This window comes from Labrys sp. ALF-8, from assembly GCF_059699065.1.
The window spans coordinates 1287501-2193761 of sequence record NZ_AP048537.1 but is presented as its reverse complement, the minus strand read 5'-3'; the positions used below and the strand labels follow the sequence as shown (position 1 = coordinate 2193761).

The 906261-nt window shown below is 64.7% G+C and carries 846 protein-coding genes, 5 tRNA genes, 1 other RNA gene, 4 pseudogenes and 1 riboswitch (2 of these 857 running past the window's edge); of the genes and pseudogenes, 493 read left to right on the top strand and 363 right to left on the bottom strand.

Annotated elements, in window-relative coordinates:
• Both AC6H34_RS10140 and accD read right to left on the bottom strand, forming a co-directional pair.
• A protein-coding gene (locus AC6H34_RS10140; protein WP_497539871.1) for a bifunctional folylpolyglutamate synthase/dihydrofolate synthase crosses the window boundary here: on the bottom strand, positions 1–944 show its 5' portion. The gene continues 376 nt to the left of window position 1, outside the view; 944 of the gene's 1320 nt are visible here — the first part of the coding sequence; it begins with the start codon at positions 942–944; the stop codon falls past the left edge of the window.
• A 202-nt stretch (positions 945–1146) separates the two neighbouring features.
• Positions 1147–2022: an acetyl-CoA carboxylase, carboxyltransferase subunit beta gene (accD, locus tag AC6H34_RS10135; protein WP_497538724.1), complete on the bottom strand. Its 876-nt coding sequence runs from the start codon at positions 2020–2022 to the stop codon at positions 1147–1149.
• Between the two features lie 245 nt (positions 2023–2267).
• Between accD and AC6H34_RS10130 the strand changes: the two genes are divergently transcribed.
• From AC6H34_RS10130 to AC6H34_RS10105, 6 genes are all read left to right on the top strand, one after another.
• Positions 2268–3029: an SDR family NAD(P)-dependent oxidoreductase gene (locus AC6H34_RS10130; RefSeq protein ID WP_448150156.1), complete on the top strand. Its 762-nt coding sequence runs from the start codon at positions 2268–2270 to the stop codon at positions 3027–3029.
• A gap of 71 nt (positions 3030–3100) precedes the next feature.
• A complete protein-coding gene (locus tag AC6H34_RS10125) occupies positions 3101–3991 on the top strand; it encodes a 2-dehydro-3-deoxygalactonokinase (RefSeq protein ID WP_497538723.1) in 891 nt (296 codons plus the stop codon).
• The gene (locus AC6H34_RS10120; protein ID WP_497538722.1) at positions 3988–4617 is read left to right on the top strand and encodes a 2-dehydro-3-deoxy-6-phosphogalactonate aldolase; all 630 of its coding nucleotides are present in this window, start codon (positions 3988–3990) and stop codon (positions 4615–4617) included. The genes AC6H34_RS10125 and AC6H34_RS10120 overlap by 4 nt, the downstream gene beginning before the upstream one ends.
• Positions 4618–4717: 100 nt before the next feature.
• Positions 4718–5626: a ribokinase gene (locus AC6H34_RS10115; RefSeq protein WP_448150159.1), complete on the top strand. Its 909-nt coding sequence runs from the start codon at positions 4718–4720 to the stop codon at positions 5624–5626.
• A 159-nt stretch (positions 5627–5785) separates the two neighbouring features.
• Positions 5786–6268 (top strand): protein-export chaperone SecB, encoded by a 483-nt coding sequence (secB, locus tag AC6H34_RS10110; RefSeq protein WP_448150160.1) that lies wholly within the window; start codon positions 5786–5788, stop codon positions 6266–6268.
• A 193-nt stretch (positions 6269–6461) separates the two neighbouring features.
• Entirely contained in the window at positions 6462–7391 is a 930-nt protein-coding gene (locus AC6H34_RS10105; RefSeq protein ID WP_497538721.1) for a DMT family transporter, read from the top strand.
• Positions 7392–7444: 53 nt separating this feature from the next.
• Here AC6H34_RS10105 and dnaQ read toward each other — a convergent pair whose 3' ends face one another.
• Genes dnaQ through AC6H34_RS10085 form a run of 4 tightly spaced genes read right to left on the bottom strand, consistent with a single transcriptional unit; the run spans position 7445 to position 10251 of the window.
• Positions 7445–8134 carry a DNA polymerase III subunit epsilon gene (gene dnaQ / locus AC6H34_RS10100; protein WP_448150162.1) on the bottom strand — a complete coding sequence of 230 codons (690 nt, stop codon included), beginning with the start codon at positions 8132–8134 and terminating at the stop codon, positions 7445–7447.
• 18 nt (positions 8135–8152) lie between these two features.
• Positions 8153–8743: a dephospho-CoA kinase gene (gene coaE / locus AC6H34_RS10095; RefSeq protein ID WP_448150163.1), complete on the bottom strand. Its 591-nt coding sequence runs from the start codon at positions 8741–8743 to the stop codon at positions 8153–8155.
• The gene (locus AC6H34_RS10090; RefSeq protein ID WP_497538720.1) at positions 8740–9576 is read right to left on the bottom strand and encodes a shikimate dehydrogenase; all 837 of its coding nucleotides are present in this window, start codon (positions 9574–9576) and stop codon (positions 8740–8742) included. The genes coaE and AC6H34_RS10090 overlap by 4 nt, the downstream gene beginning before the upstream one ends.
• Before the next feature lie 48 nt (positions 9577–9624).
• The gene (locus tag AC6H34_RS10085) at positions 9625–10251 is read right to left on the bottom strand and encodes a Maf family protein (protein ID WP_497538719.1); all 627 of its coding nucleotides are present in this window, start codon (positions 10249–10251) and stop codon (positions 9625–9627) included.
• 280 nt (positions 10252–10531) lie between these two features.
• Here AC6H34_RS10085 and AC6H34_RS10080 point away from each other — a divergent pair, with 280 nt between their 5' ends.
• The 5 genes from AC6H34_RS10080 (at position 10532) to AC6H34_RS10060 (ending at position 15798) form a co-directional block, all read left to right on the top strand.
• Positions 10532–11629 carry an ABC transporter ATP-binding protein gene (locus AC6H34_RS10080; protein WP_448150166.1) on the top strand — a complete coding sequence of 366 codons (1098 nt, stop codon included), beginning with the start codon at positions 10532–10534 and terminating at the stop codon, positions 11627–11629.
• A complete protein-coding gene (locus AC6H34_RS10075) occupies positions 11629–12549 on the top strand; it encodes an ABC transporter permease (RefSeq protein ID WP_497538718.1) in 921 nt (306 codons plus the stop codon). Before AC6H34_RS10080 ends, AC6H34_RS10075 begins: the two co-directional genes overlap by 1 nt.
• Positions 12542–13408 (top strand): ABC transporter permease, encoded by an 867-nt coding sequence (locus AC6H34_RS10070; protein WP_497538717.1) that lies wholly within the window; start codon positions 12542–12544, stop codon positions 13406–13408. The genes AC6H34_RS10075 and AC6H34_RS10070 overlap by 8 nt, the downstream gene beginning before the upstream one ends.
• A 101-nt stretch (positions 13409–13509) precedes the next feature.
• Positions 13510–14544 (top strand): extracellular solute-binding protein, encoded by a 1035-nt coding sequence (locus AC6H34_RS10065; RefSeq protein WP_448150169.1) that lies wholly within the window; start codon positions 13510–13512, stop codon positions 14542–14544.
• Positions 14545–14613: 69 nt separating this feature from the next.
• A complete protein-coding gene (locus AC6H34_RS10060; RefSeq protein WP_497538716.1) occupies positions 14614–15798 on the top strand; it encodes a serine hydrolase domain-containing protein in 1185 nt (394 codons plus the stop codon).
• A 175-nt stretch (positions 15799–15973) separates the two neighbouring features.
• Here the strand turns inward: AC6H34_RS10060 and AC6H34_RS10055 are convergent, their stop codons facing one another.
• Positions 15974–16813: a pyruvate, water dikinase regulatory protein gene (locus tag AC6H34_RS10055; RefSeq protein ID WP_448150171.1), complete on the bottom strand. Its 840-nt coding sequence runs from the start codon at positions 16811–16813 to the stop codon at positions 15974–15976.
• A gap of 436 nt (positions 16814–17249) precedes the next feature.
• Between AC6H34_RS10055 and hemE the strand changes: the two genes are divergently transcribed.
• The 3 genes from hemE to rho all read left to right on the top strand — a co-directional run bounded on the left by hemE (position 17250) and on the right by rho (position 20348).
• The gene (hemE, locus tag AC6H34_RS10050; protein ID WP_497538715.1) at positions 17250–18272 is read left to right on the top strand and encodes a uroporphyrinogen decarboxylase; all 1023 of its coding nucleotides are present in this window, start codon (positions 17250–17252) and stop codon (positions 18270–18272) included.
• A gap of 144 nt (positions 18273–18416) precedes the next feature.
• Positions 18417–18857 (top strand): protoporphyrinogen oxidase HemJ, encoded by a 441-nt coding sequence (gene hemJ / locus AC6H34_RS10045; RefSeq protein WP_448150173.1) that lies wholly within the window; start codon positions 18417–18419, stop codon positions 18855–18857.
• Between the two features lie 225 nt (positions 18858–19082).
• Positions 19083–20348 carry a transcription termination factor Rho gene (gene rho / locus AC6H34_RS10040; RefSeq protein WP_448150174.1) on the top strand — a complete coding sequence of 422 codons (1266 nt, stop codon included), beginning with the start codon at positions 19083–19085 and terminating at the stop codon, positions 20346–20348.
• 183 nt (positions 20349–20531) lie between these two features.
• Here the strand turns inward: rho and AC6H34_RS10035 are convergent, their stop codons facing one another.
• Positions 20532–22547 carry a thioredoxin domain-containing protein gene (locus AC6H34_RS10035; protein ID WP_497538714.1) on the bottom strand — a complete coding sequence of 672 codons (2016 nt, stop codon included), beginning with the start codon at positions 22545–22547 and terminating at the stop codon, positions 20532–20534.
• Positions 22548–22629: 82 nt separating this feature from the next.
• Between AC6H34_RS10035 and mnmE the strand changes: the two genes are divergently transcribed.
• The 6 genes from mnmE (at position 22630) to xth (ending at position 29429) form a co-directional block, all read left to right on the top strand.
• On the top strand, positions 22630–23937 hold the full coding sequence (gene mnmE / locus AC6H34_RS10030; RefSeq protein ID WP_497538713.1) for a tRNA uridine-5-carboxymethylaminomethyl(34) synthesis GTPase MnmE: 1308 nt from the start codon (positions 22630–22632) through the stop codon (positions 23935–23937).
• 150 nt (positions 23938–24087) lie between these two features.
• Positions 24088–25956 (top strand): tRNA uridine-5-carboxymethylaminomethyl(34) synthesis enzyme MnmG, encoded by a 1869-nt coding sequence (gene mnmG, locus AC6H34_RS10025; RefSeq protein ID WP_497538712.1) that lies wholly within the window; start codon positions 24088–24090, stop codon positions 25954–25956.
• A 134-nt stretch (positions 25957–26090) separates the two neighbouring features.
• Positions 26091–26729: a 16S rRNA (guanine(527)-N(7))-methyltransferase RsmG gene (gene rsmG, locus AC6H34_RS10020; RefSeq protein WP_497539870.1), complete on the top strand. Its 639-nt coding sequence runs from the start codon at positions 26091–26093 to the stop codon at positions 26727–26729.
• 52 nt (positions 26730–26781) lie between these two features.
• Positions 26782–27579, top strand: a complete 798-nt coding sequence (locus AC6H34_RS10015) for a ParA family protein (RefSeq protein ID WP_448150178.1) — start codon at positions 26782–26784, stop codon at positions 27577–27579.
• Positions 27580–27599: 20 nt separating this feature from the next.
• Positions 27600–28478 carry a ParB/RepB/Spo0J family partition protein gene (locus tag AC6H34_RS10010; RefSeq protein ID WP_497538711.1) on the top strand — a complete coding sequence of 293 codons (879 nt, stop codon included), beginning with the start codon at positions 27600–27602 and terminating at the stop codon, positions 28476–28478.
• 132 nt (positions 28479–28610) lie between these two features.
• Positions 28611–29429, top strand: coding sequence for an exodeoxyribonuclease III (gene xth, locus AC6H34_RS10005; RefSeq protein ID WP_497538710.1), 819 nt, complete (start codon positions 28611–28613; stop codon positions 29427–29429).
• A 248-nt stretch (positions 29430–29677) separates the two neighbouring features.
• On the opposite strand, the gene AC6H34_RS10000 is transcribed toward xth, so the two are convergent.
• The 3 genes from AC6H34_RS10000 to dapF all read right to left on the bottom strand — a co-directional run bounded on the left by AC6H34_RS10000 (position 29678) and on the right by dapF (position 32856).
• Entirely contained in the window at positions 29678–30505 is an 828-nt protein-coding gene (locus AC6H34_RS10000) for a DUF3108 domain-containing protein (protein ID WP_497538709.1), read from the bottom strand.
• Between the two features lie 139 nt (positions 30506–30644).
• Positions 30645–31913 (bottom strand): tRNA (N(6)-L-threonylcarbamoyladenosine(37)-C(2))-methylthiotransferase MtaB, encoded by a 1269-nt coding sequence (mtaB, locus tag AC6H34_RS09995; RefSeq protein WP_497538708.1) that lies wholly within the window; start codon positions 31911–31913, stop codon positions 30645–30647.
• A gap of 79 nt (positions 31914–31992) precedes the next feature.
• Positions 31993–32856, bottom strand: a complete 864-nt coding sequence (gene dapF / locus AC6H34_RS09990; RefSeq protein ID WP_497538707.1) for a diaminopimelate epimerase — start codon at positions 32854–32856, stop codon at positions 31993–31995.
• A 220-nt stretch (positions 32857–33076) separates the two neighbouring features.
• Between dapF and AC6H34_RS09985 the strand changes: the two genes are divergently transcribed.
• The 5 genes from AC6H34_RS09985 to AC6H34_RS09965 all read left to right on the top strand — a co-directional run bounded on the left by AC6H34_RS09985 (position 33077) and on the right by AC6H34_RS09965 (position 38408).
• Positions 33077–35359, top strand: coding sequence for an NADP-dependent malic enzyme (locus tag AC6H34_RS09985; RefSeq protein ID WP_448150184.1), 2283 nt, complete (start codon positions 33077–33079; stop codon positions 35357–35359).
• 245 nt (positions 35360–35604) lie between these two features.
• A complete protein-coding gene (locus AC6H34_RS09980; protein ID WP_497538706.1) occupies positions 35605–36000 on the top strand; it encodes a hypothetical protein in 396 nt (131 codons plus the stop codon).
• Between the two features lie 67 nt (positions 36001–36067).
• Complete coding sequence (locus AC6H34_RS09975) at positions 36068–36499, top strand: hypothetical protein (RefSeq protein ID WP_497538705.1); 432 nt, start codon at positions 36068–36070, stop codon at positions 36497–36499.
• A gap of 86 nt (positions 36500–36585) precedes the next feature.
• The gene (locus tag AC6H34_RS09970) at positions 36586–37653 is read left to right on the top strand and encodes an ROK family protein (protein ID WP_497538704.1); all 1068 of its coding nucleotides are present in this window, start codon (positions 36586–36588) and stop codon (positions 37651–37653) included.
• A gap of 44 nt (positions 37654–37697) precedes the next feature.
• Positions 37698–38408, top strand: coding sequence for an HAD family hydrolase (locus tag AC6H34_RS09965; protein WP_497538703.1), 711 nt, complete (start codon positions 37698–37700; stop codon positions 38406–38408).
• A 54-nt stretch (positions 38409–38462) separates the two neighbouring features.
• Here AC6H34_RS09965 and AC6H34_RS09960 read toward each other — a convergent pair whose 3' ends face one another.
• From AC6H34_RS09960 to AC6H34_RS09950, 3 genes are all read right to left on the bottom strand, one after another.
• Complete coding sequence (locus AC6H34_RS09960) at positions 38463–39215, bottom strand: GolD/DthD family dehydrogenase (protein ID WP_448150189.1); 753 nt, start codon at positions 39213–39215, stop codon at positions 38463–38465.
• A 118-nt stretch (positions 39216–39333) separates the two neighbouring features.
• Positions 39334–43158, bottom strand: a complete 3825-nt coding sequence (locus AC6H34_RS09955) for a caspase family protein (protein WP_497538702.1) — start codon at positions 43156–43158, stop codon at positions 39334–39336.
• Positions 43159–43341: 183 nt separating this feature from the next.
• A tRNA-Thr gene (locus AC6H34_RS09950) sits at positions 43342–43417 on the bottom strand.
• Positions 43418–43666: 249 nt separating this feature from the next.
• Between AC6H34_RS09950 and rpmB the strand changes: the two genes are divergently transcribed.
• The 3 genes from rpmB (at position 43667) to AC6H34_RS09935 (ending at position 46555) form a co-directional block, all read left to right on the top strand.
• Complete coding sequence (gene rpmB, locus AC6H34_RS09945; protein ID WP_448150191.1) at positions 43667–43960, top strand: 50S ribosomal protein L28; 294 nt, start codon at positions 43667–43669, stop codon at positions 43958–43960.
• A gap of 370 nt (positions 43961–44330) precedes the next feature.
• Positions 44331–45335, top strand: a complete 1005-nt coding sequence (locus AC6H34_RS09940; protein ID WP_497538701.1) for a TerC family protein — start codon at positions 44331–44333, stop codon at positions 45333–45335.
• A 611-nt stretch (positions 45336–45946) separates the two neighbouring features.
• The gene (locus tag AC6H34_RS09935) at positions 45947–46555 is read left to right on the top strand and encodes a FecR family protein (protein ID WP_497538700.1); all 609 of its coding nucleotides are present in this window, start codon (positions 45947–45949) and stop codon (positions 46553–46555) included.
• Between the two features lie 85 nt (positions 46556–46640).
• Here AC6H34_RS09935 and AC6H34_RS09930 read toward each other — a convergent pair whose 3' ends face one another.
• The 3 genes from AC6H34_RS09930 to rplU all read right to left on the bottom strand — a co-directional run bounded on the left by AC6H34_RS09930 (position 46641) and on the right by rplU (position 48506).
• On the bottom strand, positions 46641–47273 hold the full coding sequence (locus AC6H34_RS09930; RefSeq protein WP_448150194.1) for a GNAT family N-acetyltransferase: 633 nt from the start codon (positions 47271–47273) through the stop codon (positions 46641–46643).
• A 130-nt stretch (positions 47274–47403) separates the two neighbouring features.
• Positions 47404–47682, bottom strand: a complete 279-nt coding sequence (gene rpmA, locus AC6H34_RS09925; protein ID WP_448150195.1) for a 50S ribosomal protein L27 — start codon at positions 47680–47682, stop codon at positions 47404–47406.
• A gap of 161 nt (positions 47683–47843) precedes the next feature.
• A complete protein-coding gene (rplU, locus tag AC6H34_RS09920; RefSeq protein WP_497538699.1) occupies positions 47844–48506 on the bottom strand; it encodes a 50S ribosomal protein L21 in 663 nt (220 codons plus the stop codon).
• A gap of 328 nt (positions 48507–48834) precedes the next feature.
• Here rplU and AC6H34_RS09915 point away from each other — a divergent pair, with 328 nt between their 5' ends.
• Positions 48835–49482, top strand: coding sequence for a tetratricopeptide repeat protein (locus AC6H34_RS09915; protein ID WP_448150197.1), 648 nt, complete (start codon positions 48835–48837; stop codon positions 49480–49482).
• Between the two features lie 248 nt (positions 49483–49730).
• On the opposite strand, the gene AC6H34_RS09910 is transcribed toward AC6H34_RS09915, so the two are convergent.
• Together AC6H34_RS09910 and AC6H34_RS09905 are read right to left on the bottom strand one after the other, a co-directional pair.
• Positions 49731–51182, bottom strand: coding sequence for an amidase (locus tag AC6H34_RS09910; RefSeq protein ID WP_448150198.1), 1452 nt, complete (start codon positions 51180–51182; stop codon positions 49731–49733).
• A gap of 128 nt (positions 51183–51310) precedes the next feature.
• The gene (locus tag AC6H34_RS09905; protein ID WP_448150199.1) at positions 51311–51562 is read right to left on the bottom strand and encodes a hypothetical protein; all 252 of its coding nucleotides are present in this window, start codon (positions 51560–51562) and stop codon (positions 51311–51313) included.
• Between the two features lie 337 nt (positions 51563–51899).
• Here AC6H34_RS09905 and AC6H34_RS09900 point away from each other — a divergent pair, with 337 nt between their 5' ends.
• From AC6H34_RS09900 to AC6H34_RS09890, 3 genes are all read left to right on the top strand, one after another.
• The gene (locus AC6H34_RS09900; RefSeq protein WP_448150200.1) at positions 51900–52142 is read left to right on the top strand and encodes a hypothetical protein; all 243 of its coding nucleotides are present in this window, start codon (positions 51900–51902) and stop codon (positions 52140–52142) included.
• A 114-nt stretch (positions 52143–52256) separates the two neighbouring features.
• Complete coding sequence (locus AC6H34_RS09895) at positions 52257–53939, top strand: GMC family oxidoreductase (RefSeq protein WP_497538698.1); 1683 nt, start codon at positions 52257–52259, stop codon at positions 53937–53939.
• Between the two features lie 81 nt (positions 53940–54020).
• Complete coding sequence (locus AC6H34_RS09890) at positions 54021–55559, top strand: FAD-dependent oxidoreductase (protein ID WP_497538697.1); 1539 nt, start codon at positions 54021–54023, stop codon at positions 55557–55559.
• Between the two features lie 56 nt (positions 55560–55615).
• Here AC6H34_RS09890 and AC6H34_RS09885 read toward each other — a convergent pair whose 3' ends face one another.
• The 8 genes from AC6H34_RS09885 to AC6H34_RS09850 all read right to left on the bottom strand — a co-directional run bounded on the left by AC6H34_RS09885 (position 55616) and on the right by AC6H34_RS09850 (position 66891).
• On the bottom strand, positions 55616–58312 hold the full coding sequence (locus AC6H34_RS09885; protein WP_497538696.1) for a nitrate reductase: 2697 nt from the start codon (positions 58310–58312) through the stop codon (positions 55616–55618).
• Positions 58313–58397: 85 nt separating this feature from the next.
• A complete protein-coding gene (locus AC6H34_RS09880) occupies positions 58398–60026 on the bottom strand; it encodes a sulfite reductase subunit alpha (protein WP_497538695.1) in 1629 nt (542 codons plus the stop codon).
• The gene (locus AC6H34_RS09875; protein WP_497538694.1) at positions 60023–61774 is read right to left on the bottom strand and encodes a NirA family protein; all 1752 of its coding nucleotides are present in this window, start codon (positions 61772–61774) and stop codon (positions 60023–60025) included. Before AC6H34_RS09875 ends, AC6H34_RS09880 begins: the two co-directional genes overlap by 4 nt.
• Complete coding sequence (locus AC6H34_RS09870; RefSeq protein WP_497538693.1) at positions 61774–63033, bottom strand: NAD(P)/FAD-dependent oxidoreductase; 1260 nt, start codon at positions 63031–63033, stop codon at positions 61774–61776. Before AC6H34_RS09870 ends, AC6H34_RS09875 begins: the two co-directional genes overlap by 1 nt.
• The gene (locus tag AC6H34_RS09865) at positions 63030–63452 is read right to left on the bottom strand and encodes a globin family protein (RefSeq protein ID WP_497538692.1); all 423 of its coding nucleotides are present in this window, start codon (positions 63450–63452) and stop codon (positions 63030–63032) included. Before AC6H34_RS09865 ends, AC6H34_RS09870 begins: the two co-directional genes overlap by 4 nt.
• Before the next feature lie 28 nt (positions 63453–63480).
• Positions 63481–64698 (bottom strand): nitrate/nitrite transporter, encoded by a 1218-nt coding sequence (locus tag AC6H34_RS09860; protein ID WP_448150208.1) that lies wholly within the window; start codon positions 64696–64698, stop codon positions 63481–63483.
• A gap of 311 nt (positions 64699–65009) precedes the next feature.
• On the bottom strand, positions 65010–66293 hold the full coding sequence (locus tag AC6H34_RS09855; RefSeq protein WP_497538691.1) for a CmpA/NrtA family ABC transporter substrate-binding protein: 1284 nt from the start codon (positions 66291–66293) through the stop codon (positions 65010–65012).
• A 10-nt stretch (positions 66294–66303) separates the two neighbouring features.
• The gene (locus AC6H34_RS09850; protein WP_497538690.1) at positions 66304–66891 is read right to left on the bottom strand and encodes an ANTAR domain-containing response regulator; all 588 of its coding nucleotides are present in this window, start codon (positions 66889–66891) and stop codon (positions 66304–66306) included.
• Positions 66892–67019: 128 nt separating this feature from the next.
• Between AC6H34_RS09850 and AC6H34_RS09845 the strand changes: the two genes are divergently transcribed.
• The 3 genes from AC6H34_RS09845 (at position 67020) to AC6H34_RS09835 (ending at position 71203) form a co-directional block, all read left to right on the top strand.
• Complete coding sequence (locus AC6H34_RS09845; protein ID WP_448150211.1) at positions 67020–67646, top strand: HAD family hydrolase; 627 nt, start codon at positions 67020–67022, stop codon at positions 67644–67646.
• 408 nt (positions 67647–68054) lie between these two features.
• Positions 68055–69593 (top strand): winged helix-turn-helix domain-containing tetratricopeptide repeat protein, encoded by a 1539-nt coding sequence (locus AC6H34_RS09840; protein ID WP_497538689.1) that lies wholly within the window; start codon positions 68055–68057, stop codon positions 69591–69593.
• Between the two features lie 59 nt (positions 69594–69652).
• Positions 69653–71203, top strand: coding sequence for a winged helix-turn-helix domain-containing protein (locus AC6H34_RS09835; protein WP_497538688.1), 1551 nt, complete (start codon positions 69653–69655; stop codon positions 71201–71203).
• Positions 71204–71245: 42 nt separating this feature from the next.
• Here AC6H34_RS09835 and AC6H34_RS09830 read toward each other — a convergent pair whose 3' ends face one another.
• The 4 genes from AC6H34_RS09830 to AC6H34_RS09815 all read right to left on the bottom strand — a co-directional run bounded on the left by AC6H34_RS09830 (position 71246) and on the right by AC6H34_RS09815 (position 76504).
• Positions 71246–72133, bottom strand: coding sequence for a DMT family transporter (locus AC6H34_RS09830; protein WP_497538687.1), 888 nt, complete (start codon positions 72131–72133; stop codon positions 71246–71248).
• Positions 72134–72470: 337 nt separating this feature from the next.
• Positions 72471–73889, bottom strand: coding sequence for an FGGY family carbohydrate kinase (locus AC6H34_RS09825; RefSeq protein ID WP_497538686.1), 1419 nt, complete (start codon positions 73887–73889; stop codon positions 72471–72473).
• A gap of 9 nt (positions 73890–73898) precedes the next feature.
• Entirely contained in the window at positions 73899–75128 is a 1230-nt protein-coding gene (locus tag AC6H34_RS09820; RefSeq protein ID WP_497538685.1) for an NAD(P)/FAD-dependent oxidoreductase, read from the bottom strand.
• Complete coding sequence (locus AC6H34_RS09815; RefSeq protein ID WP_497538684.1) at positions 75128–76504, bottom strand: NAD(P)/FAD-dependent oxidoreductase; 1377 nt, start codon at positions 76502–76504, stop codon at positions 75128–75130. Before AC6H34_RS09815 ends, AC6H34_RS09820 begins: the two co-directional genes overlap by 1 nt.
• 233 nt (positions 76505–76737) lie before the next feature.
• On the opposite strand from AC6H34_RS09815, the gene AC6H34_RS09810 reads away from it, so the two are divergent.
• The 7 genes from AC6H34_RS09810 (at position 76738) to AC6H34_RS09780 (ending at position 84246) form a co-directional block, all read left to right on the top strand.
• Positions 76738–77583, top strand: coding sequence for an SDR family NAD(P)-dependent oxidoreductase (locus tag AC6H34_RS09810; RefSeq protein ID WP_497538683.1), 846 nt, complete (start codon positions 76738–76740; stop codon positions 77581–77583).
• Positions 77584–77841: 258 nt separating this feature from the next.
• The gene (locus AC6H34_RS09805) at positions 77842–78717 is read left to right on the top strand and encodes an MBL fold metallo-hydrolase (protein WP_497538682.1); all 876 of its coding nucleotides are present in this window, start codon (positions 77842–77844) and stop codon (positions 78715–78717) included.
• Positions 78718–78820: 103 nt separating this feature from the next.
• The gene (gene rhaS, locus AC6H34_RS09800) at positions 78821–79834 is read left to right on the top strand and encodes a rhamnose ABC transporter substrate-binding protein (RefSeq protein ID WP_497538681.1); all 1014 of its coding nucleotides are present in this window, start codon (positions 78821–78823) and stop codon (positions 79832–79834) included.
• Positions 79835–80046: 212 nt separating this feature from the next.
• Complete coding sequence (locus tag AC6H34_RS09795) at positions 80047–81051, top strand: substrate-binding domain-containing protein (RefSeq protein ID WP_497538680.1); 1005 nt, start codon at positions 80047–80049, stop codon at positions 81049–81051.
• A 91-nt stretch (positions 81052–81142) separates the two neighbouring features.
• Complete coding sequence (locus tag AC6H34_RS09790; protein ID WP_497538679.1) at positions 81143–82180, top strand: ABC transporter permease; 1038 nt, start codon at positions 81143–81145, stop codon at positions 82178–82180.
• 45 nt (positions 82181–82225) lie between these two features.
• Complete coding sequence (locus AC6H34_RS09785; RefSeq protein ID WP_497538678.1) at positions 82226–83059, top strand: ATP-binding cassette domain-containing protein; 834 nt, start codon at positions 82226–82228, stop codon at positions 83057–83059.
• Entirely contained in the window at positions 83056–84246 is a 1191-nt protein-coding gene (locus tag AC6H34_RS09780) for a serine hydrolase domain-containing protein (RefSeq protein WP_497538677.1), read from the top strand. Before AC6H34_RS09785 ends, AC6H34_RS09780 begins: the two co-directional genes overlap by 4 nt.
• Positions 84247–84478: 232 nt before the next feature.
• Here AC6H34_RS09780 and leuD (AC6H34_RS09775) read toward each other — a convergent pair whose 3' ends face one another.
• From leuD (AC6H34_RS09775) to AC6H34_RS09755, 5 genes are all read right to left on the bottom strand, one after another.
• Complete coding sequence (gene leuD, locus AC6H34_RS09775; RefSeq protein ID WP_448150225.1) at positions 84479–85078, bottom strand: 3-isopropylmalate dehydratase small subunit; 600 nt, start codon at positions 85076–85078, stop codon at positions 84479–84481.
• Position 85079: 1 nt separating this feature from the next.
• On the bottom strand, positions 85080–86516 hold the full coding sequence (gene leuC, locus AC6H34_RS09770) for a 3-isopropylmalate dehydratase large subunit (protein ID WP_497538676.1): 1437 nt from the start codon (positions 86514–86516) through the stop codon (positions 85080–85082).
• Between the two features lie 225 nt (positions 86517–86741).
• On the bottom strand, positions 86742–89099 hold the full coding sequence (locus AC6H34_RS09765; RefSeq protein ID WP_497538675.1) for a xanthine dehydrogenase family protein molybdopterin-binding subunit: 2358 nt from the start codon (positions 89097–89099) through the stop codon (positions 86742–86744).
• Positions 89100–89340: 241 nt separating this feature from the next.
• Positions 89341–90444: a 3-isopropylmalate dehydrogenase gene (leuB, locus tag AC6H34_RS09760; protein ID WP_497538674.1), complete on the bottom strand. Its 1104-nt coding sequence runs from the start codon at positions 90442–90444 to the stop codon at positions 89341–89343.
• A gap of 249 nt (positions 90445–90693) precedes the next feature.
• Complete coding sequence (locus AC6H34_RS09755; RefSeq protein ID WP_448150229.1) at positions 90694–91584, bottom strand: LysR family transcriptional regulator; 891 nt, start codon at positions 91582–91584, stop codon at positions 90694–90696.
• Positions 91585–91807: 223 nt separating this feature from the next.
• On the opposite strand from AC6H34_RS09755, the gene AC6H34_RS09750 reads away from it, so the two are divergent.
• A complete protein-coding gene (locus AC6H34_RS09750; protein ID WP_497538673.1) occupies positions 91808–92560 on the top strand; it encodes an SDR family NAD(P)-dependent oxidoreductase in 753 nt (250 codons plus the stop codon).
• Positions 92561–92570: 10 nt separating this feature from the next.
• On the top strand, positions 92571–93350 hold the full coding sequence (locus AC6H34_RS09745) for a glutaredoxin domain-containing protein (RefSeq protein WP_497538672.1): 780 nt from the start codon (positions 92571–92573) through the stop codon (positions 93348–93350).
• On the opposite strand, the gene AC6H34_RS09740 is transcribed toward AC6H34_RS09745, so the two are convergent.
• On the bottom strand, positions 93311–96469 hold the full coding sequence (locus tag AC6H34_RS09740; RefSeq protein ID WP_497538671.1) for an efflux RND transporter permease subunit: 3159 nt from the start codon (positions 96467–96469) through the stop codon (positions 93311–93313). The genes AC6H34_RS09745 and AC6H34_RS09740 overlap by 40 nt on opposite strands.
• A complete protein-coding gene (locus AC6H34_RS09735) occupies positions 96466–97641 on the bottom strand; it encodes an efflux RND transporter periplasmic adaptor subunit (protein ID WP_497538670.1) in 1176 nt (391 codons plus the stop codon). The genes AC6H34_RS09740 and AC6H34_RS09735 overlap by 4 nt, the downstream gene beginning before the upstream one ends.
• 455 nt (positions 97642–98096) lie before the next feature.
• Here AC6H34_RS09735 and AC6H34_RS09730 point away from each other — a divergent pair, with 455 nt between their 5' ends.
• The 9 genes from AC6H34_RS09730 (at position 98097) to AC6H34_RS09690 (ending at position 109774) form a co-directional block, all read left to right on the top strand.
• A complete protein-coding gene (locus AC6H34_RS09730) occupies positions 98097–98879 on the top strand; it encodes a helix-turn-helix transcriptional regulator (protein ID WP_497538669.1) in 783 nt (260 codons plus the stop codon).
• A gap of 131 nt (positions 98880–99010) precedes the next feature.
• Complete coding sequence (locus AC6H34_RS09725) at positions 99011–100480, top strand: sensor histidine kinase (RefSeq protein WP_448150235.1); 1470 nt, start codon at positions 99011–99013, stop codon at positions 100478–100480.
• Positions 100477–101142 (top strand): response regulator transcription factor, encoded by a 666-nt coding sequence (locus AC6H34_RS09720; protein WP_497538668.1) that lies wholly within the window; start codon positions 100477–100479, stop codon positions 101140–101142. The genes AC6H34_RS09725 and AC6H34_RS09720 overlap by 4 nt, the downstream gene beginning before the upstream one ends.
• 132 nt (positions 101143–101274) lie before the next feature.
• A complete protein-coding gene (locus tag AC6H34_RS09715) occupies positions 101275–101646 on the top strand; it encodes a response regulator transcription factor (RefSeq protein ID WP_448150237.1) in 372 nt (123 codons plus the stop codon).
• Between the two features lie 673 nt (positions 101647–102319).
• On the top strand, positions 102320–103576 hold the full coding sequence (locus AC6H34_RS09710; protein ID WP_448150238.1) for a cupin domain-containing protein: 1257 nt from the start codon (positions 102320–102322) through the stop codon (positions 103574–103576).
• A gap of 84 nt (positions 103577–103660) precedes the next feature.
• Positions 103661–106012 carry an FdhF/YdeP family oxidoreductase gene (locus tag AC6H34_RS09705; RefSeq protein ID WP_497538667.1) on the top strand — a complete coding sequence of 784 codons (2352 nt, stop codon included), beginning with the start codon at positions 103661–103663 and terminating at the stop codon, positions 106010–106012.
• A gap of 221 nt (positions 106013–106233) precedes the next feature.
• Positions 106234–106503: a hypothetical protein gene (locus tag AC6H34_RS09700; RefSeq protein WP_497538666.1), complete on the top strand. Its 270-nt coding sequence runs from the start codon at positions 106234–106236 to the stop codon at positions 106501–106503.
• A gap of 166 nt (positions 106504–106669) precedes the next feature.
• The gene (locus tag AC6H34_RS09695; protein WP_497538665.1) at positions 106670–107971 is read left to right on the top strand and encodes a chloride channel protein; all 1302 of its coding nucleotides are present in this window, start codon (positions 106670–106672) and stop codon (positions 107969–107971) included.
• Positions 107972–108145: 174 nt separating this feature from the next.
• Entirely contained in the window at positions 108146–109774 is a 1629-nt protein-coding gene (locus AC6H34_RS09690; RefSeq protein ID WP_497538664.1) for an NAD-dependent malic enzyme, read from the top strand.
• A gap of 11 nt (positions 109775–109785) precedes the next feature.
• Here AC6H34_RS09690 and modA (AC6H34_RS09685) read toward each other — a convergent pair whose 3' ends face one another.
• Positions 109786–110580, bottom strand: a complete 795-nt coding sequence (gene modA, locus AC6H34_RS09685; RefSeq protein ID WP_497538663.1) for a molybdate ABC transporter substrate-binding protein — start codon at positions 110578–110580, stop codon at positions 109786–109788.
• Positions 110581–110739: 159 nt separating this feature from the next.
• Between modA (AC6H34_RS09685) and modA (AC6H34_RS09680) the strand changes: the two genes are divergently transcribed.
• On the top strand, positions 110740–111513 hold the full coding sequence (modA, locus tag AC6H34_RS09680; protein ID WP_497538662.1) for a molybdate ABC transporter substrate-binding protein: 774 nt from the start codon (positions 110740–110742) through the stop codon (positions 111511–111513).
• Between the two features lie 40 nt (positions 111514–111553).
• On the opposite strand, the gene AC6H34_RS09675 is transcribed toward modA (AC6H34_RS09680), so the two are convergent.
• Complete coding sequence (locus AC6H34_RS09675; RefSeq protein WP_448150245.1) at positions 111554–111802, bottom strand: DUF2312 domain-containing protein; 249 nt, start codon at positions 111800–111802, stop codon at positions 111554–111556.
• 54 nt (positions 111803–111856) lie between these two features.
• Positions 111857–112642: an N-formylglutamate amidohydrolase gene (locus tag AC6H34_RS09670; protein ID WP_448150246.1), complete on the bottom strand. Its 786-nt coding sequence runs from the start codon at positions 112640–112642 to the stop codon at positions 111857–111859.
• An 89-nt stretch (positions 112643–112731) separates the two neighbouring features.
• Between AC6H34_RS09670 and AC6H34_RS09665 the strand changes: the two genes are divergently transcribed.
• The 4 genes from AC6H34_RS09665 (at position 112732) to AC6H34_RS09650 (ending at position 116943) form a co-directional block, all read left to right on the top strand.
• Entirely contained in the window at positions 112732–113646 is a 915-nt protein-coding gene (locus AC6H34_RS09665) for a DMT family transporter (RefSeq protein WP_497538661.1), read from the top strand.
• Between the two features lie 79 nt (positions 113647–113725).
• On the top strand, positions 113726–114379 hold the full coding sequence (locus tag AC6H34_RS09660; RefSeq protein WP_497538660.1) for a DUF1036 domain-containing protein: 654 nt from the start codon (positions 113726–113728) through the stop codon (positions 114377–114379).
• A 133-nt stretch (positions 114380–114512) separates the two neighbouring features.
• On the top strand, positions 114513–115949 hold the full coding sequence (pyk, locus tag AC6H34_RS09655) for a pyruvate kinase (RefSeq protein WP_497538659.1): 1437 nt from the start codon (positions 114513–114515) through the stop codon (positions 115947–115949).
• 259 nt (positions 115950–116208) lie between these two features.
• Entirely contained in the window at positions 116209–116943 is a 735-nt protein-coding gene (locus AC6H34_RS09650) for a hypothetical protein (RefSeq protein WP_497538658.1), read from the top strand.
• Positions 116944–116981: 38 nt separating this feature from the next.
• Here the strand turns inward: AC6H34_RS09650 and AC6H34_RS09645 are convergent, their stop codons facing one another.
• From AC6H34_RS09645 to AC6H34_RS09630, 4 genes are all read right to left on the bottom strand, one after another.
• Positions 116982–117980, bottom strand: a complete 999-nt coding sequence (locus tag AC6H34_RS09645) for an alpha/beta fold hydrolase (protein WP_497538657.1) — start codon at positions 117978–117980, stop codon at positions 116982–116984.
• A gap of 151 nt (positions 117981–118131) precedes the next feature.
• Positions 118132–118689, bottom strand: coding sequence for a tetratricopeptide repeat protein (locus AC6H34_RS09640; protein ID WP_448150252.1), 558 nt, complete (start codon positions 118687–118689; stop codon positions 118132–118134).
• Between the two features lie 97 nt (positions 118690–118786).
• The gene (ykgO, locus tag AC6H34_RS09635; protein ID WP_068283257.1) at positions 118787–118912 is read right to left on the bottom strand and encodes a type B 50S ribosomal protein L36; all 126 of its coding nucleotides are present in this window, start codon (positions 118910–118912) and stop codon (positions 118787–118789) included.
• 123 nt (positions 118913–119035) lie between these two features.
• The gene (locus tag AC6H34_RS09630; protein WP_497538656.1) at positions 119036–119449 is read right to left on the bottom strand and encodes a polyketide cyclase; all 414 of its coding nucleotides are present in this window, start codon (positions 119447–119449) and stop codon (positions 119036–119038) included.
• 49 nt (positions 119450–119498) lie between these two features.
• Here AC6H34_RS09630 and AC6H34_RS09625 point away from each other — a divergent pair, with 49 nt between their 5' ends.
• From AC6H34_RS09625 to AC6H34_RS09605, 5 genes are all read left to right on the top strand, one after another.
• Positions 119499–119921 (top strand): GNAT family N-acetyltransferase, encoded by a 423-nt coding sequence (locus AC6H34_RS09625; RefSeq protein WP_448150254.1) that lies wholly within the window; start codon positions 119499–119501, stop codon positions 119919–119921.
• A gap of 69 nt (positions 119922–119990) precedes the next feature.
• On the top strand, positions 119991–120623 hold the full coding sequence (locus AC6H34_RS09620; protein ID WP_497538655.1) for a glutathione S-transferase family protein: 633 nt from the start codon (positions 119991–119993) through the stop codon (positions 120621–120623).
• The gene (gene zapE / locus AC6H34_RS09615; RefSeq protein ID WP_497539869.1) at positions 120620–121804 is read left to right on the top strand and encodes a cell division protein ZapE; all 1185 of its coding nucleotides are present in this window, start codon (positions 120620–120622) and stop codon (positions 121802–121804) included. The genes AC6H34_RS09620 and zapE overlap by 4 nt, the downstream gene beginning before the upstream one ends.
• Positions 121804–122403, top strand: coding sequence for a TetR/AcrR family transcriptional regulator (locus AC6H34_RS09610; protein ID WP_448150256.1), 600 nt, complete (start codon positions 121804–121806; stop codon positions 122401–122403). Before zapE ends, AC6H34_RS09610 begins: the two co-directional genes overlap by 1 nt.
• A 124-nt stretch (positions 122404–122527) precedes the next feature.
• Positions 122528–124198, top strand: coding sequence for an EAL domain-containing protein (locus AC6H34_RS09605; protein WP_497538654.1), 1671 nt, complete (start codon positions 122528–122530; stop codon positions 124196–124198).
• A gap of 51 nt (positions 124199–124249) precedes the next feature.
• Here AC6H34_RS09605 and phaR read toward each other — a convergent pair whose 3' ends face one another.
• A complete protein-coding gene (phaR, locus tag AC6H34_RS09600; protein WP_448150258.1) occupies positions 124250–124858 on the bottom strand; it encodes a polyhydroxyalkanoate synthesis repressor PhaR in 609 nt (202 codons plus the stop codon).
• Between the two features lie 224 nt (positions 124859–125082).
• Between phaR and AC6H34_RS09595 the strand changes: the two genes are divergently transcribed.
• The 4 genes from AC6H34_RS09595 (at position 125083) to AC6H34_RS09580 (ending at position 128887) form a co-directional block, all read left to right on the top strand.
• Positions 125083–126255, top strand: a complete 1173-nt coding sequence (locus AC6H34_RS09595) for an acetyl-CoA C-acetyltransferase (protein WP_497538653.1) — start codon at positions 125083–125085, stop codon at positions 126253–126255.
• 207 nt (positions 126256–126462) lie between these two features.
• Positions 126463–127188, top strand: coding sequence for an acetoacetyl-CoA reductase (phbB, locus tag AC6H34_RS09590; protein WP_497538652.1), 726 nt, complete (start codon positions 126463–126465; stop codon positions 127186–127188).
• 131 nt (positions 127189–127319) lie between these two features.
• On the top strand, positions 127320–128231 hold the full coding sequence (locus tag AC6H34_RS09585; RefSeq protein ID WP_448150261.1) for a polyprenyl synthetase family protein: 912 nt from the start codon (positions 127320–127322) through the stop codon (positions 128229–128231).
• Positions 128228–128887, top strand: a complete 660-nt coding sequence (locus AC6H34_RS09580; RefSeq protein WP_497538651.1) for a DUF1345 domain-containing protein — start codon at positions 128228–128230, stop codon at positions 128885–128887. The genes AC6H34_RS09585 and AC6H34_RS09580 overlap by 4 nt, the downstream gene beginning before the upstream one ends.
• A 131-nt stretch (positions 128888–129018) precedes the next feature.
• Here the strand turns inward: AC6H34_RS09580 and AC6H34_RS09575 are convergent, their stop codons facing one another.
• A complete protein-coding gene (locus AC6H34_RS09575; RefSeq protein WP_448150263.1) occupies positions 129019–130017 on the bottom strand; it encodes a GlxA family transcriptional regulator in 999 nt (332 codons plus the stop codon).
• A 440-nt stretch (positions 130018–130457) separates the two neighbouring features.
• Here AC6H34_RS09575 and AC6H34_RS09570 point away from each other — a divergent pair, with 440 nt between their 5' ends.
• From AC6H34_RS09570 to AC6H34_RS09555, 4 genes are read left to right on the top strand one after another with little or no spacing between them, the layout of a single operon-like run.
• A complete protein-coding gene (locus AC6H34_RS09570; protein WP_497538650.1) occupies positions 130458–131708 on the top strand; it encodes a sarcosine oxidase subunit beta family protein in 1251 nt (416 codons plus the stop codon).
• An 8-nt stretch (positions 131709–131716) separates the two neighbouring features.
• Positions 131717–132052, top strand: a complete 336-nt coding sequence (locus tag AC6H34_RS09565; RefSeq protein ID WP_448150265.1) for a sarcosine oxidase subunit delta — start codon at positions 131717–131719, stop codon at positions 132050–132052.
• The gene (locus AC6H34_RS09560; protein WP_497538649.1) at positions 132049–135054 is read left to right on the top strand and encodes a sarcosine oxidase subunit alpha family protein; all 3006 of its coding nucleotides are present in this window, start codon (positions 132049–132051) and stop codon (positions 135052–135054) included. The genes AC6H34_RS09565 and AC6H34_RS09560 overlap by 4 nt, the downstream gene beginning before the upstream one ends.
• Entirely contained in the window at positions 135047–135610 is a 564-nt protein-coding gene (locus AC6H34_RS09555; protein ID WP_497538648.1) for a sarcosine oxidase subunit gamma, read from the top strand. Before AC6H34_RS09560 ends, AC6H34_RS09555 begins: the two co-directional genes overlap by 8 nt.
• Positions 135611–135716: 106 nt before the next feature.
• On the opposite strand, the gene AC6H34_RS09550 is transcribed toward AC6H34_RS09555, so the two are convergent.
• Both AC6H34_RS09550 and AC6H34_RS09545 read right to left on the bottom strand, forming a co-directional pair.
• Entirely contained in the window at positions 135717–136886 is a 1170-nt protein-coding gene (locus tag AC6H34_RS09550; RefSeq protein WP_448150274.1) for a M20 aminoacylase family protein, read from the bottom strand.
• 86 nt (positions 136887–136972) lie between these two features.
• Positions 136973–137866: a sugar-binding transcriptional regulator gene (locus AC6H34_RS09545; RefSeq protein WP_448150275.1), complete on the bottom strand. Its 894-nt coding sequence runs from the start codon at positions 137864–137866 to the stop codon at positions 136973–136975.
• A 259-nt stretch (positions 137867–138125) separates the two neighbouring features.
• Between AC6H34_RS09545 and AC6H34_RS09540 the strand changes: the two genes are divergently transcribed.
• Genes AC6H34_RS09540 through AC6H34_RS09530 form a run of 3 tightly spaced genes read left to right on the top strand, consistent with a single transcriptional unit; the run spans position 138126 to position 140473 of the window.
• Positions 138126–139040, top strand: coding sequence for a tagatose-bisphosphate aldolase (locus tag AC6H34_RS09540; RefSeq protein ID WP_497538647.1), 915 nt, complete (start codon positions 138126–138128; stop codon positions 139038–139040).
• A 15-nt stretch (positions 139041–139055) separates the two neighbouring features.
• On the top strand, positions 139056–139943 hold the full coding sequence (locus AC6H34_RS09535) for an ROK family protein (protein ID WP_497538646.1): 888 nt from the start codon (positions 139056–139058) through the stop codon (positions 139941–139943).
• Complete coding sequence (locus tag AC6H34_RS09530) at positions 139940–140473, top strand: P-loop nucleotide/nucleoside kinase family protein (RefSeq protein ID WP_497538645.1); 534 nt, start codon at positions 139940–139942, stop codon at positions 140471–140473. Before AC6H34_RS09535 ends, AC6H34_RS09530 begins: the two co-directional genes overlap by 4 nt.
• 4 nt (positions 140474–140477) lie before the next feature.
• Here the strand turns inward: AC6H34_RS09530 and AC6H34_RS09525 are convergent, their stop codons facing one another.
• The 7 genes from AC6H34_RS09525 to argC form a co-directional block, all read right to left on the bottom strand.
• The gene (locus tag AC6H34_RS09525) at positions 140478–141251 is read right to left on the bottom strand and encodes an SDR family NAD(P)-dependent oxidoreductase (protein WP_497538644.1); all 774 of its coding nucleotides are present in this window, start codon (positions 141249–141251) and stop codon (positions 140478–140480) included.
• A gap of 37 nt (positions 141252–141288) precedes the next feature.
• On the bottom strand, positions 141289–142392 hold the full coding sequence (locus tag AC6H34_RS09520; RefSeq protein ID WP_448150280.1) for an ABC transporter ATP-binding protein: 1104 nt from the start codon (positions 142390–142392) through the stop codon (positions 141289–141291).
• Between the two features lie 29 nt (positions 142393–142421).
• Positions 142422–143246, bottom strand: coding sequence for a carbohydrate ABC transporter permease (locus AC6H34_RS09515; RefSeq protein WP_497538643.1), 825 nt, complete (start codon positions 143244–143246; stop codon positions 142422–142424).
• 2 nt (positions 143247–143248) lie between these two features.
• Positions 143249–144130: a carbohydrate ABC transporter permease gene (locus tag AC6H34_RS09510; RefSeq protein WP_448150282.1), complete on the bottom strand. Its 882-nt coding sequence runs from the start codon at positions 144128–144130 to the stop codon at positions 143249–143251.
• A 184-nt stretch (positions 144131–144314) separates the two neighbouring features.
• On the bottom strand, positions 144315–145625 hold the full coding sequence (locus tag AC6H34_RS09505) for an ABC transporter substrate-binding protein (RefSeq protein ID WP_497538642.1): 1311 nt from the start codon (positions 145623–145625) through the stop codon (positions 144315–144317).
• A gap of 89 nt (positions 145626–145714) precedes the next feature.
• Complete coding sequence (locus AC6H34_RS09500; protein ID WP_448150284.1) at positions 145715–146485, bottom strand: L-iditol 2-dehydrogenase; 771 nt, start codon at positions 146483–146485, stop codon at positions 145715–145717.
• A 295-nt stretch (positions 146486–146780) separates the two neighbouring features.
• Complete coding sequence (argC, locus tag AC6H34_RS09495; RefSeq protein ID WP_497538641.1) at positions 146781–147740, bottom strand: N-acetyl-gamma-glutamyl-phosphate reductase; 960 nt, start codon at positions 147738–147740, stop codon at positions 146781–146783.
• Between the two features lie 296 nt (positions 147741–148036).
• Here argC and AC6H34_RS09490 point away from each other — a divergent pair, with 296 nt between their 5' ends.
• From AC6H34_RS09490 to AC6H34_RS09470, 5 genes are all read left to right on the top strand, one after another.
• Positions 148037–148318, top strand: coding sequence for a BufA1 family periplasmic bufferin-type metallophore (locus tag AC6H34_RS09490; protein ID WP_448150286.1), 282 nt, complete (start codon positions 148037–148039; stop codon positions 148316–148318).
• 169 nt (positions 148319–148487) lie between these two features.
• Positions 148488–149351: an MNIO family bufferin maturase gene (gene bufB / locus AC6H34_RS09485; protein WP_497538640.1), complete on the top strand. Its 864-nt coding sequence runs from the start codon at positions 148488–148490 to the stop codon at positions 149349–149351.
• Between the two features lies 1 nt (position 149352).
• A complete protein-coding gene (locus tag AC6H34_RS09480; RefSeq protein ID WP_497538639.1) occupies positions 149353–150108 on the top strand; it encodes an HvfC/BufC family peptide modification chaperone in 756 nt (251 codons plus the stop codon).
• Positions 150109–150155: 47 nt separating this feature from the next.
• Entirely contained in the window at positions 150156–150674 is a 519-nt protein-coding gene (locus tag AC6H34_RS09475; protein WP_497538638.1) for a DoxX family protein, read from the top strand.
• A 132-nt stretch (positions 150675–150806) separates the two neighbouring features.
• Complete coding sequence (locus tag AC6H34_RS09470) at positions 150807–151874, top strand: threonine aldolase family protein (RefSeq protein WP_497538637.1); 1068 nt, start codon at positions 150807–150809, stop codon at positions 151872–151874.
• 27 nt (positions 151875–151901) lie between these two features.
• On the opposite strand, the gene AC6H34_RS09465 is transcribed toward AC6H34_RS09470, so the two are convergent.
• Positions 151902–153455 carry an acid phosphatase gene (locus AC6H34_RS09465; protein WP_497538636.1) on the bottom strand — a complete coding sequence of 518 codons (1554 nt, stop codon included), beginning with the start codon at positions 153453–153455 and terminating at the stop codon, positions 151902–151904.
• A gap of 97 nt (positions 153456–153552) precedes the next feature.
• Here AC6H34_RS09465 and AC6H34_RS09460 point away from each other — a divergent pair, with 97 nt between their 5' ends.
• Positions 153553–154839: a cytochrome-c peroxidase gene (locus AC6H34_RS09460; protein ID WP_497538635.1), complete on the top strand. Its 1287-nt coding sequence runs from the start codon at positions 153553–153555 to the stop codon at positions 154837–154839.
• A gap of 78 nt (positions 154840–154917) precedes the next feature.
• Here AC6H34_RS09460 and AC6H34_RS09455 read toward each other — a convergent pair whose 3' ends face one another.
• A complete protein-coding gene (locus AC6H34_RS09455) occupies positions 154918–155130 on the bottom strand; it encodes a hypothetical protein (RefSeq protein WP_497538634.1) in 213 nt (70 codons plus the stop codon).
• A gap of 318 nt (positions 155131–155448) precedes the next feature.
• On the opposite strand from AC6H34_RS09455, the gene AC6H34_RS09450 reads away from it, so the two are divergent.
• Together AC6H34_RS09450 and AC6H34_RS09445 are read left to right on the top strand one after the other, a co-directional pair.
• A complete protein-coding gene (locus tag AC6H34_RS09450) occupies positions 155449–156045 on the top strand; it encodes an invasion associated locus B family protein (protein WP_497538633.1) in 597 nt (198 codons plus the stop codon).
• A gap of 197 nt (positions 156046–156242) precedes the next feature.
• The gene (locus tag AC6H34_RS09445) at positions 156243–156947 is read left to right on the top strand and encodes a 4-hydroxythreonine-4-phosphate dehydrogenase (protein ID WP_497538632.1); all 705 of its coding nucleotides are present in this window, start codon (positions 156243–156245) and stop codon (positions 156945–156947) included.
• A gap of 26 nt (positions 156948–156973) precedes the next feature.
• Here AC6H34_RS09445 and AC6H34_RS09440 read toward each other — a convergent pair whose 3' ends face one another.
• Entirely contained in the window at positions 156974–157759 is a 786-nt protein-coding gene (locus tag AC6H34_RS09440) for a DeoR/GlpR family DNA-binding transcription regulator (RefSeq protein ID WP_497538631.1), read from the bottom strand.
• A gap of 91 nt (positions 157760–157850) precedes the next feature.
• Entirely contained in the window at positions 157851–158900 is a 1050-nt protein-coding gene (hemH, locus tag AC6H34_RS09435; RefSeq protein WP_448150297.1) for a ferrochelatase, read from the bottom strand.
• 148 nt (positions 158901–159048) lie between these two features.
• Here hemH and AC6H34_RS09430 point away from each other — a divergent pair, with 148 nt between their 5' ends.
• The 5 genes from AC6H34_RS09430 (at position 159049) to ppa (ending at position 164587) form a co-directional block, all read left to right on the top strand.
• Positions 159049–159558, top strand: a complete 510-nt coding sequence (locus AC6H34_RS09430) for a GNAT family N-acetyltransferase (RefSeq protein ID WP_448150298.1) — start codon at positions 159049–159051, stop codon at positions 159556–159558.
• Between the two features lie 475 nt (positions 159559–160033).
• Positions 160034–161059 carry an iron ABC transporter substrate-binding protein gene (locus AC6H34_RS09425; protein ID WP_497538630.1) on the top strand — a complete coding sequence of 342 codons (1026 nt, stop codon included), beginning with the start codon at positions 160034–160036 and terminating at the stop codon, positions 161057–161059.
• 253 nt (positions 161060–161312) lie between these two features.
• Positions 161313–162893, top strand: a complete 1581-nt coding sequence (locus tag AC6H34_RS09420) for an ABC transporter permease (RefSeq protein WP_497538629.1) — start codon at positions 161313–161315, stop codon at positions 162891–162893.
• Entirely contained in the window at positions 162890–163933 is a 1044-nt protein-coding gene (locus AC6H34_RS09415; RefSeq protein WP_497538628.1) for an ABC transporter ATP-binding protein, read from the top strand. The genes AC6H34_RS09420 and AC6H34_RS09415 overlap by 4 nt, the downstream gene beginning before the upstream one ends.
• Before the next feature lie 117 nt (positions 163934–164050).
• Positions 164051–164587 carry an inorganic diphosphatase gene (gene ppa / locus AC6H34_RS09410; protein ID WP_448150302.1) on the top strand — a complete coding sequence of 179 codons (537 nt, stop codon included), beginning with the start codon at positions 164051–164053 and terminating at the stop codon, positions 164585–164587.
• 34 nt (positions 164588–164621) lie between these two features.
• On the opposite strand, the gene AC6H34_RS09405 is transcribed toward ppa, so the two are convergent.
• Together AC6H34_RS09405 and AC6H34_RS09400 are read right to left on the bottom strand one after the other, a co-directional pair.
• Complete coding sequence (locus AC6H34_RS09405; protein ID WP_497538627.1) at positions 164622–165584, bottom strand: threonine/serine dehydratase; 963 nt, start codon at positions 165582–165584, stop codon at positions 164622–164624.
• 66 nt (positions 165585–165650) lie between these two features.
• Positions 165651–166361 carry a DUF1223 domain-containing protein gene (locus AC6H34_RS09400; RefSeq protein WP_448150304.1) on the bottom strand — a complete coding sequence of 237 codons (711 nt, stop codon included), beginning with the start codon at positions 166359–166361 and terminating at the stop codon, positions 165651–165653.
• Positions 166362–166826: 465 nt separating this feature from the next.
• Between AC6H34_RS09400 and AC6H34_RS09395 the strand changes: the two genes are divergently transcribed.
• The gene (locus AC6H34_RS09395; protein ID WP_448150305.1) at positions 166827–167660 is read left to right on the top strand and encodes a YihY/virulence factor BrkB family protein; all 834 of its coding nucleotides are present in this window, start codon (positions 166827–166829) and stop codon (positions 167658–167660) included.
• 15 nt (positions 167661–167675) lie between these two features.
• Here the strand turns inward: AC6H34_RS09395 and AC6H34_RS09390 are convergent, their stop codons facing one another.
• The 8 genes from AC6H34_RS09390 to AC6H34_RS09355 form a co-directional block, all read right to left on the bottom strand.
• Positions 167676–169616 carry a hybrid sensor histidine kinase/response regulator gene (locus tag AC6H34_RS09390; protein WP_497538626.1) on the bottom strand — a complete coding sequence of 647 codons (1941 nt, stop codon included), beginning with the start codon at positions 169614–169616 and terminating at the stop codon, positions 167676–167678.
• Between the two features lie 157 nt (positions 169617–169773).
• Complete coding sequence (locus AC6H34_RS09385) at positions 169774–170067, bottom strand: DUF3303 domain-containing protein (protein ID WP_497538625.1); 294 nt, start codon at positions 170065–170067, stop codon at positions 169774–169776.
• 4 nt (positions 170068–170071) lie between these two features.
• Positions 170072–170800 (bottom strand): SDR family NAD(P)-dependent oxidoreductase, encoded by a 729-nt coding sequence (locus AC6H34_RS09380; protein ID WP_497538624.1) that lies wholly within the window; start codon positions 170798–170800, stop codon positions 170072–170074.
• Between the two features lie 96 nt (positions 170801–170896).
• A complete protein-coding gene (locus tag AC6H34_RS09375; RefSeq protein ID WP_448150309.1) occupies positions 170897–171685 on the bottom strand; it encodes a sulfite exporter TauE/SafE family protein in 789 nt (262 codons plus the stop codon).
• A 27-nt stretch (positions 171686–171712) separates the two neighbouring features.
• Positions 171713–173392, bottom strand: a complete 1680-nt coding sequence (locus tag AC6H34_RS09370; RefSeq protein ID WP_497538623.1) for a bifunctional protein tyrosine phosphatase family protein/NAD(P)/FAD-dependent oxidoreductase — start codon at positions 173390–173392, stop codon at positions 171713–171715.
• A 13-nt stretch (positions 173393–173405) separates the two neighbouring features.
• Entirely contained in the window at positions 173406–173840 is a 435-nt protein-coding gene (locus AC6H34_RS09365) for a DUF6691 family protein (protein WP_497538622.1), read from the bottom strand.
• A complete protein-coding gene (locus tag AC6H34_RS09360; RefSeq protein ID WP_497538621.1) occupies positions 173840–174268 on the bottom strand; it encodes a YeeE/YedE family protein in 429 nt (142 codons plus the stop codon). The genes AC6H34_RS09365 and AC6H34_RS09360 overlap by 1 nt, the downstream gene beginning before the upstream one ends.
• A gap of 5 nt (positions 174269–174273) precedes the next feature.
• Complete coding sequence (locus AC6H34_RS09355; protein WP_497538620.1) at positions 174274–175212, bottom strand: MBL fold metallo-hydrolase; 939 nt, start codon at positions 175210–175212, stop codon at positions 174274–174276.
• Positions 175213–175329: 117 nt separating this feature from the next.
• Between AC6H34_RS09355 and AC6H34_RS09350 the strand changes: the two genes are divergently transcribed.
• A complete protein-coding gene (locus AC6H34_RS09350) occupies positions 175330–175980 on the top strand; it encodes a peroxiredoxin (protein WP_497538619.1) in 651 nt (216 codons plus the stop codon).
• On the top strand, positions 175977–176390 hold the full coding sequence (locus tag AC6H34_RS09345; RefSeq protein ID WP_497538618.1) for an ArsR/SmtB family transcription factor: 414 nt from the start codon (positions 175977–175979) through the stop codon (positions 176388–176390). The genes AC6H34_RS09350 and AC6H34_RS09345 overlap by 4 nt, the downstream gene beginning before the upstream one ends.
• Before the next feature lie 381 nt (positions 176391–176771).
• Here the strand turns inward: AC6H34_RS09345 and AC6H34_RS09340 are convergent, their stop codons facing one another.
• From AC6H34_RS09340 to AC6H34_RS09315, 6 genes are all read right to left on the bottom strand, one after another.
• Complete coding sequence (locus AC6H34_RS09340) at positions 176772–177794, bottom strand: restriction endonuclease (RefSeq protein ID WP_497538617.1); 1023 nt, start codon at positions 177792–177794, stop codon at positions 176772–176774.
• Between the two features lie 219 nt (positions 177795–178013).
• Positions 178014–178619: a hypothetical protein gene (locus tag AC6H34_RS09335; protein WP_497538616.1), complete on the bottom strand. Its 606-nt coding sequence runs from the start codon at positions 178617–178619 to the stop codon at positions 178014–178016.
• 84 nt (positions 178620–178703) lie between these two features.
• Complete coding sequence (locus AC6H34_RS09330; RefSeq protein ID WP_497538615.1) at positions 178704–179231, bottom strand: hypothetical protein; 528 nt, start codon at positions 179229–179231, stop codon at positions 178704–178706.
• Positions 179232–179236: 5 nt separating this feature from the next.
• Positions 179237–179452, bottom strand: coding sequence for a helix-turn-helix domain-containing protein (locus AC6H34_RS09325; RefSeq protein ID WP_497538614.1), 216 nt, complete (start codon positions 179450–179452; stop codon positions 179237–179239).
• A 184-nt stretch (positions 179453–179636) separates the two neighbouring features.
• Positions 179637–180398: a hypothetical protein gene (locus AC6H34_RS09320; protein WP_497538613.1), complete on the bottom strand. Its 762-nt coding sequence runs from the start codon at positions 180396–180398 to the stop codon at positions 179637–179639.
• A 444-nt stretch (positions 180399–180842) separates the two neighbouring features.
• Complete coding sequence (locus AC6H34_RS09315) at positions 180843–181169, bottom strand: hypothetical protein (protein WP_497538612.1); 327 nt, start codon at positions 181167–181169, stop codon at positions 180843–180845.
• Here AC6H34_RS09315 and AC6H34_RS09310 point away from each other — a divergent pair.
• Positions 181152–183857, top strand: coding sequence for an Eco57I restriction-modification methylase domain-containing protein (locus AC6H34_RS09310; protein ID WP_497538611.1), 2706 nt, complete (start codon positions 181152–181154; stop codon positions 183855–183857). The two genes, AC6H34_RS09315 and AC6H34_RS09310, sit on opposite strands and share 18 nt — an antisense overlap.
• Before the next feature lie 293 nt (positions 183858–184150).
• Here the strand turns inward: AC6H34_RS09310 and AC6H34_RS09305 are convergent, their stop codons facing one another.
• Positions 184151–185368 (bottom strand): tyrosine-type recombinase/integrase, encoded by a 1218-nt coding sequence (locus AC6H34_RS09305; RefSeq protein ID WP_497538610.1) that lies wholly within the window; start codon positions 185366–185368, stop codon positions 184151–184153.
• A gap of 420 nt (positions 185369–185788) precedes the next feature.
• On the opposite strand from AC6H34_RS09305, the gene AC6H34_RS09300 reads away from it, so the two are divergent.
• The 24 genes from AC6H34_RS09300 (at position 185789) to AC6H34_RS09185 (ending at position 201945) form a co-directional block, all read left to right on the top strand.
• Positions 185789–187201 carry a tyrosine-type recombinase/integrase gene (locus tag AC6H34_RS09300; protein WP_497538609.1) on the top strand — a complete coding sequence of 471 codons (1413 nt, stop codon included), beginning with the start codon at positions 185789–185791 and terminating at the stop codon, positions 187199–187201.
• Positions 187194–187496 (top strand): helix-turn-helix domain-containing protein, encoded by a 303-nt coding sequence (locus tag AC6H34_RS09295; RefSeq protein ID WP_497538608.1) that lies wholly within the window; start codon positions 187194–187196, stop codon positions 187494–187496. The genes AC6H34_RS09300 and AC6H34_RS09295 overlap by 8 nt, the downstream gene beginning before the upstream one ends.
• Positions 187497–187508: 12 nt before the next feature.
• Positions 187509–187877: a type II toxin-antitoxin system RelE/ParE family toxin gene (locus AC6H34_RS09290; RefSeq protein WP_497538607.1), complete on the top strand. Its 369-nt coding sequence runs from the start codon at positions 187509–187511 to the stop codon at positions 187875–187877.
• Between the two features lies 1 nt (position 187878).
• Positions 187879–188262: an XRE family transcriptional regulator gene (locus tag AC6H34_RS09285; protein ID WP_497538606.1), complete on the top strand. Its 384-nt coding sequence runs from the start codon at positions 187879–187881 to the stop codon at positions 188260–188262.
• 106 nt (positions 188263–188368) lie between these two features.
• Positions 188369–188995: an HNH endonuclease gene (locus AC6H34_RS09280; RefSeq protein ID WP_497538605.1), complete on the top strand. Its 627-nt coding sequence runs from the start codon at positions 188369–188371 to the stop codon at positions 188993–188995.
• A complete protein-coding gene (locus AC6H34_RS09275) occupies positions 188992–189219 on the top strand; it encodes an ABC-three component system middle component 6 (protein ID WP_497538604.1) in 228 nt (75 codons plus the stop codon). Before AC6H34_RS09280 ends, AC6H34_RS09275 begins: the two co-directional genes overlap by 4 nt.
• Positions 189216–190961: a DUF2326 domain-containing protein gene (locus AC6H34_RS09270; protein ID WP_497538603.1), complete on the top strand. Its 1746-nt coding sequence runs from the start codon at positions 189216–189218 to the stop codon at positions 190959–190961. The genes AC6H34_RS09275 and AC6H34_RS09270 overlap by 4 nt, the downstream gene beginning before the upstream one ends.
• 363 nt (positions 190962–191324) lie before the next feature.
• Positions 191325–192284, top strand: coding sequence for an ArdC family protein (locus AC6H34_RS09265; RefSeq protein WP_497538602.1), 960 nt, complete (start codon positions 191325–191327; stop codon positions 192282–192284).
• Complete coding sequence (locus AC6H34_RS09260; protein ID WP_497538601.1) at positions 192281–192652, top strand: DUF2958 domain-containing protein; 372 nt, start codon at positions 192281–192283, stop codon at positions 192650–192652. Before AC6H34_RS09265 ends, AC6H34_RS09260 begins: the two co-directional genes overlap by 4 nt.
• Positions 192652–193428 (top strand): hypothetical protein, encoded by a 777-nt coding sequence (locus AC6H34_RS09255; RefSeq protein WP_497538600.1) that lies wholly within the window; start codon positions 192652–192654, stop codon positions 193426–193428. Before AC6H34_RS09260 ends, AC6H34_RS09255 begins: the two co-directional genes overlap by 1 nt.
• A 203-nt stretch (positions 193429–193631) precedes the next feature.
• Positions 193632–194012, top strand: coding sequence for an A1S_2505 family phage non-structural protein (locus AC6H34_RS09250; protein WP_497538599.1), 381 nt, complete (start codon positions 193632–193634; stop codon positions 194010–194012).
• A gap of 218 nt (positions 194013–194230) precedes the next feature.
• Positions 194231–194635 carry a response regulator gene (locus tag AC6H34_RS09245; protein ID WP_497538598.1) on the top strand — a complete coding sequence of 135 codons (405 nt, stop codon included), beginning with the start codon at positions 194231–194233 and terminating at the stop codon, positions 194633–194635.
• 117 nt (positions 194636–194752) lie between these two features.
• Complete coding sequence (locus tag AC6H34_RS09240) at positions 194753–196903, top strand: ParB/RepB/Spo0J family partition protein (protein ID WP_497538597.1); 2151 nt, start codon at positions 194753–194755, stop codon at positions 196901–196903.
• Positions 196904–197002: 99 nt separating this feature from the next.
• Positions 197003–197476: a UCP036055 family protein gene (locus tag AC6H34_RS09235; protein WP_497538596.1), complete on the top strand. Its 474-nt coding sequence runs from the start codon at positions 197003–197005 to the stop codon at positions 197474–197476.
• A 72-nt stretch (positions 197477–197548) separates the two neighbouring features.
• Positions 197549–197815, top strand: coding sequence for a DUF6117 family protein (locus AC6H34_RS09230; RefSeq protein WP_298317244.1), 267 nt, complete (start codon positions 197549–197551; stop codon positions 197813–197815).
• Positions 197812–198108, top strand: coding sequence for a hypothetical protein (locus tag AC6H34_RS09225; protein ID WP_497538595.1), 297 nt, complete (start codon positions 197812–197814; stop codon positions 198106–198108). Before AC6H34_RS09230 ends, AC6H34_RS09225 begins: the two co-directional genes overlap by 4 nt.
• 375 nt (positions 198109–198483) lie before the next feature.
• Complete coding sequence (locus AC6H34_RS09220) at positions 198484–198648, top strand: hypothetical protein (protein ID WP_151610639.1); 165 nt, start codon at positions 198484–198486, stop codon at positions 198646–198648.
• Between the two features lie 187 nt (positions 198649–198835).
• Complete coding sequence (locus AC6H34_RS09215; RefSeq protein WP_497538594.1) at positions 198836–199393, top strand: hypothetical protein; 558 nt, start codon at positions 198836–198838, stop codon at positions 199391–199393.
• Positions 199394–199459: 66 nt separating this feature from the next.
• Positions 199460–199861, top strand: a complete 402-nt coding sequence (locus AC6H34_RS09210) for a hypothetical protein (protein WP_497538593.1) — start codon at positions 199460–199462, stop codon at positions 199859–199861.
• Between the two features lie 9 nt (positions 199862–199870).
• Positions 199871–200065 (top strand): hypothetical protein, encoded by a 195-nt coding sequence (locus AC6H34_RS09205; protein WP_298317225.1) that lies wholly within the window; start codon positions 199871–199873, stop codon positions 200063–200065.
• A 68-nt stretch (positions 200066–200133) separates the two neighbouring features.
• The gene (locus AC6H34_RS09200) at positions 200134–200556 is read left to right on the top strand and encodes a hypothetical protein (RefSeq protein ID WP_497538592.1); all 423 of its coding nucleotides are present in this window, start codon (positions 200134–200136) and stop codon (positions 200554–200556) included.
• A complete protein-coding gene (locus AC6H34_RS09195; RefSeq protein WP_497538591.1) occupies positions 200553–200825 on the top strand; it encodes a hypothetical protein in 273 nt (90 codons plus the stop codon). The genes AC6H34_RS09200 and AC6H34_RS09195 overlap by 4 nt, the downstream gene beginning before the upstream one ends.
• 66 nt (positions 200826–200891) lie before the next feature.
• Positions 200892–201308 carry a hypothetical protein gene (locus AC6H34_RS09190; RefSeq protein WP_497538590.1) on the top strand — a complete coding sequence of 139 codons (417 nt, stop codon included), beginning with the start codon at positions 200892–200894 and terminating at the stop codon, positions 201306–201308.
• On the top strand, positions 201301–201945 hold the full coding sequence (locus AC6H34_RS09185) for a DUF8835 domain-containing pootine (protein WP_497538589.1): 645 nt from the start codon (positions 201301–201303) through the stop codon (positions 201943–201945). The genes AC6H34_RS09190 and AC6H34_RS09185 overlap by 8 nt, the downstream gene beginning before the upstream one ends.
• A gap of 77 nt (positions 201946–202022) precedes the next feature.
• Here the strand turns inward: AC6H34_RS09185 and AC6H34_RS09180 are convergent, their stop codons facing one another.
• Positions 202023–202421 carry a hypothetical protein gene (locus AC6H34_RS09180; RefSeq protein ID WP_497538588.1) on the bottom strand — a complete coding sequence of 133 codons (399 nt, stop codon included), beginning with the start codon at positions 202419–202421 and terminating at the stop codon, positions 202023–202025.
• A 259-nt stretch (positions 202422–202680) separates the two neighbouring features.
• Between AC6H34_RS09180 and AC6H34_RS09175 the strand changes: the two genes are divergently transcribed.
• The 37 genes from AC6H34_RS09175 to AC6H34_RS08995 all read left to right on the top strand — a co-directional run bounded on the left by AC6H34_RS09175 (position 202681) and on the right by AC6H34_RS08995 (position 237005).
• Positions 202681–207030 (top strand): strawberry notch-like NTP hydrolase domain-containing protein, encoded by a 4350-nt coding sequence (locus AC6H34_RS09175; protein ID WP_497538587.1) that lies wholly within the window; start codon positions 202681–202683, stop codon positions 207028–207030.
• Positions 207030–208073, top strand: coding sequence for a DUF7146 domain-containing protein (locus AC6H34_RS09170; protein ID WP_331665125.1), 1044 nt, complete (start codon positions 207030–207032; stop codon positions 208071–208073). The genes AC6H34_RS09175 and AC6H34_RS09170 overlap by 1 nt, the downstream gene beginning before the upstream one ends.
• A 331-nt stretch (positions 208074–208404) precedes the next feature.
• On the top strand, positions 208405–209343 hold the full coding sequence (locus tag AC6H34_RS09165) for a DUF2493 domain-containing protein (protein ID WP_497538586.1): 939 nt from the start codon (positions 208405–208407) through the stop codon (positions 209341–209343).
• 163 nt (positions 209344–209506) lie between these two features.
• Positions 209507–209923, top strand: coding sequence for a hypothetical protein (locus AC6H34_RS09160; RefSeq protein ID WP_064331667.1), 417 nt, complete (start codon positions 209507–209509; stop codon positions 209921–209923).
• Positions 209924–210635: 712 nt separating this feature from the next.
• Positions 210636–211040, top strand: a complete 405-nt coding sequence (locus AC6H34_RS09155; protein ID WP_497538585.1) for a single-stranded DNA-binding protein — start codon at positions 210636–210638, stop codon at positions 211038–211040.
• Positions 211041–211372: 332 nt separating this feature from the next.
• Positions 211373–211531 carry a hypothetical protein gene (locus AC6H34_RS09150; protein WP_497538584.1) on the top strand — a complete coding sequence of 53 codons (159 nt, stop codon included), beginning with the start codon at positions 211373–211375 and terminating at the stop codon, positions 211529–211531.
• 548 nt (positions 211532–212079) lie between these two features.
• Positions 212080–212628 (top strand): hypothetical protein, encoded by a 549-nt coding sequence (locus AC6H34_RS09145; protein WP_497538583.1) that lies wholly within the window; start codon positions 212080–212082, stop codon positions 212626–212628.
• Positions 212629–213080: 452 nt separating this feature from the next.
• Complete coding sequence (locus tag AC6H34_RS09140) at positions 213081–213380, top strand: hypothetical protein (RefSeq protein ID WP_497538582.1); 300 nt, start codon at positions 213081–213083, stop codon at positions 213378–213380.
• A 350-nt stretch (positions 213381–213730) separates the two neighbouring features.
• Positions 213731–214276, top strand: a complete 546-nt coding sequence (locus tag AC6H34_RS09135; RefSeq protein ID WP_497538581.1) for a hypothetical protein — start codon at positions 213731–213733, stop codon at positions 214274–214276.
• Positions 214277–214751: 475 nt separating this feature from the next.
• Positions 214752–215126, top strand: a complete 375-nt coding sequence (locus AC6H34_RS09130) for a hypothetical protein (RefSeq protein ID WP_497538580.1) — start codon at positions 214752–214754, stop codon at positions 215124–215126.
• A 634-nt stretch (positions 215127–215760) separates the two neighbouring features.
• Positions 215761–216012: a helix-turn-helix domain-containing protein gene (locus AC6H34_RS09125; RefSeq protein WP_497538579.1), complete on the top strand. Its 252-nt coding sequence runs from the start codon at positions 215761–215763 to the stop codon at positions 216010–216012.
• A 92-nt stretch (positions 216013–216104) separates the two neighbouring features.
• Positions 216105–216386, top strand: a complete 282-nt coding sequence (locus tag AC6H34_RS09120) for a DNA -binding domain-containing protein (protein WP_497539868.1) — start codon at positions 216105–216107, stop codon at positions 216384–216386.
• A gap of 108 nt (positions 216387–216494) precedes the next feature.
• Entirely contained in the window at positions 216495–216716 is a 222-nt protein-coding gene (locus AC6H34_RS09115; RefSeq protein WP_497538578.1) for a transcriptional regulator domain-containing protein, read from the top strand.
• Positions 216655–217263, top strand: coding sequence for a DUF2285 domain-containing protein (locus AC6H34_RS09110; RefSeq protein WP_497538577.1), 609 nt, complete (start codon positions 216655–216657; stop codon positions 217261–217263). Before AC6H34_RS09115 ends, AC6H34_RS09110 begins: the two co-directional genes overlap by 62 nt.
• Before the next feature lie 141 nt (positions 217264–217404).
• Entirely contained in the window at positions 217405–217686 is a 282-nt protein-coding gene (locus tag AC6H34_RS09105; RefSeq protein WP_497538576.1) for a helix-turn-helix transcriptional regulator, read from the top strand.
• 18 nt (positions 217687–217704) lie between these two features.
• The gene (locus AC6H34_RS09100) at positions 217705–218895 is read left to right on the top strand and encodes a replication initiator protein A (protein ID WP_497538575.1); all 1191 of its coding nucleotides are present in this window, start codon (positions 217705–217707) and stop codon (positions 218893–218895) included.
• Complete coding sequence (parA, locus tag AC6H34_RS09095) at positions 218892–219545, top strand: ParA family partition ATPase (RefSeq protein WP_497538574.1); 654 nt, start codon at positions 218892–218894, stop codon at positions 219543–219545. The genes AC6H34_RS09100 and parA overlap by 4 nt, the downstream gene beginning before the upstream one ends.
• Positions 219542–220300, top strand: a complete 759-nt coding sequence (locus tag AC6H34_RS09090; RefSeq protein WP_151610475.1) for a DNA-methyltransferase — start codon at positions 219542–219544, stop codon at positions 220298–220300. Before parA ends, AC6H34_RS09090 begins: the two co-directional genes overlap by 4 nt.
• Positions 220297–220551, top strand: coding sequence for a hypothetical protein (locus AC6H34_RS09085; RefSeq protein ID WP_497538573.1), 255 nt, complete (start codon positions 220297–220299; stop codon positions 220549–220551). Before AC6H34_RS09090 ends, AC6H34_RS09085 begins: the two co-directional genes overlap by 4 nt.
• The gene (locus AC6H34_RS09080) at positions 220548–221066 is read left to right on the top strand and encodes a DUF2840 domain-containing protein (protein WP_151610473.1); all 519 of its coding nucleotides are present in this window, start codon (positions 220548–220550) and stop codon (positions 221064–221066) included. The genes AC6H34_RS09085 and AC6H34_RS09080 overlap by 4 nt, the downstream gene beginning before the upstream one ends.
• The gene (locus AC6H34_RS09075; RefSeq protein ID WP_497538572.1) at positions 221063–221608 is read left to right on the top strand and encodes a S26 family signal peptidase; all 546 of its coding nucleotides are present in this window, start codon (positions 221063–221065) and stop codon (positions 221606–221608) included. Before AC6H34_RS09080 ends, AC6H34_RS09075 begins: the two co-directional genes overlap by 4 nt.
• A 45-nt stretch (positions 221609–221653) precedes the next feature.
• Complete coding sequence (locus AC6H34_RS09070; protein WP_151610471.1) at positions 221654–221989, top strand: DUF736 domain-containing protein; 336 nt, start codon at positions 221654–221656, stop codon at positions 221987–221989.
• Complete coding sequence (locus AC6H34_RS09065; RefSeq protein ID WP_497538571.1) at positions 221990–222754, top strand: lytic transglycosylase domain-containing protein; 765 nt, start codon at positions 221990–221992, stop codon at positions 222752–222754. It abuts the gene before it with no gap.
• Between the two features lie 243 nt (positions 222755–222997).
• Complete coding sequence (locus tag AC6H34_RS09060) at positions 222998–224737, top strand: relaxase/mobilization nuclease domain-containing protein (RefSeq protein ID WP_497538570.1); 1740 nt, start codon at positions 222998–223000, stop codon at positions 224735–224737.
• A 24-nt stretch (positions 224738–224761) separates the two neighbouring features.
• Entirely contained in the window at positions 224762–226747 is a 1986-nt protein-coding gene (locus AC6H34_RS09055; protein WP_497538569.1) for a conjugal transfer protein TraG, read from the top strand.
• A 5-nt stretch (positions 226748–226752) separates the two neighbouring features.
• Positions 226753–227181, top strand: coding sequence for a CopG family transcriptional regulator (locus AC6H34_RS09050; RefSeq protein ID WP_133036410.1), 429 nt, complete (start codon positions 226753–226755; stop codon positions 227179–227181).
• A 190-nt stretch (positions 227182–227371) separates the two neighbouring features.
• The gene (trbB, locus tag AC6H34_RS09045) at positions 227372–228355 is read left to right on the top strand and encodes a P-type conjugative transfer ATPase TrbB (protein ID WP_497538568.1); all 984 of its coding nucleotides are present in this window, start codon (positions 227372–227374) and stop codon (positions 228353–228355) included.
• 83 nt (positions 228356–228438) lie between these two features.
• The gene (locus AC6H34_RS09040; RefSeq protein WP_497539867.1) at positions 228439–228762 is read left to right on the top strand and encodes a TrbC/VirB2 family type IV secretion system protein; all 324 of its coding nucleotides are present in this window, start codon (positions 228439–228441) and stop codon (positions 228760–228762) included.
• Positions 228759–229040 carry a VirB3 family type IV secretion system protein gene (locus AC6H34_RS09035; RefSeq protein WP_497539866.1) on the top strand — a complete coding sequence of 94 codons (282 nt, stop codon included), beginning with the start codon at positions 228759–228761 and terminating at the stop codon, positions 229038–229040. Before AC6H34_RS09040 ends, AC6H34_RS09035 begins: the two co-directional genes overlap by 4 nt.
• A gap of 10 nt (positions 229041–229050) precedes the next feature.
• The gene (trbE, locus tag AC6H34_RS09030) at positions 229051–231507 is read left to right on the top strand and encodes a conjugal transfer protein TrbE (protein ID WP_497538567.1); all 2457 of its coding nucleotides are present in this window, start codon (positions 229051–229053) and stop codon (positions 231505–231507) included.
• Entirely contained in the window at positions 231504–232268 is a 765-nt protein-coding gene (trbJ, locus tag AC6H34_RS09025; RefSeq protein ID WP_497538566.1) for a P-type conjugative transfer protein TrbJ, read from the top strand. Before trbE ends, trbJ begins: the two co-directional genes overlap by 4 nt.
• Before the next feature lie 10 nt (positions 232269–232278).
• Complete coding sequence (gene trbK-alt, locus AC6H34_RS09020; protein WP_497538565.1) at positions 232279–232566, top strand: putative entry exclusion protein TrbK-alt; 288 nt, start codon at positions 232279–232281, stop codon at positions 232564–232566.
• Positions 232567–232569: 3 nt separating this feature from the next.
• Entirely contained in the window at positions 232570–233931 is a 1362-nt protein-coding gene (trbL, locus tag AC6H34_RS09015) for a P-type conjugative transfer protein TrbL (RefSeq protein WP_497538564.1), read from the top strand.
• Positions 233928–234617: a conjugal transfer protein TrbF gene (gene trbF / locus AC6H34_RS09010; protein WP_497538563.1), complete on the top strand. Its 690-nt coding sequence runs from the start codon at positions 233928–233930 to the stop codon at positions 234615–234617. The genes trbL and trbF overlap by 4 nt, the downstream gene beginning before the upstream one ends.
• Entirely contained in the window at positions 234614–235597 is a 984-nt protein-coding gene (trbG, locus tag AC6H34_RS09005; RefSeq protein ID WP_497538562.1) for a P-type conjugative transfer protein TrbG, read from the top strand. The genes trbF and trbG overlap by 4 nt, the downstream gene beginning before the upstream one ends.
• Positions 235594–236751, top strand: coding sequence for a TraB/TrbI/VirB10 family type IV secretion system protein (locus AC6H34_RS09000; RefSeq protein ID WP_497538561.1), 1158 nt, complete (start codon positions 235594–235596; stop codon positions 236749–236751). The genes trbG and AC6H34_RS09000 overlap by 4 nt, the downstream gene beginning before the upstream one ends.
• 2 nt (positions 236752–236753) lie before the next feature.
• Positions 236754–237005: a DUF2274 domain-containing protein gene (locus AC6H34_RS08995; protein WP_497538560.1), complete on the top strand. Its 252-nt coding sequence runs from the start codon at positions 236754–236756 to the stop codon at positions 237003–237005.
• Here AC6H34_RS08995 and AC6H34_RS08990 read toward each other — a convergent pair.
• From AC6H34_RS08990 to AC6H34_RS08980, 3 genes are read right to left on the bottom strand one after another with little or no spacing between them, the layout of a single operon-like run.
• Positions 237000–237926 (bottom strand): LysR family transcriptional regulator, encoded by a 927-nt coding sequence (locus tag AC6H34_RS08990; RefSeq protein WP_497538559.1) that lies wholly within the window; start codon positions 237924–237926, stop codon positions 237000–237002. The genes AC6H34_RS08995 and AC6H34_RS08990 overlap by 6 nt on opposite strands.
• Complete coding sequence (locus AC6H34_RS08985; protein ID WP_497538558.1) at positions 237926–239338, bottom strand: ATP-binding protein; 1413 nt, start codon at positions 239336–239338, stop codon at positions 237926–237928. Before AC6H34_RS08985 ends, AC6H34_RS08990 begins: the two co-directional genes overlap by 1 nt.
• A complete protein-coding gene (locus AC6H34_RS08980; protein WP_497539865.1) occupies positions 239335–240000 on the bottom strand; it encodes a response regulator in 666 nt (221 codons plus the stop codon). The genes AC6H34_RS08985 and AC6H34_RS08980 overlap by 4 nt, the downstream gene beginning before the upstream one ends.
• 134 nt (positions 240001–240134) lie before the next feature.
• Here AC6H34_RS08980 and AC6H34_RS08975 point away from each other — a divergent pair, with 134 nt between their 5' ends.
• Complete coding sequence (locus tag AC6H34_RS08975) at positions 240135–240776, top strand: DsbA family protein (protein ID WP_497538557.1); 642 nt, start codon at positions 240135–240137, stop codon at positions 240774–240776.
• A 13-nt stretch (positions 240777–240789) separates the two neighbouring features.
• Here the strand turns inward: AC6H34_RS08975 and AC6H34_RS08970 are convergent, their stop codons facing one another.
• Complete coding sequence (locus AC6H34_RS08970) at positions 240790–242052, bottom strand: NAD(P)/FAD-dependent oxidoreductase (protein WP_497538556.1); 1263 nt, start codon at positions 242050–242052, stop codon at positions 240790–240792.
• 92 nt (positions 242053–242144) lie between these two features.
• Here AC6H34_RS08970 and blh point away from each other — a divergent pair, with 92 nt between their 5' ends.
• The 5 genes from blh (at position 242145) to AC6H34_RS08945 (ending at position 245489) form a co-directional block, all read left to right on the top strand.
• Positions 242145–243437 (top strand): bifunctional sulfur transferase/dioxygenase Blh, encoded by a 1293-nt coding sequence (gene blh / locus AC6H34_RS08965; protein WP_497539864.1) that lies wholly within the window; start codon positions 242145–242147, stop codon positions 243435–243437.
• A complete protein-coding gene (locus AC6H34_RS08960) occupies positions 243437–243856 on the top strand; it encodes a YeeE/YedE family protein (protein WP_497538555.1) in 420 nt (139 codons plus the stop codon). The genes blh and AC6H34_RS08960 overlap by 1 nt, the downstream gene beginning before the upstream one ends.
• On the top strand, positions 243853–244281 hold the full coding sequence (locus tag AC6H34_RS08955; protein WP_497538554.1) for a DUF6691 family protein: 429 nt from the start codon (positions 243853–243855) through the stop codon (positions 244279–244281). Before AC6H34_RS08960 ends, AC6H34_RS08955 begins: the two co-directional genes overlap by 4 nt.
• A 3-nt stretch (positions 244282–244284) precedes the next feature.
• Positions 244285–245064 (top strand): sulfite exporter TauE/SafE family protein, encoded by a 780-nt coding sequence (locus AC6H34_RS08950; RefSeq protein ID WP_497538553.1) that lies wholly within the window; start codon positions 244285–244287, stop codon positions 245062–245064.
• Between the two features lie 83 nt (positions 245065–245147).
• On the top strand, positions 245148–245489 hold the full coding sequence (locus AC6H34_RS08945) for a carboxymuconolactone decarboxylase family protein (protein WP_497538552.1): 342 nt from the start codon (positions 245148–245150) through the stop codon (positions 245487–245489).
• A gap of 8 nt (positions 245490–245497) precedes the next feature.
• On the opposite strand, the gene lnt is transcribed toward AC6H34_RS08945, so the two are convergent.
• Complete coding sequence (gene lnt / locus AC6H34_RS08940) at positions 245498–247072, bottom strand: apolipoprotein N-acyltransferase (protein WP_497538551.1); 1575 nt, start codon at positions 247070–247072, stop codon at positions 245498–245500.
• 135 nt (positions 247073–247207) lie between these two features.
• On the opposite strand from lnt, the gene AC6H34_RS08935 reads away from it, so the two are divergent.
• The 7 genes from AC6H34_RS08935 (at position 247208) to AC6H34_RS08905 (ending at position 254218) form a co-directional block, all read left to right on the top strand.
• Positions 247208–247807, top strand: coding sequence for a DsbA family protein (locus tag AC6H34_RS08935; RefSeq protein ID WP_497538550.1), 600 nt, complete (start codon positions 247208–247210; stop codon positions 247805–247807).
• The gene (locus AC6H34_RS08930) at positions 247807–248985 is read left to right on the top strand and encodes a L,D-transpeptidase family protein (RefSeq protein WP_497538549.1); all 1179 of its coding nucleotides are present in this window, start codon (positions 247807–247809) and stop codon (positions 248983–248985) included. Before AC6H34_RS08935 ends, AC6H34_RS08930 begins: the two co-directional genes overlap by 1 nt.
• Positions 248982–249866, top strand: a complete 885-nt coding sequence (dsbG, locus tag AC6H34_RS08925) for a thiol:disulfide interchange protein DsbG (protein ID WP_497538548.1) — start codon at positions 248982–248984, stop codon at positions 249864–249866. Before AC6H34_RS08930 ends, dsbG begins: the two co-directional genes overlap by 4 nt.
• A gap of 109 nt (positions 249867–249975) precedes the next feature.
• Entirely contained in the window at positions 249976–251865 is a 1890-nt protein-coding gene (gene dsbD, locus AC6H34_RS08920) for a protein-disulfide reductase DsbD (protein ID WP_497538547.1), read from the top strand.
• Positions 251862–252665 (top strand): prolipoprotein diacylglyceryl transferase family protein, encoded by an 804-nt coding sequence (locus AC6H34_RS08915; protein WP_497538546.1) that lies wholly within the window; start codon positions 251862–251864, stop codon positions 252663–252665. Before dsbD ends, AC6H34_RS08915 begins: the two co-directional genes overlap by 4 nt.
• A gap of 104 nt (positions 252666–252769) precedes the next feature.
• Positions 252770–253432 carry a L,D-transpeptidase gene (locus AC6H34_RS08910; protein ID WP_497538545.1) on the top strand — a complete coding sequence of 221 codons (663 nt, stop codon included), beginning with the start codon at positions 252770–252772 and terminating at the stop codon, positions 253430–253432.
• A 186-nt stretch (positions 253433–253618) separates the two neighbouring features.
• Positions 253619–254218 (top strand): SAM-dependent methyltransferase, encoded by a 600-nt coding sequence (locus AC6H34_RS08905; protein ID WP_497538544.1) that lies wholly within the window; start codon positions 253619–253621, stop codon positions 254216–254218.
• A 31-nt stretch (positions 254219–254249) separates the two neighbouring features.
• Here the strand turns inward: AC6H34_RS08905 and AC6H34_RS08900 are convergent, their stop codons facing one another.
• Positions 254250–254921, bottom strand: a complete 672-nt coding sequence (locus AC6H34_RS08900) for an alpha/beta hydrolase (RefSeq protein ID WP_497538543.1) — start codon at positions 254919–254921, stop codon at positions 254250–254252.
• 9 nt (positions 254922–254930) lie between these two features.
• Positions 254931–255638: a L,D-transpeptidase gene (locus AC6H34_RS08895; protein ID WP_497539863.1), complete on the bottom strand. Its 708-nt coding sequence runs from the start codon at positions 255636–255638 to the stop codon at positions 254931–254933.
• 125 nt (positions 255639–255763) lie between these two features.
• Between AC6H34_RS08895 and AC6H34_RS08890 the strand changes: the two genes are divergently transcribed.
• The 11 genes from AC6H34_RS08890 (at position 255764) to AC6H34_RS08840 (ending at position 269191) form a co-directional block, all read left to right on the top strand.
• A complete protein-coding gene (locus tag AC6H34_RS08890) occupies positions 255764–256291 on the top strand; it encodes a thioredoxin family protein (protein WP_497538542.1) in 528 nt (175 codons plus the stop codon).
• Between the two features lie 83 nt (positions 256292–256374).
• Entirely contained in the window at positions 256375–257727 is a 1353-nt protein-coding gene (locus tag AC6H34_RS08885; protein ID WP_497538541.1) for a c-type cytochrome, read from the top strand.
• The gene (locus tag AC6H34_RS08880) at positions 257724–258635 is read left to right on the top strand and encodes a c-type cytochrome (RefSeq protein ID WP_497538540.1); all 912 of its coding nucleotides are present in this window, start codon (positions 257724–257726) and stop codon (positions 258633–258635) included. Before AC6H34_RS08885 ends, AC6H34_RS08880 begins: the two co-directional genes overlap by 4 nt.
• 360 nt (positions 258636–258995) lie before the next feature.
• Positions 258996–261113 (top strand): methyl-accepting chemotaxis protein, encoded by a 2118-nt coding sequence (locus AC6H34_RS08875; RefSeq protein WP_497538539.1) that lies wholly within the window; start codon positions 258996–258998, stop codon positions 261111–261113.
• 190 nt (positions 261114–261303) lie between these two features.
• On the top strand, positions 261304–262878 hold the full coding sequence (locus AC6H34_RS08870) for a cbb3-type cytochrome c oxidase subunit I (RefSeq protein ID WP_497538538.1): 1575 nt from the start codon (positions 261304–261306) through the stop codon (positions 262876–262878).
• Entirely contained in the window at positions 262875–263495 is a 621-nt protein-coding gene (locus tag AC6H34_RS08865) for a cbb3-type cytochrome c oxidase subunit II (RefSeq protein WP_497538537.1), read from the top strand. Before AC6H34_RS08870 ends, AC6H34_RS08865 begins: the two co-directional genes overlap by 4 nt.
• On the top strand, positions 263492–264739 hold the full coding sequence (locus AC6H34_RS08860; protein WP_497538536.1) for a c-type cytochrome: 1248 nt from the start codon (positions 263492–263494) through the stop codon (positions 264737–264739). The genes AC6H34_RS08865 and AC6H34_RS08860 overlap by 4 nt, the downstream gene beginning before the upstream one ends.
• On the top strand, positions 264736–265770 hold the full coding sequence (locus AC6H34_RS08855) for a c-type cytochrome (RefSeq protein ID WP_497538535.1): 1035 nt from the start codon (positions 264736–264738) through the stop codon (positions 265768–265770). The genes AC6H34_RS08860 and AC6H34_RS08855 overlap by 4 nt, the downstream gene beginning before the upstream one ends.
• A 5-nt stretch (positions 265771–265775) precedes the next feature.
• Entirely contained in the window at positions 265776–267926 is a 2151-nt protein-coding gene (locus tag AC6H34_RS08850) for a heavy metal translocating P-type ATPase (protein WP_497538534.1), read from the top strand.
• A 74-nt stretch (positions 267927–268000) separates the two neighbouring features.
• On the top strand, positions 268001–268132 hold the full coding sequence (locus tag AC6H34_RS08845; protein ID WP_497538533.1) for a hypothetical protein: 132 nt from the start codon (positions 268001–268003) through the stop codon (positions 268130–268132).
• 177 nt (positions 268133–268309) lie between these two features.
• Entirely contained in the window at positions 268310–269191 is an 882-nt protein-coding gene (locus AC6H34_RS08840; protein ID WP_497538532.1) for a DMT family transporter, read from the top strand.
• A gap of 37 nt (positions 269192–269228) precedes the next feature.
• Here the strand turns inward: AC6H34_RS08840 and AC6H34_RS08835 are convergent, their stop codons facing one another.
• Complete coding sequence (locus tag AC6H34_RS08835; RefSeq protein WP_497538531.1) at positions 269229–270464, bottom strand: MFS transporter; 1236 nt, start codon at positions 270462–270464, stop codon at positions 269229–269231.
• Between the two features lie 351 nt (positions 270465–270815).
• Here AC6H34_RS08835 and AC6H34_RS08830 point away from each other — a divergent pair, with 351 nt between their 5' ends.
• The 12 genes from AC6H34_RS08830 (at position 270816) to AC6H34_RS08775 (ending at position 283436) form a co-directional block, all read left to right on the top strand.
• A complete protein-coding gene (locus AC6H34_RS08830) occupies positions 270816–271517 on the top strand; it encodes a DsbA family protein (RefSeq protein WP_497538530.1) in 702 nt (233 codons plus the stop codon).
• A gap of 74 nt (positions 271518–271591) precedes the next feature.
• A complete protein-coding gene (locus AC6H34_RS08825; RefSeq protein ID WP_497538529.1) occupies positions 271592–272170 on the top strand; it encodes a TetR/AcrR family transcriptional regulator in 579 nt (192 codons plus the stop codon).
• Positions 272171–272184: 14 nt separating this feature from the next.
• The gene (locus AC6H34_RS08820; protein ID WP_497538528.1) at positions 272185–272505 is read left to right on the top strand and encodes a GNAT family N-acetyltransferase; all 321 of its coding nucleotides are present in this window, start codon (positions 272185–272187) and stop codon (positions 272503–272505) included.
• A 179-nt stretch (positions 272506–272684) separates the two neighbouring features.
• Entirely contained in the window at positions 272685–273620 is a 936-nt protein-coding gene (locus AC6H34_RS08815; RefSeq protein WP_497538527.1) for a LysR family transcriptional regulator, read from the top strand.
• A gap of 70 nt (positions 273621–273690) precedes the next feature.
• Complete coding sequence (locus AC6H34_RS08810) at positions 273691–274473, top strand: enoyl-CoA hydratase (RefSeq protein ID WP_497538526.1); 783 nt, start codon at positions 273691–273693, stop codon at positions 274471–274473.
• Positions 274474–274777: 304 nt separating this feature from the next.
• Positions 274778–275935: an iron-containing alcohol dehydrogenase gene (locus AC6H34_RS08805; RefSeq protein WP_497538525.1), complete on the top strand. Its 1158-nt coding sequence runs from the start codon at positions 274778–274780 to the stop codon at positions 275933–275935.
• Between the two features lie 28 nt (positions 275936–275963).
• Positions 275964–277466 carry a CoA-acylating methylmalonate-semialdehyde dehydrogenase gene (locus tag AC6H34_RS08800; RefSeq protein WP_497538524.1) on the top strand — a complete coding sequence of 501 codons (1503 nt, stop codon included), beginning with the start codon at positions 275964–275966 and terminating at the stop codon, positions 277464–277466.
• Positions 277467–277479: 13 nt separating this feature from the next.
• Complete coding sequence (locus AC6H34_RS08795; RefSeq protein WP_497538523.1) at positions 277480–278571, top strand: enoyl-CoA hydratase/isomerase family protein; 1092 nt, start codon at positions 277480–277482, stop codon at positions 278569–278571.
• Between the two features lie 158 nt (positions 278572–278729).
• The gene (locus tag AC6H34_RS08790) at positions 278730–279551 is read left to right on the top strand and encodes an enoyl-CoA hydratase/isomerase family protein (RefSeq protein ID WP_497538522.1); all 822 of its coding nucleotides are present in this window, start codon (positions 278730–278732) and stop codon (positions 279549–279551) included.
• Positions 279552–279593: 42 nt separating this feature from the next.
• Positions 279594–281273 carry a long-chain-fatty-acid--CoA ligase gene (locus AC6H34_RS08785; RefSeq protein ID WP_497538521.1) on the top strand — a complete coding sequence of 560 codons (1680 nt, stop codon included), beginning with the start codon at positions 279594–279596 and terminating at the stop codon, positions 281271–281273.
• Between the two features lie 57 nt (positions 281274–281330).
• Entirely contained in the window at positions 281331–281882 is a 552-nt protein-coding gene (locus AC6H34_RS08780) for an OsmC family protein (protein WP_497538520.1), read from the top strand.
• 192 nt (positions 281883–282074) lie between these two features.
• Entirely contained in the window at positions 282075–283436 is a 1362-nt protein-coding gene (locus AC6H34_RS08775) for an MFS transporter (protein ID WP_497538519.1), read from the top strand.
• 109 nt (positions 283437–283545) lie between these two features.
• Here AC6H34_RS08775 and AC6H34_RS08770 read toward each other — a convergent pair whose 3' ends face one another.
• The 3 genes from AC6H34_RS08770 to AC6H34_RS08760 all read right to left on the bottom strand — a co-directional run bounded on the left by AC6H34_RS08770 (position 283546) and on the right by AC6H34_RS08760 (position 286091).
• Positions 283546–284997, bottom strand: a complete 1452-nt coding sequence (locus AC6H34_RS08770) for a bifunctional metallophosphatase/5'-nucleotidase (RefSeq protein WP_497538518.1) — start codon at positions 284995–284997, stop codon at positions 283546–283548.
• A gap of 81 nt (positions 284998–285078) precedes the next feature.
• Positions 285079–285474, bottom strand: coding sequence for an ArsR/SmtB family transcription factor (locus tag AC6H34_RS08765; RefSeq protein ID WP_497538517.1), 396 nt, complete (start codon positions 285472–285474; stop codon positions 285079–285081).
• Positions 285471–286091, bottom strand: a complete 621-nt coding sequence (locus tag AC6H34_RS08760; protein ID WP_497538516.1) for a peroxiredoxin — start codon at positions 286089–286091, stop codon at positions 285471–285473. Before AC6H34_RS08760 ends, AC6H34_RS08765 begins: the two co-directional genes overlap by 4 nt.
• Positions 286092–286252: 161 nt before the next feature.
• On the opposite strand from AC6H34_RS08760, the gene cydD reads away from it, so the two are divergent.
• From cydD to cydX, 5 genes are all read left to right on the top strand, one after another.
• The gene (gene cydD, locus AC6H34_RS08755) at positions 286253–287950 is read left to right on the top strand and encodes a thiol reductant ABC exporter subunit CydD (RefSeq protein ID WP_497538515.1); all 1698 of its coding nucleotides are present in this window, start codon (positions 286253–286255) and stop codon (positions 287948–287950) included.
• Positions 287947–289638 (top strand): amino acid ABC transporter ATP-binding/permease protein, encoded by a 1692-nt coding sequence (locus tag AC6H34_RS08750; RefSeq protein WP_497538514.1) that lies wholly within the window; start codon positions 287947–287949, stop codon positions 289636–289638. The genes cydD and AC6H34_RS08750 overlap by 4 nt, the downstream gene beginning before the upstream one ends.
• Positions 289639–289709: 71 nt before the next feature.
• The gene (locus tag AC6H34_RS08745) at positions 289710–291290 is read left to right on the top strand and encodes a cytochrome ubiquinol oxidase subunit I (RefSeq protein ID WP_497538513.1); all 1581 of its coding nucleotides are present in this window, start codon (positions 289710–289712) and stop codon (positions 291288–291290) included.
• A gap of 6 nt (positions 291291–291296) precedes the next feature.
• Positions 291297–292448 carry a cytochrome d ubiquinol oxidase subunit II gene (gene cydB / locus AC6H34_RS08740; protein ID WP_497538512.1) on the top strand — a complete coding sequence of 384 codons (1152 nt, stop codon included), beginning with the start codon at positions 291297–291299 and terminating at the stop codon, positions 292446–292448.
• Positions 292449–292460: 12 nt separating this feature from the next.
• Positions 292461–292571: a cytochrome bd-I oxidase subunit CydX gene (gene cydX, locus AC6H34_RS08735; protein ID WP_497538511.1), complete on the top strand. Its 111-nt coding sequence runs from the start codon at positions 292461–292463 to the stop codon at positions 292569–292571.
• Positions 292572–293247: 676 nt separating this feature from the next.
• On the opposite strand, the gene AC6H34_RS08730 is transcribed toward cydX, so the two are convergent.
• Together AC6H34_RS08730 and AC6H34_RS08725 are read right to left on the bottom strand one after the other, a co-directional pair.
• Positions 293248–293331, bottom strand: a tRNA-Leu gene (locus AC6H34_RS08730).
• 249 nt (positions 293332–293580) lie between these two features.
• Entirely contained in the window at positions 293581–293958 is a 378-nt protein-coding gene (locus AC6H34_RS08725) for a VOC family protein (protein WP_497538510.1), read from the bottom strand.
• Between the two features lie 161 nt (positions 293959–294119).
• Between AC6H34_RS08725 and AC6H34_RS08720 the strand changes: the two genes are divergently transcribed.
• A complete protein-coding gene (locus AC6H34_RS08720) occupies positions 294120–296006 on the top strand; it encodes an extracellular solute-binding protein (RefSeq protein WP_497538509.1) in 1887 nt (628 codons plus the stop codon).
• Between the two features lie 23 nt (positions 296007–296029).
• Complete coding sequence (locus tag AC6H34_RS08715) at positions 296030–297859, top strand: extracellular solute-binding protein (protein ID WP_448150348.1); 1830 nt, start codon at positions 296030–296032, stop codon at positions 297857–297859.
• Positions 297860–298121: 262 nt separating this feature from the next.
• Here the strand turns inward: AC6H34_RS08715 and rplS are convergent, their stop codons facing one another.
• The 7 genes and pseudogenes from rplS to AC6H34_RS08680 form a co-directional block, all read right to left on the bottom strand.
• Complete coding sequence (gene rplS / locus AC6H34_RS08710; protein WP_448150349.1) at positions 298122–298490, bottom strand: 50S ribosomal protein L19; 369 nt, start codon at positions 298488–298490, stop codon at positions 298122–298124.
• A 259-nt stretch (positions 298491–298749) separates the two neighbouring features.
• Positions 298750–299460 carry a tRNA (guanosine(37)-N1)-methyltransferase TrmD gene (trmD, locus tag AC6H34_RS08705; RefSeq protein WP_497538508.1) on the bottom strand — a complete coding sequence of 237 codons (711 nt, stop codon included), beginning with the start codon at positions 299458–299460 and terminating at the stop codon, positions 298750–298752.
• Positions 299461–299548: 88 nt separating this feature from the next.
• Positions 299549–300274 carry an HAD family hydrolase gene (locus AC6H34_RS08700; RefSeq protein ID WP_497538507.1) on the bottom strand — a complete coding sequence of 242 codons (726 nt, stop codon included), beginning with the start codon at positions 300272–300274 and terminating at the stop codon, positions 299549–299551.
• Entirely contained in the window at positions 300264–300809 is a 546-nt protein-coding gene (gene rimM, locus AC6H34_RS08695) for a ribosome maturation factor RimM (RefSeq protein ID WP_497538506.1), read from the bottom strand. Before rimM ends, AC6H34_RS08700 begins: the two co-directional genes overlap by 11 nt.
• A gap of 126 nt (positions 300810–300935) precedes the next feature.
• Positions 300936–301301: a 30S ribosomal protein S16 gene (gene rpsP / locus AC6H34_RS08690; RefSeq protein WP_497538505.1), complete on the bottom strand. Its 366-nt coding sequence runs from the start codon at positions 301299–301301 to the stop codon at positions 300936–300938.
• A gap of 54 nt (positions 301302–301355) precedes the next feature.
• The gene (gene ffh, locus AC6H34_RS08685) at positions 301356–302903 is read right to left on the bottom strand and encodes a signal recognition particle protein (protein WP_448150354.1); all 1548 of its coding nucleotides are present in this window, start codon (positions 302901–302903) and stop codon (positions 301356–301358) included.
• 299 nt (positions 302904–303202) lie between these two features.
• A pseudogene (locus AC6H34_RS08680) lies at positions 303203–303567 on the bottom strand (endonuclease domain-containing protein).
• Positions 303568–303696: 129 nt separating this feature from the next.
• On the opposite strand from AC6H34_RS08680, the gene AC6H34_RS08675 reads away from it, so the two are divergent.
• Positions 303697–304626, top strand: a complete 930-nt coding sequence (locus AC6H34_RS08675; protein ID WP_497538504.1) for a glutaminase — start codon at positions 303697–303699, stop codon at positions 304624–304626.
• 81 nt (positions 304627–304707) lie between these two features.
• Here AC6H34_RS08675 and AC6H34_RS08670 read toward each other — a convergent pair whose 3' ends face one another.
• Positions 304708–306183: an amino acid permease gene (locus AC6H34_RS08670; protein WP_448150356.1), complete on the bottom strand. Its 1476-nt coding sequence runs from the start codon at positions 306181–306183 to the stop codon at positions 304708–304710.
• Between the two features lie 260 nt (positions 306184–306443).
• Here AC6H34_RS08670 and AC6H34_RS08665 point away from each other — a divergent pair, with 260 nt between their 5' ends.
• The 5 genes from AC6H34_RS08665 to hisN all read left to right on the top strand — a co-directional run bounded on the left by AC6H34_RS08665 (position 306444) and on the right by hisN (position 313212).
• Entirely contained in the window at positions 306444–306956 is a 513-nt protein-coding gene (locus tag AC6H34_RS08665) for a DUF1993 domain-containing protein (RefSeq protein WP_448150357.1), read from the top strand.
• A gap of 91 nt (positions 306957–307047) precedes the next feature.
• The gene (locus AC6H34_RS08660) at positions 307048–308301 is read left to right on the top strand and encodes a metallophosphoesterase family protein (RefSeq protein WP_448150358.1); all 1254 of its coding nucleotides are present in this window, start codon (positions 307048–307050) and stop codon (positions 308299–308301) included.
• Positions 308298–311750, top strand: coding sequence for an ATP-binding protein (locus AC6H34_RS08655; RefSeq protein ID WP_497538503.1), 3453 nt, complete (start codon positions 308298–308300; stop codon positions 311748–311750). The genes AC6H34_RS08660 and AC6H34_RS08655 overlap by 4 nt, the downstream gene beginning before the upstream one ends.
• Before the next feature lie 192 nt (positions 311751–311942).
• Entirely contained in the window at positions 311943–312248 is a 306-nt protein-coding gene (locus AC6H34_RS08650; protein ID WP_448150360.1) for a hypothetical protein, read from the top strand.
• A 175-nt stretch (positions 312249–312423) separates the two neighbouring features.
• Positions 312424–313212, top strand: a complete 789-nt coding sequence (gene hisN / locus AC6H34_RS08645) for a histidinol-phosphatase (RefSeq protein WP_497539862.1) — start codon at positions 312424–312426, stop codon at positions 313210–313212.
• A 47-nt stretch (positions 313213–313259) separates the two neighbouring features.
• Here hisN and AC6H34_RS08640 read toward each other — a convergent pair whose 3' ends face one another.
• The 3 genes from AC6H34_RS08640 to AC6H34_RS08630 all read right to left on the bottom strand — a co-directional run bounded on the left by AC6H34_RS08640 (position 313260) and on the right by AC6H34_RS08630 (position 315780).
• Positions 313260–314228: an alpha/beta fold hydrolase gene (locus AC6H34_RS08640; RefSeq protein ID WP_448150362.1), complete on the bottom strand. Its 969-nt coding sequence runs from the start codon at positions 314226–314228 to the stop codon at positions 313260–313262.
• A gap of 161 nt (positions 314229–314389) precedes the next feature.
• Positions 314390–314806 (bottom strand): hypothetical protein, encoded by a 417-nt coding sequence (locus AC6H34_RS08635; RefSeq protein WP_448150363.1) that lies wholly within the window; start codon positions 314804–314806, stop codon positions 314390–314392.
• A gap of 119 nt (positions 314807–314925) precedes the next feature.
• Positions 314926–315780, bottom strand: coding sequence for a helix-turn-helix domain-containing protein (locus AC6H34_RS08630; protein ID WP_448150364.1), 855 nt, complete (start codon positions 315778–315780; stop codon positions 314926–314928).
• 152 nt (positions 315781–315932) lie between these two features.
• Here AC6H34_RS08630 and AC6H34_RS08625 point away from each other — a divergent pair, with 152 nt between their 5' ends.
• Positions 315933–316889: a fatty acid desaturase gene (locus AC6H34_RS08625; protein WP_497538502.1), complete on the top strand. Its 957-nt coding sequence runs from the start codon at positions 315933–315935 to the stop codon at positions 316887–316889.
• A 150-nt stretch (positions 316890–317039) separates the two neighbouring features.
• Here the strand turns inward: AC6H34_RS08625 and AC6H34_RS08620 are convergent, their stop codons facing one another.
• A complete protein-coding gene (locus AC6H34_RS08620; RefSeq protein WP_448150366.1) occupies positions 317040–317609 on the bottom strand; it encodes an AprI/Inh family metalloprotease inhibitor in 570 nt (189 codons plus the stop codon).
• A gap of 263 nt (positions 317610–317872) precedes the next feature.
• Between AC6H34_RS08620 and AC6H34_RS08615 the strand changes: the two genes are divergently transcribed.
• The gene (locus AC6H34_RS08615) at positions 317873–318094 is read left to right on the top strand and encodes a hypothetical protein (protein ID WP_448150367.1); all 222 of its coding nucleotides are present in this window, start codon (positions 317873–317875) and stop codon (positions 318092–318094) included.
• Positions 318095–318341: 247 nt separating this feature from the next.
• Here the strand turns inward: AC6H34_RS08615 and AC6H34_RS08610 are convergent, their stop codons facing one another.
• The 4 genes from AC6H34_RS08610 to sdhC form a co-directional block, all read right to left on the bottom strand.
• Positions 318342–319121 carry a succinate dehydrogenase iron-sulfur subunit gene (locus tag AC6H34_RS08610; RefSeq protein ID WP_448150368.1) on the bottom strand — a complete coding sequence of 260 codons (780 nt, stop codon included), beginning with the start codon at positions 319119–319121 and terminating at the stop codon, positions 318342–318344.
• A gap of 90 nt (positions 319122–319211) precedes the next feature.
• Positions 319212–321038 (bottom strand): succinate dehydrogenase flavoprotein subunit, encoded by a 1827-nt coding sequence (gene sdhA / locus AC6H34_RS08605; protein ID WP_497538501.1) that lies wholly within the window; start codon positions 321036–321038, stop codon positions 319212–319214.
• 5 nt (positions 321039–321043) lie between these two features.
• Complete coding sequence (gene sdhD, locus AC6H34_RS08600) at positions 321044–321433, bottom strand: succinate dehydrogenase, hydrophobic membrane anchor protein (protein WP_497538500.1); 390 nt, start codon at positions 321431–321433, stop codon at positions 321044–321046.
• A gap of 9 nt (positions 321434–321442) precedes the next feature.
• Complete coding sequence (sdhC, locus tag AC6H34_RS08595; protein WP_448150371.1) at positions 321443–321853, bottom strand: succinate dehydrogenase, cytochrome b556 subunit; 411 nt, start codon at positions 321851–321853, stop codon at positions 321443–321445.
• 236 nt (positions 321854–322089) lie between these two features.
• On the opposite strand from sdhC, the gene AC6H34_RS08590 reads away from it, so the two are divergent.
• Complete coding sequence (locus AC6H34_RS08590) at positions 322090–322461, top strand: YkvA family protein (RefSeq protein ID WP_448150372.1); 372 nt, start codon at positions 322090–322092, stop codon at positions 322459–322461.
• A 33-nt stretch (positions 322462–322494) separates the two neighbouring features.
• Here the strand turns inward: AC6H34_RS08590 and modC are convergent, their stop codons facing one another.
• Both modC and AC6H34_RS08580 read right to left on the bottom strand, forming a co-directional pair.
• On the bottom strand, positions 322495–323571 hold the full coding sequence (modC, locus tag AC6H34_RS08585) for a molybdenum ABC transporter ATP-binding protein (protein ID WP_448150373.1): 1077 nt from the start codon (positions 323569–323571) through the stop codon (positions 322495–322497).
• Entirely contained in the window at positions 323568–324014 is a 447-nt protein-coding gene (locus AC6H34_RS08580; RefSeq protein ID WP_497538499.1) for a thiol-disulfide oxidoreductase DCC family protein, read from the bottom strand. The genes modC and AC6H34_RS08580 overlap by 4 nt, the downstream gene beginning before the upstream one ends.
• A gap of 118 nt (positions 324015–324132) precedes the next feature.
• Here AC6H34_RS08580 and AC6H34_RS08575 point away from each other — a divergent pair, with 118 nt between their 5' ends.
• Positions 324133–325308, top strand: coding sequence for an NAD(P)/FAD-dependent oxidoreductase (locus tag AC6H34_RS08575; RefSeq protein ID WP_497538498.1), 1176 nt, complete (start codon positions 324133–324135; stop codon positions 325306–325308).
• Between the two features lie 67 nt (positions 325309–325375).
• Here AC6H34_RS08575 and AC6H34_RS08570 read toward each other — a convergent pair whose 3' ends face one another.
• The 3 genes from AC6H34_RS08570 to AC6H34_RS08560 all read right to left on the bottom strand — a co-directional run bounded on the left by AC6H34_RS08570 (position 325376) and on the right by AC6H34_RS08560 (position 327188).
• Positions 325376–325903: a P-loop NTPase family protein gene (locus tag AC6H34_RS08570; RefSeq protein WP_497538497.1), complete on the bottom strand. Its 528-nt coding sequence runs from the start codon at positions 325901–325903 to the stop codon at positions 325376–325378.
• Positions 325904–326082: 179 nt separating this feature from the next.
• Positions 326083–326595 carry a disulfide bond formation protein B gene (locus AC6H34_RS08565; protein WP_448150377.1) on the bottom strand — a complete coding sequence of 171 codons (513 nt, stop codon included), beginning with the start codon at positions 326593–326595 and terminating at the stop codon, positions 326083–326085.
• Complete coding sequence (locus AC6H34_RS08560) at positions 326586–327188, bottom strand: YqaA family protein (protein ID WP_448150378.1); 603 nt, start codon at positions 327186–327188, stop codon at positions 326586–326588. Before AC6H34_RS08560 ends, AC6H34_RS08565 begins: the two co-directional genes overlap by 10 nt.
• A gap of 275 nt (positions 327189–327463) precedes the next feature.
• Here AC6H34_RS08560 and AC6H34_RS08555 point away from each other — a divergent pair, with 275 nt between their 5' ends.
• The 3 genes from AC6H34_RS08555 to bmt all read left to right on the top strand — a co-directional run bounded on the left by AC6H34_RS08555 (position 327464) and on the right by bmt (position 331362).
• Entirely contained in the window at positions 327464–328867 is a 1404-nt protein-coding gene (locus AC6H34_RS08555; protein ID WP_497539861.1) for a murein hydrolase activator EnvC family protein, read from the top strand.
• On the top strand, positions 328864–330198 hold the full coding sequence (locus tag AC6H34_RS08550; protein ID WP_448150379.1) for a S41 family peptidase: 1335 nt from the start codon (positions 328864–328866) through the stop codon (positions 330196–330198). The genes AC6H34_RS08555 and AC6H34_RS08550 overlap by 4 nt, the downstream gene beginning before the upstream one ends.
• A gap of 174 nt (positions 330199–330372) precedes the next feature.
• Positions 330373–331362: a betaine--homocysteine S-methyltransferase gene (bmt, locus tag AC6H34_RS08545; protein WP_497538496.1), complete on the top strand. Its 990-nt coding sequence runs from the start codon at positions 330373–330375 to the stop codon at positions 331360–331362.
• 139 nt (positions 331363–331501) lie between these two features.
• Here the strand turns inward: bmt and lysA are convergent, their stop codons facing one another.
• From lysA to argH, 3 genes are all read right to left on the bottom strand, one after another.
• Entirely contained in the window at positions 331502–332767 is a 1266-nt protein-coding gene (gene lysA / locus AC6H34_RS08540) for a diaminopimelate decarboxylase (RefSeq protein WP_497538495.1), read from the bottom strand.
• Positions 332768–332774: 7 nt separating this feature from the next.
• Positions 332775–332975, bottom strand: a complete 201-nt coding sequence (gene lptM, locus AC6H34_RS08535; protein ID WP_448150382.1) for an LPS translocon maturation chaperone LptM — start codon at positions 332973–332975, stop codon at positions 332775–332777.
• A gap of 148 nt (positions 332976–333123) precedes the next feature.
• Positions 333124–334509: an argininosuccinate lyase gene (argH, locus tag AC6H34_RS08530; RefSeq protein ID WP_448150383.1), complete on the bottom strand. Its 1386-nt coding sequence runs from the start codon at positions 334507–334509 to the stop codon at positions 333124–333126.
• 15 nt (positions 334510–334524) lie between these two features.
• Here argH and tlpA point away from each other — a divergent pair, with 15 nt between their 5' ends.
• Positions 334525–335202 carry a thiol:disulfide interchange protein TlpA gene (tlpA, locus tag AC6H34_RS08525; RefSeq protein WP_497538494.1) on the top strand — a complete coding sequence of 226 codons (678 nt, stop codon included), beginning with the start codon at positions 334525–334527 and terminating at the stop codon, positions 335200–335202.
• A 73-nt stretch (positions 335203–335275) separates the two neighbouring features.
• Complete coding sequence (locus AC6H34_RS08520; protein WP_497538493.1) at positions 335276–335899, top strand: zinc-ribbon domain-containing protein; 624 nt, start codon at positions 335276–335278, stop codon at positions 335897–335899.
• Between the two features lie 68 nt (positions 335900–335967).
• Here AC6H34_RS08520 and rlmH read toward each other — a convergent pair whose 3' ends face one another.
• From rlmH to AC6H34_RS08475, 9 genes are all read right to left on the bottom strand, one after another.
• Complete coding sequence (gene rlmH, locus AC6H34_RS08515; protein ID WP_497538492.1) at positions 335968–336447, bottom strand: 23S rRNA (pseudouridine(1915)-N(3))-methyltransferase RlmH; 480 nt, start codon at positions 336445–336447, stop codon at positions 335968–335970.
• Between the two features lie 7 nt (positions 336448–336454).
• Positions 336455–336820 (bottom strand): ribosome silencing factor, encoded by a 366-nt coding sequence (rsfS, locus tag AC6H34_RS08510; protein ID WP_448150387.1) that lies wholly within the window; start codon positions 336818–336820, stop codon positions 336455–336457.
• Positions 336821–336997: 177 nt separating this feature from the next.
• Positions 336998–337642 carry a nicotinate-nucleotide adenylyltransferase gene (locus AC6H34_RS08505; RefSeq protein WP_448150388.1) on the bottom strand — a complete coding sequence of 215 codons (645 nt, stop codon included), beginning with the start codon at positions 337640–337642 and terminating at the stop codon, positions 336998–337000.
• Between the two features lie 159 nt (positions 337643–337801).
• Positions 337802–339223, bottom strand: coding sequence for a 3-isopropylmalate dehydratase large subunit (gene leuC, locus AC6H34_RS08500; protein ID WP_448150389.1), 1422 nt, complete (start codon positions 339221–339223; stop codon positions 337802–337804).
• Positions 339224–339306: 83 nt separating this feature from the next.
• Entirely contained in the window at positions 339307–340005 is a 699-nt protein-coding gene (locus tag AC6H34_RS08495) for a phosphodiester glycosidase family protein (RefSeq protein ID WP_448151389.1), read from the bottom strand.
• 84 nt (positions 340006–340089) lie between these two features.
• Positions 340090–340731, bottom strand: a complete 642-nt coding sequence (locus AC6H34_RS08490; RefSeq protein WP_448150390.1) for a LysE family translocator — start codon at positions 340729–340731, stop codon at positions 340090–340092.
• Between the two features lie 77 nt (positions 340732–340808).
• Positions 340809–342986: a mechanosensitive ion channel domain-containing protein gene (locus AC6H34_RS08485; RefSeq protein ID WP_497538491.1), complete on the bottom strand. Its 2178-nt coding sequence runs from the start codon at positions 342984–342986 to the stop codon at positions 340809–340811.
• Between the two features lie 132 nt (positions 342987–343118).
• The gene (locus tag AC6H34_RS08480) at positions 343119–343853 is read right to left on the bottom strand and encodes an FkbM family methyltransferase (RefSeq protein ID WP_448150392.1); all 735 of its coding nucleotides are present in this window, start codon (positions 343851–343853) and stop codon (positions 343119–343121) included.
• Complete coding sequence (locus AC6H34_RS08475; RefSeq protein WP_497538490.1) at positions 343850–344953, bottom strand: radical SAM/SPASM domain-containing protein; 1104 nt, start codon at positions 344951–344953, stop codon at positions 343850–343852. The genes AC6H34_RS08480 and AC6H34_RS08475 overlap by 4 nt, the downstream gene beginning before the upstream one ends.
• A 165-nt stretch (positions 344954–345118) precedes the next feature.
• Between AC6H34_RS08475 and AC6H34_RS08470 the strand changes: the two genes are divergently transcribed.
• Positions 345119–345661, top strand: coding sequence for a GNAT family N-acetyltransferase (locus tag AC6H34_RS08470; protein ID WP_497538489.1), 543 nt, complete (start codon positions 345119–345121; stop codon positions 345659–345661).
• 15 nt (positions 345662–345676) lie between these two features.
• On the opposite strand, the gene AC6H34_RS08465 is transcribed toward AC6H34_RS08470, so the two are convergent.
• The 6 genes from AC6H34_RS08465 to AC6H34_RS08440 form a co-directional block, all read right to left on the bottom strand.
• A complete protein-coding gene (locus AC6H34_RS08465; protein WP_448150395.1) occupies positions 345677–347344 on the bottom strand; it encodes an adenylate/guanylate cyclase domain-containing protein in 1668 nt (555 codons plus the stop codon).
• A gap of 157 nt (positions 347345–347501) precedes the next feature.
• On the bottom strand, positions 347502–348707 hold the full coding sequence (locus AC6H34_RS08460; protein ID WP_497538488.1) for an aminotransferase class V-fold PLP-dependent enzyme: 1206 nt from the start codon (positions 348705–348707) through the stop codon (positions 347502–347504).
• A gap of 6 nt (positions 348708–348713) precedes the next feature.
• Positions 348714–349982: a serine hydrolase domain-containing protein gene (locus AC6H34_RS08455; RefSeq protein ID WP_497538487.1), complete on the bottom strand. Its 1269-nt coding sequence runs from the start codon at positions 349980–349982 to the stop codon at positions 348714–348716.
• A gap of 65 nt (positions 349983–350047) precedes the next feature.
• Positions 350048–350491, bottom strand: coding sequence for a cyclic nucleotide-binding domain-containing protein (locus AC6H34_RS08450; RefSeq protein WP_448150398.1), 444 nt, complete (start codon positions 350489–350491; stop codon positions 350048–350050).
• A gap of 71 nt (positions 350492–350562) precedes the next feature.
• Positions 350563–353250: an ABC transporter transmembrane domain-containing protein gene (locus AC6H34_RS08445; protein ID WP_497538486.1), complete on the bottom strand. Its 2688-nt coding sequence runs from the start codon at positions 353248–353250 to the stop codon at positions 350563–350565.
• A gap of 78 nt (positions 353251–353328) precedes the next feature.
• Entirely contained in the window at positions 353329–353499 is a 171-nt protein-coding gene (locus AC6H34_RS08440; RefSeq protein WP_448150400.1) for a hypothetical protein, read from the bottom strand.
• 37 nt (positions 353500–353536) lie between these two features.
• Between AC6H34_RS08440 and AC6H34_RS08435 the strand changes: the two genes are divergently transcribed.
• The 5 genes from AC6H34_RS08435 (at position 353537) to AC6H34_RS08415 (ending at position 360116) form a co-directional block, all read left to right on the top strand.
• The gene (locus tag AC6H34_RS08435) at positions 353537–354814 is read left to right on the top strand and encodes a glycosyltransferase family protein (RefSeq protein WP_497538485.1); all 1278 of its coding nucleotides are present in this window, start codon (positions 353537–353539) and stop codon (positions 354812–354814) included.
• Between the two features lie 191 nt (positions 354815–355005).
• Positions 355006–356262: a glycosyltransferase family 4 protein gene (locus AC6H34_RS08430; protein ID WP_497538484.1), complete on the top strand. Its 1257-nt coding sequence runs from the start codon at positions 355006–355008 to the stop codon at positions 356260–356262.
• Positions 356259–356741: a class I SAM-dependent methyltransferase gene (locus AC6H34_RS08425; protein ID WP_497538483.1), complete on the top strand. Its 483-nt coding sequence runs from the start codon at positions 356259–356261 to the stop codon at positions 356739–356741. The genes AC6H34_RS08430 and AC6H34_RS08425 overlap by 4 nt, the downstream gene beginning before the upstream one ends.
• 283 nt (positions 356742–357024) lie before the next feature.
• Positions 357025–358155 (top strand): 2Fe-2S iron-sulfur cluster-binding protein, encoded by a 1131-nt coding sequence (locus AC6H34_RS08420; RefSeq protein WP_448150404.1) that lies wholly within the window; start codon positions 357025–357027, stop codon positions 358153–358155.
• On the top strand, positions 358152–360116 hold the full coding sequence (locus AC6H34_RS08415) for a mechanosensitive ion channel family protein (protein WP_497538482.1): 1965 nt from the start codon (positions 358152–358154) through the stop codon (positions 360114–360116). The genes AC6H34_RS08420 and AC6H34_RS08415 overlap by 4 nt, the downstream gene beginning before the upstream one ends.
• Positions 360117–360157: 41 nt before the next feature.
• Here the strand turns inward: AC6H34_RS08415 and AC6H34_RS08410 are convergent, their stop codons facing one another.
• The 13 genes from AC6H34_RS08410 to AC6H34_RS08350 form a co-directional block, all read right to left on the bottom strand.
• Complete coding sequence (locus tag AC6H34_RS08410) at positions 360158–360814, bottom strand: class I SAM-dependent methyltransferase (protein ID WP_497538481.1); 657 nt, start codon at positions 360812–360814, stop codon at positions 360158–360160.
• Entirely contained in the window at positions 360784–361743 is a 960-nt protein-coding gene (locus tag AC6H34_RS08405; RefSeq protein ID WP_497538480.1) for an SDR family oxidoreductase, read from the bottom strand. The genes AC6H34_RS08410 and AC6H34_RS08405 overlap by 31 nt, the downstream gene beginning before the upstream one ends.
• Positions 361740–362609: an SDR family NAD(P)-dependent oxidoreductase gene (locus AC6H34_RS08400; RefSeq protein WP_497538479.1), complete on the bottom strand. Its 870-nt coding sequence runs from the start codon at positions 362607–362609 to the stop codon at positions 361740–361742. Before AC6H34_RS08400 ends, AC6H34_RS08405 begins: the two co-directional genes overlap by 4 nt.
• A gap of 55 nt (positions 362610–362664) precedes the next feature.
• Complete coding sequence (locus AC6H34_RS08395; RefSeq protein ID WP_448150409.1) at positions 362665–363234, bottom strand: TetR/AcrR family transcriptional regulator; 570 nt, start codon at positions 363232–363234, stop codon at positions 362665–362667.
• 182 nt (positions 363235–363416) lie between these two features.
• Positions 363417–364754, bottom strand: a complete 1338-nt coding sequence (locus tag AC6H34_RS08390) for a nucleotide sugar dehydrogenase (RefSeq protein ID WP_497538478.1) — start codon at positions 364752–364754, stop codon at positions 363417–363419.
• A 152-nt stretch (positions 364755–364906) separates the two neighbouring features.
• Entirely contained in the window at positions 364907–366073 is a 1167-nt protein-coding gene (locus tag AC6H34_RS08385) for an ABC transporter permease (RefSeq protein ID WP_448150411.1), read from the bottom strand.
• 8 nt (positions 366074–366081) lie between these two features.
• Positions 366082–367101 carry an ABC transporter permease gene (locus AC6H34_RS08380; RefSeq protein ID WP_448150412.1) on the bottom strand — a complete coding sequence of 340 codons (1020 nt, stop codon included), beginning with the start codon at positions 367099–367101 and terminating at the stop codon, positions 366082–366084.
• Positions 367098–369023, bottom strand: a complete 1926-nt coding sequence (locus tag AC6H34_RS08375) for an ABC transporter substrate-binding protein (protein ID WP_497538477.1) — start codon at positions 369021–369023, stop codon at positions 367098–367100. Before AC6H34_RS08375 ends, AC6H34_RS08380 begins: the two co-directional genes overlap by 4 nt.
• Positions 369020–370915, bottom strand: a complete 1896-nt coding sequence (locus AC6H34_RS08370) for an ABC transporter ATP-binding protein (RefSeq protein ID WP_448150414.1) — start codon at positions 370913–370915, stop codon at positions 369020–369022. The genes AC6H34_RS08375 and AC6H34_RS08370 overlap by 4 nt, the downstream gene beginning before the upstream one ends.
• Positions 370916–371037: 122 nt before the next feature.
• Positions 371038–372957: a glycosyltransferase gene (locus tag AC6H34_RS08365; protein ID WP_497539860.1), complete on the bottom strand. Its 1920-nt coding sequence runs from the start codon at positions 372955–372957 to the stop codon at positions 371038–371040.
• The gene (locus AC6H34_RS08360; RefSeq protein ID WP_497538476.1) at positions 372957–374093 is read right to left on the bottom strand and encodes a glycosyltransferase family 4 protein; all 1137 of its coding nucleotides are present in this window, start codon (positions 374091–374093) and stop codon (positions 372957–372959) included. The genes AC6H34_RS08365 and AC6H34_RS08360 overlap by 1 nt, the downstream gene beginning before the upstream one ends.
• A complete protein-coding gene (locus AC6H34_RS08355) occupies positions 374090–374902 on the bottom strand; it encodes a class I SAM-dependent methyltransferase (protein WP_497538475.1) in 813 nt (270 codons plus the stop codon). Before AC6H34_RS08355 ends, AC6H34_RS08360 begins: the two co-directional genes overlap by 4 nt.
• A 60-nt stretch (positions 374903–374962) precedes the next feature.
• Positions 374963–377041 (bottom strand): bifunctional rhamnulose-1-phosphate aldolase/short-chain dehydrogenase, encoded by a 2079-nt coding sequence (locus AC6H34_RS08350; protein ID WP_497538474.1) that lies wholly within the window; start codon positions 377039–377041, stop codon positions 374963–374965.
• Positions 377042–377447: 406 nt separating this feature from the next.
• On the opposite strand from AC6H34_RS08350, the gene AC6H34_RS08345 reads away from it, so the two are divergent.
• From AC6H34_RS08345 to AC6H34_RS08300, 10 genes are all read left to right on the top strand, one after another.
• Positions 377448–378224 (top strand): DeoR/GlpR family DNA-binding transcription regulator, encoded by a 777-nt coding sequence (locus tag AC6H34_RS08345; RefSeq protein ID WP_497538473.1) that lies wholly within the window; start codon positions 377448–377450, stop codon positions 378222–378224.
• Between the two features lie 259 nt (positions 378225–378483).
• Positions 378484–380100 (top strand): FGGY-family carbohydrate kinase, encoded by a 1617-nt coding sequence (locus AC6H34_RS08340; RefSeq protein WP_497538472.1) that lies wholly within the window; start codon positions 378484–378486, stop codon positions 380098–380100.
• Between the two features lie 209 nt (positions 380101–380309).
• Positions 380310–381371: a substrate-binding domain-containing protein gene (locus AC6H34_RS08335; RefSeq protein WP_497538471.1), complete on the top strand. Its 1062-nt coding sequence runs from the start codon at positions 380310–380312 to the stop codon at positions 381369–381371.
• A gap of 199 nt (positions 381372–381570) precedes the next feature.
• A complete protein-coding gene (locus tag AC6H34_RS08330; RefSeq protein WP_497538470.1) occupies positions 381571–382935 on the top strand; it encodes an FGGY-family carbohydrate kinase in 1365 nt (454 codons plus the stop codon).
• Between the two features lie 263 nt (positions 382936–383198).
• The gene (gene rhaS / locus AC6H34_RS08325; RefSeq protein ID WP_497539859.1) at positions 383199–384191 is read left to right on the top strand and encodes a rhamnose ABC transporter substrate-binding protein; all 993 of its coding nucleotides are present in this window, start codon (positions 383199–383201) and stop codon (positions 384189–384191) included.
• Positions 384192–384412: 221 nt separating this feature from the next.
• Positions 384413–385918 carry a sugar ABC transporter ATP-binding protein gene (locus AC6H34_RS08320; protein WP_497538469.1) on the top strand — a complete coding sequence of 502 codons (1506 nt, stop codon included), beginning with the start codon at positions 384413–384415 and terminating at the stop codon, positions 385916–385918.
• 64 nt (positions 385919–385982) lie between these two features.
• A complete protein-coding gene (locus AC6H34_RS08315) occupies positions 385983–386993 on the top strand; it encodes an ABC transporter permease (RefSeq protein WP_448150425.1) in 1011 nt (336 codons plus the stop codon).
• On the top strand, positions 386990–387994 hold the full coding sequence (locus AC6H34_RS08310) for an ABC transporter permease (protein WP_497538468.1): 1005 nt from the start codon (positions 386990–386992) through the stop codon (positions 387992–387994). Before AC6H34_RS08315 ends, AC6H34_RS08310 begins: the two co-directional genes overlap by 4 nt.
• Positions 387995–388834: 840 nt before the next feature.
• Positions 388835–393580, top strand: coding sequence for a glutamate synthase large subunit (gltB, locus tag AC6H34_RS08305; protein ID WP_497538467.1), 4746 nt, complete (start codon positions 388835–388837; stop codon positions 393578–393580).
• A 208-nt stretch (positions 393581–393788) separates the two neighbouring features.
• A complete protein-coding gene (locus tag AC6H34_RS08300) occupies positions 393789–395213 on the top strand; it encodes a glutamate synthase subunit beta (RefSeq protein WP_448150427.1) in 1425 nt (474 codons plus the stop codon).
• Positions 395214–395438: 225 nt separating this feature from the next.
• On the opposite strand, the gene AC6H34_RS08295 is transcribed toward AC6H34_RS08300, so the two are convergent.
• The 3 genes from AC6H34_RS08295 to AC6H34_RS08285 all read right to left on the bottom strand — a co-directional run bounded on the left by AC6H34_RS08295 (position 395439) and on the right by AC6H34_RS08285 (position 398725).
• On the bottom strand, positions 395439–396068 hold the full coding sequence (locus AC6H34_RS08295; RefSeq protein WP_448151391.1) for a trimeric intracellular cation channel family protein: 630 nt from the start codon (positions 396066–396068) through the stop codon (positions 395439–395441).
• 162 nt (positions 396069–396230) lie between these two features.
• Positions 396231–397364, bottom strand: coding sequence for an SGNH/GDSL hydrolase family protein (locus AC6H34_RS08290; RefSeq protein ID WP_497538466.1), 1134 nt, complete (start codon positions 397362–397364; stop codon positions 396231–396233).
• Between the two features lie 38 nt (positions 397365–397402).
• Positions 397403–398725, bottom strand: coding sequence for a lytic murein transglycosylase (locus AC6H34_RS08285; protein ID WP_497538465.1), 1323 nt, complete (start codon positions 398723–398725; stop codon positions 397403–397405).
• A gap of 87 nt (positions 398726–398812) precedes the next feature.
• Here AC6H34_RS08285 and AC6H34_RS08280 point away from each other — a divergent pair, with 87 nt between their 5' ends.
• The 3 genes from AC6H34_RS08280 to ccmB are packed head-to-tail and all read left to right on the top strand — an operon-like array spanning position 398813 to position 401099.
• Positions 398813–399817, top strand: coding sequence for a KpsF/GutQ family sugar-phosphate isomerase (locus AC6H34_RS08280; RefSeq protein ID WP_448150430.1), 1005 nt, complete (start codon positions 398813–398815; stop codon positions 399815–399817).
• Positions 399814–400434 (top strand): heme ABC exporter ATP-binding protein CcmA, encoded by a 621-nt coding sequence (gene ccmA, locus AC6H34_RS08275; RefSeq protein WP_497538464.1) that lies wholly within the window; start codon positions 399814–399816, stop codon positions 400432–400434. The genes AC6H34_RS08280 and ccmA overlap by 4 nt, the downstream gene beginning before the upstream one ends.
• Positions 400431–401099, top strand: coding sequence for a heme exporter protein CcmB (gene ccmB / locus AC6H34_RS08270; RefSeq protein WP_497538463.1), 669 nt, complete (start codon positions 400431–400433; stop codon positions 401097–401099). The genes ccmA and ccmB overlap by 4 nt, the downstream gene beginning before the upstream one ends.
• Positions 401100–401103: 4 nt before the next feature.
• On the opposite strand, the gene AC6H34_RS08265 is transcribed toward ccmB, so the two are convergent.
• Positions 401104–402006 (bottom strand): LysR family transcriptional regulator, encoded by a 903-nt coding sequence (locus AC6H34_RS08265; RefSeq protein WP_448150433.1) that lies wholly within the window; start codon positions 402004–402006, stop codon positions 401104–401106.
• Between the two features lie 131 nt (positions 402007–402137).
• Between AC6H34_RS08265 and AC6H34_RS08260 the strand changes: the two genes are divergently transcribed.
• The 6 genes from AC6H34_RS08260 to AC6H34_RS08235 all read left to right on the top strand — a co-directional run bounded on the left by AC6H34_RS08260 (position 402138) and on the right by AC6H34_RS08235 (position 405637).
• Entirely contained in the window at positions 402138–402911 is a 774-nt protein-coding gene (locus AC6H34_RS08260) for an SDR family oxidoreductase (protein WP_448150434.1), read from the top strand.
• Positions 402912–403079: 168 nt separating this feature from the next.
• Positions 403080–403838: a heme ABC transporter permease gene (locus tag AC6H34_RS08255; protein ID WP_497538462.1), complete on the top strand. Its 759-nt coding sequence runs from the start codon at positions 403080–403082 to the stop codon at positions 403836–403838.
• 1 nt (position 403839) lies between these two features.
• Positions 403840–404043, top strand: coding sequence for a heme exporter protein CcmD (gene ccmD, locus AC6H34_RS08250; protein WP_448150436.1), 204 nt, complete (start codon positions 403840–403842; stop codon positions 404041–404043).
• A complete protein-coding gene (locus tag AC6H34_RS08245; RefSeq protein WP_497538461.1) occupies positions 404040–404630 on the top strand; it encodes a DsbE family thiol:disulfide interchange protein in 591 nt (196 codons plus the stop codon). Before ccmD ends, AC6H34_RS08245 begins: the two co-directional genes overlap by 4 nt.
• A gap of 9 nt (positions 404631–404639) precedes the next feature.
• Complete coding sequence (locus AC6H34_RS08240; protein ID WP_497538460.1) at positions 404640–405146, top strand: RNA pyrophosphohydrolase; 507 nt, start codon at positions 404640–404642, stop codon at positions 405144–405146.
• Positions 405143–405637 (top strand): RNA pyrophosphohydrolase, encoded by a 495-nt coding sequence (locus AC6H34_RS08235; RefSeq protein ID WP_497538459.1) that lies wholly within the window; start codon positions 405143–405145, stop codon positions 405635–405637. The genes AC6H34_RS08240 and AC6H34_RS08235 overlap by 4 nt, the downstream gene beginning before the upstream one ends.
• A gap of 54 nt (positions 405638–405691) precedes the next feature.
• Here AC6H34_RS08235 and AC6H34_RS08230 read toward each other — a convergent pair whose 3' ends face one another.
• From AC6H34_RS08230 to AC6H34_RS08215, 4 genes are all read right to left on the bottom strand, one after another.
• Entirely contained in the window at positions 405692–406102 is a 411-nt protein-coding gene (locus AC6H34_RS08230) for an acyl-CoA thioesterase (protein WP_448150440.1), read from the bottom strand.
• Positions 406103–406228: 126 nt separating this feature from the next.
• Positions 406229–406711, bottom strand: coding sequence for a GNAT family N-acetyltransferase (locus AC6H34_RS08225; RefSeq protein ID WP_497538458.1), 483 nt, complete (start codon positions 406709–406711; stop codon positions 406229–406231).
• Positions 406708–407616 (bottom strand): aromatic amino acid exporter YddG, encoded by a 909-nt coding sequence (gene yddG, locus AC6H34_RS08220; RefSeq protein ID WP_448150442.1) that lies wholly within the window; start codon positions 407614–407616, stop codon positions 406708–406710. Before yddG ends, AC6H34_RS08225 begins: the two co-directional genes overlap by 4 nt.
• Positions 407617–407686: 70 nt before the next feature.
• Positions 407687–408121 (bottom strand): group III truncated hemoglobin, encoded by a 435-nt coding sequence (locus AC6H34_RS08215; RefSeq protein WP_497538457.1) that lies wholly within the window; start codon positions 408119–408121, stop codon positions 407687–407689.
• Between the two features lie 156 nt (positions 408122–408277).
• Here AC6H34_RS08215 and AC6H34_RS08210 point away from each other — a divergent pair, with 156 nt between their 5' ends.
• Positions 408278–409546: a S41 family peptidase gene (locus AC6H34_RS08210; protein ID WP_497538456.1), complete on the top strand. Its 1269-nt coding sequence runs from the start codon at positions 408278–408280 to the stop codon at positions 409544–409546.
• An 82-nt stretch (positions 409547–409628) separates the two neighbouring features.
• Here the strand turns inward: AC6H34_RS08210 and AC6H34_RS08205 are convergent, their stop codons facing one another.
• Together AC6H34_RS08205 and AC6H34_RS08200 are read right to left on the bottom strand one after the other, a co-directional pair.
• Positions 409629–409874 carry a helix-turn-helix domain-containing protein gene (locus AC6H34_RS08205; RefSeq protein WP_448150445.1) on the bottom strand — a complete coding sequence of 82 codons (246 nt, stop codon included), beginning with the start codon at positions 409872–409874 and terminating at the stop codon, positions 409629–409631.
• A gap of 541 nt (positions 409875–410415) precedes the next feature.
• Complete coding sequence (locus tag AC6H34_RS08200) at positions 410416–411264, bottom strand: oxidoreductase (RefSeq protein ID WP_497539858.1); 849 nt, start codon at positions 411262–411264, stop codon at positions 410416–410418.
• Positions 411265–411538: 274 nt separating this feature from the next.
• Here AC6H34_RS08200 and AC6H34_RS08195 point away from each other — a divergent pair, with 274 nt between their 5' ends.
• Complete coding sequence (locus AC6H34_RS08195) at positions 411539–412858, top strand: LLM class flavin-dependent oxidoreductase (RefSeq protein WP_448150446.1); 1320 nt, start codon at positions 411539–411541, stop codon at positions 412856–412858.
• A gap of 48 nt (positions 412859–412906) precedes the next feature.
• Here AC6H34_RS08195 and AC6H34_RS08190 read toward each other — a convergent pair whose 3' ends face one another.
• Both AC6H34_RS08190 and AC6H34_RS08185 read right to left on the bottom strand, forming a co-directional pair.
• Positions 412907–413734: an aldo/keto reductase gene (locus AC6H34_RS08190; RefSeq protein ID WP_497538455.1), complete on the bottom strand. Its 828-nt coding sequence runs from the start codon at positions 413732–413734 to the stop codon at positions 412907–412909.
• A 161-nt stretch (positions 413735–413895) separates the two neighbouring features.
• Entirely contained in the window at positions 413896–414876 is a 981-nt protein-coding gene (locus tag AC6H34_RS08185) for an aldo/keto reductase (protein ID WP_497538454.1), read from the bottom strand.
• Positions 414877–415146: 270 nt separating this feature from the next.
• On the opposite strand from AC6H34_RS08185, the gene AC6H34_RS08180 reads away from it, so the two are divergent.
• Complete coding sequence (locus tag AC6H34_RS08180; RefSeq protein ID WP_497538453.1) at positions 415147–415992, top strand: oxidoreductase; 846 nt, start codon at positions 415147–415149, stop codon at positions 415990–415992.
• 9 nt (positions 415993–416001) lie between these two features.
• Here the strand turns inward: AC6H34_RS08180 and AC6H34_RS08175 are convergent, their stop codons facing one another.
• From AC6H34_RS08175 to AC6H34_RS08150, 6 genes are all read right to left on the bottom strand, one after another.
• Positions 416002–417135 carry a patatin-like phospholipase family protein gene (locus tag AC6H34_RS08175; RefSeq protein WP_497538452.1) on the bottom strand — a complete coding sequence of 378 codons (1134 nt, stop codon included), beginning with the start codon at positions 417133–417135 and terminating at the stop codon, positions 416002–416004.
• Positions 417136–417231: 96 nt separating this feature from the next.
• Positions 417232–418182: an ROK family protein gene (locus AC6H34_RS08170; RefSeq protein ID WP_497538451.1), complete on the bottom strand. Its 951-nt coding sequence runs from the start codon at positions 418180–418182 to the stop codon at positions 417232–417234.
• A 2-nt stretch (positions 418183–418184) separates the two neighbouring features.
• The gene (locus AC6H34_RS08165; RefSeq protein WP_448150453.1) at positions 418185–418889 is read right to left on the bottom strand and encodes a ribulose-phosphate 3-epimerase; all 705 of its coding nucleotides are present in this window, start codon (positions 418887–418889) and stop codon (positions 418185–418187) included.
• Positions 418886–419692 (bottom strand): alpha/beta fold hydrolase, encoded by an 807-nt coding sequence (locus AC6H34_RS08160; protein ID WP_497538450.1) that lies wholly within the window; start codon positions 419690–419692, stop codon positions 418886–418888. Before AC6H34_RS08160 ends, AC6H34_RS08165 begins: the two co-directional genes overlap by 4 nt.
• The gene (locus AC6H34_RS08155; RefSeq protein ID WP_497538449.1) at positions 419689–420522 is read right to left on the bottom strand and encodes a sugar phosphate isomerase/epimerase family protein; all 834 of its coding nucleotides are present in this window, start codon (positions 420520–420522) and stop codon (positions 419689–419691) included. The genes AC6H34_RS08160 and AC6H34_RS08155 overlap by 4 nt, the downstream gene beginning before the upstream one ends.
• On the bottom strand, positions 420522–421598 hold the full coding sequence (locus AC6H34_RS08150) for a Gfo/Idh/MocA family protein (RefSeq protein WP_497538448.1): 1077 nt from the start codon (positions 421596–421598) through the stop codon (positions 420522–420524). Before AC6H34_RS08150 ends, AC6H34_RS08155 begins: the two co-directional genes overlap by 1 nt.
• 151 nt (positions 421599–421749) lie before the next feature.
• On the opposite strand from AC6H34_RS08150, the gene AC6H34_RS08145 reads away from it, so the two are divergent.
• Complete coding sequence (locus tag AC6H34_RS08145) at positions 421750–422940, top strand: ROK family protein (RefSeq protein WP_497538447.1); 1191 nt, start codon at positions 421750–421752, stop codon at positions 422938–422940.
• A gap of 116 nt (positions 422941–423056) precedes the next feature.
• Here the strand turns inward: AC6H34_RS08145 and crcB are convergent, their stop codons facing one another.
• Positions 423057–423497: a fluoride efflux transporter CrcB gene (gene crcB / locus AC6H34_RS08140; RefSeq protein ID WP_497538446.1), complete on the bottom strand. Its 441-nt coding sequence runs from the start codon at positions 423495–423497 to the stop codon at positions 423057–423059.
• Positions 423498–423566: 69 nt separating this feature from the next.
• A riboswitch (Fluoride riboswitch) is annotated at positions 423567–423626 on the bottom strand.
• Positions 423627–423693: 67 nt separating this feature from the next.
• The gene (locus AC6H34_RS08135; protein ID WP_497538445.1) at positions 423694–424596 is read right to left on the bottom strand and encodes a LysR family transcriptional regulator; all 903 of its coding nucleotides are present in this window, start codon (positions 424594–424596) and stop codon (positions 423694–423696) included.
• A 128-nt stretch (positions 424597–424724) separates the two neighbouring features.
• On the opposite strand from AC6H34_RS08135, the gene AC6H34_RS08130 reads away from it, so the two are divergent.
• Both AC6H34_RS08130 and AC6H34_RS08125 read left to right on the top strand, forming a co-directional pair.
• A complete protein-coding gene (locus AC6H34_RS08130) occupies positions 424725–425336 on the top strand; it encodes a glutathione S-transferase family protein (RefSeq protein ID WP_497538444.1) in 612 nt (203 codons plus the stop codon).
• 213 nt (positions 425337–425549) lie between these two features.
• The gene (locus tag AC6H34_RS08125; protein ID WP_497538443.1) at positions 425550–427604 is read left to right on the top strand and encodes a 2Fe-2S iron-sulfur cluster-binding protein; all 2055 of its coding nucleotides are present in this window, start codon (positions 425550–425552) and stop codon (positions 427602–427604) included.
• 4 nt (positions 427605–427608) lie between these two features.
• Here AC6H34_RS08125 and AC6H34_RS08120 read toward each other — a convergent pair whose 3' ends face one another.
• On the bottom strand, positions 427609–428649 hold the full coding sequence (locus AC6H34_RS08120) for a YeiH family protein (protein ID WP_448150462.1): 1041 nt from the start codon (positions 428647–428649) through the stop codon (positions 427609–427611).
• Between the two features lie 175 nt (positions 428650–428824).
• On the opposite strand from AC6H34_RS08120, the gene AC6H34_RS08115 reads away from it, so the two are divergent.
• Positions 428825–429712: a LysR family transcriptional regulator gene (locus AC6H34_RS08115; RefSeq protein WP_448150463.1), complete on the top strand. Its 888-nt coding sequence runs from the start codon at positions 428825–428827 to the stop codon at positions 429710–429712.
• Positions 429713–429721: 9 nt separating this feature from the next.
• Here AC6H34_RS08115 and AC6H34_RS08110 read toward each other — a convergent pair whose 3' ends face one another.
• Positions 429722–430642, bottom strand: coding sequence for a DMT family transporter (locus AC6H34_RS08110; protein ID WP_497538442.1), 921 nt, complete (start codon positions 430640–430642; stop codon positions 429722–429724).
• 68 nt (positions 430643–430710) lie between these two features.
• On the opposite strand from AC6H34_RS08110, the gene AC6H34_RS08105 reads away from it, so the two are divergent.
• Together AC6H34_RS08105 and AC6H34_RS08100 are read left to right on the top strand one after the other, a co-directional pair.
• Positions 430711–431592: a LysR substrate-binding domain-containing protein gene (locus AC6H34_RS08105; RefSeq protein WP_497538441.1), complete on the top strand. Its 882-nt coding sequence runs from the start codon at positions 430711–430713 to the stop codon at positions 431590–431592.
• Positions 431593–431697: 105 nt separating this feature from the next.
• Positions 431698–432123 carry a cupin domain-containing protein gene (locus tag AC6H34_RS08100; protein ID WP_448150467.1) on the top strand — a complete coding sequence of 142 codons (426 nt, stop codon included), beginning with the start codon at positions 431698–431700 and terminating at the stop codon, positions 432121–432123.
• 4 nt (positions 432124–432127) lie between these two features.
• On the opposite strand, the gene AC6H34_RS08095 is transcribed toward AC6H34_RS08100, so the two are convergent.
• Positions 432128–433012: a LysR family transcriptional regulator gene (locus AC6H34_RS08095; protein ID WP_448150468.1), complete on the bottom strand. Its 885-nt coding sequence runs from the start codon at positions 433010–433012 to the stop codon at positions 432128–432130.
• Between the two features lie 174 nt (positions 433013–433186).
• Here AC6H34_RS08095 and AC6H34_RS08090 point away from each other — a divergent pair, with 174 nt between their 5' ends.
• From AC6H34_RS08090 to AC6H34_RS08055, 8 genes are all read left to right on the top strand, one after another.
• Entirely contained in the window at positions 433187–433915 is a 729-nt protein-coding gene (locus AC6H34_RS08090) for a biosynthetic peptidoglycan transglycosylase (RefSeq protein ID WP_497538440.1), read from the top strand.
• A gap of 180 nt (positions 433916–434095) precedes the next feature.
• On the top strand, positions 434096–434281 hold the full coding sequence (rpmF, locus tag AC6H34_RS08085; protein WP_448150470.1) for a 50S ribosomal protein L32: 186 nt from the start codon (positions 434096–434098) through the stop codon (positions 434279–434281).
• Between the two features lie 443 nt (positions 434282–434724).
• Positions 434725–435285, top strand: coding sequence for a F0F1 ATP synthase subunit delta (locus tag AC6H34_RS08080; RefSeq protein ID WP_448150471.1), 561 nt, complete (start codon positions 434725–434727; stop codon positions 435283–435285).
• A complete protein-coding gene (atpA, locus tag AC6H34_RS08075) occupies positions 435285–436811 on the top strand; it encodes a F0F1 ATP synthase subunit alpha (protein ID WP_448150472.1) in 1527 nt (508 codons plus the stop codon). Before AC6H34_RS08080 ends, atpA begins: the two co-directional genes overlap by 1 nt.
• A 30-nt stretch (positions 436812–436841) precedes the next feature.
• Positions 436842–437723 (top strand): F0F1 ATP synthase subunit gamma, encoded by an 882-nt coding sequence (locus AC6H34_RS08070; protein ID WP_448150473.1) that lies wholly within the window; start codon positions 436842–436844, stop codon positions 437721–437723.
• A gap of 22 nt (positions 437724–437745) precedes the next feature.
• Positions 437746–438153, top strand: a complete 408-nt coding sequence (locus AC6H34_RS08065) for an organic hydroperoxide resistance protein (RefSeq protein WP_448150474.1) — start codon at positions 437746–437748, stop codon at positions 438151–438153.
• Positions 438154–438189: 36 nt separating this feature from the next.
• Positions 438190–439620: a F0F1 ATP synthase subunit beta gene (gene atpD / locus AC6H34_RS08060; protein WP_448150475.1), complete on the top strand. Its 1431-nt coding sequence runs from the start codon at positions 438190–438192 to the stop codon at positions 439618–439620.
• 169 nt (positions 439621–439789) lie between these two features.
• Entirely contained in the window at positions 439790–440191 is a 402-nt protein-coding gene (locus tag AC6H34_RS08055) for a F0F1 ATP synthase subunit epsilon (protein ID WP_497538439.1), read from the top strand.
• A 199-nt stretch (positions 440192–440390) separates the two neighbouring features.
• Here the strand turns inward: AC6H34_RS08055 and AC6H34_RS08050 are convergent, their stop codons facing one another.
• Positions 440391–440603, bottom strand: coding sequence for a hypothetical protein (locus AC6H34_RS08050; RefSeq protein WP_448150477.1), 213 nt, complete (start codon positions 440601–440603; stop codon positions 440391–440393).
• A gap of 243 nt (positions 440604–440846) precedes the next feature.
• Here AC6H34_RS08050 and betI point away from each other — a divergent pair, with 243 nt between their 5' ends.
• The 3 genes from betI (at position 440847) to betA (ending at position 444704) form a co-directional block, all read left to right on the top strand.
• Complete coding sequence (gene betI, locus AC6H34_RS08045) at positions 440847–441479, top strand: choline-binding transcriptional repressor BetI (protein WP_497538438.1); 633 nt, start codon at positions 440847–440849, stop codon at positions 441477–441479.
• Between the two features lie 17 nt (positions 441480–441496).
• Positions 441497–442960, top strand: coding sequence for a betaine-aldehyde dehydrogenase (betB, locus tag AC6H34_RS08040; RefSeq protein WP_497538437.1), 1464 nt, complete (start codon positions 441497–441499; stop codon positions 442958–442960).
• A gap of 85 nt (positions 442961–443045) precedes the next feature.
• Positions 443046–444704 (top strand): choline dehydrogenase, encoded by a 1659-nt coding sequence (gene betA / locus AC6H34_RS08035; protein WP_448150480.1) that lies wholly within the window; start codon positions 443046–443048, stop codon positions 444702–444704.
• A 39-nt stretch (positions 444705–444743) separates the two neighbouring features.
• Here the strand turns inward: betA and AC6H34_RS08030 are convergent, their stop codons facing one another.
• Positions 444744–445304 carry an invasion associated locus B family protein gene (locus tag AC6H34_RS08030; protein ID WP_497538436.1) on the bottom strand — a complete coding sequence of 187 codons (561 nt, stop codon included), beginning with the start codon at positions 445302–445304 and terminating at the stop codon, positions 444744–444746.
• A 219-nt stretch (positions 445305–445523) separates the two neighbouring features.
• On the opposite strand from AC6H34_RS08030, the gene AC6H34_RS08025 reads away from it, so the two are divergent.
• On the top strand, positions 445524–446699 hold the full coding sequence (locus AC6H34_RS08025; protein WP_497538435.1) for a TIGR02281 family clan AA aspartic protease: 1176 nt from the start codon (positions 445524–445526) through the stop codon (positions 446697–446699).
• A 12-nt stretch (positions 446700–446711) separates the two neighbouring features.
• Here AC6H34_RS08025 and AC6H34_RS08020 read toward each other — a convergent pair whose 3' ends face one another.
• Both AC6H34_RS08020 and AC6H34_RS08015 read right to left on the bottom strand, forming a co-directional pair.
• Positions 446712–448334: a PEP/pyruvate-binding domain-containing protein gene (locus tag AC6H34_RS08020; RefSeq protein ID WP_497538434.1), complete on the bottom strand. Its 1623-nt coding sequence runs from the start codon at positions 448332–448334 to the stop codon at positions 446712–446714.
• A gap of 87 nt (positions 448335–448421) precedes the next feature.
• Entirely contained in the window at positions 448422–450350 is a 1929-nt protein-coding gene (locus AC6H34_RS08015; protein ID WP_497538433.1) for a hypothetical protein, read from the bottom strand.
• A gap of 271 nt (positions 450351–450621) precedes the next feature.
• Here AC6H34_RS08015 and obgE point away from each other — a divergent pair, with 271 nt between their 5' ends.
• Together obgE and AC6H34_RS08005 are read left to right on the top strand one after the other, a co-directional pair.
• A complete protein-coding gene (gene obgE / locus AC6H34_RS08010; protein ID WP_448150485.1) occupies positions 450622–451671 on the top strand; it encodes a GTPase ObgE in 1050 nt (349 codons plus the stop codon).
• A gap of 118 nt (positions 451672–451789) precedes the next feature.
• The gene (locus AC6H34_RS08005; RefSeq protein WP_497538432.1) at positions 451790–452239 is read left to right on the top strand and encodes a hypothetical protein; all 450 of its coding nucleotides are present in this window, start codon (positions 451790–451792) and stop codon (positions 452237–452239) included.
• 106 nt (positions 452240–452345) lie between these two features.
• On the opposite strand, the gene AC6H34_RS08000 is transcribed toward AC6H34_RS08005, so the two are convergent.
• Positions 452346–452810, bottom strand: a complete 465-nt coding sequence (locus AC6H34_RS08000; protein WP_448150487.1) for an Hsp20 family protein — start codon at positions 452808–452810, stop codon at positions 452346–452348.
• Positions 452811–452979: 169 nt separating this feature from the next.
• Here AC6H34_RS08000 and AC6H34_RS07995 point away from each other — a divergent pair, with 169 nt between their 5' ends.
• The 7 genes from AC6H34_RS07995 to ureG all read left to right on the top strand — a co-directional run bounded on the left by AC6H34_RS07995 (position 452980) and on the right by ureG (position 458623).
• Complete coding sequence (locus AC6H34_RS07995) at positions 452980–453837, top strand: urease accessory protein UreD (protein ID WP_497538431.1); 858 nt, start codon at positions 452980–452982, stop codon at positions 453835–453837.
• A 21-nt stretch (positions 453838–453858) separates the two neighbouring features.
• A complete protein-coding gene (locus AC6H34_RS07990; protein WP_448150489.1) occupies positions 453859–454161 on the top strand; it encodes an urease subunit gamma in 303 nt (100 codons plus the stop codon).
• Between the two features lie 96 nt (positions 454162–454257).
• Positions 454258–454563 carry an urease subunit beta gene (locus tag AC6H34_RS07985; RefSeq protein ID WP_497538430.1) on the top strand — a complete coding sequence of 102 codons (306 nt, stop codon included), beginning with the start codon at positions 454258–454260 and terminating at the stop codon, positions 454561–454563.
• Between the two features lie 94 nt (positions 454564–454657).
• Positions 454658–456370 (top strand): urease subunit alpha, encoded by a 1713-nt coding sequence (gene ureC, locus AC6H34_RS07980; RefSeq protein ID WP_448150491.1) that lies wholly within the window; start codon positions 454658–454660, stop codon positions 456368–456370.
• A 122-nt stretch (positions 456371–456492) separates the two neighbouring features.
• Complete coding sequence (locus tag AC6H34_RS07975; protein ID WP_448150492.1) at positions 456493–457188, top strand: urease accessory protein UreE; 696 nt, start codon at positions 456493–456495, stop codon at positions 457186–457188.
• A 3-nt stretch (positions 457189–457191) separates the two neighbouring features.
• Positions 457192–457881: an urease accessory protein UreF gene (locus AC6H34_RS07970; RefSeq protein WP_497538429.1), complete on the top strand. Its 690-nt coding sequence runs from the start codon at positions 457192–457194 to the stop codon at positions 457879–457881.
• Between the two features lie 112 nt (positions 457882–457993).
• Positions 457994–458623, top strand: a complete 630-nt coding sequence (ureG, locus tag AC6H34_RS07965; RefSeq protein ID WP_448150494.1) for an urease accessory protein UreG — start codon at positions 457994–457996, stop codon at positions 458621–458623.
• Positions 458624–458866: 243 nt separating this feature from the next.
• Here ureG and AC6H34_RS07960 read toward each other — a convergent pair whose 3' ends face one another.
• From AC6H34_RS07960 to ftsE, 5 genes are all read right to left on the bottom strand, one after another.
• Positions 458867–459244 (bottom strand): hypothetical protein, encoded by a 378-nt coding sequence (locus AC6H34_RS07960; RefSeq protein WP_497538428.1) that lies wholly within the window; start codon positions 459242–459244, stop codon positions 458867–458869.
• A gap of 32 nt (positions 459245–459276) precedes the next feature.
• A complete protein-coding gene (locus AC6H34_RS07955; protein WP_448150496.1) occupies positions 459277–460023 on the bottom strand; it encodes a lysophospholipid acyltransferase family protein in 747 nt (248 codons plus the stop codon).
• Between the two features lie 141 nt (positions 460024–460164).
• On the bottom strand, positions 460165–460815 hold the full coding sequence (locus AC6H34_RS07950) for a YdcF family protein (RefSeq protein ID WP_448150497.1): 651 nt from the start codon (positions 460813–460815) through the stop codon (positions 460165–460167).
• A 169-nt stretch (positions 460816–460984) separates the two neighbouring features.
• Positions 460985–461953 carry a cell division protein FtsX gene (locus tag AC6H34_RS07945; RefSeq protein WP_448150498.1) on the bottom strand — a complete coding sequence of 323 codons (969 nt, stop codon included), beginning with the start codon at positions 461951–461953 and terminating at the stop codon, positions 460985–460987.
• Positions 461944–462618, bottom strand: a complete 675-nt coding sequence (ftsE, locus tag AC6H34_RS07940; RefSeq protein WP_448150499.1) for a cell division ATP-binding protein FtsE — start codon at positions 462616–462618, stop codon at positions 461944–461946. The genes AC6H34_RS07945 and ftsE overlap by 10 nt, the downstream gene beginning before the upstream one ends.
• A 315-nt stretch (positions 462619–462933) precedes the next feature.
• On the opposite strand from ftsE, the gene hpt reads away from it, so the two are divergent.
• Positions 462934–463467 carry a hypoxanthine phosphoribosyltransferase gene (gene hpt / locus AC6H34_RS07935; RefSeq protein WP_448150500.1) on the top strand — a complete coding sequence of 178 codons (534 nt, stop codon included), beginning with the start codon at positions 462934–462936 and terminating at the stop codon, positions 463465–463467.
• A 69-nt stretch (positions 463468–463536) separates the two neighbouring features.
• On the top strand, positions 463537–464040 hold the full coding sequence (locus tag AC6H34_RS07930; protein ID WP_497538427.1) for a hypothetical protein: 504 nt from the start codon (positions 463537–463539) through the stop codon (positions 464038–464040).
• A gap of 54 nt (positions 464041–464094) precedes the next feature.
• Here AC6H34_RS07930 and AC6H34_RS07925 read toward each other — a convergent pair whose 3' ends face one another.
• The 3 genes from AC6H34_RS07925 to AC6H34_RS07915 form a co-directional block, all read right to left on the bottom strand.
• Positions 464095–464430, bottom strand: a complete 336-nt coding sequence (locus AC6H34_RS07925) for a hypothetical protein (RefSeq protein ID WP_497538426.1) — start codon at positions 464428–464430, stop codon at positions 464095–464097.
• Positions 464431–464589: 159 nt separating this feature from the next.
• Complete coding sequence (locus AC6H34_RS07920) at positions 464590–464790, bottom strand: hypothetical protein (protein ID WP_448150502.1); 201 nt, start codon at positions 464788–464790, stop codon at positions 464590–464592.
• A gap of 191 nt (positions 464791–464981) precedes the next feature.
• Complete coding sequence (locus tag AC6H34_RS07915) at positions 464982–466688, bottom strand: formate--tetrahydrofolate ligase (protein ID WP_448150503.1); 1707 nt, start codon at positions 466686–466688, stop codon at positions 464982–464984.
• 450 nt (positions 466689–467138) lie between these two features.
• Between AC6H34_RS07915 and AC6H34_RS07910 the strand changes: the two genes are divergently transcribed.
• Together AC6H34_RS07910 and AC6H34_RS07905 are read left to right on the top strand one after the other, a co-directional pair.
• Positions 467139–469052 carry a potassium transporter Kup gene (locus tag AC6H34_RS07910; protein ID WP_497538425.1) on the top strand — a complete coding sequence of 638 codons (1914 nt, stop codon included), beginning with the start codon at positions 467139–467141 and terminating at the stop codon, positions 469050–469052.
• A 278-nt stretch (positions 469053–469330) separates the two neighbouring features.
• Entirely contained in the window at positions 469331–471253 is a 1923-nt protein-coding gene (locus AC6H34_RS07905; RefSeq protein WP_448150505.1) for a potassium transporter Kup, read from the top strand.
• 155 nt (positions 471254–471408) lie between these two features.
• Here AC6H34_RS07905 and AC6H34_RS07900 read toward each other — a convergent pair whose 3' ends face one another.
• The 4 genes from AC6H34_RS07900 to AC6H34_RS07885 form a co-directional block, all read right to left on the bottom strand.
• Positions 471409–472134 carry an SDR family oxidoreductase gene (locus tag AC6H34_RS07900; RefSeq protein ID WP_497538424.1) on the bottom strand — a complete coding sequence of 242 codons (726 nt, stop codon included), beginning with the start codon at positions 472132–472134 and terminating at the stop codon, positions 471409–471411.
• Positions 472135–472364: 230 nt separating this feature from the next.
• On the bottom strand, positions 472365–472685 hold the full coding sequence (locus AC6H34_RS07895; protein WP_448150507.1) for a DMT family transporter: 321 nt from the start codon (positions 472683–472685) through the stop codon (positions 472365–472367).
• A gap of 140 nt (positions 472686–472825) precedes the next feature.
• On the bottom strand, positions 472826–473824 hold the full coding sequence (locus tag AC6H34_RS07890) for a patatin-like phospholipase family protein (RefSeq protein ID WP_497538423.1): 999 nt from the start codon (positions 473822–473824) through the stop codon (positions 472826–472828).
• Positions 473821–474603, bottom strand: coding sequence for a 3-hydroxybutyrate dehydrogenase (locus AC6H34_RS07885; RefSeq protein ID WP_497538422.1), 783 nt, complete (start codon positions 474601–474603; stop codon positions 473821–473823). The genes AC6H34_RS07890 and AC6H34_RS07885 overlap by 4 nt, the downstream gene beginning before the upstream one ends.
• 468 nt (positions 474604–475071) lie before the next feature.
• Here AC6H34_RS07885 and AC6H34_RS07880 point away from each other — a divergent pair, with 468 nt between their 5' ends.
• The 7 genes from AC6H34_RS07880 to AC6H34_RS07850 all read left to right on the top strand — a co-directional run bounded on the left by AC6H34_RS07880 (position 475072) and on the right by AC6H34_RS07850 (position 482379).
• A complete protein-coding gene (locus AC6H34_RS07880) occupies positions 475072–476022 on the top strand; it encodes a choline ABC transporter substrate-binding protein (protein ID WP_448150510.1) in 951 nt (316 codons plus the stop codon).
• Positions 476023–476227: 205 nt separating this feature from the next.
• Positions 476228–477070, top strand: coding sequence for a choline ABC transporter permease subunit (gene choW / locus AC6H34_RS07875; protein ID WP_448150511.1), 843 nt, complete (start codon positions 476228–476230; stop codon positions 477068–477070).
• Positions 477070–478269 carry a choline ABC transporter ATP-binding protein gene (gene choV, locus AC6H34_RS07870; protein ID WP_448150512.1) on the top strand — a complete coding sequence of 400 codons (1200 nt, stop codon included), beginning with the start codon at positions 477070–477072 and terminating at the stop codon, positions 478267–478269. The genes choW and choV overlap by 1 nt, the downstream gene beginning before the upstream one ends.
• Positions 478270–478588: 319 nt before the next feature.
• The gene (locus AC6H34_RS07865; RefSeq protein WP_497538421.1) at positions 478589–479911 is read left to right on the top strand and encodes a D-alanyl-D-alanine carboxypeptidase family protein; all 1323 of its coding nucleotides are present in this window, start codon (positions 478589–478591) and stop codon (positions 479909–479911) included.
• An 88-nt stretch (positions 479912–479999) separates the two neighbouring features.
• Positions 480000–480890, top strand: coding sequence for a DMT family transporter (locus AC6H34_RS07860; protein WP_448150514.1), 891 nt, complete (start codon positions 480000–480002; stop codon positions 480888–480890).
• Positions 480887–481897 (top strand): CobW family GTP-binding protein, encoded by a 1011-nt coding sequence (locus AC6H34_RS07855; protein WP_497538420.1) that lies wholly within the window; start codon positions 480887–480889, stop codon positions 481895–481897. Before AC6H34_RS07860 ends, AC6H34_RS07855 begins: the two co-directional genes overlap by 4 nt.
• Positions 481898–482010: 113 nt before the next feature.
• Positions 482011–482379 (top strand): VOC family protein, encoded by a 369-nt coding sequence (locus AC6H34_RS07850; protein ID WP_497538419.1) that lies wholly within the window; start codon positions 482011–482013, stop codon positions 482377–482379.
• 300 nt (positions 482380–482679) lie between these two features.
• Here the strand turns inward: AC6H34_RS07850 and AC6H34_RS07845 are convergent, their stop codons facing one another.
• From AC6H34_RS07845 to recR, 4 genes are all read right to left on the bottom strand, one after another.
• Positions 482680–483732, bottom strand: a complete 1053-nt coding sequence (locus tag AC6H34_RS07845) for a methylenetetrahydrofolate reductase (RefSeq protein WP_497538418.1) — start codon at positions 483730–483732, stop codon at positions 482680–482682.
• Complete coding sequence (locus tag AC6H34_RS07840; protein ID WP_448150517.1) at positions 483729–484334, bottom strand: methylenetetrahydrofolate reductase C-terminal domain-containing protein; 606 nt, start codon at positions 484332–484334, stop codon at positions 483729–483731. The genes AC6H34_RS07845 and AC6H34_RS07840 overlap by 4 nt, the downstream gene beginning before the upstream one ends.
• A gap of 23 nt (positions 484335–484357) precedes the next feature.
• Positions 484358–484660: a virulence factor gene (locus AC6H34_RS07835; protein ID WP_497538417.1), complete on the bottom strand. Its 303-nt coding sequence runs from the start codon at positions 484658–484660 to the stop codon at positions 484358–484360.
• Positions 484661–484794: 134 nt separating this feature from the next.
• Complete coding sequence (gene recR / locus AC6H34_RS07830) at positions 484795–485397, bottom strand: recombination mediator RecR (protein WP_448151393.1); 603 nt, start codon at positions 485395–485397, stop codon at positions 484795–484797.
• A 141-nt stretch (positions 485398–485538) separates the two neighbouring features.
• On the opposite strand from recR, the gene AC6H34_RS07825 reads away from it, so the two are divergent.
• Positions 485539–486627, top strand: coding sequence for an HPP family protein (locus AC6H34_RS07825; RefSeq protein ID WP_448150519.1), 1089 nt, complete (start codon positions 485539–485541; stop codon positions 486625–486627).
• Between the two features lie 127 nt (positions 486628–486754).
• On the opposite strand, the gene AC6H34_RS07820 is transcribed toward AC6H34_RS07825, so the two are convergent.
• The 3 genes from AC6H34_RS07820 to pdxR form a co-directional block, all read right to left on the bottom strand.
• Complete coding sequence (locus AC6H34_RS07820; RefSeq protein ID WP_497538416.1) at positions 486755–488302, bottom strand: FAD-dependent monooxygenase; 1548 nt, start codon at positions 488300–488302, stop codon at positions 486755–486757.
• 268 nt (positions 488303–488570) lie between these two features.
• Positions 488571–489263, bottom strand: a complete 693-nt coding sequence (locus AC6H34_RS07815) for a 5-formyltetrahydrofolate cyclo-ligase (protein ID WP_448151394.1) — start codon at positions 489261–489263, stop codon at positions 488571–488573.
• Positions 489264–489346: 83 nt separating this feature from the next.
• Positions 489347–490762: a MocR-like pyridoxine biosynthesis transcription factor PdxR gene (pdxR, locus tag AC6H34_RS07810; RefSeq protein WP_497538415.1), complete on the bottom strand. Its 1416-nt coding sequence runs from the start codon at positions 490760–490762 to the stop codon at positions 489347–489349.
• 98 nt (positions 490763–490860) lie between these two features.
• Here pdxR and AC6H34_RS07805 point away from each other — a divergent pair, with 98 nt between their 5' ends.
• A complete protein-coding gene (locus AC6H34_RS07805; protein ID WP_497538414.1) occupies positions 490861–491289 on the top strand; it encodes a cupin domain-containing protein in 429 nt (142 codons plus the stop codon).
• A 1-nt stretch (position 491290) separates the two neighbouring features.
• Entirely contained in the window at positions 491291–491767 is a 477-nt protein-coding gene (locus tag AC6H34_RS07800; protein ID WP_497538413.1) for a carboxymuconolactone decarboxylase family protein, read from the top strand.
• Positions 491768–491811: 44 nt separating this feature from the next.
• On the opposite strand, the gene AC6H34_RS07795 is transcribed toward AC6H34_RS07800, so the two are convergent.
• The 3 genes from AC6H34_RS07795 to ffs form a co-directional block, all read right to left on the bottom strand.
• Positions 491812–492135 (bottom strand): YbaB/EbfC family nucleoid-associated protein, encoded by a 324-nt coding sequence (locus AC6H34_RS07795; protein ID WP_448150525.1) that lies wholly within the window; start codon positions 492133–492135, stop codon positions 491812–491814.
• Between the two features lie 9 nt (positions 492136–492144).
• The gene (locus tag AC6H34_RS07790; RefSeq protein ID WP_448150526.1) at positions 492145–493929 is read right to left on the bottom strand and encodes a DNA polymerase III subunit gamma/tau; all 1785 of its coding nucleotides are present in this window, start codon (positions 493927–493929) and stop codon (positions 492145–492147) included.
• A gap of 48 nt (positions 493930–493977) precedes the next feature.
• Positions 493978–494075: signal recognition particle sRNA small type (gene ffs, locus AC6H34_RS07785), an RNA gene on the bottom strand.
• A 450-nt stretch (positions 494076–494525) separates the two neighbouring features.
• Here ffs and AC6H34_RS07780 point away from each other — a divergent pair.
• The 4 genes from AC6H34_RS07780 (at position 494526) to AC6H34_RS07765 (ending at position 498154) form a co-directional block, all read left to right on the top strand.
• Entirely contained in the window at positions 494526–495605 is a 1080-nt protein-coding gene (locus tag AC6H34_RS07780; protein ID WP_497538412.1) for a DUF4167 domain-containing protein, read from the top strand.
• A gap of 206 nt (positions 495606–495811) precedes the next feature.
• On the top strand, positions 495812–496300 hold the full coding sequence (locus tag AC6H34_RS07775; protein WP_448150528.1) for a tellurite resistance TerB family protein: 489 nt from the start codon (positions 495812–495814) through the stop codon (positions 496298–496300).
• Complete coding sequence (locus AC6H34_RS07770; protein ID WP_497538411.1) at positions 496297–497085, top strand: SDR family NAD(P)-dependent oxidoreductase; 789 nt, start codon at positions 496297–496299, stop codon at positions 497083–497085. The genes AC6H34_RS07775 and AC6H34_RS07770 overlap by 4 nt, the downstream gene beginning before the upstream one ends.
• A 115-nt stretch (positions 497086–497200) precedes the next feature.
• The gene (locus AC6H34_RS07765) at positions 497201–498154 is read left to right on the top strand and encodes an acetyl-CoA carboxylase carboxyltransferase subunit alpha (RefSeq protein ID WP_448150530.1); all 954 of its coding nucleotides are present in this window, start codon (positions 497201–497203) and stop codon (positions 498152–498154) included.
• A gap of 33 nt (positions 498155–498187) precedes the next feature.
• On the opposite strand, the gene AC6H34_RS07760 is transcribed toward AC6H34_RS07765, so the two are convergent.
• The 4 genes from AC6H34_RS07760 to AC6H34_RS07745 form a co-directional block, all read right to left on the bottom strand.
• Positions 498188–499432 carry an ABC transporter permease gene (locus AC6H34_RS07760; protein WP_497538410.1) on the bottom strand — a complete coding sequence of 415 codons (1245 nt, stop codon included), beginning with the start codon at positions 499430–499432 and terminating at the stop codon, positions 498188–498190.
• The gene (locus AC6H34_RS07755; RefSeq protein WP_497538409.1) at positions 499429–500115 is read right to left on the bottom strand and encodes an ABC transporter ATP-binding protein; all 687 of its coding nucleotides are present in this window, start codon (positions 500113–500115) and stop codon (positions 499429–499431) included. The genes AC6H34_RS07760 and AC6H34_RS07755 overlap by 4 nt, the downstream gene beginning before the upstream one ends.
• Positions 500116–500119: 4 nt before the next feature.
• Complete coding sequence (locus AC6H34_RS07750) at positions 500120–500578, bottom strand: hypothetical protein (RefSeq protein ID WP_448150533.1); 459 nt, start codon at positions 500576–500578, stop codon at positions 500120–500122.
• A gap of 144 nt (positions 500579–500722) precedes the next feature.
• Positions 500723–502495, bottom strand: a complete 1773-nt coding sequence (locus AC6H34_RS07745) for an alkaline phosphatase (RefSeq protein WP_497538408.1) — start codon at positions 502493–502495, stop codon at positions 500723–500725.
• A gap of 512 nt (positions 502496–503007) precedes the next feature.
• On the opposite strand from AC6H34_RS07745, the gene AC6H34_RS07740 reads away from it, so the two are divergent.
• Complete coding sequence (locus AC6H34_RS07740; RefSeq protein WP_497538407.1) at positions 503008–504609, top strand: L,D-transpeptidase family protein; 1602 nt, start codon at positions 503008–503010, stop codon at positions 504607–504609.
• Positions 504610–504743: 134 nt separating this feature from the next.
• Positions 504744–505517, top strand: coding sequence for a methyltransferase domain-containing protein (locus AC6H34_RS07735; protein WP_448150536.1), 774 nt, complete (start codon positions 504744–504746; stop codon positions 505515–505517).
• Between the two features lie 42 nt (positions 505518–505559).
• On the opposite strand, the gene metW is transcribed toward AC6H34_RS07735, so the two are convergent.
• Complete coding sequence (gene metW / locus AC6H34_RS07730) at positions 505560–506165, bottom strand: methionine biosynthesis protein MetW (RefSeq protein ID WP_448151395.1); 606 nt, start codon at positions 506163–506165, stop codon at positions 505560–505562.
• Positions 506166–506224: 59 nt separating this feature from the next.
• Positions 506225–507412 carry a homoserine O-acetyltransferase MetX gene (metX, locus tag AC6H34_RS07725; protein ID WP_448150537.1) on the bottom strand — a complete coding sequence of 396 codons (1188 nt, stop codon included), beginning with the start codon at positions 507410–507412 and terminating at the stop codon, positions 506225–506227.
• Between the two features lie 367 nt (positions 507413–507779).
• Here metX and AC6H34_RS07720 point away from each other — a divergent pair, with 367 nt between their 5' ends.
• Both AC6H34_RS07720 and AC6H34_RS07715 read left to right on the top strand, forming a co-directional pair.
• On the top strand, positions 507780–508763 hold the full coding sequence (locus AC6H34_RS07720; RefSeq protein ID WP_448150538.1) for an SPFH domain-containing protein: 984 nt from the start codon (positions 507780–507782) through the stop codon (positions 508761–508763).
• A gap of 13 nt (positions 508764–508776) precedes the next feature.
• Entirely contained in the window at positions 508777–509214 is a 438-nt protein-coding gene (locus AC6H34_RS07715; protein WP_448150539.1) for an NfeD family protein, read from the top strand.
• 69 nt (positions 509215–509283) lie between these two features.
• Here AC6H34_RS07715 and gluQRS read toward each other — a convergent pair whose 3' ends face one another.
• On the bottom strand, positions 509284–510168 hold the full coding sequence (gene gluQRS, locus AC6H34_RS07710) for a tRNA glutamyl-Q(34) synthetase GluQRS (protein ID WP_497538406.1): 885 nt from the start codon (positions 510166–510168) through the stop codon (positions 509284–509286).
• On the opposite strand from gluQRS, the gene AC6H34_RS07705 reads away from it, so the two are divergent.
• The 6 genes from AC6H34_RS07705 (at position 510167) to AC6H34_RS07680 (ending at position 515642) form a co-directional block, all read left to right on the top strand.
• Complete coding sequence (locus AC6H34_RS07705; protein ID WP_497538405.1) at positions 510167–510835, top strand: DNA-3-methyladenine glycosylase family protein; 669 nt, start codon at positions 510167–510169, stop codon at positions 510833–510835. The genes gluQRS and AC6H34_RS07705 overlap by 2 nt on opposite strands.
• Positions 510822–511493, top strand: coding sequence for an alpha/beta hydrolase (locus tag AC6H34_RS07700; RefSeq protein ID WP_448150542.1), 672 nt, complete (start codon positions 510822–510824; stop codon positions 511491–511493). The genes AC6H34_RS07705 and AC6H34_RS07700 overlap by 14 nt, the downstream gene beginning before the upstream one ends.
• Positions 511494–511553: 60 nt before the next feature.
• Complete coding sequence (locus tag AC6H34_RS07695) at positions 511554–512681, top strand: extracellular solute-binding protein (RefSeq protein WP_497538404.1); 1128 nt, start codon at positions 511554–511556, stop codon at positions 512679–512681.
• Positions 512682–512863: 182 nt separating this feature from the next.
• Positions 512864–513973: an ABC transporter ATP-binding protein gene (locus AC6H34_RS07690; RefSeq protein WP_497538403.1), complete on the top strand. Its 1110-nt coding sequence runs from the start codon at positions 512864–512866 to the stop codon at positions 513971–513973.
• Positions 513973–514839, top strand: coding sequence for an ABC transporter permease (locus tag AC6H34_RS07685; RefSeq protein ID WP_448150545.1), 867 nt, complete (start codon positions 513973–513975; stop codon positions 514837–514839). The genes AC6H34_RS07690 and AC6H34_RS07685 overlap by 1 nt, the downstream gene beginning before the upstream one ends.
• Entirely contained in the window at positions 514836–515642 is an 807-nt protein-coding gene (locus AC6H34_RS07680) for an ABC transporter permease (protein WP_497538402.1), read from the top strand. The genes AC6H34_RS07685 and AC6H34_RS07680 overlap by 4 nt, the downstream gene beginning before the upstream one ends.
• Before the next feature lie 20 nt (positions 515643–515662).
• On the opposite strand, the gene AC6H34_RS07675 is transcribed toward AC6H34_RS07680, so the two are convergent.
• From AC6H34_RS07675 to AC6H34_RS07660, 4 genes are all read right to left on the bottom strand, one after another.
• Positions 515663–515968: a 4a-hydroxytetrahydrobiopterin dehydratase gene (locus AC6H34_RS07675; protein WP_448150547.1), complete on the bottom strand. Its 306-nt coding sequence runs from the start codon at positions 515966–515968 to the stop codon at positions 515663–515665.
• Between the two features lie 9 nt (positions 515969–515977).
• Positions 515978–516535 carry an RNA 2',3'-cyclic phosphodiesterase gene (gene thpR / locus AC6H34_RS07670; RefSeq protein ID WP_448150548.1) on the bottom strand — a complete coding sequence of 186 codons (558 nt, stop codon included), beginning with the start codon at positions 516533–516535 and terminating at the stop codon, positions 515978–515980.
• 159 nt (positions 516536–516694) lie between these two features.
• Positions 516695–517741 (bottom strand): aldo/keto reductase, encoded by a 1047-nt coding sequence (locus AC6H34_RS07665; protein ID WP_497538401.1) that lies wholly within the window; start codon positions 517739–517741, stop codon positions 516695–516697.
• 85 nt (positions 517742–517826) lie between these two features.
• Positions 517827–518600, bottom strand: a complete 774-nt coding sequence (locus AC6H34_RS07660; protein ID WP_448150550.1) for an AraC family transcriptional regulator — start codon at positions 518598–518600, stop codon at positions 517827–517829.
• An 89-nt stretch (positions 518601–518689) separates the two neighbouring features.
• Here AC6H34_RS07660 and AC6H34_RS07655 point away from each other — a divergent pair, with 89 nt between their 5' ends.
• Complete coding sequence (locus AC6H34_RS07655; RefSeq protein WP_448150551.1) at positions 518690–519595, top strand: DMT family transporter; 906 nt, start codon at positions 518690–518692, stop codon at positions 519593–519595.
• 456 nt (positions 519596–520051) lie between these two features.
• Here the strand turns inward: AC6H34_RS07655 and AC6H34_RS07650 are convergent, their stop codons facing one another.
• Complete coding sequence (locus tag AC6H34_RS07650; protein ID WP_497538400.1) at positions 520052–521353, bottom strand: nicotinate phosphoribosyltransferase; 1302 nt, start codon at positions 521351–521353, stop codon at positions 520052–520054.
• Positions 521354–521506: 153 nt separating this feature from the next.
• Here AC6H34_RS07650 and AC6H34_RS07645 point away from each other — a divergent pair, with 153 nt between their 5' ends.
• The 6 genes from AC6H34_RS07645 (at position 521507) to AC6H34_RS07620 (ending at position 529795) form a co-directional block, all read left to right on the top strand.
• Positions 521507–522847: an aspartate aminotransferase family protein gene (locus AC6H34_RS07645; protein ID WP_497538399.1), complete on the top strand. Its 1341-nt coding sequence runs from the start codon at positions 521507–521509 to the stop codon at positions 522845–522847.
• Between the two features lie 2 nt (positions 522848–522849).
• Complete coding sequence (kce, locus tag AC6H34_RS07640) at positions 522850–523761, top strand: 3,5-dioxohexanoate:acetyl-CoA acetone transferase (RefSeq protein ID WP_448150554.1); 912 nt, start codon at positions 522850–522852, stop codon at positions 523759–523761.
• A gap of 1 nt (position 523762) precedes the next feature.
• A complete protein-coding gene (locus AC6H34_RS07635; RefSeq protein WP_448150555.1) occupies positions 523763–524230 on the top strand; it encodes a GNAT family N-acetyltransferase in 468 nt (155 codons plus the stop codon).
• A gap of 84 nt (positions 524231–524314) precedes the next feature.
• Entirely contained in the window at positions 524315–527587 is a 3273-nt protein-coding gene (locus AC6H34_RS07630; protein ID WP_497538398.1) for a mechanosensitive ion channel domain-containing protein, read from the top strand.
• 9 nt (positions 527588–527596) lie between these two features.
• Positions 527597–528169 (top strand): CAP domain-containing protein, encoded by a 573-nt coding sequence (locus tag AC6H34_RS07625; RefSeq protein WP_497538397.1) that lies wholly within the window; start codon positions 527597–527599, stop codon positions 528167–528169.
• A 6-nt stretch (positions 528170–528175) separates the two neighbouring features.
• Complete coding sequence (locus AC6H34_RS07620; protein ID WP_497538396.1) at positions 528176–529795, top strand: acetate--CoA ligase; 1620 nt, start codon at positions 528176–528178, stop codon at positions 529793–529795.
• Positions 529796–530105: 310 nt separating this feature from the next.
• Here AC6H34_RS07620 and AC6H34_RS07615 read toward each other — a convergent pair whose 3' ends face one another.
• Both AC6H34_RS07615 and AC6H34_RS07610 read right to left on the bottom strand, forming a co-directional pair.
• On the bottom strand, positions 530106–530882 hold the full coding sequence (locus tag AC6H34_RS07615; protein WP_448150559.1) for a Bax inhibitor-1/YccA family protein: 777 nt from the start codon (positions 530880–530882) through the stop codon (positions 530106–530108).
• A gap of 191 nt (positions 530883–531073) precedes the next feature.
• Positions 531074–533611, bottom strand: coding sequence for an ABC transporter permease (locus AC6H34_RS07610; RefSeq protein ID WP_497538395.1), 2538 nt, complete (start codon positions 533609–533611; stop codon positions 531074–531076).
• A 47-nt stretch (positions 533612–533658) separates the two neighbouring features.
• On the opposite strand from AC6H34_RS07610, the gene AC6H34_RS07605 reads away from it, so the two are divergent.
• The 3 genes from AC6H34_RS07605 (at position 533659) to AC6H34_RS07595 (ending at position 535655) form a co-directional block, all read left to right on the top strand.
• Positions 533659–534009: an ArsR/SmtB family transcription factor gene (locus tag AC6H34_RS07605; RefSeq protein WP_497538394.1), complete on the top strand. Its 351-nt coding sequence runs from the start codon at positions 533659–533661 to the stop codon at positions 534007–534009.
• Between the two features lie 96 nt (positions 534010–534105).
• Complete coding sequence (locus AC6H34_RS07600) at positions 534106–534855, top strand: SDR family NAD(P)-dependent oxidoreductase (protein WP_497538393.1); 750 nt, start codon at positions 534106–534108, stop codon at positions 534853–534855.
• A gap of 50 nt (positions 534856–534905) precedes the next feature.
• Complete coding sequence (locus AC6H34_RS07595) at positions 534906–535655, top strand: glucose 1-dehydrogenase (RefSeq protein WP_448150563.1); 750 nt, start codon at positions 534906–534908, stop codon at positions 535653–535655.
• A 448-nt stretch (positions 535656–536103) separates the two neighbouring features.
• On the opposite strand, the gene AC6H34_RS07590 is transcribed toward AC6H34_RS07595, so the two are convergent.
• From AC6H34_RS07590 to AC6H34_RS07560, 7 genes are all read right to left on the bottom strand, one after another.
• Positions 536104–537315: a rhomboid family intramembrane serine protease gene (locus AC6H34_RS07590; RefSeq protein ID WP_497538392.1), complete on the bottom strand. Its 1212-nt coding sequence runs from the start codon at positions 537313–537315 to the stop codon at positions 536104–536106.
• Entirely contained in the window at positions 537312–539201 is a 1890-nt protein-coding gene (cobT, locus tag AC6H34_RS07585) for a cobaltochelatase subunit CobT (RefSeq protein WP_497539857.1), read from the bottom strand. Before cobT ends, AC6H34_RS07590 begins: the two co-directional genes overlap by 4 nt.
• 90 nt (positions 539202–539291) lie before the next feature.
• Positions 539292–539666 carry a DUF4112 domain-containing protein gene (locus AC6H34_RS07580; RefSeq protein WP_497538391.1) on the bottom strand — a complete coding sequence of 125 codons (375 nt, stop codon included), beginning with the start codon at positions 539664–539666 and terminating at the stop codon, positions 539292–539294.
• A gap of 140 nt (positions 539667–539806) precedes the next feature.
• Positions 539807–540793, bottom strand: a complete 987-nt coding sequence (gene cobS, locus AC6H34_RS07575; protein ID WP_448150566.1) for a cobaltochelatase subunit CobS — start codon at positions 540791–540793, stop codon at positions 539807–539809.
• Between the two features lie 57 nt (positions 540794–540850).
• Positions 540851–541459: a J domain-containing protein gene (locus AC6H34_RS07570; protein ID WP_448151397.1), complete on the bottom strand. Its 609-nt coding sequence runs from the start codon at positions 541457–541459 to the stop codon at positions 540851–540853.
• Positions 541460–541847: 388 nt separating this feature from the next.
• Entirely contained in the window at positions 541848–542645 is a 798-nt protein-coding gene (locus tag AC6H34_RS07565) for a CbtA family protein (protein ID WP_448150567.1), read from the bottom strand.
• A gap of 18 nt (positions 542646–542663) precedes the next feature.
• Entirely contained in the window at positions 542664–542876 is a 213-nt protein-coding gene (locus AC6H34_RS07560; protein ID WP_448150568.1) for a CbtB domain-containing protein, read from the bottom strand.
• A 219-nt stretch (positions 542877–543095) separates the two neighbouring features.
• Between AC6H34_RS07560 and AC6H34_RS07555 the strand changes: the two genes are divergently transcribed.
• Positions 543096–543647: a histidine phosphatase family protein gene (locus AC6H34_RS07555; RefSeq protein ID WP_448150569.1), complete on the top strand. Its 552-nt coding sequence runs from the start codon at positions 543096–543098 to the stop codon at positions 543645–543647.
• Between the two features lie 108 nt (positions 543648–543755).
• Here AC6H34_RS07555 and AC6H34_RS07550 read toward each other — a convergent pair whose 3' ends face one another.
• Positions 543756–544571: an alpha/beta fold hydrolase gene (locus AC6H34_RS07550; RefSeq protein WP_497538390.1), complete on the bottom strand. Its 816-nt coding sequence runs from the start codon at positions 544569–544571 to the stop codon at positions 543756–543758.
• A gap of 124 nt (positions 544572–544695) precedes the next feature.
• Between AC6H34_RS07550 and AC6H34_RS07545 the strand changes: the two genes are divergently transcribed.
• From AC6H34_RS07545 to AC6H34_RS07515, 7 genes are all read left to right on the top strand, one after another.
• Complete coding sequence (locus AC6H34_RS07545; protein ID WP_448150571.1) at positions 544696–546012, top strand: UDP-glucose dehydrogenase family protein; 1317 nt, start codon at positions 544696–544698, stop codon at positions 546010–546012.
• Between the two features lie 200 nt (positions 546013–546212).
• A complete protein-coding gene (locus AC6H34_RS07540) occupies positions 546213–547376 on the top strand; it encodes an efflux RND transporter periplasmic adaptor subunit (protein WP_448150572.1) in 1164 nt (387 codons plus the stop codon).
• Between the two features lie 15 nt (positions 547377–547391).
• Positions 547392–550616 carry an efflux RND transporter permease subunit gene (locus AC6H34_RS07535; RefSeq protein WP_497538389.1) on the top strand — a complete coding sequence of 1075 codons (3225 nt, stop codon included), beginning with the start codon at positions 547392–547394 and terminating at the stop codon, positions 550614–550616.
• Between the two features lie 793 nt (positions 550617–551409).
• The gene (locus AC6H34_RS07530) at positions 551410–553380 is read left to right on the top strand and encodes a BTAD domain-containing putative transcriptional regulator (protein ID WP_448150574.1); all 1971 of its coding nucleotides are present in this window, start codon (positions 551410–551412) and stop codon (positions 553378–553380) included.
• A gap of 66 nt (positions 553381–553446) precedes the next feature.
• Positions 553447–554070 (top strand): hypothetical protein, encoded by a 624-nt coding sequence (locus AC6H34_RS07525; RefSeq protein ID WP_497538388.1) that lies wholly within the window; start codon positions 553447–553449, stop codon positions 554068–554070.
• 29 nt (positions 554071–554099) lie between these two features.
• Positions 554100–555299 carry a YcaO-like family protein gene (locus AC6H34_RS07520; RefSeq protein WP_497538387.1) on the top strand — a complete coding sequence of 400 codons (1200 nt, stop codon included), beginning with the start codon at positions 554100–554102 and terminating at the stop codon, positions 555297–555299.
• An 8-nt stretch (positions 555300–555307) separates the two neighbouring features.
• A complete protein-coding gene (locus AC6H34_RS07515; RefSeq protein WP_497538386.1) occupies positions 555308–556018 on the top strand; it encodes a TfuA-like protein in 711 nt (236 codons plus the stop codon).
• A gap of 84 nt (positions 556019–556102) precedes the next feature.
• Here the strand turns inward: AC6H34_RS07515 and secA are convergent, their stop codons facing one another.
• Entirely contained in the window at positions 556103–558922 is a 2820-nt protein-coding gene (gene secA / locus AC6H34_RS07510; protein ID WP_448150578.1) for a preprotein translocase subunit SecA, read from the bottom strand.
• 572 nt (positions 558923–559494) lie between these two features.
• Between secA and AC6H34_RS07505 the strand changes: the two genes are divergently transcribed.
• From AC6H34_RS07505 to mutT, 3 genes are all read left to right on the top strand, one after another.
• Positions 559495–560493 (top strand): peptidylprolyl isomerase, encoded by a 999-nt coding sequence (locus AC6H34_RS07505; protein WP_448150579.1) that lies wholly within the window; start codon positions 559495–559497, stop codon positions 560491–560493.
• 256 nt (positions 560494–560749) lie between these two features.
• Positions 560750–561988: a bifunctional glutamate N-acetyltransferase/amino-acid acetyltransferase ArgJ gene (argJ, locus tag AC6H34_RS07500; RefSeq protein WP_448150580.1), complete on the top strand. Its 1239-nt coding sequence runs from the start codon at positions 560750–560752 to the stop codon at positions 561986–561988.
• Positions 561985–562398, top strand: a complete 414-nt coding sequence (mutT, locus tag AC6H34_RS07495; RefSeq protein WP_497538385.1) for an 8-oxo-dGTP diphosphatase MutT — start codon at positions 561985–561987, stop codon at positions 562396–562398. Before argJ ends, mutT begins: the two co-directional genes overlap by 4 nt.
• Before the next feature lie 17 nt (positions 562399–562415).
• Here the strand turns inward: mutT and AC6H34_RS07490 are convergent, their stop codons facing one another.
• The gene (locus AC6H34_RS07490) at positions 562416–563249 is read right to left on the bottom strand and encodes a methyltransferase domain-containing protein (protein ID WP_497538384.1); all 834 of its coding nucleotides are present in this window, start codon (positions 563247–563249) and stop codon (positions 562416–562418) included.
• Between the two features lie 89 nt (positions 563250–563338).
• Here AC6H34_RS07490 and AC6H34_RS07485 point away from each other — a divergent pair, with 89 nt between their 5' ends.
• Positions 563339–564142, top strand: a complete 804-nt coding sequence (locus AC6H34_RS07485; RefSeq protein ID WP_497538383.1) for a TrmH family RNA methyltransferase — start codon at positions 563339–563341, stop codon at positions 564140–564142.
• Between the two features lie 22 nt (positions 564143–564164).
• Here the strand turns inward: AC6H34_RS07485 and AC6H34_RS07480 are convergent, their stop codons facing one another.
• Complete coding sequence (locus AC6H34_RS07480; protein ID WP_497538382.1) at positions 564165–568985, bottom strand: NAD-glutamate dehydrogenase; 4821 nt, start codon at positions 568983–568985, stop codon at positions 564165–564167.
• Positions 568986–569395: 410 nt separating this feature from the next.
• On the opposite strand from AC6H34_RS07480, the gene ubiG reads away from it, so the two are divergent.
• Both ubiG and AC6H34_RS07470 read left to right on the top strand, forming a co-directional pair.
• The gene (ubiG, locus tag AC6H34_RS07475) at positions 569396–570142 is read left to right on the top strand and encodes a bifunctional 2-polyprenyl-6-hydroxyphenol methylase/3-demethylubiquinol 3-O-methyltransferase UbiG (protein ID WP_497538381.1); all 747 of its coding nucleotides are present in this window, start codon (positions 569396–569398) and stop codon (positions 570140–570142) included.
• 315 nt (positions 570143–570457) lie between these two features.
• Entirely contained in the window at positions 570458–570685 is a 228-nt protein-coding gene (locus tag AC6H34_RS07470) for a hypothetical protein (protein ID WP_448150589.1), read from the top strand.
• 153 nt (positions 570686–570838) lie between these two features.
• Here the strand turns inward: AC6H34_RS07470 and AC6H34_RS07465 are convergent, their stop codons facing one another.
• The 8 genes from AC6H34_RS07465 to AC6H34_RS07430 form a co-directional block, all read right to left on the bottom strand.
• On the bottom strand, positions 570839–571867 hold the full coding sequence (locus tag AC6H34_RS07465; protein WP_448150590.1) for a LacI family DNA-binding transcriptional regulator: 1029 nt from the start codon (positions 571865–571867) through the stop codon (positions 570839–570841).
• 263 nt (positions 571868–572130) lie between these two features.
• Positions 572131–572775, bottom strand: coding sequence for a TerC family protein (locus AC6H34_RS07460; RefSeq protein WP_497538380.1), 645 nt, complete (start codon positions 572773–572775; stop codon positions 572131–572133).
• Positions 572776–573194: 419 nt separating this feature from the next.
• Entirely contained in the window at positions 573195–573641 is a 447-nt protein-coding gene (locus AC6H34_RS07455; protein ID WP_497538379.1) for a DUF1178 family protein, read from the bottom strand.
• Positions 573638–574480: a carbon-nitrogen hydrolase family protein gene (locus AC6H34_RS07450; RefSeq protein ID WP_497538378.1), complete on the bottom strand. Its 843-nt coding sequence runs from the start codon at positions 574478–574480 to the stop codon at positions 573638–573640. The genes AC6H34_RS07455 and AC6H34_RS07450 overlap by 4 nt, the downstream gene beginning before the upstream one ends.
• Before the next feature lie 11 nt (positions 574481–574491).
• Positions 574492–574767, bottom strand: coding sequence for a glutaredoxin 3 (gene grxC, locus AC6H34_RS07445; protein ID WP_497538377.1), 276 nt, complete (start codon positions 574765–574767; stop codon positions 574492–574494).
• 192 nt (positions 574768–574959) lie between these two features.
• Positions 574960–576057: a YwqG family protein gene (locus tag AC6H34_RS07440; RefSeq protein WP_497538376.1), complete on the bottom strand. Its 1098-nt coding sequence runs from the start codon at positions 576055–576057 to the stop codon at positions 574960–574962.
• A 40-nt stretch (positions 576058–576097) separates the two neighbouring features.
• Positions 576098–576868: a ComF family protein gene (locus AC6H34_RS07435; RefSeq protein WP_497538375.1), complete on the bottom strand. Its 771-nt coding sequence runs from the start codon at positions 576866–576868 to the stop codon at positions 576098–576100.
• A gap of 174 nt (positions 576869–577042) precedes the next feature.
• Positions 577043–579724 carry an autotransporter family protein gene (locus AC6H34_RS07430; RefSeq protein ID WP_497538374.1) on the bottom strand — a complete coding sequence of 894 codons (2682 nt, stop codon included), beginning with the start codon at positions 579722–579724 and terminating at the stop codon, positions 577043–577045.
• 551 nt (positions 579725–580275) lie between these two features.
• On the opposite strand from AC6H34_RS07430, the gene AC6H34_RS07425 reads away from it, so the two are divergent.
• Together AC6H34_RS07425 and AC6H34_RS07420 are read left to right on the top strand one after the other, a co-directional pair.
• Positions 580276–581013, top strand: a complete 738-nt coding sequence (locus AC6H34_RS07425) for a Crp/Fnr family transcriptional regulator (RefSeq protein WP_448150598.1) — start codon at positions 580276–580278, stop codon at positions 581011–581013.
• Positions 581006–583111, top strand: coding sequence for a CHASE2 domain-containing protein (locus AC6H34_RS07420; protein WP_497538373.1), 2106 nt, complete (start codon positions 581006–581008; stop codon positions 583109–583111). Before AC6H34_RS07425 ends, AC6H34_RS07420 begins: the two co-directional genes overlap by 8 nt.
• Before the next feature lie 235 nt (positions 583112–583346).
• Here AC6H34_RS07420 and htpX read toward each other — a convergent pair whose 3' ends face one another.
• The 3 genes from htpX to leuD (AC6H34_RS07405) all read right to left on the bottom strand — a co-directional run bounded on the left by htpX (position 583347) and on the right by leuD (AC6H34_RS07405) (position 585959).
• A complete protein-coding gene (gene htpX / locus AC6H34_RS07415) occupies positions 583347–584267 on the bottom strand; it encodes a zinc metalloprotease HtpX (RefSeq protein WP_497538372.1) in 921 nt (306 codons plus the stop codon).
• A 131-nt stretch (positions 584268–584398) separates the two neighbouring features.
• On the bottom strand, positions 584399–585097 hold the full coding sequence (locus tag AC6H34_RS07410) for a L,D-transpeptidase (RefSeq protein WP_448150601.1): 699 nt from the start codon (positions 585095–585097) through the stop codon (positions 584399–584401).
• 256 nt (positions 585098–585353) lie between these two features.
• Positions 585354–585959 (bottom strand): 3-isopropylmalate dehydratase small subunit, encoded by a 606-nt coding sequence (gene leuD / locus AC6H34_RS07405; RefSeq protein WP_448150602.1) that lies wholly within the window; start codon positions 585957–585959, stop codon positions 585354–585356.
• A gap of 206 nt (positions 585960–586165) precedes the next feature.
• On the opposite strand from leuD (AC6H34_RS07405), the gene AC6H34_RS07400 reads away from it, so the two are divergent.
• The 7 genes from AC6H34_RS07400 (at position 586166) to glk (ending at position 592315) form a co-directional block, all read left to right on the top strand.
• On the top strand, positions 586166–586753 hold the full coding sequence (locus tag AC6H34_RS07400; RefSeq protein ID WP_448150603.1) for a hypothetical protein: 588 nt from the start codon (positions 586166–586168) through the stop codon (positions 586751–586753).
• A gap of 123 nt (positions 586754–586876) precedes the next feature.
• On the top strand, positions 586877–587164 hold the full coding sequence (locus AC6H34_RS07395) for an aa3-type cytochrome c oxidase subunit IV (protein WP_448150604.1): 288 nt from the start codon (positions 586877–586879) through the stop codon (positions 587162–587164).
• 205 nt (positions 587165–587369) lie between these two features.
• Entirely contained in the window at positions 587370–588512 is a 1143-nt protein-coding gene (locus AC6H34_RS07390; RefSeq protein WP_497539856.1) for a Re/Si-specific NAD(P)(+) transhydrogenase subunit alpha, read from the top strand.
• 88 nt (positions 588513–588600) lie between these two features.
• Positions 588601–589092, top strand: a complete 492-nt coding sequence (locus tag AC6H34_RS07385) for an NAD(P) transhydrogenase subunit alpha part 2 (protein WP_448150605.1) — start codon at positions 588601–588603, stop codon at positions 589090–589092.
• 10 nt (positions 589093–589102) lie between these two features.
• Complete coding sequence (locus AC6H34_RS07380) at positions 589103–590500, top strand: NAD(P)(+) transhydrogenase (Re/Si-specific) subunit beta (protein ID WP_497538371.1); 1398 nt, start codon at positions 589103–589105, stop codon at positions 590498–590500.
• Positions 590501–590558: 58 nt separating this feature from the next.
• Entirely contained in the window at positions 590559–591182 is a 624-nt protein-coding gene (locus AC6H34_RS07375; protein ID WP_497538370.1) for a glutathione S-transferase family protein, read from the top strand.
• Between the two features lie 179 nt (positions 591183–591361).
• On the top strand, positions 591362–592315 hold the full coding sequence (glk, locus tag AC6H34_RS07370) for a glucokinase (protein ID WP_448150608.1): 954 nt from the start codon (positions 591362–591364) through the stop codon (positions 592313–592315).
• A gap of 105 nt (positions 592316–592420) precedes the next feature.
• Here glk and AC6H34_RS07365 read toward each other — a convergent pair whose 3' ends face one another.
• Positions 592421–593581 (bottom strand): MFS transporter, encoded by a 1161-nt coding sequence (locus AC6H34_RS07365; RefSeq protein ID WP_448150609.1) that lies wholly within the window; start codon positions 593579–593581, stop codon positions 592421–592423.
• A gap of 53 nt (positions 593582–593634) precedes the next feature.
• Positions 593635–594573 carry a LysR substrate-binding domain-containing protein gene (locus tag AC6H34_RS07360; RefSeq protein ID WP_448150610.1) on the bottom strand — a complete coding sequence of 313 codons (939 nt, stop codon included), beginning with the start codon at positions 594571–594573 and terminating at the stop codon, positions 593635–593637.
• A 188-nt stretch (positions 594574–594761) separates the two neighbouring features.
• On the opposite strand from AC6H34_RS07360, the gene AC6H34_RS07355 reads away from it, so the two are divergent.
• Positions 594762–595652 carry a DMT family transporter gene (locus tag AC6H34_RS07355; RefSeq protein WP_448150611.1) on the top strand — a complete coding sequence of 297 codons (891 nt, stop codon included), beginning with the start codon at positions 594762–594764 and terminating at the stop codon, positions 595650–595652.
• Positions 595653–595665: 13 nt separating this feature from the next.
• Here the strand turns inward: AC6H34_RS07355 and AC6H34_RS07350 are convergent, their stop codons facing one another.
• The gene (locus AC6H34_RS07350; protein ID WP_497538369.1) at positions 595666–595986 is read right to left on the bottom strand and encodes an MmcQ/YjbR family DNA-binding protein; all 321 of its coding nucleotides are present in this window, start codon (positions 595984–595986) and stop codon (positions 595666–595668) included.
• Positions 595987–596111: 125 nt separating this feature from the next.
• On the opposite strand from AC6H34_RS07350, the gene AC6H34_RS07345 reads away from it, so the two are divergent.
• A complete protein-coding gene (locus AC6H34_RS07345; RefSeq protein WP_448150613.1) occupies positions 596112–596528 on the top strand; it encodes a hypothetical protein in 417 nt (138 codons plus the stop codon).
• Positions 596529–596570: 42 nt separating this feature from the next.
• Here the strand turns inward: AC6H34_RS07345 and AC6H34_RS07340 are convergent, their stop codons facing one another.
• From AC6H34_RS07340 to AC6H34_RS07330, 3 genes are all read right to left on the bottom strand, one after another.
• Positions 596571–597680: a mandelate racemase/muconate lactonizing enzyme family protein gene (locus tag AC6H34_RS07340; RefSeq protein ID WP_448150614.1), complete on the bottom strand. Its 1110-nt coding sequence runs from the start codon at positions 597678–597680 to the stop codon at positions 596571–596573.
• A gap of 140 nt (positions 597681–597820) precedes the next feature.
• Entirely contained in the window at positions 597821–599320 is a 1500-nt protein-coding gene (locus tag AC6H34_RS07335; RefSeq protein WP_497538368.1) for an aldehyde dehydrogenase, read from the bottom strand.
• A 91-nt stretch (positions 599321–599411) separates the two neighbouring features.
• Positions 599412–600572 (bottom strand): iron-containing alcohol dehydrogenase, encoded by a 1161-nt coding sequence (locus tag AC6H34_RS07330; RefSeq protein WP_497538367.1) that lies wholly within the window; start codon positions 600570–600572, stop codon positions 599412–599414.
• A gap of 333 nt (positions 600573–600905) precedes the next feature.
• On the opposite strand from AC6H34_RS07330, the gene AC6H34_RS07325 reads away from it, so the two are divergent.
• Both AC6H34_RS07325 and AC6H34_RS07320 read left to right on the top strand, forming a co-directional pair.
• Positions 600906–602471, top strand: coding sequence for a trimethylamine methyltransferase family protein (locus AC6H34_RS07325; protein ID WP_497538366.1), 1566 nt, complete (start codon positions 600906–600908; stop codon positions 602469–602471).
• Between the two features lie 134 nt (positions 602472–602605).
• Complete coding sequence (locus AC6H34_RS07320; protein WP_448150618.1) at positions 602606–605032, top strand: GcvT family protein; 2427 nt, start codon at positions 602606–602608, stop codon at positions 605030–605032.
• 83 nt (positions 605033–605115) lie between these two features.
• Here AC6H34_RS07320 and AC6H34_RS07315 read toward each other — a convergent pair whose 3' ends face one another.
• The 5 genes from AC6H34_RS07315 to AC6H34_RS07295 form a co-directional block, all read right to left on the bottom strand.
• Complete coding sequence (locus tag AC6H34_RS07315) at positions 605116–605634, bottom strand: hypothetical protein (RefSeq protein WP_497538365.1); 519 nt, start codon at positions 605632–605634, stop codon at positions 605116–605118.
• Complete coding sequence (locus AC6H34_RS07310) at positions 605631–606764, bottom strand: MGDG synthase family glycosyltransferase (RefSeq protein WP_497538364.1); 1134 nt, start codon at positions 606762–606764, stop codon at positions 605631–605633. The genes AC6H34_RS07315 and AC6H34_RS07310 overlap by 4 nt, the downstream gene beginning before the upstream one ends.
• 140 nt (positions 606765–606904) lie before the next feature.
• Positions 606905–608941: an oxidoreductase gene (locus AC6H34_RS07305; protein WP_497538363.1), complete on the bottom strand. Its 2037-nt coding sequence runs from the start codon at positions 608939–608941 to the stop codon at positions 606905–606907.
• A gap of 85 nt (positions 608942–609026) precedes the next feature.
• Positions 609027–609425: a GFA family protein gene (locus AC6H34_RS07300; protein ID WP_497538362.1), complete on the bottom strand. Its 399-nt coding sequence runs from the start codon at positions 609423–609425 to the stop codon at positions 609027–609029.
• Positions 609426–609556: 131 nt separating this feature from the next.
• Positions 609557–612196, bottom strand: coding sequence for a TIGR02302 family protein (locus tag AC6H34_RS07295; RefSeq protein ID WP_497538361.1), 2640 nt, complete (start codon positions 612194–612196; stop codon positions 609557–609559).
• Positions 612197–612380: 184 nt separating this feature from the next.
• On the opposite strand from AC6H34_RS07295, the gene AC6H34_RS07290 reads away from it, so the two are divergent.
• Complete coding sequence (locus AC6H34_RS07290) at positions 612381–613844, top strand: cobyric acid synthase (RefSeq protein ID WP_497539855.1); 1464 nt, start codon at positions 612381–612383, stop codon at positions 613842–613844.
• 25 nt (positions 613845–613869) lie between these two features.
• Here the strand turns inward: AC6H34_RS07290 and cbiB are convergent, their stop codons facing one another.
• On the bottom strand, positions 613870–614853 hold the full coding sequence (cbiB, locus tag AC6H34_RS07285) for an adenosylcobinamide-phosphate synthase CbiB (RefSeq protein WP_497538360.1): 984 nt from the start codon (positions 614851–614853) through the stop codon (positions 613870–613872).
• Between the two features lie 105 nt (positions 614854–614958).
• Between cbiB and AC6H34_RS07280 the strand changes: the two genes are divergently transcribed.
• Positions 614959–615034: transfer RNA gene (locus tag AC6H34_RS07280), tRNA-Ala, on the top strand.
• Positions 615035–615677: 643 nt separating this feature from the next.
• The gene (locus AC6H34_RS07275) at positions 615678–616028 is read left to right on the top strand and encodes a hypothetical protein (protein WP_497538359.1); all 351 of its coding nucleotides are present in this window, start codon (positions 615678–615680) and stop codon (positions 616026–616028) included.
• Positions 616029–616093: 65 nt separating this feature from the next.
• On the opposite strand, the gene AC6H34_RS07270 is transcribed toward AC6H34_RS07275, so the two are convergent.
• Both AC6H34_RS07270 and AC6H34_RS07265 read right to left on the bottom strand, forming a co-directional pair.
• Entirely contained in the window at positions 616094–616501 is a 408-nt protein-coding gene (locus AC6H34_RS07270) for an ester cyclase (protein WP_448150627.1), read from the bottom strand.
• A 52-nt stretch (positions 616502–616553) separates the two neighbouring features.
• Positions 616554–617456, bottom strand: a complete 903-nt coding sequence (locus tag AC6H34_RS07265) for a LysR substrate-binding domain-containing protein (protein ID WP_497538358.1) — start codon at positions 617454–617456, stop codon at positions 616554–616556.
• Positions 617457–617569: 113 nt separating this feature from the next.
• On the opposite strand from AC6H34_RS07265, the gene AC6H34_RS07260 reads away from it, so the two are divergent.
• From AC6H34_RS07260 to AC6H34_RS07250, 3 genes are all read left to right on the top strand, one after another.
• Entirely contained in the window at positions 617570–618319 is a 750-nt protein-coding gene (locus tag AC6H34_RS07260) for a sulfite exporter TauE/SafE family protein (protein WP_497538357.1), read from the top strand.
• 133 nt (positions 618320–618452) lie between these two features.
• Entirely contained in the window at positions 618453–619880 is a 1428-nt protein-coding gene (locus AC6H34_RS07255) for an MFS transporter (RefSeq protein ID WP_497538356.1), read from the top strand.
• 88 nt (positions 619881–619968) lie between these two features.
• Positions 619969–620358 carry a VOC family protein gene (locus tag AC6H34_RS07250; protein ID WP_497538355.1) on the top strand — a complete coding sequence of 130 codons (390 nt, stop codon included), beginning with the start codon at positions 619969–619971 and terminating at the stop codon, positions 620356–620358.
• Positions 620359–620427: 69 nt separating this feature from the next.
• Here AC6H34_RS07250 and AC6H34_RS07245 read toward each other — a convergent pair whose 3' ends face one another.
• Positions 620428–620916: a hypothetical protein gene (locus AC6H34_RS07245; protein WP_497538354.1), complete on the bottom strand. Its 489-nt coding sequence runs from the start codon at positions 620914–620916 to the stop codon at positions 620428–620430.
• A gap of 137 nt (positions 620917–621053) precedes the next feature.
• Positions 621054–622553: a CoA-acylating methylmalonate-semialdehyde dehydrogenase gene (locus AC6H34_RS07240; RefSeq protein WP_497538353.1), complete on the bottom strand. Its 1500-nt coding sequence runs from the start codon at positions 622551–622553 to the stop codon at positions 621054–621056.
• Between the two features lie 185 nt (positions 622554–622738).
• Between AC6H34_RS07240 and AC6H34_RS07235 the strand changes: the two genes are divergently transcribed.
• Positions 622739–623623, top strand: coding sequence for a LysR family transcriptional regulator (locus AC6H34_RS07235; protein WP_497538352.1), 885 nt, complete (start codon positions 622739–622741; stop codon positions 623621–623623).
• Positions 623624–623815: 192 nt separating this feature from the next.
• Here AC6H34_RS07235 and AC6H34_RS07230 read toward each other — a convergent pair whose 3' ends face one another.
• The 5 genes from AC6H34_RS07230 to AC6H34_RS07210 all read right to left on the bottom strand — a co-directional run bounded on the left by AC6H34_RS07230 (position 623816) and on the right by AC6H34_RS07210 (position 629033).
• Positions 623816–624832, bottom strand: a complete 1017-nt coding sequence (locus tag AC6H34_RS07230; protein ID WP_448150635.1) for a sugar-binding protein — start codon at positions 624830–624832, stop codon at positions 623816–623818.
• 59 nt (positions 624833–624891) lie between these two features.
• Entirely contained in the window at positions 624892–625953 is a 1062-nt protein-coding gene (locus AC6H34_RS07225) for an ABC transporter permease (RefSeq protein WP_497538351.1), read from the bottom strand.
• The gene (locus AC6H34_RS07220) at positions 625943–626683 is read right to left on the bottom strand and encodes an ATP-binding cassette domain-containing protein (protein WP_448150637.1); all 741 of its coding nucleotides are present in this window, start codon (positions 626681–626683) and stop codon (positions 625943–625945) included. The genes AC6H34_RS07225 and AC6H34_RS07220 overlap by 11 nt, the downstream gene beginning before the upstream one ends.
• A gap of 492 nt (positions 626684–627175) precedes the next feature.
• Positions 627176–628243: an ABC transporter ATP-binding protein gene (locus tag AC6H34_RS07215; protein ID WP_448150638.1), complete on the bottom strand. Its 1068-nt coding sequence runs from the start codon at positions 628241–628243 to the stop codon at positions 627176–627178.
• Between the two features lies 1 nt (position 628244).
• Positions 628245–629033, bottom strand: coding sequence for an SDR family oxidoreductase (locus tag AC6H34_RS07210; protein ID WP_448150639.1), 789 nt, complete (start codon positions 629031–629033; stop codon positions 628245–628247).
• Between the two features lie 236 nt (positions 629034–629269).
• Between AC6H34_RS07210 and AC6H34_RS07205 the strand changes: the two genes are divergently transcribed.
• From AC6H34_RS07205 to AC6H34_RS07175, 7 genes and pseudogenes are all read left to right on the top strand, one after another.
• Positions 629270–630508 carry an ABC transporter substrate-binding protein gene (locus AC6H34_RS07205; protein ID WP_448150640.1) on the top strand — a complete coding sequence of 413 codons (1239 nt, stop codon included), beginning with the start codon at positions 629270–629272 and terminating at the stop codon, positions 630506–630508.
• Between the two features lie 276 nt (positions 630509–630784).
• Positions 630785–631654 (top strand): carbohydrate ABC transporter permease, encoded by an 870-nt coding sequence (locus tag AC6H34_RS07200; RefSeq protein ID WP_448150641.1) that lies wholly within the window; start codon positions 630785–630787, stop codon positions 631652–631654.
• On the top strand, positions 631651–632472 hold the full coding sequence (locus AC6H34_RS07195) for a carbohydrate ABC transporter permease (RefSeq protein WP_448150642.1): 822 nt from the start codon (positions 631651–631653) through the stop codon (positions 632470–632472). Before AC6H34_RS07200 ends, AC6H34_RS07195 begins: the two co-directional genes overlap by 4 nt.
• 100 nt (positions 632473–632572) lie before the next feature.
• The gene (locus AC6H34_RS07190) at positions 632573–632941 is read left to right on the top strand and encodes a RidA family protein (RefSeq protein WP_497539854.1); all 369 of its coding nucleotides are present in this window, start codon (positions 632573–632575) and stop codon (positions 632939–632941) included.
• Positions 632942–633035: 94 nt separating this feature from the next.
• Entirely contained in the window at positions 633036–634511 is a 1476-nt protein-coding gene (locus AC6H34_RS07185) for a M81 family metallopeptidase (RefSeq protein ID WP_497538350.1), read from the top strand.
• 143 nt (positions 634512–634654) lie between these two features.
• Complete coding sequence (locus tag AC6H34_RS07180; RefSeq protein ID WP_448150644.1) at positions 634655–635038, top strand: VOC family protein; 384 nt, start codon at positions 634655–634657, stop codon at positions 635036–635038.
• A 76-nt stretch (positions 635039–635114) separates the two neighbouring features.
• A pseudogene (locus AC6H34_RS07175) lies at positions 635115–635363 on the top strand (helix-turn-helix domain-containing protein); the annotation flags it as partial.
• Between the two features lie 6 nt (positions 635364–635369).
• Here AC6H34_RS07175 and purH read toward each other — a convergent pair.
• Positions 635370–636962 carry a bifunctional phosphoribosylaminoimidazolecarboxamide formyltransferase/IMP cyclohydrolase gene (gene purH, locus AC6H34_RS07170; protein ID WP_448150645.1) on the bottom strand — a complete coding sequence of 531 codons (1593 nt, stop codon included), beginning with the start codon at positions 636960–636962 and terminating at the stop codon, positions 635370–635372.
• 216 nt (positions 636963–637178) lie between these two features.
• On the opposite strand from purH, the gene AC6H34_RS07165 reads away from it, so the two are divergent.
• Complete coding sequence (locus AC6H34_RS07165) at positions 637179–637667, top strand: RrF2 family transcriptional regulator (protein ID WP_497538349.1); 489 nt, start codon at positions 637179–637181, stop codon at positions 637665–637667.
• A 52-nt stretch (positions 637668–637719) separates the two neighbouring features.
• On the opposite strand, the gene AC6H34_RS07160 is transcribed toward AC6H34_RS07165, so the two are convergent.
• The 4 genes from AC6H34_RS07160 to AC6H34_RS07145 all read right to left on the bottom strand — a co-directional run bounded on the left by AC6H34_RS07160 (position 637720) and on the right by AC6H34_RS07145 (position 640561).
• Positions 637720–638655, bottom strand: a complete 936-nt coding sequence (locus tag AC6H34_RS07160; RefSeq protein WP_497538348.1) for a mechanosensitive ion channel family protein — start codon at positions 638653–638655, stop codon at positions 637720–637722.
• Positions 638656–638781: 126 nt separating this feature from the next.
• Positions 638782–639204 carry a cupin domain-containing protein gene (locus AC6H34_RS07155; protein ID WP_497538347.1) on the bottom strand — a complete coding sequence of 141 codons (423 nt, stop codon included), beginning with the start codon at positions 639202–639204 and terminating at the stop codon, positions 638782–638784.
• Complete coding sequence (locus AC6H34_RS07150) at positions 639201–639968, bottom strand: SDR family oxidoreductase (protein WP_497538346.1); 768 nt, start codon at positions 639966–639968, stop codon at positions 639201–639203. The genes AC6H34_RS07155 and AC6H34_RS07150 overlap by 4 nt, the downstream gene beginning before the upstream one ends.
• A 110-nt stretch (positions 639969–640078) precedes the next feature.
• Positions 640079–640561 carry a carboxymuconolactone decarboxylase family protein gene (locus AC6H34_RS07145; protein ID WP_448150650.1) on the bottom strand — a complete coding sequence of 161 codons (483 nt, stop codon included), beginning with the start codon at positions 640559–640561 and terminating at the stop codon, positions 640079–640081.
• 128 nt (positions 640562–640689) lie between these two features.
• On the opposite strand from AC6H34_RS07145, the gene AC6H34_RS07140 reads away from it, so the two are divergent.
• A complete protein-coding gene (locus tag AC6H34_RS07140; protein ID WP_497538345.1) occupies positions 640690–641589 on the top strand; it encodes a LysR family transcriptional regulator in 900 nt (299 codons plus the stop codon).
• A 73-nt stretch (positions 641590–641662) separates the two neighbouring features.
• Here the strand turns inward: AC6H34_RS07140 and AC6H34_RS07135 are convergent, their stop codons facing one another.
• Positions 641663–642451, bottom strand: coding sequence for a DUF899 domain-containing protein (locus tag AC6H34_RS07135; protein ID WP_448150652.1), 789 nt, complete (start codon positions 642449–642451; stop codon positions 641663–641665).
• Between the two features lie 506 nt (positions 642452–642957).
• Between AC6H34_RS07135 and AC6H34_RS07130 the strand changes: the two genes are divergently transcribed.
• Positions 642958–643650, top strand: coding sequence for a sugar transferase (locus tag AC6H34_RS07130; RefSeq protein ID WP_448151400.1), 693 nt, complete (start codon positions 642958–642960; stop codon positions 643648–643650).
• 118 nt (positions 643651–643768) lie between these two features.
• On the opposite strand, the gene AC6H34_RS07125 is transcribed toward AC6H34_RS07130, so the two are convergent.
• Together AC6H34_RS07125 and AC6H34_RS07120 are read right to left on the bottom strand one after the other, a co-directional pair.
• Positions 643769–645466 carry a heparinase II/III family protein gene (locus tag AC6H34_RS07125; RefSeq protein ID WP_448150653.1) on the bottom strand — a complete coding sequence of 566 codons (1698 nt, stop codon included), beginning with the start codon at positions 645464–645466 and terminating at the stop codon, positions 643769–643771.
• A 206-nt stretch (positions 645467–645672) separates the two neighbouring features.
• Positions 645673–646980: an RsmB/NOP family class I SAM-dependent RNA methyltransferase gene (locus AC6H34_RS07120; protein WP_497539853.1), complete on the bottom strand. Its 1308-nt coding sequence runs from the start codon at positions 646978–646980 to the stop codon at positions 645673–645675.
• Between the two features lie 177 nt (positions 646981–647157).
• Here AC6H34_RS07120 and AC6H34_RS07115 point away from each other — a divergent pair, with 177 nt between their 5' ends.
• Positions 647158–647616 carry a YaiI/YqxD family protein gene (locus AC6H34_RS07115; RefSeq protein ID WP_448150654.1) on the top strand — a complete coding sequence of 153 codons (459 nt, stop codon included), beginning with the start codon at positions 647158–647160 and terminating at the stop codon, positions 647614–647616.
• A 74-nt stretch (positions 647617–647690) separates the two neighbouring features.
• Positions 647691–649052: an ABC1 kinase family protein gene (locus tag AC6H34_RS07110; protein ID WP_497538344.1), complete on the top strand. Its 1362-nt coding sequence runs from the start codon at positions 647691–647693 to the stop codon at positions 649050–649052.
• A 96-nt stretch (positions 649053–649148) separates the two neighbouring features.
• Here AC6H34_RS07110 and AC6H34_RS07105 read toward each other — a convergent pair whose 3' ends face one another.
• Complete coding sequence (locus AC6H34_RS07105) at positions 649149–649424, bottom strand: hypothetical protein (RefSeq protein WP_448150656.1); 276 nt, start codon at positions 649422–649424, stop codon at positions 649149–649151.
• A gap of 348 nt (positions 649425–649772) precedes the next feature.
• Between AC6H34_RS07105 and AC6H34_RS07100 the strand changes: the two genes are divergently transcribed.
• The 6 genes from AC6H34_RS07100 to AC6H34_RS07075 all read left to right on the top strand — a co-directional run bounded on the left by AC6H34_RS07100 (position 649773) and on the right by AC6H34_RS07075 (position 657007).
• Positions 649773–650579, top strand: a complete 807-nt coding sequence (locus AC6H34_RS07100) for a chorismate mutase (RefSeq protein ID WP_497538343.1) — start codon at positions 649773–649775, stop codon at positions 650577–650579.
• 71 nt (positions 650580–650650) lie between these two features.
• Entirely contained in the window at positions 650651–651742 is a 1092-nt protein-coding gene (gene hisC / locus AC6H34_RS07095; protein ID WP_497538342.1) for a histidinol-phosphate transaminase, read from the top strand.
• A gap of 112 nt (positions 651743–651854) precedes the next feature.
• A complete protein-coding gene (locus AC6H34_RS07090; RefSeq protein WP_448150659.1) occupies positions 651855–652559 on the top strand; it encodes a glutathione S-transferase N-terminal domain-containing protein in 705 nt (234 codons plus the stop codon).
• A 188-nt stretch (positions 652560–652747) separates the two neighbouring features.
• Positions 652748–653674, top strand: a complete 927-nt coding sequence (locus AC6H34_RS07085; protein ID WP_497538341.1) for a prephenate/arogenate dehydrogenase family protein — start codon at positions 652748–652750, stop codon at positions 653672–653674.
• Positions 653675–653991: 317 nt separating this feature from the next.
• Positions 653992–654900, top strand: coding sequence for a methyltetrahydrofolate cobalamin methyltransferase (locus tag AC6H34_RS07080; RefSeq protein ID WP_448150661.1), 909 nt, complete (start codon positions 653992–653994; stop codon positions 654898–654900).
• 97 nt (positions 654901–654997) lie between these two features.
• Complete coding sequence (locus tag AC6H34_RS07075; protein ID WP_497538340.1) at positions 654998–657007, top strand: ASKHA domain-containing protein; 2010 nt, start codon at positions 654998–655000, stop codon at positions 657005–657007.
• Between the two features lie 17 nt (positions 657008–657024).
• Here the strand turns inward: AC6H34_RS07075 and AC6H34_RS07070 are convergent, their stop codons facing one another.
• Complete coding sequence (locus AC6H34_RS07070; protein WP_497538339.1) at positions 657025–658107, bottom strand: DmpA family aminopeptidase; 1083 nt, start codon at positions 658105–658107, stop codon at positions 657025–657027.
• A gap of 166 nt (positions 658108–658273) precedes the next feature.
• Here AC6H34_RS07070 and AC6H34_RS07065 point away from each other — a divergent pair, with 166 nt between their 5' ends.
• Complete coding sequence (locus AC6H34_RS07065) at positions 658274–658981, top strand: DUF2461 domain-containing protein (protein ID WP_497538338.1); 708 nt, start codon at positions 658274–658276, stop codon at positions 658979–658981.
• A 170-nt stretch (positions 658982–659151) separates the two neighbouring features.
• A tRNA-Arg gene (locus AC6H34_RS07060) sits at positions 659152–659228 on the top strand.
• Positions 659229–659292: 64 nt separating this feature from the next.
• Here AC6H34_RS07060 and AC6H34_RS07055 read toward each other — a convergent pair.
• A complete protein-coding gene (locus AC6H34_RS07055; RefSeq protein ID WP_448150665.1) occupies positions 659293–660186 on the bottom strand; it encodes a LysR family transcriptional regulator in 894 nt (297 codons plus the stop codon).
• Between the two features lie 143 nt (positions 660187–660329).
• Here AC6H34_RS07055 and AC6H34_RS07050 point away from each other — a divergent pair, with 143 nt between their 5' ends.
• The 4 genes from AC6H34_RS07050 to AC6H34_RS07035 are packed head-to-tail and all read left to right on the top strand — an operon-like array spanning position 660330 to position 661903.
• Positions 660330–660725: a (R)-mandelonitrile lyase gene (locus AC6H34_RS07050; protein ID WP_448150666.1), complete on the top strand. Its 396-nt coding sequence runs from the start codon at positions 660330–660332 to the stop codon at positions 660723–660725.
• A 34-nt stretch (positions 660726–660759) separates the two neighbouring features.
• A complete protein-coding gene (locus AC6H34_RS07045; protein WP_497538337.1) occupies positions 660760–661251 on the top strand; it encodes an SDR family oxidoreductase in 492 nt (163 codons plus the stop codon).
• Positions 661252–661298: 47 nt separating this feature from the next.
• Positions 661299–661526, top strand: coding sequence for a tautomerase family protein (locus tag AC6H34_RS07040; RefSeq protein ID WP_497538336.1), 228 nt, complete (start codon positions 661299–661301; stop codon positions 661524–661526).
• Between the two features lie 5 nt (positions 661527–661531).
• A complete protein-coding gene (locus tag AC6H34_RS07035; RefSeq protein WP_497538335.1) occupies positions 661532–661903 on the top strand; it encodes a DUF2255 family protein in 372 nt (123 codons plus the stop codon).
• Between the two features lie 109 nt (positions 661904–662012).
• Here AC6H34_RS07035 and AC6H34_RS07030 read toward each other — a convergent pair whose 3' ends face one another.
• The 6 genes from AC6H34_RS07030 to AC6H34_RS07005 are packed head-to-tail and all read right to left on the bottom strand — an operon-like array spanning position 662013 to position 664347.
• On the bottom strand, positions 662013–662354 hold the full coding sequence (locus AC6H34_RS07030; protein ID WP_448150670.1) for a hypothetical protein: 342 nt from the start codon (positions 662352–662354) through the stop codon (positions 662013–662015).
• Entirely contained in the window at positions 662351–662773 is a 423-nt protein-coding gene (locus AC6H34_RS07025) for a hypothetical protein (protein WP_497538334.1), read from the bottom strand. Before AC6H34_RS07025 ends, AC6H34_RS07030 begins: the two co-directional genes overlap by 4 nt.
• A 19-nt stretch (positions 662774–662792) precedes the next feature.
• The gene (locus AC6H34_RS07020) at positions 662793–663071 is read right to left on the bottom strand and encodes a Pam3-gp28 family putative phage holin (RefSeq protein WP_497538333.1); all 279 of its coding nucleotides are present in this window, start codon (positions 663069–663071) and stop codon (positions 662793–662795) included.
• Between the two features lies 1 nt (position 663072).
• On the bottom strand, positions 663073–663387 hold the full coding sequence (locus tag AC6H34_RS07015; RefSeq protein ID WP_497538332.1) for a hypothetical protein: 315 nt from the start codon (positions 663385–663387) through the stop codon (positions 663073–663075).
• Positions 663388–663397: 10 nt separating this feature from the next.
• On the bottom strand, positions 663398–663778 hold the full coding sequence (locus AC6H34_RS07010; protein ID WP_497538331.1) for a hypothetical protein: 381 nt from the start codon (positions 663776–663778) through the stop codon (positions 663398–663400).
• 47 nt (positions 663779–663825) lie between these two features.
• Positions 663826–664347: a glycoside hydrolase family 108 protein gene (locus AC6H34_RS07005; RefSeq protein WP_497538330.1), complete on the bottom strand. Its 522-nt coding sequence runs from the start codon at positions 664345–664347 to the stop codon at positions 663826–663828.
• A 154-nt stretch (positions 664348–664501) separates the two neighbouring features.
• Here AC6H34_RS07005 and AC6H34_RS07000 point away from each other — a divergent pair, with 154 nt between their 5' ends.
• Positions 664502–665914, top strand: a complete 1413-nt coding sequence (locus AC6H34_RS07000; RefSeq protein ID WP_497538329.1) for an MBOAT family O-acyltransferase — start codon at positions 664502–664504, stop codon at positions 665912–665914.
• Positions 665883–666926: an SGNH/GDSL hydrolase family protein gene (locus AC6H34_RS06995; RefSeq protein ID WP_497538328.1), complete on the top strand. Its 1044-nt coding sequence runs from the start codon at positions 665883–665885 to the stop codon at positions 666924–666926. The genes AC6H34_RS07000 and AC6H34_RS06995 overlap by 32 nt, the downstream gene beginning before the upstream one ends.
• 18 nt (positions 666927–666944) lie before the next feature.
• Here the strand turns inward: AC6H34_RS06995 and AC6H34_RS06990 are convergent, their stop codons facing one another.
• Genes AC6H34_RS06990 through AC6H34_RS06970 form a run of 5 tightly spaced genes read right to left on the bottom strand, consistent with a single transcriptional unit; the run spans position 666945 to position 670746 of the window.
• Positions 666945–667472, bottom strand: coding sequence for a hypothetical protein (locus tag AC6H34_RS06990; RefSeq protein WP_497538327.1), 528 nt, complete (start codon positions 667470–667472; stop codon positions 666945–666947).
• Positions 667472–668290 carry a glycine-rich domain-containing protein gene (locus AC6H34_RS06985; protein ID WP_497538326.1) on the bottom strand — a complete coding sequence of 273 codons (819 nt, stop codon included), beginning with the start codon at positions 668288–668290 and terminating at the stop codon, positions 667472–667474. The genes AC6H34_RS06990 and AC6H34_RS06985 overlap by 1 nt, the downstream gene beginning before the upstream one ends.
• Positions 668290–670041, bottom strand: a complete 1752-nt coding sequence (locus AC6H34_RS06980; RefSeq protein WP_497538325.1) for a hypothetical protein — start codon at positions 670039–670041, stop codon at positions 668290–668292. The genes AC6H34_RS06985 and AC6H34_RS06980 overlap by 1 nt, the downstream gene beginning before the upstream one ends.
• Complete coding sequence (locus AC6H34_RS06975) at positions 670038–670250, bottom strand: DUF5681 domain-containing protein (RefSeq protein WP_497538324.1); 213 nt, start codon at positions 670248–670250, stop codon at positions 670038–670040. The genes AC6H34_RS06980 and AC6H34_RS06975 overlap by 4 nt, the downstream gene beginning before the upstream one ends.
• Positions 670243–670746: a hypothetical protein gene (locus AC6H34_RS06970; protein ID WP_497538323.1), complete on the bottom strand. Its 504-nt coding sequence runs from the start codon at positions 670744–670746 to the stop codon at positions 670243–670245. Before AC6H34_RS06970 ends, AC6H34_RS06975 begins: the two co-directional genes overlap by 8 nt.
• Before the next feature lie 410 nt (positions 670747–671156).
• Here AC6H34_RS06970 and AC6H34_RS06965 point away from each other — a divergent pair, with 410 nt between their 5' ends.
• Both AC6H34_RS06965 and poxB read left to right on the top strand, forming a co-directional pair.
• Entirely contained in the window at positions 671157–671981 is an 825-nt protein-coding gene (locus tag AC6H34_RS06965; protein ID WP_497538322.1) for a helix-turn-helix transcriptional regulator, read from the top strand.
• Between the two features lie 134 nt (positions 671982–672115).
• The gene (poxB, locus tag AC6H34_RS06960) at positions 672116–673849 is read left to right on the top strand and encodes a ubiquinone-dependent pyruvate dehydrogenase (protein WP_497538321.1); all 1734 of its coding nucleotides are present in this window, start codon (positions 672116–672118) and stop codon (positions 673847–673849) included.
• A gap of 121 nt (positions 673850–673970) precedes the next feature.
• On the opposite strand, the gene AC6H34_RS06955 is transcribed toward poxB, so the two are convergent.
• The gene (locus AC6H34_RS06955; RefSeq protein ID WP_497538320.1) at positions 673971–674891 is read right to left on the bottom strand and encodes a hypothetical protein; all 921 of its coding nucleotides are present in this window, start codon (positions 674889–674891) and stop codon (positions 673971–673973) included.
• Between the two features lie 236 nt (positions 674892–675127).
• Here AC6H34_RS06955 and AC6H34_RS06950 point away from each other — a divergent pair, with 236 nt between their 5' ends.
• The 3 genes from AC6H34_RS06950 to AC6H34_RS06940 all read left to right on the top strand — a co-directional run bounded on the left by AC6H34_RS06950 (position 675128) and on the right by AC6H34_RS06940 (position 677406).
• A complete protein-coding gene (locus AC6H34_RS06950; RefSeq protein WP_497538319.1) occupies positions 675128–675724 on the top strand; it encodes a cation efflux transmembrane domain-containing protein in 597 nt (198 codons plus the stop codon).
• Positions 675725–675850: 126 nt separating this feature from the next.
• Positions 675851–676513: a hypothetical protein gene (locus AC6H34_RS06945; RefSeq protein WP_497538318.1), complete on the top strand. Its 663-nt coding sequence runs from the start codon at positions 675851–675853 to the stop codon at positions 676511–676513.
• A gap of 92 nt (positions 676514–676605) precedes the next feature.
• Entirely contained in the window at positions 676606–677406 is an 801-nt protein-coding gene (locus AC6H34_RS06940; RefSeq protein ID WP_497538317.1) for an endonuclease/exonuclease/phosphatase family protein, read from the top strand.
• A gap of 62 nt (positions 677407–677468) precedes the next feature.
• Here AC6H34_RS06940 and copC read toward each other — a convergent pair whose 3' ends face one another.
• The 4 genes from copC to nikR form a co-directional block, all read right to left on the bottom strand.
• Complete coding sequence (copC, locus tag AC6H34_RS06935) at positions 677469–677840, bottom strand: copper homeostasis periplasmic binding protein CopC (protein WP_497538316.1); 372 nt, start codon at positions 677838–677840, stop codon at positions 677469–677471.
• A gap of 59 nt (positions 677841–677899) precedes the next feature.
• Positions 677900–679264 (bottom strand): PepSY-associated TM helix domain-containing protein, encoded by a 1365-nt coding sequence (locus tag AC6H34_RS06930; RefSeq protein WP_497538315.1) that lies wholly within the window; start codon positions 679262–679264, stop codon positions 677900–677902.
• 51 nt (positions 679265–679315) lie between these two features.
• Entirely contained in the window at positions 679316–679753 is a 438-nt protein-coding gene (locus AC6H34_RS06925) for a hypothetical protein (RefSeq protein WP_497538314.1), read from the bottom strand.
• A gap of 145 nt (positions 679754–679898) precedes the next feature.
• Entirely contained in the window at positions 679899–680369 is a 471-nt protein-coding gene (gene nikR / locus AC6H34_RS06920) for a nickel-responsive transcriptional regulator NikR (protein ID WP_448150706.1), read from the bottom strand.
• Positions 680370–680526: 157 nt separating this feature from the next.
• Between nikR and AC6H34_RS06915 the strand changes: the two genes are divergently transcribed.
• Positions 680527–681576 carry a HoxN/HupN/NixA family nickel/cobalt transporter gene (locus AC6H34_RS06915; RefSeq protein ID WP_448150707.1) on the top strand — a complete coding sequence of 350 codons (1050 nt, stop codon included), beginning with the start codon at positions 680527–680529 and terminating at the stop codon, positions 681574–681576.
• A 36-nt stretch (positions 681577–681612) separates the two neighbouring features.
• Here AC6H34_RS06915 and AC6H34_RS06910 read toward each other — a convergent pair whose 3' ends face one another.
• The gene (locus AC6H34_RS06910) at positions 681613–682185 is read right to left on the bottom strand and encodes a hypothetical protein (protein ID WP_497538313.1); all 573 of its coding nucleotides are present in this window, start codon (positions 682183–682185) and stop codon (positions 681613–681615) included.
• 688 nt (positions 682186–682873) lie between these two features.
• On the opposite strand from AC6H34_RS06910, the gene AC6H34_RS06905 reads away from it, so the two are divergent.
• Positions 682874–683128: a hypothetical protein gene (locus AC6H34_RS06905; RefSeq protein ID WP_448150708.1), complete on the top strand. Its 255-nt coding sequence runs from the start codon at positions 682874–682876 to the stop codon at positions 683126–683128.
• A gap of 136 nt (positions 683129–683264) precedes the next feature.
• Here the strand turns inward: AC6H34_RS06905 and AC6H34_RS06900 are convergent, their stop codons facing one another.
• On the bottom strand, positions 683265–684038 hold the full coding sequence (locus AC6H34_RS06900; protein ID WP_497538312.1) for a hypothetical protein: 774 nt from the start codon (positions 684036–684038) through the stop codon (positions 683265–683267).
• 637 nt (positions 684039–684675) lie between these two features.
• Between AC6H34_RS06900 and AC6H34_RS06895 the strand changes: the two genes are divergently transcribed.
• Positions 684676–685998 (top strand): cation:proton antiporter, encoded by a 1323-nt coding sequence (locus AC6H34_RS06895; protein WP_448150710.1) that lies wholly within the window; start codon positions 684676–684678, stop codon positions 685996–685998.
• Between the two features lie 15 nt (positions 685999–686013).
• Here AC6H34_RS06895 and AC6H34_RS06890 read toward each other — a convergent pair whose 3' ends face one another.
• Complete coding sequence (locus AC6H34_RS06890; RefSeq protein ID WP_497538311.1) at positions 686014–686865, bottom strand: bestrophin-like domain; 852 nt, start codon at positions 686863–686865, stop codon at positions 686014–686016.
• Between the two features lie 622 nt (positions 686866–687487).
• Between AC6H34_RS06890 and AC6H34_RS06885 the strand changes: the two genes are divergently transcribed.
• From AC6H34_RS06885 to AC6H34_RS06850, 8 genes are all read left to right on the top strand, one after another.
• Positions 687488–688696, top strand: coding sequence for an efflux RND transporter periplasmic adaptor subunit (locus AC6H34_RS06885; protein ID WP_448150712.1), 1209 nt, complete (start codon positions 687488–687490; stop codon positions 688694–688696).
• Complete coding sequence (locus AC6H34_RS06880; protein WP_497538310.1) at positions 688693–691854, top strand: efflux RND transporter permease subunit; 3162 nt, start codon at positions 688693–688695, stop codon at positions 691852–691854. The genes AC6H34_RS06885 and AC6H34_RS06880 overlap by 4 nt, the downstream gene beginning before the upstream one ends.
• 248 nt (positions 691855–692102) lie before the next feature.
• A complete protein-coding gene (locus AC6H34_RS06875; protein WP_497538309.1) occupies positions 692103–692435 on the top strand; it encodes a LysR substrate-binding domain-containing protein in 333 nt (110 codons plus the stop codon).
• A gap of 380 nt (positions 692436–692815) precedes the next feature.
• The gene (locus tag AC6H34_RS06870) at positions 692816–693490 is read left to right on the top strand and encodes an MgtC/SapB family protein (protein WP_497538308.1); all 675 of its coding nucleotides are present in this window, start codon (positions 692816–692818) and stop codon (positions 693488–693490) included.
• A 6-nt stretch (positions 693491–693496) separates the two neighbouring features.
• Complete coding sequence (locus AC6H34_RS06865; protein ID WP_448150716.1) at positions 693497–693928, top strand: NUDIX hydrolase; 432 nt, start codon at positions 693497–693499, stop codon at positions 693926–693928.
• Between the two features lie 241 nt (positions 693929–694169).
• Positions 694170–694916 carry an outer membrane protein gene (locus tag AC6H34_RS06860; protein ID WP_497538307.1) on the top strand — a complete coding sequence of 249 codons (747 nt, stop codon included), beginning with the start codon at positions 694170–694172 and terminating at the stop codon, positions 694914–694916.
• A 170-nt stretch (positions 694917–695086) separates the two neighbouring features.
• Positions 695087–696610, top strand: coding sequence for a tetratricopeptide repeat-containing sulfotransferase family protein (locus AC6H34_RS06855; RefSeq protein ID WP_497538306.1), 1524 nt, complete (start codon positions 695087–695089; stop codon positions 696608–696610).
• Between the two features lie 145 nt (positions 696611–696755).
• Positions 696756–696986: a hypothetical protein gene (locus tag AC6H34_RS06850; RefSeq protein WP_497538305.1), complete on the top strand. Its 231-nt coding sequence runs from the start codon at positions 696756–696758 to the stop codon at positions 696984–696986.
• Between the two features lie 94 nt (positions 696987–697080).
• On the opposite strand, the gene ampC is transcribed toward AC6H34_RS06850, so the two are convergent.
• The 9 genes from ampC to AC6H34_RS06805 form a co-directional block, all read right to left on the bottom strand.
• Positions 697081–698211 (bottom strand): class C beta-lactamase, encoded by a 1131-nt coding sequence (gene ampC / locus AC6H34_RS06845; protein ID WP_497539852.1) that lies wholly within the window; start codon positions 698209–698211, stop codon positions 697081–697083.
• Positions 698212–698377: 166 nt separating this feature from the next.
• A complete protein-coding gene (locus tag AC6H34_RS06840) occupies positions 698378–698560 on the bottom strand; it encodes a hypothetical protein (protein ID WP_448150720.1) in 183 nt (60 codons plus the stop codon).
• A gap of 18 nt (positions 698561–698578) precedes the next feature.
• Complete coding sequence (locus AC6H34_RS06835) at positions 698579–698740, bottom strand: DUF1328 family protein (RefSeq protein ID WP_448150721.1); 162 nt, start codon at positions 698738–698740, stop codon at positions 698579–698581.
• Between the two features lie 135 nt (positions 698741–698875).
• Complete coding sequence (locus AC6H34_RS06830; RefSeq protein WP_497538304.1) at positions 698876–699292, bottom strand: GFA family protein; 417 nt, start codon at positions 699290–699292, stop codon at positions 698876–698878.
• A gap of 88 nt (positions 699293–699380) precedes the next feature.
• Positions 699381–699761 (bottom strand): VOC family protein, encoded by a 381-nt coding sequence (locus tag AC6H34_RS06825; RefSeq protein WP_497538303.1) that lies wholly within the window; start codon positions 699759–699761, stop codon positions 699381–699383.
• A 232-nt stretch (positions 699762–699993) separates the two neighbouring features.
• Complete coding sequence (locus tag AC6H34_RS06820; RefSeq protein WP_497538302.1) at positions 699994–700470, bottom strand: hypothetical protein; 477 nt, start codon at positions 700468–700470, stop codon at positions 699994–699996.
• A 170-nt stretch (positions 700471–700640) separates the two neighbouring features.
• Positions 700641–700820 (bottom strand): hypothetical protein, encoded by a 180-nt coding sequence (locus AC6H34_RS06815; protein ID WP_497538301.1) that lies wholly within the window; start codon positions 700818–700820, stop codon positions 700641–700643.
• A gap of 78 nt (positions 700821–700898) precedes the next feature.
• Positions 700899–701408 carry a hypothetical protein gene (locus AC6H34_RS06810; RefSeq protein WP_448150726.1) on the bottom strand — a complete coding sequence of 170 codons (510 nt, stop codon included), beginning with the start codon at positions 701406–701408 and terminating at the stop codon, positions 700899–700901.
• Positions 701409–701455: 47 nt separating this feature from the next.
• Positions 701456–701887 (bottom strand): helix-turn-helix domain-containing protein, encoded by a 432-nt coding sequence (locus AC6H34_RS06805; protein ID WP_497538300.1) that lies wholly within the window; start codon positions 701885–701887, stop codon positions 701456–701458.
• Positions 701888–702183: 296 nt separating this feature from the next.
• On the opposite strand from AC6H34_RS06805, the gene AC6H34_RS06800 reads away from it, so the two are divergent.
• Complete coding sequence (locus AC6H34_RS06800) at positions 702184–703005, top strand: LexA family transcriptional regulator (RefSeq protein ID WP_497538299.1); 822 nt, start codon at positions 702184–702186, stop codon at positions 703003–703005.
• Positions 703006–703103: 98 nt separating this feature from the next.
• Entirely contained in the window at positions 703104–703433 is a 330-nt protein-coding gene (locus AC6H34_RS06795) for a hypothetical protein (RefSeq protein ID WP_448150729.1), read from the top strand.
• A gap of 60 nt (positions 703434–703493) precedes the next feature.
• Here AC6H34_RS06795 and AC6H34_RS06790 read toward each other — a convergent pair whose 3' ends face one another.
• From AC6H34_RS06790 to AC6H34_RS06760, 7 genes are all read right to left on the bottom strand, one after another.
• Positions 703494–703748, bottom strand: coding sequence for a hypothetical protein (locus AC6H34_RS06790; RefSeq protein ID WP_448150730.1), 255 nt, complete (start codon positions 703746–703748; stop codon positions 703494–703496).
• Positions 703749–703822: 74 nt separating this feature from the next.
• On the bottom strand, positions 703823–704596 hold the full coding sequence (locus AC6H34_RS06785; protein ID WP_497538298.1) for a glycosyltransferase family 25 protein: 774 nt from the start codon (positions 704594–704596) through the stop codon (positions 703823–703825).
• A gap of 231 nt (positions 704597–704827) precedes the next feature.
• Positions 704828–705571 carry a glycosyltransferase family 2 protein gene (locus tag AC6H34_RS06780; RefSeq protein WP_448150732.1) on the bottom strand — a complete coding sequence of 248 codons (744 nt, stop codon included), beginning with the start codon at positions 705569–705571 and terminating at the stop codon, positions 704828–704830.
• Positions 705572–705701: 130 nt separating this feature from the next.
• Positions 705702–706526, bottom strand: a complete 825-nt coding sequence (locus AC6H34_RS06775) for a transglycosylase SLT domain-containing protein (protein WP_448150733.1) — start codon at positions 706524–706526, stop codon at positions 705702–705704.
• Positions 706523–708082: an L-piperidine-6-carboxylate dehydrogenase gene (gene amaB, locus AC6H34_RS06770; protein ID WP_497538297.1), complete on the bottom strand. Its 1560-nt coding sequence runs from the start codon at positions 708080–708082 to the stop codon at positions 706523–706525. The genes AC6H34_RS06775 and amaB overlap by 4 nt, the downstream gene beginning before the upstream one ends.
• Before the next feature lie 114 nt (positions 708083–708196).
• The gene (locus AC6H34_RS06765) at positions 708197–708796 is read right to left on the bottom strand and encodes an inorganic diphosphatase (protein ID WP_497538296.1); all 600 of its coding nucleotides are present in this window, start codon (positions 708794–708796) and stop codon (positions 708197–708199) included.
• A 197-nt stretch (positions 708797–708993) separates the two neighbouring features.
• Entirely contained in the window at positions 708994–711165 is a 2172-nt protein-coding gene (locus tag AC6H34_RS06760; RefSeq protein ID WP_497538295.1) for a primosomal protein N', read from the bottom strand.
• Positions 711166–711371: 206 nt separating this feature from the next.
• On the opposite strand from AC6H34_RS06760, the gene leuB (AC6H34_RS06755) reads away from it, so the two are divergent.
• The 12 genes from leuB (AC6H34_RS06755) to AC6H34_RS06700 all read left to right on the top strand — a co-directional run bounded on the left by leuB (AC6H34_RS06755) (position 711372) and on the right by AC6H34_RS06700 (position 724471).
• The gene (leuB, locus tag AC6H34_RS06755) at positions 711372–712481 is read left to right on the top strand and encodes a 3-isopropylmalate dehydrogenase (protein WP_448150737.1); all 1110 of its coding nucleotides are present in this window, start codon (positions 711372–711374) and stop codon (positions 712479–712481) included.
• A gap of 174 nt (positions 712482–712655) precedes the next feature.
• Positions 712656–713405: a rhomboid family intramembrane serine protease gene (locus AC6H34_RS06750; RefSeq protein ID WP_448150738.1), complete on the top strand. Its 750-nt coding sequence runs from the start codon at positions 712656–712658 to the stop codon at positions 713403–713405.
• Between the two features lie 452 nt (positions 713406–713857).
• Positions 713858–714607 carry an electron transfer flavoprotein subunit beta/FixA family protein gene (locus AC6H34_RS06745; protein WP_448145894.1) on the top strand — a complete coding sequence of 250 codons (750 nt, stop codon included), beginning with the start codon at positions 713858–713860 and terminating at the stop codon, positions 714605–714607.
• A gap of 19 nt (positions 714608–714626) precedes the next feature.
• The gene (locus AC6H34_RS06740; RefSeq protein WP_448150739.1) at positions 714627–715568 is read left to right on the top strand and encodes an electron transfer flavoprotein subunit alpha/FixB family protein; all 942 of its coding nucleotides are present in this window, start codon (positions 714627–714629) and stop codon (positions 715566–715568) included.
• A gap of 112 nt (positions 715569–715680) precedes the next feature.
• Positions 715681–716073 (top strand): hypothetical protein, encoded by a 393-nt coding sequence (locus AC6H34_RS06735; protein ID WP_497538294.1) that lies wholly within the window; start codon positions 715681–715683, stop codon positions 716071–716073.
• 342 nt (positions 716074–716415) lie between these two features.
• Positions 716416–717297: a 3-hydroxybutyryl-CoA dehydrogenase gene (locus tag AC6H34_RS06730; protein ID WP_448150740.1), complete on the top strand. Its 882-nt coding sequence runs from the start codon at positions 716416–716418 to the stop codon at positions 717295–717297.
• 358 nt (positions 717298–717655) lie between these two features.
• Positions 717656–719161 carry a L,D-transpeptidase family protein gene (locus tag AC6H34_RS06725; protein ID WP_497538293.1) on the top strand — a complete coding sequence of 502 codons (1506 nt, stop codon included), beginning with the start codon at positions 717656–717658 and terminating at the stop codon, positions 719159–719161.
• Positions 719162–719377: 216 nt separating this feature from the next.
• Complete coding sequence (locus AC6H34_RS06720) at positions 719378–719575, top strand: hypothetical protein (protein ID WP_448150742.1); 198 nt, start codon at positions 719378–719380, stop codon at positions 719573–719575.
• Between the two features lie 384 nt (positions 719576–719959).
• Positions 719960–720679 (top strand): Crp/Fnr family transcriptional regulator, encoded by a 720-nt coding sequence (locus AC6H34_RS06715; RefSeq protein ID WP_448150743.1) that lies wholly within the window; start codon positions 719960–719962, stop codon positions 720677–720679.
• Between the two features lie 111 nt (positions 720680–720790).
• Entirely contained in the window at positions 720791–721396 is a 606-nt protein-coding gene (locus AC6H34_RS06710) for an HAD family hydrolase (protein WP_497538292.1), read from the top strand.
• A 77-nt stretch (positions 721397–721473) separates the two neighbouring features.
• Positions 721474–722109 carry a hypothetical protein gene (locus AC6H34_RS06705; RefSeq protein WP_497538291.1) on the top strand — a complete coding sequence of 212 codons (636 nt, stop codon included), beginning with the start codon at positions 721474–721476 and terminating at the stop codon, positions 722107–722109.
• Between the two features lie 154 nt (positions 722110–722263).
• The gene (locus AC6H34_RS06700; RefSeq protein ID WP_497538290.1) at positions 722264–724471 is read left to right on the top strand and encodes a copper-transporting P-type ATPase; all 2208 of its coding nucleotides are present in this window, start codon (positions 722264–722266) and stop codon (positions 724469–724471) included.
• A gap of 50 nt (positions 724472–724521) precedes the next feature.
• On the opposite strand, the gene AC6H34_RS06695 is transcribed toward AC6H34_RS06700, so the two are convergent.
• A complete protein-coding gene (locus tag AC6H34_RS06695; protein ID WP_497538289.1) occupies positions 724522–725385 on the bottom strand; it encodes an alpha/beta fold hydrolase in 864 nt (287 codons plus the stop codon).
• 189 nt (positions 725386–725574) lie between these two features.
• Between AC6H34_RS06695 and AC6H34_RS06690 the strand changes: the two genes are divergently transcribed.
• Complete coding sequence (locus AC6H34_RS06690; RefSeq protein WP_497538288.1) at positions 725575–725967, top strand: GFA family protein; 393 nt, start codon at positions 725575–725577, stop codon at positions 725965–725967.
• A 43-nt stretch (positions 725968–726010) separates the two neighbouring features.
• Here AC6H34_RS06690 and AC6H34_RS06685 read toward each other — a convergent pair whose 3' ends face one another.
• Positions 726011–726904: a LysR family transcriptional regulator gene (locus AC6H34_RS06685; RefSeq protein ID WP_497538287.1), complete on the bottom strand. Its 894-nt coding sequence runs from the start codon at positions 726902–726904 to the stop codon at positions 726011–726013.
• A 165-nt stretch (positions 726905–727069) separates the two neighbouring features.
• Here AC6H34_RS06685 and AC6H34_RS06680 point away from each other — a divergent pair, with 165 nt between their 5' ends.
• A complete protein-coding gene (locus AC6H34_RS06680; RefSeq protein ID WP_497538286.1) occupies positions 727070–728056 on the top strand; it encodes an aldo/keto reductase in 987 nt (328 codons plus the stop codon).
• A gap of 116 nt (positions 728057–728172) precedes the next feature.
• Complete coding sequence (locus AC6H34_RS06675) at positions 728173–729021, top strand: oxidoreductase (RefSeq protein ID WP_497538285.1); 849 nt, start codon at positions 728173–728175, stop codon at positions 729019–729021.
• A gap of 32 nt (positions 729022–729053) precedes the next feature.
• Here AC6H34_RS06675 and AC6H34_RS06670 read toward each other — a convergent pair.
• From AC6H34_RS06670 to AC6H34_RS06660, 3 genes and pseudogenes are all read right to left on the bottom strand, one after another.
• Positions 729054–729466, bottom strand: a pseudogene (locus AC6H34_RS06670) (ArsC/Spx/MgsR family protein).
• Positions 729432–731198 carry a gamma-glutamyltransferase gene (gene ggt, locus AC6H34_RS06665; RefSeq protein WP_497538284.1) on the bottom strand — a complete coding sequence of 589 codons (1767 nt, stop codon included), beginning with the start codon at positions 731196–731198 and terminating at the stop codon, positions 729432–729434. The pseudogene AC6H34_RS06670 and the gene ggt overlap by 35 nt, the downstream one beginning before the upstream one ends.
• Positions 731199–731278: 80 nt before the next feature.
• Positions 731279–732010 (bottom strand): FadR/GntR family transcriptional regulator, encoded by a 732-nt coding sequence (locus AC6H34_RS06660; protein WP_448150753.1) that lies wholly within the window; start codon positions 732008–732010, stop codon positions 731279–731281.
• 269 nt (positions 732011–732279) lie between these two features.
• Here AC6H34_RS06660 and AC6H34_RS06655 point away from each other — a divergent pair, with 269 nt between their 5' ends.
• The 4 genes from AC6H34_RS06655 to AC6H34_RS06640 all read left to right on the top strand — a co-directional run bounded on the left by AC6H34_RS06655 (position 732280) and on the right by AC6H34_RS06640 (position 735339).
• Positions 732280–733308, top strand: coding sequence for a DUF4424 domain-containing protein (locus AC6H34_RS06655; protein WP_497538283.1), 1029 nt, complete (start codon positions 732280–732282; stop codon positions 733306–733308).
• An 80-nt stretch (positions 733309–733388) separates the two neighbouring features.
• Positions 733389–734537 carry a glutamate 5-kinase gene (proB, locus tag AC6H34_RS06650; protein ID WP_497538282.1) on the top strand — a complete coding sequence of 383 codons (1149 nt, stop codon included), beginning with the start codon at positions 733389–733391 and terminating at the stop codon, positions 734535–734537.
• A 72-nt stretch (positions 734538–734609) separates the two neighbouring features.
• Positions 734610–735008, top strand: coding sequence for a VOC family protein (locus AC6H34_RS06645; RefSeq protein WP_448150755.1), 399 nt, complete (start codon positions 734610–734612; stop codon positions 735006–735008).
• 28 nt (positions 735009–735036) lie between these two features.
• Positions 735037–735339 carry a hypothetical protein gene (locus AC6H34_RS06640; RefSeq protein ID WP_497538281.1) on the top strand — a complete coding sequence of 101 codons (303 nt, stop codon included), beginning with the start codon at positions 735037–735039 and terminating at the stop codon, positions 735337–735339.
• 9 nt (positions 735340–735348) lie between these two features.
• Here the strand turns inward: AC6H34_RS06640 and AC6H34_RS06635 are convergent, their stop codons facing one another.
• The 4 genes from AC6H34_RS06635 to AC6H34_RS06620 all read right to left on the bottom strand — a co-directional run bounded on the left by AC6H34_RS06635 (position 735349) and on the right by AC6H34_RS06620 (position 739536).
• Positions 735349–736254, bottom strand: coding sequence for a DMT family transporter (locus AC6H34_RS06635; protein WP_497538280.1), 906 nt, complete (start codon positions 736252–736254; stop codon positions 735349–735351).
• A 90-nt stretch (positions 736255–736344) separates the two neighbouring features.
• Positions 736345–737379, bottom strand: a complete 1035-nt coding sequence (locus AC6H34_RS06630) for an aspartate-semialdehyde dehydrogenase (RefSeq protein ID WP_497538279.1) — start codon at positions 737377–737379, stop codon at positions 736345–736347.
• A gap of 187 nt (positions 737380–737566) precedes the next feature.
• Positions 737567–738754 (bottom strand): Na+/H+ antiporter NhaA, encoded by a 1188-nt coding sequence (gene nhaA / locus AC6H34_RS06625; protein ID WP_497538278.1) that lies wholly within the window; start codon positions 738752–738754, stop codon positions 737567–737569.
• Between the two features lie 149 nt (positions 738755–738903).
• The gene (locus tag AC6H34_RS06620; protein ID WP_497538277.1) at positions 738904–739536 is read right to left on the bottom strand and encodes a malonic semialdehyde reductase; all 633 of its coding nucleotides are present in this window, start codon (positions 739534–739536) and stop codon (positions 738904–738906) included.
• Between the two features lie 192 nt (positions 739537–739728).
• Between AC6H34_RS06620 and AC6H34_RS06615 the strand changes: the two genes are divergently transcribed.
• The 3 genes from AC6H34_RS06615 (at position 739729) to AC6H34_RS06605 (ending at position 744250) form a co-directional block, all read left to right on the top strand.
• Positions 739729–740625 (top strand): LysR family transcriptional regulator, encoded by an 897-nt coding sequence (locus AC6H34_RS06615; protein ID WP_448150761.1) that lies wholly within the window; start codon positions 739729–739731, stop codon positions 740623–740625.
• Positions 740626–740746: 121 nt separating this feature from the next.
• The gene (locus AC6H34_RS06610) at positions 740747–743503 is read left to right on the top strand and encodes a DNA translocase FtsK (protein WP_497538276.1); all 2757 of its coding nucleotides are present in this window, start codon (positions 740747–740749) and stop codon (positions 743501–743503) included.
• 189 nt (positions 743504–743692) lie between these two features.
• Complete coding sequence (locus tag AC6H34_RS06605; protein ID WP_497538275.1) at positions 743693–744250, top strand: hypothetical protein; 558 nt, start codon at positions 743693–743695, stop codon at positions 744248–744250.
• 68 nt (positions 744251–744318) lie between these two features.
• Here AC6H34_RS06605 and AC6H34_RS06600 read toward each other — a convergent pair whose 3' ends face one another.
• Positions 744319–744951 (bottom strand): bifunctional 4-hydroxy-2-oxoglutarate aldolase/2-dehydro-3-deoxy-phosphogluconate aldolase, encoded by a 633-nt coding sequence (locus tag AC6H34_RS06600; RefSeq protein ID WP_448150764.1) that lies wholly within the window; start codon positions 744949–744951, stop codon positions 744319–744321.
• Complete coding sequence (locus AC6H34_RS06595; protein ID WP_497538274.1) at positions 744948–745883, bottom strand: PfkB family carbohydrate kinase; 936 nt, start codon at positions 745881–745883, stop codon at positions 744948–744950. Before AC6H34_RS06595 ends, AC6H34_RS06600 begins: the two co-directional genes overlap by 4 nt.
• Before the next feature lie 180 nt (positions 745884–746063).
• On the opposite strand from AC6H34_RS06595, the gene AC6H34_RS06590 reads away from it, so the two are divergent.
• The 5 genes from AC6H34_RS06590 to irrA all read left to right on the top strand — a co-directional run bounded on the left by AC6H34_RS06590 (position 746064) and on the right by irrA (position 749861).
• On the top strand, positions 746064–746255 hold the full coding sequence (locus tag AC6H34_RS06590) for a twin transmembrane helix small protein (protein WP_448150766.1): 192 nt from the start codon (positions 746064–746066) through the stop codon (positions 746253–746255).
• Between the two features lie 140 nt (positions 746256–746395).
• A complete protein-coding gene (locus tag AC6H34_RS06585; protein WP_497538273.1) occupies positions 746396–746944 on the top strand; it encodes an acyloxyacyl hydrolase in 549 nt (182 codons plus the stop codon).
• 74 nt (positions 746945–747018) lie between these two features.
• On the top strand, positions 747019–747603 hold the full coding sequence (locus AC6H34_RS06580) for a cob(I)yrinic acid a,c-diamide adenosyltransferase (protein ID WP_497538272.1): 585 nt from the start codon (positions 747019–747021) through the stop codon (positions 747601–747603).
• Between the two features lie 227 nt (positions 747604–747830).
• On the top strand, positions 747831–749015 hold the full coding sequence (locus AC6H34_RS06575; RefSeq protein WP_497538271.1) for a lytic murein transglycosylase: 1185 nt from the start codon (positions 747831–747833) through the stop codon (positions 749013–749015).
• Between the two features lie 336 nt (positions 749016–749351).
• Positions 749352–749861 (top strand): iron response transcriptional regulator IrrA, encoded by a 510-nt coding sequence (gene irrA / locus AC6H34_RS06570; RefSeq protein ID WP_448150770.1) that lies wholly within the window; start codon positions 749352–749354, stop codon positions 749859–749861.
• Positions 749862–750005: 144 nt separating this feature from the next.
• On the opposite strand, the gene AC6H34_RS06565 is transcribed toward irrA, so the two are convergent.
• Positions 750006–750293, bottom strand: coding sequence for a hypothetical protein (locus tag AC6H34_RS06565; RefSeq protein ID WP_448150771.1), 288 nt, complete (start codon positions 750291–750293; stop codon positions 750006–750008).
• 478 nt (positions 750294–750771) lie between these two features.
• Here AC6H34_RS06565 and acnA point away from each other — a divergent pair, with 478 nt between their 5' ends.
• Together acnA and AC6H34_RS06555 are read left to right on the top strand one after the other, a co-directional pair.
• Positions 750772–753453 (top strand): aconitate hydratase AcnA, encoded by a 2682-nt coding sequence (acnA, locus tag AC6H34_RS06560; RefSeq protein ID WP_497538270.1) that lies wholly within the window; start codon positions 750772–750774, stop codon positions 753451–753453.
• Positions 753454–753584: 131 nt separating this feature from the next.
• On the top strand, positions 753585–754253 hold the full coding sequence (locus AC6H34_RS06555) for a carbonic anhydrase (RefSeq protein WP_448150773.1): 669 nt from the start codon (positions 753585–753587) through the stop codon (positions 754251–754253).
• A gap of 161 nt (positions 754254–754414) precedes the next feature.
• Here AC6H34_RS06555 and AC6H34_RS06550 read toward each other — a convergent pair whose 3' ends face one another.
• A complete protein-coding gene (locus AC6H34_RS06550) occupies positions 754415–754849 on the bottom strand; it encodes an Lrp/AsnC family transcriptional regulator (RefSeq protein ID WP_448150774.1) in 435 nt (144 codons plus the stop codon).
• Between the two features lie 121 nt (positions 754850–754970).
• On the opposite strand from AC6H34_RS06550, the gene AC6H34_RS06545 reads away from it, so the two are divergent.
• On the top strand, positions 754971–755882 hold the full coding sequence (locus tag AC6H34_RS06545; RefSeq protein WP_497538269.1) for a DMT family transporter: 912 nt from the start codon (positions 754971–754973) through the stop codon (positions 755880–755882).
• A 13-nt stretch (positions 755883–755895) separates the two neighbouring features.
• Here AC6H34_RS06545 and AC6H34_RS06540 read toward each other — a convergent pair whose 3' ends face one another.
• Positions 755896–757755 (bottom strand): M3 family oligoendopeptidase, encoded by a 1860-nt coding sequence (locus tag AC6H34_RS06540; RefSeq protein ID WP_448150776.1) that lies wholly within the window; start codon positions 757753–757755, stop codon positions 755896–755898.
• 267 nt (positions 757756–758022) lie between these two features.
• Here AC6H34_RS06540 and AC6H34_RS06535 point away from each other — a divergent pair, with 267 nt between their 5' ends.
• From AC6H34_RS06535 to AC6H34_RS06525, 3 genes are all read left to right on the top strand, one after another.
• Positions 758023–759540, top strand: coding sequence for a sigma-54-dependent transcriptional regulator (locus AC6H34_RS06535; protein WP_448150777.1), 1518 nt, complete (start codon positions 758023–758025; stop codon positions 759538–759540).
• Positions 759541–759693: 153 nt separating this feature from the next.
• On the top strand, positions 759694–761742 hold the full coding sequence (locus AC6H34_RS06530; RefSeq protein WP_497538268.1) for a L,D-transpeptidase family protein: 2049 nt from the start codon (positions 759694–759696) through the stop codon (positions 761740–761742).
• A 344-nt stretch (positions 761743–762086) separates the two neighbouring features.
• A complete protein-coding gene (locus tag AC6H34_RS06525) occupies positions 762087–763679 on the top strand; it encodes a peptidoglycan L,D-endopeptidase MepK (protein WP_497538267.1) in 1593 nt (530 codons plus the stop codon).
• 136 nt (positions 763680–763815) lie between these two features.
• Here the strand turns inward: AC6H34_RS06525 and AC6H34_RS06520 are convergent, their stop codons facing one another.
• A complete protein-coding gene (locus AC6H34_RS06520) occupies positions 763816–764097 on the bottom strand; it encodes a BolA family protein (protein ID WP_448150781.1) in 282 nt (93 codons plus the stop codon).
• Between the two features lie 198 nt (positions 764098–764295).
• Here AC6H34_RS06520 and AC6H34_RS06515 point away from each other — a divergent pair, with 198 nt between their 5' ends.
• On the top strand, positions 764296–765363 hold the full coding sequence (locus tag AC6H34_RS06515) for a DUF2125 domain-containing protein (protein WP_497538266.1): 1068 nt from the start codon (positions 764296–764298) through the stop codon (positions 765361–765363).
• Between the two features lie 117 nt (positions 765364–765480).
• Entirely contained in the window at positions 765481–766263 is a 783-nt protein-coding gene (locus AC6H34_RS06510; protein WP_448150783.1) for a transporter substrate-binding domain-containing protein, read from the top strand.
• A gap of 20 nt (positions 766264–766283) precedes the next feature.
• Here AC6H34_RS06510 and AC6H34_RS06505 read toward each other — a convergent pair whose 3' ends face one another.
• Entirely contained in the window at positions 766284–766934 is a 651-nt protein-coding gene (locus tag AC6H34_RS06505; protein ID WP_497538265.1) for a TetR/AcrR family transcriptional regulator, read from the bottom strand.
• 118 nt (positions 766935–767052) lie between these two features.
• On the opposite strand from AC6H34_RS06505, the gene AC6H34_RS06500 reads away from it, so the two are divergent.
• Positions 767053–767760, top strand: a complete 708-nt coding sequence (locus AC6H34_RS06500) for a DUF8737 domain-containing protein (RefSeq protein WP_448150785.1) — start codon at positions 767053–767055, stop codon at positions 767758–767760.
• Positions 767761–767848: 88 nt separating this feature from the next.
• Here AC6H34_RS06500 and AC6H34_RS06495 read toward each other — a convergent pair whose 3' ends face one another.
• Together AC6H34_RS06495 and ftsY are read right to left on the bottom strand one after the other, a co-directional pair.
• A complete protein-coding gene (locus tag AC6H34_RS06495; RefSeq protein WP_448150786.1) occupies positions 767849–768517 on the bottom strand; it encodes a septation protein A in 669 nt (222 codons plus the stop codon).
• Between the two features lie 3 nt (positions 768518–768520).
• On the bottom strand, positions 768521–769750 hold the full coding sequence (gene ftsY / locus AC6H34_RS06490) for a signal recognition particle-docking protein FtsY (RefSeq protein WP_497538264.1): 1230 nt from the start codon (positions 769748–769750) through the stop codon (positions 768521–768523).
• A gap of 213 nt (positions 769751–769963) precedes the next feature.
• On the opposite strand from ftsY, the gene AC6H34_RS06485 reads away from it, so the two are divergent.
• Positions 769964–770722: an RluA family pseudouridine synthase gene (locus AC6H34_RS06485; RefSeq protein WP_497538263.1), complete on the top strand. Its 759-nt coding sequence runs from the start codon at positions 769964–769966 to the stop codon at positions 770720–770722.
• A gap of 107 nt (positions 770723–770829) precedes the next feature.
• On the opposite strand, the gene gcvA is transcribed toward AC6H34_RS06485, so the two are convergent.
• Positions 770830–771747, bottom strand: coding sequence for a transcriptional regulator GcvA (gcvA, locus tag AC6H34_RS06480; protein ID WP_497538262.1), 918 nt, complete (start codon positions 771745–771747; stop codon positions 770830–770832).
• A gap of 112 nt (positions 771748–771859) precedes the next feature.
• Here gcvA and AC6H34_RS06475 point away from each other — a divergent pair, with 112 nt between their 5' ends.
• Complete coding sequence (locus tag AC6H34_RS06475; protein ID WP_497538261.1) at positions 771860–772078, top strand: hypothetical protein; 219 nt, start codon at positions 771860–771862, stop codon at positions 772076–772078.
• Between the two features lie 105 nt (positions 772079–772183).
• Here the strand turns inward: AC6H34_RS06475 and ispG are convergent, their stop codons facing one another.
• Positions 772184–773437, bottom strand: coding sequence for a flavodoxin-dependent (E)-4-hydroxy-3-methylbut-2-enyl-diphosphate synthase (ispG, locus tag AC6H34_RS06470; RefSeq protein WP_497538260.1), 1254 nt, complete (start codon positions 773435–773437; stop codon positions 772184–772186).
• Between the two features lie 234 nt (positions 773438–773671).
• Between ispG and AC6H34_RS06465 the strand changes: the two genes are divergently transcribed.
• A complete protein-coding gene (locus tag AC6H34_RS06465) occupies positions 773672–774766 on the top strand; it encodes an FUSC family protein (protein WP_497538259.1) in 1095 nt (364 codons plus the stop codon).
• Positions 774767–774803: 37 nt separating this feature from the next.
• Here the strand turns inward: AC6H34_RS06465 and AC6H34_RS06460 are convergent, their stop codons facing one another.
• From AC6H34_RS06460 to AC6H34_RS06445, 4 genes are all read right to left on the bottom strand, one after another.
• Positions 774804–775337 (bottom strand): transcriptional repressor, encoded by a 534-nt coding sequence (locus AC6H34_RS06460; RefSeq protein WP_497538258.1) that lies wholly within the window; start codon positions 775335–775337, stop codon positions 774804–774806.
• 92 nt (positions 775338–775429) lie between these two features.
• Complete coding sequence (locus AC6H34_RS06455) at positions 775430–776719, bottom strand: glutamate-5-semialdehyde dehydrogenase (protein ID WP_497538257.1); 1290 nt, start codon at positions 776717–776719, stop codon at positions 775430–775432.
• Between the two features lie 167 nt (positions 776720–776886).
• Positions 776887–778473: a DHA2 family efflux MFS transporter permease subunit gene (locus AC6H34_RS06450; RefSeq protein ID WP_448150795.1), complete on the bottom strand. Its 1587-nt coding sequence runs from the start codon at positions 778471–778473 to the stop codon at positions 776887–776889.
• Between the two features lie 123 nt (positions 778474–778596).
• Positions 778597–779943 carry an HlyD family secretion protein gene (locus AC6H34_RS06445; RefSeq protein ID WP_448150796.1) on the bottom strand — a complete coding sequence of 449 codons (1347 nt, stop codon included), beginning with the start codon at positions 779941–779943 and terminating at the stop codon, positions 778597–778599.
• A gap of 179 nt (positions 779944–780122) precedes the next feature.
• On the opposite strand from AC6H34_RS06445, the gene AC6H34_RS06440 reads away from it, so the two are divergent.
• Positions 780123–780776, top strand: a complete 654-nt coding sequence (locus AC6H34_RS06440) for a TetR/AcrR family transcriptional regulator (protein WP_448150797.1) — start codon at positions 780123–780125, stop codon at positions 780774–780776.
• A 68-nt stretch (positions 780777–780844) separates the two neighbouring features.
• On the opposite strand, the gene AC6H34_RS06435 is transcribed toward AC6H34_RS06440, so the two are convergent.
• Positions 780845–781561: a hypothetical protein gene (locus AC6H34_RS06435; protein WP_497538256.1), complete on the bottom strand. Its 717-nt coding sequence runs from the start codon at positions 781559–781561 to the stop codon at positions 780845–780847.
• A 148-nt stretch (positions 781562–781709) separates the two neighbouring features.
• Here AC6H34_RS06435 and AC6H34_RS06430 point away from each other — a divergent pair, with 148 nt between their 5' ends.
• Positions 781710–782822 carry a helix-turn-helix domain-containing protein gene (locus AC6H34_RS06430; protein ID WP_497538255.1) on the top strand — a complete coding sequence of 371 codons (1113 nt, stop codon included), beginning with the start codon at positions 781710–781712 and terminating at the stop codon, positions 782820–782822.
• On the opposite strand, the gene AC6H34_RS06425 is transcribed toward AC6H34_RS06430, so the two are convergent.
• Entirely contained in the window at positions 782816–783097 is a 282-nt protein-coding gene (locus tag AC6H34_RS06425; RefSeq protein WP_497538254.1) for a hypothetical protein, read from the bottom strand. The genes AC6H34_RS06430 and AC6H34_RS06425 overlap by 7 nt on opposite strands.
• Before the next feature lie 247 nt (positions 783098–783344).
• Positions 783345–784904, bottom strand: a complete 1560-nt coding sequence (locus AC6H34_RS06420) for a trimethylamine methyltransferase family protein (RefSeq protein ID WP_448150801.1) — start codon at positions 784902–784904, stop codon at positions 783345–783347.
• Positions 784905–785063: 159 nt separating this feature from the next.
• Between AC6H34_RS06420 and AC6H34_RS06415 the strand changes: the two genes are divergently transcribed.
• Positions 785064–785744 carry an alpha/beta hydrolase gene (locus tag AC6H34_RS06415; protein ID WP_497538253.1) on the top strand — a complete coding sequence of 227 codons (681 nt, stop codon included), beginning with the start codon at positions 785064–785066 and terminating at the stop codon, positions 785742–785744.
• Positions 785745–785955: 211 nt separating this feature from the next.
• Positions 785956–787188 (top strand): MFS transporter, encoded by a 1233-nt coding sequence (locus tag AC6H34_RS06410; protein WP_497538252.1) that lies wholly within the window; start codon positions 785956–785958, stop codon positions 787186–787188.
• Positions 787189–787290: 102 nt separating this feature from the next.
• Here the strand turns inward: AC6H34_RS06410 and AC6H34_RS06405 are convergent, their stop codons facing one another.
• Both AC6H34_RS06405 and AC6H34_RS06400 read right to left on the bottom strand, forming a co-directional pair.
• Positions 787291–787446: a DUF3309 family protein gene (locus tag AC6H34_RS06405; RefSeq protein WP_448150804.1), complete on the bottom strand. Its 156-nt coding sequence runs from the start codon at positions 787444–787446 to the stop codon at positions 787291–787293.
• A 99-nt stretch (positions 787447–787545) separates the two neighbouring features.
• On the bottom strand, positions 787546–789117 hold the full coding sequence (locus AC6H34_RS06400) for an acetolactate synthase large subunit (protein ID WP_497538251.1): 1572 nt from the start codon (positions 789115–789117) through the stop codon (positions 787546–787548).
• 667 nt (positions 789118–789784) lie between these two features.
• Here AC6H34_RS06400 and AC6H34_RS06395 point away from each other — a divergent pair.
• The 4 genes from AC6H34_RS06395 to AC6H34_RS06380 all read left to right on the top strand — a co-directional run bounded on the left by AC6H34_RS06395 (position 789785) and on the right by AC6H34_RS06380 (position 795025).
• Entirely contained in the window at positions 789785–792346 is a 2562-nt protein-coding gene (locus AC6H34_RS06395; protein ID WP_497538250.1) for a GcvT family protein, read from the top strand.
• Positions 792347–792568: 222 nt separating this feature from the next.
• The gene (locus AC6H34_RS06390) at positions 792569–793309 is read left to right on the top strand and encodes a metallophosphoesterase family protein (protein WP_448150808.1); all 741 of its coding nucleotides are present in this window, start codon (positions 792569–792571) and stop codon (positions 793307–793309) included.
• 94 nt (positions 793310–793403) lie between these two features.
• The gene (locus tag AC6H34_RS06385; RefSeq protein WP_448150809.1) at positions 793404–794138 is read left to right on the top strand and encodes a metallophosphoesterase family protein; all 735 of its coding nucleotides are present in this window, start codon (positions 793404–793406) and stop codon (positions 794136–794138) included.
• A 98-nt stretch (positions 794139–794236) separates the two neighbouring features.
• Positions 794237–795025 carry a metallophosphoesterase family protein gene (locus AC6H34_RS06380; protein ID WP_497538249.1) on the top strand — a complete coding sequence of 263 codons (789 nt, stop codon included), beginning with the start codon at positions 794237–794239 and terminating at the stop codon, positions 795023–795025.
• A 53-nt stretch (positions 795026–795078) separates the two neighbouring features.
• Here the strand turns inward: AC6H34_RS06380 and AC6H34_RS06375 are convergent, their stop codons facing one another.
• The 4 genes from AC6H34_RS06375 to AC6H34_RS06360 form a co-directional block, all read right to left on the bottom strand.
• Entirely contained in the window at positions 795079–796893 is a 1815-nt protein-coding gene (locus tag AC6H34_RS06375; RefSeq protein ID WP_497538248.1) for a cation:proton antiporter domain-containing protein, read from the bottom strand.
• A 201-nt stretch (positions 796894–797094) separates the two neighbouring features.
• Positions 797095–797679: an HNH endonuclease gene (locus AC6H34_RS06370; RefSeq protein ID WP_448150812.1), complete on the bottom strand. Its 585-nt coding sequence runs from the start codon at positions 797677–797679 to the stop codon at positions 797095–797097.
• A 240-nt stretch (positions 797680–797919) separates the two neighbouring features.
• Complete coding sequence (locus AC6H34_RS06365) at positions 797920–798459, bottom strand: gamma-glutamylcyclotransferase (protein ID WP_448150813.1); 540 nt, start codon at positions 798457–798459, stop codon at positions 797920–797922.
• Positions 798456–799334 (bottom strand): N-formylglutamate amidohydrolase, encoded by an 879-nt coding sequence (locus AC6H34_RS06360; RefSeq protein WP_448150814.1) that lies wholly within the window; start codon positions 799332–799334, stop codon positions 798456–798458. Before AC6H34_RS06360 ends, AC6H34_RS06365 begins: the two co-directional genes overlap by 4 nt.
• A 270-nt stretch (positions 799335–799604) precedes the next feature.
• On the opposite strand from AC6H34_RS06360, the gene cpdR reads away from it, so the two are divergent.
• The 3 genes from cpdR (at position 799605) to AC6H34_RS06345 (ending at position 802159) form a co-directional block, all read left to right on the top strand.
• On the top strand, positions 799605–799967 hold the full coding sequence (gene cpdR, locus AC6H34_RS06355; protein WP_448150815.1) for a cell cycle two-component system response regulator CpdR: 363 nt from the start codon (positions 799605–799607) through the stop codon (positions 799965–799967).
• Positions 799968–800045: 78 nt separating this feature from the next.
• A tRNA-Val gene (locus AC6H34_RS06350) sits at positions 800046–800120 on the top strand.
• A gap of 488 nt (positions 800121–800608) precedes the next feature.
• A complete protein-coding gene (locus AC6H34_RS06345) occupies positions 800609–802159 on the top strand; it encodes an arylsulfatase (protein ID WP_497539851.1) in 1551 nt (516 codons plus the stop codon).
• Between the two features lie 74 nt (positions 802160–802233).
• Here the strand turns inward: AC6H34_RS06345 and AC6H34_RS06340 are convergent, their stop codons facing one another.
• A complete protein-coding gene (locus AC6H34_RS06340; protein ID WP_497538247.1) occupies positions 802234–802815 on the bottom strand; it encodes a GNAT family N-acetyltransferase in 582 nt (193 codons plus the stop codon).
• A 512-nt stretch (positions 802816–803327) separates the two neighbouring features.
• On the opposite strand from AC6H34_RS06340, the gene AC6H34_RS06335 reads away from it, so the two are divergent.
• Both AC6H34_RS06335 and AC6H34_RS06330 read left to right on the top strand, forming a co-directional pair.
• Positions 803328–804227: a hypothetical protein gene (locus AC6H34_RS06335; RefSeq protein WP_497538246.1), complete on the top strand. Its 900-nt coding sequence runs from the start codon at positions 803328–803330 to the stop codon at positions 804225–804227.
• 124 nt (positions 804228–804351) lie between these two features.
• Positions 804352–804744: a DUF2721 domain-containing protein gene (locus AC6H34_RS06330; RefSeq protein WP_497538245.1), complete on the top strand. Its 393-nt coding sequence runs from the start codon at positions 804352–804354 to the stop codon at positions 804742–804744.
• Between the two features lie 18 nt (positions 804745–804762).
• On the opposite strand, the gene AC6H34_RS06325 is transcribed toward AC6H34_RS06330, so the two are convergent.
• Entirely contained in the window at positions 804763–805182 is a 420-nt protein-coding gene (locus AC6H34_RS06325) for a hypothetical protein (protein ID WP_448150819.1), read from the bottom strand.
• Positions 805183–805393: 211 nt separating this feature from the next.
• Here AC6H34_RS06325 and AC6H34_RS06320 point away from each other — a divergent pair, with 211 nt between their 5' ends.
• The 10 genes from AC6H34_RS06320 to AC6H34_RS06275 all read left to right on the top strand — a co-directional run bounded on the left by AC6H34_RS06320 (position 805394) and on the right by AC6H34_RS06275 (position 815667).
• On the top strand, positions 805394–806362 hold the full coding sequence (locus AC6H34_RS06320) for an HAD family hydrolase (protein WP_497539850.1): 969 nt from the start codon (positions 805394–805396) through the stop codon (positions 806360–806362).
• A 16-nt stretch (positions 806363–806378) separates the two neighbouring features.
• Positions 806379–807344, top strand: coding sequence for a formylglycine-generating enzyme family protein (locus tag AC6H34_RS06315; RefSeq protein WP_497538244.1), 966 nt, complete (start codon positions 806379–806381; stop codon positions 807342–807344).
• Positions 807345–807552: 208 nt separating this feature from the next.
• Positions 807553–809205 carry an arylsulfatase gene (locus AC6H34_RS06310; protein WP_448150820.1) on the top strand — a complete coding sequence of 551 codons (1653 nt, stop codon included), beginning with the start codon at positions 807553–807555 and terminating at the stop codon, positions 809203–809205.
• 153 nt (positions 809206–809358) lie between these two features.
• The gene (locus tag AC6H34_RS06305) at positions 809359–810345 is read left to right on the top strand and encodes an AAA family ATPase (protein WP_497538243.1); all 987 of its coding nucleotides are present in this window, start codon (positions 809359–809361) and stop codon (positions 810343–810345) included.
• A gap of 11 nt (positions 810346–810356) precedes the next feature.
• Complete coding sequence (locus tag AC6H34_RS06300) at positions 810357–811352, top strand: DUF58 domain-containing protein (protein ID WP_497538242.1); 996 nt, start codon at positions 810357–810359, stop codon at positions 811350–811352.
• Positions 811349–811834 (top strand): DUF4381 domain-containing protein, encoded by a 486-nt coding sequence (locus AC6H34_RS06295; protein ID WP_497538241.1) that lies wholly within the window; start codon positions 811349–811351, stop codon positions 811832–811834. Before AC6H34_RS06300 ends, AC6H34_RS06295 begins: the two co-directional genes overlap by 4 nt.
• 2 nt (positions 811835–811836) lie before the next feature.
• Positions 811837–812856: a VWA domain-containing protein gene (locus AC6H34_RS06290; RefSeq protein ID WP_497538240.1), complete on the top strand. Its 1020-nt coding sequence runs from the start codon at positions 811837–811839 to the stop codon at positions 812854–812856.
• Positions 812856–813773: a VWA domain-containing protein gene (locus AC6H34_RS06285; RefSeq protein ID WP_497538239.1), complete on the top strand. Its 918-nt coding sequence runs from the start codon at positions 812856–812858 to the stop codon at positions 813771–813773. The genes AC6H34_RS06290 and AC6H34_RS06285 overlap by 1 nt, the downstream gene beginning before the upstream one ends.
• On the top strand, positions 813770–814414 hold the full coding sequence (locus AC6H34_RS06280; protein WP_497538238.1) for a tetratricopeptide repeat protein: 645 nt from the start codon (positions 813770–813772) through the stop codon (positions 814412–814414). The genes AC6H34_RS06285 and AC6H34_RS06280 overlap by 4 nt, the downstream gene beginning before the upstream one ends.
• Entirely contained in the window at positions 814411–815667 is a 1257-nt protein-coding gene (locus AC6H34_RS06275) for a BatD family protein (RefSeq protein WP_497538237.1), read from the top strand. Before AC6H34_RS06280 ends, AC6H34_RS06275 begins: the two co-directional genes overlap by 4 nt.
• On the opposite strand, the gene AC6H34_RS06270 is transcribed toward AC6H34_RS06275, so the two are convergent.
• Entirely contained in the window at positions 815642–816205 is a 564-nt protein-coding gene (locus AC6H34_RS06270; protein ID WP_497538236.1) for a hypothetical protein, read from the bottom strand. The two genes, AC6H34_RS06275 and AC6H34_RS06270, sit on opposite strands and share 26 nt — an antisense overlap.
• Positions 816206–816431: 226 nt before the next feature.
• Between AC6H34_RS06270 and AC6H34_RS06265 the strand changes: the two genes are divergently transcribed.
• The 3 genes from AC6H34_RS06265 (at position 816432) to AC6H34_RS06255 (ending at position 819006) form a co-directional block, all read left to right on the top strand.
• Positions 816432–816944, top strand: a complete 513-nt coding sequence (locus AC6H34_RS06265; RefSeq protein WP_497538235.1) for a hypothetical protein — start codon at positions 816432–816434, stop codon at positions 816942–816944.
• Between the two features lie 15 nt (positions 816945–816959).
• Positions 816960–818102: a DUF3300 domain-containing protein gene (locus AC6H34_RS06260; RefSeq protein ID WP_497538234.1), complete on the top strand. Its 1143-nt coding sequence runs from the start codon at positions 816960–816962 to the stop codon at positions 818100–818102.
• A 112-nt stretch (positions 818103–818214) separates the two neighbouring features.
• Positions 818215–819006: a hypothetical protein gene (locus tag AC6H34_RS06255; RefSeq protein WP_448150831.1), complete on the top strand. Its 792-nt coding sequence runs from the start codon at positions 818215–818217 to the stop codon at positions 819004–819006.
• A 59-nt stretch (positions 819007–819065) separates the two neighbouring features.
• Here AC6H34_RS06255 and AC6H34_RS06250 read toward each other — a convergent pair whose 3' ends face one another.
• From AC6H34_RS06250 to AC6H34_RS06235, 4 genes are all read right to left on the bottom strand, one after another.
• A complete protein-coding gene (locus AC6H34_RS06250) occupies positions 819066–819221 on the bottom strand; it encodes a hypothetical protein (RefSeq protein WP_497538233.1) in 156 nt (51 codons plus the stop codon).
• A gap of 24 nt (positions 819222–819245) precedes the next feature.
• The gene (locus tag AC6H34_RS06245; protein ID WP_497538232.1) at positions 819246–820748 is read right to left on the bottom strand and encodes a DUF1254 domain-containing protein; all 1503 of its coding nucleotides are present in this window, start codon (positions 820746–820748) and stop codon (positions 819246–819248) included.
• Positions 820749–820775: 27 nt separating this feature from the next.
• The gene (locus AC6H34_RS06240; protein ID WP_497538231.1) at positions 820776–822188 is read right to left on the bottom strand and encodes a DUF1254 domain-containing protein; all 1413 of its coding nucleotides are present in this window, start codon (positions 822186–822188) and stop codon (positions 820776–820778) included.
• 111 nt (positions 822189–822299) lie between these two features.
• On the bottom strand, positions 822300–823007 hold the full coding sequence (locus AC6H34_RS06235; protein WP_497538230.1) for a Crp/Fnr family transcriptional regulator: 708 nt from the start codon (positions 823005–823007) through the stop codon (positions 822300–822302).
• Positions 823008–823141: 134 nt separating this feature from the next.
• Between AC6H34_RS06235 and AC6H34_RS06230 the strand changes: the two genes are divergently transcribed.
• A complete protein-coding gene (locus tag AC6H34_RS06230; RefSeq protein WP_497538229.1) occupies positions 823142–823618 on the top strand; it encodes a hypothetical protein in 477 nt (158 codons plus the stop codon).
• 20 nt (positions 823619–823638) lie between these two features.
• Positions 823639–824100: a group III truncated hemoglobin gene (locus AC6H34_RS06225; protein WP_497538228.1), complete on the top strand. Its 462-nt coding sequence runs from the start codon at positions 823639–823641 to the stop codon at positions 824098–824100.
• 45 nt (positions 824101–824145) lie between these two features.
• Here the strand turns inward: AC6H34_RS06225 and AC6H34_RS06220 are convergent, their stop codons facing one another.
• A complete protein-coding gene (locus AC6H34_RS06220; protein ID WP_497538227.1) occupies positions 824146–824853 on the bottom strand; it encodes a helix-turn-helix domain-containing protein in 708 nt (235 codons plus the stop codon).
• Between the two features lie 111 nt (positions 824854–824964).
• Here AC6H34_RS06220 and AC6H34_RS06215 point away from each other — a divergent pair, with 111 nt between their 5' ends.
• The 6 genes from AC6H34_RS06215 to AC6H34_RS06190 are packed head-to-tail and all read left to right on the top strand — an operon-like array spanning position 824965 to position 833672.
• Positions 824965–826266 (top strand): MFS transporter, encoded by a 1302-nt coding sequence (locus AC6H34_RS06215; protein WP_497538226.1) that lies wholly within the window; start codon positions 824965–824967, stop codon positions 826264–826266.
• A gap of 21 nt (positions 826267–826287) precedes the next feature.
• Positions 826288–830046 (top strand): nitrate reductase subunit alpha, encoded by a 3759-nt coding sequence (locus AC6H34_RS06210; RefSeq protein WP_497538225.1) that lies wholly within the window; start codon positions 826288–826290, stop codon positions 830044–830046.
• Positions 830043–831575, top strand: coding sequence for a nitrate reductase subunit beta (gene narH, locus AC6H34_RS06205; protein WP_497538224.1), 1533 nt, complete (start codon positions 830043–830045; stop codon positions 831573–831575). Before AC6H34_RS06210 ends, narH begins: the two co-directional genes overlap by 4 nt.
• 10 nt (positions 831576–831585) lie before the next feature.
• Positions 831586–832221 (top strand): nitrate reductase molybdenum cofactor assembly chaperone, encoded by a 636-nt coding sequence (gene narJ, locus AC6H34_RS06200; RefSeq protein WP_497538223.1) that lies wholly within the window; start codon positions 831586–831588, stop codon positions 832219–832221.
• A gap of 15 nt (positions 832222–832236) precedes the next feature.
• The gene (narI, locus tag AC6H34_RS06195; RefSeq protein WP_448150842.1) at positions 832237–832956 is read left to right on the top strand and encodes a respiratory nitrate reductase subunit gamma; all 720 of its coding nucleotides are present in this window, start codon (positions 832237–832239) and stop codon (positions 832954–832956) included.
• Positions 832953–833672, top strand: coding sequence for a peptidylprolyl isomerase (locus AC6H34_RS06190; RefSeq protein ID WP_497538222.1), 720 nt, complete (start codon positions 832953–832955; stop codon positions 833670–833672). The genes narI and AC6H34_RS06190 overlap by 4 nt, the downstream gene beginning before the upstream one ends.
• 66 nt (positions 833673–833738) lie before the next feature.
• On the opposite strand, the gene AC6H34_RS06185 is transcribed toward AC6H34_RS06190, so the two are convergent.
• Positions 833739–834413 (bottom strand): nucleotidyltransferase family protein, encoded by a 675-nt coding sequence (locus AC6H34_RS06185; protein ID WP_497538221.1) that lies wholly within the window; start codon positions 834411–834413, stop codon positions 833739–833741.
• Between the two features lie 266 nt (positions 834414–834679).
• Between AC6H34_RS06185 and AC6H34_RS06180 the strand changes: the two genes are divergently transcribed.
• The 8 genes from AC6H34_RS06180 (at position 834680) to AC6H34_RS06145 (ending at position 843398) form a co-directional block, all read left to right on the top strand.
• The gene (locus AC6H34_RS06180) at positions 834680–835840 is read left to right on the top strand and encodes an MHYT domain-containing protein (RefSeq protein WP_497538220.1); all 1161 of its coding nucleotides are present in this window, start codon (positions 834680–834682) and stop codon (positions 835838–835840) included.
• A 143-nt stretch (positions 835841–835983) separates the two neighbouring features.
• On the top strand, positions 835984–836856 hold the full coding sequence (locus AC6H34_RS06175; RefSeq protein WP_497538219.1) for an FAD binding domain-containing protein: 873 nt from the start codon (positions 835984–835986) through the stop codon (positions 836854–836856).
• Between the two features lie 33 nt (positions 836857–836889).
• Positions 836890–837381, top strand: a complete 492-nt coding sequence (locus tag AC6H34_RS06170) for a (2Fe-2S)-binding protein (RefSeq protein ID WP_448151407.1) — start codon at positions 836890–836892, stop codon at positions 837379–837381.
• A complete protein-coding gene (locus AC6H34_RS06165) occupies positions 837378–839792 on the top strand; it encodes an aerobic carbon-monoxide dehydrogenase large subunit (protein ID WP_497538218.1) in 2415 nt (804 codons plus the stop codon). The genes AC6H34_RS06170 and AC6H34_RS06165 overlap by 4 nt, the downstream gene beginning before the upstream one ends.
• A gap of 55 nt (positions 839793–839847) precedes the next feature.
• Positions 839848–840729 (top strand): AAA family ATPase, encoded by an 882-nt coding sequence (locus tag AC6H34_RS06160; protein WP_497538217.1) that lies wholly within the window; start codon positions 839848–839850, stop codon positions 840727–840729.
• Between the two features lies 1 nt (position 840730).
• Positions 840731–841909: a vWA domain-containing protein gene (locus AC6H34_RS06155; RefSeq protein WP_497538216.1), complete on the top strand. Its 1179-nt coding sequence runs from the start codon at positions 840731–840733 to the stop codon at positions 841907–841909.
• A gap of 10 nt (positions 841910–841919) precedes the next feature.
• Positions 841920–842756, top strand: coding sequence for an XdhC family protein (locus AC6H34_RS06150; RefSeq protein ID WP_448150850.1), 837 nt, complete (start codon positions 841920–841922; stop codon positions 842754–842756).
• A 12-nt stretch (positions 842757–842768) separates the two neighbouring features.
• The gene (locus AC6H34_RS06145) at positions 842769–843398 is read left to right on the top strand and encodes an SRPBCC family protein (protein WP_497538215.1); all 630 of its coding nucleotides are present in this window, start codon (positions 842769–842771) and stop codon (positions 843396–843398) included.
• 85 nt (positions 843399–843483) lie between these two features.
• On the opposite strand, the gene AC6H34_RS06140 is transcribed toward AC6H34_RS06145, so the two are convergent.
• The 4 genes from AC6H34_RS06140 to AC6H34_RS06125 all read right to left on the bottom strand — a co-directional run bounded on the left by AC6H34_RS06140 (position 843484) and on the right by AC6H34_RS06125 (position 847145).
• Positions 843484–844497: an amino acid ABC transporter substrate-binding protein gene (locus AC6H34_RS06140; RefSeq protein WP_497538214.1), complete on the bottom strand. Its 1014-nt coding sequence runs from the start codon at positions 844495–844497 to the stop codon at positions 843484–843486.
• A gap of 89 nt (positions 844498–844586) precedes the next feature.
• A complete protein-coding gene (locus tag AC6H34_RS06135) occupies positions 844587–845195 on the bottom strand; it encodes a L,D-transpeptidase (protein WP_497538213.1) in 609 nt (202 codons plus the stop codon).
• On the bottom strand, positions 845192–845662 hold the full coding sequence (locus tag AC6H34_RS06130; protein ID WP_497538212.1) for a hypothetical protein: 471 nt from the start codon (positions 845660–845662) through the stop codon (positions 845192–845194). The genes AC6H34_RS06135 and AC6H34_RS06130 overlap by 4 nt, the downstream gene beginning before the upstream one ends.
• 370 nt (positions 845663–846032) lie before the next feature.
• Positions 846033–847145 (bottom strand): DUF2252 family protein, encoded by a 1113-nt coding sequence (locus AC6H34_RS06125; protein ID WP_497538211.1) that lies wholly within the window; start codon positions 847143–847145, stop codon positions 846033–846035.
• A 371-nt stretch (positions 847146–847516) separates the two neighbouring features.
• On the opposite strand from AC6H34_RS06125, the gene AC6H34_RS06120 reads away from it, so the two are divergent.
• From AC6H34_RS06120 to AC6H34_RS06095, 6 genes are all read left to right on the top strand, one after another.
• Positions 847517–849280 (top strand): hypothetical protein, encoded by a 1764-nt coding sequence (locus AC6H34_RS06120; RefSeq protein WP_448150856.1) that lies wholly within the window; start codon positions 847517–847519, stop codon positions 849278–849280.
• Between the two features lie 150 nt (positions 849281–849430).
• Positions 849431–850453 (top strand): HlyD family secretion protein, encoded by a 1023-nt coding sequence (locus AC6H34_RS06115; protein ID WP_497538210.1) that lies wholly within the window; start codon positions 849431–849433, stop codon positions 850451–850453.
• On the top strand, positions 850450–852777 hold the full coding sequence (locus AC6H34_RS06110) for an ABC transporter permease (RefSeq protein WP_497538209.1): 2328 nt from the start codon (positions 850450–850452) through the stop codon (positions 852775–852777). Before AC6H34_RS06115 ends, AC6H34_RS06110 begins: the two co-directional genes overlap by 4 nt.
• Positions 852774–853748: an HlyD family secretion protein gene (locus AC6H34_RS06105; RefSeq protein WP_497538208.1), complete on the top strand. Its 975-nt coding sequence runs from the start codon at positions 852774–852776 to the stop codon at positions 853746–853748. Before AC6H34_RS06110 ends, AC6H34_RS06105 begins: the two co-directional genes overlap by 4 nt.
• Positions 853749–853870: 122 nt before the next feature.
• Positions 853871–855700 (top strand): glycoside hydrolase family 15 protein, encoded by a 1830-nt coding sequence (locus AC6H34_RS06100; protein ID WP_448150860.1) that lies wholly within the window; start codon positions 853871–853873, stop codon positions 855698–855700.
• A 199-nt stretch (positions 855701–855899) separates the two neighbouring features.
• Positions 855900–858971, top strand: a complete 3072-nt coding sequence (locus tag AC6H34_RS06095) for a cyclic nucleotide-binding domain-containing protein (RefSeq protein ID WP_497538207.1) — start codon at positions 855900–855902, stop codon at positions 858969–858971.
• 77 nt (positions 858972–859048) lie between these two features.
• On the opposite strand, the gene AC6H34_RS06090 is transcribed toward AC6H34_RS06095, so the two are convergent.
• The 5 genes and pseudogenes from AC6H34_RS06090 to AC6H34_RS06070 form a co-directional block, all read right to left on the bottom strand.
• Positions 859049–859681, bottom strand: a complete 633-nt coding sequence (locus AC6H34_RS06090; RefSeq protein ID WP_448150862.1) for a hypothetical protein — start codon at positions 859679–859681, stop codon at positions 859049–859051.
• 514 nt (positions 859682–860195) lie between these two features.
• Positions 860196–861140, bottom strand: a complete 945-nt coding sequence (locus AC6H34_RS06085) for an ABC transporter substrate-binding protein (RefSeq protein WP_448150863.1) — start codon at positions 861138–861140, stop codon at positions 860196–860198.
• 211 nt (positions 861141–861351) lie between these two features.
• The gene (locus tag AC6H34_RS06080) at positions 861352–862356 is read right to left on the bottom strand and encodes an ABC transporter permease (protein ID WP_497538206.1); all 1005 of its coding nucleotides are present in this window, start codon (positions 862354–862356) and stop codon (positions 861352–861354) included.
• Between the two features lie 12 nt (positions 862357–862368).
• Positions 862369–863898: pseudogene (locus tag AC6H34_RS06075) on the bottom strand (sugar ABC transporter ATP-binding protein).
• 195 nt (positions 863899–864093) lie between these two features.
• Complete coding sequence (locus AC6H34_RS06070; protein WP_448150865.1) at positions 864094–864762, bottom strand: TetR/AcrR family transcriptional regulator; 669 nt, start codon at positions 864760–864762, stop codon at positions 864094–864096.
• Between the two features lie 167 nt (positions 864763–864929).
• Here AC6H34_RS06070 and AC6H34_RS06065 point away from each other — a divergent pair, with 167 nt between their 5' ends.
• From AC6H34_RS06065 to AC6H34_RS06055, 3 genes are read left to right on the top strand one after another with little or no spacing between them, the layout of a single operon-like run.
• Positions 864930–865931, top strand: a complete 1002-nt coding sequence (locus tag AC6H34_RS06065) for an HlyD family secretion protein (RefSeq protein ID WP_497538205.1) — start codon at positions 864930–864932, stop codon at positions 865929–865931.
• A 2-nt stretch (positions 865932–865933) separates the two neighbouring features.
• Entirely contained in the window at positions 865934–866857 is a 924-nt protein-coding gene (locus tag AC6H34_RS06060) for an ABC transporter ATP-binding protein (RefSeq protein WP_448150867.1), read from the top strand.
• Between the two features lie 5 nt (positions 866858–866862).
• Positions 866863–867984, top strand: a complete 1122-nt coding sequence (locus AC6H34_RS06055) for an ABC transporter permease (RefSeq protein ID WP_448150868.1) — start codon at positions 866863–866865, stop codon at positions 867982–867984.
• Here the strand turns inward: AC6H34_RS06055 and AC6H34_RS06050 are convergent.
• On the bottom strand, positions 867981–869000 hold the full coding sequence (locus tag AC6H34_RS06050; protein ID WP_497538204.1) for a GlxA family transcriptional regulator: 1020 nt from the start codon (positions 868998–869000) through the stop codon (positions 867981–867983). The two genes, AC6H34_RS06055 and AC6H34_RS06050, sit on opposite strands and share 4 nt — an antisense overlap.
• A 175-nt stretch (positions 869001–869175) precedes the next feature.
• On the opposite strand from AC6H34_RS06050, the gene AC6H34_RS06045 reads away from it, so the two are divergent.
• Positions 869176–869853 (top strand): DJ-1/PfpI family protein, encoded by a 678-nt coding sequence (locus tag AC6H34_RS06045; RefSeq protein WP_497538203.1) that lies wholly within the window; start codon positions 869176–869178, stop codon positions 869851–869853.
• Between the two features lie 35 nt (positions 869854–869888).
• On the opposite strand, the gene AC6H34_RS06040 is transcribed toward AC6H34_RS06045, so the two are convergent.
• From AC6H34_RS06040 to AC6H34_RS06025, 4 genes are all read right to left on the bottom strand, one after another.
• A complete protein-coding gene (locus AC6H34_RS06040) occupies positions 869889–870332 on the bottom strand; it encodes a DUF1801 domain-containing protein (RefSeq protein WP_497538202.1) in 444 nt (147 codons plus the stop codon).
• 63 nt (positions 870333–870395) lie between these two features.
• Positions 870396–870833 (bottom strand): DUF1801 domain-containing protein, encoded by a 438-nt coding sequence (locus AC6H34_RS06035; RefSeq protein WP_497538201.1) that lies wholly within the window; start codon positions 870831–870833, stop codon positions 870396–870398.
• A 41-nt stretch (positions 870834–870874) separates the two neighbouring features.
• Positions 870875–871306, bottom strand: coding sequence for an SRPBCC family protein (locus AC6H34_RS06030; protein WP_497538200.1), 432 nt, complete (start codon positions 871304–871306; stop codon positions 870875–870877).
• A complete protein-coding gene (locus AC6H34_RS06025; RefSeq protein ID WP_497538199.1) occupies positions 871303–871626 on the bottom strand; it encodes an ArsR/SmtB family transcription factor in 324 nt (107 codons plus the stop codon). Before AC6H34_RS06025 ends, AC6H34_RS06030 begins: the two co-directional genes overlap by 4 nt.
• Positions 871627–871976: 350 nt before the next feature.
• On the opposite strand from AC6H34_RS06025, the gene AC6H34_RS06020 reads away from it, so the two are divergent.
• From AC6H34_RS06020 to AC6H34_RS05965, 12 genes are all read left to right on the top strand, one after another.
• Positions 871977–872690, top strand: coding sequence for a helix-turn-helix domain-containing protein (locus tag AC6H34_RS06020; RefSeq protein ID WP_448150875.1), 714 nt, complete (start codon positions 871977–871979; stop codon positions 872688–872690).
• A complete protein-coding gene (locus AC6H34_RS06015) occupies positions 872687–873763 on the top strand; it encodes an extracellular solute-binding protein (protein ID WP_497538198.1) in 1077 nt (358 codons plus the stop codon). The genes AC6H34_RS06020 and AC6H34_RS06015 overlap by 4 nt, the downstream gene beginning before the upstream one ends.
• A gap of 23 nt (positions 873764–873786) precedes the next feature.
• On the top strand, positions 873787–874659 hold the full coding sequence (locus AC6H34_RS06010; RefSeq protein ID WP_497538197.1) for an ABC transporter permease: 873 nt from the start codon (positions 873787–873789) through the stop codon (positions 874657–874659).
• Entirely contained in the window at positions 874659–875456 is a 798-nt protein-coding gene (locus tag AC6H34_RS06005) for an ABC transporter permease (RefSeq protein WP_448150878.1), read from the top strand. The genes AC6H34_RS06010 and AC6H34_RS06005 overlap by 1 nt, the downstream gene beginning before the upstream one ends.
• Positions 875453–876568 (top strand): ABC transporter ATP-binding protein, encoded by a 1116-nt coding sequence (locus AC6H34_RS06000; RefSeq protein WP_448150879.1) that lies wholly within the window; start codon positions 875453–875455, stop codon positions 876566–876568. Before AC6H34_RS06005 ends, AC6H34_RS06000 begins: the two co-directional genes overlap by 4 nt.
• Positions 876569–876601: 33 nt before the next feature.
• Positions 876602–877987 (top strand): NAD(P)/FAD-dependent oxidoreductase, encoded by a 1386-nt coding sequence (locus tag AC6H34_RS05995; RefSeq protein ID WP_448150880.1) that lies wholly within the window; start codon positions 876602–876604, stop codon positions 877985–877987.
• Positions 877988–878004: 17 nt separating this feature from the next.
• On the top strand, positions 878005–878367 hold the full coding sequence (locus tag AC6H34_RS05990) for a cupin domain-containing protein (RefSeq protein ID WP_448150881.1): 363 nt from the start codon (positions 878005–878007) through the stop codon (positions 878365–878367).
• A gap of 246 nt (positions 878368–878613) precedes the next feature.
• Complete coding sequence (locus AC6H34_RS05985) at positions 878614–879246, top strand: PadR family transcriptional regulator (RefSeq protein ID WP_448150882.1); 633 nt, start codon at positions 878614–878616, stop codon at positions 879244–879246.
• A gap of 217 nt (positions 879247–879463) precedes the next feature.
• The gene (locus tag AC6H34_RS05980; protein ID WP_497538196.1) at positions 879464–880816 is read left to right on the top strand and encodes an MFS transporter; all 1353 of its coding nucleotides are present in this window, start codon (positions 879464–879466) and stop codon (positions 880814–880816) included.
• Between the two features lie 230 nt (positions 880817–881046).
• Complete coding sequence (locus AC6H34_RS05975; RefSeq protein WP_448150884.1) at positions 881047–881742, top strand: corrinoid protein; 696 nt, start codon at positions 881047–881049, stop codon at positions 881740–881742.
• Between the two features lie 61 nt (positions 881743–881803).
• Positions 881804–882433, top strand: coding sequence for a DUF1638 domain-containing protein (locus AC6H34_RS05970; RefSeq protein WP_448150885.1), 630 nt, complete (start codon positions 881804–881806; stop codon positions 882431–882433).
• Positions 882434–882566: 133 nt separating this feature from the next.
• On the top strand, positions 882567–883121 hold the full coding sequence (locus tag AC6H34_RS05965; RefSeq protein WP_497538195.1) for a VUT family protein: 555 nt from the start codon (positions 882567–882569) through the stop codon (positions 883119–883121).
• 144 nt (positions 883122–883265) lie between these two features.
• Here AC6H34_RS05965 and AC6H34_RS05960 read toward each other — a convergent pair whose 3' ends face one another.
• The 4 genes from AC6H34_RS05960 to AC6H34_RS05945 all read right to left on the bottom strand — a co-directional run bounded on the left by AC6H34_RS05960 (position 883266) and on the right by AC6H34_RS05945 (position 887072).
• A complete protein-coding gene (locus AC6H34_RS05960; RefSeq protein ID WP_497538194.1) occupies positions 883266–883823 on the bottom strand; it encodes an invasion associated locus B family protein in 558 nt (185 codons plus the stop codon).
• Between the two features lie 175 nt (positions 883824–883998).
• The gene (locus AC6H34_RS05955; protein WP_448150888.1) at positions 883999–884505 is read right to left on the bottom strand and encodes a hypothetical protein; all 507 of its coding nucleotides are present in this window, start codon (positions 884503–884505) and stop codon (positions 883999–884001) included.
• A gap of 74 nt (positions 884506–884579) precedes the next feature.
• On the bottom strand, positions 884580–885872 hold the full coding sequence (gene rlmN, locus AC6H34_RS05950) for a dual-specificity RNA methyltransferase RlmN (RefSeq protein ID WP_448150889.1): 1293 nt from the start codon (positions 885870–885872) through the stop codon (positions 884580–884582).
• 165 nt (positions 885873–886037) lie between these two features.
• Positions 886038–887072 (bottom strand): glutamine synthetase beta-grasp domain-containing protein, encoded by a 1035-nt coding sequence (locus tag AC6H34_RS05945; RefSeq protein ID WP_448150890.1) that lies wholly within the window; start codon positions 887070–887072, stop codon positions 886038–886040.
• A gap of 589 nt (positions 887073–887661) precedes the next feature.
• Here AC6H34_RS05945 and AC6H34_RS05940 point away from each other — a divergent pair.
• Both AC6H34_RS05940 and AC6H34_RS05935 read left to right on the top strand, forming a co-directional pair.
• Entirely contained in the window at positions 887662–887859 is a 198-nt protein-coding gene (locus AC6H34_RS05940) for a DUF2735 domain-containing protein (RefSeq protein WP_448150891.1), read from the top strand.
• A gap of 351 nt (positions 887860–888210) precedes the next feature.
• Positions 888211–889107: a fructose bisphosphate aldolase gene (locus AC6H34_RS05935; RefSeq protein WP_448150892.1), complete on the top strand. Its 897-nt coding sequence runs from the start codon at positions 888211–888213 to the stop codon at positions 889105–889107.
• A gap of 145 nt (positions 889108–889252) precedes the next feature.
• Here AC6H34_RS05935 and AC6H34_RS05930 read toward each other — a convergent pair whose 3' ends face one another.
• From AC6H34_RS05930 to zwf, 3 genes are all read right to left on the bottom strand, one after another.
• On the bottom strand, positions 889253–889648 hold the full coding sequence (locus AC6H34_RS05930; RefSeq protein WP_448150893.1) for a hypothetical protein: 396 nt from the start codon (positions 889646–889648) through the stop codon (positions 889253–889255).
• 36 nt (positions 889649–889684) lie between these two features.
• Positions 889685–890188, bottom strand: coding sequence for a hypothetical protein (locus AC6H34_RS05925; protein ID WP_448150894.1), 504 nt, complete (start codon positions 890186–890188; stop codon positions 889685–889687).
• Between the two features lie 395 nt (positions 890189–890583).
• On the bottom strand, positions 890584–892041 hold the full coding sequence (gene zwf, locus AC6H34_RS05920) for a glucose-6-phosphate dehydrogenase (protein WP_448150895.1): 1458 nt from the start codon (positions 892039–892041) through the stop codon (positions 890584–890586).
• A gap of 415 nt (positions 892042–892456) precedes the next feature.
• Between zwf and clpB the strand changes: the two genes are divergently transcribed.
• The gene (gene clpB, locus AC6H34_RS05915; RefSeq protein ID WP_448150896.1) at positions 892457–895057 is read left to right on the top strand and encodes an ATP-dependent chaperone ClpB; all 2601 of its coding nucleotides are present in this window, start codon (positions 892457–892459) and stop codon (positions 895055–895057) included.
• Between the two features lie 214 nt (positions 895058–895271).
• Here the strand turns inward: clpB and AC6H34_RS05910 are convergent, their stop codons facing one another.
• Positions 895272–896588, bottom strand: coding sequence for an MFS transporter (locus AC6H34_RS05910; RefSeq protein ID WP_448150897.1), 1317 nt, complete (start codon positions 896586–896588; stop codon positions 895272–895274).
• A gap of 265 nt (positions 896589–896853) precedes the next feature.
• Here AC6H34_RS05910 and cyoA point away from each other — a divergent pair, with 265 nt between their 5' ends.
• From cyoA to AC6H34_RS05885, 5 genes are read left to right on the top strand one after another with little or no spacing between them, the layout of a single operon-like run.
• Positions 896854–898083, top strand: a complete 1230-nt coding sequence (gene cyoA, locus AC6H34_RS05905) for a ubiquinol oxidase subunit II (protein WP_497538193.1) — start codon at positions 896854–896856, stop codon at positions 898081–898083.
• A 29-nt stretch (positions 898084–898112) separates the two neighbouring features.
• Positions 898113–900116 (top strand): cytochrome o ubiquinol oxidase subunit I, encoded by a 2004-nt coding sequence (cyoB, locus tag AC6H34_RS05900; RefSeq protein ID WP_497538192.1) that lies wholly within the window; start codon positions 898113–898115, stop codon positions 900114–900116.
• A 2-nt stretch (positions 900117–900118) separates the two neighbouring features.
• Positions 900119–900769, top strand: coding sequence for a cytochrome o ubiquinol oxidase subunit III (cyoC, locus tag AC6H34_RS05895; RefSeq protein WP_497538191.1), 651 nt, complete (start codon positions 900119–900121; stop codon positions 900767–900769).
• Positions 900766–901143 carry a cytochrome o ubiquinol oxidase subunit IV gene (cyoD, locus tag AC6H34_RS05890; RefSeq protein WP_448150900.1) on the top strand — a complete coding sequence of 126 codons (378 nt, stop codon included), beginning with the start codon at positions 900766–900768 and terminating at the stop codon, positions 901141–901143. The genes cyoC and cyoD overlap by 4 nt, the downstream gene beginning before the upstream one ends.
• 10 nt (positions 901144–901153) lie before the next feature.
• Entirely contained in the window at positions 901154–901894 is a 741-nt protein-coding gene (locus AC6H34_RS05885) for an SURF1 family protein (protein WP_497538190.1), read from the top strand.
• A gap of 12 nt (positions 901895–901906) precedes the next feature.
• On the opposite strand, the gene AC6H34_RS05880 is transcribed toward AC6H34_RS05885, so the two are convergent.
• The 3 genes from AC6H34_RS05880 to AC6H34_RS05870 form a co-directional block, all read right to left on the bottom strand.
• Complete coding sequence (locus AC6H34_RS05880) at positions 901907–902440, bottom strand: response regulator transcription factor (protein ID WP_448150902.1); 534 nt, start codon at positions 902438–902440, stop codon at positions 901907–901909.
• The gene (locus AC6H34_RS05875; RefSeq protein WP_448150903.1) at positions 902430–903722 is read right to left on the bottom strand and encodes an ATP-binding protein; all 1293 of its coding nucleotides are present in this window, start codon (positions 903720–903722) and stop codon (positions 902430–902432) included. The genes AC6H34_RS05880 and AC6H34_RS05875 overlap by 11 nt, the downstream gene beginning before the upstream one ends.
• A 63-nt stretch (positions 903723–903785) precedes the next feature.
• Positions 903786–905783, bottom strand: coding sequence for a peptidoglycan DD-metalloendopeptidase family protein (locus tag AC6H34_RS05870; protein ID WP_497538189.1), 1998 nt, complete (start codon positions 905781–905783; stop codon positions 903786–903788).
• Positions 905784–906055: 272 nt separating this feature from the next.
• On the opposite strand from AC6H34_RS05870, the gene AC6H34_RS05865 reads away from it, so the two are divergent.
• Positions 906056–906261: the 5' portion of a hypothetical protein gene (locus AC6H34_RS05865; RefSeq protein ID WP_497538188.1), read on the top strand. It continues 91 nt past the right edge of the window; 206 of the gene's 297 nt are visible here — the first part of the coding sequence; it begins with the start codon at positions 906056–906058; the stop codon falls past the right edge of the window.

The following is a 906261-nucleotide window of genomic DNA, read 5'->3' as shown; positions in this document are numbered from 1 at the left end:
CCGTCCAGCCAGATCTCCGATCCGGCGGGCAGCAAGGCAGGGATGGCGCCCTGGTTGATGCGCTGGAGACGCGCGGGCCATTCGACCACCTGCATCGCCTTCTCGAAATGCGCGTCCTTGAGCTTGAGGAGGCCCTGGCTGCGCAGGGCGGCAATGGCGAGACCCGCATTGCGGTGCTGGTGGCGCCCCGGCAGGCGGGGCAGCGGCAGATCGAGCAGGCCGCTCTCGTCCTGGTAGACCAGGCGTCCGTTCTCCTCATGCACGTCGAAATCCTGGCCACCGATGATCAGTGGCGCGCCGACCCTGGCGGCCACCGCCTCGATGGCGGCTCGGACCTCGTCGATCTGCGGATAGATCACCCCCGGCGCGCCGCGCTTGAGAATACCCGCCTTCTCCCGCGCGATGCCGGCGATATCGGTGCCGAGGAAATCGGCGTGGTCCTGCGAGATCGAGGTGATCACGGTGACGAGAGGGTTGTCGATGACGTTGGTCGTGTCCATCCGCCCGCCAAGACCCACTTCCAGCAACAGCACATCCGCCGGATTGTCGGCGAAGAGCTTGAAGGCGGCCGCGGTGGTGATCTCGAAGAAGGTGATGGGAGCGCCGTCATTGGCCGTCTCGCAGGCTTCGAAAGCCTCCACGAGCCTGTCCTCCTCGACCAGTTTGCCGCCGCCCGGCGCGGCAAGGCGGATGCGCTCGTGGAAATGCACCAGATGGGGCGAGGTGTAGACATGCACCGCGTGACCGGCCGCCTCGAGGGCGGCGCGCATGAAGGCGATGGTCGATCCCTTGCCGTTGGTGCCGGCGACGTGGATCACCGGCGGTACCCGCCGTTCGGGATGGCCGAGCCTGGCCAGCAGCGCCTGGATCCGGTCAAGCGACAGGTCGATCTTCTTGGGATGCAGCGCCATGAAGCGGGAGAGATAGGCATCGGACTGCGTCATGGCGGCGGGATAGTTCCTGGAAGTTGTACGCGTGGCCTGCCTCTGGAAAGCCATACGGAGGAAGTCCGGGGGTGAGACAAGGCCGAAAGAAAATGACGCGAACGTTCCAGACTGATTGAGCGCATGCGACCAATACTGGCCTCAGTCCTTCGAATCGGTCGCCCGATCCGAACCTCCTCCCGTTCCAGGGAAGAGGCGGCGATCAGGCGGCCTGCTGCACTTCCTTGGCCGGTGCCTTGGTGAGGAGCCTGCAAAGGCGTGCCAGCGTCGCCTTCAGCTGGTTGCGGTGCACGACCATATCGACCATGCCATGCTCCTTGAGATATTCGGAGCGCTGGAAGCCCTCGGGAAGCTTCTCCCGGATGGTCTGTTCGATGACGCGAGGCCCGGCGAAACCGATCAGCGCACCGGGCTCGGCAAGCTGGATGTCGCCCAGCATGGCGTAGGAAGCCGTGACGCCACCCGTGGTCGGATTGGTGAGCACGACGATATAGGGTTTCCTGGCCTCGCGCAGGCGCTGGATCGCCACGGTAGTGCGTGGCATTTGCATCAGCGAGAGGATGCCCTCCTGCATGCGTGCACCGCCGGAAGCCGCGAACATCACGAACGGCAGGCCGCGCTCCGCTGCCGTGAGGAGGCCCTTCACCACGGCCTCGCCGGCGGCCATGCCAAGCGAACCGCCCATGAAATCGAAATCCTGTACGCCGATCACCATTGGCACGCCCTCGACCGAGCCGACGCCCAGCTTGATGGCATCCTGCATACCCGTCTTGGTGCGGGCATCCTTCAGGCGATCGGTGTAACGCTTCTCGTCGCGAAATTTCAGGGGATCGGCGACCACTTCCGGAATCGGCAGGTCTTCCCACTTGCCCTCGTCGAACATCATGGTCAGGCGCTGCGTCGCCGTCATGCGCATGTGGTAGTTTGAGGTAGGAATGACGTAGTTGTTCTGTTCCAGGTCCTTGTGGAATACCATCTGACCGGTTTCGGGACACTTGATCCACAGGTTTTCCGGCGTGTCGCGGCGCGAGAAGAAGTCCTTGATGCGCGGTGGGACGACGTTGGCAATCCAGTTCATGGGAAACCTCGAAAGCGGGACGCCCAACCCTCCAAAGGGACTCGGCGGCGATAAGTCATTCCGCCCTATGTAGTCGCTCGCGATCCTTTTGTCAGCGGCTTAGGCGGATTGGGACGTTTCACCGGCTATCCGCCGGAGCCCGATGCGCTTCCTTCCCGACGACATGCCCTAGACGCCACGCTGGAAGCGCGCGATATGTAGGACGAATCCAGACACCACCGATAAGACATCAGGGAGTCCCAGGGATGGCGAACGCCATTTTTCCAGATCTCAAAGGCCGCACCGTCCTCGTCACCGGCGGCGGGCAGGGCATCGGCGCGTCGATCGTGCGGCTCTTCGCCGAGCAGGGCTCGAAGGTCGGCTTCATCGATATCGCCGACAAGCCGTCCCAGGCACTGGCAGACGAGCTGAACAAGGCGGGCGGGACCGTCCTCTACAAGCAGGCCGACATCACCGACATCGACGCGCTCAAGGACGCCATCGGCGATATCAGCGCAAGGCTCGGCCCGATCACCGTGCTCATCAACAATGCGGCGCACGACCAGCGTCACAAATTCTTCGACGTGACGCCGGACTATTTCGACGACCGCATCGCCGTCAATCTCAAGCATGCCTTCTTCGCGGCCCAGGCCACCATCCCCGACATGATCGCCGCCGGCGGCGGGGCCATCGTCAATCTCGGCTCGGGTTCCTGGCTGATGGGCTCGGAAGACCTCACAGCCTATGCAACTGCCAAATCGGCCGCCTATGGCCTGACGCGCGTGCTCGCCGGCGAATTCGGCAAGGACAACATCCGCGTCAACTGCGTCATTCCCGGCTGGATCATGACGGAACGCCAGATCGCCCTGTGGGTCGACGCCAAGGGGGAGGAAGCGATCTTCCGCAACCAGGCCCTGAAGCGCAAGATGCTGCCGGAGGACGTCGCCAAGGCCGTGCTGTTCCTGGCCTCCGACCAGGCCTCGGGCATGACCAACCAGCAGATCGTGGTGGATGGCGGCTGGATCTGAGGGATGGATGAAGCGTGGGGCGCCACGACATCGCCAGGCAATATGCCGAGAAACCAGGAATTGGACCGAGCATGACTTCTGAACTTATCGCGGTGGACTGGGGCACGAGCCGCTTCCGGGCCTTCCTGCTGGACGCCGGCGGCAAGGTGCTGGACCGCATTTCCGCCGAGGACGGGATGTCCACCGTGCCAGCTGGCGGTTTCGCCGCCGTGCTGGAACGCAATTGCGGGACCTGGATGAAGGCCAGCCCTCAAGCGCCCGTGCTCATGGCTGGGATGGTCGGCGCCCGCAACGGTTGGGCCGAGGCAGCCTATGCTTCCTGTCCCGCCTCGCCGAAAAGCCTCGCCGGATCAATGCTGAAGGTTACGGAACGAGTGTCTATCGTACCCGGTGTAATCGCACGCGATGAAAGTGGCGCAGACGTCATGCGCGGCGAGGAAACGCTGATTTTCGGGACCGAGGTCCGGAACGGCCTCGTCTGCCTGCCCGGCACCCATTCGAAATGGGCCAAGGTCGAAGATGGCGCCATTACCGACTTCGCCACCTTCATGACCGGCGAGACCTATGCGCTCTTCCACCAGCACAGCCTGCTTGCCCGCCTCGCCACGGAGCCGGAGGACCTGACCGGCTTCGATGACGGGCTGGAAGCGGCGAAGGACGGAACGGGACTCCTCAACCGTCTGTTCCAGGCCAGGTCCCGCGTGCTCGCCGGCAACATGGCGGGCGAGAAGGTCGGCCCCTATCTCTCAGGCCTGCTGATCGGCACAGAGATCGAAGGGGCGTTCAAGCGGTATGGCAGCGACCACACCGTCACCCTCGTCGCGGACGGCGTCCTTGCCAAGCGCTATGTCTCGGCGCTGCGCTCCTACGGTGTCGGCATCGAGATCATCTCGCCCGAACGAGCCTTCCTCGACGGCCTCGCCGCGATTGCGGCCGCCCACAACCAGGATATCGCCCCATGAGCCTCGACCTGCAATCCGCCCTCGCCAGCATGCCGCTGGTGGCGATCCTGCGCGGCGTCAAGCCGGACGAGGTCGTCGGCATTGCCGAGGCCATCGTCGAAGCCGGCATCGGCATCATAGAGGTGCCGCTGAATTCGCCCGATCCCTTCACCTCCATCGGCCTGCTCGCCGGGCGCCTCGCCGGCAGGGCGCTGGTGGGAGCAGGCACGGTCCTGACGGTCGAGGACGTCGCGAAGGTGGCGGAGGCAGGGGGGACGGTCGTGGTCTCGCCGAATACCAACACCGACGTCATCCGGGCCAGCAAGGCACGCGGCATGCTTTCGCTGCCGGGTTTCTTCACGCCGTCGGAAGCCTTCGCGGCCCTGGAAGCGGGCGCCGATGCGCTCAAGCTGTTCCCGGCCGAGATGGCATCGCCCGCCGCGGTGAAGGCGATGCGCGCGGTCCTGCCGAAGGGCACGCGGATACTGGTGGTGGGGGGCGTCTCGCCGGCGACGATCCCGCCCTACCTCGCGGTGGGAGTGGACGGTTTCGGCGTCGGATCGGATCTCTATGCCGTCGGCCGGGACGCGGCGGAGGTCGGCAGGCGGGCCCAGGCCCTGGCGGAAGCCGTCCGCAGGATGCGTTGAACCCCGATGGCGGTCCCCCGCCGCCCTTCCGGCCCGCCGAGCATATTGCCATCCCCCGCCAAGCCGCTATCTTCGTAAAAAACTCTCAGGGAAACCGCCCATGATCGTCGTCTTCGGCTCGCTTGGTGTCGATCTCGTCACCAATGTCAGCCACATTCCCCATCCCGGCGAAACCGTGCTGTGCGAAGGCTACTTCATGGTGCCTGGCGGCAAAGGGGCCAACCAGGCGGTATCGGCCGCCCGCGCCGGCTCGAAGACGGCTATCATCGGCTCACGCGGAAATGACGGCTTCGCCGATCTCGCCCTGTCCATCATGCGTGAGGCAGGCGTGGACGTCAGCGGCGTGGTTCCCGTCGACAAGCCCACCTGTGTCGCGCTGATCACCGTGGACGAAAAAGCCGAGAACGCCATTGTGGTTGCCTCCGGCGCAAACCAATCGACCCGAGCCGAGCAGCTCGAGAAATCCGGCCTCGGGAAGGGGGATATCGTGCTCCTCCAGCGCGAGATCCGCGATTCGGAGAATTTCGCCGCCATCAGGATCGCCAAGGAGCGGGGAGCCCGCGTCGTCTTCAACGTGGCGCCGGCCGGGCCGGTACCCGAGGACATGCTTCGCCTGATCGACGATCTCGTCGTCAACGAATACGAAGCGCTCACCGTCGCCAAGGCGGCCGGAATCGAGACCAGCGATCCGGAAGAGGCAGTCATGCTCATCAACCAGCGCTATGGCTGTGCAGGCATCGTCACCCTCGGCGCGGAAGGCGTCGTCGGCTGGATCGACGGCGTAAGGCGCACGGCGCCGGCGCTCCAGGTCACGCCGGTCGACACCACCGCCGCCGGCGACAGCTTCACCGGAGCCTATGCCGCCGCGCTGGACCAGGGATTCGGCTTCTCGCTGGCGCTGGCGCGCGGGGCTGCAAGCGGCTCGCTCGCCTGCACCAAGCCCGGCGCCCAGTCGAGCATCCCCGCCAAGGCGGAGATCGATGACGCGCTGAAGGACTACGCGGCCTGAACATTTCTCGGGTTCACGCGGAGTTGCATGCACTTCCCCCGCGAAGTCAACGCCGGCTGGCGCCTCCATGACAACCGCCTCTCCCCTTGTCCCTGACGCAGCGACGTGGTACCCGCGCGCTGGCTCAGCGGCGCTTCGTCGCGACAAAAGGAACATACCATGGCGACCGAACCGCAGAACGGCAGCACCGGTGAACAGGAAATGCAGCCCTCGCTGAATGTGCTGGCGCAGTACATCAAGGATCTCTCCTTCGAGAACCCCAATGCGCCGCGCTCCCTCGGCAACATCCAGAATTCGCCGCAGATCGCCCTTACCGTGAACGTGAACGGCAAGCCGCTCGGCGGGCAGGACTATGAAGTCGAGCTCTCGATCGAAGGCGGCGCGGGCGAAGGCGCCGGCACGCTGTTCAAGTTCGAGCTGCTCTACGGCGCCGTGATCCGCCTCGCCGGCATTCCCGACGACAATATCCACGCAATGGTGATGATCGAGGGCCCGCGCCTCCTCTTCCCCTTCGCGCGCCAGATCATCGCCGACTGCACCCGCAATGGCGGCTTCCCGCCGCTGATGATCGACCCCATCGATTTCGTGGCTCTCTATCGCAACCGCCTCGCCCAGGCCCAGCCGACCGTCGGCCAGGCGTAACCCCCCCGGGGGGGCGGTCCGCATGCCGGCGGCCTGAAGAACGATATCGAATGGCGGCTCCAGGCCGCCATTTTCTTTGTCGGCGAGGGAGCTTGCCGTCAACGACCAGCACGCCATCCCGCGACAGGAATCGGGTGTCGCACTCGTCCAATCCTCCCTATCCCCGGGAAGCCATGATCCCGGGATATGCGCTATGTCATCGTCTTCCGTCCGCCCGATGGGCCTGCTCGAATGGAGCCTGCTGATCGCCCTCTCGATGCTCTGGGGCGGCTCCTTCTTCTTCGTCCATGTCGTCGTGGGAGTGCTCCCGCCCTTCTCCATCGTGACCCTGCGTGTCGGCCTCGCCGCGCTCATCCTGATAGCGGCGCTGCCCTTCATCGGCCAGCGCCTGCCGGCGGACAGCCGCATCTGGGCCGCCTTTCTCGGCATGGGACTTCTGAACAACGTCCTGCCGTTCTGCCTGATCGTCTGGGGCCAGGCCCATATCGCCTCCGGCCTGGCCGCCATCCTCAACGCCACCACGCCGCTCTGGACGGTGGTCGTCGCACACATGACGACAGCCGAGGAGCGCATGACCGGCAATCGGCTGGCCGGCGTGCTGATCGGCCTCCTGGGCGTGGCCGTACTGATCTGGCCCGCTGGACTGCGCGGGATCGGTACGGACATCATGGCCCAGTTCGCCGTGCTGGGCGCCGCACTCTCCTATGCCTTTGCCGCTATCTTCGGGCGTCGTTTCAAGCGCATGGGCGTGGCGCCCATGGTCACCGCCACCGGCCAGGTCAGCGCCTCCACGCTGCTCCTGCTGCCGGTCTGCCTCGTGGTGGACCAGCCCTGGACCCTCGCAATGCCGGGCCCCGGCGCCTGGCTCGCGATTCTCGGCCTCGCGGCGCTCTCGACCGCGTTCGCCTACATTCTCTATTTCCGGATTCTCACCACCGCCGGGGCGACCAACCTGGCGCTGGTGACGTTCCTGATCCCGGTCAGCGCCATCCTGCTCGGTGCGCTGGTTCTAGGCGAGAGGCTGCAGTTGAACCACCTCGCCGGCATGGCGCTGATCGGGCTTGCACTGGCGGCGATCGACGGAAGGTTGCTGAAGGTGCTCGATCGCCCGGTTCGGGCCTGAGGAAACCTGGCAGCTTCAACAGGGCGGCTTGGCTCGATCACCGGCGCAGCCATTCAAGCCCCGTATTTCTTCCAGAGGGCATTCTCGCCCAGACCGGCGATGAAAGCCTCGTGGGCGGCCAGCTCCTCGGGATGAATGCGCGGCGGCAGGATCTTGGGGCGCGGGCCGATCTTGCCGGAGGCTCCGCGGGCCACGGTGGCGGCGGAAATCGAGGCCAGGCTGAGCGCCGTCTGCCGTCCCCCCGTCAGCTCGATATAGACGTCGGCCAGGATCTCCGCGTCGAGCAGCGCTCCGTGCTTGACGCGCTTGGAATTGTCGATGCCGTAGCGCTGGCAGAGCTGGTCCAGCGAAGCGCCGGCGCCCGGGTGCTTGCGGCGGGCCATGGCCAGCGTATCCACCACCCGGTCCATCGCCAGGACGCCCAGGTTCACGCGCCTGAGCTCGGCGTTCAAGAATCGCATGTCGAAGCCGGCATTGTGGATGACGAGGTGGGCATCCCCCAGGAAATCGACGAATTCCTGCGCCAGCGTCCCGAAAAGGGGCTTGTCGGACAGGAATTCCGCTGAGAGTCCATGCACGTTGAAGGCCTCGACCGGCATGTCGCGCTCGGGATTGAAATATCGATGCCAGGTATTGCCCGTCGGCATGCGGTCGATCATCTCGACGCAGCCGATTTCGACCAGCCTGTGGCCCTCATTGGGATCCAGCCCGGTGGTTTCGGTGTCGAGGATGATTTCGCGCATGGATGGAACCAGACAGTTTCAGGCAGTGGGAGCGAGCGCCCGGATTATGTCATCGACCTGCCGCTGCGCAAAGGCGAAGCCCGCACCGCTGTCGATCACGAAATGGGCGCGAGCCCTCTTTTCCACATCCGGAAGCTGGCGCGCAAGGATGGCGGCGAAGCGGGCCTCGTCCATGCCGGGCCTCGCCAGCACCCGTTCACGCTGGACAGCGGCGGGCGCCGATACCACGGCCACGCCATCGCAACGCTTCTCACCGCCGGTTTCGTAAAGAAGGGGAATATCGAGCACCACGAGATGGGCGCCCTTGTTCCGGGCCGCGGCGAGAAACTCCCGCTCGGCGTTTCGCACCAGGGGATGGACGATGGCCTCCAGCCGCTTCATCGCCTCGGCCTTGCCGATGACGTATCCGCCAAGACGAGCCCGGTCGATCACGCCGTCGACGGCAACGCCTGGAAAGGCCGCCTCCACCGCCTCGACTGCCGGGCCTGAATAGAGGCGGTGCACGGCTGCATCGGCATCATGCACGGGCACGCCGCGCGCCCGGAACATGGCGGCCGTCGCGGATTTCCCCATCCCGATGGAACCGGTGAGGCCGAGGATGAAGGTCATGTCCCCTGCTTCTCGATATCGGCCAGGATCAATGCCCGCAATTGTGAACTCACCAGCGGCTTGACGCCGAACCAGCGCTCGAACCCGGGGACGGCCTGGTGCAGGAGCATGCCGAGGCCGTCGATCGTGCGCAGACCCAGGGCACGAGCCTTGGCGAGCAGAGGCGTCTCCAGCGGAACATAGACGATGTCGGTGACCAGGGCCGTACGCGGCAGCCTGGAAAGGCTGAGGTCGAGCGGCGGCTGACCCTTCATGCCGAGCGACGTCGTGTTGACGAGAAGGTCCGCACCGACCATCGCCGCTTCGGCTGTCTCCCACGCCAGCGGCTTCACCCTCGGGCCGAAATGGTGGGCAAGAGCCTGCGCCCGCTCGAAGGTGCGGTTGGCGAGCAGGATCTCCGCGGCGCCGCGCTGCAGCAGCCCATAGAGCACCGCCCTCGAAGCTCCCCCGGCGCCGAGCACCACGACCCGGTCGAGCCTGCCGTCCCAGCCCTTTGCCTCTTGGTCGAGATTGGCAAGGAAGCCCATGACATCGGTATTGGCCCCCTTGAGGACATCGCCCTCCAGCCACAGCGTATTCACGGCATGAAGGTCGCGCGCGACAGGATCGTCCACCAGCGCGAGGCGAAACGCTTCTTCCTTGTGCGGAACCGTGACGTTTCCACCCACGAAACCCTGCTGCTCCAAGGTCCTGACGAATTCGGGGAAGGCGGCGGGCTCCACCGCGACGCGCTCATAGCTTCCGTCAATGCCGGCCTCCGCGAGCCAGAAGGAATGGATCAGCGGCGAGCGCGAATGCGAGATGGGATAGCCGACGACGAAGGCTCGTTTCATTGTTGTCCCGGAATAGGCGGCGGATGCCCGCCTGTAGCGCATTCCGTATCAGGCCGCCACCAATCCCTGCCCTCGCAGGGCCTCCAGCACCGCCAGCAGCGGCAGACCGAGAATGGTGAAATAGTCCCCCTCGATCGCCTCGAACAGGGTCACGCCCAGGCCTTCCAGCTGATAGCAGCCGACGCTGGCCAGAATCGCCTCCCCGGCCCTGGCGAGATAATCGTCAAGGAAGGCATCCGAAAACTCCCGCATCAGGAGACGAGCGCTGGCGACGCCGCTCGCGACTACGACGCCATCCCGCGCCAGGGCAAATCCCGAATGCAGCGCGTGCTGCCTTCCTCGCAGCGCGAGGAGCTTGGAGCGCGCATCGGCCATGGTGGCGACCTTGCTGAAACGCAGCGGGCCGAGAGCCATGGTCTGGTCCGCGCCGATGACTACCGCTTCGGGAAACGCGCGGGAAACGGCCAGGGCCTTTTCCCTGGCCAGGGCTTCCGCCACCGCATCGGGTGCCAGGCCCTGGGATTCCCATTGCCGCTCAAAGCCTCGTTCGTCGATGGACGCGGGATGAGTGGCGATCGCCAGCCCCGCAGCCCGCAGCATGTCGGCGCGAATCGCGGATTTCGAGGCGAGGACGAGGGAGACGGCCGGCGGGCCGGATGCTTCGGTATTGGGCACGGTTTTGGCGTTCCTTGTGTCGCGGCTGGCCGGAAACTTGCCCGGAATTACAGCGGGCGCAACCCCGTCATCCACAGCAATGCAAGCTCGGGGGACACCCTCCCGCGGTCGGGCACAACCTCCCGGCTCATGGGCCTGCGCAGCTTTCGTGCAGCCTCTGCCGCAAAACGCCTCATGGCACGCAGTTGCAATGCCGCTGATTTTGTGATCACAATATTTGAAAGAGACTTTGATAATCGAAGCGACCTGACCTTGTCAGGCCAGATGCGGGATTGTGTGCGTGCCGGACGAAACGAACCGGAATTCGATCGATGTTCGAGGTGTGCGCAAGGTATTTGGCGCTGTCGACACGGGCTTCGTGGCCCTGGACACCGTCTCGGTCGCCATTCGCCAGAACGAGTTCTTCACCCTGCTGGGCCCATCCGGGTGCGGCAAGACCACGCTGCTGCGGCTGATCGCGGGCTTCGACTTCCCGACAGCCGGCCAGATCATGTTGTATGGCGAGGATATTGCCGGCTTGCCGCCCTTCAAGCGGCCGGTCAACACCGTCTTCCAGAGCTATGCGCTCTTCCCGCACATGACGGTCGCGCAGAACATCGCCTTCGGCCTCGAAATGCTCGACAGGCCCAAGGCGGAGGTCGCGACGAGAGTCGCCGAGATGCTGCGCCTCGTGCGCATGGAGCACCTTGCCGACCGCAAGACCAGCCAGATTTCCGGCGGCCAGCAGCAGCGCGTCGCCCTTGCCCGTGCTCTCGCGCCGCAGCCCAAGGTGCTCCTGCTCGATGAACCCCTTTCGGCTCTCGACTACAAGCTCCGAAAGGAAATGCAGCTCGAGCTCAAACGGCTGCAGGGAGAGACCGGCATCACCTTCATCTTCGTGACGCATGATCAGGAAGAAGCACTGACCATGTCGGACCGCATCGCGGTCATGTCGGCCGGCAAGATCCTGCAAGTCGGCACGCCGCACGAGATCTACGACAGCCCAGCCGAGCGCTTCGTCGCTGAATTCATTGGCGAAACCAATTTCATCGAAGCCGATCTGATCGCGCACGATGGTGACAATGCCAGGGTGAAGCTGCCATCCGGCCAGGAGATCGGGGCTTCCTTGCAGGAGGGTCACAAGCCCGGCGACAAGGTCTGGCTCGTCGTCCGGCCCGAACATGCGCAGCTCGTTGCGGCGCCACAGGCCATGCTGGCCGGTACCATCGAGAACGTCGTCTATCTCGGCACAGACACCCATTTCCACCTGCGCCTGGATACCGGCAGCATCTTCACCGTGCGGCGACAGAATGCGCGAGGCATCGTCGACCTCTACGAGCCAGGCCAGCGCGCCGGCGTCGCTTTCGCCGATGGTACCGCCCGGGTGTTGAGGGACTGATGTCGGATGCAGCCCAGATAGCCGACAAGGCGAAACGCCGCGAGACCCGCAATCACTGGCTGCTGTCGGCACCGGCCCTGCTGGTCATCCTGTTTGCGGCAACAGGTCCGTTGCTCATCGTCCTGATCTATTCCTTCCTGATGCCCGGCCCCTATGGGGACGTGAAATGGCAGTTCTCGACGGACGCCTGGGTCTCGGTCTTCTTCGAGCGGGACATCTTCGACGACACCTTGTCGCTCGCCATCGCCCACATCACCATCTTCTGGCGCTCCGTGAAGCTGGCCCTGCTCACCACGGTTGTGACACTGGCGTTCGGTTTCCCGACCGCCTATTTCATCGCCACGCGCCCCGCGCATCGGCGTGATCTCTGGCTTTTCCTGATCACCATCCCGTTCTGGACCAACCTGCTGATCCGGACCTTCGCGGTGCTGCAGATCATTCGCAACGAGGGCCTCTTCAATGCCGTGCTGCTCAAGCTCGGCATCATCTCGGTCCCGCTGCAGATCCTCTACACGGACACCGCCATCCTGGCCGGCATGGCCTATGTCTACCTCCCGCTGATGGTGCTGCCGATCTATGCCAGCATGGAGAAACTCGATTTTCGCCTCGTCGAGGCCGGTTACGACCTCTATGCGACGCGTTTCCAGGTGCTGAGGCGCATCATCGTGCCCCTGGTGAAGCCCGGAATCATCGCCGGCTCCATTCTCGTCTTCATTCCGGCCCTCGGCGCCTATGTCACTCCCAACCTGCTCGGCGGCGGCAAGAACATGATGCTTTCAAACCTGATCGAGCTGCAATTCGGCCAGGGCCGCAACTGGCCTCTCGGAGCGTCTCTCTCCATCACGGTGATGGTCGTCGTGATGGTCGCCCTGCTCGTCTATGTCCGCAACGCGGCGGGTTCGGGGGCGCGTCATGGCTGAGGCACTGACGACCGGGGCGGATACCGGTCCGCGTCCGGAAGGAGCATCGAGGCCGGGACGGGTCTCCCGTTTTTCGATCCGTTACCAGCCTGGCTTCACCAGCATCGCAATCTTCTGTTTCGTGATGCTCTACCTGCCGATCTTGGTGATGGTGGTCTATGCCTTCAACGAGGCGACATCTGTTTCCACCTGGGGCGGCTTCTCGCTGAAATGGTTCGTTTCCGCCTATCACAACGACGAGGTGGTCGGTGCGACCGTCCGATCCTTCCAGATCGCCACCATAGCAGCACTGCTTTCCACCATCGCCGCGACCATGGCGGCACTCGCCACAACCCGGACGGAGGCCTATCCGGGCCTGACCTTCACCTATGCCGCCATCAACCAGCCCCTGATGGTGCCGGAAATCGTGACTGGCGTGGCGCTGCTGATCTTCTTCTCGCGCATCAAGATCTTCACGGGCTATGATGGCCTTTCCTACCTCGTTGCCGCGCATACCGCCTTCTGCGTACCGTTCGCCTATCTCCCGATCAGGGCGCGTCTGGAGGGCATGGACCTGGCGCTGGAGCGTGCCGCAGCCGACCTCTACGCCACGCCCTGGCGCACCTTCAGGCGGGTGACGCTGCCCCTGCTCTGGCCCGGCATCCTGGCCGGTTTCATGCTCGCCTTCGTGACGTCCCTCGACGACGTCGTCATCACCGAATTCATCAAGTCCGGGGGGCAGGACACATTGCCCACCTACATGCTCGGCCAGCTGCGCCGCGGCGTGACGCCCGAGATCAATGCGCTGTCGACGGTCTTCCTTCTCTTGTCCATCGGCATCGTGACGCTTTTCTTCTTCGTCAGCAGGAAGAAAGACTGATGCGAGGGGCGGGAGACCGGCTGTGTCGCCCGCCCGCAGCATGAACGGAAGATGGGGCAAGAAGAGCCAAGCCTGACCCCAGCCATAACGGGAGCATAGAGATGAACTGGAAGTCCACGGTCGCGGCCGCCACCTTGGCGCTGCTCGCATCCACCAGCCTAGCCAGCGCGGATGGCGTGCTGAACATCTTCAACTGGGGCAATTACACCAGCCCCGACATGATCAAGAAGTTCGAGCAGCAATACAACGTCAAGGTCACCATCACCGACTACGACTCGAACGACACTGCGCTTGCCAAGGTCCGCCAGGGCGGCACCGGTTTTGACATCGCCGTGCCCTCGCAGAACTATCTTCCCATCTGGATCCAGGAAGGCCTCGTGCAGGAGGTCGATCCCAGCAAGATGGAGAACTTCAAGAACGTTGCCAAGCAATGGGCCGACCCGCCATTCGATCCGGGCCGCAAATATTCGGTCCCGTGGGCCTGGGGCACCGTGGGTGTCGTCGTGAACACCAATGTCTACAAGGGCGACATCAACACCTGGGGCATCATCTTCAATACGCCGGATGAGTTGAAGGGCAAGGTCAACGTCGTGCCCGAGATGAGCGACGTGATGGCTGCGGCTCTCGCCTATGTCGGCGGCAAGCTTTGCGATGGCGACAAGGAGCACCTCAAGAAGGCTCGCGACGTGCTGATCGCAGCCAAGCCGAACTGGATCGCCATGGAGTACAACACCATCGAAAAGATGGGTGCGGGTGACTTCAAGGCCACGAGCGACTGGAACGGTTCGGCCTTGCGCCAGCGCCTGGCCCATCCCGAGATCCACTACGGCTATCCCAAGGAAGGCGTGGTGTTGTGGAGCGACAATGTCGTGGTCCTCAAGGAGGCCAAGAATGTCGAGAACGCCAAGCTGTTCATGAACTTCCTGATGGATCCCCAGAACGCGGCGCTGAACTCGTCCTTCCACCGCTACGCAAATGGTATCGAGGGCTCGGAGAAATACATGCCCGACGATATGAAGAATGCCCCGGAAGTGGTGGTGCCTCCGGAGGTCCTCAAGACTGCGGAATATTCCCGCGCATGTCCGGAAGACGTCCAGGCCCTCTACACGAAGATCTGGACCGAGCTGCAGAAGTAAGCCGCACAAGCAACATTCCTGCCTTTCCCGTCGCCCGGCGGGGAAGGCTCTACCCGCCGAGTTCCCGTCATGGTCCAGTCTGCGTTCGAATCCCGGTATGGTTTTCCCCGCACCGATGTCCGCCTCTCGAACTGGCGTCTGCCGCCCTGGAACGTATGGGCCTTTCGAAATGTCAGCGAACTCGTGCCGACGGCCGTCATTTCGGCCGGGACGGCGCCCGCGGAAGTGCCCGATGCCGACCCATCCCGGCTGCTCGAGGAACGCCTGACCGTCGCCGGCGAGCACAGGCCTCTGAGCGAAATCCTGAAGCAGACCTCGACCGACGCCCTAGTCATCATGAAGGCCGGACGTTTCATCGCCGATTATCACGCACCCGGTTTCAATACCCGCAGCCGCCACATCATCTTCTCGGTCAGCAAGTCCCTCACCGCCATCCTCGCCGGCATCGCCCAGGATGACGGGCTCCTGGACCCCGATGCACCGATCACCACCTATGTTCCCGAGATCGCCGCCTCCGCCTATGGCGATGCCAGGGTGCGGCACATCCTCGACATGCGCATGAGCCTTGCCTTCGAGGAAGCCTACCTGGACGCGACGGGCGATTTCGCCCGTTATCGCCGTGCAACGCTCTGGAATCCGCCCGAGCCAGGGCAGCCTGCCGAATCGCTGCTCGATTTCATCTCGACCATGCCCAAGGGGGCCGGCGATCATGGCGGGTCCTTCCGCTACCGTTCCCCCAATTCCGATCTGCTCGGCACCGTCGTGGAACGGGCTACCGGGCAACGCTATGCGGACTTCGCGTCCAGGCGGCTGTGGCAGCCCCTCGGCGCAGGACAGGACGGCTACATCACCGTCGATGCCGCCGGCGCGCCTCGGGCAGCGGGAGGCATCGTCATGGGCGCCCGTGATCTTGCACGCATCGGAGAGATGATGCGGCAGGGAGGCATGTTCGATGGTCGCCGCATCGTTTCCGAGGCCTGGGTGCGCGATACGCGTACGGGCGGCGACACCGACGCCTGGAAGGCCGGCGATTTCAGTCCGCTGCTGGCCGCCGGCAGCTACCGCAACAAATGGTACCAGACCGGCTACGCCAGCGAGGCCTTTTTCGGCATCGGCATCCACGGCCAGTGGGTCTATGTGCACCCGAAGGCGGAAATGGTGGTCGTAAAGATGTCGTCCCAGCCCATTCCCGTGGACGATCCGGTAGACCGGCTCTGCCTGGAGCTGTTCGAGGGCCTCGCCACCCTCATATAGGTCTTCGGGTTCGACCAAGCACCGCCTGGAAAGTTCAAACCCAAAGGCGGACAGACGCTCTGGCCGTTCCAGACCAAACTGCCGATGGCACAAGCATTTTGCGATTTCCGGTGACTTGGTCTGAAAGGAAAAAGAGTTAGAGAGAAGCGGCGTTTCTAGCCAAACGCGCCTTGCTCTAGGTTTCCACGATCAGCGAGCGACGGTGCGCCCTGAGCAAGCCCTGGATCGCCGCGGCCGTCTCCTCGATGGAACGACGCGTCACGTCGATCATGGGCCAGCCGCGCTGATTGAAGAGCCGGCGCGACTGCGCGATTTCCTCGGCCACCAGGGTCCGGTCCGTATAGGCAGCCACATCATGCTGCGGACTCAGCGTTAGGACGCGGTTCTCGCGAATCTGCACGATGCGCTCGGGCGAGGCGAAAAGGCCGACGATGAGCGGATTTCGGAGATTCTCGACCTCCGGCGGCAAGGGCACGCCGGGCACCAGCGGGATATTGGCGGTCTTGATGCCGCGATGAGCCAGATAGATCGAGGTCGGCGTCTTCGAGGTACGAGAGACACCGAGCAGCAGCACGTCGGCTTCGTTGAGATCACCGCCCATCAGGCCATCGTCGTGCAGCATCGTGTAGTTCAGGGCATCGATGCGCCGAAAATAATCGGCATTCAGCACGTGCTGCGCGCCCGGCTTCACAGACAGCTCTATGCCGAGATAGGATTGGAAAAGATCGAATATCGGCTGCAGCACCGAAAGCACGGGAGAACCGATATCCCGGCAGGTCCGCTCCAGGCGTTCGGCCAGATCCGCCTCCACCAGCGTGTAGAGCACGATACCGGGATTGGTCTCTATCTCGGCGATCGCCTTGTCGAGATCACGCTGGCTGCGCACGAGGGGATAGATGTGTTCCAGCGCCGAAATCGCCGGATATTGCGCAGCCACGGCACGGCCGGTGGTAATGAGGGTCTCGCCGGTGGAGTCCGAAACCAGGTGGAGATGGAAGAAGCTTCTTGTCGCCATGGCATGAGGTAACCCGGGACAGGATTGTGGACAAGTGGGGACAGATCAGGTGCGTTAACCTTCTCTTAAGAACCCCTGTGGAAGGATGCGGTGTTTCATCAACAGGCGCCACGCTTGGGATGAGATTCATGCACGCTGCCTGCACAAGACTCATAAGGCGCTAAGTGCAATCCGGCGGCCCCCCTCTCCCGTCAAGCCCAACGTCTTGAATCGCCTGGCTGATTCAGCCCCTGGCGCGCTCTCTCCAACATTCGGAATTTACCCTGCCGAACGGCGGGAGCCTGTGCACAGATTGTGGATGGCGAGGAACCACGGTAAACGAACTGTTAAGAAGAAAGAGAATGAAGATTCATATCTCTCTCTTTATTTTTTAGGTAGGCCGTCGGATCGGTCGAGCCTCGACATGTCCAGCCGATCGAACCGGTAGAGCCTTCCCATGACAAAGCCCCTCCTCGACGTTCTCGCCGGCAAGGCTTCTTCCGTGCCGCCGGTCTGGCTCATGCGCCAGGCAGGTCGTTATCTGCCGGAATATCGGGATTTGCGCACCAGGGCATCGGGCTTCCTGAATTTCTGCTACACGCCCGAGCTTGCGGTCGAGGCGACGCTCCAACCGATCCGTCGCTTCGGTTTCGACGCGGCCATCCTGTTCTCCGACATTCTGGTGGTTCCCGATGCCTTGGGACAAAAGGTCTGGTTCGAAGAGGGCGAGGGTCCCCGGTTGCAGCCCGTCACCGATCTTGCCGGGCTCGCGGGCTTGAAGGCGTCCGTCGATCTCGATCATCTGGAGCCCGTGTTCGAGACCATCCGTCGGGTGAAGGCCTCCCTTCCGCCGCATGTGACCTTTCTCGGCTTCTGCGGCGCGCCCTGGACCGTGGCGACCTATATGATTGCCGGTCGGGGCGTGAAGGACCAGGTACCGGCCAGGCTTGCGGCCTATCAGGATCCCCGGTTCTTTTCGGCGATGATCGACCTGATCGTGGGCGCCTCGATAGATTATTTGTCGGCGCAGCTTGAAAATGGTGTCGACGCTGTCCAAATATTCGATAGTTGGGCGGGAATCCTGCCGCCGAACGAGTTCGAGCGCTGGGCCGTGGAGCCTGTCGAGCGTATCGTTAAAGGCGTCCGGACACGCCATCCCCATGCACGCATCATCGGTTTTCCGCGGGGCGCGGGATCCTTCTATCGTGATTATGCGCAAGGCATTGCGGTGGATGCCGTAGGTCTCGACTGGGCCGTGGATCCGGCCTGGGCCGCCCGCGAGGTGCAGGTCGTGAAACCCGTACAGGGCAATCTCGATCCGCTCGCGCTCGTTGCCGGCGGCGATGCCCTGTACCGTGCCCTCGATCGCATTCTCGATGCACTTTCCGGCAAGCCCTTCATCTTCAACCTGGGGCACGGCATCGTGCCGCAGACTCCCATCGCCCATGTCGAACAGATGCTGAAGCGAATCAGGGGCTGAGGCGTTAGGGTGCTGTCGCCGTGGCGCGACGCATCAGCGCGTGGCTGTGGGCCGATATCGGGAAGATCGTGTCTTGCCGCTCAGGATACGCAATCGTGACGCGCCGCGTTGCGGGATGTCCGGGACGAAAGGTTGGAGCTACTCATGGACTATGCCGGCACGGCCTATAATCTGGTGAAAGCGGGGCACATCATTGCCGTGATCGCCTGGATGGCCGGCATGCTCTATCTGCCGCGGCTTTTCGTCTATCACGCCGAGGCGCAGAAGGGCTCGATCCAGAGCGAGACCTTCAAGGTGATGGAACGACGCCTGCTGAAGGCGATCATCAATCCGGCGATGGTCCTGACCTGGATCCTGGGCCTCCTTCTGGTCTGGTCGTCGGGCTTCTATGTGGCGGGCTGGTTCCATACCAAGTTTCTACTCGTCCTGATCCTGTCTGGCGTGCATGGCTGGTTCTCGAAGCTCACCAGGGATTTCGCCAATGACCGGAACACGCGGCCGGCGAAATTCTACCGTATGATCAACGAAATACCCACGGTACTGATGATCCTGATCGTTGTTCTCGTGGTCGTTAAACCTTTTTAATCCGGAGCAGCCCTGACCCGCTTGCCGACACGGCAGACGGGCGCTATAAAGCGCTTCTCCTTCCATTGCAGGCTGGCGTTGAGAGGTTTGGGCTTGAGCCCGGCCAAGGCGCTGACGCAAGGCGGTTATCGTCTCGCGAGCAAGACCTGTTCCTCCTAGTGTTCTCGATTTCGCGCTTTTCAATGCGCGGTGTGAACCGACTTATCCCCCCAACAAGGACTCCCCATGCGGGAAATTAAACTTCAGGACCTCAAGTCCAAGACTCCCATCGAAATGCTTGCCTTTGCCGAGGAGCTCGAGGTTGAGAACGCCTCCTCGATGCGCAAGCAGGAATTGATGTTCGCCGTTCTCAAGCAGCTCGCTAGCCGCGAGGTCGAGATCGTCGGCGAAGGCGTCGTCGAAGTGCTGCAGGACGGATTCGCCTTCCTGCGCTCGCCCGAAGCCAACTATCTGCCGGGCCCGGACGATATCTATGTTTCGCCTTCCCAGATCCGCAAGTTCGGCCTGCGAACGGGCGATACGGTCGAGGGCATCATTCGCTCTCCCAAGGAAGGCGAGCGCTATTTCGCCCTGCTCAAGGTCAACACGATCAATTTCGAAGACCCTGACAAGACCAAGCACAAGATCAATTTCGACAATCTGACGCCGCTTTATCCCAACCAGCGCCTCAAGCTGGAAATCGGCGATCCCACCAAGAAGGACTATTCGGCGCGCGTCATCGATATCGTGTCGCCGATCGGCAAAGGCCAGCGCGCCCTCATCGTCGCGCCGCCGCGCACCGGCAAGACGGTGCTCCTGCAGAACATCGCCCAGTCCATCACGGCAAACCATCCCGAATGCTATCTGATCGTGCTTCTGATCGACGAGCGTCCGGAAGAAGTCACTGACATGCAGCGCTCCGTGAAGGGCGAGGTGATCTCCTCGACCTTCGATGAACCGGCCGGCCGTCATGTGCAGGTTTCCGAAATGGTGATCGAGAAGGCCAAGCGCCTCGTGGAGCATGGCCGCGACGTCGTGATCCTGCTCGACTCGATCACCCGCCTCGGCCGCGCCTACAACACCGTGGTGCCGTCCTCCGGCAAGGTGCTGACGGGTGGTGTCGACGCCAATGCGTTGCAACGGCCGAAGCGCTTCTTCGGCGCCGCGCGCAACATCGAGGAAGGCGGCTCGCTTACCATCATCGCCACTGCGCTGATCGAAACCGGTTCGCGCATGGACGAAGTGATCTTCGAAGAGTTCAAGGGCACCGGCAACTCGGAAATCATCCTGGACCGCAAGGTCTCCGACAAGCGCGTGTTCCCGGCCATCGACATCACCCGGTCCGGCACCCGCAAGGAAGAGCTCCTGGTCGCCAACGACATTCTCAAGAAGATGTATGTGCTGCGCCGTATTCTCAATCCGATGGGCACGGTGGACGCGATCGAGTTTCTGCTCGACAAGCTGCGTCAGACCAAGCAGAACGCCGACTTCTTCGATTCGATGAATACGTGAGCTCGAGCGACAGCTTCGGAAAACTGGAAGGCCCGGCGCTTCAGGCGTCGGGCCTTTTTGATTCGGAGACGGAACGGCAAAGGAAAAGACCGGAATTCAGGCGTCGCGGCGTCAATCGGTCGGAGACGGACGCGTTAACCCTGTTTCACGTGAATCACATCCGGCCTGATTCACGTGAAACACTCATGCCAGCATGTCCCGCATCGTCTCTCCGAGCCTGCCTGCGTCGGTTACGGGGAGCGAGCACCGGCCTTCGGAGCAGACGAAGGCCGCGCTCTCGCTGATCGCAGTGGCCAGTCTCACTGGATGGGCCTTGGGCAGGTCCGCCACCGACCCGACCTGCAACAAGGTCCGGTGCGTGTAGGGCTGGCGCCCAGCGGCTTCCAGCAGAGCCTGCGCTTCCGCATCCTGGCCGACAACCACGATCTCCAGTCCATGAAGCCGCAGGTCCAGCGCGTTGAGGAGGGATGCGTGACCGAAGACGTTGACGTTCATCGAGGGCGATAGGGCCTTCATCAGGTCGTCGCCCCGTTGCAGCCAATGCGTCTCTCCGGTCATGGCAGCCAGACGGAAAAGGTTGTCCGCCATGACGCCGTTCGGATTTGGCACCGCGTCATCCAGGGTCGAGCGCGGCCGGGTGATCAAGGCAGGAGCATCGCGGGCGCTGAGGAAATAGCCGCCGCCCTCGCCGTCGCGGTAGTCAGCCTCGATGATCTCCGCCCATTGCCTGGCCTTCTCCAGATAGAGCCCCCCGGCTCCGGCTTCGCAAAGTGCAATGGCGGCGCGGATCATATAGGCAAGATCGCTGGCAAGGCCGGGAACCAGCAGGCGTTCCGCGCGCCACGAATGGCCCAGGCGGGTACCGTCCGCCATGGATTCGGCCACGAAATGGAATGCCTTTCGGCCAAGCTCCAGCCAGTCAGGCTGTTCGAAGGCGATGGAAGCGCGGGCCAGCGCGGCGATCATCAGGCCGTTCCAATCCGCCAGGACCTTGTCGTCACGGGCGGGCGGGATGCGTCCGGCGCGCGCAGCCAGCAAGCGGGGCCGAAGTTCGAGCCAGCCGACCTCGAGCGCGTCCGTGAGATCCTCCTTGCCGAGCCTGTTGGGGATCGACCGGCCCTCCCAATTGCCGTGCTCGTCTATGTCCAGCTCGTGAGCGACGAACTCGGCGTCATCCTCGCTGAGAGCCGCTCTCAGTTGTCCGGGCGTCCAGACGTAGTAGAGGCCCTCATGTCCCTCGGAGTCCGCGTCGAGCGAGGCTGCAAAGGCATTTCCATCTCCGGCCATCATCTCTCGCCGGAGCCACTCGACCATCTCGATGGCCGCATGTTTGTAGAGAGCCCTGCCGGTTTGCTGCCACGCTAGGCCGAGCAGGTCGAGCAGCTGGGCATTGTCGTACAGCATCTTTTCGAAATGCGGCACCAGCCAGCGGGAATCGACGCTGTAGCGTGCAAAGCCGCCGCCGACATGGTCGCGTATGCCTCCCTGGCATATGCGTTCGAGACTGAGGAGGAAGAGCCTTCGTCCTTCTCCCTCCTCCCCGGCGCGCCAGAGGGCCTCCAGATAGGATGCGTTCGGAAATTTCGGCGCGCCGCGTGTTCCTCCATCCATCGGATCGGCTATGCCGGCCAGGGCTTTCCACGACTGCTTCAGCTCCGCCTCTCCGAACGCGGTGTCGCCTCTGGGGGGAATGCGCGACAGCGCGTCGAGGAGCGCCTCGCGATTGCGTCCCACACGCTCGAAATCGGTGTGGTAGACCTTGGAAATCGCGTGCAGCACGTCCGGGAAGCCCGGCCGGCCGTAGCGGGCTTCGGGGGGATAATAAGTCCCACCCCAGAAGGGCTCGCCGCCAGGCGTGAGGAACATGGTCAGCGGCCAGCCGCCCTGCTCTCCCAGGGCGTGCAGGGCGTGCATGTAGATCTGGTCGATGTCGGGACGTTCCTCGCGATCGACCTTGATATTGATGAAAAGCTCGTTCATCAGACCGGCGATGGCGGGGTTCTCGAAACTCTCATGCGCCATGACGTGGCACCAGTGGCAAGCGGCATAGCCGATCGACAGCAGGATCGGCTTGTTCTCTGCCTTGGCCAGCGCCAGGGCGTCCTCGCCCCAGGGCTGCCAATGCACGGGGTTGCCAGCATGCTGGATCAGATAGGGGCTGGTTTCGTGGGCAAGGTTGTTCTGCAACGCGCTGGACAAGGTGGCACCCCTTCTTTCCCCTGGAGTATAAGCATGAACCGCGGCGCCAAAGCGAGCGCGGCAAGACGTTCGTGGGGCGTAGATGGTTGATACGATCGTGGCCTTGGCCTCAGGCGTCGGGCGGGCCGGCATTGCGGTGATCCGGGTATCGGGCCCCGGCGTTCGATTCGGATTGGAAACGATCGCCGGTACGGTCCCCGAACCGCGACGGGCCTCGCTGAGGCGCCTGAAATCACCGGATACGGACGAGATCCTCGACGAGGCGCTCGTACTTTTCTTTCAGGCACCGCGGAGCTTCACCGGTGAGGATCTCGCGGAGCTGCACGTGCATGGCGGCAGGGCCGTCGTCTCCGGCGTGGTCGACGCCTTGTTGACCCTGCCCGGTTTCCGGGCGGCCGAGCGCGGGGAATATACCCGGCGAGCGGTCGCCAGTGGTCGCCTCGACTTGACAGCCGCCGAAGGCATCGCCGATCTCGTGGAGGCCGAAACGGGTAGCCAGCGCCGACAGGCGTTGCGGCAGGCAGGGGGCGCACTGGAGCGCGCCGCGGCTGCCTGGCGCGAACGTCTCGCACGGATGCTGGCGCTCATCGAGGCGGAGATCGACTTTCCCGATGAGGAGGACGTGCCGGCCCTGTTCGCGGAAGTTCAGCACCGGGCCGGCAGGCTGCTGGCTGAGATTGACGGGGCACTCGCCGGGGGGCGCAGTGGCGAGCGCCTCCGCGAAGGCGCCGTGATGGTGATCGCAGGGCCGCCCAACGCCGGCAAGTCGACCTTGCTCAACGCCCTCGCACGACGCGACGTCGCAATCGTCACTCCCATAGCGGGCACGACGCGCGACACGCTGGAGGTCCATCTGGATCTCGGCGGTTATCCCGTTACGCTGGTCGACACGGCGGGCCTGCGGGAGACGAAGGACGTCGTCGAGGCGATCGGCGTGGAGCGCGCGCGGGCCAGTCTCGAAAGAGCGGATCTCGTTATATGGCTCGAGGCCGACGATGCGAGCGCCGAACATCGGGATCTGCCGGCGCCGGTCCTTCGGATCGCGACCAAGCGGGACGAGGGCGGGAAGTTGCCCGATGGCTTCAATCTTATGATATCCGCCAAGACCGGTGCCGGAATGTCAAGCCTTCTCAATCGGTTGGAACAAGTCGCGCGCGATGTTCTCGAGGGCGGTGAATCCGCTCTTGTGACGCGGGCACGCCACCGCAGGGAGCTTGAGGCGATTGCTCATCACCTTAGCCTTGTCTGCAGCGCCGATGAGGCGACGCCGGTGGAATTCGTGGCGGAGGACCTGCGACTGGCGGTGCGAGCCATCGGCCGGCTGACGGGACAGGTGGATATCGATGAGATCTATGACGTCATCTTCCGGGAGTTCTGCATCGGGAAATGAAACGAGCTTACCGGGCATTGCACCGGCGGCAGCGTGACTGTCCTATGGACGTGGGCAGCCTGCTGCCGGGGTCAGGCAGGAGACACGGCCTTCGCCCTTTGACCCCTGCGGCGCTTCGGCGTAAAAGGCCGCCCGGAAAGAAGGTGAGCGATGGATCGTCAGTTTGATGTGATCGTGGTGGGTGGAGGCCATGCCGGCTGTGAAGCGGCGGCGGCTTCCGCGCGGCTCGGCGCTCGCACGGCGCTGATCACCCATCGTGCCGACACGATCGGAACCATGTCGTGCAATCCCGCCATCGGGGGCCTGGGCAAGGGTCATCTCGTCCGGGAAATCGACGCACTCGATGGGCTGATGGGCCGCGTTGCCGATCAGGGCGGTATTCAGTTTCGGGTGCTGAACCGGCGGAAGGGTCCGGCCGTGCGCGGCCCACGCGCTCAGGCTGACCGTGCACTCTATGCGGCAGCGATGCAGCGCGCGATCGCCGGCCAGCCCAATCTTGCCGTTGTAGAGGCGGAGGTCGACGATATCCTCGTCGAATCCGGCCGTGCAACGGCAGTGGTGACCGCCGCGGGCGATCGATTCGGGTGCGGATCGGTTGTCCTGACCACCGGCACATTTTTGGGCGGCATCATTCATATCGGGGAAAGGCGCATACCGGCTGGCCGGGTCGGAGAAGCCCCGGCGCTGGGCCTCTCAAGGACGCTGGCTCGGATCGGCTTCGCCTTGGGGCGGTTGAAGACGGGGACCCCGGCCCGCCTCGATGGCAAGACGATCGACTGGGCCTCCCTCGAGATGCAGCCAGGCGACGAGCCGCCTGAGCCGTTCTCCACGCTGACGACGGTATTGCCCAATCCGCAGATCTCCTGCGGTATTACCCGTACCACGCCTGCGACACACAAAGTCATCCAGGACAACATCCACAGGGCGCCGATCTATTCCGGCCAGATCGAGAGTCGCGGGCCGCGCTACTGCCCGTCGATCGAGGACAAGGTGGTGCGGTTCGGTGAGCGGGACGGCCATCAGATCTTCCTGGAACCGGAAGGCCTGGACGACGACACCGTCTATCCCAATGGCATTTCGACATCGCTTCCCGAGGATGTCCAGCAGGCAATGATCGAAACCATACCCGGGCTCGGGAAGGTACGCATGATCCGTCCGGGTTACGCCATCGAGTATGACCATATCGATCCGCGCGAGCTTTATGCCACGCTGGAGGCCAAGCGTGTCGAGGGCCTGTTTCTTGCGGGTCAGATCAACGGCACCACTGGCTATGAAGAGGCCGGCGCCCAAGGCCTCGTCGCAGGGTTGAACGCCGCACGTCGTGCAGGTGGAAGCGAGGGTATTACCTTCGGACGGGAGGAATCCTATCTCGGCGTGATGGTCGACGACCTCGTGACCCGGGGGATCAGCGAGCCCTACCGCATGTTCACGTCGCGGGCGGAATATCGGTTGACCCTGAGGGCGGATAACGCCGACTGTCGTCTGACGGACCGGGGGATTGCCCTCGGTGTTGTGGGGTCCAAGCGTGCCAGTGCCTGGAGGGATAAGCAGGTGGCGTTCGCTCAGGCACTCAAGTGGGCCAAATCCGTTTCGGTTACACCCAATGGGGCCGAGTCCTCGGGGATTCATATCAACCGTGATGGCGTCCGCCGCACCGGCTTTGATCTTCTTGCCTATCCGAATATCGGCTTTGCAGACCTCGTGCGGTTATGGCCGGAAGCGGCCCAGTTCAGTGGTCCGGTTCTCGAACAGGTTGAGATCGAGGCCAAATACGCCGTCTATCTTGAGAGGCAGAAGGCAGATGTCGCGGCATTCAGGCGCGACGAAGATGTTGAAATTCCTCAGGATTTCGACTTTTCGGCCGTTATTGGCTTCTCCAATGAGACGCGTCAGAAATTCGTGACCGTTCGTCCGCGTACCATTGGTCAGGCGGGCCGTATCGACGGTATAACACCTGCGGCAACCACCCTGCTCCTTGCAGCGCTCCGGAAGAGAAAGCAGGTCAGATCGACGGCCTGATCGATTCGAGTCCGTATTGAATCTGAGGAGCTAACCAACGCTGCCCACGTTCCGGCGAGGCCCGGGCGATGGCGCTGCTTCGGGTACGGCAGGTATTTCTTGCCGGAATCGCGCTGATCCGGCATCTTGCGCGCATGACTCCAGATGCAGATCGTGCCCAAGCCCTCAAGTATATGACTGTTTCACGTGAAACAGTGGCTCAATTCGATGCCTATGTCGATCTCCTGCTCCGATGGCAGAAGATCAAGAACCTCGTGGCGCCGTCGACGCTGGATCGTGCATGGACTCGGCATATTGCCGATAGTGCACAGCTTCTTTCACATATCGGCGATGCAAAAACGGTGATCGACCTTGGTAGCGGAGCAGGCTTTCCGGGCTTGGTAATTGCGATTGCCTCAATCGGCGTGCCGGGTTTTCATGTTCATCTGGTAGAGGCAAATGGCCGCAAAGCGTCGTTTCTGCGAGAGGTGGCACGCGTGACCGGTGCGCCAGCGACGATTCATGCGGTGCGAATCGAGGATTTCACGGCATCGTGGAAGGGTCCGGTCGATTTGGTCACCGCTCGAGCGCTTGCATCGATATTGGCGCTCCTGGAGCTGAGCGAGGATCTGTTGAAAACAGGGGCTCGTGCCCTGTTTCTCAAGGGGCAAGATGTAGAGGCCGAATTGACCCAAGCCTCTAGATATTGGAGTATGCAAACAGAATTGTTCCCCAGCCTGACTGACCCAGGCGGACAAATTGTTTCGATCACGGCCGCGGCCAGGCGGAATTGAGGATCTCCTTTCCGGGAATCCACACCGCAGCGGGGCAAGAGGAAAAAATACGATGACTTTGCCGCGTATTCTCGCAATAGCCAACCAGAAGGGCGGTGTCGGCAAGACGACAACCGCCATCAACCTTGGCACGGCCCTCGCTGCGATCGGAGAGGACGTGCTGATCGTCGACCTGGATCCGCAGGGGAATGCATCGACAGGTCTCGGCATCGGCCAGAAGCAGCGTGTTCGCACCACCTATGACGTCATGGTGGGTGATTGCGACCTGCGCTCCGCCATTGTCGAGACGGTGGTGCCGCGCTTGCATATCGCGCCCTCGAATATGGATCTCCTCGGCGTCGAGCTTGAGATCGCCAATGAGCGGGATCGTGCCTTCCGCCTGCGTAAAGCCATCCACGCTCTGGCAGCCTCGACCGACTTTCCCTGCTCCTATATCCTGGTGGATTGTCCGCCATCCCTCAATCTGCTCACCATCAATGCAATGAGCGCGGCCGATGCCGTTCTCGTGCCGCTCCAGTGTGAGTTCTTCGCCCTGGAAGGTCTGTCACAGTTGCTGCGGACGGTCGAGCAAGTTCGTAACTCGTTGAATCCGAATCTCAGCATCCACGGTGTCGTGCTGACCATGTATGATGCCCGTAACAATCTTTCCGGGCAGGTCATGGCAGATGTGCGCGAATTCCTTGGGGAGAAGGTTTACCAGACCGTGATTCCCCGCAATGTTCGTGTCTCCGAAGCGCCGTCCTATGGCAAGCCGTCATTACTCTATGACCTCAAATGCCCGGGCAGCCAGGCCTATGTTCGTCTCGCCTCCGAAGTGATTCAGCGCGAGAAACTGCTACGTGCCGCTTGAAGCGGCAGTGAGGAAGAGCCATGAGTTCCGATGACAAGATGCGCCCGCGCCTGGGGCGCGGCCTGGCTGCCCTGATTGGCGACGCGGGTGATGAAGGTTCAGCCATCGAGCGCGCTCGTGGTCAGCGCCGGATTCCCACCAGTTTCCTGCGCCCGAATCCCCGCAATCCACGTCAGAACTTCACGGAAGAAGACCTGCAGGATCTCGCCAACTCCGTCCGGGAAAAGGGGGTCATCCAGCCGATCCTGGTCAGGCCCGTTCCGGGCACGATCGATTCCTATGAGATTATCGCGGGTGAACGCCGCTGGCGTGCTGCCCAGCGGGCGGGTCTTCACGATGTTCCCGTAACAGTCGTCGAGGCGTCCGATCGAGAGGCGCTAGAACTTGCCATCATCGAGAACGTCCAGCGTACGGATCTCAATGCCATCGAAGAAGCCGTGGGCTATGACAAGCTCATCGAGGAGTTCGCCTATTCGCAGAACGATCTTGCCAAGGTCATCGGCAAGAGCCGGAGCCATGTTGCCAATACGCTCCGCCTCCTCAAGCTGCCGGAGGCTATCAAGATCAATGTCGTGGAGGGCAAGCTCACGGCCGGCCATGCGCGTGCACTTCTCTCGGTGACCAATCCGGAGGCGGTGGCCCGGCTCATCATCTCCGAGAATATGTCCGTCCGTGAGGCCGAAAGCGTCGTGCAGGACGAGGCACAAAGCGCCGGCAAGACCCTGCGGGCCCGCAGCCGTGTCGAGAAGGACCCGGATACGATAGCGTTGGAGCGGACGATTTCAGATGTGCTCGGCCTTAAGGTAACTCTCGACCATCGGGGCGAGGGAGGCGAGATGAAGATCCGATACAATTCCCTCGAGCAGCTGGACGACCTCTGTCGCCGACTGCGGGATTGAGACAAGCTGCGCGGACGGGCCTTTCCGCTGCTTCCGTTTCATGAGTCGGGTCTCCATCGGCACCCGCGTGTATGGGAGGCGGCTCTCGGGATCCGGTGGCACAATGCAAGTTATTACAAAGAATAAAGATCCATGCAGATAACATTGACTACTTGGAATATAAATTCCGTTCGTCTTCGCATGGGTCTCGTGGAACGTTTCGTTAGGGAACGACAGCCCGATATACTCTGTCTCCAGGAGACGAAGGTCGAGGACGGCAAGTTTCCGGTGTCCGATGTACGTAAGCTTGGTTTCGAGCACATCGCCTTCAATGGCCAGAAGGGCTATCACGGCGTTGCAATCTTCTCGCGCCTTCCCTTCGAAACCGTCGACAAGCGCGAATTCTGTATGAAGGGCGACGCGCGCCATATCTCGGCCCGGTTCGGGATGGCCTCGGGATTGAAGCGGCCGCTCACCGTCCACAATTTCTATGTACCCGCCGGGGGCGACATTCCAGACCGCGAGCTGAATCCGAAATTCGGGCACAAGCTGGACTTCCTTGCCGAGATGCATGCGTGGTTTGCGGACTTCCCGAATGCCAATCCGCGCTCGATCCTGGTTGGGGATCTCAACATCGCGCCCTATGAGCATGACGTCTGGAGCCACAGGCAGCTCCTCGATGTCGTGTCGCACACGCCGGTCGAAACCGAGGCCATGAAGGCGATGATCGCCGAGCATGGCTGGATCGATGTGATGCGGCATTTCACGCCGGAGCCCGAGAAGCTCTACACGTGGTGGAGCTACCGAGCGGCCGACTGGCTTGTGTCAAACCGCGGCCGTCGGCTTGATCATATCTGGGCCAGCCCGACCCTCGTCGATGCCGCTCGCTCGATCGAGATCCTGAGCGAGGCTCGCGGTTGGGAAAAGCCGTCCGACCATGTCCCGGTGACAGGTGTGTTCGAAATCGAGTGACCGCACGTCTTGGTTAGCACTTGCTTGCCGCCCCAGCGGCCAACCTGCGCGGCGGGCATTAACCCATCTTCCCATTTGCGGGCGAACCGCGAACGAATCGGCGACGAATCACTGCCGGCCTGCCTTTCCCGGCCTACATCGCCGGCCGAAGGCTCCTGGTGGCCTCCTGAACGGAAGGTGGGCTTGAGATTGCCAGCTCCCATCCCTTAACCGCCTCGTCCGGTTTTGGGACGGTCTGGCGACCGGGTTCAGTCGTCCCCGCCGCCGCTGCCGCCAAAACGTGTGGCATTGAGCGTGAGACGGCCGATCTGCGTACCGACGATGATCTTGAACGGTGCGAGCACATGCGTGCCCTTGATCGGTGCAAGCCAGAGTTCGATGTCGCGATTGCTCTCCATGAACTTGGTCTGATCGCGATTCGGCCGGTGGCCGGCAATCGGTACGTAGCGGGCGGAGCAGACGATGGTGGGGCCGCTGTAGCCCTTGCCATCGACCTGTTCCGTCCGGGCATAGGAGAGCTTGATGTCGAAGCGTGTGGCGCCGTCGAAAACGGGAAGCGTACGTCTGCACGCCGCTGGTTCCAGCGCGTCTCCATTGCCCGCCACCGGCACGAGCATGGCCGACAGAGGATCGAGCACGCCATGCTTGTCAGCCGCCGTCACCGGGACACGATCCTTGCGCGGCGGCAGATCCGGTTGCAGGTCGATCGCGGTGATGTTGCCGGCCGAAAGAGCCATCTGAACCGTCTGCGGCTTCTTGCCGGCAATCGAGTTCAAGGCGTAGGACGAGGGCACGGGTGCCGCCGAGCCAAGCTTGCCCGAAGCAGAGGCGGACCCCCTGCCATCGCTGATCAGGCTGATCACGCCCCCGACCTTGGCTGCGGCATTGATCTTGTAGGGGCCGCCCTCGGAAAGGTTGATGCTGAGGTTGGCCGTGCCGATGGGCAAGCCAGCCAGTGTCACGCCGTAGCGGATGGCGGTGGTGGCGCTGTTGGCCGCGGCCAGCGCCGGGGCGAGGCCGATAAGGGCGCCAAGGGCGGCGCCCGAAGCGAGTCTGGTCAAAATCGAAATGGTCACGCCGGTCTCCCCGGCCGGTTTCCCGGCCGATCTTCAGGGGCATTGTAACAAGGTAAATGTTACGTAAACGTTGCCGAGAATCATCATGGCCAATTGTGGCTGAACCGAGGATGAAGCGGCCAGCGGCTGGCCCGCGACTTCAGCCGCCGGCCTGGGGGCCGGTGGCGTCCACAAGCGTGCGCGCCAGCAACGCACGCCCCTCGCGCCCGGTGATCTCAACCTCGATCAGCCTTCCAGCCGGCTGCTCGATCTGAGGGCGTACGGGAGCAAATTGCGCCGTGCGCCCGATGCCCCCGCGCTCGGTGAGAAGCATGCGTCGCTTCCCGATCTCGCCATCGAGGAAGCGGCTCAATGCATTCTCGCCAGCCTCCCGCAACTGCGCGGCTCGCTCCTTGATGGCTACGCCATCCACCGGCGGCATGCGTGCGGCCGGCGTCCCCGGCCGGGGCGAGAAGGGAAAGGCATGCAGATAGGTGATGCCGCACTCCTCGATCAGATCGAGGGAGCGTGCGAACATGGCATCGTCCTCCGTCGGAAAGCCGGCAATGAGGTCGGCGCCGAAGACGACGTCGGGGCGCAGCCCCCGCGCCTCGGCGCAGAAGCGCACGGCATCCGCCCGCAGGTGGCGCCGCTTCATGCGCTTGAGGATGAGATCGTCGCCCGACTGCAGGGAGAGATGGAGATGGGGCATCAGTCTCTCCTCCTCGGCCAGGGCCTGCATCAGGTCCTCATCCGCCTCGACCGAGTCGATGGAGGAAAGCCGCAGTCGCGGCAGGTCTGGCACCTCCCTCAGGATACGGCGTACCAGCGCTCCCAGCGGCAGGGGTTCGCCAAGGTCCGGCCCGTAGCTGGTGAGGTCGACTCCCGTGAGCACGATCTCCTTGTAGCCCGCATCCACCAGGCGGCGGATCTGGGCGATCACCGTCGCCGGGGCGAGGGAACGGGAATTGCCCCGGCCAAACGGGATGATGCAGAAGGTACAGCGATGGTCGCAGCCATTCTGGATCTGGACGAAACCCCGGGCGCGCCCCTTGAAGCCGGCGATTTCCGGCAGCGCGATATCGCGCGCCGCCATGATGTCCGAGGTGACGAGCTTGCCCTGTTCCCTGCCTAGGGTCTGCCAGGTCTGTGGCTTCAGCTTCTCGCCGTTGCCCACCACGAAGGAAACTTCCGGCATGGCGGCGAAGCGATCCGGATCCGTCTGCGCGGCGCAGCCGGTAACGGCGATGGCGCGGTGGGGGTCCTCGCGCTTGAGGCGGCGAATGGTCTGCCGGGCCTGGCGGACGGCCTCGCCCGTCACGGCGCAACTGTTGATCACAGTGAGATCGCCGCGCGTGCCGATGGCGGCCTTCATCGCTTCGGATTCGTGGATGTTGAGGCGGCAGCCGAAGGTGACGATCTCGGTCATGGGCGGTTTTCGGTATGCCTGCCCCAGGGGCGGCACGGCTGCCTTTCGTGAGAGATACCGGCGCGCGGACCGGCGGTCGTCATGCCGCGTGGGTGAACCAGTCGGCGGTGAAGCGGCCTTCATGTTCCAGTTCCACGGCACCCGTCATGAGGACGTGGCCGTCGGTCTCACGCCATTCGATCAGGAGATCGCCACCGGGCAGGGTGATGCGCACATTCCGCCCGGTCTTGCCCAGTCGTGCCGCGGCCACGGCTGTCGCACAGGCGGCCGAGCCGCAGGCACGCGTCAGGCCGGCCCCACGCTCCCAGACGCGCAGCACGATGTGCTCGCGGCTGAGCACCTGCGCGACGGAAACGTTCACACGCTCGGGGAAAAGCGGATCATGCTCGATCTGCGGGCCGATGCTGGCGAGATCGTAGTCCCAGGGATCCTGCCCGACCCAGAAAACCGCGTGGGGATTGCCCATGTTCACGACGCTGGGCCCCTGCAGAAGCGGCGCATCCGCCGGACCAAAGGCAAAGTCGATCGCCTTCGTATCGCCGGCATTGCGGGAAAGCGGTATCTGCTGCCATTCGAAGGCAGGCGGTCCCATGTCGACGGTGAAATCCAGCCCCGAACGACGAGCCTCGACGAGGCTCGTCGGTGTCTGCAGGAGCAGCCTGTCCCTGCCGACGACGGGCATGTAATACCAGGATACACAGCGCGTGCCGTTGCCGCAGGCGCCGGACTGGGAGCCATCGGTGTTGAAGATGCGCATGAACGCATCCGTCTCCGGCCGCTGGGGCGGATAGAGCACCATAAGCTGGTCGAAGGGCTCGCGCACCGCTATCGCCCGTGCCTCGGCCGGCGTAACGGCATGCATGCCGTCACTGAGATCGAGCACGACGATCTCGTTGCCGATGCCGTTCATCTTCAGATAGGGGCGATTGGCGAGGCCGGACATGGTGGTTTCCAGGAAATATCTCGGCCCTATATAGGGCAAGATGCCCCGCATACCAACGGCAGAGAACTGCACCGTCCGCTCATTCTATCCCCATGGGCGCTGGCCGTGCACCCGACAAGCCCTCGACTGTCCTGTATCCGCCGTCGAATTTCCGAAACACCTTGTTGGCCGTCATTCCACCCGCTAGGGTCGGCGCCCAACAAGAGGAAACGCCACTATAATGTCGGATAAGAAACTTCCGCGCCAAGCCCGTCCCAGCTTCACCGATCAGGAAGCGCTCGCCTTCCACCAGCAGGGCAAGCCCGGAAAGCTCGAGGTCTCCCCCACCAAGCCCATGGCGACGCAGCGCGACCTGTCGCTCGCCTATTCGCCGGGCGTCGCCGTGCCCGTCCGCGCCATCGCGGAAGACCCCTCGCTTGCCTATGACTACACCACCAAGGGCAATATGGTGGCCGTGATCTCGAACGGGACCGCCATCCTCGGCCTTGGCGATCTCGGCGCGCTGGCTTCCAAGCCGGTGATGGAAGGCAAGTCCGTCCTGTTCAAGCGCTTTGCGGATGTCGACTCCATCGACCTCGAGGTCGATACCAAGGACCCGGACGCCTTCATCAATGCGGTGCGCTATCTGGGACCGAGCTTCGGCGGCATCAACCTCGAAGACATCAAGGCGCCGGAATGCTTCATCATCGAGCAGCGCCTCAAGGAACTGATGGACATTCCGGTCTTCCACGACGATCAGCATGGCACCGCCATCATCGCTGCCGCAGGCCTCTTCAACTGCCTCAAGCTCACTGACCGCGACATCTCAAACACCCGCCTGGTGGTGAACGGCGCCGGTGCAGCGGGCATCGCCTGCGTCGAACTCGTCAAGGCCATGGGTTTTGCACCCCACAACGTGCTGCTCTGCGATACCAAGGGTGTGGTCTACAAGGGCCGTACCGACGGCATGAACCAATGGAAATCCGCTCATGCCGCCGAGACCGACCGGCGCACGCTGGCCGAGGCGCTCGACGGTGCCGACGTCTTCTTCGGCCTCTCGGCCAAGGGGGCGCTCACGCCGGAGATGGTGCGTTCCATGGCACCCAACCCGGTCATCTTCGCCATGGCCAACCCGGATCCGGAAATCACGCCGGACGAGGCGCATGCCGTCCGCGATGACGTCATCATCGCCACCGGCCGTTCCGACTATCCCAACCAGGTGAACAACGTCCTCGGCTTTCCCTATATCTTCCGTGGCGCGCTGGACGTGCATGCCACCTCCATCAACATGGAGATGAAGATCGCGGCGGCACAGGCGCTGGCCGAACTCGCCCAGGAAGAAGTGCCTGACGACGTGGCCACCGCCTATCAGGGCGCACGCCCGCGCTTCGGGCGGGAGTACATCATTCCCGTGCCCTTCGATCCGCGCCTGATCACCCGCCTTCCGGTGGCCGTCGCCAAGGCGGCGATCGAGACCGGCGTCGCCCGAAAGCCCATCCAGAACCTCGATGCCTATCGCGCCGCTTTGTCGGCCCGCCGCGATCCGGTCGCCGGCACGCTGGCTCGCATCTTTGACAAGGTGAGGCGCTCGCCCAAGCGCGTGGTGTTCGCCGAGGGGGAGGAGGAGGCGGTGATCCGCGCCGCCGCTTCCTTCGTCAACCAGGGCCTGGGCACCGCAATCCTGGTCGGCCGCGAGGACCGTGTGGAGGCAGCCGCTGCCTTCGCCGGCGTCGAGCTGCGCGAGGGCATGGTAATCCAGAACGCCCGCATCTCCCCGCGTACCAACGCCTATGCGCAGTACCTCTATGACCGGCTGCAGCGCAAAGGCTACCTGATGCGCGACTGCATCCGCCTGGCCTCGATCGACCGCAACCATTTCGCCGCCTGCATGGTCGCGATGGGCGATGCCGATGCCATGGTCACCGGCCTCACCCGCAACTATTCGATTGCGCTGGAAGATGTGCGCCGCGTGATCAACGACAAGCCCGGCCATTGCGTCATCGGCCTGTCCATCGCCATCGCACGCGGGCGTACCGTGCTGGTGGCCGATACCGCCGTGCACGACATGCCGACATCGGAGGAACTGGCCGCCATCGCCATTGAGGCGGCACTGGTGGCCAAGCGTCTCGGATATGAACCCCGCGTCGCCATGCTTGCCTACTCCACCTTCGGACATCCCGAGGGCGAGCGTGCCGAGCGAGTGCGAGAGGCTGTCCGTATTCTCGATCGCCAGCGGGTCGATTTCGAGTATGACGGCGAGATGGGCGCGGATGTCGCCCTAAACCGCGACGCCATGGCGCTGTATCCGTTTTGCCGGCTAAGTGGGCCAGCCAACGTATTGATCATGCCGGCCTTCCACTCCGCCTCCATCTCCACCAAGATGCTGCAGGAGCTTGGCGGCGCCACGGTGATCGGGCCGATGCTCGTGGGCCTGGACAAGCCTGTGCAGATCGTGCCCCTTGCCGCCAAGGATTCTGATCTCGTCAACATGGCAGTGCTGGCGGCGGCCAATATCGGCGGCTGATCGTCTTTTCCCGGCAATAGGAATGGGCGCCGTTACCTCGGGTAGCGGCGCTCTTTTAGTATAGTGTCGTTCTCTCCTGGCGGATCGGGACTATCTGCTGCCGCGTTACTCGGAATATATTTCTACGTTTGGTATGTCCATACCGTGGCAGCCCTTGCGAATACCCCTAGGGAATGAAACGAGTAGCAGCGGGGGGTTTTCAGGCGATGGCTGCGAAGCAGCCCGCTCAAAGAGGGTTTGCGTCGATGCGCCTTGCCCATGGTGCCCTGCTTTCCATCCTGTGCCTTGCGGCCATGACTTCGGCAGCCGCCGCTGCCATGAAATGCCAGCACTCCACTGTCAGTCTCTGCGATGGCTGCTCCACTTCCGCGACATGGAACGTCGTGCTCGCTCCGAAGGGGCCGGAAGCTGCCAGGGCCTTCTGCTATTTCGATTGGCGCAGCCTTGGAGGTTCCCAACGCTTCGAGGTCGTCAAGAGTCCTCAACTGGGCACCCTGCGTACCCATGACTATCGGTTGGCCTATCGTGGTGAGAAGGTCGGCCGCGACGTCGTGGTGCTGAAGCAGAGCTGGCTTAGCCCGACCAACAGGACGATGACCGGAACGGTCACCTACACCATCAATGTCGTGCCGAGCCTTTAGAGGCCTTCGTGCGCTCATCACGGGCGCAAGGCTCTCCCAACATCGCCTGCCCCAAACCGGAATTCTCATGATCAATCGCTATCGCCTCCTTTCACTCTCCCTGGCCGCGGCAGGCGCCCTCGCGGTGACGCCCGCGCTTGCCGGACCTTATTGCTCCACCCTGCCCGTACGAGTTTGCGGCGACTGCGAGGTCAACGTCAGCTGGACAGTCGTGAATGCCAAGGTGCCGCGACCGGCAAAGCTGGATGGCCTCTCGCGAGGCCCCTGGTGTCCCATCCGTTGGGGACGCCCGATGGCGCCGATAGGCTACCATTTCGACATTATGGAGCCGCCTCGCCATGGCAAGGTCCGCACCGGCCCAAACAACACGATCCTGTTCGCCAGTTCCGTGAACGGCGAGGACCGCTTCGTCGTCCGGCAGAGCTGGCTGGATCGCCTCCATATGGAGCGCAGCGCCACGGTGACCTACAACGTCACGGTCGTGCCGGCGCCGATGTAGGGGGCCGGACGCGCAGGAACTTTCGCGAGCGGTCGGGTGTTCTGGCAGGGCATGTTGACCTGCCTCGTCCGACCGCGAGCGTCCCGATGAATGAGCACAAGAACCACCAATTCCTGATTCATGGTGCATCCGAGCTGCCCTCGGTCAGCATCGATGGCTACAATATCGGGCTGCGCGACAAGGAAGGCTTCATTGGCGATCGCGCCAACACGGGCGCCTTCCTCGAAAAGCTCGAGGAATTGCGCAAGCTCTTCCGCAAACAGGGGGACGACCCCTTGGGCGAAGCCGCCACCGACGAGCTCAAGCGCAAGCAGATCGACAGCCTCCTCGTCGGAGACGATCTGAAGGCCTCCGCGCTGGTGCACGGTGCGGTCGAGGAATTCGCCCAATCGCTCGCCGGGGTGATCAAGCGCTATCTGCGCGCCGATACCTGGAAAGGCACCGAGCGCATCGTCATCGGCGGAGGCTTCAAGGAAAGCCGGGTAGGGCGGCTGGCCATCGCCCGGGCCGAGACCTTGCTCAAGACGGAGAAGATCGGCATCGAGCTGAGGCCGATCCGCCACCATCCGGACGAGGCGGGATTGATCGGCTCGCTGCATCTGATGCCAGCCTGGAGCCTGATGGGGCATGACGGCATGCTCGCGGTCGACATCGGCGGCAAGAATATCCGCGCGGGGGTGGTGATCAGCCGTATCAAGGGTTCCCCGGATCTCGCCGATGCCGAGGTCTGGAAATCCGAGCTCTGGCGCCATGCCGATGACGAACCTGCTCGCGGTGCCGCCATCGAACGCCTCGTCGAGATGCTGCAGGATCTCATTGCCCGCGCCCGTAAGGAAAAGCTGGGCCTCGCCCCGGTTATCGGCGTCGGCTGCCCAGGGGTGATCAAGCAGGACGGCTCGATCGCCTGGGGTGGCCAGAACCTGCCCGGCGCCAATTGGGAAGCGCCGAAATTCAACCTGCCGGCTGCACTCATCAGGGCGATACCGGAGATCGCTGGCGAGACGACCTATGTCGTCCTGCACAACGACGCGGTGGTGCAGGGGCTGTCCGAGGTGCCCTTCATGCAGGATGTGAAACGGTGGGGCGTCCTGACCATCGGTACGGGACTGGGTAACGCACGCTATACCAACAAGGCGACGAAGAAGGATGAATAGCCGGCTACATACAATGTTGGATAGCACCAACCACTTGGTGATTCATGTATTTTCGCGCATTAGCCACTGACTACGATGGTACCATCGCTCATGATGGTGTCCTGAGGGACGACACGGCGGCGGCGCTGGAGCGCCTGCGCTATTCCGGGCGCCGGGCGATTCTCGTGACCGGCCGGGAACTCGACGATCTCATCGAGGTCTGTCCAAGGCTCGACCTCTTCGATCTCATCGTCGCGGAGAACGGAGCGCTTCTCTACGATCCGGAGAGCAAGGAGGAGACGTTGCTGGCGGAACCCGCCTCCAAGGATCTCGTGGAGCGCCTGCAGGCGATCAAGGTGCCCGGCCTCTCAGTCGGGCGCGCGATCATCGCAACATGGGAGCCTCACGAGGTGGAGGTGCTCCAGGCCATCCGCGACCTCGGCCTGGAACTTCAGATCATCTTCAACAAGGGCGCGGTGATGGTGCTGCCGTCCAGCGTCAACAAGGCGACCGGACTCGCCGCCGCGCTGCGGCACCTCGATGTCGATGCAAGGCATGTCGTGGGCGTGGGCGATGCCGAAAACGACCATGCCTTCATCAAGACCTGCGGCTGCGCGGTGGCCGTTGCCAACGCCATCCCGGCCCTGATGAAGGAAGTCGATATCGTCACCGACGGCGAGCGCGGCACGGGCGTGAGCGAACTGATCGACCGGATGATCGCCACCGATCTCCAGGATGTCGCGATTCTTCACGATCGCCTGCGGGTGGCGAGCTAGCGTGGCAGCGCTCGCGGCCTGGGGCAAGTCGACCGCTCCCTGAGGAAAGCGCCCTCACGTCGCGGTGTAGCCGCCGTCGATTACCATGTTCTCGCCATTGATGATGCCGGCGCTCTTGCTCACGAGGTGCAGGACGGCGAAGGCGACCTCCTCGGGCTGGCCGAAGCGGCCGACGGGAATCTTGCGCCTGAAGCTGTCGCCGATTTCGCCGACCCAGTGCGCTTTGGCGAGCGGCGTCTCGATCACCGTGGGAGAGATGGCGTTGGCGGTAATGCCGTGCGGGCCCCATTCGAGTGCCCAGACGCGCGTCATGCCCAGAAGCCCCGCCTTCGTGGCGGAGTAGCCGACATGCCCGTCGAGGCCCACCAGCGCGGCCTGGGAGGCCATGCTGACGATGCGGCCATATTGCCGTGCCTTCATGCGGGCACCAACTGCCCGCGTCAGCAGGAAGGGCGCGGTGAGGTTGATGGCAAGCTGCTCGTGCCAGTCCTTGCTGGAGAGCGATTCGGAGGGTGCGGTACGACCGATGCCTGCATTGTTCACCAGGATGTCGATTCGGCCTTGCCGCTCCACGACGTCCTCCACCATCTGCTCGATGGCGGCTTCGTCGGTGACGTCCATCTGGAAGGCCAGATGCCGCTCACCCAACGCACGGGCGGTCTCGGATACCTTGTCGCTGCGATCCACCAGCGCCAGCGTGGCGCCGCGCTCGGCAAGCACCACTGCAATCGCGTGGCCGATGCCGCTTGCCGCGCCGGTGACGATGGCGACCTGTCCGGTCAGGTCGTAGTTTTCCTCGAACGTCATAGGGCTTCCTCCGCTGCTGGAGGCACCGGCCCCCTTCTTGTGCGCGCGATCCTACCAAGGCCGGTTTGTCTTACAAGTGAGCAAGCCATTCTTGCGACAAACCGTCCAGTCCCTTCGTTCAGAAGGGCACGAAGTCGCCGACCATGTCGTTACGCGCAAACCAGGGAGTCTGGCGGCCATCCGTGGCCTTCATCACCGCACCTTTCACGCCGGCATAGAGTTCGGAGGCTTCGAGCATGCCGTCGCCGTTCAGATCGGTATCCTTGTCGGCAATGGCCCTGACTATGGCATCGGTAAAGACGCCACCCCCGCGCGATGGCGATTCCTCGGACAGTTCCCGCCCTTTGGCGGCGCTGAAGATGACGATGCCCGAGGGCATGCTGTCGATGAGTGCGTTCGTCGTCGTATCGCTGGTGGCGAAGAAACCGGTGCCGGCGCTGCCGCTATGGCAGCTGTCGAGGAAGACGGCCACGCGGAGCTTCGAACCGGCCAGCAGGGCGGCCAGCTCCGTCCATCGCAGGGCGGTGTTCTCGATGTCGCCGAGCCGGGTCTGCGTCGTGGCGAGAAAATAGCTGCCGTCCGGCGTCTGGATGCCATGGCCTGCGACGAAGAGCAGAATGGTGTCGCCTGCCTCAGCCTTGCCGATTGCCTGCTTCAGGCTACCGAGGATCGCGTCCTTCGAGGCGCCGGCATCGGTCAGCAGTGCATCGGACACGATCTCCTCGGACGGGCCGGCCCTGCCTTCGATGGCGCGGTGGAAGCGCTTGGCATCGCTGGCCGCGAGTTCGAGCTGGTTGATCTTGGGATCGTCGTAGCGGTCGATGCCGACGCTGATGAGATGGATGCGCCGCTTGCTTCCAGGCAACGGACCGGCATCGAAGGTCAGGGCCTGGCTGTAGAGGCCCGATGTTCCTTTCGCGACGATCGCGATCCAGCGCGCTCCGGGAAGGCGGGCCACATCGACGCTGACAGAAGAAGCCCCATCGTCAACCGTGATCTCGTCGGTGAACTGGCCATCCTGGTAGATTCTCAGGCTTCCGGCCTTCTCCTCGAGGATATCGACCTGGGCGCGCACACGCCCGGCCGCGGGACTCGTCTTCAGAGCTATGACCGGCGGAAACCTGTCGATGGCAAGGGCGGGAAAGCGTTCGCCGGCGAGTACGCGTCTCAGGAGGCCCGGCTTATGAAGCACGTCGCGATATTGCTGCAGCGTATACTCGCCGGAGCGGCCGGGAAGCTTCATGGAAACGAAGCTGGCGCCCTCCAGCGTGGCATCGAACTGGCCGCTCGGCGTCATGACGACGACCTCGTCATCGACGACGCGGCCCGAAAGGACCACGGGCGCCAGCACGGATTGGGGCGTATATCTGCCGTCGGGCGTTTTCTGGCTGCGAGTAAGGTCGATGACCTGGAAGCCGCCGTCATCGTCGATCTTGGTGAGGGTCTTGAGATCCCGGGACAGCGACATGCGCTGCATGACTTCGGGGGATGGCAGATTGATGAGGGAATGAAGAACCTTGTGGGTTTCAAGATCGTAGACGATCGCTGCAAAGCTCTCCTTCGACCATACCACCAGATAGCGATCGAAGAAGAACGTTCCTGAGATACCGCAGGCGCCCAACGCTATCGGGCATCTGTCACTCGTACTGAAGGGGTTCTCGCCTATGCCTTCCAACAGGTCGAAGACTTCGCCCGGGTGACGTGAATCGACGACGAAGCGCTGCGGCGTCAAAAAGCCGGCACTTCCACTGTTGCAGTTTCCACCGAAGAAGGTGAGCGTGAAGGTTGGTGTCCGGAGCTCTTCCAGGCGAGGTTCGTAGGCCATGATGGTCGCACTTCCATCAGCTCCACGTACCGCGCTACCGCATTCTCCGCCATCCGCCAACAAGTCCTGAACGTGGATCTTGCGGTCGTCTCTGAAAATGAGCACGCCCTGATTGCTGCCGCGGCGAAGCAGAGTATCGGCTTGTATCGCCGACAGGGACTGGCCCGCATTCAGTTCCAACCCAAACTCCGCCAGGCGTCGCTCCTGCTTCGATGCGATCGAAGCTGGCGACAGCGGGATGCGGCCGATGCCCCTTGTGGCGGCGACGATCGCATCGACCGGCCCAGGCGACCTGTCTCCCGCTGTGGCGACGAGCAGGGGAGGAACGAGGAACCTGCCGATGGCAGCGCGGAACCTCTCTGTCTCCCGCGAATCCCCGGAATAGGCCCTGGCCTGCACGGTGAATTTCAGACCATCGATGAAATCCCATTTGTCCGGTATGTCGAGCGGGACCATCTGGTAGGGTGCCGCGAAGGCGCTTATCGAGCTGGAATACACGACAGGTTGACCGTCGACGCTTTCAATGCTGCCGTTGCGGGGCTTGTTGCGAACATCGCGGAACGTCGCGCTGCCTGTCAGCAATCGTGCATAAGCGTCGGCAACCGTATCGAAGGCAGGCGTTCCCTTACCCAGTACAAGGTTGTTCTCAAGGTCGATCTTCACGGCCGAGGCCTGGACGGCTGAACATATCCTGCAACCGTCGCCGACCTGCAGCTGCGGATCGGTTTCGTTCGAGGGATAGTCGACATTGATGAGTCCGTTGCCTCCAGCTCCGATCACCAGGAAGCTGTCCCTGTCGTCCCATGCCAGATCTTGGCTGCCGGACCACAACTGGCGAATCTGCATGCCGTCCACCGCATCAAAGAGGGTAAATCGATCCTCGGCCAGGGCAATGGCGAAGCGGCCTGTCGGCGAGAAACGGGGCTCGCTGCCAACTCTGTCGGAGAGTTGTGCGCCGCTGCGCGTGTCGATCAGCCGCCAGCGGGGCCCGAAAATGTCTATACGACGCGTGCCGTCGGGCGAGGCGATACTCTGGTCCGGCCTGTTCGTTTCGAACTTGTCGGCTATGACGATTTCCGGGGTACCTGCCCGCACCGTCAGGTCGAAGGTGCGCGGCGCCGGGTCGGCGAGCTCCCCGCAGCGGGCGACGCCGACGATCTCGGCTGAGACTGTGAGGGTACCGGCCCGCAGGGGGCGGATGTCGAGGCTACCTTGCCGCGGCGTGGATTGCAGGTGGAGCGGCAGGATGATGCGTGTCCTGTCCTTGAACTGCTGCAGCCGGAATGGCGCAATGGCATCCGGCAGCAGGGTGTAGAAGCCCTTGCCTTCCACGCGCACGGGATGGTCGACCGCCAGGATCAGGTAGGCCGGTGCCTGCGAGGGCTGGCCCCCCAGGGACCATGTGAGCGACGTCATCTCCCCGGCCTGCGCGTCGGGACCGCTCGCGGGCTTCACCGTCAGGCTCTTGCGCAAGATCGACAGGACGCCTTTCGCCTCCTCGCAGCTCCTGTCGGCCCGGCCGATGAGCCGGTAGGAGCGCTTGCCCTCCTGCAGTTTGGGCTGAGGCGTCTGCACGGCCTGCTGCTGCGGCAGGGGAGGCGCCACTTCCGCTGCCGTGGGGCCCGTGTCGGGTGTCACGGCGCCGCCGGGCTGCTCCGTATACCAATCCCCCGGCTCGACGTCGCTGCGCTTCGAGCCCGGAGCGAGCGTCACGGCCATGACGTTGTGCGAAGGGCAGCTCGGCCCCTGATATCCGCATATGACGAAGTCGGTGAAATAGGCCCTCGTCTCCTTTCCGCTCTCGCGCGTATGGGAATAAACCTGATAGCTGCCGGCGGGCAGTTGCAGCCGATAGCCCTCGGGCCGGCCCTTGCGCTTGAGACGGATCCGCTTCGACGTGCAGGTCTGCCTGGCGGTGGCGATGTCTACCGCGCATACTTCGAGATCGTCAGGCAGGCTTTCCCCGGGATAGGTCAGCATGCCCTCGATCGTCACGGGCTGCTCCTGATCCACCCGTGACAGCCCCCGCAGGCCGGAACGGTCGTCGGCACTGGACGAGACAGGAATGCCGAAGAAAACGCAAAGACAAACCAGTGCAATGCGACGAAACGCAATCATCAAGCCCACCCGCATCCATGTCGAACGCCCCGAGCTCAACTGTATTGAAGGGCATCGAAAGCGCCATTAACCCTTTACGGGGGCAGGCGTAGTCTTAAGAGGTAGACCAGCGCTGGCCGGCTGCAGATGCTTATCTGCGCTGCGCCAGATGGCGCCCGACTGGGAGAGCTTTAAAGAGAAGACTGGTGCCGCTTGCGTGACTCGAACACGCGACCCCATCATTACGAATGATGTGCTCTACCGGCTGAGCTAAAGCGGCGCCAAGGGCGTCTTCCGGATGGTGGCCGTCGCGATGTCTCGGAGCAGCCTTGCAGACGCGTCGCCCTGATACAGGCAAGCGCGGCAGAAGGCAAGTCCTCTTGCCGATACTCTTGACGCGGCACGAGGGTCCGACTATAGCAACGCACACATTTTCTGGCGGATGACCGGCACCCATCCCGGGTGGCGGCTTTTTGTTTGCCTGAGGCCTCGCGTGAGCGGCGCCGTTCCGATCGAGAAGGATAGTACCATGTCCCGCCGTTGCTCGCTGACCGAGAAGGGCGTTCAGTCTGGCCACAAGGTGAGCCATTCGAACCGCAAGACCAAGCGCAAGTTCCTGCCGAACCTGCACAATGTCACGCTGATCTCCGACACCCTGGGCCGCTCGGTCCGCCTGCGCGTGTCGACTGCCGGCCTGCGTACGGTCGAGCACAATGGCGGCCTCGACGCGTGGCTGATCAAGGCCAGCAGCTCCGATCTGTCGACCGGCGCCCTGCGCCTGAAGCGCGAGATCGAGAAGAAGGTCGCGGCCGCCGCCGAGTAAGCGCACCGCTTCCTTGAGAAATTCGAGGCCGGGGCTTGTGCCCCGGCCTTTTTACATTGGCGTGGGCATGGGTGATCCTGTACGGAGCGCCGGTCCGGTGAGGCCACCCTTCCTTTCGACGGGACAGTTTGTTTTCGATCGTGGCGGCCGGAGACTGCCGCTCCGATCCTGTGCCCTTCGGCAGGATGCGCATCCCTCGAGCTGCCCCCGCTACCTAACCAAAGCTTAATCCGCGTCCCCTTGACCCCTTGGCCAGAAATCGGCGATCAAGGGCCGCCGGTTACCGGGCCCCTCTGGCGGATGGCTTGTCCTTGCCTTCCGTGATGTCGGAGCCGGCTTCGATCAACTCGAAGCATATGGGTCCGGTTCGATGCTCGACATCCTGTTTTCCGATTTTGCCGGCCAGCCCGTCTGGATGTGGCTCGGTTTCCTCGCCTTCGTCGTCCTGCTGCTCGCCTTCGATCTGGGCGTGCTCAACCGCGACGACAAGGTACTCGGCGTTGCCGAGAGCTTCAGGCTCTCCGCCATCTATATCGTCATCGCCATGCTGTTCGGCGGTGCGATCTGGTGGGGCCTGGGCGAGCGGCCCGACGGCACCAGCCCGGCGCTCGACTATTTCACCGGCTATTTCATCGAGAAGTCGCTGTCGATCGACAATGTCTTCGTCATCGCCCTGATCTTCCGCTATTTCGCGGTGCCGCCGGCCTTCCAGTATCGCGCCCTGGTCTGGGGTATCCTGGCCGCGGTGGTCCTGCGCGGCATCATGATCCTCGCCGGCGCCAGCATCGTGCAGAGCTATGGCTGGGTGCTCTACTTCTTCGCCGCCTTCCTGATCCTCACCGGCATCCGCATGCTGGTGGCCAAGGACGAGGGCGCCGAGTTCAAGGAGAACTGGCTGGTCCGCTTCCTGCGGCGGCACATGCGCGTCACCGACGGGCTGCACGGCAACCGTTTTCTCGTGCGCCGCGAGGATGCCGCGAGCGGGCGGACGCTGCTCCACGCCACACCGCTTCTCCTCGCCCTGATCGTGATCAATGTCGCCGACATCATCTTCGCCGTCGATTCGGTGCCGGCGATCCTGGCGATCACCACGGACAGCTTCATCGTCTATACCGCCAATATCATGGCCATCCTCGGCCTGAGGGCGCTGTACTTCGCCCTGGCCGCCATGATCGACCGCTTTCACTACCTCAAATACGCGCTGGCCATCGTGCTCGTCTTCATCGGCGGCAAGATCTACTGGAGCCATCTCGTCGGCAAGGTCGACTCGGCGCTTGCGCTTGCCGTGACGCTGGCCATCATCGGCGGAGGCATCCTCTTCTCGCTGTGGAAGACGAGGGGTCACAACGCCCCGGACCTGCCTCCGGCCCACTGATATCCCTGCGTGTATCGATAATTCAGATTCTCGTCGGGATTGATCCGTTTCGGCGGAGACAGACGGGCCTGGATGCTCTCGGCAATGAAGCCTAGAGCAAAGCGCGTCTAGGTAGAAACGCCGCTTTTCTCTAACTCTTTGTTTTTCGACGCGTCTTTGCGTTTTGCCGATTCCGTCAAAACACAAAACGCTCTAGGCCTCGGCCTGTCGCGCCAGGTCTGCTCGCGACCGTCGTGGAACTTGGCGGGCTTGCTCGGCTGCCCGCCCTCGCCCAGTATGACGGTGGCTGCCCAGCAGGATTTACCAGCCGCGGTACTACAAGCAGCTCCGTCCGCACCACTATTATCGCAAGGTGCGGGTCTACGACGACTGTCATGGCAGCCATGTCGTCCGCCGGCAGCGTGTCTGCGAACGGGCCTACTGACTCCTCTCGCGGGCATCGTGCCACGCGCCCGCTCCGGCCTGCGCCCTTCCGCCGGTGCCGCGGCGTGTTTCCTGTCACGGCGCAGATACGATCCTTGCCTTATCGCCCGCGGAGTAGGATTTTCTCTCGCTGGTTTCCCGCCTTGCTTCCCGAGGAAGCGGGCGGGTTTCGACAAGGAAGCGCCATCATGCTCATTCACCGCCGTTCCCTGCTGATCGGGCTTGCCCTTGCCGGTGTCCGCCCCGGCTTTGCCGCGGCCGCCATGCAGATCGTCGAGGCCGGCTCGGTCGTTCAGGTCACCGGTCAGACGACGGGCCAGCTCAGAGGCGAAAAGCGCAGCCTGGCGGTCGGCGATTCCGTCTTCATCGACGACATGCTGGCGACGGGCTCGGGCGCCCGGCTCGCCGCCAAGCTCGGCGAGATGACACGCTTGTCGCTCGGCGAGCGGACGCGCGTGCGCATCGACAAGTTCCTCGTCGACCGTGGCGGCGAGCTGGTGCTCGAGCGAGGCGCCATCCTGTTCGATCGCCCGGACGACAAGCCCTCCGGCCCGCTTGACGTCACCACGCCCTTCGGCCTCATCGCGGCGCGTGGCACCAAGTTCTTCGCCGGCCCCAGCAACGGCGTCTTCGGAGTCTTCGTCGAACACGGTCTGGTAACGGTCAGGACGCGCAAGGGCGAAGTAACGCTTACCAATGGCCAGGGCACGGATCTCAAGAGCCGCAACGTGGCACCGACACCGCCGAAGTCGTGGGGCACCACGCGGATCGCGCAGGCGCTGGCAAGCGTGACCTGAGAATCGCCCGAGGGCCTCGCCCGCTTCGGGCCGGCGGTCTCGCCGCCGTATGCAAGTAGGGCGGGTCCGTTGACCCGCCCCGGCATCAAGCCATCAGTTCGCTCGACGGGGATGCACCGCGTACGATCGCCGGCCGCCACGCCTTGAAGCTCGCCCAGTCGGCGCGCGTGAGGCTGAACCGGTCGATCGGCAGTGCGCCGCCGCGGGCCGGCGCATGGCGCAGGCCCGAATTGACATAGCGCAGGCCGCACTTCTCCATCACGCGGCGCGAGGCCTCGTTGATGACGCGGCATTCGCCCGTCACCGCCGCGATGTTCAGGGTGGAGAAACCGTGATCGATGAGGGCGCGCGCCGCCTCGGTGGCCAAACCCTGGCCCCAATGGCGCCGGCCGAGCCAGTAGCCGATCTCGGCGCTATCGCGCTTGGGAAAGCGCAGGCCGATGCAGCCGAGAAAGGCGCCGCTCTCCTTGCATTCGATTGCGAAGGCGAGTTCCTTTCCGGCCTGCCGTGCTTCTTCCTGGAAGTGTACGAAATCGAGCGCGTCGCTCTCGCCATAGGGAAAGGGCAGGCGCCCCGTCATCAGGGCGACCGCCGGATCATTGGCGAGGGATGCCATCTCCGCGATGTCCGCAAAACGCGGTGCCCGCAGGATCAGGCGCTCCGTTTCGATCTCGATGGTGGGTAAGATCTCGGCCGGGAGAAATTCTAAGGGGGACATGGGGCAGCTCCAGGCATGAAAAAGGGGCGATTGGATCTCTCCACCGCCCCCGCTTCGACCTGGGTCCCATTTCGGGTGTCTTCAGGTCCGCCGGTTCAGTGGAGCCGGCGGAGCTGATGTCCCGCCGGGTTTATTCTGCTGCTACTTTCATCGCGGCCGTGGCGGCGACATTGACGTAAATTCGGCCATTGGCCCTGGTACGGAAGTCAACTCGGCCGTCACAAAGGGCGAAAAGGGTATGATCCTTGCCCATGCCGACATTGACGCCGGGATGCCACTTCGTGCCGCGCTGGCGCACGATGATGTTGCCGGCAATGACTTCTTCCGAACCGAACTTCTTCACGCCCAAACGCTGGCCGCGCGAATCACGACCGTTGCGCGACGAACCGCCTGCTTTTTTGTGAGCCATGGCGATAACTCCTCGAATCCTGTCTACGCCGGTGCTGTGACACGGCGGTGAAATCCATCAATTTGGGCCGACAATGCCCGAAACCGGGCTGATTGTCGACCCCTGGAACAACGAACGTTCAAGCTTGAACGTCCCTGCTCCTGTTCAATGCCGAAGCGAACTTACAGGTCCTGGCCCGAAGCGAGCTCGGCCTGGTCAACCTTCGCGCGCGGCGGCTTGCCGGCGAGGAGTTCCTTGGCCTGGACGACCCATTCCTCGCGGGCCGCACGACCGCGCAGGCCGAGTTCCTCGTCCCACTTGGCGATGTCCTCGTCGGTCCAGGCCGCGATCTCGTTCCAGCTCACGATGCCGGCAGCGCGCAGCTTCTTCTCGATCGTCGGGCCGATGCCCGAGATCAGGGAGAGGTTCGACGTGTCGAGCTCGCCCGCCGGAACGGCAGCGACCGCGGCAGGCTTCTCATCGGCGTTGGCAGCCTTGGCAGGCTTTGCGGCGGCCTTCGAGGGCTTGGCGCCGCCGGTGAGGATCTCCGAGATCCGCACGACGGTCTGGTGCTGGCGATGACCGCGCTTGCGCTTGGAATTCTGACGGCGGCGCTTCTTGAAAGCGATGACCTTGTCGTCACGGTCCTGTTCGACGACTTCGGCGGCGACCGAGGCGCCATCGACCGTGGGGGTGCCGAAAGTCAGGCCGGCGTCACCGCCAACAGCCAGGATTTCGGGGAATACGATGATCTCTCCAACCTTGGCGTCGAGCTTTTCGACACGGAGAACATCGTCCTGATTGACGCGGTACTGCTTACCGCCCGTCTTGATGACCGCGAACATGCTTATCCTCGTTCGGACCCGGCGTTCTGTTCCCGGCCCGCATCAGTGCGGATCCCGGAACGGCCGGCTTTTCCAGTCGTTGAAAATTGCCGCCTCAGCGTGTTGAAAAGGCGACCACGAAAAAAGGCACGCGGCCCGAAGGCCGCGCGCTGGCGTGGCTTATACAGCGATAAGCCGGAGAGTCAAGGAAAGTCGGGCATTTGTCGAGGCGGACCGGAATCAAGGCAGCCGGCAATGAACGCGATCGCCTGCCTGCGAATAATATCCGGTCCTGCGTGTTCTTCCCACATTCACCCAATGGAGGAACATGATGTCCTTGATGTCATCGATGACCCGCAAGACCGCGGTCGCAGCCCTTGCGGCAGCCTTTGTGCTCACAGCCGGTGCCGTGTTTGCGGCTGGCGGCGGCGGGGGCGGTGGTGGAAGTGGCGGCGGAGGCGGCTCCGGCGGCGGATCGGGGGGCGGAGGCATGGGTGGTGGTGGCATGGGCGGGGGCGGTGCCGGTGGCAACGGTGCCGGCATGCGCAGCGGCAAGCCCATCACCGACATGACCACCTGCCCCAAGGGGCAGGTCTGGAGCGTCAAGAAGCAGGCCTGCCTCAGGATGAAGACAGACGCGATGGACGATGACGACATGGCCAACTACGCCTGGGTGCTCGCCAAGGCGGACCGCTACGACGAAGCGTTGCAGGTGCTCGATCTCCTGCACGATCCGAATACCCCCAAGGCACTGAACTATCGCGGCTATGCTACCCGCAAGCTCGGCCGAACCGATGAGGGGATCGGCTACTACCTCAAATCGGTGCAGGCCGATCCGCAATACGCTCAGGTTCGCGAATATCTGGGCGAAGCCTATGTGATCAAGGGCCGCCTCGACCTCGCCAAGGAGCAGCTCAACACGATCGAGACGCTCTGCGGGACCACCTGCGAGGAATATGAAGACCTGCACGAGGCCATCGAGAAGGGCAGCATCTGACGGCTCTATCCGCTGTTCCACGCGGGACTGCCTTTCCACCAGCCCGACACCAAAGTAAGGGGTCCGTTCCCGACAGCGGACCCCTGCGGGTGAGGCCCTGCCGGTTTTCGTCGCGGTAGCCGGCGGGGCCTCACCTCATTGCCGGGGCTTGGCGCATCCAACCTTCAGGTGGAATCGCCCGAATCACAAAATGCTCGTGGTATCTGTATGTTAAGCTGGACGGGGGATCGGCCTGACGGCATTCCGCTCTATTCCACGCAGACTCCGGGCCGGTTCTGGATCCAGGGCCTGGCATTCTCGATCATGGCGGCCAGGCGCAGGAGCGTCGCCTCGTCGCCGTAGCGGCCCACGAGCTGCACGCCCACCGGGATGCGCTCCGTCGTGAGGAGCGCGGGAACGGAGATCGCCGGCAGGCCCGAAATGTTGAAGGCGAACATGAACGCCGCATCGGTCCAGCGCGCGATATAGGCATCGAAATCCGGTTCGTTCATGTCCCAATAGCCGACGGGGCGCGGCAATTGCGTCAGCGTGGGCGTCAGGAACGCGTCGTAGGGGGCGAGTTCTGCGGCGATGTCGCGGCCGGCCTTGCGTATGCCGGCAAAGGAGGCGCTGAACCCGGTGGCCGACTGCGAGCGCCCCCGCTGGTATTGCGCCCAGTTGAACGCCATCAGGTCGTCCTGGCGCAAGGGACGCCCGGCCCATTCGGCCTGGGCGTCGAGATCGCGCGCGATCTCCACCGCATTGACCTGGTTGTAGTCGATCCAGGCCTTTTCGAGATCGGCGGTGACGCGATGTTCCTCGAGATGATGGCCGAAGGCCTCGAGCAGTGCCACCGTGTCCTTCAAGGCCGCCTTCACCTGCGGCGCGAAGGGCGGCCCCCAGGGGGAGGACAACGTGTAGCCGATCCTGAGACGGCGCGGTTTCTGGGCGAGACTGGCCAGCCAGGTACCGCTCTCGGCGCGCGGCGGCACATAGGGATCTCCCGGCAGGTTGCCGGCCGTGGCGTCGAGAAAGGCGGCGCTGTCGCGCACCGTGCGTGTGAGAGCGAAGAAATAGACGCAGCCGAACCAGATATCGGCGTCGGGCGGCCCGTAGGGAATGCGCCCCCGCGACGGCTTGAGGCCCAACAGCCCGCAACAGGAAGCGGGAACGCGGATGGACCCGCCCCCGTCGCTGGCCTCGGCCAGCGGCACCAGGCGCGCGGCGACGGCGGCAGCCGATCCCCCGCTGGAGCCGCCGGGGGTGACGGCCTCGTTCCAGGGATTGATCGTGGGTCCGTAGAGCCGAGGCTCGGTAGCGATGCACCAGCCATTCTCCGGCACGTTGGAGCGCCCGAGGGGGATGAGGCCGGACGCACGCATGCGGCGGGCCATCTCGGAATCGTCGCCGCAGACGAAATTCTCCCGGAACCGGATGCTGCCGTCGAGGCGGGTGCCTTTCCAGCTGGAGCCGATGTTCTTGAGGAGAAACGGCACGCCGGCGAACAGCCCGTCCGACGGCGGGGCGGCGGCCGCCTCGCGGGCAAGATCGAAATGGCGGATCACCACGGCATTGAGTTTGGGATCGAGAGCCTCGATGGCGGCGATGGCCGTCTCCACCAGTTCGGAGGGCGAGACTTCACCCTTCTTCACCAGACCAGCAAGGGCGAGGGCATCGCTACGGCTATAGAGGCGCGTGAGATCGGGCGTGACATGGGGCATGGACAGACATCCGCGGATCGTACGAACGCATATCAGCGCGGAACGACGCCCTCTGTCCAATATTTATGCTGCGAGCCCCGAAGGCCCGCGCAAGCGCCGCGCTCTCGGCGGCGCATGATCCCGCTGCCTCAGGACCTCGAACGCTTGAGGAGCTGGGAATAAGCCTTGTGCGACACCATGATCGTATCGAGATCACCGTGGTCGCACAGATGCGAGACGATGTCCCTCAGCGCCGCCTGATAGGCCTTGCGCTGGGTGGTGTCGGCGACGTGGTGCGACTCCTGGAACTTGTGCCAAGCCAGATTATAGGCACAGTCGCGCACCGCGTGCTTGGCTGGGTAGTTCGGATTGGTCGGCCATTGATAGGAATGAAGCGACATAGCCTGCCTCGCCCGGAACGATCGGTTGGATGGCGCATCGACACATCACGGAATGTAACTAATTGTAAACCATTGTGAGCCGGAAAGCCACGTGATTGTCGGTCCATGACATCAACGCTTCGCTTATGGATAACGAGGTTGCGGCAAAGCGGCGCATCCCGCCGGTTCAGAGGCCTTCCAGAGGGGCGGCGCCTCAGATTTGCCGAATGAGGGTCGCAGCGTCTGGGAGTTCATGGTTTGCATGGTGAGTTCCCCGGCCGGGCCGCGAGCCCGCCGTGGAGATTCGTTTCCCGTATGCGTTTCCACAAAGCAGAAACAAGCTCAGGGAGATGCCCGAATGACAGAGATAATGGATCTCGCGAACTGGTGCTTCAGCGAGCGCGAAAGGCTGCACGAACGTCTCGATTGCCTCAAGGATGGCCGTATGTGCATCAAGGAGCGCCTGGGTATGGACTGGACGGACGTGACGATCGAGGCGATCGACGAGATCGAGCATTCCATCGGGGCCCTCGACCAGCTCCTCATGCGCTACGGCCGCGGCTACTACGACAATGCCCATCATCCGCTGCACACCATGTGAGGGGTGAAAGGCGACTGCTCCTTCTCTTTTGCGCGGCAAACACGATAGAAGTGTCGCTGTGTTCGACAGCGAACGGGTGGCTTTGCCCCGCCCGTCCGGCGCGTAAGGGTGGAAATGATGCCGCGTGACAGGGTGGACGACAACGGGCCGTTCGATTTCATCATCGTCGGTGCCGGCACGGCCGGTTGTCTGCTCGCCAACCGCCTCAGCCGCAATCCCGCCCGGCGGGTTCTGCTGATCGAGGCAGGAAAGAAAGACACCTATCCCTGGATCCATATACCGGTCGGCTATCTCTACTGCATCGGCAATCCGCGCACCGACTGGCTCTACCAGACCGAAGCCGAACCGGGGCTGAACGGGCGGCGGCTGCGCTACCCGCGCGGCAAGACGCTGGGCGGCTGCTCCTCGATAAACGGCATGATCTACATGCGCGGGCAGGCTCGCGACTATGACGGCTGGGCCACCGAAACGGGAGAGGAAGCATGGAACTGGGCCAATTGCCTGCCGGACTTCAAGGCGCACGAGGACCACTACCGCCTGGACGACGGCACGGATCCGGCCACCGGGGACAACAGCCGCTTTTCGGACCTGCACGGCCATGGCGGCGAATGGCGCATCGAGAAGCAGCGGCTGAAATGGGACATCCTTGAATCCTTCGCCGAGGCGGCGGTGCAGGCCGGCGTTCCGCGTTCGAGCGATTTCAACACCGGCGACAACGAGGGGGTCGGCTATTTCGAGGTGAACCAGCGCGCCGGCTGGCGCTGGAATACGTCGAAGGCCTTCCTGCGTCCGGCACGCGAGCGCGCCAATCTTACCGTATGGACTCAGGCGCAGGTCGAGCGGCTTCTCTTCGCGACCGGTCCGGATGGCCGCCTGCGCTGCAGCGGCGTGCGGCTGCAGCGCGGCGGGGAGGTGGTCGAAGTCGCAGCCCGGCGTGAAGTGATCCTTTCCGCCGGAGCCATCGGCTCGCCCCAGATCCTGCAGCTTTCCGGTCTCGGTCCCGCACCGCTCCTGAAGGCGAACGGCATCGAGGTCGTGCATGAACTGGCCGGTGTCGGCGAGAACCTGCAGGACCACCTGCAGATCCGCGCCGTGTTCAAGATCAACGGCGCGCGCACCCTCAACACCCTTGCTGGAAACCTGTTCGGCAAGGCGCGCATCGGCCTCGAATACGTGCTCCGGCGCAGCGGGCCGATGAGCATGGCGCCCTCGCAGCTGGGCGCCTTCACGCGTTCCGATCCCGCTCGGAGCCACGCCAATCTCGAATACCACGTCCAGCCGCTCAGCCTGGAAGCCTTCGGCGAGCCTTTGCACGCCTTCCCGGCCTTTACCGCCAGCGTATGCAATCTCAATCCCACCAGCCGCGGGAGCGTGCGCATCCGCTCCAACCGGGCCGGCGATGCGCCGGCCATCGCGCCCAACTATCTGAGTACGGAGCAGGACCGCCAGGTCGCCGCCGAGAGCCTGCGGCAGGTGCGCACCATCGTCGGCCAGCCGGCGCTTGCCCGCTACCAGCCGGTGGAGTGGAAGCCCGGGCTGCAGTTCCAGAGCGACGAGGAACTCGCGAGGCTCGCCGGAGATATCGCCAGCACCATCTTCCATCCCGTCGGCACGACGAAGATGGGCCGTGCGGACGATGCCATGGCCGTGGTCGATCCTCATCTGCGGGTGCGTGGCGTGAAGGGGCTGCGCGTGGTCGATGCCGGCGTGATGCCCGCCATCACCAGCGGCAACACCAATTCGCCGACCCTGATGATCGCCGAAAAGGCCGCTGCCTGGATCGCGCAGGGCCTCTGAGAGCCGTTCCGGCCCAGGGACGGAATGCCGGGATCAAAGCGCCGGCTCGTGCGTTGTCCTCCAAACCTTCGGGAGGCGATCATGAGCAATGAGAAAAAGCCGGCGGGACCGGACTTCGCGCGCGGCGTTTCCGCTGCCGCTGTCAAGGAGGGAGCGATGCTGCTGGGCCGTGTCGGCGACAAGCCGGTGCTGCTCGCGCGCAGCGGCGACAAGCTCTACGCCATCGGCGCCGAATGCACCCATTATCATGGGCCTCTCGCCGAGGGGTTGCTGGCCGAAGGCAAGGTTCATTGCCCATGGCACCATGCCTGCTTCGACCTGAAGACCGGCGAGGCCCTGGCCGCACCCGCCATTGATCCCGTCGCCTGCTGGCTGGTGGAGGAGAAGGACGGCAAGGCCTTCGTTCGGCGTGAGAAGGACGACGCGACCGCGAGGCCGCATCCCTCGTCCAAGGCCCGTCGCGTGGTGATCGTCGGCGGTGGCGCAGCTGGTTTTGCCGCGGCGGAATTGCTGCGTCGCGAGGGTTTCGATGGAGACGTCACGCTGCTGAGCGCGGATCGGGATCCGCCCTATGACAGGCCGAACTGTTCCAAGGACTATCTCGTAGGACAGGCGCCGAAAGACTGGATGCCGCTTCGCGCCGCCGCCTTCTACCAGCAGGCGAAGATCGATCTCAGGCTGAAGACGGAAGTGGCGGGCTTCGATCCCCATTCCCGCACGGTGGTGCTCGCCGAGGGCGGCACGCTCTCATACGACATCCTGATCCTCGCAACGGGCGCGGAACCGCAGCGTCCGCCCATCGAAGGGCTCGAAGGTGCCGATGTCCATACGTTGCGGAGCCTGGCGGATGCCGAGTCGATCATCGCCGCCGCAGGCAAGGCGCGGCGGGTCGCGATCGTGGGCGCGAGCTTCATCGGCCTCGAAGTCGCCGCGTCGCTGAAGCAGCGGGGCCTCGACGTCCATGTGGTGGCGCCCGATTCGGTACCTCTCGAAAGGGTGATGGGCCGGGAGATCGGCGGATGGGTACGGGATGTGCACGAGAAGAAGGGCGTGGTCTTCCATCTTGGCCGGAAGGTGAACGGGTTTGCCGATCGGACGCTGCAGATGGACAGGGGCAATCTCGCCGATGTCGACTTCGTCGTGCTCGGGGTCGGCGTCAAGCCGCGTACGAAGCTGGCGGAGGCGGCGGGGCTCGAGGTCGACAACGGCGTGGTTACCGATGATCACCTGAAGACCTCGGCGGACGGGGTCTACGCAGCTGGCGACATCGCCCGTTACCCTGACCCGGCCACCGGCGAACCGATCCGGGTGGAACACTGGGTGCATGCCGAGCGCCAGGGCCAGTATCTCGCCCGGCTGATCATGGGCGAGGAGAGGCCCTTCGATGATCCGCCTTATTTCTGGTCGAGCCACTACGACAAGACCATCAGCTATACCGGCCACGCCAAGGGCACCGATCCGCACAAGGTCACGGGCTCGGTCGAGAAGGAGGATGCGGCCGTGCGCTTCCAGGAGGAGGGGCGTCTGCTCGCGATGGCAACGATCGGCCGCGACCTCGACAACCTCAAGGCCGAGCAGGCGCTGGAGCATGGCGGGCAGGACGCCCATGGGCGGCGGTAGGCGCGCAACGTCGGACGGCGCAAGCGAGGCTTGCGACCGGTCCGCCGGGTGGGCCCTCACGCACGGGCCTTCATCTCCTCCAGCAGCTTGCGGATCTCGGGCCGGCAGGAACCGCAATTTGTGCCGGCCTTGAGCGCCTTGCCGATGGCCTCGACGCTGTCGGCTCCCGCCCTTGCCGCTTCCTCTATCTGGCTCTGGTGCACACCGAAGCAGGCGCAGATCTGGCGGCTCGTGCCGCCGCAGGCCGATGGGGCGCGACCGGCGAGGATGAAGCGCCGCGTAGCCCCATCGATAGGGTCCTTGGCCAGCAGCTCCGTTGCCCAGGCGAGGCCCGTCTCGTCCGCCGAGGGGCCGGTGGAGAGCAGGATCTCCAGGCGGTTCCTCACCAGGGAGGCGGAACGGTAGAGATCCGAGGCGGGATTGCGCTGGTTGAGAGGGCTGGTCCACAGGTTCAGCCAGTTGGAGAGGAGATCGTGCAGTGCATCCGGCGCCCTGGGACTGGCGAAGCTCACCACCTCGCCGCCCGTCACCGTCATGCGGGCGTGGCTGAGCCAGGTCGGCATGGGCAGCCGCTGACGGGAGACGATGAAGCCCTGCGCCCGGATCGCCCAGGGACGGATGGCCACCGGCACGGCCTTGGAGTCGGGCTGGCCGGAAACGGGATCCGTGAGCGCGTGGACGAGCGAGCCGACTCGGGCGCGCGCGGCGGTGGCGTCGGTCCAGTGGATCGGCGCAAACAGGCTTCCGCGCTGCTGCGTGTCGGTGACGACCACGCGCAGCTCCACCTGGCCATGCGGGCTGCTGATGGCGGCATGTCCCCCGTCGGTGAGTCCGTACAGGGCCGCGTCCTCAGGGTGGACTTCGACGAAGGGCGCGTTCCTGTGCCGCGCGAGGCGCGGACTGAGCCCGGTCCGGGTCATGGTGTGCCATTGGTCGCGGACGCGGCCGGTATTGAGAAGGAGCGGGTATTCGGCGCTGCGCTCCGCCTTGAGTGCGGGGAGGGCGAGGCTGACGAAGCGGGCCTTGCCGTCGGCATGGACGAAGCCGCCCTCGGCAAAAAGGCGCTTCACACCTGTCTTCAAACCCTTCGGCAGAGGCCATTGCACCGGCTCGAGCGCGTCATAGGCCTCGTCGCTGAGATCGGCTAGTCCTCCGATGTCGAACAGGCGCCCGCCGAAGTTCTCGAAGGCGGAGAGAGCGGCATGCTCGCGGAAGATCTCGGCAGGGGAGGCATAGGCAAACGCCGCCCCATGGCCCAGGCGCCTCGCCACCTCGCAGATCTGCCACCAGTCGGGCCTTGACTCGCCGGGCGCTGCCACGAAGGGGCGCTGGCGTGAGATCCGGCGCTCGGAATTGGTCACCGTCCCGTTCTTCTCGCCCCAGGCGGCTGCCGGCAGCACCACCGTAGCGGCCTCGATGAGGCTGTCGGCATGTGCATTGACCTCGGAGACGGCGAGGAAATCCAGCTTGCGCAGCGCGGCGCGGGCGGCGTCCGCGCGCGGCAGGCTGGCCGCCGGATTGGTGCACAGCACCCAGAGCGCCTTGATTTCACCCCGCTCGATGGCCTCGAACATGGCCACTGCTTTCCTGCCCTCGCCCTGCGCCATGCGGGGCGCCTGCCAGAAGCGGCCGACGCGGTCGATTTCGGCCGGCGAGAAACCCATGTGGGCCGCAAGCTGGTTCGCCAGGCCGCCGACCTCACGCCCGCCCATGGCGTTGGGCTGACCCGTAAGTGAAAACGGGCCGGCGCCGGGTTTGCCGACACGGCCTGCGGCGAGGTGGGCGTTGAGGATGGCATTGACCTTGTCGGTACCCTGGGCCGACTGGTTGACGCCCTGGCTGAAGCAGGTGACCGTCTTCGGCGTTGCTAGCCACCAGTCGAGGAAGGTCGCCAGATCGGTTTCGTCGAGCCCGCAGCGCGCGGCGGTGACCGCCCGATCCGGGGCGATATCCCGCGCATTCGCGAGCGCCTCGTCGAAGCCGGTGGTGTTGCGTCCGACATAGTCGTGGTCGAGCTCCTTTCGCTCGGCGATTTCGACGAGGAGGCGAGCGAAGAGCACGCTGTCCATGCCGGGGGCGATCGGCAGGTGCAGGTCCGCGCTGTCGGCCGTGACGGTCCGCCGCGGATCGATCGTGACGATGCGCGTGCCGTGCTTCGCCTTTGCCTGCTCGATGCGCTGCCAGAGCACGGGATGGCACCAGGCGGTGTTGGAGCCGACGAGCACGACGAGATCGGCTTCCTCCAGGTCCTCATAGCAGTTGGGCACGATATCGGCGCCGAAGGCCCGTCGATGCCCGGCGACGGTGGAGGCCATGCACAGGCGCGAATTGGTGTCGACATTGGCCGAGCCGATGAACCCCTTCATCAGCTTGTTGGCGACATAATAGTCCTCCGTCAGCAACTGGCCGGAGAGATAGAAGGCCACCGCCTCCGGGCCATGCATGTCGACGGTGTCGCGAATGCCCTTGGCCACTGCGTCGAGCGCCCGGTTCCAGGTGGTGCGGACGCCGTGGATGGCTGGATGAAGGATGCGGTGGCCGGTGCCGAGGGTCTCCCCCAATGCCGCCCCCTTGACGCAGAGCCGCCCGAGATTGGCGGGATGCTCGGGATCGCCCGCGATGCCCGCGCCGCCGAGACCGTCGGGCGTGGCGATCACCCCGCAGCCGACGCCGCAATAGGCGCAGGTGGTCCTGGTGGGAATGGGGAGCGGCGCGGCCTTCGTGAGATCCGGGGCGGGTGCGGTCATGTTCATGCGAAGACGCTCCTGAAGCGTGCTGCCGAGTCGTAACGAGGCATTCCCTCGTCCGGCTTCATGGAGAGGCGGGGCATCCCACGCCTCAATAGACGTCCGCCTGGTAGCGACCCGCCTTCTTGAGCGCGTTCACGAAACCTGCCGCCTCTTCCGTCGAGCGCGCACCCCATTGCGCCACGATGTCGACCAGCGCCCGCTCGACATCCCGTGCCATGCGCTTGGCATCGCCGCAGATGTAGAAATGCGCACCCTGGGCGAGCCATTGCCAAAGGTCCATGCCGACCTCGCGCATGCGGTCCTGCACGTAGAACTTGCCTTCGGCGTCGCGTGACCAGGCGAGGGAGAGACGCGTGAGCAGGCCACTCTCTCGCATGGCTGCGAATTCGTCCTCGTAGAAGAAGTCGTGGTCGCGGTGCTGGTGGCCGAAGAACAGCCAGTTACGACCTCCCTGGCCGCACGCGGCTCGCTCCTGCAGGAAGGCGCGGAAGGGCGCGACGCCCGTCCCTGGGCCGACCATGATCACCGGCGTGTCGCCGCTCTCGGGCAGCCGAAAGCCATGGGCCTTCTGCACATAGACCTTCAGCGCCTCCCCCTTCGCGATACGCTCGCCGAGGAAGGTGGAGGCGACACCGATGCGCTCTCGCGAACCGACGCGGTAGCGCACGCCGTCGACCGTGAGGGAGATGCGGCCTGGGCTAGCCTTGTGGGAGGAAGAAATAGAGTAGAGCCTGGGCTGCAGCGGGTCCAGCGCCTCCACGAAGGCTTCCGCGCCGGGGCGGACGCTGGGAAATTTGTAGAGCGCCGCGAGCACATCGAGGGTTGCAGCATCGCCGTCCGGGTCTTCGCCATTGGCGAGCGCCCGGGCCTTCCGGCGCTGGTCGCCGACCGTGAGATAGGAAAAGAGCTGGAAGAGGCTGTCCGGCGGCGTGCCGAGCGAAACGTCCTCGATCAGGACATCGCGAAGGCTCCTGCCGAGGATGGAAGTCTCCGGTCGCGCGCCGAGCACGGCGATGATCTGGTCGGCGAGGCCAGGCGTGTTCCGCGGGAAGACACCGAAACTATCGCCCGCGACATAATCGAGCCCGCTTTCGCTGAGGTCGAATTCGACGTGCCAGGTGGTCTTGGCCGACCTGGCACCGTTCAGGCGGCGTCGCGATAGGAAACGGGCGGAAACCGGATTGTCCCTCGAACGCCCTGCCTCTCCGGCAGGAGAGGCGTGAACGCTCGCCCCGGTCTCGCCGGCCGGCAGCGTGGCGCCTTGCGGGGCGGCCGCATCCTGCCCGATCTCGGCGGACAGCTGCTTGAGCATGCGGGCGGTTTCCTTGCCGCCCGGCGCGCACAGGGTCAGACGCTCCTCCTTGCCGAGGAACAGGGCGTTGGCGTAGTCGGCGCAGTTGTAGCCGCATTGGCCGCAATCCTGCTGCGCCATGGCCGCCATCAGGCGCGGGGCGAGCGGCCGGTCCCTGGCCATGGACATGCGCTCGTCCAGCGCCACGCCCGGATCATGCCAGGGCGCCTCGTCATTGTCGGCGAGGACCGCGGCGGGCTTGTCCGGGGCGGACGGCGTGACAGGTCCCGGCTCGGCGGGGGTCGCACCGCCTTCCGCCGCCAGGATGGCGCCGAAAAAACCGTCGAGCCAGGCGCGCTGTTCCGCGCTGAAGGGGGCATTCTCGGGTATGAGCGAGCGTTGAGGCGGGATGGCGACCATGTTCATGCGCTGACGAGCTCCATCTTCTCGGCCAGTGTCCTGAGATCTTCGGGTTCATGCCGGCTGGTGAACGCCTGGAAGCTTTCCTCCGGCCCGCTGCGGTGGGTCAGGTAGCTGCGCAGCAGGCCCTCGACCTTGCCGCGGCAATCTTCCGCAATGACGTCGCACCACAGCTCTCGGCCGATCCGGGCCTGGTCGCCGAAGCCTCCGCCCACCACGATCGTGTATCCCTCGGCCTGGTCTCCGTCCTCACCCAGCGCGACCTTCGCGCCGATCAGCCCGATGTCGCCGATATAGTGCTGGGCGCAGGAATGATGGCAGCCGGTGAGATGCACGTTCACCGGAACATCCAGCGTGAGGCGCGCATCGACGTGCTCGGCGATCTCCAGGGCATGCTCCTTGGTGTGGGAAGCGGCAAACTTGCAGCCGGTGGCGCCGGTGCAGGCGACGAGGCCGGCGCGCAGCGAGGTTGCCTTCCAGTCGAGTCCGAGCGCCTCGATAGCGGCCTTCGCAGCATCGATCCGGCCATCCGGCACACCGGAGATAAGCAGGTTCTGCCATACGGTCAGACGAATATCGCCATCGCCCATATCGCGTGCGATCGCTGCAAGGCCCCGCATCTGGACACAATCCATCCGCCCGACCGGCAGGGTCACGCCGATCCAGTTCAGCCCATCCTGTCGCTGGGGATGGACCCCCACATGGGCGGAACGGTCGAAGGGTGCGCGCGGGTCGACACTCTCCTCCGGCAGGCGGGTCAGCTCTCGGCCGAGCTTATCTTCGACGGCAGCGAGATAGGCATCGAAGCCGATGGCATCGAGAATATACTTCATACGGGCCTTGGCGCGGTTGGTGCGGTCACCCTTGTCGATGAAGACGCGGACGATGGCATCCGCCACGGCGCAGCACTCATCCGGCCGGCAGAATACGCCGGTCGGCCGGGCGAGGTCGCGGTGGCCCGTGATGCCGCCCAGGATCAGGCGATACCAGGTCTCGCCCGCGACGCGCACGGCCTGGAAGCCGATGTCGTTGGTCTCCTCCAGCGTGGCGATGCGACCGCCGCCGTCGAAGGCGACATTGAACTTGCGCGGCAGGCCGTAGAGCGAGCGGTCGTTGAGGATGTGGTAGTGCCATTCACGCGCCAGGGGCCGGGTGTCGGCGATCTCCTGCGGGTCGATCCCCGCGGTGGCGGAGCCGGTGACATTCCGGATATTATCGGCGCCCGAACCGCGGGAGCAAAGCCCCAGCTCCTGGATCGCCTCGACGACTGCCGGCGCGTTTTCGGGCTGCACCTCGCGGATCTGCAGGTTGGCCCGGGTGGTGACATGGGCATAGCCACCGCCGAGGCGCGCGGCCACATCGGCCATGCCGGCGAACTGCCAGTGGTTGAGGATGCCGTTGGGTATGCGCAGGCGCACCATGTAGCTCGATTGCGCCGGCGCTACGTAGAAGAGGCCGAAATAGCGCCAGCGGAAATTGTCCTCCGGCTTGGGGAAGGCGCCCTCCCTGGCCTGTGCCTTCAGGCGCGGCCAGGCATCGAAGGGATGCTCGGCGCGCTTCCACTTCTCCTGGTCGATCAGCTTCCTGCCGGCTGCCGTGGTGGCGTCCTGGGCGGAGAAATGCGCAGCGTCCGGGCCCATCGGTACCGGCGCGGCCTGGGGTACGGGCGTGGTCCGCCCGCCGCGAATGGCCTGCATGCCGGAAACGAAACCCTCCAGGTAGCGCTTCTGGTCGGAATTGAAGTCGCTGCTCATCAGGCGGCCTCCTTTCGTGTCTGGGGGGCGACCGCCTCGCAGAAGGCACGGCCGAAGATCAGGCTTTCGCGAATGGCGGCGATGTCCGCCCCGCTGCGGATGAGGTCGCGGTACCAGATGGCATCGTCCGCCTCGCCCACCAGCGCCGCGCCCACAAGGCGCGATCCGCGTACCACCAGGCGTTTGCACAGACCGACGCCCCGATCCTCCAGGATGATCTCGTCCGTGCCCTCCTCGCCGAGAAAATCGCCGGCCGAGAAGACGGGAATGCCCGAAACCTTGAGATTGGTGGAGAGTGCGGTGCCCTCATAGGCCGCCGCGTCATCTCCGCCGAGGTGCCGGGCCAGCATATGGGCCTGCTCATAGGCCGGCTGCACCAGGCCGTAGACCACGTCGCGGTGCTCGGCGCATTCCCCGATGGCATGGATGAACGGGACCACGGTCGTGAGGTGGTCGTCGACGAGAATGCCGCGCTTCGCCGGCAGGTCGGCCGACTTGGCAAGCTCGATCGCCGGGCGGACGCCCACCGCAACCACGACGAGATCGATGGGCAGGCTCGAACCGTCTGCAAAGGCAAGGGCCTCGGCCCGGGCACCGCCGGCGATTTCGGCCGTCTGGGCATTGAGGAGCACGCGAATGCCCTTCATTTCGATAGCTCGCCGCAGGAACGCGGCGCTGCGGCGGTCGAGCTGGCGCTCCATCAGCCGGTCCATCACATGGACGAGCGTCACCTCGGCGCCTCCCTTGGCGAGGCCGTAGGCCGCCTCGATGCCGAGCAGTCCGCCGCCGATCACCGCGACACGCTGGCGACGGCAGGCCGCGTCCTGCAGGGCGGGCAGGTCGGCGAGGTCGCGAAAGGTCATCACGCCGGGCAGGCCGATGCCGGGAATGGGCAGTCGGAACGGCGTCGAGCCCGTTGCGAGTACGGCCCTGTCGAAAAAGAGCGGCGTACCACCCTCGAACGTGGCCTTGCGGGCCGCGAGGTCGAGCCCCGCGATGCGCCTGCCGGTGATCAGCGTTATGCCGCGGGCCGCATACCAGGCGGCGTCGCGCAGCCTCAACTCGGCCTCGCCGATGTCCCCGGCGAGCAAAGCGGAGAGCAGCACGCGGTTGTAGCCGGCCTGGGACTCCGCGCCCACCACGGTGATCTCGAAGCGGCCGGCGGCATTTGCGAGGATCTCCTCGCATAACCGCACGCTGGCCATGCCGTTGCCGATGATCAGCAGCCTTTCGGTGCGGGAAGGGGACGAGCCTCTCACGCGATCGTCTCCTTGCCATGGGCCTGCTCGATCATCACCCCGGCGAGCAGGCCGTAAGCCGAAGTCCAGGCCTGCCGGGTCTCGGCGGTGAATTCGTCGCCGAGACCCTGCTGCAAGGTCCACACCAGCGCTTCGCCGACAGGGGCGTAGTGTGCGGCGCGGACGCCGTAGCCGACATGGCGGCTGGCCAGCGCCTTCACCGCGGGGAGGATCGCATCGAGGTTGCGAAGGCCGGCGACCACCATGCCGAGCGCCGCCATCAGCTTGCGCCGCTGCTCGGTGAGGTCGGCCGGGAACATCGGCCGCACCTGCGGCGCGATCTCGAAGAGCCGCTCGTAGAACAGCCCTGCTGCGGTGTCCGCGATCGGCGCGACCTTGGCGAAGGAGGTCTGGACCAGATCGATCTCACGGGGAGTCATGAGCGTGCTCCTGCGATTCCGTATGGGACTAGATCCGGGCGGCGGCGATGCCGTTCTCCGCCGTCCAGGTGGTGCGCCAGCGGCGCTTCACGCTGGTGAGGGCGGCGAGGGCGAGGGCCGCGAGCGTGGCGAAGATCAGGAAGCCGGCCTGGTAGCTGCCCGTGATCTGCTTGGAGAAGCCGAGGCTGGATGCGAGGTAGAAGCCGCCCACGCCGCCGGTCATGCCGACGAGACCGGTCATGACGCCGATCTCCGCGCGGAAGCGCTGCGGCACGAGTTGGAAGACCGCGCCATTGCCCATGCCGAGTGCCAGCATTGCGACGACCAGGATGGAAAGGCCGAGCCAGAGCTGGCCGAAACCGAAGCTGGCGAGGATGAGGGCCACGACCGCCACGGCGTAGAGGGCGGTCAGCATGCGGATGCCCCCGAAGCGGTCGGAGAGCGCGCCGCCCACGGGCCGGACGAGCGAGCCGGCGAGGACGCATGCCGCCGTGCAATAGCCGGCGGTGACCGGATCGAGACCGTATTGGGAGTTGAAATAGAAGCCGAGCGAGGAGGCGAGGCCCGAGAAGCCGCCGAAGGTGACGGCATAGTAGAACATGAACCACCAGGCATCGGGCTGGCGCAGCACCTGCGCATATTCGGCCAGCGACTTGGCGGCAGGCTGGTTCGGACTGTCCTTGGCGCAGGCGAGATAGACGGCGAGGGCCAGCATCAGGGGAATGGCCGCCAGGCCGATCACGTTGTTCCAGCCGAAGGCGGCGGCGAGCGCGGGAGCGAACAGCGCGGCGAATACGGTTCCGGAATTGCCCGCACCCGCGATGCCGAGCGCGACCCCCTGGTATTGCGGAGGGTACCAGCGTGAGGCGAGCGGCAGCGCCACCGCGAAGGAAGCGCCGGCAACCCCGAGGATCAGGCCGAGGAAGAGCACCTGGCCGTAGGAATGGATGCCGAAATACCAGAAGGCCAGCAATCCGGCGATGACGACGATCTGGGCGAGGATGCCCGTGAGGCGCGGGCGCAGGCGATCGACCAAGAGGCCGTTCACGACGCGGAGGAAGGCGCCGGCCAGTACGGGCAACGCCACCATCAGCCCCTTCTGGGCAGGATCCAGGTGGAGATCGTTGGCGATCTGCACGGCCAGGGGGCCAAGCAGGATCCAGACCATGAAACTCATGTCGAAATAAAAGAAGGCTGCCAGAAGTGTCGGCCAATGCCCGGCCTTGAGAAAGTCCCGCGTCTTCATCGTTCCGCTCCGCATGGTGATGGCGAAAACAAAAAGCCGCCGATCGATCCCAGCCCGGAGGCACTGCCAAGACGGCAAGCGGGATCGATCGGCGGCGCTGCCGTTTTGCGTCCTGCGATGGACGCTAGGCCCGAGGGCCTTGAATTTTGAGAATGACCACCTGGCGGGCCCTCATTGGCCCTTGCAGTCTCGAGGGGGGACTATGCAATGCCCTCACCTTGCATGAGGATGAAGCCAGGTACATTTTTGAGCAAGTCTAAATATTGTGCGACGCAACACCAGAATGCCGATATTTTCGGCGTGGCGTGGATTTAAGCGTGCGGAGGGGGTGTCGTCTCCTGCTGGAAGGACCGGACATAGGTCTCCACCTCGTCCGGATCGAACAGTCTGCCATCGAAGAAGCCATCCGGGCCGAGGATCATGGTGCCATTGCGCGAGGCGACCGGGGTCGCCGTCTTCAACGCGCCTTCGACCTTGGCGCTGGCGCGAGGCAGATCGATACCCGTATCGGCCAGCGCGGCGCGATAGAGATCTGGCCTGTAGACCTGCCGGGCCCTGGCGGCAAGCTCCGGCGTGTACTCCGCCTGGCCCCAGCGCACCATCTGCGAATAGAACCACAATGCGTGGCTCTGCCACGGAAAGTTGGCGGCATGGTCGTGGAAGACCAGGAAATCCGCGATATCGGCCGCGGGTTCGTCCTGGCGGCGGGAGAGCCGTCCGCCGAGCGCCCTGGTGATGGTCTCCGCGGGGACGCCGAGAAAGGCCGGCTCCGCCAGAAGGCGGGCGAGTTCCTCGCGGTTGCCGGGATCGCCGGCCCACTGCGCGGCCTTGTAGAGCGCACGCAGAAGGGCGGCGAGCGGACCCGGCGAGTGCTCGGCGAAGTCCGCGCGAAATCCCAGGACCTTTTCCGGTCCCTGCCGCCAGAGAGCGGATTTGGTGACGGCGATCACACCCGCGCCGGCGTCCACGGCCAGGGAGTTCCAAGGCTCGCCCACGCAGAAGCCGTCGATCTGGCGCTCCAGCATGGCATCCACCATGAAGGGGGGCGGCAGCACGATCAGGCGGACGTCGCGGTCGGGATCGATGCCCGCCGCCGCGAGCCAGTAGCGCAGTTCGTAGTTGTGTCCCGAGAAGGGATGCACCACCGCCAGCGTGAGCGCCGACCGGCCCGCCCTGCGCAGCCTCTCCACCACACGGGCCAGGGCTTGGCCCATCGCCGCCGGATCCGCGGACAGCGTCGCGCCTTCCGATGCCATGGCGTCGAAGACCACGGGCGAGAGGGTGATGGCATTGCCGCCGAGGCCCAGCGACAGGGGTGCTATCATCGGCACCTCGACATGGCCTATGCCCAGGGTGGATGCGATCGGCATCGGGCCGAGCATGTGCGCAGCGTCGAAATGGCCGAGCATGACGCGGTCGCGGATGTTGGCCCATGAAGTCTCGCGCGCCAGGGTGAGGGAAAGCCCCTCGGCGGCGGTGAAGCCCTTTTCCCGCGCGACGACCAGCGGCGCGGCATCGACGAGCGGAATGAAGCCGAGCGTCAGTTCGGCCTTGTCGCCGGCCTGGTCTTCGCCGCTTCGTACCCTCACATCCATCGCACCACTCCTAACCCAGCAGCTTGGCGGCGGTGACGAGGCTGCGCGCCACCTCGGCCACGCGGCGGCTCTCGTTCATCGCCGTCTTGCGCAGGAGGGCGTAGGCCTCCTCCTCGCCGATACCGCGGCTCTTCATCAAAATGCCCTTCGCCTTGTCGATGACCTTGCGGTCCTCCAAGGCCTGCCTCGTGCGGTCGAGTTCCTCGCGCAGCCGGTGGAAAGCATTGAAGCGGCTGATCGCCATGTCGAGGATCGGCTTCACACGTTCCTTGCGCAGGCCGTTGACGACATAGGCCGAGACGCCGGCGTCGATCGCGGCTTCCGTCGCGGCCTTGTCCGACTGGTCGACGAACATCACCACGGGCCGGTGCACGCTGCGCGAGACCTGGAACATCTGCTCCAGCACGTCGCGATTCGGGTTCTCCAGGTCTATGAAGATCACGTCGGGATCCGCGTCGACGATCTGCCGCAGCAGCTGGCGCATCTCGCTGATGACGGTAACCTTCTCATGCCCCGCCTCGCGCAGGCCTTCCTCGATCACGGATGCCCTGACCGCATTGTCGTCGATCAACAGGACGTGGAGAGGCGCGTCGGTCATGGTGCGAGTTTCAGGCAGGTGCCGTGGGGAGGCAAGGCAGGAAATTAGGCAGCGGCAATGATGGGGGACGTTGACGCAATGCACGTTTGTGCATATTCACGCATAAACACGCAGTCTTGGAGGCAGTCATGGAAAGCAGCATCAAGGCCGTCGTCTTCGATCTCGGCGGTGTGCTGATCGATTGGAATCCGCTTTATCTCTATCGCCAGCTCATTCCTGACGAGGTGGAAGCGCAACGTTTCCTCGCCGATATATGCACGCCGGAATGGAACCGGCAGATGGACGCCGGCCGGCCCTTCGCCGAGGCCGTCAGCGAGTTGTCAGGCCTTTATCCCCATCATGAAGCGCTCATCTCGGCCTTTCATACCCGCTGGCCGGACATGCTGGGCGGTGTGATCGAGGGCACCGTCGCGATTCTGGACCAGTTGCATCGGGAAGGGGTGGCCCTGCACGCCATTTCGAACTGGTCGGCCGAGACCTTTCCGATTGCACGGGAGCGCTACCCCTTCCTCGCGCATTTCGGCGTGCTGATCGTCTCGGGCGAGCGCAAGCTTGCCAAGCCGGATCCTGCCATCTTCGAACTCTTCCTCGCAGAATCCGGACTGGAGGCGAATGCATGCGTGTTCATAGACGACAATGCCGACAACATCGCCACTGCGGCCGCGCTCGGCTTCAGGGCCGTCCACTTCCACGACCCGTCCAGCCTTGCAGCCAGGCTGCGGGAGTTCGGCCTGCTCCGCCACGATCTCCCATAGTCCGAATACCGCCGAGAAAGGCGCCAAGGCACCGCCTTCCCCGGCCCGAGAGGGCTCGCACACGCACAAATTGTGTCCGACGTGGTGTCACCCCTGAATAACGGCGACGGGTTCATGGTACCATCAAATGATGAACTGCGCGGGGGGCGCGGTTTCCATGCCATCTCCGGTTGGGTCACACCAGTGCTCGGATGGTGCCGCGGCTGCTGCTGCGCGGGCATCCTTGCCGTCATGCCGCCGCCATGCCAGCGGACATGGCTTCCTTCACCACGCCATCCTGCGATGGGGTAGCGGGCTCGCCCAACCGCCCCTGCCGACGCCATGCCGCCCGCGTGGCTGCAGTTCGAGGCGGCGCCTCGGCCAGGTCCGGCGAGGCGGCCGGGGGAAGAGGTACCGGGAGGTCTCCTCATGGAACAGGAGCTGACATATCGGCTTGGCGAATCCGTCTTCAATCTCAGCCGGGGCACCCTGCATCGCGGCGGCGAGCTGGTGTTGCCACGCCCCAAGACCTTCGAGCTGCTGGCCTATCTCGCCCGAAATCCCGGGCGCGTGGTCGGGAAGGGGGAGTTGCTGGACGCGGTCTGGCCGTCCACGACCGTGACCGAGGATTCGCTGACGCAATGCATACGGGATGCCCGCAAATGCATCGGCGATGAGCGGCAGGCCGTCATCCGCACGATGCCGCGCCGCGGCTACATGTTCCAGCCGCCTCCCGGCACGTCTTCGAGCCAGTCGCTCCGCCCGGCTCCCTCGGGGCGGGAAAGCCGGTTGGCCGAGCCCTGTGTCGCCGTCCTTCCCTTTCCCTCCTTCGGCGTGAACGAGGTGCTGCGGCCGGTCATCGAGGGCGTGGCGGAGGAGATCACGGTCGTCCTCTCCTATTTCAGAACCTTGTCCGTCCTCGCCCGCTACTCCACGCTCGCCCTGGCCGGCACGCAGCCCGAGCGGATGCAGGCCGCGCTGCAGGAGGCAGAGGTCGACTTCGTCGTGGAAGGCCGCATCGAGAACCGTGATCCGCCGTTCAACGTGGTAATCACCCTCTCCGACACCCAGTCCGCGCGGCGGCTCTGGACGCAGGGATTCCACTTCGAACCCGATGCGGCCCTCGATTCCCATACGCTGACGGCGAGGCGCATCGCCACAGCCCTTGTCTTCAACATCGAGAGCGCCGCGATGATCCGTGCGCTGCCGGCGCATGACGGCAGCGCCCATGCCCATCTCATGCAGGCGATGTGGCTGCTCAGGAGCGAGGGCGAGGGCGGCAACGGGCAGGCGAGGGCGCATCTGCGGGCGGCGATCGTCCTCGATCCTCATTTGGGCCTCGCTCATTCCTTCCTTGCCTGGACCCTTGCGGTGGAGAACGATTACGGTCGGGCATCGCCGGATCTTCTGGACCACGCCCTCGACAGCGCGCTGAGGGGCGTGTCGTTGAGTCCCTTCGAGGCTCGGTGCCATCGCATTCTCGGCGTCATCCTGATGTTCCGGCGTGATTTCCTGGCGGCTGAGACCCACTATCGCCGGGCGCTGGAGCTCAATCCGTACGATGCCGATACGATTGCCCAGATGGGCTGGCTGCAGACCATTCGGGGCCACGCCGAAGAAGGCCTGGAGCTGCTCGATTCGGCGATCCGCATCAATCCGATTCAGCCGCCCTGGTATCAGTTCGGTCGTGGCGGCGCCTTGTTCATGCTGGGCCGCTACGCGGAAGCCGCACGGACCTATTCCGGCACACCCTTGAAGGATGTCTACCGCTGGGCGCTGCTTTCAAGCTGCCTTGCCTCGCGGAGCGACCATTCGCAGACAGAGGCCTGCGCCGGGCAGGCGGGAGAGCTTCAGGCGGACCTGACCATCGAGATGATCCGGGACGCCTTCATCCTGCAGCACGAGATCGATCGCGACTGCATGCGGCGTGGCCTGCAGCTGGCGGATTGGAGCGCGGACAGCGCCTGAATCCGAGAGGAGCCAAGGCTGCCACGCAGGAGGCGTGGGGGCTGTCCAGGAGTGCGACGATGGCAGACGAACTCCCCCCGCATTCCGATGAGACCGTCCTGGATCTCGCGCGTGGAACGCTCCATCGTGGCGGGCGCCTGGTGATGCTCCGCCCGAAGACCCTCGAAATCCTGGCCTTTCTTGCCTGCCGTCCCGGGCGAGTGGTCAGCAAGGAGGAATTGCTGAAAGCGGTCTGGCCTCGTCTGGCCGTGACCGGGAATTCCCTGACGCAGGGCATCCGCGATGCCCGCAGGAGCCTGGCAGACGAGAGCGCCGCAATCATTCGCACGGTCCCGCGACGGGGCTATCTGTTCCATTTTCCCGAGAGGGGGTTTCGCCTGGTACGGGACGAGCCCGCGAGGCCTCCCGCCTGCCCGTCCGTCCGCCACGAACCGACGGTGGCCGTCCTCCCTTTCCGTCTCGCGGCTGACGTCGAGGAGAGGCGAGGCGTGTTCGACGAAACCGCGGCAGATATCGTCGCGGCGCTGCGCCGTTTCGAAACGTTCGTCGTGTTGGAGACCACCACCGCCTCCGCCCTGGCCTCGACGCCACCTCCGGGCATGCAGCCCGCCCTGGCCCAGGCAGGCGTCGACTATCTGGTGGAAGGCGCGGTCGAGCGTGCACGGGATCTCTACGCCGTCGTCGTCACCCTTTCGGACGTGCGGTCCGGACGGCGCCTGTGGGCACAGGGTTTTTCCCTTCCGGCGATGGAGATCCTGGACTTCCGCGAAAGCGCCGCCATGCAGCTCGCTTCCGTCCTGGCGTTCAACGTGGAGAGCGACATGGCCGGACGAGGCCCGCCGGAAGACAGCCGCGGGCAAGCCCTTGCCCTGACCATGCGCGGCATGATGCTGATACGCAGCTTCGGCGAGGACGGTTATGGGCAGGCGCGTGAATTTCTTGCCGGCGCCGTGGCGCTCGATCCCGCTTCCGGTCTGGCACTGTCCTATCTGGCGCTCACCGAGGCAGTTCGTCGAGGCAGCTATGGAACGAGGCCCTCGGATTGCCTGGACCGGGCATTGGAGATGGCCCAGGAAGCAGCGACCCTCAGTCCCGCCCAGGCCCGTTGCCACCGTGTCCTGGCGATCATTCTCCTGCTGCGCCGCGAATTTCGTCTCGCCGAAGCATGCTACCGCCAGGCGCTGGAGCTCAATCCCTACGATGCCGATACCATCGCACAGATGGGCTGGCTGGCTGCCATGCGCGGCGATCCCGCCTCCGGGCTGGAGCTGGTCGACCGGGCGATAAGGTCCAATCCGGTCCATCCGCCCTGGTACTATCTCGATCGCGGGGTGATCCTGCTGCTTCTCGGCCGCCATGACGAGGCTGCGGAGGTCTTCGAACGCATGCCTCCCCGAGATGTGAACCGCTGGGCCTTGCTCTCCCTTTGCCATGCGCTGCGGCACGACCTGCCCGCCGCCGCCGCCAGTCTTCGCCGGGCTCGCGAGCTGGAACCGGACCTTACGACCGACATGATCCGGCACGTGATCGTGCTCGAGCGCGAGGTGGATGACAGGTGGTTGCGCGCCGTGCTGGAGAGAGCGGGCTGGGCCGGTCCGCTTCCGCCTTAGAACGGGATGCGGTGCCGGAATCCGGTTCCCTTCCGGCGGTCTTCACCCCGCTGGGGCGGGACCTGTCGCCTCCCGCGGTTGGCCGGCGATGGCGAGGTAGACGATGGCGGCCAGGACCATCGCCCCGCCGAGCACGGCGGTCGGTGTGAGGGTTTCGCCCAGAAACAGCACGGCGCCGGTTGCGCCGAAGACACTCTCCCCGCTCACCATGACCGCGGCATGGCTCGCGGGGGTGAAGCGCTGGGCGACAGTCTGGATGCTGAAGGCGATCGCCGTGGAGAAGATCCCCAGCACGGCCAGTTCGGGCGCGGCGGCCCACATGCCGTCCAGCGACAGGTTGCCACGGATGGCGCCGAGAGGGAGCGCGATCGCGGCGCACAGGAGAAACTGGGCGATGGCTGCCGGGACCGCTCCTCCATGATCCTTCATGTGCCGCCCGAGCTCGACCATCCAGAGCGCGTAGCACACCGCGGACAAAAGGGCCGCGACATCTCCGGAATTGACGGCGCCGGAGATGCCGCCCGACAGCAACAGGATCCCCATCAGTGTCAGGCTGGCGGCGAAGGCGACCACGATGCCCGGCCTTTCGCCCATCATCAGCCAGGCGGCGACCGGCGTCATCACGGTGCAGGTGTTGACGAGGAAGCTGGCATTCGTCACCGAGGTCGACAGGTACGCCGCCTGCTGCAGCACCATGGAGATGGAAAACAGCCCGCTCAACCTCGCCAGGGAGATCCCGTAGCCGGGGCCGAAGCGTTCCTTCCGTTCCATCGGGAGAAGGGGCAGCACCAGGAGGCCACCGATCAGGCAGCGCATGCCGACGGCGCTCAGGGGATCGAGATGTTCGAGCACCGTCTTCTGGGCGACGTTGCCGAAGCCCCACAGAGCCGCCGCGAACAGAAGCAGGCAATTCGCCAGGATTCTCGACATCGGCTCTCCCTGGCGGGTGAGCCCGCCCCGTGGTCCACACATGGCTCACCCTGCAGCAGATCTCGTGTCGTCGATGGGGTGGGCTGTGCAGCGCGACAGCGTGCCGATGCAATCCGGCGGGCCGGGTTTCCGCCTGGCACCTGCGGCGGCACGCTGTCTCCAGGCCAGACGGCCTGGCGCGAGGCCATCCGCCTGGAAGCGGCCAGAACCGGCAGATCCCGGCCGCAACTCAGCCATCAGGCAAAGTGATGGTGGCAGAGGCGGCAGGGGGAGTCCGGAGATGCTTCTGAAATAGTTCTGAAACTTGAATGAAAAGAGGAATTCGGCGCGTCGCGGCTCAGCGCCAGCCCGAGGTTCGGCCGACGGCCGACCGGAAGCGCGAGAGCCAGGCCTCGCGAGGCACGTCCCGGGGCTGGTAGATCTGTCCGCGGGCATCCTGAGGAGAGGCGATCTGCCGGCCTATGCCGAGGGCCGCGAGCTGGGCCGCGCCGAAGGCGGTAATCTCGTCGAGGTTCGAGACCGCGATGCCGCGGCCCGACGAATCGGCGAGGAACTGGCAGAAATAGGCGCTGCGTGACACGCCGCCGTCGATCGAGATGGTGGTCCCGATCGGCACCTCCTGGTTCATGGCTCCGAGAATGCCGCACGTCAGCAATGCGATGCCTTCCAGGAGCGCCTGCCGCATGTCCGCAAGATCCGAGGCGGGGGTCAGCCCGATGAGGACGGGAGCGGCGCTGCGGTCCCAGTAGGGGCAGGCGAGACCGGAGAAGGCCGGTACGAAGACGAGGCCGCGCTCGATGGCCGGCGGGCGCTCGAAGGCCGAGAAATCCCCGATGTCCCGCGCAACGCCCGCCTTCAGGGCCCATTCGAGGCTGGAGCCGACATCGTAGACCCCACCGTCGAGAGCATAGGCGGTCTCCTCGCCGATGCGCCAGGCGACGGTCGGCAACAAGCCACCCGCAAGGGACGGGGCGTCGGGCACTCCGGCCGTTACCGCCAGGCAAAAGGCGCCGGTACCGAAGGTGATCTTGAGGTCGCCGGGGCGGCGGCAGCCATGGCCGTAGAGCGCTGCCTGCTGGTCCACGATGGAAGCGGTGATCGGCCCAGCGGAGCTTGCTCCGAACGATCCGACGCTTGGCCTGATCGGCGGCAGGCAGGCCAAGGGCACGCCGAATAGGGCGCAGAGCTCCACGTCCCAGGTCCCGGTCTTCAGGTTCATCAGAGACGTGCGGGAAGCTGTCGCGGTGTCCGTGGCCGCCTTGCCCGTCAGGCGCTGCAGGAAGAAGGCATCGGTGGTGCCGAGCCGCAGACGCCCCTCGGCGAGGGCCAGTGCCACGGCTGGAACATGGTCGATGAGCCAGCGGAACTTGCTCGCCGAGAAATAGGGATCCAGCGGCAGGCCCGCCCGCTCCAGCACCAGCGGTGCCTTGTCCGCCGCCTGCAGCGCCTCGATCGCATCCGACGTGCGGTTGTCCTGCCAGACGATGATCGGAGAGAGCGGCTTGCCGCTGACGGCATCCCAGGCAAGGCAGCTCTCGCCCTGGTTGGAAAGGCCAACGGCATCAGCCTGCCCGGCTGCCTCCAGGCAGGCGGCGACATTGGCCAGCAGCTCCTCGGGATCGTGCTCGACCCATCCGGCCTGCGGATAATGCTGCTCGTGACGGATGGCCTTCGCGATGGCAATGGAACCGTCCTGCTCGACTACCAGAGCTCGGGTCGAGGTGGTTCCCTGATCGATCGAAACGATACGTGTCATCCTGCTGCTCTACTGGCTGGCGATGCTGAGCGTGAGGTCGGTCGCACCGGTGGGAAGATCGAGCGCCGCGATCGGAATCAGGATGCGGCGCTCAGGCGCGCTATCTATCGTACGCGACCATATCGTGTTCATTCCGGCCGAAAGCTTCAGTGTTCCCCGTAGCTTGGCATTCAGACGCACCTGTATGTCAGGCAGGGAGAGCGGTACGACGCCACGATCGATCTCCTGCGGCACCAGGAGTTTTATGCCGGCCCCGCAGTGGACGCGTATGGCCTGGCTGCGTTCCGGCAGGCGGCCCGCGATATCCTCGGCTATGCTCGCAGCCACCCGCTTGCCCTCCGCCCAGCACCAGCCTGCCGTCTCGACCGGGCGCAGAAGGTTGCCGGCGGCGAAGATGGCGGACGCCGACGTGCGGCCGAAGCCATCGACCACGGGGCCGCCGCTGGCGTCGTCGATGGCGAGGCCGGACACGCGGGCGAGGGCGGATTCGGGCGTAAATGCGCCGGTGAACAGCAGGCCGTCGCAGGCAAGGGTCCGTTCCCTTCCGCCCGTGGCGAAAGCCACCTGCTCCACCCGTCCCCTCCCGGCGATGCCCGTGATCTCCGCTCGGTAGTGCATCGGGATGCCGACAAGCGCCGGCAACAGCCAGAAGGGGAACCTGGCCGTCGGCCGATCGCCGGCTTCCAGGATGGCGACCGGCCGGATGCCGGCGAAGAGACAGGTCAGCACGGCGGACATCGAGACCAGTTCCGTGCCGACGATTACCGGGTGCCGGAAGGGCGCGAGGCCTTCGATATGCACGTAGGATTGGAGGGCCGCGGTGTTGAGGATGCCGATCGGCCGCTCGCCAGATACCAGGCGGGCGGAGCGGGGCTTCTCGCGCGTGCCCGTCGCCAGCACGATACGGCCGGCATGGAACTCGCGCGGGCCGTCAGGAGAGGCCGCGACGACGCGGTCTTCGCCGACGGAGAGCACGGAATGTCGGGTCAGGATGGTGACGCCGGCATCCCTCGCCGCCGCCTCCAGCCGCGCCGCATAGCGGGTTCCGGACAATATCCGGTGGAATTCCCGCATGCCGAAAGGCGAATGGCCGCAATGGCGCGGGATGCCGCCCACGACCGCATCGCGTTCGAGGAGGACCACCGATCCGACCCCGAGCCGCTTCAGTTCGGTCGCCGCGGAGAGGCCGGCCGGGCCGCCGCCCACCACGACCACCTCTGAACGGGTCACCCCGGCCATCAGCGTGCCTCCCCGGTATCGAGCGGCACGGCAAAGCGTCCCCGCGTCAGGCCGGCGAGGCGAGCGCCGCAATTGAACCCCTGGCATCGCCCCATTGCGCAGCGGGTGCGGCGCTTCAGCCCACCGAAGTCGCCCGCCGGCAGCGGACGGGTGAGCGCGACCTCGATCTCGCGGCGGGTCACCATCTCGCAATGGCAGACGATCTCGCCATAGCCCGGTGTTGCATAGTCCCGCGGCAGATGCTCGGCGAGGTTGGGCATGACCGGCGGCGAGGGAGCCTGCGCCGGCTTTGCGGCCGCGCCCATGCCGGCATAGAGCCCGAAGACGTGTCGGGCGATGCCGAGCGCGGCCGAGAGGCCGGTCGACCGTATGCCGCCGACGCTGATCCAGTTGCGATCGGGCTTGATGCCGATGCGATAGTCCTTCTTTTCCGTGGCCGGCCTGAGGCCCGCATAGCACGCGGTCACCGGCATGGAGGCGAGGGCAGGGAGTATCTCGCTCCCCCGGCGGACCAGGGCTTCGAGCTGGTCGTGCTCGACCGTGGCGCGGTCGCGATCCTGCTGCTCCTCGGCGGTGGGGCCGACGAGCATGTTGCCGAAGATGGTCCGCGTCACCACGACGCCCTTGGTGCGTTCGTTCGGCACCGGTAGGATGATCGCGGTGGCAAGGTTGCCGGCCGCCTTGTCGAAGACCACGAACTGGCCCTTGCGGGGCCGTATCTCGAAATCGGAGGCGCCGAGGAACTGTCTCTCGATGACGTCGCCCTGGTTGCCGGCGCAGTTGATCACGGTGCGGGCCGAAAATTCGCCCGCGCTGGTGGCGATGCTCCAGATGCCGCCGTCGAAGACGCCGCCGGTGGCGCGGGCATTGAAATGCACGCTCGTCCCTTGTGCCATGGCCTGTTCCACATAGGCGAGAAACGGGCTCCAGGGATCGATGAGCGCTTCGTCGGGCACATGCAGCGCCGCCCTTGCCTGCTTGGAAAGCCCGGGCTCCATGGCACGCAGCCGGGCCTGGCCCACCAGCGCGACATTATCTATGCCGTTGCGTAGCGCCTGGGCCCGGATGCCCTCCAGTGCTGCCTCCTCCGCCTCGCTCCAGGCCACGACCAGGGCGCCGCTGCGCAGGAGCGGCAGGCCCATCGCGCCGTGAATATCGAGATATTCGGCATGCCCGGCCTTGATGCAGGCCAGTTCCAGGCTGTCGGGGGGCGCATCGAAGCCGGTGTGCAGGATGGCGCTGTTGGCCTTGCTGGCACCTGACAGGATGTCGGAGCCGGCTTCGATCAGCGTAACGCTGGCCCCCTCCAGAGCGAAGCGCCGGGCGAGCGCGCACCCCACAACGCCCGCGCCGATGATGGCGACATCGCTGACCATTGCACTACCTTTCCCGAAACCCGCGGACATCTCAGCAAATCTCAGCCTGCTTCGCTACATCGCTCTTGGACATGCCGCCTGCATCGCGCCCCGCGATGGCTGCGTGCCGAACCACGTCTTCGGCGCACCTATCCGTCGATATATCTGCAATGCCATAACGAGTGCCGGCGCGTCTCTGGCGCTTGCGCCGGATCCCTCCCGCGGCTTGATCTTCAAGGTTCCGGAATCACCTCATGTCCTATTCCGATTTCAACGGCAAAGTCGCCATCGTCACCGGCGCGGCAGGCGGCATCGGCAAGGCGCTGGTGGAGGCTTTCGTGGCCGAGGGCCTCCGCGTCGCGGCGCTGGACCTGGACGAAGCGGGCCTCGCGAGCCTCGAGGCGGCCCATGGAGCCGACACGGTGCTCGGCCTTCGCTGCGACGTAACCGACGCGGCCGACTGCATCCGCCAGGTGGAGACCGTCCGGACCCATTTCGGTTCCCTGCATATGCTGGTCAACAATGCAGCGCTCGGCATGAACTCCGTAAGTCCCAACTATGCCACCGGCCGGCTTCAGATCGAGGACGTTCCCGTGGGGCTCTGGCAGCGCTTCATGGCGGCGAATGTCAACGGGCCCTTTTTCATGGCGCATGCCGTGATGCCCGGATTCCGCCGTCAGCATTGGGGCCGCATCGTCAATGTCTCGACGAGCTTCTTCACCATGATGCGGCCCGGATTCTCGCCCTACGGACCCACCAAGGCGGCCCTGGAAGCATGGTCGCTGATGTTCGCGCGCGAGCTGGAAGGCAGCGGCATCACCGTCAACGTGGTCCTGCCCGGCGGGCCCGCGGATACGGCCATGGTGCCCGACGAGGAGGGCCTCGACCGCAGCACCCTGATCCCCCCTGCCGTGATGGCGGCGCCCATTCTCGGCCTCTTCACCGATGCGGGCGCCGCCGTGACGGGGCGGCGCTTCATCGCCGTCGAGTGGGATCCCGCCAGGGGTGCCGACCCCTCCCGCCAGGAGAGCGCCTGGGCCGCCTGGCCCGATCTTGCCCGTGCGCTGGCCACGCGGCCGCCCCAGCCGGCCGCCCCTTAGACCCGACAGCCGCGCCTTCGCCAGACGCGATGGCGGGATGGCCACATACGATCCCATATCGACTTGTGCCCGCCCTATAACAAGGGCCGTGAGGAGCGGCCTTGGTCCTCCATCGCCACGAAAAGACGGTATTCGGGAGGAAGAGCACAGGGGAACTCGGCGCATCGCGTACGAGCGTGCCGGCTGTCGATCCCTCCTTCGGCAAGCAAGACGATGGCGCCCCGGGGGGCGCCCGTGGAGCGCAGGCGGGATTGTGACGTGACAGCAAGACCTCAATGCCAGCCTTCGGGCCTCTACCATCTTTCCCTCGGCGACATCATCGTCACGGCCGTGAATGACGGCACCTTCCAGGCTTCCTTCGATCTCATCGTCGGCATCGATCACGAGGAGTGCGCCCGGCTGGAGGCTGCTCGCTTCCGCGTCGTGCCGCCGAGGATGACCATGAACGCCTTCCTCGTGCAGGACGGAGGGCGCACGATCCTCATCGATGCCGGCTGCGGCGTCAGCATGGGGCCGACGCTCGGCATGCTCACACGCAACCTCGCGGGCATGGGTGTCAGGCCCGAGGACATCGACACCATCCTGGTGACGCACCTCCATCCCGATCACGTCAACGGCCTGGTGGACGGCAACGGGGAAGCGGTGTTTCCGAAGGCCGAGCTGGTCGTCAATCGCGCTGACCTGCAGTTCTTCCGCGATCCGGACTCGCCCTCGCGCGCCCCGCCGGAAGCCCAGGAGTTCTTCGAAGGCGCCCGCGTCGCGACGGCGCCCTACGCCGACCGCATCCGCACCGTTGGCGACGGGCCGGTGTTGCCGGGCATCACGGCGATAACCCAGGCCGGCCACACCCCCGGCCATACCGGCTACCTGATCGAATCCGGCAACGATGCCGTCATGGTCTGGGGCGACATCGTTCATATGCCGAGCCTGCAGATGGCCGCGCCCCAGGCCGGCACCGTGCTCGACATCGATCGCGAAAAGGCCGCGGCCACCCGCAGGCGCGCCCTCGACATGGCCGCCGCCGATCGCCTCCGCGTGGCCGGCATCCATCTCGACTTCCCGTCCTTCGGCCATATCGAGCGGCGGGGCGACGCCTATGGCTTCGTGCCCGAGGTCTGGCGCGCCGTGGTCTGATCCGCGGCCGGCCGGACAGAGAGATCGCCGGGTGGCCACGGGCCGCCGGGCGCAACAGCAGCGATCAACGCTGCATCCAACCACAAGAAAACAGGAGGGAACCATGCATTTCGATCGTCGTCAGATCCTGAAGGCGCTGTCCGCCGGCGCCGCGGCCGGCATGCTGCCGCAATCGGCCTTCGCCCAGCAGAAGAAGCTGCGCATCGGCCTCGTCGTGAAGGTGCTCGGCATCAATTATTTCGACGTCACGCGCGATGGCGGCCAGGACGCCGCCAAGGAGCTCGGTGACGTCGAGCTGATCTACGCCGGCTCGACCGTCGCCACCGTGGAACAGCAGATCGCGGTCATCGACGGGCTGATCGCACAGAAGGTCGATGCGCTGGTGATCTCCGCCAACGACGCCAATGCCCTCGTCCCAACCGCCAAGAAGGCGATGAATCGCGGGATCACCGTGCTTTCCTTCGATTCGGGCATCGCGCCGCAGGGACGGGTAATGCATGTCAACGCACCGCATGACGACCTGATAGGCGCCAACGACGTACGCATGATCAGCAAGACGCTCGGGGGCAAGGGCGAGGTCGCCATCCTCTCGGCGACGTCGCAGGCCACCAACCAGAACCTCTGGATCGAGAAGATGAAGGAGGAGTGGAAGAAGCCCGACTATGCCGATCTCAAACTGGTCGGCGTGGTCTATGGCGACGATGCGGCCGACAAGAGCTACCGGGAGGCCGACGGTCTGATGAAGGCCCATCCCGACCTGCGCGGCATCATCTCGCCCACCGCCGTCGGCATCGTGGCTGCGGCCAAGGCCGTGACCGATGCCGGCAAGGTCGGCAAGATCTTCGTCACGGGGCACGGGCTGCCGTCCGAGATGAAGCCCAACGTGCTCTCGGGCGTCACGGATACGTTCCAGCTCTGGAGCCCGGCGGATCTCGGCTATGCGGCCGTGATGTATGCCGGCCTGATCGCCCGCGGCGCGGCCACGGGCAAGCAGGGCAGCACCGCCAAGATCGGGCGCCTCGGGGACATGACGGTGGAGGCGGACAACAACGCCTATCTCAAGGACCTGCTGGTCTTCAACAAGTCCAATATCGCCAAATACGCCACGCAGTTCTGAGCGGGCAGTACCTTAGTCAGCGGGCTCCGGTCCTGCCCCTCTCGTTGCAAAGCCGGTGCTTGCGAACCCGCGCCACGGGAGCGATGCGCCAAGGTATCGCGCATCGCGATGGCTGCATTCTGAACGACGACTCAGAACATCCGGGTGCTTGCCATAATACTCGCTTCCGTGTCGTCGCGGCCAACGAGCCGCGTTCTGGCCGGGAGGAAAAAATGACAATGCTTCGGGCCTTGCTGTCTAAGCTGGGCAGATCTTCCGTCGCCGCGATCTCCACCGCCCTCGTTCTTGCCGGCATCGGTGCCGCGCCGGCCGCGGCCCAGGACAAGCCCAGGATCGTCATGCTGGCCGGCCCGCAATGGGATCCCTTCTTCGGGGCGATGAAGAAAGGAGCCGACGACGCCGCGCGCGACCTCGGCGTCAACTACCAGTGGATCACCGGCACCGACCCCAACAATTTCCTGGCCGACTACGCCAAGCTGGTGAAGCAGGCGGCCACCCAGAAGCCGGCCGCCATGGTGATCGGCAACTATTTCCCGGACACGCTCGATCCGATCATCAAGCAGATCACCGCATCCGGCATTCCCGTCATCATCCAGCATGACGGCGGCGCCTCCTGGCAGGATGTCGGCGCGATTTCGTATGTCGGTTTCAGCGCCCGCGACCTCGGCCGTGCCGTCGGCGAGCGCGAGGTGGCCGCCGGCGCGAAGTTCGGCCTGTGCGTCGACCATGTCCCCGGCAACACCACCCTGGATCTGGACTGCCAGGGCTACAACGATGCCTTCAAGGCGGCGGGCGGCGATTCCAAGGTGCTGATGATCCAGTTTTCCGACGCCAGCAATCCGACCTTCGTCACCAATGCGATCAAGGGCGCGCTGCAGGGCGACAAGCGGATCGATGCGATCTGGACCATCGGCGCGGTTCAGGGCGTCTCCTCGGTCGAGGCGGTCAAGCAGTCCGGCCGCAAGATCGTCAACGGCTCGCTCGGCCTGTCGCTGGGTTCGCTGGAGGCGCTCAAGAACGGCGATCTTCTCTTCATCGCCGACCTTCAGCCCTATCTCGACGGCTACTACGCGCTCCTGGCGGCCTATCAGTACGTCCAATACAAGATGCTGCCGATGGGCCAGATCTCCACCGGTCCGCTCATGCTGACCAAGGACAATGTGGATGACGTCCTCAAGGTCAACCAGCAATTTCCCGGCGTGCGCGGCGCATCCTGATTTCCCTGTCGAGCCTTGAAGCGGGTCGGAAAGACCGGCCCGCTTCCTCTTCCTCAACAATTCCTGCGATGCGGCGAGCGAGGTGAAGTGCATGACGTCCCTCAGTCAGGAGCTCCGCGACAAGGCGGCCGTGGAGGCCGCCGTGACCCGTCGCTGGTCGTCGTCGGGCCTGGTGCGCCGTCCGGAATTCGGCGCTTTCGTCGCGACTCTCCTGGTCTACGGCTTCTTCGCCGCCGCGGCCTATGATGCCGGCTTCGTAAGCTTCGACGGCACGGCGGGCTGGCTCAACACGTCGGCGGAGCTCGGCATCATCGCCATTCCCGTCGGCCTTCTTATGGTGGCGGGCGAGTTCGACCTGTCGGTGGGGGCGGTCGTCGGCGCCTCGTCCATCACGGTCGCCATCGGCACCACCCTGTTCGGCCTGTCGATCTGGCCGATGATTGCCGCGGCCCTCGCCCTCGGTGTGCTGGTCGGGCTGCTCAACGGCTTCCTGGTGGTACGCACGGGCCTTCCCTCCTTCATCGTCACGCTCGCAACGAGCTTCAGCGTCGGCGGCCTGTCGCTGGGCCTCGCGCGCGTCCTGAGCAACACCACCTCGGTATCGGTGAAGTCGCCGCCGCTGGCCGATGCGCTGTTTGCCGCCACCTGGGGGCAGGCCAACATCTCCATCCTGTGGTGGTTCGCCATCACGATCCTCGGCGGTTGGGTGCTGGCGCGTACGTCCTTCGGGAATTGGATCTTCGCCACTGGCGGCAATCCGGTCGCCGCGCGTGGTGCCGGCGTGCCGACGGGGCTGGTCAAGACGCTGCTGTTCGTCGCCACCGGCGTCGGCGCGGCGCTGGTCGGAATCATCCAGGCGGTCGAATATCACTCCGGAAACGCCACGGCGGGCCTGGGTTACGTCTTCCAGGCACCCATCGTCGCCGTCATCGGCGGGGTTCTGCTTGGCGGAGGCTACGGCTCGGCGATCGGGGTGTTTCTGGGCACGGTGATCTTCGGCGTCATCAATATCGGCATCTTCTACACCGGCTGGAGCACGGACTGGGTGCAGCTTTTCCTCGGCGTCCTGCTGATGTTCGCCGTGCTCGCCAACCACTATTTCCGCCGCCTGGCGATGAGCTCCGCCTGAGGGCGGCTCGAAGGCGAATGAAGTCCGCAACCAGGGGATCAAGCCATGCCGCCCGACGCAACGCCTCTCATCGAACTGCGCGGCGTCTCGAAACGATTTGCCGGCGTCCAGGCCTTGAGCGACGTCTCGCTTTCCGTTCTCCCCGGAAGCGTCGTCTGCCTCCTCGGCGACAATGGCGCCGGCAAATCGACCCTCATCAAGGTGCTCTCCGGCTTCCACCAGCCGAGCAGCGGGACGATTCTGCTCAACGGTCGGGAGACGCACTTCGTCGATCCGCGCGATGCGCGCGCCCGGGGTATCGCCACCGTGCATCAGGATGTCGGCACCATTCCCCTCATGAGCGTGGGGCGGAACTTCTTCCTCGGTGCGGAGCCGAAGAAGGGCTGGGGACCGTTCGCACGGCTCGATCTGGAGAAGGCGAACGGCATCGCGCTCGAGCAGATACGGCGCTTCGGCATCACGCGGGTGCGCGACGGCAATCAGCTCGTCGGCGCATTGTCCGGAGGGGAGCGGCAAGTGCTGGCCATCGGCCGCGCCATGTATTTCGGCGCCCGTGTCCTCATCCTCGACGAGCCGACCTCGGCCCTCGGCGTGAAGGAGGCCGCCACCGTGCTCCGCTTCATCCAGGCGGCGCGTTCGGAGGGCGTGGGCATCGTGTTCATCACCCACAACGCCCATCACGCGACATTGGTGGGCGACTACTTCACCGTGCTCATCCAGGGCCGGGTGGCGGCGAGCTTCAGGAGAGGCGAGAAGAGCAGCGCCGAATTGCTTTCGCTGATGGCTGGCGGCGAACAGATGGAAGATATCGCAGGCGAGTTGTCGAGCCCCGATCTCGGCACCCCGCGACAGGGCGCCGCGGAGGGAGCGAGACCATGACAGCACTGGACCTCAAGGCCATGGACGGCCTTCTCAGTCAGCCGGTGGCGGCCGGTGAAATCCCCGGTGTGGTTGCCGTCGCGGTCGATCGGCACGACCGCCTCTACGAGGCGGCCCTCGGCGTGCGCAGCCTTGCCACCATGGCTCCGATGACATCCGACACCGTGTTCTGGTATGCCTCGATGACGAAGGCGCTGGTCGCCACGGGGGCAATGCAGCTCGTCGAGCAGGGGCGGCTCGTACTCGACGAGCCCATCGGGCGCATCGTGCCCGAACTTGCCTCGCCCCAGGTGCTGGAAGGCTTCGACGAAACCGGCAAGCCCCGGCTCAGGCCGGCCAGGCGGGCGATAACCCTTCGCCACCTGCTCACCCACACCTCCGGCTTCGGCTACGACATCTGGAACGGCAATGTGGAGCGCTACATGCGCGAAAACGATGTGCCGCTCCTGATCGACTGCAAGCTGAATTCGCTCAGCCAGCCACTGGCGGGCGATCCGGGAGAGAAATGGGAATACGGCATCAGCATCGACTGGGTGGGCCAGGTGGTGCAGGCCGTGAGCGGCCGGCCGCTGGAAGACTACCTCAGGACGCATCTGTTCGAGCCGCTCGGCATGAAGGATACCGCCTTCATCGTCCATCCCGAGCGGCGCGCGCGACGGGCCGACGTCCATCAGCGCCGTCCCGACGGTTCGCTGGAGAAGATCACCCACGAGATCTCCCAGGAGCCTGAGTTCTTCATGGGCGGCGGGGGGCTCTACGGCACGGCCGGGGACTACAGCGCCTATATCCAGATGCTGCTGAACGACGGTCGTGCCGCGGATGGCACCGCCCTGCTGAAGGCGGAAACGGTGGAGCTGATGGGCCGCAATGCCATCGGCGACATCGAGGCCGGCGTCCTCAGCCCGGTATTGCCCACGCTTGCCCACCCCACCAACTTCTTTCCGGGCATGTCGCAGAAATGGGGCTTGAGCTTCCTGATCAACATGGCCGATTCCCCGAATGGCCGCAGTGCCGGGAGCCTCACCTGGGCGGGCCTCGCCAATTGCTATTTCTGGATCGATCGCTCCAAGGGCCTCGGCGGCGTGTTGATGACGCAGATCCTGCCTTTCGGTGATCCGCGTGTGCTGAGGCTGTACGAGGACTTCGAGCGCATGGTCTACCACGGGGCGGCAAAGGCGGCGGCGTGATTTAAATTTGCCGGCAAATCAACGTGCTTCGCAGGTTCAATCGCGGATAAGGCGTGCTGTCGTTCCTGAAAGCCCGCGGAGGCTGGGAATCCATGAAAATCAATCTCTGAAGGGTTTGTCCGTGGATTCCGGCCGTAGGGCCCGGACAAAAGTGAGCCGTCATAATTTAATTTGCCGGCTTCCTATATTGGCGACCATATCCTGAACGGGCCTGTCAACCGGTCGGCGTCCGTCAGGTCTCTGCCTGCGCTCGGCGGCGTTCGAATTCCTCGATCTTGTCCATCTGGGATAATGTGTAGTCGAGTTCGTCGATCCCCTTGAGCAGGCAGTGCTTGGAAAAGGGATCGATGTCGAAACCGTACCTCGTGCCACGCGGGCCGGTAACGGTCTGCGCCGGCAGGTCGACCTCCACCGCCGCTCCGGGATCCTCGGTCAGCGCCTCGATCAGCTCGGCGATCGCCGCGGACGGCAGCACAACGGGCAGCAGGCCGTTCTTCAGGCTGTTTGAAAAGAAGATGTCTCCGAAGCTGGAGGCCATCACCACGCGGTAGCCGTAGTCGGCAATGGCCCAGACGGCGTTCTCGCGCGAGGAGCCGCAGGCGAAATTCTCTTCTCCCACCAGGATGCGCGTGCCGCGATAGGCGGGCTGGTTCAGAATGAAGCCGGGCCGCTCCTTGCCGTCCTCGTCGAAGCGCAGGTCGTGGAAGAGATATTGGGCGAAGCCGCCGGAGCGGGGCTTGGAGAGAAAGCGCGCCGGCAGAATCTGATCCGTATCGACATTGATGCCCACGAAAGGCAGGCCTGGTGCCCGGAAGGTCTCGAAGGGCTCCATGTCATTCTCCCGCTTGCTGCAATTGCCGTACATCCGTGAGCCGGCCCGTCACCGCCGCCGCAGCGGCCATGGAGGGACTCATCAGGTGGGTACGCGCCCCGCGTCCCTGGCGGCCCACGAAATTACGATTGGACGTGGATGCGCAGCGATCGCCGGCCGCCACGGTCTCGCCATTGGTGCCGAGGCACAGCGAACAGCCGGCATCCCGCCACTGGAACCCCGCCTCGCGGAAGACGCCGTCGAGGCCTTCCGCCTCGGCCTGCTCCTTCACGAGGCCCGAACCCGGCACGACCCAGGCCTCCACGCCGGGATGCACGCTGCGTCCACGGACGATGGCCGCAGCCGAGCGCAGGTCTTCGATGCGGCCGTTGGTGCAGGAACCGATGAAGACACGCTCGATGGCGATGTCGGACAAGCGGGTGCCGGGCGTCAGGCCCATGTAAGCGAGCGCCTTGGATATGCCCTCCCGCCGCTCGGCCGTCTCGGCGCCTGCCGGATCCGGAACCTCACCATCGATCGGCGCGACGTCCTCCAGGCTGGTGCCCCAGGTCACCATCGGGGCGATCTCGGCGGCATCGAGGACCACCTCGCGGTCAAAGACGGCGTCGGGATCGGTCGCGATCCCGGACCAGCGCGCCACGGCCTTGTCCCAGGCCTCGCCTTCGGGCGGCGCGTAAGGACGACCTTTCACATAGGCGAAAGTCACCTCGTCGGGGGCGATCATGCCGGCACGCGCACCGGCCTCGATCGACATGTTGCAGACGGTCAGGCGCCCCTCCATCGAGAGCCCGCGAATGGCGGAGCCGGCATATTCGATGACATGGCCTACGGCGCCGGCGGGGCCGATCCTGCGTATGATGGCGAGGATGATGTCCTTGGCCGTGACGCCGAAGCCGAGTTCGCCCTCCACGCGGATGCGCATGGCCTTCGGTTTGCGCTGCCACAGCGTCTGGGTGGCGAGCACCTGCGTCGCCTGGGTCATGCCGACGCCGAAGGCGAGCGCCCCGAGCGCGCCGTGGGTGGAGGTATGGCTGTCGGCGCAGACGATGGTCATGCCCGGCTGGCTGATGCCCTGCTCCGGTCCGATCACATGGACGATGCCCTGGCGGCGGTCGGCGAGTTCGAACACGGTGATGCCGTAGTCCTCCGCGTTCTCCACCAGCGATTTCACCATGCCCCGGCGCTCGGCGCTGGCGATGCGCTCGACGATCCGCCCGTCCGTCGGCACGTAGTGATCGGGCGTACCGAAGGTCTGGTGGGGCGAACGGGGGCGGAGCTGCTTGGCCTGCAGGAATTCGAAGGCCGGCTGGTAGCCGTCATGGATAAGGTGGCGGTCGATATAGAGCAGGGTCTGCCCATCCGCCCGCTCGAGGATGCTGTGCTGCGCCCAGATCTTGTCCAGCATGGTCTTGGCGGCGGGACTTTGGCGCGAATTCATGGATTTCTCCCCAGGAGGCAGGTCTTCGAGGCTTCGTCAGCCGACGGCACACCGAAAAGCGCCGGTATTCCAGCGATGCATTCGCCATTGTTTAGACCGGCCGCGAGGGTCGGAAGGAGTCGTTCTTGGGAAACCTGTCATCGCAAAGCGCGATGAGAGATCTCGCGGAAGAACGGCAATCGTGTCACTCGCACAGGCACCGCTCCCGCGCGGCGCCTGAGAGCATCACTCCGCCGCTTGCCTTGTGGCCCTCGCGTCCCGGATGGCGCTCCAGATCCGCTCTGGCGTGGCCGGCATGTCGATGTGGTTGATGCCGAAGGGGCGCAATGCATCGGTGACTGCATTCATCACGGAGGTGAGGGAGCCGGCACAGCCGGCCTCCCCGCAGCCCTTGGCACCGAGCGGGTTGGTGAGCGCACGCGTGGGATGGTTGCCGACGGCGATGGGCGGCATGTCGTCGGCGCGCGGCAATGCGTAGTCGGTGAAGGAGCCGGTGAGGAGCTGGCCCTGCGTGTCGAAGACGGTGCGTTCCATCAGGGCCTGGCCGATGCCCTGCGCCACGCCGCCATGCGATTGCCCCTCCACCAGCATGGGATTGATCACCGTGCCGAAATCGCCCACCGCGGTGTAGCGCACCACCCGGCAGACCCCGGTCTCCGGGTCGATCTCGACCTCGGCCACATGGCAGCCATTGGGGAAGGCGGAGGGAACGCCGTCATGCACGTGCCTGACGTCCAGCGTGGTGGGCAGGCCCGGCGGCAGTTCCAGGCCCTCGTGCAGCCTGGCCGCGAGCTCCATGAGGCCTATGCCACGGTCGGTGCCGACGACGGTGAAGCGGCCTGCTGCGAATTCCACGTCCTGATCGGCGGCTTCCAGCTCATGGGCCGCGATCTTCCTGCCGGCCTCGACGACCTTGCCGGCGGCCTCGATGATCGCCCGTCCGCTCGCGACCAGGGATTTTGAGCCGCCGGTGCCGCTGCCCGCCGTCAGCTCGTCGCTGTCGCCCTGGATCAGCCGCACCCTGTCGAAGGGGACGCCGAGTTCGGCGACCAGGATCTGCGCGAAGGCGGAGGCGTGCCCCTGCCCGCTGTCGAGCGTGCCGGTGATCATGGTCACGCTGCCATCCGGTTCGAAGCGCACGCCGCCCGTCTCGGCGCCGGGTGCGCCTGTGACCTCGAGATACTGGCCGATGCCGCGACCGCGCAGGAGACCTTGCGCCTCGCTTTCCTCGCGACGCGTGGCGAAGCCGTCCCAATCGGAAAGGCGCATGGCGTCTTCCATCAGGGCCGTGAAGTCGCCGCTGTCGTAGACCATCCGGCCAGCCGAGGTGAATGGCAGCTCCTGGGGCTTGACGTGGTTGCGGCGCCGTAGCTCGACGGCATCGATTCCAAGTTCCGCCGCGGCGAGATCGATGACACGCTCCACATAGTAGTTGGCCTCGGGCCTGCCGTTGCCGCGATACGCACCCACCGGGTTCGTGGTGGTCAGCACGCATTTGGTGTCGACCTGGAGAAGTGGCGTGCGGTAGACGCTCGGCAGGTTCTTCATCTGGTTCACGGCCGGCGGAAAGACGCCGCCCTGCGTGAGGTAGGCGCCGATATTGCCGACGCCGGCGATCCGCAGAGCCAGGAAGTTGGCCTCGTCGTCCAGGGCTAGCTCGATCGTCATCTCATGGTCGCGGCCATGGGTGTCGGACAGGAAGCTCTCGCTGCGGGTATCCGACCATTTCACCGGGCGGCCGAGATCGCGCGCTGCATGCAGGACGCAGAGGTCCTCGGCAAAGGGATGCGCCTTCATGCCGAAGGAGCCGCCGACATGGCCGGTGAGGATACGCACCTGGCTCTCTTCGACACCGAGCATGTGGGCGACGACCTTGCGCGAGCCGTGGGCGCCCTGGCAGGCATGTCGCAGGGTGAAATGCCCGCTATCGGCATCATAGCTGCCCAGCGAGGCGCGAGGCTCCATGGCTGCGACGATGATGCGGTTGGAGACGATCGGCAGGCGCGTGACGTGTGCGGCAGCCGCGAAGGCCGCCTCCACGGCCTCGCTGTCGCCGTAGTGAAAGTCGAGCACGACATTGTCGGGGAATTCGTCATGAACCACCGGTGCGCCGGGCGTTGCCGCCTCGCTCGCCCTGATGACGGCCGGCATTTCCTCGATCTCGACCTCGACCTGGCTGGCGGCCTCGCGCGCGCCCGCCGCGGTGTCGGCCACCACGAAGGCGACGCCTTCGCCGATATGGCGCACCTTGCCGACGGCCAGTGCCCGCCAGGACGGCCAGCGCAGGGGCGATCCGTTCCGGTTGGGGGCGAGGACGCCGGGAGGTTGGGGACGCTGTCCGGCGGCCACCAGATCCTCGCCCGTATAGACGCCAAGAACGCCGGGCATGGCCAGCGCCGCTGCCGTCTCGATGCGGCGGATCAGGCCATGGGCATGCTGGCTGCGCACCACGGCACCATAGGCCTGGCCGGGCAGGCTCTGGTCGTCAGAGTAGGAGCCCTGCCCTTGCACCAGAGCACGGTCTTCCTTCCGGCGCGCGGACTGGCCGATGCCGATGGGCGTCACGTCGTCCGACGATTTCATGGCAGCATCCATCCTGGTTCCTCACCAGAGCAGTTTCTTCGAATGGTGGCATCCTTTCCGGCGGCGAAGAATGCGTCACGGTGCTCATAGGCCGGCCCGAACGTCGCCGGAACCTCAACTTTTCGTCATCGCCGGGTCGCTGCCCAGTCCAGGGCCGGCAGGTTTGCGCCCGAATTGCCCAGGACCGGGCTTGAGGAAATCTGCCGCTCCCGGTTCACAGCGGGAAGAGCGCGGCCGGGTCTCAGGCGACCGAGGCCTGTCTTGCGCCATCCGATGCGCGAAGGATCGCTTCCTCGACGGCATCGCCCATCTCGCGCGTGCCGACGAGTTGGGTGCCCGGCTGCCGAATGTCGGCGGTACGATAGCCCTCGGCCAGCACGGAAGCCACCGCCGCCTCGATGCGAAGGGCCTGTTCCTCGAGACCGAAGGAATAGCGCAGCATCATCGCACCCGAGAGAATGGCCGCGAGCGGATTGGCGATGTTCTTGCCGGCGATGTCGGGCGCGGTGCCGTGGACAGGCTCGTAGAGGCCCTTGTTGTTGTCGCCCAGCGAGGCCGAGGGCAGCATGCCGATCGAACCGGCGAGCATGGCGGCGGCGTCGGAAAGGATGTCGCCGAAGACGTTGCCGGTGACAATGACGTCGAACTGCTTGGGATTGCGGATCAGCACCATCGAGGCCGCATCGATGTAGAGATGGCTAAGCTCGACGTCGGGATAGTGCTTGGATACCTCGATGATCACTTCACGCCACAGCGCCATCGTCTCGAGCACATTGGCCTTGTCGACGGAGCAGAGTTTCCTGCGCCGGCGCCGAGCGGCCTGGAAGCCCGCATGCGCGATACGCTCGATCTCGCCTTCCGTGTAGCGCATGGTATTGATGCCGACGCGCTTGCCGTCGGCATCCTTCTCGATGCCGCGCGGCTGGCCGAAATAGAGGTCGCCGTTGAGTTCGCGCAGGATCACCATGTCGACACCGCCGACGACTTCCGGCTTGAGGGTCGAGGCATCGAGCAGCTCGGGGAACAGCTTCACCGGGCGGAAATTGGCGTAGAGCGACAGGGCCTTGCGCAACTTGAGCAGGCCGTAGCCGGCGCCCTCGCTCGGAGGACGCTTCTCGTCTTCCGGCACGCCGGTGCCGCCGAGCAGGATGGCGTCTGCGTTGCGGGCGATCTCAAGCGTCTCCGGCGGCAGGGCGTCACCCACCGTATCGATGCCTTCCCCGCCGATCACGCCTTCCTGAAGCTCAAGGGAAAACTCGTTCCCCACGCTGGCGCGAACGGCCTTCACCGCCTCCGCCGTCACTTCTTTTCCGATACCGTCGCCTGGGAGAACTGCGATCTTCAAGGTCGTACCTTTCGACTAACTCTGGGAAGAAGCAGCACTTTCCAGGCCGTCCACCGGAGGCGCCCGGAAACTCTGCATCGGCGGGGACCGATCGTCACCCTTTGCCATCGCTGTCTTATAGGGAGCCCCACCCGGGCGCCGGGAGTCGTTCTTCGGAACGGCCACATCGTCGGTTGCGATGCGCAGGATTGGCTCGGCCCCGATCCTCGGCGGTCCATGCCCGCTCGCCTGTTCGCGACTTTCCCGCGCTCAGGCCGTTCCCCGGGTCAGATGCTTGAGCAGCAGGCGCACGGGGGAGGGCAGGGACTGGCCGTCCTGGACGCAGACGTTCCACTGGCGAACGGCCCAGGGCTCTTCGAGCCTGATGGCGTGGAGCCTGCCGCTGGTGACGTAGCGCGCCGCGCAGCCCTCGGGTACCAGGCCGATGCCGAGCTGCGCCTCGACCATGCCGCGCACGGTCTCGAAGCCGTTCACCCGCACCGGCATCTTGAGCGGGCGGGAGAGATCGGAGGCGGCGCGCAGCACGAGCGAATCGAGGAAACTGCCCTGCATGGGGCCGATCAGGTCGTAGTCCGTGAGTTCGGCGAAGCGCAGCGACGAGCGTTCGCAGAGCGGGTGGCCCAGGGGGGCCAGCACGACGAGACGGTCGCTGCGATAGGGGAAGATCTTCAGGCCCTGGCGCGGGACCACCCCGCCGAAGATGCCGATGTCGGCGGCATTCTCGGCAACCGCCTCCACGGCCTGCTGGCTGGTGCCTTCCTGAAGCACGACGCGGATGGCCGAGTGATTGGTCAGAAAGTCCCTGAGATCGTCCGGCAGGTGCTGGATGATGGTGGACACGCTGGCATAGAGCCTTACCTGCCCGCTGACGCCGCTGGCATGGTGGGCGAGCTCGATCTCCATCTGCTTGAGGTCACGCATCAGCACGCGGGAATGGTGGAGGAGGGCATGGGCCGAGGCGGTCAGCTCCAGGCCCTTGGAACTGCGATGGAAGAGGGGGGTGTTCAGCCGGGCCTCCAGGTCGGAGATCCGCTTGCTGACCGCGGAGGCCGCGATGTGCTCGCGGTCGGCTGCCTTGGCGATGCTCTGTTCTTCACAGACGGCAACGAAGAGCTGGAGGGATAGGAGGTCGAAACGCACGTCACTTTCTCCGATGTCCGGAACGGTCTGTCGGGCGGCCGGAATGGCCGGGCGGCTGCATCGCCGATCGCGACGCTCGCGTTCCGAATGAAGTCTTCTGGCGAATTGCCAAACGACGATTATGGCTCTCGCCATGTCCTTCGCGAGTGAAGGATGATTTGCCTGCAGGGGGCAAGTGCATCGCAGTGCGCCGCGCCCTTTTTAATAATTCCGGATTTGAGCAATGAACCAGTACGATTTCAAGGACCGCGTCGCCATCGTGACGGGAGGCGCGCAGGGGATCGGGCTGGCGGTGGTGAAGCGCCTGCTGCAATCGGGCGCGAGGGTTGCGATCTGGGACCGCGACGCCACGGTTCTCGAAAAATGCCTCGCAGAGCTAGGGCAGCCCGATGCGGTCTTCGGGACGGGGGTCGATATCGGCCGGCTCGATTCGGTGGAGGCGGGCGTGGCCAGCACGCTCGCCCGCTTCGGCAAGGTCGACGTCCTCATCAACAATGCGGCGCTGGTCGGCCCCAACATGCCGACCTGGGAGTACCCGCCGGCCGCCTTCGAGGAGGTCGTGCATGTCGGTCTCGTCGGTACCTTCCATTGCTGCCGGGCGGTGGTGCCGCATATGCGCGAGCGTGGCTATGGGCGCATCGTCAACCTCTCCTCGGTGGCCGGCAAGGAAGGCAATCCCAATGCCGTCGCCTATTCCTCGATGAAGGCCGGCGTCATCGCCCTTACCAAATCCCTCGGCAAGGAACTCGCCGGCCAGAACATCGCCGTGAACTGCGTGACGCCGGCCGTCGCAAAGACGGCAGGCGCCATGCAGCAGGCGCCCGAGCACATCGCCTATATCCTCGGCAAGATCCCGCGTGGCCGCATGCTGGAGCTGGAGGAAGCAGCCTCCATGATCTGCTGGCTCGCCACCGAGGAGAATTCCTTCACCACAGCCGCGGTGTTCGACCTTTCGGGCGGCCGCGCGACCTACTGAGGAGGAGACGATGGCAGATGCCACTCCCCAAGCCGACCCCGTGCGCGTGTTCTGGGTGCCGGGCTGTTCGGCTTGCGTGAAGGCGAAGGAGTTCCTCATCGGCATCGGCGTGCCCTTCGAATCCGTCAATCTGCTGGAAAACGAAGAGGGCGCGGCCGATCTCGCCAGGCTCGGGGCCCGGTCCCTGCCGGTGGTGTCGCGCGGCGATCGCTTCGTGTTCGCCCAGAATCTCGACCAGGTGGCCGAATTCGTCGGGCGCAAGGCTCCGGGAGGCGACCGGCTGCCGCCCGAGGCGCTGGTGCGGCGCTGGAGTGATGTCCTCGCCCTGGCCCGCTCCCTGATTGCGGATATGCCGGACGAGTTGCTGGACCACCGTCCTATCCCGGGCCGCGACCGGACCATGCGCGAACTCGCCTACCACATCTACCAGATCCCCGACGTCTTCGTGCGGAACGTCGCCGGCGAGTTCGAGGACTGGGCTCATTTCGTCAACCTGCCGGTGCCCGATGACATCCGGAGTCGCGAGGACATCCTCGTCTTCGCTACCAGGGCGAGCGCCGAGATGACCGGCTGGTGGGACGGTCTGGAGGATCGCGACTGCCTTTGGACGGTCGCCACCTATTACGGTGCCCGGCCGGCCTGGGAACTGCTCGAACGTCAGACCTGGCATTCGGCTCAGCATATGCGCCAGTTCCAGTCCGTGCTGGAAGGCTTCGGGTTGCCGCTCAGGCGCAGCGCGCCGCCGCAGCTTTACGATGGCCTGCCGATGCCCGCCGGACTTTGGGAGTGAGGCAAGGGCCTGGCCTGGCCTGCGGTTGAGGCGGCCGGCGCATCGGCGCCCTTGCGCCGGGAGAGGAAGCGCGACAGCTCCTCCATGTAGAGATAGACCACGGGCGTGGTGAACAGGGTCAGCGCCTGCGAGACCAGCAGGCCGCCGACCATGGCGTAGCCGAGCGGCTGGCGCAGCTCGGAGCCTGTGCCATGGCCCAGCATCAGCGGCAGGCCGCCGAGCAGGGCGCACATCGTCGTCATCAGGATAGGCCGGAAGCGCAGCTTGCAGGATTCGTAGATCGCCTCCTCGGGCGAAAGGCCCCGCTCGTGTTCCGCCTGCAAGGCGAAGTCGACCAGCATGATGCCGTTCTTCTTCACGATGCCGATCAGGAGGATTATGCCGATGATCCCGATGACGTCGAGGCCGAAACCGAAGAGCTGCAGCATCAGGAGCGCGCCGACACCGGCCGACGGCAGCGTCGACAGGATGGTCAGGGGGTGGATGGTGTTCTCGTAGAGCATGCCGAGGATGATGTAGACCGCGACCAGAGCAACCACGATGAGGACAGGGGTGCTCGACAGGGAGCTCTGGAACGCCTGGGCGTTGCCCTGGAAGTTCGCCTGGATCGAAGCGGGGACCCGGAGGTCGGCCATGGCCTTCTGGATTGCGGTGACGGCATTGCCCAGCGGCTGGCCGGGTTTCAGGTTGAAGCTCAGCGTCACCGAGGGGAACTGGCCCTGGTGGTTGATGGAGAGCGGCGCCACGGTCTGGTGCAGCGTCACCAATTCGCCGAGCGGCACCATGCCGCCGTCCCGCGACTGCACATAGATGCGTTTCAGGGCATCGGGGCCGAGCTGCAGGTCGGGCTTGACCTCCATGATCACGAAATACTGGTTGAGGCTGGTATAGAGCTGCGACACGGGCCGCTGCCCGAAGGCATCGTCCAGCACCGCATCGATGCTCTCGGGCGTGACGCCGAGGCGCGAGGCGGCCTGGCGGTCGATCGAGAGCATCAGCTGCGATCCCGCCATCTGCTGGTCGCTGGTGAGGTCGGTGATCTCCGGCAGCCTACCGAGCGCATTCTCGACGATCGGCACCCATTTGCCGAGTTCGTTCAGGTCCACGTCGGTCAGCGTGTACTGGTATTGCGTGGCGCTGAGCCGGCCGCCGACATTGACGTCCTGCACAGGCTGCATGAACAGCCTGATGCCGACCACCTCCTGCATCTTCGCATCGATGCGCCCCATCACGTCGCCGATGGGCGAGCGTTGCTCGCGCGGCTTGAGGGCGATGAACAGGCGCCCCTGGTTTTCGGTCGAGGTCGCCCCGCCGGCGCCGATATAGCCGCCGACGGAGGCGACGGCCGGGTCGGCGAGGGCCGTCTCGATCACCTGCTTCTGGAGTCTCGCCATCCCATCGGGGGAGATGTCCTGCGCCGCCTGTGTCACGCCGAGGATGAGGCCGGTATCCTGCTGCGGAAAGAAGCCCTTGGGAATGTCGATGAACAGGAACACGGTCAGCACCATCGTCGCCACCAACGTCATGAGGGTGACGAAACGGTGCCGAAGCGCGATGCGCAGCAGGCGGTCATAGCCGGCCAGCATGGCGTCGAAGCCGTGCTCCAGCGCGCGGGACAGCCGGCCCCTGGCTGTGGGGCCTTCCGGACGCAGCACGCGAGCTCCCATCATCGGCGTCAAGGTCAGCGAGACCAGAGCGGAGACGGCGATCGCAACCGTCACCGTCACCGCGAATTCCTGGAACATGCGGCCCACCAGCCCGCCCATCAGGAGGAGCGGGATGAAGACGGCGATCAGCGAGATCGACATGGACAGGATGGTGAAGCCGATCTCGCCCGCGCCGTCCAGGGCGGCCTGCATCGGCGATTTGCCCATCTCGATATGGCGGGCGATGTTCTCGACCATGACGATGGCATCGTCCACCACGAACCCTACCGCGATGGAAAGGCCCATCAGCGAGAGATTGTCGAGGCTGTAGCCCAGCAGATACATCATGCCGAAGGTGCCTATGATGGAGATCGGCACGGCGATGGCGGGGATGATCGTCGCCCAGAGGCTGCGCAGGAAGACGAAGATCACGCCGACGACGAGGACGATGGTCAGGAGCAAGGTCTTCTGGACGTCCTCGACCGAGGCCCGGATGGTCTGGGTGCGGTCGGACAGGACGGTTGCCTTGATCGTTGGCGGCAGCGTGGCCATGAGGCGCGGCAGCTCGGCCCTGATGGCCTCCACCGTGGTAATCACATTGGCCCCGGGCAGGCGCTGCACGGCCAGCACGATACCGCGGCCGTGGTTCACCCAGCCTTCCAGGGTCTTGTCCTGCGGTCCGACGATCGCGGTGCCGACATCGGAGACCTTGATGGGGCCGCCATTGCGATAGGCGATGATCTGGTCGTTCCAGCCGTCGGTCGAGAGCACCTGGTCGTTGGTCTGCAGGGCATAGGCCCGCGCGGTCCCATAGAGCGTGCCCTTGGGCTGGTCCACGCTGACATTGGTGAGGGCGCCGCGCACCGTCTCCAGGTCCAGACCCGCGGCGGCCAGCTTGGCCGGGTCGAACTGGATGCGGATCGCCGGATGCTGCGAACCGCCGATATTGACCAGGCCGACGCCCGGGACCTGCGACAGCTTCTGGGCGAGGATGCTCTCGGTATAGTCGTCGACCGTGGTGATCGGCAGCGTGTCGGAGGCAAGGCCCAGTACCAGGACCGGGGCGTCGGCCGGATTGGTCTCGTGATAGGTCGGCGGTGTCGGCATGTCCTTGGGCAACTGGCCCGAGGCGGCGTTGATCGCCGTCTGCACGAGCTGCGCCGCCGAATTGATGTCGTCGTTCAGATCGAACTGCAGCGTGATGGAGGTATAGCCGAGCGAACTCGTCGAGGTCATCTGCGTGAGATAGGGAATCTCGCCGAACTGCTTCTCCAGCGGCGTGGCCACCGAGGAAGCCATGGTTTCGGGGTCCGCGCCCGGAAGCTGCGCCGTTACCGAAATGGTCGGAAAGGAGACGTTGGGCAGGGCTGCAACCGGCAGCGATTGATAGGCCGCACCCCCGGCGAGCACGATGGCCGCCATGAGCAGGGCAGTGGCGACGGGCTTCTTGATGAACAGCGAGGAGAGACTCATTGCAACAACCCCTGGCTGGCGGGTGTCTGGTTCTGGACGTGAGGATCATCGGCCGGAACGACGGTCACCCTGGCCTCGTCGCTCAGCCGGTACTGCCCGGCGGTGACGACGATGTCTCCCGTCCTCAGCCCGCTTTCGATGAGCGCATAGCCGTCAAGCGTCTCGCCCACCTCGACGAGCTGCGGCCGGACGGTGCCGTTCGGCGCCACGACATAGACGAGCTGCCCCTGCCGTGCTTGCTGCAATGCCGCCAGCGGCACGCTCACCGCGTCGCGCCTCACGTCGACGATGAGACGGACATTCACGAAATCGCCTGGCCAGAGCATGTTCCTGGCATTGGCGAAGGTGGCCTTGAGCTGCACGGTGCCCGAACTCTGGCTGACGACATTGTCGACCAGCAACAGCGTGCCCTCATCGAGTTCCCTGGTGCCGTCCTGCGAGAAGGCGATGGCCTTGAGAGGTTCGCGCGCAAGGGCCGCCTGGACGGTGGGCAGGTCAGCCTGAGGCAGGGTGAAGATCACGGAGATGGGCTGGACCTGCGTGATCGTCACGATCGGCCTGGCGTCCGTCGGCTGGACGAGATTGCCGATATCGACGTTGCGGATGCCGGTGACGCCGCTGATCGGCGAGGTGATCGAGGTGTAGCCGAGCTGGGTGCGGGCTGTGGCGATGGCGGCATTGTCACTGGCGATGGCGGCCTGCAGCTCCTGGACGGAGGCAGCCTGGTCGCCGACCTGTTGCGGCGTGGCGAAGCCCTGCTTCTGCAGCGGCTCATAGCGGCCAAGATTGGCCTGCGCATTGGCGAGATTGGCCTTGTCGCGCGCCAGGTTGGCCTGGGCCTGATCGAGGGCCGACTGGAAGAGGCGCGGATCGAGTTGTGCAATCATGCTGCCCGGCTGGACGGTCTGCCCCTCGGTGAATGCTATGTCCTGTACGGTGCCGACGACCTGAGGGTGCACAGCCACCATGTTATAGGCCTGGACCGTGCCGATGCCGTTGAGCACGATGGGCATGTCGCAAACGCGAACCTTGGAGGCCACCACCGGTATGGCCGGCATAGGGGCCGCCATCGAGGGGGTGGTGGCCCGTAGGTCCATCAGCACGGCCGAAGCACCTCCGACAAAGATCGCCAGCGTCAGGAGACTGACGCCAAGGATGTGGTTTCTTCTCATCTGACTGTCTCCCGATGGTGATCCATGCCCGTGGGAGGGATCCCAATGAGCCGTTGGGAACCGTGCTAATCCTCGACCTTCTTCCGATCTTCCCGATTGGCATGAGGGATTCTCAAAACGCACCGTCCCGGCCGCCGGCGGGCACTTGCCGTGCCGTTGCTGCCACGGTGCGGTCCGTTGAAGACGGTGGTCCAGCCGCGGCCCCGAGGACGTCCGCTTCCGCGACCTCGGTGCTCCGGACCCATACGAAGGTATGGGAGCACCAAACCAAGACGGTAGCGCTATCTACCCAGGTAGAATGGAAGATCCTCCCGTCACACCGGACACTGGCTTCATCGAAACCGCATGGCGAAGCGGCAGTGCCGGGTCCCTCCCGTTGCTGTCCCGTCATCCGGTGAACCGCGGACGAGGAGCCGGCACGACCGGGGTCCTCGTCCGGCTGAGGGAGCAGGACAATGCAACTATCATCCCCGATCCGCAGGCAACCTTTCCCGGTGGTTCCGTCGCTTCTGTCCCATGCCGATGCCGTGGCTGGTGTCGCGAGCATCGGCATGCCCTCCCCAAGGCCGGCGCTGTCCCGGATCGCTCCCTCGATGGATCATCCCGACACCGCGCCGATCCGGATTGCGCTCGAGATAGCGGATGGCAGCGGTGAGGCGATCTCCATCCGGATCAGCGGACACATCGCCCGGCGCCTGGCCGACGGCGCTCGTGAGATCGTGGAGCACCGGCAGGTGGCGGGTGCCGTCGGTGCCGCTCACTGCCGCGAACTGGGAGAGCTGATCGCTTCCTGCTCCGATCTCGAGATCGCCGCTCCCCGCCAGGAGTTCACCTCGGGCCCAGACGTCTCAGGCGAGGACAGGCGCCAGCAAGCGCCCCTGCCGAAATGGCGCATGAAGCGGGTTGTGGAGTTCGTGGACGGCCGTCTCGACGGGGCTATTTCGCTCGCCGACATGGCGGCCGCCGCCGGCCTCTCCCCCATGCATTTCGCGCGACAGTTCCGCCGCGCCACCAATATGCGGCCGCATGAATATCTGCTGCGCAGGCGAATCGAGCGATCGCAGGAACTGCTCCTGGCCGGCAACGAGACGCTGGTCGAGATCGCGCTGGGCGTCGGCTTCCAGGGCCAGGCCCATTTCACCACCGTCTTCAAGCGTTTCACCGGCAGCACCCCGCATCAATGGCGGCAGGAGAACAAGGCTGCTCCTTCTCGTCTTTCGAGATCCCACCCCGGCTGAACCGGCCGTGGTTGACGCCGCAACCGTCGTTTGCTTTGTTGTGTGACAAGTTGGCTCAGTCGTCGTGGACCGTTCCACTCGCCTGCGATATGCCGGGCACCGGGCTGACTCATTGGGGCGAGACCATATCCATGTCGACGCAGACGCTGACTTCTGGAGGCGGGGCATCCTCCGGAGCATCGACGCGCACGTCATTCCTGCCGGTCGTCGCGACCGTCTTCGCCCTGCTGGTCTTCGCCCTGGACAGTGCCACGCGCATCAACATCGCCGTGGCCGTGCTCTACGTGGCAGTCGTGCTGATGTCCGCGAGCTTCTGCGGCTGGCGAGGCATCCTGGTGGTGTCCGCCACCTGCATGGTGCTTACCCTGATCAGCTTCTTCGTCGTGCATGGCGTGAACTATGACAGTACCGCCGCGGGCCGCTGTATCGTCAGCCTCGCGGCCAATGCGATCACCACGTTCCTTGCGGTTCGGATGCGCCTTGCCAGCGAGGCCCTGCAGCGTACCCAGGAGCAGCTTACCGAAGCCCAGAAGCTGGCGCGCATGGGCAGCTTCAGCCTCAGGACGGGTGGGGACATGATCAATTGGTCGGAGGAGGCTGCCCGCATCTGCGGCTTCGGCTCCGAGCTGGAAGTGCCCTTGCAGGCCGTGATGGAGCGTGTCCATCCCGAGGATCTGCTGCATGTCCGCGCCACCTTCGGACCGGCGCTGGAAGGCGAGGCGAGTTTCGATCATGTCAACAGGTTGCTGCTGCCGGATGGTTCGATCCGCCATGTCAGATCGGTCGGCCACCGCGTCATCGACGAGGACGGTAAGCCTGCCGTGATGGGTGCCATCATGGATATCACGGCGGCCCGGCTGGCGGAGGATTCCCTTGCCGAGGCGCAGGCCGAGCTTGCGCATGTCACGCGGGTGGCCACGCTCGGGGAACTGACGGCCTCGATCGCCCACGAAGTGAACCAGCCGCTCGCCGGCATCGTCACCAATGGCGAGGCGGCCCTGCGCTGGATGGCGCGTGACGTGCCGGAGCTCGACGAGGTCAAGCGCTCGATCGAGCGCATGATCAGCGACGGGCGCCGGGCGAGCGAAGTCATCAAGCGGCTTCGCAACCTCTCGCGCAAGGGCTCGGCCCAGACATTGGCCGTCGACATCAACGAGGTGATCGAGGACGCGCTTCCCCTCGTGCAGCGCGAGATCTCGAATCATCGGGTCGCGCTGGAGCTGGATCTTGCCGGGGGCCTTCCTTCGATCCAGGGCGACAAGGTGCAGCTGCAGCAGGTCGTCATCAACCTGATGGTCAATGCGGTGCAGGCGATGAACCAGCGGCCGGACGGTCCGCGCGAGCTGATCGCACGCTCGCGGCTGGCCGGAAACGAGGTCTGCGTCGCCGTCCAGGATAGCGGCCCCGGTATCGACGCGAACAATGAGGGACGGCTCTTCAGCGCGTTCTTCACGACCAAGCCGGAGGGCATGGGCATGGGGCTTTCGATCTGCCGCTCGATCATCGATGCGCATGGCGGGCGGATCTGGGCCTCGCGCAACGAGTCGCTCGGTGCCACTTTTCAGTTCGCGCTGCCGATCCGGCGGGGGGATGAGCCATGAACCCGAAGCCGGCATCCGCGCAGGGCCGCACCGCAGCCGACACGCCCGTGGTGCTGGTCGTGGACGACGATGCCTCCCTGCGGGAGGCTCTCAGCAGCCTGTTCCGCTCCGTCGGCCTGGAGACGCGGCTCCACTCGACCGCCGGGGAACTTCTCGGCGCCAAGCTGCCGGACCAGCCGAGCTGCCTCGTGCTCGACATCCGCCTTCCTGGCCTGAGCGGCCTGGACTTCCAGGCCCAGCTCGCGGCTGCCAACATTCACATCCCGATCATCGTGATGACCGGCCATGGCGACATTCCGATGTCCGTGCGGGCGATGAAGGCCGGCGCCGTGGACTTCCTGACCAAGCCTTTCCGCGACCAGGACATGCTCGATGCGGTTTCGCAGGCGATCGAGCGTGATCGCAAGCGACGCGAGAGCGACAAGGCCATTTCGGGGCTGAAGGGGCTCTTCGCAACCTTGACTGCCCGCGAGCGCGAGATCATGGCGCTCGTGACGGGCGGCCTGATGAACAAGCAGGTCGCCGGCGAGCTGGGCCTCAGCGAGATCACCGTGAAGATCCATCGCGGCAACGTGATGAAGAAGATGGATGCGAGATCGCTGGCCGATCTCGTCCGCATGGCCGAGATCCTGGGCCTGCACGAGCCCCGGCAGAGTCTGTGACCGCTTCCGGCGGCCGGTCGACCTGCCGGACCAAACGTTCGTATAATTTAAATCCGCTGAGGAAAGTCGCATTATGCTTCCCAAGTGCGCTGCCCGGGATAACTGCGGTGTGGCGCGATGGGATTTACCGACGTGTCCAAAGTTCAGATCGTATCCATCGTCGACGACGACGAATCCGTTCGCACGGCCATGGAGGGGCTTGTCCGCTCGCTCGGCTTCGTTGCCTGCACCTTCGGCTCGGCCGAGGATTTTCTAAGTTCGCCGCAGGCGGAGGCGACGGACTGCCTTATCACGGACGTGCAGATGCCGGGCATGAGTGGCCTGGAGCTGCAGAACCACCTGCGCGCCCGGGGAAGCCGGATGCCTGTCATCTTCATCACGGCCTACCCCGAACGCAATGTCCGCCAGCGCGCCGAGGCCGCAGGCGCCATCGCCTTTCTGGAGAAACCCTCGGATGGCGGGGTCATGGCCCACTACCTCAACCAGGCGCTCGGGCATCGGTAGGGCTAAGTCGCCGGCGCGCCAATATGTCGCCGTTTCGCCGTGGTCCGTCCAGAGTATTTATGCACCCAGAACTTGGCTTACGATAAGGATCGAGTAGTCTTCGACCAGGGTTTATTGTAGAAACGAAAGTTCTTTTTCGAAAAACGGCTCAATCTAGTCTCTTTAGACTGCGTTCCCACAGACACGGCGAGGGCCGCTATAAATGGGGAGTGCCACTCATGTTGCGATTTATAGTTCGCCTGGTATTCGGCGAACCCAGGCCCGTTCCTGTCCCGAAGCCGGCGATGGTTCGCCGCCGGGAGGTGGGGCACGGGACGGAAACCCTCCGCGCCTCACGCATGTTCGATATCCGCTGACCTCGACATCGGGCTTCCCTACGCTTCGCAGGAACGGAGTGGCCGGGGGCGAAGCGCCGGCGGATCGACCGCGGAGGGATCTGAAGCCGATCGTGGATCAGAGAGTAGTGGCCGGCCTTGTTGGCATTCCGGCCGAAAAAGACGCGGCGCCATTGCCCCTGGCGCCGCGTCTTTCACTTGCAGGGGTCGCCGCATGGCGGCCGCCTTCGCGGCGTGCGGTGCGATCACGAAATCCTAGCCGAAACACGAAAGAGCAACTGCCGGTTTCGGCCTAGGCGTTGTGCAACGAAACATCGTTTCCGATGAGGAGCCGGCCAATGAACAATCTGACGAGACGTTCCCTTCTGGCTGCCGGAGCGCTTGGCGGCGCGGCGGCATTGACAACTTCGACGAAGGCTGCGGGCGTGTTCGGCAATCCGGATCTGCCCCCGCAAGGTGCCGTCAACGCCGCCAATCCGCAAAGCCTGACGGATCCAGGGCCGCAAAATCCGGCTCTGGCCGACAACCTTCCTTCCTTCCTCGATCCGCCTCCCACCGATGTCGGCGGCATGCCGATGTTCTGGAACTCCTTCAACATCGCGCCCAAGCGGGTGCAGAACGGCGGTTGGGCCAGGCAGGTCACCCAGTCCGATTTCCAGATCTCGACCACGATTTCAGGCGTCAACATGCGACTCTCCGCAGGCGGTATCCGGGAGATGCACTGGCACCAGCAGGCTGAATGGGCGGTGATGACCAGCGGGCACTGTCGCATCACGGTGCTGGACGAGCTTGGACGCCCTGCCGTCGAAGACGTGGTCGCCGGGGATCTCTGGTACTTCCCGGCTGGATTGCCGCATTCGCTTCAAGGCCTCGGGCCTGACGGGGCCGAATTCGTGCTGGCCTTCGACAATGGCGAATCTTCCGAATACAACACGCTGCTGCTCACCGATTGGCTGGCGCATACGCCGCCGGAAGTGCTTGCCAAGAGCTTCGGCGTGCCGGCCGAGGCATTCAAGGACATTCCCCTCCAGAACCGCTGGATCTTCCAGGGCACCGTTCCCGGCCCGCTCGCGGCGGACCAGGCCGCCGCGATGGCGCAGGCGGGCACACCCCCGAATCCCTTCGTCTTCCGGCTGGCGGACCAGGCACCGGACAAGAAGACGGCGGGCGGCGAGGTCAGGATCGCCGACAGCGGCAATTTCAAGGTTTCGACCACGATGGCTGCCGCGCTCGTGCGGATCAGGCCGGGCGGGATTCGCGAACTGCACTGGCATCCCAATGCCGATGAGTGGCAGTATTACCTTCAGGGCTCGGGTCGGATGACCGTCTTCAATACCGGCCCCGCCGCGGAGACGGCCGATTTTCGGCCTGGCGATATCGGTTACGTCAAGAAGAGCCTCGGTCACTATGTCGAGAATACCGGCAAGGACGATCTCGTCTTCATGGAGATCTTCCGTGCCGATCGCTTCGCGGAGGTATCGCTGTCCGACTGGCTCGCGCATACTCCCCCCGCCATGGTGGCGGCCACGCTCAACCTTTCGCCGGAGACCATAGCGCGGTTCCAGAAGACCCGCAGGGATGTGATGCCGGCCTGAACCGGCCGGGCCCTGCGATTTTGAAAGACGCCGGTCCGGTCAGCTGGGCAGGCTGCCCTCAACCACGCCACAGGAGACCGACCCATGTCCGAGCCATCCTCGCCGAACTCCGTCAAGCCTGCCGCGCCGGTCGAGGAGCCCGAGGCCGGGGCGGTCTTCGAGCCTTATGACAGCCCGGCCGGCGGCTGGGGCGCCCTGCGGGCGGTGGCGCTCGCCCTGCGTGAGCAGAGCATCGAGATCAAGGGCTCGCGAGCCCTTCTATCGATGAACCAGCCTCATGGCTTCGACTGTCCGGGCTGCGCGTGGCCGGATCCCAAGCACACCAGTTCCTTCGAATTCTGCGAGAACGGCGCCAAGGCGGTGTCGTTCGAGCTGACCAAGCGCAAGGTGACGCGAGAGTTCTTCGCCAGTTATACGGTGGCGGAGCTCGCCGGACACAGCGACTACTGGCTGGAGGAGCAGGGTCGACTGACGGAGCCGATGCGATATGACTCAGCGACCGATCACTATGTGCCGATCGGCTGGGACGAAGCCTTCGCGCTGATCGCTTCGCATCTCAAGGCCCTGGAAAGCCCGGACAAGGCGGAGTTCTACACCTCCGGACGCGCTTCCAACGAGGCGGCATTCCTCTATCAGCTTTTCGTTCGCCGCTTCGGCACCAACAATTTTCCCGATTGCTCGAACATGTGCCACGAAGCGACCAGCGTCGGCCTGCCGGAGAGCATCGGCATCGGCAAGGGCACCGTGCTGCTGGAGGACTTCGACGCCACCGATGCGATCTTCGTGATCGGGCAGAACCCCGGCACCAACAGCCCGCGAATGATGACCGCCCTGCGCGACGCCTCCCGGCGCGGCGTGCCGATCGTCGCCATCAACCCCCTGCGCGAGCGTGCCCTGGAGAAATTCGCCGCGCCGCAGGATCCGGTCGAAATGGTGACGCTTTCCTCGACGCGCATCGCCAGCGAATACTGCCAGGTCAAGGTCGGCGGCGATGTCGCGGTGCTCAAGGGCATCATGAAGCTGGTCCTCGAGGCTCATGAGAGCGCTCTGGAAGCAGGGGAGGACCCGATTCTCGACGTCCCCTTCATCCAGCAGCATACCACTGGCCTCGATGCGCTGATCGATGACCTCGACAACACCGGATGGGACGACATTCTGCGCGTCTCTGGCGTGCCGCGCGATCAGATCGAGCGGATGGCCCGTATCTACATCCAGGCGAAGTCCGCCATCATCTGCTTCGGCATGGGCATCACCCAGCACAAATACGGCACGGAGAACGTGCAGCAGATCGCCAATCTCTTGATGATGAAGGGGAATTTCGGCCGGCCCGGTGCCGGCATCTGTCCGGTGCGCGGCCATTCCAACGTTCAGGGCGACCGGACGATGGGAATCGATGAAAAGCCGAGCCAGGTCCTGCTCGACCAGATCGAGAAGGTGTTCGGCTTCCACCCGCCGCAGCATCACGGCCATGCCGTCGTGGACGCGCTCAAGGCCATGATGGACGGCAGCGCCGAGGTGTTCATCGGCCTCGGCGGCAATTTCGCGGCGGCGGTGCCCGATACCGAACGCGTGCGCGAGGCCATGGGCCGGCTCAGGCTGACGGTCGCCATCAACACCAAGCTCAATCGCGGCCATCTCGTCCATGGGCGGGAGGCCCTGATCCTGCCGTGCCTCGCCCGCAGCGATATCGACATGCAGGCCGGCGGGCGGCAGAGCGTCACCGTCGAGGACAGCATGTCGATGGTTCACGCCTCCGGCGGACTGGTGCATCCGCCCTCGGAGCATCTGAAGTCGGAAGTATCCGTTATCTGCGGCATCGCCCGAGCGACATTGCCGGGCAGCGGCGTCGACTGGGATTCCTTCGAGGGCAACTACGATCTCATTCGCGACAAGATCGAGGCTGTGTTCCCGCAGCTCTTCGCCGATTTCAACGCCCGTATCCGCGTCCCTGGGGGATTCCACCTTTATAGCGGCCCTCGGGAGCGCATCTGGAAGACGGCGACGGGCAAGGCGAACTTCCTCGTCATCGATGGGCTGTGCGAGGACCCCTCTGTGGACGCCCCCGACATGCTGCGCCTGGCTACCATCCGCAGCCACGACCAGTACAATACCACCATCTACAGCCTCAACGACCGCTACCGAGGCGTGTTCGGCGGGCGCATGGTCGTCTTCATGAACGAGGCGGACATGGCGGAGCGCGGCATCGAGCCCGATGGCCTGGTGGAACTGGAATCCCTGGCCGACAAGGAGGTCCGCCGAACCGTGGTGGGCTTCAAGGCGCGACCCTACAACATTCCGCGCGGCTCGATCGCCTCCTACTATCCGGAGACGAACCATCTCATGCCGCTGAGCTATCACGATGCCAGGAGCAAGACGCCCTCGGCGAAGTCGATACCCGTGCTGGTGAGGCCGCTGGCCGCTTCCTCCACCGCCTGATCTCTCCCGCGGCGGGCCGTTCCTCCCCGGTTCCGTTCGCCGAGCCGGCCTCCTGGCGGAGGCCGGCTTTTTGTCTGCCCACGGGAGAACTCTCGCTGCGCCGAGGCGGGGGTGGCAATGCGAAACACCGATGCCTTCGTGAAATATCGACCGCCCGGAAACTCGTAGGGTGACGGCGTGAATTGATCGTGAACCCCTCCCCAACTCTCAGGAGAAAGACCATGAAGACCTTTGTCGCCACTACGCTCGTCGCCCTCGCCCTGTCCCTGTCGGCCACCATTGCCGAAGCCGGTTCCGACCGCGCCGTGATCCCGCCCTCCCAGCAGAACTTCAATGCCCAGCCTGAAGCCGCCGATGCCGTCGTTCCCGGCGCTGGCCGCGAAGTGATCCCACCGGCCCAGCAGAACTTCAAGGGCAAGCCCGAAGGGACCCGTGCCGTCATCCCCGGCGCCGGCCGCGAAGTCATCCCGCCTGCCGAACAGCGCAGCTGATCCACTCCCGCTGGAGCCATGACCCGCCGGGCCCCCGATCGTTTCCGGTCGGAGGCCCGACCGGTGCCGGGGGTGCCTCATCCCGACACCGAAGGGTGGTGACGGTATCAATTGAAGCGAGGCCGGGCATGGTGTTACCACCATACCGCCGACATGGAGACCAGGCATGGCCCTTACCGACGAGAGGACCGCACTTGCAAGGCTGGCGGTCGTCACGCTCCTGGCCGGCGCCGGAGCGGGGCTCGGCGGCATGGGACTGGCGCTCGCGCTGCATTTCATCCAGCACCTCGCCTATGGATACAGCCTCGACGCGGTCATCGGCGCCGAAAGCTTCCTCCAGGGCGTGAGTGCCGCCTCCCCCTTGCGCCGCATCGTGGTGCTGGCCTTCTGCGGCCTCGTGGCCGGCGCGGGCTGGTGGGCGCTCTATCGCTGGGGCCGGCCGCTCGTCGGCATCAGGAAATCCGTGCAGTCGCCGGCGCAGACCATGCCTCTGCCGGAGACGACCATTCATGCCCTGCTGCAGATCGGCACGGTCGCGCTGGGCTCGCCCCTCGGGCGCGAAGTCGCGCCGCGCGAGATTGGGGCCGCCCTTGCGGGCTGGCTGTCCCGGCGCGCCGGCCTGAGCCCGGACGAGGCCCGCATCCTGATCGCCTGCGGCGCCGGTGCCGGCCTGGCCGCGGTCTACAACGTTCCCCTCGCGGGAGCTCTTTTCGTCCTCGAAGTCCTGCTCGGGACATTCAGCCTGCAGGCGCTGCTTCCTGCCATCGCGACATCCGGCATTGCCGCGCTCGTGGCTTGGATCGGCCTCGGCGACGAGGTGCAATATCCCGTGATGCCCTTCGAGATCAGCCCGTCGCTGGTGGTCTGGTCGGTCCTGGCCGGTCCGCTGCTGGGCCTCGCCGCCCATGGCTTCAAGCGTGTATCCGCCGTGATGGCCGAACGCGCTCCGCGCGACTGGCGGCTGCTTCCCTGGAACCTTGCCGTGTTCGTCAGCATTGGCCTCCTCGCCATCGGCTTTCCTCAACTGCTCGGCAACGGCAAGGGGCCGCTTCAACTCAGCCTAGCAAACGACCTGTCGCTGGGCTTTGCCGGCAGCCTCCTGCTCCTTCGCGTCCTGGTGACGCTGGCGGCATTGCGCGCCGGCGCCAAGGGCGGCCTACTGACCCCGGGCATGACGATCGGTGCATTGCTCGCCACGGTGCTCGGCTGCCTCTGGACCATCGCCTGGCCCGGTGTTCCGCCCGGCGCCTTCGCCCTGATCGGGGCGTCGGCCTTTCTCGCCGCCTCCATGAACATGCCGCTGACCGCGATCGTCCTGATCCTCGAATTCACGCGAGTGGGTCAGGATTTCCTGTTTCCCCTCGTCTTCGCCGTCAGCGGCTCGATCGCCGCCGATCGGCTCTGCGCCATGACATTCCGCGCCACGTCCCGGGAGCCGGCAGCTGTTCCAACCGGCTCGCGCCCCTGAACGTGGGAGAAGCGGATGCCGGAATGCCGCGCCGATCCGATAGTCCTGGTCGCGAGCGAAAAGCGTTCGACCGCGCCGCGGATCCTGCCAAGATGAGGAAGTTCAACGCGGAAAGGCGGGCTGACGGGCCGGCCAGGTAACCGAGCGTTTCGATGATCATTTGGAGTCCATCCGATGTCTGAATCGAGTCCAGTCTCAGGCTATGCCCTCCTGCGCAATCCCCGACTCAACAAGGGCAGCGCCTTCAGCGAGGCGGAACGCCGCGCCCATGGCTTGGAAGGGTTGCTGCCTCCGGTGCCCAGCACCCTTCCGCTCCAGGTTGCCCGCATTCACGCCGAGCTCGGCAATCTCGACAACGACCTGCAGAAATATCTGCTGCTGTCGGATCTTCAGGCCCGCAACGAGACGCTGTTCTATGCGGTGCTGATGTCGGACCCCGCGGCCTTCATGCCACTGGTCTACACGCCCACCGTGGGCGAGGCTTGCCAGAAGTTCGATCACATCTTCCGCGCCGCGCGCGGCGTCTACCTGCCGATCACGGCGCGTGGTCGGCTCAGGGAATTGCTGCGCAACTGGCCCGTGAGGGATGTCCGCTTCATCGTGGTCACGGATGGAGAGCGCATCCTCGGCCTCGGCGACCTCGGTGTCGGCGGCATGGGCATACCGATCGGCAAGCTCGCTCTCTACACCGCCTGCGCGGGTGTACCGCCCGAATACTGCCTGCCGGTGACGCTCGACGTCGGCACCAACAACCACGATCTGCTGGAGGATCCCCTCTATCTCGGGCTGCGGCAAAGCCGGGTTCGCGGCGAGGACTACATGGCCTTCATCGACGAGTTCGTCGATGCCGTGCAGGAGCTCTATCCCAAATGCTGCATCCAGTGGGAGGACTTCGCCAATATCAACGCCGTACCGATCCTGGAACGCTATCGCGACAGGGTCTGCACCTATAATGACGACATTCAGGGCACCGCCGCCGTGGCGCTTGCCGGAATCTACGGTGCCTTGCGCATTTCAGGGCAGAAGCTCGCCAGCCAGCGCTTCCTCTTCCTCGGCGGCGGTTCGGCGGCGACGGGCATCGCCGAGCTGATCAGCCAGGCCATGGCCCTGGAAGGCCTCGACATCGCGGCGGCGCGAGGGTGCAATGCCCTGTTCGACGTCAACGGCCTCATGGTGACGTCGAGGACCGACCTCGCCGCCTTCCAGAAACCCTTCGCGCTGGACCACGAACCGGTCTCGACCTTTCTCGACGCCATCCGCTCCCTGCGCCCGACCGGCATCATCGGCGTCAGCACGGTGCCGAAGCTGTTCAACCAGCCGGTGATCGAGGCCATGGCCGAGATCAACGAGATGCCGATCATATTCCCCTATTCCAATCCGACGTCACGATCGGAATGCACGGCGGAAGAGGCCTATCGCTGGTCCGGGGGGCGGGCCATCTTCGCGAGCGGCAGCCCGTTCAAGCCGGTAGAGATCGCCGGCCGGATCCTGGTTCCCGGCCAGGGCAACAACGTCTATATCTTCCCGGCCATGGGCATGGCGGTCTACGCCACGCAGGCGACCCGCGTGACCGAGGAGATGTTCATCGTGGCCGCCAAGGCGGTGGCGGAACAGGTCACCGAGAAGAATCTCGCGACCGGCCTGATCTATCCTCCACAGAGCCAGATCTACGCGGCGTCCCTGCACGTTGCGGGGCGCGTTGCCGAATACATCTTCGATAGGAATCTCGCGCGCGTGGAACGTCCCGGCGATATCGCCGGGCTCATCCGGTCCAGCGTCTACCGGCCGGCCTATCCCGCCTGACAGCCCGCCGTTCAGGGCTTGGCGGGCAGGCCCACGGGGGCGAAGCCGAAGCGGGCGAGGGTCGCCTGTCCCTCGGGGGAGAGGATGGCGAGGGCAAGGGCGACCGCGTTGCGGTTCCCGCTGTCGGCGAGGGCAAGGCCGTATTCCGGTCCGGCGTCATAGGCCGGCGGGACGGCCACGACGGCAATGCCCGGCGTCGCCTTCCGGCGCTGGTCGGCGCCGCTGCAATAGCCGATCATCACGTTGATCTGCCCGGTCTGGAAGGCTGCCGCGATCGGATCGCCGCTGGTGGCCGCCGTGGTGCCGCCGACGATCTTCTGCGCCTTGGCGTCGAGCCTGGCGAAGGCGCCGGGTGCATCCTTGTCGATCGCGTGGAACATCGCCCAGGTGTAGTCCCCGCCCGGATCGGCCTTGGGGGTCGAGGTCCCGAGCCTGACCGCGGGGTAGAGGATGCGCCCGGCGAAATTCGCCGTCGTCAGACCCGCCTCCGGCGTGGCGAAGGCACAGAGCTGGTTTCGGGTGAACATCACGACGGCGGCCGCCTTGCCTTCCTCCCGAAGCTTCAAGGGACTCGCCATGTCGGCGGAGGCGAAGACGTCGACCGCATCGCCTTTCTCGATCTTCTCGCGCATCAGGCCGGACGGCCCGAAGGAAGTCTGCACCTGCACCCCGGTCCTGGCCGCGAAGTCCTTCGCGATCGAGCCGAGGGCATCGCGCAGGCTTCCGGCGCCATAGAGCACGACTTCGTCGGCCTGCCCCGCGGATGCAGCCAGCAGGAGACCGGTGACGAGAAGGGGTCGGAACATGGCGCTCACTCCGGCAGGAATCGAATTCGTGTCTCGTTATATCCACAAGACTATGACGATCGTTGCAGATCGGTGCCCCGACGGCAACAGCCCGATTGCCAACGACATGCTGGCATGCAACCAGTACGCTGTATCCAAGGGGGAATAACGAGAACCGTCATGACGAACCGAAGCACCAGACTGGCCCTTGCCGTGTTCCTTGCACTGGCGTGCACGACGGCGGCGCGGGCCGCCGAAACAGTGACCGTCTTCGCGGCTGCGAGCCTCAAGAATGCGCTCGACGATGCGGCGGCCGCCTTCAAGGCCAAGACAGGCATCGCCGTCGTCGCGAGCTACGCCGGCTCGCCCGCGCTGGTGAAGCAGATCGAGCAGGGCGCACCGGCGGACCTGTTCGTGTCGGCTGACGAGAAATGGATGGATTATGCAGCCGACCACAAGCTGATCCGGCCCGAAAGCCGCGTGAACCTGCTCGGCAACTCGCTCGTCGTCATCGCGCCGAAAGACGCGAAGGCGGACAGGCTGCCTCTGACCTCCGTCGCCTTCGAGCAGGCTGTCGGGACAGGCAAATGGTCGACGGGAACGGTCAACACCGTGCCTTGCGGCATCTATGCCAAGGAGGCGATGACGAAACTCGGCATGTGGCAGGCGGCCGAGCCCCGGCTCGCCCAGACCGACAATGTGCGGGCCGCGATGCAGTTCGTCTCACGAGGCGAGGCGGCGCTCGGCGTGGTCTACCAGACCGACGCCAATGCCGATCCCACCGTAAAGGTCGTGGCGACCTTTCCGGACGAGACCCACACGCCCATCGTCTATCCCTTCGCGCTGACCGCGACGGCGAAGGGCGAGGCGCCGGCACAGTTCCTCGCCTTCCTGGCGGGCGAGGAGGCCAAGCCGATCTTCCTGAAGCAGGGCTTCGTGCTGCTGAAGCGCTGATCGGCTCGGTCGCAGCGATCGATGAGAGGCTTGGGACGCCTCAGGCTTCCATGCCCAGCGCCTGGAGGTAGAGTTCCAGGATGGCGTCTTCCTCGGCACGCTCGGCAGCCGGCTTCTTACGAAGGGAGACGATCTTGCGAAGAATGGCGACGTCGAAGCCGTTGGCCTTGGCCTCGCCGTACACTTCCTTGATGTCGTCGGCGATCGCCTTCTTGTCCTCTTCGAGGCGCTCGATGCGCTCGATGATCGATTTGAGCTGGTCGGCGGCGACCGAGGTTGCGTCCGTCATGGAATACTCCTGAGAAAAAATTGGGCGCGATGTGGCTGAAAAAGCCGAGTCGGGTCAACCCCCCGTGCGGCTTCCCCAATGTTCGATGCGCCGGATTGTGGGGTCGACGATGAGGGGAGACAGCGCATGGGCGATGCGGTCCGCCCAGTCCAGCGCGCCTTCCTGGGTCCCGATGAGGTCCTGCCGGACCTCGATGAGCGCATGCGGCAGGCCACGCAACGTCGCATGCTGGTAGAGCGTGTCCCCCTCCAGGGCGCCGTCATAGGGCTCGTTGTCGCCCACCACGAGGGCCGGATCCCTGCCGAAGGCCTCGATCATCGGCTTGGCGATGCGCGGGTCCTTGTCCCAGAGCAGCGTGACGTGCCAGGGACGCGGCACTCCGCGCCAGACCGGCGTGAACGAGTGCACGGCAAACAGCACCGGCACGATGCCGCGTTCCAGCCTGGCGTTGACGAGATCGGCGATCGCCCGGTGATAGGGACGATAGAAGCGTTCGATGCGCCGGGTAATCTCCTCATGCCCCACGCGGGCATTGCCGGGCACCAGGGCGCCGTCGGACAGCCGCATGACCAGCGTCGGGTCGTCGGCGCCGCGATTGGGGTCGATCAGCAGGCGCGAATAGCGGGTAAGCACCGCCGGCGCCCGCAATCTGGCAGACAACGCATGAGTGACCGTCCGTACGCCGATGTCATAGGCGATATGGCGCTCGAGCTGGGACGGCGGCAGGCCAAGCGTGCCATATTCCGCCGGAAGCGCGTTGGAGGCATGGTCGCATAGCAGGATCAGACCGGATTCTGGATGGCCGTCCAGTGTTTCGATGGGCGGAAAATCGGATTGCACGGAATCACTGACATTGTGGGATCGAGACAGTCAGCATAAAGACGTGGCCCGATCGAGTACAACAGCCTCCAGCCGCAACGGAAATGGGAATGAGCACTGCCGCGCAATCGGCCAGCCCCGCACGCCACGCCTTCTGGCCCGCCTTCGCCGCCCTGCTCGGCGGCGCGATGGCCATGGGCATCTCGCCAATCTTCGTGCGCCTGTCCGATGTCGGCCCCTTCGCGAGCGCCTTTTATCGTGTCTTCCTCGCCCTGCCTGTGCTCTACGCCTGGATGCGGCTGGAGGAGCAGAACGCGCAAACACCTGATGGCGGGCCGGCTTTCTCGCTGCCGGTGATCGCCTCCGGCCTTGTCTTTGCCGCCGACCTCTTCTTCTGGCATCTCGCCATTGCCAAGACCACCGTCGCCAACGCGACCTTCTTCGCCACCACCGCCCCTGTTTGGGTGGTGGTGTTCGGCTGGCTGTTCTACCGCCGGAAAGCCAGCCGCGGCGCCGTGCTGGGTCTCGCGCTCTGCCTTCTCGGCGGCCTCGCCCTCGTGGGGCAGTCCATCGCCTTTGCGCCGGGTCATCTCGTCGGCGACGGCTACGCCGAAGCGACGGCCGTGTTCTTCGGCCTCTATTTCCTCGCCGTCGAGAAGGCGCGGCTCCGCCACCGCGCGGCACGCGTCACCTTCTACATGTCGGTGCTCGCCGCCGCGATCCTGGCGGCAGTGGCGTTGTGGGCCACCTACGGCCTGGGCCAGCGCTTCCTGCCGGCCGGTGCGCTTGGCTGGGTGACGCTGTTCGCGCTCGCCTGGGTCAGCCACGCAGGCGGGCAGGGGCTGCTGTCGGTGGCGCTCGGTTCGCTGCCCGTGGTGTTCTCTTCGCTCGTGATCTTCCTGGAGGCCGTGGCGGCTGCGGCGCTGGGCTGGCTTATCCTTCAGGAGGCCGTCTCGCCGCTGCAGGCGCTCGGCGGGCTGGTCATCATCGCCGGCATCTGGATCGCCCGGCCGCGAACGGCCTGAGGCATACGCCGATTTAGCGCCTTTCTTGCGCCCGAACGAGACTGTATTGATGACGAGCCCAAGGGTCGAATCACTCCGGATGAAACGTACCACCGTCCATTTCCTGCTTGTGACCGCAGCCGTCTGCGGGGCTTCCATCCTGGCCGCCAGCCCGGCCTCCGCCGATTTCCGCCTCTGCAACAACACATCCAGCCGCGTGGGTGTCGCCGTCGGCTACAAGGACAACCAGGGCTGGCTGACCGAGGGATGGTGGAATGTTGCTGCGCGGAGCTGCGAATCCATCCTCAAGGGGCCGCTCGCCGCACGCTATTACTACGTCTATGCGGTCGACTACGACCAGGGCGGGGAGTGGAGCGGGAGTGCCTTCATGTGCACCCGCGACAAGGAGTTCACCATCCGCGGCTTCGAGAACTGCCTGGCGCGCGGCTACGACCGCACGGGCTATTTCGAGATAGATACCGGCGAGCAGAAGGCCTGGACCGTGCAGCTTTCCGAACAGGCGCAGAATGGCGCCAAACCGAAGTCGGATGCGCCGGCCGATACGCCCCCCTCGCCCCCGGATGGGCCGGCTGCTGTTCCGGCCCCTTCCGTGACAGCAGCGCCGGCGACGCCCGCCACACCTTCGTCCGCGGTTCCAGCCTCTCCGGCCGCCCCCGCACCGCAAACGCCCGGGCCGGCCCCGGCCCCTGGAACCCCGCCCAATCCTTCCGGAACGTCAGCCCCCTCGAAATAGCGCCACAGCGTGTCTTTTATGTCACGTTTCTGGCGTGAAAATGGGGTTAGAGTTCCGGCTCACCCTTGTGGGTGCGCTGCCTTGCGGCGTCGACATCCGCACAAAATGTCCAAGAAAAGAGAGAAATTGCCGCATGCGACGTCAGCGTAAAGTCAAGATACTCGCCACCCTGGGACCTGCTTCCTCGACGCGGGAGATGATCGCCAAGCTGTTCCGCGCCGGCGCCGACTTGTTTCGCATCAATATGAGCCACACCTCGCATGACCGCATGCGGGAAATGGTGGGGCTCATTCGCGATGTCGAGAAGGAATGTGGTCGTCCGATCGGCATCCTCGTCGATCTGCAGGGTCCGAAGCTGCGTATCGGCGAATTCGCCGAGGGGGCCGTGCAACTCGTCAACGGCGCGAGCTTCGTGCTCGATTCCGATCCGACTCCCGGTACCGTCGAGCGCGTCTACCTGCCCCACCCCGAAATCCTCTCGGCCCTGCGGCCCGGCCATACCCTGCTGCTGGACGACGGCAAGGTGCGCCTGAGGACGAAGGAGGCCACCGGCAACCGCGCGGTGACGGAGGTCGTCGTCGGCGGCAAGATGTCGAACCGCAAGGGCGTGTCGCTGCCCGATACCGAAATTCCGGTCTCGGCCATGACGCCCAAGGATCATGCCGATCTGGAAGCGGCCATGACCACCGGCATCGACATCATTGCCCTTTCCTTCGTGCAGCGCCCGGAGGATATCCGCGAGGTGCGCGACATCGTCCGCGGGCGGGCCCTGGTGATGTCGAAGATCGAGAAGCCCCAGGCGATCCAGCGCCTCGACGAGATCATCGAGGAGTCCGATGCGCTGATGGTGGCGCGCGGCGATCTCGGCGTGGAGTTGCCGCTCGAGAAGGTGCCCGGCTTGCAGAAGCGCATCGTGCGCGGCGCCCGCCGCCTCGGCCGCCCCGTCGTGGTGGCGACGCAGATGCTGGAATCGATGATTACCTCGCCCGTGCCTACCCGCGCGGAAGTATCCGACGTGGCCACGGCCGTCTATGAGGGCGCCGATGCCGTCATGCTCTCGGCCGAGAGCGCCTCGGGCGAATTCCCGATCGAGGCGGTGGCGACGATGAACCGCATCGCCGAGGAGGTCGAGCGCGACCCGCTCCACCGCACCATCATCAACGCCCAGCGCAACGAGCCGGAGCAGACCGGCGCCGACGCCATCGCCGCGGCTGCCCGCACCGTCTCGGAAACGCTCGATATCGCTGCCCTCATCGCCTGGACGGCTTCGGGCTCGACCGGCCTGCGCATCGCCCGCGAGCGTGCCGAGAAGCCGCTGCTGGCCCTGACGCCCAAGGTTGCGACCGCACGCCGACTCGCCCTGGTCTGGGGCATCCACGCCGTGTTGACCGACGATGCCCGCGACGTCAACGACATGGTCGACCGTGCCTGCCGCCATGCCTCCCGCGACGGCTTCGCCAAGCGTGGCCAGCGCGTGCTGATCATGGCCGGCGTCCCCTTCGGCACACCCGGCGCCACCAACATGGTGCGTATCGCGGTGGTGGAGGGGGAGGACGCCGAGGGCGCCTGAAGACGACACGCATTCCCGATCTTACGAAGGCGCAGCTCTCCGGCTGCGCCTTTTATTTTTGCCGGCAAATGAAATGCGGATTCATATCAGATCAGGTGGCATCTGTGCTTTCCGGCACAGTTTCGAACCACATGGAGGCCTATAGGAGCAGGAAGGTCGTCCTGCCTGCCGTGCGGCTTCGACTCGTTCCGCGGAAACATTACATGGACGAGATTAAAGGTAGCCGGCTAGATAAATCCTGGTTCTCGTGAGTCGGAACATGAAATTACTCCGCATCGCCCTGCTGGCCGGTTTCGCTGCCATGGCCGCGCCCGCTGCATTGGCGGCCGGCCCTTCCTTCGCCGCCCTGGACGACAAGCCATGGCGCGTCGCCCTCCTGCCGCTCGACATCCCGATGGACGAGGCGTTGAACGGCGAGTTCCTGGAGGGCATCTATGACGAGCATCTCCAGCCCTTCATCCGCAGCAGCCTGCGTCCCGATGGCGATCCGCTTGTTCATATCGAGACACGGCTGTCCCCCAGGAGCGGGGCCAAGACGGATTCGGAGAAGGACATCACCCTCGGCCTTTGGTTTTCGTCCCAGGAAACCGGCCAGCGCGCCTATTGGCTCCGCATGATGCAGCCTCTCGCCGCATCCGTCCCGGAGCGGACTTTCGCCGAGAAGGTTGGTGGGCGCTTCGGTGCGGCGGCCAAAACGATACGGGCGGCCGATGGCGCGATAACGTGGGTGGTTTCGCTCTATCTCGCGCCGGACACGCCTTCGCCTCAGAAAGGGGCCGCGGCCGCTGGCGTAGCCAAGGATTGGCCGGCGGACTATCAGGCGCTCGCGGATATCCAGGGGCGGGACCTGCGCGGCAAGGCCCGGCTGCTTGGCCGCGAGTTTCGCGGCGCGATGGTGAGCTACGGCGTCGACAGGGATGGTCAGGTCTCGGCAAGCTCGATGGAGCTGGTGGACATGCCGCTCGCGGCGAGCGTGCTCAAGCTGGACCCGTAGGCCCCGGGCGAAATGGGTCCGATGCGAAGGCGACGGCTCTATTCCGCGGCCCTCGGCAACTCGTGGCGTTGCAGGGCCTCCGCCTCATCCGCCACGCATTCGATCTCGGCCAGGACCTGTTGCCTGGCGGTGTAGTGGATCTGGTGTCCCGTTCCTGGCAGGAGGATGAGGCGGGAGCCCTCCACCTGCCGGTGCAGCGCCTCGGAATGGATGGGGGTCGAGACGACATGATCGGCGGGGTCGGCGACGATGGCCGTCGGCACCTTGATCTCGCCGTAGCGCCTGGACTGAACTTCGAGGAAGGCCTTGAGGGCGGCGACGTCCTGCCCGTTCCAGCGAAATTCGCGGGGACGCAGCACCAGCGCTGCACTCGTCCGCTGCACATAGTCGGCCGGGCCGCTGCCCGGAATGAAGGCATCCTCCGCCGATTTCTTCAGGCCCCAGCTGCCGGCGGGCGTCATGACAGTATGCACGAAGATCTGGCCCAGAACCGGTGTGGCGGAGAGGCGGTAGTACCAATTGATGCCGCCCGGCCAGGGATGGGTGGCGCCTGAAAGCAAGACCAACCCGGCGACCCTGTCCTTGTGCTCCAGGGCGAAGTTGGCGGCCAGGGATCCCGCCAGCGAATGTCCGACCACGACGAAGCGGCGGATGCCGCGCTGCTCGAGCCCTTCGACGATGAGCTTCACCTGCTCGGCCGGGGAAGCGTCGGCACGTCCATTGGGCCGGTCGCTCCAGCCATGGCCCGGCCGATCGACTGCAATCACGCGGCGGCTTCGGGAAAGCTCTTCCCCCAGACCATAGACCATGTCGCGTGCATTGGAGGTGGCGCCGTGCAGCAGCACGACAGGCAGGCGCCCGGCATCATGGCCGGCACCGAGATCGAACAGGTGCAGGCGCCCGCCTGTCACGGGCACGAACACGCCTCCCGGCGGGTTTTCCTCGGCGATGCGGGCCGCGATGATATGGGTGGCCTGGATGGCCCCGAGCACGTGAGCGCTCACGAGGATGAGCAGGAAGATCAGCAGGGCGGTCAATCAGGGGCCTTCGGGAATCGGGGGGCGCAGGCTTGGGCCTGCCTCTCGTCACCGAACGTAATCCGTTTGGCGCAATGCTGGAAGCTCGTTCGACCGATCCGCGGCTTATGCGCCCGCAGGCACGGCGGCCCGGAACCTGGCCGGATCGATCTCAGATGTCCCGCCCCTCGACATCGGCCTTGAGGTCGTCGAGCACCTTCTGGGCGCCTGGGATCTGCGGATTGATCTCGAGTGCCTTCTTCAGTGCCTCATAGGCATGCTTCTTGTCGCCCATGTCGACGAGCATCATCCCCAGGCCGCTCCAGGCACCGTATTCGCGGGGGTTGCGGCGCAGCGTTTCGGCAATGTCGGCGATGGAGCGCACATAATCCTTCTGCAGGAAATAGGCGGTGGCGCGCTTGTTCCAGGCCTCCGCATAGTCGGGCCTGAGATGGATGATGGCGTCGAGGATCTTGATTGCCTTGGCGGTTTTGGACGCCTGGATGGCGGTGAGCGCGCGGTCCATCAGCAGATCCGCGGTGTCGCTGCCCGACTTCAGCTCCATCCGCTCGATCTGCAGGGCGATGTTGCGGGCCTCGATCTCCGACTGGGCCTTGCTCAGGCGCTCATAGAGATGGTCGAGAGCGGGATCGGCCGGCGGCTTGTCCTGCGCCATCGCGGCGGCGGGCGCGGCCAGTATCCCCATCAAGGCGAGAATCGCGATCTTCATGATCGCGATAGTGCCGGCCGATTGTGGCGATTTCAAACCAAAAAACCCGGTCACGTTGCCATGACCGGGCTTCTGATTGCGGCAAGCCGGAGAAGGCTCAGCCCTGGCGGGCCTTGTAGCGCTTCTGGGTCTTGTTGATGATATAGACGCGGCCCTTGCGGCGGACCAGCTGGTTGTCGCGATGGCGCGTACGCAGCGACTTGAGCGAGTTGCGGATCTTCATGGTTCTCGTGCCTCAGGTTGGAGCACGCGAACGAACCGCAGGAGCTCCCAAATTCGAAAGATGCGGGGTTCTAGCGACGAGGCGCCGGGATGTCAACGGTGTTCCGGGCCGCAAGTGTCGTGTTCAGGCCGTGCCCGACCCATTCGGGGACATCAGATCGTGCAACCCCTCGAGATCGCGCCTCACCCATTGCTTGTCGGCCCGGAATTTCTCGTCAGACATGCCGGGCTGGCGGAACAGGGTCAGAATAACCTCGGCACCGCCCTCGTTTCCGATAATCCGTAGCGGGACATGGATTTCCGGCCCGCTGCCGACATCGACATGATGGTCCATCACGCCGAATTCGTTGTACGGCGTGAAGCGAATCCACACCACGCCCTCCGGCCCCTGCGCCCGCCAGCGATCGCCCTCGTTCCGAAGCGTGGATCGGCTGAGGCCGGAGGCCCACCGGGGGAAGAACTCGGGTTGCCAGATCGTGTCGTAGAGGGCGCGCCAGGGCTGTCCGATGCCGATCCCGAGTGTGACGGCTTCCAGCATTGTCCTCGCCTCCCCTTCTTTCGCCCATGGAATCGTCGTAGGCAGAATCATGAATGTCGAGATTCGCGAGATGGAACCGGCCGACTACGACGCCGTGGTGGCGTTGTGGTCGCAAACGCCCGGCGTCATTCTACAGCCACTCACCGACAGCCGCGAGGGTATTGCCCGCCTCCTCGAACGCAATCCCGGCCTCAGCGTGGTGGCGCTGCTGGAGCGCGGCATCGCAGGCTCCCTGCTGGCAAGCCACGATGGCCGTCGCGGATTCCTGCAGCATCTGGCTGTCGCACCCCCCTTGCGTGGCCACGGTGTCGCCAAAGCGATGATCGGGCGCTGCCTCGACGGATTGAGCCGTCACCAGCTCGGCTGGGTTCATCTCGATGTCGCCGTCACCAACGAGGCGGCGGGTGCGTTCTGGGAAAAGGCGGGCTGGAGCTTTCAGAGCCACCTGATGCGATTGTCCCGCAAGCTTTGACTTCGGCCGTCGGCTCTATGCTGCCGCGCCGGCATTGGCTATGAGTGCCGCACTGACAGGGAGACCAGCATGGCGGACTACAAGCTCTACGCCTTCGGCGAATCCGGCAATTGCTACAAGGTGGCCATGATGCTGGCCCTCACCGGCACGCCGTGGGAGCGCCTGCCGGTCGACTACTTCAACGGCGAGACGCGCGGGGAGGAGTTCCGGGCGATCAACGAGATGGGCGAGGCCCCGGTCCTGCTGCATGGCGACAAGGTCCTCAGCCAATCCGGCGTCATCCTCGACTATCTGGCGGAGCAGACGGGGCGTTTCGGGGCGGAAAACGAGGATGAGCGGCGTGAGATCCTGCGCTGGACGTTGTTCGACAATCACAAGTTCACCTCCTATTACGCCACGCTGCGCTTTCTCGTCGGCCTCCAGAAGAGTGGAGAGAATCCGGTGACGGAATTCCTGCGCGGACGGGCCAGGGCGGCCTTCGCCATCGTCGACGAGCATCTCGGTAACAGCGACTTCCTGATCGGCAACCGCCTCACCATCGCCGACCTCTCGCTTGCGGGCTACATCTTCTTCGACGAGGCCACCGGCATGGATCTCGCCGATTACCCCAACATCCTGGCCTGGCGCGCCCGCATCGCCGCCATGCCCGGCTGGAAGTCCCCCTATGAATTGGTGCCCCATGCACCCAAGGTCAGGGGCTGACCTTGCACGCTCCTGCACCGGCGTCCCTGCTTGAACGCTATCGCGCCCTGGTCGCTTCGGGGGGCCTCGAACGCGACCCGGCCCAGGAGACCGTGCTGGCCCGCCTGCAGGATCTTCTCGGGCGGCTGGGCGAGGCGTCGGAAGCTCCCAAATCCGGCATGTTCGGGCGCCTCTTCGGCCGGGGCAAGCCGCCGGCCCGGCCGAAGGGGCTCTATATCTGGGGTGAGGTCGGACGCGGCAAGACCATGTTGATGGACCTGTTCAGCCAGGCAGTGCCGGCCCGTATCCTCCATCGGCGGGTGCACTTCAACGCCTTCATGAACGATGTCCATGAGCGTATCTTTCGCTATCGGAACGAGGTCCGGGCCGGGCGGATCAAGGGCGACGATCCGATCGGTCCGGTCGCCGGCGTGCTGGCCGAGGAAGCGAGCCTGCTCTGCTTCGACGAATTCTCGGTCACCGACATCGCCGATGCGATGATCCTCGGCCGTCTCTTCACCCATCTGTTCGAACGCGGGGTCACGGTGGTCGCCACCTCCAATGTGGTGCCGGACAGGCTCTACGAGGGCGGTCTCAACCGCGCTCTTTTCCTCCCCTTCGTCGATCTGCTGCAGCGGCACATGGACGTGGTGAAGCTGGAATCGCGCACGGATTACCGGCTGGAGAAACTCGCCGGCGGAGAGACCTACCTCCTGGGCTCGGGGCCGGAGGTGCGGGCGAAGCTGGATGCCGCCTTCGAGCGGCTCACGGGCCATCGCCGGGGCGAACGGGTCGTGCTCACCGTGAAGGGTCGCGAACTGGTGGTTCCGGAGGCGGCGATGGGCGTTGCCCGCTTTTCCTTCGACGAACTTTGCAATCAACCCCGGGGCGCGGCGGACTACCTGGCCTTGGCGGAGCGATTTCATACCGTGGTGCTGGACGATGTGCCCGTCATCGCCGAGGCGCAGCGCAACGAGGCCAAGCGATTCATCCTCCTGATCGATTGCCTCTACGATCGCGGCGTCAAGCTGGTCGTATCCGCGGCAGCGGAGCCCGCCGGGCTCTATCCCTACCAGGAGGGCCGGGAGGCCTTCGAATTCCAGCGCACCGAATCGCGCCTGATCGAGATGCGTTCGGAAGCCTATCTCGCCCAGCCTCATCTGGCGGCGCCGGCGCAGAAGCCGCCCTTGGTGGATACGTGATGGCGAAGGCGGAACCCACCGGCACGCGCCTGCTCGACATCGCCACCGACCATGTGCGCAAGCATGGCCTGGAACGGACTTCCGTGGTGGCTGTCGCGCGCGATGCACAGGTGAGCCACGCCGCCGTCTACCGCTATTTCGCCTCCAAGGACGCGCTGATCGACGCCGTCACCGCCGATTGGCACAAGGCCGTGGAGACGCAGCTCGCCGTCGTCGCGGATGCACCCGACCCCGCCGACGACAAGCTCGAGCGCATGATGCTCCTGCTTGCAAGGCTGTATCGCGAGCGGCTCGATCAGGAGCCCAATCTCTATGCGGCCTGGCTGTCGGCCATCGCCGAGAACCGCGCCGTCGTACGCAAGCATCGCCGCCGTGTCCGTACCCTGATCGAGAGGGTGATCGAGGAGGGGCGCTCGATCGAACTGTTCCGCGCCCGCTCGAACGAGAGGCTGATCGCCTTCCTTGCCGATGCCTTGCATCGCTTCATCGATCCCGTCGCGATCTTCGCGGACCGTAACGCCAGCCGCCACGAACTCGACCAGCGTCTCGCGCGTCTGCTGCGCGTGGTGATCCGCGCCATGGTGGCTGGAAGCGTCTAGATCGTTGCTGTCGGCCGCACGGCCTGTACGTATTTCGTGCTTCTCAACACTGTGCGTTAATCCTTTTCCGGCATTGTTCTTGCTTCCCGATATTGCTCGCTCGATCGGGCGCAGGACGCGTGAGATGTTTGATAGTGCCGTGCCGGGTTCCGGCACCCGAGTTGAAAAAGCCAAGCTCGATCCAAGGGCCCTCCTGATTGCCCTCAACCAGGCCAGCTACGAGTGGTGTCTGGAGACCGATCGTCTCACCTGGAGCGCCGGTGCCGCCCGTGTGCTCGGTGTCGATGATGAAGATGCCATCGCCAGCGGCAAGGCCTTTGCCGGCCTGATCGATTTCGAAACGCCCGGGGGGCGGCACGAGGCGATGATGCAGGGAGCCTTGGGCGGCCTGGTGGAGGGCGTCCCCTATTGCCTGCGCTACGCATGCCGCGCGCAGGACGGTGGAAAGAAACGCTGGATCGAGGATCGCGGCCGCTGGTTCGCCGGCCCGGACGGGCGTCCCGCCTTTGCACGCGGGCTCATGCGGGTCGTGGCGGAATGCGCCGAGGAGGAAGCCGGCTCCCTGCGTTCGCCGGCGGGTGGCGTCCTCGACCGAGGCTTGGCCTTTTCCCTTACGAAAGCCTGCGAGAACGGCCGGCAGGCGGGCCTCTTTCTCGTCTCGATCGACCGGCTCGGCCGCATCCACGCTGAGTTCGGCCCGGTGGTCGCCGACGTGGTCAGCGCACAGGTGATGCGCGGCCTGCGCGCCGTCTTACGCATCGGCGACAGCCTCGCCAGCGTCGCGGACGGAAAGTTCGCGCTCGTGCTGTCGGGCTGTGAGGCGGAGGATCTCGGAGCTGCTGCCGAAAGGCTGCTGCGGGCCGTCGTGAGGGTGCGGGTCGAGACGGAGAAGGGCGAGATCGCTCCCATCGTCTCGGTCGGCGGCGTTCATATCGGGCCCACCTCGGTGGATGCCGGCACCGCGCTCCATGCGGCGCAGTGTGCGCTGGATCGCTGCGAACGCGAAACACCCGGCGGCTTTGCCGTTTTCGCCGAGGACGATGCCCGGATTGCCGCCGCCGGAGCCGCACAGAGACTTGCCGCGGCCTTGAACGAGGAGCGCGTCTTCCTGGCTTTCGAGCCCGTGCTGCGCGCCCGCCATGCCGGGCCTGCCCTCTTTCGCGCGCGAGCCTTCATCCGCGGTGCCGGCAGCGCTCCGCCCTGGCAGCCGGCGCATCTGACGCCCGATTGCGATCGCGCGCTGGCCCGCCGCTTTGCCCTGCGCCTGGTCGATCTCGCCGGCGCGGCGCTCTCCCGCCATCCCGGCGTGGAAGTGATGCTGCCCATCCCGGTTGTGGTCGAACCGCCGCGGCGCACGGGCAATGCCTATGACCGGCTGACCATCGAACTCGACGAGACGCTCGCGAAGGCCGATCTGCACAACACTGGCCGCTATTGCCGTGCCATCCTCGCCTCCGGCGCGCGGCTTGCCGTTACCGGCTTCGGCGTCGGCCATCTTTCCTTCGCCGATCTGGCGAGCCTCGGCGTCGGTCACGTTACCCTGAACGGCACGCTGGTGGAGACGGCCGGCCAGGTTGCCCAGGGGCGCTACGCCCTGCGTTGCCTGATCGAGGCGGCTGTCAGCCATGACGTCGGGGTCGGCGCCGAATGGGTCGATGACGAGACTGTCGCGCAGCAACTCACGGAATGGGGCTGCGACAGGATGCTGGGCACGCTCGCAGGCCCGCTGCGGTTGGAACTGCCGAGGCCGCGAGGCGCCGGGCGTCAGCAGGCAATGGCGATGACGGGAACGTAAGGCCTGTCCCTTCCGCTCGACTGCGTTGTTCCCTATGCGAGTCCCTTAGGTTCAGGACTTCTTGTCGTCGCTCATGCGATCCAGGCGGGACCGCATTTCCGCGAGCTCCTTCTTGAGATTGTCGAGGTCGTCATTGGCGCGCGGCGCCGCGGCCGGGGGCTCGGCCACCTCGTCCGTGCCGGGCTGGGTGAAGGGGGAGAAGAGGCGGAAGGCGCGCTGGAAGGCAGCCATGTTGTTGCGCGCCTGTTCCTCGAGCGCGCTGAAGCCGCCGTTGACCCAGGGCGCCTGTCCCCAGCCGGAGGTGAGATGCTGCGTCATCTGCTCGCGCAGCTTCTGCTGGTCCCGGGTGAGATTGTCGATGGAGAATTCCAGGAAGCTGGGAACCAGGGCCTGCATGCTGTCGCCATAGAAGCGGATGAGCTGCCGCAGGAAGGTGATGGGCAGGAGATTCTGGCCCTTGTTCTCCTGCTCGAAGATGATCTGCGTGAGCACCTGCCGGGTGATGTCCTCGCTCGTCTTTGCGTCATGAACGACGAAATCCTCACCTGCCTTCACCATGGCGCCGAGGTCTTCGAGTGTCACATAGGTCGACGTGCCGGTATTGTAGAGGCGCCGGTTGGCGTATTTCTTGATCGTGGTCGGCTCTTTCGCTTTCGCCATGCCAGCATGCCCTTCGCGGTCGCCCTTGTCATAAGGAGAGACTGACAAGCCTCTACCGAAAACGCGAGTCTAGGCTGTTTTCGCGAATGCGAAAACATCTTTGTGCAAGCGCGGTAAACTCACGTGCCGCATTGACGGCGCCGCTTGAACCAGCCCATATGCCGCATGGGGAGTAGGCCCGCCCGGGGCCGCCGGACAAAGAGCTGCAAAGGAGCGAGATAGCCATGAGTGATGTCGTCATTGTCAGTGCCGCGCGCACGCCGGTCGGCTCCTTCAACGGCGCCTTTGCCGCCACGTCGGCCCATACGCTGGGTGCCGTGGCCATCAAGGAGGCCATTGCCCGCGCCAAGGTGGAGGGCGCGGAAGTCGACGAGGTCATCCTCGGCCAGGTGCTGAGCGCGGGCGAGGGCCAGAATCCCGCCCGCCAGGCCGCCATGGAAGCCGGCGTGCCGCAGGAAAAGACGGCGTTCGGCCTCAACCAGCTCTGCGGCTCCGGCCTGCGGGCCGTCGGCCTGGGCCTGCAGCAGATCGTCAACGGCGATGCCTCGATCATCGTGGCCGGCGGCCAGGAATCCATGTCCCTTGCGCCGCATGTCGCGCATCTGCGCGCCGGCACCAAGATGGGCGACATGAAGTTCCTGGATTCGATGCTGAAGGACGGCTTGATGGATGCCTTCCACGGCTATCACATGGGCATCACCGCCGAGAATGTCGCCTCCAAGTGGCAGCTCACCCGCGAGGAGCAGGATGCCTTTGCCGTCGCCTCCCAGAACAAGGCCGAGGCCGCCCAGAAGGCCGGACGCTTCAAGGACGAGATCGCGCCGGTGACCGTGCCGAGCCGCAAGGGGGACATCATCGTCGACACCGACGAATATCCCCGCCACGGCGCCACTCTCGATGCAATGGCCAAGCTCCGGCCCGCCTTCAACAAGGACGGCACGGTGACCGCCGGCAATGCTTCCGGCATCAATGACGGCGCTGCCGCCGTGGTGCTGATGAGCGCCAAGGACGCCGAGAAGCGCGGCCTTACGCCGCTCGCCCGCATCGCATCCTGGGCCACCGCCGGCGTCGACCCCGCCATCATGGGCACGGGCCCGATCCCGGCCTCGCGCAAGGCCCTCGAAAAGGCTGGCTGGAAGGTCGGCGATCTCGATCTCGTCGAGGCCAACGAGGCCTTCGCCGCCCAGGCCCTCGCCGTGAACAAGGACATGGGCTGGGATCCCGCCATCGTGAACGTCAATGGCGGAGCCATCGCCCTCGGCCATCCGATCGGCGCGTCCGGCGCCCGTGTCCTGGTAACCCTGCTGCATGAGCTCGCCCGCCGCGGCGGCAAGAAGGGCATCGCCACGCTGTGCATCGGCGGCGGCATGGGCATCGCGTTGACGGTGGAGCGCTGAGCCCGCCGCCCTTGCTTCGCCTGTAAGGACGATCGCCGGCGCCGGGGTGGGTGACATCCTCGCAAAGTCACCCCGTCACGGCACGAAGGCCGCGAGAGCTGGTGCCTCTCGCTTCATCCCGAAGCTTCGCCACGGCTCTCCCCTCCAGGGGAGGGTGAACCTCTTCCCCACCCAAAGAACACTACCAATCGTCACCAAGGAGGAACCATGACCAGAGTTGCGATCGTCACGGGTGGCACGCGCGGAATCGGCGCCGCCATTTCCAGGGCATTGAAGGCGGCAGGCTACAAGGTGGCGGCCAGCTATGCGGGCAACGACGAGGCTGCCGCGAAATTCAAGGCCGAAACGGGGATTGCGACCTACAAATGGGACGTCGGCGATTTCGACGCCTGCGCCGCCGGGGTGGCCGAGGTCGAGAAGGACCTCGGGCCGGTGGACATCCTCGTGAACAATGCCGGCATCACGCGTGACGGTTTCCTGCACAAGATGACCCGGGAGCAGTGGTCCGCGGTCATCCGCACCAATCTCGACAGCCTGTTCAACATGACCCGCCCGCTGATCGAGGGCATGCGCAACCGCGGCTTCGGGCGCGTGATCGTGATCTCCTCGATCAACGGCCAGAAGGGGCAGATCGGGCAGACCAACTACTCCGCCGCCAAGGCGGGCGATATCGGCTTCGTCAAGGCGCTCGCGCTGGAAGGTGCGGCCAAGGGCATCACCGCCAATGTCATCGCGCCCGGCTATATCGGCACGGAGATGGTGCAGGCGATCGATCCGAAGGTGCTGGAAACCCGCATCCTGCCGCTGATCCCGACCGGCCGCCTGGGCCAGACGGACGAGGTCGCCCGCGCGGTGGTGTTCCTGGCTTCGGACGACTCCGGCTATATCACGGGCTCGACCCTCACGATCAACGGCGGCCAGTACATGGTGTGACGGCGGAACGCCGGTTCCCTCCCTGGCGCAAGGGGGACGGGGACCGGGCTGCCTCCGAACCGGAATTGCTTCGCCCCCGGGGTCCATCCGCGCTAAGCTTCCCGAGGGCGGACCTTTGCAATGAGCGTTTCATGAACACCGATTTCCATCACCGTCTCGCTGCGGTTGCCAGCGAGATCGAGGATGTCCTGGTGGCGATCTTCGATGTCGCCACCGACCCGCCTGTCCCCGCCCGCCTGCTCAATGCGATGCGCTATGCGGTGCTGGGCGGCGGCAAGCGGTTGCGGCCCTTTCTGGTGGTGGAGACGGCGCGCCTGTTGAGCGGTGATTCCGGTGCGGCCCTGCGGGCCGGCGCGGCAATCGAACTCATCCATGTCTACAGTCTCGCCCACGACGACCTGCCGTCGATGGACGATGACGAACTGCGCCGTGGCAAGCCCACGCTTCACCTCGCCTTTGACGAGGCCACAGCCATCCTGGCCGGCGACACGCTGCAGGCCATGGCCTTCGAAACGCTGGCGGATCCCGCCACCGGCGACGATCCGACCCTGCGGGCCGAGCTCGTGTTGCTGCTGGCCAAGGCTGCCGGAGGGGCCGGCATGGCGGGCGGCCAGATGCTCGATCTCGAAGCCGAAGGCCGTTTCGGCGAAGGTGGGGAGCTCGATGCGCATGCCATACGCCAGCTCCAGGCTATGAAGACGGGCGCGATCCTATCGTGCGCGGTCGAAATGGGCGCAGCCATTGGCCGCGCGAATGCTCAGCAATATCAAGCGCTTCTGACCTATGGTCGGGCCGTCGGGGCGGCATTCCAGATCGCGGACGATCTTCTCGACGTCGAAGCGTCCAGCGCCGAGCTCGGCAAGGCGACGGGCAAGGACGCCGGCCGGGGCAAGGGCACGCTCGTGAGCCTGTGGGGCGCCGACAAGGCGCGGACGGAACTCACCCGCCTCGTGGATGAGGCGCTTCACGCGCTCGGCCTCTTCGGCGAGGACGCGGATGTGCTGCGGGCCGCCGCACGCTTCACGGCGGAACGGCGTTCATGAGCCGGGTCATCCGGTCGATCACCACGCGGCCCGTGCTGGCCTGGTCCTTCGTCGCCGGCTTCGCGCTCGCCTTCATCTGGCCGGGCGTGCCCCTGCTCGAACGAATGCTGGCAGGCTGGTGCCTGGCGGCCACGTTCTATGTCGTGGCGGTGAGCTACAGCCTCGGGAGGCTCGCGGTGCACGGCTTCGGCTCGAAGGTCGATTCCCTCGACGAAGGCGCGGTCGTCATTCTCGCGCTGAGCATGCTGGCGGCCGCCGCGAGCTTCGCCGGCGTCGTCTTCGAACTGCAGGCCATACACAATCACCCCGACCAGAGCGTGCTCGCCTTGCCGCTGATGGTGGCGACAATCGTCTGCTCGTGGTTCTTCATTCACACGATTTTCGCGATCCACTACGCCCACGTCTACTATAATGACGGCGGCCACCCGGCGAAGCCGTGCCTCGACTTCGGAGGGGATACGGAGCCACCGGACTATTGGGACTTCGTGTATTTTTCAGTGGCGATCGGCGCGTCCTCCGCAACCTCGGACACCAATCTGCGCTCCCGCCCGATGCGCCGACTGGTGGCCGCCCATGCGATCTTCTCGTTCTTCTTCAATGCGACCGTACTGGCGCTTGCCATCAACATCGCCGCGGGGATGCTCGGCGGCAACTGAGGCCGGCGTGTACGCTTCCCGGACTCCCGCGGCGGAGGCACAAAAAAGGCCCCTGTCATACCGATGGCAGGAGCCTTTTCCTTCAACCCTATCGTCTCAGGCGGCGGGCAAGACGGCACCGCGCGGCGGAACTACGCAATCGCAGTGGCAACATTGCGTTCCACGCGCATGCCCTTACGCTCTTCCGAAGGCGTGCGATCGAAATGCTCGCTGTAGCACTTGGAGAAATGCGAGGCGGATACGAAGCCGCAGGCCAGGCCCACCGAAAGGATGGGCATGGAGGTCTGGCGCAGGAGCTGGCGTGCGCGGTTCAGGCGCATTTCGAGGTAATAGCGCGTCGGCGTGGTATCAAGATAGCGCTGGAACAGCCGCTCGAGCTGGCGCGGCGAGAGGCGGACGGTGCGGGCGAGCTGGGCGCAGGAGACCGGGCGCTCCAGGCGCTTGTCCATTTCCCCGATCACGGCGAGCAGCTTGGGATGGGAGACTCCAAGGCGCGCCCGCAGTTCCATGCGCTGGCGCTCGTGCGAGTCGCGCATGCGGTGGTGGATGAGCTCATCCGTGACGAGGGCAGCGATCACCGCACCTTTCTTGGCCGTGATCAAGGCAAGCATCATGTCGATGGAAGCGGTGCCGCCGGCGCAGGTGAACCGGTTGCGATCGATCTCGAAGAGTTCCTGGGTAGCGTCGATCTCGGGGAATTCTTCCCGGAACGAGTCGAAATTCTCCCAGTGAATGGCGCAGCGATGATCGTCGAGCAGGCCGGCCTTGGCGAGGATATAGGTCCCGGTGCACACTGCGCCGATCGAGACGCCGTAGAAGGCGAGCTTGCGAAGCTTGGCGATCAGGGCGCTGTGATCGTACTTCTGCACATCGAGCCCGGAGCATACGATGATCTCGGGCATGGGGCCGACATCGCCATAGGCGCCGTCGACGGCAAGACCCACACCGTTCGACGCCTCGATCGGCTGCCCGTCGGGCGAGTAGAGCCGCCAGGCGAAGGCCTTGGCACCGGTGACGTAGTTGGTCAGCCGGAGGACCTCGACCGCGGCCGCAAAGGCGATCATCGAGAAGTTCGGAGTGAGCAGGAAGCCGACGGTGTGCGTGGCGCCGATATCCGGCCGGATATTCATACGCTTTTCTCCATTGGATCACGCCCGGCGGGCGGCCGGCCATGCGAAACAAAAGAAAGCGGGAAAGCGCACCCTGCGGCGCGATCGCCCTCGGATCTGGTGTCGGACGTCTGATGCGTCCTGGGTGCAACTGCTGTTGCTTTCGGTCGGCTTGTTGGAAACGACAGCCTGGGACGATCTTGCGACATTTTTGGAAGAGTTCTGATTTGGACTCGACGGTATGTCGCATTTAATGTCGCAAACAGACAAATGTAAGGCGCGAGGTTGCGACCTCTCGGTCAAATATTGTTCTGAATGCGCCGCTTACGCGACGCCTCCCGGGAACACGCCGGAACAATTTCTTCCGATGCGACAAAAGGCGCGTCGCTTCCGTGCTAGACGCAGCGATGGGGGGATGATGATAGTCGCCCCCTCACGATTCCTCGAACTGGCGGCAAGACGTGCGGTTTTCTGTCTTTTCCCTGGCGCGCAATGCGCTGAGCGGTCATCAGAACTGGCCCGAGCAATGGCGCTCGCCCGAGCCCAAGGCAAGCTACGATGCCATCATCATCGGTGCCGGCGGCCATGGTCTCGCGACGGCCTACTACATGGCCGCCGAGCATGGCATGCGCAACATCGCCGTGATCGAGCGGGGTTGGCTCGGCGGCGGCAACACCGGCCGCAACACCACGATCATCCGCTCCAACTATCTGTGGGAAGAGAGCGGCAAGCTCTACGACCATGCGCTCAAGCTCTGGCAGAACCTCTCCCAGGTCCTGAACTACAACGTGATGTACTCGGCGCGCGGCGTCATGATGCTGGCGCACAACGTGCATGACGTGCAGGTCACGATGCGCCATGTCCATGCCAACCGTCTCGCCGGCATCGACAATGAATGGCTGACGCCGGAGCAGGCGAAGGAATTCTGCCCCATCCTCAATATCTCCAAGGACATCCGCTATCCGATCATGGGCGCCGCGCTGCAGCGGCGCGGCGGCGTCGCACGGCATGACGCCGTGGCGTGGGGCTATGCGCGCGCCGCCGACGCGCTCGGCGTCGACATCATCCAGAACTGCGAGGTCACCGGCATCGATCGCGACGCCTCCGGCGCCGTCAGCGGCATCCAGACGACGAAGGGCGCCATCGGGACCAAGAAGATCGGCGTCGTCGCCGCCGGCCACACTTCGGTGGTGATGGGCATGGCGGGCGTGCGCATGCCGCTCGAGAGCTATCCGCTGCAGGCTCTCGTCTCAGAGCCGCTGAAACCGATCATGCCCTGCGTGGTGATGTCGAATACCGTTCACGCCTACATGTCGCAATCCGACAAGGGCGACCTCGTCATCGGCGCCGGCACCGACCAGTATGTCTCCTACTCGCAGACCGGTGGCCTCCACATTGCCGCCCATACGCTGGACGCGATCTGCGAGCTCTTCCCGGTGGTGCGCCGCACCCGCATGATGCGCAACTGGGGCGGCATCGTCGATGTCACGCCCGATCGTTCGCCGATTCTTTCAAAGACCCCGGTGCCCGGCCTGTTCGTCAATTGCGGCTGGGGCACAGGCGGTTTCAAGGCAACGCCGGGCTCCGGCCATGTCTTCGCCCATACGGTGGCGAAGGGCGAGCCCCACCCGATCGCTGCTCCATTCTCCCTCGACCGTTTCCGCACCGGTCGCCTGATCGACGAAGCGGCCGCCGCCGCCGTCGCGCACTGAGGCCCGCCATGCTTCTCATCCGCTGCCCTTACTGCGAGCAGGACCGTCCCGAGCTCGAATTCCGCAACATGGGCGAGGCTCATATCGCCCGCCCGACCTTCTCGGAAGCCATCACCGACGAACAGTGGGAAGGGTTCCTCTACACCCGGGCCAATCCCAAGGGCCTGATTGCCGAGCGCTGGCGCCATATCCATGGCTGCGCCCGCTTCTTCAATGCCGTGCGCCACACCGTGACGGACAAATTCGTGATGACCTACAAGCAGGGCGAACTCAAGCCGGACCTCAAGGCCCTGGCGGATAAGCTTGCGGCCGCCGCTCCCGTGAACAAGGAGGCACGCCCGTGAGCGCGTCCTTCCGCACCCAGACGGGCGGGCGTATCGACCGCGCCAAGCCGATCAACTTCACCTTCGACGGCGTGGCCTACCAGGGCGTTCGCGGCGATACCCTCGCCTCGGCCCTGATAGCGAACGGGGTGCACCTGATCGGGCGCTCCTTCAAGTATCATCGTCCGCGCGGCTTCATGTCGGCCGGCTCGGAGGAAGCCAACGCGATGGTGACCGTCGTCCGCGACGCCGGGCGCACGACGCCGAACCTGCGCGCCACGCAGGTTGAGCTCTACGAGGGGCTCGCGGCCGTCAGCCAGAATCGCTGGCCCTCGCTCAAGCTGGACGCCGGCGAGATCAACGACAAGCTTTCGCCCCTCTTCGCCTCCGGCTTCTACTACAAGACCTTCATGTGGCCGCAGAGCTTCTGGAAGACGGTCTATGAGCCGAAGATTCGCGCCGCCGCCGGCTTCGGAGAGGCGCCGAAGGAGGCCGATCCCGACCGCTACCTCAACCGTCACGCCCATTGCGACGTGCTGGTCGTCGGCTCCGGGCCGGCGGGCCTTGCCGCAACCATCGCTGCCGCCGAGACCGGTGCCTCGGTGATCCTGTGCGACGAGCAGGCGGAACTCGGCGGATCCCTCCTTTCCGAGACCCGGGCCACCATCGAGGGCCGAGCCGCCCGCGACTGGGCAACCGACGTCATCATGTCGCTGGCCCTGAACGACCGCGTCCGGCTGATGCCGCGCACCACGGCATTCGGCTGGTATTCCGACAATTTCATCGCCCTCGCCGAGCGCCTCACCGATCATCTCGCCGAGCCGGATGCCCGGACGCCGCGCGAGCGTCTCTGGCAGGTGCGCGCAAGGCAGGTGGTGATCGCCGCAGGCGCCATCGAGCGTCCTCTGGTGTTTCCGGAAAACGACCGCCCGGGCATCATGCTGGCTGACGCCGCCCGCACCTATGTCAATCGCTACGGCGTGAAGCCCGGCAACCGCGCCGTCGTCGTCACCGCCTGCGACAGCGCCTATCAGGCTGCATTCGACCTCAAGGCTGCCGGCGTCGACGTGCCCGTCATCGCCGATATCCGCCCGCATGGCGGCGCCCTGGTCCAGCAGGCCGAGCAAGCCGGCATCCGCGTCGTCACCGGCGCGACGGTGCGCGGCACCAAGGGACGCCTGCGCGTCAATGCCGTCAGCCTCGGCCGTGTTGCCGCCGATGGCGGCAGCGTGACCGACCGCGAGACCGTGAGCTGCGATCTCGTATTGATGTCGGGCGGCTGGACGCCGACCGTTCATCTTTTCTCGCAGTCGCGCGGCAAGCTTCATTACGACGAGACCAAGGAGATCTTCATTCCGGGCCTCGCCCGCGATGAGGAAAGGTCCGCCGGTGCCTGCCGAGGCGTGTTCGAGTTCGGCGCTGTGATCAATGACGGCTTCGCAGCCGGTCATGAGGCAGGCCGTGACGCCGGCCATTCCAACGGCGCGCCGAAGAGCTTCGACGTCGCCGACGCCACCGAGCCGGAGGGTTTCTACACCGGCGCCCTGCCGCATGAGCGCGATGCAAATCGCGTCAAGGCCTTCGTCGACTTCCAGCACGACGTCACCGCCAAGGACATCAAGCTCGCCACGCGCGAGGGCTTCCGCTCCATCGAGCATGTGAAGCGCTATACCACCACCGGCATGGCGACGGACCAGGGCAAGACGTCCAACATCAACGCGCTCGCCATCGCGGCCAAGGCGATCGACAAGCCCGTGCCGCAGGTCGGTCTCACCACCTTCCGTCCGCCCTACACGCCGACGACTTTCGGTCTGTTCGCGGGCACGGCACGCGGCGACCTGTTCGATCCCGTGCGCAGGACACCTATGCATGACGCCGAGGCCGAACTCGGCGCCGTCTTCGAGGATGTCGGCCTCTGGAAACGTGCCTGGTACTATCCCCGCGGCGGCGAAACCATGCATGAGGCGGTCAACCGCGAATGCAAGACGGTGCGCGAGAAGGTGGGCATGTTCGACGCCACCACGCTGGGCAAGATCGAGGTGGTCGGCCCGGACGCGGCCGAATTCATGCACCGCATCTATGTCAACCCGTTCATGAAGCTGGAGCCGGGCCGCCTGCGCTACGGCATCATGACCCGGGACGACGGCTTCGTCTATGATGACGGCGTGGTGGGCCGCATGGCCGCGGATCGCTTCCACGTCACCACCACCACCGGCGGTGCCCCGCGCGTGCTCGCCCATATGGAGGACTACCTCCAGACCGAATGGACGGACCTCAGGGTCTGGCTCACCTCCACCACCGAGCAATGGGCGGTGATCGCCGTGCAGGGCCCGCACGCTCGCGACGTGCTGGCGCCACTGGTCGAGGGTATCGACATATCCAGGGACGGCATGCCGCACATGTCGGTGAAGGAAGGCCGCATCTGCGGCGTTCCCACCCGCCTTTTCCGCATGAGCTTCACCGGCGAGACCGGATTCGAAGTCAACGTTCCCTCGGCCTACGGCCGCGCGGTCTGGGAAGCCATCCATGCGGAAGTCGTGAAGCATGACGGATGTGCGTATGGTACCGAGGCGATGCACGTGCTGCGTGCCGAGAAGGGCTATATCATCGTCGGCCAGGACACGGACGGCACGCTGACTCCGGATGAGGCCGGCGTCGGCTGGGCCGTGGGCAAGGCCAAGGCGGATTTCGTCGGCAAGCGCGGCCTGATGCGGCCCGACCTGCAGGATACCAACCGCAAGCAGTTCGTGGGTCTGTTGACCGCCGATCCCGGCGTGGTGCTGGAGGAGGGGGCGCAGATCACCGAGGTAGCGGCGCCCGCCATCGGCGAACATGCGCTCGGCCATGTCACTTCGTCCTACTGGAGCTCGAATCTCGGCCGCTCCATCGCGCTGTGCAATCTCGAGCGCGGACGCTCGCGCTACGGCGAGACGGTATATGTGCCGATGCCCGGTGGTTCGATCGCCGTGAAGGTGGTCAACCCGATCTTCATCGACAAGGAAGGAACGCGGCTCAATGGCTGATATCGCAACCCGCCGCGATCCGCTGGACGCCATCGCTCCCATCACCGCCCGCAGCCGCCTCACCATCGAGGCGGCGCCCAGGGGCGCACGTCTCGTGCTGCGCGGGCCGGAGAGTGCCGCCGCAGCCGCCGGCCGGGCCTTCGGGCTGGCCCCGCCGGAACGGATCAATACTGCCTCGACCGACGGTATTCGCACCGCCTTCAAGCTCGGTCCTGATGAATGGCTGCTGCTGGCGCCGGAAAACGGCGAGGCCGAGGCTTATTCGGCAATCGAGTCCGGCGTGCCGGAACCGCATTCCCTCGTAGATGCGAGCCATCGCAATGTCGGCATCCTGGTTTCCGGCTCGCTGGCGGCGGACGTGCTCAATTTCGGCGTGATGCTGGATCTCGATCCCAAGGCCTTTCCGGTCGGCACGGCCACGCGCACATTGTTCTTCAAGACCGAGATCGTGCTCTGGCGCAAGGGCTTGAACGACTTCCATATCGAAGTCTGGCGCTCCTTCGCCGACTACCTGCACGGCCAGCTCGAGCAGGCGGCCAGGGAATATGTGAAGTAGGCCTGGGGCCGCCGGCCTCTTGCCGGCTCTTCCAGGAGACATCGCCCCGGCGCATGAAGGGCCGCATTGCTTCTCCGCTACGATCCTGCAGAGACATCGAACTCTTTCACCCCCTCAGATAGGCCTCCGCCAGTTCCGTCCAGAAGGCGGCACCGATGGGCAGGAGGTCGTCGTTGAAGTTGTAGGCCGGATGGTGCAGCGGCTTGTCGTCGCCGTTGCCGCGGCTCGCGCCGAGGAAGAAATAGGCGCCCGGCCTTTCCTTCAGCATGAAGGCGAAATCCTCGCTGCCCATGAAGGGGCGCTGCAGTTCCACCACCTTGTCGGGGCCGGCGAAGCGCCGGGCAAGGTCGCGTACGAACGCCGTTTCGGCGCCATGGTTCACCGTGGCATCGTAGAAGCGTTCATACGCCACCGTGGCGCTCATGCCGTAGCTCTCCGCCTGCCCCGTGGCGACCATCCTGATCCGCCGTTCCAATTCGTCGCGCGTGTTTTCGTCGAAGGAACGGATGCCGAGAACCAGCTCGGCGCTCGCGGGGATGATGTTGCTGGCCGTCCCGGCATGGAAGCTGCCCACCGTGACGACGGTGGGATCGCAGGCGTGAATGTTGCGCGAGACCACGGTCTGCAGGGCCATGACGATGCTCGCGCCGCAGACGATGGGATCGGCCGTCGCCTCGGGCTCGGCGCCGTGCCCGCCCGAGCCGTTGACGGTGATGCGGGCTTCGTCCACCGCGGCGCAGATCGGGCCGTCGCGCAGCAGGAACTGGCCGAAGGGCATGCGCGGCTCGTTGTGCAGGGCAAACACCGCATCGCAGGGAAATTTTTCGAACAGCCCTTCCTCGACCATGATGCGCGCGCCACCGAAATTCTCCTCCGCCGGCTGGAAGATCAGATGGATGGTGCCGTCGAAGTTGCGACGCTCGGCGATGGCGCGGGCGGCGCCCAGGAGCATGGCGGTATGGCCGTCATGTCCGCACGCATGCATGAGGCCGGGGGTCCTGCTGGCATAGTCGAGGCCGGTTTCCTCGCGGATCGGCAGGGCATCCATGTCCGCGCGAATGCCGACGGATTTGCCGCCCGTGCCGTTGCTGAGCGTGGCGACGACACCGGTCGTGGCGAGGCCCCGCGTTACCCTGTAGCCATAGCCCTCCAGTTCGCGCGCGACCAATTCGCTGGTGCGGACCTCTTCCAGTCCGAGTTCGGGGTGGGCGTGGAGGTCGCGACGGATCGCCACCAGTTCCGACATGCTGTCGAGAAGGTTGGACGGGATGTTCATAGGGCTTCGGGGACGCTCGTCATGGAGATGATCTGCGGCATGAGACCGATTTCGCCTTCGATTTTCAAGCCGCTTCGCACGGCGTCTCAGCCCCGCAGCGTGCTCAGTATCGCCTGGGCGGTGGCGACGTCGGTCACCACGGCGTTGATCAGTTTCGCGCGCACGGCGCCGATGATCGCCTTCGCCTTCTCGGGGGAGACGGCGACGCCCAGGACGAGGGGTACCGCACGCAGCTGTGCCGGCGATACGGCGATGAGACTTTCGTCGCCCTCCCACGGTACGAGGGTGCCGTCCTCGTCGAAATAGTGGCGGATCACGTCCCCGGCGACATGGGCGAGCGCCCGTTCGCTTGAGGTGACGGTACCCGCATGGATGGGATCCACCGCATGCGGCAGGCCGACGCCCACCAAGGCCACGTCGATACGGTCCCACAGCGCGATCTGATCGCGCACGGTAGGATCGTTCACGAAGGCATCGCGATATTGCGGCGAGGGCAGATAGGGGGCGAAGATGAATTTCGGCACTCCCCCGAGCTGCTCAGCCGCCAGCCGCACGAATTCGTTGATCTGGAAGTGTGGGGCCGCCTGCTGCATGCCCCCCGTCGCGGGCACGGTGATCACCCCGGGAATGCGAGGCAGGCCAGCCCGGATCACCTCCCGCACCGCCCGTCCCCAACCGATGGCAAGCACGGAGCCGTCCTTCAGGCCGGCACCTCTGAGCAGCGTGCCCACGGGTTCTGCGAGCGAGCCGAGAAGCCCGACCTCGACCGTGTCCACCACCGCCGCCTGCTTCAGGCCGAGCGCCTCGACCAGTTCGCGGGTGATTTCCTCGGGCGCGGCGAAATCCCGGATCTCGATGCGCACGATGCCCTCTTCCCGGGCACGTCGGAGCAGGCGCGAGATGGTGGCCGTCGAGAGCCCGAGGCGACGTGCGATCTCGATCTGCGAGAGGTCGGACTCGTAATGGAGACGCGCAACCATGTGCAGCGTCCGGCGCGTAGCTGACCCGTCGGTGGAAGCACTATCGGACAGTTTGCAATTCCTTTCAGAAATATGTTACATTAATTTCGGTGAAACAAGAAGCGTTTCGTCTGTAGGTCAGAACATGAGCGGTGCCGCAAATTTGCTTCTTGCTCAACGCAAATCAATCATCGGCCTCAAGTTTTTCATGCCTTCCGGCATGTCTTCGATGGTCGATCCGCCTCGCTGCGAGCGGGGGCAGAAGGACAGGAACGGGCCCATGGCCAGGATGACGACGTCGGAACTTCGCGGCTATCAGCAGATCTGCGGACCCAACGGGGCAATGATGGTGATCGCCTGCGATCAGCGCGGCGGCATGCGCGCCCTGCTTGCGAACGATCCGGCCGAGCAGGCCGGGATCAGTGATGCGATGCTCGGCGAGACCAAGTCCGACATCGTGCAGTATCTTGCGAACGAAGCCTCCTGCGTGCTGCTCGATCCGATCTGCGCCGTGCCCAAGGTCGTCGACGATGGCGTGCTCGCTCGCGATGTGGCGCTGCTGGTCGGCCTCGATGCCTCCGGTTTCGACAAAACGCCGGAGGGCTACCGTCTTTCGCGCCTGGTGCCGGGCATCGATGCCCGCCGGGTACGCGAGTTCGGCGGCACCGGCGGCAAGATCATGGTCTATCTGCGTGCCGACAAGCCCGAGGCCAACGCCCACAATATCGAGATCCTGCGCCGCTGCATCGAGGACTTCGCCCGCGAAGACCTGCTACTTGTCGTGGAGTTCCTCACCTATGAATTGCCGGGCGAGAGCAAGGAAGACTACGCAGCCAAGGTGCCGGAGCTGGTGGTCGAGGGCACGCGCATCTGCCTCGAGCTGGGCTCCAAGGTGCTGAAGCTGCCCTACCCCGGCACGTCGGAAGCTTGCGCGGCCGTTACGCGCCTCGCCGGACCGGTGCCCTGGGCGGTCCTGTCGGCCGGCGTCGATCACGCAACCTTCCTCGGCCAGGTCGAGACCGCCATGCGCAACGGCGCCTCGGGCGTGATCGCCGGGCGTGCCTTGTGGAAGGACTGCATCTCGCTCGATCGCCAGGTGACCGCGCAGCGCCTCGGCACCATTGCGGTGACGCGCCTTCGCGAGATCCAGGCCGTCATCGCACGCTATGCCGGCAAGCCAGCCCAGGCGGCTTGAGCGGGCAGGCACGTCATGCACTCGCAACCCCATGCGATCGGTATCGACATCGGCGGCACAAATGTGCGCGCCGCCTGCGTGGATGCATCCGGGCGAATCCTGGAGCGTCTCGCCGAGAAGACGCTGCGTGACGGGCCTGCGCTCGTAGCCCGCCTCGTCGCCATGATCCGCGCGCTCGACCGGCCGGGCGTCGCGACGGTCGGTGTCGGCGTGCCCGGGCGGGTCGACGCGCGCCGCAACCAGGTGCTGTCGGGCGGCTATGTCGATCTGTCGACTGTGCCGCTTGCCCAGACGATCGAACGGGAGACCGGCAAGCGCGCCTTCATCGACAATGACTGCAACATGGCGCTGGTCGCCGAAGTGGCCGCCGGGGTCGCGCGCGGCTGCCGCCATGTGGCGATGCTGACCATCGGCACCGGCATAGGAGGCGCCGTCATGGCGGAGGGGGCCGTGCTGCGGGGCCGCTGCAGCGCCGGACAGCTCGGCCATGTCACTGTCGAGGCAGGCGGACTTGCCTGCAACTGCGGACGCCGGGGCTGCGTCGAAACCACCAGTTCCGGCACCGCGCTCGGCCGCCATATCGCGGAAGCGGGACTGCCGGCGGGAACCAGCGCCGACGAGATCCTGGCGCTCGCCCGAGGCGGCGACCTGCGGGCGATCCGCGTCGTGCAGGCGTGGGCGGGACCCCTTCGCGCGGCAATCGACAGCATCGTGGCGAGCGTCGATCCCGAGCTCTTCCTGCTCGGGGGAGGCCTCGGCGAGGCTGCCTGTGCCGCGCTGGAATGGGCACCGGCCCTGTCGCCATGGTATCAGTGCCCGGTTAGGTCCGCGACGCTGGGCGACGATGCCGGCGTCATCGGCGCGGCGCTTGCGGGAGCGGAGCAGGGCGTGCTGGCGTCATGAAGAAGATGGTTCTCGTCAATGGCGTGCCGGCCAGCGGCAAGAGCAGTGTGGCCCGTATGCTTGCCGACGCGCGCGGCTGGCCCATACTTGCGCTCGACAGTATCAAGGAGCCGTTCTTCGACCACCTCGGCGTCGGCGATCGCGAATTCAACCGCAAGCTTGGGCGCGCGAGCTACCAGGCGATGTTCTCGATCGTGCTTGACGCGCCCGAGGGCATGACCTTCGTCGCCGATGCCTGGTTCGGCTTCCAGCCGCGCGAGGTGCTGGAGGGCCATCTCGCCCGCGCCGGCGTCGGAGCCACGGCCGAGATCTGGTGCCATGCGTCGCCGGAGGTGTTGGTGGAGCGTTATCGCGAGCGGTTGCATCTGCGCCATGCGGGGCATCCCGGCGAGGCCTTCCTGCCGGAACTCGACGCTCTCGCGCGCCGCGCCGAACCCGTGCGGCGTGGCCCGATCTTCGAAGTCGAAACGACACGGCCGCTCGATCGCGAGCGGCTGCTGGATTGGCTGGACCAGGCGCTGGCGGGCTGAAGCGTCACCAGATCGTATAGCCGCAATCCACCACCACGGTCGTCCCGGTCATGGCGCTGGAGGCTTCCGAAGCCAGGAACAGGATGGCGGACGCAATCTCGTCCGGCCGGGCGACGCGCTTCATCGGCGTCATGTCCATCCAGACCGGGAAGCGCGCGGGATCGGTGAAGCTGGTGTTGGACATCGGCGTATCGACATAGGTCGGCGCCACCGAATTGACGCGCACGCCGCGCTCGGCCCATTCGCCGCCGAGCGACTTCGTCAGGTGGTGCACCGCCGCCTTGGCCGCATTGTAATGGGCCTGGCGCTGCGGTTTGTTGGAGATCAGGCCGGACATCGAGCCCAGCGTCACGATCGAGCCCGAGCCGCGCTCCAGCATCGGCTTGGCGAACTCGCGGCAGCACCAGTAGACGCCGTTGAGGTCGACATCGATGATCCGGTTCCAGATCTCGTCGGGGATGGCTTCGCCCGGCGTATCGGGCCAAGCGATGCCGGCATTGGCGACCAGGATGTCGACCGCGCCATGCTTCCGGTTCGCCTCGGCAGCTGCCTCCGCGACCTTGCCTGGCTTGGTGACGTCTAGCAGCACACAGTCGACGGTGTGGCCGGCCGCGGCCAGGTGCTCGCGCGCGCTCGCCAGCAGTTCCTCGTTGTAGTCGGAGATGACGACCTTGGCGCCGGCCTCCAGCAAGGCCTCGGCGGAAGCCAGGCCGATGCCGCGCCCGCCGCCGGTGATGAAGGCGGTCCGGCCGTCGAGTTCATACTTGTCGAGATACATCGAGAGAGTCCTGAGGTTTCGGAAGGATGGCGCGCGGTCAAGCGGCGAGGGGATTTCGTTGCAGGGCCGGCAGGGCGATGCCGTCCTGCCGGAACAGATGCGCCGCCGAGGACGTGATGGTGAGCCCGATGCGGTCATGCACCTTCGTGCCGTCGCCGCCGTCGGCCTGCACGATGAAGAGATGGGCGGGCGTCACCTGCACATAGAGGAAGGTCTGGCCGCCGAGGCGCTCCACCACCATCACCTCGCCGGAGAGCTGGCCGCTTTGCGAGCGCGAGAGGTGCTCCGGCCGGACGCCGAGCGTCAGCTTCTCGCCGGGCGCGATAGCCCCACCGGAGACCGGGACGGTAACGGCCGCTCCGCCGGGCAGCTCGACGCCGACGCCGTCCGCCGTGGCACCCTTGGCGATCACCTCGACGAAGTTCATGGTGGGCGAGCCGATGAAGCCCGCCACGAAGCGATTACGCGGATGGTGATAGAGGTCGAGCGGCGTGCCGATCTGTTCGATCACGCCGTCGCGTAGCACCACGATCTTGTCGGCCAGCGTCATGGCTTCGACCTGGTCATGCGTCACATAGATCATGGTGACGCCGAGCTCCTCGTGCAGCCGCGCCAGCTCGATCCGCATCTGCACGCGGAGCGCCGCATCGAGGTTGGAGAGCGGCTCGTCGAACAGGAAGACCCGTGGCTGGCGTACCATGGCGCGGCCGATGGCGACGCGCTGGCGCTGGCCGCCGGAAAGCTGGCGCGGCCGGCGGTCGAGCAGGTGGTCGAGCTGCAGGAGCTTGGCCACCGAGCCGACCTTGGCATCGCGCTCCACCTTGGGAACACCGGCAAGGCGCAGGGCAAAGTCCATGTTGTCGCGCACGCTCATATGCGGGTAGAGCGCGTAGGTCTGGAACACCATGGCGAGTCCCCGCTCATCGGGCGGCACGTCGTTGACGCGCTCGCCTTCGATGAGGAGGTCGCCCGAGCTGATCTCCTCTAGGCCCGCGATGAGGCGCAGCAAGGTGGACTTGCCGCAGCCGGACGGGCCGACGAAGACGCAGAACTCCTTGTCGGCGATATCGAGATCGACACCCTTGATGATGTCGACGGCGCCGAAGGACTTGCGGATGGCCTTGAGGCTGAGGTCTGCCATGTCGTGTCCTCACGAGGGAAGAGAAGGGGCTACTTCACGGCGCCGAAGGTGAGGCCGCGGACGAGTTGGCGCTGCGTGATCCAGCCGAAGACGAGGATGGGCGCTACCGCGAGCGTCGAGGCCGCCGAGAGCTTGGCCCAGAACAGGCCTTCGGGACTGGAGAAGGAGGCGATGAAGGCGGTCAAAGGGCCGGCCTGCGAGGCGGTGAGGTTAAGGCTCCAGAATGCCTCGTTCCAGCACAGGATGATCGAGAGCAGGGCCGTGGAGGCGATGCCCGGCAGGGTCAGCGGCAGGAGGAGGTGGCGGATCTGCGCGGCGACGCGCGCGCCATCCATGCGGCCGGCCTCCAGGATCTCATGCGGCACGTCCTTGAAGAAGGAATAGAGCATCCACACCACGATCGGAAGATTCGACAGGGTGAAGAGGATGATCAGGCCGATGCGCGTGTCGAGCAGGCCGGCATCGCGGAACAGCAGGTACATCGGCACGAGCACGCCGACGGCCGGCATCATCTTGGTCGACAGCATCCAGAGCAGAAGGTCCTTGGTCCGTCCCGTCGGGTAGAAGGCGGCGGCATAGGCGGCGGGCACGGCGAGGATGAGCGAGATCACCGTCGCGCCGACCGATTCCAGCACGCTGTTCAGCGCATAGGCGAGATAGTTGGCCCGCGCGTTGACTTCGACGAAGTTCTCCAGCGTCGGGCGGAAGAACAGTTCCGGTGGGCCGACCGCGTCGATCTCCGTCTTGAAGGCGGCGAGCAGCATCCAGAAGATCGGGAAGAACATCACGAGTGCCCCGAGCCAGCCGACGATGCCGGCCACGACCACCCGTCTCTTCGATCCGCGCATGGCCATGGTCAGGACTCCAGGTTGCGGGCGACTGTGCGTACCAGGAAGGCGGCGACGATATTGGCGAGAATGATGGCGATGACGCCGCCGGCGGAGGCCCCGCCGACGTCCCATTGCAGCAGGGCCTTGAGGTAGATGAAGTAGGTGAGGTTGGTGGTGGCGTTGCCCGGCCCGCCCGAGGTGGTGACCAGGATCTCGGCGAAGACCGAGAGCAGGAAGATCGTCTCGATCATGACCACGACCGAGATGGGCCGCAGGAGATGGGGCAGGACGATGAACCAGAACATGGTGGGGCCCTTGGCCCCGTCCATGCGTGCCGCCTCCATCTGTTCGCGGTCGAGCGACTGCATGGCGGTGATCAGGATGAGCGTGGCGAAGGGGATCCACTGCCAGGCCACGATCAGGATGACCGAGAGCATCGGCACCTGGCTGAACCAGTCCACCACGCCGAGCCCGAGCGAACGGGTGATCCAGGCGAACAACCCGTTCACCGGATGCATCAGGAGATTCTTCCAGATCAGCGCCGCCACCGTGGGCATGATGAAGAAAGGCGCGATCACCAGGAGGCGCGCGACGTTGCGGCCGGGAAACTCGACGTCGTAGACCACGGCGAACAGCACGCCGAACACGATCGTCAGCGCAAGGACGGAGCCTACCAGCGTGATCGTGTTGACGATCGAGACCCAGAGCGTCTTGTTGAGCAGCAGGAATTTGTAGTTGTTGATGCCGGCAAAGCCGGTGATCAGCGGGTTCTGCAGGTTGTAGCGCTGGAAGGAGAACCACAGCGTCATCACCAGCGGCACGATCATCCAGAGCAGCAGCACGCTGACAGCGGGGGCGAGAAGGGGCCCGGTGCGCACGGCGCGGCTATTTGTCGACCTGAGGAACATCGGGCCCTCGCTGAGGCGTCTCGTTTTCGGATCGAACCGCCAGGAATCGCAAAATGCCTCCATTTCCAGGACGCCGAGCTGGAAGAACGGCTCGCCTTGAATGCATTCTGCTCTGGAGATCCAGGCCTTCAAAAAGGAGGCCCCGAGCGCGGGAGGACGCCCGGAGCCTGGAGTGGGCAGGAAATTACTGGATGTAGCCAGCCTGCTGCATCGTCTGGGTCACTTCGTCCTGGGCGGCGCCCAGGGCGGCGTCCTCGGTCTGCTGGCCGGCAACGATCGAGGCGATGGCCTGGCCGACGCTGGTGCCGATGCCCTGGAACTCGGGGATCGCCACGAACTGGATGCCCTTGTACGGCACCGGATCCTTGGTGGCGTTGGTCGGGTCGGCGGTCAGGATCGACTTCAGCACCATGTCGGCGAAGGGCGCAGCCTTCTTGTACTCCGGATTGTCATAGGTCGACTGGCGCGTGCCGGGCGGTGCGGCAACCCAGCCCTGCGTCTCGCCGACCCGCTTGACGTAGTCCTTGGAGGTCGCCCACTTCACGAAGGACTTGGCGGTGTCGAGCTTCTTGGTGGAGGAGGGCACGGCGAGCGACCAGGCCCAGAACCAGCCGGCGCCCTTCGGCGTCACCTTGATCGGGGGTTGGGCGAAGGCCAGCACGTCGCCGACCTTGGAGGTCTGCTTGTTGTAGAGACGGCCGGCCGCCGAGGTGGCGTCCACCCATATGGCGCATTTGCCGCTGGCGAACAGGGCCTGGTTTTCATTGAAGCCGTTCGAGGTCGCGCCGGGCGGGCCGTCGCGGTTCAGGAGGTCGACGTAGAACTTGATGGCCTGCTTCCAGGGATCGGAGGTCAGCTGCGGCTTCCAGTCCATATCGAACCAGCGTCCGCCGAAGGTATTCACGATGGTGGTGACCAGGCCCATGTTCTCGCCCCAGCCCGGCTTGCCGCGCAGGCAGATGCCGTACTGCTCCTTCGACTTGTCGGTGAGCTTGTCGGCGAATTGCGCAATCTGGTCCCAGGTCGGTTGCTCGGGCATGGTCAGCCCGGCCTTCTCGAACAGGTCCTTGCGATAGAGCGTGAAGGAGCTTTCGGCATAGAAGGGCACGGCATAGAGCTTGCCGTCGACCGACAGGCCGTTGCGCAGCGGCTCGAACACGTCCTTGTAGTCGTAGTCGTCGCCGAGATCGTTCAGCGATGCGAGCCAGCCGGCCTTGCCCCAGATCGGCGTCTCGTAGGCGCCGATGGTCACGATGTCGAACTGGCCCGCCTTGGTGGCGATATCCGTGGTCACGCGCTGGCGCAGCACGTTTTCCTCGAGCACCACCCAGTTGACCTTGTTGCCGGTCGCCTTCTCCCATTCGGAAGAGAGCTTCTGCATGATGATCATGTCGTCATTGTTGACGGTGGCGATGGTGATCTCCTCCGCGCGCGCAGCAACGCCTGCGAACAGGATCGCCGTCAGCGACAGGCCGATCTTGGCCAGGAATTTCATGGTTTCCTCCTTGTGTGACAGTCCTGTAGGGGCTTGTTCTTGTTGTTGGCGGCGCGCCCGGACCTGACGGCGCACCAGATACGCTCGGTTCAGGCCATCCAGTTGCCTCCGTCGACGCCGAGGGTCTGCGCGAGCACGTAGCCGGCATCATCGCTGACGAGGAAGGCAGCCATGCTGGCGATCTCCTCGGGCTTGCCCATGCGTCCATAGGGAACGCCGGCCGAGACCTGCCTTTTGTTCTCGCCGATGGGGATGTTCATGTATTTAGCGCAGAGCGAATCGACATAGTCGTACATGGGCGTGTCGATCACGCCCGGCGCGATGGCGTTGACGTTGATGCGATGTTTGGCGAGCGCCAGCCCAGCGCTCTGCGTGAGGCTGATGACTGCGGCCTTCGAGGCACAGTAGACGGAGACGAGCGGCTCCCCGCGTCGGCCGGCCTGGGAAGCGAGGTTGATGATGCGCCCCCCTTCGCCCTGCGCGATCATCTGCCGGGCAACCGTCTGCAGGGTGAAGAGCAGGCCCTCCACATTCACTGAAAAGACGCGGTGGTAGCTCTCGCGCGTCACATCCATCAGCGGCAGCATGTCGAAGAGGCCGGCATTGTTGACCAGCACGTCGATGCGGCCGGCCTTCTCGACCACGGCGGCAACCATCGCGTCGATGGAGGCCTGGTCGGTAACGTCGAGGGGAACCGCGAAGGCCTTGCCGCCGATCGCCGCCGCGGTCTCGATCGCTTCCTCGATAGAGCGATCGGCGATGGCGACGGTCAGCCCTTCCTCCGCCAGGCGTTCGGCGATGGCGCGGCCTATGCCCCGCGCGCCCCCTGTTACGACTGCGACCTTAGCCGATATCCTCATGGCACCACTCGAATTCCGGATCGCCGGCCAAGGACCACCGTTCACGCCGAAGATGGACTCCGGCATGGGCACCTGACTGGCGATCGACGACAGGAACGGACGCCACGAAGAGCATCCGTAATTTGTGTAACATCTTTCAGAAGGAAATTGCAATAGTTTGCGAACCGCGCGCGCGACGTGCCTCAACAGGACGTTTGAGGCTCGGGAAGTACCCGGCCGCCCATGGCATCGGGCCCGGTAGAGTGATCCCTGCCGGGTGCCGCGACTATGGCCCTATGGAAACAAGCGGGAGGTGTCAGAGACCCAGCATCAGCTTGAGGTTCTGCACGGCGGCGCCCGAGGCGCCCTTGCCGAGATTGTCGAGCCTCGCGACCAGAATCGCCTGGCCGTGCTCTTCATTCGGGAAGACGCGCAGCTCCAGATGGTCGGTATCGTTCAGCGCCTCGGGCTCGAGCTTGCCCGAACCGTCCAGCGGCAGCACGTTGACGAGCTTTGCGGCCTCGAAATAGCGGGCGAGGACGGCGTGCAGGTCTGCAGCCTTCGCCTTGCCGGGCAACGTGTCGAGATGCAGGGGCACCGAGACAAGCATGCCTTGGCGGAAATTGCCGACCGACGGCACGAAGATCGGGCGGCGGGTGAGATGGGCATATTCGCGGATCTCAGGGACATGCTTGTGCTCGAGCGCGAGGCCGTAGAGCTCGAAGGCGGGCGCAGTGCCCGCCTCATAGGCTTCGATCATCGACTTGCCGCCGCCGGAATAGCCGCTCACCGCATTGATCGTGATCGGGTAGTCGGCGGGAATGACGCCGGCATCGACAAGCGGACGCAAAAGCGCGATGGCACCGGTCGGATAGCAGCCGGGATTGGCGACGAAGCGGGCCTCGGCAATTCTCTCGGCCTGGCCGGGCGCCATTTCGGCGAAGCCATAGACCCAGCCCGGTGCGACGCGATGGGCCGTGGAGGCATCGAGCACCTTCGGACCCTCGGCACCGAGTTCCTGCACCAGGGCGACCGTCTCCTTGGCGGCGGCGTCCGGCAGGCAGAGCACGACGAGATCGACCTCGCGCAGCAGGGCCTTCTTGGCTGCAACATCCTTGCGCAGCTCGGGCGCGATGCTGCGGGTGACGACGCCCGCGACCGAGGCCAATCGCTCGCGAATGCCGAGCCCGGTGGTACCGGCCTCGCCGTCGATGAAGACGGTACGGACGGCGCCGGCCTGGTGCGGCTTGTCGGCGAGATCGGAAAGGCTGGCCATGGCAGGTCCTCCTCGAGGAGAGCGCGGGCGACTTCGGGAAATGATGGCCGCTATATCGGGGTCATCGCTGTTACTGTCAATGGATTCCGGTGCCGTGCCCGGCGGGCGGGCCGGACACCATTCTACGAAGCGGCCATTGCCTTTGTTACAACCGGAAATATCACATGTTTTCGCGCGAAAAGTGCGTATTTTGCCACGCTCACTTGATTTGGCAGTGAAGGCCGATGGCGGCATAGTCCACTCCAGCAGAGGACGCCGACACACCGGTCCCTGCCCAGATACAGAAGGATGCTCCCATGTCCGTTTTCACCAAGGCCACCACCGCTTTCGCTCTGGCCGGAGCCGTTGCCAGTGCCGCAGCCCTGTTATCGGCTCCCGCCCGCGCCGACGACGCCAAGGAAAAGTGCTACGGCGTTGCGCTCAAGGGCCAGAACGACTGCGCCGCCGGCGCTCATTCCTGCGCCGGAAGCTCGACCATCGATTATGACGGCCAGTCTTTCAAGCTCGTGCCGAAGGGCACTTGCGCCACCATGAAGACGCCTACCGGCACCGGCTCGCTGACGCCGATCAAGAGCTGATCGCAATCCATCTTGCTCTCCTCCGACCGGAGGGAGCGCGGAGGCAAGGGGCCGGAAGCTCGGTATCGAAGCGTAACAACCGTCCCCCTGCCGCCGTAGATGTTTCGAAGCCCCTTTCACACCCGGCGCTCTTCCCGCCGGGCGTGGGGGGATCGTTCCGGAGAGATCCATGAGCATCGCCTGCTTCAATACCCTGCCTCTTCGTGCCGGCGCCGGGCTCAAGCCCGAACATGTCGCCGACATCCTGGCCACGCGGCCGGAGATGGGTTTCTTCGAAGTCCATGCCGAGAATTACATGGGGGCCGGCGGCCCGCCCCACGCCCAACTCAGGGCCATTGCCGAGACCTATCCCCTGTCGCTGCATGGAGTCGGCCTTTCCATCGGCGCAGCCCGTCCGCTCGACCGGGACCATCTCGCGCGCCTGCGGGCCTTGGACGAGCGCTACGGACCGGCCAGCTTTTCCGAGCATCTCGCCTGGTCCAGCCACGGGGAGGTCTTTCTCAACGATCTCCTTCCTGTGCCCTATACGCGGGAAACGCTGCAGCGCGTGTGCGACCATATCGACGAGGTGCAGGAGGCGATGGACCGCCGCATGCTCCTGGAAAACCCCTCCACCTATTTGCTGTTCGAGGAAAGCACGATCGAGGAAACGGATTTCCTGCGTGCTGTCGCTGCCCGTACCGGCTGCGGGCTGCTCCTCGACATCAACAACGTCTTCGTATCCTCGACCAACCATGGCACCTCGCCGCAAGTCTATCTGGATCGGTTCCCGCTTGATCTTGTTGCCGAAATTCATTTGGCCGGGCATGCCGAGACGGTCGACGACGCCGGCGCGCTCCTTCTTATCGATGCGCACGACCGGCCGGTCGCTGATCCGGTCTGGGCGCTCTACGAGCGCGTCATCGCCAGGGTCGGCCGCCTGCCGACGCTGATCGAGTGGGACAACGACGTGCCGGAATGGCCGGTGCTGGCCCGGGAGGCCGCCCTCGCCGAGGCGGCAATGGACCGGGCGGTCGAGAAGCAGGCGGCCTGACATGCTGGCGGACCTTCAGGAAGCGTTCCGTGTGGCTGTGCTCGATCCCGATGCCGCCATGCCGGCCGGGCTCACCGCCCACAACGGCGTCGCGCCTGCGAGGCGCTTCGCGGTTTACCGCAACAATGTCACGCTCGGCCTCGCCAGCTCCCTGGAGAGCCGTTTTCCCGCCTCGGTGAGGCTGGTCGGCGAGGAGTTCTTCCGGGCGCTCGCCATCCCGTTCGTGCGGGCCCACCCGCCGCGGTCGCCCCTGCTGCTGGACTACGGCGACGAACTTCCCGGATTCGCGGAGACGTTCGAGCCCGCCAGGGAAGTGCCCTATCTTCCCGATGTGATGCGGGTCGAGATTGCACGCAGCCAGGCCTATCACGCCGCCGATGCCGCACCGGCCACGCTCGGTGTCCTGAGTGCATTGCCGCCCGAACGCCTCGGGGAGGTGCGTGCCGTCTTTCATCCGGCGGCACGGCTGCTGCGCTCGGCCTTTCCGGCAGCGACCATCTGGCAGATGAACTCGGGTGGGGAAGCCCGTGAGGTGACGGACTGGTCGGGCGAGGACGTCCTGGTGACGCGCCCGAATCTCGACGTGACGGTGCAGATCCTGCCGCCGGGCGGCCATGCCTTCCTTGCAGGGCTGCGGGCCGGCAATTCCCTCGGGATGGCCGCCGAGAGCGCCTTTGCCGAGGCGGCGGACTTCGACCTTCCCGGCGCCATGGCGGCGCTGATCAATGCCGGCATCATATGCCGGTTCGAACTGTAACGACGCAAGGCCGCCGCGCCATCGCCGGCGGTATCGAGGATACGGCCATGACCATTCCTGCCACCGCGCCGGCCGCTGCGCCCGCGCCGACGACGCTGCTCGCCCTCGCGATCCGCTGGTGCACGCTTGCGCCCTATTGGCTGATCGCTCTCGCCGCTCGCATCGCGTTGATCCGGGTTTTCTGGTGGTCTGCCCGCACCCGCGTCGAGCCAGGCACGCTGTTCACGCTGAACGATACGACGACCTATCTGTTCGAGAACGAATTCAAGGTGCACCTGCCAGGTGGCATCGAGTTCGGCTTTCCGTTCCCGGATCTGATGGCCTATGTGACCATGACCTGCGAGCATCTCTTCCCGATCCTGCTGGTCCTGGGTCTCGGCACGCGTTTTGCTGGTCTCGGCCTGCTCGGCATGACGGCGGTCATCGAGAGCATCTATCCCGAAAACTACAACGAGCATCTGCCCTGGGCGGTCTGCTGCCTGGTGCTGATCAAGTGGGGTGGCGGGCTGTTCTCGCTGGATACACTGATCGCAGGGGCGAGGGGCCGAACGTCGTACGGGGCCTGACGGATCGTTCCTGGGATCGCTGGCGTCTCACTGGCCCAGGAAAGCGCTTCCTGTCCCGCCTGTTTCTCCTCAGCGACATTTGGTCCAGCCGATCCGCTTGCATATCCGGCCCCGCCCGCTCTACTTCAGGGCATGAATTTCGCCAGCGACAACTGGGCTGGAGCCAGCCCCAAGATCATCGATGCCCTTGCCCGCGGCGCGGGCGGCATCGCACCCGCCTACGGCAGCGACGAACTGACGCGCGAGCTCAAGGAAAGGCTCGCGGCCCTGTTCGGACGTGACGTCGGCCTGCTCTTCGCCGCCACCGGCACGGCCGCCAACTCTCTGGCGCTGAGCGCGCTCAGCCCTGGCTACGGCGCTGTATATGCCCATCAGGACGCCCATATCATGGGTGACGAAGCGGGTGCGCCCGAGTTCTTCACACGCGGCGCGCGGCTGGTTCCTCTCCCGGGCGCGGCCGGCAAGCTGACACCGGAGGTCGTCCAGGCCGCGGTGGCGCGCGGCAGCGGCTCCGGTTCGCCGATTCCCAAGCCTGCCGCACTTTCGATCACACAGGCGACGGAAAGCGGCACGGTCTATCGCGAGGCCGAGATCTCGGCTCTTGCTGCGGTTGCCAGGGAAAACGGCCTCAAGGTGCATATGGATGGCGCGCGTTTCGCCAATGCCGTGGCCTTCCTCGAAAAGGCGGATCGCGGCGCACGTCTCGCCGACATTACCTGGAAGGCTGGCGTCGACGCCCTTTCGCTCGGCCTCACCAAGAATGGCGCGTTGATGGCAGAGGCCGTTGTGCTGTTCGAGGCCGACAAGGCGGCGGAAATCGAGTGGCTGCGCAAGCGCAGCGGCCACGTGGTCTCCAAGGCCTGGCCGATCGCGGCGCAGTTCCTGGCGATGCTGGATGATGACCACTGGCTGGAACTCGCCCGCCATGCGAACGCCATGGCTGCGGCCCTGTCCCAGGGGCTCCTCGAAGCCGGTCACACGCTCGGCTTCGACACCGAAGCCAACGAGGTTTTTGCCGTGCTGCCGAGGGCGACGATCATGCGCCTGAGACAGGAGGGCGCCAAACTCTACGAGTGGCCGGCAGCGGCCCTGCCCGAGGACAGGCGCCCAGCCGCCGATGCCGATCTCGTGAGGCTGGTCACCTCCTTCGCAACGCGGTCGGAGGAAGTGGAGCGATTCCTGGCGATCACGCAGGGGTAGTTCTGCAACCCTGCAGCCTTCCCGCCATCACTTCCCTTTCAGGTCCAGAGCCGTCGTCAGATCTCCCAGCGGCGCTTCGTTGTTCGCTGCGACGGCATTGTCGCGCACCGTGATGCCGTGCAGGGTCGGTAGGTCGAAGCGGCGCGTGATGAAGCGCAGGATGGAGGTCGTGTCCATCGGAGTGTGGTCGACGAAGCCGCGGCGCGCGAAGGGCGAGACGATGATCGCGGGGATGCGCGTGCCCGGACCCCAGCGGTCGGCCTTGGGCGGGGCGGCATGATCCCAGATTCCGCCGTTCTCGTCATAGGTGACGATGACGAGCATGTGAGGCCATTGCGGGCTCTTCTCGAGATGGCTGACGACGTCGGCGATATGGGCGTCCCCGGCCTGGATGTCGGCGTAGCCCGAATGCTGGTTGAGGTCGCCCTGCGGCTTGTAGAAGGAGACCTGCGGCAGGGTGCCAGCATCGATCGCCTTGATGAATTCCGCACCGGCAAGGCCGCCGTCACGCAGATGCTCCGTGCGGGCCGCCGTGCCCGGCGCATAGTTTGCGTAATAGTTGAAGGGCTGGTGGTGGTACTGGAAGTTCGGCACCGGCGTCTTGTTGCCGTGATCGAGCACATCCTGCCAGGCGCCGGAATACCAGGCCCAGGTGATGTGCTTCAGACTCAGGAGGTCGCCGATGGTCGGTTCCGTCTGCGGAGGCAGGGTGGTGGCCTTGGCCGGGTCCGCCGTGGCGGGATCGGCGCCCTTGGCCGGTTCGTTGCCGCTGGGCTGGTAGGGCGGCTGCATGGTGTTAACGGCGTAGAAGTCCGGCGTGAGATTGCCGTCGCCCGCGAATTTCGGAATGCCGTCCATCGCCGATTTCGGGGAGTTCGCTGCTCCCTTCAGCGTCACGCCGTCGGCCTCGACCACGGCAATGGAGGGCTTGGCCGGGTTGGTGTCGGCATTGGCGTAATAGGGCGCGCAGGCGCAGATCAGCCACTGGTGGTTGAAGAACGAGCCGCCGAAGCCGCCCATGAAGAAATTGTCGGCCAGGGTGTATTTCTGCGCGACGTTCCACATCGCGGTCTTCGAGCCATCCCAGGTGCCCATCACCAGGCCGCCGGCATCGGCATAGGCCACGAACTTGTCGTTTCTTCCGCCGTCGATCTGCATCTGGTTCTGGTAGAAGCGGTGCCAGAGGTCGTGGGTGATGGTGCCGAGGGAAAGGTTGAAGCCCTGCGGGTCATCGACGCGGAAGGGGCGGTTGGGCAGGTGCTCCGTCTGCGCCTGCGTCACCGGCGGCGTCACGCCCTTGGCGGTGAGGCCGTCCCAGGTCGGCGGCAGCTCCTTGAGCGGCGTGCCGTCGCGATCGAGCTGGAGCGTTGCGGTCGATGAGGCATTCTGCAGGCCGTTGGCGCCGGGGAAGCCGCCGTAGAGATTATCGAAGCTGCGATTCTCGGCATAGACGATCACGACAGTGTCTATCAACCCCAGGTTGAGAGAAGTATCGTCATTGTATCCAGCCGCGAGCGCCGGCGTCATCGCTCCGATGGCAAGACCGATGGTCGAAGCCGTTGCAATAAATCTCGCCCGCATCCTGGCACCCTTCCTGTCGTACCTGTGTTGATATCTTCACATCCGTACTCCACCATGCCGCGTCAGATGATTGAAAACGCGCCGCTGGGCAGGACGGATGAATTTCAACATAAAGCCGCTTTGCGACACAACAATAAAGCGCCGCGTCGTGGGAGCCCTGGTCTTCGCAGCAGCGGGATTGGTCTCGGGTTTCGTCGCCGCGGATGATCAGGCCGGCAAGTCGCCGGCTGATCCCGGAATGTCGCGCGCCGAGGTGAACAGGCAAGTGGAGGTCCTGGCGGCGCTGGGGCACGATATTTTCCGAGACCCATCGTTGTCGGGCTCGGGCAAGCTGGCCTGTTCGTCGTGCCACGATCCAGCCCATGCCTATGGCCCGCCCAACGGCCTCGCGGTGCAGTTGGGCGGCGGCGACCTGCGGCAGCCGGGGCTGCGCGCCGTTCCCTCGCTCAAATACCTGCAGGCCGCGCCCTCCTTCACCGAGCACTTCTACGAATCGGAGGACGATGCCGACGAGAGTATCGACAACGGCCCGACCGGTGGGCTGACCTGGGACGGCCGCGTCGACCGCGGCTCGGACCAGGCCGAGATACCGCTGTTCTCCGATTTCGAGATGGGAAACAGGGACGAGGCCACGGTCGTGCGCCGCCTGCAGGCGGCAAGCTACGGCAGGAAGCTCGCCGAGCTGGCCGGTCCGGCGGCGCAGTCCGACCCGCATCTCCTCTTCCGCACCGCCCTGAAGGCACTGGAGGTCTATGAGGAGGACTACCGGACCTTCTATCCCTATTCCAGCAAGTACGACGCCTATCTCGCGGGCAAGGCGACGCTGACCGCGCAGGAGGCCCGGGGCCTCGAACTCTTCAACGCATCCGACAAGGGCAATTGCGCTTCCTGCCATGTGAGCCAGCGCGGCAATGACGGTACGCCGCCGCAATTCACCGACTACGGATTGATTTCGCTTGGAGTACCGCGCAATCCAGCCATTCCGGCCAACAAGGATCCCGCCTATCATGATCTCGGCCTGTGCGGCCCGTTGCGCGTCGACTTCCGTGACCGGCCCGACTACTGCGGCCTGTTCCGTACGCCGACGCTGCGAAACGTCGCGCTGCGCCAGACCTTCTTCCACAACGGCGTCTTCCACTCGTTGCGCCAGGCGGTGGAATTCTATGTCGGCCGCGAGACTGATCCGGGCAAGTGGTATCCTCGCAAGTCCGACGGCACGATCGACAAATATGACGACCTTCCGCAGAACGCCAAGGCGAACATCAATACCGATCCGCCCTTTGATCGGCATCCCGGCGATGCACCGGCGCTGAGTGCGAGCGAGATCGACGACGTCGTCGCATTCCTCGGCACACTCACGGACGGGTACGACGCATCGGAATAGGATCCGCGCCGTCGCCTCCAGGATCTCGAAGGCTCGGTGCCGCAGTCTTGCCCGGCATCGCGCGGGCGGGGCCTGTCTTCAGCTGATCCCGGGGTTTCCGGGCAGGTCGAGGAGCTTGGCAACGTCGTCGCCGCCCTTGCCGGATGCGCTCAGCTCGCCGTTGTCCTTCACCTCGAGCTCCGCGCCGTTGGCAAAGCTGAGGCACCAGCCGGTGTCGTCGCCGTTGCGGCGGCGATCCGTGAGCCCTATGCCGGCCGCCGAGACCAGCGCAATCGCCTTTTCAACATCCATGATGCCACCTGTTGGATTAGTATCCTTGCGGAAGTTGGGTCGGAAGGCGCTGCCAGTCAAGGCGAAAGGCTGTCATCTTCCCGCATTCCTGCGACATCTCGCCGTCACATCCCAGGCCTCGGAACGGTTATTCGATCGACATGCGCCGGCGGCTGCCGCGAACTCATGGGCTGGGATCGCCGATACTGCCGCCCGCCCAGTTTTGATCTCGTCCAATATTAGGCCGGCCCCATGGCGGCCTCTAGCCAGCTGGCCGGAATTATGTTTTGGCTGCGCCACCCATCACAATCGGGGCCGCGGGACGGTCCCTTCGAGGACATGATGCTGAAACTTACCCTGAGCCTTATCTTCGCCGCCTTGACCGGCGTGGCCCAAGCCCAGACACAGCCCCAGACGCCGGTGCCCGCTCAACCAGCCCAGGAGGCCGGTGAGAAACAGCCGGTCACCGCAAAGCCCTCCCCCCTTCCCGGTGGCGCCAGTTCGATCCAGGAAACCTACCAGGACTGGAGTGTCCTGTGCACCGCTCCCAACCAGGTGAAGCAGTGCACGGTCCAGCAGGTTCAGTCCGAGAGCCAGACGAACCGGTTCGTGCTCGGGGTGGAACTGCGGCCCGTGCCCGATGGCGGCGTCACAGGCAGGCTGGTGATGCCCTTCGGCCTTCAATTCTCCGCAGGCGTGACCCTCGCCCTCGATCAGAATCCGGCGGGCCAGCCGCTGCAGTTCCAGACCTGCATCCCCAGCGGGTGCCTGGTGCCGCTGACGTTCCAGGCCGCCACGGTCGCGGCCCTGAAGGCAGGCACCCAGCTCAAGCTGAATACCAAATCCCTGGATGCCAACGCCAAGCCGCTGGTCTTCAACGTCTCGCTCAAGGGTTTCGGCAACGCACTGGAGCGCGCCGTCGCCATCGTGAAGTAGAGGACGGTCGACCGGGAGCCAGGCCCGCCTGCCAAGGGAGTGGCCCTCGTGACCGGACGGCCTTCGCTGCCGGCAGGTATCGAAAGCTCGATATTTCCGCTCCGGATCCGTGCCGTCCACCATAGCCATGTTGCTCTTGCAAATTCGAAAGTGATATCTCCAACTATCGATTGCCGAGGTCGGGAGAAGCCGCTGCCATGGATTTCATTTTCATGCTGACGCGCAGCGACCGAACGGTCGAGGATTGCCTGGAGCTCATGGAGCAGATCGCTCCCTTGCGGCTTGGACATGTCGGCTTCAAGGATATCGGCGTGTCGCTGACCGTGCTCGACCGCCTGGCGCAGGCCATCCGCGACTCGGGGGCGATCTCCTATATGGAGGTGGTATCGACTTCCCCCGAGGATTGCCTGCGTTCGGCCCGCATTGCTCGCGACCTGGGCGTCGACAGGCTCCTCGGCGGTACGCAGGTCGACGAGACGCTGGCCATCCTGGAGGGGAGCCGCACCGCCTATTTCCCGTTTCCAGGCCGGCCGGTCGGCCATCCCACGCGCCTCGGCGGACATCCCCTGGAGATCGAGCAGCATTGCCGCGCCTTCATGCGCAAGGGGTGCGCCGGTGTAGACCTGCTCGCCTATCGCTCGACGGAGGCCGACCCGCTCGATCTTGTTCGAGCCGCCCGGCGGGGCCTCGGCGAGGGCTCTCTCATCGCTGCGGGGTCGGTCACTTCTGCGGAAAGGATACAGGCGCTGAAGGCAGCCGGCGCCGATGCCTTCACCATCGGCTCGGCCGTGTTCGACGGTTCCTTCAGCCCGGCCAAGGGCTCGACCCTGTCGCAGCTTGCCGACGTGCTCGCCGCCTGCGGCAGCACAGTCTCCGAACCGGCGGCAGCGATACCGCGGTGACAGATACCCAGCGGGATGGGCTCAGGTCAGGTATCCTGGGCCTTGGCGACCCGCAGCTCCACATCCGCCTTCTCCAGCGCCGAGACAAGGGTTGCGGAGGGGCGTGCGTCCGTCACCAGGTAGTCCAGTTCGTCCAGCGCGCAGACATGTTCCAGCGCTTCCTGACCGAATTTGGAATGGTCGACCACCAGGATCACCGATCCCGCCCGCTCGATCATCGCGCGCTTGTTCCAGGCCGATATCGAGTTCTCGTCGCTCGGTCCGTTCATATCGACCTTGCTGGCGCCGATGATGGCATGGGCCGGGTTGAATCTTCGCAGATAGGCGAGCGTGTCCGGACCACCCACCCCGCCGTCGCGCACATCGAAGTCGCCGGGGCAGACGATCACCCGGATCGTGGGATTGACCGCGAGGGCCGAAGCCACTCCGAAACTCGTGGTGATCACGGTCAGGCCCTTGAGTTCGGCGGCAAGGCGCCGCGCGACATAGATGGTCGTCGCGCCTGCATCGATCATGAGGGTGTCGCCATCGCGCAGCAGCGGCGTGACAGTGCGCGCGATCGCCGAGCGCTGATCGACCTTGGTACGGTAGCGGTCGTCAAGCGAGGGTTCGAGGTCCAGCGGCGGACCCGCAGCACCGCCATAGGTGCGGCTGAGCAGGCCCTGGCGGCCGAGTTCGTCGAGGTCCCGTCGGATGGTTTCGGTGACGACGTCGAAGCGCTGCGCGAGTTCGGAAATACGGATCGAGGGCGATGCATGCAGTTCCGCCAGGATCGCCTGTTGCCGGTCGCCCTTGCGCAGAATCCCGGCCATCGAAATCCTCGTCCCTGCCATAACCCTGTCGGCGATGTGCGCCCGTTTGGCAGTTGCAACATTCCTTGTGGTTTTTCAAGGGGGAGAGGTCCTAGATCCAGCCCGCCAGCTCGCGCGTCACCACGTGTTCCAGCACATGCTGGCCCTCCGAGCTGTCGTTGAGACAGGGCAGGTAGGCGAATTTCTCGCCGCCATTGTGCTGGAAGATCTCCCGGTTCTCCTCGCCGAGTTCTTCCAGCGTTTCCAGGCAGTCGGCGACGAAGCCGGGCGCGACGATGGCCATCCGCCTCGTGCCGGCCTTGGCGAGGGCTTCCACCGTCTCGTCCGTATAGGGCTTCAGCCACTCCTCCTTGCCGAAGCGGGACTGGAAGGTGATCTTGAAGCGGCTTTCGTCGAGGCCCAGCGCCTCTCCCAGCAGCCGGCCCGTCTTCATGGCGAAACAGTAATAGGGATCGCCCTGGATGAGATAGTTCTTCGGTACGCCGTGGAAGGAGGCGAGCAGCACCTCCGGTTCGAAGTCGAGCCGGGCCAGGTGCCCCCGGACGGAGCTTGCCAGCGCCTCGATGTAGACCGGATCGTCGTGCCATTGCGGCGCCACGCGGATGGCGGGCTGCCAGCGAAGGGTCATCAGGTGCTCGAAGGCCTTGTCGCAGACCGTGGCCGTCGTGGCGGCCGCGTATTGGGGGTACATCGGTACGATGAGGATGCGGTCGCAGCCCTTGGCACGCAGGCCGTCCAGGCGCTCGGCGATGCTGGGCCTTCCATAGCGCATCGCGAAATCGACCGTCAGCCGCGGATCGCGGGCGGCCATCGCCTCGGCGAGCTTTTCGGTCTGGCGCTGTGTGATCACAAGGAGCGGGGAGGCGTTGGCCTGCTTGTCCCAGATCGATGCATATTTGGCGCCGCTCTTGCCCGGGCGCGTGGTGAGAATGATGCCGTTGAGCAGTGGCCACCACAGGAGGCGCGGCACCTCGATGACCCGCCGGTCCGAGAGGAATTCCTTGAGATAGCGGCGCATCGGCCAATAGGTCGGCGCGTCGGGCGTGCCCAGATTGACCAAAAGAACGCCGATCCTGCCGCTCGCCTGCCGGGGATGGTCCGAAGGAACGGGTAGGGGACTTGCGATGGGGGTGGAGGTCATGCGGCTACCTTTCGCCGCCTTTCAACAGGCAGCGAGCCCGCCTTGCAACAGATTTGTGAGCCCACCGGTCGGGACCATCGATCAAATGAGGGTGCACCGTCCGCAAAGGACTTGCAGGAACCGGCCATGCCCGCTTATCCTTCCGCCCATGAGCATCGACGCCATAGAGATACGTCTGGCTCGACCGGACGACGCCCATGCCATCGCGGATGTGCATGATGCGGCTTGGCGCAACGCCTATCGGGGAGTGATTCCGGGACGCGAACTGGAACGGCTGGTGGAACGGCGCGGCGCGAAATGGTGGCGCTATGCCATCGATCGCAAGACCCGTATCGTGGTGATGTCGTTCGGGGGCGTGATCGCCGGTTATGCCACCTATGGCCGCAACCGGGCGGCAAGCCTTCCCTACCAGGGCGAGATCTTCGAACTCTATCTGAGGCCTGAATATCAGGGCATCGGTCTCGGCAAGCGCCTGTTCAACGCCGTGCGGCGCGATCTCAGCGGCCATGACGTCAAGGGCATGGTGGTGTGGGCCCTGGCCGACAATCCGCGTGCCTGCGAATTCTACCAGCGCCTCGGCGGCGTGAAGGTGGATGCCATGGTCGAGCGCTTCGGCGAGACCAAGCTGCAGAAGGTCGCCTTCGGCTGGGCGGCCTGAAGAGCGGAATCCCTTGCCTGCAATCCTCAAAGCGCTGCCTGTTCAGGGTCGGAAAAAGCGCGCCCGCCGGCCATCGTTCTGCGCTCTTGCTTCCATTGCCGGGATGCTGCCAGGTTGGAATTTTCGTGCCTGACGACGTGCGCCCGGAACTGGGCGGGGGATCTCGGTGGCGTCCGCAGACGCTCCGCCACGCCCGCGCGCTGTCCCTTAATCATTTGTAATTTTGAGCTTGTCTCTGCGAGGTCGACTCCCTTTTGTGTCTGTTTTTAAGCCAATTGAAGTCACGGCATTTGTTTATTCTAGTAAAGATGCACAAATTTAATCGTTTTAACTCCATAACATTGAGTAGGGATGTTGTATTCTAGTTTTTAACAATTCTAATTCTAATCTAAAGTATTTGACTTACTCAAGCTCTCCTGCCTACACAGCAACGCCGGCCGGTTGGCGTCCGGCGCCGATTTCAATAGAGGTCCAGATGAGAGCCTTCCTGCCGCATCGTCGCGCGGTCCTAGCCAGCGCCGCAGCGCTTGCCGCGACACTGTTCGCTGCTCCCCTCGCCGCGCAGGCCCAGGATGCCGGAATCACCGTCTACAATGCGCAGCATGAGAGCCTGACGCAGGCTTGGGCCGATGCCTTCACCAAGGAGACCGGCATCAAGGTCACGCTACGCAACGGCGGCGACACGGAACTCGGCAACCAGCTCGTGCAGGAAGGCGCCAATTCGCCGGCCGACGTGTTTCTCACCGAGAACTCCCCAGCGATGGTTCTGGTGGACAACGCCAAGCTCTTCGCTCCGCTGCCGGCCGATACGCTGGCCCAGGTGCCGGCGAACTATCGCCCCGCGCATGGGCGCTGGATCGGCATCGCCGCACGCTCCACCGTTTTCGCCTATGACAAGACCAAGCTGACCGAGGACAAGCTGCCGAAGTCGCTGCTCGACCTTGCCGATCCCGCCTGGAAGGGCCGCTGGGCCGCTTCTCCCTCCGGTGCCGACTTCCAGGCCATCGTCAGCGCGCTGCTCGCCCTCAAGGGCGAGGCCGCCACGGCCGACTGGCTCAAGGCGATGAAGGAAAACTTCAAGGCCTACAAGGGCAACAGCACCGCGATGAAGGCCGTCAATGCCGGCCAGGTCGAAGGCGCCGTGATCTATCACTATTACTGGTTCGGCGATCAGGCCAAGACCGGCGAGAACAGCAAGAACGTCGCTCTCCACTACTTCCGTCATGAGGATCCGGGTGCGTTCGTGAGCATCTCCGGCGGTGGCGTGCTCGCTTCCAGCAAGCACCAGGCCGAAGCACAGGCTTTTCTGAAGTGGATCACGGGCAAGGGTGGCCAGGAAATTCTGAAGACTGGCAATTCCTTCGAATATGCCGTGGGCGCGGGGGCCGAATCCAATCCGAAGCTGGTGCCGCTGGCCGACCTGCAAGCTCCCAAGATCGAGCCTTCGGATCTCAACAGCCAGAAAGTCACCGATCTGATGACGGCAGCCGGATTGCTCTGACGGCGCTCGCGGGACCGCACGCGCAAGACGCGGATCTGCGGGGAGGGGCGATCATCGATCGTCCTCTTCCTTTCCGGCAGAGGCAGCGTCTCCGAGATGTCGATCGGCGATCGACACTCCGCCTACCGGGGCCATGCCGTCAAGGGCGTGGCAAGACGGCTGCGGCCCCAGGTTTTAGTTGCGTATCGATCCCGATCTGCGAAATATCCTGCCTCCGGCTGGCGCCGGAGGCCTTCGATTTTCAGGACGTCTGGTGTCTCTCTTTTCGAGTCAGCGCGTACCGGCAGATGTCAGCCGGCTCCTTCCCCTGTCCCGCTTCAACGGACGGGATGCGGTTGCCGCCGCCGCTGTGCTCGTCTCGCTCTTCGCCCTGCTGCCGCTCGGCTTCGTGGTGTGGATCGCCATCCAGACCGGCTGGCAGACTGCTTCGGCGCTGGTGTTCCGGCCGCGGGTGGGCGAACTTCTCGTCAACACGCTGCTGCTCGAAGCATGCACCATTCCCATCGCCATCGCCCTGGCGGTGACGCTCGCCTGGCTGACCGAGCGCAGCGACCTGCCGGGTGGGCGGTTCTGGTCGTGGCTGGCCGTGGCGCCGCTCGGCGTGCCGGCCTTCGTGCATTCCTATGCCTGGGTCAGCGTCATTCCCGCCATGGGCGGCCTCTGGGCCGGCGTGCTGATTTCGGTGCTCGCCTATTTTCCTTTCCTCTATCTGCCGGTTTCCGCGCAGATGCGCCGGCTTGACCCGGCCCTGGAGGACGTCGCGGCCTCGCTCGGGCTTTCACCGATGAGCGTCTTCTTCCGCGTGGTGCTGCCCCAGCTGCGCCTGGCGATCTGCGGAGGGGGGCTGCTCGTGGGCCTGCACCTGCTGGCGGAATACGGCCTCTACGCGATGATCCAGTTCGATACCTTCTCCACCGCCATCGTCGACCAGTTCCAGTCCGCATATAACGGGCCGGCCGCCAACATGCTGGGCGGCGTGCTGGTGGCGGCGTGCCTGCTGCTGCTGGCACTGGAGGGAATGCTGCGGGGCCGGGAGCGCTATGCCCGCGTCGGCTCCGGCGCGGCACGGCCCGTCACCCGGATCAGGCTCGGCCGCACGATGCTCGTGTGGATGCTCGTCCCGCTGGCCACGGCGGCGTTGTCGCTCGGCGTGCCGCTCTTCACCATGGCCCGGTGGCTGGCCATCGGCGGCGCGGGGATCTGGCCCGTGGACGTGATTGCCGGCGCCCTAGGCCAGACGCTCGGCCTTGCCGTGCTCGGTGCCGCGGTCACCTCGCTCCTGGCTTTCCCGATGGCCTGGCTATCGGTACGCGCACCCGGGCGACTGCAGAAGCTCCTGGAAGCCTGCCACTATTATGTCGGCTCCCTGCCGGGCGTGGTGGTGGCGCTGGCGCTGGTGACGATCACGGTGCGTGTCGCCCTCCCGTTCTATCAGACCATGGCGACGCTGCTCGCCGCCTATGCCCTGATGTTCCTGCCGCGCGCGCTGGTCGGCCTGCGCGCCAGCATCGCGCAGGCGCCGGTGGAGCTCGAGCGCGCCGCGATGGCGCTCGGCCGCACGCCGTTCAAGGCGATCTGGCAGATCACCATGCGCCTGTCGGCGCCCGGCGTCGCCGCCAGCATGGCGCTCGTCGCCCTCGGGATCACCACGGAGCTGACGGCTACGCTGATGCTGGCGCCGACCGGCACGGTGACGCTTTCGACCCGCTTCTGGTCTGCGATCAACGATATAGACTATGCCGGCGCCGCGCCCTATGCCCTGATGATGGTCCTGCTCGCACTGCCGCTCACACTCCTGCTCCATTTCCAGTCGAGGCGTTCGATCGGCCAATGACGTTTCTCACCATAGAAGGAGCGAGCAAACGCTACGGGGCCGTGGCTGCGCTCGATGATGTCAGCCTCGCCGTGCCTGCCGGCAGCCGCACGGCGATCGTGGGGGCCTCCGGTTCGGGGAAGACCACGCTTCTGCGCCTGATCGCCGGCTTCGAGGCACCCGATGCCGGCCGCCTGACATTGAACGGCATGGTGCTGGCCGACGGCCCGGCCATCGTGCCCGCCCACCGGCGCGGCATCGGCTTCGTCACCCAGGACGGCTCCCTGTTTCCGCATCTCACCATTGCCCAGAACATCGGCTTTGGCTTGCAGCGCGGCACGGCGGATCGCGACGCGCGCATTCTCGGCCTGATGCGCACGGTGGAGCTTGATGCGGCCATGCTCGAGCGCCGGCCGCACCAGCTCTCCGGCGGTCAGCAGCAGCGCGTGGCGCTGGCCCGCGCCCTGGCCCGGCAGCCGAGGCTGATGCTCCTGGACGAGCCCTTCTCGGCGCTCGATACGGGCTTGCGCGAATCGACGCGCAAGGCCGTCGCCTCCCTGCTGGAGGCGGAGGGCGTCACCACCATTCTCGTCACGCACGACCAGACCGAGGCGCTCTCCTTCGCGCATCAGGTCGCCGTGCTGAGCGAGGGCAGGCTTGCACAGGCCGGACCCCCCCATGACCTCTATCGCCGCCCCCGCGATCGCAGGACGGCGCTGTTTCTCGGCGAGGCCGTGCTGATGAAGGGCGAAGCGGGGGTCGGCTGGGTCGACTGCGCTCTGGGGCGCCTGCCTGCCGGCACCCATGGTCATCGCGGCATGGTCGAGATCATGCTGCGGCCCGAACAGATCAAATTCACCCCTGTGGAGCAGGATGCGGACCAGGGATGCCTCGCCCGCGTCGTGGAGATCGAGTTCGGCGGAGCGCTGCGCGCCGTGACGGTGGAACTGCTTTCGGAGAGCCTGCGCCTGCGCATTACCGGCACCGGGCTCGACCTGCCTCCCACCGGCTCCCGTGTGCGGCTCAATGTGGCCGGCCCCGCCCATGTCTTCGAGGCCTGAAGTTAACAATCCTGTCATGTCCGGGTTGAAACCGGGGCCACTTCCGCATAAGGCTGCATGCCCACCGGAGGTTTGGCGCATCCAGTGCCAAAGCCGGCCCTACAGGATGTGATGCCGATGCGTATCGATGCCGTTTCGACGGGACGGAACCCACCGCATGAAGTGAATGTCATCGTCGAAGTGCCTGTCGGCGGCGAGCCCATCAAATATGAGATGGACAAGGAAGCCGGCGCGCTCGTGGTGGACCGTTTCCTCTACACGCCCATGCGCTATCCCGGTAACTACGGCTTCGTTCCCCACACGCTCTCGGACGACGGCGACCCGATCGACGTGCTGATCGCCAACCAGCGCGGCATCATTCCCGGCGCCGTGATCGCGGTCCGCCCCGTCGGCGTGCTGCGCATGCAGGACGAATCCGGCGGCGACGAAAAGATCATCGCCGTGCCGGTGTCGCGTCTCACCCGCCGCTACGAGAAGATTCACAACTACACCGACCTGCCGGAGATCACGATCAAGCAGATCGAGCACTTCTTCGAGCACTACAAGGATCTCGAGAAGAACAAGTGGGTGAAGGTCGAGGGCTGGGGCGATTCCAAGGAAGCCGAGGGCATGATCCTCGAGGCCATCGAGCGCTACAAGGCCAAGAAAGGCTGAGAAAGGGCGGGCGTTGCCCGCCACTGAGTTTTCTCTAGGCCTCTATGGTGCCCAGTCCCACATTGGCGCCGCACATCAGCACCCCTATCCGCTCATTCGCAGCGGGGCGATAGGCTCCGCTGATCAGGGCGGCCAGCGCCGTGGCGCCGCCGGGTTCCAGGGCCACCCGCAGATCCGCCCATGCGCGTTTCTGCGCTTCCACGATGGCCGTATCGGGCACTGTGACGGCCTCGCCGACATAGCGGCTCGCAACCTCGTAGACCCGCGGCCCGCAATTGCGGGCGCCGAGCGAATCCGCGGCGACGCTCTCCACGCTCACGTCCACCGGCTTCCCGGCCTCCAGCGCCGCCTTCAGGCATTGCGAACCCTCGGGCTCGACGGAGACCACCTTCACGCGGCCGGCGAACCAGGCCGCGATGCCGCCGATCAGCCCGCCGCCGCCCGTTGCGACCAGCACGGTGTCCAGCCGCCCCTCTGCCTGCTCTTCCCATTCGAGGCCGAGCGTTCCTTGCCCCGCGATGGTCTCCCAGGCGTCGAAGGCATGGACGGAGAGGGCGCCCGTCTCGGCGATGTAGCGCTCGCAGGCGGCCAGAGCGTCCGCATAGCGCTCGCCGCCGATGTCGAGATCGGCTCCGCGCGCGCGGATGGCGGCGATCTTGGCCGGCGCCGAGATCACAGGCACGAAGATGCGCGCCTTGTGGCCGAGCGCCCGTGCCGCGTGGGCGACGGCGATGCCATGATTGCCGCCCGAAGCGGCCGCGACGCCCACGGCCGGCACCGGACGCGAAAGCAGGTTGTTGAAGGCCCCGCGCGGCTTGAAGGAGCCCGCATGCTGCATGAATTCGAGCTTGAGCTGCAGGGGGCGATCAAGGCCGAAGGCGCCTGCTTCCATGTCGAGGACGGGCGTCCAGCGAATGTGAGGGGCCACGCGCGCATAGGCGGCGCGGATGTCGTCGGGAGAAATCATGGCATCCGAAGGATCAGGGGGCGGGGACATCGTGTCCGCTCTTCCTATCCTGCCGGCGCATCGTTTCCAAGGGCAGGAGATATGCGCGGCGGAGTGCTAACGCTTCATGGCCGCGCCCAGGATGGCTCCCGGCTTGCCGGCCGCGCTGGCCTGGACCAGGATGACGAAGCTGTCGGCGCCGGGGGCACTGACGAGTTCCGGCTTCAGGTCCAGAGTGACGGCGCTGCCGTCATAGTCGGCGACCTTGCGCAAGCCGCGCGCGACATTGGAATAGGTCACCGTCTGACCGGTGTTCTCACCGCGCTCGATGACCACCTGCGCCTCGCGTTCCACCGGGATCGCCCAGACTTCGCCTTGCAGCGCAGTCTTCCCGAGCGTGACGCTGTAGGCACCATCCTTGCCCGTGATGCCGACCGGCACGGTGAGCACGTTGGCGCGGTTGGCGGCCGCCTCGATGGCACGCTTCACCTGTGCATCGTTGGAGCCGACGGCATGCTGCACGCCGTCGACCACGATCTGCGGCGTATAGACCGCCCGGTCGCCGCGCGCTTCCGAATACGCACGCTGGCGCTGGGAGAAACTGTGGTTGGCGAGCGTGTCCTTCCAGCCCAAATAGTCCCAGTAATCCACCGGCAGGGAGAGGGCGATAAGGGTCGGGTCCTTCGCCCAGGTTCCCATCATCCTGTCGGCCGGCGGACAGGATGAGCAGCCCTGGCTGGTGAAGAGCTCGATCACGGCGCGCGGCTGCGCCAGCGCCGGACCGCAGGCGGTCAGCAAGAGCAGGGCTGCAACAACTGTTCGACGCATCGGTCTCGTCCGGTTCAAGGGGGGCAGTAAAGCGGAAGCTCCTTTGATTGCAAGGCATACATTGCATGTTGTTAACGAGCGAGTAACGCTGTGGTGAGCAGCCGGCCGCGCCGCGATTCGTGATGAGGCGTGAGCTTTAGCCACGTTGGCTGCGCAACCGCCTCCGGATTGACAGGTCGTTGGGCCATGCCGTTAAGAAAGCTGGATGCCCGAGGCAAGCAGGGGACATGATGTGACGAGAATCGCCGCCGACGGTCTGTGCGCCATGCGGGGCGGTCGCGGAACAGAAGCTTCCGTAGCGCATTGGCGAATATCGTGCAGGTGTGGCCCGGGGCAGCGTCGGAAACGGGACGGAGCGAGCGGGTTGGCGGATAAGCCGAGGCTCCGAGGTCACGGATCCTGTCCTGCGGCGGGCGCGGTCCCGGATTGCCGCCGCCCGCGCTCGAGCTACAGCACGGGGCGGGCATGAAATTCGTCTTCGGCCTGATCTGGCGGGTGCTGACGCGGGTCGCGGAGCATGACGACTACGCGCTGGCGAGCCATATGGCGCTCTCTTCGCTCACGGCCACCTTCCCCTTCCTGATCTTCGTGGCCTCGCTTGCGGGCGTGCTCGGGACCGGCCAGTTGCAGGGAGAAGTCGTCAGGCTCCTGTTCGAGACCTGGCCGCATGCCGTCTCGGAGCCGATAGCCGAGGAGGTGACCAATGTGCTGGGCAACTCCAGGCCCGGCCTCGTCACCATTTCGGCCATCGTGGCGCTCACGCTCGCCAGCAACGGCGTGGAGGCCATTCGCGTGGGTGTCAACCGCGCCTATGGTCTCGTGGAGACGCGCTCCTTCTGGCTGTGCCGGCTGGAGAGCCTTCTCTTCGTCTTCGTCGCCTCGCTGGCGCTGGTGACGCTGGCTCTCCTGGTCGTACTGTGGCCGGTCATGTGGCAGGCCGCCATTTCATTCGCGCCCTTCCTCGAACCGCTGGGGCCGACCATCCAGCTCGCCCGCTACGGCATCACGCTGCTCATTCTCGGCAGCGCCATCATGCTCGTGCATATCTTCCTGGTCGCGAGCAGCCCGCCCCTGCGCAGGATCTGGCCCGGAGCCTTGCTGACGCTGGGACTCTGGCTGGTCGGTGGCTGGGTGTTCAGCATCTACATCACCGATTTCAACACCTATTCGCGGCTTTATGCCGGCCTTGGCGGCGTCTTCGCGGCGCTGTTCTTCCTCTGGCTCGTGGCCCTGGCCTTTCTCCTCGGCGCGGAGTTCAACGCGGCACTGGCGGAGGCACGCCACCCCGCGAAGTCCTGAGGCCGGGAGGTTTCGTCAGCCGCCCTTCTGCACGATTGCCTGGATGGCCCGCTGCAGTTCGTCCTGGCCATAGGGCTTGCCGATACGGGGGAGACCCGTGTCGGCCTCGGGCGGGAGCTCCGCATAGCCGGTGGCGAGTATGATGGGCAGGCCCGGCCTGGCGGCCGCGATCTCGCGGGCGAGCTGCACGCCCGTCATGCGCGGCATGCCCTGGTCGGTGATGACGAGCTCGACATCGGGGCGATTCCCGAGGATGCCGAGCGCTTCGGGGCCGGAGGCGGCGGGCAACACCTCATGGCCGAGGTCCTCAAGCAGCGCCGCGGTGTTCAGGAGCACGAGCGCATCGTCATCGACGGCCAGGATGACGAGGCTGCGATTGACCGCAGGCGCCTCGGCTGCAGGCTCGGGCGTCGTCTCGTTCCCCGCGGCGGGTGTGGCGCTCGGCAGCCAGATCCTCGCCGTGGTACCCTTGCCCGGCTTGCTTTCGAGGGTCAGCCGTCCGCCGGACTGTTCGGCCAGACCGTGGATCATGGGCAGGCCGAGGCCGGTGCCCTTGCCCACGCCCTTGGTGGTGAAGAAGGGCTCCGTGGCCTTGGCGAGCGTCGTCTCGTCCATGCCCGTGCCGGTGTCCTCGACGCTCAGGCAGACATACCGGCCTGGCCTGAGGCGCGTGGGATGGCCCCCTCGCACCGTCTCGGCGAAGGCGCTTATGGTCACGATCCCGCCATTGGGCATGGCGTCGCGTGCGTTCACCACGAGGTTGACGAGAGCCGATTCGAGCTGGTGCCGATCGCTGCACGCGGGTTCGAGTTCGGCAGGGAAGCGGGTGTCGATGGTGATCATCGGTCCGATCGAGGTCTGCAGCAGGTCTTTCATTCCCTGGACGAGGTCCGGCAGGTCCACCGCCACCAGGCTGAGTTCCTGCCGGCGGGCGAAAGCAAGCATGCGCTTGATCAGCGAACTGCCCCGCTCCGCGCCGTGGATGGCGTTGTCGAGGAGGGACAATACCTTCGGGTCGTCGCCCACGCGCCGGCGGGCCAGGGTGAGACTGCCCAGGATCGCGGTGAGCAGATTGTTGAAGTCATGGGCGATGCCGCCCGTCAGCTGCCCGATGGCCTCCACCTTCTGCGATTGCGCGAGTGCCTCGCGGGCCTCGTCGAGGGCGCGTTGGGCGGCGACGCGCTCGGTGATGTCACGCGTGATCTTGGCAAAGCCGATCAGCGTGCCGTTGCCGTCCCGGATCGCGTCGATGATCACATTGGCACGGAACCGAGTACCGTCCTTGCGCACCCGCCAGCCTTCCTTCTCATAGCGCCCTTCCGCCGCCGCGGTGGCCAGTGCCTTGGCAGGCTCACCCGCCGCACGGTCCTCCGGTGTATAGAAGCGGGAGAAATGCTCTCCGATGATCTCCTCGGCGTCATAGCCCTTGATCCGCTCGGCGCCCGGATTCCAGCTCGAGATGAATCCTCCCTCGTCGATCATGTAGATGGCGTAGTCGGTCACGCTCTGCACCAGGAGGCGGAACTGCTCCTGGCTGTGCCGCAGCCTCTCGCCCGCGGCCTGTCGCTCGCTGAGGTCTCGGGTGATCTGGGCAAAGCCGATCAGGCGCCCGCCTGGCGTGCGGATGGGATCGATGACGACATGAGCCCAGAAGCGCGAGCCATCCTTGCGCACGCGCCACCCCTCGCCCTCGAAGCGCCCGACGGCCTGGGCGGTCTCCAGCGCTCGCGCCGGCATCTCGTTGGTCCGGTCCTCCTCGGAATAGAACATCGAGAAATGCCGGCCGATGATTTCGGGCGCCTCGTAGCCCTTGAAGCGCCTGGCGCCGGTGTTCCAGCTGGTGACGAGCCCGGCGGGATCGAGCATGAAGATGGCATAATCGGTGACCGCATCGAGAAGCAGGCGGTAGCGTCCCTCTTCGGACTGGGCGACTTCCACGCCTTCAAACTGTTCCATCGATACTCACCCTTGCGCCCCCTGGGGCTGAACGGTCGAAAGCCCGGCTCCCGTCCTCCTTATGCTCCTGGACGGTCTCGCGACAAGCGGCTGGCGCCGGTGCATCGTCGAAAACGTTCGATGCGCCCGATTGGTTCATCCCGGGAGGGGGAAAGTGTCACGCAGACGGATCGACGGTATCGAGATGAGGGCGGAGCGCGGCGGCCACGTCCGTGCCCGGTGCCACGGGAACGATCTCGATCTCGACGAGATCGGACCAGGCGCTGGCCCAGACCTGGAGCAGCGTGACATCCTCGCATTCCATCAGCTGGAAGCAGCGGCCGAGATCCGCGCTCACCCAGCTTGCCATGAAGGCAAGTCCCTCGGGTGCCTGGCGGCCGCGCTCCCGGAAGCGCCGGTAGACGGACCTGGCGTCCTGGTTTCGGAAATGCTCGATCACCATGAACAGCATCGACTCAGGCTCCGCCGCTCGTGCCCGTGGCGGGGATGGCGGCGCCGGTCACCACGCCGCCGGCAGGCGAAACCAGGAAGGCGATCAGGCGGGCGATGGCGGTGGGCGACACCCAGGTATCGGTGTCGGCCTTGGGCATGGCCGCCCGGTTCTGCGGCGTGTCGATGACGCTCGGCAGCACGCAATTGGCGGTGATGCCGTCACCCCGATATTCCTCGGCCATGGCCTCCGTCAGCCGGACCAGCGCCGCCTTCGAGGCCGCGTAGGCGGCAAGCCCGGCTGGCGCCTTCAGGCCCGCGATGGCGGCGATGTGGACGATGCGCCCATGCCGGACCGCCTGCATCGCCGGCAGCACCGCAGCACTGATGGCGAGCGCCGTGCGGGCGTTGGAGGTGAGCATGGCATCCCACTGCTGCAAGGCCTGCGTGACAGGCCCGGCCTGGAACCCGCCGACGGTATTGACGAGCGCCGAGACGTCGCCGAAACGCTTCATCACCTGTGCCACGGCGACGCTGCAGGCCTCCTGCGAGGTCAGATCCACTGCCGCGATGGGCAGCACTTCCGCGTTGCCCGGCAGGATTTTCACGAGGGCATCGAGCTTCTCCTGCGAACGGTCGAGGCAGGCGAGCCGGGCACCTCCGCGTGCCAGTTCCTGCGCCACCGCCATTCCGAGATTGCCGGCTGCACCGGTGATGATGACGGTCCCCGTCTGGCTCTTTCCTGGATCGCTCACGCCCGCCGCTCCCTGTGCTGGATAGGAAGCGCAACTTTGTCACGAGCCACCCGCGAGGGGAAGGCGTAGGTCCCCGGCGGAAGACCAGGCAACCGCTCATATCGTCATCTGGCCGACGCTCCGATAGAGCATATATCCTGCCACGACGAGGACCAGAGCGGCAAAAAGGCTGTTCAGCATGCCCTTCCTGACCGACAGGCGTCGCGCCGCCATGGCCCCCACGAGACCGCCGCCGACACCGCCTCCAATGAAGATCGCCGCCAGCAGCCAGTCGACATAGCCTGAAATGGCGTAGTTGGCCGCCGTGGTGAGACCGAAGGCGGTGACGGCCACGAGGGATGAACCGATGGCATAGAGGATCGGCATGCCGGTGGATGCGATCAGGCCGGGCACGATGAGAAAGCCGCCGCCAATACCGAAGAAACCGGAGAACATGCCCGTCAACCCACCGATTCCAGCGACCTTGGAGGCATTTTCGCGGGAACACTGCGCCCCTGGATTGCCCTCGGAGCCGCGCTTGCGGAACATCAGGAAGCCGACCGCAAGCATCAGGAGGGCGAAGAAAACCAGAAGCTTTTGGCCGTCGATCATCTTGCCGATAGTGGAGCCGACATAGGCGCCCGCGACCCCCGCGACGCTGAACACGCCGGCGCAGCGCCACTTGACGTTTCCGGCGCGGGCGTGACCGATCAGGTTCGCGGAAGCATTGGCCGCGACCGCGAACGCACTGGTGCCGATTGCCAGGTGGGCACTTGGAACCCCGACGACATAGACCATCAGGGGGACGGCCAGGATCGAGCCTCCACCCCCGAACATACCTAGGGTAAAGCCCACAAGGCCACCGGACAGGGCGCCCAACCCATACTGGATCGGATCGAGATACATGGTGCGACTCCGGTTGGGGTACCGCCGTCAGGCGGCCGCCTTCTTGAGTTCGGGCGAGACCAGCCATTCGCGGCCCTTCAGCATGCCGTGCCAGTAGATGGGCGGCAGGGCCTCGGACTTGAGGTACCAGGCGAGGCTCGAGGGCTTCGTTCCATCGATGAGCCAGGTCGGGAAGGTGGGCAGCAGCTTGCCGCCATAGCCGAATTCGGCCAGCACGATCTTGCCTCTCTCGACGGTCAGGGGGCACGAGCCATAGCCGTCATAGGCGGCGGGCATCGACCTCCCATCGAGGACCGCCAGAACGTTTTCGGCCACGATGGGAGCCTGCTTGCGGGCAGCGGCGGCCGTCTTGGCATTGGAAGTCCCGGCGGCGTCTCCAAGCGCGAAGACATTGGCAAAGCGCCTGTGCCTCAGCGTGGCTTCATCGACGTCGATCCACCCGGCCTGATTGGCGAGGGGGCTCTCGCGGACGAAGGCGGGAGCCTTCTGCGGCGGGCAGACATGGATCATGTCGAAGCCGCGCTTTTCCTCGGTGACCGTTCCGTCCGCCGCCGTTCTCGCAAAGCGGGCAACTTTGCCGGGCCCGTCGACCGCGACGAGGCGGGAGCCGAAATTGAGATCGGCCCGGTAGCGCCCGACATATTCCATCAGAGCGGGGATGTATTCCTTCACGCCGAAGAGCACGGGGCCGGCGTTGTGGAACTCGATGGAGACATCGCCGATCTGGCGCTGCCGATGCCAGTGATCACCCGACAGATACATCGCCTTCTGCGGCGCGCCGGCGCATTTGATGGGCATCGGCGGCTGGGTGAAGATCGCCCCGCCGCGCTTCAGGTTCTGTACCAGCGACCAGGTGTAGGGCGCGGTATCGCTTCGGTAGTTCGAGGTCACGCCATTGCGCCCGAGAGTCTCCTCCAGGCCTTCGATGGCGGACCAGTCCAGGGTGATGCCGGGAGCGGCCACCATGGCGCGGTATCCGATCCTTCGCCCGTCCGAGAGTTCCACCCGGTCGCGGTCCGGATCGAAGGCCCCGACAGCCGCCTTCTCCCACTTGGCACCGGACGGAATGACGGCGGCCATCGGCCTTATCGTGTCTTCCGGCCTGAATATGCCACCGCCGACCATCGTCCAGCCCGGCTGGTAGGCGTGGCGGTCGGAGGGGTCCACGATGATGACCTTCAGGCAGCTGCGGCGCTTGAGGAGGCTTGCCGCCGTTGCGATCCCTGCCGCGCCGCCTCCGACCACCAGCACATCGCAGACCGCCGCGACCCTGTCCGAGCCTCCTCCCTCCCTTGCCGCAGGCAGCCGGGCGCGGAGGGCTCCGAGGTCGTATCCGGCGGATCTCGTCGCGGCTAGCACCTGGTCCGAGCCGTTCCTTGCAGCCTGCGACAAGGCCCATAGCGTTGCTGCCCGGGTTCCCGATCGGCAGAAGGCAAGGATCGGCTTCGGCAGCTCTTCCAGGGCGGCGGCGAAGAGGGCGATGTCATTGTCCGAGATGGCTGAGATGGTTACCGGTATATGGCGGAACCGGAGGCCAGCGCCTTCGGCCGCGAGGCAGAGGCTCGCTGCCTCGACCTGGCCGTTCTCCTCTCTGTCCGGCCTGTTCGAGACGAGGGACCTGAAGCCCAGCGCCGCGATCTCAAGGATATTCTCGAGCCCTATCTGCGAGGATACGCTGAAGTCGTCGTCGATCCTGCGAATGTCCATCGCTTTCCTCCTGTCATGATTTGAGAGCCGCGCGCCTTAGGGAAGTGGCGCGATAGGCGAACATCCCGGCGAGCATCGCCGCCGCGAAGAGGGCCGGCTCCCACCTTCCCGTGACGAGTGCAGCGATCGCCGGGCCGGGGCAGAATCCCACCAGGCCCCAGCCCACCCCAAAGAGCGTCGATCCGCTGACGAGCTCTAAATCGAGCTGCCGGTTCGAGGGGACATGGAATTTCGTATCGAACACGGGGCGCGCACGGCGGCGCCGGATGGCATAGGCCAGCGCGGAAGGAATCAGGGCTCCACCCATGACGAAGGCCAGCGAAGGATCCCATGCCCCGGTCACGTCGAGAAAAGCGAGGACGCGGGCGGGGTTGACCATGTCCGAGACGACGAGGCCGATACCGAAAAGCAGGCCGCAAAGGACGGCAACGGAGAGGCGGGCACGCATCACGGCGACCCCGTGAGAAGGCGTTTCACGAAAACGGTGCACGCGGCCGCTGCCATGAAGAGGATCGTCGCCACGATCGAGCGCGGCGAGAGCCGGCCAAGTCCGCAGACCCCATGACCGCTCGTGCAGCCGGATCCCAGCCGGGTGCCGTAGCCGACGAGCAGGCCACCCGCGACGAGCAGCACGGGTGAGGCGGACACGATGACCTCGGCGTGGCGAATCCAGGCCATGGCGAAGGCGGCACCCGCAAGGATACCGCCCAGGAATCCGGCACCGAGAGAACTCATCCCGTTACCGCTCCAGCCGAAAGTGGAGGCGGCAAGCCCTGAAATGCCGGCGATACGGCCATCCAGAAGCAGATAGAGCGCGGCGGACAGACCGATGAGAAGACCGCCGGACAAGGGCCACACGAAGCTGAGGTCTGTCATGGCGGTCAGAGCGCGTTGACGGGGATCTTGAGATACCGGACGCCGTTGTCCTCCGCCGGAGGCAGCTTGCCGGCCCGCATGTTGACCTGGACCGAGGGAAGGATGAGCTTCGGCATGGCAAGCGTGGCGTCGCGCTCGGTGCGCATTTTCACGAATTCGTCTTCGCTGACGCCGTCATGCACGTGGATATTGGCGTTGCGCTCCGCTCCGACGGTGGTTTCCCAGGCATACTCGTCCCGGTCGGGGGCCTTGTAGTCGTGGCACATGAACATGCGCGCTTCCCCGGGAAGCTGCATCAGGCGCCTGATCGACCGGTAGAGCGTCCGCGCGTCGCCGCCGGGGAAGTCGCAGCGTGCGGTGCCATAGTCGGGCATGAAAAGCGTGTCGCCGGGAAACACGGCATCGCCGACCACATAGGCGAGACAGGCCGGCGTATGACCGGGTACATGGAGTACCGCTGCGTCCAGGCCTCCGATCTTGAACCGGTCACCGTCGCGGAACAGACGGTCGAACTGGCTGCCGTCGCGCTGGAACTCCGTACCCGCATTGAAGATCTTGCCGAAGACTTCCTGCACGCGAACGATCTCGCGGCCAATGGCCAGCTGACCGCCCAGCTCGGCCTGCAGCAGGGGTGCCGCGGACAGATGATCGGCATGGGCATGGGTTTCCAGCAGCCATTGGACTTCAAGACTTTCGGATTTGACGTAATCAATAAGATCCCTCGCCGAAACCGTCATCGTGCGGCCGGATGCTGCATCGTAGTCCAGCACGCTGTCGACGATCGCGCAGGCGTTCGAGTGGGGGTCGCGAACGACATGGCTGATCGTGAAGGTACTGGAATCGAAAAAGGATTTCACCTCCGGGCGCATTTCCGGCGAGGCAATTGCCTCGCCAATGATCTCGCATGCATGGAAGAGGGCTGCGTCTGGGGAGGTCTGGGCCATGGGTTGCTCCTGTCTCCTATATAAATACATAATTACCTTAATAATGCAAGTATGTATGCCATTGGCCTCGGGCGGCCGGTGCGCTATAGGCTTGATGGAAGGCATCGGAGGCCGGCTATGGAAGGAACGGAAGCAGGGACGCAGCCACAGGCCATCCCGCTGCGCATCAACGACAAGGCGCCGGGATTCACCGCGCGCTCGACAGCGGGTGAGATATCGTTGGCCTCGTATCGCGGGCGGTGGGTCGTGTTCTTCTCGCATCCCGCGGACTTCACCTCGGTGTGTACCAGCGAGCTCATCGCGTTCGCCCGCGCCCAGGACAGGTTTGCCGCGCTGGGTTGTGAGTTGCTCGGGCTGTCCATCGATAGTCTCTATGCGCATGTCGCCTGGCTTCGCGACATCCAGCGCGTGTTCGGCGTCGGGGTGGCTTTCCCGCTGGTGGAGGATCCCTCCATGGCGATTGCCCGCGCCTATGGCATGCTCGACAGTTCCTCCGCGAGCAGCGCTACCGTCCGGGCGACCTATGTCATCGACCCCGAGGGCGTCATTCGAGCCATCATCTGGTACCCGATGAATGTGGGCCGGTCCGTCGATGAAATCCTCCGGCTGGTGCAGGCGCTCCAGGTCTCACGGCAGGAAGGCGCCCTGACGCCGGAGGGCTGGCGTCCCGGCGCCCCTCTCGTCGAACAGGCCGCCGCGTCGATGGCGGAGGCGGCCGTGCCCGAAGCACCGAACGCAACGTGGTACTATCGGGAGAGAGTCGCTTGACCTCCTCACCCTCGCTCGACGATCTGCATCGAAAGGCGCCGGAGGCGGCCGAATTCATGAAGCTGTTCGGCACGGCGAACCGCCTGATGCTGCTTTGCCACATCGCCCGGAAGGAATGTTCGGTAAGCGATCTCCAGGACGATCTCGGCCTCAAGCAGCCCGGCCTGTCCCAGCAGCTTGCCGAGCTCCGCCAGGCTGGCGCCGTCAGGACACGCCGGGAATCGCGGCAGATCTACTATTCGATCGCAGACGAGCGGGTCAGGGCGGTCATAGAGTTGCTGCTGAAGCTGTTTTGCGACAGCGGGGACATGGTTGCCTCCGACCCGCTCGCCACCGCCCAGCGTCCGCAGGACGTGAAAACGATGCCTCTTCCCTTCGAAGAGGCGGCGCAGTTCGCGCGGCTCGACTAAGCAAAATGCGTTCAGGCCGAAACACTCTTCCAGGCCGGCACGCGGAGATCATGAGCATTTTGCGATTCCGCGTGTATCGGTGCGAAAGCAAAACGCGCTCGCACGGCAGAACTTCATCGACTGTTGGGAACGGGAGTGATTCCGCTTGGCCGAAGCCAAAGAGGCCTCTGGCCCTGCGCATTGGGTCCTGGGTGAAGAAGTGGTGCCTAGCCGTCATCCCATTTAATGCGTAGTGCGTTGTTATTGTTAGATAATAAATATTCAAGAGCAGGACGGTACCACCAATAGTACCACCAAAGATCCTGTCTGCAGGCGGTCGTGAGCAAATACTGGCGACCATCCACGGGGATTGGAGCCGTTTTCGACGATTCTCTGACGCCCCTATTCGTCGCTTGGAACGAGCATCCAGATTCGTTGAAGCGGAAGATCCGCCTGAATATCATCTGCAATCGCATCATAGTGAGTTTGGATCATGCGGACCAGATCGCCGGAATCCCAGAGCCGAATCTGAAAGAAAAGACGGCTGGCTTCTTTCGCGACCGCCCTACCATAGCCACCCCAGGTGACGATCAAACCTTGATCCGCGCCGAAACTCTTCATGGAACCCTGAAGCTCACGAAGGATTTTCACGTCTATTGGACTCTCGCTTGATTTCACCTGAACGGCCAATCGCGGTGCGTCAAAGCCAAGTGCTCCCTTGCCAGCGATAATATCTACTCCGCCGTCGGGCCCTTCTGGCGAAATCTGGACGTGGTAGCCTTCGGCGGTCAAAATGGCCGCGACCAACTTCGACAGTGCATGCCCCTTGAAGCGCCGCGCAATGAAGTTGCGGATCTGATCGCTCGCATACTGTTCAATGTCTGGTATTGCATCTTCGGCGGATGTCTCTTTATCCCGTGGGGCTTCCTGCATGGTTGGTTTGATTGACTTGCCAGCGATAATGGCATTGACGCGTTCTTCGGCCTTATTCCGTTGAATTCGGCAAACCGTCATGAATGCGCCAAAGGAGTACAACAAGTCCTGATCGAAGGCGCTACGAGGGAACTCGCCAAGCCACTTAATGGGCCGCGTGTGCAGAGACCCGTCACTAGTTAGGCCGGACCGGTATTGGTAAGGCCCGGTCACGCGTCCGATAGCAATAGTTGACCTGGTTTTAAGCGGCAAAACCACCAGATCGCCTTCGACGATCACGCGTGCAAAGGGCCAAACCTGACTTTCCCAGTTTGAAAGCGTCTTTGGCTTCTCATTCGGATACGTGCGGGCAAGAAGAGTAGTGAGTTCGTCGCGGCTACCTAGCTTGCTAAGATCAGGAAGCTGCTCCCATCCAATGACAGCAACATCTTTTTCCAATGCGAGGGCTTCGCGTTCACCGTTCTTGCCTGCACGCGCCAACCACAAAGTCATGTCATCTCCAGGACGCAATATGAACAACCACCATAGGAGTGAACACTAGTGGTGAATGAAGAAATAGCCAGCGCCCGCTCACTTCATTAGCACCGAAATTCCCTCCGAAAATCTGCCTGCTCGCGTAAAATCTGCCGCATCTCTCGCACCTCTTCGCGCGAGGACTGCCACGCCGCGCCCTTGAAGGCGTTGCGGGCAGCTCTGGCTTTGCCTTCGGCGCTACGCGGGCCGGTGGACTTCAACCAGGGGCGGTGTTGCCGAATCGTCGCCGATTGTTTCGCCCGTCTTTCCAATGTCCATGGGCTGCTCATGGCTGGCCTCCAACAGTTCGTTTCGATCAGATAAAGTTTTGCTCGCGTGCGAGGTGGCAACGCCGTTGTTCACCTGCTGCGGCCCATTGGCGATATTGGCTTGCCGAGCGAAAACCACCGGCGGGTTCTTGATGGCCGCCAGCGTTTCCAGCGTGGCGCGGCACTGGCTTTGGGCTTTCAGGGCAAGCCGCAGATAGGTCTCGTATTGCTTGAGGTAGTCCTGCGCCGCCGCGCGCCGCGACAGGCTCATGAACAGGGATTGCAGCGCTATAGCCTGCCCCATCAGCATGGCTTCGCAACCGCTCATGCTGCCGGCCTGCACTTTATCGATGTTGCCGCCCACCGCTGCGGCGATCAACTCGATACCGGGCTCGCCCATTGCGGAAGCGCTGAATTTCTCGATGATCGCGGCGGCATTGACGCCGGCATGCGTCATGAGGGTCGCCTGGCTCTTTGCGAAGCCGTCCTCGACCTTCGGCGTCTTGGGCGATGCCGTTTTTGCCTTCGCGCTCATGCCGCGTTCCTTTTATGGCCCGACATAACTCGACGACGGCTTTTGATCCTCAGTGGTGCAGCCGCAATACTAGCTATGTCGAACCTAATGCACGGGCCGGCTGTGGCGGGGAGAAGCGTTTGTGATATCAACGATTTGCGCATCGGGCGACGGGCTGTGAAGCTTATTGTCATTGGTCTGTTCCTTGGCCCTTGGTGGTGCGGGTTGTGGCCGTTCGCGGGTTTCCTTTTGGCCGCTCGGCAATGGCCGCCAATGGAGAAAAGTCATCTTGGGGGGCTCGCTGACGTAGCGCGGCTGGCAGGTGAGCGAATAGCGCGAAACACGCTTGTCGCGGGCGCCCCGGAACGAGCCGATGGCCTCGATTTCGAGCCAGCCCAATTCCACCAGGCTCGCGACTGCCTTCACCGCCGTCGGGCGGGAGCAATGCGCCAGTGCCGCCGCCTGCCGGTCTGACAGGGCGATGCAGTTGCCGTCGAAGGGGCGGAAGCGCGCCATCAACGTGACGAGCAAGGTGATGGCTTCCGGGCTCAAGGCGTCCCAGGCCGGTAGGTGCAGCCATTCGGCATAGAGCCGGGCATGCGGCCGGTCCCGTTGCTTGGTGGCGAGCGCCATGATGGTTAGGCCGCATGGCGTTCGCTCGACGACAGGCTATCGAGCCAGGCCCGCAAATCATCGTCCCGGATCAAGGTGGCGCGGCCCAGCTTGACGATGCGCAGCCTGCCGCTGGCGATCTCGCCATAGATGGTAGTGCGGCCGACATTGGTCATGCGCACCACGTCGTGGATTCTATGGAGCAAGGTGGGTTGTGATGGAGTCCGGTCGTTCGCGTTCATCTGCGTTTCCCGATGGTTGCCCGGATCATGCCGGGTGTCGGGAAACATTGGCGGAAGCACTGGCTGGCGAATAGGTAGACGGGTTTCAGAAAACCCTCGTCGCGTTTCGACCGATCTTGGGGCAAACCACGCGGAACCTGGCAGGGTTTCGGCCGAACCCTCCCCAACATTACACTCGAACCCGTCAAAACGGGATATCGTCATCCATATCGGCCGAAGAGAACTTGCTTTTAGCGACTACCGCCAACCGAGGAGAGGATTTAACGAGCGGTGCAGGAATTAGCCCCTGGGTCGGTGTTTTCGGTGCCCCGCCCTTAGGCTCCCAGTTCGCGACCTTCGCGCATTCTTGAACGCCTGTTTCGTTGACGTTGCCGTCTGCATCCGTCAGCCGATGCTTGGCCGCATGCTCGCGCAGCCATTTTTCCAGCGCCGACTTAGGCGACTTGCTTCCGGGGTTCTCGACCGCCTGCCAAGCTTGAACGGCAGCCGCAAGCTTCGGTGCGAAGCGAGGATGATCGGGGTCGAGATAGTCAGCCTCTTGCCGCCTGTCAGGAAAGAAGAAGCCTGTGGTGAAACCTTTCGAGTACAACCAGAAGCGAAGGTCGGAAACGTCAACGGTGGTGCGATGCCAATTGATCAAATCACGCTCGCGCCGATGCCCGCCATATTCCTCTTCTGGAGGGCCTGAAAACACGACATTCGCATCAAGTGCATTACGGCGGATCGCATGCTCCAGGGCAGCTTTGGCAGTCCTATATTGGGTAGGCTGATTATGCGCCTCCCATTCCTCGACATACTCCTCGATACCACCTTCGCTTGGATCGAGTCCGACGAGCAGAAATGCCGCCTGCACGACTGAAAGCGCATCGCACAAGCGCCAAAAATCGAGGCTCGTCGGAACAACACCATCTTTGCCGGTAGGTGTGAGATTTGACTTCTGATTCATGGCATGCCCGATGGATGAACTGCAGCGAACTATCGCAAATGTCCTCGGTCGTTGGCAAGCAAATGTTCTTGATATGTTCCGCTTGGTTTTGGCGACGTCGTGGGGCATGAAGAAGCATTGCATTGAACGAGTGTGATTTGGCGGATGCCGAATTCTGACCGGCGGAAGGTGAAGCGGGATGACGAAGCTGAATTTCAAGGGCAGGGTCATTTCCGCTGGTAGGCGTGAAAAAGGGGGAAGCGCAATGAAAGCCCTGAATAGCACCACGAATTCGCGCAATGGTCACGCTGCCGTTTGTGCGCCGCAATGAGCAAGCTGTTCGAAAATCTAAAAAAAGATAGCCATGCGTGGGCCAACGAAGAGGAGGTCCGTAAGGGGTGGCTTAAACACATAGAGAACGACTTGGGGATCACCTTCCACGCGGAGCGTGGCCGGAACGACGCTTCATACAACCAAGTCATCATCGAATTTAAGAGCAAGGGCTTGTTCAGGGGCAGCACGGCGAGCCCCGCCTTCAAAGAGGCTATCTACGATCGCCTCGACAAGTACATTCAGCGCCGTTAAAAAGATGAAGGTATCCCCCGTGAGGACTACATCGGCATAGCTATTGACGGCACTCATATTTGCTTTGCCTTTTTTAAAGATGGGCAGATCACGCCGCGTAATCTCCTGCCATTTAACGAGGCTTCCGTCGAACTTGTCGCACAGGCGTGCTTTGACTCGAAACGACGAGCGGTGACAGCCGAAAACCTGATGGAGGACTTTGGACATACGGCGGAGATCGGCCAGGCCATGATGGCGAGCCTCGTGGCCGAGCTTGAACACCAACTCACCGCACCCGGCAACAATAAGATCAAACTTCTGTTCGAAGAATGGCGCACTTTGTTCGGACAAGTAGCTGACTTATCCGCAGCTCAGGCCGCCGAAATTCGGAAGACCATTCCCTTCTCGCTGAAACTCCCCACCAGCGATGTAGTAGCGGCAGCGCTTTTTGCAATTCACACGTACAACGCTTTCCTGATGAAGCTCTTAGCCGCCGAAATCGTCGGTCAATACGGGCTAACTGCTTACGCCGATTTTTGCGAGTACCTGCTCGGTCACGACGACGAGAACCTTTTGCGCTTGCTGGATACCGAAGTGGAGCACGGCGCATTTTTCGAAGCCGCGCGCATAAAGGGCTTCGTCGAAGAGGCGGTATTTTCCTGGTATGTCGATCGCAGTGTTCCGGCCGCTGATAGGGCAAGGAGCTGTGCGGCGATCCGGCCGCTGCTCACCCAGCTCGCGCTCTATCGGATGGACGATCTCAGCGCCGCACGCTCGCGCGACGTCCTAAAATTATTTTATCAGGCTCTTGTTCCCGAAACACTGCGAAAGGCCCTTGGCGAATTCTACACACCGGATTGGCTCGCCGATATCGCTTGTGACCGGGCGCAGATCAAAGATTGGAGCACAGTTAGAGTTCTCGATCCGACCTGCGGCTCCGGTTCTTTTTTGCTAGAAGTGATCCGACGCAAGAGGTTTCTCGCCGAGAAGGCTAATTTGGCGCCGGCGAAGACACTCACCAAAATACTTAGTGAGGTTTGGGGTTTCGATCTGAATCCGCTTGCTGTTCAGGCTGCGCGCGTCAACTTCCTGATAGCCATTGCCGATCTTGTTGCTGCAGCCGGCACCGAGGTCGAATTGCCTGTTCTTCTCGCCGACGCTGTCTATTCTCCGGCGCAGTCTCCCTCCAAGGGGCAGGATTACGTCGAATATGGAATCGGAAGCGCCCAAGCCAACCTGAACATCATCCTTCCTTCCGAATTGGCTTTTGATAGGACGCGCCTAGACGCTGCCTTTGTCATCATGGGCGATGCCGTGCAGGAGGAACAGCAGTATAAGACTGTCGAAAAGACTCTCGTCTCTAGTGGCCTCATGGATGCGGCTAAAGCTAACATTTGGCGTGATGCCCTAAGCTCAACCTATGAGCAGGTCCTTGAACTGCACAAGCGGTCGTGGAACGGTATCTGGTTCAGGATTGTGCGTAACTTCTTCTGGTCTGCTGTGGCAGGCGAGTTTGATTTGGTAGTCGGGAATCCCCCTTGGGTTCGCTGGTCGAACCTACCTGAACAGTATCGTGCACGCATAAAGCCGACATGCGAGCGTTACACGATTTTTTCAGAGACGCCTTATCATGGGGGTAATGAACTCGATATTTCGGGAATGATTACCTACACGGTTGCCGATAAATGGCTCAAACCGAATGGTTTACTTGTCTTTGTCATTACGCAGACACATTTCCAGTCGCCATCGTCGCAAGGTTTCAGGAGCTTCAGAATCAATGAAAAGGCCAATTTGATCCCTGAAAGCGTCGACGATCTCAAAAAGCTGAAACCCTTTCCCAGAGTGGCGAACAAGACGGCCATTATGCGTTTACGAAAGGTCAGCAGTAACAAACTTCCCGTATATCCTGTACCATATCGCGTGTGGGATAAAGTCTCTGGCGGATCAGCCTCGATCCCAGAAACGCTTGACAAAAAAGCTGTTCTTGCGCGGGTCGAGCAAAAATCATGGGAGGCCAACCCCGTCAACGGCGGGAATTCGCCATGGGCGATCTTGCCGCCCGGCCGCTTCGCCGAGATGGCGGCATTGCAAGGCCAAAGTGACTGGATCAGTGGACGCAAGGGAGTTACGGCGGATCTCAACGGCATTTACATGGTCAATATCGTTGACCAGAATACGACTACAGGCCTCGTTCAAGTTGAAACACGCCCTGAGGCGGGCAAGACCGACATCGGCCCTGCCCGTCGGTTCTGGATTGAGCCCGAATTTCTCTATCCCCTACTTAAGGGGGCTGCGGACTTTTCAGCTTGCCATGTTCACGTTCGCGAGCATCTCCACATCCTTGTCCCCAACAAAGGCATCACAAGTGCAGACTATATTCGTGTCGAAAAGGCGGTAGCACAGCTCAAGCAAACAAAAAAATTCCTATTTCACTATAAAGATCTTTTGCAGAAACGGTCAACTTATAGGCTCCGGCAAAAGAACGCGCCGTTTTACGTCGTGTATAATTCTGGAACCTATACGTTTGCTCCGTTCAAGGTCGTATGGGCTGAACTCTCGACGACGTTCCAGGCCGCTGTCTTCACTACAGGCACCGTGCCGCTGATCGGGGGACGCCCCTTCGTGCCGGATCACAAGGTCTATTTCGCCGATTTTCAATCGGAGGACATCGCGCATTTCGTCTGCGGTGTACTGAACTCCACGTTAGTGAAAGAGTATGTCGAGAGCCACACTATCCAAATACAAGTCGCCAATATCTTCAAGCATCTACGTATCCCTCGATTTAATGCCAAAAACGCGGAACATGTCAATTTAGCGCGTATCTCGAAGGAAGCGCATGCAGCGACATCAGAGGCGAAGCGGGTAAAATTGCTTAAAGAGCTGGATGAAATCGCCGAGCGCGTTCTTCAAGTGTGAGCATTCAGTGATGGAAGCAGTCTAAAATCTACCTGACTGCATTTTTAGCATCCAGTGTGAAGGGCGAGCTCCACGCATTCTGTCCTTAAGACCAAAGGAGGCCAGCTCGATAATCTGGATGCGACTTTACAAGCATGACATGCTTTCCTACCTGGTCATTTCGAGCGGGATATTGCCTCACCTGTTGGCGAGTTGGAGCTGGCTAAGAAGGATGACAGGTGGTGCAAGGCACAGTGATTCTGATGAGCAAAGGGCAGGTAAAACTTCCTGAGTACCATCGAACTTGATTGCTCTTATGCACCAAAGGCAACGACCTTACCGCTTTCTCGCAAGGCGTCGATGTGACTCGCCCACCATTGCATCATTGCCTTGCGTTCTTCCCAAAAGTCGGAGCGTAGGTAAGCTCGGCGGATTTCATCAGCGCCGATATGGGCGAGGGCGGCTTCAATTACGTCCGGACGCCACCTGCCGCTTTCGTTGAGTAGAGTCGAGGCTGTAGCACGAAAGCCATGGGCAGTGGCCTCATCCTTGGAGTAGCCCAGGCGACGCAGGGCGGCGTTCAATGTGTTCTCGCTGATAGGGCGAGCGAATGTGCGCACGCAAGGCAGCACAAGCTTTCCCTTGCCCGTCAAGGCTCGCAAGTCTTGGAGGATCGCTACCGCCTGACGGGGAAGCGGGATACGGTGCGGCCGGCGCATCTTCATGCGGCTCGCTGGGATTTCCCACGCCGCAGCTTCAAGATCGAACTCCACCCATTCTGCCATGCGCAATTCGCCCGGCCGAGGAAATAGATAGGCCATTAGCCGCAAGGCTGCTTGTGTCGTGGGCTGGCCGTCGAAATCTTCGATCGAGCGTAGCAGGGCGCCAAAGGCAGCAGGCTTGAGCAGGGCGGCGCGAGGCGTCACGGTGGGCGTCGTCAGCGCACCCTTGAGCGCCTGCGTCGGGTCGTTTTCGCAAAGGGCGCTGGCGATGCCATAGCGGAAGACGGCGCCGATGGTGGAGCGCAGGCGGTGGGCGCTTTCATAGGCCTCGCGCGCCTCAACCTTGCGCAGCACGGCGAGCACCTTGGCCGAGCTGATCTCGCCAATCTTGAGTTTGCCGAGGTCGGGCAGGGCGAAGTCGAGCAGCCATTCGATCTTCTTCATGGTGGCGGGCGCCCGGCCCTCGCGCTTGAGCTTGGCGACGTAGCCTTCCGCCACCGCCTTGAAGCTGTCTGCGGCGGCTTCCTGCGCGATGCGGGCGGCTTTCGCTTCCTGCTTGGCATCCGAAGGGTCGATACCACCAGCGACCAGCGCACGGGCTTCGTCGCGTGCCTTGCGGGCCGCCACCAGCGTGATCGCGGGATAGGGGCCGATTGCCAGAAGCTTGCGCTTGCCGGCGAAGCGATAGTCCTGCCGCCAAAGTTTCGAGCCGTTCGGCATGATCCAGAGCTGCAAACCCTGGCCATCCGAGAGTTTGCGCACCGATTCTGTCGGCTTGGCGGTTCGGCATTCGATGTCTGTCAGCGGCATGGCGGCGCCCGAATGGTGGTATCGCGTACCACCACATCCTAGCAGATTCCGAGGCCGATACCACCATCCGTACCACCACACGAAGCGGCTATAGGCGCACGGAAACGAACCGTGGCGAACAGTTTTTGTCTATAAACTATTGATTTTTCGAGGATTTTGAACTTTCGCGAACATCGCCGAAAGTGGAAGTGGTGCCCCTAGCCGGAATCGAACCAGCACTCCTTGCGGAATCCGATTTTGAGAGATCGGATATCGCCTATCCTTTGTATATCCGGCGGTATCCGATTTTACGATAACCGATTGAAGCCTATAGCTTTTTTCTCTTATCTACGCATCCATACCTAACCGGATATTCGCTACGGTTGGTTTTCCAGGTGCACCTATTCTGCACCTGAAATCCGACCTCAAAGGAGGTTAGGAATGCCCAAAATCAAACTCACTAAGACCGCTGTCGACGCCGCAACCCCGCAGGAGCGCGATTACGAACTCAGGGATACGACGATACCCGGCTTTCTCGTCAAGGTCACCCCAACCGGCCGCAAGATTTTCATGGTGGCCTACGTCGCCCACAATGGGCAGCGGCGAAAGCCCGCGATCGGCCGCTACGGCGAGATCACTGTCGAGCAGGCGCGCAACATTGCCCAGGACTGGCTCGCGGAGGTGCGCCGTGGCGTCGACCCGAGCGCCGAGCGCGCGGCGGCCCGTCAGGCGCTGACGGTGAAGGAGCTGTTCGACCGCTTCATCACCGACTATTCCGAAAGCCGCAACAAACCCACAACGGTTGAGTCCAACCGGGGCTACGGCAAGCGCTACATCATCCCGATCCTTGGCAATCTCAAGGTGCCAGATGTCACCCGCGCTGACATCGCGCATCTCATGAAGAAGATGGCCAAGAGCCCCACCAACGCCAACCGCGTCCTGGCGGCTGTCCGGAAGATGTTCAACATGGCCGAGGTCTGGGGGCTGCGCCCAGACGGCTCCAACCCTTGCCGGCATGTTCCCAAATACCCGGAACGCGGCAAGACCCGCCTGATCACCGATGCGGAGCTGCGCAAGCTCTTCGAGTATCTCGACCGCGCCGGGGCCGAAGGGCTGGAGCATCCCTTCATCCTCTTGGCCATCCGGCTTCAGTTCGAATTCGCCGCGCGCATGTCGGAAATCCTTCAGCTCCAATGGGCCTGGATTGATTTCGACAACCGCCGCGTGGTCTGGCCCGACAGCAAGACGGGCGGAATGTCGAAGCCGATGAGCGCTGAGGCGCACCGGCTCTTCGAGACCGCGCCCTTGCTTGAAGAGTCGCCCTTCGTGTGCCCTTCCGTTTTCGACCCGAACCTCCCGATGTCAAAGCACACCTACTATCAGGGCTGGCGGCGTATCCTTCAGCGCGCGGGGCTGCCGCACATTGGCACCCACGGCATTCGCCATCGCTCCGCTACCGATATCGCCAATTCAGGCATTCCGGTGAAAGTCGGGATGGCGCTCACCGCGCATAAGACTGTCACCATGTTCATGAAGTACGTCCACACCGAGGATGACCCGGTAAGGGCGGCGGCCGAGGCGGTCACGCAGCGCCGCATATCCCTCATCGGCGGAGTCCAGCCTCCCGCGCCCCCGCTGGTGGCGGCCCCGGAACCCCCGTCAGTCGCGCCGACTGTCCAGGCGGCCCAGCCCGCGCTCGGCCCCGACGGAAAGCCGCTCGGTTTCGAAGACGGCGCCTACACCTCGCGCACGCGCCTCGGAAACTATCGACCCTACCGTCATCGGAGCGGCGAGAACCGCTCCGTTCCGCCCGGCACGAAGCGCGCAGAGGCCACGGAGGCGAACCATGCCTGACAGAGCAAAGCCTGATCGCCGTTGGCCGACGCCGGACATCCTCAAGCGCGCGAAATTTGTCGACGACGCGGGTCCGATCCGCTTTGTCGACACCGAAGCGGCCGCCCGTTACCTGGCCCTCGAAGCGCACACGTTGGAGTGCTATCGCTCCCTGGGTGGGGGGCCGGCCTACCACAAGTTCGGCAAATGGGTCCGCTATGCGGTCGATGACCTCAACGCGTGGGCGGAGAGCTGCCGCCGTTCAACGACGGCTTCGCCTGCCGCCCCGCGCATCCTCCCCATTGACCGAATATAGGTTCCAACCTATATGGAATGGGAGGTCGAATTCCACCCAGCCTTCGAGGCCGAGGTTCTGACTTTTGAGCGTGATGTCCGCGTCGCGTTGATCGCCGCCGCCAGGCTGTTGGCCGACTACGGTCCGCAGCTTGGCCGGCCTCACGCCGACACGCTCAAGGGATCGAAACACGCCAATATGAAAGAGCTGCGGTTCGAGGGCGGCGACGGCGAATGGCGTGCAGCCTTCGCCTTCGACCCCAAGCGAAAGGCCATCGTCCTTGTAGCGGGCGACAAATCTGGCGTCAGCCAGAAGCGCTTTTACAGGACGTTGATCGCAAAGGCGGATCTACGGTTTTCCGAGCATCTGGAAAGCCTGAAATCCGCAAAGAAGGGCAAATGAGATGGGCCGCCGCCTGAACGACATCATTGCCGCGCTTCCCCCCGAAGAGCAGGCAGCCATCGAAGTCCGCTATCAAGACATGAAGCAGGAAGTGGAAGGCCTGCGCGAGCTGCGGCAGATCGCCGGCAAGGCTCAGGCGGAGATCGCCTCCGCCCTCAAAATCAAGCAGCCCTCGGTCTCTCAAATCGAGCGGCAAACCGATATGTATCTCTCCACGCTTCGCAGCTATGTCGAGGCCGTGGGGGGAGAACTTGAATTGACGGTCAAGCTGCCGCAACGGCCTGCATTGCGGATCCACCAGCTCGGCGATGCTGGCGCGCCTCCACAGGTAACGACCCGCCGTCCTCGCACGCGCGCGCAGATCGGCGGTCGGCGTGGGCGCTAGTTATCCGACGAGAATCATCCTGGCGTTTCGGAGCGGCGGCGTCTGCGCCTTTCCGAAATGTGGCAAGCATCTCACCTACGACGCCCAGGTCGGAGACGACACCTATGTGGGCGAGGCGGCGCATATCCGCGGTGAAAAGCCCACCGCCGCCCGCTACGACGCCTCCATGACTGATGCAGAGCGCGATAACGTACGCAACCTGATCTATCTCTGCACGGACCACCATACAATCATCGACAAGGTTGAGGCCGATTGGCCGACTGCGACGCTACAGCAACTGAAAGAAGGCCACGAAGCGCAGGTCCGCCTGGCGATGGAGGCGGCGTTCGCGGACGTCGCCTTTCCCGAATTGCAGAACGCTGTGTCGTGGGTCGCCAGCCAAGCTCCTGCTGGCAATGGATCATTCGATCTCACTGCGCCCGACGAGAAGATCAAGAAGAACGCGCTGTCGAACGGATCTCGGCACATCATCGCAGCCGGCCTGACCTCGCGAGCTACCGTAGGCGACTATGTCGAGGCCGAAGCGCAGCTCGATCCGGACTTTCCCGAGCGGCTGAAAGCCGGCTTCCTCGAGGAGTATTACGCGCGCCGGAAGGAGGGCCATAAGGGTGACGAACTGTTCGAGCTGATGTGCGCCTTTGCCCAACGCGGCCTGCGTCGGCAGGCTGACAAGACTGCGGGCATCGCAGTGCTGATCTATCTTTTCGAAATCTGCGACGTGTTTGAGAAATGATTCTCCCGACGAAACATATCCCGCAAAACGAGGCGCTGATCGGTGTAGGCGCGACACTGCTTGCGCACCTCAGCATGCCCATGACCGTTTCGGGTCTTTGGGAACGTCTGCGCACGGAGCCGAACGTCGGGACTTTCGAGCGATTCGTGCTGGCCTCGAACCTCCTCTATCTCATTGGCGCCATCGACATCCGGGACGGCCTTATCGTCAGGACCGGCTCGTGATCCGTGCTGTTCGCGCCAATCAGAAGGGGTTTCACACCGCACTCCTGCAGCCAGGAGTCAATCTCATCCTCGCCGACCGATCTTCTTCGGCCGGTGACAAGGACACGACGAACGCTCTGGGCAAATCGACGCTCATCGAGATCATCGATTTCTGCCTCGCGAGCAACTCCTCACCCGGAAAAGGCCTGCGCGTGGAGGCTTTGCATGGTTGGGCTTTCACGCTGGAGCTTTCCCTGTCCGGCCGCGACATCGCAGTGACGCGAGCAACCGACACCCCGGGTTTCTTCGCCATTGAAGGCGTCACAGATGATTGGCCTGTCCGTCCGGCGCCGAACAAAGAAGGCGTCCCCGGCCTCGACGCGAAGAAATGGCGAGCCGTCCTCGCCTGGGCGCTATTCGGCATAAGCGAGTTGTCTGCCGAGTCGGGCTACAAGCCATCGGCGCGGTCACTGCTTTCCTATTTCGTGCGCAACCAAACAGCCGCCTACAACGTCCCGTTCAAATATTTCGATAATCAGAAGACCTGGGACATCCAGGTCCACAACGCCTTCCTTCTCGGATTGAACTGGGAGAAAGCTGCGACCTGGCAACAGCTCAAGGACCAAAAGAACGCACTCGATGCGCTCAAACAGGCGATCAAGACCGGAGCCGTAGACGGCGAGCTGGCCTCTCTGGGTGAACTTGAAGCCGAACGCCTGCGCCTGACGACGCAGCTCGACCGGGAGCGCGATGCTCTATCGAGTTTCCGCGTGCTTCCCCAGTACCGTGAGATCGAGGGCCAAGCTAACTTCCTGACCGGCGAAATCCACGGCTTGGTCAACGCCAATATCGTGGATAAGCGGCGGCTCGATCGCTATCGTGACTCGCTGGTCAGCGAAGACGCTCCGACCGAGGACCGGCTGGAAGCTCTCTACGGCGAGGCGGGCATCGCTCTCCCTGGTGCCGTTAAGAAGACCCTAGACGATGCCCGGGCATTCAACGCGCAGATCATCGCCAACCGCCGCGAGTTTATCGCAAGCGAGATTGCCGCGCTGGAAGCAGCCGTCATCGACCGCGACGCGGCCATCGCAACCCTGACTGATCGCCGTGCGGGCTACCTCAGCGCGCTTGCCGGACAGGGCGCGTTGGAAGAACTGACTCAGTTGCAAGAGCTGCATGCCGCGACGCGGCTCAAGGTCGATGAACTGACCAACAGGATCACCCAGCTTCGCCAGATGACTACAAAGGCGGACACGATCAAGGTCGAGACCGTCGAACTGAAGCGCGCGACGACACTCGACTATGAAGAGCGGCGCTCGCTCTGGTCGCAAGCGCTCACCCTCTTCTCCGAATTCTCCGAAAGCCTGTATAAGTCGCCGGGCCGCTTGGTCATCGACATCGATGACACCGGATACAAATTCGACGTCGAGATTGCCGGTAGCCCGAGCGAGGGCATCAGCAAGATGAAGATTTTCTGCTATGATCTCATGCTGATCTCGTTCGCGCGCCAGCGCGGTCTCGGGATCGACTTCCTGATCCATGACAGCACGATCTTCGACGGCGTCGATCCTCGTCAGCGCGCCCATGCGCTCGAACTCGCGGCAGCGATGGCCGAGAAATACGACTTTCAATATATCTGCACCCTCAACACCGACATGGTTCCGGTCAGCGACTTTTCGCAGGGTTTCGACTTTGAGGCGCTTATCCGTCTGCGTCTAACGGATACCGATCCGAGCGGCAGTCTGCTCGGGTTCCGGTTCTGACGGGGGTCGACTCCGGCTCCTCATATTCGGAACGGTTCGTTACAGAGGCGACCGCCATCCACAAACCGGCGTTGATGCTTGGTGGCCTGCTGCTGACGGCAGCTTCCAACCTGGCCGGAGCGACCGATAACGCGGCGACGATTGTCGCGACAAATCTCATTCCCGGTAACGCGTATTTGCGCTTCTACACGTTTGAGGTTTTGCGGGGGAAAGCCTTCCCCCTGGTCGGCACTGCGTTGCCGACGCACCCCCTTCTGCGGGGAGACCCCGCAACGCCCCCTTAGAGTGAGAGTGCGGACGGGTTTGCCGTGACGGGTTGAGGGCTGGGAGAGAGGCTCCCGGCGCCCGTCGCGGAGAACCGCGATGTCCAGACATGACCGCACCACGCGCACCGGCCAGGACCGGGCGAACCTCTATGACGAAATCACCGACAAGATCATCGCCGAACTGGAGGCCGGCCGCTTCCCCTGGGTCCAGCCTTGGGGCAAGTCCACGGCCAAAGCGCCGCTCGGCCTGCCTAAGAATGCCAGCACCGGCCGCACCTACAGCGGGATCAATATCCTGATCCTCTGGGGCGCCGTCGTTCAGCACGGCTTTCCCGGTCAGGGCTGGCTCACATATCGCCAGGCGGCCGCGCTCGGCGGCAACGTCCGCGAGGGCGAACGCGGCACCACCGTCGTCTATGCCGACCGCTTCGTGCCGGAGGACGAGAAGCGGCGGGCGCGCGAGACCGGCGAGGAAGCCCAGGCCATTCCCTTCCTCAAGCGCTTCACCGTTTTCAATACGGCGCAGTGCGAACGGCTGCCCGACGACATGGTCATTGCCACGCCGCCACCGCTGCCCGGCCTGATCGAGCCGAGGGTTGAAGCGCTGATCCGGGCGACCGGCATCGACTTCCGCATCGGTGGCGACCGGGCATTCTACGTCCCCGCCGACGATTATGTGGTCGTACCGCCGCCGCAAGCCTATTTCGAGCCGATCAACTGGCACAGGACTGCGCTGCACGAGATCGGCCACGCCAGCGGCCATCACAGCCGCCTGAACCGCGACTTCTCGACCTCCTTCGGCACGAAGAAATACGCCTTTGAGGAGCTGATCGCCGAGATGAGCGCCGCCTTCTGCTGCGCATCGCTCGGTATCGTCCCCACCGTCCGCCATGCCGATTACATCGGCTCCTGGCTGGAGGTCCTGCGCGAGGACAATCGCGCGATCGTCCGCGCCGCCTCGCAGGCGAGCAAGGCCGCGGACTGGATCTTGTCGTTCCTGCCCGAGGCCGAAACGACGGACACTGGCAGCGACGCGATCGACAGGAGGGCGGCATGATCCTCCTGACCGACGAACTGCGCGCGCAGCTACTGGCCAACGGCCGCATCCGCGACGCCGACCATGTGCCGGTGGTCAAGTTTTTCAATCCGCTCGGTGAGGGCGTCTGGCTTACGACAGAGCTCGGCGCCGACGGCGACACGCTGTTCGGTCTGGCCGATCTTGGCGAACCGGAGCTCGGTTATTTCTCGCTCGAGGAAATGATCGCGGTGCGCCTGCCGTTCGGGTTGGGTATCGAGCGCGACATCCTCTTCACCGGCGAGTTCCCGATCTCGGTCTGGGCCGAGGCCGCGCGCGAAGCCGGCAGCATTCGCCGCGCCGAACGGATTATCCGTGCGGCAGGGCGGTCCCGGTGGGAGGGCGCGTGATGCGCTTCCGCCGCTGGCATCGACCCGAACCCTTTGGCGACACGTCGCGAAAGCGTGCGGCGTTTCTCCGCAAGCAGCGCCTTGAACGTGAGGCGCTGCCCCTCTTCGCCAACGAGATCGCCGCCGGCCAACATGGCGTCGACGAGGAGATGGCCCGTCGCGCCGTCTGGTGGGACGAGGCCGAACGGGAGCGCCGCCGCATGCGGGCGGCCTCCTGGCGCAAGGCCCGCGCCCGCCTGTTCGCGTTGCCCGACGCGCTGCGGAGCACCGTCCGCGAGATCTGGCGCGATTGCCCCTATCCGGCCGATCCGGGCTATTTCGCGGATCTGCTTCACCAGATCGACGTCGGCCGCGTCGATCCGCACCGGCCGCCCTGGAAGTTCCACCCGGAGCTGAAGGCGCGGATGACCCCGGACCCGTCGAGCTTCGACGCCGCCTTCCGCCAGATCGGCCAGCGCAAGGTGGGCGGCGGGCCGAAGACCACGGAGGCGGACGAGCTGCTGTTTTGCGGCAATCTCGGCTCCGGCATTCTCTTCCTGCGTTCGCGCGTGCGCCTGATCGAGCGCCACGAGAGCTTCTACACCTCGTCGGGCCATCGCCTGCGCGACTCCAAGGTCGGCAGCGGTGGCCACTTCGTCGAGATCGAGATTACGGGCGACTGCTCGGACGCGGAGCTGGCGACGATCGAGCGCATTGCCCAGGCGGCCGACACGCGGCCCGTCGCGGTCAGGAGGGCCGCGCGGCCTGGCCGGATGACGAGCGGGAGAACGGCATGATGATCCCCACTCTCCTGCCGGCCGCTGCCTCTCGCCCTGGGCGGTGTTCTCCCGGCGTGCCGCCGCGGCCTCCGCAAAGTCAACGGCCTTGCCGTTCCCCATCGCCGCCGCCCAAAGGCGCCCGCTTCGGTGACTGTCCGGGATTCCGGCGGTCCCTCGGAGTCCTACCGCTCACGGTGAGCGGCAGCAGCCAGGAGGTCTCCATGCGTAGCTCGACATCCATCGAATCCGTCTTCGTCTTCGGCTCCAATCTCGCGGGTCGCCACGGCAAGGGCGCGGCCCTGTGGGCTCGCCGGCACCGCGGCGCGATCTACGGCCGGGGCGTCGGGCCGCAGGGACGCGCCTATGCAATCCCGACCAAGGATCGCCAGTTGCGCGTGCTGCCCCTCGCGATCATCCACGGCCATGTCGGCGACTTCCTCGCCTATGCCCGCCTTCGGGCCGAGCAGCGCTTCGAGGTCACGCCGATCGGCTGCGGCCTCGCGGGCTACCGCCCGGACCAGATCGCCCCGATGTTCGCCGGCGCTCCGGCGAACGTCATCCTGCCGGATGCCTTCCGCGCCTTGCTGGCCTCGCGGCCCTGACCGCCGGGGCTTGCCTCGGAGGCGCGTCTCGGCTGAGCGCAAGCTTCCTCCCGCTCGCAACGGCGACCCGCCGCGCTGGTCCGGTCACGAACGACGTCGCCGTGGATTTCCCGGAACCTTCAGGCGTCTCGGCGGTTTCGGCCGATACCCGCGAAGCGACTATTCTAGTCGCCGCTGGCGCAAGTGACCGGAGGCGAAAAACAGCCAGGGGGCTGACATTGGATACGGAACCGGACCAACCGCAGACCCTCCTTGTCGTGGAGGATGACATCTTTATCCGCCTCGACATCGCGGACTACCTGCGCGGCTGCGGCTGGGTTGTGGCGGAGGCAGGCTCGGCCGCCGAGGCGGTCGCCCTGTTCGAATCCGGCGCCCCCGTCGATCTCGTCTTCTCCGATATCCAGATGCCCGGCACGATGGACGGCTTCGGCCTTGCGGCATGGGTACGCCAGCATCGGCCGGGCGTTCGCATCATTCTCACGTCCGGCGCCGTCCAGAGAACCGAGGCGGCCGTCTCCCTCTGCGACGAGGGACCGATCGGCAAGCCCTATGACCAGCAGCGCCTTGCCGAACGCATCCGCCATCACCTTTCGTCGGCTGCAACGGGGGCGGCGGGGGCGTAAGCCGGCGGCCGACGGCGCCTGCCTCGCGCGGTTTAGAGGGAGAGAGGGGATGGGGATTTCGTGACGGGTTGATAGCGGAGAGAGAGGCTCTCGGCGCCCGTCGCGGAGTAGTCCACCATGGCAAAGGTTGCCAAGAAGATCACCCTCTCGCGCTCGCGCGACATTCCCTTCAACCAGCTCGAACGCAGCGCCTCCAATGTCCGGCGCATCAAGACGCCGGCCGCCGTGACTGAGATGGCCGAGGACATCGCCTATCGCGGCCTCCTCCAGAGCCTCAATGTCCGCCCGATCCTCGACGCCGATGGCAACGAGACCGGCCGGTTCGAGGTCCCGGCCGGCGAGACCCGCTTCGACGCGCTGGAGCTGCTCGTCAAGCAGAAGCGCATGTCGAAGACCGAAGCCGTGCCCTGCGTGTGCCGCGATCCCAACAGCGGCATTCTCGCCGAGGACGACAGCCTCGCGGAGAACACGCTGCGCCGCGCCCTCCATCCGCTCGATGAGTTCCGCGCCTTCCTCGCCATGCGGGAAAAGGGCATGTCGGAGGACGAGATCGCCTTCGCCCACCGCACCAGCAAGCGCGTCGTCGCTCAGCGGCTCGCCCTCGCCAAGGTCTCGCCCAAGCTGCACGATGCCTTCGAGACCGGCGCGATGTCGCTGGCGGAGCTGGAGGCGTTCACGGCCCATCCCGATCACGCCCGCCAGGAGCAGATCTGGGAGGCCATCGAGAACTCCCACTTCCGCGAAACCTGGCGGATTCGCGAAATGCTCACCGAGACCAGCGTTCCGGCCTCCGACAAGCGCGCCCGCTTCATCGGCCTCGACGCCTATGCGGCGGCGGGCGGCCCGATCCTGCCGCGCTACCTCTTCGACGACGACGAGGACGGCTGGCTGGAGGACGTCAAGCTTCTCGACCGGCTGGTCGGCGAGAAGCTCAAGGCCGCCGCGGCCGATGTGGCCGCCGAGGGCTGGAAGTGGGTCGCCGCCGACCTTGAACTGCCCTACGGCTACGACCACGACCTGCGCGGCATCGCCGGCACGTTCGCCGAGCTGACCAAGAAGGAACGCCGCGAGCGCGACAAGCTCCGCAACGAGCAGGAGCGCCTCGAGGCCGAACATGCGGGCCATGACGAACTGCCGGACGAAATCGACCAGCGCCTCGGCGAGATCGAGAAGCTGCTCGAAGCCTTCGAGCGCCGCCCGGCCGTCTACGATCCGGCCGAGATGGCCATCGCCGGCGTTTTCGTCAGTGTCGACGAGGACGGCGAGCTGATGGTGGATCGCGGTTGGGTCCGTCTGGAGGACGAGCCGGTCGCGACTGTCGACGGCGCGACGCCGGAGTCCGACGCGGACGGTGGCGGTGAGGCCGATGGCGCGACCGCGCCGCAGGTGCAGCGCGCCGTCATCACCATCGGCGGCGAGGTGTCCGAGCCGGAGCCCGACGACGACGACGAGATCGTCAAGCCGCTCCCCGAGCGGCTGGTGATCGAGCTGACCGCCCACCGGACCATTGCGCTGCGCGAGGCCGTGGGCGCCAATCCGCATGTCGCCATGACCGCGTTGCTGCACAAGCTGGTGCGCGACACCTTCCGGCGCTCCACCCGCGGCGGGTCGGTTCAGGTCTCGGTGCTGGAAGTCTATTGCCGCGAACAGGGTGTGGACCTCAAGAACAGCCCCTATGCGAAGGCGGTGGTAGAGCGGAACGACGGCTGGAAGGCCGATGTGCCGGCCGACGACGACGCGCTGTGGGACTGGCTCGCCGCGCTCGACGAGGCGAGCCGCATGGCGCTGCTTGCCCATTGCGTCGCCTACGGGATCAACGCGCTCTACGAGCGGCCGAACCCGTTCAGCGCCACCGGCATTTCCGAACAGCAGCTCCAGGCCCGCATGGCGGAAGCCGATCGGCTTGCCCGCGCGACCGGTCTCGACATGGCTGAAGCCGGTTTCCGGCCCACCGTCGCGAACTACTTCGGCCGCATCACGAAGCGGAAAATCCTCGAAGCCGTGGCCGAAGCGGTCGGCGAGGGCACGGCCAACCTGCTCGCCTTCGAGAAGAAGGACAAGATGGCGGCCGAGGCGGAGGAGCGGCTGGCGAACACCGGCTGGCTGCCCGAGCCTCTGCGCCTGCTCGCCGACGAACCGGCCGTCGAGGCGTCCGCGCAGCAGGACGAGGAGAACGTGGCGCTGCCCGACTTCCTCGCCGGCGGCGACGAGGCGGAAACCGCCGCCGAACCTGCCGACGATCCGGTGGCGCTGGTCGCCGCCGAGTAACCGCAGCAGCGGGGCGGCTCCGGCCGCTCCGCATCCCGTCCCCTTCCACCACACGGCCCGGCATCCCGCCGGGCCGTTTTCGTTTCAGGAGATCAATCCATGCCCGCATACAATGTCTATGACGCCCCGCTCGGCAGCCTGATCCGGTACTTCGACGGCACCCCGAAGCCGCCGGCCCGCTTCACCAAGAAGCTAGCCGCTTGGGAAAGCCGAAACGGTGTCGGCCGGCTCGTGCGCAAGCAGCCCAGCCGCGAGCGCGCGACCTATACCGCGCCTGCCTTGATCACCCTGCACGAAGGCAACTTCGCCTCCGGCTCGGTCATCCTCGTCACCGTCATGCGCACGCATTCGGTCGACAGCGATCTCGGCTTCGAGATCGTCGAGCGGCCGAAGATCGGCATGGTCCGCGTGCTTCACCCCATCGGCGACGACGAGGAGCTGCTGCATCTCGCGGAGAACCGCGAGGCCGCAGAACTCTGGCTGGCAAAGGCCGGATACAGCCGTTGCCGCCTCGAGGAGATCACGGCGGATGAGGTCGGCGCCGACGTCGTCGAGGGTCGGGCGGCCGCCTGACCCTCGCTTGTTTCCTCTCACAAGGCCCGCAGTCGAAAGACCGCGGGCCATTTTCGCTTCTGGAGAAACCCTATGGCTATTCCCGATTATGCCCGCACCAACTTCAACACGCTGCTGCGCGCCGCCGGTGACGGCAATCTCGCACTCATGGAGTGCCTGGATGCCGTGACCGGCGATCGCCGCTATGTTCTCTGCGCCGTTGGTCGCGCGGACGACGGCGATTTCGTCATGACGCCCTTCGGCCATCTCGCCGATGGCAATCCCTACGACGCCTATCTGCCGCCCGATCCCGACGATCCGGACGGCTTCATCGCGAATGCCGATGGAGGCGCATCATGATGACGGTCGAGGAGATTTTCGCCAAGGACCGCCGCAATGCTCCCGCGGAGCGTTCGCTTCCGTGGGAGGAGGTGCGCGACGGCGTGACCGTCGTCATCGAGCCCAAGCCCCATTGGGCCGACGATGCGCGGGCCTTCCGGCTCGATGCCCGCGAATATTGCTACTACGCCGACTGGACCCGGAATGGCGCCCGCGCCCGGTTCTACGGCCACATCGATACTTCCGGCGATGATCTGCTGCTGAAGGCTCGCGCCCTGATCGTCCGCGAGATCGCCGAAGGGCATTGGAGCTGATTGCATCATCGGGTCGAGCTCCAGTTTAACATCCGAAGCCGCCATCTCCGGTCTGCGATCGGGGATGCATTCCGTGCCCGGCCGGAAACTCAGGCTGACATCGGCGTGCCGCCGAGGCTGGCGCGGCGACACAACTGCGACGGGTTTGCGGCATCCTGTCGGCAGAAAAACACCATCCCCGCTTCCATTCGCTGACCTTGGTCCGAGCCGTCTCGTTATCAATCAACCCGTGAAGGGTCGGCTTACGCAAGCGTGCCGCCCTCGCGCAATCGGACAGGCCCGACCGCGCGAGGGTGATTGCAGATCCGTTCAGACACTTCGGGCGCCTGTCGCGCGGGGGATGGCCCCCCGCCTCCAAGACAGGAGCCGGAACCCATGTCCTACGCAGATGCCGCCGCCTTCGCCGCCAGCCTCGCCACCACACTGATGGTCTCCATCGTCGTGTTCCAGGCCGGGGACGGAACCCACGGCGCTTGCCCCGCCAACGAATTCGACGGCGACGACGAGATGGTGAAACTGGAACTCGACCCATGGAGCTGAGGCGCGAAGCGCCTCATCCCCGACGGCCCGGAACGCGCAGAACGCGTCCGGGCCTTCAGCGTTGCGGTGGCCGAGCCATCACCGGGGACCGCACTGGCGGAAAGAGAGAGGAAGAGGCCGGGCCTTTGGCTGCGACGGGTTGGATGCTGAGAGAGAGGCTCCCGGCGCCCGTCGCGGAGTGATCCCGATGACCCTTGCCAGCAATTCCACCTTCGCGCCGATCGGGCGGATTCTCGCTGACCGCGTGCTACCCGGATTCCAGCCGGCGCGGAAGCTCCCGTTGCGCATTTCCTGCCTCGGCATAGCCAGCTATACCGGCGCCACCGATGCCGATTATCGCGACCGCAATGTCTCGCTCGGCGACGCTGCATCGCCGGAAGATGCCATCGTCCTTGCCGCCGTCCGCGTCTCGCAAGGCGATATCCGCATCGGCGACGACGATGCGTTGCACTTCAGGCCGCGCCTGATCGTCGTTCAGGACAACACGCTCGGCCTGGTCCTCGCCGGCGAGATCCGCGCCGGCATCATCCTTTGGCAGCAGCCGGTTGCCAGTGATGGCGAAGCCCGCCGCATTGTAATCGAGGCCAGCCGCCTGCGCGGCATGGCCTTCGCCGCTTCCGGCGAACGTGATCATGCAACGGCCCGCGATCTCCGCTTCCGCGCAGCGCTGCTCGAAGCGCGGCTGGTCGATCCGGCCTGGCGCGAGACCGCTGCCGATCTTCTCCGGTTGCCCCAGGCGGCGTGAACCACCCGGCAATCTCGATCCCTTCGGCCCGGCATCCCACCGGGCGCAAATCCTATGGAGTTTCCCATGCCGAAATTTGTCGTCAGCAAAGGCCATGACGCCTTCGTCTATTATGAAACCATCCTCGAAGCCGGCACGCCCGAGGAGGCGCGAGCACTCGCCACGAGCGTCCATTACAATGGCGAGTGGCTCGCCACCGGATATGTGCAGGAGTTCGATGACTACGAAATCGACGAGCACAGCGGCGTGCGCCTGCTCGAAAGCGGCGAGACCGTCGAGGCGTTCCTGACCATCGGCGTCACCGCGCAGGAACGCGATGCGTTGCTGGCGGGCCTTCGGCTTCTTCAACTCGCCCTTGCACGCGGACCCATCGACCCGCCGCTCAGGAGCGTCCTCACCGACGACGATGCACACGCCGGCCTTGATCTCACACAGATCGACGCGCTGTGCGAACGCATCAACGTCTAGGAGGCGTCTATGTATGCGGCCTATCTGCGCCTCGAACTCCGCGTGTGGGACAGCGACCGCGCCGTCATCCGCGCCGCCAGCCGCAAGCTGGCTCCATCCGCCCGACGAGACCCGGCCAGCAGGGACGCGCGCAAGCACTTCTATCGCGAGATGCTTCGCCACCACGCCGATGCTCGGAGGCTTGTGTTGCAATTCCGTCTCTGACGCCACCGGCGTCCCATTCCCCATCTTGCCCGGCCTCGCGCCGGGCTTTGTCGTTTCAGGAGCCCGCTATGCCGATTTATACTATCGAGACCACCTACCACCTGCCCGTCTACCGTCAGCGAACCTACGACGCCGACACGATCGCAGATGCTTGCCGCAAAGCCATCGAGGACGATGGCTGGGCCGATGCCAAGGAGGACGTCGACACTTCCGGCGAAACCTATGTTTCCGGGATCTGGCAGGGCGCCGACGCGGCCTATTCCGGTCCGGCAATCCTCATCCCCTCGCAGTTCGCCGAAACCGTCGAACGCAAGGCGGGACATTTCGAGATCCTGCTTGGCCTCCTCAAGCTCCTGCTCGCGGACGTGCAGGCCGCCCGACCGTCCTCACAGGAATGGATCGCTCGCGCCACCTGGGCCGTCGCCCGTGGCGAGGCGATCATCGCCGGCGCGCGCGATCCTGACGCTCCCGTCGAGGGAGACCGGCCATGACGCAGTACATCGTCAAGATCGGCTTCTGGCTGCGCGCCTATGACGGTTTCACTGTCGAGGCCGATAGCGACGCCGAGGCGATCGGAAAAGCCAAAGCGGCCGCCACAATCGCGATGGAGGCATCCGGTCAGCCGGAACATGTCGAGATCGAGGAGCGGCGCGAGGGTGTCATCATCTACATCGATCGCGTCGCGGCGGATGCCCGCCAGACCGTCATAGAAGACGTCGCGTTCGACGACGACCGCATCCATCCCGCACCAGCGGACTGACCCCCATCATCATCCCCTTCAATCAGCCCGGCTTCGCGCCGGGTTTTGTCGTTTCAGGAGCCTGCCATGACCGACTACTTCACCCACTTTTCCTGCCTGCTCGACGTCGGCACGCCCGACAACGCCGCTCGCGCCCTCGATCTCTACAATCAGCTTTCCGAAGAGAGCGCTTCGGAAGAACCGCCCTCCGACGGCTTCCTCCTGTCGATCCAGCCCGAGCACGGCGGCGCCAAGCTCTGGATGCGCGATGACGTCACCGGCGACCCGGCGCGCCTGCTCCAGTTCGTCAAGCTGTGTGCTGCTACGTTCGGTCTGACCGGCCGTTGGGGCTTCCAATACGCCAACACCTGCTCGAAGCCGCGCGTCGACGGCTTCGGCGGTGGCGCGCATGTGCTCGATCTCGCCACAGGGGAAACCGTCGCCTGGACCTACACCGACCGCTGGCTTGCCGACGTGCTTGGTGGAGGTGGTCCAGATGCCTGAGATCGTCGAGACCACGGTCTTTCGGCTCAACGAGCTTTCAGATGCGGCGAAGGACAGGGCCCGCGCCTGGTATCGAGAAGGCGGATTTGATTACGACTGGTACGGTGCGGTTAATGAGGACTTCGAGCGGATTGCGGAAATCCTCGGAATCCGCTTCAAGACCCGCAGCGTTCGCCTTATGGGCGGCGGCACGCGTCAGGAGCCGCGCATCTCCTTCACGGGCTTCTGGTCCCAGGGCGATGGTGCGTCGTTCGAATGCTATTACTCCTACCGGAAGAGTGCCTCGGCAGAGATCCGATCCTACGCGCCGCAGGACAAGGAGCTGCATGAGATCGCCGATGCGTTGCTGGCGATCCAGCGCCGCAATTTCTATCAGCTTCATGCCGAGGCCAGCCGCCAAGGTCGATATTATCACGAGTATTGCATGTCGATCTCGGTCGAGCGCGACAGCCCGACGTATCAGGACATGACCCCCGACGCCGAGGGGATCGTGACCGAGGCGCTGCGAGATCTCGCCCGCTGGCTCTATCGCCGGCTTGAGCGCGAGTACGAGTACCTGTCCTCGGACGAGATAGTTGACGAAACGATCGTCGCCAATGGATACACCTTCACCGAATCCGGCCGTCGCTTCGGCTGACGCCATTGAGCGCCCCATCTTCAGGCGGGGCGCTCTCATCATGTTGGCAACCGTTCCGTTGCCGGGCGGTGGCCGCGCTACCACTCACCCTTTCGCCCATCCACGGCATGTTCGAAGCGTAGCGCCCATGGTCGGATCGCGCGATTGTCGTCCGTTCGCGTAACGCGCAGTCGCGATATCCCCGGTACGAGAGTCCGCGCGGCATCGAAAGCGACAGGGATCGTGTAGACCTCCCGCGCCTGCCGGTTCTGGTAGCGCGCCTCGGCATTGATGATGACGGTGGGCGCGATGTCCCAGACCTCCGACAGCACCGCGAGGATCGCCGCAACCGCGATGACGCAGCCACGGAATGCGGCCGAGGTCGACCAATGCCCTTCACCGAAACCCGGCAGGTCGGAAGCGATTGCCGACGCGGCGAACGCAAGGATAACGAGCCAATAGAATCTCGGCGCTCGCGGGAGCAGTGACTTGATCACGAGCGTATTCCTCTCAAATACTACTATAGTTTCCGGATCTATGAGACCGAATTCGCCTCAGATCCTTTCCGCCAAATAGTAAACTAAAGTCTTTGCCGCGACGACGTGACGCCTGAGCACCTTAGGCCGCGATCGGCGGCTTTCGGCGATTTGGCCGACGGCATGAGAGTGAGAGCGAGGCCGGGACGGATTTGAGCCTGTGCGGTCGAGAGAGAGCGCTGCGCGGCTCGATCCTGTCCCGCTCTCCCGAGGCTTTCACATGAACATGATTTCCGCATCCGCGGCGGCACCCGCCACCGCGCCGCTTCCGATCGTCCCCGACACCGACATTCCCGCCGCTCTCTTCACTGCGGCGCAGCTTCTCCTGCCTCATATCGAGCGTGGCCAGCGCATCGATGCCGGCATCCTGCGTGGCGCGATGGAAACAGCATTCGGCGCATCAGACGCCGCCGGCGCCTGGAACTGGAAAACGGCCTATGAAGCCTGCGAGGCGGCGACCGTTCTCTTCCTGCGCAAATACGGCAAGGCGCTTTTCCGTAAATCAGCTTCTCCGGCGACGGTGCTACCGCAGCTTGCCAAGATCGCCGGCCTGCTGCCGACGCATACGCGCCGCTCGGAGGAAGCGCAGTCCTTCCAGCAATTCTCGACGCCGATCCCGCTGGGCCTCGCGGCCGTGACGGCGGCGGCCATCACATCGGCCGACCGTGTGCTGGAGCCATCGGCCGGGACCGGGCTCCTCGCCATCCTGACCGAGATCGCCGGCGGCTCGCTCGTTCTGAACGAGCTTGCCGAAACCCGCGCCGGTCTCCTGTCTCTTCTCTTTCCGGCCCTGTCCGTCTCCCGTTTCGACGCGGCGCAGATCGACGATCATCTCGATGCCGGCATTCTGCCGTCCGTCGTGCTGATGAACCCGCCGTTTTCCGCCATGGCCAATGTCGACGGCCGCATGGCGGACGCTGCCTTCCGCCATGTCGCTTCGGCGCTCGCGCGTCTCGCTCCCGGCGGCCGTCTAGTCGCCATCACCGGCGCCAACTTCGCCCCTGACACTCCGGCCTGGTCCGAAGCCTATGGCCGGCTGCAGGAACGCGGCCGCGTCGTCTTCTCCGCCGCGATCAACGGCTCGGTCTATGCCAAGCACGGCACGACCTTTCCGACGCGGCTGACCGTCATCGACAAGGTGCCGGCAGACGACCCGTCCGTATTCCCGGCCGCGCCCGGCGTCGCGCCAGATGTGGCCACGCTGCTCGGATGGCTGGCCGAGCATCTGCCGCCGCGCCTGCCGATCGATCCGGCCGTCGCCGTCCCCGTGGTCGCGCCGCGCACCGTCCGCGCCTATGTCAACCGGGCGGCCAGGGCTGCGCCCGCCGTGGCGCATGCCGAGCCGGAGGGCGCTCCGCTCGACTACGAAACCGTCGACTGGACGCCAGCGGATGCCGGTCGCCTGTCCGATGCGATCTATGAGGAATACGGGCTCCAGACCATCCGGATTTCCGGGGCTCAGGCGCATCCGACCCAGCTCGTGCAGTCGGCCGCCATGGCGAGCGTCGCCCCGCCGAAGCCGAGCTATCGACCGACACTGCCGGCGAACGTCGTCGATCTCCTCTCCGACGCGCAGCTCGAAACGGTGATCTATGCCGGCGAGGCGCATTCGGATTTCCTCGCCGGCGCGTGGACGGTCGACGACACCTTCGACAAGCTGACCGCCGCGGCCGAGGACGCCAAGGACGCTGTGCGTCTGCGCCAGGGCTTCATGATCGGCGACGGCACCGGCGTCGGCAAGGGCCGGGAATCGGCTGCGATCATTCTCGACAACTGGCTCCAGGGACGGCGCAAGGCCGTCTGGATCTCGAAGTCGGACAAGCTGATCGAGGACGCGCAACGCGACTGGGGCGCGCTCGGCATGGAGCGCTTGCTGGTCACGCCGCTGTCGCGTTTCCCGCAGGGCAAGCCGATCACGCTGAACGAGGGCATCCTATTTTTAACCTATGCCACGCTGCGCTCCGACGACCGCGGAGAGAGGGTTTCCAGGGTCAAACAAATCGTCGAATGGTTTGGGCCCGACTTCGATGGAGTGATCATTTTCGACGAGGCGCATGCCATGCAGAACGCCGCTGGCGGCAAGGGAGAACGCGGTGACGTCGCCGCATCGCAGCAGGGCCGCGCCGGCCTGCGCATCCAGCACGCGCTTCCCAATGCCCGCGTCGTCTATGTCTCCGCCACCGGCGCGACCACCGTTCACAATCTCGCCTATGCGCAGCGGCTCGGCCTGTGGGGCGGCGAGGATTTCCCCTTCGCCACGCGCGCCGAGTTCGTCGAGGCGATCGAGGCCGGCGGCGTGGCGGCGATGGAGGTGCTCGCCCGCGACCTGCGCGCGCTCGGCCTCTACACCGCCCGCTCGCTTTCCTTCGCCGGCGTCGAATACGAGCTCATCGAGCACGAACTGACGCCTCAGCAGGTTCGCATCTACGATGCCTATGCCGGCGCCTTCGCGATCATCCATAACAATCTGGACGCGGCGATGCAGGCCGCCAACATCACCGGCGGCGGCGAAGGCGGATCGGGCACGCTCAACAGGCAGGCGAAATCCGCTGCCCGCTCGGCCTTCGAGAGCGCCAAGCAGCGCTTCTTCGGACATCTGCTGACCAGCATGAAGACACCGACGCTGCTTCGCTCGATCGCCGCGGATCTGGAGGCAGGCCATTCCTCCGTCATCCAGATCGTGTCGACCGGCGAGGCGCTAATGGAACGGCGGCTCGCCGAACTGCCGACCGAGGAGTGGAACGACGTCCGCGTCGACATCACGCCGCGAGAATACGTTCTCGACTACCTTGCCCATTCCTTCCCGGTCCAGCTCTACGAGCCGTTCACGGATTCAGAGGGCAACCTGTCGTCTCGGCCGGTCTATCGTGACGGCCAGCCGGTCGAGAGCCGCGAAGCCGTCGCCCGCCGCGATGCACTGATCGCGAAGCTCGCCAGCCTGCCGCCGGTTCCTGGCGCGCTCGACCAGCTCGTCCAACATTTCGGGACGGATATGGTCGCCGAGGTGACGGGCCGGTCGCGCCGCATCGTCCGCAAGCGTGGAGGCAGCGTCACCATCGACCGCCTCGTGGTCGAGACGCGCGCCGGCGCCGCCAATCTTTCAGAGACGCAGGCCTTCATGGACGACCAGAAGCGCGTCCTCGTCTTCAGCGATGCCGGCGGGACAGGCCGGAGCTACCATGCCGAGAAATCGGCGAAGAACACGCGGCTCCGCGTCCACTATCTGCTCGAGGCGGGCTGGAAAGCCGACACCGCCATTCAGGGCCTCGGCCGGACGCACCGCACCAATCAGGCGCAGCCGCCGCTCTTCCGGCCGATCTCGACCAATGTGAAGGCGGAGAAGCGCTTTCTCAGCACCATCGCCCGCCGCCTCGATACGCTGGGCGCGATCACGCGCGGCCAGCGCCAGACCGGCGGCCAGGGGCTATTCCGGCCCGAGGACAATCTTGAAAGCCATTACGCCCGCGACGCGCTCCGTCAGCTCTACATGCTTCTGGTGCGCGGCAAGGTCGAGGGATGCTCGCTCGACCGCTTCGAGTCCGCCACCGGCCTGAAGCTGATGGACTCGACCGGCATCAAGGACGAGCTGCCACCAATCACGACGTTTCTCAACCGGCTGCTCGCGCTCACCATCGAGCTTCAGGGCATCCTCTTCACGGCCTTCGAGCAGCTCCTGACTGCCCGCATCGAGGGCGCGATCGCATCTGGCACCTATGACGCCGGGCTGGAGACGCTGAGCGCGGAGAGCTTCGTCGTCGTCAATCGCCAGACGATCTACACCCATCCGCGTACAGGCGCGGAAACCAGCCTGCTCACCATCAACGAGCGCAGGCGCAACCGTCCGGTGGCGCTCGAAGCCGCTCTCGCCGAACTCGATGATCCGCGCGCAAAGCTGCTCGTCAACGAGCGTTCCGGCCGCGCTGCGGTTCAGATCCCGGCAAGCAGCATCATGCTCGACGATGGCGAGATCGAGCGCCGCGTCCGGCTGATCCGGCCGACTGAGGCGCACAACATCCCGGTGCGCTTCATGGCCGAGACCCATTGGGTCGAAACTGACGGGGAGACCTTTGCGTCAGCCTGGAAGGCCGAGATTGCCGACGTGCCGGAGTTCACGGACGCCACTCTCCACATGGTCACGGGCTTGCTCCTTCCGATCTGGAAGCGGCTTCCGAACGACTCGACGCGCGTCTACCGGCTTCAGACCGACGACGGCGAGCGCATCATCGGCCGCAAGGTCTCGCCGGCCTGGGCGGCAAATGCGACCACGACCGGCGCTGCCGCGATCATGCCGGACGATGCCTTCACCGCTCTGATGGACGGCCGCACCATCCTCGATCTCACTGCGGGACTTCAGCTTCGCCGCGTCCGCGTCATGGGCGCCAACCGCATCGAGCTGTCGGGCTTCGACGACACGATGCGCGAGCGCCTCACGGCCTACGGCCTGTTCCACGAGATCATCTCGTGGAAGCTGCGCATGTTCGTGCCGGTCGATGCCAATGGCCCGGCGGTTCTCGGCAAGCTGCTCGACCGCTGGCCGGTCGAGCGCATCGGCGAGAAGGAGGCCGCGTGATGCCCCGTCACGATGCCTCCGAACTGGCAAGCCGTCTCGGCCATCATGCCGAGGCGGTTTGCCGCCATTACCTGAAATCAGGCCACCGCGCCGGACGATACTGGATCGTTGGAGACGTTCAGAACAACCCCGGCCGCTCGATGTTCGTGCGGCTGACGGGCCCTGAATCCGGTAAGGGTGCTGCCGGAAAATGGACGGATTCCGCAACCGGGGAACATGGCGATCTGCTCGACGTCATTCGCGAAACGCTTGGCCTCATCGACTTCAAGGACGTGGCCGAGGAAGCACGCCGCTTCCTCGCTCTCCCGCATCCCGAACCGGAGATGACGAGGACGTCCACCGGCAGGACGTCGAACGTCGCTGTCGGTTCGCCCGAAGCGTCGCGGCGGCTTTTCGCCATGTCGCAGCCGATCGGCGGCACACTCGCGGAAATCTACCTCAACGGGCGGGCGATCACCTCCCTCGTGGGAACCACCGCGCTGCGCTACCATCCGCGGTGCTACTACAAACCCGATGAGCATTCGCCCACCGAGATCTGGCCGGCGATCGTCGCGTCCGTCACCGATCTTCACGGCAACCAGACCGGCGCACACCGCACCTGGCTCGCCCCGGACGGTTCGGGCAAGGCGCCGGTCGAGTCACCCCGGCGGGCGATGGGCGACCTTCTCGGGAACGGGGTCCGCTTCGGCGTTGCCGGTGAGGTGCTCGCGGCCGGCGAAGGCATCGAGACCGTGCTGTCGCCCCGTCAGGTTCTGCCCCACATGCCGATGATGGCCGCGCTCTCAGCGGCTCACCTCGCTGCCATCCTGTTCCCGGCGACGCTGCGCAGGCTCTATGTCCTCCGGGATCGCGACCCGGCCGGGGACGGCGCACGAGACAGCCTGGTCGCCAGAGCAAAGGGCGTCGGGATCGAGGCGATTTCGGTGTCACCGATGCGCGAAGACTTCAACGAAGATCTGCGCTGGCGCGGCGTCGACGCCCTCCGGGCGACCCTGATGGAGCAGCTTCATCCCGATGACGTCCACCGTTTCGTGGAAGGGTGAAGAGATCGGCGGGGGAAGAGGCGCGGTCCAGGCGTCTTCACCTGCCGTCTCCATTCATCATCGTGATCATCCTTTGAAGTCGGAGAGAGCGGCGCCCACGGCCTTCTGAGAGGGCGATCGGCCCACAAACGGGCCGTCCGGGCAATGGCGCGGCGCCCGGCTATTTTCCGCCGGCGGGGCGAGCCCCGCCTTTGCAGCGCGAAACAAAATAGCCGGGCTTGGCCATCAAGGCCCTCGCGAGAGGCGAGGGCTGCCAGGCCGTCCCGCCCGTGGGCTTCCGACGCCTGCGAAGGCCGCGATGGGCGCGGTCTCCAGACGAAGGACGCTCACGATGATGAACGAAGACGATACCGCAGGCTTCGAGCCGGACCACACCTCATCCCCCACCGATCATGTCCTCACCGAACTCCAGCTCTACGGCTGGCGCCCGTTTCAGGACGAACCCGATCCGAGGCCGCTTCCGGAGGGCAACGCCGTCGCCGCAGCCGTCGCAGATATCTTCGATGCCCTCGTCGCGACGCTCGGCGACACCCGCCTCGAACCCGACCTCGACGAGTTGCTCTGGGGGACCGTCAATCTCTTCCATCGCGCCGCGAGCCGGGTCGAACGCGATCTCGACGACAACGAGCTGGCGCAGCGCCGCCTCCAGCGTGAACAGGACGGCAGCGAGGTGAAGTCGGTCGAGCTCGAACGCCTCACGGCCGAGGGGCAGACCATGATCGAACGGCGTAACAGCATGGAGCTCTTCCGCGACGTCGCCGTCGAAGCCTTCGAGCACCACACCGGCAGCGCCTGGCGGCCCCGCACCGGCTCGATGATCAGCCATCGCAATCTGACCGCCGCGATCATCGACAGCCGCGACTTCCTTGCCGCGAAACGCAGGGCTGAGAACGAGGTGCTCTTGCCAGCCGGTCCGAAGGTTGCCGTCTCCGGCGGAACCGACTTTAACGACCATAACCTGATCTGGGCGAAGCTCGATCAGGTCCAGGCGAAGCACGCCGACATGGTGCTCATTCACGGCGGCGCGAAGACGGGCGCAGAGCGCATCGCCGCCCGATGGGCAAACAGCCGCAAGGTGCCGCAGATCGCCTTCGAGCCTGACTTCAAGAAGTACCCGGCGAAACAGGCCCCGTACAAGCGCAACGACACGATGCTCGAAGTCCTGCCAGTTGGCGTCCTCGTCTTCGGCGGTGGCGGCATTCAAGGGAACCTCGCGGACAAGGCCCGCAAGCTCGGCATTCCCACCATGCAGTTCGACGGCGGCGCGTAAGCGCCGCCTCTGGCGGCTGTTCCAGCCGCCAATACTTGACTATCGGAGAGGTTGATGGCTCTTATGAAACATCCTTGCAGCACCGGAAAAGTAGCATAGTCGCAGGCGGAGCGTATCTACAGGCAGCCTGTCGTGATCCTCAACCGATCATGTGGAGGTTTCCATGTCGCTCATCCTTCTCGCCATCTCCTTGACGATCGCCTTCTGCGTCTTCGCCTACAATCTCGCGATCTACGCTTTGCCGTTCATGGTTGGCCTGTCGGCCGCCCAATATGCCTGGGGCGCTGGAGCCGGCATCTTCTTGTCGGGGCTGGCCGCCGTCAGCGCGGCATTGCTGTCGATCGGTCTCGTACTCGCGGTTCTCGGCTTTGCCAGGAATCCGGCGCTGCGACTGATCGCTCTCGCCGTCTTCGCCGTGCCGGCCGTCATCGCCGGCTATGCGCTCATCCATGGTGTAGCGAAAAACGCGATCGACCCCGGCTTGATGCTCAATCTGCTTTCCGCCAGCGCCGGTCTGTTCATCGGCATCGCGGCCATGGTCAATCTGAACGCCCTCGGCGTGTCGATATTTTCTCGGTAATGGGCCGGCCGCGATCCGCCGGTCTCAGCGAAGAAAGCCGGCAGCTCGCGCCGCCGGGCTTGGACTTCCCGCACTGGTGGGCTGCCACGACAGTGCTGCCCACACCATACTTCGCTTTCGGCCCGCTTCACCCGGTTTGGGAAGTCCGTCGTTGGCGTGAGGTCTGCAGGCCGTAGACAGGCCCTGCCAGCCAGCTCATACATTTCGTAAAGTGGATACGGCCGCGGAGACCTTCACGAACCTTTCCGCAGGTCGAGTGGATCGAGCCTTCCGCCATCGACAGTGGCGACGCGGCGCTGTTCCGCGTCTACGAGACCGGTAGCCTCTTTATTCTCGTTCCGTCCAGCCTGTCCGAGGAAGGGCGCGGGTGGCCGGAAGGAGAGATGAACGGGTGTCTTTCGAAGGCGGCGCAGGTCCATGGGTCCTGCCTCTTCGCTGTTGCCGGCAAGGACGATGGTTCTGCTGTGTGTCCCCGTGTTCGTGCTTTCAGAGGCACCAATCCCTCCGACTGACTGATCCCCTAAGTCCGTTCTGTTTCCTCCGGCAACCCCCGCAGCTCCCAGCCGTGTTGCCGCGCAGGCGCGGCTGCCCGCTCCACCTGGGGCCTTGGGGGTCAAGCTGCCGCCGAAGGCGTCAGTGCAGGAGTCTCCCGACGGCCTTGGCCGGGTCTCGTCGGAGGGATGGTCCCTCCGAGAAGCAACGGAGACTTACAATGCAGAACATCGTCATTCTCGCCGGCAACATCGGTCAGACCCCCGAAACCCGCACCACCCAGGGCGGCACCCGGATCACCCACTTCACGCTGGCCACCTCGCGCCCCCGCTATTCGGACGGCAAGGTCGTCCGGGACGAGAAGGGCTACCGGGTCCAGGACACCGAATGGCACCGGATCACCGCCTTCAACGGCCTCGGCAAGACGATCCAGGACTATTGCGAGAAAGGTATGAAGGTTCTGGTTCGCGGCCGCATCCACTACTCGAAGTGGACCGACCAGGAAGGCAACGACCGCTACGGATGCGAGATTATCGCCGAGACGGTCGATTTCCTCAGCCGGGCGAAGCAGACCGAGAACGAGGATCGCGGGCAGACCGACTACGACGACGACATCCCGTTCTGAGCGGGAACGGAGAAGACCCGGCGGCGAAAGCCGCCGGGTTTCTTTATGCTCGCGGCGGATCGCGGTTGCGCCGGGCTTTCCTGCCGTCGCGCATCTGTCGCTGAACGCGGTGGTGGCAGCGTTGTGCCCAACCGTCTTTCTCTCAATGAGAAGCCGATCATACCGGCAGTCGGGCCGCGTCAAGGACGCCCGGTGCCCCCAATTTTGCCGCCGCTGCACGACGACAAAATCGGCTCCCCCAGACGCCGGATTCTCCGGTCGCTTCGCGATCCCTGACCCGTCCCTCCAACGCTCGGACAATCGCCTCCGTCATCGAGACAAAGGAGGTTCACATGACACAGGTTCTCGACATCTACGCCGAAATCGCCGAGCTGCGCGCCGAGCTCGACCACTGCATCCTCACCCGCAAGGAGCGCGCCGAGACGCTGCGACGCCTCGAAGCCGCGCGCGCGGAGGCCGAGCGCCGGGAGCGGGCGAGGGAGGGAGCATAAGCTCCCTCTTTTTTGTCGGCGACGGCGGCCGCGGATCGCATGGGCGGGATCTCGGGCCGCCTCGCGGCCTTCACGAGAACTTCGGACGGCATCGCCACGCGCATGGGCGCGTTGCAATCCGACTTCCTTGTCGGAGCATCGGATCGTTCCCAAAAACCGGAAACCACTTTTTGGTCCGATGCTCCTGTGATGAAAGGGGGGCACCGCCGCCCCTCTCAAGCTCTCCCCATGAAGGAAGGGCAAAAGCCCCTCCCTTCAAACATCCTCCCATGGAAGGGGGTGTCGCACCCCCTCCAAACCTCCCCGGACCATACGGACGCGGCCCCTGGTCGGGGCCGCGGGCTATCTCTCTCTGACTGCGCATTCTACGCCAGCCCACCCGGCGTCAAGGACTGCGCGGCCCCTCCAATTTTCGGCTCCGTTCCTTGATAGGCCCGGATCAGAAAATCGGTTCCTCCGCTTGCCGCGCGGCGGCCGCTGGCGCGGTCCCTGACCCCCGCTGGGCTACTGCGTGGACACCTTTCGTCAGAAACGAAAGGAGACTTGAAATGCCTAAGCTCGATTTCCTCGACCTCTCCGCGAAGTTCGATGCCTTCGGAAGTATGGTGCGCGCGAACCGCGCAAAATGCGCGACGCGCTTCGCCGAAGTCGTCCACGACCGGCTTGCCAATGCGCTCGACGACCTTGCCGGTTTTTGCCGGGAGGGGATGCGCATCGAACGGCTTCTGGAGGCCGAAACCGATCCGGACGCACGCGACGCCCTCGACGAGGCCCTTGGTCTTTGCATTGGCGACCTCGAAACCAGCGGTGGCGGCTTCTATCCGTGGCACTTGCTGGATAGCATCGATCCCCGCATGGACTATGGCGGATACATCGATCCTGTTGCAGCCATGTGGTGCCCTGGTCCCATCCCGGCGTGTTACACCGTCCACGACAAGCACCTGTGCGGTCTCGGTGCAATCATCGCACGGATCGCGGCCGACACCGGCATCCGCTTCACCACATATCTCTACTTTAATAGCATCGGCCCGCACGGGGCAGCGGAGCTCGACCCGGCGATCTACGAAACCCCGATCGACAACCACAGATACCAATAGCGCCGGAGAGGCGGCGGGCGGCGGCGGCCACCTGTCGCCTTCGTCTTGATCAAGCATGCAACGCCGGCCGGATCGACCGGCCGGCGTGGCATATGAGAGGGGGGCAGGCCGCCCCTCTCAATCTCTCCCCATGAAGGAATGGCGAAGCCCCTCCTTCAAACATCCTCCCTTGGAAGGGGGTGTCACACCCCCTTCCAAACCATCCCCATCCCAATACGGACACGGCGTCTGGCCGACGCCGTGGTGCTCCTCTCTCTCTGACTTCCCAGTGTACGCCAGCCCATCCGGCGTCAAGGACTGCGCGGCCCCTCCAATTTTCAGCTCCGTTCCTTTCAGGCTCGGATCAAAAAATCGGTTCCTCCGCTTGCCGCTCGGCGGCCGCACCGCGGTCCCTGACCCCCTCTGGGCTACGGCGTGGACACCTTTCGTCAGAAACGAAAAGGAGATTTTCCATGACTGCGATTGAAAACAACAACGTCGATGCGACTAGCGAGGACCATCAAGGACCGCGCGAACCCTTCGATGGCGAAATCCATCTGCCCGCCACGATCTCCAAGGAGTTCCTATCGACCGCCCTGCTTTGGGCGATCGAGAACGAGGTTGAGTTCGGTATCTTCCGTGAACCGGAGAAGATCGTCATCGCGTACTTCTATGGCGATGAAGAGTTCCTGCCGTCGCGCTGGTCTGACAGGCGCTGGCACATCGGCGAGGAGGACATTTCCGACCGGTTCTTCCCCGATGATTATGCCTAACGATTCGATAGGAGGCGGCTTCGGTCGCCTCCTATCAACGGGTCGGGCGGAGTCAGGTCCGGAGAACGCCCGGACAATCCGCCGAGGGTCGGCACAGAGCCGGCTGCCGCCGGAAACGGACACGACCCCTGGTCGGGGCCGTGGTTTACCTCTCTCTGACGTCCGATTGTCGCACCGCCTCTCCGGCGTCAAGGACATCGCGGTCCCCCAATTTTCAGCCGCCGCCCGAAGAGGGCGTCGCCAGAAAATCGGCTCCCCCGCTCGCCGCCGCTGGCGGTCGCGTCGCGATCCCTGACCCCTCGATGCTGCGGTGCGGCCTCCTTCCGTCAGAGAGACGAAAGGAGAACTTCATGACTTGGGACCAAGCCCTCATGCTGATGGTGAAGCTGTCCGGCTTCAAGCTCATAGTCCGGGCCAACCGGTTCGGATGCGATACGGATCTCGCGCGCGAGGCGCACGATATTCTGATCGCCCACCTCGACGAGTTCCGCGAGGACCTCGACCGGGTTATCGCCCTATGGAAAGAATTGCTTGCCGAGCGGGACCCCGACAAGGCCGACGATGCAGCCTACGACCTGCGCGATCTGCGCATCCGGGTCGAGCACTTCTGGCTCCACAATCACCATCCGTACAATGTCGGCGGATGGCGTCACGCCGACGATGCGGGCACTTATCGCATCGCCGACGAGTGTGACTATGAGCTATTCGGAGCGCACCACTGGGTGCGCGACCTCACGGACAACGAACTGTGCGGCCTGCGACCGATACTCGACCAGCTCGCCGAGGAAACCGGGCTGAACATCCCGGCCGTCGTCATCTACTACCGGCCCGATCCCGGCCGACCTGCAGCGCGGTCGATGACGCCGTTTGATCCCGATGCGCCAATCCCTTGGTGACGGCATCCGGGAAGGTGGTTGCGGCCACCGTCCCATTGTTTTCGACCGCGGTGTTTGCCCGGGGGGGGGGGGAAGTAGCGCAGGATCTCCGACCGGATCGACCGGCCGGATGCCCTATGAAAGGGGGGCAAGCCGCCCCTCTCAATCTCTCCCCATGAAGGAAGGGCGAAGCCCCTCCTTCAAACATCCTCCCATGGAAGGGGGTGTCACACCCCCTTCCAAACCATCCCCATTCGTATTCGGACACGGCGTCTGGTCGACGCCGTGACTACTCCTCTCTCTCTGACTTCCCAGTGTACGCCAGCCCATCCGGCGTCAAGGACTGCGCGGCCCCTCCAATTTTCAGCTCCGACCCGATGGGCCGAACCAGAAAATCGGTTCCTCCGCTTGCCGCACGGCGGCCGCTAAAGCGGTCCCTGACCCCTCTGGGCTACAGCGTGGACACCTTTCGTCAGAGACGAAAAGGAGATTTTCCATGACACATCGCAAGATCATCACCATCGATGGCGGCAGCGCGGAATATTGGAGGCAGCGAACGGAGGGCTTTCGCCTTATCCACGAGGCGGAGCGGGCTCTCGAACGATTGAAGGACGCGCCGATGTACCTTCACGGCGGCTACGACGAGGACGGAGACGTCATCGCCATCGAGAACCTCGGGCCGTATGACGACATGGAGGATGCGATCCGGGCGATCGAGGCGAACGAGACTGCGGTTAGCATCCTCGTCGCGCAGGGCCGCACCAAGATCGGCGACTACGAGATCAGGGCGGTGGTCCGCGAGTTGGCACCCGACGACGGAGACATCGAGGACCCCGCGAGCAACCCGCTCTGGGGTCCCGACACCGATTAAGGTCCAGGCGAGAGGCGGCCACGGCCGCCTCTCGCCTTTATCTCTGTGCCGGGAGCCAGGGCAGCCGGTTCGACCGGCTGTCCTGGCTTATGAAAGAGGGGCGAGCCCCCCTCTCAATCTCTCCCCATGAAGGAAGGGCAAAGCCCCTCCTTCAAACATCCTCCCATGGGGAAAGGGGACGGTTCCCTCCTCCCTTTCCCCAAACCCCTTTCCCTCTCCCACCGAGCAGTAGAGCGGGCTGTCACAGATCACGCGCCGTCAGGCTTACTAACAGACGCTGACCAAGATCCGCGGAGCTCAGCCGTCGTGCCGGCCGCCGAAAAACGGCGAACAGTCCATCTATGACAGCATCCCGTTCTGGCCGGGAGAGACAAAGGCCGGCGGTGCAAGCCGCCGCATTCTTCCCATTTATCGAAGGATCGCGGCCCAAGATATTTCATTCCACGCGGCCTGCGGTGCGCCAAGACCTGCCCGCGTCTAAGCCAAATTGAGCCGGTGGTGGCCGAATCAGTTTTCCGTCATTTCCCCAATGATCTGTTGTGACTGACATTTTTCAGTCGCGCGGCCAGCAGAATACGACTAAAATAGTCGTAGTTCTGGCGTGCGCGTAGGTCCGAATGGGAGGTGATCATGCATGATCACCGCCCGACAATCACGGGCCGCACGCGCGTTACTGGGTTGGACACAGGAGACGCTCGCTGACAAGGCTCGGGTCGCACTGACCGCGCTTAAGCGCCTCGAATCCGAAAGCGGATTGGGGACGCACGAGACAACGCGCGATCAGGTCCGGCGTGCGCTAGAATCAGCGGGCATTGTCCTCCTCACGACCGAGAAGGGTGAAGGGGTCTTGATCCTGCATGATGGGATCGATTCCAGCGGGAGATAGCATTGATCCCCCAGTACCAAGCTTGTCATAAATTGACGCTATCTCTGGGAGAAACTGTTAACGATTATGGCACGCGCGATTCTGGTAGCTTAATGGGACAAGCAACTCAGCCCTTTCTGGACGAACCTCCGCCCAGCGAAACACTTACGCCTTACGACCGCGAGCACATGAAGCTCTACATGCGGCTCCTCGATGCGGAGCGCGATGGCGCCTGCTGGCGCGAGGCGGTTCAAGTTCTCTTCGGCCTCGACCCAGCCCACGAACCGCAACGCTGCCGCCTTGTACATGACACCCATCTGGCAAGAGCCCATTGGATGACCGAGCGTGGTTACCGGGCGCTGGTCAAGGAAGGTCAGCAGCAGAAATCGTGGTGATGCCGTGGCGGCATCGGGCGTTGCCGTGGGAACGACTTTGTAAAGCCCGCACAACCGAGGATCGTAATCATCCCAGAATTCGTCAGGAATATACTTGGGAGGAATACGATGACGCCTGACGCTTCAACATGGCGCACCGCGGCGGAATACGACCATCTGGATACATTGGCGGCATCCGATCTGGCCTGGGAATGGCTCCGTCGCAACGATGCCTATGACGCGGACTATACGGCTTTGGCCGGAGACCTTGCCCGTGGCGAAACGCTGAGTGATAGAATACGGCGGTGGGGATTACGATTTCCCCGTCGATCCCCTAACTCCGCCACCTGACGCCCCGGTCTTCTGGCTACCCCAGGAAGACACCAGCGTCGTCGTGCTCGCCGAGGCTCCACCGAGCCTCGGCCTCGGCGCCGCTCGCGAAAGCGAGCATACCTGGCGGCATCAAGCCTTGCGGCACAAGGGTGGTGAAGACTTCCGGTTGGCCCTGGGCGATGGTCAGTACCTCCAGATCAGCGAGGACATGGCCACAGAGATTGCCCCGGCTGTCGCGGTCATTCCACTTGGGCTCGAAGGCTTCGACCGGATCGAGGCCGTGCTTCGCTTTCTATGCGCACTTCACGGCCGCGCCATCCCGCGCGAATTAGGGCTCACCCGGCAGCAGCGCAGGCGGCAACACCTGATGCTGCGGGCGATGGATGGCCATCGGAATGGCGCGACCCAACAGGAAATTGCGCAGGTGCTTTTCCGTATCGGCCGGCTCGATCGTGATGAATGGCAGGCGTCCTCGGCCCGTCACCGGATCAAGACGCTCTTACGAGACGCCCGCGCGATGATTTCCGGCGGCTACCGCCGTTTGCTTCGTCGTCGGCCATCCTAACCGATCCTATCGCTTCGGATGGTGGGCGAATTCGATACCCCCCAACTTCGCCCTGCAACTCGCCGGCCTTTCTCCGCCACCGTGGTCGTTGCCCGCCGCTGATCCGCAGCGGCCGTCCCCACCACCACGGAGGCCCGATCCATGCCGCACGATCCCGTCGTTCTCCCGCCGCGCTTCCTGCGCACCAAGGAAGCGGCCGAGTTTCTCAGTCTCTCGGCCCGCACCCTCGAAAAGCACCGGACTTACGGGACCGGTCCCGCCTACCGCAAGCTCGGTGGCCGCGTCGTCTACGCCATCGACGATCTTGAAACCTGGGCGGCTCGCGGGGCGGTGACGTCGACGTCCGATCCGCGCGGCTCCGTGCTGCCGGCAAAGCGCCAAGGTCTTTCGTCCCGGCCGCAGGTCGGCCGCTACGCACGCTGACCGCGGCCGGCTTCCTTCATGGCGGTGCGGCGTCGATCCCCTTCGGAGCGCGGGCAGCTTGATCTGTTCCGGGCGCTTCCCGGCGACTTCGTGCCACGAGACGCGCAGGATCTCATGGCCTATCCCTTCTTCTCCCTTTCCAAGACCCATCGCGTCGCGCCGATCGATTTCGTCGCCGGCAACGTGACGATCCGGGTCGAGGCGGTCCCCGATCACGGCATGGCCACGATCTGGGACGCCGACATCCTGATCTGGGCAGCGAGCCAGATCGTCGAAGCCCGCGATAACGGGCTTCGCACCTCGCGGCTGATGGCCGCCACGCCCTATGAAATCCTCACTTATGTCGGGCGGGGCACGAGCTCACGCGACTATCAGCGCCTGAAAGCCGCGCTCGACCGTCTCCAGTCGACGACGGTTTCCACCTCGATCCGCCAGCCTGCCGAAGGGCGCCGTCATCGCTTCTCGTGGATCAACGAGTGGCAGGAGCGCACCGACCGCAACGGCCGCCCCGAGGGCATCGAGCTGATCGTGCCGGACTGGTTCTATCAGGCCGTCCTCGACGATGCGCTCGTGCTGACCATCGACCGGACCTATTTCGACCTGACGGGCGGTCTCGACCGCTGGCTCTACCGCCTGGTGCGCAAGCACGGTGGCCGCCAGCGCGCCGGCTGGCGCTTCGACTTCCAGCACCTTCACCAGAAATCGGGCAGCTTGTCGCCATTCAAGCGCTTCGCCTTCGAGCTGCGCGAAATTATCCGGCGCCAGCCGCTGCCCGGCTACACCCTGTTCCTCGAAACCGAAATCGGCGGCCGCGCGCTGCTCGCATTCGAGCCGTCCCCGGCCTGTGGACAAGTTGTGGATAGCCTCGTGCTATCGGGAACCCGGACTATCGTGCTATCGGGAACCCGAGGCTCGTGCTATCAGGAACCCAAACAGGGTTTAACGCACGGAAATTCCACACGAAATCGCGCCCTTAACTTAGAGTCTAACATAGACTCTAACCTTGAAGAGCGCGCGCGTGATGTGGAAAACCTCATCCGCGACGCCGCCAGAAGCCTCAGCGCTACTGCCAGGAAGAGCGCGCCGAGCGCGCCGATCGCGCCGGCCGAACCGCTACAGGCGGCTGCAAGCCGCCGCGATGAAACCTCTCCATCCATCGATCCCGAGACGCCCCGTCTTCCTCTCGATCCACCGGGAGGACGCCGATGATCGTCGCGCTCCTCAATCAGAAGGGCGGCGTCGGCAAGACGACGCTCGCCCTCCATCTCGCCGGCGAGTTGGCGATGCGCGGCAAGCGCGTGACCCTGATCGACGCCGACCCGCAGGGCTCGGCGCTCGACTGGTCGCAGCAACGCTCGCGCGAGGGCCTGCCGCGCGCCTTCGGCGTCGTCGGTCTCGCACGCGATACGCTGCACCGCGAAGCACCCGAACTCGCGCGCGACGTCGACCACGTTGTCATCGATGGCCCGCCGCGTGTCGCCGGCCTCATGCGCTCCGCGCTGCTCGCCGCCGACCTCGTGCTGATCCCGGTGCAGCCGTCGCCGCTCGATGGCTGGGCTTCGGCCGAGATGCTGGCGCTGCTGGCGGAGGCGCGCATTTACCGGCCCCAGCTCGGCGCCCGTTTCGTGCTGAACCGCTGCGGCGCCCGCACCGTCATCGCTCGCGAGACGGCCGAGACCCTAGCCGACCACGATCCGCCGGTGCTCGCCACAACGATCGGCCAGCGCGTCGTCTTCGCTGAAGCCGCGCAGACCGGGCGGCTCGCCTCGGACATCGATCGGCGTTCGCCCGCCGCGCGCGAGATCGCGGCGCTGGCGGCCGAAGTCGAGCGTCTTCGCATCGGGAAGACCGCGCCATGACGGTTCTCCCCGAAATCATATTGTCCGGAGACTGCCGCGATCGCATGCCGGCGCGCGGCCCGTTCGACATGATCCTCGCCGATCCCCCTTACGGGGACACATCGCTCGCCTGGGATCGCCGCGTCGAGGGCTGGCTGACACTCGCGCGCGGGGCGCTCGCCCCAACCGGCTCGATGTGGGTCTTCGGTTCGCTGCGCAGCTTCATGGCAACCGCCGACCGCTTCGCCGACGCTGGCCTGCGGCTCGCCCAGGAGATCGTCTGGGAGAAGCAGAACGGCACCGGCTTCCATGCGGACCGCTTCAAGCGCGTACATGAACTGGCCGTCCAGTTCTATCCGGCCGAGACGCCTTGGCGCGACATCTACAACGACGTCCAGACCACGCCCGACGCGACAGCCCGGACCGTGCGACGCAAGCAGCGTCCGCCCCATACCGGCCAGATTGATGCTGGCCACTATGTCAGCCACGACGGCGGGCCGCGCCTCATGCGGTCGGTCATCTACCTGCGCAACTGCCACGGCCGCGCGATCCACCCGACTGAAAAGCCGTCGGCGCTCCTCGAAATCCTGATCCGCACCAGTTGCCCGGAAGGCGGCCTTGTTGGCGACTGGTTCGCTGGCTCCGGCTCCGCCGGCGAAGCCTGCCGGCTATCCGGCCGTCGCTATATCGGCTGCGAGATCGACCCCACAATGGCCGATCGCGCCCGCGACCGCATCGCCACCGTGCTGCCGTTCCATGACGGAGACCCGTCATGACGGCGCGCGCCGAAAAGCGCGGCTTCGCGCAGCGCCCCGCCGATGCGGGCGGATGGATCAAAGCGGCGGACACGCCTCCGCCACGCAATGGCGCAGCCGTGACCTTCACGGCCCGGCTCACCATCGACATCACGCCTGAGCTGCGCGGCCGGATCAAGATCGCCGCCTTCAGCCGCGGCGTCACCGTCGCCGACATGCTGCGCGAGCTGTTCGAGCGCGAATTCCCCGACACCCAAGGAGACACACCATGACCGGCAATGCGGCGCTCCGCATCGGCGGCCGTCCGTTGCCGGACGGTCCAGCCGCGTTCACCACGCTCGTCGAACTCACCTGGATCGAGAAGCGCATCGAGAACTGGATCAGGTTCGGCCGCGAAAGCTACGAGCAGAAGCTCGACCGCCGCCACAGGGTGGTCGGCTTCGCGCCCGGCGCGATCTTTTGCCTCGTCCGCTGGGCGGCGAATGAGTACGGAACGATCATCTCGCGCCTGGACATCGTGCGCGCGGTCGACCGTGGCGAGCCGTTCCAGACGCTGCCCTTCGTACGTCCTGGCGGCGACATCCTGCTGAAGATCGAAAGCTGGCCGAAGGTCGAGGACGTGCTTCGCCATGTCGACGGCATCGAGGCCCTCGGCATCGATCCCGCGGACGCCGATCCCGATCACTGGCGGCACGTCGCGCACTGGATGAATGCCGGCGAGATGCCGCGCCCCTACACGGCCGAGCGCCATCAAGCCTGGCTCCGCCGGCGGGAGATCGGGCGATGACGCGGCTCGGCTACCTCGCGGCGACATCCGTCGCCGTGCTCGGCATCGCCGCGGCCAGCGCCACGCCGATGCCCCTGAAACTCATCTGGAACGCGACGGCGAGCGCGCCGGTCGGCTTCTACACGGTCTCGCCGACCGGGCGGATCGAGGTGCCGGATCTCGTCGCCGTCATGCCGCCCGAGCCATTCGCCTCCTTCATGGTCGAACGCGGTTATGTCGGCCGCGACGTGCCTATCCTCAAGCACGTCGTCGGCCTACGGGGACAGCGCGTTTGCCGCGACGGTCGCGCCATCACGGTCGACGACGTTCCGCTCGGCGAGGCCCGCGACCGCGACAGCCGTGGCCGCGACCTGCCGATCTGGCGGGGCTGCCACGTGATCGGCGGCGGCGAACTTTTCCTCATGAACCTCGAAGCCACCGACAGCCTCGACGGCCGCTACTTCGGCCCTTTTCCCGCCTCCGCGGTGATCGGCCGGGCCACCCCGCTTTTCACCGACGAGGACGGCGACGGTCGCTTCGTCTGGCGCGCGCCAACGCGGTGAGCGCGCGTCCTTCGCAATCCCACCGCAGCACAGGAGACCATGACCATGGCCCAGATCGGACAGTTCACGCGCACGGAAGCGGGCTTCGAAGGCGAGTTCCGAACGCTCGGCATCAAAGAGGAAATCACCCTCGTTCCTGCCGAACCTTCGGACACCGAGAACGCCCCGAAATACCGCGTCCTGCTCGGTGATGAAGACGGCCTCGATATCGGCGCGGGCTGGATCCATGTCGGCGAACGGGCCGGCGAGTTCGTCTCGATCACGATCTACAGCCCGCTGCTCGGCGGCACGTTTCGCGCAAATCTCTTCCGCGCCGGTGACGACGGTTCTGCCTGGGTGCTCACCACCGTCCAGCCCTCCAAGAAGCGGCAGGAGGACTGAATGGCGGCGCCCCGAGACCGCGCCTGCGCCGGACGTTTTTCCACCGTCCGGCGCTCAGCGCTCCTTCTCCTTTCCGGCCTGCTCTTCACCGCAGCCGCAACGCCGACGGTTCTGGCGCAAAGCGTGTCGCCTACGAGAACCGTCGCCGCGCATCCGCATGCGGCACATATCGCGGAGGCATCGCGCCGCTTCGGCATTCCGCCAGCATGGATCGTCGCCGTCATGGGCGCCGAGAGCGCGGGCGACGTGCGGGCCGTCTCCTCGGCCGGTGCGATGGGTCTGATGCAGGTCATGCCGGACACCTGGGCCGAGCTTCGCATCCGCCACGGCCTCGGCCGCAATCCTTACGACCCACGCGATAACATCCTCGCGGGTACTGCGTACCTGCGCGAGATGTGGGATCGCTATGGCGACATCGCCGCCATGCTCGCGGCCTACAACGCGGGGCCCGCACGCTATGACGAGCATCGTTCGAAGGGTCGCCCGCTGCCCGCCGAGACGCGGGTTTACGTCGCTTCGCTCGCGCCCGCGCTGCGCGGCGAGCGCCCTTCGAAGAGCGGTTCGGCGGTCAGCCGGCCGCTCGACTGGCGCAAGGCGGCGATCTTCGTCGGGCGCGATGGCGGCATTTCCATCGCCGATCCCGCGGCCGCGGACCGCTCGGCGGACAATGCCCATTCACCCGTCACGGCGACACCGCAGACACTTGTCGCCGTACAGCCGGAAGGGCTGTTCGTCGCTCGGAATGCCGCTGGGGACCGGCCATGACCGGCCCTGCGGCGCTTCGTATCCCATCGTGCGTTGGCGTGTCGTGGAGGACGCCGGGGGTAGGGGCAGGCGCAGCAACCGGACGATGGCAGGATAAAAGGGCGCACGGTGCGCTTCGGTCGGGCGGTTGTTTTTGTTCATGTTTTTGGCGCGTTCCGCACCGTGCAGCGCTTTCGCGCACCGTGCGCTCCGCGCCCATCTTCATGCTTTTCTTGTCCTTTTTGCACCGTGCGGGGTTACGTCATGTCCGATGACCACGAGTTCCGCATCCGTCCGGGCCGCATCCGATCGACCCGAGCGCAACAGGCCCGGCCTTTCGTCGCGCAGGCGCTCGCCGCAGCCAAGAAGGCAGGCGGCGGCGTCTCGCGATCCGGCCGCGTCACCTCCGGCAATCGCTCACGCTTCGGGCGCGGCCAGCGCGCCAGCATCCAGGCCAATCGCCTCATCACGTCACGCACGCGCGGCGCCGTGGTCAAGGCGCGCGTAGTCCGCCATACCGCTCGATCCGCGCCGCTCGGAACGCATCTCGACTATCTGCGGCGCGATGGCGTGACCCGTGACGGGGAGAAGGCGCGGCTGTTCGGGCCGGGAACAGAGAATGCGGATGCGCGCGCCTTCGCAGAGCGCTGCGGCGATGACCGGCATCATTTCCGCTTCATCGTCTCGCCCGACGACGCGCCCGACATGGCGGACCTCAGATCCTTCACCCGCGATCTCGTCGGCCAGATGGAAAAGGATCTCGGCACGAAGCTCGACTGGGTCGCCGTCGATCACTGGAACACCGAGCATCCGCATGTCCACCTGATCGTGCGCGGCGTGCGCTACGACGGCCAGGATCTCGTGATCTCGCGCGACTACATCAAGGAGGGCATGCGCGACCGCGCGCGCGAGCTCGTCACCCAGGAGTTGGGACCGCGCACCGATCTCGATATCCGCCGCACTCTCGAAAGCCAGATCGAGACCGAACGCTGGACGCAGCTCGACCGCCAGCTTGTCCGCGACGCCGGCAAGTCCGGCATCATCGACCTCGCGCCGCGCGCCGACCGACAGCCGGACGAATTCCACGCCCTGAAGGTCGGCCGGCTGCGGACGTTGGAAATTCTCGGTGTCGCGGGACAGGTCGGCCATTCGCAATGGTTCATCAGGCCCGAGGCGGAGAGCGTCCTGCGCGAGCTCGGCGAGCGCGGCGACATCATCAAGCGCATGCACCGCGCTCTCACCGAACGCGGCATCGAGCGCGGCTCGGCAAGCTATGTGCTCGCCGGGGAAAGCCTCGACGTGCCCGTTGTCGGTCGCCTGCTCGAACGCGGTCTGGATGACGAACTGAAGGGCACGGCCTATGCCGTGGTCGACGGCGTCGACGGCCGCACCCATCATATCAAGCTGCCGCATCTCGATGCCGCTGGCGACAGCCCACCCGGATCGATCGTTGAGCTGCGCGCCTACGAGGATGCGCAAGGTCAGCGCCGCGTCGCGCTCGCCGTCCGCTCCGATCTGGATATCCACTCTCAGGTCAACGCAGCGGGTGCGACCTGGCTCGATCGGCAGGCGGTTGCCCGCGAGCCCATCGCGCTCTCGGAGGGTGGCTTCGGCGCCGAGGTGCAGCGGGCCTTCGAGCAACGCGCCGAGCACCTGATCGGCGAAGGTCTCGCCGAACGGCAGGGCGGGCGCGTCGTCTTCGCGCGGCGTCTGCTCAACACGCTACGCGATCGCGAGGTCAGTGCGCTGGGCGAAAAGCTCGCCGCCGAGACCGGCCTGCCATTCAACCATGCCAACGGTGGCGAATATGTCGCCGGCTCCTATCGCCAGCGCTTCACGCTCGCCTCCGGCCGCTTCGCCATGATCGACGACGGCCTCGGCTTCCAGCTCGTCCCCTGGTCTCCCTCTCTCGAAAAGCAGATCGGCCGTCACGTCTCCGGCGTCGCGCGCGACGATGGCGGCGTCGACTGGGACTTCGGCCGCAAGCGGGGGCTCGGCCTCTAACATCCGTCAGAAAGGAACCTCGCCATGTCTGGCACAAAGATCCTCTGGGGACAGATCACGATCGTCTTCCTGATCGTGCTCGTTACCACCTGGGGCGCGACGCAGTATGTTGCGTGGAGCCTCGGCTACCAGGCGCAGCTCGGCGAGCCGTGGTTCAGGCTTTTCGGCGTGCCGGTCTATTTTCCGGCCGCTATCATGTGGTGGTGGTACTTTTACGACGCCTACGCGCCGGGCATCTTTGCGACCGGCGGCATGATCGCTGCGTCGGGCGGTTTCATCGCGATCGCGGTCGCCATCGGCATGTCGGTCTGGCGGGCGCGCGAACAGAAGAATGTCGCCACCTATGGCTCGGCCCGCTGGGCAGAGAAGCCCGAGATCGAGGCTGCGGGTCTGCTCGATCCCGACGGCGTGGTACTCGGCCGATACGATCGCGAGTATCTGCGCCATGATGGGCCGGAGCATGTGCTGTGCTTTGCGCCTACCCGATCCGGCAAGGGTGTCGGTCTCGTTGTGCCTTCCCTCCTCACCTGGCCGGGCTCGGCAATCGTCCATGATATCAAGGGTGAGAACTGGACGCTGACCGCGGGCTTCCGGTCACTCTATGGCCGTGTGCTGCTGTTCGATCCGACCAATCCCAAATCCTCCGCCTACAATCCGTTGCTCGAGGTCCGCCGGGGCGAATGGGAGGTGCGTGACGTCCAGAACATCGCCGACATTCTCGTCGATCCCGAGGGGAGCCTGGACAAAAGGAATCACTGGGAAAAGACCAGCCATTCACTTCTGGTCGGCGCGATCCTGCATGTCCTCTATGCCGAGGCGGAAAAGACGCTGGCCGGCGTCGCCAACTTCCTCTCCGATCCGAAGCGCCCGGTTGAGTCGACGCTACGCGCCATGATGAAGACCGCGCATATGGGCGAGGCCGGTCCGCACCCTGTCGTGGCCAGCGCGGCGCGCGAGCTCCTCAACAAATCCGACAATGAGCGCTCCGGCGTTCTCTCAACCGCCATGTCGTTTCTCGGATTGTACCGCGATCCTGTCGTTGCCGAGGTCACGCGGCGCTGCGACTGGCGGATCAGCGACATCGTCGGCGGCGAGCAACCGACGACGCTCTACCTCGTCGTGCCACCCAGCGACATCAACCGGACCAAGCCGCTGATCCGCCTGCTGCTCAATCAGATCGGCCGTCGCCTGACCGAAGAGCTCCAGGCGAAGACCGGGCGCCATCGTCTCCTCCTTATGCTCGACGAGTTTCCGGCGCTCGGCCGCCTCGACTTCTTCGAGACAGCGCTGGCCTTCATGGCGGGGTATGGGTTGAAGAGCTTCCTGATCGCGCAATCGCTGAACCAGATCGAGAAAGCCTATGGGCCGAACAATTCGATCCTCGACAACTGCCATGTTCGCGTGAGCTTCGCGACGAACGACGAGCGGACGGCCAAGCGCGTCTCGGACGCCCTCGGGACGGCCACCGAGATGAAGGCCATGAAAAACTATGCCGGGCACCGTCTGTCGCCCTGGCTCGGCCACCTGATGGTGTCCCGCTCGGAAACCGCCCGCCAGTTGCTCACGCCGGGCGAGATCATGCAGCTTCCGCCGGCCGACGAGATCGTCATGGTCGCCGGCATTCCGCCGATCCGGGCGAAAAAGGCTCGCTACTATGAGGATGCCCGTTTCCGCGAACGCCTGCTGTCGCCGCCCGCCCTGAACCGCCCGGAACATATTCGCCCGGACGACTGGACCAGCCTGCCGATCCCGGCGCGGCCGGAAGCGCTCAATGCGCAACCCGCAGGTCGATCCGACGACGAGGACCCGACCGAATCCGAACGGCGGCTGCAGCACGAGCTCCACCGGGTAAAGCCGGTAGAAAAGAAAGCGCCGATCGAGAACGAGTTCGAGATCGAGCCGCCTGACGACATCGATGAGGATGCCGTGCGCAACCAGCGCATGATCCGCCAGATGCAAGGCGTCGCACGGCAGGTCTCACTCGATCCGAATGACGGCATGGAACTGTAGGCGCCATGACCAGTCACCGGAAGAAGATAAAGACCACGGTCTATCTGGACCCCGATGTCGAGAAGACGCTGGCGGATTTTGCCGCCCGCCGCGATCAATCGCAGTCCATGATAGCAGAGGCGGCCATCGCGTCGTTCCTCTCGCCGGACGATGCCGAGCGGCGAGAGGCGATCGTCGCCAAGCGCCTCGACCAGATCGACCGCCGCATGACGCGCCTGGAACGGGACGTCGGCATCGCCGTCGAGACCCTTGCGGTGTTCATCCGCTTCTGGATCACCACGACGCCCGCCTTGCCGGAGCCGGCGGCGCAGGCAGCGCGTGCCAAATCCAGCGAGCGTTACGAGGCGTTCATCACCGCGCTTGGCCGGCGCCTGGCGCAGGGGCCGAAGCTGCGTCAGGAGATTTCGGAAGATGTGCCCGAATCGGACGCGTGAACACCTCGCGCGCGGCATCTGGAAATCGATACGACCAATTCAAGAACAGGGGCGCACCGCCGTTCTCCTGTATTTGCACGCCACGCTACTACTACGACCGAAACTTGTTGAATCGGCCTGATTGCGGGCTCTTTTAATCATCCCCGATCCGGGGATCATCTGTTGCGTCCCCACGAGAAACGGGGACGAGATGGCATCCACTCACCACAGGCAGGAAGCGAGCCAGCGTGGCGCGCGCATGCTGCGCACCGCGCTCGGCAGCGCCATCGCGCGGTTTTTGGAAGACCCGGCCGTGGTCGAGGTGATGCTGAATCCCGATGGGCGCATCTGGGTGGATCGGCTTTCCGAAGGGCTGGCCGACACCGGCGAGACGATGACGGCCGCCGATGGCGAGCGCATCGTGCGTCTGGTCGCGCACCATGTCGGTGCGGAGGTCCATGCCCGCTCGCCGCGCGTCTCGGCCGAGTTGCCGGAGACGGGTGAGCGTTTTGAGGGCCTGCTTCCGCCAGTCGTAGCGTCACCCGCCTTCGCTATTCGCAAGCCGGCTGTCGCGGTCTTCACGCTCGACGATTATGTGGCCGCCGGCATCATGACGGACGACCAGGCGGTGAAGCTGCGCGCAGCGGTCCAGTCCCGCGCCAACATACTCGTCGCTGGGGGCACTTCTACCGGCAAGACAACGCTGACCAACGCGCTGCTCGCCGAGGTGGCGAAGACAGCAGATCGCGTCGTCATCATCGAGGATACCCGCGAGCTGCAATGCGCAGCGCCGAACCTTGTCGCGATGCGGACCAAGGATGGCGTTGCCACGCTTTCCGATCTCGTCCGCTCTTCGCTGCGCCTGCGGCCCGACCGCATTCCCATCGGCGAGGTCCGCGGCTCAGAAGCCCTCGACCTGCTCAAAGCCTGGGGCACCGGCCATCCCGGCGGCATAGGCACGATCCACGCCGGCTCCGGCATCGGCGCGCTGCGTCGCCTCGAGCAACTTATCCAGGAAGCCGTCGTCACGGTCCCGCGCGCGCTGATCGCGGAGACCATCGATCTCGTCGCCGTCCTCTCCGGCCGCGGCTCGTCGCGCCGGCTGGCCGAGCTCGCGCGCGTCAACGGCATCGATGCCGCCACCGGCGACTACCGCATCATCCCCGCAACCACCTCGAATGGAGAAGCTGAATGAATTCGCCCGTCGTTCCGAATGTGACCAATCCGCCCGTCCTGTCGCCCGTGCCCATCGGTCCAGATCTGCCCGCCGGCTCGATCATGCGCGGCAGCTACCGGCGTCTCGCCAGTTCGACCGCGCTCTTCACCATCATGATGCTGGCCGCCACGCCGCCGGCCCATGCCTCCGGCTCCTCCATGCCGTGGGAACAGCCGCTTCAACAGATCCTTCAGTCGATCGAGGGGCCGGTCGCAAAAATTGTCGCCGTCATCATCATCATCGCGACCGGCCTCACGCTCGCGTTTGGCGACACTTCAGGCGGGTTTCGCAGACTGATCCAGATCGTCTTCGGCCTTAGTATTGCCTTCGCTGCTTCGAGCTTCTTCCTGTCGTTCTTTTCTTTCGGCGGCGGGGCTCTCATCTGATGGCCGCGTTCGAACAACTTGACGCGGTGCCGGGCTTTTCGGTGCCCGTCCATCGCGCTTTGACGGAGCACATCCTGCTCGGCGGTGCGCCTCGTTCCATCGCGATCATGAACGGCACGCTCGCCGGGGCCGTGGGCCTCGGCCTGCGCCTCTGGCTCGTCGGCCTCGCCATCTGGGCAATCGGTCATTTCGTGGCCGTCTGGGCGGCCCGTCGCGATCCGCTCTTTGTCGAGGTCGGGCGCAGGCATCTGCGCATTCCGGCTTTCCTCGCGGTGTGAGGAGGCGGCCATGATGAATCTCGCCGAATATCGTCGCACTGCCGCTCGCCTCGCCGACTATTTGCCATGGGTCGCTCTGGTCGCGCCCGGCATCGTGCTGAACAAGGATGGCTCGTTTCAGCGCACGGCCCGCTTTCGGGGTCCGGATCTGGATTCCTCCGTCGCGGCCGAGCTGGTTGCCGTTGCGAGCCGCATCAACAACGCTTTCCGCCGCCTTGGCCTGGGCTGGAGCATTTTCGTCGAGGCGCAACGGTACGAAGCCGCCACCTATCCCGACAACATCTTTCCCGATCCCGCGTCGGCTTTGGTCGATGCCGAGCGCAAGGCCGACTTCGAAGAAGCCGGTGCACATTTCGTATCGAGCTACTTCCTCACCTTCCTGTTCCTTCCACCGGCCGAGGAAGCAGCGCGCACTGAGTCTTGGCTTTACGAAGGGCGTGAGCGCTCGGGCGTCGACCCGCACGAGATCCTGCGCGCCTTCACCGACCGCACCGATCGCGTGCTGGCCCTACTCGACGGTTTCATGCCGTCCTGCGGCTGGCTCGATGACAGCGAGACGCTGTCCTACCTGCACGCCTGCGTCTCGACCAGGCGCCATCGCGTCCGCGTTCCGGAAACGCCGATCTATCTCGACGCACTGCTCGCCGATCAGCCGCTCACCGGCGGTCTGGAGCCACGTCTTGGCGATCAGAATCTGCGTGTGCTGACCATCGTCGGCTTCCCGACCGCGACGACGCCCGGCCTGCTCGACGATCTGAACCGGCTGGCCTTCCCGTATCGCTGGTCGACGCGCGCGATCCTCCTCGACAAGACCGACGCGACCAAGCTGCTCACCAAGATCAGGCGGCAATGGTTCGCCAAGCGCAAGTCGATTGCCGCGATCCTCAAGGAGGTGATGACCAACGAGCAGTCGGTGCTGGTGGACACCGACGCCGCCAACAAGGCGGCCGACGCGGACATGGCCTTGCAGGAGCTCGGCGCCGACGTCGCCGGCATGGCCTATGTCACCGCCACGGTCACGGTCTGGGACGCCGATCCGCGCCTTGCCGATGAAAAGCTGCGGCTGGTCGAGAAGGTGATCCAGGGCCGCGACTTCACCGCCATGATCGAGACGGTGAACGCGGTGGACGCCTGGCTCGGCAGTCTGCCCGGCCACGTCTATGCAAACGTGCGCCAGCCGCCGATCTCGACGCTCAATCTCGCCCACATGATCCCCCTCTCTGCCGTGTGGGCGGGGCCGGAACGGGACGATCACTTCGATGCGCCCCCGCTGCTTTACGGCAGAACCGAAGGTTCGACCCCGTTCCGGCTTTCTTTGCATGTCGGCGATGTCGGCCACACGCTCGTCGTCGGCCCAACAGGGGCGGGCAAATCCGTGCTGCTCGCCCTCATGGCCTTGCAGTTCCGACGTTACAACCGTTCACAGGTCTTCGCTTTCGACTTCGGCGGTTCGATCCGCGCCGCATCGCTCGCCATGGGCGGCGACTGGCACGATCTCGGCGGCGGCCTGACCGAAGGATCGGAATCCTCGGTATCGCTCCAGCCGCTGGCTCGCATTCACGACACCTATGAGCGCGCCTGGGCCGCCGACTGGATCGTCGCGATCCTTCTGCGGGAAGGGATTAAAATCACCCCGGAGGCAAAGGAGCACATCTGGACGGCGCTCACCTCGCTCGCCTCGGCGCCCGTTGGTGAGCGCACGATCACCGGCCTCAGCGTCCTTCTCCAGTCCAACGACCTCAAGCAGGCACTCCGCCCTTTCTGCGTCGGCGGTCCTTATGGCCGGTTGCTCGATGCCGAAGCCGAGCACCTGGGCTCGGCCGATGTACAGGCATTCGAGATCGAGGGGCTCGTCGGGACGGGCGCTGCGCCTGCTGTGCTCGCCTATCTCTTCCACCGCATCGCCGACAGGCTGGACGGGCGGCCGACGCTGCTCATCATCGACGAAGGCTGGCTGGCGCTAGACGACGAAGGCTTCGCCGGCCAGCTCCGCGAGTGGCTCAAGACGCTGCGCAAGAAAAACGCCTCAGTCATCTTCGCCACCCAGTCGCTCAGCGACATCGACAATTCGGACATCGCCCCGGCCATCATCGAAAGTTGCCCGACGCGACTGCTCCTGCCGAACGAACGGGCAGTCGAACCGCAGATCACCGCCATCTATCGCCGCTTCGGTCTCAATGACCGTCAGATCGAGATTCTCGCGCGAGCGACGCCCAAGCGCGACTACTACTGCCAGTCCCGGCGCGGCAATCGTCTGTTCGAGCTCGGCCTGTCCGAAGTCGGCCTGACGCTCTGCGCCGCCTCCTCGAAATCCGACCAGACTCTCATCGCCAATCTCGTCGCTGAACATGGCCGCGAAGGCTTCCTCGCGGCTTGGCTCAAGGCTCGCGATGTCGGCTGGGCCTCCGACCTCATTCCGACTTTTCCCTCTCTCGTCCCCGAACCCGAAAAGGAAACTGAATCATGACGACGCGTTCTGTCCGCTCTCCTGCCATCCTCCTCGCGGCGACCATGCTTGCCGTGCCGCTGGCGGTCTCGCCGGTAGCGATCACGCCTGCCTACGCCTGGAGAATCGTCTTCGATCCCAGCAACTACGCGCAGAATGTGCTGACGGCCGCGCGCACTCTGGAACAGATCACGCACCAGATCACCTCGCTTCAGAACGAAGCGACGATGCTCATCAACCAGGCGCGCAATCTGGCGAACCTGCCTTTCTCCGCTCTCCAGACCTTGCAGCAGAACGTCCAGAAGACGCAGCAGCTTCTCCAGCAGGCGCAGGGCATTGCCTTCAACGTCCAGCAGATCGACCAGATGTTCAGCCAGAAATACGGCAACGTCTCCATGTCGGCCACGGATCAGCAGCTCGTCTCCGATGCGCGCTCGCGCTGGCAGAACACCGTCGGCGGCCTTCAGGACGCCATGCGCGTCCAGGCGGGTGTCGTCGGCAACATCGACACCAACCGCACGCAGATGAGCGAACTGGTGAGCCAGAGCCAGGGCGCGACGGGCGCGCTTCAGGCGACGCAGGCCGGCAACCAGCTCCTCGCACTCCAGTCGCAGCAGCTCTCCGATCTGGTGGCCTTGCTTGCGGCCAACGGGCGTGCCGGCGCGCTGACCGAAGCCGAGCGCACGGCTGCGGCGGAGCAGGGACGGGAACAGCGCCGCCGCTTCCTGACGCCGGGCTCGGGCTACCAGCCGGGCAACGCGCAGATGTTCAACGGCAACTGAGGGCGGGCTTATGGACGGCAAGATGCTGGCCCGGCTGGGCGCTGTCGTGTTCGTCGCCGTCGCCATTACGGCGGCGGTCGTCGAACTGACCCGAAAGGAGGAGCCGAAAGAGGATTTCTCCACGCGCATCATCGAACCCTCGCACGATCCGTTGCGCGCGGGGCAGCGCCGGTGCCAGCAGCTTGGCCAGCAAGCCGCGAATGACCCCGAATGCCTGCGCGTCTGGGCGGAAACCCGCGACCGTTTCCTGCGTCCGTCGTCTGCACCGGCATCGCCGTCCTCCAGCGATGGGCGGTGAAGCATGGGGGGCTCCGGCGTTATCGACACATTTCTCGGAACCTTCACCCGCTATATCGACAGCGGGTTCGGTCTGCTCGGCGGCGAGGTGGCGTTTGTGGCCACCACGCTGATCGTCATCGACGTGACGCTGGCCGCTCTCTTCTGGAGCTGGGGCGCTGACGACGACATCATCGCGCGTCTGGTGAAGAAGACCTTGTTTGTCGGGGTGTTTGCCTACCTGATTTCCAACTGGAACAACCTCGCTAAGATTGTCTTCGACAGCTTCGCCGGCCTCGGACTGAAAGCCTCCGGCACTGGCTTCACTGCGCAGGATCTGCTCCGTCCGGGCAAGGTCGCACAGACCGGCCTCGATGCCGCGCGTCCCTTACTCGATGCGATATCACCCCTGATGGGCTGGATCGCGGTTTTCGAGAACCTGATCCAGATCGTCTGCCTTTTGTTTGCCTGGGCGCTGGTCATCCTCGCCTTCTTCATTCTGGCGATCCAGCTCTTCGTGACGCTGATCGAGTTCAAGTTGTCGACGCTCGCCGGTTTCGTCCTGATCCCGTTTGGCCTCTTCGGCAAGACCGCCTTCATGGCCGAGCGCGTGCTCGGCAATGTGATTTCCAGCGGCATCAAGGTCCTGGTCCTCGCTGTCATCGTCGGCATCGGCTCGACGCTGTTCAGTCAGTTTACGCAAGGCTTTGGCGGCCAGACCCCGAGCATCGACGATGCCATGGCCATCGTTCTTGCGGCGCTCTCGCTCGTCGGCCTTGGCATCTTCGGTCCCGGCATCGCTGCCGGTCTTGTCAGCGGCGGTCCCCAGCTTAGCGCGGGCGCTGCCGTCGGCACCGGTCTTGCCGTTGGCGGTGCGGCACTCGCCGCCGGCGGCGGCGCAATGCTGGCGGCGAAGGGCGGAGCCGCTCTTCTTTCCGGCGGCGCCGCTGCCGCGCGTGGTGGCGCAGCGGCGGCCGGCGCGGCATCGTCGGCCTACACGCTCGGTTCCATGGGCCAGTCGGGAGCATCCGGCGTCGCGTCCGGCCTCGGAGGCGTAGCACGCGCCGCCGGATCGGCCTCCGTTTCCCCGTTGCGCCGTGCCGCGTCCCGCGCCTCGGAAAACATGAAATCCAGCTTCTCCGACGGCGCGCGTGCAGGCGTCAGCGCCACCGGCGGCTCCTTCTCGTCTGGCGCGGGCACCGACGAATCCGATCCCGCTTCCGTCGCTCCCGCAACTGCACCCGATCAGCCGCCGGCATGGGCCCAGCGCATGAAGCGCGGCAGCCATGTCGCCCATGGCGTCAGCGCCGCCGCCCATGCCGTTCGCTCGGGCGACAGCCATGGGTCCGGCGCATCCGTCAATCTCTCCGAAAGTGACCGTTCATGAATCTCTTCAAACGACCGGCCGTGCATTACGGCAAGACACCTCAACCGGAAACACCTTACCAGAAGGCCGCACAAGTCTGGGACGAACGTCTTGGGTCAGCGCGCGTGCAGGCGAGGAACTGGCGCTACATGGCGTTCGGTTCGCTGATCCTGTCGGCGGGCTTCGCCTCCGCACTGGTCTATCAGTCCGCGCGTGGGACAGTGGTTCCCTGGGTGGTTCAGGTAGACAATCTGGGTCAGGCCCAGACCGTCGCCCCGGCCACGGCGGACTATCGTCCGACCGATCCACAGCTGGCCTGGCATCTCGCACGCTTCATCGAGCAGACCAGAAGCATTCCCGCCGATCCGATCATCGTCCGGCAGAACTGGCTCAGGGCCTATGAGTGGACGACCGATCGGGGCGCGGCTGCGCTCAACGATTATGCCCGCGCCAACGATCCCTTCACGAAGGTCGGCAAGCAGCAGATCTCCGTCGAGGTTTCCAGCGTCATCCGCGCTTCTCCGGACAGCTTCCGCGTCGCGTGGACGGAACGGCATTTCGAGAATGGCCAGCTCGGCGCGACCGAGCGCTGGACCGCGATCCTGACCATCGTCATCCAGCCTCCGCGCGATGCCGAGCGGCTGAAGGTGAATCCGCTCGGAATTTACATCAACGCCATCAACTGGTCGCGGGAGATGAGCCAATGAAATCGGCTTTCCGTAACCCCGCCGTTCCGGCTTTCCGCAAATCCGTACTTCCGGCTCTGCTGCTTTCCGCCACCGCGTTGGCCGGTTGTGCCACGCCGCAAAAGCCGCCGGAGATCAGCTACGATCGAGATGTTCCGGCTTTGCCAGCCGTTCCCGTATCGGTGACAGACGATCGGCCCCGTCCGATCCATATCCCACCGGCCTGGACGCCGGCAAAGGGCGGCACGGCGGCCAGCACGCCAGTCGCTCGCGTCGAGAACGCCAACGCCGCCGCTCGCGTGCAGCCACGCCGGGAGGGGTACTTCAATGCGATTCAGATCTACCCCTGGTCGGAAGGAGCGCTCTATCAGGTCTATGCGGCTCCCGGGCAGATCACCGACATCGCGCTGGAACCCGGAGAGTCGCTGACAGGGGCCGGGCCGATTGCGGCTGGCGATACCGCTCGCTGGATTATCGGCGACACCGAGAGCGGCAGCGGTACGACACGCCGCGTCCATATCCTCGTAAAGCCTTCAAGGCCGGATATCACGACCAATCTCGTCGTGACCACTGACCGGCGCGTTTACATGATCGAGCTGCGTTCCGGCGCGAAACCCTATATGCCATCCGTTGCCTGGTCCTATCCGCGGCCGCGCGCCGGTCAAGGCCAGAGCATTCCGGCGACGCCGGTCATCCCGGCCGTTGCGGCGCGCAACTACCGATACGGTTTGACCGGTGGGAATCCGCCCTGGAAACCCGTCTCCGTCTACGACGACGGCCGCAGGGTCTACGTCGAGTTTCCGCGCGGGATCGTTCAGGGCGAAATGCCGCCGATCTTCGTCATCGGCCCGGATGGCGAAGCGCAACTCGTCAACAGCCGTATTCACCAGCACATCCTGATCGTCGATCGCCTGTTCGGCGCCGCCGAGCTCCGCCTTGGCAGCGGCGACAAACAGCAGGTCGTCAGGATCGTCCGCACCGACGGGAGACCCGCATCATGAGTGAGGACAATATCGATAACGCCGCTCCCATGCGTCTTCGCGCCGAGGCGCCGCGCGTCACGCGCCTTTCGCGGAGGGTGTTGGCAAGCATTACGGCTGTCGGGCTCGTTGGCATCGGCGGCGCGCTGATCTACGCACTCCAGACCCGCGATGGAGGTCCAGGCGGCGAAGAGCTTTACTCGACCAACAATCGCCAGACGGCAGACGGTCTCGCCGGCTTGCCCCGCGACTACACCGGACCTGTGCTCGGCCCGCCGCTGCCTGGTGATCTGGGGCGGCCGATCCTTGACGCTCAGAACAGAGGACAGCCCGTTGTTCCGCCGACGATCACGACGCCAACTGTCGATGAAGCCGAGCAACGCCGTCGAGCCGAGGAAGAGGCTGCGCGCACCAGCCGAGTCTTCTTCCAGACCCAACCCGGCTCGGCACCGACTATACCCGGCGGCTCGACCACCACGAATGTTCCTGGTTTCGATCTCGCCGGGCTCACGGGACAACCCGGTCAGCAGACCGCCCAGGATCGGCAGCTTGCGTTTCTGAATGCACCGGTTGATCGCAGGACCACATCATCTGATCGGGTCATGGCTCCGGCTTCGCCGTTCATCCTTCAGGCAGGGGCGGTAATCTCAGCCGCACTCATCACCGGCATTCGCTCCGATCTGCCTGGCCAAATCACCGCTCAGGTGACGGAGAATGTCTACGACAGTCCCACCGGCAGATTGCTTCTGATACCCCAAGGGACGCGGATCATCGGCCAGTACGACAACAACGTGCAATTCGGCCAAAGACGGGCGCTATTGGTCTGGAACCGGCTGATCTTTCCGAATGGCCGCTCCATCGTCCTCGAACGCCAGCCGGGCGCCGACACGCAGGGTTATGCCGGTCTCGAGGATGGTGTCGATTATCACTGGTGGGATCTCGCCAAGGCGGCAGGACTGTCCACGCTGCTCGCGGTCGGTACGGAGCTAGCGGTCAGTGACGAGGACCGCCTGGTCCGCGCGATCCGTGACGGTGCGCAGGATACCATCAACGACGCCGGCCAGCAGATCGTCCGGCGCCAATTGCAGGTCGCGCCGACGCTCACCATCCGACCAGGCTTTCCGGTCCGGGTAATCGTAACGCGTGATCTCGTGCTCGAACCTTACAGAGGCTGATCATGGCAAAGCTGAAACTCGGACCTATCGCTGACGACAAACCTGTCAAGGTCACCATCGAATTGCCCGCCCAACTGCATCGCGATCTCATCACATATGGCCAACTGCTGGCCGAACCGGGAAAATCTCCCATCGAACCGCTGCGCCTAATCGTTCCCATGCTTGAGCGTTTCGTCGTTACGGATCGCGGGTTTGCAAAAGCACGGCGTACTTCTCCACCTCGCCCCGTAACTGACGGACCTGATAGGTCATAGTCGCGGTGGAGATTGCCGCGAGATCGCCTTTGCCAGGCTTAGGAGTCGCCGAAAGGCAGGATTGTCGTTTCTTGCGGACCAAACCGCGCTGAAAGGAACGACCTCGCCGGCAATTGGTCGATATGTCACGCCTGGAAACCGTGCTGCCGTCGTGGCTTCACTCGTCAAGGTCAGGCCCCGGCCGATCGCAACCAAGGGCAACAGATTATCGCGGCCAACGTATTGCGGCTGCACATCAGGGTGATGATCGAGTTGCGCAAGCCTTTGGATGAGGTACTCGTGGATTTCGGGACCAGGCGCCGCATCGCTCACAATGAATGGCTCACCTGCCAGATCATGCCAACTCAGCAGGTCCTTTCGCGTCAGCCGGTGCTCATCAGGCAATACGGCAAACACCCGCTCCGACCACAAATGAGCCGTTTCGCATTCAGGCCATGCAGAGGTGCCCGTGATGAACGCGACATCCAGACGGAGCTGCCGGATACCCGCGATATGCTCCATTGGGTTGCCGTCGACCAACTCCGTGCGGACGCCGCTGTGGTCCTTGCCGTAGGACCGTAACAAATCGGATAGGAACCCTGACGCGAGCGACGAGAAGATGCCAATCCTGACCACGCCCTCTTCGCCACGTCCGACCGTACCGATGTATCGACGACCTTCGTGAATGGTTCTGAGGCCCTGTTTGGCTCTCAAGAAAAATATCTGCCCAGCATAGGTCAGCGATACACCGTTCGTGCAGCGGTGGAAAAGCGAGACGCCCACCTCATCTTCGAGATCTCGTATGCGCCGGCTCACCGCCGATTGACATATCCCGAGGACGTTCGCTGCTTTCCGAAAGCTGCCATGCTCGGCCGCGGCCACAAAATAACAAAGGTGGCGAATCTCGATGGCATCGCATTTTCTCGCCCCCCGCCGTGTCATCAGCCCATCGACCTTTCCGGGCGTTCGCGGCGCTGTCTGTCGAGCGCCTTTCCGGTGCAATTGGTCTTCGCCGTCTCAAGAAAACGAAGTTCGGCTCGAAGGCCGCCCTCATGACGGTTCTCCAGATGGACGTCACCTCCAAGCCGCTTCATGGCGAGATCTGCAATCGCCAGACCAAGACCGCTTCCCATCGGCGTCTTGTTGCGGCCTCGGAAAAATCTGTCGCGAACCTTCGGCAGCTCTTCGTCGGGTATGCCCGGTCCGCTATCATCGACAACAACGGCGACACCATTCGTCGCCGTACGCACCGAGCATCGCACCACTCCGTCAGCCCCAGAATGCAGGGCGGCATTCTCGAGGAGGTTTCGCGCAGCGAGTGTGAACAGCGATGGATCGACTGAAAGGCAGATGCCCCCTAGCTGGGGGTCCACTTCGATCGCGGCCGCGTCCGGGTAATGTTGACCGATGTCATCGGCGATTTGCCCCAGGATTTTCAAGAGGTCCACATCCTGTCGAGCCGTTGCGATTTCACCGCTCTCGGTAACTGTCAGATCAGTAAGCTGCCGCACCAGACGAGAGGTGCGGTCCACCCCGATCACGATCTGGCGCAAGGCGTTGTTTCGTATCCTGGGGTCTTCGCTTCCCAACGCGACTTGCGCCTGTGTCTTCAGCCCGGCAATCGGCGTTCGCAGCTCATGCGCGGCGAAAGCGGTAAAGTCGCGCTCTCGTTGGCGGGCCGCGCTTACCCGCGCGAACAGGCCGTTGAGTGATCGGATCACGGGCTTGATTTCCGATGGCGTGTCGTCATCCGGCAGCGCGCTGAGATCCGACGCCGGACGTGTCGCCAGCGTGCTCGCCATCGCGGTGAACGGTGCAAGTCCTTTGCGAACGCTCAGCCAGATCAGGCCCGCCAGGATCGGAAGGATGAGCAATGCGGGTAGTGCGAGGCCCCGGATCACATCGGCGACCAGCCTGTCGCGGACGCGCATATTGTCGCCGACCAGCACGCGCATGCCGAGGTCGCTGTTCATCACCGCATAAACGCGCCAGATCTCTCCCGCGATCACTGTCTGGGAGAAGCCTTCGCCGCTATCGGTAAGAGGTGTTGCCGGCGCCGCGTCCGAGCGCCCGACCAGTGTCCCATCCAGCGCCCAGATCTGGCACGAGAGCTGCCTGTCATAGGAGGCGTGGAGGGCCGGCTCGACGGTCGGTATCTGCGCCGCGCGCCTGGGGTCGATCTCCTGGCTGGTGATCAGCGAACTGACCATGCGTGCCGCCTCGATCAGGCGCGCGTCAAGAACTCGTTCGACCTCGGCACGGGTGCTGAGATAAATCCAGATGATCGCCGACATCCAGACGATGCCGGTGGTGATCATCAGGATCATGAACAGACGGCTGCGGATCGACCTCATGCGTTGTCCTCCGCGAGCTTGTAGCCGACCCCTCGCACGGTCTCGATGATTCCAGGGCCAAGCTTCTGTCTCAAATTGTGGATGTGAACCTCGATCGTGTTGCTCTCCACGTCCTCCTGCCAGCCGTAGAGCCGATCCTCGAGCTGCGATTTCGACAGGATCTGGCCAGGCCGATCCATCAGCGCGTGCAGAACCGAAAATTCACGGCGCGACAGACGAACCGCCTCACCGCTTTTGGATACAGCCATGGTGGCGGGCTCCAGACGAAGATCGCGCCAGATCCGGCAGGCCGATCCGCCCCCGTTGCCTCGCCTCGTCAAGGCCCGCAAGCGCGCCGCAACCTCGTTCAGATCGAATGGCTTGCCGAGGTAATCGTCAGCGCCGGCATCCAATCCGGCGATACGGTCGGGCACGCTGTCACGCGCCGTCAACAGCAGGACCGGCGTTGCAACCTGGCGGCTGCGAAGCTCACCCAGGACGTCGAGGCCCGATCCGTCCGGAAGCATCAAATCGAGGACGATCGCGTCAAAGGCCGTCGTGCGCAGCGCGGCAGAAGCATCGGCGCAGGTGGCGACGGCGTCGACGGTGAAGCCGGCCAAACCCAACCCGACCTGAAGCCCGTTCATCAGAACTGCGTCGTCTTCGACCAGCAATACTCTCATACGCACAACACCCCGGATGATAGAGAACAACGGCAATTCCGTGCCGACCTTAAGCCAGCCTTAAGGTGAGAGGCGCGGATCGCAGGCCGCGCAGGCGTTGACCTGTCCGTATCAAGGCCAAAAGGAGATCCTATATGCCAGCTCTCACGCGCCGCGGCGCCGTGCTCGCCATCGGTGGCGCTGTATTGACCGTCCCCGTCATGAATCGCTTGGCTTTCGCTCAGACCGCCGCCGATGTTTCCAAGGAAATGATCCTCAACGATCCTGCGGCGCCGGTCTCGGGTAACCCGAAGGGCGATCTGACCATCGTCGCCTTCCTCGATTACAATTGCCCCTATTGCAAGAAATCCGCCCCCGACCTCGACCGCGTGGTCAAGGAGGACGGCAAGATTCGTCTCGTCTACAAGGATTGGCCCGTCATCCGACCGACCTCGATCGACGGCGCGATGATGGCGCTCGCCGCAAAGTATCAGGGCAAGTACGACGTTGCGCATCACGCCCTGATGGGAATTCCCGGCGTGGGAGTTCCGAAGGACAAGATGCGGCAAGGCCTCCAGGCTGCCGGCATCGACATGGCCCGCCTCGACGCCGACATGAAGGCCAAGTCCGCGGAAATCGACGCCATCATCAAGCGCAACATGGCGCAAGCCGATGCCATCGGGTTCTCGGGAACGCCGGCCTACCTCGTTGGCCCGTTCCAGACGTCGACGCTCGACTATCAGGGGTTCAAGCAGGTCGTGTCGGATGCGCGCAAGAAGCAAGCGGAAGGCAAGTGAGAGCACCACGCTCTCACCAGCCCCGCTCGCGATGCTTGACGTCGATCGTTCCGCCCTTCAGCATATGAGACCAGTAGAGCCAGGGCAGGAACTTCGTTTTCAAGTACCACATGCTTTTGCGGGGCACGCGGGGATCGAGCGGAAAACTCGGCGTTACCTTGCCGCCGTAGGCGAACTCGGCAAGCACGATCTTGCCGAGAGCCACCGTCAGCGGGCACGAACCGTAGCCGTCATAGGTCTTCGGCATAGCCTTGTCCTGCATCGCGGCCAGCAGATTGGCGACCACGACAGGGGACTGGAGCCGGACGGCCGCCGCCGTCTTGGCGTTCGTGGTGGACGCCGCATCGCCGAGCGAAAAGACGTTCGGATAGCGGACATGACGCAGGGTCGCCTGATCGACTTCGATCCAGCCCGCGGCATTCGCCAGCGGACTTTCCCGCACCACATCGAGCCCCGTCTGCGGCGGGACGACATGGATCATGTCGAAGCGCATCTCGACGTCGCGCGCCACGCCATCCTTGTCTGTGACGGAGAACAGCGCCGTCTTCGCCGGCCCGTTGATGGCGATCAGGTTATGCCGGTAGCAGATGCCGATCCCGTACTCGTCAACGGCGTTTTGCAATGGCGGGACAAAAAAGGGAACGCCGAAGAGAGCCTCGCCGGCAAGGCAGAACTTCAGCGTCGAGGCTTTCAGCTTGCCGCGCCGCCGAAGATGATCCGCCATCATGTACATGATTTTCTGCGGAGCGCCGGCGCATTTGATCGGCATCCCCGGCTGGGTGAACAGCGCGATGCCGCCCTGGAAGTCCTGAATGAGGCGCCATGTGTATTCCGCTGTGTCGGCCCGGTAGTTGCTGCACACCCCGTTCTTGCCGAGGGTCTCCTTCAGCCCCTGGATCGCGTCCCAGTCGATCTTCAACCCGGGGCAAGCCACGAGATAGTCGTACCCGAGCGCCCGGCCGTCACTCAGCCTGACGAGATTATTGTCCGGATCGAAGCCGCTGACCGCTGCCTTGATCCACGTCACACCGCTGGGGATCAGCGACTGCTCCTCGCGCTCGGTCTGCTTTCGCGTGAAGACGCCCGCGCCAACCAGCGTCCAGCCCGGCTGGTAGGAATGAGAGCCCGAGGGCTCGACGATCGCGACGTCCAGCTTTGCATCCTTCCGCTTGAGCTCGGCCGCGACAGTAATGCCGGCGGATCCGCCGCCGACGATGACGATCCGGTGCTTCATCCGAGGTGCATGCACTGCCCGAACATCTTCGATGATTTCCATGGCGCTTCTCCCACTTGCAGAATTACATATCTGGTTTTATGTAAGTATGTAATTCATATTGACAAGCGTCAAGGAGCCGACTCATGAAACCGATCCCGGTCACAGAGAAATTATCCGTCGCGGGGCAGCTTCAGCCCGAGGATTTCGTCGAACTCGCCCGACGCGGCTTCAGGACGGTGATCAACAACCGGCCAGACGGCGAAGAGGCGTCCCAGCCCGGTTCCGATGCGGAAAAGGAGGCTGCCGAGGCCGCGGGGCTCAACTATGTCTTCATCCCGGTCACAAGCAGCAACATGCGCCCGGACGACGTCCGGCGTTTCGCAGAGGCGATCGTGGCGTCGGACGGTCCGGTGCTCGCGCATTGCCGTTCGGGTGCCCGGTCCTTCTACATGTGGGTGCTGGCTGGCGATGCTGATGTCGAAGGCTTCAGCGACGACAAGTTGATCGCCGTGGCAGGCGACGTCGGCATTGCGCCCGACCATGCGCGCGATTGGCTCGCCGCCCATCGGCATGTCGGCAGGCCCGAGGTCAAAGGCTTTTACGAGAAGCGCACCGGGAGCATCCAGTATGTCGTCACTGATCCTGAGACCAAGAAGTGCGCGATCATCGATCCGGTGCTCGATTATGACGAGAAGTCCGGGTCGACCAGCACAGAACAGGCCGACAAGCTTCTTGCCTACGTCGCTGATAAGGGCCTGACCGTCGAATGGATCCTCGACACCCATCCCCATGCCGACCACTTTTCCGCAGCCCGCTATCTCAAGGACAAAACCGGCGCTCCGACCGCGATCGGCGCTCATGTCGTCGATGTGCAGAAACTCTGGAAGGGCATCTACAACTGGCTGGACTTTCCCGCGGACGGCAGCCAGTGGGACCGGCTTTTCGAAGAGGGCGACACGTTCAAGGTCGGGTCGATCAAGGCCAGGGTTTTGTTCTCGCCCGGCCATACGCTCGCCTCGATCACCTATGTCATCGGCGACGCCGCCTTCGTCCACGACACGCTGTTCATGCCTGACTCCGGCACGGCGCGCGCCGACTTTCCGGGCGGCAGCGCCAAACGGCTGTGGCAGTCGATCATGGATATCCTCTCGCTGCGTGACGAGACGCGCATCTTCACCGGTCATGACTATCAGCCTGACGGCCGCCCAGCCCGCTGGGAAAGCACGGTCGGCGAGCAGAAGAAGTTCAATCCGCACATTGCCGGCCAGAACGAAGAGAGCTTCGTCAAGCTGCGCGAAGAGCGCGATGCGACCCTGCCGATGCCCAAGCTTATCCTGCATGCGCTGCAGGTGAACATGAATGGCGGCCGGCTTCCCGAGCCGGAGGGGAACGGCAAACGCTATCTGAAGCTCCCGCTCAATGCGTTTGAGGGGGCGGCCTGGTGATGGACACTTATCTTGCACCTCTGGCCGGCGGCGCGCTGATCGGCTTATCAGCCAGTCTTCTCATGCTGCTCAACGGCCGAATCGCGGGCATCAGCGGTATCGTCGGCGGGCTGCTCGGCCAACGCGGTGAGCGGTTCGGCCACGACATTGCCTTTGTCGCCGGCCTCCTTCTGGGTCCACTGACCTATCTCTTCATCTTCGGCGCTGCGCCACAGGTGGTCGTTGCAGCATCCTGGCCGCTTCTGATCGTCGCCGGCCTGCTTGTCGGCGTCGGCACCCGCATGGGGTCGGGTTGCACATCCGGCCACGGCATCTCGGGACTGGCGCGACTGTCGCCACGGTCCTTCGCCGCCGTGCTGACCTTCCTCGCAACGGCGATCCTGACCGTGCTTGTGATGCGGGTAGGAGGCTGGCTTTGACCCCGGCTCTGCGCATCCTGACGGCCCTTTCCGCCGGCCTTCTGTTCGGGCTCGGCCTCGCGATCTCCGGCCTCCTCAATCCCGCCAAGGTGAAAGCCTTCCTCGACATCACCGGTGCATGGGACCCAAGCCTGATCTTCGTGCTCGGCGCCGGCGTCGTGGTCGCTTTCATCGGTTATCGGCTCGCCTTTGCGCTCAACAAGCCGCTTTTCGACGACCAGCTTCATCTGCCGACGAAAACCCGTATCGACCGCCCGCTCATCATCGGCTCGGCGATCTTCGGTGTTGGCTGGGGCCTAGCCGGCTTTTGCCCCGGTCCGGCAATCGCATCGCTTTCGCTCGGCCTTGCGCCCGCGATCCTCTTCGCCGCCGCCATGTTCATCGGAATGGTCGCCCATGATCGATTCCTTGCCGGAAAGGGCTGAGCCATGCTTGCCAATGTCGGCCCCGCGCTCGCCTCTGGGGGGCTTGTCGGTTTCTCCCTCGGTCTCGTCGGCGGAGGTGGCTCGATACTCGCCACGCCGCTGCTTTTGTACGTCGTCGGCGTAACGCAGCCGCATATCGCCATCGGCACGAGCGCGCTCGCCGTTTCGGTCAACGCCTTCGCCAACCTCATCGGCCATGCCAGGAGCGGCAACGTCCGCTGGCGTAGTGCAATCGTCTTTGCCGGCGTCGGCACGTTTGGAGCGTTTGCCGGTTCGACGCTTGGCAAGGTGGTTGACGGACAGCGGCTGCTCTTCCTGTTCGGGCTGCTGATGATCCTCGTCGGCGTGATGATGCTGCGGCCACGCAAGACAAGCGCGTCCTCCGAGCGTCCGGCCGATCTGAAGACTTCCCTCGTCACGGCCGCGGTCGCCTTTGCCGCCGGCTCCGCCTCGGGCTTCTTCGGGATCGGCGGCGGCTTCCTGATCGTGCCAGCGCTCATTCTCGCGACTGGCATGCCGATGATCAATGCGATCGGCTCATCACTCCTGGCGGTCGGTAGCTTCGGACTCGCCACCGCGATCAATTACGCCGCATCCGGCCTCGTCGATTGGCCGATTGCCTTCGAGTTCATCGCTGGCGGAATCCTCGGCGGCGTGCTCGGCATGATGCTCGCCAATCGGCTCTCGGCGGGAAAGAACACGCTCAACCGCATCTTTGCGGGACTGATCTTCGTGGTCGCAGCTTATGTGCTCTATCGGAGCGCCGGCGCCCTCATGACCTGACCGGGATATCTGTAGCCATGGGAGCCGCGCCAAGCCTGGGAGCGCTTCCATGCTGAACGCTCATTCGAATGATGGAGAGTATTATGATCGAAGACTGGAAAAAGCTGATCGAGAACATGAATGGCGGCGTGAAGTCGTTGCGGCAGGAAGCGCCGGCAGTGATGAAGTCATTTTCCGACATGGCGCGATCTGCGCATGCCGGCGAGGCGCTTGATCCGGCGACGAAAGAGCTGATTGCGCTGGCCATCGGCGTTGCGACGCGGTGCCAGCCCTGCATTGCCTATCATGCGGAGGGAGCGGCAAAGGCTGGCGCCACCCGTGAGCAGATCAGCGAAACCCTTGGCATGGCCGTGTACATGGGCGCTGGCCCATCCGTGATGTACGCTGCGCAGGCCTTCGAAGCCTTCGATCAGCTTTCGCAGTAGCCTAGTGATCAGATCTGCGATTTGAGCCGCCAGCGCTCTCGGCCCGGCCACCATGCTGACTCGCCGGTCCATACTAACCCCACCAGCATGAGCACCGCGAGGGACAGCGCCGGGAGACTGCCCCAGGCTGAAAATGCGGTCGGACGACCCTGTGCTGGCAGCCGGGCTTCGATACGTCCGGCCGTTCGCCAGGGCAGGCTATCCACGACGCTCCCATCTGAGCGAATGACCGCGGAAATCCCGTTGGTCGTCGCGCGAACTATGGGCAGGGCTTCCTCGATCGCGCGCATGCGTGCCAGAGCCAGATGCTGAGGCGGGCCGGCTTCGCCGAACCAAGCGTCGTTCGAGGGGTTGAAGAGGAATTGCGGTCGCCGGTGCGGATCGACGACAGCGCCCGCAAAGATGATCTCATAGCAAATGTCTACGCCTGCGCTCAGATCTTCCATCTCCAGTGAACGCGGGCCCGAACCGGAGACGAATGGCCCGCTGCCGGCCGCGAAACGCGACAGGCCGAGCGCACCGAGCAGGTGCGGCATCGGTATATACTCTCCGAAGGGCACAAGATGCCGCTTGTCGTACCTGCCGCGTATCTCTCCGCTGGAGTTGATCACGAACACACTGTTGGTTGCTCCGCTCACACTCCCATCCGGTCGGAAAGCCGTGCCGATGGCGCCGACGAACAACAGATCGCTTTTTCCGAGGACGGTGCCGATCAGCCGTCTTGTGTCCGGATCGCGGTCCAGTTCCGTCGTGATGGCCGTTTCCGGCCAGAACACCAGGCGCGAGCGCTTCGGTTCCGTATTGCTCCCCGAGAGCGCTATGTGCCGGTGAAGATGCTCGACGACCTCGTCCGGGCGCCACTTCTGGTCCTGCGAGATATTGGGCTGGACGACAACGATCGGGGTGGCTGTGTCAGCCGGCGGTCGAGTGGACGACATGCTCGCGCCGGCTATCGCCGTCATCAGCACGACGCCGGCCACTCCCCGAGCCCGGCCATCGCACAGAGCCGGCGGTGTCAAAAGCGCGGATAGCAGGATGGTCAGACCCGACAATCCGAGCGCGCCGATGGTCGCCGCGATGCTCGCGACAGGAAGCACGTTGAGCCAGATCACGCCGACCGGATTCCAGGGAAATCCCGTCAGGACGATGCCACGCAGCCATTCGAAGATGGTGAAAGCCGCGGCGAAGGCGAGTGCAAAGCGGAATGGATCGTCGCGCCCAAGAACCCATGCTGCTATCGCCGCAAGGCTCCAGTAGAGCGCGAGGTATCCGGCAAGCAGTGCCAGGGCCAGCCAGCCCATCGCTGGTGGGAGCGCTGCCTGGAAACCAAACGCGTCGACGATCCAGCGCAGCGCGGGAAACGCCTGGCCGAAGCCGAAAGCGGTCGCGCAAAGCATCACGTCGCGCCAACACCTACTGTAGTGCAGCAGCCAGACGAGGCAGCCGACCCCGAGCGGCATGATGTACCACGCGCTCCAGGGCTCAAAGGCGATTGACGTTGCAGCTCCGAGAATGAGGGCGGTAACGCCGCGCATGGGCAGGCCGAAGCGCCCCGTCCCATTGCCGGCCGATCGGCTCATCATTGAATACGTCCTCGACGGATGACACCCTCCCGACATTGTCGCTGTTTGGCTGGAGGAGCCGTCGATCCTTCCACTTAAGGCTAGCTTAAGCTTGCGACTGCGTTTCGGTCCGAAAGCCCACGGAGGACTGAATGAATGCAGTCACGACGATGTTTTCTGATTTCCACCGCCGCGCTCTTGGCGATCCCTGCGGCCGTCACGCGCGTCGTTGCCCAGCAGCCATCCCGTGAGGAGGTATTTTCCGATCCCGTAACGCCTGTGCTCGGCAATCCGGATGGAGACGTCACGATCGTCGAGTTCTTCGACTATCAATGCCCGTTTTTTAAAAGCACCTACCCCGAGCTCAAGAAGTTGGTCAGCGAGGACGGCAATCTGCGCCTCATGATGCGCGACTGGCCGATCTTTGGCGAAGCGTCGCGGTTCGCAGCCGAACGCGTTCTGGCGCTCGATCCGCAGGCCTATGGCCGCGCCCACGAGGCGCTGATGGGTACGAAAGGGCGGCTTACCGAGAACGATGTCATCGAAGTGCTTGAGGACGCCAGCGTCAAAAGTCTCACGCCAGCTCACTCACCTGAAGCGGTAGCCGAAACCTTGTCGCGCAACGACCGCATGGCCAAGGCATTCGGCCTGGCCGGCACGCCGTCCTTCGCCATCGGTTCGAAGATCTATGGTGGTGTCCTCGATCCAACCGGCCTTGCCCAGGCAGTTCTCGAAGCGAGGGGGAAACGGACTTGATGCTGGACAGACGCTCTCTTCTGATCGGCGGGCTGGCATCCGCGACCTTCTCCACTGCGTCCGCTCGCGACTGGGAGGGGGCCTTCGACACGGCAAGCGCCCGTATGGATGGCCTGCAGGACGTGGAAACGCCGCTGCTCTCGGCGACGACATTGCACGCGACGCGGATTGCCTCCGAAACCTACGCCGGTTGGGCGGCGGAAGGCGGATGGCCGGCCTATCCGTTCACGCAACGGCTTTCCCTTGGCGCGCAGGGCAACGACGTTTCCTGGCTGCGCCAACGCCTCGCTGTGACGGGCGACCTGGCGCTGCAATATGGCCCCGGCACCGTCGTCGACAGCTTCGTCGACGCCGCCATTCGCAGATTTCAGGCGCGGCATGGCCTCACCGTGGACGGGGTGGCGGGCGCCGCCACGTTCGAGGCGCTCAACCGTCCGGCGGCAGACAGGGCGCGGAGCCTCACTGCGAACATTCCCAGATTGCAGGCCGCTCTTGTCGACGATCGCCGCCAGGTGACAGTCAACGTTCCCTCGGCGCAGATCGAGATGGTCGAAGATGGCGCCGTGGTGCTTCGCCAGTCGGCCGTCGTCGGTCAGCCCAATCGCGCGACGCCGCTGCTTTCGAGCAAGATCCACGAGATCAACTTCAATCCCTATTGGCATGTGCCGAAAAGCATCATCCGCCGCGATCTCATCCCGATCATCCGCAGGGACCCGGATTACCTGACGCGTATGGGGATGCGTATTTACACCGGCAACTGGAAAGAGGTGTCGCCGTCGAGCATCGACTGGAGCACCGACGAGGCGACCAACTACGTATTCCGGCAGGAGCCGGGGAGCCGCAATGCCCTTGGACGCGTCCGCATCAACTTCGCCAATCAACATTCGGTCTATCTTCACGACACGCCCGACCCCGGCCTGTTCGGCGATGCCAGCCGTTTTCACTCGTCCGGCTGCGTCAGGGTCCAGCGTATTCCGGAATTCGTGACCTGGCTGCTCAAGGATACGCCGGGCTGGTCTACCGAGACCGTCGCGGAATTCCTGACCAATGGTCAGCGCCGGGACGTCGCGATCACCAATCCCGTTCCGGTCCACTTCGTCTACATCACCGCCTGGGGCGTTCCGGCGGGGCCGGCGCAGTTCAGGAAAGACATCTATTCTCTGGTGGACGGCTCGTGACGGCAAACGCCGCGGCGGCGCTTAATGCTGCCTTAAGCTCGCAGGCAAAAGGCAGCAAACATGCTGATCTGTCCATAACATCGACTGGTGCCTCACGAATGAAAAAGCTTCTACCCGCCATCGCGCTCGCAACGATGCTCGCCGGCTGCAACGACAATACTGAAACAGTCTCGTCAAAGACGGCAAGCAACTCCGAGGCGATCCTTGCGTCGCTGAAGAGCCAGGGCCTGACTATCCACGGCCCCCTGGAGGTGCCGGGCGGATTGCAGGCCTATGCCGCGAGCTCAGGCACGCAGCCGCTGGCCGTCTACATCATGCCCGACGCCAATTATGCGCTTATCGGCACCCTGATCGATGCCAAGGGCGATTCTGTTGCCGACGCCGCGTTGAAGCAGGCAACGAGCGAGCCGATGCAGCGGGAGGCCTGGGGAGCGCTTGAAGCCGCGGCCTGGGTTCAGGACGGCAATCCGAATGCGGAGCGCGTCGTCTACGCGTTCACGGACGCCAATTGCCCTTTCTGCAATGAGTTGTGGCGTTCGGCGCGGCCATGGGTGGAGGCCGGCAAGGTCCAGCTTCGCCACGTCATGGTGGGTGTGATCCGGGCAGACTCGGCCGCGAAGGCAGCCGCGATCATCGAAGCTGCCGATCCGCAAGCCGCCCTGACGCAAAACGAGATGAACCACGGCTCCGGCGGGATTGCCCCGCTGGCAAAGATCTCGCCGGAAACCAACACCAAGCTCACCAGCAATGTCGAGCTGATGAGGCGGCTTGGCTTTAGCGGTACGCCCGGCCTCGTCGCGCGAGGTAGCGATGGCGAGCTGATCCTTCAGAGCGGTGCACCTCGAGGAGCCGCTCTGGAAGCCCTGTTCGGGCCGCTCTAGGCGTTTCGGCGGGGTTTTCCTACATCCAACGAATAAAGATGCCCTTAAGTCTGCCTTAAGCTGCCGATCCGACCTCTCCCGCCGTCGTAACGTCAAGCGGGAGCGTGCATTGCCTTCAAGAACTGTCTGGTCCGTCATCCTCGCGGCCATGATCATGGCGTTTGCAGCGCTGTCGATCACGCCGGCATCGGCGCAGGTGACGTCTTCGGGTGGAATGCCGCTTCCCGTCGATCAGGCGTTCAAACTCTCGGCGACACGACAAAATGACGGTAGCGTCCAGATTCGATGGACGATCGCTACCGGATACTACCTTTACCAGGACAAATTCAGCTTCGCTCGCAGCGGCTCGGATCTTCCGGTTCCCGAGCTCCAGGGGAACGGCCAGAGCAAGGACGACCCGACCTTCGGCCCCTCGACCGTCTTTCACGATCAAGTCGCCGCAGTGCTTCCCCTTGATGCCTCGGCATCCGCTCCGCTCGAAGTCCGCTATCAGGGATGCCAGGACCACGGCATCTGCTATCCGCCGATCGTGCGCCATGTCGATGCGACGACGCTTGCCGTAACCGATCCGGAGGAGCGCGCCCCGGCGACGCAGGCGAGCGAGTGGACGACCCGGGCAGTCACGACTCCTGCGAGCGGGCCGGCGACTGGAAACGAGACCGGCATTTCCATCGCGGCCGACAATGGCGGCATGATCGGTTCGCTGCTGAAGGACGGCGGCGTCGCAATGGTTCTGGCAAGCTTCATGCTGTTCGGCGTGCTGCTCGCCTTCACCCCATGCGTCTTTCCGATGTACCCGATCCTTGCCGGAGCGATCGCGCGGCAGGGCGAGTCCGTCACCGCGCTGAGGGGGTTCACCCTCTCGCTTGCCTACGTGCTGGCGATGGCGAGCGCGTTCGGCCTGCTCGGCGTGGCGGCGGCATGGTCCGGGCAGAATTTGCAGATGGCGCTTCAGTCGCCGCTCGCCATCGGCGCGGTCTCCGTCCTCTTCGTCGTGCTGGCCTTGTCGATGTTCGGGCTGTTCGAACTGCAACTGCCATCGGCGTGGGTCAATGCCATCGGCCGGCTTGGTCAGGGCAATCGCGGCTCGCTGGCCTCGGCCGGGCTGCTGGGCTTCACCTCGGCGCTGATCGTCGGGCCTTGCGTGACCGCGCCGCTGGCCGGTGCGCTGATCTACATCGCGCAGACCGGCGACGTTGCGCTCGGAGCAGCATCCCTCTTCGCGCTTGGCCTGGGCAAGGGCATTCCCCTGATCGCCTTCGGCACACTCGGCCCGAAGGCCCTCCCCAAAGCAGGCGCGTGGATGACTGTCGTCCGGCAGGCGTTCGGGTTCGTCTTCGTGGCGACCGCCATCTGGATGGTCTCGCGCATCATCCCGGCAGAAGCGGGCCTTGCGCTCTGGGCGCTGTTCGCGATCGGTCTCGCGGTCTGGCTGGGCGCCTTCGATACGATCGGGCCGGATGCTTCGGGGCGGCGGCGGGCGGCGAAGGCCGCCGGCATCGCGGCTGCACTCTATGGCATCGTGCTGGCCGTCGGGGCTGCCAGCGGTGCCGGAGATCCCTTCCGGCCTCTCGCCAACCTTGCGGCCGGAACCGGAGGCGCTCCCGGTTCTTCGGAAGCGCTTGCCTTCCGCAGCGCGGGCACGCCCGCCGAGCTTCAGACGGAAATCGCGGGACGGAACGGTAAACCGAGCCTGCTCTACGTCACCGCGGACTGGTGCGTTACCTGCGCCGTCATAGACCGCAGCGTCCTGTCCGATCCCGCCGTCCAGTCCACGCTCGCCCGCTTCAATCTCATCAAGCTCGATGTCAGCGGCAACACGCCTGAACAGCGGCAGATCATGCAGGGCCTTCAGGTGGTCGGTCCGCCGACGATGATCTTCGTCGATCCCGAAGGGCGAGAGGCGTCCGGAACGCGGCTTGTGGGAGACGTGACCAAAGCGACCTTGCAAGCCTCTGTCGAGCAGATTGGGTCCGACAAGACCGGGACGGTGCGATGAACGCCATCGCGATCGGGCCTTTCGTCTTCGCCTCGGAGCAATTCGCGGCCATTCTCGGCATCTTCACCTTCACGATCGCGACGTCGATCCTCGCGCGCCGCGTCGACCCCATCATCGGACAATGGTCGACCTGGGCGCTAATCGGCGGCCTTGTCGCTGCCCGCCTTGGTCATGTCGCGCTGCATTGGCAAAGCTTCGCGGCCGAGCCCATGCGGATCTTCGCCTTCTGGCAGGGCGGCTTCCAGCCGATTGCCGGCTTTGTCGGCGTGCTGCTCGTCAGCGTGTTCTTCATCCGCTCGCTCAAGGCCGGGCTTGCTGCCGCAGGGGCCCTCGGCCTCAGCCTCGTGCTGTGGGTCGGCGTGACCCAACTCACCCAGGCCACGCTCGGTCAGCCCGCCCCGAGAATCGCGCTTCAGCAAATGGACGGTCCTCCGTTCGCGGTCAGCGACGTGATCGGCAAACCCGCTGTCGTCAATCTCTGGGCGAGCTGGTGCCCGCCATGCCGCAGGGAAATGCCGCTGCTCGCGGAAGTCGCAGCAAGCCGCGACGACGTCGCCTTCCTGTTCGTCAATCAGGGCGAAGGCTCGGAAACGATCCGTGCCTATCTCGCGAAAGAAAACCTCAAGCTCGATCGCGTTCTGCTCGACCAGTCGATGCAGATCCCCCGCCATTACGGAAGCATGGGACTTCCCATCACCCTGTTCCTCAGAGCCGACGGGACACTCGCCTCCATGCACATGGGCGAGATCTCGCGCGAGGCGCTCAACGCCGCCATCGAGAGGCTTGGAGGCTCGACATGATGCCTGCCTGCCCGATCCGGTGGCGGGCAGCCCGTTCCCTTAACCCCGAACCTGAACCATCCGCCCTCCCTGACCGGAGCGCGGACAACGATGCGTGAATCCAAATGAGTCTATCAAAAAAGAGCGGATTGCTTTCCGCCTTCCTGTTCAGCCTGCTCGCGGCCGGTTGCACCACCACGACGACGCCGACAACCGCTGTTACCCAGCCACTTGACCGAAACCGGCCTGCGACAGCCGCCAGCTATGCCGCCCAGACGAATGAGAGGTTTCCGGTCGCGGCGATCGACACATCACGCGTCGATCCGAAGAACCTCCGGCAGCAGGTGGACTACCGCACAAGCGAGCCGCCGGGCACGATCGTGGTCGATACGAAGAACCGCTTCGTCTACCTCGTTCAGGAGGGCGGCAAGGCAATGCGTTACGGCGTCGGCGTCGGCCGCGAGGGAATGGAATTCACGGGGACGGCCAACATCGCCTGGAAGCAGGAATGGCCGAAGTGGACGCCGACCCCGGACATGATAAGGCGCGAGCCGGAGAAATACGCCCAGTGGTCCGGCGGCATGCAGGGCGGAGCCAACAATCCGCTCGGTGCCCGTGCGCTCTATCTCTTCAAGAACGGCAAGGACACCCTGTTCCGTATTCACGGCACCAACCAGCCGGAAACGATCGGCCATGCCGTTTCGTCCGGCTGCATCCGTATGATGAATCAGGACGTCATCGACCTCTATCGCCGTGTGCCGACAGGATCGAAAGTTGTCGTGATCTAGCTGCGCCGACAAACGACACGCTCAACAAGAACAGGCTTCCGGCTCCTCGGGCCGGAAGCCATCCAAATCACCGGGACGAGCGCCATGGAGAACAACTGGGATCGCAGATTCGAACGAGACGACTATCTCTTCGGAACCGAGCCAAACGCATTTCTCGCCTCTCAGGCTTTTCGTCTGAAACCGGGCATGAAGGCGCTGGCAGTCGCCGATGGAGAGGGGCGCAACGGTGTCTGGCTCGCCGAGCATGGCCTCGACGTCGTGTCCATCGATGCTTCGACGGTCGGTCTTTCAAAGGCACGCGAGCTCGCCCGACGTCGCGGCGCCAGCTTGCAGACCGTGCTTGCCGATCTCGCCGAATGGGAGTGGGAGCCCGAAGCCTACGATCTCGTTGTCGCGATCTTCGTGCAGTTCGCGCCCCCCGAAGTGCGCCGGACCATGTTCGCAGGCTTCCACACTTGCCTGAGACCGGGTGGTCTCCTGATCATGCAAGGCTATCGCGTCGAACAGCTCGCCTATGGCACCGGCGGCCCGCGCGATCCCGATCACCTTTACACGCAGGACCTGCTGATCCGATCATTCGGGCATTGGGAAATCCGCCACCTTCGCGCGCATGACAGCGTGATCGAGGAAGGAGCGGGCCATTCCGGAATGTCTGCGCTGATCGATCTTGTTGCCGAAAAGGCCAGGCACGACGCGCTGCCGTTGCCGACGATGGGGGCAGAGCATGTTGATCTTCGCGTCGCCGCTCAGGCTTCCGCACCGCCCGCTGCGGCCGCAAATTCCTGATCGTCTCCCACAAGAGCCGCAGCCATTCGATTCAGGATCCCGGCCAGACGATCGGCCGGCCCTCGCGCAGGCGGCTCATGACGTAGTGATCGACGCCGGGTAGCGAGATCAGAGCGGAGCGGTCGGAAGGCATTGCATGCGCGCAAGCCTCAATCACGCCTGCCGGGATCGTTCGATCGTCTTCGCCCGCAACAACCAGCACCCGTCCCGCAAAGCCTCTCAGGACGTCGAAGGCATCGCTGTCGCGCCAGCTCTCGTGGCGCCGGATGATGGCCGAAAACACCGGGCCAAAGGGCGCCGCAAACGCCACGCGGTCGTACATCGCCGGCGCGATCATGACCAGGGCGTTCAGCGAGACGGTTTGCGACAACCTGACCGCCACATAGCCTCCCATGCTCATGGAAACCGCACCACGCAGATTGCGCGGCCGGACCCACTCGATTGCGGCTCGCGCTTCGTCGACTCTCAGCGCCAGCGAACTCTCCTGCACATCGCCGCCGGTCAGGCCGTGGCCCCGATGATCCAATGCCAGCGTGCCAACACCGCGCTTGGCGAGATCGACGCGAAGCGGGAACATGTCCGCGGAGGCGGTGTTGCCGCCGCCGTGCAATAGCAACGCCGACCGGTCCCGAGGCCCGAAGTAGCTCGCGTGCAACGCATAGCCGCGCATCTCGACTTCGTAACTGACGACTTCGTTCGGCATCTAACCCAGCTAGCCAACCAGCAAATGCGACATCGACGGATCAGGGATGACCACAATAGCGCTGCCGTCGCGAACGTTGTCGGCGAGATGAATGACATCCTGATTGAGCATGCGGATGCAACCAGAGGACACCGACTTCCCGATGGAAGAGAATTCGGGAGTGCCATGGATGCGATAGATCGTATCGCGGTTGCCCTCATGAATATAGAGCGCCCGGGAGCCGAGCGGGTTGTTCAAGCCGGGAGGCATGCCGCCATTGTCGATGCTATACGGCTCCAGTTCAGGCTGGCGCGCGACCATTTCGTTGGGTGGACGCCAACGAGGCCATTCGCGCTTGTATGCGATGTGCCCCTGACCGGCCCAGGCGAACCCATCACGTCCGACGCCCACGCCATACCGGGTTGCCTGGCCGTTCGCTCTGACGTGATACAGATAACGGTTCGGTGTATCGACGACCACCGTCCCGACCTTTTCGCCGGTCGGATAGTCTACTTCGGTTCGCCACCATTTCTGGTCGACCTTGGAGACATCGACTTCGGGGATAGGAAATTGCTCGTTCGGCAGCGCCGCGTACATGAGCGGGACAACCGGCTCCGGCTCGATCTCGGCGACCGGCGCCATCGTCGGAACGGTTTGGCGGGTCGAAACGCAGCCTGACAGCGCCAAGGCGCTGGCTCCGAGCAGGAACGCGCGTCGGCCCATCGGGCCGGTAAACATGGTGTTCGTCAATTGTCTCTCAACCTTCTGAATTCATTCAGTTCAGAAAGCCGAAACTCCAGCCCCACCTTAAGCCTGCCTTAAGGCCGGAGCTTCCCGTTGCCGTCGACAACGGAGAAGCCTGCATGCCTCATACGAAATGGACAAACGTTACGGTCCGCGACCGCGCTTCTAAACCAGCGGGCCGCCAGAAGGTCTCACGACAGCTTGAGGGTGTCGCAACGCGGCGTCAGTTTCTTGTGGGCGCGCTATCCATGGCGACGGTCGGTGCCTTGGCGGCCGACGCGAACGCCGCATCTTCGCTTGTCACGAACCTCCGCGAGTATCACGAGACCCTGGCGCGGCTGTCGCCGCAATACCAGGCGGCACTTGTCGACATCGGAGCGGAATGGTGCGCCGTCTGCAAGATGATCGACCAGAAAATTCTGCCCGATCCCGATGTCCAGCACGCGATGCAACGGATCGCGCTGATCAAGGTCGACGTCACCCGGATGGATCAGACGAGCCGCGAGCTCCTCAGATACCTGCGTGCAGACGGGCCGCCGACGCTCTTCATAGTCCAAACCGAGAGCGGCCGCGAATACAGCGGCACCCGGTCGGTCGGGTCCGTGACCGCGCGCGATCTCGTTCGACGGCTGCGCCCCTTCGCATAGGCGCTGAAACGGCCCCGTTCTCATTGATTGAAATCAAAGCGGAATGGAGGCGTGTGAGGATAGTTACATAATTAAAGAAATTTGTGGAACGTGCCGTGAAACTGTTGCTCAAACTCGCATTTGCCGGCGTATGCGGACTTGGCCTGTCATATGCAATCGCTCTTTCAACTCCCTATTGGTTCAAGCCAAAAACCGAAGCGTCTGTCGATATCACGGACGCGAGCCTGATCCGGAAGGGCGAATATCTCGCCCATGCGGGAGACTGCATCGCCTGTCACACCGCCCCCGGCGGCAAACCGTTCGCGGGCGGGCTCGGCATGCAGACCCCGATGGGCACGATCTATTCCACGAACATCACCCCTGAAAAGGAAACGGGGATCGGCGGCTACAGCTACGGAGATTTCGAGCGGGCGGTGCGCAAGGGGATCCGCCCGGATGGCACGCATCTCTACCCGGCCATGCCCTACGTGTCCTACGCCGTCGTCCGCGACGACGACATCAAAGCGCTCTACGCCTACTTCATGTCGAGCGTCGCGGCGGTCCGGCAGGATAACCAGCCGACAACCATGCCCTGGCCGCTCAGCATGCGCTGGCCGCTTGCGTATTGGCAGATCGCCTTCGCCCAGCCCCGCGACTTCGCCACGACGGCCACGGATCCGCAGCTTGAGCGCGGAGCCTATCTGGTCGAGGGGCTAGCCCATTGCGGCGCCTGCCATACGCCACGCGGCATCGCGTTTCAGGAGACGGCGCTTGCCGACGGCAACAACAGCCGCTTCTTGTCAGGCTCGGTTCTCGAGGGCTGGTACGCGAAAAACCTGCGCAGCGAGGACACCGGCCTGTCGACATGGACAACCGCCGAGATCGTCGACTTCCTGAAGACCGGACGCAACGACAAGACCGCCGCCTTTGGCTCGATGTCGGATGTCGTCGAGCACTCGACGCAGCACCTGTCGAACGAAGACCTCACGGCGATCGCGACCTATCTAAAATCCCTGAAGGCTCGCGACGGTCGCAGCCCGACCTGGCAACCGAAGGAGGATCTCACCACCGCGGCGCTCAAGGCCGGCGACTACAGCGCCCCCGGCGCCACCTCCTATGTCGAGCATTGTGCGATCTGTCATCGTATGGACGGCAAAGGCGCGCCGCGTATCTATCCTGCACTCGCCGGCAACTCGATGGTGTTCGCCGACGATCCCAGCTCGCTCATTCAGGTCACACTCGCCGGCGGGCGAATGCCGAAGACCCCGCACGACACGATGGCTTTCACCATGCCGGGTTTTGCCAGCCTGACCAACCGGGAGGTCGCCGACGTCCTCAACTTCATCCGCAACGGCTGGGGCAATCACGGCAGCGAGATCAAAGAAGCCGACATCTCACGCATGCGCCACGAGATTGCGCGCAAACCAAAACACTACGTTCCGGGAGAACAAAAATGAAGAAGCGCTCCCTTACACTGACCGGAGCTGCCATCGTGGCGGTCGCTGCGACAGCAGGAGCATTCGCGTTCCTGCACGAGCCGACACTTGACGCGCCGGCCGTGGACGCGATCGCGGTGCTGGACGGCAACGGCAAGCGGATCGGCGACTATCGAATTCCTGCGGATAGTGCGATCGCGACCGAACGCAACGCCGATGCCATCCGGCTTGGACAGCGGCTTCTCAACGAAACCGCGCGCCTCCTTCCGGCCAATGTCGGCAACGGGCTTAACTGCAATTCGTGCCACATGGCGCAGGGAAAGCTGTCCGACGCCAATCCCTACATCAACACGACCAACAGCTATCCGTCCTTCAATCCGCGCGCCAACCGCGAGGTCGATCTGACCATGCGCATCAACGGCTGCTTCCAGCGCTCGATGAACGGCAAGCCACTCGGCGCAGACAGCACCGAGATGCATGCGATGCTCGCCTATATGGACTGGCTGCGCCAGGGCGTGGTGAAAGGCGACAAGACCGCCGTGCGCAACGCCGGGCCGATCGACGAGAGCCTGGTGCCCGATCCCGAGAGGGGAAGGACGATCTACGCCGCCCAGTGCGCCTCCTGCCATGGCGCCAACGGCCAGGGCATGAAGGATCAGGCCGGAGATTACATCTTCCCACCGCTTTGGGGGGATGAATCGTTTAACATCGGCGCAGGCCTTGCCCGTACCTATAAGGCGGCGCAATTCGTCAAATACGCCATGCCACCGGCCATGCATCTGGAGGCGCCGCTCGGGGCAGGCGGGGTGCTGTCGGATCAGGATGCCGTCGATGTCGCGGAATTCTTCACCCACATGCCGAGGCCTGATTTTGCCGGCAAGGTCAACGACTGGAAAGGCGTCAAAAAGCCCAAGGACGCCCGATACTGAAGCGGGACCGGTTTCATAGCGATACCCTTTCTGTATCTTTTACCATAACCGCCCGCGTTCATGGTTTTCGCTAGTATTCCTGCCAACCGTGAACGGTTCGGAATGGCCGTCTCGACTCGCTTTCTATCTAGTTTTTTCTGAATCGCTGAACCGATGATGCTGCTATGTTTCGACGGCCATCGTATCAAACCTGCCCATTTACCTTTCAGAAACGATAAACAGGCAACAATATAGTGGGTGCATGCGACCCGTCGGCTCAAAGCCTGCGGCTGTCCAGACTAAGCATGATGCTTGAAGCTGACCCGGCGCAATCCTTCATCACATCAGTCGTTTGCTTGCTGCACAGGGGGAAGCTGCATCATGAAATTGACAATCAGCACGAAATTCAACGCGCTCCTTTTCGGGGGAGCCGTGATATCCGCTATCGCCGTCGCGGGCACGATTTACATGCTCAGCACTCGTTTCGTCAGCCAAGCAATGCAGGACAAGCTTGCCAGCGTGCAAAGCGAGTTTCAGTCCGAACTGACGGCGTCACAGCGATCGGCGACCATGCTTGCTCTTTTCGTTGCAGAGCAACAGGTGAGCAAGGAGGCACTGGCAACCGGAGACAGGGGCTTGCTCGAACGCCAATTCTCCGGCGCGTTCAATGCACTGAAGAATGAATACGACGTCCGCCAGTTCCAGTTCCATACCCCCCCGGCGACGTCCTTTTTCAGGGTGCACGAGCCGGCGTCGTTCGGTGATGATCTCGCGGCCTTACGAAAGACGGTCGTTCAAGTTAATGCCAATCGGCAGCAACTGAGCGGCCTGGAAGGCGGCAAGGCCGGTATCGGTATTCGCGGCCTCGCTCCCATCTCACGCCATGGCGCACACCTTGGATCTGTGGAGTTCGGTCTGAGCCTGCATGGCGAATTCGTCGAGGACTTTACCAGGAACACAAGTCATCCCGCGGCCATCTTCGCGCTTGGCGAGAAAGGACTGGAGCCGATCGGAACGACGTTCCCAACCGCATTGGACCCGGCCAAAGCCCTCGACCTTAAGAGCATGGTTGGAAAGCGCAGCACATTGACAACAATGCCGGAGACCGCAGGTCTCTATGCCAGCATTGTCTTCCCGTTGAACGACTTTTCCGGCACGCCCATTGGCCTTGCTGTTATTGCTGTGGACCGGTCAAACTACAATGCGATCGAGGCGACCGGCCGCTGGGCGGCTATCAGCGTATTCCTTCTTTTGCTCGCCATTGCAGGTGTGATCTCGCTTCTCAGCAAACCGCTAGTCTATCGGCCGCTGGCCCGGATGACCGACTATATGGGCCTGCTCGCCAAAGGCGAACTCGAAACGGAAGTGCCTTTTGTGGGCCGCGCCGACGAAGTGGGATCGATGGCGCAGGCGGTCGACGTCTTCCGCGCATCCGCCCTCCGCAATATCGACCTTGAGCGGGAAGCCGATGAAAACCGCGCGATTGCGGAGCAGGAGCGTGTCCGCACGGACGCCGAAAAGGCCGAGCAGGCTCGGCATCTTCGCACAGCCATCGACGCGCTTGGTGACGGCCTGGAAGCCTTGGCACATGGTGATCTTTCCGTGCGGATCGATGAGCCGTTCTTCGGTTCGCTCGAAACCCTGCGCAGCGATTTCAACAGATCCGTGGACAGTCTCTCAGCCGCGCTCGCCACGATTGCCGGAAGCTCGCGAACGATCGCGCATGGCACCGCCGAAATACGCGGTTCCAGCGATAACCTTGCAAGGCGAACCGAACAGCAGGCAGCATCGCTCGAAGAGACCGCCGCCGCACTCGACGAGATCACCGCAACCGTGAAGGAAGCGCATGACAGGGCCGAGGATATCAGCCGGATGGTTGGAGAAGCGACTACCGTCGCCGGCCAGTCCGAGCGCGTCGTCCGCGAGGCCGTGGATGCGATGGGAGAGATTGAGGCATCCTCCAATCAGGTGACCCAGATCATCGATGTGATCAACGATATAGCATTCCAGACCAATCTTCTGGCGCTCAATGCCGGGGTCGAGGCCGCGCGCGCCGGTGAAGCCGGCAAGGGTTTTGCGGTCGTCGCCCAGGAGGTCCGCGAGCTCGCCCAACGCTCCGCAAGCGCCGCGGCCGAAATCAGGACGCTACTCGATCGCTCGGGCGCCCATGTTCATGCGGGCGTCGCGCTCGTGAACCGCGCCGGCGATGCGCTGCAGAAGATCGGCGAGCACGTCGTGAAGATCAACGACAATGTGAGAGCCATGGTGTCCTCGTCTCAGGAACAGTCGGTCGGCCTCCAGCAAATCAATACCGCCGTCAATCAGATGGACCAGATGACCCAGCAAAATGCCGCGATGGTCGAGGAGACGACCGCAGCGGTCCATTCCGTCTTTGGAGAAACCGAAGTCCTCAACCAGGCTGTTGGCCATTTCCAGCTCACAAGCACACGTCTGAACAGCGTGGATCGCAACAGCGCAGGCCGTGCTGCGGCCGCATGAAGAGGCATAAGTGGTCGCGGCGAACAGATATCGCCGCTTCCCCCCGCCATTCGCCGACGATAAGCGGTAAAATCTCTTCAATTCCTGCCGGCTGTCCCGATTCCTTAAGGTTGCCTTAAGGTTGGTTTCCGAGCGCTGAACCCTGTGTGCCTGCCGCAAGAGCCAGGACGCGAGCGGGAGGGACAAGCGCATGGTGACGATGGGGCTATTGTTGGCGTTGAGCTTCGGCGTATCGCTGCTCGCGCTCGCCTTCCTGATCTGGGCGATCAGCAACAAACAGCTCAAGCTCGACCAGGAAGATGCCAAGGTCATTTTCGCGGCCGGCGATGAGGGGCACCTCGACAGTCCCGATGCCGAGCACTCGCCTGCCAGACGCCATTATTTCGACGCCGCCACCGCCGGCATCGATCGCATTTCTACCAAGCCTGTCACCGTGCTTCTCGTCGCGGCGACCTTCTGGCTTATCGTCGGCTCGACCTTTGGCCTGATCGCCTCGCTGAAGCTGCACTGGCCCGACTGGCTTTCGGCCTATGCGCCGCTGACCTTCGGCCGCGTCCGCACCCTGCACCTCAACCTCGTCATATACGGCTGGCTCTCGCAGATGGGCGTGGCCTCGATGATCTGGATCCTGCCGCGCATCTTTCACACGCCGTTGCGCGCGCCCCGGCTGCCGATCATCGGCGCGATCCTCTGGAACATCGCCGTCTGTCTCGGGGCGCTTGCGATCGCCAACGGCTGGACCGACGGCGAGGAATGGCTGGAAATCCCCTGGCAGCTCGACATGCTGCTGGCGCTCGCCGGCGTGTTCTTCGTCGTTCCCCTCGTCAAGACGACGATCGCCCGGCAAGTGCACCACATCTATGTGTCCGGCTGGTACTTCCTGGCGGGTATTCTCTGGTTTCCCTGTCTCTTCGTCATCGCCAACATCCCCTACATCCATTCGGGCGTCGAGGAAGCCACCGTGAACTGGTGGTTCGCCCATAATGTGCTGGGGCTCTGGCTGACGCCTCTCGGGGTCGGCACGGCCTACTACTTCATTCCGAAGATCATCGGCAAGCCGATCTATTCCTATTCCGTCTCATTGCTTGGGTTCTGGGGCCTCGCGCTCTTTTACAGCCAGGTGGGCATCCATCATCTGATTGGCGGACCGGTGCCCACCTGGGTCGTGACACTCTCGATCGTCCATTCGGTGATGATGTTCATTCCGGTGATCGCGGTCGCCATCAACCAGCATGTGACGGTCGCACGCAATCTCTGGGCGCTGAAGGAGTCGCTGCCGCTGCGCTTCATCTCCTTCGGCGCGGTGATGTACACGCTTGCCTCGTTCCAGGGGTCGACGGAGGCGCTGCGCTCGATCAACACCGTCACGCATTTCACGCATTACACCGTCGGCCACGCCCATCTCGGCGCCTATGCCTTCGTGACCATCGTCATGTTCGGCGCCGCCTATCACATGCTGCCGCGCATGACAGGCCGGGCCTTTCCGTGGCCGGCGCTCATCAACGCGCATTTCTGGCTGATCGTCGTCGGTTTCGCGATCTACTTCTTCGGGCTTTCGATCGGCGGCGTGCTCCAGGGCCTGGCCATGCTCGACGCGACCCGTCCGTTCTCCGACAGCGTGACGGTCACCATCCCCTATCTGGAAGCCCGCAGCGTCGGCGGCAGCCTGATGACGCTCGGCCATATCGTCTTCGCCATCAACGTCGCCGCGATCCTTCTTCCCCGCCGGGCAACGGCAGCCGCAACGGTGGTGCCCGCAGAATGAACAAGTATCTTCCACTCTCCGTCCTGGCCCTCGGCATTCTCGCTTTCGCGACCCTCATGCTCGTCATCGCGCCCGGCATCCAGATCAGCCGGCACGACATCCCGCCGGAGCTGAAGCCCTATACTGAACAGCAGTTGCGCGGGCGCGAGGTCTACGTGTCGCTCGGCTGCGTCTACTGTCACAGCCAGCAGCCGCGCTCGCCCGACCAGGCGCCGGACGGCGTGCGCGGCTGGGGCAGGCCGGCCATCGCGGCCGACTACACCTATGACCAGCCGCATCAGCTCGGCACGATGCGCACCGGCCCGGACCTCCTCAATGTCGGCGCGCGCCTTCCTTCGCGCGATTGGCATCTGACCCATCTCTATCAGCCGCGTGCCATTTTCGGGTGGAGCATCATGCCGGCCTATCCCTTTCTGTTCGAGGAAAAGGACGCGGCCGCGCCCGGCGACGTCGTCGTCGCCCTGCCGTCGGAATATGCGCCCAGATCCGGCGTCGTGATCGCCAGGCAGGAAGCGCTCGACCTGACGGCTTATCTGCAATCCCTCGACCGGACATATCCCGCACCCGCCAACGCGCTGCGCGACGACGGCTACAACCGTCAGGAGGGCGCGCGATGACGGCTGACAAATCTCCCCGCAAAGACGAGGCCGGACGGCCCGACGAGAATTTCGAGCCCTACGAGCTTCACGGCAAGATGCCCTGGCCGCTGATCGCTATCGCCATCGGCCTTGGCATCTGGGGCGCGGCGACGCTGTTCGACACACGCGAGGATGTTGCGGCAGCCCGCGATGAGCGCATCGCGGAAAGCCGTCTGGCGACGGGCGCCGGCACTGAGCCGGGCTCCGCCCTCTTCGTCGCCCGCTGCTCGACATGCCACCAGGCCGATGGCATGGGCGTGCGCGGCGCTATCCCCCCGCTTGCCGGCTCCGCCTTCGTCGCGCAAGGCCCCGAGCTGGTGTCGACGATCCTGCTGCGCGGCATCGACGGACCGATCCGCGTTGGCGACCACAATTTCAACGGCCACATGCCGAGCTTCGCCAGCGTGTTGACCAATGTCGAGCTTGGTGAACTCGCGACCTATGTGGCACACCGCTTCGGCAAGTCCTCCGAGACGATGGAAGCGGCGGCCGTCGCGAAGCTTCGCGGCGCTGTCGCGGACAAGGGCAGCTTCAAGGGCGGGGCCGAGATCGCCTCCGCCACCGGCATTGCTTTCGGCAGCCAGCCGCCTTTCGTGGCGCAAACCGCCGTCTCGCTGAGCGCGGAGGTGTCCGCGTTGATCTTCACAGGGCGCGGAGAGCAATGGGCCTGCGCGAGCTGTCACGGCGATCTCGGCCAGGGCAAGGAAAACGTCCCGCGTCTTGCGGGCCTTCCCGCCGATTACATCGTCAAGCAAATCGACGATTTCCATAGCGGACGTCGCCAGAACGAATCCATGAAGATCGTCGTGGCGTCGCTGACCGACGAAGAGAAGCGCCAGCTCGGCGAATACTATGCCGGCCTGCGCGTACCTTCGAACGCCAAACCGGAACTCGGCGGCGATCTCGCGCGCGGCGAGGCGTTGGCGCTGCATGGCGACTGGAGCCGCAACGTGCCAGCCTGCTTTTCCTGTCACGGACCATCCGGCTTCGGCGTCTCGCCGGAGTTTCCCGCGCTCGCCGCCCAGCATGCCTCCTACACGGCAAGCCAGCTCGCCGCCTGGATCGGCGGACAGCGCAACAATTCCTCACTCGACCTGATGGGACGGATTTCCCGCGCGCTCTCCGATGCCGATCGCAGGGCGGTCGCAGACTATCTCGCCTCGCTTCCCCCCGTTCCGGCAGGAGAAGACGCACAGATTGCAAAGATCGGAGAACGGCCATGACGGAGCCAGCAGAAAGCGTCAGTGCAAAACCCGCCGATCCCGAGAAGGGACGCATCGCGAAAATGTGGATCCATTCCGCCGGAGCGGGTCTGATCGTCGCCGCGCTCGGCGCACTCGCCTATGAGAGTGGTTTCATTCCGGGGCGACACGCGGCGGAGGATAAGGCTGGCCACGCGACCGCCGGCTTCTTCCAGCCTCCGACCGACGACCAGATCCCGAACGATCAGTTCGGTGCCGCTGTCCGACGCGGTCAGGCGATCTTCATGAACACATCGACCAACGCCTCGCAATATGTCGGCAATGGCCTGTCCTGTTCGAACTGCCATCTCGGCGCCGGCCGCCAGCCCTTCTCGGCGCCGATGTGGGCCGCCTGGGTGCAGTACCCGAAATACCGGTCGAAGAATAAGCAGATCAACACAATGGAAGACCGTGTCCAGGGCTGCTTCACTTTCTCGATGAATGCCCAGCACTCGGTCAAGGGCGGCCCGCCGCCGCATGGCGACGACATCTATCGCGACCTCGAAAGCTATTTCTTCTGGCTGGCCACTAACGCGCCGACGAACAAGGAGCTAGAAGGCGTCGGCTTCGGCAAGGTCGCCAAGACGGAGCTCGGTTACTCCCCAGAACGCGGCGCGCAGGTGTTCGCGGCCAATTGCGCCGTCTGCCATGGCGGTGACGGACAGGGCCAAAAGGATATCAACGGGCGCTATGTCTTCCCGCCGCTCTGGGGCGCCAGTTCCTACAATTGGGGTGCCGGCATGGCGCGCATCGATACTGCGGCCGCTTTCATCAAGCACAACATGCCGTTGTCGCAGCCCGGTCGGCTGACCGATCAGGACGCCTGGGACGTCGCCGCCTACATCAACAGCTTCGAGCGCCCGAAGGATGCGAGACAGAAGGGCAAGACAATCGAGGAAACGCGCAAGCAGTATCATGATGGCGATCAGATCTACTACGGTCAGACCGTCAACGGCGTGCTACTCGGCGTCGGCACGCCGGATCCCGAGCGCCCGGTCGGCGCCGTGGACTGAGCGCCTTGCGCCGGCTGTTCGGCATCAGCGGCATGGCCTGTGGCGGCTGCGCGCGCGGTCTGGAACGGCAGATCAGCCGGCTTGAAGGGGTCCGCGCCGTCGGGGTGCATCACCTGACCGCGTCGATGCTGGTCGATTGGAACGCGGAGCGGCTCTCCGTTGACGCCATTGCTGCTGCCGTCTCCCGCGCCGGCTACAGGCTGATCGACCGCCACCGGCCCGAAGAGCTCTCGGCGATCCTCACAGCCGATATCAGCCGTCTGTCGCTGCGCCTTGCCGTCGCCGTCATGTCGGGGATGTGGTCGATGGCGCTTGCCGTCGTGCTCTATGTCTCCGTTCTCGATCCGGACGTCGCGTGGTGGATCGCGCTCAGCTCCGGTCTGCTGGCCCTGCCGGTGGTCGTCTGGGCCGGAGCCGGCATCTTCTGGATGGCCGTGCGATCGATTGGCCTGCGCGCGCCGGGCATGGACCTGATGATCGCGCTCGGCGCCGGCGGCGCCTTCCTTCTTTCGATCGTGTCGCTCGCGTCGGGTTCCTCGCATGTGTATTTCGACACAGCGACGATGCTGATCACACTCCTGCTCGTCGGTCGGCTCGTCGATCTCCTGACACGCCGCAGCGCGATCGATGCCCTGAAGGCGCTCGAGGATGCTTCCATCGAAACGGTCATCCGGCGGACCGCCTCCGGCGACGATCTCATGGCGAGCAACAACATCGCAATCGGTGACCTCGTTCTCGTCGATGCGGGCTCGACCGTCGGCGTAGACGGTATCGTTCGGGAAGGAAGCAGTCTCATTAACCGGTCGGTCCTAACCGGGGAAAGTCGCGCCATCTCCGTTGGCATCGGGCAGCGCGTCGAGGCAGGGTCGGTCAATCTGCAACGCCGCATCGTCGTCTCGGTGGATCGCGCCTTTGGCGATCGCGACCTCGACCGCATGGGCGGAGCGATCGCGTTGGAGCTCGCGCAACGCGGTACGGCGGCGTCGCGAGCCGATCGGATGGCCTCGGTACTGAGCTGGATCATCCCGGCCCTCGCGATGGCGACGATCGCCGGCGCGACAATTGTCGGCGTGGCCGCGTCGGACGCCATCATCAGAGGCCTGACCGTGCTCGCCGCCGCCTGCCCCTGCGCCTTGTCTATCGCCTCACCCCTTGCACAGGCGCGCGCTGCCGGCATTGCGGCAAAGCTCGGCTTGCGCCTGCGCGATCCCATCGCTTTCGAGGCGCTCGCCCGGCCGGCGACTGCCATCTTCGACAAGACAGGCACGCTCACCACCGGTCGCCCCTCGGTGGTTTCGGTCGATGCCGCGCCCGGATGGACAGAAGATGGCGTGCTGCGGCTGGCGGCGCTCGCCGAAACCGGCATCGACCATCCACTGGCGCGCGCGATTGTCGAGCGGCATGGCCGGGAGGAAGGAGATGGGGGGACCCGCCATGAGCGAGGCGCCGAAGCCGATGATGCCGAGGGGCACCGCATCGTCTTGCATGGAGCGGAACGAGACGATGGCCTCACGACGCTTGCCGTGCAGCGCGACGGCATCGTCATCGGTACGATCGGTCTCACCGACACGGCGACGGCGGAGGCACGTAGCACCGTGGCTCGCCTTCAGAAGGCGGGCATCACCGTTTGGATCGCGTCCGGTGACGCCGCAGGTCCGACGCTACGGGTCGCGGACGCACTCGGCATTCCAGCCGGCCGGGTCCGCCATGGCTGCACGCCGATCGAGAAGGCCGAACTCGTCAAAGCCGAACCCGGACCCGTCCTGTTCGTCGGCGATGGGGTCAACGATGCGCCGGCGCTGGCCGCAGCCGATTGCGGGATCTCCGTTTCGGGCGCCCATAGTGCCGCTGCCCAGACGGCAGATGTCGTCATCGTTCAGGGCGGCATCGGCCGGCTCCTTTCCGCGGTCGGTCTTTCACGGCACACGGTCTCCATCACCCGGCAAAATCTCGGCCTTGCTGTCATCTACAATATGGTGGCCATTCCCTTTGCTATGACCGGCTTGCTTTCACCGTCCATGGCCGCACTCGCCATGCTCGCCAGTTCCGGCTCCGTTGCGCTCAATAGCCTGCGGCTTACGGAATTGCCGACAGCGGCCGCACCCGGACGAGGCGTGCCGTGGCTCGAAGAGGTCGGTGAAGCAGCGGCGCGCTGATCGATATTCGATCCGCAGCCGCCGGCATTTGTCTTGGGGGTTGGTCGTCGGCTCGCCTCTTGCAGGAACGGCTGTTGTCCGAACAGATGTCGAAGGCGCGCACCATGAAAATCCGAGAAAACCGCGGGCGATCTGGTAAATTGGTGGTGCCGATTCTCACGGCCCGCCGCTGCGCCTCTGGCGAGCGCCCCGCCGATATTCTTTAACCAGTTTCAAGTCGATCGGGCTGATCGACGGAAGGATTCTCATGCCTGCGATCAAGATTGTCTACGGCCGGAAACACAGACTGCTTGCCGCATGCTATGAGCAAATAGCAGGACAGGATGATGGCCGCCCCATCTCCGACACAACCGGTTCGGTCCTTTGCCGGGACCGCTGAGCGAATGTTGAACCTGCTCTCCAATCGTTCGATCGGTCTGCTTGGCCTTGCCGTCACCACTCTCGGCTGGGCGCTGAACTGGCCCCTGATGAAAATCCTGCTCGAGGACTGGCCGCCTCTCTTCGCACGCGGCCTGGCCGGGGTCATCTCTGCGATCCTTCTCGGCCTGATCGCTCTCGGACGCCGCCAGTCGCTCGCGGTCCCTCGTGGAAGCTATCCGAGGCTCGTCCTGGCCTCCTTCACCAATGTCTTCGCCTGGATGGGGTTCAGCACGATGGCGATGCGGTTCGTCACCGTCGGCCAAGGGGCCCTGATCGTCTACACGATGCCGATCTGGACGACGCTGCTCGCCTGGCCGATCCTCAGGAGGCGCCCGTCCATCCGCGATATTGCGTCCCTGGTCCTCGGCATGGCGGGTGTCGGACTGCTGCTTGCCGGAGACGGCTTCGGTCTCGATGCGGGCAAGCTCATCGGCGTTGCTCTGGCTCTCGCAGCCGCGGTGCTGTTCGCGCTCGGATCGGTCGTCAATGACGCGCCTTTGCCGATCCCCGCACTGGTCTCGGTCGCCTGGCAGGTCGGGCTTGGTTGCCTCGCCATGCTGATTTTGGGAATCGTGTTCGAACATCCTGACTATGGAGCGCTTTCAGCCGCTGGCCTTGCCAGCTTCGTCTATATGGTGCTCGTGCCGATGGGCGTCTGTTATCTCGCCTGGTTTGAGGCGCTTCGGCGGCTTCCGCCCGTCGCCGCTTCGACCGGTATGTTGCTGGTGCCTGCGTTCGCCATCGTCGCGGCTGCGATCATCCTCGGCGAACCTCTCGGCCTCCGGCAAGTATCGGCGATTGCGCTCACGCTTGCGGGCGTCGCGCTGGCCATGAGGAAGGCTTGAGGCGGCTGGCAGCGGCCAATCCGCCAGCAAAGATTTATCAACGTCGGCCGCTCGCAAGCTTGATGGATGCTGGCGACCTGCGCAGTCTGAGCATCGCCCAGGCTCCGATGAACGGACCGGGTGCCAGCAGCGCGAAAGACCATTGCCAGCTTCCCATCCACGCGGCGACGTGCGGCATTAGCCAGATGATGAGCACGGTCAGGGCGAAGCCGAGCCCCATCTGCAGCGACAATGCGGTTCCGACGAAGTCCCTGTCCGAAAGCTCGGTGACGGCAGCCGAGAAGAGCGGGGAATCGCCTACGACCGCCACGCCCCAAACGACGGCGACAAGGACGATGAGCCAGACAGGGCCGGAAAAGACGAAGCCGATCAGCAAGGCACAGAGTCCGGAGACGATCATGAACCCCGCGGTTGTCGCCGTGCGCCCGAAACGATCCGATAAAAGGCCGCCCGCCACGCAGCCGACGAGACCGGCAGCGATCGCGATGAAAGTGAAGAGGGACGCCGTGTGCGTCGGCAGCATGCCGTCGGTCGCAGAGCGCATGAAAATCAGCAGCCACGCCCACATGGCGTAGAGTTCCCACATATGGCCGAAATAGCCGATGTTCACGAGCAGCAGATCCCGGTCGCGCAGCACGAGGCCGATCTGCCGTGGGTCGAGCACCGCCTTGCCGAACGGATAAGGCCCTTCGCGGGCAAACAGCAGGAATAAGAGGCCCGCCGCAAGCGAGGCCAGGCTCGAAAAACCGACGACGAGCTGCCAGTCGATATGCTCGGCGAAAGTTCGGAAGAGGTGCGGCATTGACGAACCCAGCGTCAGCGCGCCGACCACCGCGCCGAGCGCCAGGCCCCTATTGCGCACGAACCAGGTCGAGACGAGTTTCATCGCCGGCGGATAGACGGCCGCAAGGGCCATGCCGGTCGCAAAGCGGCAAAGGATGGCGCCGACCGGACCGGGTTCGAGGAGGAGGATCGCATTCACGCCCGACGCCAGGATCGCCGCGCTCGCCATGAGCCGGTTGAGGCGGACGATATCGGGCAGGTTGACGAGGCTAGCAAGCAGCGCGCCGGTCACGAAGCCGATCTGCACGCCATTCGTCAGCCAGGCGACCGCGCTGTCCGACAGGCGCCATGCCTCCTTGAGCTCCGGCGTCACCGCCGTTGCCGAGAACCATGTCGTCATGGAGAGCACGACGGACACGCACAGGATGGCAAGAACCGGCCAGGGATCGCAGGCTGCCGGCCGGTCAGCGGTGCTCGCTACGGTCTGCACAGGGTCCGTCTTTGCGCAGGCACCGATAAGGACGGTCGCCGTCCCGCTCGTGCAGATGGTACGCGCCGCGTTGAAAGCGCTGGTGAGGATCGTGCTCGTTCGTTCATCTCATGCGCCTCGCTGACCGTGGCTGCGCTGACGATCTGATCTACGACGCCGCCAAACCGGCCCTTCTGCATTTCCGTCTCCTGACCTCGATCGAGTTCTGTTGACTCTTTCCATCTATTAATCTACTAGTTGGATGGGAGTTGCGCAAGGCAGGTTTGAGACGTCACCGATCGAGCAAGGCCCTCCGGAACAAACGATGATCGCTGCCGCCGATGTGCCCCGATCGCACCCAAGGAGAATTTCATGCGGGCAGAGCTCCTCTACATCACCGACACCTATTGCATCTGGTGCTACGGCTTCGGAGCCGCCATCGAGCGTGTCGCGGCCGACTACGCCGACCGGGTCGACATCAAGGTGATGAACGGCGGAATGATCCCGTCCGATGTGCCGCTGCCGGATCTCTTTCGTCCCTATCCCGACGTGACCGGGTTGCATGCCCGCGTGACGTCGATGTCCGGCTTGGCCTTCGGAAGGGCCTATCTCGACGAAATCGGAAACATCAAGGCGTCGAAGCTGATCCTCAACTCGACGGTCCCGGCGCGTGCGGCGCTGGCGCTCAAGTCGCTCGGCGTCGAGGATCAGCTTGCCGTCTTCAAGGCCATTCAGCGCGCCTATTACGACGAAGGCCGCGATCTCCAGAACCTTTCGACCTACGAGTCCGTCGCGACGGCATTCGGTGTCGACTTCGCGGCCTTCAAGGAACAGTTCGAAACGCCGGACGTCGCAAGAGCGCTGGTCGAGGAATACCGGTTCGTCGAGAGGCTTGGCGTCAGGGGTTTTCCGGCTGTCCTCCTGCGCGGCAGTGACGGACGCCTCGTCATGATCGCCCAGGGCTTCCTGCCGTTCGACAATCTCAGCGCCAATCTGGAGCAGGCGCTTCGACAGCACGCGCCGGCAGGCCAGTCGACCGGGCAAAGCTGCACGCTCGACGGCGTGTGCACCTGAAGCCAGTTCGCGCATGCCTGGGCGGACATCGGTTGCCGCCCGACGGCCGACTTATACCGAGAGAGAAAATGCTCATGGTTGATATGCGATCCACAGTCCTCTCCGAAGCGGAAAAGCTGATCCGCACCTGCGGTTACGCGGGCTTTAGCTATGCAGACATCGCCGCCACCATCGGCATCACCAAAGCCAGCATTCATCATTACTTTCCGACCAAGGAAAAGCTCGTCGCGACGGCGATCGAGGTCTACCGGGCACGCTATGCCGAAGCCTTCGATCAGATCGAGGCCGGTCACTCGCATGCGCTCGACCGTATCGACGCCTATGGTCGGCTTTATCTCGCCGGCCTCGACCAGGACCTCGGCTGCCTTTGCGCGGCGCTCGCCATCGAGCGGGATACATTGTCGGAAGGGCTGCGCGAAGCGACGGCGACCTTCTTCAAGGACCATCTGGACTGGCTGGAGCGCACCTACGTTGACGGCCTTTCGAAGGGACAGGTCTCCGACCATCTCGAAGCGGCGCATGCGGCGAAGCTGATCCTGTCGATGCTCGAAGGCGCGCTTCTGATCGAGCGCGTGCTGGACAAGCGCGACGGCTTCGAAGCCAGCCTGGGCGCGCTTCGCAACACATTGTCCTGCGTGTGCAGCCGCCGATGAGGAGTTCGACGTCGATGACCGGGAAGGACATACGTGAAGAGCTGGCGACCGGCCGGTTCGTGCTGGAACTGGACGGAGGAACCGTCTTCGCCGACTGCGAGCGAAAAGCCGGTCTCATCGCGATCCATTACGTCTATGCGCCGCCGGTTCTGCGAGGAACGGGAGCGGCGGATCGACTGATGACGGGTATCGCGGCGCAGGCGCGCGACGAAGGAGCCCGGATTGTCGGTCATTGCCGCTACGCCGACGCCTGGCTGCGTCAGAGCTCGGAATATCGCGACCTGCTGGTCGACCTTTCGTCGAGCGATATGGAGGACATCGCTCAGGGCCGTTGATCGGCAGCCGTCGGCCGCTTCGCTGCGGCGCACGACCCGGCGGGCTGGGAGGCGATCCGGGAAACTGAACTGGCACGGGGCGAGCAGGAACTGCCCCGCGCTCAACAGAAAGGCGCGATGAAGCGCCGGGCGGCGACAGCCGCGTGACGGCCGCGCATCGGGGATTTGGGAGGATCCGCATGTATGACTGGAACGACCTACGCTTCTTCCTTGCGGTCGCCCGCGCCGGAACGATCTCCGGCGCCGGCAAACTCACCAACACCGATCACGCCACGGCCAGCCGTCGGATCACCGCGCTGGAATCAGCGCTGAACACGCAGTTGTTCGTCCGCAATGCACGCGGCTACAGCCTCACCCGGCAGGGCGAAAACCTTCTCGCCGTCGCGTCGCGCGTCGAGGCGGAAGCGGCGAAGGTCAAGGACCAACTTGGAGAACCGTCGCAGACGCTCAGCGGAACGATCCGTGTGACGGCCCTCGAAGGGATCGGAAACTTCTTCCTGGCACCGCGCCTCAGTGCCTTTGCCGCCCGGCACAAGCATCTTTGCCTCGAACTTCTGACCATTCAGCAGATCGTCGCGATCTCGCGGCGCGAGACTGACATCATCGTCACCCTGTCTGCGCCCAATTCCAAACGCTTCCTTCAGGAGCAACTGACGGATTATCGGCTGTTCGTGTATGGCTCGAAGTCCTATCTCGCCAGCAAGCCCGACATCAGAACAGCCGAGGATCTGCTAGACCACCCGTTCGCCGGTTATGTCGACGAGCTGATCTTCACGCGCGAGCTCAACTATCTGTCCGAATTGCACAAGGGCCTGAAGGCGCGGCTGCAATATTCCAGCCTGCACGGGCAAATGCAGGCGGCATGCTCCGGTTATGGGCTCTGCGTCCTTCCGGCCTTCATTGCGCGTCAGAAGCCCGAACTGGTCGCGGTCCTGCCTGACAGGCTTTCGCTGCACCGAACCTACTGGATGATCGTCCACGAGGACATCGCGTCGAGCGCCTCGGTCAGCTCCGCCATGGAATTCATGCGCAGCGAGGTCCGGACGTCCCGGTCCCTGTTCATGGGCGAGGATGCCGCGGAGGCGAAAGACCAGCCGATGCCGAAATGCGCATAGCCCCGATCAACAGGACGGCCAAAGCGGCCGGTCTGTTCAAAACCCAATCCAACCAGGGAGAGAAGCGGAAATGACCCATGCAGACTATGAAACCATCCTCGTCGAAAAGCGCGACCGCGTCGGGCTGATCACGCTCAACCGGCCGAAGGCGCTCAATGCCCTGAACGAGGCGTTGTCTGAGGAAATCCTTGCCGCCGTGACCGCCTTCGAAGCGGACGACTCGGTCGGCGCCATGGTGATCTGCGGATCGGAGAAGGCTTTCGCGGCCGGCGCTGACATCAAGGAGATGCAGGAGAAATCCTTCGTCGACATGTATGGCGGCGATTACTTCGGGGCCTGGGACAAGGTGGCGCGCGCCAGAAAGCCGATCATCGCCGCCGTCCGCGGCTTTGCGCTCGGCGGCGGATGCGAGCTCGCGATGCTCTGCGACTTCATCATTTGCGGCGAAGGCGCCAAGTTCGGCCAGCCGGAAATCAAGCTCGGCATTCTTCCCGGCATCGGCGGGTCGCAGCGCCTGACCAAGCTCGTCGGCAAATCGCTCGCCATGGACTTGGTTCTGACCGGTCGCATGATCGAGGCGGCGGAAGCCAAGCAGGCCGGTCTCGTCGCGCGCGTCGTGGCCGATGATGCCGTGCTCGACACCGCCATGGAAGCCGCAACGATGATTGCCGGCTACAACCTGCCTTCCGTGATGATGGCGAAGGAAGCCGTCAACACGGCGCTGGAATTGCCGCTTGCCGACGGCATCCGCCTTGAGCGCCGCCTGTTCCAGGCCGCCTTCGCGACGGAAGGCCAGAAAGAAGGCATGGACGCCTTCCTCAACAAGCGGACGGCTGCCTTCAACGGCCGCTGATAGGAGGCCCGTCCCGGGTGGCCGCCATCGCGGCCGCCCGGCGAGAGACCGAGACCGGGCAGTCGGCATCGACAAGCGGTCGCACGCGATGCCGCGCCTTTGCTCCATCCCGAAAGTCGTTCGGGATGGGCGTGAAAAGTATTGCTCAAATATACTTAGTAATATCGTGCTGAATAGTAAGTACATCTGTTCTTTGTTGCACAAAACCTGCGCGTAATTGCGTGTATAATTACATATTTTGCAGTGCTATTCAAAAACAAGAAGCCGGGAGAGCTTCAGCGAATTTCAAGGGAGGTATTATCATATGCCCGCAATCTCATTGCCGCGCGCTCTGCGGATCGGAGCAGGCACGACGTCGGAACTGCCGGCGGCACTCGCCCAGCTCGGCCTGAAGGCGCCCGCCATTATCACCGACGACTATCTCATGAAGAGCGGTGGCGCCGATCGCATCGCGGCCACGCTTGCCGCGAAGGGCATGACCGCACGGATCTTTTCCGGCGTGGTGCCGGACCCGACGACGAGCTCGGTGAACGCTGCCCTGGAATTCGTCAATGAGGGCCAGCACGATTGCGTCGTCGGTTTCGGCGGCGGCAGCTCGATCGACACCGCCAAGGCGGTCGCCGTCCTGGTCGCACGCGGCGGCACGATGCGCGCGCTCAAGGCGCCACATCAGGAAGACGCGCCAGGCCTGCCGATCGTCGCGATTCCGACCACAGCCGGCACCGGATCGGAAGCGACGCGCTTCACGATCATCACCGACGACGAGAACGACGAGAAGATGCTGTGCGCCGGCATGGCCTACATGCCGGTGCTCGCGATCGTCGACTACGAACTGACGATGACGGCGCCGCGGCGCCTGACGGCCGATACCGGCATCGATGCCCTGACGCACGCGATCGAGGCCTACGTCTCTCGCCTTGCCAATCCCTTCTCCGATTCCATGGCGATTGCCGCGATGCGCGCCATCTGGCCCAATCTGCGACGGGTCTATGCGGCTCCGGACGACCGGCCGGCTCGAGAGGCGATGATGATCGGGTCTCTTCAGGCCGGTATCGCCTTCTCCAATTCGTCCGTAGCACTTGTGCATGGCATGAGCCGGCCGATCGGCGCGCATTTCCACGTCGCGCACGGGCTGTCCAACGCGATGCTGCTGCCGGTCGTCACCGCATGGTCGGCACCGTCCGCCGAGAGGCGTTACGCCGAATGCGCCCGCGCCATGGGGATCGCCACGCCAGAGGAAGGCGATCAGAGCGCGGTCGCGCGCCTAGTCGAAGCGCTGCGCGAGGTCAACCGGGACCTTGCCGTGCCGAGCCCGAAGACGTTCGGCATCGACGAGGCCCGCTGGAACGACCTGATGCCGGTCATGGCCGAGCAGGCGCTCGCATCCGGATCGCCTGGCAACAATCCCCGCGTTCCCGACGCCGACACGATCCAGACCCTTTATCGCCAGGCCTGGGCCTGAAGTCTTTTCGAACCTGAAAGTTGTTGCCATGACCGTTTCCAATCTCATCGATCACGTCATCTCCGGCCGCCAGCCGGCCGAGCCGCGTAATGTCTCGGATGTCTTCAATCCGGCGACCGGCGATGTCACCGGCAGGCTTGCGCTCGGCAGCGCGCTCGACGTCGACATGGCCGTCTCCGCCGCAGCCGCCGCCTTTCCGGCCTGGGCCGCGACGCCGCCGCATGTCCGCGCCCGCGTCATGTTCCGCTTCCGCGATCTCGTCGACCGCAACCTCGACCGGCTGGCGGCCATCATCACCGCCGAGCACGGCAAGGTCCTGTCCGATGCCAAGGGCGAGGTGATCCGCGGCCTCGAAGTCGTCGAGTTCGCCTGCGGCATCCCGCAGGTGCTTAAAGGCGAGTTCTCCGAGCAGGTCGGCAATTCGATCGATGCCGTGTCCTTCCGCCAGCCGCTCGGCGTCGTCGCCGGCATCACTCCCTTCAATTTCCCGGCCATGGTGCCGATGTGGATGTTCCCCGTCGCGATCGCCTGCGGCAATGCCTTCATTCTCAAACCGTCCGAGCGCGATCCGAGCCTTGCCAACGAGCTCGCGAAGCTGCTCGACGAGGCGGGCCTGCCCAAGGGCATCTTCCAGGTCGTGCATGGCGGCAAGGAGGTCGTCGACGCGCTGCTCGACCATCCGCAGATCGAGGCCATCTCTTTCGTCGGCTCCACCCCGATCGCCGAATATGTCCACCAGCGCGGCACGGCGGCCGCCAAGCGGGTCCAGGCGCTGGGCGGCGCCAAGAACCACATGATCGTCATGCCAGATGCCGACATGGACAAAGCGGTCGACGCCCTGATGGGCGCCGCTTACGGCTCGGCCGGCGAACGCTGCATGGCGATATCTGTCGCCGTGCCGGTGGGAGAAGCGACCGCCGATGCGCTGATCGAAAAACTGGCGCCGCGCGTGCGCACGCTGAAGATCGGACCCGGCACCGATCCCGAGGCCGAGATGGGACCGCTCGTCACCCGGCAGCATGCGGACAAGGTGCTGGGCTATATCGACACCGGCGTATCAGAAGGCGCGGACCTCGTCGTCGACGGGCGCGGCCTCAACATCCAGGGTTACGAGAAGGGCTTCTTCGTGGGCGGCACGCTGTTCGACCGCGTCACCCCCGACATGCGCATCTACAAGGAAGAAATCTTCGGGCCGGTCCTGTCGGTCGTTCGCAGCCAGAGCTTCGACGATGCCCTGAAGCTCGTGAACGATCACGAGTTCGGAAACGGCACTGCGCTCTTCACCCGCGACGGCGACACGGCCCAGGCCTTCCTCGGCAATGTGCGCGCGGGAATGGTCGGGATCAACGTTCCGATCCCCGTTCCCATGGCCTTCCACTCCTTCGGCGGCTGGAAGCGCTCGCTGTTCGGCGATCACCACATGCATGGTCCGGAAGGGGTCCGATTCTACACCCGCCTCAAGACCGGAACGGTGCGCTGGCCGAAGGGCATTCGCGCCGGCGCCGAGTTCGTCATGCCGACGCTGAAGTAGGGGGTGGCCCGCCATGTCTGCCTTGCTGCTCGATGACCATGTCGTCACCGCGACCGAAGGACGGCTGGGGCTCATCACCCTCAACCGGCCCAAGGCCCTCAACGCCATCGACCTGGAGATGGTCAGACGCATCTGCGCCATCGTCGAGCGCTGGGAATTCGATGCGGACATCGACGCCATCCTCTTGCGCAGCGCCATCCCGCGCGCCTTCTGCTCCGGCGGCGACGTGCGCTCGATCGGCATTCTCAAGGATCCCGCCGAGCGCGTCGACCTCGGCCGGGACTTCTTCGGGACGGAATTTATTCTCAATCGGCGCATCAACCGCCTTCGAAAGCCCTTCATCTCGCTGATCGGCGGGATTGCCATGGGCGGCGGTCTCGGCCTGTCTGTCCACGGTTCGCATCGCGTCGTCAGCGAGGATGTCCGCATGGCGATGCCGGAAACGATGATCGGCTATTTTCCGGACATCGGCGCGACATGGTTCCTCAACCGCTGCCCGGGGCATCTCGGCCGCTACCTCGCCCTTTCCGGCGCCCATATCAACGCTGCCGACGCCCTCTATTCCGGGCTTGCGACGCATCAGGTCCCGTCGGCCTCCTTCGAGGCCCTGACACAGGATCTCGCCGCCGCCTCGCATCTCGATGCGCCTCGCGCGGACGCAATCATCATGCGGCATTCCGCGACCTTCGACGGCGGCGTCCTTGCCGGCCGCATGCCGGCGATCGATCGGATCTTCGGCGATGACGATCTCGACGCCGTTGTCGATGCGCTCCAGCGCGAGGCCGGCGACGAGCCCTGGATCGCCGATGCGCTGGCCACACTGCGCCGCGCCGCGCCGACCAGCCTGCGCGCCACATGGCGGCGGATGGTCGAAGGCAAGGACCAACCCGTCGAAACGATCCTGATCGACGACTACCGGATGGCATTGCGCATGGTCGCGCGCCGGGACTTTGCCGAGGGCATTCGCGCCGTCCTCGTCGACAAGGATCAGTCGCCCGCCTGGCAGCCGGCGACGCTGGAAGAGGTGAGCGAGGCCGACATCGACAAATTGCTTCTGCCACTCTCTCCCGCGTCCCGTGGAGAGCCTTACGACCTGACGTTCTAGCAAGAGGAGAGGATGGCCGCTTCGACAGCAACACAAGAAATCTGGCCTGTCATTCGTCCGCGATCATCGTGTTTGGGAGACACGACGACAAGGGCGGACATGAACAAGGCTCAAGATGTCATCGACTGAACAGCGAAAAACCTAATCGGGAGGAACCTATGAACGATCCTGTTGTAACCTTCGAAATCCGTGGCAGCGCCGCCTGGGTCACGATCAACCGGGCCAAGAAGCTCAACGCTCTGTCTTCCGAGGTGGTCACCACGATGACCAACCTCATCCGCGAGCTTGAAGCCAACGACGAGGTCCGCGTCATCGTCCTGACCGGAGCCGGCAACAACTTCTCGGTCGGCTACGACATTTCCGAGGAAGTCGAGGCGGGGATCGAACGCGCCGAGGACTGGCATGGCGCACTGACCCGGAATGTCGGCCTGTCCATGACCGTCTGGTCGGTCACCAAGCCCACCATCGCCGCCGTCGACGGCTGGTGCCTGGCGGGCGCCTGCGAGCTGGCCATGGCCTGCGACATGATCGTCGCCACCGACCGGGCGCAGTTCGGCGAGCCGGAGATCCGCTTCGGTTCGGGTCCTGTCACGCTGCTGATGCCTTTCCTGATCGGCCAGAAGAAGACCAACGAACTGCTCCTGACCGGCGACGTCGTGACGGCTGAGGAAGCCCAGCGCATCGGCATGATCAACCACGTCACGACCCCGGACGAGTTGCAGGCCCATGTCGATCGCCTCGCCGAGCGCATCGCGGTGACGCCCGCCATCACGCTCAAGCTCACCAAGATCGCGCTGACCCGTGCCTATGAGGCCATGGGCCTGCGCAACGCCGTCAACGTCAATCTCGACCTCGCAGCGACGCTCAACGCCGCATACTCACCGGAGAAGGCCGAGTTCGGCAAGCGCGTCAAGGACGAGGGGCTGCGGGCCGCGCTGAACTGGCGGGACTCCCGGTACGGAAAGCTGGAGGCGAAGTGAGCGAATAACCGGATCATCCGCCAGGCGGAAGGGAGGAATGACATGCTTTCAACAATGCAGGGAGGTCAGCTCGGAGTACCGTTGCTTCTGCGGCATATGCAGCGGGTCGTGGGACGCTCGCGCGTGTACGCGCCGGACAATGCCGACGGAACGAGCTTCGCCATGCTGGCCGAACGGGCCGGGCGTCTCGCAGACGCCCTGACGAAACTCGGTGTTGCGCCCGACGCCGTCGTCGGCACGCTCTGCGGTTCGACGGAGGCCCATATCGAGGCATATCTCGGCATACCGGGATCGGGCCGCGTCTTGCACACGATCAATGTGCGCCTGCACGACAACCAGATCGAATACGTGGTCAACCATGCTGGCGACCAGGCCGTCATCGTCGACATCGTCTATCTGGACAGCGTGCTACGCGGTCTCGATCGCTGCCCGAACGTCAAATGGGTCATCGTGACCGGGGCCGCCGGCGGCGACCTGCCGGACGTCGCCGGGTGCCGCCTGTGTTCCTACGACAGCCTTCTGGCTGCCGCCGAACCAAGAACCGAATGGCCCGATCTCGACGAGAACAGGGCAGCCGTCATCTGCTACACCGGCGGCACGACGGGCATGCCCAAAGGCGTTGCCTACAGCCATCGTTCCCTATGGCTCCAGGCGGCGTCGCTGTGCGCTGCCAACTCGCTCGCCATCGGTTCCTCGACGCGCGTGCTTCCGGCCGTGCCGCTCTATCATGTCAACGGATGGGGCATTCCCTATGCCGCGCTCATGGCCGGCGCCGACGTCATTCTGCCGAGCAAGTCTCTGCAGGCGAAGGACCTGCTGGCGCTCATCGACCGCCATGAGCCTAACCTTGCCGCCGGCGTCCCGACGATCTGGTCGGACGTGCTGGAGGAACTGCGCGTCCGCGGCCGTACCTCGCTCGGATCGGTGCGGTCGATAAGCTGCGGCGGCGCGCAGGTGCCCTCCGTCCTTGCCCAGGCCTATGCCGGCATGGGGGTCGAGATATTCCAGGCCTGGGGAATGACCGAGACCTCCTCGATGTCGGCGATCGCCAGGATTCCGCCCTGGGCGATCAGCGAAAGGGAGCGCGAGCATTATCGCACCAAGCAGGGACGCGTCGTCTGCGGCCTTGAGGCCCGCGTCGTCGAGATCGGCGGCGGCGAGCTCGCCCGCGACGGTAAAACCGTCGGCGAGATCCAGATCCGCGGCCCCTGGGTGACGGCGAGCTATCTCGGCAGCGACGACCGCGAGAATTTCGACGATGGCTGGCTGCGGACCGGCGACCTCGGCACCATCGACGCGGACGGTCACCTCTCGCTCTCCGACAGGGCGAAGGACGCGATCAAGTCGGGAGGCGAGTGGATCCCGTCGCTCAGCCTTGAGGAGAAGATCCTCGCGCACCCCGCCATCGAGGAGGTCGCGGTCGTGGCCGTCGAGGACCCACGCTGGCAGGAAAGGCCCGCCGCCATCGTGGTCCTGAAGATCGGCGTGACGGTCACCGGGGACGAACTTTCCGGCTGGCTCGAAAACCATGTGCCGCGCTGGTGGCTGCCGAAGCTGTGGGCCGTCGCGAGCCAGTTGCCGCGCACCTCCGTCGGCAAGATCGACAAGAAGCTCATCCGCCAGATGATCGGCGAAGGCGCGTTCGTAAGCGTCGAGCCACCGAAGAAAAAGGCGTCAAGCAGATCGCCGCGCTCGGCGCCCAAGGCGCTGGCGGCGCGATAGGCGGCATCCCGCCGCAAACTGAATCCGACCACCAACAGGACAAGGAGTGACGACACCATGAATGCCAAACCCTTCATCGACGCCAACGCCGTATCCGAGACCGTCGCGGCGGTGCGCGAGAACCCGAAGCTTGCCCAGGTCTCGTTTACGCTCGAAAGCTCCTCGCTCGGCGGGCTGAGGATGCAATCGCGCACCGGTGCGCTTCACCAGGCCGGCGAGGCCGACGAAAGCCGCACCGGCAAGTTCTCCCTCCAGACCGACGAGCCCGTCTCGCTGCTCGGCACCGACCAGGCGGTCAGTCCCGCCGAATACGTGCTTCAGGCGCTCGCGGGCTGCTACGGGGTCACGCTCGCCGCATGCGCGTCCGCCAAGGGCATCGAGCTCAACCGGATCGACCTCGATCTTCAGTTCGATATCGACCTTCAGGGTTTTCTCGGCGTCGATGACACGGTTCGTCCCGGCGCCCAGGAGATCAAGGTCAAGGTTCACCTCGACAGCCCGAATACGTCGCCGGCCGAACTCGAGGAACTGATTGCAGATCTCCAGAAGACTTCGCCCATTCGCGACACGCTGGCCAATCCCGTCAAGGTGACGACCCAGCTCGCCTGAGTTCCAGGCGGCCCGCCCGGCTCATGCCCGGGCGGGCCGCCGATAGAGCCTGCCATCCGCGCTGATCATGCTCGGCTGAGCCACGCGCAGGCAGCACCGCTTCATCATCGATCGCTTGTGACCGTTGCCTGGGAGGTCAACGGACGGACGCGCTTTGCCAAATGAAACAACAGCCATAGGGAGGAACCGGAAATGGCCAGTAACGCAACAGTGGTGTCGGGTCAAAAGGACCTGAGCGCCGGAGGCATGGACAAGGAACATCGGAAGGTCGCGGTTGCAAGCCTGATCGGCACGGCCGTCGAATGGTACGACTACTTCATCTACGGCACCTATGCCGCGCTTCTGTTTCCGCATCTGTTTTTCCCGAGCGTCGATCCGCTGACCGGAACGATCGCCGCCTTTGCGACCTTCGCCGTCGGCTTCATCGCACGCCCCATCGGCGCGGCCGTCTTCGGCCACTTCGGCGATCGCATCGGACGCAAGTCCATGCTGGTCTTCTCACTGCTCCTGATGGGGGGAAGCACCGTCGCCATCGGCTTCCTTCCGACCTATGAGACCGCGGGCATGTGGGCCGCCGTGATGCTCTGCACGCTCCGGCTTCTGCAAGGGTTTGCCGTTGGAGGCGAATGGGGCGCGGCCGTCGTCATGGCCGTCGAGCATGCGCCGGCAAATCGCCGCGGCTTCTACGGCAGTTTTCCGCAGGTTGGCGTGCCGGCCGGCCTTCTGCTGTCGACCGGCGTCTTTGCCATCGTCTCGGCCTCGATGAGCAACGAGGATCTGCTCGCCTGGGGCTGGCGCATTCCCTTCATCGCCAGCATCGTCATGATCGCCATCGGAATGTTCATCCGCTCGACCGTTCAGGAATCGCCGGTGTTCAAGGAGATCAAGGAAAACAACGAGGCGTCCAAGGCGCCGGCGCTCGAAGTCGTCCAGCAGCACCGCCGCACATTGTTCGTCACCATCGGCATGCGCATGATGCAGAACGCCGTCTACTATCTCTACACGGTCTTCATGCTGAGCTACATCGTCGGCACGCTGAAGATGGACCGGTCCGCTGGCCTCAACGCCGTGATGATATCTTCGGCGATCGGCATATTCACACTGCCTCTGTGGGCCTGGCTTTCCGACCTGATCGGCCGCAAGAAGGTCAGCATGTTCGGTACAATCGCCTCGACGCTGTTCGTCATGCCGTTCTTCTGGATGGTCGATACCGGAAACGTCTGGCTGCTGACGCTGGCGATGGTCATCGCCATCAATATCTTCCACGATGCCATTTATGGGCCGCAGGCCGTGTATTTCTCGGAGCTGTTCGGCACCAAGGTCCGGCTGAGCGGGGCGAACATCGGCTATGCGATCGGCTCTGTGCTGTCCGGTGGCTTCGCCCCGATGATCGCGACAGCGCTGCTTGCCGCCAACGACGGCAAGACCTGGGGCATCAGCACCTACATGATGGGCATGGGTGTCATCAGCATCGTCGCGACATTCTTCGCCCGAGAGACGTTCAAGGACGTTCTTCACGAACCTGCCCCCAACAGGGCAGCTTTGGCGACCTAGACTAAGACGTTCGACCGCTGGCAATCTCGAAGCCCACTGGACAACGCCGACGACCACGAAGCGCAGCGGACCTTTCGCTGCGCTTTCCCTTTTCCGATGGATACCGGCATCAGATCGGAACGACTCTTCCCGCCATCGTGGCATGAGGTGCGCTCTCGGCAAGGTAGGTTTGCAATGCTTCTATTGCGGTGATCGCCATCTGCCCCCGGTCGCGACCGAACCGGGCCGGCACGCCCTGGGCGGTGACGAAGGCCACTTCGTAGTCGCTCTGAGGACCGAGCTTGTCTTCGCCCGCGAAGATTTCGACGATCCGGCTGCCGAACGGATTCTCGATCTTGGCGAAGATCGTCAGTCCGCAGAAACGCTTCACATATCCGCTCATCTGGCCGAATGGGTCGGCGCAGAAGGTCCGGTCGAGATTCTGCTCCATCATCGCGCGGATCTCCTCGCCGGTCATCCTCACCGTCGATACGGGAGGATTGACCGGGATGATGTTCCAGAGGTCGTTCATCGTGACCGGGCCCGCCGGTATCGGTGCCCCGTAGCGCCAGCCGTTCGAAAAGGCGATCTTGCGGCCGGACACATGGCAGAGCGCCGCAAGCAGCAAGTCGTCCATCGTGCAGTCGAGGATGGTGTTGCGATGGAGTGCGGTGTCGATACTGCCGACCGGAACGGAGAGACGCTCGCGCAATGGCGCCATAACGCCTTCCACGAGCGCCGCCATCGCCGGATCGGACTCGACCGTGTCGTCCATGGCGACCAGCTCGTGCCGCTCCAGCCGGACGCCTTCATCGCCGACGCTCAGATCCAGACGTCCAACGAAGGCGCCGTGGCATCCGGACTGGATGATGATGGCTCCGTTTGCAACGACTGGCCGTTCCAGCCTGTCATGCGTGTGGCCGCTCACGATCACGTCGATCCCGTCGACCAGCCCCGCGAGCTTGATGTCCTGCGGCAGGCCGAGATGGGAGAGGACGACTATCATATCGACCTGTTCTTTGTGGCGAAGCCGGCGGATCTCGCGCGGCAGCTCCTTGTCGCCATTGGTGAAGCGCAAGCCCTCGCTGAAGTGCGGCGGCATGGTCTTGTCGACGATGGTGGCGGCAACGCCGATGACGCCTATCCGCAGGCCTCCGCGCTCGATGACGCGCGATGCCGCAAACGGTCGCCGGCCGGTCTTCTGGTCGAAGCAGTTGATCGCCAGGACCGGATAGTCGAGCCGTCTGGCGAGCGCCTTGAAATGGGCCGGTCCCCAGGCGAATTCCCAATGCGCCGTCATCGCGTCGAACGCCAGCGCATTGGTCAGCGGGACCAGTGCCTCTCCCTTGGTCGAGACGGCGGCATAGGTGCCGTGCAACGTATCGCCATTGTCGAGGGCGACGACCGCATCCGGGCATTCCGCTCGAACCTTGTTGAGGTAACCCGCGATGCGCGCATAGCCTCCGAGCGTGGGGAAGCGGGGCTTGGCGCCGTGCCAGACCAGTTCGGGATGCGGCTCCAGATAGCCGTGCGTGTCATTGACTTGCAGAATCGTGATATTGCGGCGCGTCGTTTCGGCCATTCTGGCGTTCCTCCGGCAATTCGATGCCTGACAAGAGCGCCTCGCCCCAAAGCTTAAGGGCGTCTTAAGGCAGGTTTCCGATCAGCGAATTCGCGCGAAATTAGCCGCACCCCGCACAACCCCGCTTCGCTCCGGCCGAACATCCGGTCTCACCATGCTCAGGAGTGCCCGTTCGGGATCCCCGGCGCCGAACACCGCTTCGATGCTGCGAACGCATAGAATAACAGTCTCGTCTGCGAGGCTGTAATACACCTGCTTTGCCTGCCGGCGCGTCGTTACAAGCTCTGCCTTGCGCAGCTCGGCAAGCTGCTGGCTGAGAGCCGGCTGACCGATGCCTGTTGCCGTGTCGATCTCCGTGACCGACTTTTCGCCTTCGAGCAGAAGGGATAGGATCATCAAGCGCTGGGCTTGCGCGAATTTGCGCAGCTTGTCGGCGGCGATATCGGCCTGCGCGCGCGATTGCCAAAGCGTCTTCATCCGTCCCTCCGGCAGAACCAGTCGGCCTCGTGCTGCGCTTTTTCGTTCGCCGGCAGAAGCAACGGCTGATCCGGTTGCCAGTCGGCGGGGGCGAGCTTGTCCCCCTTGTGGGCGGCCTGGAGTGCCGCCACCATCCGCACCATTTCGTCGATCGAGCGTCCGATGGTCAGGGGATAGTGTGTGATTGCCCGGATCACGCCCTCCGGGTCGATGAAATACGTTGCGCGCACGCCCGCGCTGTTCTCAGCCGCCTCGTCGATCATGCCATAGGCCCGCCCCACGTTCATGGAGGGGTCCTCGATCACCGGGAAGGGAATGTCGACCGAAAACAGCTCACGAATGGCGCGTGTCCAGGCGAGATGAGCATACAGACTGTCCACCGACAGCCCCAGAAGCGCGCAGCCGAGCGCTGCGAACCGGTCATGCGCTTTGGCAAGCGCAACGAATTCCGTCGTGCAGACCGGCGTAAAATCGGCTGGATGCGAAAAGAACACCAGCCAGCGGCCCTTGAAGTCGGACAGGCGGATCGGGCCTTGCGTGGAGCGGGCCTCGAAATCCGGAGCAGCATCGCCCATCCGCAACGTCGGGGCGGGCAGGCGGATCGATACGTCGTTCATCAAATCAATATCTCAAGAGCGTGATTTTGAAACCTTGTTGCATGTCGAGCAGGTTGACGCAACTCGATTACATAATTACATAGTTAGACAGATCAGTAAATTGATATCCGACGGTCCGGTTTGGCGGCGCATGGTGCCTTATCTGCCGCCAAGAGGCACTCATGTCGCATGCCTTGAACAAACCCGAAGACGCCCTCGCGCAAACTCCAGGCGACAAAAAACGCCGTGTGGTGCGACGGCCGTTACCTTCAACGCGCCTGGCGGCAGGCCTGCAAGCCGCAAGCGCGCTCTTGTTCATTCCGCAGGCTGCCCTCATCGCCGTCTCCGTCGGCCGCATAGCCGATGATGGCGGATTGCAGTCTGTCCTCTGGCCGGCCTTCCTCATCGTCCCTCTTGGCCTCGCCAGAAGCTGTCTGGAGGCGGCCGGGGGTCGCCTTGCATACAACGCCGCCCGCGACGCGCTCAGCAGACACCGCGCCGCCGCTGTTCAAGCGCTCGCCCGGCGTTCTCCGCTCGATCCGTTGCGTCCGGTCTCCGGAGAGGCGGCGAGCGTCATCGGCGAACAGGCCGAGTTGATCGTGCCCTACATCGCCCGGTTCCAGCCGGCGCGCTTCAAGGCGACGATTGTGCCTTCGGTCATGCTTCTCTGCATCCTGCCGATATCGTGGGTCGCCGCTATCATCCTGTTGATTGCCATGCCGCTGATCCCGCTGTTCATGGCGTTGATCGGCTGGCGCGCGCAGGCCGCCAGCGAAAAGCAGCTCGCTGCGACTGGCGGGCTCAACGGCTTCCTTCTCGATAGACTGCGCGGACTGACAACCATCCGGGCTCTTGGCGCCGTCGACCAAGCTGCCATCCGCTTACGCGCCGATGCCGACGATCTGAAGACCCGCACGATGGCAGTGCTGCGTATCGCCTTCCTGTCTTCGGCGGTGCTCGAACTGTTTGCCGCCCTCGGCGTTGCGCTGCTCGCCGTCTACGTCGGCTTCAGCCTGCTCGGCGAGATCACCTTCGGCGCCTGGGCAAGCGGACTTGATCTGACGACCGGCCTCTTTCTACTCTTGCTCGCTCCGGCCTTCTTCGAGCCTCTGCGCGAACTATCCTCGGTCTGGCACGATCGCGCCAGCGGAGAGGCCGCGCTGTCGGCGCTGGAATCCCTGGCGGCAGACGGCCAGCGAATCGTGGAGATCGAGGAGCACCCTCAGCTCCTTCACTTCGATATCGAGTTTGATGACGTCGGCTTCCGCTATGCGGATGACCTTGCGATGGCCATCGAGAGTTTCGACTGTCGGATTGCAGAGGGCGAGCATGTCGCTCTGCTGGGGGCCAGCGGCAGCGGGAAATCTACGCTGCTTTCTCTGATCGCCGGTCTTGCTCCGGCTTCGAATGGCACCATTCGCATCGGCGGGGTGCCACTTGAGAAAGCGGGCGACTGGCGCAGGCACGTCGCCTGGATCGGCCAGAAGCCACATATCTTTGCCGGTACGTTGGCAGGCAACATCACGCTCGGCCGCCCGGATGTCGAAACGGAAGACGCGCTTGGCGTCGCCAAGATCGATGCCCTCGCCGAAGCCTATGGCAAGCGCCCGCTCGGCGAAGGCGGTCTCGGGCTGTCGGGCGGCGAAGCGCTGAGGCTTGCGATAGCACGCGCTGCCTGCGACCCGGACAATCGCATCATCCTCGCCGACGAGCCGACCGCGCATCTCGATGCCGCGACGGCCGCCGAGATCACCCAAAGCCTGCTGGAGTTCGCGAGGGGCAAGACGCTTGTCGTCGCCACCCACGATCCCCGGCTCGCAGAGCGCATGCAGCGAGCGATCCCGTTCGGCGGCGATAAGCTTCGGGAGGCGGCGGAATGAAGACCCGCTTTCGCGATATCAAACCCATTCTCACCGTGTTTATCGCCGAACGCCGTCGCGGCCTGATGGTCGGCGCACTCATGTCTGCCTTGACGGTTCTGGCAGGCGTGGCGCTGCTCGGCCTTTCCGGCTGGTTCATCACCGCCGCCTCGATCGCCGGATTGTCCGCAGCGACCGCCATCACCTTCGATGTCTTCGCGCCGTCGGCAGGCATTCGGCTGCTGGCGATCGGCCGCACCGTCTCCCGTTACGGCGAGCGAATGACGACGCATGACGCGACCTTGGCGGTGCTGGCGGCTCTCCGCGAAAAACTGTTTCGCGGCTGGGCCACCGGCATCGCTGCGCGCCATCTAGCTTTGCGCCCGGCAAAACTGCTGTTTCGCCTGACGGCGGATATTGATGCGCTTGACTCGCTTTACCTGCGTGTCCTCGTGCCTGCTGCGGTTGCTCTATGCACCGCACTTGTCGCGAGTGTCGTGCTTGGCCTGATCCATCCGCTATTCGGGATGGCTGTTGGCCTGTTGCTGCTGGCCGCCGGGCTCGGCATCCCATATGTCGCCGGCCGCTTTGCCGCCAAACCGGCACGCCGTCGCATGCATGGCGTCGAGGCAGTTCGCGCCAGGGTGATCGATCTCGTTGCCGGACAGACCGATCTGCTGCTCGCCGGCCGGCTCGAGGCGCAGTGCGCCGCTGTGACCGATGCCGATCGCTATTGCGCTGCGGCGGACGATCGCCTGAACCGCATCGAGACGGGTGTCGGCTTCGCCTTCGGGCTGACATCGGCGCTCCTGCTCGCCGGTTCGCTGCTGGCTGTCGCGACCCTCGCAGGTGCCGGCATAATCGGCGCGCCCGTGGCCGCCCTCGGCATGCTGGTCGCATTTGCAGCGGTTGAGCCCTTCGGAGCTCTCCGCCGCGGGGCCCTGGAATTCGGCCGCACGCTGATCGCGGCTCGTCGCGTCGGCGAGCGGCTGACGGCGAAAGACGAGACGATAACACGGGTCGAGCCGCAGCGCGGTCTCGCATTCAGGCTCACCGACGCAAGTGCCTCATATGACGGGAGCGCAAAGCCTGCCCTCCATCATCTCACGCTGCAATTGAAACATGGCGAAAGCCTTGCCCTCATCGGCGCCAGTGGCGCTGGAAAATCCAGCTTGCTTGCGCTTCTGGCTGGCGAGTTGAACGGTGAAGGCGAATGCGTCGCTGTCACGGATGCGACGCTCCTGACACAGCGAACCGAGCTGTTCGCCGACAGCATTCGCGGCAATCTTCTTGTCGCGGATCCTTCGGCGAGTGAAGAGCAACTCCGCGATGCGCTCGATGCCGCCGGCCTCCTCGCAACCATCGACGCCTTGCCGCAAGGGCTCGACACCAGATTGGGCGAAGGAGGCCTCGGCCTGTCCGGCGGCCAGGCCCGCCGTCTGACGCTCGCCCGACTGTTTCTTCGAGATGCTTCCCTCTGGCTGCTCGACGAGCCAACCGAGGGGCTGGACGGCGATACCGCTCGCGACGTGATGCTCCGAGTCGCCGAGAGGGCAAATGGTCGCGCGATCGTCGTCGCCAGCCACATTCGCCGGGAGGCTTCGATCGCCGACGCAATCGCAGTGATCGAAGACGGACACATCAGCAGCGTTTCGCGCCGCGGGGAGGCGGCGTTCGAGCAGGCTCTCGCCCGGCTCCGGCCGGACTGAGCCTCAACGACCGCGTGCGCCGGCTCGGCGCGCGTAGAACCCGCCGCCACCAAAGACCTGAGAGAAGGACCATGGAATTCGACATCGTATCGCTATCGCGCTTCCAGTTCGCGCTGACGGCGCTTTACCACTTCCTCTTCGTGCCGCTGACGCTCGGGCTCTCCGTGTTGCTCGCCATCATGGAGACCACCTATGTGATGACCGGCCGCCAGATCTGGCGGCAGATGACGAAATTCTGGGGTACGCTGTTCGGCATCAATTTCGTGCTCGGCGTCGCCACCGGCATCGTCATGGAATTCCAGTTCGGCATGAACTGGAGCTACTACAGCTACTATGTCGGCGACATTTTTGGCGCGCCGCTCGCGATCGAAGGTCTGATGGCCTTCTTCCTCGAGGCAACCTTCGTCGGCCTGTTCTTCTTCGGCTGGGACAAGCTCTCCAAGGTCGGTCATTTGGTCGCCACCTGGGCGGTGGCGCTCGGCTCGAACTTTTCCGCGCTCTGGATCCTCATCGCCAACGGCTGGATGCAGAACCCGGTCGGTTCGGCGCTCAATCCGCAGACCATGCGCATGGAGATCACCAGCTTTTTCGATGTGGTCTTCAATCCCGTCGCCCAGGCGAAATTCGTCCATACGGTGTCGGCTGGTTATGTCTGCGCCTCGATCTTCGTGCTCGGCGTCTCGGCCTGGTACATCCTCAAGGGCCGCCATATCGAGCTTGCCAAACGCTCGATGACGGTTGCGGCGTCCTTCGGTCTGGCCTCGGCGCTTTCGGTCGTCGTGCTCGGCGACGAAAGCGGTTACCTCGCCACCGAAAATCAGAAGATGAAGCTCGCCGCCATCGAGGCGATGTGGAAGACGGAGCCGGCACCTGCCGCCTTCACCGCCTTCGGTTTCCCGGATCAGGAAGCCCGTGAAACGCATTTCGCCGTTCATATCCCTTGGGTGATGGGTGTGATCGGCACGCGCTCGCTGACGACCGAAATCCCAGGCATCGACAAGCTGGAGAAGCAGGCCGAGCAGCGTATCCGCGACGGTATCCGCGCCTATGACGCTTTGATGCAGATCCGCGCGGAGACGCCCGACAAGCGCGTTGCCGACGACGTCCGCACCTCATTCGAGGATCTTGGGCACGAGCTCGGCTATGCGCTGCTCCTGAAGCGCTATGTTGATGACCCGCGTCAGGCAAGTGATACGCAGATCGCTCAGGCTGCGCGCGACACCATCCCGCATGTGCCGACGCTGTTCTGGTCGTTCCGCATCATGGTCGGGCTTGGCGTCTTCTTCATTCTGCTGACCGCGGCCTTCTTCTGGCTCTCGGCCCGACGACGCCTCGACAAGTACCGGTCGCTGCTATGGATCGCAGTGTTCTCGATCCCGCTACCGTGGGTCGCCATCGAAGCCGGTTGGGTGGTTGCCGAAATCGGGCGCCAGCCATGGGTCATCGAAGGCGTGCTGCCGACCGCGGTTGCCGTTTCGAACCACGGCGCCTGGGCCGTGTTGCTGACCATCGTCGGCTTTGCAGCGCTCTATACCGTGCTGATCGTCATCGAGATGGCGCTGATGATCAAGGCCATCAAGCATGGCCCTGAGCCCGACGATGAACCGGAAGCCGAGCTCATCTCCGAAACCCTTGTTCCTGCCGCGGAGTGACCGGCCATGATCCTTTATGAACTCATCGACTACCAAACCCTGCGGATCATTTGGTGGGTGCTGCTCGGCGTCCTGCTGATCGGTTTCGCCGCCATGGACGGATTCGACCTTGGCGTCGGCACACTCCTGCCTTTCGTTGCGAGGACAGACGTCGAGCGGCGCATTGCCATTAATACGATCGGCCCTGTCTGGGAGGGCAATCAGGTTTGGCTGATCCTCGGCGGCGGCGCCATCTTCGCGGCCTGGCCGCCTCTCTATGCGGTGTCCTTCTCAGGCTTCTATCTGGCCATGTTCGCGATATTGTTCGCGCTCATCCTGCGCCCGGTCGGCTTCAAGTATCGCTCCAAGCGGGAGAGCCCGCGCTGGCGCAACGGCTGGGACTGGGCGCTGTTCATTGGCGGCTTCGTGCCCTCGCTGATCTTCGGCGTTGCCGTCGGCAATGTGTTGCAGGGCGTACCGTTTCGCTTCGCCGAAGACATGCGCATCTTCTATGACGGCACGTTCTTCGGGCTGCTCAATCCCTATGCATTGCTCTGCGGCCTGCTCTCAGTCGCCATGCTTGTCATGCACGGCGCGTGCTGGCTGGTGCTCAAGGCTTCGGGCCTGGTCGCCGAGCGTGCCCGCAGTTACGGAAGCATCGCTGCGCTTACCGTCATCGTGCTCTTCGCGCTCGGTGGTATCTTCCTTGCCCTCGGCATCAATGGTTACACGATCACCAGCGAGATCAACCCGGCCGGACCATCGAACCCGCTGTTCAAGACCGCTGAGCATGCAGGTTCGTGGCTTGCCAACTACGGCGCTCACCCCTGGCTGCTGATCGCTCCGACACTTGGCTTCGTCGGGGCGGCATTGGCCTTGGTCGGCCTGCGCGCGAAGCTTGAGATCGCCACGCTGTTGTTCAGCAAGCTGTCGATCTTCGGGATCATCTCGACGGTCGGCGTCTCCATGTTCCCCTTCATTCTGCCGTCGTCGGTCGATCCCCGCTCCAGCCTGACGGTCTGGGACGCGTCGTCGAGCCATCAGACGCTGTTCATCATGCTCGCTGCGACGGTCATCTTCCTGCCCATCATCGTCGCCTATACGAGCTGGGTCTATAAGGTCCTTTGGGGCAAGGTTGATGAGGAGAGCGTCACTAACAAAGGCGGCCATGCCTATTAAAGGAGAAAGACGATGTGGTACTTTGCATGGATACTCGGCCTCCCACTCGCGGCCGCTTTCGCAGTGCTCAACGCCATGTGGTATGAGCTGGTCGACGATAAGGCTAAGGAAAAGCGCTCCTGAGCATACAGACTAAACAAAGTCACCAGCCGTTTTCTAGCAAGTATGAGGAACTCTTGTGCATGATCAGAACGGCTGGTCCAATTCTGGAAAACCGTTCACCGCGACGTGGCTGGGTCAACAGGCTTGCTCTGATATGGGCGTTCATGGCAATCGCTGGCTGCACAGTCGAGCCCGGCGCTCGACCCGTCGCCGCTGCACGACCGACTGGTGTTTCTACTGCGGCAGGATTGACTGGCTCATTCAATCCTCCTCCAACGGACCAATGCCGCGCATCGGCCCGCCAAACTTGGGTCGGGCGATCGATAGACCACGTCCCGATGTTGCCTCCCAACGAAATATGGAGAAGGGTTTGTACAACTTGCTCGAAGACTGACGATTATCGGCCGAACCGGCTGAACATTATATATGAAGAAACATCCCGGCGGATCACTCAAGTAAACTGTGGCTGAGGCCCCGCATCTGCTCCCGCATCGAGGGCATTGTGTGCGGCACTGCTGCAACCCGTTTTCGGCACGGCCGCTTGTGTCCGGCGCTTCGCACCGCGGGTTCGAGAATTGCTATCCACAGCAAGAGGCATTGCCCGTGATCTACCGTCAAGAGGTAGTGGCTGCCATTGGCACCCGCGCTTCACCGACGCGCTGTGGCTGTGTGCCCGAGCATGGGAATGAAGGAAAGATGGTGCGGGCGGTCGGACTCGAACCGACACGTATTGCTACGGCGGATTTTGAATCCGCTGCGTCTACCGTTTCGCCACGCCCGCACTTTGCCGCCGATCCTGCTCCGGGTCTTGGCTCCTAGCCTGCCCCTAGCGCCATCTCGGCGATATTCTCCTTCTTCACTCTCACCTCGCCAGCCCGTTGAAAATACGATGTTTTCAACTCATCGTGATTTTCTGTGGATTGGTAGACAAACCTCTTTTTGAGTCGGACGCGTCTACCAGTTCCGCCATAGGGGCAACGCGGCCGGCACTATAGCGAGCGGGAGTCCGGCGTCAATCGCGGATCGCGTCTCAACCGCTGGCCAGGCCGTGGATATTGCCGTCCGGATCCTTGAACCAGGCCTGCTGCAGGCTGCCCGTGTGGTGGATGTCGCCTTCGCGCGTGGTGCCCGGCATGTCGTAGTGCTCGAATATCACGCCACGCTGTTTCAGCTCCTGCACCAGGTCCGCCATGTCGTCCCCCACCACCCAGGTCACGGCCGTTGCGTTGTTGGTGCCGCCATAGGTGGATTCGTAGACCAGCACGATGCTGTTGCCGGCCTTGTAGGCGATGGCGTTCGGCTCGTGCAGGAAGGCGATCTCGAGGCCCACCTTCTCCTCATAGAAGAGGCGGGCGGTGGGCAGATGGCGCACCGGGAGCGTGGCAACGGCGATCTTGCTTCCCAGCATGGCGAATCTCCGAATCGGTGCGGCAGGCCCGCCCTGCCGCGAGGGTAGAGAATACTCTCCGATTGTTCAAAAAACTGCCTACATTTCCGCCGCAATGCCCCCTATCCTGAAGCTGAATCGCCGTCCTGCCTTCGCGGACGGCCAAAACAGCCGGGATTCCCATGCGTCTTGTCCGTCTTGCCGCCTTGTCCGCCATTCTCGTCTTGGGGAGCCTCCCTGCCGCTGCCGAGGACAGTCCCGGCAGCACGCCGCCCTGGCGGATCGGCCTCTCGCTGCTCGGGGAACCCCAGCACACCACGCCCTTCGATCACTATGACTACGTCAATCCGGATGCGCCGAAGGGCGGCACCGTGCGGCTGGCGATCCCCGGTACGTTCGACAACTTCAACATCGCATTGATGTCGATCGCGGGCACGCAGGTGAAGGGCGTGATCGAAAGCGGAGTCACCAATGTCTACCAGACCCTGATGACGGACTCGCAGAGCGAGCCCTCCACCGAATATGGGGAGATCGCCGACGCCGTGCGCTTTCCCGACGACCTCTCCTCGGTGACATTCCGCCTCAACCCGAAGGCGCGCTGGAACGATGGCCAGCCCATCACGCCGGAGGACGTGGTCTGGTCCTTCGAGCAGCAGAAGGCGGCCAATGCCCAGACCGCCAACTACTATCATGACGTCGCCAAGGCCGAGGCGACCGCGCCGGATCAGGTGACCTTCACCTTCGCCACCAAGGGCAACCGCGAGCTGCCGCAGATCGTAGGGCAGCTCTTCATTCTGCCCAAGCATTGGTGGACGGCCAACGGGCCCGACGGCAAGCCGCGCAACATCGCCAACACCAGCCTCGAACCGCCTCTGGGCTCCGGCCCTTACAAGCTCAAAAGCTTCGAGCCGGGCCGTTCCGCCACCTACGAGCGGGTCAAGGACTGGTGGGGTGCAGATCTGCCCACCGCCAAGGGACAGTATAATTTCGACGAGATCCGCTACGTCTACTACACCAACGTCCAGCAGCTTCCGGAGTTCTTCAAGAGCGACTCCTATGATTTCCGCCTGGAGAACGTCATCGCCAACTGGATGACGCTCTACAATATTCCGGCCGTGAAGGACGGGCGGATCGTCAAGCAGGATTTCCCGAGTAACACCAGCGGCCGCATGCAGGCTTTCGGCTTCAACATCCGGCGACCGAAGTTCCAGGACATGCGCGTGCGCCAAGCCTTCAACCTCGTCTTCGATTTCGAGGAGTTGAACCGTTCGGCCTTTTTCGGCCAGTACAAGCGCATCGCCTCCTATTTCGCCGGCCTCGACCAGTTCTCGGCCACCGGCCTGCCGCAGGGCGAGGAACTGGCCGTCCTGAATTCGATCAAGGACAAGGTGCGCCCGGACGTGTTCACCACGCCCTATGCCAACCCCGTCAACGGCACCGACGAGGCACGCCGCGCCAACCTGCGCACGGCTCTCGGCCTGCTCAAGGAAGCAGGCTGGGAGATCAAGGATCGCAAGCTGACCAATGTGAAGACCGGCGAGGCGATGAGCCTGGAGATTCTGCTCAACGACGATACCTTCACCAAGATTGCGCTGCCCTATATCCAGAGCCTCAAGCGCCTCGGCGTGGACGCCACCGTGCGCGTGGTCGACGACTCCCAATACTCCCAGCGCGTCAACAACCGCGATTTCGACATGATCCTCTTCGGCGTCGGGCAGTCGCAGTCTCCCGGCAACGAGCAGCGCGACTTCTGGAGTTCCGCCGCCGCCGACCAACCCACCTCGCGCAATGCGATCGGCATCAAGGATCCGGCCGTCGATGCGCTGATCGACCGCATCGTCTATGCCAAGGACCGGACTGAACTGGTGGCGTCGACCAAGGCGCTCGACCGTGTGCTGCTCTCGGGCAACTATGTGGTGCCGATGTGGTATTCCGGCGTCTGGCATACGCTGCGCTGGAATCGCTTCGGACATCCCGACAAGCTGCCCACGCAGAGCCCCACCGGCGGTTTCCCCACGGTGTGGTGGTATGACCAGGCCCTCGCCGCCAAGACGGGGGCGCCGAAGTGAGGGGCCTGCCCATCGAGAAGACCATGGCTCATCCCACCCGCCGTACCGTCCTCAAGGCCGGCTTCCTGGGCGCGGCCGCGGCGTTGCTGCCGGTAGGCGCGCGGGGCGAGGAGGTCGAGAGCCACGGCCTTTCGCTGTTCGGCGATCTCAAATACGGGCCGGACTTCAAGGCCTTCGGCTATGTCCGCCCCGATGCGCCCAAGGGCGGCACCTTCTCCCAGCAGGTAGTGCAGACCACCTATAACCAGAACCTGTTCACCTTCGACAACCTGAACATGTACATCCTGAAGGGGGCAGGCGCGGCGGGCGTCGACATGTGCTTCGCCACCCTTCTGGCCCGTGCCTGGGACGAGATGGACGCGATGTATGCCTACGCGGCCCAGTCCGTGCAGGTCTCATCGGACAGGCTGACCTATCGCTTCCGCCTGCGGCCCGGCCTCAGCTTCCATGACGGCTCGCCGCTCACGGCGGAGGATTGCGCCTGGTCGTTCATGCGGCTGAAGGAGGACGGTCACCCCTATATCACCGAGCCCCTGCGCTACATGAAGGAGGCGGCGGCCGAGGCGCCCGATCTGGTGAGGGTCACGCTCACGCCCGATCGGGGACGCACCACCCCCCTCACCATCGCCGGCCTGCCGATCTTCTCCAAGGCCTCCTGGGCAGGAAAGGACTTCACCCGGACCACGCTGGAGCCGATCCTCGGCAGTGGGCCCTACAGGATCTCCAGGGTCGATGCAGGGCGCAGCATCAGCTTCGAACGCGTGAAGGGCTGGTGGGGCGAGACACTGCCGAGCCAGGTCGGCAGCAACAATTTCGACACCCAGACCTATGTCTACTACCAGGACAGACCGGCTTCCTTCATCGCCTTTTCCACGAAGAATTTCCTGTTCAGGGAGGAATATACCTCGCTCAACTGGGCCACGGGCTACGATATTCCCCCGGTGAGGGATGGGCGCATCAAGCGCGAGACGGTGCCCGATCACACCGCCTCCGGCGCACAGGGCTGGCTCTTCAACACCCGCCGGCCGCAATTCGCCGATCCGCGCGTGCGCCAGGCCCTGGGCATGGCCTTCGACTTCGAGTGGACCAACAAGAACGTGATGTTCTCGCTCTATCGGCGCACGGCGTCGATCTTCGAGAACTCGATGTTCAAGGCCGATGGCAAGCCCTCGCCCGAGGAACTGGCCATGCTGGAGCCCTACCACGGCAAGGTGCCGGATACGGTGTTCGGCGATGCCATCGTGCCCCCCGCGTCGGACGGCTCGGGGTTCGACCGCACTCTCCTGCGCGGGGCAGGGAAGATGCTGGCGGAGGCGGGCTGGACCATCGACAACCGCGTGCTCAAGAATGCCAAGGGCGAGCCCTTCACCGTGGAGTTCCTGGAAGACGACGACGGGCTCTACAAGCATACTGCGCCGTTCATCCAGAACCTGCAGCGCCTCGGCATCCAGGCGACGTTCCGCATCGTCGATCCCTCGCAGATGCAGATCCGTACCGACAATTTCGACTTCGACGTGATCACCCAGCGGGTGTCCTACAATTCAACGCCGGCCGACGACATGCGCGCCTACTACGCCAGCTCCAACGCCAAGGTGAAGGGCACGCTCAACCGCAGCGGCGTCGCCGATCCCGTGCTCGACGCGCTGATGGGCCGCATGGCGAATGCCAACAGCCGCGAGGAACTCGTCACCGCCTGCCGCTGCTTCGACCGCGTGCTGCGCTCGGGCTTCTACTGGGTGCCGATGTGGTACCGCACCGAGCGATGGCTCGCCTATTGGGACGAGTTCGAGCATGGCGATCCCGGCGCGATCTACGAACTTGGCGCCATGGACCTGTGGTGGAAGAAGGGATAGCTCCGGACGCGGGCAACTTTCCTGGGACCGCCGGCATCCTGCCGGCCCTGCGCCCGCTTCCATGAGGGAGCGGGCGCCCCGGCTCCGCGTCTCGGGTACGTGCCGGTTCAAGAGGCGGGCGATCCCAGGAGCGCCGGAGCGTGGACGTCCCCGGCTGCGATCGGGACGCTTCACATGAAAGAGGGCGCCGACCACACGGCCGGCGCCCTCTCTTGCATTCGATTCGTTCGCAGGGACGGACGGGACGTCCGCGCTTGCGGGATTACTTCTTGTTGTCCACGCGCTCGGCGATACGAGCCGACTTGCCGCGGCGATCGCGCAGGTAATAGAGCTTGGCGCGGCGGACCTTGCCGCGGCGGACGAGCTTGATGGAATCGATCATCGGCGAGTAGAGCGGGAACACGCGCTCCACGCCTTCGCCGTAGGAGATCTTGCGGACGGTGAAGCTTTCCTGCAGACCGCCGCCGTCGCGGGCGATGCAGACGCCTTCGTAGGCCTGAACGCGCGAGCGCTCGCCTTCGACGACCTTGACGTTCACGATGACCGTGTCGCCGGGCTGGAATTCGGGAATGTCCTTGCCGGCCGACAGGCGGGCAACTTCTTCCTGCTCGATAGTCTGAATCAGGTTCATGATCGATCTCCGCGCGCACCCAAGGGGCGCATCTTGCTCTTGCTTGAAGTGGAGGCGTGCCAATACGCGAAATCGCTGGCCGAGTCTATCGAATTCGACGCCCCCGGCGCACGGGCATCCTGCCCGTTCTTGGCTAGGCGGCCCCGGAGCCGGGAATGCCTGCGGGCGCTGACCTTGCACGAAAAGCCGCGCAAATATGGATGGCGATCACCGATCGCCCGTTACCTTTCCGACAAGACGCCCTGTTTCCAGATCGATCTCAGCGCTTCTTCTTCGGCGGTGGCAGTCGCGCTTCATAGGCTGGCCACAAATCGGGGCGCCTCTCCTTCGTCAGCGCTTCCGATTGCTGGTGGCGCCAGGCCGCGATGTTCTTGTGGTGCCCCGAGCGCAGGATCTCGGGGATCTCCCGGCCTTCGAAGACGAGAGGACGGGTGTAGTGAGGGTATTCGAGAAGGCCGTTCTCGAAACTCTCCTCGTCGCCCGAGGTGTCGCCGCCCATCACGCCCGGCAGCAGGCGTACGCAGGCGTCGATGAGCACCATGGCGCCGAGCTCGCCGCCCGAGAGAACGTAGTCGCCGATGGAGACTTCATGGAGGTTGCGCCCCTCGATCACGCGCTGGTCCACGCCCTCGAAGCGCCCGCATACGATTACCACCCCTTCGCCCGCGGCGAGGGTGCGCACATGCGCCTGGGTCAGCGGCGTACCGCGGGGAGACATCAGCAGGCGCGGCCGGCCATCATCCGGCAGGGCGTCGATGGCCTGGGCCAGCACGTCGGCCCGGATCACCATACCGGGTCCGCCGCCGGCAGGAGTATCGTCGACGGCCCGGTGCCGCCCCTGGCCGAAGTCGCGGATGTTGCGGGCATCGAGCGACCAGGTTCCGCCGGCAAGCGCTTCGCCTGACAGCGAGACACCGAGCGGGCCGGGGAACATGTCAGGATAGAGCGTGAGGATCGAGGCGCGCCACATGGGACCTACCGCGAGAACGGACTGGATGTCCGCCTCATGGAAAAGCCTACGCTGCACGAAGGAGCGGACTGGATGTCCGCGCTCCCGGTCATCCCAGCAGGCCCTTCAGCCGGCCATCCGTGAAATCCCCGATCGAGAAGACCACGTTCGGTGCCCGCAGCGTGGCAGCGTCGAGCATGGTGGTGACTCCAACGGCACGCATGCCGGCATTGGCTGCGGCCTCGATGCCGAGCGGAGCGTCCTCGAAGACCACGCACTGGGCCGGCTCGAGGTCCATCGCCTGCGCGGCGGCGAGGAAAAGGTCTGGATGGGGCTTGCCGCGATAGCCCATCGAAGGCGAGACCACCGTGACGAAGTGACGGCGCAGGTCGAGGCCGTCCAGCACCAGCGAGGCGTTCTCCGGCGTCGCGGCCGTCGCCACCGACATCCTCTGCCCACGTGCCTCGCACGCTGCGATGACCGTGGTGAGACCCGGCATCGGCGTCATCTGGCTGCGATAGATCTCGCGGTAGATCGCCTCCTTCTCGAGGCCGAGCGTCTCGAGCTCGAGTTCGGTGGCGTCAGGCTTGGCCCACTTCACCACCTCGCGATTGGCGCGACCGGCCGTTTCGCGGAAGAAGGTCTCGCGACTGAAGGGCAGGCTGTGCCGCAGATGCCAGGTTTCCCAGGCATCGTTGTGGACATGCATGTTATCAACGAGCGTGCCGTCCATGTCGAAGATCAGGCCGGCCACGGGGATGGCGGCCAGCGCTTCGAAGACGTCCCCGAGGCTGTCCGAGAGCGAAGCGTCCCGGACCACGTGATCAGCGCTCATCTTTTCCATCCTCTTGGCTCTCGTCTCCTGTTTCCTCGGGAAGCACGACGAGAATATGTCCGGCCTTGATGTCGACGGTCGGCACGACAGCCTTGGTGAAGGGCAGCAGCACGGGCCGGCCTCCTTCCGGGGTGACCTCGACGATGTCGCCGGCACCGAAATCATAGAGGCCGGTGACGGTGCCGATCAGCTTTCCCTTCTCGTCGCGGGCGGCGAGGCCGATCAGGTCGGCATGGAAGAATTCGTCCTCGTCTTCCGGCGTGCCGAGCGCCTCGCGCTCCGCGAAAAGCTGGAGATTGACGAGTTGTTCGGCGGCAGTCCGATCATCGACGCCCTCGACCCGCGCCACCAGAATGTCTTTCTGCTGGCGCAGGCTGGTGAACTTGATGAGGCGTCCCGTCCTGGTCTTGAGCGGTCCGTAATTGGCAATCGCCAACGGCTCCTCGGTATAGGATTTCAGCCGCACCTCGCCCTTCAGGCCATGCGCCGCGCCGAATACGCCGAGAAGAACGAGGTTTTGCGGAGCGGACGGCATGACTCTCCCGGGAGTGCGGACATCCTGTCCGCTCTTGGAAACGACGCGCTATGAGACCGGGGAAGAGCGGATCATCCGACACTCTCGGAGTGTCCCAGGGATGTCCGCACTCCCGTCTTATGGGCCTTATTCGGCCGCTTCGGCCGCAGCAGCCTCAGCCTTCTTGGCCTTCTCGGCAGCGCGTTCCTGGGCCTTCTTGCCTGGGACGGCCTTGGCCGGGTTATTGCGGGCTTCGCGGGTCAACAGGCCGGCATCGGCGAAATGACGCAGCACGCGGTCGGTCGGCTGGGCGCCCTTGGCGATCCAGGCCTTGGCGGACTCCAGATCGACGTTCCAGCGCGAATTGCCGGAATCCTTGGCGATCATCGGGTCATAGGTGCCGAGCTTCTCGATGAAGCGGCCGTCACGCGGGGAACGCGAATCGGCGACGACGACCGCGTAGAACGGACGCTTCTTGGCGCCGCGACGGGCGAGGCGGATCTTGAGGGACATGGGATACTCCGTTTGTCTTTTGCGTAGGTGTTGAGGTGAAAGGGTTTCAGGCGGCTATTTCTTCTTGCCGCCGAAGGGGAAGCCCGGCGGCAGGCCACCCGGCAATTTCGGACCGCCGCCCAGGCCGGGAAGGCCAGGCAGCTTGGGGCCGCCAGGGCCGAAATCCGGCATCTGGGCGGGAAGGTTGGGCATGCCTGGCGGCATTTGTCCCTTCTGGAGGGCTTCCAGCGCGCCGGGAGGAATTTGCGGCATGCCGCCGCCGAGCCCGAACATCGAGGCCATCTTGCCAAGCGCGCCCTTCTTGGCGCCGCCCATCTTCTTCATCATGTCCGCCATCTGCATATGCATCTTCAGGAGGCGGTTGATCTGTTCGGGCGAGGTTCCGGAGCCGGCGGCGATGCGGCGCTTGCGCGAGGCCTTGAGGATCTCGGGCTTGCGGCGCTCTTCCGGCGTCATCGACTCGATGATGGCGCGCTGGCGCTTGAACAGCTTCTCGTCGAGATTGGCGTTGGCGAGCTGGTCCTTGATCTTGCCCATGCCGGGCAGCATGCCGAGCACGCCGGACATGCCACCGATCTTCTCCATCTGGATCAGCTGCTCACGCAGGTCATCCAGGTCGAAGGAGCCCTTCTGCATCTTGGCGGCGATCTTGGCCGCCTTCTCGGCGTCGATCGTCTCGGCGGCCTTTTCGACCAGCGAGACGATGTCGCCCATGCCGAGGATGCGGTTGGCGATGCGGGCGGGATGGAAGTCGTCGAGCGCGTCGACCTTCTCGCCGGTACCGACCAGCTTGATCGGCTTGCCGGTGACGGCACGCATCGATAGCGCGGCGCCGCCGCGGCCATCGCCGTCGAGGCGGGTGAGCACGATGCCGGTGATGCCGAGACGGCCGTCGAAGGCGCGCGCTGTGTTGACGGCGTCCTGGCCGGTGAGGGCGTCCGCCACCAGGAGCACTTCGTGCGGATCGGTGGCCGCCTTGACCTCCGCCGCCTCCGCCATCAGGGCCTCGTCGACCGTCGTGCGGCCGGCGGTGTCGAGCATCACCACGTCATAGCCACCGAAGCGGGCGGCATCCATGGCGCGCTTGGCGATCTGCACGGCACTCTGTCCCGCGACGATGGGCAGCACGGAGACGCCCACCTGCTGGCCGAGCACGGCAAGCTGCTCCATGGCCGCGGGGCGGCGGGTGTCGAGCGAGGCCAGGAGCACCTTCTTGCCGAACTTGTCGGTCAGGCGCTTGGCGATCTTGGCGGTGGTGGTGGTCTTGCCCGAACCCTGGAGGCCGACCATCAGGATCGGCACCGGCGGCACGGCCTGCAGGTCGATGGCCTGGCCCTCGCCGCCGAGCGTTTCGATCAGCACGTCATTGACGATCTTGACGACCATCTGGCCCGGCGTGACCGATTTCAGCACATCGGCGCCGATTGCACGGCTGCGCACCTTGTCGGTGAAGGAGCGCACGACGTCCAGTGCCACATCCGCCTCGATCAGCGCACGGCGGATCTCGCGCATCGCTTCGCCGACGTCGCTCTCGCTGAGAGCGCCGCGGCGCGTGAGCTTGTCGAGCACGTCGGAAAGACGCGCGGAGAGACCATCGAACATCCAAAAATCCCTTTGTGGCTACGACGCTGATATCGGAGCCGCCCTTGGCAACAGCAAGACGCACAACGCAAAACACGCCCGTGGGCGCATCGCGCTGACGGGCGTTGGCCTCCATTCTCCAGGAATGGTCGGCGGTTGGTTGCCTTACTGATGTAAGAACGGGCGGGAAATAGGGCAAAAGGGCGGGGGAGTCAATCCAAACGGTTGGGCGAGACGGGACGCATGAGAATGAACCGCACCGTCAAAGTCCCCTCGCCCCGCTTGCAGGGGAGAGGATAAGGGGGAGGGGCGGCGCGACGTCACAAGGTGTCCCGCCCCTGAAGCATCGTCAGGATATACTCGCAAACACCATCGATGGTCTCGTATATCTCGGCGTTCTGAACACGAACGATGCGATATCCGGCGGTCCGTCGGAAATGTTCCCGGACGGCGTCCCTGGCCTTCTCGACCTCGGTCGAATGCGTTGCTCCGTCGACCTCCACTATGAACAGCCGTTCGCGACGGACGAAATCAGGAAAGTAGGTCCTACGAGGTCCTGTCGAATGAATTTGTATCCACCCAGGGCGCGATTCTTCAGCCGGCTCCACGATAACCGCTCGGCCTTGGTCGCATCCCTGCGCAAATGTTGGGCTTGCGCGTGCTTCGGCAAATCGATAGTGCGCATGCTGATCCCGAGAGGGCGGTGCCGCCCCTCACCTCCATCCTCTCCCCGCAAGCGGGGCGATGGGGCTTTGACGGTGCGGTTCATTCTCATGCGCCCCGTCTCGCCCAGCCGTTTTTCCGAGATCCTGCCTTGCCCCAGCTCGACCAGGTCGTGAAAGAAATCGCCGAGGAAATGCTGAACCGCCCCGACCGCGGGGAGGTGGCGACCTATATCCCGGAGCTTGCACGCATCGATCCGAGGCATTTCGGGATCGCCGTCGTCGATGCGGAGGGCAATGCCCATGTCGGGGGCGACGGCGAGATGCCCTTTTCGATCCAGAGCATCTCCAAGGTCTTCACCCTCACGCTGGCGCTCGGGAAGGCCGGTGACAGGCTGTGGCGGCGCGTGGGACGAGAGCCCTCGGGAAGCCCTTTCAATTCCATCGTGCAGTTGGAAAACGAGCGCGGCATTCCGCGCAACCCGTTCATCAATGCCGGCGCCATCGCCGTCACCGACCTGATCCTGTCAGGCCACAAGCCGCGCGAGGTGCTGGGCGAGATCCTGCAATTTATGCGCTTCCTCGCCGATGATCCCTCGATCATCATCGACGAGGCCGTGGCCGCTTCCGAGCAGCGCACAGGCTATCGCAACAATGCGCTCGCCAACTACATGAAGGCCTTCGGTGTGCTCGACAATCCGGTCGAATACACGCTCGGCGTCTATTTCCATCATTGTGCCATCGCCATGTCCTGCCGGCAGCTGGCGATGGCGGGCAGGTTCCTGGCCCAGTACGGTCGCAATCCCACCACCGGCCACCTGGTAGTGCAGCCCGAGCGGGCCCGGCGCATCAACGCCATCATGCTGACCTGCGGGCACTATGACGGTTCGGGCGAATTCGCCTACCGCGTCGGCCTGCCCGGCAAGAGCGGCGTCGGCGGCGGCATTCTCGCCATTGCTCCCGGCAAGGCCTCGATCGCCGTGTGGTCGCCGGGGCTCGATGCCTCGGGCAATTCGCATCTGGGGCGGATCGCGCTGGAGATGCTGACGCGCCGGATGGGCTGGTCGGTCTTCGGAGGGTGACGCCGGCAGGTGCGGGAGGTGCACGCCGGAGCGAAGGATTCGATCCGGCGAAACCTCCCGAGCAGCGTCGGGGAAGCCGCGCTATTTCAGCGGCTGCTGGCCTCTCAAGCCCTTCATCAGCACCGAATGGCTGCGGCCATAGGCGAAATAGAGCGCAAGGCCGATGACCAGCCAGACGATCAGCCGCAGCCAGGTCTCCCAGGGAAGGAAGACCATCAGCGCCACCGAGAAGAGAATGCCGAGGATGGGCACCACCGGCACGGCGGGAGTCCGGAAGGGGCGGGCGACCTCTGCATCGCTCTTGCGCAGATAGATCACCGCACCACAGACCAGCACGAAGGCGAACAGCGTGCCGATCGAGACCATCTCGCCGAGGATGTCGATCGGCGTCAGAGCGGCAACGATGGCGACGATGACGCCGATCAGGAGCTGGCTCTTGTAGGGAGTGCCGAGCGTGGGATGGACGTGGGAGAACATGTGCGGCAATAGGCCGTCCCTGGCGATGGTGAAGAAGATGCGGCTTTGGCCGTAGAGCAGCACCAGGATCACCGTGGTGAGGCCGGCCAGTGCGCCGATCTTGATCAGCACGGAGAACCAGGTGAGGCCGATGACGTCGACGCCCCTGGCGATCGGGTCGGGTACGTTGAGTTGGGTGTAGGGCACCAGGCCCGTCAGCACGCCCGCAACGGCGACATAGAGGATGGTACAGATCAGCAGCGAGCCGAGGATGCCTATAGGCATGTCGGTTTGGGGGTTCCTGGCTTCCTGGGCGGCCGTGGAGACGGCATCGAAGCCGATGAAGGCGAAGAACACCACCGAGGCGCCGCGCATGACGCCGGTCAGACCGAAAGAACCGAAGTCGCCGGTATTGTCGGGAATGAAGGGGTGCCAGTTGGCCGGCGTGACATAGCCGAAGCCGAGCACGATGAAGGCCAGTACGACCAGCAGCTTGATGCCGACCATGATGTTGTTGACCCGCGCCGACTCCCTGGTGCCGCCGATGAGCATGGCTGTGAGCAGCAGCACGATCAGGGCTGCCGGCAGGTTGACGATGCCTTCGACGGTGGTTCCGTCCGGCAGCTTGGCCAGCGTCCAGGGTGCCGCCGCGTATTGGGGAGGGATGTTCAGGCCGAAATTGTGCAGCAGTGACACGATGTAGCCCGACCAGCCCACAGCCACGGTCGACGCTCCCATGGCATATTCGAGGACGAGGTCCCAGCCGATGATCCAGGCGAAGATCTCGCCGAGCGTGGCGTAGGTGTAGGTATAGGTGCTGCCTGAAACGGGGAGCAGGGCCGCCAGTTCGGCATAGCACAGGCCGACGAACGCGCAGGCGATGCCGCCTATCACGAAGGAGAGCATGATGCTCGGCCCTGCATATTTCGCCGCCGCCGTCCCGGTGAGGACGAAGATGCCGGCGCCGATGATGCAACCGATGCCGAGGGCGGTGATGCTCCATGGACCGAGCGTCTTGCTGAGGGTGTGACCGCCGCCCTCGTCGCCTTCGGCGATGATGTCCGCCACGGGTTTCCGGGCCATCAAACCTACGTCTGCCATTATGAATTCTCCCCCTCTTCACGTTTTGCGTTAGCGAGCGGCGCCGATCTTGCTAAAACCGGTCCGCCAGGGATGTGTTCACCGGGTAAAAGTTTGCCGGATTACAATTTGGTAATGTGGCTTTCCGCAGGTGTCCACATCATTGACAGGGTTCAGCGAAGCCGAAAGTTTCGGAAACCTACTTTGATACCTCCGAAAGGCTCACGATTGCGCGATTGTCAGGCATCGTGTGAATAATCGGACAAATACCGAGAGGAAATATGCCCCTTTCTTTCTATCAATCCTCGACCCAGGTGTTTATTCACGGTCTAGGAAACCTTTCGGCGATCCTCGAGAAGGGATCTGCCTATGGGGAAGCCAGGAAGATCGATCCGACGGTGATGTGCGGACTGCGGCTGACCGCCGACATGCTGCCACTGTCCCGCCAGGTCTCCACGGCCTGCGATTCCGCCAAGCTGGCGGTGTCGCGCTTGTCGGGCGTCGAGGCGCCCAAGCATGCCGACGACGAGAAAGACTTCGCGGAGTTGCAGTCGCGCATCGCCAAGACGCTCGACTTCATTCGGTCGGTGCCCGAGGCCGCGGTGGAAGCAGCGGCCGGGCGCAAGATCAGCCTGAAGATCGGCGGCACGCAGCGGGAATTCGAATCCGATGCCTATCTCACCCTCTTCGCGCTGCCGAACTTCTATTTCCACGTCACCACCAGCTATTCGATCCTGCGGGCCAATGGCGTGGAACTGAGCAAGCGCGATTATCTGGGGCCGATTCTGGGGTGAGGGGAGCTTTTCACGTGGCAGGCCGGTCCGTCGCCCGTCGGGGACTTTCTTTCCCTGTCGACTCGGATAGGTGATCGGCTAAAAGCCTGCCATGCGCTTTCGCTTCGTCCATGCCGCCGACTTGCATCTCGACAGCCCCATGCACGGGCTCACCGCGCGCCAGCCGCACCTTGCGGCTCTGTTCGCACAGGCGGCGCGCGGAGCCTTCGTCGCGCTGGTCGACGAGGTATTGGCGCGCGAGGCCGCCTTCCTGGTCATTTCCGGCGATGTCTACGATGGCGACTGGCGCGACTATCATACCGGCCTGTTCTTCGCGGGCCAGCTTGCCAGGCTGTCGCGAGCCGGCATTCCCACCTTTCTGATCCAGGGCAATCACGATGCCGAAAGCCAGATTTCGCGCAAGGTGACCCTGCCGCCTCTCGTGCATGTCTTCGGTACCCGGAAGGCGGAGACGCTGGAACTCGCCGATCTCAAGGTCGCCTTGCATGGCCGCAGCTTCGCCGACCGTTCCGTAACGGAGAACATCGTGCGGACCTATCCGGCCGCGCGGGAAGGCTGGTTCAATATCGGCCTGCTGCACACCTCGCTCGACGGGCGGGCCGGCCACGCCTCCTACGCGCCCTGCACGCTCGCGGACCTCAAGGCGAAATATTACGATTACTGGGCCCTCGGCCATATTCACGCGGCCGAAACCGTTTCGACCGATCCCCATGTCGTCTTCCCGGGCAATCTCCAGGGTCGCCACGTGCGCGAGGCCGGCGCCAAGGGAGCCATGCTCGTCGAGGTGGACGACGGCATCGTTCTTGCCGCGACCCCCATGGTGCTCGACAAGGCCCGCTGGGCGTATATCCGGCTCGATGTAGGCTCTGCGGCGAACCTGCCCGAGGTGCTCGCGCTCGTCGAGCCTGCCCTGCGCGCCGAGGTCGCCGCTGCCGGGGAACGGCCGCTTGCCTTGCGCCTCGCCCTGCTGGGCGAGACGTCGGCCCATGATCTGCTCGTCGCCGATAGCCAGCATCTGCAGGCCGAGATCCAGGCTGCGGCCGATCGGGTGAGCGATCACCTCTACATAGAGCGCGTGGAAATCGCGACCGCGCAGCCTCGCACGGCAAGACGCGGCGAAGCCGTGGGTTTTGCCGATCCCGAGGTGTTGCTGGCCGGCCTGGAGGGCGACGCGGCCTTCCACGCGAGCTTTTCCGCCGCGGTCGAGGAGATACTGGCCAGGCTCCCCGATGAGATCCGGCAGGCCGTCGCGGAGGGCGGCGAGGCCATGCGCGCCGGCCTGGTGTCGGAGGCGCGTTCGGTGGCGCTGGCACGCCTGCGCCAGGGTTCCGGCGAGGCGGCATGAAACTCACACGCCTCGATCTCGACCGCTACGGCCCCTTTACCGGCGCCCGGCTCCAATTCCGGCCGGAGGCCGCGCTGCACATCGTCTACGGCCCGAATGAGGCCGGCAAGAGCTCTGCCCTCGCCGCCATCACTGACCTGCTCTACGGTTTCGAGGCGCGCAGTCCCGCCAATTTCCGCCACCGCTACGAGGATCTCAGGATCGGTGCCGAAGTGCTGCGCGCCGATGGCAGCAGGCAGGCATTCTGGCGCCGCAAGCGTTTGCGCAATTCCCTGTCCGACGGCGCCGATTTCCCTCTGGACGACGGCCTGCTCGATGGCGCGCTTGGCGGTATCTCGCGCGAGGTCTTCCTCGCCGCATTCGGCCTGGACCAGGCAGGATTGCGGGAGGGCGCGAGGCAAATGCTGGCGGCGCAGGGAGAAGTGGGGGAAAGCCTGTTCGCCGCCGCCTCCGGCCTCAAGACCCTGCTCTCCGTGCGCACCGGCCTGGAGGCGGAAGCCGATGCCCTGTTCGGCCTCCGCAAGTCGAGCAAGCGTGCTTTCTATGAGGCACAGGAGCGCTACGATGGCGCGCGCCGGGCTCTGCGCGAGCTCTCGCTCCGGGCCGACGACGTGCGTGCCCTGGAAGGGGAGATCGCCGCTCAGGAGACGAAGGCGGGTACCCTGGCGGGACAACTGCGGGAGGCGGGCATCCGGCGCGCGCGCATCGACCGCGTGCGGCGTGTTGCACCTCTGCTGGCCCGCATCGATCAGGCCGAGCAGGCACTCTCCGGCCTGCGGGCCTTGCCGGACCTGCCCGACAGCCTCGCCGGCGAGATCGAGGCGGCCCTCTCCAGGGCCGCCGCAGGCCGGGAGTCTCTTTCGCGCCTGGTGCGCGAAACCGAGGAGGCCGGGCAATCGCTCGCAGCGATTCGCGTGAGCGATGCCCTTCTCGCCGAGAGCGAAACCATCACGGCGCTGAACGAGGAGCGTGCCGCGCTTGCCAAGGCCTTGCAGGACTTGCCGCGCCGGGAAGTTGAGGCGCGCGACCTTGCCCGTGACCTCGACGACCTCGCCCGCCGGCTGGGCATGTCTGGCCGAGCCGCTCTTTCCGGGTTGCGGCCCGACGATCTCGCGCTGGAACGCATCCGCCTCCTCATGGAACGCCGCCGCCGTGCGGAGGAAATGTCGGGCGAAAGCCGGCGTGCCGCCGCTAGGTGGCATGAAGCGATCGAAGCTCTCGAGGGCAAGGCCGCCAGCCTTGGCGGTGGCACGGACCCGCAACCCATGCGCCAGCGCCTGAAGGCCATGCAGCCGGCGCTTGCCGAGGCGGCGGCCCTCGGCGAGCAGGAGGCCGAGTTCGACCGGCGTGAGGCTTTGTTCGAGGACAGGCTGGCGCGCCTCTCGCCCTCCGTGCCCGACAAGGATGCGCTCTGGGCATGGCGCGAACCTCCGGAGGAGGCGCTTGCGGCGGCAGAACAGCGTTTTGCCGAACTCGATGCGCGCGCCCGCCAGCAGGAAGCCGACGCGAAACGCCTGAGGAGTGCGATCGCGGCCGCCGACGCCGCGCTGGCTGTCGTCGCGGGGGAGGAGGGGTTGATCGAAGGCGATTATCTCGCTCGGGAACGCGAGGAGCGCGACGCGCTGTTCGATGCGATCGCCGCGGAACCCTCGGCGACCGCCATCTGGGCCTATCGGAAGATCGTCGCGCAGGTCGACATGCTGGCCGATCGCCGCCTGGCGCAGGCGGAGCGCCTTGCCCGGCGCGAGGTGGCCTTGAATGCGCGGGACAGCGACAGCGCCGCGCTTGCCAGCCTGCAGGCCGACATGGGGGCGCTGGCTTGCGATCGGAGCGCGGCCGACGATGCCTGGCGCGCGCTCTTCGCCCCCATCGGTTGTGCGGACGCCACCCCCGCCGCCATGCGGCGCTTCCTCTCCGAACTGGGCCGTCTGCGCGAGGAACGTCAGGCGCTGCGCGATCTCAAAGCGCGCGTCGCGCAGGCCCGGCACCGCCTCGATGGAGAGCGGCCGGCTCTTGAGGCGCTCGCGGTGGAGGCCGGCCTCGGCGGAGTGGCGGTGCAGAGTCTCGCGAGCCTGGTGCGTCTGGTCGAGGACCGTCTGGGTGTGCTCGAGCAGGGCGCTCGGGAGGCCCGTTCGCTGACGGACCAGCTCGCCAACGCGCGTGCCGAGCTTTCCCGGGCAAGCAAGACCGGGGAGGAGGCGAGCGCAATTCTTGCCGCCATGGTCAATGAATGGTCGGCGGCCCTCGGCGCGCTCGGCCTGCCCCCCGATACGAGCCCGCAGGAGGCGGCGAAGGCGGGCGAATTGTGGATTGCGGTCCAGGGCAAGCTGGACCAGCTCGGCAATGTGGAGCATCGCATCGCCAGTATTAGAGAGGACCAGGCGGGCTACGCCCAGCGCGCCCAGGCCCTCGCTGGCCGGTTGACGCCGGACGAGGCGGCGGAGCCCACGGAGATCGCTCTCGGTCTCGCGGCCGCACTCGGCACGGAGCGCGAGGCGGCCGCCCGGCGACGGGCTGCGCAGGAAACGCTGGACCGGCGCAAGGCGGCGTTGGCCGGGATGCAGGCGGATCAGCGGGTTCATGAAGGCGCAGTGGCCCTCCTGGCCGACAAGGCCGGATGCGAACCGGCCGCTTTGGCGGTGCTCGCCGGCGAACTCGTGACACGCGCCGCGCTGCGCCAGGAACTCGCGAGGGCGAGTGCGGAGCTGGCGACACAGGGAGATGGGCTGGACGAGGCCGTCCTGAGGGCGGAGGCCGGCGAGATCGGCGTCGACGAGGCTGCCGGCGAGGCAGAGGCCGTGCAGGCCGAACTCGCGACCCTGATGGAGGAGGACAAACAGGCCGCCCTGTCGCTCGGGGAACTGCGCAGGCGGCGCGAAGCGATCGAGCGCGAGGCGGGGGCGGCCGGCGCCGCGCAGGCGCTCCAGGATGCCCGCGGCGACCTCGAACGCATCTCGCGCGACTATCTGGTGCTGAAGACGGCTTCGCTTCTGATCGAGTCCGGGCTGGAGCGGCAGCTCAAATCGGAGCAGGGGCCGCTGATCGCCCGCGCCGGTGCTCTCTTCGCCACCATGACGGGCGGCGGCTTTGCCGGCATCGCGACGCTTTACGACGACGAGGATCGGCTGCGGCTGGCCGCCCGCCGCATCGACGGCAACACCACGCCGATCGAAGGCCTCAGCGAAGGCACGCGCGACCAGCTTTACCTTTCCCTGCGTCTTGCCAATCTCGAGGTCATGGCGGCCCGCCGGGAGGTACCTCCCTTCATCGGCGACGATCTGGTCATGACGTTCGACGAAACTCGCGTTGCCGCCGCGCTCGAGGTGCTGGCCGTCAGGGATTCGTCGCTTCAGAAGATTCTCTTCACCCATCACCGCCATGTGATCGACATCGCCCGCGACCGGCTGGGAGATGTCGTGGACGTCGTGTCCTTCGAGGGAATCGGCTGATGTGGCGGGAATTGGAGTCCCTTGCCGGCGGGCCGGCGAGGATCCAGCCAGCGCGGCCGGCACGAGAATCCTGTCCGTCGCGTTCATAGTCCATTCAGGTACTGGCCCTTAAAGTGCACCCTATCAGTTCAAGGGTACTGAGCTGCTACCGAGGGGTGGCGCTTCCGAAACACCCCTTGTGAGGAGTTGATCATGTTGAAGAAGATTCTCGCATCGGCTCTGGTCCTGGCCACGATTGCCGGTGCTTCGGTGGCGACCACCGGCACGGCAGAGGCCCGCTATGGCCGCAACGGCGCTTTCGCCGGCGGCGCGGCTGCTGGTCTGGTCGGCGGCCTGTTGCTGGGCAGCGCTCTAAACAATCGCGACCGCTATTACGAGGACGACTATTACGAGCCCGCACCGGTCTACGTGCAGCCTCGCTGCTGGTTCGAGCGCCAGCGCGTGCCGAACCAGTACGACTACGGCTATCATATCGAGCGTGTCCGCGTCTGCCGCTGATCGCTATTAGAGTAGTAACCTGAGCCGGCACATTGCGCTGCCGGCGCAGGGCAAGAGCCCCGCCCTCGTGGCGGGGTTTTCATTTGCAAAAACCGGTTTGCACCTGCTGGAAACTGCTCTACAGCATCAACCCGATCCAGGTCTCATGGCCTGTCGAGAGAACGCGGAGGGGATGATGGCGCCGGTCGATTTCGAAGCTTTCGTGGATGAACTCGCGAGCGTTTCAGGCACCGCCATCCTGCCTTTCTTCCGCTCTTCGCTCATTGCCGAGGACAAGTCCGGCGGTGTGAACTTCGATCCCGTCACCGAGGCCGACCGTGGTGCCGAAGCGGTAATTCGGCAGAAGATCCGCGCCATGTTTCCCGCTCATGGCGTCATGGGTGAGGAATACGGCTCCGAGCGCCTGGATGCCGAGTTCGTCTGGGTGCTCGATCCGATCGACGGCACGAAGTCCTTCATTTCGGGAATGCTCAACTGGGGCACGCTGATCGGGCTGCTGCGCAACGGCCAGCCCTGCTATGGCATGATGCACCAGCCCTTTACCCGCGAGCGTTTCTCTGGCGACGGGGGGTCTGCCAAATATCGCGGCCCGGGCGGCGAACGCGTGATGCGAACCCGTTCCTGTTCCGGCCTCGCCGAGGCTGTCCTCTATACCACCCATCCCAAGCTGATGGCCAAGGAGGAGCGCAGCCGCTTCACCCTGATCGAGGAGCAGGTGAAGCTGTCACGCTACGGTGGTGACTGCTACGCCTATGCGATGCTGGCGATGGGCCTCGTGGATCTGGTGGTCGAGGCAAGCCTGCAGCCCTACGACATCGTGGCGCTGATCCCCATCGTCGAGGGTGCCGGCGGGGTCATTACGACCTGGGACGGCGGCCCCGCCCAGGCCGGCGGCCAAATTGTGGCGGCCGGCGATCCCCGCGTCCATGCCGCAGCCCTGTCGTTGCTGCAGGCGCAGGGTTGAGATAGAAGGGCAGCGCGAGCCCTCTGGGACAGGTCGTCACCTCATCCTCAGCCTGTCGTTCCCGGGATGAATTGGTCGAATGCGGCCCAGAAGATATTCCGGATGGCGTCGCGTTCCTGCATGATCTCGTGGCGCGCGCTCGGAATGGTCAGGGCCTTGGTGGCGAAGAGCTTGGCCGCAAAATGCCCCGCCGCCGGTGACGACACGACCCTGTCCTCCCCGGCGATGAAGATCAGCGTCGGAATACGCCAGTCGGCGCCGAAGCGCGGGTCGCCGAGAGTCTCCATCAGCGCGAAGGCTGCCCGCACCCAGCCGATCGTCGGTCCGCCAATGGCGAGTTCGGGAGCCTCGCGAGCAACGATGGCCGCCCGGTCGTAGCGTATGGGATCGGAGGTCACCGGATTGCCCTCGAAAGGCTTCAGCCCCACCGGGCGGGGCGAGAAGCCCGGCACCGTACGCCGGGAAAGGCCGATGCCGCCGAGAAAGCGGGCCAGGAAGCGAGCACCGGGCTTTTCGCCGATGCCGATCATCGGAGCTGTCACCACGAGGCGCTCGAACCAGTTCATGCTCGGCGGCAGGTTGCCGAACAGGATGGCGCCCCCCATCGAATGCGCCAGGCCATAGAAAGGCCCCGGGCATTCGGGCAGCGCGATCTGGCGCATGAACGCTTCGATGTCGGGCGCGTAGTGGTCGAAATTATCGATATGGCCGAGCCGCCCGTCCATGAGAAGCCGATCCGAGCCGCCCTGGCCGCGCCAGTCCAGCGTTGCAACGGCGAAGCCGCGCGCACGCAGGTCGCGGATCACCTCGAAATATTTCTCGATGAATTCCGAGCGTCCCTGGAAGAGACAGATCGTGCCCCTGGGCTTGGGCGAGAGTGCGGGCCAGCGTGCCGTGCGCAGCGTGACACCGTCCCGCGTGGTGATCATTTCGACGACGGCGCCGTCCGGACAGGGGTTTTCGGGGCAATCGAAGAGCTGCATGGAACCTGGATGATCGAGGAATACCGGCTCCATAGCATCATTCCGCTACCGCGGTCATCCCGCGGCGAGTTGCGATGTCGGTCGGCATGGCGAGATTCGAGGCCGCACCAAAAACAAGCCCGCCTGCACCCTGGGCGCAGGCGGGCTGCCGGACCGCTCCGGATCACGCTGTGCTATCGAGGAATACCCCGAGCCTACCAGCGTGGACCACTCCAGGGTCGCGGCGGAAGCCAGCCGTCGTCGTCCCAGCGACGGGGAGGCCGGTCCCAGCCGATCTGCCGCAGACCTGTAATCTCCGTGGTGTGACCGTCAACGACGATCAGTACGCGCCCGCCCTGCGGGCCGCTCGCTTCCGCGATATAGCTGTCGCCACGCACGCGCTTGATATCGACGTTGCGGTAGCCGCGGCGCGACAGGCTGTTGATGATGACGCGCGGCGGCAGCAGCTGGTCGCCGCCGATATCGACGCCAGGAGGCTGGGCAGGACGATTCCAGCCCATGCGCGGCGGCAGCGGGGCATAGTCGTCCGTATATTCCTGGGCAAGCGCGGTGCCCAGTCCGGTCAGGAGGCCAAGACCGGCTATAACCCCGATAAGGGTTCGGCGGGACATGATGCATCTCCAAACCGGATCATAAGGCACACTTTAGCTGGGAATGTGTGAACACTCCCGCAAGCGGTCGTTCATATAGCGTTCATCTTGCGGAACCTTGATCCGGCGCAGTTCCGGCCTCAAGGACGGTGCACGAGATCTGCCTTTTCCCGCAGGTAGCTTGCGACCATGTGAGGCTGGATCGTCGCCGTGCGGACGATGTCGTCGAAGCGCCGCGTGAGGGCGCGGATATGTTCGCTGGCGTTGAGGACCAGGTAGGTAGGGCCGAGATAGACCGCAGCTCTCGAATTGCCGAAGACCGTGAAGGGTGCCGAGTAGGTCTGTCTGAGGTCATAGAGCTGCAGGCGTAAGGTCGGGTAGAGTTCCTCGGCGAGGGTCGCCATCGAGTTGAGCTGGACCTGGCGTGTGGCGCTGTCGAGACCCTGCCATTGCGCCTGGCCGGCGGCGAAGGCCTCGAGTGCCTGGATCGAGACGCAGGCCTCCATCTCCCCGCCATCGCGGATCGCGGCGACGATGAGGCGGCGGCGGTCCGCCAGGCTGGGATTTGGCTCGGGGCCGAGCGCCGCCGAATACTCGAACTGCATGACGTCGTCGGTCTTCATGAAATCCGGAAAGGTCATCGGCACGGTGCGCAGCTTGCGCCCCGCGGCTTCGGCCAGCCAGCGCAGGAAGCGCTCGTCGAAGGGGGCGTGGGCCTGCGTCTCGATGGTGAGCACGGCTTCCACGAGTTCCGCCCCGACCTGCTCGCGCTGGGACAAGCCCAGCAGCCAGTCTATCGAGATGCGACACCCCTTGGCGATGGCGGCAAGCGTCTCCGCGCGAGGGAGCCGGTCATTGTCGGGCGAGAGCAACTGGGAAAGCGTCGAGCGGTCGATGCCGACATGGCGGGAGAAGCCCGCCTGGTTCAGACCAGTTTGCGCGATGACGCGCTCGAGCCTGTCCCGAAATCCCTGAGCCGCGCTCGGGTGTGCCATCCAACGCTCCGATCGTTTATGAAAATCAACATATGATATAATAATACACATAAGAGAACTTGAGACGACAAATGTCAATGTCTTGCTACAACATCATCCTTGTGTGATTTGTGATTTGCCTGCATCATTCACGATAATGTGGAGCAATTTGAATGAGTAAGGCTGGGATTCGGGCGCGACGTAAGCGGCAGGCGGTCGAATGGCCAACCGTGGCACTCTCTGCTTTAATCTATAGCCTTTGGGGGTTATTGACCTATTTCCACGCTTCGATCCCGTTCTGGCTCTGGGTTCCCCTCGGCGCATGGACCGTTGCCTGGCACGCCTCGCTGCAGCACGAGGTCATTCATGGTCATCCGACCAGGAATCGCACATTGAACCGTTTCATCGGCTGCTGGCCGTTGCTGCTGTGGCTCCCCTACGAATCATACCGCATCAGCCACCTCATCCATCATCGCGACGAACGCCTGACGGATCCGCTCGACGATCCCGAATCGCATTATTGGACGCAGGAGCAGTGGAGCCGGCTGAGCCCCTTCCATGCCTGGGTCATCCGGGCGAACGCGACCTTTCTCGGCCGCATGACCTTAGGTCCCGCGCGGGCGATGTCATCCTTCCTGACGCGTGAGGTCCGGGCGGTGTGGAACGACGAGCCGATGCATCGCCGAATCTGGGCGAGCCATGCCCTGCAGCTCCTCGTCGTGCTCGCCTGGCTGGTGCTGGTATGCGGCATCAACCCGCTCGTCTACCTGGCTCTGATCGTCTATCCCGGCACGGCCCTGATGCTGGTGCGATCCTTCGCCGAGCATCGCGCGGAGAGCGAGGTCGAGGAGCGCACGGCCATCGTCGAGAACGCGCCCCTGTTCGGGATACTGTTCCTCTACAACAACCTGCACGTCGTGCATCACGATCACCCGATGATGCCCTGGTATGAAATCCCGGCATGGTATCGGCAGAACCGCGAGCAGCTGATCCGGGACAATGGCGGATTGGTGTATAGCGGCTACTGGGATGTGGCCCGGCGCTATTTCCTGACCGAACACGACACGCAGATCCATCCCTATGGCCGTGCTCCGGCACCGGCGGGCAGGGACATTCTTGCCAGTTCGTGAGACGAGCCCTTTATAGGAAGAGCCGCCAAACCGTTCACAGGCTGGCACCCTCCGGCTTTTCCTGGGCATTCGAAAGAGGGCGGGGGTGTCCACACGATCGCTCGCGCCGCTCCGGTGCGGAGCAGCGACGTTCGATCCCGCATCGCCTGCCTATCGTGTCATGCGGATCTTGGCGCCCGACATCGTCGCGGCGCCTTCATAGGCTCCGTCGCCCGTGGGGAACAGGCGGACCGCGGTGCGGCCGCCCGGTTCGAGGAGGTCGATCTCCTGGCCGCGCTGCTGCCACGCATTGACCTTGGCCAGCGAACCGGCCTGGCAGCCCGACGGCGTCGCGCGATAGACGTCGAGCAGCGTCTGGCGGGTGAGCGAGATATTGCAGCTCCCGCGGGCAGCATCCGAGATTTTCCAGGCGCCGGCAATGCCGCCGGTGGAAGGCGCCGGCGGTGTGGTGGGCAAGGCAGCGACCTGGCTTTGCGACGAGCCGGGCGATGGCGCCACGGTCGAGCCTGGCGTTACGCCGGCGCCGCCGGCGGGCGGTAATGGCTCGGAAGAGACCTGTTCGGTCGGCGCCGCCATCAGGGGCTCGGGTGCGGCGATGGGACGGGCGTCCGGCGGCGGCTTGCGGGCGCCGAAATCGAACGAATCGCCGAGACGGGATGATGACGCGCAGGAAGCCAGAGCCAGGGCACAAGGAAGAAGTACCAGCGCGGATAATTTCATCGGTCCATCCGGTCCAAAACAGGTGTTGCTCAAGGCTGCCAATACCAGATTGGCAGCCGGCATGACAGTAAGAAGCGCCCGGCAAAGCGGGAATAATACGGTAGTGCCTTCATGCCGCTACGGAATGAGGATTTTCCGAGGCAGACACGGCTGTGCTGAACCGACTCTGTGTCGATTTTTTGATAACTCGGACGATCTTAAGGCTTGCTTAAATCAATTCCGGGAAGGTGTGGCTCGAACGCGACGCCTGCCGGAGAAGATCGATGGCTACCACAGGTGCCCTTGCCATGCTGGTCGCCCTGTCGACGGTGACCTCCGCCGCCACGCCTGCCGGCCCTCGGGCCGAGCCCGTGCTTCATCTGCCCAAGCTCTCCATCCAGGCTCCCGCCACGGTTCCCGCCGCCGCCTCCCCGCAACTGAAGCGAGACGACCTCAACCGGCGCGCCCCGGTGGAGGACGTGGACATAACCGGGCCGGTCAACTGAGCGGATAGAAGGCTTCTCGCTCGATCACCGAGGCAAGCCAGCCGGCGCAAGTATCGTATCCGAGACCATCAGGAAAGTCTTAGGGATCTCGTGGTCTCAAACGGACTATCGTGAAGCCCTGCGCTCCCAGCCAGGCATTGCGCTCAGGATCATGCTGGCATTCGACATGCTGCGATGTCGCCGGACAATCCCCTTCTCCCGTTGTGGGAGAAAGTCCCGGCAGGAGGACGAGGAGTTTTTGCAGCCTTCAAACCTGCCTTGCCACCATCATCTTCTTGATTTCGGCAATCGCCTTGGCGGGGTTCAGACCCTTGGGGCAGGTCTGGGCGCAGTTCATGATCGTGTGGCAGCGATAGAGCTTGAAGGGGTCTTCCAGGTCGTCCAGGCGTTCGCCGGTGCGCTCGTCGCGGCTGTCGATCAGCCAGCGATAGGCCTGCAGCAGGGCGGCGGGGCCGAGATAGCGGTCGCCGTTCCACCAGTAGCTCGGGCAGGAGGTCGAGCAGCAGGCGCACAGGATGCACTCATAGAGGCCGTCGAGCTTCTCGCGGTCGCCGTGGGACTGGCGCCATTCCTTCTCGGGCTGGGGCGTATCCGTCTTCAGCCACGGCTCGACAGAGGCGTGCTGGGCGTAGAAGCGCGTCAGGTCGGGCACAAGGTCCTTCACCACCGGCATATGTGGCAGCGGATAGATCTTGATCGGTCCCTTGATGTCGCTCATCGCCTTGGTGCAGGCGAGCGTGTTGGAGCCGTCGATGTTCATGGCGCAGGAGCCGCAGATGCCCTCGCGACAGGAGCGGCGGAAGGTCAGCGTCGGATCGACCTTGTTCTTGATCCAGATGATGGCGTCCAGAACCATCGGGCCGCAATCGTCGAGATCGACGAAATAGGTGTCCGTGCGCGGGTTGGAATCACCGTCCGGATCGTAGCGGTAGATCTTGAACTCGCGCAGGTGCTTCTGGCTCTCCGGCTTCGGCCAGACCTTGCCGCTGACGACACGGGAGTTCTTGGGAAGTGTGAGCTGAACCATGATCAGGTCTCTTGCAGGTCTGCTACGAATGCCCGGCTGGGCTTCAATATCAAATGCGGAAACCAGGCCCGAACCGCCGGGCCTGATTCCTCAATAAACGCGCGCCTTCGGCTCGATGTACTGGACGTCGTTCGACATGGTGTAGGTATGCACCGGCCGGTAGTCGATCGACACCGCCTTCTTCTCCGAATCGGCCCAGGCGAGGGTGTGCTTCATCCAGTTCTGGTCGTCGCGGTTGGGGAAGTCCTCGCGGGCGTGGGCGCCGCGGCTTTCGGTGCGGTTCTCGGCGCCGTCCATGGTCACCACGGCCTGGGCGATCAGATTGTCGAATTCCAGGGTCTCGATCAGGTCGGAGTTCCAGATCAGCGAGCGGTCCGTGACGCGCACGTCGTCGGCGCTCTTCCAGACCTTGTGGATCTTGTCCTTGCCTTCGGCGAGCGAGGCGCCGGTGCGGTAGACCGCACAATCGTTCTGCATGACGCGCTGCATCGAGAGCCGCAGTTCGGCTGTCGGCGTCGAGCCCTTGGCGTAGCGCAGGCGATCGAGACGAGCGAGCGCCTTCTCCGCCGAGTCGGGCGGCAGATCGCGATGCCGCTCGCCGGGCTTGACCATCTCGGCGCAGCGAAGACCCGCCGCGCGGCCGAACACCACGAGGTCGATCAGCGAGTTGGAGCCGAGGCGGTTGGCGCCATGCACGGAGACGCACGCCGCTTCGCCGAGCGCCATGAGGCCGGGCACCACCGCGTCGGGATCGTTGCCCTTCTTGGTCAGCACCTCGCCGTGGTAGTTCGTCGGGATGCCGCCCATGTTGTAGTGCACGGTCGGCAGCACCGGGATCGGTTCCTTGGTGAGGTCGACACCGGCGAAGATGCGTGCCGATTCGGAGATGCCGGGCAGGCGCTCGGCCAGGATCTTCGGATCGAGATGGTCGAGGTGCAGGAAGATGTGGTCGTTGAGCTTGCCGACGCCGCGACCCTCGCGGATCTCCATCGTCATGGCGCGCGAGACCATGTCGCGTGGGGCGAGATCCTTCACCGAGGGTGCATAGCGCTCCATGAAGCGCTCGCCTTCCGAATTGGTGAGGTAGCCGCCCTCGCCGCGCGCGCCTTCCGTGATGAGGCAGCCCGCGCCGTAGATGCCGGTGGGATGGAACTGCACGAACTCCATATCCTGGAGCGGCAGGCCGGCGCGCAGCACCATCGCATTGCCGTCGCCCGTGCAGGTGTGTGCGGAGGTGGCGGTGAAGTAGGCGCGGCCATAGCCGCCCGTGGCCAAGATGGTGCGATGGGAACGGAAGCGGTGGATGGTGCCGTCGTCCATCTTGAGCGCCACCACGCCGCGGCACTGCCCTTCCTCGTCCATGATCAGGTCGATGGCGAAATATTCGACGAAGAACTCGGCGCTGTGCTTGAGGGCCGCGCCGTAGAGCGTGTGCAGCATGGCGTGGCCCGTGCGATCGGCTGCCGCGCAGGTGCGCTGGGCGATACCCTTGCCGAAATCCGTGGTCATGCCGCCGAAGGGGCGCTGGTAGATGCGCCCGTCCTCGGTGCGCGAGAAGGGCACGCCCCAATGTTCCAGTTCGTAGACGGCGGCGGGAGCGTTGCGCACCAGATATTCGATGGCGTCCTGGTCACCGAGCCAGTCCGACCCCTTGACGGTGTCGTACATGTGGAAGCGCCAGTCGTCGCGCCCCATGTTGCCGAGCGATGCCGCGATGCCGCCCTGGGCCGCGACCGTATGCGAACGTGTGGGGAAGACCTTGGTGATGCAGGCGGTGCGAAGCCCTGCCTCGGAGCAGCCGACCACGGCGCGCAGGCCCGCGCCGCCGGCGCCGACGACAACGACGTCATAGATGTGATCGATGATGGGATAGGCCTTGCCGCTGGAGGCAGGCTGGGAAACGGAGCCGTCGGCCATTTGCATCAAATCCCGAAATTCAATTTCAACAAGGCAAAGAGACAGGCCGCCCCGATGAAGATGGCGAAGAAGGTGTTGGCCATCACGGCCGCGATCTTCAGCTTTTCCTCATGGACGTAATCTTCGATGATGACCTGCATGCCGGCCCGCATGTGGATGACCCCGGCAATGATGAAAAGATAGAGAAAGATGGCGATCAGCGGCGACCCGAGCGTGGCGATCGCCGTGGCCTGGCTTGCCCTGGCGAGATAGATTACCGTGAACACGAACACGATGGTCAGCGGCACCATGGCGACGCCGGTAAGGCGCTGCAGCCAGAAATGCTCCGTCCCCGACTTGGCCGAACCAAGGCCGCGAACACGGCCGAGCGGTGTCTTGAGGCTGTTGTTGCTCATGCCTTTTCCTCAGTTCGAGCCGCCGAGCGCCCAGATGCCGAAGATCCAGATCAGGACGGTCAGCACGATGGAGCCGATGAGGTTGTAGCGGGCCAGACGATCGCGATCGCCGGGGCCGAGGCCGTGTCCGAGGTCCCAGATGAAGTGGCGGATGCCGCCGAGCATGTGGTGCATCAGGGCCCAAGTGTAACCGAAGAGGACGAGAAGGCCGAGCGGTGAGCCGATAAACCACTGCATCCAGGCGAAGGCCTGCGCCCCCGCGGCGGCCGAGAGCAGCCACCAGGCGAGCAGCAGCGTGCCGACATAAAGAGCGCCGCCGGTGACGCGATGCAGGATCGACATCGTCATCGTGATCGGCCAGCGATAGATCTGGATATGGGGGGAGAGGGGTCTATCGGCAGAAAGCTTTGGATCGGCCATCGGAAGGGACCTCCAGTTTCGACCCGTTATAATCTTGTTGCGATGCGATATCCCTTCGCGCGGCCGGACGCAATGGATTCGCATGGGAAATTGTGCTTGCCTGCCATGTAAGAAGTGCAATGGCAGTCGCAGGACAGTCGAGCATGAGACTTTGTCCAATTATTTTCGGGTAAACGAGGGCCGCCGCTTGAAACCTTCCCCAGCGGGACCACATGCACTCGCGAAAGGAAGGTGCCATGGTCACACAGTCCCGCACGTCCGATGATGCCGGCCGTCGCTTCGAGCGGCGCGAGGAGGATCTGCGCGCTCGTTTTCTGCCCAAGCTGAAGCTGGTGCTGGCCCATGTGCCCTTCGCCCGCGACCTGCTCGCCGCCTATTATGCGATGCTGGACCGAGAGACTCCCATGAAGGTGCGTGTGACGCTGGCCGCGGCGCTCGCCTATTTCGTCCTGCCCTTCGACGTCATACCCGATTTCATCGTTGGCCTGGGCTATACCGACGACGCCGCCATCCTTTTTGCAGCCATCCGCATGGTTTCGGGGGCGATGCAGCAGCGCCACTACGACGCCGCGCAGCGCTGGCTCGACGAGGCGAAGAAGAGGCCGTAGACGGACGAATCGACTTCTGCTCCATGAAGTCCGTCAGCGGGCGTCGATCGACGCGGCCTTGATCATCGCCAGCACGTTGTCGCCCGCTCCCAGGCCGAGTTCGTCCACCGCATGGCGCGTGACGAAGGCCGAAAGTGCATCCCCGCCGGCAAGGGTAAGGTCGACGCGCGCGACCGGGCCGTCGTCGCTGGCGATCGCCCTGACGCTTGCCGACAGCATGGTGCGGATTGAAACGCTGCCGGGGCGCTTCATGGCAAGCGAAACGTCCGAGCCGCGCACCACCACCCGCACGGGAGAGCCGGGGGCGCCGGCACGGCCGGGAATGCTGATCGGGCCGGCTGGATGATCGAGGGTGGAGAGGCCGTAGCGCTCGTCATAGGCCCGCACGCGCGCCTGAAGCAGTGACACGGTGTCGAAGCGCTGGTTCGACACCGGGCCCGGTGCCGGCGCAAGCACGTCCTGCGGCGGGCCGACACGCGCCACTCTGCCGTCCTCCAGCACGACGACACGGGCGGCAAGGCGCGCCACTTCCTCGACCGCGTGCGAGACATAGAGGATCGGCACCTTCATCTCGTCGCGTACCCGCTCGATCAGCGGCAGGATCTCCAGCTTGCGCGCGGTGTCGAGGGCGGCGAGGGGCTCGTCCATCAGGAGGAGGCGGGGGGAGGCGAGCAGGGCGCGGCCGATGGCGACGCGCTGCTTCTCCCCGCCCGAAAGGGCGCCCGGGCGGCGCCCGAGCAGCGCACCGATACCGAGAACGCCCACCACCATGTCGAAGTCGAGCCTTTCTCCCGCGGTGCGGTTGAAGAAGCGGCCATAGGTCAGGTTCTGGCGGGCGGTCAGGTGGGGAAAGAGCTGCGCGTCCTGGAACACCAGCCCGACATGGCGGCGATGAGGCCGCAGGAAGACGCGCCCGGCGGCGTCGAACAGCGTGTCGCCGTTGAGCCTGATATGGCCGCGGTCCGGACGCAGCAATCCGGCCACGGCGTTGAGAATGGTCGTCTTGCCCGAGCCGGAACGCCCAAACAGCGCGGTGATGCCGCCGTCGGTGGTGAAGGCGGCCTCCAGCGCGAAACCGGCGCGGCGAATGGTGATATCCGCGTCGATCATGCCGTTCCCGGCAGGTCGGCGATGAAGCGGGCCCTCACCTCGGGCGTCGGCACGAGGCAAACATCCCGCTTGCCGAAAAGGCGGTATCGATTGCGGGCGACGCGGTCGTAGAGGAAGTCTCGCAGGGGGCGCGGTATCACGCCGAGGATGCTCACCCAACCCCAGCCCGGCAGGGCCCTGCCAATGGCGATGGCGCAATCGCTCTTGAACAGCGCCTGGCCGCCGCGGGTTACCGCCACGGTCTCCGGATTGGCCGGATCGATGCCGAAGCGCCCTGCCAGCGTCTTTCCGGCTTCCGTCTGGATGGCGACGAAGCGGAAGCGGCTCTCGCGGTCACGGGGAAGCACGAAATGCACCATGCCCGAACAGAGCATGCACACGCCGTCGAACAGAATGAGGCCATCGGGCAGGTCGTCGGCCGGTTGTGGCGTCCACTGGGACAAGCGTGTCTCCCCGTCGGGCGGCTTCACATCTGCGACACGGGATATTGCGCGCCGCCGCTCCATGATCATAGAAGGACTGCCGGAGCGGCGCAATTGACCGCCTTGCAGCGAGTCCCTCGTGAATTCTTCCTCTTCCGATATCGTAGTCGTCGGCGGTGCCGCCATAGGCTCGGCCACCGCTTATTTCCTCAAGGCCGTTCTCGGCTACGCCGGCACGGTGACGGTGGTCGAGCGCGATCCGACCTACGCCTTTTCCTCCACCACTTTGTCGGCGGCCTCTATCCGTCAGCAGTTCTCCACCCCGGAGAACATCCGCATGAGCCTGTTCGGGCTCGAGATCCTGCGCAGTCTCGAGGAACGCTTCGGGCCTGGTGCCGACGTCGGCTTCCATGAGGGCGGTTATCTCCTGCTGGCGACCGAGGCCGGCAAGGCGATCCTGGAGCAGAACTGGCAGGTACAGCAGGCCGAGGGGGCGGAGATCGATCTGCTCGGCCCCGAGACCCTGCGGCGGGAATTCCCCTGGCTGAACGTCGAGGGTATTGCATCCGGTGCCTATGGCCGGCGCGGCGAGGGTTGGTTCGATTCCCATTCCTTGCTCGACCTTTTCCGCAAGGCCGCGCGCGAGGCGGGCGCCCTCTATGTGAGGGACGAGGTTGTCGGCGTCGAACACGGCAAGGGGTGGGTGGAGGCGGTCAGGCTGAAATCCGGCGGCCGTATCGCCTGCGGCACACTCGTAAACGCCGCCGGGCCGCAGGCGGGAGCTGTCGCCGCCATGGCCGGGCTCGCGCTGCCGGTCGAGCCGCGCAAGCGTTCCGTCTTCGTGGTGCGCTGCAGGACGCCCTTGCCGCGCATGCCGCTGCTGGTCGAGCCCGGCGGCATCTATATCCGGCCCGAGGGCGAGGTCTATATCTGCGGCGGTGCCGAGGAGGAGCGGGGCGAGAAACGCGCCGACGGCGACTTCGATGTCGACTATTCGCTCTTCGAGAACACTGTCTGGCCGGCGCTGGCGGCGCAGGTGCCGGCGCTGGAGGAGCTCAAGCTCATCAGGGCTTGGGCCGGGCATTACGAATACAATACGCTCGACCAGAACGCGATCATCGGTCCCCATCCGGCGCTGCCCAACTTCTATTTCGCCAACGGCTTCTCGGGGCACGGCCTGCAGCAATCGCCCGCGGCGGGCCGCGCGATCGCCGAACTGATCACCACCGGCCGCTTTCAGACGCTTGACCTCAGCGTGTTCGGCTATCAGCGCGTGATCGACGACGAGCCCGTGTTCGAGCTGAACGTGATCTGAGGATGCCCGTGCCCCCGGAGAACAGCCCTCGAAGCGCCGCCGATGACCAAATCGACTGCGGCCCGTTTCAACGCGTTAGGCCCTCTGTGCGGTAGAATTTGGTGATCTCCCTTCCCGAAAACAGCTGGATCTTCGGCAAGTCGATCTCTTCGAATAGCTGCGCATAACGGGAGCGGTTGCCGCGTGTGCGGATGGCGATATGGTACAGCATATCCCATTTCACGCTGTCTTTGCCGCCGGGAAGGCCGCCGCGACGGTCATGCTCGAACCAAGAGCGGCGGAAATAGCGCAAAAGGCTGGCTCCCGTCGACACGTCGAGAAGGATGAAACCCGTCGCCCGGGCCAGGCGCTGCGGCAGGAGCCTGGAATAGTTTCCCTCCATCACCCAGCGCTCGCCCGCTAGCGCGGCATCATGGAGCGTCTGGAACTCCTCGTTTGGGCGCATCTCCCAATCGGTGTGTGGGCGATGCCGCAGCTGGTCCAGATGTATCGGGTCGAGATTACGTTTTCGCGCTATCGCATTCGCCAGGGTGGACTTACCGCTGTTCGAAGGACCCATGATGCAGATGCGCGAGCCGAGGTCACCGAGCTTCATATCCGTGTCCGTATTTCAGGCCAACGTGCCGGCATGACTATATGGATATTGCGATGGGCGGCGGAACGCCGGACGATTGCAGACGAGTTCAACGTGATATGAAGATAGTGCTCCGGGTGCACGGGCATCCTGCCCGTTCTTCCCCTCCTGCGGGCGGTGACGGTTCAGGAACGGGTAGGTTACCTATGCACCCGGCGAGCAGCGCGCGAGGCGCCCCATAGGGTGATCAGCACGAGGACCGCCATCACCACGGCGTTCCAGCCCGCGAGCGAGACGCCGAGGATGCGCAGGCGCGGATTGGTGCAGGATACGACGACGGAACTGTCGATGGCATCGAGCAGGCCGCCCACGTCGGAGGGGTTTGAGCCGATATTGCCGGCCGAACAGTCGGCCGGTCCGAGCCAGAAGTTCCATTCCGCGCCGGCCTGGTAGACACCGAGGAAGCAGCCATACGCGAACAGGCCGGCGAGCAGCACGAGAAGGAGCGCCGTCAGCTTGCCGGGCAGCTGGCCGCCGAGGAAGGCCAGGATGAAGGCGATCGGCACGCCGATATAATAGGGCCAGCGCTGCTGCAGGCAGAGCGGGCACGGGGCGTAGCCGAAGCCATATTGCAGCACCAGCGCCGCGAGTATGACGACGAGGCCCAGGATGCCGGCGATGAAGGCGGCTCGCGCGGCGCTGTTCAACTGCATGTGCTGCTCTCGGGGAAAATATAGTGGGAGGCCAGCGCGCCGGCGACGAGGAAGACCACCAGGCCAATCACCACGGAGGTGAGGTGCCTCTCGATGAAATTCCGCAGCGGTGTCCCGAAATAATTGAGGATGCCGGCCAGCACGAAGAAGCGGGCGCCGCGCGTGATCACCGAAAAGACGACGAACCAGAACAGGCTGTAGCCGGCAAATCCCGACGTGATCGTCACGATCTTGTAGGGGATCGGCGTCAGGCCCTTGATCAGGATGATCCAGGCGCCGTTCTCGGCGTAGAGGCAGCGGAACTGCTCCACGCCATGCTGGTAGCCGTAGAGATTGATCAGCCAGGTACCGATCGTGTCGTAGAGCAGCCAGCCGATCATGTAGCCGAAGATGCCGCCTATAACGGAGGCGATGGTGCAGACGGTGGCGTAGAGCCAGGCCTTCTTCGGCTGGGCCACCGACATCGGAATCAGCATGATGTCGGGCGGGATGGGGAAGAAGGAACTCTCGGCGAAGGATATGAACCCAAGTACCCAGATCGCGGAGGGACTTTCGGAGGCACGAATCATCCAGTCGTAGAAGCGGCGCAGCATGAGTGTCCCTACTTGATCCATGTCCCCTTAGCTGGCCTTCCGGCGGAAATCCACTGGGGTACGATTGCGAACGATCAACTTACCGTTGGTTCGGCGCAACCTTGCAACGATTGATTAGACCAGCATGAGGCCGGGCGCCCGCGAATCGCAAGCGGGAGCAGCGCTTCATGACCTGCCCCAGAAAAGGCGGGATGGCCCGCCACCTTCCTCGATGGGACTGGAGAATCGTTAACGAAGGAAGAATTCGTTAACCATATGGGCTGCATTTGTCTGAAATGATCGCGACGGGCGCACATACGAAGCTGAGCCTGGCCATCCTGGCCGGGATGATCGCTGCGTTCTGCCCGCCTTCGCTGCCTGCGCTGGCCCAATCGGCGACGCCTGCGCCGGCAGCGCAGGCCGGAAAGGATCCCGCGAAGGAGGCAGCCGCCCGGCGCGATGATCTTGCGCGCCTCCAGGGCGAGATCAAGCTGTCAGACGAGACGTTGGCGAGGCTGCGGGGCGAGATCCAGTCGCTGGGGGCCGACCGTGACAAATTGCATCAGCAACTCGTCGATACCGGCAACCAGACACACGATACCGAGGAAAAGGTCTTGAGCGCCGAGGCCCGCCTCGCGTCGCTCGACAGCAACGAGGACAATATCCGCGTCTCGCTGCAGAGCAAGCGAGGCCTCCTGATCGAGGTGCTGGCCTCGCTGCAGAGGATGGGCCGCAACCCGCCGCCGGCCATGCTGGTCAGCCCGGACGATGCGCTGCAGGCCGTGCGTACGGCCATGCTGCTCGGCGCCGTGCTGCCGGAAATGCGGCAGGAGACGCAGGCCCTTGTCGCCGATCTCAAGGAACTGCAGCGTGTGCGCGGCGAGATCACCGCCCAGCGCGATACGCTGAAGCAGGCTCTGCTGGACCTTGCCGAGAACCGGACGCGGACCCAGTTGCTCGTCGAGGAGCGCCAGAAGGTTCTGGCGCAGGAGCAGGACATGCTCGCCACCGAGCAGGCCCATGCCACCGCCCTGGCGCAGCAGGCCGCCAATCTCAAAGATTTGATCGCCCGCATGGAACGCGAGGTTCCGTCCGCCCAGCGCGCCGCCAGCAATGCCGAGACGGCAGCCGCAGCCCAGGCCGGCAATGGCGCCAAACCCTCCCTCGCGGCCCTGCAGGACCCCAGCCGCCTGACGCCCGCGATCCCCTTCGACCAGGCCAAGGGCCTGCTCCGCCTGCCGGTCACAGGCTCGATCGCCCGCAGCTTCGGTTCGGATGACGGCAATGGGGGGCAATACAAGGGCATGACGGTGACGGCCACGCCCGGTGCCAACGTCACCGCCCCCTGCGACGGCTGGGTGGTCTTCGCCGGCAATTTCCGGTCCTACGGCCAACTCTTGATCATCAATGCCGGCGGCGGGTATCATGTGGTCATGGCCGGCATGGATAAGATTAATGTTGCACTGGGCCAGTTTGTCTTGACGGGCGAGCCCGTTGCCGCCATGGGTTCAGATCCGGCCCAGGGTCCGGGGACAGGCAACGGAGCCCAGGCAGCATTGGGGGCTGAGGCAGCGACCGCGGCGATAAATGGTGCTTCAAGCACCCGCCAGCCCGCCCTATATATCGAGTTCAGGAAAGACGGTGTTTCCATAGACCCCACACCGTGGTGGTCCAATCAAGGCGAGAAGGCACGCGGATGATTCGCAAGCTTCCCATTCTACTCTGCGGTGTGGCACTTGGCGCTGTCGCGACGGTTGCGGTGACCCAGGCCCCCATGCTGATGGGCGGCGCCCACGCAGCCGTGACCGACACCTACAAGCAGCTCAACCTGTTCGGCGACGTTTTCGAACGCGTGCGTTCCGACTATGTCGAGCAGCCGGACGACGGGAAGCTGGTCGAAGCGGCCATCAACGGCATGCTTACTTCGCTCGACCCCCATTCGAGCTACATGGATGCCAAGAGCTTCCAGGACATGCAGGTGCAGACCAAGGGTGAGTTCGGCGGCCTCGGCATCGAAGTCACCATGGAAGACAATGTGCTCAAGGTGGTCTCGCCCATCGACGATTCGCCCGCTTCCAAGGCCGGCCTCCTCGCCGGTGACGTCATCACCGCGCTCGATGGAGACCCGGTCCAGGGCATGACGCTGCAGCAGGCCGTGGACAAGATGCGCGGCGCGGTCAATACGCCGATCACCCTCAAGATCCTGCGCGGCGGCAAGGGCGATCCGATGGACGTCAAGGTCGTTCGCGACATCATCAAGGTGAAGTCCGTGCGCGCCAAGAAGATGGGCGACGATATCGGCTATATCCGCATCACCCAGTTCACCGAGCAGACCTTCGACGGTCTGAAGAAGAGCCTGGATCAGCTCAACAAGGATATCGGCCAGGACAAGGTCAAGGGCTACATCATCGACCTGCGCAACAATCCGGGCGGATTGCTCGACCAGGCGATCCAGGTGTCCGACGCCTTCCTCGATCGGGGCGAGATCGTCTCGACCCGCGGCCGGAGCCCCGACGATGTGCAGCGCTACACGGCGCGCGCGGGTGACCTCACCGGCGGCAAGCCGGTGATCGTGCTGGTCAATGGCGGCTCGGCCTCGGCTTCGGAGATCGTGGCCGGCGCCTTGCAGGATCACAAGCGCGCCACCATTCTGGGCACGCGCTCCTTCGGCAAGGGTTCGGTGCAGACCATCATCCCGCTGCAGGGCAACGGTGCGCTGCGCCTGACCACGGCGCGCTACTACACGCCGTCGGGCCGCTCGATCCAGGCCAAGGGCATCGAGCCGGAGATCGTGGTGCAGGAGAACGTGCCCTCCGACATCAAGGGCAAGGACCAGACCAATGGCGAAGCGGGCCTGAAGGGCCATCTCGCCAATCCCGGCGACGACAAGTCGGAGGAGGGCGGCTCCTCGGCCTATGTCCCCGCCGACGAGAAGGACGATACCCAGCTCCAGCAGGCGATCGACCTGCTGCACGGCACCCAGAAGAGCGCCTACTTCCCGCCGGATCCCAAGACCGGCGTGCCCAACTGAGCACGGGCGGATCGTTCGAGACATCTTGCAACGCCGGGGTTCGTCCCCGGCGTTGCCTTTTGGGTGGTGGTGTGAAACCTCTCCCCCGCCCCCAGGCTTCTCTTCCAACATTCCCGCTTGAATCGGCGCGGCAAAGGCCTATGTGGAAGCTCTGCTTCCCGTGAAGGACATCCCATGCGTCTCACAGACCTTCTGGCTCAAAAGCCCGTGCTGCTCGCCGACGGCGCCACCGGAACCAATCTGTTCGAGATGGGCCTGATGTCGGGGGACCCGCCGGAGATGTGGAACCTGGAACATCCCGATCGCATCCACGCCCTGCACCAGTCCTTCGTCGATGCCGGCGCCGACATCATTCTCACCAACTCCTTCGGTGGCAATCGAAGGCGCCTGGCCCTGCACAAGCTCGACGGGCGCGTGAAGGAAATCAACGCCGCGGCGGCGCGCAATGCCCGCCTCGTCGCCGATGGTGCCGGCCGGCCCGTCATCGTGGCTGGCTCCGTCGGCCCGACCGGTGACCTGTTCCAGCCGCTCGGTCCGCTGACCGAGGACGATGCCGTCGAAGTCTTCCTCGAACAGATAGAGGGCCTGAAGGAAGGCGGCGTCGACGTGATCTGGATCGAGACGATGTCGGCCGCCGAGGAAATGCGTGCCGCCGCCAAGGCTGCGGTCAAGGCCGGCATGCCCTACACCGTCACCGCGAGTTTCGACACCGCCGGCAAGACCATGATGGGCATTCCCCCCGCCGCCATGCCTGGTGTTGCCGAGGGCATCGATCCCAATCCGGTTGCAGTCGGTGCCAATTGCGGCGTCGGAGCCTCGGACCTGCTCGTCTCCGTGCTGTCGATGACGGAGTCCAACCCGGACACCATCGTCATTGCCAAGGCGAATGCGGGCATCCCGCAGTTCCATGGCGACCACATCCATTATTCCGGCACGCCGGAGCTGATGGCGGAATATGCGCGCCTCGCCATCGATGCCGGCGCGCGCATCATCGGCGGCTGCTGCGGCACCTCGCCCGAGCACCTCGCCGCGATGCGCAAGGCCATCGACGGGCATACCCGCGCCGAGCGGCCGGACACGGCAAAGGTCATCGCGGAAATCGGCCCGCTCGTCGCCCCGCCCAAGGCCGGCAGCGACGAAGCGAGGAGACGCCGCAGGCACTGATCGGGATCCCCGGCGGCGCGGGCATCTTGTCCGCTCCGGCAAATGAGACTGCAAGGAAAGGGGCGCGAACCGTGTCGGTCGCGCCCTTCTTTGCGGAGGCCGGCTTTTCAAGAGCCGGCAAGATGTCCGTGCTCCCGGTTCACGCCCAATCCGGCACGCTGTCGAGGCCGAGCAGTTCCTCATAGCTCGGGCGCTTCCGGATCACCGCGAACCTGTCGCCGTCAACCAGCACCTCGGGAATGAGGGGCCTGGTATTGTAGGTGCCGGCCTGTACGGCACCATAGGCGCCCGCCGACATGACGGCGAGGAGGTCGCCACGCCCGACCACGGGAATGTCGCGGTCGAGGGCCAGGTAGTCGCCGGTTTCGCATACCGGGCCGACCACGTCCGCGGTCAGCATGGCGCCGCCGAGCGGGCGTTCCTTCACGGGCCAGATCGCGTGGTAAGCCTCGTAGAGCGTGGGACGGATCAGGTCGTTCATGCCGGCGTCGACGATGACGAAGGTCTTGCCCTCGCCTTCCTTCACATAGACCACCTCCGTGACGAGGATGCCCGCATTGCCGGCGATCAGGCGGCCCGGCTCGAATATCAGCGTGGCGCCGAGATCCCTGCTGTAGCGCTTGACCACGGCTGCATAGTCGTCCGGATGCGGCGGAGGTTCGTTGTCGTCCTTGTAGGGAATGCCGAGGCCGCCGCCGAAATCGATGTGGTCGATGACATGGCCGTCCGCGCGGAGTTCCCGCACAAGGGCGACCAGGCGCTCGATCGAGGCATCATAGGGCTCCAGCGCCGTAATCTGGCTGCCGATATGCATGTCGACGCCGGTCACCGCTATGCCCGGTAGCTTTGCCGCGCGGGCATAGATCGCGCGGGCCTGTGCAATGGGAATGCCGAACTTGTTCTCGGACTTGCCGGTGGAGATCTTCTTGTGGGTCTTGGCGTCAACGTCCGGATTGATGCGCAGCGACACGCGCGCGACGCGGCCTCGTGCACTGGCCCTCTGGGACAGCAGCTCCAGCTCGGGCTCCGACTCGACGTTGAAGCAGAGGATATCCTCGTCGAGGGCATAGTCGAGCTCGCGCGTGAGCTTGCCGACGCCCGAGAACATGATCTTGCTGGCCGGCACGCCAGCGGCACGGGCACGGCGCAATTCACCTTCGGAAACCACGTCCATGCCGGCGCCGAGCCGGGCCAGGAGGCGCAGCACGGCCAGGTTGGAATTGGCCTTCACGGCGAAGCAGACGAGCGACGGGACGTCGGCGAAGGCCTGGCTGAACACCTTGAAGTGACGGCGCAGCGTGGCAGCGGAGTAGCAGTAGAACGGCGTGCCTACTTCGGCGGCTATGGCCGGCAGTGCAACGCCTTCGGCATGCAGCACGCCGTCGCGATAAGTGAAATGGTGCATCGGAGTATCAGTTCAAGAGGAAGTCCAAGGGCAGCTTGCGGGCGGGCTTGACGTAGCCGGGATCCTTTTTCTTGCCGTTGGGGCCGGCCTTGTCCGAGACGTGCTGCTCGGGCGGCGGCTCAAGTTTGCCTTTCCGGCCGCAGCCTGCCAGGCCGAAGCTCGTGACCAGCGCCAGGGCGAGAGCGATGCGGAACGCATTACCAACCATAGGAAACTCCAGTGTTTGACGCTGTGTAGCATGAATTTCGATTTGGTGTGTCGGTGTTTGGGCAAGGCCGGGGCAGGAGTCGCTGCATTGCCCGAGAGGGCGCGGACCTCTCGGGATTCCGCCCGCCGAAAGGCCTTGCCCCGAACCCTCACCCCTTGCTCAGCGCCTTCTGCCACCTTCTGGCCTGCGCCTTCACATTGGACGGGGCCGTGCCGCCATAGGAGATGCGGCTGCGCACGGATTTCTCCACGCCCAGCACGCCGAAGACACCCTCGTTGATGCGCGGCTCCACCGTCTGCATGTCTGCCAGGGAGAGCTTTTCGAGCGGCAGCTTGCGCTCGGCAGCGATGCCGACCAGGCGGCCGGTGACGTGATGAGCCTCGCGGAAGGGCAGGTTGAGTTCGCGCACCAGCCAGTCCGCGAGATCGGTGGCCGTGGCGTAGCCGGAACCCGCAGCCGCCTTCATGCGCTTGAGGTCGGGCGCCATGTCCCTCACCATGCCGGCCATGGCAGCCGTGCACAGCGACAGGGTCTGCAACGCGTCGAAGGCCGGCTCCTTGTCCTCCTGCATGTCCTTGCCATAGGCGAGCGGCAGCCCCTTCATCATCACCAGCAGGCCGGTGAGGGCACCGATGACGCGCCCGGCCTTGCCGCGCACCAGTTCCGCGGCGTCGGGATTGCGCTTCTGAGGCATGATGGAGGAGCCGGTGGTGAACTTGTCCGACAGAGCCACGAAGGCGAATTGGGGCGTCGTCCAGATCACGATTTCCTCGGCGAAACGTGAGAGGTGCATCGCCGTGATCGAGGCGGCGGCCAGAGCCTCCAGCACGAAATCGCGGTCGGAGACCGAATCGAGCGAATTGGCGGTGGGGCGATCGAATCCGAGCGCCCTGGCGGTCGCATGGCGGTCGATCGGGAAGGAGGTGCCGGCCAGGGCCGCGGCTCCGAGCGGACATTCGTTGAGGCGCCTGCGGGCATCCGCGAAGCGGCCGCGGTCGCGGCCGAGCATCTCGACATAGGCGAGGAGATGGTGGCCGAACGTCACCGGCTGGGCCGACTGCAGATGGGTAAAGCCCGGCATGACGGCGCCGGCGAAGGCGAGGGCCTTGTCGGCAAGCGCCGTCATCAGGTCCTTCAGCTGCGCATCGAGGTCGTCGATGGTGTCGCGCACCCAGAGCTTGAAATCGGTGGCGACCTGGTCGTTGCGGGAGCGCGCGGTATGCAGCCGGCCGGCGGCGGGACCCGCGATGGTGGCCAGGCGAGACTCCACGTTCATATGGATGTCTTCCAGAGCACGCGAAAAAGTGAACGAGCCGCTCTCGATTTCGCCGCGGACGGCCTCTAGACCCTCACTGATGGCCTTGGCGTCGGCGGCTGCGACGATCCCCTGCTTCTCGAGCATGGCGAGATGCGCCAGAGAGCCGCGGATGTCCTGGGCCCAGAGGCGCTTGTCAAAGTCGATCGAGGCGTTGATCTCTTCCATGATCGCGTCCGGTCCCGACTGGAACCGGCCGCCCCACATTTTATTGCTCATCTGGATAGGCTTTCAGTGAACGAAGACAGTCGGCAGGAAAATCTCGAAGCCAGGCCCCCCCAGAAATCGAACCGGCGCTGGCTGGTCGGCGCGGCCATCCTGGCTGGGGCCGTGGTTGGCGTGGGCGCGGTATACGGGACAAAGGGCGGCTCGGGCAATCAGGAAAGCGCGTCCTGCCCGGGCGCAGCGGCGGCGGCGGCGAAGATGGACCCGCTGGCCAAGGGCCAGGTGGCGGCCTTCAACGTCAATCCGGCGCCCCAGCCGTTGACGCCGATCAGCTTCAAGACCGCTGACGGGGCCAAGGTGACGCTTGCCGATTTCAAGGGCAAGACGGTCCTGCTCAACCTGTGGGCGACCTGGTGCATCCCCTGCCGGAAGGAGATGCCGGCCCTCAACCAGCTTCAGGCCGAGATGGGCGGCAAGGATTTCGAGGTCGTCGCCGTCAATATCGACACGCAGGGCTCCGACCGTGTCGAGGCCTTCCTGAATGATACGGGGATCGACAAACTCCATCGCTACGCCGATCCCTCGACGAGCATCCTGCAGAGCCTGAAGAACGAAGGCCTTGGCCAGGGGCTGCCGACTTCCGTGATCGTCGACAAGCAGGGTTGCCGCCTCGGTGCCATGGCGGGGCCCGCCGAATGGGCCAGCGACGATGCCAAGGCGCTCGTCAAGGCTGCGATCGGATCGTAGGGTAAGCGACGTTTTACGTTGACTGCCGTTCCCCCATTGCTATTGCAGGCAAAAGCAATTGGGGGAACGCGCAATGATCATCTTCGGATACCGGGGCCGTGAACGCACGATCGGCAAGGGGACTTTCAATTGTCCGCATTGCCGTTCTTCGCGTACATACGAGCGCAAGAAAGCCCAGCGCTGGTTTACCCTCTATTTTATTCCAATCTTTCCGCTGCAGACGTTGGGTGAGCGTATCATCTGCGATGCCTGCGGCCAGGCCTATACTACGGCGGTGCTGAGCTACGACCCGTCGCAGCAGGAGGCACAGCGCAGGGATGCGGTCGCACGGCAGTGGCGGACGGCGATGATCGCCGTCGCCTGCGCCTTCGGCCGTCCCAATGAAGCCCAGGCGGAGGCGGTTGGCATCGGCATGTCGCGGATCCTCCAGCAGCAGGCCGATCCCGCCGAGATCCTGGCCGATTGCGGCAGCGCGCCCCGCGGGGGCATGGCCGAGGAGGAAGTGCTGGGGCGTCTCGCCGACCTGCCGCGCAGTCTCGGATCCGACGGCAAGGAGGGATTTCTCCAGTCCGCGCTGGAGGTGTTGCGGGCCGGCGATGCCGATTTGCAGGTGCAACATGGCCTCCTGCGGCGCATCGGCGACGTGCTTGGTCTCAGCCAAGCCTATGTTCGCGGCATCCTCGCTGCGCACGCCTGAGCAACAGGGAGCCGGAGCGTGCCGTGGCCGTCTCCGGCCGCCGGATTGGATGATTCCGTCTGGAAGCGTCACGCCCGGTGGTAGGGATGCCCGGCTATGATGGTCGTTGCCCGGTAGAGCTGTTCTGCGAGCAGGATCCGCACGATCTGGTGAGGCCAGGTCATCTTGCCGAAGGAAAGTGTCATGGTCGCACGCGATCTTATCGCGTCGCCGTGTCCGTCGGCGCCTCCGATCAGGAAGGCGAGGGAGGCTGTACCGCCGTCGCGCCAGCCGGCCATCCTGGCGGCGAAGGCCTCGCTGCCCGGCGAGGCGCCGTTCTCGTCGAGCGCGACGATCACGGCGCTGGCCGCAGCGGCGAGAAGCTTGTCGGCCTCCTCGGCCTTGCGGTCCTCGGCGCGGCGGGCGCGGCTTTCATCGATTTCTACGATATCAAGGGGGCCGAGCGCCAGGCTGCGGGCGCTTGCGTTCAGTCGCTCGGCATAGCGGGCCACGAGATCACGTTCCGGGCCAGCCTTGAGCCGGCCGACGGCACAGATCATGAGGCGCATATGGCTTTCAGCTCGGGCGAAGTTCGTTCGGACGACCCGACGACCACATCTTCTCGAGATTGTAGAAGGCGCGGACCTCAGGACGGAACAGATGCACGATCACATCGCCCGCATCGATCAGCACCCAGTCGCAGACCGGGATGCCCTCGACGCGGGGGCTGCCATGTCCATTGTTCTTGAGATCCTTCAGCAGGCGATCGGCGATCGCGCCGACATGCCTCGCAACGCGGCCCGTTGCGATGATCATGACGTCAGCGATAGCACTCTTGCCGCGCAGATCGATTTCCACAATCTCCTCGGCCTTCATGTCGTCCAGGCTCTCGAGGATCAGGCGAACCGTGGCGTCAACGTCCGGGCGGATCGCTCGGCTCACGGGATGAAGCGGTATAACGTCCGCTTCGCGTCTCACCAACGTGGTCAGGGGCACACCCTCTTGCTCATTGATTCGCGGACCTCCGCGAATTCCATTCGCTCCACAATATTAGCAAGTCATCGCGTCGATTCAATGACGTCGATGGCTTGAAGGTGCCGGAACATGGTTAAACCGTGGTTAATTTTTACCAAGTGGTAGGCCGTGGCCCCGCGCTCTCAGGGCGGTGGAGGAATTGCTGTCGAGCGGCGCATGCAGGAACACCCAGGCCGGCGGCTGGCGGTATTTGAGGTTCCGGGCCTCGTACTCCTGCAGGCGGAAGCGGGACAGCACGCGCGCGGCCTTGGCCAGGGGCCCCTTGGTGGTGGCGCCCGGTCTTGCGACCACGGCTATGGCGACACGCGAGGCGATGCCGCGCCAATGCTGCCAGCGATGGAAGCCGGCGAGGTTGTCCGCACCCATGATCCATACGAAGGTCACGCCCGGGCAGCGTCGCTGCAGCCATGCGATGGTGTCGTAGGTGTAGCGGGTGTGGATGGCCGCCTCGATGCCGGTGACGGCTATGCGGGGATGATCGGCAAGCGACCGGGCCGCGGCCACCCGCATCTCGAGCGAAGGCAGCGCCTGATTGTCCTTCAGGGGATTGCCCGGCGTGACCAGCCACCAGACCTGGTCGAGGCCGAGCCGCGTCAACGCCACGAGGCTCGCATGGCGATGGCCCTCATGCGGCGGATTGAAGCTGCCGCCGAACAGGCCGATCGTCATGCCCGGCGAGAAGGTCGGCAGGCGGCGGGCATCGGCAGGGCTGGGCAAGGGGGCGAGCATTCTTTGCCCTGCGAGCGCGGACCCCTCTCCCGATCGCGGAGAGGGGCAAGGGTAAGGATCCGGGCCTGCTGGATCGAGGCTCATTCGTCTGAACCTGTCATTGCCCGTGCACGGAAGCAATGCGCCAGTTCCGGATAGGGTTAAAGCTTGTCCGCCGCCTCAGGCGTGGGCCAGCGCCTTCTCCCATTCGCGGATGTCGACGAAATGGCCGGCGATGGCCGCCGCCGCCGCCATTTGCGGCGAGACGAGATGGGTGCGACCCTTGTAGCCTTGGCGGCCCTCGAAATTGCGGTTCGAGGTCGAGGCGCAGCGCTCGCCTGGCCTGAGCTTGTCGGCATTCATCGCCAGGCACATCGAGCAGCCCGGCTCGCGCCAGTCGAAGCCGGCCGCACGGAAGATCTTGTCGAGGCCTTCGGCCTCGGCCTGCATCTTCACGAGACCCGAGCCCGGCACGATCATGGCGTTGACGGCGCCGTTCACCGTACGGCCCTCGACGATCTTGGCGACCGCGCGCAGATCCTCGATGCGGCCATTGGTGCAGGAGCCGATGAAGACGCGATCGAGCGCGATGTCCTGGATGCGTTCGCCGCCGTTCAAGCCCATATAGGCGAGAGCGCGGGCGATGGCGGCCTTCTTGTGCTCGTTCGGCGCGTCATCGGGATGCGGCACCTTGCCGGCGATGGAGACGACGTCCTCCGGGCTGGTGCCCCAGGTGACGATCGGCGGCAGCGAGGCGGCGTCGAGCCTGATCTCACGGTCGAAATGCGCGCCCTCCTCGGTGTAGAGCGTGCTCCAATAGGCGACGGCGCGATCCCAGGCCTCGCCCTTCGGCGATTTCGGGCGATCCTTCAGATAGGCATAGGTCTTCTCGTCCGGCGCGATCAGGCCGGCGCGGGCACCGCCCTCGATCGACATGTTGCAGACCGTCATGCGGCCTTCCATCGAGAGGGCGCGAATGGCCTCGCCGGCATATTCCAGCACATGGCCGGTGCCGCCGGCCGTGCCGATCTCGCCGATGATGGCCAGGATGATGTCCTTGGCGGTCACGCCGTCCGGCAACTTGCCGTCGACGGTGACGCGCATGTTCTTGGCCTTCTTCTGGATCAGCGTCTGCGTGGCGAGGACATGCTCGACCTCGGAGGTGCCGATGCCGTGGGCCAGCGCGCCGAAGGCGCCATGGGTCGAGGTGTGGCTGTCGCCGCACACGATGGTCGTGCCGGGCAGGGTGAAGCCCTGCTCGGGGCCGACGATGTGGACGATGCCCTGGCGCTTGTCGAGTTCGGAGTAGTACTCGACGCCGAAATCCCTGGCATTCTGGGCCAGCGTCTCGACCTGCATCGCGCTTTCGGGATCGTCGATGCCCTTGGTCCGGTCGGAGGTCGGCACGTTGTGGTCGACGACGGCCAGCGTGCGCTGGGGCGAATGCACCTTGCGGCCGGAGACGCGCAGGCCCTCGAAGGCCTGCGGGCTCGTCACCTCATGCACGAGATGGCGGTCGATATAGAGCAGGCTCGTCCCATCGGGAGCGGTTTCGACGACGTGGTCGTCCCAGATCTTGTCGTAGAGCGTGCGGGGAGCCATTGGCATTTCCTGCGTATGACGTAATTTTGACGCTCATTTAGTCAAAAAAGAACCGCGCGAAAAGAGTGTAAAAACTACCAGCTTCACGGCCCCTCTGTCACGCCGACCATCGGGCCGAGGCTGTTCCACCCGCCGATGCCGGGCATGGGCGGGGCATAGAGCGTGGAGATCGAGCCGTCGAGGAAGAGGGCGTTCTGGGTTCCGAGCCGGTCACGAAAGAGCTGGGCGAAGTCGTGGAAGCTCACCGGCTCCGTGGAAATCGCGAAGATGACGATCTTGCCGTCACGCACGCCCACCCCGTTGCGCATCTTCTCCGAGGGGCCGTCGGGCTGGATCTTGGGATGGATCTGGCCGTCGATCACCAGCATCGGGCCGGACTGGGTGGCGAAGCGGGCATTGATCCGCGCTTTGAGGAAGCGGCTCGTCTCCATCACTCCGGCCTTGCCGTCGCCGAAATAGAACACGCCGTTCGGCTTGAGATGAAAATTGCCGAAGCCGTTGCGGGTGTTCGCGTTGTGCAGCAGGCGGCCGTTCTCGATGTAGAGGCCGACCGGGCCGAGCGCCTTGTCATACATGCCCGCATTCATGGCGAAGATCAGCTTCTTGCCCTGCGCGCCGAGTTCCTCGGCAAGTCGGCTGGGGCTGCCGAGCGGCGTTCCGTCGGCACCGCGCCAGTAGAGAGCCAGGGCATCGTTGCTGAGATCGAAGCGGCACACGATATAGCCGCGCCCCTGCTCCGACAGATTCTCGCAGGCAGCCCGCGCCGGAGCGGCGAAACCCATGATCGAGGCGGCGAATGCCAGGCCAAGAAGGGCCCGGCGCAAAAAAGACAGCAAATAAACCGCTCCCACAAACGAAACGAAGGCCTAGCGAGCCTGGGTGGTCAGGATCTTGAATGCGAATACGCCGAACACCCCGGCAAAGGTGTAGTCGATGCCTCGCAGGAAACGCGGGCGAGCCTTGAGCCAGGATACCACCCGTTCCGCCCCAAGGATCAAAATGAACGCAAGTGGCACATTGATGGCAATGAAATAGAGTCCCAGGAAGAAAAGTTTCTGGGAGGCGTGCGGGTCGCCGGCGTCGACGAACTGAGGCAGGAAGGTCAGGAAGAACAGCACGACCTTGGGGTTGGTAAGGTTGATGCCGAGCCCCATCGTGAAGGTCGGCCAGAAGCCCGCGACAGGCTTGCCATCGCCCTTTACGTTCAGCGCCGAGCCCGACCGGACGGCGCTGAAGGCGAGCCACAGCAGGTAGAGCGCGCCGACGATCTTCAGCATCGTGAAGGCGGCGGCGCTGGCAGCCAGCACCGCGGAGAGCCCGACGGCTGCAAAGAGGGTGTGCAGCACGCAGCCGACCTGAGTGCCTAGCATGGCCGCCGTACCGCCGCGCCTGCCGCCGGAAATCGTCTTGGCCAGCCACAGGCTCATGTCCGGGCCTGGCGTGATGAAGAGCAGCACGCAGGCAGCCGAATAGATCAGCAGGGTGTGGAGATCGGGCAGGAAAGTCATGGCGTCCATCCGTCGGGCCGAAGCTCTGGCTTCCCCTGCCTGCTACACCCAGACGGCACCCGACGGAAGGAGTTTGTTCAGCTGACCGGCAGCACCTGGGTGGCGGCCTGTGCCGACGAGATCGCTGCGCCTGCCACCACGTCCGGTATCATCTGACCGCTGATCGTGCGCACCGATACCGCGCCGCTGGCGAACTCGATGCCCTGCTCCGGCAGGATCCGCACGAGGCGTTTGAGAGCTTCGCGCTGGATGAAAGTCGGCTTACTCGGCTTCACGGTGAACTTGAAACGCACCACGATGGCATTGTCCACGATGTCGGAGACGCCCTGCATCTTGAGCGGGGCGAGGAACTCGTCCTTCATCTCGGGATCTTCCAGCATGTCCTGGCCGATCTTCTTGACGGCCTTGCGCAGTTTCTCCAGGTCCGTTCCGGTGGCGAAGCGCAACGTGAACTTGATGGTGGACCAGTCTCGGCTGTAGTTGGTCACCTGTCCGAGCTGGCCGTAGGGGATGGTATGCACCGGCCCGTTCTGGTGGCGCAGCCTCAGGGATCGCAGGGTGAACCCTTCCACCGTGCCCTTGGCCTTGCCGACGTCGATATATTCGCCGACGCGGAAGGCATCGTCGACAAGGAAGAAGACGCCTGAGACGACGTCCTTCACCAGGGTCTGCGAACCGAAGGAAATGGCGAGGCCGAAGATGGAGGCCCCGGCGATCAGCGGCGTCACGTTGACGCCGAGCTGGGAGAGAATCGTCAGCAACGCCAGCACGATGATGCCGATGGCGAGGCCTATGCGCAGAACCGGCATCAGTGTCGCGATGCGAGAGGCGGTCTGGATCGGGGCGTCGTCATCGGCGGCGTTGACGCCCTGAGGGCCGGCCGCGGTCGCCTGGGTGAAGGAGTAGCGATCGGTGAGGTAGCGCACCAACTCCCAGGCGCAATAGGCGCCGAAGGCCGTGATTCCGGCTGCGAAGAGATTGCTGGCGACGCGGTTGAAGTCATCGCCCGCCATTACGCCGCTGACGTCGACGGCCCATGAGCGCCCCAGCGCGGCGATGGCCATGATCATGACGCCGAAGCGCGCGCAGCGCGCCAGCGCCTCGGCCCCGCGTGGATGGACCAGATGCACGCCGTCAGCGGATTTGTGCTGGAGGAGGATGCGCAGGCGATGCACCAGCGATTCGATCAGCAGGAGGCCCACCAGGATCGCCAGGGTGAGCATCAGGGCGTTGGAGACGCGCGACTGCCCGGCCACGGCGCCGTAGATGTCGGCGGTCGCGAACAGCGCGAACATGAGAACCGCGGCGATCAGCCAGTGCCGGGCCAGGCTCCGCTTGATCGGGCTGGCATTGGCCGGGTTGGTGACGCCGATGAACCAGCGGCTGATCGGGCCGTTCAGCCAGACGCAGATGGAAATCATGCCGGCGGCCATGCTGACGGCGCCATAGAGCTGGCCGGTGCTCAGCGCCAGGGGCGGCGATTCCAGGGCTCGCAGGATTCCCGCCAGCGCATTGTTGCTGAGCAGCAGGATGAGCGCCAGCGCCGCGCCCCAGTAGATCCTGATGGCATCGCTGTCGCCGAGATCCGGCAGGCGTGCCTGCGGCAGGCGGGGCTGCAGTGTGAAGCGGAAGAGCGCCTGGACCACGCGCCAGAGCATGATCAGTTTGAGAAGGGCCACCGAGAATCGCGTCTGCGGCGTTTCGCCCATGAAGCGGACGGCCTCGCTGGCATTCCCGACCAGCCAGAGGGCCAGAAGCGGCGGGAGCTCCATCAGCGCCAGGAGGACGAGGCCCCGCACGCCATGCAGCCCTTGCATCTGTGTGGCGGCGCGCCGGCGCAACGGTGTGAGCAACGCCCGCACCAGCCATTCGGCCGCCAGGGCGATGGCGATCGCCCCAAGAAGCAGCATGAAGTAGGTCCCCACCTCGCGGCCATTGTTCGCCGGGGCATCGAGGCGCTCGCGGAAATGCCGGAACTCGGCGGCCAGGGCGGGCAAGCCGGTCACGAGCTCGCCGATATGCATGAACATCTGCGTCTGTTCGGTGCCCGCCATCTGCATGCCGGGGCCCGCATCACCTGCGGCAGGCTGGCCGGGCTGCTTGCCCTGCTCCTGCATCTTCTTCATCACGGCCTGGCTGATGGCATCGACCATCTGGTCCATCTGCTGCTGCGACATGGCGGGTGCAGGCGATGGAGTTGGGGGCGGCGTCGTGCTCTGCGCAAGAGCGGGCCACGCCGCCAGAGCGAAAACCATCAGAACCCAATATGACCAACCCGGCAGTCTCAACGCAGTGTCTCCACGCAACCCTGCCTTCTTTTGCATCGAGGCAGCATTCAATTGACGACACAGTGCCGCGGGCGGGTCAATGGCGTTGCGGGCCTGCCGCTACTTTCGCGTGAACAGAACGGTGGAATTGCTCGTGAGCGAGACGGGAGGCTCCTGTGTGTCCAGGCTGCGCGGGCTGTAGGCGCGGAGCGGGAGTGCGGCGGCGGCCGTCGACACGGCGATCTCATCGGCCGTCCGGCCGGCCTTCGCCAGCAGGCGCGGGTGGAAAGCGATCAGGGCCGCCTCCGTTCGCGGACCGAGCAGCGGCGCCATGTGCGGCAGCAGCGTGTATTCGGCACCCTCGACGTCCATCTTGAGCACGATCCGGCGAGCCCCCTCGGCCATGGACGCGATCTCGGCTGGCAGGACAGCGGCGGCGTCCCAGAGCGCGGCGCCGTTCTCGGCAGCCAGGATGCTCCCCATGCTGTCTCCAGGCTTCCTGGGCGAGCCGAGGCGTACGCGGCCGGCCACGGGCGAGGCCGCGGCATTGTGCAGCTCGATGCGAGGCGCCAGGGACGGATTGGCCGCGACGTTCGCGCCGAGCAGTTCGAAAGCGCGCGGGTCGGGCTCGAAGGCCAGCACCCTGGCCCCGAGCGAGGCGGCCAGAAGGGTGATCGGCCCGATCCAGCCCCCGATATCGATGAGGAGCGTATGCGGATCGACCAAGGCTCGTACGCTCGCGAGCGTCTCCGGCTCCCAGGAACCGGCGCCCGCCTTGTCCCAGAAGCTCTCCTTGTCGTCTGCGACATTGAAGTGGATGTCGCCGATAGCGATCGAACGAACCGCAGTGCTCACGCGGCTACCTTCTGGCTCTCGGTGGCCTTCCGGCGGCGCAGCTTGTCGAGCTTGATCTTGAAGCCCATGTTGTCGGCGTTGGAATAGGAGCAGCTCTGGCAGATATCGAACTGCTTGGTATAGCCATGACGGCGCGCCTTGGCCGCTTCGTCGGAAAGATAGGCCTTCTTGAAGCCCACCTTGTCGACGTTGGGCAGCTTGATCATGCGGTCGTAGTCGATGCAGCACAGGCCGAGGTCCCCTTCCCAGAACACCACGGTCTGGTAGAGCGGCACGTCGCAGAGCAGGCTGATCTTCTCGCTCTGATGGCGCTGGAGGTCGTGATTCCTCGGCACCAGGTGACCGTACTTCGTCTGCTGGTCCTCGTCGGTATAGGAACCGAGGCTGAAGGTCTTGAAGCGTACCTGGTCGAAGCCGATGTTGTCGGCCCATTCCACCATGGCGTCGATCTGCTTTTCCGAATAGGAGGTCAGCAGCGTCTGCAGCACGGTTACGGTCTTGGTGGCACCGAGACGCTGCTTGATGGCCAGGAAATTCTCGATATTGGCCTTCACCTGCTCGAATTTCGAGCCGACGCGGTAGGACTCCTGCGCCTCCGCGTCGAAGCCGTCGATACAGAGATTGATGCGGCCGAGCCCGGCCTTGAGCATCTTCTCGATCAGCTCGGAGGAAAGCTTGGTGGCATTGGTCGAGACGAAGGTGTCGTGCCCGCGCTCACTGGCGTAGGCGATCATCTCCGGAAGCGCCTTGTTCATGGTCGGCTCGCCGGAAAAGTTGAAATACATCGCCGGCTTTTCCTTCTCGTCGACGAAATCGTCGACGATCTGCCGGAAGATCTCCATCTTCATCAGCCCGCGCGGGCGCGTCATGGCGAAGGTCACCGGGCAGACCGGGCAACGCAGGTTGCAGCTGTTGGTGACGTCGATGACGATGATGGTCGGCAGCTTCTTGAAATAGCTGAGCGGAATATGGCTGGCGGCGTAGGTGAACGCCTTGCGGGCCAGCGGCGATTTCTGGATCTGGTCCGTCACCTTGTCGCGCATGCGGTGCAAGAGCTTGGGGGCAGCGGACTTCGTTCCGATCGCAGTCAAATCAAGCACGGTCTTCTCCTGATCGCTCACCGGGTCAAGGCCGGAGGCTTGCAACCTGTGTAGCGCAGTTTTCGGACGAGGGCGACAGGCGCACGTCACTTTCGGGTGAGCGCTGTACAAACCGGCGCGGGCATGTTTCGCTCATATGACGCCCTCCTATTGGAAAGCTGAGAGATGACGGGCTTGGACTTTGCGGCAAGACCGGTCACCTCGACGAACTGGACCGATCTCGAACGTCTGTTCGACGGCAAGGGAGGGCCGAAATATTGCTGGTGCATGGCATGGCGGCCCATGGAGAGGCGAGCTTCCGCCGACAATGAGGGCAGGAAGGGAGCGTTGCAGCAGCGCGTGCGGGACGGGGTGCCGATCGGACTCCTGGGTTACGTCGAAGGCGAGCCCGTGGCTTGGTGCTCGCTGGCGCCGCGCGAGACCTTCGTCAAACTGTCCGACGGTCAAAGCGATGAAGAGAACGTCTGGTCGGTGGTTTGCTTCTTCGTGCGCCGCGATCATCGCAAGAGCGGTCTTTCGAGCCGGATGCTGGATGAGGCCGTGAAGATTGCGAGGATGCAGGGAGCGCGCGTCCTCGAAGGCTATCCGGTCGATCCCGACTCGCCGAGCTACCGTTTCATGGGCTTCGTGGAGCTGTTCTGGAGCCGTGGCTTCGAAGCCACGGCGCGAGCGGGCACGCGCCGGCATGTGATGCGCCTCGCCCTCTGAGAGGTCGTGCGTGGCCTATTCCGCCGGCACCGCCGCCTCTTCGAGCATATAGAGCGCGATCGGCTTGTCGCGGCCCACGATGTGCAGGTTCTTGCCGTTCTGGCGAGGCAGGCTGAGGCCGGAGCGCTGCACCGCCTCCTCGGAGATCAGGCAGTCGGTGAGATAGTCCTTGGTCGCGGCCTCCAGGCGGCCGGCGATGGTGACGGTCTCGCCCAGCGCCACCAGGCGCATGCCGCGTTCGGTGTCGCCGATGCGAGCGATGATGGCCGGGCCCGAATGGATGCCGATGCCCACCCGCAGCGGGATCGACAGCGCGGCGCCGAATTCCTTGTTGAGGCCGTCGACGCTCTTGAGCATGTCCTGCGCCGCGCGGATGGCATTGTAGGCGCCGCGGCCCGTCTCGTCGTCGAGACCAAAGATGGCGATCAGGCCGTCGGCGGCGAAGGCGTCGACACGCCCGCCATGGGCTTCGGCGGCCTGTGTCATTTCCTGCACGAAGCGGTTCATCAGCAGAACGATGTCGTAGGGAATCTGCAGCCGGGTCATCGCGTTGAACGCACGAATGTCGACAAACAGCGCCGTGATCTCGCGCTCGGCGCCCCAGCGGTAGAGATCGTCGCCGCTGCGTCCCCGCATGCCCGTCGGCACGATGGGCAGCAGGATCTGCACCGACAGGTCGTTGTCCGGCCTGAGCTGGCAGGCCAAACGGACGTTGCCGGGCGCCGAGATGCGCTCCAGCATGCCGCGCTCGGCCGGATTGGGCGGGGGCAGGGCGGCAGGGTCGGAGGTCACTGCAACCCGACAGGTCGAGCAGCGACCGCGGCCGCCGCACTGGGCCGGATGGGGGATGCCATTGGCCCTGCTTGCCTCGAGCACTGTAGTGCCCCGCGGAATCTTGAAGGTGCCGTGGCCGATATAGCGGATGGTGATCGAGCCCGAACGCAGCCGCAGCAGCACGCGCACGAACATGACGAGGGCCACCAGGGCGAGAAGACCGGCAAATCCGAGCAGAAGCCTCTGGCCCAGCATCATCAGCTCGACGGTGTCGTTCACCTTGAGCGCCTCGGGTGTGTAGCCCTGTGCGGCGATTTCCCGGCCTGCGGCGAAGAAGCCGGCCAGCGCCAGGGTGGGCAGCATGCCCGTCGTCAGGATGAGCAGGTCGCGCCAGCGGGCATAGAATTTTCGCCCGCGCAGCATCTGGCCGATGCCGATGCAGCCATGCGTCCAGGCGCAGAGCAGCAGCAGGATCTGCTTGAACTGATCGCCCCGCCAGATGCGGGCAAGCACCTCCGTGTAGCTTTCGCTGTAGCCGTAGGTGGCCGTGACGCGCGTACCCAGCACATGGCCGATCAGGAAATAGGGGATGGCGAGACCGAGAGCGATCTGTACCAGGTCCTCGAGGGGCATGCGCGAGATGCGGCGGGTCGTCAGGCGCTTCAGCGCAAGGGCGGCATGCACGACGAGTGCGCCGTAGAGCAGGCCGGTGCCGATGGTCGATTGCCAGATCCAGATGCGCCAGTTCTGCACGGCTTCCATCACGCCGACGCCGAAGACGCCGAACGCATGGTTGAGGAGGTGGGTCACCACGAAGACGAACAGCACGACACCGGCCCAAAGCCGCAGCTCGCGTTCCCGCGGCAAACGCAATGCAATCCGCCCCGGTGCGGTATCGGTGTCGCTCATTCAGTCAAACTCGACAGGGGTATTGCCGGGAATCGAAACCCGGCTGCAAGAGGCTCAATAAAATAGGAGAAATACGGCGCAAGAGCGAGATGCACCATGGCGTGTTTCTGCGTCAATGGTTGCTTCCGGCGGCGGCATGATTCGAAAGGCCCGCCGCTCATCCTCGCATCGTCCCGATCAGTTCGACGAGCGCGTCGATTTCGTCCTCGTTGTTGTAATAGTGAGGGGATGCGCGCACCAGCGTCGGAAGACCACGGGCCAGGGCATCGAGCAGGGTGCTGGAGGGCTGGGAGGTGCTGATGTTGATGCTTTTCTCCGCGGCTCTGCGCTTGATCTCTTCCGCCTGCCGCCCTTCGACCGTGAACGAGACGATGGCGGACGGACCCGGACCGAGATCCCGGATCTCCACGCCCGGGATGGCGGCGAGCCCGTCACGCAGCCTCCTCGAAAGGATAGCACACCGCGCGGCGATCGCGTCCAGGCCGATGTCGAGCGCGTAGTCCACGGCGACGCCGAGGCCGAGCCGGGCGGCGTAGTTGTTTTCCCAGGTCTCGAAGCGGCGGGCGTCGTCCCGCAATTCGTACCGGTCCCTGGCGACCCAGGTCGCACCGAAATGATCGATCATCGGCGGTTCGAGCGTGACCAGCACCGATCGCCGCACATAGAGGAAACCCGTGCCCCGCGGCCCGCGCAGGAACTTGCGTCCCGTGGCGGAGAGCATGTCGCAGCCGACGGCCTCGACGTCCACGGGCATCTGGCCGAGGGCCTGGCAGGCATCCAGGAGGTAGGGAATGCCGTGCCGGCGCGCAATCGCCCCGACCTCGGCGGCAGGGTTGACGAGTCCGCCATTGGTCGGGATCCAGCTGATGGCGATCAGCCGGACCTTTCCGTCGATCATCCCTTCCAGCGCCACGGGATCGAGCCTGCCCTGCGCATCGTCGGGGATGACCTCGATCGTTGCGCCGGTGCGCCGGGCGACCTGCAGGAAGCCGACATAGTTCGCGCCGTATTCGGCGCGGGTCGTGAGGATCCTGTCGCCGGGCTGAAAGGACAGGGCATAAAAGGCCATCTGCCACGCTATGGTGGCATTCTCCATCAGCGCGATCTCGTCGCGCCGGGCGTTGATCAGGCGCGCGACACTGTCATAGACGCCGTCGAGCCGTGCCGCTGCCTCTCCCGCCGCCTCGTAGCCGCCGATATCGCCCTCCCGTGTCAGATAGTCCTTCATCGCCTCGATCACCGGCCTCGGCATCAGGGCCGCGCCGGCATTGTTGAGATGGATGCGATTGGCGATGCCGGGCGTGTCGGCACGAAGGCGTTCGAGGGCGATGGGCATGGCTGTCTCGGGAAAGCGTGGATTCATGCGTTCCTATGGTTTCGCAGCCGATGCCAGCACGCTTTCCCAGAGGGCCACGAGCGTATCCTCTCGCGGATCGTCAACCGGCTGGCGGCGGACGGCCATATGGACCATCACCAATCGTGTTTGCGGATCGACGAAGATGCGCTGGCCGAAGATGCCGTTCAACACGAAGGTCCGGCGCGGGCCGGGCCGCAGCCACACCAGGTAGCCGTAGCCGCTGGGATGGCTGCTCTTGTCGAGTGCCAGGAAGGAGCCGGGTTCGACGGGACGCGTCGCGTCCAGGATCCACTGGCGGGGAATGATCTGCCTGCCGTTCCACGCACCGTCATGCGCGAGCAGCAAGGCAAAGCGCGCATAGTCGCGCAGGATCGCATTGAAGCAGCAGGAGGCGATTTCCTGTCCCGAAGCGTCGATTCGCCAGCTGGCAGGGGCCTCGGCCCCCATGGGCTGCCAGACGCGCGTTTCCAGATAGCGTGTGAGAGGCATATGGGTGGCCCGCGCAAGCACAAGCCCGAGCACTTCGGCATTGACGTTCGCATAGCGCCACTGCGTATCCGGCGGTGCGCTTCGGGCGCGGAACTGCGCGAGGGCGGCGAGGATATCGGGCGTGTCCCCCGATACCAGCGACCGGTTGTGGCGGGTCAGCGGGCCGTCGGGGTTGTAGTCTTGCGTGACGGCGATGCCGCTGGCCATGTGCAGCAGGGCACGCAGGGGCGTACGGCCGAGCTCGGTTCCCGCCAGCTCCAGTACATAGGTGGCGGCCGAATCGTCGACGGACCGGATCGCGCCTTCCGAAATGGCGATGCCGACAAGCATCCCGACCATGGTCTTCACGATCGACATGGACGTCAGCCTGTCCCGGTCGGTGCGGCCATATTGGTAGCGCTCGAAAAGGATCGTGTCGTCCCGCGCGATCAGCAGCCCGGTGGCTGGGTTGCGCCTGAGGTAGTCGTCGATCGAGTAGGTGACACCCCAATAGGTGAAACTGGCCGAAAAAGCGGTATCGGCGCGCTTCAGGGGCGAAGGTTCGACCGCCGCCGCGACGGGGCGGGTTGGAAACAATCGATCATAGTGGCTGAAGCCACCGACCATGTTCTGCTGCTGCTCGATGGGCATGGCGACGGGGTAGCCCAGCGGCTCTCCATAAAATTCGGCGTCGAAGCCGGTGCGGGAGAAAGCCGGCGCCGCATCGCCGGCCGACGCCGGCTCCATGGACGCTGCAGCACATATCAAGGCGATCGGCAGTCCCGCGAGGTGCATACGGTCTGGCACGCGCATGAAACCACCTCGCTGAAGCCAGGCCCGCTCGCTTCATATCATCGCAAGCATTCGCGCGAATCGCCTCAATGGGCGTGGATGCCCTCGTGGGTGGCGACCTGCATGACGCGGCGGGCCAGTTCCTTGGCGATCGACAGCGAGAATTGCGGGCTGTCCTGGATCATGCGCAGAAGGCAGTCCTTGTTGATGCGCATCACGGACAGCGGAGTCAGCGCCCGTGCCGAGGTGAAACGCTTGGCGTCGCAGAGTACGGCCACCTCGCCGATCATGGCGCCGGGCCCGTCCTGGCCGATGATGGTCATGCCTTCATCCGTACGGGCGAGGAATTCCACCTCACCCTTGAGGATGACGTAGGCAGCGTCGGGAACCTCGCCGCAATGGAAGAGGTAATCACCCTTCTCGAAGGCGAGCTGCTCGCTCATGCACGCCAGCAGTCGCATCTTGCACGGGTCGATGCCCGTGAAGATCGGCGAATTCTTGATGGTCTTGACTTCCAGATCCAGATCCAAGGCCACTCTCCCCGCTCAACAACCAGATGTTGAGCAAACAAGGCGAAATCTAGATTCGATCCAAGCATTATCTAGGCGCTCTGCGCAAGCTCTACAACGTCCCGGCTTACGATTCTTGAGCCTTCGAACTCGATTATGCGGTCAAAACCGGCGGCTTCCTCCGAATCGGTGAGTGTCGCGATCACCGTCCGATCCTTCATGGCAGACCTGATGCTGGCGAGCAGCGTCTCCGCCTCGGCCGGCGTGAAGGCGAGGAAAGCGTTCTCCATCACCAGGACCTGGGGATGGGCGATCAGGGCGCGTGCGATGGCGATGCGGGCCCGCTGCACCGGTTGCAACTGCCAGCCCCCCTTGCCGACCTCAAATTCCAGGCCGAGCGCGAAGATGGGCCTGTCGAGGTTAAGCTCCTCCACCACGCTGCGAGCCAGGGCGTAGACGCGCTCGGGCGCGTTGGCGATGCCGTATGAGATGCGGCCGAACAGGATGTTGTCGCCCACCGGGGCGGCGCGCATGTAGCGGTCGGGATCGTAGAATTCGATCTCGTCGACATAATGCGAGGGCAGGTGGTCGCGGAAGCTCTGCCGTGCCCGCAGCACGCGTCGGCTGAAGGCGTCGTCCACGAGGCCCAGGCGATGGCGCGGCTCGATATAGGCGAGCCCGGCGCCGAGGAGGCGTGTGCGGGCCGAAGCGGAGAGGGCGCGGGTGGTGCCTCGGGCGTGGACGGAATCCACGATCTCCTGGAAACGCGGCAGGTCTTCGGGACGGATGGCGGAGTACCGCTCGAAGACCGGATGCTCCGGCGGCAGGCCGGCGAAGGTCTCCACCGCCATCTCGGCGATATGGAGGCCGAGGTCGATCAGCGGCTCCATCAGTGCCTCGGCCTCCAGGATGGAACGCACGAAGATGTCGCGCTGGAGGGTGTCCATGCGCAGCCTCTTGCCCTTGGGCACGCCGAACAGAAGGTTCTCGCCCACGGAGGCGCCTGCGTTGTAGCGCTCCGGATCGAACGAATCGACGAGGTGCGACATGCCCTTTTCGGCCAGGCGTTCGCGCACCCGCTGGCGGGCATGCACGAAGGGCTGGAGGAACTCCTCGCTGTGGCTTTCGTCGAAGCGCCCGCGCACGCCGAACCGGTTGATGTCGGGAAGGGCACCGGCAACGTCGAGGGCGGCGCGTATGGCGTCGTAGACCTGGTCCGGGCCCTCCACGCCCAAGGCGCGGTAGTCGATCCAGTCGGCCGCGGCCGATACCAGGGGGTTGCCGGAGCGCCTCGATTCCAGAAAGCTGCGATACTGCTCGTCGTCGGATACCAGAGCCGAGATGTCGCCGAGCGAGGGCTGGCGGCGCTTGGCCGCGAACAGGATATTGTCGCGGATCGAACCTGGCGACAGATGGCTGTCCGGTCCGACAAAGCTGAGAATCTGGCTGAGTTCGATGTCCGAAAGGGCGGTGATCTCGACATCGCCGATCTTCACGCTGCCCTGGTAGGCCAGATACTGGCGCCCGATGATGCGGGCGAGGATGTCGCGGCCCGTGCCAACGGCGCCGGTGAGGGCGACATGGCTCGGCCGGTCCAGCTGCAGCGAAAGGCGATCGAGCAGCGGCACGCCGCGCGCATCCTGCACGCTCACGGAGGTGAGGCAGATCGGGGCATCGGCGGGCGGCAGCTCCCTCTTTTCGGTGGGATCGAAAGCGGGCAGCAGCCGGTCGGGCGAGAACTGCGCCGAGACCTGCTCGTATTTCACCTGCACGTCCTGGCGCTGCTGGTCCCAGTCGATCAGGTCCTTGATGGGGGGCGGCAGGTCGCGGTAGGCGGCGATCACCGCAACGAGCTGGCCGATGTCGACGGTGCCCCGCAAGGCGAGATAGCCGCCCACGGCGTAGAAGATGAAGGGCGTGAGCTGGGCCAGCAGGTTGTTGAGGAACTTGACCGCGAATTTGCGTTTGAACAGGTCCGCGCGGATCTTGTAGAGCCCGCCGAGCCGGTCCCCGATATCCGCCTCGATGTAGCGCGTGGCCCCGAAGGTATGCACGGCCGGGGCCGTCTCGATCGCCTCGCCGATGCGTCCCGCAAGCTGGCGCGAGGCGAGCTGGCGCATGCGGCCGAGCCTAATCTGCTCGCGGCGGAGGACAGGGATGATGATGGCCTGCGCCAGCACCACCACGAGGGCGGCGAAGCCCATGCCCGGACTCTGCACCATGATGAAGAGCAGGGCGGTGCCGGCCTGGGTGATCAGGAAGGCGGGCTGGATGAACGCGTCGCCGATGAAGCCGCCTATCGGGTCGACCTCGTCCTTGATCATGCCGGCGACCTCGGCCGGCTTGAGCGGTGCGATATCCTCGGGCCGGAAGCGCATCAGGATGGAGAACAGGTCGAAGCGCAGCCGCCGCAGCATGCGCTCGCCGAGGATGCCCTTGCGGATGTTGATGACATATTTGAAGGCGCCGTTGATCAGCACCAGCGCCAGGAACCAGAAGCTCAGCGCGAAGAGATAGGGCACGCGCGACAGGTCGACGCCGTCGAAGATCTTCCAGGTGTAACCGCCCAGGAACGAGGGCAGCGAGATCGACCATTCGAACAAGCGGGCGGTTGCGTTGCCATGCTTGAAGGCGCCGCCCTGTATGGCGTCGTTGACGATATGCTTGGGGACTTCCAGTGACACCCAATAGAGCGGCAACGAGGCCAGAATCACCAGCAGCAGAAAGATCTGCTCGCCGCGGGAATGCCGCCAGATATATCGGAACAGGCTAGGGTCCAACGCGTGACGCCCATGGTTATTTCTGTCGAGGTAGGAATTCCGCGCCGCCACGTCAACGAAGTGACGGTCACGAAATCATCAAACGACCTTGATAGCAGAGTCGCAACTATCGGCGTATCCCCCGTTGTAGCTACGCAGCCGTGTGGCTATGATGCCTTCGAGTGGCGTCGCGAGGCCGGCGGCCATCCTGCCCGAGACCACTCGCGGGAAGCCGGCCGGAGCGCCGGACATGACTTCGGAATTTTGCATGCAGAGCATCCAGCCAGGGTCGGGGGGCTATTAGACCATGTTGCACCAGCCCGGGCCGGGAGGGGTCTCCCGCCGCGCGCAACACGCCTTTTCCGGCCCGCGCGTAATGATCTACAGCCACGACACGTTCGGCCTCGGCCATCTGCGCCGTTCGCGGGCCATTGCCAATCGCCTGGTCGAGCGCCATCCCGACGCTTCCATCGTCATCATTTCGGGATCGCCGATCATAGGCAGTTTCGAATTCGGCGATGGCGTGGACTATGTCCGTGTGCCGGGCGTCGTGAAGCACGCCAATGGCGACTATACCACGCTGAGCCTCAACCTGCCGCTCGACGAAGCCGTGGCGATGCGCGAGGCGATCATCCTGCAGACGGCGCGCACGCTGAAGCCCGATCTCGTGATCGTCGACAAGGAGCCGACTGGCTTTCGCGGAGAGCTGCTGCCGGCGCTGGAGGAATTGCGCAAGGGCGGTGCCCGAATCGTGCTCGGTGTTCGCGACGTGATGGACGAACCCACCGTCCTCGCCGAGGAATGGGAGCGCAAGGACGCCATCGACGCGTTGATCCGCTACTACGACGACATCTGGGTCTACGGGCTCAGGGAGATCTACGAGCCGCTGGCCGGCCTCGATCTGCCGGAACATGTTCGCCGGCGTATCGTCTATACCGGCTTCCTGCGCCGCGAACTTCCGCCCCAGCCCCAACTGATCCGCTATCCCCGGCTTACCAAGGGGCCCTTCATCCTGGTCACCACCGGCGGCGGCGGCGACGGGCACGAACTGATCGATTGGGTGCTTTCGGCCTATGAGCAGGACCCGGGCATACCCACGCCCGCGCTCCTGGTGTTCGGGCCGTTCGTGGCGCGCGACCGGCGCGGCCCTTTCATGGAGCGCATCGCGCGTCTGCCCAATGTCGACGCCATCACCTTCGACGCCAAGATCGAGCACCTGATGATGAAGGCGCAGGGCATCGTCTCGATGGGCGGCTACAACACCTTCTGCGAGATTCTGTCGTTGGACAAACGCGCCCTCATCGTGCCGCGCACGACGCCGCGGCGGGAGCAGTCGATCCGGGCCGAGCATGCGGCGCGGCTGGGCCTGGTCAGCATGCTCGACGGGGATAACCTCAATCCCGGCGTCAAGCGCGACGCGATGGCGATGGCCCGCGCGATCCGCCGCCTGCCGGAACAGCCTCTGCCCTCGAAGGCCTTCCTGCCTCATCTTCTCGAAGGCCTCGACCGTATCGAGAAACTCACGACGTCCTGGTTCGATGCCCGGTCGAACGTGGTCCGGCTGGAGCAGGTCGCATCCAAATGAGCGGTGCCCACGCGGCTTATCGGCATGCGCAGGGGCACGACTTCGGCCGTGGCCGGGCCTGTCCGATGCCGCCATCCGAGAGATTGGTCCCGACGGCGAGAGGATCGAATGGCAGGGACAAGCCCGGCTACGGCAAACGCCGCCTGTCCTGCGCCAGATACCTACCCATGATCGGCGTCGTCTGAGTTCTCATGCCTTCTCGCTCTCCCATTGCCGTCGTCGTGAAGGGCTATCCGCGCCTGTCCGAGACCTTCATCTCCCAGGAAATCCTCGCACTGGAGGAGGCAGGTTTCGACATCGAGATCTGGTCGTTGCGCCATCCCACCGACGGCGCCGTGCACATGCTCAACCGGCAGATCAGGGCGAAGCCCGTCTATCTCCCGGAATATCTCTACCAGGCGCCCGGCCGGGTGCTGCTGGGCGCGCTGGGCGCCCTTGCCAGGCCCGGCTTCCTGAAGCTGATGGGGGTGTTCCTGCGCGATCTCGGCCGTGACTTCACCGCCAATCGCGGTCGCCGGCTCGGCCAGGCCCTGGTGATGGCGCGCGAGCTCGATCCGGCCATCCGGCACATCCATGTGCACTATCTGCACACGCCGGCCTCAGTGGTACGCTATGCGGCGCTGCTGACGGGCCGCAGCTTCAGTTTCTCGGCGCATGCCAAGGACATCTGGACCACCACAGACTGGGAGAAGCGCGAGAAGATCGCCGCCAGCACGTGGGGCGTTACCTGCACGCGTGCAGGAGTGGAAACGCTGCGCGAACTCGCTCCTCCCGGCGAGCCCGATCGTGTCGGCCTGGTCTATCATGGCCTGGACCTCACGCGCTTTCCCGAGCCGCCGCAGCATCGCCCCGCCCGCGACGGCAGCGACGCGGCCACTCCGGTGGAACTCGTCACCGTCGGGCGCGCGGTAGCCAAGAAAGGGTTCGACGACCTGCTCGAAGCCCTGGCACGCCTGCCCGCGGGCCTTCACTGGCGTCTCACCCATATCGGCACGGGCGAATTGCGCGTCGACCTCAAGGCACAGGCCGAGCGCCTCGGGCTGGCCGATCGCATCACCTGGCGCGGCGCCTTGGCCCAGGACGACGTCATCGCCGCCCTGCGGGCCGCCGACCTTTTCGTGCTGCCCTGCAAGGAGGGCGAAGCCGGGGACCGGGACGGCCTGCCCAACGTCATCATGGAGGCGGCGACACAGGGCCTGCCGATCGCCTCCACCCGTTTTGCCGGCGTGCCGGAATTCGTGCGCGACGAGCAGGAGGGCCTGCTGGTGCCGCCGAACGAGCCGGCCGCGCTGGCGCAGGCGCTCGCGAGGCTGATCGGCGATCCCGCCCTGCGTGCAAGGCTCGGCGGGGCCGCCAGGCGCCGCGTATGCGACGCCTTTTCCTTCGAGGCGGGGATCGTCGAGCTGGCCGCGAGGTTCGACGCCGTGCTGGCGGGGAGGCAATCATGAGCCGGCTCGACAGCTTCATCCGACGCGTCACGGCGCAGCGCGACGTGCTCGACCACGTATGCATGCTGCTTGCTGGCCTGCCGGGCCCGGTGGTCGAGCTCGGCCTCGGCAATGGCCGTACCTTTCATCACCTGCGCGAAAAGCTGCCAGGGCGCCGCATCATCGCCTTCGACCGTGCTCTCGGCGCGCATCAGAGTTCGGTTCCGGCAGACGAGGACCTGGTGCTCGGCGAGATCAGCGAGACGGCAAAGCGCTTCGCCGGCATCGGTGCCGCGCTGGTGCATGCCGACATCGAGACGAACTATGCCGAGATCGATGCCGAGACCGCCCGCTGGCTGCCGCCCCTCGCGGCAAGCCTGCTGTGCCATGGCGGAATCGTCGCCAGCGGCCTGGCGCTGCGCCACCCCGACCTGGCGGTGCTCGACCTGCCCGCGGGCGTGCCGCATCAGCGCTATTTTCTGTATCGGCGTTCCCAATAGCGCGGGGTGCCAGTGAGCATGAGGGCTTCTCCTGTCTCGGCAGCCGCTCTCGAGCCGATGGCTCCCCACGAGTTTCACGCTTCGATCAAATGGCCAGGAAACGCAAAATGGCCTGATGCCAATGGGTTGGCCGGAAAGGGCGTTTCAGCCGCTGCGCATTTCGCGCCGGCCATCACAACTGCGTCATGCAATTTGCAGGCGTGCGGCCGCAAAGCTACCATTGTGAACTGAAGGTTCGGTCCTTGCGTATAGGGTGAACCGGGTTCCAGCGGGCGGCTCCTCCATGCTTCTCCCACCCTTCGTGCGTCGTCTGCGTCTTCTCAGCGGCCTGGTGCTGCTCGTCTTCGTACTGGGTCACCTCGTCAATCTCGCCTTCGCCCTGGACTCGATCGAGGCGATGGACCGGGCGCGCGTGGTCCTGCTGGCTCCCTGGCGTACACTGCCCGGCATGGTGCTGCTCTCGGCCTCCATCCTGGTTCATGCGGTGCTTGGCCTTCTGACCCTCGCCTCCCGGCGCAGCTTCGCTCTCTCGCGTACCGACTGGGTCCAGCTCGTACTTGGCGTGCTGACCGTGCCGCTCCTGGCCAACCACATCGCGCTGGTGGGTGTGTTCAAGACGCTCAACGCGCAGTTCCAGCCCGACTACGGCCTGCTCTTCGCGATCTTCTGGAAATACATGCCGGCTAACGCCCTGCTGCAGGTGCTGGCGGTGGTCGCGGTTTGGGTGCACGGGGCGATCGGTCTCTATGGCTGGCTCGTTCTGCGTCCGGCATGGCGGCGTGTCGGCCCCCTGGTGACGCCGCTGTTCTTCCTGGTGCCGATCGCCGCGCTGCTCGGCTTCGCGCAGGGCGGCAAGGATGTCCTCGTCCGCCTTGCCGACAACAGTGAATGGCAGGCGAGCATCGCCGCGAACATGAGTCTCATCACGGCTTCCAAGGCGCAGATCGAGACCATCCGCAATGACCTGATGCTGGGCTATGCGCTGCCGGCGCTCCTGGCCATCGCGGTCTTCGTCGGCCGGGCCATGCGCACGCGAACCCAGCCCGTGCCCTTGCTCTACGACGGCGGCATCTCGGTCTCCGGCAAGCGGGGGCTTTCGGTGCTTGAAGTCAGCCTCGTCAACCATCTGCCGCATGCCCATGTCTGCTCCGGGCGCGCGCGCTGCGGCACATGCCTGATCGCGGTGGAGGGCGATGCCGGAGCGCTGACGCCGATCAGGGGGGACGAGGCCGCGACCCTCAAGCGCATCCATGCTGGGAGCGGCCAGCGCCTTGCCTGCCAGGCGCGCCTCACGGGCGGGCCGCTGGAGATCACGCGCCTGCGCCCCGCCTATGCCGACGCCTCCGCCTCGCGCAATCCGGAAGAATGGAAGCCCGTCCTCCAGCCCGTCGCAACGCCCGAAGGTGCGCCATGAAGAGGCCCACGCAGATCCTCCTCGCTACCAGCGGCCTGCTTGCCGGTATGACCCAGGCGGCTTTCGCGCAGGCAACCGCCGAGGAACAGATCTTTGGCCTGATCGGCGGCATCCTGGTGGCGGCCAAGCACCGGCTCTCGGGTCTCGCGGCCGACATCGACGAAGCGCCGAACGAACTCATGCGCCTGATGAGCGATGCCTCGACCGCCATGCCCACCGGCAACGGCATCCTCACCATCACCTATGGCCTGATCCTCGTGATCGTCGGGGCCGGCGCGGAGTGGCTGTACTGGACCTACGCCTCGCCGGTGGTCCGGGCAGTGGAGGCGGCGCCCGTGGCGAATCCGCGCCAGGGGTTCCGCCTGGCGATGCGGCGCTTCGGGATGCGCTTCTTCGGGCTCGCCCTGTTCGTCATCGGCATCGTCGGTGCGGCCTCCTATTTCAACTGGCCCTCCGGTTTCGACAGTTTCGTCATCGCCGCCATCCTCCTGACCGTGATCGTGCGCTTTGCCTGGCTGTGCGCCGACACCATCGCCTCCGCGGGGAACCCCCAATTGCGGCTGGCAGCGGTGGAGCCCCGTCACGCCGGCCGCTTCGTGGCGGCCACGGTCGTCATGGCCTTCCTGGTCGGACTGTCCTATTTTCTGTTCGATCTTCTCGAGCGCAGTGCAGGAGCACCGCATGCGGCCTCGGCACTGCGCGTCCTCGCCACCACCCTGTTTGCCCTGATCGCCTTGGCTGCGGTGCTGTCGGGCCACCGCCGGAATCACGCATTGGCCCGGGCGGGCGGCCGGACGCCGCCTCGCTTTCCCTATGCCTTCCTCGCGACGGTGCTGGTACTCGGCATCTACGGCGTCTGGCTGGCGGCCGGTGCCAGGGCCGCCTCGCTGTTTGCGGTGGCTGCCATCGTGGCTGCCGTCCAGACGCGATTGCGCAACTGGGTGTTCTTCTTCTGGCCCGAGGAATCCTTGCCGGCCGAAGGGACCTCGGGTGCCGGGCTTATGCCCAATATCGTTCTCTCGCTCTCGCGCTACGGCGTCGTGATCCTTGGCATCGGCGCCGCCCTGCTGGCATTGGGCACGCCGGTCACCGACATGGCGATGCACAACGACAATCCCCTGATGCGCTTCGTGCTGCATCTGCTCGGCGTTGCCGGCCTGGCGCTGGCCACCAATATCGGCTGGATTGCGGTGCGTGAGCTGATCGACCGCCGTCTGCGCGTCATCGGTCCGTTGGAGCCGCATGGCGACGCCGGCCCCAATGCGCGCCTGCTCACGCTGTTGCCGCTGCTGCGCATGACCAGCGCGATCGTCTTCCTTGTCCTGCTCGTGCTCTCCGCCCTTTGGACGCTCGGCATCGAGATCACCCCGCTGCTGGCAGGTGCGGGCGTCTTCGGCCTGGCGCTCGGCTTCGGCGCGCAAGCCCTGGTTCGGGATGTCATCGCCGGCATCTTCTATCTGGTGGAGGACGTCTTCCGCATCGGCGAGTATATCGAGAGCGGTTCGACCACCAAGGGCACGGTCGAACGCATCACCCTACGCACGGTCGCCCTGCGCCACCATAACGGCCCGCTGCATTTCGTGCCCTATGGCTCGCTGGGCACCGTGCGCAACAATTCGCGTGACTGGGTGATCGAGAAATTCAATCTTCCCCTGCCGGTCAACGTCGATTCCGAGCAGATTCGCAAGATCATCAAGAAGGTCGGCGAGGGCATGCTGGCCGATCCCGAGATCGGGCCGCTGATGCGCGAACCACTGAAGGCCAAGCTCTATCGCATCGATCCAGGTGTGAAGATCTTCCGCTGCAAGTTCCAGACCGCTCCCGGCAAGCAGTTCGACGTCCGAGCGCAGGCCTTCAAGCGCATCGAGTCTGCGTTGAAGGAGGCCGGCATCCGTTTCGCCGATGGCGCGCAGACCGTCCTGATTCCGGGTGGTGGCGCGCAGTCCGCGGCCGCCGCCTGAGGCCGTCGCGGCTGGAATGCGGTGCCGGGCCGGCCGACTCGTCAGATGCCGTGCTGGAAAATGGCGACCGGAGCCTGCCTCTGTGCATCCTCGCGGCGGGTGATGCGATAGACGCCCGCCGGAGGAATGTTCCAGATGGCGCCGCCAACACGTACGGCCTGGAGGCCGAGGCGATCGAGCGTTGCGCGGGAGACAGGGCAGCGCGGGCCGTAGGTGAACTGGTAGAGCGCTCCGCCCGGCCGCATGTAATGGAAGACACCGGCGACGATGGCGGCGGCCTTTTCCGGTGGCATCGTCAGAAGCGGCAACCCGCTGATGGCCGCGCCGACCGGCCTTTCCTCGAAGATGGCCTGTTCGGCCAGAAGGGCGGCGTCCATCGAGAGGATGCGCGCCCGCGGGAAGCGCGCCTCGAGCACGCGGGCAAAGTCCTGGCCGAACTCGACCAGGGTCAACTCGGTCTCGGGAATGCCGCGAGCCAGCAGAGCGCGGGTGAACACGCCGGTGCCGGGCCCGAGTTCCAGCACCGGGCCCATTCCGGGCGTGATCTCCCGGGTCATCACGCGGGCCAGGGCATCGCTTGACGGTGCGACTGCCGCGACACGCATCGGGTTCGAGATCCAGGCCCGGAAGAAGCGGCTGAAGTCGGCACAAGACGTGCCGCTGTTCGTCAGACGAAGCTGGCTTGATGGGTCGGCCATGTCACACCTGTGAGTTGCTCTGAGATAGACCATAGACGGGCGGCGAGGTCTTTGTCCCGTGCCTGTCTTCCGATTCTGGCCTCGCCGACCGGCCCCTTCAGCTCGAACATGTTCTGCGGGCCGTAATAGCCGGCTGGCTGGGCGTCCGGCGAGGTGGCGGCGTACAGGGTAGGCAGGGCGCCCTCGGCGGCGGATTGCGACATCAGGGGCTGGAGGATCGCGCTGAGCCTCTCGATGATATGCGGCCTTCCGTTTCCGCCCATCCGCGGACCGCTGGTCTGGAGGCCGGTGACCGCATAGCCCGGATGGGCGGCATTGCTCAACAGGCCCCAGCCATGGGTGTCGCTGTGCCGCTGCAGTTCGAAGGCGAACAAGATCATGGCAAGCTTGGATTGGGCATAGGCTCGCCACGGCTTGTAGGCTCTTCGCCACTGCAGGTCGTCGAAGTGGATCGCCGCCAAGAGCCGGTGGGCGCCACTGGAGAGGTTGACGACGCGAGGGGAGCGGCCTCGACGCAACAGCGGGAGGAGGCGGCCGGTGAGGGCGAAATGACCGAGGTAGTTGGTGCCGAACTGCAGCTCGAAACCGTCGACGGTCTCGAAGCGCTTCGGCGGCGTCATCACGCCAGCATTGTTGACGAGGAGATCGATGCCATCCTGCTCACCCGCCAGACGCTCGGCAAAGGCCGCAACGGCCGCAAGCGCGGAAAGATCGAGATCCTCGTAGCGGATGCGGGCTGCCGGAAAGACGGCACGGATACGGGCCAGCGCCGCCTCGCCCTTGGCGGGGTTGCGGCCCGTCAGCAGCACGTCGGCGCCTGCTCCGGCGAGGGCCAGGGCCGTCTCGAAGCCGAGACCACCGGTGGCGCCTGTTATCACCGCGCGCCGCCGTTGCTGCGGCGGTATGTCCCTGGTCGACCACGCGCTCATGGATGCAGTTTCTCCAGGAGTTCGGAGACATTGCTGCCATCGAAGTCGGTGGAGGCGCTGATCTGCGCCCAGTCGGCTGCGGCCTTCTGCCGAGCCGCCTCAGCCTGGCCGAATACGTAGAGCGCGTCGGAGCCGAGCAGAAGATGATTCGGCAGGCTGTCATGCTCGGGCAGGCTCACGACGAGCCGCGCGATCTTGTCGGGATCGCCGACCTCGTTGCCGGCATAGGCCTTGAGCAGCGTGGCGATGGCACCGACGCTTTGTCGGTAGTCGGGGATCAGTTCCGGCACGTTGCCGCGCGCCGTGTGCCCCCAATCGGTGCGCATACCGCCCGGCTCCAGCGCGGTGACCTTGACATCGAAGGGTGCCACTTCGAGCGCCAGTACTTCCGTAAAGCCGCTGACGGCCCACTTGGCCGCCTGGTAGGCGCTCATTCCCGGGGTTCCGACACGTCCGCCCACCGACGAGATGTTGATGATGGTGCCGGCGCGCTGCTTGCGCATCACGGGCAGGGCGGCGCGCGTGAGGTTGATGACGCCGTAGAGATTGGTGTCGATCTGCGCCTTGAAGTCCTCGGCGCTGATCTGCTCGAAGGGCGCAAGATGACCGAAACCCGCATTGTTGACGAGGACATCGAGCCGGCCATAGGCGGAAATGGCGACATCCACGGCCTTCAGGCTCTCCTCGGTGTCGGTAACGTCGAGCTTGAAGGGGAGGAGATGGTCGCCATAGCGTGTCTTCAGATCGGCAAGGCGCTCGGGATCGCGGGCTGTGGCGACGACGTCGTGACCCGCCGCCAATGCCGCTTCGAGAATCGAGCGCCCGAGCCCACGGGCGGCACCTGTAATCAGCCAGACTTTCGACATTGCATCCATCCTATTTTAGAGAGTGCGTAATCACTCATTTAAGGTGTAAATAAAGTCACGGTGAGAGCCCGCTCCACAGCATGTGGAAACCGGCTTGCTTGTACTGTTCCCTTCGATCCGGATCACGGGCGACGAACTCGACCGTGGCTTCCGCCAAGGATTCGAACAGGGCCCCGACAAAGGCGAGCGGCTGCCCCTGCAGCGGTCCCGCCGCAATCGCCTTCTCGAGGGTCGCGCTGACCTCCCGAAAGGACGCCGTGCCGGCTTGACGGCTTGCCGTCGTGATACGCTCGGAGACGCTGAGCTGACGCATGGCCTTGCGCTTGTCCGGATACTTCGCGCCCCAGTCGATCCAGTGGCTCCAGATGTGCCAGCCCCGCTCGCGCATCTCGGCGTGGGTCGGGAAAGCTTCGTTGAGGGCCTTGGCGAGATCGGTCTTGAGAGTCAGGTAGATCTCGTTGAGCAGATCGTCCTTGGTGGCGAAATATTTGAACAGCGTTCCCTCTGCGATATCTGCGCCCTGCGCGATCTTCGCCGTTGGTGCGCCGATGCCAAGCGCCGCGACCAGTCTGGTCGCGGACATCAGGATCGCTTCGCGCTTCGCTTCACTGAGGGGACGGGCCATGGATCGATTTATTGAGTAAGTGCCTACTCATTTAATTAGGGCGAGGCGAACCAGCTGTCAAGGGGGGTCGTCGCAAGGCCCCGGATCGGGTGTTCCGGAGCACGGCGACTTCAGGATTGCGGCGTTCACGGATTCCGGGTTTCGTTTTTGTCAACCGGTCAGGGGCGGGCCGCTTTTTTACTCTAAGCCTTCACTACCTTCGTCATATCCGCGCCCGCCTTGGCGCAGGCATTGCGGGTATCCAGGATGAGCCGTGCGTCGCGTGCGACCATCGCATAGTCGAGGCCGTCGTGATCGGTGGCGATCAGGACGGCATCATAGCCGACCAGGTTTTCCCCTGTGAGGCTCACCGAGCGGCGGCCGGCCAGGGCGGCGTGTTCCCGAGTGGCCCGAATGACGGCGACATGCGGATCATGGAAATCGGCGACTGCCCCGCGCTCCTCCAGGATCTCGATCAGTTTGAAGGAGGCGCTCTCGCGGGTGTCGTCGACGTTCTTCTTGTAGGCGACGCCGAGGATGAGGATGCGAGCGCCATTGAGCCCGCGCCTGAAGCGCCTGTCGAGCGCCTCGGCGAGACGATCCACCACATAGCGGGGCATAGCCGTATTGATCTGGCCGGCAAGCTCGATGAACCGGGTGGTGACGTCGAATTCGCGCGCCTTCCAGGTGAGATAGAAGGGATCGATCGGGATGCAGTGGCCGCCGAGCCCGGGGCCCGGGTAGAAGGGCATGTAGCCGAAGGGCTTTGTCTTGGCGGCGTCGATGATCTCCCAGACGTCGATGCCCATGGCTTCGAAGATGACCTTCAGTTCGTTGACGAGCGCGATGTTCACCGAGCGGAAGATATTCTCCGTCAGTTTCACCGCCTCGGCCGCGGCCGGGGAAGAGACGGGCACGGTCTGGCTGACGAAAGCATCGTACAGGCGGGCAGCGAGCGCCAGGGCATCGGCGCCGTCGCCGCCCACCACCTTGGGAATGTTCTGCGTGCCGTAGACGGGGTTGCCGGGATCCTCGCGTTCGGGCGAGAAGGCGAGGAAGAAGTCCTCGCCCGAGCGCAGGCCACCCCCTTCCAGCATGGGCTTCATGAGTTCCTCGGTCGTGCCGGGCCAAGTGCTCGATTCCAGGATGACGAGCTGTCCGCGCCGGAGCGTCGCCGCAACGGAAGCCGTGGACTTCAGGACGAAGGACATGTCCGGCTCCCGCTGGCGGGTCAGCGGCGTGGGGACGCAGATCAGTATGGCGTCCGGTTCGCCGAGGCGGGTGAAATCGGCGGTGGCCTCGAACCGGCCCGCGGCGATCGCATCGGCGATCGGCTGGTTCGGGATGTGCTTGATCAGGCCGTCCCCACGGTTGAGGGCTTCGACCCGGCGGCTGTCGATATCGAAGCCCACCACGCGGAAGTTCGCCCTGCCGATGGCAATGGCGAGCGGCAGCCCGACATAGCCGAGGCCAATGATGCCGATCACGGCCTGTCGGTTTTCGATGCGGGCGAGGAAGTCTGATGCAAGCGGGGAGGTCATGGTTCGGATATCGGGCAGGCAGGGAAGGAAGGCAAGCGCGGGAGAGTAGAGGCCCGATATGCTACGAAAGCAAAGTCTTTGGATGACGTACTTGCGTTCCAGTTTTCAGACCGGCAGCAACAGATCCTGCATATCGCGGGAACTGGCCGCAGTCAGTGATACGGGTCCGCCGCGTCGCGCAGGCCGTCGCCGAGGAAATTGAAGGCGAGTACCACCAGCATCACCGGAATCATCGGGATCAGCAGCCAGGGGTAGAGGCTGATGGAACCGAGGTTCTGGGCCGAATTGAGCAGAACGCCCCAGCTCGTCACCGGTGGGCGCAGGCCGAGTCCGAGATAGGAGAGCGCGGTCTCGCCCAGGATCATCGCCGGGATCGACAAGGTGGCGCTGGCGATGAGATGACTCATGAAATTGGGCAGCAGGTGGCGCCCGATGATGCGCCCGCGCGAGGCGCCCATCAGCTCGGCCGCGTGCACGAAATCCTCGTTGCGAAGCGATTTCAGCTTTGAACGCACGGCGATCGCCAAGCCCGGCCAGTCCAGCAAGCCGAGGATCACGGTGATGCCGAGAAAGACGATCACGGGGCTCCAGTTGGGCGGCATGGCGGCGGAGAGAGCGAGCCAAAGCGGCAGCTCGGGGAGCGAGCGCAGCACTTCGATCACCCGCATGATGGCGCTGTCAACGAGGCCGCCGACATAGCCGGCCAGGCCCCCCAGCGTCAGGCCGATCGAGAAGGACACGGCGATGCCGAGCAGCCCGACGGTGAGCGAGATGCGTGCGCCATAGATGATGCGGGACAGCATGTCCCGCCCGAGCTTGTCCGTGCCCAGCAGGAAGGCCGTGCCTCCCTCCGGCGGGCAGAGGATGTGAAAATCGCCGTAGAAGATGCCCCAGAGCTTGTAGCGCTCGCCCTGGCAGAAGAAGCGCAGGGGCTGCGGCTTCGTATTGTCGGTCTCGTAGAGGCCGGGGAAGAGCGGGTCGTCGATATCGCGGATCGAGAAGCTGGTCGGATAGACGAAGGGACCGATGAACCGCCCCTCGTGGAACAGGTGCACCGCCTGCGGCGGGGAGTAGAGATAGTCGCTGTTGCGCTGGGCGAGCGAGTAGGGCGCGATCACCTCGACGAAGGGTAGGCTGAAATAGGTGAGGACGAGGAAGATGCCGGCGGTCAGCGCCAGCCGGTTCTGCTTGAACTTCCACCAGATCAGCCTGAACGAGGAGGCGCTGTAGAAACGCTCCTCCTCCTTGGTCATCGGCTTGACGACATGCGGATCGAAGGGCGCGGGATTGACGTAATGCGTCGTGGTGGTCTCGTTCATCTGCGCCTCTATCTGCCGCCGCCGAGGCGGATGCGCGGATCGAGCACGGCGAGCGCGAGATCGGCGATGAACATGCCCACCACGGTGAGGAAGGCGACGAAAAGCAGGATGAAGCCGGCGAGATATTGATCCTGGGACTTCAGCGCCTGCACGAGATAGGGGCCGATGGTGGGCAGGCTCAGCACGATGGAGACGATGGCCGAACCCGAGACGACGCTGGGCAGGAGATTGCCGATATCGGCGACGAACGGGTTCATGGCGATGCGGAAGGGATATTTCAGCAGCGCCTTGCCGGGCGGCAGCCCCTTGGCCTTGGCCGTCACCGTATATTGCTTGGCGAGTTCATCGAGCAGGTTGGCGCGCAGCCGCCGGATCATGCCGGCCGTGCTGGCGAGGCCGATGACCGCGACCGGGACGATGAGATGGCTGAGGAGCGAGCCGAACTTGCCGAATGACCAGGTTTCGCTGGCGTATTTGGGATCGTAGAGGCCACCGATGGAAATGCCGAACCAGCGATTGAGATAGTAGAGCAGGGCAAGCGCCAGCAGGAAGCTCGGCGTCGCCAGCCCGATATAGCCGACGAAGGTGACGGCATGCGCGCCGATCGAATTCTTGTGGGTCGCCGAGTAGATGGCGATCGGTATCGAGACCAGGTGAATGAAGACGATCACCAGCAGGTTCACCACGATAGTCAGCCCGAGCGCGGATCCGACCACGGTGCATACCGGCTGTCCATATTCGAAGGACCAGCCGCAATTGCCCTGCAGAAGGCCGTTGTAGCCCTGATGGCCCGGAAGGATGCCGAGCCAGGCCCCGTATTGATACAGCACCGGCTTGTCGAGACCGTACTGAACGCGCATCTGCTCGGCCTTGGCGATGCTCGCCGTTTCGCCCTGGGCGCGCAATTCGTCGATCTGGTTGGTGATATAGTCGCCTGGCGGCAGCTTGATCACGATGAAGATCAGGAGCGAGATCACCAGGAGCGTCACCGCCATGGTGCCGATCCGGCGCAGTACATAACGGATCATGGTGTCGCGTCGGCCTGGGCCGTCTTCTGTTCGTAGAAGAATTCATCGACGCGATAGGCGCCGAGCATGGCAGTCGGTTGCCAGGAAAAGACGGCTTTCTTCGGTATGTTCTGGATCGTCTTGGTCACCACGATCGGCTGCAGGGCCCCCTGCACCGTGCCGATGATGAACTGCTGGTCGGCATGGATGCTGAGCATCCTGCGCCAGATCTGCGTCTTGTCGTTCAGCGTGGTGGCGTTCATCCACTGATCGTTGAGATCGAGCAGTTCCTGAACTTCCGGCACATCGACTTTCTCGCCTGCCTTGCCGGCAGTTTCCGCATACTGGCCCCATTTGGGCCAGGCCATGTTGTCCTGTTGCAGGGGAGCGAGCTCGGCCGGCGGCATCACGGCCGTCGCATAGGCGAGATCGAGCCCGGCCCTCGCCACCATCACCGTCTGTCCGGCATAGGCACGGTCGTTGAGGGCGCCGTCGTCCTCGGTCTTGAGCACCATCTTGATGCCGGCATCGGCCCAGAATTCGCCGATGATCTCCAGCGCGTCGATGATGTCGTTGTTCTCGCCCTCGACTTCGACGACGAGTTCGGCGAGGCGCCCGTCCGGGAGGAGGCGCGTTCCCGAACCCTCGCGCTTGTCGAGCCCGGCCTCGTCGAAGAGGCGGCTGGCCAGCTTCGGGTCGTAGGTGGCCCACGCCTTGCGGTCGTCGTCCGAGAAGAGGGCGCTCTGCAGCACGACCGTGTTGTTGCCTTCAACGCCACGGCGGAACCAGAGCGTATTGTTGAGCACGTGGCGATCGATGCTCAAGGAGAGGGCCCGGCGAAAGCGGACATCGCGGTTGAGCTTGCGCCAGACCGGATCGTTGCAGGTCTGGTTGGGGTAGAGGGCGCAGGCCGAGCCCTTGGCGATCGGCCAGGCCAGCGTGCGGTAGTTGTGCCAGGATTCGCCGCCTTTGAGCATGGGGATGTCGCCCGTGGTGATCCCCCGGAACAGGAGGTCCGCCTCTCCGGCATTTGCCTTGGCCGCGAACAGGCCTGCGGCGGCGACATTGGCGACGATGCGGTCGACATAGGGCAGTTGCTGCCCCTGTGGATCGACCCGATGGTAGTAAGGATTGCGCTCGAAGATGAACTGCTGCGCGGGAGCCTTGGTGACCACCTTCCAGGGGTCGAGCGTCGGCATGTCCGGGTTGCTCGCTTCGTAGGGCGCGTCGAGCTTGTTATAAAGCGCCGCCCATGATCCCATCTGCAGGTCCTTGGCCATGGCCGTCACCTTGGCCATGTCGCAGTAGTTCTTGTGGAACTGCTTCAGGTAATGGGCAGGCGTGTATATCCAGTCCGGGCGCGGGCCGGCCAGGAAGGGCAGAAAGCGCGGATTAGGCCTCGACCAGCTGTAGCGGATATGGGTGGCGTCGAGGACCTCCACCTTGGGCTGTTCGCCATCGACGATCAGGAAGGCGGGTGGACCTGCGGGGGTGAGTTCCCTGTTGAGAGCCACTTCCTCCCAGTAGAAGCGGAAGTCGTCCGTGGTGAAGGGCGCGCCGTCCGACCAGCGATGGCCCTCGCGCAGCACAAAGGTGAAGGAGCGGTCGCCCTCGTTGATCACGTCGAGGAGGACGTCCGGCTCTAGGTTGAGGTCCTCGTCATAGCCGATGAGACGCGTGTAGCCCATCACGGTGATGTAGCGCAGGTCCCTCGGCTTGGCGACGAGCGTGCGGATGTCGCCCCCATAATGGCCTATGGTGCGCTTGCGGACGAGCATGTCGGCGACGAGGGGTTGCTTGGGCAGGCGCTCGGCAAGGGGCGGCAGCTTGCCGGCCGCGACCTGCGGGCCGATCAGCGGCGACTCGACGGCGAACGCCGGCGTGGCGAACAGGCCGGCCGCGGCGATCAGGAGGGTTCGGCGGGAAATCAGATTGTCGCTCATGCCGCAACTCCTGCCGGTGCCGAGGCGGTGACGGCGCTGATGCGCACGTAATGGCGCGGCTCGACTTCAACCATCAGCGGCGGCGGCTCGCCCGGGGCGATCGTGAAGGGCGCCGGCCAGCGCGTGGGGTCCGAGGAGGCGCTTGCCTTCAGGCGGGCGAAATCGAGCGGATGATCGAGGTCGACATCCGGGATCGCATGCAGCAGCGCCTTCGTATAGGGATGCTTCGGCGAACGGAACAGCACTTCGCGCGGGGCCTGTTCGACGATATGGCCCCGGCACATCACAGCGATGTCGCGGGCCATGTATTCCACCACCGCGAGATTGTGCGAGACGAAGAGATAGGACACGCCGAGCGCCTTCTGCAGGTCCTTCAGCAGATTGAGGATCTGGGCCTGCACGGAAACGTCCAGCGCGGAGGTCGGCTCGTCGCACAGGATGACCGAAGGCTCCAGCGCAAGGGCGCGCGCCAGCCCGATGCGCTGGCGCTGGCCGCCGGAGAAGGAATGCGGATACCGGCGCATGTAGGACGGCTCCAGCCCCACCAGCTCAAGCAGTGCCTTCACGCGCTCATGGCGTTCGTCGCGCGTCCCGATGCCGTGGATCAGCAGTGGTTCCGACAGGATGTCGTACACCGTCATGCGCGGATTGAGGCTCGAGAACGGATCCTGGAATACGAACTGCACCGAGCGGCGGTAGGCCTTCAGCGCTTCATCCTTGAGCGTGAAGACGTCGCTCGGCCCGGTGCCGTCGTCGAACCAGACCCGGCCTTGGTCCGGTGCGCTGCCGGGGGCACGCATGACCATGCGGGACAGCGTGGTCTTGCCAGAGCCGGACTCGCCGACGAGTCCGAGCGTGGTGCCACGGTCGAGCGTGAGGGAGACATTGTTGAGAGCCTGGATCGTTTCGACACGGCCGGACCACATGCCCGTGCGCAGCGTGAAGCTCTTGGAGACGTTCTCGATCTTCAATACGGGAGCGGGCGCGATGGAAGAAGCAGACGTCTCCTCCTTCCATGTATCGGGGATGGAAACCGGAATCTCGCGCAGCGGCTTCAGCCGTTCGCCCGGCTTCATGTTGAAATGGGGAACGGCCCTGATCAGCGCCTTGAGATAATCGTGCCGGGGCTGCTCGAATATGGTCTCGCGCCCACCCAGTTCCATCACCTCGCCGCGGTACATCACCACCACGTCGTCGGCCATGTTGGCGACCACGCCGAGATCGTGGGTGATGAACATGACGGCCATGCGCTTCTGGGCCTGGACATCCTTGATCAGGCCCAGGATCTGGGCTTGCGTGGTGACGTCGAGCGCAGTGGTGGGTTCGTCGGCGATGAGCAAGGCGGGGTGGCAGATCAGCGCCATGGCGATCATGGCGCGCTGGCGCATGCCGCCCGAAAGCTCGAAGGGGTAGGTGCGCAGCATGCGCTGCGGATCGCGGAACTCGACACGCTCGAAGAGCTGGACGGCCTTTTCTTCCGCTTCGCGCCGGGAACAGCCGGTATGCACGATCAGCGCTTCGCTTACCTGGTCGCCGATGGTGTGCACCGGCGACAGCGAGGTCATCGGCTCCTGGAAGATCATGGCGATGCGTCCGCCGCGGATGGCCCGCATCTCGCGTCCGTTCGGGTCGAGCCTGACGAGATCGGTGGTCGTGCCGGTCTCCGGATCGCGGAACAGGCAGCTTCCGCTGGTGACGCGCGCCTTTTTCGAAAGCAGGCCCATGATGGTCTGCGCCGTGACGGACTTTCCGGAGCCCGATTCGCCAACCACCGCCAGCGTCTGGCCTTCGAACACGTCGAAGGAGACATTCCTGACGGCGTGGACGAGGCCGGCATCTCCCTGAAAATCAACGCTGAGGTTGCGCACGCTCAGCAACGGCTCACTGCTCATTCCAGCTCCGAAACCTGTCCCCTCTGCCCGTTTTCCGGTGCTACGCAGGCCTAAGCCTATTCGCACAATCAAATCGGCGCCACACCTATCTAACGCAGGTATCCTCTTTTCGTTGCAGCTTTTTATCCAAACAACTCCGCCGCGCGAATAAAGCGCACATTGGTATGCTGCTTCATTTTTTCAAGAAGCTGGTCCATAAAAGTCCAGATCCAGGCGTCGTGTACAAGATGATGGGTGAGTATGCCTAAAGGTTTTCCTATTTCGAGGACTTGAGTAAACTCCCGCAGCAATGTCAGCCGATCGATGAGGCCCCCACCGTTTTTCCAATCGATCGGGTCGAAACGGATGTTGGCGACGGCAAGATCGTCCCGTGCATCGGTGGGATCGGCGCCTCCCGCCGACAAGCCGCTGAATCCGCAGGCCGGGAGCACGCCGATCAGCGCGGGATCGATACGGTTCCAGGGCGGCACCAGCACGGGCAGGCAGCGGGGACCGAACAGACCTCGAAGCCGTGCCAGGCCTCGGCGCAGCTCCGCCTCTATGTCGGGCAGCGGGCGATAGCCGAGCTCCTGCTTTTTCCTGTTCGCCGGCGCGTGGTTGGCATGGCTGTAGCCATGCACGAGCACGTCGACGAGCGGTTCCCGCGAGAGCCTCTGGGGAAGATCGGGCGTGACACCAGCGGGGATGACGGCGAGGGCGAGGGGAACGCCGTGGCGACGGGCAAGGTCGAGCAGGTGGTCCAGCGCGGGCGTGGCGGCTACCGCGTCGTCGTCGCGCCACCATAGGCGCACCTCCCCTCGCGTCGCCAGCACCGCATCGAGCCGCGACCAGGCCTCCGCTTCGGCACGCGCCCCATCGCTCGCTCTCGCGATTGCCCGCAGGCTGTTGGCGACGCCGCCGGTACCGGGAAACGCGACGGTTGCACGGGGGCGATCCAGCGTCGCCGCCACCTCGGCGGCGAGACGGCGCGGCGTCAGATCGGCCTCGGCGACGATGCCGGCAAGGCCGAGGGTGTGGAAACGTTCCGCCCGCAGCCGCTGCTCGGCTTCCTTGCCCTGCTCGAACGGCACCACCACCGCCGGCACCCCGGCGCGGCCGAGATCGATCATGGTGTTGTAGCCGGCCTGGCTTACCGAGAGTGCTGCGCCCGCCAGGAGGGCGGGGAAATCGGGGCGCGCCCGCTCGACCTCGACCTTCGGTCCGGCCATGGCGGCAAGCGCCTCGAAGTCGCCCTGCGGGACGCCATGCCCCACCAGCACCCGCCAGGGGTTGGGCCTGTCCAGGATATCGGCCGCCTCGATCGCGGCGCGGTAGAGCGGCAGGCTTGCCGCACTGCCCCCGCCCGAGACGAGGATCTCGTGCGAGGGGACGGGGGCGACGGCTGAAGGTGCGGTATCGGCGATATAGCCCGTATAGATGAGCTGCCGTTCCAGCGCGCGGCTCGTCGGCCAGGAGGCGGAAAGAGGCGTGACGGTACCATCGCCATGCACCAGCACGCCATCGTAATATCGCGCCAGGATCTCCTCCGCCTCGGCGGCACGGCTTTGCTTCGCCGGCGGGTTGAGGATGTCGCGGATGGAGGCGAGGATGGCCGCGGGCTTCGGCCGCCGGCGTGCGGCTTCCAGGAGCGCGCGGAACTCCGACGCGAGCTGTCGGCGCCCGAAGGGATAGGTCTCCGTGATCACCGCGTCAGGGTTGCAGGCTTCGAGCGCCGCGAGAATGGCGTCGATGCGGACCTGCCGGGTTTCATCGGTGATCGGCATGCCGTCGGCACCCAGCAGGGTCCGAAAGTCGACGCCGACGCAATGGACCGAAGGCAGTTGCACGAATTCGATGCCGTCCCTGGCGACGAGTGGCGCGGGGCGGCCGCCGCTGACCAGCGTGACGCGATAGCCGGCGGAAGCAAGGCCGCGCGCAAGTGCGCCCGCCCGCGAGAGATGGCCGACCCCCAGCAGATGGGTGACGAGTATGAGGACGCCGGGCGCGTGCGCATCCGGCGGGGTCTCGAAACGAGGGGTTCCGGCGTCCTGCGGGGCCTGCATCACGATATGTTCCTGTCCTTGTGCCGGGACGTCCACGCGTCCAGCAGCACCTGCCGCAAATGCCCGACGGCGCCTGCGAGCGAACGTTCTTCGCGGGCAAAATGCATGCCTTGCACGGAAAGGTTCTCTCTCAGCGCGGCATCACCCATCAGCCTGTCCAGCGCCCGGGCGAAGTCCGCCGCGTCGCCCGGACGGGCAAGAAGGCCCGTCCTGCCCTCGATTACCACGGTGGCCACCCCGCCGAACGCACCGGCCACGGCTGGGCAGCCTTGCAGCGCCGCTTCGAGAAAGACCATGCCGAAGGCCTCGTTGACGGCGGGCCAGACCAGGATGTCGGCCTGTGCATAGAAACGGGCGAGGCTGGGGGGATCCTCGACCAGGCCGTGGAAACGCACGCGGTCTCCGAAGGGAGCGAAGCCGGTTTCGACCTCGTGCCGGCCCGGTCCGTCTCCGACGATGTCCAGGCGCCAGGATGCAGCGCGCAGGCTGGCTAGCGCCTCGCCCAGGATGGCGTAGGACGCCAGCTTGTCGCCTTCCCGCATCATCGCGACCACAAGCAGGCGCCGCTCTTCCTCAGGGGTGCTGCGTTCGAGCAGGGGCCATCGCGCGGAATCGATGAAGGGCGGAAGGTCCACCAGCGCCTGGCCGGCGGGCCTGGCCGCCTCCAGCATTTCCCGGTCATTGGGGTTGGGGATCAGGATCAGGTCCGCCGCGTCGAGCGCCGCCTCGGCCTGGACGTGACTGCGAGCCCAGGGACCGCCGGCACGTTTCGGAGCGCGCGAGCCTTCGGCGATGACATAGGGGATATCGAGCGCCCCGGCGACGGCGGGACCGAGCAGGTCAGGCGCCTTGTAGTAGACGTGATAGGTGAACCATAGATCCGGCCTGCTTTCGGGCTGTGCCTGGTACCGGGCCAGCAGCAAGGCCGCCTCGGTTGCGGCTTCCGCGGTAAAGTCGCTTGTACCGGTGGCGTCGAAGGTACGCAGCACCGAAGCGACCTGCGTCTCGAACCCTCCGGCGCGAAGGGCCGCCAGAAGCAGCCGCGCCATCTCGCGGTCGCCCGAGGGAACCGCATGGTCGGGCGGCTTGAGCGGGGCGTAGAAGGCTATGCGAGGCATGGCGGCCGGCATGTTCATGTCTTGCTGGCCCAGAGCGAAAAGGAAAGTGGGAAGCGCGGCACGCCGTCCGGCAGCCGGAAGGACTGGCGCTCCTCCTCGACGAGGCTGGGAAACAGCCGATAGGGGAGGGTCTCGTGCTCGTTGAAGCGATCGAGTTGCAGGCCACCGCCGATCAGCGCCGCGAAGATCGCCGAGAGAGGATGCGCCCACTCGTGGAAGCGGCCATGGACGAGCGGGGTCTCGTCGCCGGTGTAGGAGCCCTGCGACTGATAGACGGTCGGCGCGTCCGGGGCGTTGCGCCAGTCGAAGGCCACGCGGTAAGCGCCCTGTTCCTCGCTGAGGTTGAAGGCGTGGGGATGGGTTTCGGCGAGATAGAGCCTGCCGCCGGGTCGCAGCAGCGAACCGACCACACGGCCCCACCTGGCGATGTCTGGCAACCAGTTGATCGCACCCCAGGTGACGTAGACGAGGTCGAATTCGCCCTGCAGTTCCCTCCGGGCGTCGTAGACGTTCGCTTGCACGAACGTCGTGGCTGAGCCGGTTTCCGCGGCGAGCCTGCGTGCGCCCTCGATGGCTACGGGCGAGAAATCCAGGCCGGTGACCTCGGCTCCCCGCCGCGCCAGGCTCATGCTGTCGAGGCCGAAATGGCATTGGAGATGGGCGGTGCGCAGTCCCGCGACGTCACCGATCTCAGCGGCTTCGATCGGCAGCAAGGTATCGTCGCCCGCCTTGAAGCCGGCGATATTGTAGAAACCGGTGGCATCGCGAAGGTGTATCGCCGCCCATTCGTCCCAGCTCTCGCGGTTGATCTCGTGCATCGCGGTCATGAAAAAGCCCCTCGGCAATCGTCGAGGGGCTAGCACGACCTGAGCGCAAGCGCACGGGTCTTATCGCGTGAAGCTCACCACGTTGCCGGCATCGACATTGAGGAAGTTGCCGGTCGACTTGGAGGAAAGGTCGGAGGCGAAGAAATAGACCGCCTCGGCGATATCCTGGGGAAACACCGAGCGCTGCAACAATGAACGCTTGCGGTAGAATTCCTCGAGGTCGTCCTCGCCGATCTTGTTGGAGGCGGCGCGCTGCTGGCGCCATTCGCCCTGCCAGATCTTCGAGCCGCGCAGCACCGCATCCGGATTGACCGAGTTGATGCGGATGCCGAAGGGCGCGCCTTCGAGCGCCATGCAGCGTGCGAGGTGCAGTTCGGCCGCCTTGGCGGTGCAGTAGGCCGATGCGCCGGCAGAGGCCGAGACGCCGTTCTTGGAGCCGATGAACACGATCGAGCCGCCATTGCCCTGCGTCTTCATCAGGCGATAGCCCTCGCGCGCCACCAGGAAATAGCCGGTGGCGAGGATCGACATGTTGTGGTTCCACAATTCCAGCGTGGTGTCCTCGACCGACGCGGCCGAGGAGATGCCGGCATTGTTCACCACGATGTCGATGCCGCCGAAGGCCCGCATGGTTTCCTGGAAGGAGGCGATCACTGTGTCTTCCTTGGTGACGTCCATCTTGACGCCGCGCACAACGTCCTTGCCGAAGAGCTTGCCGAAATCGGCGACGCGCTGGTCGAGCGAAGCCTGGTCGATGTCCGCGAGCACCACATTGGCGCCCTCCTGCATCAGGCGGGCGGCGATGGCGCTGCCGATGCCGCCGGCTCCGCCGGTGATCAGGGCGACGCGTCCGGCCAGGGACTTGGGCTTGGGCATGCGCTGGAGCTTGGCTTCCTCGAGCAGCCAGTACTCGATGTTGAAGGCCTCCTGCTCCGGCAAGCCGACATAGCTGTCGGTGCCGTCGGCGCCGCGCATGACGTTGATGGCGTTGACGTAGAACTCGGAAGCGATGCGCGCGGTCGCCTTGTCGGCGGCGAAGGAAATCATGCCGACGCCCGGCACCAGATAGATCACGGCGTTCGGGTCACGCATCTTCGGCGAGTTGGGGTGCTTGCAGCGCTCGTAATAGGCCGCGTAGTCATTGCGGTAGGCCTCGATCAGCCCATCGAGCGAGGCGATGGCGGCATCGACATCGCCGTTGAAGGGCACGATCAGCGGGCGGATCTTGGTGCGCAGGAAGTGATCGGGGCATGAGGTGCCCAGTGGGGCGAGGCGGTCGAGCGCGTTGGAATCGACGAACTCCAGCACTTCGGGCGCGTCGGTGAAGTGCCCGGCCTTGGCCTGGTCCTTGCCGATGCGGCCGCGGATCGCCGGCATCAGCCTGGCGGCGACGGCAGTGCGTTCCGTGGGGGAGAGCGCCTTCACCTTCTCGCCGTCGAAGGCGGGCTTCCTGCCATTGGCTTCCAGCCAGTCCGCAGCTTTCTGGATGATGCGGAGCGTGAGCTGATAGCAGGTTTTGGCGTCGTCGTGCCAGGTGAACAGGCCATGCCCGCCGAGCACCACGCCGACGAGATGCGGGTTCTCGGTGGCGATCTTCGACAGCTTCAGGCCGAGATCGAAGCCGGGGCGCTGCCAGGGCAGCCAACCTATCTCGCCGCCGAAGATGTCCTGCGTGAGTTTCTCGGAGTTCTTCGAGGCGGCGATGGCGATCACCGCGTCCGGATGGACGTGATCGACATGGATCTTCGGCACGAAGGCATGCAGGGGCGTGTCGATGGAGGCTGCGCGCGGGTTGAGGTCGAAGGTGCAATGCGGGAGGTAGCCGACCATCTCGTCCTCGTGATCGAGGCCGCGATAGAGGCCCTTCAGCGCTTCGAGCTTGTCGAGATAGAGGGTCGAGAAACCGTCCAGCTTCATCGAGCCGATGTCGCCGCCCGAACCCTTGACCCAGAGCACGGTGGCTTCCTGGCGCGTGAGGGGATCGGTCGCCTTGACCTTGGCCGACGTGTTGCCGCCGCCGAAATTGGTGATGCGCAGATCCGAGCCGAGCAGGTTCGAGCGATAGAGCAACTTGCCGGGTTCGTCGAGCTTGGCGGCGACGGCGTCGTCCCAGAGATCAACAAGCTTTCCAGAGGCCATGGATCGTTTCCTTCGATAGGTTTTGGCGGCATTGGGCGGGACGGCTGGTTTCGGAGCGCCGGTCTTCGAAACCTGCCGCGAACAGCCGCCGGGAGACTTGATCTCCTGTCATCGCCGGGTTTGTCCGGTGATCCAGGCGGACACGATAGGATGCCCGAGGCAAGCCCGGGCACGAGATTCATGCCGTTGAGTCCAGGTGGCGGCTTTCGAGGCAGGCTCCTCCGGCCGACGCATTCCCAAGCGCCGGCCCGCGATGAAAGATGGGCTGGACGATAGGAACGGATTCATTCATGGTCAATCAAGATCGCTCATATTGCGCTGCAAAAATTGAACCGCGTCGCAATATTCGCTCAAAAACTTGACTGTTGTGAGCGATTGAGCAACGCTTTGAGCGAATGGAGGCATCATGCACGAACAGGAACGCTGGCAGACAATACTGCGTCTCGTGCATGAGCGTTCCGTCGTGTCGGCGCGGGAACTCGCCGACATCACCCGCGCCTCGGCCGCCACGCTCAGGCGGGATCTGACGCGGCTCGCTGCGCAGGGCTTGGTGCATCGGATCCATGGCGGGGTGCAGACGGTGGGGCCCAAGGGCGCCGCCAAGCTGGAGAGCGCCAGCTTCACCGTCAGCCAGACGCTGCACGCCGACCGCAAGCGCGCCATAGCACGGCGGGGCGTCGCACTGTGCCGGGACGGAGAATCCATCATCATCAACGGAGGCTCGACCACCTTTCACATGGTGGAATTCCTACGCGCCACGCGCCTGCAGATTCTCACCAATTCCTTTCCGATCGCCGCCGCCCTGATGCACGAGAGCGACAACCGCATCATCCTGCCCGGCGGCGAGATCTATCGTGACCAGAGCCTGATCCTCTCGCCGTTCGACGAGGATTCGATCCAGCACTACACCGCGTCCAAAATGTTCATGAGTGCCATGTCGATCGGCCCGCTCGGGGTGGTCGAGAGCGACCCCCTCATCGCCCGCGCCGAGGCCAAGCTCCTCAATCGCGCCGCTGATCTCATCGTGCTGGCCGATTCCTCGAAATTCGAGCCCCGCGGCTCGATGGCTGTCGCCCCCCTGTCTCGCATCAAGAAGCTGATCACCGACGACGGGGTACCGAAGGGAGCGCTGGAAATGCTTCGGGAAGCCGGCGTGGACGTGGAGGTGGTGACGCTGGGGTAGGCGCCGGGCCTTACGGGGAAGCGCGCCAGACACGGAGGGGGCGATAAGCGATCGCCCTCCTTTAGCCGGCAAATGTCGTGTTTGCGGGATTGTCGGTCGGTGATCGACCCTTCGCACGCCGCGCGTCGTCCCGGGCAAAGCCGGCATGATGCCCGCGCAGGGGAATCGACCGTTTTCCCAACGAGGTTGCGCCTCGCCGTCACCGCTTTAAGCTGGCGCGAAGCAGTTTCAAGCGTGGAATCAGGGAGAAGGCGGAACAATGGCCGATCAGTTCTTCATTGGTATCGATGTCGGCACGGGGTCGGCGCGTGCGGGTGTGTTCGATATCAAGGGGGTCCTGAGGGGCTCCGCCAGGCAGGCCATCACGATCTGGCACGAGCCGGGCGACATCGTCGAGCAGTCCTCCGAGAACATCTGGCAATCCATCTGCACGGCCGTGAAGGCAGCCATGGCCGAAGCCGCGATCGCTCCCGCGGTCGTCGCGGGAATCGGCTTCGACGCAACCTGCTCGCTCGTGGTGGTGGACAAGGAGGGCAGGCCGCTCTCGGTTGGCCCGTCGGAGGATCCGAGCCGCAACGTGATCGTCTGGATGGACCATCGCGCGCTGGACCAGACCAAGCGCATCAATGACACGGGCGAAGCGGTGCTGCGGTATGTCGGCGGCGTGATCTCGCCGGAGATGGAGACGCCCAAGCTGCTCTGGCTCAAGGAGCACAAGCCGGAGATCTTCGCCGCGGCGGGAGCCTTCTTCGACCTGCCGGATTATCTGAGCTGGCGCGCCACCGGGAGCTTCGATCGCTCGGCCTGCACCGTGACCTGCAAATGGACCTACCTTGCCCATGAGAAGCGCTGGGACACGGGCTATTTTCACAAGATCGGGCTCGGCGTCCTTGCCGACGAAGGGTTCAGGCGAATCGGCGACAGGATCGTCGATGTCGGTACGCCGCTCGCTTCCGGACTGACCGCCCGGGCCGCTGCCGATCTCGGCCTCGTGGCCGGCATTCCCGTCGGCGCTTCGCTGATCGATGCCCATTCCGGGGGCATCGGAACCGTCGGGGCGGCAGGCAAGGACGGTCAGCCGGCGGACGTCACCGGCCGCATGGCCTACGTCTTCGGAACCTCGGCCTGTACCATGGCGAGTACCAGGGAACCGGCCTTCGTGCCGGGGGTGTGGGGGCCCTACTTCTCCGCCATGGTGCCGGGGCTGTGGCTGAACGAGGGCGGACAATCGGCCGCCGGCGCCGCGCTCGATCACCTCCTCACTCTTCATCCCGCCTATGCGCAGGCGCTGGACAAGGCCAATGCCGCCAACCGTCCTTTGCTGGCCTGGCTGGAGGCGCACGCCAATGTCGCCGGCGACGTCACCCTCGCGCGCGACATTCATGTCGTGCCCGAATTTCTCGGCAACCGCGCCCCGCATGCCGATCCCCATGCCAGGGCCGTCATCGCCGGCCTCGATCTCGAGGACGATCTCGACAGTCTCGTGAAACTCTATCTGGCGGGCCTGTGCGGTCTTGCCTACGGCGCCCGGCAGATCGTCGAAGCGATGGCGGCACAGGGAATCGCCCTGCAGCAGATCATCGTCAGCGGCGGCGCCGCCCAGAGCCCGCTGGTGCGCCAGGTCATCGCCGACGCCACGGGCCTGGAGGTCGCCGTGGCCGAGACGCCGGAGCCCGTCCTGCTCGGCTCCGCCATGCTTGGCGCCGTTGCCGGCAAGGCTTATCCGACGCTGTCCGAGGCCATGAGCGGCATGTCCGCGCTTGGGGCGACCTATGCACCGAACGAGGCGGGAATGAAGGCCTTCCACGATGCCAAGTTCAAGGTCTACGAGCTCCTGCAGGCGGCCGGGCGGCAGGCACGCGAACTGATGGCGTGAGAGATGCCGGCGACGGTTGCCTGCCGCCGGCCTCCTCTCCGGCGGGTCTCGTTTTCCCATCGCAGCAGGGGCCGCCGCCGCATCCGTTCCGATCACATCCGCGCGATTCCCGCTGAGATGCTCCCTTGGTAACCGCCTGATTGCAAAGATGATGGCATGTGTTGTGATGACGCCGGCCATCTGATTCGGGCCGCACCGACGGAGTTCCCATGACCGACACGTACACCCGCCGCCAGATCGCGACTCTGCTCGCCGGTCTGGGGCTCGTCGCATCCGCGCCTGCTGCCTTCGCCGCTCCGAAGCCCAAGCCGGCGCCCGATCCGACGCCGGTGGTGCCGGCCACGCCGGGAAATCTGCGCCTGGCGGTTCTCCTGCCGGTGAAGGACGATCCCTTCTACAAGGCCTGCGCCGATGGCGCGCAGGAGGCAGCCGGCCAGATCGGCGCCGTCGACATCGTGGTCGCCGCCCCCGACAAGCGCACCGCGCGCGACCAGATCCTGCTGTTCAACGGGCTGGTGAAGCAGCAGGTCGACGTCATCGCCATCGTGCCGGTGGATGCCGCTGTGCTCGGTCCGGTGTGCCGGCGCGCCATGGCCCGGGGCATGAAGATCATTTCCTTCGACCAGCCGCTTCCGCAGGCCACGCGCCTCGTCCATCTCGATGCCGTCAGCAGCCGCGGCAAGGCCACCGCCTTCATGGGCATGCTGGCCGAGGACGTGAAGGACGGCGGCGATATCGCCATTCTCGCAGGGGGACGTTCCGGACCGGACGGGCAGGCGCTGCTCTCCAACACCGTGCAGGAATGGTTGAAGCCGGCCTATGGCAAGCTCAAGCTGACCGCCACTATATTCGGCAACGAAAGCGAGAAGGCCGGCTACGCTGCGGCCGAGGGGCTCCTCGCCGATCATCCCGATCTCAAGGGCATCCTGGTCTTCAACGCGGCCGCTCTGGTGGGCGCGGCGCAGTGTATCGCCGACAGGGGTTTGGCGGGCAAGGTGTTCGTCACCGGCTTCGGCCGTCCCTCGCAGCTGAAGGCGGCAATGGCGGCGCAGGTCGTGGAGTGCTTCGCCTCCGTGAACCCGGTCGACCTGGGCTATGGCGCGGTGGAGATCGCCGCGGCGCTCGCCAGGAACACGCTGACCCCCGACGTCGGCAGCACGCTCGGCGCCGGCCGCCTGGGTCAGATCACCATCGCGGAAGGGGGCGTCGCCACATTGCAGCCCGTCGTGGTCGACGGGAAGAACTTCTCGAAATTCGTGGACGTGTACTGAGGGCCGAACAGCCCGAGGGCATGGGCAGGATGCCCATGCACCGGGGACGAGGCTCCTTATACCGCTCAACTTCGCGCATGGCGGCTTGCCGCCTTGACGCTCCCCATGCCGTCGGAAATGAATTGCGCCAACAAGCAATTCGGTCCGGCCCTCGGCGGCCGACCCTCCCGTCCGGGAGCGAGGAACGTTCGAGGTCGTCATGCCCGCTACCGCCGTACTTGATGTCGGCAAGACCAATGTGAAGCTGGTCCTGTTCGAAGGCGCCGCCATTGTCTGGCAGGCCTCGATGCCCAACCGGGCGCTGCCCGGCCCGCCCTATCCCCATGCCGACGTCGAGGCGATCTGGCGGTTCTTCCTCGACGGCCTGCGTGCGGCGGGAGCCGAGCACGCCATCGGCGATATCGCCGTCACTACCCATGGCGCCGCCATGGCGTTGATAGGCGAGGATGGCCTCGCATTGCCGGTGATGGACTATGAATTCGAAGGTGTCGATGCGATCGAGGCCGAATATGCGCCGTTCCGGCCGCCCTTTGCCGAGACATTGTCACCGCCGATGTCGGCCGGACTGAACTCAGGCCGCCAGATCTTCTACCAGGAAACGCGCTGCCCCGAGGGTTTTGCCAAGGTGCGGCATATCGTTCCCTATTCGCAGTACTTCACCTGGCGCCTCACGGGCATCGTCCGCGGCGAGGTGACGGGCATAGGCGGCCACTCGGACCTCTGGGCCATGCAGGAACGGCGTCTGTCCTCGCTCGTGGAGCGGCGGGGCTGGGCGCATCTCTTTCCGCCCTTCGTCAAGTCGTATGAGGTGATCGGGCCGCTGCTGGCTGCGGTCCGGGCCGAAACGGGGTTGCCGGAGACCGTTCGGGTGCGGGCCGGAATCCACGATTCCAACGGCTCCATCCTGCCGCATCTCATTTCCTTCGCGCCCCCCTTCACGCTGGTCTCCTCGGGCACCTGGGCGGTGATCATGGCGATGGGCGCGGACCCCGGCCGGCTCGATCCGGCGCGCGACATGCAGGCCTATGCCGATGTCGAGGCGCGCCCGGTACCGGCCGCCAAGTTCATGGGCGGCCGCGAATATGGCGTGATCCTCGACGGGGCCGCTCCTGGGTGCACCGAAGCCGATGCCGCCGCGGTGATGGCGGCCGGCGTCCTGGCCCTGCCGAGCTTCGTCCCCAATGGCGGCCCGTTTCCCGCACATCCCTCCGAGATACGGGGCGGGCTGCCGGAAGGGTCGGGCATGCGTGCCGGCCTTGCCAGCCTCTATTGCGTCCTGCTCACCGACTATCTGCTCGAGGCCCTGGGAGCCGATGACGGCCCGCTGCTGATCGAGGGCAGCTTTGCCGCCAATGCCGTCTATTGCAGCCTCCTTGCAGCCCTGCGTCCCCGCCAGGCCGTGCTGTGCAGCGTCGACAGCGGCGGCACCGCCTACGGCACTTCGCTGCTGGCAACCTGGCCGACCATGCCGGATCGCGAGCCGCTGCACCAGGCGGAGGCCTATCGCGACGTCGCCGGGCTGGAACGCTACAAGGCCGCCTGGCGCGCGGCGCTGCCAGGATAGGGCTCGAAGCAAGCCGGCTGCAGGAAGGCGCCGGTCTCTGAAGACCGGCATACGGATCGATGCAAGATGATGCCTCATAATTGATCAGACAAATTCAAGCCGCCCCTTGCATTCGGCGTGGAGGCAGGCATGAATGGCGCATCGGCATGGGGGGACTCGGCGGGAATCGCTGCCTCATGCACGCATAGTCCAACCGACCGGCAAAAAGCCGGCGATTTCCTGGAGGAGACGACATGTTCGAGAATCAGTCGCGTCGCGGCGCTTTGAGGATCCTGGGCGGTTCGCTGCTTGCCGGCGCCCTGCCGCTCGGCGCCACCACGCCTGCCTTCGCCGCCAACAAGCGCATTGCGCTGGTGGTGAAGAACCTCGGCAATTCCTATTTCGATGCCTGCCGCGACGGCGCGCAGAAGGCCGCCAAGGAGATCGGCGGCTTCGACATCATCTACACCGCCCCGACCAAGGCGACCGCCGAGGACCAGATCGCCGTGATCGACGCGCTCATCGCGCAGAAGGTCGACGGCATCATCGTTTCGGCCAATGACGCCAACGCGCTCGTGCCCGTGGGCAAGAAGGCGGCACAACGCGGCATCAAGGTCATCTCCTTCGACAGCGCCATCGCCAAGGGCGGTCGCATCATGCATCTGTCCGCGTCCTCGACCCCGATGATCGGTGCCAAGCAGGTGCAGATGATCTCCAAGACGCTGAAGGGCGAGGGCGAAGTCGCCATCCTTTCCGCCGCTTCCACCATGACGAACCAGAATTCCTGGATCGCGGCGATGAAGGAAGAGTGGAAGAAGCCCGAATATGCCAAGCTCAAGCTGGTCGACATCGTGTATGGCGACGACCAGGACGACAAGTCCTACCGCGAGATGCAGGGCCTGGTGAAGACCCATCCCAATCTCAAGGGCGTCATCTCGCCGACCACCATCGGCATCCGCGCCGGCGCCAAGGCGATCATCGACGGCGGCCTGGTCGGCAAGGTCTACATCACCGGCCTCGGCCTGCCCTCCGAGATGAAGGACGCCGTGGAGAAAGGCGCGTGCGAGAGCTTCGCGATCTGGAATCCGGTCGATTACGGCTACAGCGCCACGCAGATCATCGCCGGCATCATCAACGGCGAGAAGGCCGCTCCCGGCGACACCGTCAAGATGGGGTCGAAGGGCGAGACCAAGATCGACGCCGAAGGCGAGGCCGTGATGGGCGAGCCCTTCACCTTCGACAAGTCCAACGTGGAGGAATACGCGAAGATCTTCTGAGCCGGGACCGCCGACGCACGCGCGCGAGTGCCTGGGCTCGGGGCGAAGCACTCGACGCTCGGACCTTCCTTCTCCCTGCGACCCATTCCGAAAGGGATGGTGAAGGGGCAAGGGAGGGGCGAGCCCGTCGCGGGGGGATCGCCAACTCCTGATCCCTCCCCGCAAAGGGGAGGGAAGCGGCAATCGTCGCGTCTCCATTGCCGTGAAACCCGGACCATCGCATGCCTTCATCCGCCAATACACCGCTCCTCTCCCTGACTGGCGTTTCCAAGCGTTTTCCCGGCGTGAGAGCCCTGCACAATGCCCATCTCACCCTCTATCCGGGCCAGGTGACGGCATTGCTGGGGGAAAACGGCGCAGGCAAATCCACCATCGTGAAGATTCTCACCGGCATCTACACGCCGGATGAGGGCGAAATCCGCATCGGCGGCCAGGCCGTCAGCTTTTCGAGCCCGCGCGACGCCTGGGCGGCGGGCATCACTGCCATCCACCAGGAGACCATCATGTTCGATGAGCTCTCCGTGGCGGAGAACGTCTTCATGGGACATATGCCCAAGGGCGCGGGCGGGCTGGTCGACTGGGGCGCGGTGCACAGCCGGACAAGGGAACTGCTCAAGCGCCTCGACAGCGACATCGATCCCGCCGAGCCCCTGAAGGCGCTGGGTGTCGCCCAGAAGCATCTCGTCGAGATCGCCCGCGCGCTCTCCCACGAAGCGCGCATCGTGATCATGGACGAGCCCACGGCGGCGCTTTCCGCCCGCGAGATCGATGATCTCTTCCGCATCATCGCCCAGCTCAAGGCGGAAGGACGGGCTATCCTGTTCATCTCGCACAAGTTCGAGGAGATCTTCCGCGTCGCCGACCGCTGGCTTTGCCTGCGCGACGGCGAGCATGTCGGCGAAGGCTCCATCTCGGAGGCAAGCCCGCCCCAGCTGGTGCGGCTGATGGTCGGGCGTTCGATCGACCAGGTGTTCCCCAAGCGCGAGGTACCGATCGGCGAGGTGGCGCTGGAGGTGAAGTCGCTCAGCAATGCCACCGAGTTCGCCGATATCTCCTTCACGCTGCGCAAGGGCGAGATCCTGGGTCTCTACGGCCTGGTCGGTGCCGGCCGCTCGGAGGCGATGCAGGCCGTTTTCGGGATTTCCAGGCCTAGCGCCGGCGAGGTCGCGCTGCAGGGCCGGCCGCTCTCGATCCGGACGCCGGCCGACGCCATCGCCGCCGGGATTGCCTATGTGCCTGAGGACCGCCAGGTCCAGGGGGCAGTGCTGCCCTTCGGCGTGCGCGAGAACACCACCCTGGCGAGCCTGTTCCGCCATGCCAGGACGGGCTTCCTCAGCCTTGGATCCGAAATAAGCGACACCCGCCGCCTGGGAACGCGGCTGTCGGTGAAGGCGGCCTCCTGGGACCAGAAGCTGCAGGAGCTGTCGGGCGGCAATCAGCAGAAGGTCGTGATCGCCAAGTGGCTCGCCACCAATCCCAAGGTCATCATACTGGACGAACCGACAAAGGGCATCGACGTCGGCTCGAAGGCGGCCGTGCACGACTTCATGGTGGACCTCGCCGCCGAGGGATTGGCCGTGGTGCTGATCTCCTCAGAGCTGCCGGAGGTGATGGGCATGTCCGACCGCATCCTGGTGATGCATGAGGGGCGTATCGTGCAGGAGTTCGCCCGTGCCGAGATGGATGCCGCCGCCATCGTCACCGCCGCCACGGGAGGCCATGAATGAGCGAGAAAGAACGGTCCTCACCGGCCGGAACGACGGTCGTCTCCGCGCTGCAGGGAGCGTCGACATGAGTGGAATCTGGCGCCGTCACGCCCGCGAGATCATCCTTGCTCTCATCGTCATCGGCATGATCCTGGCCATCGGCGTACGCGCGCCGGTCTTCCTGAGTGGGGACTCCATCCGCGCCCTGTTCGACGACACCGCCATCCTTGCCATGCTCGCCCTCGCACAGATGACGGTGATCCTCACCCGTGGCATCGACCTTTCGGTGGCGGCAAACCTCGCCTTGAGCGGCATGGTGGCGGCGCTGTTCTCGATCGCGGCGCCCGACATGCCCATCCTCGTCGTCATCCTGGTAGCGATTGCCGTCGGTACCTTCTTCGGCTTCCTCAACGGCGTGTTCATCGCCTGGGTCGGCATTCCCCCGATCGTGGTGACGCTGGGCACGCTCGCGATCTATCGCGGACTCGTCTTCATCGTCTCCGGCGGCAAGTGGATCTCCTCGGACAAGATGACGCCGGCGTTCCTGGCCTTTCCGCATGCCACCTTTCTCGGGATCTCGAGCCTGGTCTGGCTCGCTGTCGCGGTGGCCGTCCTGATGGCGGTCTTCCTCGGCCTCACCACGGTCGGGCGGGGGCTCTATGCCGTCGGCGGCAATCCCGTTGCCGCCCGTTACTGCGGCATCGACCTCTCCCGGCAGCAGTTGCTGGTGTTTACCCTCTCGGGCGCCGTGTCGGGCCTTTGCGGCTATCTCTGGGTGGCGCGCTTCGGCATCGCCTATACCGAGATTGCACTCGGCTACGAACTCAGCGTGATCGCGGCCTGCGTGATCGGCGGCGTCTCCATCGGCGGTGGCATCGGGTCCGTCACCGGCGCCTTGCTCGGCGCCCTCTTCCTCGGCGTCGTCGTCAATGCACTGCCGGTCATCAATGTCTCGCCCTTCTGGCAGATGGCGATTTCCGGCGCAGTGATCCTCGCCGCAGTGGTGGTCAACGCGCGGGCCGAGCGCAAGGAGGGCAAGCTGATCCTGCCCGAGGCGCGGCGCCGCGCCGCCGCCAGGGAGGGAGTGCGCTCATGAGCGAATCGACCCGCTACCAGGTGCTCGACCGCGCGCCATGGCGCCTGAGCGACTGGCTGCTGCGCTGGGAAACGATCCTGTGCATTCTCCTCGCCGTCGTGATCGTGGTGAATGCCGTCGGCTCGCCCTATTTCCTCGATCTCTACAACCTCTCCGACATGACGCAGAACTTCTCGGAGAAGGCGATCATCGCCCTCGGCATGGCGCTGCTGATCCTCACCCGCGAAATCGACCTCTCGGTCGCTGCCATCGTCGCGCTCGCCTCTCTGGCGATAGGCTATGCCGCCCAGGCGGATTACGGCCCCGTCGCCTTGATCGCCGTCGGCATAGGCGTCGGCATCGTCTGCGGTGCCTTCAACGGCTGGCTGGTCACTGGCTTCGGCCTGCCCTCGATCGTGGTGACCATCGGCACCATGTCGCTCTACCGCGGCATCGCGCAGGTCGTCCTGGGAGACCAGGCCATCACCACCTATCCCGAGGCCTACACCAATCTGGCCCAGACCTATCTCTTCCAGGATCCGCCGCTCTACCTCGCCTTCATCCTCTTCCTCGTGCTCGCGGTTATCTTCGCCGTGGTCGTGCATCTCACGCCGTGGGGCCGCATGCTCTACGCCATTGGCAACAATCCCGTGGCCGCGCGCTTTTCGGGTATCCCGGTCAACCGGATCCGCTTCCTGCTCTTCGTGCTGACGGGCCTGCTCTCAGGGCTGGCCTCGGCATTGCTCACCGCCCGCATCGGTTCGACCCGACCCAACATCGCCCTTGGCTGGGAACTCGAGGTGGTAACCATGGTGGTGCTGGGCGGCATGTCGATCGCGGGCGGCTCTGGGACGATCCTCGGTGTCGTGATCGCGGTTTTTGTCCTGGGCCTGACCACCTTCGGGCTTACCCTGGTCAACGTGCCCGGCATCGTCATCAATGTGATCCTCGGCGTGCTGCTCGTGGCCGCGATCGCGCTGCCGATCATCGTGCGAAGGGTGCTGGGGCTGAGGTCGCAGTAGCAGCGCTGGCAGCGGACGGCATTCGCCAAGGCATTTCTACATGTCAACGGCTTCGATCTCGAGGTCTCGCAGGCCGAAATCATTGAGACTGTAACGAATATCGCGGATGCGGCCCATCCAATGGACAAAGAGCAACTGACGATGTGGTTTCGCGAACGAAATAACGAAGCGCGCCACATGACTCGATCGTCGGATGGAGTCATGGGCGGGCGCCCATGGCAATGTCGCCTTCGCCTCGTGGTGGAAGGTCTTTCCAATTTGATTTGATCAGCGACCTATTTCCCGTTCCGGGGGCTTCCGGTCGCCATTTCCAGGAACACTCTGTCGCCCCATGCTGTGATCACATTTCGTTTCTTGCCGCCTCATGGGTCGGTGACGAAAGAAAAAGTCGTGTTGATGCTTTTATGTGCTTGTCCCCCGCTTAGAAATATGCCATGTCAGCCCTCCATATTAGGACAGCTATGCTGTCCCATTATGGATGTCGCCTCGGTCCAGGCCGGCGGCACGCGGACGAGCCGAAGATGGCCCACAGGCCCGGCCAAGCCGTAGGACAAGAACTGCCCTCTCGCGTTTCAGCGCGAAGCGGTGCAGCATGGGGCAAGGCTCGGAAAAGGGGACCCGTTTCTCCGTTCGGCCTTGCGACATGAAATAGCGCGAAGCCAGGAAGAACGAGGATCGGTCTTCCGTTCGGCTGAGCGACACACGATAGTGCAATAAGGACAATCAAGCGGCATAGTCGCGGCCCGGCATTTGCATGGGCAAGCGATCAGGGCGGCTGAGTGTCTGGCGGTTATCGGTTAGATGCTTGATTGGTGATTGAGGCAGAAAGGGAGACAGGCGATGAGCGCGATCTTCGAACACGGACGGCAGACGGTTTCGGCAGCGGCAATCGAAGCCGCGACGAAAACCAATGCGGCCGTGACGCAAGACCGCCTGATCGTGCGAGACCCGGCGCTGCCGCAAGCCCAGGGTGCCTACGATCCGGCCAACGAGAAGGATTCCTGCGGCGTCGGCTTCATCGCCGACATGAAGAACCGCAAGAGCCACAAGATCGTCTCCCAGGCCCTTCAGATCCTCCACAATCTCGACCATCGCGGTGCCGTCGGCGCCGATCCGAAGGCGGGCGACGGCTGCGGCATGCTCGTGCAGATCCCGCATGACTTCTTCGCGGCCGAGTGCGAGGCGCTGGGCTTCACCCTGCCGCAGCCGGGCGACTACGCCGTCGGCTTCTTCTTCCTGCCCAGGAACGAGGAAGGCCGCGTGCATGCCATGCGCGTCGTGGAGAAGGTGGTCGCGGACGAAGGCGAGGTCTTCCTCGGCTGGCGCGCCGTGCCGGTCGACAATTCAGGCCTTGGCGAGAGCGTGCTGCCCACCGAGCCGATCCACATGCAGGCCTTCATCGGTCGCTCGGCCGCCACGCCGGACCAGGACGAGTTCGAGCGGCGCCTGTTCATCATCCGCAAGGTGATCTCGAACACCATCTACAACGATGCCGAGCGCAAGCCGCAGACCGCGGGTTTCTATCCCGTCTCGGTGTCGAGCCGCACCATCACCTACAAGGGCATGCTGCTGGCCACCCAACTCGGCGACTATTTCAAGGATCTGACGGACGAGCGTTTCCAGAGCGCCATCGCGCTCGTGCATCAGCGCTTTTCGACCAATACCTTCCCGAGCTGGACGCTCGCCCATCCCTATCGCATGGTTGCCCATAACGGCGAGATCAACACGCTGCGCGGCAACGTCAACTGGATGGCGGCACGCCAGGCTTCCGTCGATTCCGAGCTGTTCGGCAACGATATCGGCAAGCTCTGGCCCATCTCCTACGAGGGACAGTCCGACACGGCCTGCTTCGACAACGCGCTCGAGTTCCTGGTGCAGGGCGGCTACTCGCTCGCTCATGCCATGATGATGCTGATCCCCGAGGCCTGGGCGGGCAACCCGCTCATGTCCGAGGACCGCCGCGCCTTCTACGAATACCATGCCGCGCTCATGGAGCCATGGGACGGGCCGGCTGCCGTCGTCTTCACCGACGGACGCCAGATCGGCGCCACGCTCGACCGCAACGGCCTGCGCCCGGCGCGCTACCTCGTCACCAAGGACGGGCTTGTGGTGCTGGCATCCGAGTTCGGCGTGCTGCCGATTCCAGAGGCCGATATCGTCGAGAAGTGGCGCCTGCAGCCGGGCAAGATGCTGCTGATCGACCTGGACGAAGGTCGCATCATCTCCGACCAGGAGATGAAGTCGTCGCTCGCCACCGCCAATCCCTATCGCGAATGGCTGAAGCGCACGCAGATCGTGCTGGAGGAACTGCCGCCGGTGGAGGCCCGCGCCTCGCGCACGGACGTTTCGCTGCTCGACCGCCAGCAGGCCTTCGGCTACACCCAGGAAGACATCAAGCTCCTGCTGCCGCCCATGGCGACGACGGGCCAGGAAGCCGTGGGCTCGATGGGCACGGATACGCCCATCTCGGCGCTGTCCGACAAGTCGAAGCTGCTGTACACCTACTTCAAGCAGAACTTCGCCCAGGTCACCAACCCGCCGATCGATCCGATCCGCGAGGAACTGGTGATGAGCCTCGTTTCCTTCATCGGCCCGCGGCCTAACATCCTCGACCTCGAGGGAACCTCGCGCAAGAAGCGGCTTGAGGTGCGCCAGCCCATCCTCACCAACGAGGACCTGGAGAAGATCCGCTGCATCGGCCATGTCGAGGAGCGCTTCGACACCAAGACGCTGGACATGACCTATCCGGCGACTCAGGGCGCCGAGGGCATGCGCGGGGCGCTCGACCGGCTATGCGAGCGCGCGGAGGCGGCCGTCCACGGCGGCTACAACATCATCATCCTCTCCGACCGCCAGACCGGTCCGGATCGCATCCCGATTCCGGCGCTGCTGGCGACGGCGGCGGTGCATCATCACCTCATCCGCCGCGGCCTGCGCACGGCAGCAGGGCTCGTCGTCGAGACGGGCGAAGCGCGCGAGATCCATCATTTCTGCTGCCTCGCCGGCTATGGCGCGGAGGCGATCAACCCCTATCTCGCCTTCGAGACGCTGGCGGCCATGCATGCCCAGCTCGACTTCCCCGAGGAGGTCGACGAATACGAGGTGGTCAAGCGCTACATCAAGTCCATCGGCAAGGGCGTTCTGAAGGTGATGTCCAAGATGGGCATCTCGACCTACCAGTCCTATTGCGGTGCGCAGATCTTCGATGCCGTCGGCTTGTCTTCGGCCTTCATCGAGGAGTTCTTCTTCGGCACCGCAACTATGGTCGAGGGCGTCGGTCTCAACGAGATCGCCGCCGAGGCCGTGCTGCGCCACAAGGACGCCTTCTCGGATGCGCCGGTCTACCGCAGCGCGCTCGATGTCGGCGGCGAATATGCCTATCGCATCCGCGGCGAAGACCATGTCTGGACGCCCGACAGCGTCGCCACGCTCCAGCATGCCGTGCGCGCCAATGCGCAGGACAAGTATCGCGAATTCGCGCAGGTCATCAACACGCAGAACGGCCATCTGCAGACCCTGCGCGGCCTGTTCCGCATCAAGACGGCAGGGGAGCGCGGCATGGCTCCCGTGCCGCTCGCCGATGTCGAGTCCGCCAGCGATCTGGTGAAGCGTTTCGTCACCGGCGCGATGTCCTTCGGCTCGATCTCGCGCGAGGCGCATGAATCGCTCGCCATCGCCATGAACGCCATCGGCGGCAAGTCGAACACGGGCGAGGGCGGCGAGGAAGCCGAGCGCTTCAAGACCCTGCCGGACGGGCGCTCCAAGCGCTCGGCCATCAAGCAGGTCGCTTCCGGGCGCTTCGGTGTCACGGCGGAATATCTCGTCAATGCCGACATGATGCAGATCAAGGTCGCGCAGGGCGCCAAGCCCGGCGAAGGCGGACAACTGCCCGGCCACAAGGTCGACGCCGTCATCGCCAAGGTCCGTCATTCCACTCCGGGTGTTGGCCTGATCTCGCCGCCGCCCCATCACGACATCTATTCGATCGAGGATCTCGCACAGCTGATCTTCGACCTGAAGAACGTCAACCCGGCGGCCGATGTCTCGGTCAAGCTCGTCTCGGAAGTCGGTGTCGGCACCGTCGCCGCCGGCGTCGCCAAGGCGCGCGCCGACCATATCACCGTCTCCGGCTTCGAGGGCGGCACGGGCGCCTCGCCCCTGACCTCGATCAAGCACGCCGGCAGCCCGTGGGAGATCGGCCTCGCCGAGACGCAGCAGACGCTGGTGCTCAACCGCCTGCGCTCGCGCGTTCGCCTTCAGGTCGACGGCGGCCTGCGCACCGGTCGCGACGTCATCATCGGCGCGCTGCTGGGTGCGGACGAGTTCGGCTTCTCGACGGCGCCGCTGATCGCGGCCGGCTGCATCATGATGCGCAAGTGCCACCTCAATACCTGCCCGGTGGGCGTGGCGACGCAGGATCCCGTGCTGCGCAAGCGCTTCAAGGGTACGCCGGAGCACATCATCAACTACTTCTTCTTCGTGGCGGAGGAAGTGCGCGAGTTGATGGCCGAGCTCGGCTTCCGCAAGCTGGACGAACTGATCGGCCGCTCGGACCTCCTCGACAAGCAGGACGCAATCGAACACTGGAAGGCCAGGGGGCTCGATTTCACCAAGCTCTTCCACAAGGTGGACGTGCCGGCCAATGTCGGCATCCGCCACGAAGAGAAGCAGAAGCATCCGATCGATACCGTGCTCGACCGCGGCTTCATCGCCGAGGCGGCGCCCGCGCTCGACTATGGCCGCGAGGTCACGATCGAGGGCAGGATCACCAACGTCGACCGCACCGCCGGTGCGATGCTGTCGGGCGAGGTGGCGCTGCGCTACGGCTATGAGGGCCTCCCGGATGGGACCATCAAGGTGAACCTCACCGGTACCGCCGGGCAGAGCTTCGGCTCGTTCCTGGCCGCCGGCGTCGACCTCACGCTGGTGGGCCAGGCCAACGACTATGTCGGCAAGGGCCTGTCGGGTGGCCGCATCATCATCAAGCCGAATCCCGATACTCTCGCCGTGCCGGAGAAGTCGATCATCGTCGGCAACACCGTGCTCTACGGCGCCATCTCGGGCGAATGCTACTTCCGCGGCGTGGCGGGCGAGCGCTTCGCCGTGCGCAATTCCGGCGCGGCGGCGGTGGTGGAAGGCACCGGCGACCACGGCTGCGAATACATGACCGGCGGCGTCGTGGTGGTGCTGGGACAGACGGGCCGCAACTTCGCGGCCGGCATGTCCGGCGGCGTCGCCTATGTCTATGACGAGGACGGCACATTCGCCAAACGCTGCAACCTCTCAATGGTCGACCTCGAGCCGGTGGAAGAGGAGGAAGACCTGATGGAGCGCCTGCACCATCATGGCGGCGACCTCGAATTCAAGGGCCGTATCGACGTCTCCGGCGATATGGGCCGCTATGACGAGGAGCGCCTGCGCAAGATGATCGAGAACCACCTGCACTATACGGGTTCGACATTGGCGCAGACCATGCTGGACGATTGGGCGACCTATCGCACCCGCTTCGTCAAGGTGATGCCGGTCGAGTATCGCCGCGCGCTGCGCGAGATGGAAAAGGCCCGCACGCTGATGGCGGCGGAGTAGAAGGACGACGAAGAGCGTGGCGCTGGGGTCTTCCCTCTCCTCTGTGGGGAGGGATTGAGGGTGGGGGTCTTGGGCGAGAGGTTCGCCTGTCCTGATCGACCTCCATCCCTTACCCTTCCCTCAAGGGGGAAGGGAGTGGCCGGCGCCGCGCCCGAAGAGATCAACCTGGCCGGCGCATCCGGTCGACATACGTTTCAGGACCACTCCCATGGGCAAGGCAACAGGTTTTCTTGAAATCGACCGGCAGGACCAGAAGTACATGCCGGCGGCGGATCGTATCCGCCACTATCGCGAATTCACCCTTCCGCTGGACGACAAGGACGTGGCCAAGCAGGCTGCGCGCTGCATGGATTGCGGCGTGCCCTATTGCCACGGCCCGACCGGCTGCCCGGTAAACAACCAGATTCCCGACTGGAACGACCTCGTCTACCAGGACGATTGGGAAGAGGCGGCGCGCAACCTGCACACCACCAACAACTTCCCGGAATTCACCGGCCGCATCTGCCCTGCGCCCTGCGAGGAAGCCTGCACGCTCAACCTCGAAAACGTCCCGGTGACCATCAAGACGATCGAGCAGTCGATCGCCGACAAGGCCTGGAACATGGGCTGGATCCAGCCCGAGATCGCCAAGGTCAGGACCGGCAAGAAGGTCGCGGTGGTGGGCTCGGGGCCGGCCGGCATGGCGGCTGCCCAGCAGCTCGCCCGCGCGGGCCATGATGTGCACGTCTACGAGCGCGAGCCTCGCGCCGGCGGCCTGCTGCGCTACGGCATTCCCGACTTCAAGATGGAGAAGCACCACATCGAGCGCCGCGTGCGCCAGATGGAAGCCGAGGGCGTCACCTTCCACTATGGCGTCAATGTCGGCGTTACCATGAGCTTCGCCGACCTCAAGGGCCAGCACGATGCCGTGCTGTTGGCCGGCGGCGCCGAGACCCCGCGCGATCCGGCGCTGCCGGGCGCCGAGCTCGACGGCGTGCATTTCGCCATGCCCTATCTGGTGCAGAACAACCGCCGCGTCGGGGGCGAGGACATCAGCAAGGAAGAGCCTCTCCTGACCACCGGGAAGCATGTCGTGGTCATCGGCGGCGGCGACACCGCCTCGGACTGCGTCGGCACGTCCTTCCGCCAGGGCGCCATCTCGGTGACGCAGCTCGACATTCGCCCGCGCCCGCCGGAGAAGGAAGACAAGCTCGCCATCTGGCCTTATTGGCCGACCAAGATGCGCACCTCCTCCTCGCAGGCCGAGGGCGCTGAGCGCGAGTTCCAGGCGGTGACGCTCGGCATCGTCGGCAAGAACGGCCGCGTGACTGGCGTGCGGATCGCGAAGGCCGACGAGAAGCGGCGCCCGATCGAGGGCACCGAGACCGTGATCCGTGCCGACGCCGTGTTCATCGCGCTCGGCTTCACCGGCCCGGTGAAGGCCGGCATGATCGACCAGTCCGGCGTCGATCTCGACAAGCGCGGCAATGTCGTGGCCACCGACCTCGACTACCGCACCTCGATGGACAAGGTATTCGCCGCCGGCGATATGCGCCGCGGCCAGTCCCTGGTGGTGTGGGCGATCCGCGAGGGACGCCAGGCGGCGAGGGCGATCGACGAGGCGCTTATGGGTGCGACGACCCTACCCCGGTAGAGCGCGGGAGCCGGCCTCCCGGCCTATTCTTGCTCTCCGGTGATCGCGGCGAAGGGACGCTGTCCCTTCGGCAGTTCTTGTCGTGCCCGGGCTTGTCCCGGGCATCCAGGGCGCAGCCTTCTCCGTTATCCGAGCTGCCCTGGATCCGAGACGGGACAGGTGTCGCCGGGGGCAGACCCGACGATGACAAAAAGTCGTGCCTCACGCGATTTCCCGGGCGGCCGCTCAGTGCAGCGACTCGGTATAGACGAATTTCGGCATGCTCCATCCGAAACGCAGGGCGAGCAGCCTCATGGCCAAGCCGATGAGCATGGCGCCCACCATGACGAGATCGTGCGGAAGGTCCAACCAAAGGCCGCCCGCATAGAGGCAACCCGCGACGATCGAAACGGTCGCGTAGAGCTCCGCCCTGAACAGAAGGGGGATGTCGGTGCACAGGATGTCGCGCAGCACGCCGCCTACGCAGCCGGTGATCATGCCGGACGCGATGACGACGACGATCGGCATGCCGAGCCCCATGGCGATGTCGCAGCCGATGATGGTGAATACCACCAGGCCCACCGCGTCCAGGAACAGGAAAAGGCGGCGAAGGTGGCCCATCAGGTGCGCCACCGGGATCGTTGCAAGCGCCGCCGCGCTCGTGATCAGCAGGTAGGAAGGATGCTCGACCCAGCTCAGGGGATGGCGTCCGAGCAGGACATCGCGTACCGAGCCGCCTCCGAGAGCCGTAATGCTGCCCAGAAGCGCGACTCCCAGCCAGTCCATCTGGCGTCTTCCGGCCGAGAGGGCGGCGGTCATGGCTTCCGCGACGATTGCGACGAGATAGAGGATATGGACGAGTTCGGCAGGGATCATCTTCCGGGTCGCTTCCATGGCGGGCGGATCGTGGCGATCGTCCACCTGCCATCCCCTTCCGTCATGTGCAATAGGTATGCTGAAGTGCGGACGTGACGGCCTCAGCCGGTGTCCTTCTTCCCGACGTCGGCATCGAGGGACGAGACGCCCACCCTCCCGGCGTTATTCCGGCCAGCGGAAATCGTCCGCGCGCCCTTCGCGTGGCGGCAGACTTTCGCCCTGCTGCAGCACCTTGGCGACGCTCGGATCCGCGGCGCCGGACGGTCTCGCGGCGGCACCGCCCAGCAACTGGCCGCCCGGCGTGCTCTCATAGGCGTCGAGTGGCAGTACGGGACCGTATTCAGGCTTCTCCGGCGCCGGCTGCTCACCAGGCGTGTCGGTCGTCGGCTCGGCCACGGGTGCCGTGGCGATCACCGGAGCAGGGGGGGCGTCGCCGAGCACGCGCCTGAGGTCGCCCTCGAGGAAATGGGCGGCGATGCGGGCGCCCTCCTCGGAGAAATGCACGCCGTCGGGCCTACGCAGGCGTGCCGGCTGGCCATCGAGGCCCGTGCCGCTGGTGGCGTAGCTGCCGTCGCCACTCACGAAGCCGTCCCAGATGTCGATATAGGTCCCACCGGCCTGCGTCACCTCCTCGCGATAGAGGCTGTTGAGGCGGACCATCCCGGCGCTGAGATCGTCGCTGCGCATCGGCGGCAGGCCGAGCCAGAAGATCTTGATGCCCTTGGCCTTCAGCGGCGCGATCAGGGCTTCGATCCGCTTGCGATAGGCTGCCTCCCATTCCTCCGATTGGGGATCGAGCCTGGTATCACTGTCCCGGATGGCCTGGCGATCGTTGGAGCCGACGAGCACGACGACGGCATCGATCTGGGCATTGACGGCGATGAGGTCGGACACCGCCTTGTTCCAGTCGAAGAAATCGGTGCGAACCAGGCCGGTATCGGCCTTCGCGTCGTCGACGACGGCGATGTCGGGTCTGTCGTCCAGGACATCGGTCAGCCCCTTGGCGAGCTGGTCGGCCAGGGAATCGCCGATGACGTGCACGAAGAGCGATGGCGGTACGGCCGGCGCGGGTGCGGGAGCCGCAGGCTTCGGCATCGAGAAGGGCGAGGCGCGCACCTTGGTTCGCCGCGCGGGGGCGGGACGGGCATTGTTCGCACGCACCTTGTCCTGCATGTCCCTGTATTGCCGCAGCGCTTCGCCGGGCGTGTCTCCGCCGCTGCGCGCATGCACGGCCAGCTGTGCCAGGCCGATGGCGGCCAAGGCGAGGAGGGCGAGGAGGAGAAGACGCTGTTTCACGGCCTTTCCCGGTCAGGCTCTTCGAGTTTTACCACACCTCATTTCGCCGCGCTCAGCTTCTGAAGGACGGCCGGAGTGGGATAGCCGTCCGCCACCAGGCCGGCCTTGGCCTGCCAGCTCCGCAGGGCGGACCTCGCCGCGGGGCCGATCTTGCCGTCGATGTTGTCGATGGGATAGCCGAGCGCCTGCAGCTTCTTCTGCATGGCGGTGATCTGCGCGCGGTTGAGCGTTGTCTCCTGCGCCGGCCAACTGCCCCTGAGGGCATCGACGCCCCGGATGCGGTCCGCGAGAAGCCCCACGGACAGCGTATAGGAATCGGAGATATTGTAGGTCTTGATCGCCCAGTAGTTCTGGAAGATCAGGAAAGCGGGACCCTTGGCGCCGGCGGGCAGGAAGAGCCAGGCCTTGTCCGGGCCGGGAAGGGGCTTGCCGTCGGCCCGCGCGACGCCAAGCTTCGCCCAGGCCGAAGCCGGCCCGCCGTCATTGTCGTTGATGGCGGTGAAATCGAATTTCGCCGGCAGCTTCACTTCGTAGCCCCAGCGCTTGCCGGCATCCCAGTCGTGCTGCTTGAGGTAGTTGGCGATCGAGCCGATCACGTCCGGCTCTTCCTCCCAGACGTCGCGCTTGCCGTCGCCATCCATGTCGACCGCATATTTCAGGAAGCTGGACGGCATGAACTGCACCTGCCCCAGCGCTCCGGCCCAAGAACCGGTCATGCCCCGCGGGGTGATGTCGTGTTCCTGCAGGATCTTCAGTGCGGCGATCAGTTCGTCGCGAAAGAGTTCCGGGCGCTTCTGCGTGCAGCAGGCCAGCGTGGCAAGCGAGCGGATCGTATCCGAATCGCCGGGCGATGCGCCGTAATTGCTCTCCAGCGACCAGATCGCCAGGATGACATAGCGATCGACGCCATATTGGGCCTCGGCCTTGTCGAGCCAGGATTTCCAGCGCTGCGCCATCGCCTTGCCTTGCGCGATGCGGTTGGCGGAGAGGCGGCCGTCGACATAAGCGTGAATGGTCTGGTTGAACTCCGGCTGGGTACCGGCCAGCGAAATCACCTTGGGGTCGACTTCCAACCCTGCGAAGGCGGCATCGAAGGTCTCGCGCGAGACGCCAGCCTCCTTGGCGAGCGGCCACAGGCGGGTGACGAAGCCGAGATAGTTGTCGGCCAGGGCCGGTGTTGCCAGGTTCGCCGGGACGAGAAGGGCGAGGCACAGTGCCGCTGCCCGCCGCAACCTGGTCGCAGCCATTGCGAGCGCAGCGAAGCGTGCCTTGGGCCGGAAGACCGCAGGAGCCCCGCAGGATTGTTTCGCTGCGCTCGCAGTGACTGCGATGCCGGCAGTCGATCGATTCATGCGTGGCATTGGCGCCTCCTCGAATCCTGATACCATGACGTTCATCTTTTTTGTGATAAACACCGCCGCGAGAAGCAAATTGCAAAGAGGCAAGGTTTGAACAAGGCTCATGGCGTGGTGAAGGCGACGGCCCCCATCAATCCGGCGCTGGCCTCCGCCCTGCGCACGATCGAAACGGAAAAGGCGGGCCTGGAGGCGATGGGCGAGGCGCTGGCCGGCGATCTCGGTGCGGCCTTCGCCGCCGTGGTGGATCGCATCGGACGCCTCAAGGGCCGCGTGATCGTCTCCGGCATGGGCAAGTCGGGCCATATCGGCAAGAAGATCGCCGCGACCTTCGCTTCCACCGGCACGCCTGCCTTCTTCGTGCATCCAAGCGAGGCGAGCCACGGCGATCTCGGCATGATCACGGCGGACGACGCCGTCATCGCCTTGTCCTGGTCGGGCGAAACGCGCGAATTCGGTGACATCATCGACTATGCCACCCGCTTCAACGTGCCCTTGATCGCGGTGACTTCGGTGCCCGGCTCGACGCTCGCCAAGGCCGCCGATATCTGTCTTCTCCTGCCGAAGGTGAAGGAAGCCTGTCCCAACGGCCAGGCGCCGACGACGTCCTCGGTGATGATCCTGGCGCTGGGTGACGCCCTCGCCATGGCCATGCTCGAATGGCGCGGTTTCACGGCGGCGGATTTTCGTGTCTTTCATCCGGGCGGCAAGCTTGGCGCGGCGCTCAAATTCGTTCGCGACGTCATGCGCACGGGAGACGCCATCCCGCTGGTGCTCGCCGGCACCCGCATGTCGGAAGCTATCCTGGTGATGTCGAACAAGGGCGTTGGCAGCGTCGGCGTCGTCGACGCGGCTGGCAAGCTCGTCGGCATCGCCACCGACGGGGACCTGCGCCGCCATATGGCCGACGACCTCATGACCCGGTGCGTCGACGACATCATGACGCGGACGCCCAAGGTGATCCGCACCGATGCCCTGGTGAGCGAGGCCATGGAGATCATGGATTCCAAACGCATCACCGTTCTCTTCGCCATGGAGGGCGAGCGCCCCGTCGGCGTGGTGCATATGCTCGATCTCCTGAATATCGGCGTGGTTTGAGCAATCCGCCGCCCCTTCGCCTGACCGTCGAAAGCCTTGCCTGCGAGCGGGGCGGCCGGCCCGTGTTCGGCGGCGTCGGCTTTACGGCACGGGCGGGTGAACTGGTCGCCGTAGTCGGCCGCAACGGTGCGGGCAAGTCGAGCCTGCTGCGCGTGGTCGCCGGCCTCGTGCCCAAGACGGCGGGAACGCTGCGGCTCGAGGGCGGCCAAGCGGAGCGGGATCCCGCCGAGCACATGCATTATTGCGGCCACAGCGACGCGCTCAAGCCCTCGCTGAGCGTGCGGGAGAACCTGGACTTCTGGCGCTCCTACTATGGCGATCCACGGCTCGGCATCGAGGATGCGCTCGACCTCTTCGCCATCGAGCACCTGGCCGATCTTCCCGCTGCCTATCTCTCGGCGGGGCAGCGGAGGAGGCTGTCGCTCTGCCGTCTCTTCGTCTCCCGGAGGCCGATCTGGCTGCTCGACGAGCCGACTTCGGCCCTCGATGCGGCGACGCAGGCGCGCCTTGCCGGGCTGATGCGGGATCACCTGGCCGACGGTGGCATCATCCTCGCCGCGACTCATGGCGACCTCGGCCTTGCGCCGAGCCAGACGCTCACGATCGGTGGCGCATGAGTGCGCTCGGCGCCCTCTTCGTCCGCGACCTCAAGCTCGCCGTCCGCTCGGGCGGCGGTGCGCCCGTCGGGGTGATCTTCTTCCTCGCTGTGGTGACGGTGATCCCCTTCGGCGTCGGCCCTGACCTCAACCTGCTCGCCCGCATCGGCCCCGCGGTGCTGTGGCTCGGTGCGCTGCTCGCCACCCTGCTCGGCCTCGACAGGCTCTTCCAGGCCGACCTCGACGACGGTTCCCTCGACCTCCTCCATCTCGGCGGCACGCCGCTGGAACTGGCGGTCGCGGTGAAGGCGCTGGCCCATTGGATCACCACGGGCCTGCCCCTGGTGATCGCCACGCCGCTGCTCGCCCTGTTCGTCAACGTGCCGGGCCACGGCATCGCGGCCGTGACGGCGACGCTCCTAATCGGTACGCCTGCACTCACCTTCCTCGGGGCCATCGGCGCCGCGCTCACGGTGGCGCTGAGGCGCGGCGGCATGCTGATCTCGATCCTCATCCTGCCGCTGACGATCCCGGTCCTCATTTTCGGCGTGGCGGCGGCGACGGCGGCCATTACGGGGCCGATGCCCTTCCTGCCACCCTTCCTGCTGCTCTCGGCCATGACGCTCTTCGCCATCGCGCTGGGCACCGTGGCCGCGGCCTGGGCGTTGCGTTTCGGGCTGGAATGAGGGTTCAGGCCAGGACGTTGCGCCTGAGCAGGTCCGCCAGCCAATCCGAAAAGACCTCAAGACGCCGCGGCAGGGGCTGGCGGTGCGGAAAGAGCAGGGTCATCGGCATGGGGGCGGCGCGATGGCCGGGCATGACCTCCACGAGTTCGCCGGCACCGAGATGAGCCCTAACGTCATAGGCCGGGATCTGGATCAGGCCGAGGCCGGCCAGGCAGCAGGCGATATAGGCCTCGGCGCTGTTCACCACCACGCGGCTGCGCATCGCACGACTCATCGTCTCGCCTCGCTCGATCCATTCCCAGGGCTCGACCCGGCCTGTCGACGGCGAGGCATAGGCGACGGCGAGATGGGAGTCGAGTTCGTCGAGACCTTGCGGCGTGCCGTGACTGGCGAGATAGGCCGGACTGGCAACGTTGATCAGTGCGAGGTTGCCGATGAAGCGGGCGATGAGGCCGGAATCGCCGAGAGGCCCCACCCGCAGCACGCAGTCGATGCTGTTCTCGACGAGGTCCACCGCGCGGTCCGTCACGCCCATGTCGATGTCGATCTGCGGATAGCGAGCCAGGAATTCCGGCAGGGCGGGGGCGACGATCAACCGCCCGATGCGGCCCGGCATGTCGACGCGCAGCTTGCCGGCCGGGCTCGCCTTGGTCTGGCGGAACAGGTTCTCGGTTTCCTCGAAATCGCTGACGAGTCGCTGGCTGCGCGCGAGCAGGGCAAGACCTTCTTGCGTCGCCGAGACCTTCCGTGTGGTCCGGTGCAGCAGGCGAGTGCCCATGCGCGCCTCCAGGTCCCGGATCGCCAGGGAGACCGAGGAACGCGGCAGGCCGAGTGTATCGGCAGCGCGCGTGAAGCTGCCGCTTTCGACCACGCGGATGAAGATGCGGAGAAGATCGATTCTGTCCAAGACCCACCGATTGTTCGTGATTTGCAACATGTCATATCACAAACAGCGCCTTTATAGCGGAATCCTGGACGATATCTTGTGCAGCAGCAGAGGCTGCGATGTGCAGCCGGCAACAGCATAGGGAGAAGTCCGTGACGGATCACAGCATCAAGGGGAAGACGGCGATCATTGCCGGGGGCGGCAAGAATCTCGGCGGGCTGATTGCGCGCGACCTGGCGGCGCAGGGAGCCCGGGCGATCGCGGTGCACTACAACAGCGCGGCCTCGAAGGCTGAGGCGGATGCGACGGTGGCGGCGGTGAAGGCGGCGGGGGCCGAGGCGGTGGCCTTCCAGGCCAACCTGACCGCAGCAGGGGCGGTGGAGAAGCTGTTCGCCGACACGGTGGCCGCCATCGGCCGTCCCGACATCGCCATCAACACGGTGGGCAAGGTGCTCAAGAAACCGATGGCCGAGATCTCGGAGGCCGAATATGACGCGATGACCGACGTCAATTCCAAGGCCGCCTTCTTCTTCATCAAGGAAGCCGGCAAGACCCTCAACGACGGCGGCAAGATCTGCACGCTGGTGACCTCGCTGCTGGGTGCCTTCACACCCTTCTATGCGAGCTATGCCGGCACCAAGGCGCCGGTCGAGCACTTCACCCGCGCCGCCTCCAAGGAACTGGGCGACCGCGGCATCTCGGTGACGGCGATCGGCCCCGGCCCGATGGACACACCCTTCTTCTATCCCGCCGAGAGCCCGGAGGCGCAGGCCTACCACAAGACCGCCGCCGCCCTCTCCAAGTTCACCCCCACAGGGCTCACCCATATCCAGGACATCGTGCCCTGGATCCGCTTCCTCGTCTCCGACGGCTGGTGGATGACCGGCCAGACCATCCTCGTCAACGGCGGATACACCACCAAGTAGGGCGGGAGGGACGCCGGCAGGGGATCGACATCGCCCTTGCCGGCCGGCTCCGCGCTTCCGGGCGGGCGATCGGTGATCGCCCCTCCGCGTTTTCCGTGCGTGAATCCGGCGCAGAATCTTGTTCCCTCCGTCATTGTTTCGCCGCGTGAGCGCGGGTAAAACAGAGGCATGTGGAAGCTCGCCAATCCGACCGTTTTCCTGGGCCTCGCCGCGCGCCTGCTGCCGTGGCTGGTGGCGATCACCGTGCTGCTTTTCGTTGCCGGGCTCTACGGCGTCGCCATGGCGCCCGACGACTATCAGCAGGGCGCCACCGTGAAGATCATGTACATCCATGTGCCGAGTGCCTGGCTCGCCATGGCCGGATGGGGCGTGATGTCGCTTTCGGCTTTGGGCGTTCTGGTCTGGCGCCACCCTCTCGCCGAGGTTGCGATGAAGTCGGCGATGCCCATAGGCGCGGCCTTCACCCTGCTCTGCCTCATCACCGGTTCGCTCTGGGGCCAGCCAATGTGGGGCACATGGTGGGTATGGGATGCGCGGCTCACCTCCGTGCTCGTGCTTTTCCTGATGTATCTCGCCCTCCTGGCGCTCTGGCATTCGATCGAGGAGCCCGGCAAGGCGGCACGCATCTCGGCCATCCTCGTGCTGGTCGGGGCGATCAACATACCGATCATCAAGTTCTCGGTGGAATGGTGGAACACGCTGCACCAGGGTGCTTCGGTGTTTCGCATCGGCGGCTCCACCATCTATTCCTGGATGATGCTCTGGCCGCTTCTCGACATGGCGGTGGCGTTCACCTTCCTGTTCGCCACGCTGCAAGTGATGGCGATGCGCAACGAGATCCTGCGCCGGCGCATTCGCACCATGCGCCTGATGGCGGCGTCGAGCCCTGCGACGACCGTCGCGTCCACCGTGCCGGCGGAGGCCTGAGATGGTGATCCTCGGCATGGACCTCGGCTCCCATTGGGCTTTCATCGTCTGGGCCTATGCGATCGCCCTTGTGGTGGTGGCCTGCCTGATCACCTGGGTGCTCGCCGATTATCGCGTGCAGCGCCGTACGCTTGCCGATCTCGAGGCGCGCGGATTGCGCCGGCGTTCCCGCCAGGGTGCGCCTGCGGGCAAGGAGGCGGCGTGAGCAGCAGCCAGGCCCTGCCCCCGGCACCGCGCCGGCGGGTGCTCGTCTTCGTTCCGCTGATCGCCTTTGCGGCGTTGGCGGGCCTCTTCCTCTACCAGCTCAAGGATGGGAGCGACCCCTCGACCCTGCCTTCGGCCCTCATCGGCAAGCCTGTCCCCGAGATGAAGCTTCCGGCGCTGCCCGAGCTTCTGCGGGACGGCAAGCCGGTGCCTGGCCTCGCCACCGCCGACCTCAAGGCCGGCGGCGTCACGGTGGTCAACGTTTTCGCTTCCTGGTGCGTCCCCTGCCAGGACGAGCATCCCGAACTGATGAAGTTCGCCGCCATGAAGAAGGCGCGTCTGGTCGCCATCAACTACAAGGACGATCCCGACAATGCCCGCCGCTTCCTCGGCACTTTCGGTAGTCCCTATGACGCGGTCGGTGTCGATGCCAATGGCCGCTCCGCCATCGACTGGGGCGTCTACGGCGTGCCCGAGACCTTCATCGTCGACGGCAGGGGCGAGATCGTCGACAAGATCGTCGGTCCGCTCGACGACGACAAGCTGGCGAACAAGCTCCTTCCGGCCGTCGAAGCCGCATCGAAGTAAAGGCCTGCAATGACTGACCGTTCGAAGCTTCCCTACCGGCCCTGCGCGGGTGCGGTGCTGTTCAACTCCGCCGGCCATGTCTTCATAGGCCGCCGTCGCACCAAGGAAGGCCAACCGAACAAACCCACGTTGGAGTGGCAGATGCCCCAAGGCGGCATCGACGACGGCGAGGAGCCGCGCGCGGCGGCGCTGCGCGAGCTCTATGAGGAGACCAATGTCCGCTCCGTTGAGTTCCTGGCCGAGGCGCCGGACTGGTACTCCTACGACCTGCCGGCCGAGGCGGTGGGCGGCGGCTGGACGGCCCGGTATCGCGGCCAGACGCAGAAGTGGGTCGCCTTTCGCTTCACCGGCGCCGACAGCGAGATCGATGTCGGCAATCCGGCGGGCGGCAAGCACAAGCCCGAATTCGATGCCTGGCGCTGGGAAACGCTCGAGGAACTGCCGGGCCTCATCGTTCCCTTCAAGCGCGGCGTCTACGAGCAGGTCGTCGCCGCCTTCCGCCATCTCGCGCCATGACGTCCCCGAAGCCCTATCGTCCCAATGTCGGTATCGCACTCTTCAATGCGCGGGGGCTGGTGCTGGTCGGCCGCGCGGAAACGTCGGGACCGGAGCTGATCGTGCCCGGCCATGAGTGGCAATGCCCCCAGGGCGGCATCGACGAGGGCGAGGAGATCGAGGCGGCTGCACGGCGCGAACTATGGGAGGAGACGAATGTCCGGTCGGCCTCGCTGTTGGCCGTGACGGAGGAATGGTGGCAGTATGACTTCCCGCCCTATGATGGGCCGCTGCACAAGCTGTCCCCCTTTCGCGGGCAGAAGCAGCGCTGGGCCGCCTTTCGTTTCGAAGGGCCGGAAAGCGAGATCGACGTGGTGAACCTGCCTACGGGAGAACCGCAGGAATTCTTCGGCTGGCGCTGGGAGCGCCTGGAACGATTGCCGGCGCTGGTGACGCCGCACAAGCTGCCTTCCTACGAGCGCATGGTGGCAGCGTTTCAAAAGTTCGGGTGAAGGCTGTAGCGGCAGTCACAGACCGAAGGCGGGGATGCCCTCCGCTCCCAGGCGCTATTCTTCCGCCTTGCCCAGAAACCGTTCGATCAACCCCCTCGACAGCCGCGTGGGCCGGCGGGTCCTGGAGTCCAGGCAGCACCAGCTCGAGCGCACCTCGGCCAGCACCACTTCGCCGCGCTTGATGATGATCTCGTAGAAGGCCCGGGCCCCGTGCACCTTCCGCAGGATGACGGTGGCGATCACGTCGTCGTTCAGGAAGGCCGGCTTGCGGTAGGTGATCTCGTGCTTGAGAGCGACCCACAAATGCTTGGCGACCATCTCCGTGGGAGCCAGCCGTTCCCAGTGGCTGATGATCGCCGCCTGCACCCATTTGAGGTAGCTGGCATTGTTGACGTGGCCCATGAAGTCGATATCGGCGCGCTCGATATCGATGGGATAGTCATAGGGGGCGACTTTTCGGAACATGGCGGAGCGCCTCGTACCAAAACCGTCATAAAACTACCGCGCAACGGCCCTCCCGGTCTACCTTTAACGGGCCATGAGGCCGAACGAGCGCCAAGATGTCGCGCCGGGACAGGATCAGGGCGGTGCTCAGAGCGCCTGATACATGACGAGGGCGTCGACATATCCGTGCTTGGGATGCAGAAACGCGCCCGGGAGCCTTCCGACGATTTCGAAGCCGAGCGATTGCCAGAGGCGGACGGCGCGCTCATTGGTGCTGACGACGAAGTTGTACTGCATGGCGCGATAGCCTTGCGCCTGCGCGTGGACGCGGGAGTGCTCGTACATCCGCCGCGCGATGCCGCGGCCAGCGGCGGCGAGGGCCGTCATATAGCCGCAGTTGCAGACATGACGCCCTCCGCCCAGCTGATTGGGCCGGATGTAATAGGTACCGAGGATGACACCGTCCTCCTCGACCACGAAGCAGTCGCGGTCGCTGCCCGTCCAATAGGCGAGGGCCGCCTGCTCGGTCATGTCGCGATCCAGCGCATAGGTTTCGCCGGCGCGAATGGTCGGGCCGATGATTGCCCATATGGCCGGGGCGTCCTCGGGGCGGGCAGCACGGATGATCATGGCGTGACCTTGGCACTCGCCGCATCGATCTTCAATGGCCGCGGTGCGAGCTTGTCGAGACTTCCCAGCACGGCGCCGCCCACGATCAGCAGCACGGCCAGGCCGAGGCCCCAACCCGGCTCCGCGAAGCCCACAAGCACCAGGATCAGCGTCGAGAGCACCGGCGTGGCATAAGAGGCAACACCCAGGAGGCGGATGTCGCCATGTTTCACGCCGCGGTCCCAGGCGTAGAAGGCGAGGCCTACCGGTCCCAGGCCGAGGCCGACGATGGCGAGCCACTCCCTCGGCTCTGGCCACACCGTCTGCTCGAACAGGCCGTGGCACAGGAAGGCGAGCAGGCAGGTCGCGCCGCAGAAGCCGACGACGGCATCCGTCGGCACCGTCTTCAGCCGCCGCGAGAGCACCGAGTAGCCCGACCAGATGAAGGCGCAGGCGAGTGCCAGGAGATATCCGGGAATGGCGTGGCTGTCGAAGCCGCTGAGCCCCTTGGAAAGACCCAGCACGAGTACACCGGCAAAGCCGAGCACTGCTCCCGCGATATGATGCCAACGCAATCTCTCGCCTGGCAGCATGGCTGAAAACAATACGATCAGGAGGGGCCACAGATAGGCGATCAGGCTGGCCTCGGCCGAGGGAGCACGCTTCAGCGCCTCGAAGTAGACCGCATGATAGCCGAACAGGCCGCCGACGCCGAGTGCCCACACCGGCAGGGGCTGGCGAAGGGCGCTCGCCGCGCCGGGACGAAAGAGCCATGATACGGCACCCATCGCAGTGGCAACCGCGAAGGTGAGGCCGAGGAGTTCGAAGGACGGAATCCGGCTTGCCAGCGCGGTGGTAAGCGCGAGCACGGCCCAGAGCAGGATGGCGATCAGGCCGATCGATGTGGCGAGAAATCGGGAGGACATGAATCTGCACTCGAAGGGAGCCAGCCCCTATGCCGCAAAAGGGCGCAAAATGCCATGGGGCTGCCTGGAATTACTCCGGCAGAGGCCGGCGCTGGTGGCGCGGCGAGCGGATCTCGCCTCTCTGCGTGCCTATCGACATCTCGAAACTATCCGCGATGCGGCGCGCGCGGTCGATGAAGACCAGGGCCGCTTCCGGCGACAGCACGTCGCGCGCGGTGCGTTCGAACAGATCGAGCCAGCGGTCGAAATGGTGGCCTTCCAGCGGCATCATCAGGTGAGGCCGCAGGGGGCGGCCGTCGTAGCGCCCGCTGCGCAGGATGACCGAAGACCAGAAGGCGCAGAGCTTTGCGAGGTGGTCGTCCCAGTCCGCCACCTTGGCATTGAAGATCGGGCCGATCAGTTCGTCCTGCCGCACCCGGCCGTAGAAGGTATGGACGAGGCGCTCGATCATGGCCTCCGAAAAGGCTGTATTCGTGATTTCGCCCATATTGATGCTGGAAGTCATGATGAAGTCCGTCAAGCCGGCAACGCTCTACGAGGAATATTCTGCAGGCGCGCTATCATCCGGCCATGATTACATTGTAAAATCTAAAGATGAATTTCGGTGGGGGCTGCCATGCGGATGCGTCCACTTGCAATCATCTTTTTCTCGATTGGGTTGATGTCGGCGCCGGCCGCAGCGCAACCCCCGGATGCCGACAACCCCGACACCGACAGCTCGCAACAGCTCTATGAACTTGGTCGCTTTGCCGCGGTTTATCAACGCGTGCTCGCCAATTATGTCGACGAGCCCGATCCGCAGAAGCTGATCAAGGGAGCGATCGAGGGCATGATGAACTCGCTCGATCCGCATTCCCGCTATGTCGACGCCGCCACCTTCCGCGGGATGCAGCAGGAGCTCACCGGAAAGTTCGCCGGCATCGGCGTCGAACTGACGCTTGACCACGGCGAACTCGCCATCAAGAGGATCCTGCCGGATTCGCCCGCGGCCAAGGCGGACCTGCAGCCGGGCGACATCGTCCTCAGCCTCGACGGCACGCCGGTGCAGGGCTTGAGCCTCGACGCAGCACTCGGCAAGATGCAGGGGGCGGCCGGCACGAGCGTGACGTTATCCATCCGGCGCCACGGCAGGGCGGATCCCTTCGATGTCGACCTCACGCGCGTCGTCCTCGCCACCGAGACGGTGCAGCTCCAGGAACTCGGGCGGAACGTCGGCTACATCCGGATCGTCGAATTCGACGACGGTACGTTCGACAGTCTGCACCGGGCCACGGACAAGCTGCAGGCGGATATCGCGTTCGACGATCTCAAGGGCTTGATCGTGGACCTGCGGAACAATCCGGGCGGCCTGCTCGATCAGGCGATCGTGGTGTCCGCCGGCTTCATCGGCAAGGGCGTGGTGGTATCGGTGCGGGGTCGCGATCCCGGTCTTTCCAAGGTCTTCGTGGCCAACGGCGTCGATCTGGTGGGCGGCAAGCCGGTGATCGTGTTGATCAATGGGGGCACCGCCTCGGCAGCGGAAATCATGGCGGGGGCACTGCAGGATCTCAAGCGCGCGACGATTCTGGGTACACGCTCCTTCGGCAAGGGCTCGGTTCAGACCGTGAGCCGTCTGCCCGACGAGAGCGCCCTCATTCTCACGACGGCGCGCTACTACACGCCGCTTGGCCGTTCGATCCAGGCTCAGGGCATCCAGCCGGACATTCTCGTTCTCCAGCATGATGCGGCGGCCTTCAGCGACGTGCATCGCACCAGCGGCGAGGCCGGACTTGCCGGCCATCTCAAAGGGGCAGGGGCGGAGGAAGGGAGTGGCTCCTCCTTCTACGTGCCGCCCGACGCCAAGGACGATACGCAGCTCAACGCCGCGCTCGACCTTCTTCGCGGTGTTCGGCAGAACCCCGCCTTTCCCCCGAAGCGCGTCGTGCCTTGAGCACGCGCACCCCGGAACGACACTCGCCGCATCCGTATCGAAACGGATGCGGCGAGTGCCGGTTCCTCCCTGGATTATGGTCTCAAGCGTTGTAAGTCACGCTTTCTGGCAGACCGAGAGCGGCAGCGACGCGGCGCAGGTAGCCGGGGCTGGCATCCAGGCCCAATTCGACATCCTTGATTTCGTCCACCGTCAGGCCGCAGGTCACGGCCAGATCCTCGATGCTGTATCCCTTTGCTTCGCGGGCCTCCCTGAAGATGTGCCCGCCGGCGCTGATGACCGGGGCAGTGGCTTTCGAGAGGGCGTGTTCGCTTCCGGAATAAGACATATGTCACTCCTTGTTGAGTACCGGGGATGGATGGGATTGTTTCAGGGGGCTCCAGTTAGGGGTGGGTGAGAGACAGGGTTCCGTCCCTCCGGGCTGGTCATGCTGCGGCCGAACGCGGTTCAGATACAGCCGTGTTGCTTGGTTACGCTTTCAGGCAGGCCGACAATTCTCATGCGAGGCAGAAAGAACGCCTGTCCTGTGCAGGAGACAATCACTCAGAACGAGTATTGGAATAAGTATAATTATCGAGAGTAAACGAGCGTCAATTTGTGAATCGTAGGACGGTGACGATAGGGCCGAAATCCAAGATGGTCAAGCATAGCCGATTTCGAGCAGAATTAGCTATGTGTTTCTGTTGATACATCAATAACATGACGCCCGTGGGAGTGTAATGAAGCGTACATTGGCTCAGGTGGACATTGGGGGCAAGCAGGCTATTGATATTCTTGGATTTTGGTCACGTGGATTTGAATGATTCGTGACTGCACAGAGGGCAAAAGCCTCCCCTGATGGTCGGGGAGGCGTTGTCCGGATCATGCCTTCACGCAGCCTTTTCGCCGCCGTCCGGGAAGTCCGTCGACACGGCGAGTTGCCGCCACGCCGCAAGTTCCCTGGCTACGAAGGCGTTCTTTTCTTCCAGCGCCGCCACCGTGTCACTGCCGAAAGGCATGCGCAGCGGCGGGTTGTCGGCGCAGGCGAGAGTGACCATCGCCTTGGCGAAGCGGGCAGGATCGCCCGGCTGGGCATGGTTGGCGCCGGCAGCGAAGTCACGCATCGCGCCGACCGTCTCGTGATAGTCGGGGATCGAGGGCGGGCTGACGGCCAGGGACTGCGCATCCAGGAAGTCGGTCCTGAAAAAGCCGGGCTCGATCACCGTCGCCTTGATGCCGAGCGGGGCCAGTTCCTTCGCGAGCGACTCGGTCAGCCCCTCGATGGCGAATTTGGTCGAACCGTAGACCCCCCAGCCCTGGTAGGCAGTATAGCCGCCGATGGAAGAGATGTTCATGACGTGACCCGACCGTCTTTCGCGCATGGAGGGCAGCACCGCGCGGGTCACTGCCAGCAGACCGAAGACGTTGGTGCGATAGATCTTCTCGATTTCCTCGGCGGTTGCTTCTTCCACTGCGCCCAGCAGTCCATAGCCGGCATTGTTGAGCAGGACGTCGATGCGACCGAAACGCTCGATGGCGGCCTTGACGGCGGTTTGTGCCTGCGCTTCGTCCGTGACATCAAGGGCGACGGCGAGGAGATGGGGGTGGGCGCCGTGCTGGCGGATGATGCTCTCGGGATTGCGGGCGGTTGCCACGACGGCGTCTCCGGCCGCCAGGGCTTCCTTGACGATGAGGGCACCGAAGCCGCGCGATGCACCCGTGATGAACCAAACACGCATTGTCCTGTCTCCATGTTCGTCGCCGCCGGAGGTGACGGCGACCTCTTCGATGACGCGAACCATAGATCTGGATCTTACCGGCGATAATCGGCGTAATGGACAGGATACTGCTGAGGAAAATTCAGCAATAACCGGCAGCCAGCGTGGGGGCATGAGCCAATTACATATGAACTATGTGTTGAATGTATTTAATCGCGGAGGCACAGTTCCCTAAGCTTGGGCACGGCGGCTGGGCCGCCCGAATATTTCGCAAGCGATTTCATCGGAGATTTTCATGGCTCGCCAATTGCGGCTCGGAGCGTTCATGCGCCCCGCCAGCATTCATACCGGCGCGTGGCGCTATCCCGGAGCCTGGCCAGACGCCAATTTCAACTTCCCGGGCCTGAAGCGCCTGGCTCAGAAGCTCGAGCAGGGCCGCTTCGACGCCTTCTTCATGGCGGATCATCTGGCCGTGCTCAACATGCCGGTTGAGGCGCTCAAGCGCAGCCACACCGCCACTTCGTTCGAGCCCTTCACGCTTCTGTCCGCGCTGGCAGGAGCGACCGAGCATATCGGCCTCGTCGCCACCGCCTCAACGACCTTCGACCTGCCCTACCACGTCGCCCGGCGCTTTGCCTCGCTCGACCATATCAGCGGTGGCCGGGCGGGGTGGAACATCGTCACCACGTCAAACCCGGATGCAGCGCTCAATTTCGGCCTCACGGAACACGTCGAGCACGACGAGCGCTACCACAGGGCGCGGGAATTCTATGACGTCGTGACGGGCCTGTGGGACAGCTGGGCCGACGACGCGTTCGTTCGCGACGTCGAGAGCGGCATCTTCTTCGATCCGGCCCGGATGCACGTGCTCGACCACAAAGGTCCGAGCCTTTCGGTACGAGGTCCGCTCAACATCGCCCGTCCCGTGCAGGGCTGGCCCCTGATCGTCCAGGCCGGATCCTCCGAAGCCGGTCGCCAGCTCGCGGCGGAAACGGCCGAGGCGGTATTCACCGCGCCGCCCACATTGGCGGACGGTCAGCGCTTCTATGCCGACGTCAAGGGCCGCATGAAGGTGCTCGGCCGCGATCCCGATCACATGAAGATCCTGCCTGCGGCCTTCGTGGTGGTCGGCGACACCGTCGAGGAGGCCAGGGCCAAGCGTGCGAAGCTCGACAGCCTGGTCCATTACGACAGCGCCATCGCCTCGCTGTCCATCGCGCTCGGGCACGATGCCTCGGGCTTCGATCCCGACGGCAAGCTGCCACCGATCCCCGAGACCAACCAGTCGAAGAGCGGGCGCGAGCGCGTGCTGCAGCTCGCCGAACGCGAGAATCTCACTGTGCGCCAGCTTGCCCAGCGCCTTGGAGGTTATGCGGGCCTTGCCTTCGTTGGCACGCCCCAGACCATCGCCGACGCAATGGCGGAGTGGCTGCATACGGACGGCTCGGACGGATTCAACATCATGTTCCCCTACCTGCCGGGCGGCCTCGACGATTTCGTCGACAGGGTAGTGCCGGTGCTGCAGGACCGCGGCCTGTTCCGGCGTGAATATGAAGGCAGGACGCTGCGGGAAAATCTGGGGCTGCCGCGGCCGCCGAATCGGTTCTTCGCCTGAGGCGAGCGGCGGCCCTCCCCCTGCGGAGAGAGCCTCCCTTCCGTTCGATCACATCATCGCGAAGGTGTCGGGATTCGGGCCGATCTTGCCGTTGGGATCGTCCAGCTTCTCGATGGCGGCGACATCCTCCGGCGCCAGCTTGAAGTCGAAGACCTTGAAGTTCTCGACGATGCGGGACGGCGTGACCGATTTCGGAATCACCACATTGCCGATGTCGAGATGCCAGCGCAGGATCACCTGGGCCGGTGTCTTGCCGTATTTGCCGGCAATGGCGGCGATGGCGGGATCGGACAGCAGCTGGCCCTGGCCGAGAGGGCTCCACGCCTCGGTGGCGATGCCTTCCCGGGCATGGTAGTCGCGCAGGGCTTTCTGCTGGAAGTACGGATGCAGCTCGATCTGATTGATCGCGGGCACCACGCCCGTCTCCGTCTTCAGGCGTTCGAGATGGGAAACCTGGAAGTTGGAAACACCGATCGAAGCGATGCGGCCTTCCTCGCGCAGCTTGATGAAGGCCTTCCAGGTGTCGAGATAGCGGTCGCGCGAGGGCACCGGCCAATGAATGAGGTAAAGGTCGAGCTTGTCGAGGCGGAGCTTCTTGAGGCTGGCGTCGAAGGCGCGCAGGGTGGAGTCGTAGCCCTGGTCCGAATTCCACAGCTTGGTGGTGATGAAGAGCTCCTTCACCGGTACGCTGGAGGCGGCGAGCGCGTCACCGACACCCGTCTCGTTCTGATAGGCGGCGGCGGTGTCGATGGAGCGGTAGCCGGCATCGATCGCGGCCGTCACGGCGGCGCTCGCACCTTCGTTGGGCACCTGCCAGACACCGAATCCGAGCTGCGGAACCTGGTTGCCGTCGTTGAAGCGAATCGTCGGGGACATGGAAACTTCCTGGGTGATGGAGAAGGGGGCGAGGGGCTCCTGACAGCCTGGCAGGAACGGTGTGCGCCCTGATGGAAGGTGAATGAGGGCCATGGAAAGGCGCCAGTCAAGGAACCGGCCCCCTCTCATCTATGCCGCCCTCCCCGAAGCGCAACCGCAGCTTATTGAAAACCTGCCACCTTCTGGGGGACATAGGGTGCCTCCAGCGCGGCAATTTCCTCATGGGTGAGACGGAGGTCCAGCGCTGCCACGGCATCCGTGATGTGCTGGGGCTTCGAGGCCCCGACGATTGGGGCGGTGACCGCGCTCTTCCCCGCGATCCAGGCCAGGGCGACCTGCGCCTTCGAAACGCTGCGCGCCCGGGCGATGCCCGCCACGGCCTCGATGATCCGGCGATTGGCCTCGAACCCGGCCTGATAGAGGGAGCCGCCGAAGATGTCGGTTTCCTGCCGCTCGGTGGTCTCGTTCCAGTCCCGCGTGAGGCGGCCGCGGGCAAGCGGGCTCCAGGGAATGACCGCCACGCCCTCGTCCGTGCAGAGCGGCAGCATTTCGCGCTCCTCCTCGCGATAGAGCAGGTTCAGATGGTTCTGCATGGATACGAACTCGGTCCAGCCGTGGAGGCGGGAAATGTAGAGCGCCTTGGTGAACTGCCAGGCGTGCATGGAGGAGGCGCCGACATAGCGGGCCTTGCCGGCCTTTACCACGTCGTGCAGCGCCTCCAGCGTCTCCTCGATCGGCGTCGAGGCGTCCCAGCGGTGGATCTGGTAGAGATCGACATAGTCGGTGCCCAGGCGCCTGAGGCTGTTGTCGATTTCGGCGAGGATGGCACGCCGGGAAAGCCCGGCGCCGTTCGGGCCTGGGCGCATGCGGCCATGGACCTTCGTGGCGAGCACGATCTCTTCCCGCCGAGAAAAATCCTTGATGGCCCGGCCGACGATTTCTTCCGAGGTGCCGTCCGAATAGACATTGGCGGTGTCGAGGAAGTTGATGCCGGCCTCGATGGCCTGGCGGATCAGCAGCCGGCTCCGGTCCTCCGGCAGCGTCCAGGCGTGGTTGCCCCGCTGCGGATCGCCGTAGGTCATGCAGCCGAGGCATAGGCGCGAGACTTCAAGGCCCGTCGAGCCGAGTTTGAGGTAATCCATGGTGATGGCTCCAGCTGAGGCGGGCGTACCGGCATGCGGCGGAAGGGGACCCGGCGCACCGCCTGAAGGGATGGGTCGGAGATCCTGCCCTATCACCCGCGCGGGGCCATGTTAATTCACATAACAGGAAAGAGGCCTTGAAGTTGAGCTTCAAAACAACCGCAGCTCGCGAGCCAACATTGTTGAGGCCCACTTCAAAGCCTTCCCACGATTGTACGGATTATCGCGTAATTCCAATGGCGCTAGCTTGGTGGCCAGGAGGTTGCCACCATGAGCGCTCGAAAATCCCTTGCTTTCCTCATTACCGGCGTCAGCTCCGGTTTCGGGCTAGCACTGGCGGAAGCGGCCCTGGCGGCCGGACATCGCGTTGCCGGTACCGTCCGCATCGAAGCGGATCGCACGAAGTTTGAAGCCCTCGCCCCCGGTCAGGCCAGGGCGATGCTGCTCGACGTCACCGATACGCCCGCCATCGCTCCAGCGATCGCCGCGGTAGAGGAGCGCTTTGCCCCCATCGACGTTCTCGTCAACAATGCCGGCTATGGCCATGAGGGCATCATCGAGGAGTCGTCGCTCGCGGAGCTGCGCCGGCAGTTCGAGGTCAACGTCTTCGGCGCCGTCGCCATGATCCAGGCTGTCCTGCCCTATCTGCGCAAGCGCCGCTCCGGGCATATCGTCAACGTCACTTCGATGGGCGGCATTGTCACCTTTCCCGGACTCGGCTTCTATCATGGCAGCAAATTCGCCCTGGAAGGCATTTCGGAGACCCTCGGCAAGGAGGTCAGGAGCCTGGGCATCGCCGTCACCGCAGTGGAACCCGGCGGCTTCCGTACCGATTGCGCGGGCCGTTCCATGGTGCGTGCGGCGCGCTCCATCCCTGATTACGATACTGTGTTCGACCCGCTGCGCGCCCGCCGCGAGATCAATAGCGGCCGACAGCCGGGCGACCCCGCCAAGGCGGCACAGGCCATCCTCAGGCTCGTCGCTTCTCCCGAGCCGCCGGCGCATCTACTGCTCGGGCGCGACGCCATCGGCTTGGTGCGAGAGAAACTCGGTGCCCTCAAGGCGGAGATCGCCGCCTGGGAACAGGTGTCCCTCTCGACCGACTTCGAGGGGTGAAATGTCGGCTCATACCGGAAAGCGCGGGAGCGGGAAGGCTTCGGGCGCCGGTTTGCCGGGTGTGACGTAGCTGCGCATGGCCACATCCATCATCAGCCATCCCCAGTTGATGAGCTGGCTCTGTTCCTGTTCGTTGAACGGGTTGAGCCGGGTACGCATGCGGGCGAGGCGGCTGCCGGTTGCCGGATCGGGCTTCAGCTTTTGCGGTGCATCATAGCCGGTCACCGTGCCGTCGATGCCGCTGAATGCGACGGCTCGTAGCGGCGGCTGGTCCTTCACGGGCCTGGCCTGCGCGAAGAGCAGGCGTTTGCGCAGGGCGCGGGCCTGGTCCGTGGCAATGTCGAGGGCACGCAAGGCCTGCTGGGGCCAGAACGCATTGGCGGTCTCTTCGGTCCCGAAAGGTGCTCCGGCGTCGCTGACGATGATGGGATTGAAGTCGTCCACCGTCTCCAGGCCAAGATTGTCGTAGGCGCCCCCGTCCGTGAGCGAGAGCTTGCCGTTGTAGTTGGGGTCGCCGAAATGGATGGCGCCGTCGGCTTTCTGCCAGCTTTTCGGATCGACCACGATCTCGACCGGCGAGAGCACCGGTGGGAATGCGCTGGAAGCCGCAACGGCGACCGCGAGCCTGACGCGCGGGGAGGGAATGATGCCGATCGTGTAGTCGGCGAGCCTCACCTTCTGCAGGCGCACGAGCCGGCCTGTCTGCAGGTTGGTGGCGTTGAAGACGAATTGGGGGTTGTCCGGCAGGTCCTGCAGGGTGATTCCCTTGAAGAGATCGTCATAGGTGTCGGCAAGGACGTCGCCGATGCTCTTTCCCGGAAGAAGAGTGCCCAGTCCCACCGCCGGGGTGTCGACGGATCTCATGCAGAAGGCTCGCAGCGGCGCGATGACCTCCGTTTCGAGATTGGTCGCGATGCCGTTCACGAAGGTCAGTCTCTTCCAGGCAGCCGCCAGCATCCCCGAGGTGATCGAGCCTCCGGAAACGGAGGAAATACGTGCGAGCTTGGAAAGGTAGCCGAGTTCGTTGATCCGGATCAGCGCCCCGCAATGGTAGAGCGTGGCGCGGAAGCCTCCGCCCGACAGTGCCAGCGCCGCGGCGTTGCGGTCGAGTGTCGGATCCTCGACACCATTGCCCTGTGCCATCTCGTCCCCCCGGTCCCGAGCTGCCGCGGCAGCAGTGGGGACACTATCGCCAGGAGACGTGAGCCCGGCGTGAAACCTCAGGGCATTGTCCGGCCGTCATGGGGATCCCCGCTCGTCGAAGAGCAGAAGCGCAGCCGCGCCGACAAGCCCGGCGTTGTCGCCGAGTCCGGCCCTGACCACCGGCACGTCGCGGAAGGACGGCATGGCGGTATTCCGGATCACGCGGCCGATACGGGCCTCCATCAGATCGAATCCGTTGGAAACTCCGCCGCCCATGATCACTTTGTCGGGGCTGTAGAGATGGATCAGGCTTGTGAGGCCAGTGCCGAGATAGTCGGCCTCCTCCCCGATGAGGTCCAGCGCCACGCTGTCACCTTGCCGGGCTGCCTCGACCACGTCGCCCGCGGTTGGCAGGGCCAGGCCGGCGAGGAGACTTTGGGGGTGATCGAGGGCCGCCTGCCGGGCTCGCCTGTCGAGAGCCGTACCGGCCGCGAAGGCCTCGAAACAGCCTATGCCGCCGCAAGAGCAGCGCGGGCCATCGGTCGCCATGCGGAAATGGCCGACATGGCTCGTCATGCCGCGCCTTCCGTGGAGGAGGTGGCCATCGCTGATGACGCCGCCGCCGATGCCGGTCGAGACGGTGATGTAGAGAAGGTGCTGGAGGCCCCGGCCCGCGCCGAAGCGCCATTCGCCGTAGCAGGCGGCGATGGCGTCGCCTTCGACGACGACACGCAGGCCGAGAGCCCTGGCGAGTTCGTCGCGCAGCGGAAAATCCTCCCAGCCCGGCAGGGTGGGAACATGGATGAAGGTCCCGGTGGTGCTGTCGAGCGGGCCGGGCGCACAGACACCGACGCCGGCCAGGCCGCCGGGATCTTCTCCCTGGGCCACCTCGGCGACAAGGCCGGCGAACTGCGCCATCACTGCCTTCGGTCCGCCTTGGACGTCGGTGCGGGTCGCGGCGCGCCTCAGCACATTGCCGAGATTGTCGACGAGGGCGGCCCGGACCTGCGTGCCGCCGAGATCGATGCCGATGGCACGCCGGATCATGCTCAGTCTTCCCGCTTCAACCCATGCACCCAGGCCATGCGCGCGTCCAGGTCCGGCGCGCCGAAGGCGAGAGAACCCAGCACGACGGTCTCGGCCCCGGCGAGGCGGAGGTTGGGCACCGTGTGGTCGCGGTTGCCGCCGTCCGAGGCGAGTACGATGCGGTGGCCGGCTTTGGCGGCGATGAGCTTTCGAGCCTCGCGCAGGCGTCCGAGGGCGGAATCGTCGAGACCCACGCCCTTGATGCCGATCAGCGTGCCGAGGAGGGTCAGGATCGAGATGCGGTCGAGGAAGCGCTCCGCCGCCGCCACGGGCGTATGAAGCTGCAGCACCACCCCGGAGGCGAGGCCGAGCTTGTGGATATGCGCGAGCGCCGCGTCGGCATTGCCGTTCTCGGCGTGGACGGAGATCACGTCCGCGCCCGCCTCGGCGAACTGGTCGATCTGGTCGATCAGGATGTCGTCGGTCGTCATGAGGTGGACGTGGAGCGGCTTCGCCGTCACCTTTCGCACCGCCGCGGTGAGGTCCGGAAAATAGAGCAGGGCAGGCGAGAAATGGCCGTCTGCGACATCGATATGGAACATGTCGACATGCGGCTCGACACGGGCGATGTCGTCGACGAGATGTCCGAGATCCGCCGACCATAGCGAGAATTCGGCGAGCAGGCGGTCGGCGGGCAGGGCTGCGAGCCAGCCGGAAGCGGGTGTCATGCGGGGTTCTCCGAAAGGAACTGCGCCAGGACGGCGCGGAAATCCTGGGTGTAGCGCGCCCTGTCGAGCGCCTTTGGGGTGATGCGAGCGAGGCGAGCGCTCGGAATCATGGCCGAGAGAGCCTCGGCATGGCCGATGGGGTGGACGGCATCGACGTCGGTGCCGATCACCAGCGTCGGTATTTCCAGGGCGGCAATCTGCTGATGGGAGACGCCGGGGCCGTCAGCGGAAATGCGGGTGAGCAGGGCCGAGGTCACCTCCTGCGGCATTCTCGTGAAGAAGCCATGCAGGGAGGCGAGATTGTCAGGCGCGCGCGCAGCGAGATCACGGGCGATCTCCTGCGCATCGAAACAGGCCCTAGCCTGGTCGGGAGCATGTCGGGCCAGCAGTTCACCCACCATGGCGTTAGGTTCCATGTTGGCAGGCCCCGCTTCGGCGATCCAGGCAGGCCGGGCCAGCACCAGCCCACGGACCAGCTCCGGACGGGTTACCGCGAGCCGCAGCGAGATCGCCGCACCCATCGAGATGCCGCCGATGATCACTGGCGCAACGCGGAGACTCTCGATCCAGGCAGCGACGTCATCGGCGAAGGTGGCAATCGAGAAGCGGGTGGTATCGCCGGCCTGCGAGGCGCCATGGCCGCGGCATTCGAGCGTCAGGCAGCGCGCCGGCAGGTCGAAGGGAAAGACGTCCGCCGTCTGGGCGGCATCGCCGCACAGGCCGTGCTGGAAGACGACCGGCGTTCCCGTGCCCCGGTCGTGGACGGCAAGCCTCAGCCCTTCGCGCTCGAAAATTGTCGTCATCGCACCAGGCTCGCGAGCTTGCCGTCAAGAAACCGCGCCACGCCGGCCGCCTCTCCGGCGGCGAGGCCATGGGTCACCAACGGTCCGTCGAATTCTGCCCCGACAAGGCAGGAGAGGTAGTGGTCATAGTCGATGACGCCCTTGCCTGCGGTCGCAAAGCCGCCCGCCGGGTCGCGGTCCTTGGCATGAGCCATGACGATGCGGTCGGCGAGGAGGTCGATGCCCTCGGCGACGATGCGGCGCTGGTCGGAAAGCGTGGCCACCTCGAAGAGATTGGCGGGATCGAGGATGATCTTCAGGCGCGGACTGGCCATCTCGTCGATCAAGCGCCGGGCCTTCGCGGCCGAATTGATGACATTGGCGAGTTCCGGTTCGATGCCGAGGTCGACATCGTACTTCTCCGCGATGGCCAGCGCTGTCTCGAAGCTTTCCCTGAGGTCTCGCCAGGCGTCAGGCCCGTCATTGCCGGGATGGCCGCGCCACTGGTCGTCGGGGTCGCGGGTGCCCGTGCATAGCGTCAGGAGCCGCGTTTTCATGCGATGGGCCGAGGCGGCGATGACGCCGAGGCTCTCATGCCCGCGCCGGCGGACCACCGGATCGGGATGGATCATGTTGTAGGTGGCCGATACTGCCGTGATCGTAACTTCGTGTTCACGGGCGGCGGAGCGGACAGCTTCGGCCGTGCTGTCGGGAATTGCCGCCGGCATGGAATCGAGGCCGGAGCAGGCCATGTTGTATTGCACCGTCCGGTAGCCGGCCTCGCGGGCGGCCGCCAGCACCGGGCCGGGTGCCGTCCCAGGGAAGGTCTTGGCGAAGATGCCGATTTCCATCAGAGCACCCCCTCGGTGTCGGCGAGTTTCACGGCACGGCCCTCGCGCGCGGATTGGGCGATGGCGACCATCGCCCTCACCGAGGCAATTCCGTCGTCGATATCCGCGCCACGCATTGGCGCGCCCTTGAGGACGACGTCGGCGAAGCCCTCGAGTTGGCGCCTGTAGAAATGGCCGTCCGCGCCCAGCACGCGCGTGGTGGCGCCGTCCTTTTCACGAAAGATGTCGACTTCGCTGGTCTTGTAGTACCAGGGATTGTAGGTCTTGCCGAGCACGCTGCCCCGTTCGCCGTAGATCTGGAAGCCCTCGTGCCAGTCCATGCGCACGGCGACCGTGAGATCGAGATGGCCCAGCGCCCCGTTGGCGAAGGCGACGTCCACGAACCAGCAGCGAGCGCCGAAGCGCTCGGAAAAGCGTGCCTCGACCTCCACGATCTCGCCGCCGAAATAGCGCGCGGTATCGACGAGATGGCTGCCATGGGCAAGCATGTAGTAGCGTTGCAGGTCAGCCTTGGGATCCTCCGCGGGCTTGCGCGCGAGCTTGCTGGTGACGATGAGCGGCTGCACCGCATCGGTCATCGGATAGCGGTGCGTGGAGTCGCAGTACCAGGCCTTCAGGGCGAGGAGTTCGCCCATTTCGGAATCGATGAAATCCTTTGCTGCCTCCAGTCCCGCATCGAAGCGTTTCATATGGCCGACCTGCAGCACCTTGCCGCTCTTGCGAACGGTTTCCCGCAGGCCTTCGACCTCCTCGATGCCCATGCCGATCGGCTTTTCGCTCAGCACATGCTTGTCGGCGGCCAGTGCCTGGCGCGCCGCGGGCACATGGTAGGCGTCGGAGGTGGCGATGATGACGGCGTCGAGTGCCGGATCGGCCAGCATGGCCGCATAATCGGAAAAGGTCTTCTCGGGCTGGTGCATCCAGGCCATGCGCTCGAGGAGATCCGGCGCCACGTCGCAGATGGCATAGAGATCGGCATTGCGGGCCTTGGTGCAGCTCTCAAAATGCGCTGCCTGGGCGATGGGGCCGCAGCCCAACACACCCACCTTGAGGCGGCGATCTTCCTTCTTCGGCATGGGAGTGTTCTCTTGGCTTTCGATAATTTATTTATTATCTAAATTAATTGAAAGCACAAGTTCGCGATTGCCTGTTCCAAGGCCGTTGAGGTACCGCTGCTTCATCATGGCAACGATCTCGCCCTGACGTATATCGCCTGAGAACGCTCCGATGGCCGACCAGACCCTCGCCCGTTTCGTGAATGAAAGGCGTGTCCTCACCCAGCTGAGGATGCATGGCGCCATGCCGCGCGCCGAATTGGCACGCCGCCTCGCGTTGACGCCGGCCACCATCACCAATCTTGTCGAGAACCTCGCGGGGGAAGGTCTGGTCGCAGAGCGACGGGCGGCATCCGGGGAGGTCGGGCGCCGCGACGTGGGCCGTCCCGGCGTGGACATCGCGCTCAACCCTGAAGGAGGCTACCTCCTCGGCGCCGAGATCGGTGTCGGGCTGGTGCGCTTCGCCCTGCTGGACCTCGCGCTCGGCGTGGTCGCCAGCCAGACACAACGCCTGGCCACCACGGCCGGCCCGGAAGCGGCCGTCGCGGCGATCGCTGCGTATGTCGAGGAGTTGGAGCGCCGGCGGCCTGTGAGGGGGCGTCTGCGCTCGGTCGGCATCACCGTGCCGGGACTGGTGCGGTCGGACGGGCACGTCGTTCACCTGCCCATCCTGGGGTGGAAGGACGTCAACCTGCGGGCTCTCGCGGAGGGAGTACTGAGTGTTCCCGTCTTTGTCGAGAACAACGCCCACGCCGCCGCCTTCGGCGAAGTCTATACCCAGCCCGCTCTTTCGACGGATGCTATCATCTATCTCAAGCTGGGCACCGGCTGCGGCGGTGCCGCGATCATCAATGGCCGCCTGATGCGAGGGGCGGCCGGCACTGGCAGCGAGTTCGGGCACGTGCGAATCCGTGCATCGGGGTCTCGCTGTTCCTGCGGCCAGGAGGGGTGCCTGGAGACCTTCGTCAATATCGCCGCGCTGGAGCGCAGCTATCGCCCGGGCGAGGCCTTCGGCACCGACGGGCTTTCGGCGTTGCCGGCAATCGTGGCGGATGCCGCCACCAGTGGTGACCGCAAGGCCTGTGACGCAATGGACGACCTGGCCGGTCATCTCATCACCGGCCTTACCTCGCTGGTGAACATCTTCAACCCCGGCACCATCGTCCTGGGCGGCCCCATGCGCCCCGTGCTCGCGGCACGGCTCGGCATGATCGCCGAGGCCGTGGCCGGGGCCATCGTGCCGGGCATGCAAAGGCCGCAGATCCGCCTCTCCACGCTCGGAGAACTCGAATGCGCCGTGGGAGCGGCCGCCATAGCGCATCACCGGGCCTTCGATGTGTCGAACATCGAGATCGGGGCTTAGGTCAGAAAAAAGCGCTCAGGCCGAACCGCTCCTCCAGCCTGACAACCAGAAATCACGGGAGCGCCTTCACTCCGCCCTTGCGATCCACTCCGGGGCGCGGCCCCTCGCCCGGAGCCTCAGGAGACCTCTTCCTCGATCTGCATCTGGGCAATCCGCTCGACGCCGCCATTTATCCGCTGGGCGAGCATGTAGCCCAGGGTCGAGGCGATCAGGCAGAAGATCACCGAGGCGGCGATGTTGACGAGCGCGCGGCCGGGCATGCCGTTGCGCAGTAGGTCGAGCGTCTGCAGGCTGAAAGAGGAGAAGGTGGTGAAGCCACCACAGATGCCGACCATGAAGAACAGCCGCCAGCTCTCCGCCAGCGGAAGGCGGCCGTTCGCGATGGTGAGGGCGCCGAAGAAGGTGATGAGGAAGGAACCGACGATATTGATGAGAATGGTGCCCAGCGGTAGGGATTGGCTGTAGGGCACCATCCAGAGGCCGACCCAGTAGCGAGCCACCGAGCCGACGGCGCCGCCCAGTGCAATGAGAAGCGTGTTCGAAAGTGAACCGGACATGAGTCCTCCTAAATCAATCGCACAGCGCTTCGATCAGGAGGAGAACGGCAAGCTCCTACCGGCGCGAAACGCCCGGTAGGAGTCATCAGCCTTGCGGCGGTTTGGGGGGACTCCATCCCCGTGCTGGTCACCCACCTTATCGCGTGGCGGGCTTGATGGTCAACGCCGGAACGGAGGACCTGTTCCGGCGCTCCGATCAATCGCCCCCGAAGATGGGGCTCGCCCTCAGCCGCGCCACCGCGAAATCCACGAAGGAACGGATCTTGGCCGATGGTCCGCGCCCGCCTGCATGGACGACATGAACGGGCAGGGGTTCCTCCTCGTAGTCTGCGAGGAGGACGCGCAGCCGTCCCTCCCGCACGGCCGCGTCGATCTGGTAGGACAGCACGCGCGTCAGGCCCCAGTCTTCGATGGCCGCTGAAATGGTCGCTTCGTTGAGATTGCATATGAGGCGCGGATGGATGTCGACACTGGTCTTGCGCTCGCGCCCGAAGCGCCACTCGAGCGATGGCCATGCGCTGACATTGGCGATGACGCGGTGGCCGGCGAGATCCGCAGGCGCAAGTGGCTCGCCGTGCTCCGCGAGATAGGCGGGCGAAGCGCAGATCACCCGGCGTACGGTGCCCACGCGAATCGCGTGCAGGTCGGAATCGGGCAGCCGGCCGATGCGGACGGCGACATCCATGCCTTCCTCGACGAGATTGGCGAGGCGATCCAGAAAGAGGGTCTGCGCGGTCACGGCGGGATGCTGGCCAAGATAGTCCATCACGATGGGCAGCACATGCATCTGGCCGAACAGGACGGGCGCGGTGATCGCCAGCGTGCCGCTCGGCGTGGCGTAGGAGCCCGCGGCGGCCGCCTCGGCATCGGCGAGATCGGTCAGGATGCGCTGGCAATCTGCGAAATAACGCTGCCCGGCATCGGTGAGCTTCACCGAACGCGTGGTGCGGGTGAGGAGCCTCGCTCCGATGGCATGCTCCAGTGAAGCGATGGCCCGGGTGACGGCGGGCGGGCTCATGTAGAGCTTGCGGGCCGCTTCGGCGAAGCCGCCCGTCTCGACCACCTTCACGAAGACCCGCATGGCTTGCAGGCGATCCATGGCTGACTTCCGTTTCCTCGAAATTATTCCTTAATTCGGAATTATACCTTCCACACAATGCATATTCCCATGATCAAGTGAAATGACCATCTTGCGGGCAGACAATATCAAGCTGCTGGAGATTGATCGTGAAGCTGTACTATCACCCGCTGTCGGGCCATGCGCACCGGGCCCACCTGTTCCTGTCACTGGCCGGGGTGGAGCACGAACTCGTCCTGGTCGACATTGCCAAGGGCGCGCACAAGCAGCCAGATTTCCTCAGGCTCAACCCGTTCGGCCAGGTCCCCGTGCTGGATGACGGCGGCGTGATCGTGCCCGACTCCCTGTCGATCATCGTCTACGTCGCACGCAAATTCGGCTTGACGGACTGGCTGCCTCTGGAGCCCGTGGCGGCTGCCGCCGTGCAACGCTGGTTCTCCGTGGCGGCCGGCGAGATCTTCTACGGCCCCTGCGCCGCCCGTCTCGTCACCCTGTTCGGCCGCAATTTCAACGCCGAGGAGGTTATCGCCCGTGCGCATGCCATCCTCGCGCGGATCGAGGAGGAACTCGCCTCGCGTCGCTTTATCGCGGCCGACAGCCCGACAGCGGCCGATGTTGCGCTCTACAGCTACATTTCATCGGCGCCGGAGGGGAACGTCGATCTTTCCCCCTATGGGCATGTCGGCGCCTGGCTCCGCCGGATCGAGGCCCTGCCGGGCTTCGTGCCCTTCCAGAAGACCGCTGTCGGGCTCGCCGCATAGCCTTGCTGGGCGGATCTTCACGGCGCGACCGGGACGGTGCCGAACCTGGACATTCGTCTTTGTAGGCGCTCGTCCTGTCGAGACACGGCGGGAGCTGTACCTCGACGGCCGGAGCGATGCGGCGCGTGACGAGACGGGGACCGTCCTCACGCCGCTGGGATTCTTGAGTGAGTCTGTGAAAACCCGCCTTTCCTTTCCTGAAAGGATCATTCCATGGATGGCAGCATTCCCATTTCGAACGCCTCCCCCTGGCACGAGGGCGAGATCGCCCTTCAGAGGCGAGCCGGCGTCGCCGAACGCATGGAGACGGTCGGCCGTCGCGTGCTGCGCGACCACCTGATCGACCAGCACCGCGAGTTCTATCCGCAGTTGCCCTTCATCGTGGCCGGTGCGGTCGATCCCTCCGGCAATGCCTGGGCCACGGTGCTGGCCGGCCGCCCCGGTTTCCTGAGTTCACCCGATATCCGTACGCTGCACGTCGCTGCTGCTGTAAGCCCGGCAGATCCCGCAGCGGCCGGCATGCGCGACGCAGATGCCATCGGCCTCATAGGCATCGAACTGCATACCCGCAGGCGCAACCGTCTGAACGGCATGGTTCGCCGCAGCGATGAGGCCTCCTTCGACGTCGTCGTCGGCCAGAGCTACGGCAACTGTCCGCAATATATCCAGCTCCGTGACTTCGAATTCGTGAGCGCGCCGGCGGCTCCGCCGGAAGAAAGCCTGCGCCGCCTCGGGCGCCTGGACGACCTTGTCTCGGCCATGATCCTCAAGGCCGACACCTTCTTCATCGCTTCCTACGCCGATCCCGCGCAGGGCGGGCGGCAGGTCGACGTCTCCCATCGAGGCGGACGCCCCGGCTTCGTGCGGATCGGCGCGGACGGAGTGCTGACGATACCGGACTTCGCCGGCAATCTCTTCTTCAACACGCTCGGCAATGTCATGGTGAACCCGAGGACCGGCCTGCTCTTCATCGATTTCGAGACCGGCGACCTGCTGCAGATCTCAGGGTTCGGCGAGGTGGTGCTCGATTCGCCCGAGATCGCCGCCTTCCAGGGTGCCGAGCGGCTGCTGCGCTTCACACCCCGGCAGATCGTTCATCGCCGCGCCGCCCTGCCATTGCGCTGGCTGGCCCGTCCACGCGGCGCTTCGCCAAACTCCATGCTCACGGGGAATTGGGCCGAAGCCGCCGCCCGGTTGAAGGCTGCCGAACTCGGCCGGAACTGGCGTCCCTTCCGCGTGGCGGGGGTCGCCGAGGAGAGCAGCGTCATCCGTTCGCTTTATCTCGAGCCAACGGACAGTGCCGGCCTGGTTCCCCACAAGGCCGGCCAGCACCTGCCCATCCGTGTTCGCCTGCCCGACGGCAGCCAGGCGTTACGCACCTACACGCTCTCCTCCGCGCCGTCGGACGGCGTCTATCGCATCAGCGTGAAGCTGGAGGGAGCGGTTTCACATGTCCTGCACGGCCTAAGGCAAGGCGACGTCATCGAGGCGCGGGAGCCCGTGGGCTCCTTCACCATCGACGCGCTGGCGCAAAGACCGGCCGTGCTGCTGGGAGCCGGCATCGGCGTCACGCCCGTGCTCGCGATGCTGCGCGACATCATCTATCAGGGCCTGCGCAAGCGCCGTGTCCGGCCCGCCTTCTTCTTCCAGGCCACCCGCTCCAAGGCCGAGCGCGCATTCAGCCGCGAAATCGCGGCACTTGCCGCCGCTTCCGAAGGCGCGGTGCAGGTGGTGCGCGTGCTCGGCGACTCCTCGGACGCGAGCGAGGACGACTACGAACATCGGGGCCGCATCGACCTTGCCCTGCTGCAGGCATGCCTTCCTTTCGGGGACTATGATTTCTACCTGTGCGGACCGGGGTCCTTCATGCAGGAACTTTATGACGGGCTGCGGGGCCTCGGCGTCGCGGATGAGCGCATCCATGCCGAGGCTTTCGGGCCATCCTCGTTCAAGCGCAAGGGCGCGGCGGGGGAGCCGGCACGGCCGATCCAGCCGCAGGCGACCGCGCCGGTCTCCGTCGCCTTTGCCGCCTCCGGACGCCAGGCTATCTGGGAGCCTGGATCCGGTTCGCTGCTCGAATTCGCGGAGGCACAAGGTCTCGCCCCGCCTCACAGCTGCCGGGTCGGCTCCTGCGGCAGTTGCCGGACCAGAGTGCTCTCCGGTACGGTGTCCCATGAGGGCGAGCCGGTCGCTGGGGTGGGCCAGGACGAGGCGCTCCTCTGTTGCTCGGTACCGGGGGCGGGCGGACCGCTGAGCCTCGATCTTTGAGCGGTCAAGCCACCTTCAGCAGCATGATGAGGGCGTAGCTGATCACGCCGAGTGCGAGGAGCGAGAGGATAACGGTGGAGGTGACGCGCGGGCCGGCCTTTGCCACAGCGCGGATGTCGACGGTGAGGCCGAGGGCGGCCATCGAAACGATGGTCAGCGTGTTGGACGCAGAGGCGATCGGCTGGAGCGACGCTTGCGGCAGCAGGTCGAAGGAACGCAGGGCCATCATCACCAGGAAGCCGATGATGAACCAGGGCACGATCTGGCCGAGCCCCGGACGGGCGCGGGCAGCCGCGCCATCGCTCGCGGCACGCTGGCTCTCCCCGATCAGCGCGAGAACGAGGATCACCGGTCCGAGCATCAGCACGCGGGTAAGCTTGACCAGCGTGCCGATCTGCACGCTGAGCGCGGCGACGGGGGCGGTGGCGGCCAGGACCTGCGGCACGGCATAGACGGTGAGGCCGGCGAACACGCCGTACTGGCCGGCGGAGAAGCCGAGGGCGGGCACGAGCAGGGGGAGGCCGATGACGGCCACCACGCCGAGCACGGCGGTAAAGGCAATCGAGGCCGCGACGTCCTTGCCGTTGGCGCCGATCACCGGGGCGGTGGCGGCGATGGCCGAATTGCCGCAGATCGAGTTGCCGCAGGCGACCAGCAGCGCCATGTTGTAGGGCAGGCCCAGGGCCCGGCCGATGCCGAAGCTGAGCAGGATCGAAACCATGACGACGCCGGCAATGCCCACGATGAGGGCCGGACCGGCATCGGCGATCGCGGCGGCACTGACGGAAGCGCCGAGCAGGACCACGGCTACTTCCAGCAGCGTCTTGGCACCGAAGGCGATGCCGCGGTCGAAGTGCATTTCCGGCCGGGCGAAGGTGCGGATCAGAGCGCCGATCAGGATCGCGAGGACCAGGGCTTCGAGCCAGGCCTTGCCGAACACCGTGGTCTCGAAGAGCTGGGCGGCCATGGCCAGGGCTGTCACGACGATGCACAAGCCGGCGCCCGGAATGATCTCGCGAGCCTTGTTGACGATGCCGGTATTCATGGCGGCCACTTTCAGGAAGTCGATGCGTTGGCTAATTTCTCGCTGAAAGGCACTGTTCAATCCATTTCGAAATAATGTAGGTTTCGTTCGATTCAATCGAACGATTATCACTCCGTGTTTCTTCACTGCGATCACGGTCGGGCACGCTTGGCCGCTTGCGCTACAGGAAGGCCCCATGACGCTGGAGCAGCTTCGCATCTTCGTGGCAGTGGCCGAGCGTGAGCACCTCACCCGGGCGGCGGAGGAACTTCGCCTCACGCCGTCAGCCGTCAGTTCGGCGATTCGCGTGCTGGAGGAGCGCTACGGCGCCACGCTGTTCCACCGCGTGGGCCGGCGCATCGAGATGACCGACATCGGACATCAGTTCCTGCCGGAGGCGCGCGCAACTCTCGCTTCGGCAAAGGCCGCAGAGCTGGCACTGTCCGAACTCGGCGGGGGGCTGCGCGGCTCGCTCACCGTCCAGGCCAGTCAGACCATCGCCAGCTACTGGGTCGTGCCGTTCCTCGCCCGCTACCATGATGTCCATCCCACCATCGATCTCAGACTGGAAATCGGTAACACCCAGAGCGTGACCCAGGCGGTGCTGGAGGGTGTGGCCGAGATCGGGTTCATCGAGGGCGCGATCGACGAGCCTGCGCTGCATGTGCAAACCGTGGCGCATGACCGTCTGATCGTGGTGGTGGCCCCCGGGCATCCCTGGGCCGATGGTCGCGACGTGCGCGCCTATGACATCGCTACGGCGCGCTGGATCATGCGGGAGGCTGGCTCGGGCACGCGCTCGGCTTTCGAAGCGGCCCTCAGCGGCTGGGGCGTGGATCCGGCGGCGCTGGAGATCGCGCTGGTGCTGCCCTCCAACGAGGCCGTGCGCTCCGCGGTGTTCTCGGGGCCCTTCGTCACCGTCATGTCGGAATTGGTGGCGGGCCCCGACCTGCAGGCCGGCCGCCTGGTGCGTATCGGCTTCGACATTCCGCCCCGCGCCTTCCGCATGCTGCGCCACAAGGAGCGCTATTTCACGAAGGCGGCCCGGATGCTTGAAATGGTGATCACGCAGACGGGCGGGTGAGGGCAGGTTTCATGCAGCACCCGTGCGAGGCAGTCGGGTCAGCCAGTAACCGCCGGCAAGGATGAGCGTGCAGCCGAGCAGCGCCCGGCTGTCGGGCACTTCGCCGAACGCCGCCAGGCCCAGGAGCGCCGCGAAAAGGATCCAGCTGTAGCCGATCGGTCCCGCCACGGCCATGTCGGCGAGCCGGTAGCCGCGAATGGTGCAGTATTGCGCCAGGATCGCCAGCGGCCCCAGCGACAGGCAGGCGAGGACGGGCCAGATGCCGATGGGTTTCCAGCTCCACAACGCAGGGCCGAGCATCAGCAGGAAGCTGAACAGATTGACATGGGCGAGGATGGCCAGGGGAGGATCGTCCCTGGTCAGGCGCTTGATGTAGATCGCCTCGAAGGCCATCAGCAGCGCGCCGAGCAGTGCCATGGCGGCGGGGAAGGCGAGATTCGTCGCTTCCTTCACCGGCGAGGCCTGGAACGCCACCACCCCGAACGCGCCCACGGCGCAGAGCAGGCCCGCGAGCCAGTGCCGCCAGCCGACGACCTCCCCCAGCATGACGACCGCGAGCAGGACGATGAACAGGCCGTCGAGAAGGCCGATTGCGCTGGCGGCGGCCATCGGCATGTGGGCGGCGGCATAGACGGCCGCCAGTCCTCCGAAGCAGCCGAAGCAGGCGCGCAGAAGGTGCTGGCCGGGTCGCGGACTGCGGAGACCGTCGGTTGCCCGCTTCGTGGACGCGGCTGCGACGAGCACGGTGAGGAAACCGCCGGCATAGCGCAGCAACAGCAGTTGCGGGATCGCCAGGGCCGGTCCCGCAAACCGCCCGGAGGCGAAGATCAGGGTAAATAGGGCGGTGCTCGCCAGCAGCCAGAGGGCCCCGCGCGCATTGTTGCCCAGGAGGCTGCCATTCTCTGCCGTTGAATTCGCTGCCGTCATCATGTTTGATGCATGCTTGGAAAGAAGACGGAAAACAAACGCGTAATTTTGCGTTTGCATAAGGAATTTCGATGCAGGTATCACCGCGCCTTCCATCCCTCAACGCCGTTCGAGTGTTCGAGGCAGCCGCCCGGCTGCTCAGCTTGAAGCTTGCGGGCGAGGAACTCGGCGTCACAGCGAGCGCCGTCAGCCACCAGGTGCGCCAGCTGGAGGAAGCGCTCCGTGTGCGGCTGTTCGCGCGCAGCAACAACGCCATCCAGCTCACGGCGGAGGGCGAGCGCTTCCTTGCCGCGGTGACGCCGGGGCTCGATACCATCGCCGCCGCGGCAGCGGCCCTGCATCGCGATGCCAATGAGGTTTTCGTCCGTGCCTCCGTCTCGCTCGCCCTGCGGTGGCTGATTCCGCGCCTCGGCCATTTTCGGGAGCTTCATCCCTCGATCCGGGTCCGCCTGGAGACACCTGTCTCCGCCATGGCCGATCACGACGATATCGATGTCGTCATCGGCTATTCACGCAGCGGCGCGATGGCACAGGGTGCGACCGTATTGTTCGAGGATGTCTGCGTCGCCGTCGCTGCTCCATTGAACGCGGCCCGCTATGCCGGGCGGTCCGCCGAGGCCGTGGTGGCTTCCGCCCCGTTCATCTCCGCCACGCCGGATGACTGGGACTGGCGCAAATGGGCCGGGCACTTCGGCGTCGATCCGGCAAGGCTGCGCATCACCAGCCGTTTTGACACCGACGATGCGGCGTGGGAGGCGAGCGCCGCCGGCCTCGGCCTCGCGCTCGCGACGCCCCGGTTGATCGAGCGGGAACTGGACCGCGGGCTGCTGGTCGTCACGGGACCTGAGGACGGCCTGCATTTCGGCACCTATTGGGTACGGACGCGCCCGCCCGCCCGCCGCGGGGCCGAGCTGTTCGAGAAATGGCTCCTGGAGTTGGTGAAGAGGGCGTAGGCCGTCGCCCAATGACTCCCGATATCGGTCTCCCAACGAATTTCCTTGCGGCCTTTGATGGCGAGGTCCAGCGTCGAGCGGGACCAGTCGGAGGGAGCAGTAGGCATGCCAGAGACCATTCGGATCAGGGGCCTTGAATTGCGTTTCCTGAGAAGCAAGGAAGACACGGGAGGCAGTCTCGACATGTTCGAGATGACGGTGCAGCCCAATTCGCGCATGCCGGTGGCCCATCATCACGAAAGCTGGGACGAAACCGTCTATGGCCTGGGCGGGGTGACGAGCTTCCGGGTCGATGGGCGCGACCTCACGGTGGCGCCCGGCGAGACCCTGTTCATCCCGCGTGGCGTCGTCCATGCCTTCCAGAACGACACGCAGGAGCCCTCGAGCTGCCTGGTGGTGTTGACGCCGGGCGTGCTCGGCCCCGGTTATTTCCGGGAAATGGCGGCTCTGCTCAGCGTCGAGCCGCCTGATCTCGCCGGGATGAAGGAGACGATGCTCCGCCACGGACTGGTGCCGGTGCCCGGCGCGTGAGGCTTCACCCCGCCTCGGTCAAGCTCCCTATCGGCAGGAGTTCCATGAAGGCCTTGCCGGCGGGGCTCAGCCCCGCTTTGCGCGTGGATGCGTGCAGGTCGCGGCGCAGGGTCGGCGTCAGGCGGCGCACCGCCAGGCCGCTCGTGTCGTCGGGCAGGGTCAGGTCCGGCATGATGGTGAGCGCAATGCCCTCCCGTACCATCGCGAAGATCGTGGAATTATCGCGCGCCAGGAACAGCACCTGCGGCTTGGCCCCGGCTGCGGCAAGCGCGGTCTCCAGTTGCGTGTCGTCGCCGCCGTCGGAAAAGATGGCGCGTTCGCCGTCGATTGCTTCGAGACCGATCGAGGCGGTCCTCGCCAGGCGATGATTGGCGGGCAGCACCAGTACGTAATCGTCATTGGCGACGATGTGATTGTCGAGATCGGGATGGGCCTGGCCGGTGATGCCGACATCGACGGCGCCGGCGAGCACCCAGGCGGTCACCTCGTCGTCGCTGCCCTCATGCAGGGTGATGCCCGCCTGCGGGTAGAGCGCACGGAAGGGTTTCAGCCAGCCGGGCAGGAGCCTCGCGGCTGCGCTCTGCACCGAACCGACACGCAAGGTCGCGCCGGCCAGCTTGTCGCTCGTGCGGGTGACGGCGGCCAGGCGCTGCGCGCCGGCCAGCAGCGACCTTGCTTCGATGAGCGCCGCCTCGCCCATGTCGGTCAGGATCACTCCCTCGCGCGTACGCGTGAGCAACTTAACGCCGAGCACCTCTTCCAGTCCTGCGATGGCCTGGCTGACCGCCGACTGCGTCAGGTGGATGCGCTGGGCGGCCGAGGTGAAGCCGCCCGTCTCGGCCACGGCGACGAAGCAGCGCAACTGCGTGAAAGTGATATTAGGATGCATGATCGGAAGGGCCTGCCTGAGTAGCCATCCTAATATGGCCCGGCTCCGGCCCGCTGCCTAGAGTGCCTGGCGCAACCTTTGACAGGCGTAGCATGTTAACCCTTTCTCATGAGCGGGGTGCTTTGGCGCGCGCTTTGCGCTATTGAGGTTAAGAAACTTGACGGCCGGGCGGGGATGATGGCTGACGCGGCAATGCCCGAACAAGGCTCGGAGCTTGGGGTCGCCATGCCCGCCAGGAAACGGTCGCGCTCGCTCTGGCGGCGCCTCGTCTATGCCGCGGTCGCGCTCGCAGCGATCCCCGTGCTGCTCACCTTCGTCTACGCCATGGTGCCGCCGGTTTCCCTGCCGATGCTCGGTCGTTATGTCACGGGCCAGAAGGTGGATCGCCAATGGGTGAGCCTCGAGGAAATCGCGCCGGTGGCGCGCTTTTCCGTCATGGCATCCGAGGACGGGCAGTTCTGCCGGCACTGGGGCGTCGATTTCGGTGCGATCGGCACGATCCTCGAGCAGGATGGCGGTCCTTCGCGCGGCGCGTCCACCATCGCGATGCAGACGGTGAAGAATCTCTATCTGTGGCCGCTGCCCACCTTCGCCCGCAAGCCGCTGGAAGTCCCGCTGGCGCTGTGGACCAATCTTGTCTGGTCGAAACGCCGCACGCTCGAAGTCTATCTCAATGTGGCACAGTGGGGGGACGGCATCTATGGAATAGAGGCTGCCTCGCAGTTCTATTTCAAGAAGCCTGCCTCCAAGCTGAACGCGCGCGAGGCGGCGCAGCTGGCGGTGGCGTTGCCCAATCCGGTCCGGCGCAGCGCGGGTTCGCCCACCCGGCGGCTGCGCAACCTCGCCGGGCTGATCATGAACCGGGCCAGGAATTCAGCGGAGTATTTCGCCTGCGTGAAGTGATCTTCCTTTCCGGGCGCGAGTCCGGCATCCTAAGGAGTGCACCGCTTCGCGCCAGGAAAATAATGACTCCGGCCCCTTTCTTCCTGAGTTCTCTTCCTGTATACGCTGCGCCTTCAATCGAATTTTGTCATCGGCCTGCCGTGACCATCACGGCATCCGCACGCCACGAAGAAGAAACCAATGGCTGTTCCGAAGCGAAAAACCTCCCGCATGAAGCGCGGCTTCCGCCGTTCCGCTGATGCCATCAAGGCGCCGACCTATGTCGAAGACAAGGATTCGGGCGAACTGCGCCGTCCCCACCATGTCGATCTGAAGACCGGCATGTATCGCGGCCGCCAGATTCTGACCCAGAAGTCCGAAGCCTGAGGTTCGGCGCGAAGATTCGCGCGGCACCTCTTCCGGGCCGGCCATTGCCGGCCCTTTTGTTTGTCTTGAGCCATCCCGCATGCGGCACGGTGCAAATACGGCTTCGCGAGACGACAAGTCAGACACTTGACAGGGCGTTCCCGATCTGCGCCGCGTCGCCCGGTGACGCGTCTGGTCGGGGGCGATGCCGCGAGTAATTCCAAACAGGGTGGAAAATTGCCCGGGGGCGCGGCATTTTTCCCCGCCTTTTCAGTGTTTGGCCCTTGTTGCGTCGGCAAAGCCTGTGTGTTAGGTGAGCGCTCGTGTTGTGGGGACGGGGCAGGTCCTCCTCCCACAACCGTGCAGAAATTCAACTTATCCGCCAAGGGGTTGGGCGGTCAGGCGCGGGGGAATCCCGGCAGGACTGCGTCTATTCCGAAGCGGCTTCAAGAGAGAGACGCGCGGTGGCAGGGGAAGAACCGATCGTATCTGGCATGGCGGGCCGCTATGCCATCGCCTTGTTCGAGCTCGCGAGCGAGCAGAACGCCATCGATTCCGTTGCCGCCGATCTCGGCCGTTTCAATGGCCTCGTGGAAGAAAGCGCCGATCTGCAGCGCCTCGTCCGCAGCCCCGTCTTTTCCTCCGACGAGCAGACCAAGGCCATCACGGCCGTGCTCGATCGCGCCGGTATCGGGGGCGTCGCCGCCAATTTCATCAAGCTTGCAGCTCATAACCGCCGCCTGTTCGCGGTGGGTGACATGATCCGCGGCTATACCGGGCTCGTCGCCAAGGCGCGTGGCCAGGCGACGGCCGAAGTGACGGCCGCACAGCCGCTTTCCGATGACAATCTCAACACCCTCAAGGATTCGCTCAAGACGGCGACCGGCAAGGATGTTGCCCTCAACGTCAAGGTCGACCCGAGCCTGATCGGCGGTCTGATCGTCAAGATCGGTTCCCGCATGATCGACGCCTCGCTGAAGACCAAACTCCAATCGATCAAGATCGCCATGAAAGAGGTCGGCTGATGGACATCCGCGCCGCAGAAATTTCCGCCATTCTGAAGGACCAGATCAAGAATTTCGGCCAGGAAGCCGAAGTTTCCGAAGTCGGTCAGGTTCTCTCCGTCGGTGACGGCATCGCCCGTGTCTACGGCCTCGACAATGTCCAGGCCGGTGAAATGGTCGAATTCCCCGGCGGTGTGCGCGGCATGGCGCTGAACCTCGAAACCGACAACGTCGGTATCGTGATCTTCGGTTCCGACCGTGAAATCGGCGAAGGCGACACCGTCAAGCGCACGGGCGCCATCGTCGAAGTGCCGGTCGGCAAGGGCCTGCTCGGCCGCGTGGTCGACGCCCTCGGCAATCCGATCGACGGCAAGGGCCCGATCCAGGGCGATCACCGCGCCCGCGTCGACGTCAAGGCTCCCGGCATCATTCCGCGCAAGTCGGTGAACGAGCCGATGGCGACCGGCCTCAAGGCCATCGACGCCCTGATCCCGATCGGCCGTGGCCAGCGCGAGCTGATCATCGGCGACCGCCAGACCGGCAAGACCGCCGTGGCGCTTGACACCATTCTCAACCAGAAGCCGCTCAACCAGGGCGACGACGAGACGAAGAAGCTCTACTGCGTCTACGTCGCCGTCGGCCAGAAGCGCTCCACGGTCGCTCAGTTCGTGAAGGTTCTCGAAGAGAACGGTGCGCTCGACTACTCCATCGTCGTTGCCGCCACCGCTTCCGATCCGGCGCCGATGCAGTACCTGGCGCCCTTCGCCGGCTGCGCCATGGGCGAGTATTTCCGCGATAACGGCATGCACGCCGTCATCATCTATGACGACCTCTCCAAGCAGGCCGTCGCCTACCGCCAGATGTCGCTGCTGCTGCGCCGTCCGCCGGGCCGCGAAGCCTATCCGGGCGACGTGTTCTACCTCCACTCCCGCCTGCTCGAGCGCGCCGCCAAGATGGGCCAGGCCGCCGGCCTCGGCTCGCTCACGGCTCTGCCGGTCATCGAGACCCAGGCCAACGACGTGTCGGCCTACATCCCGACCAACGTGATCTCGATCACCGACGGCCAGATCTTCCTCGAGACCGATCTGTTCTACCAGGGCATCCGCCCGGCCGTGAACGTGGGTCTGTCGGTGTCGCGCGTCGGCTCCTCGGCGCAGACCAAGGCGATGAAGAAGGTTGCCGGCAAGATCAAGGGCGAACTTGCCCAGTATCGCGAGATGGCCGCCTTCGCCCAGTTCGGTTCCGACCTCGATGCCACCACCCAGCGCCTGCTGGCCCGCGGCGCGCGTCTGACCGAACTGCTGAAGCAGGCGCAGTTCTCGCCGCTGAAGATGGAAGAGCAGGTCGTCGTGATCTATGCCGGCGTCAACGGCTATCTCGACAGGATCGACGTCTCCAAGGTGAAGAGCTTCGAGAACGGCCTTCTCGCCAAGCTGCGTGCCGAAGGCTCGGTCCTCGAGGCGATCCGTTCCTCGGGCGATCTGGCCGACAATGTCGCTGCCCAGCTCAAGGAGCAGGTCGAGGCTTTCGCCAAGACCTTCGCCTGATCGTAGTTCGTTCGATAGGAAGGCGAAGCGATGGCATCGCTGAAGGACCTTAGAAACCGCATTGCCTCGGTCAAGGCGACGCAGAAGATCACCAAGGCCATGCAGATGGTCGCGGCCGCCAAACTGCGTCGCGCCCAGTCCGCTGCCGAGGCGGCGCGTCCCTATGCCGAGCGCATCGATGCGGTGCTGACGAATCTGGCCGGCTCGATCGCCGATCCGCGCCAGGCGCCTCCGCTTCTGGCCGGCAACGGCAAGGACCAGACCCATCTCCTGGTGGTGTGCACCGGCGAGCGTGGCCTGTGCGGCGCGTTCAACACCTCGATCGCGCGCCTCGCCCGCGAGCATGCCACGGCCCTGATCGGCCAGGGCAAGACGGTGAAGATCCTCTGCGTGGGCCGCAAGGGCTATGACGTCCTCAAGCGCCAGTTCGAGAAGAACATCATCGAGCTCGTCGATTTCCGCTCGGTGCGCCAGCTCGCCTTCGAGCATGCCGACCAGGTCGGTGCGAAGATCCGCAAGCTCTATGCCGATGGCGAGTTCGACGTCTGCACGCTGTTCTACTCGACCTTCAAGTCGGTCATCTCGCAGATCCCGACCGCCAAGCGCCTGATCCCGGCCGAAGTGCCCGAGGTCGACGCCAGTGCGGATGCCCAGAAGATCGCCTACGAGTACGAGCCGGACGAGGGCGCGATTCTCGCCGAGCTGCTGCCGCGCAACATCTCGGTACAGGTGCTGCGCGCGCTGCTCGAGAACAACGCGTCGTTCTACGGTGCGCAGATGAGCGCCATGGACAACGCCACGCGCAACGCGGGTGAGATGATCAAGAAGCAGACGATCACCTACAACCGTACGCGCCAGGCGATGATCACCAAGGAACTGATCGAAATCATCTCGGGTGCGGAAGCACTCTAGGGTTAGCCCAGGGAGTATTGCGATGACGTCCTATACGACTTCTGGATCGACCAAGGGTGGCCGCGAAGGCCGCGCCGTTCTCGATAATGGCGGGCTCGCGCTGGCCATGGCCTTCCCGAAGGAGCTCGGCGGTGACGGTGCAGGCCACAATCCCGAGCAGCTCTTCGCGCTGGGCTACTCGGCCTGCTACGGCCAGGCCATCGTCGCACTGGGACGCAAGCATGGCCTCGACGGCAATACCGCCAAGATCACCTGCGCGGTGACCCTGACCAAGGACGACATCAGCTTCGCCCTCTCGGTGGAGCTGAAGGTCCATATCCCGGGCGCCGACCTCGACAAGGTCAAGGCGCTGGTCGAGGAAGCCCACACGATCTGCCCCTATTCCCGGGCGACCCGCAACAACGTGCCCGTCACGTTGACCGTCGTCTGATCCGTTTCAAGACTTAGAGAGACTTTGGAGAACCCCATGGCCAACAAGACCGGACGCGTTGCGCAGGTCATCGGCGCCGTCGTCGACGTGCAGTTCGACGATCATCTGCCGGAGATCCTGAACGCGCTTGAGACCACCAACAACGGCCAGCGCCTCGTGCTGGAAGTCGCCCAGCATCTTGGCGAGTCCACCGTCCGCTGCATCGCCATGGACATCTCCGAAGGTCTGGTCCGTGGTCAGCCGGTCACCGACACCGGCTCGCCGATCGCGGTGCCGGTCGGCAGCGCCACGCTGGGCCGCATCATGAACGTCATCGGCGAGCCGATCGACGAGGCGGGCCCGGTCAACGGCGAAGGTCTGCGTCCGATCCACGCGCCGGCTCCGAGCTTCGCCGAGCAGTCTACCGAAGCACAGATCCTCGTGACCGGCATCAAGGTCGTGGACCTCCTCGCTCCCTATGCCAAGGGTGGCAAGATCGGCCTGTTCGGCGGCGCCGGCGTGGGCAAGACCGTGCTCATCCAGGAACTGATCAACAACATCGCCAAGACCCATGGCGGCTTCTCTGTGTTCGCCGGCGTCGGCGAGCGCACCCGCGAAGGCAACGACCTCTATCACGAGTTCATCGAAGCCGGCGTCAACGACGATCCGCACAACCCCAAGGGCATCCAGTCGAAGTGCGCGCTGGTGTTCGGCCAGATGAACGAGCCGCCGGGCGCCCGCGCCCGCGTCGCTCTGACCGGCCTCACCGTCGCCGAGAACTTCCGTGACCAGGGCCAGGACGTGCTGTTCTTCGTGGACAACATCTTCCGCTTCACGCAGGCCGGCTCGGAAGTGTCGGCGCTCCTCGGCCGTATTCCTTCGGCCGTGGGCTACCAGCCGACGCTCGCCACCGACATGGGCGCCCTGCAGGAGCGCATCACCACCACCACCAAGGGTTCGATCACCTCGGTGCAGGCCATCTACGTGCCGGCCGACGACTTGACCGACCCGGCGCCAGCAACCTCCTTCGCCCATCTCGACGCCACGACCGTGCTGTCGCGTTCGATCGCTGAAAAGGGCATCTATCCCGCGGTGGATCCACTCGACTCGACCTCGCGCATGCTCAGCCCGGCCGTGGTCGGTGAGGAGCATTACGGCGTCGCCCGTTCGGTCCAGCAGATCCTGCAGCGCTACAAGGCCCTGCAGGACATCATCGCCATTCTCGGCATGGACGAGCTGTCTGAAGAGGACAAGCTCACCGTGGCTCGCGCCCGCAAGATCGAGCGCTTCCTGTCGCAGCCCTTCGACGTCGCTGCCGTGTTCACCGGCTCGCCGGGCGTGCAGGTGGCGATCGACGACACGATCAAGGGCTTCAAGGGCATCGTCGACGGTCAGTACGACTACCTGCCCGAGGCCGCCTTCTACATGGTCGGCACGATCGAGCAGGCTGTCGAGAAGGGCAAGCGCCTGGCCGCCGAGGCCGCGTAAGCTCGCTACTCCCCTCCAGGGAGGATTGGCCTGTGAAAGGCGGGGGTGGGGTGAGAACCGCCACCCTCGAAATTCAGGCTCGGGTGGGGTCGCAGAAAATCATCCCACCCCGGACTCCGTCCGAACCTCCCTTCACGGGGGGTGAAGGTTTCAGCGCAAGGACTGCCCGATGGCCAGCTTCCAATTCGAACTTGTAACGCCTGAGAAGCTGTTGTTCTCCGGCCCCGTCGATTCCGTCGTCGTGCCTGGCAGCGAGGGTGACTTCGAGGTGTTGCCCCTGCATGCGCCGGTAATGTCGACCATCCGCCCGGGCGTGATAGTCGTGAAGGAAACGGGTGCGGCATCGTCCCGCCGCCTGTTCGTTCGCGGCGGCTTCGCCGATGTGAACCCGAACGGCCTCACGATCCTGGCCGAACAGGCGATCGCGGTCGAGGAACTCACGGCGGAGAAGCTCCGGAGCGAGATCGCCGCGGCTGAGAGCGAAGCCAGTGTCGCCGCCGGCGATGTTGCTAAGGCCAGCGCCGACCTCAAGGTCGGCCAGCTGAAGGAACTGCAGCGGTCGCTCGCCTGAGCCGGCGTCGCTATAGAGATTCTTCAAAGCGCGCTTCGGCGCGCTTTTTGTTTGCCGCCTGCCGAGGAAAGCGCTTCACCGCAGCACGGCATACCGACTCCAGCCGTTGCGCGGGACAGCAGGCACCCTGCCGGCATAGTCCCACGCGACGATTAGCGAGCTTCCGGCAGCAGGCCGAGATGCCTGCGTTCCGGGGAGGTTACCCGTTGAGCTGGATCGTCGCCAGCAGCGCCCTCGCGACCTCGGGCGTCACGCGACGCCGGTAGCGCTCGTGCACGACCTGCCCATTGTGGAACACCTTGTGCTCGACATAGACCATGTTGCCGTCCCAGCGCAGAATGTTGTCGGTCTCCGTCGTCTCAATGACATTCAACCCGGGTACGAGCTGGCCCTCGGTGGTCTTGTCGCGCATTCAGGTGTTCCTCCCCTTCTTGAGTTCGCGCAGGTTTGCCAGCATAGCCCGACTTCGCGGCAAAAGGGAAAGAGGAATCGACGTCCGGGTGCGTGGGCATCGCCAACCCGACCGTGACCGATACTACGAGAAAGCGACCACGCAGGGATAGGATGCCCGTTCGTCGAGATCGAAGGCGTCACAATCGGCACTGTGCTCATGATCTATCCTTGACTGATTGAACGTTCAAAATATTGTGGTTGTATGCCAAGCACTCATCCGACCCCGTCCAATCGTCCCGTCAGGCTTCGCCGCGTCGATGCCGGCGACATTCGACGCCGCCAGTTGATCGAGGCGACCATCGTCGCCATCGCGGAAGTGGGTTTCAATGCCACCACCATCGCCGAGATCGCTCGCCGGGCGGATGTGTCCACCGGGCTGGTGTCCTTCTATTTCGGCGACAAGGACGGCCTGCTGGAGGCGACCCTGCGCCACCTTGCCCGCGAATTGTCCCGCGGCGCTGCCGCCCGCATGCGCGATGCCACAACGCCGAGGGCTCGCGTGCAGGCGGTGATCGAGACCATGCTCGGTGCCAGCCAGTTCGAGCGCGGCATCGGCACGGTCTGGCTCGCCTTCTGGGCGCAGGTGCCGCATTCGCCCAACTTCGCCCGCGTACAGCGTGCCTATCATGGCCGGCTCGCCACGAACCTTTCCTACGCGCTGCGCCCGATCCTGATGCGCGATCCCGCGCGCTCGCTCGCCGAGACGATCGCCTCGATGATCGACGGCCTGTGGCTGCGCGCCACCCTCGCCAACGATCCGGATGGACGCACGGCCCGCTCGGTCGCCAGCGCCTTCGTCGACAGTCAATTCATGCTGCTCGGCATCGGCCGGTAGCAAAGGAGACAAGAAGCATGCGTTACGGCCTTGTGAAGAATCATATCGGCGGCGGTTTCGTCGATGCAACCTCGGGCGAGACCTTCCCCTCGATCGACCCGGCTACCGGCGAGACGATCGCCGAGATCGAGCAGGCGAGCGACGCGGATATCGAGAGGGCCGTGGAGGCCGCCAGGGCCGGCTTCAGGATCTGGTCGCGCATGACGGGCGCAGAGCGAGGCCGCATCCTCAAGCGCACGGCCGATATCCTGCGCGAGAGGAATGCGTCCCTGGCGGAGATCGAGACACGCGACACCGGCAAGCCGATCCAGGAGACGATCGCCGTCGATGTGCTGTCGGGCGCCGATTGCCTGGAATATTTTGCCGGCATCGCGGCGACGCTGACGGGCGAGCATGTCGATCTCGGTCCCGCGGCCTTCGGCTATACGCGCCGCGAGCCGCTCGGCGTCGTCGCCGGCATCGGGGCCTGGAACTATCCGATCCAGATCGCTTGCTGGAAGTCCGCTCCGGCGCTGGCCTGCGGCAATGCCATGATCTTCAAGCCCTCCGAAGTCACTCCGCTGACGGCGCCCTGGCTTGCCGAGGCCTTCAAGGAGGCCGGCCTGCCTGACGGGGTGTTCAACGTGGTGCAGGGCGACGCCCGCGTCGGCAAGGCGCTGGTCGATCATCCGGCCATCAAGAAAGTATCGCTCACGGGCGAAGCCGGCACCGGCCGCATCATCATGGCCAATGCGGCAAGAACGCTGAAGCACGTCACGCTGGAACTCGGCGGCAAGTCTCCCCTGATCGTCTTCGAGGACGCCAAGCTCGACAATGCCGTCTCGGGCGCCCTGCTCGGCAATTTCTATTCGGCCGGCGAGGTCTGCTCGAACGGCACCCGCGTCTTCGTGCACAGCAAGGTCAAGGACGAATTCCTGGCAAGGCTCAAGGCTCGCACCGAGAAGATGGTGATCGGCGATCCGCTCGACCCCGGCACCCACGTCGGTTCCCTCGTCAGCCGGGAACATCTCGAAAAGGTCATGTCCTATGTCGAGAAGGGCAAGGCGGAGGGCGCGCGCGTGCTCACCGGCGGTAACCGCGTCACCGCGGGGGCGCTGGCGAAGGGAGCCTTCGTCGCTCCCACGATCTTCGATGGCTGCCAGGATGACATGACGATCGTGCGCGAGGAGATCTTCGGGCCGGTGATGACGGTCCTGAGCTTCGAGGATGAGGAGGAGGTCGTCGCCCGCGCCAACGACACCGAGTATGGCCTGTCAGCCGGCGTCTTCACCAGCGACCTGGCGCGCGGCCACCGCGTGATCGCCAATCTGGAAGCCGGCACCTGCTGGATCAACCAGTACAATGTCACCCCGATCGAACTGCCCTTCGGCGGGGTGAAGCTCTCGGGCCTGGGACGCGAGAATTCGAAGGCGGCCGTGGAGCACTATACGCAGATCAAGAGCGTCTACGTGGCCCTCGGGGACATAGACGCGCCGTATTGACCGGGGTGCGGACATCCAGCCCGCCCCCCATTTGCGAACGCAACGCTTCCAAGAGCGGACAGGATGTCCGCGCTCCCAGGCAACCATGACCGATATTTTCGACTACATCATCGTTGGCGCCGGTTCGGCGGGATGCGCGATGGCGAGCCGTCTCACGGAGGATGGCAAGCACACCGTGAAGGTGCTGGAGTTCGGCGGCAAGGATGGCTCCGTCTTCATCCAGATGCCGAGCGCGCTTTCCATTCCCATGAACTCGCCCAAATATGACTGGCGCTATCATGCCGAGCCCGAACCGGCGCTCGGCGGGCGCAGCCTGCACACGCCGCGCGGCAAGGTGCTCGGTGGATCCTCGTCGATCAACGGCATGGTCTACATCCGTGGCCACGCCATGGACTACGAGGCATGGGTGGAAGCTGGCGCGCGGGGCTGGAACTATGCGAGCGTGCTGCCTTACTTCAAGCGCGCCGAAGGGCGCGAGGAGGGGGGCGACGAATATCGCGGCGCGGACGGCCCTCTCAAGACCTCCTATGGCAGGCTCAGGAACCCGCTCTACCAGGCCTTCATCGATGCGGCGGCCGAAGCGGGCTACGCCGCCACGCCGGATGTGAACGGCTATCGGCAGGAAGGCTTCGGCCGCATGGACATGACGGTCTACAAGGGCCGTCGCTGGTCGGCTGCCAATGCTTATCTTAAGCCGGCTATGAAAAGATCCAACCTGTCTGTCGAGACCCATGCGCTGGCAAGCCGCATCCTGTTCGAAGGCCGGAAGGCGGTGGGCATCGAATATTGGCAGGGCTCGCAACTCAAGCGCGTCAGGGCGCGGCGCGAGGTCATTCTCTCAGCCGGTCCGATCAACGATCCCCAGCTCCTCAAGCTCTCCGGCATCGGCCCGGCCGCAGAATTGCAGGGCCTCGGCATCGACGTCCTGCATAATCTGCCTGGGGTGGGCGAGAACCTGCAGGACCATCTGGAATTCTATTTCCAGATGGCGAGCACGCAGCCGATCACGCTCTATTCCGTGGTCAATCCGCTCGCCAAGGCCATGGTCGGCATGGAATGGCTGCTGCGCAACTCGGGTCTGGGCGCCACCAATCATTTCGAGAGCTGCGGCTTTATTCGTTCCCGCGCCGGCATTGCCTATCCCGACATCCAGTATCATTTCCTGCCGATGGCGGTGAGCTACAACGGGGCCTCCCTCGCCAGCGAGCATGGCTTCCAGGCCCATGTCGGCCCCATGCGCTCCAAGAGCCGCGGCCATATCCGCCTGAAATCGAAGGACGTCCGGGAAGCGCCGTCGATCCGTTTCAATTATATGAGCCATCCCGACGATTGGACCGAGATGCGCGCCTGCGTCCGCCTGACGCGCGAGATCTTCCAGCAGAAGGCATTCGATCCCTATCGGGGCCGGGAAATCCAGCCAGGCGCGGAAATCACGTCGGACGAGGCGATCGATGCCTTCATCGCCCAGCACGTCGAGAGCGCCTATCACCCTTCCGGAACCTGCAAGATGGGCGATCCCGCCAATCCCATGACGGTGGTCGATCCGGAAACCCGGGTCGTCGGCATCGAGGGACTGCGCGTGGCCGATTCATCGATCATACCCCTGATCACCAACGGCAACCTCAACGCGCCCTCCATCATGATCGGGGAAAAAGCCTCCGACCATATCCTTGGCAAGGCCATCCTGCCGCCTTCCAACGCGCCCTTCTATGTCTCGGGCGACTGGCAGACGAAGCAGAGGTGAGGTTGTCCAGATGTGAGCCGCTCGTCGGGGCTCCCAAGTTCAGGGCTTGCCGGCCTTTGCCCGGGGAGGCTTCGGCGGGGGCGGAAGCGCGGGCAGGCCCTGGGTCACGCCATCGAGCTTGAAGGCGAAGTCGAGCGAGGCATCGGGCGTCTGATGAATCGTGAGAGCGGCGTCCTTGCCTGCAACGAGCCGTTTCCGCAAGGCGTCGTCCACGAGGACGTCGGCGAGGCAGCCTGAAATGTAGCAGCGGCTGAAGCCGGTCGTGCCGACGTCGCTTCCGTCGATGCTGAGACCAACGCCTGACGGCACCAGCACGCCGAGAGGAGCGATGATGCGCATGAGCAGCTTGCCCTGCTCCAGCTTGATCAACAGGACATCGGCGTAAAGGCCGACATTCCCGCCAGGGCTTGCCGTCTGCACCAGCGCGCATTGCCTTGCGGGCCCCTGCGGCGGATCGCACTGCATCTGCCATTCGCCGAATTGAGGGGGCGGCGTGTTCGGCGTGTCCTGGGCCGTCGCAAGAGGTGCGGCGCCGAAGCTGAGAAGGAAGACCGGGGCAAAACGGAGGAGGTACTTCGAAACCGCCTTGCGAACCAACATGCACTTCTCTCCGAACAGCCCGGCCGCAGTTCTCAGCATCGCGCCGCCTTGGATGCAACAGGAATTTGCGGATCAAGGCGTTGAGACAGGACCCTGCCGGACGCCAGCCCCGCGGTTCCGTGACCGTTCGCCTCCACCGAAGGCATGATTTGCAGTTGCAAATTCCCCAGCGACGCGAAACAACAATCGCAAGGGCCTTCAATATAGTTTCATGATCCCATGCAGCTTGACAAACATGACCGCATCGGCGGCCCGCCGCCCCGGCAAAGGGCGGGAGGGTCGATCATCGGCCTCGCCATACTCGCTATCCTGATCTGTGGTGGCCTCTATTACCACCGTGACCTCGGCGGCCTTCTGAATTTTGGCCGGCAATCGGTCGCCGGAGCGCTCGGCAGCGGCGGCAATGACGATTTCAGCGCTGTCTACCAGCATCTCGGCCTTGCCCCCCTTGATGCCAGTATCGCCTATCAGGACAAAGTGCAGTCCGCGCTGCTGAAGCTGCGCGACGAACCCTGCGACCGTACGGGCATATATAATCTCTCGGTCGAGCTCGAAAATGCCGGCAAGGTCCGTGCTTCGGCGGAAGCATTGGAGGGGTTCGCCAAGGTCTGCAAGAATACGGATGGCGAGCTTTATCGCGCCGCCGATCTTCTTTTCGGCCTCGGCGACTACGACAAGGTCGTTGCACTCGGCGATGAACTGGTAAAGACCAGTCCCTATAACGCCCAGATTCAGTATCTGCGCGGCCAGGCTTCCAATGCCAAGGAGCAATGGGCCGACGCACTGCCCTTCTACATCAATGCCATCGAGCTGCTCGGCAGTCCGAAGGACATGAATTCAACGGTCTTCTTCCAACTCGCCAACATCTACGATCATCTCGGCCGCTCCTGCGACGCGATCACCGCGATCGAGACTTGGGTGCTGGGCGATCCGGCGGAGCGCGACACCGCGCAGACGACGAAGATGGTCGGAGACTTTTCGGCCAGGGGAAGATGCGACAACGATACGACCAGGGGCACCGACCGGTTTCCTCGCTCGGCGAACGACGTCATCCTGGTCAAGGCTCAGGTGAACAACACGCCTGGCACCTTCATCGTCGATACCGGCGCCACCTTCGTCGATCTCACCGAGGATTTCGCGCACAAGGCCAGGATCGACATGACCCGCACGGGTCCAGTCACCGTCCAAACCGCAAATGGCCAGATGGTTGCCGCGCTCGGCACGGCCGATAGCGTGAAGCTCGGCCATGCCCAGGCGAGCAAGGTCACCCTCGTGGTTCAGAAGCCTTCGCTGGGCAGCGGCGTCGACGGCTTGATTGGCATGTCCTTTCTCGCCCGTTTCAACGTGACGATGACCGACAGGGAGCTCTTGCTCAAGGCCAGGAATGCGCTCTGACGGCTGATCCCGTCACGAGGCCGCCAACGCCTCCTTGTTGGCGCGGGGCTTTCGCTTGTGCGAGGCCGTTCGCCATTCCTCCACCTGCGCGAGTTCGGCGTCGGGCTTGTCGACGACGACCTGTCCCTGGCCGAGATGGATGGAGCCGGCTGCGCCGTCGATGGAGAGCCAATCACCCTCTCCGATGACGGCCTCGCCCAGATGCGCCTGGCGCTTCGCTGCATCGATCCTCAGCATCGTGCAGCCCACGATGCAGGGCTTGCCCATCTGACGCGCCACCAAGGCCGCGTGGGCGGTGCGTCCGCCGATTGCCGTCACGATCCCCGCCGATGCCGCAAAGCCGGCGACGTCCGCGGTGCTTGTGTCGGGCCGGAGCAGGATCACGGGCTGGCCACCCTCCGCGAGGCGCGCGGCGCTCGCCGAGTCGAAGGCGGCCCGTCCGACGGCTACGCCCGCCGAGGCGCCCGTGCCGTGCCCCGCCGCTTCCGAGACCCTGGCAAGACGCTTGCTGGTCAGCGTATCGAAATCCAGCCCCTTCAGGCGCAGCAGGGCCTGTTCCGGACCGATCACGCCTTCCTTGACCAGGTCGATCGCAATGCGCAGGGCGGCGAGGGGCGTCCGCTTGGCGGAGCGGGTCTGGAGGACCCAGAGCCGCCCCTGCTCGATGGTGAACTCGACATCCTGCACGTCCTTGAACTCCTGTTCGAGATGCGTCAGGGTCTGGCTGAGCTCAGCAGCCACCTGCGGCAGCGAACGGCCGAGCGCCGCTTCCGTCTCGGGCGTACGGCTGCCGGAGACGACATCCTCGCCCTGGGCGTCGAAGAGGACGTCGATCATGGGATGGGCTGCGCCGTTGGAGGGGTCTCGCGAGAAGGCGACCCCCGACCCTGACGACAGGCCGCGATTGCCGAAGACCATCGCCTGGATGGTGACGGCGGTTCCTTCAAGATATTCGAGATGCTCAAGCCGGCGATAGGTCGTGGCGCGGTCACTCGTCCAGGAGCGGTAGACGGCCTGGGCCGCTGCCTGCAACTGCTCCATCGGATCGTCCGGCAGCAGGTTGCCGCTCGCGTCGATGATCTGGCGATAAGACTCGGCGAGGCGTTCGAGCGCCTCGTTGTCGAGGCCGGTGACGTCCTTCTTGCCCTCGGCTGCGATGATGTCGGCTAGCTGGCGAGCGAAGAGTCCCTCCTCGAGGCCGAGCACCACGCTGCCATAGCTTTCGAGGAAACGGCGGCGGCAGTCCCAGGCGAAGCGCGGATGGCCGGTGACACGCACGAGACCCTGGATCGCGGCGGGGGTGCAGCCGACGTCGAGCACCGTTTCCAGCATGCCGGGCATGGAGCGAGCGGCACCGGAGCGCACCGACACCAGCAGGGGCTTGCGGCGGTCGCCGAGCCTGGTTCCGGTCTTCTCCTCGAGGAAGGCGATGCCTTCCGCAAGGCCTTCGTCGAGGCGCCGCCTGGCCTGCGGATCATGCTTGACGATGGCGGCGCACAGATCGACAGGCAGCACGAAGGCCGGCGGCACCGGCAGACCCAGAGCTGCCATGCGGGCGAGATTGGCGGCCTTGGCGCCGACCGCCTCGGCGGAGTGGGTTTTGGTCGAGCCGTCACCGATGCGAACGATATGCATTGTGGACTTCCTTCCTGGAGAATCGCAAGGATGCGTCGAAACGAGAGGTGGGAGGGAGATAGCGCCTGCGCCTGGACGGACGCGGTTCTATCGTGAGAGATCGGCGAGCACATGCTCGCGCAGCAGATGCCCGAAACCCGCCAGCCGGTCCGTGGCGCGTTCGATCGCATGGCTCAGTTCGAGGACGCCGAGTGCTGTCTTCATGTCGAAGTCCCCGCGCAGGACTGTGGCCGTGATGGCCCGTTCCGCCCGGTCGCCGGCATGCTCGGCCTCGATCAGCCGGCCGACGGCCGAAAGGGCATCCTCGGCGTCGACCTGGTGGCCGTCGGGCACGAGGGTGGCGGCGCAGGCCCCGCTCGCGGCCGCCTCGGTGCCTGCCACGGCGGCGGCGCAGAGCTGGCCAAGCGGAGACAGCAGATCCGGCGGAAGCTGCTCGGGCACCAGCGAGGCCACGAAGGCCGCCTGCTCCAGCTCGTCGATGGTTTCCTCGATGCAGTTCACCAGCCGTTCGATGGAGCGGTCGGCGTCGAAGCGTGCGATCTCATTGCGGGCATCGAGGGCTATCCTGTCGGCCTTCTCCTCGATCTGCCGGGCGCTCATAGCCAGCAGAGCCTGGTCGATGGGCCGTTCCGCCTGCCTCTCCGCGACGAAATGCGCCAGGGTGGCAGCAATCTCACGGGCGAGCCCGGACTGGCGGATCACGATGGCGAGGAGTGTGGCGTCCACCCGTTCCAGGCGCCCCACCAGGTCCGCCTCGATTCTGTCACGCGCCGAACGGGCGGTCCTCCCCTCCAGCAGAGCCTCGGCCGAGACGCGCAGCACCGTCTTCAGGAATTCCATCGCGGCCTCGCGACCGAGCACCTCGTCGAGCCGCTCGCCGAAACCGATGCGTGTCGGCGTGGCGTGATGCACGGCGGCCGCGACGAAGGCGCTGCCGCCGAGTTCGAGGAAGCCGCGATGTCCGACGCGCTCGCGTGCCGCCCAGTCGAGCAGGCGGATGGTATCGGGCTTGGGCAGCCACGCCTTCAGCCGCTTGCGCGCCTTGTTCCAGTCGATCAGGAAGACCAGCGAGGCGCCGACACCGGCCAGGAAGGCATCCCTGCTTTCGGCATCCGAGGTCTTGCAGCGCCCGCTCACGAGGTAGAACACGCCGTCGTCGCCGAGGCCGTCGGCGCTCTTGCGGTCGAGGCCGCTCCACTTCACGGGAAAATCCCGCAGCAGGCCGGTGAAGAAACGTGCGCGGGCGAGGTGGACGTCCGTGTAGGTCACCGTCACCGCGTCATCTTCTACCGCAATCACCACGACATGGGCGTCGGTCTCGCCGATGTCGTTCTGGATGGTCAGCCGGCCCTCGGACTGGCTGGCGACGGTCGAAAGGCCGGGGTGGTCGAATTTCAGCTTCCTGGTCGTCTCCAGGCCGCGCATGAACGCCTCGACGGCGGCGCGGTCCCGCTTTCTCAAGCCGAAGACATGGGCGCCTGCCAGGATCTCTTCCGCATGCGCTTCCGACAGCTTGTTCAACGCCTTGTGCAGGTCCATCACCAGCCGGTGCAGGCTGTCGCTGCCGTGATCGGACAGGCCGGTAAGCCCGGTGACATCGGCAAGCCTCATGGTGTCGACGGCTTCGAGCGACGTCCCCTTCCGTATGGTGTCGAGCCGGCCGGTTGCCGCCTGGCCGTCCGCGGCCTCGCCGGTCGCGATGGGGCGGATCATCGCCGCCATATCCTCCCAGATCGCCTCGACGAGGCCCGAAAGGCCGGGCGCCATCATCCTCTCGTCGGCCAGAAGGCGAGCATGCGAGACAAGGGCCTCCATGGCGACGGTGTCGAGGCCAGCCGTGCGGCAATCCTGGCTCAGATCGAAGGGAGCTGCCTCCGGCGCCCTCACGCGGCTGGCAGCGGCCTGCAGCACGCTGAGCCGCGCCTTGACGCGATCATTGGCATGCAGCCCCTCGGCGATGAGGGAGGGAAGCAGAATATCGCTCTGTCCGAGTTCTTCGATGATCTGGGATTTCATGTCCGGGCGTCCTCACTGGTCGAACGCAGCAAAGCACGACCGGTCGCCGCCCGATTTGTCCCAGATCATTCATCCATTCGTCACAGAAACGGGTCCGAAGGACGAAATGGGGTGGATGCAGGAAAATCCTCGCTTTTTCCCGCCGGAAACATTATGTGAACGCCATCAGCGCAGCAGCATCGACAGTGAAGGCGCGAGTCCCGGAGGCTCGCGCGATGGGAGAATTGGCCGACGGAACGGGCTTGTCTTCCCAGGAAATGAAGCCAGGGCCATGAAATTTCTCGACCAAGCCAAGATCTATGTGAAAGCGGGCGACGGAGGCGCGGGCTGCGTCTCGTTCCGGCGCGAAAAATTCATCGAATTCGGGGGCCCGGACGGCGGTGACGGCGGCAGGGGCGGTTCGGTCGTTGCCGAATGCGTCGACGGCCTCAACACGCTGATCGATTATCGCTACCAGCAGCATTTCAAGGCGCGCACCGGCGTGCACGGCATGGGCCGCAACCGCGCCGGCGCCAATTCGCCCGACGTGATCCTGAAGGTGCCGGTGGGCACGCAGGTCTACGAAGAGGACGGCGAGACCATGATCGCCGATTTCACCGAGGTCGGCCAGCGCGCGGTCATCTGCAAGGGCGGCAACGGCGGCTTCGGCAACGCCTATTTCAAGACTTCCACCAACCAGGCCCCGCGCCGGGCCAATCCGGGCCTGCCGGGCGAGGAAAAGACGATCTGGCTGCGGCTCAAGCTGATTGCCGATGCGGGACTCGTCGGGCTGCCCAATGCCGGCAAGTCCACTTTCCTCGCCACGGTGACGGCCGCCAAGCCCAAGATCGCCGATTATCCCTTCACCACCCTGCATCCCGGTCTCGGTGTGGTTCGCGTGGACGGACGCGAATTCGTGCTCGCGGACATTCCCGGCCTGATCGAGGGCGCGCATGAAGGGCATGGCCTGGGCGATCGCTTCCTCGGCCATGTCGAGCGCTGCCGCGTGCTGCTGCACCTGGTCGACGGAACGTCCGAACACGCCGGAAAGGCATACAAGGTGATACGCAACGAACTCGCGGCCTATAGCGAGGACCTTGCCGCCAAGCCGGAGATCGTGGCGTTGTCGAAGACGGATTCGCTGTCGCCGGAACTCCTCAAGGAACAGGTGGCGCGGCTGAAGCGGGCGGCGAAGAAAACACCGGTCGTTCTCTCATCGATTTCCGGTGCCGGCGTGCAGGAAGCCCTGCGCCAGCTGTTCGACGTCATCGGCGCGGCAAAGGCTGCCGACAAGATCATCGAAAAGCCGGTTTTGGAGAAGAACAATACCTGGCAGCCGTGAGTGCCGTTGCTTCCGGGCCGGGCTGGAACGAGTCATCGCAATGGGAATGGAATTCTTCAGGAAATCGCCCGCCCGCCTCAGCTGCCTTGTTACTTCGCCTCGCAATCGGAATGGGGCGATGGGAGCGATGCTGGGTCTCCTCCTCGTCCTGGGCATGGTCGCGCCGGGCCTGGCGGATACGCTCACGCCGAAGCAGGCCATCCGCGTGATGACGCAGGCCGGCTATTCCGGCATCGGCGGGGTGACCCATGACCGCAATTTCTATTATGCCGCGGCTCTGGATGCCAAGGGCAAGCGTGTCCGCGTCACCGTGGACGAGGGGACGGGCAAGGTCGTCGCCGTCATGCCGTTGCGCGGCTCTGGGACGGCCGGGATCGTCGCGCCGCTGCCGTCGGAGCAAGCCGGCGTACCGTCGATCAAGGCTGCGCCGCCGCCGCGCATGATGTTCCAGCCCTATCAGGCGCCCAAGCCGCCGCATCCGGTCGGCGTGATCCAATATCCGTTCAACGCCGCGGGCCAGCTCCAGCCCGGCTGGTGCCGGTTCCACGCGAACGCGCCGGGCTGCTGAAGCAGCTTAGCCCCGCAGGCATCGCTTCCGTGGAGCAGGCCGTCGGGGCAACAAAAAAGCGCCCCGGTTGCCCGGAGCGCCTTCCTCAACCATCCGTGCCGCAAGATCAGGCGGCAGCCTTGGCCTCGACCTGCCTCGGAGCCGAGCCGTTGATCGGGATCAGCCGGGGCTTCTTGGCCTCCGGGATCTCGCGGACAAGGTCGACATGGAGCAGGCCGTTCTCAAGGGCGGCACCGGTTACCTGCACGTGGTCGGCAAGCTGGAAGCGGCGCTCGAAAGCGCGGGCAGCAATACCCTGGTGCAGGATCTCGCCCTTCTTCTCTTCCTTGTTCTCGGTCCTGTCGCCGCGAATGGTGAGGGTGTTCTCCTTCACCTCGATGGCAATATCCTTGTCCGAGAAGCCGGCGACGGCCACGGAGATGCGATAGGCGTTCTCCGAGGTGCGCTCGATGTTGTAGGGCGGGTAGGTGGTGGCGGAACCCTCGTAGCCGGCGACCTGATCGAGCGCCGAGAACAGACGGTCAAAGCCAACGGTGGAACGGTAAAGGGGCGAGAAATCAAACTGACGCATGGCTATCCTCCTTTGAAGCGACAAGCCGTGAATGTGCTCCGCCATCTGGCCGGAGCTGACGCGTGCATCCCATCCGGGCCTGCACAACACAGGATTTGGTAAGGGTTTTCAGGGTTTCAAGGGGTGATTTGCAGGAATCTTCGCCCCGGCGCGCTGGCCCGTTTCCTGCATGAAGGAGAACAAAGGATTACAACGTGCAATGACCGTGCCGGCTTCACAACAACCCTTGCTTGAGCGAGCGAGGGGCTCCGTTTCTCTTGGCGTATCGAGGCGCGGAGAGCGTAACACCGTCGGCGAATTGGCCCAGGCGGGCTGCGGGCGGCTTCTGTTTCCCGCAATCGCGGCAGGAAATGCCCTGGAGGCCGTGATCGTCAACACGGGTGGCGGCCTGACCGGCGGGGACCGCTTCCACGCGGCGGTCGACGTGGCGCCTGGCGCGAAGGCGTTGGCGACGACGCAGGCCTGCGAGAAGATCTATCGTTCCGATGGCAGCGATGCCCTGGTGGAAACGCAGCTTTCCCTTGCGCAAGAGGCCTTCCTGGCCTGGTTGCCGCAGGAGACGATCCTGTTCGATCGCGCGAGGCTGAGGAGGCGGCTCCATGTCGACATGGCGCAGGATGCCACCCTCCTCGCCATGGAGGCGGTGCTCCTCGGTCGCAAGGCTTCCGGCGAGAGCCTGACCCAGGGTCTGTTCCGGGATTCCTGGCGGGTGCGCCGTGCCGGCCGCCTGGTCTTTGCCGAGGAGACCGCTTTCGAAGGCGATCTGTCCGCCCGGCTCGCGAAGGCTGCGACGCTCAAGGGAGCGGCGGCCTACGCCACCGTGCTGCTTGTCGCGCCGGATGCCGCGGCGCATCTCGAACCGGCTCGCGAAGTGCTCATAAAAGAGGCAGCGGAGGGCGGAATCAGCACATTTGACGGGCTTTGCGTTGCCCGCCTGATCGCGCAAGATGGCGCCGCGCTTCGCCGGATTCTGATCGCGCTGCTCAGGGCGCTCGGGGGCGAGCTTCCCCGTGTCTGGCACAATTAAGAGTCTTCCAGAGGTCTTCGTATGCAGTTGACGCCGCGTGAAAAAGACAAGCTCCTCATCGCAATGGCGGCGGTCGTCGCCCGCAAGCGGCTCGAGCGGGGAGTGAAGCTCAACTATCCCGAGGCGATTGCTCTCATCACCGACTTCGTGGTCGAAGGCGCCAGGGACGGCCGTTCGGTGGCCGATCTCATGCAGGCCGGCGCCGGCGTCCTCACCCGCGACCAGGTCATGGATGGCATTCCCGAGATGATCCATGACGTGCAGGTGGAGGCGACGTTCCCGGACGGGACGAAGCTGGTGACCGTGCACCATCCGATACGGTGATCGCTGGGAGCACCGCATCTTGTCCGCCCCTTTTTGTCGATAGCAAAGTATTTCGGAGAGCGGACAGGATGTCCGCGCTCCCAGTAAGGAGGTCCGATGATCCCCGGTGAAATCATCCCGGCCGACGGCGAGATCGAGCTCAATGCCGGGCTCGAAGTGACGACCATTACCGTTGCCAATACAGGCGACCGGCCCATCCAGGTCGGCAGCCACTATCATTTCTTCGAGACCAATCCGGGCCTGTCTTTCGACCGCGACAAGGCGCGCGGCAGGCGGCTCGACATTCCCGCCGGCACGGCGGTGCGTTTCGAGCCGGGCCAGAGCCGGGACGTCAATCTCGTGCCCTTCCGCGGCAAGCGGGAGGTCTACGGTTTCCGCCAGGATGTGATGGGGAAGCTGTAACGCCGGAAGTGCGGACGCCCCGTCCGCGCTTCCTGCCGCTAGCATATCGTTTCCAAGAGCGGACGAGGACGTCCGCGCTCCCAGGAAGAAATCCATGCCCTTCAAGATGCCCCGCGCCGCCTATGCCGACATGTTCGGGCCCACCGTCGGCGACAAGGTCCGCCTCGCCGATACCGATCTCGTGGTCGAGGTCGAGAAGGACTTCACCCTTTACGGCGAGGAGGTGAAGTTCGGCGGCGGCAAGGTGATCCGCGACGGCATGGGCCAGGCCCAGACCACGCGGGCGCAGGGCGCGGTCGATACCGTGATCACCAACGCCCTGATCATCGACCACACCGGCATCATCAAGGCCGACATCGGCATCAAGGACGGGCGCATCGTCGGCATCGGCAAGGCTGGCAATCCCGACGTGCAGCCCGGTGTCACCATCATCGTCGGTCCGGGCACCGAGGCGATCGCGGGCGAGGGGAAGATCGTCACCGCCGGCGGCATCGACACTCATATCCACTACATCGCGCCCCAGCAGATCGACGAGGCGCTGATGTCTGGCGTCACCACCATGCTGGGCGGCGGCACGGGACCGGCGACCGGCACCAACGCCACCACCTGCACACCCGGGCCCTGGCACCTGGAGCGCATGCTTCAGGCGGCCGAGGCCTTCCCGATGAACCTCGCCTTCTCGGGGAAGGGCAACGCGGCGCTGCCTGCGGGACTTATCGAGCAGATCGAGGCGGGCGCCTGTGCACTGAAGCTGCATGAGGACTGGGGCACCACGCCGGGCGCCATCGACAATTGCCTCAGCGTCGCCGACGACTACGACGTGCAGGTGATGATCCACACCGACACGCTGAACGAATCCGGCTTCGTCGAGGACACGATCGCCGCCTTCAAGGGGCGCACCATCCACGCCTTCCACACGGAAGGAGCAGGTGGGGGACACGCCCCCGACATCATCAAGGTCGCGGGCCTTGCCAATGTCCTACCCTCCTCGACCAACCCGACGCGGCCCTACACGGTGAACACGCTGGAAGAGCATCTGGACATGCTCATGGTCTGCCACCATCTCGATCCGTCCATCCCCGAGGACATCGCCTTCGCCGAAAGCCGCATCCGCAAGGAAACCATCGCGGCCGAGGACATCCTGCACGACATGGGGGCGCTCTCGATCATCGCGTCGGACAGCCAGGCGATGGGGCGCGTCGGCGAGGTGATCATCCGCACCTTCCAGACTGCCCACAAGATGAAGGTGCAGCGCGGGCGTCTCTCCGAGGACGGAGCCGGCAACGACAATTTCCGCGTCAAGCGCTACATCGCCAAGGTGACGATCAACCCCGCCATCGCGCATGGGCTCGATGCCCATATCGGCTCCGTCGAACTGGGCAAGCTTGCCGATCTCGTGGTGTGGTCGCCGGCCTTCTTCGGCGTGAAGCCGGACCTCATCATCAAGCTCGGCACCATCGCGGCGGCCGCCATGGGCGACCCCAACGCCTCCATCCCGACCCCCCAGCCGGTGCATTACCGCCCGATGTTCGGCGGCTTCGGCCGCTCCATCGTCAAGAGCGCCGTGACTTTCGTCAGCCAGGCCTCGCTCGATGCCGGCATCGGCGAGCGCTACGGGCTTTCGAAGACACTGCTGCCGGTGAAGAACACGCGCGGGGGTATCTCCAAGGCCTCGATGATCCACAATGGCGCCACGCCGAACATCGAGGTCGATCCCGAGACCTACGAGGTCCGGGCCGACGGGGAACTGCTGACCTGCAAGCCGGCGGAAAGCCTGCCGATGGCGCAGCGCTATTTCCTGTTTTGACCGGAAGCGCGGACTTCCAGTCCGCGCTTGGAAACCATACGCCCAAGGGGTAGGAAGAGCGGACGCGCGACATTCATCTTCGATTGAATGTCGCTGTGCTGTCCGCGCTCCAGGGAAATTCCATGCTCAACGCCCATTCCTTCGTTCCGGCCGCCAAGGTCGACGCCAAGGCCATCGCCGATACGGTCGTGCTGACTTTCGAGGACCGCCGCCGCCGCCGGGGCGTGATCCAGACCGTGGCCGGGCTCGACATCCTGGTCGACCTGCCGGAGGCGCCGGCTCTTGCGCATGGCGACGCCTATGAGCTGGAAGATGGCCGCCTGATCGAGATCGTGGCCGAGGCCGAGCCGCTGCTCGAGGTGAAGGGCCGCGATCCCCTGCACCAGATGCGGCTCGCCTGGCATCTCGGCAATCGCCACCTGGAAACCGAGATCGGGCCTAAATGGCTGCGCATCCGCCAGGACCACGTCATTGCGGACATGCTCAAGGGGTTGGGCGCCAGGGTGGTGGAGATCGAGGGGCCGTTCCAGCCGGAGGGCGGGGCCTATCATCATGATCACGCCGCGGACAATCACGCCCAGGACAGCCATGGCCATCACGCCCATGACCATTCTTCCCACGCGCATCACGGGCACGACCATGGCCACCACCATGACCATGATCATCACCACCACGATCACGATCATCACCATGCTCACGCCCATGACGAGGCGTGCGGCTGCGGCCATGAGCACTCTCACGAGCATGACCATGATCACAGGCACGGCCATGAGCACCACCATGACAAGCACCACCACGGCAAGCACGGTCACGACTGATCGATGACGATGGATGGTTCCGCCGGCGTCGCGCGCCTGATCCTGTGGTTTTCTCCTTCCTTTCCTACCGGCGCCTTCAGCTTCTCGCACGGCCTGGAATGGGCGGTGGAAGCGGAGGATGTGCAGGACCGCGCTTCCCTTCAGGCCTGGATCGACGGCCTCCTGCGCCATGGCGCAGGCTGGTCGGATGCGGTGCTGATCGCCGCGGTCCACCGGGCGACGCTCGCGGGCGACGATGCGGCTTTGGCCGAAGCGGCCGAGCTCGCCCTCGCACTGCAGCCCTCGCAGGAGCGCCGGCTGGAAGCGACCGTGCAGGGCGAGGCCTTCCTCAAGGCGGTGGAGACCGGCTGGAGCCACGTCCTCATCACGCATTTTCGCCAGATGTGGAGGGAGCCCGTCTCCTTGCCCGTGGCGGTGGGGGTCTCGGCTGCCGCCAACGCCATCCCGGCGCATGAGGCGATTCCGGCCTACCTCACCGGCCTCGCCGCCAATCTCGTTTCCTCCGCCATCCGCCTGGCGCCGATCGGACAGAGCGACGGATTGAGGGTGCTGTCGGCCCTGGAGCCGGCGATCGCCGAACTCGCCGTCCGGGCCGAGACGGCGACCCTGGATGATCTTGGCGGCTGCGCGATCCGGTCCGATATCGCCTCGATGCGGCATGAGACCCAGGCGACGCGATTGTTCAGGTCATGAGCTCGGAGGGAGCGCGGTTCCCTCGCGGGTTCGCGTTGAGGCCTTATTGGCACGGCATGAAATTTGCTCGCCGGGATCCATTGTCCCTGCGTTCGAAGGTGAGGAAAGCACGATGGCGAAATCGAAACATGGTCCGCTGCGAGTGGGTGTCGGCGGACCGGTCGGCTCCGGCAAGACGGCGCTGATGGACGCGCTGTGCAAGAGCCTGCGCCTGAAATACGACATTGCCGCCATCACCAACGACATCTACACCAAGGAGGACGCGGAGTTTCTCACCCGTTCGGGAGCGCTCGAACCGGAGCGCATCATGGGCGTGGAGACAGGCGGCTGTCCCCATACCGCCATCCGTGAGGACGCATCGGCCAACCTCGCCGCCGTCGCCGAGATGAACCGCCGGTTCCCGGATCTCGACGTCATCCTGATCGAATCGGGTGGTGACAATCTCGCTGCTTCCTTCTCGCCGGAGCTGGCCGATCTCACGATCTACGTCATCGATGTTTCAGCCGGCGACAAGATCCCTCGCAAGGGCGGGCCGGGTGTGACGCGCTCCGATCTTCTCGTCATCAACAAGATCGATCTGGCGCCGCTGGTCGGCGCGAGCCTCGAGGTGATGGACCGGGACTCCACGATGATGCGCAAGGGCCGGCCGCATGTCTTCACCAATGTGCGCGCGGGCGATGGCGTGCAGGCCGTGGAGGATTTCATTCTCAGCCGTGGAGGGCTCGCCGTACAGGCGGCATGAGAAGCCTCGCCCAGGAGCCGTAACGGCGCGTTTCACCGTCCGATTGAATCGCGAACGCCGTCACGCCAAGGCTGTGCCCGCGGAACTCCGGCTCGATGGAAACATTAAACGCTCCGGCAAGGCACGGGGCTCGATGCCGTCAGGTTCGAGTCCTGACCCCGGCATCATTGCGATGCGCTCTTCGCCGCCACGCTTTTCTCGACCTCCGGGGCGAGCACCGCAATGCCCAAGGCCGAGGTTCCCTCAGTGCCGGCCGTCGAGATCCTTGATCGCCGTCGCGCGCTCCTCGATGCCTCCGGCCAGCAGGTGGACATGCACCTCGCTGGCGCCGGCAGCCGCGGCGGCGCGCAGGATCGCGGCCAGATCCTCGCCACCCCGGCCCGCCTCGCCGATCCACACGCAAGCGCCGCTGCGTCCTTCAACCGCGATCATCACCGCATCGACATAGTCGGGGCACTGGTCGATCGGATAGACCGAGACGAGGTAGGATCTGCCGGAAGCTCCGACCCAGCGGCGAAAGCGCGACGCTGCGTGCGGTGCCTCGCGGCCCAGGGCGGCGAGGGGAGCGCAGAGCCGATTCTCGGCATTCGAAGAATGAGAACGAATCGCGACCTGTGTCATGGAACAAAGTTAGAACATCGGACTCGCGAGCGTCAAGCGATTCTGGTTTGTTCCTGCCTGGCATGGCCTTGGGCTTCGACCAGCAGCCGGTCGGACGCGGCTTCGATACCGGTCTGCAGCCGATCGAAGAATACGGTCTTGTCCAGGCCGGGCGGGATGGGCGGCAGGATTTCCATCACGAGATTGCCGGGCCGCCGAATGAACTGGCGCCGGGGCCAGAAATAGCCGGAGTTGAGCGCGATGGGCACGCAGGGCACGCCGAACTCGTTGTAGAGATAGACCACGCCGAATTTGTAGGCCGGTTCCGCGCCCGGTGGCCGGCGTGTGCCTTCCGGAAAGATGATGATCTGGCGGCCCTTGGCGAGCTGGGCGGCGCCATCGGCGTGCATCTGCTTCATCGCTTTGGAACGCGCGCCGCGATCGACGGCGATCATCTCGGCCTTGGCGGCGAGCCAGCCGAAGAGCGGCAGCCACATCAATTCACGTTTGAGGACGTAGGAGGGGTCGTCGAAGACCAGGAACATCGCGAACGTGTCCCAGACCGACTGGTGCTTGGCGGCGACCAGCACCCCTCCGGGGGGCACGTTTTCACGTCCGCGGATTTCGCAGGTAATGCCGGCGAGCGTACGCATAAGGAAGAAGTTCACCCGCGCCCAGGCTCTGACGATCCTCAGCAGCGCGCCGCGCGGCAACAGGAGCGAAGGTAGTGCGCAGATCATCCAGAGGACGATGTTGATATAGTAGACCAGATTGAACAGCAGCGAGCGCAGGAAAATCATGAGCCGGAATCATTCGAGAGCGGACAAGGCTCGCTATAGCAGATGCAGGCGGGGAAAGCGTGGGTGAAGGCCCGCCGCATCGAGCCGCTCGTCAAGACGCGGCACCACGCTGCAACGAGACAGCCGATTCCGGCAGAAGGCTCACTCCGCCCGCGCCACCCTTTCGAAGGTCGATCGTTCCACCCGGACGCCGAAGGTCGCGCTCGCATATTTCACATATTCTGAAACCAGGAGGCGGATGCTGTTGGGGTCGGTCCACCAGGCGTCGAGCTTGAGATTGGGCGAGATCACGGGATAGGCGATCAGGGTGGTGTCCGGCAGCACGCGGCGCAGTTCCAACATCGAGCGCGGCATGTGGTAGTTCGAGGTCACCACGATGATGGACTTGAACTGCTTGTCGTGTACCCAGCGCGCCGTTTCCAGGGCGTTGCCGACGGTGTTCAGGGCATTGCGGTCGATGTCGACACAGCAGTCGACGATCTCGGCGCCACCCGCAGTGTGGCCGGAGAGCGCCTCGGGGCTGGTCGCCTTGTTGACGCCCGTGATGAGGAGGCGCTTCGCCCGTCCCTCGGTGAGGAGGTCGAACGCTTCACTGATGCGGTCCGATCCGCCGGTGAGGGCGATCACGCCGTCCGCCCGTACGGTCGGGCTCGGCGCCTCCGCCTGCAGCGTCGAGACGAAATAGGCAAAGTCCGTGACCACCGCCGCGGTGAGGAAGAGCAGGCAGGCGCCGGTGATCTCCAGCAGCCAGCGCAGCCAGTGGCGAGAGCGGTGCGGCGGTTGCTCCGCCATGGACGGAGATACCGGATGAGCTGCCGCTGCCTGCCGCATGGGACCTGCCCGCCTTGCCTTGTCACGGAAGAAATTCTTGCGCACCCCTTGGGCGAAAATGGGGTCGGCGGGTCGAGTATGAAGCGGAATGGGCGCGGAGCCCTGCCAGACACTCATGGATTCCTCTGTTCTATACCTGGCCTCTGAGAACGCGGTGGACCGTCATCCTGGAAGTCACGCCCGTGATGACGGCGATGAGAACGACTGCCGCGACGATGGCTGCATAGCCGCGCCAATCCATGCTGAAGGAACCGAACAGGGCCTGCATCTGGTCGCCCGTCGCGGTCGCGGTGAAGCGGGTGGCGGCGAGATGGGCGCCGATGAAGGTGAGGACGGCGGCACCGCCGCCGATGAGGCCCCCCTTGAGGCCGAGCCAGAGGAAGTGGCGCTGGAACTCGTTGGCGATGAAACTGTCATGGGCGCCGACGAAGTGAAGCACCTCCACCACATCCTTGTTGCCGGCCATGGCCCCGCGGGTGGCGAACACCACCGAGAGCGCCGTGGCGACGATCATCAGGATGAGGACGGCGATCCCGGCAAGCACCATCGCCTGCGCCATGGCGGCGAGGCGCGCGATCCAGAAGCGGTGGTCATCCAGGCTGGCGCCGACCACACTGTCGGCGAGCGTCTTGCGCAGCGTGGCGAAGTCGGGCAGCGCGCCCGGCGTGATCTTCACCACGATCAGCCGCGGGATCGGCAGGTCGCTCATGTCGAGCCCCTCGCCGAGCCAGGGCACGAGCAGCCGCTCGGTCTCCTCCCGGGAATAGACCTCCACGTCGGCGATGCCGTCGGTCGCGCGGGCCGCGACCACGGCCTTGGCGATCTCCGCCTCGATGTCGTGCCCCTCGACCGGCCGGACTTGGATGGTGACCTCGCGCGCGACCTGCGAGCCCCAGTCGGAAGCGGCGGCGGCGACCAGCAGCACGCAGCCCGCGGTGAGGGCGGCGAGGTAAGTCATGATCGCCACCACGGCCATCAGCGAGCGGCCGGCGATCGAACCGGACGGCACGATCGGAGCCGATGGGCGAATCAGGGTTTCCGCCCGCCGCGCGAGCGGTCGCTGCCCCGAGTGCTGGCCGTTATGGTCCGTCATGACCATGATGCGGGCTCCTGCACCGTGACGTGACCATCCTCAAGGCGCAGGCGCCGGGCCGGGAAGAGCTCCATGAGGCTCTCGTCATGGGTGGCGATCACCACCGAGGTGCCCGAGCGGTTGAGCTCGATGAACAGGCGCAGCAGCCTGCGGGCGAGCGCGGGATCGACATTGCCCGTCGGCTCGTCGGCCAGCAGCAGTTCCGGGCGCACGATCAGGGCGCGGGCGATGGCCGCGCGCTGCTTCTCTCCGCCCGACAGCACCGGCGGCAGCACATGCATGCGCTCACCGAGCCCCACCCAGTGCAGCAACTCCACCACCTCGGCACGGTAGCGCGCCTCGTCCTGGCCCTGCACCCGCAAGGGCAGGGCGATGTTCTCATAGGTGGTGAGATGGTCGAGCAGGCGGAAGTCCTGGAAGACGATGCCGATGCGTCGCCGCGTCTCCGCGAGGTCGTGCTTGGAGAGCGTCATCACGTCGCGATCGAACATATGGACGAGGCCGCGCGTGGGCTTCAACGTCAGGAAGAGCAGGCGCAGCAGCGTCGTCTTGCCGGCGCCCGAAGGCCCGGTAAGGAACTGGAACGAGTTTGCGGGGACGTCGAAACTGACGTCGCGCAGCACTTCCGGGCCCATCCCGTAGCGCAATCCCACATTCTCGAACCGGACCAAGTCTTGAGTCTCCCCGCATCGGGAGCACTCTGCAGAGGCGGCGGTTAACGAGGTATTAACGTTAACGAAATGACAACGAATTTAACCTGGGAACGCCAGCCTCTTCTCTCCTGTCCGGCGCGCCGGACGCCAGGGTGGCGTTCACCTTCCCAACCGCCAGCCATCGAGGTTTCCAGGATCGTCGATCGGCGATCGACAATCCTGTGCCACGCTCTTGCCCCGCAAAGCCTATGGACAGGGGGACTGCGGCCCCTTCGCCCCATTGTACCCCGCGCACTCCTGCGTCTATGCTGGACGGACAGGAAGAGGGGTTCGATGACTGCCACGCGTAAAATCAAAGTACTGTTCGACGCAGAGACGATCGCCGAGCGCAATACCGCGCTTGTGGAGGAGATCAAGGCCCGCAAGCTCGAAAATCTTCTCGTGGTCGCCGTGCTGAAGGGCTCCTTCGTTTTCGCCGCCGACCTCCTTCGCGCCATGCACAAGGCGGGCATGTCGCCCGAGGTCGAGTTCGTGCATCTTTCGAGCTACCGCGAGTCCACCGTTTCCTCGGGCACGGTGACCATTCTCCACGATGTCGAGAGCGACGTGCGCGGGCGCAGCATCCTGCTGGTGGACGACATTCTCGAATCCGGCCGTACCCTTGCCTTCGCAAAGGATCTCCTGATGGCGCGCGGTGCCAAGGAGGTGCTGAGCTGCGTGCTTCTGGAGAAGCCAGGCAAGTCCGCCGTGCAGATCCACGCCGATTTCGTCGGCTTCGAATGCCCCGACCTCTTCGTCGTGGGCTACGGCATGGACGTGGCGCATTCCTATCGCGAACTGCCCTTTGTGGGCGTGGTCGAGAAGTAGCGCCTTGATCCCGCCTGACCACGCATGCAAAGAGGCGGCCTGATGGCGCCGTCAGCGCCGGGAGGAACCATGTCTGGTCTGTTGGGCGCCCACAGCGCCCGTTTTCTGTTTCGCGACGACAAGGGCAGCATAGACAGGGCGAGCTGGTGGCGTGCCATGGTGGTGCTGGTGGTCGCGCTGGCTGCCCTGGGCGCACTGGTGTTCGGGCTCGACGATTTCCTGCCCAAGACGCCCGAAGCCGCGGAGGCTTTGGTCAATGAAGCGGCCCAGACCCACAACCGTTTCCTTTCGGTGCCTTACTACGTCTCGCTTCTCGTGATCGACATCAGCTATGTGCTCATGGTGCTGGCTTCGGTCTGCATCTACTTCGTCGGCGCCAAGCGCTGCAACGATCTCGGCAAGCCCGCGCAGATGGCCCTGATCCTGCCCGCCGTCGCGTATTTCCAGGTCTTCTCGCCGATTCTCAGCGACCAGATCCTCCCGGTCTACGGCCGCTGGATCGTTTCCGCCGTCGTGCTCGGCATCGTGGCCTGGCAGGTCTACCTGCTCGGCTTCGTGAAAGGGAAACTCTGAGAAGGGCAGGGGTGCCGGCGTATCACCGGAACCCGTGCCACTTGCTGCAAGATGTTATTTGCAGGCATTGCCGAGCGCGCTGGTCAGCTCGAGCTTCGAGCCGGCCTTGACCTTGACCTTGGGCATCACGCAGGAGACGCCTTCGTCCGGCGCTTCGATGCGCAGGTCCCAGACGCCGTCGGCGAGGCCGGAGATCACGTAGCTCTTGCCACTGTCGAGCGAGCCCTCGGGAGCACCTTCCATGAGGTTCTGTCCCCAGGCCTTCTTGCCGGGTGCCGAGGCATAGAGCTCGTCGATCGGTACGCCGCTGTTGTTGTGGACGGTGGTTTCGCTGGCTAGAGCGGGGGCGGCAGACAGCACGATGGCGGCAACTGCAATATGGATCTTCATCCTGGACCTTTCCTTGATGGTGGTGCTGGCGAGGTGGCCGCTCGGGCGACCCGCCAGTGCGTTCGCGGGATAGGATGCAGGAATTAGGGATAGCTTAGAGAAGGCTGCAGGCCAGGGATCCGGCACTCGCAGGTTGTGGCGTCATATCGCCTCACCGCCTCAGCGCTTTCCGCCCCGTCCGGGGAACAGCTTCCTCAGCAGCCTGCGGACGGTCGCGGGGTTGGTGTGGTGGCGGAAGGCCGCCAGGATAAGCTGGTCGAATGTCGGTCTCGCCGGGCGCCAGAGCGACATGGGCACGGGCTCACCCAGGTCCGGGAGCAGCTTGCCGACGAGGCACGCTATGAAGGCTGTAGCGACCATGTGGCGGTCCTTCCGAGATAGTCGATCCATCCGAAAACTTGCGAGCCAGGCTAGCGGTCGAATCGTCCATCCGCCGTGCGGCACGGCACACGACAGTAGTCCCGTATCGTGATGGCCGGGTGACGTCCCGCCACAAAGCAAAACCCCGGCCGAGAGGGCCGGGGTTGCACGCCTGTCGAACAGGAGGGGACTTAGAACAGGCCTTCGATGAGGCCTTCCTGGTTGAGGCGGATGACCTCGGCCGAGGGAACCCGCGGGAGGCCGGGCATCGTCATGATCTCGCCGCAGATCACCACGAGGAAGCCTGCGCCCGCGGACAGGCGCACTTCCCTGATCGGCACGACATGGTCGACCGGCGCGCCGCGATGGTTGGGATCGGTGGAGAAGGAATACTGCGTCTTGGCGACGCAGATCGGCAGGTGGCCATACCCGGCCGCCTCGATGTCCTTGAACTGATCGCGCACCTTCTGGTCGGCGATGATGTCGGAGGCGCGGTAGATCTCCTTGGCGATGGTCTTCATCTTCTCCCAGAGCGGCATGTCGTCCGGGTAGAGCACGCGGAAGCCGCGGCCGTCGAGCGGGTGCGGCGCTTCGGCCAGCGCCACCACGCGCCTGGCCAGTTCCTCGGTGCCCTTCGAGCCTTCGGCCCAGTGGCTGCAGACCACCGCGTCGACGCCAAACTGCTCCTTGCAGACGGCGCGGATCAGTTCATGCTCGGCAGGGGTGTCGGCGATGAAGTGGTTGATGCCCACAATGGCCGAGACGCCGAATTTGCGTACGTTCTCGACGTGGCGGCCGAGATTGGCGAGACCCTTCTTCAGTGCCTCCAGGTTCTCCTTGCCGAGTTGGTCCTTCGGCACGCCGCCATGCATCTTGAGGGCGCGCACGGTAGCGACGATCACCACGGCGGCCGGCGTGAGGCCTGCCTTGCGGCATTTGATGTCGAAGAACTTCTCGGCACCGAGATCGGCGCCGAAGCCGGCTTCCGTCACCACGTAGTCGGCGAGCTTGAGGCCGGCCTGGGTGGCCGAGACTGAGTTGCAGCCATGGGCGATGTTGGCGAAGGGGCCGCCATGCACGAAGGCGGGGTTGCCTTCCAGGGTCTGCACCAGGTTCGGCTTCAGCGCATCCTTGAGGAGAACGGTCATGGCGCCGGAGGCCTTGATGTCGGCGGCGGTTATCGGCTTCTTGTCGCGGGTATAGGCGACGATCATCTTGCCGAGGCGCGCCTCGAGGTCGGCCAGGTCCTTGGCGAGGCAGAACACCGCCATCACTTCGGAAGCCACGGTGATGTCGAATCCGTCCTCGCGCGGGAAGCCGTTGGAGACACCGCCGAGCGAGGAGTTGACGGAACGAAGCGCCCGGTCGTTCATGTCGAGCACGCGGCGCCAGGCCACCCGGCGCGTGTCGATGCCCAGCGAGTTGCCCCAATAGATGTGGTTGTCGATCATCGCCGCCAGCAGGTTGTGGGCGGAGGTGATGGCGTGGAAGTCGCCGGTGAAGTGCAGGTTGATCTGCTCCATCGGCACGATCTGGGCATAGCCGCCGCCGGCCGCGCCGCCCTTGACGCCGAAGCAGGGACCCAGCGAAGGCTCGCGCAGGCAGATCATCGTCTTCTTGCCGATGCGGGCAAGGCCGTCGCCGAGGCCCACGGTGGTGGTGGTCTTGCCTTCGCCGGCAGGGGTCGGATTGATGGCGGTGACCAGGATCAGCTTGCCGTCCGGGCGTTCAGCCAAGCCGGGGATCTTGTCGAGATCGATCTTGGCGATGTGCTTGCCATAGGGCTCAAAGGCCTCATCGGGAATGCCGGCTTTCTCGGCAATCTGCTCGATGCGCTGCATCTTGGCCTGACGCGCGATTTCAATGTCGCTCAGTGGCTTCTTCGGATCTTGGGCCATATGTTTCCCCGGGGTGTTTTTGTTCAGGTGAGTTGAGACATATTTTCACGGTAATGAAAATAAATTTCTTCACAGTGGACTTATTCTTGCCATTGAAGGTCCCGGAAGAAGTAGGAATGTCCTGAATACGACAGGGCGTCGTATGTTAGATAGGTAACGCATCGGTATCGAATCCGCTTGTCCGAAAACGTCACAGGATGTGTCGCCCTTGCGACGGGCGATGGGTCCAGTTCGGAGATGCGGTGCTCGACGGCGCGTTTCCGGGCACGTGGCTGTGCACGATGCCTATCGCCCCTGTGACATTGTGGCGGAACCGTGTAATAGGCCCCACCGTTGACGCAGTGCGCCATCGGTTCCATCAATGGGGCGCCGGGAAAGAGGCAACCGCATTACCGGGCATAACGCCCCCAGACGGAAATCATCATCCCAGTTCCAAACGGAGTTGCCCGCATGGGGCTCGTAAGCGCGGTCGAAGCAGGCGAAGAGGCCGCTCACAAGCACACCGGCGGTTTTGCAGCCTTGACGCTCGGTTCCATCGGGGTCGTCTACGGCGACATCGGCACGAGTCCGCTCTACGCCTTTCGCGAAGCCGCCCATGCCGCAACGCAGGGCGGGGAGAACGTCACGCCCACCGCCATATTGGGCGTGATCTCGCTGATCCTGTGGGCGCTGATCATCGTCGTCACCCTCAAATATGTCCTGCTGCTCCTGCGTGCCGACAACAAGGGAGAGGGCGGAACGCTGACGCTGATGGCGCTGGCCCAGAGGGCGCTCGGCCGCTCGGGCATGCCGATCGTGTTCCTCGGCATCGTCGGTGCCTCGATGTTCTATGGCGACGCCATGATCACGCCGGCGGTCTCCGTTTTGTCTGCCGTCGAAGGCCTGAAGCTGGTGGCGCCAGATTTCAGCGGCTTTGTCGTGCCGACCACGATCGCGATCATCGTGCTCCTGTTCATGGTGCAGAGCCACGGCACGGCGCGCGTGGGCGCCCTGTTCGGCCCGATCATGGCGCTATGGTTCGTGCTGATCGGCGTGATCGGCTTCATCAACTTTCTCAGCCATCCCGGCATCATCGCCGCCGTCAATCCCGTCTATGCAGCCGACTTCCTGCTCACGCACGGCCATATCGGCTTCGTGACGCTGGGCGCCGTCTTCCTGGCCGTTACGGGCGGCGAGGCCCTCTATGCCGATCTCGGTCATTTCGGGCGAAAACCGATCCAGACCGCCTGGCTCTGCCTGGTCCTGCCCGCGCTCGCCTTCAACTATCTCGGCCAGGGCGCGCTGGTGCTCAACGATTTCAGCGCCCTCGAGAATCCGTTCTATCGGCTGGTGCCGGCCTCGCCTCTCTTCCTCATTCCCATGGTGGTGATGGCGACGATCGCCACCATCATCGCCAGCCAGGCGGTGATCACCGGTACCTTCTCCCTGACCCGCCAGGCGGTGCAACTCGGCCTCCTGCCGCGCGTGAAGATCTCCCATACGTCGGAGCTTCAATCGGGCCAGATCTTCATCGCCCAGGTCAACGGAATCCTGCTCGCCGGCGTGGTGCTGCTGGTGCTGGTATTCGAGAGTTCCTCGCGGCTCGCCTCGGCCTATGGCATCGCCGTCACCACCACCATGGTGGTCGATGCGATCCTCGCCTTCGTGGTTATCTGGCGTGTCTGGCTATGGAAGCCATGGGCCGCGGCGGCGATCATCCTGCCCTTCCTGTGCATCGACGCGATCTTCCTCGGCGCCAATCTCCTGAAGCTGTTCGAGGGAGCGTGGCTGCCCATCCTGATCGCCTTCGCGCTGATCACGTTGATGGTGACCTGGCGCCGCGGCACCCGCATGGTGCTCGACAAGACGCGCCGGACCGAAGTGCCGCTGATGACCATCGTCAAGAGCCTGGAAAAGGGCTCGGTCATGCGGGTTCCGGGCATTGCGATCTTCCTTACGTCCGATCCCGACTATGCGCCCACCGCCATGCTGCACAGCCTGAAGCACTACAAGGCATTGCACGAGAAGGTGGCGATCCTCACCATCGAGACGACCGACGATCCGGTGGTGCCCGGCGGCGGGCGGGTGTCGATCGAGCAGGTTTCCGGCACCTTCACCAAGATGCGCGTGCAGTTCGGCTATATGGAGAGCCCCAACGTGCCGCGGGCGCTGGCGCTTTGCCGCAAGGCTGGATGGTCCTTCGACATCATGGCCACCTCCTTCTTCCTGTCGCGCCGCCATCTGCGGGCGGGAACCCATCCAACGATGTGGCGTTGGCAGCGTCGGCTCTACATGATCCTCGCCCGCAACGCAGACGATGCCAGCGACTACTTCTCCATCCCTTCGAACAGGGTCGTGGAGATCGGCACGCAGGTGCTGATCTGATATCCGGTATGAGGATCTGCGGGACGCCAGGGCACCGTCCGTTCTGCCCAGCCCCGCGAAATTCGCCGGTCAGGTCAGCGTAGCGTTAATGGAACACCCCTTTGCCGATATCGCGGAACAGTGTATGAGGCCGCGCCTGCTGCACCGCACCCACGGTCCGGTCGCGGCATGTTTGAGATTGACTGAATCCAAGATCGACTGAATCCACGCGAGATATCGTCAGTCCGCCGGGCTCATCTGACCTGCCCGATCCCAACGTCATCCAACGGAGGCCCGCTATGGGGCTCATGACCGCCGCTGACAGCGGCGAAGAAAGCAGCGACCACGGTCACGGCGGCGGCTTCTGGGCGCTGACCCTGGGGTCGATCGGTGTCGTCTATGGCGATATCGGCACCAGTCCCCTCTACGCTTTCCGAGAAGCGCTGCACGCGGCCACCAGCGGCGGAACAAATATGAGCCAGGAGGCCGTGCTGGGCGTCGTCTCGCTTATCCTCTGGGCCCTGATCGTCATCGTCACGCTGAAATATGTGCTGCTGCTCCTGCGCGCCGACAACAAGGGCGAGGGCGGAACCCTCACGCTCATGGCACTGGCCCAGCGCGCTCTCGGGCGTTCCGGCACCACCCTGCTCGTCCTCGGCACCATCGGCGCGGCCATGTTCTACGGCGATGCGATCCTCACGCCCGCCGTCTCCGTCCTGTCGGCCGTCGAGGGCATGAAGCTGGTGACGCCCGCCCTCGATGAGTTCGTGGTCCTTATCACAGTCGTGATCATCCTTGGCCTCTTCCTGGTGCAGAGCCACGGGACGGCAAGGGTTGGCGCCTTCTTCGGCCCCATCATGGTGGTGTGGTTCGCGGTGATGGGGCTTGCGGGCCTGTGGCACATCAAGGACGCGCCGGTGGTGCTCGCAGCCTTCAACCCCTGGCATGCGGTCGCCTTCATGCTCAGCCACGGCCATATCGGCTTCGTCGCGCTCGGCGCGGTGTTCCTCGCCGTCACCGGCGCCGAGGCGCTCTATGCCGATCTGGGCCATTTCGGCCGCAAGCCGATCCAGATGGCGTGGATGGTGCTGGTACTGCCGTCGCTCGCCCTGAACTATCTCGGCCAGGGCGCGCTGGTGCTCAAGAGCCCGACGCCGGCAATCCTCGACAATCCCTTCTACATGATGGTGCCACAGAACCCGCTGTTCCTGGTACCCATGGTCGTCCTGGCCACCATCGCCACCATCATCGCCAGCCAGGCGGTAATCACCGGGGCCTATTCCCTGACGCGCCAGGCGATCCAGCTCGGCCTGCTGCCGCGCATGAAAGTGCTGCACACCTCCGAGCACCAGTCCGGCCAGATCTACATCGCGCAGGTCAACACCATCCTGCTCATCGGCGTGCTCATTCTCGTCCTGGCCTTCGAAAGCTCCTCGCGCCTGGCGTCCGCCTACGGCATCGCCGTCACCACCACCATGGTGGTCACCGCCATGATGGCCTTCCTCGTGATCTGGAAGGTCTGGCGCTGGTCCATGGTGGCGGCAGGCCTCATCATCGCGCCCTTCCTGCTGATCGATCTCGTCTTTCTCTCGGCCAACCTGCTCAAGGTGTTCGACGGCGGCTGGGTGCCCCTGATGATCGCAGGCGCTCTCATGGTGGTGATGATCACCTGGCGCGTGGGCACCCGCATGGTGCTCGACAAGACGCGCCGGACCGAAGTGCCGCTGATGACCATCGTCAAGAGCATCGAGAAGGGTTCGATCACCCGTGTGCCGGGCACCGCGATCTTCCTGACCTCGGATCCTGACTATACGCCCACCGCCCTGCTGCACAGCCTCAAGCACTACAAGGCATTGCATGAAAAGGTGGCGATCCTCACCATCCAGACCACGGACGAGCCCACGGTCGCCGGCGGCGGGCGGATCACGATGGAGGAAGTCTCGGCCTCCTTCACCAAGATGCGGGTGCAGTTCGGCTACATGGAGAGCCCCAACGTGCCGCGGGCGCTGGCGCTCTGCCGCAAGGCCGGCTGGTCCTTCGACATCATGGACACGTCGTTCTTCCTGTCCCGCCGGCACCTTCGCGGCGGCGCCAAGCCGACGATGTGGCGCTGGCAGCGCCGGCTCTACATGATCCTCGCCCGCAATGCGGATGACGCCAGCGACTACTTCTCCATCCCTTCGAACCGGGTCGTGGAGATCGGGACGCAGGTTCTGATGTAAGCGGTCACGAACCGGATTGTCGATCACCGATCGACAATCACGCAAACGGCCGCATCTGCCGGCTGGCAAGAGGGCGCTCGGTGATCGCTCCTCATTGCCTGGTGCGCTTTGTCCGTAAGACCAGCGCTCGACGGACGAGCGCATCCCGCTTCCATTCAATATTCCTGGCGCGTCGGGGTGATCGTCAGTTCCTGCAGGATGACGTTCTGCGGCATCTGGTAGGCGAACAGGATGGTGTTGGCGACGTCATCCGGAGAGATGGCGCCCACCGCGTCCTTGCCGGCCTGCCAGAAATCGCGTGCGTTGGCATTATGCATGGTGCCGGATATCTCCGATTCAGTCAGGCCGGGCGATACCACGATGACCCGCACGTCGTGGGGGGCCATGCTGCGCCGCGCCCCTTCGGTGACGCCGTGCACGAAGTATTTCGTACCGCCATACACGTCATGGTACGGATAGGACTTGCGCCCGGCGATCGAGGATATGTTGATGATCGTGCCGTGGCGGCGTTCCTTCATGGCCGGCATCAGCGAATGCATGCAGTTGAGGACGCCGAGGCAGTTGATGTCGAGGAGATCGCGCCATTCGGCCGGGTCCTGCTCCTCCACGCGCGAGAGCGCGGCGATGCCGGCATTGTTGACAAGGCAATCCACCGGTCCGTGGACGGCCTCACCCTTGCCAACGGCCGCGACAACGGCTTCTCGGTCGCGGACATCCACCGAGAGACAGACGCTGTCGGGCAGGCCGAGGCCTTCCAGCACATCGAGCCGCCGGCCGAGCAGGAGAAGGGGATAGCCGGCCTTGGAGAAGGCCTGCGCGGAAGCCTTGCCGATTCCCGTTCCCGCGCCCGTTATCATCACCAGCGGCTTCGTCGCCATCACCAGTCCTCCCGCATTTCATCCCATCACGGAGCAGTTTGTCTGCTCTCGCAACAAATCTGGCGCAGCTTGGGCGGGCAAGTCAACCGGGATGTCGGGCGACGGCCAGTCCGGAACGGCGGAGTGGTGCTCAAGTTCCCGTCGCCAGGATCGTGATGGGTGTCGCCATCCAATGGGTGACCGGACTGACCTCGATCCGCATGCATGGATGGGCATGCAAGTCCAGCGTCCCTCTACGCCGGCGTCGAAAGCTTCATCATCACCAGGCCCGCCACGATCAGCACGGCCGCCGCGATCCGCATCGCATTGGCTTCCTCGCCGAGGACGAGCACACCGACCACGAAGGCGCCCACGGCGCCGATGCCGGTCCAGATCATGTAGGCTGTGCCGAGTGGCAGAGACTTCATCGAGACCGACAGGAGCACGAAGCTCGCTGTCACCGTCACCAGCGTGATGACGGTGGGCACGATCCGGCTGAAGCCGTTGGACTGCTTCATGTAGAAGGCCCAGACCACTTCCAGGATACCGGCGACGATCAGAAACACCCAGGCCATGCGGCCCTCCTCTCAAAGGGCCGGGCCGTCCCGGACATCGAACCCTGGCGGGCGAAGGACGTGGCCTCCTGGAGCGCAGCTTTAGGGTATTCGTGCGCCGATTGGAAGGCGTGAGGTCCGACACTCGGCCGGCGCGCCCATCAAGGTGCGAATTCCTTCAGGTCGAGCGTTCCCGTTACGCCGATCGCCTCGAAATGCCGGTCGAGGAAGCGCCGGGCGGCCCGACGGCCGTGGTCGCGCAGGAACAGCAGGAACTCCCATTCGGTGTTGAGCTTCGAGGACGCATCGAGATCGTCGCGCTCGCCGAGCGCAATGCGATGCATGCGGATGTCGTGCAGGCTGTCGCTGCCCTGCGCGCGCCGCTGCATGAGCGCGATGGCGCGCAGTTCGCCATGGAGAGAGGCGTTGAAGGTGATCTCGTTGAGGCGGTTGGCGATGCTGCCGGCCGTTTCCGGCACCGCGCGCACCAGCACGGGGTTGATCTGGACGAGAATGGTGTCGTCGGGCGTGGTGCAGTCGAGCAGGGGGAAGAGGGCGGGATTGCCGAGATAGCCGCCATCCCAGTAGTACTCCCCGTCGATCTCCACCGCCTGGAAGATCTGGGGCAGGCAGGCGGAAGCCATTATGGCGTCGGCGCTGAGTTCGGCATTCCTGAAGACGCGGATGTCGCCGGTCCGCACATTGGTGGCGGCGATGAAAAGCTGAATCTGCCGGCTCGCGCGCAGCCTGTCGAAGGGGATGATGCGCGCGAGAAAATCGCGCAACGGATTGAGGTTGAGCGGATTGGAGTCGTAGGGGCTGAAGAGGCGGGTCCAACTCTGGAGCAGGGCGAGGCCGGGTGAATCGGCCAGCGACCAGCCTCCCATGAACCGCTCCAGCACGGGTCGGCGGATGGGCGAGAGCCGGCCTTCGAGGCTGATCTCGCGCCAGAAGCTCTCCAACTGTCTCCGCGCGCCTTCCGTCCCGCCATCGAGATGGCCGGCCGCAAGGGCGACGGCATTCATCGCCCCCGCGCTCGTGCCGGTTATCGCCTGCACGTCGAGGCGTCCATCCTCCAGGATGGCGTCGAGCACGCCCCAGGTGAAGGCGCCGTGGGCTCCGCCGCCCTGCAGCGCCAGGCTGACGGGCTTGGCGCTCATGCCGCTGTCCAGCCGCCATCCATCGACATGTTGGCGCCGGTGATGTTGGCGGCGGCGTCGGAGCACAGGAACACGGCCATGGCGGCGACCTCCTCGATGGTGACGAATTCCTTGGTTGGCTGGGCAGCGAGGAGCACGTCGTTCTTGACCTGCTCCTCCGTCATGTTGCGCGCCTTCATGGTGTCCGGGATCTGCTTCTCCACCAGCGGCGTCCACACATAGCCGGGCGAGATGGCATTGCAGGTGATCTTCTGGCGGGCGACCTCGAGCGCGACCGTCTTGGTCAACCCTGCTATGCCGTGCTTGGCCGCGACATAGGCCGACTTGTAGGGCGAGGCGACCAGCGAATGGGCGGAAGCCGTGTTGATGATGCGGCCCCAGCCTCGTCTCTTCATGCCTGGCAGGGCAGCCTTGATGGCGTAGAAGGCGGCCATGAGGTTGAGCCGGATGATCGCCTCCCATTTGTCGTCGGGAAACTCATCGATGGGGGATACGTACTGGATGCCTGCATTGTTGACGAGGATGTCCAGGCTGCCGAAGGCAGCCTCCGCATCGGCTATCAGCGCCTTGACTGCGGCCGGTTCCATCAGGTTGGTCGGCGAGAACATCACCTTCACGCCCGACTCTGCGGCGATATCGGCGCGGATCTTCTCGACCTCGCCGGCATCGCCCAGGCCGTTGAGCATGACGTCGACGCCTTCGCGAGCCAGTGCCCGGGCAATGCCGAGGCCGATACCCGAGGTCGAGCCGGTCACGACGGCAGCCTTGCTCTTGAGCATGATCAATCCTTCCAACGCCGGGCGACGCCGGCCGCGCAGATGTGCCTCAAGGGGAGCGGAGGGCCCGATGCTCCGTTCGCGCAGAGGCAGTCGCGTGATGTTTTCGACAATCCGAATATTGCACCGCATCACCATACGGTGAAAGTGGCGCAGGTGTGACATAGAGCGTCGTGCTCATGCAAAGCATTTGCACATTTCATTGATTGTATGTTCAATCAATAAAGTATCTAGACGCTTGCCGCGAGACCGGAACAGCCGGCCGTGGCGGGCGAGGCGGCATGGGCTCCGTAGCGTCATCCAGCGCTGCGAATTAAGGGGACAATGACCGCCTTTCGTGCTGAATTGTCATGGGGATTCCGCTTCGTGACAAGAGTTTGATCCGCCAAGAGGGGTCTGAGGGGTATACAACAAGGTTGGGTCGGGCCAGCGCCCGGTTACAATCTACGTCGTTTTCCGGGAGAATATGAAATGACGGGTTTTGCTAAGATTTTTGCGATAGCTGCGTTGACCGTGGGGGTCACGACATCAGCTGCGCTGGCAGGCGATCCAGAGGCCTGCAAGACGGTCAAGTTCTCGGATGTCGGCTGGACGGACATCACCTCGACCACCGCGATCGCCTCGCGAATCCTGCAGGGCCTGGGCTACACGCCCACCACCACCGTTCTCAGCGTTCCCGTTACCTATGCTTCGATGAAGAGCAAGGACATCGACGTGTTCCTGGGCAACTGGCAGCCGAGCATGGAAAACGACCGCAAGGCCTACATCGAGGACAAGTCCGTCATCGAGGTCGCCGCCAATCTGCCGGAAGGCGCCAAGTATACGCTGGCGGTGCCCCAGTACACCTACGACAAGGGCCTGAAGGACTTCGGCGACATCACCAAGTTCAAGGACTCGCTGCAGGGCAAGATCTACGGCATCGAGCCCGGCAATGACGGCAATCGCCTTGTGCAGAGCCTGATCGACGGCAACAAGGACGGCCTCAAGGAGTTCCAGCTCGTCGAGTCGTCCGAGCAGGGCATGCTTGCCCAGGTGCAGGGCGCGGTCGCCCGCAACGAGGACATCGTCTTCCTCGGCTGGGCGCCCCATCCGATGAACGTCAACTTCAAGATCCAGTATCTGACGGGCGGCGATGACACGTTCGGGCCGAACTTCGGTGCCGCCAAGGTCTACACCAACGAGCGTGCCGGCTGGTCTCAGGACTGCCCCAATGCGGGTAAGTTCGTCGCCAACCTGAAGTTCACCGTGGATCTCGAAAACCAGGTGATGCAGATGATCACCGGTGACGGCATGGACGGCCCGGCCGCGGCCGAGAAATATCTCAAGGCCAATCCTGGCGTGCTCGACGCCTGGCTTGCGGGCGTCACCACCTTCGACGGCCAGCCCGGCCTCGACGCAGTCAAGAAGAGCCTTGGCCTCTGATACGGGCAGAGCGGGGAAGGGCATGCTGCCCTTCCCTCGGCCTCGCGCCCCCGACCCACGTCGCGGGCCAGACCGTACCGGTTGCCGGCGAAATGCCCATCCAGGCGCCTGGCAAGGGACCGGTGTAAGAAGCGTTGATCGAGACACATGCCCGGCAAGGGCGGGACCCGATCATGCCTTATTATCGTAGCATGCGGGGGACGTAATGTTCGAATGGGTTACGAACTACAAGCTGCCGTTCGGCACGCTGATGCAGCAGATCATCGTATTTCTGCAGAAATACTGTACGACATGGCTGTTCGATCCGCTGCGCATCGCCATCGAATTCCTCGTCAACGGCACCTCCGCGGTCCTGACCTACCCCCCGCCGATCGTCGTCATCCTGCTCGTGATGGCCTTTGCATGGTGGCGCCTGCGGTCCTGGGAACTCTGCCTCTTCGTGCTGCTGGGTTCGCTCTTCATCTGGAACCAGGGCTACTGGGTCAACACGATGAAGACCGTGTCGCTCGTGGCCTGGTCCGCGGCCGTCGCCATGGCGATCGGCATCCCCCTCGGCGTGATGGCGGCGCACCGGCCCAAGCTTTACCATTTCCTGCATCCCATCCTTGACATGATGCAGACGCTGCCGACCCTGGTCTATCTCATTCCCATGGTCGCCCTCTTCCGCCTCGGCGCCGCGCCCGGCCTGATCGCCACCCTGATCTTCGCCTTGCCCGCTCCCGTGCGCCTGACCTATCTCGGCATTACCTCGACACCGACGGCGCTTAAGGAGGCGGGTGAGTCCTTCGGCTCCACGAAGCACCAGCTGCTATGGAAGGTCGAACTGCCCCATGCGCTGCCCACCATCATGGCGGGCGTCACGCAGTGCATCATGCTCAGCCTCTCCATGGTCGTCATCGCCGGTCTGGTCGGCGCCGAGGGCCTCGGAGTCGACGTCGTGCGCGCCATGGGCCAGTTCAACATTCCGCGTGGCTTCGAGGCGGGCGCCTGCATCGTTATCCTGGCGATCATGCTGGACCGCCTCTGCCGTGTGAAGGGAGCGCACTGATGAACGTCGCAGTCGATTTCAAGAATGTCGATATCATCTTCGGCGCCAAGCAGGCCGAGGCCCTGAAGATGCTCGATGCCGGTGCGACCCGCGCCGAGATCCTGGAGAAGACGGGCTCGGTGCTGGGCTGCGCCGACGGCAACCTCACGGTGAAGGAAGGCGAGATCAGCGTGCTGATGGGCCTATCCGGTTCCGGCAAGTCCACCCTGATGCGTGCCGTCAACGGCCTCAACAAGGTCACGCGCGGCTCCGTGTTGGTGAAGTCGGGCGACAGGATGGTGGATGTCGTGTCCTGCAACCCCGCTACGCTCCGCCAGGTCCGCCAGGGCGCGGTCGCCATGGTCTTCCAGCAGTTCGGCCTGCTGCCCTGGCGGACGGTGGCGGAGAATGTCGGCTTTGGGCTGGAACTCGCCGGCGTGCCGGAGGCCGAGCGCAAGGCCAGGGTGGACAAGCAGCTCAAGCTCGTCCATCTCGACCAGTGGGCTCACAAATTTGCCCATGAACTTTCGGGCGGCATGCAGCAGCGCGTGGGCCTTGCCCGCGCCTTCGCCACGGAGGCCCCGATCCTGCTGATGGACGAGCCCTTCTCGGCGCTTGACCCCCTGATCCGCACCAAGCTGCAGGACGAACTGCTGCAGCTGCAGAAGGAACTGAAGAAGACCATCATCTTCGTCAGCCACGATCTCGAGGAGGCCCTCAAGATCGGCAACACCATCACCATCCTGGAGAGCGGACGCATCGTACAGTCGGGCCGGCCCGAGGACATCGTGCTGCGTCCGGCCAACGACTACGTGCAGGAGTTCATCGCCAATGTGAACCCGCTCAGCGTGCTCACCGCCTGGCATGTCATGCGCGACGCCCGCGATCTCGAAAAGGGCGAGGATGGCTGGATCTGGCTCGACAGCCGCAAGACCACGCGCTTCAAGGTCGATGCCAACGGGCAGGTGCTGGCGGCCGAGCGGGACGGCGTGCGCGGTGCCTGGGTCCATTGCTCCGAGTGCGAGACGCCTGTACCCGATGGCGAGCGCCCCTGCTATTGGGCGAGCCCCGGCACCTCACTCAAGACGGTGATGCTGGCCATGCATAACGCCGACACCGCTCCCGTCGCGCTGTTCGACGAGAACAATCGCTTCGTGGGCGCCATCGGTGTCAAGGACGTGTTGCAGGCCGTGCTGCGCAAGCAGGATGCGGCGGCGTAAATTCCTTTCCGGCGGGCCGATCCGGACGGGTGGAAGCCCGTCCGCTTTCGGCCTGCTTGGCTATTTGCCATCCCTTCGCCAGTAGAACCGAGCAATCCCTGCCTTCTTGACAGGCAATGCGGGCATGATGCAGAACTGAGCCCAGAAAAACGCGCGAAGAAGCCTGTTTGCGCGCGTGCAATCGTCATTGATCCGTTAATTTTTTGCAGCGATACTTGTGACTCCGCTGGCGGCTTTTACGCGCGGGTCTATCATACGGCCATCAAAATGCCCCCTTCGGGAGGATGTGTGGCCGCCGCCGAATCCGAAAGGGGAACTGATGGGTATGATGAAACGCGCCGTTGCCACAATTCTCGCGGCAAGTCTCGCTTCCGGTTTCGCCGCAGGCATCGCAAGCGCCAACCCCACCATCGTCGTCGACGCTGCCACCGGCCGGGTGCTGCAGCAGAACGATGCGACAAGGCCCTGGTACCCAGCCTCCCTTTCCAAGCTGATGACGGCCTACACCGTGTTCAAGGCGATCAAGGCCGGCCGTATCGACGGCGGTACGCCGATCGTGATCACGCCCCGCGCCGCCAGGCAGGCTCCGTCCAAGATGGGCTATCCCGTCGGCACCATGATTACCGTGGACGATGCCCTGAAGATGCTCGTGGTGCATTCCGCCAACGACATTGCCGTGGCGCTCGCGGAGGGTGTTTCGGGCTCGATCGACAAATTTGCCGACGAGATGAACGCCAATTCCCGGGCGCTCGGCATGGCGGAAAGCCACTGGGTCAATCCCAACGGCCTGCCTGATCCGCGCCAGGTCACCTCGGCGCGTGACATGGCGATCATCGCGGATGCGATCATCACCCAGTTTCCCCAGTATTCCTCGCTTTTCCAGATCCAGACCATTCAGTCCGGCGATCGCGTGCTGCGCACCCACAATGCCCTGGTCTATCGCTATCCCGGTACGGACGGCATGAAGACGGGCTTCATCTGCGCGTCGGGCTTCAACGTCGTGGCCACCGCCACGCGCAATGGTCGCAAGCTGATCACCGTGGTTATGGGCGCGCCGACGCCGAAGGATCGCACGAACCAGGCGGTGTCGCTGTTCGAGTCGAATTACACCAATTCCGGTGGCGGCTTCTTCACCAAGGCGCCTTTGGCGACGGATCTCAGGCCTTCGAGCTATCCCGGTCCGTCCGACATCCGAGACGTAGCCTGCGCCCGCAAGAAGGGTGGTTCGGCGGCGGCGGAGAACGCCGATACGGCCGAGGTACTGCCGGGCGAGCCGGGCGGCCCTCCCGTGACGGTGAGCCCCCTGTTGTCGAGCTGGGTGACGGCGCCGCCGATTTCCGTCGGCCCCTATCTGGGTACGCGCCGCCCGCTGTTCCAGTTTGCCGATGCGCCCGTCCTGCTCGACAGGCCCGCCAAGCCGGCCAACACCAAGCTGGCGGGCAAGAAGGGCCAGGTAACGGCAACCGGCTATGCCGATCCCGCCAAGAGCCTTGCCGTACCGTCTCAACTCACGGACCCCAAGCTCAACAAGGGCCGGAAAAACCTGAAGAAGGCGGAGGAAAAGCCTGCCAAGGCCAAGTCCGCCAAGGCGGTGAAGCCGGCCGATCCGAAGAAGAAAAAGAAGACGCAGCCGGAGGGGTGAACAACATGCCGGTCTTCGGGCCGGCATTCTTATTGCCCTCATCCGCGCTTCCTCGATGCCGGCCTGAAGACCGGCACACCGGACCGCCATGTCGCGTAACACCATCCTTTCCGGACTGAGCATCGGCCTGCTGGCTGCATTGTGCTACGGCGCCAACGTGCCCTATGCCAAGCTCGCCGCCCAGGCCGGCGCGAGCGGGCCCACGCTGGTATTCTACCGCGCATTCATCCTGGTGGCGTTGCTCGGCGTGCTCGGCCTTGGCCAGAGCCGGTCGCTGGCGGTGCCATCGGGCAGTCGCCTCGCAGTCCTGGGACTGGGGGTCGCCACCAGTTTCGTCGGCCTGTGCTACATCTCGTCGGTGGCCTTCATCCCGGTGGGCGTCGCGACGATCCTCTATTACACCTATCCCCTGATGATCCTGGTGGTCGCGCCGCTCGTGGACGGCGAGAGGCTGACGCCGGCGAGGCTCGGCATCTTCGCGCTGGCCTTCCTAGGCCTGTGTATTGCTCTGGGTCCGAACTTCACCGCGCTCGACTGGCGCGGGCTGGCGCTGGCACTGGCCGGCGCGCTCGCGGCGGCCGCCCAGTTCTTCTGCGCTGCAAGGGCGACCCGCGGTTCGACGCCCGTGATCGCGGGCTTCTGGACCCAGCTTATCCTCATTCCCATTGCGCTCGCCGGGTGCCTCGTCGCTGGCCGCCTCGACCCACCCACGGTTCTGGTCGCCGCCGGCATGCCCGCCGGCATGCACATCCTGCTTTTCGTGCTGGCCTTCGGCTTCCATCTTCTCGCCGCCCGGCTGACGCCGCCGGCCGCGCTGGGCCTGGTGTTCTGTGCCGAGCCGGTCGCCTCCATCCTGCTGGCGACGCAGGTGTTGGGTGAGAGCCTTGCCGTTGCCCAGGTCAGCGGCGGCGCACTCGTTCTCATCGCGGTGATGGCTTCGGTCCTCGCTGAAAGCCGCAAGCAGGCGGCGCCGGCATGAGCGTACCTGTCATCCCCGCCTTCGTGCTCACCGGCTTCCTCGGTGCCGGCAAGACCACCCTGCTCAATCGCATCGTCAGGGATCCGGCGCTGGCCGACACGGCCGTGGTGATCAACGAATATGGCGACGTGGCGCTGGACCATCTCCTGGTGGAGAAATCGGGCGACGGCGTCGTGCTGCTTTCCTCGGGGTGCCTGTGCTGCAGCCTGCGCGGCGACCTCCTCGACACGCTGGCCGACCTCGCAGCTCGCCGCGCCGCCGGCAGCCTGCCTCCCTTCGCCCGCGTGGTGATCGAGACCACAGGTCTCGCCCATCCAACTCCCGTGCTGCAGACACTGCTCGCCCCGCAGATCGTCGCTGCCGGCTATGCCCTTGCCGCCGTCATCGCCGTCGCGGATGCCCAGCGTGGCGAAGCGTTGCTCGACGCGCATGAGGAGAGCGTTGCCCAACTCGCAGTGGCGGACCGCATCCTGGTCAGCAAGGCGGATCTCGTGGCCGATCCATCACCCTTCACCGCCCGGCTGGCCGCACTCAATCCACGCGCCCGGATCGAGCGTGTCGAGGACGTGCTGCCGGCCGACCTGCTCTCCGCCGGTAGCCTTGTGCCGGCGGTCGCACGCAAGCCTCGGCCCTTCTTCAGCGCCCATGACGCATCGATCGCCTCCTTCGTGCTTGCCACTTCCACCGCCATGGAGCCTCACCGCTTCATCGCCTTCCTCGACGAATTGCGCGAGCGCTACGGCGAAAGCCTGCTGCGGCTCAAGGGATTGGTGAAGCTTGCGGACGATCCGCTCCGGCCCGTGGTCGTCCAGGGCGTGCAGCACGTGCTCCACGCGCCCGAGCGCCTGCCTGCCTGGCCGGATGCGGACGATCGCACCCGTATCGTGCTGATCACCAAGGGGGGCGACCGGCAAAGGATCGAGGACCTGTTCGCGGCCTTCTCCGGCGAGGTCCGCCTCGATGCGCCCGACCGTGAGGCACTGACGAACAATCCGTTGGCGTTCTGAGGTCGCCGGGACAGCCTCACACAGTGCCAGTGCCGATGATCCCATCGTGTTCCTGCCAGAAACTGACAGGGTGACTGGTTAGGCTCTCCTCGTTCCAACACGAGGAGGCCTTCATGCCGAACGTCAACTACGTCCTGCTTTTCGTCGACAGCCCACGCCGGAGTGCTGCCTTCTACCGCGACCTGCTCGGCCAGCAACCGGTGGAGGAGCAGGCCACCTTCGCATTGTTCGTCCTGGAATCGGGGCTTCGCCTGGGACTATGGAACAGGTACACGGCCGAACCCGCTCCCGTCGCGCAGGCCGGCGGTGCCGAGGTCGGATTCCAGGTAGCGGACGCCGCTGCCGTCGACAGGATATACGCCGAGTGGAGTGCAAGGGATGTCCGGGTGCTGCAGCAGCCCACCGATCTCGATTTCGGACGCAGCTTCGTGCTCCTTGACCCGGACGGCCACCGCCTCAGGGTGTTCTCGCCGGCGGCGTGACGGTTCCGTATCTTTGCCATCGCCCCACCTTAGCGTCTACGTGCGGTAGAGGCGATCAAACAGCATATGTCAATTTTACTGAGTTGCGAGCCAACATGGCGAAGCATTTGATGGTAACGAGGCAGGATCATGAGCTGCGCCTGACTGGCACCGGCGCCGACCAGATCCTGGAAATCGCGGCGCGCCGCCTTCGCTGCGAGTAAACGTTTCGTTCCAATACCGAACCGCGGGCTGGCTGAATGCATTCTGCTTTGCAATGGCTTGATGTCGATCGCCTCGTCATGACCCGCGGTTTGGGACCTATTGCGCCGCTACCATCTCCTCATGCGGGATCGGGCCTGGCGCCATGTCGCGGCGCCAGGGCGTGCGGCCCGCGAGCACGCCGGATTCATGCACGATCTCGGCGACATATTCCTCCTGGCGATAAGCCATCACATGCACGCCCGAGACGCCCTTGATCTCGCGGACCTGCTGGATGATGTCGATGCAGAGGCGCTTGCCTTCCTCCTTCTGGTCGGCGGCGCCTTCGAGACGCTTGATCACCGCGTCGGGCACATGCACGCCCGGCACGTTGGAGCGCATCCACTTGGCCGTGCGGGCCGAGGCGAGCGGCCCCACGCCGACCATGATGAAGCACTTCTCGTCCAGGCCCATGTCGCGGATGCGCGCCATGAAGCGCTCCAGCAGCGGCACGTCGAAGCAATATTGCGTCTGGATGAACTGTGCGCCCGCCTCGACCTTCTTGGCGAGGTTCACCGGGCGGAAATCGTAGGGCGGCACGAAGGGATTGGCCGCCGCGCCCATGAACATGGAGGGCGGCGTGGTGATCTTGCGGCCGGAGAGGAAGCGGCTTTCGTCGCGCATGGTGCGGATGGTCTGCAGCAGGGCGGTCGAATCGAGGTCGAAGACCGGCTTGGCCTCCGGATGGTCGCCGCTTTGCACGCCGTCGCCGGACAGGCACAGCACGTTGCAGACGCCGAGCGCGGCCGCTCCCAGCACATTGCCCTGGATGGCGATGCGGTTGTAGTCGCGGCAGGAGATCTGGAACACCGGCGAATAGCCCACGCGCGTCAGCAGGGCGCAGATCGCCACAGAGGACATGTGGCAATTGGCGCCGGAACCGTCTGTGGCGTTGATGGCGTCGACCCAGCCCTCGAAGGGCTTCACGCGCTCCAGCACATCGTCGGGATTGGCCGAATCGGGTGGGTTGAGCTCGGCTGTGACGGCGAACTCGCCGCGGCGCAGCACGCGCTCCAGCCTGCCGCGCGAGGAGTGGCCCGGCAGTTCCGGAAGGGGGGCGGCCGGATGCGGTCCGAAATCGTCGGGATGAGGCAGGCGGGTCTGGGTGCTCATGCCTTGGCTCCCCCGGTTTTGGCGCCATCGGTCTTGGCGGACGCAGCCTTGGCCTTGGCCGCCGCCGCGGCAGCTGCCTTCTCGGCCGCGATACGGGCATTGTAGCCCGACTTTTCCCTCGCCACCGACAGCCAGGACGAAGTGCCCTTCAGACGATGGTCGACGGGCTTGGCCGGAACGGTGATGGACGAACCCCCAGTCATCTTCTGCGAGCCTTCATAGGCCTTCACCCAGACGCAGGGCATCTCGGCATAGACCTCGCAGTTGCCATTGGCGCGCACGCCGCCGCAGGGGCCGTTGCGCAAGCCCTTTGGGCAGTTCATCGGGCAGGACATGCCGGTGGAGGAGAGAGCGCACTGCCCGCACATCTTGCAGTCGAACAGCGTGCCTTTCACCAGTTTCTCGATCCTGGCAACCGGCCGCTCCATGCGCTCCCAGCCGATGGCGGTGAAGACGGGGGCAAGCTTCACCAGTGTCCATTCGAGGGCATCGTACATCCGCTCCATGGCGGATGAGTTGCGGATGGCCCAGAATCGCAAGGCGAATTTCCTGGCGTCCCGCGGTGGCTTTCCGTTGGCTTCAAAAGCAGCAGGCGTGCGCATCGGCGGTAACTCGATTGGGAGAGCTAGCTGCTCTCTTTGCCGCCATTCTTGGCAAGAGCGACGAGCCGGGCCTTGTCATATTCCGCCTCGATCTTGGCAGCCGCTGCCGAAACTTCCGCTTCGAGGTCGTCGCCGCACTCGATGGGGGCGCTGCGGCGGAATTCGGCAAGGTAGTCGTCGGTCGCGGCGGCATCCGAACGCATGGCCGCCATGTCGACCGCCTCGCCGAAGCGCGAGCTCAACTCGCGTTTCGCGCTGGTACGGCCCTGCTTGGCTGCCACCATGGTGGGAATGTCGCGCCAATAAGTGATGATGAGCTGGGGCATGTCGGATCCTGGGGGCGCGGACATCCCGTCCGCTCATGAACAAACAACGATTTCGAAAGGAGGAGCCGGACAGGTTCCGCCCTTGCCTGCCACCGCCTCGTTTCCGAGAGTGGACAGGATGTCGGCGCTCCCAGCTAGAATGGTGTCCGGCTGCGGATCGCTGCGGCCAGAGTGCCCTCGTCCAGGTAGTCAAGCTCGCCTCCGACCGGCACGCCGTGCGCCAGTTTCGTCACCTTGACGCCGGTCGGGGCCAGGAGGTCGGTGACATAGTGGGCGGTGGTCTGGCCGTCGACGGTCGCGTTGAGCGCCAGCACGACCTCGCCGACGCGGCCCTCCGCCACGCGCGAGACCAGCTTGTCGATGGAAAGGTCCTCGGGGCCTACACCGTCGAGCGGGGAGAGCGTCCCTCCCAGGACATGGTAGCGAGCATTGACCACGCCGGCGCGTTCCAGGGCCCACAGGTCGGAAACGTCCTCGACCACGACGAGCAGAGAATCATCGCGGCGCGGGTCCGCGCACAGCGTACAGGGATCGGAAGTGTCGATATTGCCGCAGGTGGAGCAAACCACCACGCGCTCGCAGGCGATCTGCAGGGCCGAAGCAAGCGGCAGCATCAGCTGGTCGCGCTTCTTGATCAGCGTGAGAGCGGCCCGGCGTGCGGAACGGGGACCAAGCCCCGGCAGACGGGCGAGGAGCTGGATCAGGCGTTCGATTTCGGGGCCGGTCACGGATGGCATGGCGATCAGATAGGTGATTTGCCGCCTCTGCGCGAGGGATTTCAGTGCTCCCAGCGCCAAACTGCCACAATGCCCAATACTTGAGCACAAGTATCGCTTTGCGATATATCCGCGACTCCCGCTTGCGCCTCCTGGTTTGAAATGCCGATCCTTCCTTCCAAGCTATTCGTGCCGATCCTGGCCGGTGCGACCCTTCGCGACCGGTTGTTCGCCTGCCTCGGCGCCGTCGTCGGCATCGGCATTACCGGTCTCGTCTGCACCCTGGCCTTCGGGAGGGATCCGTATCTGCCCTACATCGTGGCGCCGGTGGGCGCCTCGGCCGTGCTCCTCTTCGCCGTCCCGGCGAGCCCGCTGGCCCAACCCTGGTCGATCATTGGGGGCAACACGCTCTCGGCGCTGGCGGGCATCGTCGTCTGCCGTTTCGTGCATGAGCCGCTGGCCGCGATCGGCCTCGCCGTGGGCCTTGCCATCGCGGTGATGTCACTCACGCGATGCCTGCATCCGCCCGGGGGCGCCGCGGCCCTGACCGCGGTGATCGGCGGGCCTGCCGTGGCGGCGGCAGGCTTCGGTTTTGCGCTCGTCCCGGTGGGTCTCAACTCGATCCTGCTGGTGGCTCTGGGATGCCTCTTCCATCGCTTCTCGCGTCACCCCTATCCGCATAGGCCGGCCCCCGTGCCGGCGAGCACGCATGGCACGCGCGATCCTGCCCCTTCGCAGCGCGTGGGCTTTCGTGGCGAGGATGTCGACGGCGCGCTGGAAGATCTCGGCGAGGCCTTCGATATCGATCGCGAAGATCTCGACCGCCTGCTGCGGCGGGTCGAGGAGCGTGCGCTGCTGCGCAGCCACGGCGACATTGCCTGTGCCGACATCATGTCTCGCGACGTGATCACCGTCGAACCTGAAACCAGCTTGCAGACAGCGCGCAACCTGCTGCTGGAACACAATATCCGTACATTGCCGGTGGTGAACGAGGCGGGCCGGCTTGCCGGTACGGTGGGCCTGCGCGAGGTTGTGCGGCTGGCCGACCGCGTCCATGAAGTCATGCGCGAGGCGGAGGTTGCCAGCCCGTCGGCGCCCGCCCTGAGCCTCCTCCCCCGCTTGACGGATGGCAGCGCCCATGCCGTGGTGATCACCGACGGCACCGGCCATGTCGTGGGTCTGGTGACGCAGACGGACTTGTTGGCAGCGACGGCGCGGCTTGCTGCGGACGCTGATCTCCGCCATTCATGAGGGCCGCGTCCGGACAGAAGCCGGTTGCCAGGAACCCGAACGCTGGTGCGGAAGGATACCTGGCGTCCAAGCTTCCCCGCGTTGAGATGATGCGCGCCATCTGAGCGAGGCGGAGAAAACCATGGCCTCATGCGCTGCCGGGCTCGCCGAACCATCGCGTGGCGGCCGCAGCGACTTCCCCACTGTCGGGAGCGCCTTGGCTGGCCCAGCCGACAAATCCATCGGGACGCACGAGCACGGCGCTCAAGCCCAGCCGTTCCCTGACGTCGCAAGCGACATGCCTGATCCGCCCGCCCCAGCGGCTGGCAAGCACCTGAAGCCATGGACGGGAGTCGAAATCCAGCAACAGGCCTTTGCCATCGCGCAGGATTTCTCCGATCCTCCTCCCATCCGCGAGCTCGAAATCGGGAACGCTGCGGCCCACGAGCGGGTTATCGCCGCCGAAATCGTAGCGAAGGGCAAGGCCCCACGCGCGCTCGGCGAAATAAGTCGCCCCGTCTCGCGTGCCGATGAGGTCGCGGATGATGGCCTCGAGCGCACGCGTGCTCCTGGTGGGGCGCATGAGCGCGACTTGCGCCCGTGACCAGTCCAGCACCCCGGCTCCCACCGGATGACGTTCGTCCTTATAGGTATCGAGCAGGCCGGCCGGGGCGTCCCCGCGGATCGTTGCGGCCAGCTTCCATCCGAGATTCGTCACGTCGCCGAGCCCGAGATTGAGCCCCTGGCCGCCCAGGGGCGAGTGGGTATGGGCGGCATCGCCTGCGAGCAGTATCCGCCCCCGGCGATAGGCGGTCGCCTGATGGGCGCGGTCGGTCCAGGTGGCGGAGAGCCGGAGGGTCGTCAGGGTGACGTCGGTACCAGAGACGCGGCGCAGCACGGACTGGACATGTTCGAGCGTGATTGGCCGGGTGCGGTGGAAAGCGCCTCCGTCGAAATCGACCATCGCGATCGTTCCGGGCCGTGCGTAGGTATACATGCCCGTTGGCGTGTATGTCCGGCCCGGCTGTAGTTTGCCCGGATCGTCCATCTCGACTTCGACGGAGTAGCCGGTGAATTCGGGATCGGTGCCGATGAAGTCGAAGCCGCCGGCCTTGCGAACGGTGCTGCGGCCGCCATCGCAACCGACGAGCCAGCGGCCGCGAAAGGTCTGCCCGGCGGCGCGGATGGTCACACCTTCGTCCGCCTGCTCCGTCTCCTCGACGGCCAAGCCACGCCGAATATCGACGCCGCCAGCGCTTGCCCGAGCCGCCAGAACGGTTTCGAGGGATTCCATGTCCACCATCATGTGGGTGCCGGCCGGGCTCGGCAGGCGATATGGCCATTGCGAGGCGTCGATATCGTCGTGGAAGAACTGGATGCCGGCGAAATGACCGGCCGGCCGGCGCTGCTGTTGCATCCAGTGGGCTGCAGCGCTGGTGGCGCCCGAAGCGTCGTTCGCGCGCTGCACCCCGGCGAGGGTGCCGAGCAGGTCGCGACGGTAGAAGGCTTCGATGGTGGGAGCCGAAAGGCCGCGCATTCCGAAGGGAAGGCGTTTCAGAGGCGAGCGGGGATCCTCGGCCTTCTCCAGCACCAAGGCCGAAAGGCCGAAGAGCCGCAGCTCACATGCGAGAAAAAGGCCGACGGGGCCGGCGCCGGCGATCACGACGTCATAATAGTCCGGGTGGTGGTTTTGCATGAACTGCTCCTGTGTCGATGTTCGACCGGAGCGTTCCTCGGGTTTGGGAACCACACGGACGAACGGTCGGACGCTTTCGCGGCATCCGCTGTTCGTCGTGGGGATCTCATGCACGAAGCCAAAGACCAGAGCTTTCGTTACCGAAAGGACTTGGGCTTACCAAACCAAGTCTGCCTTTTCCGACGCGGGGTACATAACATTGCCGCGATGGACCTGCAACGGACGCGGGCCCGGCTGTCGGAGCAACTGCTGGTTCCGGATCGCCGGGCTATGGCCCGTGGATGGCTGGGTCCATGCGCCCAGCCTCCGTCACGACGGCATCCATGCGGATGTCGTGGGGCAGCGGGTGGATCGTCCGGATCCCGAACATGGAATATCCTACCCCGATGGCCCGGCGCGTTTGCGGCAGAACCGCCAGGGTGCGGTCGAAATAGCCGCCGCCATAACCCAAGCGGTAGCCTTCCTCGTCGAAGCCGACGATTGGAGCAAGGGCGATGTCGGGCGTCACGACATCTTCCTTTTCCGGCACCGGTATGTTCCAGAAGCCTCGCTTCAGCTTCTCCCCGGGCTGCCAGCGGTGGAAGACGAGCGGCTTGTTCTTCTCTGCTACCACGGGCAAGGCCCCGATGGCCCCGCGCTCCAGGATCGAGGCAAGCCAGGCCCGCAGGTCCGGCTCGCCGCGCATCGGCCAATAGAGGCTGACGACCTTGCCCTCGAGCGTGGGCAGGAGCACGTCGAGATGGGCGGCGATGCGGCCCGCGTGGGCATGCCGCAGATCCGAAGGCATGGCGACACGCTGGGCCAGCAGCCGCTCCCTTTCGGCCCGGCGCCAGCGCATGATGGCGGCACGCTGCGCGGCCGGGCTGACATCGCCGAGGCCCCCTTCGCCAGGCGAGAGTTCGTGCAGGTAGCAGGCCGGCGAGGCGAGGTTATGCGGGTCTTCGTCGTGGGGTACGCTCATGGCGATGACCTCCTGAAGCGAGGTTAGGCCTCCCGTCCCGTCGGGCTTACCCGCAGGCGACGCGCTCCCGCCAAGGGCGGACATCAGCCACCATTGGCGTCGATCAGCTCGATCAGGCGGTCGCAGTCCGCCGCCAGCCGTCGCTCGTCCAGGTTGGTGATGCCGAGGAGCAGGCCGGTCCGGCGTGACGCCTGGTACCAGGGCGAGAGGGGCACCGGCGCCATCCCGTAGGGCAGCGCCTGGGCGGCGACGGCAAGATCGTCCGTGCTCGCCGACAGTTCGAGGCGTACGGACAGGCCGCCGGTCACGTAGACCTCCATGTCGGTGCGCCGATAACCGCGAAGGCGCTCCGCCAACGTCTCGCGCCGAGCAGCGTAGAGGCGCTTCATGCGGCGCAGATGCCGGAGATAATGTCCCTCTGCGAGGAATATTGCTGCCGCCCGCTGGATCGAGGCGGCGGGGGCCGGGAAAAGGGCTGCGGCAACATCGCCGAAACGCCCGGCAAGCTCCGCCGGCACCACCAGGAAGCCGAGCCGTAGGGCCGGGCTGATGGTCTTGCTGAAGCTGCCGGCATGGATGACGCGGCCATGCCCGTCGAGCGAGGCAAGGGCCGGGGCCGCACGGCCCCGGAGCTGCAATTCGCTGAGGTAGTCGTCCTCGATGATCCAGGCTCCGGTGCGCCGGGCCCACTCGAGGACGGCGAGCCGTCGGGGAAGCGACAGGGTGACGCCAAGCGGAGCCTGCTGGCCCGGCGTGAGGACCGCGAGCCTTGACTCGGGCGCGAGGCGCATCCCGGCTTCGACGTCGAGCCCATCGCCGTCGACGGGCACGGAAGTCGGGACGATGCGTGCGAATTCGAGGGCGAAGCGGGTGAGCGGGAATGCCGGGTCCTCGAGCCACGCCTGGCAACCGTCGAGCTGAAGGGCCCGCAGGGTCAGGCCAAGGGCGCCAGCATAGCCCGAGGTGATGAGAACCTGTGCCGGCGAGCATTGTATGCCGCGCGCCAGAGCGAGATAGGCGGCGATCTCCTGCCGAAGCTCGGGATGTCCCCGCGGGTCGGGATAGCTCACCGGTGCGGCCGCCGCCGCCCGAGCGCTCCGCGCCATGATGCGCGACCATAGCGAGAAGGGAAAGGCGTCCTGCGCCGGCACGCCCATCTGGAAGGCCGCGGGCGGGCGCTCGAAGTCCTGGAAGAACGTCGGCAACGGTGTGGTTTCGCGCGCGGGATCGGCAGTTCCGCGAGGCACGCCCTGTGAGACGACGCGCGTGCCCGCCGCCCCCATGCCGGCGATCAGCTGTTCGTCGGCGAGCTTCTCATAGGCGGCGCGGACGGTTCCGCGCGCCACGCCGAGCTGCGCGGCGAGATCGCGCCATGAGGGCAGTCGCGCGCCTCCGGCCAGGCGGCCGTCGCGGATGGCCCTGCTGATGCTGCGATGGATCTGGACCGCGAGGGGCTGCCTGGCCGCACGGTCGATGCTGATCTCGAACCTGTCCGTCATTGACCGGTATGGTACAGCATTTCATACAGGACTTGGTGCTTTTTTGTGATCCGAAAGCGATGCACCCTCCGCCCATCGAAATCATCGAGGATGAGACGATGTCTCTCAAGACAAGGCTTCAGGTCGCCTCTCTCGCGCTGGCGGCTGCGGTGGCCGCCAGCGGGGCCGATGCGCATGATACGAAGGGCGACGCCGTGGCGCCGGCCTTCCAGCGCCCCATTCCGAATACTCCCGGCAAGAGCCTGACGGCCGTGGTGGTTTCATACAAGCCTGGAGGCACCTCGCCGCCCCACACCCATGCCGGGTCGGCCTTTGTCTGGGCCTATGTGCTGTCCGGTTCGATCCGCAGCCAGGTCGATGACGGGCCTGCCAGGATCTACCACGCCGGCGAGAGCTGGTACGAGGATCCCGGGACGCACCACAAGGTGAGCGGGAATGCCAGCAGGACGAGGCCTGCCTCCCTTCTCGCCGTTTTCGTGGCCGACGGCGATGAAAAGACCCTGACCATCTATGACAAGGACAAGTGAGATGACCCAGCGCCTCGACTACAACGCCGCCGCCCCTGCCGGCATGAAGGCCCTAGGGGGCGTCTATGGCTATGTCGGCCAGAGCGGCCTGCCGAAAGCCCTGATCGACCTCGTCTACCTGCGCGTGTCGCTGATCAATGGCTGCGCCTACTGCATCGACATGCACACGCGCGACCTGATCAAGGGTGGCATGAGCATCGAGAAGATCGCCCTGACGCCGGTCTGGCACGAGGCGGGCGGCCTGTTCTCGAATCAGGAAGAGGCCGCCCTCAGATGGGCCGAGACGGTAACGAAGGTTGCCGAGACAGCCGTGCCCGACGCCGAGTTCCAGGCCGCCCGCGCGGTCTTCGGCGAGAAGGAGCTCGCCGACCTCACCATCGCCGTCGGCCTGATGAACATCTACAACCGCCTTGCCATCAGCTTCCGGGCGACGCCGCTGACGGTTAAGGAGAAGGAAAAGCAGAATTCAGCTGCATGAACAGGCCGCTGAGCGGCCAAGCGGCAACTCGGTTGTCGGCGTACTCAGAACGGCAGCTTCATGCCGGGCGGGATGGGCAGGCCGGCGGTAAGGGCGCCCATCTTCTCCTGCATGAGGCGGTCGCCCTTGGCACGAGCGTCGTTGTGGGCTGCGAGGATGAGGTCCTCGACGATTTCCTTCTCCTCGGGCTTGAGAAGCGAATCGTCCACGCTGACGCCCTTCATCTCGCCCTTGGCGGTGAGGCGCACCTTGACGAGACCGCCGCCGGCGACGCCTTCCACCTCGGTGCGCTCGAGTTCGGCCTGCAGGTCCTGCATCTTGGCCTGCATGGCCTGGACCTGCTTCATCATGCCCATCACGTCTTTCATGCGTGTCTCCTAAATGTCGTCGGCCGAGTAAGGCTCGGCATCGTCGGGGTCCGCCGCGTCGTCGGGCGCCGGCGGGAGGGATTGCGTGGCAACAGGGCCATTGTCGCGGACGTCGACGATCTCCGCGCCGGGGAAGCGCTCCATCACGTTGCGCACGAAAGGATGGGCGCGGATGCCAGAGAGCACCGCGGCCTGCCTGGCCTCGGCCTGCTCGCGCAAGGTGGATTCCCCGCGCTCGGAAGAGATCACCACCAGCCAGCGCTTGTTGGTCCAGTCGGACAGTTTGCGCGAGAGATCGTTGACCAGGCCTTGTGGCGAGCCCTGTTCCAGGGCGATGTCCAGGCGCCCGTCCGCGAAGGCCACCAGGCGCACGAAGCGCTCCAGCGCCAGCTTCAGCGGCAGGTCCCGTTTTTCCTGGGCCAGAGCCACCAGTTCGGCGAAGCTTGCAAGTTCGCGGGTGGGAAGGGCTGCGGCAGCGGTATCGGCCTGGGGAATTCGCATCGGCTGCGATTGGATCGCCGGCTGGGCGACGCTGGTGATCAACTGCGCACGCGGCGCCGACGGGGGCGGGCCGGAGGGGGGGGCGGACGGGGAGCGCGCCGGGGCGGTGCCGCCATTTTCCGTAAGCTGGCGGATCAACTCCTCGGGGGAGGGCAGGTCGGCGGCGTAGCACAGCCGTGCCAGTACCATGTCGGCGGCGGCGAGCGGCTTGGCGGCGGTCTGAGTCTCCGGAATGCCCTTCAGCAGCATCTGCCACTGGCGCGTGAGCACCTTCATGGAAAGCCGGCCCGCGAGTTCGCTGCCGCGCACCTTTTCGACCTCAGTGGCGGAGGGGTCCTTCGCGGCGGCAGGAGAGATCTTCACGCGCGTGACGAAATGGGTGAACTCCGCAAGTTCCGAGAGGACTACGGCGGGATCGGCACCCTGGTCGTACTGCGCGCGCAGTTCATCGAGCGCCGCGGCGGCATCGCCCCGCATCACCGCTTCGAACAGGTCGATCACGCGCGAGCGATCAGCAAGGCCTAGCATGGTGCGCACGCCCTCGGCGTCGATGCCGCCGCCACCATGCGCGATGGCCTGGTCGAGCAGGGACAGCGAATCGCGGACAGAACCCTCGGCCGCGCGGGCGATCATGGCCAGCGCCTCGCCATCGACGGTCACGTTCTCCTTCTCGCAGATACTCCCGAGATGACGCGCGAGCAGGCCGCTGTCGACCCGCCGCAGGTCAAAGCGCTGGCAGCGCGAGAGGATGGTGATCGGCACCTTGCGGATTTCGGTGGTGGCGAAGATGAACTTCACATGCGGCGGCGGTTCCTCCAGCGTCTTCAACAGGGCGTTGAAGGCGTTGGTCGTCACCATATGGACCTCATCCATGATGAGGACCTTGAAGCGCGCCGAGACCGGGGCGTAACGCACGCTGTCCGTGATCTCGCGGATATTCTCCACGCCATTGTGCGAGGCGGCGTCGAGTTCCATCACGTCGATGTGGCGGCTGTCGATGATCGCCTGGCAGTGGCGGCCGAGAGCCGGCATGTTGATGGTGGGCTTGCCGCCGCCCTCCTGCGGCTCGTAGTTCAAGCCGCGGGCGAGGATGCGCGCGGTGGTGGTCTTGCCGACCCCGCGGACGCCGGTGAGCATGTAGGCCTGATGGATGCGCCCCGTCTCGAAGGCGTTCGACAGGGTGCGCACCATGGCATCCTGCCCAATCAGGTCATCGAAGGTCTGGGGGCGATATTTGCGGGCGAGGACGCGATAGGGCTGGGTATCGGGCAGCTTGTTGTTCGCGTCTTCCATCAACTATCCCTCTAAGGGGGGCACCCGCGACGCGGCCGTAAAGATAGAGGTAGGAGGCTGGACGAAGACCCGCAGCGGTCTCGTTGGGGCTGCTTCCTTCCGGACCTGACCCGGTTGGCGAGTGTTGCGTCCACCGCCAACCTCCCGAGGCGTATATGAGGCATCGGCGTCCGAATGACAAGACGTCAATCGTTGATTCATGACCGGCGAGTGAACGGCGGGAGTTTCGACGTTTTTTCCGTAAAAAAACCGCTGCGGTCCAAAAAAACGTCTTGGACTTTGGCGCGCGAGCGACTATCTAGAAATACACAAATCGTTCGGGGCTGGCGTCGATAGTACGAGCTGGCTCTAGTGCGGGAAGCACTTTCAGTCGAACATCGAGCGAAGCGCTCGTTCGCCCCAACGGTAGAAATGCTCATTCCGGTTTCAAGAGCCAAGGTGGCGATCTGCCGGATGTGTGCTGCTGCGCGCGACGCAGGCGGAATCATGATTTTCCTGACCCGTGCGGTAACAAGGATGATGCTTCGACCATGACGATAGAGTCGCCATGGTGTCGCGAGTTCGCGCAGATTTATATTGGAGAATGAGACCAACCCATGAGGCAGGGACAGCAAAAGCGTATGCGCGGCCGTTCGCGCGGCGGTAAGGGTCCGAATCCGCTTAGCCGGAGCTACGAGTCGAACGGCCCCGACGTCAAGGTGCGCGGAACGGCAGCTCACATCGCTGAGAAATATGTCCAGCTGGCGCGTGACGCCCAGTCTTCCGGCGATCCGATTCTGGCCGAATCCTATCTGCAGCACGCCGAACACTATTTCCGCATCATCGCCGCCGCCCAGCCACAATATGGCAGCGAGCAGGGCTTCAGCCAGGGCGCCGACGACGAGGAAGAGGGCGATGATGCCGATTTCGAAGGACCGATTCCTTCGATGCCCCAAGGCTTCGGTGCACCGGCGAATCACGTCGGCAGCGGCAATGGTTCGGGATTCGACGAACAGCCCCGGCTGGTTCAGCCGGCGCGCGAACGCAACTTCGGTGAGGGCGGCCAGTCCTATCGCGAGCGTGAACCCCGTTTCCGCGATCGCAACGACCGCTTCAACGGCGAGCGCCTTCCGAGGGAAGACCGTCAGCCGCGCGAACGCAATTTCGGCGATCGCGGGGAACGTAACTTCGATGCGCCGCCCAACGGCTTCGTACCCGAGGGCGAGGGCGCCGGCGAGCAGCGCAGTTTCAATCCGCGCCACAACCGTCGCGATCGCCGCTATGGCGACCGTCCCGAGCGCCCGTTCCGCGACCGCAACAGCGACAGCGCGCCTTATGGCGAGCGCCAGCAGGGCGAGCGTGGTAGCTACCAGGAGCGTTCCTTCCAGCCGGCACCCGTCGTGCCTGTCGATCAGCCCCAGCCGGATGTAGGCGAGGACAACGTGTTGTCGACCCTGCCTTCCTTCATCACGGGTGCGCCGGTGGTGGCCTCCGCTCCGACCCCGACGGCAGCGCCCGCGCCGGCCGTCGCTCCTGCTGCTGCTCCGGTTGCAGCGACAGCAGAAGCCGCCGCGCCGGCGGTAGAAGGGGAGGGCGAGGCTCGCTTTCCCCTGCGTACGCGCCGTCGCCGCACGACCAAGCGTACAGCTGAGGCAAGTGAAACTGCGGAAGCGAGCACGGAGCCGGCTGACGAATAACAGGCCGACAACACGACATTGCACGATCCAACCGGCGGCTGCCTTCTGGCCGCCGGTTTTTTATTGTTCCGGTCCATGGAATTGCTGGAACCGGAATGCCGCCGGCCGGTTTAGTCCCTTATGACTTGCGCCGGTGCTGCAAATCGTGGTCCATAGAAATCTCCGCGATGAGCGGCGGATCCTGGGATCGATGGCGGAATGCGGTGATGCTGGCTCGATTGCAAAGACTGATACGCGGGTTTGCGCCGGGTGGTTCGGCGAAGCCTCGCTACGTCTTTGACGAGACCGACCACCGTGTGGCCGCTGCCGGTCTCCTCGTCTATGCCATGAATGTGGACGGTGTGCAGAGCCCCGCCGAGAAGAAGCGTGTCGAGAGCCTGATCCAGGAACGTTTTTCGCTCGACGCCGAAGAGACGCAGGCCCTCCTCGCAGCCGCCGGCGAGCGGAATCGGAACGCCCTCGATTTCAACGATTTCACCGGTATCGTGAAGCGCGCCTACAATGTGGAAGGCCGCGAACGCATCATCGAGATGATGTGGGAGATCGTATTCGCCGACCAGGTGCTGCACGAATTCGAGGACAATCTGGTCTGGCGCGTCGCGGAGGCGCTGGGGGTGCCGGTCCAGACGCGCAATGTCATCCGTGGCAGGGTCGCGGAGCGCAACGGCGTCACCCTCTCCGAGGCGAGCGAGTGAGCCGCCCGATAGCGCTCGTCACCGGTGCATCGAGCGGCATTGGCGAGGAACTCGCGAGGGCGCTCGCCGAGCAAGGCGAGGATCTCCTTCTCGTCGCCCGCACTGAAAGCGAGCTCATGCGCGTGCGGGGAGAGATCAGCGCCGCGACAGGACGTTTCGTTGCCATCCTTCCTCTCGATCTCGAACGTGCCGATGCGGTCGAGGTCATCCGGGAGGCGCTGAGCCGGCAGGATCTCAGCGTGTGCCATCTCATCAACAACGCCGGTTTCGGGCTGGCAGGCGATATGGCCGATCTGCCGGTCGCCGGGCAAGTCGGCATGGTCGACCTCAATTGCCGGGCCTTGCTGGCGCTGACACTCGCCTTCCTGCCGCAGATACGGGAGAACGGGGGCGGCGTGCTCAATGTCGCGTCCGTCGCCGGCTTCACACCGGGGCCCGGGCTGGCCGTCTACTATGCCAGCAAGGCGTTCGTGGTGTCGCTCACTCGGGCGCTGGCGTTCGAGGAGCGCGAGAGCGGCATCCGGGTCTGCGCGCTTTGTCCAGGTCCGGTGCCGACCAAGTTCGGAACGCGTGCCGGCTTCCACCTCTCCGGCGCAGTTGACCTTACAAGACCTTTGTCGGCAAAGGATGTTGCCCATATCGGCCTCGCCGGCTATTTCGGTCGTCGCACCATCGTTGTGCCGGGACTCATTCCCAAGCTTATGGTCGCGATATTGGCAGTGATGCCGACCCGCATCGTCTTGCCCGTACTGGCCCGGGCGCAGCGTCAGCGGCGGTCGCGATGAGGAGATATTGCCCTCCTCGTCGTCAACGTGCCACAGGCGCCTGCCAAAAGCCTTCCTTGACTTCCCTGCCGCGAGACGCCAGTTTCCGGCTCCTTTTTGTCGTCAGCGGACAACCATGCGCAGCTATCTCGATTTCGAAAAACCCGTGGCCGAATTGGAGGCCAAAGTCGAAGAGTTGCGAGCAATGGGAGAGTCCGGCGACGCGGTTGCGATCGGGGACGAGATCCAGCGCCTCGAGGTCAAGGCCAACCAGGCTCTGCGCGACCTCTACGCCCAGCTGACGCCATGGCAGAAGGCGCAGGTCGCCCGCCACCCCGAGCGACCCCACGCCACCGACTACATCAAGGCGCTGATCGAGGATTTCTCGCCTCTGGCCGGTGACCGGAAATTCGCCGAGGACGAGGCGATCATCGGTGGATTTGGACGTTTCCGCGGCGAAGCGGTCTGCGTGCTCGGCCATGAGAAGGGCTCGGACACCGAAAGCCGCATCCGCCACAATTTCGGCATGGCCCGGCCCGAGGGCTACCGCAAGGCGGTGCGGCTGATGGACCTGGCCAATCGTTTCGACCTGCCGGTCATCTCCTTCGTCGATACGGCCGGTGCCTATCCCGGCATCGACGCCGAGGAGCGCGGCCAGGCCGAGGCGATCGCGCGGTCCACGGATGCCTGCCTGGCGCTGGGATCGCCCAATGTCGCGGTGATCATCGGCGAGGGCGGTTCGGGCGGTGCCATCGCCGTCGCCGCGACCAACCGCGTGCTGATGCTCGAGCACTCGATCTATTCGGTGATCTCGCCGGAAGGCGCGGCCTCCATCTTGTGGCGCGATCCCGCCAAATCGCAGGATGCCGCCAACAACATGAAGATCACCGCGCAGGACCTGCTGAAGTTCGGTGTGATCGATGCCATCATCCCCGAGCCTACGGGCGGCGCCCATCGTGCGTCGGAGAAGGCGATCGAGACGACGGGCGATTTCATCCAGAATGCGCTGCGGGATCTCTCGGGGCAGCCCCGGGAGGCGATCATCCGGGCCCGGCAGGACAAGTTCCTCATGATCGGCCGGAGCTTGTAATACCGGGAGCTGACGGGATGTCCGCGTTCCCAGCTATCCCCTCAATGCTGCCGCCGGCGCCTGCCGGTAGGCCATGAAGGCCGGGACGAGGCCCAGCACGGCGGCAAAGCCCAGCAGAATCCCTGCAAGACTCCAATCTCCGCGCTCGAATTCCACAGGCAGGGTAAAGCCGCTCCAGGCCGATATCTGGTTCGAGATCGTCAGGGCTGCGGCATAGCCGAGAGCAAACCCGCAGGCGATGCCGATCGCCAGCAGAGCGAACAGTTCCAGCCAGACGATCGCCAGGACGGTGTGGCGCGGCGTGCCGAGGGCACGCAACGCGCCGATCTGGCGCCGGCGCTGGCCGATGTGGATGACCGTCACGAACACCAGCGCCGCGGCGACGAGGAGTTGCGCTCCCGCCGCCACCGCCACCAGCACCGCACGGGCATCGCCCAGTGTCGCATAGAGCCGGGTGAGCACCTCGGCCGGGAAGACGGCGAGCGTACCCTCACCTCGGTAGGCCTGGCGCAGCTTGTAGGCGTCGGCGAGCGTTCTGGGCTTCACGAGCAGTGCCGGTGCGCCGGGGATGTCGCCGGCAAAGGTCTCCACGATCGGAGCGGCAGGGTCGAGCGCGGGCTCGTGCTCGTCATGGCCGGCCTCGTGGCCGGCGGCGCCGTGGCCATGGTCCTCCTCGCCGAGGCCGTGGATATGCCATACGGCCTGGATCGGCACCAGAATCGCGCGATCCCAGGCCGTGCCGGTGGGCTTGAGGCGGCCGACCACTTCATAGGCCAGGGCGGTGTGGGTGTGCCCTCCTTCTTCCGGCGCGCCGTGAGCGGGCTTGATGCGGGTCCCGAGCGTAACCCCGGCGCTGGCTCCCGCCACCGCTTCGCCCTCCGCCTCGAAAAGGCGTCCCTCGGCGAAGCCGTCGGCAAGGCTGTTCACCAGCACCCTCGTGGTGCCCACGATCTGCCGGCCCCGGTAGGAGTCGCCGAAGCCGATCGGCGCCACGAAGGAGACACGGGGATCCGCCGCGAGCTTCTTGAAGACCTCGCCGGGCAATAGCGGCAAGGGCGAGGGCTGTAGGAAGACGGAGGAGAGGACGAGCTGTGTCTCGCTGCCGGGTGCCCCGATGACGAGGTCGAACTTGTCGGCGGCGCGGGCACTGCCGAGCCGCATCGCCCGCTCCTGCAGGATGACGCCGACGCCAAGAGCCGTCGCAAGAGCTACCAGGAGGACCACGGCGAGCGCTCCGGGCCACATCCGGCGCAGGTCGGCGAGAATGAACCGGGTCATGCGGCGGTCCTCGCCTGAGTGTCGGAGACAACTCCACCGGCTGAGAAGGTCAGGCGGCGGGCAAGCCGATCCGTGAGCCTTGCGTCGTGGGAGACGACGATGAGCGTGCTGCCCGACTCCCGGGCCAGTCCGAGCAGGAGACTGCCGACGTCAGCGCCGCTTTCGGCGTCGAGGCTGGCCGTCGGCTCGTCCGCCACCAGGATGGCGGGGCTGCGCAGGAGTGCCCGGGCGATGGCGACACGCTGCATTTCGCCGCGCGACATGGTCTCTATCGCCTGCCGGGGCCTGTCCAGGCCGACGCGTGCAAGCAATGCCCGGGCACGCGCGAGGCTTGCCCGGTCAGCGCCGCCCGACAGCCGAAGCGGCAGCAGTACATTCTCCAGCGCCGAAAGCCCCGGAAACAGGTGGAAGTCCTGCATCACCAGGCCGATATTGCGGCCGCGCCAGCGGTCGCGCGCCCCTTCGGAGAGGGCGGCGATATCCGTGCCACCCCAGAGGACGCGGCCCCTGCACACGCGCTCCAGTCCGGTTACTACATTGACGAAGGTGCTCTTGCCGGAGCCGGAAGCGCCCGTGATGGCGACCTGGCCGCCGGCGGGAATGGCGAGCCGCTCGATTCGCAGCACCGGTGCGGGAAGGCCGGGATAGTGGATCGCGATATCTTCGAGCTGCAGGCCAAGCATGGGCTCAGGCCACCCAGTAGCGTGCCCCGCGCAGGCGCAGGCGGCTGAGAAACCCGGTCTCCGGGTCGGTCCACGACCCCATTTCGAGGCGGCCGGTCACCTCGATGCGGGTTCCCGGCTGCACGAAGGTCTGCTTCTCGTCGAGATAGATGACCACGATGTTGTCGGGCCAGTCCGAGTCGGAGGAGCAGAACGGGCAGATCGACATCGGGATTTCGGTGAGCACGAAGAACGTCGCCTCGGCCTTGAGCGGAGGCGCCATGAAGCCGCTCATGGTGACCTCCTGGCCGGCGAGACCCTTGAGCTTGTCGGAATATTCCAGGCCCAGCACGCTGATCTTGCCATAGAGCTCGTCGAAGGAGAGCGTCGCCGGCGCAGCAAGGGCCGGCCGCAGCGCAAGCAGCGGCGAGAGGCCGATCAGGCGAAGGACATGGCGGCGTGAATGAAGGCCCTGGTTCGCCATGGAGCGTCCTTTCATTTGCGCGGCCAACGGAAAGGCGCGCACCTCACGGGATGCGCGCACCAAACGCGGAGCCTCGGCCTGCCGGCCGACGCCTCGATATCCCCCGTGGCGATTTCTCGCCAGGGGGGCAGGGTGCAGCCTCGATTACTGCATCTGTGCCTTCTGGGGCGCGGCGGCGCCGAGGGCGAAGGCGTCGACGAGCACCTTGTACACGTCGCTTTCTTCCATGTAGCCCTTGAAGCCTTCGGCGCCGGGGCCGGTGGCCTGCAGCACGATGTCGTCGACGGCATGGACGGCGGTGTCGGCCGAGCGGGGCAGGTTACCTTCGCGGAAGACGGCCCCCGGAATGTCCTTGTAGGCCGGGTTGGCAACATATTCCTTCTTCTCGTTCTGGATCGCCGGCTCGAACGGGCCATCCATCTTGGGGCGGAAGGTCTCGTAGTAGTCGGGGTAGTTGGAGGCGAACACGGCCAGGCGCTTCGATACGTCGACCTTGTCCGGGTAGCCGTCGCCGTCCTTGTCCTCGTAGTTCGGGAAACCGGCCTCTGCGTAGGTACCCACTTTTTCGCGCATCTCGGTGCCGGGCTTGTCGTCGTCGATGGTGCCGATGATCGATACGCCATGGGTGTGGTCGCCCGTGGCGATGATCAGCGTGTCGGGATGCGTCTTGGCGAATTCCCGGGCGAGGCCGACGACCTTGTCGAACTCGATGGTTTCATAGAGCGAGCGGTCCCAGTCCATCGGGTGGGACATCTTGTCGATCGAGGCGCCTTCCACCATCAGGAAGAAGCCCTCCGGGTTCTTGGAGAGCTGATCCAGTGCGACCTTGGCCATGTCTTCCAGGCCGGGCTGGTTCGGGAACTTGGAGACCGTACCCTTCTTGAGGAAGTTGCGGTCGAGAACCGTATCCATGTTCCCGGTATGGAAGAGGCCGAGGATCTTGCCGGTATTCGTGCCGTTGGCCGCCGCCAGTTCCGTCTTGTCGGTGGCAATGGCATAGCCCGCATCCTTGAAGAGCTGGATATAGTCGGTGTCGTCCTTGCGTTTGGAACCCGGGGTCGACTTGGGCAGGAAGTAGGCCGAGCCGCCGCCGAGGATGATGTCGGGCTTCACGCCGTAGAACATGCCGGCGATATCGGCCTTGTCCGCGCGCTTGCGCGTATGGGAGACCACGGCGGCCGGGGTGGCGTCCTCGATCTCGGCGGTCGAGACCACGCCGATCGACTTCTTCGAGGCGCGGCGCAGCGCCTCCGCGATCGTCTCCACCTTCGGGTCGTCCAGGCTGGCGGGCGTGCGGTCGGCATAGACGCCGAGCGCGTTCACGGCCGTCTTGTGGCCCGTCATATAGGCCGACATGGTGTTGGCGCTGTCCGTGGCGATGGCGTCCGTGGCGGAGGTGCCGATGAAGGCCATGTGGTCCAGGTCATCCATGTTGAGGCGGCCATTGGCCTTGCCCTCGGTCATGCCCTTCGAAAGCAGGCGGGCGCCGGTGCGATGGGCGACCGAGAGGCCGTCGCCGAGCAGGAAGATGATGTTCTTGGCCTTGGGCGCCGCGGCGGTGCCGTAGACGTCCCACGTCACGCTCTTAGTCTGGCTGCCGGCGGCGACTTCCACCTTGTAGCTTCCGGGCACGGTGATGGTGAGGCCGCGCAGCAGCACGGCGGAGCCGAGATCCTTGTCCTCCTTGCCTTTTTCCGAGGCAACGAACTCGATGTCCTTGCCGAAGACGGCCTTGTAGTCCTGGCCGTTCACGGTGACCCGGACATCCTCCTGCTTAATGTTTCCGTCGAACTCGGCCTTGAAATCAAAGGGGGAGCCGACGAGGATCGTGGCCCGGTCGAGCGGGAAGATACTGGTGGCCTGCGAGGGGCCCGCCAGCATGGTCGTGACGGCGAGGGCTGCGAGGAGCGTGCGCATGGCAATCCTTTCGGTAACACAAGGAAAAGTTGTGTCAGAGAGAAATAGCCACCAGGGGTGACAGATCCATGACGATCCCGGCGCTTCTGCCGGCGTGCCCGCGTTACATGACACACGATTGTAATCATTCCAGACAAGTCCTGGTGAAATCCAGGATTTTTGCTTGGTCTACATGCCGAGGCAGCAAGATCTCGCTCAGCGTGAACCTTGCAAGCGATAGTCGCATGAAGAATTAATATAGCCTCCGATCAGCCCGGGGAGGCCAGGGATGATGCCCCAGGGTAATGGAAGCGGTGCGGGAGCTGGAAGTCGTGTCGGATCATCTGCCGGAATACCTGCAAAGTCGCTGATACAAACCCTCTATCGTTGTGCGCCGGAATCAGGCATTGTTGTGTTAAGACTCTGTTCACGCTATCGCGTAACCACGATGGGGCCGTGACTTGCGGCAAGCGCCCATTGACGGTAAATGTCCCTTTGTCTGACGTACTGACTTTTCACGGGTTCGCTGGTTCATGACCGCTCACTTCACGTTGATGCGCAAGATGGCCATGGCCGTTTCGGTCATGTTGCTGGCCGCGGCTTGTTCCAATCAAAACGGGGCGAGCTTGCGCTCCACAAGCCCGGTGCCGCAATCGCTCCTGGCTGAAATGCAGGCCAAGGGCATGGCGCGCACCGCGCCCATTCTCGTGCGCGTGTATAAGAAGGAATCCGAACTCGAACTCTGGAAGCAGACTTCGGGCGGACGTTATGCGCTGCTGAAGACCTATCCGATCTGCCGCTGGTCCGGGCAGCTCGGTCCCAAGAAGGTCGAGGGCGACCGCCAGGTTCCCGAGGGCTTCTATACGGTCGGCATGGGCCAGCTCAATCCGAACTCGAAATACTACCTGTCCTTCGACGTCGGCTATCCCAACAATTTCGATCGCCAGCTCGGACGCGCCGGCGGCGATATCATGGTGCATGGTTCGTGCTCCTCGCGCGGATGCTTCGCCATGACCGACAAGCAGATGGCCGAGATCTATGCGGTGGCCCGCGAGGCGCTGCAGGCCGGCCAGGGCTCGTTCCAGGTTCAGTCCTACCCCTTCCACATGACGGCCGAGAACATGGCCAAGAACCGCAGGAATCCGAATATCGGATTCTGGCAGAATCTCAAGGAAGGCTCCGACAATTTCGAGGTCACCAAGCAGCAGGTCAGGACCGATGTCTGCAAGGGCCGCTATGTCTTCAACGGTGATGGTGGCTCGGGCTGTGGTATTTCGCCGGCCAATGCCAGTGTTGCGGCGGCCGTCTACGACAAGAAGCGCAACGACGAGGCCAAGATTGCCTCGCTGATCTCTTCGGGCACGAAGGCCGTCAACTACATCTACCAGGATGGTGGCTCGAATCCCGTGTTCGTTGCCCGCTCAGTCGATCAGACGGCAGTACCGGGCAAGGATCGTCCCTATTCCTATTCGAAGGTCGACGTGACGGAAGTCGCGCTCAACGACAGCGGCGCTCCCGCCAGCGATGCCGATGCCGTCGCCGCTCGGCAGGTGACCTACTCGGCTGCCGAGGAACTGCTGCAGTCCGAAGCGGCGGTGGCTCGTCGCCCTCTCAAGGGACCTGCTGATCCGAAGGCCGTCGCGACGCGCCAGCAAGCCGTCTATGCCCGCCTGATGGGCGGCAAGATGCCGGCGGCCGCCCTGCCTCCCGTCGAGGCCACGGCGGTGGCTACGGTCGATGTGCCGGGCAAGCCCGCGCTCGTGGCTGCGGCTCCCGCTGCGATCACCGCGCCCGGACCGCAGGTGGCTTCCGTTGCTCCTGCCGGCGGTGATCAGCCCTTCTATGCCCGTTGGCTCGGTTTCGCCAACGAGCCGGCCAAGCCCGCTCAGCCGGCCGTGACCGCGATGGTCGATCCGGTACAGACCGGCACCGTGCCCGAAACCAAGCCCAAGAGCGTCAAGAAGCAGGCCCGCCAGACGGTGACGCCCGGCAAGCCGGTGGTGGCTTCGGCCGCTCCTCCTGCCAACCAGGTCGCCGCTTTGCCTGCCCCGATTTCCGATCCGCCCGCCGAGCAGCCTTTCTACAAGCGCTGGCTGAGCTTCGGCGGAGATGGGACGGCTGCGCCAGCCAATTGAGATCGCAGACCATTTTCGATATCCTGAAGAAGGAACCCTTTCCCGGCATGGGGAAGGGTTTCTTCGTTTCAGGATGCACGCCTGCCCGCCAGGAAGGCGGGTGAACAACATCGTTTCGGGAAGCCCTGCTTGCCATGTCGCTTGATGTCGTCGATCTGCGCGACTTCTACAGTTCCAACCTCGGCGTCGTTGCCGGTCGCCTGATCGCGACCAAGATCCGGGCAAGGTGGAGCGATCTTACCGGCCAGCGCCTTGCGGGCATCGGCTTCGCCGCCCCCTATCTCACCATGTTCCGCGACGAGGCCGAACGGGTGGTCTCCTTCAATCCCGCGACCCAGGGCGTGCTCGAGTGGCCCGACAATGGCCCCCTAGCCGCGGCGCTGGTGGAGGAAACGGAGCTGCCGCTGGCGGACGGCTCGCTCGACCGGGTGCTCGCCATCCATTTGCTGGAGGAGGCCGAATCCGCGCTGGATACGCTGCGCGAAATCTGGCGCGTTCTGGCGCCGGGCGGCACGGTGATCCTGGTGGCGCCCAACAGGCGCGGCGTGTGGGCCCGATCCGACGCCACCCCCTTCGGCAACGGCAGGCCCTTCTCGCGGCCCCAGTTGACGCGCCTGCTGCGCGACGCGCTGTTCTCGCCGGTGAACTGGACGGAGGCGCTCTATCTGCCGCCGCTCTTCCACGGTTGGGCGCTGCGTTCGGCGCCCACCTATGAGCGGCTCGCGGCCCGCCTCGCGTCGCCCTTTGCAGGCGTCCACATCGTGGAGGCTTCCAAGCAGGTATTCCGGCCTATCACCGTGCGCGCGAGGCGAGCGACGGCGCCGAAGTTCCAACCCGTGCTGATCCCGAGCGCGGCGGGAAGAGTGGGGAGCGTAGCCCGGGACCGCGGACATCCTGTCCGCTCCTAAGCGATCGGCCATCAGGCGCGGACAGCGTGTCCACGCTCCCGACTACCGTCTTCTCAACAGGAACACCGCCTGCTCGCCGAACAGGTTCCAGAACCACCAGGGCGCCTGCACCTGAACCGGCTGGCCCGAAACCGTCAGCGCCTCAGCCCGCTCGATCACCACGTCGATGGTTCGTGCCAGTTCGACGAAATCGCGGATCGAACAGAAGTGGATGTTGGGCGTGTCATACCAGCTATAAGGCAGGTTCTCGGTAACCGGCATGCGGCCGCGGAACAGGATCTGGCTGCGAATGCGCCAATGGCCGAAATTGGGGAAGGAGACGATGGCGCGCCGGCCGATGCGCAACATGTCCTCCACCACCTGGCGCGGATTGCGGGTGGCCTGCAGCGTCTGCGAGAGGATCACATAGTCGAAGCTGTCGTCGGGATAGTTGCCGAGGTCGGAATCGGCATCACCCTGGATCACGGCGAGGCCGCGGCCGACGGCGGCGTTGACGCCGATCTGGCTGATCTCGATGCCCCGGCCGTCGACGTTGCGCGTGGCCTCCAGCAGGGCGAGCAGTTCGCCGTCGCCGCAGCCGACATCGAGCACGCGCGCGCCGGGCGTGACCATGTCGCGGATCTTGATGAGGTCGAGGCGCGTCCCCATCCCGGATCCGTTGCTGCGCTGGGCCGTCATGGTGCGGGTGTCGCGCTGGCGGAACTTCGTCATGCGACGCCCCTTTCGCGCGCGGCCGCGCCCACGAAGCCCCGCACCATGTCGAAGAGTTCGGGAATGTCGAGGAGGAAGGCGTCATGGCCTTTGTCGGTCTCGATCTCGACGAAGGAGACGCGGGCCCCGGCGGCGTTCAGCGCATGGATGATCTGCCGCGAGTCGCTGGTGGGGAACAGCCAGTCCGAGGTGAAGGATGCCACACAGAAACGCGTCCTGGACCCCTTGAAGGCGGCGGCCAGCGAGCCGCCATGGTCGCCGGCGAGGTCGAAATAGTCCATCGCCCGCGTGACATACAGATAGGAATTGGCGTCGAACCGGTCGACGAAGCTCAGACCCTGATAGCGCAGATAGCTTTCGATCTGGAAATCGGCATCGAAGGTGAAGGTGCGCGCAGCCCGATCCTGCAGGTTGCGGCCGAATTTGCGCTGCAATGCCCCCTCTGAAAGATAGGTGATGTGCGCGGCCATGCGCGCGACCGCCAGGCCCTTGCTCGGCCGGGTGCCGATCTCGATATAGCGGCCGCCCTGCCAGTCGGGGTCGGCCATGATCGCCTGGCGCCCAACCTCGTGGAAGGCAATGTTCTGGGCCGAATGGCGCGGGGCGCTGGCGATGCAGAGCGCGCCGAACACACGGTCCGGATAGGAGGCCGCCCATTGCTGCACGAGCATGCCGCCCATCGAGCCGCCGAGCACGCAGAACAGGCTCGGGATCTCCAGATGGTCGAGCAGCATGGCCTGCGCGCGCACCATGTCGGCGATGGTCACCACCGGAAAATCGAGGCCGTAGGGCTGTCCGGTTGCCGGATTGGTCGAGGCCGGCCCAGAGGACCCCATGCAACTGCCGATGACATTCGGGCAGATGACGAAGAAGCGCTCGGTGTCGATCGGCTTGCCCGGGCCGACCATGGTGTCCCACCAGCCTGCTCGGCCGGTCACCGGATGGACGTTGGCGACGTGCTGGTCGCCGGTCAGGGCATGGCAGACGAGCACGGCATTGGATCGGTCGGCATTCAGCTTGCCCGCGGTGGTGTAGGCGACACGCAGGGGCGCGAAGTCGATGCCGCTGTCGAGGCGCAGCGGCCGGTTCATGCCGAAATCGACGATGAAGCTGTCATCCGGCTCGTCGGCCTGCTTGCGGGCCATTTCCGGAAAGCTGGCGCGAAGTTGCTCACCTTCGGACATGGGGCGATGTCGTTCCTTCCCGGCGGCGTTGTTGAGGCATTCGTGGCGTCGTTCGATTTGCCGAACGTTTCGTTCGGCGTATCCTAATAACACGCGTTGTCATAATGGCAATGCCTCGCGGCGCGCAGCGGCTGGAGTGTCGTCCACCTGGTCGGTATTTCGGAGACGATGCGTTTCGCCGGAAAGGAAGAGGGCGACCGGTGATCATCCCTTCGTGTCATGTGCGGCTTTTCCCGCGAAACGGGGTCCACAGGATCCCGCCTGTGCGTTTTCACACGCTTGGGTTGCAATCGTGCATTCCCGGCCTTGCATGCGCCATTGCGGCAGGTAGACAGGAGGGAGTGCCGCAGTTCCCGGGGAACCAGCCATGTCCGACTTTGCCGTCACTTCCACCACGGTCGTCATCGCCGCCGCCATCGTTCTGCTGTTCTTCCTGATGAAGATGGTCAAGACGGTGCCGCAGGGTTACAACTACACCGTCGAGCGTTTTCGTCGCTACGCCTATACGATCCAGCCCGGCCTCAACATCGTGCCGCCCATCTTCCACCGCGTCGGGGTGCGGATGAACATGATGGAGCAGGTGCTGGACGTGCCGACCCAGGAGATAATCACCAAGGACAACGCGACCGTCGCGGTCGATGGCGTCGCCTTCTTCCAGGTGATCGATGCCGCCAGGGCCGCCTACGAGGTCGCCAATCTCAACTCGGCCATCATGAACCTCCTGATGACCAATATCCGTACCGTGATGGGCTCGATGGACCTCGACCAGCTCCTCTCCCATCGCGACGAGATCAATACGCGCCTCCTCAACGTGGTGGACGCCGCCGCGACGAGCTGGGGCGTCAAGATCACCCGGGTGGAGATCAAGGACATCGTGCCGCCGGCCGATCTCGTCGCCTCGATGGCACGCCAGATGAAGGCCGAGCGCGAGAAGCGCGCGGTGATCCTGGAGGCCGAGGGTCAGCGTCAGTCCGAGATCCTCAAGGCCGAGGGCCAGAAGCAGGCGCAGGTGCTGGAGGCCGAAGGTCGCCGCGAAGCCGCCTTCCGGGATGCCGAGGCACGCGAGCGCGCCGCCCAGGCGGAAGCTGCCGCGACCATGGTCGTCTCCGAGGCGCTCGCGCAGGGCAATGTCGCGGCGCTCAACTACTTCATCGCCGACAAATACGTGAAGGCGATGCAGTCCATGGCGAGCGCTCCCAACCAGAAGGTGCTGGTGCTGCCGATGGAAGCGACTGCGCTGATCGGTTCGCTCGCCGGCATCGGCGAGATCGCCAAGGCCACCTTCGGCGATGCGGCCGTACCCCCGGCCCGCCGCGGCGGCTCGGGTGTGCCGAACGTCGGCAGGGAATAGCCGGGGAGACTCCATGAACGAGATCACATCCATCACGGTCTGGGGATGGTTCGTCCTCGCCGCCGTGCTGATCGGGCTGGAGATGCTGTTGCCGGGCGCCTTCATGATCTGGCTCGGTCTGGCTGCGGCGGCGACGGGACTGCTCAACCTTTTCGTTCCGATGGACTGGCCCGTTGCCTTGCTGGTATTCGCGGTCCTCGGCGTCGTCTTTGCCTGGATTGGCCGTCGCGTTTCCGCACGCGTCGATGCCGCGGACACGGAGCAGCCCTTCCTCAATCGCCGGGCCGATGCCCTCATCGGCCAGAGTTTCACCCTCACCGAGCCGATCGTGAACGGGGAAGGGCGCATCCGCATCGGCGATACGGTCTGGCATCTGCACGGGCCGGATGCGGGGGTAGGGGCGCGCATCAGGGTGGTGCGGGTCGAGGGCGGCCGGCTGGTAGTGGAATAGTCCAGGGCCGGCGCGTCGGGCTGCCCGCGCATGAAGCGGATGCCGGCCTGGCGAGGGCCGCGATCCGGACTACATGCCGACCAGCTTGCGGATATCCCCCGGCGTCGCCCCCTCCGCCTTCAAGGCCCGCAGGCTCTTCGAGGCAATGCTCTTGGAGAGCTTTTCGCCTTCCTGGCCAAGGATGAGCGGGTGGTGGTGGTAGGCCGGCTCCGGCAGGGCGAGAAGATGCTGGATCAGGCGATGGATCGCGGTGGCGTGGAGCATGTCCCGTCCGCGCACGACATGGCTGACTCCCTGCAGGGCGTCGTCGACGACCACCGCGAGGTGATAGCTCGTGGGAAACTCCTTGCGGGACAGAACCACGTCGCCCCATTTTTCCGGCTCCGCCGGAACGGTCTCGGCGGCAGTGAAGTCCGGCCGGTATTCCTTCCAGCCCAGAGGCGGCGCGAGTTCGAGGGCCCTTTCCATGTCGAGCCGGAGGCTGAAGGCGGCCTGGGGGCCGTGTTGGGCCGGATCGTCGATCGCGCGCAGGGCTTCGCGCGGGTACAGCGGCGCGCCGTCGGGATCGCCCTGCCATTCCCGGCCTGCGAGGGCCATGGCGATCTCCTTGCGAGAGGCATAGGACCGATAGAGCACGCCGAGTGCCTGGAGCCGGTCGAGAGCTCGGGCGTAGTCTCCGAAATGCTCGGATTGGCGCCGCACCGGCTCGTCCCATTCGAGGCCGAGCCAGGCAAGATCCTCCCGAAGCGCCCTCTCATAGTCGGGGCGGCAGCGCGTGATGTCGATGTCCTCGATACGCAGCAGCAGTCGTCCCCCGAGTTCCCGCGCGATGCTGGCGTTCAGGAGCGCTGAGTAGGCGTGCCCGAGATGGAGATGGCCGTTGGGGCTGGGCGCGAAGCGCAGGACGGGTGGAGGCGTTTGATTTGTCACAGGGCCGGTGTAACACAGCATCATGACTGTCATCATCCGTTCGCGTGCTGAAATCGAAGCGGGCGTCGAGGCGCTTCGCGTGCTCGACCCCGGGCTCGCCGGTCTCCGCGATCTCTGTGGCGAACCGCCTCTGCGTCTCTATCCAGCCGGGTTGGAGGGCCTTGCCTGGATCATTGTGTCCCAGCAGGTCTCGGTGGCGAGCGCCCGCGCCATCTGGGCCCGCACCAGGGCGGTGTTCGATCCGCTGACCCCCGCGCGCCTCATCGCTGCGTCTGAAGAGGATTTCCGTGCCGGCGGCCTGTCCATGCCGAAGATTCGTGCCTTGCGCGCGGTCGCACAGGCCGTGGCCGAAGGTTTCGACCTCGAAGGGCTCGCCGCCCTCGACGCCGACCGGGCGCATGCTGAACTGATCCGCATCAAGGGCATCGGTCCGTGGACCGCAGACATCTACCTGATGTTCTGTCTTGGCCATGCCGATGCCTTCGCTGCGGGGGACCTCGCTCTCCAGGAGGCGGCGAGAATGCTGCTGAACCTCGAGCGCCGCCCGGACGCGGCGGGGCTCGCCGGCATCGCCGAGGCCTGGCGCCCGTGGCGGGCGGTTGCCGCCCGGCTGCTCTTTGCCTATTACGCCCACAGGAAAAACCGGCCGGGAGCGCCCGTCCAGGATGGAGCCGAGAATGACGCCGCTTGATGGACCGCGACTCAACGCCAGATCCGGCAAGGCCCGGCAGCTCGTGGTGTTCCTGCACGGCTATGGCGCCGATGGAAACGATCTGATCGATATCGGCCGCGCCTGGCAGGAACTGCTGCCGGATACCGCCTTTGCTTCTCCCCACGCACCGGAGCCCTGCGCTGGTGCGCCCTATGGCCGCCAGTGGTTCCCGCTGACCTTTCGCGTCCACAACGAGCGGTGGGACGGCGTACGCAGCGCCGGCCCGGTGCTGGACGCATTCCTCGACGCGGAACTCCAGCGCCACGGGCTCGACGATGCGGGGCTGGCTCTGGTCGGCTTCAGCCAGGGAACCATGATGGCGCTCCACACGGGCCTGCGCCGCCGCGTGGCGCCCGGGGCCGTCGTGGGCTATTCCGGCATCCTCGTCGGACCTGACGATAGCCCCATCACGGATATGGCCCCGGAGATCACCGCCCGGCCCCCGACCCTGCTCGTCCATGGCGACCAGGACCAGGTCGTCCCGCCCATGGCGCTGCCATATTCGGTCGAGGGCCTCAAGGCGCTGGGGGTGCCGGTGGAAGCCCATATGGTGCCCGGACTCGGCCATGGCATCGACAATAGCGGCCTGCGTCTCGGCGGCGATTTCCTGGCGCGATCGCTTGCACGCACGGCATGATTGCCTGCCGTGCGGAATTGAGGTCATACTCAGGGCAGTCCCGGCAAGAAAGAGGGTTCGATGATCGGCCGAAGCAGCTCACCGCCACGCTTCAACCGCCGCTCCTTCCTGCGCGCTTCAGCCTCCCTCGGGCTCGGAGCCGTCGCTTCTCCAGCCATCGTCGGCGAGGCGCTCTCCTCTTCCGGTGAGCTCAACTACATGGGTTGGTCCGGCTACGACTTCTCGGCGATTTTCGCGAAGTTCACCGACAAGACCGGCATCAAGATCAATTTCATAGACCAGCCGGACCAGGATTCCATGCTGGCCCAGGCGCGCCTGGCGGCGCAGACCTCGTCCGCCGACATCGCCGAGCCCAGCATCGATCGCCTGCCCGGCTGGGTCGACGCGGATCTCGTCCAGGCTTGGAACGATGCGAATGTCAGCCTCGATTCCTACGACAAGGCTTTTCTCACAGCTTCCGCCATGGTCAAGGGCCGCCGTTTCTTCCTGCCGATCGTGTGGGGCACGGAGGCTCTGACCTATTCGATCAAGGAGGCGCCTCTTGCCTACGGCACGGCGGCCCTCGCCGATATCTTCGATCCGAAATATGCGGGCAAAGTCACCTTGCGGGCCCATTCGGCCCTGGCGGCGATGGGGCGCGTGCTGGAAGCGGAGGGCAAGCTCCCCAAGCCCTGGCTCGACAGCTACAAGGACGAAGCCAGCATGCGCCAGCTGTGGGATATCGCGCTGGCCGAGGCGATCAAGCACAAGGCCAACGTCGTGCAGTTCTGGAGCAGCGAGAACGATGCCCAGTCGGCCTTCCGCACCAATGGCTGCACGCTCGGACTGACCTGGGATTCGACGGGCCTCAATCTTTCCGCCGACGGCTTCGGCTTCGTCGCGCCGAAGGAGGGAGCCTTCGGCTGGCTGCAGGGCTATGTGCTGCTCAAGGCGGCGCGGAATGTCGAGCAGGCGCATGAGTGGGCTCGCTTCATCGCCACGCCCGAGGGCTCGGCCGCCTATGCCACCGCCTTTTCGGCCAACCCGACCGCGAGCGGGGCGATAGATCTCGTCGATGCCAAGGTGCGCGATTTCTACCACAAGGCCTATCCGCAGGACGCCGAGGCGAAGATCTGGTGGTGGCCGCCGCAGCCGGCCTGGTTCGTGGCCCTGCGCAGCGAATATGCCGACAAATGGCGGGCGGCATGACGGCGGGGTGCGGATGTCCCGCCCACAAGGCCGGCGTCGTTGGGGAGGCGCGGGAGCGGAACGCCGATCCCGAGCTTCCTTTGGCAAAACCATACCTGCCGGCATCCCCGCGTCTCAGCCTTTTTGGCATGCGCCGTGTTTCCAAGAAGCGGGCAGGATGCCCGTGCATCCGGGAATAGACTATGAGTGAGGACGTTCAGCTCTCCACCGTCAGCATGGATTTCGGCAGGTTCCGGGCCGTCGACAATGTCGACGTTACCGTCAAGGCCGGCGAGTTCTTCTCCTTTCTCGGGCCTTCGGGCTGCGGCAAGACCACGATCCTGCGGATGATCTCGGGCTTTACCGAGCCGACGTCAGGAACCATTCGGATCGGCGGCAGGGACATGGCCGATATCGGCCCGAACCTGCGGCCTACCGCGCTGATCTTCCAGAACCTGGCCCTGTTCCCGCTGATGCCGGTATGGGAAAATATTGCGTTCGGCCTGGAGGTGCGCGGCGTGCCTAAGGTCGAACGGCGGGCGCGGGCGGAGGAATTGCTGCGTCTCGTCGATCTGCCGGGCGTCGGCGACCGCAGGGTGAGCCAGATGTCGGGCGGCCAGCGCCAGCGCGTGGCGATCGCCCGGGCGCTCGCGGTCGAGCCCAAGGTCATGCTGCTGGACGAACCCCTGTCGGCCCTTGACCTCAAGCTGCGCATTCACATGCGCAGCGAGCTGCGCGCCATCCAGCGGCGCACCAACATCACCTTCATCTACATCACGCATGACCAGAGCGAGGCGCTTGCGATGTCCGACCGGATCGGCGTGATGTCGCAGGGCAGGCTTCAGCAGGTCGGGACCCCGGCCGAGATCTACAACAGTCCCGCCAACGGCTTCGTCGCCTCGTTCGTGGGAGAGAACAACGTCCTTCCAGGGGTGGTCACGGGGCTCAGCAACGGCATGGCGAAGTTCCGCACGGCACAGGGCGTCTTGGTCGCCAGGCCAGGCCCGGGCGTGGCCAACCACAACGAGGCGAAGCTCTATGTCAGGCCGGAACATGTCCGCCTGGAAGCTGCGCCGAATGCCGGCTTCAATTCGATCCCGGTGGAAGTCCTCGAGGTGACATTCGAGGGGAGCGTCGTGCACGTCCACACCATTGACGCCCGCGACGGCATCGGCATGGTCCAGATGCACAACGATCCCGGCACCCTGCTGCCGCGCCCCGGCGAGCGGCTCTATTTCAATTTTCCGGCCGACCGCGCGGTGATCCTGCATGACGCCCCCGGAGGATCAGGTCTGTCGGGAGTGAGGTCGTGATGCATCGGCTGATCCAACGCTATGGCAGGGGCCTGACCGCCATCTTCCTGACGATGACGGGCTTCTGGCTTCTCGCCTTGGTAGTGTTGCCTGAAATCATCATGGTCAACTACTCGCTGCGTCCCTTCCTGCCGGCGGTGGATGTCGGAGGCCCGAAGGACGTCTACACGCTGGCCAACTATGCCACCTTCTTCGTGAGCTGGATCCACATCAAGGTCTTCCTTTTCACGGTGTTCGTTTCCTGCCTGGTGACGGCGGTCTGCCTCGCAGCGAGCTACCCAGTGGCCTTTTTCATGGCCAAGACGCTTTCTACGAAGGCCGCGGCGACGCTCTTCATGCTCGCGCTGGTGCCGCTGCTGGTGAGCGAACTGCTGCGAACCTTCGCCTGGAAGGTCATCCTCGACTACAAGGGCGTGCTGAACAGCGTCACCGGCCTCGAAGTACGCTGGCTCTCGGGATACAACGGCGTCGCCATCGGTCTCGTCTACACCTACATCCTGTTCATGCTGCTGCCGGTCTACAGTTCGATCCAGTCGCTCGACAGGCACCAGATCGAGGCGGCGCGCGATCTTGGCGCTTCGCGCTGGCAGATGCACCGGCGCATCGTCATTCCCCATGCCAAGCCGGGCGTTGCCGCTGGCTGCGTCATGGTGTTCATGCTCTCCGCCGGTTCCATCCTCGTGCCCAATCTTCTGGAATCGCCGAATTCGCGCTGGTTCACCCAGGTGATCCAGCAATGGTTCTTCGAAAGCCAGGATTGGCACACGGGTTCGGCCTACGCCTTCCTGCTGCTGCTCCTGTGCCTCGGCTTCGTCGCGGTCCTGCTCAGGCTGTTCCGCGTGCGGCTGGCGGATTTTGGCCGATGAAACAGCTTTATCCCGGCCGCAATCGTGCCAGCCTTTATGCCATCGCCTTCTTCGCCTTCCTCCTGCTGCCGCTGGCGGTGATGGGCGGGGCGGCGCTGAACGATTCGGCTTTTCCGGCCATCATCCCCTGGAAGGGCTTCACCTGGCACTGGTTCGAGGTGCTTTTCGCCGATGCACGGCTCTGGGGCGCCGCGCTCAACACGCTTTTCGTCGCGCTCGTCGTCGTCGCCCTCGCCGTGCCGATCGGAGCTGCGGGCGCCATCCTCGTCAATTCGATCCATCCGCGCTTCCGCGCACCGCTCTACGGGCTGATGATCGCGCCGATCCTGATGCCGGGAGCGGTGATCGGCATCGCCACCTTCCTGTTCTGGAGCGAGTTCGGCGTCGGCGCGGGCCTGCACCTATCCGTCCTGGGCCAGGTTTCCTTCATCGCCTCCTATGCCATGCTGCTTGTGCTAGCCCGGCTGCAGAGTTTCGATCCCGCCCTGCAGGAGGCGGCGCTCGACCTCGGAGCCTCCCACGCCCGCGTCATCCGCCGCGTGCTGATTCCCCATCTGCGGCCTGCTCTCATCGCGGCGGCGCTGCTCGGCTTCTTCCAGTCGGTCGAGAACTTCAACGTGACGCTGTTCACGGCCGGCGGCTCCCACACGCTGACGACCTATATCTACTCGCGCACGCGCACGGGCATCGACCCCTCGATCAACGCGCTGGCCCTCATCCTGATCGCGGCCCTGCTGGTCGGGCTGGTGGCATATGAGGGACGTCGGCGGTACCTGCTGCGCAAGGCCGCGCCGGGGAAGTGATCCCGGGTTCTGCGAAAACTCTATAGGCCCATGCTCGCCGCGATCTTGTCCATGCTGCGCGCAAGCTTCACGTCGAGTTCCGTCAGGCCGCCCGAATCATGGGTGGCGAGCGTCACGTCCACCGTCTTGTAGACGTTCGACCATTCCGGATGGTGGTTCATCTTCTCCGCCACGAGGGCGGCCCGCGTCATGAAGCCAAAGGCCTCGTTGAAACTATGGAAAGTATAGATGCGGCGAATGGCCTCCCGCCCGGGGGTGAGCGCCCAATCGGAGAGTTCCACCAGCGCGGTATGGCGCTCGTTCTCGGTGAGACGGGGATGGGGCATCGCAGCCTCCTATTTCAGCGCAGCCGCCTCGCGCCGCTGCAGGTCATAGGCTTCCTCCACGATATAGGGGCCGCCGCCGACCGAATCGCGCGAGGAATAGAGCACGAAACGTTCGGCGGTGAAGGAAAGCCGGCCGCCGCCGCGCAGTGCCAGCCAGTCGGCCGTCAGCCGCGCCGTGGCTTCGCTGCGCAGCCGCGCCAGGGTGACATGGGGCGTATACTGCCGATTTTCGATGGGTACGCCCAGGCGCCGCAGCAGCCGCTCCTGCGCGGCCTGCAGCTCCATCAGGAGCGTCGTGGGCAGTACCCTGGCATAGACGGATTTCGGCCTCGCGCCGCCGAAGGCGTCGACGCCATCTATCTGGACCTCGACTTCGGGTCGCCGCACGCCGTCCAGGGCTTCGGCAACGTCGCGTGCGAGGGCATCGTCGATATCGCCGATGAAGGAGAGCGTGATGTGATAGTTCTCCACATCAATCCAGCGTGCGCCCGGCAGGCCACCGCGCAACATGGACAGACGCATTCCGATGACGGGGGGAACTTCGAGGGCAGTGAAGAGACGCGGCATGGAGATTACGCCGTATTGCTGACGTCAATGCCGCGATTCTAAAGCGCTTTGCGGCTGCGGGGAAAGCATAAAGCGCCCCTGCGGCAAAAAAGGCTGCGGACAACGCCGAAACCGGGGTGCGCGGATGTCCGTCCCGTGCATCCCGAGCGCGTCCCGGCCTTACGGAGCCGGATTCATGTGGAGCTGGTGTATCGACTCGATACGCGCCTCCAGGTCGCTCGACACCGGCACATTGATCGAAGCGATCGCCGTCTTGAGCTGGTCCATGGTGGTGGCGCCGATGATGTTGGACGTGACGAACGGCCGCGTATTGACGAAGGCGAGCGCCAGGGTGGCCGGATCCATGCCGTACTCCTGGGCGAGATCCAGATAGGCCTCGATGGCGATGTCTGCGCCCGGCTTTTCATACCGCTGCAGGCGGTTGAACAACGCCTTGCGCGAGCCGGCCGGCAACGCGCCGTTGCGGTACTTGCCGGTGAGATAGCCCTGGGCCAGCGGCGAATAGGCCAGGAGCCCGAGCTGCTCGCGCAAGGCCACTTCGGCGAGGGCCGTCTCGAAAGTGCGGTTCACCAGCGAATAGGCGTTCTGGACCGACTGCATGCGGGCAAGGCCGTGTGTGTCGCTCTCCTTCAGGAAGCTCATGGCTCCCCAGGCGCTTTCGTTGGACAGGCCCAGCCAGCGCACCTTGCCGGCCTTCACGAAGCCGTCGAGCACGTCGAGCTGCTCGGCGATGGTCGTTGTCTCGCTCTGGGGGTGGACCTGGAAGGCGGTGGGATTGGAACCCCACGGGACGGGACGCTCGGGCCAATGGATCTGGTAGAGGTCGATATAGTCGGTCTGAAGGCGCTTGAGGCTCTTGTCGAGCGCCTCGGTCATGTGAGCCCGGTTGAGCCGCGTGGGCTCGCCGTTGTCGCGCAGCCAGGTGAAGGTGCTGGCGCCCGCGACCTTCGAGGCGAGGATGACCTTGGAACGCGTGCCGCGCGCCCTCAACCATTCGCCGATGATGCGCTCGGTCGAACCGGTAGTCTCGGCGCGGGGCGGTACCGAATACATCTCGGCGGTATCGAAGAAATTGACGCCCTGATCGAGGGCGTAGTCCATTTGCTCGAAGCCTTCGGCCTGCGAGTTCTGCTCGCCCCAGGTCATCGTGCCGAGGCAGATGACCGAGACGTCCTGGCCTGTACGGCCGAGCTTATGAAATTTCATTGAGAAGAATTGTCCGATGAAAGGCGGGAGCCTCTTTGACAAAATCCCGGCGCCTTTGGCAAGGGCCGGCGCGCTCAAATGGCTCTCAACGGTAGAACAGGCTCGGAGGCACGCCGAAATGACGCCGGAACATGGCGGCGAAGGCGCTCTGGCTGGCATACCCGCTGTCATAGGCGACATCGATGATGCGGGCGCCATGGGCGAGCCGTTCGAGAGCGAAGAGCAGCCTTGCCTGCTGGCGCCACTGGCCGAAAGTGAAGCCCGTCTCGGACACGAACAGACGATGCACGGTCTTGGCGGTGAGGCCGAGCGCGCTTGCCCAATCCTGCGCGGTACTCGGCCTGTCGGGATGGGAGCGGATCGCTTCGCAGATTCGCTTGAGGCGCGGCTCCGACGGCATCGGCAGATGGAGCGGCAGCACATCCAGCCGGCATATTTCGTCGAGGATCAGGCGCATCAGCCGTTCGTCGCGCCCGCCGCTTGGATAATCGATCGGGATCGCCACGGCCGCTACGATCAATTCGCGCAGCAGGGGCGATACGGCGATGACGCAATTGCCGGTAGGCAGGTCGGCGGAAAAGGTTGCGTCGATGAAGAGGGTACGGATCTTCACGTCGCCGCACATGCGCACTTCGTGTTCGATGTCGGCCGCCAGCCAGACGGCGCGGCTCGGCGGCACCACCCAGTTTCCCGCTTCCGACCGCACGATCATCACGCCCTGGATCGCATGGAGGAGCTGGGCGCGCGGATGGCTGTGCAGCCCCGTGGACGAACCGGCGGGATAGTCGACCTCCATCGCCGCCATCGGCCGGGCTGTGTCGTGGAAGGCGAGGTGGAGGGTGGTGCGTTCCTCGATCATGTCCCAATCGCGATAATAATCGTTAGTTTAGCGTGAGACGGAAGCTTCGCAAGGCGGCAAATGTCAGGCGTCGTTCATGAGGTGTTCGCATGTCCACCAGACCTTCCGCGCTGCTCTATCCCTTTCTCGCCATTGTCCTGTGGGCGGGCAACGTCATCGTTTCCCGCTTGTCGGCCCACACGATCGGCCCTCAGGCGATTACCTTCTACCGTCTCGTGCTCGCGGTCGCGGTCATGAGTCCGTTCGTCGCGCTGCCGGCCTGGCGCAACCGGATGACGCTCTGGCGCCATCTCGGCGAGTTCGCGGTGCTCGGCTTTCTGTCCATGTGTCTCTTCCAGAGCCTGTCGTACCTCGCCGCGGGATCCACCACCGCCACCAACATGGCGGTGTTTACGGCGCTCTCGCCGCTGCTCACCGTGCTGCTGAGCGCCTTGTTGCTCGGCGAACGGCCGACGACCGGCATGATCGGTGGCGGCATCGTATCGCTCGCCGGCATCGTCTATCTCGTCAGCGCCGGCGACCCGGCCCATCTGGCGGCAGAGGGCGTGCATCCGGGCGACGCGTTGATGCTGCTGGCGGGGCTGGTCTATGCACTCTATTCGGTGCTGCTGAAGCGCTGGAGCCTGCCGGTGCCGGACTGGCAGTCCAACTACATGCAGGCGCTTTGTTCCCTGGTGATGATGTTTCCGGCCTTGCTGGCGACGCCAGCGCCGTTGCGCGAGCTCAACGCCGACACCCTGCCCTTGATCGCCTATGCCGGGTGCGCCGCCTCGGTGGTGCTACCCGTCCTGTGGATCCGCGGAGTGGAGGCGCTTGGCCCGAACCGCTGCGCGATCTTCCTCAACCTGCTGCCGGTCCTCACCGCTGCGGCCGCCATGGCGACGCTGGGCGAGCCGGTGCGGGCCTACCACGTCATCGGCGGCGGCCTCGTGCTGGCCGGCGTGATCGCGGCGCAGATGCTGAAGCGCCCGTTGCGCGTGCGGCAGGCCGCGTAGTGCGTGGGATGGCTTCCGAGGTCAGAGCTTCGGGGGCCATTTCTGCCGCGTGTGGGCGATATGAAGCAGTTCGACTGCATCCGCTCCCAGCCGCTAGAGGATGAGATAATCGTACCCGCAAGAATGAGTTCGCGGTTGCCCTCGACGCGGCCCGGGCGTCCCTGGAGGGGCAGGCTCGCAAGGCTTTCGGCACGATCTCGACGAGACGATACCAGGCGTGCGGCGCTCCGTCGCCATGCGGTTCGACCCAGGCATAGATACGCTCGATATCCGCGAGCGCCGGCTCTGCATCATTTGCCGAGCATGCGGGCGAAGCGTTCACGAGCCTCGTCTTCCGGTACGAAATCGTCCCGGCCTGCAGCGCCGATGCCTTGTGGACTTGCGCCATGATATTATGGGTTATTGAATAATGATGCGCATAATCAACGAATAAACCCGCATCTCTCCATGCGCTGGCTAGACCGTCACTTCCTTCTCCGCGCGTCCCTTCTCCCCGAACACCTTGAGATAGCGTTCGATCGCGGGCCGGCCACCCGTCGCCTTGGCGAGATTATCGGAGAGCTTCACTGCCGCCTTGCCGTTGACCGAAGTGATCTTGCACACCAGCGAGATGGGATCGAGCAAGGGGATCGGGTGGGAGCCGCAGCCGCGGAAGTCGTTGGTGAGGTTGGTGCCCCAGCCATAGGAGGGCCGCATGCGGCCGTTGAAGCTCTTGTGGGCCATCTCGATGGTGTCGATGTCGAGGCCGTCCGAGAAGATGATCAGCTTCTTGGATGGATCGCGCCCGCGCCCCTTGTACCAGGCGATGATCTCCTCGCCCGCTTCCTGGATCGGCTTGGAATCGGGACGCATGCCGGTCCAGTCGGCCACCCAGTCGGGCGCGCGCTCGAGAAAGGCGGCGGTGCCGAAAGTGTCGGGCAGCACGATCAGGAGGTTACCGTCATAGAAATCGCGCCACATCTCCAGCACCTTGTAGGGCGCCTCGCGCAGGGCGGCGTCCTCCTTGCACAAGGCGGCATAGACCATCGGCAGCTCATGGGCGTTGGTGCCGATCGATTCCAGGTCGTTGTTCATGGCGAGCAGCACGTTTGAGGTGCCGACGAAGGCACTGCCGAGGCCTTCCTTCATCGCCTCGACGCACCAGCTCTGCCACAGGAAGGAATGACGGCGGCGGGTGCCGAAGTCGGATATCTTCAGGTTCTCCAGCTTTTTCAGGCGCTCGATCTTGTCCCAGAGCTTCGCCTTGGCGCGGGCATAGAGGATATCGAGCTCGAAGCGGCCCATCGCCCGCGTGGCGGCGCGCGACTTCAGCTCGTTGATGATGGCGAGCGCCGGCACCTCCCACATGGTGGCCTGGCTCCAGGGCGCATCGAATTCCAGGACATAGTCGCCGTTCTCGATGCGCAGGTCATATTCGGGCAGGCTGAAATCGGCGAGCCAGTCGAGGAATTCGGGGCGGAAGATCTGCTGCTTGCCGTAGAAGGTGTTGCCGCGCAGCCAGATCAACTCGCGCTTGCCGAAGCGCAGCGTGCGGGCATGGTCGAGCTGGTCGCGCAGTTCCTTCTCGTCGATCACGTCGGCGAGGTTGATCGACTTGGTGCGGTTGATCACCGTGAAGGTGGTGCGCACATTCTCATGGCGGGCATGGATGGGCTGCAGCATCAGCAGCTTGTAGAAGTCCGTATCCAGGAGGCTGCGGACGATCGGATCAAGCTTCCATGTCCGGTCGTAGACCCGCTTGGCGATATCGATATTCATGAAACAGGGCCCCAGAGCCACCAGACGCTACGCAAAGAGGCGGACCATGCGTGGAATGTACGCCGAGATCAAGTGGGATTGGCGAGCCGATTCGCCGGCTCTTGACGCCTGCTCCGCCGCCCTTCCATAAATCCGGCAGGGATGGAGAAGCCGATGGCGGGTGAAGTTGCTGAGTCGACCTCTGTTGCGGCCGCCGTCCTGCCGAAGATCGCCTGGGGGAAGGGTCTCGTGCTGACCGATGTCGAGGGCCGGCAATATCTCGACGGCTCGGGCGGCCCCGCCGTCTATTGCCTCGGCCATGGCAACGAAGAGGTCAACCAGGCGATCAAGGACCAGCTTGACCGTATCGCCCACGGCTATCGCTATAATTTCACGTCCGATCCGCTGGAGGAATTGACAGAGCGGGTCGGCCGCCTATGCGGGGGCACGCTGAGGCAGATGGTGTTCGTCAGCGGCGGCTCCGAAGCGGTGGAATCCGCCTTGAAGCTTGCCCTGCAATACCACGCCTGCCGCGGCGAGATGAGCCGGCGGCGCTTCATCTCGCGCGAGCGCTCCTGGCACGGCAACACGCTCGGGGCCCTGGCCCTCTCTGGCTTTCGCGAGCGCCGCCTCTCCTTCGAGGGCGCGCTGGTCGAGGTGCCTCGGCTCTCACCTGCGAATGTGTATCGTCCGCCGGCCGGCGTTGCGCCGGAGGATACCGGGCGCCATTGCGCTCAGGAACTCGAGGACAAGATCCTGGAAATGGGGCCTGAGAACGTGGCCGCCTTCGTATTCGAGCCGGTGGTCGGTGCCGCGGGGGGCGTGGTGCCGGCACCCCCGGGCTATGCCCGGCGCATACGCGAGATCTGCGATCGCCATGGCGTCCTGATGATTGCCGACGAGGTGATGTGCGGCGCCGGGCGCTGCGGGACCTGGCGGGCACTGGAGCATGACGGCGTCTTTCCCGACATCATGACGGTGGCCAAGGGGCTTGGCGGCGGCTACCTGCCCCTGGGCGCCGCCATCTATGCCGACAAGGTGGCCGAGCCGATCGATGCCGTCGATGGCGGCCCGCAGACGGGCCACACCTTCACGGGCCACACGGCCGCCTGCGCGGCCGGCGTGGCCGTGCAGCGCATCGTCGAACGCGACGGGCTGGTGGAGCGGGTGCGCGAGAAGGGAGAGGCGTTCAAGCAGACGCTGGCGGACGCATTTGGCGGCATCGACCATGTCGGAGACATCAGGGGGCGCGGCTTCTTCATCGGCATCGAGATCGTGAGGGACCGCGAAAGCAAGGAACCCTTTCCCGCGGACAAGGCTCTCTACCTCAAGATCCGCTCGCGAGCCTTTGCCAACGGCCTGATCTGCTACCCTTCCGGGGGGAATGTGGACGGCATCAGGGGCGACACCATCATCGTGGCGCCTCCCTACAACGCCACGGACGACGAGCTGATCGAAATTGCCGCTCGCCTGGGCAAGTCGCTGCGCCAGGCCCTCGCCGATATTGGAGCATAGAATTGGCCGACAAAGTCATCATTTCCTGTGCCGTCACCGGATCGATCCATACCCCCTCGATGTCGCCCCATCTGCCGGTGACGCCAGATGAGATCGCCGAATCCGCCATCGCGGCCGCCGAGGCCGGCGCGGCGGTCCTGCATCTCCATGCCCGCGATCCCGAGACGGGCGCGCCCACGCCGGATGTCGCCGTGTTCGAGCAGTTCGTACCGCGCATCCGCCAGGCCACCAACGCCATCGTCAACATCACCACCGGCGGCTCGGCTCGCATGACCATCGAGGAGCGTCTCAAGGGGCCTTCGACCCTCAGGCCGGAGATGTGCTCCCTCAATCTGGGCACCATGAATTTCGGCCTCTATCCCATGCTGGCGCGGCCGCGCGAATGGAAGCATGACTGGGAGGTGCCCTTCCTGGAGGCTACGCGCGGCGGCATGTTCAAGAACACGCTGGCGGATATCGAGTATATTCTCACCACGATGGGGCCACTTGGCACGCGCTTCGAGTTCGAATGCTACGATGTCGGCCATCTCTACACGCTTGCCCATTTCCTCGACCGCAAGCTAGTGACGCCGCCGCTCTTCGTGCAGACGGTGCTCGGCATTCTCGGCGGCATCGGCGCCAATCCCGACAGCGTGGTCGACATGCGACGCACCGCCGACAAGCTCTTCGGCAAGGATTACGAGTGGTCGATGCTGGCGGCCGGGCGCAACCAGATGCCGCTCGGCACGATGGCCGCTGTGATGGGCGGTCATGTGCGCGTGGGCCTCGAGGACAATCTGTGGATCGGCAAGGGCGAGCTCGCCATTTCCAACGCCCAGCAGGTCACCAAGATCCGCACCATCCTGGAGGAACTCGGCCTGTCGCTCGCCACGCCGGACGAAGCGCGGGCCATCATCGGCATCCGGACGCGCTGACATGCTGATCCGCCCTGCCAGGCCGGAGGATTGCGAGGCGGTCGCCGACATGGTGGTGGACCTTGCGGCTCTGTTCGGCGTCTCCTCGGGCACTTCCGCGGAGGGACTGCGGACCGAGGCCTTCGGCGCGCGGCCGACGATCGAAATCCTGGTCGCGGAGGCCTCCGACGAGGCGCTCGCCGCCTATCTCATCCACCAGGACACCTATTCCACCTGGCGCGGCGCCAACGGCGTGTTCGTCATCGACCTCTTCGTCAGGCCACAGTGGCGCAATGAGGGCATCGGCATCAGGCTGATGGCGGAAGCCGCCCGAAGGGGCGCGGCCAAGGGCGCTCGGTTCATGCGGCTCGACATCAGCGTGGGCAATACCGGCGGCAAGCGCTTCTATGAGCGCTACGGGTTCCGAGCGCTCGAACATGAGCGTTTCATGGTGCTGGACGAGGCGGGCCTTCGCGCCCTGGCGGGATAGCTTCGACAGACAGGAAAGCAGGGCCAGCCATATTCCCGCCAGCAAGTTCTTCCATCTGGGGGTAACAGTCTCTAGTTTTGCGCCATGCTTCGTTCCGCTTCCCGCCTTGCCGCCCTGGCGGCCCTGCTCTTCCTGCTGCTCGCCGTCCCGGCGACCGTATCGGCGCAAACCCCCGACACGGCTGTGGCAGATCTGCAGAAGACCCTCATCCAGGACGGCAAGGCCCTGGCCGACGTCAGCCAGGGCCTCCAGAATGTGAAGGGGGACGATGCCGACGCCGCCCAGGCGCTGGAAACTCTCAAGGCCACCCTTGACAAGACGCATGATGACCTGAAGGGGCTCGAGAAGAGCATTCTCGCCGCCCGCGACCGCAACCAGGCCAACATCGACCAGCTCGGGCCTGCGCCGAAACCCTCCGATCCGCCGGAAGCCGGCGACAAGGCCGCCGCGCGCCGCAACCAGCAGGAGCTGAACCAGAAGCTGACGGCCCTGCTCACGGATGCGCGCCAGCAGATCGCCCTGGCAAATGGCCTCGGGGGCTCCTTCGCCGCCATTCCGCTACAGCAAAGCCTTGCGCAGGACAGGAAGGCGCTGGCCGACGTCGGTGCGCGCCTGGCCGATATAAAGGATGAAGATTCGGACATTCCGCAGAAGATGCAGGCCCTGCGGACGAATGTGGACCGGGCGCGCACCGATCTCGTCTCGCTGGTCTCCGATGTCACGCAGATGCGGGAGGCCGCGAAGGCCAGCCTCGACAAGCTCGGCCCCAAGCCCAAGCCCGACGAGCCCCCGGAGAGCAAGGACGTCGCCGACGAACGCACCGTCACGCAGACGCGCCTTGACCAGCTCAGTGCCCTGCTCGCGGACGTGCAGGGTCAGATCAAGCAGGCCGACACCCACACCAATGCCATCATCGTGCGGCCCTTCAAGGCCACCGTAGGGGTCGACAGCAAGGCCCTCGACGTTGCCGAATCGAGCATTGCCACGCTTCCGGCCGCCGTCGACCAGGCTTCGCAGGTCCTGCGGGACCAGCGTGCCAATGTGGACACCGTCCGCAGCGATCTCGTTACCCTGCTTTCGACTCTCGTTCCCCTGCGCGACCAATCCCAGGCCCGGTTCGACAAGCTGCCGCAGCCCCCAAAGGCCGGTGATGCCCCGGAAAGCTGGGACATCGCCTCGCAGAGGGATAAGGAGACTTCACTCCTCTCGGCGTTGAAGAGCGCGGTCGACAGCGCTCAGGCCCTGAGCAACCGGGCCGACGACCTCACTAATTCGATCGTCGAGCATCAAAGGTCCCTGATCACCGGCCAGCTCTTCAACAGCGACGGCAACGTCTTCTCGAAGGATTTCTGGATCCCGGGGGGCGGGGAGAAGTCGGTCAGCGACAGCCTGTTGGGGGCTGTTGGCAAGGCCATCGAGACGACCGCCCGCGCGGTTTCCATCTTTCATGCCCGGGTCAATTCGACCTCCATAGCCATTCTCCTGCTGACGATCGCGGCGGGCTATGTGGTGATCCAGTTCCTCCGCTTCCGCATCCTGCGCTGGCGCGCACGCCTGCCGAAGAAGAAGAAGACGTCGCGACGCTACGTCGCCTCGCTCGATGGGGTGCTGGAGCTCGTCCACACCATGCTCGGCCTGCCTTGCGCCGTGCTGGTGGCGGTTCTGGCTGTTCGATTTGCCGGCCTGCTCCCCCCTGACGTGGTTGCCGATTTTGGCTCGGCCTTCCTGCGGGCGGCCTTCATCGCCGTGGGCCTGTGGGCGCTCGCGCGGGCGATCCTTGCCCAGGAGCATCCCGAGCTGCGCCTGCTGCCCCTCAGCGACTGGGCCGTGCGCCGGATACGGCGGCGCATGAGCTGGTTGGCCCTGGTGCTCGGCATCTCCCTCCTGCTGGACGGCTTCATCAGCGCCCTGCATGCGCCGCCTGTGCTGACCTCCGCGCGTGCCGGCATAACGGCCGGCCTGATCATCGCGATCATCGTCTCGCTGCTCATCCGCCTGCGCCGCGCCCCTCCGACCCTCGTCGACGGCCAGCCATTGCCGCCGGACGAGGACATCAACGCCCTCGACATCCTGCGCCCCATGAGCTGGGTAGCTGTCTTCGTGATGGGGGTCTGCCTGGCCCTCGGATACAATATCCTGGCGGTGGCGGTCGCCGTGCTTCCGCTGATGCTGCTGAGCCTGGTGGCGGGCACTTATCTTCTGACGACGCTGGTCGACTCCGCCCTCACCGACAACCTCCTCAACGATGCCGACCGCCGTCGCGCCATCGCCGGTGCCATCGGCATCACCTCGAAGAACGTCTCGTTTGCCGCCACGCTGCTGTCGGGCGTCATGCGTTTCCTCATACTGATCGTGGCGCTCCTCTCTCTCGGCGCTCCCTTCGGCTTCTACTCGGGCGACATGCTCCCGGCGATTCAGCGGGCGTATTTCGGCTTCCAGGTTGGCGGGATGACGGTCTCGCCGTCCTCGATCCTGTCGGGCATTCTCCTCTTCGTCGGCATTTGGGGCGTGACGCGCCTGATCAAGGGTTGGATGCGGAACACGTTGCTCCCGCGCACGACTTTCGATGCGGGCTTGCAGAATTCGATAGCCACCATCATCGGCTATGTCGGGTTTATCGTCGCCATCACGGTCGGCCTGTCGGAGATCGGCGTCGCTTGGCAGAACATCGGCATCATAGCCGGCGGCCTCTCGGTCGGTCTCGGCCTGGGCCTGCAGGCCATCGTCAACAATTTCGTTTCCGGCCTGATCCTGTTGGCCGAGCGCCCGATCCGGGTGGGCGACATCATCGCGGCGGGCGGCGAGGAAGGCTATGTGCGGCGCATCAGCGTGCGCGCGACCGAGATCGAGACGTTCGAGCGCGCCACCCTGATCATTCCGAATTCCACGCTGATTACGGGTTCGGTGAAGAATTGGGTCTATGGCAATACGTGGAGCCGCCTGCGTATCGTGCTCACACTCGCCTATGACAGCGACATCGATGCCGTCCGGGCTGCCATGCTCGGCGCGGCGGAGGACGATCCGCGCATCCTGCCGACGCCGCCCCCGCGGGTCTACCTGTCGAAGATCGATGCGGGCCTCGAGTTCCATCTGGAATGCATGATCGCAAGCATGGAAACCCAGCCGGCGGTGAGGAACGACGTGCTCACGCGCATCCTCAAGACCTTCCGGACCAAGGGGATCCGCTTGCTCGCACAGGGCGCGGCGGCCGCCGCACCGGTGGTCGTGCAGTTCGACGAGCAACTGCAGTCCGCCGCGATCGCCAGGTTGCTGCTCGACCCGCCTGCGGCCTCCACGCCGCCACCGGCCTCGGCGTCCACGACGCCTCCGGCGCCTCCTCCGGCTACCGGCTCTTGATTGGAGAATATGATGTCCTTCCTCAGGACGGCCATGGCCGCCTCCCTCCTGCTGGGGCTTGCCGCCTGCGCCACCCAGCCGCCCGAACCGGTATCCTATCAGCGCCGCGCCGTGTCCTTCAGCGCCACGGCTGCACGGGACTGGCTTTCCCAATATCGCCAGAGCAAGGGGCTGCCGCCGGTCGTCCTCGATTCGCGCCTGGTCGCCTTCGCGCAGACGCAGGCCAACGTCATGGCTGCCCACAACGACCTCAAGCATGATGTCGGAGGCGATTTTGTCTCGCGGGCACGGGCGGCAAACCTCTACGGTGCCGGCGAGAACATTTCCTACGGCACCTATACCGACGCGGACGCGATGAGGCAGTGGAAGAACTCCCCCGGCCACAACGCCAACCTGCTGTTGCCGCGGGCCACCCGTTTCGGCATTGCCATTGCCACGTCGGGCGGCCGGGTCTATTGGGCCATGGTCATCGCGGGCGATCCGCCGGCCGCCGGTGAAGCGTCGATCTTCGGCCAGGGACCGACGGTGCGGGTAGTACGCCGCCCGGCGCCGAGCGGCCTCGGCGGTCTATTCGGGAACTGAGGCGGGATGGCAGCTTCGCTCAACAAGGACTATGCAGCGCTCCGCCGCGATTTCCGGTGGAACCTGCCGGCCCGCTACAATGTCGGCGCGGATGTCTGCGACGCGTGGGCGAGGCGCGAGCCGGGGCGTCCCGCAATCCTGCTTCGCCTGCCGGGCGGGGAAAGCGACCATGTCACCTATGGTGCCCTTCGCGAGGCGTCCGACCGCTTCGCCCTCGCGCTGAAGCGCCTCGGTGTCGGGCAGGGCGATCGGGTGGCGATCCTCCTGCCGCAATCGCCCGCGGTGGTGATCGCCCATCTCGCCGCCGCCAAGCTGGGGGCGATTTCCCTGCCGCTCGCGGTTCTCTTCGGCCCGGATGCGCTGGCTTACCGCCTCAAGGATTCCGGCGCCAAGGTGCTCGTTCTCGATGAGAACGGCCTCGCCAAGCTCGGCCAGATCGAGACGGACCTGCCCGAGTTGGAGACGCTGATCAGCGTCGACGGAGCGGGCGGAGGAGCTCTCGACTTCGATCGCCTGATCGCGGGCGCCCAGGGCGAGCTGCCGCCCATCGTCTCCACGCCGGACGATCCGGCCATGATGATCTATACCTCGGGCACCACAGGCCAGCCCAAGGGCGCCGTCCATGGCCATCGCGTGGTGCTCGGCCATATTCCCGGGCTTCTCTTTGCCCATCCCGGCCTGGGACAGCCTGGCGATGTCATCTGGACACCGGCGGATTGGGCCTGGGCTGGCGGCCTGCTCAACGTGTTGCTGCCGAGCCTCGCGCTCGGCGTGCCCGTGGTGGCCGGCCTGCACGCCAAGTTCTCGGTGGACGAGGCGCTGTCCCTGCTCTGGGACCTGAAGGTGCGCAATGCCTTCCTGCCGCCCACGGCCCTGCGGATGCTCCAGGCGGCGCATCGCCCGGGCGAGGTCTACCGGACGCACCTGCGCAGCATCATGTCGGCCGGTGAAACGCTGGGTCCGGGAACCTACGCCTGGGCTCGCGATGCCTTCGGCTTTCCCGTGAACGAGCTCTACGGCCAGACCGAGTGCAACCTGGTGCTCGGTTCGAGCTTCCGGGCCGGCGTATCCCGGCCCGGTGCCATCGGCAAGGCCGTGCCGGGGCATGAAATCGAGATCCAAGACGAGGAGGGGCGGGAATGCGCCGTGGGCGAGATCGGCGAGGTCGTGGTCAAGGCGCCCGATCCCGTGATGTTCCTGAACTACTGGCGCAATGAGTCGGCGACGGCTGCCAAGTTCCGCGAGGGCTGGCTGCTTACCGGCGACAAGGCCAGGCGGGACGAGGATGGCTATGTCCACTTCATCGGCCGCGGCGACGACATCATCACTTCGGCGGGCTACCGCATCGGTCCCGGCGAGATCGAGGACTGCCTGATGCGCCATCCGGCCGTTGCCATGGCGGCGGTCATCGGCGTGGCGGATACGCTGCGTACGGAGATCGTGAAAGCCTTCCTGGTGCTCAAGCCAGGCTTCGCACCCTCCGCGGAACTGACGAAGGACGTGCAGCTCTTCGTGCGTGAACGATTGTCGGCGCATGAATATCCGCGTGTGATCGCCTATGCCGACGCCCTGCCGGTAACGGCATCGGGAAAGATCATCCGCAGGGCCCTGAGGGAAGGCGATTGAGGCGGAGGCGCCCCCGGGGTGCAGGCGAGACGCCCACAGGCGCCGGCGGGATCGACAATCTTGGAAGCGATCCGTTTCAGGGAAGAGAAAGAGGGTAATCGGTAATCGCCCCTCCGGGTTTGGGGCGCTTTACCTCCGCAAAGTCAATGCGCGTGGGGATCTTGCTTGCGATACCAGGGGGCGAGGTTTCCCACTCATCCACGGATCAAATGCAAAAAGGCGGTGCCATGCCGCACCGCCTTCGGATCGTGGAGCCTGTCGTGGGGAAGCCGCGCTCCCCCACCGGGCTTGATGTCGGTTCCCGCTTCGATCAGCGGCGGTCGCCCAGGAGGCGAAGCAGCATGATGAAGAGGTTGATGAAGTCGAGATAGAGCGTCAGCGCGCCGTGGACGGCGAGCTTTTCGCCTTCGTCGCGACTGAAGCTGCGGGCGTTCTCGACATAGAGCGACTTCAGCATCTGGGTGTCGTAGGCGGTGAGGCCCGCGAAGATGCCCACGCCGGCGACCGTGATCACGAAGGTCAGGAAGCCCGACGGGAAGAACAGGTTCACCAGGCTGGCCAGAAGCAGGCCGAACAGACCCATGATCAGGAATGAACCGAACGCCGAGAGATCACGCTTGGTGGTGTAGCCATACAGGCTCAGGGCACCGAAGCTGGCTGCCGAGACGAAGAAGACGCGGGCGATCGAGCCATGGGTGTAGACCAGGAACAGGGTCGACAGCGACAGGCCCATCAGCGCGGAGAACACGTAGAAGAGGATGCGCGTCGACTGCACCGAACGGCCTTCGGCGCCCATGTTCATCCAGAACACCATGGCCAGCGGGGCAAGCATCACAACCCACTTGAACGGGCTGTTGAACAGGAAGAGACCCACTGGCCCCATGTCCACGATCCTGCCCGCGTCGTTGACCACAACGCCGGAGGCCAGGTAGGCGCCGAGCGCCACGAGGCCGGTGATGGCCACGCCGAGGGTCATGTGGTTGTAGACCGCGAGCATGAAGGCGCGCAGGCCCTGGTCGATCGCCGGTGCTCCGGCGCGGACGTCAGAGACGGTGCCAGCCGAGTAGCGAGGATCATTGAAGGACATCGGACTCTCCAAAAGTGCGGCACTCGCCGCAGAAAGCTGCCCCTTATGTAGTGTGTCCCGCAACAACAGTTAAGTGAATTGCGTGCAATGTTGTTTAGGAACAACCCCGGGGAATAACAGCTGCTCCAATCTGCCTGCGGGAACGATACGTCTTCGCTGAAGGAACAGGCAAGCCCAATCGCATGCCCGGCTCAGAGACTTTTCAGATGGGCAGCCGGCTTCTGCCGCAGAATGCGCCAGGTGCCGGCCAGGCCGAACAATATGGTCAGCGCCATTGCCCCGAAAGCGGCGGCGAGCGCCGGCCCCGGCAGGAAGGTGAAGGTGAAGTTCATCAGGTAGGTCACCACCAGCCAGGCCGAAGCCGTTCCGGCCACCACACCGAAGATCGCCGTGGCAAGCCCGAGCAGGCCATATTCGAGCACGAATGCCAGGAGGATCTTGCTGCGCGTGGCGCCGAGCACCTTGAGGATGACGGCATCGTAGAGCCGGCTGCTCTGCCCGGCGGCCAGCGCGCCCGCCAGAACGAGGATGGAGGCCACCAGCGCGATCGAGGCGGCGGCCCGGATCGCCACGGCGAGCTGCCCGGCGAGTTCGGCCAGGCTCTGCAATGCGTCCTTGATGCGCACGGCCGTTATTGCGGGGAAGGCGTCCGCGACCTGCTTGAGCAGGCCGAGCTCGGTATCGTCGCTGGCGCCGTTTGGATAGGTGAGGGTGGCGATGTCGGTGACCGGCGCCCCATTGAAGGTGTTGGGCGAATAGACCAGCACGAAATTGATGCCGAAGCTCTGCCATTCCAGTTTTCGCAGCGCCCCGACCGTAGCCGTGATGTTGCGGCCGAGCACGTTCACCACGATGGGGTCTCCAACCTTGAGGCCGAGACCGCGGGCGATCTCCTGCTCGAGCGAGACCTGGGGCGGCCCGGAATAGTCGGGACCCCACCAGCGGCCTTCGACCACGCGGGAGCCTTCCGGCACTGTGTCCGCAAAGGTCACGCCGCGATCGCCGCTCAGCACCCAGGCGACCTCCGGCGGCGGCTGCACCTTCTCCACGGGGGTGCCGTTCACGCTGACGATGCGACCGCGCAGCATGGGGACGCGCTCGACGCTCGCCTGCGGGGCGGCCTGCTTGAGGAAGGCTTCGAAGCGAGGGGCGTCGGTGCGGCGGATATCGACGAAGAAGAAGCTCGGAGCCTTGTCGGGAATGGCGGCCGAAAGCTGGTGGCGGATATTCGCATCGATCAGCGTCAGCGCCACCAGCAGGCAGAGCCCGAGCCCGAGCGAGAGCACCACCGACGGCGTCGCGGCGCCGGGGCGATGGATATTGGTCACCGCGAGGCGCAGCGGGGTGTTGTGGGCGCGCGGCAGGCGTCGCGCCAGCGCCATCAGGAGGCTTGCCACCAGGCGAAGCAAAATGAAGGCGCCGAGCGCCGCCGCGACATAGACCAGCGCCACCTTCTTGTCGGTGGCGAAAATGACGGCAAGCGCGACGAGCGCCGCCACCGGCACTGCCACCAGGGCAAGGAAGATCGGTTCGGGCCAGCGGCGGCCGGGCGCGATGGCGTCGCGGAACAGCGCGGAGACACCGATCTCCCGCGCACGGCCGAGCGGCAGCAGCGAAAAGGCGAGGGCGGTGAGCACACCGTAGGTTGCCGCGAGGGCGAGGCCGGCCGGGTTGATCACCGGCGTGATGGGCAGCGGCAGATAGTCCGCAAAGCCATAGGCGAGGATGAAGGGAAGCGCGGCGCCCAGCGTCAGGCCGATGACGATGCCGAAGGCGGCGAGCATCATCGTCTGGGTCAGGTAGATGACGGTGACGAGGTTCGAGCCAGCACCGAGCGTCTTGAGGGTGGCGATATTGTTGCGCTGGCGCTCGACGAAGGCACGCACGGCGTTGGCCACGCCGACACCGCCGACAAGCAACGCCGTGAGGCCCACGAGGGTGATGAACATGGTGAAGCGGTCGATGCCTCGGCGCAGCTCCGGCGAAGCGTCGTCGCGTGTGCGAATCTCCCAGCCAGCCTGCGGAAAGGCGGCCTTCGCCTTGTCGGTCACCGTCGACGGCAGGACGTCGGGCGGCAGGGCGAGCCGATATCGCCAGCGGATGAGGGAACCGGGCTGGATCAGCCCGCTCGCCCGAAAGGCATCCAGCGTCATCATCAGGCGCGGGCCGAAGCCGATGCCGCCGGCGAGCTTGTCCGGCTCGCTGACGAGACGGTCGGCAAGCGTCACGCTGAGGGCGCCGACGGTCACTGCGGCGCCCGGCGGAAGGTTCAGGCGGGCAAAGAGCGTGGGATCGGCAACGGCCCGGACCTGCGTGCCCTCCCCCCCGATCGTCTCTCCAAGCGGCTTGCCCAGGCCAAGCTCGGCCGAGCCGAGCAGGGGATAGAGCGCGTCGACGGCCTTGATCTCGACAAGCGCGGTCTGTCCATCAGCCGTGCGTGCCATGGCGCGCGTGCCGGCGATCACCGAGAGCTTGCCCTGGCCGGCGAGGAAGCCCAGCTCCGCCGGATCGGCTTCGCGCCCGATCAGCGAAAATTCGACGTCGCCGCCATTGATCACCCGGCCCTGCGTGCGCAACCCGTCGGTGAGGGCGCTGGAGATGGCATCGACACCGGCAATTGCCATTACGCCAAGCGCCAGGCAGGCCAGGAAGATACCGAAACCGCGAATGCCGGCCCGCAACTCGCGAACGGCGTAGCGCAGGGGTAGTGAAAGGGGGGCTGAGGTCATGATTCCACAATGAGCGGAAGGAAGAGGCCGAATCAAGGCGCTACGGCATGAGGCAGGGCTCCGGGCTTGCCAAAGGCGCCGCCGAAACCGATATAAGGTCGATCATGTCGACCGCTCCCGCCACCCAGCTTTCGGACAGGCAGTTCACCCTGATCGCCCGCGCTCTTGCCGAACCGCGCCGCTACCAGATCCTCAAGGAGATCTCGGCCTCCGGCGGCACGATGGCCTGTTCCGGGGTTCAGCAGTGCCAGGCGATCAGCCCTGCCACGCTTTCCCACCACATGAAGGAACTTGAGAACGCCGGCCTCATCGAGATCCTGCGCGAAGGCAAGTACGCGACGCTCGTGCTGCAGCGCGACGTGCTGGCCGCCTACCTCGAACAGCTCGCCAGGATCTGAATGACGCGGTGCAAAAAAATCCCTGGCAGTACCTCTTGTTTCGTTTCGATGATTATCTAACTATCGAATCATTGTCACCGAACAACGAGAACGACAATGAGCAAATTGAAGGACAAGGTCGCCGTCGTCACGGGGGCTTCCAAGGGTATCGGCGCAGGTATTGCCAAGGGGCTGGCCGCAGAGGGTGCGGCGGTGGTGGTGAACTACGCCACCAGCCGCGAAGGCGCGGACAAGGTGGTGGCGGAGATCGTCGCGAAGGGCGGCAGGGCTACGGCGATCCAGGGGGACGTCTCCAAGGCCGCCGACGTGAAGAAGCTCTTCGCCGATGCCAGGCAGGCCTATGGCAGGCTGGACGTGCTGGTGAACAACGCCGGCGTCTACCAGTTCGGGCCTCTGGAAGCGGTCACGGAAGATGAGTTCCACCGCCAGTTCAACACCAATGTGCTGGGCCTCCTGCTGGCGACTCAGGAAGCCGAGAGGCACTTCGGCCCCGAAGGCGGAAGCGTCATCAATATCGGATCGATCGCCGACGACATAACCCCGCCCACCACGGTGATCTATACCGCCACCAAGGGCGCCGTGACCTCCATAACCCATGTGCTGGCCAAGGAACTCGGGCCGAAGAAGATCCGGGTGAACTCGATCAATCCGGGCATGGTGGAAACCGAGGGCGTCCATGCTGCCGGCGTGATCGGCAGCGACTTCGAGAGCCAGACCGTGGCGCAGACGCCGCTCGGCCGCATCGGCCAGCCTTCCGACATCGCTCCCGTCGCCGTCTTCCTTGCCTCGGACGACTCGGGGTGGCTCACCGGCGAGACTCTGCTGGCGTCCGGCGGCGTGCGCTGAACGCCGCCGCTTTCAACAAAGATCCAATTCTGCAACAAGAGCGAAAGACAATGAGCAAGCTGACAGGCAAGGTCGCCGTCGTCACGGGCGCCTCCAAGGGCATCGGCGCGGGCATCGCAAAAGGCCTGGCCGCCGAGGGCGCCTCGGTGGTCGTGAACTACGCATCCAGCCGCGAGGGGGCCGACAGGGTGGTGGCGGAGATCACCGCCAAGGGCGGCAAGGCGATCGCCGTGAAGGGCGACGTCTCCAAGGCCGATGACGTCAGGCATGTGTTCGACGAGACCGCCAGGGCCTATGGCAGGCTGGACGTGCTGGTGAACAATGCCGGCGTCTACGCCTTCGCCCCTCTGGAGGCGATCACCGAGGACGAATTCCATCGCCAGTTCAACACCAATGTGCTGGGCCTTCTGCTGGCGACCCGGGAGGCCGAGAAGCATTTCGGACCCGAGGGCGGCAGTGTCATCAACATCGGCTCGGCCGTGACCGAACTGAATCTGCCGCAGACTGCGGTCTACACGGCCACCAAGGGCGCCGTGACGGCCGTCACCCATGTTCTTTCCAAGGAACTCGGGCCGAAGAAGATCCGGGTGAACTCGATCAATCCGGGCATGGTGGAAACCGAGGGCGTGCACACCGCCGGCTTCCTCGGCGGCGACCTCGAGAGCCAGACCGTGGCGCAGACGCCGCTCGGCCGGATCGGCCAGCCCGACGACATCACGCCGGTAGCCGTGTTTCTCGCCTCGGCCGATTCAGGCTGGCTGACAGGCGAAGTGCTGGTCGCCTCAGGCGGGGTGAGGTAGGCGAGGGACCATCCGGATTCGCCGGCGACGCGCGAAAGGGGAGGCCGAAAGATCGGCATTCGGCCTCCCTCGGCGCAAAGTTCTGCAAAACTTCGAGCACGTAAGCGCTTTCTCATGTAATTTGCGGCGAATATGACCAGCGCCGCCGCGGCAACGTGGCGATGGAGATGGTCGATGAGTGATGGTGGCCATGACGTTCCGGCGGGCGACATCCAGCGCCGCTCTGCACGAAGCCTTGGCAATTAGGCATCTGCGCTGGCAGTCGCCGATCGCGCTTGGATTTTCGATAATTCCGGTCGACGGCGCAGGCTGATCCTGGCCAGGCGTCGCCTGAAAGTCCGTCACCTTGCCGGCCGTCTGCCGGCATGGGTCGAGGTTGCCATTCCGGCTCAACTTCGCACTCGATTCGCGGATGGGACCCAAGCCTGACGTCGATATGGCGTCAGCCTTATTGTTCCCCTGTCAACCGCTGCAGTCCGGCCTTGCTTTCGGCGATGTCCGGATCCTGGGCGAGTGCGGCACGATAGTCGGCGATGGCGTTCTCGCGCTGGCCGAGATCCTCATAGATGTGGGCACGGGTATCGAGTGTCGCCGCGTCATTGGGGGTCACGGCCAGCGCGGCATTGGCATCCGCCAGACCGTCGGCGGCACGGCCGACCTTGTAGAGCGACCAGGCACGCAGATTGCGCAACTGCGGGGAATCGAATCCGCCCCCAAGGGCGGCATCGAGGTCCGGAATGGCGCTGGCATAATCGTCCTTCAGCGCATAGGCCGCGCCGCGCAGGGCATGGGCTGCAACGTTGTCGGAATCCAGCGAGATGACGGAGCTCAGGCGGGAGATCTGATCGTCATTGCTGTCCTGGGCGTAGGTTTCTGGGCTCATCCAGGCCTGCCAGGCCGAGGAGATCGCCGTACCCGTGCCGAGCGCCAGGCAGAGCAGGGTGATGCTGGCGAGGGCGAGTCCCGTGCGGCGAATGCCCTGCAGCCAGGATGGGCCGATGCGGTAGATCATGGCAAGAGCCACCACGACGCCGGCGATGAAGCCGCCGAACAGTCCGGCAAAGGAAACGCTCGGCGCCATCGTAGCGACAGAGAAGAGGCCGAAGGCGAAATTGAGCGCGGCCCATTTGGCGGTGCCGAACATCAGGGCGTGGCCCTCGTCCCCGCCGCGCAGCGAGCCATAGACAAGCCCGGCGCCGAAAAGGCCGAACGTCGCGCTCGAGGTGCCGACCGTGTAGAGTTCGCCGTAGAAGGCCGATGCCAGCGAGCCGGCCAGCCCGGCAAGCACGAAGATGACGAAGGCGCGCAGGCGCCCGAAGGTCTTTTCGACCGGCGGCATGATCATCACCAGGCAGATCATGTCGACGATGAGATGGGGAAGGCTGGCGTGCAGGAAGATCGCCGTAAAAATATACCAGGGCTGCCAGTTGGCGAGGGCCAGCAGACCGCCGGCGCCCATCTGGATCAGCACCGTCGGAAGGGGTGTCCACAGCGCACCGAACAGGGCGGAAGACGGGGCGTCGCTCGCCAGGGCGATCAGCACCAGACTGAGCACGGCGCTCAGCGCAAAGCAGACGACGCAGACCGCCGCCAGCGGAAAGGCAAGCGGCATGGGGCCGCGCAGCGCCTCGCGCCAGAGCGTTTCTGCGCTCCGGATCACGCCGCCGTCCGGCGCGGGCCCGTGGAGCCTGTCTCGTCGAAGAGTTCGGCGAGCTTGTCCGTCATGGCGCCGCCAAGCTCCTCGGCGTCCACGATCGTGACCGCGCGGCGATAATAGCGGGTCACGTCGTGGCCTATGCCGATGGCGATCAGCTCGACCGGCGAGCGGGTCTCGATGTCCTCGATCACCCAGCGCAGGTGCCGTTCCAGATAGTTGCCGGTGTTGACGGACAGGGTGGAGTCGTCGACCGGCGCCCCGTCCGAGATCACCATCAGGATGCGGCGGCTCTCGGCTCGTCCGAGCAGACGCTGGTGTGCCCAGTTCAGGGCCTCGCCGTCGATATTCTCCTTGAGCAGACCCTCGCGCATCATCAGGCCGAGGTTCTTCCGGGCGCGGCGCCAGGGTGCATCGGCTGACTTGTAGATGATGTGCCTGAGATCGTTGAGGCGTCCGGGCGAAGCAGGCTTGCCGGCCTGCAGCCAGGCCTCGCGCGATTGCCCGCCCTTCCACGCGCGGGTGGTAAAGCCGAGGATCTCCACGCTCACGCCGCAGCGCTCCAGCGTGCGGGCAAGAATGTCGGCGCAGGTAGCCGCCACGGTGATGGGACGCCCGCGCATCGAACCTGAATTGTCGATCAGCAGCGTCACCACGGTGTCGCGGAAATCGGTGTCGCGCTCGCGCATGAAGGAAAGCGCCGAGGTCGGATCGATGATGACGCGCGAGAGCCGCGCCGGGTCCAGCGTGCCTTCCTCGAGGTCGAAGTCCCAGGAACGGTTCTGCTGGGCCATCAGACGGCGCTGCAGGCGGTTGGCGAGGCGCGCCACCACGCCCGAGAGGCTGGAGAGCTGCTTGTCCAGATAGGCCCGCAGGCGGTCGAGTTCCTCCGGATCACACAGATCCGCGGCGTCGATGATCTCGTCGAACTTCGTGGTGAAGGCGCGATAGTCGGGACCGCGCTTTTCGTTGTCGCGATGTTCCGGCGGCCGCCAGGGCTGCGCGGCTTCTTCGGCGTCGCCCGTCTCCGTCTCGTCTGGCATGTCGGAGGAGGGCGACTCGGCGTCCTGGGTTTCGCCTTCCTGCGAATCCTCGTCGTCGGTCTCCTTCTCGTCGAGTTGCATCGACTCCGATTCGTCCTGGGATTCGCCCTGATTCTCCTGGTTCTCGCCTTCCTGTTCCGAGTCCGCGTCATTGTCGCGATCGTCGGAATCGTCGGCATCGGCCTGCGCTTCCTCCGACAGGCCCATATGGGTAAGCACGTCGTTCATGGTACGGGCGAAGGCGCGCTGGTTCTCGATCACGCTGTCGAGGCGCGCCAGATCCTTGCCCGCCTTTTCGTCGATGAAGGGGCGCCAGAGATCGACCAGCTTGCGCGCCGGTTCCGGCGGCGGCAGTCCGGTGAGCTTTTCGCGAACGAGGAGGGCGAGCGCATCCTCGATCGGCGCCTCCTCGCGGACGCGGATATCCTCATACTTGCCGCCCCGGAAATAGCGGTCCTCGAGCATGGCGGTGAGGTTGTTGGCAACCCCCGTCATGCGGCGTGAACCGATCGCCTCGCAGCGCGCCTGCTCGACCGCGTCGAAGACCGAGCGCGCCTGCTCATTCTGCGGCGCCAGGCGCCGGTGGATCCCGATGTCGTGGCAGGCGAGGCGCAGCGCCATGGCGTCGGCCTGGCCCCGCACCACGGCGGCGACATGGGCATCGAGCTTGCGCGGCGGTTCGGACAAGCGTGCCTTGTCGGCCATCAAGGCCGGCTTTTCGGAGGCAAAGGTCACCTCCAGGTCTGGCTTGCGGGCGATGGCGCGCAAGGTTCCGGCCACCGAACGCTTGAATGCATCGTTGGGGACGTCTTTGGCCTTGTCGCCGGGCTTGCGATTGGTAGTCATGATCCTGAGATATCCAATGCCGTGCCATTCCTCAACCGTGAACTGGTCCGACAAGCGCGATCGGCATGCGACGGCGGGACGCGGCGCCCGGAATCAGAGCCGCCCTTCGGCGGCAAGGTGCTCGCGCAGCAGCCTCATGTTCTGGCGATTGGCACGCCAGAAGACGTCCACGATATCGCCGGCCACGGGCACGAAGCCGAAAGCGCCCTCGATGGCGACGTTGACGATCATGCGGGCGAGCAAGGCGCGCGGCACGCCGATGCGCACGGCCTCCACGACGACGATGCTCGAAAGAGCAACGCCTGCCCAGTCTCCGAAGCCGGGGATGAGGCCGATGACGGCATCGACGCCGAACCGGATCCGGGTGAAGGGAATGGCGAAGGCGGTGTCGAGGAGTCGCGACAGCCGGTCGAGGCGCTCGACGCGTACGCGCAACTCACTCCTGTCGCCTGCTGCCGCAAAAGCCATGCTCCCGGCCCTCCACCGCGCCCAGATGGGAGGGGCAGAGGGCGGACGCAAGGGAGTGAAGAGGAATAATCCCCGGGAGAGCGGCTATCTCGCTGCTCTCCGAGACCGTCGGAGCGCGAACGAGACGTCCGTGCGCCAGGTCAGGTCAGCGCCACGTTTACCGAGCTTTCCGCCAGCTCGGCCCCGAAGGCCCGCTGGTAGAACTCGGCGACGAGGCTCCGTTCGAGCTCGTCGCACTTGTTGAGGAAGGTCACCCGGAAGGCAAAGCCGATATCGTGGAAGATGTCGGCATTCTCGGCCCAGGTCAGCACCGTGCGCGGCGACATCACCGTGGAGAGATCGCCATTCATGAAGGCGTTGCGGGTGAGGTCGGCCACGCGCACCATCTTGTTGACGATGTCGCGTCCGTTGGGGCTGCGCTGATAGTGCTTGGCCTTGGCCAGCACGATGTCGACTTCCTTGTCGTGCGGCAGATAATTCAGCGTGGTGACGATCGACCAGCGGTCCATCTGGCCCTGGTTGATCTGCTGGGTACCGTGATAGAGGCCGGAGGTGTCGCCGAGGCCCACCGTGTTGGTGGTGGCAAACAGGCGGAAGGCCGGGTGCGGCCGGATCACGCGCTTCTGGTCCAGCAGCGTCAGCTTGCCGGAGATTTCGAGAACGCGCTGGATCACGAACATCACGTCGGGTCGGCCGGCGTCATATTCGTCGAAGACCAGGGCGATGTTGTTCTGCAGCGCCCAGGGCAGCATGCCGTCGCGGAATTCGGTGACCTGCTTGCCGTCCTTGAGGACGATGGCGTCCTTGCCGACGAGGTCGATACGCGAGACGTGGCTGTCGAGGTTGATGCGCACGCAGGGCCAGTTCAGCCGCGCGGCGACCTGCTCGATATGGGTCGACTTGCCGGTGCCGTGATAGCCCGTCACCATCACGCGGCGATTGTGCGCGAAGCCCGCGAGGATGGCCAGGGTCGTCGGCTTGTCGAAGAGATAGTCGGGATCGAGGTCCGGAACGTGATCGTCGGACTTGGAATAGGCCGGCACTTCGAGGTCCGTGTCGAAACCAAACAGCTTTTTGGCCGAAACCATGATGTCCGGCAGATTGGCCGGTGTCGTTGCGTCAGTCATAATGCCTTCCTTGGCCGGCGCCAGGACGGCGCAGCCGACAATCAGTTCGAGCAGGCCCTAGCAAAGCCCGGCGCTTCGGAGCGTATTATAGGCCTGAATGATCCCGCGCAATTTATCTTCGCTGGATCGGTCACCGCCATTGGCATCGGGGTGAAGCCGTTTGACGAGTGTCTTGTAGCGCGACTTGATCTCCGGGCCATTGGCTGTTTCCGGCAGATCCAGTGCTTCGAGCGCCTTTCGCTCGAGGATTTTGAGGCGCCTGCGCTCCGGCTCGGGAGCGCTGGTCTGACGGCGGAAACCCTGCACGTCATCGAAGAAGCCGAAGCCGTCGTGAACGTCCGGGCCCGCCGCCGGACCGCGCTTCTTGGCCCAGGGATTGACGCCCATCGTCCAGGTCGGACGATGGCCGGTGGCCGCATCGCGCTGGTAGGCGCTGACGGAGTCTTCAGGCAGGCCCGCGAAGTAATTGTAGCTCTTGTTGTAGTCGCGCACGTGTTCAAGGCAGAAATGCCAGAACTGGCCCTCGCGATTGCGCCCCTTCGGGGCGCGGAACTCGCCAGGATTGCGGCAATTGACGTGTTCGCACGTTCTTTCGGACGCCTGATGGACCTCCTCGGCCCTCGGGCGCACCCGGATGCGATCAAACAAGGGCGAGTCCAAATCCATGATGACATCACTATGCGAGCGCGAAACCAAATCGGCAAGCGCGAGCTTACAGGCAAGGGGTTAATTGAGGCGGAATGTCACAAGAGGCAATCGAAGGCCGCAACTGCCTCGTGGCAGGTAGACATTATATGGAGCACGGCTCCGAAAAAGAAAGAGGCCGCCCAAATGGCGGCCCAAGTCTTAGGGAGGAAACGCCCAAGGAGGGCTGTAGGGGTGCGGAACGGCATCCACTACGGCTACTAAGGTGCGACCACCCGCGTCATTTCGCAAGTGCGAAGAAGATGAATTTCGTGCAATCGTGCAAGAAATCGAAGTGGTGTGACATAAAGGCGACGCTTGGCTGGCAAGCCATTGGCCTGAGGGTCAGGCCAATGGCTTGAGCTTTCCCCTACGTCCTGTAGCCGTCGGGTTGCATCAATTTCTGTGCGAGAAGCCCGAAAACGATGCCCAGCGTCGTCCACAGGATCACGTGGATGCCGAGCGAGGCGATCCGGAAGTTCCACAGCACATTTGCTGAGAAATCCGCCGGCACTTCATGGACACCCGGCAGGATGAGCATGGCGACTGCCATCACAACGATGTAGGCCGCGGCAGCGACCAGATTCGCGTTCCAGCGTCCGAGGCTGGCGGCAAGCCGGCTGGCCGTGTTGAGGGCGGCGATCATCACCACGACCGAAAGGGCCATGATGGCGAAATAGAGCGCCGTCCTGGGGCCGATCGTGTCAGGATTGCCGACGGCCGGCGGGTTCGCCGGATATTTGAGCTGTGGAATCATAACGACCGCAGCAAAGCCGATCGTCGCAACCACCGCTGCCGTCGCCCTCGGGCTGAGCGAGCCGAGTCGGCCATGGGCAAAGGCGAAGACGAGGGCGAAGATACCGCCGAGCGCCGTGCCATAGATGAGAACGCCGGTAAGCAGGCCGAAACTCGCCTGCATCGGCCGGCTGACGAGTTCTTCCTCGCCGCCATGATCGTGTCCGGCGGCCGGCTGGGCTTCGCCGGGTGCCGTCGACATGTTCATAGTGGTGGAGGGAGCGGGTTTCGCTTCCTCCGGCGCCGCGTGGTTCTCCTCAAAGGCGATGGCGGCGTCGACCTGGGGTTCACCGAAGACCTTGGCAAAGCCAAAGGCGAGCAAACCCGCGAGGATGCCGACAAGCATCCCCCGGATCAAAAGGGACCTGACCATGATGTAAGCCCGTTGCCCTTAGTGGCAGGGAAAGCCGAGCAGGTGACGGCCGTCGTGCACCCACTCATGGATGTACATGCCCTGGAACACCGAAGTCGCACCTTGTTCGGCGCCGACGAAATAAATGGCGATGATAGCCAGCAATACGGTGAAGATGGCCCAGGGCAGGATTTCGCGGACCGGAATGGTGATCGGCTGCTGGGCGGCTGGTGCGAGAACGGCTGTCGTCATCTCTTAAGCTCCTTGGGATTACGCGTCCCGTTTGAGGCGTGCGTGCCTTGGAGGAGGTCTGACTTTCGGACTGGCATCTCGATGCCGCCGATTCACAGTGGCGCGACCGTGCCGGATTCTCACCGGCTTCCCAACCTTGGCAGTGCATCCGCCATAAGCAGCGCATGAACGCCATATGTCAATATTGTGCCGGCAATTTTGTGCTTGTAGAACGCGTCGATGACCCCGCGTCTGACCCTTCTGTGCCATGCTGCCACCCCCGCCCTGCGCGCGGCGAGCTTCCCCATGGACGAAGCGCTCGACGACCGGGGCCTCGCGGCAGCCGGCGCACTGGCGGCGCGTTTCCCGAAAATCGGACGTGTCCTCGTCAGTCCCGCGTTGCGCGCCCGTCAGACCGCCGAGGCGATGGGGCTGCTGGGCGAGCCCTGCGATGCCTTGCGCGAATGCGACTATGGCCGCTGGGCCGGACTCGATTTCGAGGCGGTCGCGAGTGCCGAGCCGAAGGCGCTGGCAGCCTGGAGCAGCGACCCCGAGGCCTGTCCGCATGGCGGCGAATCGGTGACAGCTCTCATCGGGCGCGTCGGTGCCTGGCTTGACGCCGAGCGTTTCGAGGGGCACACGCTGGCCATTACCCATGCCTCCGTGGCCCGTGCCGCCGTGGTGCATGCGATTGGCGCCGCTGGGCGTGCCTTCTGGCGCATCGAAGCGAGCCCGCTTTCAGCCACGGAGCTGCGGCCATCCGGACGGGGATGGACGTTGAGGCTTGGATGAGGAGTTGGGGTGTTTCCCCTATCTCCGAGCGCTTCAATGACGCCTTCCGCATGTGCCGGCGTTGGGGCCGGTCGCCCACCGGTCCGCTCCTTCGGGGTGCGCCCGCGCCTATTCGAAGAATTCCAGCGCCGACGCGACGATCGCTTCCGGCGCGTCCTCCTGCATGAGATGCCCGCAGCCGGGAATCTCGGTCAGCCGGCAGCCGGGCAGCAATGCCACCAGTTCGCGCCCTCTCTCCACCGGTATCCAGCCATCCTCGGCGCCCCATAGCAGGCGCGTGGGACAGCGCAGGTTGCCGTAGCGATCCTGGATCTCGTCGGTGTAGCGCTGGTCCATCTGGGCAATCTGGCGATAGAAGGCAGCCTGGCCGACGGGCCCGGTCCAGGGGGCCGCATAGGCCTGGCGGACGAAGTCGGGCAGGGGCTTGTGGGCGGCGCCGCGCAGGTAAGCGGTGAGGATCGCCTCCTGGATGTAGTCGGGCACGCCGGCGAAGGCTTCCTCGAAGCGCCTGACATGGTGCACGAAGGGCGAGCCCCAGGGGCGGATCGCCACCGGATCGATGAGGAGCAACCTCCTGTATTCGCAGCCGTCGAGGAGGTGGGCACGCAATGCCGTCGCGCCCCCGAAATCATGGGCGATGACGTCGGGCCGCTCCAGCGACCAGAAGCGCAGCAGCGCGGCGAGCAGCCGGTTCTGAATGCCGAGCGACACATCCTGGCCATCGCGTTTCTCGGACTGTCCGTAGCCAACGAGATCGTAGACGAAGACCTCGAAGCGCCGGGAAAGCTCGCGCGCGATCGCGCGCCAGACGAAGGAGGAAAAGGGCGTGCCGTGCACCATCACGATTGGCGGGCCGGCGCCCAGGCGATCATAGGCGATGCTCTGGCCTTCGAATTCGAACGTCCGGGCAAGGTTCCACTTCATCGCGCATCTTCCGTTTCGCCGCATTCCGGGCGCCAGTCTATGACGGCTCGTGCCTGGCGGGAACTTCGTCATTGGCTTGTCGCCGGCCCTTTTGTAGACAGGGCGCCAAACGAGGAATGATCGCATGCGCGTGGCAATGATCGGGACAGGCTATGTCGGGCTGGTGACGGGAGCGTGCCTGGCCGATTTCGGCCATGTCGTGACCTGTGTCGACAAGGATCCGGCCAAGATCGAGAGCCTACTCGCCGGCCGCATGCCGATCTACGAGCCGGGGCTCGAGCAGCTGGTGGCACGCAACGTGCGGGAGAAGCGCCTCTCCTTCTCCACCGATCTCGCGCCCGCGGTGAAGGACGCCGCCGTGGTGTTCCTGGCCGTCGGCACGCCCTCACGGCGCGGCGACGGGCATGCCGACCTGTCCTATGTCTACGGTGCGGTGCGCGAGATCGCGGCGGCCATCGAAGGCTTTACCGTAGTGGTCACCAAATCGACGGTTCCGGTCGGCACGGGCGACGAAGTCGAGCGTCTCATCCGGGAAATCAGGCCGGATGCCGACATCGCCGTGGTATCCAACCCCGAATTCCTGCGCGAGGGCGCGGCGATCGAGGACTTCAAGCGCCCGGACCGTATCGTCGTGGGCGTCGAGGACGAGCGCGCCCGCACCGTGATGGCCGAGGTGTACCGTCCGCTTCATCTCAACCAGGGTCCGCTGCTGTTCACGCAGCGGCGTACGTCCGAGATGATCAAATATGCCGCGAATGCATTCCTCGCGACCAAGATCACCTTTATCAACGAGATCGCGGATCTGTGCGAGAAGGCCGGCGCCGATGTGCAGGAAGTCGCCCGCGGCATCGGCCTCGACAATCGCATCGGCGCGAAATTCCTGCATGCCGGTCCCGGTTATGGCGGGTCCTGCTTCCCGAAGGACACGCTTGCATTGCTTCGCACCGGCCAGGAATACGGGGCGCCGCTGCGCGTCGTCGAGGCGGTGGTCGGCGTCAACGACGCGCGCAAATCCTCGATGGCCCGCAAGATCATCGCCGCGCTGGAGGGCAATGTCGCCGGCAAGACGGTGGCGCTGCTCGGCCTCACCTTCAAGCCCAACACGGACGACATGCGCGAGAGCCCCTCGATTCCGATCGTCTACGCGCTGCAGGACAAGGGCGCGCACGTGCGCGCCTATGACCCGCAGGGCATGGAGGAGGCCCGCAAGGTGCTTGTCGACGTCGATTATCGCGACAGCGCCTATGATTGCCTGGAGGGCGCCGACGTCGCCGTCATCGTCACCGAATGGGACGAGTTTCGCGCCCTCGACCTGGAGCGCGTGAAGGAACTGCTCAAGCAGCCCGTGATCGTCGACCTGCGCAACATCTACCGCCTGGACGAGATGGCGCGCCACGGCTTCCGGTATGAGAGCATCGGGCGCGCGGCGGCCGCGCCCTGAAGGCGTCGGCGCGAACATCTCCCGTCGTTCCTTGACTGACCGGCATTGTTGCCGATTTGCGCCATGTCCGCGCCCATAGGTTGTGGTGCCGCGATCTTTCTAGGTCGCGCGCTCAAAAATGGTCATATTGCGCCACTATCGCTGATTCCGTTTTCCCTGCCGGGCAGGAAGACGGCCGTCCGCCGCTTTCGGGAGTGCTCATGTCGGGTTTGCATCGAAGCTATCGCTGGTTGGCGGGAGGCGTCTTCGGCATGGCGGCCATGGCGGTCGTGAGTGTCGCCCTGGCCCAGCAGATGCCGGCCATGCCGGTAACGGTCGCCAACCCCGTGAGCCGCAAGATCGTGGAGACAGCGGAGTTCACCGGCCGTTTCCAGGCCTGGCCCTCTGTCAACATCACTTCCCGCGTCACCGGTTATCTCGACAAGGCGAGCTTCCTCGAGGGGTCGCTGGTCAAGCAGGGCGACGTGCTGTTCTCCATCGATCCGCGCCCCTTCCAGGCCGCCGTCGACCAGGCAGCGGCGCAGGTCAAGATCGCCCAGACCCGTATCGACCTCACCAAGGCCAATCTGGCGCGTGCCGAGGAACTGAAGAAGAGCGGGAACGTTACGGACGCCACCTACCAGTCCAACCTTCAGGCCTACCAGGAGGCGGCCGCCTCGATCGACGCAGCCAATGCGGCGCTCGCCACCGCCAAGCTCGACCTCAACTACGCCACCATCGCAGCGCCGATCTCCGGCAAGATCAGCCGGCAGCTGGTCTCGCGGGGCAATCTGGTGGCGGCGAACGGCTCGCAGCCGCTTGCCACCATCGTTGCCGTCGACCCGATGTATTTCTATTTCGACTTCGACGAGGCGAGCTATCTCTCCTATCGCCGCGCCGATAAGGGCAAGGCGGATGCTGCGGGCGTCGACCCGGCCGCGAAGGTGGAGATTGCCCTCTCCGATGAGAAGACCTTTTCCCACCAGGGCACGCTGGACTATCTCGATCCGCAGGTCGACGCGCAGACGGGCACGGTCACGGCACGCGCCAAGATAGCCAATCCGGACGGCTTCCTGACTTCCGGTCTGTTCGGGCGCATTCGCATCGCCCTGGGCGAGCCCTATGAGGCGCTGGTGGTTCCGGACGTGGCCGTGGGCCAGTCCTCTCAGGGACGCTATGTCACCGTCATCGTGGACAAGAAGGCGACCATCCGTCCAGTGGAGATCGGACCGAAGATCGGCACGTTCCGGGTGATCAAGAACGGCCTCAAGCCGGAAGATGCGGTGCTGATCAACGGCCAGATGCGCGCCCGGCCGGGCAGCGAGGTCATTCCGCAGCCGACCAAGCTGGATGTGCCGGATCCACTGCTTCCCGATGCGAACTGATCGGGAGCGCCGCTCATGAAATTCGGCCATTTCTTCGTCGATCGCCCGATCTTTGCCGCCGTGGTCTCCATCGTCACGGTGGTCGTCGGTCTCGTCGCCTATGTGGGCCTGCCGATCGCGCAGTTTCCGCAGATCGCCCCGCCCACCGTCGTCATCAACGCCACCTATCCCGGCGCCAACGCCCAGACCATCGCCGAGACGGTCGCCGCGCCGCTGGAGCAGGCGATCAACGGCGTCGAGGGGATGATCTACCAGACCTCCCAGGCCACCAATGACGGTTCGCTGCAGATCACGGTGACCTTCGCCACCGGGACCGATCTCGACATCGCCCAGGTGCAGGTGCAGAACCGCGTTTCCGCGGCCGAACCGCGCCTGCCGGCCGAGGTCCGGGCACTGGGCGTCACCGTCAACAAGTCCTCCTCGGACTTCCTTTTGATCGTCACGCTCTATTCGCCGGACAATTCGCTGAGCGACTACGGCATCTCCGACTATGCGATCCAGAACGTCAACGACATCATCGCCCGCGTCGATGGCGTCGGCTCGACTTTCTCCTTCGGCCTGCGCGAGCCCTCGCTGCGCGTCTGGCTCGATCCCGAGCGCCTGGCCAGCTTCAACCTGGCGGCGGGCGACGTCGTCAACGCGCTCCGCGAGCAGAACGTGCAGGTCTCCGGCGGCACGCTCGGCGGACAGCCCTCGCCGAACAACACCACCAGCGAGATCACGGTCACCACGCTCGGCCGCTTCCAGGATGCCGACCAGTTCCGCGAAGTCATCGTCAAGGCGACTGCGGGCGGGCGATTGCTGCGGCTCAAGGACGTGGCGCGCGTCGAGGTCGGCGCCAAGCAATACGGCTCCAATCTCTATCTCGACGGCCAGCCGACGGTCGGCCTCGCCGTGCTGCAGCGCCCGGGTACCAATGCGCTGGCCACGGCCGATCGCGTCAAGGCCAAGATGGAGGAACTGTCGAGGGATTTCCCGCCGGGCCTGAAATACTCGATCGTCTACAATCCCACCGAGTTCGTCTCGGCCTCGATCGACGCCGTCTACCACACCTTCTACGAGGCGATCATCCTCGTCGTCATCGTCGTCTTCGTCTTCCTGCAGTCCTGGCGGGCGGCGATCATCCCCATCATCGCCATTCCCGTCTCGCTGATCGGCACCTTCGCGGTTATGCACGGCCTCGGCTTCTCGCTGAACATGCTCACGCTGTTCGGCCTCATCCTGGCCGTCGGCATCGTGGTCGACGACGCAATCGTGGTGGTCGAGAATGTCGAGCGCAACATCCATGACGGCATGACGCCGAACCGTGCCGCGCACGTCACCATGGACGAGGTCGGCCGCGCCGTGATCGCCATCGCGCTCGTGCTTTGCGCCGTCTTCGTGCCGACGGCCTTCATGCCGGGCATCACCGGCAAGTTCTACCAGCAGTTCGCGGTGACCATCGCCGCCGCCACGGTGATTTCCGCCTTCAATTCGCTGACCCTGTCGCCCGCGCTCGCCGCCATCCTGCTCAAGCCGCATGACCCTGGCCATTCGGGCGGCTTCTTCCTCATGCGCTGGCTGCGCGGGCTCGGCAGGGCGTTCAATCACGGCTTTGACCGCCTCTCGGGCGGCTACGGCGGCTCGGTGGGTTTCGCTGCGCGCCACAAACTCCTCTTCCTGGCCATCTACGCCGGCCTGATCTACGCCACCTTCTATGTCTACCAGAAGGTGCCGGGCGGCTTCGTGCCGGAATCGGATCAGGGCTATGCCATCATGGTGGTGCAGCTTCCCGACGGTGCGTCGCTGGAGCGTACCGACGCGGTGGTGAAGAAGGCGCAGCAGATCGCCGCCGGCTCGCCCGGCGTCGCCCATGTCATCGGCGTCGCGGGTTTCTCCGGCGCCACCTTCACGGCCGCCTCCAACGCCGCCACCATCTTCGTTCCCTACGCCCCCTTCGAGGAGCGCCTCAAGCAAGGGCTGACCTCCAAGGCGATCGTGGCCGAGTTGCAGAAGCGTGCCTTCGCCATCGAGGAGGGGTTGGTATTCGTGATCGAGCCGCCGACCATCCAAGGCCTGGGTACCGGCAACGGCTTCAAGATGCAGGTGCAGGATCGCGGCGGTGTCGGCCAGGAGGCGCTGACGCAGGCGGCCTACGCCCTGATGGGCAAGGCCAACCAGACGCCCGGGCTGATGCAGGTCTACACCACTCTCTCCAACAATTCGCCGCAGCTTTTCGTCAACGTCGATCGCGTCAAGGCGCAGATGCTCAATGTCCCGATCGGCAGCGTTTTCGAGGCGCTGCAGGTCTATGTCGGTTCTGCCTATGTGAATGACTTCACGCGGCTGGGCCGGGCCTTCCAGGTGAACGCGCAAGCCGAGGGCCGCGACCGCCTGAGCAAGGACGATCTCCTGCGCATCAAGGTGAGGAGCGCATCCGGAGCTCTGGTGCCGCTCGGCTCGCTGGTCTCCTTCGAGGAGCGTACGGGCCCCGACACGGTGATGCGTCACAACCTCTACCCGGCCGTCTATCTCAACGGCTCCGGTGCGCCCGGCGTGTCCTCGACCACGGCGCTCGATCTGATGGAGAAGGATGCCGCCGAGGTGCTGCCGCCCGGCGTGGGTTATGAGTGGACTGAGATCGCCTTCCAGGAACGCTCCGTGGGCAACACCGCCTACTATGTCTTCGGTATCGCGGTGCTGTTCGTCTTCCTGTTCCTCGCCGCACAGTATGAGAGCTGGTCGCTGCCGCTCGCCATCATCCTGATCGTACCGCTCGCCATCCTCTCGGCCCTGCTCGGCGGCATGGCCCGTAGCCTGCCGATCTTCGGCGACTGGTGGGTCCGCAACATGGACAACAACATCCTGACGCAGATCTCCTTCGTCATGCTGGTTGGCCTAGCGGCCAAGAACGCCATCCTGATCGTGGAGTTCGCCCGCCAGCGCGAGGATCACGGCGACACACCCCTGCAGGCGGTGGTGGAGGCTGCCCGGCTGCGCCTGCGCCCGATCCTGATGACGTCCTTTGCCTTCATTCTCGGTGCGGTGCCGCTTGCCTTCGCCACGGGTCCGGGATCGGAATTGCGTCAGGCCATCGGAACGGCGGTTGTGTTCGGCATGAGTGGTGTTACGCTGCTGGGCCTGTTCCTCACGCCTGTGTTCTACGTTACGATTCGCCTGATCGTCCGTCTGATCTTTCGTGAAAAACCCAAGCCCAGCACGGTAACGCCGGCCACAATGGCCGAACCAAAGGGAAGCTGAGGACTGTCGTTAAGTATGGTACAATTGGAAACGTTTTGCCGCTTGTTGAAATCCGTATGACATATTCATGCGCTTCCCTAGCAGGTCAAAGACGTGGGATCGGCGGGGAACGAACTGAATTGGGTTTGACGATCTGATCCCGCGCTAACTTCATGATTTGGCGTACTTTCGGCGGCGAATATGTGCCACCTTTTCTGTTCTGCGAATGAGATAGGGCCTATCGGGCGCAGGCGCTTCTATCGATCGGCCTGCATAATCTATGAGCAGATCTGAAATCGGAAGCGAAAACCACCCAGCCTGCTTTGCCGTCACGCTGCAGATCATGGGCCAGCAACGGCGCTCACCGTTGTAGGCTTTCCCGCCTCCCGTGGTGTTATCATATCAACGCCCCAGATTACCGTGTCACGCCGCAGCGGTTTGTTTCCCTGAAGGCCATGATATCGTAGCGGATAGGTGATCATATCTCTGAGTTCGAACTCGCAAAATTTACGTGTTAAAGTAATTACCCTAGGTAATTTACCCAAGGTATTGCTGTAATGGATTTGCCTCTTGATTTGCGCTGGCGCGGTGTGTTGTGTGACGTGGCCGTGACTTGAAAGCACAAGTTTTCGTCGTCTTGTTGACTTGCGTGAAAATAGCAAGAGACTATTATTTGCGGGCTGTTCGTCGGGCGCAGTTCGTATATTCTTCCTGCAGCGGGGCGGCGTGCATTTGTGGCAGCACGAGATCTCGCGACATGCAGGTTGGTTTTGCACAACCTCGCGGCCGCCTTCGGGGGCCCGGAGATCGTTGGATGAATGCTGAGCGCGATATCGCTATTAACCTGGTGGGCATACCCCACGTGGCAATCCCCACGGAAGGAGTATTTCCTGCCAAAGGATATGTCCTCGTCGCCATGCTGCTGCTCGCGGGCAGCCGCCGGATGAGCCGGCAGGCGATTGCCTCGCTGCTGTGGGACGATGCGCCCGAGGAAAAGGCCCTGACCAATCTGCGCCAGCTGCTGGTGCGCATCAACCGTTGCTGGCCTCTCGAAGATGCGCTGGTGGAGACGAACGGCCCGCACCTGGCCGCCGGCCCCGGCGCCGAACGCAGCGATCTCGCTGTCATCCTGGCTCATCAGAAATCCGCGGTCCTGGCCGAGCGTCTCAGCGGCGTGCTGCTTGCGAAGGGCGAACTCCTCGACACGATCGACACCGGCGGCGGGGAGTTGTCGCAATGGTTTCGGGGAGAGCGTGAGCGCTTCCGCCGCCTGGTGCTGACGCTGGCGGCCGACGTGCTGGTGGAGATGACGCGCTTCGGGCGCGCTCAGGAGCGCGAGATCGACAAGATCGGCGAGTGCATGCTGGTCCTCGAGCCCGAGCGGGAGGAGACTTTCCGCGCCCTGATGGAGGCCTACGGCCGCAACGGCAATATCGATGCGGTGAATCGCACCTATGCGACCCTCACCGAAGTGCTGCGCCGTGAATTCAACGCCGATCCCCGGCCGGAGACGGTTGCCGCGGTCCGGCGCATCCTCGCAAGCGCTCCGCGCGCGCGGCTGCAGATCGTTTCCGACAGGGACGCCGGCATGCCGATCCAGCAGGCCGTGCGGGAGATTTCCGCCGTGCGCAGCCTCGCCGGCTTGCCGCGCGTCGCCCTCTTTCCCCCGAAGGCTCTTCCCGGCCAGACGCTGCATCCGCTTCATCGCGCCCTGATCGAGGATATCGCCAACGACCTTTCCCGCCATCGTACCTTCGTCGTGGTGGCGCCCCACAGCAGCTTCGGGGTTGCGGATACGCCGGATAGCGAGCGTATCGCCGCACTGCGGAGCGGCTACCTGATTTCCGGCCTCATGGTGCCGGGCGGCGACCAGATGGCGTTGCGCCTGACGCGCCAGCCCGGGGATGAGATCATCTGGGCAGCCGAATATCCGGTCGCGCTGGATAGGCTCTCGGTCTCGTTCCGTCTGATTTCCCGCCAGATCGCGGCCACGCTGGCAAGCGAGATCGAACGCGATCAGCTCGACCGCATGCGGGCGGATCCCAAGCCGATCGCCTACCGGCACTACCTCGAGGGACAGGCACGCCTGCGCAACTCGGACCTGCCGAAGCTGCGCCGTGCACGCGCGGAGTTTCGCCAGGCCATCCAGGAGGATCGCAATTTCGCGCCCTCCCACGCACGCATCGCGCAGACGCTCCAGCAGGAATGGCTGATGCTCGGCGGTACCGATCCCTATCTGCTCAACCAGGCCAAGGCCGAAGCGGAGCTGGCGATCGAGATCGATGCCGGCAGCGGTATCGGCCATTGGATGGCGGCTGTCGTGGCGCTCTATCAGCGTGACTTCGACCGCACCGCCGAGAAATTCCTCGACGCCGAGATGCTCAATCCGCATTCGGCGGACCTTCTGGCCCATCATGCCGACGCCCTGTCCCATCTAGGCGAGGCCGAGGCCGGATGGGAGCGTTTCCAGCGCGCGCTCGAGCTCAACCCCTTCCCGCCCGATTATTACTGGTGGTTCGGAGCCACCATCGCCATCCGCCGGCGGGAATTCGCTGCCGCCATCAGCATGTGCAGCAAGATGGAGAGCGACGAATCCGTCATGCGCGTTCTGGCGATCTGCCATGGCCTTCTCGGCGAGGTGGAAGTCGCCCGGCAATATGGCCGCCGTCTCATGGAAATGTATCCTGGCTCCACCGCCATGGAGCTCGCCCAGATGGCGCCGGATCGTCGGATGGAAGACGTCAATCTCTGCGCGGAGGGGCTCAGGATCGCGGGTCTGGCCTGACCGTCGTGTCTGCGGCCCTTCGCAAGAGTACTACCGAGTTGAAGTGCCCGTGGACATGGAGGGGAAATGCCAAACGGACGCATGTATGTGGTCGGCGAACGTGGCGCCGGCGTTTTGATTCTGAAGACCAACCCGCTTCGCGTGGTCGAGGTCACTGACGAGGAAGTGCGCAAGTATGGTGCCATCGCCGGGGGGGATGGCTATGCCAAGGTTGCGGCTTCGCTCTGGCGCCTGATCGCGGATTTCCGGTCGGGCGTGCCGGAAGGTGCGCGTATCGACGAAACCAAGGCGGCCGGTGTGGAAAGCCTGGTAAGTTCCGGCGTGAAGCTCACGCATGCCGATTTCGTGTTTACGGCAGAGATGCTGACGCCGGAGAGCCAGGCGCAAGCTCAGGCGCAAGCCCAGGCTCAAGCGCAAGCTCAGGCTCAGGCCCAAGCACAGGCGCAAGCCCAGGCTCAGGCACAAGCCCAGGCCCAGGCCCAGGCGCAGGGTTTTACGGGGGATGAGCCGCCCCGCCAGCCCACCGACGACGAGGTCAAGGCCGTGATCCATGCGCAGACGCAGGCTCAGACCCAGGCCCAGACCCAAACGCATGTCTACGGCGGCCTTGCAGCGGCCCTGCAGAAGCTCTTCGCGGAAGAGGGCGAGACGTTGCAAAGCGCCGTGCTGTCCGACGAACCATCCAAGTGAATGCCGATCCCGTAAGGAGCGGGCAGGGGATGGCCAGCCAGAATATACTGCCGGAGACCGCGGAACCGGTCGCGGCGGCCTGGCCGCCCCTTGCTCCCTTCGGCATCACCCGGGTGGGGGATCTGACCGATCTCGATATCATCGGCATCCCCGTCTGGTTCTCGGTGCGCCCCAACTCCCGGGTGCTGTCCGTCAGCCAGGGAAAGGGGCTGACGCATGAGCAGGCTCGCATCTCCGCCGTCATGGAATCCGTCGAAGGGGCGGTGGCGGAGAAGACACGCGAGATCGTCGACGCGTTCGGCAGCTGGAACGAACTACAGGCAAGGGGCCGTGATCTCGTGCCGCTCGACCGCCTCGACCGCTGCCGCTTCGGCGTGTTCTCGCCTGTACGCGAACGGGCCTGGGTTGCTGGGATCGAGCATGGGTCGGGACGGACGGTGCTCGCGCCCTATGAACTCGTGGGCCTCGACCTTCGCACGTTCCTGCCTTGGGACCATGCCAGCTTTCATATGACCTCGAACGGTCTGGCCGCCGGGCCGAGCTTCGAGTTCGCGGCCGCAGCTGCGTTGCTCGAACTGATCGAGCGGGATGCGACGGCGCTCAATGGATTGTTCGGCGGCCGCACCATCCAGCAGGTCCGCCGGGAGCCGGGCTGTCATGCCGGGCTCGACGAGGCTGTCGGCAAGATCGAGGCTGCCGGACACGAGGTGCGCCTCTTCTCATCCGCAAGCCAGGTCGGCCTGCCTGTGATCAGCGCAATCATCACGCGGCCCGTCCTGCATCGGACGGGCGCCGGCTCTCGCCTTTCCGGTGGCGATGCCTGCCGTCTCGATGCCGGCGATGCCGCCCTGGCGGCCGTGCTGGAGGCCGTCCAGTCGCGCCTCACCAATATCGCGGGCTCGCGCGACGACATGGATGAATCGCAATATGGTCCGGGAAGTGGCGAGTTGCCGCTCCCGCTGCCGAGTGCTGCGCCTCTTTCGGTTCTGTTCGCGTCGGAAGGCCCGCCCGCGCGAGACCTTTCCGCCTCCGAACGGCTGGAAACGATCATGACGCGGCTCGCTGCGGTTGGCTTGACCGAGGTCTACCTCTTCGACCTGCCGGTGCCGGTCCCCGGAATCCATGTCGTGCGGGCTCTCGTGCCTGGTCTCAAGGCGGAAATCGAAGGGCATGTCACCCAGGTCGCCGCCGGGGATCTTCGGAACGTGCTGCTGGGGCCGGGCTCATGAGGGCGGTCGTGTTTGCGGGACCCAGTCTCCACGGCGTGGATGCCGCGTTGCTCGACGGTTTCGACCTGCGCCCGCCGGCGGGATGCGGCGACGTCCTGGCGGCATCGCTGAGCGGCGCGGGCGCGATCGGCCTCATCGACGGCGTCTTCGACCACGCGCTCTCCGTCTGGCACAAGGAAATCCTGCATGCCATCGGCCAGGGCATTCCAGTCTATGGTGCCGCCAGCATGGGAGCGCTGCGCGGGGCCGAATGTGCGCCCTACGGCATGATCGGCATCGGCCGCATCTATGAGGACTATGCCAGCGGCCGACGCGTGGCGGATGCCGATGTGGGCGTCGCCCACGCGCCGGCGGAGTTCGGCTACGCTCCCCTCAGCGTCGCGCTGGTCGATGTGGAGGCGACGATGGCGGCGGTGCGTGCTGCCGATGCCCTGCCGGGCCGGATTTGCGAGGGGATCCTCGCATCGGCAAGGAGCCTGCACTTCAAGGAGCGCACCTGGCCGGATGTGGTCGCCCGCGCCGGGCTCGCCGATCCCGCACATGCCGAGGCGGTCATCGAACGGTACGAAGTCAGCCAGAAACGCGAGGATGCCCTCGCCTTGCTTGCCCGCATGCGCGCAGACGAGGGAAAGGTCGCCCCTGCCGCGGACTTCACCCTGTCACGCACCGGCTTCTTCGTGAAGCTGCATCGGCGTGTCGAGGCACGGCTGAAAAGGTAGCGTCCTCCCGGGGCTGGCGTCTTCCGCACCGGCCCCGTGTCGCATTCCAAAGAAAAAGGCGGATCTCACGATCCGCCTCCGTACTCAGACGAACTGCCCGTGGCAGTGCTTGAATTTCTTGCCCGATCCGCAGGGGCAGGCCTCGTTGCGGCCCACGCGGCCCCAGGTAGCGGGATCGTTCGGATCTCGCTCGGCCGGCGCCACTGCCTGCAGTCCGGCTGCTTCGCCGATGGCGAGCGGCACGCTCAGCTGGGAAGGCGGGAAGCCGGACCCGGCGGCGCTGAACTCGTCCTCGCCCGTGAGCGGGTCGATATGCTGGCCGAACATCTGCGGCAGCTCAGGCTGCTCCGGCTCCTGCATCACCTGCAGGCGGAACATGGTGCGGGTGACGTCCTCCCGCCAGCGCTGCATCAGTTCGCTGAAGAGCTGGTAGCCTTCCGACTTGTACTCGATCAGCGGGTCACGCTGGGCCATGGCGCGGAAACCGATGACCTGCCGGAGGTGGTCGAGCGTGACGATGTGCTCACGCCAGAGATTGTCGAGCGTCTGCAGCAGCACCGCTTTCTCGACCTGGCGCGTCACCTCGGGCCCGAAGGAGGCGGCGCGCTCATCGGCATGCTTGTCGGCCGCCTCGGTGATGCGGTGGGTCAACTCCTCGTCGGCGATGCCCTCTTCCTTGGCCCAGTCGACGACGGGCAGGTCGAGGCTGAGGACGTCGTTGATCCCGTTGTGGAGACTCTCCGTGTCCCATTGCTCGGGATAGGCGTTCTCGGGCACATGGGCGCGCACGAGATCGTCGATGACGAGGTGGCGGAAATCGGTAATGGTCTCGGCCACCGAGTCCTGCGCCATCAGTTCACGGCGATGCTCGAAGATCTCCTTGCGCTGATCGTTGAGCACGTTGTCGTATTTCAGGATGTTCTTGCGGATGTCGAAATTGCGTGCCTCGACCTTCTGCTGCGCCTTTTCAAGCGCGCGGTTGATCCAGGGATGCACGATCGCTTCGTCTTCCTTGAGGCCAAGCTTGGCCAGCATGCCATCCATGCGGTCCGAGCCGAAGATGCGCATCAGGTCATCCTGCAGCGACAGGAAGAAACGCGAATGGCCGGGATCGCCCTGGCGGCCGGAGCGGCCGCGCAGCTGGTTGTCGATGCGCCGGCTTTCATGGCGCTCGGTGCCGATGATGTAGAGGCCGCCGGCGGCGAGCGCCTTTTCCTTCAGGCTCGCGACCTGCGCCTTGATACGCGCTTCCGCCGCCTCGTGCTCCGGGCCGGCGGGCATATCGCCGAGCTCGACCTTGATGCGCATGTCCGCGTTGCCGCCGAGCTGGATGTCCGTGCCGCGGCCGGCCATGTTGGTTGCGATCGTGATGGCGCCGGGCACGCCAGCCTGGCTGACGATGAAGGCTTCCTGCTCGTGGTAGCGGGCGTTCAGCACGGCGAACACCCTCTCGTCCGCTGTGCCCTGGTCGCCGTCGTAGAGCGAGGCGAAGGCGTTCGGGTCGGAGAAGTCGCGCTGCTTGTAGCCCTGCTTGATGAGATACTGCGCCAGTATCTCGGACTTCTCGATGGAGGTGGTGCCCACCAGCAGGGGCTGGCCGCGCTTGCGGCAATCCTCGATCAGGCGGACGATGGCCTTGTACTTCTCGTCGACCGAGCGATAGACCTCGTCGTCGTCGTCGATGCGCTGCACCGGACGGTTGGTCGGGATCTCGATCACCTCGAGGTGGTAGATGTCCATGAATTCGTCGGCCTCGGTGGAGGCCGTGCCGGTCATGCCGGCGAGCTTGGCGTAGAGGCGGAAGTAGTTCTGGAAGGTGATGGAGGCCAGAGTCTGGTTCTCCGGCTGGATCGCCACCTTCTCCTTGGCTTCCAGCGCCTGGTGCAGGCCTTCCGAATAGCGCCGGCCCGGCATCATGCGGCCGGTGAACTCGTCGATGATCACCACTTCGTTGTTGCGGACGATGTAGTCCTTATCGCGGGTGAACATCTTGTGGGCGCGCAGCGCCTGGTTGACGTGGTGGACGATGGTGACGTTGGCCGCGTCATACATCGAGCCCTCGCGCAGCAGGCCGGAGCCCGCCAGCATCTGCTCGACATGCTCGTTGCCCTGCTCCGTAAGGTTGACGGTGCGCTGCTTCTCGTCGAGCTCGAAGTCCTCCGGGGCGAGCTTCGGCATCAGGGCATCGATGGTCATGTAGAGCTCGGGCCGATCCTCGAGCGGGCCGGAGATGATCAGCGGCGTGCGGGCCTCGTCCACCAGGATGGAGTCGACCTCGTCGACGATGGCAAAGGCGTGGCCGCGCTGAACCATCTGCGCCATGTCGTATTTCATGTTGTCGCGCAGATAGTCGAAGCCGAATTCGTTGTTGGTGCCGTAGGTGATGTCGCAGGCATAGGCCGCGTGGCGTTCCTCGTCGGTGAGGCCATGGACGATCACGCCGGTGGTGAGGCCGAGGAAGCCGTAGACGCGGCCCATCCATTCGGCGTCGCGCTTGGCGAGATAGTCGTTGACGGTGACGACGTGGACGCCCTTGCCGGCCAGCGCATTGAGGTAGACGGGGGCGGTCGCCACCAGCGTCTTGCCTTCGCCGGTCTTCATCTCGGCGATCGCGCCCTCGTGCAGAACCATGCCGCCGATCAGCTGGGTGTCGAAATGGCGTTGGCCGAGAACGCGCTTGGCCGCCTCGCGCACGGTGGCGAAGGCAGGGATCAGAATGTCCTCCAGCGACTTGCCGGCGGCAAGCTGGGCCTTGAATTCCGCCGTCCGCGCGCGCAGCGCCTCGTCGGACAGAGCCGCAACCTCCGGCTCCAGCGCCGAGATGGCGGCTACCTTGGGATTGTAGGCTTTGAGCCGGCGGTCATTGGCGGAACCGAACAGTTTCTTGGCGAGAGAGCCGAACATAGAAGGCCTTCAGGTTATCGCGCCGTGGCCGGCGCCATGATTCCAACGAGCGGGAACTGCGTGCGGCAGCACCCCTAACGGCAGCCCGATCCCGATCGCAATGCGATGTGGCACAACAATGACGGCACATCCGGCACACCGGGGAGCGGGCCGCTCCAGACAAAATTCGCGAACCGGATACCCCCCCCGCCGGCACCACGGTTCGAAGGTTTGCCGGCCGGACTCACTTAAGTATTGGGGGTGGGGGTGTCAATCGAACTGGACCGTTACAAATCGGTGAGATGCATCATTTTGCTGAAAAAACCGTGACAATGACGGCCGGGAGGCGCTCTTTTCCGCGAGCAGCGAAACGCACTGGAAACAGGCCGTCACAGTTTTGACGACTGACCTTCGTAAAAGGCCGGTCGAAACGCCGTTTTGCAGGCGACATTGACCTGGGATTTGTCCTGTCCTATCAGCGCTTCGAGGCGCTCGTCCGGGATCAGGAACAATGCGGGCTTGTTGCCGAAACAGCGTCCGCCCGGACGTGCCACCGCACCGGATTAGCCCCCTCTCTGCCAAGGAACCTGTCCATGATCCTAACCCGCCGCGCGCGTCCCGCCGCGATCCTGTTCGCCAGCGTCGCCGCCCTGGCTCTCGCTGCCGCGCCCGCTTTCGCCGAGGACGCCACCAAGCCTGCAGCCCAGCCCGCCCCGGCCCCCGCCGCGCAGGCGCCGGCAGCTCCCGCGGCGGCTCCCGAGATCTCGGTCGACGGCCAGCCCATCACGCAGGAAGACCTCGACGCCGTGGCTCAGGAGATCGGGCCGAACCTTTCGCCCCAGCTTTCGCCGGCCAAGCGGCAGGACGTGATCATCAACGCCGCCATCAACCTGCGCCTGGCCGCCAACGAGGCCGAAAAGCAGAAGGTCATGGACGATGCCACGCTGCAGAAGAAGCTCGCCTTCTATCGCCAGCGTATCCTGATCGATGCCCTGATCTCGAAGGTCAGCAAGGAAGCCGCCACGGACGAGGCCATCAAGAAGGCCTATGAGGAGCAGATCGTCCAGAAGATGCCGGTGCAGGACGAGGTGCATGCCCGCCACATCCTGGTCGCGAACGAGGACGATGCCAAGAAGGTCGAGGCCCGCCTGAAGGCCGGCGAAGACTTCGCCAAGATCGCCAAGGAGGTCTCGAAGGATCCCGGTTCCGCCGATCAGGGCGGCGATCTGGGCTGGTTCACCAAGGACCGCATGGTCAAGGAATTCGCTGATGCCGCCTTCAACATGAAGCCCGGCGAGGTCTCCCAGCCGGTGAAGACGCAGTTCGGCTATCATGTCATCAAGCTGGAGGATCGCCGCCGCCAGCAGCCGCCATCCCTCGAGCAATACAAGTCGCAGCTCGGCGAGTTCGTCGCCCAGCAGGCCCAGCAGAAGTTCTTCGCGGACCTGCGCGCCAAGGCCAAGATCGTGGCGCCGGCCCCCGCCGCTGACGCGACGCCGGCCCCTGCTCCTGGCGGCGACATGCAGATGCCCGACGCTGGACAGCCGGATGGCGGCGACCAGGGCCAGCCTGCTCCCGCGCCCGCACAGTAAGCTGGGGCGCGTCGGTCTCGGACGCTGACGGAGCCGACGCGACCCCGCCCTATGTCCTTGCCGGGCCTGCCCCGGCAAGCGGTGTAAAAGCGGGCCCGGTTGCCCGGGATGAGCCCGGGCATGACGAGACCGAGGCTCTCCCGGCATGTCGCGACCGCGGAGTCGGGTTGTCCAGGCCGGTTTCCTTCACGAAGACGTGCCGGCCCCGAGGCCGGTGCACTCCTCTCCCCTTCATCCCTTCCGTCGGGTACCCAACATGGCCAAGGCTGCGCCCCTGTCTCCGCTTGCTCCTGCGCATTTCCCGCATTTGCCGCCGATCGCCGGCGTGAGGATGGCGACGGCCGAGGCCGGCATCCGCTACAAGGGCCGCACCGACGTGCTGCTGGTCCTGCTCGACGAAGGCACGCAGGCGGCCGGCGTGTTCACGCGCTCCAAATGCCCCTCGGCCCCGGTCGACTGGTGTCGCCAGGCCCTGAAGGACGGAACGGCGCGCGCGCTGGTGGTGAATTCGGGCAACGCCAACGCCTTCACCGGCAAGAAGGGAGCCGAGGCCGTGGCGCTGACCGCCAAGCTCGCCGCAGAGGCAGCGGGATGCGCCCCCTCCCAGATCTATCTTGCTTCCACGGGCGTGATCGGGGAGCCGCTGGACGCCACCAAGTTCCAGGGCGTGCTCGTCGAGACCGCCGCCCGCGTCTCGCCGGGCGCCTTCGAGGACGCCGGCCGCGCCATCATGACCACCGACACCTTTCCCAAGGGGGCGACGGCCACGGTCGATTTCGGCGGCGTCGCCGTCACCATCAACGGCATCGCCAAGGGAGCCGGCATGATCGCGCCGGACATGGCGACGATGCTCTCCTTCGTCTTCACCGACGCTCCCATTGCCCAGCCGGTCCTGCAGGGCCTGTTGTCGAAGGGTGTCGTCGACAGCTTCAACGCCGTGACCGTCGATTCCGACACCTCCACTTCCGATACGCTCCTGCTGTTCGCGACCGGCAAGGCCGGCGGCGCGCCGGCGACGGAAGTCTCCGACCCGCGCCTCGCCGCTTTCGCCAAGGCGCTGGACGGCGTGCTGCTCGACCTTGCGCAGCAGGTTGCCCGCGACGGCGAAGGGGCCCGCAAATTCGTCACCGTCGACGTGAGAGGCGCTACCTCCAAGCAGGCCGCACGCCGCATCGCGATGTCGATCGCCAATTCCCCGCTGGTCAAGACCGCCATCGCCGGCGAGGACGCCAATTGGGGCCGCGTCGTCATGGCCGTGGGCAAGGCCGGCGAAGAGGCCGACCGCGACAGGCTGTCCATCTATTTCGGCGGCATCCGCGTCGCCGTGGAAGGCGAGCGCGATCCCGGATATGACGAGGAAAAGGTCTCGGCCTACATGAAGGGCCAGGAGATCACGGTGGCTGTCGACATCGGCCTCGGTTCGGCGGAAGACCGGGTCTATACCTGCGATCTCACCAAGGAATATGTCGCCATCAACGGCGACTATCGCTCGTGAGCAAGCGCCTTCTCCTGGTTGCGGCCTGCGCACTCGTCGATGCCGATGGCCGCGTGCTGATCTCGCAGCGCCCCGAAGGCAAGGCGCTGGCCGGCCTGTGGGAATTTCCCGGCGGAAAGCTCGAGCCGGGCGAGCGGCCGGAGGAGACCCTGATCCGCGAGCTGCGCGAGGAACTCGGCATCGAGGTCGAGGAGCCCTGCCTCGCCCCGCTGACCTTCGCGAGTTACAGCTATGAGGACTTCACGCTCCTGATGCCGCTCTGGATCTGCCGCCGCTGGAACGGAACGCCCCATGGCCGCGAGGGACAGGCGGTGAAGTGGGTGCTACCGACGAAGCTGCGCGACTATCCCATGCCGCCTGCCGACGAGCCGCTGATCCCGATGCTGATCGACATGGTGCCCGGGCCGTAACCGGGAGCCTTACCGGCTCATTCTTCCCGGTACTCCTTCACCCCCAGCGCGTCGGCCAGCCTCGACTTCGCCGAGCCTGGCTTCAGGGGCTTTTGCTGGCTCTCATGCGGCACCCAGCCGGAGATCCAGACGATCTCGAAGGTGGCGCGGATGCGCCCGTCCGGATCGGAGAAGCGGTCGCGGTAGATCTCGGCCATCCGCAGCATCGTGGCGCGCCGGGTAAAGGTCTTGCGCCGCTGCGTCATCACATTGGTGGCACCCATCGCGCGCAGATCCGCCATCAGGGCAAAGGCGTTGTCGTAGCGCGCCGTGAGCGTGTCGCTGTCCGCGACCGGCAGGGCAAAGCCGGCGCGCTGCAGCAGGCCGCCCATGTCGCGCACGTCGGCGAAAGGGGCGACGCGGGGCGAGACGCCGCCTTCGACATCGAGCTCGGCCTGGGAGAAGGCCTCGCGCAGCTCGCTCAAGGTCGATCCGCCCACAAGCGCCGCCAGCAGCAATCCATCGGGCCTCAGGGCGCGGCGAATCTGGCTGAGCATGCCTGGCAGGTCGTTGACGAACTGCAGCGAGAGAGCCGAGAGAGCGAGATCGATGCTCCCGGGGGTGAGCGGCAGGATTTCGTCAGCGATATCGGCGGCCTGCCACCGGGCCGACAATCCCGGCTGGATGGTCTGGGCAAGGAGCGGCGTGACGGGACCGATCTCCGCCGCCGCCTCGAATGGCCGTAGCACGGCGGCAAGGCGGTCAGCCATGTCCTCTGCGGCATGGCGCAGCAGGAAATCGGCGGGCTGGGCGGCAGCGCGCCGACGGTGCAGGGCCAGGGCAGCCGGATCGAACAGGAGGGGCGTCGTCATGGGGCCTATGTAGGGCATTCGGGCTTGCATTTCACCCGTCGGCTGATGGAGATGGCGAGTTTCTTTGCTTCCGCCGGACTCTGCGCCCGATGATCACCGCCGCCCTCCATCTCGTCGACGATCCCGCCGATCCGCGCATCGAGGCCTATTGCGACATTCGCGAACGCGATCTCAGGGGACGAGGCGGGCGCTTCGTCATCGAGGGGGAGGTCGTGCTGCAGACGGCGCTGAAGCTCGGGCGCTTCGCCATCGAGTCGATCCTGCTCGGGCAAAACCGCGTCGCCCCTTTGGCCGGCATGCTCGCCACGGTGCCCGCCGACATCCCGGTCTATATCGCTTCCCGTGCCGTGCTCGATCGCATCGCCGGCTTTCCCATGCATCGGGGCATTCTCGCGATCGGGAGGCGCGGGGAGGCGGCCTCGGCGGCTGAACTGCTTGGCGGCATGCCCGACAACGCCCTCGTGGCCGGGCTCTCTGGTATCGCCAACCACGACAATATGGGCGGAATCTTCCGCAACGCGGCCGCCTTCGGCCTCGATGGCGTGCTGATCGATGCAGCCTCCTGCGATCCCCTCTACCGCAAGGCGATCCGCGTCTCGGCCGGCGCAGCGCTGGTCACGCCTTTCGCCTCCGGCCGCAACATCGCCTCCATCTGCGACGCCCTGCTGGCGCAGGGCTTCGAGATTCTGGCGACGAGTCCGTCCGGGCGTGAGGAATTGCGCGAGGTCGAGCCCCGGGGCCGGCAGGCGGTGCTGTTCGGCGCCGAGGGTCCGGGCCTTCCAGGCGAGATCCTGAGCCGGCTACGCAGCATTCGGCTCGACATGAAGGGCGGGTTCGATTCCCTCAACGTCGCAACGGCCAGCGGTATCGTGCTGCACCACCTGGCGCGGTGAGGACCGCGCCAGATCGAGCGGATCACTCCCGGACCAGGTCGCCCAGCAAGTTCGCAGCCACCGCCAGCTTGGCGAGGGTGAGGCCGCTGGCGGCGATCTCCTCCACCGAACGCCGGATGCGGGCCGCCTCCGGATGGGCTTCGAGCCAGGCCTGGGTCGCTTCCTGGCCGGAATGACCGGTAGCGAGCATATCCGCCACCAGCCGGCGCTCGGCCGCGGCGATCTGGTCGATGGCGCGATCGATGGCGAGGCGCTCGAAATAGTCGTTGGCCGGCACGGAGCGGGCGGCGGCGATGATGCGGTCAAGCCGGAAGTCGGCCTCGGCTGCAAAGAAGGTCGCGGCCGTATCGCCGATGGCGCGGCCGGTGCGCCCGGCGACCTGCACGATGTCGGGGGCCGAGACTAGCGCGTCGAGATCGGCGAGCTTGCCCGCCAATTCCTGCGGCACTTTCCCGTCGGCAAGCTCCTGGCGGCGTTTGGCGCGCGCGGCCTGCATGTCCGGCGGCAACGAAGAGTCGAGGCCGGCGGCGATTTCACCGATACCGTTGGCGAAGCGCGAGATCACGGCCTCCAGACCGGGTCCGAAGTCGACATTTCGCACATACCAGACCACGCGCGAGAGGAGGAGATCCTGCAGCGAGGCATAGAGGCCGAGCTGAAGCTGCCCGTCGATCTTGTTGTCGAGCGCGTCGATCTCGTCGTAGAGGCGCCCGAGCCCATAGGACTCGTCCACGGCCGCGAAGGCCTGGGCGATGGCCGGAACGTCGGCATCCGTCTCGTCGCCGAGGCGCACCACGCAGGCCGGCCCGCCGCGGTTGATGATGCCGTTGGCGAGGTTGGTGGCGATGATCTCCCGGCGCAGGCGGTGGTTTTCCACCGCATCGGGGAATTTCTGCTCCAGTTCCGGCGGGAAATAGGTCGTGAGTTCACGCGCGAGATAGGGGTCGTCCGGCACGCTGGTGGCGAGCAGGTCATCATAGAGGGTGAGCTTGGCGTAGGCGAGCAGCACGGCGAGTTCGGGCCGCGTCAGCGCCTGGCCGCGCCGCGTGCGTTCGGCCAGTGCCGTATCGTCCGGCAGGAACTCCACCGTCCGGTCGAGCAGGCCGCGCTGTTCCAGGGTCTGCATCAATCGGGTCAGGAAGCCGGTGTCGGCGAGCCCCTTGCGCTCGGCCAGCGACAGGCAGAGCGTCTGCAGGTAGTTGTTGCGCAGCACGAGATGGCCGACCTCGTCGGTCATGACGGCAAGCAGGACGTTGCGGTCGGCCTCGCTCAGTCGCTTGTCGCGCTCGGGACGGGCGAGGGCGATCTTGATGTTGACCTCGACGTCCGAGGTGTTCACGCCGGCCGAATTGTCGATGGCGTCGGTATTCAGCTTGATGCCCTTCTGGGCCGCCTCGACGCGCCCGCGCTGGGTCACGCCTAGATTGGCTCCTTCGCCGACCACGCGTGCCCGCACGTCCGAGCCGGTGACGCGGATCGGATCGTTGGCGCGGTCGCCGACCTGGTCGTCGGTCTCGTTGGAAGCGCGGATATAGGTGCCGATGCCCCCGAACCAGAGCAGATCGACCTGCGCCTTCAGGATCGCAGTCATCACCTCGAAGGGCGTGGCTTCCGCCTTGTCGAGGCCGAGCAGGGTCCGCACCTCCGGAGCGAGCGGGATCGACTTCAGCGAACGCGAGAATACGCCGCCGCCCTTGGAGATCAGCGACTTGTCGTAGTCCTGCCAGCTCGAACGCGGCAGGTTGAACATGCGCTGGCGTTCGGCATGGCTCGCGGCGGGATCCGGATCGGGATCGATGAAGATGTCACGGTGATCGAAGGCCGCCACCAGCCTCGTCGCCGGCGAAAGCAGCATGCCGTTTCCGAAGACATCGCCGGACATGTCGCCGACGCCGGCCGCCGTGAAGGGCTCGGTCTGGATATCGGTCCCGAGTTCGCGGAAATGGCGCTTCACCGCCTCCCAGGCGCCGCGGGCGGTAATGCCCATCTTCTTGTGGTCGTAGCCCTGGCTCCCGCCCGAGGCGAAGGCATCGCCGAGCCAGTGGTGCTTCTCGATCGAAATGGCGTTCGCGGTGTCGGAGAAGGTCGCCGTGCCCTTGTCGGCGGCGACGACGAGATAGGGATCGTCGCCGTCATGGCGCACGGTATTGTCCGGCGGCACGATGCGGTCGCCGTCAAGATTGTCGGTAAGCTCCAGCAGCGAGCGGATGAAGATGCGGTAGGCCTGCGTGCCCTCGGCCATCCAGGCATCGCGGTTGGTCGGCGGCGGCAGGCGCTTGGGCACGAAGCCGCCCTTGGCGCCGACCGGCACGATCACGGCATTCTTCACCTGCTGTGCCTTGACCAGGCCGAGGATCTCCGTGCGGAAATCCTGTGGCCGGTCCGACCAGCGCAGGCCGCCGCGCGCCACCTTGCCGAAGCGCAGGTGGATGCCCTCGACGCGCGGCGAATAGACGAAGATCTCATACAGGGGCTTGGGGGCCGGAAGCCCGTCGATCCTGCGCGACTCGAACTTGAAGGAGATAACCTCGCGGGGATGGCCGTCGGCGTCGACCTGCCAGAGATTGGTGCGCACGATCGCCTGCACCAGATTGGTGAAGCGGCGCAGGATACGGTCCTCGTCGAGCGAGGAAACCTGTTTCAGCTCCTCCTCGATATTGGCGAGTAGCGTCGCTTCGCGCGCGGCGCGTTCCGCATCGGTGGCGACGAGGCGCGGATCGAAGCGGGTTTGGAACAGCGACACCATGCTGGCGGTGATCTCGGTGTTCCGGCGCAATGTCTCCCACATGTAGTCCTGGCTGAAGGGTGCCCGGATCTGGCGCAGGTAGCGCGACAGGGCCCTGATGGCCGAGATCTCGCGCCAGCCCAGATTGGTGCGCAGGATCAGGGCGTTGTAGCCGTCCGACTCGGCCTGGTCGCTCACGACCGCCATGATTGAGGCTTCGAGACGATGGTTGAGATCGCCCGTGACGCTGATAGGCTGGCCATCGCTGGTCTCGATCGTCATGTCGTGCAGCCACACGGGCGAGGGCGCGGGGTTGGCGGCAGGGGTGACGCGATAGGTTCGTTCGTTGACGACGCGCAGCCCGTGATTCTCGATCACCGGCACGCGATAGGACAGGGACAGCGGGGCGCCATGCGAGAAGACCTTGAGGCTGAAGCGGCTCGGCTTGTCGTCCCCCTCGCGCCGATAGACGGTGAGCGCCACCGGCCGTTCGGGCGAAAGCTTCTCGATGATGCCGATGTCGGCGATGGCCTGGGCCGTCGTGAAGACTTCCTGATAGCCGCCCCGGAAGGCCTTGGCGTAGCGATTGCCGAGGAGGCGCGCGCGCATGCCGTCCGTGGTGGTGGCCAATGCGGCCTTGAGCTTGTCGCCCCAGCTCGTGGCGATCGAGGCGATCTCGGCTTCCAGCGCTGCGCGCTCGATCACCGGTGTCTCGCCTTCGTAGCGGCCGATGATGTAGTGCACCCGGGCGAGCGGGCCTTCCGGGAAGGCGGCGTAGGATGCGGATACCCGGCCCTTGTAGACCTGCGCGAGATAGCTGCCGACGGCCATGCGCACGTCTGTGTCGTATTTCTCGCGGGGAATGAAGGTGAGGATGGAGACGAAGCGGTCGAACTTGTCGGCCCTGACGAGCGCGCGGATGCGCGGGCGCTCATAGAGCAGCAGGATCTCCATCACGAAATTGTAGAGCGTCTCGGTGTCGATCTGCACGAGTTCGTCGCGCGGATACTCCTCCAGGACGTTCAGGATCGCCTTGCCGGAATGACTCTCCGGGTCGAAGCCGGCGCGCTGCAGCACCTGGGCGACCTTGTGGCGCACATAGGGTATCTGCCGCACCGAGCGTGTATAGGCGGTGGAGGTGAACAGGCCGACGAGCCGTAGCTCGCCTTCGATCTTGCCTTCGGGCGAATAGAGCTTCACGCCGATATAGTCCATGCGCACGCGTCGGTGCACGCGGCTGTTCACGTTGGCCTTGGTAACGATGAGGATGGTCGGCTCGCGCATGAATTCGCGGATTTCCGGCGTCATGACGACCATCTCGGTGCCCCGGCGCAGGATCTTGACGGAGGGGTCGCGCAGGATGCCGAGGCCCGGCCCCTCGGCCACCTCGTCGGATGCATCGGCTTCCGCCGAGAAGCGGTATTCCCGCAGGCCCAGAAACGTGAAATTGTCGGCGCACAGCCACTGCAGGAGCTGGTTGGCTTCGGCGATCTCGTCCACCGGCAGCGGCGGGGGATTGGTGCGGAATGTCTCGATGGCCTGCTCGACACGGTCGCGCATGGCGCGCCAGTCCTTCACGCAGGCGCGCACGTCGTTGAGGGTCAGCGTCAGGCCGTCGACCAGCTTCTGCCGGTCCGCATCGGAGTCGATGCGCGGGATGTGGATATGGATGAGGCTCTCGCGCTCTATCTTCGTGTCCTCGGGCAGGACGTTGCCGTAGAAGCGCACGAGCTTGCCCTGCGCATCCCGCTCCACCGCGAGGATGGGATGGGCGACGAGCAGCGCCTCGATGCCCTGTTCGGTGAGTTCGGCCATGGTCGAGTCGAACAGAAAGGGCATGTTGTCGTTGAGGATCTCGACCACGGAGATCTCGCGTCCGTCCGGCATGGTCGGGTTGACGACCCGGATGTCGGCCTTGTCGGGCGTGCGGCGCTGCACGTGTTCCCAGGCCTGCTCGGCCAAGAAGGCAAGGGAAGCCGCGTCATGGGAGCTGAGATCCTCGAGCGTCGTCCTGCCGAACAATGCCTCCGCGAAGACCGGCGGCGTTCTGCCCGCCTGCAGGCTGCCGGCGGCCCTGCGAATCAGGGCAGCCCGCGCTTCGTCATCACGCCACGCCATCGTAGTCTCCCTTTCTTGCTGCGCCATCTGACCTGCGGCGCTGGGTTCCGGTACGACCGGTTCGAGCGACCATAGCTCAAATTGCGGCCGCCCGAAGTCCGTGCGCGACGGAAATTGCCATTTTGCGATGACAATATCGAGAAAGTCGGTAAGGCCGTGCCAACAAGGGCTGCCGCTGGGGTATGATAGCCTCCGATCGGGATCGCGGCGGCCTGACTTTGCGTGCCTGCGCCTCGCAGGTACGACCGCGAGGAGAAGAGCTTTACGGCGGAGGACGGCTGTGAGATTCCTTCGCGGAAAAGGACGCAGTACCTCATCCGGCTTCCCGCCGCACGGACGCCGGGAGGCGCCGGATGAGCGCCATGCCGGGTTGGGAAATCGACCGGCTCTTTCTTGATCGAGGGTTACTTATGAACGCCACCTCCACGAGTTCCTCCGTTGATCCGCAGGAGATCCAGCGTTTCGATGCCATGGCCGCCGACTGGTGGAACCCGCGCGGCAGCATGAAGGCCCTTCATCGCCTCAATCCGCTGCGCCTGCGCTACATCAGGGATCAGATCGCCGGCCATTTCGGCCGTTCGGCCGTGGCACTGGATGGGCTGGCGGGGCTGCGCCTGGCGGATGTCGGCTGCGGTGCCGGCCTGCTCGGCGAGCCATTGGCAAAGCTGGGCGGCACCGTGACGGGGATCGACATGGCGAGCGCCAACATCGAGATGGCGAAGAGCCACGCCGTGCGGTCGGGCCTCGCCATCGACTACCGCGCCATGGCCGCCGAGGATTTGCTGGCCGCCGGGGAGCGTTACGACGTCGTGCTCGCCATGGAGATCGTCGAGCATGTCACCGAGCCCGCCTCTTTCCTCAGGACCTGCGCCGGCCTCGTGAAGCCGGGTGGCCTTCTTTTCGTTTCCACCATCAACCGGACCATGAAGGCCTACGCCCTCGCCATCGTCGCGGCCGAAAACGTGCTGCGCTGGGTGCCGCGCGGCACGCATGACTGGAACAAGTTCGTAACCCCTTCCGAGATCGTCGACGCCGTGACGGGGGAGGGCCTGTCGGAGCTCGACCGGACCGGCGTCGCCTACAACCCCCTGCTCGACGAATGGCGCCTCGCGCGGGATACCGACGTGAACTACATGATGACGTTCTCGCGGCCGTAGTCTGCCCCCGGCCCGGCGGCGGCGCCAATGGTGGAACCGGGGCACATCCCGGTTCCGATGCGCTGAAAGCTCGTGGCGATATGGGCGTATGCCGCCGTTGGCTTTCAAAAAAGAAACTGACGTGAAAGCGCCTGCGATCTGAGTTCGGGAGGCAAGCTGCTGACCCATGTCGCAATGCTCATTTTTATATAAAATGATCTCAATTTGTATGTAGTGATCAATTACTTTGCGTAGTCATATTGACTATTAAAGTAGAATTTTCACTCTTCCCTCGTTCTGCTTTGCATGAGGGATATGATGAGGAAATTTCTTCTATTGTCGGTTGCCGCGGTGGCCGTCGTCGGGGTGGCTGGCTGCAAGACCACCTCGTCGCGCCACTCCTATTCCTATCCTGCCGTGACCAGCGCGCCTCCGGAACCGGGACAGACCACGTTCCGGAGACAGCGACCGATCTATGCGCCCCCTGAGCCCGGACAGACCACGTTCCAGGGATCGGGCGGTGACGATGGGCCGCCGGAGCCGGGGCAGTCGACGTTCGATTGATCGGCGTGTTGCCGGGTCCGGGGATTTCCTGCGATCCGGTGGGGGGAGACGGCGCGCGGGATCAGGATTCCGCGCGCCGTCGAGAAGCGGTCGCTGGAAATGCCGCCGTGGCATTCGCAAGCGCGGTCTACCGGGCGGTCGGCGATGAGGGGCTCACGGCAGATTGTCCCGCAGATAGATGTCGATCCTGATGCGCTCCTGCCCCTGGTCGATGGGCTGGCCATCGGTGAGGGCGCGAAGGACGCGCATCGCGCTACGCACCTCGTGGCCCGGATCCTGGTTGAGGATGGCGTCGAAGGTGCCGTCTATCAGGGCCTCTCGCGAATGATCCGTCAGTTCATGCGCGATGACGCAGATTCTTCTGCCCAGGCCCCGCTTGCGCAGGGCGGCGATCACGCCGCGATTGCCCGCGCCGAGGCTGTAGAGGCCAACGATGTCGTCATGGGCGTCGAGCAGGGCGCCGAGCGCTTCCTCGGCAATGGCGGCATTGTCGCGGCCTTCGATGACCGGCAGCGTCGTGAGGTCCGGATATTCCGTGCGCAGCACGCGCTCGAAGCCGAAATGACGCTCGGCATGGTCGCGAAGCAGCATGGAACCAGCGAGGATCGCGATGCGCCCCCGGCATCCGCGCAGGAAGCGCCCCATGAGCGAGGCGGCAGTACGTCCGGCTGCACTGTTGTCGATGCCGACGAAATGTGCGCGGCGCGAGGCCGGCACGTCGGAGACCAGCGTCACCACCGGAATGCCGCGCACCGCGAGGCGGTCGATGGCCTGGCGTACCAGGGCATTGTCGGTGGCCACCACCGCGACCCCGGTGAGGGGGGCATCCGCCAGTCCATTGAGAGCGGCGGCGAGCGTGTCGTCGTCGAAGGGAGGCACTTCGATCACGCGGATGCTGACGCGCTCGGCCGCGTTGAGATCGCCCAGGCGCGCGACCTCCGTCGCGAGATTGCGCATGAAGGTGTTGACGCCGGTGGGAATGAGGAAGACGAGTTGATATTCGCGCTGCGTGGCGAGCATGGCGGCGGCGAGGTCACGCCGGTAGTTCAGCCGCGCCATGGCCTGCTCGACCTTCTCGATCGTGGCCGGACGCACGCCTCCGCGTCGATTCAGAACCCGATCGATGGTGGCGAGGCTCACGCCCGCGGCATTCGCCAGATCATGCACCGTCGCCCGTGCCATGGAATTATCCGCTGTCGAATTTTCAGGAACGTACCTCAGAAGCGATGAACTCGCAAACATTTCCGTAAATCGATTTTATCGCCCATTTTTGAATATTTATATTTATGTATCAATCACTTATATACAAAGGGCGCTCGCGATTCCTGTTTGATCCGGAGCCGCGCGGATGGCCGACCCTGGAATGATTGGCGCACCTCAATTTGTGCATAGCGTGCATGAAATCGGGGCGCAAATCCCGCCCCGATGCATTTGGAACGTGCCAATCAGAACATCAGCGGCCAAACCTCCGCCGCGCCGCGCCAGATCATGTCGCAGGCCACGTAGAGGATGGCGACGAGGCCGAGATAGGCGATCCAGCGATGGCGCTGCAGCAGGCGTGCGATGAGGCTGGCGGCTATACCCATCAGGGCGATCGAAACGGCAAGGCCGAGGACGAGCACCCACAGGTGATCGCGCGCAGCGCCGGCCACGGCAAGAACGTTGTCGAGCGACATCGAGACATCGGCCACCACGATCTGCCAGGCAGCCTGCGCGAAGCTCTTGCGCGGCACGCCGCCATTGCTGTGGCCGTTCCCGCCGTCCCCTTCCAGGGCCTGGTGGGCGGCGTTCTCGTCATGATGACTCGTGCGCAGCTCCCGATACATCTTCCAGCATACCCACAGCAGCAGTATTCCGCCGGCGAGCAGCAGGCCCACGATGGCGAGGAGTTGCGTGGTGACGGCGGCGAAGACGATGCGCAGCAGGGTGGCGGCTGCAATGCCGATCAGGATGGCGCGGGTGCGCTGCTCTTTGGGGAGGCCCGCAGCCGCGAGGCCGATGACAAGTGCGTTGTCGCCCGCCAGCACGAGGTCGATCATGATGACCTGGCCGAGCGCGACCAGGGAGGCGACTGATAGGAAGTCGGACATTTGGAAAAGGCTCTCTCGTTCCGGTGCGGAGAGCGGTTCCAGTCTTTGCCAAGGTCTTGAACCTTGGCCGCGTTCGGAAAGGACGCGCCGGGGCCGCTCTGTCTGCTCCAGTCCGACATCACAGTTCACGGCAAGTCGTGGGCGACGGCTTCGATATCAAACCGTCATGCACGACCTGCCCCGAAACTGCCAGAGGGGCCCGGCCTGGTGACCTTCGTCTACTGCAAGTTGCGAGGAAATGAAAGCTCCGTTCCGGCATGGCTGCCCGAACGTTATGGCATCGTCACCATGGCCCGATGCGGGGTGTGCGGCCGAAATGCCAGGCGCCTTGTGTCTTGACGGAACCGGCGAAACACAAAGATGCTTCGAAAAACAAAGAGTTAGAGAAAGGTGGCATCTCTGCCTAGACGCGCTTTGCTCTAGTTTCGTTCGTCCGGCAATGTCGGCAGCGGCAGAACCTCGATACCGTCCTCGAGCAGGCTGCGTACGTCCTCGCCCGTTGCCTCGCCGTGGATGGCGCGTTGCTCGACGTCGCCCTCATGCATCTTGCGCGCCTCGCTTGCGAAGTGCTCCCCGACATAGTCGGACTTGTCGGTCAGCATCGCGCGCAATTCGCGAACCTTGGCCCGCAATGCCTGCTCCTCGGCGGACATCAGCGCCACCGGCTGCGGCGGCGCCGCCGGCGGTGGCGCCTCACGGTCCTTGCGGGCGACCTGCGGGGCCATGATGGCCTTGCCCACTTTCGCCGAGCCGCAGTGAGGGCAGGTCAGGAGCCCTCGCTCCGCCTGATCCTCGTAGGAGGAACCATCCCGAAACCAGCTTTCGAACTCATGTCCCTGGTCGCAGACGAGGGAGAAACGGATCACTCTGCAGCCCTCAGCGCCGGCTCCGTCCTGAGGGTGAAGGAGCGGGCATTCTTCAGATTGGGAATCTTGCCGCGCGTCGCCGCGACGGCGTGAACGTCGATCTCGCCATAGATGAGGCCGAGCGTGTCGCCGGCGTCGGCGACGATGCGGCCCCAGGGATCGACGATGACCGAATGGCCATAGGTCTCGCGGCCGTCGTCGTGATGGCCGACCTGTGCAGCCGAAATCATCCAGGCGCCGTTTTCGATGGCGCGGGCGCGCTGCAGTACGTGCCAGTGTGCCTCGCCCGTCTGCTTGGTGAAGCAGGCCGGTGCGCTGATCACGTCGGCGCTCGCATCGCCATAGGCGCGGAAGAGCTGCGGGAACCGTACGTCGTAGCAGATGGCGATGCCGAGGCGACCGAAGGGCAGGTCGACCGCGACGGCTTCGCTGCCTCCGACATAGGCATTGGACTCGCGCCAGCTCTCCCCGCCGGCCAGGTCGACGTCGAAGAGGTGGATCTTGTCGTAGGAGGCGATCACCTCTCCCTTGGGGTCGATCACGAAGGCCCGGTTGGCCGCCTTCTCGCCGACGCGCACCGCCATCGAGCCGATATGAAGATGGATGGCGTTCTCGCGGGCGATGGAACGGAAGGTGTCGAGCTCCGGATTGGACTTGTCGTCACCGATCACCGCCATCATGGCGGCGCGATCGCGATTGACCACCGTGGTCATCTCCGGGGTCTGCAGGTAGTCCGCCCCGGCCTGCCTGGCCTCGCGCGCTGCGGCTGCCACGGTGGCGACATTGGCCGAGGGCACCAAGCCCGAACGCATCTGCAGGACGGCGGCTTTGAAACGCATGGCTTTCTTCCTCAGGCTGCGAGAAGCTTGTCGAGGCCGCCGGCGGCCTCGAGGTCATGAAGATCGTCGCTGCCGCCGACATGGGTGTCGCCGATGAAGATCTGCGGCACGGTCCAGCGGCCATTGGCCCTGCGGCTCATCGCTTCCTGGAGATCGGGCCGGCCATCGACGTCGATCTCCTCGAAGGGAATGCCCTTGCGCTGGAGAAGCGCCTTCGCCGCCTTGCAATAGGGGCACCAGGATTTCGAATAGACCACGACGGGCGGCATGACGGCATTTCCAAGCATGAGCGAACTCTCCCAGAAATGGGGAGGTTCCGGCAAAAATCAATCGACTACCATGCGGGGTCGAGGGTGCCCCACAGGACACGCACTCTGGAGCGCGGCCGAAGGAGAAGCAATGGCGCAAATCGCCGGTTTCGTCTTCAGACTTGCGCGCGCCGGCGAAACTTCGAGCCGGGGGCTGCCGCATTCCGCCTCTCAATCGCTCTGGTATATCATCCAGGCCCTGTCGAACGCGCGTAGACGGATGTCCTGTTCGCGCATGAGCACGTAGAGGCAGCCGGAGGAGAAAAGGCCCGCGGCATCGTCGCGGCCGATCTGCAGGACGAGACGCCAGTCTCCCGCCGTATCGAGCAGGCGGCGGGCGGCAGCGGTGCGGAAGGCATCCGCAGCCCCGCAATGGATGCCGCGCGTGGCGAGTTGGGCCATGGCCTGCATGCCGTTCTGCAGTGGGATCGGCCAGCCGCCGAGCCGATGGTTCGGGCCCTCCTTGCCGTCCGGCGTGCCAAAACGGGCAAGCCATTCCTCGTAGCGGCCTTCGTCGCTCTCCTCGTCCCAGAAGGTGCCCGCTTCGAGGCCCCGCGGGAACGCATCGAAATTCCTGTCGCTGGGAGGGATGGCGGTGAGGATGGGAAAGGCGGTGACCGCAGCCGGCCGGAAGAGGCTGCTCCATCGCTCGCGGGCCGTGGCCGCGAAGGCCGCCGGGACGGACTTGCGTTGCAATCGTCCCGTCGGCGTCCTGTCCCAGATCAGGCGGAAGCCAGCGGCGCTGCCGGGGTCGAAGCCGGGCGGGCACTCCCAATAGTCGAAGAAGAGGAGGAGCCTGCCCTCGGCGGGCAGCGACGAAGGAAAGCCCTGGATCTGCGAAAGGCTGGCGAGATCGAGCTGGGCCAGGAAGGCGAGCGGAAAGGTTACGCCGACCGCATCGGCGAGGGCATCGCGTTCACGGCTGAACAGGCGGGCCTGTTCGGGCGTCATCCATGAACCCGGGCGCGTTGCTTCGCTCGCCAGCCGAAGCGCCTCGGCATGGTGGGCCGCCGCTCGCTCCGCGGCGTCGGCATAGGGTGGGCGCTGCGGCCAGGGCACTTCCGCGGGCAGGTCGGGTAGTCCGCCGATCTTGCTGGAGCCGAGCGGTATCTCCGCTTCCTCGGCCACGCCAAGGGTCGCGAGCAGGAGAGCGGGTTCGGCCTGCTCCGCGAGGCGGTGGGCGACGGGCGTGGGCAAGCCGGAGCCCTGCAGGGAGTCCTGCATGTCCTCGCGGCTCTGCGGCCACGCGATCGGCGCGCTCTTCCCCATTTCCAGTCCCACCCCGGTCCTTATGTCCGTCGCGTCGGCATCACTCCAGCGGCATGGCTACACGGGCGAAGACCAGCATGTCGACGCTCGATGCCCCGGCGCGCATCAGGGCGCGAGCGGCTGCCTCGGCCGTGGCACCCGATGTCAGCACGTCGTCGACCACCACGATCCGCCGTCCCCGGATGGCCTGCCGGTCCTGCTCGGCTACCGTGAAGGCGCCCTGCAGATTGCGGGCGCGCTCCTTGCGGCTGAGCCCCACCTGATGAGCCGTGTGCTTGTGGCGCGACAGCAGCAGCGGTTCGTAGGCGATACCCGAGCGATGGGCGACTCCACGTGCCAGCAGAGCGGCCTGGTTGAAACGCCTGCTCCACAGGCGCAGGCGGTGGAGGGGAATCGGAACGAGCATGTCGGCGCCGTCGAGGATGTCGCGTCCGGCCTGCGCCATCAGCCGCGCCATGAAGGGCGCGATCTCGACGCGGTCGCCATATTTGAGCCTGTGCACGAGCTCGATTGCCGCTCCCTCATAGCGGGCGGCGGCGCGAGCCTTGCCATAGGCCGGCGGATTGGCGGCGGCCTGTGCCGAGATCATGCCCTCGCCATGGTCGTAGACGAAGGGAATGCCGAGCCTCTCGCAATAGGGCCGCTCGATCAAGGCAAGGTCGCGCCAGCACGAGGCGCACAGGCTGGCGTGGCTGCCCGTCATCTCCCGGCAGACGAGACACCGAGGCGGCAGGACGATATCGGCCAGCCTGCCTCCCGCCCGTGCCAGCAGGCGTGACAGCAACCGTGGCGCGAGGAGATCAGCACTCATTCCTGCAAGGTGACAAAGTTCGGGCCACCTGTCACCAGCATGCTGGGACCCGATGAGGGCAATCGTTCATGGGCACCGAATTTGCGGTGCTTCCCTTTGGGGGACGAAAATCCCGAAAGAAAAGGCCGGACCGTTTCCGGCCCGACCTGTCTTGCTGTAGAGCCCCCGAGGTTCTCACCACCTGTATCTGAGGCCTGCGGTGCCCTTGACGGCATAGTTGTCGCCGGAGCCGGAGGAGAGGGCGGCGGCATAGTCGGCCTCGCCATAGAGGCTCCACTCGTCGTTCCAGGCATAGCTGCCGCCCAGGCCGACCTCGCCCCACAGGCGCTTGTTCTGCTGGGTGAAGGAGGAGCCGGCCACCTCGACCGAGGTGCCGTCCAGGAACTGGTAGCTCAGATTGGCGACGGCGTAGAGCTGCAGGCGGTCGGTCCTGCCCTGCTGGTTCTTCCAGCTGGCCAGGTTCTCGACCCGCAGGCCGAGCCGGCCCTTCAGGCTGTCGCCGTCGCCGAGGGCGACGCGGGCGCCGTTGAGGTCGGTGAAGCTGTCGAAGTCGACATGGGCCCAGGCGAGCTGGGCCTGGGGCACCAGCGCCCAGCCCGAGCCGAGCTCGAAGCGCCTGCCCGCCTCCAGGCTCAGCACCGAGGACCAGCCCGAATTGCCGCCGCCCGCCTTGTTGGACAGGTCCGACTCATACCAGGTGAACTGGCCGACCGCATCGGCATAGAAGCCGTCCTGGCCGAGCCAGGTCAGGTTGCCGCCGAGCCCGTAGCCGGTCGAGGTGATCTTGCCGCTGCGCGCCGCCTTGGTCACCGGGTCGGGCGAGACGTCGATCTCGGCGCGCGAGGTGCCGATGGTGGCGAAGGCGCCGAGCGTCAGTTCGCCCGAGCCGTTCTCATGGGCCACGCCCTCATAGCCGGCCTGCAGGAAGCCGAGGGACTGGGTGTAGGCCGAGCCTGTCCTGGGATCGTAGGAGGCATACTGGCCGCCGATGCGCCCCCAGGCGCCCTGGCCGTAGAGCACCGGCTTGCCGTCGGCATAGGAGGCGTTCTGCTCGCCGGTCGGGGTGCAGCGGAAGTTGCGGGACGGGTCCTTGCACCAGATCGCCTCGGGCGGCGTGCCGTTCGGCCAGACGCGGTTGCCGGTCCTCTGCTGCAGCGTGCCCAGCGTCGCCTCGGCATAGTTCACCAGCGTGTCCGCATAGGGCAGCGCAGTCTGCGTCGAGGCGGACGCGCCGACCGAGCGCAGGTACCAGTCCTGGTCGCCCGGGTCGGTGACGCCGCCATAGAACAGGTTGTAGTCGTAGGCGCCGGCCGTCAGGGTCCGGGCGAGGCGGAAGGCGTCCGAGGTGGAGTTCCCGTCGACCTGCACCACCTTGATGCCGTCCTTGGTGGTCAGGGCGCCGGGGCCGCCGGCATTGGCGACCGACAGCGTGGTCGAGCCCGAGGCGTTGCCGTTGATCACCCAAAGGTCGGTGGGCGAGCCGTCGGTGCCGAGATAGGTGTCCATCGCCATCACGCCGCCATCGCCGACATAGTCGCCCGAGGTGCGCGTCACATCCCCGGTGCCACCGTCGCGCATGGTGAGGAGGCCGCCATTGGTGAAGGTCTCCAGGCCGTCGAAGGAGGTGGTCTCCGCCGTGCCCGCCGAGGCCGCCGCGATCACCGTGCCGCGATTGTCGACATGGTCCGTCCCGGCCCCGAAATCGTTCGCCCCGTTCGCCGTGTTCCACGTCCCCGTGTTGCTGAAGGAGTCGCCATATTCGCCCAAGGAAACGACACCGGTGATGAGATTGTTGTTGTTGATCTCGTAGCGCACCAACGTGCCGGAGATCGCCAGGCTGGACGAAAGCTGATCGTTGTTTCTGACGACGCCGTTGTTGTTGACGATAATCGGGTTGTCTTCGACGCTAAGATAGTTTCCGCCCGTGTAAACGGGACCCGTGAGAGAGTCGGCATGGATCGCTCCGTCGTTCCCCTCAACGATGGAATTCGACCCAATATTGATGGTTGTCGTCACGCCGGACTGGATACCGCTCAGGGTGCCGCTGCGCAGCCGTACATCGATGCCATAGCTCGGAAGGCCGGCGTAGGCCCGCTCCTCGCCGCGCACCAGGCCGTTCGTATTGATGGTGAGGTCGCCCGTGACCGGCGTGTCGTAGGCGTAGATCGGATCCATCGTGACCTGAATGGCGCTCACTCCGCCATGCACCTCGTTCACCGAGAGGGTGGCGCCCCCGCCCGGTACCCCGGTGACGAGGAGGCCCGTGTCATGGGCATCAATGAGGCCCGTGAATTCGGCGTCGATCGTGCCGCTCCATGATGAACCCGGAGCGCCGGACATGCTTACGCCATTGGCGCTGGCGAGATAGTTTCCGTTGGACCGAACGAAGATCGAATTCGTAAAGCGGCCTAATTCGTACGCATTTTCGAGATACAGAGCGTTCGTGCCGCTTCCCACCACACCGGTCGAGGCCGTCGTATCGATCGTGGTGGCATTCGTATCGATGAACGAAAGCGTCCCGTTCCCCTGGGCCCAAAGAGCGAACCCGAAGCCTCCCGGCCCCGCCGGCAAAGTCAGATTGAACGTGCTGTCCGTCGTCACGGTTTGATTGAGAACGACTGCCGGCACGATTTGCCCCGTCGTGGTGGGGCCGCTGCATACCCAACTGCTGTAGTTGCCCGGTGAGGCCGGCTGGCAATCGGCGAGAGCGCCGTCGGCCTGGATGGCAAGGAAGCCGATGGACAATGCCGCAGTGACGGGGGTCTTCAGTCTCTTCAGCTGTCCGAATTGCCTCAGGCCTCGCCCACGTTCAGGAGCGCAGAGGGACGTCGTGCGCAACAGTTCCCTGATCATCATTCTCTCCCATATCGAAATCATCATTCCCTTGAGGAAATGACGATTAATCTCGTGTATTGTCGATATGGGCATGTATTTATTCTTTGTGACAAGCAGTTACTCGTTATTATGGATCACTATGTATAAAACTTAGATCAATTTATACAAATTTTTGTCAAAAAATGAGAGAATGTTGCCGATATGTCACGTGAATACGCATATGTTTTGAATTGAATTTCCATCTAGGAGGGGTATGGCGCGTTATTCGAAGATTTGTCGTATTTTCCCTTAGGTCATACAAAAGGGACCAACGGCGCTCGATGCGCTTGTTCATGTCGGCGCCATGGCCAGGGCTCGCCGAGGCCGCCGCAGAAATCCCGTCGCGCCGCAGTATCGGCTCGAGTGGCCGGGATCGCGCCCGGACAGGGCATGCCCGTTGTGGATACGTGACCTTGCCGAGGTGGCTTGGAGACGGCATTGCGCCGTGGCGGTGGCTCGCGATTTGCCGAGCGGGCCCGACATTGCCATTATGCCCGCCGCAATCCCGCCTTCAGACTGGAACTCCCTCTTCGATGTCCGCTCCGCTCCGTAACGCTATCGCCCGTCTCGATCTCTTTGCGGGCGCCGGCCCCGACGACATAGACGCCGTTGCCGCCCTTGCCGTCGAGCAGCGCTACAAGGACGGCGAATCGATCTTCTCGCGCGGGGCCTCTGGGGAAGGCATGCTGATCGTGCTGCAGGGTTCGATCCGGCTCTCCATCGTCTCCGTGGATGGGCGGGAACTGATCCTGCGCGAGGCCGGGCCGGGCGACGTGATCGGTGAGATCGCCGTGCTGGATGGCGGCCGACGTACGGCCGACGCCACCGCGGTCGGACCGGTGCTGGCCGGCTTCATCGGGCAGGCGCCCTTCGCCAGGCTCCTCTCCATCCGTCCCGCCTTGCAGATGGGAATCATGCAGGTGCTGTGCGCGCGCCTGCGGGACACGACCGACCAGCTCGAATCGATCGCGCTCTATCCGCTCGAGGCCCGCCTTGCCCGTTTCCTGCTCTGGCATGTGCAACGGTATGGTCGCACCCGGCCGGATGGCGCCCGCAGCGCGCCGCTCACCATCTCGCAGAGCGCCATCGCGAGTTTCGTCGGCGCCAGCCGTCCCAAGGTCAACCGCCTGCTCGCCTCCTTCGAGGAGCGCGGCGCCATCGAGCGGCGCGGCGCCATCGTGCATTGCGACGTCGCCGCCCTGACGCGCCTGGCCCAGGCCGAGACCCCGGCGGGCGTGGAGGACGACGGCGAGGGCGCCGAGCGTGGCTGATCCCGCCTTCAAGCCCGCGATTGCAACGGGCCTGGCGGCTTTCGTCCTTGGCCTTGGCTTCCTGATCCTCAATCCGGGGGGGACGGCCAACACCCTGCGCGAGGAAGCGTTCGACCTCATCGAGGCGGTGGTCCCGGCAAGGCGGATGGCGGATGGCGTCGTGGTCGTCGATATCGACCGGCCAAGTCTCGCCACGAAGGGTGCCTGGCCCTGGCGACGCGCCGGTCTCGCCGATCTGATCGCCAGGCTCCAGGAGGCCAAGCCGGCGGTGATCGGCGTCGACATCCTGCTCGACGGTCCGGACAGGCGCGCACCAGCCCCGACGCTGCGGGCGCTGGCGAAGTCCACGGGCCGGAGCGATCTCAATGCTGTCGCCGACAGCCTCCCGGACGACGACAAATATCTCGGCGAGGTCATTGCCCGCTCGGATGTCGTGCTCGGCCTGCTGCTCGATGATGCAGGCAAGGATGCCGCGCCGTTCCCGGCTCCCATCGTCTATACCGGCACTGCGCCATCGCTGCGCAACCTGTCCCAGGAAGCCATCGCGGTCGACGCTCCCTTCGCCGGGCTGGTCGACAACGCGGTGGCCGTGGGCGCGCTTTCCTTCTCGTCCGGCACCGGCACCAAGGTGCGGCATGCGCCGGGCTTCGTGAGGGCGGGCAGCGAAATCTACGCCGGCTTTGCGATGGAGGTCTTCCGGGACGCACAGCAGGCTTCCGCCTTCCTGCTCGACCCTGCCGGAACCATGGCATCCGTCGGCGACGCGCATGTCCCGCTGCGGGAAGGCGCGGCGATCCGCATGCACCTGACCGCGCCGTCCAACTGGGCAGCTCGCACGGTTTCCGCCGCCGACGTGCTGGACGGCAAGGTGCCGGCCGGGCGTCTTGCGGGGCGGATCGTGCTCATAGGAACCAGCGCGCCGGAAGCCGGCGCCTTCCTGGCCACCGCCGTCAGCCCGCTCACGCCCACGGTGCAGGTGCAGGCGGAGGTGATCGAGGGCCTGCGTTCGGGCGACATTCCACAGCGCATCCGCGATCCGCGCCTGGTCGAGCCGTTGGCCGCAGCCGCGCTCGGCCTGGTTGCCCTTGCAGCCGCCCTGTGGCTGGGTCCGCTCATGGCAAGTTCGATCCTGGCGGTGCTGATCCTGGGGTGGATCGGCCTGAGTGTCGGTCTGTTCGCAGGCGCGGGGCTGCTGATCGATCCCGCCGGGCCCCTGATCCCCGCCATCGCGGCCGCAAATTCGGCCCTGGTGGTGATGTTCGCCCGCACGCGCAAGCTGCGCAACGCCATCGAGCGCAAGTTCGGCCGCTACCTCTCGCCTGAGATCGTGCGCCGGCTGACCTCAGCGCCCGAGGAGTTGAAGATCGAGGGCGAATTGCGCGAGGTCACGGCGCTGTTCTCCGACATCGAGGGTTTCACCACCATGTCGGAGAATGCCGAGCCGCGGACCCTGGTCGGGGCGCTCGACGCCTATTTCGACGGAGTTTGCGCCATTGTCATCCGCCACGGCGGCATGGTGGACAAGATCGTCGGCGACGCGGTGCATGGCCTGTTCAATGCGCCGCTCGCCCTGCCCGGCCATGCCCGTGCGGCCATGGATTGTGCCATCGACATCGGCCGCTTCACCCAGGAATTCCGCCACAGAGAGGATGCCAGGAAGCTTGGCTTCGGACGTACGCGCATCGGCCTCGATACCGGTCCCGTGATCGTCGGTGATGTCGGAGGCCTCGGCCATCTCGACTATACGGCTCATGGCGATGCCGTGAATTCGGCCGCGCGGCTCGAGGCGATCAACAAGCAGTTCGGGACGACGATCTGCCTCGGCGCCCGCGCCGCCTCGGCGATCGGGGAGCCTCTGCTGATGCGTCCCCTCGGCACGGTGATCCTGCGCGGGCGCACGGCCGAGACTGCCGTGTTCAGCCCCTGGCCGGATGATGCCACGGCCGAGAGACGGCAGGCCTACATGGCCGCCTATGAAGCGACGACGCGGGATCGCGGGCAGGCGCTCGGGTTGTTCAAGGATCTCGCCCGCCAGTGGCCCCAGGATCCGGCCGTGGCCTATTGGGTCAGGACATTGTCCGAGGCACGGCCGGTCTAGCATTACAGTCGTAAAACAAAGGGTTAGAGCAAAGCAGCGTTTCTATCTAGAGCGTTTTGTGTTTTGACGGAATCGGCAAAACGCAAAGACGCGTCGAAAAACAAAGAGTTAGAGAAAAGCGGCGTTTCTACCTAGACGCGCTTTGCTCTAAGCGCGCTTTGCTCTGGAAAGCCGCAGTTTCGGCATTGGTCGTTACCGAGACAGGGGAAGCGATCGCACTCGAAGCCAGCGTCGTCTACCCCCAGGGACCGCGCGGGCCGAGGTCGTCCAGGCCCACGCCCTCCACGAAGCCGCCCTGCCGTCGCGGCGCGGGCCCCATGCGCTGGGCTATCGCCTCGAGCGCCGCAATACGGTTGGCGGTGTCCGGGTGGGTCGAGAACAGGTTGTCCATCGCCCGCCCGGAAAGCGGGTTGATGATGAACATATGGGCCGTGGCCGGGTGGGCCTCCGCCTGTTCGTTGGGAATGTGCTGGGCGGCCTTGTGAATGCGCGCCAGCGCCGAGGCGAGCGCGCGCGGGTTGCCGCTGATCTCGGCGCCCAGGCGGTCGGCCTCGTATTCGCGCGAGCGCGAGATCGCCATCTGCACGATCATGGCGGCAATCGGCGCCAGGATGGCCAGGGCAATGCTGGCGATCGGGCCGAGCGAGCCGCGCTCGCGGCTGCCCGAAAAGAACATGCCGAAATTGGCGAGCATGGAGATCGCACCGGCAAGCGCCGCCGTCACGGTCATCAGCAGCGTGTCGCGATGCTTGATGTGGGCGAGTTCATGGGCGATCACGCCCGCCGCCTCCTCCCGCGAAAGCATCTGGAGGAGGCCGCTGTTGACCGCCACGGCAGCGTGGGTCGGATCGCGCCCGGTCGCAAAGGCGTTGGGCTGGGGATCGTCGATCACATAGAGCCTGGGCATGGGCAGGCCCGCATTGCGCGCCAGTCCCGCCGTGAGCTGGTAGAGTTCCGGCTCGCTGCGCGCATCGGCTTCGCGCGCGCCGTACATCGAGAGCACCATGTCGCCCGATCGCCAATACGCGAAGGCGTTGGTGGCAAGGGCGACGGCGAGCGCAATGAACATACCCGTCTTGCCGCCCAGCACCAGGCCGATCGCCATGAAGAGGGCGGTCATGCCGGCAAGGAGGATGGCAGTGCGTGCGTAGTGCATCGAGGGAGTCCCGTTTATCCTGCGATAAGATCGGAACGCCACTATCGCATATGCAAGAGGCCGCCGCATGAAAGGTTTGTCATGTCCAGCGTGAGTGCGGCGCCTGCCGGAAACGGTCGAGCCCCTGCGGCCTACATCGCGGCGTCGTCGACCTCGTCGCCCGGATCGTTGGATGCGAGCACGACTACGCGGGTGCCGACCGGCGTGTTGTTGTAGAGGTGGATGATGTCCTGATTGAGCAGCCGGATGCAGCCGGAGGACATCGACTTGCCGATCGAGGTCGGGTCGATCGTGCCATGCAGGCGATAGAGCGTGTCGCGATTGCCCTGGAAGAGATACATGGCCCGGGCTCCCAGCGGGTTGCCGGGCCCGCCGGGCATGCCGCCGGCCCATTTGGCCGCTTCGGAATCGCGCTTCACCATGTCGGAGGGCGGCGTCCAGGTCGGCCACACGGATTTGCGCTTGATGGTGGCGTTGCCATGCCAACCGAAGCCTTCGCGGCCGACGCCGACGCCGTAGCGGGTGGCGAGGCCCTGGTCATGGACATGATAGAGATAGTGGTTGTTGGGATCGACGACGATGGTGCCGGGCTCCTCGCCCGTCGGATCCGTGACCTCGCGGCGGTAGAACGCCGGATCGATCTGGCCCAGGTCGATTGCCGGGACCGGGCGGCCATTGTCCTGCCGGCCGGCATATATGGCGCGATAGTCGTAGTCGCTGCCGCCCCAGCCGTCGAAGAAGGAGTCGGCCGACAGGCGGCGGGAGGACGCGCAACCGGCAAGAAGGAGAGGGGCGCCGAGCATGAACAAGCGGCGGGACAAATCGGGCATCAAGGACCTTCCAGACCGGGAATCAGTATCAATTCGGGCAAATTGCGCGGCAAGTAGAGCTTATCAGGGTTAATGCTTGGTTATTTCGGGCAATAGAGCCGTTAGGAAATGGCCTGCTGAGGCCATTTCGCAACGTTATCCCGAACAGGCCCTAGATGTTCGGCGGCTCCGGCAATCAGGGGTTGCATGGCCCGAGCTTGGCCGCCGAAGTCGCGCACCGCGGCGGGGTCCTTTGGAAGCGGCCGACTCGCGGCCGTCAGATCCAAGGGCGGGCGGTCGCCGTCTTCTGCTCGAAAGAGGCGATGTGCGGCGTCTTCTCCATGGTCACGCCGATATCGTCGAGGCCCTGCAGCAGCTTGTTCTTGCGGGCGGGATCGATGTCGAACTTCACCGTGCCGCCATCCGGGCCGTGGATCTCCTGGGCCTCCAGATCCACCGTCAGCGTGGCGTTGGCGCCGCGCTTGGCATCGTCGAACAACTTTTCGAGATCGGACTCGGAAACGACGATCGGCAGGATGCCGTTGTTGAAGCAGTTGTTGTAGAAGATATCTGCGAAGGAGGTGGAGATCACGCAGCGGATGCCGAAATCGAGCAGGGCCCAAGGCGCATGCTCACGCGAGGAGCCGCAGCCGAAATTGTCGCCCGCCACCAGGATCCTGGCATTGCGGTAGGCGGGCTTGTTCAGCACGAAATCCGGGTTCTCGGAGCCGTCGTCATTGAAGCGCATCTCCGAAAAGAGCCCCGCGCCCAGCCCCGTGCGCTTGATGGTCTTGAGATATTGCTTGGGGATGATCATGTCCGTGTCTACGTTCATGATCTCCAGGGGAGCGGCAACGCCGGTGAGCGTGGTGAATTTGTCCATTGCCTGAGAACCGTTTTGAACAGAAAGCTTTTTCAAGCCCGGTCTTTTATGGCGTGCCGCCCCGGGTGACAAGTAAATTGGACGTCAAAAGCGTTTTGCGATCCGGCAGGATGCCGGGAAGCGCAGGAGCGCATCGAAACGAGGAACAGGGCAGGGCGGCTTCATCGTCTGAACGCACCTTGCCCCAGGGGGACCGAGAAGGAACCATGTCTGGTCTGTTACGGCTCAGTGAAGCGGCGCGGCGGGCCACAGTGAAGGCCCTGGCTCCGGCGGAACCGATCATCTTCGTCACCTCGCCCGATCCGAGGGAAGCGGCGCGCAACGCCATTTCCACATTCGGTGCCGGCACTCTCATCACGGTGCTCAGCCTGCCCATCGCCTGGGCCTGCCTCTCGGCTGCCTGGCAGGCCATCGCCCATGGCGGCTCGCTGGTCCTGCCGCTGCTGTTCAGCCTGCTGGCGTTGCCGGCGAGCATCTTCGGCGTCTACCTCATCAGCGCCCCCTATGCGGCCTATCTCAGGGCCAAGGACCGCGTGGTCCTGATCACCGACCGGCGCCTGGTGCTGATCTCGATCCGCAACGGCGTGGAGGAGACGCTGTCGGCCCGCTCGATCCTCGGCGTCGAACGCAAGAGCCTCGAGCGCGGCTTCGGCACGCTGGAGGTGCGCCACGAGGCGAAGGGCGACGAAGCCGAGACCGTGCTTGCCGGCATCGACAACGTGATGGAGGCCGAGCTCGCAATCCGCAGGCTTTCGCTCGATCATTCGGTGACCATCATCTCGCCGGTGCATTGAGGCGGCACGGCCGTCCGCCCCGAAAGCCGGCCGCCAACGAGGATTGCGCCCCGCCCACAATTCGCCGCATTGCGCGGACGTGCGCTTCGGGGTAAAGGCGCTTATCCAAGTTTGGGGATGAAAATGGCCGAAGCACATCATGAAGCGATGACCTCGCAGGATTTTTCCGATCACAAGAGCACCTATGAGGGTTTCCTCAGGCTCTCATCGATCGGCATGGCCTGGGTTCTCGTCATCGTGGCCTCGCTCGCGATAGGCGGCACGACCGGCCATTGGGGCATCAGCTCCATCCTGCTGATCCTTGGCACGATCGCGTCCGTCGTCGGCATGGCCGTGAGGAGCTGGGGCTGGAAGCCCGGTGCCGCCGTGCTCGTGCTCTCGCTGCTGGTGCTGCTGCTCCTCACGCATTGAGCGACTGCCGGACATCGCCGTCCGCCCTCGCTGTCCGGCGGGGGCTTTCTTCCAAGCAAAGTCATTCCAGGACGCCGCTGGTCGGACGGATGGCCGCTTTCGGCTGGAAGGGACGTGACGAGATAGGTTGCGGCATCCTGTGCGATGCCGCGGCTTTCAGGGCTCTCCCCGCCCGACATCATCCCCCGCCCGAGGAGCGAGCATGATCGGCATAGCTGTTCCTTCCGAGATCGATCCTGGCGAACCGCGCGTCGGTGCCACGCCGGATACGGTAAAGAAGCTCATTGCGCTCGGCGCCTCCGTCACCGTGGCGGCCGGCGCTGGCCTGGCCTCCGGAATCACGGACGCCGAGTACCAGGCTGCCGGTGCTGCCGTCGCGCCGTCCAATGCGGAGGCGCTGCAGGGGGCCGCCCTCGTTCTCAAGGTACGCCGCCCGATGGCCGAGGAACTCGGCGACTATCCCGCCGGTGCGCTGGTACTTGCCATCATGGACCCCTACGGCCAGCACGAGGCTCTCGAAGCCCTGGCGCGGGCGAAGGTAGCGGCGTTCGCCATGGAGCTCATGCCCCGCATCACGCGAGCGCAGGTGATGGACGTGCTGTCCTCGCAGGCCAATCTCGCTGGTTACCGCGCCGTCATCGACGCCGCCGCCGAATTCGGCAGGGCCTTCCCGATGATGATGACGGCAGCGGGCACCGTGCCCGCAGCCAAGGTTTTCGTGATGGGCGCCGGCGTCGCCGGACTTCAGGCCATCGCCACCGCCCGCCGCCTCGGCGCCATCGTCACCGCCACCGACGTCCGGCCCGCCGCCAAGGAGCAGGTGGCTTCGCTCGGCGCGAAATTCGTGGCGGTGGAGGACGAGGAGTTCAAGCAGGCCGAGACTGCCGCCGGCTATGCCAAGCCGATGTCGGCGGAGTACCAGACCAAGCAGGCGGCACTCGTCGCAGAGCACATCAAGAAGCAAGACGTGGTCGTCACCACGGCGCTGATTCCCGGGCGGCAGGCCCCGCAGCTCGTTTCCGCCGCCATGGTGGAGAGCATGCGGCCGGGTTCGGTGCTGGTGGACCTTGCGGTCGAGCGCGGCGGCAATGTCGAGGGCGCCAGGGCCGGAGAGGTCGTCACCACGGCCAATGGCGCGAAGATCATCGGCCATCTCAACGTCCCCGGGCGGCTGGCGGCCTCCGCGTCCTCTCTCTATGCCCGCAACCTGCTCGCCTTCGTGGAGACGCTGGTCGACAAGAAGGAAAAGGTGCTGGCGCCGAACTGGGACGATGAACTGGTCAAGGCGACGCTTCTCACCAGGGATGGCGCCGTCGTGCATCCGAATTTCCAGCAACAGGTCGGTTGAGCCTCGGGGGCGGGTCTCCGGACGCGCCTGTTGGCTTTCCGTTTCCGGGCGGGTCTGAAGATCCGTCCCCCAATTCCGGGAGATCGCCATGGCCGATACGCCGCAGGAACTTCTCGACAAGGCCAATGCTGCCGCCGAGGGCGCGCGGCAGGCGGCCGACCTCGCCCATTCCTACGCCGAGCAGATCGCCTCCACCGTGGGCGCGGCGGCGCATGCGGCGAGCGGGGGGGCGATCGATCCCTTCGTTTTCCGTTTCGCCATTTTCGTGCTGGCGATCTTCGTGGGCTACTATGTCGTCTGGTCGGTCACCCCGGCGCTCCATACGCCGCTGATGTCGGTGACCAACGCGATATCCTCGGTCATAGTCGTCGGTGCTCTGCTCTCTGTGGGCGTGTCGACGGCCGGCGACGGCGGCGGTTCCTGGTGGGCGCGCGGCTTCGGCTTCCTTGCCCTGATCCTTGCCTCCATCAACATCTTCGGCGGCTTCCTGGTCACCGAGCGCATGCTCGCCATGTACAAGCCGAAGGAGAAGCCCAAGCCTGCAGCGCAGGACGGCATCGCTCCACCGGCGGCGCAGTGAGGGCCCCGGCATGTCCGTCAACCTGACCCAGCTCCTCTACCTCGTCGCGGGCGTCCTGTTCATCCTTGCGCTGCGCGGGCTTTCCTCGCCGGCCTCCTCGCGCCAGGGCAATCGCTTCGGCATGATCGGCATGGGCGTGGCCATCCTCACCACGCTCGCCGTCGCGCCGCCGACCGACTGGTCGGGCTGGCTGCTCGTCGTTTTGGGCCTCGCCATCGGCGGCGGCATCGGTGCCGTGGTGGCGCGTCGCGTCGCCATGACCGCGATGCCCCAGCTCGTCGCAGCCTTCCACTCGGGCGTGGGCCTTGCCGCCGTCTTCGTCGCGGCCGGGGCGCTCTACGCGCCTGCCGCCTTCGGAATCGGGGATGCCGGGTCGATCGAACATGGATCGCTGATCGAGATGTCCCTGGGCGTCGCAATCGGCGCCATCACCTTCACCGGCTCCGTCATCGCCTTCGCCAAGCTCAACGGCAACATGTCGGGCACGCCGATCCTGCTGCCGAACCGCCATGTCATCAATGCCGCCATCGCGGTGCTGCTGGTGGCGCTCATCGTCGCCTTCGTCGTGACCGAGGTCCATGCGCTATTCTGGCTGATCGTGCTGACCGCGCTGGTGCTGGGCGCCCTGATCATCGTTCCGATCGGCGGCGCCGACATGCCGGTGGTGGTCTCCATGCTCAACTCCTATTCGGGCTGGGCGGCGGCGGGCATCGGCTTCACGCTCGGCAACCTGGCTCTGATCATCACCGGCGCGCTGGTGGGCTCGTCCGGCGCGATCCTGTCCTACATCATGTGCAAGGGCATGAATCGCTCCTTCATCTCGGTGATCCTGGGTGGCTTCGGCGGCGACTCCGCGGCCAGCGCCGGCAGGGGGCCGGAGACGCGACCGGTGAAGCAGGGATCTGCCGACGACGCCGCCTTCATCATGAAGAACGCCTCCAAGGTCATCATCGTGCCGGGCTACGGCATGGCGGTGGCGCAGGCCCAGCACGCGCTGCGCGAAATGGCGGACAGGCTCAAGGCCGAAGGCGTCGACGTCGCCTATGCGATCCATCCGGTCGCCGGCCGCATGCCCGGCCATATGAACGTGCTGCTGGCCGAGGCCAACGTTCCCTATGACGAGGTCTTCGAACTCGAGGACATCAATGCTGAGTTCGGCCAGGCCGACGTAGCCTTCGTGATCGGCGCCAACGACGTGACCAATCCCGCCGCCAAGACGGATCCTTCCTCCCCGATCTTCGGCATGCCCATTCTCGATGTCGAGAAGGCGAAGACCGTGCTCTTCATCAAGCGCGGCATGGGTTCGGGCTACGCGGGCGTCGAGAACGAACTCTTCTTCCGCGACAACACGATGATGTTGTTCGGCGATGCCAAGAAGATGGTGGAAGAGATCCTGAAGAGCCTGTGAGGCCCGGCAGGCCTGTCCCGATGCAGGCCGCGCCGCAACCCTGGAAGAAGAGTTCATCATGACGAAGTGGCGGCACTACTGGCGCCCCGGAACCGGATCGCTGGTCACCACGATCGCCTTCGCATGGGCCGGCGTCGAGCCGGAGGCGGTCCGTGTCGCCGAGGCCAGCCAGCGCGATCCCGATTTTCTCGCCTTGAACCCGGCGGCGCAGGTACCCGCCGCCGTCATGCCGGACGGTACCATCCTGGCCGAGACATCCGCGATCCTGCTGGCCATCGACGAGGCACATCCGGGCTCGGGGCTGCTGCCGCCCTTGGGTTCCCCGACCCGCGCCACGGCCTTGCGCTGGCTGATGTTCCTGGCCGTCGCAGGCTATCCGGCCATCCTGCGCTATTACTATGCCGACCGCTTCACGGCCGACGCCAGCGAGGCTGGCCTGGATGGCGTGCGCACGGCGGCCAGCCGTGAACTCGACCGCATCCTGGCGATTTTCGCCGCGGCCATGGAGGGTCCGTTCCTGCTGGGCGAGAAAGCCTGCATCGTCGACGTCTACTGCATCATGCTCGCCGATTGGCATGCTCCGGCCAGGGAGATGCCGGTCTTCCAGGCCTTGCGGCGGGCGATCATGGCGCATCCCGTCATCGGGCCGGCATGGCGCCGCCATGAAGAGAGCTCTGAATAATCGGACATAATTCTTGGGTTGGCGCACAGAGCTGCTAGAGACGTATTTCAAAGGGCTTTGGGAGGACGATCCTGCTCGATGGTGATTGCTCGTTGCGCGGATGACGGATCTCGGCGCGCTTGCCAATCCACGCTCGACACGCCACCTTCCCAGGAACGAGCAAGAAGACGGGAACGCCAATGACAAATGTAACCTTGCTGGGCGATATCGGCGGCACCAACAGCCGTTTCGCTCTCGTCAACAAGGGGCGGACGGATTATCGCAGCGAGCGGCATTACGAGAACGAGCGCTTTCCAACCTTTCAGGACGCCATCGAGGCCTATGTCGTTGAGGTGGGCGAACGCCCCAATGCGGGCGTCGTGGCGATTGCCGGGCCGGTAGCGGGTGAGATGGTCGGGCCGACCAATCGCCAGAGCTGGCTGTTCAATCCGCCAAGCCTGGCGGCGGCGCTCCGCTTCGTGCGCCTCGACGTAATCAATGATTTCGAGGCCGTCGCGCACGCCCTGCCACATCTCGCCGACAGCGATACTGCCACCATCGGCGAGGTCCAGGCCTACAGCGCCGGCGGCAACATGGCCGTGCTCGGCCCGGGCACGGGCCTGGGCGTTGGGGCGCTGGTGCGAGGTGGTTCGCGATGGGTCGCTGTGCCTTCCGAAGGCGGCCATGCCGAGATCGGCGCGCCCGATGGGGAATGGGCCAAGGCGCATGAACTGATCCGCAAGAAGATCGGCCGCGTCTCGGGCGAGCATGTGCTCTCCGGCCCCGGCCTCCAGCGCATCGACGCCGCGCTCAACACGCTCGCTGGCCATCCCCAGAAGCGCAGCGCCGCCGACATCGGCACCAGCGCCGTGGCGGGGACCGACGCCATCGCCGTCGAGGCCGCGCATCTCTTCTTCGACTATCTGGCCAGGTTCTCGGGCGACGTCGCCCTGATGTTCGCAGCCAAAGGCGGCGTGTTCCTCTATGGCGGCGTGGTACAGAAGCTCTCCGCCCTCATGGATAAGCAGGCTTTCCGCAGGGCCTTCGAGGCCAAGGCGCCGTTGGAGAAATTCCTGGCGCAGATCCCGACACGGCTGATCATCCACCCGACGCCTGGACTGATCGGTTGCGCGGCCGTTGCGGCGCATTGGTAGGCTGCTAGAGAGAACGCCCTCGTCATAGTGCCGATCTTGTGGGCAAAAGGCGCTGGATTGGAGCGGCGGTTTCCGGCCGCCCTCCTGGATACGGGGTGATTCCCGCTAGGCCCGCTCCATGCCCGGGCTTCGGAGCACCCGCAACATCACGAACACGGCCATGGCGACGTGGATCCCGGCATTGTGGAGATAGAGGGCCGAGTCCCCCAGCCAGTGCATGACGTAGTAGGCCGTGATCGGGCCGAGCACGGCGCCGATGCAGTAGAGAAAGAGCAGCGCCGCGGCCACACCCACGGCGTTGTCGCGCCCCGTGATGTCGTTGGTGTAGGCCGAACTCACATAATACTGCGTCGAGATGATGCCGCCGATGATGAAGCCGACCACCACGAAGGGCCAGCCGATCAGGCCGGCGCCGCTCCAGTAGATGCCGATCTCGAACAGCGCCGTGAGGACGCACAGGCCGATCAGCACCTTGCGCCGGTCGAAGGCGTCCGAGATGCGCCCGACCGGAAACTGGAAGGCGGCGGAGCCCAGCGTGATGGCGGTGACCAGCGTGCCGGTCTGCACGCCGTCCATGCCGAGCTTGGTGGCATAGACCGGGGTTAGCGACCAGAACGGGCCATTGGCGAAGCCGATCAGCGCGGCGCAGACGAAACCCACGGGTGTAGTCCTGAGCAGCCAGAGCAGGCGCATGCTCGGGCGGCGCGTTCCCTTGGGCGGCGGTCCGTCCTGGATGAGCAGCAGCGGCGAGAGGAATATCGTCACCACCGTGGCGGCGATGGCGAAGATGGTGAAGGCGTGCGGGTCTCCCAGCCGCATGAACTGGTTGCCGACCGCCCACCCGCCATATTGCGTGATCGAGTAGATGCCGAGCAGCCGGCCGCGAATGCGGTTCTCCGCCCGGCCTTGCAGGTAGCTCTCCACGATCGCATAGATGCCCGCGAGGAAAAATCCGCGCAGGAAGCCGATGAAGACCCAGGCGTGCGGCTCGACGAAGGTGCCTGCCGCGACGATCATGAACGCACCGCCCAGGGAGGAGCATCCGAAAGCCCTGATATGGCCGAAGCGCTGCACTAGCCGCGGCGTCAGGAAAGCTCCCGTCAGCATGCCCCCGAAATAGGCCGATCCCATCAGGCTGATGGCGAGCGCCGGGAAATGTTCGAGTTCGGCGCGGACGGGCAGGAGCGTGGTGAGCACGCCGTTGCCGGCCAGCACGCCCGCGACGGCGACCAGCAGGGCGGCGATGGAGGCGTAGGGGGAACGCAAGGAAGTGACTTTCGGGTGGGAGCGCTGGCGGGGCGGGAGAGAGGCGGGATCGTTCACATCGCCTGTTGCGGCGGCTCGCTGATCGCCGGTGGGCGTGAGAAGCGGCGGATCAACCAGGAGCGGAAGAGCGCGATCTCGGGACGGTCGAGATCGTCGGGGTGTATGGAGAGGTAGTAGCCATAGCCGTCATCGACATGGATGTCGTACGGTCGCACCAGCCGGCCGGCACGGATGTCGTCCTCGAACAGCACCGGGTCGACCAGCGCCAGGCCCGCCCCCGAGAGGGCGTACTGCACGGCGAGTTGGGCGGTGTCGAAGACGAGGCCGCGGTCGAGAGGGCCGGCGCTGACATGGGCGGCCCGGGCGAAATTCTCCCACAGGAAGGCTGGCGGCCGGGCGTCGAGCTTGACGTGCAGGAGATCGTTCGTGGCGAGGAAGGACGCGACGTCCATTTCCCTCGCCTTGGCGGCCACCTCAGGATGGCAGAGGATGGTCAGCTTCACCATCCAGAGGAGATCCAACACCTGCGGCGCCACGCGCGGCGGCGTGTAGATCACGGCGATGTCGGCCTCGCGCTCGGCATTCCCGGGCACGGGTCGGGAATCGATGTCGAGCTTGAGGTCCGGAAACTCGGCCCTGAAGCTGCGCAGCAGCGGCATGGCCAGGCGCTGGGCAAAAGTCGTCGGCAACAGCACGCGGAGCGAGCGCTGGGGCTCGCCGCGCTCGCGCATGATCTCTTCCAGCGTCGTGTCGATCCGTTCGAAGGCCTTTTCCACGACGGGCAGGAGCCGCTTGCCGGCCTCCGTCAGCGCAGGCTGTGACGGCTTGCGGTCGAACAGCGGCACGCCGAGAAAATCCTCGAGGCCGATGACGTGGCGGCTCACCGCGCTCTGCGAGACGAGAAGGCTCTGGGCTGCGGCGGTGAAGCTGCCCTGGCGCCCGACCGCCTCGAAAGCGCGCAACGCATTCAGCGGCAGCCAACGCCTGTCCATCGGTGAAAATCCTGACCTGACCCGACGATTCCGGCCGGATCGTCGCCCTGCCGCATCATCCCGTTCCCGCATATTCGCCCTAGCTTGAACGCGACATGAACAGGGTCCGGAATGACGCTCATGAGCAACTTCTTTAACCCCCAAGGCGTAGGCATAGGACACAGGTCCGACAAGTCCGTTTCCTCTCCATGCCCCCCGTCTCCCCCTCCGATACACGCCCGTTGACCGGCATCGCGCTGGCGGCGGCAGGCTATTGCCTGTTCTCCATCCAGGACGCCACGGTGAAGTGGCTGGTGCAGAGCTACGAGGTGCCGCAGATCCTGTTCCTGCGCTCGATCACCATCGTCTTCGTGGCGATGGCGATCGCCCATCGCCAGGGCCAGCCCCCGATCTGGAGAAGCCGGAACAAATGGGCACTCACCACGCGGGCTGTCCTGCTTCTCGTGGCGTGGCTCGCCTTCTACAATGCCTCACGCTATCTCGGCCTTGCCGATCTCACCACCATGTATTTCGGCGCGCCGGTGATGGGCGTGGTGCTTTCGATCCTCATTCTCAAGGAAAAGGTCAGTGCGGCGCGTTGGTGCGCCGTGATCGCCGGCTTCATCGGTGTGATCGTGGCCGCCGACCCGTCCGGCCGTGCCGATTTCCTGCCGGCCGCCATGGTGCTGTTCGCGGCCTTCTGCTGGGCCTGGGGAACGGTGCTCATCCGCCTGATCAACCGCTCCGAAAGCACCGCCAACCAGATGATCGCCACCGCCGGCCTTTTCGTGGTGGTGTGCGGGGCCATGCTCCCCTTCGTCTGGAAGACGCCCGACCTCACCGGCTGGGGCCTGATGCTCGGTCTCGGCCTGCTCTCGGGCATCGCACAATATCTGCTCTACGAGGGCTATCGCTACGCTCCCGCTTCCGCCATCGCGCCGGTGGAATATACCGGCCTCGTCTGGGCCTTCATCTACGGCTATGTGCTTTGGCAGGACATTCCCAAGCCGCACGTCTTCGCGGGCGCGGCATTGATCGTCGCGGCGAGCCTCGGCCTCGTCTGGTGGGAGGCGCGGGCGCATCGACTGAGGGTGGCGTAGGCTTCGCGCCTTCTCAGCGCTTCTTTTTCGCCGTGCCGTGCTGCCAGGCCATTTCAAGCGCGGCCCGCAATTCCGCCTCCGACAAGGCCTGCAGGTCCGCGACGGTCCACCCCTGCCTGCCCCAGGCGTTGGGCACCGGTCTGAAAGCGTCCGACGCCAGCAGGCATTTGAATTCCTGCTCCTCCGGTGTGAACTTGAAATTCACGGTCAGGCCGTCGGATGCCAGCGTGGCATAGATGCGCGCGGCCTTGAACGCGACACGGTCGAAATGAGGAGCCTCGCGGGTGCCGTCCAGCGCCAGGGCGAGGCGCCTGAGATCGTCGGCCGTAGCCATGGTGTCCTCCCTCGCCCAGGATCGGGTGCGTTCGGGCTGAGACTGTCTTCGAGAGATTTGGCTCGAACTCCGCTTTCGCAAGACTCATCTTGCCATGACCCACCACCGGGCCTAGGCAGGATCCCATGAAGATCCTGCTTTCCATGCTCGCCCTGATCCTGTGTGCCGTCACGGCCGCTCCGGTTTCCGCCCGCCCGGTGTCGGGGCCTGCGACCTGGATCGGCATCGGCACGCAGATACAGCGTGGCGTGGCGCCCAGCCGATGGCGCATCCGCCTTGCCTTCGACAAGAACGGCAATGCCCATATCGATTACCCCACCCTTCATTGCGGCGGTGCGCTGATCCGGACCGGGCATGCCGGCAATGTCGTGAAGTTCCGCGAGCATCTGCGCTATGGCCGGAAGATCTGCATCGACAACGGCACGGTCACCGCCTGGCGCCGGGGAAACCGCCTGTTCTGGCGCTGGTCCGGGGTGGGCACCACCCACCCCGCCATACGGGCGCGCGCCACGCTCGTCCTGTCGCGGCATCGCGGACGATGACAGGCACCGGCGCCCATTGGCGGGATGCCTGTGATTCCGAGATCAGCCTAGTCGCGTCTTTTCCAGCATCTTCTCGTCCAGCGCATAGCCCAGGCCGGGCGTGTCGCCGAGCGTGACCATGCCGTCGCTTCCGACGGCGAGGGGCTCCTGCATCATGAAGTCGCGGCGGGGCAGGCTCCATTCCGGCGGGTCGTAGGGAAATTCCATGAAGGGCGCGTCGGCGAGGCCGGCGGTGAGATGGGCGTTGGCGGTCACGCCCATACCGTTGGTCCACGTATGCGGCGTGAAGATGAGATTGTTCTCGTGCGCCATGGCGGCGACACGGCGAAGGCCGGTGATGCCCCCCACCAGCGCCGCGTCGGGCTGCAGCACGTCGAGGCAGCCGTCGCGTACGAGATCGCGGAACTCGTAGAGTTCGCGCGTCATCTCACCGCCGGCGATGCGGATGTCGACCATCTCACGCAGGCGGCGCATGCCCTCGCGGTCGGAGCGGTGCAGCGGTTCCTCCATCCAGTAGACGCCGAGACGCTCCAGTTCGCGCGCCACCGGCACGGCGTCCTTGAGCGACCAGGGCGCATAGGCGTCCCAGGACATGCGCCAGCCCTGGTTGCAGTCGACCATCAGGTCGAGTTTGCCGCCGACGCGCCCGCGCACGGCTTCCAGCGCCTTGATGTCGGCGCGCCAGTCGCCGCGATGGAAGCGAATCTTGAGGGCCTTGAAGCCCTGTCCGAGATAGACCTCCGCGGCATCGGCGAGTTCCTCGGGCTTCCTCAGCGTGCCGGAGGAGGCATAGGCCGCGACCTTGTTGGAGAGGCCGCCGAGTAGCTTCCACACCGGCTGTCCCGTGATCTTGCCGGCGAGATCCCACAATGCGAGGTCCAGCGGCCAGCAGCGCCCGTAATGGAACTGGATGTTGGAGAGGATGCGGTAATGGCGCTCGATCGCCATCGGGTCCTCGCCGATGAAGAAGCGTTCATGGCCGGCGAACCCCGTCATCGTGTCGCCCGAACCGTAGCCGGTGAGACCCTCGTCGGTGGTGACGCGCACGATCGTGGCGTCGAAGGAGGTGCGCGGCTTGGAATCCCAGCTCGCATGGAAGGGCGGGTCGAGGGGCAGGCGGTGATGGGTGATCTCGATGCCGGTGATTTTCATGCTATGTCTTCCTGGGATGTTCTTCCTGGGATCACAGGCATCCGTGCCTGCTCTTGGAACCGACGCGATTGAGGTAGGGAAGAGCAGGCCGCCGTCACAACCATCTCGCTGGTTGTGCATGGGATGCCTGCGATCCCGCGTTAGTAAGCCGTCCAGACCGTCTTGAAGTCCATGTACTTGTCGATGGCATGCGGCGAGCGGTCCCGCCCGAAACCCGACTGGCGGAAGCCGCCGAAGGGCGTCGCCAGCGAGGACTTGTCGAAGCAGTTCACCCACACCGTGCCGGCGCGCAGGTCGCGCGTGAAACGGTGGGCTGTGCCCATGTCCCTGGTCCACACGGCGGCGGCGAGGCCGTAGATCGAGTCGTTGGCGATTTTCAGGGCCTCGGCCTCATCATCGAAGCTCGTTACCACCACCACGGGCCCGAAGATCTCCTCCCGCGCCACCCGGTACTGCGGCTCGACGCCGTCAAGGATGGTGGCCTCGACATAGAAGCCGCCGGTTTCCTCCATCACGCGCTTGCCGCCGCGGGCGATCCTGGCGCCTTCCCCGGTGCCGATATCGATATAGTCGAGGACGCGCTGCATATGTCCCTTCTCGACCAGGGCGCCCATCTGCGCGGCGGGGTCAAGGGGATGGCCGAGCGGAATTTGCTGGGCCGCGACCTCGCCGATCTTCCTCACCAGTTCATCCTTGATCGAGGCATGCGCGATCACGCGAGAGCCTGCATGGCAGGTTTCACCCTGGTTGTAGTAGATGCCCCAGGCGATGCCCGAGGCCGCCGCGTCCAGATCGGCGTCGGCCAGCACGACATGGGGGCTCTTGCCGCCGCATTCGAGCGCCACGCGCTTCATGTTGCTTTCGCCGGCGTAGCGCATCATCAGCTTGCCGACTTCGGTGGAGCCGGTGAAGGAGATCATGTCGACGTCGACGTGGAGGGCGAGCGGCTTGCCGGCCCTCTCGCCGAAACCCGGCACGATGTTGAGCACGCCGTCGGGTAAGCCGGCTTCCTTTGCCAGCCCGCCGAGCCGGAGTGCCGAAAGCGGCGACTGTTCGGCGGGCTTCAGCACCACCGAATTGCCGGCCACGAGAGCCGGGCCGATCTTCCAGGCCGTAATGATGAGGGGGTAGTTCCACGGCACGATGGCACCGATCACGCCCAGCGGCTCGCGCCTGACGATGGCGAGGTCGTTCGGTCCCGTGGGCGCCACCTCGTCGAAGCTCTTGTCGGCGAATTCGGCGTAATACTGGATGCAGTCGGCGCAGAAGGGCACGTCGACCGCCAGCGAGTTGCCGATCACCTTGCCGACGTCGAGCGTTTCCAGAAGCGCCAGGCGTTCGAGGTCCGCGCGGATGAGTTCCGCGAAGCGCAGGAGGATGCGCTTCCTCTCCGCCGGCGGCTTGTTGCGCCAGCGGCCATCCTCGAAGGCGGAGCGGGCGGCCTTTATCGCTAGCTCGATGTCCTCCGCGCTGCAATCGGCGACTTCTGCGATCACGCGCCCGTCGATCGGCGAGGTCTTGGTGAAGGTGGCGCCGGATTGAGATGGCACATAGCGGCCATCGATGAAGGCGCGGCCTTCGGGCTTCAAGGTTGCGGCCTTGGCTTCCCAGTCGGAGCGGGTGAGGGCTTTGTCGAGCATGTTGCTTCCTGGGGCCGCCGGCATCCCGCCGGCTCATGGAAAGGATATGGTTTGTGGGGGAGAGCCGGCAGGATGCCGGCGGCCCCCCGGATCAAGCCTGCGTCAGTACGCGCTCGGCGAAGCGCAACAAGTCAGTATCCTCGATCGTGCGGCGATTCGAGGTACGCATCGCAGCATTCTCCGGCCGCGCCATCTGTTCGGCGAGACGGGTCGGCGTGACACCCTCGAACTCGTCGCCGAGCGAGACCTTGATGCCGATCGCGCGCACCAGCTTCTCGAAGGCGACGGGCAACTCCGCCGCGGATTTCAAGCCCATCGCCTGTGCCGCGGCGCTAAAGCGCCCATCGTCGCCCTCGATGTTCCAGCCGAGCGTTGCGATCATGCCGAGCGCCACCGAGCGGCCATGCTGCACCGGGCGTAGCGAGCCGAGTGCATGGCCGATATTGTGGGCTACCGCCGTGCCGCAATTGTCGATGGCGATGCCCGCCAGCGCGGCGGCGCGCTGCAGGCCCTCTCGGGCGGCCAGGTCGCTGCCCTTGCCCACTGCGTTGGCGAGGTTGGCGACGGCGAGGCGGATCGCCTCATGCGCGTAGACGTTGTTGGCCGGCGTGGCATTGCCGTTGGTGGTCGCCTCCAGTGCATGGACGAGTGCGTCGATGCCTGTCCAGGCTGTCAGGACTGGCGGCAGCGAAAGCGTGGTCTCCGGATCGAGGATCACCTCGTCCGGTTTTAGTTCCTCGCCCCAGAGCCAGACCTTGGCCTTGTCGGCCCGGGTGAGGATGGCGGTGCGGGTGCATTCGGAGCCCGTGCCGGAGGTGGTGGGAATGACCAGCGAGACCAGGCGCTTTCTCGGGAAGGCCCGCTTGCACAATTCGTAATCCTCGGCCGAGCGGCGCGCCGTCGCCGCCGTCGTGGCGACGGCTGCGACCACCTTGCCGAGGTCCAGGGCCGACCCGCCGCCTAGGGAGACCACCGCCTTGGCCTTGGTACGCCGGGCCTGCGCCGCAGCGGCGTCTGCGGAGACGATGGTGGGATCGCCCGCGAATTCCGAAAAGACGGAAACCCCGAGGCCGGCCTTCTTCAACGAGGCCTCGACATCGTCGATGAGCCCGGTGGCCTTCAGGCCGGGATCGGCGACGAGAAGCACGTGTGCCCCCTTGCCGAGCCTGGCGGCGGCAAGTTCGCCGGCTAATTCACGTGCGCCGGGGCCACCGGTGATACGCGGCAGATGGGAAAGCTGATAGCGGGCCATGGAAGGTCTCGATCATTCGGGCGCCAGCCTTGAGGCCGACATTGGAGCCATTTGGACGATGCCGCCCAAAGGAGCCGGGCCGGAAGCCGCAACCCTACGCGAGGGCACTCGTCCTTCGTCACGTCCGGGCATGACAAAAGGTCGAGGTTCGGTCGACTTCCGGATCAGTTTCCAGAGGGCGGTGCACTGACTTGGGCCAACTTTAGCCGCAGCCTTTTTGCACCGGGCGCGCCTTAATTCGATGAGCCGATCCAAAAATCCGATAGCCTCCTTTCGCCGTGGCGAACGGCCCTGACGCGCGCTAGGTTTTGGGCAGAAAAGGAACCACCGTCCATGGAAAGCCCGCAGGAACTCTCCCTCGAAACCAGCGAAAGACCACGCCGCCGTGGCCGCGAGGAACGCCAGCGTTCGGGTAGTTCGGCGCCCGTCTATCGTCCTCAGCCCAGGCGGCCCTTTCCGGCGGTGAATGCCGTCTCCGAGGACCAATTGGAGGCCATTCACGCTGCCTCGCTGCAGATCCTCGAGGAGATGGGTATCGAGGTGCTTCATGATGAAGCCAGGGCCATCCTCAAGGCTGCGGGGGCGGACGTCTCGCAGGGTTCGAACAAGGTTCGCTTCGACCGCGGCCTGGTCGTGTCGAAGATTGGCCTCGCGCCGAGGAGCGTGACCCTGCACGCGCGCAATCCAAATCGGAACCTCGTGATCGGCGACGACTATCTCGCCTTCTGTTCGGTGGCGAGCGCACCCAACGTGGCCGATCGCGAGGGGGGCCGGCGGCCCGGCAACCGCAAGGACTACCAGAACCTCATTCGGCTCGGCCAGACGCTCGACACGGTGCATCTGTGGGGCGGCTACCCGGTCGAACCAGCTGATGTCCACGCATCCGTGCGCCATCTCGACGCGCTCTACGATATGCTCACGCTGTCGGACAAGCCGATCCATGCCTATTCGCTCGGGCGCGAACGCAACCTCGACGCCTTCGAACTGGTGCGCATCGCGCGCGGGATCGATCGCGAGACCCTGGATCGCGAGGTCTCGCTCTTCACCATCATCAATTCCAACTCCCCCCTGCGTCTCGACATCCCGATGATGGAGGGCGTCATCCAGATGGCGCGGCACAACCAGCTTACGGTGCTCACCCCCTTCACGCTGGCCGGGGCGATGGCGCCCGTCACCATCGCCGGCGCAGTGGCCCAGCAAAATGCGGAGGCGCTGGCCGGGCTGGTGCTGGCGCAGTCGGTGCGCCCGGGCGCACCCTTCGCCTATGGCGGCTTTACCTCGAACGTCGACATGAAGACCGGCGCGCCCGCCTTCGGTACGCCCGAGCAGATGAAGGCGGCGCTCGTCGGCGGCCAGCTCGCCCGCCGCTATGGCCTGCCCTATCGCTCCTCCAACACCAATGCCGCCAATACCGTCGATGCGCAGGCGGCCTATGAGAGCGTGTTCTCGCTCTGGGGCGCGGTGATGGGGGGCGTCAATCTCCTGATGCACGGCGCCGGCTGGATGGAAGGCGGCCTCCACGCCAGCTTTGAAAAGATGATGATCGATGCGGACCTGCTCGACATGATCACGCATTTCCTGATGCCGTTCCAGGTCAACGACGATGAACTCGCGCTCGATGCCATCCGCGAGGTCGGGCCGGGCGGCCATTTCTTCGGCTGCGCACACACGCAGGCGCGCTACCGCACCGCCTTCTTCGCGCCGATGATCTCGGACTGGCGGAACTATGAAACGTGGCAGGAGGCCGGTTCTCCAACCGCCTATGATCGCGCCAACCGCCTCTACAAGGATCGCCTCGCTGCCTATGTCGAGCCGCCGATGGATCCCGCCATCCGCGAGGAACTCGATGCCTTCGTCGCCAAGCGCAAGGCCGAGGGCGGCGCGCCGACGGATTTCTAAAGACCGGGGGCGCGGACATCCTGTCTGCATCTTCCCACCCACCAAGCGTATCGCTTCCAAGATGCGGACAGGATGTCCGCGCACCCGGAAAATCGCCGCCTCAGTTTCACACTCGACCCTAGGATGCCCGCTCCATGAAATCCCACACCCGTGTCCTCGTCATCGGCGGCGGCGTCGTCGGCTGTTCCGTGCTCTACCACCTCGCCAAGGCCGGCTGGACGGATATCACGCTGATAGAGCGCGCAGAGCTGACGGCGGGCTCGACGTGGCACGCGGCGGGCGGCTTCCACACGCTCAACGGCGATCCCAACGTCGCCAAGCTCCAGCAATATACCGTGGAGCTCTACCGGGAGATCGAGGCGCTCTCCGGCCAGTCCTGCGGCCTGCACCTCACCGGCGGCGTCATGCTGGCCGGTACCAAGGAGCGCATGGACTGGCTGAAGATGGCTCACGCCAAGGGGCGCTATCTCGGCATGCATACCGAGATCATCTCGGCGTCCGAGGCCAAGAGGCTGATGCCGCTGATCGACGAGAGCCAGTTCGCGGGCGCGATGTACGATCCGCTGGAAGGCCATCTCGACCCCTATGGCACCACCCACGCCTATGCCAAGTCGGCCAAGATCCTCGGCGCCGAGATCGTCCTGCGCAACCGCGTCGTCGACATGTCGCAGCGCGAGGACGGCACCTGGGACGTTGTCACCGAGCAGGGCAACATCCATGCAGAGCATGTGGTGAACTGCGGTGGCCTATGGGCGCGCGAATGCGGCCGCATGGTCGGCCTGGAACTGCCGGTGCTCGCCATGGAGCACATGTACTTCCTTACCGAGGACATGCCTGAGGTGGCCGAGATCAACGCCTCCACCGGCAAGGAGGTGATCACCGCGCTCGATTTCGAGGGCGAGATCTACATGCGCCAGGAGCGTGGCGGCATGCTGCTCGGCACCTATGAGCAGGCCTGCGTGCCCTGGTCGGAAAAGCAGACGCCCTGGGATTTCGGCCAGAACCTGCTTGAGCCCGACCTCGATCGCATCGCTCCGTCGCTGGAAGTCGGCTTCCGCCACTTCCCGGCCTTCGAGAACGCCGGCATCCGCCGCGTCATCAACGGGCCCTTCACCTTCGCGCCCGACGGCAATCCGCTGGTCGGCCCTATCAGGGGCCTGCGCAACTACTGGGTGGCCTGCGGCGTGATGGCGGGCTTCTCCCAGGGCGGCGGCGTCGGCCTCGCGCTCTCCAACTGGATGGTACATGGCGATCCGGGCTTCGACGTCTGGGGCATGGATGTCGCCCGCTACGGTGACTGGACCACGCTCACGCATACGAATGCCAAGGTGCGGGAGAACTACGCCCGCCGCTTCCGCATCCGCTTCCCCAATGAGGAACTGCCGGCGGCCCGGCCGTTCCGCACCACGCCGATCTATGACCGGCTGGAGAGCCACAACGCCGTGTTCGGTGACATGTGCGGCCTTGAGCATGCGCTCTGGTTCGCGCCCTCCAAGGCAGAGGCGAAGGACGATTTCTCCTTCCGCCGCTCCAACGACTTCCCGCATGTCGCCGCCGAGAGCGCTGTGGTGCGCGAGGGCGTCGGCCTTCTGGAGATTTCGAACTTCGCCAAATACGAGATTACCGGCAAGGGCGCCGAGGCTTGGCTCGACGACATCCTGCCCAATCGCCTGCCGGCCAAGGGCCGCATGGTGCTCACGCCCATGCTCAACGAGAACGGCATGCTGATCGGCGACTTCACCCTGGCGCGCGAGGCGGACGACCGCTTCTGGATTTTCGGCTCGGGCCTTGCCGAGCAGTACCACATGCGCTGGTTCCAGGCGCACCTGTCCGAAAGCGGCGTCGGCCTGCGTGCCCATGGCCTCGATCTCGTCGGGCTGCAGATCGCCGGTCCGAAATCGCGCGAGTTGCTTTCGCGCCTCGTCGACGAGGATATTTCCAAGCAGGCCTTCCCGTTCATGGCCTTCGGGCGATTCAATGTCGGCACCGTGCCCGCCATCGTCGGCCGCGTCACCTATACGGGCGATCTCGGCTATGAGCTCTGGGTCAAGCCCGAGCACCAGCGCACGCTGTTCGACCTCCTGATGAAGGAAGGCGCCGATCTCGGCATCAGGCTCTTCGGCGGACGCGCCCTCAATTCGCTGCGCCTCGAGAAGAGCTTCGGCTCCTGGTCACGCGAGTATCGCCCGATCTACACGCCCTGGGAGGCGGGTCTGGAGCGCTTCGTCTCTACCCAGAAGCCGGCTTTCATCGGTCGGGACGCCATGCTGAAGGCGCGCGACGCCGGCCCGGTACGCAAGCTCGCCACCTTCGTGGTCGATGCCCTCGATGCCGACGTCATCGGCGACGAGCCGGTCTGGCGCGATGGGAAGGTGGTCGGCTGGGTCACGTCCGGCGGCTACGCTCATCACTCCAAGGCCTCCGTGGCCCTCGGCTATGTCGAGGCGGCGGCGTTCGATGCGAGTGCGCCCTATGAGATCGAGATCATCGGCGAGCGTCGCCCTGCCAGGATCGCGGCGGAACCGCTGTTCGACCCGAAGGGCTTGAGAATGCGGGGGTAGCGGAGCGCGGACTCCTGTCCGCACTCTGAACTCTCCCGGGCGGGAATTTCAACGGTTGCAGCTTTTCCCGAGGGGTGGTCGTTTCAAGAGCGGACTGGAAGTCGGCGCTCCCAATACGACCAGCCCATCAGCAACACGGCTGCGGCGCTCATCGTCCAATAGTCGACCGGCGCGATCCACAGCCAGTGTATGTGCCAGGGTATGAACTCGGGCGCGAATTTCGCCAGGCCGAAGGCGGGGTTGCAGACGAACCAGAGAAAATCCTCCGTCAGCCAGAAGATCATGATGCAGGCCATCACGCGCGCTTCGAGCTTCCAGCTCCAGCGCCAGCTGAAGATCAACGGGAAATGGAAGAACAGCGCCATAAAGGGGAAGACCCAGGCGTGATAGCCCGTCATCGGCCGACTGCCCCAGAAGATGTCGAGCAGCCAATGGTGTTCGATGCGCCAGGTCGGCAGGCTGGTCGCCCAGCCGTGGCCACCCTCGATCTGGATCTCGACATTGGCGAAGAAGAAGCCCAGGAGCATCACCATGCCGATCATGGCGAGCGGCTGCAGACGGGCGGCGCGGGCGGTGGCCAGGGGCATGTCGGTGCTGGTCATGACGACAGGCTGCGGAGCACGATGCGCATCGCATCCTGGCCGGCATGGGGCCGGCCGAGGGCGCGGGCATTGCTGCGCATCGCTTCCAGGCGTTGCGGCTCGGCCTTGAGCAGCGCGATGTGATATTCGAGGCCGATTTCGTCCACCGCCTTCATGGCCGCGCCGTTTTCGAGGAGATAGTCGGCGTTGCGTTCCTCCTGCCCGGGAATGGGCGCGCTCAGGAGCATCGGAACACCCATGGCCAGGCATTCGGAAGTGGACAGGCCGCCCGGCTTGGTGATGACGAGATCGGCTGCTGTCATCAGGCGCGGCACCTCGTTGGTGAAGCCGAGGGGGAAGAGACGTCCGGGATGGCCGGCCGCTGCGGTCTGCAGTTCCTCCAGGGCCGCCTTGTTCTTTCCGGCCAGCACGACCAGCTGCAATTCAGGATCGGCTGCGGCGAGGCGCCTGGCGAGCGGCGCGACGCCGAGCCCCGCGCCGCCGCCCATGAGCAGATAGGTCCGCCGCGCCGGGTCCAGGCCGAAGGATGCGGCACAGGCCGCGCGATCGTGATCCTGTGCGAAGGCGGGCATGATCGGAATGCCGGTGACGTGGATGCGCCCTTCCTCGATGCCGTGGGATCGCAGACGAAAGGCGACCTCTTCATTGCCGGCAAAGAACCCCGTCATGCGCGGGATCACCCACATGCGATGAAGGTCGAAATCGGTGATCTGCACGAAGACGGGGACGCCGAGGCGGCCCTTGCCGATCTCGCGCATCAGCAGCTCCGCCGGCAGGAAATGGGTACAGACGATGGCATCCGGCGCGAAGGCATCGATGGCGCTGCGCAGGGGACGGGTCGAGAGCCGCTCCACCGCGCGCCGCAGCTTCTGCGACACTCCGTCGGGGGGAGCTTCGGAACTTGCCTGGTAGAGCATGCCCCAGATCGCGGGGTGCTTGGTCACCAGCTTGATGTAGTAGTCCGTGTAGATCTTCCGGAAGGTCGACGGCACATAGTCCATCACGTCCAGGTGGCGCACCTCGGCCCGGGGATCGAGCAGCAGCGTGGCGTCCTTCAGCGCCTCGGCCGCGCGCATGTGCCCGGCGCCGGCAGAGACGCTGAGGAAGAGGATCTTGGGCGAAGACGGCACGGCGGGCTCCGGTCGAATCGGGAGAGGAGACCATAGGGCAAGGGAAAAGCGCTGTCGAAAGCGCCTTTCAGGCCGAGGCGTGCCCTCTCCTGGAGACCGGGGGAGGGCGCCGGCAGTTGCGGCTCCGGGCCTCCCATCGCTCAGAATGCCATTGCGAGGCGCATGCCGTCGTATACGGCAGCGTGGATGTTGCGCGAGGCGACGGCATCGCCGATGCGAAAGAGCTGGAACCTGCCCGCTTCGTTCCTCGCCAGGGCTTGCGGCTCGCCTGTCGTGAAGGCCTCGTAGTCCACCGCGCCGAGATTGGAGGACAGTGGCTTGAGCGCGAAATAGAGCTCGTCGAGCGGCAGGGTGCCGTGTTCCACGACGACCTGCTGGGCGCGCTTCTCCACTTTTCGCTTCCCGTAATCGTCGAAGAAGCGAGCAACCAGCGCGTTGCCTTCCCGTGCCACGCTTTCGAGGCGGAGATTCAGCGTCGTCTGCACGCCAGCCTTGGAGAAGGCACGGAAATAGGCGGGAAAGTTCGTGCCTCCGACATCGGGGGCGAGGCTGCGTTCGGGTGTCACCAGTTCCAGCTTCGCGCCGCCCTCGGCGATGAACTCGGCCGTCGTCATGCCTGGATGGGCGCCGTTGTCGTCGTAGAGCAGCACGTCGGCGGCGGGACGGGCGGAACCCGACAGGATATCCCAGCTCGTTGTGACCAGATCCTCGCCCGCATCCAGGAAGGACGTATTGGGCAAGCCGCCGGTGGCGACGACCACGATGTCCGGGTTCTGTGCCAGCACCGTATCCTCTTCGGCATAGGTGTTGAAATGGAACGTCACGCCGAGGCGTTCGCACTCGGCCACGCGCCAGTCGATGATGCCCATGATCTCCCGACGGCGCTTGAGGGCGGCGGTGAGGCGGATCTGGCCTCCGGCCTCGTCGGCGGCTTCGAAGAGGGTGACACGATGGCCGCGTGCCGCTGCTACGCGGGCCGCTTCCAGGCCGCCGGGACCGGCGCCGATCACCACCACGTGCCTGGCGAGCGCCGCCTTTTCCGTGATGACATGCGGTATCGAACCCTCGCGCCCGGTGGCGGCGTTGTGGATGCACAACGCCTCGCCGCCATAAATGGAATCGATGCAGTAGCCCATGCCGACGCAAGGCCGGATCTCGTGCTCGCGACCCTCGGCGATCTTGCGGGCGATATGGGGATCGGCCATGTGGGCGCGCGTCATGCCCACGAGGTCGAGCTTGCCGGAGGCCACGGCGTGGCGGGCCGTGGCGACGTCCTGGATTCTGGCGGCGTGAAAGGTCGGGATCGCCGCAGCCTGCTTGACTTCGCCGGCAAAGTCCAGGTGCGGTGCGGAGCGAGCGCCCATGCCCGGGATGACATGGCTCAGCGCCTCGTCGGTGTCGATGTGGCCCTTGATCACGTTGATGAAGTCCACGAGGCCCGAGCGGGCGATGCGGCGGGCGATGTCGAGGCCTTCCTCGCGCGAAATGCCGCGGTCCCAATCCTCGTCGCACACCATGCGCGTGCCAACGATGAAATCCGGACCCACGCGCTCGCGCACTGCCTGCATCACCTCGAAGCCGAAGCGCAGGCGATTATCCAGGCTGCCGCCATAGCCATCTTCGCGCCGGTTGGTGGCGGGCGACCAGAACTGGTCGATCAGGTGCCCATACATTTCGAACTCGAAGCCGTCGAGGCCGGCCGCCTTCACGCGCTCGGCCGCGTCCGCATAGGCGGCCACGATACGCTGGAGATCCCAGTCCTCCGCCGCCTTGGGAAAGGCGCGATGGGCCGGTTCACGGATGGAGGAGGGAGCGATGATCGGCAGCCAATCCGCCTTGCCCCAGGTGGTACGGCGGCCGAGGTGAGTGATCTGGATCATCACGGCCGCGCCGTTCTCGTGCACCTCGTCCGCGAGGCGGCGCAGGTGCGGCACCACCTCGTCCTTGTAGAGCAGGATGTTGCCGAAGGCCTGCGGCGAATCCGGCGCCACCACCGAGGAGCCGCCGATCATGGTGAGGCCGATGCCACCCTTGGCCTTTTCCACATGGTAGAGCCGGTAGCGGTCCGCCGGCATGCCGTCGACCGTGTAGGCGGGCTCGTGCGCGGTCGACATCAGCCTGTTGCGCAAGGTGAGATGCTTGAGCTGATAGGGTTGGAGGAGAGGATCGGAGGACATCGGGGATTTCCTGGCATCGCCGGCCTTCCAGCCGGCCTTTCTGAGGGGGCGCGATAAGCCGGCCGAGGAGCCGGAAGTCCGGGCATCAGCTCACTTCATGCTGCTCGGCTCCGTCCGTGATGGCATAGTAGTCCGATTTCGAGCCGGTATAGATGTGGCTGGTCAGCCTGAGGTTCGTCGGCGGGTCGAGCGTGCCGGCCGTGATGCTGGTCTCGCCGGCGCCGAAGGCCCGCCAGAAGAGATTGCCGCCGCAGCACGAGCAGAAGCCGCGTTCGGCCTTCTCGGAGGAGCGGTACCAGCGCAGCGTATCGTCGGCGGCGAGCACGAGATCCTGACTGGCGCAATTGGCGGAAGCCAGGAAATTGCCGCTGGTTTTGGCGCATTGCGAGCAGTGACAGGCGCTGACGTCGGTCAGCGGCCCGCGCACCTCGTAGCGCACACCGCCGCAGAGACAGGACCCCGTGGCACGGAGGGCTTTGGACATCGGCGACTCCCTGACTGGTTCAGGGGTATCCTATCGGCCGAGGAAGGGACGAATTGTCGAAATGCGGTACGAAGGTCGCATTTTGGCAAGGGACAAGGAATTTTGTGCCCGGGAGCACGAACGCCACGGGGTCATTCGTTGTTCAGCAGGCGCTCGAGATAGTCCGTCTCGGCCTTTGGCCTGTTCGGATCGGCCAGGCGCCGGCGCAGTTCGTTGAGCACATCTCCGGCGCGGCGCGAGGAAGAGGGATCGATCGAGCCGTTGGCCCCGTAGTCCGGCGCGCCGGGAAGCTGGCGGCCGAGCGGGTCGCGGCCGTTGTTTCGCGTGCCGCCCTGCTGCTGGCCCTGGCCGCGCGCGTTGCGCTGGGCCTGTGCAAGCTGCTCGCCGAGGTTCTTGGCCGCACGCCGCAGCGCATCGATCGCCTTGCCCTGGGAGTTCACGGCATCCTCGCCATTGTTCTCGCTGAGCTGTCCCTCGGCATCGCGCATGGCCTGGCCGGCCTCGCCCAGGGCATCCGGAGCCTCCGTGCCGCTCTCGCGCAAATCGCGCTGCATCTTCTCCAGCTGCTGGCGCAGCGCCTGCTGCTGGTTGCGCAGGTCCTCGGTCGAGGGCTGTCCGCCCTGACCATTCCCGCCCTGTCCGCCTTGTCCGTTCTGCCCGGACTGGCGACCGCCCTGGCCGCCTTGACCCTGCTGACCCTGTCCGTCCATGCCCATGTTCTGGTCATCGCCCAGCCCCTGATTGTCGCCCTGGGCCTGGTCGTTTCCCGATCCCTGGCCATCCTGGCCTTCCTCGCCCTGGCCGGCCCGCGGCGGTGGCTGGTTTTGGCGATAGGTCTGGTCGCGCAGGCGCTGCTGGCGCAGGATCATCTTGCTCATGTCGTTGAGCGACTGCTGCATCTGCTGCATCGACGGGTCGCCCTGGCCGACGTCCCCGGGATTGGCGAGGTTGTTCAGGATGTCGTCGAGCTGGGAGAGAAGCTGCTGGGCATCGTCCTTGTTGCCCTCGCGAGCCGACTTCTCGAGCTGGTCCAGCAGCTTGGAGAGCTGCTCGGGCGTAATCGCCCGCATCTGCCCGTTCGCGTTCGGCCTCTGGCCATGCTTGAGGGCCTGCTGCTGGCGTTGCGCGTAATCCTTCAGGAAGTTGTTCATGGCCTGGCGCAGTTCCTGCGTCAGCCGCTGGATCTCCTCAGGCGAGGCGCCGCGCGCGATGGCGTCGCGCAGCTTGTCGCGGGCAGCCTTGAGCTGACGTTCCGCCAGCGTGCCGTCTCCATCCTCGATGGCATTCGCGATCTGCCACAGATAGTCGGCCACGGCGCGGTAATCGTCGTCCGAGTTCGCGCGATCCAGCCGGTCCCATGCAGTCCGAAGCCCGAGGTAGAGGCCGGCGTCCTTCGTGAAGTCCTCCGGTGCGATCATCAGCGCCGCCAGCGCATACCTGACCTCGCCGGCCTGGTTCGCATCGAGGGACAGCTTGAGGCGCTGCTCGATCAGCGAGCGGGCAAGGGGATTGGTGAAATCGCGCTGCGGCAGCACGACGTCCTGCGCTTCGCTGCGGCCCTCGTTGCCGGCATCGTCGCGAGCCACCAGCGTCATCTTCACGGTGGCACCCGCGAGCGGGTCGGCCGAGAGGTCGCGCGTGGCCGTCACCGAGCCGCTGCGGGCATGGCCGGCCGGCGCGGGCAACGAGATCTTGGGCAATTCGTAGAGGGGGTGGCCGCCGCTCGGCAGCGTCCCCTGCGCCTCGATGGATGTCGCGCCGTAGTCGTCGTCCACCTTGTAGGCGAAGGTCATGGCACCCTTGCCATCGGGCTTCACCGGCCCGTCGAAGGCGATGCTGGGCGGACGGTCGGGAATGACGGCAAAGGCGAAGCGGGTCGACACTCCGCTCGAACGGGTGATGTCGACGCTGGCGTCCGCCGTGAGCTTCAGCCGCTTCTCGACGAGGTTGGGATCGGGTGCGCTGGCGGTGGCCTCTTCCTGCGTGCCTCCGCTCGCGGCGATGCTGGCGCCATTGTCCCCGGCAAGCCGGATGATAAGGATGGATCCGGCCGGCACGGCAACCGGTGCCGCCTGATTCGCTTCACCGAGAACGAGGGGCGCGCGGCGGGTATAGGGCGGCGGGGTCACCCATGCGTCGAGCCGCGTCCCGGGCTGCTCGGCGGCCGGGCCGGAAAGCAGGGCGGCGATATCGTAGGCGGGCGATTGCAGGGCGGCGAGCAGGCGCGGCAGCCGCTCCGCTCCGGCATAGAAGAAGCCCACGACGAGAGCGAGCGCGATGCCGACGCGAAGGCCGTAGCGGTCGAGCGTCGGCAGGCCTGGCGAGGGAACCCCGAGACGGACGGTACGGCTCGCCTCCAGCGCGGCGCGCCGGTGGCGACGCCACAGGGCTTCCGAGAGAGGATCGCCGCTGCCCTGCGCGAGCCGGTCCTGCCGGGCGGTGGCCGGGCGGTGCGGCAGGCCGATGGCACGGTCGAGCCGGGCGAGCGCTTGCTCGCGCGCGGGCAAGCGCAGGCGCGCGAGGGGCCAGAGCGAGGCGATCAGGCCCGTCAGGAAGACGAGGAAGACGAACAGGCGGGGCGGCCCGGAGAGACGGCCGAACAGGTCGAACCAGCTCGCCGCGAGAAACAGTCCGATCACGCCGAGCGGCAAGGCGAGGCGCGGCCAAGCCTGCTCCCAGGCCATCGCCAGCCGGGCGCGCCGCATGAGCGCATCGAAGGACTGTGCCTCGTGTGCGGTATCTGCGTCCCTGCCTGCCTCAGTGTCCGCCATGCCACCGTCCGAACAAATCAATCCACGGAGTGTAGGGCGTCCCGCCCCACGATTCCAGCCGTCGTGTGATCATAAGCACATGCGTGGCGAATCGATGGCCGGAAGGGAGAGGATGAAGCCTCCCTATGGTCTTCCGCGCCATCCCGCTGTACAGCGGGCCATCCTCCCTCATCCTAGGACCGTCATGCCCGCCAAGATCCTCATGCTCCAGGGTACCGGTTCGGACGTCGGCAAGTCCCTGCTGGTGGCTGGCCTCTGCCGGTACTTCTCCGACAGGGGGTTGAGGGTGCGTCCGTTCAAGCCGCAGAACATGTCGAACAATGCCGCAGTCACCGCCGATGGCGGCGAGATCGGGCGAGCCCAGGCCTTGCAAGCGCGGGCGGCGCGCGTGGCGCCGAGCGTGCACATGAACCCCGTGCTGCTGAAGCCGCAATCGGAAACGGGCGCACAGATCATCGTGCAGGGCCGCATGCGCGGAGCGGCCAAAGCGCGCGACTACCAGGCGCTCAAGGCTGGCCTCATGGCCGATGTCATCGACAGCTTCGGCCGGCTGAGGGACGAGGCGGACATCGTGATTGTCGAGGGTGCGGGCTCGGCCTCGGAGGTCAACCTGCGCGCCAACGACATCGCCAATATGGGCTTTGCCCGTGCCGTCGAAGCGCCTGTCATCCTGGTGGGCGATATCGATCGCGGCGGTGTGATCGCCCAGCTCCTGGGCACGCAGGCGGCTGTCGAGCCGGAGGATGCCGCCCTCGTACGGGGCTTCATCGTCAACAAGATGCGGGGCGATCCCTCCCTCTTCGCGGACGGCATGCGGTTCATAGCCGGCCGCACCAAATGGCAGCCGCTCGGGCTGGTGCCGCATTTTCCCGATGCGGCGAAGCTGCCGGCGGAGGATGCCCTAGCGCTCGGCAGCTATGGCAGCCGCCGTCCGGGGGCGCGGATCACCATCACGGTGCCGATGATGCCGCGAATCTCCAATTTCGACGATCTCGATCCCCTGGCGCAGGAGAAGGAGGTCGATCTGGTGATGGTGAGGCCGGGGGAGCCGCTTCCGCCCACCGATCTCGTCATCCTTCCCGGCTCGAAGGCGACCATCGCCGACCTGGCCTTCCTGCGCGAGCAGGGATGGGACATCGACCTGGCGGCCCATGTGCGGCGCGGCGGCCGGGTGCTGGGCCTGTGCGGCGGCTACCAGATGCTGGGCATGCGCATCGAGGATCCTGACGGCATTGAGGGGCCGCCGGCCGAGGTGCCCGGCCTCGGCCTGCTCGACGTCGCCACGCGCCTCGCCGGCGACAAGCGCCTGGTGGCCGTGAGCGGCATGACAGTCGCCGATGGCGTGGCCTTCGCCGGATATGAGATGCATGTCGGCATCACCGAGGGGACGGCGCTCGGCCGCCCGGTGCTCCGCCTTGCCGATGGCTCGCTCGACGGCGCTTGGTCAGCCGACGGCCGGGTTGCGGGTTGCTACGTACACGGCCTGTTCGGCCATGACGGCCAGCGTGCCGCCTGGCTGCGGCGCCTGGGCGGACAGGGCAGCGACATGCGTTACGACATGGTGGTGGAAGATACGCTGGATGCCTTCGCGGCCCATCTGGCCGCGCATCTCGACATGCAGGCGATCGAAGGGATCGCCGGCATCTGAAGCCTTCCTGCGGGGCTCGGGCCCTTCAGTGGTACTGCTTGTACACCAGGTAGAACGCAAGCAGGCCGATCAGGGCCGACAGAATCACGCAGGCGGTGTGGAAGAGGTTCAGCGCCTTGCGGATATCGGCCACGCCGGCATCTGCCCGGCCATTGCCCATATAGGCGTCGTTCACCACCGTCTCGCCATAGATGCGTGGCCCGGCGAGGCGCAGGTCGAGGGCGCCGGCCATGGCCGCTTCCGGCCATCCGGCGTTTGGGGAGCGATGCTTGCCCGCGTCGCGCCGGACGGTCCGGATGGCGGCGGTGCCACGGCGGTGGCTGATGAAGGCGGCTGCACTCAGGACGAGCGCGGTGAGCCTTGCCGGAATGAGGTTCAGCCAGTCGTCAAGCCTGGCCGCGGCCCAGCCGAAGGCCTCGTATCGAGGCGTGCGATGGCCGATCATCGAGTCCGCCGTATTGACGATCTTGTAAATCGCGATGCCGGGGAGGCCGAACAGGGCATACCAGAACACCGGTGCCACCACGCCGTCCGAGAAGTTCTCGGCCAGGCTTTCGATGGCGGCGCGGCACACGCCCGGCTCGTCCAGGGTCTCGGGATTGCGGCCGACGATCCTCGACACCGCGCGTCGCCCACCGGCCAATCCCTGGGTCTCCAGCCCGCGGGCGACTTCCTCCACATGTTCAGCCAGGCTCTTCGAAGCGATCAGCGAGGAGGCGATGATGCCAAGCGGGATGAAGCCGTAGGTAATCGAGAGGCAGAGCCGCTCGATGATATAGCCGCCGGTCCCGGCCACCACGATGAGGATGCCTGTGGCGACGATGCCGGCGGAGCGGCGCGTGGAGGAGGCATCCTCTTCGAAATTGAGGCGGCGGTCGAGCGCCGAGATGAGCGCGCCCATCCAGGTGACGGGATGGCCGATCCGGGCATAGAGCGGCCGCGGATAGCCGAAGACCATTTCGAACGCCCAGGCAATGGCGAGGCTGAGAATGCGCGAAAACAGATCCATGGGTGCTGCGAAACCAAATTGATCGTGCCCGACCCCGGATCCGGGCCGCAGGCGGCTTGACAGGTAGGAGGCGCGAACACTAAATGGCGACGCTTCCGGGCAGCCGGGGCTGTAGCTCAGTTGGGAGAGCGCTGCAATCGCACTGCAGAGGTCGTGAGTTCGAATCTCATCAGCTCCACCATCCACCTCGACGACCTCATGGTCATGTCGTCCGGTGGATATTTCTCTATCTTTTCTGAATGTTAGCCCTCGTGATGGGCGGCGCGATCGCCGGAAGAGCCTTTCCGCGCGCACTCCGCCTATGTTCTTCTCGCATGCTGGCCCAGCTGCTTGGCTGTATGCGGGATCGTGAATGTCGCATGGCCTTCCGGGGCAAAGCAGGATTGGCGACTCGAAAACAGACATGTTGCTGCCGGCCGGCGTGGCCCCGGTGCCCGCGGAAAGTCCAGAGCCTGCGCGGGATTTGGCGCGCACCCTCAGAAAGGGAGATCAGAGCCGCCGACCGACGCCGATTGGGGGCTCTGACCGACCTCTTGCCAGCACGTCATGGGAGACGATGGCCTAGATGAGTTCGTAGACCAGCATAATGCTGACGCCGATCGCCTGAAAAGAACGATAGGACCCGACAATATCCATCTCTGATGAAAAAATTGAAGACCAATAAATACAGGAGTATTTCGGATTGAATGATCATTTTATGAAAAAGAATGATCATTTTGTGAAATTCTCATGGGAGATTTTATACATTAACAAGCTTATGGATGATTGATATCGACTTCATGGAGCGCTATACCGATTCTGCCGATTTCGTATAGGAGAGAACCATGCGTCGCATCTTCCTCGTTGCCGGACTGCTCGGCCTGGTGTTCGTTTCGAGCTCGGCCTCCGCGGCCGGTGCCAAGGTTCCAAAGGCGGCGCAGGGGGTATGGGCGGAAGGAGGCAAGTGCCGTGGCTCGACCGTGACCATCACCGCAGGCACTCTCAAGTACAAGGGCTCCAAGCCCAGCGCGGTATACTTCGCTCCGAAGGAGAGCCCCCGCGGCTATGGTGCGATCCACTATGTGGAAGAGGGCAACGTCGACAATTTCGAATATGCGGCCGACAAGGACCAGCTCCTCTATAATCCCGAGGGTTTCGGCATGGGCAAGTCGGTGCTCTACAAGCGCTGCCGCTGAGTCCGGCGTCACCGCGGGCCGCCGATCAGCGCTTGAGCTTTCCGTCTGACGCGGGGTGCCTCGCGTCAGACTGGCGGGAGACCGAGCTGGCGTGCCTGTGAGCCGACGTCGCGCGCGGCCCAACGGCGCTGGATGCGGCCCTCCCTTATCTCGAAGAACTCCATGGCGACGATCTCGTAGGACCGGCCGGTGGGCTGGTGCCCGAACGCGGGACGATCGAAGGTGCCGGTCTCGATGAAGCGGGCGGCGACGCTGTTGCCCTCGGCCACCAGCTCCTCCACCCGAAGCTGCATGCCGTAACCCTCGATGAGCTGTTTCCAGATGGGCTCCACTTTCTCGAAAAGTCCTTTGCCGAGGACGCCCTGTATCTCCGCATCCTCGTGCAGCAGGGCGCGCAGGGCGACGAGATCGCCGCGGTTGAAGGCTTCGACATAGGCCAGTACGACGGCCTTGTTCTCTTCGGTTCCCGACATTCAGCATCCTCCGATACGATCGCTGCTGACGATGGGAGCCGTGACCCCTCCGTTATCCGCCCTCGGCCGAACCGCCGTCGCCGCGGGTCAGCGCGTCGACGAAGAGCCGCGCATGGGCAGGCAGCGCTTCGAAGGAGCGCGCGCAGACCATGAGGCGGCGATGCGCCCAGTCGTCGGTGAGTGGCAGGCCGGCAAGACCGGGCGAGCCATAGCGAATGACGGCGGCCAGCGGCAATACGCCGACGCCGATGCCTGCCTCGACGAGCTGAGCCACCGCATCGAAGTTGCGCAGGCGCACGCGATAGAGGACGCGCCGGCCGAGCCTGGCGGCGTTGCGGGCGAGGTGATCGTGCAGGGCGCCGGCCGTCAGCCCGACGAAGGGCTCGTCGAGGAGTTCCGCGAAGCTGATCTGCGGGCGTGCGGCGAGGGGGTTCGATGCGGCGACGATAGCAACCAGCCGGTCGATCCCGAGCAGGCGCATTTCCAGCCCGGCCGTATCCGCCATCGCGGCGATCACGCCGATCTCGGCGGTGCCTTCCGCCACCGCCTCGATGATCTCCAGGCTGGTTCTCTCCTCGATGTCCACGACGACGCCGGGATGTGCGGCGAGAAAGCACCGCAGCGCGTCGGGCACTCGTTCGACCAGTCCCGCCGTGTTGGAGAGCATGCGGATCTCCCCCCGCAAGCCTGAGGCGAAGGCGCCGAGATCGCCGCGCATCTGCTCGACCTGGCCGAGGATCGCATGGGCGTGCCGCAGCAAGGCGCGGCCCGCGGCGGTTGGTGTCACGCCCCGTCGGCTGCGGATGAGGAGGGCAGTGCCGAGCACAGCCTCCATGCCGCTCAGCCGGGCGCTGGCCGATGCGAGCGCCATGGGCATCTGCTCGGCCCCCGCGGAAATGCTGCCCGCGTGTACCGTCCTTTCGAACAGGCGGAGATCCGTAAGGTCGAAACGCATTGCGCCATCCTTCGTATTCTACGAAGGAAAGGCTCGGATCTTCCCGATTGTCAACGAGACGGATCGGAGGCAGTTGTGCTGATGTCTTCCTCCCCGGTGCGATACGGGTCATCATGTCCGATTTCCTTCTTCTTATCCTTTCCGGACTGTTGGCCGGGGCGATGAACGCCTTGGCCGGTGGCGGTTCCTTCGTCACCCTGCCGGCCCTGATGGCGGCGGGCGTGCCTTCGGTCATGGCGAATGCTTCCAGTACGGTCGCGCTCTATCCGGGCGGAGCGGCCAGTGCGCTGGTCTATCGCAACGGCCTGGCGCCGGTATGCGGCGTTCGGGCTGGGCCGATGCTGTCGGTGACCCTGGCGGGCGGGCTCGCCGGCGCCCTCCTGCTCCTATGGACACCGACCTCGATCTTCGATCGGGTTCTGCCCTGGTTGCTGCTGGTGGCGACCCTGATGCTCGCCTTCGGTCCTCGCCTCGGCGCGATCCTCCGCGCCCGCCTGCCAGCCGGAAGCGGCGCGGTCCTGGCGGTGCAGGCGCTTCTCGGCCTCTATGGCGGCTATTTCGGCGGGGCGGTGGGCCTGATGATGATCGCGGCCTGGAGCCTTCTCACCGGCGCGGATGTCAAGACGCTCAACCCGCCGCGCACGCTGATGGTCACGGCCGCCAACACGGCCGCCGTGCTGTGTTTTGCGGCTGCCGGAGCGGTACACTGGCCAGCCACGCTGCTGACCGGTGCGGGCGCGCTGGCCGGGGGCTATCTCGGCGCTCATCTGGGCCGGCGGCTCCCGCCGGGCCTCGTGCGGGCGGTGACATTGATCATCGCGATGGGCATGACCGCGATGTTCTTCATGCGCGCCTATCGATAGGGCGCGTCGGGCAGAGCGCCGTCGCTGCCTGCACCCGCCACCTTTCTCTTTTCAGCCTCGCGCTCTTTTTCTATGGTCCGACAACTGCCGGGGCCTGCGGGCGCGCGCGGCTTCGTCGAGTTTGGAACCCCCCATGACAATCACGCCGGCGCCCGGCTCTACGTCAAGAAGCAACATCCTCGCCTATCTGGTCGCCGGCGCCTACTTCATGGAGATGCTGGACGGCACCGTGGTGGTGAGTGCGCTGCCGCAAATGGCCGAGTCGTTCGGCGTTCAGCCGATCGACCTCAACATCGGTATCTCGGCCTATCTGCTTACCCTCGCCGTCCTCATCCCGGCGAGCGGATGGGTGGCGGATCGTTACGGACCCCGCGCCGTTTTCGGCTGGGCCATCGTGATCTTTACTGCCGCCTCCATCCTCTGCGGGCTCAGCATGAACCTTTGGTTCTTCACCGCTGCTCGAATACTGCAGGGTGTCGGCGGAGCACTGATGGTGCCGGTGGGGCGGCTCATCGTGCTGCGCAACACCGCGAAATCGGACCTCATGCGCGCCATCGCCGTGATCACCTGGCCGGGTCTCGCCGCACCGGTGCTCGGCCCGCCCGTGGGAGGCTTCCTCGCTACCTATGCCACGTGGCACTGGATCTTCTTTCTGAACGTGCCGCTCGGCCTTCTCGGTTTCGTGCTCACCATGAGGCTGATTCCGTCTGGCCAGGCCGAGGGCGCCAGGCCCTTCGACGTACTGGGATTCATCCTTGTCGGCGCTGCCTGCTTCGGGCTGATGTCCGGGCTCGACCTCATCTCGCGGCAGAACTCTTCCATGCCGCTGGCCGCATTGTGGCTGGCGGCAAGCGCCCTGGTCGCCGCCGTGGCGGTCTGGCATGCCCTGCGCGCCGCGCATCCGCTCGTCGATCCCTGGGCGCTGCGCATCCGTTCCTTCGCCGTCACCATCTGGGGCGGTTCGCTCTTTCGCACGGCGATCGGTGCCGTGCCCTTCCTCGCGCCGCTGATGTTCCAGCTCGCCTTCGGCCTCGACGCCTACCAGGCGGGTCTCCTGGTGCTCTGGGTCTTCGCCGGCAACATCTCGATGAAACCCTTCACCACGGCGGTGCTCAGGCGCTTCACCTTCCGCCAGGTGCTGATAGGAAACGGGCTGCTCAACGCCATCCTGATCTCGTCCTACGCGTTGCTCACCACCGCCACGCCGGTGCCTTTGATCTGCGCACTGCTCTTTGCCAGCGGCCTCACCCGTTCGATGCAGTTCACGGCGCTCAATACCATCGCCTTCGCCGATGTGCCGGAGGCCCGGATGAGCGGAGCCAACACGCTGTTCAACGTGGCCCAGCAGATGTCCTTCGGCATCGGCATCGGCGTTGGCGCGGCGGCGCTCAGGCTGGCCGAACTCTGGTTCCCGGGGGAGCCGGGCAAGCTGCCCCTCGTCGATTTCCAGATCGCCTTCGGCTTCATCGGCCTCCTCGCCTTCGTTGCCATCCTCGACATGGTCAGCCTGGACGCCCGCGCCGGCACCGAGTTGCGGATCAAGCGAGCGGGCGCGAAATAGTTGGCGTGTAATGCAATGCTACTACCCGGTTCACCCCCGGCGCCCCTAACCTCGTACCTCGGTTCCCTCGAACGGCAGGCCTGATCCCATGGCAATGATCCACAGCATGATTCGCGTCCTCGACGAGACGCGCTCGGTCGACTTCTATCGCAGCGCCTTCGGCTTCGAGGTCGCCGGGCGCTACGAGTTCGAGAGCTTCGTGCTGATCTATCTTACCGACGAGAATGGCTTCGAGCTGGAACTGACGGTCAACAAGGCCCGCGGCGAAGCCTATGACCTCGGCAACGGCTATGGCCATCTCGCTGTTTCGGTGTCGGATCTGACGGTGGCCCACGAGCAGATGAAGACGCTCGGTCTTTCCCCGGGGGACCTCAAGATGCTGTCCCTGCCCGGCGGCGGGGAAGCCCGCTTCTTCTTCATCCAGGACCCCGACGGCTACAAGATCGAGGTGCTCCAGAGGGGCGGACGCTACAGATAGCTCGGCGATCGTATTTTGGAGTTTCGGTCCGATCGCAACTGAAGCGCCAGGAGCGACACCGCTCGAGCGTCAGCCCATGGGGTTCGGCAGGTAGCCGACGAACCCGGTGATCTTCCAGGTGCCGTCCATACGGGCGCACAGATAGAGCGTCTGCCAGCTGAGGACATCGACGGTGCCGTCCATCTTGCGGATCGTGCCGTCGAACTTCTTGTGGGCGACGGCGCGCTCGCCGCTGATCTCGATATCGACGAGGGAGGTGGCTCGGTAGAGCGCTTCGCGCCGAGGTTCGTCGTAAGGCGTCCGGGCCGACAGATCCGCCTGGGAGAGCCAGCGATCCCGATAGTCTTCGAGGCGCGGGAACGCCATCCGCCATTCGTCGGGATTGGCCGATTTCATGCCGCTGAGGCCGAAAAAGCCCGGAGCATGGAAGTCGCCTGCGGTTGCAGCCCAATCGACCGAGAGAAAGGCCTCGATGTCGCGTCGAACCAGCATCTCCCACAATTCGTGGCGCTCGGGATCGTCAGCAAAGGGGTTCGCGTCGACGGGAATCATACTCATTCCCGATCTTTACGATCCCCGCATGCGCCGCGTCCATGGGACTCAGGCGGAAAGCGGTGGATGTGATCGTTCAAGGCAGATACCCATGGCCGGGCGGTTCCGGCCATGGGGTGGCAATGCCAGTGGCGGGCTCGCCGTCACTTCATCGTGGGCATCACGAAATCCGCTCCGGCGCGGATGCCGGTGGGCCAGCGGCTCGTGATGGTCTTCAGCTTGGTATAGAAACGCACGCCCTCGGGGCCGTGCATGTGATGGTCGCCGAACAGCGACGCTTTCCAGCCGCCGAAGGAGTGGAACGCCATCGGTACCGGGATCGGCACGTTGATGCCCACCATGCCGACCTGGATCTGGTGCGCGAACTCGCGTGCCGCATCGCCATCACGGGTGAAGATGGCGGTGCCGTTGCCGAACTCGTGTTCGTTGATCATGCGGGCGGCAGTGGCGTAGTCCGGCGCGCGGGCGACCGCCAGCACCGGGCCGAAGATTTCTTCCTTGTAGATCTTCATGTCGGTGGTGACGTTGTCGAACAGCGTGCCGCCGACGAAGTAGCCGCCCTCATAACCCTGCATCTTGAAGCCGCGGCCGTCGACCACCAGTTTCGCGCCCTCGGCGACACCTGCATCGATATAGGTGCGCACCTTGTCGTAGTGCTGCCTGGTGACGAGCGGGCCCATCTCGGCCTCCGGATCGGTGCCGGGGCCGATCTTGAGGGCGCGGATCTTCGGCTCGAGCTTGGCGATCAGGGCGTCAGCCGTCTTCTCGCCGATCGGCACCGCCACGGAAATCGCCATGCAGCGCTCGCCGGCAGAGCCATAGGCGGCGCCCATCAGGGCGTCCACGGCCTGGTCCATGTCGGCGTCGGGCATGACGATCATATGGTTCTTCGCCCCGCCCAGCGCCTGGCAGCGCTTGCCGTGCTTCGTGGCGGTTTCATAGATGTAGCGGGCGATCGGCGTCGAGCCGACGAAGCTGACGGCGCTGATGTCGGGATCGGTCAGGATGGCGTCCACCGCCTCCTTGTCGCCATGCACGACGTTGAAGACGCCGTCGGGCAGGCCTGCCTCCTTGAGCCATTCGGCCAGCAGCAGGGCGGCTGAAGGATCACGCTCGGAGGGCTTGAGGATAAAGCAGTTGCCGCAGGCCAGCGCCACCGGGAACATCCACATCGGTACCATGGCCGGGAAGTTGAAGGGCGTGATGCCGGCCACGACGCCGAGTGGCTGGCGCAGGGAGTGGCTGTCGACGCGCGTGCCGACATTCTCCGTCACCTCTCCCTTGAGGAGCTGCGGGGCGGCAGTCGCGAATTCCACTACCTCCATGCCGCGCTGGATCTCGCCCTTGGCGTCCGAGAGCACCTTGCCATGCTCGGCGGTAATCACCTCGGCGAGCGTGTCGATGCGCTGTTCGAGGAGGTAGAGGAAGCGGTTGAGGATGCGGGCGCGACGCAGCGGCGTGGTGCCGGCCCAGCCGGGCGCGGCGGCCTTGGCAGCCTCGACGGCGCTGCGCACCTCGGCCGAAGATGCGAGCGCGACAGCCTTGCCGCTTTCGCCGGTGGCTGGATTGTAGACGGGAGCGCTGCGGCCGCTCTTGCCGGCGACGATGCGCCCGTTGATGTAATGGGAGATTTCCTGGGCCATTTGCTTCCTCCGCTTCTTCAGGTCGTTCCGGGCAGGCCGCATCACCTCGTGATGGGTGCTGTCCCATGTCTGCAAGGCGGTATTTCGCACCGCATTGCACGGGATGACGCTGTTATGCGTGCAGAGAATTCGCACATCAATGCGAGCTATTGCACTTTCGTTGTGCGAAAATTAAAGTCAATATCATGAACTGGGATCACGTTCGCATCTTCCTTGCCGTCGCCCGCAGCGGCCAGATCCTGGGGGCGGCCCGGCGATTGAAACTGAACCATGCCACCGTCGGCCGGCAACTCACCGCGCTGGAGGAGGACATGGGAACCCGCCTGATCGAGCGGCAGACCCAAGGTTGCACCCTGACGGCGGCGGGCGAGGCATTGCTGGTGGCGGCCGAGAAGGCCGAGTCCGAATTCCTGCGTGTCAGTGCCGGCATCTCCGGAACTGCGTCGACGATCAGCGGCGTGGTGCGCGTGGGTGCTCCCGATGGCCTCGGCAATTATTTCCTGTCGCAGGAACTCGCGGGGCTGGCGGCGCTCCACCCCGATCTGGTGGTGCAACTCGTGCCGCTGCCACGCACCTTTTCTCTATCGCGCCGCGAGGCCGACATCGTGGTGACGCTGGAGCGCCCGGCCCAGGGCAGGCTCCTGGTCAAGAAGCTCACCGACTACACGCTCAGCGTCTATGCCGCGCAGGACTATCTCGACCACACCGGCCCTATCGCCTGCGAGGCCGACCTGGACGGCCGGCTCTTCGTCACCCATGTCGACGATCTCGTTTACAGTCGCGCACTCGACTATGCCGAGACGCTCGGCCGCCTGATGAGCCGGCGTTTTGAGTGCGGCAGCGTGGTCGCGCAGATGGAGGCCGTGCGCGCGGGCCACGGTATCGGCATCCTGCACGACTACGCGGCACGGCGATTCCCGGAACTGCGGCGCCTCCTGCCCTCGATCCGATTTACCCGCAGCTATTGGCTCGTCTCCCATCCGGACACACACGATACGCGCCGAGTGAAGGCCGTGGCAGACCACATCACGGCGAGAGTACGAGCCGAGAGGGCGCACTTCGCTGGCTAGGAGCGTTTGTGTTTTGAAGGAATCGACAAAACGCAAAGACGCGTCGAAAACAAAGAGTTAGAAAAAAGCGGCGTTTCTAACCAAACGCGCTTTGCTGTAGGAACTCTCTGAGGTCGAGGCGGACGCGGTGCGGCCGGGGTCCGCGCCGTTGCCTGGGAAGGCCGCGGGAACTTGCCCCGCGGCCCTGTTCGTTCAGCTTCCGCCGCCGATGCATGTTGCGACGTTATCAGGCGTGCAGACATCGAGGCCTGTATAGGTTGGGTCCTGTGGATTTGGCTTTCCTTCCTTGATGTCCTTTAGGAAGTACATGGCCTTGTATCCCATCTCGAAGGGTCTCTGTCCGACGTTTCCGGAGGCGAGGCCTTCCTTGAGGAGGTCGATCTGCACGGGGAGGGTATCGGCGACGACGAGGGCGAGGGCGCCGGACTTGATCTTGTCCTTGTACTTGGACGCGACCTGGCGATAGGCGTCGGGGAGGAATTCGGGGAAGCCGCCGGTGGGGATGAAGGCGTCGAGATCGGCATATTTGCCGAGGGTGTCCTCCATCTGCTGGACGGATTTGGGGAAGTCGTCATCGGTGTAGAGGGGGCAGCCGTCGACCTCGGTCCAGCCGTTCTGGCCGGTGAGCCGGTCGCCGGGGGCCTGGTCGCTGGCCTTGCCGGCGAGGGTGTCGCGGATGCCCTGCATGCGTTCATTGTGGTTGGCTGCCGCGGCGCCGCCGGACTGGATGCAGATCTTGCCGCCCTTCGGCTTGATCTTCATGGCGATCTTGGCCAGGTTCACGCCGATCTCGTAGTTGTGGGTGCCGACATAGGCGATGCGCTCGCCCTTGGCGTCGGGCAGCAGGTCGGAGTCCCAGGTCAGGACCGGGATCTTGGCGCCGGCGGCGCCCTGCAGGGCGGCGGCGATCGCCGGGGCGTTGGCCACGGAGACCGCGATGCCGTCGACGCCCTTGGTGATCAGGTCCTGCACCATCTGGGCCTGCTCGTCGCCGCCGCCATGCTCGCCGGGACCGACATAGAGGCATTCGATCGCCCCGTTGAGCTCCTTCTCGGCCTTCTTGCAGCCCGCCATGGCCTGGTCGAAGAAGGGATTGTTGGTGTTCTTGGGCACCAGGGCGAACGTGTATTTCTCGGCCGCAAGGCCGCTGCCGGCGGTTGCGGCGAGGCCCACGGCGATGGCGGCCGTGGTCAGCAGATATTTAAGCATCGTCTCCTCCAGACATGATGCCCTTTGCGGGCGTTTGATACGCGCGCCGGCCTTGCCGGTCATTCGCGTCGCTTGCCGCGGATGCGCTCCAGGAGCACCGCGAGAACCAGGAAGCTGCCGACGAAGACGCCCTGCCAGTTGGAGTCGACGCCGGCCATGAGAAGGGAGTTGCGGATCACCTCGAGCAGGGCCGAGCCGATCAGCGCCCCGAAGGCGCCGCCCTCGCCGCCCATCAGGTTGGCGCCGCCGATCACCGTGGAGGCGATGGCCCGCAGTTCATACCCCATGCCGAGCGAGTTGATGGCCGAGCCCGCCCAGCCCACGCTCAGGATCGCCGCGATGGCCCCCGTGATCCCCGAGAAGACATAGGCCTGCATCTTGATGCGCTTCACCGGCACGCCGGTGAGATTGGCCGCATGTTCGTTGCCGCCGACGGCGAGCAGATGCCGCCCCCACGTCGTCATGCGCATCACCACGAACAGGGCCGCCGTCATCACCAGCAGCACCCACACCGGGTTGGCGATGCCCAGGATGGCCCCGGCGCCGATCGCCTTGAAGGCCGGCCCGCCCGGCCCGAAATTGTAGAGCATCTTGTTGCCGGAGAGCACCACCGCCACCGAGCGCGCGGCCGACAGCATGCCCAGCGTCACCACGAAGGGGGACAGGCCGACATAGGCGATGAGGCCCCCGTTGACGGCGCCCGCCAGCGCGCCCGCCGCCAGGCCGGCGCCCACGCCCGCATACCAGGGATAGCCGGCTTCCAGCGTCAGGCCGCAGGCCACCGCCACAAGCCCCATGATCGAGCCGACCGACAGGTCGATGCCGCCGGTGATGATCACCACCGTGGCCCCGAGCGCCATGATGCCGATGAAGGCGAAGTTGCGCGTGATGTTGTAGAAATTGTCTTCCGTCGCAAAACGCGGCTCGCGGATCGACATGACGGCGCAGATCACCACCAGCGCCACCGTGACCCAGAAGGCCTGGCTGGAGACGAGCGTCTGCCACAGCGTCTTCTCGCGGACCGCCAGCACCGATTCGATGGAGACGTTGGCCGGCCGGTTGTCGCGGCCCTGAGGCGGCGTGTTGGAGGAGGCATCCGTCATCGCGGCCTCATGCTGCATGGATGGCGCCGGTGATGAGACCGGTCACTTCTTCGGGCGAAGTCCGGGCGATCGCCTTGTCCGCCACCTTGCGGCCGCGCCGCATCACCACGACGCGGTCGCAGACCTCGAAGACGTCCGGCATGCGGTGCGAGATCAGCACCACGCTGATGCCGGCATCGCGCAGGCGGTGGATCAGGCCGAGGACTTCCGCGACCTGCCTGACGCTGATGGCGGCGGTCGGCTCGTCCATCAGCACGATCTTGGCCTGGGACAGGCGCGTGCGGGCGATCGCGACCGCCTGGCGCTGGCCGCCCGACATCTGGCGCACCAGATCGCGCGGCCGCGTCTCCGACTTGAGCTCGCCGAAAAGCTCCCCGGCCTTCCTGATCATCGCGCCATGGTCGAGCCAGCGGAAGGGGCCGATGCTCTTCTTCACCTCCCGGCCCAGGAACACGTTCGCCGCCGCACTGAGATTGTTGCACAGCGCCAGATCCTGGTAGACCACCTCGATGCCCTTGGCCCGGGCCTCCACCGGCTTGTGGAAATGCACCACCTCGTCGTCCAGAACGATCTCCCCCGACGTCGGCGGGAAATTCCCCGCTATCAGCTTAACTAGCGTCGACTTCCCTGCCCCGTTGTCCCCCATCAGTCCCACGATCTCCGATCGTCCAATCGTCAGGTCAACATCCGTCAAAGCCTTGATCGCCCCAAAGCTCTTTGAGACCTTTCGAAGCACCAGCAGGGTCATTCCGCGTGTCTCCCCATCCGTATGGCACTATTGCTGCGGTCTTCTGCGAATTGTCAGGCAATTGTCACCGAGTTGCCTGCTAAACCGGCGTGATGTCGTGCATGCCCGCCCGCTCGCGGCGACGACAATCTTGACGACTACTCACACGGCGTAGGAATATTCTGACGTTTTTCGAGGATTACTGGCTCTCGACTAGGCCATCCGCCGCCGAACTTCCGGCTTTGTCAGGATAATGATCCAAGGAAGCGCAACTTTTTACCCATCCGGGGTAAAGACGTGAAGGCAGTGATTACCTTTTGCACTACACCCTCCCACCACTGGCGCAACGCTAGCATCTTTCAACGCCGAGTTGTTTTCTATGTTATTAGTTGTGCAATATTGGTTACATGCAACCAACGGGTTGTCAAGCCGAGGCTGAACGCACGGCTTTCCCATGCGTTTCTCCGGCGCCGCGCGCATTCCGACTGCTGGGTTGGACGGCCGCGTTCGCGGCTAGAGGCGCACGCCGCTCTTCGGGTCGAAGACATGGACGTTGGCGGGGGAGACCGTCAGATACACGGTCTCCCCCGGTTGCGGCGACAGGCGCTCCCGGAAGACCGCGCGGATTTCCGTGCCGTCGATGTGCCCGAACAGATGTGTTTCGGCGCCCGTCGGCTCGACGACCTCGACCAGGAATGGAAATCCGCTCTGCGGGTCCGAAAGCACGAAATGCTCAGGGCGGATGCCGATATCCACCGTCTGGCCCGACGCTGCGCTGCTCTCGCTCATCGGCAGCCCGAGCCCCCCTTTCGTGCGAAGCCTCGGAGCGCCATCACCCTTCTCGACCGTACCGGGGATAAAGCCCATGGAGGGGGAGCCGAGGAAGCTCGCGACGAAGCGGTTGCCGGGCCGATCGTAGAGCTCCAGCGGGGAGCCCACCTGCTCGATCTGGCCTGCATTCATCACCACGATCCGGTCAGCCATGGTCATGGCCTCGATCTGGTCATGGGTGACGTAGACGATGGTGGTCTTGAGGTCCTGGTGCAGGGCCTTGATCTCGGTACGCATCTGCACGCGCAGCTTCGCGTCGAGGTTGGAAAGCGGTTCATCGAACAGGAAGAGCTCGGGCTGGCGGACGATGGTACGGCCCATGGCGACGCGCTGGCGCTGGCCGCCGGACAGCTGGCGCGGATAGCGGTCGAGATAGGTGTTCAGGTTGAGAACGCCAGCCGCCTTCTGCACGCGCGGCTCGATCGACTGGGCGCTCTCCCCGCGCATGCGGGGCCCGAAGCCGATATTCTGGCGCGTGGTCATGTGCGGGAACAGCGCGTAGGACTGGAACACCATGGAGATGTTGCGCTGCTGGGGTGAAAGCTTGTTGGCGAGCTTGGGGCCTATCCACAATTCGCCCCCGGAGATCTCGTCGAGCCCGGCGATCATGCGCAGCAGGGTGGACTTACCGCAGCCCGAGGGGCCGACCAGCACCACGAACTCGCCGTCCTTCACTTCGAGGTCGATGCCGTGCAGCACGGTGGCGGAGCCGTAGCGCTTCTCCAACGATTTGACCTGCAGTCCCGCCATCTCACGCTCTCCTTTCGATGATGTCCCGCACGAAGCGCAGATTGCCGGCGGTGAGGCCGCCATCCACGGGCAGGACGGCTCCCGTTATCCCCGCCGAGAGCGGAGAGGCGAGGAAGAGCGTGGCATTGGCGACATCTTCCGGCCTCACCATCCGCCCGAGTGGATAGTGCGAAATCACATCTTCGAGGATCGCCGGGTCCTTGGCAAGGCGGTGGTCCCATGCCGGGGTGCGAACGGAGCCGGGGCAGACGACATTGGCACGGATGCCCTTCTCGCCCATCTCCACGGCGATGGATTTCGCATAGGCGATCAGGCCGGCCTTGGCTGCGGAATAGGCAGGATTGCCATAGTGGCCGAGACCGTTCACCGAGGCGATGAAGACGATCGCGCCGCCGCCTCGCCGCGCCATTGATTCGGCCACAGGCTTCGAGATGTGAAAGGCGCCGGTCAGGTTGATGGCGAGTTCGCGCTCCCAGACCGTCTCGTCCACCTGATCCAGCGTCTCGCCTCGGGTGAACCCGGCGTTGTTCACCAGGACATGCGGTGCTGCCCCGGCCTCGGCCAGATTCGCGAAGGCATCGGCGCTGGCCTTGGCGTCGGTGAGGTCGAAGACGAGGCGATGAGCCAGCGGCAGTTCCGCGAGCATGGCGGCATCCTGGTCCGCGCCGGAGACGATGGCACCCGCGCCGGCAAAGGCCGCGACCATTGCCCGGCCGATGCCGCCTCCGGCGCCCGTTATCAGCACATGGCGACCGGCAAGGCCCAGGGGATGGGGAGGAGAATCGGACATGAGGAAGACTCGTTGCGGGCGGGAGGGCGCATCTATGCACGGTTCCCGGAAGAAGGAAATCCGGGGCAGATCCCGGTAAATCGATGCAGCGATAGATCTGTGGAACCGATTACACGCGGCCCGCCAAAGCCTCTTGCCAGTCCGGCGATTACGGGGAAGAGTAGCGCCCATCATGCGGGCGACCGGCGCGCGGGGCGCGGTATGAACCGCAGTGATCAGAAAGATGGGGACGTTTCATGAAGATGATCGGACGGATGGCGCTGCTGATGGCAGGCGCCTCTCTCTTGGCTTACGCTTCCGCGGCGCAGGCCGGCACGGTGCGTGTGACCATCGCCGAATATTCCAAGGGTACCGGACCCTATTTCGAGGAAGCCGCCAAGGCCTTCGAAGCCGCCAATCCCGGCACCACCATCCAGATCGAGGTCGTTCCCTGGGACAACCTGCAGCAGAAGCTGACCACCGACATCTCGGCCGGCACCAACGCCGATCTCTCGATCATCGGCACGCGCTGGCTGCTCGACTACGTCTCGCAGGACGTCGTCGCCCCGCTCGATGACTACATCACGCCCGAGATCAAGGGGCGCTTCATCGATACCTTCCTCTCGCCCTCCGTGCTGAACGGCAAGACCTACGGCCTGCCGATCGCCGCTTCGGCCCGCGCGATGTATTACAACAAGGACGTCTTCGCCAAGGCGGGCATCACCGAGCCGCCGAAGACCTGGGACGACTTCAAGGCCGCTGCCGCCAAGATCAAGGCCGCCACGCCCGACGTGGCGCCCTTCGGCCTGCAGGGCAAGGAAATCGAGACCGACGTCTATTACTATTACGGCCTGTGGGGCATGGGCGGCGATATCGTCAAGGATGGCAAGTCCGGTCTCGACAGCCAGGCGGCCATCGATGCGGCCAAGCTCTACAAGGGCTTCATCGACGGCGGCCTCACCGAGCCGGGCGTGACCTCCTACGCTCGCGAGGACGTGCAGAACCTGTTCAAGCAGGGCAAGGTCGCAACCGTGATCACCGCCCCCTTCCTCTCCGGTCAGATCAAGAAGGAAGCGCCCGACCTGAAATATGGCGTCGCGCCGATCCCGGTCGGCCCCAACGGCAAGCCCTTCACCTATGGCGTGACCGACTCCATCGTGCTGTTCCAGAATTCCAAGGTGAAGGATGAGGCCTTCAAGTTCCTCGACTTCCTGTTCACCACCGAGCAGCGCACCAAGTTCGACAAGGTCGAAGGCTTCCTGCCGGTGAACGCCAAGGAAGCGCAGGATCCGTACTTCGCCGACGATCCGGACCTGAAGGTCTTTGCCTCGCTCCTGTCCGGTGCCCATTTCGCTCCCGTGATCCCGGGCTGGGAGGAAATCGCGCAGATTACCTTGACCGCCGTCCAGAAGATCTATGGTGGCAAGGCCGAGGACATCGAGGCCACGCTGAAGGCGACGGCCGAGCAGGTGAACACGATCCTGAGCAAGAAGTAAGCACGAGCCTTTCCAGGAAAGGCGCGTATCGCCTCCCCCACGAAGTTGGGGGAGGCGATACGACGAAAGCGTGACGAAGGAGTGCGGGCGGGTATGGCGCAGGAGGTGGCGGTCATTCCTGGAACCGCAGGCGTCCCGCCTGCTTATGGAAGCTCGACGATTTGAGAGCAGGCGACATGCCTGCGATCCCAGGGAAGGCTCCCGCGCCTCATCCTGTCCCCTCACCGCACGGCACTCCGCCGTCAGCGGTCCTTACCAAACCGGAGAGCCTTTCTGATGGGGCGGGCGACACCCTACATACTCATCCTGCCAAGCTTCCTGATGGCAGCCTTCATCATCTTGTGGCCGCTCTACCAGATCGGCACGATTTCGGTGCATGACGTCAACCGCTTCGGCATGCTGCGCGACTTCTCGGGCCTCGCCAATTTCCAGGCGCTGTTCAACGATCCCGATTTCATCGCCGCGCTGTGGCGCACCCTGGTCTGGACCGCGGGCGTGGTGCTCGGCACGCTTGTCTGCTCGGTGCCGATCGCTCTGATCCTCAACGACGATTTCCACGGGCGCAGCCTCGCGCGCGTCATCGTCATGCTGCCCTGGGCGGTGTCGCTTGCCATGATGGCGATCGTCTGGCGCTGGGCGCTGAACGGGGAGAGCGGCATGCTGAATTCCGGCCTCAAGGGGCTCGGCCTCATCGGCACCAATGTCGAATGGCTGGCGCAGGCCTCCACCGCCTTCCCGATGCAGATCCTGATCGGCATCCTCGTCTCGATCCCCTTCACGGTGACGATCTTCCTCGGCGGCCTCTCCTCGGTGCCGGACGATCTCTACGACGCCGCTTCCGTCGAAGGAGCGAGCCACTGGCAGCAATTCATCCACATCACCCTGCCCTTGCTAAGGCCGTTCATCAACATCGCCTTCGTGATGAACACCATCAACGTTTTCAACTCCTTTCCGATCATCTGGGTGACGACGCAGGGCGGCCCCGCCAATTCCACCGACATCCTGGTGACCTATCTCTACAAGCTCGGCTTCCGCATCGGGCGGCTGGGCGAGGCTTCGGCGGTGTCGATCATCATGTTCGCTCTGCTGCTGGTCTTCACCATCATCTATGTCAGGCTGGCGATGCGGGAGGAGAAGGCGGCATGAGCAAGCTCAGGCGTTCGATCCTCTACTGGATCCTGCTGTCGCCCATGGTGGTGCTGGCGCTGTTTCCCTTCGCGGTGATGTTCGTCACGGCGCTCAAGCCGACCAACGAGATGCTGTCCTCGAGCTGGTGGCCGAACGAACCCACCTGGCGCAACTTCATCGACATGTGGGGGGAGACGGGCTTCGGCCTGGCGCTCCTCAACACGCTGATCGTGGCGCTGGCGACCACGGCGCTGGTGATCCTGATCGCCATTCCCGCCGCCTATGCCCTCAGCCGCTACCGCTTCGCCGCGCGCGGGGCCTTCCGGCAGTTCCTCCTGATCTCGCAGATGCTCTCGCCGATCGTGCTCGTCATCGGCCTGTTCAAGCTGATCGTCGCCATGGGCCTGATCGACAGGCTGAGCGGCCTCGTCTTCGTCTATATCGGCTTCAATCTCGCTTTCGCGGTATGGATGCTGCAGAGCTACTTCTCCACCATTCCCCGCGACCTTGAGGAAGCGGCCTGGATCGAGGGGGCAAGCCCGTTCAAGACGCTGGTGAAGGTGTTCCTGCCGCTGGCCGTGCCGGCCATCGTGGTGACGGCCATCTTCACCTTCATCTTCGCCTGGAACGAGTTCCCGCTCGCCCTTTCCATGCTGCGCCAGCAGGACAGCTATACGCTGCCGATCCAGATCTTCAACCAGGTCGGCGGGCGCTATACGATCGAGTGGAACTATGTGATGGCGGCAGCCCTGGTAGCCACCATTCCCATTGCCGTGATGTTCGCCTGGCTCCAGCGCTACCTGATGCGCGGCCTGGCATTGGGAGCGGTGAAATAGCTGGGATCGCCGGCCTCCCGGCCGGTTCTTCCCGTGTCGCCCACGCGGTTATCTTATGGAAGGAGGGGCCGGCCGGGAGGCCAGAGGTCCCAGCGAGAATATCATGACCAAGCAGCATTTCGGCTCCGCTCACGTTCCGCTCTCCCCAGCGGTGCGTGCAGGCGACAGCATCTATATTTCCGGCCAGGTGCCGACCTTGCCGGATGGTTCGGTGGTGCAGGGCGGCATCGAGGAGCAGACCCGGGCCGTGATGGACAACGTCGCCAAGGCACTGGCGCTCGCCGGCGCTGGGCTGGAGGATGTGGTGAAGACCACCGTCATCCTCGCCGACGCTCGCGATTTCGGCGCCTTCAACAAGATCTATGGCAGTTACTTCCCGACCAATCCGCCCGCCCGGACCACTCTGGAGGCTCGGCTGATGATCGATATCAAGGTCGAGATCGAGGCGGTGGCCTACAAGCCGGCATAGCCTTGCAGGATGGGCGGACGTCCTGTCCACCCTTCCGCTTCACGAGCGATCATGTCCAAAAGCGGACTGGAAGTCCGCGCAGCCGGGGTTAACCATGCGTATCTTCACGGCCTCCTTTGCCACCGAGACCAACACTTTCTCTCCGGTTCCGACCGACCGGTCGAGCTTCGAGATGGCTTTCTATGCCGGCCCTGGACAGCATCCGGAAACGCCGACGCTCTGCTCGTCGCCAATGGTGGTGCTGCGGCGGCGGGCGAAGGAGGAGGGCTTCACCCTGATCGAGGGCACCGGCACTTGGGCCGAGCCCGGCGGGCTCCTGCAGCGCCAGACCTTTGAAGGGCTGCGCGACGAGATTCTCGCCCAGCTCCGCGCCGCCCTCCCGGTCGATGCCGTCATCCTCGGCCTGCACGGCGCCATGGTGGCGCAGGGCTACGACGATTGCGAGGGCGATTTCCTCGAACATGTCCGCGCCATCGTCGGTCCGGAGGTGCTGATTGCGAGCGAACTCGATCCCCACAGCCATTTGACGAAGAAACGTGTCGCCAACGCCGACATCCTGGCGGCCTTCCTGGAATTTCCGCATACGGATTTCTACGAGCGCGGCGAGCATGTCGTAGACCTCGCCCTGCGCACGCTGCGCGGCGAGATCAAGCCGGTGATGTCAACCTTCGACTGTCGCATGATCGGCGTCTTTCCGACGAGCCGCGAGCCGATGCGATCCTTCGTCGACCGTATCAAGGCGATGCAGGGCAAGGACGATATCCTCTCCATCTCGCTTATCCATGGCTTCATGGCCGCGGACGTGCCCGAGCTCGGCACGCAGATGCTGGTCGTCACCGACAATGACCGGGCGAAGGGTGACACGCTCGCGCGCGAACTCGGCATGGAAATTTTCAGTCTGCGCGGCAGGACGGCGATGCCGATGGTCGGCATCGACGAGGGTCTCGATCAGGCCCTCGCACTTGTGGCCAAGAAGCCGGGCAAGCCGGTGGTGATCGCCGACGTCTGGGACAATCCGGGCGGGGGTGTGGCGGGCGACGGTACCCTGATCCTGCGACGCATGCTGGAGCGCGGCCTCGACCGCATCGGTCTCGCCACGATATGGGATCCGATCGCCGTGACCTTCTGCCTTGCCGCGGGGGAGGGCGCCAGGCTGACGCTCCGTTTCGGCGGCAAGGCCGGACCGGCCTCGGAGGGGCAGCCCGTCGATGCCGAGGTGGAGGTGCGCCGCGCCGTGCCGGAGGGCTGGCAGAGCTTCGGCAAGAGCCGCGTGACGCTTGGTCCGGCGGCGGTCGTGCGCATTGTCGGCACGCAGGTCGACGTGATCCTCAATACCAACCGCACCCAGACTTTCGAACCCGATATCTTCTCCAATCTCGGTATCGACTACACGGCCAAGGACATCCTGCTCGTGAAGTCCACCAACCATTTCTATGCCGGGTTTGCTCCAATCGCGGCCGAGGTGATCTATATCGATGCCGGCGCGCCCTATCCCTCCAATCCGCGCGTGACCGACTACAAGAAACTGTCGCGCGAGATCTGGCCGAGAGTGGAGAATCCGCACGGATAGGATCGGGGCGGCGCGACCGTCATTCCGCATGCATACGTCAAGCGGTGCGCCCGAGAACCAGCGCAGCCCGAGGGCTCCGATCGAGGCTCGACAAATATTTCGATCTGCTTTAGTGATGATCGGAACAAAAAGGGAACATTCTCATGAAGCTCGGCTACGTCATTCACTATGTCCCCGATGTTGCAGCGACCAGCGCCTTCTACAAGGCGGCCTTCGGGCTGGAGGCACGCTTCATTGCCGATGGTGAGTTTGCCGAACTCATCACCGGAGAAACGGCGCTCGGCTTTGCCGATGAGAAGTTCGTGGAAACCATGGTCGGTTCCTTCCGGCCGAACCTTCCGGACGGTCCCCCGGCCGGTATCGAGATCGCCTTCGTGGTCGACGACGTCGAAATCGCCTATCGCAAGGCCGTTCTTCACGGGGCCGCGCCCATCGCCCCGCCGGTCCGCAAGCCCTGGGGACAGGTGGTCGCCTATGTCAGGGACAACAACGGCGCGTTGGTGGAGCTGTGCACGAAGGCGCGGTAGCCGGGAGTACCGAGCTTCCCGGCGGATGTGGCGATTGCCAGGGAATTGGCGGTCGGGGAACTGGTGGAGATCTTTCATGGCCAAGGCCGAGCATAAGAGCGACGCCTTTGAGGCAATTCACAGCGCGGTTGCGGGCATGTATCGGGCAGAAACCGTCGACAAGGCTACGAAGCGGCATTTCGATGCGCTCAGCCTCGTCGAGCCTCAGCCTCTCGCGCCGCTTGAGATCAAGGCCCTGCGCGAGAACAACCACGTCAGCCAGCCTGTGTTCGCCGGTTATCTGAATACCGGCGAAAGTACGGTGGAGAAATGGGAAACCGGCGCTCCCGGCCTAATGCCGGAAGTGCCTCGTTCCCGTGAACACCATCGCCAACCCGGCCGCGTCGGCCGCCGCGATCACCTCGGCGTCGCGTTGCGAGCCACCGGGTTGGATCACGGCGGTCGCGCCGGCCGCCACCGCCGCCTCCAGGCCATCGGCGAAGGGGAAGAAGGCGTCGGAGGCGACCACGGAGCCCTTGGTCAGCGTCTCCTCAAGCCCAGCCGCCTTTGCGGCATCGGCGGCCTTGGAAGCAGCGATTCGGGCCGAATCCACCCGGCTCATCTGGCCGGCGCCCACGCCGACCGTGGCGCCGTCCTTCACGTAGACGATGGCGTTGGACTTCACATGCTTGGCGACGCGGAAGGCAAAGCGCAGGTCTGCCATCTCCTGCTCGCTCGGCGCACGCCGGGTCACAACCTTCAGCGGCATGTCGTCGACAACGGCGTTGTCGCGCGACTGCACGAGCAGCCCACCGGCCAGCGTCTTGGCGGTGAGGCCTCCGGCGCGCGGGTCTGGCAGGCCGCCGGTGACGAGCAGCCGCAGGTTCTTCTTGGCCGAGATGATGGCGATGGCGTCCTCGCTCGCCGCCGGTGCCACGATCACCTCGGTAAAGATCTCGACGATCTTGCGCGCCGTGTCGGCATCGAGCTCCCGGTTGACCGCGATGATGCCGCCGAAGGCCGAAACGGGATCGCAGCGCAAGGCCTTCTCATAGGCCGCCGCGAGGGTCGGTGCCTCGGCGACCCCGCAAGGATTGGCGTGCTTGACGATCACGACCGCCGCCGATTTGGCCGGGTCGAACTCGGCGACGCATTCGAAGGCGGCGTCGGTGTCGTTGAGATTGTTGTAGGAAAGCGCCTTGCCCTGCAACTGCGTGGCGGTGGCGACTCCGAAGCGCTTTTCCGGCGTCTTGTAGAAGGCCGCGCTCTGATGCGGGTTTTCTCCGTAGCGCAGGGCCTCCGCCAGCGTGCCGCCGATGGCGCGGAAGGTCGGCGCCTCGATCTCCAGCGTTCCGGCAAACCAGTTGGAGATCGCGGCGTCATAGGCGCCGGTACGCGCATAGGCCTTCGCGGCAAGGCGGCGGCGGAAGGGTAGGGTGGTGGCGCCGGCATTCTCCGCCATTTCCGCCAGCACTTCGTCATAGTCTGCCACGTCGACGACCACGGTGACGTCGTCGTGATTCTTGGCGGCAGCGCGGATCATGGCAGGACCGCCGATATCGATATTCTCGATCAGGTCCTCGAAGGAGGCGCCGCGGGCGAGCGTGGCCTCGAAGGGGTAGAGGTTCACCACCAGAAGGTCGATCGGCGCAATGCCGTGCGCCGTCATCGCCGCGCGGTGTTCCGCATGGCCGCGGATGGCGAGCAGGCCGCCGTGCACCTTCGGATGCAGTGTCTTGACGCGTCCGTCCATCATCTCGGGAAAGCCGGTGAGCTCGGAGACTTCCCTCACCTTGAGGCCTGCCTCGAGCAGGGCCTTGTAGGTGCCCCCGGTGGAGACCAGCTCCACCCCGTGGCCGGCGAGCGCCCTGGCGAAGTGGACGACGCCGGTTTTGTCCGAAACGGACAGCAGGGCACGGGCGATGGGGGAGGCAGCTGCGGTCAAGGCGGGAATCTCCAGAGGGCGGGCATCTGCGGCGCTTGATAGCGCAAGACGCGGCGGAGGGGGAGACTTTATGGGAAGGGCATTCCTGTCCGGACGAGGCGAACGTGCCGCTTTCCTCGTACCCAGGCGAACTCCTTGCCAGGTTTACACATGACCGGAATAGGGATATTTTGTATCCTTAATGGTTGCCGCCCGTCCCGCCCGCGGAATGTACGAATGATCCTGAGAAGCCAAGTCGAATGGGCGCTGCACTGCTGCGCGATTCTCGCAGGTCTGCCCGAAGGGCGCTACCTGTCGACGAAGGCGCTGGCCGAGTTTCACGGGCTGCCGAAGGAATACCTCTCCAAGGCCCTGCAGAGCCTCTCCCAGGCGGGCCTCGTCCACACCACGCTCGGCCCATCCGGCGGGTACAGGTTGGCGAAGGTGCCGGCGGACCTGACATTCCTCGACATCGTCGAAGCGGTCGAAGGCCCTGCGCGGACCTTCGTCTGCAACAATATCCGGGCCAACAATCCCTGCCGCCCGCAAGGCTATTGCGAGAACACCCCTTGCCCCGTGGCGCGCATCATGTGGGAGGCCGACGAGGTCTGGCGCCAGAAACTGCGCAGCGTCAGGCTATCCGACCTGGTGGAGAGCCTGTCGCAGGAGATCCCGGAAGAGCTGTGGAAAGACAGCTTCGGATGGGTGCTGGAACGTGCGGGATGAATCGGGGCCGAGACTGAGGACCGGGCGGCGGGAAGTGCACCGGTCTTCCGCTTCAGGCGAGGTCGAAGCCGTTGGCCCGGCAGTGACGGGAGAGACGGTCGATCACCTCGTTCCGGGCTGATGTCCGCAGGCTTGCGCTTGCGACCCGGAACTGCAGCTCGATCTCGATCGCCGCGGCGTCGGCCGCCTTGAGGGCGACGACCGGTGGCGGGTCCTGGACGATGCGCTGGCAGTCATCCAGGACGGCCCGCATCACCTCCTCGACGAAGCTGGGCATCTGCGTGGCGGCGATCCGCACGGCCTGCGTGATCTCATGTGTCTCGTCAGGCCGGCTGAGATTGGTCAGCCCCTGCCTTGCCAGGACGCTGTTGGGCAGCACGACGATATTGTTGGCGCCCGTGAGCAGGTTGGTGGCGCGCCAATTGGTCCCGGTCACCCGGCCCTCGGTGCCATCGCCCAGCATGATCCAGTCGCCGATGGCGTAGGGACGGCCCAAGGTCAGGGCTATGCCCGAAAAGACGTCTCCGAGCGTATTCTGCAGCGCAAGGCCAAGGATGACGGCCACCACCCCGGAAGTGGCGACGATCGTGCCGACGGGCGCGCCGAACACGAAGCCCATGATCGCCAGGGCCACGCCGATATAGGCAAGCGCGACGATCAGATCCTGCAAGAGATGTGCTTCCCTTGGCCTGCGGTTCAGCGCGATGTAGATGTTCATGACGCCGATGATCGCCCAGGCCAGGTGGGTCCACCACAGCACCCGCCCGGACTTGGCGAGAAACCCGCCGATACCGCTCTCGCTCCCATCGGCCAGTATCGGCGACACGCCGGCGAGGCAGAGCAGGACCGTCATGCCCGCGAAGAACAGGATCTGCACGACGAGGCGAGCTGTCGGGCGCTTGCGACCCTGCAGGTGCCACACCACGATGCCGGCGATCCCCAGCATGTTGGTGAGCGTGAGCGCTAGAAGGCTGTAATCATCGAACATGGCGGGCACCTGGGAAAGGACAGGCAAACGTCAGGACCGGCCAGGCTCGAAGGCACCTTGCCGTCAGGCATTCCTCGGGGGAGCGCCGAGGCGGCTGGAGACCGCGATCGGCGCCCTGATCCCGGTCTATTTCCGGATCGGGAAGGTGAGCTCCTTCTGGCCGGTGTCGACCACGAAGACGGCGAGCAGCCTGGCCGGCTTCGTTCGGCTGGCGTTTTCGCTGACGCCGTGACGGTCGCCCGGCATTTCCGAGAAGCTCTCCCCGGCGTGGTAGACCTTCACCGGACCGTCATTGACCTGGCTGCGGATCGCACCCTCCAGAACCGTGGCGTAGATGAAGGCCGAGGCTGGGTGCGTATGCGCCTCGGATGTACCGCCGGGACCGTACTCGACGAGAACGCCCTTGAGGCTCTTGCCCGGAACATTCGGCAGTTCGTGCTCATAGACAAGCGTAACCCTGGAGGCCTTGCCGGGGTTGGCGTCATGTGCCACGGCCTGGCCTAGCAGCAGGCTCGCGGCGACAAGACCCGTGGCGATTGATCGGATCATCTCGAGATTCCTTTCTGGGACTGCGATGCGGTGAACCATTGTTCGAAGGTGATCCGGCCGAGATGCGGATTGCCGTCGCTGACGAGGGAGCCATCCTCCAGGTGCGCGCCGAAATAGCGCGCATCGGGATCCGCCACGACCTTGCGGGAATCCCCGCTGACCCGCAGGTAGCGGGCGACGAACTCGCTCAGCCGCCCGCGTTCAGGACCGGCGATCTCCACCATCCCGTTCACCGGCCGGCCAACGGCAACGTCGGCCATGGCGTCGGCAACGTCGTCGGAGGCGATGGGCTGCACATAGGCGGGCGACAGGCGAACGCTCTCGCCAACAGTGCCGGATTGAGCGATACCCGGGAGGAATTCCATGAACTGCGTCGAATGGACGATCGTGTAGGGTATGCCCGAGCCCTCGATCAGCTTTTCCTGGACGAGCTTGGCGCGGAAATAACCGCTGTCCTGCAGGCGCTCGGTGCCGACGATGGAGAGTGCGACATGGTGCCGGACGCCGGCGGCCTTCTCCGCCGCCATGAGGTTGCGGCCCGAAGTCTCGAAGAACGCCATCACCGCCTTGTCCTCGAAGGACGGTGAATTGGCGAGATCGATGACGACCTGGGCGCCGGACAGCGCCTCGCCGAGGCCTTCGCCGGTGAGGGTGTCGACACCGGTGTTCGGCGAGGCGGCGATCGCCTCATGGCCTTGCCTCCGCAGGCGGTCGACCGTCTTGGAACCGATGAGACCGGTTCCTCCGATGATCACGATTTTCATAAGACTTCTCCGTTCGCGGCCGTTTCCGTGCCGCGTTGCGTCGGTGAATTGGGGTGGTTTGGCTGCCGACAGTCATGGCGGGCCGGCGAGGCAGAGCGCCGTTCCGATACTCAGGCCACCAGGCCCGCCTTCTCCAGGCCGTAGAGCTTGTCGGCCGAACCCGGTACCGCCTTGAAGGCGATGGCGGCGCGGTTCCAGGCATTGATGGTCATGATCGCGAAGGTCAGGTCCGAGATCTCCTTCTCGGAAAGCTGGCCGCGCACCCTTTCGTAGAGGTCGTCGGGGACGCCACCCTCAGGCAGCCTGGTCACGGCCTCGGTCCAGGCCAGGGCAGCGCGTTCGCGAGGCACGAACAGGTTGGATTCCCGCCAGATGGCCACATGGTAGAGCCTCAGTTCGCTTTCGCCGTGAATCTTGGCTTCCTTCACATGCATATCGAGGCAGAAGGCGCAGCCGTTGAGCTGGGAAGCCCGTATCTGCACAAGATCCTGGATCTTCTGTTCGATGACGCTGGCCTTGAGGGCCAGGCTGAGATCCGCAAGCTTCTTGAAGAGCTCCGGTGATTGCTGGGCATAGTTCAGGCGCTGTGTCATTGCTCTCATCCCTATTTAAGGATATATAATATCCTTATGGATATAAAATATCCGTAATAGCTGGGCTGTAAAGCGTTTCGCGCCTAAGTTGCGGACATAAGGCTCATGCCAAAAAGTATGGGGGCGAGTTGGATATCGTATCGGCTTTGCGAACTTTTCTCCGGGTCGCCGAGACTGGGTCCTTCAGCGCGGCGGCGCTTGACCTCAACCTCACCCAGCCGGCGGTTTCCCGTCAGGTTTCCGCCCTTGAAACCCATCTCAACACCCGCCTCTTCCATCGCACCACGGTCGCGCTGGCCCTGACGGCCGAGGGAGAGGGCATGATCCCGATGGCGATGAGGGTGGTCGATGCGGTGGAGTCCCTTGGAGAGACGGCCTGCCCCGGGGGAGCGCCGGTATCGGGCAAGGTGAGGCTCAGCCTGCCCGCGCCGCTCGGGCTCTATATGAGCGAGCGCCTGGCAGGGCTTCTGCGAAGGCATCCCGCACTCGCCGTCGATCTGGTCTTCCGCGACGATCCGTCCGACCTGGTCGGCGATGGTATCGATATCGAGGTGCGCATCGGCCAGGTTGCGGACAATAGCCTGGTGTGCCGGCGCATCGGCTGGACGACTGCCTACCTCGTGGCTGCGCCGTGCTATCTCGAAGGGCGGCCCGGCGTGGCCGCGCCCGACGACCTGCCCGTTCATGACTGCATCTGCTACAGCCGCGCCGGCGACGGCCGCTCATGGTCGTTTTCGAACGGGGCCGATGACGTTGCGGTCCGGATCGCACCGCGCATGACGGCGAACAATGCCGTTGCCGTTCATCGCGCTGCCCTTGCGGGCGGCGGCCTTGCCATCCTCTCCCACATCCTTGTCTGCCAGGACATTGCGGAGGGGCGGCTGATCAGCCTCATGCAGGATTTTCCGCCGGCGCGGCTGCCGATCAATGCCGTCTATCCGTCCCGGCGCAACATGCCGCCGCGGGTTCGGGCCGTGCTCGACTTTCTCGTCGAGGCCGTCCGCGAGGACCCCCTGATGGCCGGTTGATCGTCACGCGAGCCGATCCTTCCCCGGTTTCGGGGAAGGAAGGAACGCACTGGTCTTCGCGGATCGATTTCGTTCAGAGCCTCGCATCCGGTTCCCGGAAGGCCTTCTCCCCGACATCCGACACTTCGACCCATTTCTTGTCGGGTACCGCACCGTCGACATAGCCGTCGTGCCAGTTCCACCATTTGTAGGTTGGAGTCTGGGGATAGCCCGCCGGCGAATCCTCCCAGACCTCCTGGCGGCCAAGTGGTGTGATGTCGAGGTAGTTCCAGGTACCTCCCATCTGCTCGTCGCCCCGGTTGTTGACGAAGTAGGTGCGGAAGATGCGGTCGTCCTCGCTGTAGAACACGTTGGTGCCGTGCCATTCGCCGACACCGAAATCGGTATCGAAGCTGTCGGTGATGGTGAACCACGGCATCTGCCAGCCCATCCGTGCCTTCAGCCGCGCGATATCGGCCTGAGGCGCCCGGGACACGAACACAAGCGTGGTATCGCGGGCATTCAGATGCGCGACATGGGCAACCTGATCCGCCACCATGGAGCAGCCCCTGCAGGCATGGTCGGGCCAGCCGAACACGCCGGGTTCATAAAAGGCACGGTAGACGATGAGCTGACGCCGTCCTCCGAAGAGGTCGAGCAGGCCTACAGCTCCTTCGGAACCCTCGAACACATATGTCTTCTCAACCGCCATCCACGGCATGCGCCGCCGTTCGGCAGCCAGGGCGTCTCGCGCGCGGGTCTGTACCTTCTCCTTCACCAGCAAGCGCTGGCGGGCGGCTTCCCATGCCTGTGGCGACACCACGGCTGGCATGCGCATGGTGGACTGTCCGCCGTTCCGTCCATTCTCTGTCGATATTCTCATGGCTCATAACCTCCTGATTGGGGTGATCCCCGCGCCCAGTGACTCCGGCGCGGCTTCCAACCCGCTGCTTGCCGGCACTTCGTTGCCTGGGAGGAGCTTGGCACTGCGAGGCGCGGCGCTGGGAGTAACAAGTTTGGCGGCATTCCGGAGAGGGACCGGTTGCCGGCGCATCTTGGCGCCATCCGGCGCGAGTTGTTCCGCAGGGCATGAAAAGACGCTTTTTTGTACCGCCAGTTACGACTCAGGACGAGATGCTAACGACCAGTCGAAATGGGTAGTGTAATACGTCTCTCATAAGAGGCAGAAAGTCTTTCTGTCTGGTCACAACTCTCTGGTACGATAAACGTAAGCAACGCGAAGCCAATTCGTGAGATTAAACTCTAGAATTAACCAATATTCTAAAGATTTGATCCCGGATTTGTAAATTTTGCTCCCGCATTCAGCCGGTCTTGCGTTCGTATAAAAACTCTGTGGGGGATGCTCAGGTGTCTATCGAAACGTTTGGCATGAATTCCGGAGCCGGTATTCCCGATGGCCGTAAAGCAGGCCGAGGCTATGCCGATCTCAAGGAGCTCGTTTCCCGGAAGACTGCAAGGTTCGGCAAGAGGGCGTTCGATGTCGCGGTTTGTTCCGCTGCCCTGATCTTTCTCCTCCCCTTGATTGCGTTGATGGCTGCGGTCCTGCTCCTGATCCAGGGGCGTCCTCTCTTCATCAGCCACACGCGAGTAGGCCTGGATGGCAAGAGCTTTCCCTGCTTCAAGTTCCGCAGCATGGTAACGAACGGCGATGAGGTTCTGCGTGAGCATCTCAGCGGGAATGCCGCTGCGTTGCGTGAATGGCAGGAAACGCACAAGCTCAAGGATGATCCCCGCATTACGCCGTTCGGCAAGTTCCTTCGCAAGTCGAGCGTGGACGAGCTTCCCCAGTTGCTCAACATCATTCGCGGGGAAATGAGCATCGTCGGACCGCGGCCGATCGTGCGGGACGAAATCTCCCGCTACGGACTGCATATCGAGGACTACAAGCGCGTTCGTCCTGGCCTGACGGGACTGTGGCAGATCAGCGGACGCAACGACACATCATACCACGACCGGGTCGCTCTCGATGTGCGCTATGTCAGGGAATGGAGCTTCTGGCGGGATCTGTCGATCATCGTCAAGACGGTTCCGGCGGTCCTCAAGTCCTCCGGTTCCTACTGAGAAGTTGGCCGCGCGGAGCTATTCTACGGGTTCCGCGCGGCCTGATTCCACGCTCCTCGCAGCCGGTGCCGCCGGGCCGGCCCGAGTGAAAATCACACTCTCCCAGGCGCAACCTTCCTCACACGGGATCCGCAGGCAGGAACGCCCAGGACATGGTGTGCTCGCCATCCGGCAGGGCCATTACAATCTGCACCGAACGCCTCGGCCCTTCTGGATTGGCCAGGTGCGCCGTCTCGGCAAGAGTGAAGGGGACATCCGCAAGGAAGAGCCATTCCTTGCCGTTGGGCAGGGTGATGACGATCTGTGTGTCACCATTGGCCGGGCGAGCCGCAACGGCCGGATGAAGATGGAAGCGAAGCAGAACCGGCTGCTTGCCGCGCCAGGGCGCTCCCCCGTGGTCGAGGAAGCTGTCGCGGCCCTCCAGCGCGCCGGTGATCTGGCTCAGCGTCAGCTCGCGCTTGTGGATCAGTCCGAAATCGTGGCGATAGCCGTCATGGCTCGCCGTCAAAGTCACGGCAGTGGGCAGCGTCTCGCGTTGCACCGGCACATTCTTGGGGCCGGACAGGATGGCGCGTCCTCCCATGCCGGGCTTGCGGGTACCGCCGGCGAAGTGGCTGGACGAGGCGTCGTTCACGATCGCGGTTGAGTGCGCTCCCGTGGAACGGGCGAGGTGGCGCCAGTTCTCGCGTCCCGGAGCCGGGGCGCCGCAATTCACCACGATACGGAAATTGTCGGCCGAGAACTCGAAGGAGAGAGTGCCCGCATGGGCTTCCTGCGAGACGTTGATCGGCGGGGGCGTACCCGTATCCACCAGCAGCACGGCGCCGTGGCCTTCCACGCGCTGATAACCGCCATGGGGTGCGTTCTGCACCGGCTTGCCGCGAGCGTCGTCATAGGCAAGCAGGGTGGCGATCAGATGGCTCTGCGTGTAGCCCATGCCGTTGAAGGCGCCGAAGGCCCCGTCCGCATGGCGGAAGAAGCGCAGCATCGGCATCATGCGATCGATGGCCCCCAGGAGTTCGGGCGGCGCCACGGCATTGCGGGCGGCGAAGGATTGGCGCAGGGGCAGAAGGTCCAGCAGGAGTTCGATATTGGCCTGCGGGTTGCGGCTGATGTGGATGCCATCCGAGAGAATCTGGCGATTCAACTCGCTCACCAGCCAGCGCTGGGCCGGGCGTCGCAGGCTCACCTTGTCGGTAAGGCAAAGGCTCACCTGCATGACCGCCACGGCGCAGAGCAGGCGAGGCATGCCGTCTGTGGTGTTGCGCCCGGCATGAAGGAGATAGCTCGCCTGCCAGGCGACGGCCCGGATGAAGGCCTTGTAGAAGCCGCGGTCGGCGCCATCCAGCACCATGGGCGCCATGCTCACCCAGGAGAGCAGGCGACGGGCCGTCAGCAACGGATCGAGTGCCTCGGGCTGGAAGCGGAGGTTCGAGCGAACGAAATCGGAAACGAGACGGCGCGCGGCCTGCTTGCCGGCAACGCCGTCTGCGGAGCGTAGATGGCGCAGCCAGGTGAAGCCGAGAAGCGTTTCGCGCCAGGCTGGCGAAGGCGGTGCCACCGCAAAGGGCGATACCTCGTTGAGCACGATGGTCTTGCCCGCGAAGGTGTAGCGGCCGGAAATGAACTCGGCGGCGCGGGTGGGATCGGAGGCGCGCAGATCCTGCGGCGCCAGCACGAGCTTTTCGGGTTCGCCGCGCCCGAAGCGCCAGCGCATGAAGGGGGAGAGGTAGAGGCGCGTCAGAAGGGCGCGGCCGGATTCGCCGGCTGCATGCATGGAAAGACGAAGCTTGGGGCCCAGAGTGCCTCGGCTCATCCTTGACGCATACCTCCAGGAAAGAGGCGGGATGGGCGCCCGCCTGTCAGTCACTGCCCCTTGTTGAACGTTGCTTGAGCTTCGCGCAAGCCTTCGGGGCGCGAAAAGCGTGGGATGGGGAAAGATTTGGGAGGAGGGCGGGGCGTAGCCCGCTTCCCCCCGGGGGGAAGCGGAGAAGCGCTCGGTCGCGCTCCGCGCCGGGAGGCTTACCCCAAATACCGCAGCCTCGCGGCGAAGAACCCGTCCATCCCAGCCATCGCCGGATCCGCATCCGGCAGCAGGCTCGGCAGCGTGCGTAGGGTGCCTTCCGGCGTGATCGCGCCTTCCACGCCCCCTATTTCAGCGGCATCGACCTTTTCCAGGCGGAATCGATCGTTCTTCTCAAGGAAGCGGGCGATCTGCTCCTCGCCCTCCTCTGCCTCCAGCGAACAGGTGCAGTATACCATCACTCCGCCAGGCTTCAGCAGTCCCGCCATGCGTCCAAGCATGCGGCGCTGCAGGTCGGCCATCGCGCCGATGTCATGGGCCGACTTGCTCCACGCCACGTCCGGATGGCGCCGAATGGTGCCGGTGGCGCTGCAGGGCGCGTCGAGCAGGATGGCGTCGAAGGGCTCGGCCTGCCAGGACAGCACATCCGCCGCCACCACATTCGCGGAAAGATCGAGGCGCTTCAGGTTTTCGCGAAGGCGGGCGAGACGGGCGTCGGAGCGATCGACGGCCGTGACGCTGGCGCCGGAAGCGGCGAGTTGCGCCGTCTTGCCGCCGGGCGCGGCGCAAAGGTCGGCCACCCGCAAGCCACCGACATCGCCGAGCAGGCGCGCGGGCAGGGCGGCTGCGGCGTCCTGCACCCACCAGGCGCCCTCTTCGTAGCCCTCCAGAGTCCGTACGGGGCCGTTATGGGCGATTCGTACGGAACCGGTCGGCAGGAGGCGGCCGCCAAGGCGTTCGGCCCAGCCGGCAGCATCCTTCTTCATCGTCAGGTCGAGGGAAGGCTCGTGGCGATGCGCGCCGACTATGGCGAGAACGGCCGCCTCGCCATAGTGACGGCGCCAGCGTTCGAGCAGCCAGGACGGGGTATCGGTCTCCGGCGGCAACGCCGCCAGGCGTTCTTCCTTGGTTGCGGAAATCTTGCGCAACACCGCATTGGCGAGCCCGGAAAAGGCCTGGGCGCGGTCATCCGCGCGGGCGAGGCGAACGGCAAGGTCCACGGCGGCGTGGTCCGGCACGTCGAGGAAAAGGATTTGCGCCGCTGCGGTGACCAGGATCGCCTCCAGAGGTCCCGACTTGCGCGGCATGCCCTTGGCGAGCAGGCTGTCCAGGATGGTGCCGATGGTGCCGTAGCGCCGCATGGCGACACCGGCGATCATGCGGGCGAGGGCAAGGTCGCGCGGCTCGAGGGCGGCGCCTTCGAAGGCATCCTCGAGCGGCTCGTCCTGGCTGAGCACGCCTTCGATCGCCCTGAGCGCCAGAGCGCGGGCGGCGAGGCCGGGCACGTCGTGTCGGGAAGGCGGCATGCCGCGGCGGGGAGAGGAGGGTCTGTTCAAGGTTTCGGCGTTTCCGATCAGGGCGTATGGACTGGCCGCCTCCATAAAGCATTTGCTGGTGCGGTGGGAATTGCTTTTGCATGTGTTGGCAGGATGGATGGGATCTGCGAAAGCTCCTGGCCCAGTCGAACACCGTCCCGGAGCCCCATGCCCATCGAGATCTTTGTCGATGCAGACGCCTGTCCCGTAAAGGACGAGGTCTATCGTGTCGCAGGAAGGCACGGCCTCAAGACCCATGTCGTCGCCAACAGCTTCATGCGCGTGCCGCGCGATCCCCTGATCGGATTCGTGCTGGTCAGCGCCGGGCCGGATGCCGCCGACGACTGGATCGCGGAGCGCGCCTCGCCTGCCGCCGTGGTGGTGACCAACGACATTCCGCTCGCCGCGCGCTGCGTGAAGGCGGGTGCGAGCGTGATCTCGGCCGTCGGCAAGCCCTTCACCGAGGCCTCGATCGGAATGGCGCTCGCCACCCGCGACCTGATGGACCAGCTGCGCTCCGCAGGCGAGATCACCGGCGGACCTAGGCCGTTCAGCCAAAAGGACCGCTCGGCCTTCCTGAGCGCGCTGGACCTGGCGATCGTCAGGCTGAAGCGCGCGGGGCACTAGGGAGCCTGCGCCAACGCGCCGCTTGGCGCTTCATCTCCCCCGCCCTATCTAAAGTCCGCAACCAGGAGGGCATCATGGCCGAGCGTGACGATGAGGCGAACCGGCTTTCGGCGCGGGCTCGGCGCTATGCCAAGGTAGGCGTGAATGTTGGCGGAGTGGCGGCCCGCATGGCCGGCTCCCGGCTGGTCGGGGGTGGTTCGGCCGGTTCCAACGCGGCTGCGCTGGCCCGGGCGCTCGGCGGGCTCAAGGGCCCGCTGATGAAGGTCGGCCAGCTTCTCTCCACCATTCCCGATGCGCTCCCTCCCGACTATGCGGCCGAACTCTCCAAGCTGCAGAGCCAGGCGCCCCCGATGGGATGGGCCTTCGTGAAGCGACGCATGATCGCGGAGCTTGGGCCGGCCTGGGCCGAGCGTTTCGGCGACTTCGAGCATGAACCGGCGGCAGCCGCTTCACTCGGGCAAGTGCATCGCGCCACCGCCAAGGACGGCACGCCGCTCGCCTGCAAGCTGCAATATGCCGACATGCAGTCGGCCGTGGAGGCCGATCTTTCCCAGCTCCAGGTGCTGTTCGCTCTGCATCGGCGCTTCGATCCGGCGATCGACACCCGCGAAATCTACCATGAGATCAGCGAACGCGTGCGCGAGGAACTCGACTATCGCCGCGAGGCCAAGCACACGGCGCTCTATCGCAACGCCTTCGCGGCGCTCGGCATTTTCGACGTGCGCGCGCCTCGCGTCTGGCCGGATCTTTCCACCGGGCGCCTGCTCACCATGGATTGGCTCACGGGTGAGCGTATCCTTGCCTTCAAAGAGGCGGATCTGAGCGTACGCAACCGCCTTGCCGCGGCGATGTTCGCCGCCTGGTGGCAGCCCTACGCCCATATCGGCATCATCCACGGTGACCCGCATCTCGGCAACTACACGGTTTTTCGCGAGGATGGCGAGGCGGCGGGCATCAATCTGCTCGACTATGGTTGCATCCGCATTTTTCCGCCCGCCTTCGTGGGTGGGGTCGTCGATCTCTACCGCGGCCTGTTGCAGGGGGAGCCGGACCGCATCGTTTCCGCGTACGAGACCTGGGGCTTCCGCAACCTGTCGAAAGACTTGATCGAGACACTGAATCTGTGGGCTCGCTTTATCTTCGGCCCCCTTCTGGACGACAGGGTGCGCACGATCGCAGACGGCGTATCGCCGGCTGAATATGGCAGGCGCGAGGCCTATACGGTGCACCAGGCGCTGAAGGAAAAAGGGCCTGTGACGGTGCCGCGAGAGTTCGTCTTCATGGACCGCGCCGCCATCGGACTTGGCGGGGTCTTTCTGCACCTGCAAGCGCAACTCAATTTCCACAGGCTTTTCGAGGAGGCGATCGAGAATTTCTCCACTCAGGAGGTTGCGGCCCGGCAAATGGCGGCGCTGGCGGAAGTCGGGCTGGCATAGGTGGCCAAAAAAAGCGCCCCGGCAGGGGCGCTTGATGTCGTTATGGAAAGAAAAGGACGACCGACTTGGCCGCCCTTCGATTCCGCGCCTGAATGATCAGCCGTGGGTCGGCCGGATCACCTTGCCGTGCTTGACGTGACGTAGCGTGGCGTGATGAACGGCGGCGGGCTGGGCGGCTGTCGCGGCGGCCGGCTGCGGGCCGAGCCACTTCTGATAGAGCGGCCAGCCGGCGGGAGCGGCCGGCTGGGTGGCGGCGTCATAGCCGTAACCCTTCTGCAGCGACCAGAAATCGGTGATGCCATCGGCGTAGGCGCTGGAGGCCGCAATGACGAACCCAGCGGCGGCAATGGTGGTGGTGATCAAAACTCTCATGAGCAAGTTCCTCGAATATTAATAGCCCCTCCGACGCCACCGTGGCGCTCCAATTTTGCCGAAATTATGAAAATATTCTCCGGTCAAGTGTTCGTGATAAGTCGTGAAACATTGAATACTTGAAAATCAGAGAGCAAGTATCTGATTTGGCTGTGCAACCGGGGCGTGTGATCCTGGGTTCTCTAAAAAGTTGTTTTCAGTGAATACTGCACGCGAGGTGATTGGTGGGGTCGCTTCGTGCTTTTTTACTTTGCGGTGCATGAGGGGGCAGCCCTTGCGCGAAGGTTGCCTTCGCCCGTCTCGCCGCCTATGACTGGCGTCCCGCTTATCTCTTCCCCGATTGCCGCCATGACCCAGACGCCGGCGCCGAGCCTTGCCGACCTTCGCAAAGAAATCGATCGCATCGATGCGGCCATGCACAAGCTCCTGATGGAGCGCGGCGAGATCATCGACCAACTCATCGCAATCAAGCGCTCCCAGGCTTCGGGCTCTGCTTTCCGGCCCGGACGCGAGGCCTCGATGATGCGTGAGATCGTCGGGCGTCATCACGGCATCCTGCCTGTCGATATCGTGGAGTCGATCTGGCGGGTGATCATTGCTACTTTCACCCATGTGCAGGCGCCCTATACGGTGCATGGCGACATCTCGTTGGGCAATGCCGCCATGCGCGACGTGGCGCGCTTCCATTTCGGTTTCGTGGTGCCCTACGAGACGCACGACGATGCCGGCGACGTTATCCACGCGCTGGGCCACTCCAGGGGTGACCTCGGTCTCGTGCCGGTGGCTGCTCCGGGTGCATGGTGGCGCGGGCTGGAGGGCGATACCGAGCCGAAGATCATCGCGCGCCTGCCCTTCGTCGAACGCGCCGATCATCCGGCCGCCATGCCGACCTACGTGTTGTCCAAGCCGATCGACGAGCCGCCCTCGACTGGCGATGTACACCTGGTGTCCGCCGTCCTGCCCCAGGCGCCGGCGCGGCTTCCGCATGGCTGGAGCATCCCGGCCCATGCCGGCGCGGCGCTTCTCGTGGCGCTTCATCCGGGTCAGACGGTATCGGCGCTCGCCGAGGCGCTGCCCGCCGGCACGAGCATCGAATCCGTCGGCTCCCACGCCCCTGCCTTCATACTGCCGCATGCCGGCCAGGAGGCGCGGTGACCATTCCCCTGGACCGGCGATCGTCGCCGACAGTGCAATCCGATAGATCCTTACCCCCGGAAAATTCCTCCATGAACGGTCCTGTTCCCCGCCCCGGCGTGCTCTCAATCGATGCCTATGTGCCGGGCAAGTCGAGTGCGCCCGAGGGCGTCAAGGTCTGGAAGCTCTCTTCCAACGAGACCCCGCTCGGCCCGAGCCCGAAAGCCAAGGCAGCCTATGTCGCCGTGGGCGAGAAGCTCGAACTCTATCCCGAGGGCTCGTCGTCGGCCCTGCGCGCCGCCATAGCCGCGCGCTACGGCCTCGATCCTACCCGCATCATTTGCGGTGCCGGCTCGGACGAACTGCTCTCGCTGCTCGCCTATGCCTATCTCGGCCCCGGCGACGAGGCCCTCTATAGCGAGCACGGCTTCCTGGTCTACAAGATTGCCACGCTCGCCGCAGGCGCGACGCCCGTAACGGCGCCGGAGAGCAACTACACGGCCGATGTCGACGCCCTGCTCTCCAGGGTGACGGCGAAGACCAAGCTCGTCTTCCTCGCCAATCCAAACAATCCCACCGGTACCTATCTCCCCTTCAACGAGGTCAAGCGCCTCCATGCGGGACTGAGGCCCGACATCCTGCTGGTTCTGGATGCGGCCTATGCCGAATATGTGCGCGCCAACGACTATGAATCGGGCCTCGAACTGGTGGCGACCAGCGCCAATGTCGTGATGTGCCGTACCTTCTCCAAGATCCACGGGTTGGCGAACCTGCGCCTGGGATGGATGGTCGGCCCGCCCGCGGTGATCGATGCATTGAACCGTATCCGTGGGCCCTTCAACGTCTCGGGACCGGCCATGGCAGCCGGAATCGCCGCGATCCAGGATGATGCGCACGTCGCGGCCGCGATAGCCCATAACGATAGATGGCTGGCCTGGCTGTCTCAGGAACTCGCCGCGCTCGGCCTGGATGTTACCCCCTCCGTCGGAAATTTCCTGATGGTGACCTTCCCGCCAGAGCCCGGCCGGACGGCGAAGGATGCCGACGCCTTCCTGACCGAGCGCGGGCTGGTACTGCGCCGCATCGATTCCTACGGCCTGCCTGATGCACTACGCCTCACCATCGGCCCGGAAGAGGCGAACCGGCTCGTGGTCGAGAGCTTGAAGGAGTTCCTGGGCCGGTGAGCTCGTAGCGATCATGCGTTTCGCCGCCCTGCGACATTCTCAGCCTCATCCTGCGAGGCTCAATCTTTGATCCTCTCCCGAAGCGGGAGAGGGGCAACTCGTGGAGTCCCCAATGTCCGATCTGTCCACCTTTCCGATCACCCGTTCCTGGCCCGCGAAGAACCCCGACATCCTGCAGCTTTATTCGACGCCCACGCCCAACGGGGTGAAGGTCTCGATCATGCTGGAGGAGACCGGCCTGGATTACGAGCCGCACTTCATCGACATCGGCAAGAACGAGACCTGGACGCCCGATTATCTGTCGCTCAATCCGAACGGCAAGATCCCGGCCATCGTCGATCCCAACGGCCCCGGCGGCAAGCCGCTCGGCCTGTTCGAATCCGGTGCGATCCTGTTCTATCTTGCCGAGAAGACCGGCAAGTTCATCCCCGCCGATGCGGCCGGGCGCTACGAAACCCTCGAGTGGGTATTCTTCCAGATGGCCTCGATCGGCCCGATGTTCGGCCAGGTCGGCTTCTTCCACAAGTTCGCGGGCAAGGATATCGAGGACAAGCGGCCGCTGGAACGTTACCGCACCGAGTCCAAGAGGCTGCTGGGCGTTATCGAAACGCGCCTGGACGGGCGCGACTATATCATGGGTGCCGACTACACCATCGCCGATATCTCGATGCTCGGATGGGTGCGCAACCTCATCGGCTTCTACGGCGCCGGCGAACTGGTTGACTACGCCAGCCTCAAGCGCGTGCCGGCCTGGCTGGAGCGCTGCCTTGCGAGGCCGGCGGTGCAGCGAGGCCTGGAAATCCCGAAGCGGGGGTGATCCTCCCAGCGCGGCCGGACTCCAGCCGGCCGCCGGACCATCGACGATGCAGACAAGGGCGATGCGGCGGGGAATGGTCGCATCGCCTTCTTGTTGAGGGCGCGTTTCCACGGCGACGCGACGTTCGCGCTCCCAGGTTGCCTTCCCGCGCCTCATCGTGCACAGAGAGCGAAAATCCCAGGATAGCCATGTCCGACGCTTCCATTCTCTTCGATCGTCTCTGCGTGATCGGTATCGGCCTGATCGGCTCGTCCATCCTTCGTGCCGCGCGCGAACGCGGACTCGTACGTACCCTGGTGGCAGCCGATCTCAGCGAGAAGGTGGTGAAGCGCGTCGAGGAACTCGGCATTGCCGACTTCATCACGCAGGACCTCGCCGCGGCCGTGGCGGATGCCGATTGCGTCATCCTCTGCGTACCTTCGGGCGCCTTCGGCAGCGTGACCGAAGTGATCGGGCCACACCTGAAGGCTGGGGCCGTGATCTCCGACACAGGATCGGTGAAGGGCGCGGTCGTGGCGCAGATGGCGCCTTTCCTGCCGGAGGGCGTGCATTTCATTCCGGCCCATCCCGTGGCGGGCACCGAGCATTCAGGTCCCGATGCAGGCTTTGCCGCCCTGTTCGGCGATCGCTGGTGCATCTTCACGCCAGCTGAGGATATCGACCCCGACAAGCTCGCGCTCTACCGCGGCTTCTGGGAAAAGCTCGGCTCCAAGGTCGAGTGCATGACGCCCGACCACCACGACCTCGTGCTTGCCGTCACCAGCCATGTGCCGCACCTCATCGCCTACAATATCGTGGGCACGGCCGACGATCTCGAAGCGGTGACGGAATCGGAAGTGATCAAGTTCTCGGCCGGCGGCTTCCGAGACTTCACCCGCATTGCGGCCTCCGACCCGACCATGTGGCGCGACATCTTCCTCAACAACAAGAAGGCGGTACTGGAGGTGCTGGGGCGCTTCTCCGAGGACCTTGCCTACCTGCAGCGTGCCATCCGCTGGGGGGAGGGAGACAAGCTCTTCGACCTCTTCACGCGCACGAGGGCGGTGCGCCGCTCGATCATCGACCTGGGACAGGAGACGGCCGAGCCCGATTTCGGGCGAAAGCATGGAGAGTGACGTCTTCCAGAAACCCCCGGCATCCTGCCCATGGGGCTGACCTCGCGGAGAAAGGGCGCCAGACGCGGGCGGCGATCGCCGATCGCCCTCGTCCTTTCCGACCAGACGCGTCGTCTCCGAGATGTCGATCGGGGATCGACATGCCCATTCCGCGCCGCGACTCCCGAGGCTGGCGCCCAAGGGCGGGAGGCCGGTGGTTCCGGGAAGATGCCCACGCTTCCAGCAGCGTCAAATCCTGTCGTTTGCAGGCTAGCGGCTATCGTGTCCGCGACCCTAATTAGACGATTACAAATTCCTCTGGGCGGAACGGACAGACCATGACCGAAACGGTTATCACCTCGGACAAGCAAAAGGTGGTGTTGGGCTTTGACAAGCGCTTCGTGATGATCGGAGAACGCATCAACCCGACCGGCCGCAAGCTGCTCGCTGCCGAAATGGCGGCCGGCGACTATTCGCGCGTGGTCTCCGACGCGGTCGCCCAGGTCGAGGCCGGCGCCCAGATGCTCGACGTCAATGCCGGCATCCCGCTTGCCGACGAGCCGAAGATCCTGGCGGAGTGCATCAAGCTGGTGCAGGAAACCGTCGATGTGCCGCTTTCCATCGACTCCTCCATTGTCGAGGCGCTTGAAGCTGGTCTCTCCGTGTACAAGGGCAAGCCGCTCGTCAACTCCGTCACGGGCGAGGAAGAGCGCCTGGAGCGCGTGCTGCCGCTGGTGAAGAAGTACAACGCCGCCGTGGTGGCCATCTCGAATGACGAGACCGGTATCTCCGAGGATCCGGACGTGCGCTACGAGGTCGCCAAGAAAATCGTCGAGCGCGCCGCGGACTTCGGTATCCCGCGCGAAGACATCGTGGTGGATCCGCTGGTCATGCCGGTGGGCGCCATCAACGATGCCGGCCGCAAGCTGATGCATCTCCTGCGCCGCCTGCAGACCGAGCTGAAGGTGAACACCACATGCGGCGCCTCCAACTTCTCCTTCGGCCTGCCCAACCGTCGGGGCCTCAACGCTTCCTTCCTGCCCATGATGATCGGCGCCGGCATGACCTCGGCGATCATGAACCCGCTGCACCTGGAGGATATCCAGGCGATCCTCGGCGCCGACGTGGTGATGGGCCATGACCCGAACTGCATGAGCTGGATCAGGAAGTTCCGCGAGCCGGCGCCGGAAGGCGCCGAGGCCGCCGCCGGCGCCGGCCGCCGCGAACGCCGCCGCGCGCGCGGATGATTTCCCGGGTGTGCGGACGCCCTGTCCGCACCTTGGAAACGAATCGTTTGTAAGAAGGGTATGCGGACGAGACGTCCGCGCACCCGGGAATCCGCCCATGACCAACCCTCTCGTCTTCTTTGCACCCTCAGGCAAGCGTGGCCGTTTCCCGGAGGGGACGTCCGTACTCGAGGCGGCCCGAAAGCTCGGTGTCGATCTCGATTCGGTTTGCGGCGGGCGCGGCATTTGCGGGCGCTGCCAGGTGGAGGTCGGTGAAGGCAAATTCCCCAAGCTCGGCATTACCTCGGCGCAGGAACATGTCACGGAATGGAATGCCGTGGAGGCGCGGTATGTCTCCAAGCGCGGTCCCCTCCAGGAGGGCCGCCGCCTTGGCTGCCAGGCGAAGGTCTGCAACGACGTCGTCATCGACGTGCCGCCCGACAGCCAGGTCCACCGCCAGGTCGTGCGCAAGAGCGCGGCGATCCGCGACATAGCCATCGAGCCGGTGGTGACGCTGCACTATGTCGAAGTGCGCGAGCCTGATATGCACGACCCGTCGAGCGATTTCCGCCGCCTCCAGGAAGCCCTGGAGGAGCAGTGGGAGCTCAAGGATGTCACGGCTCCGCTTGAATCGCTGCGTCTCCTGCAGAAGGCCCTGCGTGACGGCAAGTGGTCCGTGACGGTCGCCGTCCGCCACAAGCGCGAGATCGTCGGCGTCTGGCCGGGCCTGCACGAGCAGGGCGTGGGCCTTGCCGTCGACATCGGTTCCACCACCATCGCCGCCCATCTGTGCGATCTCGCCAGCGGTGAAGTGCTGGCGTCTTCCGGCATCATGAATCCGCAGATCCGCTTCGGCGAGGACGTCATGAGCCGCGTCTCCTATGTGATGATGAACCCCGGCGGTGACGTGGAACTCACCACGGCCGTTCGCGAGGCCATCGCCGAGATCGCCTCCGCCGTGACCAGCGAAGTCGGCCTCATCTCCAACGACATCCTCGAGATGACGGTGGTCGCGAATCCAATCATGCATCACCTCTTCCTCGGCCTCGATCCGACCGAGCTCGGCGGTGCGCCCTTCGCGCTCACCATCGACGGTGCCTACCAGACCCGCGCGGCCCATCTCAACCTGCCGCTCTCCAGCGGTGCCTATGTCTATGTGCTGCCCTGCATCGCCGGGCATGTCGGCGCCGATACCGCTGGCGTGGTGTTGTCGGAGGGGCCTTATCTCAAGCCGGAAGTCTCCCTGCTTGTCGATGTCGGCACCAATGCGGAGATCGTCCTCGGCAACCGCGAGCGCCTACTGGCCTGTTCGTCGCCAACCGGCCCGGCCTTCGAGGGCGGCCAGATTTCCTCCGGCCAGCGCGCTGCCCCGGGTGCCATCGAGCGGGTCCGGATCGATCCCGTCACGCTCGAACCACGCTACAGGGTGATCGGCTGCGACCTCTGGTCGGACGAGCCCGGCTTCGCCGAGCAGACGGCGACGATCGGCGTCACCGGCATTTGCGGCTCCGGCATCATCGAGGTCATCGCCGAGATGCTGCTCGCCGGCCTGATCACGCCCGACGGAGTCGTCGACGGCGCCATGGCGGCCCGCACGCCGCGCGTGGAGGAGGACGGGCGCACCTTCCGCTACCTCATCCGCGAAGGCGAACCGCGTATCTCCATCACGCAGAACGACGTGCGTGCCATCCAGCTCGGCAAGGCGGCGCTCTATGCCGGCGTGCGCCTGCTGATGGACCATTACGGCGTGGCCGCGGTCGATCGCATCACGCTTGCCGGTGCCTTCGGCAGCCATATCGACGTCAAGCACGCCATGATCCTCGGCCTGGTGCCGGATTGCGAGCTGGACAAGGTCGGCTCGGCCGGCAACGCGGCCGGTACGGGCGCGCGCATCGCCCTGCTCAACGCCTCGGCCCGCAAGGAGATCGAGGAAGTGGTTCGCAAGATCGAAAAGATCGAGACGGCGATCGAGCCCTCCTTCCAGGCCCACTTCGTCGGCGCCATGGCGATCCCTCACAAGAGCGATCCCTTCCCGCATCTGGAAGCGGAACTCGGCATCACGTTCAAGCGCGGGAGCGCGGACGGCGAGACCGGGCGTGGTGGACGGGAACGGCGGCGCAGGGGATAACCCCTGGAATCGTGGCGCTATCCCCGTATCGCCCGGACCAGTGCCTCATGGTCGATCGCCTCGACCACGCGCCCCTGCCGGCCCTTCATCGTCTCGGCAGCCAGCATGGCGTTCACGACCGCCTCCTCGACGCCCTCGACCACGGCCATGAACAGCCCATCCAAGAGGTCGTTTGACACGGCCGTGAAGCTCAGCCGCGGCGGTTCAGGCAGCTTACCTTGGCCATTGGCGGTGGTGAAGGCGAGGAAGATGTCGCCGGAGGAATTGCTTGCCGGCGTGCCGCCACGGCCGACGCCCAGCGCCGCCCGGCGGGCCAGCCGCTTCAGCTGCGTTGGAATCAGCGGCGCATCGGTGGCGATGACGACGATGATCGAACCCTGCTCACGCGCACGGAAGGTGCCTTCAGGCAGGCGCTCGCCCACCGGGACACCGCCGATACGGAACCACGGGCGGCGCCCATGGTTGGCCTGCACCAGTATGCCCACGGTGAAATGATCCGGTCCGATGTCGACGCCGCGCGAAGCCGTGCCGGTGCCGCCCTTCCACTCATAGGCGATCATGCCTGCGCCGCCGCCGGTATTGCCTTCCGCCACGGGGCCGGAGGTGGCGCTGTCGAGTGCGGCGGCGACATCGGCCTGGGTCACCGCCAGCCTGGCAATGTCGTTGAGGTAGCCGTCATAGGTCTCGGCCACCACCGGCAGGGGCCAGAAGTCGTCGGCGAGTTCGGCCGGAAACCGTCGGGCGAGCCAATGCACGGCGCCGTGGTGGGCCATGCCGACCGACATGGTATTGGTGATCAGCACCGGGCCGGCGAAGCAGCCCGCCTCCTCGATCCAGTGTGTGCCCGTCATCTCGCCATTGCCGTTGAGCGAGAAGAAGCCGGCCCAGACGGGCTCCAGCAGGTCGGAAGCCGGGCGGGGCAGCACGGCGGTGACGCCGGTGCGGATGCTCTGGCCCTGGATCAGCGTCGTCGCTCCCACGCCGACGCCGGCCACGTCGGTAATCGCGTTGAACGGTCCCGTGGGGCTGGCGAAAGGCAGGCCGAGCCCTCGCGCCCTTGTCTTGCCTGCGGGGCCGTGGGTGATGGGATCGAAAGGCATGACGCGCACCTGCTTGTCGGCGACGCACCTCTATAGCCGGATTTGGGGGAGAGGGGGATGCGGCAGTTGGACGGAGCTGTCCTCCGTCCTGCCCTTCGTGACGCAAGCGTCCAGACATGCCATCAAGGGACTTGACGAACCCGCCCTGATTCCCGCGATGTGATCCATGTCCAGGCCTGCCACTTCCTTCAACGGCTTCGGCGACAAGGCGCTCCCTTTCTTCCGAGCGCTCGATTTCCACCAGGACCGCGCCTGGTTCCAGGAGAATCGCGAGCTGTATGAAACACACGTGCTCGGTCCCCTTGGCGCTTTCATCACGGCGCTGAACGATGCCTGCGTCGCCAAGGACCTGCCGATGCGCGGCTCTCCCAAGGGCTCCATCTTCCGCATTCACCGCGACGTGCGCTTTGCCAAGGACAAGCGCCCCTTCAAGACCCACGCGGGCGCCGTGATGACGCGTTCGGGCACCAAGAGCGATCCGGGCCTGTTCTACATCCACATCGCCCCCGAGGGCTGTTTTGCGGCTGCGGGCTTCTATGACCTCGAGCCGAGGCAACTCGCCGTTTTCCGCCACGCCATCGTCGCCTCGCCGGAGAAGTTCCGTGCCATGAACGCGAAGCTGGCCGAAACCGGCCTTTCCTTCGATCCGCAGTGGAGCCTCAAGCGCCCGCCGCGAGAGGCCGCCGGCATCGACGACGCAGATCTCGTCGCGGCCCTGAAGCTGAAATCGGTGGTGGTGCACCACGTCCTCGCGGAGGCGGCCATCTACAAGTCCGGCCTGGTGGCTGAATGCACTGCTTTCATCGAGGCGGCCCTGCCGCTGCTCGATTTCGGCTGGGCGGCGCTGGCCGAACTCGAACCCGAGCGCGGGTGACGCCAGCGTCGCAGAGGCTGGTTCTGCTCCCCTCAGATGATTTGCCGGCATCGGATGCCACGGGCGGCCGGGGTTCAGCTGTATCGCTCGCTGGCGGGGCAAACTTCGCCTTATGACGACAAAACCCCTTGACCTTTGAGCTCCGAACAGGCTTTCGTCTCCCGTGGCCTGTCCCGGTAGCTCAGCAGGATAGAGCAACGGTTTCCTAAACCGTAGGTCAGGGGTTCGAATCCCTTCCGGGACGCCAGTCATCGCATGCCGTCGAGACTAATCCGGGCATCTGCTGCTGACTTCCTTGTGTGTCGCCTAGCTCATCCGCGATATCGCAAGGCCTCGACCAGAAGCGCGAATGCGGGGGCCTGCTGGCGGCGGCTCGGGTAGTAGAGGTGATAGCCTGAGAAGGGCTCGCACCAGTCTTCGAGTACACGGAGCAGACGCCCGCTTTCGATGTGGGGCATGGCTTCGATTTCAGGGACGTAAGCCAGCCCCAGGCCACCGATCGCTCCCTTCAGCAGGAGCGAGACGCTGTTGAAGACGAGCTGGCCGTCAACGCGTACACGCAGTTCGCGTCCCTTCTTTTCGAATTCCCAGGCATAGAGACCGCCATGCGTCGGCAGGCGAAGATTGATGCAGCGATGAGCGGTCAGCTCCTGCGGCGTGCGTGGACCCTTGTTCTGCCTGAGATAATCGGGGGCGCCGACGACAGCCATGCGCATTTCCGGGCCGATCGGCACAGCGATCATGTCCTTGGCAACCATTTCGACGTTGCGGACACCGGCATCGTACCGTTCCGCGACGATGTCGGTCAGGCCGAAATCGATGACGATCTCCACCTTGATGTCGGGATAGTCCGGCAGGAATTTTTCGAGCGCCGGCCACAGGACCATGTTGGCGGCGTGTTCGTCCGCGGTGATGCGGATGGTGCCGGCCGGCTTGTCGCGGAGCTCGGCAAGCGCCGCCAGCTCGGCGTCGATCTCATCGAGCCTGGTGCCCAGCGTCCGGGCGAGGCGGTCGCCGGCTACGGTCGTCTGGACGCTCCGTGTCGTCCGTGTGAGCAGGCGAAGGCCGAGGCGACTTTCCAGATTGCGGACGGTCTGACTGAGAGCGGATTGCGAAACCCCCAGCTTGGCGGCTGCCTTCGTGAAGCTGTGCTCCCGGGCTACCGCCAGGAAGGCCGCCAGGTCGTTCAGGTCCGCACGCGCCATTCATGAGTCCTGCTTATTAGTTCATTCGAATAATACGATCTAATCAGGGGTAAGGAAAGGAGCTACCTTTGGCTCGGAAGGTCGGCGGATTGAAATTTCCGAAAATGCCGCCAATCGCACGGTCGCGCCGAAGGAGGCCCAACATGAATATCCAGCGCAGCGGTTCGCAGCCTTCGGGAAAAGGACCCGAAGCGTATTTCACCGGCACGGTCCGGATCGATCCCTTGATGAGCCCGCCCGAGCCGGCAAGAGTTGCAGGTGCCAGTGTCACCTTCGAGCCGGGCGCACGCACGGCGTGGCACACCCATCCACTCGGCCAGACGCTGATCGTCACGTCCGGCCTCGGCTGGGTGCAGCGAGAAGGCGGCCCGATCGAGGAGATCCGCCCGGGCGACGTCGTGTGGTTCGAGCCGGGCGAGAAGCACTGGCACGGCGCGACGCCAACCACCGCGATGACGCATATCGCCATCCAGGAGAAGCTGAACGGCTCTCCGGTCGACTGGCTGGAAAAGGTCAGCGACGAGCAGTACGGGGCGTGAATGCCCGTCAAGCTAATGCGAAAGGTTTGCTATCGTGATCAAGGACAAGGTGGTGATCATCACAGGCGCGTCGTCGGGCATTGGCGAGGCGACCGCGAAGCTGCTTGCCGGGAAGGGGGCCAAGGGCGTCCTCAACGGTGTCGCTGCCGTGCTGCCGACCTTCATGGAGCACAAATCCGGGCACGTCATCGCGACCTCGTCGGTTGCGGGGCTCAAGGCCTACCCGAATGGCGCGGTCTATGGCGGGACCAAGTGGTTCGTGCGTGGATTCATGGAGGTCCTGCGCATGGAGTCGGCGATGGAAGGGACCAACATCCGCACCGCGACGATCTACCCGGCCGCGATCAACACGGAACTGCTGGATAGCATTACCGACAAGCAGGCCTCGGAGGCCATGCATGGCTTATACGCCAGGTTCGGCATTTCACCGGACCGGATCGCCGATGTCGTGGCATTTGCGCTCGATCTGCCGGCGGACACCACGGTCAATGAATTCACGGTGGGACCGGCAAACCAGCCCTGGTGAGAAGCAGCCGGGAGAGGTCTCGCGTATTCCATGCAAAGGAGAAAAGAATGCCACATGTCATTGTGAAGCTCTGGCCCGGCAAGTCCGAGCAGCAGAAGGAGCGGCTTGCCGAAGCGATCACCCGGGAGGTCATGAGCATCCTCGGTTACGGCGAAGGGTCTGTCTCGGTCGGCTTCGAGGAGGTGAGCGCCGATGATTGGCGCGACAAGGTCTATCGACCCGATATCGTCGACAAGGACGAGACGCTCTACAAAAAGCCCGGTTACCGGATGTGATCGCAATGCCGTGGGATAAGGCCGAACTCGCCCGGATCGCCGCCGCCGACGATCTGTACATCGCACCATTGCGCGAGGATGGGAGGACCTACGGCACTCCGACCTGGATCTGGTCCGTCGCCGTCGATGGTGACCTCTATGTACGGGCTTACAACGGCAGGAACTCTCGCTGGTTCAATGCCGCGAGGAGCCAGAAGGCGGGCCGCATCACGGCTGCCGGGACGACCAGGGAGGTCACTTTCGAGACGGTCGCCGGTGACATCAACGACCGCATTGACGAAGCCTACCGCGCCAAATACCGGCAAAGCCCCTATCTCGATCCAATGACAGGTGCGCGTGCGCGAGCAGCCACGGTGAGGATCACGCCGCGTGCCTGACTGCTCGCGCGGTGCCCGGCGTCAATTCCGCTGTTCGCCTCCTGTCTCCAGAACGCAGAAAAGCGCCCCTTCGGCCATCGGCCGAAGGGGCGTGTCCTTGCATGTTGCTCTATCGTCCGCGGGCCATCATCATCGCGTTCAGCATGCCTCTCAGCTCCGACAGGGCGCGGGCATTGGCGCCGGCCTTGTCGTCGAGCTCGTCGAGACGGGCGATGATCGCGTCGCTGTTGCGCGCCACCTCCCGGTTCGTGTCCCTCGCATTCTGGGCAAAGCTGCCCGAAAGAGCCTCCAGCTTGTCGCCGAGATCCTCCACCGCCCCCGGAAGATTGCCATGAGCGATGGCCGGGCGGCTCTGGCGCCTGCCGTAGACCAGGGCTCCCAGGCCGCTCAGCGTGGCGGTGATCAGGCCCGCGGCACCCGCCCACACGACTTGGCTGTCCCACCACATCATACGTTCGCTCCTTCTCGGCGCGCGTGCCGGGCGATCAGCGCCTTGGCTGCATCGGCTCCGCAGCGGGCGCAGGCCAGCAGCGAGAAGGCGATGATCACACCATGGAACGAAAGGCTCGACGTCGCGCCGGACAATGCGATGCCGGCAAACAGATAGCCCCACACGCCCGAGCCGAGGATGGCGCAGGCGAGACGGATCCAGGGGGTGCCGCCCGGCCAGCTGCCGTTCACCTTCAGTCCGGCCATCCACAGCGCACCCGTGCAGGCCATCGCGGCTCCCAGGAGATTCTCAGGCATGCTGGCACTGGAGTAGCCGGCAAAGAAAGGTGTGAGAAAGGCATTGGGAAGTGACACGATGGTAAGGCCAAGGGCGAGGAGAAGCGACGCCAGCAGCCATTCGACGTCACGATTACGGCTCATGCTTTGGCTCTCCTCTCACTCATGGGGCTACCACCTTGCGGGAGGGCTGTGCATCGGCCGCGGCCTGGCTGGTCATGACCACGCGGGCGACTTCGGGAAGGGCGGCAGCCTTGGCCACTTGCGCTGAGGCGCGATGGCTCCAGAAGCTCCAGGCGAGAGGCACGAGAGCGACGGCGACGCCGGCGATGAGGGTTACCTGGTCGGAATCGATCCAGCCTCGTCCGACGGCGTAACCTCCCACGGTGGAAACGATCCAGCGCGCGGCACTGAGCACTTGCTCCTGTGTGACGGCGGTCATGTCAGGCTCCTTTCAGGGCTTCCGCGGCGGCCGCTTCGAAATCGGTGTCGGCCTGCGCGTTGAGGGTGTCGATGGCGGCGGCCTGGTCGGGCGTGAGGGCGTCGTTGCCCTGGAGCGTCTCGATGATGCCCTGCACGGTCGGCACGAGGTCCTGCGCTTCGGCGAGGATCGTGGGCAGCCATTGCTCGAGCAGGGCCACGATCCGTTCGACCGTCCGGTTGTCGGTCAGCTTGTCGACGAGGTTGAGGATGACGGTGAGCACGAGGCCGATCATCTGGATGTCGGCCGTGCGATCGGTGGGGGTCTGGGTGTTCACGGGGAGATTCCTAGCGGGAGAGGTCTTGCTTGACGGCGGCCGTCGCGGCGACGACGGCATCATAGGCGGCCGTGATGCCGACGCCGGCGGGCGAGCCCTTGGAGGCCGTCCACAGGCTATCGCGGGCGGCCCGGCCGGCGCGCACATCCTTGACGAGTGTCGGCACCACGCTCGGCTGCCTGCAGGCAGCCCGGATCGTGGATTCGCCGTCGGCGCAGTTCCGCAGGCGCAGATACTGCGTGGCCGAGACTTCAACGGCATCGAAGGCCTGTACCGCGATGGCGATGTTCTTTTGGGACACCGTGACGCCGGCAATCGTCTTGAGAGCCGTGCAAGAGCCGAGGGTAACGGCGAGCGCGAGCGTCGCCGCCTGGGCAAAGCGGAGGGACATGAGAGGTCCTGTGTTGTCGGGAAGAGGGAGCGGTGGGGCGGGCCGGGCTACCGGATCATCGCCAGGGCGGTTGCCTGGACGAGATTGACCCGGTTGGTCCAGCCGCGTGCGAAGCTGAACCATGCGGGCAGGGCGCGCAGGAAGCCGAGCCGGCGGTGGCAAAGCGCCTTCACGAGGCTGGCGTGGTCGTCGATGGATTGAACCGCCTGGAGGGTGACGGCGCCGATATGGCCGTCGACGGTCACGCCGAGGCAGGCCTGCAGGGTTCGGGCGGCGCGCACCGGGCCGGCATTCACGCTTTCGTCGAATACGCAGTAGTCGATGGGCGAAGGCAGGTCGGCATAGCGTATGGGCTCGGCATACTGGCGTGTCAGGATCTGCGTGGCCTCGGTGAGCGTGAGGCCTTTCACCTCGATCGGGCTTGCCTTGCGCCCGAGCTTGCGCCAGGCACCGAGGGTGGCGGCCGTAATGCCGTATTTGGTGGCGCCCCCGCGGTCTTTCGGATCGTTCACGAAGCCGCCTTCTGAACCGAAGACGAGCGAGATGGAGTGGGCGAGTGTATCGCTCATGAAGAAATGTCCTAGGAAATCTGATTGTTTTCGGCAGTAAAATACCGGTGCCCGATCTTCCTGGGCGCAGGGTGCAATCTTGCGCCACCGGCCGAAGCCGGATACAGCTTGTCCCGGGAAACGGAATCTTCATCCGGGGGGGTGCAGTCAGTATATGACTTTTACGTCGACCAATTTTCTACTTTTTTGTGTAATATTCTTTCCGCTCTACTTCCTGTCGATAACCAGGTTGCGGCTGAACAATTTCCTGTTGCTGGCCGCCAACATGATCTTCTACGGTTGGGTACATCCCTATTTCGTTGTGTTGCTGCTGCTTTCCACGGTTGTGGATTTCTCTCTTGCCTTGCTGATCGACCGTGAGGCGAACCAGTCGAGACGACGAGTGCTGCTCGCGGGAAGCATTGCAGTCAATCTTCTCTTCCTGGGTTACTTCAAGTATACGAATTTTATCATTTCATCCTTCAATGATATTTCAGGAGAGAAGTTCAATCTGCTCACGGATGTCATTCTGCCGGCGGGCATCAGTTTCTATACGTTTCAGAGCATGAGCTATACGATAGATGTCTACAAGGGGCATATGCGCGCCACGCGGTCCCTCGTCGACTATCTCGGCTTCGTGTCCTTCTTTCCCCATCTCGTGGCCGGCCCCATCATGCGCGCGACCGTGCTGTTGCCGCAGATCCAGCGTGAGCGGCGCTTCGATCCGTTGATGGTGGAAGATGGCGCGCGCCAGATCCTGTGGGGCCTGGCCAAGAAGATCTTGGTGGCGGACAACCTGTCGGATGCGGTGGAGGCAGCCTTTTCTGCTCCTGGCCAGCATTCGGCAGTGTCCCTGCTGATTGCCGGCGTGTTCTTCTCATTCCAGATCTATGCCGATTTCTCTGCCTATTCCGATATCGCTATCGGCACGGCCAAGATCATGGGCATCAGACTGATTCGTAATTTCGATACACCCTATTTCGCGGTCAACATCATCGACTTCTGGCGCCGCTGGCACATCTCGCTCACCACCTGGTTTCGCGATTACGTGTTCTTCCCCATGGGTGGCTCGCGCGTATCGACGTCGCGCTGGTTGTTCAATATCTTCTTCGTCTTCCTGCTTTCAGGCCTCTGGCATGGCGCCAACTACACTTTTCTGGTCTGGGCGCTGATCCACGCGGCGACATATGTCGCCGTAGCCCTGGCCCATCGGGCCGGCCTGCGCATGCCCGAAGGGACGTTTCCAGCCATCGTATCCGCCTTCGTCACCTTCCTGTTCGTCACGCTCGCCTGGATCTTCTTCCGGGCCGCCGACGTCTCGACGGCGTTCGAGATCCTCGGCCGCATCGCCGATCCCCGCCTGTGGCATTTCCAGCGTTCGTTCTGGCAGACCACGCATTGCGAGACCGCAGTCAGCGTGATTGCGCTGATGGTCGTGGTGGAATGGTTCACGCGGCGCTGGGAGCATCCGCTCGCCATCGCTGCATGGCCAGCCCTGGCAAGGCGGGCAACCTATGTCGCGCTGCTCGCGGCCGTCGTCCTCTATGGTGCAGCCAATGAAGCCTCTTTCATCTACTTCCAGTTCTGAGGCCGCCGGCGCCCTCTTCATGGTGCAGGACCGCGCGGGCTATCTGCGGGTTGCCGGCAAGCTGGCGATTTTCCTGGCGGCGTTCGCGGTTCTGGAAGCCCTGTCCTACCTGTTCATCCCGCCGCTTCACCCCCTGCAGGAGGTCTCGCAGAAGAAGCCTCCTCTGCTGCAGGCAACGCTGGACAGCGACGCGCACTATGACACCTTCTTCGTCGGAAGCTCGCTGACGGAGGAGGGGATGAATCCCGATGCCTTCGCTGCCGGATGGGGCGGTACGGCCTTCAACGCCGGTCTCGCCGGCACGGCGAATGTGACCTTCGCCAAGACCGTGATCGAATCGATCATCGAGAAGAAAAAGCCCAGCCTGATCGTCTATGGCATCGAGCATTTCGCCTTCGATCGCGGCGTCAAGGAGCAGGACACCCAGATGTTCCGCTTCCTCAATCTTTACCGACAGAGGAGCCAGATCAAACGCTGGCTTGGCCGGGCCGTTCGCGGCCGGTTCCAGAAATTTCCGGCGTTCTGGGACGCCCGCGCCCACGTTACCGACTTCGACAGGCGATTTCGCAGGTTTGACGGGGCGGAGCTGCATCCGAACGGATGGGTGGAGGTACACGCCTTTGCTAGCATGGTGAAGAATGCCGAGAGTCCCTTCCCCGGGCCGTTCCAGGAGCCGCCGGTGCAGGTCATGGCCATTGAGGCCATCAAGGCGCTCTCCCGCAAGACGGGCATACCGGTCGTCTTCGTGCAGTATCCGCAGTCCGACCGGGCGCTTGCCTCTTCGCCGCAGCGCTATCCGGGGTTTCGTGCCTTCATGAAATCGCATGTGACGGACGACGGCTTCGTGTTCCTCGACTTCAACTTCGAGCACCCGTTTCCCCATGAGAATCCCAATCTCTACTACGACGACAGCCATCTGAACTCGGATGGTGCACGGACCTTTGCGCCGCTGCTGGCGGCTGAGATTGCCAAGCGCTGTCATCGCGAGGACGCGAAGGTGGTCTGCCGCTAGTCCCTGGCCTAGCGGCGTTCAGTTCAGGGTGAGGCCGGCGCCTGCGATCCACAGGGCATCGGCCTGGTCTTCGGTCATGCCCCTCGCTTGCAGGAACGCCTCCACAAACGGATGGTGGCGATGGAACTCGCCTGTCCCCGCAAGCAGCATGCGGGCCGGAAACTGCTGGTCCCGGGGCAGGCCGGCGATGAAATCGGCAAATGGCCGGGGCAGCATGCCGACCTGCACGGCGGCGAGCGCGTCGTCCTGGCTGATGATGGCCTGCAGGGCCGCCACGGTGAAGAACTGCCAGCGGGTGAGGGCTTCGGGCACCGGGGCGACGTCCGCCGCGATGTCGTAGAGCGTGATCGCCTTGCCGCCGCTGAGCTCGTAGCGCGGCGCGCCGACGGCGTGGAAGCCCGTGGGCGCGGTGAAGGGCTGCGGAACCGCGAGGCCGATCGCCGCCAGGGCTTCGGCCGTCCAGATCTGCTCGATGATGGGCGGATAGAGCACGTCCCCGATGCGCTCCCCCGTCCAGGGCTGCAAGGTGTCGAGACGAATGAGCATCAGGCTACTCCCAGGTAAGTGATGACGATGAGGCCCTGTGCGCCGGGGCCACCGTTCTGGCCGGTCGTCGAACGGGCACTGCCGCCGGCGCCGCCGTAGAGGCCGCCAGTCGGGCCAGCTCTCGTGTTGTCGATGTTTGACCGCCCGCCGCCGCCGCCTCCGGAGCCGTGCGTGCTGTCAAATTCCGAGCCGGGCAAACCGGGATTGGCGATGCCGGTCGAGACGCCAGCACCACCCGCACCGCCGAAGCCATTGTCGCCGGCACCACCGTTGCCCGGATTGGATGCGCCAGCGACGCCGTTTCCATTTGGTCCCGCCGCGCCGCCACCGCCCGCGCCGCCACCATTGCTATCACCGCCCCGACCACCGGAATACTTGACGTCGCCAATGCCCGAGGCTGCAGCACCGCCCGCGCCGCCCGGCCCATTGCCGGCATCGCCGCCCACGCCGCCTTTGGCCCCGATGAAGGTCCCCGCACCGGCATAGGTCGTAGCTCCCATCCAGGTATCTTCACCGGAGGGAGCAATTCCGGCTCCCGAGCCGGGTCCAGCCCCATTGCCGACGTAGTAGGGGACCGAGGCGCCCGGCATCAGGGTGACATTGTTCTTGCGAGAATATCCGCCGCCACCGCCGGCGCCCGGATTCGTATTGGCGCTCAGGCCGGCGGCCCCGCCTCCGCCGATCGTCTCGATCTGGTTGTTCGAATTGTTCCAGTCACTCGGAACGACCCATGTGTTGAGGCCGGTCGTGGTCAGGAAGATGCGCTTGGTGACGTAGGTGACCTGCGCACCGGGATTGACGATAATGCCGGGCAACATCAGGCGATCCCCTTCACGAGAGAAGCATGAATGCGAGATGTCGAGGCGTCTTCCACGACGTAGTAGAGCTTGTCCCAGGCATTTGCGGCCGTGGAAAGAGACGGAGCCGTCCCCCCGGCGAACTTCCACGCCGAGCTGAAGGCAAGCGTGCGGTTGCCCGTCCCGTCCTGGTATATCGAGATGGAGCCTGTCTGCCCTGTCTTCATGTTGGTGGGGTTGCCGAGCGTGCGGTTGCCGCCGATGGACACGTAGAAGTTGAACCCGGTGGAGAAGTCCAGGGCGACGGTTGCCGCATCGGCAAGCTGGGGAGCTCCTGCCGCCGCCCAGACGTTGCCGGCTTCCAGCATCTTGTTCGCCGTCGCGGCCCGGTACTGGGACACCGTGGCGATGTCGGGTCCGACGGCGGGATTGCCGGCAACGCCGTCCCCGTTTGCCACCACCGCTCCTGTGCCGGCGGTGATCGTGCGGGCGACCACGGACCCGGAGGCGGTGCGGGCGATTAGGCCGTTCGAGGCAAGGCCAGTGAGGGAGGAGAGGATCGCCGCCGCCGCCTGGTAGACCGGGGAGAGCGCCGCGACGGCCGCCGTCACGAAGGCCGTGGTGGCCAGCTGTACCGTGCTGGTGCCCGCGGCGGCGGTCGGAGCGGTGGGGCTGCCGGTGAGCGCGGGCGAGGCGAGCGGCGCATAGGACGACAAAGCGACTGGCTGCACGGCCGTATCGGCCTTCGCGCCCTGTGCCGCCGTGGCGAACGACGCCGACGTGACGCCCGAATCCTTGAGCAGCTTGCCGTTGGTGCCGCTGAATGCCGCCAGCCTGTTGTCCGTCGAGCTGGCGGGACCGTTGACGTCGCCGCCCACCGCCGCACCCGAAGCCGAGATCACGGGGTTCTTCGGATCGGTGTTGTCGACGGTGATGTTGACGCCGGCATTGACAGTCTGGACCGCGCTGTCCGCTTTCGTCCCCTGCGTCGCCGTGGCGAAGGCCGAAGCGGCGGCGTAGGCGGCGGATCCCAGGGAGGCAGCATTGGCCTTCGCGTTGAGAGCCGTCTGCGTGGCCGTGCCGATCGGCTTGTTTAGGTCCGAGGTATTGTCGACGTTTCCAAGCCCGATATCGGCCTTGGTGCGGCCATCCGTGTAGGTCCTGGCGTTCGCCAGGATCGCGGCGTCGGCGGTGGCCTGCGCCGTCGACACGGGCTTGGCGGTGTCCGGTGTGTTGTCGACATTGCCGAGGCCCACGTCGCCCCGCCCGAGTGTCACATCGCCCGAACGCCCGGCCACGGAGGTCACGGCGTTGACCTGCGCGCCCGGCTGGATGCCGTCGAGCTTGGCCTTGTCGGCTGCCGACATCTGGCCGGACGCCGTGCCGGAGGCAAGACCCGCGAGGAGGCCGGCCTGCTCCTTCAGCCGCTGCCCCCACATGGTGACGCGGTCGAACATGCCGTTGAGCGTAGCCGCCGGCAGCGGCCCGCCGTCGAGCAGCGCGACGGGCTGGGTGAGCGGCACGTCGCGGTAGAGGATCAGCGTGGTGCCAGCGGCGGGCGGAACGAGCATCGTCACGGTTCCGCCGGCCGGATAGCCAGCTCCGGAGACGGTGTAGTCGACGCCCAGTATCTTGGTGCTCGCCGATCCGTCCGCAGCCTGCACCTGCACCACCAGGTCCGTGCTGGCGAAGAAGGGCGGCGGAAAGGCGAAGGCGAACGTGCTGCCGTTCCCCGCATAGGAACGGCGGTTGTCGTAGGAGGAGATGGTCATGAGGCTTCCATGAAAAAATCCGCCTGGAGCTCGGCGAGGAAGGCCTCGCCGATCCGGTTGCGCGAACCCTTGGGCCGCCCGGCGGGATTGCCGGACCGGCCCTTGCTGAAGCGCGTCGCGGGCTTTTCGGCCCGCTCGGCGCCGGCCGGCACCGCCGGTTTCCTGGACCGGGCACGCTTGGGCGCTTCCGGTTCGGCGGGCTCAGCCACGGAGGCCGCCCTCCGGCCGCTCGACCCAGCCGGCGATCGTGAACTCGGGCTGACCGCCGGGCTGGGCGCCTGCCAGCACCACCACCGGAAGCCTGCCAGGGTTGTCGGCGCGCCCGGCGAGAAACTCGTCGTGAAGGGCGTCGACGGCGGCGATGAACTGGCCGGAGGTCGAGGAGAGCTCGCGCACGCCGCCGCCATGGCGCTCGGACAGCTGCAGCGTCAGGCGCACGCCGCGCTTGAAATGCGGCGCGGGCGCCTCGGGCCATTCCTGGCCGAGGGGGAAGAGGCGCATGTCCGGCCTGGTGCCATGGCCGAAGGCCATCCAGCCCACCTCGATGGCATCCATGTCGAACACGGCGGCGAAGTTGTCGGTGATGTCGGTGGCCGTGACGCCGCGCGCGGTGCGGTCGATGCGCAGGAAACGCGCCTCCACGGCATGATACTTGACGATGGGCAGCTGCGTGCCGGCGGGCCTGTAGTCGAAACCGAGAGCCATTGAAAAGTCCTGGAACTGAGAGGAAAGCGCTGGAAGCGCGGAGATGCCATCGCCGTTGCGGGCGGATGGCTGCCGATCCGGACCGTGCCGGGGAAACCCCGGAGCCCAAAAAGCGAAACCCGCCGCGGCAAGCCGGGCGGGTGACCAGAAAGCAATGGGCTGCAGGGGGCGGCGGGCAAGATACCTGCCCGGAATCAAAAAGCCCGGAGCTGGGAGGCTCCGGGCGCAACAATCCACGGTGGATATGTGACGTTTATGCCATCCGGCGGCAACGGCGTCAAGAAAAAAGAACATAAAGGGAACAAAATGTTCCCGGGCGTGCTCTCCCGTCGGCGGCTCGCGCCTTTCGGCGTGCGGATCATCCGGGTAGGATGGCAGGCATATACAGGTATGGCTAGAACGGGAACGATATGCCGGCCAGTGACGACAACCGCCTCGGTACCTATCTCAGGGATCGCCGGACCCGGCTCGACCCCGCCGCCTTCGGATTGGACGGCGCCCGCCGGCGCACGCCCGGCCTGCGGTGGGAGGAAGTGGCACAGCGTGCCAATATCAGCCCCACCTGGTACACTTGGCTCGAGCAGGGCCGGGGCGGCGCACCCTCGGCCGACGTGCTGGACCGCATCGGGCGGGCCCTGATGCTGACCGATGTTGAACGTGAGCACCTCTTCCTCATCGCGCTCGGTCGCCCGCCCGAAGTGCGCTACCAGGCGGTCGAGGGGGTCTCGCCGCGTCTGCAGCGCGTGCTCGACGCGCTGGCGTTCAGCCCGGCCATCGTCAAGACGCCGACATGGGACGTGCTGGCTTGGAACCGGGCGGCCGCTTCGGTGCTGACGAACTACGCCGAGTTGCCTCCCGACCAGCGCAACATATTGCGCCTCATCTTCCTCGATCCCCGTGTACGCGCCGCCCAATATGACTGGGAGGGCGTTGCCCGCTTCGTGGCGGCGGCGTTCCGGGCGGATGCCGCGCGTGCCGGGGCCACGGAGAGGGTGGGCGATCTGGTGGACGAGCTTTGCCGTCTCAGCTCCGAATTCGCCGCCATGTGGCGCGACAACGACGTGCGCAGCTATGGCGAAGGCGTCAAGCGCCTGAAGCATCCCGTGGCGGGGCCGATCGCCTTCGAATTCTCGGCCTTTGCCGTCGACGGCCGGCCCGACCTGGGCATGGTGGTGTACAACCCCGCCACGCCGGAGGATGCCGAGCGCGTGGCAGCCTTGATGAAGGGGCCGTGAGGGTCCGCCGCCCGTGTTGGCACCTCCTTTCCAGGGAGGTCATATTTTCATCAGTCTTTCCCAGGGGCATGCCATAGCCCTTCGTCCGTTGCCGGCCTAACCTCCGCCGTACCTGCAAGCGAAGGAGCAGAACGATGACGAATGTCGCGGAACAGTTCGCCGAAACCCTGGCCGCGGCCGGCGTGAAGCGCATCTATGGCATCGTGGGCGACAGCCTCAACGGGCTCACCGACGCCATCCGCCGCCAGGGCAGGATCGAATGGCTCCATGTCAGGCATGAAGAGGTCGCCGCCTTCGCGGCCGGCGCCGAAGCTCATCTCACCGGCAGCCTTGCCGTCTGCGCCGGAAGCTGCGGGCCGGGCAACCTCCACCTCATCAACGGGCTGTTCGACTGCCATCGCTCGCGGGTGCCGGTGCTCGCGATCGCCGCGCATATCCCGTCCGCCGAGATCGGATCGGGCTATTTCCAGGAGACCCATCCGGAGAATCTTTTCAGGGAATGCAGCCACTACTGCGAGTTGGTCTCCAGTGCGCGCCAGATGCCTCGCGTGCTCGAAGTGGCGATCCGCGAGGCAGTCGGCAAGCGCGGCGTCTCGGTGGTGGTGATTCCGGGCGACGTCGCCCTCCAGGCCGCCGAGCCCGCCTCGGCGCCGAAGGGCGAGACGCTTCTGCCGGCCGCACCCGCCGTGATTCCGGGCCGGGACACGCTGGACAAGCTCGCCGCACTCCTCAATTCCGCCGAGCGCGTCACCCTGCTCTGCGGCGCGGGCTGCGCCGGTGCCCATGCCGAACTCGTCGCCCTCGGCGAGCGGCTGAAGGCCCCGATGGTGCATTCCATGCGCGGCAAGGAACATGTGGAGGGCGACAATCCCTTCGATGTCGGGATGACGGGGCTGATCGGGTTCTCCTCCGGCTACTATGCCATGCTCGACTGCGACGTGCTGCTCATGCTCGGCACGGATTTTCCCTATCGGCAGTTCTATCCGAAGGATTCGAAGACCCGCATCGCGCAGGTCGACATCAGCGCCGGGCAGATCGGCCGGCGTGCGCCGGTGGACCTCGCAGTGGTCGGCGACGTCGGGCAGACGCTCGCCGCCTTGCTGCCTCTTCTCGAGGACGGCCGCAGCGATGCCTTCCTCGCCAAGGCGCAGAAGCACTACGCGCAGGCTCGCAAGGACCTCGACCGCCTCGCGGAAGGCAAGCCGGGGCGCGGCCTCGTCCATCCCCAGCAGGTGGCCAAGGCGATCGGAGACCTCGCCGCATCGGACGCCGTGTTCACCTGCGATGTCGGCCTGCCCACCGTCTGGGCGGCGCGCTATCTGTCGATGAACGGCAAGCGGCGGCTCCTCGGCTCCTTCTGGCACGGCTCGATGGCCAATGCGATGGCGCAGGCCATCGGCGCCCAGGCCGCCTCGCCTGGCCGGCAGGTCGTCTCGCTCTCGGGCGATGGCGGATTCACCATGCTGATGGGCGATCTCATCAGCCTCAAGCAGCTCAAGCTGCCGGTGAAGGTGGTGGTCTTCAACAACGGTGCGCTCGGCTTCATCGAGCTCGAGCAGAAATCCACCGGATTCCTCAATTTCGGCACCGAACTGGAGAATCCCAACTTCGCGGCCATGGCCGAGGCGATCGGCATTCGCGGCATTCGCATCGAGGATCCGGCCGAGGTCGAAAGCGCCATTGCCGCCGCCCTGGCACATGATGGACCGGTCGTCGTCGACGCCGTCGTTAACCGCACGGAACTCGCCATGCCGCCCTCGATCACCGCCGAGATGGCCAAGGGCTTCTCGCTCTACATGGTGAAGGCGATCATGAACGGGCGGGCTGACGAGGTGATCGATCTGGCCAGGAGCAATCTCTGGCGCTGAGGGGAAGCTGCGCCGCCGCCTTGGCGAACTACTGGATGCGTTCCGGCCGCCTGGCGCACGTCCGCCATCCGTCACCCTCTGGAATGGACGGCTCGAAAGGAAGGCATCCGGACCCGCTTCGTCATTTGGAGCCGAACTTGTCGAACGTACCGCCCCAGCTGAGCGTGAGCGTCTGCTGGCCGTCGTGCCAGTAGTAATTTGCCTGGACCGTCGAGTTCTTGAAGCGCAGCAGGTCGGCCGAAAGTCCTATCGGCAGGAGCGCCTTGCCGATGTCCTTGACATCGCCGATTCCGGAGATGCGGTTCACCTTGCCTTCCAGGCCGGCAAATCCGTTCTCCGCATCGGGAAATCGCAGCGACAGTCGGTTCACTGCCTCGACGACCAGCGAACCGACGACATTGTCGCCGATCAGCCCGTCGAGCCAGTCGCGGAACTTCGTCTTCAGCAGCAGCTCATTGGCAAGATGGCCCCAGAAGGTGGGCGTAACGACGGCGCCATCGGGAGTGGCCACCACGAAGCCGCGTTCATCGATATGGATGTTGCATTCGCTTTCGGCAACGGCGGCATGGAGCGCAGTGAAAGTCAGCCGCTTGCCGGTCTCGCCGAATCCGAGGGAAATACGCTTGCTGCCGTAGCTGCTGGCGGGCAGCAAAGCCGGACGGGGCTGCGGGGGCGGACGCCATTGCTCGCGAAACCCCTCGCCGATGGTCGCGCCAAGGGAGGCCTTGAGGGCCCAGTGCTTGGGATCCTCCTTCATGCTGATCATCGAGGCGTTGGCCGGGCGCGGTGCCCGCGTGGCATCGAACGAAAGCGCGCCGGCCCCGGGCCGGGGCGATTTTCCCGCACCGGGAAGCTTCATACGGCCGCCCAGCTCGGCCTGGAGATCGTCGGGATCCACGGCCTTGAAGGTGATGCCGTCCAGCGTGTTGTTCGCCACGCGCAACGTGCCTGACTTGATGTGCTTCAGGATATCGATGGGTGGGATCAGGTCCCGACACCTGGCTATGATCACGTCCAAAGTTCTTTGCTGCGGCTCGTCCATGATCGGTTCTCAACAGCCCTGCCGGGAGGCAGGGGCAACGGCAAAATCCTGCCGACGGACCCAGGTTCGGCCGATTTCTTGCACCCGGCCTGAGCGGGGTGGACGGCTCTTCCACTCAAGACTGAGGCCAACCGATCGAGTTGGCAAGTGCGAACCTCCCTGTTCCGCCCGCGGCCCCGGCCGTGCCATGCTGGGCCCGAGGCCCGCCGCTCGGGTCGATATGAGAAGGAGGCGCTATGATGCCGGCAGCGACCGATCACGCCCTGCGCCGGACCGTTTGCCTGGTTGCTCTCCTCAATCTCGGCTATTTCGGCGTCGAGTTCGCGGTTGCGCTCGCCATCGGCTCAGTCTCGCTCTTTGCCGACAGCATCGACTTCCTGGAGGATGCCTCCGTCAATCTCCTCATCCTGGCGGCGCTGGGATGGTCGGCGGTGCGGCGGGCCCGCGTGGGAATGCTGCTGGCGGTCATTCTGATGGTGCCCGCGCTCGCCACGTTGTGGACGGCCTGGGACAAGTTCTCCACACCCGTGCCGCCAGCACCGCTGCCGCTCTCGCTTGGAGGTCTGGGGGCGCTCGTCGTCAATCTCGGCTGCGCGCTGATGCTGGCGCGCTTTCGCGCCCATGCCGGCAGCCTGACGAAGGCGGCGTTTCTCTCCGCCCGCAACGATGCACTCGCCAATGTCGCCATCATCGCCGCCGGCCTGCTGACGGCGTACACCTTCTCGGTCTGGCCCGACCTCGTCGTCGGCCTCGCCATCGCCGCCGTGAACGCGGATGCCGCCCGTGAGGTCTGGGAGGCGGCGAGGCAGGAACATCGCGAGGCTGTGGCCTGAGACGAGGGGCTTCGTCCACCTTCCAGCGGAGGCGAATGTCGGCCTGCTCGATCGCCCCGCCCTCTTGCAGCGGCGTCATTTTGCCGTATGAACCCGGGATCGATTTCTCGCAGAGGGGGACTGGCAATGCCAGGAAGGCATAGGGCTTCTCGACCATTCCCGGTTCGGCTCTGCGCCTGCGCCGGCCTGCTCGCCTTGTTCCTTGCCGTGCTGCTGCCGCCGCCGGCTTCGGCCCATCGCAGCGCGGCCGGTCGTACGGACGGTCTGCCGATTCCCACCCTGACCCACGGCCAGATGGCAGTGATCGCCGAGAATCGCGCCGAGATCCTCGCCCTGGCAGACAGACAGCCCTTTCCAGACATGACGTTCTGGCGCCTTCGCAACTATGTCGGCCTGCAATATGCCGCCTGCCTCTGGGGTCTCGTGCCGGGCAGCATCGCGGATGAGGCGAGCCCCTTCAACGAATGCAGCCACGCTTATCTGTCCGGCGTGCGGGCGCTGCTGCTGCACATGAAGACGATGCCGGGCGACACGGCTGCCGCAGCCGCGCTGGTGGACCGGATCAATATGGAAATGCTGCAGAAGAACGCTTCCCTCGTGGTCTGCCGTTTCAGCGAGGAGCCCTTCAACACCGCTGAGATCGTCGGTCCGCACTGGAGCGAGATTCCGTTCCACGGCCCGAGCCTCCTGGCCATGCTCGGCCTGGCGGCAGCCTTCGCCGGCGGCCTTGCGATGTTTTCCCGCTTCCTGCGGGGGCCGCGTGCGGAGGCTGCCGTCGCCGCCGGATGAGGAACAGGATCGATTGCCTACGGCGGATCTCTGCCCGGGCAGGTGCTCGTAACGCCGGCTTCGGCGGAACATCGTGAAGGGAGTGCCGCACCTTGCGCATCATGTGCCTCAACGGCTGGGGCGGGAAGCTTCACGATCGGCTCGTCCCTTATCTGGCGGCAGCAGCGCCCGACATTCTCTGTCTTCAGGAGGTGGTGCACAGTCCGGCTTCGGCGAGGGACTGGCTCGACTATCGCGACGGCAATCACCTCCTGGCGCAGCGCGCCAATCTCTTCCGCGACGTTTGCGCCGCATTGCCAGACCATGCCGGCATCTTCTGTCCGGCTGCCCAAGGGGTGCTGTGGGATGGGGAGGAGCCGGTTCTCTCGCAATGGGGGCTGGCGACCTTCGTCCACAAATCGTTCCCGATCATTGGACAGGTCCAGGGTTTCGTGCACAAGTCCTTCTCGGCGGACAGCTATGGCGATCATCCCCGCTCACGCAATGCCCATGCCGTCCGCGTCCATGACTTCTCGAAGGCCCGCCAGGTCTGCGTTGCCCATATGCACGGCTTGCGCGACCTAGGCGGCAAGCACGACACGCCCGAGCGCCTTGCGCAGGCCCGCAGGTTTGCCGACATCTGCAGCTTCGTTTCGGAACCCGGGGACGGCGTTGTCGCCTGTGGCGATTTCAACATCGAGCCTCAAAGCCTGACGTTCCGAATCCTGGCTGAACTCGGCTTGGCCGACCTCGTCACCGGGCGCGGCTTTACCGATACGCGCACATCGCATTATCGCAAGGCCGGACGGTTTGCCGACTACATGCTCGTCAACGACCGTGTCGACGTCCTTGGCTTCGATGTGGTGGCACAGCCTGAGGTGTCCGACCACCGTCCGTTGCTCATCGAGATCTGACCCGACGCCCGGGTGACGGGGCAGGCCGCGCCGAACGCAACCTGCCCCGCCGGGGCGGGATCTCAGGGCTTCACGGTGAAGCCGTAGCTGCCCTTCGTCACGTGCCCGTCTTTCGATAGGGCATGCCAGTCGACCCGATAGGCGCCGGCCTTGAGGCCCGGCGGCACGGACAGCATCAGCGTGGTGTCGCCATCCATAAGCATCGCGCCGTTGGTGGGGACCGCGGCCTTGTCCGGGCCTGTCACCGTCACGCCGGAGAATTTCAGGTTGATCGCTTCGCTGAAAGTCAGGTCGAGCTCGGCCGGGGGTGCTTGCACCGTGCCGTCGGCCGCGGGAACGGCCGATTTGAGATGGGCGTGGGCGAAGGCCTGGCCGCCCAGGCCGACGGCAATGAGGGAGGCAAGGACAGTCTTCGCAAGGAGGGGCTTTGTCATGTTGATTCCTTTCAGGGCTGAAGTGGGCGGCGAGCGTTCCACTGCCCGCCGCTTCGGTGTCAGGCGAAGGCCCGACGGATGGGGGGGACGGTGCGGATCACCAGCAGGTCGAAGCCGAGCATGGCGAGGATGGCGAGGCCGGTGATCGGAAAGGCGAGGCCGATGGCGACGGCAGCCAGCCAGAGGAAGCGATAGATCCTCGGCTCCACGGGATAGGGCGGCACACCGATCCGGCCGGCGGGACGGCGCTTCCACCACATAGTCACGGCCGAGACCGACAGGAGGATGATGCAGATGCAGGTCGCCAGCATCACGAGTTGGTTGGCGAGGCCCCATTGCTGGCCCTGGTGGACGTTGATGCCAAACTCGATCGCCTTGCCGACCGGCCCGTAGTCGGCGAAGCGGATATCGGCGAGCGGCCTGCCGCTGTACTGGTCGATATGGATGGTACGCTCCTGCGCGAGATCGGGCGGGTAGATCGCCGCCGTATAGACGCCGGTCTCGTCCTGCGGGATCGCCATCTCGAAACCTTGCGCGATGCCGAGGTTGCGGGCCACGGTGATTGCCTTGTCCAGGCTGATGGGCGTTCCGCTGCTGTGAGCTTCCGAAAGGGGAACGGGAGCACCCTCCATCGTCCAGCCCGGGTTGGCGATCACGGCCTGGGTCGGCAGGGTGGAGAGGGGCACGTCATCCCAGACCTGCGCGGGGTAGCCGATGCCGAGCCTGCCGGCGTAGTCGTTCAGCGTGGCTCCCCAATAGCCGGACCAGGGCAGGCCGGTAATGGCGAGGAAGAAGACGAGGCCGCCAGCGAGGACACCCGTGACCGCGTGAAGATCGCGCCACCAGACCCGCCGCCGCGGTGAGCCGCGCACCGACACGATGCCGCCCGCCTGTCCGCGCGGCCACCACAGGTAGATCCCGGTCACTACCAGCACCAGCGCGAAGCCAGCCACTGCCTCGATCAACCGGTTGGCGAAGGCGCCGAACAGTTCGAGGCTGTGGATCTTCTTGAGGAGATACATCGGCTCGCGGTCCGCACGCAGCACGTCGAGCACCCTGCCGTCATAGGGATCGATATAGACGAGGTGCTTGCTGCCGCCGGCTTTCACGCTCACGACGGCAGGAGCCGTCCGCGTCGCCGGATCGGTGTAGGAGCCTGGGGTGGAGCCGGGCACGGCAGCGATGGCCCTGGAGACGAGTGCACTCGGTTCGAGTGCCGGCCTGCCTGGATCCGCGACCACGCTGCGATAGGCGAACACCGTCTGGTTGATCTCGTTCTTGAACAGATAGAGCGAGCCGGTGACGGCCAGAAGGACGAGGAACGGGATGCTCAGCAATCCCGCATAGAAGTGCCAGCGCCAGATCGCTCGGTAGAGCGACAGGCGCGGAGAGCCAGTGGGCTGGCTCCCGTCGAAAGTAGTCATGGCGATATCCTGCATTCGCCTGCGCGCCGAGGGACGCGCAGGCGTCGCAGCTCAGGCCAGGCTGGTTGAAAGGGGCCGGGAGAAGGGCACGCGTGCCCGCGCACCGGCGGGCGGCCCCTGGGAAAGGCGCGGCGTTCTCAGCCGGGTGGGGACCGGAGTGCGTGCCGGGGCCGGCGCCATGGCCAGGATGCGCACGAGCGGCACGCGCTGTGCCAGACCGCTCGCGGGGGGCAGGATCACCGGTGCGTGAAGCGTGCAGAGATCGCAACAATCATGAGCCGGCGCGCCGGGCTGGCCGCCTGTTCCGTCATCGGTGTGGCAGATGGAAAGGACCACGCCGCCGATGACGATCACGGGCGGTGCGCCATCGGCCGGGCTTGCAAGACCGCGCGCCATTCCCGCCAGCGAAAGTGCCAGCACCATCAGCGCGGCGACGGTGCGCCGGAGAGCGATGAGGTTCATCCAGTCCATGCCATCATGCCACGGCAAGAGGGGAATCCTGTCAAGCCGGGCGCCTTGTCGCACAGGACGCCACGTCATGCCCCATGAGCCCCCTTTATCGAAAAGGGCAATCCTCACGGGCGCTTTCCCAGGGGAGACACATGGGAGTCGATCTTATTCCGCCGCTTGGAAATTAATCGCGATGTCCTTGCATGTCGCCATCCGCATGCGGCTGCCCTTCATGCGGGTGATCGCCATGCATCTCACCGCCCGGTATGATGTGCAGGGCTCCCAGGCGCACGCCGCGCTGGGTGGTGACGCCATCGGCGAAGGCCGTGACGTCGCGGACGCTGCCCCTCAGCACCGCGACCTCAAGGCAGTCATGTTCGTCGACATGGACGTGCAGGGTCGCCACCGAGAGATCGTGCTTGTGGTGCTGGGCCGCGGTCAGCCTGCGGGCGAGATCACGCTTCTCGTGCTCGTAGACATACGAGAGCGTGGCCAGGCACTGTGCATCATCGTCTTCCGCCGACTGCCCGCGCGTCACGGCCTCGCGCACGATGTCGCGCAGCGCCTCGGATCGGCTTGTATAGCCGCGTCGGGTGCTGAGGCGATCGATGGTCTCCAGCAGGTCGTCGTCGATGCTAATGGTGATGCGCTGCATACCGGCTTTCCTCACCGCCGTTGGAGATGCCTCAATAGCCCGCGTTCGCTCCCGTCACGCAAGGCCTTCGTGCGCCGCGTGCCTGGCTATGTCATTTAGCGGTAGCCCCGTAATCACATTCATGGAAAAGTGCATACGTTGATGTGAGAGCGAGTCCGTGCTGCCAAACCCATTCGACGACAATCCGGCCGGCGTCCATGTCAAGGCCGCTTCGACCCTTGTGTTTCTCGTCGTCGCCAATGTCGCCGCGTGGCTCTGGGCATGGCTGGCTTTCGCCGACCGGCCGGCCCTGCTCGGCACGGCTTTCCTCGCCTACATGTTCGGCCTGCGCCATGCCTTCGATGCCGATCATATCGCCGCCATCGACAATGTCGTGCGCAAGCTCATGCAGGAGGGGAAGTCGCCTTTTTCGGTGGGTTTCTTCTTCTCGCTCGGACATTCCAGCATCGTGGTCATCGCCTCGGTCATCATCGCGGCGACGGCGGCTGCCATGCAGGGACAACTCGAGGAGTTCCACGATATTGGCGGCGTGATCGGCACCAGCGTGTCGGCCTTGTTCCTCCTGCTCATTGGCATCGCCAACCTCTTCATCCTCAGGGGCATCTGGGCCGCGTTCCAGCGCGCCAGGCGCGGGGAGAAGATCGTCGACGAGGATCTCGACGTACTGCTGGCCGGGCGCGGGCTGATCGCTCGGCTGTTTCGGCCGCTGTTCGGCATGGTCTCACGTTCCTGGCACATGTACCCGATAGGCTTCCTGTTCGGCCTCGGCTTCGACACGGCCACGGAGATCGGCCTGCTCGGCATTTCGGCTGCGCAGGCGGCGCAGGGCATGTCCTTCTGGACCATCCTGGTTTTCCCCGCCCTTTTCACCGCCGGTATGTCGCTGATGGACACCGCCGACAGCGTGCTGATGACGCGCGCTTATGGCTGGGCCTTCGTCAACCCCATGCGCAAGCTCTGGTACAACCTCACCATCACGGCCGCGTCCGTCGTCGTCGCCGTCTTCATCGGGGGCATCGAGGCACTTGGCCTGCTGGCCGACAAGCTCGGGCTTGTTGGCGGGATCTGGAGCGTCGTGGGTGAGATGAACGACAATCTCGCCAATTTCGGCTTTGCCGTCGTCGGCATCTTCGTGGCGAGCTGGATCGTTTCCACCCTGGTCTATCGCAGCAAGGGATATGACCGTCTTCCGGCGGGACAGCCCTAGGGAAGCTTCCGGGCCGTCAAGCGCGAGCAGCCGGCCTCACGAGTTGGAAGGTTGTCCGATGCCCCTCCATGCTGCGAGACAATCCTCGGGTGCGGCGGGGGCGCGGCCTTGCAGTATCGTGTTTCCCAGGCCCTGATCGCGTGATGGCGGTGCATAGGTGATACGGATCAGGTCTGCCGCCGTGCTTGCCTGTTCGGGCGTCCTTGCAAGGACGAGGGCATATTGGTCCTGCTGCCAGGCTGTCGGAAGCGATAGCCCACCGGGAAGGGCCGCTGTGCCTGCCGGTTCCTCGGGGCCTGTCTCACCCCGTTCCCGCGGATAAATCGCGATTACGCCTGGGGCCTCCCGTGCCGCTGCGAGGTCAAGTGAGGCGATCCGCCGCGAGGAAGGTGTCGAGGCGAAGACACCGTAGACGAGGCCGTCCGCTCTGGTAGCCAAGGGATGTGGAGCAGGGCGCGGCGAGGCTTGGACGAGGGTCGCGGTCCCCGCGGACAGAGAAGGCAACGGCGCAATCCCCTCCATGAAGGACAGGGCGGCCAGACCAACGGCCCAGACGGCGAGAGCGACTCCTCTCAACGCATCACGGCGTCCGATCTTGGTTTCAAGCATCTCACGGTCTCCGGCAGCAGAGAGGCCCCGAACGGCGGTTCATATTCGGTTCGTGAACCGGAAAGGCAGGGCGCTTCCGTCCCATTCCATGTCCTCGACGATACCCCCCAAGCGACGCGCACATCAGCCGGCGCGCCTTGCATGCGATCATGAACGCCATTCATCAATCCCTGAGCCGGACGAGCGGCGACGAGGGCAGTGTAGGCGAACTCTGAATCACGGTCGGCACACGAATGCGTGTGTGACGCGTGAGAAGGCGGAAAGACCGGGCGGCTGCTGTCATGCGGAGCGGAGCAGGAGTGGCCCGGCGAAGCCTCGAAAGAAGCGTGACGCGGTGCGGATGGCGTCCCGCGTCGTCATTTCGCAAGGACGCTGGCAGGACGAAACCCGCGAGGAGCAACTGCAAGTTCGTGCAAAGATGCTTAACCGGATCTTGCCACAGGGATGCGGCCTTGGCCGGCGTTGCGCGCTGGGGCGGTACCGTCAGTCACCACGCGACCATTAGTCGAAAGTCGAAAAACTATTAATCTACAATTTGTATATAAATTTATCCGATATTGTCTTGAGTGTAACAAATTATTATTTTGTACCGAGTGCCACAATTATAATATACAGTGCCAGTTGATAGAGGAAAGTTAAAATCTCTATTGATGTCAGGGTTGGGATTGGAATCGAGAAGGAGGGTGTGATGAAATATTTGCTCTTGGCATTGGGGCTCGCCGCTGCCGGCTGGGCCTTCGTCCCGACGCAGGCCGAAGCCGTCGTGTGTGCGCGAGGCGTCTACCGGGCCGGTTGCGCGGGGCCGAACGGGGCGGCGGTCGTTCGCCGCTATCCCCACCGCTACGTCGCTCCACGCCCCTATGTTGCGCCCCGTCCGGCCTATGTGGCTCCGGTAAGGCGTTGCGTATGGGTTTGGGTCAACGGCGTGCGCGTCTGCCGCTGAGCGGAACTCTGTGAAAGGGGCTGTCGACGAGGATTTCGCCGCAGCCTTTCGTCCCGCGAGTAGGGGGTGTCCTGCCGCTCCCTCACTCGTCATTCGGGTGAAGAGCTTCCTGAAACTGAAAGCTAGGCATTTCGCCCTACAGACCGGAGGTCAAGACCTCCCGGCAGGAGGGCGAAAGGCGTGCGGCATTCCTGCGCAGGCACGCGATGCCGCGCCCGCCGCCAAGCGGTACGGCGCTGCAGTAGGACCGGAAGTCCATGCCGCAGGACTGGCGAACGATGAAGATCTCCTCCCTGGGCGAAAACGCACGCATGGGAATGGCGGGAGCCGGCGCTGCCGGCGCGGCGGTTGCCGTGGAGCCAGCAGGCGCCGCCCCACCGATGGCGCCGACCGCCTGCTGGCAGGGGGCGGACAGCGATGCATTGTGCTGCTGCAGGCAGGAGAGCGCTGCTGCGCCTCCCGGCGTCACGCCCGAGCACTGCGCCATGAAATCCGACCGGCAGGCCGCCTTGACGGCGTTGCGCTGAGCGGTCGTCGGGGCGGATTTGGCCGGCGCTGCCGCAGGTGCAGCAGCTGGCTGGGGCGTGGGCGTCGCGGGGGCGGCCGAGGAAGACTTGCCTCCTTTCAACGCTCCAATCGCCTTCTGGCAAGCCGAAGAGAGACTCGAATTGTGCTGTTGGAGGCATTGCAGGGCGGGGAGGCCACCCGGCGCGACGCCCGAACATTGAGCGATGAAGTCCGATCGGCAGGCTGCCTTGATGGCGTCGCGCTGGGCCTGCGTCGGTTGCTGCGCCGGGGCCGATCCGACCCCCATCGCCAGGATGCACAGCATCGAGAGCATGCCAAAGAACGCGTGGACGAGGCGCCCCGCGTGAAAAACCGGGAGCCGGAAAGATCTGTGGTTCTGCATGAATTTCATCCCTCGCTCAGGTATCGGCCTGCCTGCACGGGGCCGTGCAGGCAATTTGGCGGCCATGTAGTTGGCGGGGCGGCAGGATTCTGCATCGACGCGGATAGTTCTTCGGCTCGCTTGCCATTCCCGCCCGCGAAGCTTAGCACGCCTTTTCAATTCCGATAGTAAAAATATCGGTAAACAGCCATCCCTTCTGTATAGGCATGCAGAGTAGGTCGATAGGATTATAGGGAAATACATTCCCCCCAGTCACATAGTCTGGAACAGTTTGTCGGCGATGGTATGGAGCGAAGGGGGACTACCCCAAAATTGCGCCGGCCTTCGGTCTCAAAGGGGATCCTGACCTTCACGGCCCTCGCGGAGAAGGTGCCAAGAGGTATGCATCTGGGCGAAGATTTTCCGGCATAGTATCGCCGTATAGTTCAAAATAAGCGCTCCGGTCGCCAGACTCTCCGCCGTAATGAACACTTGCGGATCGCAATGGAGAGGATAGACATTGCTGGTACGCCATCATTGTTGCTGCGGGATACCGCGCATTCGGTACGGGCCGTGATCGGAGCAATTCCTCCTCAGACCGCCACGCCGGAGCGGTGCCGACAGTCCCCAAGGGCCTACACCGGGAGCTCGACCTGTCATGTCGCCCTTTGATGTCGGTTCCATCCTCTTTCTCTTCGCCGCCCTGGTGAGCTTGGCAAATGAGCGCTTCTTCAAGCTGCCGCGCAGCATCGCGCTGCTCCTGGCCTCGCTGCTGATCTGCCTCGCCATCGTCGCGGCGGGCCACCTTTCCCCGGCCACTTGGCTGGCGCAGGCATCCCAGCATCGGCTCCAGAGGGCGAATCTTCCGCACACCCTCCTCGATGGTGCCCTCGCCCTGCTGCTCTTCGCTGCCACCTGGCATGTCGACATCAAGGGGTTGCGTCGCCAGGGCTTGATCGTCTTCATCCTTGCCACCGCCGGCGTGCTGATCGCAACGAGCGTCTTCGCGGGCTGCTTCTGGCTTCTCGCAAACCTCCTCGGCACCCCCATTCCTCCCGCATGGTGCTTTCTGCTCGGCGCGATCCTGGCGCCGACTGACGCAGTCGCCGTGGACGGCCTCCTCAAGCGCGTCGCCTTGCCGCCCGGCCTGCGGGACATCATTGCCGGAGAGAGCCTGTTCAACGATGGGGCCGCGGTCGTCATGTTCCTTGCCGCCGTTGCGCTGGTCGCAGGTGAAAGCGGTGTCATCGGCAACGGCCGGCTGCTGGAGGCGCTGGCCGTGGAGTGTCTGGGCGGGGCGGCGATCGGCGCGGTCGCTGGATATGCGGCGCGACTTCTCATGGAGAGGAGCGAGGATGAGATCGTCCGTTTGACCCTGTCGATCGCGCTGGCATTGTCGACCTACAGGCTTGCCACCCTGCTCCATGTCTCCGGCCCGATTGCGGTGGTCGTCGCAGGGCTCGTCCTCGTGAACGCGCGGCCCAAGGTCTCCAGACAGACAGCCTGGCGGCCTCATCTCGCCACCTTCTGGTCGCTGGTCGACGACCTCGTCAACACATTGCTGTTCCTGTTGATGGGCGCCGAGATCTTCACTCTCGACCTCGCCGCGTTCACGCAGGCGATCGTCCTCGCCGCAATTCCATTGGCGATCCTCTCCCGCCTGATCAGCATTGCCATTCCGGTCGGCCTTTCCTCCCGTTCCTGGCCCGAGAAAGCCCGAATGGTCTCCACGCTGACATGGGTTGGGCTGAGAGGGGCCGTATCGATCGCCTTGGTGCTGACCATTCCTGAAGGCCCCTACGGACCAACGCTTGCGGCGGCCTGCTACGCAGTCGTGATCTTCACCATCGTCGTGCAGGGGCTATCGACACCTGCTGTGCTGCGCCGCGTCTACGGCGGCGAGGCGCTGACCGCGCCTTTGGGCGGCGCCTCTGGCCATGAAGGCGGCGGTCATGGCGAGGAACAGGCGAAACCCGGCTGAGCGGCTGCGGCAGTGCTATCGGGTCAACTCCGCGATCACGCGGTCCAGCGGCACGTCGGAGATTCGGATGAGTCCGTTGAAGGGCATGTCCATGTCGAGGATGAGATAGATGGTACCGCCGATCAGGGCCGCTGCCAGTACCAGAAAGCAGACCACCAGTCGGTTGTCCGGCGCACGATAGCCCAGGCTGGCGAAGACCAGAATGAACCAGGCGACGAGCATGACCAGCAACGGCAGCGGCACGGTCCCTTCCGCCTGCTCGACCAGTTCCCATCGCAGCTCGAAAATGTTCTGGTAGGTCGTATGGGCATCCTGGGCCAGGCTGGCCTGCCCGGCATCCGCAGGCTTCAGGGCCTTGAGGCTGTCGCCCACGGCATTGAGCAACTGCTCCGAAACCGGATCGCCCATGATCAGAGGATCGCTGCGAGGTCTCGTCCCGTTCCTGGCTTGCTGCGCATAGGCGAGCAGGCGCGCGCGCATCTCGTCCGCCTCCGGGCCGTAGCGGCGCAACGTCCGGTCCAGGAGGATCATTTCGGTGGCGATGACATGCACGTTGTGATCAACCGCCTCGAAGGTATTGCGTGCGGAATTGATCATCAGGCCCAGGACCAGCGACGTCATCACGATGAAGACGTTGCCGACGAGCCTGATGACGGCGACCGTCTCCTCCTGCTGGTAGCGTTGCGGCAGCCTGGCATAAAGGAGAAGTGCGCCGAGGGACGCCGCGACGAGGCAGCAGAACGTCAGGAGGCCCGTGACGATCTCATAGCTGGCCATGGCGGCACTCCAGGGAGACGGTGTGTCGGGAAAAGGTGTCTGGGCGAAAGCGGTACCGATGAGGATATGCGGGCAAGGAGATTCGCCCATGCCTGTCGCCGCGGCCAGCATTTTCTCTTGTGTCTGAAGGTCCGCAAAAAAGGAGCCGTCGCATCGTTTTTCTCGAACTCTTGGCCGCTTCCGGTGCTTTATGCTTCCTGTTCGCAGGCAATGTCGACGTCGAAGTCGGCTAACAAGTCAAAATTATACTTTTCAGAATCTGCTCTTGGTGTAATTTCCGTTTATCGCGGGTGTGTTTCCAGTGCATGCATAATGCCTTTTGTGCGCTGCATGTCGGCAAGGCATGGGGCTGGTGCCTAGATGAGTAGTATGGCTGTCGCAATATTAGCGAGAATGCTTCCATTGCTTGTGCAGAGGCGGCCGTCACCTTTTGTAAAGACGCAGCGCCATCCGTTCTTCTGCACTGCCGAGAGACGCCTTGATGGTTTCGGGCCAAATCCGGTTTCTCAGATGCCGTTGGGGCATGGATCATCGTGTGCCATTATGATCCTGTCTGCATCCCGGGTTCTATTGTCCGATTTGGTTCAGAAGGCTGGAATTGTTTTCCGCTCCCACCTCGCCATCGATTTCCGTCCTCCGCGTTTTCTCGCCACCCGATCATGATTTCCGAGTCCGGCCAGCAGCCGTCAGCACTGCAGAAGGGTATGACACGATGATCTTCTCCCGCCCCGTCTTCCCTCCAAACGCGCTGACCTTGCGGGGACGGCTCCTGCTGCCGGCATGTGGCGCCATCCTCGCCTTGGCGGCCACGAGCTGCAATCAACAGAATACCTATGCTCCGCCGCCGCCAGCCAAGGTGGGCGTGGCCGCTCCGGTGCAGAAACCGGTCATCAACTATCTGCTGGCGACGGGCAACGCCAATGCGATCAACTCGGGCAATCTGGTGGCGCGCGTGGCCGGGTTCGTCAGCGCCATCAACTACAAGGACGGCGATTTCGCGAAGACGGGCACCTCGCTCTTCACCATCGAGCCGCAGCCCTATCAGCTTGCTCTCGAAAGCTCCCAGGCCTCGCTGGCAAGCGCAGACGCCAACTATGCGCAACAGCTTTCCAACTACAAGCGGCAGGCGACGCTGCAAACGAAGGACTTCGCTTCCCAGGCGACTCTCGAACAGGCGACAGCCAGCCGCGATGCGGCGCAGGCCGGCGTGAACCAGTCGAAAGTCGCGGTCGAGCAGGCGCAGCTCAATCTCGGCTACACCGATGTGAAGGCTCCGTTCGACGGCGTCGTCACGGCGAGGCAGGTTTCGCTCGGCGATTTCGTCGGTAACGGCACCGCGACAGTCCTCGCCACCATCGTCCAGCTCGATCCGATCTATGTCGACTTCAACGTCAGCGAGACCGACGTCCTCAACATCCGCTCGAACATGAAGCGCAATGGCGTAACGCTGGCCGATCTCAGGAAGGTACCGGTCGAGATCGGGCTGCAGAACGAGGACGGCTATCCCCATAAGGGCACGCTCAGCTACATCGCCCCGAGCCTTACCGCCAATACTGGTACGCTGGCCGTGCGCGCGGAGCTCGACAACCCGGGCAACGCCATCCTGCCCGGCTACTTCGTGCGCGTGCGGGTTCCCCTGGCCAGCCGTGGCGACAGCCTGCTGGTGCCGGATACCGCCATCGGCAGCGACCAGGGCGGGCGCTATGTCCTCCTCGTCGGCAAGGACAATGTGGTCGAGCAGCGCAAGGTCGAGATCGGCCAACTCGACGGTGACATGCGGGTGATTACCTCGGGTCTGGACCCGACCGACAAGGTGGTGGTCGACGGCATCCTGCGCGCCGTGCCGGGGCAGAAGGTCGATCCTCAGGATGCCGGCAAGCCGGCCGGCCAGGATGCCAGCACGAAGGCGTCCCAGCCATGATCTCGAAATTCTTCATCGAACGGCCGGTCCTGGCAAACGTCATTGCCATCCTGATGGTGGTGATCGGCTGCGTGGCAGTTTTCGCGCTGCCGGTGGCCCAGTATCCCGATGTGGTGCCGCCCACGGTCCAGGTGACCACGCGTTATCCCGGCGCCAGTGCGCGCGCGGTGATCGATACCGTGGCACTGCCCATCGAGCAGCAGGTGAACGGCGTCGAGGACATGCTCTACATGCAGTCCTATGCCGGCGCCGACGGCACCTATACGCTCACCGTCACCTTCGCGATCGGGACCGACCTCAACTTCGCGCAGGTGCTGGTGCAGAACCGCGTCTCCGCGGCGATGGCCTCCCTGCCGCAATCGGTGCAGGTTCAGGGCGTCACGGTGCAGAAGAAATCCACCTCCATCCTGCAGATCGTCACGCTGACTTCGCCGGATGCCAGCCGCGACAGTCTCTATCTCAGCAATTTCGCTACGTTGCGTATGAAGGATGAAATCTCGCGCCTGCCGGGTGTCGGTAATGTCACGGTGTTCGGTGCCGGACAATATTCGATGCGCATCTGGCTCGATCCGCAGAAGATGCAGGCGCGCGGCCTGCAGGCGCAGGACGTCATCAACGCCCTGCAGCAGCAGAGCCAGCAGGTCAGTGCCGGCCAGATCGGCGCCCCGCCCGTGCCGTCCGGCCAGAACTTCCAATATACGCTCGATGTCTCGGGACGCCTGGAGGATGCCGACCAGTTCGCCAACGTGGTGATCAAGGCGGGTACGACGGCGGGCGATGTCACCCGCGTGCGCGACGTGGGGCGGGTGGAACTGGGTGCGCAGACCTACAGCCAGGTCTTCAGCCTCAACAACAAGCAGGCGGCGGGTCTCGCCATCTTCCAGTCCCCCGGAGCCAATGCGCTGAGCACAGCGGCCGAGGTCGACGCCAAGATGAAGGAACTCGCCAAGGATTTCCCGCCGGGCGTCGCCTACTCCATCCCCTTCGACACCACGCTCTTCGTCAACCAGTCGGTGCATGAGGTCTACAAGACGCTGATCGAGGCCGGCGTGCTGGTGCTCATCGTCATCCTCGTCTTCCTGCAGGACTGGCGCGCCACGCTGATCCCGGCCACCACCGTGCCGGTGACGATCATCGGCGCCTTTGCGGCGATGGCGGCGATGGGCTTCACCATCAATCTCTCGACGCTGTTTGCCATCGTGCTTGCCATCGGCATCGTGGTCGACGACGCCATCGTGGTCGTTGAGGGGGCGGCCCACAACATCGACAAGGGCATGTCGGGGCACGACGCAGCGATCGCGGCAATGAACGCGCTGATCGGCCCGATCATCGGCATCACCCTCGTGCTCATGGCGGTCTTTCTGCCGGCCTCCTTCCTGCCGGGCCTGACCGGGCGGATGTATTCGCAGTTCGCGCTCGTCATCGCGGCGACGGCCCTGATCAGCGCCATCAATGCCGCGACGTTGAAGCCCACCCAGGCGGCGCTTTGGCTGCGTCCGGCCGTGCCCATGGAGAAGCGCAACTTTTTCTATCGAGGCTTCGATGCCGCCTATCTGTGGCTGGAACACCGCTACACGGCCCTCATCGGCGCAATGAGCAGACGCGCGGGCCTGATGATGGTGATCGCCCTGCTCATCATCGGAGCGGCCGGGTACGGCTTCTCCCGCGTGGCGACGGGCTTCCTGCCGATCGAGGACCAGGGTTACCTGCTGGCGGCGGTGCAACTGCCGGACGGCGCCTCCCTCGAACGCACGCAGAAGACCCTGAGCGAGGCTTCGGATGCTGTCCGCAAGGTGCCAGGCGTCTCCGAGGCCATCACCATCGCCGGTGTTTCGGCGCTCGACAACAACGCCTCGCTCGCCAATGCCGGTGTCGTCTACATCATGCTCGACGACTGGAGCAAACGCGGCAAGGGCGAGAACCTTCTCTCTCTCTACACCAAGCTGACCGACACGCTCTCGCAGATCCGGGAGGCCAATATCCTGGTGGTGCCGCCCCCTCCGATCCAGGGCATCGGCAATGCCGGCGGCTTCACCATGCAGATCGAGCTGCGGGACGGCAGCTTCGACCTCGCCAAGCTGCAGGCCTCGGTCAATGCCGTGATCGACGCCGCTTCCACCCAATCGGGTATCCAGCGTGTCTCGGCGCCCTTCCGGGCCAGCGTGCCGCAATACAAGATCGAGATCGACCGCACCAAGACGGAAGGACTCAAGCTCACGGTCGACCAGGTTTTCTCGGCGCTGGCGAGCTATGTCGGCTCCAGTTATGTCGACCAGTTCAACCGCTTCGGGCGCGTCTACCAGATCTATGTACAGGCCGATGCCGATGCCCGGCTGAGGCTCGAGGACATCGACCAGCTCACCGTGCGCAACCAGGACGGGGCGATGATCCCCATCAATACTCTCCTCAAGATCACGCCCTCGGTCGGCCCTTCGCTGATCAGTCTCTACAATCTCTACCCCTCGGCGACGATCACTGGCGTATCTCGGCCAGGCTTCTCGTCGGGGCAGACGATCAAGCTGATGGAGGAAATCGCCGCCAAGACCCTGCCGCCGGGCGTTGGCTACGAATGGACGGCGATGTCCTACCAGGAGAAGATCGTGGGCAACCAGATGTACATGGTGTTCGCCCTCGCCCTGCTGCTGGTCTATCTCGTCCTGGCCGGCCAGTATGAGAGCTGGTACGCGCCGATTTCGGTCATCCTCGCGGTGCCGCTCTCGCTCATGGGGCCGGTGCTCGTGCTGAATGGCCTGCACATCGACAACAACCTCTATGTGCAGATCGGCCTGGTGCTGCTGATCGCGCTCTCCGCGAAGAACGCCATCCTGATCGTCGAGGTGGCACGCGAGATGAGGGCGGAGGGTCATCCAATCCTGCAATCGGCGGTGGAGGCGTCTCGCGCCCGCTTCCGCCCCATCCTGATGACCTCCTTCGCCTTCATCCTCGGCGTGGCGCCACTGGTCGTGGCCACAGGAGCCGGCGCCAGCGCCCGTGCCTCCATCGGCATTACCGTGTTCAGCGGCATGATCGCCTCCACCTGCCTCGCCGTCCTCTTCGTGCCCTCCTTCTTCGTGATGGTGCAGCGCTTCGAGGAATGGCGTTCCCGCGGCAAGAAGCCGGCGCCCTCCGCGACGGAAGAGGCAGGCGCGGCAGGATGATCCCTGAAGCTCCGGCATCTCTGCCGCATTGAACCTGGCGGTTCCCGTCACCCTTCGGGGGCGGGCGCCGTCGCGACAGCCTTGCAGGACTTCTCATGCAAGGTATGTGCGAGCCACCTGAATCCTGTTTCGCCGGTCCTGTCGCGACATTCGAGCGATAGGTCGGCCGCCGATGTCGGGCCTGTGGTCCGAACGTTACGCTCCATCGCTTTGACACCAAGCGAGAGATTGGACAGTCTGGCCCCGACATGAATGCCGAAAGGCGGCCTTACGACTGGGAGTTCGTATGCGGCGGAAAGGTGCTTCCGGTGGAAACGCGCGGGCCTCTGACCTTCACCGATCCCAAGACCATGCTGGCCGAATGCCTGGCCGGCACCGGCATCGCCCAGGTGATCGGCTGGGGCGTCGGCGCGCTGCTGGAGAGCGGAGAACTCGTTGATCTCTTTCCCGACTGGCATGGCGAGCTCTTCCCGCTCTTCGCCTTTCATCCCTCGCGCAAGCATCCGCCCGCAAAGGTGAGGGCCTTTACCGAGTACTGCATCGAGATCCTCGGCAGGCTGAACCGACTTCCAGGGACGTGAAGCGACGCTTCGAAGGACACGCCAGAAGGACGAAGTGGAGCGCGGCCTCCGTCTTCTTTCTGGCGGACTTCTTCTTTCCCCGTCTCCCGATGCCCGGAATTTCGTCCTCTCGCGGCAATTTCCCTGCATTGCCAAGGCTTTGCGCCAAACCGGTTGTACGATATGCATAGGCCAATCAAGGTGTTGATTTTCATGAATTATTTATGTCATATTTTTGTCATAAAGCCACTTGACCATTTGTGGCTTCGTGATTGGGGCATCTCTTTGTCCCGGGCCGGAAGAGGGGCGGCCCCGTCATTTGCCGTATTGCGCGGGCGGCCGGTTTTGGACTGGTACGAGCCTTGACGCTCACCGGCACCATTGATTTCCGGGGTCCGATCTTGCTTTCCAGCACAGAACTGTTCGTTCGCATCCTCCTTTCGGCAATGCTGGGCAGCTTCATCGGCATCGAGCGCGAGCGGCTGCTTTGGACGGCCGGCCTCCGCACGCACATGCTCGTCTGCGTCGGTGCCTGTCTGATAATGATCGTGTCGGCATTCGGCTTCGGGGACGCGCTCGGCGACCATCACGCCGTGCTCGATCCCTCACGTATCGCGGCGCAGGTCGTGTATGGCATCGGCTTCCTCGGCGCCGGCACGATCCTGCTGCGCGGCGAGATCATCAAGGGGCTGACGACGGCGGCCAGCCTGTGGACCGTCGCGGCCATCGGCCTCGCCGTCGGCGGCGGTCTCTACGTGGCGGCCTTGCTGACGACAGGCGTGATCCTTCTCATCCTCGCTGGAATCAAGCCGCTCGAAGACCGGTTCCGCGCCCAGATGGCGGAGCGGGTGCTGTCCCTTTCGGCGCGCCGCGGCGCCATCACGCTCCAGACCATCGTGGATATCGCAGGCGTGGGCACCTCGCGCGTCAAGCAGTTTACCCTCTACCAGCAGGACAAGGACGCTTTGGACGAGATCACCGTGGCATTCGCGCGTCTTCCCGAGGGCACCGCCGAAGAGATTGCCGACAGGCTTCGCGCCATCGACGGCGTGGCTGCCGCAACCCTGGTGCATTGAGCTGCCATGGCCGGTCCTGCGAAATCACCCGAACGGCGCTACCAGGTCGCCGCCCTGCCCATTCGAAAGAACGGGGACCGGCTGGAGACCTGTCTCGTCACCACCCGGACGACCAGACGCTGGACGGTGCCGAAGGGCTGGCCGATGAAGGGACGCACCGATAGCGAGGCGGCGCGCATCGAAGCCGAGCAGGAAGCAGGTCTGGTCGGCAAGATCGGCAAGAAACCGATGGGCACCTATGTCTACTGGAAGCGGTTGGAGGCGCATTTCGAACTGATCGAGACGCGGCTCTACCTCCTCAGGGTCAAGGAAACGCTTTCGGCCTGGAAAGAGCAGGGCGAGCGCTATGTGCAATGGATGTCGTTGGAGGAGGCGATCCTGCTGGTCGACGAGCCCGGCCTTGCTGCTCTCCTGCGAGCATTCGCCGACCGGCACTGAGCGGTCGCAGCGGAAGGTCATTTTGCAAGATTGGTCTATTGCAAGATGCCGAAAGAAATTTCTCCCCGCGGGTGTCCCCGTTCATTGCTTGACAGATCTTCTTTGCTTTTCGTCTGAGGAAGATCGTAGGGCGCCAATTTTATAAAATAACATGAATTGCCTACCAGTGTTGCACTTTGGCAACCAATTGTCGTTCTCGGCGTGCTATCCAAAAGTGGTATTAGGTTTCGGGGGGTATTTCATGAAAATCTACGTTGCAGCCGGCGCCCTGCTTTTGAGCGCCGCTACTGCTTCGGCGGCAGATCTGGCGCCAGCGCCTGTTGAGCCGGTCGTGCCTGTCACGGCCTTCAACTGGACGGGCTTCTATGTCGGTGCCCACGCCGGCTACGGCTGGGGCCGCGAGGATGACAACCAGAGCCGTCTGTTTGGTGGCGGGGGCGCGCCGACAACTGGTCCGACTGGGCCTACCGGTACGGGCACTCCGGCGGACCATTTCAATGTGGACGGTTTCATTGGCGGCGTTCACGCTGGTTACAACTATCAGATTGACCAGTTCGTGCTTGGCGCGGAAGGTGATATCGACGTCGCCGATCTCAAGGGTGACGCCCATGCGATCTATGCCGGTGGTACCTCCCTGCGCAAGCTTGACCTGAAGAGCCGCTGGCAGGGTTCGCTGCGCGTGCGCGCCGGTTACGCCTTTGACAATCTGCTGATCTACGCCACGACGGGTGTCGCCTTTGCCGACGGCAAGCTTACCAATTCCGGCACGGATGGTGGCGTCGCCATTCCACGCACCAGTTCCAGCAACACGCATGTCGGCTGGACGGTCGGCGTGGGTGCGGAATATGCCTTTACCCAGAACTGGATCGGACGTCTGGAAGTTCGCTACACTGACTTCCAGAAGAAGAGCTACCGTACCTTCGACGGTCCGGTGAAGTCGGGCTGGGACCAGGTGGTCGCGACGGTGGGCGTGAGCTACAAGTTCTGACCTCTGGATATCGGAAAGCCCGGCCCTACGACCGGGCTTCTTGCTTCTGAGAGATTTCCTACTCGTGGTTCGGCTGGCAGCGCCCGGTTGTCATGGCGGCCCTTGAAGACCTGTCGCGGATGAGAATGCACGGCAAAGCCTTTGGGCCGGCCTCGGTTGCGGACCCGCTCATGCTCGCACGGGCCAACGCGATGCATCGCGCGGGCCGCCTGGATGAAGCGGAAAGAACCTATCGCCAGCTTCTCCTCAACGCACCGCGCGATCCACGCCTCTGCGCCAGTCTGGGCGAGCTTCTTCTGCGGATGGGGCGCCATGCCGAGGCCATCGGCTTCCTGGAGGTCCCGGCAGGGGCGAAGAAGGCGAGCGCGGACGATCTCAACAATCTCGGCTATGCGCATCTGCTAAACGGTACGTATGAATTCGGCTTGGAGCCTCTTCGCAAGGCGCGCGAGCGTGCCCCGCGTTCCTGGCGCATCCTCCTCAATCTCGGCCAGATCTATCTGAAGATGGGCAACCACAAAGCGGCAGTGCCAATGCTGGAACGAGCCCTGACTCTCGAGGGCGCTCCCACTACGGTGCGCTTGATGCTGGCCTCGGCCGTGGCGGACCTTGGCGATTTCGATCGTGCTCGTGCCCTCAACGAGCAATGCGCGCTGGATCCAGCCTTACGGCCCAGAGCCTTGCGAAGCCTGGCAAGCCTCGGCAGGCAGACCCGAGAAAATCACCTGCTCGATCGCATCCTTCCGGAAATCGAGACGTCTGCGGCCCCGGAAGCGGCAGTGCCGCTGCACTACGCCGCAGCCAAGACCTATCTCGATCTGAAGGAAAGCGACGCGGCCTTTCATCACCTGAAAGGCGCCAAGGCGCTGTATCGGATTCGGTTCGATCGCCAGCGATTTCTCGACAGTATCGGACGTTCGAGAGCCTGTGGGATGCTAGCTACCGAACTCGTCGCCCGGTCCGATCCCAAGCCCGCGCCCGTCTTCATCGTGGGAATGCCGCGTTGCGGCTCCTCGCTGACGGAGCAGATCCTCTCTTGTCATCCGGGGCTTTTCGGAGCGGGAGAGCGCGAATACATTCCCACCATCGCGAGGCGCCTCGGTTACGAGACATTGGACGCGGCGGCCTATCGCGATGCCATCCGCAACCTGCCCCCCGGTGCGCTCGACGCCATTGCGGAGGGGTATCGTTCGCTGATCGCCACGGCAGGCTTCGAGAAGGGGCGCAGCCTCGACAAGTTCCTGCATAATTTCCTCCATGTTGGCTTGATCAAGCTGCTCTTTCCGGCAGCGCAGATCATTCATTGCCGGCGTCAGGCGCTCGACTGCTGTTTTTCGATCTACACCAGTCCTTTCGACCAAGGGCACAGCTACGCCAACGACCTGGCGGATCTCGGCTGGTACTACCGCCGGTATGAAGGGCTGATGCGGGAGTGGCAGGCGCTTTTTCCAGGTTCCGTCCTCGACGTCCACTACGAGGATACGGTGCAGGATCTCGAAGCCTCGGCCCGGCGCATTCTCGATTTCCTGGAACTGCCTTGGAATCCGGCGGTTCTCGACTTCACGCAGAGCGAGCGCGGCGTCGCCACCGTGTCGAAGTGGCAGGTGCGACAACCCCTTTATTCCACCTCCGTAAACCGCTGGAAGGCCCATGAAAAGAATCTCGCACCATTGATCGATGCACTGAAGGGGTAGGGGAAGCCGGGCGTATCCGTGCGATCGCGAGAGTGCATCCGGGGCCGCCGGCCACTGTCGAGCTGCTTGTCTTTATTCGTGCGCTGGGCAAGTATTCGGCGCGAATGCGAAGCTGATTCGCGATTTTTTATTTTGGGGAAAAGAAATGCCAGCTGCTCTCAGGAAGGTTCGCGCGGCTATATCGGACAAGGTCTCCTATGACGCGCTGACCAGTCGCGGGAGGGCGGTGGAGATCCGGCGCGACGTCACGTCGGCCGTACTCTTCCGGACGTCTGCCGACGAGGCGGCACCGCCCCCCGAGCGCGTCGGGAGCGGCGTGCATTACCTGGGACATCCCGGCGTCTCGACGACGACCACTGCTGCGCCCCCGACCTGATCAATCGAGACGCGTCGCGGCAGCTGAAGAGTGCGTGCTGCGGCGAGTCCGTCTTCGTTGCCTGGAAGGGGTAGGAACCTGAGGGCCGCCTTCTTCAGCGCTCTTGCTTTTCGAGGGCGGCGAGTATCCGGTAGGCCACGCTTACACGGGCCGCGTTGGGGTAGTTGCGGTTGGCCAGCATCACGATGCCGACCCGCCTGCGGGGTACGAACGCAGCATAGGCGCCAAAGCCGGCGGTGGAACCTGTCTTGTTGAGGAGCATCGTCTGGCCCGGTGCCAGCGGGGGAACGAGCGGGGTGACCGGATTCGGCCTTCGGCTCATCTTGTCGGAATTGCCCGCCAGCAGGCTGTCGAGGCCGACGGGGTAGGGGTACATTTCCCAGCCGAGGCCCTGCACCATGCCACCGACCTTGTCATAGCCGCTGACCGTGGCGATAACGGCTTGGCGCATCGTATCGTCCAACCTGCTGCCGTCCATGATCGTCTCGATGTAGCGGATCATGTCCGACGCCGAGCTCTTCACGCCGTAGGCCTGGGAATCCAGCATGCCCGGCCCCACGCGCATGGGATGGCCCGCGCGGCCATAGCCGTAGGCATAGCGATCCATTTCCTGCGGAGGCACCTTGATGTAGGTGCGCGCGAGGCCGAGTCCGGGGAGGATCGTTCCTTCCATGACCGCGTCGAAGGGTTGATTGAGGCTACGGGCGGCAAGGAAGCCGAACAGGCCAATGCTCGGATTGGAATAGAGCCGGTGGCTGCCAGGTGTGAAAGCGGTGCGCCAGCGTTGGAAATAGGCCGTCATGGAGGCCTCGTCCGTCACTTCGGACGGGAACTGCAGCGGCAGCCCGCCGGCCGTATAGGTACCGAGTTGGAGCAGGCTGATATCGTCGAAGCTGGTGCCGGCAAGGGCGGGCCAGTGGTGGCTCGCCTTGTCGGAGAAGGCGAGAGCGGCGCGCACCTGTGCGTGCGCTGCGAGGATGCCGGTGAAGGTCTTGCTGACCGAGCCGAGCTCGAAGAGCGTGTCTTCGCCAACCTTCTGTCCGTTCTCGCGGGAGGCAACGCCATAGTTGAAGAAGGTGCGCTCGCCGCCATGCGTGATCGCGACAGCCATTCCGGGCACGCCATGTTCCCTCATCAGGGAACCGATCGTCGCATCGACGGTAGCCTTGAGCGAAGCCTTTCCAGCCTCTGCCCGGGCCGGGCGACCCGCGAGCGCGGAAAGCATGAGCAGGGAATCGGCAAGCGCCTGTCGACGCGAGATCAATGTGGTCATATTCGACTCCATGGCGGAGCCGTCTGGCTAGGACAGGAATCCGGCCGAAAGCCGGCAAAAAATGTGCGTGCTTGAGTGCCATGCGTTTTCCGGCTGGGCACCCTCATGCGGTATGGGTTCAGCGCGGGGCTGCGAAGCTCTCCACGTCGCGCAACTCGGCGAGCGCCTTGCGGAGGAACGCTTCGCCTTCCTCACGCGTCTCCACCGCCTTGCCATGGACGACGAGGCCGTCGTCGTCGAAGATCACTGCTACGATCTTGAAGTCGGCCTCTTGCGACTCGTAGATGAAGCCCTTGTTCATCCCTTCCTCCTCCAAGCCTCAGGCCACCGACAGGAGGCCGAGCATCACCAGCAGGAATATGACCAGCACCACGCCGATGAGGATGCGGGCGCCGGCTGCCGCAGTGCCGGCCAGCCTGGGCATGCCGAGCAAACTCGCCACGGCGGCGATGATGAAAAGAATGAGGATCCACTTGATCATGCCCTGGTTCCTTGCCTGTCTGTCCAGCCAACAGCAAACCCGGCGTGGGGCTGTTTGTTCCGGCGTGGGATCGAGGTAACCAAGGTGTCGGGAAGCGACGCGTCCTGGCGTTGGGCGGGACTTCCCCCTTCGCAACTACCAGGCCACGAACTCCTCTCGACCGCCGAACGATGCCGGGAAACCCTTGTAGTGGGGCAGGTCGTCCACCACGGGAAGCACCGCATGCTGGCACTGCACATGGAACTGCGGCTGGAATTCCCCCGTGGGCAGGAGGAAGCCATTGACGCTTCGAACGCCTGCGGCGGCGAGTTCGGAAAACAGATGGGTGCCGCAGGCCGGACAGCGCATTCGCTCAATCGTCCGCACAACCGTTGCAACGGGCGCGCCCCTGGCGATCGCGACTGATTGCGCGGGGTAGATGGCCGCCGGAACATATGCCGCGCCATGAGCGGCCTGGCAGTCATCACAGTGACAGTAAAGCTGTAAGAGCGGCGCGCCCGAGACGCGTAGGCCCACGGCGCTGCAGCGGCATTGCAGTTCGATCGTCTTCAAGCAAACCTCCTGACTGGGAATGTCCGGCCGGCATAGGCGGACGGTGCGTCAATTCCTGTCAGGAGCGTATCCATGGCGACCGCTGCCCCTACTGCGTCGCGATCCACCACACGTTGCCGCTGCCGTCGCGCACGCCGGCCCTACGGTCATCGTCGGCTCGCTTGCGGACGGGTTCCTGCACCGATGTGCCTCCGGCCTTCAGGGCTCGGGCATAGACGGCCTCGACATCGCGGACATAGATATGGACATGGACCTCTTCCGGCTGCGCCGCCGACGCGCCGCTGCCGAGCATGACGATGCTGTCGTCGATGCGCAATTCGGCGTGCATAAGCGAGCCGTCCGGGCGGTCCATCCGGCGCAGCACGTCGGCTCGGAAAGTTGTCGTCAGGAAGGCGATCACCGCCTCCGCATCGCGGCAGATAAGATAGGGACTGACAGAGTTGTAGTTTGCCGGCTTCCACTCTCGCATGGGGCCTCTCCGTGTGGTTTTTGACAGCAGGAACGCCTAGAGAGAGGCATGGTTCCGCGGCATGGCGCGCCGGGTTGTACGAGAGGCTTGCGACGCCGGGCGAAAGGCGGAGGCCCGAACCGCCAGCCTGGCCGAAAGACGGCGCCTGCGAACGCAGCCCCGTCGGGCTGCGGCGCCGGCTCTCGGATAGCGCGGCGATGGTTACGCGTATCGAACCGAGATCGGGGTGCTTTTAAGCCGCTCCCCCATAGCTTTCGGCCGGCACCGCGAGGAGGGCGGGAGCACCCATCTGAAGGCCTTCGAGCTGGCCTCCCTTGTTCAGCACATCACGGATCGCCGCGATGATGGAACTACGGCCGGCCACCGTCTCGAAGGGCTGGCGCGAACCGTTCTTGTACATGTCGAGTGCGAGTGCCCCGGCCGCGGAGAAGATGGGCTCCGCCGTCATGGGCACGAGCCGCCATTCTCCGGTGGAGAGGCGCGCGGAAAAGCTATCCGGCAGCGTCATCGTCGGCCCTTCCGGCAACTCGCGCAGGAGAACGAGCGCGAAGGCCTCGGGGACGAAGCCGATCAGGCGCTGCACCGTAGGCTCGTCTGGCGCGACGCTGCGCAACCGCACCTCGGCGTCGCCTTCCCGATCGGCGAGGATGGCAGCGGCCTGTTCGAGAAGAAGCCGGGAGACGGGATGAAGGCGGGCGGGCGTGTTCATCCTGCGATGTTAGCAGGATTCGCAGGCGGGATGACCGGGTACCGATCGCCAATTGCCGATTGCTCTGGTGAGCATCCAGCCGGGTCGCGTCGATATCGGGTGTTAGTGAAAGCCTATGAAGTCGAAGAAGGCCCGATGCAGGGGCCGGCGCTGCCGGCCCCGCACTCTGTTCAGTGACAGCTCTTCTCGACTTTGGTGATGGTATGGCCATGCGCATGGATGACCTTCTTCACCGTCACGCAGCCATGGTGGTGGTGATGCATGTCATGCATCGGCGGCGCGTCGTCCATCGCGAGGGCGGCAGAGAAGGAGGCTACGAGAAAGGCAGTTGCCAGCACTATCGATTTCATGCGTTCTGTTCTCCGGTGAAACACGTCTCGAGCCCCGGTCTGAGAACGGCCTTGCGCCGAAATCGTTCCAGGCGCGCGTCACGCCCAGGGATGCGCGCCAGCCGGCATCAGGCCGAGATGGACCGCGAGCGCCACCAACCCCTCGACGCCCGCCGCGTCCTGGTCCATTGCAAGTTCATTGCTGTCGAGCGTGAGTTGCTTGACTGCCAGTAGCGCCTTGAGGCCCGCTGTCATCATGGCACGCTCCATGGCGAGCATCTGCCGCTGCCACGCCGTGACAGTGGTGTCGGCGGCACCGCGGCCGGAGCCCGCGGCCTCGTTGTGAAAGGGCGTGGGGATGCCCTTGGCCGCGCGCCAGCGCTTCACGGTGGCCGCGTACTCCTCACCGGCGTCGGTAAGTTCCTGGCGCAGCCTCAGGCGAAGGCAGAAGCGACCGAGTACGCTGGCGCAGCGCCGGTCGAGACTGCCGCGCCGATGCGGTTGGGCGAGCACGACGGCCTCCGGGGGCTCGGCTGTCTTGAGTGCGCGGCTGGGGCGTCCGTTCTTTTCGCGGAGGACAAGGGCGCGCTTGCGGCCAGGACGGGACATGACGAGTGCTCCGATTGACAGAACGGAAGGGGGAGGGAAGCAGTGGCTCATGAGCGCACCACCGGAGGCAGGCCTGCCAGTTGGGCATGACGATGCATCGCATAGCGGATGGTGGTGTGATCCCTGTCGAGCAGGGCGCCTATGGCGGGAAACGACAATTCGGGATGTCTCGACGCCAGCACATAGCAGGCCTCGCGCCGTGCCCTTCGCACCGCAGGCTGGCGGCCTCGGCCGCGGATGGCAGCGACGGTGACGCCATGTGCAGCGGCGATGGCCGCGATTTCCGCCATGACGGGATCGGGCCTGGACCTTGGGCGCGCCATGGGAAGCGCTGCCACGCTGGACGAATAAGCGAGGCGATAGAGCGATACGGCGTCATATCCCGTCGGCCTATCCCACAGGCGGCGTTTGCGCGCACGAACCTCCTCTGCGGAAACCAGGCGCACTTCGTCGCAGACCAGAATAGAGGGGCCGGTCATTGGAACGGCTCCTCCGTGGGGTAGCAGGAGAACGCCTCTTCCTCGCGGCGGCTCAGCCGTCCCGCCATCAACATTCCGCCGGCGAGTGCTGTCACGCCGATGACGCATAGGGGTAAGGCGAGGAGGACGAGAATTACCCGGGTTACCGAGGTCCAGTTCATATCGATTGCTCTGTGTGGCTGACAAGGATGGAGAGTGGAGACGGGTCCTGTGAGCGATGTAGGGGAAAAATCCCGCTATGTCAAAGGGAAAAATCCCTCTTCCCTTATGCGGGAAATGCGGGCAATATCCCGCGCATGAGCGACATCATCACATTGATCGACAAGCGGCTCGCCGAACTCGGCAAGAGCCGCCGCAAGGCTAGTCTGGAGGCCGGGCTGGGCGCCGATGCCATCCGCGATCTCGAGCGCAAGGGCGGCTCGCCGACGCTGCGTACGGCCCAGAAGCTGGCCAAGGTACTGGGCATCCCTGCGAGCCGCCTGGCTGATACGGGGGGCTTCGATTTGTCGGCGGCGACGGGCGTGACGGACGGCCTGCGGGAGGAGGAGCGTCCCTTCGCCGCTTCCTCCTACGATCCCGATGCGCCGGATCCGGTGGCCGCCTTCGAACCCGAAGCGCCCGATCCCGCCGACCCTGAGCAGCCGCCTTCGATTCCATCGAACGGTGTGGTGGAGGCCGACACCCGTTTCGCGATGGGCGCCGGGGGGCACGCCAATGCGGCCACTTTCGTCTATCGCCGCAACGGTGATTCAGTGCAGTCGGTCGATGCCATCAAGCCGGATGCCTGGATTTTTCCGCCCTGGTTCCTGCGCGCCATGGGCGCGCGGCCCGGCGATCTCATGGTGGCTGAATCGATCGGTGATTCCATGCGTCCCACCATTGAGCCGGGTATGCCGCTGATCATCGACCTGACGCACAGGGTGCCCTCGCCCGACGGCATCTACGCGATCAGGGATCGCTGGGGCGCCCTGCAGTTCAAGCGCCTGGAAACATCGAAGATCCTGGGAGACCACACCATCCGCGTGATCAGCGACAATGGCGGTCATGTCCAGGTTGCGCAGACCGAGGACGACCTGAACATTGTCGGCCGGGTGGTTGGTGGGTGGAAGTTCTTTTGAAATGGGGTACGCGAAATAAGGGAAAAATCCCTTATTTTCTCTTGACGAGGGAAAAATCCCTTAATAAAGTGTCCTCGGTTTCTTCATAGGACATTCCCATGGCCGATCTCACCGTCCAGTTCGATGATCTCCCGATCATCCACATCAATGGCATGACGGCGGCCACCGTGGATGGGGCGGCGGATATCGAGATGCGTTCCTCTCCAGGGGACTGGGAGGTGGTCGCGATCCGTCTCAACGGCTGGCTGCCGCAGGCACGGAGAAGCGGCTTTGCAGCTATTGGGCGGGCCGACCCGTGGTTCTTCGAGATCGCCAACGCCATCGGCGTGAATCTCAGCCTTTCGGGCGTCATAGAGCAGGAGCTTGCGAGCCGCCAGGGCGACCCCAGCGCCTATGACAGGGCACGCAACCTCCGGGAAGCCGCCTGACGCGCCTGCCCTCTGTAGAAGTCTCCTCCAACCCCGCGAGCCGGGCCGGACTGTGCAGGGTCATTCGTCCTTGTTCGCTTCCTCGGCGTGGCGTTGGGCCACCGGGCGGACCTTCTCGAAATCGGCGGGCGCCATCAGGAAGGCCCGGATGCGAGAGCGGCCGAGTTCCTCGCAGCGGCGACGCAGATCCGCGGCGGGCACGTCGTGGACGCTGTCGTCGTCGAGCACCACCGCGATGATTCCAGGCGTAACGAGCTCGTTCTGGCCCACAAGCACGCCATCGAGGAAGAGCTGATCCGGGATTTCCGTCGACAAGGCCGTCTCCCCTCGATGTGAGATGTCGAATATCGCTTTGTGTCATTCCTGGCGAAAGGTCACAAGCCCTGCTGTCATTCCGCCAGCGGTATGACCGTGATCTTGGCACCGTCCGCCTCGCCGCGGCGCTGCAAGGCGGCGCGGTGCCTGGCATCCGGCGCAGGGATGACAGTACGAGCTTGCGTGCGCTCCTGCCAGGCATCCACGATGTCGCTATCGGGGACCGTGCCGTCCTGGCGCAGCCGGTCGGCCGGCATCATGAGGCCGGGCATGGCGAGCGCCACGGCCATGCGATGGAACACGGCCTCGTCGGGGTTGAAGAGGAGATGATCCAGCGGTTGATCCAGTGGCACCGATCGTGCGAGGAGCTTGCGGGCGCCGGCCTGCGAGACGAGATAACCGCAGCCACCTTGGGCAAAGCTGTAGGGCCGGTGAAGCCCGATGCCGGGCATCAGCAGTCCCACCTTTCGGCCTAGAGCGGCGGGCAGGTTTCGTTGCTCGATCTTGACGACCTCGAAGCCGCTGAGATCGGGCTCGGCCGCAATAAGCTTGGCGAATGCGGGGGAGAGGCAGGCATCGTCCTCCAGGATGCAGGCGACTGGCAGTTCGCGCTCCACGACCAGGCGCCAGGCCTTGCGATGGCTGAAGGTGCAGGCGAGCTCGGGCGGACTGACATGGCGCGGGCGCACGGGATCGGTCCAGCGTGCGAGCGACGCCACGGGCACGCCGGCCGGTGTGAATGCTTCGACCCGTTCGGCCTCCAGCCCCATGGCGGCGAACTGCCCCTCCATGAAGCGGCGCCGATCCGTGCGGCGGGCAAGATTGATATAGAAAAGAGCAAGCGACATGAGCGCGATGAATCATCCTGGAGGCAGCCCGCCCTCGACGTCGAGTCAACCGGGGCAACGGCACCGTCAACCGACCCAGGGTTGAACGAGACGTCGGAGGCAGTGCGCCCATGCATCGAAAGATCGTTTTTTATTGAATGAAATCAGAATTATAGGCCGGGGACGCCCAACCATTTCCTCCACTGCATTTTTGATGACTATTACGCGCGATCGAGCGGCACCTCAATCCTCTCAACTCGTCGTGTTGCCGTCCCTGGCGATCGACTCGTGGTTACGCAGCTTGAGTTCGCCCAGTTCGTGCTTGGCGGCCAGGCGTTCCAGATTCTTGCGCCTCGCCTCCCCATTCGCATCTGCCGAGACGCTGTCACCCCGTACGGAAACGCGCACGGCCTCGCTCAACGGACCGACGAAATCGACGCCGGCGGCGAATAGGCGCAGATACCAGTCCCAGTCCCAGTAGAATGGCAGGGTCTCGTCGAAGGGACCGAGATTGCCATGGAGCGCGCGGGGGTAGATCACACCGGGAATGAGAAGGCGGTTGTCGCGGCGGATAGCCTGTGGGTCCGCATGGGCGACGAAGGGCATCTGATTGCCGGCATCGGGCCGCTCACCTTCGGCAACGATACGCCCGGATGCGTAGAGCAGGGCGTGCGGATGGCCCCCGGCGAGCATGGCCGCGAGATGGTCGGAACCTTCCCACCAATCGTCGTCGTCGAGGAATGCGATGCGCTGGCCCTGTGCGAGGCTCACACCGAGATTGCGAGCGGGCACCTGACCCGCTCCACCCGTCGCCAGCGTTCGGATAGCGGGATCGAAGGTCTCCGCCGCTGCCGCGCCGCGACCGTCGCCGTCATCGACGACGAGCACCTCATGGTCCCGGAAGGACTGCGCGGCGATGGAGCGCAGCGCCCGCACAAGCAGGTCGGGGCGGTCCTTTGTGGGGATGACGATGCTGAGGGTGGGCGAATCAGCCACGGCGAGTCTCCGGTGCGGGTGCACGGAGGCAAGGGGGTACAACGGAAATCCCGCCGTGAAAACAAGGAGATGCAATAACGTAAGGGAAGAGGCGCCGCCGCCGCTCCCGGTCCGGAAGAGAGGATTTCTCCTACCTGCCGGGCTTGCCCTTGATCAGCTTGGGAAGCATGCCCTTGCGCTTTGCCTCATAGTAGTAGCCGCTGGAATAAAGGCTCACCGCGCGATCCTGGTTGCCGCCCGATACCCGCCATGCATTGGCGAGATAGGCAGCGCCGTAGGTCAGGCTGGTGTCGGCATCGAGCAGGCCCTCGGCGCTGCCGCTGTAGCCCATGCCGCGGGCGGTATCGAGGCGCATCTGCATCAGGCCGATATAGGGCCCGTGGCGCAGGCGCGGATTGCCGCCGCTCTCGCGCTTCACCACCCGCCGCAGCAGGCTTTCGGGCAGGCCGTAACGCGCGGCATGCTTGCTGATCAGTTCATCGACCGGAGTGGTACCGGGTGCCGGTGCGGTGAGCGTCTCGGCGGAAACACGTACGCCGAGAGGCCCCGAAACGGGAATGCTGGCGGTCTGCAATTCCTCCTCGGTGGCGGAGGACCGACCAGCCAGCTCGGGCGGGCGGGACGGAGGCAGCGGGACGGCAGCGAACTGCGGCGTGTCCACTTTTCCGGCTGCGCTCCCGCGCGATGCGGCCGAGGACTTCGGCGCTCCACCCTTCGTCACCGCCAGTCCGGCGTCCATCGGCTCCGGTTGCGGCAGCAGCAGGTCGGCGGCTCCCTTGGTCCTGGGCACTACCTTGCCGGCGGCAGACTTCGCCTTCGCAGTGGACTTGGACTTCGGCTTGGGGGCCGTCTTCGTGGCCGGCGCGGCGGCGTCATCCGCCCTTGAGAGGCCGGGCACGGCGAGAAGGCCGAGCGCGATGCAGCCTGCCAGCAAGCGTTGCAGCGGCGGCCTCAAGCGCCTTCCTCCACATCGAATTTCACGCCCTGCGCCAATGGCAGCGTACGGCCGTAATTGATGGCGCTTGTCTGGCGGCGCATGTAGGCCTTCCAGGCGTCAGAGCCGCTTTCCCGTCCGCCGCCGGTTTCCTTCTCGCCACCGAAGGCCCCGCCGATTTCGGCGCCGGAGGGCCCCATGTTCACATTGGCGATGCCGCAATCCGAGCCCTGGCCCGATACGAAGCGCTCGACCTCGCGCATGTCGGTGGCGAAGATCGAGGAGGAAAGGCCCTGCGGCACGCCGTTCTGCAGTGCCAGCGCATCGTCGAAATCGCTGTACTTCAGGACATAGAGGATGGGTGCGAAGGTCTCATGCACCACCGGGCCGATCTGCTCGGGCATCTCTACGAGGGCCGGCCTGGCATAGTACGCCTCGGCGGGACCGGCTTCGGAGACGCGGGCACCGCCATGCACGGTGCCGCCCGCCTTCTTCGCTTCTTCCAGCGCCTTCTGCATGCCTTCGAACGCCGCGCCGTCGATCAGCGGGCCGACCAGCGCGTCGGTCGCTACGGGATTGCCGACCTTGATGCCGGCATAGACCTTCTTCAGCTTGCCGACGAGCGTGTCATAGACGCTATCATGCACGATCAGGCGGCGCAGCGAGGTGCAGCGCTGGCCCGCGGTGCCCATGGCGGCGAAGGCGATGGCCCGTAGCGCCAGATCGAGGTCGGCCGAGGGCGTGACGATGGAGGCGTTGTTGCCGCCGAGTTCCAGGATCGATCGGCCGAAGCGCCGTGCCACGCGCTCGCCGACGATGCGACCCATGGCTGTGGAGCCGGTGGCGGAGACCACGGGCACGCGCGAATCGTCGACCAGCACGGCGCCGACCTCGCGGGCACCCAGAACCAGCGTCAGCAACCCATCCGGCACGCCGCCGAAGCGCCTCGCGGCCTTGTGGAAGATCGCCTCCACCGCGAGGGCCGTAAGAGGCGTCTTCTCGGAGGGCTTCCAGACGACGCTGTCGCCGCAGACGAAAGCGAGCGCGGCGTTCCAGCTCCACACCGCGACGGGAAAGTTGAAGGCGGAGATCACGCCGACCACGCCGGCCGGATGCCACTGTTCCATCATGCGATGGTCGCCGCGCTCGGTGGCGATGGTGAGGCCATAGAGCTGGCGCGACAGGCCGGTGGCGAAGTCGCAGATGTCGATCATCTCCTGCACTTCGCCGAGACCCTCGGAGACGATCTTTCCGACTTCCAGGCTGACCAGACGGCCCAGTTCGGTCTTGGCGGCGCGCAGCTCCTCGCCGAGCAGGCGCACCAACTCGCCGCGCTGCGGTCCCGGTACGGCGCGCCAGGCCTCGAAGGCGGCCTGCGCCTTGCCGATGGCGGCGGTGGTGGACTCCGGCGTGTCGTCGTGAACCTGCCCGATCACCTCGCCCGTCAGGGGGGTGCGGACGATGCGGCCGCCTCCGGTGAAGCGGCTGGCGGGAACACCGAGCGCCTCGAGGATCTCACGGGTTTCGGCGACTGGATTGGACATGGCGGCTCGCTGCGATGACTGCGATTTGCGCATGCTCATACCGTTTTTGCGGATCGGGGGGAACCCCCGGCGCTCAAGGAACCTTACGTTGCGGAAAAGAAGACCCCCTCCCGCGCCGGGAGAGGGGAGGAGCATGCCTGTGCCCGCTCACTTTCCATAAGCATCCAGGGCGGCCTTCACACGTTCCCTGGCGGCGTCGGCGCTGTCGAAGCCGGTGACCTCGACGACCTTGCTTCCCGCAGGGATCTGCTTGTAGACGCGGAAGAAGGCGGAGAGGCGCTCCTGCTCGATCTTCGGCAGGTCTGTGATGGCCTTGACGTTATCATAGGTCGGGTCGAGCTTGGCGACCGGCACGGCCACGATCTTGTCGTCGACATCGCCGCCGTCGATCATCTTCAGGACGCCGATCGGGCGCACGCGCATGACGGCGCCGGGCGCAATCGGCGCACGGGTGTAGACGAGGACGTCGAGCGGATCGCCATCGGCGGCCTTGGTGCGGGTGATCGAGCCGTAATTGGCGGGATAGGCCATCGGCATGGCGATGAAGCGGTCAACGATGATGTGGCCCGTATCGGTGTCGGTCTCGTATTTGACCATGCTGCCGGCCGGGATCTCGACGACGATGTTGAGTTCATCCGGCGCCTTGTCGGGCTGCTTGAAGGCGAGAACGTTGCCGGAGTCGGCAAGCGCAGGCGCCAGCGGCAAGACGAACAGAGTGGCGGCGAGGAGAGACTTCAGGGACGGCATTGCAACCTCCGATTGTGGGGAGGCGTAGGGGTAGTGAGGGCCGGCGACAGAGATATGACAGTGTTCCGTTCCGGTTCAACCCGGCGCCCCTCCATCAAGCTCGCGCGCCCTCGGTCGGATTGAATCTTCAGGACCCCTAAAACGACCGCTGGTTTCAATGCGTTGGGCAGGGCGAGCGTTCGGAGGGACGTGCTTGGCTAGGCAAAGCTCATCGGATCGATGTCTACTTCTATCGCCAGCTGTCCCGTCGCCTTCGGGCCCCCCGCCAGCCAGGCGCGGATGTAGTCCTGCAACGCGAATTCCCGGGGCGCCTGCAGGATGATGCGCATTCTATGGCGGCCGCGGATCACGGCGATGGGCGCTTCCGCCGGGCCGAGCACGCGAAGGGCGGCATCGAAGGGAGCTGCCTTGACCAGCGACCGCGCGAAACCTTCCGCCTTGCTCTTATCCTCGTCCGAGATGGTCAGCGCCGCCATGCGGCTATAGGGCGGCAGGCCCGCCTTGGCACGGATCGCGATTTCGCGTGCATAGAAGCTCTCCTTGTCGCCGGAGATGAGCGCCTGCATCACGGGGTGGCCGGGATCGTAGCTCTGCAGCAGGGCCCGGCCTGGCCTTTCGCCACGCCCTGCACGGCCGGTGACCTGGCCGAGAAGCTGGAAGGTGCGCTCCGCCGCGCGTGGGTCGCCGGTGCCGAGGCCCAGATCGGCGTCGACCACGCCTACCAGCGTCAGGTGCGGGAAATTGTGCCCCTTGGCGACGAGCTGGGTGCCGATCACGAGGTTCGCCTCGCCTCTCGCCACGCTTTCGAGTTCCTGCTTCAGCCGCTCCGTGCTGCCATGGATGTCCGAGGAGAGGATTACCGTGTGCGCTTCGGGGAAGAGGCCGGCGACCTCCTCGGCAATGCGCTCGACACCCGGTCCGCAGGGCGTGAGCGTGTCCTCGCCCTCGCAACTCGGGCAGGCGCGCGGCACGGGCGCCGTGTGGCCGCAATGGTGGCAGACGAGGCTCTTGCGGAAGCGATGCTCCACCAGCCAGGCCGTGCAGTTCGGGCATTGGAAGCGGTGGCCGCATTTGCGGCAGAGCGTGAGGGGGGCATAGCCGCGCCGGTTGAGGAAGAGCAGTGCCTGCTCGCCGGCCTCCAGCGTTTCCTTCACTGCGGTGGCGAGGCCGGGCGCAATGAACCTGCCGCGCTCGGGGCCTCCCGTGCGCATGTCGATCGCCGATATCTTGGGCAGCGTGCGTCCGCCGAAGCGCTCCGGCAGGGTGATGTGGCCGTAGCGGCCCCGATCGGCATTGACGCGGCTCTCGATAGACGGGGTGGCGGAGGCGAGCACGACCGGTGCATCGACGAGGCGGGCACGCACCACCGCCATGTCGCGCGCGTTGTAGCGCGGGCCGTCCTCCTGCTTGTAGGCGCTGTCGTGCTCTTCATCGACGATGATGAGCCTGAGGTCCGCGAAGGGCAGGAAGAGGGCGGAGCGCGCGCCCGCCACCACCGCCACCTCACCCTTGGCGATGCCGTGCCAGAGGCGCGCGCGCTTGTTGGCCGCGATGCCCGAATGCCATTCCGCCGGCCGTACGCCGAAACGCTGGGCGAAACGGTCGAGGAACTGATTGGTGAGAGCGATCTCGGGCAGCATGATCAAGGCCTGTCCGCCCTCGCGCACGGCCTCTGCCACAGCCTCGAAATAGACCTCCGTCTTGCCTGATCCGGTGACACCTTCGAGCAGCATCGCCGCGAAGCGCCTCGCCGCCACCGCCTGGCCCAGGGCGGTTGCCGCGATCGCCTGCGCCTCGCTGAGACGGGCGGTGGCAAAGCCGAGGTCGGGTGCCAGGGCGGGGGGCTCCGGCGGCAAGGCGACCGGCTCGACCGCGCCGGCATCGACGAGGCCGTCGATCACGCCGGGGGAGACGCCTGTCGCCTCGATCAGGGCGCGCTTTTCATGCACGAAGCCATCTGCGAGATGGGCGAGCACGCGCCGGCGTGCCGGAGTGAGGCGCTCGGGCTCTTGGCGGAAGCGGTAGCCGAGTCGCTGCCTCTCCGGCGGCAATTCGGGCGCGCGCAGGGCCATGCGCATGATCATGCCCCGCGGGGTAAGCGTCCAGTTCGCAACCCATTCGATGAAGCGGCGCATGTGATCGGAGACGGGTGGTACCGCGAGGCGCTCCTCGACGTATTTCAGCCGGTTGGATGACGCGGGCAGCACGCCGTCGCCGTCCCAGACCACGCCGACAACCTCGCGCGGCCCCAGCGTTACGCGCACGACATCACCCGGCATCAGCACGATGCCGAAGGGCACGCGATAGCTGTAGGTGCGCTCCAGCGCTACCGGCAGCAGGATCTCCACGACATCGCCTGGATTGGCCATGAACTCTCGGAAGTGACGCGAATCCCCCGCCCGGGCCGGACGAGAGCGGAGACGAGGGTCTAAACATTTCGGGAACGGGCGCAAGTTCCCGGGAGGGGCGACGGCTGCGTGGTATCACTAAATATACCCGTATATTTTACGCAGCTTGCACCGGCCCGCGTGCTCGTCTAATCACCCGCAAAATCCCCCAACCTCAAGGCATTCACATGGCGACGCAAAAGCTCCTCCTCCTTCCTGGTGACGGCATCGGTGTCGAGGTGATGGCGGAGGTCAAGCGCCTGATCGCCTTCCTCAACAAGTCGGGCCTCACTTCCTTCGAGACCGAGGAAGACTTGGTGGGCGGCTCCGCCTACGACGCCCACGGCAAGGCGATCTCCGAAGAGGCGATGAAGCGCGCCCAGGAAGCCGATGCGGTGATGTTCGGCGCAGTCGGCGGGCCGAAATGGGCCGACGTGCCCTATGAGGCGCGCCCCGAGGCAGGCCTGCTCCGTCTGCGCAAGGATCTCGGCCTCTTCGCCAATCTCCGCCCGGCAGTCTGCTATCCGGCACTCGCCGATGCCTCGTCGCTGAAGCGCGAACTCGTCGAGGGTCTCGACATCATGATCGTGCGCGAACTCACGGGCGGCGTCTATTTCGGCGAGCCCAAGGAGATCGTCACGCTGGAAAACGGCGAAAAGCGCGCCGTCGATACCCAGGTCTACACCACCCATGAGATCGAGCGCATCGCCCGTGTCGCCTTCGACCTCGCCAAGGTCCGCCGCGGCCTGGTGCATTCTTCCGAGAAGCACAATGTCATGAAATCGGGTGTGCTCTGGAAGCAGGTCGTCACCCAGGTCCACAAGGCCGATTATGCCGATGTGAAGCTCGAGCATATCCTTGCCGACAATTGCGGCATGCAGCTCGTGCGCACCCCCAAGCAGTTCGACGTCATCGTCTGCGACAACCTGTTCGGCGACATGCTCTCGGACGTCGCGGCCATGCTGACGGGCTCGCTCGGCATGCTGCCCTCGGCTTCGCTCGGCGCCACCGATCCCAAGACCGGCAAGCGCAAGGCGATGTACGAGCCCGTGCACGGCTCGGCTCCCGACATTGCCGGCAAGGGGCTCGCCAATCCCATCGCCACGCTCGCCTCCTTCGGCATGGCGCTTCGCTATTCCTTCGGCTTGGCCGAGGCGGCAGACCGTCTCGATGCCGCCATCTCGCAGGTGTTGAGCGAGGGACTGCGCACCAAGGACATCGCCAGTGCCGGCCAGAATGCGGTCTCGACCAGCGACATGGGCGGTGCCGTGATCAAGGCGATGGAAACCGCCAAGTAAGGAAGACTCCTCGGAAGAAGGCGCGGGCTCCCTCCTGCTTCCCGGGGAGGGCATCCCGCGCCTCTTTCTTGCGCGCCGTTCCTGCAACCTCTGCCTTTATTCTCGCGCGATCTGCCATTACATTACACGCGAGCCGGCACGCGACTTGCATCGGCATCTCGATCGGGGCGCGCGATGATCATTCCGCTGTATGACGACAATCCCCACCGCCGCATCTCCCAGGCCTGGGTGAACTGGGGCCTCATCGCGGCGAACGTTTCCGTGTTCTTCTTCTTCCAGTCGGGCTACGTGCCCGGTACCTTCGTGGCGGATACGGCGGGCTTCACCTATTCCTACGGCACGATTCCGGTGGTTCTTTTCCAGAAGATGAACCTGCCGATCGAATACCTCAAGGTGCCTGAATGGCTGACGCCGATTACCTCAGCCTTCGTCCATGGCTCGTGGATGCACCTCACCGGCAACATGCTGTTTCTCTGGGTTTTCGGCGACAATGTCGAGGATGATCTCGGCCATTTCAAATATCTGTTCTTCTATCTCGCCTGCGCCGTTCTCTCCACCTTCGCCTATGCGCTCACGGCCCCGGATTCCACCAGCCCGCTGATTGGAGCTTCAGGGGCGATATCCGGCGTCGTGGCGGCCTATGTACTGCTGCATCCCAATGTGAAGATCTGGGTACTGGTGCTCTTCCGCATCCCCCTGAAGCTGCCGGCCTATTGGGCCATCGGCGCCTGGATAGCCTACCAGGCCTACTTCGCGATCTATGCCTATTTCGTCACTTCGACCGACGACGTCGCCTGGTTCGCCCATATCGGCGGCCTGCTCGCCGGCGCCGTGCTGGTGCTGCCGCTGAAGAGCTCGGACGCGCCCCTGTTCGACAGATCGCCCCCGCAGGCCCAGAACGACTGGCGCGATACCTTTGACTGAAGGGCGGTGGCTGCAAGGCGGCACGGGTCAATTTTTAAGCCGCTGCATCCTGGCGCGTGGAGCGCAGCGGTGCGGCCACCTATTTCGCGAGCCGATCTCGGTTCTCCCTGGCCGGCGTCTTCCGCATTGCCATCGAGCGACTCATAGGCCGGCCGTGGGTGTTCGGTGAAACCGTGTCGCCAGGCCATAGGCGCGGCCTTGGTGCGGCTTGCGCGGTGCCGGTGTAGTTGCGCCGCGGAACCTTCAGGTCCCGCCCCGGTGCTCCGACATTAGGTGCAATGTCCGGCCGTGTCGCATTGACACAAATGCCCGCGCCCATTAGCTGAAATCCGTCATCGAATTGCCATGGCAGCGGCCTTGGCGCGACGCGAGTTGTCGGTTCATCGATAGCGTGTCGCGTTCGGGATCGCTATGCCGCCCTGACTCACCCGGTTCCCGTCTGGAGAAGCCCCATGAAAGTGCTCGTGCCCGTGAAGCGGGTTGTCGATTACAATGTGAAGATCCGCGTGAAGGCCGACGGCTCGGGCGTCGATCTGAACAATGTGAAGATGTCGATGAACCCGTTCGACGAGATCGGGGTCGAGGAAGCGCTGCGGCTGAAGGAAGCGGGGAAGGCGAGCGAGGTGGTGGTGGTCTCGATCGGGCCGGCGCAGGCTGCGGAGACGCTTCGCTCCGGCCTTGCCATGGGGGCCGACCGCGGCATCCTGGTCAAGACCGATGCCGTTGTGGAGCCGCTTGCGGTCGCCAAGCTGCTGAAGGCGGTGATCGGCAACGAGAACCCGGGCCTGGTCATTCTCGGCAAGCAGGCCATCGACGACGACATGGGCACGACGGGCCAGATGCTGGCGGCGCTGCTCGGCTGGCCGCAGGGCACCTTCGCCTCCAAGGTCGAGCTCGCGGGCGACAAGGTCGACGTGACGCGCGAGGTCGACGGGGGCTCGCAGACCGTGACGCTCGCCCTGCCGGCCATCGTGACGACGGACCTGCGCCTCAACGAGCCGCGCTATGCCTCGCTGCCCAACATCATGAAGGCCAAGAAGAAGCCGATCGACGAGACCTCGCCCGAGGCGCTCGGCGTCGACATCGCCCCGCGCCTGTCGGTCTTGAAGACGGTGGAGCCGGCCGCGCGCCAGGCCGGCAAGAAGGTCGCCTCGGTGGCCGAGCTGGTCGACAAGCTCAAGAACGAAGCCGGCGTCATCTGAGCCGCGAAGGATTTAGGACATGACCACTCTCCTCATTGCCGAGATCGACGCGACCGGCCTCAAGGACGTCACCGCCCGCGCCCTCAGCGCCGCCAGGGACCTGGGTGCCCCGGTGCATGTGCTGGTTGCCGGCGCGAATGCGCAGGCCGCCGCCCAGGAGGCGGCCAGGCTCGCCGGCGTCGACAAGGTGCTCGTCGCCGATGCCTCCTACGAGCATCGCCTGGCCGAGCCGACGGCCGCGCTGATCGTCTCGCTGGCGCCCGGCTACGACGCCATCGTCGCCCCCTCGACGCCGGCCTGGAAGAACGTGCTGCCGCGTGTCGCCGCCCTGCTCGACGTCATGCAGATCTCCGACATCGTCAAGGTCGTCTCGCCGGATACCTTCGAGCGCCCGATCTATGCGGGCAACGCCGTCCAGACCGTGCAGTCCTCCGACGCCAAGAAGGTGATCACCGTGCGCACCGCCTCCTTCGGGGTGGCGGGCGAGGGCGGCTCGGCCTCGGTGGAGCCGGTCGCGGCGGCTGCCGATCCGGGCGTATCGAGCTTCAAGGGCGAGGCGCTGGCCAAGTCCGACCGGCCGGAACTGGCCTCGGCCAAGATCATCATCTCCGGCGGCCGCGCCATGCAGAACCGCGAGAACTTCACCACCTATATCGAGCCCGTCGCCGACAAGCTCGGCGCGGCCATGGGGGCCTCGCGCGCAGCGGTCGATGCCGGCTACGCCCCGAACGACTGGCAGGTCGGCCAGACCGGCAAGGTCGTCGCCCCCGATCTCTACATCGCGGTCGGCATCTCCGGCGCCATCCAGCACCTGGCCGGCATGAAGGACAGCAAGGTCATCGTCGCCATCAACAAGGACGAGGAAGCCCCCATCTTCCAGGTCGCCGACTACGGCCTCGTCGCGGACCTCTATACCGCACTGCCCGAATTGAAGGACGAACTGGCGAAGATCGGGAAGTAATTTCCCGAGGTTGCCGTCATCCTGCCGGTTCCTGGCAGGAGCGATCCGAATAGATCGAGCGATGAGGCTGGTCATGGCCTCATCGCTTTTTTGTTTCGGGTGATGCGTTTGCTTGCAGCTGCGACAGCCTTCAATTTCCGCGATACAGCGCCACTGGGCCTATCGGAAACAACAGCAAGAGATAGTCGAAGTCTCTTACATTCCGCGTCAACACCGTGAAGCCGAGGCGCTGGGTTTGCGGAAAAAGGGCGCAATCATGCTGCGCCCTGAGCTTTTCATCTTTTGCATAGCCCTGCAGGCGACAGAGCATGCCGGCAAGCCAGGCGGCTCGGCCCAGCGTCTCGGCGTCCGGGGTGAGAAGGCGATGCCGGGGCATTGCGCGGGTGAGGGTGTCAATCCGGAGGATGGCGTGAGCGGTGCCGTGTTGGCCCGGATCGAGCACGCCGACAGTGTATCAGTTCCTGAACCGCCTCAGTCGAATGGTTGGTATGGCCGCCGGTTATGAGATCCTCGACGTTGACGGGCAATCTGCCCTGCAGCATGTCGATATAGATGCAGGCATCCAGGAGCAAAGCACCGTCGCTGTGCATGTTCTCATAGGCAAGGGGTAGCTCGCCACCTGTCCGTCGCGCCATCGTGCGTCCGGGGTCGACAGTTCCCTTGAGCGCATTCAGTTGCTCGACGAACTCGTCCTCCAGTCTCCGATATCGTTCCCTTGTCCGCTCATAAGCCGTTCGATGAATCGCGGAGAGGTTGCCTCTCCCAGGAAACGCCCGCGTTTCAGGGAAACCATCTTCCCTCCCGCACTGCACATCGATAAGATCGCGCAAATTGCAGGGACTTGGAAATGACGTTGGATATCAGGACGGTCGGGATCATCGGCGCCGGGCAGATGGGCAGCGGGATCGCGCATGTCGCGGCATTGTCCGGATTGGATGTGGTGCTGAACGACGTCTCCGCCGAGCGGGTCAACAATGGCCTTGCCACCGTCAACGGCAATCTCAAGCGCCAGATCGGCAAGGGCACGATCACCCAGGCCGTGGGAGACGAGGCGCTCGCCCGCATCAAGGCCGCTTCGGAGGTCGAGGCTCTCGGCGCATGCGACTTGGTGATCGAGGCGGCGACGGAAAGCGAGCCCGTCAAGGTCAAGATCTACGGTTCGGTCTGCCCGCACCTCAAGCCCGAGGCGATTCTGGCCACCAACACGTCTTCCATCTCGATCACGCGCCTCGCCGCTGCCACGGACCGGCCGGAGCGCTTCATCGGCATTCATTTCATGAATCCGGTGCCCGTGATGCAACTCGTAGAGGTGATCCGCGGCATCGCCACCGACGACGACACCTTCGAATCCGCCAGGAATTTCATCCACAAGCTCGATCGGCAGATCGCCGTCGCCGAGGATTTCCCGGCCTTCATCGTCAACCGCATCCTCCTGCCGATGATCAACGAGGCGATCTATACGCTGTATGAAGGCGTCGGGACGGTGGAATCGATCGACACGGCCATGCGGCTCGGCGCCAACCATCCGATGGGCCCGCTGCAGCTCGCCGACTTCATCGGCCTGGATACTTGCCTCTCCATCATGCAGGTGCTGCACGAGGGCCTCGCGGACTCCAAGTACCGCCCATGCCCGCTGCTGGTGAAATATGTCGAGGCCGGCTGGCTCGGTCGGAAGACCAAGCGCGGTTTCTATGATTATCGTGGCGAAAAGCCGGTGGCGACGCGGTAGGCAGGATCTTCGGCGGAGGCGCCTGCGCTGATCCAAGCGTATAATTCGCATGGTCGATCAGGACAAATGCGCGCCGCTTGGGTGGCGGACAACGCTCGCACGCGCTCCGGAAATGTTGTTCCTTCCCTAACGTAGCATTCTTGTTAACCATGTCATGGCAAGATCTGCCGGATTGCCCCGATGCGGCCGCAAGCGGCTGTTATCGTGGCATTGTGGTTAATCGGACACGCCGGGCGAGATTTCGTGCGGCAAGAATGTGGCGGCCATACCGCGTTGACGGTCTGCATGATAGAGGACTGCTTATGATCCCCTTTTGTGCCGGCCCTGCCTCGCGCCGGCGAGCCTGGAAGTTTCAGGAATGAAGCAGTTTATTCATATCGCCCTCGCGGCTGTATCCGTTCTGGCCTTGAGTGCGGCCGTTCCCGCCATGGCGCAGGATGCCTCGACACCGGCACCCACTGCGGATATCCCCGTCGCGACGCCCGCGCCGGCGGCGCCCGCCGTACCCGCCCCGGAATCCGCCGCCGCGCCGGCACCTGCTGCTCCGGCAGCCGCCGACCAAGCTGCCGCACCGGCTCCGGCCGCGACCCCTGCTCCAGCCACTGCGACGGCCGCGCCCGATGCCGCAGCACCCGCGACGCCCGCGCCCGCCGCTGCGGACGGCGCGAACCCGGCTGCAGCCGCTCCGGCCAAGCCCAAGGTGGCCAAGAAGGTGGTCAAGGCCGGTCCTTCCTTCGCTGCCTCCACGCCGGTGAAGATACCGGAGACACCCTGGTCCTCGATCCCCACTTTCGACGCGGGCTCGCTCGACCGTCTCAACGGCCTCGCGCAGTACTACGCAAAGATTGCCCAGAATGGCGGTTTCCCGGCTACGCCGCCGATCGGCCTCGGTCCGGGCGCCTCGGGCGGCGGCGTGCTCGCCTTGCGCCAGCGTCTTGTGATGGAGAAGGATCTGCCGGAATACCAGCGCGACAATCCGAAATGGGACGCCGAACTCACCGCCGCCGTCGGTCATTTCCAGATGCGCTACGGCCTGCAGCCCACCGGCAAGATCGATGACCGCACCCGTGCCCAGCTCGCAGTGCCAGTGCAGCAGCGCCTGATTCAGATCGGTCACAACATGGAGCGCGTGGGCGCCCGCTTCATCGACTTCAACCGTCGCTACGTGGTGGTGAATATCCCGAGCGCCCAGGTCGAGGCGATCGAGAACGGTCAGGTCGTACGCCGTTATGTGGCGGTTGTCGGCCGTCCGCAGAATCCCTCCCCCGAAGTGGATGCGACTATCAGTGCCATCAACTTCAACCCAACCTGGACGGTACCGCAATCCATCATCAAGAAGGAGATCGCTCCGCACATGCTGAGGGATTCGTCCTATCTCGCGCGGCAGAACATGTCGGTGATGGACGGTTCCGGAAAGACGATCGATCCCAAGTCGATCGATTGGTCGAGCCCGAAGGCCGCGAACTACATCGTTCGCCAGGCCAACGGCATGGGCAATGCGCTCGGCCAACTGCGCATCCAGATGCCCAACTCGGAATCGGTCTACATGCATGACACGCCGTCCAAGAAGCTGTTCGGCTCGGTCGACCGCTTCTTTTCGCATGGTTGCGTGCGCGTGCAGGGTGTGAACGACCTCGCCGCTTGGCTGCTCGGGCCGGGCTGGGATGCCAAGCGTGTCGGCCAGGAGATCGCCACGGGTGCCCGCAAGGATCAGGCCATCCCTGACCGCGTGCCCGTGCACTGGGTCTATATGACAGCCTATGTCACGCCGGACGGCACCGCCCATTTCCGCCCCGATGTCTACAATCTCGATTTCGGCTCCAATGCGCGTATCGCGGACGCGCAGGTGGTGAACCCCTATTGACCCCAAAGCGCGGGTGTCACTGCGGCAATCTGGCCGCAACGATGCCTCATTCTCGAACAGGCGACGTCAACGCCCGAGGCGGTGCGGCTCGAATGGCCGCACCGCCTTTTTTCGAGCAGACGCGGCGAATAGCGGGGGTGGTCGAAACTGGATGCGAATTCTTCCCGCCCTGACTTGGATCAAAGCGGCCGTCTCGAGGCACCCTATGGTTGCGGAATGACCTGGCAACCCATTCACTCCGCTCCCTATGGCAAGGATCTCGAACTCTCGGTCATCGAGAATGGGGAGGTACACGCTCTCGTCTTCCCTTGCCGACGCGGTGTCAACGGTTGGATCAACGTCCTCACGGGCGCGCCGGTTCCGGTGCGCCCGACGCATTGGCGTTACTGGCCTGAGGAGAAAGGCGGCCGGTGAGGACTTGCTCGGCCTTTCTTGCGTGCCTCCAGTATAGCCAGTTTCTCCTCTTCCTCTGCGAGCAGTTGAAGAATTGTCGCCCGCGTGGTCTCATCCATCGGCTCTCGTAATAGTTTCCTGAAATGTTCAATATTGAGACGGGCAATCATTTCATCCATTGAATGCCTCAAAATCCTGTTGTTGGATCTCGGGGAACAAGCAGCCGGATTGCGCCGGCTCCAAGTCTTGAAGAGAGAATACGTTTGAGACAAGTCAAAGTGCATGGCGTATGAGCCGCTACATTAGGCATGAGCCTCCCAAGGCGCACTGACAAAAATCAGCATCTTCGGCGGGTTTTTGCAGTGCAAGAGGTGATGCAGGTCGATTGCGAGTACGGTGAACCCAATGACGCCGAAGATAAATCCCGATTTCCGTATCCGGGCCGCCGATGCCTGGAGTCAGGAGCGTGGCCGGGAGGCGCCGCATATCCCTTTTTCCGCTTCGGACAAGACCGAGCTCCGGCGCCTGGCCGATGTGATCGAATATCGTACTGCGCGTTCCTTGATCCTTTCGCAGGGCCAGCCGGCCACTTTTCTCTATCTGGTGGTCAGCGGCCTGGTCGCGGCAAGCCGCACGCTCAACAGCGGCGAGCGGCAGATCATCGCGTTCTACTGGCCGGGGGACCTGTTCGGCCTTGCCGAGGACGGCGTCTACGTGAATGGCTGCGAGGCGCTCACGCCCTGCACGGTCTATCGCTTTCCACTTCGCAAGCTTGAGAGCTTCCTGCTGGAAAACCCCACCGCCCAGCAGGGCTTCCTGGTCAAGGCCATCCACGACCTGCGCAGCACGCAGCGGCAGCTTCTCGTCATGGGGCGCTTCAACATCGCCCAAAGGCTCGCGATCTTCCTGCTCGATTGTTCCGGACACGAGCTCTATTTCGATGCTGCGGGGCAGGTTCTTACCTTGCCCATGACGCGCTACGACATCGCGGACTATCTGGGAACATCGGCTGAATCCGTCACCAGGGCATTCGGGCAGTTGGAGGACAAGGGCCTGCTTCGCCGGCTCTCGGCAACCAATGTGTCGCTGTCGGTCGCGAGCCTGAGGGCTTTCGCCGAGATCTAGACCGTCGCGGCAGGAGCCGGCATGTCGTCATCGGCGGAGGGTCAGTTGAGGTCATCCGCCCTAAAATCCCCCGATTGGCCGCTAACCATGGTGGTCCATCGGAATCTCGCCATGCGCTCTCCCTTCCAGGCTCTCGTTTTCGATATTGGTGGCGTCGTCGTGCAACATGACAACGCCGTGTTGTTCACCCGTCTCGCCTCGCGCTGCTCGTCCCGCTGGGGAGCGGTGGAGGTCGCCGCGCTGTTTCGGGAGAATCGCTGGGAGACGGGCGCTCCGATTCGGGACTTTCATGCCCAGCTGAAAGCGGAGGCGGGCTATGACGAGCCCTGGAGCACCTTTCTGGATGACTGGTGCTGCCATCTCGCCGTCGATCCCTCCATGCTCGCGCTGCTCGGGGGCATCGCGCGGCTTAACCGTGTCGTGCTCTTTTCCAATACGAATCAGGAGCACTGGGACTTCGTGCTGAAGGCCTCGGGTGGTGAGTTCGCCCGTTACGAGCCCTATCTCAGTCACTTGATCGGCCATGGCAAACCTTCTGTTCGTTCTTTCGAACTGGTGGCCGAACAGGCCGGCCTCGAGCCGGCGCGCTCCATCTTCTTCGATGACAAGGCCGAGAACGTCGAGGGCGCGCGGCGTGCCGGCTTCCAGGCGGAGGTCTTTCGGGACGAGGACTGGCTGCGGGATCTGCTCACCGTCAGGGGTGTGCGGTTCGCTTGAGCCGCGCGATAGCCTTAGTCAGTGTCATCACCTTTCATTTACGCGGAGCGGGTCTACTCGCGGGTATGACTTTCCGGATGAGATCAGGAACCGTCATTAAGCAGCCCGTCCTTGCGGCCGTGGCCGTCCTTGTCGTCGGCGCTCCCGCAGCGGCTGATTGTCTTGCCGATTTCCAAGCGATCAATGCCGTTCGGGCCGAAGCTGGACCTTTCAGGGTCGAGATGCGCGTAAGCTTCGTGCCGCCCGCTCTGGCTGACAAGCAGCCGGATCCGGTGCCGGTAACCACCATAACCACGCCGGTCGTGCCGCCCGGCTCCTACCGAATGACCAAGACCGGGGAAGGAAGCCCGGTCGATGTCATCGTGCTCGACGGCCGGCAGGCTTGGCGCAGGCAGGGCGAGAGGTGGGAGCCTCTCGGCGGAGACACGCTGCCTGGACTCACGGGCTCTTGGCCGCTTGCCGAATATGTCGCATCCGCCAATCTCGCCAAGCTGCAATGTCTTGGCGAGCAGTTCCATGGGGACAGGCCGGCGCTCGCCTTTGGCTTCGATACGGCGGCAGGGACTACAATGACGCATGTGACCGCCTATTTCGATCCGGCAACACGGTTGCCGGCGGGCAGCAGGATCGTGACCGAAGCGGGAGCAAGGGCAATCGTCGAAACGTCCTATGTTTTCGACACGACGATCGATATCGCGGCGCCCGTGAAGTGAAGGACGGAATTCGTTGACGTGAATCAAGGCCTCGCGTCCCTTGGTGGGGCTTCCTGTGCCGAGCATCGCCTTGGCGTGGTTCGCTTCGGGCTAGGAAGTTAACCTGCCATTCGCTGATTGATGGCCTGCGCAACCGCTCGACTGGAGTTCGCCCATGAGCATGTCGGAGCACGACTCGCACCATCAGCATCATCACCATGCCGAGCATGGCGATGCTGGACATGCGGGCGCATCTCCTGTCGAGGGCGTCGTCTACACCTGCCCGATGCATCCGCAGATCCGGCGTTTCGAACCGGGAACATGTCCGATCTGCGGTATGGCGCTCGAACCCGTGGGAGGAACCACGCAGGCCGGGCCCAGCCCCGAGCTCACCGACATGAGCCGCCGCTTTGTCGTCGCCGCGCTGCTGGCCGTGCCGACCGTGGTGCTCGAGATGGGCGGGCACGTGCCGGGATTGAACCTGCACCACCTGGTTCCACCCCAGGTCTCCCTGTGGCTGCAATTCGCCTTTGCTACTCCTGTGGTGCTGTGGGCTGGCTTGCCCTTCTTCCAGCGCGGCTTGGAGTCGGTGCGCAACCGGTCGCTCAACATGTTCAGCCTGATCGCGCTCGGTGTCGGCGCGGCCTATCTCTACAGCCTGGCCGCCACCCTGGCACCGGCCATGTTCCCGGAGGGATTGAGGCAGGATGGCGGGATCGTCGCCGTCTACTACGAGGCCGCGGCCGTGATCACGGTGCTGGTGCTGCTCGGCCAGGTCCTGGAACTGCGGGCCCGCGAGCAGACCGGCAGCGCCATCCGTGCCCTTCTCGACCTCGCGCCCAAGACTGCGCGGCGTGTCCTGGACGACGGTACGGAGGAGGAGATCCAACTCGACGAGGTCCATATCGGGGACCGGCTGCGCATCCGCCCCGGCGAAAGCGTGCCTGTCGACGGCACGGTCCTTGACGGGCGCAGCGCCGTGGACGAGTCGATGGTGACGGGCGAGTCGATGCCGGTGGCCAAGGAGCGGGAGGCGCCAATGATCGGGGGCACCATCAATGGCACTGGCGCCCTGGTGATGCGGGCCGAAAAGGTAGGCTCCGACACCATGCTCGCGCGCATCGTCCACATGGTTTCCGAAGCCCAGCGAAGCCGTGCGCCGATCCAGCGCCTGGCGGACATGGTTTCATCCTGGTTCGTGCCGGCCGTCATCGCAGTCGCCGTGATCGCCTTTGCGGCCTGGATGATCTGGGGGCCCTCGCCGGCCTTCGCCTACGCGCTGGTCGCCGCGGTGTCGGTGGTCATCATAGCCTGTCCCTGCGCGCTCGGGCTGGCGACGCCGATGTCCATCATGGTCGGCATCGGAAAGGGGGCGACGGCGGGCGTCCTGATCCGGAACGCCGAAGCGCTGGAGCGCTTCGAGAAAATCGACACGCTCGTCGTCGACAAGACGGGTACGCTGACCGAGGGCAGGCCGCGCGTCGTCGCCGTCGTTCCAACGGTCGGCTTCGACGAAGCCAGCCTACTCTCCTTCGCTGCCAGCCTGGAGCGGGCCAGTGAGCATCCCCTTGCTGCCGCCATCGTCGCCGAGGCTGGGACACGCGGCATTGCCCTGGCGGATGTCGTGGATTTCGTCTCCGTCACCGGCAAGGGTGTCACGGGGGCGGTCGGTGGTCGCCGGGTCGCCGTCGGCAATGCCGGCTTGCTCGAGGAGAGCGGCGTCGCCGCTGCCGGTCTGGCAACCCGCGCCGACGAATTGCGGCAGGATGGCGCTACCGTGATGTTCGTCGCGGTGGATGGCCGTCCGGCAGGCATCGTCGCCGTCGCCGACCCGATCAAGGCCACTACGCTGGCTGCGCTCGCCGGCCTGCGGGATGACGGCATTCGCATCGTCATGCTCACCGGCGACAACCGTACCACGGCCTTGGCGGTCGCCGCCAAGCTGGGCATCACGGATGTCGAGGCCGAGGTGCTGCCGGAACAGAAGAACGCCATCGTGCGACGGCTGCGAGCCGAGGGACGCGCGGTCGCCATGGCAGGGGATGGCGTGAACGATGCTCCTGCACTCGCGGAAGCCGATATCGGAATCGCTATGGGCACCGGCACCGACGTGGCGATGCAGAGCGCCGGGGTCACGCTGGTCAAGGGTGATCTGGCGGGCATTGCCCGGGCACGTGTCCTCAGCCGCGCGACGATGCGCAACATCCGGCAGAACCTGGTGCTGGCCTTCGTCTACAACGTGCTGGGGATTCCGCTGGCCGCCGGCATCCTCTATCCGGCGTTCGGGCTCCTGCTCAGTCCCGTCGTCTCCGCGGCGGCAATGGCCCTGAGTTCCGTCTCGGTGATCGGCAACGCTCTACGCCTGCGGTTGATGCGCCTCTAACTACCTTTCCTACGGGAGGAACCCGTTCTCCGTCGCGGGGTGTCCGGGCCTCATCCCGCCTGCAGAAAGCCTGCGATTCGTCCGGCCATGGCGGTGGGGAGTTCCTCGTGGACTGCGAGCCTGCCGCCCGCAACGCGCTCGACCTCCACACCGGGCAACGAGGCCAGCGCTTCCATCTCGGCGAGGGAACGCGGAGGCGTACGCCCGCCGATGACGACGAGAATCGGCACACCGGTGCGGCGGGCGAGATCGAGGAAGGCCTCGCGGCTGTCGACACGGTCGAGACCGCCGGTCACGAAGCGCACGGAGCCGTGTCTCGCCCCGGCTGCGCGCGTCACGGCGAGCTTGGCGGCGAGACGCGCGCCCTCGAGCCAATGCGGGTCGCCATAGACATGCTCGCGCGCCATCCTGTCGATTACGAAGCGACTCACATTCAGCTTGTAGAGGACGGGCCCCAGGACCGGATTGTCGATGGCTGCACGGATGTGCCGGAACCAGGGGCGCTGACCCCCCGCCATGGTCGGCAGGGGGCCGCGCCATGTCGGAGCGACCAGTACGAGGCGGCTGACCGTGCCCGGCCGAAGCGTGCACTGGTGCAGGGCATAGACAGCGGCATGTCCGGCGGCGATGAGGGCAAGCGGTGGCCCCATCCTGGCGATAAACCAGTCCAGGAAGGTGGAAAGGGCGTCGGGAGACCAGTCCCGCCTCGGCCTGGGCCTGTCGCCGAAGCCCGGCCAGTCCACCGAGGTTACATGGAAATTTCGGGCGAGCGCCTCGAAGAGGGGGTGCATCTCCTTACGTGTCGAGATCGAGCTCAGGGCCGGCAGAAGCAGCACCGGCGGGCCGCTTCCGGCCTCGCTCATGCCGAGCGTGACTTCGCTGCCGTGCCAGTTCCAGGTGATGTTCCGTTTCATCGGGTTCCTTCCCGTGTCCGTATGCAGCGCGGCCTACATCTTGTAGCACGGCGATTGCCGGGCGAGGACTGACAGGCCCGGGCCGCGCCAATGCGCCGCGAGGGTCGCCCGGCCTCCTTCTTCGTCCTCCCTGCTTCCACCCCCCGCGGGATCCTGTAAGCTCGAGGGCCGAACCGGGAGGAAGCGCGCATGATCGAGGGAACCTGCCTCTGCGGCCGTCTGCGCTGGCGCTGCAAGGAGATGCCGGACGCGGCCACGGCCTGCAACAGCACGGCTTGCCGGCGCTACGGGGTGCTCTGGGCCTACGGCCACGAGAACGAGGATATCTGGGTTTCCGGCGACAGCCGGGCTTATGCGCGCGAAAAGCCGAGCCTTGAATTTCACTTCTGCGCCACTTGCGGTTGTGTCGGCTTCTGGCGCGGTGTCCGTACCAACAGCCGGGGGCAGCGCCGCATTGCCGTAAACCTTCGCCTCGCCAACCCTGCCGAGGTCGGCGCCATCATCATCGACCATTTCGACGGCCTGGACAGCTTTGAGGATCTCCCGCGGGATGGCCGCTGCGTGGCGGACATGTGGTTCTGAAAAGCACGGGGCGGCGGGTGGGCCGGTGGCGGCCCGACGCCGGTCAACCCCGGTAGCGCAGGGCATCGACCAGAAGCCGGAAGGCCGGAGAGTTCTGGCGGCGGCTGGGGTAGTAAAGATGGTAGCCGTCGAAGGGCTCGCACCAGTCTTCCAGCATGCGGACGAGCCTGCCTTCCGCCAGAAGCGACGCCACGTGATCTTCCATCACGAAGGCGATGCCGTGGCCGGCCAACGCCGCGTCGAGCATGAGCGGGATGCGGTTGAAGGTAAGCTGGCCGTTTACGCGTACCTTGAGCTGCCGGCCGCTCTTCCCGAATTCCCATGCATAGAGTCCGCCCGCGCTGGTGAGGCGCAGATTTATGCAGGCATGGGCGGCGAGATCCTGTGGCGTCTTGGGTCTCGAATGGCGGGCAAGATAGGAAGACGAGGCCACTGCCGCCATGCGCAGGCGGGGGCTGATCGGCACGGCGATCATGTCGCGGGCCAGTTGCTCGCCGAGCCGGATACCAGCGTCGAAGCGCTCGGCCACGATGTCGGTAAGGCCGGATTCGACGTTGATTTCCACGCGAATGTCGGGGTGCACCGCGGCAATCCTGTTCACGGCCGGCCAGAGGACGGTACGCGCGACATGTTCGGGCGTGGTGATGCGGAAGGAGCCGGCCGGCTTCTCGCGTGTCTCAAGCAGCGATTCGAGCCTGTCCTCAATATCCTCGAAGGCAGGCCGGACCGTCTCGATAAGACGCTCTCCCGCCTGCGTCAGCGCCACGCTGCGGGTGGTTCGCGTGAGCAGGCGTATGCCGTAACGCCCTTCCAGGCGGCGGATGGCGTGGCTCAGCGCGGATTGCGAGATGCCGATCCGCGACGCGGCGCGCGTGAAGCTGCCCTCCTCGGCAATCGCCACCAGGTTCATGAGATCACTGAGATCCTCGCGCCGCATACCAGGCCCCTGTCGTTTTTTATGAATTCATATCATGAGTTCATGCCGGATTGCCTGTCTAATCGCACGAAAAGGCAAGGGATAGAGTCAGCATCGAGGCCGGATTGGGGGAGGCGGAGGGCGATCGCCGCTCCTGAACCCGCCCGGCCAGACATGGAGAACACGATGCACAAGCGTAAACTCGGCAACGGCCTGGAGGTCTCGGCAATCGGGCTGGGCTGCATGGGCCTTTCCTTCGGCTATGGGCCGGCACTCGAAAGGCAGGCGGCGATCGGCCTAATCCGCGCCGCCTTCGAGCGCGGCGTGACCTTTTTCGATACCGCGGAGGCCTATGGCCCCTATGTCAACGAGGAGGTGGTGGGCGAAGCCCTGGCGCCGGTGCGAGGCGAGGTGGTAATCGCCACCAAGTTCGGCTTCACCTTCAGCCCGGATGGCGGGCAGTCGGGCCTGGACAGCCGGCCGGAACACATCCGCGCCGTGGCTGAGGCCTCGCTGAAGCGGCTGGGAACGGATGCCATCGATCTCTTCTACCAGCACAGGGTCGATCCCGCCGTGCCTATAGAGGACGTGGCCGGTGCGGTAGGAGACCTGATCTCGGAAGGCAAGGTCCGGCATTTCGGGCTTTCGGAAGCCGGCGCACAGACCATTCGCCGCGCTCATGCCGTTTTGCCGGTTACGGCCCTGCAGAGCGAATACTCGTTGTTCTGGCGCGATCCGGAGAAGGAAATCCTGCCGCTTCTGGAGGAACTGGGTATCGGTTTCGTGCCGTTCAGTCCGCTCGGAAAGGGCTTTCTAACCGGTGCCATCGACGAGAACACCACCTTCGCGCCCGGCGACTTCCGCACCGTCGTTCCCCGCTTCACGCCCGAAAACCGCAAGGCGAACCAGGCGCTCGTCGATCTCGTGGGCACGATCGCGGCAAGGCGCGGCGTAACCCGAGCCCAGGTCGCCATCGCCTGGCTCCTGGCCCGCAAGCCCTGGATCGTGCCGATTCCCGGCACCACCAAGCTCCACCGGCTCGATGAGAATCTGGGAGGCGCCGAGATCATGCTCGAGCCGGGCGACCTCGCGGGGATCGAGGAAGCACTGACGCGGATCGAACTGGTCGGCGAGCGCTACCCGGCTCACCTTCAGGCCCGCGTCGGACGATAGAACACCGCCGGAACCGCTTCGCGGCCCGCTCAAGCAGGTTTGACCGGCGGGGGGCTTAACGGAGCCGTCGGGGTGGGTTGAATTGGGCGGCACCTCAAATCGAAAGGATGAAACCGATGTCTGCATCCGATACACCGGTCTGGTTGATCACGGGATGTTCGACCGGCCTCGGACGGGCTCTCGCCCGCCTCATCGTAGATCGCGGCTGGCGCCTCATTGCCACCGCTCGGGACGCTTCCCGCCTTGCCGATCTCGTCGAGGGAGCGGAGGATCGCGTGCTCGCGCTCGACCTCGACGTGACGAATGCCGGCCAGGTTGCGGCCGTCGTCGCCGCTGCGAGGGAAGCTTTCGGTCGCGTCGACGTCCTCGTCAACAATGCTGGCTATGGCTACCAGAGCACGGTGGAGGAGGGAGAGGAGGCCGAGATTCGGGCTCAGTTCGACGCCAATGTCTTCGGTCTCTTTGCAATCACCCGGCAGGTACTGCCGATCATGCGTGCCCGGCGCAGCGGCCATATCATCAATATCACCTCGGTCGCCGGCCTCATCGGCTTTCCGGGCTCAGGCTATTATGCCGCTTCCAAGCATGCCATAGAGGGGTGGTCGGATGCCCTGCGCGCGGAGGTGGAGCCGCTAGGCATCGGCGTGACCTGCGTGGAGCCTGGCCCTTTCCGCACCGACTGGGCCGGACGCTCCCTTCGGCAGACGGCCAATCATATCGCCGATTACGCCGACACCGCCGGCAAGCGTCTTGCCGGCACGAGGCAGATGAGCGGCCAGCAGGCCGGAGATCCTGTCCGCGCCGGCGAGGCGATGATCGCGCTTACCCGGACACGCAATCCCCCGCGCCATCTCGTCCTCGGAACATTCGGCTTCGAAGCGGTGACGGCGCGCATGGGCGAGCGCCTGCGGGAAATAGAGGGACAACGCGACGCGAGCCTCGCGGCCGATTTCCCCAAGACATGAGAAATGGGCCGGGCGGCCCTCCGGTTCCAAAATCAGGAGACGCGACGGCCGCTCTTGTCGATGACGACCTCGCCATCCTCCTTCACGAAGGGACCGATGTCGGGGTTGAGGAGGATGTCGAGCACGTTCTCCGAGGGCCGGCACAGGCGCGCGCCTTGGGGGTCTCGACGATGGGCCGGTTTATCAGGATGGGATGCGCCAGCATGAAATCGATCAGCTGCGCATCCGTCCACTTGGGATCCGCGAGGCCCAGTTCGCCATAGGGCGTGCCCTTCTCGTGGAGCACGGCGTGCACGGGGATGCCAATCGCCTCGATCAGCGCCTGGAGCCTGTCGCGGCCCGGCGGTGTCTTCAGATATTCGATGACGACCGGCTCCTCGCCACTCCGGCGGATCATGGCCACTCCCGCTTCATTCGCCCACCGCCAGCCCCGCGGGCCTGCGATTGTCGTTCGCGCCGTAGACGAAGCCTGGCCGCATCTGGCCGCCGAAACTGGAGTCGTTGCCGGAACTCGCCGTGTTCTGGCCGCTCGGCAACGGAGCGGGGAGGGCTACCAGTTCGGCCGCGCCCCAGGTCGTCTGCTGGGTGATCTTGTAACCCATGGCCTCCAGGATCTTCACCGTGTCGGGCGAGAGGGCATAGGGCTCCGCATAGACCTCGTCCGGCAGCCACTGGTGGTGGATGCGCGGCATGTCCACTGCTTCCTGCGGCTGCATGCCGTAGTCGATCAGGTTGAGGATAGCCTGCAGCGTGATCGTGATGATGCGCGAGCCGCCGGGGCTGCCCAGCACGGCCACGATATGGCCGTCCTTGGTGACCAGCGTCGGTGCCATGGAGGAAAGCGGGCGCTTGCCGGGGGCGATCGAGTTTGCCTCACCCTGGACGAGGCCGAAGAGGTTCGGCACGCCTGCCTTGGTGGTGAAGTCGTCCATCTCGTCATTGAGCAGGAAGCCCGTCCCCGGAGCGATCACGCCGGCACCGAAAAGCCCGTTGATCGTATAGGTGACCGACGCGGCATTGCCGTCCTTGTCGACCACGGAATAGTGCGTGGTCTCCGTCTTTTCATGCGGGGCGGTGCCGGGCTGCACCTCCCTGGAAGGCGTTGCTCTGTCGGGCAGGATCCTGGTGCGGATCTCGGCGGCGTAGTCCTTCGAAAGCAGCCGGTCGAGTGGGTTCTTCACGAAGGCCGGGTCGCCCAGATAGGTGTTGCGGTCCATATAGGCGTGGCGCATGGCCTCGACCATGGTGTGCACGGCCTGCGCTGAATGCCAGCCCATGGATCTGAGGTCGTAACCCTCCAGAATGTTGAGGATCTCGCAGAGCGTGGTACCCCCCGAGGAAGGGGGAGGCGAGGAGGCGATCGCATAGCCGCGATAGGTGCAGGTGACTGGGGCGGACTCCGTCACCGTGTAGTCGGCAAGGTCCTGCGCGGTCATGATGCCGCCACCGGCCTTCATTGCCGTCTCGATCTTTCTGGCCGTCTCGCCCTTGTAGAAGGCGTCGGGCCCGCCCTTGGCTATGGCCTCCAGCGTATCGGCGAGGTCCTTCTGCACCAGCCGGTCCCCGGGCTGCAGTGCGGAGCCGTCCGGCCTGAAGTAGATCCTGGCCGCTTCCGGATCTTTTCTGAGGAGCGTTGCGCCGGCGTCGATGATGTCGGTGTCGCCGCGCGTCAGCACGAAGCCCTCGCGCGCAAGCCTGATCGCAGGTGCCATCACCTTCTCACGCGGCAGGGAACCGTAGCGCGACAACGCGGTGTCGAGGCCGAGGATGCTGCCCGGCACGCCGACGGCGCGGTAGCCGTAGAGGCTCGCGCCCTTGATCACGGCGCCCTGCGCGTCGAGATACATATCCTTCGTGGCTGCCGCCGGTGCCTTCTCCCGGAAATTGATGAAGACGTCGCGGGCGTCCCTGGCCAGGTGGATCACCATGAAGCCGCCGCCGCCTATATTACCGCAGCAGCTGTTGGTAACGGCCTGCGCGTAGCCTACGGCCACCGCCGCGTCGATCGCATTGCCGCCCTCCGCGAGAATGTCGGCACCGGCCCGTGAGGCGAGATGCTGGGAGGACACCACCATCCCGTCGGGCGCCTCGACGGCCGGCCTGGAGGCGGCAAGGACAGCAAGAGGATGGAGGGCGAGAGGAAGGGCGGCGAGGACGAGGGCGAGGACGCGGTTCATGAGCGGTCTCCTTCCTTGAGGCAGGAGAGCGTAGAGGGGGAAACCGCGCGGGGAAAGGGCGAAGTGGCCGGCTCGCGCCGCTATGCCGCCTTGTCGTCCACCGCCACGCTTGCGGCATCCGCCTCCGACCGGTCGAGCAGCACGTTCATGGCCTTGCGGGCGGCGTCGGCATCGCCGGAGATGATCGGCTCCGCCACGGCGCGATGCATCGGTACGATGTGAGGCTGGATCTGGCCGGCGCGTGAAACGGTGAAGGAAACCGCGAGCGAGGCTTCGATCGCGGGCTGGAAGGCAGCCAGAAGGACGTTGTTGGCGGCCCTTACGATGGCGCGATGGAAAGCGAGATCGGCGTCGATGGAGGCCTGCACCTCCGTGGCCGTCTCCATCGTGCGGAAGGTCTCGGCCACCTCGGCCCGCTGCTCGGGAGTGGCGCGCGCGGCCGCCAGCGCCGCGGCTTCCGGCTCGATCATGCGGCGCAGCTCAAACAGGTCCTTCACGAAGCTCTTCGTGGCTCCGCCCGAGGTCTGCCAAACCAGCACGTCGACATCGAGCCGATTCCAGTTCGAGTGAGGCTGCACGATGGTGCCGCGGCGGGGGGTGGAGGAGAGCAGCCCCTTGCCTGCCAGGAGCTTGATGGCCTCGCGTAGCGAGGCGCGGGAGACATCGAGCTCGCGCGAAAGATCCGCCTCGGTGGGAAGAGCCATGCCGACCGCCCATTCACCCGCGACGATCCGCTGGCCGATGAGCGCTGCCGCCTGGCTGTGACGGGTCTGCGATGCCCCTGAGCGGGCGCGGCCAGCGCTGCGTGCCATAGGCGGTCCCTTCCTTTGGGTGAACGAGCTGGGACGCGATGTGGCGGATCGTTGATAGGGCTGCCCGCCGGAACGCGACTCAACCTGTTCCAATTCTTTTCGTTGCATTCCTCCTACCATATTGCGAGGGGATAAAGGGAGGGAGATGAGTTTTACCACAGAATAAGTGTGGAACTCGGCGCCCTGGCGCGATGCCAGTCGGACTTTTCCCGTCTCGCTCTTGTGATGACTGCCCTGTATGCTCCCCGCGCCTTTCCGTGGAGAAGTTCATGCTGCGCCGTCTTGCCCTTGCTACGATTGCCCTAGCGTTCATGGCCACCGCCAGGGCCGACGACAGCATTGCCGCGCTCGACGCGGGCGGGCTGGTGTTGACCAAGACCGACAAGATCGCGTTGGTTTCGGAGGATCTCTTCCTTTCCACCAGGAAGGTGAAGATCGCCTATCGCTTCCGTAACCTCACCAATGCCGATTTCGAAACCACCATTGCCTTCCCGATGCCCGACATCTCCGGCGGGCCCGACACCATGCTCGATATCGCCGATCCCGCCGCCGACAATTTCCTGAAGTTCACGACCGAAGTGGACGGCAAGGCGGTGGAGTCCCAGGTCGAGCAGCGCGCCTTCCTCGTCAGCGAGGGCAAGCCGGATGCTGAGGTCACCGAGCGGCTGAAGACGCTGCACATCCCGCTGGTGCCGACCGTCGAGGCCACGGAAAAGGCGTTCGGCGCGCTCAATGATGCGCAGCGCAAGGCCCTCGTGGATGCCGGTATCGCCTATCCGGACGACTACAACGCCGACGACAAGGGCGCGCGCAAGGCTTACTACCCGCTGTGGACGCTCCGCTCCAAGTTCTGGCGCAAGCAGGTCTTTCCTGCTGGCAAGGACATCATCGTCGAGCAGGAATACGTGCCCGGCGTCGGCGCCATTTCCTCTCTTGTCTTCGGCTCGCCCGACAACGATGCCGAGCAGAGAAAGACCTATGCCGACACCTATTGCACCGACGCGGCTTTCACGCGCGCAGCGCAAACCCTCTACAAGCGCGCTTTGACCGACGAGGGACGGACCTTCCGGGCCTTCGAGCAGTCGCTTTCCTACGTCATCACCTCGGGTGGCAATTGGGCGGGGCCGATCGGCGATTTCCGCCTCGTGGTGGACAAGGGCGATCCCAAGACCCTGGTGTCGTTCTGCGGGGAAGGGGTACGCAAGCTCGATCCGACCACATTCGAGATGAGGCTGAAGAACTACGTGCCGACGAAGGACATCCATGTCCTTCTGCTCGTAAGCGAGCCGGTGAAGTAGCCCGGGAGCACCGACAAGATGTCTGCCTTCCCGCATCTTCCTCTTGTCGAACGGCACGCCTCACATTAACCCCTCTTTCCATGCCTGACCTCAGTTCCTTCCGCCGCATCGTCGTCAAGATCGGCTCCTCCCTCCTGGTCGACCAGGCGCAGGGCAAACTGCGCCGCGACTGGCTCGCATCCCTCGTTTCCGATCTCGCGCGGCACAGCGAGCGCGGCGCGCAGATCATCGTGGTCTCCTCCGGCGCCATCGCGCTCGGACGCACGCTGCTGAAGCTTTCGAAGGGCCCGCTGGCGCTCGAGTCGAGCCAGGCTGCCGCCGCGGTCGGCCAGGTCGGCCTCGCCCAGGCCTGGGCCGAGACGCTCGGTGCGCGCGGGCTTACGGCGGCGCAGATCCTCGTCACGCTCGGCGACACCGAGGAACGCAAGCGCTATCTCAATGCCCGCCGCACCATAGACCGGCTGCTGGAACTGAACTGCGTCCCGGTGGTGAATGAGAACGACACCGTAGCCACCACCGAGATTCGCTACGGCGACAACGATCGCCTGGCCGCCCGCGTCGCCACCATGGCCGGCGCGGATTGCCTGGTGCTGCTCTCCGACATCGACGGACTCTACACCGCGCCGCCGCACCTCGATCCCGCCGCGACGCTGATCCCGGTGGTGCAGCGCATCACCGCAGCCATCGAGGGCGTGGCGGGAGACGCGGGGTCCGAACTTTCCCGCGGCGGCATGCGCACCAAGGTCGAGGCGGCGAAGATCGCCGTTGGCGGCGGCACCACGATGGTGATCGCCTCGGGCAAGGTGGACTCGCCGCTGAAGCGCATTGAGGAAGGCGGACCCTGCACCTGGTTCCTGACGCCCTCCAACCCCGTCACCGCACGGAAGAAATGGATTGCCGGGCATCTGGAGCCGCGCGGCACGCTGCATGTCGACGCCGGTGCCGCCAAGGCGCTGCGCAACGGCGCGAGCCTGCTGCCGGCCGGCGTGAAGCGCGTCGAGGGCACTTTCTCCCAAGGTGATGCCGTCATCATCCGTGATCCCTCGGGTGCCGAGGTCGGGCGCGGGCTCGTCGGCTACGACATCGGCGAGGCGGCGCAGATCGCCGGCAAGAAGAGCCGCAGCATCGAGGATATCCTCGGTTGGGCCGGCCCGACAGAGATGATTCACCGCGACGATATGGCCCTCTTCAGCCGTTTCGAAGATCTCAGTACCGTCACCGTGGAGTAGTCCAGGCCGCCGCTTCGATACCATCCGGCATGGTCCGGTTCCGTCATCGACCTCATGCACGCGGAGGCCTCCATGATCTCCCACACCTTCCTCGGCGTCGGCGATTTCGACAGGGCGTTCCAATTCTATGAAGCCGTTCTCGACGAGATCGGCCTTGTCCTGCGCTTCAGGGAGGATGAGCGGCCTTGGGCGGGTTGGATCAAGCCGGGCGCCGCACGCCCTATCTTCCTGATCGGTAGGCCGTATGACGGCGCCGACCCCACCCCGGGAAACGGGCCGATGGTTGCCCTTCTGGCACCCGATCGGGACGCGGTGGAACGCGCCTGGCAAGCAGCCCTTAACCATGGCGGCAGGGACGAGGGTGCACCGGGACCAAGGCCCGAGTATCATGCCCATTATTATGGCGCTTATTTCCGCGACCCCGATGGCAACAAGCTCTGCGTGTGCTGCCATGATCCGGTTGTGGGCTGAGGCGCCTTTCCCATCTCAAGGACGCCGCATGTTTCGCCTCTGCTCTCTTTTTGCCCCGTTGGCCCTGCTCGGAGCCTGCACCACCACTCCCGCCCCGAGCCCGACCCCGGTGGCAAGGCCGCTGGAACGTGCCTACATCGCCTGCCGTACTCCGGAACATGTCAATGCCCTGCATGCCGCCGGTGCCAATTTCCAGCGCGAGGCAGACAATCACATGGCGGACGGCCGCTGCCGTCGCTTCGCGGCGGGGCAGAAGGTGCTCAGCCGGGGGCGCGACAGCTTCGTGGATCCGGCCAACGGCGTGAAATACTGGATCTACCACTGGGGCTGAGGCCCCCGGCTAGCCCCTGTTCGCCACCGCCACGCCGAGGGCTGCCACGACCAAGCCAGCCACCTGCACCAGCGTGAGCGCCTCGCCGAACATGGCCCAGGCCATTAGCGCCGAAACACCGGGCACGAGGTAGAGCAGGGAGGCGACCTGGGCGACGGCGCCGCGCCGGATCAGTACCATCAGCAGCAGGATGGCGCCGATCGACATACCGAAGATGGACCAGAGCAACCCGACCCAGCCGGGCAGGGACGTCGCATCGAAATGTCCCTGTTCGGTAAGAGCCATGCCGAGGACGATCGGCACCAGCGCGCCGGCATATTGAACCGCGGTATTGGTCGTGAGGTCCGCGCCGCGGCCGCGGCTCTTCTGCCAGATCGTGCCAAGCGTTATTGCCGCCATGCCGGCCGTGCAGACGAGCAGCGGGATTACGGGAATGCCGCCGTCGCCCGTCGCGCCGAGCCTGGGCAGGAGCGTCAGGCCGGCACCGACGGCGCCGATGGCGATACCGAGCGCGCGGCTCGGCGAGACCTTCTCGCCGAGCAAAGGCTTGGAAAGCAGGCCGGTGAACAGGGGTTGCAGGCCGGCGATGAGGGCCGAGATGCCCGAGGGCAGGCCATGGGCGACCGACCAGAACACCCCGCCGAGATAGAGGCCGTGGATCAGCATGCCCGCGATCAGCGCATCCAGCCAGGCGCGGCTGCCGCGCGGCCAGGGCGCACGGACGATCAGCGCATAGGCAGCAAGCACGGCTCCCGCGGCGGCAAAACGCAGGCCGAGAAAGGTCAGGGGCTCGGCATGGGGGGCGACAAGGCGCGCGGTGACGAAGCCGGTGGACCACAACGGCACGAACAGCGCTGCTAGTACCGAGGAGGGAAGACCCGGCTGCCGGGCGGTGGCTGTGTCGGCGATGGACATGGAAACAACAATGCCGAAGGAGCGGAATTCGCCTCCCCAGGCTTCGCGGGGGAGGCGATTTGCATCTTGCTCGTCGGCGTCAGAGCCGGCTTATGCCGCCTTCTTCTTCGACTGCAGCAGCTTGCGGTTGAGCAGCACTTCCGCGATCTGGATCGCATTCAGCGCGGCGCCCTTGCGCAAATTGTCGGAAACCACCCACATCGCCAGGCCGTTTTTCACCGTGATGTCCTCGCGGATCCGCGAGATGTAGGTGGCGTCCTCGCCGGTTGCCTCGTAGGGCGTGATGTAGCCGCCGGGCTCCCGCTTGTCGACCACCAGGCAACCCGGGGCCGAACGCAGGATGTCGCGCGCCTCGTCCGCCGTCACCGGCTTCTCGAACTCGATGTTCACCGCCTCCGAATGGGAGATGAACACCGGCACGCGCACGCAGGTCGCCGTGAGCTTGATCTTCGGGTCGAGGATCTTCTTGGTCTCGACCGTCATCTTCCACTCTTCCTTGGTAAAGCCGTCTTCCATGAAGACGTCGATATGCGGAATGACGTTGAAGGCGATGCGCTTGGTGAACTTCTTCGGCGTGACGGCGTCGTTGACATAGACGGCCTTGGTCTGGGCGAAGAGCTCGTCGAGCCCTTCCTTGCCCGCGCCGGAGACCGACTGGTAGGTCGAAACGACGACCCGCTTGATGCCGAAGCGGTCATGCAGCGGCTTCAGCGCCACCACGAGCTGCGCGGTGGAGCAGTTCGGGTTGGCGATGATGTTCTTCTTGGTGAAGCCGGCGACGGCTTCGGCGTTCACTTCCGGCACGATCAGGGGCACGTCGGGGTCGTAGCGCCAGGCCGACGAGTTGTCGATGACGACGCAGCCCTGAGCGCCGATCCTCGGAGCCCATTCCTTGGATACGTCGCCGCCGGCCGACATCAGCGCGATGTCGGTGTCGGAAAAGTCATAGGTGGCAAGGTCCCGCGTTTTCAGCGTTTTTTCGCCATACGAAACTTCCGTGCCCAGGCTGCGGCGCGAAGCCAGCGCAACCACTTCATCGGCGGGGAACGCCCGCTCGGCCAGAATGTTCAGCATCTCGCGGCCCACATTGCCTGTGGCGCCCACGACGGCGACCTTGTAACCCACTGTTCGAGTCCTTCTCCGTAAAAAGTCATGTGACATGCCGCTCTATATGGGAGCGGCGCGCTGGCATATCACCGGGGCACTGTCGGATCAATTGAAATGCGGGCCGCAGGTCCCCTGCCGGTTTCCTCGAAAATGAAGCCGGAACCGGGGGCGCCGGCACCTCCAGCAATCCCGCGAGGCCGACGCGTCAGGAACGTGCGGCTACGTCCGCATTGCCAGGCCGGCTGGCGCTCAGCCCCAGCACCATTGCCCCCACCGTCGCCGAGATCAGCGAGCCCAGAAGCACGCCGAGCTTGGTCTCATCGAGCAGCGGAGCGGCATCGGCATAGGCCAGGCCGCCGATGAACAGGCTCATGGTGAAGCCGATCCCGCACAACAGTGCAACGCCATAGATCTGGCCCCAGCTGGCATGCTCGGGAAGCTGTGCCCATTTCAGCCGGATCGCCAGTGCCGCGAACAGGAAGACGCCGATCTGCTTGCCGAGGAAGAGGCCGAGCGTCACACCCAGCGTCACCGGGTCGGCGAGATTGGCAAGGGACATGCCGCCGAGTGCCACGCCGGCATTGGCGAAGCCGAACACCGGCACGATCAGATAGGTCACCCAAGGATGCAGCCCATGCTCGAGGCGATGGAGCGGCGTATGTTCGTCATGACCGGCCGGGCGCAGTGGAATGGTGAAGGCAAGTGCCACGCCCGCCAGTGTCGCATGGACCCCGGAGAGGAAGGTGAGCACCCACAGGACCACCCCGAGCGCGAGATAGGCCGGCAGGAAGGTGACGCCCCTGCGGTTCATGATCGAGAGCACAACCAGCAGGACCAACGCTGCGTTTAGCATCCAGATGTCGAGCTTGGCGGTATAGAACAAGGCGATGATCACCACCGCTCCGAGATCGTCGATGATCGCGAGCGCAGTGAGGAAGACCTTGAGCGAGGCCGGCACGCGCGGACCGAGCAGGGCGAGCACGCCCAGCGCGAAGGCGATATCCGTGGCCGAGGGAATGGCCCATCCCTTCAGCGTGTCGGCATGGCCCCAGTTGACTATGATGAAGATCGCCGCAGGCACCACCATGCCGCCCAGTGCACCGATTCCCGGCAGGGCGCGGCGCGGCCAGGTCGCGAGTTGGCCGTCCAGCACCTCGCGCTTGATCTCCAGCCCGACGAGCAGGAAGAAGAAGGCCATCAGCCCGTCATTGATCCAGTGAAGCAGGCTGAGTGGGCCTATGTAGAGATGAAGGATGTGGAAATAGCCCTCTCCGACAAGCGAGTTGGCAACGATGAGGGCCAGTGCCGCCACGGCCATCAGGATGATGCCGCCTGACGCCTCCGTAGCGAGGAAGCTGCGAAGGAAAGAACGGGGGCGGGAAGGGGATGTCATGCGGGACCGGGAGACTCTTGGAACGCGGACTTGCCGCTCGCTCTTGCAACGACACCGTTATAAGAGAAAACGCCGTCATTGTTACCAATGACGGCGCCCTTATTTCCAAGATCTTCGAGGCGCGGACGACAGGTCCGCACTCCCCGTCCTTACGCGAACGTCGCGACCTCTTCCGGTTGGAAGCGTGGGCTGCGAGGGAAGAGCTTCTCGTGGTCCCCATAACCGATGTTGACCAGGATGTTCGACTTGAACTGACCGTCAGGGAAGAACTCGGCGTCAAGCTTGGCGCCGTCGAAGCCAGTCATCGGGCCGGCGTCGAGGCCGAGGGAGCGCAGGGCCAGGATGAAGTAGGCGGCCTGCAGCGTGCCGTTGGTGTGGGCGCTGGCCTTGGCGAAGGCCTCATTGCCCGAGAACCAGGACTTGGCATCGGCATGCGGGAAAAGGCGCGGCAGGTGCTCGTAGAATTTCAGGTCATAGGCCAGGATCGCCGTGACCGGGGCGTCCATCGTCTTATCGACATTGCCCGGCATCAGGGCATCCTTGAGACGCGCCTTGCCTTCCGGGCTGCGAACGAAGACGACGCGCAGCGGGAGCTGGTTGGCGGAGGTCGGACCCTGCAGCGTGATGTCGACGGCTTCCTTGAGGATGCTGTCGGGCACTTCCTTGTCGAGGAAGGCGTTGTGGGTGCGGGCCTTGTAGAAGAGCTGGTCGAGCACGGCGGCGTCGACACGGCCCGCAGTGGCCGAACCGGCAGCCCCACCTTCGATGGCTTCGTTGCGCATATTGATGTCTCCTTTGCGTTGCGGGAGATATCGCGCCGCGTCACCATCACTTCAATTGGCCAAATTATGATGGTATCTATCGGCTGAGGTGATGATTCAAGGGGTGGGGGGCCATGCTCTCACGCTCTCGGCTGGCTGGGTCGCCAATGACAGGCGAAGCCAGCCAGCTTCCAACGCGAGGCGATTGCGCCGATGATCGATTCCCTGACCCTGGACCAGCTCCGCATCCTGATCGCCGTGGCCGATGAAGGAAGCTTCTCGGGCGCAGCCCGGAGGCTCGGGCGTGTTCAATCCGCCATCAGCCAGGCCGTGCAGACCCTGGAGGCCACGCTCGCGCTCACCCTGTTCGACAGGAGCGGCAAGAAGCCGGTGCTGACGGAGGCGGGGCGCTCCATCCTGATGGATGCCCGGCAGGTCGTCGCGCGTACCGATACGCTGCGCGCGCATGCCGGCGCCATCGCGGGCGGTTGCGAGCCGGAGCTGGCCCTTTCCGTCGATCCGCTCTTCCCCCAACCCGTGCTGATGGAGAGTCTCAGGGCGCTGAGCAAGGCCATTCCCCACATGCCGGTAAAACTGATCACGGAAGGTCTCGGCGGTCCCGAGCAGAGCCTGCGCGAGGGGGTCGTGCCCTTTGCGATCTATGCGCTCCTCGCCACGGGTTCGCGCGACCTGCATGTGGAGAAGCTGATCGACGTCGAGATGATTCCCGTCGTGGCGGCCGACCATCCGATGGCCGGCGAGCCCGAACCCGTGAGCCAGGAGGCGGTGGAGGCGCAGACCCAGCTTGTGCTGACCGACCGCACGCCCCTGACCCAGAACATGCGCGGCAATATCTTCTCGCCTCATCTCTGGCGCTTCGCCGATATCGGCACGCGCCTCGACTATCTTCTGGCAGGATTCGGCTGGTGCCATATGCCGGTCTGGCTCGTGCGCCCGCATATCGAGGACGGACGGCTGAAGCGCCTGCGCCTTGCCCAGAGCAATGGCAGCCGCATCGCGATGCATATCGTGCGCCAGCACAGCCGCCCGCTCGGCCCCGCCAGCCAGTGGCTCATAGCCGACCTTAGGAAGAGGCTGGCGGAGGGGTAGCTTCCAGTAAACCCCACCTTAACCCCCTCCCTCTAGCCTACCCTCGGGCTAATGGTGTTGCGTTCCCGCTGATCTCGAATCCGTTCCGGATTGCTGCACCTTGTTGATTTGAGGCTTGGCAATGCGGACCATGCGACGCGGCTTTACACAGAGCTACGCTCTTCCCGACGAATTGAAGGGCATGCTCACGCGCCGGCTGAACGAATTGCTCGGCATGGCGCTGATCGCCATGGCCGGGCTCGGGGCAATCGCCCTGGCGACCTGGTCGGTGCAGGATGCGAGCTACAACCATGTCGGCGGGGAGCTGCCGATCCGCAACTGGCTCGGCTTTGGCGGAGCCGTGGTGGCGGACTTCCTCACCCAGATGCTCGGCATCGCTTCGATCGCCCTGCTGGCGCCGATCGCCTTCCTGGGCTGGCGCCTGCTCGCCCACAAGGCCATCGATTCGCAGCGCATGCGCCTGATCTGCCTGGTGGTGGGCGTGCTCCTTGCCGCCGGCTTTGCCTCCGGCCTGCCGATCACCGCCCATTGGCCGCTGCCCACGGGCCTGGGCGGTGCGGTGGGCGACTGGGTCTTCTATCTTTTCGCCCCCTTCCTGTTCGCTCGCCACTCGGCGCTTCTCCAGGGCGTCCTGACGCTCGTGCTGGGCGCCGGCGCCTTCGGCACTCTCGCCCTCGCCGCTGGCTTCTTCTTCCACTACACCGAGGAGGAGCGCCCGGCACCGGAACTGCCGATGCGTATTCGCGGCCAGCCCCGTCGCATTCGCGAGGAAGAGGAGGATGACGACGAACGCTCCGCCTTTCTCGGCCACGTGCTGCATTGGGGCCTGATGGCCAAGAGCGCCCTGTTCCGCAAGCGGGTAAAGGTGGTGCCGCAGCGCGTCGCGCCGCCGATGAACCGGCCCGGCGGCATCGCCGATCTCTTCGCTCGCGTGCGGGCCGCCGCCCAGCACTTCACACGCCCGCCGGAGGAAGCCGATGCCGCGCCTTTGCGCCGGGAGCCGGCCTTCACGCCGCGCACGGCACCGCGCCCCGACGCCCGCCGCCCCCACGAGGCGATCTCCCTCGACGGAGAGGAATTGCCGGAGGCCGTCGACCAGTATTCGGGCAGCCGAGACGCCTATACTCCCTATGAGGACGAGGAGGACGAGGCTCCGCCCGTCCGTGCACCCAGGCGACCGCTGATCAGTGCCGAGGAGGCTGCCCGACGGGTCGAGCCGACGCTCACCTCCACTCGTGTCGGCCAGCCCGCAGCCGCACCCAAGCAGGGCAAGCGCCTCGTACGCGAAAGCGAGCCGGATTTCCCCTTCGAGCATCGCTACGAGCTGCCGCCCCTGAGTCTGCTGACCGAGCCGAAAAAGACGCCCGGCACGTCGATTTCGCAGGATGCGCTCGAACAGAATGCGCGCCTGCTGGAGGGCGTGCTCGAGGATTTCGGCGTGCGTGGCGAGATCATCAACGTACGCCCGGGACCAGTGGTCACGCTGTACGAACTGGAGCCGGCCGCCGGCATCAAGGCCGCCCGCGTCATCGGCTTGGCGGACGACATTGCGCGCTCGATGTCCGCTCTCTCCGCCCGTGTTGCCGTGGTACCCGGCCGTAATGTCATCGGCATCGAACTGCCGAATGCCAAGCGCGAAATGGTGTATTTCCGCGAGTTGCTTGCCTCGGAGGACTTCGAAAAGTCGAGGTTCAAGCTGGCATTGGCGTTGGGCAAGACAATTGGCGGCGAGCCCGTGATGGCGCAACTCGAGAAGATGCCGCATCTGCTCGTAGCCGGCACGACCGGCTCGGGTAAGTCGGTCGCCATCAACACCATGATCCTGTCGCTGCTCTACCGCCTCAAGCCGGATGAGTGCCGCATGATCATGGTCGATCCGAAGATGCTGGAACTCTCCATCTATGACGGCATCCCACATCTGCTCGCCCCCGTCGTCACCGACATGAAGAAGGTGGTCCTCGCCCTGAAATGGGCGGTGCGCGAGATGGAAGAGCGCTACAAGAAGATGGCCAAGCTCGGTGTGCGCAACATCGACGGCTACAACCAGCGCGCCGCCGAGGCCAAGGCCAAGGGCGAGACGGTGATGCGCACCGTGCAGACCGGGTTCGACAAGGAGACCGGACAGGCACTCTACGAACAGGAGGAAATGGACCTCTCGCCGGTGCCCTACATTGTGATCGTCGTCGACGAGATGGCCGACCTGATGATCCAGGAAGGCAAGAATGTGGAAGGGCCGATCCAGCGTCTCGCGCAGATGGCACGCGCCGCCGGCATCCACCTGATCATGGCGACGCAGCGTCCCTCGGTCGACGTCATCACCGGCACGATCAAGGCGAACTTCCCGACCCGCATCTCCTTCCAGCTCACCACCAAGATCGACAGCCGCACCATCCTGGGCGAGCAGGGTGCCGAACAGCTCCTCGGCCAGGGCGACATGCTGCACATGGCCGGCGGCGGGCGCATCTCGCGCGTGCACGGCCCCTTCGTCTCGGACGAGGAGGTGGAGAAGGTCGTCACCCATCTGAAGGCCCAGGGTCGGCCCGACTATCTCGATGCCATCACCGCGGATGAGGATGAGGGTGGCGAGGACGAGGCCGCCGACGGAGCCGTGTTCGACAAGGGCGCCTTCGGGGCAGAGGATGGCGGCGACCTCTACGACCAGGCGCTCAAGGTGGTGATGCGCGACAAGAAGTGCTCCACCTCCTATATCCAGCGCCGGCTGCAGATCGGCTACAACCGCGCCGCCTCGCTGGTGGAGCGCATGGAAAAGGAAGGCATCGTCGGTCCGGCCAACCACGCCGGCAAGCGCGAGATCCTGGTCTACAGCCGTGACATCAAGGGCGCCGGCGAAGAGGACGGCGAGGAGGGCGAAGAGTAGGGGCGCCACGCTGCCTCCCCTCCCGAGTCGGGAGAGGGGCCGGGGGTGAGGGGTTAAGCCTTCGGCAGTCTAGTCGAAATCATGACAGTAGCAGAAACCCGCGCTCTACATTTCGAGGTCTAGACCCTCACCCCTGACTCCTCTCCCACACGGGAGAGGGGAAGCGCGCCTCTATCACCGAGAGCTCCCATGCCCAATCTGGTCGGCAATCGCTTCGAAATCGAAGGCAGCGCGGCAGCGCTGGAGCAGTTCGTCTCGCGTAGCTGCCTGGCCCTCAAGGATGGCAGCATCGCCATCGATTTAGAGCGAGTGATACCTCTGCCGAAGAGCCTCGCTGACGACGAACTCCGGCGATGGCGCGGTGACAATTGGGGCACGAGCTACAGCCAGGATTTCGAGACGATCGAACGCACCTCGACCCGCCTGGTCCTTCGATTCTGGACACCCTGGTCGCCGCCCTTCGGGATCTACCGTGCCCTCGCGACGCGCCACCCAGACCTGCACCTGCTGGCGGAGGCGGCGGAGGATGGCGGCAACGAAACCGCTTACCGCTTCATCGCCAAGGACGGGGCCTTCAGCGAAAGCGAGCCCGAGCTCACGGACGAATTCATCTCGCATGTCACCGGCTATCCTCCCGGCGATGTCGAGTTCGACCCCGTGCAATTCGCCGCGCTCAAACCAAGCCGTCCGTCGCTGCTCGCCCGGATCCGCAAGGCGCTCGCAGACATGTTCGGAGGACGCCAATAGGGTGAATCCGCGAAGAATAGAGCCCCGGCCTGCTCCCTTCTCCCGTGTGGGAGAGGGGAAGCACGTCATCACACCTTCGTCCGGGCGGCGGTGAAGATCGCCGCCTGTTCGCGCAGCGTGGGTTCGCCGTCCTGGCGGCGCGAGGGTATCATCCAGCCGCCGCCGACGGCGAGGATGTTGCGCACCGCGCCATAGGCGGCGAGCTTGCCCGAATCGATGCCGCCGGTGGTGACGAAACCCACGCCCTCGAAGATGTTGGCGTAGTCGGACAGCACGGTCGGGCCGTTGGAGGCTTCCGAAGGATAATATTTCAGGACCGTATAGCCCCATTCCACCGCCTGCATCACTTCCGAGGCCGTGAGAGCGCCAGGCATGTGCAAGAGCCCGGCAGCCTTGACTGCCGCGTGCAGGACCGGTGTCAGGCCCGGGCTGACGCCGAAGGCGGCGCCGGTCTCGATGGCGAGTTTTACCTGAGCTTCTCGCAACAGCGTGCCTGCCCCGAAGACGCAGGCCGGATGCCGTGCCTTCGCCTCGCGCAGCACCTGCGGGGCCTCGGGCGTGCGGAACAGGATCTCGATTACCGGCGCGCCTTCCTCGACCAGGAGGTCGATGTCGCGCAGCCCCTCCTCGATCGAGCGCACCGCCATCACGGGCAGGATCGGAAAGGCGGCGATGCGGTCCCTCAACTCAGCGGCGTTCATGCGACTTCCTCCTCGACGAGCATGGCGGCTTCCACTTCCTCCCGTCCCGGCGTGCCGAGGCGGCCGCCGAAGCTGCGGCATTTCAGGGCGGCGGCGGCATTGGCGAAGGCGATCGCCCGGGCGATCGACGCGCCCTCGGCGATGGCGAGGGCAAAGGCGCCGTGAAAGACGTCGCCCGCCGCCAGCGTATCCACCGCCTCGACTTTGGGCGGACGAAGCTGGCGTATCCGGCCGCTTTCGCGCTCCAGCCAGTAGCAGCCCTCGGGGCCGGCGGTGATGGCGAGGAAGCCATCGAGCCGCCCGGCGAGGGCCGGCAGCGCTTCGGCCGGCGTCGCGGTGCCGCTGAAGGCAAGGGCGGCGGGCTCGGAGAACACCACGTGGGTGGCGAGGCCTGCGAGTTCGCCGATCACGGCCTGCGGGCCGGTATCGGCGTCCAGCACGGCAGGCTTGCCGGCGGCGCGTGCCGCCTTCAGCACCGCCGCCGCACCTTCCGGCCAGCGCACGTCGACCAGGGCGGCATCGGCGCCGGCGACGAGGTCCAGCGGCAGCCACGACGGGTCCTTGCCGAGGGCGGGATCATAATAGGGCACAACCAGCCGCTCGCCTTGCCGGTCGATCAGTACGGTGCAGATCGGCGAGCGCACGCCCGGCACCCTGCGCACGAAGCGGCAATCGATCCCGGCTTCGGAGAGATCCGCGATGATCCTTTCGCCCACGCCATCATCGCCGACGCGCGAGAAGAGCGTGGCCCGCCCGCCCAGCCTGGCAGCGGCCGCCGCCGCGCTCGCCGCCATGCCGTGCGCGACCTCGACCGCATGCAAGGGCAGTACCTTTCCGGGGCCGGTCGGCAGCGTCTCCATGCGGAAGATCGAATCGAAGGAGGACGCGCCGCTGCATACGACATGCGCTGGCCGGAGGGGGGAATGAGGCACGGAGAATTCCTGGGAGCGCGGACTGTCAGTCCGCTCTTGTAGACATGGCGCTGCCGGACGGCGTGCGAGCCAGTTCGCCAGCATTTGCACGATGAAAGCATCCTTTCCAGGAGCGGACAAGATGTCCGCGCTCCCAGGATTCTCCTCGACGGCACTCCCTCTCCGGCCTAGACTCTGAAAATGGCTTCCTTTTTCTATATCCTCGTTCCCTTCGCCATTCTTGCCGTCGCGATCGTACTCGGCATGGGCTTGCACAACATGATGAAGGGCGGCGACGGCCAACGATCGCAAAAGCTCATGCAGTTGCGCGTGCTGCTGCAGGCGGTGGCGATCGCCATCATCATGGCGGCGATCTACTTCGCCCATAAATAGGGGCGGGCGAGTCGGCGGGTCGTGCGACCATCGTTGCATTCCTGCATCAAGGGTTAACAATTCCTTGCCTGCCGGCGCCGTGATGCTTGGCGGACGATTCCCCTCTGCTACCGTGCCGGGAATCACGAGGATGTTCGTCCATGCGCCACGTCCTTTTTCCGGTGCTGTTCCTGCTTCTCATGGTGGTCGCCGCTCATGCGGGCGATGCCACCGCCGCTTCCTTCGGCGCGGATCCCTTCATCAACGAATTGCGCTTCGGTGGCCTGCTGCACGATCCCGGCAGTCCGGAGAACGGCACCGGCCCGGACTTCAACGCCGAGATACTGTTCGCCAAGCCGTGGGGCACGGATGCGCAATGGTGGCTGCCACGTCCGAATCTTGGCGCCACGCTGAATTTCGGCGGCGGTACTTCCACGGTCTATGCGGGCGTCGCCTGGCAATACGCCGTGACCCAGCGCATCTTCATAGAGGGTATCTTCGGCGGCAGCCTTAACAATGGGGATGACAAGGCGCCCGGCCGCAGCGATCTCGGCTGCCGCGGATTGTTCCGCGAATCGGCGAGCCTCGGCTTCGATCTGACGGCGCATTGGCGCGTCATGGCGACCATCGAGCACAATTCGAACGCGGGCTTGTGCGACAGCAATCGCGGCCTGACGAATTATGGGGCGCGGATCGGGTACAAGTTCTAGGACTGTTCGCCTGTTCTGCCTTCACCCCGGACCGATTCGTCTGCGGACGTTCGGCCGTGCCGTCAGGAGTGTCCATGGTTCGCCTCAACAAGATCTACACCCGCACCGGGGATGACGGCTCGACCGGGCTCGGCACAGGCGAACGGCGTTCGAAGGCGGACCTGCGCGTGGAGGCCTACGGCACGGTGGACGAGGCCAATGCCTGCATCGGGCTGGCCCGACAGCACAGCGGGCGCGAGGACGGCGACGTGGACGCCATGCTCGCCCGCATCCAGAACGACATGTTCGATCTCGGTGCGGATCTGAGTACGCCCGAGGGAGGCGAGAAGGCGATCACCTGGACGCCGTTGCGCATCGTCCAGAATCAGGTGGACCGGCTGGAGGCCGAGATCGACGCCATGAACGCCACCCTGCCGGCCCTGAAGAGCTTTGTCCTGCCGGGTGGTTCGCCGTGCGCCAGCTATCTGCATCTTGCCCGTACCGTCAGTCGCCGGGCGGAGCGGGCGATGGTGGCGTTGTCGCAGACGGCGGGCGAGATCGTCTCCCCCGAGGCTCTGCGCTACATCAACCGGCTATCCGATCACCTCTTCGTGGCCAGCCGCTATCTCAACCACAAGGCGAGCGGGGATATATTGTGGGTGCCGGGGGAGAACAGATAGTTGGAGCGCAGGCGCTGACCTACGCTGGAAAGGGCGCGGTTGGAGTGTCGATCACCGATCGACATTCCTGGAAACGCCGTGCCTTGCGGAAGGGAAGATGTCGATCGGTGATCGACACTCCAATCGCCAGGAATGGCCACCCGCCTTACGTGCATTTAATCTGCCTCGCCTCTCCCGCACTCGATTTCGCCATCTTTCATTTACCTTGATGATTCATGATCAAGGCCATGAAAAAATCGCTTCTGCCTGCCCTCGCCCTGCTCGCCCTCTCGGCTCTGCCGGCTTCCGCGGCATCCTTCCAGTCGTGTCTCGCCGCCATCGGCGCGCGGGCGCAGGCGGCGGGAGTGTCGCCCTCCGTCTTCAGCCGCCAGACAAGCGGCCTGCAGCCGGACATGACCGTCATCGACGCCATGAACAAACAGCCGGAGTTCAAGACGCCGATCTGGGACTACATGGCGAGCCTCGTCGACGCCCAGCGGGTGGCCGACGGCAAGCAGATGCTCTCGCGCTACGGCTCCGTGCTGGCGGGCGTGCAGCGCCGTTACGGCGTCGATCCAGCCACCGTGGTGGCGGTGTGGGGCGTCGAATCCAATTACGGCGAGAGCCAAGGCACCCGCCCGCTCGTGCAGTCCCTCGCCACGCTAGCCTGCTATGCCGGCCGCCGGCAGGGTTATTTCGAGGGGGAACTGATCGCCACGCTGAAGATCATCCAGCGCGGCGACGTGAACCCCAACCATCTGGTCGGTTCCTGGGCTGGCGCCTTCGGCAATACCCAGTTCATGCCCTCGACCTTCCTGCGCCTTGCCGTGGACGGGGATGGCGACGGGCGGCGCGACGTCGTCGATTCCGTGCCCGATGCCCTCGCTTCCACGGCGAACTACCTTGCCAAGGCCGGATGGGTGCCCGGTACCCGCTGGGGCTATGAGGTACGCCTGCCGGCAAGCTTCAAGCCGGGTCTCGCCGGGCGTACGAAGAAGCGCGCTCTTTCCGCCTGGGCGGCAATGGGCGTGACCCGGGTCGATGGTTCGCCTCTCGCAGGCGAGGGCAGGGCGGCTATCCTGCTGCCAGCCGGCCCACGCGGGCCGGCCTTCATCACTTTCCGCAATTTCGATGCGATCTATTCCTACAACGCGGCCGAATCCTACGCTCTGGCCATTGCCCATCTCTCGGATCGCATCAAGGGCGGGTCGCCGTTCGTGACGCCCTGGCCTACCAACGATCCCGGCCTGTCGCGCGCCCAACGCAAGGAACTGCAGGCGCTCCTGATCCGTTCGGGCTATGATGTCGGCACGCCGGACGGCTCGATCGGGGACAAGACGATCACGGCGATCAAGGACGTCCAGCGGCGCCTCGGTCTTCCCGTCACCGGCCACCCGGGCGTTCAGGTTCTGACGGCTTTGCGGCGCGGATAGAAGCGTGGGGAGGTATCCGGTCGCCGGGCCTTCGGACGCGGCGTTGATCTGCCTCAAGTCCATGTGGCGGCCAGGTTGATGGAAGGAGAAGATAATCATGGCGCCGCCAGGTGGCGTTTCTCCGCTCGGTCTGGCCTGCGGCGATTTTACGCCGTGAGCCACGGTTTCATTCCTCAGCGTGCCGGTCGAATCCGTCTAAATCCCCTTTGGAGGAGGGGATGTTCGTTTGGAGGAGGCGATTTTCCTAGCCGTTTATGCAATATTGCATGGGACGGTGATTGCACCCGCGACGTATGATCCCTAGAATAAAGCCGATAAACGCTGTAGAACGGTTCCATGTCGACCACAGTCATTCATATCGATCGCTCCGCCAAGACGGCCTCGCCAGAGGCGATCTCTTCGCGCGAACAGGTCCCCGCCCGCGACCACCAGCGTACAGGCTGCCCGTTCCATGATGTGCGTTCGATGCTGCGTGACGTGGGCCTTCGCCCCACGAGGCAGCGTCTGGCGCTCGGCTGGCTGCTCTTCCAGAAGGGCGATCGCCACATCACAGCCGAGATTCTGCACGACGAGGCTTCCAAGGCGCGTGTGCCGGTGTCGCTGGCGACCGTCTACAACACGCTGCACCAGTTCACCGAGGTCGGCCTGCTGCGTGAATTCGCGGTGGATGGTTCGAAGACCTATTTCGATACCAATGTTCACGAGCACCATCACTACTTCGTCGAGGGCGACAATGAAGTCCTCGACATTCCCGGTGAGGTTGGCATGGCGCAGATGCCGGACGTGCCCGATGGCTACGAGATCGCTCGCGTCGACGTGATCGTCCGCTTGCGCCGCAAGGACTGATTTTCGGGATCGCAGGCATCCGGGCCACGACCATCTCCGATGGTCCGGCGACAGCTCAACGGATTTGTGAGGGCGCAGACCAAATCGGTCGGCGCCCTTTCGCTTTGGAACAGATCGTCCGGAGCGGCAGGTAGTTCAGGGCACCTACGGCTTCAACCAGTCGAGTGTGCCAAGGGAGACAAGCGTCGCCACCACCACCGTCACTGCATATATGAAGCTGTGACGCCAGTTCTCCAGAGGGGAGTGGCGGCGCAGGCGCGGCGGGCGGGCGAGTATGAAGGCTGCGATCAGCAGCACCACCACCAGCCCGCCATGCTGGCTGCCGGTGGCAAGATCGTGCAGGAGGACGATGCTGCAGATCAGCAGCGTCGGAAACCACGCATGCCGGAACTCGGTGCGGAGGGAAGTCAGAAACTGCGCTAATGGCGGCATGATATCCTCGCGGGCGGCGGTATTTTCTTTGAATGTCGGCTTGTTTTCGGGGTAGGAGCCAAATACGGCGCGAACGTGCCGCCTGCATGGTTTCACGGGGGTATCCTCGGTCAAAGCAGGAGGTTTTGCGGCGAAATCCGCCGCCAGGGTTAAGGAATGGTTAAAAATTCCGGTCCGGACTGCTCTTGGCGGGGGCGCGCCGGGAACCTTGCTGCAGTCTGCATCGCCGGTCGTCTTCGGGCCTCCCTGGGCCTCTCGTCCCGAAGCGGGAACCCGCCGGCCTGCCCTAGCGAGATACGCTCTTCCCGCAGGCCAGTCCTGCGATCGTGAGCAATTTACAGCACGGCAGTAGCGGCTTTCCTGGAATCCTTCTATAAACGCCTCATATCGCGCTGCAAAAACTTCCTCGCGGACGCGAATTCCGCTGACCTATCATAGGCTTGGGCTGGGTTGCCCGGCCTCTTTCAGGGAACCTGCCATGGCCTCGCTCGACAGCTTCAAAGCCCGCAAGACACTGCAAGTGGGTGCGAAGACCTACACCTACTATTCATTGAAGGCAGCCGAGGCGAACGGCCTTTCCGGCATTTCCGCCCTGCCTGTCTCGATGAAGGTGCTGCTCGAGAACCTCCTGCGCTTCGAGGACGGGCGTTCGGTTTCCAAGTCAGACATCGAGGCGATCGCCGCCTTCCTGGTCAATCGCGGCAAGGCCGAGCGCGAGATCGCCTTCCGCCCCTCCCGCGTGCTGATGCAGGACTTCACCGGCGTTCCCGCGGTGGTCGACCTCGCAGCCATGCGAGACGCCATGAAGGCCTTGGGCGGGGACCCGTCCCGCATCAACCCGCTCGTGCCGGTGGATCTCGTCATCGATCATTCGGTGGTGGTTGATTATTTCGGCAACAAGGATGCCTTCAAGAACAACGTCGCCCGCGAGTACGAGCAGAACCAGGAGCGCTACCGCTTCCTGAAGTGGGGCCAGTCGGCGTTCGACAATTTCCGCGTGGTGCCGCCCGGCACCGGCATCTGCCACCAGGTCAATCTCGAATATCTCGCCCAGACGGTGTGGACGAAGGAGGAGGACGGCGTCACCCTCGCCTACCCCGACACGGTGGTGGGCACGGACAGCCACACCACCATGATCAATGGTCTGGGTGTTCTCGGCTGGGGCGTCGGTGGTATCGAGGCCGAGGCCTCCATGCTCGGCCAGCCGAATTCGATGCTGATCCCCGAGGTGATCGGCTTCCGTCTCACCGGCAGGCTGCCGGCCGGCGTCACCGCCACCGACCTCGTGCTCACCGTCACCCAGATGCTGCGCAAGAAGGGCGTGGTGGGCAAGTTCGTCGAGTTCTTCGGCCACGGCCTCGACCACATGACGCTGGAAGACAAGGCCACGATCGGCAACATGGCGCCGGAATATGGCGCCACCTGCGGCTTCTTCCCCGTCGATGCCGAGACCTTGAAGTATCTCGACAAGTCGGGCCGCAGTGCGGATCGCATCGCCCTCGTGGAGGCCTACAGCAAGGACCAGGGCATGTTCCGCACCTCGGGGAGCCCGGATCCGGTCTTCACCGATATCCTGGAACTGGACCTTGCCACCGTCCTGCCCTCGCTCGCCGGCCCCAAGCGTCCGCAGGATCGTGTGCTGCTGTCCGACGCCAAGGCGGGCTTCCTCGCAGCGCTCGAGGGTGAGTTCAAGAAGCCCGGCGAGGCCGGCAAGACTTCCGCGGTCGCCGGCACCGACTATGCGATCGGCCATGGTGCGGTGACCATCGCCGCGATCACCTCCTGCACCAACACCTCCAACCCGTCGGTGCTGGTGGCGGCCGGCCTGCTTGCCCGCAAGGCGGCGGCCAAGGGCCTGAAGTCGAAGCCCTGGGTGAAGACCTCGCTCGCCCCCGGGTCGCAGGTGGTGGAGGCCTATCTTTCGGAGTCCGGCCTGCAGAAGGATCTCGACGCGCTGGGCTTCAACCTGGTCGGCTTCGGCTGCACGACCTGCATCGGCAACTCCGGTCCGCTGCCCGAGCCGATCTCCGAGGCTGTCAACAAGGGCGATATCGTCGCCGCCGCGGTGCTTTCGGGCAATCGCAACTTCGAAGGCCGCGTCAATCCGGACGTGAAGGCGAACTACCTCGCCTCACCGCCGCTGGTGGTCGCCTACGCCCTCGCCGGCTCCCTGCAGGTGGACCTCACCATGGAGCCGCTCGGCACGGGCTCGGACGGCAAGCCGGTCTTCCTTTCCGACATCTGGCCCGATAGCGCCGAGATCCAGGCGGTGATCGACGAGTTCGTCACCAAGGCGATGTTCGTCTCCAAATATGCCGACGTCTTCAAGGGCGACGAGAACTGGCGGAAGATCTCTGCTCCCACGGGGCAGACCTATGCCTGGGACGAAGGTTCGACCTATGTGCAGAACCCGCCCTATTTCGTGGGTATGAGCAAGACGCCGGTGCCGCCGACCGATATCCACGATGCGCGCGTCCTCGGCCTCTTCCTCGACTCGATCACCACCGACCACATTTCTCCGGCCGGTTCGATCAAGGCGGCGAGCCCGGCAGGCGAATATCTGCGCGATCATCAGGTTCGCCCGGTGGACTTCAACCAGTACGGCACGCGGCGCGGCAATCACGAGGTGATGATGCGCGGTACCTTCGCCAACATCCGCATCAAGAACCAGATGCTGGCAGGCGTGGAGGGCGGCTTCTCCATCCACTATCCGGATGGCGGCGAGGCGCCGATCTATGACGTCGCCATGAAGTACAAGGCCGAGGGCGTGCCGCTGGTGGTGTTCGCCGGCAAGGAATATGGAACGGGCTCCTCGCGCGACTGGGCCGCCAAGGGAACGAAACTTCTGGGCGTGCGCGCCGTGATCGCCCAGAGTTTCGAGCGCATCCATCGCTCCAATCTGGTCGGCATGGGCGTGGTCCCCTTCACCTTCGCCGAAGGCACCTCCTGGCAGACGCTTGGCCTGAAGGGTGACGAGATGGTGACGATCAACGGCATCGAGACTATCAAGCCTCGTGCCGTGATCGAGGCCGAGATCACGAAGGCCGACGGCACGCTGGTCAAGACGCCACTGCTCTGCCGCATCGATACGCTCGATGAGCTCGACTACTTCAAGAACGGCGGAATCCTGCAGTACGTGCTGCGCAATCTGGCAGCCTGATGGCGGAAGGGCGGACTTCTCGTCCGCTCATCATCAATGACAGGTGGCGGTGCCCGGATTGAACATGCCCGCCTCCTGTCGCCGAATGTTTTTCAAGAGCGGGCAGGGATGCCCGCACACCCAGGATGCCCATGATCCCAGATACTCTCGTAGCCGGCTACAAATCCTTCCTCGGTGATCGCTTCGCCCGGGAACGGCAGCGCTATGAGACCCTGGCCGAGAAGGGACAGAATCCGGAGATCCTGGTGATCGGGTGCTGCGATTCACGTGTTTCGCCCGAAGTGATCTTCGATGCCGGGCCAGGCGAGCTCTTTGTGGTGCGTAATGTCGCCAACATCGTGCCTCCCTACGAGACCAACGGCCAGTTCCATGGCACCAGCGCCGCCATCGAGTTCGCGGTCGAAGGGCTCAAGGTCGGGCATATCGTGGTGATGGGCCATGCCAGCTGCGGCGGCATCCGCTCCTTCGCGGAGAAGCGCGCCCCGCTCTCTTCCGGCGACTTCATCGGCAAGTGGATGTCGATCATCGCGCCCGCAGCCGATACTCTGGAGGATCCCGGCGAGGTGCCCTCCGAAGATTACATGGCCCGCCTGAACCTGGCGGCCGTCGAGCAGAGCCTGGCCAATCTGATGACCTTCGGAAGTGTCCGCCGCCGCGTCGATGCCGGCGAACTCGAGCTACACGGGGCGTATTTCGGCATCGCCAGCGGGCACCTTCTCGTTCGCGATCCCGAGACCAAGCGCTTCGAGCCACTGATCAAGGACATTGGAACGCCGCCTTCTCTGATCAGAAGCTATTGAAGCGGCTTCAGGGCAGGGCTGTCGTTGCCGGCTGTATCCCTCGTGGGTCCTGTATCTCCTTCCCGGTTGTTCGGCCTGGCCCGGATGACAGCCTATACTCCTCGGGTTCATCGTGCCATGAACCGACCTGAAGCCATCTTGCCGCGGGGCACCGCCGGTGCCTATAGCGGCGGCAAGCGCCTCTTCACAGGTTGAGCCTTCACGATCGAGGTGTTCGTCTCGGCCCTGTCGATGATGCGGTCGAGGATCGCGTCGAGCTGGTCGATCGAGCGCAGATGCAGGCGAGCGATGAAGCAGTCGTCGCCCGTCACCTTGTCGCATTCGGAAAACTCGGGAATTTCCTCGATAAGCTGTTGCACGCGATGAAGCTGGCCCGGCAGGGGTCGGATGCGCACGATCGCCTGGAGCGCGTAGCCGAGGGCAGCCGGATCGACCTCCACGGTGAAGGCACGTATCACTCCGCGTTCCTCCAGCCTCTTCAGCCGTTCGGAGACGCTGGGGGAGGAAAGGCTCACCTTGGCTGCGAGATCCTTCAGGGAGATGCGGCCATCCCCCGCCAGGATTTCCAGGATATGCCGGTCGAGATCATCGAGCAAAGGACGACACTCCTCATTGCCTCATATAATCAGGATGAGGTAATGATACGCCTTTCCTAGCCCATGTAAACCCGATGATCTGCCGAATAGGATAGCAGCTCTTTCGCAGGGAGCCAAAACCATGGACAGGACACGCGGAGCGGCCGAGATGACGGCCGCCATGACAATCTCGGGGACGATCGGCTGGTTCGTCATTCAATCCGGCCAGGGCGTGATCGACGTGGTGTTCTGGCGCTGCCTGTTCGGGGCGGGAACGCTGGCGTTGGTCTGCCTGGGACTCGGCTTCCTGAGGGGCGGCGTCATCACGCTGCGCCAGGCGGGGCTGGCGGCGGTCGGGGGCGTGGCCATCGTGCTCAACTGGCTGCTGCTCTTCGCCGCCTATCCGCGCGCCTCGATCTCGATAGCGACCGCGGTCTACAATACACAGCCCTTCATGCTGGTCGGCTTCGGGGTGGTATTCTTCGCTGAGAAGCTGACCGTCGCCAGGCTTCTCTGGCTCGGCCTCGCCTTTGTTGGCATGGTCGGCATCGTTCAGGCCAAGGGCGGCGGCGTTGCGGGCACGGACTATCTCGGCGGAGTCCTCCTGGCGCTGGGCGCGGCCTTCTTCTATGCTGTCGCGGCGGTGGTCGCCAAGCGGCTCAGGGGCGTGCCTCCGCACCTCATCGCGCTGATCCAGGTCGTGGTGGGTATTGTGATGCTAGCGCCGCTTGCTCATTTCTCCGAGCTGCCGCATGAGGCGGGAACCTGGGCCATCCTCGTGACGCTTGGCGTGGTGCATACCGGGCTGATGTATATCCTGCTCTATGGAGCCATCCAGAGGTTGCCGACCAGCCTCACCGGCGCACTTTCCTTCATCTATCCGGTGGTGGCCATTCTGGTGGACCTCATCGCCTTCGGCCATCGCCTGCAGCCGACGCAGGTCGCCGGCGTCGCAGCCATCCTTCTGGCGGCCGCCGGCATGACGCTGGGGTGGACACCCCTGGGAGCGCGTGCGTCCTCGCCCGCGCTTCGCTCCCGCCAGGCGAGGCACTGAGGCCGAGTCCGGCCTATCCCATCGTCTCCAGTTCGGTGATCATGCCTTCGATCATCCCCAGGCCGATCTGCCAGAAGGCCGGATCCCTGGCGTCCAGGCCGAAGGGCTTCAGCAGTTCGGAGTGGTGCTTGGTGCCGCCCGCCGAGAGCATGGCGAGGTAGCGCTCGGCGAAGCCTTCATGCGCCTTCTCGTAGACGGCGTAGAGCGAGTTCACCAGGCAGTCGCCGAAGGCATAGGCGTAGACATAGAAGGGCGAGTGGATGAAGTGCGGGATATAGGTCCAGAACGTCTCGTAGCCCGGACTGATATGGATCGCCGGGCCGAGGCTCTCCGCCTGGACCGATAGCCAGATCTCGCCCAGCCGTTCCGAGGTCAACTCGCCCTGGCGGCGCTCGATATGGACCTTGCGCTCGAAGGAATAGAAGGCGATCTGGCGCACCACCGTATTGATCATGTCCTCGACCTTGGCGGCGAGCATGGCCTTCTTCTGCTCGGGGCTCGCCGCCCTGGCGAGAAGGGCACGGAAGGTCAGCATCTCGCCGAAGACGGACGCGGTCTCGGCGAGGGTCAGCGGGGTCGGCGCCATCAGCGCACCGTTGTGGCCGGCCAGCACCTGATGCACACCGTGGCCGAGTTCGTGGGCCAGCGTCATCACGTCGCGCGGCTTGCCCTGGTAGTTGAGCAGCACGTAGGGATGCGCCGAAGGCACGGTGGGGTGCGCGAAGGCGCCCGGCGCCTTGCCCGGGCGGATCGGCGCGTCGATCCAGCGCTCGTCAAAGAAGCGCTTGGCGATCCCGGCCATGCGTGGCGAGAAACCCGTATAGGCGTCGAGCACCGTTGCGCGCGCCTCTTCCCATTTGATCGCCTTGGCCTCCACCTTGGGAAGCGGTGCGTTGCGGTCCCAATGGTTGAGCTGGTCCATGCCGAACCACTTCGCCTTCAGCCGGTAATAGCGGTGCGACAGGCGAGGATAGGCGTCCTGCACGGCGGCGACGAGCGCATCCACAACCTCGCGTTCGACGCGGTTGGCGAGATGGCGGGAGTCGGCCACGTCCTCGAAGCCGCGCCAGCGGTCGGAAATTTCCTTGTCCTTGGCCAGCGTGTTGGTGACCAGCGTGAACAGTCGCAGATTATCCTTGAAGGTCCGGGCGAGGGCGTGGGCTGCATTCTCGCGCTTGGTCGGCGACGGGTCCTGCAGGAGATTGAGCGTCGGCTCCAGGGTCAGTTCCTGGTTGTCCTCCACCCTGAAGCGCAGGCCCGAAATCGTCTCGTCGAACAGCCTGTTCCAGGCGCCGCGCCCCGTGACGGACTTGTCGTGGAACAATTGTTCGATGCGGTCCTCGAGCTGGTGCGGCTTCTCGATGCGGATGTCGTCTAGCCAAGGCTTCCAATGGGCGAGCGCCTTGTCCTCCACCGCCTTGGCGAGAGCGGCGTCGTCGATGCGGTTGAGTTCCAGCGTGAAGAAGAGCAGGTGCGAGGAGGCGGTGGTCAGCTTGTCCTGCACGTCGCCGTAGAACTTGGCGCGCGCGGGATCGGTGGTGTCGCCGGCATAGACGAGGCCGGCAAAGGAGGCGATGCGCCCGAGGCGGTCCTCGATTTCTTCATAGGCCTTGATGACGGCGGCGAGCTTGCCCGCCCCGCCCTTGCCCGCCAGCACCTTCGCGAGCTTGCCCTTGTGGGCCTCCTCGAAGGCGATGCAGTCGGCCAGGCCCTTGTCGAGATCGGCGGCTATTTCCGGCGAATCGATCGAGGGATAGAGGTCGGCGAGGTTCCATTCCGGCAGGTGGCCGAGTTCGCCGCCCGTGCGGGGCGCCTGTGTCCTGGAGGCTTCGGACTTGGATTTCGCGGAGCCAGAGGCTGTCTTGCCGGCCATGGATTCTCCCTTTCGAGACGGGTCTCAGGGCACATATACACATCCCGGCCGGGAGGGGTAAGGCTTGAAAGGTGAGCATTCGTTAAGGATGCGGTACGCGTTTCCTCCCCACCGCGCAGAGAGGAACCGGGCTTCCGGCGGCGTCACGGCGGCCTTCGCGAATTTTCTCCAAACGTCGTTAAGCAGTCCTTCACGCTTCTGCCCCTAGATGATCCGAAACGGCACAAATGGGCATCTTGCCCATGGTTGAAGTGTGGCGGGGGTTTGATGGGCTCGACTGTTCTGATTGCCGACGATGATCCGGTACAAAGGCGGCTATTGGAGGCGATGGTGCGTAGGTTCGGCTACCACCCGCGCCTCGCCGATGGCGGCGAGGCCGCGCTGAGGGAACTGGAGGGCGGGTCTGTCGACCTCGTCATCCTCGACCTGGTGATGCCCGATCTGGATGGCATGGGCGTGCTCGGCCGCATGCGCGCCAGGGGTATCGACGTGCCGGCGATCGTGCAGACCGCACATGGCTCCATCGATGCGGTGATCTCCGCGATGCGGGCAGGGGCAGCGGATTTCGTGGTCAAGCCGGTGGGAGCGGAAAGGCTTCAGGTCTCCATCCGCAATGCCTTGAAGAACCGGGCTCTGGAGCGTGAGACCCGGCTCCTCGCCAAGCGCGCAGCGGGCACGCTCGGCTTCAGAGACCTGGCGAGCCGGAGCGCGGAGATGGAGCGCGTGATGCGCCTCGGCGAAAAGGCCGCCGCCTCGACCATTCCGGTGCTGATCGAAGGGGAGGCCGGCACCGGCAAGCACATGGTGGCCCGGGCCATTCATGGCGCGGGCGAGCGACGCGGCCGTCCGTTCGTCTCGGTCAACTGTGCTGCCCTGCCCGAGGAGGAGGCCGAGCGCATCCTGTTCGGACAGGAAAAGAATGCGTCGGGCGCGATCGACAGGCAGGCCGGCAAGCTGGCCGAGGCCCATGGCGGCACGCTCTTCCTGGACGATATCGGTGAGATGGCGCCGGCCTTGCAGTTCAAGCTCCTCGAAGCGCTGCGCAACGGGGAGATCGAGCCGTTGGGTTCGCGCCGTGCGGTGCGCACGGAATTCCGGGTAATCTCCGCCACGAGCCGCAACCTGATCGATCTCGTCAAGACCGGCCTGTTCCGTGAGGATCTCTACTACCGCCTGCATGTCTTTCCAATCATGCTTCCGCCCCTGCGGGTACGGCGCGAGGACATCGCCGATCTGGCCTGGCAATTCCTTGCCCGCTTCAGCGTCGAGGAGGGAAAGAAGATCCGTTCGATCTCCGCCGAGGCCTTCGCCATGCTGGCGGCCTATGATTGGCCCGGCAATGTACGCCAACTCGAGAATGCTATCTACCGGGCGGTGATCCTTGCGGAAGGCGACGAGATCGGCATTGCCGAATTGCCGCAGATCGCAGCACGGGTAGAGGGGTTCGACGTGCGCGTGCCGTCGGCGCCGCTGCTGCCGCCCAAGCCCGTCCATACCGGCCCGGCGATGATCACGGGACAACCTCTGCGCGAGATCATCACGGTGCGTGAACCGCACACCATGGCCATGCTCGATGCCCGGGGAGATGTCCGCACGATGGAATCACTGGAAGCTGATATGCTGAAATTCGCCATTCGCCACCACCGCGGGCAGATGACGGAGGTCGCACGCAAGCTCGGTATCGGCCGGTCGACGCTTTACCGTAAACTCAAGGAATTGGGCCTTGACGAAGCGACGATCGGCATGACACCCGAGGTCCTACATCAGGGGCAGCGGGTGGCGTGATTGTTCGCACACCAGAAATTGTCTTGAATCTGGCATAGTACTGGTCACTATCGAAATAATGGAAGTTGGCGCTTCAAACATTGCGCGCCAGGATTGAGGGATAAAATGAGTTACCGCTCCAATTTGTTGAGTTCGGTTGCTCTGGCGTTGGCCTTGAGCGCAGTATTGCTGCCTGCATTTGCCCAAGATAATAGCGCACCTGCGGTACCCGCGCTGAGCGCGGCCGAAAAGCAGAATGCCTTTGCCCCTGCGAGCCCGCAGACGGAACCGGCCGCGGCTTCGCCGAAGGAGCAGGCCGCGGTCAAGCAGCCGGCCCAGTCCGACGGAGATCCGGTTTCAACTTCAGCCCTGACACCCGCTCCGGTTGAGAACGTACCGGTGCCCGCTCCCGCGGCAGTGCCTCCTTCCGCTCCTGCCGAGAGCGTGACCGCTCCCGATGTTCCGACCTCGATTTCCACCACGCCGGGACCGGAAGGCGTGGTGCCTGCCAAGCCGGCCGACACTTCCGCCACCGCCTCCGCGTCACCTGTCGTTCCCTCCGCTTCAGACACGCCCGCCGCAGGCCCCACGCCCCAGATTCCGCCTGCAGTGCCCGAGGCGGCTCCTGTGCAGGCCGCGACTCCGCCCGCGACTGCCGCTCCTGCCGATGCCGCCGCTCCGCCCGAGCAGCCGGCCGCTCCCGTGCAGGCCGTAACGCCGCCCGCGGCGCCTGCTCCGGCCCAGGCATCCACTCCTGCCATCAATCCGGTCGCCCCGGTTCTGGCGGCGAAGCTCGCCGAGATCGCCAAGCGCGGCCCGTATGCGCAGGCGGTCAGTGATTTCTATACCCTGCGCGGCGGCGTTCCCCTCTGGGTGGAGAACGATGCTCTCACGCCGGTCGCCAAGGGGCTGATCGACCGCATGGGCCGTGCCGACGAGGACGGTCTCGATGCCAGCGCCTTCCGCGTGCCCGGACTTGACGCGCTGGGCAAGGGCGATGCCGGCGCGCAGGCCGACGCCGAGATCGCGATATCGCTGGCGGTGCTGAATTACATCCGCGAGGCTTCGTCCGGCCGGGTCGACACCAAGGAGATCGGACGCGACATCGTGGCTGCGCCCAACATGCCCGACGCGCTCGCGGCGCTCGCTTCGGTCGCGATCGCGTCCGATCCGGTGGCCGTGATGGACGGCTACAATCCGATCGCCCCGCAATATCTCGCCCTCAAGCGCAAGCTCGCCGAAGTGCGTGCCGCCAACGCCGCAACGGCGGAGAACCCGCCGCCCGTGGTGCCGTCGGGCCCGACCCTGAAGGTCGGCATGGCCGATACCCGCGTCGCGCTCCTGCGCACGCGCCTAGGCGTGACGGCGAGCGATGCGGACAACGACATCTATGATGAATCCCTGCGGAATGCGGTGCGCGATTTCCAGCTTCGGCGCAACCTCAAGCCGAATGGAACGCTCGGTCCTGCGACCGTTGCCGCGCTCAATTCCGGGCTGCGCCAGCCGCACGTCAATCTCGAGAACGAGATCGTCGCGAACATGGAACGCTGGCGCTGGCTTCCCCACGACATGGGCGTCTCCAACGTCATGGTGAACGTGCCGGAATATACGGTCCGCGTCACCAAGGACGGCGAACTGGTGCATGATGCCCGTGTGGTGGTGGGCAAGCCCAACACGCCGACGCCGATCTTCTCCGACACCATGGCCTTCGTGGTGATGAACCCCTCCTGGAACGTGCCCCAGTCGATCATCAAGAAGGAATATCTGCCCAAGCTCGCCAACGATCCCGACTACCTGCAGCGCCATGGCTTTGTGGTGACTTACGCCAACGGGCAGATGCAGGTAAGGCAGCCCCCGGGCGAGGACAATGCCCTCGGCCACATAAAATTCATGTTCCCTAACAATTTCTCGGTCTACCTCCACGATACCTCCTCGCGCAGCCTGTTCGCGAGGGACAAGCGGGCCTTTTCCCATGGCTGCGTGCGTGTGGATAACCCCTACAAGTTCGCCGAGATCGTCATGGGAGCGGATAATGGCTGGACCGCGGATCGCGTGGAGGGCCTGGTCGGGGGCAAAGAGCAGCGCATTGATTTGAAAGAGAAAATTCCTGTCCATATCGCCTATTTCACGGCCCGCGTGGACGATGATGGCGATCTGAAATTGTTCGACGACATCTATGGATACGACAGGAAGGTGATTTCGGCTCTTGGCCTTTCGGGCTGAAATCTGTTATGGATCGATTTAACCATGTTTAGTAAGGGTTGGCTCAAACCAACCCTTCGTTCGTCTTTTTGCCACGTTTCGCCAGCAAAAGGCCTTTCATAGGGCCGAGGCAGACGGATAAAACTGAGGGGTCGAACGGTGCATCAACGGTGCTTTAACCAATCTCGGCAAGACTCCATCAATCTGGACCAGGTGTCGGCCATTCCATCCTTGGATAGTCTTTCCATCCCGGTCCGCCAGTCTTTCCGCCGAGAGCCGTAATCGTGCAGAATCCACTCAGCCTTTTGCCCCGGATTAGTGTCAAGCGTACCGGACGCATTCTGGCCACAGCCCTCGCATCAGCCATGGTGATGACGGTTCTGGTCCGGCCGACGGAAGATGCCGTCGCCAACGGTGACACCCGTTCGCTCAGCATGCGCCATCTCCACACCGGAGAGACCATCAACATCGTCTACAAGCGCAACGGTTCCTACGATCAGGCCGCGCTTAAGCAGATCAACTGGTTCCTGCGCGACTGGCGCAAGAACGAGGCCGTGCGCATGGATCCGCGCGTGCTCGACACGCTGTGGCTGGTCTATCGCCAGGTTGGTGCTTCCCAGCCGATCAACATCGTCTGCGGCTATCGTTCGCCCGGCACCAACAACATGCTGCGCCGCCGCTCCCGTGGTGTCGCCAAGTTCAGCCAGCATACGCTCGGCAAGGCCATCGACTACTTCATTCCCGGCGTGTCGCTCTCCAAGCTGCGTGTGGCCGGCCTGCGCCTCCAGCGCGGCGGCGTCGGCTTCTATCCGACGTCCGGTTCGCCCTTCGTGCACATGGATGCCGGTGGCGTGCGCATGTGGCCGCGCATGAGCCGCAGTGAACTCGCTTCGGTCTTCCCCGATGGCAAGACCGTGCTGATTCCCTCCGACGGCCGTCCGATGGCTGGCTACGACGTTGCTCTCAACGAGATCCGCCGCAATGGCGGTGCCGTTGGCGGCGGCGCGGGCGAGGATGATGCCGGCGACAGCAGCGCCTCCAGCGGCGGCGGCTTCTTCGCCGCCCTGTTCGGCGTGCGCTCCAGCAATACCACGACCTCCGCGCCTCCGCCCTCTGCACCGGTGCCCGTGGCCGTGGCGCAGGCCGATACGCGCAGCAGCCGGAACCGTACCCTTGCGGTGCCGCCGCCGGCACCGTTGCCGCAGATGGCCATGGCCGAGGCGGATGTCACGCCGCCGCGGCTGGCACCGGTACCTCTGCCGTCGCGTCGTCCTTCGGATATCGATGCTCAGCAGGCAGAGCCGCAGACGCCGGATGCGGCCCAGCCGCAGTTGGCTTCGGCTGATGCCGGTCCGCGCATGGTCTGGCAGGCCGGTCCGAACGGTGCGCCCGCTCAGATGGCTTCCAACATCCCGCTGCCGCCGATCCGTCCGGACAGCGAGCCTGTCCAGCCTGTTCCTCAGCAGGTCGCGGCACTCGATCCTCCGGCCACCCAGCCGGCTGTCGATGCTCGTACCCAGACAAAACCGGTGGTCGATCCCAAGCCGCCGATCTTCGCCGACCTGTCCCAGAACAGCGAAGGCTTCATGAAGCGTAATGCCAATCGGCAGTCCCAACGGGCACTCGGCTTTGCCGACCTGACGCCGGTAACGAATACCTCGCGTCCGTCGCGCCCAGCCTTGATTGCAACGCGCTTCGAGAAGCAGAACTTCGTTTCGCTCTCGGCGCCGGTAGCAGCCGCCCGCAACAAGCAGCAGGCACAGCTCGTCAAGCCCGATCTCGGGCAGACGGCCTCGCTGATCACGCCGCCCTCCAAGACGGTGGTGATCCGCTTCGGCGTCAGCGCCTATCAGGATTTGCGGGCCGATAAGTTCACCGGCGCGGCGGTCAAGCCTTTGCGGACGGCAAGCTTCGCGCCGATGCCGGATATCTTCACCGGCTCGATCGCTTCGAATTGAGGTGGGGGAGCGGACGTCCTCGCCCGCTCTTCAAGCAGCCTCTCAAAGAAAAAAGGCGGAGTGCCTGCCACGGGCACTCCGCTTTTTGTTCCTGACCCTTCGTTTCAGGAGCGGAGGAGGATGCCCGTGCCGCAGCCTACCATCTCACGGCTTCTCCTGGTGCACCGGCCTCGATCGCGAGGGCATGCACGCCCTTCTCGAAGGCAGGCTTCAAGGCCGCGTTGATGAGGCGATGGCGATCCACGCGGCTGCGGCCTGCAAAGGCGCTGGATATGATCCGGACCCTGAAATGGCTCTCACCCCCACCACTGTGGCCGGCATGGCCGGCATGGGCGGCGGATTCATCCAGCACCGACAGCCGTTCCGGTGCGAAGGCGTCGCGCAGCGTGGTCTCGATCAAGGCATGGATGGAAGACATAGCCAAAAGTCCCGTCGTTCGGCCGGACGACACGTCCCAGCCGCAATTCTCCGCAATAGAGCATCGTATCGAAAAAGAAAGAGCGCGTTGCGGCAACAAGAAGGTGCGAGATGAACGCATGCCAGCCCGCAAGCCGCAGGCAATTGACAGGCCTGTACCTGCATTGCTACGCGGCGCAGTCTTCATGAGAAAAAACCCTTGCCAACTGACCTGACCGTTGCCGCACCGCGCCGCTCCTCACGCCGGATCTTCCTGCCCACCATGGTGCTGGGCGTTCTTGCCCTCGCCTGGTCCGGATTCTGGTGGTACGCCACCAGCCGGGTCGATACCGAGATGGATCGCTTCATTGCCAAGCAGGCGGAACTGGGCCGGCAGATCAACTGCCAGCAACGCAGCGTCGGCGGCTATCCCTTCCGCATCGAGGTTCATTGCGCCAGCCCCAGTGTCGAGGGTACGCGGGCCGGCAAGGCGTTCAGCGCCAAACTCGGTGAGATCAACGCGGTGGCGCAGGTCTACCAGCCGAACAAGGTGCTGCTCGAGGCCAAGAGCCCCATGGTGCTGGTCGACAAGGAAGGCGACGGCGTGACCGTGACCTCGAACTGGACCAGCGCCGAAGCGAGCGCAGCGATCTGGACGTCCGGGCCGCAGAATGCGGACATCGTCGTCAAGGGACTGACCACCGTTGTCGATCGCGGCGGCAACGCCGAGACCCTGTTCGACAACGCCAATGTCGAGGCGCATGTGCGCGTGGCCGAAGGGGCCAATGCCGCGCCCGGCGCCTACGATCTCGCGGCCGATGTGGACGCCAAGGCTCTCGCCCCGGTCGACATGTTCCTTGGCGCGACCTCTCCGCTGAGCGCGACCTTCCGAGGCACCATCACCAAGATCGATCTCTCTCCCATGCCGATGGAGGATCGCCTGCGCGACTGGGCCGACAATGGCGGCACCTTGACCATCACGCAGGCGCAGCTCAACCGCGGTCCCAGCAGCGTCAAGGCCAACGGCACGGTGGGGCTGGAGAGCAGCGGCCATCCCTCCGGAGACCTCGTGGTTGCCCTGTCGGGGGTGCCTGAACTCGCGGATACGCTCAAGCAGTCCGGCCATGTCCCTGCCAGCCTGACCAGTCTCCTCGGCGTGGGTCTTACCATGCTCGGAAAGCCGACCAACATCGACGGCAAGGCTGCGGTGGAGGTGCCGGTGAGGGTCGCCAACGGCAAGGTGAACATCGGCGCCTTCCCGGCAGGCAAGGTACCAAGGCTGTTTTGAGGTATTCGATCCTCCGGCATTGCCCTCGGAGGCAGCTTCCGTAGGATGACAGGATCCAGAGCGCGGGCGTCGATCCAGAATCGATTCCCGCGGCTCTTCAGGTCCTGCGGAGGGTTCATGTTCCGATTGCTTGCCGCTTTCATCGGCCTTTTCCTGGCTTGCTCGCCGGCCTTCGCCAAGGATGCAGGAGCCGAACGCGGCCTCGATGCCATACTTGCCGCCGGCGTGCTCAAGGTTGGCTCCACGGGTGACTACCGGCCCTTCACTTTCAAGGACCCGGCCAGCGGCGCCTTTTCCGGCTTCGATATCGATCTTGCGCAGAACCTCGCGGATGCGCTCGGGGTCAAGCTCGAAATCGTGCCGACAAGCTGGCCAACACTGGCTGCGGACTTCGAGGCAGGAAAGTTCGATGTCGCCATGGGCGGCGTGTCGGTGACGCTCGACCGCCAGAAGAGGGGCTTGTTCTCCATTCCCTATATGCGGGAGGGCAAGACGCCGATCGCCCGCTGTGGCGACAAGGGAAAGTTCGACACCCTCGCAGGGATCGATAAGCCCGATGTGACGGTGATCGCCAATCCCGGCGGCACGAACGAGAAGTTCGACCGGGCTCATCTGAAGCAGGCCCGGATCGTGGTCTTTCCCGACAACACCAAAATCTTTGACGAGGTTGCCGCCGGGCATGCCGACCTGATGATCACGGATGCCTCCGAGACCCGCTTCCAGGAAAAGCTGCACCGCGGCGTGCTGTGCGCGGTCCACCCCGACAAGCCGTTCGATTTCGCCGAGAAGGCCTACTGGCTGCAAAGCGACATCGGCCTCAAGGGGTTCGTGGACCAGTGGCTGCACCAGTCGATCGAAACGGGTGCCTATCAGAAGGTCTACGACAAGTGGTTTGAGTGAGAGCACCGCCCGGGGTCAACTCAGTTCGAAGCTGCCTCTGCCGGATAGAGCTGCAGAAAGGCGCTGGCCGCGTCGTGGGCGCGCCGTCGGGCTTCTTCCTTGCCCAGCTGATCGACGAGGCGAAGCAGCAGGTTCACCAGCAGGTCTCCCCAGAGCAGCCCCAGGAATTGCTCCGTCATGGCCGCCGGGGATCCCTCGATCAGGCCTGATGCCTGTGCCTTGGCGAGCATCACCGCCAGTTCGTTCCGGGCCGCTGCCCGCCCCATGACATCGAGCGTTCGGGCGACTTCCGGTGCCCTTTCGGCCTCGGCGATCGCCAGACGGAAGACGGCGACTACGGTGGGCTCGCTCACCTCGCAGAGCAGCCGCTCCCCGAATGCCGTCAGGAAGTCGACAAGGCCCTCGCGATCGCGGGGCGGGGGCGTGTCGACTGGCGAACGCATCCGGCCGGCTCTCTCGGCAATGCAGGCAGCCAGCATGTCCTGCTTGTTGCCGACCAGCGCGTAGAGCTCCCGCTTGGAGACCCTGGCCCGGGTTGCGATCTCCAGCATGGTCGCCTGCGCATACCCTTCCGCGATGAAGGCCGAGAATGCCGCATCGAGGATGCGCTCGCGCGCGGGCGTTGCCTGGCTTGCTGTCATCGCCTGGGTGGGAACGGAGCGTCTCGGCACAATGCCTCCTTGACATTGGTACCATAGGGTACCATATCTTCTATCATAGGTACCAATTGGTACCGACGCGGTAGCGTCCTGTAAAGGCCGGGTGCAGCAGCCGTGCACGGAGGTTCGCATGTATTTCGACATCGTCTTCGCTGCCGTAAACGCAGCGGCCAGTGCGATCGTTATCGCAACCCTTTCCTTCGTCCTGGCACAGACGCCGCGCGGGCGGCTGATCGCCGCTGCGGCGCTCGCGGCCTGGTTCGTCTTCGTTCTGTACCTGGGCGCCACCGGCTCCCTGGCTGTGGCTGGAGACGGGGTGGCAGGCCTCGGCGCTGCTGTGCTGATTCCGGCCGTGTCGTTGTCCTGGCTGCTGTTGAGGGCCGGGCGGACGGCTCCGCTTGCCCGGCCCCCGGTCGCCCTGCTGGTCGCCGGCCATGCCATCCGCGTTCTGGGCGTCGCCTTCGTCCTGCTTTACGCCGCCCACAGGCTGCCTGCTCCCTTCGCGCCATCAGCGGGATGGGGAGACATCGCCATCGGCATCACGGCCTTGCCGGTGGCCTGGCTTGCGCATAATTCCCGCGGGACCGCCATTATCCACGGCTGGAACCTGCTTGGCGGCCTCGACCTCGTCAGCGCAATTGCCCTGGGCGCCACTTCCTCGCCCGGCCCGGCCCGCCTGTTCCTGGACCCGCCCGGTAGCGGGATCATGACGATGGTGCCGTGGATTCTCATCCCGGCCTTCCTCGTGCCCTGTCTCTTCGCTTTGCATGTGGCCATCTTCGACCGGCTGCGTCGCGTCGATGTGGTGGGCGGCCCGCAGCCGATAGCGGCCCGTTAGCGGGTGATGCTCCTGCCCGAGGGCGTCGGGGCGGGAATTTGGGACAGGCAACGACCCCGGGTCCGAGAGGGCCGAGGGTATCTTGAAGTCAGGCTTTGTCCTTCTCTGCCGAGGCCCCCTGCTGCTTCACCTCGTATTTCAGAAGGATGGGCACCTGCGTGATGGTGAAGATCAGGGTGATCGGCATGGTGCCGAACAGCTTGAAGCCGCCCCAGAATTCGCTGGAGAAGTTGCGCCACACCACTTCATTCAGCACCGCCAGGAAGAGGAAGAACAGCCCCCAGTTCAGGGTGAGCTTACGCCAGCCCTCGGGCTGCAGGTCGAAGGCGGCGTCGAGCACGTAACGGATGAGGGGGCGGCCCATCGCCAGGCCGCCCAGCAAGATCGCGCCGAACAGGGTGTTGACGATGGTCGGCTTCATCTTGATGAACATGTCGTTCTGCAGCCATAGCGTCAGGGCGCCGAAGACGATGACGAAGATGCCGGAAACCAGCGGCATGATGGGGATGCGGCGCGTCAGGATGAGACCGGCCACGAGCGCCACGATCGTGGCGGGAATGAAGACGGCGGTGGCCGTGAAGACATTGCCGTTCGGCCCCTCGAACAGGGCCGGGGCCATGAAACGCTCCACCAGCGGATTGAAAAGCGCAGGCTTCACATTGGCGACGAAGAACAGGGCCAGTGGACCCATCTCCAGCACCAGCTTGAGAATGGGATTGACCTTTTCACGCACGGGCGCTTCGGTTTCCAACAACATGGCTCACTCCAGCCCGGCGATGGCGCGGGAGAAGTCCCGGGCGGAAAAGGGTTCGAGGTCGTCGATGCCTTCGCCGACACCGATATAGTGCACGGGCAGGCCAAACTTGGCGGCCAGAGCCACTAGGATGCCTCCGCGGGCCGTGCCGTCCAGCTTGGTCATGACGAGGCCGGTGACACCGGCGGTCTTGCCGAAGATCTCCGCCTGGGAGATGGCATTCTGGCCCACCGTGGCGTCGAGGACCAGAAGGACGGCGTGCGGGGCGGTTTCGTCGATCTTGCGGATCACGCGCACGACCTTGGCGAGTTCCTCCATCAGCTGCGTCTTGTTCTGCAAGCGGCCGGCGGTATCGATCAGGAGCACGTCGGAGCCATTTTCCTGCGCCGCCTTGAGGGCATCGAAGGCGAGGCCGGCGGAATCCGCTCCCTGCTCGCGCGCCACGATGGGCGAACGGGTGCGGTCGGCCCAGACCTTGAGCTGCTCGATGGCGGCGGCGCGGAACGTATCGCCGGCCGCGAGCGTCACCTTGAGGCCGTCGGCGGAGAACTTGGCGGCGAGCTTGCCGATGGTGGTGGTCTTGCCTGAACCGTTGACGCCGACCATCAGCAGCACGAAAGGTTTCTTCGAGCGGTCGAGCACCAGCGGCCTGGCGACGGGGGTCAGGATAGCCTCCACCTCGCTCGCCAGCACCTGATGCACTTCCTCGGGGCTGATCTGGCGGTCGAAGCGGCCCTTGCCGATGGCGGCGGCAATGCGGGTGGAGACGTCGACGCCGAGATCGGCCTGGATCAGCACGTCCTCCAGCTCCTCGATGGTGGTGGCATCGAGCTTGCGCTTCATCACGATGTCGGTGATGCCGCGGCTTATGGCGGTAGAGGAACGCGACAGGCCGTCCCTGAGGCGCTTCCACCAGGACTTCTTCTCCGCGGGGGCCGGGAGGGGGGCGGCCGCCTCCGGAGCAGGGGGCGCCATCGGCGCCGGCGTCGCGAGGGGGGACGGGGGCGGTTCCTGTGGAGGCGGCACGGCATCGACAGGCTGCTCGGGAATGATCAGTTCGGCAGCGGCGAGGGGCGCCGGCTCTATAAGCGCCTCGAGAGGATGCTCTACCTCGGGCTGCTTCGGTTCAGGCTGCGGCGCGTCGCTCGTCTCCGGCTCGACCGGCTCCGGGGTCGCCGATCCTCGCCCGAACAGGCGGGAGAAGAAACCGGGCTTCTGCTTTTCGCTTTCAGTCATCGAAACTCTTGTCGTCTTTCGTGCACTGCCCAAAGGCAAGGACCACGAAGAAATAGTCATCCATTGCAGGAAGCTCTAGCGCGTTTCGTTCTCAGACGGAAACATCCAGCATCGCAAAACGCGCCCGCGTTCGACGAGCCTCGCTGGAAAAACGTTTCAGCTTGAACGCATTTTGCTCTAGCTCATTCAGGCCAATCGGGATAGCGCTAAGCGATGATTTCGCTCGATTTGACCGCCCGGCTGCTGCATCGCGACGCCCTCATTCTCATCCTCGACAAGCCTGCCGGCCTGCCCGTGCATGCCGGGCCAAAGGGCGGGCCGAACCTGTCGGCAATGCTCGGCCAGCTGAGCTTCGGTCTGCCCAAGCCACCGGAACTCGCCCATCGTCTCGACAAGGACACATCGGGCTGCCTGGTGCTCGGCCGCCATGCCCGGCCTCTACGCACCCTCAACGAGCTGTTCGCCGATGGCGGCATCAGCAAGACCTATTGGGCGGTGGTCGAAGGCGGTCCCATCGAGGATGCGGGGCTGATCGACATGCCCATCGCCCGCCGTTCGCCGGAGCGCGGCTGGTGGATGAAGCCGACCGATGACGGCCTGCCGGCTCAGACCGATTTCCGCGTGCTTGGCCGTGCCGAAGGGCTCACCTGGCTGGAGCTGAAACCGCGCACCGGCCGCACGCATCAGCTGCGTGTCCATTGTGCCGCCTCGGGTTTTCCGATCGTGGGCGACACCATCTATGGTACGGCGCCGCGTATGGGAGGGCCGGTGCTGCATCTGCATGCGCGGTCGGTAACCGTGCCGATCCTGCCGAAGAAGCCGCCCGTCGTCGCTGAGGCACCTCCACCGGATCATATGGAGGAGCGGCTGCGCCGGCTCGGCTATGAGGGGGCCATCAGCCCGACACCGGCGGAATTGTTGCGTCCGCCCGAACCACCGGTCGTGCGCCGGGGCTTGAAAACGCGACCCTGATTGGCTTCGCTCGTCTCGACCACCGCTCGAGCGGATGGTGAGGAGCGGCCCGGGGCTGGCTCTCTTCCAGCGAGACGACGCTTCCTTGGTCTTCGGCGAAGCATTTCCTACAGGGACAGGTCTGGGTTCTCGCCCGGCTCGGGAGAGGGGAGAATGCCCGATTCGCGCAGAATCCATTCCCGGAACAGCTTGATGCGCGGCACGTTTCGGCGAGCCTCGGGATAGACCAGGAAGAACCCGAAATCGCTGCTGGCCACCAGATCGAAGGGCTGCACCAGCCGGCCTTCCGCCAAGTCGGTGATGTAGAGCGCCCGCGAGAGGATCGCAACGCCCTGGCCTGCCAGGGCAGCCGAGGCGACCAGGGCCTGCATGCCCAGGCTGCCATGGCGCACCGGCTTCTCATAGGTGATGCCGGCAGCCGCGAACCATTCCTGCCACCAGGGATCGTCGGAATCGAGCAGCGTCAAACGCAATAGATCGGCTGGCTCGCGCAAATTCAGGCTGGCGGCCAGCCGGGGACTCAGCACCGGCGTGAAGTCGCCCGGCATCAGGAGATGCGAACTGACCTCCGGCCATTGGCCGTTGCCGGAGCGAATGCCGACATCGGCCTCCTCACGCGTGAAGTCGACCATGCGGTTGCTGGCGTCCATGCGTACGGCGATGGCGGGATGGGCGATCTGGAAGGTGCCGATATGGCGCGCAAGCCACATGGTGGCGAAGGTCACCGAAGCCGAGATGGTGAGCGTGCCGTGCTCTTCGCCGCGCGCGTCGGCATAGGCCTCGCTGATCATGGCGAAGGCCTCCGTTACCGCGGGAGCGAGCCGCCGCCCGGCTTCGCTGAGCTCCACCTGGCGCGGCCGGCGCAGGAAGAGCGGACCGCCGAAGCGCTCTTCCAGCACGCGGATCTGATAGCTGACGGCCGCCTGCGTCATGCCGATCTCTTCTGCCGCTCTGGTGAAGCTCAAATGCCGCGCCACTGCCTCGAAGGCGCGCAAGGCGGTCAGGGGCGGGAGCGCATGTGCCATGATGCATAAGGTCTCTTTATGGGTAGCGACGCAGCTTCGATTGGCCGGAAGATGCCTAGCGTGGGATCATGCGGCAAATCTGCTGGTTATTCCAGCAACAGGGAAAGTTGCCATGACGACCACGCTCTTCAATAGGATAAAGTGGCCTTATCTGACAAGCGGCTTGCCGAGCTTGTCGGGTAGGCGCCGGAAGCTTGTCCCAGGGTCGCTGCCGCCGAACATCAGCGACCATCTTCTGCGCGATATCGGCTTGATCGAAGGGCCGGAGGCAAGGAGATATGGGACGGAGATGCCTTTGTCGGCGCGCGATTTGATCGACCGCTATCGGTAATGCGCGTGAACCTCTTCCTGGGACCGCCGGCATCCTGCCGGTTCCTGGAAACCGAGCGTTGGTCGAAAAAGGGGGCCGGCAGGATGCCGGCGGTCCCAGGGAAGGCTATTCGGCGGCCGGCCTCACGCCGTAGCGCCGGTCGATATAGTCGATCACTATCTGCTTGAATTCTTCGGCGATGCCGGCACCGCGCAGGGTGGCGGCCTTCTGGCCGTCGATGAAAACCGGAGCGGTGGGCGTCTCGCCCGTGCCCGGCAGCGAGATGCCGATGTCGGCGTGCTTGCTCTCGCCCGGCCCGTTCACGATGCATCCCATCACCGCGACCTTCAGCGTCTCCACCCCCGGATAGCGCGATTTCCATTCCGGCATGGAATCCACGATGAAGCCCTGGATGGATTGGGCGAGTTCCTGGAACACGGTGGAGGTGGTGCGTCCGCAACCGGGGCAGGCGGCCACCAGCGGCACGAAGGTGCGGATGCCCATCACCTGCAGGATCTCCTGCGAGACCTTGACCTCTTGGGTGCGGTCGCCGCCCGGCTCCGGCGTGAGCGAGACTCGGATGGTGTCGCCGATGCCGGCCTGCAGCAGCGGAGAAAGGGCGGCGGCCGAGGCGACGATGCCCTTCGAGCCCATGCCCGCCTCGGTGAGGCCGAGATGGAGGGCATAGTCGGAACGGCTTGCCATCTCGTTGTAGACCGCGATCAGGTCCTGCACGGCAGAAACCTTCGCGGAGATGATGATCTTCGATTTCGGTAGGCCCATTTCCACCGCGCGGTCGGCCGACAGCAGGGCCGATTGCACCAAAGCCTCCCAGGTGACCGTGCGTGCATCGACGGGCGCCGCGCTCCTGGCGTTCTGGTCCATCAGGTGGGTGAGCAGTTCCTGGTCTAGCGAGCCCCAATTGGCGCCGATGCGCACCGGCTTGCCGTGACGAATGGCGGTTTCGATGATGGCCCCGAACTGCCGATCCCTCTTGTCCTTGAAGCCAACATTACCGGGATTGATGCGATATTTGTCGAGCGCCTCGGCGCAGGCGGGATGATCGGCCAGGAGCTTGTGGCCGATATAATGGAAGTCGCCGATCAGCGGCGTGGTGATGCCGACGCGCAGCAGCCTTTCCTTGATGCGCGGCACGGCCGCCGCGGCTTCATCGCGATCCACGGTGATGCGCACCAATTCGGATCCGGCCCGCGCAAGGGCCGCGACCTGGCGCACCGTGCCGTCGACATCGGCGGTGTCGGTATTGGTCATCGACTGCACGACGATGGGCGCGCCGCCGCCGACGGTGACGCCACCGACATCGACGGGAACGGTGGTGCGGCGGGGTTTCAGGCCGAAGCGCTCATAGGAAGGGATCATCGGGCACCGGAGAATTGTTTGCGGATGACATGGACCTTCGGGCTGGGGAGGTCAAGACGCGCTTCCTGGAACCGCCGGCAGCCATCCGATCCTTTCCTGCGCATGGAGCGGCGTTTCGGGGGGGCACGCCGAAGATTGGCGCGCCAGTCGGCCTCTAGTCTGAATCTCCGTGACATCCTAAGCTCATCGCCCGCCGATAACATGGCCTGATGGAAGTGATGTGAAGAGATTTCGATGATCAGCGCCCTGAGTTCGGCCTCCATCCTCAAATGGTCAGCATCCAGGCGATCGGAGCTGACGCTCGCCATCCGCATCACGGTAGCGGCGGGGCTCGCCTTCGCGGCGGTGAAGCTGGTGGGGCTCAGCCAGAGCAGCTGGGCCGTCATCACCTCCGTGATCATCATGCAGACCAGTCTCGGCGGATCGGTGAAGGCGGCCATGGACCGCATGGCTGGCACGCTTGTCGGGGCCGTATGGGGCGCGCTGGTCTCCATCGTCATATCGCACCATTCCAATATCGAGACGGGAGGGGCGGTGCTCATTGCCGTGGGACCGACGGCGCTGTGCGCCGCCCTGCGGCCGAGCTTTCGCGTAGCGCCGATCACCGCGCTAATCGTGCTCATCCCCTCGGGCTCGACGCTCACGCCCTACGCCTTCGCCCTGGAGCGCGTGGCTGAAATCGCGATCGGCATCCTCGTTGGGGTTGCTGTGGCGCTGGTGGTCCTGCCCGCGCGCGCTCACGGCGTCCTGGCGATAGCGGCCGCGAAGGTGACCGACCTCAATGCCGATCTGCTCGTGGCCCTGGTGGCCGGCCTCACGGAGGGGCAGGGCAGGCCGGACGTGGCGGCCATCCAGGCCCGCATCCGGGCAGCATTGCGCCAGGTCGATTCGGCCGTTGACGAGGCGGCGCGCGAGCGCAAGGCCCACCTCACGAATGTGCACGACGTGGAGCCCGTGGCACGCACGCTGTACCGTGTGCGGCATGACCTCGTCATCATCGCGCGCGTATGCGTGCGCGCTCTGCCGGACAGCCTGGCGCCGACGCTGCGGGACCCCTTGCTGGGCCTGCGCGATGCCACCGTGGCCCTGCTGCGATCCATCGCGGATGCTTTCCGCCGCGGCTATGTCGCTCCTGACCTGGCCGGATTTGAAGCAAGCCTCGCCGCCTATGTCGGCGCGATGGACCGGCTGAGGGCCGAGGGGGGCACCCGTGCGCTCGAGAGTGACGAAGTGGGCCGCATCTATGCCCTGCGCTTCGGTTTCGAGCAGCTCGGCAAGGATCTCGGTGAACTGGCGGAGAGGGCGGGAGAGTTGGCCGAGGAGGAGTAGCGGGCGTCTGGGCCACCTACTGCCCGCGCTGTCCCGTTCACCCCCGGCAGTGGCTGCAGATGCCGGCGATCTCGATCACCTGGGCGCGAGGCTGGAAGTCGATGGCGCCCGCTGCCTTGGCCAGGGCCTGGCCCACAATGTCCGATTCAGCCTCGCCTACCATTCCGCAGCTCTCGCAGATCAGGAACATGACCACACCGCTGCCGGAATGGTCGTGTGCGCAGGCGATGAAGGCATTGCGGCTCTCGATGCGGTGGGCGAAGCCCTGCTCGAGCAGGAAGTCGAGCGCGCGATAGACCGTGATCGGCGCCGGGCGCTTGCCTCCGCCGTCTTCCAGCTTCTCGATCAGCTCATAGGCACCGATGGGATGGTGATCGGCGGCCAACGCCTCCAGCACCTGGCGACGGATCGCGGTCAGGCGGACGCCGCGCTCGGCGCTCAGCGTCTCCGCCCGCGCGAGAATCCCTTCGGCGCAGTGGGAATGGTCGTGATCTGGCGCAACGAAAACCGGGGCATGATCGGGATGATCATGCCCGTGATGTTTGCGGTCGTGGGAGTGGCTGTGTGCCATGACGATTATGTAGCAAGGGCGAGGCGATTTTGCCACCCGCCAAGGGAAATGGGCGCCCTGGGATCACGGGCATCCCGGCCTGCGATCCCGGACTATGGCCTCACCGTGCCCTGGCCCCGCACCTTGTACTTGAACGAGCAGAGCTGCTCCGCCCCCACCGGCCCGCGCGCATGCATCCTGCCCGTCGCGATGCCGATCTCGCCTCCGAAGCCGAATTCTCCGCCGTCGGCGAACTGGGTGGAGGCATTGTGGAGGACGATGGCCGAGTCGACCTCGTTGAGGAAGCGGGCGGCCGCCTCGTCATCGTCCGTGACGATGGCATCGGTGTGGTGAGAGCCGTAGCGGTCGATATGAGCAAGCGCGGCATCGAGGCCGGGCACCACCTTCACGGAGATGATGGCGTCGAGGTATTCGGTGGCCCAGTCGGTGTCGTCCGCCGGCTTCACATGGGGATCGACGGCGAGCGTGCGGGAATCGCCGCGTACCTCGCAACCGGCGTCGAGCAGCGCCTTGACGAGCGGCTTCAGAAAAGCCGGCGCCACCGCCTGGTCGACGAGCAGCGTCTCCGCCGCTCCGCATACGCCAGTGCGGCGAAGCTTGGCGTTGAGCACGAGCGGGATCGCCATGTCGAGCGACGCGCGCTCGTGCACGTAGACGTGATTGATGCCTTCCAGATGGGCGAAGACCGGCACGCGCGCCTCGGCCTGCACCCGCGCCACGAGGTTCTTGCCGCCGCGCGGCACCAGCACGTCGATATTGCCGTCGAGGCCTGCCAGCATGGCGCCGACCGCACTGCGATCGGCGGTGGGCACCATCTGGATCGAAGCCTCGGGCAGGCCCGCTGCCGTGAGACCGGCACGCAGGGCCTTGGCGATCTCGGTGCAGGTGCGGAAGCTCTCCGACCCGCCACGCAGGATGGCCGCGTTGCCAGCTTTCAGGCAGAGCGCCGCAGCGTCCGCCAACACATTCGGACGGCTTTCGAAGATCACGCCCACCACGCCGAGCGGCGTGGAGACACGCTCGAATTCGAGGCCGTTGGGACGCTTCCAGCTCGCCAGCACGCGACCCACCGGATCGGGCTGCTCGGCGACCTCGCGAATCGCCTGGGCGATTCCGGCCACGCGCTTTTCGTTCAAGGTCAGGCGGTCGACGAAGGAGGCGAGCTGGTTGCGGGCGACGGAATCGGCAACATCGAGAGCATTGGCGGCGAGGATCGCCGCCTCGCTGGCCTCGATAGCCCTGGCCATGGCTTCCAGGGCGGCGTTCTTTTGTGGAGCCGGGGCGAGCGCCAGGGTGCGCGCGGCACTACGCGCGGCCGTTCCCAGTTTGCGCATGACGGCAATCACGTTGCCGTCGTCAATTCCCCGGTTCGCGTCGGGCATGATCCACCCTCGGTTGGAAAAGTAAGGCTGAGTTGGTTAGGCCGGATCGGAGGCGGTTGCAAGGCTTCCCGGGAACGGTGTGCCGACCTCCAGGTCGGCACTCTTCCTCAGACGTTGCGTTTCCAAGAGCGGGCAAGATGTCCGCGTTCCCAGGAAACGCTCCGGCGTCAGTGTCCGCCACCCCCGCCGCCGCCCATCACCTGCGGGCGCTTGACGAAGAAGATGGCGCCGCTCAGGGCCACGAACAGGATGGTCATCATCAGGAACACGTCGGAGAAGGCGAGCACGAAGGCTTCGCGGCGCATCATGCCGACGAGGTTGGAGATGGTCATCTGGTCTGCCGCCGAGCCGAAGGCGGAGAAGCCGGCCTTCATGTTCTCATAGGTCTCCATTACGCTGTCGCGGGCCCAGTTCACCTGCTCGCCGAGGCGGGCGAGGTGCAGGTCCTCGCGCTTGTTGAGCAGCGTGTTGATCACGGCCAGGCCCACCGCGCCGCCGAGATTTCTCATCAGGTTGAACAGGCCCGAGGCGTTCTTGATGCGCTGGGGCGCCAGCGTGCCCAGGGCGATGTTGGAGATCGGCACCATGCACATCATCAGCGAGACGCCGCGCAGGATCTGCGGAATCAGGATCTCGTAGAAATCCCAGTCATGCGTGACATAGGTCATGATCCAGGTGTTGAGGCCGAAGCCGAGCAGGCCCGCCACGATCATGTAGCGCACGTCTATCTTGGCCATCAGCCGGCCGGCGACGGGGGCGGTGAAGAACATGCATAGACCGGTGACGAACATCGTCTCGCCGATCTGCTTGGAATCATAGCCGCGGATCACGCTGAGATAGACCGGGAATAGGTAGGTCAGGCCATAGAGCCCGATGCCGAGCACGAAGGAGAAGGCCGACCCCGCGGCGAAGTTCGAGTCCTTGAAGGCGTAGAGGTCGACGATCGGTGCCTTGGCGGTCAGCACGCGGATGAAGAACACAACCGCGCCCGCCGCCGAGAGAATCGACATCACCAGCACGGAAGTCCGGTCGAACCAGTCATGGTTAGGGCCTTCTTCCAGCGCATATTCCATGGCACCGAGGAAGAGAGCCATCGAGAGCAGGCCCGTCCAGTCGAAATTGTCCAGCAGGGAGAGGTCGGGCTTGTCGAAATCGACCAGGATGAAGGTGATGATCGAGACGATGACGCCCGGCACCACGTTGATGAAGAACAGCCAGTGCCAGGACATCGCATCCGTCAGGATGCCGCCGACCGTCGGGCCGATGGTGGGGGCGAGCGTGGCGACCAGGCCGATCATCGGCGAGACGATCGGTTGCTTGGAGCGCGGAAACACCGTGAAGGCGGCCGCGAACACGGTGGGAATCATGCCGCCGCCGATGAAGCCCTGCAGCGCCCGGTAGACGATCATCTGGTTGATGTTGGTCGCCGTGCCGCACAGAAAGCTCATCAGTGTGAAGCCGGCGCATGAGATCGCGAAGGTCCAGCGTGTCGAGAAGGCGCGCGATAGAAAGCCCGACAACGGGATCATCACAACTTCGGCGATCAGATAGGCGGTCTGCACCCAGGGAATATCGTCGCTCGAGGCGCCGAGGCCAGCCTGGATCTGCGGCAAGGAGGCCGAGACGACCTGGATGTCCAGGATCGCCATGAACATGCCGAACACCATCGCGAGGAAAGCGACGAGCTTGCGTCCGTCGATCTTGTCGGAGGCGGGCAGGGGCATGGCGGCGGTTGTTGCTGTCGCGGTGGCCATGGCGGCCTCCTCCTGGGAGCGCGGAGCTCAAGACGGCATGCCTTCATGCCGCCATCTCCGCCTCTTGGAAACGTCTCGCTTGTTGGAAATGGAAGGGCGGGCGAGACGCCCGCGCTTCCCGGCTTATCCCTTCGGCCCGGTACGGCTATCGACGTTCACCACCACGCTCAGGCCCGGCAGCAGCTTGCCGCTGAGGGCGATGTCGGCGGGGACCTCGATGCGCACGGGTACGCGCTGCGTGATCTTCGTGAAGTTACCGGTGGCGTTCTCGGGCGGCAGCAGACTGAATACCGACCCCGAGGCCGGCGAGAACTTGCCGACCGTGCCTTCGAAGGTTTCGCCGTCCATCGAGTCCACGGCCACCTCAACCTTCTGGCCGGGGGTCAGCGGCGCAAGCTGCGTTTCCTTGAAGTTGGCGGCGATGTAGATGCTCCTCAGCGGCACCAGGGCGATCAGGCGCGAGCCAGGCGCGACATACTGGCCCGGCTGGGCGGCGCGGTTGCCGACGATCCCGTCCGTCGGCGCCCGCACCACCGTGGCGTCGAGATCGTTCTGGGCCTTGACGACGTCGACGTCGAGTTCCTTGGCGGTCTGCTCGGCTTCGGTCTTCTGGGCCTGGATCACGGCAAGATTGGCGATGGCGGCCGTTACGGCCGACTGGGCGCTCGTGAGGGCGGCCTGGGCATTCGTCACGCCGGCCTTGGCGCTGGCGAGAGACGCGTTGGCGCGATCCCGGTCAGCGACCGCCTGGTCGAGGGTTGCCTTGGAACCGAAGTTCTGAGCGGCCAGCGTGTTGGCGCGATCGAAGGCGGCGTTGGCGCGCACGATCTCCGCATTGGCGGAGTCGACGGTTGCATTGGCCGATTCGATGCCCGCCCTGGCTGAAGCGACACCGGCATTGGCCGTATCGATGGCAGCCTGCTGGGCGGTGATCTGCTGGTTGATCCGATCGACCGTGGCGGTCTGGGTGGAGCGCTTCGCGGTGGCGGAGGCCAGGGCGGTGCGGTAGTCGGTGTCGTCGAGCGTGGCGATCACGTCGCCAGCCTTGACGGCGTCGCCGTTCTGGACAGGCACCGTCTTGATATAGCCCGATACCTTGATGCCGAGGGTGGAGACATCCGCCTGCACATAGGCATCGTCTGTCTCCACCATGAAGCGGCCGTTGGTCCACCACTCATAGCCGTACCAGCCACCTGCGACGAGCGCGATGGCGATCAGGCTCGGGAAGATGAGACGGGCCTTGGAGCGCTTCTTGCCCGGCGTGGCCGGCGCCGTGGGCGTCTGCGTGGTGGGGGCAGGAGACTGCTCGCTCTTCCTGGCTTCGCCAGTCTTGGGTGAAGGCACATCCTGCGGCGCCGGCGCTTCGCCGCGCTGGCGCTCCAATGTAACCACATTGTTGACAGTCGTGTCGCCGCCGTCGGTGTCCGATGCAATCGGGCCGGCACTGTTGTGTTCGCGAGCTGCGTCCATCGTCATCTCCCACTGGGGACGGAGGCCGCATGGGATGGCCCCCTAGTCCGTACCGAACGGTTCGGTCAATCTGATCGAACCGAACGGTTCAGTCATTTGCGCGTTGACTAACACGGCTGGCTGCGATAGGCAATAGAAATCGAACCGAACGGTTCGGTCACAACAGGATGGATTCTGCCATGCTCGCCGAAAGCCCGGTGTCGCCGAAGGTGCCGGCCACGATTTTGCCGATTGTCGACAACGCCAAGAGTCGCCAGATTCTGGATGGCGCCCGGAAGGTCTTCCTGGCACAGGGCTTCGAAGGCGCGAGCATGAACGACATCGCCAGGGAGGCGGGCGTATCCAAGGGCACGCTCTATGTCTATTTCGAGAGCAAGGAGCGGCTCTTCTCGGTGATCATCGATGAAGAGCGCGCCGCCCATGTCGAAGGCATCTTCAATTTCGACTACAGCACTGCGGATGTCGAGGCGGTGCTGCTGCACATCGCCATAGAGATCTCCACCTTCATTACCCAGCCGCGCATCGTCTCGGCCATGCGCGCCGTGGTGGGCATTGCCGAACGCATGCCGGAGCTTGGCGAGCATTTCTACGAGCGGGGGCCCTGCTATTCGCGCAACAAACTGGCCGAGTATCTCGATACCCGCGTGGCCGCAGGCCAGCTCGACGTTCCCGACACCCAGCTTGCCGCCGCCCAGTTCCTGGAGATGTCGCATGCGCCCCTGATCAAGCCGATGCTGTTCAGGGCGACCAAGCAGAGCCCGAGCGCCGAGCGCATCCGGGAGGTCGCGGCCTCGGCGGTGCGGGTGTTCATGTCCGGCTACGGTGTGAAGTAACCGGCAATGGCGCCTGGGCGTTTCATGTGCCAGGTCGCCTGAACCGGCGCGCCGTCCCCGCCGCCGTCCTACCGGATCCTGGCCCTCAGGAAGTTGCCGCTGATGCGCACCCGTGGCCTTGCTCCCGGTGTCGAGGCCATTTCGCTGTCGATCAGCGTTGCATTTCCCGTCACCTGGTAGTCCACCGCCGTCGCCGGCGGAAAGTTCAGCTCGGCATTCAGGGCATTGCCGCTGAGGGCGATGGTCTCGTTGCGCTCCACCCTGTCGTAGTCGAGGCGGGCCTGGACGGCATTGCCCTCGATGTCGACTTCGCCGGCATGTCCCTGGAGGGCGATGTCACCGGCATGGCTCTTCACCTTCAGCGCGGAGAAGTCGCCCTCCAGCCGCGACATCGTCGCCTTCTGGTCGATCGAGATCCTCGCGCCCGGCGGCAGGTTGACGTCGAGTTCGACATTGCAGGCGTCGTCGTCGAACAGCGACCAGTCCTGCGCGCCCGTGTTGACGAGAAGCTCGGAGCCCGACAGCGTCATCGCGCCGGCGAGTTCGCAGCGACTGCCGGACCAGCTCGAATACCAGAAAGAGAACCAGCCCTTGGTTCGCCCGCGCATCACCGCCTTGTAGGGTGCGGTTGCATCCGTGCTGATCTCGATGCGGGCCGCCTCGCCCTCGACGACGACCCCGGTGACGCTGCCGACCTCAAGCTCGCTGCTGCTGGTCCAGGCCCGGCCCGGCAGGGCCCAGCCGGCGGCGATGACAAGCCCGACGGCAATCAACGCTCGTTTCATGTCCACACTCCCATCCTGTTTCGGATTGGCAGCCAGCAACGATGAAAGCTGAATTCGGCGAGACCTCGATCATGATCCGGGTCGATCGCAAACGCGATCCGGGACAGGCCTGTCTGGTCCGACCCAACTCCCGGGACTACACTGCATCATGATCTTCGTCCCACTGCCCTTCGTCTGCGCTCTCCTCTTCCTCATCCTGCTCGCCCGTATGCTGCGCCAGGACGAGCGGGCCTGGCATGACAACCCCTTCTTCCTGCTGCTGGCTCTCTACATGCTGCAATCGATCGTGGTCGGCCTGCATTGGGGGTACGGCCTCAACTTTCTCGTGCCGTTGCAGAGCCTGCTTGCCGCGCTCGCCGCGCCGCTCGCCTGGCTGTGTTTCGACGGCCTTGCGAGCGAAGAGCCCGCCTTGCGCTGGCGAGCGGCATGGCCGCATCTCATGCCCGCCGCCCTGGTGGCGATGCTTCTGCTCCTGTGGCCGGCGCCGATCGACCTCGTGCTCCTCCTCACCTTCCTGGGTTATGGTAGCGCCCTGGCGTGGCTGGCTCATGGCGGACCCGACCGCCTCGTCGCGGCGCGGCTCGACAGCATCCTGCGTTCCTACCGGTCCCTGCAGGTCGTCGCCTTCGCCACTCTCCTTTCGGTGGTGACAGATGTGTCCATCAGCCTGGACATGGCCTTGTTCGGCGGCGCGCATGCCGGCACGGTGGTGGCCGGCGCCAATGTCGTCGCTCTCCTGATCCTCGGCACAGCCGCTTCCGTGGCGGGTTCGGCAGCGGTGAGCGAGCGGGAGGACCGGGCGGAAGACACCGAGGCGGTCCCTGCTCCCGCCCGGGAGACGAGCGCGGAGGACCGGGCGGTCGCAGCGGCGCTCGATGCGCTGATGGCGGACAGGAAGATCTACCGCGACACCGATCTCAATCTCGGGCGGCTTGCCCGCAAGCTCGGCCAGCCGGCGCGGCGCGTCTCGTCGGCCGTGAATCGCATCCACGGCATGAGCGTGTCCCATTACGTCAACGGGCATCGCATCGAGGAGGCCTGCCGGCTGCTCGCCGCCACGGATGCCAGCGTCATCAGCGTGATGATGGATGCCGGCTTCCTCAGCAAGTCCAACTTCAATCGGGAATTCCTGCGGGTCACCGGCATGTCGCCGGTCGACTGGCGCAGGGCCAACCGCCGGCCGGCGACTGAAGGCGCCCAAAGCAAAAGGCCCCGCTTACGCGAGGCCTTCGACGCAACCCGAACGCAGACAACTCAGTAGCAGACCTTCACGCGCTCCCAGTGCCAGCCATAATAGTCGGCGACGCGGCGCTTCTTGATGTAGCAACGGCGATAGTAGACCGGGCTGTAGTCGTCGTAATAATAGCGGTTGCTGTAGGCCGACCCAGCGAGAAGGCCACCGAGGAGGCCGATGCCGGCACCGGCGGCGAAGGCGCCGTTGCGGCCATAGCGGGCCTCGGCAGTGCCGGTTGTCGCGACAGCGGCACCGGCCAGCGTGGCGGTAACCAGTACACCGGTCAGGATCTTCTTGAACATCGTCGTTTCTTCCATCTTTATCTTGCGCGGGCTTGCGCTTGATCGATGAGAAGACGATGCCCGAGACGGGAAATTGCTTCCGTGCGATTCAACACGAGGTTGCAAATGCGGTCTTTGATGTCCTGTTACGTGCTGAAGGCCGTCCTTGCGCATCATGTCCGGCGGCATGGCTCACCCGCGCGGATCGCGCCAAAAGAAAACGCCGCCCCGGGAGGGCGGCGTCGGAAGGTCCTGATCCCTGATGGGCTCAGTAGTTCGCATCGGGCATCGAGGCCTTCTTGCGTTCGATGAAGTCCCGCAGCGCTTCGTCGATGCCGGGATCGATGGCAGGGGCCTCGTAGTCGGCCAGCGTCTTCTTCCAGATCTTGTTGGCGCGCTGGGCGGCGTCGAGCTTGCCCTCGGCCTCCCATTGTTCGACCGAATTGTTGTCCGAAATGTTGGAACGGTAGAAGGCGGTCTCGAAATTGGCCTGGGTGTGGGCGCAGCCGAGGAAGTGGCCGCCCGGCTCGACCTGACGGAATGCGTCCATCGCCTGGCCGTTCTCGGACATGTCGACGCCCTTCGCCAGCACATGCATGGCGCCGAGCTGGTCGAAATCCATCACGAACTTCTCATAGGAAGCCGAGAGGCCGCCTTCCAGCCAGCCGGCCGAATGGAGCATGAAGTTCACGCCGCCGAACATGGCCGGCAGCAGTGTATTGGCGCTCTCATAGGCAGCCTGGGCATCCGGGATCTTCGATGCGCACAGCGAGCCGCCTGAACGGAAGGGCAGCTTCATGCGGCGCGCGAGCTGGCCTGCGCCGTAGATGGCGAGCGCCGCTTCCGGCGTGCCGAAGGTCGGCGCGCCCGACTGCATGGACAGGGTCGAGACGAAGGTGCCGAAGATCGCCGGTGCGCCGGGGCGCACGAGCTGGAGGAACGAAACGCCCGCCAGCACCTCGGCCAGCACCTGCGTGAGCGTGCCCGCCACCGTCACCGGGCTCATGGCGCCCGAGAGGATGAAGGGCGTGATGATGCAGGCCTGGTTGTTCTGCGCATAGACATCGGCCGCGCCGAGCATGGTGTTGTCCCACACCATCGGCGAGTTGGCGTTGATCAGGCTGGTGCAGACGGTGTTCTGCTGGATGAACTCCTCGCCGAACAGGATCTTGGCCATGTCGACCGTGTCCTGCGCGCGCTCCGGCGCCGTGACGGAGCCCATGAACGGCTTATCGGAGAGGCGCATATGCGCATAGGTCATTTCGAGATGGCGCTTGTTCACCGGCAGGTCCACCGGCTCGCACACGGTGCCGCCCGAATGGTGAACATAGGGATTGGCATAGGCCAACTTCACGAAATTGCGGAAGTCCTCGATGGTGCCGTAGCGGCGGCCCTTGTCGAGGTCATGCACGAAGGGCGAGCCGTAATTGGGGGCGAAGACCGTATTGTTGCCGCCGATGACGACGTTGCGCTCGGAATTGCGGGCGTGCTGGGTATATTGCTGCGGTGCGGTCTGGATCAGCTTGCGGGCAAGGCCGCGGGGGAAGCGCACGCGCTCGCCCTTGATGTCGCAGCCGGCGGCCTTGAGGAGTTCGAGGGCGCGCGGATATTCGCGGAACTCGATGCCGACCTCTTCGAGCAGGGTCTCGGCATTGTGCTCGATGATCTGCATCGCCTCCTCGGAGAGAACCTCCGTGAGGGGGATGTTGCGGGTGATGTAGGGCACCGATACGCCGCTGCGCTGCACGCGCGCGGCCCGGCGGGCGTCACGCCCACGGCGGCCGGCAGGAGCTTCGGTGGGCGTTGTGGTCTCGATGGCCTCGGTCATGGCGCTCTCCCGGAATTGATTGCCTTGTCATAGGGGAGACCGCGCGCGGTTCGCCGCCCAAGCGCGCCGCCGAATTGCCGGAAAGCGACGCAGGTGGCGGAGCGAGGATAGAGCCTCTCCGCATCGAGGCGGACGACGTCGGCATGCCGGGGGCTCGCCATGAGGCCGTGGCACGGCTATCCATTGCGGATGGCCAGTTATTCGGATCACCTCGTCCTGCTCCTCCACGGCGTTGCCGCTTTCGGCCACGACCTCGATCCCCTCGCCAGGGTGCTGCGCCGCGAATTGCCCGGCGCAAAGGTGATAGCTCCGGATGCGCCGCTCGCCTGTATTCCGGGGCCGGGGCGGCAGTGGTATGACCTCGATGCGGTGACGCCGGAGAACAGGTCCGGGCGCATCGAGGCGGCGAGGGATGTCTGCGACCGGGTGGTGGAAGGGCTCATTGCCTATCACGGCTTTGCCGGACGGCCGGAGAGGGTCGCGTTGGTCGGCTTTTCGCAGGGCGCGACCATTGCATTCGATGGGTTCGCCTCCGGCCGCTGGCAGGCAGGTGCCGTGGTGCTGCTGTCCGGACGTTTCGTGAAGCCGGAGCCCTTCGCTCCGGCGCGGCAAACGCCCGTGCTGCTGGTTCACGGCGCCGAGGACGGCGCCGTGCCGCCCCAGGAAGACGGAAAGGCCGAGAGCTGGCTCGTCGAGGCTGGCGTTCGGGTGGAGCGGCATTTGTTGCCGGGGGTGGGGCACGTCATTTCGCCCAGGGCAACCCGGCTGGCGTCCCGTTTCCTCAAGGAGGCGCTTGGTGCGCAGCCGTCGACGTCGATCGGCGACAGCCTTACGGGCTGAGACGCCGGCTGGAGTGCCGATTACCAATCGACAAACTCGGAAACGACCCGTTCTGCAGGGAAGGACGATGGCGATCGGTGATCGCCACTCTGCGTTCCGCGCATTCAGCGCCTAAGGCAGTCACCGATCGACCTACTCCTTTGTGCGCCTAGCATTGCGCATGACGCCTCATCTCCCTAAAAGAAAATCGATTTCCCTGGTTCTCCCCATCATGTCAGAACTTGTTTCGCCGCGCACAGGCGCTTTTCGCCACGCCGGCTTTCTCCGTTACTGGATCGCCCGTTTCCTCGGTAGCTTCTCCGCCCAGATCATGGGCGTATCGGTGGGCTGGCAGGTCTATGACATCACCCGCGATCCCTTCGATCTCGGCATCGTCGGCCTTGTGCTGTTCCTTCCCGCCTTTCTGCTCGTGCTGGTGACGGGCACCGTCGCCGATCGCTTCAACCGCGTCCTGATCATGACCGGCTGCATCGTGGGGGAAGGCCTGTGCGCTCTCGCCCTGCTCGCCTTCACCATGACGGGCGAGCACACCGTGGTGCCGATTTTCTGCACGCTCGTTGTGCTGGGCACGCTGCGCGCGTTCTTCGGCCCTGCGCAACAGTCGCTGATGCCCAACCTCGTGCCGGAAGAGGATCTCGCCAGCGCCATTGCCTGGGGCACCTCGTCCTGGCAGATCGCCACGGTCTTCGGGCCCGTGGCCGGCGGCCTGCTCTACGGCATCTCGCCCGAAGTGGCCTACACCACCTCACTGGTGCTGCTGACCGTGGCAACGGCGATGGCGGCGGGCATCCGCCCGCCGGCCCAGTTGCGCACAGCCAAGGAAAGGCCGAGCTTCGAGACGGTGGTGGCCGGCTTTCGCTACATCTGGAAGGAAAAAATCGTTCTCGGCGCGATCTCCTTCGATCTCTTTGCGGTGCTGCTGGGCGGCGCCACGGCCTTGCTGCCGGTCTATGCGCGCGACATCCTGACCGTAGGCCCCTGGGGCCTCGGCCTCCTGCGTGCGGCGCCCGGAATCGGGGCGATCCTGGTCGCCGCCTTCCTGCTGCGCCATCCGGTAAGGGATCATGCCGGCGTGATCATGTTCGCCTGCGTGGCCATGTTCGGCCTCTTCACCGCCGTTTTCGGCGCTTCCACCGAGGTCTGGCTCTCCGTGCTGGCGCTCGGTCTGATGGGAGGATTCGATATGGTGAGCGTCTATGTGCGCGAGACGCTGATCCAGCTCTGGACGCCCGACGCGGTGCGCGGCCGCGTCAACGCGGTGAACATGGTATTCGTCGGTGCGTCGAACGAACTGGGCGAATTCCGCGCAGGCATATCCGCCTGGGCCTTCGGCGCGGTGCCGGCGGTCATCATCGGCGGTACGGCCACCATCGCGGTGGCGGGCCTGTGGTGGTTCTGGTTTCCCGAACTGCGCAGGGCGAGGCACCTGCGGGGACGGGTATGAGGGGCTCAAGGCACGCTTGCCAAGGGAAGCGATGTGCCCCTCATTTCAATCCTCTCCCCGTCGGTGGGGAGAGGGAGCTCAAACGGTGTGCTCTTTTGTACGCTATATTCGTCCCATCAAGACCAGGATCAGCAGGATGATCACGATGAGGCCAAGTCCGCCGGACGGGCCATAGCCCCATCCGCTGCTATAACCCCAGGTGGGCAGCGCGCCGATAAGCATCAGGATGAGGATGACGAGCAGAATCGTGCCGAGCATGAGAAATTCTCCCAGGGCTATTCTTGATTGCCGACAGTAAACGCCGGCCGTGCCTGGAAGTTCCGTGCCTCGCGGCCTGCGCGCCGAGCATCCGCCTTCTTAGAAAAGGGCCTCGATGAGGCGTGGGCCCCGCTGGCTCATGGCAGAGCGACAGGCGGCTGCCAGGCCGGCAGTGCTCTCGACGCGTACCGATTCGACGCCCATGCCCTCAGCAAGCTTCACCCAGTCGAGCACAGGATTGGTGAGATCGAACATGGACAGGCCCTTGGGGCCCACCTGCCCGAGGCCGACACCCTGCACCTCGTCGCGCAGCACCTTGTAGGCGCGGTTGGCGCATATGATGGTGGTGACGTCCAACTGCTCGCGCGCCTGCGTCCACAGGGATTGCAGGGTGTACATCGCGCTGCCGTCCGCCTGCAGGGAAACGACCTTCCTTCCCGGACAGGCGATGGCCGCGCCGGTGGCGACCGGCATGCCGTCGCCGATCGCGCCGCCGGCAAGCTGCAGACAGTCGTGCGGGGCGGCACGATCGAGCAGCGCGTAGTGCGGGAAGCCGGCCGTGACGCTCTCGTCGCTGATGATGGCCTGCTCCGGAAGGAAGTGGCTCGCGATTCGCATGATGCTCTCGGCCGTCAGAGCGCCGTCGGCGGGCAGGGCTGGCGGTTCGAATGGCGTGACAGGAGCGGCCGCCCGAGCTCCCAGCCTATCGGCCAGCGCCTCGAGCGCGCCCGCTCCGTCTTCGTGAGGATGGGCGAGCACGAGGGGCGTGCAGCCTGGCGGCGTCAGTTCGCTGGGCTGGCCGGGATAGGCGAAGAACGCGATGGGCGCCTGCGTTCCCACGAGGATCAGCGTCTGCGTACCGGCGAGGAAGTCGATGGCAGGCTGGGGACGATAAGGCAGGCGCTCCACATATACGCGTCCCGCGCCGCGCTCGATGCGGGGCGCGAAGGTGTCGCAGACAAGCCGCGCGCCCGTCTTTTCTGCGATACGCCCGGCGGCTTCCAGCCCCTCGCCTCGCAAGGCCGCTCCGCGCAGGAGGAAGGCGACTTTCCCGCCCGAGCGTAACGACGCTGCAGCATCGGCGATAGCCCTGTCCGAAACGGTTGCCGGCCCAGGCACCGGCAGGGGCGGAGCAGGGCGCTCAGCCGCCCCCCAGGCGGTATCGGCCGGCAAGATGAGGCTGGCGATCTGGCCGGGCGGCAGGCGGGCTGCCTGCACGGCGCGGGCAGCGTCGGCCGCGACACTGCGGGCACTGGCGGAGGAATGGATCCAGTGGGAGACGGGCCGGGCAAAATCGGCGACGTCCGCCGTGAGGGGGGCGTCGAAAGGCTGGTGCGCGGAAGCATGGTCGCCGATGATGTTGACCATCGGCACGGGTACCTTGCGCGCGTTGTGGAGGTTGGCCAGCCCGTTGGCGAGGCCCGGTCCCAGATGCAGCAGCGTCGCGGCCGGCTTGCCGGCCATGCGGGCATAGCCATCGGCCGCGCCAGTGGCCACGCCCTCGAAGAGGCACAGCACCGCCCGCATTCCCTCGACGCGGTCGAGCGCGCCGACGAAATGCATTTCCGAGGTGCCGGGATTGGCGAAGCACACTTCTATGCCCCCGGAGACGAGCGTCCGCACCAGGCTCTCGGCGCCGTTGAGGGTGGGGGGTATTGGCTTGTCGGGCATGGGAGTGCAGGATCTCGTGAACGAGCGACTTGTTTTTAGAGCGTAAGGCGGTGGAAGCCAATCGCCCTCACGCCGTAGGCCCCTGTTATCGAAGGAACCGGCTTGCGCCGGTGTGTCCTGCCCCAAGGTCTTGTGATCCAGCAGACACGCGCTGGACCAATCTCGATGTTTCCCTATATGGCCTTCCTCCGGAAAAGGCCTCTACCGCTGCGGCAGAGTGAAGCACAGAGCGAGGAACTAAATGCTCAAGTCGACACTTGGCAAATGGTGAGTCTATCGGATTCTTGCAGTCCTGGTGATTGTCGCGGGATTTTCCATCTCCCGGGATCTGGCCGCCTATGAAAACGGGGGGGCGGCCATGGTGAACCGGGCGGAAAATACGCGCACTGGGCGGTGTCGCTGCCGCTGACAATGCTGTTCGCCTGGGGCGGCTGGCGCAAGCGCAAGCAGGCTGCACTCGAGGGAGAATGACGCAGTTGCGGCGCCCGACCCGACCGAGGGACCCGCCTTCTCCCATCATGCCTGAAACGACCTCGATCCGCCTGTGTTCGGCGGTCAGAAATCCGCGTCCCCGTCGCTCAGCCTTTCGAGAATGTCGCTGTCAGAAAGCTATCGTCGTCGGCCTGTCTCTAATGTCCCCGCATCACGCACTCGGAGTCGCAGGCAAATGGCAGTGTTTCCAACAAAGGCGAAAGTCGTCATCGTCGGGCTGGGAGGGATCGTCGGCGCGGCCGTCGCCCACCACCTGATCGAGCGGGGCTGGGACGATATTGTCGGAATCGACAAGTCGGGCATTCCGACGGACATCGGCTCGACCGCCCACGCCTCCGACTTCTGCTATGCGACCAGCCATGACTTCCTGTCGTGCTGGACCACGCTCTATTCCATCGATTTCTATGAGAAGATGGGCCATTACGCCCGCGTCGGGGGCCTTGAGGTCGCTCGCGTCGGCGACGACGGCCGCATGGACGAAATCAAGCGCAAGGTTGCTTCCGGCAAGGCCTTCGGCACGCGCGCCCGCCTGATCGAACCCGCTGAGATCAAGGAGAAGTTTCCGCTCATCGAGGAGAGCCTGGTACAGGGCGGCCTCTGGGATCCGGATGCCGGCCTTGTCATCCCGCGTTCGCAGACCGTCGCAGGCAAGCTCGTCGACCAAGGCGTTGCGGCTGGCAAGCTCCAGGCCTTCGCCAATACCCCGGCCAAATCCCTCGTCATCGAGAACGGCCGCATCAAGGGTGTGGTGACCGATCGCGGCACCATCGAGGCCGACTACGTCATCGTCTGCGCCGGGCTGTGGGGCCGCCTGATCGCGGAGATGGCCGGCGAAGACCTGCCGGTGATGCCGATCGACCATCCGCTCACCTTCTTCGGGCCGTACAACGAGTTTGCCGGCACGGGCAAGGAGATCGGCTGGCCGCTGCTGCGCGACCAGGGCAATTCGGCCTATATGCGCGATACGGGCGATCCGACCACCGCCGAGGGCGGCCAGATCGAATGGGGTTACTACGAGGAGACCAATCCGCGCCTGTGCCATCCGCGCGATATCCTGGAAAAGAACCAGGCGCGCCTGTCGCCCTCGCAGCGCGACCTCGACATGGAACAGATCCTCGCTCCCCTGGAACGAGCCATGGAACTGACGCCGATCCTGGGCGAACTCGGCTACAACGAGGGGCATTCCTTCAACGGCCTGCTGCAGGTCACCACCGATGGCGGGCCTTCCATCGGCGAGAGCCAGAAGGTGCGGGGCCTGTGGTATGCGGTGGCCATCTGGGTCAAGGATGCGCCCGGCATGGCCAAGCTCGTGGCCGACTGGATGACGGACGGGCGCACCGGCATCGATCACAACCGCATCGACTATGCCCGCTTCTATCCGCATATGCTTGATGAGACGTTCATCGAGGGACGCTGCACCGAGGCGGCGCAGAAGGTCTACAACCCGGCCGTGCATCCCCGTGAGCCCTATGCGACCGGCCGCAATGTGCGCCGGTCGCCCTTCTACGAGCGCGAGAAGGAACTCGGCGGCTATTTCATGGAGCTGGGCGGCTGGGAACGCGCGCACGGCTATGCCGCCAACGAGCACCTGCTCGAGAAATACGGCAACCGAGTCCCGGTGCGCGAGAACGAGTGGGACAACCGCCATTTCTGGCGCGTGTCCAATGCCGAGCAGCTCGCTCTCAGCGAGGATTGCGGCATCATCAATCTCTCGCACTTCGCCATGGTCGACGTCGAGGGGCCGGACCACGTTGCGCTGATGGAGTGGGTGTGCGCGGCGAAGATCGGCGGTGACGCCAATATCGGCAAGGGCATCTACACCCACTTCCTCGACGAGGAAGGCATGGTGCGCGCCGATCTCACCGTGATCCGCATGGCGGATCGCTGCCGCGTGGTTGACGGCGCCGATGCCGGCCGGCGCGACTATCACTATCTGCGCCGGGTCGCTGCAGACAAGGGCTTCGACGTCACCATCACCGATGTCAGCGAGAAGTTCATCACCATCGGCATCTGGGGTCCGAATGCGCGCGTCACGCTGCAGAAGGTGGTTGAGGATCCACAGGGCCTGGAGCCGGCGAACTTCCCCTTCGCCGCGATCAAGCCCATCCGCATCGCCGGCAAGAATATCGCGGCCTTCCGCATCTCCTATGTCGGCGAGCAAGGCTGGGAACTGCACATGGCCTATGAGGACGGGCTCGCCGTCTGGGACGCCCTGCGCTCTACCGGCGTGATGGCGGTCGGTGTCGAGACCTATGCCAACAGCCGCCGCATGGAGAAGAGCCTGCGCCTGCAGAACGCCGACCTCCTGACCGAGTACAACCTGCTGGAGGCCGATCTCCAGCGTCCCAAGGTCAAGGAAGCTGATTTCTGCGGCAAAGCCAGGCATCTGGAGCATCGCGCCAGGGAGCATCAGCCCGCCATGCTCTGCACCCTGATCATGACGGACAATGTCGATGCCAAGGGGGTGGCCCGCTATCCCGTCGGTACGCTGCCAGTCATGGATCCGCAGACCGGCGAGACGCTGGTGGACGAACTCGGCCGGCGCTCCTTCACGAGTTCGATCGCCTACGGGCCGACCGTCGGCAAGAACATCGCGCTCGCCTATCTGCCCTGGGGCTATTGTCAGCCTGGCCGCAAGCTGCAGGTAGAGTATTTCGGCGAGAGCTATCCGGTGGAGGTCGCCGGTGTCGGCTACAAGCCGCTATACGACCCGGAGAATCTCAAGCCGCGCAGCTGAGGGTGGAATAGCCAGGGCATCGTCCGCCTTTCCGGCATGGGAGAGGCGGGCGTGCGCCGCCGTGGGAACCGAGCACCGATCCGTGTTCTCCACGTCATATAGGGTGGCGGGCGTTGACCTCACCGCCTCGCTGGTCGAAGTGTAGGCTCTCACCCCCCACCCTCCCCGACCCAGGGGAGGAGAGCGCGCCCTCGGGTATCCGATGGGCGCTGGACTGTTGGAATGCCCAAGAAGCCTATGCCCTTTCCGGAGCCACCCGGCATGCCGCCGGATACCAGCGTGATCGCCATCGGCGACATCCATGGCCGGCTCGATCTGCTGGAGCCCCTGCTGGATCGCGTGGAACGTCGGGCCGCATTGTTTCCCGGTGCGCGGCATGTCGTCGTGAGCCTTGGCGATCTGATCGATCGCGGGCCGGATTCGGCCGGGGTGATCGAACGCATGATGGCAGGCGTGAAGGGCAGCGAACTCGTGGTGCTCAAGGGCAATCACGAGGACGCGCTGCTCGGCTTCCTCGACGAAAAGCCGATCGGCGACGCCTGGCGCAGCTTCTTCGGCGCCGAGGCTTTCCTGCAGAGCTACGGCATCGCCAGCCGCCAGAATTTCCGTGTCGAGAAGGCGGCCGGGCGGTTGCGCGAGGACCTTCTCGCCGCGATGCCCCAGGCCCATATCGACTTCCTGCGCAGCCTACGCACCTCCTTCGCCATCGGCGACTACTTCTTCGTGCACGCGGGCGTGCGCCCGGGCGTGCCGCTGGAGCAGCAGGAGGAGCGCGACCTCGTCTGGATCCGTGACGAGTTCCTCCACTCCAAGCAGCGCTTCGAGAAGAAGATCGTCCACGGCCATACGCCGGTGCGGAAGCCCGACTTCAACCGCAACCGCATCAATCTCGACACCAAGGCCTATGCCTCGGGCCGGCTGACGGCGGCCCTGTTCGAGGGCACGGAGGTGTCGATCTTCTGAGCGGGGCGGGAATGGCGAGGTGCTGCCAGCAGTTCCTTGCCACAATCGGACCGCCGAATGCACTATGTTCCCTTCACAGGGAAAACCACCGGTCATGCAAGGGGATACAGGCACCGCCAGCGCACCGCGTATTCCCGACGGCATCAGCGTCATCGCCTTCGGCGACGTGCATGGCTGCTACGACAAGCTCGAAGCGCTTCTGGAGCGTGTGTCGGAGCGAGTGGCGGCATTTCCCGAACGGCGGCACATTCTAGTCTCGGTGGGAGATGTGGTCGATCGCGGTCCGGATTCGGCACGTGCCGTCGAGCGGCTCGCGCGCGGCGTCGAGGGCTGCGAACTCGTCGTGCTGGCCGGGAACCACGAGGCCATGATGCTCGAGTTCCTGCGGGGCGGCGAAGCAGCCGGGACGTGGCTGTATAATGGCGGTCTGCGCACTCTGGCAAGCTATGGCGTCGATCTCGAGCAGGCGCTTGCGGAGGGCGCGAATCTTGAAGACCTGCGCCTTGCCCTGATCGATAGGATGCCCCAGCACCATATCGGCTTCCTGGCGGGGCGGCCGCTCACCTTCGAATGCGGCGATTACTTCTTCGTGCATGCCGGCGTGCGCCCGGGGGTGGCGCTCGATCGGCAGGATGAGGAAGACCTCATCTGGATTCGCGAGGACTTCCTCGCTTTCGAGGGCGATTTCGGCAAGCGCATCGTCCATGGCCATACGCCGGTGGGGGTGGCGACCTTCAAGCCCAACCGAATCAATCTCGACACGGGGGCGTGCTTCGGCGGCGCGCTTACCGCGGTGCTCATCGAAGGGACGGAAGCGACCATTTTCTGAGCCCCCGAGTGAGCCATGTTCCGCCGGATGGGCAGCCTCGCAGGGGAAGGCTCAGCTCTCCCTTGCTCCCGGCCTTCGCGCTCCCTATGCTGCCGCCCATGCAGAACCGTATCGTGCCCTTCACCATCCCGCCGCGCGTTCCGGCGGGGACTAGTATCATTGCCTTCGGCGACGTCCATGGCCATCTCGAACTCGTCGAGGACATTCTCGCCCAGGCGTCCGCCCGGGCGCGTGCGAGGCCCGACCGCCGGCATATCGTCATCAGCCTGGGCGACCTCGTCGATCGCGGGCCGGATTCTCGGGGCGTGGTGGCGCGGCTGATGGGCACGGTGCCCGGCTGCGAACTCCACGTCATCCGCGGCAACCACGAAACGCTTTTGATGTCCTTTCTCCAGGGCGATCCCGACGCTAATGTCTGGGTGAAATGGGGCGGACTGGAAACCATCCGCAGCTACGGCGTCGATACGAGCGGGGCCAATCCGTCTTCGCCTTCCGACATCGAGGCGATGCGCAAGGAATTCCGGGCGAAGATGATCCCGGAGCACCTCGAATTCATGCGCACGCGCCCGCTCAGCGTGACATTGGGCGATTATTTCTTCGTGCACGCCGGTGCGCGGCCCGACGTGCCGCTGGCCGAGCAGCAGGAATATGACCTGATCTGGATCCGAGACGAGTTCCTGCCCTCGGGCAAGCTCTTCGAGAAGAAGATCGTGCATGGCCATACGCCGGTTGACGAGGCCGATTTCCGCACCAACCGCATCAATCTCGATACCGGCGCCTGCTATGGCGGCACGCTGACCGCCGCCATTTTCGAGGATGACGATGCGAGGGTGTTTACCAGCCTGCCGGCCAGGAGCTCCGCCTGGCATCCCTACGGCACGGTGTGAACCCGCACATGATAGCCGGGTGCCGGCCCTGAGCGACTTGGGGTCGGGGTCTCCTACGAGGCAAGAGGCCTGATTTCCTCCCCTTGCGGCGTCTCCCCGTCGCGGGAAGTGGCCTCCGCCTTCCCGCTGTCGACCATGTCGCGAATCATGCCGCGCGCCACCTCTTCCTCGCCCATCAGGATCACGTCGGCGCCGAGTCCCTTGAGATAGGCCACGCCTTCCTCGGTATGCGCCCGTGAGAGGATGCGGATGCCGGGATTGAGGGCCCGTGCCTGTTCCACGAGGTGTCCCGCCTCGAACGGATCGGGAATGGCTACGACGAGCCATTTCGCGCCGGCCAGGTTCTGGCGCTCCAGGCTCTTGTGATCGCCGGCCGGGCCGGCATGCACTTCAATGCCCGCCGTGCGCAGACGCTCGATCTCGTTCTGCCCCTCCTCGATCACCAGGAAGGGGATGCCGCTCTCCCGCAGCGCGGTGGCGACGCGACTGCCCACCCGGCCGTGCCCGATGAGGATGGCATGGCCCGTAAGGGCGGTCGGGCGCGCTTCTTCCTTGCTCTCGCCTTTGTCGCGGGGTGGCTTCCCGGCCGGCTTGCTTTCCGTGGCAGCCCCGCTGTCGGGATCGGGAGGCGAGGCGGGGTGCGCGCGCTCCGTCCCAAGGACGAACCGATCGAGCGCCATGAAGAGCAGCGGATTGACGACGATCGAGATCAGCGCGCCCGCGACGACGAGATCGCGCGCCGCGCCGGGGATGATCTGGAGGTCAACCCCGAGAACGGCCAGGATGAAGGAGAATTCGCCGATCTGGGCAAGGCTCGCCGAGATGGTCAGCGCCACGCTCTTGGAATAGTGGAAGCTGCGCACGATCAGGAAGGCGGCGATCGACTTGCCGACCACGATGATCAGGACGGTACCGAGCACCGCGAGCGGCTGTTCTATCAGGATGGCCGGGTTGAACAGCATGCCGACGGAGACGAAGAACAGCACGGCAAAGGCGTCGCGCAGCGGCAGCGTCTCCCTGGCTGCCTGGCTGCTCAGCGGCGACTCCGCCAGCACCATGCCGGCGAAGAAGGCGCCGAGCGCGAAGGAAACACCGAAAAGCTGGGCCGAGCCGTAGGCGACGCCCAGCGAGATCGCCAGAACGGCGAGGCGGAAGAGTTCTCGCGAACCGGTATGGGCGACGAAGTGCAGGATCCAGGGAATGACCTTGCGCCCGACCAGCAGCATGAGCGCCACGAAGGCAGCGACCTTTGCGGCCGTGACCAGCAGCGCGCCGCCGATGGGATTGAGCCCGAGATTGGCGAGCAGGCCCGGCGGAGGCGCTTCTCCCGGTGTGTTGCCGCCGAGGATGTCGGCGAGCGGCGGGATCAGCACCAGGGTCATCACCATGACCAGGTCCTCGACGATCAGCCAGCCGACGGCGATGCGTCCCCGCTCGGTTTCGACCAGCTTGCGCTCCTGCAGGGCCCGCAGCAGCACGACGGTCGAGGCAACCGAGAGCGCGAGGCCGAAGACCAGCCCTGCGCCGAGGCCCCAGCCGAGCAGCCAGGCGAAGCCCATGCCGAGAAGCGTCGCCACCACGATCTGGCCGACGGCGCCGGGAATGGCGATGGCGCGGACCGAGAGAAGATCCTTCAGCGAGAAATGCAGGCCGACGCCGAACATCAGCAGGATGACGCCGATCTCGGCGAGTTCCGTCGAAAGGTGCTGATCGGCGACGAAACCCGGCGTGAAGGGGCCGACCACCACGCCGCACAGCAGATAGGCGACGATGGGCGAGAGTTTCAGGCGCTGCCCCACCAGGGCGAAGAGGAAGGCTAGTCCCAGGCCGGCGACGATCGTTGCGATCAACGGCGTGTCGTGCGGCATGAAACCTTCCTTCTCGGGCTGACGTGCTTCGGGGCACCTCGGATTTGATGATGTTTGCGCGGGGGCGGCAAGAGTCTAGGCGAGATCAGCGGTGATCGCGCGTTAACAATCGGCAAGGTGGAATGCAGGTTCGCAAAAGAACGCTCATCCCGGTGCCGCGGGAAAAAGACTCGCCGTCTCGTGTGTTGGGGGGGCCGCCGACTACGGTTCCAGCTCGGTATCCCAGTAGAGATAGTCCAGCCAGCTGTCATGCAGGTAGTTGGGCGGGAAATGCCGGCCGTTCTGGTGCAGGTCGGAGAGGGTGGGAGCGTAGGGCTTCTGGTTGGGATGCATGCCGGCTTCGGCGGGCATGGCGCCACCCTTCTTGAGATTGCAGGGCGAGCAGGCGGCGACGACGTTTTCCCAGGTTGTCTGTCCGCCCCGGGAGCGCGGGATCACGTGGTCGAAGGTCAGGTCGGAGCGCGTTCCGCAATATTGGCAGGTGAAACAATCGCGCAGGAAGACGTTGAAGCGGGTGAAGGCGGGGTTGCGGCTTGGTTTTACATAACTCTTGAGGCAGACCACCGAGGGTAATCGGAACTCGAAAGTGGGACTTCGCACGACCTTGTCATATTCGGAGATGATGTTGACCCGGTCGAGAAACACCGCCTTCACCGCATCCTGCCAGGACCAGAGTGAAAGCGGATAGTAGGATAAGGGCCTGTAATCCGCATTGAGCACGAGGGCGGGGCACGCCTCCGGCGAGACTGGCGGATGAAAGACCGCAGGCGAGACATGCGCCGTCACAACGCACTCCTGACACCATTGCTCAGCCGAAAGCCGATTCGGCCGTTCGTCACGACAATGTAGGATTAACGTGTCGGTCTTGTGAAGGGGAATTCCTGGAGGCGGTCGCCGGCCTTCGGGGGTGAAGTGGTGGGATCGGCATCTCGGAAAGGCGGCCTCGCCGGAAAGGAAGAGGGCGATCGGTGATCCTTCCTCCGTGTCTGGCGCGCTTCTCCCGCTAGGCAGGCGGCCCCTGAGGCGCTACCGCAATTGCCTGGCGAGCCAGCTCAGCGTGGCATCGGGGATGCCGAGTTCCTCCAGGTGGTCGTGCGTCGCAAGCACGTAGTCGGGATTGGCACCCGAAAGGCCCACCGCGCCGCGCACCGTCTCCAGGAGCCGTTCCCTCGGCAGCGTTCCGCAATATTGCAGATGGTGCCGGTCCGCCCGGTAGGCGAGGACGCGCGCAAGGCGGCCATCGTCGAGCCGGGCCTCGTGCAGGATCTCGATATAGACGCTGGTCACCTGTTCGCGCCGGCGCAGATAATCCACCGTCCCGGCCCAGTTCTCCCGCGCGACGCGGAAGGCGACGCCGTGGCAGGAACCGCCGAGATCGAGCCCGAGCACAAGGCCCGGCTTTTCCGGCGTGCCGCGATGCACATGCGACCAGATGCACAGCGCCCGGTGCAGGCCATGGATCTCGGCGTTGCGCCGCTCCTCATAGGCGAAGCCGGGGTTCCACATCAGCGATCCGTAGCCGAATACCCAAGCGGCGTCGGGGAGGGGTGCGTCGTGCTGATTCACTCGGCCGCCAGATGGAATGCGTCGAGATAATGGAAAGGCAGGGAGGCGAGCGCGTCACGCAGCACCACGAGGTCCTGCTTCAGCCGCTCGAAGGCCGGAAGCAGGCTGAAGTCGCGCTCATTCATATAGAGAGACCGGTTGATCTCGACCTGGATGACGTGGAATCCGGCGCCGGGATTGCCGTAATGCTCGGTGATGTAGCCGCCGGCATAGGGTTTGTTGCGCGCCACCGCATAGCCGAGTGAACGCAATGTCTCGTCGGCGCAATCCATGATCAGATGCGAACAGGAGGTGCCGTATCGATCGCCCAGCACGATATCGGCGCGGGGGCGCTCCTCGCGGGCGAGGCCGCAGGAGGGCATGGAGTGGCAATCGACCAGCAGCGCCACGCCGAATTCGCGATGAATGTCGCTGAGCAGGCGGCGCAAGGTGCGATGGTAGGGTTTGTAGAGCTCCTCGATGCGGCTCAGCGCCTCGTCCACCGGCAGGCGCCTCGCATAGATTTCCTGGCTCTCGCTTACCACGCGCGCCAGCGTGCCGAGCCCGCCGGCCACGCGCAGCGAACGGGTGTTGGCGTAGTTGGGAAGGCGCCCCTCGAACATGCGCGGGTCGAGCTCATAGGGTTCGCGGTTGACGTCCAGATAGGCCCGCGGGAAGCGGGCGCTCATCAAGGGCGAGCCGCTGCTGGCGACATCGGCGAGCAGCAGGTCGACGAAAGCGTCTTCCGACCGGCGCAGGGCAACGGCGTCGAGGCGCGAGGCTTCCAGAAAAGTGCGCGGATAGACCCGGCCGGAATGCGGCGAATTGAACAGTAGAGGCGCCGAATAGGCCGCCGGCTCGACCACGTCGAAGGGAGGGTTGAGCTCGATTTCCATACGGTTGACGGGCCTCAGCGACAGTTCCGCACCGGTCCCCTCGAATCGATCGGAGCACGACGGGAACGGGCGGCAGATCCAATGGTTTTGAGAAAATCACGTGTGCGGAAGCATCACAAGCCCCGGACGATCATTTTCTGCTTACCACCGTGGCGAAACAATGGAAGACGGGTTAACTCTATTGCAATGTAAACGAAGCATTTACCCTGACGGCGGTTTATAGACGTGCAATGAGCTCCGGCCGGGCCGGGGATTCGGGACGCAACAGCAATGAACAAGATTCTCCTCGCCGAAGACGACAATGACATGCGCCGCTTCCTTGTGCGCGCGCTGCAGAATGCCGGCCATGAGGTGAGTTCCTACGACAACGGCCTGTCGGCCTATCATCGGCTTCGCGAGGAGCCCTTCGAACTGCTGCTCACCGACATCGTCATGCCCGAGATGGACGGTATCGAGCTTGCCCGCCGCGCCACCGAACTCGACCCCGACATCAAGGTCATGTTCATCACGGGCTTCGCCGCGGTGGCTCTCAATCCCGATTCGGCCGCTCCCAAGGATGCCAAGGTGCTTTCCAAGCCCTTCCATCTCAAGGACCTGGTCAACGAAGTCGACAAGCTTCTGAAGGCAGCCTGAGCTTTCCGGAAAAATAACCGGCCGAACGGCTTGCATGCCCGGATTCAACCTGTTATGAGGCCGGCCTCCGCAAGCGATGGGCGCGTAGCTCAGCGGGAGAGCACTACGTTGACATCGTAGGGGTCACAGGTTCAATCCCTGTCGCGCCCACCATCGCTTAACATGCCTCGGAACGTCCGCAAGACGAGACAAGTCCCTACATTGGAACAAGACTGCCGGAAGGCTTCGAGCCGTGTATGGCCGTCTCTGGATCTTCCATCCCGGACTTTGATCGGGCTTTTTTCCATCCAGTCAAGCAACTGCCCCGTGGCGGGCATCGCGACAAGGGATGAGGCTCCGCCCGCTGCTTAGCGGGGCGGATAAGAACGCCTGCGCCGATGATGCCGGCGAAGCGGCACATCCTGCGAATCCTGCCGCCGGACAGCCTCGTCCGGCGGCCCTTGCTCCCTCAGCCCCGGTGTTACGGTTACATCATCGTGCCTCCGTGCCGCAGATGCGAGACTGCCGGCCGAGTCCAGGTCTCCTGCGCGGAACCTGGGCGAGGGCACGATTAGTCCCGGAGGGCCAGGGAGTGCTTCCCTCTGCACCCGGCAAAACCCGTCCGCCAAGCGTTGGAGGTCATCTTGAAACGCCACAAGCTGTTGTTGGCCGCTGCGACTGTCGCTCTCGGAGCCTTGTCCCAGGCACCAGCCCAAGCCCAGGATACGCAGAAGCCGAATATTCTGGTCATCTTCGGTGATGATGTCGGGCAGTACAATATAAGCGCTTATTCACGCGGGGTGGTGGGTTATCGAACCCCGAATATCGATCGTATCTCCAATGAAGGTATGACATTTACCGATTATTACGCGGAGAACAGCTGTACCGCCGGCCGCTCCACCTTCATCACCGGCCAGGTCTGCCTGCGCACCGGGTTGTGCAAGGTCGGCATTCCCGGTGCTGCGGTAGGCCTGCAGGACCGTGACGTCACCATTGCCCAGGCCCTGAAGCCGCTCGGCTATGCGACAGGTCAGTTCGGCAAGAACCATCTCGGCGATCGCGACGAATACCTGCCGACGCGGCACGGTTTCGACGAGTTCTTCGGCAATCTCTATCATCTCAATGCCGAGGAAGAGCCGGAACGGCCCTACTATCCAAAGAACGACGAGACTTTCGTCAAATCCAACTCGCCTCGCGGGGTCCTTCATTCCTATGCGGACGGACGCATCGAGGATACCGGCCCGCTGACCAGCAAGCGGATGGAGACGATCGACGACGAGACGACCGCCGCTGCGATCGACTTCATGCAACGGCAGGTTAAGGCCAAGAAGCCCTTCTTCACCTGGATGAACACCACCCGCATGCATCTGTTCACGCATGTGCGCGAATCGATGAAAGGCCAGAGCGGCATGCCCGGCAACGACTACGCCGATGGCATGATCGAGCATGACGGCGACGTGGGCAAACTCCTCAAGGCGGTCGACGATCTCGGCGTCGCCAACGACACGATCGTGCTCTACACGACGGACAATGGCCCGAACCAGTTCTCGTGGCCGGATGCTGCGACCACGCCTTTCAGAAGCGAGAAGGATACCAATTGGGAAGGCGCCTTCCGCGTGCCGGCGCTGATCCGCTGGCCCGGCCATATCAAGGCGGGATCGGTGTCCAACGATATCGTTTCGGGTCTCGACTGGTTCCCGACCCTCGTTGCCGCGGCTGGCGATCCCAATGTGAAGGATCAGTTGCTGAAGGGCACGACGCTCGGAACGACGCAAGCCAAGGTCCATCTCGACGGCTACAACCAGCTTCCCTACATTACCGGCCAGCAGCCCAAGTCGGCTCGGAACGAGTTCTTCTATTTCAACGACGATGGCGAACTGGTCGCCTATCGTTACGGTGACTGGAAGATCGTGTTCTGCGAACAGCGCAAGCCGGGTGGTTTCGAGGTTTGGGCCAATCCGTTCATATGCCTGCGGGCGCCGAAGGTCTTCAATCTCAGGATGGACCCGATGGAGCGTGCCGACGTGGTCTCCGACCAATATTACGACTGGCTGGCCAGGAATGCCTATCTCATCCAATACGGCGTGTGGCGAGTCGTTCCCTTCCTGCAGACCTTCAAGGAGTATCCCCCGAGCCAGCGTCCCGCCAGCTTCAGCATCGACCAGGCCGTCAACGCCCTGATGAACTCCCTGGACAAGACGTCCCACGATTGATCGCGTCGCGATCGTTCGGACGATTGCAGGCCCCTCCAAGGTTCGGATGGAGGGGTCTTTTTTGTAACCGGGTTTCAGAGTGGGGACAGGGGAGATGCTGCCGGTTCCGCGGACAACCCTTCGGATAGGCTCTTGGCAGCAGGCAGATAGTAGCCTTCCCAATAGGCAAACGAGCCGCGGTCGAAATCTCCGCTGGGATCCCGCAGATAGCCGCGGGTGGTGAAGAGAGCGGCAAGGCGGGGGGATCCTGCCGGGATGTGAACGCACAGGCAATTCGCCCCGCGCTCGAATGCCAGGGCTTCGGCTTGTCCCAGCAGGAGGCGGCCCAGGCCCCGCCCACGCTGTTCGCGAGCCACTGCCAGATGGCGCAGCCCATAGCCGCCGTGCCGCCAGACCTCGCTTCCGGCCGCGTGGGTCGCGAACAGCGAAACCGTGCCGCAGATCTCACCTTCGGCCTCGGCGATCACTATCACGCCCTTTTCCCTGGTTGTCAGGAGAGCCCGCGAATCCTCGCGATTGGCATCGTTCAGGACGGCCTGGGACGGTGCGCCGCCGGGCATGTCCTTGAAGCAGTCGATGAGGAGCTGCGCCAGCGCCCAGCCATCGGAGAAGTCCGCGCAACGGATCTGGAACGGGGATCGAGCTTGCTCACTCATGGATCTGGAGGTCCTGATGGGAGAATGCGTTCCAAGGGACGCGCGCGGATGTGGAACTTCGTTCATAGCGCTCTTACGGCGTCCCTGTCACTGTAACGGTAACTGTGCAGCCTTGCCCCGCATTCGGTGCAATATGCCCCATTCACGCAGGCTGTCATTGCTTCACCCCTGGGGGTTGTCGTGGAGCATGTTCAAAAACGTGGCTTGGCCCGGCTGATGCTTCGCTGGCCTGAGTACAGGTCCAATCTTCGGCGATGTGTCAAAGAAGATCCCTACCTTCTTGATTTGGTCGGTGCTTACGAAAGCGCTTGCGAGGCCGTCGACTACTGGACCCGTTCGAGCAGCGCCATCGCTGACGAGCGCGTCGAAGAATATCGACAACTGTTGACTGCCACCGAACACGACATCCTTACAAAGATTGTATAGCTTCCCGATAATAAGTAACAGTGGACGCTCATACCGCTTTATGCCAAATTGACATGGCGTATATACGAGCGGTCGGGGGTGCTGGTATGGGCGTCGTCAATTCCGGTTATAGCTCAAATATAAACAGCAACCGTAGCGCGATCGACAGGGCTTTATCTAAGCTTTTATCTGATGGTGGGGCTCGCATATCGGAACGAAACCGCAAATTTCTACACTTTGTTGTTCAGGAAACAATTGCGGGGCGCGGCGACCGGATAAAGGCTTATTCGATCGGTGTCGATGTATTCGGACGCGGCGAGGATTTCGATCCGAATGTGGACCCGATCGTGCGCATCGAAGCAACCCGTCTGCGTTCGGCTCTAGAGGCCTACTACAACGGGCCCGGGGCGAGTGACGACGTCAAGATCATCATGAAGCCGGGTAGCTATATCCCGCTTTTCGAACGTCCCGCGTCCCCGGGTTCGTCGGGTTGTTCGTTGCTGGGTGGACCCGTGTCCTACGCAAGCCAGTGCATCGTGCTGAGTCACGGGACCGATCCACGCAACAAATCCGCCTATAGCTGCGGGATCCTGCTCGTGAATACCCTGGTTCAGAGGCTGATCGCGAAGTCGTACAGGGTATTCTTCGCACCCTCCCCACGCCAGAAACCCCGAGGGAGGAGTTTCGAGGACGTCGTAGGCAGCGATGATCGTGTCTTCGGCCTGGAAGTCAGCGTCCTGCCGATCACAGGCGGCAAGCGTCACGTGTGGTCCCTGTCCGATCTGGAGACCGGGGAACTCTACGGTGTCGACGATCTCGACCAGATCAGCGACGACTTGCCAAGCGCTTCCTCCGTGGCCGAGCTGACCGACAGGATTTTTCGCTCGGTGGTGGAAATGACAGGCGCGATCAGGTCTCAGCTTTTCCACCGGCCCGAGCCCGAACCCCGCGGCACGGGCTCGGTGCACGACAAGCCGGCTATGTCCGGCGTTCGCGGCGAGGCATGAGCCTCAGCCCGGCGTGCTCCGCCTCGAATGAGGATCGTTACCGTTACACGTTTGGAATTGGGATCGGAGAGATTTAGCTCGGTGCCGTCATGCGAGCCCCAAAGGGGCAATGATGGAGGAGGGCGTGCTCAAGGATATTCCGATCGAGGAGATCACCCGCGTCATCAGCGTCTCCGCCGCGCCCGCCTTCCTGCTGGGCGCGATCGTCGGCATGCTGTCGCTGCTGGTCGGCCGCCTGGCGCGCCTTCAGGACCAGGCCGCTGCCGTCTCCGGAGTGCGAAGCCGGGGCGATCACATGCAGCGGATGCACCGCATTCGCATGGCGCTGGTCCTGTGCGTTCTGAGCGGCATAGGGACAGGCCTCATGGTGAATCTCGTCTTCGTCGATACACTGTTCGGCTGGCAGAACAACCGCACTATTGTCCTGATGTTCATCATAGCAATCGTGTTCTTCACTCTCAGCCTGATCTTTTTCCTCCTGGAGATACTCGCCGCGGCGCGTGTCGGGGAACGTTGATCGTTCGGGATCGCCCCCTCACTTGCAACGATGATAAGTGGTCTCGACGTCCGGGAAATCCGGATCCACCCGCGCAATCGTGTCGTCATCCTTGACTTTTACCATGACCGACATGTCGCCGAACATGATCTGCGAGCGGCAATGCAGCAAGATCTTGAATGCATCGCCGACATCCTTGCGCGAGGCGATCGAGCATTGGCTGGTGAGACCGTGGATCTGGCCGCCCTGTACGATGAAGCCGGGCAGGCCGCTGCCCTGCTGCTTGGAGAAGCTCGTCTTGCCGTTGCGCGTGGTGAAGACCTTGGCGCATGCCTCGCCTTCGGCGACCCAGGCGCCGTCGAAGCGATCCCAGGATGCTGCGCCGGCCGCCTGGCAGGAGACCGTCGCCGCAAGGAGGGCACCTGCCAGTCGATAACACCGGGAAATTGAAAGGGACATCGGAGGCCTCGGAATAATCGGGTGACTACTATCAGCCGATAGTGGCCCCGACGCCGGGGGCAAGACACGTCTGTTACTGTTACACCCTCAATGTATGCGCCGCGCCATGCGAGGTTGCGCCAAGACCTGGTTCCGGAGGGGACCCTCCTCATCGAAACGCGGGGAGGCTTGATTGAAACGGATTTCAGCATCGAGACGCCTGTTCCTCTCGATCACAGCCGGCGGCTTGTTTCTTTCTCTCGGCGGCCGCGCCCTGGCGGGGGACGATCCGCTGCCTTCCTGGAACGAGAGCGGGGCGAGAAGGGCCATCCTGGACTTCGTCAGGCGCGTCGCTACGCCGGGCAGCCCGGATTTCGTGCCGCCCGAGGCACGCATTGCCACCTTCGACAACGATGGCACGCTCTGGGCCGAGCAGCCGCTGTATTTCCAGCTCGCCTTCGCGCTCGACGAGGTGAAGCGGCTTGCGCCGCAACACCCGGAATGGAGGAACAGGGAACCCTTCAGATCCATCCTTGCCGGCGATCGGAAAGGCGTCATGGCCTCAGGCGAAAAAGGCCTGGGTCAGATCGTGGCGGCGACACATGCGGGGATGTCCACGGAGGCCTTCGCCGAAACTGTCAAGAACTGGTTCGAGATAGCGCGTCATCCCACGTTGGGGCGTCCCTATGATCAGCTCGTCTACCAGCCGCAACTGGAACTGCTCGCCTTTCTCAGGGCGAACGGCTTCAAGACCTTCATCGTCTCCGGTGGCGGGGTGGAGTTCATGCGCGTCTTCGCCGAACGCAGCTATGGCATTCCCCCCGAGCAGGTCGTCGGAAGCTCGGGCGTGGTGACCTATGCGACCGGCCCCGACGGCAAGCCGGTCCTGCTGAAGCAGGCAAAGGTCGAATTCGTCGATGACGGTCCCGGCAAGCCGGTAGGGATCAACCGCTTCATCGGGAGGCGGCCGATCCTGGCCTTCGGCAATTCCGACGGCGATCTGCAGATGCTGCAATATACCGCCGCTGGCGGCGGCGCGCGGCTGCCACTGCTCCTCCATCACACGGATGCCGGACGGGAATGGGCGTATGACCGCCGTTCGCCGATCGGCAAGCTCGACAAGGCGCTCGACGAGGCCGCCGCGCGCAATTGGCAGGTGGTGGATATGAAGGCGGATTGGAAGGTGGTATTCCCGCCATAGCAACGAGCGAGGTGACGTGGTGATCGAGGAGGCGGAGGCGAGGGCGGTTCCCGAGGGCATGGTCCATGTGCCGGGAGGAACCTTTCGCATGGGCTCGGACCGGCATTATCCGGAGGAGGCTCCCAGCCATCGCGTCAGCGTCGACGGTTTCTGGATCGATGAGACGCCTGTCACAAACCGCCAGTTCGCTGCCTTCGTCGAGGCGACGGGCCACAGGACCTTCGCGGAGATCCCGCCCGATCCCAAGGATTATCCGGGGGCCTTGCCGCATATGCTGAGGGCAGGCTCGCTGGTGTTCACCTCGCCGCGACGGGTGAAGGACCTGCGCGACTGGTCGCAATGGTGGAGCTTCGAGTTCGGGGCCAATTGGCGCCAGCCCTATGGTTCGAAATCCTCGTTGCGAAACCTCGATGACCATCCGGTCGTGCATGTGGCCTATTGCGATGCCCTCGCTTACGCTGAGTGGGCGGGCAAATCGCTGCCCACCGAGGCCGAATGGGAATTCGCGGCACGGGGCGGTCTCGATGACGCTGAATTTGCCTGGGGCGATGAATTCATGCCCGAGGGCCAGTTCATGGCCAACACCTGGCATGGCGACTTTCCGGTCAAGAACAGTCGGGCGGACGGCTGGGCGCGCACTTCGCCTGTGAGATCGTTCCCCGCCAACGGCTTCGGCCTCTACGACATGGTCGGCAATGTCTGGGAGTGGACGAGCGACTTCTGGTCGTCGCGCCACCCGGCCGACGCGCCCAAGGCCTGCTGCGTTCCGGTCAATCCGCGGGGCGGCCCCGAAGCCGCCAGCTATGACGGCGCTCAACCGGCCATCCGCATTCCTCGCCGCGTCCTGAAGGGCGGTTCGCACCTTTGCGCCCCCAATTATTGCCGACGATATCGCCCGGCCGCGCGCCACGCCGAGCCGGTCGATACCTCTACGAGCCATGTGGGATTTCGGTGCGTAGTACGACGAAGTGAGGATGGCTGACTATAAACCCTATAATATTTCGTTCCATTTACGAATTACTGTCTTCTCAGTAACCGTAACATGCTGGCTGCGGTCTTCCATTTGATTTTAAACGGAGCCGAAATTTGTCTTGTCTAATCTAGGAACTGCGCACCGGGAAGGATACTTGCCCGCGTAGGCTGCGCAGGTCGGCTGCACCTTGACTGTCACCACGACCGAGGGAACTGCCATGACAGATGATGCGCACTCTGCACAACGCCAGAATTCGGCGACACTCAATCGACGCTCGCTTCTCGCCGGAACTGCCATGGTGGCGGCATCGGCCCTTGCCTCGATGCCGCTCCAGATCGCCCAGACCAAGTCGGCCAGCGCGCAGGCCGCTGCCTCTGGCAAACCACCCAATATCCTGGTGATCTTCGGAGACGACATCGGTATCTCCCAGATCAGCGCCTACACCATGGGCCTGATGGGCTATCGCACGCCGAATATCGATCGGATAGCGGCTGAGGGGGCGATCTTCACCGATGCGTATGGGCAGCAGAGCTGCACCGCCGGCCGCGCGTCCTTTATCCTCGGCATGGAGCCGTTCCGCACCGGCTTGCTGACCATCGGCATGCCGGGTGATCCTCACGGGATTACCGAGTGGATGCCCACCATCGCGGATGTCATGAAGACCAAGGGATACGCCACAGGTCAGTTCGGGAAGAACCATCTCGGCGACCAGGATCAGCACCTGCCGACCAATCACGGCTTCGACGAGTTCTTCGGCAACCTTTATCATCTCAATGCCGAGGAGGAACCGGAGGGGTACTTCTATCCCAAGGATCCCGACTTCCGGAAGAAATACGGTCCGCGAGGCGTGCTGCACACCCACGCCGACGGGCGCATCGAGGACACGGGCCCACTCAACACCAAGCGGATGGAAACGATAGACGAAGAGTTCCTGGCGGCGGCGAAGGACTTCATCGACCGCCAGCACAAGGCCGACAAGCCGTTCTTCGTCTGGTTCAATTCCACGCGCATGCACATCTTCACCCACCTCAAGGCCGAGAGCGTAGGGAAGACCGGCAAGGGCATCGAAGCAGATGGCATGGCTGAACATGACGGGCATATCGGCCAGTTGCTGAAGCAGCTCGACGACCTCGGCATCGACGACAACACGATCGTGCTCTACACGACGGACAACGGCGCAGAGCTTGCGTTGTGGCCAGACGGAGGCATGACGCCGTTCCATGGCGAGAAGGGCACGACATGGGAAGGCGGCATGCGCATCCCGATGATGGTGCGCTGGCCTGGTGTGGTGAAGCCCGGCACGCAGATAAACGATATCGTCACACTGATGGACTGGATGCCTACCTTCGCCACCGCGGCGGGCATTCCCAACCTTAAGGAAACTATGAAGACAGGCTTTGCCGCGGGGGCCAAGAACTTCAAGGTCCATCTGGACGGCTACGATCTCATGCCATTCCTGAGGGGTGACGAAAAGTCAGGCCCGCGTGATACGATGTATTATTTCGACCAGGGCGGGAACTTGAATGCCTTGCGCTGGAATGACTGGAAGCTGAGCTTCGCCATTGCAAGCGAAGGCAATATCGCAACCGCGACGCGCGAGACACCCGCCTGGGCCCTCATCGCCAATCTGCGCATGGATCCCTACGAGCGCGGCATGAAGGAGGGGGGAGGGGCGACGGAATTCCTGGGCCGCAACATGTGGCTGCTCGTACCGATCCAGGGCAAGATCAAGGAGTTCTTCGCTGATTTCGACCAGTACCCTCATCAGGCTGGCAGTTCCTTGAACGCCAGCGGCATCAACTATCGGATGCTGCGCGAGCAGGAAGCCCTGAAGCGCTTGAACGATCTCGAGCGGCTGACACCGCAGTAGAAAAGCCGGCGTGCGGTCGGAAGCGTGGGGCGATGTGGATTACGCGCCTCGCCTCCGGCTCGCGGCCGCCCAGTAGCATATTGTTACCGTAACAAGGCTGACGGGGCGTCCGGCTGCGCCACAATCCATCTTTTGAACAGGTCGTCGGGTTCAATGGATCAAGGTAATGGGTCGGTGGCCCGCGCGGCAGTCCTGGATCTCCAGGCGCGGGTGAACCGTGATATCATCGGACAGGATCGCGTGGTCGAGCGGCTGATCATCGCACTGCTTGCCAATGGAAATGTCCTTCTGGAAGGTCTGCCCGGGCTCGCCAAGACACGGGCCATCAAGAGCCTTTCCAGGAATCTGGAATCTCAATTCAGCCGTATCCAGTTCACGCCCGACCTGCTGCCCTCCGACGTGACGGGCGGCGAGATCCTTCGCAGCGATGGCCAGTTCGAATTCCGCAAGGGTCCGATCTTCGGCAACCTCGTCCTCGCCGACGAGATCAACCGCGCGCCGGCGAAGGTGCAGTCGGCCCTGCTCGAAGCCATGGAAGAGCGCCATGTGAGCGTTGCCGGCAAGCGCTACGACCTTCCGGGCCTCTTCATGGTGCTTGCCACGCAGAATCCGATCGAGCAGGAGGGAACCTATCCGCTCCCAGAAGCGCAGATGGATCGCTTCCTCATGCATGTGCGCATCGATTATCCAAGCGACAAGGACGAGATCGAGGTCCTGCGCCTGGTGCGGGCGGAGAACGCGGTAAAACCCGATGCGCAAGCGGCCGAAAAGCCGCGGATCGCTCAATCCATCGTAATGGACGTGCGCGCGGAGATAGACACAATCACCAGCAAGGATGTCGTGGAAGCCTATATCGTCGCCCTGATAGCGGCGACACGACGCCCGGCGCAATTCGGCGACAAGCTGAAGGACTGGATCTCCATAGGCGCCAGTCCTCGCGGCTCGCTGGCACTGGACCGCTGCTCTCGCGTCCATGCCTGGCTCCGGGGGCGTAGCTATGTGACGCCGGAAGACGTGCAGTCGGTGGCGCATGACTGCCTGCGTCACCGGATCTCGCTGAGTTACGAGGCCGGAGCGGAAGGCGTGACCGCCGACGATGCGCTCGACGAGGTTATCCGGCAGGTGGCGGTGGCAGTCTGAAGGAGGCTTACATGCTGATGCGGCAGCGGCCGACGACCGTAGCTGCGCGTGCCGGCGGGCGGGCCCGGGCTTTCGTGACCCTGGACGAGTTGCTGCGGCTCAAGCATCGGGCTCACGGCTTCAGCTTCATGCCGCGCCAGCCCGTACACAGCCTGTTGACTGGACGTCATGCATCTCGCCTGCGCGGCCGCGGGCTCAATTTCGAGGAGCTGCGCCATTATTTCGAAGGCGACGACACGCGTACCATCGACTGGCTGGCCACCGCGAGGCTCGGAAATCCGTTCGTGCGTGTCTATTCGGAGGAGCGCGATCGGCCTGTCCTGCTCCTCGTCGACCAGCGCAGCTCCATGTTCTTCGGTAGCCGGCGCATGATGAAATCCGTAGCTGCTGCCGAGGTCGCCGCGCTCGCCGCCTGGCGTGTGACGTCGCTGGGAGACCGCGTTGGGACCATCGTGTTCGGCGACGGCGCGGTGACGCAGATCAAGCCGCTGGGCCGCGATGCAGGCGTGGTGCGGGTCCTTTCCGAGGTCACGCGGCACAACGGCGCCTTGGGGCGGACCGCCCCGCTGCCGGATGCCGCGAGCAGGTTGAACGAAGCGCTCGAACATGCCGTGCGCCTCGCCACGCATGACTGGCTGGTCTGCCTCATCAGCGATGCCGCTGGCGAGGACGATGAGACGGCGCGCCTGATCACCCGCCTGACCGTCCACAACGACGTACTCGCAGCCTACGTCTTCGATCCCCTGGAACTCGACCTGCCGGATCTCGGGCCGGCCGTGTTTTCATCTGGCAGCGCGGAAATCGAGGTCGATCTTTCGGCGCGCTCGTTGCGCCGGCGTTTTTCAGAAGAGAAGGCGGCGTGGCGCTCACGGCTGGCGGCGCTTTCGCACAGACGCGAGATTCCGGTCCTGCCCGTCTCCACCGAACGCGATGTCGTCTCGCAGTTGCGCGAGTTGATCGGCCAGCGCTCCGCCAGGCGCATCGCAGGTCTGGGAGTAGCAGGATGAACGATCCCGGCGATCTCGGCAGATTGCACGACATCGTTGCCCCGACGGGCTTCCTGTTCTGGCCATTGGCACCCGGGGTGTGGGTTCTCATAGCGGCCGCAGCCGCCCTATCGTCGCTGCAGGCTTGGCGCGCCTGGTTGCATTACCGGGCCGATGCCTATCGTCGGGTTGCCCTGCGCGAGCTGGACGCGCTGGTGGTGCCGGGCGGCAGCGGGTCTGATCCGATCCTGGGCATCTCCGCCATCCTGAAACGGGTTGCCCTGGTCAGCTATCCTCGCGAACGCGTGGCGAACCTCAGCGGAAACGCATGGGGAAACTTCATCGTCGACCAGGCTGGGCAGCGGATCGATGTCTCCGGCATTGCCGACCAACTGGCTGGCGCCCTGAAGCCAGGGGAAGGGATCGGCACCGCCGATGCGGCTCAGCTGGTCGCGGAGGCAAAGCACTGGGTGCGCCGGCACCGCGCCGCCGAGGAGGGCTGAGAATGCTCATCTTCGCCCATCCCTGGCTGGCGCTGCTGACACCCCTGCCGCTGGCGGTCTGGCTGCTCGCACCCGCTCGCGCTGATCGCCGCGCCGGTCTGCGCGTGCCGTTCTTCGAGCGCCTTGCGACCATCAGCGGGGTACGGCCCCACCAGGGAGGCGTGGTTGCTCCGCGCGGCTGGCCGCGCCTTGCGGTGCTTCTGGCATGCTGGCTGCTCACCGTTGCGGCCGTGATGCGTCCCCAATGGCTGGAGCCGCCGCTTCACCGGGACCAGCCGGCCCGCGACATGCTCCTCCTGGTCGATCTCTCCGGCTCGATGGATGCCAGGGATTTCGTGGACGCCTCCGGAAAGACGGTCGATCGCCTGAGCGCCGTCAGGGAGGTGCTCGACGATTTCCTGTCCCGGCGCAAGGGAGATCGTGTCGGCATCGTCGTCTTCGGTGACGCACCATTCACGCTGATGCCGTTCACTGCGGATCTCGATCTCGGGCGCACTCTGTTGAAGGACATGGTGGTGGGCATGGCCGGCCCGCGCACCGCTTTCGGAGACGCCATCGGTCTCGGCATCCGCATGTTCGACAAAAGCACCGTGCAGGCCAAGACCATCATCGCGCTGACGGACGGCAACGACACGGCCAGCAAGGTGCCGCCCGCCGAGGCCGCCGGCGTCGCGAAGGACAAGGGCATCGTCATCCACACTGTTGCGATCGGCGACCCCACCGCCGTCGGCGAGGATAAGCTGGACGAGCAGGCGCTGAGAGACGTCGCCCGGATCACGGGCGGTGGCTTCTACCGGGCCCTCGACCGTGCAGGCCTCGCCCAGATCTATGCGCGGCTGGACGCGCTGGAAACGAGGAAGATCGACACGGTGAGCTTTCGGCCCAAGCGCGACATCTATTGGCTTCCACTGGCGGGTGCTCTCGCCCTCTCAATGCTGGCCCAGGCGCTCCACCTGCTCAGGCGGCGCATCGGCCATCGTCCGGCGCGTCTCTCCTCGGCCCTGCCAGCCAAGGCGCCGTGATGCAGGATCTCGCAGCCTTCCACTTCATCCGACCTCTGTGGCTGCTGGCGCTGCTTCCGGCGCTCGGCCTGTTCCTTTTGCAGCACTATCGCTCCGATGCGGCCGAGCGCTGGCGGCGGGTCATCGATCCGGAACTCCTGAAATATCTGCTGGTCAATGGTGAACGGGGCTCGCTCGTGACGCCGAATGGGTTGCTGCTCCTGGCCTGGGGCCTGGCTGCCGTCGCCATTGCCGGGCCCACATGGCGGCTCGAGGCTTCGCCCTTCGCCGACAACAAGCCTCCTGTCATGGTCGTGCTCAAGGTCACGGATTCGATGAGGGCCGGCGACCTTGCTCCGACACGCCTGGATCGGGCCCGCCAAAAGCTGTCGGATCTGCTGGCCGCGCGGGAGGGAGCGGCCACCGGGCTTATCGCCTATGCCGGCTCGGCCCACATGGTCCTCCCGCCGACCAGCGACAAGGATGTGCTGCTGACGATGGCGGGGGCTCTGTCTCCAGGCATCATGCCGCTGGACGGAGACGCGCTCTCCACCGCGATCGCAATGGCTGACGGACTGCTGCCGCAGGATGATCAGGGTGGCACCATCCTGGTGCTCACCGACACCGTTGCAGCAGACCAGATTGCCGAGCTTTCGGCACGCAGGCCCAGACACGACGCCGCCATCCTTGGTCTTCTCGGGCAGGACCAGGACATGAGCAGCCTTCAGGAGGCGGCGCGTGTTCTTGGTGCCGATATCATTCCAACGACGGTGGACCAGTCCGACGTCGAGGCGATCGACAGCGCGATCGACAGGCTGCAGAACACCGCAGCCGTCGCGGGAGAGGGACGATTCTGGCAGGAAGCCGGCTATTGGCTGGTATTCCCGCTCCTCCTGCTCGCGCTCGGCTGGTTCCGGCGCGGGTGGGTGCTGACATGAAGGCGCGGCACCGGCTTCCCTACGTCTTCGTGGCGGGGGCCGCCGTCCTCGGTCTCGCCTTCGCCGCCCACAGGGTAGGTTGGCGCAATGTCCTGCTGACGGCCGATCAGCGCGGCGCGGTGCTCGCGGGGCTCGGGCGGCAGGGCGATGCGGCAGCAGCCTTTCGCGATCCGCTTCGGCGGGGGGCCGCCTATTACCGGGCTGGGGACTTCAAGGCCTCGGCGCAGGCCTTCGCGGCGCTCGATACGGCAGCCGGCAACTACGACCAGGGCACAGCGCTGATCATGCTCGGCAAGTATGACGACGCCATCCATCGCCTCGATCGCGCATTGGATCTGCAGCCCGGTTGGGCGGTCGCCATGGCAAATCGCGAGGTCGCCACCATCCGGGCGGAACGCCTCAAGGCCGAGGGTGGTGATGCTACCGACGAGAAGGCCGACGACATCGTCTTCGACAAGACCAAGAAAGGCGGGTTGGACACCACTGTTGCCGCACAGCAGCCGCTATCCGACGAGGCTGTCCGGGCGCTCTGGCTCAAGCGCGTCCAGACACGGCCGGCGGATTTCCTGCGCCTGCGCTTCGCCTATCAAAGGCAGTTGCAGGCGGCGCCGGAGTACCCGGCGAGTGGGGCGGCGCCATGAGGCAACTGGGCTATCTCGTCATCGCCGCCCTCCTGTGTCCCGCGCTGGCCCACGCGGAGGAGGTTCTCGTCCGTACCAGGCTGGATCCGACGGACAAGGCGGTCATCGGGCAACCGGTCGATCTCGTCGTCGAGGTACTTTTCGCCGGCGAGATGCCCCATCCTCCGAACGTCTCGGTTGCTGATGCGCCCGGAGCGCAGATCCTGCGCTTCGAGACCCAGGCGGTGACCACGCGCGAGCAGTCCGGCGATACGATCTATGTCGGGCAACGCTTCACTTTCGAGGTCTTTCCCCGTCGCGGTGGCGCACTGACGGTGCCCGCCCCGCAGGTGACGCTGCTCGACCGTGGGGGCGATCCGGTGGGCACGGCGCAGGGCACGGCACAGCATCTGCAGGTCGAGGTGCCATCGGGTCTTGATGCGTCCGGCCCCGTGCTGGCCGCGAACGAGGTCACCTTGACCCAGAACTGGACGCCTGCGCCGGGAGCGGGCGGTCTTCGCCCGGGCGCGGCCCTCGTGCGCACGATCCAGCGCAAGGCCGACGGCGCGCCCGCGTTCGGCATGGCCGACTTCAGCTTCACCGCCCCGCCCGGCGTACGCATCTATGTCGATCCGCCCCAGAGCGACGACCATGTCACTCGCGGCAGCGTGAATGGTGCACGCACCGACCGGGTCACCTATGTCTTCGAGAAGCCGGGGAGCTATGACCTGCCATCGCTCGTACAGAGCTGGTGGGACCTGCAGGGCCACAAGGTAGGGCAGCTGACGGCCGGAGGCGTCCATGTGGACGTTTCGGCTCCGCCCCCCGCCGGAGCGAAGCAGCGGCCGGGCATTTGGACGGCTCCGATAATGGCGGCCGCGATCGCCGGCGTTCTCGTGCTGGCTGGCGCACTGGCGTGGTTGGTGCTCGCCCGGAGAGGCCGGAACAAATCCGGGGTCGTCCCGGAAGGGTGGGCACGGCGCGAGGTTTGGCGAGCGGCTTCGGGTGGCGATGCCCGGCAAACCTACGAGGCCCTGCAGGGTTGGCTGCAATGCCTGCCGGCGGAAGTGCGGATGGCAGCACGCCGTGACGCCGCTCTCGGCCCGGCCATCGACCAGCTCGAAGCCTTCCTGTTCGGGGGAGCGTCCGCCTGGGATTCCGCGCAAGGCGGCCGGCTCGCAGGATCCGTGCGGGCTTTCGCGTCCCAGGGGTCGCACGGGGCCGCCTCCCGCGCGATACTGCCGCCCCTCAATGCTGGGCGGGATCCGCTGTGACTGACTGAAAGCTGGGCGCGTCCGGTCGATTCGACGGCCGTTCACGGAAGAGGATGCGCCACAAGCTGCCTTTGCCGAGCAGAGCATTGATTTCCGTTACCCCGACATAGATGAGAAACAGCACGAAGATCCAGATCTGGATCGCTGCGAAGCGCTGCCAGGTAAAATGCTCGGCGAACTCCGCAGGCAAGTCCCTGAAGGTTCCCCCACCCAGGAAATACTCGACGAGCTTCTCGATGATGCGGAACACGAAGACCACGGCACAATAGACCAGGGTCTTGAACAGGATCGGGCGGATGAGCGGTGCCTTGTCGAAGCGCCGGAGCAGCGGCATGGCGTTGGCCACCAGGACGGCCTTGCCGACGACGAGGGCGCTGAAGGTCGCGCCCGCGAAATTCAACAGCTGGCCGTAATAGTCGGCCAGGATCAACTGGGTCGTCAGCAGGATCAGGTTGAAGCCAACGATGAAGAAGAGCGTCGGTGCGACCGCTTCCTTGGCCTCGTTCAGGATGAGGTGGGCAAAGCGCCTTGGCGACATGGTCTTCCCTGTGCTGGCCGCGAAGAGGAGGATAGCGCCGGCTGCCTCCGCATGGGAAGCCGGTATTGCTTGTTCTGTTACCGTTACCTGATCCGGGAAAGCACTTTTATCGTTCTGAGCCTGCCGCGCACGCGGGCTGTCAACATGCTAACTGTTACAGGCATTCTTACGTGCCCGCTGGCGATAGGCTGTGACGATACCTTCGTGATTGGGCGTCCGCCGATGCATGTCCGGCCCCCAATTGTCCGATTTCGTCAAGATCACTGCGGAGCCGATGCGGATGCGACTGTTCAAGACCAGACTTGCCGTTCTCCTTGCTGCATCTCTGCTTCTGCCCGCCGGCATGGCGCCGGCCGCACGGGCCGACCAGCCCCATCGCGTCACCGGTTCGGTGACTATCCAGCAGGTCCAGATAGCGGTGATCGGAAGCGGCGGGGGCGGAAGCGGGCGTCTGCGTTTCCGGGGGAAGAGCTACCCCATAAAGGTCGTCGGCCTCGGCGTGGGAGGCATCGGGCTGTCCAAGCTGACGGCAACGGGGCAGGTCTACGATCTCGATCGCCTGGCGGATTTCGAGGGGCTCTATGCCCAGGTCCGTCTTGGCTGGGCCCTCGCAAACAAAGGGGGCGGCTTCCTGTGGCTCAAGAACAGCAAGGGCGTGGTGCTCCAGCTCAAGACACGCCGCGAGGGCCTGATGCTCGCCGGCGGCGCCGACGGCGTCAACATTCGTTTTGCTCGCTAGTCCGGGGTGAGAGACATGGCCGCAAAAACGGTGATCGCCCAATCCCTCGCCGCCGCGATCCTTCTCGTTGGGCTGCACGGTGCCGCGCTCGCGCAGGACCAGAGCGGTCCGACGCCCGCGGCGCCGGAGCCGCCCACCGCCACGCCCGCCCCCGCCACCACGACTGCTCCTGCGGCGCCTGCGCCCGATGCCGTCGCCAAGCCGTTCACGCAGGATCAGCTCAAGACGCTGCTTGCACCCATTGCGCTCTACAGCGACTCCCTGCTCGCCCAGATATTGCCGGCATCCGCCTATCCTGTCGACATCATCGATGCGTCGCGCTGGCTCGAGAAGAACCAGCAGGCCGCTGCCGCGGGGAACTACGCAACCGCCGATTCCCAGAAATGGGACCCGAGCGTGAAGGCCCTTCTGCGCTTTCCCACCGTGCTGCAGAAGATGAGCACCGAGCTCGATTGGACACGAGATCTCGGGGATGCCTTCGTCGCCCAGCCTGACGATGTCGCCGCCGCGATCCAGGCACTGCGCCAGGAAGCGCAGAGCGCCGGTTCGCTCAAGTCCAGCAAGGCCCAGGCGGTTTCCACGGAGAGCCAGGGCGGAAGGAACGTGGTGGTGATACGAGACGCCGATCCCGGCGTCGTCTACGTGCCGACCTACGATCCTGTTGCAGTCTACCAGTCCGGCAATCCCGCGGCGGCGGCCCTGATCGGCTTCGGACTGGGTATCGCCACCGCAGCCATCATCAGCAACAACTACTGGAACTGGAACTATGGCTGGGCCTATCCCGGACGGTGGGCAGGTTATCCCGGATACCGGCGCTACAACAACGTCGTCATCCGCAACACCGACATCAACGTGATCAACAATCGCTGGCGGCCCAATCCCAACCGGTTCCGGCCCTCCAATCGCGTGCAGCAGGCAATCACCCGGCAGGGCGGCACGATCCGCAACGGACGCCTCGCCACGCTGCCGCGAGCCAATGTCACCCGGCCTGTCAGGAATGCGGGGGTGCGCAAAGCCGGCATCCGCAATCCTGCCGTCCGGCAGGGTCGTGCGGTGCGGGGTGGACCGGCCTTCCGCGGTGGGGGGCCGCGCTTCAACCGCGGGGCCCGGCCAGGCGGCCCGCGTCGTGCCCCGCGTCGCGTGGGACGTCGGCGCTGAGGATTCGCCACCCTCTTCTTCGAAAGTGTTGTGTTCTGTAACCGTTACAGCATCGTGGCGGATGCTTCGGCATGCGAAACTCTCGCAGAAGCTCCGCCGCGAGGGAATAGTCATGAAGCGTACAGCGTTGTCGGTGGGTCTTTTGTTCGCGGGTCTCGTACCGCTTCACGCGGCGGATCTCGCTTCTGAACCGCCCGCGCCTGTCGCTCCGCCGGTCATCTACATAGGCCCGACCTTCGCCTTCACAGGATATTTCTGGGCCTCCGCCCTGAATGGAAAATCGTCGACGCTGCCACCGCTGCCGCCTGCCAAGATCGACCTCAGCTTCGGCGACATTTTCAAGGACCTCAACGGCGGCATCATGGGAGCCGGTGAATTCAAGGTCGATCGCTGGATCGTCCTTACCGACGTCATGTATTCGAAGGTCACTTCCACCGGCAAGCTCCCCGGTCCATTCTTCTCGGGCGTCGAACTCCGATCACAGAGCCTGACTCTCCAGGGGAACGTGATGTACCGCGTCTTCACCAACGAGAATATTGACTTCGATATCGGCGGCGGCGTGCGCTACTGGAATCTCGACAACAAGCTGACGCTCAAGGCCGGGACCATAGGACCGCGCATCGACCATAGCGAAGCCGAAGACTGGTTCGACCCGGTTATAGCCGCCCGCGCCATCGCACGTATCAACGACACCTGGAGCGTGAGCGTTCTTGGCGACATCGGCGGCTTCAATGCCGGCTCCAAGCTCACCTACCAGATCATCGGCCTGCTGAACTACAAATGGAACGAGAACGTGACGCTTCACGCCGGCTATCGCCTTCTCTCGGTCGACTACAAGAATGGGGATTTCCTCTACGACGTCCGGATGCACGGTCCGCTTGTGGCGCTCACCTACAAGTTCTAGAGCGTTTTGTGTTTTTGACGGAATCGGCAAAACGCGAAGACGCGTCGAAAAACAAAGGGTTAGAGAAAAGCGGCGTTTCTGCCTAAATGCGCATTCCTATAGCGGCCGAGGTTGAGGATCTCTTCGGCCGATATCGTCGGATACCAGAAGCGATAGGCCATGGCCTCGTGCGGACCGAGCGCGGCCAGCAGAGTCAGACTCGTCTCCACGACCATATCGCTTTTCAAGAGGTGGGTTATCTACTGTGCCGGCTCGGGGTCGCCCGGCTTCCAGCTCTTGTCGAACCAGGGCTGGAGGGGCGCATAGAGGCGCAGGATCACCTGCCAGCTCTTGCCCGGCCAGGTCTGGACCCAGTTGCTTTCATGCCCCGGCGGCGGCCTGGGCGCGAACCAGATGGTGGTCGAGCCATCGGCATTGGGCTTGATGCCCTTGTCGGTGCTGTCGATGCCGGCGAGCTTCTGGTCGGTCTCCAGCATCGAGCGCGTCTGGGAATCGTAGACGGTGAAGGACCAGAATTGTCCTACCGGCACTCCCTTGGGAAGAGTGATGGAATAGGTCTTGGCCCCGTCGAGGAACACGCCCCTGGCATCGCGGCTGGTGAAGGCATAGGCCGAGCCCGATCCAGGCTTCGCCGCCGCCATGGCGGGTGTGATGCCGGTGGCCGCGTAGTGGAACAGGGTGCGTGCGTCGAGCATGCGCTCGCCATGGTCGAGGAACTGATAGCTGCCACCGACGAACCCGTTGCCCCATTGGCGGTCCGGATAGTACTTCACCCGCGGATCGCGCGGCGCGAACAGGATGGCGCGCGCGGCTGCGTTTCCGACCGCGACCGCATCGACCAGTATCTTCCTCATGCGCTCGTCCGGCGCGAAAGGCTGGCCCTTCTTGATGCCGATCGAAGCGAACAGGCCCACGATTTCGGGGTCGAAGGCATCCGCCGGCTCGTGCTGGATGACCTCGTCGATCTCGTTGTAGAAATCGAAATCGTTGGCATGCACCGTGTTGAATTTCATGCCGGAGGTGTTCACGAACATCGTCTCGGGCGGCTTCTGTCGGGCGGAGAAGGGGAAGACCCTGGCCTGTTCCTTCACGTGCCTGACGGCCCCCGCGATATCGCCGCCCTGCACGAAGGCACGGAAGAAGACCAGATTGGTGTAAGTCGGCGTAGGGGTGACGAAATAGCCTTCCTTCGGAAGCTTGCCGCGGTAGCCTGGCGGCACGAAGAGATATTTGCCGCCCTTGCCTCGATCAGGGCCCGTCAATCCGACATCCGTGACGAAGCGGAAATAGGCGTCGTCCGCCGGGCCCAGAACGCCGGCAGGAACCTGCAAGACCACCGGCCCATCCTTCACATCGATGCACATGAAGACATAGACGGTGGTCGAGTTCGGCGTGAGGAAGAGCGAGCGCGCATCCATCAGGTCTTCGGTGATGCCTACGCCTTCATTGGGCTTGGCGCCTACCTGGGACAAACCGGTGCACACTGCGTGAACGGAAGCCGCCGGAATGCCGGATAGGAAGGCCTGGATACCGCGGGAAAAGTCGAGCTGGTCATAGACCTTGCTCACCGTGTCGTCGCTCGGCAGTCCATCGAAGAATTTCAGCGTGCCGATGCGGGTCTCGACCGTGTCGGGGGTGGTGATGGCAGGCGGGATCTCGGCGGAATATTTCGGCTCCTGCGCGAGTGCGGGACAGGTATAGGCAAGAGCAAGGCCAAGCTCAAGAAATCGACGCAGCCTCATGATGTTCCCCAGCAGGTGGAATTACAGTCAGTCCTTGGGCACCTTCTCGACATCCGGGAGCTTCCAGCTCTTGTCGAACAAGGGTTTTTCCGGGCCGTAGAGCCGGAAAAGGAGTTCGAAGCTCCCCTTGGGATCCGTTGGCACCCAGTTGGCTTCCTGGCCTGCCGGCGCCTTCGGTCCGAAGAATACGTCGACCGATCCATCACCGTTCAGATGCGTGCCCGGGCTGATGGAGGCCAGGCTCGCCCTGTCCACGTTGCGCACGAGCGCATGGGTCTGGCGGTCATAGACCGTCACCGACCAGTACTGCCTCACGGGGGCCTTGGCCGGTACGGTCAGACGGTAGGTCGCCCCGCCGTCGAAAGCGTCGCCAGCCTTGTCCTTGTTCGCCATCAGGTAGAATTGGGCCGTGCCCAGGCGCTTGATGCCGGTGAAGCCGAGCGTATAGGTCACGCCTCGTGCGTCGACGGGGTAGGAGTTGGGATCGGCGTACCCGCCTTGGGCCGCCTGGACCATTTCCGGCAGTGCGGCCGGGAACCAGCGAATGCCTTCGTTGATGACGGGGAAGCCCTGATCGTAGCGTTTCGCCAGGAACGTCCGGGCTTCCTTCGCTCCGGCGTCCAGTGCGTTCCTGGTCTCCTGGTCGGGGTTGAAGGGCTTGCCTTTTTCGATTCCCAGTGTCCTGAGCTGATCGATCATGACGCGGTCGCGATCGAGCCAGGGCTCGGTCTGGACGACATGATCGAGATTGCCGAAGAAGCTGGCGTCGTAACGGATCGTGCTGTCGAAAAGGATATCGTAGGCATCCGTGAAGGGCGTGGGCGGGGGATCGGCGGCCCTGGAAAGGGGATAGACCCTTATCTGCCTGCCATAGGCCACCGATCTCTCGATATCGGCGTTCGCGTGGCTCGCGAGGTTGGAGCGCAGCAACGCGAAGCCGCTATAGGTGCCGGAATGAAGAACGATATAGCCGGCAGGCGTCTTCCCCTCGTAGCCCGGCGGCAGGATCAGATATTTGCCGCCCTTGCCATGGTCGGCTCCCGCCGGCCCGGCATCCTCCAGCGGCATTTGCCAGGCATCGACGATATTGCCCGCGATCGAGCCGCCCCTGGCCGGCGGGATCTCGATCACGACAGGCCCATCCTTCACGTTCCAGAAGGACATCAGGTAGATCGAATCGGGATTGGGGGTGAGCGTCTGGTTTTTCCAGTTCACCGGGCGCGACCAGTAGACGATTTCGTTCACCTTCGCCTTCGTTGACGAGAGCATGGCCTGCAGCATCAGATCGGCGTTGACCGCGGGCATCCCCCAGATCACCGCCTCGACCGCCCTGCGTTCCACGGCCCTGCGATGAAGCTCCTGAGGCGTTGGATCCTGCTGGGCGGAGGCCGGTGCCGCTCCCGCCAGCAACATCAATCCCAAGAGGGCGATCCTGACCACATCCGTGCTCCGGCGGTTCGCATCGATTCCTCTCGGCAGGCTGGAACATCTGCCCCCCGAAAAGAAGTTTGTAACCGTAACCGAAACGGGCCGGGTTGGCTCCATGCGGTCCTACGAGCCACCATTGGCGGCGATGTTCCTGATCTGCGGCAGGCCGGCAATCGTCACGCGTTGATCCCGCGTACGCACGAAGCCATGCTTTTCCCAACCGGTCAGGACGCGGCTCACCGAATAGAGCGTCGTTCCGCAGATGTCGGCGATATCCTTGCGGCGGAGCGGAACGCCGATCGTCAGCCCATCGGGCGTGCTGCACCCGGTCTGCCGGGCCAATCGCAGCAAGGTGCTGGCTATGCGGCGTTCGACCGGCTGGGTCGAAAGCTCGCGCAACCGGTTCTGTGCCTCCTGCAGGCGACGGCCGGCAATTTGAAGCGCGTTTATCGCAATTTGCGGATGGTGGATCATCATCCTGCGCAGGTCCGTCTCGCTCCAGCTTGCCTCGACCACATCCGTCAGCGTATCGGCATCGGCGGGATAGGTGCGATCGGTGAACAGGGCCATGGTGCCGAACATTTCACCTGCAGCGATGAAGCGCACGACGATCTCCCCACCGTCGCTGCCGGATTGCGCGATACGGACACTGCCTTCGATCAGAATGTGAGCCCGCACGGGGGCGTCGCCCTGATTGAAGATGCGGGTGTCGCCAGCGAGCGCCCGGCAAACGGCCAGATCGCGCGCCTCGTCCAGAGCCGGGGCGGCAAGACCGTGAAACAGGTCGAGAGCGGCAAGCTGTCTTCGGGACAAGATCGGGCGGGTGGTCATGGGCCGCCACCCTAGCCGGTTGCCGGCGGATTGAGGAGGGATTTGCTCCAGCGCAATCCCCGGCTCTCCGAACAGGCTTAATATCGCTACACGATACTTGTCCCGCATCGAGGAGGCGTGAAATCGCATCGGCCATGGATGACGTCATACTTGCACGTGCACTTCACGTACTGGCCGTCGTGACCTGGATCGGCGGTGTGACCATGGTGACCACGGTCATGCTGCCAGCCGTTCGTCGTGGCGATCTTGGCGCCGACCTCCTGAAGGCGTTTCAAGCGATCGAGCGGCGCTTCGTCTGGCAGGCCCGGATCGCCGTGCTGGTTGTCGCGCTGAGCGGCTTCTACATGACGATGCGGCTCGACCTTTGGGATCGTTTCAGTTCGTCGGCCTTCTGGTGGATGCACGCCATGGTGGGCGTATGGCTGCTCTTTGCGTTGATCCTGTTCGTGGCCGAGCCGCTGGTCCTGCACAAGCGTTTTGACCGCTGGGCGGCCGAACAGCCCCAACGTGCCTTTGCGTGGCTGCATCGGGGACACTGGCTGCTCCTGGCTCTCGCTTTCATCACCATCCTGTGCGCCGTTGCCGGAAGCCAGGGATGGTCCTTGCCCTAGGGATCCGTGGAGCAGTGCCGATGACCGACAATACAGGCAGCGCGTGCGAGCGCCGGGCCGCCATCGTCGAGGCCGCCCGCACACGGTGGGGAATCGATGAGGCCCTGATCGAGAAGCTGGTCCGTGGCTTCTACGTAAGGGTGCGGGGAGATGCCCTGCTGGGTCCCGTGTTCGAGGAGCGCATTGCAGACTGGGAGCCGCATCTGCAGAAGATGTTCGCATTCTGGTCGTCGCTCACATTGCAGAGCGGGCGGTACCATGGCCAGCCGATGGCGAGCCATACGTCGTTGCCTGTCGATGCCGAGCATTTCGATCGCTGGCTCGCCCTGTTCGAGCAGTCGGCGCGCGAAACCTGTCCCCCGGAGGCTGCCGACGTTTTCGTCGAACGGGCGAGGCGGGTTGCGGAGAGCCTGGAACTCGGCCTGGCCGGCGCGAATGGCATTCTGCTCCCAAAGGGCGAGCGCTACCGTCGGATGGCTTGATTCCCGTGACGGCGCCGGATTCACGGGCGAGCCGGCGAGCAGCGCTCAGGCGTCGGGCCCGTCGATCAGCGGATCGGGCGCGCTCAGTTCCAGCAACGCGCTATAGTCGAGAATCCGTATTTCCTGGCCGTCCATGCTGATGACGTCGCGCTGCAGGGCCGAGAGGATGCGGGAGAAGCTCTCGCGCGTCATGCCGAGCTGGGAGGCGATCAATCCCTTCTCATAGGGCAGGGTCACGTCCTTGTCGCTGGCCTGCCGACGCGCCAGCGAGACGAGGTAGGCGGCCACGCGCTGGGGTCCCGGACGCAGCTTGAGCGTCTTGATCTGCCGGACCATGGCGCGGAACTGGTCCGACAGGCTGCCGATGACCGCGAGCGCGAGCGACGGCTCGCTCTCCAGAAGACGGCGAAAGACGTCGGCCTTGATCATCAGCACCTTCACATCTTCGATGCAGCGCGCGCGCATGAGATAGGGGGCGCCGGACACAACGGCCGCCGGCAGGAGCAGGCCGGGTGCCTCGACGATCTCAATCACCATCTCCTGTCCCTGCCCCGACCGTCCCAGGAGATGGACGGCGCCCTCCAGAACGGCGACCTGAAAGTTCGGCTCGGCGCCCTGCTCGAACAGGATGACGCCTCTGGGTGCCTGCTGCACGACGCATGCAGCATGCAGATTGCGCAGTCCTTCATCGGAGACCCCGGCAAACAATGGCAGCGACGCGATGGCGTCGGGCAGGGAAATCTCACTTTCCATGGGTCTGCGGTATCCTCTCGTCCATTCCAATATGTGATATTGATCAAATCGTCATTTGCGCTGGATCAAATCGTGACATTCTCGACTGCGATAGGTTGACGATCGAAGACGATGATCGATCTGCCGTGGGGCAAGTCGATCGAGGACCCAGAGGCAAAGATGACAAGGTCTCGAAACCTCTCCGTACTGCTCGTGACGACCTGGGCCTTTACCGCCTGTTTCGCGGTCTGGACCATGTTTGGTGTGATCGGTATCCCGATTCGCTCCCAGCTCAATCTCGATTCCACTCAGTTCGGGCTTCTTACCGCGACGCCAATCCTGACGGGGGCCTTGTTCCGCCTGCCTCTCGGCATCTGGACCGACCGCTTCGGCGGCCGGATCATCATGCTGCTGCTGCTGGTGGGTTGTGCCGTGCCGCTCTGGCTTTCGTCCTATGCGACCGCGCTCTGGCAATTGATCCTGCTGGGTCTAGCGCTCGGCCTTGTCGGCGCTTCCTTTTCCGTGGGAACACCCTATGTCGCCCGCTTCTTCCCGAAGGAGAGCCGCGGCTTTGCGATGGGGTTCTTCGGCGCCGGTACCGTCGGCGCCGCCCTGAACATGTTCGTGGCCCCGATGCTGGTCGGAAGTTTTGGCTGGGAGGCCGTCCCGAAGGTCTATGCGGGTGCGCTTCTCGTCACCGCCGTTCTGTTCTGGCTGTTCTCAGCCCCCGATCCCGGCGCGGGCAAGGGCTCCTCGTCGATGGTGAAGCAACTTTCCGTGCTGCAGGACCCCCGGGTGTGGAAGTATTGTCAGTATTACTCGATCGTCTTTGGCGGATTCACTGCATTGTCGATCTGGGCTCCACAATATTTTAAGAACGAATACGGGTTCTCGATCGCCCAGGCGTCGTTGCTCGCGGCCTGCTTCTCCCTGCCCGGCGGCGCATTTCGTGCCGTGGGCGGTTGGCTGTCCGATCGTTTCGGAGCGCACAACGTCACTTGGTGGGTGCTGTGGGCGGCCTGGATTGCCCTGTTCCTCTTGTCCTATCCGCGGACCGACCTGGTCGTGCACACCACCGGCGGGCCGGTCGGCTTCTCCATTGGGCTGCCGGCCTGGATCTTCACCGCCCTCCTCATGGTGCTCGGCGTCGCCTTCGCCTGCGGCATGGCCTCGACCTTCAAATACATCGCCGATGATTTTCCAGACAATATGGGCACCGTCTCCGGCATCGTGGGCATGGCCGGCGGCCTCGGCGGCTTCCTGCTGCCGATCATGTTCGGCGCGCTCCTGGATCGGCTCGGCGTGAATTCGAGCTGCTTCATGCTGCTCTACGGCATCGTCTGGGTCTCACTGATCCTCAACTACCTGACCGAAGTCCGGCGAGCTCCCGCCATGGGCGAGGGAGCGCAGCAGGCGACAACGCCATCGCGATAAGACCGAGAAAGGAGTGGCTATATGAGCCATTTTCTGGAACGCCTGACCTACCTCTCCCGCCGCAGGGAATCCTTCGCGCAAGGACATGGCGAGCTCCGCGACGAAGACCGCATGTGGGAGGAGGGCTACCGGCAGCGCTGGCAGCACGACAAGATCGTCCGCTCGACCCATGGCGTGAACTGCACCGGCTCCTGCTCCTGGAAGATCTACGTCAAGAGCGGCGTCGTCACCTGGGAGACACAGCAGACCGACTATCCCCGTACCCGGCCGGGCATGCCGAACCACGAGCCGCGCGGCTGCTCTCGCGGGGCTTCCTACAGCTGGTATCTCTACAGTGCGAGCCGCATCAAGTATCCGCTGGTGCGCAGCAGGCTGGTCGGGGCCTGGCGCGAGGCACGCAAGACCCTGGGGCCTGTCGAAGCCTGGGCCGCCGTCGCGGGCAATGCCGAGATCGCCAGATCCTATAAATCGGTGAGGGGACGGGGCGGCTTCGTCCGCACCACGTGGGACGAGGCCGTCGAGATCATCGCCGCGGCGAATGTGCATACGATCAGGACCTTCGGTCCGGACCGCGTGGTCGGCTTTTCACCGATCCCGGCCATGTCCATGGTCTCCTATGCGGCAGGCGCGCGCTATCTCAGCCTGATCGGCGGTACGCTGCTCTCCTTCTACGACTGGTACTGCGACCTGCCTCCGTCGAGTCCGCAGACCTGGGGCGAGCAGACCGACGTGCCGGAGTCGGCGGACTGGTACAATTCGGCCTACATCATCGCCTGGGGCTCCAACGTCCCTCAGACGCGGACGCCGGATGCCCATTTCTTCGTCGAGGCCCGCTACAACGGCACCAAGGTGGTCGCGATCACGCCCGACTATGCCGAGGTCTCCAAGCTTTCCGACCTGTGGCTGCACCCAAAGCAAGGCACGGATGCGGCGCTCGCCATGGCCATGGGCCATGTCATCCTGCGCGAGTTCTTCCTGGACCGGCAGGTGCCGTATTTCCAGGACTACTGCCGCCGATACACCGACATGCCCATGCTGGTGCGCCTGCGGCAGGACGGCGACCGCTTCGTGCCGGATCGCTACCTGCGCCAGAGCGACCTGCCGGGTTCGCCCGCATCCGGCCGTGCCGCTTGGAAGACGGTCGCGATAGCGGAGGATACGGGCAGTCCCGTCGTCCCACAGGGTTCTGTCGGTTATCGCTGGCCCAAGGACGGCGATCCGGCCGGACGCTGGAACCTGGAGGCCAAGGATGGCGAAACCGGAGCGGAAGTGCGCCTCGCCCTCAGCCTGATCGACCGGCGTGACGACATGGCCACCGTCGCCTTCCCCTATTTCGGCGGCCAGCCGCACGAGCATTTCGAGGCGAACGACCAGGGCGGCGACGTGCTCACGCGCAACGTTCCCGTGCGCAAGCTCGAGCTTGCCGACGGTGAGGCCCTCGTCGCGACGGTCTTCGATCTCCTCTGCGCCAATTACGGGCTCGATCGCGGGCTCGGCGGCGATTGCGCCCGGGAGTTCGGCGACGACCTGCCCTATACGCCCGCCTGGCAGGAATCGATCACCGGCGTCCCCGCCGAGAAGGCCATCGCGGTGGCGCGTGGTTTTGCCGAGACCGCGGAGAAGACCGAGGGCCGCGCCATGGTGATCATCGGAGCCGGCATGAACCACTGGTATCACCAGGACATGGGCTACCGCTCGATCATCAACATGCTGATGATGTGCGGCACCGTGGGTGTCTCGGGGGGCGGCTGGGCGCACTATGTCGGCCAGGAGAAGCTGCGCCCGCAGACCGGCTGGACCATGCTCGCCTTTGCGCTCGACTGGGTCCGGCCGCCACGCCACATGAACGGCACCTCCTTCTTCTACGCCCACAGCGATCAGTGGCGCTATGAGAAGCTCGAGGTCTCCGAATTGCTGTCGCCGCTGGCCGATCCCGCGCCTTACCGCGGCAGCATGATCGACCTCAACGTCAAGGCCGAGCGCATGGGCTGGCTTCCCTCGGCGCCGCAGCTTTCGGTCAATCCGCTGGGGCTGGCGGCCGAGGCGGGCAAGGCCGGGACCGACCTGAAGGAGCATGTCGCCGCCGGCCTCAGATCAGGTGCGATCGGCATGGCCTGCGAGGATCCGGACAATCCCGTGAACTTTCCGCGCAACCTCTTCATCTGGCGCTCGAATCTGTTCGGCTCCTCCGGCAAGGGGCACGAATATTTCCTGAGGCACTTCCTCGGCACCAGCCACGGCCTGCAGGGCAAGGATCTGGGCGAGGAAGGCCGCGAAAAACCGCGGGAGGTCGCTTGGCACGATCCGGCGCCGGAGGGAAAGCTCGATCTCGTCGTGACGCTCGACTTCCGAATGTCGACCAGTTGCCTCTATTCCGATGTCGTCCTGCCGACGGCGACCTGGTACGAGAAGAACGATCTCAACACCTCCGACATGCACCCCTTCATCCATCCCCTGTCGGCGGCGGTGGATCCCGTCTGGGAAGCACGCAGCGACTGGGAAACCTACAAGGCGATCGCGAAGCGTTTCTCGGAACTGGCGGAGGGACATCTCGGCGTCGAGCGCGACGTGGTGCTCGTTCCCATCCAGCACGACACTCCGGGTGAACTGGCGCAGCCCTTCGAGGTGCAGGACTGGAAGAAAGGGGAATGCGAGTTCATCCCCGGCGTGACCGCCCCGCAGATCGCGGTGGTGGAACGCGACTATCCCGGTATCTGGCGGCGGTTCACGGCTCTCGGACCGCTCGCTGACAAGCTCGGCAACGGTGGCAAGGGCATATCCTGGAACACGGAGGACGAGGTGAAGGGCCTCGGCGCGCTGAACTACCGGGTGGATGGCGAGGGCCCCACCGCGGGACGGCCGCGCATCGAGACCGACATCGAGGCGGCGGAGGTCATTCTCTATCTCGCGCCGGAAACCAATGGCCAAGTAGCCGTCAAGGCCTGGGAAGCGCTCGGCAAGGTGACGGGTCGCGATCACACCCATCTGGCCGCGATGCGCGAGGACGAGAAGATCCGCTTTCGCGACATCCAGGCCCAGCCCCGCAAGATCATCTCCTCGCCCACCTGGTCCGGCATCGAGAGCGAGCATGTCAGCTACACGGCCGGCTACACCAACGTGAACGAACTCATCCCCTGGCGCACGCTGACGGGGCGCCAGCAATTCTACCAGGACCATCGCTGGCTCCGGGATTTCGGCGAAAGCTTCGCGGTCTACCGGCCGCCGATCGACACCCGCTCGGCCGCCGAGATGCTCGGCAAGCGCTCCAACGGGGAACGCGAGATCGTGCTCAACTTCATCACGCCGCACCAGAAGTGGGGCATCCATTCAACCTACACCGACAATCTCCTGATGCTGACGCTCTCGCGCGGCGGACCGATCGTGTGGATATCGGAGAACGATGCGAAGAGCGCGGGCATCGTCGACAATGATTGGATCGAGCTCTTCAATCTCAATGGCGCCATCGCCGCCCGCGCCGTCGTCAGCCAGCGCGTCAAGGACGGCATGTGCATGATGTATCACGCACAGGAGAAGATCGTGAACGTTCCGGGTTCACAGATCACGGGGCTGCGCGGCGGCATCCACAATTCGGTGACGCGGGCCGTGCTCAAGCCGACCCACATGGTCGGCGGCTACGCCCAGCTTTCCTACGGCTTCAACTACTACGGCACGGTGGGTTCGAACCGTGACGAGTTCGTCATCCTGCGCAAGCTCAACCACATCGATTGGCTTGACCATTCGAATCCCGTCGATCCCGTCGCCAAGGAGACCGTGGCATGAAGATTCGAGCTCAGATCGCGATGGTCCTGAACCTCGACAAGTGCATTGGCTGCCATACCTGCTCCGTCACCTGCAAGCAGGTGTGGACCTCGCGCCAGGGCATGGAATATGCCTGGTTCAACAATGTCGAGACCAAGCCCGGCATCGGCTATCCCAAGGACTGGGAGAACCAGAAGCGCTGGAAGGGCGGATGGGAACGCAAGAAGAGCGGCAAGATCGCTCCCAAGCAGGGCGGGCGCCTGTCGATCCTCACCAAGATCTTCGCCAACCCCAACCTTCCCGAGATCGACGACTACTACGAGCCCTTCACCTTCGACTATGAGCACCTCCAAAAGGCGCCTGAGCTGCCGACCGCGCCGGTGGCGCGTCCCCTGTCGCTCGTCACCGGCCGCCCCATGGACAAGATCGAGTGGGGGCCGAACTGGGAGGAAATCCTCGGCGGCGAGTTCGACAAGCGCTCGCAGGACTACAATTTCGAGGCCGTGCAGAAGGACATCTACGGGCAGTTCGAAAACACCTTCATGATGTATCTGCCACGGCTGTGCGAGCACTGCCTCAATCCGAGCTGCGTCGCTTCCTGCCCCTCCGGCTCGATCTACAAGCGCGAGGAGGACGGCATCGTCCTGGTCGACCAGGACAAGTGCCGCGGCTGGCGCATGTGCGTCTCCGGCTGCCCTTACAAGAAAATCTACTACAACTGGACCTCCGGCAAAGCCGAGAAGTGCATCTTCTGCTATCCACGCATCGAGGCCGGCCAGCCGACCGTGTGCTCGGAAACATGTGTCGGGCGCATCCGATATCTCGGCGTCCTGCTCTACGATGCCGACGGCATCGAGCGAGCGGCGGCCACGCAGGACGAACAGGATCTCTACGAGGAGCAACTGAAGCTCTTTCTGGATCCGAACGATCCCGCGGTTGAGGCGCAGGCGCGTGTCGACGGTGTTCCCGAAGCCTGGATCGAGGCGGCCAAACGCTCGCCGACCTATAAGATGGCGGTGGACTGGAAGATCGCCTTCCCGCTTCACCCGGAATACCGGACCCTGCCCATGGTCTGGTATGTGCCGCCGCTGTCGCCCATCCAGTCGCATGCCAATGCCGGGGCGATCGAGAGCCACGGGGAGATTCCGGATGTGCGCTCGCTGCGCATTCCCGTGCGCTATCTCGCCAATCTGCTGACGGCCGGCGCCGAGGGCCCCGTCGTCGCCGCGCTCGAGCGCATGCTGGCCATGCGTGCCTATTTCCGCCAGCGCCAACTCGGGGGAGGGGAGGGGCAGGCGGTTCTCGACCAGGTGGGCCTCACCGTGGCGCAGGTCGAGGAAATGCATCGCTACCTCTCCATCGCCAATTACGAGGATCGCTTCGTCATTCCGACCAGTCATCGCGAGGAGGCCGAGGATGCCTATGGCCTGAAGGGCTCCTGCGGCTTCAGCTTCGGCAATGGCTGCGATTTCGGACCTCCGCATTCGACCTTGTTCGGCGGCAAGATGGGTCGGCGCAAGCTGACGCCGATCCGCCACCTGGACACGTGAGGAGGCCGTCATGCTCCTATTTCGAGCGATGAGCGCCCTGCTCTCCTACCCGTCGGAAGACATGCGGGCGGCACTGCCGGAGATCGCCGGCACCGTCCAGGTTTCCTCGTTCCTGCCCGTGCGGGAACGGCGAAACCTGCTCGACCTGATCGACGAGCTCGGTCGCGGCGATCTCCTGGCGGCCGAAGAGCGTTACGTCGACCTGTTCGATCGCGGACGCGCCTTGTCCCTGCATCTGTTCGAACATCTCCACGGCGACAGCCGCGAGCGCGGGGAAGCCATGGTGGACCTCAAGCGGGTCTACGCCGAGGCCGGCTTCGACCTCTCCACCTCCGAACTGCCGGATTATCTGCCGGTCGTGCTGGAATATCTGAGCTGCCGCGATCTCGGCGAGGCGCGGGAAATGCTGGCCGACTGCGCGCATATCCTGGCGGTCGTGGCGCGCTCGCTGATCGCGCGACAGAGCCGCTATGCCTCCGTCCTGCAGGCCCTGCTGGTCCTGGCGGGCGAGGAACCCGTCGACACCGCACAAGTGCCGCCCGTCAGGGAACACCGCGAGGCGCTCGACCGGGACTGGGTCGAGCAACCCGCCTTTGCCGGCGCAGCCATGCCCGGCGAACAGGCTCTCAAAGCATCGGATCGATAGAAGGGGAGTACGAGCATGCTATCCGTGCCCTATGTGAACACGCTTCTGTTCGGCGTCTATCCCTATGTCTGTCTCGCCGTGCTTCTGATCGGCAGCCTGATCCGTTTCGACCGCGAGCCCTATACGTGGAAGAGCGATTCCTCGCAGATGCTTCGAAAGGGGCAGCTCCGGCTCGGGTCGAATCTCTTCCACTACGGCGTGATCATCGTGATCCTCGGCCATTTCGCGGGCTTCCTCGCGCCGCACTGGGCCGTCGACTGGGCGCTCACCCCCGTGGCCCATCAGCTCCTTGCCATGGTGGTCGGTGGCATTGCGGGCCTCCTCGCCATTGCCGGGCTCACCATCCTGATCTCGCGCCGGCTCGGGGACGAACGCATCCGGCTCAACAGCCGCAAATGGGATATCGTCGTCGTGCTGATGCTATGGCTGCAACTGGCGCTCGGCCTGCTGACCGTCCCACTCTCAGCCTTCCACATGGACGGCGCCCTGTTCGAGACGCTGACGGGCTATGTGAAGGGGATCGTGACCCTGGATGGCAATGCGGCGGCATCCATGATCGACGTGCCGCTCGTCTACAAGCTGCATGTCCTGCTCGGCTTCACGATCTTCCTGATTTCGCCGTTCACCCGCATGGTCCACATCTGGAGCGGCGTGGGCACGCTCGCCTATCTGGTTCGGCCGTATCAAATCGTCCGCACGCCGAAGACGCGTGCCAAGGAGCCTGTCAGGTCATGAATATTTCCGTCAACGGTATAGAAGTAGCGATCCGGCCGGACACCACGCCGGAACTTGCGGCCGCCCGCGAATTGCTTCGCCAAAGAGCGCTCGGGCTCGGGCTCCTCGAGGAGGCGGTGGTCGATGAGACGAACATCGACGACGCGATCGAGGAGTTGCTCGCACGTGAGATCGTCGTTCCCTCGCCTACGGAAGCCGAGTGCCGGCGCTACTACGAGGCTAATCCGCTGGAGTTCGAGAGCGGCGACCTTGCCCATGTCCGGCATATCCTGTTCCAGGTGACACAGTCGGTGCGCGTCCCCGAGATACGAGCGCGAGCCGAGCGGACATTGACCGAGCTGCTCCAGCATCCCGAGCGTTTCGAGTCCGTCGCCGCCGAGCTGTCGAACTGCCCCTCCGGCCAGCATGGCGGCAATCTCGGGCAGATCGGCCGGGGCGAAACCGTTCCCGAATTCGAACAGGCAGTGTTCCGCCTGGGGCCGCCTGGGCTTCTCCGCGACCTGGTCAAGACCCGCTACGGTTTTCACATAGTGGCCGTCGACCAGCGCATTCCGGGGCGGACGACGCCTTTCGAGGTCGTACGCGAGCGAATCGCGCAACACCTTTCTGCGATGGTCGAGGAAAAGGCCGTCAGCCAGTATGTCAGCGTCCTCGCCGGACAGGCCGACATCCGTGGGGCCGAGCTGGACGGAACGAAGTCGCCTCTCGTTCAATGAGGGCTTTCGTTCGTCGAGAGGACCGGTCCCCGACGGGGCGGTGCGATCGACGCGCAGGGGCCGATTCTATCTGCCGGCTTCCTGTCGGGACATGGCGAGGATGTTCGAATAATCCTCGGCGGTGTCGCAATCGAGCGCGAAGGAGGGGATGTCCGACGCCATTCGATATACCTTCTCGGGAAGCCGCTCGATCAGTCTGCGGCACCCCACGTTCAGGTTCCCGCCAATGATCGAAGGGATATGGCAGGCCGAAAACAGCACGGGATTGCCTCTCCTTCCTTCATGGCAGGGAATGACGATGGCCCCTTCGGGCTGTGCCGAGAACGCCTCGATCAGCGACCGGAAATGGGCCGGGGTGACCAGGGGCTGGTCTCCGAGTACGATCATGACGCCCTCGCAATGCCTCGCGAGCGCCTTCACTCCAGCCTGCACGGAGCTTTGCTGCCCGGCGGCGTAGTCGGGATTGCGGACGCATCGCAGCGGCAGACCCGACACCGCCGCCTCGACCTGCTCCGATGCGTGGCCCGTTACCAGCACGGTCTGCACCGGATGGCACCCGAGGACATTCCTGGCAGTGCGCCGGATCATCGGTTCACCGCAGATGTCGAGCAGAAGCTTGACCGGGCCTTGCATGCGGCTCGAGAGGCCGGCGGCGAGGATCACCGCGCTGATCGCGGTGACCGGCCTTGGCGCCGGGCCAACGCCTGCCTCGCCGGGACTTGAAAGAGGCCCTTCCTCCATGGCAGGTGCTCCGCCTGTTTCCTTGCCTTCCGTTCTGCCGCTTGAGACTGGGGAGAGAACTTGGCAAGCGCTGTTGCACGAATGGCGGCCGATTTTGCACGAGCGGGGGACCGGCGCCCGTCTCGACGTCCCCCCTTTTTTGAAGATGGAAAAGGCATGCGTGCCGTCCTAGAGTAAGTTCGGAAACGTTCAAGACTGGCCGGCAGGTCAAACCGCCAACCCTGATGAGGCGCGGCGGAGCTACCCTGGAAGAGGGACCGGGTACGATGAGGCCGACGCACGAGCCTTGGCTCGTCATGCTGTCGCTGCTCCTGGCTTTTCAGGGCAGCTACGTGGGATTGTATCTGGCACGCCAGATCGGCTTGGCGCATGGCCTGAAGCGCCGCGCCCTCATCACGATGTCGGCGCTTTCCATGGCGCTCGCGATCTGGACCATGCATTTCGTGGGCATGCTGGCGGTGCGCCTGCCCGTCCCCATCGACTTCCTCGTCCTGCCGACGCTGCTTTCCTTCCTGATCTGCGTGCTGGTCGTCGGTTTTGCCGTCTTCGTGGTGGGAACGGGCATGCCGACCCTGCGGCGGATTGCCTTTGCGGCGTTGTTCATGGGAGGCGGAATCGTAAGCATGCACTATCTCGGCATGTACGCCCTGCATTCCAGCGTTCACATGACGCATGACCCGATCTTCGTCGCAGCCAGCATGGTCATCGGCGTGGCGGCCTCCGGATTGTCTCTCTGGCTGGGTTTCGTGCAGGGGACCTGGCGCTCCACCCTCATCTCGGCTGTCCTGATGGCCCTGGCGATCTCGGCCATGCACTATACCGCCATGGCCGGCCTGACCCTCATGCCGCACGAGATGGGCCAGAGCGATGCGCCGACCCTTTCGCAAGGGCTGCTGGCGATCATCGTCTCGCTGGTGGCCTTCGTGGTTTCGGGCTTATTCCTCCTGACGCTGGTTCCGGGCGAACGGGAACAGGCGGCAGGGTCCTCGTCCAGTTGGGAACCGCAAGCCGTGCCGCCGGCGGACAGGACAGGCACGGGATCGCATGCGACGCGTGAAAACCCGAACCCGGCTGCTACCGAGCCCCGCCTGAAGGCGCTGCCCGTCGAGAAGGCCGGCCGGAGGGGCAGCCTGCCCGTCGCAAGCATCTTCGCGGCACAGGCGCAGGCGCACTACACCTTGCTCTTCGATGGCAAGGGAACCTGGTTCTGCCCGTTGTCCATTTCCGAGGTGGAAGTAAAGCTGGATCCGCGAATCTTCACCCGCGTCCATCGCAGCTACATCGCCAACCTGGATCTGCTGACGTTCGACCACAAGACCGGCACCTTCGGCACGCAGTCGGAGACACCCTACAAGGTGCCGGTGAGCCGCTCGCGACGGGCTGCCATCAAGCTCCGGCTGGATCAGCGCGTGAGCGCCGCCGAATAGGCCTCTCGCCGTTCGTGCAAATCACCTGCATTTCGTGCGTGCGGTTATCGTCCCGTGCATTGACGGTTGTCGGCCGGATGCCATTGCCGCACCCCTTCCTCAAATCGACCGCTCGAAGCGGCATTACCAAGGGAGGCTGCATCGTGATTCCGGGCCCTTTCACCTATCACCGTCCTTCGAGGCTGGAGGATGCGATAGCGATCCTGGCGGCCAATGGCGACGACGCGCGACCGCTGGCCGGCGGGCATAGCATCATTCCCATGATGAAGCTGCGGATGGCCGCACCGCTGCATCTGGTCGATCTCGCCGGTCTTGCCGATCTCAAGGGCATCCATGTCCAGGGAGGGGACATCCTGATCGGCGCAACCGTCACCCAAGCGGAACTGATCAGCTCGCCGCTCCTGGCCGAGAGGCTCCCGATCATCCGGGAAACCTCGCTTCAGATCGCCGATCCCCAGATCCGCTATGTCGGCACGCTGGGTGGCAACGTCGCCAATGGCGATCCCGGCAACGACATGCCGGCGCTGATGCAGTGCCTCGATGCCGGCTATCTGCTTTCAGGCCCATCGGGTGCGCGGGAGGTGAAGGCGCGCGACTTCTATCACGGCGCCTACGACACGGCGCTCGAGCCCGGCGAGATCCTCACCGCCGTCCGTATCGCCGTCCCGCCGGCGGGGCATGGCTATTCCTATCAGAAGCTGAAGCGGAAGATCGGCGACTACGCCACCGCGGCCGCAGCCGCCGTCCTCACGGCCGACGGCGGCATCGTCACCACCTGCATGGTCGCACTGACCAACCTGGCTTCGACACCTCTGTACGCGGAGGAGGCGAGCGGCCTGGTGGCCGGTTCGCGGTGTGACGAGGAGACGATCCGCCGGGCGGCGGACGCTGCCAGGGCGATCACCGATCCGGCGGAGGATGGCCGTGGCCCCGCGGAATACCGGCGGGACATGGGCGGCGTCATGGTGCGGCGCGCCCTCGCCAAAGCCTATGCGCGCGCAGTCAAGGGAGCCTGAGCAATGGCCGAAACACCCGAGGCGATCGAACCGATGACGGTCTCGCTGACGATCAACGGCCGGAAGGTCCGGCGCTCCGTCGAGCCGAGGATGCTTCTCGTGCATTTCTTACGGGAGGACCTCGCGCTGACCGGGACCCACATAGGCTGCGATACCAGCCATTGTGGTGCCTGCACGGTGGAGTTGAACGGCCGCTCCGTGAAATCCTGTACCGTTCTCGCCGTGCAGGCCGAGGGCGGCGAACTGCGAACCATCGAGGGCATGGCGCATGCGGACGGAACCCTCTCCGCTCTTCAGGAAGGCTTCCGGCAGATGCACGGCCTGCAATGCGGCTTCTGCACGCCGGGCATGATCATGCGAGCGCATGTCCTGCTCAAGGAGAATCCGGATCCGAGCGAGGAGGAGATCCGCTTTGGCATCGCCGGCAATCTCTGCCGCTGCACGGGCTACCAGAACATCGTCAAGGCGATCCAGTACGCCGCTGCCAAGCTCGCGGGCCGGACATTCCAGGAGGCTGCGGAATGAACGAGATGACACTTACCCGGGAGGCCCGGGAGGCGCGGCTCGAAGGCATGGGCTGCAAGCGCAAGCGCGTGGAGGATATCCGTTTCACGCAGGGCAAGGGGACCTATGTCGACGATGTCAAACTGCCCGGAATGGTCCATGGCGATTTCGTGCGCTCGCCCTATGCCCACGCCCGCATCAAGAGCATCGACGCCTCCAAGGCCAAGGCCTTGCCGGGCGTCCTGGCCGTCCTGACCGCCGAGGACCTCAAGCCCCTGGGCCTACATTGGATGCCGACGCTCGCTGGTGACGTCCAGGCCGTGCTCGCGGACGGCAAGGTGCATTTCCAGAACCAGGAAGTCGCCTTCGTGGTGGCGGAGAACCGCTATATCACCGACGATGCCCTGCAACTGATCGATGTCGAGTACGAAGCGTTGCCCGTGCTGGTGGACCCGTTCCATTCCATGGACGCGGACGCACCGATCCTGCGCGAGGATATCGCCGACAAGAAGACCGGCGCCCACGGGCCGCGCAAGCATCCCAACCACATCTTCGAATGGACGGTGGGGGACCGGGCGGCGACCGACGAGGCCTTTGCCGGAGCTGAGGTGACGATCAAGGAACTGATCTCCTATCACAGGACGCATCCTTCCCCACTCGAGACCTGCCAGTGCCTGGCCTCATTCGACAAGATCAAGGGTGAACTGACTATCTACGGCACCTTCCAGGCGCCGCATGTGATCCGCACCGTCGCCTCGCTGCTCTCGAAGATCCCCGAGCACAAGATCCATGTGATCGCTCCCGACATCGGCGGCGGCTTCGGCAACAAGGTCGGCGCCTATGCGGGGTATATCTGCTCGATCGTCGCCACCATCGTCACGGGGTTGCCGGTGAAATGGGTGGAGGACCGCATGGAGAACCTGTCGACCACCTCCTTTGCCCGCGACTATCACATGACGACGGAGATCGCCGCCACCAGGGCCGGCCGCGTCACTGGGCTGCGCGTGCATGTGCTTGCCGACCACGGCGCCTTCGACGCTTGTGCGGACCCGTCCAAATGGCCGGCCGGCTTCTTCAACATCGTGACCGGATCCTACGATTTCCCGGCAGCCCACCTTGCCGTGGACGGCGTCTACACCAACAAGGCATCGGGGGGCGTCGCCTATCGATGCTCGTTCCGGGTGACGGAAGCCGCCTATTGCATCGAGCGCGCAATGGATATCCTGGCGCAGAAGCTCGGCATGGATCCTGCCGAACTGAGGATGAAGAACTTCATCCGCCGCGAGCAGTTCCCCTACCAGTCGGCGCTGGGCTGGGAATATGATTCGGGCGACTATCATCTCGCCATGCAGAAGGCGATGGATACCATCGGCTATCTGGCCCTCAGGGCGGAACAGAAGGCCAGGCAGGAGGCCTTCAGGCGGGGCGAGACGCGCGAGATCATGGGTATCGGCGTCAGTTTCTTCACTGAGATCGTCGGCGCCGGCCCGTCCAAGAATTGCGACATCCTCGGCGTTGCGATGTTCGACAGCGCGGAGATACGCATTCATCCCACGGGTTCGATCATCGCGCGGATGGGCTCCAAGAGCCAGGGGCAGGGGCACGAGACCACCTGGGCCCAGATCATCGCCACCGAACTCGGGATCCCCGCCGACGACATCACCATCGAGGAGGGCAACACCGACACGGCGCCCTACGGCCTTGGTACCTATGGTTCACGCTCGACGCCCGTTGCCGGGGCCGCCATCGCGATGGCGGCACGCAAGATCCGCAGCAAGGCCCAGATGATCGCCGCGCATCTGCTCGAGGTGTCGGAATACGACCTCGAATGGGACATCGACGGCTTCCGTGTGAAGGGAAATCCCGAGCGCAGCAAGACGATGAAGGAGATCGCCTGGGCGGCCTACAACGCGCCTCCTCCCGGCCTGGAGCCGGGGCTCGAGGCGGTGAACTATTACGATCCGCCCAACATGACCTATCCGTTCGGCGCCTATTTCTGCGTGATGGACATCGACGTGGATACGGGTGTCGCCGCGATCCGCCGCTTCTACGCACTCGACGACTGCGGCACGCGCATCAATCCCATGATCATCGAGGGCCAGGTCCATGGAGGGCTGACTGAGGCGTTCGCCATCGCGATGGCACAGGAGATTTCCTATGACCGGACCGGCAATGTCATGGGTGCCTCCTTCATGGATTTCTTCCTTCCGACGGCCGTCGAAACCCCGAAATGGGAGACGGATTTCACCGTCACGCCTAGCCCGCATCACCCGATCGGAGCGAAGGGGGTGGGCGAGAGCCCGAATGTCGGGGGGGTGCCGGCCTTCTCCAACGCGGTGAATGACGCCTTCGCCTTCCTGGGCAGCGGGCACCTGCCGATGCCGCATTATCCCTGGCGCCTCTGGCAGACCGCTCGGCGACTGGGAGCGTGAGGGCAGGGCCGGAGCCCAGGCCTTCTCCGGCGGCGTGTGAGGGAGTGCATTGCGGATGAGTTCCACCCTGGCCCGTACCGAGATAGCGGATCGCCTTGCCCTTGCCGGCTATGTCGCGGACAGGGGATTGTCCACGGCGTTGATGCTGATGGACATGCTGAAGCGCCCCCTGCTCCTCGAAGGGGAGGCGGGCGTCGGAAAGACCGAGGTCGCCAAGGCGCTCGCGACCATGCACCAGGCCGAGCTCATCCGCCTGCAATGCTATGAGGGCCTCGACCGCAACGAGGCCCTCTACGAGTGGAACTATCAGGCCCAGCTGCTGGCGATAAAGATCCGCGAGGGTGGGGACGCACGGGCGATCGAAGAACACATCTTCTCCGAGCGCTATCTCCTCGAGCGTCCTTTGCTGTCGGCGATCCGGCGCCAGACCTCGGCCGTCCTTCTGATCGACGAGATCGACCGTGCCGATCAGGAATTCGAGGCGTTCCTGCTCGAACTGCTCTCCGATTTCCAGGTGTCCATCCCCGAACTCGGGACCATTCGAGCCGTCACGATCCCGCGGGTGGTTCTGACTTCAAATGGCACGCGCGAGCTGTCCGACGCCTTGCGCCGGCGCTGCCTGTACCATGCCATCGACTATCCCGATGTCGATCGAGAGGCGCGGATACTGCTCCTGCGCGTGCCCGGCATCGACGCCGCACTGGCATTGCAGATCGCCCGTTTGATGCAGGGCATTCGCAAGGAGGATCTGTCCAAGACCCCGGGTATCGCCGAAACGTTGGACTGGGCGGCCGCGCTGGTCGGCCTTGGCGTGTCACGGCTGGAGACCGACAGGCAGGCCGTGTTCGAAACCCTCTCATGCGTGCTCAAGACACGGGAGGATCAGGCCCGCATGACGCGCGAGGTCGCTGACCGCCTGATCGGAAAGGTGGCTTGACATGTCTTCCCTTGACCGTCCATCGCTCGACATCGGCCTTTCGGTCCGCCGCCGCCTCGCGGGCTTCCTGCGGACCTTGCGCGACAGTGGCTTCACGCTCGGCCTCGCCGAGAGCCGCGACGCCCTCGCGATCCTGGCCATGAACGGGCTCGATCGCCCTCACTTGGTGAAGGGCGCACTCAGGGCGCTCCTATGCGGGCGGCGCAGCGACCAGGACCGCTTCGATGAGATCTTCGAGGCATTCTGGCTCGGCCGGGGCGTGAAGACCCGCTTCCGCACGTCGTCGGCACAAGCCGGCAGCATGCAGGGGAAGGCGCAGACGCTGGTGGGTGCAAGCCAGCCGGGGCCGGCGCTGGCAGTCGACAGGCAGGCCCAGGAGATCGTAGCCGAAGCGGCGGCCGCGCGAAGAGAGGGAGCCAGCCGACAGCACGCGCTGGCGACGACCGATTTTCGCAAGCTCGCGGACCCCCGGTCGATCCTCGACGCCCATGCCTTGGCCGAGCGCCTGGCAAAGGCGATGCGGGCAAGGCTGCTGCGCCGCGACAGAGCGGCGCGGCACGGACAGCGTCTCGATCTGCGGCGGACCATCCGGGCGAGCCTCCAGACCGGCGGCATGCCCTTCGATCTCGTGCGCTTGCGCCGCAGGCACGTGCCGCTCAGGCTCGTCGTCCTGCTCGACGCGTCCGGCTCGATGGACCTCTACACGGCCACTTTCGTGCGTTTCGCCCACGGCGTTCTCGACCACTTCCTCGAAGCCGAAGCATTCCTGTTCCATAGCCGGCTGGTGCATGTCTCCGATGCCCTGCGCGAAAGGGATGCCGGACAGGCGCTCGACCGGCTCGGCCTGATGGCCGAAGGTGTCGGCGGCGGAACGCGGATCGGCGAATGCCTTTCCACCTTCAATCGCTGGCATGCAGCACGGGTGATCCATTCGCGCACTTGCGTGATGATCCTGTCCGACGGCTACGATGCCGGGCCGCCGGAACTGCTCGCACGGGAAATGGCCGGCCTGCGGCGGCGCTGCAAGCGCATCGTATGGCTCAATCCCCTCCTGGGATGGGCCGGCTACGAGCCGACCGCTCGCGGCATGGCCGCTGCTCTTCCCTATGTCGATCTGTTCGCCGCGGCCCATACGCTGGAGAGCCTGGCCGCGCTCGAACCCTATCTCGCCCGCCTGTGAGGAGGTTGTCATGCGACCGCGCTCCGACACGCTCGACCTGGTTGCCGACCTGAAGGCCCGCAACGAGCCGTTCGCCCTGGCGACCGTCGTCCGTACGGTTTCCGTTACGGCCGCCAAGGCCGGAGCCAAGGCCGTGATCCGGGCTGACGGCACCATCACGGAAGGATGGATCGGCGGCGGCTGCGCCCGTGCCGCCGTGGTGAAGGCTGCCCGCGAGGCGATCGCCGATGGGGAACCGCGGCTGGTTTCGATCCAGCCCAAGGATCTTCTGGAGGAGAGGGGGCTGCGACCGGGGGAGGTGCGTGAGGGGGTCCGCTTTGCCCGCAACATGTGTCCGAGCCGTGGCACGATGGATGTGTTCGTCGAGCCCATGCTGCCGCACCCGTCGCTGGCCATCTTCGGCGCCAGCCCGGTTGCCGTCGCCCTGGCGGATCTGGCACCGCGCTTCGGCTATCGGGTGACGATCTGTGCGCAGCCGGAAGACCAGCACCTCTTCGCCGAGGCGGATCGACGTATCGACGGCTATGCGCTGGAGGTCGAGGCCGAGGGCCGGCGTTTCGTGGTGGTCGCGACCCAGGGGCGCGGCGACGAGGCGGCGCTGCGAGCCGCCCTGTCGGTCCATGCCGAGCATGTCGCCTTTGTCGGCAGCAGGCGCAAGATCGAGGCCCTGAAGGCGGAACTGATCTCCGGCGGCGTCGCCTCCGAATGTTTCGAGCGACTCAAGGCACCGGCTGGCCTGGATATCGGTGCGGTGACGCCCGACGAGATCGCCCTCTCAATTCTTGCCGAAATGCTGGCGATCCGCCGGCGCGACCACAGGACAACCGCCGAATCGGCCGTTCATTGAGGGAAAAGCCCCATGCAGATAAGCGAAAGCCAACGCATTCCCGCCGCCCGAGCTGCGGTATGGGCTGCGCTGAACGATCCACAGATTCTCAAGCATTGCATTCCCGGATGCCAGAGCCTCGAGATGACTGCCCCCGGCGAGATGACGGCGACGGTCGTCGTCAAGATCGGGCCAGTGAAGGCCACATTCGGCGGCAAGGTCACTCTTTCGGACGTGGACCCGCCTAATGGCTACCGCATCACCGGCGAGGGATCGGGAGGGGTTGCCGGCTTCGCCAAGGGAGGTGCAACGGTGCGGCTCGAGGAGGACGGGCTCGAGGCAACCATTCTACACTACGAAGCCGGCGCGGAGATCGGCGGCAAGCTTGCCCAACTGGGGGGGCGCCTGATCGACTCGACGGTCAGGAAGCTGGCCGCTGAGTTCTTTGCCGCTCTTGGAAAGGCGGTCGGCAGCGAAGCCGCCGAGAAACAGCAACCAGCCGCGCCGCAGAAGGCCAGCTGGCTCAGCCGCCTGACCGGAACGGCAGGCGCTGCCGCCATCATGGTCGCGCTGAGCGCCAACTGGTGTTGCGTCGGGGGCCATGCGCACGAGCAGGACATGCTCGGTTTCGGGCATGTCTGCACGTCGCCCCTGCGCGGTTGAGGCGCCTGGCCTGAGGCGGCCAAGGCGTTTCATGTTTTGATCGTGGCGTCATTCCGGCGAAGGGATACTTCGCCGGCGCGGCCGGTCACTCGGCCGGCGGGGCGTACTGGATGCCGCCGAGGCTCCAGAGCTGGTTGATGCCCCTGGGTATGCCGAGCTTGGAGTCCTTGCCGAGGTTGCGCTCATAGACCTCGCCGTAGTTGCCGACCAGCTTGACGACGCTCGCCACCCAGTCCTTCGACAGTCCCAGCTTGTCGCCCATGTCGCCGTCGCTGCCGAGCAGGCGCTTGACGGCCGGACGGCTGGAGGCCTTGGCCTGGTCGAGCGTCGACTGGCTCACGCCCAGTTCCTCCGCGTCCAGCATGGCGAAGTGGACCCATTGCACGAGGGTACGCCATTTGGGATCATCCTGGCGCACCGCCGGCCCGAGCGGCTCCTTCGAGATCACCTCGGGAAGGATGATATGCTCGCCGGCGTCCGGCAGTTCCTGGCGCGCGGCATAAAGCTGGGAGACGTCCGAGGTCACCACAGTGCATTCGCCCTTCTTGTAGCGGGCGAGGGAGTCCTGCGTGGAGTCCGTCAGCACGACGTCATACTTCATCGAATTGGCATCGAAATAGTCGGCCTGGTTGCGGCGGGTCGTGGTGTCCTTCTGGACGCAGACCTTCGAGCCGCCCAATTCCAGGGCCGAATTGACGTTGCGGGCTCGCGGTACCATAAAGCCCTGGCCGTCATAATAGGTGACGCCCGCAAAGCTCAGGCCGTAGTCGAGCTCGCGCGAGAGGGTCCAGGTCGAGTTGCGCGACAGGATGTCGATCTTGCCTCCATGCAGCGCCTCGAAGCGCTCGCTGGTGGAAACCGGGACGAACTGCACCTTGGCGGCATCGCCGAAGATGGCTGCGGCCACCGCCCGGCAGAAGTCGACGTCGAAGCCGGACCATGCGCCGGAATCGCTCTTGCTTGAGAAGCCTTCCAGCCCCTCGTTGACGCCGCACACCAGTGTGCCGCGTGCCTTCACCGCCTCGAGCGTCTGGGCCCCCGCGCCCGTCGCCGTCAGGCCGAGCAGCAGCGCTGCGGCCGGAACAAGAACTCGCTTCATCTGACTTCCCCCTCGCTCGCAGCTGGAAGACAGGCCGCGCCCCGTCACGGGGAGCGCGGACCGCCTGTTATGCGCGCTTCGGCATTTCCTCACAGTTTGGGAGCCTGCCGAACCACCACGCGCGTGCCGACCGGCACCCTGTCATAGAGATTGATGACGTCTGGATTGACCAGGCGGATGCAGCCCGACGAAACGGCATAGCCGATCGTCTCGGGCTGGTTGGTGCCATGGATGCGATAATCCGTGCCGCCCAGATAGAGCGCCCGCGCGCCGAGCGGATTGCCCGGGCCTCCGGCCATGAAGCGCGGCAGGTAGGGTTGTCGCTTGATCATCTCCGGCGGCGGACGCCAGTCGGGCCATTCCTGCTTGCGGCTGATCTTCAGCAGGCCCGACCACTGGAAGCCTTCGCGTCCCACGCCGATGCCGTAGCGGATCGCGGTCTTGTTGTCCTGCACGAGATAGAGAAAACGGTCCTCCGTCTCGACCACGATGGTGCCGGGTGGCTCGTTGGAGCGGAAATAGACCGGCTGGGGGCGGTATTCGGGAAGAAGCTGCTCTTCCATGGGGTCGGGAACGAAGCCCGGTCGCTCCAGGTCATATTTGGGGTCGAGCGGCGCCGACTGGGCCAGCGCCGCCGTGCCCAGCGCGACAAGCGCTCCGATGACCAGTCCCGCTTGTCTTAACGCATGCGCAATCATGATTTCGCCGCCCCGCAGCGGACATAGAGCATGGTGCCGTAGCGCTTGGCAGCGTCCGGATCGACCCATTGCACGGTGAAGCTGCCGGGGTCGTAGGCTATGAAGCGCCGATCGCGCGGATCGCCCGCCTGGCCCTGCGGTCCGATATAGACCGCGCCGTCGCTGGCGGTCTTCAGGAAGACTTCCTGCGGGGTGGCCTGATCGGCCAGATGCATGATGACGCCGCCGGAAGAGCCCTTGCCGATCACATAGGGGTTGGAGCATGCCCCCCGCGCGGCAGTCTCGGTCCGGGCCCGGTCCTGCTCGGAGCGGTATGAGGCAAGCCCCCATTTGCCGACGAGCGCGTCCGGCGCGACGGCAAACTGGGGCGCCGCCGGCGCCGCCGAGTGCTGCGTGCCGCAACCGGCCAGCAAGCCTGCGATCAGCAGTGCGCCTGCGGCAAGGAGGATCTGCAATGACTGTCTCATCGAACCAACCTCGGTGATGTCGTGACCGAACCGTACCCAATTGAGGTGAGCAGCAAACTTGTAACGGTAACAAGGCAGACAAGCGGACACCTTCCGGCGTCGGCCGATATTGCTAGATCGAGTGTAGGAAAGCCGCCCTCAGGGTGTGGTGGGTCAGGATTTGTTCGCGTTCGGCGGCGCGGACACGGAACCTTGTCTGATCTGGGCCAATCAGATGCATGGCGATCCCCATTCCCCCCGCTTCAGCATGTTGCAGTCGGAACGGTGAAATAAGCAAGTCCTTCCCTCTGGGAACTGCCAAAAATTCTATTCAGACGCCTTCGGAGCTGAAGATCAGCGGCGGCATCACTGTTGCCGGCTCTGCATATTCTCAGCTTATCTGTGGCCGTGCCGTGCCAGCTTTTCCCTTGGAGCCCTTGGGGTTCGCGGCATTCTTGACATAGCCTTCATAGGTCCGCTCCGCCCAGGCCGCCGCCAGCCTGGCGTTCTTGTGCAGCCAGTCCTCGGGCCGGTTTTCCAGGTCTTTCTCGATCAGTTCGGCCTTGCCCTGGTCGGCGCAGTGTATGGCCGCAAGATCCGCGCCCATGGCGGAGAGAATGCGTTCGTCGACCAGAGAATTCCCTTCGGCGGTGAGATCGAGCTTGCGGGAGTCGGCGGCGATGCGGCGGACGATGAAGGTGCCGCGGACATCCAGGTGGGGATCTGGCGACCTGCAGCGCCCGGTCGCCAGGCGCGTGAAATTGCGAATGTCTCCCGTCCCGCCATGCGCCCAGTCCCAGGCCGAAGGCACCAGGGCCTTGGCTTCGCGTGCGATGCGGCCGCCCTGGTAGGCGGCGACGACGACGAAACGGGGGCGCCCGAGACTGCCGCCTCCCCTGGCGCGAGGCGCATGAAACTGTACCTGGGCGCCGTTCGGCAAAGCCGAGGCCAGGGCCTTCCGTACCTCGTCTGACGGTTCGCTGGGGTGAAGTTCGTCGATATCCCGCCAGAATTGCCTGCGGTCGCCGTCGGTGCATGCCACCATCGGGCGCATCCAGGCGGCATGCTCGTCGAGAAGGGTAGGGCGTGGGTTGCTCAATCCCCTGCGATATCCGAGAAGAATGGCATCGCAGGCACGGCGGGCGGGCAGAATCCTGTCCGGAAAGAGCCGTACGCTCGTCGCAAGCCTTACGAGATCGAGGGCATAGGGCATTACCGCCGCCTCGTCGAAATCGTTCACGCCCCAGACCAGGCGACCTTCTGCGTCGCGCCAGGTGCCGAAATTCTCGACGTGGATGTCGCCGACGGCAAGGACCTGCGGCGCCTTCTCCAGGTTGCCGCAGATGGATTCGATTTCCTGCGCCCAATAGAAATAGGTCGCCCGCAGGAACGACATCGCGTCCTTGCGCATGCGCCTGTGCTTCTTCTCCAGATCGGCATCGACGACGGCGCACTGACTGCGCAGCCACTGCTCGAACTGTTCATTTTGCTTGATGAAGGACATTTCGATCGATCCTTCCCTGGAGGGTCGGGCCAAGTCTAGCCGAAGGTCCGTGGAGGCCAGTGTCCTCCTGCGGTGGTGACGTCGATGTGACGCGCCGAATCCGCCGTTGCGAGGCGGACCCTTTTGATAGAGGACTATCATAGCCCGCCTAACGGCGCTCACTTGCCGTGAGCTGACGTGAGCGGGGGCGCCGGCATTCTTGACGTGCGAACGGTTTCCTTCGAAGGGAGGCAGGTGATCCGTTTCTATACCGGTGTTCCGGCGCGGCTGACGAGCTTGTGCAAGGGGGGCTGAAGCCGTCCCCACCGCCGGCCGGGTACGGATCGAGACGTGCCGTTCCATCCACGACTTCAGACCCAGCAGGCCGCTCCATGACCGAAACGCCGCCAGCCGTAGCGATCCGCGCCGTACTCGAACGGATAAGATCAAGCGAGGTCTTCAGCGGTTCCGAACGGCTATGCGCATTCCTCTTATTCATCGTCGAGGAGACGCTCGCCGGCCGGGGCGCATCGCTGAAGGAAGCCGTGATCGGGAACGAGGTCTATCGGCGGGGCCCGGCCTACGACCCTCGCATCGACTCCGCCGTCCGAGTGGAGGCCAGGCGGCTTCGGCGCAAGCTGGAGGACTATTATCGCGACGAAGGCGCAGGGGATGAGGTGCGCATCGATCTGCCCACGGGACGCTACACGCCCGACTTTCACTGGCAGGCCGGTCTCGCTGCATCCAAGGCCCCTGAACCCGCCCTACAGGAAGAGATGTTCCCGGAAGGGCGCGGCGCGGCAATTGCCGTGCTGCCGTTCCGGGCCCTGTCGCAGGATCCCGTCGACGAGAGCTTCGCGGACGGGCTGACGGACGAGTTGATCTATGCGCTCAGCCGGGAGGAGGGGATGCACGTCGCCTCGCGGGGCGCGACACTTCATGGGATTGCCAGTCAGAAATCCCTCGCAGACATCGCATCCGAACTCGGCATAGACGCTCTCATCCAGGGTACCGTGCGACGCGTGGCCGGGCGATTGCGTGTGACGATCGAGGTTTCCAGCGCTCGCGGTTTCGTGGTCTGGTCGGATCGGTTCGATACGCCGGACGAGGATCTCCTGGACTTCGAAGAGAAGATCGCCGCCACCACCCTCAACCGCCTGAGGCTCGACAGTTCCCGTATGAGGGCCAACCAAATCCGGCCCGGCCCGCAGGCGCTGGCCGCCTTTGCCGGGATCGTGCGCGGACGCCTCTTCCTCGATCGGCAGACGCCGGAAAGCCTGGGGAGAGCGATGGCGATGTTCCAGCAGGTCGCACGAACAGCGCCCGACTATGCACGGGGCTATTCCGGCATCGCTGATTGCGCCTGCGACATGTACCGCCTTGGCCTCATCGGGCGGGACGAAGCGGCAGGCCAGGCTCGCCGGGCGGCGACCCAGGCCATCGCGCTCGACCCTTCCTCCGTCGAGGCCCACGCATCGCTCGCGACGGTGGCTGCCTGGCTCGACTTCGACAAGGTGCAGGCCGAGGCTTCGTTCACGACGTCGATCGGCCTTGGCGAGAACGCGCGCGCGCGCCGCATCTTCGGCGCCTTCCTCACCATCCTGGAGCGGCATGGCGAGGCAGAGAGCATGTTTCGCCAGGCTCGCAACATCGAACCCATATCCTCGCAGCAGGATATCACCGAGGCAGTCTGCCATTTCCAGTCCCGACGCTTCGCACTGCTGCTCGAAAGATCCGGCGCGAGTGCGCGCGAACTGCCTCTGGAGGCGGCGTTTCATCTCGCACTGGCCGATATCTTCGGCGGAAACGGGAGGCTCGCGGCCGAGATAACCGGCTCCTGGAGCGACACCGCCGCCGCGGCTTTTCCCGCACTCGCACTCGCCCAGGCCGAACTGGAAGCGCTGGCGAGCCGGCCGCAACGAGCCGAGCATCTATTGGCCCGCCGTCCTCCGGCTACCCGCTTCGCCACTGCCACGCTCGCGGCGGCCATCGGGGATGAGAGCAGGGCCTTTGCCGCGCTCGAGGCCACGGTGGCGGAACGGGAACTGGACCGCGCCTGGATACGCACGGACGCGCGCCTCGATCGCCTGCGCAACACGCCGCGCTTTGACCAACTGATGGCGCTTCACCTCGAAAGCATCGGCGCTAACCGTTAGCACGGTGCCGCTCACTCCCGCCCTCCGCTCCGTCTGCTTAGCTTCCTGCCGAGTTTCGTGGTGGACCCGGAGGCAGGAGATGAGCCATTATCGCAGTGCCGGGGATCTGGCGGGAGGAATGCTTCCAGCCGTCCACCGGAAGGTGGAGCGATGAGCGAGCAGGATAACCCCCCGCCGGCCGGAGCTCGTTCCGCCGTGCCCGCTGCGATTCTCGTCACGCTGATCGTCGCCGGGATCGTGGCGCTGTCCCTGTGGTATGCCGTCCAGCCGCAGCCGCTGCTGGTTCAGGGCGAGGCGGATGCCAGGCGGATCGACATCGCCGCGCGCATCGATGGCCGCGTCGCGCAGCGCCCCGTCGACCGAGGCCAGAACGTCGCGGCCGGCCAGGTGCTCGTCGCAATCGATAACCCCGAGCTTCTCACCAAGCTCAAGGAGGCGCAGGCGGCCCAGGCCGTGGCTGCGGCGGATCTAGCCCGGATCAACGTCGGCACCCGCGCCGAGGTCGTCAATGCCCGCCGCGCGGCCGTCGCCTCGGCGCAGGCCAACCTGACGCTGCAGCAGCAGACCTATGATCGCACACGGCAGCTGACCGAGAAGGACTTTGCCTCGGTGCAGAAGCTCGACGAGGCGACGGCGGCGCTGGATGTCGCCCACCGCACGCTCGAGCAGTCCAAGGCCGCGCTCGACGAGGCGGTGACCGGCTATACCGCGGAGGAGCATCATGTCGCTGAGGCGAGCCTGGCCAAGGCAAACGCGGCGATTGCCACGCTCCAGGCGCAGGTCGGCGAACTCACGGTGACGGCGCCCGCCTCCTCGCAGGTCTATCAGGTCGGCACGGAGGCGGGAGAATACGTCTCGCCCGGCGTTCCCCTGTTGTCACTGGTCGATCTGAGCGATGTCTGGCTGCGTTTCGACCTCCGCGAGGATCTGGTCAAGCGGATCAAGGTCGGCGACAGGGTCGCCGTGCGCATTCCCGCCCTCGGCGATCGGCAGGTAGCCGTCGAGGTCCGAACGATCGCCACCCGCGGAGAATATGCGGGCTGGCGGGCGACGCGCGCGACCGGCGATTTCGACCTTCGTACATTCGAGGTCAGGGCCTATCCGGTGGACAAGGTTCCGGAACTGCGGCCGGGCATGAGCGCCTATGTCGATCTTGCGGAGAAGGTGAAATGAGAGGGGTCGGCATCGCCGCCGTCGCCGCTCGCGAGGTCGCCTGGATCCGACGAGATCCGGTGGCTCTGCTGCTCCTGTTCGTGGCGCCGCTGCTCGCCTTCACCCTGCTGGCTGGAACCTTCGGGAGCGCGGTGATCCGGGGCCTGCATATCGATATCGTCGATGTCGACCGCTCGCAGACCTCGGCCACCTTCATCCAGGCCCTCGCCGCGGCCCCGGGCGTGGAGGTGACGTCGCGCAGCAGCGATCTCAACGACGCCATGCATGCCATTCGTTCGGGCAGGGCGATCGCCGCCGTGTACATCCCGCAGGACTTCGAACGCGACATCCTGGCGGGACGCCGCCCGCAGGTGGTCGATTTCTTCAACAAGCAATTCTTCACGCCGGGCAATATCGCTTCGGGCGGGATCCAGGCCGCCGTCGCGAGCGCCGCCGCCACCCTGCCGGGCGCATCCGGCCGCGCCGGAGCCTTCACGCCCGGCACTCTGGACGTCCAGCAATATGTCCTGAGCAATCCTGCCCTGAATTACGCCCAGTTCCTGCTGCGCGCGATCATGCCGACGGTTCTCCACGTCATGGTCGCCATTGCAGGCGCCTTCGCCGTCGGCTCCGAGTTCGGGCGGCGGCGCAACGCCCGGGAATGGCTCGAAACGGCGGGTGGGAGCCCTCTCGCCGCCATGATCGGCAAACTCGCGCCCTATTTCGTGGTCTTCACCCTGCTCATGGCCGCGGGACTTGGAGTGATCCACGGCGTCTTCGCCGTTCCCTTCCGCGGCGACGCGCCCTTCGTCGGCGCGAGCGCGTTCCTGCTGATCGCTGCTTACCTGTCGCTGGGAGGCCTGTTCGTCCTCCTCGTCCGCAGCCTGCCTCTGGGCCTGACGCTCACGGGTATCGCCTGTTCGCCGGCCTTCGGCTTCGCCGGGGTTGGCTTTCCCATTCTCGGCATGGGTACCTTCGCGCAGATCTGGGGCACCTTGCTGCCGCTGCGCTGGTATATCCAGATCCTGTTCGATCAGGCGGCGCGGGGCGTTCCCGTCGCCGATTCGGTCGGCGCCTTCAAGATGCTGGCCGGATTGGCGGTCCTGTTCTTCATCCTCGCCTGGCTGAGAGCGCGATCCGTGCTGGGCAACCCGCCGCGGGCCGTCGAAAACGAGACCCCTCCCGAGAGCGGCCGACCGGGCATCGTCAGCAGCTTTCGAAGCGAATATGGCCGCGTCCTGCGTGACTCCGGTGCCTTCGGGCTTATCATCATGGGGCCGGTGCTCTATGCCGCGCTCTATCCCCAGCCCTATGTCGGGCAACTCGTCAGGAACATTCCCATCGCGGTCGTCGACGACGACAATTCGGAGGTCAGCCGCGCCATCGTGCAGGCGCTCGACGCCCATGAGGCCATCAAGGTCGCGGCGAGGCCACTCAATCTGGCCGAAGCCCAGGCGGAGATAGCCCGGCGGGAGGTCTTCGGCGTCGTCTCCATTCCGGCCGGTACCGAGCGCGATATCCTCAAGGGCCGGCCGGCGCGCATACCGGCCTATGTCGATTCAGCCTATTTCCTCGTCTACAACCGGACCTTGCAGGGGATCAGCGAAGCGGCCTCCGCCGCTTCGATCGACATCCTCGCGGGATCCGCACGACCGGACGGGAGCCTCTACCGGGCGGCGCTGGTACGGCATTCGCCGGTGGAATTCCTCGGCGAGCCGCTCTTCAACCCCACCGGTGGCTATGGCGCCTATGTCGTGCCGGCCGCGTTCATCCTGATCCTGCAACAGACACTGATGATGGGAGCCGCCACGCTCGGAGGCGTCGCCTATGAGCAGGGGGCGGGCGCGGCGCGCCGCAGGCGCGGACATCCCCTGGCGCTGGCCGGCCATGCGCTGGCCCACCTCGCCCTGGCCCTGCCTGCCTATGCCCTCTATCTCGTCGTGCTGCCTCATATCTATGGCTACGCGTCCAATCCCCATATTCTCGATCTGCTTGCGCTCGCCATCCCGTTCATCTTGTCCGTCAGCTTCCTGGGTCAGGCCCTTGGAGCGCTCGCGAAGCGGCGGGAGACGGCCGTGATCATCCTGATCGGCTTCGGCCTGCCCCTGTTCTTCCTGGTTGGCGTGGCCTGGCCGCCGGAGGCGATTCCCAACGTGCTGAAGATAGCAGGGGCCGCCATTCCCTCGACCTTCGGTATCGATGCCCTGGTCCGGATCAACCAGATGGGTGCTTCCATGGCCGACGTGGCCGCGGATTGGAGATATCTTTGGGTCCAGGCGGGCATTTACGCCGTGCTCGCCTTCCTTCTCTCCCGGTTCGGCGGTGCAGCGGAGGCGCGCGCATGAAGGCGGGAAAGCGAATTGCCGTGCTGATCCTGGCCGGGGTCGCCGTTGCCGCAGGTGCCTTCTTCTATATCAGGCAGCCTGCTGCGCCCATGCTGGCTATCGCCGGCATGGTACGGCAGACCGAAATCCGCCTTGCGCCGGAAGTCAACGGCCGCCTGGCAAAGGTGAGCGCCATGCCAGGCCACCATGTCGCCAAAGGCGATCTCGTGGCCGTGATCGACAATCCCGATCTCGCCGCCGCCCTCGGCGAAGCGCAGGCGGCGTTCGAGAGCGCCCGCGCCGAGCGCGCGCATGTCTATGCAGGCGTGCGGGCGGAGGAGATCGACATTGCCGAAGGGGCGGTACGGACCGCCGAGGCAAACCTCGCGCTGGCGCAGCAGCAGAACGCACGCGTTGTGGCGCTCTCGCAGCGAGGCTTCAACAGCGGCTCGCAACTTGACGAAAGCAATGCCTCGCTGGCCAAGGCCGGCGCGGATCTCGACCTCAAGCGCGCGGCCCTGGCCACCGACAAGGCGGGGCCGACGGCCGAGGAGCGCGCCCTTGCCGACGCCAAGGTCGCCCTGGCGGAGAGTGCGGTAGCCGATACGCAGGCCGCGCTCGACAAGACGCGCATCCTTGCGCCACAGGCCGGCACCATCGGTACCGTGGTGGCCGAGATCGGCGAGGTGCTGACTCCCGGCAAGCCCGTGGTGGTATTCGTGCCGGATGAGAGGCCCTGGACGTCCTTCGTCCTTCGCGAGGACGCCCTGCACGGGCTCGGCATCGGCTCCCGAGTCGCGCTCAGCACCGGCGAGGCAAGCCCGTTCGAGGCGATTGTGACCGAGATGCGTCCGCTCGGGGAATTTGCCACCTGGCGCGCTGCCCGGGCCGTCGGCGACCATGACCTCAACAGTTTCACGCTTCGGTTCGAGCCGGCCGCCGATGTGCAGGGCCTGGCGCCGGGAATGACGGTCTTCCTCGACCGCCGATGAGGCAGCCGCCTCCGTTCTGGCGAAATCACTCACCGCAAGCGGTTTGGCTGGACGGAACTGCCACGTGGGATTATCCGTTACGGAGGAAATCGCTCCCGTCCCTGCCGCCGAGAGGAAGACCATTGACTGCCCGCATTGAAGATTATGCCCTCATCGGGGATTGCGAAACCGCGGCCCTGGTATCACGCGATGGTTCGATCGACTGGCTGTGCTTCCCGCGTTTCGACTCGCCTGCCAGCTTCGCGGCCCTTCTCGGTACGCCCGAGAATGGGCGTTGGCGCATCGCCCCGGCCGATCGTAGTGCGCGCATCAGCCGGCGCTACCGCCCCGATACGCTGATCCTCGAAACCACTTTCGAGACGGACGAAGGCACGGCGATGCTCGTCGACTTCATGCCCCTGCGCGACAATACGAACGATCTCGTGCGCATCGTCGTCGGGCTCACCGGCAAGGTCGACTTCACCACCGATTTCGTTGCCCGCTTCGACTATGGCCGCACGGTGCCGTGGGTCTCCAAGACGGAAGACGGCGCCATCATCGCGGTGGCCGGCCCCGACCGGCTGGTACTGAGCACGCCCGTCCCCCTGGAGGGCGCGGATCTTCATACCGCAGGCTCCTTCACCGTCTCGGCCGGCGAGCGCGTGCCTTTCGTGCTCACCTACAATCGCTCCCACATGCCTCTGGCGGCCTGTCCCGACGTCGAGGCGGCGCTCGCCAACACCGAGAGCTTCTGGCGCGACTTCGCCGGACGCTGCCCGCCGGTCGGCCCATGGACGGAGACGGTCAAGCGCTCGCTGATCACGCTGAAGGCGCTCACCTACATGCCGACGGGCGGAATCGTCGCCGCCGCCACCACTTCGCTGCCAGAGCAGATCGGCGGAACGCGCAACTGGGACTATCGCTATTGCTGGCTGCGCGATGCCACCATGACGCTGCAGGCCTTCATGAAGCTTGGCTATTACGAGGAAGCCTCGGCCTGGCGCGAATGGCTGATGCGTGCCGTTGCCGGTGCGCCCGAGCAGATGCAGATCATGTACGGCGTCTCCGGCGAGCGGAACCTGCTCGAATGGGAGCCGCGCTGGCTCTCGGGCTTCGAGAATTCGCGTCCGGTGCGTATCGGCAACGCCGCTGCGGAGCAGTTCCAGCTCGACGTCTACGGCGAAGTGGCCGACGCGATGCTGCACGCGGCGATGGGCGGCATGCCGCGCCACCCGCGTACCCGCGCCCTGAGCGAGGTGATCCTACCCTTCCTCGAAAGCGCCTGGCGCCGGCCGGATGAAGGGATCTGGGAGGTGCGGGGCGGTGCCCAGCACTTCACCCATTCCAAGGTCATGGCCTGGGTCGCCTTCGATCGTGCCGCCACCATGTCGGACCATACGGGCGACCGGCCGGAATTCGTCCAGCGATGCCGTGCCGTTGCCGACGAGATCCACCAGGATATCTGTCAGAAGGCCTTCGATCCCGATCTCGACAGCTTCGTGCAGGCCTATGGCTCGAAGACGATCGACGCCAGCCTGCTGCTGATCCCGCTGGTGGGCTTCCTGCCGGCGGACGATCCGCGCGTGACGGGCACGGTCAAGGCCATCGAGAACACGCTGCTGCATCACGGCCTGGCGCATCGCTACCAGACGGAGCGTGTCGACGACGGCCTGCCCCCCGGAGAGGGCACCTTCCTCGTTTGCAGCTTCTGGCTCGCCGACGTCTACACATTGCAAAATCGCTATGAGGACGCTCGCCGCCTCTATGAGAGGTTGCGAGGCCTGTGCAACGATGTCGGCTTGCTTTCGGAGGAATACGATCCCGTGGCGGGCCGCATGCTGGGCAATTTCCCGCAGGCCTTCAGCCATATCGGCCTGATCAACACGGCGCTCAATCTCGCTCGCAGCAGCGGCCCGGCGGAGGAGAGGGCAGAGGCCGCCGGCGAGATGCCCAGGGAATCCGAACCCGTATAGGGTTTAGGGCGGGAGACTGCTCTTTCTGCATTCTTTTCTTGCAGGAACGCAGAATATTCATCCGCCGTTCCCTGTCATAGTTGACGGTCTTAGCCATATCGGCTGTGATATGTCCTTACGCGGGAGCCGAAGGACTATGGGAAGAGCGCCGTCTCCTGATGCAGGGAGCACGAGCCACTCGAAAACGGGTGGCAAGACGTTGGAACCACTCTTCACCTATATATGGAAGAACAGTCGCCGGCAGCAGATCTACATCATCGTTATCGTGCTGGCATCGCTGCCTTTCTACTATTTTTCCCTCGATCTTCCGCGCGGCATCGTCAACGACGCCATCCAGGGCCGCGCCTTCAGCAAGGGGGCGGCGGAAGTCCCGCTCATTCACATAGACCTGGAGCTACCCACCTTCCTGGGGGGCTATGCCGTGAAATACACGGCCCTGCCGCTTTCGCGCATGGAATATCTGATGGCGCTGAGCCTGATCTTCATCGTGCTGGTGATGATCAACGGCTTCTTTCGCTATGTGATCAACATGCAGAAGGGCAAGCTCGGCGAGTTGCTGTTGCGCCGGCTGCGCCTGGACCTCTTCAACCTCCTGCTGCGCTTCAGTCCGGAGGCGATCCGGTCCGTCCGTTCGGCCGAGGTGGCTACCATCATTCGCGATGAGGTCGAGCCCATCGGCGGCTTCGTGGGCGATGCCTTCATCCAGCCGGCCTTCCTCGGCGGCCAGGCCGCGACGGCACTGGCCTTCATCCTCCTGCAGAGCCCCTTTCTCGGCCTGCTCGCCGGGGCCATGGTGATGGTGCAGGCCATCATCATCCCGAGGATGCGGCGCGAGCAACTGCGCCTTGGGCGCCAGCGCCAGGTGCGCTCACGCAATCTTGCCGGCCAGATCGGCGAAATCGTGGACGGCATGGCGGAGGTCAGCAACCACAATACGCGCGGCTATGAGGGGCAGCGGATCACCACGATCCTCAACGACCTGTTCTGGATCCGTTACGATCTCTATGCGCGCAAGTTCATGGTGAAGTTCATCAACAGCACGCTGTCGCAGATCACGCCCTTCCTTTTCTATTCGATCGGCGGCTATTTCGCCCTGCGCGGCAACCTCGACATCGGCCAGCTTGTCGCCGTGATCGCCGCCTATCGCGATCTGCCGCCCCCGACCAAGGAACTGATCGACTGGGATCAGCAGCGCATGGACGTTCAGGTCAAATATGCCCAGATCGTCGAGCAGTTTTCCCTCGCAGAACTGCCCGCTGCCACCGGCGTGCCGCCGGCGACGCTTGCCGGCACCATCGAGCTGGAGGCGCTCAGGGTGCGCAGCCAGGGCGGCGACATGCTGCTGGACGGCGTCAACCTCGCGCTGCCGCTCGGCCAGCATATCCTGCTCACCGGCACCCGGGGGGAGGGTTATGTCACCATTGCGCATGTGCTGGCCCGGCGCTTCAGCGACTATTCCGGCAAGGTGCGCCTGGCCGGGCTTGACTTTTCCAACCTTCCTTCGCGTTGGCTCGGCGCGAAGATTGCCTATCTCGGCCCCGATCCGCCGGTTTTCGGGGGGACGCTGCGGCACAACCTGACCTACAGCCTGAGACGTCCCTCGCCGGAGTCGCCGGAAACGCGCTCCTATGAGGATTGGGGCGACGAAGTGGACAGCGAGGCGGAGGTGGAGGACGAGCGCCCTCTCGACGATGCCGCCTCGCCCGATCCCCAGGGAGAACTCATCACCCTGCTCCAGGATACGGGTCTGGCCGAAGCCGTCTTCGGTCTTGGCCTGGCCAGCGACCTGCCGGAGGAGCCGGACGCCGATCTCGCCGGGCGGATCGTCAAGGCCCGGCTTGCCGTGATCGAGGACCTCCAGGCCAGCGGCTCGGCGGGTTGCATCGAGGCTTTCGATCCGAGCCGTTACAACCATCACGCGACGATCGGCGAAAACATCTTCTTCGGCGTGCTGCGCCGCAAGGCCAGCCTCGACACCTTGATCGACGATGTCGTGATTCTCGCCTTCCTGCGGGAGGACGGGCTCTTTGACGATATCCTCACGCTCGGTCTCGACATCGCCGCGACCACCTGCGAAATTTTCGCCCAGGTTTCGAACGACCACGTTCTCTTCGATCGCTTCTCCTTCATTTCCTACAGCGACCTGCCGCGCTTCGCCGATATCGTCGCGCGCGCCAAGCGGCTGGGCATCTCCTCGCTCGCCAAGGCCGAACGGCAGGCACTCGCCACACTCGCCTTCGAGTATTGCGAGACGCAGCATCACCTCGACCTTCTCACCGACGCGATCTGCGCCAAGGTGCTCTGGGTGCGAGGCAATCTGATGCGCGCGGGCACCGGCGTCCTGAAGGATGCCATCGAATTCTATGCTCCCGAGCAACTGTGCGCGTCGGCGAGCCTGCGCGACAATCTGCTGTTCGGCCGCATAAACCACGCCATTCCCGGTGCCGAGCAGCGTGTCGGCCACGCGCTTCATGTGGCGGTGCAGCGCTACGGCCTCGATAGCACGGTATTCGGCCTCGGTCTGGACCATGAGGTCGGCCCGAAGGGACGCTCGCTGATGGCGACGCAACGCACGGCGATCGGTCTGGTACGCTGCCTCATCAAACGCCCGGAGATACTCATCCTCGACCAACCCGTGCTCTCGACGTCGGGCGAGGAGCAGCAGCGGATATTCTCGGCGGTTCGCCGACGCATGGAAGGGCGGACGCTGCTCGTCGCAATGCGCGACCCCCCGCAGGGCGAGAGCTTCGACCTGGTGGTTGCCACGGCAGGCAGCCGCATCGAACGTTCGGCGCTGGTGGCCGGCGAGACGGCGAACCTGGCGGAAGAGGCCGTCGCCGAGGAACGCGCTGAGATACGGGCCTTGCGGGCCGTGCCGATGTTCGCACTGCTCGATACGCCGCGCCTCAAGCTGATCGCCGTGACCAGTCGGCGGATGCACTTCGGCGATGGGCAGGTGATCTTCCACCAGGACGACGAAAGCGATGCGGCCTATATCATCCTGTCAGGCACCGTGGACGTCTTTATTGAACGTCACGAGGGGCGCGTGCACGTCGCTCGCAATCCGGAGCACTCCATTGTCGGCGAGATGGGCCTGATAAGCGACGCTCCTCGTTCGGCCACCATCATCGCAGTCGGAGACGTCGTGGCGCTACGCCTCGCCCGCGATGTCTTTCTCAATCTCGTCGCGGAGATTCCGGCCCTTGCCCTCGCTATCATGCGGGAACAGATCGCGCGCCTCAACAAAGCTGAGCGTCGCTATCGCCAGTAGCCTGTCCGGGCGGAGATGCGAAGCATGGAAAAGGCCGGCTGGGGCCGGCCTCTCCCTCTCGCGTCAGGATGCCGTGTTCAGAGCCTGGCGAGCATGCGGCAGAGCTTGATCAGATCCGCGTCATAATCGTCCGAAGCGCCGAGTATCAGAGAGCAGCGCTTCTTGAGGGCGATGCGCTGGCTTCGGCTCATGTTGGCCAATTGCGCCGAGACATTACCGATATTCACCCCCGTGCCGGGCGGGCTGCCGGGAGTTCCGGGCGCCGTCGTGTCGGTGCCGGGAACGTTGACGCCGACGTTGGCGTTCACGCCGGTCTGATTGCTCAGGGAGGCCGAGACATTGGCGTCGGCGGCGGGGGTGTTTGCGTTGACATCGGCATTGACGCCCGTTGCCGAGGTCGCCGAGGCATTCACGCTGGCGTTCACGGCATTGCCGACATTTGCCGTCGTGCTGGAGTTGAGGCCGCCATTGTTCAGGCTGGTGTTGCTGTTCACGCCCACCGAGCCGACGTTGGCGCTGACGCCGACATTGGCGCCGCCCAGGGCTCCTCCGACCGCGCCGACCGCGCCGCCCACGGCATTGCCGACACCGCCGACCGAGCGGCCGAGGCCACCGTTCTGCGCCATGGCTGAACCGGACATTACCAAAATACCTGCGACACCGGCCGCAACGGCCAGCTTGAAACAATGCTTGTAGGTTATCTCAAACATCTAGGGCCTCCGCCAGTTTTCAACTCCAACGGCCAGCTCGATGTCCGGCGTTGGAGTTTAGGAGCCCCAAGAACGCGCCGGCTGCCATTGGGTTCCGTAAAAATATGCAAAAAAGAAGCGCTCATCAATAAAATTTCAGAGAACTTTTCTTATTTGTCTTATAAATTTTAGTTTATTTGTTTTTAGTGCCTGTCTTTATAAATTTTTTGTAAAAACAAATTACGATTATAAAAGGTATATTAAAAACTATTACAATATATATGGGATAACGTAGAATATTATTCTACGATAACAAGGAAATAATAACTAAATTATAGATAGATATAAATGCACTCTGTAGTTTGTATTTGTTGCCATTCGTTATTTCTTGGAAGGGTGGCGGTGGCTTGTACTTGAATCTCTCGCGCAACATCGCACCTACAAAGAGGTATGTTTTGTTGGTATTTTAATACCAAATAGACGTAAAAAGCCTCCCGGCACTTCAAAGTGAGGAGGCTTTCGCTGTTTTGATCTATCAGAAAGGAGAATCCGGGTAGTAGAAATCCTTGGCGTTCTCCTTCGTCACAAGGGTGGCATCGAGGATGTAATTGCCGCGCACCGGCAACTTGTCGTAGAGGTGAGCTGCGGTCAGATCCATGGCGACCGCGACCATCGCCGGCGGATAGAGCACGTCCACCGGGATCATGCTGTCGCCGTCCATCACCTTCTTCACCATGTCCTTCATGCCGGCGCCGCCCACCACGAATTTGATGTCGCTGCGGTTGGCCTGCTTGATGGCCTCCAGCACGCCCAGGGCCATGTCGTCATCCTGGCACCAGACCGCATCGATCTTGGGATGCTTGGTCAGAAAGTCCTGCATCACCTTGAAGGCGTCGTCGCGACTCCAATTGCCGAATTGGCTGTCGATCACCTTGACGTCGGAGCCCTTCAGGCCTTCGTTGAAGGCATTGACGCGCTGTTCGTCGATGACGATTGGCAGGCCGCGGATCACCACGATGTCGCCCTTGCCGCCCAGTTTCTCCTTCACATAGGCAGCCGATACCGTGCCGAGAGCCGGATTGTTGCCGGCGACATAGAGGTCCTGGATCGGTTCGCGCAGGGCACGATCGACCACGGTGACGAAGATGCCCTTGGCCTTCACCGCTTTGAGCGGATCGGTGAGTTCGTCCGAATTATGCGGCAGCGTTACGAGCGCGTCGATGCCCTGCGTGGTCAGGTCCTCCAGGGCATTGGCCTGCGAGGCGCCGTCCGGCGATGTCTTGACGACGACCTTGAGGCCCGGATAGCGCGCCTCCAGCGCCTTGGCTTCTTCCTGGGCGTGATAGACGACGCCGCCCGTCCAGCCATGATCGGCGGCCGGGATCGAGACGGCGATGGTCTTGGTGTCGGCCGCGTGGGCGGCCAGCCCTGCAGCGGCGATGAAACCCGCCGCCAGCAGGCCCGTGATGAGTTTGCGCATTTCTTCCTCCCTTGCGCTGGAACCTTGTCGTCAGGAGGTTCCGTCCCTGTTCCGAGGGGGCGGGGATGCCTCCGCCCGCTCTTGGAAAGGATGTGTTCTGGGATTGGGGTCGGGTAGCGATGGCTGGGGCTTTCTCGAATGGCCTCATTCCCGGTCGTTGCGCGCTGGCCCGCCGGGCGGGCGCCAGCCCTCTGGTTTGCCGCCCGTCCCTTCAGGTCCTCCTTGCCAGCGAGCGCTGGACCAGCATGGCGAGGATGATGATCGAGCCCTGCACGACCCCGATCAGCTTCTCGTCGATGAGGTTGGAGAGCAGCATGATGTTGCCGATGGTCTCCAGGATCACGGCGCCGCAGATCGAGCCCCAGATGCGGCCGACACCGCCGCGCAGTGCCGTGCCGCCGACCACGACCGCCGTGATGGCCTGCAACTCGTAGGTGATGCCGGTCGTGGCGGTCGAAGAGCGAAGCCGGGGCACGTAGATGGCCACCGCGATCGCCACGCAGATGCCCTGGATGATATAGGTGAGGAGGCGGACCCGGTTCACCGAGATGCCAGAGTAGCGCGCCACGTCTTCGTTGGAGCCGACCGCCATCACATGGCGGCCGAAGGTGGTGCGATAGAGCGTGAAGGCGCCGATCAGAGCTACCGCGGCGACCACGACGACCGGGATCGGGATGCCCAGGAGCTTGCCCGCATAGACGGGCGCATAGGTGCTCGAGAGCTCGCTCGATCGCATCGAGATCGTGCCGCCGCCCGCGAGCCAGGTCTGCAACGACCGGAAGATCGTCATGGTGCCGAGCGTGACGATGAAGGGCTCGATGCCGCCCACGGTCACGCCGATTCCGTTCGCGGCGCCGCAGGCGATGCCGAGGATGAGTGCGATGGCGATCCCAGCCGCGAGCAGGGCATAGGTGTCCTGGAAATAGCCGCCGTTGAAGAACAGAATCATCACGCCGGAAATCAGCGCCAGCATCGAGCCCACCGAAAGGTCGAGCCCGCCTGCGGTGATCACGAAGGTGGCGCCGACGGCGATGACGGCGACGAATGAGCATCGCGCCAACACGTTTGCGAGATTGTCGAAGGTCAGGAAGACGGGATTGACGAGGTAGCCGAGCACCATCAGGACTGCGAGCGCGGCGAAGGGAGCGGCGGCGCGCATGTCGAGGTCGCGCCACCAGCGCGCGCCCGACTTGGTGGGGGCTGCGGAGTCACTCATCGAAGGGCTCCCTCATAATGCGATCCTCGCCTCCTTCTGGCCGGCGCCGGTGGCATGAACCACGATCTCGGCCTCCGTCATCGTCTCGCCGCTGACTTCGCCGGCGATGCGGCCGTTTCGCATCACGAGGATGCGGTGGCACACGCCGATCAGTTCCTGCATCTCCGAGGAGATCACGATCACCGCCTTGCCGCCTGTGGCGAGGGCGGCGATGAAGCGGTAGATCTGTTCCTTGGTGCCGATGTCGATGCCGCGTGTCGGCTCGTCGATGATGACGATGCCGGGCTCCAACAGCATCATCTTGGCGAGCAGCAGTTTCTGCTGATTGCCGCCTGAAAGCTGGCCGGCCAGCAGCGTCCTGGAGCGAGCCCGGATGTCGAACTCGGTGAAGGCCTGGTTCAGGGCCGCCCATTCCCTGGCCATGTCGATCAACGGCCCCCGGGTGAAGCGGTCGAGCGCGGCGAGCGTCAGATTGGTGCGAAGGTCCTTGGCGAGGAGCAGGCCCTTGCCCTTGCGATCCTCGCTCAGGTAGACGATGCCGGCGTCCATGGCCTGGCGGGCCTGACGGAACTGCACGGGCTTGCCGTCGATACGCACGGCTCCGGATCCTCCCCGCAGGCCGAGGAGGCCTTCGAACAATTCGGTGCGGCCGGCGCCGACAAGCCCGGCAAAGCCGAGGATCTCACCTTCGTACAGCCTGAAGTTCGTACCGGCGGCATAGCCGGGTACGTCGAAATTCTCTACCTCGAGGACAGCGCGCTCCCGCGTCGGCAGCGTCTTGGGCGGGTAGAGATTTGCCATGTCGCGACCCACCATCAGCCGGGCCATGTCGAGCGGCTGAAGCGATGCCGCCTCGCGCGTGGCGATCCATTTGCCGTCGCGGAGTACGGTGACGCGATCGGCGATCGCCTTCACCTCGTTGAGCTAGAGCACGCCGATGCCCTTGGCGCGAATGGAAGCGATGACCCCGAGCAGCGCCTGCGTCTCTACCGGCGTGAGAGAGGCGGTGGGCTCGTCGAAGACGACGACGCGGTGCGGCACAAGAAGCGCCCTGGCGATCTGCACCAGCTGCCGCTGGGCGATCGAAAGGCGCTCCACCACGCGCGTGGCATCGATATCCGCGCCGAGATTGCGCATCGCGGCGGCCGCGGCTGCATTCATCGACCGATCATCCACCGAAAGGCCCCGCCGGATCTCACGGCCAAGAAAGATATTCTGGGCCGCCGTGAGATGAGGGGCGAGCAGGATTTCCTGATGAACCAGCACGATCCCGCGATGCTCGGCGTCGACCGGGCCGCTGAAATGGACTTCTCCGCCATCGATGGCGAGCGTGCCCTTGCTCGGCTGCAGGTGGCCGGCAAGGATCTTCATCAGGGTGGATTTGCCGGCGCCGTTCTCGCCGATGATGGCATGTACTTCGCCCGCCCTGAGGTCGAGCGAGATATTGCTCAGCACCTCGATGGGGCCGAAGCTTTTGGACAGGGCGCTGGCGGACAGGACGGGAGCATTCCCATCCTGCGGCGCGCCCTCGTTCGCCTCGATCTGAGACAAGATCCATTCCCGGTTGCGTTTCCCGTCCGAGGTGCAGCCGCATTCTATCGTGCGGAATGAGTTACGTACCTCGGAGCATGTTCAGATTAGCCCGCCCGGTGGCGCTGTCAATCTGCGCTGCCCAAGCTGTCGAAACTGTAATCGGGAAATACAGCGGTGGCCGTAGGGCGCTGCTGCAATCTCGCACTATCGCGCCGTCACCCTGCAACCATCGAGGAACAGGCGCACCGCGGCCTGCGTGCGGCGGCGCATCTCGGCCGGCGTCTCGGGAACGCCGAGCAGTGCGCGGCCTCTCGCCCCCTGAACCACCAGCGTGACGAAAAGCTCCGTTGCCATTGGCGCATCCTCGAGCGCGATCTCGCCGCGGGTCTGATAGACCGCCAACACCCGCGTGACGCTGCCGAGCACGCCGAATTTCATCTTGTCGGCGAACAGGCGGCTGACGGCGGGGAAACGCTGAACCTCGTTGATGACGAGGCGATAGAGCGCCAGCGCCTCGGGCTGCGTGGCGGCGACTTCGAGCATCTCGGCGAAGGCCAGCAGGCCTTCCTCGACCGGCGCCGGGCCGACCTCATAGGTGCCGATGAAGGAGAGCCTCTGTTCGATCAGGCGCCTCAGGGCGTCGACGAACAGGTCTCCCTTGTCACGGTAGCGAGCGTAGACGAAGCGCTTGGCGACCCCCGCCTCCTCGGCGATCGTCTCCAGGGAGACGCCGTCGAGGCCGCGGGTGATGAAGTGTCTCGTGGCGGTGTCGAGCAGCGCCTGGTGCCGCCGTTCGGCCTCCGCGCGCGTCGGCCGCCCGCCGGGGCCGCGGCGGAAGGGAGGCTGGGGGGCGATGAGAGACGAGTCGGACATAGTCGATCTATAGGTCGTTCGGGTTGGCGGGTGCAACGCGACGCCTTCTCCGGCCGGTGAGAAGTGCCTCTCGTGTCACACCCTTGTATGCCTCTCCGCCCTTGATCTTGCCTTCATTCGGCGCATAATGCAACGATATCGTTGCGTTGCATTATTATGGTGCCATTGTGAATCGATCCCTCGTCTTCGTCATCATCGCCCTCCTGGCGGCAGGCGCGGCGCTTTTCTGGAAGTTCGAGGGCAATGAGGCCAGCCCCGGCTGGCAGGGCTATGCCGAGGCCGACTACGTGAAAGTGGGGCCGACCCAGCAGGGCACCCTGGTCTCGCTTTCGGTGGGGCGAGGAGACGAGATCAAGGAGGGCGACCCGCTGTTCGCCCAGGACGACACGCAGGACAAGGCGGCCATGGACCAGGCCCGCCAGCAACTCGCCCAGGTGAAGGCGCAGGTTGCCAATCTCCAGGCTGGCGGCAAGGACACGGAGATCCGGCAGGCCGAAGCCAACCTGGTCGACGCCATCGCTACGCGCGACCGTTCGCAAGCCGATTTGCAACGGGCAGAAACACTGCTGAAGAGCGGCAACACGACCTTCCAGAATGTTGATCAGCTGCGTGCGACGGCCGCCTCCGCGGTGGCGAAGGTTTCCGTCGCACAGGCCGCCCTTGCCCAGATCAAGGCCCCGATGGGCCGTCCGGGCGAGATCGAGGCCGAGCAGGCCGCCGTCAGTGCCGCCGAAGCCGCACTCGCGCAGGCTCAATGGCGCTTCGATCAGCGCCATGTCGCCGCACCCGTCGGCGGAAGGGTCGCCGATACGTTGGCATTGCCCGGCGAGACGATCGCTGCCGGTGCGCCCGTCGTCTCCCTGCTGCCGTCCGCAAACATCTTCGTGCGCTTCTTCGTGTCCGAGCCCGATCTTGCGAAACTTCATCGCGGTGACAGCGTGACGATCCGCTGCGACAACTGCCCGGCCGGCCTCATGGGCACCGTCTCCTTCGTGGCGCCGCAGCCGCAATACACGCCGCCGATCATCTACAGCGAGGCGACGAGAGCCAAGCTCGTCTATCTCATCGAGGCACGGCCGAAGCCCGATCAGGCGATGCTTCTGAAGCCGGGCCAGCCCGTTGACGTCCATCCAGCCGGACGCGCGCCCGGCAAGGTAGGTTCATCGTGAGCATGAACGGCTCTCTTCCGCTCGCCATCGATGTCAGGCACCTGCGCAAGAGCTTCGGCGAGCGAAAGGTAGTCGAGGATCTCACGCTGCAGGTGCCGGCAGGCGAGATCTGTGGCTTTCTCGGCGCCAACGGTTCAGGCAAGACCACGACGATCCGCATGCTCTGCGGCCTGCTTACGCCCGATGGCGGGGAAGGGACCTGCCTGGGCTTCGACGTGCTCAAGGAGCCGCTCAAGATCCGCCGGCAGGTGGGCTACATGACGCAGCGCTTCAGCTTCTACGAGGATCTCACCGTGTGGGAAAACCTCGAATTCGTGGCGCGCCTGTATGAAATATCCAACCGCAAGGCTGCGATCGCCGACGTGATGCAGCGCATGGGCATCGCCGACCGCGCAACCCAGCTCGCGGGGCAACTGTCGGGGGGCTGGAAGCAGCGCCTGGCGCTTTCGGCCTGCATCCTTCACGAACCGAGGCTGCTGCTCCTCGACGAGCCGACGGCGGGGGTCGATGCCAAGGCCCGGCGCGAGTTCTGGGACATGATCCACGATCTCGCCGGCAAGGGGCTCACCGTGCTGGTTTCGACCCATTACATGGACGAAGCGGAGCGCTGCCAGCGCATCCTCTATCTCTCGAACGGCCGCATCGTCGTCCAGGGCACCGCGCCGGAAGTGGTCGCCAATGCCAGCCTGATCACCTTCGAGGGCACAGGCGAGGATATCGACGAGGCTTCGCGCCTGCTTCGGCAGGCGCCCGGCGTCGAGGCTGCCGCCGTGTTCGGGCGCTCGCTCCATGTCGCCGGTTCCAACCGCGAGGCCCTGAGGAAAGCGATCGAATCGCTGCCCGAGGCCGCCGCGCTGCATTGGGAGGAAGTCGAACCCCGGCTGGAGGACGTCTTCATCCATCTCCTGAGCCAGTCGGGAGGGTGATCGCGATGGGTTTCTCCTTTGGTCGCTTCATGGCCGTGCTGCGCAAGGAGTGGACGCAGATGCGGCGCGATCCGATGACGCTTCGGCTGATCATCGTCCTGCCGCTCATGCAGCTCTTCCTGTTCGGCTATGCCATCAACTCCGATCCGAAGCACCTGCCGACAGGCCTCCTGTCGGCCGATCATTCCCAATATGAGCGCACTCTGGTTGAGGCGCTGCGCAACACGGGTTATTACGATTTCATTCCCATGAAGTCAGAAGCGGAGGCCGAGCAGGCGATCGCACGCGGCGACGTCCTGTTCGTCCTGAACATCCCGCCGAATTTCGGCCGCTCGATCGATCGGGGCGAAAGCCCTTCCGTGCTGCTCGATGCCGACGCCACCGATCCCACTGCCATCGGCAACGCGACATCGGCGCTTGCCTCTCTCGGCTCGATCTTCGACCGCGACCTGCCGCCAAACATGCGCTCGACCATGGGGAGCCAGCCCTTCCAATTCCAACTGCATGCCCGCTACAATCCCGAGCAGTTGACCGTGCTCAACATCGTGCCCGGACTTATCGGCACCGTGCTGGTGTTCTCGACGCTGATCATCACCACGCTCTCGATCACCAAGGAGCGCGAACGTGGCACGATGGAGAACCTGCTCGCCATGCCGGTCCGGCCGGTGGAGGTGATGCTCGGCAAGATCGTGCCCTATATCGGTATCGGCTATCTGCAGATCATCCTCATCATCTCGATCTCGATCTTTGCCTTCCATCTGCCGGTGCGTGGCTCGATCTCGCTGCTCTTCGTGGCGCTCGGCCTGTTCATCGCCTGCAATCTGGCGCTTGGATTCACCTTCTCCACCGTGTCGGCCACCCAGATGCAGGCCCAGCAGATGGCACAGTTCACGCTGCTCCCCTCGATGATGCTCTCCGGCTTCATGTTCCCGTTCAAGGGCATGCCTGTCTGGGCGCAGTGGCTCGGCGAAATCCTGCCGCTCACCCACGCGCTGAGGATCATCCGCGGCGTGCTCCTCAAGGGCAACGGCTTCCCCGAGATCTGGCCGGAACTCTGGCCGATCGCGCTGTTCGCGCTCTTTACGGGATTCATCGCTGTCTATTTCTACCGCGAGACGCTGGACTAGCTTTCCGGGCGGGATGTCCGCGCACCGGGAAATCTTTCCCTATAGGCGTGCGGCGTGGTTGCGAGTTGCCGGGCGAAGCTGCGCCGCATCGTCTCTTCCGAGCCGAAGCCGCATTGCCGCACGATCGTCTTCAGCGGGGTCTGGGTATCCGCCAGGAGCAACCGTGCCCGCTCCACCCGGAGCCGTTCGACCGCCTGGGCCGGCGGGAGCCCGGTGGCCTGGCGGTAATGGCGCTGAAAGCTGCGCTCGCTCATGTTGCAGCGGGCGGCCAGGGCGAGAATCGACAGATCCTCGCCCAGGTTCTCGCGCATCCAGCCATGCAGCACCTCGAATCGCCCGTCGCCGTTCTGGAGGGCCAGTGCGGCGCTATATTGCGATTGCCCGCCCGGACGCTTGAGAAAGACAACCAGGTCCCGCGCCACCGCCAGGGCCATCGTCCGGCCGAGATCCCTTTCCACCAGCGCGAGCGCGAGATCGATGCCGGCGGTGACGCCGGCCGAGGTCCAGAGCTTGCCGTCCTCGATGAAGATCGGATCGCTCTCGACATGGGCCTGCGGGAAAGACACCGCCAGGAGGGCGCAGGAGTCCCAATGGGTTACGACGCGCCGTCCGTCGAGGAGACCGGCCGCGCCGGCGAGAAAGGCACCGGTGCAGATGGAAGCGACACGGCGTGCATTCGCCGCCTTGCGCGCTATCCAAGCGACCAGTTCTTCGTCCCCGGCGGCCACGTGCACCGCTCGGCCGCCTGCGATCACCAAAGTGTCGCAAGGCTCCTCCGGATCCGGAAGGGGCTCGCTCAGCAAGGTCAGGCCGGCCCAGGCCACGGTCTGGGCGTTCCTCCCGACGATGCGCAGGAGATAGGCGGGCTCCTCTCCCGCGTCTTCGAGCATGCGGTTTGCGGAACCGAAGACCTGCATCGGGCCGGCAATGTCGAGCAGCTGGAAATCCGGAAAGGCCAGGAGATCGATGCGGCGCCGATCGCGAAGCTTTGGCGCAATTTGTGGGTCATGTGTCATTTACGCCAAAGCATGAGGCGATAGCATGAACCTGTCAACACCGGGCGGGCGGACCGGGGTTCCTGACGGGAGTACCGGAGCCCTCGACCCTCGCTCCCCGATTTCTCTGCCGGTGCCGGGGCGAGAGTGCCGCGGCGTTCAACACATCCCGCATCTCCTTTCAGGAAAAGAACCCATGACGCTCGATATAGGCTTCCTCATCTTCCCGAACTTCCAACTCGTTGACCTCGCCGGTCCGTTCGATCTCTTCGCCCAGGTGCCGGGCTGCCGCCTCCATCTGATATGGAAGAACCTCGAGTCCGTCCGCGCCACCAGCGGCTGGGATCTCGCGCCGACCGTGACGCTCGATGCCTGCCCCGTTCTCGACATGCTCTGCATACCCGGCGGCGGCGGCGTCAACGCGCTGATGCAGGATCCCGAAATCCTCGACTTCGTACGGGCACAGGCGAAGACGGTGCGGTATCAGACCTCGGTCTGCACGGGAGCCCTGGTCTGGGGCGCCGCGGGACTGTTGCGCGGCCGGCGGGCGACGACCCACTGGGCTTCGCATCATCTCCTCGCCGGGCTTGGCGCCGTTCCGGTGGAGGAGCGTGTCGTCGTCGACGGCAACCTGATCACGGGAGGCGGCGCTACCGCCGGTATCGACTTCGCGCTGGCCGTGGTTGCACGCCTCAAGGGACAGGAAGAGGCCGAGGCGGCGCAACTCGAGCTCGAATATGCGCCGGCGCCGCCCTTCAACGCCGGTTCGCCGCGCACGGCTCCGGCGGCCGCCGTCGAGCGTGTGCGGCGGGATTCGGCAAGAACCGTTGCCGAACGCGAGCGTATCGTCGCCAGCCTGGGCGTGGCTGCCTGAGGCGGGGTACGAGTGGGAGCCGGCGAGCAGTACCGTCAGGCGCTCGCGGGCTTCTTCCTTGGGCGGGCGGCGACGCGTGCCGAGACGTTCAGCGCAGCGGCGGCGCGGATGAGCGTCTTCAGCGCCTCTTCGTCGATCTCCCCGCTCTCCGTGAAGTCGATGGCACGCCTGGTGTTGCCTTCGAGGCTGGAGTTGAACAGGCCGGAGGGGTCGTCCAGCGAGGCCCCCTTGGCGAAGGTCATCTTCACCACGGTCTTGTAGGTCTCGCCGGTACAGATGATCCCGTCATGCGACCAGACGGGGACACCCCTCCATTTCCACTCCTCGACCACCTCGGGGTCGGCCCGCTTGATGAGATCCCGGAGGCGGGCGAGCATCCTGCCGCGCCAGTCGCCCAATTCCTCGATTCTTCCATCGATCAGTTCGGACGCCGAGGCGGCGTCCTTTTGAGGGTTCTCGCCGCTCCTGCTCTTCGTCATGGTGCTCGTCCCTTTTCGTGGTGGCGGGGATACGTCGCAGCCGGCCCTCAGCCTCGTGCCTGCTTATAGTTTCTCGCCGGGCAATCGGCTGGCTTGCCTGACCCACGAGACCAATCGGGCCTCGTCGAGCAGATCGCTTTCGCGGATGTCGAGATAGCGCGTGTCCTTGCTCCGGGACGGCCCCGGAGGAACGGGTTGCAGCGACGTGCCACGAAAAAAGGCCACCTTGATGGAATTCGTGAAGCAATGAATGCCGAGGAACCAGCCCTGGCCATCCACTCCGTAGAGTGGCGAATTCCATCTGACGGCCTTGCGCACGCCGGGCACGGCGCGCGTGATGACGGCGTCGAGGCGATGGCCGACAGCTCGTTTCCAGCCGGGCATGGCCTCAATATAGGCTTGCACGGGTGCGTCCCCGTCATCCTTGGCGATCTGTGGGTTGCCGCCCGCAAGGAGGGGAGGGCCCGGGTCCGCCGGACTCCCGGGCTTTCCGCCGACCATGGGCTCCTCCTAGGATCCCCAGCGCTGTTCGACGCGATCATTCATACCGCTCTCTCCAGGAGTTGTTCCAGCTTGGTGAGGAACTCCTGCCACCCCGCCTTGGCTCCCCCGAATGCCTGCTTTTGATCCGGCCGGAAGCCCGACTGCTCCATGCGCAGGAGGGTTCCCGTGCTGGTCGCCGTGAGCGTGAAGGTCACCACGCTCCTCAGATCGTAGGCCGGGTCGTCATGTGTGAAGTTCCAAGTATAGGACAGTTTCTTCTCCGTCTCGACAGCGAGGACTTCGCAATCCAGCACGCCGCCCCAGTCCCCGCGAAGGTTGAAGCGATGGCCCAAGGCAGCGTTGAAGTCGTTCTTCATCAGCCACTCCTCGATCAGGTGCGGCTGCGTGAGCGCACGCCAGATCTTCGCCGGAGGATGGGCTATCTCGCGCTCGACGACGACGGAGCGGAATTGGGTTGCGATGTCGTTCATTGGTCCATCCTCTTGAGAAGATCTTCGAGACGATCGAACCGGCTCTGCCAGAAACCCGCCATCTGGCTCGTCCAGTCGACCAATGGGGCGAGTGCGCCGAGTTGCGCGCTGTAATGTGTCTGGCGGCCTTCGTGGCGGTCCCTTACCAGCCCCGCCTGCTTGAGGACGCCGAGGTGCTTGGAAACGGCCGGCTGCGAAATGCCGGCGCGGGCCGTCAAGGCTCCGACTGTCTGCTCTCCCTCCCTGCATAGCCGCTCGAAGATCGCGCGGCGGCTCGGATCGGCCAGCGTCCTGAAGAGGATATCGTGAGGTTCTGTCATTTCGGATCGCATAGCCATCGGGATATGGATTTACCTATAACCGTATAGATATATGTTGGTCAAGGGGCGGTACATGGAACTCTTCCATGCATGAACTAAGTGCCGATATATCGACTTTGCGAGGCGTATTCAGCGCCAACTACATTGTTGGCGAGTCTGTAACACATATCCAATAAGTTATTCATTTTCCGTGATTGGCCACCCTCGCGGCTGGCCCGAACGAGGCGGGCCACGCTCCCGGACCTCGCTGCCCGCAATCGGCTTCCGGGAGTCGCGCTTCGAAAAATCGAGGCGGGCTTGTCTTTCGTACAGTCTCACTTTACACTTCGTTCAGTGGAGGGAGCTTTGGCATGTCCGCACCGGCAGGTCGTCACGCGCGTTCGGGGCAGATGACGGAGGCGCATGGCTCCCTGCCTGCCGGAGAGATCCTCGGCGCCCGACTGAAGAGCCTTCGCCTGTCGCGGCGCTTGTCCCTTCGCCAGCTCGCCGAGGTCACGGGAAGCAGCGCGAGCTTCATCAGCCAGCTCGAGCGCGGTTTGACGGGAGCCAGCACCGCCTCGCTCAACCAGATCGCGGCGGCCCTCGGGGTGAGCGTCGCCATGCTCTTCGAGGAACCCTCCGCCTCGACCCATGGCGCCCTGCGACGGGGCCAGCGACCCAGCCTGCCGCCCAGCTACGGTTGCCAGAAGATGCTGCTGTCGAGACAGCCCCTCGCCGGCATGGAGGTCTATGTCGGCGATTTCGACATCGGAGGCTCGACCGGCCCCGATCGCTACACCCATGGCGATGCTCACGAGATGCTGGTGGTGCTCCGCGGCGTGGTCGAAGTCTCGCTTGGCGATGCGCTCCACGTGCTCGAGGAGGGCGACAGCATCGAATACACCACCTCGACGCCGCACCGCACGGAAAACATCGGGGCCGGGCGGGCGGAGGTCATGTGGATCATCGCGCCGCCGACATCCGCCCGCACGGAACTGGACCAATACACGGCCTTGAAGAAGCCCGCGAACAGGCCTGTCAAAAATGAGCCGGGTAACAGTGGAAAGAGGGAAGCATCATCATGAAGAGATCCGCGTTCTGTTTGCTCGCCGCAGCCATGGCGGTCGGCCTGATGACGAGCGCTGCTTCGGCGGCGGACAAGCCGTCCGCCGGGGCGGTCGTCGAAGGGGCGCTCAAGGGAAAGACGGTGACGTTCGTTTCCTATGGCGGGATCTACCAGGACGGCCAGATCGCCGCGCTGAAGGAATTCGTCGAGAAGTCGGGCGTGAATCTGCTGAGCGACGGCCCGACCGAGACCGCCAAGCTCCAGGCGCAGGTGGAATCAGGAAACGTGACCTGGGACGTCGTGGATACCTCCGACCTGCCGCCCTTCGTCTATTGCGGCAAGCTGTTCCAGAAGCTCGATCCGGCCAAGCTCGACATGTCGCACATTCCTGCTGGACAGGTCGGGGAATGCTCGGTGCCGGCCATGAACTATGGTGTGGTCCTGATGTACAACAAGGAGAAATACAAGGACAACCCGCCGCAGGGCGTCGCCGATTTCTTCGATGCCAAGAAGTTTCCGGGCGTGCGAGCGCTCGACGGTTCGGGTGATCCGAGCGGCGGCTTCCTCGAACTGGCCTTCAAGGCGGCCGGCGGCGATCCCAAGACCATGACGGCGGCCGATATCGACAAGGCCATCGCCAAGGTGAAGGAACTCGGCCCCGACACGATCTTCTGGAAGACGGGCGCCGAGTCCCAGCAGCTCGCCGAGTCCGGCGAAGCCGACATGATCATGATGTGGACCGGCCGCGCGATGACGGCCGTCAAGAACGGCGCCAAATATGCGCCCGCCTGGCAGGACTGGCTGGTTGTCATGGATCAGATGACCATTCCGGTCGGCGTCAAGGACACCGATGCCGCCTATGCTCTCCTCAACGCCTATCTGGGCAAGGGCGCACAGGAGATCCTGTCCGAGAAGACCTCCTACACGCCCATCAACAACGAAGCCCAGCCGAAGGTCGACGCCTCCGTGGCGGCATTCCTGACGAACACGCCGGAGCGCCAGAAGCAGGGGTACCAGCAGAACATCAAGTTCTGGGTGGAGAACTACGCCGCTTCGCAGGAGAAGTGGTCCGCCTTGCTGGCGGGTAACTGAGTCGCTACCGGGGAGCCGATGTCGTGAACGCGACGGGATCAACCATCCAGCCCGCCGCCCGTGTGGGGAGAGGGCGAAGGTCGAAGGCCTTCGCGCTTACCCTCCCGGCGCTTGCCCTGCTGATCCTGGTGATGGGCTATCCCCTCGTCACCATCGTTCTCCGCAGCCTCTCCGATCCGGCCTGGGGCATCCAGAACTATGAATGGTTTTTCGCCACGCCCCTCAATCTCGTCGTCCTCCAGCGGACATTCTTCATTTCCGCCTGCGTGACGCTCGTCTGCATCCTTGCCGCCTACCCCTATGCCTATCTGATGACGGCGGTGGGTCCGAAGATCCGGCTCGTGATGATCCTCTGCGTCCTGATCCCGTTCTGGGTCAGCGGCGTGGTGCGTACCCTGTCCTGGGTCCTGCTGCTGCAGGACTCCGGCGTGATAAACTCGCTTCTCAAGAGCGCGGGGCTGGACACCATACGCCTGATCCGGACGCCCACCGGGGTGGTGATCGGCATGACCCAGGTCCTGCTGCCCTTCATGATCCTGCCGCTCTATTCGGTCATGAAGGAAATCGACCTCCGGCTGATGCGCGCGGCGAAGAGCCTGGGAGCCGGCCCGCTGCGTGCCTTCTTCACCGTCTACCTGCCGCTGTCGCTGCCGGGCGTCTATGCCGGCGCCATCATCGTCTTCATTCTGGCGCTCGGCTTCTACATCACGCCGGCCCTTCTTGGCGGTCCGCGCTCCACGATGCTCTCGACGCTGGTTCAGAACCAGGTCCTCAGCCTCCTGCAATGGGGCCGGGGCGGTGCGATGGGCGTGGTGCTCCTCATCGCGACATTCCTCCTGCTGGCGCTGGCCGCGCCCGTCATGCGCCAGAAATACAAGACGGGAGCGCGGCGCTGATGCTGATGAGACCGCTTCCCAGGGTGGTGCTCGGCCTGGTCTGCCTCATGGTGGCAATATGGCTGGTGGCGCCGACCCTCGTCGTCATCCCGATGTCCTTCAACGCCAACAAGTCGCTCGCCTTCCCGCCCCGAGGCTTTTCCTGGCAATGGTACGAGAACTTCGCGACCAACGCCGAATGGTCGACGAGCTTCCTCAATTCGCTGCAGGTCGCCTGCATCGTGGCGGTGCTGGCCACCGTGCTCGGCACGCTGGCGGCCTTCGGCCTCGACCGCATGAGCGCCCGCCCCGCCGGACTGCTGCGCATGATCCTCCTCACCCCCATGGTCGTTCCGGGAGTGGTGCTGGCGATCGGGATCTATGCCGTCTATCTCGACGCCCATCTCGTAGGTACCCTGCCGGGCTTTGTCCTGGCCCATACGGTGCTGGCGCTTCCCTTCGTTCTGATCGCGGTCTCGGCCAGCCTCGAAGTGTTCGACAAGCGGCTGGAAACGGCCGCCGCGAGCCTGGGCGCCGGCGCTCTCACCACTTTCCGCACCATTACCCTGCCGCTCATCGCACCTGGTATCCTCTCGGGTTTGTTGTTCGCCTTCGCGACCTCCTTCGACGAGATCATCGTGTCTCTCTTCATCACCAGCCCGTTCCTCAAGACGCTGCCGGTGCAGATCTACACGTCGATCACCCGTGATGCCGATCCTACCGTCGCTGCTGTCGGCACCATCCTGCTGATTGCCACCTCGATGTTGATCGGCGGAGGCATGCTGCTCCTCGGCCGCGAGCGAAAGGGACGAACATGAACGAGGGCAAGACGGGTCGCGGCGCGGCGATAGACATCCGGGACGTCACGAAGTCCTATGGCAGCTTCAAGGCGCTCGACGGCGTGTCGCTCCATGTCGAGCCCGGCGAGTTCATGACGCTGCTCGGCCCGAGCGGCTCGGGAAAGACGACCACGCTCAACGTAGTCGCCGGCTTCACGGACGTGACCACCGGCACATTGCTGGTCGGGGGGCGGGACGTCGTGGGCGTTCCTGCGGACAAGCGGAACATTGGAGTCGTGTTCCAGCACTATGCGCTGTTCCCCCACATGAGCGTAGGCCGCAACGTGGCCTATCCGCTCGGATTGCGTGGCGTCGGCAGGGCGGACAGGGAAAAGCGCGTCAGACAGGCGCTGGACATGGTCAAGATGAGCGACTTCGCCCATCGCTATCCCAGCGAACTCTCGGGTGGGCAGCAGCAGAGGGTGGCGCTGGCACGGGCTCTCGTCTTCGATCCGCCGCTGCTGCTGATGGACGAGCCGCTCGGCGCACTCGACAAGAAACTGCGGGAATGGCTGCAGCTCGAGATAAAACGCATCCATCGCGAACTCGGCACGACCTTCATCTATGTCACGCACGACCAGGAGGAAGCGCTGGTGCTTTCGGACCGCATCGCGGTCTTCAACGGTGGGCACATCGAACAGGTCGGGACCGGGCGGGAACTTTATGACGAGCCGGCCACCTTGTTCGTCGGGCGCTTCATCGGCGATTCGACGGTCCTGCGCGGGGAGGTCCTCAGGGGCGGCGAGGGCACTTGCCTGCGCATCGCCGGCGAGACCGTGGCCACGCCGCGGCGGATCAACGGCAACGGCACGCCGGTCATGCTGCTGCGGCCAGAAAAGCTGACCATCCGCCGTCGCGGCCAGCCGGCCACGCATGCGCAGAACCGGCTTTCGGGCACGGTCACGGAAGCGATCTATCTGGGGTCCGGGTCGAAATACGAGGTACGGCTGGCTGACGGCTCGACCGCGATCGTCCGATCTTCCCTGGCGGATGAAAGCTTCGGCATCGGGGACGACGTCGCGCTCTGTTTCGAGGGCGTCGACGTCAAGCTGCTGCCGGACGATGCCAGTGCCGACACGTCATTGACTTGACCCCGTCAATCCACTCTTCGAAAGGCTCCGACCATGCGCGTCGAACGTAACGGCGATATTTCCTTCTGGTATGCGGATATCGGAGGCATCCCGGCGCCGCGAGCCCCGCTTCCGGGTGATATCGACGCCGACGTGGCCATCGTTGGCGCCGGGTTCACCGGTCTGTGGACCGCCTATTATCTCAAGAAGGCACAGCCCTCGCTGCGGATCGCGATCGTCGAGCGCGAATTCGCAGGGTTCGGTGCATCGGGACGGAACGGGGGGTGGCTGTCGGGCGGCTTCGGCTGGTCGCGCGAGAAGTACCTGAAGACATCGAGCCGCCCGGCTGTCGTCGCGATGCAGGCGGCGATGGCCGGTACCGTCGACGAGGTCATCCGCGTCACCGAGGCCGAAGGCATCGACGCCGACATCAGGCGTGTCGACAACCTGACCGTCGCGACGAACGCGGCGCAATTGGAGCGGGTTCGGGAAGAACACAAGGAACTCCTCGCCTGGGACGTCGATCCCGCCCGCATCGAGATCCTGGACGCCGCGGCAGCGCGGGCGCGCATCGACATACGCAACGTGATGGGGGCTCTCGTCGTCCATGGGCAGGCCCGCGTGCAGCCCGCCAAGCTCGTCAGGGGCCTGGCGGCGATGGTCGAGCGCCTGGGTGTCGGCATCTACGAGCAGACCACCGTGACTGCCATAGCCAAGGGCAGCGTCACCACCAACCGTGGCACGGTCCGCGCCGGAACCATCGTGCGGGCGACCGAAGGTTTCACCGCGGGCATCCCCGGCGAGGAAAGGACCTGGCTCGCGCTCAACAGCGCACAGATCGTGACCGAGCCGCTTCCCCCGAGCCTCTGGAAGGAGATCGGATGGGAAGGCCATGAGTTGCTCGGGAACACCGCCCACGCCTATTGCTACGCCCAGCGCACCCGAGAGGGGCGTATCACCATGGGCGGGCGCGGCGTGCCCTATCGCTACGGTTCGCGGACCGACATCAACGGCGCGACCCAGCAGGCCACGATCGATCAGCTCTATGCGATCCTCACTTCCCTCCTCCCGCAGACATCCAGGCTCCGCATCGAGCATGCCTGGTGCGGCGTGCTCGGTGTCCCTCGCGACTGGTGCACGACCGTCGGGCTCGATCCGCAGAGCCGCATCGGATGGGCGGGCGGCTATGTCGGCCTCGGGGTGTCGAGCTCCAACCTTTCCGGGCGCACGCTCTGCGACCTGGTGCTCGGCCGCGAGACGGATCTTGTTCGGCTGCCCTGGGTCAATCGCTCGGTCAGGCCATGGGAACCCGAGCCGTTCCGCTGGCTGGGCGTGCATTCGATGTACCAGCTCTACCGGCTGGCGGATCAGCGGGAGGAGAGCGGTCTTGCCCACACCTCGAAACTTGCGGCGCTGGCCGACCGGATCACAGGCCATTGATGGATATGGAGCCTACCTTGATCGACCTCAGGACGTTTCTGAATCTCGCGGACATAGACCTCGGTCCCGCCCTTCCCAAGCCGACCTCGTTCGAGGGCCAGCAGGTGGAGGCGGCGCAGACGCTCTACCGTTCGGACGACGGTGCCTTCGAGGTCGGGGTCTGGGAGTGCAGCCCCGGCCGTTTCACGGCCGACCGGACGGCTTCGTCGGAAACCTGCCATATCATCAGCGGCCGGGTGGAGATGCGAACGCCGCAGGGCGAGAGCCGGGAACTCGTCGCGGGCGACTTGCTGGTGCTGCCCCTGGGCTGGAAGGGTGAATGGCGCATCGTCGAGACGACCCGAAAGCTCTATCTGATCCATCGTCCCCAGGCGGACTAGGGCGGCCTGGGTATCGCCCCAGGCAAATGCGCTGAGCGGAAAAGGTGAAAAGCAGGCGGCCACCGGCGGGTGACCGCCTGCTTTTCTTTGTTCGTGTCGCAGGAAGCACGGGATTTTGGGGCGATATGAGCCCCGCAAAACCCATCCTCGCCGGGTTGGCGATGGCACCTCAAAAAAACACTTGCGTAATCTATCTTTCGATATATCTTAAGAGTCATCTTAAAGATGCAACGAAAGGTATAACGCATGTTTGGACGACATCATGATGCGCCCTGGGGGCGCGAGAATTTCCGGGGATGGGGCCGCGGCCGGGAGCGCGATTGCGCACCGCCCGGCGGCCGCTGGGGCCGTGGGGGCTTCGGTGGCGGGCCCGGCGGCTTCTTTGGCCGGGGCGGCTTTGGCGAACGGGCGGGCCGCGTCTTCGGACACGGCGACCTGCGACTCGTCATCCTGGCGCTGATCGCCGAGAAGCCGCGCCATGGCTACGATCTCATCCGCGCCATCGAGGAGAAGTTCGGCGGGGCCTACGCTCCCAGCCCCGGCGCAGTCTATCCCACGCTGACCATGCTGGAGGAGCAGGACTACATCCGCGCCGAAGCTTCGGAAGGAACAAAGAAGCTCTACACCATCACCCCCGAGGGCGAAGCCTTCCTGGCGGAGAACCGCGACGCGGTCGACGGCGTGATGGCTCGCATGGACCTCGCCGCCAGCGCTTTCGCCAGCCATTCCACCCCGGACATGGTACGCGAGGCCTACCGCACCCTCAAGCACGCGCTGCATATGCGCCGCGGGCCGTGGACGCAGGCCGAGGCTGAAAGGGTCCGCGCCATAATCGAGAAGGCGGCCCGCGACATCGTGGGCAGCGGAGAGGAAAGCTGAGGACTCTTTCTTAAGCCCTCATCGGTCTGGCTCGGCGAACTCCTGAGTTCGTCGCTGGTACAGAAGATACTAGGATAAAACTGGGTCTTCCCCGGCTCGGCCGATCGGTTACTCACAGGAACGGCAGGGCCGTTCGTTTGGTTTTTTGCCGTTCATATTCAAGTCATTTCCCGGTCGGCCCCAGGCCGGCCGGGCATTTTGTGTTTGTGGTACCGTCATGAATGCCGCCACTCTCGATGGCCTGCCCAACCCCCAGCGTGCCTTTGCTTTCCTGACCATCGGCATCGCGCTCACCATGGCCGTGCTGGACGGCGCCATCGTCAATGTCGCTCTGCCCTCGATCTCGACGGAACTGGCGATATCGCCGGCGGATGCGATCTGGGTGGTCACCGCCTATCAGCTTGCCGTCACGGTTTCGTTGCTGCCGCTCGCCTCGCTTGGCGACATCATCGGTTACAAGCGCATCTACTGGTGCGGCCTGGCGGTGTTCACCGTGGCTTCCTTCGCCTGCGCAAACGCCCAAACGCTGGCCTCCCTCGCCGTGGCTCGTGTGGTGCAAGGGGTGGGTGCGGCGGGCATCATGAGCGTGAACATCGCCCTGGTGCGCTATATCTTCCCCAAGGCCCTGCTGGGAACGGGGGTCGGATATACGGCGCTGGTGGTGGCGGTATCCTCCGCGGCCGGCCCGAGCGTCGCCTCCGCCATCCTCACCGTCGCCTCTTGGCAATGGCTGTTCCTGGTCAACGTGCCCCTCGGCATCGTCGCGCTCATCATCGCCGCCCGGACCCTGCCGCAGACGCCAGCCTCCGGCCACGCCTTCGACTGGACCAGCGCTCTCCTCAACGCCGTCACCTTCGGCCTCCTGATTGCCGGCCTCGATGCCTTCTCCGACGCGGACGGCAATGTCCGCGCCCTGCTGATGATCCTGGTCGCTGCCATTGCGGGCGCCGTGCTGGTCTGGCGTTCGCTGAAGCTCGCCGTGCCGATGCTGCCGGTCGATCTCCTGCGCAGGCCGGTCTTCGCCCTCTCGATGGCGACCTCGATGTGTTCCTTCGCCGCGCAGAACATGGCCTATATTGCGCTGCCGTTTTTCTTCGAGCGCACGCTTGGCCGTTCGGAGGCCGCCACTGGCTTTCTGATGACACCCTGGCCGCTGATGACGGCGCTGATCTCGCCGATGGCAGGCCGCCTGTCGGACAAGCTCGCACCCGAAAGGCTCGGCAGCGCCGGGCTGCTCATCCTCGCCGTCGGTCTGGCGTGCGTGGCGACCATGGGTGAAGCCCCCACGGGCTTCGACATCGCCTGGCGCCTCGCTATTTGCGGCTTCGGCTTCGGCCTGTTCCAGTCGCCCAACAACCGCATCATCATCGCCAGCGCTCCGCGCGAGCGCTCGGGCGGGGCTAGTGGATTGCAGTCGACGGGACGCCTTCTCGGCCAGTCGATGGGCGCTGCCCTGGTGGCGATCGTCTTCGGACTGGTGGCGGGCGGGCATACCACGCTGATCGCCTGGATCGGCGCCGGGCTGTCGCTTGTCGGGGCACTCTCCAGCGGCTTCCGCAAGACGGCGTAGCTTGGGACGTCTTCCCGGGATCGCGGGCGTCCCGCCTGGCCCTATGCCCCCTTGTCTCCGACAGCAGGCGAGGGGCCTGCGATCCCGAGAGGCTCCCGTGCCCCTTGTCGCAGTTTGAATATCGTATGTCCCAGGTGCGACAGCGTCGCGAGGGTGTGTCAGGCTACCTCGCATTAAGAAGCGTTCTATAGTAATTCCGTGCTTCACCCCCAGTGCAGGAACCGCAAGACATGTCCGACGGCGATCTCGATCTGAACTCTCTTCCTGATGATGAGCTTGTCGAACAGATGCACGACGACCTCTATGACGGTCTCGCGGACGAGGTCGTGGAAGGCGTCGAAATCCTGCTGAAACGCGGCTGGACCCCCTACGACGTGCTCACGAAGGCGCTCGTCGAGGGCATGCGCATCGTCGGCATCGATTTCCGCGACGGCATTCTGTTCGTCCCGGAAGTGCTGATGTCCGCCAACTCGATGAAGGCCGGCATGAACGTGCTCCGCCCGCTGCTTGCGGAAACCGGGGCGCCGAAGGTTGGCAAGATGGTGATCGGTACCGTCAAGGGCGACATCCATGACATCGGCAAGAACCTCGTCACCATGATGATGGAAGGCGCCGGCTTCGAGGTGATCGACCTCGGCATCAACAACCCGGTCGAGAACTATCTCGAGGCGCTGGCGAAGCACCAGCCGGAAATTCTCGGCATGTCCGCTCTCCTGACCACGACCATGCCCTATATGAAGGTCGTGATCGACACGATGAAGGAAAAGGGCATTCGCTCCGACTATATCGTGCTGGTCGGCGGCGCGCCGCTGAACGAAGCCTTCTCGGAGGCCGTTGGCGCCGACGCCTATTGCCGCGATGCCGCCATCGCGGTGGAAATGGCCAAGTCCCTGATCGGCAAGCGCCAGGGCATGGCCGGCGCGTGAGGAGGAGCGGTCTCCGACTGTCCGTTTTGGTCGGCGGCTGACACTCCTGCGGCGCCGGTCCTTGGAGAGCATGATGACCGACGCCTCGACTGAGACACCCCGCAAGACGCTGGTGATCGCCTGCGGGGCCCTGGCGCGCGAGTTTCTGGCAGTCAAGCAGGCCAATGGCTGGGATCATCTGGAGATCACCTGCCTGCCTGCAATCTGGCACAATTATCCGCAGAAGATTCCGGACGGCGTGCGGCGCAAGATCCGGGCGAACCGCGCCAGCTATGATGAAATCCTGGTGCTCTACGGCGATTGCGGGTCCGGCGGTATCCTCGACGAGGTTCTCAAGGAGGAGGGCGTCGAGCGCATCGACGGCCCGCACTGCTACTCCTTCTTCGCCGGCGCCGAGGTCTTCGACAAGATGCAGGATGACGAAATCGGCACCTTCTACCTGACCGATTTTCTCGTTCGCCACTTTGATCGCTTCGTGATCAAGGGGCTGAAGCTCGACAAGCACCCGCAACTGCTGCCCATGTATTTCGGCAACTACAAGCGCGTGATGTTCCTGGTACAGGTGCCCGACAAGACGCTGGAGAAGAAGGCACATGCGGCCGCGGCTCGGCTGGGCCTGCCGCTGGAAATCCACTACACAGGGCTTGGCGGCATAGAGGCCTTCATGAAGCCGCGCGCGGCCGCAGGGTAAGCCCCGGCCCACGCGTTTGCGGCGCGATCCCTGCAATGCCGATTTAAGGGTACCGCTTTCCTTTCTTTTGCTGTATGGCAGCGCCCCGAATTCCCTCCATACTCCCCGACCCTTCATACCCAGGTACGACGACGTGAGCACCAACGCCCTTTCCTCCTTCTTTTCCGGCCTGCGCTGGCTCTATGTGCTGGCCCATGCGCTGATCGTCGCGGCGGCGAACTGGGCAGTGCAATATGTGGTGCCGGGCACGAACGAATTCCTGACCTGGGGCGCCTTCGTGTTCCCCTTCGCCTTCTTCATCACGGATCTGTGCAATCGTCGGCATGGCGTCGAGATGACGCGCAAGGTCGTGCTGGCCTCCTTCGTGATCGCAGTCGCGATTTCGTTCATCGCCGCCGATCCCCGCATCGCCATCGCGAGCGGCGTCGCCTTCATCTCGGGCCAGCTCGTGGATGCCCAGGTCTTCAACCGTTTCCGCCAGCATGCCTGGTGGGTGCCGCCTTCCATCTCCAACATCCTGGCTTCGACGGTGGATAGCACGCTGTTCTGGGTGCTCGCCTTCGCCGGCACGGATATGCCCTGGGTATCGCTGGGCCTCGCCGACTACGCCATCAAGATCGCCATGGTCTTCATCGTGATGCCTGTCTACGGCTATGTGGTATTCCGCGATCGTGTGGCGGCGGCCTGAACCGCAAGCGCGGACGTTCCCGTCCGCAACGCACTTGTGAACAGGTCGGAATAGAAAAAGGGCGCGAACCTCGCCGGTCGCGCCCATCTTTTTTGGGATCGCGGCTCAAGGCGCGGCTGGGAAATCCGCTCCCGAGGCTTGCTTTTACGGGCAACCCTTGGCGATCGCGTCCAGCGCCTGCGGCAGTCCGTTCAGCGAATACCGGTCGACCGTCTTGTTGCCGCGCCGGGAAGCGCCCTCGAACACGGCGTCGCGGCTCTTGCGCATGGTGCCGACCACGGTGCCTTCCTCGGCGGCGTTCTTCACCCAGGCATTTGAGCCCTTGGTGTAGAGGGTGAAGGTGGAGCGGCCGACCTTGAAGGAGGCGTCGCCACCATCCTTCATGCTGAAGCCGGTGATCATACTGATCTCGTTGCGCACGCCCTCGCCTGGGCGGCGGGTGATGAAGAGGGTGGCCGGGTCACGCTTCAGCTTGGCGGGCTTGCGGTCCTTCGGGCTGGTGATGGCAAAGCACGACTTGCTCTTGCCGTTGCCGTTGCTGAAGGCCTGCCAATCGCCGAACTGGCCGAGGGTCGCGGGCTGGGCGGCCCCGGCCTGGGCGGGAGCGGCTTCTGGTGCGGGCTTGCGTGGTGCTGCCAGGGCCGTACCGGAGAGAGCGACGATGGCGGCGATGAGCGTGATGCGAAGGGTGGGAGACATCATGCTGGCTCGATCGATTCCGAATGAGAGGGCAGAAAGCGGCGGCGTCCGACCCTTCTGAGTCGGCCGCCTCGCGCAACTGCGACGAAAGACAGGGATTCCGGCGAAAGTTCGACCGGAATACGATTCAACCTACCCCTCTGCGGTGAGCAAATGGTTAAATCTGATCGTTGCGCGCTCATGACGCGCTTGCGCCCGCACTTCGCCCGGCCACGAGCCAGTAGACCGTGCCTGCCACAACCCCGATGGCGAGCAGTCCGAGCAGCGCGTGATAGAGCAGGGCGATGGTGAAGATGCTGAGGCTCATCACCATGGGCGCCGCAGCGAAGGCGAGCGCCATGGACACCGCATAGAACATCCAGCTCGAACGCCCTGTCGCTTCCCCGATCACCGCGATCAGGGCTATCGGCGCCAGCCAGATCGTCAGCGTGGCGGTGAAGGCCTGCCTGATCGTCTCGCCGATGTCGGCGATGCGCTCTCCGGCAAGCACGTCGGCGAGGGTGCGCAGGCCGAGCGCTTCGGCGAAGGTAGCGAGGTCCTGGCCGAAATCACGGCTCGCCAGTCCCATGACCGCGACGACGAGCGCGGCGACCGCCGCAAGCGCCGCAGCGAAGACGACCAGAACGATCCGGTCGAAGAAGCTGATCACACGCGGCGGGCGGTAGGGAGCGGGGGATGAGGCCATCCGGCTCAGTATAGCGGCTCAAGAGCGGGTGGGCGAGTCCTCCCGGGGCGGACGGGATGTCCGCACACCCGGAACTACTCCTCCGCGCCATGCACGTAGAATGCCTCCACGGCCAGCTTCTTCATCGCATCGGCTTCGATGGCGAGCCTTTCGCGGGCGCGCATCTTCTGGCTTTCGCTCTTGAGCTGGCCGCAGGCAGCGAGAATGTCGCGGCCGCGCGGGGTGCGGATCGGCGAAGCGTAGCCGGCGTTGAACACCACGTCGGAGAAGGCCTCGATCTGCTCCCAGTCCGAGCATTCGTAGAACGTGCCGGGCCAGGGATTGAACGGAATGAGGTTGATCTTGGCGGGAATGCCCTTCAGCAGCTTCACCAGCGTCTTTGCCTCGGCGAGGCTGTCGTTCACGCCCTTCAGCATCACATATTCGAAGGTGATGCGGCGGGCGTTGGAGAGGCCGGCATAGTTGCGGCAGGCATCCAGCAGATCGGCGATCGGATACTTCTTGTTGAGCGGCACCAGTTCGTTGCGCAGGTCGTCGTTCGTTGCGTGCAGCGAGATGGCGAGTGCCGGGTTGATGCCCTCGCCGAGCGGGCCGATCATCGGCACCACGCCCGAGGTGGAGAGGGTGATGCGCCGGCGCGACAGGCACAGTCCGTCCTGGTCCGACATCGTCTTCAGGGCAGCGGTGACGTTGTCGTAGTTGTAGAGCGGCTCGCCCATGCCCATCATCACGACATTCGACACGAAACGCCCGCCGTCACGCGGTACGATCGCGCCCTCGGGCGGTTCCTGGCCGGGCCAGTCGCCCAGCCGGTCGCGCGCCACCAGGAGCTGGGCGACGATCTCGGCCGAGGTGAGGTTTCGCACGAGCTTCTGCGTGCCGGTATGGCAGAACGAGCAATTGAGCGTGCAGCCCACCTGGGAGGAGACGCACAGGGTGCCGCGGCTCTCATCCGGAATGTAGACGGTCTCGATTTCCGCGCCCTTGTCGGCCGGTCCGGTCGAGGGCATGCGCATCAGCCATTTGCGGGTGCCGTCGGCCGAGACCTGCTCGGCGATGATCTCTGGCCGGTCGAGCGTGTAATGCTCTTCCAACCTGGCACGCAGATGCTTGGAGACGTTCGTCATGGCGTCGAAGGAGGCGGCGCCGCGCACATAGAGCCAGTGATGAAGCTGGGCCACGCGCATCTTCGCCTCGGAGGCGGGTACGCCGATGGCGGTCAGCGCCTGGGCGAGTTCGGCGCGGTCCATCCCGGCGAGGGATGGTTTTGAAACGGGTATGGCGGCAACGGGCGCGAGGCTCGCCGCCGGTTCGAGCGAAAGGGCCGACATGGGAAATTCCTGATGTTGGCCGGGCCTATAGCACATAACGGGCTCGTACGGGAAGCGTGCCTCGGGGGGGGGCACGGGCATCCGCCCGACACTGGAAACCGGGCCCCGGGGGAGCCGGGCAGGATGTCCGTGCGCCCGCAAAAAGAAAACGGCACGGGTGTTGCCACCCGCGCCGCCTTCATTCCCTGCTCTGGATTTTTATCAGGCAGCAGCCTTCGTCTCGGTGGAGACGGAAGCAATCGTCTTCAGCACCTGCGAGGCGATCTGGTATGGGTCGCCCTGGGAGTTCGGGCGGCGATCTTCGAGATAGCCCTTGTAGTCGTTCTTGACGAAGGAATGGGGCACGCGGATCGAGGCGCCGCGGTCGGCAACGCCGTACGAGAACTTGTTCCACGGAGCGGTCTCATGCTTGCCGGTGAGGCGCATGTGATTGTCCGGGCCGTAGACGGCGATGTGGTCGTCGATGTTCGTCTCGAAGGCACCCATCAGCGCCTCGAAATAGGCCTTGCCGCCGACTTCGCGCATGAACTTCGTGGAGAAGTTGCAATGCATGCCCGAGCCGTTCCAGTCGGTATCGCCGAGTGGCTTGCAGTGCCATTCGATATCGATGCCATACTTCTCGGTGAGGCGCTGTAGCAGGTAGCGGGCCATCCAGACTTCGTCGGCGGCCTTTTTGGAGCCCTTGCCGAAGATCTGGAATTCCCACTGGCCCTTGGCGACTTCCGCGTTGATGCCTTCATGGTTGATGCCGGCCTCGAGGCAGAGCTCCAGGTGCTCTTCAACGATCTGGCGGGCGACGTCGCCGACATTCTTATAGCCGACGCCCGTGTAGTAGGGGCCCTGCGGAGCCGGATAGCCGTGCTCGGGGAAGCCCAGCGGGCGGCCGTCCTTGTAGAAGAAGTATTCCTGCTCGAAGCCGAACCAGGCCCCGTCATCGTCGAGAATGGTGGCGCGCGAGTTGGACGGATGCGGGGTGACGCCATCCGGCATCATCACTTCGCACATCACGAGGGCGCCGTTCTTGCGGGCCGGATCCGGATAGAGAGCGACGGGCTTCAGCACGCAGTCAGAGCTGCGGCCTTCGGCCTGCATGGTCGAGGAGCCATCGAAACCCCAAAGCGGGAGCTCTTCGAGCGACGGGAAGCGGTCGAATTCCTTGATCTGCGTCTTGCCGCGCAGGTTCGGCACCGGAGTGTATCCGTCGAGCCAGATATACTCGAGCTTGTACTTCGTCATTCGGGGTTCTCTCAGTTTTGATGCCACGCAACGGGGCCGGTTCAGCCGGACCGCCGATGGTTGGCCTCAAATAAGCAGGATGCGTGCCAAGTGGGCTAGTGAAGCGCTTTTGCCGCAGCCGGGCGGGCCGTGGCGGCATGATGGACCGCCGAGAGGGGGCGGGGAGTCCCGTCTCCGCCAACGCGTCGACGGCCCCGGCGTGCTTCTTCCGCCGCGATGTATGCAATTCCCGGATGCCAGCCCCGAAGGAACCTCGCGGCTCGCATTCGAGCCCCTCCGCCCTGCCGGCGATCCGCAATGCGTCCTCCATGGCACGAGCGCTCGGATCTGCGCCAATTTGCGCGCCACTTTGCCCAAAATCGCGGCATCACCTGACTCTCATGAGTCAAACCGCCGAAAAACCCGGCAACCGCCAAAATTGCCGCAACGCACCATGGCGTCCAAAAAAGCGAAAACCATCTTGATTATAATATAGGCAAACACTGCTTTAAATTGAGGCAATCTGTATAAATCGAGTGCAAGTTATGCTAGAAGTCCTTCTCAGATTTGGTGCGCCTGCGGGGTCTGCATCAAACCGAAGGAGATGAGCATGACTGCGAGTACGTATCGGGAGTCGGCCAAGATCTATGTGTTCCCCACGAGGACACGGACGGCTCCGACATTGAACCATGGCGAGGTCAAGCCGCTGGCTGCCCTCAACAGCAATCGCCTCCCGACCGTGGAATTCGGCTCGGGCTGGTACCACGACGCCGCGATCCAGGAAGCGGGGGAGACCAGGAAGCGCTGACTTCCTGGCACCGCCTGCCTGGGACCGCCGGCTGCCGGCCGGCGTGGAAACGCCAACTCATGAACGCAAGCAGGCGACACTTTCAATAAGTGTCGCGGAGTGACAGTTGCGGGCCGTCATCACAGGGGGCTGTGTCCGGCAGTCCGACGAATTCCCGCTTCCGCGCGAAACTCCTGCGCGCCCATTCCACTTGCTTCCTCCCGCCTGCCCACCGATACTCCCTTCCGTTCGCCACCCGCCGGGCGGCGCGGCGCTTTTCCTGCGCCGGCCCGCCATAATCAATTGTTTTTACGCATGAGCTGCGCCAAAAGGGCTGCACCTTTTGGCATCGTGCTCCAGGGAGAGAAGAAGATGGCCGACGCGAAGATGATGTCTCAGATGACCAGCAAGGGCGGCTTCATCGCCGCGCTCGACCAGAGCGGCGGCTCCACGCCCGGCGCACTGCGCCTGTATGGCATCGCCGACAACACCTATAGCGGCGACGAGGAGATGTTCCGCCTCATGCACGAGATGCGCGTGCGCATCATGACGGCCCCCGCCTTCTCCAGCGACAAGGTCATCGGCGCCATCCTGTTCGAGAAGACCATGGACGGCGAGGCCAAGGGCAAGCCTGTGCCGAGCTTCATGTGGGAAGATCGTGGCGTGGTGCCCTTCCTCAAGGTCGACAAGGGCCTTGCTGCCGAGGAAGACGGCGTGCAGGTGATGAAGCCGATGCCCGATCTCGATGCCCTGCTGGAGCGCGCCGTGAAGAAGGGCGTGTTCGGCACCAAGATGCGCTCGGTGATCGGCAAGGCCTCGAAGGCCGGCGTCGCCGCCGTGGTGAAGCAGCAATTCGAGGTGGGCAAGCAGATCCTGGGCCACGGCCTCATCCCGATCATCGAGCCGGAAGTTTCGATCAAGGCTGCCGACAAGCAGGAAGCCGAGGTCCTCCTGCGCGACGAGATCGTCAAGGAGCTCGACGCCTTGTCCGAGGGCACCAAGGTGATGCTCAAGCTCACCATTCCCACCGTGCCTGATTTCTACAAGCCGCTGGTCGACCACAAGGCCGTCGTCCGTGTCGTCGCGCTCTCCGGCGGCTACACCCGCGCGGACGCCTGCGAGAAGCTCAGCCACAATCACGGCATGATCGCCAGCTTCTCCCGCGCACTCACCGAAGACCTGCGTGTCAGCATGAGCGACGCGGAATTCGACGCCAGCCTCGGCAAGACAATCGACGAGATCTACAAGGCGAGCGTCAACAAGGTCTGAGGGCAGGCCTCCGCACCAGCGGTGCCAGCGTGAAAATCCGGGGCTGCGCCGATCGTCGGCGCAGCCCCGATTGCATTCTGACCTTCAGGGAAGAACGGTGTGGCGCTGGCGAAGCCGCCGGAACGGGGGCTCCCTGCGCTGTCCCTCAGTAATAGAAGCCCGGCCCCCAGACCGTCGCGAGTTCCAGGTTTGATTCCTGGTTCAGTTCCGCCGCCAGCACCTGCTCCTGGGCGATGTTCTGCTGGATCCGCAGTTGCTGGTACGATTGATAGGCGCCCTCATTGCCCGCATAGACGCATTGGCAGCCGGCCACATCGGCGTAGATGTAGTAGTTCTTGCTGCCCTTGGTCACGATGAACATCTTGTTCTGGGGCAGCGCCTGCGCCTTGGCGAGCTTGGCGGGCGTGTTGGCCTGGTTGCGGACGAATCCCGCCGCGGAGAGCCTTGCCTCTTTTTCGTCGACCTTTTCCGCCTTGATGGCGGCGCAGGATGAGACGGTAATCGCCAGAGCGATCGTGGTGAAGATGGTTGATGCCCGCATGGCGGTCCTGCCTCCTGTCATGGGTTGTGAGCGGGATCAGGCCGCCGCATACCGGCTGGCCGCCGTCGGGTGAAACCGCCATGCCGCCACGAGGCCCAGCAGGACGAAGAACGCCAGCGTGATACCCTGCGTGATCGTGAAGGGCGGTTCGGACGCCGTCGGAGCCGCGTCGTGCAGCACGCCGACCTTGCCGAAGGCCTGGGCGATCGCCACGAAGACGAGGAGGTAGAGGCTCGCGACCATGCCCCCCGCGTAGATCCAGCGCCAGAGCGCACCCTCGAGAAGACGGGTCTTGGCGAAGAGCACCGCCGCCAGGATGACCAGGGCGATGATGGCGACGATCACGGCGGGGGTCACGCCGGCCAGGGGCAGCACGAAGCCGGTGGCGCTGGTGAGGATGGCGGTGACGAGGAAGAACCAGATCGAGGCAGAGTTCGTCCGCGAGCGGAAGAGGTCCATGATGGCAGGTACGCCGGCGAGGATGGCGGCGATGCTGATGAGGGTGTGTACGACGATCAGTGTGACGGTGAGCGTGCTCATTGTGCCGGTCCCAGGCTGCGAGTGTAACGCGGCCCCACCTGATACGGAAAGAAAGGATGGTCTGGAGGCACAACAGATCTCTTTCTGGAGTTGACGTTCCGGAAAGCACCCCGCTGCGATGATCGCCCCCGCGACATCACGATCCGCAAGTAGAGCCGTCGATCTTTTACTGTTCATGTTCTCGGCAGGCGAGAACAGGAAAGCGCGGCGCTACTATAGGGCCGCTTTCTGGAATTATTCAAATAAAAACGAAGACAATGATGGCCAGCTGCTTTGGATGGCGCAACTTGATGCTTCGGACGCGCGATGAGGCCGGCTACGCGCGAATGATGCCAAGGGCGGCGAGGCCGGCCTCCCGACCGGCCCTCCCGATTCCAGCGGAAGCGGGCGTCCGGCTATTCCTTGCCAGAGTCCCGCCATGCCCGCTCGAACGGCAGGCGCCAGGCATGCGGTGCGATGAGCTGGTGGATCGACTTCGGCCCCCAGCCGCCCTGGTCGTACAGGCGCACGGGCGGCGGATTTTCGAGGAGGGGCTGGGAGACCTCCCACAGGCGCTCAATGCCTTCGGCGGTGGTGAACAGCGTGTGGTCGCCGCGCATCGCGTCCAGGATCAGGCGCTCATAAGCCTCCAGCACGTCGCCGATCATGCCCGTCTCGCTCATGGCGAACTGGAGGGAAAGCTTGTCGAGCCGGAAACCCGGGCCTGGGCGCTTGCCGTAGAAGGAGAGCGAAACCTTGGAGGCGTCCGCAAGGTCGAAGGTGAGATGGTCAGGCCCCTGCGCGCTCACGCCCGAGCCTTGCGGGAACATGCTCTTGGGCGGTTCGCGGAAGGCGATGGAGATGATGCGCTGGCCTTCGGCAAGTCGCTTGCCCGTGCGCAGGAAGAAGGGCACCCCGGCCCAGCGCCAGTTGTCGATGGCGCATTTGAGGGCGATGAAGGTCTCGGTGTCGCTCTCGGGATCGACGCCCTGCTCGTTGCGGTAGCCGATATACTGACCGCGCACCACGTCGCGCGGGTCGATCGGTACCATGGAGCGGAACACCTTGTTTTTCTCCTCCGAAATGGGCTGCGGTTCCAGCGCGGTGGGCGGCTCCATCGCCATGAAGGCGAGGATCTGGAAAAGGTGTGTCACCACCATGTCGCGATAGGCGCCGGTGGATTCGTAGAAGGCGGCGCGGCGGTCCAGGCCCAGCGTCTCCGGCACGTCGATCTGCACATGGTCGATGAAGTTGCGGTTCCAGATCGGCTCGAAGAGGCCGTTGGCGAAGCGGAAGGCGAGAATGTTCTGCGCCGGCTCCTTGCCGAGGAAGTGATCGATGCGGAAGATCTGGCTTTCGTCGAAGACGTCGTGGAGCTTCTTGTTCAGCGCCACGGCGCTGGCGAGGTCCGTGCCGAAGGGCTTCTCCATGATGATGCGGCAGCGCTCCACCAGCCCGGCCTGCGCGAGCAGCTGGACCGCCGAGAGCGCGGCGTTGGGCGGCACGGAGAGATAGTGAACGCGGCGGGTCTCGGTGCCCAGTTCCTCCTCGGCCCGATCGACCGCCTCCTTCAGCACGCCGGCGCCCGCCGCGAGCGGCACGTAGTCGAGCGAGGCGGCGAACGCCGCCCATTCGTCCGGCGTGAACTTGCGCGAAGAGAATTTCTCGAGCGATTCGCGGGCAATGGCGCGGAAGGCATCGGCGTCGATCTCGTCGAGCGAGACGCCGATGATGCGGCAGCCGGGAATGAAGCCCGCCTTGGTGAGATGGAAGAGGCCCGGCAGCAGCTTGCGCCGCGAGAGATCGCCCGTGGCGCCGACGAGCACGACGACCTGCGGAAAGCCGGGTCCGACCCGCGTTGAATTCTTCTGCAAAATACTCGTCCTTGCGTCTGCCGTTGCACCCTGGGGCGTGGGCTGCGTCTTCGCTGCGGCAGGCTTCCGCCGGGCGGCGGGTCTGGAGCCTGGAACGGTCACGCGAGCCTCACACCGGAATGAGCCTGGATAGGTGCATGGATGAGCATCGGGATCAAGGGGGAGGTCGAAAAACTGAGCGGCGGATAGTTAAGGCTGCCGGCAATCCCTCTCCGGCCTGGGGGCCGAATCCGCGACGCGCCCTTTGACCTCGGTCAAAACGCTGGTTCCGATACCGTCTAAAACTCTCCTCGCATCCCCTTGCGCTCCCTTGGGGCCTCACCACATCTCCTCCAGTGGGCGCCTTCGGGGCCCACAAATCGAATGGCGCTTGGGCGATGCTACGGGTCCCCGGGCGTGCAGGAAGGAAGAACCCATGAATTTCGAACGCTACACCGAACGGGCGCGTGGTTTCGTACAGTCAGCCCAGTCACTGGCGCTGCGCGAAGGCCACCAGCAATTCGCCCCGGAACATCTCCTCAAGGTGCTGCTCGACGACCCGGAAGGGCTCGCTGCCGGTCTGATCGACCGCTCGGGCGGCAATTCGCGCCAGGCGTTGAATGCCGTCGAGGCCGCAATCCGCAAATTGCCGAAGGTGCAGGGGGCGGGGGCCGGCCAGGTCTATCTCACGCCGCAACTCGCCCGCGTCTTCGAGGCTGCCGAAAAGGCCGCCGACAAGGCCTCCGACTCGTTCGTCACGGTGGAGCGGCTGCTGCTGGCGCTCACCATCGAAAAGGATTCGGAGGCAGGCAGGGCGCTCGCTACGGCCGGCGTGACGCCGCAGAACCTCAACAAGGCCATCGAGGCCCTGCGCAAGGGCCGCACGGCCGACAGCGCCACGGCCGAGAATGCCTATGACGCGCTGAAGAAATATGCCCGCGACCTGACGGCGGACGCGCGCGAGGGCAAGCTCGACCCGGTGATCGGACGCGACGAGGAAATCCGCCGCACCATCCAGGTCCTCTCCCGCCGCACCAAGAACAATCCGGTGCTGATCGGCGAGCCCGGCGTGGGCAAGACGGCGATCGTCGAGGGGCTGGCGCTGCGCATCATCAATGGTGACGTGCCCGAATCCCTCAAGGACAAGTCGCTGCTCGCCCTCGACATGGGCTCGCTCATCGCCGGCGCCAAATATCGCGGCGAGTTCGAGGAGCGGCTGAAATCCGTGCTCAACGAGGTGATGTCGGCCGAAGGCCAGATCATCCTCTTCATCGACGAGATGCACACGCTGGTCGGCGCGGGCAAGGGCGAGGGCGCCATGGACGCCTCGAACCTGCTCAAGCCCGCCCTCGCGCGCGGCGAATTGCACTGCGTCGGCGCCACCACGCTCGATGAATACCGCAAGCATGTCGAGAAGGATGCCGCGCTCGCCCGGCGCTTCCAGCCTGTCTTCGTCGAGGAGCCGACGGTGGAGGATACCATCTCCATCCTGCGCGGCCTCAAGGAGAAGTATGAGCAGCATCACAAGGTGCGGGTGACGGACAGCGCCATCGTGGCCGCCGCCACGCTGTCGAACCGCTACATCACCGACCGGTTCCTGCCGGACAAGGCCATCGACCTCATCGACGAGGCGGGGTCGCGCCTGCGCATGCAGGTCGATTCCAAGCCCGAGGAGCTCGACGAGCTCGACCGGCGCATCGTCCAGCTCAAGATCGAGCAGGAAGCGTTGAAGCGCGAGGACGACGATGCCTCCAAGGATCGGCTCGGCCGGCTCGAGAAGGAATTGGCAGACCTCGAGGAGCGCTCGGGTGCGCTTACCCAGCGCTGGAAGAGCGAGAAGGACAAGCTCGGCCGCGCCGCCGACCTCAAGGGCCAGCTCGACAAGGCCAAGAACGAACTCGCGGACGCCCAGCGTCGCGGCGAGTATCAGCGTGCCGGCGAGTTGACCTATGCCGTCATTCCGAAGCTCGAAAAGGAACTGGCGGATACCGAGGCGTCGGAGTCGAAGGGCAGCATGGTCGAGGAGGCCGTGACGGCCGACCACGTGGCGCAGGTCGTGTCACGCTGGACGGGCGTGCCGGTCGACAAGATGCTCGAGGGCGAGAAGGACAAGCTGCTGCGCATGGAAGACGTGCTGGCGACCCGCGTGGTCGGCCAGGGCGAGGCCGTACAGGCGGTGTCCACCGCAGTGCGCCGTGCCCGCGCCGGACTGCAGGATCCCAACCGGCCCATCGGTTCCTTTATCTTCCTCGGCCCCACGGGCGTCGGCAAGACGGAACTGACCAAGGCGCTCGCGAGCTTCCTGTTCGACGACGACACGGCGATGATCCGGCTCGACATGTCCGAATATATGGAGAAGCACTCGGTGAGCAGGCTCATCGGCGCGCCTCCTGGCTATGTCGGCTATGACGAAGGCGGTGCCCTGACCGAAGCCGTACGGCGCCGGCCCTACCAGGTGGTGCTGTTCGACGAGATCGAAAAGGCTCATCCGGACGTGTTCAACGTCCTCCTGCAGGTGCTCGACGACGGGCGGCTGACGGACGGGCAGGGGCGGACGGTCGACTTCCGCAACACGCTGATCATCATGACCTCGAACCTGGGCGCCGAATATCTGGTCAACCAGAAGGAAGGCGAGGATTCCGGCGCCGTGCGCGAGGAAGTCATGGCCGTGGTGCGCAGCCACTTCCGGCCGGAGTTCCTCAACCGCGTGGACGAGATCATCCTGTTCCATCGCCTGAAGAGGGCGCAGATGGGCGCGATCGTCGATATCCAGATGACGCGGCTGCAGAAGCTGCTCGACGAGCGCAAGATCACGCTCGAACTCGACGATGCGGCGCGCAGCTACCTCGCCGACAAGGGCTACGACCCTGCCTATGGTGCGCGCCCGCTGAAGCGTACGATCCAGAAGCTGGTTCAGGATCCTCTCGCCGAGATGATCCTTTCCGGCAAGGTGAAGGACGGCAGCCACATCCCGATCAGCGCGACGGGTTCGGGGCTGGTCATCGGCGGCAATGCGGTGAACGCCGTGGCAGCGTAACCCGGGAGCGCGGACGTAACGTCCGCCTCTCGAACCCGCACTGACGTAGGAAGAGGCGCGACCGACACGGCGCGCCTTTTTTGCAGGGACCGCAGGCGTCCCGCCTGCTGGTGAACATTCCAGCCAAGAGAAAAGGCGCGGCCTCCCGGTCGCGCCTTTCCTTTGAAGTCCGTCTCTTCCAAGGCGGCCGCGACGCGCGCGGCCGGAAGACAGCTCAGTCCTTCGATTCTTGGGTACCCCTGCGGATGCCTTCGAGGTTGATCCACAACGCAATGAGTGAGCAGATCGCGCCTGAGAGCAGATAGACGCCCGAGGCGGCAAGGCCGAAGAGCGAGGCGATGCCGAGTGCCACGAAGGGGGCGAAGCCGGCGCCGAACAGCCACGCGAGATCCGAGGTCAGCGCCGCGCCGGTGTAGCGGTACTGGATCGGAAAGGCCGAGTTCACGGCGCCCGAGACCTGGCCGAAGGTGAGGCCGAGCAGGATGAAGCCGCCGATCATGTAGGCGATCTCCCCGGTATTGCCCGCGTTCAGGAGCTGGGGCGCGTAGCCGCTGTAGATGGCGATGCCCATGGCGCACACGGCGATCAGGTTGCGCCGGCCGAAGCGGTCTGCGATCGGTCCGGAGGCAGCGATCGCCGCGACGCCGAACAGGGCGCTGATGATCTCGATGATCAGGAACTGGACCGGCGTCTCGTTGGTCTCCAGCACCACCCAGGCGAGCGGGAACACCGTCACCATGTGGAAGAGGGCGAAAGTGGCGAGCGGAGCGAAGGAGCCGATGATGATGTTGCGGCCTTGTTCCCTTACCGTCTCCTTGATCGGGGTGGGCTGCAGCTCCTGCGTCTGGAACAGCTCGGCATATTCAGGCGTGGCGACGATGCGCAGGCGTGAGAAGAGCGCCACGACATTGATGGCGAAGGCTACGAAGAAGGGGTAGCGCCAGCCCCAGTCCAGGAAATCCTCCGGGCTCAGCGTGGCATAGAAGAAGGCGAATAGGCCGCTGGCGACGATCAGCCCGAGCGGGGCGCCGAGCTGGGGAATCATCGCGTACCAGCCGCGCTGGCCTGCCGGCGCGTTCAGGCTCAGCAGGGAGGGCAGGCCGTCCCAGGTTCCGCCGAGCGCGATGCCCTGGCCGATGCGCAGGATGCAAAGCAGCGTGCCGGCCCAGGCGCCGATGGTAGCGTAGTTGGGCAGGAAGGCGATGGACGCCGTCGATCCGCCGAGCATGAAGAGCGCAATGGTCAGCTTGATCTCCCGGCCATAGCGCCGGTCGAACAGCGTGAAGAGCGCGGAGCCGAAGGGGCGGGCAATGAAGGCCAGGGCGAAGACGGCGAAGGAATAGAGCGTGCCGATCAGGGGCTCGACATGCGGGAAGGCGAGCTTCGGGAACACCAGGACCGAGGCGATGGCATAGACGAAGAAGTCGAAATACTCCGACGTTCGGCCGATGATCACACCGATGGCGATCTCGCCCGGTGCGATCGTGTGACGATGCGTGTCGGGCTGGCCAGGGTGCGTTGTGGTCGTCATGCTCATCATCTGTCGGCTTGCTCCTGGGCCTCTGTGTTGCGCCGGGCCGGAAGGGGCGGGAGGCTGGCCCACTATAGCACCGGATTCGATTTCTTGATCGGAGCCGATGCTACAGGTCTTTGGTGTCATATCTTTTGCGCCGAAAACGGCTACCCACTTTTCGGCACGGGACTCTTGGGGTTACCTTCTGCCGTCTTTGTGATGATATTGTCATTGGACAAAATGTCCAATGTGCATGCAGGAACCGGAGGCGTATCGGCACGACATGAGACAGCCATCCCATGCCCAGCACCATCGTGCCGAAAAGTGGACGCCGGTTTCCGGCGACAGCGGTGCGACCTCGAGAAACCGGTCCAAGCTTCGGCGCAGCCTTCTGGTGCTGCCCTTGCTGGGGCTTCTGACCGGCTGCAACGCCGTCGTCCTCGCTCCTTCCGGCGATATCGCCGCCCAGCAGCGCGATCTCCTGGTCTTCTCGACCTTCCTGATGCTGGTCATCATCATCCCGGTGATGGCGCTCACCATCCTGTTCGCCTGGCGTTACCGCCAGTCCAACAAGGCGGCCCGCTACGAGCCGGACTGGGATCACTCGACCCAGCTCGAGCTGGTTATCTGGGCCGCGCCGCTGCTCATCATCATCGTGCTCGGCGCGATCACGTGGACGGGTACCCATCTCCTCGATCCCTTCCGCCCGCTCGAGCGGGTGGCCGCGGGCAAGCCGGTGGCGAACGACGTGCAGCCGCTGGAAGTGCAGGTGGTCTCCCTCGACTGGAAGTGGCTGTTCATCTATCCGCAATACGGCATCGCCACCGTCAACGAGATGGCGGCACCGGTGGACCGGCCGATCAGCTTCAGGATCACCTCGTCGGCGGTGATGAACTCCTTTTATATACCGGCGCTGGCAGGCCAGATCTATTCCATGCCCGGCATGGAGACGAAGCTGCATGCCGTCATCAACCATCCGGGCGAATTCGAGGGCATCTCGGCCAATTACAGCGGCGCCGGCTTTTCGGGCATGAACTTCAAGTTCCATGGACTTGACCAGGCCGGCTTCGAGCAGTGGATCCAGAAGGCGAAGAGCACCGGCACGGGTGTGCTGGACCGCGCTGCCTACCAGTCCCTGGAGAAGCCCAGCGAGAACGAGCCCGTTCGCTACTACAGCGCCGTCGCCGAGGATCTCTACCATGCCATCGTGAACCTGTGCGTCGATCCCAGCAAGATGTGCATGGACAAGATGATGAGCGTTGACGCCAAGGGCGGCCTCGGCCTCGAGGGCGTCAACAACGTGCGCCCGCTGATCTATGACAAGTATGCACGCCGCGGATCGGTGCTGGGCCCCGACCCCTATTACGTCGCCGACTACTGCTCGGCACCGCGGCAGAGCGAACTCGACACCTGGAAGCAGTCCGTCCCGGCGCTGCGCAGCGCGCCCCAGAATCTGTCCCGTCCGCAAGCCCTCCGCCTGCCAGCCGAGCAGTCCGCTGCTCAGCGCGGCTAGTTGCAACCCAATATCGATCGGTCCTCGTCATGTCCTCTGACACGGTTGCAGTGAGCCCCATCTTTGGCCGCTTTACGCTCGAAGCCATCCCCTATCACGAGCCGATCCTGGTCGGCACTTTCATCATGGTCGCCCTCGGCGGCATCGCGGTGCTCGGCGCCATCACCTATTTCCGGCTCTGGGGCTATCTGTGGCGCGAGTGGATCACCAGCATCGACCACAAGCGCATCGGCATCATGTACCTGATCCTGGCGCTGATCATGTTCCTGCGCGGCTTCTCCGACGCCATCATGATGCGCGCGCAGCAGGCCATAGCCTTCGGCGACTCGCAGGGTTACCTGCCCGCCCACCATTACGACCAGGTCTTCACCGCCCATGGCGTGATCATGATCTTCTTCGTGGCGATGCCCTTCGTCACCGGCTTCATGAATTTCGTGGTGCCGCTGCAGATCGGCGCGCGGGACGTCGCCTTCCCCTTCCTGAACAACTTCTCCTTCTGGATGACGGCGTCGGGCTCCGTGATCGTGATGATGTCCCTGTTCGTCGGGGAGTTCGCCAAGACCGGCTGGCTCGCTTACCCGCCGCTGTCCGGCATCGCCTACAGTCCGGATGTCGGCGTCGACTATTACATTTGGGCCTTGCAGGTGGCGGGCATCGGCACGCTGCTGTCAGGCGTCAACCTCATCGCCACCATCGTTAAGATGCGCGCGCCCGGCATGACCATGATGAGGATGCCCGTCTTCACCTGGACGTCGCTGTGCACCAACGTCCTGATCGTTGCCGCCTTTCCGGTCCTGACGGCCGTGCTCGTGCTGTTGTCGCTCGACCGCTATGTCGGCACGAACTTCTTCACCAACGACCTCGGCGGCAATCCGATGATGTATGTGAACCTCATCTGGATCTGGGGTCATCCGGAGGTCTACATCCTCGTCCTGCCGGCCTTCGGCATCTTCTCGGAAGTCACCGCCACCTTCTGCGGCAAGAAGCTCTTCGGCTACACCTCCATGGTGTATGCCACGGTGGTGATCACCATCCTGTCTTATCTCGTCTGGCTGCACCACTTCTTCACCATGGGCTCGGGCGCCAGCGTCAACTCCTTCTTCGGCATCACCACGATGGTGATCTCCATCCCGACAGGCGCCAAGATCTTCAACTGGCTCTTCACCATGTATCGGGGACGCATCCGCTTCGAGCTGCCGATGATGTGGACGGTGGCCTTCATGCTGACCTTCGTGATCGGCGGCATGACGGGTGTGCTGCTGGCGGTGCCGCCCGCCGACTTCGTGCTGCACAATTCGCTGTTCCTGATCGCCCATTTCCACAACGTGATCATCGGCGGCGTGTTGTTCGGCATGTTCGCCGGCGTGAACTACTGGTTCCCCAAGGCCTTCGGCTTCAAGCTCGACCGCTTCTGGGGCCTGGTGTCGTTCTGGTTCTGGGTGGTGGGTTTCTGGGTGGCCTTCACGCCGCTCTACATCCTCGGCCTGATGGGGGTGACGCGGCGCCTGCGTCACTTCGACGATCCCTCCCTGCAGATCTGGTTCGTCATCGCCGCGCTGGGCGCCGTGCTGATCGCGATCGGTATCGCCGCCATGCTGATCCAATTCTATGTCAGCTTCCGCAAGCGCGAGCAGCTGCGCGACACGACGGGCGATCCCTGGAACGGCCGCACGCTGGAATGGTCGACCTCATCGCCGCCGCCGGCCTACAACTTTGCCTTCACGCCGGTGGTGCATGACCTGGATGCGTGGGCCGACATGAAAAAGCGCGGCTACAAGCGCCCTCTGGAGGGCTTCAAGCCGATCCATATGCCCAAGAACACGGGTACGGGAGCCATCCTGGCGTTGCTGTCCTCCGCCTTCGCGGTCGCCATGATCTGGTATGTGTGGTGGCTGGCGATCGCGAGTTTCGCGCTCGCCGTGGTGGTCGCCATCGGCCACACCTTCAATTATAACCGCAACTTCCATATTCCCGCCGAACAAGTGGTTGCCACCGAAAATGCGCGGACGCGCCTGCTCTCGGCGGGAGAATGATCATGTCGCAGAACACCATCCTCATCCCGGAGACCGGTTCACCGTCGCAGGACGAGGCGCCCGTCTTCTATCTCGCCGACGAGCACGACCATCCCGAGGGCTCGAGCACGATGCTCGGCTTCTGGATCTACCTGATGAGCGACTGCCTCATCTTCGCGATCCTGTTCGCCACCTTCGGCGTGCTCGGTGGCAACTATGCCGCCGGCCCTTCCCCCAGGGACTTGTTCGACCTGCCGCTCGTGGCGGTCAACACCTCGATGCTGCTGCTTTCCTCCATCACCTATGGCTTCGCCATGCTGTCGATGGTCGACAATCGCGTCGGGGCGACGCAGGGCTGGCTCGCCATCACGGCCCTGTTCGGCATGGCCTTCGTGGGCATCGAGCTCTATGAGTTCCACCACATGTTCTTGGAAGGCGCCACGCCCCAGCGCAGCGGCTTCCTCTCGGCGTTCTACACGCTGGTCTCCACGCACGGCCTGCACGTCACCACCGGTCTCATCTGGATGTTCACGCTGATGGTGCAGGTCGCCCGCTACGGTCTCACGGCCGCCAACCGCCGCCGCCTGATGTGCCTCAGCCTGTTCTGGCATTTCCTTGACGTGATCTGGATCGGCGTCTTCACCTTTGTCTATCTGATGGGGATCCTGCGATGAGCGCCCAAGCCCACCACCCAGACCCCCACCACGACGATCACGCGCCTTCGCACGGCACGCGCAAGAGCTACATCACCGGCTTCCTGCTGTCGGTGGTGCTGACCGCCATTCCCTTCTACCTGGTGATGAGCGGCGTGCTCTCTAATGTCACGACCTCGCTGATCATCATCGCCCTGGCGGTGATCCAGATCATCGTGCATATGGTCTACTTCCTGCACATGGACGCCAAGTCCGAGGGCGGCTGGAACCTGATGGCTCTCATCTTCACCGTCGTGCTGGTCGTGATCACGCTGAGCGGCTCGATCTGGGTGATGTACCATCTCGTCAACAACATGATGCCGGTTTCGGTGCACGACATGAGCCAGATGCCATGAGGCGGATCGCATGAGCAGCGAAGGTGACCGGGAGGACCGGTCACCACGCTCCGCCGGTGCCTTCGCCGGCGTGGTGGCCGCGCTCGTCGTGGCCATCGTCGTCTTCACGGGGCTCGGCCTGTGGCAGGTCGAACGCCGCGCCTGGAAGCTCGGGCTGATCGCCCAGATCGATGCCCGCATCCATACCGCGCCGGCTCTCGCTCCGGGCCCCGAAAGCTGGCCTGCCATCGATGCCGGCAAGGACGCCTACCGCCACGTGCAGGTTGCCGGCTCGTTCCTGGACGTTCCTCCCGTCTTCACCCAGGCCACGACCGCTTATGGCGGCGGCTATTGGGTTCTCTCGCCGCTCAAGACGAACCAGGGCTTCGTGGTGCTGGTCAATCGAGGCTTCGTGTTGCCGGAACAGCGAGGGGCGGTGAACAGCGCTGCCGGGCCGGCGGAGGTCGCGGGTCTTCTGCGAATCAGCGAGCCCGGAGGCGGATTCCTGCGCAGCAACGATCCCGATGCCGATCGCTGGTATTCGCGCGACGTGGGCGCCATCGCCCGAAAACGCGCCCTCAAGGACGTCGCGCCCTATTTCGTCGACGCCGACGGGAAGGGCCCCGATGCCGTGCCGGCAGGCGGGCTCACCGTGGTGGACTTGCCGAACAATCATCTCGTCTATGCGCTGACATGGTTCGGCCTGGCGATCCTGTCGCTCGGCGGGCTGTTCTACCTCGTTCGCGACGAGCGCAGCGTGAGGCGAGGGTAGCTCCGCGGCGCCTCACCGCATTCGCCGCTTTTCAAGTTTGCGTGCCAGCGTCCGGCGGTGCATGCCGAGGCGCCGGGCCGTTTCGGAGATGTTGAACTGGGTATCGACCAGCGTCTCGTGGATGCGTTCCCATTCGAGGTTCTTGAGCGAGGTCGGCGCGTCGCTGGTGGGCACGCTGGTGTCTCCGTCGCTGCGCTGGAAGGCCGCCTCGATATCGTCGGTGTTCGAGGGCTTGGCGAGATAGTGGCAGGCGCCCAGTTTGATGGCCTCGACCGCGGTCGCGATGCTCGCAAAGCCGGTGAGCACCACGATCTTCATGTCGGCATCGTGCATATGGAGAGCCTTGACGCATTCGAGGCCCGAGCCGCCGGCGAGCTTGAGATCGACCACGGCGTAGTCTGGCGAGTACTGCTCCAGGAGCGTCCGCACCTCTTCCAGACCGATGGCGAGATGCACGGCATAGTCACGGCGCTCGAAGGAGCGGCGCAGGGCGCGCGCGAAGGACGCATCGTCCTCCACGATCAGCAGCGTGCGTTCAGGCTCCATCGGCCTCTCCTGCCTCGCCCGGGGAAAGCGCGGCGAGGGGCAGCGCCAGTTCCACCAGCGCACCGCCGGTTATTTCGTTGCGTGCCGTCACCGTGCCTCCGAGCTTGCGCACGACGTTCACCACCAGAAAGAGGCCGAGCCCGCCGCCCGGCCGATTCTTGCTCGAATTATAGGGTTTGCCGAATTGGTCCAGCACTTCCCTGTCGAATCCCGGCCCCGCATCCCTGACCTGCAGCACGATCATGTCATCGCGACGTTCCAGGGTGACCCCCAGCCACCTTGGAGAGGCCTCCACGGCATTGTCGAACAGATTGAAGACGATCTGCTTGAGGGCGGAATCGGAGACGATCGCCTCGTCTGCGCCGAAAGCGTTCTCGTAATCGAACCAGGCGGGGGAGCGATGGGCGCGCCATTCATCCACCAGGCCGTCGAAGAAGGTGTTGACGCTCGTGCGCAGCGTGCCTTCGCCGCGCGCTTCGCCCGATGACATCAGGATGCCGGTGACGATCGCCTTGCAGCGATCGAGCTGGCTGCGCATCTCCTGGAGTTCTTGCGCCACTTCGCCGTCTTCACGGAACATCGGCATGCGCTGCCAATCGCTGAGAATCACCGAAAGCGTTGCGAGAGGCGTCCCGAGTTCATGCGCCGCGCCGGAGGCGAGCAGGCCCATGCGAACGATGTGGTCTTCCTCGGCCGATTGCTGGCGCAGGCGTGCCAGATAGGTATCGCGGGCCCGCAGGTTACGGTCGATCCGGGTGACGAAGAAGACCAGCAGGCTCGCCGCCAGCACGAAGCAGATGAACAGCCCCTGCGTCCGCAAATTGGAGAGGCCGCCGCCGGCCTGGAGCGGGATCGCGATAGGCTGGTTGTAGGTGGTGAGGCCGATGAAGCAGACGCTCGTGATGCCGAGCAGCGCCCAGATCGACCATGCCTCCAGAAGCACGGCGCCGATGATGACCTGTAGGAGATAGAGATAGATGAAAGGGTTCGAAGCGCCGCCGCTGAGATAGAGCTGGACGGTCAGGGCTGCGACGTCGAGCAGCAGCTCGAGAAAGAGCTCCGTATTGCTCACCGCGTCCTGGCTACGATAGCGCAGCAGGCTGACCACGTTGAGCGCCACCAGGAAGACGATGACGGCTGCCATCTCGATGAGAGGCAGCGCAATGCCGAGCGCGAGATCGACGAAGAGGATGGTGACGACCTGCCCGATCACCGCGAGCCACCGCAGCTGGATCAGCAGGTAGAGATTTTTCTTGTTGGTGGTGTCCTGGATGGAATTCATGAGGGTGTTCTGGCATGCCGGCAGCGCTGGCGAAAGCATCCCGGCAAGATAGCCGGCCGTCCCTCAGGTCTTGCTGCTGCCGCTGGCGATTTCCGCCACCGGTGCCTTGCTCATCAGGCCGTCGATACGCTCGCGCTCCTGTTTGAACGCGACGAGCATGTCGCCGTTGAGCTCACGGCCCTGTGGCAGCTTGATGCGCATGGGGTCGACGAAGCTGCCGTTGATCTTCACCTCGTAGTGAATGTGCGGGCCGGTCGCCAGGCCCGTCATGCCGAGATAACCGATCACCTGGCCCATGGTGACCGGCGCCCCCACCACGGAGGTACGGGTGAAGCCGCTCATGTGCGAATAGGTGGTGACATAGCCGTTGGCGTGCTGGATCTCGATGTGACGGCCATAACCGTTGGTCCAACCGGCCTTGATGATGGTCCCGTTGCCCGTGGCGCGGATCGGCGTGCCGATCCTGTCGGCCCAGTCCACGCCGGTATGCATCTTGTAGTAGCCCAGGATCGGGTGGCGCCGCATGCCGAAGGTGGAGCGCATCTCGCCGGCGTCGATGGGCTTGCGGGTCAGGAACTTGCGCGCCGACTTGCCGTCCTCGTCGTAATAGTCGACCTTGCCGTCGTCCGGGCTCTGGAAGCGGTAATAGCGCTTGAGCTCGCCCCCGACATTGAGGGCGGTGTAGAGAATGTCGCCGACAGGCTTGCCGCTATCGTCCTGCTCGTAGAAGAGTTCGAAATTGTCGCCCGGCCTGCTGTGGCGGGTGAGATCGACGTCATAGGCATAGATATGCATCAGGCGGTCGATCATGTCCTTCGGCACCTGCTGCTTCAGGGCCGTCTCGTAGATCGAGTAGTAGAGCCTGAGTCCCGTGCCGCTATCGTCGTCGCCGCTGTCCGTGTTGTCGTTCTGGTTGTCCTGGGCATTGGCCGCGATGTCGGTGGAGGTCGGATCCTGCACCGAGACATAGTCGCCCGTGTCGGAAAGCACGACAGTCCCGAGATGCTTGTCGGCATTGTAGACCGAAAGGCGCACGGGACGGGGCTTGTCGTCGTCCTCGCCCGCGGGCGCCACCAGCACGCGCAGGCGCAGGCCGCCATGCAGCTTGCCGGCATCGCCGAGCGCCTTGGCGATCTCGTCGACCTCCTGGTCGGTGGCACCGAGGCCACCGAGGATGGAGGCGAGCGTATCCTTGTCGCCGACCGGGATGGTCTGCTCCTTCGAGCTGACCTCGCCGGCGGTCTTGCCTACATTGGTGAAGTTCTCGGGGACGATGGTGATCTTCAGCGCCGAATCGGGATCGGTCTGCACGTCCGTTTCGCGAAGCGCGGTGAGATCCGGGCTTTCGGCATCGTCGTCATTGGCAAGTGCCACGAATTGCGGCGGGATATTCGTGGAGGGATCGGCGCCCTGGCTTTGCGCGCGCACCAGGGCAGCGACCTGCTCATCGGGTAGGAGAGGACCGGAGGCAGGCTCGAAATTCACGTCGGCGAGATCGCGGTTGGCCACCGTCACCTCGCCGTCGTCGTTCGGCGCCTGCTGCGGGGGCTGCTCCGCCGCCGGGGCCAGCGCGGCGTCTGGATCGGCCGCCAGCGCCTGCTGGTTGTAGGCGGGTACCTGGGAAGCTAGGCTCCCCGATGCCATCTGCAGGCTCGCGAGCACCCGCGCGAAGGGCTTCACCTTGATGACGTCCTTGTCCCCGACCTTCGTGGTGGTGGAGATACGGATGACCTGATGGGCTTCCATAGTGTCGGTCTGGATCAGGATCCGATCCGACTTCTGGCTGGTGTTGGTCTGCGTCTCGCTGTCCCGGGCTACGCCGGGAGCCGTCTGCGGCAGGCTGGCGACACTGTATTCGCCGTCGAGGGCCGCGTAGACCGCTCCGCCCATCAGGCCGGCGCCGAATAGGCCCGTGAGGATCGTGCCGGTGAGCCAGCGCAGCGAGACCTTGCGGCGATCGGGTGCGCGCCCGCCATCGGCCGACAGGGGCGGCTGCGTTCCGGGGTCCGTCGCCCCGTAGCGGTCCTGACGCATATCCCTGTAGGCCGATCGTGGAGACAAAATCGATTATTCCGCCAAATACGCTGAACCCTCAGGCGGGCCGCTATTGTATAGAAGATCGCCCAATCCTGGGCGCGGACGGTGCCTCAGACAAGGGCGCTGGTCAATTCCAGATCCATCTTAACCCCTGATCAATTGGGCCGAAGTGGGGCAAGGGGCAAGAATCTGGCGATTCCGGGTGCGAATCTGCTGTTGCATACTAAGGAATCGCGCCCGCGAGAGGAAACACCGGGCCGCCGCGCGACGAGGCTTGAGGGAAAAGGAGCGCCCAAATGGGCACGCATGCCGGGCTGGAAAGGGCGACGAATGGCGGCCGGGAACCGTTCCTTTCGCTCCTGATCGCGGTTTGCCCGCAGCCGCACGAATGCTGGAGGGGAGGAAGAGGGGCTCAGGGCGTCCGTGTGGTGTCCGGCGGAACGCAAAAGCCGTCCCGCAAAAAAGTCGAGCCGGCGAAGAGATGGATCGCACATTCAAATCT

Excerpts from the sequence above, each read along its gene's own strand:
- accD (WP_497538724.1), bottom strand. The coding sequence starts at position 2,022 with ATGAACTGGATTGCCAACGTCGTCCCACCGCGCATCAAGGACTTCTTC.
- AC6H34_RS10130 (WP_448150156.1), top strand. The coding sequence starts at position 2,268 with ATGGCGAACGCCATTTTTCCAGATCTCAAAGGCCGCACCGTCCTCGTC.
- AC6H34_RS10125 (WP_497538723.1), top strand. The coding sequence starts at position 3,101 with ATGACTTCTGAACTTATCGCGGTGGACTGGGGCACGAGCCGCTTCCGG.
- AC6H34_RS10120 (WP_497538722.1), top strand. The coding sequence starts at position 3,988 with ATGAGCCTCGACCTGCAATCCGCCCTCGCCAGCATGCCGCTGGTGGCG.
- AC6H34_RS10115 (WP_448150159.1), top strand. The coding sequence starts at position 4,718 with ATGATCGTCGTCTTCGGCTCGCTTGGTGTCGATCTCGTCACCAATGTC.
- secB (WP_448150160.1), top strand. The coding sequence starts at position 5,786 with ATGGCGACCGAACCGCAGAACGGCAGCACCGGTGAACAGGAAATGCAG.
- AC6H34_RS10105 (WP_497538721.1), top strand. The coding sequence starts at position 6,462 with ATGTCATCGTCTTCCGTCCGCCCGATGGGCCTGCTCGAATGGAGCCTG.
- dnaQ (WP_448150162.1), bottom strand. The coding sequence starts at position 8,134 with ATGCGCGAAATCATCCTCGACACCGAAACCACCGGGCTGGATCCCAAT.
- coaE (WP_448150163.1), bottom strand. The coding sequence starts at position 8,743 with ATGACCTTCATCCTCGGCCTCACCGGTTCCATCGGGATGGGGAAATCC.
- AC6H34_RS10090 (WP_497538720.1), bottom strand. The coding sequence starts at position 9,576 with ATGAAACGAGCCTTCGTCGTCGGCTATCCCATCTCGCATTCGCGCTCG.
- AC6H34_RS10075 (WP_497538718.1), top strand. The coding sequence starts at position 11,629 with ATGTCGGATGCAGCCCAGATAGCCGACAAGGCGAAACGCCGCGAGACC.
- AC6H34_RS10070 (WP_497538717.1), top strand. The coding sequence starts at position 12,542 with ATGGCTGAGGCACTGACGACCGGGGCGGATACCGGTCCGCGTCCGGAA.
- AC6H34_RS10065 (WP_448150169.1), top strand. The coding sequence starts at position 13,510 with ATGAACTGGAAGTCCACGGTCGCGGCCGCCACCTTGGCGCTGCTCGCA.
- AC6H34_RS10060 (WP_497538716.1), top strand. The coding sequence starts at position 14,614 with ATGGTCCAGTCTGCGTTCGAATCCCGGTATGGTTTTCCCCGCACCGAT.
- AC6H34_RS10055 (WP_448150171.1), bottom strand. The coding sequence starts at position 16,813 with ATGGCGACAAGAAGCTTCTTCCATCTCCACCTGGTTTCGGACTCCACC.
- hemE (WP_497538715.1), top strand. The coding sequence starts at position 17,250 with ATGACAAAGCCCCTCCTCGACGTTCTCGCCGGCAAGGCTTCTTCCGTG.
- hemJ (WP_448150173.1), top strand. The coding sequence starts at position 18,417 with ATGGACTATGCCGGCACGGCCTATAATCTGGTGAAAGCGGGGCACATC.
- rho (WP_448150174.1), top strand. The coding sequence starts at position 19,083 with ATGCGGGAAATTAAACTTCAGGACCTCAAGTCCAAGACTCCCATCGAA.
- mnmE (WP_497538713.1), top strand. The coding sequence starts at position 22,630 with ATGGTTGATACGATCGTGGCCTTGGCCTCAGGCGTCGGGCGGGCCGGC.
- mnmG (WP_497538712.1), top strand. The coding sequence starts at position 24,088 with ATGGATCGTCAGTTTGATGTGATCGTGGTGGGTGGAGGCCATGCCGGC.
- rsmG (WP_497539870.1), top strand. The coding sequence starts at position 26,091 with ATGACTCCAGATGCAGATCGTGCCCAAGCCCTCAAGTATATGACTGTT.
- AC6H34_RS10015 (WP_448150178.1), top strand. The coding sequence starts at position 26,782 with ATGACTTTGCCGCGTATTCTCGCAATAGCCAACCAGAAGGGCGGTGTC.
- AC6H34_RS10010 (WP_497538711.1), top strand. The coding sequence starts at position 27,600 with ATGAGTTCCGATGACAAGATGCGCCCGCGCCTGGGGCGCGGCCTGGCT.
- xth (WP_497538710.1), top strand. The coding sequence starts at position 28,611 with ATGCAGATAACATTGACTACTTGGAATATAAATTCCGTTCGTCTTCGC.
- mtaB (WP_497538708.1), bottom strand. The coding sequence starts at position 31,913 with ATGACCGAGATCGTCACCTTCGGCTGCCGCCTCAACATCCACGAATCC.
- dapF (WP_497538707.1), bottom strand. The coding sequence starts at position 32,856 with ATGTCCGGCCTCGCCAATCGCCCCTATCTGAAGATGAACGGCATCGGC.
- AC6H34_RS09985 (WP_448150184.1), top strand. The coding sequence starts at position 33,077 with ATGTCGGATAAGAAACTTCCGCGCCAAGCCCGTCCCAGCTTCACCGAT.
- AC6H34_RS09980 (WP_497538706.1), top strand. The coding sequence starts at position 35,605 with ATGCGCCTTGCCCATGGTGCCCTGCTTTCCATCCTGTGCCTTGCGGCC.
- AC6H34_RS09975 (WP_497538705.1), top strand. The coding sequence starts at position 36,068 with ATGATCAATCGCTATCGCCTCCTTTCACTCTCCCTGGCCGCGGCAGGC.
- AC6H34_RS09970 (WP_497538704.1), top strand. The coding sequence starts at position 36,586 with ATGAATGAGCACAAGAACCACCAATTCCTGATTCATGGTGCATCCGAG.
- AC6H34_RS09965 (WP_497538703.1), top strand. The coding sequence starts at position 37,698 with ATGTATTTTCGCGCATTAGCCACTGACTACGATGGTACCATCGCTCAT.
- AC6H34_RS09960 (WP_448150189.1), bottom strand. The coding sequence starts at position 39,215 with ATGACGTTCGAGGAAAACTACGACCTGACCGGACAGGTCGCCATCGTC.
- AC6H34_RS09955 (WP_497538702.1), bottom strand. The coding sequence starts at position 43,158 with ATGATTGCGTTTCGTCGCATTGCACTGGTTTGTCTTTGCGTTTTCTTC.
- rpmB (WP_448150191.1), top strand. The coding sequence starts at position 43,667 with ATGTCCCGCCGTTGCTCGCTGACCGAGAAGGGCGTTCAGTCTGGCCAC.
- AC6H34_RS09940 (WP_497538701.1), top strand. The coding sequence starts at position 44,331 with ATGCTCGACATCCTGTTTTCCGATTTTGCCGGCCAGCCCGTCTGGATG.
- AC6H34_RS09935 (WP_497538700.1), top strand. The coding sequence starts at position 45,947 with ATGCTCATTCACCGCCGTTCCCTGCTGATCGGGCTTGCCCTTGCCGGT.
- AC6H34_RS09930 (WP_448150194.1), bottom strand. The coding sequence starts at position 47,273 with ATGTCCCCCTTAGAATTTCTCCCGGCCGAGATCTTACCCACCATCGAG.
- rpmA (WP_448150195.1), bottom strand. The coding sequence starts at position 47,682 with ATGGCTCACAAAAAAGCAGGCGGTTCGTCGCGCAACGGTCGTGATTCG.
- rplU (WP_497538699.1), bottom strand. The coding sequence starts at position 48,506 with ATGTTCGCGGTCATCAAGACGGGCGGTAAGCAGTACCGCGTCAATCAG.
- AC6H34_RS09915 (WP_448150197.1), top strand. The coding sequence starts at position 48,835 with ATGACCCGCAAGACCGCGGTCGCAGCCCTTGCGGCAGCCTTTGTGCTC.
- AC6H34_RS09910 (WP_448150198.1), bottom strand. The coding sequence starts at position 51,182 with ATGCCCCATGTCACGCCCGATCTCACGCGCCTCTATAGCCGTAGCGAT.
- AC6H34_RS09905 (WP_448150199.1), bottom strand. The coding sequence starts at position 51,562 with ATGTCGCTTCATTCCTATCAATGGCCGACCAATCCGAACTACCCAGCC.
- AC6H34_RS09900 (WP_448150200.1), top strand. The coding sequence starts at position 51,900 with ATGACAGAGATAATGGATCTCGCGAACTGGTGCTTCAGCGAGCGCGAA.
- AC6H34_RS09895 (WP_497538698.1), top strand. The coding sequence starts at position 52,257 with ATGATGCCGCGTGACAGGGTGGACGACAACGGGCCGTTCGATTTCATC.
- AC6H34_RS09890 (WP_497538697.1), top strand. The coding sequence starts at position 54,021 with ATGAGCAATGAGAAAAAGCCGGCGGGACCGGACTTCGCGCGCGGCGTT.
- AC6H34_RS09885 (WP_497538696.1), bottom strand. The coding sequence starts at position 58,312 with ATGAACATGACCGCACCCGCCCCGGATCTCACGAAGGCCGCGCCGCTC.
- AC6H34_RS09880 (WP_497538695.1), bottom strand. The coding sequence starts at position 60,026 with ATGAACATGGTCGCCATCCCGCCTCAACGCTCGCTCATACCCGAGAAT.
- AC6H34_RS09875 (WP_497538694.1), bottom strand. The coding sequence starts at position 61,774 with ATGAGCAGCGACTTCAATTCCGACCAGAAGCGCTACCTGGAGGGTTTC.
- AC6H34_RS09865 (WP_497538692.1), bottom strand. The coding sequence starts at position 63,452 with ATGACTCCCCGTGAGATCGATCTGGTCCAGACCTCCTTCGCCAAGGTC.
- AC6H34_RS09860 (WP_448150208.1), bottom strand. The coding sequence starts at position 64,698 with ATGAAGACGCGGGACTTTCTCAAGGCCGGGCATTGGCCGACACTTCTG.
- AC6H34_RS09855 (WP_497538691.1), bottom strand. The coding sequence starts at position 66,293 with ATGGATGTGAGGGTACGAAGCGGCGAAGACCAGGCCGGCGACAAGGCC.
- AC6H34_RS09850 (WP_497538690.1), bottom strand. The coding sequence starts at position 66,891 with ATGACCGACGCGCCTCTCCACGTCCTGTTGATCGACGACAATGCGGTC.
- AC6H34_RS09845 (WP_448150211.1), top strand. The coding sequence starts at position 67,020 with ATGGAAAGCAGCATCAAGGCCGTCGTCTTCGATCTCGGCGGTGTGCTG.
- AC6H34_RS09840 (WP_497538689.1), top strand. The coding sequence starts at position 68,055 with ATGGAACAGGAGCTGACATATCGGCTTGGCGAATCCGTCTTCAATCTC.
- AC6H34_RS09835 (WP_497538688.1), top strand. The coding sequence starts at position 69,653 with ATGGCAGACGAACTCCCCCCGCATTCCGATGAGACCGTCCTGGATCTC.
- AC6H34_RS09830 (WP_497538687.1), bottom strand. The coding sequence starts at position 72,133 with ATGTCGAGAATCCTGGCGAATTGCCTGCTTCTGTTCGCGGCGGCTCTG.
- AC6H34_RS09825 (WP_497538686.1), bottom strand. The coding sequence starts at position 73,889 with ATGACACGTATCGTTTCGATCGATCAGGGAACCACCTCGACCCGAGCT.
- AC6H34_RS09820 (WP_497538685.1), bottom strand. The coding sequence starts at position 75,128 with ATGGCCGGGGTGACCCGTTCAGAGGTGGTCGTGGTGGGCGGCGGCCCG.
- AC6H34_RS09815 (WP_497538684.1), bottom strand. The coding sequence starts at position 76,504 with ATGGTCAGCGATGTCGCCATCATCGGCGCGGGCGTTGTGGGGTGCGCG.
- AC6H34_RS09810 (WP_497538683.1), top strand. The coding sequence starts at position 76,738 with ATGTCCTATTCCGATTTCAACGGCAAAGTCGCCATCGTCACCGGCGCG.
- rhaS (WP_497538681.1), top strand. The coding sequence starts at position 78,821 with ATGCATTTCGATCGTCGTCAGATCCTGAAGGCGCTGTCCGCCGGCGCC.
- AC6H34_RS09795 (WP_497538680.1), top strand. The coding sequence starts at position 80,047 with ATGACAATGCTTCGGGCCTTGCTGTCTAAGCTGGGCAGATCTTCCGTC.
- AC6H34_RS09790 (WP_497538679.1), top strand. The coding sequence starts at position 81,143 with ATGACGTCCCTCAGTCAGGAGCTCCGCGACAAGGCGGCCGTGGAGGCC.
- AC6H34_RS09785 (WP_497538678.1), top strand. The coding sequence starts at position 82,226 with ATGCCGCCCGACGCAACGCCTCTCATCGAACTGCGCGGCGTCTCGAAA.
- AC6H34_RS09780 (WP_497538677.1), top strand. The coding sequence starts at position 83,056 with ATGACAGCACTGGACCTCAAGGCCATGGACGGCCTTCTCAGTCAGCCG.
- leuD (WP_448150225.1), bottom strand. The coding sequence starts at position 85,078 with ATGGAGCCCTTCGAGACCTTCCGGGCACCAGGCCTGCCTTTCGTGGGC.
- leuC (WP_497538676.1), bottom strand. The coding sequence starts at position 86,516 with ATGAATTCGCGCCAAAGTCCCGCCGCCAAGACCATGCTGGACAAGATC.
- AC6H34_RS09765 (WP_497538675.1), bottom strand. The coding sequence starts at position 89,099 with ATGAAATCGTCGGACGACGTGACGCCCATCGGCATCGGCCAGTCCGCG.
- AC6H34_RS09750 (WP_497538673.1), top strand. The coding sequence starts at position 91,808 with ATGAACCAGTACGATTTCAAGGACCGCGTCGCCATCGTGACGGGAGGC.
- AC6H34_RS09745 (WP_497538672.1), top strand. The coding sequence starts at position 92,571 with ATGGCAGATGCCACTCCCCAAGCCGACCCCGTGCGCGTGTTCTGGGTG.
- AC6H34_RS09740 (WP_497538671.1), bottom strand. The coding sequence starts at position 96,469 with ATGAGTCTCTCCTCGCTGTTCATCAAGAAGCCCGTCGCCACTGCCCTG.
- AC6H34_RS09735 (WP_497538670.1), bottom strand. The coding sequence starts at position 97,641 with ATGAGAAGAAACCACATCCTTGGCGTCAGTCTCCTGACGCTGGCGATC.
- AC6H34_RS09730 (WP_497538669.1), top strand. The coding sequence starts at position 98,097 with ATGCAACTATCATCCCCGATCCGCAGGCAACCTTTCCCGGTGGTTCCG.
- AC6H34_RS09725 (WP_448150235.1), top strand. The coding sequence starts at position 99,011 with ATGTCGACGCAGACGCTGACTTCTGGAGGCGGGGCATCCTCCGGAGCA.
- AC6H34_RS09720 (WP_497538668.1), top strand. The coding sequence starts at position 100,477 with ATGAACCCGAAGCCGGCATCCGCGCAGGGCCGCACCGCAGCCGACACG.
- AC6H34_RS09710 (WP_448150238.1), top strand. The coding sequence starts at position 102,320 with ATGAACAATCTGACGAGACGTTCCCTTCTGGCTGCCGGAGCGCTTGGC.
- AC6H34_RS09705 (WP_497538667.1), top strand. The coding sequence starts at position 103,661 with ATGTCCGAGCCATCCTCGCCGAACTCCGTCAAGCCTGCCGCGCCGGTC.
- AC6H34_RS09700 (WP_497538666.1), top strand. The coding sequence starts at position 106,234 with ATGAAGACCTTTGTCGCCACTACGCTCGTCGCCCTCGCCCTGTCCCTG.
- AC6H34_RS09695 (WP_497538665.1), top strand. The coding sequence starts at position 106,670 with ATGGCCCTTACCGACGAGAGGACCGCACTTGCAAGGCTGGCGGTCGTC.
- AC6H34_RS09690 (WP_497538664.1), top strand. The coding sequence starts at position 108,146 with ATGTCTGAATCGAGTCCAGTCTCAGGCTATGCCCTCCTGCGCAATCCC.
- modA (WP_497538663.1), bottom strand. The coding sequence starts at position 110,580 with ATGTTCCGACCCCTTCTCGTCACCGGTCTCCTGCTGGCTGCATCCGCG.
- modA (WP_497538662.1), top strand. The coding sequence starts at position 110,740 with ATGACGAACCGAAGCACCAGACTGGCCCTTGCCGTGTTCCTTGCACTG.
- AC6H34_RS09675 (WP_448150245.1), bottom strand. The coding sequence starts at position 111,802 with ATGACGGACGCAACCTCGGTCGCCGCCGACCAGCTCAAATCGATCATC.
- AC6H34_RS09665 (WP_497538661.1), top strand. The coding sequence starts at position 112,732 with ATGAGCACTGCCGCGCAATCGGCCAGCCCCGCACGCCACGCCTTCTGG.
- AC6H34_RS09660 (WP_497538660.1), top strand. The coding sequence starts at position 113,726 with ATGAAACGTACCACCGTCCATTTCCTGCTTGTGACCGCAGCCGTCTGC.
- pyk (WP_497538659.1), top strand. The coding sequence starts at position 114,513 with ATGCGACGTCAGCGTAAAGTCAAGATACTCGCCACCCTGGGACCTGCT.
- AC6H34_RS09650 (WP_497538658.1), top strand. The coding sequence starts at position 116,209 with ATGAAATTACTCCGCATCGCCCTGCTGGCCGGTTTCGCTGCCATGGCC.
- AC6H34_RS09640 (WP_448150252.1), bottom strand. The coding sequence starts at position 118,689 with ATGAAGATCGCGATTCTCGCCTTGATGGGGATACTGGCCGCGCCCGCC.
- ykgO (WP_068283257.1), bottom strand. The coding sequence starts at position 118,912 with ATGAAGATCCGCAACTCGCTCAAGTCGCTGCGTACGCGCCATCGCGAC.
- AC6H34_RS09630 (WP_497538656.1), bottom strand. The coding sequence starts at position 119,449 with ATGCTGGAAGCCGTCACACTCGGGATCGGCATCGGACAGCCCTGGCGC.
- AC6H34_RS09625 (WP_448150254.1), top strand. The coding sequence starts at position 119,499 with ATGAATGTCGAGATTCGCGAGATGGAACCGGCCGACTACGACGCCGTG.
- AC6H34_RS09620 (WP_497538655.1), top strand. The coding sequence starts at position 119,991 with ATGGCGGACTACAAGCTCTACGCCTTCGGCGAATCCGGCAATTGCTAC.
- AC6H34_RS09610 (WP_448150256.1), top strand. The coding sequence starts at position 121,804 with ATGGCGAAGGCGGAACCCACCGGCACGCGCCTGCTCGACATCGCCACC.
- AC6H34_RS09605 (WP_497538654.1), top strand. The coding sequence starts at position 122,528 with ATGTTTGATAGTGCCGTGCCGGGTTCCGGCACCCGAGTTGAAAAAGCC.
- phaR (WP_448150258.1), bottom strand. The coding sequence starts at position 124,858 with ATGGCGAAAGCGAAAGAGCCGACCACGATCAAGAAATACGCCAACCGG.
- AC6H34_RS09595 (WP_497538653.1), top strand. The coding sequence starts at position 125,083 with ATGAGTGATGTCGTCATTGTCAGTGCCGCGCGCACGCCGGTCGGCTCC.
- phbB (WP_497538652.1), top strand. The coding sequence starts at position 126,463 with ATGACCAGAGTTGCGATCGTCACGGGTGGCACGCGCGGAATCGGCGCC.
- AC6H34_RS09585 (WP_448150261.1), top strand. The coding sequence starts at position 127,320 with ATGAACACCGATTTCCATCACCGTCTCGCTGCGGTTGCCAGCGAGATC.
- AC6H34_RS09580 (WP_497538651.1), top strand. The coding sequence starts at position 128,228 with ATGAGCCGGGTCATCCGGTCGATCACCACGCGGCCCGTGCTGGCCTGG.
- AC6H34_RS09575 (WP_448150263.1), bottom strand. The coding sequence starts at position 130,017 with ATGAATATCCGGCCGGATATCGGCGCCACGCACACCGTCGGCTTCCTG.
- AC6H34_RS09565 (WP_448150265.1), top strand. The coding sequence starts at position 131,717 with ATGCTTCTCATCCGCTGCCCTTACTGCGAGCAGGACCGTCCCGAGCTC.
- AC6H34_RS09555 (WP_497538648.1), top strand. The coding sequence starts at position 135,047 with ATGGCTGATATCGCAACCCGCCGCGATCCGCTGGACGCCATCGCTCCC.
- AC6H34_RS09550 (WP_448150274.1), bottom strand. The coding sequence starts at position 136,886 with ATGAACATCCCGTCCAACCTTCTCGACAGCATGTCGGAACTGGTGGCG.
- AC6H34_RS09545 (WP_448150275.1), bottom strand. The coding sequence starts at position 137,866 with ATGGTTGCGCGTCTCCATTACGAGTCCGACCTCTCGCAGATCGAGATC.
- AC6H34_RS09540 (WP_497538647.1), top strand. The coding sequence starts at position 138,126 with ATGGCCAGGATGACGACGTCGGAACTTCGCGGCTATCAGCAGATCTGC.
- AC6H34_RS09535 (WP_497538646.1), top strand. The coding sequence starts at position 139,056 with ATGCACTCGCAACCCCATGCGATCGGTATCGACATCGGCGGCACAAAT.
- AC6H34_RS09530 (WP_497538645.1), top strand. The coding sequence starts at position 139,940 with ATGAAGAAGATGGTTCTCGTCAATGGCGTGCCGGCCAGCGGCAAGAGC.
- AC6H34_RS09525 (WP_497538644.1), bottom strand. The coding sequence starts at position 141,251 with ATGTATCTCGACAAGTATGAACTCGACGGCCGGACCGCCTTCATCACC.
- AC6H34_RS09520 (WP_448150280.1), bottom strand. The coding sequence starts at position 142,392 with ATGGCAGACCTCAGCCTCAAGGCCATCCGCAAGTCCTTCGGCGCCGTC.
- AC6H34_RS09515 (WP_497538643.1), bottom strand. The coding sequence starts at position 143,246 with ATGGCCATGCGCGGATCGAAGAGACGGGTGGTCGTGGCCGGCATCGTC.
- AC6H34_RS09510 (WP_448150282.1), bottom strand. The coding sequence starts at position 144,130 with ATGTTCCTCAGGTCGACAAATAGCCGCGCCGTGCGCACCGGGCCCCTT.
- AC6H34_RS09505 (WP_497538642.1), bottom strand. The coding sequence starts at position 145,625 with ATGAAATTCCTGGCCAAGATCGGCCTGTCGCTGACGGCGATCCTGTTC.
- AC6H34_RS09500 (WP_448150284.1), bottom strand. The coding sequence starts at position 146,485 with ATGAGGATATCGGCTAAGGTCGCAGTCGTAACAGGGGGCGCGCGGGGC.
- argC (WP_497538641.1), bottom strand. The coding sequence starts at position 147,740 with ATGGCCAGCCTTTCCGATCTCGCCGACAAGCCGCACCAGGCCGGCGCC.
- AC6H34_RS09490 (WP_448150286.1), top strand. The coding sequence starts at position 148,037 with ATGTCCGTTTTCACCAAGGCCACCACCGCTTTCGCTCTGGCCGGAGCC.
- bufB (WP_497538640.1), top strand. The coding sequence starts at position 148,488 with ATGAGCATCGCCTGCTTCAATACCCTGCCTCTTCGTGCCGGCGCCGGG.
- AC6H34_RS09480 (WP_497538639.1), top strand. The coding sequence starts at position 149,353 with ATGCTGGCGGACCTTCAGGAAGCGTTCCGTGTGGCTGTGCTCGATCCC.
- AC6H34_RS09475 (WP_497538638.1), top strand. The coding sequence starts at position 150,156 with ATGACCATTCCTGCCACCGCGCCGGCCGCTGCGCCCGCGCCGACGACG.
- AC6H34_RS09470 (WP_497538637.1), top strand. The coding sequence starts at position 150,807 with ATGAATTTCGCCAGCGACAACTGGGCTGGAGCCAGCCCCAAGATCATC.
- AC6H34_RS09465 (WP_497538636.1), bottom strand. The coding sequence starts at position 153,455 with ATGCGGGCGAGATTTATTGCAACGGCTTCGACCATCGGTCTTGCCATC.
- AC6H34_RS09460 (WP_497538635.1), top strand. The coding sequence starts at position 153,553 with ATGAATTTCAACATAAAGCCGCTTTGCGACACAACAATAAAGCGCCGC.
- AC6H34_RS09455 (WP_497538634.1), bottom strand. The coding sequence starts at position 155,130 with ATGGATGTTGAAAAGGCGATTGCGCTGGTCTCGGCGGCCGGCATAGGG.
- AC6H34_RS09450 (WP_497538633.1), top strand. The coding sequence starts at position 155,449 with ATGATGCTGAAACTTACCCTGAGCCTTATCTTCGCCGCCTTGACCGGC.
- AC6H34_RS09445 (WP_497538632.1), top strand. The coding sequence starts at position 156,243 with ATGGATTTCATTTTCATGCTGACGCGCAGCGACCGAACGGTCGAGGAT.
- AC6H34_RS09440 (WP_497538631.1), bottom strand. The coding sequence starts at position 157,759 with ATGGCCGGGATTCTGCGCAAGGGCGACCGGCAACAGGCGATCCTGGCG.
- hemH (WP_448150297.1), bottom strand. The coding sequence starts at position 158,900 with ATGACCTCCACCCCCATCGCAAGTCCCCTACCCGTTCCTTCGGACCAT.
- AC6H34_RS09430 (WP_448150298.1), top strand. The coding sequence starts at position 159,049 with ATGAGCATCGACGCCATAGAGATACGTCTGGCTCGACCGGACGACGCC.
- AC6H34_RS09425 (WP_497538630.1), top strand. The coding sequence starts at position 160,034 with ATGAGAGCCTTCCTGCCGCATCGTCGCGCGGTCCTAGCCAGCGCCGCA.
- AC6H34_RS09415 (WP_497538628.1), top strand. The coding sequence starts at position 162,890 with ATGACGTTTCTCACCATAGAAGGAGCGAGCAAACGCTACGGGGCCGTG.
- ppa (WP_448150302.1), top strand. The coding sequence starts at position 164,051 with ATGCGTATCGATGCCGTTTCGACGGGACGGAACCCACCGCATGAAGTG.
- AC6H34_RS09405 (WP_497538627.1), bottom strand. The coding sequence starts at position 165,584 with ATGTCCCCGCCCCCTGATCCTTCGGATGCCATGATTTCTCCCGACGAC.
- AC6H34_RS09400 (WP_448150304.1), bottom strand. The coding sequence starts at position 166,361 with ATGCGTCGAACAGTTGTTGCAGCCCTGCTCTTGCTGACCGCCTGCGGT.
- AC6H34_RS09395 (WP_448150305.1), top strand. The coding sequence starts at position 166,827 with ATGAAATTCGTCTTCGGCCTGATCTGGCGGGTGCTGACGCGGGTCGCG.
- AC6H34_RS09390 (WP_497538626.1), bottom strand. The coding sequence starts at position 169,616 with ATGGAACAGTTTGAAGGCGTGGAAGTCGCCCAGTCCGAAGAGGGACGC.
- AC6H34_RS09385 (WP_497538625.1), bottom strand. The coding sequence starts at position 170,067 with ATGCTGTTCATGGTGATCGAGCATTTCCGAAACCAGGACGCCAGGTCC.
- AC6H34_RS09375 (WP_448150309.1), bottom strand. The coding sequence starts at position 171,685 with ATGTATCTCGATCCGATCCAGTATGGGTTGGGCGCCCTGTCCGGTGGC.
- AC6H34_RS09370 (WP_497538623.1), bottom strand. The coding sequence starts at position 173,392 with ATGGACATTCGCAGGATCGACGACGACTTCAGCGTATCCTCGCAGATA.
- AC6H34_RS09365 (WP_497538622.1), bottom strand. The coding sequence starts at position 173,840 with ATGCGTGCCCGCCTCTCCGTTGCCGTCCTTTGCGGCCTGCTTTTCGGT.
- AC6H34_RS09360 (WP_497538621.1), bottom strand. The coding sequence starts at position 174,268 with ATGACAGACCTCAGCTTCGTGTGGCCCTTGTCCGGCGGTCTTCTCATC.
- AC6H34_RS09355 (WP_497538620.1), bottom strand. The coding sequence starts at position 175,212 with ATGGCCCAGACCTCCCCAGACGCAGCCCTCTTCCATGCATGCGAGATC.
- AC6H34_RS09350 (WP_497538619.1), top strand. The coding sequence starts at position 175,330 with ATGGAAGGAACGGAAGCAGGGACGCAGCCACAGGCCATCCCGCTGCGC.
- AC6H34_RS09340 (WP_497538617.1), bottom strand. The coding sequence starts at position 177,794 with ATGACTTTGTGGTTGGCGCGTGCAGGCAAGAACGGTGAACGCGAAGCC.
- AC6H34_RS09335 (WP_497538616.1), bottom strand. The coding sequence starts at position 178,619 with ATGAGCGCGAAGGCAAAAACGGCATCGCCCAAGACGCCGAAGGTCGAG.
- AC6H34_RS09330 (WP_497538615.1), bottom strand. The coding sequence starts at position 179,231 with ATGGCGCTCGCCACCAAGCAACGGGACCGGCCGCATGCCCGGCTCTAT.
- AC6H34_RS09325 (WP_497538614.1), bottom strand. The coding sequence starts at position 179,452 with ATGAACGCGAACGACCGGACTCCATCACAACCCACCTTGCTCCATAGA.
- AC6H34_RS09320 (WP_497538613.1), bottom strand. The coding sequence starts at position 180,398 with ATGAATCAGAAGTCAAATCTCACACCTACCGGCAAAGATGGTGTTGTT.
- AC6H34_RS09310 (WP_497538611.1), top strand. The coding sequence starts at position 181,152 with ATGGAGGACTTTGGACATACGGCGGAGATCGGCCAGGCCATGATGGCG.
- AC6H34_RS09315 (WP_497538612.1), bottom strand. The coding sequence starts at position 181,169 with ATGTCCAAAGTCCTCCATCAGGTTTTCGGCTGTCACCGCTCGTCGTTT.
- AC6H34_RS09305 (WP_497538610.1), bottom strand. The coding sequence starts at position 185,368 with ATGCCGCTGACAGACATCGAATGCCGAACCGCCAAGCCGACAGAATCG.
- AC6H34_RS09300 (WP_497538609.1), top strand. The coding sequence starts at position 185,789 with ATGCCCAAAATCAAACTCACTAAGACCGCTGTCGACGCCGCAACCCCG.
- AC6H34_RS09295 (WP_497538608.1), top strand. The coding sequence starts at position 187,194 with ATGCCTGACAGAGCAAAGCCTGATCGCCGTTGGCCGACGCCGGACATC.
- AC6H34_RS09290 (WP_497538607.1), top strand. The coding sequence starts at position 187,509 with ATGGAATGGGAGGTCGAATTCCACCCAGCCTTCGAGGCCGAGGTTCTG.
- AC6H34_RS09285 (WP_497538606.1), top strand. The coding sequence starts at position 187,879 with ATGGGCCGCCGCCTGAACGACATCATTGCCGCGCTTCCCCCCGAAGAG.
- AC6H34_RS09275 (WP_497538604.1), top strand. The coding sequence starts at position 188,992 with ATGATTCTCCCGACGAAACATATCCCGCAAAACGAGGCGCTGATCGGT.
- AC6H34_RS09265 (WP_497538602.1), top strand. The coding sequence starts at position 191,325 with ATGTCCAGACATGACCGCACCACGCGCACCGGCCAGGACCGGGCGAAC.
- AC6H34_RS09260 (WP_497538601.1), top strand. The coding sequence starts at position 192,281 with ATGATCCTCCTGACCGACGAACTGCGCGCGCAGCTACTGGCCAACGGC.
- AC6H34_RS09255 (WP_497538600.1), top strand. The coding sequence starts at position 192,652 with ATGCGCTTCCGCCGCTGGCATCGACCCGAACCCTTTGGCGACACGTCG.
- AC6H34_RS09250 (WP_497538599.1), top strand. The coding sequence starts at position 193,632 with ATGCGTAGCTCGACATCCATCGAATCCGTCTTCGTCTTCGGCTCCAAT.
- AC6H34_RS09240 (WP_497538597.1), top strand. The coding sequence starts at position 194,753 with ATGGCAAAGGTTGCCAAGAAGATCACCCTCTCGCGCTCGCGCGACATT.
- AC6H34_RS09235 (WP_497538596.1), top strand. The coding sequence starts at position 197,003 with ATGCCCGCATACAATGTCTATGACGCCCCGCTCGGCAGCCTGATCCGG.
- AC6H34_RS09230 (WP_298317244.1), top strand. The coding sequence starts at position 197,549 with ATGGCTATTCCCGATTATGCCCGCACCAACTTCAACACGCTGCTGCGC.
- AC6H34_RS09225 (WP_497538595.1), top strand. The coding sequence starts at position 197,812 with ATGATGACGGTCGAGGAGATTTTCGCCAAGGACCGCCGCAATGCTCCC.
- AC6H34_RS09220 (WP_151610639.1), top strand. The coding sequence starts at position 198,484 with ATGTCCTACGCAGATGCCGCCGCCTTCGCCGCCAGCCTCGCCACCACA.
- AC6H34_RS09215 (WP_497538594.1), top strand. The coding sequence starts at position 198,836 with ATGACCCTTGCCAGCAATTCCACCTTCGCGCCGATCGGGCGGATTCTC.
- AC6H34_RS09210 (WP_497538593.1), top strand. The coding sequence starts at position 199,460 with ATGCCGAAATTTGTCGTCAGCAAAGGCCATGACGCCTTCGTCTATTAT.
- AC6H34_RS09205 (WP_298317225.1), top strand. The coding sequence starts at position 199,871 with ATGTATGCGGCCTATCTGCGCCTCGAACTCCGCGTGTGGGACAGCGAC.
- AC6H34_RS09200 (WP_497538592.1), top strand. The coding sequence starts at position 200,134 with ATGCCGATTTATACTATCGAGACCACCTACCACCTGCCCGTCTACCGT.
- AC6H34_RS09195 (WP_497538591.1), top strand. The coding sequence starts at position 200,553 with ATGACGCAGTACATCGTCAAGATCGGCTTCTGGCTGCGCGCCTATGAC.
- AC6H34_RS09190 (WP_497538590.1), top strand. The coding sequence starts at position 200,892 with ATGACCGACTACTTCACCCACTTTTCCTGCCTGCTCGACGTCGGCACG.
- AC6H34_RS09185 (WP_497538589.1), top strand. The coding sequence starts at position 201,301 with ATGCCTGAGATCGTCGAGACCACGGTCTTTCGGCTCAACGAGCTTTCA.
- AC6H34_RS09175 (WP_497538587.1), top strand. The coding sequence starts at position 202,681 with ATGAACATGATTTCCGCATCCGCGGCGGCACCCGCCACCGCGCCGCTT.
- AC6H34_RS09170 (WP_331665125.1), top strand. The coding sequence starts at position 207,030 with ATGCCCCGTCACGATGCCTCCGAACTGGCAAGCCGTCTCGGCCATCAT.
- AC6H34_RS09165 (WP_497538586.1), top strand. The coding sequence starts at position 208,405 with ATGATGAACGAAGACGATACCGCAGGCTTCGAGCCGGACCACACCTCA.
- AC6H34_RS09160 (WP_064331667.1), top strand. The coding sequence starts at position 209,507 with ATGTCGCTCATCCTTCTCGCCATCTCCTTGACGATCGCCTTCTGCGTC.
- AC6H34_RS09155 (WP_497538585.1), top strand. The coding sequence starts at position 210,636 with ATGCAGAACATCGTCATTCTCGCCGGCAACATCGGTCAGACCCCCGAA.
- AC6H34_RS09150 (WP_497538584.1), top strand. The coding sequence starts at position 211,373 with ATGACACAGGTTCTCGACATCTACGCCGAAATCGCCGAGCTGCGCGCC.
- AC6H34_RS09145 (WP_497538583.1), top strand. The coding sequence starts at position 212,080 with ATGCCTAAGCTCGATTTCCTCGACCTCTCCGCGAAGTTCGATGCCTTC.
- AC6H34_RS09140 (WP_497538582.1), top strand. The coding sequence starts at position 213,081 with ATGACTGCGATTGAAAACAACAACGTCGATGCGACTAGCGAGGACCAT.
- AC6H34_RS09135 (WP_497538581.1), top strand. The coding sequence starts at position 213,731 with ATGACTTGGGACCAAGCCCTCATGCTGATGGTGAAGCTGTCCGGCTTC.
- AC6H34_RS09130 (WP_497538580.1), top strand. The coding sequence starts at position 214,752 with ATGACACATCGCAAGATCATCACCATCGATGGCGGCAGCGCGGAATAT.
- AC6H34_RS09125 (WP_497538579.1), top strand. The coding sequence starts at position 215,761 with ATGATCACCGCCCGACAATCACGGGCCGCACGCGCGTTACTGGGTTGG.
- AC6H34_RS09120 (WP_497539868.1), top strand. The coding sequence starts at position 216,105 with ATGGGACAAGCAACTCAGCCCTTTCTGGACGAACCTCCGCCCAGCGAA.
- AC6H34_RS09115 (WP_497538578.1), top strand. The coding sequence starts at position 216,495 with ATGACGCCTGACGCTTCAACATGGCGCACCGCGGCGGAATACGACCAT.
- AC6H34_RS09105 (WP_497538576.1), top strand. The coding sequence starts at position 217,405 with ATGCCGCACGATCCCGTCGTTCTCCCGCCGCGCTTCCTGCGCACCAAG.
- AC6H34_RS09100 (WP_497538575.1), top strand. The coding sequence starts at position 217,705 with ATGGCGGTGCGGCGTCGATCCCCTTCGGAGCGCGGGCAGCTTGATCTG.
- parA (WP_497538574.1), top strand. The coding sequence starts at position 218,892 with ATGATCGTCGCGCTCCTCAATCAGAAGGGCGGCGTCGGCAAGACGACG.
- AC6H34_RS09090 (WP_151610475.1), top strand. The coding sequence starts at position 219,542 with ATGACGGTTCTCCCCGAAATCATATTGTCCGGAGACTGCCGCGATCGC.
- AC6H34_RS09085 (WP_497538573.1), top strand. The coding sequence starts at position 220,297 with ATGACGGCGCGCGCCGAAAAGCGCGGCTTCGCGCAGCGCCCCGCCGAT.
- AC6H34_RS09080 (WP_151610473.1), top strand. The coding sequence starts at position 220,548 with ATGACCGGCAATGCGGCGCTCCGCATCGGCGGCCGTCCGTTGCCGGAC.
- AC6H34_RS09075 (WP_497538572.1), top strand. The coding sequence starts at position 221,063 with ATGACGCGGCTCGGCTACCTCGCGGCGACATCCGTCGCCGTGCTCGGC.
- AC6H34_RS09070 (WP_151610471.1), top strand. The coding sequence starts at position 221,654 with ATGGCCCAGATCGGACAGTTCACGCGCACGGAAGCGGGCTTCGAAGGC.
- AC6H34_RS09065 (WP_497538571.1), top strand. The coding sequence starts at position 221,990 with ATGGCGGCGCCCCGAGACCGCGCCTGCGCCGGACGTTTTTCCACCGTC.
- AC6H34_RS09060 (WP_497538570.1), top strand. The coding sequence starts at position 222,998 with ATGTCCGATGACCACGAGTTCCGCATCCGTCCGGGCCGCATCCGATCG.
- AC6H34_RS09055 (WP_497538569.1), top strand. The coding sequence starts at position 224,762 with ATGTCTGGCACAAAGATCCTCTGGGGACAGATCACGATCGTCTTCCTG.
- AC6H34_RS09050 (WP_133036410.1), top strand. The coding sequence starts at position 226,753 with ATGACCAGTCACCGGAAGAAGATAAAGACCACGGTCTATCTGGACCCC.
- trbB (WP_497538568.1), top strand. The coding sequence starts at position 227,372 with ATGGCATCCACTCACCACAGGCAGGAAGCGAGCCAGCGTGGCGCGCGC.
- AC6H34_RS09040 (WP_497539867.1), top strand. The coding sequence starts at position 228,439 with ATGCGCGGCAGCTACCGGCGTCTCGCCAGTTCGACCGCGCTCTTCACC.
- trbE (WP_497538567.1), top strand. The coding sequence starts at position 229,051 with ATGATGAATCTCGCCGAATATCGTCGCACTGCCGCTCGCCTCGCCGAC.
- trbJ (WP_497538566.1), top strand. The coding sequence starts at position 231,504 with ATGACGACGCGTTCTGTCCGCTCTCCTGCCATCCTCCTCGCGGCGACC.
- trbK-alt (WP_497538565.1), top strand. The coding sequence starts at position 232,279 with ATGGACGGCAAGATGCTGGCCCGGCTGGGCGCTGTCGTGTTCGTCGCC.
- trbL (WP_497538564.1), top strand. The coding sequence starts at position 232,570 with ATGGGGGGCTCCGGCGTTATCGACACATTTCTCGGAACCTTCACCCGC.
- trbF (WP_497538563.1), top strand. The coding sequence starts at position 233,928 with ATGAATCTCTTCAAACGACCGGCCGTGCATTACGGCAAGACACCTCAA.
- trbG (WP_497538562.1), top strand. The coding sequence starts at position 234,614 with ATGAAATCGGCTTTCCGTAACCCCGCCGTTCCGGCTTTCCGCAAATCC.
- AC6H34_RS09000 (WP_497538561.1), top strand. The coding sequence starts at position 235,594 with ATGAGTGAGGACAATATCGATAACGCCGCTCCCATGCGTCTTCGCGCC.
- AC6H34_RS08995 (WP_497538560.1), top strand. The coding sequence starts at position 236,754 with ATGGCAAAGCTGAAACTCGGACCTATCGCTGACGACAAACCTGTCAAG.
- AC6H34_RS08990 (WP_497538559.1), bottom strand. The coding sequence starts at position 237,926 with ATGACACGGCGGGGGGCGAGAAAATGCGATGCCATCGAGATTCGCCAC.
- AC6H34_RS08985 (WP_497538558.1), bottom strand. The coding sequence starts at position 239,338 with ATGAGGTCGATCCGCAGCCGTCTGTTCATGATCCTGATGATCACCACC.
- AC6H34_RS08980 (WP_497539865.1), bottom strand. The coding sequence starts at position 240,000 with ATGAGAGTATTGCTGGTCGAAGACGACGCAGTTCTGATGAACGGGCTT.
- AC6H34_RS08975 (WP_497538557.1), top strand. The coding sequence starts at position 240,135 with ATGCCAGCTCTCACGCGCCGCGGCGCCGTGCTCGCCATCGGTGGCGCT.
- AC6H34_RS08970 (WP_497538556.1), bottom strand. The coding sequence starts at position 242,052 with ATGGAAATCATCGAAGATGTTCGGGCAGTGCATGCACCTCGGATGAAG.
- AC6H34_RS08960 (WP_497538555.1), top strand. The coding sequence starts at position 243,437 with ATGGACACTTATCTTGCACCTCTGGCCGGCGGCGCGCTGATCGGCTTA.
- AC6H34_RS08950 (WP_497538553.1), top strand. The coding sequence starts at position 244,285 with ATGCTTGCCAATGTCGGCCCCGCGCTCGCCTCTGGGGGGCTTGTCGGT.
- AC6H34_RS08945 (WP_497538552.1), top strand. The coding sequence starts at position 245,148 with ATGATCGAAGACTGGAAAAAGCTGATCGAGAACATGAATGGCGGCGTG.
- lnt (WP_497538551.1), bottom strand. The coding sequence starts at position 247,072 with ATGATGAGCCGATCGGCCGGCAATGGGACGGGGCGCTTCGGCCTGCCC.
- AC6H34_RS08935 (WP_497538550.1), top strand. The coding sequence starts at position 247,208 with ATGCAGTCACGACGATGTTTTCTGATTTCCACCGCCGCGCTCTTGGCG.
- AC6H34_RS08930 (WP_497538549.1), top strand. The coding sequence starts at position 247,807 with ATGCTGGACAGACGCTCTCTTCTGATCGGCGGGCTGGCATCCGCGACC.
- AC6H34_RS08915 (WP_497538546.1), top strand. The coding sequence starts at position 251,862 with ATGAACGCCATCGCGATCGGGCCTTTCGTCTTCGCCTCGGAGCAATTC.
- AC6H34_RS08910 (WP_497538545.1), top strand. The coding sequence starts at position 252,770 with ATGAGTCTATCAAAAAAGAGCGGATTGCTTTCCGCCTTCCTGTTCAGC.
- AC6H34_RS08905 (WP_497538544.1), top strand. The coding sequence starts at position 253,619 with ATGAAGGCGCTGGCAGTCGCCGATGGAGAGGGGCGCAACGGTGTCTGG.
- AC6H34_RS08900 (WP_497538543.1), bottom strand. The coding sequence starts at position 254,921 with ATGCCGAACGAAGTCGTCAGTTACGAAGTCGAGATGCGCGGCTATGCG.
- AC6H34_RS08895 (WP_497539863.1), bottom strand. The coding sequence starts at position 255,638 with ATGTTTACCGGCCCGATGGGCCGACGCGCGTTCCTGCTCGGAGCCAGC.
- AC6H34_RS08890 (WP_497538542.1), top strand. The coding sequence starts at position 255,764 with ATGCCTCATACGAAATGGACAAACGTTACGGTCCGCGACCGCGCTTCT.
- AC6H34_RS08880 (WP_497538540.1), top strand. The coding sequence starts at position 257,724 with ATGAAGAAGCGCTCCCTTACACTGACCGGAGCTGCCATCGTGGCGGTC.
- AC6H34_RS08875 (WP_497538539.1), top strand. The coding sequence starts at position 258,996 with ATGAAATTGACAATCAGCACGAAATTCAACGCGCTCCTTTTCGGGGGA.
- AC6H34_RS08870 (WP_497538538.1), top strand. The coding sequence starts at position 261,304 with ATGGTGACGATGGGGCTATTGTTGGCGTTGAGCTTCGGCGTATCGCTG.
- AC6H34_RS08865 (WP_497538537.1), top strand. The coding sequence starts at position 262,875 with ATGAACAAGTATCTTCCACTCTCCGTCCTGGCCCTCGGCATTCTCGCT.
- AC6H34_RS08860 (WP_497538536.1), top strand. The coding sequence starts at position 263,492 with ATGACGGCTGACAAATCTCCCCGCAAAGACGAGGCCGGACGGCCCGAC.
- AC6H34_RS08855 (WP_497538535.1), top strand. The coding sequence starts at position 264,736 with ATGACGGAGCCAGCAGAAAGCGTCAGTGCAAAACCCGCCGATCCCGAG.
- AC6H34_RS08840 (WP_497538532.1), top strand. The coding sequence starts at position 268,310 with ATGTTGAACCTGCTCTCCAATCGTTCGATCGGTCTGCTTGGCCTTGCC.
- AC6H34_RS08830 (WP_497538530.1), top strand. The coding sequence starts at position 270,816 with ATGCGGGCAGAGCTCCTCTACATCACCGACACCTATTGCATCTGGTGC.
- AC6H34_RS08825 (WP_497538529.1), top strand. The coding sequence starts at position 271,592 with ATGGTTGATATGCGATCCACAGTCCTCTCCGAAGCGGAAAAGCTGATC.
- AC6H34_RS08820 (WP_497538528.1), top strand. The coding sequence starts at position 272,185 with ATGACCGGGAAGGACATACGTGAAGAGCTGGCGACCGGCCGGTTCGTG.
- AC6H34_RS08815 (WP_497538527.1), top strand. The coding sequence starts at position 272,685 with ATGTATGACTGGAACGACCTACGCTTCTTCCTTGCGGTCGCCCGCGCC.
- AC6H34_RS08810 (WP_497538526.1), top strand. The coding sequence starts at position 273,691 with ATGACCCATGCAGACTATGAAACCATCCTCGTCGAAAAGCGCGACCGC.
- AC6H34_RS08805 (WP_497538525.1), top strand. The coding sequence starts at position 274,778 with ATGCCCGCAATCTCATTGCCGCGCGCTCTGCGGATCGGAGCAGGCACG.
- AC6H34_RS08800 (WP_497538524.1), top strand. The coding sequence starts at position 275,964 with ATGACCGTTTCCAATCTCATCGATCACGTCATCTCCGGCCGCCAGCCG.
- AC6H34_RS08795 (WP_497538523.1), top strand. The coding sequence starts at position 277,480 with ATGTCTGCCTTGCTGCTCGATGACCATGTCGTCACCGCGACCGAAGGA.
- AC6H34_RS08790 (WP_497538522.1), top strand. The coding sequence starts at position 278,730 with ATGAACGATCCTGTTGTAACCTTCGAAATCCGTGGCAGCGCCGCCTGG.
- AC6H34_RS08785 (WP_497538521.1), top strand. The coding sequence starts at position 279,594 with ATGCTTTCAACAATGCAGGGAGGTCAGCTCGGAGTACCGTTGCTTCTG.
- AC6H34_RS08780 (WP_497538520.1), top strand. The coding sequence starts at position 281,331 with ATGAATGCCAAACCCTTCATCGACGCCAACGCCGTATCCGAGACCGTC.
- AC6H34_RS08775 (WP_497538519.1), top strand. The coding sequence starts at position 282,075 with ATGGCCAGTAACGCAACAGTGGTGTCGGGTCAAAAGGACCTGAGCGCC.
- AC6H34_RS08770 (WP_497538518.1), bottom strand. The coding sequence starts at position 284,997 with ATGGCCGAAACGACGCGCCGCAATATCACGATTCTGCAAGTCAATGAC.
- AC6H34_RS08765 (WP_497538517.1), bottom strand. The coding sequence starts at position 285,474 with ATGAAGACGCTTTGGCAATCGCGCGCGCAGGCCGATATCGCCGCCGAC.
- AC6H34_RS08760 (WP_497538516.1), bottom strand. The coding sequence starts at position 286,091 with ATGAACGACGTATCGATCCGCCTGCCCGCCCCGACGTTGCGGATGGGC.
- cydD (WP_497538515.1), top strand. The coding sequence starts at position 286,253 with ATGTCGCATGCCTTGAACAAACCCGAAGACGCCCTCGCGCAAACTCCA.
- AC6H34_RS08750 (WP_497538514.1), top strand. The coding sequence starts at position 287,947 with ATGAAGACCCGCTTTCGCGATATCAAACCCATTCTCACCGTGTTTATC.
- AC6H34_RS08745 (WP_497538513.1), top strand. The coding sequence starts at position 289,710 with ATGGAATTCGACATCGTATCGCTATCGCGCTTCCAGTTCGCGCTGACG.
- cydB (WP_497538512.1), top strand. The coding sequence starts at position 291,297 with ATGATCCTTTATGAACTCATCGACTACCAAACCCTGCGGATCATTTGG.
- cydX (WP_497538511.1), top strand. The coding sequence starts at position 292,461 with ATGTGGTACTTTGCATGGATACTCGGCCTCCCACTCGCGGCCGCTTTC.
- AC6H34_RS08725 (WP_497538510.1), bottom strand. The coding sequence starts at position 293,958 with ATGCTGGGAAGCAAGATCGCCGTTGCCACGCTCCCGGTGCGCCATCTG.
- AC6H34_RS08720 (WP_497538509.1), top strand. The coding sequence starts at position 294,120 with ATGCGTCTTGTCCGTCTTGCCGCCTTGTCCGCCATTCTCGTCTTGGGG.
- AC6H34_RS08715 (WP_448150348.1), top strand. The coding sequence starts at position 296,030 with ATGGCTCATCCCACCCGCCGTACCGTCCTCAAGGCCGGCTTCCTGGGC.
- rplS (WP_448150349.1), bottom strand. The coding sequence starts at position 298,490 with ATGAACCTGATTCAGACTATCGAGCAGGAAGAAGTTGCCCGCCTGTCG.
- trmD (WP_497538508.1), bottom strand. The coding sequence starts at position 299,460 with ATGTGGCGCGCCTCGATCCTCACGCTCTATCCTGACATGTTCCCCGGC.
- AC6H34_RS08700 (WP_497538507.1), bottom strand. The coding sequence starts at position 300,274 with ATGAGCGCTGATCACGTGGTCCGGGACGCTTCGCTCTCGGACAGCCTC.
- rimM (WP_497538506.1), bottom strand. The coding sequence starts at position 300,809 with ATGCCGTCCGCTCCGCAAAACCTCGTTCTTCTCGGCGTATTCGGCGCG.
- rpsP (WP_497538505.1), bottom strand. The coding sequence starts at position 301,301 with ATGTCCCTCAAGATCCGCCTCGCCCGTCGCGGCGCCAAGAAGCGTCCG.
- ffh (WP_448150354.1), bottom strand. The coding sequence starts at position 302,903 with ATGTTCGATGGTCTCTCCGCGCGTCTTTCCGACGTGCTCGACAAGCTC.
- AC6H34_RS08670 (WP_448150356.1), bottom strand. The coding sequence starts at position 306,183 with ATGGCAGACGTAGGTTTGATGGCCCGGAAACCCGTGGCGGACATCATC.
- AC6H34_RS08665 (WP_448150357.1), top strand. The coding sequence starts at position 306,444 with ATGCCCCTTTCTTTCTATCAATCCTCGACCCAGGTGTTTATTCACGGT.
- AC6H34_RS08660 (WP_448150358.1), top strand. The coding sequence starts at position 307,048 with ATGCGCTTTCGCTTCGTCCATGCCGCCGACTTGCATCTCGACAGCCCC.
- AC6H34_RS08655 (WP_497538503.1), top strand. The coding sequence starts at position 308,298 with ATGAAACTCACACGCCTCGATCTCGACCGCTACGGCCCCTTTACCGGC.
- AC6H34_RS08650 (WP_448150360.1), top strand. The coding sequence starts at position 311,943 with ATGTTGAAGAAGATTCTCGCATCGGCTCTGGTCCTGGCCACGATTGCC.
- hisN (WP_497539862.1), top strand. The coding sequence starts at position 312,424 with ATGGCGCCGGTCGATTTCGAAGCTTTCGTGGATGAACTCGCGAGCGTT.
- AC6H34_RS08640 (WP_448150362.1), bottom strand. The coding sequence starts at position 314,228 with ATGGAGCCGGTATTCCTCGATCATCCAGGTTCCATGCAGCTCTTCGAT.
- AC6H34_RS08635 (WP_448150363.1), bottom strand. The coding sequence starts at position 314,806 with ATGTCCCGCCGAACCCTTATCGGGGTTATAGCCGGTCTTGGCCTCCTG.
- AC6H34_RS08630 (WP_448150364.1), bottom strand. The coding sequence starts at position 315,780 with ATGGCACACCCGAGCGCGGCTCAGGGATTTCGGGACAGGCTCGAGCGC.
- AC6H34_RS08625 (WP_497538502.1), top strand. The coding sequence starts at position 315,933 with ATGAGTAAGGCTGGGATTCGGGCGCGACGTAAGCGGCAGGCGGTCGAA.
- AC6H34_RS08620 (WP_448150366.1), bottom strand. The coding sequence starts at position 317,609 with ATGAAATTATCCGCGCTGGTACTTCTTCCTTGTGCCCTGGCTCTGGCT.
- AC6H34_RS08615 (WP_448150367.1), top strand. The coding sequence starts at position 317,873 with ATGGCTACCACAGGTGCCCTTGCCATGCTGGTCGCCCTGTCGACGGTG.
- AC6H34_RS08610 (WP_448150368.1), bottom strand. The coding sequence starts at position 319,121 with ATGGTTCAGCTCACACTTCCCAAGAACTCCCGTGTCGTCAGCGGCAAG.
- sdhA (WP_497538501.1), bottom strand. The coding sequence starts at position 321,038 with ATGGCCGACGGCTCCGTTTCCCAGCCTGCCTCCAGCGGCAAGGCCTAT.
- sdhD (WP_497538500.1), bottom strand. The coding sequence starts at position 321,433 with ATGAGCAACAACAGCCTCAAGACACCGCTCGGCCGTGTTCGCGGCCTT.
- sdhC (WP_448150371.1), bottom strand. The coding sequence starts at position 321,853 with ATGGCCGATCCAAAGCTTTCTGCCGATAGACCCCTCTCCCCCCATATC.
- AC6H34_RS08590 (WP_448150372.1), top strand. The coding sequence starts at position 322,090 with ATGGTCACACAGTCCCGCACGTCCGATGATGCCGGCCGTCGCTTCGAG.
- modC (WP_448150373.1), bottom strand. The coding sequence starts at position 323,571 with ATGATCGACGCGGATATCACCATTCGCCGCGCCGGTTTCGCGCTGGAG.
- AC6H34_RS08570 (WP_497538497.1), bottom strand. The coding sequence starts at position 325,903 with ATGAAGCTCGGTGACCTCGGCTCGCGCATCTGCATCATGGGTCCTTCG.
- AC6H34_RS08565 (WP_448150377.1), bottom strand. The coding sequence starts at position 326,595 with ATGCAGTTGAACAGCGCCGCGCGAGCCGCCTTCATCGCCGGCATCCTG.
- AC6H34_RS08560 (WP_448150378.1), bottom strand. The coding sequence starts at position 327,188 with ATGCTGCGCCGCTTCTACGACTGGATGATTCGTGCCTCCGAAAGTCCC.
- AC6H34_RS08555 (WP_497539861.1), top strand. The coding sequence starts at position 327,464 with ATGATCGCGACGGGCGCACATACGAAGCTGAGCCTGGCCATCCTGGCC.
- AC6H34_RS08550 (WP_448150379.1), top strand. The coding sequence starts at position 328,864 with ATGATTCGCAAGCTTCCCATTCTACTCTGCGGTGTGGCACTTGGCGCT.
- bmt (WP_497538496.1), top strand. The coding sequence starts at position 330,373 with ATGCGTCTCACAGACCTTCTGGCTCAAAAGCCCGTGCTGCTCGCCGAC.
- lysA (WP_497538495.1), bottom strand. The coding sequence starts at position 332,767 with ATGCACCATTTCACTTATCGCGACGGCGTGCTGCATGCCGAAGGCGTT.
- lptM (WP_448150382.1), bottom strand. The coding sequence starts at position 332,975 with ATGGTTGGTAATGCGTTCCGCATCGCTCTCGCCCTGGCGCTGGTCACG.
- argH (WP_448150383.1), bottom strand. The coding sequence starts at position 334,509 with ATGAGCAATAAAATGTGGGGCGGCCGGTTCCAGTCGGGACCGGACGCG.
- AC6H34_RS08520 (WP_497538493.1), top strand. The coding sequence starts at position 335,276 with ATGATCATCTTCGGATACCGGGGCCGTGAACGCACGATCGGCAAGGGG.
- rlmH (WP_497538492.1), bottom strand. The coding sequence starts at position 336,447 with ATGCGCCTCATGATCTGTGCCGTCGGCCGGCTCAAGGCTGGCCCGGAA.
- AC6H34_RS08505 (WP_448150388.1), bottom strand. The coding sequence starts at position 337,642 with ATGCTCGCCCCCTTGCCCAGCCCTGCCGATGCCCGCCGCCTGCCGACC.
- leuC (WP_448150389.1), bottom strand. The coding sequence starts at position 339,223 with ATGGCTCCCCGCACGCTCTACGACAAGATCTGGGACGACCACGTCGTC.
- AC6H34_RS08495 (WP_448151389.1), bottom strand. The coding sequence starts at position 340,005 with ATGGGTTTCGCCGCTCCGGCGCGGGCTGCCTGCGAGAATCTGTCGGAG.
- AC6H34_RS08490 (WP_448150390.1), bottom strand. The coding sequence starts at position 340,731 with ATGACTTTCCTGCCCGATCTCCACACCCTGCTGATCTATTCGGCTGCC.
- AC6H34_RS08485 (WP_497538491.1), bottom strand. The coding sequence starts at position 342,986 with ATGGTTTTCGCTCTGGCGGCGTGGCCCGCTCTTGCGCAGAGCACGACG.
- AC6H34_RS08470 (WP_497538489.1), top strand. The coding sequence starts at position 345,119 with ATGACGGGCTTGGACTTTGCGGCAAGACCGGTCACCTCGACGAACTGG.
- AC6H34_RS08465 (WP_448150395.1), bottom strand. The coding sequence starts at position 347,344 with ATGAGCGACACCGATACCGCACCGGGGCGGATTGCATTGCGTTTGCCG.
- AC6H34_RS08460 (WP_497538488.1), bottom strand. The coding sequence starts at position 348,707 with ATGAATCCACGCTTTCCCGAGACAGCCATGCCCATCGCCCTCGAACGC.
- AC6H34_RS08455 (WP_497538487.1), bottom strand. The coding sequence starts at position 349,982 with ATGCGCGTGCCAGACCGTATGCACCTCGCGGGACTGCCGATCGCCTTG.
- AC6H34_RS08440 (WP_448150400.1), bottom strand. The coding sequence starts at position 353,499 with ATGCAAAATTCCGAAGTCATGTCCGGCGCTCCGGCCGGCTTCCCGCGA.
- AC6H34_RS08435 (WP_497538485.1), top strand. The coding sequence starts at position 353,537 with ATGTTGCACCAGCCCGGGCCGGGAGGGGTCTCCCGCCGCGCGCAACAC.
- AC6H34_RS08430 (WP_497538484.1), top strand. The coding sequence starts at position 355,006 with ATGCCTTCTCGCTCTCCCATTGCCGTCGTCGTGAAGGGCTATCCGCGC.
- AC6H34_RS08425 (WP_497538483.1), top strand. The coding sequence starts at position 356,259 with ATGAGCCGGCTCGACAGCTTCATCCGACGCGTCACGGCGCAGCGCGAC.
- AC6H34_RS08420 (WP_448150404.1), top strand. The coding sequence starts at position 357,025 with ATGCTTCTCCCACCCTTCGTGCGTCGTCTGCGTCTTCTCAGCGGCCTG.
- AC6H34_RS08415 (WP_497538482.1), top strand. The coding sequence starts at position 358,152 with ATGAAGAGGCCCACGCAGATCCTCCTCGCTACCAGCGGCCTGCTTGCC.
- AC6H34_RS08410 (WP_497538481.1), bottom strand. The coding sequence starts at position 360,814 with ATGGCCGACCCATCAAGCCAGCTTCGTCTGACGAACAGCGGCACGTCT.
- AC6H34_RS08405 (WP_497538480.1), bottom strand. The coding sequence starts at position 361,743 with ATGAGCGCGTGGTCGACCAGGGACATACCGCCGCAGCAACGGCGGCGC.
- AC6H34_RS08400 (WP_497538479.1), bottom strand. The coding sequence starts at position 362,609 with ATGTCGAAAGTCTGGCTGATTACAGGTGCCGCCCGTGGGCTCGGGCGC.
- AC6H34_RS08395 (WP_448150409.1), bottom strand. The coding sequence starts at position 363,234 with ATGGCCCGTCCCCTCAGTGAAGCGAAGCGCGAAGCGATCCTGATGTCC.
- AC6H34_RS08390 (WP_497538478.1), bottom strand. The coding sequence starts at position 364,754 with ATGACCTCCCCGCTTGCATCAGACTTCCTCGCCCGCATCGAAAACCGA.
- AC6H34_RS08385 (WP_448150411.1), bottom strand. The coding sequence starts at position 366,073 with ATGAACGAGACCACCACGACGCATTACGTCAATCCCGCGCCCTTCGAT.
- AC6H34_RS08380 (WP_448150412.1), bottom strand. The coding sequence starts at position 367,101 with ATGATCCGTTATGTACTGCGCCGGATCGGCACCATGGCGGTGACGCTC.
- AC6H34_RS08375 (WP_497538477.1), bottom strand. The coding sequence starts at position 369,023 with ATGAGCGACAATCTGATTTCCCGCCGAACCCTCCTGATCGCCGCGGCC.
- AC6H34_RS08370 (WP_448150414.1), bottom strand. The coding sequence starts at position 370,915 with ATGAGCAGTGAGCCGTTGCTGAGCGTGCGCAACCTCAGCGTTGATTTT.
- AC6H34_RS08365 (WP_497539860.1), bottom strand. The coding sequence starts at position 372,957 with ATGCAGGCCCCGCAGGACGCCGGAACCCCTCGTTTCGAGACCCCGCCG.
- AC6H34_RS08360 (WP_497538476.1), bottom strand. The coding sequence starts at position 374,093 with ATGAACATGCCGGCCGCCATGCCTCGCATAGCCTTCTACGCCCCGCTC.
- AC6H34_RS08355 (WP_497538475.1), bottom strand. The coding sequence starts at position 374,902 with ATGACCGCGATGCACGAGATCAACCGCGAGAGCTGGGACGAATGGGCG.
- AC6H34_RS08350 (WP_497538474.1), bottom strand. The coding sequence starts at position 377,041 with ATGGCCTCTGGAAAGCTTGTTGATCTCTGGGACGACGCCGTCGCCGCC.
- AC6H34_RS08345 (WP_497538473.1), top strand. The coding sequence starts at position 377,448 with ATGCACGAACAGGAACGCTGGCAGACAATACTGCGTCTCGTGCATGAG.
- AC6H34_RS08340 (WP_497538472.1), top strand. The coding sequence starts at position 378,484 with ATGGCCGATCAGTTCTTCATTGGTATCGATGTCGGCACGGGGTCGGCG.
- AC6H34_RS08335 (WP_497538471.1), top strand. The coding sequence starts at position 380,310 with ATGACCGACACGTACACCCGCCGCCAGATCGCGACTCTGCTCGCCGGT.
- AC6H34_RS08330 (WP_497538470.1), top strand. The coding sequence starts at position 381,571 with ATGCCCGCTACCGCCGTACTTGATGTCGGCAAGACCAATGTGAAGCTG.
- AC6H34_RS08320 (WP_497538469.1), top strand. The coding sequence starts at position 384,413 with ATGCCTTCATCCGCCAATACACCGCTCCTCTCCCTGACTGGCGTTTCC.
- AC6H34_RS08315 (WP_448150425.1), top strand. The coding sequence starts at position 385,983 with ATGAGTGGAATCTGGCGCCGTCACGCCCGCGAGATCATCCTTGCTCTC.
- AC6H34_RS08310 (WP_497538468.1), top strand. The coding sequence starts at position 386,990 with ATGAGCGAATCGACCCGCTACCAGGTGCTCGACCGCGCGCCATGGCGC.
- gltB (WP_497538467.1), top strand. The coding sequence starts at position 388,835 with ATGAGCGCGATCTTCGAACACGGACGGCAGACGGTTTCGGCAGCGGCA.
- AC6H34_RS08300 (WP_448150427.1), top strand. The coding sequence starts at position 393,789 with ATGGGCAAGGCAACAGGTTTTCTTGAAATCGACCGGCAGGACCAGAAG.
- AC6H34_RS08295 (WP_448151391.1), bottom strand. The coding sequence starts at position 396,068 with ATGATCCCTGCCGAACTCGTCCATATCCTCTATCTCGTCGCAATCGTC.
- AC6H34_RS08285 (WP_497538465.1), bottom strand. The coding sequence starts at position 398,725 with ATGCCACGCATGAATCGATCGACTGCCGGCATCGCAGTCACTGCGAGC.
- ccmB (WP_497538463.1), top strand. The coding sequence starts at position 400,431 with ATGAGTGCGCTCGGCGCCCTCTTCGTCCGCGACCTCAAGCTCGCCGTC.
- AC6H34_RS08255 (WP_497538462.1), top strand. The coding sequence starts at position 403,080 with ATGTGGAAGCTCGCCAATCCGACCGTTTTCCTGGGCCTCGCCGCGCGC.
- ccmD (WP_448150436.1), top strand. The coding sequence starts at position 403,840 with ATGGTGATCCTCGGCATGGACCTCGGCTCCCATTGGGCTTTCATCGTC.
- AC6H34_RS08240 (WP_497538460.1), top strand. The coding sequence starts at position 404,640 with ATGACTGACCGTTCGAAGCTTCCCTACCGGCCCTGCGCGGGTGCGGTG.
- AC6H34_RS08235 (WP_497538459.1), top strand. The coding sequence starts at position 405,143 with ATGACGTCCCCGAAGCCCTATCGTCCCAATGTCGGTATCGCACTCTTC.
- AC6H34_RS08230 (WP_448150440.1), bottom strand. The coding sequence starts at position 406,102 with ATGTTCCGAAAAGTCGCCCCCTATGACTATCCCATCGATATCGAGCGC.
- AC6H34_RS08225 (WP_497538458.1), bottom strand. The coding sequence starts at position 406,711 with ATGATCATCCGTGCTGCCCGCCCCGAGGACGCCCCGGCCATATGGGCA.
- yddG (WP_448150442.1), bottom strand. The coding sequence starts at position 407,616 with ATGTCCTCCCGATTTCTCGCCACATCGATCGGCCTGATCGCCATCCTG.
- AC6H34_RS08215 (WP_497538457.1), bottom strand. The coding sequence starts at position 408,121 with ATGACTTCCAGCATCAATATGGGCGAAATCACGAATACAGCCTTTTCG.
- AC6H34_RS08210 (WP_497538456.1), top strand. The coding sequence starts at position 408,278 with ATGTCGGCGCCGGCCGCAGCGCAACCCCCGGATGCCGACAACCCCGAC.
- AC6H34_RS08205 (WP_448150445.1), bottom strand. The coding sequence starts at position 409,874 with ATGTCTTATTCCGGAAGCGAACACGCCCTCTCGAAAGCCACTGCCCCG.
- AC6H34_RS08200 (WP_497539858.1), bottom strand. The coding sequence starts at position 411,264 with ATGCGTGTTTGGTTCATCACGGGTGCATCGCGCGGCTTCGGTGCCCTC.
- AC6H34_RS08195 (WP_448150446.1), top strand. The coding sequence starts at position 411,539 with ATGGCTCGCCAATTGCGGCTCGGAGCGTTCATGCGCCCCGCCAGCATT.
- AC6H34_RS08190 (WP_497538455.1), bottom strand. The coding sequence starts at position 413,734 with ATGTCCCCGACGATTCGCTTCAACGACGGCAACCAGGTTCCGCAGCTC.
- AC6H34_RS08185 (WP_497538454.1), bottom strand. The coding sequence starts at position 414,876 with ATGGATTACCTCAAACTCGGCTCGACGGGCCTTGAAGTCTCGCGCCTA.
- AC6H34_RS08180 (WP_497538453.1), top strand. The coding sequence starts at position 415,147 with ATGAGCGCTCGAAAATCCCTTGCTTTCCTCATTACCGGCGTCAGCTCC.
- AC6H34_RS08175 (WP_497538452.1), bottom strand. The coding sequence starts at position 417,135 with ATGGCACAGGGCAATGGTGTCGAGGATCCGACACTCGACCGCAACGCC.
- AC6H34_RS08170 (WP_497538451.1), bottom strand. The coding sequence starts at position 418,182 with ATGATCCGGCGTGCCATCGGCATCGATCTCGGCGGCACGCAGGTCCGG.
- AC6H34_RS08165 (WP_448150453.1), bottom strand. The coding sequence starts at position 418,889 with ATGACACCCGCTTCCGGCTGGCTCGCAGCCCTGCCCGCCGACCGCCTG.
- AC6H34_RS08160 (WP_497538450.1), bottom strand. The coding sequence starts at position 419,692 with ATGACGACAATTTTCGAGCGCGAAGGGCTGAGGCTTGCCGTCCACGAC.
- AC6H34_RS08155 (WP_497538449.1), bottom strand. The coding sequence starts at position 420,522 with ATGGAAATCGGCATCTTCGCCAAGACCTTCCCTGGGACGGCACCCGGC.
- AC6H34_RS08150 (WP_497538448.1), bottom strand. The coding sequence starts at position 421,598 with ATGCCGAAGAAGGAAGATCGCCGCCTCAAGGTGGGTGTGTTGGGCTGC.
- AC6H34_RS08145 (WP_497538447.1), top strand. The coding sequence starts at position 421,750 with ATGGCCGACCAGACCCTCGCCCGTTTCGTGAATGAAAGGCGTGTCCTC.
- crcB (WP_497538446.1), bottom strand. The coding sequence starts at position 423,497 with ATGTCCGGTTCACTTTCGAACACGCTTCTCATTGCACTGGGCGGCGCC.
- AC6H34_RS08135 (WP_497538445.1), bottom strand. The coding sequence starts at position 424,596 with ATGGATCGCCTGCAAGCCATGCGGGTCTTCGTGAAGGTGGTCGAGACG.
- AC6H34_RS08125 (WP_497538443.1), top strand. The coding sequence starts at position 425,550 with ATGGATGGCAGCATTCCCATTTCGAACGCCTCCCCCTGGCACGAGGGC.
- AC6H34_RS08120 (WP_448150462.1), bottom strand. The coding sequence starts at position 428,649 with ATGAATACCGGCATCGTCAACAAGGCTCGCGAGATCATTCCGGGCGCC.
- AC6H34_RS08115 (WP_448150463.1), top strand. The coding sequence starts at position 428,825 with ATGACGCTGGAGCAGCTTCGCATCTTCGTGGCAGTGGCCGAGCGTGAG.
- AC6H34_RS08110 (WP_497538442.1), bottom strand. The coding sequence starts at position 430,642 with ATGATGACGGCAGCGAATTCAACGGCAGAGAATGGCAGCCTCCTGGGC.
- AC6H34_RS08105 (WP_497538441.1), top strand. The coding sequence starts at position 430,711 with ATGCAGGTATCACCGCGCCTTCCATCCCTCAACGCCGTTCGAGTGTTC.
- AC6H34_RS08100 (WP_448150467.1), top strand. The coding sequence starts at position 431,698 with ATGCCAGAGACCATTCGGATCAGGGGCCTTGAATTGCGTTTCCTGAGA.
- AC6H34_RS08095 (WP_448150468.1), bottom strand. The coding sequence starts at position 433,012 with ATGCATCCTAATATCACTTTCACGCAGTTGCGCTGCTTCGTCGCCGTG.
- AC6H34_RS08090 (WP_497538440.1), top strand. The coding sequence starts at position 433,187 with ATGATGGCTGACGCGGCAATGCCCGAACAAGGCTCGGAGCTTGGGGTC.
- rpmF (WP_448150470.1), top strand. The coding sequence starts at position 434,096 with ATGGCTGTTCCGAAGCGAAAAACCTCCCGCATGAAGCGCGGCTTCCGC.
- atpA (WP_448150472.1), top strand. The coding sequence starts at position 435,285 with ATGGACATCCGCGCCGCAGAAATTTCCGCCATTCTGAAGGACCAGATC.
- AC6H34_RS08070 (WP_448150473.1), top strand. The coding sequence starts at position 436,842 with ATGGCATCGCTGAAGGACCTTAGAAACCGCATTGCCTCGGTCAAGGCG.
- AC6H34_RS08065 (WP_448150474.1), top strand. The coding sequence starts at position 437,746 with ATGACGTCCTATACGACTTCTGGATCGACCAAGGGTGGCCGCGAAGGC.
- atpD (WP_448150475.1), top strand. The coding sequence starts at position 438,190 with ATGGCCAACAAGACCGGACGCGTTGCGCAGGTCATCGGCGCCGTCGTC.
- AC6H34_RS08055 (WP_497538439.1), top strand. The coding sequence starts at position 439,790 with ATGGCCAGCTTCCAATTCGAACTTGTAACGCCTGAGAAGCTGTTGTTC.
- AC6H34_RS08050 (WP_448150477.1), bottom strand. The coding sequence starts at position 440,603 with ATGCGCGACAAGACCACCGAGGGCCAGCTCGTACCCGGGTTGAATGTC.
- betI (WP_497538438.1), top strand. The coding sequence starts at position 440,847 with ATGCCAAGCACTCATCCGACCCCGTCCAATCGTCCCGTCAGGCTTCGC.
- betB (WP_497538437.1), top strand. The coding sequence starts at position 441,497 with ATGCGTTACGGCCTTGTGAAGAATCATATCGGCGGCGGTTTCGTCGAT.
- betA (WP_448150480.1), top strand. The coding sequence starts at position 443,046 with ATGACCGATATTTTCGACTACATCATCGTTGGCGCCGGTTCGGCGGGA.
- AC6H34_RS08030 (WP_497538436.1), bottom strand. The coding sequence starts at position 445,304 with ATGTTGGTTCGCAAGGCGGTTTCGAAGTACCTCCTCCGTTTTGCCCCG.
- AC6H34_RS08025 (WP_497538435.1), top strand. The coding sequence starts at position 445,524 with ATGCAGCTTGACAAACATGACCGCATCGGCGGCCCGCCGCCCCGGCAA.
- AC6H34_RS08020 (WP_497538434.1), bottom strand. The coding sequence starts at position 448,334 with ATGCATATCGTTCGCATCGGTGACGGCTCGACCAAAACCCACTCCGCC.
- AC6H34_RS08015 (WP_497538433.1), bottom strand. The coding sequence starts at position 450,350 with ATGAAATCCCAGATCATCGAAGAACTCGGACAGAGCGATATTCTGCTT.
- obgE (WP_448150485.1), top strand. The coding sequence starts at position 450,622 with ATGAAATTTCTCGACCAAGCCAAGATCTATGTGAAAGCGGGCGACGGA.
- AC6H34_RS08005 (WP_497538432.1), top strand. The coding sequence starts at position 451,790 with ATGGGAGCGATGCTGGGTCTCCTCCTCGTCCTGGGCATGGTCGCGCCG.
- AC6H34_RS08000 (WP_448150487.1), bottom strand. The coding sequence starts at position 452,810 with ATGCGTCAGTTTGATTTCTCGCCCCTTTACCGTTCCACCGTTGGCTTT.
- AC6H34_RS07995 (WP_497538431.1), top strand. The coding sequence starts at position 452,980 with ATGAAGGAGAACAAAGGATTACAACGTGCAATGACCGTGCCGGCTTCA.
- AC6H34_RS07990 (WP_448150489.1), top strand. The coding sequence starts at position 453,859 with ATGCAGTTGACGCCGCGTGAAAAAGACAAGCTCCTCATCGCAATGGCG.
- AC6H34_RS07985 (WP_497538430.1), top strand. The coding sequence starts at position 454,258 with ATGATCCCCGGTGAAATCATCCCGGCCGACGGCGAGATCGAGCTCAAT.
- ureC (WP_448150491.1), top strand. The coding sequence starts at position 454,658 with ATGCCCTTCAAGATGCCCCGCGCCGCCTATGCCGACATGTTCGGGCCC.
- AC6H34_RS07975 (WP_448150492.1), top strand. The coding sequence starts at position 456,493 with ATGCTCAACGCCCATTCCTTCGTTCCGGCCGCCAAGGTCGACGCCAAG.
- AC6H34_RS07970 (WP_497538429.1), top strand. The coding sequence starts at position 457,192 with ATGACGATGGATGGTTCCGCCGGCGTCGCGCGCCTGATCCTGTGGTTT.
- ureG (WP_448150494.1), top strand. The coding sequence starts at position 457,994 with ATGGCGAAATCGAAACATGGTCCGCTGCGAGTGGGTGTCGGCGGACCG.
- AC6H34_RS07960 (WP_497538428.1), bottom strand. The coding sequence starts at position 459,244 with ATGACACAGGTCGCGATTCGTTCTCATTCTTCGAATGCCGAGAATCGG.
- AC6H34_RS07955 (WP_448150496.1), bottom strand. The coding sequence starts at position 460,023 with ATGATTTTCCTGCGCTCGCTGCTGTTCAATCTGGTCTACTATATCAAC.
- AC6H34_RS07950 (WP_448150497.1), bottom strand. The coding sequence starts at position 460,815 with ATGGCGGAGCAACCGCCGCACCGCTCTCGCCACTGGCTGCGCTGGCTG.
- AC6H34_RS07945 (WP_448150498.1), bottom strand. The coding sequence starts at position 461,953 with ATGGTCATGACGGACCATAACGGCCAGCACTCGGGGCAGCGACCGCTC.
- hpt (WP_448150500.1), top strand. The coding sequence starts at position 462,934 with ATGACTGCCACGCGTAAAATCAAAGTACTGTTCGACGCAGAGACGATC.
- AC6H34_RS07930 (WP_497538427.1), top strand. The coding sequence starts at position 463,537 with ATGTCTGGTCTGTTGGGCGCCCACAGCGCCCGTTTTCTGTTTCGCGAC.
- AC6H34_RS07925 (WP_497538426.1), bottom strand. The coding sequence starts at position 464,430 with ATGAAGATCCATATTGCAGTTGCCGCCATCGTGCTGTCTGCCGCCCCC.
- AC6H34_RS07920 (WP_448150502.1), bottom strand. The coding sequence starts at position 464,790 with ATGGTCGCTACAGCCTTCATAGCGTGCCTCGTCGGCAAGCTGCTCCCG.
- AC6H34_RS07915 (WP_448150503.1), bottom strand. The coding sequence starts at position 466,688 with ATGGCCCAAGATCCGAAGAAGCCACTGAGCGACATTGAAATCGCGCGT.
- AC6H34_RS07910 (WP_497538425.1), top strand. The coding sequence starts at position 467,139 with ATGGGGCTCGTAAGCGCGGTCGAAGCAGGCGAAGAGGCCGCTCACAAG.
- AC6H34_RS07905 (WP_448150505.1), top strand. The coding sequence starts at position 469,331 with ATGGGGCTCATGACCGCCGCTGACAGCGGCGAAGAAAGCAGCGACCAC.
- AC6H34_RS07895 (WP_448150507.1), bottom strand. The coding sequence starts at position 472,685 with ATGGCCTGGGTGTTTCTGATCGTCGCCGGTATCCTGGAAGTGGTCTGG.
- AC6H34_RS07890 (WP_497538423.1), bottom strand. The coding sequence starts at position 473,824 with ATGAGCGCCAAGCCCGTCAGCCTGGCGCTGCAGGGCGGCGGAGCCCAC.
- AC6H34_RS07885 (WP_497538422.1), bottom strand. The coding sequence starts at position 474,603 with ATGCTCAAGAGCAAGGCTGCCGTCGTGACCGGCTCGACCTCGGGTATC.
- AC6H34_RS07880 (WP_448150510.1), top strand. The coding sequence starts at position 475,072 with ATGACGGGTTTTGCTAAGATTTTTGCGATAGCTGCGTTGACCGTGGGG.
- choW (WP_448150511.1), top strand. The coding sequence starts at position 476,228 with ATGTTCGAATGGGTTACGAACTACAAGCTGCCGTTCGGCACGCTGATG.
- choV (WP_448150512.1), top strand. The coding sequence starts at position 477,070 with ATGAACGTCGCAGTCGATTTCAAGAATGTCGATATCATCTTCGGCGCC.
- AC6H34_RS07865 (WP_497538421.1), top strand. The coding sequence starts at position 478,589 with ATGGGTATGATGAAACGCGCCGTTGCCACAATTCTCGCGGCAAGTCTC.
- AC6H34_RS07860 (WP_448150514.1), top strand. The coding sequence starts at position 480,000 with ATGTCGCGTAACACCATCCTTTCCGGACTGAGCATCGGCCTGCTGGCT.
- AC6H34_RS07855 (WP_497538420.1), top strand. The coding sequence starts at position 480,887 with ATGAGCGTACCTGTCATCCCCGCCTTCGTGCTCACCGGCTTCCTCGGT.
- AC6H34_RS07850 (WP_497538419.1), top strand. The coding sequence starts at position 482,011 with ATGCCGAACGTCAACTACGTCCTGCTTTTCGTCGACAGCCCACGCCGG.
- AC6H34_RS07845 (WP_497538418.1), bottom strand. The coding sequence starts at position 483,732 with ATGAGCACCCAGACCCGCCTGCCTCATCCCGACGATTTCGGACCGCAT.
- AC6H34_RS07840 (WP_448150517.1), bottom strand. The coding sequence starts at position 484,334 with ATGCGCACGCCTGCTGCTTTTGAAGCCAACGGAAAGCCACCGCGGGAC.
- AC6H34_RS07835 (WP_497538417.1), bottom strand. The coding sequence starts at position 484,660 with ATGCCCCAGCTCATCATCACTTATTGGCGCGACATTCCCACCATGGTG.
- recR (WP_448151393.1), bottom strand. The coding sequence starts at position 485,397 with ATGCCATCCGTGACCGGCCCCGAAATCGAACGCCTGATCCAGCTCCTC.
- AC6H34_RS07825 (WP_448150519.1), top strand. The coding sequence starts at position 485,539 with ATGCCGATCCTTCCTTCCAAGCTATTCGTGCCGATCCTGGCCGGTGCG.
- AC6H34_RS07820 (WP_497538416.1), bottom strand. The coding sequence starts at position 488,302 with ATGCAAAACCACCACCCGGACTATTATGACGTCGTGATCGCCGGCGCC.
- AC6H34_RS07815 (WP_448151394.1), bottom strand. The coding sequence starts at position 489,263 with ATGAGCGTACCCCACGACGAAGACCCGCATAACCTCGCCTCGCCGGCC.
- pdxR (WP_497538415.1), bottom strand. The coding sequence starts at position 490,762 with ATGACGGACAGGTTCGAGATCAGCATCGACCGTGCGGCCAGGCAGCCC.
- AC6H34_RS07805 (WP_497538414.1), top strand. The coding sequence starts at position 490,861 with ATGTCTCTCAAGACAAGGCTTCAGGTCGCCTCTCTCGCGCTGGCGGCT.
- AC6H34_RS07800 (WP_497538413.1), top strand. The coding sequence starts at position 491,291 with ATGACCCAGCGCCTCGACTACAACGCCGCCGCCCCTGCCGGCATGAAG.
- AC6H34_RS07795 (WP_448150525.1), bottom strand. The coding sequence starts at position 492,135 with ATGAAAGACGTGATGGGCATGATGAAGCAGGTCCAGGCCATGCAGGCC.
- AC6H34_RS07790 (WP_448150526.1), bottom strand. The coding sequence starts at position 493,929 with ATGGAAGACGCGAACAACAAGCTGCCCGATACCCAGCCCTATCGCGTC.
- AC6H34_RS07780 (WP_497538412.1), top strand. The coding sequence starts at position 494,526 with ATGAGGCAGGGACAGCAAAAGCGTATGCGCGGCCGTTCGCGCGGCGGT.
- AC6H34_RS07775 (WP_448150528.1), top strand. The coding sequence starts at position 495,812 with ATGCTGGCTCGATTGCAAAGACTGATACGCGGGTTTGCGCCGGGTGGT.
- AC6H34_RS07765 (WP_448150530.1), top strand. The coding sequence starts at position 497,201 with ATGCGCAGCTATCTCGATTTCGAAAAACCCGTGGCCGAATTGGAGGCC.
- AC6H34_RS07760 (WP_497538410.1), bottom strand. The coding sequence starts at position 499,432 with ATGACCCGGTTCATTCTCGCCGACCTGCGCCGGATGTGGCCCGGAGCG.
- AC6H34_RS07755 (WP_497538409.1), bottom strand. The coding sequence starts at position 500,115 with ATGCTTGGCCTGCAGCTCGAAGATATCGCGATCCACTATCCCGGCCTT.
- AC6H34_RS07750 (WP_448150533.1), bottom strand. The coding sequence starts at position 500,578 with ATGGCGAACCAGGGCCTTCATTCACGCCGCCATGTCCTTCGCCTGATC.
- AC6H34_RS07745 (WP_497538408.1), bottom strand. The coding sequence starts at position 502,495 with ATGCGCACGCTCCTCGCAGCCCTCGCCGTCACGACCATGCTGGCGGGC.
- AC6H34_RS07740 (WP_497538407.1), top strand. The coding sequence starts at position 503,008 with ATGACCGCTCACTTCACGTTGATGCGCAAGATGGCCATGGCCGTTTCG.
- AC6H34_RS07735 (WP_448150536.1), top strand. The coding sequence starts at position 504,744 with ATGTCGCTTGATGTCGTCGATCTGCGCGACTTCTACAGTTCCAACCTC.
- metW (WP_448151395.1), bottom strand. The coding sequence starts at position 506,165 with ATGGGGACGCGCCTCGACCTCATCAAGATCCGCGACATGGTCACGCCC.
- metX (WP_448150537.1), bottom strand. The coding sequence starts at position 507,412 with ATGTCCGAAGGTGAGCAACTTCGCGCCAGCTTTCCGGAAATGGCCCGC.
- AC6H34_RS07720 (WP_448150538.1), top strand. The coding sequence starts at position 507,780 with ATGTCCGACTTTGCCGTCACTTCCACCACGGTCGTCATCGCCGCCGCC.
- AC6H34_RS07715 (WP_448150539.1), top strand. The coding sequence starts at position 508,777 with ATGAACGAGATCACATCCATCACGGTCTGGGGATGGTTCGTCCTCGCC.
- AC6H34_RS07705 (WP_497538405.1), top strand. The coding sequence starts at position 510,167 with ATGACTGTCATCATCCGTTCGCGTGCTGAAATCGAAGCGGGCGTCGAG.
- gluQRS (WP_497538406.1), bottom strand. The coding sequence starts at position 510,168 with ATGATGCTGTGTTACACCGGCCCTGTGACAAATCAAACGCCTCCACCC.
- AC6H34_RS07700 (WP_448150542.1), top strand. The coding sequence starts at position 510,822 with ATGACGCCGCTTGATGGACCGCGACTCAACGCCAGATCCGGCAAGGCC.
- AC6H34_RS07695 (WP_497538404.1), top strand. The coding sequence starts at position 511,554 with ATGATCGGCCGAAGCAGCTCACCGCCACGCTTCAACCGCCGCTCCTTC.
- AC6H34_RS07690 (WP_497538403.1), top strand. The coding sequence starts at position 512,864 with ATGAGTGAGGACGTTCAGCTCTCCACCGTCAGCATGGATTTCGGCAGG.
- AC6H34_RS07685 (WP_448150545.1), top strand. The coding sequence starts at position 513,973 with ATGCATCGGCTGATCCAACGCTATGGCAGGGGCCTGACCGCCATCTTC.
- AC6H34_RS07680 (WP_497538402.1), top strand. The coding sequence starts at position 514,836 with ATGAAACAGCTTTATCCCGGCCGCAATCGTGCCAGCCTTTATGCCATC.
- AC6H34_RS07675 (WP_448150547.1), bottom strand. The coding sequence starts at position 515,968 with ATGCCCCATCCCCGTCTCACCGAGAACGAGCGCCATACCGCGCTGGTG.
- thpR (WP_448150548.1), bottom strand. The coding sequence starts at position 516,535 with ATGCCGCGTCTCTTCACTGCCCTCGAAGTTCCCCCCGTCATCGGAATG.
- AC6H34_RS07665 (WP_497538401.1), bottom strand. The coding sequence starts at position 517,741 with ATGAAATTTCATAAGCTCGGCCGTACAGGCCAGGACGTCTCGGTCATC.
- AC6H34_RS07660 (WP_448150550.1), bottom strand. The coding sequence starts at position 518,600 with ATGATCGAGGAACGCACCACCCTCCACCTCGCCTTCCACGACACAGCC.
- AC6H34_RS07655 (WP_448150551.1), top strand. The coding sequence starts at position 518,690 with ATGTCCACCAGACCTTCCGCGCTGCTCTATCCCTTTCTCGCCATTGTC.
- AC6H34_RS07650 (WP_497538400.1), bottom strand. The coding sequence starts at position 521,353 with ATGAATATCGATATCGCCAAGCGGGTCTACGACCGGACATGGAAGCTT.
- AC6H34_RS07645 (WP_497538399.1), top strand. The coding sequence starts at position 521,507 with ATGGCGGGTGAAGTTGCTGAGTCGACCTCTGTTGCGGCCGCCGTCCTG.
- AC6H34_RS07635 (WP_448150555.1), top strand. The coding sequence starts at position 523,763 with ATGCTGATCCGCCCTGCCAGGCCGGAGGATTGCGAGGCGGTCGCCGAC.
- AC6H34_RS07630 (WP_497538398.1), top strand. The coding sequence starts at position 524,315 with ATGCTTCGTTCCGCTTCCCGCCTTGCCGCCCTGGCGGCCCTGCTCTTC.
- AC6H34_RS07625 (WP_497538397.1), top strand. The coding sequence starts at position 527,597 with ATGATGTCCTTCCTCAGGACGGCCATGGCCGCCTCCCTCCTGCTGGGG.
- AC6H34_RS07620 (WP_497538396.1), top strand. The coding sequence starts at position 528,176 with ATGGCAGCTTCGCTCAACAAGGACTATGCAGCGCTCCGCCGCGATTTC.
- AC6H34_RS07615 (WP_448150559.1), bottom strand. The coding sequence starts at position 530,882 with ATGTCCTTCAATGATCCTCGCTACTCGGCTGGCACCGTCTCTGACGTC.
- AC6H34_RS07610 (WP_497538395.1), bottom strand. The coding sequence starts at position 533,611 with ATGACCTCAGCCCCCCTTTCACTACCCCTGCGCTACGCCGTTCGCGAG.
- AC6H34_RS07605 (WP_497538394.1), top strand. The coding sequence starts at position 533,659 with ATGAGGCAGGGCTCCGGGCTTGCCAAAGGCGCCGCCGAAACCGATATA.
- AC6H34_RS07600 (WP_497538393.1), top strand. The coding sequence starts at position 534,106 with ATGAGCAAATTGAAGGACAAGGTCGCCGTCGTCACGGGGGCTTCCAAG.
- AC6H34_RS07595 (WP_448150563.1), top strand. The coding sequence starts at position 534,906 with ATGAGCAAGCTGACAGGCAAGGTCGCCGTCGTCACGGGCGCCTCCAAG.
- AC6H34_RS07580 (WP_497538391.1), bottom strand. The coding sequence starts at position 539,666 with ATGGCTTTTGCGGCAGCAGGCGACAGGAGTGAGTTGCGCGTACGCGTC.
- cobS (WP_448150566.1), bottom strand. The coding sequence starts at position 540,793 with ATGACTGACGCAACGACACCGGCCAATCTGCCGGACATCATGGTTTCG.
- AC6H34_RS07570 (WP_448151397.1), bottom strand. The coding sequence starts at position 541,459 with ATGGATTTGGACTCGCCCTTGTTTGATCGCATCCGGGTGCGCCCGAGG.
- AC6H34_RS07565 (WP_448150567.1), bottom strand. The coding sequence starts at position 542,645 with ATGGTCAGGTCCCTTTTGATCCGGGGGATGCTTGTCGGCATCCTCGCG.
- AC6H34_RS07560 (WP_448150568.1), bottom strand. The coding sequence starts at position 542,876 with ATGACGACAGCCGTTCTCGCACCAGCCGCCCAGCAGCCGATCACCATT.
- AC6H34_RS07555 (WP_448150569.1), top strand. The coding sequence starts at position 543,096 with ATGACCCCGCGTCTGACCCTTCTGTGCCATGCTGCCACCCCCGCCCTG.
- AC6H34_RS07550 (WP_497538390.1), bottom strand. The coding sequence starts at position 544,571 with ATGAAGTGGAACCTTGCCCGGACGTTCGAATTCGAAGGCCAGAGCATC.
- AC6H34_RS07545 (WP_448150571.1), top strand. The coding sequence starts at position 544,696 with ATGCGCGTGGCAATGATCGGGACAGGCTATGTCGGGCTGGTGACGGGA.
- AC6H34_RS07540 (WP_448150572.1), top strand. The coding sequence starts at position 546,213 with ATGTCGGGTTTGCATCGAAGCTATCGCTGGTTGGCGGGAGGCGTCTTC.
- AC6H34_RS07535 (WP_497538389.1), top strand. The coding sequence starts at position 547,392 with ATGAAATTCGGCCATTTCTTCGTCGATCGCCCGATCTTTGCCGCCGTG.
- AC6H34_RS07530 (WP_448150574.1), top strand. The coding sequence starts at position 551,410 with ATGAATGCTGAGCGCGATATCGCTATTAACCTGGTGGGCATACCCCAC.
- AC6H34_RS07525 (WP_497538388.1), top strand. The coding sequence starts at position 553,447 with ATGCCAAACGGACGCATGTATGTGGTCGGCGAACGTGGCGCCGGCGTT.
- AC6H34_RS07520 (WP_497538387.1), top strand. The coding sequence starts at position 554,100 with ATGGCCAGCCAGAATATACTGCCGGAGACCGCGGAACCGGTCGCGGCG.
- secA (WP_448150578.1), bottom strand. The coding sequence starts at position 558,922 with ATGTTCGGCTCTCTCGCCAAGAAACTGTTCGGTTCCGCCAATGACCGC.
- AC6H34_RS07505 (WP_448150579.1), top strand. The coding sequence starts at position 559,495 with ATGATCCTAACCCGCCGCGCGCGTCCCGCCGCGATCCTGTTCGCCAGC.
- argJ (WP_448150580.1), top strand. The coding sequence starts at position 560,750 with ATGGCCAAGGCTGCGCCCCTGTCTCCGCTTGCTCCTGCGCATTTCCCG.
- AC6H34_RS07490 (WP_497538384.1), bottom strand. The coding sequence starts at position 563,249 with ATGACGACGCCCCTCCTGTTCGATCCGGCTGCCCTGGCCCTGCACCGT.
- AC6H34_RS07485 (WP_497538383.1), top strand. The coding sequence starts at position 563,339 with ATGATCACCGCCGCCCTCCATCTCGTCGACGATCCCGCCGATCCGCGC.
- AC6H34_RS07480 (WP_497538382.1), bottom strand. The coding sequence starts at position 568,985 with ATGGCGTGGCGTGATGACGAAGCGCGGGCTGCCCTGATTCGCAGGGCC.
- ubiG (WP_497538381.1), top strand. The coding sequence starts at position 569,396 with ATGAACGCCACCTCCACGAGTTCCTCCGTTGATCCGCAGGAGATCCAG.
- AC6H34_RS07465 (WP_448150590.1), bottom strand. The coding sequence starts at position 571,867 with ATGGCACGGGCGACGGTGCATGATCTGGCGAATGCCGCGGGCGTGAGC.
- AC6H34_RS07460 (WP_497538380.1), bottom strand. The coding sequence starts at position 572,775 with ATGTCCGACTTCCTATCAGTCGCCTCCCTGGTCGCGCTCGGCCAGGTC.
- AC6H34_RS07450 (WP_497538378.1), bottom strand. The coding sequence starts at position 574,480 with ATGCGTTTCAAAGCCGCCGTCCTGCAGATGCGTTCGGGCTTGGTGCCC.
- grxC (WP_497538377.1), bottom strand. The coding sequence starts at position 574,767 with ATGCTTGGAAATGCCGTCATGCCGCCCGTCGTGGTCTATTCGAAATCC.
- AC6H34_RS07440 (WP_497538376.1), bottom strand. The coding sequence starts at position 576,057 with ATGGGGAAGAGCGCGCCGATCGCGTGGCCGCAGAGCCGCGAGGACATG.
- AC6H34_RS07435 (WP_497538375.1), bottom strand. The coding sequence starts at position 576,868 with ATGAGTGCTGATCTCCTCGCGCCACGGTTGCTGTCACGCCTGCTGGCA.
- AC6H34_RS07430 (WP_497538374.1), bottom strand. The coding sequence starts at position 579,724 with ATGATGATCAGGGAACTGTTGCGCACGACGTCCCTCTGCGCTCCTGAA.
- AC6H34_RS07425 (WP_448150598.1), top strand. The coding sequence starts at position 580,276 with ATGTCCGCTCCGCTCCGTAACGCTATCGCCCGTCTCGATCTCTTTGCG.
- htpX (WP_497538372.1), bottom strand. The coding sequence starts at position 584,267 with ATGCACTACGCACGCACTGCCATCCTCCTTGCCGGCATGACCGCCCTC.
- AC6H34_RS07410 (WP_448150601.1), bottom strand. The coding sequence starts at position 585,097 with ATGCCCGATTTGTCCCGCCGCTTGTTCATGCTCGGCGCCCCTCTCCTT.
- leuD (WP_448150602.1), bottom strand. The coding sequence starts at position 585,959 with ATGGACAAATTCACCACGCTCACCGGCGTTGCCGCTCCCCTGGAGATC.
- AC6H34_RS07400 (WP_448150603.1), top strand. The coding sequence starts at position 586,166 with ATGTCTGGTCTGTTACGGCTCAGTGAAGCGGCGCGGCGGGCCACAGTG.
- AC6H34_RS07395 (WP_448150604.1), top strand. The coding sequence starts at position 586,877 with ATGGCCGAAGCACATCATGAAGCGATGACCTCGCAGGATTTTTCCGAT.
- AC6H34_RS07385 (WP_448150605.1), top strand. The coding sequence starts at position 588,601 with ATGGCCGATACGCCGCAGGAACTTCTCGACAAGGCCAATGCTGCCGCC.
- AC6H34_RS07380 (WP_497538371.1), top strand. The coding sequence starts at position 589,103 with ATGTCCGTCAACCTGACCCAGCTCCTCTACCTCGTCGCGGGCGTCCTG.
- AC6H34_RS07375 (WP_497538370.1), top strand. The coding sequence starts at position 590,559 with ATGACGAAGTGGCGGCACTACTGGCGCCCCGGAACCGGATCGCTGGTC.
- glk (WP_448150608.1), top strand. The coding sequence starts at position 591,362 with ATGACAAATGTAACCTTGCTGGGCGATATCGGCGGCACCAACAGCCGT.
- AC6H34_RS07360 (WP_448150610.1), bottom strand. The coding sequence starts at position 594,573 with ATGGACAGGCGTTGGCTGCCGCTGAATGCGTTGCGCGCTTTCGAGGCG.
- AC6H34_RS07355 (WP_448150611.1), top strand. The coding sequence starts at position 594,762 with ATGCCCCCCGTCTCCCCCTCCGATACACGCCCGTTGACCGGCATCGCG.
- AC6H34_RS07350 (WP_497538369.1), bottom strand. The coding sequence starts at position 595,986 with ATGGCTACGGCCGACGATCTCAGGCGCCTCGCCCTGGCGCTGGACGGC.
- AC6H34_RS07345 (WP_448150613.1), top strand. The coding sequence starts at position 596,112 with ATGAAGATCCTGCTTTCCATGCTCGCCCTGATCCTGTGTGCCGTCACG.
- AC6H34_RS07340 (WP_448150614.1), bottom strand. The coding sequence starts at position 597,680 with ATGAAAATCACCGGCATCGAGATCACCCATCACCGCCTGCCCCTCGAC.
- AC6H34_RS07335 (WP_497538368.1), bottom strand. The coding sequence starts at position 599,320 with ATGCTCGACAAAGCCCTCACCCGCTCCGACTGGGAAGCCAAGGCCGCA.
- AC6H34_RS07330 (WP_497538367.1), bottom strand. The coding sequence starts at position 600,572 with ATGGCCCGCTATCAGCTTTCCCATCTGCCGCGTATCACCGGTGGCCCC.
- AC6H34_RS07325 (WP_497538366.1), top strand. The coding sequence starts at position 600,906 with ATGGAAAGCCCGCAGGAACTCTCCCTCGAAACCAGCGAAAGACCACGC.
- AC6H34_RS07320 (WP_448150618.1), top strand. The coding sequence starts at position 602,606 with ATGAAATCCCACACCCGTGTCCTCGTCATCGGCGGCGGCGTCGTCGGC.
- AC6H34_RS07315 (WP_497538365.1), bottom strand. The coding sequence starts at position 605,634 with ATGACCAGCACCGACATGCCCCTGGCCACCGCCCGCGCCGCCCGTCTG.
- AC6H34_RS07305 (WP_497538363.1), bottom strand. The coding sequence starts at position 608,941 with ATGTCCTCCGATCCTCTCCTCCAACCCTATCAGCTCAAGCATCTCACC.
- AC6H34_RS07300 (WP_497538362.1), bottom strand. The coding sequence starts at position 609,425 with ATGTCCAAAGCCCTCCGTGCCACGGGGTCCTGTCTCTGCGGCGGTGTG.
- AC6H34_RS07295 (WP_497538361.1), bottom strand. The coding sequence starts at position 612,196 with ATGGCGGACACTGAGGCAGGCAGGGACGCAGATACCGCACACGAGGCA.
- AC6H34_RS07290 (WP_497539855.1), top strand. The coding sequence starts at position 612,381 with ATGCCCGCCAAGATCCTCATGCTCCAGGGTACCGGTTCGGACGTCGGC.
- cbiB (WP_497538360.1), bottom strand. The coding sequence starts at position 614,853 with ATGGATCTGTTTTCGCGCATTCTCAGCCTCGCCATTGCCTGGGCGTTC.
- AC6H34_RS07275 (WP_497538359.1), top strand. The coding sequence starts at position 615,678 with ATGCGTCGCATCTTCCTCGTTGCCGGACTGCTCGGCCTGGTGTTCGTT.
- AC6H34_RS07270 (WP_448150627.1), bottom strand. The coding sequence starts at position 616,501 with ATGTCGGGAACCGAAGAGAACAAGGCCGTCGTACTGGCCTATGTCGAA.
- AC6H34_RS07265 (WP_497538358.1), bottom strand. The coding sequence starts at position 617,456 with ATGCGTTTCGACCTTACGGATCTCCGCCTGTTCGAAAGGACGGTACAC.
- AC6H34_RS07260 (WP_497538357.1), top strand. The coding sequence starts at position 617,570 with ATGTCCGATTTCCTTCTTCTTATCCTTTCCGGACTGTTGGCCGGGGCG.
- AC6H34_RS07255 (WP_497538356.1), top strand. The coding sequence starts at position 618,453 with ATGACAATCACGCCGGCGCCCGGCTCTACGTCAAGAAGCAACATCCTC.
- AC6H34_RS07250 (WP_497538355.1), top strand. The coding sequence starts at position 619,969 with ATGGCAATGATCCACAGCATGATTCGCGTCCTCGACGAGACGCGCTCG.
- AC6H34_RS07245 (WP_497538354.1), bottom strand. The coding sequence starts at position 620,916 with ATGAGTATGATTCCCGTCGACGCGAACCCCTTTGCTGACGATCCCGAG.
- AC6H34_RS07240 (WP_497538353.1), bottom strand. The coding sequence starts at position 622,553 with ATGGCCCAGGAAATCTCCCATTACATCAACGGGCGCATCGTCGCCGGC.
- AC6H34_RS07235 (WP_497538352.1), top strand. The coding sequence starts at position 622,739 with ATGAACTGGGATCACGTTCGCATCTTCCTTGCCGTCGCCCGCAGCGGC.
- AC6H34_RS07230 (WP_448150635.1), bottom strand. The coding sequence starts at position 624,832 with ATGCTTAAATATCTGCTGACCACGGCCGCCATCGCCGTGGGCCTCGCC.
- AC6H34_RS07225 (WP_497538351.1), bottom strand. The coding sequence starts at position 625,953 with ATGCAGCATGAGGCCGCGATGACGGATGCCTCCTCCAACACGCCGCCT.
- AC6H34_RS07220 (WP_448150637.1), bottom strand. The coding sequence starts at position 626,683 with ATGACCCTGCTGGTGCTTCGAAAGGTCTCAAAGAGCTTTGGGGCGATC.
- AC6H34_RS07215 (WP_448150638.1), bottom strand. The coding sequence starts at position 628,243 with ATGGCGGGACTGCAGGTCAAATCGTTGGAGAAGCGCTACGGCTCCGCC.
- AC6H34_RS07210 (WP_448150639.1), bottom strand. The coding sequence starts at position 629,033 with ATGTCCGATTCTCCTCCCCATCCCCTGGGCCTTGCCGGTCGCCATGTG.
- AC6H34_RS07205 (WP_448150640.1), top strand. The coding sequence starts at position 629,270 with ATGAAGATGATCGGACGGATGGCGCTGCTGATGGCAGGCGCCTCTCTC.
- AC6H34_RS07200 (WP_448150641.1), top strand. The coding sequence starts at position 630,785 with ATGGGGCGGGCGACACCCTACATACTCATCCTGCCAAGCTTCCTGATG.
- AC6H34_RS07195 (WP_448150642.1), top strand. The coding sequence starts at position 631,651 with ATGAGCAAGCTCAGGCGTTCGATCCTCTACTGGATCCTGCTGTCGCCC.
- AC6H34_RS07185 (WP_497538350.1), top strand. The coding sequence starts at position 633,036 with ATGCGTATCTTCACGGCCTCCTTTGCCACCGAGACCAACACTTTCTCT.
- AC6H34_RS07180 (WP_448150644.1), top strand. The coding sequence starts at position 634,655 with ATGAAGCTCGGCTACGTCATTCACTATGTCCCCGATGTTGCAGCGACC.
- AC6H34_RS07165 (WP_497538349.1), top strand. The coding sequence starts at position 637,179 with ATGATCCTGAGAAGCCAAGTCGAATGGGCGCTGCACTGCTGCGCGATT.
- AC6H34_RS07160 (WP_497538348.1), bottom strand. The coding sequence starts at position 638,655 with ATGTTCGATGATTACAGCCTTCTAGCGCTCACGCTCACCAACATGCTG.
- AC6H34_RS07155 (WP_497538347.1), bottom strand. The coding sequence starts at position 639,204 with ATGATCCGATCAATCGCCACGGGTCTTGTCGCCGCGAGCCTGCTGCTA.
- AC6H34_RS07150 (WP_497538346.1), bottom strand. The coding sequence starts at position 639,968 with ATGAAAATCGTGATCATCGGAGGAACCGGTCTCATCGGTTCCAAGACG.
- AC6H34_RS07145 (WP_448150650.1), bottom strand. The coding sequence starts at position 640,561 with ATGACACAGCGCCTGAACTATGCCCAGCAATCACCGGAGCTCTTCAAG.
- AC6H34_RS07135 (WP_448150652.1), bottom strand. The coding sequence starts at position 642,451 with ATGAGAATATCGACAGAGAATGGACGGAACGGCGGACAGTCCACCATG.
- AC6H34_RS07130 (WP_448151400.1), top strand. The coding sequence starts at position 642,958 with ATGAATTCCGGAGCCGGTATTCCCGATGGCCGTAAAGCAGGCCGAGGC.
- AC6H34_RS07125 (WP_448150653.1), bottom strand. The coding sequence starts at position 645,466 with ATGAGCCGAGGCACTCTGGGCCCCAAGCTTCGTCTTTCCATGCATGCA.
- AC6H34_RS07120 (WP_497539853.1), bottom strand. The coding sequence starts at position 646,980 with ATGCCGCCTTCCCGACACGACGTGCCCGGCCTCGCCGCCCGCGCTCTG.
- AC6H34_RS07115 (WP_448150654.1), top strand. The coding sequence starts at position 647,158 with ATGCCCATCGAGATCTTTGTCGATGCAGACGCCTGTCCCGTAAAGGAC.
- AC6H34_RS07110 (WP_497538344.1), top strand. The coding sequence starts at position 647,691 with ATGGCCGAGCGTGACGATGAGGCGAACCGGCTTTCGGCGCGGGCTCGG.
- AC6H34_RS07105 (WP_448150656.1), bottom strand. The coding sequence starts at position 649,424 with ATGAGAGTTTTGATCACCACCACCATTGCCGCCGCTGGGTTCGTCATT.
- AC6H34_RS07100 (WP_497538343.1), top strand. The coding sequence starts at position 649,773 with ATGACCCAGACGCCGGCGCCGAGCCTTGCCGACCTTCGCAAAGAAATC.
- hisC (WP_497538342.1), top strand. The coding sequence starts at position 650,651 with ATGAACGGTCCTGTTCCCCGCCCCGGCGTGCTCTCAATCGATGCCTAT.
- AC6H34_RS07090 (WP_448150659.1), top strand. The coding sequence starts at position 651,855 with ATGTCCGATCTGTCCACCTTTCCGATCACCCGTTCCTGGCCCGCGAAG.
- AC6H34_RS07085 (WP_497538341.1), top strand. The coding sequence starts at position 652,748 with ATGTCCGACGCTTCCATTCTCTTCGATCGTCTCTGCGTGATCGGTATC.
- AC6H34_RS07080 (WP_448150661.1), top strand. The coding sequence starts at position 653,992 with ATGACCGAAACGGTTATCACCTCGGACAAGCAAAAGGTGGTGTTGGGC.
- AC6H34_RS07075 (WP_497538340.1), top strand. The coding sequence starts at position 654,998 with ATGACCAACCCTCTCGTCTTCTTTGCACCCTCAGGCAAGCGTGGCCGT.
- AC6H34_RS07070 (WP_497538339.1), bottom strand. The coding sequence starts at position 658,107 with ATGCCTTTCGATCCCATCACCCACGGCCCCGCAGGCAAGACAAGGGCG.
- AC6H34_RS07065 (WP_497538338.1), top strand. The coding sequence starts at position 658,274 with ATGTCCAGGCCTGCCACTTCCTTCAACGGCTTCGGCGACAAGGCGCTC.
- AC6H34_RS07055 (WP_448150665.1), bottom strand. The coding sequence starts at position 660,186 with ATGGCGCGTGCGGACCTGAACGACCTGGCGGCCTTCCTGGCGGTAGCC.
- AC6H34_RS07050 (WP_448150666.1), top strand. The coding sequence starts at position 660,330 with ATGAATATCCAGCGCAGCGGTTCGCAGCCTTCGGGAAAAGGACCCGAA.
- AC6H34_RS07040 (WP_497538336.1), top strand. The coding sequence starts at position 661,299 with ATGCCACATGTCATTGTGAAGCTCTGGCCCGGCAAGTCCGAGCAGCAG.
- AC6H34_RS07035 (WP_497538335.1), top strand. The coding sequence starts at position 661,532 with ATGCCGTGGGATAAGGCCGAACTCGCCCGGATCGCCGCCGCCGACGAT.
- AC6H34_RS07030 (WP_448150670.1), bottom strand. The coding sequence starts at position 662,354 with ATGATGTGGTGGGACAGCCAAGTCGTGTGGGCGGGTGCCGCGGGCCTG.
- AC6H34_RS07025 (WP_497538334.1), bottom strand. The coding sequence starts at position 662,773 with ATGAGCCGTAATCGTGACGTCGAATGGCTGCTGGCGTCGCTTCTCCTC.
- AC6H34_RS07020 (WP_497538333.1), bottom strand. The coding sequence starts at position 663,071 with ATGACCGCCGTCACACAGGAGCAAGTGCTCAGTGCCGCGCGCTGGATC.
- AC6H34_RS07010 (WP_497538331.1), bottom strand. The coding sequence starts at position 663,778 with ATGTCCCTCCGCTTTGCCCAGGCGGCGACGCTCGCGCTCGCCGTTACC.
- AC6H34_RS07005 (WP_497538330.1), bottom strand. The coding sequence starts at position 664,347 with ATGAGCGATACACTCGCCCACTCCATCTCGCTCGTCTTCGGTTCAGAA.
- AC6H34_RS07000 (WP_497538329.1), top strand. The coding sequence starts at position 664,502 with ATGACTTTTACGTCGACCAATTTTCTACTTTTTTGTGTAATATTCTTT.
- AC6H34_RS06995 (WP_497538328.1), top strand. The coding sequence starts at position 665,883 with ATGAAGCCTCTTTCATCTACTTCCAGTTCTGAGGCCGCCGGCGCCCTC.
- AC6H34_RS06990 (WP_497538327.1), bottom strand. The coding sequence starts at position 667,472 with ATGCTCATTCGTCTCGACACCTTGCAGCCCTGGACGGGGGAGCGCATC.
- AC6H34_RS06985 (WP_497538326.1), bottom strand. The coding sequence starts at position 668,290 with ATGTTGCCCGGCATTATCGTCAATCCCGGTGCGCAGGTCACCTACGTC.
- AC6H34_RS06980 (WP_497538325.1), bottom strand. The coding sequence starts at position 670,041 with ATGACCATCTCCTCCTACGACAACCGCCGTTCCTATGCGGGGAACGGC.
- AC6H34_RS06970 (WP_497538323.1), bottom strand. The coding sequence starts at position 670,746 with ATGGCTCTCGGTTTCGACTACAGGCCCGCCGGCACGCAGCTGCCCATC.
- AC6H34_RS06965 (WP_497538322.1), top strand. The coding sequence starts at position 671,157 with ATGCCGGCCAGTGACGACAACCGCCTCGGTACCTATCTCAGGGATCGC.
- poxB (WP_497538321.1), top strand. The coding sequence starts at position 672,116 with ATGACGAATGTCGCGGAACAGTTCGCCGAAACCCTGGCCGCGGCCGGC.
- AC6H34_RS06955 (WP_497538320.1), bottom strand. The coding sequence starts at position 674,891 with ATGGACGAGCCGCAGCAAAGAACTTTGGACGTGATCATAGCCAGGTGT.
- AC6H34_RS06950 (WP_497538319.1), top strand. The coding sequence starts at position 675,128 with ATGATGCCGGCAGCGACCGATCACGCCCTGCGCCGGACCGTTTGCCTG.
- AC6H34_RS06945 (WP_497538318.1), top strand. The coding sequence starts at position 675,851 with ATGCCAGGAAGGCATAGGGCTTCTCGACCATTCCCGGTTCGGCTCTGC.
- copC (WP_497538316.1), bottom strand. The coding sequence starts at position 677,840 with ATGACAAAGCCCCTCCTTGCGAAGACTGTCCTTGCCTCCCTCATTGCC.
- AC6H34_RS06930 (WP_497538315.1), bottom strand. The coding sequence starts at position 679,264 with ATGACTACTTTCGACGGGAGCCAGCCCACTGGCTCTCCGCGCCTGTCG.
- nikR (WP_448150706.1), bottom strand. The coding sequence starts at position 680,369 with ATGCAGCGCATCACCATTAGCATCGACGACGACCTGCTGGAGACCATC.
- AC6H34_RS06910 (WP_497538313.1), bottom strand. The coding sequence starts at position 682,185 with ATGCTTGAAACCAAGATCGGACGCCGTGATGCGTTGAGAGGAGTCGCT.
- AC6H34_RS06905 (WP_448150708.1), top strand. The coding sequence starts at position 682,874 with ATGAAATATTTGCTCTTGGCATTGGGGCTCGCCGCTGCCGGCTGGGCC.
- AC6H34_RS06900 (WP_497538312.1), bottom strand. The coding sequence starts at position 684,038 with ATGCAGAACCACAGATCTTTCCGGCTCCCGGTTTTTCACGCGGGGCGC.
- AC6H34_RS06895 (WP_448150710.1), top strand. The coding sequence starts at position 684,676 with ATGTCGCCCTTTGATGTCGGTTCCATCCTCTTTCTCTTCGCCGCCCTG.
- AC6H34_RS06890 (WP_497538311.1), bottom strand. The coding sequence starts at position 686,865 with ATGGGCGAATCTCCTTGCCCGCATATCCTCATCGGTACCGCTTTCGCC.
- AC6H34_RS06885 (WP_448150712.1), top strand. The coding sequence starts at position 687,488 with ATGATCTTCTCCCGCCCCGTCTTCCCTCCAAACGCGCTGACCTTGCGG.
- AC6H34_RS06880 (WP_497538310.1), top strand. The coding sequence starts at position 688,693 with ATGATCTCGAAATTCTTCATCGAACGGCCGGTCCTGGCAAACGTCATT.
- AC6H34_RS06875 (WP_497538309.1), top strand. The coding sequence starts at position 692,103 with ATGAATGCCGAAAGGCGGCCTTACGACTGGGAGTTCGTATGCGGCGGA.
- AC6H34_RS06865 (WP_448150716.1), top strand. The coding sequence starts at position 693,497 with ATGGCCGGTCCTGCGAAATCACCCGAACGGCGCTACCAGGTCGCCGCC.
- AC6H34_RS06860 (WP_497538307.1), top strand. The coding sequence starts at position 694,170 with ATGAAAATCTACGTTGCAGCCGGCGCCCTGCTTTTGAGCGCCGCTACT.
- AC6H34_RS06855 (WP_497538306.1), top strand. The coding sequence starts at position 695,087 with ATGCTCGCACGGGCCAACGCGATGCATCGCGCGGGCCGCCTGGATGAA.
- AC6H34_RS06850 (WP_497538305.1), top strand. The coding sequence starts at position 696,756 with ATGCCAGCTGCTCTCAGGAAGGTTCGCGCGGCTATATCGGACAAGGTC.
- ampC (WP_497539852.1), bottom strand. The coding sequence starts at position 698,211 with ATGCTTTCCGCGCTCGCGGGTCGCCCGGCCCGGGCAGAGGCTGGAAAG.
- AC6H34_RS06840 (WP_448150720.1), bottom strand. The coding sequence starts at position 698,560 with ATGAACAAGGGCTTCATCTACGAGTCGCAAGAGGCCGACTTCAAGATC.
- AC6H34_RS06835 (WP_448150721.1), bottom strand. The coding sequence starts at position 698,740 with ATGATCAAGTGGATCCTCATTCTTTTCATCATCGCCGCCGTGGCGAGT.
- AC6H34_RS06825 (WP_497538303.1), bottom strand. The coding sequence starts at position 699,761 with ATGCGAGAGTGGAAGCCGGCAAACTACAACTCTGTCAGTCCCTATCTT.
- AC6H34_RS06820 (WP_497538302.1), bottom strand. The coding sequence starts at position 700,470 with ATGAACACGCCCGCCCGCCTTCATCCCGTCTCCCGGCTTCTTCTCGAA.
- AC6H34_RS06815 (WP_497538301.1), bottom strand. The coding sequence starts at position 700,820 with ATGAAATCGATAGTGCTGGCAACTGCCTTTCTCGTAGCCTCCTTCTCT.
- AC6H34_RS06810 (WP_448150726.1), bottom strand. The coding sequence starts at position 701,408 with ATGTCCCGTCCTGGCCGCAAGCGCGCCCTTGTCCTCCGCGAAAAGAAC.
- AC6H34_RS06805 (WP_497538300.1), bottom strand. The coding sequence starts at position 701,887 with ATGACCGGCCCCTCTATTCTGGTCTGCGACGAAGTGCGCCTGGTTTCC.
- AC6H34_RS06800 (WP_497538299.1), top strand. The coding sequence starts at position 702,184 with ATGAGCGACATCATCACATTGATCGACAAGCGGCTCGCCGAACTCGGC.
- AC6H34_RS06795 (WP_448150729.1), top strand. The coding sequence starts at position 703,104 with ATGGCCGATCTCACCGTCCAGTTCGATGATCTCCCGATCATCCACATC.
- AC6H34_RS06785 (WP_497538298.1), bottom strand. The coding sequence starts at position 704,596 with ATGTCGCTTGCTCTTTTCTATATCAATCTTGCCCGCCGCACGGATCGG.
- amaB (WP_497538297.1), bottom strand. The coding sequence starts at position 708,082 with ATGCGCAAATCGCAGTCATCGCAGCGAGCCGCCATGTCCAATCCAGTC.
- AC6H34_RS06765 (WP_497538296.1), bottom strand. The coding sequence starts at position 708,796 with ATGCCGTCCCTGAAGTCTCTCCTCGCCGCCACTCTGTTCGTCTTGCCG.
- AC6H34_RS06760 (WP_497538295.1), bottom strand. The coding sequence starts at position 711,165 with ATGGCCAATCCAGGCGATGTCGTGGAGATCCTGCTGCCGGTAGCGCTG.
- leuB (WP_448150737.1), top strand. The coding sequence starts at position 711,372 with ATGGCGACGCAAAAGCTCCTCCTCCTTCCTGGTGACGGCATCGGTGTC.
- AC6H34_RS06750 (WP_448150738.1), top strand. The coding sequence starts at position 712,656 with ATGATCATTCCGCTGTATGACGACAATCCCCACCGCCGCATCTCCCAG.
- AC6H34_RS06745 (WP_448145894.1), top strand. The coding sequence starts at position 713,858 with ATGAAAGTGCTCGTGCCCGTGAAGCGGGTTGTCGATTACAATGTGAAG.
- AC6H34_RS06740 (WP_448150739.1), top strand. The coding sequence starts at position 714,627 with ATGACCACTCTCCTCATTGCCGAGATCGACGCGACCGGCCTCAAGGAC.
- AC6H34_RS06730 (WP_448150740.1), top strand. The coding sequence starts at position 716,416 with ATGACGTTGGATATCAGGACGGTCGGGATCATCGGCGCCGGGCAGATG.
- AC6H34_RS06725 (WP_497538293.1), top strand. The coding sequence starts at position 717,656 with ATGAAGCAGTTTATTCATATCGCCCTCGCGGCTGTATCCGTTCTGGCC.
- AC6H34_RS06720 (WP_448150742.1), top strand. The coding sequence starts at position 719,378 with ATGACCTGGCAACCCATTCACTCCGCTCCCTATGGCAAGGATCTCGAA.
- AC6H34_RS06715 (WP_448150743.1), top strand. The coding sequence starts at position 719,960 with ATGACGCCGAAGATAAATCCCGATTTCCGTATCCGGGCCGCCGATGCC.
- AC6H34_RS06710 (WP_497538292.1), top strand. The coding sequence starts at position 720,791 with ATGCGCTCTCCCTTCCAGGCTCTCGTTTTCGATATTGGTGGCGTCGTC.
- AC6H34_RS06705 (WP_497538291.1), top strand. The coding sequence starts at position 721,474 with ATGAGATCAGGAACCGTCATTAAGCAGCCCGTCCTTGCGGCCGTGGCC.
- AC6H34_RS06700 (WP_497538290.1), top strand. The coding sequence starts at position 722,264 with ATGAGCATGTCGGAGCACGACTCGCACCATCAGCATCATCACCATGCC.
- AC6H34_RS06695 (WP_497538289.1), bottom strand. The coding sequence starts at position 725,385 with ATGAAACGGAACATCACCTGGAACTGGCACGGCAGCGAAGTCACGCTC.
- AC6H34_RS06690 (WP_497538288.1), top strand. The coding sequence starts at position 725,575 with ATGATCGAGGGAACCTGCCTCTGCGGCCGTCTGCGCTGGCGCTGCAAG.
- AC6H34_RS06685 (WP_497538287.1), bottom strand. The coding sequence starts at position 726,904 with ATGCGGCGCGAGGATCTCAGTGATCTCATGAACCTGGTGGCGATTGCC.
- AC6H34_RS06680 (WP_497538286.1), top strand. The coding sequence starts at position 727,070 with ATGCACAAGCGTAAACTCGGCAACGGCCTGGAGGTCTCGGCAATCGGG.
- AC6H34_RS06675 (WP_497538285.1), top strand. The coding sequence starts at position 728,173 with ATGTCTGCATCCGATACACCGGTCTGGTTGATCACGGGATGTTCGACC.
- ggt (WP_497538284.1), bottom strand. The coding sequence starts at position 731,198 with ATGAACCGCGTCCTCGCCCTCGTCCTCGCCGCCCTTCCTCTCGCCCTC.
- AC6H34_RS06660 (WP_448150753.1), bottom strand. The coding sequence starts at position 732,010 with ATGGCACGCAGCGCTGGCCGCGCCCGCTCAGGGGCATCGCAGACCCGT.
- AC6H34_RS06655 (WP_497538283.1), top strand. The coding sequence starts at position 732,280 with ATGCTGCGCCGTCTTGCCCTTGCTACGATTGCCCTAGCGTTCATGGCC.
- proB (WP_497538282.1), top strand. The coding sequence starts at position 733,389 with ATGCCTGACCTCAGTTCCTTCCGCCGCATCGTCGTCAAGATCGGCTCC.
- AC6H34_RS06645 (WP_448150755.1), top strand. The coding sequence starts at position 734,610 with ATGATCTCCCACACCTTCCTCGGCGTCGGCGATTTCGACAGGGCGTTC.
- AC6H34_RS06640 (WP_497538281.1), top strand. The coding sequence starts at position 735,037 with ATGTTTCGCCTCTGCTCTCTTTTTGCCCCGTTGGCCCTGCTCGGAGCC.
- AC6H34_RS06635 (WP_497538280.1), bottom strand. The coding sequence starts at position 736,254 with ATGTCCATCGCCGACACAGCCACCGCCCGGCAGCCGGGTCTTCCCTCC.
- nhaA (WP_497538278.1), bottom strand. The coding sequence starts at position 738,754 with ATGACATCCCCTTCCCGCCCCCGTTCTTTCCTTCGCAGCTTCCTCGCT.
- AC6H34_RS06620 (WP_497538277.1), bottom strand. The coding sequence starts at position 739,536 with ATGCGCAACGAAGCCATCGAAGGTGGGGCTGCCGGTTCGGCCACTGCG.
- AC6H34_RS06615 (WP_448150761.1), top strand. The coding sequence starts at position 739,729 with ATGATCGATTCCCTGACCCTGGACCAGCTCCGCATCCTGATCGCCGTG.
- AC6H34_RS06610 (WP_497538276.1), top strand. The coding sequence starts at position 740,747 with ATGCGGACCATGCGACGCGGCTTTACACAGAGCTACGCTCTTCCCGAC.
- AC6H34_RS06605 (WP_497538275.1), top strand. The coding sequence starts at position 743,693 with ATGCCCAATCTGGTCGGCAATCGCTTCGAAATCGAAGGCAGCGCGGCA.
- AC6H34_RS06600 (WP_448150764.1), bottom strand. The coding sequence starts at position 744,951 with ATGAACGCCGCTGAGTTGAGGGACCGCATCGCCGCCTTTCCGATCCTG.
- AC6H34_RS06590 (WP_448150766.1), top strand. The coding sequence starts at position 746,064 with ATGGCTTCCTTTTTCTATATCCTCGTTCCCTTCGCCATTCTTGCCGTC.
- AC6H34_RS06585 (WP_497538273.1), top strand. The coding sequence starts at position 746,396 with ATGCGCCACGTCCTTTTTCCGGTGCTGTTCCTGCTTCTCATGGTGGTC.
- AC6H34_RS06580 (WP_497538272.1), top strand. The coding sequence starts at position 747,019 with ATGGTTCGCCTCAACAAGATCTACACCCGCACCGGGGATGACGGCTCG.
- AC6H34_RS06575 (WP_497538271.1), top strand. The coding sequence starts at position 747,831 with ATGAAAAAATCGCTTCTGCCTGCCCTCGCCCTGCTCGCCCTCTCGGCT.
- irrA (WP_448150770.1), top strand. The coding sequence starts at position 749,352 with ATGTCGACCACAGTCATTCATATCGATCGCTCCGCCAAGACGGCCTCG.
- AC6H34_RS06565 (WP_448150771.1), bottom strand. The coding sequence starts at position 750,293 with ATGCCGCCATTAGCGCAGTTTCTGACTTCCCTCCGCACCGAGTTCCGG.
- acnA (WP_497538270.1), top strand. The coding sequence starts at position 750,772 with ATGGCCTCGCTCGACAGCTTCAAAGCCCGCAAGACACTGCAAGTGGGT.
- AC6H34_RS06555 (WP_448150773.1), top strand. The coding sequence starts at position 753,585 with ATGATCCCAGATACTCTCGTAGCCGGCTACAAATCCTTCCTCGGTGAT.
- AC6H34_RS06545 (WP_497538269.1), top strand. The coding sequence starts at position 754,971 with ATGGACAGGACACGCGGAGCGGCCGAGATGACGGCCGCCATGACAATC.
- AC6H34_RS06540 (WP_448150776.1), bottom strand. The coding sequence starts at position 757,755 with ATGGCCGGCAAGACAGCCTCTGGCTCCGCGAAATCCAAGTCCGAAGCC.
- AC6H34_RS06535 (WP_448150777.1), top strand. The coding sequence starts at position 758,023 with ATGGGCTCGACTGTTCTGATTGCCGACGATGATCCGGTACAAAGGCGG.
- AC6H34_RS06525 (WP_497538267.1), top strand. The coding sequence starts at position 762,087 with ATGGTGATGACGGTTCTGGTCCGGCCGACGGAAGATGCCGTCGCCAAC.
- AC6H34_RS06520 (WP_448150781.1), bottom strand. The coding sequence starts at position 764,097 with ATGTCTTCCATCCATGCCTTGATCGAGACCACGCTGCGCGACGCCTTC.
- AC6H34_RS06510 (WP_448150783.1), top strand. The coding sequence starts at position 765,481 with ATGTTCCGATTGCTTGCCGCTTTCATCGGCCTTTTCCTGGCTTGCTCG.
- AC6H34_RS06500 (WP_448150785.1), top strand. The coding sequence starts at position 767,053 with ATGTATTTCGACATCGTCTTCGCTGCCGTAAACGCAGCGGCCAGTGCG.
- AC6H34_RS06495 (WP_448150786.1), bottom strand. The coding sequence starts at position 768,517 with ATGTTGTTGGAAACCGAAGCGCCCGTGCGTGAAAAGGTCAATCCCATT.
- ftsY (WP_497538264.1), bottom strand. The coding sequence starts at position 769,750 with ATGACTGAAAGCGAAAAGCAGAAGCCCGGTTTCTTCTCCCGCCTGTTC.
- AC6H34_RS06485 (WP_497538263.1), top strand. The coding sequence starts at position 769,964 with ATGATTTCGCTCGATTTGACCGCCCGGCTGCTGCATCGCGACGCCCTC.
- gcvA (WP_497538262.1), bottom strand. The coding sequence starts at position 771,747 with ATGGCACATGCGCTCCCGCCCCTGACCGCCTTGCGCGCCTTCGAGGCA.
- AC6H34_RS06475 (WP_497538261.1), top strand. The coding sequence starts at position 771,860 with ATGACGACCACGCTCTTCAATAGGATAAAGTGGCCTTATCTGACAAGC.
- ispG (WP_497538260.1), bottom strand. The coding sequence starts at position 773,437 with ATGATCCCTTCCTATGAGCGCTTCGGCCTGAAACCCCGCCGCACCACC.
- AC6H34_RS06465 (WP_497538259.1), top strand. The coding sequence starts at position 773,672 with ATGATCAGCGCCCTGAGTTCGGCCTCCATCCTCAAATGGTCAGCATCC.
- AC6H34_RS06460 (WP_497538258.1), bottom strand. The coding sequence starts at position 775,337 with ATGGCACACAGCCACTCCCACGACCGCAAACATCACGGGCATGATCAT.
- AC6H34_RS06455 (WP_497538257.1), bottom strand. The coding sequence starts at position 776,719 with ATGCCCGACGCGAACCGGGGAATTGACGACGGCAACGTGATTGCCGTC.
- AC6H34_RS06450 (WP_448150795.1), bottom strand. The coding sequence starts at position 778,473 with ATGGCCACCGCGACAGCAACAACCGCCGCCATGCCCCTGCCCGCCTCC.
- AC6H34_RS06445 (WP_448150796.1), bottom strand. The coding sequence starts at position 779,943 with ATGGACGCAGCTCGCGAACACAACAGTGCCGGCCCGATTGCATCGGAC.
- AC6H34_RS06440 (WP_448150797.1), top strand. The coding sequence starts at position 780,123 with ATGCTCGCCGAAAGCCCGGTGTCGCCGAAGGTGCCGGCCACGATTTTG.
- AC6H34_RS06435 (WP_497538256.1), bottom strand. The coding sequence starts at position 781,561 with ATGAAACGAGCGTTGATTGCCGTCGGGCTTGTCATCGCCGCCGGCTGG.
- AC6H34_RS06430 (WP_497538255.1), top strand. The coding sequence starts at position 781,710 with ATGATCTTCGTCCCACTGCCCTTCGTCTGCGCTCTCCTCTTCCTCATC.
- AC6H34_RS06425 (WP_497538254.1), bottom strand. The coding sequence starts at position 783,097 with ATGTTCAAGAAGATCCTGACCGGTGTACTGGTTACCGCCACGCTGGCC.
- AC6H34_RS06420 (WP_448150801.1), bottom strand. The coding sequence starts at position 784,904 with ATGACCGAGGCCATCGAGACCACAACGCCCACCGAAGCTCCTGCCGGC.
- AC6H34_RS06415 (WP_497538253.1), top strand. The coding sequence starts at position 785,064 with ATGAGGCCGTGGCACGGCTATCCATTGCGGATGGCCAGTTATTCGGAT.
- AC6H34_RS06410 (WP_497538252.1), top strand. The coding sequence starts at position 785,956 with ATGTCAGAACTTGTTTCGCCGCGCACAGGCGCTTTTCGCCACGCCGGC.
- AC6H34_RS06405 (WP_448150804.1), bottom strand. The coding sequence starts at position 787,446 with ATGCTCGGCACGATTCTGCTCGTCATCCTCATCCTGATGCTTATCGGC.
- AC6H34_RS06400 (WP_497538251.1), bottom strand. The coding sequence starts at position 789,117 with ATGCCCGACAAGCCAATACCCCCCACCCTCAACGGCGCCGAGAGCCTG.
- AC6H34_RS06395 (WP_497538250.1), top strand. The coding sequence starts at position 789,785 with ATGGCAGTGTTTCCAACAAAGGCGAAAGTCGTCATCGTCGGGCTGGGA.
- AC6H34_RS06390 (WP_448150808.1), top strand. The coding sequence starts at position 792,569 with ATGCCCAAGAAGCCTATGCCCTTTCCGGAGCCACCCGGCATGCCGCCG.
- AC6H34_RS06385 (WP_448150809.1), top strand. The coding sequence starts at position 793,404 with ATGCAAGGGGATACAGGCACCGCCAGCGCACCGCGTATTCCCGACGGC.
- AC6H34_RS06380 (WP_497538249.1), top strand. The coding sequence starts at position 794,237 with ATGCAGAACCGTATCGTGCCCTTCACCATCCCGCCGCGCGTTCCGGCG.
- AC6H34_RS06375 (WP_497538248.1), bottom strand. The coding sequence starts at position 796,893 with ATGCCGCACGACACGCCGTTGATCGCAACGATCGTCGCCGGCCTGGGA.
- AC6H34_RS06360 (WP_448150814.1), bottom strand. The coding sequence starts at position 799,334 with ATGGAAATCGAGCTCAACCCTCCCTTCGACGTGGTCGAGCCGGCGGCC.
- cpdR (WP_448150815.1), top strand. The coding sequence starts at position 799,605 with ATGAACAAGATTCTCCTCGCCGAAGACGACAATGACATGCGCCGCTTC.
- AC6H34_RS06340 (WP_497538247.1), bottom strand. The coding sequence starts at position 802,815 with ATGAGTGAGCAAGCTCGATCCCCGTTCCAGATCCGTTGCGCGGACTTC.
- AC6H34_RS06335 (WP_497538246.1), top strand. The coding sequence starts at position 803,328 with ATGGGCGTCGTCAATTCCGGTTATAGCTCAAATATAAACAGCAACCGT.
- AC6H34_RS06325 (WP_448150819.1), bottom strand. The coding sequence starts at position 805,182 with ATGTCCCTTTCAATTTCCCGGTGTTATCGACTGGCAGGTGCCCTCCTT.
- AC6H34_RS06310 (WP_448150820.1), top strand. The coding sequence starts at position 807,553 with ATGACAGATGATGCGCACTCTGCACAACGCCAGAATTCGGCGACACTC.
- AC6H34_RS06305 (WP_497538243.1), top strand. The coding sequence starts at position 809,359 with ATGGATCAAGGTAATGGGTCGGTGGCCCGCGCGGCAGTCCTGGATCTC.
- AC6H34_RS06300 (WP_497538242.1), top strand. The coding sequence starts at position 810,357 with ATGCTGATGCGGCAGCGGCCGACGACCGTAGCTGCGCGTGCCGGCGGG.
- AC6H34_RS06295 (WP_497538241.1), top strand. The coding sequence starts at position 811,349 with ATGAACGATCCCGGCGATCTCGGCAGATTGCACGACATCGTTGCCCCG.
- AC6H34_RS06290 (WP_497538240.1), top strand. The coding sequence starts at position 811,837 with ATGCTCATCTTCGCCCATCCCTGGCTGGCGCTGCTGACACCCCTGCCG.
- AC6H34_RS06285 (WP_497538239.1), top strand. The coding sequence starts at position 812,856 with ATGCAGGATCTCGCAGCCTTCCACTTCATCCGACCTCTGTGGCTGCTG.
- AC6H34_RS06280 (WP_497538238.1), top strand. The coding sequence starts at position 813,770 with ATGAAGGCGCGGCACCGGCTTCCCTACGTCTTCGTGGCGGGGGCCGCC.
- AC6H34_RS06275 (WP_497538237.1), top strand. The coding sequence starts at position 814,411 with ATGAGGCAACTGGGCTATCTCGTCATCGCCGCCCTCCTGTGTCCCGCG.
- AC6H34_RS06270 (WP_497538236.1), bottom strand. The coding sequence starts at position 816,205 with ATGTCGCCAAGGCGCTTTGCCCACCTCATCCTGAACGAGGCCAAGGAA.
- AC6H34_RS06265 (WP_497538235.1), top strand. The coding sequence starts at position 816,432 with ATGTCCGGCCCCCAATTGTCCGATTTCGTCAAGATCACTGCGGAGCCG.
- AC6H34_RS06260 (WP_497538234.1), top strand. The coding sequence starts at position 816,960 with ATGGCCGCAAAAACGGTGATCGCCCAATCCCTCGCCGCCGCGATCCTT.
- AC6H34_RS06255 (WP_448150831.1), top strand. The coding sequence starts at position 818,215 with ATGAAGCGTACAGCGTTGTCGGTGGGTCTTTTGTTCGCGGGTCTCGTA.
- AC6H34_RS06250 (WP_497538233.1), bottom strand. The coding sequence starts at position 819,221 with ATGGTCGTGGAGACGAGTCTGACTCTGCTGGCCGCGCTCGGTCCGCAC.
- AC6H34_RS06245 (WP_497538232.1), bottom strand. The coding sequence starts at position 820,748 with ATGAGGCTGCGTCGATTTCTTGAGCTTGGCCTTGCTCTTGCCTATACC.
- AC6H34_RS06235 (WP_497538230.1), bottom strand. The coding sequence starts at position 823,007 with ATGACCACCCGCCCGATCTTGTCCCGAAGACAGCTTGCCGCTCTCGAC.
- AC6H34_RS06230 (WP_497538229.1), top strand. The coding sequence starts at position 823,142 with ATGGATGACGTCATACTTGCACGTGCACTTCACGTACTGGCCGTCGTG.
- AC6H34_RS06225 (WP_497538228.1), top strand. The coding sequence starts at position 823,639 with ATGACCGACAATACAGGCAGCGCGTGCGAGCGCCGGGCCGCCATCGTC.
- AC6H34_RS06220 (WP_497538227.1), bottom strand. The coding sequence starts at position 824,853 with ATGGAAAGTGAGATTTCCCTGCCCGACGCCATCGCGTCGCTGCCATTG.
- AC6H34_RS06215 (WP_497538226.1), top strand. The coding sequence starts at position 824,965 with ATGATCGATCTGCCGTGGGGCAAGTCGATCGAGGACCCAGAGGCAAAG.
- AC6H34_RS06210 (WP_497538225.1), top strand. The coding sequence starts at position 826,288 with ATGAGCCATTTTCTGGAACGCCTGACCTACCTCTCCCGCCGCAGGGAA.
- narH (WP_497538224.1), top strand. The coding sequence starts at position 830,043 with ATGAAGATTCGAGCTCAGATCGCGATGGTCCTGAACCTCGACAAGTGC.
- narJ (WP_497538223.1), top strand. The coding sequence starts at position 831,586 with ATGCTCCTATTTCGAGCGATGAGCGCCCTGCTCTCCTACCCGTCGGAA.
- narI (WP_448150842.1), top strand. The coding sequence starts at position 832,237 with ATGCTATCCGTGCCCTATGTGAACACGCTTCTGTTCGGCGTCTATCCC.
- AC6H34_RS06190 (WP_497538222.1), top strand. The coding sequence starts at position 832,953 with ATGAATATTTCCGTCAACGGTATAGAAGTAGCGATCCGGCCGGACACC.
- AC6H34_RS06185 (WP_497538221.1), bottom strand. The coding sequence starts at position 834,413 with ATGGAGGAAGGGCCTCTTTCAAGTCCCGGCGAGGCAGGCGTTGGCCCG.
- AC6H34_RS06180 (WP_497538220.1), top strand. The coding sequence starts at position 834,680 with ATGAGGCCGACGCACGAGCCTTGGCTCGTCATGCTGTCGCTGCTCCTG.
- AC6H34_RS06170 (WP_448151407.1), top strand. The coding sequence starts at position 836,890 with ATGACGGTCTCGCTGACGATCAACGGCCGGAAGGTCCGGCGCTCCGTC.
- AC6H34_RS06165 (WP_497538218.1), top strand. The coding sequence starts at position 837,378 with ATGAACGAGATGACACTTACCCGGGAGGCCCGGGAGGCGCGGCTCGAA.
- AC6H34_RS06160 (WP_497538217.1), top strand. The coding sequence starts at position 839,848 with ATGAGTTCCACCCTGGCCCGTACCGAGATAGCGGATCGCCTTGCCCTT.
- AC6H34_RS06155 (WP_497538216.1), top strand. The coding sequence starts at position 840,731 with ATGTCTTCCCTTGACCGTCCATCGCTCGACATCGGCCTTTCGGTCCGC.
- AC6H34_RS06150 (WP_448150850.1), top strand. The coding sequence starts at position 841,920 with ATGCGACCGCGCTCCGACACGCTCGACCTGGTTGCCGACCTGAAGGCC.
- AC6H34_RS06145 (WP_497538215.1), top strand. The coding sequence starts at position 842,769 with ATGCAGATAAGCGAAAGCCAACGCATTCCCGCCGCCCGAGCTGCGGTA.
- AC6H34_RS06140 (WP_497538214.1), bottom strand. The coding sequence starts at position 844,497 with ATGAAGCGAGTTCTTGTTCCGGCCGCAGCGCTGCTGCTCGGCCTGACG.
- AC6H34_RS06135 (WP_497538213.1), bottom strand. The coding sequence starts at position 845,195 with ATGATTGCGCATGCGTTAAGACAAGCGGGACTGGTCATCGGAGCGCTT.
- AC6H34_RS06130 (WP_497538212.1), bottom strand. The coding sequence starts at position 845,662 with ATGAGACAGTCATTGCAGATCCTCCTTGCCGCAGGCGCACTGCTGATC.
- AC6H34_RS06125 (WP_497538211.1), bottom strand. The coding sequence starts at position 847,145 with ATGTCCTTCATCAAGCAAAATGAACAGTTCGAGCAGTGGCTGCGCAGT.
- AC6H34_RS06120 (WP_448150856.1), top strand. The coding sequence starts at position 847,517 with ATGACCGAAACGCCGCCAGCCGTAGCGATCCGCGCCGTACTCGAACGG.
- AC6H34_RS06115 (WP_497538210.1), top strand. The coding sequence starts at position 849,431 with ATGAGCGAGCAGGATAACCCCCCGCCGGCCGGAGCTCGTTCCGCCGTG.
- AC6H34_RS06110 (WP_497538209.1), top strand. The coding sequence starts at position 850,450 with ATGAGAGGGGTCGGCATCGCCGCCGTCGCCGCTCGCGAGGTCGCCTGG.
- AC6H34_RS06105 (WP_497538208.1), top strand. The coding sequence starts at position 852,774 with ATGAAGGCGGGAAAGCGAATTGCCGTGCTGATCCTGGCCGGGGTCGCC.
- AC6H34_RS06090 (WP_448150862.1), bottom strand. The coding sequence starts at position 859,681 with ATGTTTGAGATAACCTACAAGCATTGTTTCAAGCTGGCCGTTGCGGCC.
- AC6H34_RS06085 (WP_448150863.1), bottom strand. The coding sequence starts at position 861,140 with ATGCGCAAACTCATCACGGGCCTGCTGGCGGCGGGTTTCATCGCCGCT.
- AC6H34_RS06080 (WP_497538206.1), bottom strand. The coding sequence starts at position 862,356 with ATGAGTGACTCCGCAGCCCCCACCAAGTCGGGCGCGCGCTGGTGGCGC.
- AC6H34_RS06070 (WP_448150865.1), bottom strand. The coding sequence starts at position 864,762 with ATGTCCGACTCGTCTCTCATCGCCCCCCAGCCTCCCTTCCGCCGCGGC.
- AC6H34_RS06060 (WP_448150867.1), top strand. The coding sequence starts at position 865,934 with ATGAACGGCTCTCTTCCGCTCGCCATCGATGTCAGGCACCTGCGCAAG.
- AC6H34_RS06055 (WP_448150868.1), top strand. The coding sequence starts at position 866,863 with ATGGGTTTCTCCTTTGGTCGCTTCATGGCCGTGCTGCGCAAGGAGTGG.
- AC6H34_RS06050 (WP_497538204.1), bottom strand. The coding sequence starts at position 869,000 with ATGACACATGACCCACAAATTGCGCCAAAGCTTCGCGATCGGCGCCGC.
- AC6H34_RS06045 (WP_497538203.1), top strand. The coding sequence starts at position 869,176 with ATGACGCTCGATATAGGCTTCCTCATCTTCCCGAACTTCCAACTCGTT.
- AC6H34_RS06040 (WP_497538202.1), bottom strand. The coding sequence starts at position 870,332 with ATGACGAAGAGCAGGAGCGGCGAGAACCCTCAAAAGGACGCCGCCTCG.
- AC6H34_RS06035 (WP_497538201.1), bottom strand. The coding sequence starts at position 870,833 with ATGGTCGGCGGAAAGCCCGGGAGTCCGGCGGACCCGGGCCCTCCCCTC.
- AC6H34_RS06030 (WP_497538200.1), bottom strand. The coding sequence starts at position 871,306 with ATGAACGACATCGCAACCCAATTCCGCTCCGTCGTCGTCGAGCGCGAG.
- AC6H34_RS06025 (WP_497538199.1), bottom strand. The coding sequence starts at position 871,626 with ATGACAGAACCTCACGATATCCTCTTCAGGACGCTGGCCGATCCGAGC.
- AC6H34_RS06020 (WP_448150875.1), top strand. The coding sequence starts at position 871,977 with ATGTCCGCACCGGCAGGTCGTCACGCGCGTTCGGGGCAGATGACGGAG.
- AC6H34_RS06015 (WP_497538198.1), top strand. The coding sequence starts at position 872,687 with ATGAAGAGATCCGCGTTCTGTTTGCTCGCCGCAGCCATGGCGGTCGGC.
- AC6H34_RS06005 (WP_448150878.1), top strand. The coding sequence starts at position 874,659 with ATGCTGATGAGACCGCTTCCCAGGGTGGTGCTCGGCCTGGTCTGCCTC.
- AC6H34_RS06000 (WP_448150879.1), top strand. The coding sequence starts at position 875,453 with ATGAACGAGGGCAAGACGGGTCGCGGCGCGGCGATAGACATCCGGGAC.
- AC6H34_RS05995 (WP_448150880.1), top strand. The coding sequence starts at position 876,602 with ATGCGCGTCGAACGTAACGGCGATATTTCCTTCTGGTATGCGGATATC.
- AC6H34_RS05985 (WP_448150882.1), top strand. The coding sequence starts at position 878,614 with ATGTTTGGACGACATCATGATGCGCCCTGGGGGCGCGAGAATTTCCGG.
- AC6H34_RS05980 (WP_497538196.1), top strand. The coding sequence starts at position 879,464 with ATGAATGCCGCCACTCTCGATGGCCTGCCCAACCCCCAGCGTGCCTTT.
- AC6H34_RS05975 (WP_448150884.1), top strand. The coding sequence starts at position 881,047 with ATGTCCGACGGCGATCTCGATCTGAACTCTCTTCCTGATGATGAGCTT.
- AC6H34_RS05960 (WP_497538194.1), bottom strand. The coding sequence starts at position 883,823 with ATGATGTCTCCCACCCTTCGCATCACGCTCATCGCCGCCATCGTCGCT.
- AC6H34_RS05955 (WP_448150888.1), bottom strand. The coding sequence starts at position 884,505 with ATGGCCTCATCCCCCGCTCCCTACCGCCCGCCGCGTGTGATCAGCTTC.
- rlmN (WP_448150889.1), bottom strand. The coding sequence starts at position 885,872 with ATGTGCTATAGGCCCGGCCAACATCAGGAATTTCCCATGTCGGCCCTT.
- AC6H34_RS05945 (WP_448150890.1), bottom strand. The coding sequence starts at position 887,072 with ATGACGAAGTACAAGCTCGAGTATATCTGGCTCGACGGATACACTCCG.
- AC6H34_RS05940 (WP_448150891.1), top strand. The coding sequence starts at position 887,662 with ATGACTGCGAGTACGTATCGGGAGTCGGCCAAGATCTATGTGTTCCCC.
- AC6H34_RS05935 (WP_448150892.1), top strand. The coding sequence starts at position 888,211 with ATGGCCGACGCGAAGATGATGTCTCAGATGACCAGCAAGGGCGGCTTC.
- AC6H34_RS05930 (WP_448150893.1), bottom strand. The coding sequence starts at position 889,648 with ATGCGGGCATCAACCATCTTCACCACGATCGCTCTGGCGATTACCGTC.
- AC6H34_RS05925 (WP_448150894.1), bottom strand. The coding sequence starts at position 890,188 with ATGAGCACGCTCACCGTCACACTGATCGTCGTACACACCCTCATCAGC.
- clpB (WP_448150896.1), top strand. The coding sequence starts at position 892,457 with ATGAATTTCGAACGCTACACCGAACGGGCGCGTGGTTTCGTACAGTCA.
- AC6H34_RS05910 (WP_448150897.1), bottom strand. The coding sequence starts at position 896,588 with ATGACGACCACAACGCACCCTGGCCAGCCCGACACGCATCGTCACACG.
- cyoA (WP_497538193.1), top strand. The coding sequence starts at position 896,854 with ATGAGACAGCCATCCCATGCCCAGCACCATCGTGCCGAAAAGTGGACG.
- cyoB (WP_497538192.1), top strand. The coding sequence starts at position 898,113 with ATGTCCTCTGACACGGTTGCAGTGAGCCCCATCTTTGGCCGCTTTACG.
- cyoC (WP_497538191.1), top strand. The coding sequence starts at position 900,119 with ATGTCGCAGAACACCATCCTCATCCCGGAGACCGGTTCACCGTCGCAG.
- cyoD (WP_448150900.1), top strand. The coding sequence starts at position 900,766 with ATGAGCGCCCAAGCCCACCACCCAGACCCCCACCACGACGATCACGCG.
- AC6H34_RS05885 (WP_497538190.1), top strand. The coding sequence starts at position 901,154 with ATGAGCAGCGAAGGTGACCGGGAGGACCGGTCACCACGCTCCGCCGGT.
- AC6H34_RS05880 (WP_448150902.1), bottom strand. The coding sequence starts at position 902,440 with ATGGAGCCTGAACGCACGCTGCTGATCGTGGAGGACGATGCGTCCTTC.
- AC6H34_RS05875 (WP_448150903.1), bottom strand. The coding sequence starts at position 903,722 with ATGAATTCCATCCAGGACACCACCAACAAGAAAAATCTCTACCTGCTG.